Genomic DNA, 905,833 nt, shown 5'->3' with positions numbered 1-905,833 from the left:
GTGCTCGCGCTGATCATCGTCGGCGGCGTGGTGCTGCTGGGTCCCCGCGGCGGTGAGCCCACCGGCGGCGGCACCACCACCACCCAGGTGGTGCCCACCGACGAGGCGACCACGGACGAGGCGACGGACGGGCCGACCGACGAGCCCACGGAGACGGCCACCGAGGAGGCGGTCGACAACCCGACCCCGACCGACCTGGCGACCATCGACCCGTCGGCCGAGCCGGTCAACATCGTCGGCACCGACGGGACCGGCACCATCGCTGTGCACATGGAGTACGTGAAGGCCGCGGACCTCGAGTCCGAGTACGGCGGCGCGGTCGAGGAGCCCGAGTTCGGCGAGTACCTCAAGGTGACGGCGAAGCTCACCGTCACCGAGGGCACCTTCGACGGTCTGAATCCGTACCAGTTCGGCGTGAAGACCCCCTACGGCGGCGTCGTCGATCCGGCCACCGAGTCGTTCGGGCTGAAGGGCTCCGGCGTCAGCTTCTCGCCGGACAACGGCTTCCAGGCGGGCGACGAGTACACCATGGTGGTCCTGTTCGACGTGCAGCGTGCGGGCGGCAACGTCCTGCAGTTCACCACCTACTCCGACGACTACACCTGGGACGTCCCTGCGTGACCTCCCAGCGCCCGAGCTTCAACCCGCCGCCGAACTGGCCGGAGCCCCCGCATGACGGGTGGGTCCCGCCGGCGGACTTCCGGCCCTCCCCCGCCTGGGGGCCGGTGCCGGCGGGGTGGAGGCTCTGGCGGTCGGACCGGCCCGGTACCACGGGCGCGGCGCCGCTGCAGGACTCCGAGGACGTCCCTGCCAGCGGTGCCCGCCCGCGCTCCCGGGTCGAGCAGTACCCCGTCTCCGTCCTGAACCCGGGCATGTGGTCCCAGAACCATCTGCAGGACGAGGACTACGGCTTCCCGCCCGCGAAGCCCCGCCGTCACCGGCCCCGCCTCCGCCTGGGCCTCACCATCACCGCGACGGCCCTCGGTCTGCTGCTCACCGCGGCGACGGTGGTGATGTTCGTGCTCCTCGTCGACTTCGCGATCGAGGACCTCGCCGGTATGCTCGAGGGGACGGCCGGGAGCCTCAGCTCCGCCCACATCGGCTCCGCCGGAATCAGCACAACCGGTATCAGCACCACCGTCACCGCACTGCCTGAGGTGGGTGCCGCGGCACCGGCCCGCGGATGAGCGACCGCTCCGCCCGCCGACGACTCCTGCTCAGCCGCGACAACCTCCTCGGACTCGTGGCCGTGCTGGTCCTCACCGCCGTCTGCGTGGGACTGGGCTTCTGGCAGTGGGGCCGCTTCGAGGACCGTCGCGACCAGGCCGCGGTCGTCGAGGCCAACTACGAGGCCGCCCCGATCCCGCTTGACGAGGCGATGCCCGATCCGCAGGCGCCGCTGCCCACCTCCGAGACCTGGACCCCGGTGCAGATGCGCGGCAGCTACTGCCAGGACCCAGACTGCGTGCTCTACGTCCGCAACCGCCAGATCGGCGGGCAGATCGGCTTCTGGCAGCTCGTCCCCTTCACCGCCGAGGACGGCACGACGCTGCTGATCGTGCGCGGCTGGGTCCCGGAGGACTCCACGGCCAGCAGCGGCTCCATCCCTGCGGACCCGCCTGCGATCCCGAGCGGCGAGGTGACCGTCACCGCCCGCCTCCGCCCCGCCGAGCCCGTCCTGGACCGCGTCCCGCCGCCCGGACAGGCGCACTCCGTGAACCCGCCCCAGATCGCCTCCCTGCTCAGTCTCGAGTACACCGCGCTGGTGACCCAGGCCTACGGCGACCTGGTCGCGGAGGACCCTGCCGGTCCCCGACCCACCGCCCTCGAGGCACCGGACACGGGCCTCGGCCCGCACCTGTCCTATGCCTTCCAGTGGTGGGTCTTCGCCGCGTTCTTCCCGGCGGCACAGGTCTTCCGCGTGCGCAAGCAGTTCCAGGACCTCGACGCCGAGGAGCCGGAGGACACCGAGACATCCGGGACGGCGGCGGTGCCGCACGAGACGGCCGACGGCGCCGACACGACGCAGCCCGGGGCCGACGCGCCCGTCAGCCGCACCCCAGACCATCGCCCCCGACGCGCGGTCCGCACCCGCAAGCGGGGCCAGGACGAGGAGGAAGAGGATGCACTCATCGATCAGCGGCGGCAGTGACCGTCCCGCCCCCCGCTCACGGTTCCTGCCCGGCCCGCGGCCGCGCCGCATCGCGCATCGGGGGCTGGCGCTGGACGGCGCGGAGAACACGCTGCGCGCCTTCGAGGACGCCGTCGCGGCCGGCGCCGACATGCTCGAGACCGACACCCGCGCCACCCGCGACGGGCTCGCACTCGCGTTCCATGACGAGGACCTGGCGCGCGTCGCCGGCGACTCCCGCCGCATCGATGCCCTGAGCGCCCAGGAGGCGGGCGCCGTGCGCCTGGCCGGCGACGAGCCGCTGGCGATGCTCGAGGACGTGCTGGGCACCTTCCGCGACGTGCCGATCAACATCGACATCAAGGCGCCCTCCGCGATCGGGCCCGCGGTCGCGGCGATCGCCCGCACCCGCAGCGCGGACCGGGTGTGCATCGCCGGGTTCGACGGGTCCGTGGTGCGCAAGGCCGTGGCGACGATCGAGGCGGCCACCGGGACCCGTCCCGTGCGCAGCCCCGCCCGCCGCACCATCGCCGCGTTCCTCGCCGTGCGGGCGCTCGAGCTGCCCACGGCGGTGACGAACCGGATCCTCGCCCCCTACGGCGCGCTGCAGGTGCCCGAGAGCTACCGGGGTGTGCCGGTCGTCACCCCGGCGACCGTCGCCGCCGCTCACAGGGCCGGCTGCGAGGTGCACGTGTGGACCGTGGACTCCCCCGCCCGCATGCAGGACCTGCTGGTCACGGGCGCGGATGGTATCATCACCAATCGCGTCGACCTGCTGTCCCGTCTGCTCGACGGCGCGACGACGGAGTGAGTGCCGCGGAGTGAGGATCCGAGCCCCTCGGGAACAGATCCCCTCGTCCGCGCGTTGACACGCGCAGGTCCACCCACCCACTGAACTCACCGGACGGCATCCCGTCCGGGCACCGCATCACCGGCAGGAAGCGAGAACCGCATGAACAGCCGCAGCCTGCGAGGCACCCGTCTGGGCTCCCTCTCCATGGAGACCGACGACGGCGTCCTCGCCGCACCGCGCCAGGAGGCCGTCTACGACTGCCCCAACGGCCACGCCATCGTCCTCCCCTTCTCCGTCGAGGCCGACGTCCCGGCCGTGTGGGAGTGCCGCTGCGGCGCGACCGCCGTGCTGCGCGACCACGAGAAGCCCGAGGAGAAGCCCGGCAAGCCCGTGCGCACCCACTGGGACATGCTCCTGGAGCGCCGCAGCGAGGAGGACCTCCAGGTGCTCCTCGACCAGCGCCTCGAGCTGCTGCGCGCCGGCAAGCTTCACCAGCGCCGGAACCTCTGAGGTCCCTGGCTCCTGAGGCACCGCCTCACCACCACGCGACAGCGCCCCCGTCCCGCCGAGAAGGCGGAGCGGGGGCGCTGTGCTGTGCAGGAGGGTGGGATCAGCCCTGGATGATCGTGGGCGGCGGGTCCTCGCGGTCCGTGCGGCGGTTCTCCAGCACGATCTCCCCGTCGATGATGCCGCTGCCGGAGCGGTGGTAGAGCACCTTGCGCGCCCCCTCGGAGCCGCTGCTGAGCCCCATCGCCTTCACGGTGCGGCGCTGGACTGGGGTGAGCAGCAGGACGAGCCCGGCGAGGTCGGTGAGCACGCCCGGGAAGAAGAACAGCAGGGCGGACAGCAGGGTGAACGCGGGACGGGAGAGGTGGTCCTGCACGTCTCCGCGGCCGCCTAGGGCGCGGAAGAGCGAGCGCAGCCGGGTGAAGGACTGCTGCCCGGCGGCGACCAGGAGTGCGAGGCCGATGATCCAGCCGATCACCACCACCAGCACCGCCCACCACAGGCTCGTGTTCACGCCGATGACGATGAGGATCGCGAGCTCCAGCAGGCCCACGAGCACGACGGCCAGGGGCACGAAGCGTCCCCAGCGGGAGGCGCGGGGGGCGGGGTCGTGGGGCGTGGAGGCGTGGGGGCCGTGCTGCGACGAAGAGGTCGACGAGGACGTCATGGCGGGTCCTTCCCGGTCTGCGATCCCGTGGGCGGCGAGGACCCGGTCAGACTAGCGCAGGGCCTTGCGAAGCCCCTGGGCGCGGCGTGCGAGGCCCCAGAGCGTCACCTTGACCAGGGCTTCGCGCACGATGTCCGAGGACATCTTGCTGGCACCCTCGGTGCGCTCGTCGAAGTCGATCGGGACCTCGACGATCACGGCGCCGAGATCGCGGGCGCGACGCGTCATGTCCACCTGGAAGCAGTAGCCGTGGGAGGCGATGTCCCCGTCGACCAAGCGCTGCAGCAGCTCGGCGCGGAACACGCGGAACCCGGCGGTCGCGTCGGCGACGCCGAGGCCCATGAGCGCCTGGACGTACACGTTCGCGCCGCGGGACAGGACCCTGCGCCGCAGCGGCCAGTCGTGGACGGCGCCGCCGGGGATCCAGCGGGACCCGATCGCGAGGTCGGCGCCGCGGCGCACGGCCTCCAGCAGTCCGGGCAGCTGCTCGGGGCGGTGGGAGGCGTCGGCGTCCATCTCCACCAGCTGCGCGTAGCCGCGCTCGAGGCCCCAGGCGAAGCCCGCGAGGTAGGCGGGGCCGAGCCCCTCCTTCCCGGCGCGATGGAGCACGTGCACGGCCTCGTCGCGGGCGGCGACCTCGTCGGCCCACTCCCCCGTGCCGTCCGGGGAGCTGTCGTCGACCACGAGCACGTGCGCCTCGGGCACCGCGGCGCGCAGGCGCGCGAGCGTGCCGGGCAGCGCCTCGCGCTCGTCGTAGGTGGGGATGACGACGAGGGTGGGCGGCAGCGGGGCGCTGGAGGGATGCATCAGCTCTTCTCGGAACGGCGGGTCTTCTCGGAACGGCTGGTCTTCTCAGCACGGCGGGCGGGACGGGCGAGGGCGCGGCGGTCCGAGGACAGCGCGGCCAGCAGGCCGACGAGCGCGAAGGCGCTGATGCCCACCGCGATCCAGGGCCCGGCCGCGACCGCGGGGGTGATCCCTGTGCGCAGGGGGACGTCGGCCAGCATGGTGCCCTGCTCCCAGTGGCCGACGTAGTCGATCTGGCGGCCCTCGGGGCTGAAGATCGCCGACTGGCCCGCGGTCGAGATGTGCACGACGCTGCGCCCGGACAGCACCGCCATGACCTTCGCCTGGGCGAGCTGCTGGATCGCCTCGTCGGAGTCGCCGAACAGGGCGGTGTTGGACTGGACGACGACCACCTCGGCACCGTCCTGGACCACGTCGTGGACCAGCTCGTCGTAGGCGATCTCGAAGCAGATGAGGATGCCGACGGTGCCCTGGCCCTGGTCGAGGGCGGCGAGGTCCATGGTGCCGACCTCCTGCCCGGGGATCATGTCCAGGGAGATCAGGTCGACCTTGTCGGTGATCCGGCTGAACACCTCGCGCATCGGGATGTACTCGCCGAACGGGACGGGGTGCCGCTTGGAGTACTGGTACGGGGCGGAGCCGTCGGGCGTGATCAGCACGGCCTGGTTCAGGCGCTGGGTCTCCCCCACGCGCACCTGGGTGCCGACGAGCACGGGCGCGTCGGCCCGCTCCGCGAGGCCCCGCAGCTGGCCGGCCAGCCCAGGGTCCTGCCGGGGATCCGAGCCGGTGGAGTCCTCGGGCCACACCACGAGGTCGAGGTCGTCGCCGTCGGCCTCCGCCTGGTCCAGCACGTCCTCGGTGGCGGCCAGGTGGTTCGCGAAGACGTCCTCGGGCATCGTGTAGCTGCCCTCGTCGATCTCGCCCACCGAGCCCTGCACGGCGGCGATCGTCATGGACTGCCGGTCGGCGGGGGCGCGGTTGACGGGATGGGGCACCACGACCGTGGCGAGCACGGCGCCGACGGCGATCGCGCAGGGCCACACCCCGGAGAAGCCGACGAGGCCGCGGTGGCGGCGGCCCAGCAGCGAGAGCGCGCCGTGCAGCAGCAGCTGTCCCAGCAGACCGACCACGAGGGCGAGGCCGGCCATCCCGATCCAGGGGGCGAGGTTCAGCAGCGGCGAGTCGGCCAGGGCGAAGGCGCTCGCGCCCCAGGACAGGCCGCCCCACGGGACGGTGCTGCGCAGGGTCTCGACCGCCACCCACAGCGCCGCGACGACGAGGGCGGAGGAGAGGCACAGACCGCGCCGCACCAGGACGGTGCGGGCCAGCAGGCCGTAGAGCACGATGTACACCGCCTCGACGATGCCCAGCGCGATCCAGGGCACGTTTCCGGCGTAGATGTTGGCCCACTCGGTCAGCGGCACGAAGAAGGCGAGCCCCCACAGCAGCGACACGAGCGCCGCGAGCCATGCGGAGCGCACCAGCAGACCCGCGCTCAGCAGGGCGAGGCCCACGGGCAGGAGCATCCACAGGTCATACGGCGGGTTCGCGAAGTACGCGCAGGCACCGCCGACCACGCCGCAGAGCAGCGCGACGGGCCAGGGGGTGGGGTCGAACTCGTCGCTCTGCCGACGGGACCGGGCGCGGGCGGCCGCGGTCCGGACCGTCGTGCTCATGCGCCGTCCTGCCCGAGCGCGCCGTCCTGCCCGAGCGCGCCGTCCTGCCCGAGCGCGCCGTCCTGTCCGAGCAGGTCGTGGACTGTGCGGCCGTCGATCACGGTGCGCAGCGCGCGGGGGCTGCCCTGGTCGAGGTCGGGCAGCAGCGGGGTGCGCGAGCGCGGGTCGGTGGACCAGGAGTCGACCCTCTCCGCGTGGGACTGGACGGTGAGGTCCCACGGCTCCCACACCACGAAGGTCGCCTCGAGGCCGGTGCGCAGGGTGCCGGGGTGGCGGTGTCCGGCCACGCGCTGGCCGCCGCGGCTGGCGGCGAGGAACGCCGCGCGGTCGGAGATGCGCTGTGCGGCGGGGGCGGTGCGGGTCGCGGCGCGCACCCAGTCCCAGGGGTCGGCGGCCTCGGGGGCACCGGCGGAGCCGAAGGCGAGCGGGGTGCCCTCGCCGACGAGGTCGAGGTAGTCGGCGCTCTCGGTGACCGGGGCGATGACGCGCACGCCCTCGCGCGTGCCCGTCGGCCCGGGCAGGCGCAGCACGATGCCGCGCGCGGCAGCATCGGCGTCCTCCTCGGCGGTCGCCGCGGCGTCGACGAAGCCGGGGGTGACCAGGCAACCGGTCGCGTCGATCCGTCGGGCGTCCGGGAACAGGACGAGCGCGGAGTCCTCGGTGCCGGTCCACGCGATCAACCCGTCGGCCACGAGCATCGCGGAGGCCTCGGGGTCCTCGGCGCTGTACAGCACGATGCCCGTGTAGAGCACGGGCGCCGAGGGCTGGGCGGGATCGGGCACAGAGGTATCGCGGTCGGTCACGGGCCCCATGCTCGCGCCTCCTCCTGGGAGAACGCTCATCGGCCGCTCGTTCGCCGGCCGATCGCTCATCGGCCGATCTCCTGGGCGACCAGGCCGCGGCGCACCGCGGCGATGGCGGCGCGGGCCGTGGCGCCGAGCTGCTCGTCGGCCGTGAGCTGGTCGAGCAGGTCGATGACCTGGCGGCAGTGGCGCACGAAGTCGCCGGGCGGCAGGTCGTTGCCGGCCAGCGCAGCGGCGAGGTGCTCGCCGCGCGCCCAGCGGTGCACGATCGCCGCGACCGCGGGATCGGGCGGCGTGGTCGGCTCGATGCCGTGGCGGGTCTCGAGGGCCTGGAGGCGCTGGGCGATACGGGCGGAGGCCTCGAGCGCCGCGTCGACGGCGGGGTCCGGGATGACCTCGGGGGCGCGGTCGTCGCGGCGGGACTCGTGCACGGCCGCGGAGACCACGGCGGCGAGTCCTGCCGGATCCAGACCCGTCCAGGCGCCGTGCTCGAGGCATTCGGCGATCAGCAGGTCGCGGTCGGAGAAGATGCGGCGCAGCCGCAGTCCGGAGGCTGTGGGGACGAGCTCCTCACCCTCATCCCCCGCGGCCTGCGGGCCTTCCGCGCGCAGGTAGCCGAGCTCGACGAGCAGCGCGGTGAGTCGGTCGAACTGGCGGGCCAGGGAGCTGGTGCGGCCGCTGATACGGCGCTGGACGCCCTCGAGCTCGCCGCGGGTCTTCCGCCAGCGACCCACCCAGCGCAGGTGCGACTCGAGGTCGGGGCAGGAGTGGCAGGGATGCGCGGCGAGCTCGGCGCGCAGCTGCTGGAGCCGCTCGTCGCTCGCGGCGGTCGACGGGGTGCGGCCGGCGCGGCGGCGCACCTCCCGGCGAGCGTCGTCGTCTTGCCCGGCCAGGCGCTGGCGCAGCGCGGCGGCGGTGTCCTTGCGGACCTTCCCGCTGCCCAGCGACTCCTGGCGCGGCAGGCGCAGGGTGTCGATGACGGCGGGAGGGGAGGGCACGTCGCCGGGGCGGAGGCTGCGACGGCGCCCCTCGGTGTCTAGCAGGTCCACCTGCGGGCCGCCGAGCACGCGCCGGTCCACGTCCAGCACCACGGCATAGCCGCGCCGCTTCCCGCCGGGCAGGGCGATCACGTCGCCGCGGCGCAGGTTTGACAGGACGGAGCGGGTGCGGTCCTGGTCCTTGGCGGCGCGGGCGCGGGAGAGCTCCCTCTCCCGGGCGGTGATCGCCTCCTGGATCCCGGCGTACTCGAGCAGGTCGCCGCGCTCGCAGGTCACTGCGGTGCGGTAATCCTCGGCGGTGTCTTCGAGCTCGCGGGCGCGGCGGGCAAGGCCCACCACGGAGCGGTCGGCCTGGAACTGGGCGAAGCTGGTCTCGAGGGTCTCCCGGGCGCGGGAGAGGTCGAAGCGGTCCAGCAGGTTCACGGCCATGTTGGGGGTGGGCCGGAACGCGGAGCGCAGCGGATAGGTGCGGCGCGAGGCGAGGGACGCGACGGCCGACGCATCGAAGCGCGGACCGGCCACCACCACCGCATGGCCCTCGGTGTCGATGCCGCGGCGGCCCGCACGGCCGGTGAGCTGTGTGTACTCGCCCGGGGTCAGGTCGGCGTGCTCGAGCCCGTTGAACTTGACGAGCTTCTCCAGCACCACGGAGCGGGCCGGCATGTTGATGCCCAGCGCGAGGGTCTCGGTGGCGAAGACGACCTTCAGCAGACCGCGGCCGAACAGCTCCTCGACGACCGTCTTCAGCAGCGGCAGCATCCCGGCGTGGTGGGCGGCGTAGCCGTCCAGGACCGCGCGGCGGAAGGCGGGCAGACCCAGCACGTCCTCGTCCTCGATGGGGATCTCGGAGAGGTGCTCGTCCAGCACGGCGCGGATCTCGCGGCGCTCGGCATCGTCGGTGAGGCGCAGGTGCGCGCGGGCGCACTGCTGCACCGCTCCCTCGCAGCCGGCGCGGGAGAAGATGAACATGATCGCGGGCAGCAGGGCGGCGTCGTCGAGCAGCGCGACCACGTCGGGGCGGCGCATCGGGCGCATGCCGCCGCCGCGGTGCAGGCCGCCGCGATGATCGCGGTCCGGGCCACCATGCCGGCTGCCCCCGCGTTGGTCGCCGCCGCGGCGGTCTCCCCCGCGATCGTCACGTCCGCGCTGCTCCCCGCCCTGGCCGCGGCCCTTGGGCGGGCCGTGCTGGCCGGAGCCTCGCGGGCGGTGGCGGCCCTTGGTGCCCTTGCGCCCGCGGTAGCCGCGGCCGCGCTCGCCGCCGCTGCGCTCGTCGACGGGCAGGGAGAAGGAGGTGATCCGCTCGATCTCGGGGTTGACCTCGCGGTGCCGGTCGGCGCCGGGGCCGTGCGAGACCACGGCCTCCCCGTCGGCGTCGACGAAGAGGTCCAGCAGCTCCTCCCCCACGATGACGTGCTGCCACAGCGGCACGGGGCGGGTCTCGGAGACGATGATCTCGGTGCGGCCGCGGACCTCCTGCAGCCAGGCGCCGAACTCCTCGGCGTTGGAGACGGTCGCGGAGAGGGAGACCAGCTGCACCGAGCGGTCCAGGTGGATGATGACCTCCTCCCACACCGGGCCGCGCAGCCGGTCGGCGAGGTAGTGCACCTCGTCCATCACCACGAACCCGAGCCCGTCCAGCAGGTCCGAGTCGGCATACAGCATGTTGCGCAGCACCTCGGTTGTCATCACGACCACGTCGGCGGTGGGGCGGAGGGAGGTGTCGCCGGTGAGCAGGCCGACGCGGTCCGCGCCGAGCCAGTCCACGAGCTCGCCGAACTTCTGGTTGGACAGCGCCTTGATGGGGGCGGTGTAGAAGACCTTCCGGCCGCGGGCGAGGGCGAGGTGCACGGCGAACTCGCCGACCACGGTCTTGCCGGCGCCGGTGGGAGCGGCGACCAGGACGGAGCTGCCGTCCTCGAGGGCGCGGCCGCCGGCGAGCTGGAAGTCGTCCAGCGCGAAGTCGTAGCGGCGCGTGAAGGCGCTCAGCTCGGAGTCGGCGCGCTGCTTCTCGGCCTTCTGCTCGGCGGCCCAGGCGGCGTAGCGCTCGGCGGGTGAGGTCACTGCGCTCCCCCGTCGACCGCCCTCTCGGCGCGCAGGGCCGCGACGTCGGCCAGCAGCCGGACCGCACCGGGGCGGACGCGCGCGGTGATCGGCAGCAGCGAGCGCGCCTCCCCGTCGGCGTAGGCGCGCAGGGCGCGGCCGTCCCGCAGTCCGAGGGTCAGCTCGCGCACGGGGCGGATGTCCACCGCGTCGAGGTCGGTGTGAGTCCCCTTGAACACGCGCGGGAAGAAGCGCAGCAGCTCGGTGCGGCCCACACCGGTGACGGACAGCAGCTCGAGCATGCCGTCGTCGATGCGGGCGCCCGGGACCATCTGCATGCCGCCGCCGTAGATGCCGGAGCTGCACAGGGTCAGCACGGTCGCATCCATCTCGATCCGCTCCCCGCCGTCGATCTCGAGCCAGAACGGCAGGGGCGAGAAGGATCGCAGCTCGCGCATCACGGCGCGCGGGTAGCGCAGGGTCGTCCCGGCGCGGCTGGAGTTGGCGCGGGCGTTGACCAGGGCGTCGAAGCCGAGGTTCACGTTGCCGAGCGCCAGGGAGCGGTGGGGCAGGGCGTGCTCGCCGGTGGCGATGATCTCGATCGCGTCGATGGTGACGACCGGGCGGGACAGCGCGTGCAGGAGCGCGCGCGTGGACTCCTCGGGGTCGTTGATCGGCAGGCCGAGCGCGCGGGCGAAGTCGTTGCCGCTGCCGGCGGGCACGATCCCGAGCCGCACGGGCGAGTCGGCGACGATCTCCGCGCCGAGGGACACGGTCCCGTCACCGCCCACGACCACGAGCGCGGTCAGCGAGTCGCGGACCTCCTCGGCGCGGGCGCGGGCCACGTGCGCGGAGGGGCCGGAGAGGTCGACCACCGAGATCCCGGCCAGGCGCAGCAGGTGTGCGACCTGACGGCCCACCCGGTGTGCCGCGCCCTGGGCGGCGGACGGGTTGGAGAGCAGACCGACGCGGAGTCTGCTCACCGTCCGTCCTCGTCGGCGTCGTCCAGGCGCGACGGGGCCTCGATCTCCTCGACCTCGTCATCGATGCGGCTGGCCTCGTCGTCGGAGAGGTCGTCCTCGCCGGTGCGCTTGGCGACCCGCTTGTCGTGGAGCAGCGAGATGACGATCGCGCCGAAGAAGAGGCTCGCGATCGCGGCGGACATCGCGATCAGCGTGATCGGCTCCGGCGTCGGGACCATCACGGCGGTGAACGCGAAGGACAGGAAGATGATCCAGCGCCACGCCTTCAGCATCGCCTTGCCGGTGATCAGGCCCATGAAGTTCAGCAGCACCATCACCACCGGCACCACGAAGGCGATGCCGAAGGCGAGCATGGTCTTGATCAGCAGGGCGAGGTACTGGTCGTAGGGGATGATCTGCGAGGTCGACCCCTCGGTGGGGGTGAAGCTCATCAGCACCGGGACCAGCTGGTTCACGGCCCAGTACCCGGCGATGCAGCCCAGGAAGAACAGCGGGATCGCGCTGCCGAAGAAGCCGATCGCGTAGCGGCGCTCGTTCTTGTGCAGGCCCGGCATCACGAACAGCCAGATCTGCAGGATGATGATCGGCGAGGCGAGGATCAGGCCGATGTACGCGGCCATCTGCAGCTTGACGTTCAGGCCCTGCCCGACGCCCTGGAAGTTGATCAGAGCCTGGAGGTCGGAGTCCTCGCCGGCGGCCTCGATCGGCGCCTTGACGGCGTCGAACACCCACGGGAACAGGAACCAGCCGACGATCGAGAACAGCAGCACGGCGACCGCGCAGATCAGCAGTCGGTTGCGCAGCTCGACGAGATGCTCCCCGAGGGACATCCTCCCCTCGGGGTCCTTGCGCGGCTTCTTCGCGGGCTTCGCCTCGGCGCGCCCGCGTCCCTGCGTATCACTCGCCACGGATCAGTTACCTCTCAGCCCTACGGGCCCGGGCGACGACGCACCCGGACTCGCGGTCCATCGAACGACGTTGCGGTTCAGTCGCGACGGTAGGGCTCGTCGTCCTCGCGCGGGGCGCGGACCGGCTCGCGGTCCTCGACGTCGCGGGGGTCGTACTCGCGGTCGTCGCGGGCGCGACGGTCCTCGCGGTCGTAGTCGCGCGCCTCGCGCGGGCGGCTGGAGCGGGCGGGACGCTCGTCCTCGTCGTCCTCGTCATCGGAGCGACGGTCGTCGCCCCGCATCTCCTCGACCTCGCTCTTGAAGATGCGCATCGACTTGCCCATGTTGCGCGCGAGCCCCGGAAGCTTGTTGGCCCCGAACAGCAGGATCACGAGCACGATCAGCAGAACGATCGCCCAGGGGTTGCGGAAGAAGTTCATGGAAGTCCCTTTCAACAGCGCCATGACTCAGCGCAGGCGCGCCCATCATCCCACAGCGGACAGGGGCACCGGACGGGCCGCCACGGCGGCGGCTCGGCCCACCTCTCGGCGGGTAGTTCCAGGGTAGCCGCTACTGCTGGGAGTGGCGCGCTGCGCCTGCCCGCGCCACGGTCACGATCGTGTGTCGCAGGCCACTCGGGCTCAGCACCTCGGCGGAACCGGCGGATTCGAACACCGCGTCGACGAGCGGTGCGCGCAGCGGTCCGTCGAGCCGGGCGTAGGTCGCCCCGTCCTGCCCGTCGCGCAGCTCGGCGGCGGCGAAGGACTCGGCGATCCAGCGTCCGGGCGGGTCCAGCCGCAGCCACACGTCCCCCTCGGTGCGACCGTCGAGCACCTCGTCGGGGTCGAGATCGGGGCGGGACATGGGCGTGTCTGGCGGCAGCACCTCGACGATGCGGTCCAGGCGGAAGCGCCGCTCGCCGCCGGCGAGCTCGCAGTCGGCCAGGAGATAGGAGCGGGCGCCGTCGGTCTCCAGCGCGAGGGGCCGGATCCGGCGCACGGTGGTGCCGGGCCGGTCGGCCGAGGAGTAGCGGAGGGTGAGGTGGGAGGGGTCGTCGTCTCCGCCCTCCCCGGGCTCGGCGGCGAGGGCGCGCTGGACGGCGGCGAGGACCGTGTCGGCGCGGTCGGCCGTGCGGGCGGCCATTTCGTCGGCGGCCGACGCCTGCTGGAGCTCCTGGCGCGTGGGCGCCTCGGGCGCGGGCTGGTCGCCCTCCCCGCCGACGGCGGCCAGCAGCTTCTCGCGCGCCGCGGCGACGACGCGCTCGCCCTCGCCGGCGGCGGGCTCGAGCGCGGCGAGCCCGGCCAGCAGCGCGGTGACCTCCACGGCGCTCAGGCGCAGGGCGCGGTGCAGCGGCTCGGCGTTGCGCACCCGCACGGTGCCGTGCTCCCACTCGGCCTCGATGAGGTCCTCCCATCCGGCGCCCATGTCGCCGCAGACGAACAGGACCTGCAGGTCGTCGACCAGCTGCTTCTCGGAGACGTCGAGTGCCTCGGCGAGCTCAGCGAGGTCGGCCTCGCCCCGGTTCATCACGTAGGACGCGGCGGAGATGAGGCGGGAGAGGTGGTCGCCGCTCTGCGGGGAGAGGCGGATGCGGGGGCTCGGGCGGCTCGCGGCGCTCTCGACGGCGCCGAGGTTCCCCTCCCCTTCGTGGCGGTCGGCGATCGCGGTGAGCACGTCGGCGATCTCGGCGCGCCAGGCGGCCGGCTCCACCAGCTCCACCCAGCGCACGTCGGAGAGGACCAGGCGGCGGGCGGCGGGGCGGGGCATGACGGGCAGGCGCAGCTCCTCGGCCTCGAGCTCGGCGCCAGCGCGGTCGCGCAGGGACAGGGCCTTGTACGGGGCGGCGCGCAGCAGGGCGGCGTCGCGGTCGTCGCTGTCCAGCATCCTCGCGAGCACGCCGTCGAGGTCGGTGTCCTCCGGGCGGGGCTCCTTCGCGGCCGGTCCCTCGGCGGGGAACGACTCGATGCGGGAGGCGCGGAACAGGCGCGGCGCGCTCCGGTCGCGGTCGAAGCCGTACACGTACCAGTGGCCGTCGTGCACGCCCACCACCCACGGCTCGACGTGGCGCTGGGCGGGGGCGCCGTGGGTGCCGCGGTAGGTGAAGCGCACGGACTTCCCGGTCACCACGGCGTCCAGCAGCGGGGAGAGCACGGGCAGGGACTCGACGGCGCCGCGCGGGGTGCGGCGCAGCAGGTCGGGGTCCGCGTCGTGGCCGAGGCTGAGCAGCTTCGCGCGCACCCGCCGCGCGGCGCCGCCGGCGGCCGCGGCGTCCCAGGCGCGGCTCGCGGCGAGCAGGACGGTGTACTCCTCGGTGGTGAGATCCAGCACCGTGGAGGAGGGTGCGGCGTCGATCCGGTAGTAGACGGTGTTCTCGTCCAGCACGTCCCGCTCGGAGACCAGCGGCAGCCCGAGCTCGAGGATCGCGGCCTTGTCGCGCTCGAACATCCGCTCCACTGCCTGCTCGGACGTCGCCTCGGCGTAGTCGGGGATGACGGAGAAGAGCTTCGCGCGGTCGATCCGGCGGCGCGAGCCGATCGTCATGATGACGTTGAGGAGTCTCTCCACGTTCTTCGAAGCCACCGCCACAGACTACTGGCCGGGCACCTGGGCGGTGCGGACCTCTCGCCGTGCGGCCTAGGCTGGGCGCCATGCTGCGATGGGAACGGGCGACCGTGGGAACCTCGAAGACCTCCTGGCCGGGCGTGGACCGGTTCGAGGCGGAGCTCGAGGACGGCACCACCATCCCTGCGCTCGCCTACCGCGAGCTGACCGGGAAGCCCGTGAAGGGCGAGCAGGTGCTGCTGAACACCAATGCGCTGCGGCGCGAGCTCGGCACCGGCGGGGAGGCGCTCGTCGTCGCCCGCACCGAGGCGCTGCCGGAGGTCGAGGAGATCACCGGCCACATGGTCAAGGCCCGCTACACCCCGCAGCAGACCATGGTCGACGCGATCGACGACCCGGACGGCGAGCACTACGACACCGTCCGCGCCTCCACCGACATCGCCGGGATGCCCGTCGTCGTCGCGGACCTGCACTCCTCGCTCCCCGCGATCATCGCGGGGATCCGTGCCCGTCGCCGCACCGCCCGCATCGCCTACGTCCACACCGACGCCGCGGCACTGCCGGCCGCCTACTCCCGCACCGCCGCGCGCCTGCGCGAGTCCGAGCTGCTCGCCGCCGTGATCAGTGCCGGGCAGTCCTTCGGCGGGGACCTCGAGGCGGTCACCGTGCACTCCGCGCTGCTCGGCGCGAAGCACGTGGTGGGGGCCGACGTCGCCATCGTCATCCAGGGCCCGGGCAATCTCGGCACCGGCACCGGCTGGGGCTTCTCCGGGGTGCAGGCGGCCGAGGCACTCCACGCCGCCTCCGTGCTGGGCGGCACGCCGATCGCGACCTTGCGCGTCTCGGGGGCCGACGAGCGCGACCGCCACCGGGGCCTGTCCCACCACTCCTCCACCACCTACGGCAAGGCGCTGCTCGCCCCGGTGCACCTGCCGGTCATGTCCCCCACCGACTCCCGTTACAACTCTTTTCATGAGTCTGTGCGAAAACAGGTGAAGTCAACGATCCTGAAGCCCGCGAAGAAGCGCGGCGTGGTGCACGAGATCACCGAGGTGGATGCGAAGGGCCTGCGGGACGCGCTCGAGGAGATGCCGGTGCGGATGACCACGATGGGCCGCACCCTCGCCGAGGACTACCCGTCCTTCCAGTACGCCGCCCTCGCCGGACGCTGCGCGGCGGACCGCCTCCCCACGAGCTGAGCGCCTCCGCACGAGCTGACCGCCGGGCCCGCCAGGGCGCGTGTGCATTCACGGGCGCCATACGGCGACGCAGCCCGAATACGGCCGAGGCTCGTCCCCTAGCGCCAGTGATCGCCCGCGCAGGTCGTCAGTGACAGTTCGGCCCCGTCAGGCCTCCGCCGCCTCGCCGCGCTCGTGGACGAGGTCCTGCAGCCGGTGCGCGGCGGCGATGGCGCGCTTGCCGTCGTAGCGCTGGATCGCCTGCAGCGGGAGGGTGGAGCCGTCGGCGAGGTCGAGGTGCGCCCACGGATCACCCATGGGGAAGCTGATCCCGACGACCTCGGGCCACTCCAGGGTGCGCGTGCGCATGAGGTTGCGGACTTCCAGCACCGTCGGCCGCGCGACGACCCGCACCGACGCCTCGAGGTGGCAGAACACGGCCATGAGCACGCCGATAGCGATCAGGCTGAGCCGGCCGCCGAGCTGGAAGCTGGTGATGAGCACGGCCCCGGCGATCATGCCGGCCAGGACGATGACGGCGGTGGTGTAGGCGGCCAGCCGCACCATCCGCGGCCGCAGCACCACCGTGGCGCGCTCGTCGGCGGCCTGCGGCGGTGGTGCGGGGGTGGTCATGGTCTCCTCAGATGCGGCAGGCCTGGATCGCGGTGACCAGGATGGCGCGGGCGCCGACGTCGTAGAGGTCGTCCATCATGCGGTGGGCGACGCGACGGTCCACCATCGCCCGCACCGCGGACCACTCCCCGCCGTGCAGCGGCGAGACGGTCGGGGACTGCAGACCGGGGGTGATCTCGACGGCCTTCTCGAGCAGCGCGGTGGGCACGTCGTAGTCCAGCATGACGTATTCGCGCGCGACGAGCACGCCGCGGATGCGGCGCTCGAGCACCTCGAGGGCGCGCTGCCCCTCCTCGTCCAGCTCCATGCCGGGACGGGAGAAGAGCACGGCCTGGCTGGTCATGATCGGTTCGCCGAAGGGGGCCAGGCCCGCCTGGCGCAGGGTGGTGCCGGTCTCGACGACGTCCGCGATCACGTCGGCCACGCCGAGGCGGATCGAGGACTCGACCGCGCCGTCGAGGTGGACGACCTCGGCGGAGACGCCCCGTTCGCCGAGGTAGTCCTCGACGAGGTTCTCGTAGCTGGTGGCGATGCGGGCGCCCTCGAGGTCGGAGATGTCGCTGCGGGTGCCGACCGGCGCGGCGAAGCGGAAGGTGGAGCGGGCGAAGCCCAGCTGGAGGATCTCGGCGGCGGGGGTGCGGGAGTCGATCAGCATGTCCTGACCGGTGATGCCCACGTCCACGGTGCCGGAGCCCACGTACACCGCGATGTCGCGGGGGCGCAGATGGAACAGCTCCACGCCGTTCTCCTCGTCGACCACGACGAGCTCCTTGGCCATGCCGCGGCGGCGGTAGCCCGCCTCCTGCAGCAGATCGGCGGCGGGCTCGGAGAGGGCACCCTTGTTGGGCACGGCGATGCGGAGCACGGATCCTCCTCGGCCGCGGCGCGGCCAGGTGTCGGGACGGAGTCAGATGTCGGGACGGAAGTCAGGGGCGGGACGGCGGGGCCGTCGGCGCGGGGGCGGCCGACGGTATCGGCCGAGTCGGGGCGTCGCGAGCGCCCCAGCACGCAGGTGGGCGAGAACGCAGGTGCGTGCGGCTCGAGCGGAGCTCAGAGCTGCTTGTACACGTCCTCGAGGGAGATCTCCTTGGCGATCATCATGACCTGCAGGTGGTAGAACAGCTGGCTGATCTCCATGGCCGCGTCGTCCTTGGACTCGTACTCGCAGGCCATCCACACCTCGGCGGCCTCCTCGACGATCTTCTTGCCGATCTGATGGACGCCGCCGTCGAGTTCGCGGACGGTGCCCGACCCCTCGGGTCGGGTGCGGGCCTTCTCGGTGAGCTCGGCGAACAGTGCCTCGAAATCCTTCACGCCGACAGGGTACGCGTCCCGGCAGATGGTCCGCGGATCGGACCACCTGCCGGGAGAGCACTCACACGTCGGGCGCGTCGGGCCTCATCCGGTGGAGGGGCTCAGCGCCGGCGCACGGTGGGGTCCAGGTGCGCGGTCTCGACCGTCACCCTCTGCTCCTCCGCATCGCGCTTGTTGCGCACCCGCCACCAGACGAAGAAGCCGATGAGGGTGAATGCGCCGTAGAACACGTACATGAAGGCGCTGGCGTAGTACCCGGCGCTCCACAGCAGGGGCACGCCGACGATGTCGACCGCCACCCAGATGAGCCAGAACTCGACCCAGCCCTTGGCCATGCCGAAGGTCGCCAGCAGGCTGCCCATGAAGATCCAGGCGTCGGCCCAGACGGGCTCGTAGGACCCGAGCGCCCGGAAGATCGGGGTCAGCGCCGCGGTGCCGCCCACGAGGGCGACCAGCAGCAGGGCGCGGGTGCCCCAGGACGCCCATTCGGGCTCGACGGCCGTGCCGCCCTCCTGCTTCGCCTGACGCCAGCGGACCCAGCCGTAGATGCTGGTGGCGATGAACATGATCTGTCGGCCGGCCTGGCCGAGCAGGTCCACCGAGTTGGGGTTGCCGAACACGGTCCCCAGGAACACGGTGAGCAGCAGGAGGTTGCCGGCGATGCCGATGGGCCACGCCCAGACCTTGCGTCGCATGCCGCCGAGTGCGCTGAGCAGTCCGAAGACGTTGCCGAGCACCTCGCGCAGCAGGAGGAACTGTCCTCCCGCGAACTCGATCCGTGCGTTGAAGAGCCACTGCAGAAGATCCATGTCGGTCCTTTCTCCGTCGGATGCAGTGGCTCCGGGGAAAAAGGGATCCTGCAGGGCACGGGGACGCGCATGCGCTGCCCCGAGGACCTGCGGGACGTGCGCCTCTCATCCAGGCTGTACTGTCGGTGCCGGAATTCCACCGGCTCCACCGCAAAGACGCGGGTCGCGGACTATCACCGCCGGCTCGGACTTTCACCGACCCCGGAGCACGTCACAGGTTGTGACAGGGGCAGGATAGATCAGTGCGCGGTGTGGGCGCTCGCGAGTTCACGCAGGGCGGAGATCTCCTCGGCCGCATTGCGGGCGCGGTAGATCGCCGAGCCCGCCACGAACACGTTCGCCCCGGCCTCGGCGCAGCGCTCGATGGTCTCGCGGCTCACCCCGCCGTCGACCTGGATGGACACCTCGAGGTTCGACTCCGAGATCGCCTTCCGGGCGCGGCGGATCTTCGGGAGCATCGTCTCCAGGAAGCTCTGGCCGCCGAAGCCGGGCTCGACCGTCATGATCAGCAGCATGTCGAACTCGCCGATGATGTCGAGGATCGGCTCGACCGCGGTTGCCGGGCGCAGCGCCACACCCACCTGGGCGTTCTTCTTGCGCAGGTCGCGGGCGAGCTTGACGGGGGCGCGGGTGGCCTCGAGGTGGAAGGTCACCGAGGAGGCGCCGGCCTCGGCGAAGGCGGGGGCCTCGCGGTCGGCGTCCTCGATCATCAGGTGCGCATCGATCGGGATGGAGCTGCGCTCCACGATCTGCTCGACCATGCTCGGGCCGAAGGTCAGGTTCGGCACGAAGTGGTTGTCCATGACGTCCACGTGCACGCTGTCGGCGGTGGAGATCTTGTCCAGCTCGGTGCCGATGGACATGAAGTCGGCGTTGAGGATGCTGGGGTGGATGTAGTGGGTGCCGGTCGAGTAGGTGATGCTCATGACGCGGGGGTTCCTTCCTCGGTGGGTGCGGTGTCGGAGGGCAGGGGCAGCTTGCGCAGGAGGCTGATGTACATCGCGTCGGTGCCGTGGACGTGGGGCCACAGCTGCACGGACGGGCCCTCGCCGAGCTCGGCGGAGTTCTTGGCCTTGGGCAGGATCGCCTCGCGCACGGCGGGGCGGGCGTCGAGCTGCTCGGCGTCGTCGCGGGTCTTCAGCACGTCCGCGACGATGAGGCGGGTCTCGGCCAGGTGCGGGGAGCAGGTCACGTAGGCGACCACTCCCCCGGGCGCCGCGGCGTCGAGCGCCGAGCCGAGCAGGTCCCGCTGAATGGTGGTGAGGTGGCCGATGTCGCCGGGGGTGCGGCGCCAGCGCGCCTCGGGGCGGCGGCGCAGCGCGCCGAGCCCGGAGCAGGGCACGTCGACGAGGATCCGGGAGAACCGCCCGGGCAGCTCCGCGCCGATGGTGGTGCCGTCGGCCGTGCGGGTCTCGATCTCGCAGCCGGCCTCGCGCAGGGACGCGACGGCCCGGTCCACGAGCGCGGTGCGATGCTCCTGCAGCTCGACGGCGAGGAGGTCGGCGTCGTGGTCGACGGTCAGCCCGCCCAACAGCGCGGTCTTCCCGCCGGGGCCGGCGCACAGGTCGAGCCAGTGCGCGTCGTCGGCGAGGACGAGGTCGTCCGCGCCGAGGGCGAGGGAGAGGGCGGCGAGCTGGCTGCCCTCGTCCTGCACGGCGACGCGGCCCTGCTTGACCAGGTCCATGCCGCCGGGATCGCCGGAGGGCCAGGACGCGGCGAAGACGCTGAGGCGGCCCTCGCTCGCGCCGTGGTCGATGAGCTCGTCGAGGTCGGTCAGTCCCGGCCGCATCACGAGCGACACGGCGGGGGCGGCGTTCTGCGCGGCGAGCAGCTCGTCGATCTCGTCGCGGGAGCGGCCGTGGCCGGCCAGCGCGTCCGACAGCGCCCGCACCACCCAGCGGGGATGGGAGTGGACGACGGCGAGGTGGCCGGTGGGATCGGTGGCGCGGTCAGGGGCGACCTCGGCGATCCAGGTCTCGAGGTCCTTCTCCCCCACGCGGCGCAGCACGGCGTTGACGAAGCTCGCCGGGCCCGCGCCGACCTCCGCGCGGGCCAGGGCCACGGTCTCAGAGGTCGCGGCATGCGGGGCGACGGTCATGTCCAGCAGCTGGTAGGCACCGAGCCGCAGCACGTCCAGCAGGGCGGGCTCGACCTTCTCCAGCGGCCGGTCCACGCAGGCCTGCAGGATCGCGTCGAGGCGGCCCTGGGCGCGCAGGGTGCCGTAGAACAGCTCGGTCGTGAACGCGGCGTCGCGGCCGGAGAGGCGGTAGGAGCGCAGGAGCTTCGGGAGGACGAGGTTCGCGTAGGAGTCCTCCTCGCCCACCAGGCTCATGCCCTCGAAGGCGACCTGGCGGGAGGGGGTGGAGGCGCGGGAGCGCTCGGAGGGGCGGGAGGAGGACCAGCCGCGGCGCTGCTCGCCCCGGCCGCGGGCGCCGGAGCGCTCGTGGCCCTGCGCGTCGCGGCCCCGGCGGGAGCCGTCGTCGCGCCGGCCGCCCGAGCGGTCGTCGCGTCGGCCGCCCTGGCGATCGTCGCGCCTGCCTCCGCCGCGGCGGTCGTCGCGGCCGCCGCCTCGCTGCTCGCTCATGCGCGCTCTCCGTCCTGCTCGGTCTCGAATCGTGTGTGGGGGGCGAGACTCGCGCCCCGCGCCCAGTCGGCCGCGCGCATCGCCTTCTTCCCCGCGGGGGCGAGGGTCGCGACCGCGATCAGGTCGGTGCCGGTCCCGACGAGGACCTGGCGCTTGGTCGCGCCGATCTCGCCGGGGGCGAGGGGGCCGACGGCGCCGCGCGAGGCGTCCTGGATCGCCTCGATGCCGAGGAGCTTGGTGCGGGCTCCGTCCAGCAGGGTCCATGCCCCGGGCTGCGGGCTCATGCCGCGGATCAGCGCGCCCACCTCGCTCGCGGGCCGGGTCCAGTCGATGCGGGCCTCGGCCGGGGTGAGCTTCGCGGCGTGGGTGGCGGCGTCGTGGTCCTGCGGGGTGAAGGTCGCTGTCCCGTCCTCGAGCGCATCGAGGGCCTCGAGAAGCAGCGAGGCACCGTCCTCGGCCATGCGGTCCAGCAGCTCGCCGGAGGTCTCGAACTCCCCGATCGTGGTGGGGGCAGTGGCGATGACGTCACCGGTGTCCAGGCCCTTCTCGAGGCGGAACACGCTCATGCCGGTCCCGTGCTCCCCGGAGAGCACGGCGCGCTGCGCGGGGGCGGCGCCGCGCCAGGCGGGCAGCAGTGAGAAGTGCAGGTTCACCCAGCCGTGGCGGGGGATGTCCAGCGCCGCGGCGGGGACGAGGTTGCCGTAGGCGACCACGGGCGCGGCATCGGGGGCGAGGTCGCGCAGCTGCTGCTGGACGGCCTCGTCGCGCAGCGTCGCGGGGGTGAGCACCGGCACCCCGGCCTCGAGGGCGAGGGCCTTCACCGGAGAGGGGGTGAGCTTCCGGCCGCGCCCGGAGGGGGCGTCGGCGCGGGTGAGCACCCCGACCACCTCGTGGCGGGAGTCCAGCAGCGTGCGGAGCGAAGGAAGGGCGGCCTCGGGGGTGCCGGCGAAGAGAAGACGCATGATGGGACGAGTCTACGGTCCGCGGCGCGACCGGGACCGGGCCCCGCACGTCACGGTGCCTACAGTGGAACCGTGCAGCGAGAGGACGGGACCGCATGAGCGGCGAGGCACCGCCCACCGGCCACCCGATCGGCTCCCCCGCCTATCAGCGCCTGCAGATCGCGCTGGTGTGCGCGGGGCTCGCGACCTTCGCGCAGCTGTACTCGCCCCAGGGCATCCTCCAGCTCATCTCCGCGGACCTGCAGATCGGTGCGGAGCAGGCGGCGCTGACCGTCTCCGCCGCCACCGCCGGGCTCGCGCTCGCCGTGGTGCCGTGGAGCTTCGTGGGCGACCGGATCGGGCGCCGCCCCGCGATGATCCTCGCCGTGTGCGGGGCGACGGTGCTCGCGCTCGTCTCCGCCTGGGCGCCGAGCTTCGAGCTGATGCTGGTACTGCGGCTGCTGGAGGGCATGGCGCTCGGCGGGGTGCCGGCGCTCGCCATGGCCTACCTCTCCGACGAGGTCGACGAACGGGCCCGCGCCGTGGCCGCGGGCTGGTTCGTGGCCGGCACGACCGTCGGCGGGCTGTCCGGCCGGCTCGTCGCCACCCCCGTCGCCGACGTGCTCGGCTGGCGCTCCGGGATCACCGCCGTCGCGCTGCTGGCGGCGGCCGCGGCGGCCGGCTTCGTGATCCTCGCCCCGAAGGAGCAGCGGTTCCGGCCGCTGGGCAGAGCGGCGCGCGGCGGACGCCTCTCCCGCCTGCTCACCCCGCTGAAGGACCCCGGCCAGCTCGCCCTGTACGCCTGCGCGTTCCTGCTGATGGGCGGATTCGTGGCTGTGTACAACTACCTCTCGTTCCACCTCACCGCCGCGCCGTACCTCGTCCCCGCGAGCCTCATGGGGCTGGTGTTCCTCGCCTACCTCGGCGGGACGATCTCCTCCCCCATCGCCGGTCAGCTCGCCGCCCGCCACGGCCGCCTACCCGTGCTGCTCGGCTCGATCGGGGTGATGATCGCGGGGCTTCTGCTCACGACCCTCGGCCCGCTGCTCGTGGTGCTGGCGGGGCTGCTGGTGATGACGGCTGGGTTCGTCGGCGCCCACTCCACCGCTTCCGGCTGGGCGGGGGCCAGGGCACACGGTGCCCGCTCCCAGGCGACCAGCCTGTACAACCTGTTCTACTACGCCGGTTCCAGCGTGCTGGGCTGGTCGATCGGCCATGTCTACGAGGGCGCGGGTTGGGGCGCCGCGATCGCGGTGGTGTGCGTGGCCGCGGTGCTGGCCGGACTCGCTGCGCTCGCGCTACTGCGCGGCGAGGAGAACTGAGCACGCTCCGAGACACCGCGCGAACCCGGTGCGAGAAGCGACCGGGTCCGCACTGCAGGTGTGTGCCCGCCTCAGTACACGAGCTGGAACACCCACACCGCCAGCGTCATCGTGGTCACCGTGATCAGCACGATGCCGATGAGGTTCAGCCACAGGCCGGTCTTGGCCATCTGCGGGATCTGGACGTAGCCGGAGCCGTAGGCGATGGCGTTCGGCGGGGTCGCTACCGGCAGCATGAACGCGCTGGTCGCGGCGATCGCGACGGGGATCGCGAGCAGCATCGGGTCGATCCCGATGCCCACGGCGACGGCGGTCGCGACCGGGAGGAAGGTCGCGGCGGTGGCCGTGTTCGAGGTGAGCTCGGTGAGGAACAGGATGCCCGCGGCGACGATCGCGACGATCAGCACCACCGGCAGTCCGCCGATACCGGCGGTGACCTGACCGATCCACTCGGTCAGGCCCGAGGAGGAGAACTGGGCGGACAGTGCGAGGCCGCCGCCGAACAGCAGCAGCACGCCCCAGGGCAGCTTCACCGCGGAGTCCCAGTCCAGCAGCCGCACACCCTTGGCGGCGCCGGCGGGCAGCACGAACAGCAGCAGCGCGACGATCATCGCGATGCCGGCGTCGCCGATCGGCGGGTCGGCGTCCATGGCCTGGAAGATCAGCGGGATGAACACCCAGCTCAGCGCGGCGAGCACGAAGATGATCGCGACCCGCACCTCGCCGGCGGAGATCCTGCCCAGCTTGGCCCGCTCCTCCTTGATCAGCGCCGCACCGCCCGGGATCTCCTTGATCTCGGGCTTGAAGAACACCTTGGTCAGCAGCAGCCAGGCGATCAGCATGTACACCACCGCGATCGGACCCCCCCACCAGCATCCAGCGACCGAAGCCGATGGTGATGTCGAACTCCTGGCTCATGTGCGCGGCGAGCAGGGCGTTCGGCGGGGTGCCGATGAGAGTGGCGAGGGAGCCGATCGAGGCGGCGTAGGCGATGCCGAGCATGAGGGCGGTGCCGAAGTTGGAGCGGACCGCCGGGGAGGAGGCGCCGGTGGCGGTGGCCTCGGGGTCCACGCCCTCGCCGGGGTCCTCGCCCGTCCGCTCGGCCTCGTCGAGGCGGAGCTTGTTGACCAGCAGCAGCACGGAGATGCCGATGGGCAGCATCATCACGGCGGTGGCGGTGTTGGAGACCCACATGGAGAGGAAGCCGGTGGCGACCATGAACCCGAGCACGAGCAGGGAGGGGCTGGAGCCCATCTTCCCCACGATCGCCAGTGCGATGCGCTTGTGCAGGTTCCAGCGCTGCATGGCCAGGGCCAGCATGAACCCGCCCATGAACAGGAAGATGATGTTGTTGCCGTAGGAGGCGCCGACGTCGTCGAAGCGGACCTCCGAGTTCAGCACCGGGAACACGACCAGCGGCACGAGCGCCGTGGCGGGGATGGGCAGCGCCTCGGTCATCCACCACACCGCCATGAGCACCGCGGTCGCGGCGGTGAGCTTCGCGGCGTGGGGCACGTCTGCTGGCATGATCGCGTAGATCAGCAGTGCGGCCAGGAGGCCGACGGCGAGGCCGACCACCCGGATCAGGAGGGTCCGGCGCGTCTCGGGGTTCGCGCGCTCCCCCTCGGAGAGGTCGGGGCGGTCGTCAGGGACTCGGTGGTCCGTCGTGGAGGCGTCGGTGGTCATGGCCGTCCCTTCCCTCGCGTCGTCGCGTGGAGGCGTCGCGTCGTCACGACGCCCGTGGTGCTGTGACGTGGCACACTACCGAACCGTCACGGACGGGGACGGGAACTCCGGCCTAGAACACGTCCGGCGGGTCGAGGCGCACCCGCAGGGAGCCGCGGGCCTTGCGGGCGCTGCGCGCGGCGACCCCGGCGCGCAGCGCGGCGGCCAGCTCGCGGGAACGCTGCGGCTCCAGGCGCAGCACGGCGCGGGCGCGACCGGCGTCGTCGAGGCCCTCGAGGTCGACGGGGCCCAGCACCTCGGTGCCGTCCGGCAGCTCGGTGCTCTCCAGGAACGCGCGGCACGCCTCGCGGTCCCCCACCACCTCGGCGACACGCCGGAAGGGCGGCAGGTCCAGCTCGCGCCGATCCTCGAGCACCCGGTCCAGGAACAGGCCCGAGCGGTGGGCGACGAGGTCGCGGATCGCGGGCAGGGTCGCCGTGCCGACCACGAGCACCTCCCCGCCCTCGTCGGCCGTGCGCACCAGCGCGATCGCGTCGCGCCAGCGCCGCACCGCCTCAACGTCGGCGTCGAACGCGGCGCGGCCCAGCATCGCGTCGGCGTCCAGCAGCAGGCAGGCGGCGTAGCCGCCGTCCGGTGCGGGCTCCGCACCGGGGGTGGAGACGACGATCCCGGTCCCCGGCACGGCGTCGTCCTCGAGGGGGCCGTGGGCGCCGCCGGCGACCTTCAGCGGCGCGTCCGGGAAGTTCCGGTGCAGCTCCTCGGCGGTGCGGGCGGAGCCGACGACCATGGCGCGCACCTGGGTGCGGTCGCATTCGGGGCAGCGGTAGGCGTCCTCACGCCGCCCGCACACCCGGCAGTGCAGCGGCCCGCCGCGGGCGCCGAGGGACAGGGGCGCGGAGCAGGTCGCGCACTGGGCGCGGGTGCCGCAGAAGGTGCAGGCGATCGCGGGCGCGTAGCCGCTGCGTGGGACCTGCACGAGCACCGGCCCACGGGCGAGTCCCCGGCGCAGCACCCGCATCGCCTCCTGGGGCAGGCGCGAGCGGCCCGACGGGCCCTCGCGGTCGCGCAGGTACTGGTCCATGGCGACGATGCGGGGGCGCACGGCGGTGACCGGGGCGGGGCGCGGGGCGAGGCGGGCGAGGTAGCCGGCGTCGATGAGGGCGCGCATGGTCACCGACTCGCTCGCGGCGAGGAACAGCAGCGCGGCGCGCTCCTCGGCGGAGCGGCACTGCAGCACGGTGCGGGTGTGGGGGTAGGGGGCGCGGGGCTCCTCGAGCAGGTCGTCCGCCTCGTCCCAGCAGATGATGAGGGACAGGTCCTGCACGGGCGCGAAGGCGGCGGAGCGGTTGCCCAGCACCACCCGGGTCGCGCCGCGCAGGATGCGGCGGAAGGTGCGGTAGCGCTTCTCGGGCCCCTCGGTGCCGGCGAGGATCTCGTGGTCGATGCCGCGGGCGGTGAGGACGCGGGAGAGGCGGGCGACGTCGCGCTGGTCGGGGGCGATGACGAGCGCGCCGCGGTCCTCGCCGAGGTCGGCGATCGCGTCGGCCGCGACGGCGGTCCATGGGTCCACGGGGTCCAGCACCATCGAGGCGCGGGGCACGGGTCCGGTGGGGCTGCCGGCGCGGGAGAGCAGGGCGGACAGCGCCGGGTAGCGGTCGCCGGGGCGCGGGGCCGGCGGTGCCGCCGGGGGCGCGTCGGCCTCAGGGCCGGCGTCGGGATCCGTGTCCACGTCGTCCGACGGGGCCTCCTCGGGCGCGGGGCCGTCGGCCGACGGGGAATCCTCGGCTCCCTCGGAGCCCCTGGGGCTGTCCCCCGCCGAGTCGTCCCCTGTCACAGCGTCCTTCTCCGCGACCTCCTGCTCCGCGGCCTCCTTCTCCACCGCCGCGCGGTCGGCCTTCTCGGCGCGGGCGTGGCGGGGCGGCAGGGCGAGGCGCAGCACGTCGCCGACGGTGCCGGCGCAGCGTTCGGCGACCTCCTCGCACACTCGCATCATCGCCGCCGGCACCACGACGTCGTCGGAGACCAGGCGGTGCAGCGGGGCGAAGGCGCGGTCGGTGGAGGGCTCGGCGTGCCGGCCCAGCACGATCCCCTCGGTGTCCTTGCCGGAGAAGCGCACCCGCACCCGCATGCCGGGTCCGGCGGCGGCGGTGTCGGGGGTGACGGCGTACTCGAAGGGCCGGTCCAGGTGCGGCAGCACGCCCACGAGGCGCACGCTCGCCACCGGCAGGTCGTCCACGACCTCGAAGCCTGCGGTGGTGCGCAGGCCGGAGGCCCGGGCCGCGCCGGGGCGGTCCGGGTCCTCGGCCGCGGCGGCCGACGGTGACTGGTCGGGAACGGCGACGGCGGGGGCCGCGAAAAGGGGTGCCTGGCCGGTGGCCGGTCCCTCCTCGCGCTCCCCCGCCGCGCCCTGGGCGGGCGTGGTCAGCGCTTGTGCACCGCGACCAGGTCGCACACGAAGATGAGGGTCTCGCCGGGGGCGATGACCGGCGGGGCGCCGCGGTCGCCGTAGGCGAGGTGGGCGGGGATGTCCAGGCGGCGGCGGCCGCCGACCTTCATGCCCTGGACGCCCTGGTCCCAGCCGGAGATGACCTGGCCGACGCCGAGCTGGAAGCGCAGCGGCTCGCCGCGGTCCCAGGAGGCGTCGAACTGCTCGCCGGTGGACCAGGAGACGCCCACGTAGTGGACGTCGACCACGTCGCCGCGGCCGGCCTCCTCGCCGTCGCCGACGATCTCGTCGGTGCTGACCAGGTCGGTGGGAGCCGGGCCCTCGGGGGCGTCGATCTCGGGCTTGGTGCGGTCGGTCATGGGTTCCTCCTCGGTGGTGGGACTGCGGGGACGGTCTGTGGTGCCTGGCGGTGCTGTGTCAGGCAGTGCTGTGTCAGGCGTTGGTGTGGGCGGCGTCGAGGATGTCGACGACGAAGATCAGGGCCTCGCCGCCGAGGCCGTTGGCGGCCTCGGGGTCCTCGCCGTAGGCCTCAGCCGCGGGGATGACGAGCATGACCTGGGAGCCGACGGGCAGGTCGAGCAGGTTCTCGTCCCAGCCCTGGATGACCAAGCCCTGGCCCTGGACGAAGGAGAACGGCGCGCCGCGGTCCCAGGACGAGTCGAACTGGGAGCCGTCGGACCACTTCCAGCCGGTGTACTGCATGGTGAGGTAGTCGCCGGCGCGGGTGGTGTCCCCGGATCCGACGATCAGCTCCTCGCGCACGGTGGTGGTGGGCGGGGTGCCGGAGGGGGCGCCGGCGATCGACGGGGCGCCGTTGTCGGCAAGGGTCACGGCCGGGTAGGTGCCGGACGGGTCGCCGGGCTCGCCCTCGGCGCGCAGCGGGGACACGATCCGGTCGATGTCGGCGACCTGGACGAGGGAGCGGGCCTGGCCGGAGGAGTCCTGCTGCCAGCCGGTCATCACGAAGCGGGACCCGACGGGGACGGTGGTGAGGAAGGCGAACGCCGCCTCGCCCACCTGGTCGGAGGCGACCTGCAGGCCGCCGGCGGGGGCGCCCTGCCACCAGGACTGCAGGGTCTCGCCGGTGCTCGCGTCGACGTAGAGGCTGCGCCAGATCACGGTGTCGCCGTCGGCGATCGTGTCGCCGTCACCGGGGGTGACGATCTCGGCCTGAGCGGAGGTGATCTCCAGCGGAGCGGTGAACTCGACGGTCGGCTCGGCGCCGAGGTCCCCGGAGACGGTGAGCGCGGCCAGCGCGTCGCCGCCGTCCGAGGCACCGCCCGCGTCGGACGCGCCCCCGGCGTCGGAGGCGCCGGAGCCGTTCCCGTCATCGGTGCAGGCGGCGAGGCCGATGGCGGCGCTCGCAGCGAGCGCGGTGGTCAGCAGGGTGCGACGGCGGAGCAATGGAGGACCTTTCGGATCGGCGTCCCCGGCGGAGGGGCACGCCCCAGGGTACGGGGCGCAGCTTGGGCGTCGGCTGGAGCGCCGGGGTGGGTGTCGTCTCAGGCGGAAAGTCCCGGGCGGGGTGGCTCAGGCGAGGGGCGGCGGGGTGGCCGGGCTGCCCTGGGCGCGGATCTCCTCGAGCAGGGCGTCGACCGCGTCGAGCTGGGTGGTGAACGGGTCCAGCACCTGCACGGGCATCGCGCCCTGGCGGGTCAGACGCAGCGTGGTCCAGTCCACCACGTGGTCGACGCGGTGCTCCTGGGCGGCGGTGACGACCTGGCCGCGCAGGTGGGCGCGAGTGGTGGTCGGGGCGACGGTGCGGGCCGCCTCGATCCGTGCGTCCGGCAGGATCGAGGGGGCGAGGCCGCGGCGCTGGAGGGCGAAGAAGACGCCACGCTGCGGAGCGATGTCGTGATAGGCGAGGTCGAGCCGCTCGATCGCGGGATCGGCGAGGTCTATGCCCTTGCGCTCGGTGACCTGGGCGAACAGGCGCTCCTTGATGGCCCAGTCGAGGTGGGTCGAGGCCCAGGAGCGGTCGCCGGTGCGCACGGCATCCAGGGCCTTCTGCCAGGTCTCCAGCACCTCCTGCTCGGTCTCGTCCGCCAGGTCGGCGACGTGGTCGAGCCAGCGCTGCTGGACCTCGAGAGCGGTGGTGGTGCCCCCGCCCTCGAGCGGCAGCGGCGCGGTGCCGCTCAGGTCGCGGGCCACGGCGCGGATCGCGGCGATGTCGTCGGAGAGGGTCAGCTCGGGCAGGGCGCGGCCGGACTCTATCGCGCGCAGCACCAGATCCGTCGTCGCGAAGCGGAGGTGGGTGGACACCTCGGACATGGTCGAGTCGCCCACGATGACGTGCAGGCGGCGGAAGCGGGTGGGGTCGCCGTGCGGTTCGTCGCGGGTGTTGATGATGGGGCGGGTGCGGGTGGTCGCGGAGGAGACCGCCTCCCACATGTGATCGCTGCGGCGGGAGAAGACGAAGCGGCCGCCCTCCTCGCCCTCGGGGGCGGGGACCACACCGCCGGCTCCGGTGACGATCTGGCGAGTGACCAGGAACGGCAGCAGGTAGCGGGGCAGGCGGGTGAACTCGCCGCGACGGTCCACGAGGTAGTTCTCGTGGGAGCCGAAGGCGTTGCCGGCGGAGTCGACGTTGTTCTTGAGCAGGTGGATGCGGGCGTCGTGCCCGGCCTCGGCCAGGCGCTGGTCCGCGGAGGCGGCGAGGTCGGCGAAGATCCTCTCCCCCGCCCGGTCCTGCGCGACCAGCTCCCACCAGTCGTCGCACTCGGCGGTCGCGTACTCGGGGTGCGAGCCGACGTCGAGGTAGAGCCGGGCGGCGTTGCGCAGGAACACGTTCGAGGAGCGGCCCATGGCGACCACGGGCCGGAACAGCTCGCGCGCGGCCTCCTCGGGCTCGAGCGCACGGCTGCCGTCGGCCCGCACGCACACGAGTCCGAACTCGGTCTCCAGTCCTCCCACTCGGCGCTTCATCGGGTCACTGGCCGCCCTTCTGCACGAAGGAGCGCACGAAGGTCTCGGCGTTCTCCTCGAGGACGGAGTCGATCTCGTCCAGGAGGTCGTCGGCCGCCTGGGCGGAGGCGAAGGTCTGGCCGCCGGTGACGGCGTCGTCGGCGTCGTTGTCCTCCGGACCGGAGCCGGGGGCGTTCAGGGACTGCTGGGACATGGGGTCCTCCTCGTGGTGCTGGTGCGGGAACTGAGGCTGGAACTGATGCGGTGCAGGGTCAGGGGTGTGCGGTCTCGGAGACGGCGCGGCGCAGCGCCTCGACGATCTCGTCGACGTCGGCGGCGGGGTCGACGCCGTGGGTGCGGCACCACTCCTCGCTGCCGAGCCGCGGATCGGCCAGGCGCAGGCGGTGGCCACCGGCGGGCCCGGCGAGGGTGATCGCGTCCCATCCGGCCGACGGGACCGCCTCGCGGTGCGCGGCGATCAGCCCGCCGCGCAGGTGGGCGCGGGTGGAGGCGGGGGCGGTGAGCACGGCGGCCTCCACCTCGTCCTGCGGGACGAGGGCGGGCACGGCGCCGGCGGCGCGGAGCTTGCCGAACAGGCCCCGTCCCGGGCGGAGGTCCGAGTACTGCAGGTCCACCATGGCCAGGCGCGGGTCGCCCCATTCCAGTCCGTGGCGGGTGCGGTAGCGCTCGAGCAGGCTGAGCTTGGCGACCCATTCGACGCGGCCTGCGGCGAGCATCGGGTCCTGCTCGAGCAGGTCGAGGATCTCGCCCCAAGCGGTGAGCACCTGCGCGGTCTCCTGATCGGCGTGGTCGGCGACGGCCCAGAGGGCGTCGAGGTGGGCGCGCTGGAGCTGCAGGCCGGTGAGCTCCCGCCCGTCCACGAGCGGGACGGTGGCCTGCAGGGTCGGGTCGTGGCTGAGGGTGCGCACGGCCGCGACCGGGTCGGCCAGGCGCAGGTCGGGCAGGATCGGGGCGCCGGTGCGGTGCTCGGCCTCGAGTGCGGCGAGGACCAGGGAGGTGGTGCCGAGCTTGAGGAAGGTCGACTCCTCCAGAAGGTTCGCGTCCCCGATGATCACGTGGAGGCGGCGGAAGCGCCTCGGGTCGGAGTGCGGCTCGTCGCGGGTGTTGACGATGGGCCGGTTCAGGGTGGTCTCGAGCCCCACCTCGGCCTCGAAGAAGTCCGCGCGGGAGGAGATCTGGTAGCCGGGCTCCTGGCCGCGGGTGCCGAGGCCGACGCGACCGGCGCCGACCAGCACCTGACGGGAGGCGAGGAAGGGCAGCAGCGCCGCGACGACCCGCTCGAAGGGCACGTCGCGCTCGACGAGGTAGTTCTCGTGGGTGCCGTAGGAGGCGCCCTTGCCGTCGGTGTTGTTCTTGTACAGCGCGACGTCGGGGATCCCGTCGGCCGCGGCGAGGAGGTCCATCGCCCGCCGGGCGATCTCCTCGCCGGCCCGGTCGGTGACCACGGCCTCACGGGCGCGGGTGACCTCGGGGCCGGAGTACTCGGGGTGGGCGTGGTCGACGTACCAGCGGGCGCCGTTGCGCAGCACCGCGTTCCCGATGGAGCGCTGGGACGCCCAGGCGAGCACCTCGGCGTCGTCGCCGTCGGGCGCGATCTCGGGGCCGGTCAGCGGCGCGTCCATCTCGACGCTCGGCACGTGCGCGTCGCGCACCTCGTCGGTGAGCTGGGAGGGGTGCGCGGCGGCGCGCTGCAGCTCGAAGCCGCGGGCATCGCGCAGCGGGGTCTCGTCGCCGTAGTCCCAGCGCACGCGTCGGCCGCGGTCGCCCTCGGCGGGGTCGAGCAGCGCATAGGCGCCGACGACGAGGTGGGAGAGCAGGATCGAGCTGCCGGCGCCGGCGCGGGCGCGGTCCTCGAGGTCGGCGTGCAGCACCCCGAACTCGGTCTCGATGCCCATGACCCGCTCGGTGGTCAGCGCGGGGGCGCTCCCGGTGCCGGGCGTGCTCGTGCTGTCGGGGGTGCTCATGCGGTGACCTCCTCGGCAGGGGCGGCAGCGGCGGTGTCGTCGGCGGCGGTGCCCTCGGGCAGGGCGTGTTCCTGGAGCGGGACCACGGCGTCGACGCGGCGGCGTCGGCCGGGCATGCCGGTGACCTTGGCCCAGTCCTCGGCGTGGGCGGCCGAGGGCATGTCCTCGTTCTCGGCGAACTCGGCGGCGATCGCCTCGCGCAGGTGGCGGGAGGCGACGCCGACCTCGCCGGTGGCGAGCTGGTCCTTCACGGCGAGCTTCTTCGCGCGGTCCACGATGTTGCGCAGGGTCGCGCCGGAGACGAAGTCGCGGAAGTGCAGCACGTCGTGGCCGCCGTCGGAGTACTCCACGCGCACGTAGGCGGTGGCGGGCGTGTCGGCGTAGATCTCGCGGGTGGCGAGGTCCAGCAGCTCCTCACGGTCCTCGCGCACCGGCACGGACTCGTCGAGGTAGAGGCCGAGGATCTCGCGGCCGGCGCGGGCGTTGGGGCGGCGCACGCGGATCTTCACGTCCAGGCGGCCGGGGCGCAGGATCGCGGGGTCGATCATGTCCTCGCGGTTGGAGGCGCCGATGACGATGACGTTGTCCAGGCCCTCCACGCCGTCGATCTCGGCGAGCAGCTGGGGCACGATCGTGGTCTCCACGTCGCTGGACAGCCCCGTGCCGCGGGTGCGGAACAGCGCCTCCATCTCGTCGAAGAAGATGACGACCGGGTGGTCGGCGGCGGCCTTCTCGCGGGCCCGCTCGAAGACGAGGCGGATGGACCGCTCGGTCTCGCCGACGTACTTGTTCAGCAGCTCCGGGCCCTTGACGTTGAGGAACGCGGAGTTCTCCAGTGCCTCCTGGGCGCTGACCCCGCGCACCTCGGCGCTGCGCAGCACGAGCTCGTGGGCGACGGCCTTGGCGATCATGGTCTTGCCGCAGCCGGGGGGGCCGTAGAGCAGCACGCCCTGCGGGGGTCGCAGACCGTAGGTGCGGTAGAGGTCCTGCTGGAGGAAGGGCAGCTCGACCGCGTCACGGATCGCCTCGATCTGCTCGCCGAGCCCGCCGATCTGGTCGAAGGACACCTCGGGCACCTGCTCGAGGACGAGGTCGGTGATCTCGGCGCGGTCGATCCGCTCGAGCACGAGCTGGCTGCGCAGGTCCACCAGGACGTGGTCTCCGGGGTGGAGCAGCTCCTCGGCGAGCGTGCCGGAGCGGCGCAGCACGCGGGTGTCGTCGGGTGCGACGGCGACCAGCACGCGCGAGTCGGCAAGGGCCTCGACGACGGGCACCACATTGCCGGCGTCGCCCTGCGGGACGGCCTCCACGGCGGCGAGGGCCTCGTTCAGCCGCAGCTCGGTGCCGGGCGTGAGGGCGTCCAGGTCCAGGCTCGCCGCGGTCGCGACCCGCAGGCGGCGGCCGTTGTGGAGCACGTCGATGGTGGTGCCCTCGCAGCGGCGCAGGAAGGTGGCGTAGGAGTTCGGCGGGTCGCCGACGCGCTCGAGGTCCTCCTTGAGCTCGACGATCTGGGCGCGGGCGGAGCGCAGCCCGGCCACGAGGCGCTCGTTGTGGGCGGCGAGCTTCTCGAGCTCGGCGGTCATCTCGGCGTAGGTCTTCATCCCTGCCTCTCCTCCTCCTTCGACGTGCGGGGCCTCAGCGTGCGGGGCCCGGGCGTGCGGGCGCGGTGCGCTGCGGATCAGCTCAGCGGTCGCGGCCCTGGCGGATGTCGCGCAGCGCGCGCTTGAGCTTCCTGGGGGCGACGCCCCGCTCCCCCACGTCCTGCGAGGTCCACTCCGAGTCCGAGCCGCCGAAGCCGTCGTTGTCGGGGTGGTTCAGCTCCTCCTCGTCGCGGGAGCCGGGCGCGGGGCGGGTGACGCGGCGCAGCGCCTCCTGGCCGTGGGCGGTGCGACGGGCGGTGAGCAGGAAGCCGGTATGGGCGTTCATGCGGTGCTCGGGGCGCACCGCGAGGCCCTCGAGGTGCCAGGGGCGCACGAAGGTCTCCCAGGCGTAGGGCTCGGTGAACTCGCCGTGGTCGCGCAGCGCCTCGGCGGTGCGGGAGAGCTGGGTGACGGTGGCGACGTAGGCGAGGTACACCCCGCCGGAGACGAGCACGTCCGCGGCGGCGTCCACGCACTCCCAGGGCGCGAGCATGTCCAGGACCACGCGGTCCACGGCGGCGGTGCCGAGCGTGGGGGCGACGTCCTGGAAGTCGCCGATGGAGAGCTGCCAGGTGGGGGGCAGCTCGCCCTCGGGGGTGCCGAAGAAGGTGCCGACGTTCTCGCGGGCCACCTCCGCGAAGTCCTCGCGCCGCTCGATGGAGTGCACGGAGCCCTCGGGGCCGACGGCGCGCAGCAGCGCGGTGGTCAGGCCGCCGGAGCCGACGCCGGCCTCGAGCACGCGGGCGCCGGGGAAGATGTCGCCCCACATGAGGATCTGCGCGGAGTCCTTGGGGTAGATGATCGCGGCGCCGCGCGGCATGGAGAGCATGTAGTCGGCGTACAGCGGGCGCAGCGCCTGGTAGCGGGTGCCGTGGTTGTCCTCGACGACGGTGCCGTCCTCGGCGCCGATCAGCTGCTCGTGACGCAGCACGCCGCGGTGGGAGTGGAACTCGCCGCCGGGCTTCAGGGTGATGGTGTGCAGGCGGTTCTTCGCGTCGGCGAGCTGGACCTTGTCGCCGAGCTCGAAGGGGCCGGTGCGGTCCAGGCCGCGGCGGGGTGCGCGGGGCGCGGGGCCGGGGGCCTGGGCGCCGTCCGTGGGCGCGGGGCTCGTCGCCTCGTCGGGGGCGGCGGGCTGCGGCTCAGAAGTCATGCTCTCCAGCATAGGCCGCGCCCTGGCCGGTGACCTGTGCCGTTCACCGTCCGCGCAGGAGCGCGTTGACATCGGCGCTCATGATCACACCGCGCAACCCGCCGGCCTCCTCGACCACGAGGTACAGCGCCGCCGGGTGCTCGACCATGTGGGAGATCAGGTCGTCGCCGCGCAGGTGCACGGACAGGGAGCCTACGTCCCCGAGCGGTGCGGCGACGGCGGAGGCCGGAGTGGTCGCGCAGTGCTCGGGCGGGACCGACGCGGCGGCCGACGGGTCGATCCGGAAGGCGCGGCCGACGGTGCCCGGTCGGGCACCGGCCTGGTCGAGCAGGAGCACCTGGGCGGCCTGCTCGGGGGTGCCGAGGTGGGCGAGCGGGGTCTGCGAGGGGACGAGGCGGAGACCGCGGGCGAGGGCGGCGGCGTCGAGGGTCTCGACGCGCCTCTGCACGGTGGCGCCGCGGAGGGCCTGGCTCGCGCCCTGCCACAGCATGCCGGCGATGAGCATGGCCCACACGAGCATCAGGAGCGATCCGGTGCCCGCTCCCCCGCGTCGCACTATCAGCCACAGCGGGTAGAGGACCACGCCCACCGCGATCGCGCGGCCGATCCAGGCGGTGACGACGGTGCCGGTGGTGGGGCTGCGCAGCACGATCCCCAGCAGGGACTCGAGGGCGCGACCGCCGTCCATCGGCAGCCCCGGCAGCAGGTTGAACACGGCGAGGACCAGGTTCATCCACGTCATGGAGCCGAGCAGGAGGCCGATGGCGGACTCGGGATCGACCAGTGCCCCGGCGGCGGCGGTGAGCGCGGCGAGCACGCCGTTGGTGGCGGGGCCGGAGAGGGAGACCAGCAGCGAGCCGAGGGAGGACATGCGGTCGGTGCGGCACTGGGTGTGCCCGCCCCACAGGGTCAGGGCGATGTGGTCGATACGGGCGCCGAAGGCGCGGGCGACCACGGCGTGCGCGATCTCGTGGGCGAGCACGGAGAGGATGAGGAAGACGCCCATCGTCAGGGCGAGCAGCGCCGAGGTGGCTGGGGCGATGCCGGGCCCGGACATCACCGGGTACATGAGCGCGGCCACGAGCAGGACGGTGACCAGGGTGCCGGGGCTCACCTGCAGCGGCGGCAGCGGTCCCAGTCGCAGCGTGGGCGTTCTCATGGTCGCTCTCCTCGGGTCCGGGCGAGGCGTCCGCCCAGGGCAGGGCGAGGATAGCCCGGGCTCCTGCGGCCCGCCTCCGAAGCGGGGTGCGGCGGGGGTACGACAGGGTCGACGGGGGGCTGTCCGCCATGGTCACAGGCTGTGCTCGGGGGCGGGAGGCGAGCCTATGATGGAGCGATGAGTCGAATCGCCATCACGGCCTTCAGCGGGTGGAACGATGCCGGCGAGGCGGCCACCGGGGTGATCGAGCATCTCCTCGAGGTGTGGCCCTCGCGGCCCGTCGGCGCGGTCGACGCCGAGGAGTTCATCGACTTCCAGGTCAACCGCCCGGAGATCCGCACCACCGAGGAGGGGCTGCGGGTCGTGGACTGGCCGGACACGAAGCTGCGCCTGGTCACCCCGCCGCGCGGACCGGAGATCATCACGGTCTCGGGCCCGGAGCCGTCCCTGCACTGGAAGCGGTTCTGCGACGAGATCCTCGAGCAGCTGCAGCAGCTGGACGTGAGCTCCGTGATCTCCCTCGGCGCGCTGCTGGCCGACTCCCCGCACTCCCGGCCCCTACCCACCTCGAGCCAGGTCGAGCCCGTCCCCTCCCAGAAGGTCGAGGACGAGGCGGAGCAGTACTCGGGCCCGGTGGGGGTGCCGACGATCCTCGCGCGGCGCACCGCGAGCGCGGGCCTGCGCACCACCAGCATCTGGGTTCAGGTGCCGCACTACGTCTCCCAGAACTCCTCGCCGAAGGCGGTGCTGAGCCTGCTGCGCGAGGTGCAGGACATGGTCAGCGCCCCGATCCCGCTGGGTGAGCTGATCGAGGACGCCGAGGCGTGGGAGCGCGGTGTGGACGAGCTGGCCCGCACCGACGAGGACGTCGCCGAGTACGTGCGCCGGCTCGAGCGGGCACAGGACGCGGCGGGGCTGCCCGAGGCGACCGGTGACGCGATCGCCAAGGAGTTCGAGCAGTTCCTGCGCCGCCGCCGCGAGACGGACTGAGCGCTCAGTCGTTCAGGGCGAGGCCGAACAGGGCGTCGGTCGCGGCGGCGACATCGCCGGGGGCGTCCGCAGGCAGCTCCTCGGCGGTGCCCGGCAGCGCGCTGCCGTCGGCCCACGCGTCCAGGGCCGCGAGCGCGGCGGGGGTGTCCAGGTCGTCGCGCAGCGCGGCGCGCAGCGCCTCGACCACGTCGGCGCGCAGGTCGCGGCGACGGGCCGCGGAGCGGTAGGCCTCCAGGCGGCGGCCGGCCTCGGCGAGCTCGTCGTCGGACCACTCCCAGTCTGAGCGGTAGTGGTGGGCCATGAGGACCAGGCGGATGACCATCGGGTCCACGCCGCCGCGCACGAGGCGATGGACGAACACGAGGTTCCCCAGCGACTTGCTCATCTTCTCGCCCTCGTAGGCGACCATGCCCGCATGGGCGTAGGTCGCGGCGAAGGGGCGGCCCAGCGCCACCGAGTGCGCGGCCGAGAGATCGTGATGGGGGAAGACGAGGTCGCTGCCGCCGGCCTGGATGTCGAAGGGCAGGCCCAGCCCGTCCTCGGCGATGCACACGCACTCCACGTGCCAGCCGGGGCGGCCGCGGCCCAGCACGCCGGCGTCCCAGGCGGGCTCGCCCTCGCGCTCGGCCCGCCACAGCAGCGGGTCGAAGCGGCCGCGCTTGCCCTCGCGGTCGGGGTCGCCGCCGCGGTCGGCGAAGACCTCGAGCATCTGCTCCTCGGTCCAGCCGGAGACGTCGCCGAGGGCACCGTCGACCGAGAGGTCGAGGTACCAGTCCTCGCCCTCCGCGTCAGGGGTCGCGACCTGGTAGGCGCGGCCGCGCTCGTGCAGGGCGGTGACGGTGGCGATGATGTCGTCCATCGCCTCGCTCACGGAGCGGTAGGTCTCCGGGGCGACGACGCGCAGGGCGGTCATGTCCTCGGCGAACAGCTCCACCTGCGAGGCGGCCAGCTCCTGCCAGTCCACGCCGTCGCGGTCGGCGCGCTCGAGCAGCGGATCATCCACGTCGGTGATGTTCTGGGCCATCTCGACCTCGAGGCCGGTGTCGCGCAGGGCGCGGCGCATGAGATCCGCGGAGTGGTAGGTCGCGGCGTGGCCGAGATGGGTGGCGTCGTACGGCGTGATCCCGCAGACGTACAGCCGGGCCGTCCCCGGGGTGAGCGGGACGACGGGTGCGATCCGCCCGGCGCGGGTGTCGAACAGCCGCAGCGGCTTCCCCGAGGCGGGAAGCGGGGTCAGGGCGGGAGAGGTCCAGGAATGCACCCGTCGATCATACGAAAAGCGCCTCGGCGCCGGGTGGGTGCCCACAGGGGGGTTTCCCACACCGGCGCCGGGGCGCTGGGGGTCGTCGTCGGCCGGGGATCGTGGTCGGCCGGGGATCGTCGTCGGCCGACGGGGGTGGTCAGGCGCCGCCGAGCGGATCGACCACGCCGAAGCCGAGCAGGGCCAGCAGCACGACGCCGGCGACGATGCGGTAGACCACGAAGATCAGGTACGAGCGGTTCTCGATGAGGCGCATGAACCACATGATGACCGCGTAGCCCACGGCGAAGGCGACCAGGGTCGCGATGATGATGGCGGCGAGGGACGGCTCCCCGGCCGCGGCCGCGGCGGCGCGTCCGTCGGCCGAGAAGAGGATCGGGACCTCCTTGGCCGCCTTGTACAGGCCCGAGGCGAACACGGCCGGGACGGCGAGGAGGAAGGCGTAGCGCGCGGCGGCCTGGCGGGTGTAGCCCATGAGCAGGCCCGCGGTGATGGTGCCGCCGGAGCGGGAGACGCCGGGGATGAGCGCCAGCGCCTGGGCCAGGCCGAACAGGATGCCGTCGCGGAGGGTCAGCTCCTTGAGCTCCTTGCGCTGCGGGGCGACGCGGTCGGCGACGCCCAGCAGGATGCCGAAGACGATCAGCATCGTCGCGGTGATGTAGAGGTTGCGCAGGCCGTGGTCGATCTGGGACTCGAACAGCAGGCCGAGCACACCGATCGGGATCGAGCCCAGGATCACCAGCCAGCCCATCCGCACGTCCGGGTCGGACTGGGGGATCTTCCCCACCAGCGCCTTGAACCAGCGCGAGATGATGCGGGTGATGTCCTTCCAGAAGTAGATCAGCACCGCCGTCTCGGTGCCGAGCTGGATGATCGCGGTGAACGCGGCGCCCGGGTCCTGGCCGGGGTTCAGCAGCTCGCCGACCACGCGCACGTGGGCGCTGGAGGAGATCGGGAGGAACTCGGTCAGACCCTGGACGAGGCCCAGGATCACCGCCTCGATGAACGACATGCACACTCCTCGGAGGATTCGCGCTGGGGGTCGAGCGCGCCGGGCGCTCGACGTCGGCCCCGTGACCGGTGATGGTCAGGACCCCGGACAGAGTACGCGGCGCCGGGCGGGTGGCCCGGCGCCGCGCAGCGGAGCAGTGGTGAAGAGTACGTGGAGGTCCGGCAGGGGTCGCCGACGGGCCTCCCGGGACCTCAGTCGTCCTCGTCGTCCTCGTAGTCGTCGTCCTCGTCGTCGAAGTCGTCCTCTTCGTCCTCGTCGTCGAAGTCGTCGAGGTCGTCGAAGTCGTCCTCGTCGTCGTCATCGTCCTCGTCGCCGTCGAAGACGATCAGCGGGGTGGCGATGTCGTACGCGTCGAAGAGCGCGTCGTCGTAGGTGTCGAAGGCCGTGGTGAGCTGCTCGGTGGCGGCGTCCAGGGCCGGGTCGTCGTCACCGCGGGAGGCGGCGGCCGCCTCGTAGTGACGCTCGAGGGCGGCGATCAGCGCAGCGAGAGCGGAGCGAGGATCCGTGTTCATGGTTGGACCGTACATCGTCCGGCGGCACAATGGACAGAGGATTCGGCCATGGCGAGGTCAAGATTCCGCAGTGGGGTCGGTCACCCGGACCGGCCCGCGAGCGGACCCTCGCCGTCGGACCCCACCGCAGGTCATCGTGCACAGGAGGAAATGTTGCCCACGCCCCGCACCGCCCTCGTCGCCGGCGTCCAGCACGTCAAGGATCCCCGGGGGTTCCGGGACCTCCCGATCGAGCGCGGACGTCGCGCCGACGACTACGAGTTCCAGATCATCACCGTGCCTCGCGGCAGCTCCATCGGACAGGTCCGCAAGGAGCTCGCCGAGCAGGCCGAGTACGGCCGCTGGGAGCATGCCCGCACCCGGCTGTACATGGGCGGCGGCAAGAAGGTCTGGATGCGGCGGCGGATCATCCGGGTGCAGTCCACGCTCTGATCGGGCGAGCGGGCCGGGAGGATCGCGGGCTGGGACTCGCAGGCCGCGACTCGCACGCCCGTCGTCCACATCCGGCCGCTCCCCCGCCCGCGCGGCGGCCGCGTCTGGTTCGATGAGCGGGTGCTGCCCGCGTCCCCGCTCCTGCTCGCCGTGCTGCTGGTCGTGTACCTGCCGCCCGCAGTGGTGCTGTCCGTGCACGACGTGCGCACCCACCGCCTGCCGAACCGTTGGGTGGGTCTGCTCACCGGCGCGGTCGCGCTGTGCTTCGCCCTGTTCGCGCTGCTGGTGCCGGAGCTGCGCGGGGAGCTGCGCACCGCGCTGCTGCTCGCCCTCGTGCTCGGTGGCGTCGCGATCCTGATCGCCCTGGGCGCGCCGTCGCTGCTGGGGATGGGAGACGCGAAGACGGTGCCGGTCGTGGTCGCCATGTCCACCGCGCTCGGCGGGGAGGTGCTGATCGCGGCGCTGCTGGGGATCGCGCTGCTGGCCGGGCTGCTGGGCGCCGTGGTCATGGCCCGCACCCGCCGCGCCGGGGTGCGCTTCCCGGTGGGGCCGGTGCTGCTGGCCGGACCGTTCCTCGGCCTGCTCGGCGCGCCGCTGGTCGCGGGAGCGCTCGGCACAGCGTAACGGCGCCCCTCCCCCCGCTCAGCGACCCCGGCGCTGGCGGGCGATCTCGTAGAGGGCGAGGGACCCGGCGACCGAGGCGTTCAGCGAGGAGGCGCTGCCGGTCATGGGGATCTCGGCGATCACGTCGCTGGCCTCCCGCCATCCGGCGCTCATCCCCACGGTCTCGTTGCCGACCACGAGCAGGGTGGGACCGGTGAGGTCCTCGTCGTCCAGCTCGTGACCGCCCGCCTCGTCCAGGCCCAGCACCCGCCACGGCTCCCCCGCCGCGCGGCGCTGCTCGACCCACTCGAGCACCTCGCGGTGGGAGGGGGCGCGCAGCACGGGCACGGCGAAGATCGAGCCGGTGGAGGCGCGGATCGCGGCGGGGTCCCAGGGGTCCGCGGCGTGGCCGGTGACGATCAGGCCCCGACCCCCGAGGGCATCGACGGAGCGGGCGAGTGCCCCGATGTTGCCGGGCCCCGTCGGCCGGTCGAAGACGACCACGACGCCGTCCGGGCCGGGGTCGAGGCGCGCGAGGTCGTCGCTCGGCAGCGCGGCGACGGCGAGCAGCTCGGGGCTGCCCTCCTCCTTCTCCCCGAGCTCCGCCATCAGCTCGGGGGCGAGCTCGACGACGGGAGCCGGCGGGTTCTCCAGCAGCTCGCGCGCCCAGCGGGAGGGGTTCTCGCGGCCATCGCTGAGCAGGGTGCGGATCTCGATCCCGTGGGCGAGGGCCTGGGTGAGGGGCCGGACGCCCTGGATGACCATCTCGCCGCTGCGGCTGCGCTTGGTGCGGTTGGTCAGCAGCGCCTGCCACTGCTGGAAACGGGCGTTGCGCCGCTCGATGCGGGACGGGCGGCGGCTCATGCGCCGGCTCCGTCGTAGCCGAGCTGGCGCCATGCCTCGTACACCGCGATCGACACGGAGTTGGCGAGGTTCAGGGAGCGACGGGCGGGGAGCATCGGGATCCGCACCCGGGAGGTGACGCGGGGATGGTCCATGACCTCCTCGGGCAGGCCGGTCGGCTCGGTGCCGAACAGCAGCACGTCGTCCCGGCGGTACTCGATCTCGTGGAAGCCGGTCTCGGTGCGGGCCGTGAACGCAAAGACGCGCGCCTCCGGCACCGCGGCGAGGGCGTGCTCGAGGTCGGGGTGGATGCTGACGTCGGCGAGGTCGTGGTAGTCCAGTCCGGCGCGGCGCAGCTTGGAGTCCTCGAAGTCGAAGCCGAGCGGTTCGATGAGGTGCAGGCGGGCACCGGTGACGGCGGCGAGCCGGATGGCGTTGCCGGTGTTCCCGGCGATCGCCGGCTCATGGAGGAAGACGTGGACCATGTCGGCGATTCTTCCACGCAGGTCACCGGCGCCGGGTCAGGGGCTGATTGCGAGCAGCTCCCCCGCCGGGCTCTCCAGGCGGTACGGGCCGCGCCCGGTGGCGGGGATCACCGTGCGCGCGCTGCGGAGCACCCGGGCGCGGCCGTCCATGTCGCGCAGCACCGTGCCCTCGGCGCCGACGGCGACGAGCTCGTCCTCGCAGCGCACCAGGGCGGGGGCGTCCGGGGTAGGCAGGGTCGTGATCGCGGTGCGGCCGGCGCTCGCCGCCTCGAGCAGCGCCGCGGGGGTGCACTCGGCGGCGGCAACCCAGGTGGTGGGGGTGCCGGGGACGTAGCCGTGCCGGTCATGGTGGTTTTCGCTGCCGCCGAGGAGCACGGGGTCCGTCGCCCAGCGGGCGAGCAGCGCCCACGGCCCGGTGGCGGTGCGGTCCAGGAACCAGGTGACGTGCCACAGCTCGAGCGCCGGTGGGAGCGGGTCCAGGGTGTGCTGCCAGGCGGTGTGCTCGGCGAGGGGGTGGTCCAGGGAGAGGAACCCGCCACCTGCCGCGACCTCGTCGCGCCAGTGGGCGGGGTCGCGGCGGAAGTCGATCGCGGGGAGGTCGCCGAAGGCGTTCGCGTGGCCGCGCGCGGTGGTGATCTCCTGCCCGGGCAGGAGGGTGATGTCGTGGCGGGCGCCGACTGCGGCGAGGTGCGGGTGGTGGGAGACGGTGTTGTGCTCGGTGACGGCGAGGACGTCGAGCCCGGCGCTCGCGGCGAGGGCGGCGAGCTGGTCCAGGGAGAGTTCGCCGTCGGAGTGGGTGGAGTGGGCGTGGAAGTCGCCGGCGAACCACGTGAGCCCCTTCGGGGCGGGCAGCTGCCGGGCGCTCGCGCGGCGGCGCTGCGGGGCGACGGGGGCGAGCGGGTCCGGCGGGATCTCGAGCCGCGGGGGCAGGGTGATCTCGAGAGTCACCTCGAGCGGGCGCAGCGGCAGGCGGTACAGGCCCAGCTGGACCTGCCAGGTGCCCGGCTCGAGGGGGCCGGGCATGTCGCCAGGGGTCGCGGCGTCGGCCCCCACCGCGAAACGGTCCCGGGCGCCGCCGGACCAGCCGCGCCAGCCGTCCGGGCCCTCGAGGCCCAGGTCGATGGTCGCCGCGTCGCGGTCGTGGACCAGGCGCACCTCGATCCCGGCCGCACCGGGCGGCACCTCGACGGGCACGGCGAGCACTGGCGTGGCCCGCTGGTCCTCGAGGCCGAGGCGCAGAACGCGGCGCTCGGTCCGCGGGCTCACCACGTGCTCACCATGCCCTCACCGTCCGCAGCCCGGCCTGCTCGAGCGCGTCCCGGAAGCGGGGGTCCCGTACCAGCTGCGCCTCCCAGGTGCGCACCGCCGGCACCCCGGGCCCGTCGGCCGAGGGATGCAGCACCAGTTCGCTGGTGCCCGGGGGCAGGGCGGGCAGCTGGGCGATGAGGAGCTCCGCGAGGCGTGCCGGGTCCCCGAGCTCGGCGGCGCCGAGGGGGTTGGTGAGCAGCGCCGCGGGCAGCGGCACCCCGAGCGCGTCGGCGAGGGCGACCGCGGTGCGGTGTCCGGCCAGCGCCTCCGGGGGGAACGCCCCGCTGCGGGGGAAGGGGTCGAGGTGGCGGGGCATGCGGAAGCCGAGGCCGTGGTCGGCGCACCAGTGCAGGGCGGTCTTGAGCAGTCGCCCGCCGTGGATGCCGTAGAGCACGGAGGCGTGGGAGTCCGCGGCCCGGGGGTGCAGGCCGCGATCGTGCATCCACGCCAGCTGGGCGTCGAGCTCGGCGCGCACCTCGTCGGGGTCGGCCCTCTGCTCGGCGCGGCGCGGGTCCGCCGGGAGCGTGCCGTGCTCGTCGAGGAGGGACGCACCCCCGGAGAGCGGGGCCCAGGGCGCGATATCCGTCTCGCTGCTGAGGGTGACATGCAGGTGGGGTGTGCGCCCGTCGGCGCGGAGCCGCTCGGCGATCGCCTCCGCGTGCGGGGAGACGACGATGAAGCTGGTCGCGGTGACGGCGCCGTCCTCCCACAGGGAGAGGATCGTGTCGGTGCCGGCCGCGTCCCGGCCGAGGTCGTCGGCCGTGATGACCAGGCGCCGCTCCCCCGCTGGTGCGTCGTGCACGCGGAAATCCGGACAGCTGCTCATCGGGCGGTCTCCTCCCCGGCGGCGGCCGCCGCGCTCTCCTCGGGCGAGGGGACGCTCACGAAGCGGGCCGCGATCGCCCCGAGGGTGCACAGCACGAAGGGGTAGACGCACAGGTAGACGCGGAAGGCCTGCCCGGGCTCGGGGCCGGGGTGCTCGCCCGAGTAGTAGCCGAACAGCGCGCCCAGCGACGCGAGCGCCAGGCCGCTGACGGCGCCGTTCAGCCGTCCGAACACGCCGAAGGCGGAGAGGAACAGGCCCTCCCGGTGCAGGCGGTGCCGGGCGGCGTCGCGGTCCAGCACCCGCGCGACGACGAGGTCGTTGGTCGCCATCATCCCGGCCCAGCCGAGACCCAGCACGGCGCCGGCCGCGAGCGCCGCGGGCAGCGATCCGGCGAGGTAGAGCAGTCCGAACGCCCCAGCGAGGACGAGGAACGCGATCCGCCAGGTGCGCAGCGCCCCGATCCGCACCACCAGGCGCAGCCAGAGGAACAGCCCGCCCGCGGCGACGAGGATGACGATGCCCTGGAGGGCGAAGGCGTAGGCGACGGGAAGACCGAGCCAGTGGCGCACGTACAGCTGCACGCCGGACAGGACGATCGCGAGGGCCGCGCCGTAGCAGGCGCTGGTCAGCCCCACCCCCCAGAACAGGCGGGTGCGCAGGATCTGCCCGATGGCGGACACCAGGCGGGGACGCTCCTCATGCTGGGTGGCGGGGTCCTCGCGCACCCCGAGCGTCATCGCCCAGATCACCGTGACGGCGAGCACGGCGTACGCCAGCGCGGTGCGGGGGAAGCCCTCGGTGCCATGCTCGCTGCCGAGCAGGGAGGTGGTGAGCACCGGGGTGAGGGCGAGGGAGATGATCATGGCGACCAGCTGGAAGGCCTGGCGCAGGGCGTTGGCGAGGCCGCGTCGGCGCTCGCTGGGGAACAGCTCGGGCAGCAACGCGCCGTAGTTGGCGTTCAGCATCGAGTCGAACAGCTCCGAGAGGATCGCGAACACCGCGAACCAGAGCACGAGTGCCGTGCCGTCGAGGTCCGGCGGGGAGAACAGGGCGATCATCGAGGCGGCCAGGAGCGGCGCCCCGATCATCAGCCAGGGACGGCGCCGTCCGAAGCGGCTGCGGGTGCGGTCCGAGAGGTGGCCGAGCAGCGGGTTGTCCAGCGCATCGATCACGGCGTAGACCGCCATCACCGCGGCATAGGCGCGCACGTCCATCCCCAGCGTGTCGACGTACAGCAGCACGATCGAGCCCTTGATGAAGTTGATCGGGATGGAGATGCCGAACATCCCGATCGCGTACCGCCACGGCGGGGTGCGCTCGGCGGGCGCGCTGCCGGGCACGGACCACGGGGCTTCCGACGGTGCGGCCACGGAGCTCTCCTGGCGGACGGCGCCCCGGGCGGAGCGCGGGATGCGGACGGGGCCCGCCCCTCCGGAACCAGCCGGTGGGACGGGCCCCGTGCGCGGGGTCCCCTGCAGGATGTCAGAGGATGAGGAACAGTGCGCCCGCGATCAGGAAGCCGATGAGGGACTCGATGGTCTGCTGCACGGTCCAGGTGCGGAGCGTTGTGGCCACGTCCATGTTCAGCAGTCGGCCCACGAGCCAGAAGCCGGAGTCGTTCACGTGGGAGGCGAACACGGAGCCGGCGGCGGTCGCGACGGTGATCGCCGCGATCTGACCGGGCGAGTAGCCGGCCGCGGCGACGGCCGGGGCCATGAGGCCCGCCGCGGTGACCAGGGCGACGGTCGCGGAGCCCTGGGCCACGCGCATGACGACCGCGATGATGTACGCGGCGAGGATGAGCGGCAGGCCGAGGTCGGAGAGCACGCCGGAGAGGGCGTCGCCGATGCCGGAGCTGCGCAGCACCCCGCCGAACATGCCGCCGGCGCCGGTGATCAGCACGACCGAGCAGATCGGGCCGAGCGAGGAGTCGACGATCTTCTCGAGCGCCGTGCCGTTCTCGCCGCGGCGGAAGCCGAGGACGATCAGGGCCACGAGCACGGAGATCAGCAGCGCGACGGGCGAGGCGCCGAAGGTGGTGAGGATGCCGTACCAGACGGCGTCCTCGGAGACGGCGCCCGCGGCGCGCAGGAAATCCAGGCCCGTGTTGAGGAAGATCAGCACCATCGGCAGCAGCAGCACGGCGATGACGGTGCCGACGGCCGGGGGCTTGGAGACGGGCTCCTCGTCGCCGCCGCCGAACACGGCGCCGACGGTGTCCAGGGTATAGGGGAACTTCTTCGCGGTGACGCGGCCCCACACCACACCGGTGAGGTAGAAGGTCGGGATCACGCAGAGCAGGCCGATGGCGAGCACCACGCCGAGGTTCGCGCCGTACAGCTCGGTGGCGGTGACGGGGCCGGGGTGCGGGGGCACGAAGACGTGCATCGCGGAGAACGCGACCGCGGAGGGCATGGCGTAGAGCAGGATCGGGCCGCCGAGGCGAGAGGCGACGGCGAACACGATCGGCAGCATGACGACCAGGCCCGCGTCGAAGAACATGGGGAAGCCCATGAACAGGGACGCGACGCCGAGCGCGAGCGGAGCCCGCTTCTCACCGAACAGGTCGATCATCTTCTCGGCGAGCACGGTCGCTCCGCCGGAGTGCTCGATGAGCTTGCCGAGCATCGCGCCGAGGCCCACGAGCAGGGCGACGGAGCCGAGGGTGCCGCCGAAGCTGCCCACGAGCACGTCCGCGATCGAGCCGGCGGGGATGCCGGTCGCGAAGGCGGTCAGGAGGCTGACGAGCACCAGAGTGAGGAAGGCGTGCAGCTTGAACTTGATGACCAGCACGAGGATCAGGGCGATGGCGCCGGCGGCGATGCCGAGCAGCGGCGCGGCCCCGAGCGTCTGGGACCAGCCTTCGATCTCCATAACGGGAACTCCTTGAGGAAGGAACGGGAAGGTCCGCACGGGGACTCGCCCCGAGGGTTGTGGATCAGCGCGCTCCCCGTGTCGACACCGACCGTGGTGCAGAGAACGGAGGGCCGCCGCTGACGGCTCATCCTGTCAGACAGGTCGGCACACTTCGCCGGACCGTTGCCCTTTCGGAACCACTGTGGTGAGGGCGACAGCGCCCGACGGCCGACGAGTCCTGACATGCGGAAGGCCCCGGCTCGATATCGAGCCGGGGCCTTCACTGCGGTGTCCGAGGGGGGACTTGAACCCCCACGCCCTAAAGCGGGCACTAGCACCTCAAGCTAGCGCGTCTACCAATTCCGCCACCCGGACAGGTGGTCGTCATGACGACAAGGAAGACAGTACCACGCACCTGGACCCACCTCGCACCCGAAAGCGCCTCTGCCAGGGAGAACGTGAACACAATCACGCCGAGCGCGCTCCGGGAGGAGTGCGGCCCCGCTCCGGCCTGCGAGCTCCCCGCTCAGGCCCGGGCGACGACGGGCCGACGGTCCATGACCTCCAGGAGCATCGCGGTCACCGAGGCGGCGCGGGCGGCGAGATCACCGGAGGCGCCCTCCGGGAGGCGGGCGGCGAGATCCTGCAGCGCGGCGGCGGCGAGCACCGTCATGGTGGGGTCCGGGTCGACCAGCGCCGTCGGCTCCCAGCCCTCCATCGTGGCCAGCAGCGCCACGAGCTCGTCGGAGGCGTCGTGGTGGGTACTGGTGAGCAGATCGGCACGGGCGCGGGTGGCGAGCGCGGTGCATCGGCGCAGCACGGCGGTCGAGACCTCGGTGGAGATCATGGGGGCGGCCGACGGGGCTGCCGACGAAACGTCCGTCGGCGCGGCGAGGTCGAGGGGATGACGCAGATCCTGGGAGGCGGTGACCTCCGGCGCGATGGTCGGCTCCTCGACGCCGATGTCCCTGAGCCCGCGATCCAGCCCCATGAGTCCCCCTCGTGCTCCGCTCGTGCTCTGCGCGGTGCCCGGGCGGGCCCCTGCGACGCCGATCACTTTACCGGGTCTTTACCGTCAGAGACAAGGCGTTCGGGACCTCCGGGCGACCGCTCGGTCCGGCCCCGGGCCGGGTCCCGACACGGTGCGGGATCAGCCGCTGGCGCGGTGCGGGATCAGGCCTCGGTGCCGTGCGGATCAGGCGTCGGCGCGGCGCCGGGCGAGCTCCTCGCGGGCGGCGGCGAGCATGGTGCGCACGGGGGCCGAGGGGACGCCCAGCATCGAGCGGACCTGCATCTCGGCCTGGTGGGCGAGCATCTCGAGCCCGTCGGCGACCTCTCCCCCGACCTGCTCGACGACGGCCCCGATCGGGGCGGGCCATGGGTCGTAGAGCACGTCCAGCAGCACCCCGGGCACGGGCAGGGAGTCGAGGCCGCGGGCGGTCCACTCCTCGGCGACGGCGCGGGCGCCGGGGGCGGCGAGAGCGCTGACGGCGGCGTCCGCGGTGAGGACGCGGTGGTGCTCGGTCCACGGGACCAGGACGATCTCCACCTCGCGGTCGCGGGCGAAGGCGACGAGCGGTGCGAGCTTCTCCGGGCTGCGGGCGGTGAGCAGCACGGTGTCGGCTCCGAGCTCGATCAGGGCGGCCATGGCGCTGAGCGCGGTCGCGCCGGAGCCGAGCACTCCCCCGGTGACCACGGCGCCGGCGCCGTGGTCGTGCAGGGCGCGGACGATGCCGTGGACGTCGTGGTTCTCCGCGCGCCAGGACCCGTCCGGCCGGCGCAGCAGCGTGTTGGAGACTCCGAGGGCGGTGGAGGTCTCGTCCCGCTCGGCGGCGAGGGCGAAGGCCTCGGGCTTGCCGGGCATGGTGACGCTGAGCCCCTGCAGGATCCGACCGGGCCCCTCCGCGAGGAAGGCGGGCAGCTCGCCCGCGGCGACCTCGTGGCGCTCGTAGACGGCGTCGGTGATGCCGAGCTCCTCGTAGGCGGCGCGGTGGAGCACCGGGGAGAGGGAATGGCCGACCGGCGAGCCGATCACGGCGAAGCGCCGCACGTCGGCAGTGCCGCTCGCGTCGGGCCCGTCGGTCGCCTGTCCCCCGTCGGTCCCGCTCATCCGCGCGAGTTCGCCCACGCCTGCCATTCCTTGACGTTCTCCTGGTGCTCGGCCCAGGTAGCGGCGAACTTGGTCTCGCCGGTGTCCGTGTTGACCGAGACGAAGTACAGCCAGTCACCGGGGGGCGGGTTCGCCGCGGCGTCCAGCGCCTGCGCACCGGGAGCGGCGATCGGGCCGGGCGGCAGGCCGTCCTTGAGGTAGGTGTTGTACGGGCTGTCGGTGGCGCGCTCCGCATCGGTGGTCCCCACGCTCGCGGACTTGCCGGTGACGTAGTGGACGGTCGAGTCGAACTGGAGCCTCATCGGGGTGCCCTTGGCCTCGCCGACGCCCTCGAGGCGGTTGTGGATGGTGCGCACCACCTTGCCGTAGTCCTCGGGGTTGCGCACCTCCATCTCCGCGAGGCTCGCGTAGGTCAGGGTGGTGTGCCACTGGTCCTGGGGGATGTCGCGCTGGGTGAGCTGCTCCTCCATGCGGTCCCACATCATCTGGATGACGTCCTGGGCGGTGGCGTCCTCGAGGATGTCGTAGCGGCCGGGCCAGAGGTAGCCCTCCATGGACTTCGCGGGGTTCTCGGGGATGCCGTAGGAGGTGTAGTCCTTCGCGGCGGCCTCGAAGTCCTCGACCGGGATGTCGGTCTCCTCGGCCAGCTGCGCCCAGATCTCCGTCAGGCGCTTGCCCTCGGGGATGATCACGCGGAATCCGGCGAGGTTCGCGGGATCCAGGAGCATGGTCAGGGCGTCGGAGGACTTCATCTCCTTCTTGAGCCGGTACACGCCGGGCTCGATGCGGGAGGCCTCGGGGGTGGAGGAGAAGATCGTGACGAAGGGGGAGGTGGTCTTGATGACGCCCTGCTCGACGAGGGTCCCGGCGATGTCGGTGCCGGTGTCGCCGTGGGCGACCTCCACCAGCGCCTCCCCGCTGCCGGGACCGGGGAACTCGGGGTCCTCCTGGGCGACGGAGACGTTGGAGGTCACCCAGCGGTAGCCCTGGTAGCCGCCGACGCCGAGGCCGGCGAGGACAGCGAGGACCAGCAGCACGGGCAGGATGGACCGCACGAATCCGCCGCGCCTGCGGCGTCGCGGCTCACCCCGTTGGCCGGGGCGCTCCGGGCCGGGATCCTCGGGATGCTCCCCGTCGTCGCTGCCGTCGGTGCCGCCGTTCTGCGACTCAGCGAGCTCGTCGAGGGAGAGGTCCTCGTCGTTCATCGGGTGTCCTCCTCGGTCCGTTCCAGCACTTCCTCGTGGGGCGGGATCTCCACCCGCTCGCCAGTGCGCGCCCCGGTGGCGCGCTCGGCGTCCAGGGCCTGCTGCAGGATCATCACCGCAGCGACCTGGTCCACGACCTGGCGGTGACGGCGACCCTTGCGACCGGAGGCGTGCATCGCCTTGTGGGCGGACACGGTGGTCAGGCGCTCGTCGATCAGGCGGACCTCGGTGCTCAGCGATGCTGCGTCCAGCAGCGTCACCAGTTCCGCGGCGAAGTCGCGCGCCTTCGCCGCGGCCGCTCCCTCGCTGCCGCTCAGGGAGCGCGGGAGTCCGACCATGATGACATGCGCATCCGTCTCGACCGCCTCGTCCACGACTCGGCGTGGCGCGATGGCGCGCTCGAGGGTCTCCACGGGCGTGGCGATCAGTCCGTCCAGGTCGGAGCGGGCGAGCCCGACGCGGACGTCGCCGACGTCCACGCCGAGGCGCACGCCGCGCGGCAGACCCTCGGGCCCGTCGGCGGCGCCGCTCATGCGGTCCGCGCCTCCTGGACGGCGCCGCGCACGGCGTCGAGGGCCTCGGAGATGCGCGCGGGCTCGCCGCCGCCGCCCTGGGCCATGTCGGGCTTGCCGCCGCCGCGGCCGCCCATCGCCTCCGCGCCGGTGCGCAGCAGCGTCCCGGCGGCGAGGCCGAGGTCGCGGGCGCCGGCGTTGGTTGCGACCACGAGCGCGGCGCGGCCGTCCTCGTGCCCGGCCACGGCCACCACGACGGGCGCGTCGTCGCCGAGGCGGGAGCGGAGGTCGAGCGCGAGGGTGCGCAGGTCGCCCGCGGCGATGCCCTCGCCGGCGTCGTGGACGAGCAGGCGGACGCCGGCGACCTCGGTCGCGGACTCGACGAGCTTGCCGGCCTCGGCCTGGAGCTGCTGGCCGCGCAGGGCGGCGAGCTGCTTCTCCATGTCCTTCATGCGCTGGGTGAGGGAGCGGACGCGCTCGGGCAGCTCCTCGGGCGCGCCGACCTTCAGCAGCTCGGAGAGCTGCGAGACCAGGGCGTGGGACTTGGCCTGCTGGCGGTAGGCGGACAGGCCCACGAGCGCGTCGACGCGGCGCACGCCCGAGCCGATGGAGCTCTCGCCCATCAGCTGGATGCTGCCGATCGCGCCGGTGGAGCCGACGTGGGTGCCGCCGCACAGCTCGCGCGACCAGTCGCCGCCGATGGAGACGACGCGCACGATGTCGCCGTACTTCTCGCCGAACAGCGCCTGGGCGCCCAGCGCCTTCGCCTCGTCGATCGGCATCTGCTGGTCGGTGACCTCGAGCTCGTCCTGGAGCAGGGTGTTGACCCGGCCCTCGACCTGCTCGAGCACGGACTTGGGCACGGCCTGGCCGTAGCGGAAGTCGAAGCGCATGCGGCCCGGGGAGTTCTCGGACCCGGCCTGGGTGGCGCCGGTGCCGAGCTCCTCGCGGAGGGACTCGTGGACCATGTGGGTCGCGGTGTGGGCGCGGGCGATCGCGCCGCGGCGCTCGGTGTCGATCGAGGCGATCGCGGAGGCACCCTGGGCGAGCTCTCCCTCGACGAGGCGGCCGCGGTGCACGATCAGGCCCTTGACGGGCTTCTGCACGTCGTCGACCTCGATGAGGCCGCCGCCGGTCAGGGAGATGCTGCCCTGGTCGGCCAGCTGACCGCCGGACTCGGCGTAGAACGGGGTGGCGGCGAGGACGACCTCGACCTGCGCGGGCGCCTGCACGGAGTTCACGAGCGCCCCGTCCACGAGCACGGACTCGACGGTCGTGGCGACCGTGGACTCGGTGTAGCCGAGGAACGGCACCTCGCCGCCGCGCTCGGCGAGCAGGCGGTTGTACAGGCCGGTGTCGGTGTGGCCGGACTTCTTCGCGGCCGCGTCCGCACGGGCGCGCTCGCGCTGCTCCTGCATGGCGGAGCGGAACGCGTCGGCGTCGACCTGGAGACCCACCTCGGCCGCCATCTCCATGGTGAGGTCGATGGGGAAGCCGTAGGTGTCGTGGAGGCGGAACGCGTCCTCGCCCGGCAGCACGCGGCCGCCGTCCTTCTTCGCGTCCTTCGCGACCTGGTCGAAGATCGCGGTGCCGGTCTCGAGGGTGCGGCGGAACGCCTCCTCCTCGCCGTAGACGATCTCGGAGATGCGGCCGAAGTCCGCCTCGAGCTCGGGGTAGGACTCGACCATGAGGGACTTCGAGATGGGCAGCAGCGCCGGCATCGACGGCTCGGTGTAGCCCAGCAGGCGCATGGAGCGCACGGCGCGGCGGATCAGGCGGCGCAGCACGTAGCCGCGGCCCTCGTTGCCGGGGCGGACCCCGTCGGCCACGAGCATGAGCGCGCTGCGCACGTGGTCACCGATGATGCGCAGGTGGACGTCGTCCTCCTCCTGCGCGCCGTAGGCGCGGCCGGAGAGCTCCTGCGCCTTCTCGATGACCGGGAAGATCTGGTCGATCTCGTACATGTTCTGCTTGCCCTGCAGCAGGTACGCGACGCGCTCGACGCCGAGGCCGGTGTCGATGGACTTCTGGTCCAGCTCGCCGAGCAGCGGGTAGTCCTTGCCCTTGCCCTCGCCGCGCATGTACTGGTCGAACACGAGGTTCCACACTTCGATGTAGCGGTCCTCGGCCTTCTCATCGCCGGGCCACTCGGGCACGGTGCCGGTGACGGCGTCGGGCCCGTGCTCGGGGCCGCGGTCGTAGTGCCACTCGCCGCAGGGTCCGGCGGGGCCGGGCTGGCCGGTGTCCCAGAAGATCTGGTCGCGCGGCAGGCGGACCACGCGCTCGGGGTCCAGGCCGATCACGTCGATCGCGTGGCGGTAGGACTCCTCGTCCTCCTCCCACACGGTGAACCACAGTCGCTCGGGGTCGAAGCCGAGGCCGCCGTCCTCCTGGGAGGAGGTGAGGAACTCCCAGGAGTAGTCGATGGCACCGGTCTTGAAGTAGTCGCCGAAAGAGAAGTTGCCGGCCATCTGGAAGAAGGTGCCGTGGCGAGTGGTGCGGCCGACGTTGTCGATGTCGTTGGTGCGGATGCACTTCTGGACGCTCGCGGCGCGGGGCCAGGGAGCCTTCTCGGTCCCGACGATGTAGGGGATGAAGGGGACCATCCCGGCGATCGTGAAGAGGATCGAGGGGTCGGAGGACACCAGCGAGGTGCTGGGCACGATCTGGTGGTCCTTCTTGGCGAAGAAGTCCAGCCAGCGGCGGTGGATCTCGGATGTGCGCATGGAGGTCAGGTGTCCTTCCTGGAACTGCGGGGATGCTCCGCGAGGGGCGGGGCACGAGAAGGTGGGGCTCGGTGCTGCTCAGGGGCGCGCGCAGCGACGGCGGGCCGCGGGGTCGGCGGTGGCCGCGGGGTAGGGAGCGGCGGGATCTGCGGCTGCAGGATCCGCGAACACGAAGGCCCCGGTCAGGGTACCGGAGTACACCCGCCGGGGCCGATCGTGCTGCGTCGCGAAGAGGTCAGCGCGCGTAGAACTCGACGACCATCTGGACGTCGCAGGTCACGGGGACCTCGGCACGCTTGGGGCGCGAGACGAGCTGGGCCTTCAGCTCGGGGAGCTCGACCGAGAGGTACGAGGGGGTGGACGCGAGGACGTCGGAGTTGCCGCCCTCGGCCGCGATCTGGAAGGGCTCCATGGCCTGGGACTTCGGCTTGACCTGGATGGTCTGGCCCGGCTTCACGCGGAAGGAGGGGCGGTCCACCAGCTTGCCGTCGACCAGGATGTGGCGGTGCACGACGGCCTGGCGGGCCTGGAGGATGGTGCGGGCGAAGCCGGCGCGCACGACGAGCGCGTCCAGGCGCATCTCGAGCAGCTCGACCATCGACTCACCGGTCAGGCCGGACTCCTTCTTGGCGTCCAGGTAGGCGCGGTGCATCTGCTTCTCGCGGAGGGCGTACTGCGCGCGCAGACGCTGCTTCTCCTTGAGGCGCACGGCGTAGTCCGACTCGGTGCGGCGACGGGCGCGGCCGTGCTCGCCCGGGGGGTACGGGCGCTTCTCGAAGTACTTGACGGACTTCGGGGTGAGCGGGAGCCCGAGGGCTCGGGACAGACGCGCCTGGCGGCGCGCACGGGTGACGTTGGTCACGAGGTATACCTCTTGTTCGCGTGTGGTGAATCCAGTCTTGCAGCCGCGGATTCAGCCGACCACATTACCGCAGCCGTGCCCGCCGGTCCATGTCCGACGGCGCTGGTCACACGGCGCTTCCTGTGGAGTGCCCCACACGGGCCCGCTCAGGGGCGTCCCGACGCCCCGCCCTCGGACCGCAGGATCCTGCGCAGTGCCTCGACGCGACGGGAGGTGACCTCCTCGCGGCCGTGGTTCTTGGGCCGGTAGTAGTCGACGCCGACCAGGTCGTCCGGCGGGTACTGCTGGGCGACGACGCCGTGGGGGTGGTCGTGGGCGTAGCGGTACTCGACGCCGTGGCCGAGCTTCTTCGCCCCGGAGTAGTGGGCGTCGCGCAGGTGCGCGGGCACGCCCTGCCCCTTGCCCGCGCGGACGTCGGCGATCGCGGCGTCCAGTGCCTGGTAGGACGCATTGGACTTCGGGGCGGTGGCGATGTGGACCACCGCCTGGGCGAGCGGGATCCGCCCCTCGGGCATGCCGAGCATCTGCACGGCCTGCATCGCGGCGACGGCGACCTGGAGGGCGGTGGGGTCCGCCATGCCCACCTCCTCGCTCGCGGCGATGACGACGCGGCGCGCGATGAAGCGGGGGTCCTCCCCCGCCTCGATCATGCGGGCGAGGTAGTGCAGTGCGGCGTCGACGTCGCTGCCGCGCATCGACTTGATGAAGGCGCTGGTGACGTCGTAGTGCTGGTCGCCGGCGCGGTCGTAGCGCAGTGCGGCGCGGTTGACGGCCTGGGACAGCGTCGCCGCGTCGATCTCCTTGGAGTCCTTCATGAGCGCCGCGGCGGCCGCGGCCTCGAGGGAGGTGAGGATCTTGCGGGCGTCGCCGCCACCGAGCCGCAGCAGCGCCTCGCGGGCGTCGTCGGTGAGGGTGACCGCCCCGCCGAGCCCGCGCTCGTCGGCCAGGGCGCGGTCCACGAGGGTGTCGAGGTCCTCGCGCTCGAGCGGCTCGAGCGTCAGCACGATCGAGCGGGACAGCAGCGGGGAGATCACCGAGAAGTAGGGGTTCTCGGTGGTGGCGGCGATGAGGGTGACCCAGCGGTTCTCGACGCTGGGCAGCAGGGCGTCCTGCTGGGACTTGGAGAAGCGGTGGACCTCGTCGACGAACAGGACGGTCTCCCGCCCGACGGTGCGCAGGCGCGAGCGGGCCTGGTCGACCACGTCGCGGATGTCCTTGACCCCGGCGAGCACGGCGGAGACCTCCACGAACTCGCGGTCCCCGGACTGGGCGACGACGTAGGCGAGGGTGGTCTTGCCGGTGCCGGGCGGACCCCACAGGATCACCGAGCTCGGCGCGGTGCGGGAGTCGTCGGTGGAGACGAGGCGGCGCAGCGGGCTGCCGGGCTCGAGCGCTGCGTGCTGGCCGACGATCTCCTCGAGCGAGCGCGGCCGCATGCGCACCGCGAGCGGGGCGCGGTGGTCCACGTTGCGGTCCGAGAGGGTGCGCGGCGCGGGCGCGTCACCGCCCAGGGAGAAGAGGTCCTCGTCCATCCCTCCAGCCTAGGCCCGCGGCCGACGGGCCGGGTGCGCGGGCGGCGTGCTGTGGGCGCGTTCATCCGCGACACTCCGCCACCCCCTTGACGCCCCCGCCCCCGGGCGGACAATTCAGACATGAAGGGCGTCGAGGAGGACAGGTCGTCATCGTCCCTCCCCTCGTCGGACCCGGCCGGGAAGAGACTCGACCTCGTCCTCGAAGGCGGAGGTGTCAAGGGCATCGCGCTGGTGGGTGCCCTCGAAGTGCTCGAGGAGCACGGCTACCGGGTTAACCGGGTGGCGGGCTCCTCGGCGGGCGCGATAGCGGGCAGCATGGTCGCCGCCGGGATCGCGCCGTCCACCATGACCGGCATCATGCAGGAGCTGGACTACTCGCGCTTCCAGGACGGCCGGCGGTGGAACCGGTACCTGCCCATCCAGGTGGTCAGCGTGCTGCGCCGCAAGGGGATCTACCCCGGGCGCTTCGTGGAGGACTGGCTCGAGGAGCAGCTGCGCACCCACAGCCCGCTGTACCGCACGGGTACCTTCGCGGATCTCGCCTACGCGGATCCGGACCCGGCCCGGACCGTCCCCGCGAACGAGGCGTTCCGCCTGGTGGTCACCGCCTCGGACATCTCCAACGGCCGTCTGCGGTTCCTGCCGCGGGACTTCGAGGACTACCACCGCTCCCCCGGCGAGCAGCGGATCGTGGACGCGGTGCGGATCTCGATGTCGATCCCGTTCTTCTTCCGGCCGGTGGGCTGGAAGGACTCCGACGGGCGGCCGACGTGGCTGGTCGACGGGGGCATGCTCTCGAACTTCCCGATCACGCAGTTCGACGCGCCGGCCGGGGTGCGTCCGCGCTGGCCCACCCTCGGCATCAAGCTCTCGCAGCGGCCGGACGCCGCGCTCGGGGTCGCCAACCGCATCACCGGCACGGTGTCCTTCGGGGTCGCGATCCTGCGCACGATGATGGGCTTCTACGACGGGATGCACATCGAGTCGGCCGATGCGGTCTCGCGCACGATCTTCATCGACACCGGCGCGGTGGGCACCACCCAGTTCGACCTGACCACCGCGGAGCGCGACATGCTGCACCGCCGCGGCCGGGAGGCGGCGGAGAAGTTCCTGGACGGCTCGGGGAACCGGGCGGGCTGGGACTTCGAGCGCTACATCGAGCAGTTCCGCGCCCAGGCCGTGTGAGTGCCCGTCGCAGCGGCCGGGTCCAGCCCCGCAGCTCCGGGTTCAGCCGCGCAGCGCGCGGGCGACCCGGCCCGGCCAGGACGGGCCCTCGTAGATCAGGGCCGTGTAGCCCTGGACGAGGTCGGCGCCGGCGGCGAGGCGCTCGCGGACGTCCTCGGCGGTGGTGACGCCGCCGCAGCTAATCACCACGGCGTCCGCGGGCAGCTCGGCGCGCAGCAGGCGCAGCACCTCGAGGGAGCGTCCGGCGAGGAGCGGGCCGGACAGGCCGCCCGCGCCGATGCGCTCGACCGCCGCGCGCTCGGTGCGCAGCGACTCGGGGCGGGCGATGGTCGTGTTGGTGGCGATGACGCCCGCGAGCCCCACCTCGGCCGCAAGGCGGGCGACGGCGGTGACGTCGGCGTCGTGGAGGTCCGGGGCGATCTTCACCAGCACGGGCACGGCGCGGCGCATGCGGCGCTCGCTGTCGCGGGCCTCCTCGACCACGGCCTCGAGGATCGGGCGGAGCATCTCCACGCTCTGCAGGTCCCGCAGCCCCGGGGTATTGGGGCTGGAGACGTTGATGGCGAGGTAGCTGGCGTAGGGGGCGAGGAGGCGAGCGGAGAAGCGGTAGTCCTCCGCGGCGTCCTCGAGGGCGGTGACCTTGGACTTGCCGATGTTCACGCCGATCACAGCGCGCTGGCCGCGCTCGGTGCGGCGGGCCTTCGCGAGCTGGTGCGCGAGCTCCTGGGCGCCGTGGTTGTTGAAGCCCATGCGGTTGATCAGCGCCCGGTCCGGGACGAGGCGGAAGGAGCGCGGGCGCGGGTTGCCGGGTTGCGCCTTCGCGGTGACGGTCCCGACCTCGACGTGACCGAAGCCGAGGTCGAGCAGCGCGAGCGGCACCTCGCCGTCCTTGTCGAAGCCGGCCGCCATGCCGACGGTCCCCGTGGGCACCGCGTCGACGAAGGCACGTGCGGCGCGGGCAGGGCTCTCCCCCGCGGCACTGCCGGACAGCCGTGCGGGCACGGGCTCGCGACGCGCGGGATCCGGGGTGCGGAACAGGGCGCGCAGCAGGGCGGGGCCGCCGGGCAGGGCGTGCGCGGTGCGCAGCGCCTTCACGGTGAGCACGTGGGCCTGCTCGGGATCCATGTGCCGCAGCACGTGGTGGAACAGGAGGTCGTAGGGCCCGCGTCGGGCGGCGTCGTCGGAGGTCACGGGAGTACGGTACGCGTTTCCCTCAGCGCCTTCTCAGGCCGCAGGTCCCTGGCGCCGCACCGAGCCCGCAGTTTCGGCAGGGCCCGCAGTGTCGGCAGGCTCAGCGATGTCGGCGGGCTCCGCAGACCGTCGGCCGGAGAGGAGCATGTAGCCGAGCGCGACGAGCGGCAGGGCGAGGGGGACGTAGCCGTAGCCCTGGCCGTACAGGCTCCACACCGTCGCGTCGGGGAACAGCGCCGGGTCCAGCAGGGTCAGGGTGCCCACCACGAGCACCCCGATCAGCTCGAGGACCACGAGCGTGCGGGCGACCCGGGAGCGGCGCCCCTTGCGCACCAGAGCGATGGTGACGGCGATGTAGGTGGCGGCGGCGAGCAGCGAGAGCGAGTAGGCCACTGGCGCGAAGGAGAAGTCGCGCAGCACCTGGACCAGGCTGCGGGCCGTCGCCGAGAGGGCGAAGATGCCGTAGACGGCGATCAGGACGATCTCGAAGCCGCGCGACGCGCCAAAGGCGCGGCCGTCGGCCGACGGGGATCCGGCCGACGGGGATCCGGCCGACGGGGATCCGGCTGCGCGGGTGCGTCCGGCGCGGCGGGTGTCCGCCTTGTGCGTGCTCATGCGAAGCCTCCCGGCCAGATCTGGTGCAGCCGCATCAGCAGCACGATGGACACCGCGGAGACCACGGCGATGACGACGCTGCCCCAGCGGGTGCGCTCGAACATGCCCAGCCACGCCCCGCCCACGGAGAGCATGAGCCCGGTGAGGACATAGCCGTACAGGGTGATGCGGTCCGGCGCGGGGCTCTCGCCCATCGCATCGCGCACCGCGAGCGCGATGCCGAGCACCAGCCAGCCGATCACCGTCAGCGCGCTGCCCCCGAGCAGGACCAGGTCGGCGGCGAAGTCCTTCGCGGCGTAGTAGATCGCGAGCGCCGCGGTGAGGCCGCAGAGCACGGCGACGACGATGCTCAGCGCGCTCACGGGCGCGACCTCTCGCTCTGCGATCCCTGCACTGCCATCTCGGCGCTCGTCCTCCTCCGCCGTCCAGGCACCCTGCCCGGACCCGGTCCTACGATAGGGCCATGCCCACCATCACCATCTCCTCTGCTTCCGTGCGCGACGTCGCAGCCGACGTCCTCGTCCTGCCCCTGCTGAAGGGCGCGGGCGACGCACCCTCCACCGTCCCCGGATTCCCCGAGATCTCCGAGGCCATCGCGGGCCTGGACGCCTCCGCGAGCCGCGGCGACCTGCACCGCATCCCCTCCTTCTCCCTCGCCTCCGCGACCTCCCTGCTGCTGGTGGGCGTAGGTGACGAGGATCTCGCGAAGGTCTCCGACGAGGACCTGCGCCTTGCCTTCGGCGCCGCGACCCGCTCGCTGGCCGGCGTCGGCCGTGCCGCGCTCGCGCTGCCCACCGCCACCGACTCCCAGCGCGCCGCCGCCCTCGAGGGCGCCGCGCTCGGCGCCTACGCCTTCACCGCCCACAAGACCGGCAACGGCGCGAAGGCCCCGAAGACCGCGCTCTCCGAACTCGTGCTGCTCGCGGAGGACTCCGACGCAGCCGCGCTGGAGCAGGCCGCGCAGCGCGCCGAGATCCTCTCCGGCTCCGTGGACCTGGTCCGCGACCTCGTCAACACCCCGCCGAACCTGCTGTACCCGGCCGAGTTCGCGCGCCGCGCCGAGGAGCTCGTCAAGGATCTGCCGATCACCGTCACCGTCCTGGACGAGAAGGCGCTGACCGAGGGCGGCTACGGCGGCATCGTCGGCGTCGGCCAGGGCTCCACCCGCCCGCCGCGCCTGGTGCGCCTCGAGTACGCGCCCGCCTCGGCGACCCGCTCCGTGTCGCTGGTGGGCAAGGGCATCACCTTCGACTCCGGCGGCATCTCCCTGAAGCCTGCCGCGGGCATGGACGAGATGACCTCGGACATGACCGGTGCCGCGACCGTGCTCGGCGCGACCATCGGCGCCGCCCGTCTCGGCCTGGACGTCAAGGTCACGACCTTCCTCGCCCTCGCCGAGAACATGCCCGGCGGCGGCGCGCAGCGCCCCGGCGACGTGGTCACCATGCGCAACGGCACCACCGTCGAGGTGCTCAACACCGACGCCGAGGGCCGCATGGTCATGGCCGACGCGCTCGTGGACGCGGTCGCGGACTCCCCCGACCTCGTCATGGACGTCGCCACCCTCACCGGCGCCGCCGTGGTGGCGCTCGGCAAGCGGACCGCGGGCGTGATGGGCACCGAGACCGGCCGCGCCGTGGTGCTGGCCGCCTCCGAGACCGTGGGCGAGCCGTTCTGGCCGCTGCCCTTCCCGAGCGAGCTGCGCGCGGACCTCACCGGCCGCGTCGCGGACCTGCGCAACATCGGCGACCGACCGGGCGGTGCCCTCTCCGCCGGGATCTTCCTGGCCGAGTTCGTGGGCGAGACCGAGTGGGCGCACCTCGACATCGCGGGCCCCGCCTTCGCCTCCTCGCCGCTCGGGTACATGGGCAAGGGCGCCACCGGCATGTCCGTGCGCACCGTCCTGCAGGTCCTCGAGGACCAGGCCGCACACACCGGCGCAGGCACCGGCGCGGGCGCCGGAGCGTGACCCGCGCCGCATCCCTACCCTGACCGTTACGCCCGTGCGGTCCGCCCGGCGCCGCCTGGTGCCCTAGCATGGGGCACGCAGGCGGCGCCGTCGGCCATCCAGGTCCGAGCGGGTCGCGGAACACCCAAGACACCGAGGAGCACACAGGTGGCGGACACAACCACTGACCAGTTCGACGTCGTGATCCTGGGCGGTGGCAGCGGCGGCTATGCAGCCGCGCTGCGCGGAGCCCAGCTCGGCCAGAAGATCGCTCTCGTGGAGAAGGACAAGCTCGGTGGCACCTGCCTGCACCGCGGCTGCGTCCCGACCAAGGCGCTGCTCCACGTCGGCGAGCTCGCCGATGCGCCCTCCGAGGCCTCCGCCGCCGGCGTGAACCTCACCCTCGACTCCATCGACGTCGAGAAGGTCCTCGGCTTCAAGGACAAGATCATCGGCCGGCTCTACAAGGGCCTCCAGGGCCTGGTGAAGTCCCGCAAGATCGACTACGTCGAGGGCTTCGGAAAGCTCACCGGCCCCAACACCGTGACGGTCGAGACCGAGGGCGGCACCCGCACCCTCACCGGCAAGAACATCATCCTCGCCTCCGGCTCCTTCTCGAAGACCCTCCCGGGCATCGACCTGGGCGGCCGCTTCCTGGACTCCGAGGCCGCGCTGCAGCTGCCCGAGATCCCCAAGAACCCGATCATCCTGGGCGGCGGCGTCATCGGCGTCGAGTTCGCCTCGATGTGGAAGTCGCTCGGCGCGGAGTCCGTGACCATCGTCGAGGGCCTGCCCCACCTGGTCGCCAACGAGGACGAGGCCATCTCCAAGGCCCTCGAGCGCGCCTACAAGAAGCGCGGCATCGCCTACTCCCTCGGCGTGTTCACCGAAAAGGCTGAGCAGGACGAGAACGGCGTCAAGGTCACCCTCGCCGACGGCAAGGTCTACGAGGGCGACTACCTCCTGGTCGCCGTGGGCCGCGGCCCGAACACCAAGGGCCTCGGCTACGAGGAGCAGGGCATCGAGATGGATCGCGGCTTCGTGCTCGCAAACAAGGAGACCCTGGAGACCAACGTCCCCGGCATCTACGCCGTCGGCGACATCGTGCCCGGCCTCCAGCTCGCCCACCGCGGCTTCGCCCAGGGCATCTTCGTCGCCGAGCGCATCGGCGGCCTGAACCCCGCACCGATCGTCGAGTCCGGCATCGAGCGCATCACCTACTGCGAGCCCGAGGTCGGCTCCGTGGGCCTCACCGAGAAGCAGGCCAAGGAGCAGCTGGGCGAGGACAAGGTCGAGGCGTACGAGTACAACCTCGGCGGCAACGGCAAGTCCCAGATCCTCGGCACCACCGGCTTCATCAAGCTGGTCCGCGAGAAGGACGGCCCGATCATCGGCGTCCACATGATCGGCTCGCGCACCTCGGAACTGATGGGCGAGGCGCTGCTGATCGTCAACTGGGAGGCCTACCCGGAGGACGTCGCGTCCCTCATCCACGGCCACCCCTCGCAGCACGAGGCCATGGGCGAGGCGGCTCTCGCCCTCGCCGGCAAGCCCCTCCACGCCCACGCCTGAGCCCTCCCAAGGAGAGAACCCCATGTCTGAAACCGTGAAGATGCCGGCTCTCGGCGAGTCCGTCACCGAGGGCACCGTCACCCGCTGGCTCAAGGCAGTCGGCGACACAGTCGAGGTCGACGAGCCGCTGCTCGAGGTCTCGACCGACAAGGTCGACACCGAGATCCCCTCGCCCGTCGCGGGCACCATCGAGAAGATCCTGGTCGAGGAGGACGAGGACGCCGAGGTCGGCGCCGATCTCGTCATCATCGGCGACGGCTCCGGCTCCGGCGGCTCCGATGCCGGCGACTCCGGCGCTGAGGAGTCGGCCGACCAGGCCCCCGCGGCTGACGAGGGCGAGGACCTCGCGTCCGACGAGACCACCGCCCCCTCCACCGATCAGGAGGCTCCCGCGGAGTCCTCCGACTCCGGTTCCTCCGACTCCGGCTCCGCCGGTGGCGGCGAGGGTCAGGAGGTGACCATGCCCGCGCTCGGCGAGTCCGTCACCGAGGGCACCGTCACCCGCTGGCTCAAGGAGGTCGGCGAGAGCGTCGAGGTCGACGAGCCGCTGCTCGAGGTCTCCACCGACAAGGTCGACACCGAGATCCCCTCCCCCGTCGCCGGCACCCTGCTCGAGATCAAGGTGGCCGAGGACGAGGACGCCGAGGTCGGCGCGGTCCTGGCGATCGTCGGCTCCGGCGATGCGGCCCCCGCGAAGGCCGAGGAGCCCGCCGCTCCCGCGCCTGAGGAGAAGAAGGCTGAGGAGAAGCCCGCCGAGGCGCCGAAGCAGGAGGCTCCCAAGGAGGAGCCGAAGGCTGAGGCCCCCAAGCAGGAGGCTCCGAAGCAGGAGGCTCCGAAGCAGGAGGCTCCGGCCGCGGCGGCTCCGGCCCCGCAGGCCGCGGACTCCGTCTCCGGTGCCGAGTCCTCCGGCTACGTCACCCCGCTGGTGCGGAAGATGGCGGCCGAGGCCGGCGTGGACCTGTCCTCCGTGAAGGGCTCGGGCCTGGGCGGTCGGATCCGCAAGCAGGACGTCCAGCAGGCGATCGAGGCGCAGAAGTCCCAGGCCGCTGCCCCCGCTGCCGCTGCCGCTCCGGCTGCTGCCGCCGCTCCCGCGGCGCCGAAGGTCGAGGTCTCCTCGAAGCGCGGCACCGAGGAGAAGATGCCCCGCATCCGCAAGGTCATCGGCCAGCGGATGATGGAGTCTCTGCACGGCATGGCCCAGCTGACCACCGCGGTCGAGGTGGACGTCACCCGCATCGCGAAGCTGCGCGCCAAGGCCAAGGACGAGTTCGCCGCCCGCGAGGGAGCCAAGCTCACCTTCCTGCCCTTCCTGATGATGGCGGCCGTGGAGGGTCTGAAGACCTACCCGCAGCTGAACTCCACCATCGACGGCGACAAGATCGTCTACCACGGCGCCGAGCACATCGGCATGGCCGCGGACACCGAGCGCGGCCTGGTCGTGCCGGTGATCAAGAACGCCGGCGACCTGAACCTGGCGGGCCTGGCCCGTCAGATCGGCGACCTCGGCTCGCGCGCCAAGTCCAACAAGCTGGTGCCGGACGACCTGTCCGGGGCGACCTTCACCATCACCAACACCGGCTCCGGCGGTGCGCTGTGGGACACCCCGATCGTGCCCGCCCCGCAGGTCGGCATCCTCGGCACCGGCACCATCACCAAGCGTCCGGCCGTGGTGCAGAACGCCGAGGGCGACGACACCATCGCCATCCGCTCGATGATGTACCTGTTCCTCTCCTACGACCACCGCATGGTCGACGGCGGCGACGCCGCCCGCTTCCTCACCTACATGAAGAAGCGCCTCGAGGAGGGTGCGTTCGAGGGCGAGCTCGGCCTCTGAGCCACCCCGCCTGACCTCGCGGGCTCCGCGCCCGGGAGGACGAGCCGACAGCAGGCCCCGGCACCGTGCATCGGTGTCGGGGCCTGCTGCTGTCCGGAGCCTCCTGCCCGGGCGCGCCGCGGCTCAGGCCACCCGCTCCACCGCGGCGATGCGCCACTCGTGCCCGTCCCAGTGCAGGGACAGGTCCACCGTGACGGGCTCCCCGGCCGGGACCTGCTCGACCACGTCGCGGGTGGAGCCGGACAGCAGGATCTCGTGCTCCTCAGTGGAGGTCACCGCCCGCACCACCGCGTCACCGGCCGCGTCCGGGGGCGCGAGCAGCTCGGCCTCGTGGACCACGGGACCGCCGCCGGTGACCTCGAGGTCGCGATACGCCTCGCGCACCTCCTCGTCCTCGGCGTCGGCAGCGCTGCCGGGCAGGGCGACGGCCCGGTCACCGGCGCCGGTGACGTAGGCGTGCCGAGCCCCGGCGAGCTCCGTGGCGAGGGCCCAGGGATCCTCGATCGCCGGGGCCGGGTCAGGGGCGGGGTCTGCGTCGCGCCCCGAGGACTGCGCCGTGGCCGGGTCCGACAGCGCCGGCGCTCCTGCGGCCGGCCGGCTCCCCTCCCCTCCCGCGAGGTGGACCCCTGCCGCGCCGAGGACGCAGAGCATCAGCACCGCGGCACCGCCGAGCAGTACCGTGCGTCGCGGCCGGGGACTGCCGAGCGCCGTGCGGGCGGCGGTGACGGCCGTCGTCACCCGGCCCTGCACGAGTCGCCGCGCCCCCGAGCGTCCGCGACCCGTGGCCCGCTCGTCCCAGGAGTAGTGGTGGCGTCGCCTCGGGGAGGCGGCGTCCTCGGCGGGCGGCGCCGAGGGACTCTCGTGACCGCTGCGCCGCCTGCGCAGCCGCGGCACCGGGAGGGGCGTGCCCGGTTCCCCGTCGGCCGCGTCGCTCGCGGGCCCCGCCCCGTCGGCCGACGGGCCCGCGAGGGCGAGGGCGAACAGATCCTTCTCCTGCGCAGAAGGAGCGGGGCGCTGCCCGGCGGCGACCACCGTCGCCGATCGCGCGCTCGCGGCATCCTCCTCCGGCGTCTCCCCCGGTGTCTCCCCGGCCAGGTGCACCCTCCGGCGCAGCGTGCGCTCCTCGTCCCGCAGCACGGAGTCCACCCAGTGGCGGTCGGCGCTGCGGGCGACGAGGCTCTCCTCACGCCGCAGCCCCGACAGGTCCAGCACGAGCACGGACCCGTCGGCCCGCACCCCGAGCCCCCGCCCGCGCGGCGCCCCGAGCACCCAGCCGCGCTGGTGGAGCGCGTCCACGAGCGCATCGAGATCGTCCCGCGCGCGGGCGAGGGCGAGCCGCTCCCCCGTCGCCGGGGCGGCGGCCTGGGCGGCCCGCCGGCCACCGCGGCGCACGAGGGGCGCGGCGGTCTCGCGCACGTAGCCGTCCTCCTCGATGCCGAGCACGTCGGGCGCGGCGGAGATCCCGGCGACCTCGAGCGCGGCGAGCAGCTGCAGCTCGGCCGTCACCGCCTCGTGCCCCTCCGGTCCTCGCCAGCGCACCCGCAGCGCGTCCTCCCGGCCCGGGGTGCTCTCCTCGTCCCTGCCTGCTCCTGTGCCCGCATCCATGCCAGGAGTGAACCCCATCGCCCCCACCCCACCCCTCGGTCATCCACAACGCGCAGGTGAGAGCCGGAGTAAGCTGGGTCGGTGCTCGACGTGATACGCCTCGGATTCAGCGAACCCCTCCCCGGTGGGGACCGGCATGAGGAGTTCGACCTGCCCGCGGGGCCCGTCGAGTACCGCGCCGCCTGGGACCTGCAGCGCCGGATCCACGCCGAGGTCGTCGCGGGCGCGCGGCCCGACACCCTCCTGCTGCTCGAGCACCAGCCGGTGTACACCGCCGGGAAGCTCACCCAGGACCATGAGCGGCCCCGGGACGGCGCCGAGGTGGTCGACATCGACCGCGGCGGCAAGATCACCTGGCACGGTCCGCAGCAGCTGGTCGGCTATCCGATCGTGAAGCTGCCGATCCCGATCGACGTGGTCGGCTTCGTCCGCGATCTCGAGCGCACCATCATGGGCGTGTGCGGGCAGTTCGGCATCGACACGGTGCCGGTCGAGGGCCGCAGCGGCGTGTGGGTGGTGCGCGAGGGCGAGGAGGACCGCAAGGTCTGCGCCATCGGCATGCGCGTCTCCAAGCGCGCCACCATGCACGGCTTCGCCCTGAACTGCGACAACGACCTCTCCTGGGCGCAGAACATCGTCGCCTGCGGGATCGAGGACGCGGGCGTGACGAGCCTCAGCCGCGAGGCGGGTCGTCGGATCCCGGTCGCCGAGGTGGTCGAGCCGGTCGCCGAGGCCATGACCGAACTGGTGGCGCACCGCACCTCGCCCCGCCCGGTCTGAGGCGCCCACCGCCGAGCCGGGTCGATAGACTCGGAGGACGTCGAAATGAGGAGGCATCAGGGTGACTACCGCTCCCGAAGGCCGTCGCCTGCTGCGCGTCGAGGCACGCAACGCAGAGGTCCCGATCGAGCGCAAGCCGGAGTGGATCAAGACCCGCGCCGTCATGGGCCCCGAGTACACCGCGATGAAGCAGCGTGTGCACGGCCAGGGCCTGCACACGGTGTGCGAGGAGGCCGGCTGCCCGAACATCTTCGAGTGCTGGGAGGATCGCGAGGCGACCTTCCTCATCGGCGGTGACACCTGCACCCGCCGCTGCGACTTCTGCAACATCGCCACCGGCAAGCCGATGGCCCTGGATCCGATGGAGCCGTTCAAGGTCGCCAGCTCCGTCAAGGAGATGGGCCTGCGCTACTCCACCATCACGGGCGTGGCCCGCGACGACCTGCCCGACGGGGCCGCGGGGCTGTTCGCCCGCACCTGCGAGCAGATCCACGCGATGAACCCCGGCACCGGCGTCGAGCTGCTCATCGACGACATCAAGGGCAACGGCGAGGCGCTCCAGCAGGTCTTCGAGTCCAAGCCCGAGGTGTTCGCGCACAACCTCGAGACCGTCCCGCGGATCTTCAAGCAGATCCGCCCCGCGTTCCGCTACGAGCGCTCGCTCGACGTGATCACGATGGGCGAGGACGCCGGGATGATCACGAAGTCCAACCTCATCCTGGGCATGGGCGAGACGAACGAGGAGATCCTCGACTCGCTCCAGCGCCTCCACGATGCGGGCTGCGACATCATCACGATCACCCAGTACATGCGGCCCTCCAAGATGCACCACCCCATCGATCGGTGGGTCAAGCCGCAGGAGTTCGTGGAGCTCTCCCAGGCCGCCGAGGAGATGGGCTTCCTCGCGGTGATGGCCGGACCGATGGTCCGCTCCTCCTACCGTGCCGGAAAACTGTGGGCGCAGGCGATGCGCAAGCTCGGCCGTGAGATCCCGGAGAACCTCCGCCACCTCGACTCCGATCAGCCCGCCCGTCAGGAAGCTGCGAGCGTCGTCGCCCGCACCCAGCAGGCCGCCGCGAGCTGACGCCCGCCCGGCCCCGAGAGGACACATCCCCCATGGCTCGCCAGTCCGAGACCACGTCCGCAAAGGACGACACCACGAAGAAGCGGCGCGGTCGCCGCAACGCCGACGGCTCGAAGAAGCCCGGCCGCATCAAGCAGATGTTCGAGGTGTACAAGTACACCCAGGAGGTCGACAAGTCGACCCTGCCGCTGATGCTGGTGGCACTGATCGGCGCGACGATCGTCGGCATGCTGCTGACGCTGCTGATCTTCAACAGCCCCTGGTACGGCATCTTCATGGGCCTGGCCATCGGTCTGCTGATCGCGATGATGATCCTGGCCCGCAAGGCCGAGCGCGCCGCATTCAGCCGCATCAAGGGCCAGACCGGTGCGGCGCTCGCGGCGATGCAGTCGATCCGCCGCGGCTGGAACGTCGAGGACGAGCCCGTCCAGATCGATCCCCGCTCCCAGAAGATGCTCTTCCGCGCCTCGGGCCGCGCCGGCATCGCCGTGGTCGCCGAGGACTCCTCCTCCGTCTCGATGCGTCTGCTGGAGAAGGAGCGCCGCTCGATCCGCCGCGTCCTCCAGCACGACAACGTCCCGATCCACCAGATCGTGGTGGGCGACGGCGAGGGCGAGGTGCCGCTGCACAAGCTGCCCACCTACATGCAGCGCATGAAGAAGCAGCTCACCAAGGACGAGGCCGCGCAGGTCTCCAAGCGCCTGAACGCGCTGCACCGCTCGCTGCGCCAGTCGATCCCCAAGGGCGTGGACCCCATGCGCGCCCGCCCGAACCGCAAGGCGATGCGCGGCCGCTGAGCCGCCTGCGACGCCTCCTCGAAGCGCCCCCTTCCGCCACGGCGGGAGGGGGCGCTGCGCATCTGCGGCGCAGCGTGGGGACTGCGGTGGTGCCGGGCCCGGACCGCGCCGTGCCGGGACGGCGTCCTGGAAGGCCCCCAGAGGCCCGTTACCCTTCCGTGACCACCGTGACCTTTTCGTGACAATAACTATCACTGCAGGTCAGAGCGATTTCGAGCGGTCTCCTGAGGGGGCGGACGACGGGGTCCTGGGAGCGTTCGCGGGCGCGCTCCGAGGCGGCCGACGGGCCCCTGCGGGGCCGGCGCAGCGGGGCGGGACGAGCCCCGGGAGGGGTCAGTAGGTGACGACCGCGGTGCCGGCGACGACGTCGTGCAGCGGCTGCGAATCGCGGTTCCAGACCACTGCCGGCAGGAGCAGCAGCATGAGGAAGGTGCGCACGAACGCGCGCAGGATCATGGGGCTGCGACCGGTCACCGGTACCACGTGGGTGCGGGTGATGAACTGCCCGGGAGTGGCCCCGAAAAGGGTCAGGAACAGCACGTTCACCACGACGAAGAGGACGAGGTTGGCCAGTGCGTCCCCCTGGAAGGCGAGGGCGGAGATGCCCATGCACAGCAGCCAGTCGATCATCAGCGCGGCGGGCCGGCGCCAGAACGGGGCGACGGAGCCGGGGCCCTCGGCGGGTAGTCCGATGCTGGAGCCCTTGACGTAGTCGGGCTCGTGGGGAGCCCCCTCCATCCAGCTGCCGAGGTCGTTGCGATCGATCACGGCACGAGCCTACGCGGCCGCCCCGGGAGGGGCCCACGAGCTGAACGATTCCCCCAAGTGCCGTGCACCACGGACTCTATGCTTGGTCTCACCCGAGTCCGGGCCCGACGCGGCTGACAGGCACTCGTCATGTGAGGCCCCACGGGGTGAATCTGAACGACACGCGCCCACCGGCGCGGATGGAGGAGATGTGTTCAACAATCCCAGCGAGGTCGCCAAGTACATCGAGGAGGAGGGCGTCGAGTTCATCGACATCCGCTTCTGCGACCTTCCCGGCGTCATGCAGCACTTCAACATCCCTGCGAGCACCTTCGACGAGGAGGCCATCGCGACGGGACAGCTGTTCGACGGCTCGTCGATCCGCGGCTTCCAGGCGATCCACGAGTCCGACATGAAGCTCATCCCGGACCTCGAGACCGCGTACCTCGATCCGTTCCGCGAGCACAAGACGCTGATCATCAACTTCTCCATCGTGGATCCGTTCACCGATGAGCCCTACTCCCGCGACCCGCGCACCGTGGCCGCGAAGGCCGAGGAGTACCTGAAGTCCACCGGCATCGCGGACACCGCCCTGTTCGCCGCCGAGGCGGAGTTCTACATCTTCGACGACGTGCGCTTCAAGACCGGCATCAACTCCGGCTTCTACGCGATCGACTCCGACGAGGCGTCCTGGAACACGGACCGCGACGAGTCCGAGTTCGGCGGCAACCAGGGCTACAAGACCCGTGTCAAGGGCGGCTACTTCCCCGTCCCGCCGAACGACCAGATGGCCGACCTCCGCGACGAGATCGTCACCATCCTCGAGAAGACCGGTCTCCAGGTCGAGCGCGCCCACCACGAGGTCGGCACCGCGGGCCAGCAGGAGATCAACTACCGCTTCAACACGCTGCAGCAGGCGGCGGACGACGTCATGAAGTTCAAGTACGTCGTGAAGAACACCGTGTGGGAGGCCGGCAAGACCGCGACCTTCATGCCCAAGCCCCTCTTCGGTGACAACGGCTCCGGCATGCACACCCACCAGTCGCTGTGGAAGGACGGCGAGCCGCTGTTCTTCGACGAGCGCGGCTACGGCGGCCTCTCGGACATCGCCCGCTGGTACATCGGCGGCATCATCGCCCACTCCCCCGCGCTGACCGCGTTCACCAACCCCACCGTGAACTCCTTCAAGCGCCTGGTGCCCGGCTTCGAGGCCCCGGTCAACATGGTCTACTCGGCCCGCAACCGCTCCGCCGCGATCCGCATCCCGGTCACCGGCTCCTCCCCGAAGGCGAAGCGCATCGAGTTCCGTGCGCCCGACCCCTCGGCGAACCCGTACCTGTCCTTCGCCGCGCAGCTCATGGCCGGCATCGACGGCATCCGCAACCGCATCGAGCCGCCGGAGCCGATCGACAAGGACCTCTACGAGCTGCCCCCGGAGGAGCACGCGCAGATCCAGCAGCTGCCCGACTCGCTCGGCGCCGCTCTGGACGCCCTCGAGGCCGACCACGACTTCCTCACCGAGGGCGACGTGTTCCCCGAGGACCTCATCTCGACCTGGATCGAGCTCAAGCGCACCACGGAGATCGATCCGTTCCGCTTCCGCCCGCACCCCCACGAGTTCGAGCTCTACTACGACATCTGAGTGAAGATTGGGCACTTTCTGTCTCTGACCTGCGGTTTCATAGGTTCTGAAACTTCGTCTTTTGCACGCGTGCAGTACGCTCAAGTCATACGGAGTACGACCGAGCCATCGCACGGTTGTCGCACGACTTAGAGGCCAGAAGTGGCAGGTTCCCGACATCGCGGACGTCGCTCCTTCGGGGCGGTGCGCAAGCTTCCCAGCGGGAGGTACCAGGCGAGCTACCTGGACCCTGCAGGGACGCGGCGCACCGCCCCGGAGACGTTCACCGCCAAGATGGATGCCGATACGTGGCTCGCGATGCAGCGTGCCGCCATAGAAAGTGGCTCATGGCGCGGCCGCGACGATCGCACGACGGTCGGCGAGTTCGCCGACGAGTGGCTCAAGGCGATCCAGGTCCGTGACCGCACGCGCTACCACTACAAGGTGAACCTCGAGAAGTGGGTCAAGCCCACCTTCGGTACCACTCCTATGAGCGCCGTGACCCCGGCGATGGTCCGGAAGTGGGTGGGAGGGTTCCCCACCGACACTCCGGCCGCTCGCGCCAACGCCTACCGCGTGCTGGCGCAGGTGTGTCGTGCAGCCGTGGAGGATGGCATCGTCAGTGAGTCGCCCGTGAAGGTGAAGGGCGCCGGCCAGTACACCCGTAAACGTGAGGGGCATGGGTTGCAGGCGCTCGAGGTCTGTGCGCTCGCGGAGCAGGTCCCTGCGGGTCGCTGGCTTACGGTCGGGACTGATGTAAAAGTAGGTGTCAGCTGGGTTTAGGCCGCCAGACTGACGGTCTGGTTCATGATTGTCTCGTATTCGATGGGGGTCAATCGCCCCAGGCGGGCCTGTCAGCGACGTCGGTGGTAGGTCCGCTCGATCCAGGTGATGATCGCGATCCGCAGCTCTTCTCGAGTCCGCCAGCGCCTGCGATCCAGGACGTTCTTCTGCAACAGCGCGAACAAGGACGCCATCGCGGCGTTGTCCCCGGCAACACCGACTTTCCCCATCGATCCGATGAGGTGGTGACGGTTCAACGCGTGCACGAACTTCCGCGACCTGAACTGGCTCCCTCGGTCCGAGTGCACAATGCATCCGGCAGCATCGCTACGACGAGATACTGCATTGTCCAGGGCGTTCACCGCGAGACGAGTCTTCATCCGGTCACTGATGGAGTAGCCCACTATCCGTCCGGAGAACACGTCCTCGATCGCGCAGAGGCAGAGCTTTCCCTCGTCCGTCCAGTGCTGGGTGATGTCGGTCAGCCACGGTTCGTTGACGTCATCAGCGGAGAAGTCCCGCTTCACGAGGTCATCGTGGACCGGCGGACCGGGGCGCTTGCCAGTCTTGCCGCGCTGCTTCCCAAACACCGACCACCACTGGTTGTCCCGGCAGATCCGCCACGTGGTCCGCTCGCACATCGACTCACCAGCGGCTTCCGCTTCACCGGCGAGGACCGATAGCCGAACTCGGGATCGTCACGGTGCGCGTCGAACAGGGCGTTGGCCCGATAGGCCTCGACCAGTTCAGACTCGGTGACCTGCTGTTTCCGCCAGCGATAGTAGGGCTGGCGGGAGAGCTTCAGAACCCGCAGGCACACCGCGACAGGGATCCCATCGCCAGCGAGATCACTCACGAGCGGGTAGAGGATTTTCCCGGCAGGTTCGCCTGGGACAGATACGCGCCAGCGCGGCGGAGGACCTCGATCTCCTGCTCGAGCAGCCGATTGCGGCGACGCAGATCGCGCAGCTCAGCCGGGTCCTCACGGAACTTGCCGGGCCTGGCACCGTCCTCGACATCGGCCTGACGCATCCAGTTCGTCAGGCACGACTCCGAGATCCCGAAATCCTTCGCGATCACCGACAGCTTCTGGCCAGGTTCACGGTTCCTCGCGACGCCCACGACGTCGTCACGGAACTCCTGGGGATAGGGAGCGGGCATGGTCCACATCCTTCCAAGGCGCCCTGCGGGCAAGCCAGATCAGATGACCTGACCTATGGCTCGGTTTCCAGTTGACGTCGCTAGTCGATGGTCTTCATGGAAGGCTCTTCGCATGCCCCGCCCGTACCCTCCCGAGTTCCGTGCCCGTGCCATCGCTCTGGTCCGCGAGGGCCGCCAGGTCAAGCAGACGGCACTGGACCTGGGCATCCACGAGGTCACCCTCCACAACTGGCTGCGACAGGACGATATCGACCACGGTCGCCGGCCGGGACGAAGCAGTCAGGAATCTGCCGAGCTCCGCGCGGCGCGCGGCCGTGTCCGGCAGCTCGAGCAGGAGATCGCGATCCTTCGCCGGGCCGCGACATGGCTCGACGAGGAGGGAGGAGTCGCCCCAAAAGGGCGCACCCGGTGATCGACCGACTCGTCGACGCCGGGGCACCCACAAGCACCTGCTGCCGCCTATTGGGCGTTTCCCGTCAGGGCTACTACCGGTACCGAAAGCGCCCGACCAGTGCCACTGAGCTGCGCCGCCGCTGGCTGACCGGCCTGATCCGGGAGATCCACGTCGCCTCCCGCGGCACCTACGGCTACCGCCGCATCCACGCCGAGCTCACCATCGGAATGAACATTTCGTGCTCCAGCCGGCTCATCTCCGTCCTCATGACTCGCGCCGGAATCGGTGGCCTTCCAGGCCCAGCCAGAATCAAGCGACTTAAGGGGGTCGCCACAGCGGACGACCTGGTCAACCGCAAGTTCCACCGTCTCGCGCTGAACGAGCTGTGGGTCACGGACATCACCGAGCATCCCACCCGGGAGGGCAAGATCTACTGCGCCGCCGTGCTGGATGCTTGTAGCCGCAAGATCATCGGCTGGGCTATCGACTCCAAACAGGACTCCACCCTGGTCGTGAACGCTCTGGACATGGCAATCCGTGCACGTCAGCCAGGGCCCGGAGGGATCGTTCATGCGGATCATGGAGTCCAGTTCACCTCCTGGGTCTTCACTCAGAAGATCCGTTCAGCGGGACTGCTGCCGTCGTTCGGGACCGTCGGCGATGGCCTCGACAATGCGATGATGGAGTCGTTCTGGTCGACGATGCAGATTGAGCTGCTGAACCGGAAGAAGTGGAAGACGCGCATCGAGCTCGCGAACGCGATCTTCGAGTACATCGAGGTGTTCTACAACCGTCGTCGACGACACTCCTCCCTCGAGTACGCGACACCCCACGACTACGACCTCGCCCGCATCCCGCGGGCACTCACCACCACCGGAAGCTAGCGACCAAGAGTGGAAACCAAACCGTAGGGCAGGTCAAGATGTCACCTATCCGTGCGGCAGTTCCGAGCGTGGCCACGCTCCCGCCTCTCGACCTCCCGGTTGGAGGCGGGGTTTTTCTCGTCATGGCAGCCTCCGTGCGGCCTTTCGCGGCTCACGCGAACCGGGTAGGGAGAACCTATGGGGATTATACGTGCTGTGCACGCCGATCGCGAGATCCATTGCAGCCGGTGCGCCCCACTCGCCCCGCGACCCGAGGTGGCGTGTGCTTACCGATCGGCCGCTCTGCTGGTCCTTGGTGGCAGGTACCGATAGCCTGATCGGAGGCCTGGCGTCCTTGGTGAGGAGCCTTGTGAACGTCGATCCCTCGACTACAGGAGGAAACACCCCGTGAGAGCAGTGACGTGGCAGGGCACGCGCAACGTGAGCGTCCAGGACGTTCCCGATCCGCAGCTCCAGGATGCCGGGGATGCGATCGTCCGAATCACTTCGACCGCGATCTGCGGCTCCGACCTGCACCTCTACGAAGTGCTGGGTCCCTACATGACCGCTGGCGATGTGCTCGGGCACGAGTCGATGGGGATCGTCGAGCAGATCGGATCGGGCGTCAGCCGAGTGCAAGTTGGCGACCGGGTCGTCGTCCCGTTCAACATTTCCTGCGGTCACTGCTGGATGTGCTCCCGCGGGCTCCAGTCACAGTGCGAGACGACCCAGGTCACCGAGCAGGGGTCGGGCGCGTCGCTGTTCGGGTTCTCGAAGCTGTACGGGCAGGTCCCCGGCGGGCAGGCCGAGCAGCTGCGGGTCCCGCATGCGGACTACGGACTGATCACCGTGGGCAAGGATCTGCCCGACGAGAGGTACCTCTTCCTCAGCGACATCCTGCCGACGGCCTGGCAGGGAGTGAAGTACGCCGACGTGCCCGAGGGAGGATCGTTGGCCGTGATGGGGCTGGGCCCGGTGGGGCAGTTCGCCGCCCGCATCGGGGTCCACCTCGGCAACCGCGTGTTCGCCATCGATCCTGTTCCCGAGCGACGGGCGATGGCGGCGCGGCACGGGGTCGAGGTCTTCGACCAGACGCCGCTGAGCGTGGACGCGATCCGGGAAGCAACGGACGGACGTGGGCCGGACGCCGTCGTCGATGCGGTAGGGATGGAAGCCCACGGCAGCCCGGTGGCGCGCGCCGCGCACCAGGTCGTCGGCCATCTGCCGAAGGCCGTGGGCCAGAAGGCCATGGAGACCGTGGGAATCGATCGCCTCGCGGCGCTTCACGCCAGCCTCGACCTGGTGCGCCGCGGCGGGACGGTGTCGCTGAGCGGCGTCTACGGCGGTGTCGCGAGCCCGATGCCGCTGCTGTCGATGTTCGACAAGCAGATCCAGCTCCGGATGGGCCAGTGCAACGTCCGCGCGTGGACCGACGACCTCCTCCCCCTGGTCGAAGATCCCAGCGACCCCCTGGGCGTGACGGACCTTGTCACCCACCGCCTCCCGCTCGAGGAGGCAGCCTCTGCATACGAAACATTCCAGAAGAAGCACGACGGCTGCATCAAGGTGGTGCTAGACCCCAGTCGTCACTGACCACCGCTCATGGACTCACATGAGCCGTCGAAGAGAGGTATGACCATGGCAACAGACCAGCTGACCTTCCAGAATCCGGTCGAGCGCTTCCCGGAAATCACCCCTCCGAAGCAGGACCAGGCCGAGCCGGGCCTCGATGCGGAGCTCGTACCCCAGACCGATCGCGGGGAACACTCCTACCGCGGCACGGGACGCCTTCAGGGCCGACGTGCGCTGATCACGGGGGCGGACTCCGGCATCGGGGCAGCGGTCGCGATCGCTTTCGCCCGCGAAGGTGCGGACGTCGCCCTGTCCTACCTGCCTGCGGAAGAGGAGGACGCGCAGTACATCAGTCGTGTCATCGAGGAGAGCGGGCGCACGGCGCTGCTGCTGCCCGGCGACCTCGCGGACGCTGAGTACTGCAGCGCGGTGGTCGACGAGGCAGCCGCCGGGCTCGGCGGCCTCGACGCCCTCGTGAACAACGCGGGCCGGCAGATCTCGGTCGAGCAGGTCGAGGATCTCGACGACGAGCAGTGGGCGTCGACCTTCGAGGTGAACATCCGCGCGATCTACCGAGTCTCGAAAGCGGCACTGCGGCACCTGGAGCCGGGGGCGACGATCGTGAACTCGACCTCGATCCAGGCCTATAACCCCTCACCTCACCTTCTCGACTACGCCTCGACCAAGGCGGCGATCAACAACTTCACCAAGGGGCTCGGGCAGCAGCTCGCACCCCGTGGGATCCGGGTCAACGCCGTCGCCCCCGGACCCATCTGGACCCCTCTACAGGTCTCTGACGGCCAGCCCAAGGACGCACTGCCCGACTTCGGGAAGAACACCCCGCTGGGCAGGGCCGGGCAGCCCACCGAGCTCGCACCCGCCTACGTCTTCCTCACCTCGCCGGAATCCAGCTATGTCATCGGCGAGACGCTCAACGTCAACGGGGGCACCCCGAGCCCCTGATCTCGCCGGGAGACAGAGGCTTCTCGACCCGTCGAGGACCTGCACGGGAGCGCGCCCACCGTAGGGACGACCCGGACCGCGCTGATGTCGGCCTCACCTGTCACCCTGCCGGCGACTCGTTGTCAGGTCCGCGGGTTCTCGGTCGTCGCTTCGCGTGCTTCGCGGGCCGAGGCGACATCGTCGACGATGACGGCGATATGGCGCATGCTGGACAGGAGGGAGCCGTAGAGCGGCCAGCTCTCCTCGGGAAGGCTCCGATCGGTGGCCATCTCCCGGGCAAGAGCGGTGATCCGGCCCTCGACCGGCTCCACGTCCACGTGGGGATCGGCGATCGCGTGTCCGGCGTCGCGGACGATGGCAGCCCACCGTTCGCGGAAGCGTTCGTCCCACGCCCCCTCGGCGTAGGCGGCGTCATGCAGGGACCGGGCCAGGTGACGAAGGTGCGAGATCCCCTCGTCGACACGTTGGAGGATCTCCTCGTAGCTCGCCTCGCGACCCGGCGCGGACCCATCGCGCGACCGCCCCCTGGCTCGGGTCAGGCGGTATCGCGGGTTGGCCTTTCTGCTCTCGCGGGCGAAGCGGACCGACTGCCAGGCTGTGTTCAGCTCCTCGCTCATCGACTCGATCTCTTCATGCCAGGCATCGGCCTTGTCGGTCTCCCAGGAGGAGGCGAACTCATCGGCCATGTTGATGAGGACGTCGCCCATCCGGCGGTTGAGGCGGTCCACGTTCCGGGAGGCCTGCTGATCACGCAGCGGAGGGATGATCAGAAGATTGACGAGGACCCCGACTCCGACGCCGACGCCGACCTCGATGATGCGGTCCAGCAGCAGGGGCTGCTGCTGGGAGAAGCCGCTGCCGAGGACAAAGATCGCGGTGGTCGCGATGGCGACTCCTTCGTCGCGGATCCATGACAATCGCGAACCAGCGAGGCCGACGAAAAGGGCCAGGGCGAACGTCCATACGCTCACTCCGAGAAATGCCCCGATCATGAACGACAGGCCGACGCCGATCGCGGAGGCCGCCGTCGTCTGCGCGCCTCGCGAGAGTGACCTGTGCACCGTGGCGTGCACGGTGAGTAGCGCCGTCCACGGCGCGAGGAAGGGCAACATGGAATCCAGCACCTCGAGGGAGAGCCACCATGCCGCCGTCGCCGCGATCACGCCCTTGAGGATCTGGAGCAGTTCAGTACTGAACTCGGGCCGTCGAACCAGCTCTCCCAGTCGCCTCATACCTACCATTCTGCCGACGCGCCGGACCTCTGACGAGGTATGACCCGTGGGTCCGCTCAGCCTTCGAAGTGGCTGGCAGGCGCAGCACCATCTAGGTGTATGAAGTCATGCCGTTGTCGACGCGTTCGTGGACTCTGGTGGCCGGGGGCTGATCACCGCGAGTTGCGCGGGGCCGCAAGTAGGGTGGCTCAACGACCCGCCAGTTTGCACACGAGTATTCACGGCCGAACCTGCCGCGCATCCGTCAGGTTAGGGTATCCCCCGGCCCGGCAGCCTCAACGTTGATGCTCGTGCTTACTTCCAGCGTTTTGTCTCCGACGACCAGTACGAGCACGTCTCCGGACCAGGTGCCGCTGCCGGGATTAGGCCTGTAGGTCGCTCGCTCTTGGCGGGCGTGCTGCAGGACGCCCTCTGCGAGCACGGTGCCCTGGTCGGTCACCGTCACAGCTCGCCCGATGAGCGGCCGGATTCGGTCGATTCCCATGCCTGAGAGCGTATGGTTACGCCCGGCGGCCGGGCCTCTCCGGGACCTACCGGTCGGGTGCCCCCGCTCCACCGTGGGTCTCAGTCCTGCCCGAGGCGGCGACGTAGGAGGTCCTTGGCGATCTTTGCGCCCTTGGCGCTCTCGTGCTGCGCCTTGCCGAGCAAGTCGGCGAGCTCGTCATCTCCGCTGCGGCGTGCGTCCTCGACGTAGGTCTGCAGTCGCAGGGCGTTGGAGAGGCATTGCTCGGTGAACCAGATGAGGTTGTAGTTGTTGTCGGCGGTGCCGGTGGTCTCTCCACCGTCGGTCGTGTGGACGGAGTGCATCATCGTCCTTGCTCCTTCGCATCAGGGGTCAATCGTCGCAACGGCAACCTTTGGTCCCTCGACGCTAGTGAGCGTGCTGGGCCGTGGCACGCTGCAGACCGCACGGAAGGGCTCTTCATCCCGGGCGCACCTCCTACTCCTCACCGGGGCGCCCGCAGCGGGGTAGTTCGCCGGCGTGCGATGGCATGGGATAGTTGATCGGGGGGGACGACCGGATGGTCGGTACCGCGATACGCCCGAGGTACTTCGAAAGGAGAAATCGACATGGTTGCGGATGTGGATCAGGACCTCGCGCGGAGCTTCGGGAGCCTCAGCAGTTTCCTCTTGGCCGGCGGTTCACCGGTCGACGCGCGACAACGTCTGGTGGAACTGGCCAAGACCGCGATCCCGGCCTGCGACTGGGCCTGCATCACGATGCGCCCGGACAATAAGCCGCCGCGGACGATCTGCGCCTCTGACTCCACAGCGAGTGAGGTCGATCAGATGCAGTACGCGGCCGGGAACGGCCCTTGCCTGGACGCTGCGCGTTCCCGCCAGCCCGTGTGGAGCGCGGATCTCACCGAGGACCAGCGCTGGCCACAGTTCCGGGAGCTCGTCGTGGCGGATGGGCGGGTCAAGAGCGTGCTCTCGTTCCATCTCCTCGACGAACCTGCGCCGACGGCTTTGAACATGTACTCGGCCACCCCTGGCGCTTTCGACGACTTCATCTCTGCCGGAACACTGTTCGCCATCCACGCGACGACGCTGATGTCGCACGCGGACAGCGAGCGCCGGGCGCAGAGTCTCGGTGATGCCTTGACGACGAGTCGGCAGATCGGTGCGGCGGTCGGCATCCTCATGAGCGCGCACAAGATCACCGAGGAGCAGGCGTTCCAGTTGCTGCGTACGGCGAGTAACCATCTGAACCGCAAGTTGCACGACGTCGCGCGGGAAGTCACCGAGCTCGGAGAAGTCCCCCACACTGCCCCGAGCGACCGTAAGCGCTGACCTCCACGTCACGGAGAGCACGCGGTAACTGTCGTGCGGGCTCACGGACCGGGGTCGGGCTCAGCTCCGGCCCGCCTGCCCGCGGGCACTGACCGTTCTTGCGTCGTCCTCACTGCGCGGGAGTGAGTCCCACGCATCGAGGACCTCCGCGACGGTCGCGAGCTGCGCCTGGCGGTCTGCGGCCAGCAGTGAGAGAGCAGGCTCCTTATGCGCTTCGTCGTGGTCGGCAACGGCGTCCGTCACCACGGTTGTGCGGACGTTGTTCGCGAACGCGTCGCGAGCTGTCTGGGTGATGCAGGCGTGGGTGGAGACGCCGGCCAGCACTATCCGATGGATCCCCAGGTTGCGAACTCGCAGCAGGAGGTCGGTCCCGAACCATGCACTGTCGCGGGTCTTCTCGATGTGCATGGCTCCCGTGGTGTCGAGCTCGTGGAGGATCTTCGTGCCCGGGTCGCCGTGGAAGAGGAAGCCCTTGTCGTCGTCGAGCATGGTGAGGGTCCAGGTTGATCGGTCGCGGCTGTGCTCGGTCGTGACGACGATGATCGGCATGTCGTGGCGCCGCGCCGCCGACATGAGCGTCGTCGCAGCGTCCACGAGGGCGGGTCGTGCGCGGTCCAGCGTGGGGTCCGCGAAGAAGGCCTCTTGCAGGTCGACGAGGAGGAGCGCGTCCGTGGTCTTCTCAATGCTCATAACGAGAGGATGCCCGATCGGGGTCGAGAGCCCTGCCGGTCGCGTCGATCGCGTGGCGGCCTGGCCCGTCGAGGGGTGGCGCTGTCGCGGTTGCGCACGCGGTACATCGATCCAAGGCGGGCCGGCTCATTGCTCCTGGTCTTCTGTCACGAAAAACAGCTGCAGAGCGCGGCGGACCTCCTCGCGGGGGGCGTCCGCGTGGTCTTCCTGCTGCATGAGGCGGACCGTCTGTTCTCTGGTGGCGCACCCCATGACGAAGGACATGAACGTGCGCGCGGCGAACACTGGGCACAGATCAGAACGCAGCAGTCCCTGCTCTTCCAGGCGAATCAGGGCCTGCTCGACCAGGTATTCGTGGACGCGCCGTAGTCGCGCGCTGCGCCCCCGTCCGGGGAAGTCCTCCATCCTGCCGTCGCAGTCGAGCATGGCGAGCAGCTGGATGCTCTCGGACCCGGGATCGTAGAGGTCGACGAGCTCATCGACCGTTCTGGTGAGGCCACGTCGGAAGACGGTCTCGTCGTCGAGGACGGCTTGCGCTTGGTGCTCGAGACGGTCGAGCACTGCACCAAGGAGGGCGGCTTTCGAGGGGAAGTGGTGAAGAAGCCCAGGGTGGGAGAGTCCGGCCTGTTTGGCGAGCATTCTGATGCTCACACCGTGGTAGCCGTGGTGGGCGAATGCTGTCGAGGCCACGTCGAGGATGGCCTCACGTCGCTTCGGTACGACCATGCGGACGTGGTCGTGTACGTCGTGCGGGCGGACCTTCCACGGCGCGGCCGACGGAAGAGCAGGACCCGCTCCTCCATCTCGGAGCGGGACCGTCGAGGCGCTCATGAGACCACCTCGCCCGAGGCGGCGCGGGACGATCGGAGCGAGAGGGACGGTGCACCCACGATCTCGACCCGGCCACCGTGAGCGAAGGGGTCGGTGCTCGTGGACTCGGTCAGCGCGTAGAAAGCCCCGTGGACATCCGTGTCGATGGGATGTGCCGCTGAGAGGTCTACCCTCACTGGGGCCGCGGGGTCTAAGGCGCGAGCACGCTGGACCTGGCGCTCGAGGGCCGGCATGGTCTCGGCGGACAAGTGTCCGGAGACTTTGAGGGTGATGTCCTCTCGCGAGACATCAGCATGAACGAGGATGGATATTTTGTGCGGCACAGCAGGCCTCCGGTCACGACGACGTGACGGCCACTGGCTGGACCAACTGTGATACTACCGCACGACGCCGCGGGACGCACGAGCGCCCAGTGGCGCTCCTGCATTCCGCGGCACTGTGGCGTGGCAGCTCAGGAACTCTGGCCGCCCTTGCGGCCGGCCTCGCTCGGATCCGCCGAGTTCTCGTCACCGAAGCTGCCGGAGCTCTCGTGGCCGCCCTTACGACTCTCCTCGCTCGGGTCAGCCGCGTTCGCCTCACCGAAGCTGCCGGAGCTCTTCTGCCCCGCCGCGCTCGGGTCAGCCGCGTTCGTGTCGTCGAAGCTTCCCGTGCTGGCCTCGCCGCCCTTCTGGGCCTGCTCCTCGGTATCGCTGCGGTTTCCGAACTGTCCAGAGTTGTTCTTGTCAGCCATGACGAACATCCTTCCTTCGGTGCCGGCCGGGTGATCGACCGACGGAGCGATCTGCTCGTGAAACGACAGTAGGCAAGCGGATCGCGGACGCTGAAGCTAATGACCATGTGGAAGGGGGCGTGACCCGTTCCCGGGCGGGCAAACGCCGTCGAGAGCGGCCGCATCGCTCGCTGTATCGGCACCAGCACGCCACATCGACCAGTTCCGCAGGAGAAGAAACCGCTGCACCAGATGAGACCTACGCGCACGCTTCCACGATGGAGGACTGAAGCGGCCGGCTGAGTGTTGCCGTGCGCCGTGTCCCACCGACAGTCTCATCTCGAGGCTGGGCTTCCAGCCGCGCCAGCGCGCGGGGCGGGGGTTGCCGATCGCCGAGGGCGTGCACAGTCTCGGGGCTAAGATCGTGGGCTCCAGCATCGTTGACCGGAGGTACTCGCCGTGTTGGTCTCCGCGCGTCACGTTGTCCGGGCCGCGGCTGCAGCGGTCGCGGCGGCGTTGCTGGTGTCCGGGTGCTCCGGCCCGTTTCCCGCCGACAGCCAGGACTCGCTGGCCCGCGCAACCGGAGGGACGATCTATGTCGGGGCGACGGCCAACCCGCCCTGGACCGAAGTCTCGCCGGATGGTGCGGTCACCGGTGTTGAAGCAGACCTCGTGACGGACTACGCCGAGAGCATCGATGCACAGATCACCTGGGTCCCGGGCTCGGAGAGTGTTCTCGCCGACCGCATGAAGGACGGCGAGCTCGACATCATGATCGGCGGGTTGACGTCGAAGGCGCCGTGGACCGACAAGGTCGCGCTGACCCGCCCGTATACGACCGTCCGTGGGGAGGACGGGAAGACGGAGAAAATGGTTATGGGCGTGCGACCTGGCGAGAACGCCCTGATGGCCTCCCTGGAGACGTTCCTCGACGATCAGGACGCCGAACGATGAGCCCCACCGCCCAGTCCGAGACGGCTTCCGTTTCGGGGCACGACGCGTTACCTCACGACGTTCAACAGGTCCTTCGCCAGGCGATCCGCCTGGAGTGGATCACGATCGGCGTCATGGTCGTGACGATCGCAGCCGTCGGGCTCGTGACGGGTCAGTCGCAAGCGATGAAAGCCGCTTGGGCAGAGGACATGCTCACGCTCCTGCCGCCCCTGGCGTTCTTGATCGCCGCACGCCGGCTCCGCAAGGCTCCTGACCGGGACCATCCGTACGGGCATCACCGATCGATTGGCGTCGCGCATCTGGTCGCCGCCCTGGCGCTCTTGGCGATGGGTACCTTCCTCGTGGTCGACTCCGTCATGAGCCTGGTCAAGGTGGAGAAACCGCCGATCGGGACCATGGCACTGTTCGGGCACGCCGTGTGGGCGGGGTGGCCGATGATCATCGTCATGGTGCTCTCCGGCATCGCGCCAGTGATCCTGGGTCGCAAGAAGCTGCCGCTCGCGGAGAAGCTCCACGACAAGGTCCTGTTCGCCGACGCGGACATGAACAAAGCGGACTGGTCCACGGCGATCGCCACCATCGTCGGCGTCCTCGGCATCGGATTCGGACTGTGGTGGTTCGACGCTGCAGCAGCCCTGGTGGTGTCGATCTCCATCCTGCGAGACGGGCTCAAGAACCTGCGCGCGGCGATCGCCGGCCTTACCGACACCCGCGCCCGCACCGTCGACGACAAGAAACCGCATCCGCTCACGCGCGACGTCGAGACGCGCGCCCTGGCGACCCCGTGGGTCGCCCAGGCCGTCGGCCGCGTCCGCGATCAAGGACACGTGTTCCACGTCGAGATGTTCGTGGTGCCTCGCCACGGCAAGGCACCTTCCCTCGACCAGCTCGTACTGCTACGCACCGAGTTGCTCGAGCTGGACTGGAGACTCCACGACGTCGTTGTTGCGCCCGTGCCGACGATTCCCCAGACCCAGGCACGGGACTGATGCGCGATCAGGGTTCAGTGGGGGCTAGGCCGCCCGGCTGACGGCCGAGATCATGAAGCGTCAGCTCCGGCACAGTTCAGGCGTCGGCCGGGAACCGTTCCCAGACGCGATGGCTCTCCAGCAGGGTCCGGACCTCGCCGAAGACGGCCTGCCCGTCCTCGCCGAGCACGAGCCCGGCACCGTCAGGCGCCGTGCGGGCTTCCAGGGCTGTGCGCCCCTCGGCCCAGGCGCCGATCGCCTTGGCATGGCGCCAGCATTCGTCGATCAGCTTGCCGACGCGGGGCTCGACCTCGCCGGCACCGGGGGCTCCTGCCTTCGGATCGATCGAGGGTCGTGAATCCGGTGCGGTGAGGGGATTACCCGCCAGCAGCAGGGCGTCGAACTCCACGGAGGCGGCGGTGCCGAACGTCCGGCCTACGGGCACGCCCGCCACCTCGCCGCCGCGCGGGGCGATCACGACCGGGGTCATCGAGACCGCCACGATGGCTTCGTGCAGCGCGAGTAGAGCGGAGTTGTCACCATCAGGGTCCACCACGATGCCGATTACCCGCCCGTCGGTCGGCCACCGACCACCCAACTGGGACAGCGGAGCACTGGAGTCCACCGCGCCGTCGGACTCCTCCTCTACCGGGACCGTCGACGCGGGGGCGGGCATCCCGAGCGCCGCAGCGACCCGGCCGCACAGGTCCGCGTCGATGTTGGCCAGGGACTGCAGCTGCCGCTCGCGGATCGTGGCCTCGTAGCACTTGCCGAGCTCGAAGGAGTAGGCGTCGACGATGTGGTCCTGCTCGAGAGGGGTCATGCTGCGCCAGAACAGGCGCGGCTGGCTGAAGTGGTCCTCGAAGGTGGCCGAGAGCTCGCGTTCCTTCACCCCCTCGGGCAGGCGGACCGGCAGGTCCTCGAAGGCGCTGTCCATTTCGCCGGCCATGAACGGGCAGCCGCCGTCGAGGGAGTTCGGGTGGTAGGGCGCGATACCGGAGTGGTCTCCCTGCTGGCCGTAGCCGTCGCGGAGCATGTCGTTGACCGGGGCGTGGGCGCGGTTGATCGGTAGCTGGGCGAAGTTCGGCCCGCCGAGGCGGGTGAGCTGGGTGTCGACGTAGGAGAACAGCCTCACCTGGAGCAGCGGGTCGTCGGTGACGTCGATGCCGGGCACGAGGTGGCCGGGGTTGAAGGCCACCTGCTCGGTCTCGGCGAAGTAGTTGCTGGGGTTGCGGTCCAGGGTGAGGCGGCCGATGGGCTGGACCGGCGCGAGCTCCTCGGGGACGAACTTCGTAGGATCCAGCAGGTCGATGCCCTCGAAGCTCTGCTCCTCGTTGTCGGGGAACACCTGGATCCCAAGTTCCCAGGAGGGGTGGGCGCCGGCTTCGATCGCATCGGCGAGGTCCCGGCGATGGAAGTCCGGATCGTTGCCGCCCAGAAGCTGCGCCTCCTCCCAGGTCAGCGAGTGCACTCCGAGCTGCGGCTTCCAGTGGAACTTCACCAGCGAGGTCTCCCCGGCGGTGTTCGCGAGCCGGAAGGTGTGGATCCCGAAGCCCTCCATCATCCGGTAGGACCGCGGGATGCCGCGGTCACCCATGAACCACAGGGTGTGGTGCTGCGCCTCGGTGTGCAGGGAGACGAAGTCCCAGAACGTGTCGTGAGCGCTCTGGGCTTGAGGAATCTCCCGGTCGGGATGGGGCTTGGCGGCGTGGACGACGTCGGGGAACTTTATGCCGTCCTGGATGAAGAACACCGGGATGTTGTTGGCGACCAGGTCGAAGGTGCCCTCGTCGGTGTAGAACTTGGTCGCAAACCCGCGGGTGTCACGCGCGGTGTCCATTGACCCACGGGAGCCGACGACGGTCGAGAAGCGGGTGAACACCTCGGTGCGCTTTCCCTTCGCGAGGAACCCGGCCCTGCACACGGGCTCCGCTGTGCCATAGCCCTCGAACACCCCGTGGGCCGCGGCGCCACGAGCATGAACCACTCGCTCCGGGATCCGCTCGTGGTCGAAGTGGGTGATCTTCTCGCGCAGGTGATGGTCCTGCAGCAGAACAGGACCACGCCTGCCGGCCTTGAGCGAATGGTCGGTGTCGCGCAGCCGTGCGCCCTGCGAGGTGGTCAGGAACTCGCCCTGCTGTGCGGTGGTGGCCCTGTCCGGGACGGGTTCAGCGCCGGTGGGCGTTCGGGGCTGGACGCCCTGCTGATCCGGCTTCGGAGAGAGTGGCGCGGTGGGCTCTGTCGGCTCCTCGAGCGATGGGGGTTGGCTGTTCGGGCGACCGGGTACTGGTGTGGGTGCGTGCTCCGTGGATGCCATGACGTGCTTCCTCCTCTGGATCGGGAGTACCGCGAGTGATGCCCGTCACCGTACGGCGGCACCCGTCGAAAGAGAAGTCGCACCCCCTCTGACCACCGTTGGCGCTCGTGAACCGACCGGTCCGGAAGCGGAGACCGCCGTCGCCCGCATGCGCGACGCCTCGGTCATCGCCCACCCTCGTCAAGAAGAGCGAAGAGGTCATCCACGCCGCCGCGGCCGGCAATGAGCACAGCGCCGGCGCCGACCGCGCCCTCATCGCAGGGCTCGGCAGTACCGGCAAGTTGGCCATCCGCACCGGCGACATCTGGGTTCACGGCTCCGGTGACGGCATCCCGGATACGGCCCCTCACCCGGCCCCGAGCCCTGGCGGACGGCAACCGAACAGCCCCTCCCCCTCAAGCCGTCCCCCGATTCAGGCCTTCCGACGGCCGGGCGTCCGGTGCACAGACTGGGTGTCAAGTTGAGTCCCCGATAGTGGTGTAGCGCGGTGGCCGCAGTGATCGTCTCGGACGTGGGCGCGGCCACCGTGTGATCCTTCGAGTGAACCTCTCACAGCACTCTCGAACGGAGTCATCACGATGACCGCTCCCCACATTGTCGACCCTTCCGGCCTGCTCGGTGAAGCCCTGGCCGAAGCGTCCCCGGATCTGATGCGCAGCCTGCTCCAGAACGTGATCAACACCCTGCTCTCCGCGGACGCAGACGCTGTCGCCGGCGCGGAGTACGGCCGGCCCAGCGCTGGTCGTTCTGCGCAGCGCAACGGCTACCGCCACCGCGACCTCGACACCCGCGTCGGCACGATCGACGTCGCCGTTCCCAAGCTCCGCACCGGCACCTACTTCCCCGAGTGGCTGCTCGAGCGGCGCAAGCGCGCCGAATCCGCCCTGATCACGGTCGTCGCGGACTGCTATCTCGCCGGTGTCTCCACCCGCCGCATGGACAAGCTCGTGAAGACCCTGGGCATCAACTCGCTCTCGAAGTCGCAAGTCAGCCGGATGGCGGAGTCGTTGGACGAGCACGTCGAGCAGTTCCGCCACCGTCCCCTGGACGAGGCCGGGCCATTCACGTTCGTCTCCGCCGATGCGCTGACGATGAAGGTCCGTGAGGGCGGGCGCGTGACCAACGCCGTCGTCCTGCTGGCCACCGGCGTCAACGCAGACGGGCACCGCGAAGTCCTCGGCATGCGGGTCGCGACCAGCGAGACCGGAGCGGCCTGGAACAGCTTCTTCGCCGACCTCGTCGCCCGCGGCCTCGCCGGAGTGCGCCTGGTGACCTCCGATGCGCATGCGGGACTGGTGGAGGCGATCGCCGCGCACCTTCCCGGGGCGGCCTGGCAGCGGTGCCGCACCCACTACGCCGCGAACCTCATGGCCGTGACGCCGAAGAGCATGTGGCCGGCGGTGAAAGCGATGCTGCACAGCGTCTACGACCAGCCCGACGCAGCAGCGGTGAACGCCCAGTTCGAGCGGCTGCTGGACTACGTCAGCGAGAAGCTCCCGGCCGTGGCCGAGCACCTCGATGCCGCCCGCGCGGATCTGCTCGCGTTCACGGCCTTCCCGAAAGACGTGTGGGTCCAGATCTGGTCGAACAACCCCACCGAACGGCTGAACAAGGAGATCCGTCGCCGCACCGACTCCGTCGGCATCTTCCCCACCCGCGAAGCGATCGTCCGCCTCGTCGGCGCGGTCCTGGCCGAACAGACCGACGAGTGGGCCGAAGGACGCCGCTACCTCGGCCTCGACGTCCTCGCCCGCTGCCGCCTCAACCTCGTCCCCGACACCAGCACCGAGGAGGTCACCACAAGCTCCCTGCCCGCCCTGACCGCCTGACCAATCAGCGAAGGATCGCTACACCACTTCCAGGGACTTGACCGGTCAACCCCGTCGGCCGTCATCCCTGTGCCCGACGGGCGCCGTCACCCGGCCGCGAGGTCCCGTCGGCGGAGACCCAGGATCCCGACCACCACGAGCACCACGGCCGCCGCGCCCATCACCATGAGCGGTGCGACCCGGAGGTCCTCGCTGGGCACCAGCGAGACGTGGTCCAGCGGCGAGATCGCGCGTGCCCAGTCGGGCAGACCGAGCATGTCGGCGAGGAACACGACCAACGAGGTGTAGACGACCACCAGCCAGGCGAGGCCCGTGCTGCGCAGGCTCAGCCCGTACAGCGCGAGCGCCAGCGCGCCGACCAGCGTGATCGCGGGGAGGTAGGCGAGGGAGGCGAGGGTCAAGTCCCCGATCCAGCGGGTCTGCTCGGTCGCGGCCCACACGCCGAGGCCCACGCCGAGGCCGAGCGCCACCTGCATCACCGCGGTTCCCACGAACGCGGAGAGGAACCACCACAGGGCGTGGGCGGTGCGGGAGGTTCCGGCGATCAGCAGCGGGGCGAGGCGGCCGGCCTGCTCCTCGACCTTCATCCTCAGCACGGCGGAGACGAGCAGGGCGACAGGCCCGATCGCGAGCATCTGCAGCACGAACGCGGAGAAGGAGCCGGTGAGGTCGTCCAGGGTGATCGGTGCCCACTGCGAGAACTCGGGCACCTGGTCCATGAGGTCGCCGAGGGAGGAGGCGAGGGCCCCGAACGCGATCGCGAACAGGAACAGGCCGATGCCCCAGGCCAGCAGGGCCGAGCGCAGCAGACGCCGCGCGACACCGCCGGGGCGCAGCAGCCCGGCGGAGGCCCCGGCGCGTCCGGCCCTTGCGGCGCGGAGCCCGGCGCCCACGTCGCGGCGCCGGGAGAGGGCACCGGCGAGGGCCAGCAGGGCGAAGGTCGCGGCGAGGGAGACCAGCAGCGGCCACCAGCGCAGGTCCACGTAGATGCGGGTCTGCTGCGCCCAGGCGAAGGGCGAGAACCAGGACAGCCTCGAGCCCTCACGGTCGATGACGTCGCCGATCCCGCGGACCATGAACGCGAGCGCCATGATCCCGAGCGCCATCCCGGAGGCGGTGCCCGCGTGCTCGGCGATCTGGGCAGTCACCGCCGCGATCGCGGCGAACACCAGCCCCGTGAGCGCGGTCGCGGCGCCGAGGGCAAGGGAGTCCGCGACGGGGCCGCCGATCATGAGCGCCCCGGCCGCGGTCGCGGCGCCCACGGCGAGGTTCGCCACCAGCACCACGCCGAAGGCCGCGGCCGACGGGGCGAGGCGCCCGGTGGGCAGGGCCCGGGTCATCTCGAGCCGGCCCGCCTCCTCCTCTGTGCGGGTGTGGCGCACGGTGAGCAGGATCGACATGATCGCGACCGCGATCAGCACCCAGAGGAAGAGCTCATTGGTGACCATGGCCCAGAACGTGTACCGGGTGCCGGCGAAGTAGGGCCCGGTCATCATCACGGCCGAGGGGTTGTCCAGCAGCTGCGCCCGTGCGTCCAGCGCCGCCTGGTCGGGATAGGCCTGCTTCATGGCGAGGATCGAGGAGGGGACCGACACCAGCATCGCGAGCGTCCAGATGATCACGGCGCGGCGCGAGAGGCGCAGGTACAGGCGCAGCAGCGCACCGGTGCCGGTCAGCGGCGAGGCGCTCTCGCGATCGCGGCGGTGGGTCGGTCCGTCGCCGCGGCGGCCGACGGGCCTCGGCGGGGCGGCGGTGGTCATGACGCCTCCTCGGCAGCGGTCCCGGCGGGGGCGAGCTCGTCGCCGTAGTGGCGCAGGAACAGGTCCTCGAGCGAGGGCGGGGTGATGGTCAGTCCGCTCGCGTCCATGGCGGTCAGCAGCGGCAGCACGTCGTGGACGGCGGCGTCGTCGACGTCGAAGCGGAGGCGGCCGTGCTCGGCGACGAGGTCGTGCACGCCGGGCAGGCGGGTGAGCGGTGCGGGGTCCGCGGCGGTGGTGGCGGTGACGGTCGAGCGGGTGAGGTGGCGAAGCTCCGCCAGGGTGCCGCTCTCCACGTCCTTGCCGGCGCGGATGATGGTGACGGTGTTGCAGAGCTTCTCCACCTCGGCGAGGATGTGGCTGGAGAGCAGGACCGTGCGTCCTGCCTCGCGGAGCCTGCGCACCTCGTCGGTGAAGATCGCCTCCATCAGGGGGTCCAGGCCCGAGGTGGGCTCGTCCATGATGTACAGGTCCACGTCCCGCGACAGCGCCGCGACCAGGGAGACCTTCTGGCGGTTGCCCTTGGAGTAGGTGCGGGCGCGTTTGGTGGGGTCCAGCTCGAAGCGCTCGATGAGCTCGGCGCGGCGGGTGCGGTGCCGCTCCCCCGTCTCGCCGCGGGTGAGCACGTCGATCGCTTCGCCGCCGGTGAGGTTCGGCCACAGGTTCGTGTCCCCGGGGACGTAGGCGAGACGGTGGTGGATCGGGACCGACTCTCGCCAGGGATCCATGCCGAGCACGCTCGCGGTGCCGGAGGTGGCGCGCAGCAGGCCGAGCAGGATCCGGATCGTGGTGGACTTCCCGGCGCCGTTCGGGCCGAGGAAGCCGGTGACCTGGCCGGTGGGGACGGTGAGGCTGAAGCCGTCCAGCGCCCGGGCCTTCCCGAAGGTCTTGGTGAGGTCGCGGACGGTGACGGCCGCTTCGGTGGAGGTCATGGCGTGCTCCTGTCGGTGGGCGGGTCGGTCTCGGGCGGGGTGGTGCTGGTCGGTGATGCATCGGTCGGCGCGGTCCCGGGCGGTGCGGCCGCCGACTTGCCGGCGTGGGCGAGGTAGGCGTCCAGCAGGGTCGAGTCGGTCAGCAGCGGGGTGGTGTACAGCTCGAGCAGCGGGACCATGAGCTGCTCCGTGTAGGAGCGCAGCCACCGGGGCAGCTCCTCGAGGTCCATCTGCGCGCGCTGGGCGGGCAGCTGGAGCAGCAGGGCCCCGAGCGCGGTCTCGGTGAGCACCCGGGCCCTGGCGCGGGGGTCGCGGCTGGGGCTGAGGAGGCCGGCCTTCACACCGGCGTCGAGGTACTCCTCGGCGTCGTCCACGAAGTCGTCGACCAGGGCGGTGACGAGCGGACCGCCGGCCTGCAGGCGGCGCAGCACGTAGCCGACCTCGGGGGCGTAGGTCTCGGCGTCGGCGAGCTGGGCGAACATCGCCGTGGTCCCGCCGGTCATGAGCGAGCCCTTCTCCTGCCGAGTCACCTCGAGCGCGCGCTGGTCGCAGGCCTCGAGCAGGTTCTCGCGTGAGCCGAAGTGGTGGATGATCAGCCCCGCGCTGACCCCGGCGTCGGCGGCGACCGCCCGCAGCGGGGCGCCGAGCCCCTCTGCGGCGAAGCGGTGCAGTGCGGCCCGGAGGATCCGCTCGTCGGCGGGCAGCTGGGAGTCGACATGCTCGGACGCGGTCATCGGGCCTCCCTCGGCAACGCGTAGCCCGTCGGACCCCGACTGAACTGACGTTCAACAGCCTATACGTCTGTTCAATGCGCGGCAAGAGGGGGCGCAGAGCGGCGTCAGGGAGCCAGCACTGCAGAAAGTCTCACCCGGTGAGACCTTCTGCAGTGGTGGCGCTTCTGGCGGGCCTCAGAGGCGCCGTGATCCGGTCAGCCCAGAGAGTCGATGCCGCCGAGGCCGCCCTTGGTGCGCAACAGGGAGAGCATGAGCGCCTTCGGATCGCCGGCCGGCTCGAGCGCGCACTCGTCGGGCTCGAAGGACCATGCAGTGCGCAGCGAGCGGAACACCTCGAACTCGGCGTCCCCGGTGCGCAGCGGCACGGCCTGGTAGCCCCCCTTCTCGGGCAGGTGCACGATGAACGCGCCGGTGAGGTCCGGCATCTCGCGGGTGGAGCCGTCCTCGTCCAGCAGCAGCTCGGCCCGGCACACGGCCACGCCCTGCAGGGCGTAGTCGCCGCGGACCTTCTTGGAGGTCTTGATGTCGGCGCTCAGCACCGTGTTGCCGATCTTCACGATCGCGTCGGTGGTGCCGGCGTAGCCGACGGTGTGGTTCACGACCGTCTGCTCGACCTCGAGGAACTCGGGCTGGAAGTCGTCGAGGAACCGGCCGTAGCCGTCCAGGCGCACGTCCGCCCGGCGGATCAGATCAGCGGAGTCCTTCTCGGCGGCGAAGGCGCCCTGCGCGGTGCGCATCTCCTCGGCGATCTCGCCCACCCGCTCCCCCGTCGGCCGGGAGCCGGAGCGGCCCCAGTCCTCGCAGGCCGCATGGACGAGCGTGCCGAAGTCCGCGGCGGTGCGGGTGTACTCGGGGGCTGCGGCCGCGATGCGCTTCTGGGTGCCCCAGCGGTCGCGGGTGACGCGGGAGATCTCCGCGGCGGCGCGGTCGGGGTTGCGATCGAGCCACGCGTACATGTCCAGGGCCCGCTTCGAGGCCATGGTGGCGTACCAGTCCTGGAGGAAGTCCTTGGCGCGCATGCCCGCGACCGTGGTGATCGAGGGGTACATCAGCGGGCCCTCGGGCTCGAGGCGGTACATGCGGCCGCGCGGGGTGTCGGCGCTCAGGGAGGGGGTGGTCATGGATCCTCGGGGACTGCGGGAGGCGCCTCGGCGCTCCGGCCGACGGGCCGGTGCACACCGCGCGGCGCGGGACGTGGATGCTCCCACGGTACGCCGACGGGCCCGCCGGGGCTCGGGCCGGGCGGCCGACGCGCCGGGATCCGGCCGACGGATCACACCGGCAGCCGGTTCACGCCCGCCGACGGATCACACCGGCCCGCTCACACCTCGCCGTCGAAGATGATCCGCTCGGCGACGAGGCGGGAGCGGCGGGTGAGCTTCAGGTAGCGGTCCTCGAGCTCGGCGGCTGTGCCGTCGGGCCCGTCGATGAGGCGCGCCAGGGCGCGCAGGTCGTTGCGGTCCGTCGGCAGCACGTCGCCCTCGCGGCCCTTCCACAGGAACAGGGCGCGGCGGATCTGCCAGGCGAGGATCCAGGCCTCGCGCAGCTCCCCCGCCTCGCGGGCCTCGAGCAGGCCCTGGGCGGAGGCGGCCTCGAGCTGGTCGAGGGTGCCGGTAGTGCGCAGGCCTTCCACGTCGTGGCCGTGCTCGAGGGTGAGCAGCTGGGTGCACCACTCCACGTCGGTCATGCCGCCGCGGCCGAGCTTCACGTGCCGGGAGGGGTCGGCGTTCCGGGGCAGGCGCTCGGACTCGACCCGCGCCTTCATGCGGGTGATGGCGCGGCGGTCGGTGCGGGAGAGGCCGCCGTCGGGGTAGCGGTGGCGGTCCATCTCGGCGGTGAGCTCCTCGGCCACGGCCTCGCAGGCGACGACCACGCGGGCGCGCAGCAGGGCCTGCTTCTCCCAGGTCTCGGCGTCGCGGCGGTAGTAGTCCCGCCAGGAGGCGAGGCTGCGGGTGAGCGGACCCATCCTCCCCTCGGGGCGCAGGTCCGCGTTCACCTTCATGTCCGAGCGGGCGGAGGGGGCGTTGAGGATCTTCTGGATCTCCGCGGCGACCGCATTGGTGATCTCGATCGTCGCGTCGCCCGCTCCGCGGTCCAGGGCGATGAACTGCACGTCCGCGTCGGAGGAGTAGCCCATCTCGCGGGCGCCGAAGCTGCCCAGCGACAGGATCGTGAGCTCCACACCGAGCGCGCGGGCGGGATCGGTGCGCCGCTCGCGCAGCATGGGGGCGGTGGACTCGTCGACCTCCCCGGCGCCGTCCAGGGTGCCGGCGTCCTCCCCCACCGCGCCACGATCGCGGGCGACGACGTGGTAGGCGACCAGCAGCCCGGCCTCGAGCACGGCCTCGGCGAGGTCGGTGAGGGCGAGGGCCACCTCGCGCGGGGAGGCGACCCCGGTGAGGTGCGCCAGCGCCACGCGCAGCAGCTCGCGGTTGCGGGTGCGGCGCAGCACGTCCCGCGCCTCCTCGACCGTGTCCACCCGGGTGATGACGGCGAGGAACTCCCGGCCCAGCACCTCGCGGGACAGGGGCACGAGCTGCTCATCGCGGGCGAGCCAGCGCACTGCTTCGGGGATCTGCTCGAGCTGCTCGCCGACGTACCGGCTCGCGGCGAGCACCCGGGTGAGGCGCTTCGCGGCGAGGCCGGAGTCGCGCAGCAGCCCCAGGTACCAGTGGGCGGAACCGATCGCATCGGAGAGGCGGCGGAAGGCGAGCAGGCCCATGTCGGGGTCGATGCCGTCGGAGAACCACTCGAGCATCGCCGGCAGCAGCTGCCGCTGGATCTTGGCGCGGCGGGAGATGCCCTCGGTGAGCGCGGTGATGTGGCCGAGCGCCCGGCCCGGATCGCGGTAGCCGATCGCGGAGAGTCGCGCCTCGGCGTCCTCCTCGCTCAGGCGGATCTGCCCGTCGGAGAGCTGGGAGGCGGTCAGGAGCAGCGGACGGTAGAAGATCTCCTCGTGCAGCTGGCGGACCCGGCGGCGGGTGCGCTGATAGCGCTTGGTGAAGTCGTCCGTGGACAGGCCGAGGCTGCGGGAGAGGCGGCGCAGGTCGCTCTGGGCGGTGGGCAGCACCTGGGTGCGGCGCAGGCGGTGCAGCTGGAGGCGGTGTTCGACGCATCGCAGGAACCGGTAGGCCTCGTCCATCTCGCTCACGTGCTCGCGGGAGATGTACCCGCCCTCGCCGAGGCTCGCGAGGGACTGGAGGGTGGAGCGGCCCTGGACGCCCTCGTCGGCGCGGCCGTGCACCATCTGCAGCAGCTGGACGGTGAACTCCACGTCCCGCAGCCCTCCGGGGCCGAGCTTGATGTTGCGGTCCACCTCGGCGCGAGGGATGTGGGCGACCACGCGGCGGCGCATGGCGCGGGTGTCCTCGACGAAGCCCTCGCGGGTGGAGGCCTGCCACACCCAGGGCGCGACCATCTGCTCGTACTCGCCCCCGAGCCCCCGGTCCCCGGCGGCGGCGCGAGCCTTCAGCAGGGCCTGGAACTCCCAGGACTTCGCCCATTCGGTGTAGTAGCGGCGGTAGGAGTCCAGGGTCCGCACCAGCGGACCGTCCTTGCCCTCGGGGCGCAGGTTCGCATCGACCTGCCACAGGGACCCCTCGCCGGTGCGCTCGGAGCAGGCGCGGGCGAGCTCGCGGGCCAGCGCGCTGCCGACCGTGATCACGTCCTCCTCCTCGACGTCGTCGGAGGCGGGTGCGACCACGTGCATGACGTCGACGTCGGAGATGTAGTTGAGCTCGCGGGCGCCGGTCTTGCCGAGCGCGATCACGGACCAGCGCACCTTCTCCTGCCCGTCGATGGTGGCGCGGGCGATCGCGGCGGCGGCCTCGAGGGCCGCGTCGGCGAGGTCGCTGATCGCCTCGGACACCTGGGGCTGCAGAACGGTGGGGTCAGGGGCGCTCGCGTCGGCCGCGGCGATCTGCGCGAGGCGCAGGTGGTACTCGGTGCGCAGGGCGTCGCGGACCTCGCGGCCGGAGCCGTCGGCGACGGGGACGGCGGCCGACGGGTCGGCGCCGACGGCGCGCAGCAGGGTCTCGCGCACCTCGGCGGAGGGGGTGATGAGCTCGTCGTCGCCCTCGCGCAGCACGTCCAGCCGCTCGGGGTGGCGGGCGAGAACGTCGCCGAGGGCGACGGACTGGCCGAGCAGCCGGATGAGCCGGTGCCCGGGCGTGCCCGCGGTGCCCACGCTCCCGAGGAACTCCTCGAGGATCTTCCCCTGTTCGGCGTCGCGCGCGGACTCGGCCAGACGCAACAGGCCGAGCACGGCGTCGTCCCCGTCGGCCGTCGCGCCGAGCGCCTCCGCCGCGCCCTCGCCGAGCCCTGCGAGGGCCGGTTCGGACAGGAACCGCTGGACGCGGTCGGTGCGGTTGAAGCCCAGGCGCGCCAGGGCCCCGGTGGTGGTGGCGGGCTCGCGCCCTCCGCTGGTGGTGCTCACGGCGCTCCTCTCAGACCCGGGAGAAGGTGGATCTGAGCTCGTACAGGGTCACCTGCTCGCGGTAGCGCTCCCACTCCTGGCGCTTGTCGCGCAGGAAGAACTCGAAGACCTGCTCGCCGAGGGTGGAGGCCATCAGCTCGGAGCCCTCGAAGCCCTCCAGCGCCCGGAACAGGTCCGTGGGCAGCGGTTCGATGCCCATGGCGCGCCGCTCGCGCTCGGTGAGGTCCCACACCGCGTCCTCGGCGCCCTCAGGCAGCTCGTACTCGCCCTCGATCCCGGCCAGGCCCGCGGAGAGCAGCACGGCGAAGGCGAGGTAAGGGTTCGCCGAGGAGTCCAGGCCCCGGAACTCGACGCGGGAGCTGGTGCCCTTGGTGGGCTTGTGGAAGGGCACGCGCACCAGCGCGGAGCGGTTGTTGTGGCCCCAGCAGATGTAGCTCGGCGCCTCCTGCGCGCCCCACAGGCGCTTGTAGGAGTTGACCCACTGGTTGGTGACCGCGACGTACTCGGGGGCGTGGCGCAGCAGGCCCGCGATGAACTGCCGGCCCAGCCGCGAGAGGCCGTACTCGGCGCCGGGCTCGTGGAAGGCGTTCTTCCCGCCCTGGAAGAGGGAGAGGTGGGTGTGCATGCCGGAGCCGGGCTGGTCGATCATGGGCTTGGGCATGAAGGTGGCGACCTGGTTCATCGACAGGGCCACCTCCTTGACCACGGTGCGGAGGGTGACGATGTTGTCCGCGGTGGTCAGCGCGTCCGCATAGCGCAGGTCGATCTCGTTCTGGCCGGGGCCGTTCTCATGGTGCGAGTACTCGACCTGGATGTTCATCGCCTCCAGGTGCTGGATGGCGGCGCGGCGGAAGTCCTGGCCCTGCCCGCGATGGACGTGGTCGAAGTAGCCGGCGTGGTCGATGGGGCGCAGCGGCTGGCTGGGCTCGTAGGGCTCCTCGAAGAGGTAGAACTCGATCTCGGGGTGGGTGGAGAACTCCAGCCCCTTCTCCTCGGCGCGGGCGAGGGTGTCCTTCAGGACGCGGCGCGGGTCCGAGGCGGCGGGCTCGCCGTCCGGCGTGAGGACATCGCACATCATGCGCCCGGTCGCGTTGGTGTCCCCGCGCCAGGCGAGCAGCTCGAAGGTCGCGGGGTCCGGGCGCAGGAGCATGTCCGACTCGTAGCTGCGGGTCAGGCCCTCGATGGTGGAGCCGTCGATGCCGATCCCCTCGGCGAAGGCGTTCTCGAGGTCAGCCGGCGAGATCGCGATGGACTTCAGCGTCCCGGCGATATCGCAGAACCACAGGCGGATGAACCGCACGTCCCGGTCGGAGACGGTGCGGATGACGTCGTCGTGGAGATGTCCCATGGTCCAAGTCTGCCTCAGCCGGGACGAGACCGGGCACCGTCCGCACAGTGCGGACGGTGCCCGGTGATCAGCAGTGGCGCCGGCGGCGGGTCAGGCCAGCGGCGAGTCAGGCCAGCGGCGGGTCAGAAGGAGGAGTCAGCCTGGATGTACCACTGGCCGTCGGACGCCTTGACCATGTACATGTCCCCGGACTCGCCCATGAAGGTGACCTCGGCGCGGCCGTCGCCGTTGTCCACGGTGTCGATCATCGAACGGTCCAGGAGGGCCGCCGTCTCGGGATCGATCTCGTCCTCGACCTCGCCGAAGCTGTCGATGCAGGCCTGCAGGCCGTCACCGGTGGCAGGCTCGCCCGTCTCGTAGTCCAGCACGACGGAGCAGGCCTTCTCGGGGTCGACCTGCGCGATGCCTTCGAGGAAGACGTAGAAGCGATCGCCGGCGAGGGTGAGGTCCTCCTCGGAGAGGGGCTCGCCCGCGGCGGTGTCGTCGGTCGCCTCGTCCGTCGCGTCGTCGGTCGCCTCGTCCGTCGCGTCGTCGGTCGCCTCATCCGTCGCGTCGTCGGTCGCACCGTCCTCGGTGCCGGCGTCCTCGGTGCCGGCATCGTCCGTGCTCTCGGCGGTGCTCTCGTCCGTGGCGTCGGCGCTCTCCTCGACGGCCGTCGGCTCGTCGCCGCCCCCGGTGAGCCCGTCCAGCCCGCCGCAGGCAGAGGCACCGGCGACGAGGGCCAACGCCCCCAGCCCGGTCGCCAGGCCGCGGGCGGTCCGTCGCGTGAATGCGTTCATGATGTCGTCCTCCTCGGTTCCCGGGCCCACCCCGGATGCGCACAGGGTGCCATGGGAACCGCCTCCGCGTCGCTGGGGAGAAGTCCCCATGGGGGACGGCGGTACAGAACGGAACGGCTCAGAACGGGATGGAGAGGTACCACTGCCCGTCGTCACCGCGGACCATGGGGATGTCCATCGGCTCGCCGGCGACGGAGAGCGCGAGGGTGTCGTCGCCCGCCTCCTGGGCGATGACCATCGAGGAGTCCACGTCGTCGAAGGTGCCGGGCTGGAGCACATCCCCGTACTCCCCCATCACGGCCTCGCCCCGCTCGGCGCACAGCTGCAGCCGCTCGCCCTCCGGGGCGGTGCCGGTCTCAGGGTCCAGCACGTGGGTGCAGGCGGCATCCCAGTCGCCGTCGTCCATCGCCTGGAGGAACTCGATGAACCGGTCCGCCGCGGCGGTGAGGTCCTCGTCGGTGACGTCGCCGCCACCGTCGCTGGGCTGCGGTGCCGCCTCGGAGGTGGTGGCGGTCTGCGTGGGCGCCGCGGTCGGCTGCTCGTCGTCCCCGCCGGTGCAGGCGGCGGCACCGAGCACGAGGGCGAGTGCCCCGACGCCGGTGGCGGCGCGGGTGACGGTGGTGCGCAGGTCCATGCAGTTCCCCTCCCCTGGGGGCACGACGGGCGTCGGCCGGGTCCAGGGTGTCACACGGGAGGCCGTGCCTGCACACGCACCCGCGCAGCCGGCGCGGGAAGCATCGGGACGGGGCGGTCTAGGCTTGAGGGCCGGTACCCCGTCCCCTCCCAGGAGCGTCCCGTGAGCACTTCCTCCCCGTCCGTTCCCTCGAAGATCCGTCTTCGCCATCTGCAGCTGGCGAAGGAGCAGGGACGTCCCTTCTCGATGCTCACCGCGTACGACCAGTTCTCCGCGAAGGTCTTCGAGGAGGCCGGGATCGAGACGCTGCTGGTGGGCGACTCCGTCGGCTCGACGGTGCTCGGGCACGAGAGCACCACCGCCACCACCCACCAGGACATGCTCACCTTCACCGCCGCGGTCGCGCGCAGCGTCACCCGGCCGCTGATCGTCGCGGACCTCGCCTTCGGCACCTACCAGACCGGGCCCCGCGATGCGGTCCTGCACGGCATCGACCTGATCCGTGCGGGGGCCGAGGCCGTGAAGCTCGAGGGCGGGACCGAGATGGTTCCCCAGATCCGGGCGCTCGTGCAGGCCGGGATCCCCGTGATCGGGCATCTGGGCTTCACCCCGCAGTCGGTGAACTCCCTGTCCGGTCACCGGGTGCAGGGCCGGGACGAGGAGACCGCGCAGAGGCTGCGCGAGGACGCGCTGGCGATCCAGGAGGCGGGGGTGAGCGCGATCGTGCTCGAGCTCGTGCCTGCCGCGGTCGCCCGCGAGATCACCGCGGCGCTCACCGTACCGACGATCGGGATCGGCGCCGGCCCGGACTGCGACGGTCAGGTGCTGGTGTGGCAGGACATGGCGGGGCTGTCCGGCTTCCACGGGAAGTTCGTCAAGGCCTTCGCGGACCTGCGCGGGGAGCTGGAGCGCGCGGCGGCGCAGTACCGCACCGAGGTGGCCGAGCGCGCCTACCCGGGGCCGGAGCACTCCTTCGAGTGACGACCCCGGACCGGCAGGAGCAGGGTCCGGCAGCGGCGGGTCAGTCCGCCTCGCCCTCCCAGGACGCGTCGTCCTGGTCCCACTTCTCGTTGCGCTTGGCGGCGGTCGCCAGCGCCTTCTGCGCCTCCTCGCGGGAGGCGTAGGGGCCCATGAGGTCGGACATGCTCGACTGGGGCCCCTCCTCCACGGCGCCGGTGGTGAGGTTGTAGTAGTACTGCGTGCCCTCGTTCACAGCGGGCTCCTTCCCAGGTCGGTGAGAGACTGGTGGGTATGACTGTAGAGCAGGAATGGATCCGCCCCGAGGGGCGCGCGCGACTCGTCCCCGGAGAGCTGAGCCCCCGCCGCACGGTGCCCGCGAGCATCGAGCGGCCGGAGTACGTGGACAAGGACGAGGCCGTCTCGGACAGCGGTCCGTACGTGCAGAGCGCGGACGTGATCGCGCGGGTGCGCGAGGCCTCCCGCATCGCGGCGCTCGCGCTGCAGGCCGCCGGCGAGGCGACCCGCCCCGGCGCCACCACCGATGACATCGACCGCGCGGTCCACGACGTGCTTCTCGAGAACGGCGCCTACCCCTCCACGCTCGGCTACCTCGGCTTCGAGAAGTCGTGCTGCACGAGCCTGAACGAGGTGATCTGCCACGGCATCCCCGACTCCACCGTGATGCAGTCCGGGGACATCCTCAACGTCGACGTCACCGCGTTCATCCACGGCGTGCACGGCGACTGCAACGCGACCTTCCTGGTGGGCGATGTGCACCCGCGCGTCCAGGAGCTCGTCGACGTCGCGTACGACGCGATGATGCGCGGCATCAAGGTGGCCCGGCCCGGCCGCGAGGTCAACGTGATCGGCCGCGTGATCGAGAAGTTCGTGGGCCGCCACGGCATGGAGTCGGTCCGCGACTACACCGGCCACGGCGTCGCCGAGGGCTTCCACAACGGCCTGGTCATCCCCCACTACGATTCGGCGCCCATGTTCGACGACGTGATCGAGGAGGACATGACCTTCACGATCGAGCCGATGGTGACGCTGGGCTCCCAGGCCTGGGACCAGTGGGAGGACGGCTGGACGGTCGTCACCCGCGACGGCTCCTACTCGGCGCAGTTCGAGCACACCATGCTCATCACCGCCGAGGGTCCCGAGCTGCTCACGGTCGTCTGACCGGCAGGGCCCGTGGGCCGGGTATCGTGGGCGCGCGAACGCGCCGAGGACGGTGCGCACACCGGCCGGGCGTGACCTCCGCCCGCCCCTTCGACCAGGAGTGACGATGAGCAAGAAGGCTTTCGGGATCGACATCGGCGGCAGCGGCATCAAGGGTGCCCCCGTCCACCTCGGCAAGGGCGAGCTCGCCGCCGACCGCGTGCGGATCGAGACGCCGCAGCCCTCCACCCCGGAGGCCGTCGCCAAGACCGTGGTCGAGCTGGTGAACTCCTTCGACCTCGACGAGGACATGCCCATCGGCGTGACCTTCCCGGCGATCATCAAGGACGGCGTCGCCCACTCCGCCGCGAACGTGGACAAGTCCTGGATCGGCACCGACGTGGACAAGCTCCTCACCGAGGCCACCGGTCACGACGTGTTCGTGGTCAACGACGCGGACGCCGCCGGCATCGCCGAGATGGAGTTCGGCGCGGGCCGCAAGAGCCACGGCGTGGTGCAGGTGTTCACGCTCGGCACGGGCGTGGGCTCGGCGACCTTCGTCGACGGCCGCCTGGTCCCCAACACCGAGCTCGGCCACGTGTTCCTCGACAGTGCGGAGGCGCGGAAGTACGAGGACGCCGAGAAGTACATGGCCTCCTCGATCCGTGAGAAGGAGGGGCTGGACTGGGAGACCTGGGCCGGCCGTCTGCAGGAGTACTTCGAGCACATCGAGCTGCTCTTCTCCCCCACCCGCATCATCATCGGCGGCGGCGTCTCCAAGAAGCACGAGAAGTACCTGCCGCTGCTGGACCTCAAGGCCGAGATCGTGCCGGCGGAGCTGCGCAACGAGGCCGGGATCATCGGCGCGGCGGTGCTCGCCCATCGCGAGGAGAAGGCCCTGCGCAAGGGCAAGAAGACCGACGACACCCACAAGGCCGGGAAGTGACGGCCCAGGCTTCACAGCGGGCCTGACCTGCGCTTCTGCGCCGTCCCGTCGGGCGCGGCCCCTGTGCGGGGTCGCCCCGCGGGGCGGACCAGCCGGCCTGTAAGCCGGGTTCTGTGATCGGCAGCCATCCCTCTCGGATCGCCGTTGCCGACGACCTCCAGCGGTCCACCCGGGAACTCGGGCCGGCGCCCTCGAACGTTCCCTGTCTGACCTTGCTCCCGGTGGGGTTTACCGTGCCGACCTCGTCACCGAGGCCGCGGTGGTCTCTTACACCACCCTTTCACCCTTACCGCCCCGCCCGTTGGCGCGGCGGCGGTCTGCTCTCTGTGGCACTGTCCCGCGGATCACTCCGGGTGGGCGTTACCCACCACCGTGCCGGATGGAGCCCGGACTTTCCTCGGCCCCGAGGCGCGAGGCCCGGGGACGCGGCTGCCCGGCCGACTGGTCCGCCCGGAAGTCTACGCGCCCGCCTGCGCGTCGCCCTCGCGGGGCGGCCGACGGGGGCGCGGACGTGCCGAACCTCTCCCGGGTCGCGCGCCCGGTCCTGCCCCTGCGATACCCGACGACCTCGGAGAATGATCGGATGCTGATCCTGCTGCCGCCCTCGGAGACGAAGACCCGCCCTGCGGAGGTGGGTCACAGGCCCCTCGACCTCGGCGAGCTGGCACTGCCGGAGCTGCGCGAGGCGCGGGAGACCGTGCTGCGGGCCGCGCACCGCACCGCCGCCGGGGCCGACGCCGCCAGGCACCTGGGCGTCCCGGCCTCCTCCCCGGAGCTGGTGGGGCGGATGCTGCACCTCGAGCAGGAGCCCGCCACGGCGCCGCTGGCCGTGTACTCGGGAGTGCTCTACGACCAGCTCGAGCCCGGAGGCGGGATCCCCGCAGGCCGCCGGGTGCTGGTGCAGTCCGCGCTGCTCGGCCTCGTGGACGCCGCGCGCGACCGGATCCCCGCCTACCGACTCTCCGCCTCCTCGCAGCTCTCCCGGCTCGGCAAAGCCGGGTCCTGGTGGACGCCGCGGCTGCGCCCGATCGCCGCGCAGCTGCGGGCGGAGCTCGCGGAGGGCCCCTCGCCGCTCGTCGTCGACTGCCGCTCCGGCTCATACCGCTCGATGATGGCGATGCGCAGCGGCGAGGGGGTGCGGGTGCTCGAGGTGGCGCCGGTGCAGGAGGCCGGCGGGGTCCGCAAGGTCATCTCCCACGACGCGAAGCGCTACCGGGGCCTCGTCACGCGCGTGCTGCTGGCCGCCGAAGGGACGCCGACGTCGGCCGAGGAGCTGGCGGAGGTGGTCGCCGAGGGGCTCTCGGGGATCGCCGGGCGCGGCGCGTCGACGCTCGGCGTCGAGCTGGACGGTGACCGGCTGGTGGTCGTCGACCGGGTCGGCTGACCCGTCCGGACTGACGCGTCCGGACGAGCGCTCGGCTCAACCGGCGCGCCGGCGACTCACTCCGCGCGGCCGCCCCACGGGTCGGTGACCTGGTCGCTCACGATCACCTCGAGGCCGGGCAGGGCGCCGCGCAGCAGCTCCGCGCCGAGCGGCAGCCACAGCGCCTCGCTCGCCGCGTGCGGCACGTCGATCAGCGCCGGCACCGCGGCGGGATCGGCGGCGGCCTCGATGTGCTCGAGCGCCGGGTGGTGGCGCAGGTCCGAGGTGATGTAGACGTCCGCGCCGGAGCCGGTCGCGGCCTCCAGGAACGAGTCCCCCGCCCCGGGGCAGACGGCGATGGTGCGCACCTCGCGCTCGGGAGCGCCGGTGTGGAGGATGCCGCGGGCGGTCGCGGGCACGAGGCCCGCGATGCGGGCGGTGAGGGCGCCGACGGTGGTGGGCTCCGGCAGCTCGCCGACGGCGCCGAGGCCGAAGCGGCGCGAGCCGTGCGCGGCCTCTTCCCCCTCGTCCCCGGGCAGCAGCGGGCGGGGATCGGCGAGCTGCAGGGCGCGGATCCATGCGCCGACGGTGCCGAGGGTGGAGCGGTCCACGTTGGTGTGCCCGCACCACAGGCCCACCCCGGCGCGCAGCAGCGAGGTGACGACCGCGCCCTTGCCCTCGTCGGCCGGCAGGAAGCTCGCCCCGCGCAGCAGCAGGGGGTGGTGGGTGACCAGCAGGTCCGCGCCGCCCTCGATCGCCTCGCGGGCGACGGCGACGGTGGGGTCGACGGCGAGCAGCACCCTCCGTGCCTCTGCTGAGCGCTCGCCGAGCACGAGTCCGGCCCGGTCCCAGTCCTCCGCCCAGGAGAGCGGATAGGCGGCCTCGAGCACGCCGATCAGGTCGCCGAGGGTGCGCGTGCTCATCCGCGCAGGGCCCGGGTCTCGACGAGCGCGGCCTGGTAGGCCTTCCATGGCATGAGCACGCACTTCACACGGGCGGGGAACTTCGCCGCGCCCAGTAGCGCCATGCCGTCGCCGATCAGGTCCTCGTCCCCCTCGACGCGGCCGCGGGACTTCATGGCCTCCTCGAAGTGGGCGCGCGTCGGCTCGACGTCCTCGACGGTCCTCCCGATCAGCAGGTCCGCCATGATCGAGGCGGAGGCGCGGCTCATGGCGCAGCCCTCGGCGTCGTAGGAGACGTCCTCGATGCGCTCGGCCCCGTCCTCGGACAGGTGCAGGCGCAGGGTGATCTCGTCACCGCAGGTGGGGTTGACGTGGTGGACCTCGGCCTCGAACGGCTCGCGCAGCCCGGCGTGCAGGGGGCGCTTGTCGTGCTCGATGACGAGCTCGGTGTACAGGGCGGAGAGATGGCTGCTCATGAGAGGGATCCGAAGAACTCGAGGGTGCGGGCGACGCCGTCGACGAGGGCGTCGACCTCGGCGGCGGTGGTGTGGGGGGAGAAGCTCGCACGGGTGGTGCCGTGCAGGCCGAAGCGGCGGTGAAGCGGCCAGGCGCAGTGGTGGCCCACCCGCACCTCGATGCCGTAGGAGTCCAGCACCTGGCCGACGTCGTGCGGGTGACGCCCGGCGACGTCGAAGGCGACTGCGCCGGTGCGCTCCGGGGACAGGGCCGGGCCGATGATCCGCACCCCGTCGATCGCGGCGAGGCCCGCGACGGCGCGCTGGGTGAGCGCGCGCTCGTGCGCGGCGATGTGCTCCATCCCGAGCGCGTCGAGGTAGTCGCAGGCGGCGGCGAGGCCGACGGCCTGGGAGATCGGCGGGGTGCCGGCCTCGAAGCGGGCGGGCGGCTCGGCGTAGGTCGAGCGCTCCATGTGGACGGTCTCGATCATCGAACCGCCGGTGAGGAAGGGCGGCAGCTGCGCGAGCAGCTCGTAGCGGCCCCAGAGCACACCGATGCCGGTGGGGCCGAGCATCTTGTGCCCGGACAGGGCCACGAAGTCGGCGCCGAGGGCGGCGAGGTCGAAGGGCATGTGCGGGGCGGACTGGGCGGCGTCGATCACGGTCAGCGCGCCGACGGCGCGGGCGGCCTCGATCAGGCGGCCGACGGGGTTGATCGTGCCCAGCACGTTGGACTGGTGGGTGACGGCAAGGACTTTCGTGCGCTCGGTGAGCAGCGAGTACAGGTCCGTGAGGTCCAGGGTGAAGTCGTCCGCGACGGGGATCCAGCGCAGCGTCGCGCCGGTGCGGCGGGCGAGCTCCTGCCACGGCACCAGGTTCGCGTGGTGCTCCATCTCGGTCACGAGGATCTCGTCTCCCTCGCGCACCCGCAGGTGCTCGGGGGTCGACTCGTCCCCGTTGCCGAGGGAGTAGGCCACGAGGTTCAGCGCCTCGGTGGCGTTCTTGGTGAACACGAGCTCGTCCGGCGAGGGGGCGCCGAGGAAGGCGGCGACGCGCTCGCGGGAGGACTCGTAGGCGTCGGTCGCGGCGCCGGCCATGCGGTGGGCGCCGCGCTTCACGGCCGCGTGGTCGCGCATCAGGTAGGCGACCTCGGCGTCGATGACCTGGCGGGGCCGCTGCGAGGTGGCACCGCCGTCGAGGTAGATCATCGGGGTGTCCGGATCCAGCATGCGGGTGAGGATCGGGAAGTCCGCCCGGATCGCTTCGACGTCGAACGGTCTGGTCGCTGCGCTCACCTGCGGGGGCCTCCTGGGATCGATGGCGGTCCGGCCAGTATAGGAACGCCCCGGTCCGGCAGCGCCGGGGGTGAGACCCAGGGCACGGCGGGGTCGGCGCAGTGCCGCGGCGGCTCAGAGTGCTGTCGGCGATGTGCCGACGAGCCGGTCGCTGTCGCGCCACAGCCTCAGCGCGGCCTCGTCGTCCCGGGCGAGGACGGAGGGCGCCGCCCACGCGGCCCTCCCCCGACGCAGCGCGACATAGGAGCGGTCGCCGCCACCGTCGGGCGGGCGACCGGGTGGACGAGCACCGAGCGCGAGACCGGCGAGCACCCGCCCGGCGTCCTCCCGGGAGTTCATCGTCGACGGTCCGATCCTGCGCAGGAGCTCGCCGAGCACCCCGGTCCCCATGAGCGCCCAGGCGATCCGTCGCGGCAGCGGCAGCGCACCGGCGAGGCCCGTGCCGAATACCTGCCCGGGGTCGAAGGCGAGGGCGCGCAGCTCCTCCGACGGGGCAGGCGAGCCCGCCCCGAGCGCGAGGGCGCGCACGGTGAGGACCGCGCACAGCTTCGAGGCGGTGTAGGCCTGCTGCCCGGCCCGGTGGGGACGCCGCTCGAGCCCCGGGTCGAACTCGGGGTGCGCGAGCAGCGCGGCCTCGGCGTGCCGGGGCGGGACGAGCTCCGCGCCGAGCGCGGGGTCATGGGTGCCGCTGGAGGTCAGGACGACGACCCCGCCCGGGGCGAGGGAGGGCTGCAGCAGTCGCAGGAGCAGGAAGTGGGCGAGGTGGTTGACGGCGAAGGTCGTCTCGAAACCGTCGGCCGACCGCCCCTGCGCATCGGGGCGGATGATCCCGGCGTTCAGCACCAGCGCGTCCAACCGTGCGCCCCCGAGGAACTCCAGCGCCTGCGCCGCGAAGACGCGCACCGAGTCCAGGGAGGCGAGGTCGAGCCGTGCCGTCGCGGTGGCCCGGTCCTAGGCTCCGGATCCTGGGCGGCGCGTGCCCCGGAGCAGCCGGACCCGCGGGCGGACGGCCAGGCGGGCGGCGGCGACGGCGCCGAAGCCGTCCGTGCCGCCGGTCATTACGATGGTGCGGGGGTGCTCTGAACCGTGCGTGCTCATCGTCGGCCCTCTCCTGGGCGCTGTGCTCCGCGCAGTGCGCAGCGGACCGCTCCTCCAGTACACACCCCGGCGAGGGCGGGGTCCAGGTCCCGGACGCACTCGAGCAGGTTCGGCCCCCTGCCCTTCCAGCGGTCCCCCACCCGTCCCGACATTCCTCAGCGTCGAGATGCTCGTCGTGAGACCCTGTCCACGCTCCGTCCCCCGCGCTCAGGAGGTGCCGTCATCGACACTCTGATCCTCGCCGCACTCTTCGTGGCCATCCTCGTCTCCGTCATCGTCATGATCGGGCGGATGCTCGTGCGCCGGCGCGAGGAGCGCGAGCGCTGGGAGCGCGAGGGCCGCCCCGAGCCCGCCGAGCGCACCCCCGAGCAGCAGGCGCAGGACCGCAAGACCGCGATCACCTGGGGCTGCCTGATCGTCGCGATCCCCGTGCTGCTGGTGCTCGCGTACGTCGCCACCCGCTGAGAGCCCGTCGGCCGCAGAGCCCGTCGGCCGCAGGGCCCGCGGGCCGAGCGCCGCAGGACCACCGCGCCGCACCACGAGAGAGCCCCTCGCCCGCACCGGAGTGCGGACGAGGGGCTCGCGTGCGGGTGGGTCGTGAGGGGCTCGAACCCCCGACCTTCTGGGTGTAAACCAGACGCTCTGACCAGCTGAGCTAACGACCCGGACCGGGGCGCGCCCCGGCGGCGATCACTCGCCCGCGCCGCCCCCGGGAAGGGGCGACGGGTGAGGGGTCAGTTGGTGCGGCTGGCGAGGCGGGTCCCGGTCCAGTCCGGCGCCAGGCTCACCGAGCTCATGACGCGCAGACCCGCGATGCCAGCGCTCTCCTGCACCTCGGCGGGCATGACGTGACCGTCGCGTCCTGCCTTGGGGGTGAGAACCCACACGGGCGCGCCGGACTCGATGTTGCTCAGGGTGTCGACCAGGGCATCGGTGAGGTCACCGTCGCCCTCGCGCCACCACAGCACGACGGCGTCGACGATCTCCTGGGTGTCCTCGTCCTCCAGCTCACCGCCGATGAGGTCCTCGATCGCATCGCGAAGGTCGAGATCGACGTCGTCGTCGTAGCCGAACTCCTGCACGATCTGTCCCGAGCTGAGGTTCATCGCCTCGGCAAGGGCGCTGGACGAAGGGGCATCGGACGACGGTGACAAGAAAGGACTCCTCACGAGCGGGTTCAGTACATGTGCAGCGACGGCTCGGAACCCCGCAGGGCCCTGTTCGCAGGTGCTGCGCGCGCCGATTCTATGCCACGGGACACCCCGGTGCATGCGCGCTGCTCGCGGACCGGGCCGGACCCGGGCCGGGCAGGACCCGTGCCGTGCGGCGCGCAGGCACGGCCCGGCCCGAGGTGGCGGTCGTCTCACGCTGTGAAGGTCGTGTGGAGGTCCTCCACGGGCTCGGCGACGGTACGCTGGTCGGAACCGAGGCCGCAGGAGCCGAGCCCCGTGGTGCCGTGTGCGCCCATGGGTGCTCCTCCGCTCCTGGGCCGGTCCATTCGCCTCCGGTAGAGAGAAGGACAGTGTGACTTCGCACGAGACCCCTCGTCCCATCGGCATCAACCTGCCGAGCCATGCCCAGGACCCCGATCCGGAGGAGACCCGGGAGTGGCTGGAGTCGTTCGACGGTCTCGTCGAGCACCGCGGCAAGGAGCGCGCCTCCGAGGTCGTCCAGAGCCTCATCCAGCACGCCCGCGACGAGGACCTGCACCTGCCGGACTCGCTGACCACGGACTACATCAACACCATCCCGGTGGACGAGCAGCCCGAGTACCCCGGTGACGCGGAGCTCGAGAAGGAGCTGCGCAACATCAACCGCTGGAACGCGGCGATGGTCGTCCATCGCGCCCAGCGCCCCGGCGTGTCCGTCGGCGGCCACCTCTCCAGCTACGCGTCGATCGCGACGATGTACGAGGTCGGCTTCAACCACTTCTTCCGCGGCCGCAACCACCCCGGCGGCGGCGACCACGTGTTCTTCCAGGGCCACGCCTCCCCCGGCATCTACGCCCGCGCCTACATGATGGGCCGCCTCACCGAGCAGGACCTCGACGGCTTCCGCCAGGAGGTCTCCTCCGAGCACGGCATGCCCTCCTACCCGCACCCGCGGGCCATGAAGAACTTCTGGGAGTTCCCCACCGTCTCCATGGGCATCGGCCCGGTCAACGCGATCGAGCAGGCGTCCTTCGACCGCTACCTGCAGAACCGCGGCCTGAAGGACACCTCCGAGCAGCACACCTGGGCGTTCCTGGGCGACGGCGAGATGGACGAGGTCGAGTCCCGCGGCGCGCTGCACATCGCCGCGAAGGAGCACCTGGACAACCTCACCTTCGTCGTCAACTGCAACCTGCAGCGCCTGGACGGCCCCGTCCGCGGCAACGGCAAGATCATCCAGGAGCTGGAGAGCCAGTTCCGCGGCGCCGGCTGGAACGTCATCAAGGTGATCTGGGGCTCCGGCTGGGACCCGCTGCTGGAGAACTCCACCGACGGCGCGCTCATCGACCTGATGAACGGCACCCCGGACGGCGACTTCCAGACCTACCGCGCCGAGTCCGGCGGGTTCATCCGCGACAACTTCTTCGGCCGCGACCCGCGCACCAAGGCCCTGGTCGAGGACCTCTCGGACGATGACATCTGGTGGAAGCTCAACCGCGGCGGTCACGACGCCAAGAAGATCTACGCCGCCTTCCAGCAGGCCATGACCCTGAAGAACGGCAAGCCGACCGTCATCCTCGCCCACACCATCAAGGGCTACCGCCTGGGCAAGAACTTCGCGGGCCGCAACGCGACCCACCAGATGAAGAAGTTCACCCTCGAGGACCTCAAGGCCCTGCGCGACACCCTGCGCATCCCGGTCAGCGACGAGCAGCTCGAGGCCGGCAGCGTCTACGACGCCCCGTTCTACCTGCCCGACGCCGACGCGCCGGTCATGAAGTACCTCAAGCAGCGTCGCAGCGATCTGGGCGGCCCGGTCCCCTCGCGCCGCACCGAGCACAAGCCGATCGAGCTGCCCGGCGACAAGGCCTACGAGGTCGCGCGCCGCGGCTCCGGCAAGCAGGAGATCGCCACCACCATGGCGCTCGTGCGCCTGCTGAAGGACCTCATGCGCGACAAGGAGTCCGGCAAGCGCTGGGTCCCGATCGTGCCCGACGAGGCCCGCACCTTCGGCATGGACTCGCTGTTCCCGACCGCGAAGATCTACAACCCCGACGGTCAGAACTACCTCTCGGTGGACCGCGACCTGCTGCTGGCCTACAAGGAGTCCACCTCCGGCCAGATCAAGCACATGGGCATCAACGAGATCTCGTCCACTTCGGCGTTCACCGCGGCGGGCACCTCGTACGCCACGCACGACTACCCGATGATCCCGTTCTACATCTTCTACTCGATGTTCGGGTTCCAGCGCACCGGCGACTTCTTCTGGGCCGCCGGCGACCAGATGGCCAAGGGCTTCGTCATCGGCGCGACCGCCGGAAAGACCACCCTCGCCGGTGAGGGCCTGCAGCACATGGACGGCCACTCGCCGATCATCGCGGCCACCAACCCCGGCACCGTCATCTACGACCCGGCCTACGGGTACGAGATCGGGCACATCATCCGTGACGGCCTCCAGCGCATGTACGGCGAGGACGACCGCCTCCAGGAGGTCTTCTACTACCTCACCGTTTACAACGAGCCGATCGTGCATCCGGCCGAGCCGGAGGACCTGGACGTCGAGGGCCTGATCAAGGGCATGTACCAGCTCGAGGGCGCGCCCGAGGGCGACGGCCCCGTCGCGCAGCTGCTCGCCTCCGGCGTGGGCGTCCCGTGGGCCAAGCACGCCCGCGAGATCCTCGCCGAGGACTGGGGCGTGCGCGCGAGCGTGTGGTCGGTGACCTCGTGGACGGAGATGCGCAAGGACGCCCTGGAGGCGGAGAAGCACAACCTCCTGAACCCCGAGGACCCGCGCACCCCGTGGATCTCCCAGCGCCTGGAAGGCGTGGAGGGTCCGTTCGTGGCGACCTCCGACTACGACTTCGCGGTCCCCGACATGATCCGTCAGTGGATCCCGGGCGACTACGGCGTGCTCGGCGCCGACGGCTGGGGCTTCTCGGACACCCGCCCCGCCGCCCGCCGCCACCTGAAGATCGACGCGCACTCGATGGTCGTCAAGACCCTCCAGCTGCTCGCCAAGCAGGGCAAGGTCGACCCGTCCGTGGTCCGTCAGGCCATCGACAAGTACGACCTCACCAACGTGAATGCCGGCCAGTCCGGCTCCTTCGGCGGCGAGTCCTGATCCACCGGTCGGGCCGGCCATCCCCCACGGGGTGGCCGGCCCGACCGTTATCCTGCGGCGGGCGGCACCCGCCTCTCCCCACCCGTTCGACCCCCTTGGAGGTACCCGTGCTCGCGATCGTCTGTCCCGGACAAGGGGCGCAGAAGCCCGGCTTCCTGACCCCGTGGCGTGAGCTCGACGGCGTCGACCAGACCCTCGCCTCCCTCTCCGAGGCCGCCGGCGTCGACCTGCTGCGCCACGGCACCGAGTCCGACGCGGACACGATCCGCGACACCGCCGTCGCCCAGCCGCTGCTGGTCGCCGCCGGGATCCTCGCCGCCGCGCAGCTGCGCGCCGAGGACGGCCTGCCCGCGGCCGACGTGATCGCCGGGCACAGCGTCGGCGAGGTCACCGCCGCGGCGCTGACGGGCGTGCTCTCGAACGAGGACGCGCTGCGCCTGGTCGCCGTGCGCTCGCGCGCCATGGCCGAGGCCGCCGCGGCCGAGCCCACCTCGATGGCCGCCGTCGTCGGCGGGACCCGCGAGGAGGTGCTCGCCAAGATCGCCGAGCACGGCCTGCACCCGGCCAACATCAACTCCGCCGTGCAGGTCGTCGCCGCCGGCGCCGCCGAGAAGATCGCCGCCCTCGGCGAGGACGCGCCCGCGAAGGCGCGCGTGATCCCGCTGCAGGTCGCCGGGGCCTTCCACACCCCGTACATGGCCTCCGCCCGCGAGGAGCTCGCCCGCTTCGCGCCGAGCCTCTCCCCCGCCGACCCCTCCGTGCCGCTGGTCTCCAACGCGGGCGGCGAGGTCGTCACCTCCGGTGCCGCGTACCTCGACTCGATCGTCACCCAGGTCGCCTCCCCGGTGGACTGGGAGGCGTGCATGGCGACCTTCCGCGACCGCGGCGTGACCGCCCTCATCGAGGTCGCCCCGGCCGGGACCCTCACGGGCCTGGCCAAGCGCGAGCTCAAGGGCATCGCGTTGGCGAACCTCAACACCCCCGACGACCTCGAGGCTGCCCGCGCGCTGGTGCGCGAGCACGCCGGGGCCACCCCCTCGGACCAGGAGAACTGATCATGGCCGTCACCCTCAGCGCCCAGCCCACCGTCCCCGGCTCGCAGGTCCTCGCCTATGGCGCGGCCCGCGGCGACCTCGTCGTCCCCAACGACGACATCATCGAGCCGATCAACTCCTCGGACGAGTGGATCCGCCAGCGCACCGGCATCATCACCCGGACCCGCGCGAGCGAGGACGTGGGCGTCAAGGACCTCTCGCTCACCGCGGCGAAGGAGGCCATCGAGCGCTCCGGCATCGACCTGGAGACCCTTGACGCGATCATCGTCTCGACGATCTCGTTCCCCTACCCCACCCCGTCGCTCGCGACGCTGCTGGCCGGGGAGCTGGGCCGCCCGGACGTCATCGCCTACGACATCTCGGCCGCGTGCGCCGGCTTCGCCTACGGCATCGGCCAGGCAGACTCGCTGATCCGCTCCGGGGCCGCCCGCCATGTGCTGGTCATCGGCGCGGAGAAGCTCTCCGACTTCATCTCCCCCACCGACCGCTCGATCTCGTTCCTGCTCGGCGACGGCGCGGGCGGCGCGGTCGTCGGCCCGAGCGACACCCCGAAGATCGGGCCGACGGTCTGGGGCAGCGACGGCGACAACTGGAACACCATCCGCATGACCGGCTCGTCGATCGACTTCCGCGACGGCAAGGTGGAGTGGCCCACCCTCGAGCAGGACGGCCGCACCGTGTTCCGCTGGGCCGTGTGGCACACCGCCGAGAAGATCCGCGAGATGCTCGACAAGTCGGGACTGACCATCGACGACGTCGACGTGTTCGTGCCTCACCAGGCCAACATGCGCATCATCGACGAGCTCGCCAAGCAGCTGAAGCTGCCCGAGGACGTGGTGATCGGCCGCGACATCGCCGAGACCGGCAACACCTCGGCCGCCTCCATCCCGCTGGCGACGCATCGCCTGCTCGAAGAGGGCCAGGCCAAGAGCGGCGACGTGCTGGTCCAGTTCGGCTTCGGCGCCGGCCTCGCCTACGCGGGCCAGGTCCTGATCCTGCCCTGAGAATCCACCCCGCTGCACCGCGGCGCCGCGGCACCGCGCCACGGCTGCGGGGTGCGGTCACCCATCACCGCACCGTGACCCGCGCTGTCACCCCTGTCACGACCGACGAGTAACATCACCCGGCCTCCCGGCTTCCCCGCACCCGCGCAGGTAGTCTTACCCCGCCCCACATTTCGATCATTCCTAAGGAGCACCCATGGCACACACCGAGAACGAGATCCTCGAGGGCCTCGCCGAGATCGTCAACGAGGAGACCGGTGTCGCCACCGAGGACGTCAAGCTGGAGAAGTCCTTCACCGACGACCTCGACATCGACTCCATCTCCATGATGACCATCGTCGTGAACGCCGAGGAGAAGTTCGACGTGCGCATCCCCGACGAAGAGGTCAAGAACCTCGCCACCGTCGGCGACGCCGTCAAGTTCATCGCGGGCGCCCAGAGCTGACCCCGCCCGACGCCCGGGACGATCCGCGTCCCGGGCGTCGCCGTTTCCTCGCCCCATCGGCGTGCCGACGTCCCCTCGACCTGCCCAGGAGATCTTCATGACCGCTTCCCGCTCCCGCGTCGCCGTGACCGGACTCGGCACCGTCAACCCGCTGGGCGGGGACGTCGCCTCCACCTGGAAGGCCGCCCTGGCCGGCACCTCCAGCGCCCGCACCATGGACAACGACTGGTCCGAGCGCTACGGCCTCTCCGTGAACTTCGCCTGCCAGCTCGTCCCCGGCGCGCTCGACTCCCTCACCCGCCCCGAGGCCAAGAAGCTCGACCCCTCGGGCCAGTACGCGATGGTCGCCGCCCGTGAGGCGTGGGCCGACGCGGGCACCCCCGAGGTCGACGGCGATCGCCTCGGCGTCGTGGTCGGCTCCGGCATCGGCGGCCTGTGGACCACCCTGGACCAGTGGGACGTGGTGCGCGAGCGCGGGGCCCGCCGCATCAACCCCTTCACCGTGCCGATGCTCATGGCGAACTCGTCGGCCGCGAACATCTCCATGGAGCTCGGCGCCCGCGCCGGCGCGCACACGCCCGTCTCGGCCTGCGCCTCCGGCTCCGAGGCCGTGGCACTGGGTCTCACGATGATCCGCGACGGCCGCGCCGACGTGGTCCTCGTCGGCGGCACCGAGGCGTCCATCCATCCGATGACCCTCGCCGGCTTCGCGAACATCCGCGCGCTCTCGACGCGCGTGGACGATCCCGAGCACGCGTCCCGCCCCTACGACGTGGACCGCGACGGCTTCGTCCTCGGCGAGGGCGCGGCGATCCTGGTGCTGGAGAGCGAGGAGCACGCCGCGGCGCGAGGCGCCCGCGTGTACGGCTATGTCGCCGGTCGCGGCATGGCGTCCGATGCCCACCACATCTCGGCCCCGTCGGCCGACGGACAGGCCAGCGCGGTGCGCGAGGCGGTCGAGGACTCCGGTGTCGCCGCCGAGGACATCAAGCACCTCAACGCCCACGGCACCTCCACGCCGCTGGGCGACATCGGCGAGCTGCGCGCGGTCTCCGACGCTCTGAACGGGGTCACCGACCAGATCGTGGTCACCTCCACCAAGTCCATGACCGGGCACCTGCTCGGCGGTGCCGGCGCACTGGAGACCGTGTTCTCGGTCCTCGCCGCGCACCACCGCATCGCCCCGCCGACGATCAACATCGAGAACCTCGACCCCGACACCCCGATGCAGATCGCGCAGAACGCCCCGGCCGCGCTGCCCGACGGCGACATCGCCGTGCTGAACAACGCCTTCGGCTTCGGCGGCCACGACATCGCGCTGGTGGTCACCTCGGCCTGAGCCGCGCGGTCTGCACAACCCGCCGCACACGCGAACGGCGCCGGCCCCTGAGGGGGCCGGCGCCGTTCCGTGTGCGCTGGGACGGTGTGCTCGGAAGGACGTGCGGGGCGGGCCGTCAGCTGACGCGGTGCAGCCAGCGCATGGGCACGCCCTCGCCGGCGTGGCGGTAGATCTCCAGCTCCTCGTCCCAGGGCTCGCCGAGGGCGATGCCGAGCTCGCGGGTGAGGGCGCGGGCGTCGTTGCCGGCGCGCTCCATGCAGCCGCGCACATGGTCCTCGGTGAGGACGATGTTGCCGGCGTGGTCGGTCGCGGCGTGGTGGATGCCGAGGTCGGGGGTGCAGCTCCAGCGGGCGCCGTCCACGGCGGCGGTCGCCTCCTGGGTCACCTCGAAGCGCACCTCGTGCATGCCGCGCAGGGCGCTGACGAGCCGGGCACCGGTGTCCTCGCGGCCGCGCCAGGTCATCTCGGCGCGCTGGAGCCCGCGCTGCGCCGGCTGGTCCTCCCAGCGGATCCGCGCGGGTGCGCCGAGGACTCCGCTGGCGGCCCAGTCGATGTGAGGCGTGAGGGCGCGCGGGGCGGAGTGGATGTACAGAACGCCCTGGGTCATCTCGTTCCTTCCGGTGTCCGATGCGTCTTCCCCAACGATCGGAACTGCGGAGGTGTGCGATGACAGAGGGTGGCTGTCAGGGGCCGAGCTTAGAGGGTCTCCCTGATCTGGCGCAATGCCCGCTTCTTCACGGAGCGTTCGAGGCCGTCGATGTAGAGCTCGCCGTCGAGGTGGCCGACCTCGTGCTGGATGAGGCGGGCGATGATCCCCTCGCCGGCCAGCTCGATCTCCTCGCCCTCGAGGTTCTGGCCCACGCAGCGGGCGTAGGCGGAGCGGGTGCGTGGAAAGAACAGCCCCGGCACGGAGAGGCAGCCCTCGTCATCGTGCTGGAGCTCCTCGGAGAGCTCGACGATGGTGGGGTTCAGGATGTAACCGAGCTCCCCGGTCTCGACGATGTGCCAGGAGAAGGCGCGCAGGCTCACGCCGATCTGGTTCGCGGCCACGCCCGCACGGCCCTCGTCGTCCACGGTGTCCAGGAGGTCCTGGACCAGGGAGCGGGTGCCGTCGGTGATGGTGCCGACGGGGTCGCAGGGGGTGCGCAGCACCGGGTCGCCGACCACGCGGATGGGACGGATGGTCATGAGCGGGGGTCCTCCTGGGCGATGTCGGCGGACGGCGCGGCGGCGGTGGGCTCGGCGGCAGGTTCCGCGCCGAGGATGCGGTGGGTGACCTCCACGCCGGCGACGACGCTGCGCTCGACGGTACAGCCCACCTCGACGGCGCGGGAGAACACCTTCACGACGGTCGCGATCTCCTTCTCGGTGAGTCCCTCGAGCGGGAGCTGCGCCTCCTCGGCGATCGTGAAGTAGCGGTTGGCGGCCTCGTCGGAGGTGCCGTGCGCCCACAGGCGGGCGTCGTAGTCCTCGCCGAGGCGGCGGGAGAGGTTCGTGTCGCTGCTCATACCGGCGCAGCCGATGAGCGCGATCTTCAGCAGCTCGCCGGGGTTGATCTCGCCCTCGCCATAGCCGATCGGTATCTCGACGCCGCGCTGGTTGCGGCCCATGAGGGTGCGGTGACCGGTGCGGTCGGCCCACACGCTGCCGGGGCCGAAGTTCTCCGGGAGCGGGAAGCGGTCGTCGGGCAGGGAGGGCATCGTCGGACTCCTTCGAGGGACCGGGGACAGGTGTGCGCAACGAGAACAGCCCCGGACGAATCCGGGGCTGTCTCCTGTGCTGGGCTCCCGCAGTTGGACTTGAACCAACAACCCTTCGATTAACAGTCGAATGCTCTGCCGATTGAGCTATGCGGGATCGACCTGGACGACTGTAGCAGGATCTGGGCAGGGTTCGCACCTCGAAAGGGAGCTGACCGGGGGTTCTATGACGAAGGTAACGCTCACGGCGGGGCCGGGGCACCTCGGGGCCGTTGCGGCATCGGCCGACGGGAGCGTCGAGCAGGCGCGCCCGGTCCACATGCGTGCATCGACCCAGGTCGCAGTGCACTGCGTGGTAGATTCGTGCGGCCCCTGTGGGCACGGCCCAGTAGCTCAGCCGGTTAGAGCAGCGGACTCATAATCCGTCGGTCGCGGGTTCAAGCCCCGCCTGGGCTACCAGTTCAGAGCGATATTCCAGCCCTAGGCGGCATCGCCGGTACGCACTGGGTACGCAGCAGCATCAATCGACGCGCCGAGGTCCCGTAGATCGTCGTCCACCGGCGAGGCCTACACGTCAAGCGCCATCGTTGCACTCTCATGCCCGAGCATCCGCTGTAACGCCTGCACGTTCGGTCAAGTCCCGGGAAGTGGTGTAGCGATCCTTCGCTGATTGGTCAGGCGGCCAGGGCGGTCAGGGTACTGGTGGTGACCCCCTCGGTGTTGGTGTCGGGGACGAGGCTGAGGCGGCACCGGGCGAGGACGTCCAGGCCGAGATGCTGAATCGCCTGTAAGTGTTCGTGGTGGCCGGCCCGGGGCTGGCTGGCAGGGTTGGTGCTGGTAGCCCGGCGCCCGTCGTGACTCCTGAATCGGCTGACCCCTGCGGGGTGTCATTCCCGGGATCTGTCCGGCGGGGGCCGGGTGCCGGCGCCAGCCCTGGCCCACCACGATGGCTTGATCAGAAGCATGTCCACCGCCGGGAGCTCGATCTCGGCGGCGTGGCTCATTACAGGCCCGCCTCGTAGTGACTCTCATCCTGGGCCGACGCCGGCAACGACGTCCCGTCCCAGCGATTCGAGAGGAACATCGTCATGAACAGTCTGCCTGCCACCGTAGGGGACTTCTACCGATACGTCGTCGGAGTCGACACCCACGCCGCAACCCACTCCTACGCGATCATCGAGGCTCCGAACGGCGGCCTCATCGATCAGAATGTCTTCCCGACCAGCCCTGCAGGGCTGCGACGCGCACGAGAATGGATCGCGCGCCGCACCGAGGGAGACCTCGACGGTGTGCTGATCGCCGTGGAAGGAACCGGCTCTTACGGGGCAGTTCTCAGCGACGTGCTGCAGCAGGTCGGCTACCGAGTCGTCGAGGCACCGACCCCGCGTCGTGCACGAGCCCGAAGCAAGACCGACGCCCTCGACGCGCTACTCGCCGCCCGATCGAGTCTCGTCATGCCGTTGACGACGTTGCGAGATCGTCGCACCGGTGACCTGCAGTCGGCGCTCCAAGTCCTCACCGGTGCCCGCGACCAACAGAACGCCGACAGATTGCGGTGCATCAACGCCCTCACCGCACTCGTGAGAACCCACGACCTTGGAATCGATGCACGCCGGGCCTTGACCGGAATGCAGATCGCGACGATCGCGAGCTGGCGTCGCCGAGAAGAGACGCTGGGGACAGCAACCGCCCGCGCCGAAGCGACACGCCTCGCGAAGCAGATCACGACGCTCGAGAGGGACCTCGCCGAGAACCGTGAACGGATCACTCACCTCGTGGAGACCACAGCTCCCGAGCTGCTGGACCTGCCAGGAGTCGGCGCAGTCACCGCAGCCGTGATCTTGACGGTCTGGTCGCACCCCGGCCGAATACGCAACGAGGCCGCATTCGCCATGATCGCAGGAGTCTGCCCGATCCCGGCCTCCTCGGGTAACACCACGAGGCATCGCCTCAACCGCGGTGGAGACCGACGGCTGAACCGCGCGCTGAACACCATCGTGCTCACCAGGATGCGCACCGATCCTGCCACCCGCACCTACATCGAGCGGCGCCAAAGCGAGGGCAAGACATCCAGAGAGATCCGACGCTGCCTCAAGCGCTACATCAGCCGCCAGATCTTCCGATCACTCAAAGTTGCCCACCCCGTCCCGGACGCCGCCGCCGCGGCTTGACACAACATAGAAGCATCCCGGGTTTGTTAGAGGCTCGCAAGTGCCGCGTCGGCGGGTGCCGGTGCGGGGTGGTTGTGATGGTAGATGTCCTCCAGCTCGACGGGCGGGATCATGCCGATCTCGCCGTGAAGTCGCCGGTGATTGAACCAGTCGATGTATTCCGCGGTCGCGATCTCGAGGTCGTCGATGTTCTTCCAGGGCCCGCGGTTGCGGACCAGTTCAGCCTTGAACAGCGAGTTGAAGGCCTCGGCCAGGGCATTGTCATACGAGTCGCCGGTGGAGCCGACCGAGGCGGCCGCGCCGGCCTCAGCAAGACGCTCGGTGTAGCGGATGGCGACGTACTGAACGCCCTTATCGCTGTGGTGCGGGAGCCCGGAGACGGCCTGGCCTGCGTGATCGCGGGTCCAGATGCCCATCTCGAGCGCGTCCAATGCGAGGTCCGTCCGCAGCGACTTCGACAGCTGCCAGCCGACCACGCGGCGGGAGAACACATCGATGACGAACGCGGCATACACCCAGCCGGCGAAGGTGCGGCAGTAGGTGATGTCCGCGACCCACAACTGGTTCGGCGGTGGCGAACAACTGAATCAAGGCAACCTCTATCCGGTGTGCTTGACGATCGAATAGTCGCGTGTGATCCCCGCGGTCATCCGCCCCCACTCGCTGGACGCCACGCGGTCTTGATGACATTCGAAAGCAGCCTCGCTATTGAATCGTTCTTCGACTCGCCAAACAAGTGGGTCGTCGGTCTGCGTAACCTCAAACGATAGGCACCCGGGTTCTAAGCGAGTAAGTGAAACGTGATCATGCAAGAATCGCTTGACAAGATTCGACTCCTCGGTCGTTCGACAAACAAGTCGGCCTGTCAACTGCACTTCGCCCATAGGGTCAGCCTAGCCGGTGTACCCCTCGACGGGGCCCTCCGTATTGGGCTTCCACCCCAACGACGGCGCGACGTACTTCGCGAACGATTCGAGTAGCGATGTACAATAAGCGACACCCAGCTGGTTCGGAGCGGTCGCGGTGAAGTCACGTTCGACGAGGTCAGGACGATTATCGGTGCCGCGACCTGAGATCGTGGTGCGCGGGCCCTTGGCCCGGCTGATCCCTCGCAACCCCGCGCCGCGCATGAGCCGCTCGACCGTGCAACGCGCGATGACGACGCCCTCGCGGCGCAGCTGGGCGTGGACCTTCTTCGCCCCGTAGACGCCGAAGTTCGCCGCATGGACCCGGTGGATCTCGACCAGCGGTTCCTCGTCGCGTAGTGCTCGCTTCGAGGGTGGGCGGGTCTTGAACGCGTAGTACGTGCTCGGCGCGATCTGCGTGCCCGCTGCGGTCAGCGTTCGACAGACCGGCCAGGCGCCGAACTCATGCCTGCACTGGTCGATGTACTCCACGATCAACGCTGTTGGCGGTCGAGCTCCGCCGCGAAAAAAGCCGAGGCTGACCTCAGGATCGGCGGATTCAAGCGGTGGGCGCAAGGAACTCTGCGAGCTTCTCTGATGGTGTCAGATAGCCCAGTGTCTTGCGGGGGCGTCCGTTGAGGCTGTCCTGGATCGCGTCCAACTTCTCGCGGCTGACGACGCTCAGGTCGGTGCCTTTGGGCAGGTACTGGCGCAGCAGGCCGTTGGTGTTCTCGTTGCTCCCCCGCTGCCAGGGCGAGTGGGGATCGCAGAAGTAGATCGGGATTCCTGTGGCGATGGTGAACGCGGCGTGCTTGGACATCTCCGCGCCTTGGTCCCAGGTGATCGTTCGGATCAACGAGGGCGGCAGCTTGCTGATTGCGGCGCGCATCGCGGCCTCGACCTGCTCGGCGCTCTTGCCGTCGGGCAGGTGCAGCAGCAGTGTCATTCGCGTCGAGCGCTCAACGAGCGTGCCGACGGCGCTGCGGCTGCCCTCGCCGAGGATGAGATCACCTTCCCAGTGGCCTGGCACGGCGCGGTCGTCGGCTTCTGCGGGGCGTTCGCTGAGCATGACCATGCCGGGGATGCGGCCGCGACCGTCCGTGGTTCGGCGGGGCTTGCGGGCCGCTCTTCCGGACCGCAGGCACCGCGCCAGCTCACGGCGCAGTTCGCCTCGGCCCTGCACGAACAGCGACTGGTAGATCGTCTCGTGGCTCACGCGCATCTCCGGGTCGTCGGCGTGATCCAACCGTAGGCGCGCCGCGATCTCCTCAGGTGACCACAGTTGCTCCAGCCGGCTGGCGACCTCCTCGAGCAGCCGGCCCGACGCAAGCTTGAACGGCTTCGGTCGACGCGCCTGCTCGCGGGCACGTTCATGACCACGCCACGCCGAGTAGCCGCAGCGACCCCCGCCGCGCTACACCTCACGGCTGACGGTCGACACCGCACGCCCCAGCTGCTCGGCGATCGCGGTGAAGGTATCGCCACGATTGATCCCCAGCAGGATCTGCTCGCGCTCGTGGATCGTCAGACAGCCCTGCCGTGGCTCCCAGCCGAACGGCCTGGCGTCAAGGTGCCTGCCGGTGCGGGCCATGATGCCGACCATCGGCGCGCTGCAGCCGATCTCTTTCGCGATGTCGACCAGCCGCCAGCCCTTCCCGTGCAGCCTGAGCCCGAGCTGCTTCTGCTCCCGGCTGAGATGACCGTGCCTGCCCTGCATCCGGATCCTCCTGTGATCAGTGACTGCCTCATCTCACAGGACTCGTTGCACTGACCGCTTGAATCCGCCATCGAGTTCTCCCTGCGCAGCTCACGCACTTCCTTCTCCAGCTCGACCAGGCGCTGGGACTCGCTGGTCGTGGTCCCGGGACGGTGCCCCTCGTCAACCTCGGCCTGCACGACCCAGTTCCTCAGAGTCTCAGGATTGATCCCGAGCTGCTCGCCCACACGGCGAAACGTTCCCGACCTCGTCGATGGATCGCGCCGTGACTGAACTGCCATCCTCGTGGCTCTCTCCCGAAGCTCGTCGGGGTACTTCCTCGGTGCTGCCATGCTCCTCATCCTCCCGTGGATTCAGAGCCTCCACCACACCCGGGATGCTTCTATGTTGTGTCAAGCCGCGGCGGCGGCGTCCGGGACGGGGTGGGCAACTGTGAGTGATCGGAAGATCTGGCGGCTGATGTAGCGCTTGAGGCAGCGTCGGATCTCTCTGGATGTCTTGCCCTCGCTTTGGCGCCGCTCGATGTAGGTGCGGGTGGCAGGATCGGTGCGCATCCTGGTGAGCACGATGGTGTTCAGCGCGCGGTTCAGCCGTCGGTCTCCACCGCGGTTGAGGCGATGCCTCGTGGTGTTACCCGAGGAGGCCGGGATCGGGCAGACTCCTGCGATCATGGCGAATGCGGCCTCGTTGCGTATTCGGCCGGGGTGCGACCAGACCGTCAAGATCACGGCTGCGGTGACTGCGCCGACTCCTGGCAGGTCCAGCAGCTCGGGAGCTGTGGTCTCCACGAGGTGAGTGATCCGTTCACGGTTCTCGGCGAGGTCCCTCTCGAGCGTCGTGATCTGCTTCGCGAGGCGTGTCGCTTCGGCGCGGGCGGTTGCTGTCCCCAGCGTCTCTTCTCGGCGACGCCAGCTCGCGATCGTCGCGATCTGCATTCCGGTCAAGGCCCGGCGTGCATCGATTCCAAGGTCGTGGGTTCTCACGAGTGCGGTGAGGGCGTTGATGCACCGCAATCTGTCGGCGTTCTGTTGGTCGCGGGCACCGGTGAGGACTTGGAGCGCCGACTGCAGGTCACCGGTGCGACGATCTCGCAACGTCGTCAACGGCATGACGAGACTCGATCGGGCGGCGAGTAGCGCGTCGAGGGCGTCGGTCTTGCTTCGGGCTCGTGCACGACGCGGGGTCGGTGCCTCGACGACTCGGTAGCCGACCTGCTGCAGCACGTCGCTGAGAACTGCCCCGTAAGAGCCGGTTCCTTCCACGGCGATCAGCACACCGTCGAGGTCTCCCTCGGTGCGGCGCGCGATCCATTCTCGTGCGCGTCGCAGCCCTGCAGGGCTGGTCGGGAAGACATTCTGATCGATGAGGCCGCCGCTCGGAGCCTCGATGATCGCGTAGGAGTGGGTTGCGGCGTGGGTGTCGACTCCGACGACGTATCGGTAGAAGTCCCCTACGGTGGCAGGCAGACTGTTCATGACGATGTTCCTCTCGAATCGCTGGGACGGGACGTCGTTGCCGGCGTCGGCCCAGGATGAGAGTCACTACGAGGCGGGCCTGTAATGAGCCACGCCGCCGAGATCGAGCTCCCGGCGGTGGACATGCTTCTGATCAAGCCATCGTGGTGGGCCAGGGCTGGCGCCGGCACCCGGCCCCCGCCGGACAGATCCCGGGAATGACACCCCGCAGGGGTCAGCCGATTCAGGAGTCACGACGGGCGCCGGGCTACCAGCACCAACCCTGCCAGCCAGCCCCGGGCCGGCCACCACGAACACTTACAGGCGATTCAGTGGTCACGCTTGCTGAGTGCGCCCGCAGCTACTTACCTGATGAAGTAGAACTAGACTTATTGATTTCACTGGACAACCAAGTTCGGGGCAATGCGACCTAGACTCGCTCTCGTGACGAGCGGCGCCGAGCCCGAACGGCTCACCGACGAGGAGCGCGCGCAGTGGTTCGCGTTCGCCCATGTCCTGACCCTGCTCCCCGGGGTCCTCGAGACCCAGATGCAGCGCGACGGCGGCATCGGGCACTTCGACTACCTGGTCATGTCCTGGCTCTCGACGGCACCGGAGCGCACGCTGCGGATGAGCGAGCTCGCGAGCAGCGTCTGCGGCACGCTGTCCCGCCTGTCGAATGCGGCCACGCGCCTCGAGCGGCAGGGATGGCTCACCCGCCGGCCCAATCCCGAGGACGGACGAACCACGCTGGTCACACTGACCGATGCTGGGAGGCAGAAGGTCGAGTCGGTTGCGCCGGCGCACGAGACAGAGCTGCGCCGCCTGTTCTTCGAGCCCCTCACCGCCGCGCAGAGCCGGCAGCTGGCCACGGCGTGCCGGCGGATACTCGCCGTCGCGCAGGATTCCTGAGGAGCGGGGCTCTCAGGTCCTCCCCGGTCTCGACTCACCCCCGCACCAGCAGGTGCGCCAATCCCTCCCCCAGTTCCGCATGCGCGGAAACGAACCCGCTCGCGGCGAGGTGCGCGTCGGAGACGTGCTGGTCGGTGCGGACGAGTTCGTCGGCCCCCGCCCGGCCGAGCAAGAGGCGCGGGCCGAACTCGGGCACGGGCACGAACGAGGGCCGGTGCATCACCCCGCCGAGGGTGCGGGCGAACTCCCCGGCGGTGACGGGGTGCGGGGCGACGCCGTTGACGGGACCCTCGAGGTCCGCCGAGAGCACGGCGTGGGCGAAGGCGCGGGTGATGTCGTCCAGGGTGATCCAGGAGAGCTTCGCCCGCTTCGCGGTGAGGCGTCCGCCCACGCCCGCGAAGAAGAGCGGCAGCTGGGGCAGCAGGGAGCCGCCGGCGTCAGAGAGGACCATGCCGGTGCGCACGGCGACGACCCGCTTCCCGGCATCACGGGCGGCATGGGTGGAGCCCTCCCAGTCCCGCACGAGGTCTGCGAGGAAGCCGTCCCCGCCGGGGTCGTCCTCGGTGAGCACCTCCCCGGGGCGGCGCGGCCCGTACAGCCCGATAGCGGAGGCCTGCACGAGCGCGGTCGGTCCGTCCTCGAGCTGGGCGAGGGTGCGTGAGATCAGCGTGGTGCCGCCGATGCGAGAGGAGCGGATATCGCGCCGGGCGGCGGAGGTCCAGCGGGTGGCGATCGAACGCCCGGCGAGGTTCACGACCACGTCGGCGTCCTCGATGTCCGCGGGATCGAGCTGCCCGGTCTGCGGATCCCAAGTGACCTCGCCGGTCCCCACCCGGTCCTCCCGCACCATGCGGCGCACGGTGTGGCCGCCGCTCTCGAGCAGCGCGGCGAGCTGGGTGCCGATGAGGCCGGAGGACCCGGTGATGACGACGGTCAGGCGCGGCACGTGCGCCCAGCGGGCGTGGAAGGCGAGGTCGTCGCGCAGCTGCCGGGCGCGGAAGGCGAACTGCGCCTGCACCGCCCGCTCCACCCGCGGGGCGAGGTGGTCGAGGTGGCGCGGGAGCTCGAGGTCGATGACGTCCCGCAGCAGCGTGCCGCCGCGGGCGTCGTCGAGGATCCCGTGCTCGTGCCGCCAGCTGCGCCAGGGCCCGCGGACCTGCTGATCGACGAAGCCACCGCCGGGCACGCGCTCCACGTGCCTCAGGACCCAGTGGGGACGGATGAGCATGGGTAGCACGGGCGGGCCCACGCGCACGCCCACCACGCGTCCGGGGCGGATCCCTCCCTCGCCTGGCGCGTCGGGAGTGGCCAGTCCCGGAGGGGTCAGGCGCACCAGGGCGCCAGGGCGTTCGTGCCAGGCGAGGACCTCCGCCTGCGGAGCGTCCAGTCGGTGCTCGATCTCGATCCTCACGCTGCCGCCTTTCCCCGGGACCACGGTGGTCGGGCCGCCGTGAAGCGCCCACGCTACGCATCCGCTCGCCCGATGGGAAGAGTCCGGGGCGCACCGGCGACGACTGGCCGACGATGCTCGACACGGCGCCGCCGTTCGGCCAGGCTGGGCCCGAGCAGCAGCCTGCGCGGCGTGCTCGCCCCACCGCGGACGAAGGAGGCAGGAGCGATCATGACCCGGACGATGACCGGGGCCGGCAGCCCCGACCCCGACCCGCTCGCCGACTACGTCCACGCCCACGCCGCACGGGCACTCATCGGCATCGACACGGTCGACCGGGCGGTGGACGATCTCACCGTCGACCTCGTCCACGACACCCGCACCTCGCTGCGCCGCCTCCGCGGGACCGTCCGCTCCTTCCCCGCGGCGTTCGAGCACCTGCCCGAGTATGGGGACCACGTCGCCCTCGACGCGGATCTGCAGGCGGTCGCGCTCGCCTTCGGCGAGGTGCGGGACGCCGACGTGCTCGCCGAGCTGCTGCTGCCCGCCCTCGACGAGCTCCCGTCGGCCGACGGGGCCCGACCCTCGCCGGTCCCTCCTGCCCGTGCACTGCTGACCCGCGAACTGGACGTCCTGCGCGACGCCGCCCTCGCCCAGCTGCGGTCGGACTCCGGTGGGAGCGCCTGGGGACGCACCGCGGACCTGCTGCGCACCTGGAGGACGGCACCGCCCTCGCTGCCTCACCTCGATCCGGTCGCGGTGCTCGAGGGCGCCGAGGCACGGGTCCGGAGGCGACTGACGTCAGCGGCCGACGATCCTGCCCAGCTGCACTCGGCGCGCAAGGCCGCCAAGCGCTGGCGCTATGCCGCGGAGCTGCTCCTCCCCCTCGGCCCCATCGCCGCCGAGCGCCTGGCGCGCGCCGAGCCGTACCAGGAGCTGCTGGGGCGGGTGCAGGACGTGGAGATCGCCCGCACGTTCCTCGCGGCGCTCGACCCCGAGCCCGAGGCCGTGCCGACGCTCGAGAACCTCCTCGCCCACCTGCTGGAGATGCAGCAGAAGGCGATCACCGCGGTACGCGCACTCGGCTGATCTGGGTGCGCTAGGAGATTGTCGGCGCGCTCGGCTGACGGTCTTGCGCGGTGCCGCGAGGGCCGCCCCCGTCGGCCGAGCCTCCGTCGTCCGCCGTCCCGAGCCGGTCAGTCCGCCGGAGCCCGCAGGGAACGGCGCTTGACCTGCACCTCGGTGAGCCGCGCCATGATCTCCTGGTACCGCTCCGCATCGGAGGGGTCGGTGCGCTGGAGGCGCTGCTTGAGCACCGAGTACTCGCGGGTGATCGACAGCTCGCTGAGGCGGTTCAGCAGCGAGTCGGCGAGCCGCGCGAGGCTCTCCTCGGTCCGGGCGGGCAGGTCGAGGTTCGCGATCTCCACGATGAGCGGCCGCACGGTCTCCCCCGCGATCTCGAGGACCTGCTCGAGGTAGCGGGCCGGGGGCAGGGTCCCCTCGACGGCGTCGAGCAGGGTGCCGGCGGCGAGCATCACGTCCCACACGCCCTGCAGGGCGGGGACGTGGAAGGAGTCGTCGGGCAGCGCCGCGACCTTGTCCGCGTCCAGCAGCTGCGGGGACTGGAGCATGACGGCGAGCGACTGGGTCTCGACCTGGCCCACGGGGTCGCGGGGCGAGACCACGTCGGCCAGGCGTGGGACGGGCAGTCCGCCCTCGTCCCTGCCGTGCCCGGAGTCCCTGCCGTGCCCGGGGCTGTGCCCGCCACCGTCGCGGTGCGGCTCCGGCGGCTGCTCCTCGGCGCGATGCCCGCCGCGGCCCTCGGTGCGAGCAGCGTCGTGGACGGCTCGCAGCACGGTCCGCTCGTCCATTCCGAGCCAGCCGGCCAGGCGCCGCGCGTACTCGGGCCGCATGGCGCGGTCGCGGATCCTCGCCACGACCGGCGCCGCCATGCGCAGCGCGGTCACCTGTCCCTCGACGGTGTCGAGGTCGACCTGGCTGATGGCGGTGCGGATCGCGAACTCGAACAGGGGCCTGCGGGTCTCGATGAGCTCCCGCACCGCCTGGTCGCCGCGCTCGATCCGCAGCTCGCAGGGGTCCATGCCGTTCGGTTCGACGGCGACGTAGGTCTGGGCGACGAAGCGCTGGTCCTCCTCGAAGGCGCGCAGTGCCGCCTTCTGCCCGGCGGCGTCGCCGTCGAAGGTGAAGACGACTTCTCCCGCCAGGCCTTTCCCGTCGGTGTTCAGCCGCAGCCCGGCCGAGGGGTTGGAGTCGCCCATGACGCGGCGGACGATCTTCACGTGCTCGGCGCCGAAGGCGGTGCCGCAGGAGGCGACGGCGGTGGTGACCCCGGCCAGGTGCGCGGCCATCACGTCGGTGTATCCCTCGACGACCACCACGCGGTGCTGGGTGGCGATCTCCTTGCGGGCGATGTCCAGGCCGTAGAGCACCTGGGACTTGTGGTAGATGTCCGTCTCGGGGGTGTTGAGGTACTTGGGGCCCTGGTCGGACTCGAGCAGGCGCCGCGCGCCGAAGCCGATGGTCTTGCCGGTGATGTCGCGGATCGGCCACACGAGCCGGCCGCGGAACCGGTCGTACACCCCGCGCTGGCCCTGGGAGACCAGGCCGCTCGCGGTGAGCTCCGCCTCGGTGAAGCCGCGCGAGCGCAGGTGGCCGGTCAGGGAGTCCCAGCCCTCCGGGGCGAAGCCGACGCCGAAGTGCTCGGCGGCGTCCTGGTCGAAGCCGCGCTCGGCGAGGAAGCGCCGTCCCACCTCGGAGGCGGGGGCGAGCAGCTGCTCGCGGTAGAACTCTTCGGCGATGGCGTGGGCGTCCACGAGGCGACGCCGGGTGCCGAAGTCGGGGCGGTCGCCGTCCTTGCCGCCGTCCTCGTAGTGCAGCTGGACGCCGTAGCGGCCGGCGAGCATCTCGACGGCCTCGACGAAGCTGAGGTGGTTGATCTTCTGGACGAAGGAGATGACGTCCCCGCCCTCGCCGCAGCCGAAGCAGTGCCAGTGGCCCAGCTGCGGGCGGATGTTGAACGAGGGGGTCTTCTCGTCGTGGAAGGGGCACAGCCCCTTCATCGAGCCGATCCCGGCGGTGCGCAGGGTGACGTGCTCCCCCACCACCTCGTCCAGGCGGGCGCGCTCGCGCACGAGCTCCACGTCGGCGCGGCGGATCAGTCCCTGGGCCACTCGCTCAGAGCTCCGATCCGAGCCCGGGCAGGGGCATGTCGGCGGCGGTGATGTGGGTGACGTCCCGGTCGAACAGCACCTCGTGAAGGCGCCGGGCGGTGACGTCGGTGTAGGAGGCGATCTGGTCGACGATCACGCGCCGGCGCGCGTCGTCGTCCCCGGCCTGCTGCCACAGCTCCGCGAACAGGGGGCTGAGGTACTGGGTGCCGGTGTGCCACAGGCGCGAGTACAGGTCGCGGATGATCTCCTCCTGCGCCTCGTAGACGGGCTGCTGGGAGGCGGAGGACATGACGTACGCGGCGGCGAGACCCTTCAGCACCGCGATCTCGAGCCTCGTCCCCTCGGGGACGACGACCTCACCGGCGTAGCGGGACATGGGAGCCGTGCCGTGGGCCTCGCGGGTCGCGGTGATCGCGGAGCGGGTGAAGCGGCCGATGAGCTGGCTGGTCATGTCCTTCAGCGCCGCGGCCGAGCGCATCGACCCGGTGAAGGAGGTCAGCCAGCTGGGCTCCGCCTCGAGGCGGGAGAGTGCCTCGTCCAGCGCCTCGAGGGGCATGTCAGGCATGTACCAGTCCTGGACGACGAACAGGGCGGCGTGGCGCTCCATCGGGTCGCGCAGCTTCGCGAGGTCCAGGGTGAGCCCGGTGATCGCGTCCTCGATGTCGTGGACGGAATAGGCGATGTCGTCGGCGAGGTCCATGACCTGCGCCTCGAAGCACTTGCGGCCCTCGATCGCGCCCTCGCGCGCCCAGGTGTACACCCCGAGGTCGTCGGCATAGGCGCCGAACTTCGGGGAGGCCGGATCGGGGCCCTCGAAGCGCGCCCAGGGGTACTTGATCGCGGCGTCGACGCTCGCGCGGGTGAGGTTCAGGCCGTAGGGCCGCTCCTCCCCCACCACCTTCGGCTCGAGCCGGGTGAGCAGGCGCAGGGTCTGGGCGTTGCCCTCGAAGCCGCCGAAGTCCGCGGCGATGTCGTCGAGGACCTTCTCGCCGTTATGGCCGAAGGGCGGGTGGCCGAGGTCGTGGGAGAGGCACGCGGCGTCGACCACGTCGGGATCGCAGCCGAGCTCTGCGCCGATGTCGCGCCCCACCTGCGCGACCTCGAGCGAGTGGGTCAGGCGCGTGCGCACGAAGTCGTTCGCGCCGGCGCCGAGCACCTGCGTCTTCGCGCCGAGGCGGCGCAGCGCCGAGGAGTGCAGCACCCGGGCGCGGTCGCGCTGGAAAGGGGTGCGGGCCTGGGACTTGGGCGGCTCGGGCATCCACCGCTCGAGGTCGTGCGCGGTGTAGCCGGGCGGCGGGAGGGCGGGGGCCGACGGGGCTGCCGCGGCAGTGCTGGAGGAGGCGGGGTCGGTCATCGCTCAGCCGCCCGAGATGTCCAGCTCGGCCTCGTGGAGGCGCCGGCGATGCTCGTCGGACAGCTCGCGGGAGTCCATCCACCCGGTGGGGACCGTGGCGTTGCGGGGATGGCCGGTGCGGCCGCGGGGCCCTTCGACGTCGGCGCCCGGGTAGGGCGCTTCGAGGTCGAGCTCGGAGAGCTTCTGGTCGAGGTCGGCGAGGGATTCCATGCTCGCCAGCTTCCGGCGCATGTCGCCGCCGACGGGGTAGCCCTTGAAGTACCAGGCCACGTGCTTGCGCAGGTCCTTCACGCCGCGGTCCTCGTCCTCGTAGAACTCGACCAGCAGCTCGGCGTGGCGGCGCAGGATCCGGGCGACGTCGCCGAGGCCGGGACGCACCCGCTCCTCGGAGCCGGCGAAGCCGGCGGCGAGGTCGGCGAAGAGCCAGGGCCTGCCCTGGCAGCCGCGGCCGACGACGACCCCGTCGGCCCCGGTCTCGTCCATCATCCGCAGCGCGTCCTCGGCCGACCACACGTCGCCGTTGCCGAGCACGGGGATGTCGATGACGGTCTCCTTGAGCTCGGCGATGGAGGTCCAGTCCGCGGTGCCGGAGTACTGCTCCTTCACGGTGCGGCCGTGCAGGGTGATCGCGGCGGCGCCGACCTCCTGGGCGATCAGGCCCGCGTCGCGGAAGGTCAGGTGCGCATCGTCCACGCCCTTGCGGGTCTTCAGGGTGACCGGCACGTCCCCGGCGGCGTCCACGGCCGCGCGGAGGATGCGGGTGAACAGCTCGTCCTTCCAGGGCAGCACACCGCCGCCGCCGCGGCGGGTCACCTTGGGGACGGGGCAGCCGAAGTTCAGGTCGATGTGGTCGGCGCCATCGCGCTCGAGGATCATCTCGATCGAGCGGCCGACGACCGCGGGGTCCACGCCGTACAGCTGGACGGAGCGGGGCGACTCCCGGTCGGCCATGCGCAGCAGGCGCCAGGACTCGCGGTGGTCCTCGATGAGCGCGCGCGTGGTGACCATCTCGGTGGGGAACAGCCCGCCGTCGTCCTCGCTGTGCTGGGCGCCGAACTCGCGGCACAGCACGCGGAAGGCCATGTTGGTCACGCCCGCCATGGGGGCGAGCATGACCGGGGTGTCCACGGTGAGGTTCCCGATCGTGAGGGGTCGACGACGAGCCCCCGTGCCGTGACCGGGAGTGCTGGCCTGGGCGGGGGCTCCGTGCGGGGTGTCGTGGAGAAGCGTCATCGTCCTGGGATTCTCCCACCACCGGGCCGTCCATGGGAGGAGGAGGAGTGGTGATGTGCATCCAGCCGAGTTCCGACTCCGCGTCGACCGCTGTGGAGGAACGGTCGCAGCGCGCGGCGGGGAGGACCCGTCGACGGCGCGTCGGGCGGAAGGCAGGAAGTCCCCACCGGCGGCGCGGTCGATTGGGAGAATGGGCCATCGGCGCATCCCCTTCCTCTCCCTCGCGCCGTGAAGGCATCGCTCGAAGGAGGCGTGAGATGACCGCATCAGCATCCGGCACCCGGGAGGCTCCCCGGATCGGCTTCGTCGGCCAGGTGGACCACGGCGCCCTGGAGGACGGTCGCGCGCTGTTCCTCGAGGCCGAGGAGCTGGGCTACGACGTCGGCTATGTGCGCGTGCGGCATCTGCAGGACGCCCTGTCCTCTCCGCTGCTGTTCCTCTCCGCGCTCGGCCAGCACACCTCCCACATCCAGCTGGGCACCGCGGTGATCCCGCTGCGCTTCGAGAACGCGGGCCGACTCGCCGAGGACCTCGCCACCGCCGATCTGCTCACCGGCGGTCGCCTGCGCCCCGGTCTCGGCTCCGGCTATTCCGCGCACGACGCGATCTACACCCGCGCCTTCGGCGCCCTGCACGGGGACCGCACGGACCACGTGGACCGGGTGCTGCACGATCTGCTGGAGCTCGTGGGCGGGGAGATCGTCTCCGGCGCCGACCAGCACATCGAGGGCGTCGACCCCGGCACCCCGCTGCGGATCCAGCCCCAGGCCCCGGGTCTGCGCGAGCGCCTCGCCTACGGGGCGGCGAGCCCGCAGCGCGCCGCGATGGCGGGCCACGCGGGACTCGGCCTGCAGCTGGCGACCATGGCACCGGACGACGGTTCCGGCCGTTCCTTCGAGCTGCTCCAGCTCGAGGCGCTGGAGGCCTACCGGGAGGCGTCCCGCGAGGCGGGGCACGGCGAGGGGCACGTGATGGTCTCCCGCCAGATGATCCCGGTGGAGTCCGAGGAGGATCTCGAGCGCTACGTGTCGCTGATCCCGCGCGAGCGGACCGCCGGCCCCGGCGTCAGCGACGAGCACCAGGCCCAGGAGATCGGCGGGAAGGCCGCGGTGTTCTCCCGCATCGTCATCGACGATCCCGGCGAGGTCGCGCAGGCGCTCGTCGCCGACGCGGTCGTGCAGGCGGCCGACGAGATCTCGCTGGTGCTCCCCTTCGGGGCGCCCGCCGCGGACCAGCGCGCGATGCTCGGCACCTTCGCCCGGCACGTCGTCCCGCACCTGCTCACCGCGATCGTCTGACGGGTGCGGGGCGGACCCGGCAGCGCGAGCGGTCGGCTCACCGGGTTCCGCCCAGAGCAGAGGCACGGGCGGGTCGCACACGGGACGCGTAGGTTCGGTCCATGACGAGCCAGCACGCGAGACGCGCGGTCGCGGACGACCACCGCCCCGGCCGTCCCACGCCGCCGTCGAGCGATCGGGCCGGCATTCGCCCCGCGCCGCTCCTGCGCGAACTCCTCGGCGAGCAGCTGCGCGCCGAGCGCCGGCGGCAGGGACGCACCCTCGCCGAGGTGGCGGGCCGCGCGGGAATGAGCATGCAGCACCTCTCCGACGTGGAGCGCGGCCGCAAGGATCCCTCCTCGGAGCTGCTCGCCGCCGTGCTCGGCGCCCTCGGGGTGGATCTGCCGCTCCTCCTGCTGCGGGTGGCCGACGGGGCCCTGGAGGTACCCGGCGACGAGACGGCGGGCAGCGGATGGGCCTCAGGACCGGCCCCGATGCGGGCGGGGCGCCCGCAGATCCTGGACCTCACGGGGTCGGACCTCGCCGAAACCGACTCCAGCACCCGCATCCCGGGCCCGACCCTCCCCGATGGGGCGGGCGGTGCTCCACACAGCTCCGTCAGGCTGCTCGCGGCCGCCTGAGCAGCACCTGGTCGGCGAGCCCGTACGCGACGGTCGCCTCCGCGTCCAGCACCCGCTCGCGCTCGAGGTCCCGGCGAACCCTCTCACGGTCCTGCCCGGAGTGCTCGGCGATCAGCTCCTCGAGCGCGCCGCGCAGGCGCTGGACCTCCTCGGTGGCGAGGATCAGGTCCGGCACCGCGCCGCGACCCTGTGCCTCCAGCGGGTGCAGCACCACGCGGGTGTGCGGGAGCACCCAGCGCATGCCCGGCGTGCCCGCCGCGAGCAGCACCACCGGAGCGGCGACGGCCTGGCCGATGCAGGTGACCGCGACCTGGCTGCGCACGAAGGCGAGGGTGTCGTAGATGGCGAGCACCGCCTGCACGTCGCCGCCGGAGGAGTTGAGGTACAGGTGAATCGGGGCGTCGGCCGAGTCGTCCTCCAGATGCAGGATCTGGGCGATGACGGTGTTGGCGACCCCGTCGTCGATCGGCGTGCCGACGTAGATGATCCGGTCGCTGAGCAGGCGGGAGAACACGTCCGCGCTGCGCTCGGTGCCGGTGCTCGTGCGCTCGAGGACCGAGGGGATGGTGTAGCTGCTCATCGCGCGCCTCCGATCCCTGCGCCGGTCCCCCGTCGACCCGCGGGGCCGAGCGGGAGGATCTCCTCCAGGGAGCTCGCGACGTGGTCCGCGAAGCCGTAGGCGACCGCGCCGTCGGCGTCCCAGATGCGGTCGCGCTCGGAGTCGCGCGCGATCGTCTCCTCGCTCTGCCCGGTGCGCTCGGCGGTCAGGCGGATCAGCAGGTCGCGGTTGCGGCGGAGGTCCTCGGCCTGCAGCTCGATGTCCGCGGCGCTGCCGCCGAACCCGGCCGAGCCCTGGTGCATGAGCACCTGGCCGTGCGGGAGCACGAAGCGCTTGCCCGGGGTGCCCTGCGTGAGCAGGTACTGGCCGGCGCTGTAGGCCATGCCCAGCGCCACGGTGCGCACGTCGCAGGGAACGAGGTCCATGAGGTCGCCGATGGCGAGCATGGCGGGGACGAGCCCGCCCGGTGAGTTGATCAGCAGCGTGATGTCGGTGCGGGGATCCTCTGCGGCGAGCAGGAGCAGCTGGGCGCTGAGCGCCGCGCCGTTCTCCTGGTCGAGCTCGCGGTCCAGCAGGAGCACGCGCTGGTGGAGCAGTCGGGTGGTGGTGAGGTCGGCGAGCGGTGTCGGGGGTGATGTCGTGGTGGTCATGGGACGAGCCTGCGCGCCCGCGCGGACCGTCGGGGCGATCTCCGTTCTGCGCTGGTCAGCCGTGAGCTGTTCCGCCGGGTGCTGAGCAGCCCGCGCTGATCACCCCGCGCTGAGCAGCCCGCACCACGGGGCAGGCGACGGCGAACCCGCCACCACGAACGGCGACGGGGCCCACGGGGTTCTCCCCCGTCGGCCCCGTCGGCCCTGCGAGCCCTGTGGCCCGCGCCCTGCTCAGGCGCCGATCAGGCGCGCGGCGAGGTAGGACTCGACCTGGTCCAGCGCCACGCGCTCCTGCGCCATGGAGTCGCGCTCACGGATGGTGACGGCCTGGTCCTCGGCGGTCTCGAAGTCGATCGTGATGCAGAACGGGGTGCCGATCTCGTCCTGGCGGCGGTAGCGGCGGCCGATCGCCTGGGTCACGTCCATCTCGACGTTCCAGTGCTTGCGCAGCTTCGCGGCGAGCTCCTCGGCGCGGGGCACGAGGTCCTCGCTCTTGGACAGCGGCAGCACCGCGGCCTTCACCGGGGCGAGGCGCGGGTCCAGGCCCAGCACGGTGCGCTTGTCGACCCCGCCCTTGGCGTTGGGGGCCTCGTCCTCGCGGTAGGCGTCCACGAGGAAGGCCATCATCGAGCGGGTCAGGCCGAAGCTGGGCTCGATGACGTAGGGGGTGTAGCGCTCGTTCGCGGCCTGGTCGAAGTACTGCATCTTCGTGCCGGAGGCCTCGGTGTGGCTCGAGAGGTCGAAGTCGGTGCGGTTGGCGATGCCCATGAGCTCGCCCCACTCGCTGCCCTGGAAGCCGAAGCGGTACTCGACGTCGATGGTGCCGGCCGAGTAGTGGGCGCGCTCGTCCTCGGGCACGTCGAAGCGGCGGAGGTTCTCCTCCTTGATGCCGAGGTCCACGAACCAGTTCCAGCACTCCTCGACCCAGGCCTTGAAGTGCTCGTCCGCCTCCGCCGGCGGGGTGAAGTACTCGATCTCCATCTGCTCGAACTCGCGGGTGCGGAAGATGAAGTTGCCGGGGGTGATCTCGTTGCGGAAGGACTTGCCGACCTGGCCGATGCCGAAGGGGGGCTTCTGGCGGGAGGCGGTGACGACGTTGAGGAAGTTGACGAAGATGCCCTGGGCGGTCTCGGGGCGCAGGTAGTGCAGCCCGGACTCGTTGTCGACGGCACCGAGGTAGGTCTTCATCAGGCCCGAGAACTGCTGGGGGTCGGTGAACTCGCCGCGGGTGCCGCAGTTGGGGCACGCGATCTCGGCGAGCCCGCCCTCGGGGGCGCGGCCCTTCTTGGACTCGAAGGCCTCGATGAGGTGGTCCTCGCGGAAGCGGCTGTGGCAGCTGCGGCACTCCACCAGCGGGTCGGTGAAGGTCGCGACGTGGCCGGAGGCCTCCCACACCTGCTTCGGCAGGATGATCGAGGAGTCCAGGCCTACCATGTCACCGCGCGAGGTGACGAAGGTGCGCCACCACTGGCGCTTGATGTTCTCCTTGAGCTCCACGCCGAGGGGCCCGTAGTCCCAGGCCGAGCGCGAACCGCCGTAGATCTCACCGGCCTGGAACACGAAGCCGCGCTTCTTGGCGAGGGCGATGACGTTGTCCAGTGTGCTGGTGGGGGCCTTGGCCACGGGGAGTCTCCTGGTGACGGGTGGATCGGGACCGCCCCAGCATAGCGAGCGACCGCGCTGTGACGGTGCCCACGAACGGCCTCGTCGGCTGGGCGTCGACTTGCCTCACCTCCACCCACTGATGAGAATGATTGTCATGCCCTCCAGCTTCACGCCATCGCGCCGCTCCCTGTTCGCCGCCGCCGGTCTCGGCGTCGGCGCCGCCCTGCTGGCCGCCTGCGGCTCGGGTGCGGGCGGCGGGGGCTCGGCCGACGGGAATCACCTCACGGTCGTGACCTCGGCATACCCGCTGCGCTACCTCGCCACGAAGGTCGGCGGGGAGCACGTCGAGATCGTCGACCTCACCACCCCGGGCGCCGACGCGCACGGACTCGAGCTGTCGATCCAGCAGGTGATCCAGGTCGAGAAGGCGGATCTGGTGCCCCAGATCCCGGGGTTCCAGACGGCGCTCGACGACGCGATCGCCTCCCACGGCGGGGACAACGTGCTGGATGTCTCCTCGGTCATCGACCTGATCGCGGCCGACGCGGCGGGCACCCACGGCGAGGAGACCTCCGAGGAGCACGCCGCCCACGCGGACGAGGAGGGAGCCGGAGAGGGCGAGGACGCAGAGGGCGAGGACGCCGAGGGCGGTCACGACGGTCACGATCACGGCGCCTTCGACCCGCACTTCTGGCACGACCCGGTGCGGATGGCGGACCTCGGCGACGCGATCGCGCAGCGGCTCGGCGAGCTCTCCCCTGAGCTCGCGGACGAGTTCACCGCCAATGCCGAGGCGCTGCGCACCGAGCTGGAGACGCTGGACCAGGACCTCACCGACGACTTCGGTGCCGTCGACGGAGACCGGCCCTTCATCACCAGCCACGCCGCCTACGTCTACCTCGCCCAGCGCTACGACCTCCACCAGATCGGCATCACCGGCGTGGATCCCGAGACCGAGCCCTCCCCGCAGCGCCTGCTCGCCCTCGAGGGGATCGTGCGCGACGAGGGCGTGACGACTGTCTTCTTCGAGACCACCGCTTCGCCGAAGGTCGCCCAGACCCTCGCCGACAACCTCGGCATCACCGCCGAGGAGCTCGACAACCTCGAGACCCAGCTCTCCGAGGACGCGGACTACCCTCAGGTCATGCGAGAGAACTGCACGAAGCTCGTGGCGAGCTGGGCATGAGCGCCGCGGCCCCCTCCCCCGTCGTCGATGTGCGCGGCGCGGTCGTCGCCCTCGGCGGCCAGCGGATCCTCCACGGCGTGGACCTGCGGATCGAGCCCGGAGAGATGGTGGCTCTGCTCGGCGCCAACGGCTCGGGCAAGTCGACCCTGCTGCGTGCCGTCGTCGGCGTGCTCCCCCTCGAGGAGGGCAGCGCGCGCCTGTTCGGCCGTCCCGTCGCCCAGGGCGCCGCGCACGACCGGCTCGGCTACGTGCCCCAGGACTCCGCCGAGGGCGGCTCCATCCCTGCCACGGCCCGCGAGACCGTCGCGGCCGGCCTCCTCGGCTCCCGCTCCTGGTGGCCGAGCACCCGCGATCCCCGCGTCACCCGCGCCCTGGAGGCCGTGGGCATGGCCGACCTCGCCGGCCGCCCCATCACCCGCATGTCCGGCGGGCAGCGGCGCCGCGTCATGATCGCCCGGGCGCTGGTGCGCGAGCCCGAGCTGCTGGTCCTGGACGAGCCCTTCTCCGGCGTGGACGTCCCCACCCAGGAGCTCATCGCGGGCCTGTTCCGCGAGCTGTCCGCGAAGGGCACCACGATCCTCGTCGTCCTGCACGAGACCGGACCTCTTGGCGGGGACATCCGCCGCGCCGTCGTGCTCGACCACGGCCACGTCGTCCACGACGGGCCCGAGCACGACCGCCCCCACCTGGACCCCGGCCACGACCACCCCGAGGACGCCCTCCCCTACGACGAGTGCCTCGGACAGGAGATCCACCCCCTATGATCTCGCCCCTCGACATCCTCACCTCCGACCTGCTGCGCTACCCGCTGATCATCGCGCTGCTCATCGGACTGACCGCTCCCGTCGTCGGCACCTACCTGGTCCAGAAGCGCCTGTCCCTGCTCGGCGACGGGCTCGGCCACGTGGCCCTGACCGGCGTCGCCGTCGGCTGGCTGGTGGGTGCCTGGCTCTCGGCCACCCCCGCCGACCTCCTCGCGATCCCGGGGGCGCTGGCCGCCTCGGTGATCGGCGCGGTGCTCATCGAGTACGTCCGCGAGGTCTCCCACACCAGCCGCGACGTGGCACTCGCGATCCTGTTCTACGGCGGCATCGCCGGTGGCGTCGTGATCATCCAGCTCGCCGGCGGCACCTCCCAGAACCTCATGGGCTACCTCTTCGGCTCGCTGTCCACCGTGACGCGGCTGGACACCGTCATCTCCGCGGTCCTCGCCGTCGTCGTGCTCGCGATCGGGGTGGGCCTGTCGGGGCTGCTCTCGGCCGTCACGGCCGACGAGGAGTTCGCCCGCGCCTCCGGCCTGCCGGTGCGCACCGTCAACGTGCTGATCGCCGTGATGGCCGCGCTCACCGTCACCCTGTCGATGCGGATCGTCGGCGCGCTCATGGTCTCCGCGCTCATGATCGTCCCGGTCGCCGCCGCGCAGAACCTCGTGGTCGGCTTCACCCGCACCATGCGCACCGCGATGGTCATCGCCGTGGTCTGCGCCCTCGGCGGACTCCTCATCACCGTCTACGTCGACCTGCCCCCGGGCGGCGTGATCGTGCTGCTCACCATCGGGGTGTACATCCTCGGGTTGCTGAGCCGGGCGCTGCGCCCCGCTCGCCCGGGGCGGGAGCGCCACGGCGAGCACGCCGGGGGCGCCGGGTCGGGACCCGGGCCCGGCCGCACCGCCGCCCCGTCGGCCGCCGCACGGAGCACGACCGGCGCGACCGGCGCGTGAGCGACCAGCGAGACCAGCGCGTGGGCGACCAGCGAGACCAGCGCGTGAGCGACCAGCGCGCCTTCTCACGCCGACGTGGGTCCCTTCACGACCGATGGAAGTCCCGATGACCATGACGGACAATGGGGGGATGCAACGGAACACCCGCCAGCGCGCAGCGATCCTGGAGACGCTCTCGCGGCAGGACGACTTCCGCTCCGCCCAGCAGATCCATGAGCAGATGAAGGCCGACGGGGAGACCGTGGGCCTGGCGACCGTGTACCGCAACCTGCAGGCGCTCTCGCGCTCGGGTCGGCTCGACGTGCTCGTCGCGGGCGACGGCGAGTCCCTGTACCGCCAGTGCGAGGACTCCGGGCACCACCACCACCTGGTCTGCCGCGAGTGCGGCCGCACCGTCGAGTTCCTCGCCCCGCGCCTCGAGGGCGCGATGACCACGATCGCGAACGAGCACGGCTTCACCGACCTCGACCACACCCTGGAGGTGTTCGGCCTGTGCGCGGAGCATTCCGCGGCCGGGGGCGACGAGGCGGAGGACGGGGCGCCGGGCCGATGATGGACTGGGTGCAGAGCCTGCCGCTGCTGCCGGCGGTCGCCTTCCTCTACGTCGTGATCTGGTGCCGCGCGGGCGCCACCTATCTCGTGGGGCGCGGGGCGCGCAAGGCCGTGGACCGCGGCCGGGTCGCGAAGTTCCTCGACTCCCCCAATGTCCAGCACGCTACCGAGCTCGTCAACCGCTGGGGCGCGCCGGTGGTGGCGCTGAGCTTCCTCACCGTCGGCTTCCAGACCGCTGCCAACGCCGCCGCGGGACTCACCGCCATGCCCGCGAGGCGCTACCTCCCCGCGCTCGCCCTTGGCGGGCTCGCCTGGGCGTTCATCTACGCCACCGTGGGTCTGGTGGCCTTCGCCGCCTGGTTCGAGCTGTTCCTGCGCTCGCCCTGGGCGGCCGTGGCTGTGCTCGCGCTGCTCGTGGTGCTGGTCGCCGTGCTGCTGCGTCACAAGCGCCGCACCGGCGGGGCCAGCGCCGCCGCGACGACCGAGGCTGCGACGGCAGACACTTCGGTGACCGAGACTTCGGCGACCGACACCGCGACGACCGCCGCCGGCGAGAGCACCCTCGCCGAGAGCTCGGAGCCGTTGCCCAGCGAGCGCTGAACGGCGCACCGGTCGGGCCCGGGCCGGTCAGTCCGCCCCGGACGGATCAGCCCTTCGCCGTCTCCTCCGGGGCGTCGATCGCGCCGCCGTAGCGGCGGTCGCGCCGGGCGTACTCGGTGATCGCCCGCCATAGCACCACCCGGTCCACCTCCGGCCACAGCTCCGGCACGAACACGAGCTCGGCGTAGGCGGACTGCCACAGCAGGAAGTTGGAGGTGCGCTGCTCGCCGCTGGTGCGCAGGAACAGGTCCACGTCCGGCATGTCCGGATCGTTCAGGTGGCGGGCGAAGCTCGCGGCGGTGATGCCCCTGCCGATCACGCGCCCGGCGCGCGCCTCCTCGGCGATCTCCCGCACCGCGTCGACGATCTCGGCGCGGCCGCCATAGTTCACGCACATGTACAGGGTCATGCGGGAGTTGTGCCGGGTGAGCTCCTCGGCCTCCTTCAGCTCCTTGATGACCGAGCCCCACAGGCGCTGCTCGCGGCCGATCCACACGATGCGCACGCCCCAGGAGTTCAGGGTGTCGCGCTGGCGGCGCAGCACGGAGCGGGAGAAGCCCATGAGGAAGCGAACCTCGTCCGGGGAGCGCTTCCAGTTCTCGGTGGAGAAGGCGTAGGCGCTCAGGTGCGTCACGCCGATCTCGAGCGCGCCTGCGACCACGTCCAGCAGCGCCGCCTCCCCGGCCTCGTGCCCTGCGGTGCGGGGCAGGCCCTGCCGGTTCGCCCAGCGGCCGTTGCCGTCCATGACCACGGCCACGTGGCGCGGGATCGTGGGAGCGGGCAGCTGCGGGGGCCGGGCACCGCTCGGGTGCGGGTACGGGTCCTGGTGGCCGTGCTCAGCGGCAGCGGGCATCGGGTCTCCTCGGCGGTCGGGCGGGCGGGAAGGGCAGGCGAGAGCTCAGCGTTCAGCGTTCGACGTAATGCAGCGAGCGGACGGAGCGCTCGAGGTGCCAGGTCATCGTGTCCGTGATCAGGCGGCCCGCCTCGGCGTGGATCGTCTCGTCGGCGGACAGCACATTCTCCCAGTCCCCGGCGAGCAGGAAGATCATGTGCTCGATCGCGGCCTGGCGCACGGCGATCGCTCCGGGCCGACGGCACGGCGTGCACACCAGCCCGCCGGCGCGGATGTCGAAGGCGTGATGGGGGCCCTCGGCGCCGCAGGTCGCGCAGACCCGCAGCTCCGGCGCCCAGCCGGACACCGCGAGGGTGCGCAGCAGGAAGGAGTCCAACACCAGCGGCGGCGGGATCCGGCCCTCGCCCATCGCGCGCAGCGCCCCGACGAGCATGAGGAAGCCGCGCTGGCTGGGATCGACCATCTCGTCGGTGAGCCGGTCGGTGGTCTCGAGCATGGCGCTGGCGGCGGTGAAGCGCCCGTAGTCCGCGGTGATCCCCACGGCGAAGGCCTCGATGGTCACCACCTGGGTGACGGTGTGGAGGTTCCGTCCGGCGTGCAGCTGCACGTCGACCAGCGAGAACGGCTCGAGCCGGGCGCCGAAGCGGCTGCCGGTGCGGCGCACGCCCTTGGCGACCGCGCGCACCTTGCCGTGGCGGCGGGTGAGCAGGGTGATGATGCGGTCGGCCTCGCCCAGCGGGTGGGTGCGCAGTACGATCGCGTCGTCACGGTAGAGCTTGCTGGTCATCGTCCCTCGAGAGTACGCCCGGGGGCCGACGCCGAGCGGGAGGCGGACCCCGCCAGTGCAGGGACCTCGCTCACGCCGCGCGCTCTCGTCTCCTCAGCGGGCCTGCGGGTGCTGGGCGGCACGCCGTGCCACGCGCACCACGCGGCGCTGGGCGTCGAGCAGCCGCAGGGTCTCGCGGGCGAGCACGAGCAGGCTGATCACCAAGAGGACGAGGCCGACCAGGCTCATCACCACGGTCCCGCTGACCGAGGGCGACACGGTCAGCGGGCGCAGCCCGAACGGGTCCTGTCGGATGCCGTCGAGAGTGCCGTTGACCTGTTCCTCCCGCTGGAGGGGCACGACGCCGAGCTCGCCGTTGGGCGCGTCCACCAGATGCGCATGGACTCGTCCCTCCGCCCCTGGCGCCTCGAGCTCCTCCTCCAGATGCGCCCCGCGCTCGCGGACGGTCACCTCGACCTCGTCCATCACCGTCAGCGCGTACACGTCGGCGGCCGCCGAGCCGATCGCCAGCGCCGCGAAGCCGGCGGTGACCACGAGCCACGCGGTCGCACGGACCGATGCCCAGGTGCGCGCCCGGGCGATCTCGGCGGCGATCAGGGGGATGAGGCCCACGAGGATCGCGGCCGCCCAGACGAGCACCGTGTGGATGCCTCCTGGCCGGAATCCGCCGAGCACCGCGATCGCCATCGCGGTCCCGAAGAGCATCAGGGCGATGCCCGCGGCCATGTACGGGATCGTCTCGCGCAGGTGCTCCGCGGTCCACCAGGACGGCTGCCACGGCGACAGGCGGCTCATCACCGGCTCCGGGCAGAAGGGGTCGCGGGCTCGTGCAGGACGTCCATGATGGGACGAGGGTACGACGGCTCCCCCGCCCGTGTCGGCCCGCGTCGGCCCGCACCGAGCGGTCGGCGATTCCGCGCCCGGAGCGGCGAGTTGGCATCATGGGCCTGTCCGCCGTCGGCCGCACCCGGCCCGTCGGCCCCAGACCCCGCACCGCGCCGGACCCGGATCCGGGCCCTGCGCAGGAAGGAGCCCCTCATGGGGATCTTCAGCATGCTGCGCCGCGACGAGTCGGCGAAGAAGACCGCACGCCAGGCCATGAAGGAGGCGAAGTCCACCAAGGGCTCCGCCCCCGCTGACAGCGGCGGGGCCGTCCAGCGCCTCATCGACTCCGTCCGCGACATCGGCCTGGACGGGAAGCTCACCTACTCCTCCGCCGCGGACGTCGCGAGGAAGGCCCAGCGCGGCCGGGCCCGCAAGCGCCCGGAGAAGGCGGTGCGTCGGATCGTGCGCTCCCACCGCCGGGGCGTGACCGTCGCCGGATTCCTCACGGGGCTCGGCGGTGCGATCACCCTGCCGGTCCTGCTGCCCACCAACGTGATGGAGTTCTACATCCAGTCCACCCGCATGGTCGGCGCGATCGCGGCCGTGCGCGGCTACGACCTGGACGATCCCGAGATCCGCGTGCGCGTCCTCGCGGCACTGGTCGGCGAGGAGTCCGGCGAGGTGCTGAAGAACATCGGCCTCGGCCCGGTCGCCGGCGTCGCCGCTCGCGGCGTGGCCGGGCGCCTGCCCTCCACGCCCCAGTCCCAGGTCGCCTCCGCCGTGGGATCCCGGATCCTGAAGCGCTTCGCCCTGCGCTCCTCGCGCCTGTTCGGCAAGGCGATCCCGGGCCTCGGCGGCGTGCTCGGCGCGATGTCCGACCGCTCCCAGCTGAACAAGATCGCCGAAGCCGCGAAGCGCTCCTTCCCGCAGGTCAGCTGAGGGCTGCGCCGGCGATGCGGGTCTTCGCGGCGCTGCGCCCACCGGCCGACGTGCTCAAGCACCTCGACGCGGCGCTGTCGGGCGTGCGCGCGGGCTCCGGGCTGTCGCTGCGCTGGAGCGATCCGGCGCAGTGGCATCTCACCCTCGCCTTCCACCCCGCTCTGCCGGCCGGGGCGCTCGAGGGCGTCGCCGACGAGCTCGCGCACACGGCGCGCCGGCACGCACCGCTCGACCTCGCGCTGCACGGGGCCGGCGAGTTCGGGCACCGCACGCTGTGGATCGGGGTCGCCGGGCAGACGGCGCAGCTCGCGGACCTGATGGCCGAGGATCTGCTCGGCGAGGGGTCGGAGGACGGCGCGGACGGTGCCGCTCGGGGCGGCCGACGGGATCCGCGGGAGCGGCGGCGTGCGCATCTGACGGTCGCCCGGGTCTCGGCCCGCGCTCCGCGGGCCCCGCGTCGGCGCCGCCGCGGCGAGGCGCCGGAGCCCGATCCGACGCGGATGCTGCTGGACTCCGCGGTGAACGCGCTGTCGGTCTATCGCGGACCGACCTGGCGGGCGAGGGAGATCGAGCTGCTCGCCTCCCACCTCGGCGAGGGCCGCGGCGGCGGACCGCGCCACGAGGTGCTCGCGACCGTGCCGCTGGGCGGGTGACACTCCGCGGGCGAGGTACCCAGAGACCGGGCGCAGCGCCGAGTCCCGACGGGGCCCTGGTCGCGGCGAGGCGGGCGGCGTAGCGTTGCGCTACCGATCCCGCGGGGTCCGGCCCGCGGCCGACACCTGGAGGTCACCATGTCAGGGCACGTCTACAGCATCACCGAGATCGTCGGCACCTCCCCGGAGAGCAGCGACGACGCCGTGAAGAACGCCCTCGCCGAGGCCGGGAAGACCCTGCGGAACCTCGACTGGTTCGAAGTCCAGTCCATCCGCGGCCATATCGTCGATGGCTACGTCGCGGACTGGCAGGTGACGATCAAGCTCGGGTTCCGCCACGAGGGATGAGCGGCGGGGCTGCTCGGCCGTCACTCCGCGAGCGGCTCGAGCCCTGTCAGGTCCGCGATCGAGCCTGCGGCCTCGAGCAGCGCCGCACGGAAGGCGAGCAGCGCGGGATGCTCCCGGGCTCCGGCGCGGGCCGCGGTGTAGAGGCTGCGGTGCGGGTCCCCGGGAAGGCGCCGCACCCGGGTGCCGCCGAGGTGCTCGGAGGCGATGATCCCGGGCACGAACGCGGCCGCGTGCCCGGAGCGGACCAGGTGCACCTGGAGCAGCGGGTCCGGGGTCTCGAAGCGCACCCACGGCTCGATGCCGGCGGCGCGCAGATAGGTCCGCTCCCACACGCCGGTGCGCGAGTTCTCGGGGTCCAGCGCCCACGGCATCTGGGCGAGGTCGGTGAGGCGTCGCGCCTCGGAGGCGGGGCCGTGGTCGGGCACCACCAGCAGCAGCGGGTCGCGCAGCAGGTGCTCGCGGTCGGTGCCGCGGCGCACCACCTGCTGCCCGCCGGGGTAGTCCTCGCCGAGGATCACCTCGAAGCGGTGGGCGAGCAGGCCGAGGTAGGCCTCCTCGACCTCGCGCTGGGCGATCTCGATGCGCAGGTCCGGATGGCGCTGCTCGAGCACGCTCACCGCCCTCGGGGCCAGGGCGATCAGCGGAGTCTGGAAGGACGCCACTCGCAGCACTCCCCCGGCCTCGCCCTGCGCGGCGACCAGCTCGGACTCGGCCGCCTCCAGCAGCCCCAGCACGTCCTCCGCCCGGCGCGCCAGGCGCATTCCCGCGTCGGTGAGGACCACCTTCCGCCCGGCCTGTTCGAACAGGGTGACCTTGGTCTCCCGCTCCAGGTGGGAGAGCTGCTGGGACACGGCCGACGGGGACATCGAGTGCACCCGCGCCACGGCGGACATCGTCCCCAGCCTGCGCAGTTCGCGCAGCAGGAACAGACGGTGCAGGTTCAGCATTCGCGCCTCCGTTGTTCTTTCAGTTCTGCTTCACAGTACAGGTCGGAAACATTCGTTGGACCGGGAGGGAGGATGCGGTGCAGAGTGACGACGTGACCTCCTCCCCCACCACCCCCACCGCGGCCCCGACCAGCGGCGCGAGCGGCGCTCCGGCCAGCGCGTCGACGTCCGGCCGCGGCGTGCCGCTGACCCCGGTCCTGTTCATCCTCGGCTCCTGCTTCTCGCTCCAGTTCGGGGCGGCGCTGGCGGTCCAGCTGTTCCCCGAGATCGGCTCCTGGGGCACCACCGCCCTGCGCCTCGGCCTCGCGGCGCTCATGCTGCTGGTGATCGTGCGCCCGAAGGTGCATCGCTTCACCAAGGAGCAGTGGCTGGCCGTCGCGGCCTTCGGCGTCGTCATCGGCACCATGAACGGGTTCTTCTACGCCTCGCTCGCGCGGATCCCGCTCGGCACCGCCGTGGCGATCGAGTTCCTCGGCCCGCTCGTGGTCTCCGCCGTGCTCTCGACCCGCCGCGCCGACCTGCTGTGGGTCGCGCTCGCCCTCGGGGGCGTGGGGCTGTTCGGCCTGGAGTCCTTCGCCGGGGTCTCCTCGCTCGACCCGCTCGGTGTCTTCTTCGCCCTGCTCGCCGGCGTGTTCTGGGGGCTGTATGTGATCACCAGCGCCCGGGTCGGCAAGCTCGTCGCCGGCCAGGACGGCCTCGCCATCGCCATGGTCATCGGCACCCTCACGGTGCTTCCCCTCGGCGCGCCGGGCGCGGTGCAGGGTCTGCTCGACCCGCACCTGCTGCTGCTCGCGCTCGGCACCGCGGTGCTCGCCTCGGTGCTGCCCTACTCCCTCGAGCTCGCCGCGCTGCGCCGCCTGCCCCGGCACGTCTTCGGCATCATGCTGAGCCTCGAGCCCGTGGTCGCTCTGCTCGCGGGCATGGTCCTGCTCAGCCAGGGCGTCACCCCGCTGCGCCTCGCCGCCGCGCTGCTCGTGGTGCTCGCGAGCGCCGGCGTCACCCTCACCGCCCGCTCCGCCCCGCCGCAGGAGCCGCAGCCGATCGACGAGCCCGCCGGCTGGGAGCTGCCCACCCCCACCCACGCCACGGTCACCGGCGAGATGCCGATGCTCACCGAGGAGCAGCTCGCGGCGTTCGAGACCGGGGCCGGGGAGGCGGGCTCGGGCAACAGCACCGACGGCGACAGGACCTCCCCCGCGCGCTGACCGGCGCCCCGGCTCGTTGACCGCCGTCCCCGCGCGCTTTCGATGCCGGCAGCACCGAACTTGTGCGCGCTCACGGTCGATGTCGCGTCCGGCATCGACCGTGAGCGCGCACAGGTCCGCACCGGAGCGCATCGCACGGAGCACAGGACAGAGTCGAGGCCCCGGGCATCATGCCCGGGGCCTCGATTCATGCTCAGGGCCTCACGCCCCAGGGTGCTCGCTGTCCGTCGCGCAGTCTCACACCGTCGCGCAGTCTGACACCGTCGCGCAGTCTCACACCGTCGCGCGGTGCGAGCGGTTCAGCGCGGAGACGATCGCCTCGAGCGAGGCGCGGGTGATGGACCCGTCGATGCCGACGCCCCAGAAGATCCGGTCCCCGATCTCGCACTCGATGTACGAGGCGGCCAGGGAGTCGTCGCCCTCGGTGAGGGCGTGCTCGGCGTAGTCCAGGATGCGCACGTCGATGTTCCGCTCGGAGAGGGCCTTGACGAAGCCATCCAGCGGGCCGTTGCCGATGCCGGTGATCTCGTGCTCCTCGCCGTCCACCACGAGGGCGACGGTGATGCGGTCCGCGCCGTCGCCAGCCGACTCCTGCTTCACGCCGCGGAAGCCGTAGCGTCCCCAGCGGCGCGAGGGATCGGTCGCGGGCAGGTACTCGTCGGAAAACGCGTCCCACAGCTGTGCGGGGCTGACCTCACCGCCGTCGGAGTCGGTCTTCTGCTGGACGATGCCCGAGAACTCGATCTGGAGGCGGCGCGGCAGGTCCAGGCCGTGCTCGGTGCGCAGCAGGTAGGCCATGCCGCCCTTGCCGGACTGGGAGTTCACGCGGATCACGGCCTCGTAGGAGCGGCCGAGGTCCTTGGGGTCCACGGGCAGGTAGGGCACCCGCCAGACCATGTCGTCGATGTCCTTGCCGGCGGCGTCCGCGTCGGACTGCATCCGCTCGAGGCCCTTCTTGATGGCGTCCTGATGGGAGCCGGAGAAGGCGGTGAACACGAGGTCGCCGCCGTAGGGGCTGCGCTCGGGCACCGGCATCTGGTTGCAGTGCTCGACGGTGCGTCGCACCTCGTCGAGGTCGGAGAAGTCGATCTGCGGGTCGATGCCCTGGCTGAACAGGTTCAGGCCCAGGGTCACCAGGTCCACGTTGCCGGTCCGCTCGCCGTTGCCGAACAGGCAGCCCTCGATGCGGTCGGCGCCGGCGAGGTAGCCGAGCTCCGCGGCAGCCACGCCCGTGCCGCGGTCGTTGTGCGGGTGCAGGGACAGCACCAGCGCGTCGCGGCGGTCCAGGTGGCGGTGCATCCACTCGATCGAGTCGGCGTAGACGTTCGGGCTGGCCATCTCCACCGTCGCCGGCAGGTTGATGATCATCTTGCGCTCGGGCGTGGGCTTGACGACGTCGATGACGGCGTTGCACACGCGCAGCGCGTACTCGAGCTCGGTGCCGGTGTAGGACTCGGGCGAGTACTCGTAGGTGACCTCGGTGTCCGGGATCGTCTCCTCGTACTTCTTGCACAGCAGCGCGCCCTGCACCGCGATGTCCAGGACCGCGTCCTCGTCGGCCCGGAACACGACGTCGCGCTGGACGATCGAGGTGGAGTTGTACAGGTGGACGACCGCGCGCTTCGCGCCGGCGATCGCCTGGTAGGTCCGCTCGATGAGGTGCTCGCGGGACTGGGTGAGGACCTGGATCGACACGTCCTCGGGGATGCGGCCCTCCTCGATGAGGGTGCGCACGAAGTCGTAGTCGGTCTTGGAGGCCGAGGGGAAGCCGACCTCGATCTCCTTGTAGCCCATCGTGACCAGGAGCTCGAACATGCGCAGCTTGCGCTCGGAGTTCATGGGATCGATGAGGGCCTGGTTGCCGTCGCGCAGGTCGACCGCGCACCAGCGGGGGGCGCGGGTGATGCGGCGGGTGGGCCAGGTGCGGTCGGGCAGGTCGACCTTGATCTGCTCGTGGAAGGGCAGGTACTTGTGGGTCGGCATGCCGGACGGCTGCTGGGGCGCGTCGCCCGTGGGGCCGACGACGGGGTCCGACGGGTCCGCCTCGGCGGCGACAGCCGTCTGGCCGGCCTGGCCGTTCGGGGCGGTGCTGGTGGTGGAGTGAGTCATGGGAGGGATCCTTCTCGCTTCGGGTACCGGTCGCCGGACAGCACGTCAGCCGCGGCGGGTTCCCGGCGGTTCAGGACCCGTCGCGGCGGCTAAGCAGGAGCAGCGATCCACGCACGGGAGCCACCGTAGCACCGTCCCCGTCGCCGGTCGGGCAGGACCACGATGCGGAACCGTGCTGGTCCGCCGCCTCAGAAGCCGAGCCGCCCCAGCTGCTTGGGGTCGCGCTGCCACTCCTTGGCGACCTTGACCCGCAGGTCGAGGTGCACCTTGCGGCCCAGCAGCTGGTTGATCTCGGCGCGGGCGCGGGAGCCGACCTCCTTCAGGCGGGAGCCGGCGCGGCCGATGATGATGCCCTTCTGGCTGTCGCGCTCGACGAAGAGGGTCGCGCGGACGATGAGCCGTCCGGTGCCGGGCTCGACGGGGGTGAACGCATCGCCATCGGGGTCGACCTCGACGACCTCCTCGACCACCACGGCGATCGAGTGGGGCAGCTCGTCGCGGACGCCCTCGAGCGCGGCCTCGCGGATCAGCTCGGAGATGCGGTCATCGCGCGACTCCTCGGTGAGCTGGTCGTCGGGGTAGAGCTGCGGACCCTCGGGCAGCTGCGAGGCGATGACGTCCATGAGCACATCGATCTGCTCGCCCTTGACCGCGGAGATCGGCACGATCTCGTCGAAGTGCATCAGCTGGTCGACGCTCACGAGGTGCTCGGCGAGGGTGTCGCGGCCCACGAGGTCGATCTTGGTGACGATCGCGATGACCTTCGGGCCGCGGCGGCCCTGGCGCATCTCGACGAGGTCCTGGGAGATGAACCGGTCGCCGGGGCCGATCTTCTGGTCCGCGGGGAGGCAGAAGCCCACCACGTCGACCTCGCCGAGGGTCTCGCGCACCAGGTCGTTCAGCCGCTCTCCGAGCAGGGTGCGGGGACGGTGCACACCGGGGGTGTCCACGAGGATGATCTGGGAGTCCTCGCGGGTGACGATCCCGCGGATGGCGCGGCGGGTGGTCTGGGGCTTGGTCGAGGTGATCGCGACCTTCTCCCCCACCAGGGCGTTGGTGAGGGTCGACTTGCCGACGTTCGGGCGGCCGACGAGCGCGACGAAGCCGGCGCGGTGCGGGGCGTCCTGCGCGTTCGGCTCCTGGGCGTTCGGTTCCTGCGCGCCCGGCTCCTGGTCGGGGGAAGCCTGGTCAGCGGTCATGGTGCTCCTCCTGGTCTCGGGACGGATCCTCGTCCTCGGGGGTCCTGCTCACGATCACGGTCGAGAGGCGCTTGCGGCGCCCGGCGGTCTTCTCGGCCTCGAGCTCGAGGCCGAGGGCGCTGGCGTGGCTGCCGGGGATGGGGACGCGGCCGGTGGTCTTGCCGAGCAGCCCGCCCACGCTGTCGATGTCGTCGTCGTCCAGGTCGAGGTCGAACAGCTCGCCCACCTCGGACAGGCTCGCCCGGGCGGGGACGCGGTAGCGGCCGTCGCCGAGGTCCTCGATGACGGGCTCGGCGCGGTCGTGCTCGTCGGCGATCTCGCCCACGATCTCCTCGAGGATGTCCTCGATGGTGACGATGCCTGCGACGCCGCCGTACTCGTCCACGAGCACGGTGATGTGCACGTGGCTGGTCTGCATCTGGCGCAGGACCTCGTCGGCCGGCACGAACTCGGGCGCGAAGCGCGCCGGGCGCATGATCTCGTGGACGGGCCGCTCGGGGCGCGGGTCCCAGGGCGAGTGGATCGCCCGCATGACGTCCTTGACGTAGAGCATGCCGCGCAGGTCGTCGACGCTGTCGCCGATGACGGGGACGCGCGAGTAGCCGGAGCGGACGAACAGGTGCATCGCCTTGCGGGCGGTGGCGTCGGCGGCGATCGCGACCATGTCGGTGCGGGGCACCATCAGCTCGCGCACCATGGTGCCGCGCAGATCGAAGACGCCCTGGATCATGTCCCGCTCGCCCTCGCCGACGTGCTCGTCCTCGAGCGCGCGGTCCACGTTGCGGCGCGCCTTCTCGGCGAGCTCCTCGGGGTTCTCGACCCGTCCCGGGCGGGCGGCGAGGGAGGCACCGAGGCGCGACAGCACGCTCGCGGGCACCCACAGCAGCCAGCGCACGGCGCCCACGAGGCCGCTGGTGGAGATCATCACCGACTCGGCGCGGCGCCGGCCGATGGTGCGCGGGGAGATCGCCAGCACGATGAGCCCCAGCAGCCCGGCGACGAGGAGCGTCCCGAGCACCGGCAGCACCCAGTCCCCGTCGCGGCCGAGGTCCCGGGCGATCGCGAAGCAGATCCCGGCGACGGCCGTGACCATCACGGTCTCGGAGAGCATCCGGCCCAGCGACACGGAGGCGAGGGTGCGGGCGGCGTCCTCGTGCTGGTGCAGGACGCGCTCGCGCACGTCGGCCGGATGGTCGGCCAGGGCCTTCTCGAGCGCACCGCGGGAGGCGGTGACCTGGGCGGCATCGGCCGCGGTGAGCACGGTGGAGACGATCGCCGCGGCGATCGCAAGGGGGATGAGGACGAGCAGAACGGTGGTGAGCAAGGGAGGAGGGGTCAGTGCGTCGGTCGGGAGGCGAGGAAGGTGAGCAGGAGCTTGCGCTGGAGGTCGAACATCTCCGTGCGCTCGTCCTCCTCCATGTGGTCGTAGCCCAGCAGGTGGAGGATGGAGTGCACGGTGAGCAGCAGCATCTCCTCGACGGCGCTGTGACCGGACTCGGCGGCCTGCTTCGCCGCGACGCTCGGGCAGAGCACCACGTCGCCCAGCAGCCCCTCGGGGGCGGGGTGCTCGGGGGTGCCGGGGGTGAGCTCGTCCATGGGGAAGCTCATCACGTCGGTGGGGCCGGGCAGGTCCAGCCACTGCACGTGCAGCTTCTCCATCGCCTCCTCGTCGACGAAGAGGATGGACATCTCCGTGGCGGGATGCAGGTGCATCGCCTCGAAGACGAAGCGGGCGAGGTCGACGAATTCGCGCTCGTCGACGACGGCGGTGGTCTCGTTGCGGATCTCGATGGTCATGGGCTCAGTTCCCCTTGTTCTCGCGGCGGCGGGAGTCACGGCTGCCGCCCGGTCGGATCTCCCAGCGGCCGTAGGCCTCGACGATGTCGCTGACCAGTCGGTGGCGCACCACGTCCCGGGAGGAGAGGCGGCAGAAGGAGATGTCGTCGATGCCGCCGAGCACCTTCTCGACCACGCGCAGGCCGCTCTGCTGTGCGCCGGGGAGGTCGACCTGGGTGACGTCGCCGGTGACCACCATGGTGGAGTTGAAGCCCAGGCGCGTGAGGAACATCTTCATCTGTTCGGGCGTGGTGTTCTGCGCCTCGTCGAGGATGATGAAGGCGTCGTTCAGGGTGCGGCCGCGCATGTAGGCCAGCGGTGCGACCTCGATGGTGCCGGCTCCCATGAGCCGCGGGATCGACTCGGGGTCGAGCATGTCGTGCAGCGCGTCGTACAGCGGGCGCAGGTACGGGTCGATCTTCTCGTTCAGCGTGCCGGGCAGGAAGCCGAGCCGCTCCCCCGCCTCGACCGCGGGCCGGGTGAGGATGATGCGGTTGATCTGCTTGCTCAGCAGCTTCTGGACCGCCATCGCGACGGCCAGGTAGGTCTTGCCGGTGCCGGCCGGGCCGATGCCGAAGGTGATGGTCGAGGACTCGATCGCCTCGATGTAGCTCTTCTGGCCCATGGTCTTGGGGCGGATGGTGCGGCCGCGGGAGGAGAGGATGGTGCGCGAGAGCACCTCCTCGAGCTTCTGCCCGGAGGCGCGGTCGTCGCCGTAGAGGTTCGCGGCCCGCTGGACCGCCTCGGCGGTGACGGCCTGGCCGGTGCCGGCCAGTTCGATGAGCGAGCGCATGATGTGCTCGCCGCGGCGCAGCGCGTCCTCGGTGCCGCGCAGGGTGACCTGGTGGCCGCGGACGTGCACGTCGGTGTCGGGGACGGCGTCCTCGAGGGCGGCCAGCGCCTGGTCGTTCTCCCCGAGCACCTGGAAGGGACTCAGATGGTCGGGGATGGCCAGCTTCCGCTCGCGCACCTCGGGGGCGCGTCCGGGAGCCGGGCTGAGGGCGTCTGTCACATCTCTCCTTCTGCGAGCGTCCCGCCCGCCAGGACGTGCGCGTGCACGTGGAACACGGTCTGACCGGCGTTGGCGCCGGTGTTGAAGATCAGGCGGAAGTCGCCGTCGGCCTGCTCGGAGGCGACCTTCGAGGCGACCTCGGCGGTGTGGGCGAGCAGCGCGGGGTCACCGGCGAGCTCGCGCACGTCGCGGCGGTGCTCGCGCGGGACGACCAGCACGTGCACGGGCGCCTTGGGGCTGAGGTCCTTGAACGCGATGACCTGCTCGTCCTCATGGACCCGTTCGGAGGGGATCTCCCCGGCGACGATCTTGCAGAAGACGCAGTCGGGATCCCGGTGCTCGGTGACGCTGTTGCCCATGTCGGGGAGTCTACGGGAGGCCCCCGTGCGTCGCAGAAGCGATACAGGCCACGTCGGCATGCGGAACAGACCGGGACTGTGAGAAGTTCTGGTCACTATGACTACTCTCGGAATCCTGATCTCCTCCGCCCGCCCGAACCGTGTGGGCGACAACGTCGCCCAGTGGGTCCGCGACAACGTGCCCGCCGGCGCCGATGTGGACCTCATCGACCTCCGCGAGGTGGCCCTCCCCGACTTCGACGAGACCACCAGCCCCAAGCAGGGCCTGCCCAAGGAGACCGCGCACGGCATCTCCTGGGCCGAGCGCATCGCCGCCCTGGACGCGCTGGTCATCCTCACCCCCCAGTACAACGGCTCCTACCCGGGTTCGCTGAAGACCGCGATCGACTGGCTGTACACCGAGTGGGTCGACCTGCCGGTCGTGCTCGTCGGCTACGGCTGGGGCGACGCGGGCGAGGTCCTGCCGCTGCTGGAGACCCTGATGGGCCGCGTGGGCGCCGACGTCATCGGCATCGTGGGCCTCGGCTTCCGCGAGGACCTCTCCGTCGAGGGCGAGCTCTTCATCGCCGAGGGCAAGACCTCCACGCTGCGCGAGCAGCTCCAGGCCGCGACCACCAAGGTCCCCGCCGAGATCGCCTGACTCCCCGAGTCCTGAGAAGGCCCCCGCCGACATCACGTCGGCGGGGGCCTTCGGCGTTCAGGCGGCGGGGGCCTCTCCGCCCCTGACCGTCAGCCCCAGCGCCCGATCAGCGCGCTGAGCACTGCGATCGCGGCGGGGCCGGCGGTCGAGGAGCGCAGCACCTCGGGGCCGAGCAGGACGGAGCGCGCACCGGCCTCGCGCATCGTGTCGAGCTCGGCGGGGTCGATCCCGCCCTCGGGGCCGACGACGAGCACGATCTCCTCGATGCCGGACTCGCTCGCAGAGCGCAGCTCGGGGGCGAGGCTCATCAGCCCCACCGACTCCTGCTCGTGCAGGACGAGCACCAGGGCACCGTCCGCGGCGCGGGCGCGCAGGTCCTCGACGAGCGCGGGCGTTGTGACGGCGGCGCTCACCTCCGGGATGCCGGGGCGGCGGCACTGCTTGACGGCGGCGCGCACGGTCGCCTCCCACTTCGCGCGGCCCTTGGCGAGCTTGTCCCCGCGCCACACAGACACGGAGCGCTTGGCGATCCAGGGCACCACCCGGTCCGCGCCGAGCTCGGTCGCGGACTCCACGGCCTGCTCATCGCGGCCGCCGGTGGCGAGGGCCTGGACGAGGGTGAGGCGCGGCAGGCGCTGCACGGCGGCCGACGGGTCCGCGAGCAGGCGCAGCTGCAGCGCCTCCTTGCGGGCGGCGGTCACCTCGGCGAGGACCTGCCTCCCGGGGTGGTCGGTGAGCAGCACCTGCTCCCCCACCCCGATCCGGGCCACCTTGGCCGCGTGGCGGCCCTCCTCGCCGTCCAGCACCAGCGCGTCGCCCTCACGGGCGGCGGCGAGGGCGTCGTCGAGGATCAGGAAGCCGGGTGGGGTGGTGGGCACGGAGCGCTCCTGCGTGTGGTCGGTGCGGGGCTCAGAGGTTCTGGAGGCGCTCGCGCAGCTTCGCGAACGGTCCGCCCTGATGGCCCTTGCGGCGCTCCGCCTCGTCCCCGCGCAGGGCGGCGAACTGCTCCAGCAGCTCGCGCTCCTGCTCGGTGAGGGAGGTGGGCACGTCCACGTCGAGCACCACGCGGATGTCGCCGCGGCGCTCGCGGCGCAGCGGGGTGACGCCGAGGCCCTTGAGCGTGACCTCCTCGCCGGGCTGGGAGCCGGGGCGGATGTCCAGCTCCTGCACGCCGTCGAAGGTCTCCAGGGGCACGGTCGCGCCGAGCGCGGCGGTGGTCATGGGCACGGCGACGGTGGTGACGAGGTCGTCGCCGTCGCGCTCGAACATCTCGTGGCTCTTGACGGAGAGCTCGACGTACAGGTCGCCGGAGGGGCCGCCGGCCTCGCCGGTCTCGCCCTCGCCGCGCAGCTGGATGCGGGTGCCGTTCTCGACACCGGAGGGGATGCGCACGGTGACGGTGCGCTCGGTGGCGGTGCGGCCGTGGCCGGAGCAGCCGGTGCAGGGCTTGTCGATGACGTCGCCGTGGCCCTCGCAGGTGGGGCAGGGCGCCATGGTCACCATCTGGCCGAGCAGCGACTGCTGGACGCGCTGGACGTGGCCGGAGCCGTTGCAGGCGGTGCAGCGGGTGGGGCTGGTGCCGGGCTCGCAGCAGGAGCCGGAGCAGCGCTCGCACAGCACGGCGGTGCGGAAGGCGACCTGCTGCTCGGTGCCGAAGACGACGTCGCGCAGCTCGATCTTCACGCGGCGCAGCACGTCGCCGCCGCGGCGCTGGCGGGGCACGGGGCCCTGGTTGCGGCCGCGCATGCCGGAGGCCCCGGCGAACATGTCGAAGATGTCGTTGAAGTCGAAGCCGGCGCCGCCGCGGGGGAAGTCGCCCATGCCCGGGCCGCCGCCCATGTCGTACTGGCGGCGCTTGTCCTCGTGGGACAGGGTCTCGTACGCCTGGGAGACCTTCTTGAACCTCTCGGCCGCGTCGGGGTCGGGGTTGACGTCCGGGTGGAGGGTGCGGGCGAGCTTGCGGTACGCCTTCTTGATCTCCTCGGTCGAGGCGTCGCGGGAGACGCCGAGCAGCTCGTAGTAGTCCTCGTTCACAGGCGTGGGTCCTTAGGGGGAGTCGGGGGTCGGTGGCCGCGGGCGGCGGGCGCGGGGCCCGCCGGGGCGGTCATTCGAGGAAGCGGGAGACGTAGCGGGCGATGGCCTGCACCGTCGAGATGCCGGCGGCGTAGTCCATGCGGCTGGGGCCGAGGATCGCCAGGTGCGAGCCCGCGCCGTAGCCGGCGCCGACGAGCGCGGCCTGGTGCAGGGCCTGGTCGTGCAGCTCGGAGCCGATGCGCACCTGCACGTCCCCGGGGGAGACGTGCATCTCGGTGAACAGGCGCAGCAGCACCAGCTGCTCCTCGAGCACGTCCAGCAGCGGCTCGACGTCGCGGGCGAAGTCCTCGGCGGAGCGGGCGATGTTCGCCGTGCCCGCCATCATGATGCGGTCCTCGGCGCGGGTCGCGGCGAGGGCCGCGAGCGCGTCGGCCACCTCGGCGGCGGCGGGCCGCTCCGGCTGCGGCAGGGCCTCGAGGTACTCCGCCAGCGGCGCGACGAGGTCGGTGACCTCGCGGCCGGAGACGACGCGGTTGAGCTGGTCGCGAAGGCTCACGTAGTACTCGGCGGGCTTGCCGGAGATCACGGGCACGGTGCGCTGGTCCACGCGGCCGGACTCGGTGATCAGGACGACCAGGAGCAGGGAGTCGGCGACCTTGACCAGCTCGACGTGGCGGATGCGGGCCTGGCGGCGGGCCGGGTACTGGACCATCGCGACCTGCTGGGTGAGCTGGGCGAGCAGGCGCACGGTCCGGGCCAGCAGCTCCTCGACATCGCCGGCGTCCTCGAGCAGCGAGCGGATCGCCCGGCGCTCGGGGGCCGACAGCGGCTTGACGGTCGCGACGTGGTCGACGAAGGCGCGGTAGCCCTTGTCGGTGGGGACGCGTCCTGCGGAGGTGTGGGGCTGGTGGATCAGCCCCTCCTCCTCGAGGATCGACATGTCGTTGCGGACGGTCGCGGCGGAGACGCCGAGCTCGTGCCGCTCGAGGAGCGACTTGGAGCCGACGGGCTCGCGGGTGGAGACGTAGTCCTCGACGATGGCGCCGAGGATCTGGAGCTTGCGGGCGTCCATGGGGCGGTCCTCCTGCCTCTCGTCCTGCCGCGGCATGTCCTGTCGCTTCCGTCGTCCTGCTGGTTCGGTCGTCCTGCTGACCCAATCTGGCACTCTCCGGTGCCAAGTGCCAATCCTACGCGTCCCCGGCGCGCTGCGCGGGGAGGCGTTCGCCACGGGGATACAGTGTCCGCCGTGTCTTCCCCCTCCGCTCGATTCCCCGACCGGTACGGCGCCGACGTGCTGTCCTCCGGCCCGCCCGCGCACCACCGCCGCCGCCCCGTGGCGAGGGAGGTGCCCGCCGCTCGCGATCTCGTGGTCGAGGAGGCCTCGACCGGGTTCACCGGCGCGATCACCCGGGTCGAGAAGACCGCCGGCGAGCTGATCGTCGAGCTCGAGGACGGCCGCGGCAGGCGCCGCACCTTCCCGCTCGGCCCCGGGTTCATGATCGACGGGAAGCCCGTCGTGCTCACCCGACCCGTGGCCCGCTCCGCCGCGCCCGTGCGCAAGCGCTCGGCCTCGGGATCGGTGTACGTCGAGGGGGCGAAGGCCCGCACCGCCCGCGCCTCGCGGATCTGGGTGGAGGGCACCCACGACGCCGAGCTCGTGCAGAAGGTGTGGGGCCACGACCTGCGCATCGAGGGCATCGTCGTCGAGCAGCTCGAGGGCGCGGACAACCTGGTCGAGCGCGTCGCCGAGTTCGGCCCCTCCCCCGGTCGGCGCCTCGGCATCCTCGTGGACCATCTCGTGAAGGGCTCCAAGGAGTCCCGCATCGCCGCCGAGGTGATGGCGCTGCCGGGCGCGCGCGGCAATGTCACCGTGCTCGGCCACCCCTATGTCGACGTGTGGCAGGCGGTGAAGCCCGCCCGGGTGGGTCTTGCCCAGTGGCCGCACATCCCCCGCGGCACCGACATCAAGGTGGGCACGCTCGCCGCGCTCGGCTGGCCCCACGAGGACAAGGCGGACATCGGCCTGGGCTGGAAGCGGATCCTCTCCACGGTCCGCTCCTACGCGGACGTCGAGCCGACCCTGTCCGGGCGGATCGAGGAGCTCATCGATTTCGTGACGGTCGACGGGGACTGAATGGGGGATATCCCCCGGCGTATGCGGCGGACCTCCACGATGAGCGGCCCGCACGACCCTCGTTAGGGTGAGGTCATCACCCAGCAGGTCGGCCCGGCGCCGGCCCGAGACGAAGAAGGAATCATGAGCCAGACTCCGCACCCGCACGATCCGTACGGCTCCGAGCCCGGCACCCCCGCCTCGGACCCCCTCGACATCGACCAGCCCGGCACGGGCGGCCCCGCCGCTTCACAGCCGGCGGAGGAGGGATCGCCCACCTCGGACCCCGCGCTCCACCCCCACGACCCGTTCGCCCAGGCGGACCCGTACGCGCAGAGCGCTCCGGCGCAGCCTTCGCACTACGCCCAGGGTTCGCCCTACGGCGCGAGCGGTGCGTCGGCTCCGAGCGCCGCCTCGCACGATTCCTACGCCGCCGGCGCCGCTCCCTTCGCGGCGCACACCGAGCGTCAGTACGATCCGCGCCAGGATCCGTCCTTCGGCCAGCAGCCCCAGGGTCAGCAGTTCTCCGGTCAGCAGTACGCGGGCCAGCAGCAGTACGCGCAGCAGGCCGACGGGAACGGCGCTCCCCAGGGCGCTCCGCACCTTGATGCCTCGCCGCTCCCCCAGGGCTTCAAGGGACTGTACGAGGGTCCGATCACCGGCCAGCCCGTCTCCGCCTCGGACTCGAAGATGTGGTCGATGTTCTCCCACCTCTCCGCGGTGCTCGGCTACGTGGTGGGTGCCGGCTTCCTCGGCTGGGTCGGTCCGCTGGTGATCTTCCTGATGTACAAGGACCGTGACCGCTTCGTCCGCTACAACGCGGCCGAGACGTTGAACGCGGCGATCGCCACGGTGATCGCGGAGGTGGTGCTCTCCATCGCGATCACGATCTTCGCGGTGGTCACCTTCGGCATCGGTTCGATCGCGTTCCCGCTGGTGTGGCTGCCGGCCGTGCTGCACGTCATCTTCGCCATCATCGGAGCGGTGAAGTCCAACAAGGGCGAGTACTGGAACTACCCGCTGAACATCCGCTTCGTGAAGTGATCACGCCGTGACGTGATCGCACGACGCACCGGAGCCCCCGCGATCCTCGAGGTCGCGGGGGCTCCTTCCGTCATCGGGCCTGATCCCACCGGGGCCTCACATCCAGCCCACGCCCTGCTCCGCGTGCTCGCGGAGGCGATAGGCGATCATCCTGCGCAGCAGGTCCTCCGGGATCTCCTGGCCGTAGGGCAGGGCGACGCGTCCCTTGCCGGTGGCGAACCCCTCCAGCTCCCGGTCGAAGGCCTCACGGGTGCTGGGGGTGACAACGAAGTTCGCGTGGTCCTTGTGAGCGCTGTACACGAGCAGGATCGTGCCGGAGGGGTGCAGGTGCGCGGGGCTGCCCCACTTCACGGCCTCGGTCGCCGCGGGCAGCGCCTCCTGCACGAGTGCCCGCAGCCGGGCGATGAGGGTGCGGGCCGGGTCCTCGAGGCCGTCGAGGTACTCGTCGATCGAGGTGGGCCGAGCCGAGGCAGGAGTCATGGTCCTCAGTGTGCTCCGGGTCCGGCCTCAGGGCCAGTGCTCGCAGGGCCAGTGCGCGCAGGGCCTGCGCTCAGGGCACGAGGTCGCGGATGACCGCGTCGGCGAGGAGCCGGCCGCTGCGGGTGAGCACGGCCCGTCCCCGCGCGAGGGCGTCCGGGTCAAGATGGCCGCGGTCGCGGTGCACGGCGAGCATCTCCCGGTTCTCCTCGGGCACGACCGACACCTCCAGCCCGTCGGCGATGCGCAGCTCGAGCATGATCCGCTCCACGAGCCGGTCCTCGGCCGCGACCTGCTCGGAGTCGGCGACGGGCAGCTCGCCGACCGCGAGCATGCGGGCGTAGCGGCTGGGATGCTTGACGTTCCAGGAGCGCAGTCCGTCGCGGTGGCGGTGGGCGCCGGGGCCGATCCCCCACCAGTCGCCGCCGCGCCAGTAGGCGAGGTTGTGGCGGGAGCGGTGCTCCTCGGTGCGGGCGAAGTTGGAGACCTCGTACCAGGAGAGGCCCGCTTCGCGGGTGAGGTCGTCGATGAGCTCGTACTTGTCGGCCATGTCGTCGGGGTCGGGGGCCTCGAGCTCGCCGCGGCGCAGCTGGCGGGCCATGGCGGTGTTGCCCTCGATGATCAGCGAGTAGGCGGAGAGGTGGTCGACCCCGCAGGCGAGGGCGGCGCGCACGGAGGTCTCTACGTCGGCGAGGGTCTCGCCGGGGGTGCCGTAGATGAGGTCGAGGCTGACGTCCAGGCCCGCCTCCTTCGCCCACTGCACCACCTGCGGCACGCGCTCGGGTTCGTGGGTGCGGTCCAGGGTCGCCAGCACCGACGGGACCGCGGACTGCATGCCGATCGAGACGCGGGTGATGCCGCCGTCGGCCATGCGCGACAGCGACGCGCGGGTGACGGAGTCGGGGTTCGCCTCGCTGGTCACCTCCGCGTCGGGCGCGAGCGGGATCAGGGCGCGCAGGTGGTCGAGCATGGCGACGAGGTCGTCGGCCGGCAGCAGCGTGGGGGTGCCGCCGCCGAAGAAGACGGTGGAGACCTGAGCGTACTCGTACCCGGCGGCGCGGTCCGCGGCGAGGGTCAGGTCCATCTCCGCCATGGCGTTGGCGGGGTACTCGCGCTGGGACCCGCCGCCGCCGAGCTCGGTGGCGGTGTACGTGTTGAAGTCGCAGTACCCGCAGCGCACCGCGCAGAACGGGACGTGGATGTAGACCGAGAGGTCCCGGGCCGCAGCGCTCACCGCTCGTCCTTCGAGTGCCGCTCGCCCTTCAGATGCCGCTGCGCGCGGGCCTCGAGCTCGCGGTGCAGCGCCACGCCCGCGCCGTCGGCCCAGGTCGCCAGGCGCCGGGTGAGGTCCCGGTCGCGGGCGCCGCCGTAGACCGCGGCGACGGTCGCGCCGTGGCCGGGCGCGTCCACGACCTCGAGCGCGTCACCGGCTTCGACCTGCCCGGTCTCGAGCACGCGGAAGTACACGCCGGTGCGGCCGCGCTCGTGGTAGCGGGCGCGGAAGTCGTCGGTGCCCATCCAGCGCTGGAAGGTCATGCAGGGGGTGCGCGGCGCAGTGACCTCGAGCAGCGCGGTGCCGAGCCGCACCCGCGCCCCGATCTCGAGATCGTCGATGGGCAGGTCCTCGATGCTGAGGTTCTCCCCGAGCGCGCCGGGGGCGAGCGCGCGTCCGAGCTCGCGGGACCAGTGGGCCCGCTCCTCGGCGTCGACCGCGTAGACGGCCTGGTCGGCGCCGCCGTGGTGGGCGCGGTCGGCCTGCACGTCGGCGTAGAGGCCGAGGGGTCCGACGGCGACGGGGCCCTCGACGGCGCGCTTGTCGATCGCGGTGGTGCCGACCGAGCCATCGTCGGCGTGGAGGGTCGCGACGACGCAGACCGCACCGACCCGCCCGCGCGCCCCCGCCGGGAGCGCGTCGGCCGGGAGCGCGGAGGTCGTCACTTCTTCTTCCCGTCCTTGCCGCCCTCGGCGGCGTCGGAGGAGAGGGCGGCGATGAAGGCTTCCTGCGGCACCTCGACGGAGCCGATGTTCTTCATGCGCTTCTTGCCCTCCTTCTGCTTCTCCAGCAGCTTGCGCTTGCGGGAGATGTCGCCGCCGTAGCACTTGGACAGCACGTCCTTGCGCATGGCGCGGATGTTTTCGCGGGCGATGATGCGCGAGCCGATCGCGGCCTGGATCGGGACCTCGAACTGCTGGCGCGGGATGAGCTTCTTGAGCTTCCCGGCCATCTCGACGCCGTAGTTGTAGGCCTTGTCGCGGTGAACGATGGCGCTGAACGCATCCACGGGCTCGCCCTGGAGGAGCATGTCGACCTTGACGAGGTCGGCGACCTGGGAGCCGGAGACGTCGTAGTCCAGCGAGGCGTAGCCGCGGGTCTTCGACTTCAGCTGGTCGAAGAAGTCGAAGACGATCTCCGCCAGCGGCAGGGTGTAGCGCAGCTCGACGCGGTCCTCGCTGAGGTAGTCCATGCCGCCGAGGGTGCCGCGCTTGGACTGACACAGCTCCATGACGGCGCCGATGAACTCGCTGGGCACGAGGATGGTCGCCTTGGTGACGGGCTCGCTGATCTCGCGCACCTTCCCCTCGGGGAAGTCCGACGGGTTCAGCACCTCGACGTCGGTGCCGTCCTCCATCACGACGTGATAGACGACCGACGGGGCGGTGGAGATGAGGTCGAGGTCGAACTCGCGCTCGAGCCGCTCGCGGATGATCTCCAGGTGCAGCAGCCCGAGGAAGCCCACGCGGAAGCCGAAGCCGAGGGCGGTGGAGGTCTCGGGCTCGTAGTTCAGGGCCGCGTCGTTGAGCTTGAGCTTGTCCAGCGCATCACGAAGCGCCGGGTAGTCCGAGCCGTCGATGGGGAACAGGCCGGAGTAGACCATCGGCTTGGGGTCGGAGTAGCCGGACAGCGGCTGGGTCGCCCCGCGCACCGAGGTGGTGACGGTGTCGCCCACCTTGGACTGGCGCACGTCCTTCACGCCGGTGATGAGGTAGCCGACCTCGCCGGGGCCGATGCCCTCGGTGGGCTGCGGCTCCGGGGAGCTGACGCCGATCTCGAGCAGCTCGTGGTGGGCGCCTGTGGACATCATGTCGATGCGGTCGCGGGCGCGCAGGTGCCCGTCGACGACGCGGATGTAGGTGACCACGCCGCGATAGGTGTCGTAGACGGAGTCGAAGATCATCGCGCGGCAGGGGGCGTCGGGCTCGCCCTGGGGGGCGGGGAGGGTCTTCACGACGTGGTCGAGCAGCTCGGGCACGCCCTGGCCGGTCTTGCCGGAGACGCGCAGCACCTCGTCGGGCTCGACGCCCACGAGCTGGCCGATCTCGGCGGCGTACTTCTCGGGATCGGCGCCGGGCAGGTCGATCTTGTTGAGCACCGGGATGATGGTGAGGTCGTTCTCCATCGCCAGGTACAAGTTCGCGAGCGTCTGCGCCTCGATGCCCTGGGCCGCGTCGACCAGCAGGATCGCGCCCTCGCAGGCGGCGAGCGAGCGGGAGACCTCATAGGTGAAGTCCACGTGCCCGGGGGTGTCGATCATGTTCAGGGCGTAGTTGACGCCGTCGACCTGCCAGGGCATGCGCACGGCCTGGCTCTTCACGGTGATTCCGCGCTCGCGCTCGATGTCCATGCGGTCGAGGTACTGGGCGCGCATGGCGCGCTCGTCGACGATCCCGGTGATCTGCAGCATCCGGTCGGCCAGGGTGGACTTGCCGTGGTCGATGTGGGCGATGATGCAGAAGTTGCGGAGCCGCTCCTGGGGCGTCGACGCGGGAGCGATGTCCCGTGCCTCATCGGCAGCGATCCTCGGGGTCACCGGCATTCGTCCTCTCGTCGGCAGCGGACCGGCGCACGCGCGCCGGGCATCGGCCCATCGTCTCACGCGCGGCGCGGCGCGCGCGGTCCGCGCCCCGCCGGACGGGCCGACGTCACAGCGGGGCGCTCATCCCGTCGGCCGACCTGCGCCCGCGAGCACCTGCCCGGAGCGCGGCACCCCGCCGGGGAACGCGATCGGCAGCGCCGTCGCCCGCCCGGGGTCCAAGGCGTCCATCGCCTGCAGGTGCACGTGCGGCTCCATGCTGTTGCCCGAGTTCCCGCAGCGGGCGAGCACCTCCCCCGCCGCGACCCGGTCCCCGGGCGCGACACGCAGGCTGCCCCGCTGCAGGTGGCACAGCGCCACGAAGGCGGTGCGCCCGTGGCTGGACGCCCCGGGCAGCTCCGCCTCGAGGATCAGGTGGTTGCCCGCAAGGCCGTCCCACCCCCGGGCGAGGCGGCGGCGCTGGGTGAGGGCGTAGAGGACCGACGGGATCCCGCGATGGGCCAGATGGTCCTCCTCGCCGTCGCGGACGTGCCGGACCACGCCCGCGCAGGGGGCGAGCACCTCGGCGCCGAAGCCAGCGAAGCGCTCCGGCGGCTCGGGGACCAGGAACGAGATGAGCGTGTACGGCGCGGAGCGGCCGCGCTCCCCAAGGGGCACGAGGTCGATCGCGTACGCGGATGCACCGAACGTCGTGCGGTGGCTCGGGACCCGGTCCGCGGGGCTGTTGCGGGCCAGGGACGCGACCGCGAGCGGGCTGCGGAGCAGCAGCGGGGGCAGGACTCTGCGGGGAGACATCCCGTTTCGCCCCCGCTCCCCGGCCGCAGCTCAGGCGGCCGGGTGGAAGTAGGTCGCGCCGAGCGCCCGGGTGACCGCGCCGGTGACCATTTGCAGCTGCTCCATCTCGACCTCGAAGTCCTCGACGATGTCGTCGAGGGCGCGGTAGCGCAGGCTCGCGAGCGCCCGGCCCACGATCCGTCGGCCGGGCTCGGCCGTGCCGAGGCGGTCGAAGGAGCTGCCGTGCAGCTTCGCGAGCGACTCGAGCGCGACGTCGATCTCGGCGAGGCAGTGCACGGCCGAGCGCGGGAACACCGAGTCCAGCAGGAGGAACTCGATCGCGCGCGCCGCCCCGACCCGACCGCGGTAAGTGCGGATGTACGCCTCGTGCGCGCTGCAGGAGCGCAGCAGCAGCACGGTCGCGGCGTCGGCGGAGTCCTCGAGGTCGTGGGACTGGAGGTTCCGGGCGAGCATGTCCACGCGCTCCAGCAGCTGCCCGATGCGCAGGAACAGCCAGGCCTCGTCGCGGGTCATGGAGGAGTCCACGAGCCCGTTGACCACGGCGCAGCGGTCCTTGGCGAACTGGAAGGAGCTGTGCATGCGGGAGGGGCGCACCCCGCGCGGCATCCCGAGGGTGGTGGTGTTCAGCGACTCCCATACCTCGGTGGAGAGGACCTCGCGGGCACCGCGGGCGTTCTCGCGCGCGGTCTGCAGCGCCCCTGCGACCGAGGACGGGTTGGTGCGATCGGTGACCAGGCGATCCAGCACGTGCTGGATCGTGCAGTCCGACTGCGGCACGTCCTCGACGCCGAAGATGTCGTAGACGGCCCGGCAGGCGCCGTGCAGGTCGTGGGAGGCGTCCTCGGTGATCGACTCGAGCTTCACGTCGAGGATGCGGGCGGTCTGGTCGGCCCGCTCGACGTAGCGGCCGATCCAGAACATCGCATCGGCGATCCGGCTGAGCATCATCGGGCGTCCACCTCGTCCTCGTCGTCGTCCTTCTCCTGGGGCGGGTCCTGGTCCGCGTACTCGTCGATGTCGATGATCGGGATCGCGGAGGTCACGGGGGCCGGTTCCTTCTCCCGCTCGGCAGCGCGCTCCTCGTGCAGGGCCTCGAACTCGTCGTACTCCTCGTCGGAGGGGTCCTCGATCGCCTCCTCGGTGGCCATCTGGACCTGGGACTGCGAGGCGCCGCCGGCGGCGGGGCGCTCTGCCGCGAGCACCCAGGTGTCCTTGGAACCGCCGCCGCGGGAGGAGTTCACGATCATCTCTCCGCGCGGCAGCGCCACGCGGGTGAGGCCACCGGGCAGCACCCACACGTCGTCGCCGCTGTTCAGCGCGAAGGGGCGCAGGTCCACGTGGCGGGGCTCGGGCCCCTCCTCGACGAGGGTCGGGATCGTGGACAGCTGCACGACGGGCTGGGCGATCCAGCCGCGCGGATCGGCCAGGAGCCGCACGCGCAGGGCGTCGAGCTCATCGCGGGAGGCCGACGGGCCGATGACGATGCCCTTGCCGCCGGAGCCGTCCACGGGCTTGACCACGAGCTCGTCGAGCCGGTCGAGCACCTCGGCCAGGGAGTCCGGCTCCTCCAGCCGCCAGGTGTCGACGTTGGGGAGGATCGGCTCCTCGGAGAGGTAGTAGCGGATCAGGTCCGGGACATAGGTGTAGGTGAGCTTGTCGTCGCCGATCCCGTTGCCGATGCCGTTGGCGACCACGACGTTCCCGGCGAGGATCGCGCGGACCAGGCCTGGCACGCCGAGCATGGAGTCGGGGCGGAACACCTCGGGGTCGATGAAGTCGTCGTCGGTGCGCTTGTAGATCACGTCCACGCGGCGCAGCCCGGCGGTGGTGCGCATGTAGATGCGCTCCCCCCGCTCGACGAGATCGCTGGCCTCCACGAGGTCCACGCCCATCGTGCGGGCCAGCAGCGAATGCTCGAAATAGGCGCTGTTGTAGCGGCCGGGGGTGAGCACCACGACGGTCGGGTCCTCGTCGGCGGTGTCCGGGGCGGCGGCGCGCAGGGCCGCGAGGAGACGCCCGGGGTACTCGCCGACGCGGCGCACGGGCCGGTCCGCGAACAGCTCCGGGAAGGTCTGGGCCATGGCGCGCCGGTTGGAGAGGACATAGCTGACGCCGCTGGGGGTGCGGCAGTTGTCCTCGAGGACCCGGAAGTCCCCGGCGCCGTCGCGGACCAGGTCGATACCGGCGATGTGGATGCGCACGCCGTTGGGCGGGGAGTAGCCGCGCATCGCCTCGACCACGTAGGTGGAGGAGGTGACCAGCTCCTTCGGGATCACGCCGTCGGCGATCGCGTGCTGCTCGTTGTACAGGTCGTCGAGGAAGCGCTCGAGAGCCCTCACCCGCTGGGCGACGCCCGTGGAGACGCGCGCCCACTCGGCGGCGTCGATCACGCGGGGGATCGCGTCGATCGGGAAGGGCCGCTCCTCACCGGCGTAGTCGAAGGTGACGCCCTGGTCGAGGTAGCTGCGGGCCAGGGAGTCGGACCGATTGCGGAACTCCTCGGGCCCGAGCCCGGCGAGGGCGTCGTGCAGTGCCCGATACGTCGGGCGCACCGTGCCGTCGGGGGCGAACATCTCGTCGCCGGCGGTCCCGGTCTCGATCCTGTGGAACAGCGAGGGAGCGGACATGCCTACCATTCTCACAGGTCCGACACCCTCCCGTGGGCGCACTGCCCAGGAAGCGAGCACCATGTCCCTGTTCGACACGCTGTCCTCGGCCGTGCGCTCCCTCGCACGGAACCCCTCCGTGCGCCGCGGCGCCCGCGACCTCGGCCGTGCCGCGGTCCGCGCCATCGAGGAGCAGCGCGGCGGGACGGCGGATAACGATTCGGCCAAGAGCGGCTCGGGCAGGGCCGGGGCGACGCCCGGTCGATCGGCCGACGGGGCCCGGCAGTCCGACGGGGCCGGGCGGGCGACGGCCGGCGGCTCCGGCGCGGCCGACGGGCACGGCGCGCTCGCGGACCGCAAGGACTCCCGCGGCCTGAGGCTCGCCTACGCCCCGCGGGAGGACGACCACCCCGATCCGGGCGAGATCGTGTGGGCGTGGGTGCCGTACGAGGAGGACATCACCCGCGGCAAGGACCGTCCGGTGCTCGTGATCGCCGAGGAGGACGCCTCCGCCGGCGGCCGCGACGGCGAGGGCGAGGTGCTGATCGCCCTGATGCTCACCTCCCGCGACCGCACCGAGTCCGGTGCGACCCGCACCGGAGAGCACGGCGCGACCTGGGTCGACATCGGCGCCGGGGACTGGGACAGCAAGGGCCGTCCCTCGGAGGTGCGCGCCGATCGGCTGCTGCGGATCTCCCCCGACGCGGTGCGCCGCGAGGGCGCTCGCCTGGATCGCGAGCGGTACGAGCGCGTGGCCGCCGCAGTGCAGGGCTGAACTGACGGCCGGGCTGAACTGGGGGCGGGGCTGAACTGGCGGCAGGGCTGAACGACAGGGCCGACACGAGCGCTCCCGAGCCCCCGTCCCCGGCGCGAGCAGGAGACACGCCGCACATCGGGTGCGGTCCGGGCAGGAGTCTCTGCTAATCTTGTCCGCTGTATGTGTGACATACCGTCCGGTGTGCGCATCACGTCCTCCCGAAGTGTCTCAGGGGCAGGGCGTCGCGTGCGACCCGGGTGAGTAGCCGTGGCAGCGACCCGGCACCGACGTCTCCAGGCGATCCCCACCGCCGTCCCCGTCGGGGCCGTTCCTCTGCCGCCGCGGATGATCCACCGCAGCAGCACTAGAGAAGAGTCTTCGTGGCAAACATCAAGTCCCAGATCAAGCGGAACCGGACGAACGAGAAGGCGCGCCTGCGCAACCGTGCCGTCAAGTCCGAGCTCAAGACCTACACCCGCAAGGTGAAGGCCGCCGTCTCCACCGGTGACGCCGAGGCCGCCGGCGAGGCGCTCAAGACCGCGTCCCGCAAGCTGGACAAGGCCGTCTCCAAGGGCGTCATCCACAAGAACCAGGCCGCGAACCGCAAGTCGGGTCTCGCGAAGCTGGTCGCCGGAGTCGCCAAGTGACGTCAGGTCTCTGACCTCCCCCGCCCGGCGGGGACGAGAAGCCCGGTGCGCAGGGATGCGCACCGGGCTTCTCGCTGTCCAGGGAACTCCGGATCGACGCTGCCGGCCGACGCTGTTCAGTCAGCGCTGTTCAGCCGACGCGACGTGCGCTGTTCAGCCGGCGCGACGTGCGCGGCAGATCTCCATCACCATGCGCTGCACGGACCATTGCGGGTCGCGTCCGGCACCCTTGACCTCGTGATCGGCGCGGGCCACGGCCTCGAGCGCCCGGGCGAGGGAGCGGTCGTTCCAGGCGCGGGCGTCGCGGGTGAGGTTGCGCAGCATCCAGTCGGGCATCCCGAGGGTGCGGGCGTTGGCCGACGGGGCGGTGACCTTCGCCAGCGAGCGCATCTTCGAGGCGATCGCGGCGACGATCGGGACGGGGTCGGCGCCGGCGAGCTGGGCCTGCTGCAGAAGCTGCAGCGCCTCCTGCTCCTTCCCGGCGATCGCGGAGTCGGCGACGGCGAAGGCGGTGGACTCCACGCGCCCTGAGGTGAGGGCGTGCACGTCGGCGACGGTGACCTGGGCGGGCTGCTCGCCGGGGTCGGGGGTGGTGTCCTCGATGAGCTGGCGGCTGATCGCGGCGAGCTCGGCGAGGTCCGTGCCGAAGGCGTCGACCAGGGCCACCAGGGCGTCGGGCTGGATGCGGCGCTGGGCGCGGGCGAACTCGGCGGCGACGAAGGTCTGCTTGTCCGCGGCGCGCTTGACGGGGCTCGCGTCCACGCGCGGCACGCCGGCCTTCTTCAGCGCGTCCAGCAGCTTCTTGCCGCGGTTGCCGCCGCGGTGGACGAGCACGAGGGTCACGTCGCTCTCCGGGGCCTTGAGATAGTCCAGCAGCTCGAGGACGAGCGCGTCGGGGGCGCTCTGCAGCTCGGGCACGATCACGAGGCGGGGCTCGCCGAACAGGGAGGGGCTGGCGACCTGGGCGAGGGCGCCGGGGCCGAGCGCCTCACCGACCAGCCCGTGGATCTCGACGGAGGGGTCGGCCTCCTTGGCCAGGGCGCGCAGGCGCTGCACCGCGCGGTCCGCGATCAGGGACTCGGTGCCCTGGACGAGCACGATCGGTGCGAGGGCGACGCTGTGCCACTCGACATCGCTCACGGTGAGCTCCTCACTGCTCGGGGACCCGTCGATCCTAGCGGCCCGGGCCGACGCTGCGCGGCGCGGCCCCCTCGCCCGTCGGCAGCACCACGGTGCCGTGCTCGTCGGTGCGCAGCACCTGCGCGCCGAGTCCGCGGGCGAGGTCGAGGGCCTCGTCGGTGGGGTGGCCGAAGGTGTTCTCCGCGCCGACCCCGACGAGCGCGAGGTCCGGGTCGAGCTGCGCGTACAGGGGCGGGTGCTGGAAGCGGGAGCCGTGGTGGGCGACCTTGACGATGTCCGCGGTGCCGGGCTCCTGCGCGGCGAGCTGCTCCTGCGCGGCCGGCTCGAGGTCGCCGAGGGCCACGAGTCGGGTGCCGTCCTCCCAGGTGGCGGCGAGGACCACGGAGCAGTCGTTCGCGGCGTCCCCCTCCCCGGACCCCCGCTCCAGTCGGCTGGCCCGTTGCGCCTCCTCGGCCGACGCCGGCCACAGCACCTGCAGCGCGAGCCCGGACCGTTCCCAGCGCTCCCCTGTCGTCACGGGCCGGGCCGGGATGCTGTCCAGAACGTCGCGCGCCGCTTCGGGCAGGGGGCACACCCACTGCTCGGCGGGGGCGCGGGCTCCGGTGAGCGCCTCCCGGCCGCCGGTGTGGTCGGCGTGGGGGTGGGTGAGGACGAGCAGGTCGATCGTGCGCACCTGGAGCCGGTCGAGGCAGGTGCGCAGCAGGTCGGGGTCCCCTCCGGTGTCGACGAGGACCGTCGGCCCGTCCCGGCTCCCTCCCGCCCCGGATCCGGCCGGGCGGTCCGCCGGGCGCAGCAGCATCGCATCGCCCTGCCCGACCGCGCACATCGCCACGGTCCATCCTGGGGCGCTCCGCATCGGCAGCTGCCGTCCGAGGCTCGGCGCGAGGGCGAGGACGAGCACCACGGCGACGCTCCAGCGCACCACGCGCAGGCGCCGACCCGCCACCGCCAGACCAGCGAGGACCAGCACAGCGATCGCGATGAGCACGCCGGTCGGCCCCTCGGCGACGGGGATGCGGGAGCCGGGCAGCGCGTCGGCGGTGCGGGCGATGAGCAGCACCGCGTGCGCACCGCCCGCGGCGAGGGTGTACAGCGCCGCCGCGAGCGGCGGCGAGACGACCCCGAGCACGAGGGCGACCAGGCCGATCACCGTCGCAGGACCCACCAGCGGCGCGACCGCCATGTTCACGGCCACCGCCCAGAGCGACAGCTCAGGGGTGAGCAGGAGCAGCACGGGGGTGCACGCGGCCTGGGCGACCAGCGGCACGGCGAGCACGAGCGCGGCGGTGCGCCCCAGCCGCTCCCCGCTCAGCTCCACGAGGGCGGTCGCGAGCGGTGGCGCCACGATGAGGATCGCTGCGGTCGCGAGGGCGGAGAGCAGGAAGCCGATCGACGCGGCGGTGACCGGGTCGAGCACGGACCACAGCGCGACGGTGAGGGCGAGGACCGCGACCGGGGAGGCGCGCACCCCGGCGAATCGGGCGGCGAGCAGCGGGGCCGCCATCGTCGCGGCGCGCTGCACGCTCGGCTCGTCCCCGACCAGCCACACGTACCCGGCGACGACCGTCGCGGCGGCCAGCAGCCGCGGTCTGCGCCGCACCCCGAGGAGCAGCAGCGGTGCGAGCACCGCGGCGAGGACCAGAGCAATATTGGCTCCCGAGACCGCCACGAGATGGGAGATCCCGGCGCGGCGCATGATCTCCTCGGTCCGCTCCCCCATCCCGGCGGTGTCGCCGGTGGTCATGCCTCGCACCAACGCGGCCTCGTCGGCCGGGAGGTGGGAGGTGGCCGCGCGGGCGATCCCGCGGAACCGGTGACGGGCCTCCTGGGCCCGTCCGGCCCCGCCGGGAGCAGCGACCACCGTGACCTCGGTGGCGCGCAGCACGATCAGGGAGCCGCTCGTGGAGACGCCGCCGCGCAGGTGGACGCTCTGGCCGTCCCGCACCCGGGCGAGCTCCTCGGCGGCGGGACCCGACGCGCGCACGAGCACGGGGAGGGAGGCCGGCAGCTGCTCCTGCGCCGTGCCGAACCGGGCGGGCCCGGCGACGGTCCTCGCGCGCATCTGCAGTCCGCTGCGGGACCATTCGGGCCCGCCGCTCGGCGGAGCGGCCTCGCTGGATGCGCGCACGCCCACCTCCACCACGAGCCCCTCGGAGGCGGCGTCCGCGAACAGCTCCTCGGCACCGCTGTGGCGCTGGAGGGCCGGGAACAGCAGCACCCCGGCGAGGACCACGATGCCCAGATGGGCGAACACCCCATGGCCGCAGCGGGCGGGACCGAGCAGGGTGATGACCGTGAGGGCGAGCGCCACGAGCACGGCGGCCGCGGCGACGGCGGCCGCTGTGCCGGCGGTGATGCCGAGAACCGCGAGGGCCCACACGCAGGTCGCCGCGGGCAGCAGTCGCAGGTCGCCGCGGGTCATACGGTCGCCGCCGGGCGGATCTTCTCGAGGGTCGCCGGTCCGATGCCGGAGACCTCGAGCAGACCGTCCACGGAGGTGAAGGGGCCGTTCGCCTCGCGATGGTCGATGATGCGCTGCGCGATGGCCGGCCCCACCCCGGGGAGCTCCTCGAGCTCGGCGGCGCTCGCGGTGTTCAGGTCGATGGGCCCTCCGCCGCTGCTGCCTCCGGTGCCGCCCCCGCCGGCCCCATCCCCGCCGTCCCCGTTCACCGGTGCCTCGCCCGCGACGGGCGCCGGGGCCTGGACGGGTGGCTCCTCCCCCGGCACCGGCACGTGGATCTGCTCCCCGTCGGCCACGGGGCGGGCGAGGTTCACGGCGGCGAGCTCGGCCTCGGGCAGTGCTCCCCCGGCGGCGCGCAGCGCGTCGTCGACCCGGGCACCGGCGGGCAGGCGCACCACGCCGGGGCTCGCGACCGCGCCGGAGACGTGCACGACGAGCTCCGCGGCGGGAGCCCCGTCGGCCGCCGGCGACGACGGGGCTCCCGGCGATGATGGGGATGACGGGGACGACGGCGCGGCGCCCGGCGCCTCGGACGCTGCGGGTGCGGAGGAGGGCGGCTCAGTGCCGTCCCCCTCCCCCTCCACGACCTCCGCCGCCGTCTCCTCCTGGGGCACGGCGGAGCCGGTGCTGGAGAGGTGGATGACCCCGAGGCCGATGAGGACGAGCACGGCGATGCCCACGAGCGCCGAGGGCGAAGGGGCGGGGAAGGGCAGGCGCCTGGGTCCGGCGGGGGCATGATCCCGCCGCGCGATCAGCGGCTCGCCGCTGCGGCGGTGCCGGCCGGGGCGTCCCCGGCCGTGCTCGTCGGCCCCGCTCCCGTGCCCCGCATGTGCTCCCATGCCCGCGAACCTAGGCGGGCTGCGGTGCTCGGGTCAGGCGCAGGCCCCGGGATGGGGACGACCCATCCCTGTGGAGGAACGGTCGGGCGCCCCGGTGGGGAGATCCCGGCTCAGGCGATTCCGAAGACCACGAGCCACTGCCGCCAGAAGGCGGCGAGGATCGTGACGATCACCAGCAAGTACCACAGCAGGGTGAGGACCACCCAGTGGCGCAGCACGTTCGCGAGCGGGCGCGGCAGGCGCAGGTCGCCGCTCTCGATGGTGTGGGCGAGGGTGGAGAAGAACATCGGCGCGGTGACGGTCCAGATGACCATGCACCAGGGGCACAGCGCCCGGATCACGAAGATCGCGGAGATCGCGAGGAAGTGGATGTAGCCGAAGGCGAAGGTCATCCCGCCCAGGCGTGCCCACCGGTACCAGGTGGGCAGGGCGGTGCCGGAGACCATCAGCGCACCGGTCGCGGCCATGATCGCGAAGCCTCCCAGGCCGATGGCCATGTTCGGGATGCCCAGCGCCGAGGACTGCCAGGTCATCATGACGCTGCCGCAGGAGATGAAGGGGTTCACGTCGCAGGCGAGGCTCGCCCCGGGGTTCGCGAGCAGGAACTCCTTGCCGACCTGCAGCTCGAGGGAGGCGAACCAGCCCACGAGCGCGCCGATCAGCAGCACCGCCCCGGCGAGGCGCAGCCCGGCCCGGGGTCGGGCGCTGCGCTCGGCGGCGAGCTCCGCATCGATCTCCGCGCGCAGCGCGGCCTCGTCGGCCTCGTTGTGCGCGGCGTCGGACTGGGGGGAAGGGACGGTCGACATGGAGGACTCGACTTCCGTGAGGCGGGATCGGGCGACGGGGTCGGACGGCGGGCTCGGGCAGCAGGCGTCGACGGAGGGGTCAGACGACGGGGTGCGCGCGGAACCACTCCGCGAGGCGGGCGTTGCCCTCGTCCATGCTGACCCGCGGCGTCCACTGCAGGCGCTCGCGGGTGCGGCGCTGGTCGAACCAGTGCGCGGTGGACATCTGCTCGGCGAGGAACTCCGTCATGGGCGGTTCGTCGTAGCCGGGGCGCTTCTCCCACACCTTCTCGATGAGGCGGCCGGCGAAGCGGGCCACGCTGCCGGGGACGCGCAGGGTCGGGGCGGGCACCCCGGCCGCGTCGCACCAGCCGGCGAACACGTCGCGGACGGTGCGGGGCTCGCCGTTGGAGATCACGAAGCTCTCGCCGTGCACGTCGTCGATCCGGTCGTGGGCGGCGACGATCGCGTCGGCCGCGTTGGTGACGTAGGTGGTGTCGATGAGCGCCATGCCCTCGTCGAGCAGGGGCAGGCGACCGCTCTTCGCGCGGTCGACGATCCGTCCCACGAGCTGGGTGTCGCCGGGGCCCCACACGATGTGGGGGCGCACGGAGGTGACCTGGATGCCGGCGGTGCCGTCGGCGGCCATCGCCAGCAGCTCGGCGGCGGCCTTCGTGCGGGCGTACGGCCCGCGGGCCCGCTCGGGGTCCGCGGGGGTCGCGTCGAGGCCCTCGATGGCGCGGCCCAGGTGGGCGGCCGACGGGGTGGAGACGTTCACGAGGTTCCCGCCGCCATTGGCGCGCAGGGCGTCCAGGACGTGGCGGGTGCCCTCGATGTTGATCGCCCGGTACTCGCTCTCGGGCCCGGAGATGGACACCTTCGCGGCCAGGTGGATCACGGCGTCCGCCCCGGCGACGGCGCGGCGCACGTCGCCCGCCTCGGTGAGGGAGCCGTTGACGTCCTCGACGCCGTCGATCCCGGCGGGGCGGCGCTGGAAGGCGCGAACGGTCGCGCCGCGGTCGCGCAGGGCGGTCGCGACGGCTCCGCCGAGCATGCCGGAGGCGCCGGTGACCAGGATGGTCGGGGCGCTCACAGGGCGTCCGCCTTCTCCCCGCGCAGGGTCTGACCGGACCAGCGCGACAGAGCCGCGCGGTCGATCTTGGAGTTGTGGCGGATGTCGGTGGGCAGGGCGCGGGTGGTGAACACGGCCACGACCTCCACGCCGGCGCGGTCGCGGACGGCGCGGCGCACGGCCTCCTGCAGCGACGGTGCGGCGGCGCGCGGACGCCCCGCCTTCCCGGGCCGGTAGCCGTCCTCGGTCTCGAGGATCACGACGACCTGCTGGGTGCCGCGGGGGCCGACGACGGCGGCGCCGGCACGGCGCACGGTCGGCACGGACTCGGCGGCCTCCTCGACCTGGACGGGGGTGAACAGCCCGTCGGCCGTGGCGAGGACGTGGGCGGCGCGCCCCTCGACCCAGAGCCGGCCGGCCTGGTCGAGGTGGCCGACGTCGCCGGTGGCGTGCCAGCCCTCGAAGCGCATGGAGGTGTGGGTGGTGCCCCAGAGCATGAGGTAGCGGTCGCGCACGTGCGGGGCGCGCACAAGGATCTCGCCGGTGACGCCGGCGTCGGTGGTGATCTCCCCGGTGGTCACGCCCTCCTCGTCCATGACGGCGATGGCGATCTCGACGCGCGGCACGGGGGTGCCGACGCACACGCCGGAGCCCTCACCGGCCGCCTCGATGCCCTCGAGGTCGCTCGCGGCGACGGCCAGGCACTCGGTCATGCCGTACGGCGTCAGCGCCTTCGCGTGCGGCATGAGGTCCCTCAGCCCGCGCAGCAGGTGCGCGGGGATGGGGGCGCCGGCGGAGAAGAAGCTCGCGGCGCGGGCCATGGCGGCGCGGCCGGACTCATCGAGCTGGTCGGCGGTGTCCAGGATGTTCCGCAGCGCGGCGGGGGCGGTGAACACGGCGGGGCTGCCGAGCGCCGCGATCGCCTCCGCGAGGGCCGGGGCGGTCAGCTCGCCGGGACGGGTGATGTCCATGTCGGGCACGACCGTGGGGGCGCCGAGCGCGGGGCCCAGCAGCGCGAAGGTCGCGAACCCGGCGACGAGACCGCGCTCGGGGGCGAGGTCGAGGGTGTCGCCGACGGCGGCGAACATGGCGCTGAGCTGGCGGTGCGTGAGCACCGCGCCCTTGGCCGGGCCGGTGGAGCCGGAGGTGAACAGCACGGCCGCATCGGAGTCCGGGTCCGGCACCGGCACGTCCAGCGGTGCGCCGAGCTCGCGCTGGAGCGCACCGGAGCGGGCGAGCTCGGCGATGGAGGTCTCCACGCCGAGGGCGGTGCGGTCCACGGTGGGCAGCTGCTCGACGCTGAGGCGCCGGCCGGGCCAGCCCATGGCGCGGGCGCCGACGAGAGCCTTGTTGATGCCGATCAGCCAGTCGATGTGGGAGCCGATCACGGCGCGGGTCAGGCCCTGCACGCCGAGGCCGGCATCGGCCACGACCGCGACGGCGCCGATGCGGAAGCAGGCGTAGAGCACACCGGTCAGGTCGGCGCCGGGGGTGATCAGCAGGCTCACGCGGTCGCCGGGGCGCACGCCATGGGAGAGCAGGCCCGCGGCGATGTCCTCGACGCGGCGGTCCAGCAGCGACCAGGAGATCTCGCGGCCCTCGCGTCCCTCGCCGGCGAGCTCCACCACGGCGGGGCGGTGGGCATGGGCCGGGTCGGCGGCGAGACGGGAGATCTCGGCGCCGATGGGACGCGCGGGCGCGGGCTCGGCGTAGGAGGAGACCGGTCGCCAGGGCGCGGCCTCGATGCGGGGCTCCTCGGCGGTGCCGAAGGTCGCCTCGAGCCACGTCGCGACCAGGCCCGCGACGTCCGCGTCCTCCCACACCAGGTGGGAGGCCTTCTCGAAGCGGTGCACGTCCGCGTGGGGGACGCGCTGGATCAGGTCGCGCAGGAAGCGGTCCGAGAAGGTGATGTCGCGCGGGCCCCAGGCGAACAGGGTCGGGACCTTCAGCTCGGCGATGCCGGCCGCGACCCGCTCGAGGGTGGCGCGGGAGGGGTGCTCGGCACCGGCGGGGATGTCGGCGACGAACTGGTCGATGCCGCGGCGGCGCGCGCGGGAGCGGTAGGGGGCGAGGTACGCCTCCTGCACCTCCTTCGGCAGCGCCGGCGTGGACAGCGACAGGGTGGTGCGCAGGAACGCGTCGGTGAGCGAGGTGGAGGCGGTGCGGAAGCCGGGGGTGGTGGCCAGCTGCAGCGCCTTCGGCAGCGCCTCCTCGAGCTTCTGGTGCACGCCGGTGTTGGTGAGGATCATCCCGACCAGGTCGTGGCGGTTGTCCAGCGCCCACCCGGCGGAGATCAGGCCGCCCCAGTCGTGGCCGACGGTGACCACCGGGCCGCGGAGCGACAGCGCGTCGGTGAGCAGGGACAGGTCGGTGATGCGGTCCTGGTAGCGGCGGGTGACGCCGGTGCGCTCGGACCAGCCCATCTCCAGCTGGTCCACGGCGATCAGGCGCCAGGGGATGTCCTCGCGCACGAGCGAGCGGAACAGGAAGGACCAGGTGGGGTTGCCGTGCACGGCGAGGAGCGTGCCGCGGGGGCGGATGCCGCGCTCGGCGAGCCACGGCCCGGAGTCCAGCAGGTGCCACTGCCGCAGCTCCCCGGTGTGGTCGCGCACCTCGAGGGTGCGGCTGAGGGCCGGGTCGAGCCCGGGCACGCTCGGGATCCCTGCAGGGGTGCTGTTCTGGGCGGGGCTCACCACTCGACCTCCATCATCGCCGTGTTCAGTCCGGAGCCGACCCCCATCAGGAGCACCCGCTCCCCGCGCTTGACGTCGTTCTGGATGTGGGCCAGCGTCATCGGCACCGCCTCGGCGGCGATGTTGCCCCAGTCCGGGAAGGTGACCGGGATGCGCTCCATGCCCACGCCCGTGATCTTCGAGAAGTTGCGGGTGTAGACCATCGAGACCTGGTGCGGGATGACGTGGTCGATGCTCTTGAAGTCCAGCCCCGCGTCGTTGGCGCCCTTCCAGGTGTCCAGGATGAGCTGGATCCCGTTCTCGAGCAGACCGGCGGAGTCGGTGCGCATGTCCTGCATGTTCGCCACGCACAGCTCGTGGTGCTCGGTGCCGGCGCGGGCCTGGGTGACCTTCAGTCGGTGGCCCTCGGGGTGGGCGTCGGTGGGGCCGAGCACGGCGGCCGCGGCACCGGAGCCGAGGGTGAGGGAGGCGAACTGGTTGTTGAAGTCCGCGCGGGTGGAGTTCTTGGAATTGATCCGCTCGATCGTGCCGCGCTGGACCTCCTCGACATCCTCCGCGCCCACGATCAGGGCGTACTTGATCTGGCCGGAGTCGATCATGCCCGCCGCCATCGTCATGGCGTTGACGAAGCCGAGGCAGGCGTTGGTGATGTCGAAGTTCATGCAGCTGGCGGGCATGCCGAGGGAGTGGTGGATCCCGGTGGACACGGCCGGCTCGAGGTGCTGACGGGACACGGAGGCGTTGATCAGCAGACCGACCTGGTCGCGCATGATCCCGGCCTTGGCCATGGCGCGCTCGGCGGCAAGCACGACGCCCTGCTTCCAGCCGTTCTCGGTGTCGCGCCACCAGCGGCGCTCGTACACGCCCGCGACGCGCTGCAGCACGCCCTTGGGCAGGCGGAGCCGCTTGCGGGCCGGGGCCAGCATCTCGTCGATCTCGTCCGAGGTCACCGTGACCTGCGGCAGCGTCCCCTCGACCGCCAGCAGGCTCGTGTTCGTGTGGACGATCCCTGTGTTGCCGTTCCCCATCTGCGTGCGCTACCTCGTCGTTCGGTGTGTCCGTGTGCTTGTCGTCATCGCATGGCGGCCGCGCCGAGCCCGGCACATGCACCCGCCATTCTCACACCCGAGGCTGGACGGGGGCTCAGGGGGTGGTGGATCCCACGTCGCCCCGGTCGGCGCCCCCGTCGGCCGCACCCTCCCCTGCGCCCTCGCCCTCGTCCTCGCCGTCGAGGTGGTGGCCGAGGTGGTGGCGGGCGAAGGCGAGGGACTGGCGCAGGGTGCGCTCGCGCGCCTCGGCGTCGCGGGAGGTGGTCACCTCCAGCAGCACCGAGCCCTCCCAGCCGCGGTTGGCCAGGCGCCGCAGCACCTCGGCACAGGGCTGACTGCCCTCCCCGGGGGCGAGGTGCTCGTCCTTGGTGGTGTTGCCGGAGCCGTCGGCCAGGTGCAGGTGGGTGAGCCGGTCGCCGAGGCGCTCGATCATCTCCAGCGCATCGTCGCCGGCGGTCGCGGCGTGGGAGAGGTCCACGGTGACGTGCTCGTAGTCCTCGTCGGTCGGGTCGTGGTCGGGGAGGTAGTTCAGCACCTCACGCACCCCGAGCCGCCACGGGTACATGTTCTCCACCGCGATCGCGATGCCGTGCTCCTGCTCGAGCCGGGCAACGCCGTCCACGAAGCCGCGCGCGTACTTCCCCTGCCAGCGGAAGGGGGGGTGGGCGACGATGGTCGGGACCTCGAGCTCCTTGGCCAGCTCGATCGTGCGCTCGATCTTCACCCACGGCTCGCGTCCCCACAGCCCCTGCAGGAAGAACAGGGTCGGGGCGTGGAGGGACAGGATCGGCAGCTCGTACCGCTCGGAGTACTCGCGCAGGATCTCGGGGTCCTGGGAGTCCTTCGGGTAGGAGACCATCACCTCCATGCCGTCGTAGCCGATCTCGGCGGCGAGGCGGAAGCCCTCCTCGACCCCGGAGGGGAAGACGGAGGAGGTGGACAGGCCCACCGGGATCCGGCGCTGCGGATCCTGCTCGCTGCGGGGGTCGCCGGCGGAGAGGCGGCGCGAGAGCGCCTCCCGCGCGGAGCGATGAGCGCTGTTGGCACGGGTGAAGGGCTTGCGGGCGCCGTTCTTGGACGTGCTCGCCGACTCGCTGTCGCGGCGTGGGGTCACGGCATCTCCTCCGGGTGGACTCGCCAGGCAAGTATGCAACAGCCGCACCGGGGCCCGCCGCCGTCGCACCCTGGAGCGCACCTAGACTCTCCCGCATGCCCTCCCCGCTGCCTGACCCGCTCCCCGTGCGCTCCCTCACCACCGCGGACGCCGCGGCCTACCGCGCACTGTCCGCAGGGGCGTTCGGGGGCCGCTTCGACCTCACCCCGGAGGAGGCGGCCGCTCCTCTCAGCCCCGGCCAGAGCGTGCTCGGCATCGACTCCTCGGCGATGCTCGCGGCGACGGGTGCGGCCGACGGGGGCGGGGCCGACGGGGGCGGGGGCGACGGGGTGCTCGCCGCGGGCGCGCGGATCCTGCACCACGGGATCGCGCTCGGCGGCGGACGCGCCCGCAGCGGCGGGGTTGCTGGTCTGGCGGTGCACCCGGCCCATCGCGGCGACGGACTGTTCGGCGCGATGGTCGATGCTGTGATCGCCCGCTGCGACGCCGAGGGCATGCCCTTCTCGATGCTCTTCGCCTCGAACCCCGAGATCTACCGCCGCCACGGCTACCAGGTCGTCGCCCGGCCCGAGAGCCTCGTGGTGCCGCTGGTGGACCTCCAGCGGATCCGCCCCGTGCCCGGTCGGCGCACGCTCCCCGTCACCGCCGCCACGATGCCGCGCCTGCGGGCGCTGTACACGGAGCTGACCGCCGGCGACAACGGCATGCTGCGCCGGGAGGGTCCGCACTTCCCCGAGGGACTTCCCGGCGGCGGCTGGGAGGCGGTGCTGCTCGTGGGCGAGGACGGCACAGACCGCGGCTACGCCTCCTGGACCCGGCGCCGCCCCGGACCCGGCACCGCCGAGGGGAGAGAGCTCGAGGTCCACGAGGTCCTCGGCCGCGACCGCGATGATCTCCGGGCGCTGCTGCGCGTGCTCGGCACCTGGTCCACGCTGGTCGAGGAGCTGCGATTGCGGGTCCGCACCGAGGACCCGGTCCTGGACGTGCTGCCCGGTGGTCGTGCGCGCCGCGCCTCGGACGCGGTCCCGCTCGTGCTGATGCGGGTGATCGACACCGCCGCGGCCCTCGCCGCCCGGCCCGCCCCGGCCGGGGTGCACGGCGCACTGCGACTGATCGTCGAGGACGCCACCGTCCCGCCCGGCACCTGCCGTGCGGCCGGCGCCTTCGACGTCGTCGCGGTGGGCGGGCAGATCCGCGTCCTCGCGCAGGAACCGACGGAGGCGGCAGCCTCCGCCGACCTCGACTCCCTCGGCACCGTGCACCTGGACGTGCATGCCGCCTCTCTGCTGCTGACCGGAGGCCGCTCCCTCGCCGACGCGCGGCGCCTCGGTCTGCGCGCCGAGGCGGACGACCCGCGCGCCGCTGCGCTGCTGGATGCGCTGCTGGCCGGGCCGCGTCCCAGCGTGCTCGACGCCTTCTGATCCTTCACCTCTGACCCCGCTCCCCCGCCCCCGACCCCCTCGGAGACCACCCCGCATGGCCAAGCTGCACTTCAAGTACGGAGCGATGAACTCCGGGAAGTCCGACACCCTCATCAAGACCGCCTACAACTACGACGAGCGGGGCCTGGCGACCCTGACGGTCAAGCCCGCCCTGGACACCAAGGGCGAGAACTGGGTCGTGGCCCGCGGCGGGGCGAAGCGGCAGGTGGACGTCCTCGCGCATCCCGGTGAGGACCTGCGCGCCCGGGTACAGGCCACCGCGGACGAGCGCGGGCTGCGCCCCCTGCACTGCGTGCTCGTGGACGAGTCGCAGTTCCTCGAGCCCGCCCAGATCGACCAGCTGTTCCGGATCGCCAAGCAGGACGGCATCTCCGTGATCTGCTACGGCCTGCGCACCGACTTCCGCACCGCCGTGTTCCCCGGCGCGCAGCGCCTGTTCGAGCTCGCCGACAACGTGGAGAAGCTGCCCACGATGTGCCGCTGCGGCTCCCAGGCAGAGTTCAACTGCCGCCGCATCGGGGACCGCTTCGTCTTCGAGGGCGAGCAGGTCGCGATCGACGGGGGCACGAGCGGCGAGGTGACCTACATGTCGCTGTGCGGCCCCTGCTTCATGGACGAACAGCGCAGCGCCGGCGTCACCGTGCTGGGGTGACGCCGGCGCTGCGGCGGCTGTGCGGGCCCTCTGACGGGCCCGGCGTGCTCAGGAGCTGAGCGGCTTGTCCTCGCCGACCTCGGCGTCCCCGCCCGCGAAGGGCGTGTCGGCCGAGGAGACCTCGTCTCCCTGGGCATCGGAGCCGCCGGAGACCTTGTCCTTCACGGCGCCCGCGGCGCCGGCGGCGGCGCCCTGCACGCTCGCGGCGACCTCGGGGGCCTTCTCCTTGACGGTGGAGGCGACCTCGGGGGCCTTCTCCTTCACCGTGGCCGCGGTGTCCTGGGCGACCTTGGTCGCGGTGTCCTTGGCCTGCGCGGCGCGGCGCTGGACCTCGGGGTCCTCAGCGACCTGACGTGCGGTGCGCTCGAGGGATTCGTAGGGTCCGCGGCCGGCGCGCGAGCCGATCACGAAGCCGATGCCGAGTCCTGCCAGGAAGATGAACTTCTTCATCGGTGCCTCCAGAGGTGTCCGGTGGGTCGTCGGTGTCCGATCGTTCCTGCGCATCGTTGCACAGTCCCCTGGCATCGCGGGGGTTCTCCGCCCCTCCGACCGACCGAGCGGTTCCCGCGGGCTCGTCGGTCGGCCGCCCGGAGGTCCGATTCCCGGGCCGTCCCAGAATGGTCCCGTTCCGGTCACAGGACCTCCACATCCCGGGGTCTCTCGCGGTCGGCAGGGGCCGTGGGAGGACCTACGATCAGGTCAGGGCGAGCAAGCCCTCGGCGACGCCGCCGCCGCGCCGTCGCCGCGATGTGCGATCGAGGAGCAGAACCCCGTTGTCCCCGCAGAACCCTTCGTCCCCCGGCCCCGGGAACCGCCGCGCCACGGACCTCACCGCCGAGGACGTCGCCGCACAGGTCTCGACCTGGGTGGAGGCCGCCGCCGCGCGCCCCGTGCCGGGCCCGGCGAAGCTGCTGTCCGACCTCCTGCGCGATCCCAAGGGCCTGGACTTCACCCTCGCCTTCGTGGACCGCGTGATCCGTCCCGAGGATCCCCGCGCCGCCGCGGTCGAGCTGCGCCGCCTCGCCCAGGACCCGCCCGCCTTCCTGCCCGCCGCGCTGCGCCGCGTGGTCGCCCTCGGCGGCGCCGCCTCGCACGTGGCCCCGTCGGTGGTGGTCCCCACCGCGCAGGCCGCCATGCGCCGCATGGTCTCCCATCTGATCCTCGACGCCCGTCCCGGGCCGCTCGGCACCTCGATCACGCGCCTGACGGCCGACGGGACGAAGCTGAACATCAACCTGCTCGGCGAGGCCGTGCTCGGCGCGCAGGAGGCCGCCCGCCGCCTCCAGGGCGTGCGCGAGATCGTGGGCCGCCATGACGTGGACTACGTGTCCATCAAGGTGTCCTCGATCGTGGACCACCTGCCCCTGTGGGGTGCGGCGGAGACCGTGGACCACATCGTCGAGACCCTGCTGCCGGTGTACCTCGACGCCGCCCGCGAGCAGAACCCCACCTTCCTCAACCTCGACATGGAGGAGTACCGCGACCTCGAGCTGACCCTGCAGGTCTTCGAGAAGCTCCTGGACCGCCCCGAGCTCGCCCACCTCCATGCCGGCATCGTGCTGCAGGCCTACCTGCCGGACGCCCCGACCGCCCTCGCCCGGGTGCGGGACTTCGCCGAGCGACGCGTCGCCGCCGGCGGCGCCCCCGTCAAGGTGCGCCTCGTCAAGGGTGCGAACCTCGCCATGGAGAAGGTCGACGCCTCCCTGCACGGCTGGCCCCAGGCACCGCTGCTCTCCAAGCTCGAGACCGACGCCCAGTACAAGCGCATGCTGCTGGAGGCGCTGGATCCGCAGCACCTCGCCGCCGTGCACCTCGGCGTCGCCGGCCACAACCTCTTCGACGTCGCCTTCGCCCTGCTGCTGATGGGCGAGCGCGGCATCCCCACCGGTCCCGGCCACGGCGTCGAGTTCGAGATGCTCGCCGGCATGGCGCCCGGCCAGCAGGCCGTGGTGCGCGAGGCGACCGGCACCATGCGCCTGTACGTCCCGATCGTGCACCCCAAGCACTTCGACGTGGCCGTCTCCTACCTGGTGCGCCGCCTCGAGGAGAACGCGTCCTCGGAGAACTTCCTCTCCGCCGCCTTCGAGCTGGACAGCTCCGAGGACCTCTTCGCCCGCGAACAGGACCGCTTCACCCGTGCCCTGGACCTGGCCCTGTCCGAGTCCTCCCCGGCCACCCATCGCACCCAGGACCGCAGCGCCGAGCGCGGACGGATGCTCGAGCTCGGCTCCGAGGCGCTGCCCGCCGTGCCCGGCGCCTTCCGCAACACCCCGGACACCGACCTGTCCACCCCCGCGAACCAGGCCTGGGCCGAGCGGATCACCCACCGCATCCGCGGCTCCGTGCTCGGCGAGACCGAGGCGGAGGCCGCGCGGCTGGAGACCACCGAGCAGGTGGAGCAGACGGTCCAGCGCGCCCTGGAGGCCCAGCCCGTCTGGGCGGCGCTGCCCGTCGCCAAGCGCGCCCTGATCCTGCGTCGCGTCGCCGGGACGCTCGCCGCCCACCGCGCCGAGCTGCTGGAGGTCATGGCCTCCGAGACCGGCAAGACCCTCGAGCAGGGCGATCCGGAGGTCTCCGAGGCGATCGACTTCGCCCTGTACTACGCCGAACAGGCCGAGCGCCTTGCCGCGCACGGCGACATCGCCCTCGCGCCGCGACCGCTCACCCTGGTCACCCCGCCGTGGAACTTCCCCGTCGCGATCCCGACCGGCGGCGTGCTCGCGGCGCTCGTGACCGGCAGCGCCGTGATCATGAAGCCCGCCCCGCAGGCCCGGCGCTGCGGTGCGCTCGTCGGACGGCTCCTGCACGAGGCGGGGGTGCCGGAGGGCGTGTTCACCCTCGTCGAGGTGCCCGAGGACGAGGTGGGCCGCTCCCTGATCGCCCATCCCGCGATCGACCAGCTGATCCTCACCGGCGCCTACGACACCGCGACCCTGTTCTCCACCTGGCGGCCCGAGCTGCGGGTCCTCGCCGAGACCTCCGGCAAGAACGCCATCATCGTCACCCCGCAGGCGGACCTCGACCTCGCCGCGAAGGACGTGGCGCTGTCGGCCTTCGGCCACGCCGGGCAGAAGTGCTCCGCGGCGAGCCTCGTGATCACCGTCGGCTCCGTCTCCCGCTCCCGCCGCTTCAACGCCCAGCTCGCCGATGCGGTGCTGTCCCTGGACGTCGGCGAGCCGGTCGACCCGACCGTCCAGATGGGCCCGGTCATCGAGCCGCCCGGTGACAAGCTCCGCTCCGGCCTCACCGAGCTCGGCGAGGGCGAGACCTGGCTGACCGCGCCGCAGCTGCTGGACGGCACCGGGCGCCAGTGGTCCCCGGGCGTGCGCATCGGCGTGCGCGAGGGATCCGCCTTCCACCGCACCGAGTACTTCGGGCCCGTGCTCGGCGTGATGCACGCCGACTCCCTCGAGGAGGCGGTGCGGATGCAGAACGGCACCGACTACGGCCTCACCGCCGGTCTCCACTCCCTGGAGCCGGCCGAGATCGCCTGGTGGACCGAGCACGTCGAGGCCGGGAACCTGTACGTCAACCGCGGCATCACCGGCGCGATCGTGCAGCGCCAGCCCTTCGGCGGCTGGAAGCGCTCGGCCATCGGCCAGACCGCGAAGGCCGGCGGCCCCAACTACCTCGTCCACCTCCAGGACATCGCCGACTCCCCCGCCGTCCCCTCCCGCGAGGCCGACGGCGAGGCCTGGCTCGAGGCGGCCCGCGCCTCGGACCGCGAGCACCTCGCGACCACCTTCCGCGCCCGCGACGAGCAGGAGCTGCACGGCGAGATCGACGTCCTGCGCTACCTGCCACTGCCGGTGCTGGTGCGCGCCCCGGAGGGCGCGACCGCGCTCGAGCTGCGCCGCGTCCTCCACGCCGCGGCCACGGTCGGCGCCGCGGTCGAGGTCTCCGCCGCGACCGAGGAGCTCGCCGCGGCCGCGCGGGCCGAGGGCACGGCCGGCGGAGCCTCCGTCACCGTCGAGTCCGACGAGCAGCTCGCCGCCCGGTTCGACCGCATCGCCCAGCACCGGATCCGGGTGCTCGGCGAGGCACCCGCCGTGCTGCGCGAGGCGCAGGCGCAGCGCGTGGAGGTGGCCCTGTTCACCGGCCCCGTGGTCGCCAGCGGCCGCGTCGAGCTGCTGACCTTCCTGCGCGAGCAGGCGATCAGCGCCACGAACCACCGCTACGGCAACCCGCTCCCCCATGCACTGGAACTCACCGGCGGCCAGGGCTGGGAGCGCGGCCCCGCCCCGCATCCGGGCGTCACCGCGGCCGCCCGCGCCGGAGACGCCGCCGCGCGCGCCTGAGACGGGACGGGCGGGCCCCTGAGGGGGTCCGCCCGTACCTCCCTCCCGTCGGCCGCAGCGCCTAGTCTTCGACGATGAGCACGACGAGCCACCGCGACGACGTCCGCGAGTTCCTCTCCACGCGCCGGGCCCGACTCACCCCGGAGCGGGCGGGGCTGCCCGCCTACGGCGGGAACCGGCGCGTGCCCGGGCTGCGCCGCGAGGAGGTCGCGATGCTCGCCGGGATGAGCGTGGACTACTACATCCGCCTCGAGCGCGGGAACCTCGCCGGTGCCTCGGACACGCTGCTGGAGTCCCTCTCCCGGGCGCTGCAGCTGGACGAGGCCGAGCACGACCACCTCATGGACCTCGCCCGGCGCGCGAACGCCGCACCGCGCACACGCACCCCCTCTCGCTCCCCGCGCGCCGTGCCCGCCCCGGTCCAGCAGGTGCTGGACGCGATCACGGACGCGCCGGCCTAAGTGCGCAACGCCCGCCACGACGTCCTGTCCACCAACCACCTGGGCAGGGCGCTGTACTCCCCGCTCATGGAGAGCCCTGCCCGTCCCCTGAACACCGCCCGGTTCCTGTTCCTGGACCCGGCCTCGCGCAGCTTCTTCCGCGACTGGGAGCGCTCGGCGGACGACGTCACCGGCATGCTCCGGATCGAGGCGGGCCGCCACCCCTACGACCGCGACCTCTCGGCCCTGATCGGTGAGCTCTCCACCCGCAGTGAGGAGTTCGCCGTGCGCTGGGCGCGGCACGACGTGCGCTTCCACCGCACCGGCACCAAGCGCCTGCACCACCCCGTGGTGGGTGACCTCGACCTGGACTATCTGGCGATGGACCTCGCCGAGCAGGACGGGCTGCGGCTCATGGTGTACACGGCGCCCCCGGGAAGCCCGTCGGCCGACGCCCTTGCGATGCTCGCGGCCTGGGCCGCGACGGAGCAGTCGGTCCCTCAGGACTCGGAACCGGCGCAGCCGAGGACCAGCGAGCGCCCGGGCCGCTGAGGACCCGGGCGCTCGGTCGAACTCTCGTCGGAGGCGGGGGTCGTTCGTCCACCCGAGCCGCCGTCAGCCGGCGGCGCCGACCTTCGCCCCCTCGGGCACCTCGCCGCCCTCGCCGCCGAGGACCGCCTCGCCCACCACGGCGACGTCGGCCCCGAAGGTCCAGTCGCCCTGGATGTCCAGGCGCTTGGCCTGCTTGAGCGAGGGGACGCCCTGCCCGAAGCGCTCCTCGAAGTCGCCGATGAGCTTGTACGGGCCGGAGGCGAGGGACACGTCCGGCACCTGCTCGACCTGCTTCACGAGCGCGCGGCGCTCGTCGAGCTCGTAGAGGTCCGAGCGCACCAGCAGCAGGTCGCTCGTGGCCTTGACGGGCAGGAACCGGTCGCGGCCCACCACGATCGCGGTCGCCCCGTCGAACACCTCGATCGCCGCGCCCATGGCGGACTCGATTTGGTAGACGGGCGTGGAGGACTTGTCCGAGGGGTCCACCGTCTTCTCGTTGCGGATGAGCGGCAGTCCCATCACTCCCTTGCGCTCCTTGAGGATCGCGTCGAGCTGCTCGAGGTCCCACCACAGGTTGTTGGTGTGGAAGAACGGGTGGCGGTGCTCGTCGGTGAAGAAGTCCATCTCCTCGGCGGGGGTCTGCGCGGTGTCGCGCAGAATCAGCCGTCCGTCGGACTTTCGCACCGCGAGGTGGCCGCCCTTGCGGTCCGCGGGGGTGCGACGGCACAGCTCGGCCGCGTACGGCGCGCCGGTCGCGGCGAACCACGCGGCGATCACGGGGCTCGGGACGGTGCCGAGATTGTCGGAGTTGGAGACCGAGGCGTACTTGAAGCCGGCGTCCAGCAGCTGCTGGAGCAGCCCGGAGGTCTGCAGGGCGGTGTAGATGTCGCCGTGGCCGGGCGGGCACCACTCGAGGTCGGGGTCCGCCTCCCACTGCACCGGGGTCAGGTCGTCGACGCGGAGCTTCGGCTCCTTGTTCTGCAGGAAGTCCAGCGGCAGGTCACCGACGGGGAGGTCGGGGTACTTGGAGAGCACCTCGAGGGTGTCCTCGCGGGTGCGGAACGAGTTCATGAAGATCAGCGGCAGGCGGGAGCCGGTGCCGCGGCGGGCGGCGAGGACCTGCTCGACGATGAGGTCCAGGAAGCTCTTCCCCTCGCGCACGGGGAGCAGGGACTTCGCCTTGTCCAGGCCCATGGAGGTGCCGAGCCCGCCGTTGAGGTTGATGATCGCGAGCTTGTCGAAGACCTTCTTCGCCTCGGCGACGTCGATCTTCACGTCCTCCAGCTTCGGCGGGTCGAGGTAGGGCTCGATCGTGTCTTCGGGGATGGTCCCGGTGACACCCTCCTCCAGCTGCCCGTAGTAGTGGGAGAAGACGTCGATCGCGGTCTGCGCGACCCCGGCGTCCTGCATCTTCTGCTGTGCTGCGGCGAGTCCATCGGTGCTCATGGTCACAGCGTAGCGACAACTCCCCCACTGGTCTGCCCCGCGCGGGCATGCGTGGACGGTGCGCGCTCTCCCCTAGAATCGGACGTCATGAGCACAGTCCTGTCCGCAGTCGCCTGGCCGTACGCCAACGGCCCCCGCCACATCGGCCACGTCGCCGGGTTCGGCGTCCCCTCCGACGTCTTCTCGCGGTACATGCGGATGGCCGGACACGACGTGCTGATGGTCTCGGGCACCGACGAGCACGGCACCCCGATCCTCGTCGAGGCCGACAAGGAGGGCATCTCCGCCCGCGAGCTCGCCGACCGCAACAACCGCCTGATCGTCGAGGACCTGGTGGCGCTGGGTCTGTCGTACGACCTGTTCACCCGCACCACCTCCCGCAACCACTACCAGGTGGTGCAGGAGATGTTCGTGGCCGTGCGGGACAACGGCTACATGATCGAGAAGACCGGCCACGGCGCGATCTCCCCCTCCACCGGGCGCACGCTGCCGGACCGCTACATCGAGGGCACCTGCCCGATCTGCGGCACCCCCGGCGCCCGCGGCGACCAGTGCGACGCCTGCGGCAACCAGCTGGACCCCACCGACCTGATCGATCCCGTCTCCCGCATCAACGGCGAGACCCCGAAGTTCGTCGAGACCACTCACTGGTACCTCGACCTGCCCTCGCTCGCCGCGGAGCTCGGGCGCTGGCTCGACGAGCGCGAGGCGACGGGCCTGTGGCGCCCGAACGTGATCCGCTTCAGCCAGAACATCCTCGAGGACATCAAGCCCCGCGCGATGACCCGCGACATCGACTGGGGCATCCCGGTGCCGGGCTGGGAGGACCAGCCCACCAAGCGCCTGTACGTGTGGTTCGACGCCGTGATCGGCTACCTCTCCGCCTCCATCGAGTGGGCGCGCCGCCAGGGCGATGCCGAGCTGTGGCGCAAGTGGTGGAACGACCCCGAGGCGCTCAGCTACTACTTCATGGGCAAGGACAACATCGTCTTCCACTCCCAGATCTGGCCGGCCGAGATGCTGGCCCAGAACGGCAAGGGCGACAAGGGCGGCGAGCCCGGGCGGTTCGGCGAGCTGAACCTGCCCACCGAGGTCGTCTCCAGCGAGTTCCTCACGATGGAGGGCAAGAAGTTCTCGTCCTCCAAGGGCGTGGTCATCTACGTGCGCGACGTGCTGGACCGCTACCAGCCCGATGCGCTGCGCTACTTCATCTCCGCCGCCGGCCCCGAGAACCAGGACGCGGACTTCACCTGGTCCGAGTTCGTCTCCCGCACGAACAACGAGCTGGTGGCCGGCTGGGGCAACCTCGTCAACCGCACCGCCGCGATGATCGCCAAGAACGTCGGCGAGGTGCCGGAGGCCGGGGAGCTCGAGGAGATCGACGAGCAGCTGCTCTCCGCGATCCGCGAGGGCTTCACGACCGTCGGCGGCCTCATCGAGGCGCACCGCCAGCGCGCGGCGATCGCCGAGGTCATGCGCCTGGTCGGCGAGGCGAACCGCTACGTCTCCGAGACCGAGCCGTTCAAGATGAAGTCTGAGGAGCAGCGCCCGCGCCTGCTCACCGTCCTGCACGTGCTCGCCCAGGCGGTCACCGACCTGAACACGATGCTCGCCCCCTTCCTGCCCTTCTCCGCCAACGAGGTGGAGAAGGCGCTCGGCGGGGAGCGCCAGATCGCGCCGATGCCGGAGATCCACGCCGTCGAGGACCTCGACGGCGGTCCGGGCTATCCGATCATCACCGGCGACTACTCCGGCGTCCCCGCGTGGGAGCACCGCCCCGTCGTGACCGGCCGACCGGTCGCGAAGCCCACCCCGATCTTCGTCAAGCTCGACCCGGCCGTCGCCGCGGAGGAGCTCGAGCGCCTCGAGGCGAAGAGCGAGGGCTGACCTCGACCCCCGGGTAGTAACACTTTCTCACGGAAGTGTCATTACTCGCCGGACCCGGGGACAGTTCCGGCTGCACCCCGGGATCCTCAAGATCCTCGACACCTACGCCGAGCAGGTGCGCCGCCGCGGCTGACCAGCGCTTCCCGCAGAGGTGTAACGTGACGCCAGGTCATCGAGGCGGACGCGACCGCGCCCGCCGCATCCTCGTCACGGAGGCGCCCTCCCCATGCCCTCATCCCCACCGCAGTCCTCGCAGACGCTCAACCCGAAGGTCATCGGGATCAGCATCGCCGCCGCCGTCGGCGGCTTGCTGTTCGGCTTCGACACCTCGGTCATCAACGGCGCCGTCGGCGCGCTGTCCGACGAGTTCTCGCTCGGCGCGGGCCTGACCGGCTTCGCCGTCTCCTCCGCACTGCTCGGCTGCGCGGTCGGCGCCTGGTTCGCCGGCGGCCTCGCCAACCGCTTCGGCCGCATCCCGGTGATGGTGATCGCCGCGATCCTCTTTTTCGTCTCCGCGATCGGCTCCGGTTTCGCCTTCGGGGTGTGGGACCTGATCATCTGGCGCGTGGTCGGCGGACTCGGCGTCGGCGCCGCGAGCGTCATCGCCCCCGCCTACATCGCCGAGGTCGCGCCCGCGAAGTACCGCGGACGCCTCGGCTCCCTGCAGCAGCTCGCGATCGTGCTGGGCATCTTCGCGGCGCTGCTGTCCAACGCGATCATCGCCAACTCCGCCGGCGGCGCGGCCGAGTCCTACTGGTTCGGCGTCGCCGCGTGGCGCTGGATGTTCATGATCGAGGCGGTGCCTGCCGCGGTCTACGGGATCATGGCGCTGTTCCTGCCGGAGTCCCCGCGCTATCTCATCGGCAAGGGCGAGACCGACAAGGCCTCCAAGGTGCTCTACGACTTCACCGGCGAGCTCGACGTCAACCTCAAGATCCAGCAGATCCGCCACTCGCTCGAGCGCGAGTCGAAGGAGAGCCTGCGGGATCTCGTGGGCGGGCGCTTCGGCCTGAAGCCCATCGTGTGGCTCGGCATCGCCCTGTCCCTGTTCCAGCAGCTGGTGGGCATTAACGTCATCTTCTACTACTCCACCACACTGTGGCAGTCCGTCGGGTTCGACGAGTCGCAGGCTCTTCTGACCTCCACCATCACGTCGGTGATGAACATCGTCGCGACCATCATCGCGATCCTGCTCGTGGACCGGGTGGGCCGCCGCGTCATGCTGCTGGTCGGCTCGGCCGGCATGACGGTGTCGCTCGGGCTCATGGCGCTCGCCTTCTCCTTCGGCGAGGTCGCTGCGGGGGCCGACACGGTCTCCCTGCCCGACCCGTGGTCGACCATCGCGCTGATCTCGGCGAACGCCTTCGTGATGTTCTTCGGCACCACCTGGGGCCCGCTGGTGTGGGTGCTGCTGGGCGAGATCTTCCCCAACCGGATCCGCGCCTCGGCCCTCGCCGTCGCGGCCGCCGCCCAGTGGGGCGCGAACTGGGCCGTCTCGGCGACCTTCCCGACCCTGTCGGAGATCGGCCTGACCTTCGCCTACGGCCTGTATGCGGCGTTCGCGCTGCTGAGCCTGGTGTTCGTGTTCCTGTGGGTGCCCGAGACCAAGGACCGCGAGCTCGAGGACATGGACACCCTGGAGCTGGGCCGCCACCACGGCACCCCGCAGTCCTGAGGGCGGTTCACTCCCCGCCGAGCCCGCCCATGTCGTAGACCCGCACCACCAGGGCGGCGCGCGCCCCTGCGGCCGCGCCGCCCTCGTGCAGGATCGCCGGGATGAACACCTCCGGCTCGGGGTGCCCGGTGATGTGGGCGAGGTAGGCCTCGTAGGCGCGGAGGGACGCGACCGCCGCGTCCACGTGCTCGTCCTCCACGGCCACGGCGTGGGTGGGCTCCGGGTGCCCGGCCACGAGCAGCGCCGCCGCGTTCCACGCTTCGAGCCCCTCGTCCTCCCGCAGCTCGCGGAAGATCCACGGGTTCCCGGCGTCGCGCACGGCGTCGGCGGCGGCGAGTCCCCCTTCGCGGTGGTCGGGCTGGTTCAGGCTCCCGTACGCCTCGACGTCGAAGTTCCCCGTGAGCACGAGCTGGGGGCGCACCTGGCGGATGACGCGCGCGATGTCGCGGCGCAGCGACAGATTCGCCTCGAGCATCCCGTCGGGGTGGTCGAGGTAGCGCAGGTCGGTGACGCCGACGGCCGCGCAGGCGCGGCGCTGCTCGGTCTCGCGCAGGGGGCCGACGACCTTGGGCGGCTCGGCCATCCCCGCCTCGCCGCGGGTCAGCAGCAGATAGGTCACCTCCACGCCGACCGCGGTCCAGGCGGCAACGGCCGCGCTGGCGCCGTACTCCATGTCATCGGGGTGCGCGACAACGCAGAGCACCCGCTCCACGCCGTCCATGGGAAGAGGGGGAAGGCTGCGCTGCTTGTCCATGCCGGCAACCCTAGGCCGGGACGCGCTCCCGGTCGAGAGCAGGGCATAGATCCTTCACCAGCCGGTTCACCGCCGCGCGACCGGCGCGGTTCGCACCGATGGTCGAGGCGCTCGGCCCGTAGCCGAGCAGATGGATGCGGGGGTCGACGGAGGCGGCGGTGCCGTCGATGACGATCCCCCCCTGGTCGCTGTGCAGGGCGAGGGGGCGCAGGTGGCGCAGCTCGTGGCGGAACCCGGTCGCCCACAGCAGCACGTCCAGCTCCCGCAGGGTCCCGTCGGCCTCGATCACGCCCTCCGGGGTGATCTCGGTGAACATCGGCCGACGCTCGAGGATCCCCCGCCGCTGCGCCTCCCGCAGCGCCGGGGTCCAGGACAGGCCCGTCGCGGAGACGACGCTGCGCACGGGCAGTCCAGCACGCACCCGCTCCCACACCCCGGCGACGGCCTCACGGCCCTCCTCCTCGGTGAAGGGCCGGTCCTGGAAGTCCGGCTGCCGCCGGGTGTACCAGAAGGTCTCCCCCACCTCGGCGATCTCCTGCAGGTGGCCGAGCGCGCTGATCCCGCCGCCGATCACGGCCACCCGCTGCCCGGTGAACTCGTCGGCGGAGACGTAGTCGGCGGTGTGCAGCTGGCGGCCGCGGAACGAGGCGGCGCCCGGGTAGGCGGGACGGAAGGGGCGGGTCCAGGTGCCGGTCGCGTTCAGCACCGCGCGGGTGCGCAGAACGGGCAGCCGTTCGCCGTCCCCGCCGACGGAATGGACCAGCAGCGGCCGGCCCAGCACTCCCCCGTCGGCCGCCTCCCCGTCGGGCGCCTCCCCGTCGGGCGCCACCCAGGAGGGATCGTCCTCGACAAGGGTGACCCGCACCGGGCGGCGCACCTCGATCCCGAAACGGTCCTCGAAGTCGGCGAAGTAGGCGGGGACGGCGATGTTGGAGGGCTCGGAGTCCGCGGCCTCGACCACGGGCATGCCCGGCAGCTCACGGATCCCGTTGACGGTGGCCATGGTGAGGCTGTCCCAGCGGTGGCGCCAGGCTCCGCCGGGGCCGTCCTCGGCATCGAGCACCACGGCGTTCGTGATGCCGCGGCGCTGCAGGTGGTAGGCCGCCGAGAGGCCGGCCTGCCCGGCCCCGATCACGACCGCGTCGAGAGTCTCCATGACCGGCACAACCGCACCCCGCGGCGCAGTGTTCCCCGCCGCGACCGTAGTCACGCGGCAGGGGACGACGCAGCGGTCCGACCGAGCGGCTCAGGCGGCGCCGACCGCCGCCGCCTCCTGCACCGTCCGCGCCGCCTGGAGCCCGCGGGAGAGGTCCGCCCAGAGGTCGTCGAGGTCCTCGAGGCCCACGCTGAGCCGCACCGTCCCGGCGCCGACGCCGCAGGCCTCGCGCTGGGCGTCGCTGAGATGGCAGTGGGTGGTGGTCGCGGGATGGCACACGAGCGAGCGGGCATCGCCGATGTTCACCGCGATCGACCACAGCGAGAGCGCGTCGCAGAAGGCCGCGGCGGCCTCCTCCCCGCCGTCGAGGTCGATGGCGAACACGCCGGAGGTGCCGTGCGGGAAGTCCCGTGCGGCGATCTGCGCGTCGGGGCGTCCCGGGATCGAGGGATGGTGCACGGCGGCGACCGCGGGGTCGGCGTGGAGGCGGCCGGCGAGCGCGGCGGCGTCGGCGCTGATCTTGCGCACGCGCAGGTCGAGGGTCTCGATGCCCACGAGGATCTGCTGGGCGCTCGCAGCGGGCAGGGTGGTGCCGAAGTCGGTGACGTACTTGGCGCGGGCGAAGGCGAGCAGACCCGAGCGGCCCTGCGCGTACTCGTCGGCGAAGGTGACGCCGAAGCGGCGGTTCGGGGTGGTCAGGCGCTCCCACCGCTCGGGACATCGGCGCGGGTCGAAGCGGCCGGTGTCGACGATCAGCCCGGCCAGTGTGGTGCCGTGCCCGCACAGGTACTTGGTCGCTGAGTGGACCACCACGTCCGCGCCGTGGTCGCCGGGGCGGTACAGGGCGGGGCTGGCGAGGGTGGAGTCGACGACGACGGGCACGTCGAACCGGTGCGCGATCTCGGAGAGCGCGTCGAGGTCCACGAGCTGCGCGCCGGGGTTCGCGATCGACTCGACGAGCGCGGCGCGGGTGTTCTCGGTGAACGCCGCCTCCCACGCCTCCAGGTCCCAGGGGTCCACGATCGTGGCGGTGACCCCGAAGTCGGCGAGGGTGTCGTCCAGTAGCTCGGTGGTGCCGCCGTAGAGGCGGGAGGAGGCGACCACGTGGCCGCCCGGCGCGGCGAGCGCGCACAGGGCGATGGTGGTGGCGGCCTGGCCGGAGGCGACGGCGACCGCGTCGATCCCGCCCTCGAGCGCCGCGATCCGCTCCTCGAGCACCCGGGTGGTGGGGTTCCCGGAGCGGGAGTAGGCGAACCCCTCGCTGCGCCGCGCGAAGAGATCGCGCAGCGAGGCGTGGTCGGGATGCGAGTAGGCGCTGGTGGCGTAGATCGGCGGGGTCATGGAGCGGTGGCAGTCCGTGTCCGACCACCCCGCGTGGATCCCTGCAGTGCTCATCGCGCCTCCTTCGATGCGTCCTTCTCCCACGGCATGCGAATGCCGCCAGGGACCATCGTGGGAGCGGGAACCGCCACGAGGCGAGGTGTGTGACCGAATGTGGCGCGATGCGTCAGGAGGAGAGGTGCGTCAGGAGGGGCCGTGCGTCAGGACGCGGGCAGCCCGTCCTCGCCCCACACCCCGGAGGTGCCGCGGCGGTGGGAGCCGAGCAGGTGGGTGTCGACCACGCCGAGCGCCTCCATGAGGGCGAACACCGTGGTGGGGCCGACGAAGCGGAAGCCTCGACGCTTCAGCTCCTTCGCGAGCGCCGCCGACTCCTCGCTGGTGGTGGGCACCTCCGCCATGGTCCGCGGCATGGATGTGCGAGCCGGCCGGTAGGACCAGACAAGGTCGGCGAGGGTCCAGCCCGGCCCCTGCTCATCCCTCAGGGCGAGGGTGGCGCGGGCGTTGGAGATGGTGGCCTCGATCTTGCCGCGGTGGCGGATGATGCCGGTGTCCTGCAGGAGCCGCTCGACGTCCCCCTCGGTGAACTCCGCGACGGCCTCGGGGTCGAATCCGGCGAAGGCGCGGCGGAACCCCTCGCGGCGGCGCAGGATCGTCGCCCAGCTGAGCCCGGACTGGAAGCCCTCGAGCGCGAGGCGCTCGAACACGCCGCGCTCGTCGCGCACCGGCATGCCCCACTCGGTGTCGTAGTAGTCGCGCAGGTCCTCGTGGACCGACGCCCAGGCGGGACGGGCCAGCCCGTCGGGGCCGACGACCAGCTCGCTCATGCCTCGCTCATCCCTCGCTCATCCATCGCTCACGCCTCGCTCAGTCGTCGATCGCGCCGATGGGCTCGCGCTTCTCGGCCTGGAACTGGTCCTCCACCCGTCCCAGCGCCCAGTAGGCGGAGATGGAGATCTGCTCGCGCGGGATCCCGGCGTCGGCGACCAGCAGGCGGCGCAGCTGCTTGGTGATGCCGCGCTCGACGTGGCAGAACACGTCCAGGCCCTCGTGGTCGGTGAGGTCGAGCGAGGCGACCTGCTCGAGCAGCTGCTCGCGCGGGCCGAGCACCCAGCGCACCACGAGGCCCGCAGGGTGCTCGAGGGTGAGCACGTCCTCCTCGTGGTCGAGGTGGATGAGGGCGAGGCCGCGGGCGGAGGGGTCCATCGCCTCGAGCGCCGCGGCGATCGCGGGCAGGGCGGCGTGGTCGCCGATCAGGAGGTGGCTGCGCGCGTCCGCGGCGGGGGTGTAGCCGCCGCCGGCGCCGTTCATGGCGATCAGGTCGCCGGGCTGGGCCTCGTCGGCCCAGCGGGCGGCCACGCCGTGGTCGCCGTCCTCGCCGTGCAGGACCACGTCGATGTCCAGCTCGCGGCGGTCGTCGTGCCAGCGGCGCACGGTGTAGGTGCGGCGGGTGGGCAGCAGCTCGGGGCTCTGCTCGCGCAGCGCGTCGAGGTCGTAGGGCGGGGTGAGTCCGGAGCCGGGGTCGGCGAGGAGGAGCTTCACGTAGGCGTCGGTGTGGTCGTTGCGGTGCAGGACGTCGTAGCCCTCGCCGCCGAGGGTCAGGCGCAGCAGGCGTGGGGAGAGGCGGTTCTTCGCCCGGACCTCGAGCACGGCCTGGGGGCGGGGTCGGCGCGCGCGGCGCTCGGCGGGGACCTCGGCGGAGGCGGTCTGGGCAGCGGTCGTCGACATGCCCTCCACATTACGCTACCCGTGTGTAGCGAAAATGGGAGCGGTCAGAAGGTGGGAGCGGTCATAGGCTGAGCGCCATGCGCACGTCCCCGGCTCCCCCGGCCGACGCCGTCGTGGTCGGCTCCGGCCCGAACGGCCTCTCCGCCGCGGTCACCCTCGCGCGAGCAGGCCTCGCGGTGCAGGTGCTCGAGGCGCAGCCGACGATCGGCGGCGGTGCCCGCACCATGGACCTGGGCCTGGGTGACGGCCTCGCGGGCGGCCTCGTCCACGACCTCTGCTCCGCGGTGCATCCGCTCGCCCTCGCGAGCCCCTTCCTCAGCTCCTTCGACCTCTCCGCCCGCGGCGTGCGCATGGTCGCCCCGGAGGCGTCCTACGCCCACCCGCTGGACGACGCGCCGGCGGCGATCGCCTGGCGGGATGTCGAACGGACCGCGGAGGGTCTCGGGGCCGACGGACCCGCCTGGCGGGCGACCCTCGGCCGCCTCGCCGAGGACCAGGACCTGGTCGCCGCCCTCGCCCTCGGCGACAAGCGCACCCTCCCACCGGAGCTCCTGGATCCCCGCACCCTGCGCGCCGTTCCCCTGTTCGCCGCCCTGCTCGGCCTGCAGGGCACGCCCGCCTGGCGCCTGCCCTTCCGCACCGAGCGCGCCCGGGCGCTGCTCACCGGCGTCGGCGCCCATGCGATCGGAACCCTGCCCTCGCTCGCGCTCGGCGCGACCGCCGCGCTGTTGGGCGCGCTCGCCCACGGCGCGGGCTGGCCGATCCCCGTCGGCGGCTCGCAGGCGATCATCGACGCCCTGGTCGCGGACCTCCGCGCCCACGGCGGCACCGTCACGACCGGTAACCGCGTGCGCACCTGGCGGGATGTGCCGCCCGCCCGTGCGGTGCTGCTGGACACCACCGCACCCGCCGCCGCGGACATCCTCGCGAACCGCTTGCCTCCCCACCTCCAGCGGGCGCTGCGCGCCGTCCCGCAGGGGAACGCGGCCGCGAAGGTCGACTTCGTCCTGTCCGGTCCCGTCCCCTGGAGGGACGCGGAGGTGGGAAGGGCCGGCACCCAGCACCTCGGCGGCACGCGCGCGGAGATGGTCGCGACCGAGGCGCAGGTCGCGGCCGGGCATCTCCCCGAGCGTCCCCTCACCCTGGTCAGCGACCCGACCGTCGCCGACCCCTCCCGGAGCAGGGAGGGCCTGCGACCGCTGTGGGCCTACGCCCATGTCCCCGCGGGGGACACCACGGACCCCACGGAGCGGGTGACCGCCCAGATCGAACGCTTCGCCCCGGGGTTCCGGGACGTGGTCGTCGCCTCCCGCGGCATCCCTGCCGCGCAGATGGTCCACCACAACCCGTCCCTCGCCGGCGGGGACATCGCCCTCGGGGCGGTGACGATGGCGCGGATGATCGCCCGTCCCACCGCCCTGCCCGATCCCTACCGCCTCGGGGCGACCGGCTGGTACCTGTGCTCGGCGGCGACCCCGCCGGGACCCGGGGTGCACAGCATGGCTGGCTGGCACGCCGCCCGACGCGTGCTGAGGCGGGAGTTCGGGATCCGGGAGGCACCGGACCTCGCCCCGGACGTCGCCCAGGATGTCGCCCCGGGCCGCTCCCCCGGGCACAGCGAAATGAGCGGTCGGGCCCAGCGATCTGCCGGATCTCCCGCCGACTGACTGCTCACATCGCCCGGTCGCTGCGTTGCACCGTGAACGCGTGAGGCGCAGGATGTCTCGTCGTGAATTCCACCCAGCCCCCCGAGCCCACCCCCACACCCGCTGATCTGCCCGGCGGCGACGGCGCCGGCCTCGCCACCGAGGCCGCCGACACCCCGGAGGCGCACAACCCCTCCGGCCGCACCTTCATGGGTCAGCCGGGGCCGCTCGCGAACCTGTTCAGCGTCGAGCTGTGGGAGCGCTTCAGCTTCTACGGCATGCAGGGCATCCTCGCGATCTACATGTACTTCGCCGCCACCGACGGCGGTCTGGGGATCGACGAGACCGTGGCGCTGGGCATCGTGGGCGCCTACGGCGGCTCGGTGTACCTCTTCTCGATCCTCGGCGCGCTGGTATCGGACCGCCTGCTCGGCCCGGAGAAGACCCTCTTCGGCAGCGCCGTGATGATCATGCTCGGCCACATCGCGCTCGCGCTGGTGCCGGGCGTGCCCGGACTGGCCCTCGGCCTGCTCCTGGTGGGCGTCGGCTCCGGCGGTCTGAAGTCCACCGCCGCGACTCTCGTCGGCTCGCTGTACAGCCGTGACGACCCGCGGCGCGACGCCGGCTTCTCGATCTACTACATGGGCGTCAACATCGGCGGCCTGTTCGGACCGCTGGTCACCGGCTTCGCCCAGCAGATGTGGGGCTTCCACCTCGGCTTCGGCCTGGCCGCGATCGGCATGGCCATCGGCCTGACCCAGTACGTCCTGACCCGCAAGGGCCTGCCCGAGAGCGTGCACCACGTCCCCGATCCGCTGCCGCACGCCAAGTACCCGCTGTGGGCCGGCATCGCCGTCGGCACCGTCGTGCTCGTGGTCGTCCTCGCCGCCACCGGCGTGCTGAACGCCCAGAACCTCGCGACGGTGGTCTCCGCCCTCGCCATCATCGGCGCGATCGTCATCTTCGCGCTGCTGCTGACCTCGAAGAAGCTCGACTCGGACGAGCGCTCCCGCGTGGTCTCCTTCATCCCGCTGTTCATCGGCACCGCGGCGTTCTTCGCCCTGTTCCAGCAGCAGTTCACCGTGATCACGCTGTACTCGGACACCCGCCTGAACCGCACCGTGCTCGGTTGGGAGATGCCGATCTCGTGGGTGCAGTCCTTCAACCCGCTGTTCATCATCCTGCTCGCCCCGGTGATGGCGGCGCTGTGGACGAAGCTCGGCACCCGCCAGCCCACCACCCCGCGAAAGTTCGGTGTGGGCATCATCCTCATGGGCACCGCGTTCGTGCTGTTCCTGCCCATGGCGTCGGTCGTCTCGGTGCCGGTGTTGTGGATCGCGCTGATCATGCTGGTCGCGACCGTGGGCGAGCTGTGGCTCTCCCCCGTCGGCCTGTCGCTGGCGACGAAGCTCGCCCCGCGCTCCTACCCCGTGATGATGATGGCGCTGTCCAACCTCGCCGTCGCGCTCGGCACCTCGCTGTCCGGTGCGCTCGCGGGCTTCTACTCCGCGGAGAACGAGGTGGGCTACTTCGGCACCCTCGGCGCGGTGACCATCGCCATCGGCGTGGTCATGCTGCTGATCGCGGGTCCCGTCAGCCGCGGCATGCGCGGAGTGCGCTGACCGCCGACTCCCCCGCAGAGCGAAGGAGCCGCCCCACCCTGTTCGGTGGGGCGGCTCCTTGCGCTGTGAGGGGTCTACGACGAGTTCGTCAGCCGCCGACGACGGCGACCAGCACCCCGAGCACCGCGCAGAGGATCGCGAACCCGCCGGCGATGCGCAGCACCCAGCGGGCCGTCTCGTCCTGCCAGCCTCGCGTCAGCCCCAGCACCACGAACGCCACGAAGCTCAGCAGCGCCAGCGCGCCGACGATGCTGAGGAGCGTGATCATGAGCGGGCCCCTGGGGCCGGCGGGACGGAGCGATGTGCATCAGGGGAAGACATGTCGTCACCGTAGGCAGTGACCGCGATCACCGGCAAGACGTCTCATGTCATGGGTCGTGCCATGGGTCGTGCCATGGGTGCTGTCACGAGAGTGCCGCGGCAGCGAGCTCCCGCCGCCCCGCGGCGACCACGGCCTCCGTCAGCGCGTCCAGCAGCGTCGAAGGCGTGCGCACCGCCTGCCAGTACAGCGGCGTGACCACCGCGGGGCCGCCGAGCCCGATCGCGGCGCCGCGCCCCTCGAGCTCCCGGGCCTGGTCCTCGAGCAGCATCGCCCAGCCCATCCCGAGCTCGACCGCGACGGCGAGCTCATGCGTGGAGGGGACGTGGTGGACAGGCGCGGCGGCAGGGTCGACGCCCCGCCCGCGCAGCCACTGCGCCTGCAGCACGTCGGTGCGGTCGAAGTCGATCCGCGGCGCGCGGGCGAGCACGTCGGCCGACGGGGTCCGCCCGTCCTGCGCTCCGTCGCCCGCCCAGCGCTCCCACCAGGCGGGGGCGGCCATGGCCCGGTAGCTCAGCTGCCCGAGCGCCGTGGAGCTGCAGCCCGCGGGCGGCTGCGCGGCGCTGGTCACGGCTGCGACCGCCTCGCCCTCGCCGAGCAGCCGGGCGGTGCCGTCCTGGTCCTCGCGAAGCAGCTCGATCTGCACGGGGTGCTCCGCGGTCACCTCGGCGACTGCCCGCAGGAACCAGGTCGCCAGCGAGTCGGAGTTCACGGCGATCGTCAGCCTCGCCCCTGCGTGGTCCTGCGCGAGGCCGAGGTCGGCGCGCAGCTCGTGCTCGAGCAGCTGCTGGCGCTGGGCGAAGCGGACCACGGCCCTCCCCTCCGGGGTCAGGCGCACAGGTCGGGAGCGGATCAGCAGCCGACGCCCCACCTGCTGCTCGAGCTGCTTCAGGCGCTGGCTCACGGCCGACGGGGTGATGTGCAGGCTCCTGGCGGCGGCGTCGAGGGTGCCGTGCTCGGCGACGGCGGCGAGCACCCGGGCGGAGAGGGGATCGACGTCCATATCGCGAGCTTACTGAAGCTGTGCTTACGGAGCGTCAGAGATCTTCGCTTGTGCTTCATCGGAGAGCTTCGTACCGTCGTCTCCGTGCCTCCTGCTCTCCACGGCCTCCTCTCCGGTCTCGCCCTGATCGTCGCCATCGGCGCCCAGAACGTCTTCGTGCTCCGTCAGGGGCTGCGGCGCGAGCACGTGCTCGCCGTGGTGGCGGTGTGCACCCTCTCGGACATGGTGCTGATCGCGGCAGGTGCAGCGGGGGCGGGCGCCGTGATCAGCGGCTCGCCGCTGCTCGTGACGCTCGCCCGGTGGGGAGGCGCCGCGTTCCTCCTCGTCTACGCGGCCGGTGCCGCGAGGCGGGCCCTGCGCGGCGGCGAGTCGCTCGATACGGCCGGAACCCCGGGCGGCAGCGCTGCGCGGGATGGCGGACTGCGCGCCACGGTCCTCACCGCGCTGGCGCTGACCTGGCTGAACCCGCACGTCTACCTCGACACGGTGCTGCTGCTGGGCACCATGGCCTCGACCCACGGCACGCTCGCCTGGCAGTTCGCGCTCGGCGCCATGGCGGGCAGCACGGTGTGGTTCACGGCGCTGGGGCTCGGGGCGCGGCGCCTGGGCGGGGTCCTCGGCAGCGCGCGGTCCTGGCGGGTGCTGGACGGGGCGATCGCGCTGGTGATGGTGCTGATCGCGGTGTCGCTGCTGCGCGGTTGATCTCTGTGGGTGAACTCTGCGGGTGAGCTGTGCGGGTGAGGTCTCAGCCGTCTCGGCGCAGCAGTCCGACCAGGGCGAGGGTCACCGCGGAGCTGCCGCGGTAGACGCCGTTCGCCTCCTCGAGCAGCCCGCAGTGCTGGAGGTCCTCGAGGTCGTGGAGCACCCGGAACATCCGTCCCATCGCGGCGCCGTCGGGATCGCCGGTGAGCGGGTCGTGGGGCACGGCGATGGAGGTGCCGGGCCCGTCGCGTCGGGGCGGGAACTCCAGCCCGCCCTGCCCGCACGCGACCAGCAGCGCCGCCGCCGTGTCGGGCATGCCGCGGAACCCGCCGTCCTCGGGGTCCCGAGCCTCGCGTCCCAGCAGCGCCGCGGTGATCACCGCATGGCCGAACTCGACGAAGTCCTCGGGATCCGCCTCGCGCGACACGGCGGGCACGGGGCCGGTCGCGGCGCGCACGGTCGAGCCGATGAGCTCGAGCCAGCCTCCGTCCAGGAGGGTCACCCACACGCCCGCGAGCTCGGGGCGGTCCCAGAGGCTGCGCGCACCGGGCTCGAGATCCAGCAGGGAGCACAGCGCAGCGGTGTCATCCCGTCCGAGTGCGCCCGTGGCGGTGGCCCGTCGGCCGTCCCCCACGAAGTCGAGCACGATCCCGGCACGCTCCACGAGCGCGCACTGCGCGTAGGGGCGCACGTCCTGCGGGCCGGTCAGCTCGCCGAGCGGCGCACCGTCGTCCTCGAGCGGGGGCAGGAACCAGGGCCAGGCGGGGTCCTGGTCCTCGGCGGCCTCGACCTCGCGCTGCGCCCGGGCGGAGGCGGGGTCGAAGGGGGTCGAGGGCGCGGGCAGGCGCCCGGTGTCCGACAGGGCGATCCGCTCGCCGTCGGGCAGGGAGTTGACCCAGTGCATGTAGTCGGCGAGCGCGTCCTCGTCCTCGAGGTCGACGCCGAGGGCGAGGCCATGGCCGAGGATGTTGGTGGAGTACGAGCGACGGGTGGGGTCGTCGGCCGCCTCGAGGGCCGCGAACTCGAGCTCGTGGAGCATCGACGGCGCCGATTCGGCGGGCATGCCGTCCTCGTCCCAGCGCCCGCTCTCGTGCAGGTAGTGGAAGAAGTGGCGCAGGGCGGGGACCATGTCCATCACCTGCTCGCGCAGCTGGACGACCGTGCGGGGCACCACCTCGGTGACGAGCTCGCGGGCCAGGTCCTCGGTCCACAGCCCCACCTCGGGGCTGTCCAGCCGCTCGGCCTTCAGTCGCAGGAGCGTCTCCAGGGTGCGGACCTCGTCGACGACCGGGGCGTCGGGATCCACCGCGAGTCGCCAGGTGCCGTAGTCGGACAGCACCTGCTCGCGCTCCCTGATCTCCTGCCGCTCGTCCCTCACCACTCCAGCATGACGGTCCGGGCCGCCGGATTCCAGGACCGGCTCACAGTCCGTCGCGCCGGAGTGCCCGGGAGTCGAGCATCTTCTGCGCCCGACCGATGGTCCGGGAGTCGTAGGCGCCGAGCGAGCGGGCCTCGTCCAGGGCGTCCTGCTGCACCTCGGCGAGCAGCTGGGCGAGCTCGGGGACCTGCCCGGCCCGCGGGTCCGCGGTCCCGTCGGCCTCGAGCGCGGTGGTGGTGCGCGCGAAGGTGCGCCGCGCGGCCTCGAGGACCTCGTCGTCGAAGCGGCTCCCGTCGCGGCGGCGCAGGTCGGGGTTGTCGAGCACCTGTCCCACGGCCGCCTCGCTCATCTCCCCCAGCAGCAGCGACAGCTCGCGCCGGCGCGTGTCCTCGGTGGTGCCGCGGATGCCGAGCACGCGGATGAGCAGCGGCAGGGTCCCGCCCTGCAGGACCAGGGTGACCAGGGCGACGACGAAGGCGAGCAGGATCAGCTGGGAGCGGTAGGGGAAGTCCAGCGGCAGGGACTGGGCGGCGGCGAGGGTGACCACGCCGCGCATCCCGGTCCAGGCGAGCACGGCGCCGCCGCGCCAGCCCAGGCCGTTGCCGGCGTAGAAGCGGGCGTCGGCCTGGTGGCGCTGGAGCCAGCGCTCGATCTTCACGCCCCGGGGGTGGGTCCGCAGCCGCTCGTCGGCGGTGACGTGCTCGAGGATCTCCTCGAAGCGCCGCGCCTTCTCCTCGTGCCCGCTGCGCCGCTTCCGGGCGGCGAGCACCACCGGGACGATGAACACCGCCCGGATCGCGGTGAGCGCGACGACCATGAGCAGACCGAGCCACAGCGAGGTGGTGACCGACAGGCCCGCCCCTTCGACGTCCGCGACGAGGGTGCGCAGCTGCAGACCCATCAGCAGGAACACCCCGTTCTCGAGGAGCAGCTGGATGGTCAGCCAGTTGGTGCGCTCGGCGGTGCGGTCCTGCACGCTGAGCCTCCGCACGCCGCCGGCACCGGTGACCAGGCCAGCGGCGACCACGGACAGGACCCCGGAGGCGCCGGCGACCTCGGCGGGCAGGTAGGCGATGAACGGGACCACGAAGGAGATCGCGGTGGTCAGCGCCGGCTGGTCGATGTGGGAGCGGACCCGCAGCGCCACCATGCCCACGACCGCGCCGATCACGGCGGCGACCGCGACCGCATAGGCGAAGTCCCCGGCGGCCTGCCAGAAGGAGAACGCCCCGGCGGTCGCAGCGACGGCGGTGCGCAGCAGCACGAGGGCGGTCGCGTCGTTGACGAGCCCTTCGCCCTCGAGAATCGTCAGAAGCCGCGGCGGCAGGCCCAGGCGCTTGCCGATGGAGGTGGCGGCCACGGCGTCGGGCGGGCTGATCACGGCGCCGACGGCGATCGCCGCGGGCAGGCCGAGGTCCGGCAGCAGCCACCACAGCAGCACGCCGGTGCCCACCGCGGAGACCAGCACCAGCACCACGGACAGCGCACCGATCGTGCGCAGGTCGCGGCGGAAGTCGACCACGGGCATGTTCACCGCGGCCGAGTACAGCAGCGGCGGCAGCACGACGGCGAGGATCAGCTCGGGGTCGGGGGCGACGGGCGGCAGCCCGGGGATGAGGCTCAGCCCGAGCCCGAGCAGCACGAGCACGATGGGGGTCGCGACGCCCAGCTTCCCGGCGAAGTAGGAGGCGCCGACGATGATCAGCACCGCCAGCACCGCCACCAGCTCGAGCTCCTCCAGCCCCATTCCGCCTCCTGCGTTCGTCTCCGCACGGCTCCGCGCGTCTCCGCACGTCCGAGATTCGATCGTAGGCCCACCGGTCGGTCGGTCCGGGGCGGCGCGAGGGCGGGCGGGGTGGAGGTCCTGTGAGAGCGCGTCGTTCCCCCGCCGGCCGCGAAGGCTTCACCGGACGTTCGAAGGAAAAACGTTGCCGCGCGCGGGGCGGGGCGGCACCCTGGTCGTGGCGGCATGGGCCCGGGCATCCTGCTCACCGCGTGCCCGCCGTCGACCACGACCACCAACGCAGCCCGGGAGGAGGAGCTCATGGACCCGATGCGCAGCGCTCATCAGTGGCGCGCCCGAATGCCGCATCGACCGACCGACGGGTCGGCCGGCGCGCTCCTCCTGCCCGCGTCCGCGGCCTGAGGCCCCCGGGAGGAGGAGCGCCATGCACAGCCGCCGCCCCGCCCTCCCCACCCCGTCCCTCTCCGTCCGCTCCGCTCGTCGCCCCTCTCCGGGCGTCGTCCCGTCGGCCGACGGGGGTGAGCGGTGATGCCCCAGGTGAGGGTCTACAACCTCGGCTACGACCCGGACACCGGGATCGGGGAGCTGCTGCACACCACGACCGTCCGCCATGCCTTCGGGATGATCCGCCGCGAGGTCGCGATCCCCGTGGAGCTGACGATGCTCGACGAGAGGATCGTGCCCACCGCCCTCGAGCTCACCCGCGAGCTGAGCGGCGCCTGGGTCGAGGGGGCAGGCCGTCGCTCGGTCGGGTTCTCGTTCCGCGCGGTGCACGAGCGGGACCACTGGACCTGCGCCTACTGCGGGCGCAGCGTCTCGCGCACCCCCGCCTGCGAGGCGCTGCTGGCGACCGTCGATCACATCCAGCCGGTCTCCCGCGGTGGGATGTCCTCGTGGACGAACCTGGTCTCGGCGTGCAAGGAGTGCAACAACCGCAAGGCGGACCGCACCCCGGTCGAGGCGGGGATGCCGCTGCGCTTCGAGCCCTATGACCCGGCTCTCTCCTACCGGGTGGGCGGGCACGTCGAGGACCTCCCCATCCTGGTCAGCGCGTGAGTGCGGTGAGGGCCACGCTGGCAACGTGACCATCACCGCACCGCGCCTCACCTGCAGATATCTCATGTGTGAGTTACGGTCTGCCCATGACTTCGACGACGGAGACCTCTGACTTCCTCCCCCGGATCGGTGCGCTCGTGCGCGACGCCCGTCAGCACTCGGGACTGACCCAGGCGGAGCTCGCCGCGCAGCTCGGCACGAGCCAGAGCGCGGTCAACCGCATCGAGAAGGGCCACCAGAACCTGACCCTGGAGATGATCTCCCGCATCGGCCAGGCGCTGGACTCCGAGCTGGTGGGCATGGGCACCTCCGGCCCGAGCCACCTGCGCGTGCACGGGGAGACCACCCTGTCCGGCGCGATCGACGTGAAGTCCTCGAAGAACGCGGGCGTCGCGCTGCTGTGCGCCTCGCTGCTGAACACCGGCACCACGGTGCTGCGCAAGGTGGCGCGCATCGAGGAGGTCAACCGCCTGCTCGAGGTGCTCACCTCCATCGGTGTGAAGGCCCGCTGGATGAACGAGGACAACGACCTCGAGCTGCAGGTCCCCGAGGTCCTGAACCTCACCACGATCGACGAGGCCGCCGCCCGCCGCACCCGCTCGATCATCATGTTCCTCGGCCCGCTGCTGCACCGCGCCGGGAAGTTCCAGCTCCCCTACGCCGGCGGCTGCGACCTCGGCACCCGCACCGTCGAGCCGCATATGACGGCGCTGCGCCACTTCGGACTCCAGGTCGTCGCGACCGACCACAACTACCAGGCCACCACCGAGGCGGGCGTCGGCCCGCGCCGCCCGATCGTGCTCACCGAGCGCGGCGACACCGTCACCGAGAACGCCCTGCTCGCCGCGGCGCTCCACGACGGCGAGACCGTGATCCGCAACGCCAGCCCCAACTACATGGTCCAGGACCTGTGCTTCTTCCTCGAGAAGCTGGGCGTGCGGATCGAGGGCATCGGCACCACGACCCTTACCGTGCACGGCACCACCGCGATCGCGACCGACGTGGATTACGCGCCGAGCGAGGACCCGATCGAGGCGATGAGCCTGATCTCCGCGGCGATCGTGACCCGCTCGAGAATCACGGTGCGCCGGGTGCCGATCGAGTTCATGGAGATCGAGCTGGCGATCCTCGAGGAGATGGGGCTGCGCTACGACCGCTCCGAGGAGTACCCGGCGGAGAACGGCCGCACCCGCCTGGTGGACATCACTACCCACCCCTCGGACCTCAAGGCGCCGACGGACAAGATCCACCCCATGCCCTTCCCGGGCCTGAACATCGACAACCTCCCGTTCTTCGCCGTGATCGCGGCGACCGCGGAGGGCCAGACCATGCTGCACGACTGGGTCTACGAGAACCGCGCGATCTACCTCACCGAGCTCACGAAGCTCGGCGCCAACGTGAAGCTGATGGACCCGCACCGGGTGCTCATCGAGGGCCCGACCCGCTGGAGCGGTGCGGAGCTCGTGTGCCCGCCGGCCCTGCGACCGGCCGTGGTGATCCTGCTGGCGATGCTCGCGGCGAAGGGCACCTCGGTGCTGCGCAACATCTACGTGATCAACCGCGGCTACGAGGACCTGGCCGAGCGGCTGAACGGACTCGGCGCGCAGATCGAGACGTTCCGGGACATCTGAGCCCGGGCGACAATCTGCCGCGCGGCGACGTCGGCCCCCGCGAGAAGCGGGGAGGGGACGCCGGGGGTCGCGCCGATGGCGGAGCCGGGCTGGGTGCTCGCCGCCGGGATGCCGAGCACGACGACCGACGGATCGATGCTCCCGTCGGCGGCGACGAGGTTGAACCCGCCGCGGGCGTCCTCGGAGCGCTCGGCGAGGCTGGTCTCCAGGCTGTGGGTGGGCACGGCGTCGACCGTGTGGATCCGGGCGCGCCCTGAGTCCAGGAGGGCGCGCAGCAGCGGGTCGTCGGTGTCCGTGACCCGCCCCTTCGACATGCGGGTCTCGAGCAGCACCCGGGCGTCGACGACCTCGCCGGTGAGCGGGGAGGAGGCGCGGAGGAGTCCGCGGTCCTCGTCGGCCGTGATCGTCATCCCGGGGCCGAGCAGGCGGATCACCCCGGCCTCGAGCAGCGCGAGGACCAGCCGGGCGCGGTCCGCGGGCGGGCCGGAGGCGAGGGCGAGGGAGTCGCCGTCGAACCAGCCGAGCACTTCCCGGGCCAGCGACTGCCCGGAGAACGCTCCGCGGGCGGTGAGGCGCCACACCTTCCGACGCAGCGCTCCCATCGCCCCGTTGACCGCGGCGCGCGGGTGACGCCAGGGGTCGGACATCGAGCCCAGCTCGTCCTTCACCAGTCGCCGCACCAGGCGCGCCCAGTCCTCGGCCGAGACCGGCTCCCCGTGGGTGGGACGGTGCAGCTCCTCGAGCGTCCAGGCCCAGGCGTCCTCGCCGATCGCGGCCTCGAGCACCTCGTCGACCTCCTCGACGGTCTCCGCGGCATCCAGGCCGGCCAGCCAGTCGCCGCACACCGCCGAGGGCTCGAGCTCCGTGAGCGCTTCGAGGTACACGCGGGCGAACTCGCGCCCGAGCACAGGCCACACCTCCTCGGCGAAGTCGACGTCGGCCCGCTCGGCGAGGGCGTCGAACCACTCGTCCACCGCCCAGCGGGGCGCGAACGGACGCACGGACCGGCCGCCATCGGGCTTCGCGCGATACGGGACACCGCGCCGGGAGCCGGCGACGAGAACCGGCTCGCGGCCGCTCGGCACGTAGCGCAGCCGTCCGCGCGCGTCCCCCGGGACGGGCTCGAAGGTGCCGCCCCATTCGGCGACGAGCTGACCGATCACATCGAAGAAGTTCGCGCCGAGGCCGCGCACGAGCACCGTCTCCCCGGCGGGAAGCCCGCTGTAGTCGCGCTCGGCGGGCATCCCGGGCTCCGCATAGCGCAGGCCGTGGCGGGCGGCGAACTCGACGAGGCGCTGCACCTCGGGGCTGCGCCGGGCCTGGACCATCCCCTGGGCGAGGACGACGGTGGGAGCGGCGAGCCGTCGGCCGTCCTCGAGGACGACGGCGGTGAGCGCGTCCGTGCTCTCGAAGTCGATGCGCTCGAGGTCGACGACGCGGCCGACGACCTCGGTGAGCTCCACCCCGCCGGTCGCGATCGCGGCATCGAGCTGGTCGCGGAAGTACGCGCCTTGGAGCCGGCGGCTGGGGAAGGTGGCGCCGGTGAGCTCCGAGACCTCCTCGATCACCCAGTCCCCGGCGGGATGGCTCCCGTCGGCCCGCACCCGCCGGGCCCAGTCCACGAGGTCGGGCCCGGGCGCGGGCGGGCCGCTCATGCGGGTCGAGCCGTCGGGGTGGACGGTGGTCGCATCGGCCTGGGTGTTGTTGAGGTACTGCGCTGGCTGGTCGGTGCGCCAGGTCGCGCCGGGGCCGACGGCGACGGCGTCGAGGATCGCAAGGCGCAGCGGCGCAGCATCCTCGGCGCGCAGCCGGGCGACGGTGCGCAGCACGGTGGCGACGCCGCGGGGCCCGCCGCCCACGATCACCCCCTCGAAGTGCTCGGCGTCGATGAGCTCGGCGTCGATGGTCTCAGGAGGCGTCTCGGCAGGCATGCCTCGAGCGTAGGCGGGACCTCGGACACAGCGCCTCCTGCGTGTCACGCTCCGTCATCCCGGCGGTGCTACGTTGCCGTGGTGACCGTCCAGGATCCCCGCCCCGGCTCCCCGTCCCCCCGACCCGCGATCGGTTTCGACCGCGAGCGGTACATCGAGCTCCAGTCGCGGCACATCCAGCATCGCCGCGAGGAGATCGGCGGGAAGCTGTACCTGGAGATGGGCGGGAAGCTCTTCGACGACCACCACGCCTCGCGGGTGCTGCCGGGCTTCACCCCGGACAACAAGATCGCGATGCTCGAGCGGCTGAAGGGCGAGCTGGAGATCCTGGTGTGCCTGAACGCCAAGGACCTGCAGCGCCAGAAGGTCCGCGCCGATCTCGGGATCCCCTACGAGGACGACGTGCTGCGCCTGATCGACGTGTTCCGCGAGCGCGGCTTCCTGGTCGAGAACGTGGTGCTGACCCAGCTCGAGGAGGGCAACCACGTCGCCCACGCCTTCGTGGAGCGCCTGCAGCGGCTGGGCCTGAAGGTGGCCCGCCACGGCGTGATCCCCGGGTACCCGCAGGACACCGCCCGGATCGTCTCGGAGAAGGGCTTCGGCGCCAACGAGTACTCGCAGACCAGCCGCGACCTGATCGTGGTGACCGCACCGGGCCCGGGCTCGGGCAAGCTCGCCACCTGCCTCTCGCAGATCTACCACGACCACCAGCGCGGGATCGCGGCGGGCTACGCGAAGTTCGAGACCTTCCCGATCTGGGACCTGCCGATCGAGCACCCGGTGAACCTCGCGTACGAGGCAGCGACCGCGGATCTGGACGATGTGAACCTCATCGACCCCTTCCACCTCGCCGCCTACGGCGAGCAGGTCACCAGCTACAACCGCGACGTCGAGGTGTTCCCGCTGCTGCGCACGCTGCTGGAGCGCCTGACCGGGTCGTCCCCCTACTCCTCCCCCACCGACATGGGGGTGAACCTCGCCGGCTCCTGCATCGTGGACGACGAGGCGTGCCGCGAGGCGGCGCGGCAGGAGATCATCCGCCGCTACTACCGGGCAGTGATGCACGAGCGGATCAACGACGAGGACGACGAGGTCTCCCAGCGCGTGGCGATGGTGATGTCCCGCGCGGGCTGCACGACCGAGAACCGGGCCGTGGTGGCGCCGGCGCTCGCGGTCGAGGCCCGCACGGGCGAGCCCGGTGCGGCGATCCAGCTGGCCGACGGGACCGTGATCACCGGGCGCACCTCGGCGCTGCTGGGCTGCTCGGCGGCGATGCTCCTTAACGCGCTGAAGCATCTGGCGGGTCTCCCGGACGAGGTCCAGCTGCTCTCCCCTGACTCGATCGAGCCGATCCAGACCCTGAAGACGGAGCACCTCGGCTCCCGCAATCCGCGTCTGCACACCGACGAGGTGCTGATCGCGCTGTCGGTCTCCGCATCGAGTGACGAGAACGCCCGCCGTGCGGTGGACCAGCTGCGCCGGCTCGCGGGCTGCGACGTGCACACCACCACGATCCTCGGCACCGTGGACGAGGGCATCTTCCGCAGTCTCGGCATCGAGGTCACCTCCGAGCCGCGCTTCCTGCGCCGCGCGCTCTACCACAAGCGCTGATCCCCCAGGACAGGCGCTGAGGGCTATCGCACGGACGGAACCTCCACCACTCCTGCACAGTTCCGGCCCGGCGGGCCATTGCGCCGCCGCGCCTCTGCAGGCGACGATGTGCTCGCCCTCACAGTCGGGCCGTCCGGTGGGGAACCCGGACGCCGCGAGGGGGCGGCGCGCGGGGGTCGCGCGCCTCAGGTCGATCCGCCATGCCGGGTCCATGCCACAGGGGTTCATCATGCGATACATCCGACGCACGTTCGCCGCGCTCGCGGCTCCGGCTCTGGTCCTGGGGCTCTCCGCCTGCTCCGGTGGCGGGGGCGAGGAGGGGCCGACGGACGCCGCGCCCAGCTCCTCGTCGGTCGCCGAGGAGCCGACGGAGGAGCCGAGCGACCAGCCGACAGAGGATTCGAGCGACGAGCCGACGGAGGAGCCGACCAGCGACAGCACGACGGAGGAACCGACGGAGGACGGCACCGCATCCGAGGACGACTCCGACAGCGAGGACGACTCCGACAGCGAGGACGACTCCGACTCGGACACCAGCGGCGGCACCACGGTCCAGGGGCTCTGGGTGGACGACTCCTGGACGATCGAGGAGCGGGACGACGACGTCTGCGCCTTCGCGATCGACGCCTCGATCTTCTCCGAGAGCGACGAGGTGTTCTCGTGCGGCGCGAACGCCGACAGCGCGATCGCCTGCGCGCTCGAGGAGGGCGAGCAGGTCCTGTGCATCACGAACGTGCGCGACCGGGTCGCGGTCCGCTTCCCTTCGCCCACGGCCACGTCGACCGAGCTGCCGATCGCGCGCAGCCAGGATCCGACGCCGATCGAGGTGGTCCTCCCGGACGACGTCTCCTGCACCACCACGATGCACGACAACGCGAACGGGCAGCCCGAGGGGATGTTCAGCTGGTACGAGTGCGAGGACGGCTCGCTGCTGCTGTCCAGCACCGACATCGCCGGCACCTTCGACCGCGATGACCTCTGGACGACCCAGCGCTCCCACGACGGCGGGGACCCGGAGGCGACTGCGGTGCGGGTCGCGAGCTTCGCCGATCCCGCCGCCTGAGCCGGCGGGCCGGGTGGGCGATCAGGGGGTCGTCGCCGCGCGGCGCACCTCGGCCCAGCCCTCCCGGCCCGCTCGCTCCGCCTGGAGGAAGGCACCGCTGCCGGGGTCGTAGGGAAGGTGCCGGGGGCCGATCTCGCGGAACAGCGGCCCGGCGCTGCGGATCCGCATCCCGCCCGGCCAGCTGTCCATCGCCGTCTCCAGGCGATGGTTCATCCGGTTGCCGAGGTCGTGGTCGCGGAACGGTGGTGCCGCCTCGCGGGAGATCACCAGCGTGTGCCCACCGTGGATCTCGAGCCGCTCGATGTCCTCCCAGGGCACGAGGCCCTGTCCGTGGAGCCGGTCGTCCCATCCGCGGGCGGTCGCCTCCGCGAGGAGTGCCGAGCGTCCGCCCCGCCCTGCCGGCGCGGGTAGGCCGCCGCGGACCACTCGGACGACGCGCGGCACGAGGATCACCAGCGCGATCACCGGTGCCCAGCCGAGCACCGCCAGGATCCACCAGGGCGCCTGACCGGATCCCACGGCGAAGACCATGGCTCCGAGCAGGAGAGCACACACAAGGCTCGCCCACGCGAACACCGCGAGCGACGCCAGGGTCTCTGTCCACCGCCGTCCGTGAGCGGCCGGGTCCTCGGACCATTCCCTCGGCAGGGCGAGCGCCCGCACCTCGCCGGCGTCGGGCGAGAAGCCGACCTTCGTCCATCGCGCGACGGCCTCGCGGGCGCCCGCCCGCCAGCGGACCCGCTCGCCGAGCTGCTCGGCACCGGGCGCTTCGAGGGAGCGGGCGACGCGGTCGTCGGTGCCGACGGGCCCGACAGCAGCCCAGGGGATGGTGGCGACCTCGGCGCCCTTCGGATCCAGGAGCTGCAGCCCCACCGGGGAGACGGCGACCTGGCCTGCGCGTCCCACAAAGCGACGACTGAGCTTCGGCAGCGCGGTGGCCAGGCAGAGCGCGACGAGGGTCGCGGCCAGCGCGGGGAGGATCAGCAGGTCCCGGTCCAGCAGCGACGGCAGCATCAGCAGGCCGACGACGAGCACTCCGAGCGCGATCCAGGAGAGCACCCGTGCCGCACCGCGCGGCCGGGCGGCGACGACCACTTCCCCGTGTTCGAGCCGTCGCGGTTCGTGCACGTCCCGGACGAATCCGCGGAGCGTCACCGCCCAGATCACGGTGCCGAGGAGCAGGAGCACGACGGCGAGACCGAGGCGCCCCGCGAGTCCCATCTCGTCGTCGATGAAGACCGTTCCCAGGCTGAGCAGGAACATGAGCGACACCCCGCCGCGCACCGGCGGCAGCGACAGCAGGAACGTGGCCGTCTGCTGGCTCATCGCCATGGCGCTCCCCCCTCCTCTCAGCGTTCCTGCGCATCCCGACCGTCCCGCAGGCCCGCACAACTCTAGAGCGCCCGACGCCGCAGGGGCGGGGCCGTCAACTCTCGGTGCCGACCCCGCCCCTGCGGGTCATGCGGAGCGCTCAGACAGCTCAGCCGTCGAGGTTCTCCACGGCGTAGTCCGCCTCCTCCTGGGTGAACTTGTCACCGTACTCGGAGGTCAGCTGGTCGCGGATGGCCTCCGGCGACATCTCCAGCTCGTCGCGGTAGACCTTCGCGGACTCGAGGGCGTTCGCATTCCAGTCCGCCTCGATGTTGTCGATCGCGTACTGGGCCTGCTCCTCGGTCCACTGGTCGAACTCCGAGGTGAGCTGGTCGTAGATGCCCTGCTTGGACATGTGCAGGTTCTCCGAGTAGGACTCGGCGGCGCGCACCGCGTTCTCGTTCCAGTCGACGTCGAGGTTGTCGACCGCGTACTGGGCGGCCTCCTCGGAGAACTGGTCGTACTCGGAGGTGAGCTGGTCGTAGATGGCCTGCTTGGACATGTGCATCACGTCCGCGTAGGACTCGGCGCTGTTCAGCGCGGAGGTGTACTCGGCGGGCACGTCACCCTCGGCGGCCGCGGCCTCCTCCTCGGTCGTGGCCTCCTCGGTGGTCGCCTCCTCCTCGGCGGCGACCTCCTCGGTGGTGGCCTCCTCCTCGGCGGGCGCGGCGGTGGTGGTCTCGGAGGAGACCGGGTCCGCGTCGCCGTCGCCGGAGCCGCTGTTGGCCATGATCGCCGTGCAGCCTGCGATGCCGATCACGAACAGGGCGAGGCAGCCGCAGCCGGCCGCGATCAGGCCCTTCTTCTTGCGCTTGGGCTTCTCGGCGGGAGCCTGACCCTGGGGCGCCGGGAACTAGCCCTGCTGTCCGGGGTACTGTCCCTGCGGGGCCTGGTACTGGCCCGGCTGGCCGGGGTACTGGCCCTGCGGCGCGCCGTACTGGGGTGCGGGCGAGCCCTGCGGCGGAACGGGGCCGCCGTTCTGGGGCGCGGGCGACGGATCCGGGGTGCCCGGATCCTGGGACGGAGGAACATTCGTGTTCACGGCGAGACCTTTCGGGGCGCACTGGCGGGGCCTCATGCGGATGCCGAGGCCGAGAGTGGGAGAGCGGCCTGCTGCGGGTGCGTGGGCCCAACGCCGCATCGTTGCGCGGAGAGGGCCGCGGCGGTTGATCAGGGTGCTGACCAGCCGCTTGGGGCTGCATTGAGGAATCTAGGACAGCCGTCCGACAGATGAAGCACCTGTCCAGGAGTTGCCCAGGTGACGCCCAGCACAGCGGCCGGACGGAGCGACGCGCCGGACCCAGCCCGCACGGCGCCAGAAGTCCGCATCGCGGACTTCGCAGTTACCAGAGCGGTCCCTCAGTCCCGCGGTCCGTCCCAGACCTCGGCGTACTGCGCGGCGACTCGAGGCCACACCGCGGCGAGCGCGTCCTCCACGGTCCGCACCTCCTCGCCGCGCAGCACGAACTCGTGCGGGATCACGCGTCCTGCCTCGTCACGTCGGCCCTCGGGGTCGCTCAGGCGCACGGCGGTCAGCCCGTCGGCGCCGGCCCAGCAGCCCTCGTCCCCGTCCTCGTGACCGGCGAAGGCCCGCTCGTAGAGGCCGAGCGGATCCCCGTCGGCCGCCATCCCGTCGGCCGCCCCCCGCCCGACGGGCAGGAACCGGAACCCCCAGCTCCTCCCCCGGGTCGCCCAGAGGAGGATCATCGCCGGCTCCGCAGCCACACGCCGTCCTTCTCGCCGCGCTCGAGCTCGATCTTGAAGCCGCTGAGGATCGCCGCGAGGTTCTGCTTCTTCTCGACCGCCCGCTCATGCACGGCGGCGAGCTTCTCCCCGGCGAGCGAGGCGGCGTCGCTGACCTCGTCGCGCGAGAGCAGGGCGCTGAGGGGGCCGAGCACGGCGGCGATCGCGCCGAGGCGTCCGGGCAGCTTGTGCCTCCCCGCGAACATGGCCACCGCGATCGCGGCGGTGGAGATCTCGCCGGCGTGGCCGAGGAGGTCCTTGGCCACCCGGGCAGGGATCTCCCGCCTGCGCGCCCAGGCGACGTGCCGCTCGAAGGGCAGCATCGCGGCGAGCGGGAGCAGCAGGTCCACGCCGATGCGCTGGGCGACGTCGATGCGTCCGGGCTCGAAGCGGGCGGAGGAGAGCAGCAGGAAGTCCTCGCCCACGGCGAGCGCGTCGTCCCCCTCGACCATCGACTCGATGCTCTCGCGCAGCTGGCCGAGCTCGTCCGCGGCCTTCTCGAGCACGAGCGCGCGGAAGCGGGCGGCGTCCATGTCCGGGTGCAGGTCCGCCTTGGACAGCGCCACCACCCAGATGCGGGGGAACTGCACGAGCTCCTTGCCGTCCACGAGGATGTCGTCCTTCAGGCGCAGCAGCCCGGTGCGCAGGGTGTGGAAGAGGGACTTGAGGTAGCGCTCCTCCTCCCCCGCGGTGTCGGCGAGCTTCTGCCCGTCCACGAGCAGCAGCGCCACGTCGGAGACGAGGAGGTTGCGGAACGCCTCGACGCGCCGCCGCTCCTCCTCGGGGCCGCTGACCGAGCGCTCGAACCACTCGCCGGGGTAGTCGTGCCACACCAGCTGCAGCGCCTCGAAGGGCATCGCCTTGCGCTCGGCGGAGCTCGGGGCGCTCTTGAGCGACAGGGTGAAGCGGTAGGGCTCGGCGCGGAAGCGGTTCCCAGCGGGCACCTCGGCGGAGCTGCCCATGCGGTAGTAGTTCTTCAGCAGCCGGTCGCCCTGGGTGGTGTCGTCGGCGACGAGGTCGTAGAGGCGCCGCCCGGCGCCCGGGTCGGCGCCGCCCGCGTCGGCCGACAGGGCCTCCTGGGAGGCGCCGTAGAACGAGGACAGCAGCACGGTCTTCCCGCTGCCGCTCTCGCCGAACACGGCGATGTGCTGCTCGAGCTTCCTCTGCGCGGAGGGCGTGCGTCGCGCGCGCTGGGGGATCCGGGGTCTCCTGGCCATGCCTCGAGCGTAGGGGACCATGGCCCGCTGGTCCCGAATATCCTGGCCAGAGCCACGCAGCCGTCGCACCGCCGCGCTTCCCGCCGAGGAGTCCCATGCCGCTCTGCCATCCCGCAGCCCCGGAGTTCGCCTCGACCGCCGAGCAGGAGGTGTGGGAGGGCCTGCTCGAGCAGCTGCCGGACGATGCCGTCCTGATCGCCGGGCAGCGGGTCACGGCCGACGGGGAGGAGGTCGAGGCTGACCTGCTCGTGCTGTGGCCGGGTATCGGGATCGCGGTGATCGAGGTGAAGGGCGGCCGGGTCTCGCTGCGGGACGGGCGCTGGTACCAGGCGGACCGCCGCGGGACGCACGAGCTGGCCCGCTCCCCGATCGCGCAGGCGCAGCGCGCCAAGCACCGGATCCTGGAGTACCTGGCCTCCACGTCCTCCCGCCCGGTCGGTCGCGCGGTGCACATGGTGGCCCTGCCCTACACGCAGCTGCCGCCGGACTGGCGCACCCCCGAGGCGTCGCGGCGCCTGGTCCTGGACGCGACCGAGATGTCGCGCCTGGCCGAGGGGATCGTCGGCGCGATGCGCACCCAGACCCGGGACGGCCTGGCACCGCTGGACGCCCAGCAGTGCGCGCACGCGGTGAAGATGCTGCGCCGCAGCCACCGCGCGATCGAGAACCACCAGGTCCTCGCCCGGGAGATCGCCGACGAGGGCAATGCCCTGACCCGTGAGCAGGAGCGGGCGATCGCGCTGCTGCGCTTCCAGCACCGTGCCCAGATCATCGGCGGCGCCGGCTCGGGCAAGACGCATCTGGCGATGATCAAGGCCCGCACCCTCGCCCGGGACGGCTTCCGCACCGCGCTGCTGTGCTACTCGCGGGGCCTCGCCCGCCACTTCCAGCTGCTCTCGGGGACCTGGCCCGAGCAGGAGCGGCCCGCGTTCGTGGGGCTCTTCCACGACCTGCCGGTGCACTGGGGCGCCGAGCCCGAGGACGAGTTCGACGGCCCGGCGGCGACGTACTACGAGGAGCACCTCCCCCGCCGCCTGGCCGAGCTGGCCGCCACGCAGTCGGAGGACGAGCTGTTCGACGCGATCGTGGTGGACGAGGCGCAGGACTTCGCGGACGTGTGGTGGGACGGGCTGCAGCGGTGCCTGCGCGACCCCGAGGAGGGGGTGCTGTTCGTGTTCGCCGATCAGCACCAGACGGTCTTCGACCGCGAGGGCCGCGCCCCGATCACCCTGAATCCCTTCCCGCTGGACGACAACCTGCGCAACACCCGCACGATCGCCCGCACCTTCGCGCCGCTGACCCCGCTGGAGCAGCGCGCCCGGATGGAGGACGGCGCCCCGGTGCGGTACGTCGCCGCCCCGACGGCGGACGCGCTCGCCGCGGCCGACGACGTCGTCGAGCAGCTCATCAGCGAGGGGTGGGCGCCGGGCGACATCGCCCTGCTCGCCACCGGCAGCCGCCACCCGGAGCAGAAGTCGCAGGTCGAGTTCGAGGGCTTCGACGGCTACTGGGACGGGTTCTTCGCCGGCGAGGAGGTGTTCTACGGGCACGTGCTGAACTTCAAGGGGCTCGAGCGCCCGGTGGTGGTGCTCGCGGTCAACGGCTTCGGCGCTGCCGAGCGCGCCCCGCAGCTGCTCTACGTCGGCCTCTCCCGCGCCCGCTCCCTGCTCGTCGTGGTCGGCGACGGCGGGGAGATCTGGGACGCGGGAGGGCCCGAGGTGTGGGAGCGGATCAGCGCGGGATGATCCGCCCCCGCTGTTCAGGGGCCTCGGCGCTCAGCTCTTGTACCAGGAGTCCTTGGTCAGAGTGTGGCGGATGTTCTCGAGGTCGTCCTCGCGCACGGGCACGAGGTCGCGGGTGACGGACTTGAGCGCGAGCGCACGACGGGCGATGCGCCAGCCGTCCTCGGTGCGGACCAGGTCGTCGACGTACATCGCGGTGCCGCGGATGAGGAGGTAGCGGTCCGCCTCCTCGGAGGTCTGCAGCGTGGTCCAGTAGGTCTCGGTGACCGTATGCGCCGTGTCCCCGTCGATCTCGTACCAGGTGTTGCCCAGCAGATGCTGGCCGCCGAGGCGGGTCGCGTCGTTCCCGGAGAGCAGCTCGACGAGGCCGTCGAGGTCCAGCACCTGGTCGCGGTCGAGCAGGGTGATCTGCGCGTCCTTGGTGAAGCCCTTCTCGAGGAAGCGCCATTCGCGCTGGTCGAGGGCGTGGGAGTAGGCGTTGATCGCGTCGTCGATGCCGGCGCGGTCGAGCAGGTCCTGGAGGGTCAGAGCGGGCATGAGGGTGTCCTTCCGGTGATCGGTCTATCGGGCATGGGGTGGGGCTCGGGCGTGGGGCTCAGCCCCATTTGGTGGTGGAGCCCGCGTCGATCGGCAGGTGCACGCCGGTGATATAGCGGGCCTCGTCGGAGGCGAGGAAGAGCACGGCGTTGGCGACGTCGCGCGGGTCGATCCACGGCACGTCCAGCAGCTTGCCCTTCTTGAACGAGTCGACCACGTCCTCCGGTCGGGGGTCCTCGAGGTCGGGGCGGTGCTTGCGCATGAATTCCTTGTTCAGCACCAGTTCGGTGCCGACGGCGGTGGGGTGCGTGGTGTTCACGCGCCCGCCGTAGGGGCCCAGCTCGTGGGCCCAGGTCTCTCCGAGGCCGACGAGGGCGGTCTTCGAGGCCGTGTAGGCCGTCGAGTTGGCGCCTCCGCGGATCCCGGCGGTGGAGGAGGCGAGGATGACGCTCGAGCCGTCCGGGTTCTGCTTGAGGACGGGGAAGACGGCGCGCGCCGTGTTCACCACGCCCGTGAGGTTCACCTCCAGCACCGTCTGCCAGGTCGTCTCGGGCAGGTCCTCGACCGGTGCCTCGGACTGCAGCACACCGGCGTTGGCGAAGAGGATGTCGATACGGCCGAACTCCTCGACGCCCCGTGCCACCGCCGCTTCCAGCGAGGCCTGGTCGGTGACGTCGGCGACCACGGGGAGCAGGGCCGACGGGTCGGGCAGCGCGGCGCGCAGCGCCTCCAGTGCGTCCTGCCGGCGCTCGAGGTCGGCGGCGATCACGCGCGCTCCCTCCTCGATGAGGCGCTCGGCGGTGGCCGCGCCGATGCCACCGGCGGCGCCGGTGATCAGGGCGACCTTCCCCTCGACGCGCCCTGCGGGGCCGGACGGGGTCTCAGTGGTGCTCACTGCTGTCCTCTCGTGGTGCTGGGGAGCGGGACGCGTGCCATCGGACCAGGCCGTTCTCGCTCTGCCGGGCCTTTCTATCGCACCTGCTCGCGGGCCCTCGCACCGGCGTTCACAGGAGGACGCACAAGGGGCCCCGGCGCGTCCGCCGGGGCCCCTGCACGAGCGATCGACCTGTTCAGCCGACCTTCTGGAGGTCCGAGAAGTTGATGATGTAGTCCGGGGAGTCGATCGACATCGCCTCGGTGACGTTGGACGTGTAGTAGCAGGCGTCGTTCGCCTCGTCCCCCGACTTCAGGGTCCCGGAGAACTTCACGGCATCGCCCGGTGCGAGGCCCAGGGCGAGGTCGTACAGCTCGGTGCCCTGCTCGATGAGGGTGTTGTCGCCGATGTCCGAGAAGGCGTTGTTCCAGGTGCCGATCTCGATGTCCTCCTCGATGGCGACCACCACGACGGCCTTGCCCTCACCGTTGGCATCGACGGTCACGACCGTGCCGACCCAGTCGGTCACCTGACCGTCGGGCACGGAGGTGCACATGGCATCGCTGCGGACATTCAGCACATTGGCGCGCTGGAGGTCGGTCTCCGCCGCCTCCGCATCCACGCGGCCCTGGGCGACAGCATCGGACATCGCCTGCTGGCGGCAGGGACGTCCGCCGGTGCCTCAGCGGCGGGAGCGGCCTCCTCCGTTTCCTCCTCGGCGGTCGCCTCGGTGGGAGATGCCGCTGCCTCCTCGGTGGTCTCCTCCTCGGTGGTGGCCTGCCCGCTCGGGGTCGCCGCGGTCTCCGGCTCCTCCGTCGGCTCTTCCTCCGCCACCGCGACGACCTCCTGGCTCGCGGGCGATGCCGAGTCGCTGCCGGAGTCATCGCTGGTCACCGCGACGAAAATCATGCCGAGCATCAGGACGATCGGCGTGAGGATCCACGCGATCTTCTTGTTCTTGTCATACCCCGCCAGGCGCTGGCCGGTCTTGTCACGGCCACCGGTGAAGAGCAGGATCGCGAGGTCGACCAGCGTCCAGATGCCCGCGCCGCCGCAGGTGAGGAGCTTCAGGAGACCGAGTCCGACGAAGCCGCGGTAGAAGCGGTCGACTCCGAGGAAACCGAGGAACAGCGCCAGGAGCCATGTGGCGACGAAGTCCTTCGGCGGCTGCATCGACGGGAATTGCGTCGGCGCGTGCTGCGTCGAAGCGAACTGTGCTGGGGCGGCCTGATATGGCGCTTGCTGGTGCGCACCCTGTCCCTGTTGCGGCGCGGGCGCCCCCTGGGGATATGGCGACTGCTGACCGTACGGCTGCTGGCCATACGGGGCGGCCTGCCCCTGTCCCTGCTGCGGGTACGGCGACGGCGCCGAGTAACCCGGCTGAGCCCCATAGGGAGCGTTCGGGGACGGTGCCCCGTAGGGCGACGCGCCCTGGGCTCCGTACCCCGGAAGCGGCTGCCAGGCACCCTGGTCCTGGCCCTGGGGGCCTGAGACCGGCGGCTGCTCGGGGGATCCGCCATAGGGCGGAGGCTGGGACGACGACCTCGTGGGTCTCCTCGGAGGATCGGGCGCCCTCGGCGGTCCGAAGGAAAAGGGGAGATCGGACGGTCGCAGTGCAGGTCACGACGCGTTCTTCCGATCTCCCCGGATCCTTTCCCGACCCCCTGACATCCGAACGGGACGTTTCGCGGATCGGACAGGGGCCCGGCCGCAAAGCAAGCCCACGACCTGCACGGATGTGCCGCATCACCTCGACGCGAGTGGGTGACCTCACAGGCCCTCACCCCGCCCCCTCTGCGCGATCTCATTCCTCGGACGTCACCCACCGTCCACACCCGCGCGCCCCGCGCGCGCCCGCGTCGGCCGCCCCGCATACAGTGTCGGTCATGAGCTCCGCCCCCGAACCGCTCGCCGACGCCGACCCGATCTCCGCGCTGCGCGAGGGCGACGCGGGCCGCACCGACGAGGCGCTGGCGATCCTCTCGCGCGTCTTCGGCTACGACGCCTTCCGCGGCGACCAGGCCGCGATCATCGACCAGGTCGCGGGCGGCGGCGACGCGGTGGTGCTGATGCCCACCGGCGGCGGGAAGTCGCTGTGCTACCAGATCCCGTCACTGCTGAGGAACGGCACGGGCATCGTCGTCTCCCCGCTCATCGCGCTGATGGCGGACCAGGTCGCGGCGCTGGAGGGCGTGGGCATCCGGGCGGCGTACCTGAACTCCACCCTCGAGCTGCACGAGGCGCAGGCGGTGGAGCAGCAGCTGCTGGCCGGGGAGCTGGACCTGCTGTACATGGCGCCGGAGCGGCTGGTCCTCCCCCGCACGGTGCAGCTGCTGCAGCGGGCGCGGCTGGCCCTGTTCGCGATCGACGAGGCGCACTGCGTGTCCCAGTGGGGGCACGACTTCCGCCCCGACTACCTGGGCCTGTCGATGCTCGCCGAGACCTTCCCGGGCGTGCCGCGGATCGCGCTGACCGCCACGGCGACCGAGGCCACCCACCGCGAGCTCACCGAGCGGCTGCACCTGCAGGGTGCGAAGCACTTCGTCTCGAGCTTCGACCGCCCGAACATCCGCTACCGGATCGAGCCGAAGAACTCCCCGCGCGAGCAGCTGCTGCGCCTGATCACCACCGAGCACGAGGGCGACTCCGGCATCGTCTACTGCCTCTCGCGCAAGAGCGTGGAGACCACCGCCCAGTGGCTCTCCGATCGCGGCATCCCGGCTCTCCCCTATCACGCGGGGCTCGACGCGGCCGTGCGCCAGGACCATCAGGAGCGGTTCCTGCGCGCCGAGGGCCTGATCATCGTCGCGACCATCGCGTTCGGCATGGGCATCGACAAGCCCGACGTGCGCTTCGTCGCCCACCTCGACCTGCCCAAGTCCATCGAGGGCTATTACCAGGAGACCGGCCGCGCCGGGCGCGACGGCCTGCCCTCCACCGCCTGGATGGCCTACGGGCTCGGCGACGTGGTCAGCCAGAGGCGGTTCATCGACGCCGGCGAGGGCGGCGAGCAGTTCAAGCGCAACGCCCGCTCCCACCTGGACGCGATGCTCGCCCTGTGCGAGACGGTCTCGTGCCGGCGCGTCCAGCTGCTGCGGTACTTCGGCCAGGACCTCGGTGCCGAGAACTGCGGCAACTGCGACATCTGCCTCAGCCCGCCCACCACCTGGGACGCGACCGTCCCCGCGCAGAAGCTGCTCTCGGCCTTGATCCGCCTGGACCGCGAGCGCGGGCAGAAGTTCGGCTCCGGGCAGGTGATCGAGGTGCTGCTCGGGCGCGAGAACGAGCGCTCCACCCAGTACCGGCACGAGGAGCTCAGCGTGTGGGGCATCGGTCAGGAGCTCACCGAGAAGCAGTGGCGCAGCACCCTGCGCCAGCTGCTGGCCCGCGGGATCGTCGAGGCCGAGGGCGACTACGGCGTGCTGGTCCCCGGCCCGCACGCCGGTCCCGTGCTGCGCGGCGAGGTCACCGTCGAGCTCGCCGAGGACCGCACCCCGCAGCGCGCGGCGCGTGGAGCAGGCCGACGCCCCGGCGGCGCCTCCCGCGCCGCCGAGTCCCTCGAGCCCGCCCAGCGCGAGCGCTTCGAGGCCCTGCGGGCCTGGCGCACCTCGGTCGCCAAGGAGAAGCAGATCCCGCCGTACATGGTCTTCTCCGACGCGACGCTGGTCGGCATCGTCGAGACCTCCCCGCAGAGCGTCTCCGCGCTCGGCACCGTCAGCGGTGTGGGCGCGAAGAAGCTCGCCGAGTACGGTGAGGACCTGCTGGAGGCGCTGCACGCCGCGGAGTGAGCGGACCTCCACCGCCGGAGGGAGCAGCCATGGCCGAGGGAGCCCGCAGTCCGGAGGAGCCGCCGTCGGAGCCCGCTGAGGGTCCCGCGCACTTCGTCCCACCCCCGGCCGAGCCCGTGTCCGGGCCGGAGGCACGGCGGAACCTCATCCTCGCCGTGCTCCTGAACGGCTTCGGCTGCGTGCTCGTGCTGCTGGGGCTCGTGATCGCGGTGATCAGCAGCCGGTGATCAGCACCCCGCGATCAGCAGCCTGTGCTCACCGCGCCCCGCCGCCGAACTCGGCCGCGAAGGCCTCGCGCCGTCGCGCCTGCTCGACGGGGTCGGGCACCGGCAGCGAGGCGATGAGCCGGCGGGTGTAGTCGTGCTGCGGGCGCTGGAGCACGTCGGGGCCGTGCCCGTCCTCGACGAGCTCCCCGCGGTAGAGCACCCCGATCCGGTGGGCGAGCGAATCGACGACCGCCAGATCGTGGCTGATGAACAGCGCCGCGAAGCGAAGGCGCGTCTGCAGCTCGCGGAACAGGTCCAGCACGGTGGCCTGCACGGACACGTCCAGCGCGCTGGTGGGCTCGTCGGCGATCAGCAGCTCGGGATCGAGCACGAGCGCACGGGCGAGGGAGACGCGCTGGCGCTGCCCGCCGGAGAGCTCGTGCGGGTACCGGCCGGCGTAGGTGCCGGGCAGCTCGACCGCGGTGAGCAGATCGCGCACCCGCCTGCCGCGCTCCTGGGCGGAGAGGGAGCGCTCGTGGACGATGAGCGGCTCCTCGATGCACTGCTGGATGGTCAGGTGCGGGTTGAAGGAGGTCGCCGGGTCCTGGAAGACGAAGCCGATGCGTCGCCGCACGGGGCGGAACGCGCGCTCGCGGATGCCGTTCATCTCGTGCCCGAGCACACGGAGGCTGCCGCCGCTGGTGCGCTCGAGCCCGGCGATGGCGCGGCCGATGGTGGTCTTGCCGGAGCCGGACTCCCCCACCAGCCCGTACACCTCGCCGGCGCGGAGGGTGAGGTCCACTCCCTTGACGGCGCGGAAGGGCGCACGGCCCAGTCGCCCGGGGTACTCGATGACGAGGTCCTTCGCGACGACGACCGGTTCGGCCTCCTCGATCTCGGCCTGTTCGGCCGGGTCGAGGGCGGTCCAGGCCGAGCGCCGGCCCAGGTGCGGCACGGCGGCGAGCAGGGTGCGGGTGTACTCCTGCTTCGGGCTCGCGAACAGCTCCTGCACCCCGGCGCGCTCGACGACCTTTCCGTGGCGCATCACGGCGACGGTGTCGGCGAGGTCGGCGACCACGCCCATGTTGTGGGTGATGACGATGATCGAGGTGCCGAAGCGGTCGCGCACGTCCCGCAGCAGCTCGAGGATCTCGGCCTGGACCGTGACGTCGAGGGCGGTGCTGGGCTCGTCGGCGACGATCAGCTCGGCGCCGAGCGTGAGCGCCATCGCGATCATGATGCGCTGCTTCTGCCCGCCGGAGAACTCGTGCGGGTAGCGGTCGACGCGCTCGGCGGCATCGGGGATGCCCACGGACTCGAGCGCCTTCACGGCCTCGGCGCGGATCTCCTTGCGGCTGATCCGGGGCCGGTGGGCGCGCAGCCCCTCGCCCATCTGCCACCAGATGGGGAAGACGGGGTTCAGGGCGCTGGAGGGCTCCTGGAAGATCATCGCGACGTCCTCGCCGCGCAGCGCCCGCAGGCGGGCGCCGGAGAGGCTCACGACATCGGTGCCGGAGACCAGCACCGCCCCGTCGGCCGTGGCGGTCTCGGGCAGGAGCCCGAGCACGGAGCGGGCGGTGACGGACTTGCCGGAGCCGGACTCGCCGACGACGGCGAGGATCTCGCCCGGGGCGACCTGGAGGCTCACGCCGTCCACGGCGTGCACCTCACCTGCGTCGGTCGCGAAGCGGACGTCGAGGTCGCGGATCTCGAGCCGCGGCGCTGTCTCGGATGCGGCCTCGGGGGCTGCCTGGGTCATGCGCGGGCCCTCCTCGGGCTGCGTCGCCGGCGGCGGGTGCGCAGGCGCGGGTCGTTGAGGTCGTTGACGGACTCGCCCACGAGCGTCACCCCGAGCACGGCGAGCACGATCGCCAGGCCCGGGAACAGGCCGGTCCACCAGATGCCGCTGGTCGCGTCGGACATGGCGCGGTTGAGGTCGTACCCCCATTCCGAGGCGCTGGTGGGCTCGATGCCGAAGCCGAGGAAGCCCAGCGCCGCGAGGGTCAGGATCGACTCCGAGGCATTCAGGGTGAAGATCAGCGGCAGGGTGCGGGTGGCGTTGCGCAGCAGGTGGGTGCCCATGATGCGGCGGTGCCCGGTGCCGACCACCTTCGCGGCCTCGACGAAGGGCTCGGCCTTCAGGCGCACCACCTCGGCGCGGATCACCCGGAAGTACTGCGGGACGAACACGACGGTGATGGACAGCGCGGCGGCGAGGATGCCGCCCCAGGCGTCGGACTGCCCGCCGGAGATCACGATCGACATGACGATCGCGAGCAGCAGGGACGGGAAGGCGTAGATCGCGTCGGCCAGCATGACCAGCACCCGGTCGAGCCAGCCTCCGATGTAGCCGGAGAGCAGGCCGAGCGCGACGCCGACGAAGAGCGAGGCGGCGACGGCGCAGACCATCACGGCCACGGCCGTGCGGGTCCCCCAGATCACGCGGGAGAGCACGTCGAAGCCGGTGACGGTGGTCCCCAACGGGTGCGCGGCCGACGGGGGCCGCTGGGTGCCGAAGGGACCCGCCGCGTCCGAGGTCGCGGCGAAGCCGTACGGGGCCAGGAGCGGGGCGAACAGGGCGGTGAGCAGCAGCCCGGCCACGAGCACCACGCCCGTGATGAGCATGCCGCGCTGGAGACCGACGCTGCGGCGCAGGTGGCTGAGCACCGGCAGGCGCAGGTACCAGGGCGAGCGGGCGGTCTCGGCGACGACGGGCGCCTCGGCCGCGAGGTCGGTGCCGGCGGCGTTGCCGTCGCCGACGGGTTCGGGGTTCGACAGGGTCATGTCAGTACCTCACCCTCGGGTCGATGAGCGCGGCGATCACGTCGACGATGAAGTTGGAGACGGCGACGATCACGGCGAGCATCATGACGATCCCCTGGACGGCGACGTAGTCACGAGCCTTCATGTACTGGGCGAGCATGTAGCCGAGCCCGTTCCACTCGAACGTCGTCTCGGTGAGCACGGCGCCGCCGAGCATCATCGCGATCTGCATGCCCATCACCGTGATGATCGGGATCAGCGCGGGGCGCAGGGCGTGGCGGGTGGTCAGCCGTGACTCGGCCACGCCCCGGGAGCGGGCCGACTCGATGTACTGCATCTCCAGGGTGCCGATCATGTTCGTGCGCACCAGGCGCAGGAAGATGCCGCCGGTGAGGATGCCGAGCGCGACCGCGGGCAGGACCGCGTGGCTGAGCACGTCGCGCAGCAGTGCCATGTCTCCCAGTCGCAGCGCGTCCAGCAGGTAGAACGGGGTGGGGTTCAGGATCCTGCTCATCGTGATCTCACCGCTGGTGGAGATCCGCCCCGCGACCGGGAGCCAGCCCAGTCCCACGGAGAAGACGAGCTTGAGCAGCAGGCCCACGAAGAAGACGGGGGTGGCGTAGCCGAGGATCGCGACGATGCGCAGCACCGCGTCGGGCCAGCGGTCGCGGGTGCGGGCCGCCAGCATTCCGAGCGGCACACCGATGACGAGGGCGACGACGACCGAGTAGGCGACGAGCTCGAAGGTCGCCGCACCGTAGGTCGTGAGGATCTCGCTGACCGGGGTGCGGTCGGTGTAGGTGGTGCCGAAGTCGCCGCGCACCACGCCGCCGAGGTAGTCGAGGTACTGCACGATCAGGGGCCGGTCGTAGCCCGCCTCGGCCCGTCGGGCCGCGAGCTCGGCCGGGGTGAGCCGGCCGCCGAGGGCGGCGGTGATCGGGTCGCCGGTGATCCTCATGAGGAAGAAGACCACGGTCATGAGGATGAGGACGGTGGGGATGATCAGGAGGAAGCGGATCAGGATGTACCGGCCGAGGCCCCCCGAGGAGCGCTGGCGCGTCCTGCGGGGGGCCGACGGGGCACTCGCTCCCTTCTCGTCGGTCGCGGTCACTTGGACAGCGGCGAGAGCCGGAACTTGAAGGACGAATCCAGGGTGACGCCCTGGACGTCCGCGGTGGAGATCGCGATCTGCGCGCCCTGCAGCAGCGGCAGGGTCGAGATCTCCTCGGCGACGATGTCCTGGATCTGCACGAACAGCGCCTCGCGCTCGGCGGGGTCCGCGGTGCCGCGCTGCTGGGAGATCAGCTGGTCGACCTCGGGGTTCGTGTAATGGTTGGCCAGGAAGTTCTCGGTGACGAAGAAGGGCGAGAGGTAGTTGTCGGCGTCGGAGTAGTCCGGGAACCAGCCCAGCTGGTAGGCGGGGTAGACGTCCTCGACGCGGTCCTTGGAGTACTGGACCCACTCGGTGGACTGGAGGTCCACGGTGAACAGCCCGTCGGCCTCGAGCTGGCTCTTCACCGCCGCGTACTCGTCGCCGGAGGAGTTGCCGTAGTGGTCGGGGTTGTACTGGAGGCTGAGCGCGACGGGGATCTCCACGCCCGCGTCCTCGAGCCGGCCTCGCGCGCGCTCGGCGTCGGGGCCGCCGGAGCCGTCGCCGTACAGGTCCTGGAACTGCGTCCCGGAACCCGGCAGTCCCTCGGGGATGTAGGAGTACAGCGGGGTGTAGGTGTCGTTGTAGACCTGGGTGGCGATAGCCTGGCGGTCCAGGAGGTCTGCGACGGCCTGGCGCACGGCGCGGGCCTTGGCGGGGTCCGGCTCCTCGGTCGAGGCGCCGTAGGGGTTGGTGTTGAAGTTGAAGACGATGTAGCGGATCTCGCCGCCGGGCCCCTCGTGCACGGTGACAGCGTCATCGCCCTCGAGGTCCGCGATGTCCGTGGCGGACAGCGAGCGCCACACGCAGTCGATGTTGCCCTGCTGGATGTCGAGCTTCATGTTGTTCTGGTCGGCGTAGTAGGACATGTTCACGCTCGAGGTGGCGGGCGTGCCGTACAGGCCCTGGTATCCCTCGAAGGCCTCGAAGGTGATCAGCTCGTTGAGCCTGAAGCTGCTGATGGCGTACGGGCCGCAGAAGGCATTGGCGGCGACGATCTCGTCGTCGGGGAGGACCGCGTCGGCCGGGAAGACGTCCGCGTCCACGATCGGGCCGGCCGGGCTGCACAGCACATAGGGGAAGGTCTGGTCGTTGGGCTCGGTGAGGTGGAACTCGACGGTGAGGTCGTCGACGATCTCGACGGAGGCGAGGTTCCCCAGCAGGCTGGAGGGGCCGTTGGGGTCGGCGATCGCGAGCTGGCGATCGAAGGTGTGCTTCACGTCCTCGCTGGTCAGGTCGTTGCCGTTGGCGAAGGTGAGGCCCTCCTTGAGGGTCACGGTGTAGACCGTGTCGCTGGTGAACTCCGCGGTCTCGGCGAGGTCCGGCTCGGGGACGCCGTCCTCGGAGCCGATGGAGGTGTTCATCAGGTACGCGTAGCACTGGGTCCACACCGAGGAGGAGCCGTTGTCGTAGGCCGCGGCCGGGTCGAGCGCGGTGACCTTGTCGGTGGTGCCGACGGTGAGCGAGGCGCCGTCGGCCCCGCCGTCGGAGCCGCCGCTGCCGCTGCCGCCGCTGTCGGAGGTCTGGGCGCAGGCGGTCAGGAGCACGGGGACTCCGGCGAGGCTCAGCAGCATGGTGCGGCGCTTCGGGGTGAGAGCGGCGTCGAACACGATTACCTCCAGGGGGCGGGGCGAGGCCGGGGGTTCGCGGCATCGCGAGAATGCGGGACCTGCTGTGACGCGGGACACCCGTTTCGGGTGTCCAGCACACTAGCCCTGCCCGGCGCGGGCGTCGTCCGAAATCGGAGCGTGGGGGGCATGGTGACCGAACTGTGACCGGACGGTCACCACCCTTCTCCCGTCCCACCCCTCAGCCACACTGGTGCCATGACCCTGGAATGGACCCGCGGCACCTGCCCGCGCTGCGGCAGCGGCGACGTCGTGCACAGCCTGATCGGCATGCCCACCCTGGAGGCGATGGAGACCGCCCCGGAGTGGGTGTCCTTCCCGGGGTGCGTGGCCGTCGGCCCCGATCGCGCCTGCCTCGCCTGCGACCACGAATGGTGGGCCGACCACGTCGGCTTCGCCGAGCCATGGGACCACGAGGAGGGCGATGACGGCGCGCGAGGCACGCAGCTGCGCGTCGTCGGGGCGGTGCTCGTCACGGCCGACGGGCTGAGGATCCTCGCCGCCCGCCGCCGCCCCGGCATCCCGTCGGCCGGGCGGTGGGAGTTCCCGGGCGGCAAGATCGAGCCGGGCGAGTCGCCGCAGGCGGCGCTGGTCCGGGAGCTGCGCGAGGAGCTCGGGATCGAGGTCGAGGTGGGCTGGCTGATCGGTCGCGGCACCGGCTGGGCCGGCGAGCGGGAGCTGCACCTGGACTGCTACTGGGCGCGCCCCGTCGGCCCCTCCCCGACCACCAGCACCGACCACGACCGGCTCGAATGGGTCGGGCTCGACGCGTTGCTTACGCGCGACTGGGCGGAGCCGGACGTCCCGATCGTGGAGGCCATCGCGGAGGAGGAGCGGCCGCGGTTCAGCTGACGGCCCCCTCGCTCCACCACCGCAGCACGCGCAGCGCCTGGAACGTGAGCCACGGGGACGGCTCCCCCACCGGCACGTCGACCTCGAACCATTCCTCCCCGGGCATGTGGTGCTGCTGGAGCCAGGTCCCGTCCTCCTGCTGGGCGGTGATGACCATCGACACCGCCTCCTCCATCCGTTCGTCCCGTCGGCCGATCTCCCGGAAGTGGTCGAGCGCGCGCAGCGCGGAGTAGACGTGCCGCGGCGGGTAGAGGAAGTGGTCGACCCACGGGCCGAGGATCTCGCCGGTGGTGAGGCGCCGGGTCAGGTGCCGCGCGAGCAGGTACTCCTCGCCATCGCGCATCGCCTGCCGGGTCGCGTCGGACCCGCCGGTCACGACCTCGTGGTGGCGCAGCGCGCGCAACGAGTTCAGGGTCGAGTGGACGCTCGCGCGGGTGGACCCGTTCTCCCACTCGCAGTTCCAGCCGCCCTCGTCCATCGCGTGCTCGAGGAACCAGTCGACCAGCACCTGCATGTCCAGGCCGAGCCACAGCCCGTTGGAGAGCGTCATCGCGTTGATGCAGCAGTCCACCTCCCCACCCCAGTAGGGCAGGGAGGGGTCGAACTCCCAGTGCGCGTTCTCGGCGAGCTTCGCCGCGGTGTCGTTCGCGATCAGCGGCGCGGGATCCATCCCCCATTCGCGCAGGGTGGTCAGCGACCAGGTCGTCGCGGTCCAGGGCTGGCCGGGCAGCTCCTCGTTCGCGGGGTCGTCGAAGAACCCGCCGGGGAAGAACGCGCCGCCCGCCCACAGTCCGGTCTCGACGTCCTGGTGCGCGAGCAGCCGCGCCCCGAAGCCCTCGGTCGCGACCCTCGCACGGGTCTCCAGCCAGACGTCCTCGGGCTCGTCGAGCAGGTCGCGCTCGACCTGCCAGCGCAGCGCCGGGTCGGTGTCGAGGAGCCAGGAGATCACGTCGAGGGGAGCCATGCCGCGATCCTTCCCGCGAACGGCGGCCCGGGCAAGTCCGCACCCCGCCTACCCTTCCCTCATGCTCCGCCCCGTCTCCGCCGGGATCGTCTCCGGTCTCGTCGCCTTCACCAGCTCCTTCGTGGTGGTCCTCGCCGGACTCGAGGGCGTCGGCGCCTCCCCCGCCCAGGCGGCCAGCGGGCTGCTCGCGGTCAGCATCGCGATGGGGCTGTGTTCGATCCTGTTGTCCACCTGGACGCGTCTGCCGATCACCGTCGCCTGGTCCACCCCGGGCGCCGCGCTGCTGGCCGGGACGGGCATGGTCGAGGGCGGCTGGCCGGCCGCCGTCGGGGCGTTCGTGCTGGTCGGGGTGCTGTTGGCGCTGACGGGGCTGGTGCCGCCGCTGGGTCGGCTGATGGCGAGGATCCCCACCTCGATCGCGCAGGCGATGCTCGCGGGAGTGCTGTTCCAGCTGTGCCTGGGCCCGGTCCTCGGGGTGGCCGAGAACCCGCTGGCCGTCGGGCCGGTGATCCTCGTGTGGGCGCTCGCGCAGCGCTTCGCCGCGCGGTGGGCCTCCCCGCTCGCCTTCGTCGCCGCGACCGCGGTGATCGTCGTGTCCCTCGCGACCTCCCCCGCCGCCTCGCCCACCGACTCATTCCTGCCGCAGGTGGAGCTCACCGCCCAGACCCTCACCCTCGGCGCGGTCGTGGGCATCGCCCTGCCGCTGTACCTGGTGACGATGTCGTCGCAGAACGTGCCCGGCGTCGCGGTGATGCAGGGGCTCGGCTACGAGGTGCCGTGGCGGGCGAGCCTCGTGACCACCGGCGTCGCCACCACCCTCGCCGCCCCCGTCGGCGGACACGCCGTGAACCTCGCCGCGATCACGGCGGCCCTCGCGGCCGGGCCCGAGGCCGGGGAGGACCGCTCACGGCGCTGGATCGCCTCGGCCACCTCCGGCGTGGTGCTCGTGGTGTGCGGGCTCGCGGCGACCGCCTTCGCGCAGCTCATCGCCCGCGCGCCCGACGGGGTCATCCCCGCGGTCGCGGGCCTCGCGCTCCTGGGCACCTTCGTGGTCTCGCTCCGTGCGGCGCTGGCCGAGCCGTCCGACCAGCTCCCGGCCGGGGTCACGGTCCTCATCGCCGCCTCCGGCATCGCTGTGGCCGGGATCAGCGCCGCGTTCTGGGCGCTGCTGGTGGGCCTGGCGCTGCGGGCGCTGCTGCGCGAGCCCGGCCGACGTCGGCGGCCGCGGGCCTAACGGGTCGCAGGCCCAGGCGCTCAGAGCGGGTACGGCCCGAAGCGGGACCAGGCGACGACCACCGACAGCACGGCGAGGACCATCGAGGGGATCGTCGCGCTCATGGGGTCGCCGCGGCGGATGTGCACCATGGCCGCGAAGACCATAGTGATCGCGAGGCCCGCCGCCGCGAGCGGCACGAGGATGGTCCCGACACCGGTCAGGGCCGGGATCACGAGGCCGAGCGCGCCGAGGATCTCGAGGATCCCGATCCCGCGGATGATGGAGTGCGGGAAGTCCTCGACGTAGGCGGTGCGGCCGATCTGCTGCTCGCGCGGGACGAAGATCTTCATCGCCCCGGAGGCGACGAACACTGCGGCGAGCACGAAGGCGAGGATCCACAGGAACACGTTCATCGGGGTGCCTCCTTCGGCGGTGCGGAACAGTATCGCCCCTGACCGGGACATCTGTCACGGAGTCGGCTGCTCCCCCTCGGCGAGGTCCCCGCTGCGAGCTCCTCAGTCCCGGGCCCGCACCAGCCGCTCGTGCCCGGTCTCCTCGAGCACGGCGATGTCGGCGTTGGCCTTGAGGAACTCGGAGAAGGACTTGAACCCGAGCTGCTTCTCGCTGAAGGAGGGGTCCATGCGACGCATGTGGGACTTCACCGCGGAGCTGTGCAGCCACTCGCTGTCCCCGCGCCCGCCGAGCTGGAGGGCGCGCTCGAGCAGGCGGGTCGCCGCCTCCTGCGGGTCCTCGATGTCGTCGACGACCGTGTCGTCCTCGAGGTCGTCGTCGAGGGAGTCGTCGGCGGAGGAGAAGGCGGGAGCGTCGGCCGACGGGCCGGAGGAGCGCCCGCCGCGGGAGGATCGCCGACTGCTGTTCTCCGAGCCCCCGTTCTCCGAGCCGCTGCTGTCGGAGCTGCTTGTGTCCGAGCTGCCGTTCTCCGAGGAGTCGGTCTCGTCGGCCGACCCACCCGATCGGCGCGCGCGGCTGCGTCCGCTGCGCTCCTCGTCCTCGCCGAGCGCGCGGCGGCTGCGAGCACGTGCCGGAGCGGCCGGTCGCTCGACGCCGGGCAGGTTGTCATAGGACTCGAACTCGTCGCAGGCGGCGGCGAGGGACTTGGCGGTGGAGCCGGCGACGCCCATCGCGACCACGTAGCGGCCGAGGCGCCGGGCGCGCTGGGCGAGGGGGACGTAGTCGGAGTCGCCGGCGATGATCACCACGTGGGTGAGGTCGGGCATGAGGTAGAGGTCCTCGACGGTGTCCACGGCCAGGCGGATGTCGGCGCCGTTCTTCGCGTACGCGGCGGCGGGGAAGAGCTGGACCAGGTCGACCGCGCGGGCGACGAGCTGTGTGCGGTAGAGGGCGTTGACCGGGGAGGACCAGTCGGCGTAAGCGCGGGTGAGCATCAGGGAGCCGAAGGAAGCGGCGAAGTCGATGATCGCGCCGACGTCGACGGTGGCCTTCGCGAGCTTCTCGGCGATCTCGGGCTCGGTGGGGTCCTCCGCGATCCGGTGGCGGTCGCGGCTCCAGGCCTGTCGGCCGTGCACGCGGTCGTACCAGGACATCACGATGTTGTCGAAGTCGAGGTAGACCGCGACGCGGGGATCTGTGGAGTCAGCCATGGCTCCAGTCTGCCTGGTCGGAGGGTCTCTCCGGCAAACGTGCCGCCGGTGGGGCGGGCGGACGGGGCGTAGACGTGGACGCGGGGAAGAATTCGAGAAAGACGTCCTGGGAGTACGCGCGAAGTGTCGGAAAACCTCGAAATGATTCAATTCCGCACGCATGCATCAGGAACCCTGCAGAAGCAGTCGAATTGTCCAGAAACTATTCTGTCCGGGGCTCGCCGCCGCTCCTCCCGGGCACCACGTCACTGCCGGACTCACCGGAGAGTCTCCGCGATCCCGCAGGCGACACGCCTTACACCACACCCCTGACAGACGAAGACGCTCCCCCCGGAAGTGTGGACAACGTCCGTCGTGCCCACCCAAGTGGCGCCACCTCTCCTCCACACGCCCACCTTTTCCACAGCGCATCATCCACATTCTGTGGATACCGTCGAGGAACGTCGACAGGTTCATCCACGCCCCTTTCCTGGAGCCTTCTGGGTCCGTAAGATCGAGACATTCCGCCACCGCCGGGCCGGCGACTGGGCTCGACCGGCCGCAGTGCGTGGCACATGGGGACGGGAGCACGACGAGGGGAGGTGGGGACCATGAGCGCGGTGGCATGCATGTCGGCCGACGGGGACGACGAGGAGTCGGCGCGCGACGCCGCCGCCCGCGCCTTCCTCGAGGCGCTCCCCCAGCGCCTGCGGGTCGTCCGCGCCCGCTCCGCGTTCACCCGCGAGGCGATCCCCGCGCGCTCCGGCTGCGGTGAGGGAGAGGTCGCGCTCGGCGAGGCCGCGCAGGCGGTCTGGGACGCCGAGCGGAGCAGCGCCGCAGCGCTGGCCGGCCGCTACCGCGCCCTCGCCGCACTCATCGAGCACGAGGGCGGCATCGAGGGCGAGGGCGGCGTCGAGGGCGAGGGAGGCGACGTCGAGCCTCTGGCCGACGTCGACACCCTGCGCGCCGCGACCGCCCTGCGGATCACCCAGAGCGTTGCGAGATGGGAACTGCTCAATGCCCACCGCGCCGTGGACCAGCTGCCCCTCACCCTGGCGCGGATGGAGGAGGGCGACTTCCCGAGCTGGTGGTTCCAGAAGGTGCTGAGCGAGTCCGAGGACCTGTCCGACGAGTCGCGCCGACTGCTGGACGAGGCGCTGTCCGCCTGGTCCTCGGACATCCCCGCCGAGCGCTTCCTCACCCTGCTGAACGCGCTCGTGACGCTCCTCGCCGAGCGGGAGAAGCAGCCCGAGCAGGCCGAGGAGGAGCTGGTCCGCGAGGTCGAGCTGGTCCGTGACAGCCCCTCAGGGGTCGCCTCGGCCGCCCTGAGGGGCCCGATCCCGGACGTCCTCGCCTTCTGGAAGCGCCTGGACGAGACGGCGCACGCGATCCAGGCCGCCCAGCGCAAGGCGCTGAAGGAGGGGACCGAGATCCCCTATGACCTCGACGGGATCGTCACGGCCACCCGGCGCCCGGTGCCGCTCGCGCGCCTGCGCTACGACCTGCTGCTGAACGCCGAGTTCGACACCGACGGGGTGGACGTTCCCGCGCCGCGCTTCCGCGTGAACGTCACCGTGCCCCTGTTCACGGCGCTCGGCATCTCGGACGCGCCCGGCATGGTCGACGGCAGCACCCCGATCCCGCCGGCCGTGGCGCGCGAGCTCGCCGGCAGCACCGACGTCTGGTACCGGATCCTCACCGATCCCTGCTCCGGGGAGTTCCTGCCCCTGCCCGCGCAGCGCTACTCCCCGAGCCGCGCGATGCTCGAGCACCTGCGCCTGCGCAACTCCTCCTGCGCGATGCCCGGCTGCACCCGCCCGGTGTCCTGGGCCTCCGAAGCCGACCACATCGAGGAGTACGACCACGTCGATCCCGCCGCCGGCGGGCTCACCGAGATCGAGAACCTCCATCTCCTGTGCTGGCAGCACCACCAGGCGAAGACCGCCGGTGAGCTCGACCCGACCCGCCTCCCCCGGAAGCGCAGAGCGCCCGGGGAGGCCGGGGAGCCCGGGCGGACGCGCTGGCGGATCGGGTCCGAGGGGGACCACGTGATCACCGCCGATGACATCGACCTCGGCACCCGTCTCGCGGTCCGGGACCTCGAGGACGCATGGCGGGAGCATGTCCGTCGGCGCTCCGGCACCCCGGCACCGACCCCGCCGCCGGAGCCCTGGCCGGATCCGCCTCCCGCTCCCGACCTCAGCCCACCCCCGCCGATCCCTCCGGGCCCGTGGGATCCGGATGATCCGCCGCCGTTCTGACCCCGCCCCGCTCCCCCGACCCCTGGATCCTCAGCGACTGCCGCCGACGGTGGACGGTGAGGTACTCCAGGCCGTCCTCCCCCCGCCCGGAACCCGCGCACGGTGCGCCGGGGCAGCAGCACGACGTCTCCGGTGCGCAGCGGCTCCTCGCCGTCCTCCGTGCGCAGGAGTCCGCTGCCGCGCACCACGTGCACGAGCGTGTCGACCTCGGCGCCGACGTGGGCGGGGATCTCGTCCCCGGCGGGCAGGCGGATCAGGTTCGAGTCCAGCTCCCGGTCCGGCGCGGTGATGGACCAGACGGCGCCGCGACGGGGCTCCTCCGGCTGCTCCGAGGTGTTGGTGAGGATCGGCATGGCGCCCTTCAGCTCCTTCCAGCGACATCGACGAGCTCCGCAGCCGGGCCGCTGAGCCGGCGCGGCCCCTTCCACACGGCGGTCAGCGGCCGCCGCAGCCGCGTGCCCGCGACCGGCACCCGGTGCAGCTGCCCCGCCTCGAGCGGCGAGCGCACCGCGAGCATGCTGAGCACCGCGGGACCGGCGCCGCTCACCACCGCGACCCGCACCGCCGCATTGCTGCCGAGCTCCTGCACCGGCGGCGTCCGGGCCGCGTCCGGGACCAGCTCCTCGAAGGCGTCGCGGGTGCCGGAGCCGCCCTCGCGCACCACGAGCGGGGTCGCGGCGAGCTCGGCGAGCGTCAGCGGCTCCTCGCGCCGTGCCCAGTCGTGCTGCGGGGCGACGACCACCACCAGCTCGTCCTCCCGCAGCGCCAGCGTGTTCACGCCCCGGGGAAGGTGCGGGGTCTCCACGAAGCCGAGCGTCAGCCGCCCCTCATGGATCCCCGCGAGGACCTGGGTGGAGTTCAGCACCTCGAGGTCCACCCGCACGCGCGGGCTGCGCCGCCGCAGCTCGGTCAGCCACGCCGGCATCAGGTGCTCGGCGATCGTCATGCTCACCCCGACTCGCAGCTCCCGGGCATCCTCGTTCCGGCTGTGGCGCAGCCAGGCGGAGAACTCGTCGGCCGCCGCGAGCAGCTCGCGCGCGTGGGCGGCATAAAGCAGTCCGGCCGACGTCGGCCGCGAGCCGCGCGGATCCCGGTCCAGCAGCGCCGTCCCGGCCTCCGCCTCGAGCCGCGAGAGCACCCGGCTGGCGTTGGGCTGGTGGATGCCGACGCGCCGCGCCCCGGCGCCGAGCCCGCCCTCGTCGACGACGGCGACGAACAGCGCGAGCGCCTGGAGGTTCGGCAGCGACTGGGTCATATCAGGATCATATGCCCTGTTCGCGAACTGCCCTCTACCGGCGCCGACGCCGGGATGGGACGGTGGCCTGCGTGTCCTCCCCTGCCGCACCCGCCCCTTCCGCCCCCTCCCGCACAGTCCGCGCCTCCGCTCCCTGGACCGGGCTCGCACTCGCACTCGGCGTCGCCGTCGCCGCCATGCTGCTCGCGCCGCTGCTGCCCGGGATCAGCGCGCTCGTGGTCGCGATCGTGGTCGGCGTGATGGTGGGGAACCTCGTTCCCCTGCCCCGAGCCCTCGCGCCGGGCCTCGGCATCGCCTCGAAGAAGCTGCTGCGCCTCGGGATCGTGCTGCTCGGCCTGCAGGTGGCGCTCGGGGACCTGCTCTCCCTCGGCGCGGGGATGCTGCTCGTCGTCGTCGCGGTCGTGACGCTCGGGATCCTCGGCACGGTGGCGCTCGGCCGGGCGCTCGGCGTGGACCGTCGGCTGACGATCCTGGTCGCCTGCGGGTTCTCGATCTGCGGCGCGGCGGCGGTCGCGGCCACCGCCGGGGTGATCGACCCGGAGGACCGTCACGAGGACCGCACCGTCACGGCGGTCGCGCTCGTGGTGCTGTGCGGGACGCTGATGATCATCGCGGTGCCCGCCGCGTCGGCCGCGATGGGGCTCGACGCGACCACCGCCGGACTTTGGGCGGGAGCTTCGATCCACGAGGTCGCGCAGGTCGTCGCCGCCGGCGGTGCGCTCGGCACGGCGGCACTCACCGTCGCCGTGATCGTCAAGCTCGCCCGGGTGCTCATGCTCGCCCCCGTCATGGCGGTCCTCTCCCTCCAGCAGCGCCGCGCAGGGGCGGCCGACGGGAAGCGCCCGCCGCTCGTACCGCTGTTCGTGCTCGGCTTTCTGGCGATGGTGGTGCTGCGCTCGGGCCTGCCGCTGCCCGCCCCGCTCCTGGGCGGCGCCTCGCTCCTGCAGACCCTGCTGCTCGCGGCAGCGATGTTCGCGCTCGGCACCGGGGTGCGGGCGCGACTGCTGATGCAGGTGGGGCTGCGGCCCTTCGCCCTCGCGGCGATGTCGACCCTGCTGGTCGCCGGGGTGGGGCTCGGCGGGGTGCTGCTCGCGTCCTGAGCACGCGTCCTGAAGGACGAACACCGCCGCCGATCCGCATCTGCGGCACTATGGTGGTTCTCATGACGCAGCTGCGAGTTCGTGATGCCGCGGTGTTCCTCGGAGTCAGCGAGGACACGGTGCGCCGCTGGATCGACAAGGGCACCCTCCAGGCGACCAAGGACGACGCCGGGAGGAAGGTGCTCGAGGGCATCGAGGTCGCACGTCTCGCCCGCGAGCTCGCCCATGCCCCGGAGCTGCACGGCGCGACCGCCAGCTCTGCCCGCAACCGCTTCACGGGCCTTGTCACCCGCGTCGTGATGGACACGGTGATGGCGCAGGTCGAGCTGCAGTGCGGGCCCTTCCGGGTGGTGTCGCTGATGAGCAGCGAGGCCGCGCGCGAGCTGGGACTCGAGCCCGGCAAGGTCGCCAGCGCCGTCGTGAAGGCCACCCAGGTCGTCATCGACGCCGAACCGGCGTCCCGTCCCCTGCGAGGAGAGACCCCATGAAGAACCTGATCCGGTCCGCGGCCGCCGCCGCGGTGATCGTGCTGACCGCCGCGGCCTGCGGCGGCGGCTCCACCGAGGCGTCCGGCGAGGCGTCCGATGCCGGGGGCGGCGCCGCTGCTGAGGAGATCACCCTCCAGGTGTTCGCCGCCGCGTCGCTCCAGGAGTCGTTCGAGGAGCTCGGGGCGCAGTTCGAGGAGGAGAACGAGGGGGTGAGCGTCGAGTTCAACTTCGCCGGCTCCTCGACCCTCGTCGAGCAGATCCAGCAGGGCGCCCCGGCGGACGTCTTCGCCTCCGCGGACACCAACAACATGACCAAGCTCGTCGACTCCGACCTCCAGGGCGCCGAGCCCGTCGACTTCACGACCAACACGCTGATGATCGCGGTCCCGGCCGGGAATCCCGAGGGCGTCACCGGGCTCGAGGACCTCACCGCGGAGGACCTGAACCTCGTCGTCTGCGCGCCCGAGGTGCCGTGCGGCGCCGCGACCGAGACCGTCGAGCAGGCCGCCGGGCTCGAGTTCTCCCCCGTCAGCGAGGAGCAGTCCGTCACGGACGTGCTGAACAAGGTCACCGCCGGCGAGGCCGATGCTGGCCTGGTCTACGTGACCGATGTGCAGAAGGCCGGGGACGCCGTCGAGGGCATCGATTTCCCCGAGGCCCAGGAGGCCGTGAACACCTACCCGATCGTGACCGTCGTGGGCTCCGCCCACCCCGAGCACGCGCAGGAGTTCGTCGACCTCGTCACCGGTGAGCAGGGACAGGAGCTCCTCGTGGGCTACGGCTTCGGCGGCGCATGAGCAGCCTCCCCCGCTGGGTCCTGATCCCCGCACTGCTCGGCGGTCTGCTGGCCGTCGTGCCGCTCGGGGCGATCGCCCTGCGCGTGAGCTGGGGGGAGTTCGGGGCGCTGCTCACCTCGGAGTCCTCCCTCGCCGCCCTGTGGCTCAGCCTGCGCACCTCGCTGACCAGCGCCGTGCTGTGCGTGCTGCTCGGCGCCCCGATGGCGCTGTGCCTGGCCCGCTCCGACGCCCGCATCACCACCCTGGTCCGGGCGCTGGTGCTGATCCCGCTGGTGCTGCCCCCGGTCGTGGGCGGCATCGCGCTGCTGTACACCTTCGGACGCCAGGGCCTGCTCGGGGGCACCTTCGAGATGCTCGGGATCCGGATCGCGTTCTCCACCACCGCGGTGGTGCTCGCCCAGACCTTCGTGGCCCTGCCCTTCCTCGTGCTCAGCCTCGAGGGGGCGCTGCGCACCGCCGGCACCCGCTTCGAGGAGGCCGCCGCCTCCCTCGGCGCCCGCCCCACCCGCGTGCTCACCCGGGTGACGCTGCCGCTGGTCATGCCCGCCCTGCTCTCCGGCGCGGTGCTGAGCTTCGCCCGGGCGCTCGGCGAGTTCGGGGCGACGATCACCTTCGCGGGCTCCCTCCAGGGCACCACCCGCACCCTGCCGCTGGAGATCTACCTCCAGCGCGAGAGCGACCCCGAGGCGGCCGTGGCGCTGTCCTTCCTGCTCATGATCATCGCGGTGGTCATCATCGCGATCGCGCACCGGAAGCGCCCCGCATGAGCCTCGAGCTCTCCGCCGAGGTGCCCGAGCGCGGGGTCCACGTCGAGATCCACGTGCCGGGCGGTCGCACCGTCGCCCTCATCGGCCCCAACGGCGCCGGCAAGTCCACCGCCCTCTCCCTCATCGCCGGCACCCTGCGCCCGGCGCGCGGCCGGGTGGTGCTGGACGGTACCGTCCTCGCCGACGAGCACACCTGGATACCTGTCCACCACCGCCGCATCACCACCCTCAGCCAGGACCCGGTCCTGTTCCCGCACCTCACCGTGCGCGACAACGTCCGCTTCCCGCTGCGCGCCCAGGGCGTCCCGCGCCGGCGGGCACAGCAGGAGACGACGCGCTGGCTCGAGGAGCTGGACCTGCTGCACCTCGCGGAGCGCCGGCCCTCCCAGCTCTCCGGAGGTCAGGCGCAGCGCGTCGCGATCGCCCGGGCCCTCGCCGCGGACCCGCGCCTGATCCTGCTGGACGAGCCGATGGCGGCGCTGGACATCGACGTGGCGCCGGCGCTGCGCGAGCAGCTGCGCGGCTTCCTCGCCGGCCGCACCGCCGTGATCGTCACCCACGACGTGCTCGACGCCCTCACCCTCGCCGACCACGTCATCGTGCTCGAGCAGGGACGGGTCGTCGAGGAGGGGCCGACGACGGAGGTCCTCGCCCGCCCCGGCTCCGCCTTCGCCGCGCGCTTCGCAGGCTTGAACCTGATCACCGGCGCGCTCGAGGACGGGGCGCTGCAGCTCCCGGGCGGCGGGCACCTGCCGGTCCGGAGCGACGCAGCCCCGGGCACGACGCTCCACGCCGCCTTTCGCCCCGCCTCGGTGCACTTGGTGGACGAGGACGCGCAGGCGGGCCTCCCCCGCACCGTCCGCACCCTCTCCCCGCACGGCGACCTGGTGCGGGTGCGCACCGAGGACCTCGCCGCGGACCTCGCCCCGCAGGACATCGCCGCCCGCCACCTCGAGCCCGGCAGCCGCGTGTGCCTCGCAGTCTCCCGCGAGGACGTGACAGCCTACGGGGCATGACCCGCCCGTCCCTGCCCGCCGACGCCGACCTGCGCGCCCTGCATGACGAGCTGCGCGACCGGCACGGCCCGCAGGGCTGGTGGTGGCCCGGCGAGGAGCCCTTCGAGATCGCGCTCGGCGCGGTGCTCGTCCAGCGCTCCCGCTGGGAGCAGGCCGCCGCGGCCCTCTCCGCGCTCGAGGAGGCAGGGCTTCGCGCGGCCTCGGCGCTCGCGTCGGCCGACGAGGAGCGCGTGCGCACGCTCGTGCGCCCCGCGGGCTTCCCGCGCACCAAGCCGGGCCGCGTGCTCGCCCTCGCCCGCTGGTGGGACGCGCGTGCGGAGGCGGCGCGGGGTCTCGACGATGCGGCGCTGCGCGCCGAGCTGCGCGGGGTCGAGGGGATCGGCGAGGAGACGGCCGACGCGATCTGCCTGTACTGCTTCGAGCGGCCGACGTTCCTGTGCGACGAGTACGCGCGCCGCCTGCTCGCCGGGCGCGGGATCGAGGTGCCCCGCAGCTATGCGGCCTTCGCCCGGGCGATCGCGCCCGCCGTCCAGGAGGCCGCGTTCTCCGTCGCCGAGCTCGCGGAGCTCCACGGGCTGATCGTCGAGGAGGGGAAGCTCAGCGCTGGTCGGGGTGGCCGGCGAGGTGTCCTGCGAGATGCCCAGCGAGATAGCGCCCGGTGACGGAGCCCTCCGCCGCCGCGACCTCCTGCGGGGTGCCGGTGGCGACGATGCGCCCACCGGCCTCGCCGCCGCCCGGGCCCATGTCGATGACGTGGTCGGCGGCGGCGATGAGGTCGAGGTCGTGCTCGATGAGCAGCACGGTCGCGCCGCGCTCCGTGAGGCGGCGCAGAACCCCGTGCAGGGTGCGCACGTCCAGGGGGTGCAGGCCCACGCTCGGCTCGTCGAGCACGAACACCGCATCGCTCTGGTCGCGGTGGAGGCGGCCGACGAGCTTGAGCCGCTGCGCCTCGCCGCCCGAGAGCGCCGGGGTGGCCTCGCCGAGGGTGAGGTAGCCGAGCCCCAGCTCGTCGAGCCGGACGAGCTTGCGATGCACGGCAGGGAGGTCCTCGGTGAGGGTGAGCGCGTCGCGGACGGTGCGGCCCAGCAGCGCGGGCAGAGACAGCCCGCGGCGGAGGTACCGCTCGGACGCAGGGGCGAAGCGTCCTCCCTCGCACTCGGGGCAGACGATGTCCACGTCGGGAAGGAACTGCACGTCCAGGGACACCTCCCCGGTCCCCTCGCAGCGGGGGCAGGCGAGCGAGCCGGTGTTGTGGGAGAAGTCCGAGGCGTTCAGGCCGTCCTCGTGCGCCTGATCCGTCGCGGCGTAGGCCTTCCGCAGTGCGTCCATGACACCGGAGTAGGTGGCGACGGTGGAGCGGACGTTCTGGCCGATCGGGGTCTCGTCGACCACGTGGACGGCGAGGCCCTCCGGGGCGTCCAGCGCGGTCACGTGGGCGGGGAGGGCGCCTCCGTCGGCCCGGGCGAGGAGCGCCGGCACGAGCGACTCGAGCACGAGTGTGGTCTTGCCGGAGCCGGAGACGCCGGTGACGGCGGTGAGCGCCCCGAGCGGCACGTCGACCTCGAGGGGGTGGACGGTGTGGAGCGGGCCCGTCTCCAGGTGCAGCGTCCCGCGGTCCGGGAGCGGCTGCGGCGCGGGGGTGTCGGCGTCGCCGGTGAGGAAGGGGGCGAGCAGGGAGTCCGGTTCCTCGGCGAGCGCGGCGGGGGCCGCCTCGGCGATGACCTGCCCGCCCTCGGTGCCGGCGCCGGGCCCCATCTCGATGAGGTGGTCCGCCTCGCGCAGCAGCTGGACGTCGTGGTCGACGAAGACCACCGAGTTCCCGTCGGCCAGGAGGTCGCGCATGACGCCGAGCAGCCCGTCGAGGTTCGCGGGGTGCAGGCCGATCGACGGCTCGTCGAGCACGTAGAGCACCCCGGTGGTGCGGTTGCGGACGGCGCGGGCGAGCTGGACGCGCTGGCGCTCGCCGGTGGAGAGGGTGGCGCCGGCGCGGTCCAGGGTCAGGTATCCGAGACCGAGCTCGACCAGGCGCCGCGCCATCGCGGTGAAGGTCTCCGCGAGCGCGTCCGCCATCTCGCGCATCTCCGCGGGCAGGGAGGCGGGGATGTCCGCGACCCAGGCGAGCACGTCGCCCAGCGACAGAGCGGTGGCGGCGGCGAGGTCGAGCTCGCCGATCCGCGGCAGGAGCGCCTCGGGGCGCAGCCGGCTGCCGCGGCAGTCGGGGCACTGCCCCTCGTGCAGGAAGCGGGAGACGCGGGAGAGGCGCTTCTCGGTGTCGGCGCGCTCGAGCTCCTTCGTGACGGTGAGCCGGGCATTGCGGAAGGTGAAGTCGAGCTCGTGCAGGCCCTTCACCGAGGTGACGGTGATGTGCTTCTTCTCCTCGGGCCCGTCCAGGACGATCTGCCGCTCGTCCTCGCGCAGGTCCTGCCAGGGCACGTCGGTGCGCACCCCGAACTCGCGCACGATGTCGGGCTGGACGTTGAAGCCGAACATCTGCCAGGGCGCGACCGCACCCTCGTCGAGGGTGAGGCTGGGGTCCGGGACGAGCGCCGCGTCGTCGACGGTCCGCACGGTCCCGATCCCCTCGCAGGTGGGGCAGGCACCGGCGGAGTTGAAGGAGAGCTCCTCGGCGCTCGGGGCGTGGACGACCGCCCCGCACTCGGGGCAGTTTATCGCCGCCTCGGCGGCCACGTCGATCGTGGGCGGGATCCGGTGGCCGTTCGGGCAGGTGTGGGAGGCCAGGCGCGAGAACATCAGCCGCAGTACGTTCAGCAGCTCCGTCGAGGTGCCGAAGGTGCTGCGCACCCCGGGCACGGCCGGACGCTGGCGCAGGGCGAGCGCGACGGGGACGTGCTCGACCGAGTCCACCGCGGCGCGCGGCGACTGCGCCATGCGGCGCCTGGTGTAGGTCGACAGCGCCTCGATGTAGCGCCTGGACCCCTCGGCGTAGAGCACCCCGAGGGCGAGGGAGGACTTGCCGGAGCCGGACACCCCGGCGACGCCGACCATGGAGCGCAGCGGCACGTCGACGTCGACGCCGCGGAGGTTGTGCACGCGGGCGCCGCGCACGGCGATGAGGTTGGGCTGTCCGGGCTGGTCGGGGGTGCTGCGGGCCATGGCATCCACCCTGGTGAGCGCACAATGGCCCGGTGACCGCTGCCGCGAAGCTCGAAGCGGGAGCTCGGCCTGGACTAGGTGGTCCCACCGCTCGAGGGTCTGTGGTGGGCGGACGACATGGAGGCCTTCACCCGCTCGCGGGACAAGGACCGCTGGCAGTGGTCCCTGCTGCTCATGACCCCCGACTGGCTCACCGCCGAGCACGTCGACGCGGTGCGCGAGGGCTCGGCCCTGGAGTGGTCGCTGATCGACGAGGGGCGCTGCCTGCAGACCCTCCATCTCGGACCCTACGACGACGAGGGCCCGCTGCTCGCCCGCCTGCACGAGGAGGAGATCCCGGCGCGGGGCCTCGCGATGCGGGGCCTGCACCACGAGATCTACCTCGGCGATCCGCGCCGCACCGCCCCGGACCGGCTGCGCACGATCCTGCGGCAGCCGGTGCGGGCTGATTCCTCCCTCCCCGCGAGTCCCGGCCATCCGCCCAGGCGGAGGAGCACGCTGGTCGCATGACGCCTTCCACAGATCTCACCCTGACCGAGCAGGCCTCCCTCACCAGCGGTGAGGACTTCTGGACCACCAAGGCGGTGGGCGAGGTGCGCTCGGTGCGCATGTTCGACGGGCCGCACGGCCTGCGCCGCCAGGCCGAGGCGGGCGACCACCTGGGCCTGACCGGCTCGGTCCCGGCGACCTGCTTCCCGCCCGCGGTGGCGCTCGGCTCCACCTGGGATCCGGAGCTCGCCGAGAGGAGGGGCGCCTGGACCCGGAGCGGCTGACCGATTCGGTGCAGCGCCTGATCGACCTCGCCGGCAAGGCCGCGAACCGCCCGTCGGCCGGCGGGGAGATCGACGTCGAGGCGCACCATGCGCTCGCCCGCGAGGTCGCGGGGCGCGCGATCGTGCTGCTGCGCAACGAGGACGAGCTGTTGCCGCTGCGCGAGGCGGACTCCCTCGCGGTGATCGGCGAGTTCGCCCGCTCCCCGCGCTACCAGGGCGCCGGCTCCTCCCAGATCAACCCCACCCGCGTCGACGACGCGCTGAGCGCCCTGCGCGCCCGCGCGGGCGGCGAGGTGACCTTCGCGCCCGGCTTCACGCTGGACGGCAGCGGGGACGAGGAGGCGCTGCGCGCGGAGGCCGTGCAGGCCGCCGCCGGCGCCGACACCGCGGTGCTGTTCCTCGGCCTGGACTCCGAGGAGGAGTCCGAGGGCTACGACCGCGAGCACATCGACCTGCCCGCTGCGCAGCTCGCCCTCGTCGACGCAGTGCTCGAGGCGAACCCACGCACCGTCGTGGTCCTCTCCCACGGCGGCGTCGTCGCCCTCCCCTTCGCGCAGTCGGTCCCCGCGATCCTCGAGGGCTGGCTGCTCGGGCAGGCGGGCGGCCCCGCCACGGCCGACGTCCTCTACGGGGACGTCACCCCCGGCGGGAAGCTCACCGAGACCATCCCGCTGCGGCTCGAGGACTCCCCCCTCCCACGGCACCTTCCCCGGCGAGCTCGGGCACGTCCGCTACGGCGAGGGCGTGCTGGTCGGCTACCGCGGCTTCGACGCCCGCGGCGTCGAGGTCGCCTTCCCCTTCGGCCACGGCCTGTCCTACACGAGCTTCGAATACGGCGAGCCCGCCGTCGAGGCGGCGCCGGACGGTGCGCTCACCGTCACCGTCCCGGTCACCAACACCGGCGCGGTCGCCGGGCGGGAGGTCGTGCAGGTCTACGTGGGCCTCGCGGACTCGATCGCCCAGCGCGCCCCGCGCGAGCTGAAGGGCTTCGCGCTCCTCGACCTCGCCCCCGGCGCGACCGGCGAGCCGCGGATCGAGATCCCCGCCGAGGACCTCGCCTACTGGGACGTGCGCGTGGACCGGTGGGTGCTCGAGGGCGGGACGTACACGGTCGAGGTCGGCGCGTCGAGCCGCGATCTGCGCGGACGCGTCGAGATCGCGCTTGAGGGCGAGGAGGTCGGGCTGCCGCTCAGCCTCGATTCGACGATCGACGAGGTCCTCGCCGATCCCGTCGTCGGGCCGAAGCTGCGCGAGGCGATGGACGACAGCTTCGACGACTCGTTCCTGCGGATGATGGGCTCCATCCCCGTCGGCCGCCTCGAGGGCGTCCCGCTCCCCCACGACGAGATGGTGCGCCTGCTCGCGCAGTGACGCCGCCGGATCAGGTGGTGCGTCGCGCCTCGAGGCGGGGCGCGAGCACCACCTGCTCCGCGGAGCCCGTGCCGGCGATGAGACCGAGCAGCATGGTCGCGGCGCGCTCGGCGAGCTCCCGGCCGGGGTTCACCACGGTGGACAGGGAGATCGCCTCGTCGGACGCGGAGGCGATGTCGTCGAAGCCCATCACCGCCACGTCCTCGGGGACGCGCAGCCCCCTCGCCTCGAGCCGCTTCAGCGCGCCGATCGCCATGAGGTCGCTGCAGGCGAAGACGGCGTCGAACGGGGTGTCCGCGGAGAGGAGCGCGGCGGCCTCCCGCTCCCCCGAGGCGAGGGTGAAGTCGCCGCTGGACTCGAGCACCGGGGCGAGGCCCGCGGCGGCGAGCTCGGCGAGGAAGCCCTCGCGACGGTCCCGCGAGGCGGGCATGTCCGGCGGCCCGCCGATCAGCGCGATCCGCCGTCGGCCCCGCGCGACCAGGTGCCGGGCGGCGAGCCGCCCGCCCTCGACGTTGTCGAGATCGACGAACGGGGCGGGATGCCCTTCAGGCGGTCGGCCGATGAACACCACCGGCACCGTCGCCTCCTGCAGCACCTCGACCGACAGGTCGCCCTCGTGATGGGAGACGACCAGAAGCCCGTCGGCATGGCCCCCGCGCAGGAAGCGGCGGGTGCGGCTGTGGTCCTCGGGCCTCGAGAGCAGCAGGAGCAGCTGCTCGTCGCCGGGCTCGAGCCCGGCGGAGACCCCGGAGATCGCGGTGACGAGGAAGGGATCGGTGAACACGCGCGACTCGTGCTCGGGGACGACGAGCGCGACCGCGCCGGTGCGGCGGCTCGCGAGGCTCCGCGCGGCGCTGTTGGGCACGTAGCCGAGCTCGTGCACCGCCCGCTCCACGTCGGCGACCTTGTCGGCCCGCACCTTCACGTCCCCGCGCACCACGCGCGAGACCGTCGCCCGGGACACCCCGGCGACCCGCGCCACGTCCTCGAGCGTCGGACCGCCGCTGATCCGCTCCGCCATCGCGTGCTCTCCTCTCACCCCTGGAGTCCTCTCACCCCTTCACCGCGCCCTGCATGATGCCACTGACGAGCTGGCGGCCCGCGATCAGGAACAGCAGCAGCAGCGGGATCACGGAGACGACCACGCCGGACATGATCAGCGAGTAGTCCTTGAAGTAGGAGGCCTGCAGCTGCTGCAGCGCCACCGGCAGGGTGAGGCTGTCGCCGCGCAGGATGATGAAGGGCCAGAAGAAGTTGGTCCAGGAGCCCACGAAGGTGAACAGGAACAGCATCGCCCCGGCCCCGCGGGCGGCCGGCAGCGCCACGTGCCAGTAGGTGCGGATCAGGTTGCAGCCGTCCACGCGCGCCGCCTCGATCAGCTCGAAGGGCAGCGCGTCGTCGAGGTACTGGGTCATCCAGAACACGCCGAAGGCGGTGACCAGCCCCGGTACGATCACGGCCCGCAGGTCCCCCACCCAGCCCATCCGTGCCATGAGGATGAACAGCGGGATGACGCCCAGCTGCACGGGCACCGCCATCGTCGCGATGACGAAGAGCAGCAGGGCGCGTCGGCCCCGGAAGCGCAGCTTGGAGAAGGCGAAGCCGGCGAGGGTCGCGAAGAACACGACCGACAGCGAGGTCACGGTCGCCACCAGCACCGAGTTCGCCATGGCGGACCAGAAGTCGATGTCGGAGGCGATGACCTCCCCGAGGTTCGCCAGCAGGTTCCCCTGCGGGAGGAGAGAGGGGATGGGGTTGCGGGCGATGGAGCCGGCGTCGGAGGAGGCCAGCAGCAGCGCGTAGTAGAGCGGGAAGATCGAGATCAGGAGGACGAGGGCGAGCAGGGCGTAGTTCCACCAGCGAGGGCGGGCGTCCACCCCGCCCCCGCCCTTCAGGCGGCGGCGGGCGGCACGGGCGGCGCCCTTCCCGGCGAACTGCTCGATGGCGGCGGTCGACTGCATGGGAGGGCTCCTTACCGCGCGCGCTTCGCGGGGCCGCCCGCGGTCGCGATCCGTCGGGTGATGAGGAAGTTGAGGATGCCGATCGCGATGATGATCAGGAACAGCAGCCAGGCCACGGCCGAGGCGCGGCCGAAGGAGACCTGCGGCCCCCAGCCGAGCTCGTAGAGATACATCGTCATGGTCATCCACTGCCGGGAGGCGCCGCCGAGCCCGGTGGTGTCGAACATCCGCGGCTCGTCGAAGATCTGCAGGCCGCCGATGGTGGAGGTGATGACCACGAAGATGATCGTGGGACGCAGCATCGGCACGGTGACGTGCAGGAAGCGGCGCATGCGCCCGGTCCCGTCGATGATCGCGGCCTCGTAGATCTCCCGCGGGATCGCCTGCATGGCCGCGAGGAAGATCAGGGCGTTGTACCCGGTCCAGCGGAAGTTGACCATGGTCGCGATCGCGACGTGGGAGGCCAGGGCGTCGCTGTGCCAGCCGATCGCGGGCAGGCCCACCCCCATCAGGAGGTTGTTCACCAGGCCCGACTGGTCCGCGAAGATCTTCGCGAAGATCAGCGACACGGCGACGGGGGCGACGATGTACGGCACCAGCACCCCCATCCGCCAGAAGGTCTTCGCGCGCAGGTTCGCGTCCAGCACGTAGGCGATGAGGATCGCGGCGACCACCTGCGGCACGGAGGAGAGCAGGAAGATCGAGAACGTGTTGCGCAGCGCCTTGTAGAAGCTGTCGGTGCCGAGCACGAACTCGTAGTTCGCCAGCCCCACGAAGTCGCCCTGGCCGCGGATCAGGTCCCAGTCGTGCAGGGACACGAAGGCCGTGTACAGGATCGGGAACAGCCCCACCAGCAGGAACAGGAGGAAGAAGGGGCTGATGAACAGGTACGGGGTCACCCGGGTGTCGAGCCGGGCGAGCAGACTGCGGAGGTTCACCCGTCGACTCCCGCTCAGTCCAGGCCGAGCTCGTCGTAGGCCGACAGCGCCTGGTCCCAGGACCCGGCCGGGTCCGCGCCGTCCGCGTCCCAGCGGGTGATCGCATCGGCGACCACCGTGTTGATGACGAAGAAGTTCGGCCCCATGACCGGCTGCACGTCGATCGCGGTGGCGCGCTCGGAGTAGATCTGGCCGACGGGCGCGTCGTTGAAGAAGGGATTGGTCAGGCTCGTGACCTCCTCGGCCTCGAGGGCCTCGACCTGGCTGGGGAAGGCGCCGACGGCCTCGAAGGCCTTGATCTGCTGATCGGGGGCGGTGAGCCAGGCGGCGAGCTTCTTCGCCTCCTCGATGTTCTTGCCCTGGCTGGGCACGGCGAGGTAGGAGCCGCCCCAGTTGCCGCCGCCGCCCGGGAAGACGCCGGCGATGTCCCAGCCCTCGACGCCGTCGGCGTTGCCGGACAGCGGACCCATCATCCACGGCGGGCAGAGCATGGTCGCGAAGCCGTCGTTCTGGAAGGCGGCGGTCCAGTCCTCCGACCATTGGGTGAGGCCGGCGGAGATCTCCTTGTACTCCACGAGCTGGTCGTAGATCGCCTTGACGTCGGCGTTCTCGGCCAGCGGGATCGGGGCTCCGTCCTCACCCTCGTAGGGGTAGGTGAGCTGCTGGACCATGCCGTTGTAGGTGCCGCCCGCGCCGTCGAACCACGGGATGCCGGTGGCCTCGACGAACTGCCGTCCGGCGTCGAAGTAGGTGGCCCAGTCGCCCGTGAGGAGCTCGGCGACCTCGGTGCGGTCGGTGGGCAGTCCGGCCTTCTCGAAGAGGTCCGCGCGGTAGGCGATCGCCTCGGGGCCGATGTCGGTGCCGTAGCCGATGAGCTTGCCGTCGACGGTGGCGGCCTCGGTCTTCCAGTCCAGCCAGCGCCCCTCGACGGCGGGGTCGGCGAGGTCCTCGAATACGTCGGAGTACTGCAGCAGCTCCGCCCACCAGCCCACCTCCACGCCCTCGACGTCGGCGAGCCCGCTGCCGGCGGCGAGGCCCGTCATGAGGTTCGCGCGGGCGTCGTCCGCGGTCGCGGCCTTCTTGTGGGTGATCTTCACCCCCGGGTTCTCCTCCTCGTACTGGGTGAAGAGGTCCTCGTAGCCGAACTCGTTGAAGGTGGCGACGGTCAGCTCGATGTTCCCGTCCCCTCCCCCGTCGCTCGAGGAGCCGGAGGATCCGCCGCAGCCCGCGATCGCGGCGGTGGCGGCAGTGGCGGCGGTGGCGGTCAGGGCGGTGCGGCGCGTGAACTTCATGGCGAACTCCTTCGTCCGGTCATGCATCAGGTTCAGAGAGCGCTCTCAGAATCAGTCCCTTGAGAGAGCGCTCTCAGAAGGGGATGCGCGTCACAGTACACCGCGCCCGGGGGCAGGTCTATGCGGGAAGGTCTCGATAAGGTCTCGCACCGCGCCCGGTGACGCCTGCCATCGACCGGTTCACGCCGTAGAAGTCCATCGCCCGATCGAAGAGCCGCACGGGGAGGATCCGCCCGGCGGGCACGAGGCTGGCCATGAGTGGCATGATCAGCTGCTCGCGCCCGGACTCGATCGCGTCGAGCACGCGGGTGGCGACGTCGTCCGGATCGAGGATCGGCAACAGGCGCGGGAAGCGGGGGGTGACGCCCTGGAACATGCCGGTGGCGATGTAGAACGGGGCGACCAGCAGCGTCGTGACGCCGCTGTCCTGCTGGCGCAGCTCCGCGCGCAGCGCCTCGGTGAAGCCGACGGCGGCGAACTTGCTGCCTGCGTAGTCGGTCTGCCCCGCCGCGCGCGCCGCCACGGGGCGACAGCGGCGCGGTCCGAGACGTCCACCGTCATGACCGTCGCGGTGCTGCCGGCGGTGCGGATCTCGTCGGCAACCGCCTCAGCTGCTTCACGGGAGAGGTCCCACAGCACCCCCTCACGCGCACCACGACGGGCGGCGCCGAGCGCCATGAGCCGGCCGATGCCGCTTCCCCCACCGGTGACGAGGAGACGGGAGCCGGACAGGGGGATGCCGCGTGGGGAGCTCATGGGCCCATCGTGGCCCACCCGGGCCGACGGGGGCACTGCCCGGGAACAGCAGAAGGGCCCGGCATCAGCCGGGCCCTTCTGACGAGTCACTGTCTCACGAGATTCTCGAGTGGAGCTAAGGGGATTCGAACCCCTGACCTCTTCCATGCCATGGAAGCGCGCTACCAACTGCGCCATAGCCCCGTATCGGGTGCCGCCCTCATCAGGCGACTCGTAGAGAATACATGCGCTGGTGGCTCAGGTGAAATCGGGAGCCACGTTGTGTGACAGCAACCTCATCAGGCCCTCCTGGGGGTCCGTGAGGACGGGCTCGAGCACCGAACGGTGGCAGTTCTCGAGCCCCGCGATGCCGCGGAAGCCGTTGGTGTCCAGACCCAACAGCGCCGTGATGCCGAGGGTGATGGCGGCGCCGTGGGCGACGACCATGACCGTGCGTCCGGGATTCTGCGCGAGCAGTCGGCGGCAGGCGCCGGCGACCCGCTCCCCCACCTCGGGGCGGTCCTCGATGCCGAGCCCGCTGACGGGCCGGTGCGCGCGCCAGTCGGCGTGCTCGGCGGGCCAGCGCTCGTGGATCTCCTCGCCGCGCAGGCCCTCCCACTGCCCGAAGCCGCGCTCGAGGAACGCGGGATCGGTGATGACCTCGCGGTCGCATGCGCGGCCGATGGCGCGGGCGGTCTCCAGGGCGCGCTGGAGCGGGGAGGCGACGATGACGTCCGGCGGGTCCTGGGCGATGGCCCCGGCGAGCACCTCGGCCTGGCGGACGCCGCGGGCGTTCAGGGGGATGTCGACCTGTCCCTGGAGGCGGCCCTCACGGTTGTAGTCGGTCTGTCCGTGGCGCACCAGGATCAGCCGACCGCGAGCGGCGGGCCTCACGCGGGACGGCCCTCGTCGATCTGCAGATCGATCACGGGGGCATCGCGCCACAGCCGTTCCAGGGCGTAGAAGGCGCGGTCCTCGGCGTGCTGGACGTGGATGACGATGTCGCCGTAGTCCAGCAGCACCCAGCGCGCGTCCCGCTCGCCCTCGCGGCGCAGGGGCTTGCGGCGGCGCTCCTTGAGCAGCGCCTCCTCGACCCCGTCGGCGATCGCGGAGACCTGGCGCTCGGAGTCGCCGCTGCACACGAGGAAGACGTCGGTGATGACGACCAGCTCGGAGACGTCCAGGCCGATGACCTCCTCGGCGAGCTTGTCGGCGGCGGCCTGGCCGGCCACCCGGGCGAGGTCGAGGGATTCTTCGGGGGCGCTCACGCTGCAGGTTCCTCCAGGACGGGATGGGAGAGGGAAAGGGTCTGGGAGTCCGGGTCGGTGCCGGCGAGGGCCGACGAGGCGACGCCGGGGCCGACGATGCCGGTCAGGAGCAGGATGACGAGGGCGACGATCGCGAGCGCGACCAGCACCCACACGAGCCACAGCAGGCGGCGCCCGCCGGTGGACTCGGGGCGGTGCAGCACCCGGCCCTCGAAGCGGGGCGCGGGGCGAGGATCGGGGGCCTCGGTGACGGAGAGCTCGCCGAGCTCGACGCCGTCGCGGTCCCTCTCGATCTCGGGCTCCGCGGTGGCGGTCGCCGTCGCGTTCCCGGGCGCAGCGCCCTCCTCGCTGAGCTCGATGATGCGGGCGCGTCGGCCGAACTTCCGCAGGGTCGGGACGGGCGCGTCGGCGCCCGGAACGGCGACGGCTCCCCGCATGCCGGAGACGGCGCCGGTCTCCTCGGCGGCCGGCTCCGCGGCGGCGCGGGCCTCGAACGCGGCCTCCTCCTCGGGGGTCAGCGCACGGGCGCGGCGCCCTCGGCGCGGCGCGGGCTCCGTGGTCTCGGGCTCGGTCATCGGCCGTCACCTCCTGGGTAGAGGGCGTACTTGTTGATGTATTGAACGACGCCGTCGGGGACCAGGTACCACACGGGCGCACCGGCGGCGACGCGGGTGCGGCAGTCGGTGGAGCTGATCGCCATGGCGGGCACCTCGATGAGGGTCACGCCGTCGTCGGGTAGTCCGGAGGTGTCCAGCTCGTGCCCGGGGCGGGTGACGCCGACGAAGTGGGCGAGCTCGAAGATCTCCTCCGTGTCCTTCCAGGTGAGGATGTTCTGGAGGGCGTCGGCACCGGTGATGAAGAACAGGTCCGCATCGGGGTGCTCGGCGTGCAGGTCACGCAGGGTGTCGATCGTGTACGTCGCGCCGGGGCGGTCGATGTCCACGCGCGAGACCGTGAACACGGGGTTCGCGGCCGTGGCGACCACGGTCATCAGGTAGCGGTGCTCGGGGTCGGAGATCTCCTGGTCGGCCTTCTGCCAGGGGCGGCCGGTGGGGACGAAGACGACCTCGTGGAGGCCGAAGACGCTCTGCACCTCGCTGGCGGCGACGAGGTGGCCGTGATGGATGGGATCGAAGGTCCCGCCCATCACGCCGATGCGTCGTCGCAGCTGCTCCACCGGACTCAGTGGTCGGTGTCGGTGTCGTTCTTCGAGTCCAGGCTGCGGTGGTGCGCGCCGCCCATCAGCCACGTGAGCCCCAGCAGGGTCAGCAGGATGAGGAAGGTGCCGATGCCGACGACGGGGGCGCTGAGCCCGCCGCTCGCATGGCTGCCGGACTCGGCGAGGATCATGAGCTGGTCGATCATGTGCGTTCTGGCCTTTCCACAGGGGACCGGCCCATCATCCCACAGCGCCGGGGCCGGTCAGGAACTCACGCGCCGGATGGGAGGCCTCTCACGGGCGGTGCTGTCTCGAGGACTGCTGTCAGGGGCGGACGTGCCCCTGCCCGACCACGAGCCACTTGGTGGAGGTGATCTCGGGCAGCCCCATGGGGCCGCGGGCGTGGAGCTTCTGGGTGGAGATCCCGATCTCGGCGCCGAAGCCGAACTCGCCGCCGTCGGAGAAGCGGGTCGAGGCGTTCGCCATGACGACCGCGGAGTCGACCTCGTCGAGGAAGCGCCGCTGGCTCTCCAGGTCCCGGGTGAGGATCGACTCGGTGTGGCCCGAGGAGTGGGCGCGGATGTGGGCGAGGGCCTCGTCGAGGTTGTCGACGACCCTCACGGCAAGTTCGAGGGCGAGGTACTCCAGGTCCCAGTCCTCCTCGGTCGCGGGCACGACCTCGGCCGACGTCCCGGCGGCGCCCAGCAGCGCGGCGGCGCGCTCGTCGGCGTGCAGGCGCACCCCCGCCTCGGCGAGGGGGCCGGCGAGCCGCGGGAGCGCCTCCTCCGCGATGTCGCGGTGGACCAGCAGGGTCTCCAGGGCATTGCACACCCCGACGCGCTGGGTCTTGGCGTTCAGCACGATCGGCTCGGCCTGGTCGAGGTCGGCGCTCGCGTCGACGAAGACGTGGGTGGTGCCGGTGCCGGTCTCGATGACGGGCACGAGCGAGTTCTCGACGACGCGGCGGATCAGCCCGGCGCCGCCGCGCGGGATGAGCACGTCGACCAGACCCCGGGCGCGCATGAGCACGTCCACCCCATCGCGACCGTGCTCGTCGATGCCGACGACGAGATCCGCGGGCAGGCCCCGCTCCACCAGCACGTCGCGCAGCACGCCGATGAGCGCGGTGTTGGAGTGCAGCGCCGCGGAGCCGCCGCGCAGCACGACGGCGCTGCCGGCCTTGAGGGAGAGCCCGGCGGCGTCGACGGTGACGTTGGGGCGGGCCTCGTAGACCATGCCGATCACGCCCATGGGCACCCGCACCTGGCGCAGCTCGAGGCCGTTGGCGAGCACGGAGCCGCGCACCACCTCGCCGATCGGGTCGGGCAGCGCGGCGGCGTCGCGCAGCTGCTGTGCGATCGTCGTGATCCGCTCGGGGTCCAGGGCGAGCCGGTCGCGCAGGCCGGCGGCCATGCCGGCCTCGTCGGCCGCCGCGAGGTCCAGCGCGTTCGCCGCGACGATCTCCGCGTCCCGGGCGACGAGCGCCTCGGCCATCGCCAGCAGCAGCGCGTCCTTCTCGGCGCGGTGCAGGCGCGCGAGGGTCGGCTGGGCATCACGGGCGGCGCGGGCCGCAGCGAGCACGGCGTCGGTCACGGTGTCGGCGGTGGGGAGGGCGAGGTCGACCATGCCCGGGAGTCTAGGAGCGCGAGGCCCGCCGGTCACCGGGCGTCCGCCCAGGGGACGTCCCGCTCCTCGACGCGCAGCCGCTCAGAGCACCACGAGCTGGTCGCGGTGGATGGCGGGGCGGCGGAACCGCTCCCCCAGCACCTCGCGCGCCTCGTCGGTGCCGCGCCCGGCCATGGCCCGCAGCTCGTCGCTCGAGAAGGCGGTGAGCCCGCGGGCGATGAGGGTCCCGTCGGGCGCCGCGACGTCCACCGGCACCCCGGCCGGGAAGGTGCCCTCGACGTCGGTGACACCGACGGCGAGCAGCGAGCGACGGCGGCTGCGCACGGCGTCGGCCGCCCCCTCATCCAGGTGCAGGGTCCCCGCGCCGCGGGTCGCGAAGCGCAGCCATACGAGCCGGGAGCGGCGCCGTCCGTGATGGGCGGGGAAGAACGTGCCGACGTCCTCGCCGAAGACCGCGTCGGCGAAGCGCTGCGCGGAGGTCATGAGCGCGGCGGTGCCGGTGGTGGAGGCGAGCTGGGCGGCGGAGAGCTTGGTGACCATGCCGCCGGTGCCGACCTTCGAGCCGACCCGGCCGATGTTCACGCCGGTCAGGCGCGCCACGTCCTCGACCTCGCCGATCCGCTCGGCGCCGGGCTGGTCCGGCGGGGCGGTGTACAGCGCGTCCACGTCGGTCAGCAGGATCAGCGCGTCGGCGCCGAGCAGCTGGGCGACCAGCGCCGCGAGGCGGTCGTTGTCGCCGAAACGGATCTCGTGGGTGGCGGTGGTGTCGTTCTCGTTCACCACCGGCACGGTGCCGAGCTCGAGCAGCGCCTCCAGGGCAGCGCGCACGTTGCGGTAGGTCTGGGGACGGATCACGTCGGACTCGGTGAGCAGCACCTGCCCGGTGATCCGGTCGTGGGCGGCGAAGGCGCGGGACCACGCGGTCGCCAGCAGCGCCTGCCCGACCGACGCCGCGGCCTGCTGGCGCTCGACGGCGGTGGGTCGCTCCTCGAGTCCGAGCGGGCCGAGCGCCGCCGCGATCGCACCGGAGGAGACGATCACCAGCTCGGTGCCGCGCGCGGCGAGGGTCGAGGCGACCTCCGCGATCTCGTCGATCCGCTGCTGGTCCAGGCGCCCGCGCTCGTCGGTCAGGCTCGAGGAGCCGATCTTCACGACGATGCGGCGGGCGTCCGCGAGCTCGCCGCGGGTGAGGAGCCGGGAGGGCTGGCGCAGCTCGGCGACGCTCACCGGGGCCCGTCCTCCTCGGCGGGATCCGCCCAGTGCCCGGCCTTCCGCTCGGCCTCCATCGCGGCCAGCCGGTCCATGCGGGCGGCGGTGCGGGCCTTCTGCTCCTCCCGCTTCTGCTCGCGGGTGGGGCGGTGATGGTCCTCGAGGCGCTCGTCCGTGCCGCGGCGGCCCAGCAGCTCGGCGCCGCCGACCATCGTCGGCTCCCAGTCGAAGACGACAGCATCGTCCCCGGGGCCGATGAGCACGGTCGAGCCGGCGACGGCCCCGGCCGCGTACAGCTTGTCCTCGACGCCGAGCTTCGCGAGCCGGTCGGCGAGGAAGCCCACGGCCTCGTCGTTGCGGAAGTCGGTCTGGCGCACCCAGCGCTCGGGCTTGTCGCCCTTGACCCGGAAGGCGGTGTCACCGTCGTACTGCTCGATGACGACCTCGAAGTCCTTCTCGCCGACGGCCTCGGGGGTGAGGACCACGGGTGCGGCCGACGGGGCGGGCAGTGCGGCGCGGGCCTGCTCGACCAGCTCGCCGAGCAGGAAGGACAGCTCGCGCAGTCCCTTGCGGGACACGGCGGAGACGTCGAGGATCGGCACGTCCCGCTCCCCCAGGCGCTCGCGGACCATGTCGGCCATGTCGGCGCCGTCGGGCAGGTCGGTCTTGTTCAGGACGATGACGGTGGGGCGCTCCATGAGCGGGACGCGGGCACCGGCCTCCTCGTCGAGCCCGCTCGCATAGGCGGCGAGCTCGGCCTCGATCGTGTCGAGATCGCTGACGGGGTCGCGGTCGGACTCGAGCGCCGCGGCGTCCAGCACGTGCACGAGGACGTGGCAGCGCTCGATGTGGCGCAGGAACTCCAGGCCCAGGCCCTTGCCCTCGCTCGCGCCGGGGATCAGTCCCGGCACGTCGGCGATCGTGTAGCGGTGCTGACCGGCCTCGACCACGCCCAGGTTCGGGACCAGGGTGGTGAAGGGGTAGTCGGCGATCTTCGGCCGGGCGGCGCTCATCGCGGCGATGAGGGAGGACTTGCCGGCGCTCGGGTAGCCGACCAGCGCCACGTCCGCCACGGACTTCAGCTCGAGTACGAGGGTGCGCTCCTGCCCGGGCTCGCCGAGCAGCGCGAAGCCGGGGGCCTTGCGCTTCGGGGACGACAGCGCCGCATTGCCGAGGCCGCCGCTGCCGCCGCGGGCGGCGACGAAGCGGGTGCCGATGCCGACCATGTCGGCCAGCACCGTGCCGTCCTCGGTGCTCACCACGGTGCCGTCGGGGACGGGGAGGATCAGGTCCTCGCCGCGGGCGCCGTGGCGCATGTCGCCCTTGCCGAAGCCGCCGCTGGTAGCGCGCTGGTGGGGCTTGTGGTGGTACTCGAGCAGGGTCGTGGTCGAGGCGTCGACCTCGAGGATCACATCCCCGCCGCGGCCGCCGTCGGCCCCGTCGGGTCCCGCGAGGGGCTTGAACTTCTCGCGGCGGATCGAGGCGGCGCCGTGCCCGCCCGAGCCGCCGACGACCTGCAGCCGGACGCGGTCGACGAATGTGGCCATGGGTGCTTCTCCGTGGTGTGGTCAGCGGGGTGGTGATAAGCGTTCGAGGGGCGGAGCGAAGCGCTCCGCCCCTCGAAGGACGCTGGATTCCCGGAAGCCCGGGGCGGCGTGTCAGACGGTCTCGACGACGCTGACGACGCGACGATCGCGCTTGCGACCGAACTCGACGGTGCCCGCGGTGAGCGCGAACAGGGTGTCGTCCTTGCCCCGGCCCACGCCGTCACCGGGGTGGATGGAGGTGCCGCGCTGACGGACGATGATCTCGCCCGCGCCGACGACCTGGCCGCCGAAGCGCTTCACGCCGAGGCGCTGAGCGTTCGAGTCGCGACCGTTCTTGGAGGAGCTTGCGCCCTTCTTATGTGCCATCTGGGATCAGTCCTTTGTCTGGTCGAGGGGTCGCTCAGGCGATGCCCGTGATCTTCAGCCGGGTGAGCTCCTGGCGGTGGCCCTGGCGCTTCTTGTAGCCGGTCTTGTTCTTGTAGCGGAGGATGCGGATCTTCTCGCCGCGGAGGTCCTCGACCTTCTCGGCGGTGACCTTGACCTTCGCGAGGTCGTCCTGGGCGGAGGTGACCTTGTCACCGTCGACCAGCAGCACGGGAGCGAGCTCGATGCTGTCGCCCGCCTCGCCGGCCACGCGGTTGATCACGATGGTGTCACCGACCGACACCTTCTCCTGACGACCGCCTGCGCGGACGATTGCGTACACCACGTCACTGCTCCATCTTGTGAATCGGATCTGCTGTTGAGTCGTGCTCCCTGCCGGGTGTCCACCGCGGACCTGCGACCGTCAACCATCCCCGGCTCCGAGGGGCCGGGCGGGAGATGCGGTCGCGCGATGTCCACCGGAATCACGACTGCGACGCATTTGCGCCAGGGGACAGCTTACGATCCCGTGAACAGCCGGTCAACCACCGGACACGGTCCGACCTGCGAGAACACGGTCACACCCTGTGGAACACGTCACCCCTCGGACGGCGCTTCCGGGGCGTCCGAGGCTTCCGGCTCCTCCACCGACACCACCTGGCCGTCGACGACGACCTCCGGGTGGGAGTGGCTGCCGGACGAGGCGGCGGCGATCGAGGCGATGGTGGCCCGGGCGAGGGCACGGGAGCCCTCGTCGTCGGCGAGGCGGTGCACGTCGCCGTGCTGCTCCTCGGCGCCGTTCTCGACGCCCTGCTCGTCCTCGTCCTTCGCTCCCCCGCGGCCGCGGCGACCGCGCCGGCGGGAGGACGACTTCGAGGAGTCCTCGGAGCCGCTGCCGCCGTTGCTGCCGCCACCGCCGTTGCCGCCGGAGCCGCCGCCGTGCTGGTGGCCGTGCTCGCCGTCCATGTCCACGACCATGCCGCGGCCGTGGCAGTGCTCGCAGGTGGTGGAGAAGGTCTCCACGAGGCCCTGGCCCACGCGCTTGCGGGTCATCTGCACCAGGCCCAGCGAGGTCACCTCGGCGACCTGGTGCTTGGTGCGGTCCCGGCCGAGGCACTCGACCAGGCGCCGCAGCACGAGGTCGCGGTTGGCCTCGAGGACCATGTCGATGAAGTCGATGACGATGATGCCGCCGATGTCGCGCAGCCGCAGCTGGCGCACGATCTCCTCGGCCGCCTCGAGGTTGTTCTTGGTGACGGTCTCCTCGAGGGAGCCGCCGGAGCCGGTGAACTTGCCGGTGTTGACGTCCACGACGGTCATCGCCTCGGTACGGTCGATGACCAGGGAGCCGCCGGAGGGCAGGTAGACCTTGCGGTCCATGGCCTTCAGCAGCTGCTCGTCGATGCGGTGCTTGGCGAAGACGTCGGTCTCGCCGACGTGGCGGGTGACGCGCTCGAGCAGGTCGGGGGCGACCTCGGAGACGTACTCGTGCACGTCGTCGTAGACCTTGCTGCCCTCGACGATCAGCGAGGTGAAGTCCTCGTTGAACACGTCGCGGACCACCTTGATGGCGATGTCGGGCTCCTGGGAGAGCGCGACGGGCGCGGACTTCGACTTCTGGGCCTTCTGGATCTTCTCCCACTGGGCGCGCAGGCGCTCGACGTCGCGCGTCAGCTCCTCCTCGCTCGCGCCCTCGGCGGCGGTGCGCACGATGACGCCCGCGTCCTCGGGGATGATCTGGCGCATGATCTTCTTCAGCCGGTTGCGCTCGGTGTCGGGCAGCTTCCGGGAGATGCCGGTCATGGAGCCGCCGGGCACGAACACGACGTAGCGGCCGGGCAGTGAGATCTGGCTGGTCAGGCGGGCGCCCTTGTGACCGATGGGGTCCTTGGTGACCTGCACGAGCACCGGGTCGCCGCTCTTCAGGGCGAGCTCGATGCGGCGCGGCTGACCCTCCAGGCCCGCGGCGTCCCAGTTCACCTCACCGGCGTAGAGCACGGCGTTGCGGCCCTTGCCGATGTCCACGAACGCGGCCTCCATCGAGGGCAGCACGTTCTGGACCTTGCCGACGTACACGTTGCCGACCATCGAGGTCTGCGACTTCTGGGCGACGTAGTGCTCGACGAGCACGTCGTCCTCGAGCACCGCGATCTGGGTGCGGCCCGGGCGCTCGCGCACCACCATCGAGCGCTTGACCGACTCGCGGCGGGCGAGGAACTCGGCCTCGGTGATGACGTTGCGGCGGCGACCGGCGTCGCGGCCCTCGCGGCGGCGCTGGCGCTTGGCCTCCAGGCGGGTCGAGCCCTTGACGGACTTGACCTCGTCGCGGGCCTCGCGCACCTTCACCACGGTGTTCGGCGGATCGTCCGGCGAGGAGCCGTCGTCCGAGGAGCTGCCGGAGCGGCGGCGACGGCGGCGACGGCGGGAGCTGGAGCCCGTGGAGGAGCCGGAGCCTTCGCCGGAGCCCTGGTCGCCGGTCTCGGCGTCGGACTCGTCGGAGCCCTCGGAGTCCTCCGCACCGTCGGCCGAGCCCGCGTCGTCGGACACGCCCTCGGAGTCCTCACCGTTCTGGGAGTCGTTCGGGGAGTCGTCGTCCCCGCGGCCGCGGCCGCGTCGGCCCCGACCGCCGCGACGGCGGCGGCGGCGCGAGGAGCCGGAGCCCTCGGAGCGCTCGGCCCCGTCCTGGTCGCCGTCGCCCTCGTCGGAGGAGTCGTCGTCCTCGGAGGTCGCGTGGTCCGCGCCGTCCGCGGCCGGGGCCTCGCCCTCGGCGCGCTGGGCGGAGCGGCGCGAGCGGGAGCGGGAGCGGCGGGAGGTCGAGGGGGTCTCCTCCTGCTCGCCCGTCTCCTCGTCCTCGTCGGTGTCCTCAGCGTCGACCGCGTCCTGCGGGCCGACGGTGGTGCGCGGCTGGGGGGTGGGCGCCTGGAAGAGCAGGGAGGCGAAGTCCATCTGGACCTGCTCGCGGCGGCGGGCACGGTCCTCGTCCTCGGTGGGGGCGGTCTCGGCAGGGGCGTCGGCCGGAGAAGCGGCCGGGGACGCGGCGCCGCGCGCGGAGGCGAGGGCGCGCAGATCGTCGACGACGGGGTTCGCCGAGAGCGCCTGCTCGGGGGTCTCCTCCTCGACGACGGGCTGCTCCGCGACGACTGGCTCCTCGACCGCCGGCTCCTGAGCCGCCGGGACGACCGCGGCCGGTGCCCCTGCGGGCGCACCGGCGCGGCGGCGCTTGCGGGGCGCGGAGACGGGGGCGGGAGCGAGGGGCTCGGCACTCTGCGGGGCGACGACGGTGCGCGGCGCGGTGCTCTCCGGCGCGGGCACGGCCGGCGGGGTGAACGCCGGGGCTCCGGCGGGGGCGCCGGCGCGCCGCCGACGGCGCACGGGCGGGGCGGCGGGCGACTCCTGCGACGAGGGGTCCTGCGCGGGGTTGTGGGTGCTCTCAGCCATGCGGCCGTCTCCTTCACGAGGGCCAGCGCACCCTGGCCCCGTCCGGTCATCGTCCCTGGGGACGGAAGTCTCTGGCCCTCGCCGTCGCGCAGCTCCCCTGCGGGAGCGCTGCGATGCCGTGCGTCGGGAGCGGTGCGGTCGCGGTGTTCCGCGTGGCCGTCGCTCCGACGACTCGGCGCCGGGAGGTTCTTCCGCCCGGTACGGAGCGGAAGAGTGCCTCGGTCAGTATGGCACAGCGCCGATCCCCGCCCGAGGAGGACATGCACCCACGTCACAGGGGACCATGGTCCTCAGGAGCGGCGGGTTCGCCGCCTAGCTTTTCTGACAGTGCGTCGTTCTCTGGGGAGGATCCATGGAAGCCCTCGACCTCGCACGGTGGCAGTTCGGCATCACCACCGTGTACCACTTCATCTTCGTGCCGCTCACGATCGGTCTGTCGCTGCTCGTGGCGATCATGCAGACCCGCGCGGTGCTGTCCAAGGACCCCGTCCGCAAGGACGCCTGGACGCGGATGACGAAGTTCTTCGGCTCGATGCTGATCGTGAACTTCGGCATCGGCATCGCCACCGGCATCGTCCAGGAGTTCCAGTTCGGCATGAACTGGTCGGAGTACTCCCGCTTCGTCGGTGACGTGTTCGGGGCGCCGCTCGCGCTCGAGGGCCTGGTCGCCTTCTTCCTGGAGTCGGTGTTCCTGGGCCTGTGGATCTTCGGCTGGGGCAAGATGCCCGAGCGGATCCACCTGCTGACGATCTGGGCGGTCGCGATCGGCACCATGGCCTCGGCGTACTTCATCATCGCCGCGAACTCGTTCATGCAGCACCCCGTCGGCGCGGTCCTGAACCCCGAGACCGGACGCGCCGAGCTCGATCCCGCGCAGGGCTCGATCCTCTCCGTGCTCACGAACATCACCACGCTCGCCGCATTCCCGCACGTCATCTCCGGAGCGTGGCTCGTCGCCTCGGCGTTCGTGGTCGGCGTCGCCTCCTGGCACATGGTCAAGCACCACAACAAGGCCCGCGAGCTGGGCCTTGCGACCCCCGAGGGCCAGGAGCACCATCACGCCGCCCGCGATCTGTACCGCCCCACCGTCCGCTTCGGCGTGGTGGCGATGTTCCTCTCCGCGATCGTGCTCGTGATCTCCGGCGACGCGCAGGCGAAGATCATGTTCGAGCAGCAGCCGATGAAGATGGCCTCTGCCGAGGCGCACTGCGACACCTCCTCCGGGGTTCCCTTCTCGATCCTCACCGTCGGCGGCCCCGACGCCTTCAGCACCGACTGCTCGGGCGTCACCCACCTCATCGGGATCCCCTACGTCACCTCGATCCTGGCGACCAACGATCCCAGCGCCACCCTGCAGGGCGTGGACGACCTCAACGCCCAGTACAAGGAGCAGTTCGGCGAGACCGCGACCGACATCCACGGCAACGAGGTCGAGGTGGACTACCGCCCGAACCTGTTCGTCACCTACTGGTCCTTCCGCCTGATGATGGGCCTGGCGGCCTTCAGCGGCATCGTCGCCTTCTGGGCGCTGTGGGCCACCCGCGGCAAGGGCGAGAATGCCCGCACCACCGGGTCGAAGGCCTTCCAGTGGTTCACCGTGCTCGCGATCCCGATGCCCTTCCTCGCCAACTCCGCCGGCTGGGTGTTCACCGAGATCGGCCGCCAGCCCTGGGTCGTCCACCCCAACCCCGACGACCCCACGATCCGGCTGATGACCATGCAGGGCGTCTCCAGCCATCCCGAGTGGATGGTGCTGACCTCGATGGTCGCCTTCACCCTCGTCTACGGCGTGCTGGCCGTGTTCTGGTTCCGCATGATGCAGAAGGCCGCGCTGAAGGGCGCGCCGCTGCCGCAGCGCGATCCGGAGACGGCCGAGCTCGACACCCCGACCCTGTCCTTCGACTACTGAGAAGGGACCGCAGATTCTCATGGACGCCTCCATGCTCGAGCCCACCGGTCTGCAGACCCTGTGGTTCTTCATCATCGCCTTCTTCTTCCTCGCCTACTTCGTGCTCGAGGGCTTCGACTTCGGCGTGCAGATGAACGTCGCCGCGTTCTGGAAGCGCGGCGTCGGCACCCGCGGCACGATCCTGCGCACCATCGGCCCCGTCTGGGACGGCAACGAGGTCTGGGTCATCACCGGCGGCGCGCTGCTCTTCGCGGCCTTCCCCGAGTGGTACGCGACGCTGTTCTCCGGCTTCTACCTCGCCCTGCTGCTCCTGCTGCTGGTGCTGATCGTGCGCGTGTGCGCCTTCAAGTGGCGCGACAAGGTCGACTCCGACCGCTGGAGGAACGGCTGGGACGTCGTCCACGTGATCGGCGGCTTCGCGCCCGCGCTGCTGTGGGGCGTCGCCTTCTCGAACATCGTCGCGGGCGTCGCGATCGACCAGAACCACTGGGTGACCACGTCTCTGCTGGGCCTGCTGAACCCCTTCGCGCTGCTGGGCGGGATCGTGTTCGTGCTCCTGTTCTGGCTGCACGGCACCCTCTACCTCGCCCTGAAGGTGGAGGGGCAGCTGCGCGAGGACGCCCACCGCCTCGCCGGGGTCCTGGTGTGGCCGACCATCGTGGCCGGCGCCGCCTACCTGCTGTGGTTCCAGTTCGCCCACTCGAACACGTGGCTGACCCTGGTCCCGATCGCGATCGCGGCCGTGGCGCTCATCGCCGTGGTGCCCTTCGTGCGCGCCCGCCGCGAGGGGCTCGCGTTCGGCGCGACCACCACCGCCATCGGCGGGGCCGCGGTCTCCCTCTTAGGCGGACTGTTCCCCTACGTCATGCCGGCCACGAACGATGCCGCGAACTCGCTCACGGTCGCGAACGCCTCCTCCACCCCGCACACCCTCACCGTGATGCTGGTGGCGCTGTGCATCTTCCTGCCGATCGTCATCGCCTACGTGATCTGGACCTACCGGGTCTTCCGCCACCGGATCGGCGACGAGGACTCCCCCGCCCCGGGCAGCCGCCTCGTGGAGAAGGCGAAGCAGGGCTACCGGGACGCGTTCGAGCAGAACTGACACAGAGCAGAACTGACACACTGTCCGCGATGACCACCACGACCGCCGCTCCCGACGCCCCCGCCGAGGAGAGGGCGAGCACCCGCCGCGCTCCGCTGGACCCGCGCCTGGTACGGGAGGTGCGCGCCGCCCGCACCCATGTGCTGCGCACCGTGGTGCTGGGGCTCGTGCAGGCGGCGTGCGTCATCGTCACCGCACTGGTCATCGCCCGGCTCGGCGCGGACCTGCTGATCACCCGCGACGTCCCGCAGAACACCCCGGCCCTGCTCGCCGTGCTGGTCGCGGCCCTGCTGGTCCGGGCCGGGGCCGTGCTCGTCGAGGAGGCGACCGCGCACCGCGCCGCGACCTCCGCGATCAGCGAGCTGCGCGCCCGGATCGTCGGCCACGCCGCCCGCCTCGGCCCCCGCGCCGGGGCGGGCCGCGGCGCGGACCTCACCGCGCTCGCGACCACGGGCATCGAGAAGCTGCACCCGTACCTCGTGGGCTACGTGCCGCAGCTGGTGCTCTCGGCGACCGTCACCCCGCTCTGCCTGCTCACGATCGCGGTGCTCGACCCGCTGAGCGCCGTGATCGCGGTGGTGACCCTGCCGCTCATCCCGATCTTCATGATCCTGGTGGGGAAGCTGACCGTCGGCCGCTCCGAGCGGCTCCTGGCGGACATGCGCTCCCTGTGGGCGCAGCTGCTGGACCTCGTGGACGGCCTGCCCACCCTGCGCGCGCTCGGCCGGGAGAAGGGCCCCGAGCGGACCGTCCAGGCGCTCGGCGATCGCCACCGCACCTCCGCCATGGGCTCGCTGAAGTTCGCCTTCCTCTCCTCCATGGTGCTCGAGCTGCTCGCGACCCTGTGCGTCGCGCTCGTCGCCGTGAGCATCGGCATGCGTCTGGTCTACGGGGACATGGACCTCGCCCCCGCGCTCGCGGTGCTGGTCCTCGCCCCGGAGGTGTACCAGCCGCTGCGCAACGTCGGCTCGCAGTACCACGCCTCGACCGACGGGCTCGCGGCTGTCGGCGCGGCCTTCGAGGTCCTGGACGAGGAGGCGCCGGCCGACGGGACCGCCCAGGCCCCGGACCTCTCGCGCTCCACGCTCGCGCTGCACGGGGTCTCGGTCCGCTCCCGGGACGGGCTCGCCCCGTCGGCCGCGGAGCTCGCGGTGCGCCCCGGCCGGGTCCTCGCTCTCACCGGCTCCTCCGGGGCCGGGAAGACCACCGCCGTGCAGGTGCTCCTCGGGCTGCTCGCGCCCGACGAGGGCCGCGCGGAGATCGTCGGCCCGGACGGCACCGTCACCGACGTGCGCGACCTCGAGCGCCGCACCCTGTGGGACCAGGTCGTCCATCTCCCCCAGCGGCCCGTACTGCCCCCCGGCACCCTGCGGGAGGTCCTCGCCGCCGCCCGCCCCGGCGCGAGCGACGAGGACCTCGAGGCCGCGGCTGCGGCGACGGGGCTCGACGCCGTGGTCGCCGAGCGCGGCTGGGACGCGGACCTCGGCCGGGCCGGGCACGGGCTGTCCCTCGGGGAGCGCCAGCGCCTCGCGCTCGCCCGGGCGATGCTCTCCCCCGCCCCGCTCGTGGTGCTCGACGAGCCGACCGCCCATCTCGATGGCGCCGCCGAGGCGGTGGTGCTCGTCCTGCTGCGCACCCTGCGCGCGCACGGCCGGACCGTGCTCGTGGTCGCGCACCGCTCGCCGCTGGTCGCGGTGGCCGACGACGTCGCCGTGCTGGAGGCGAGGACCCGATGAGCACCGCCACTCGCACCACCACCCGCGCCGCCGCTCACACCGCTGCCCCGCTCCGCCGCGCCGAGCAGGCCCTCGCGATCCCCCGCCGGCGCCTCGCCGCCGCGGTCCTCGCCGCCTGCGCGACCCTCGGCGCGGCCTTCGCCCTCGCCGCGGTCTCCGCCTATCTCGTCACCCGCGCCTGGACCATGCCGCCGGTGCTGGACCTCACCGTCGCGGTGGTGGCGGTGCGCGCACTCGGCGTCTCCCGAGGCGTGTTCCGATGGGTGGAGCGGATGCTTACCCACGACGTCGCCCTGCGCGGGGTCGTGTCGCTGCGCACGAGCCTGTTCACGGCGCTGGCCGCCCGCACCGACGACGCCCTGACCCGCCTTCGCCGCGGCGACCTGCTCGCCCGGCTGGGCGACGATGCGCAGGAGCTCGGCGACCACGTCATCAAGGCGATCGTCCCCGCGCTCGTGGCAGTGGTGATGGGCGTGGTGGTGCTCGCGACCTTCGCGCCGCTGTCGCTCACCGCGACCGCCGCGATGGCCGCCTCCCTGGTCCTCGCCTCCGTGCTCGCGCCGCTGTTCGCCCTCCGCGCGGCACGGCTGCGTGAGGAGGCGGTGGTGACCACGCGCTCCTCGGTGACCGCGCAGGCGCTGGAGATCCTCGACGACGCCTCCTCGCTGCGCCTCGCGGGCCGGCTCGAGGAGTCCCTCGACGCCCTCGGCGCCTCCCAGCGCGCGCACGACGCCTCGATCGACCGCGCCGCCCTGCCCTCCGCGATCGCCGCCGCCGCGGTGCCGGCGAGCATGGTCCTCGGGGTGCTCGGCTCCCTGCTCGCCGCGGGTGCGGCGTGGACCGCGGGCGACCTCTCCGCCGGGCAGATCGGCATCCTGCTCCTGCTGCCGCTGTCCTCCTTCGAGGCGGCGACCGCCCTGCCCGCCGCCGCGACACAGCTCGCCCGCTCGCAGGCCGCCGCCGGGCGCCTCGACCAGCTCGTCGGCGAGCCCGTCGGCGAATCCGCTCCGGTCCCCGCGGACCGCCCCGCCACCGCGACCCTGCAGGCGACCACCCTCACCGCCGGCTGGACCGCCGACGCGCCGCGGGTCGCGGCTCTCGACCTCGACCTCCCGCCGGGCTCGCGCCTCGCCATCGTCGGCCCCTCCGGCTCCGGGAAGTCGACGCTGCTGGCGACCCTCGCCGGGCTCCTCGCCCCGCTCGAGGGGCAGGTCTCCTCCCCGGACGGCCCGCTGCGCGAGGTCGTGACGATGTTCGCCGAGGACGGGCACGTCTTCGCGACCACGCTGCGGGAGAACCTGCGGGTGGTGCGCGGGGACCTCGCCGACGAGGAGCTCACCCGGGCGCTCGTCGCGGCGGGCCTGGACGACTGGCTCGCCGGGCTCCCCCGGGGCCTGGACACGATGCTCGGGCCCGACGGCACCACCGTCTCCGGGGGTGAGCGCAGGCGCCTGCTGCTGGCCCGTGCGGTGCTGCGCCGCGGCCCGGTGCTGCTGCTCGACGAGCCCACCGAGCACCTGGATGCCGCGCGCGGCGACGCGCTGCTGCGCGCACTGCTGGATCCGTCGGACGCCTCGCTCGTCCCCGCCGCGTCGACCGTCGTGGTCGTCACCCACCGCGTCGACGCGATCCCCACCGGCACCCCCGTGCTGCGTCTGCTGCCCGGGGCCCGCACCGTGCTCGAGGAGGCACCGTGACCCCGCACCGCAACCCGCCGACCACCCCTCCCGAGCGGCCCGGCCGCCCCCGCGTCCAAGACCTCGCCGGGGCCGTGCTCGCCGGCGGTGACACCGAGGAGCTGCTGGACCTCCTGGTCCGCTCCGCGCGCACCGATCTCGGCGCCCGCAGCTCCGTGCTCGTGATGCCGCTGGAGAAGGACGTGTGGGTCGCCGAGATCGTCTCCGGCCCCGACGCGGGGGTGCTGCTCGGCGAGCAGCTGCTCGAGGGGCAGGAGATCTTCACGGCGCTCGAGCAGGCCGACGCCGACGCGCTCGAGGCCATCGGCACCTTCGACATCGGCGAGGAGACCTGCCGGGTGCTGCTCGCGGTCGTCGACGCCGCCGAGCACGGCACAGGGCTGCTGGGCGTGCTGCGCCCCGAGGAGTCCGACGCCTTCACCGCCGCGGACCGGGAGCGCCTGGACGCGCTGGCGGGCCTCGTCGGCCTCACCCTGCGCGTCCCCTCGCTCGGCGCGGACGCGGAGATCGACGACGAGCGGAGCCGCATCGCCCGCGACCTGCACGACCTCGCGATCCAGGAGCTGTTCGCGGTGGGGATGGAGCTGGAGGGGCTGGTCGACTCGCTCGGCTCCCCCGACGTCACCCCGTCCAAGGCCCGGATCCGCTCCTCGGTCGCGACCAGCGTGCAGGGGGTCGAGAACGCGGTCGCGCAGATCCGTCAGATCGTGCAGTCCCTGCGCCGCGAGCGGGCCGAGGCGACGCTCACCGAGCAGCTGCGCCGCGAGGTGGGGCTCGCGACCTCGGGGCTCGGCTTCGTGCCCTCGCTGCGCCTGCCCCCGCACCCGGCGGAGATGGACGCCGAGCTGCCGCCGGAGATCGCGGAGGACGTGGTCGCGGTGGTGCGCGAGTGCCTCGCCAACGCCGCCCGCCATGCGCATGCGAGCGCGGTCGCGGTGTCGGTGAGCGTGTTCTCCGAGGGCGTGGACCGGGTGGTGCAGGTCAACGTCTCGGACAACGGTCGGGGCATCGATCCGACGGTGCGGCGCCGCAGCGGCCTGGCGAACATGTCGGCGCGCGCCCGGCGCCATGCCGGCTGGGTCGATGCGATAGGCCTCGAGCCGGGCACGATGATCTCGTGGCGGGTCACGCTGCCCGCCCCCTGATCACCGCGCGATCACTGGGGCTTCCAGCCCGCCCGCCGACGGGCCGCGACCATCGCGGCGACCTGGGTGCGGCGCTGCATGCCGAGCGCCTGCAGGATGACGGTGACGCGGTTCTTCACGGTCTTCTCGGCGATGCCGAGCGCCTCGGCGATCTCGCGGTTGGAGTGCCCGTTGCCGATCAGCTCGACGATCCGCTGATCGGACTCGGACAGGTCCGGGCCCTCGTCGGCGTGGTCGGCGGGCCAGATGCTGCGCCCGGCGTGGACGGCCTGGATCGCGGCGATGATCTCCTGGGAGCGGGCCGACTTCAGCATCAGCCCGGAGGCGCCGGCGGCGCGGGACTCGCGCAGGGCCGCGTCGTCGTCGAAGCTGGTCAGCACCAGCATCTTCTGCTCGGGGTCGAGCTCGCGCGCCTTCTTCATGACGTCGATGCCGGTGCCGTCGGGCAGCTGGAGGTCCACGAGCAGCACCTGGGGGCGGATGGCCGGGAGGCGACGGTTCGCCTCGGCCACGGAGGACGCCTCGCCGATCACGGTGAGCGCGTCGCTCGCGTCGATCGCGGTGACGATGCCGCGACGGACCACCTCGTGGTCGTCCACCAGCATCACGCGGATCGGGCCGCCCTGTTCGGTCGCTGTCACTGAGCGTCCTTCCTCACGTCGTCCTGCGCTGATTCCTGCGCTGAATCCCTGGTGGGTCGTTCGACGAAGCAATCTACCGCACGGCGGGGCGCATCGTCCGTCGAGCCCAGCCGACCGTGCTGCGCCAGGTCTCGTGCAGGGTGCGGCCGTGGCGCCACTCCCGCCAGGTGAGGGCGAGGATGAGCGCGTCCAGCACCGTGAGCACGACCATCATCGCCGTCGGGTGGACGACCAGCTCGTAGACCTGGAAGACGAGGAACCCGCCGAGGGCGAGCATCGCCCACGGATAGACGCGGGTCGTGCCGCGCAGCAGGGCCAGCACGATCGCGACCTTCACCAGCCCGTGGAGCAGCAGGTAGAGCGCGAGGAAGGTCGTGGCACCGGCGTCGGGGTGGGCGGCGCCGTGCACGAGGAGCGTGGCGTGCAGGGCGTGGGGGTCCTCGATCAGCTCCCGGGCCGTGACGGCGCGGACCGTGCCGAGGATCTGCCCCGGGGTGACGACCATGAGCACGATCCCGCCGAGCAGGAGCACGAGGTCGAGCACATGCTCCCGCGTCGTGCCGTTCCGGGGCTCGTCCTCGACCCTCATCGCCGCCTCTGGCAGCGCGGGCAGAAGTGGCTGGAGCGGTTCATGAAGGGCACACGGCGGATCGCGGTGCCGCAGCGGGGACACGGCTCCCTCTCGCGGCCGTAGGCGGCGAGCTCGCGCGCGAACCAGCCGCTGTTCCCCTCGACGTCCACGTACAGCGCGTCGAAGCTCGTGCCGCCCGCGGCGAGGGCCCGCTCCATCACCTCGCCGGCGGCGCGCAGCACCGACAGGGCGCGGCGCTGGCTCAGCGCCTCGCCGGGGGTGTCGTAGCGGGTACGGGCACGCCACAGCGCCTCGTCGGCATAGATGTTGCCGATCCCGGAGACGACCTCCTGGGCGAGCAGCAGGGACTTCACGGGGGCGCGGCGCTCGCGGATCCTTCGCGCGATCGCGGGGAGGTCCGCGGCGGGATCGAGCAGGTCGCGGGCGATGTGGGCGGCCGAGGCGGGCAGCAGCGCGTCCGGGCTGCCGAGGCCCGCGGCGCGCCCGTCGGCCGCCTCGACGAGCGGGCTGGTCCAGAGCCCGCCGAACAGGCGCTGGTCGAGGAAGTCGATCCGGGAGCCGTCGTCCAGGTGCAGGGAGACGCGGCGGTGGCGCAGCGGATCCGGCGCGGGGCCCTGGTCCGGCAGTGCGGGGGCGGACGGTACGCCGTGCGGTGTCGTCACCCGCATCTGCCCGCTCATGCCGAGGTGCGCGGCGAGCGCCTCGCCCGCCTCGGCGCCGTCCTCGTCGTGAAGGCGCCACCACAGGAACTTGCCGCGCCGCACGACGGCGGTGAGGGTGCGGCCGACGATCGCGGCGCGCAGGCGGTCCTCCCCGCCCGCCTGGCGGCGCAGGCTGCGGGCGTCGAGGACCTCGAGGCCGCTGATGGTGCGGCCGACGGTACGGGGCTCGAGGCCGCGCCGCACCACCTCGACCTCGGGCAGCTCGGGCACGGCTCAGCCCCCGGGGATCAGCGACTCGCCGCGCTCGGCGAGGATGCCGCGGACCGCGTTCTGGGCGGCGGCGAGCTCGGCGTCCTTCTTCGAGGCGCCTTCGCCGGTGGCGGTGACGATGTCGGGCACGGTGACGGTCGCGGAGAAGGTCTTGGAGTGCTCGAGCCCGGACTCGGTGAGGGCGTAGGCGACACTCTTCCCCTCCGCGGCGGCGATCTCCTGGAGGCGCGACTTGAAGTCGTAGCCGGCCTCGAGGAACTCGTCGGAGTCCAGCAGCGGGCGCAGCAGGTCCATGACGAAGCGGCGCGAGACGTCCTGGCCGAGCGCGAGGTGGACCGCGCCGATCACGGCCTCGGTGGTGTCGGCGAGGATCGAGGCCTTGGTGCGGCCGCCGGTGAGGTCCTCGCCGCGGCCGAGCCGCACATACGCGCCGAGGTCCACACGCGAGGCGACCACGGCGAGCGCACGGGTGCTCACGGTCGCCGCACGGCGCCGGGCCAGATCCCCCTCGGGCAGGGAGGGGTGGGCGACGTAGAGGTGCTCGGTGACGGCCAGCTGCAGCACCGCATCGCCGAGGAACTCGAGCCGCTCGTTGTGGGGCAGCCCGTCGTGCTCGTAGGAGTAGGAGCGGTGGGTCAGGGCGAGCTCGAGCAGGCCGGACTCCTCGAGGTCCGCGGCCTGTCCGGCGTCCAGCGGGAGCGTCTCGAGCAGACCCTTCGGGGCGGCGGCCTCGGTGGCGCGGCGCCTGCGCGCCATCAGGCCTTCCCCGGGGCGTCGTCGGAGGCAGTGCTGACGTCGGGGGTGCTGTCGTCAGAGGTGCTGTCGTCGCTGTCGAACAGCCCCTTCAGCGCGGCGAAGCGCTCGTCGATGACCTCGTGGTGGTGGTCGGGGTCGTCCTCCATGCGGAATCCGCACTGGGCGCATAGGCCCGGGCAGTCCTCGCGGCACAGGGGGCGCTCGTCGGCCTCCATCGCAAGGGCGTCGCGCACGAGCGGGCCGAGGCGCACCTCGTCGTCCTCGAGCAGGACGGAGTCCTCGAGCTCGTCGGCCTTCACCTTCTCGGGGTAGAGGAAGAGCTCGTCGAGGCGGGCGGTGACGTCCTGCTCGACGGGGTCGAGGCAGCGCGAGCACTCGCCCTCGAGGCGGGCGGTGACGGTGCCGTGGGCGTAGATGCCCTCGACGACGGACTCGAGCTCGAGGTCGAGGGCGATGTCGTCGCCCTCGGCGACCTGCATTGCGAGACCGCCGGCCTCGCGGGCGGGCGCGGGGACGGTGCGGTCGACGTGGCGGTGGGAGCCGGTGCGGCCGACGAGGTCGACGGCGTCGAAGCGCAGCGACTCGTCGAGCGGCGAGGTGGAAGCGGCGTCGGTGGTCATCTGCTCAGCGTACGTCCGAGTCGGAGGCGGCGGCGAGCGCCTGCTTCGAGGGGCCGGGGAGCATGTCGGAGACGTCACCCCCGAGGGCGTGCACCTCCCGCACGAGCGAGGAGGAGATGTGGGCGTAGCGGGAGTCGGTGAGGAGGAAGAGCGTGTCGATCCCCTCGAGGTGGTGGTTCATCCGCGCCATCGGCTCCTCGTAGGCGAGGTCGAGCTGGGAGCGCAGCCCGCGCACCACGGCGCCGGCACCGACCTCGCGGCAGAAGTCGACCAGCAGCCCCTTGGGGAGGGTGCGCACCTCGACGGTGTCGGCGAGGCCCTCCTCGGCGAGGATCTGCTGGATCGCGCCGGTGCGGGCGTCCAGGTCGAGGGTCCCCTTCTTGGAGGGGTTGTGGGAGACGGCGATGATCACCCGGTGGCCGAGGGCGGCGGCCCGCCGGGTGAGGTCGAGGTGCCCCAGGGTGAAGGGGTCGAACGAGCCGGGCAGGACGACGGTGGTCATGGCGACGACTCTAGTGCTCAGGCGAGCTGGATCCGCACCTCATGGCGGCCGTCGTCGTGGATTTCGCCGATGGTGACGGTGCCTGTCGCGCCCGCGAGCTCGTCGGTGCCGGAGCCGGGGACGATGACGTACTGGAGCTCGGGCTCGCCCGCGGCCATGGTGCCGAGCTGCTGGAGGACGAGCGTGCCCCGCCTCCCGCCGAGGGTGCCCTCGAACGTCTCGGAGACCACGTAGCCGGCGCTGCCGGTCTCCGGGTCGCCGGCGGTCAGCATCACGCCGCGGGAGGTGCCCTCGGCGCCTCCGGTCCACTCCTTGGCCAGGTCGAAGCGGGCGTCGGCGCCGGGGAGCGGGTCGCCGAGGGTCATGCGCACGGTGAAGACGGCGTCGAGGGAGGTGGGGGTGCCGGCGGTGGTGTCGCTCATGGGGTCAGTATTCCCGGTCGCGCGTTCGGGCGTAGGCCGACGGGGTGAGCCCGGTGGCGGCGCGGACGTCGCGGATGAAGTGGGACTGGTCGAACCACCCGAGGTCCTGAGCGAGGTCGGGCAGCGGCCGGGGATCCCGGCGATCGATGGCGGCGATCGCGTCCTGCACCCGGGCGCGCAGCAGTATCCGCTTGGGGCCGACGCCGAGGTGGTGGCTGAACATGCGCTGGAGGGAGCGGACGGAGCGGTGCACGCGCCGCTCGAGCTCGGCGGTGCTGGTGACGCCCGGGTCCTCGAGCTGGGCGAGCGCCTCGAGGAGCTCGTCGTGGCCTGGAGGGTCACGTGGGTCGAGGGAGAGGAGCCAGGCGTCCAGGAGAGGTGCGGCGGAGGTCGCATCGGGGGCGTGCGGCGCACCGATCCCTCCCGGCATCGCGGCCCCGAACCAGTCGGCGGCCGCGACGGTGCGGTCACGGACCTCGGCCGGCTCGGCCTCCGTGAACGCGCGGGTGCCTCCGAGGCGGAACCGGAGGCCGACCACTCCCCCGCTGCCGGTCTGGGTGACGTCGAAGCGGCCGCGGGTCACGGGGCCGGTGATCCAGGTGCCGCCCCCGTCGGCCTCCGCGCGGCGTACCCCTCCCCACTCGCGCGTGAGGTGGATGGTGGGGTCGTCGAGGGTCGCGACCCGGTGCTCCTCCCCGGGGGCGAGGTCCCAGGTCACCGACCAGTAGCGGTCCACCCAGCGCCGCAGCGCCGGAGCGGGCTCGGCGTGGTCGTAACGGGCGCGGCGGAGGAACTCGTCCGGGCGCAGGACGTGGCCGTACATGTGGCTGGGCGGATCGTCAGTCGGGGTGTCGGGCCGGGTGCCGGCAGCGCCTGCGGATCCCGTCGCGTTCGTCCAATCGCGCGCAGGTGCCATGGGGGCAGTGTGGCAGGCATGACGACGACGAACAGCACCCCTGACCCCACCTCCACCTCCGCCCCGCTCGCGCGCCTGGCGATGATCACCCTGGACGCGACCGAGACCGAGCCGCTCGCACGGTTCTGGTCGGAGGTGCTGGGCTGGCCGATCGCGCACCTCACGGAGGAGTACGCGATGCTGACCGGTCCCTCGCACGCCCTCGGCATCGGCACGATCCCCGACCACCAGCGGCCCTCCTGGCCGGATCGCGGGGCCAAGCAGTTCCACTTCGACCTGGCGGTCGAGGACCTCGAGGCCGTGGCGGAGCGCTGCGTCCAGCTCGGTGCGGAGCGGGTGGAGGAGCAGCCTGGCGAGACGTGGATCGTGCTGCGCGACCCGGCGGGGCATCCGTTCTGTCTGACGGACGCGGCGAACTGGGGCTGAGCGGTCAGCCGGACTGCTGGGCGCGGTGCTCGTTCGCGAGGATCGCATAGGTCATCCCGTCCAGCCATCGGCCGCTGCGGTGCAGGGACTCCTCGCGGAACACGCCCTCGAGGCGCAGGCCGATCTTCTCCATGACGCGGCGGGAGGCGAGGTTCTCGGCGAAGCAGGACGCCTCGACGCGATGCACGCCGAGCCCGTCGACCGCGATGTCGAGCAGGGCGGCAGCGAACTCGGTGCCCAGGCCCTGTCCCTGGGCGGACGGCGCGAGGACCCAGCCGAGCTCCGCCTTCTGGCCGGCGGCCTGCTCGCGCATGTCGGCCTGTGACCAGGCGTCCTGCCGCTCGAGCTTGCCCGTGACGACGATGCGCCCGCCCTGCAGGCCGACGACGCAGCTGTCGAGGGTGCGGTCCCACCACTGCTGGTGCTCCTCGAGGGTGGCACTGAGGGTGGTGGTCCACTCCTGCACCTCGGGAAGGCCGTACCAGGGCCACACCTGGGCGGCATCCTCGCTGCGGCCGCGGCGCAGCACGAGCCGGTCGGTGCGCAGGGGCCAGTCGAGCTCGTCGAGGGTGCGTGTCATGCCGTCAGCGTAGTGGGGTGCCGCGCGGTCAGAACGGCGGGGGTCCGTACCCGGGTGTCGGCGGGAGCGGTGGCGGGCCGGGGTCCTTGCCGGAATCGTCGGCGGCATCCTCGCCGGAGTCGTCGCCGGCATTCGTCCAGTACTCCGTCAGGTGCTCGCCCCAGCGCTGGGCCTAGAGCGCATCGGCGATCTCCTCCGGCGTCTCCTCGGCCACACCGAGGCGGAGCAGGGCGTCGAACTCGAGCTCGCAACGGTACTTCTCCCACATGTTCTCGAGCAGGTCGGAGAGCTCGCGGGTGACGAGGTCGCGGTTCAGCGGGACCTCGCACACCGCGGCGTCGCCAAGGCGCCAGCGCGTGAGGCCACTGTCCTCGTCGCGGTCGGGATCGAGGAGTCCGGCGGTCTTCATGCGGTGGTGGGAACGGCAGAGGCGGTGGAGGTTCTCCACGCTGGTCGGTCCGCCGCGGGAGGGGTTCTCGAGGTCGAACTCCTCGATGTGGTCGGCCTCGCCGATGGTCATGACGTTCCGGGTGCAGCCGGGGGCGGCGCAGACCGGGTCGATGACCCGCAGGTTCTCGGCCATCGCGGCCGACGGACGGTAGGTCTTCGACGTCCCGGGGAGGAACGCGCCGGTGATCGGGTCGGTGAGGACCCGCTCGAAGGCGGGGGCCTTGGCCACGAGGTCGCGGGCCATGGCGGCGGGGACGGGGATCGTGCCGTCGAGGGTGGCCGGGGCGTCCGTGAGGCCGAACAGCGACAGCGCCGGGACGACCAGGGAGATCCGGAAGGCGGGCTCGGGCACCTCGATGCTGCCGGTGTCCAGTGCGGAGCGGGTGGCGATGGCGTAGCGGAGCGCCTCGAGCGGCAGCTGCTTCCCCTGGCGTGCGGCCTCGCCGCCCTGGTCGAAGGGGATCGGTGCCCCGTTCGCGAGGGCGCGGCGCTGGGCGTCCTGGACGGCGCGGGCCGCGGCGTCCAGTCGTCGGCCGAGCGCGAGGATCTCCGGGATCGGGCCGCGGATGGTGAGGCAGGCCGTGCCGTCGCCATCGGGCGAGGCCTGGAAGAACACGGAGCGCTTCTCCTCGGCCGACCCCTCGACGGCCGCGCGCCCGAACCAGTTCAGCAGGTGGCGAAGCTCCCGGTAGAAGCGCTCGACGTCGATCGCCTCCAGCTGCCAGGCGGCGACGCGCTCGTCGACCTGGCGGCGCTGGTGGGAGGTGAGGCGCAGCGTGCTCCGCAGCAGCCACTCGAACCACTCCACCGGCAGCGCGCCCTCCTCCACACGGGCGAAGCAGGCGGGCAGATCCGTCACGGCGACGTGGGCATCGCGCAGGCGATCGTCACCGCGCGTGAGCTTCACCCGCAGACCGGCGGCCGCCGCGAGGGCGTGGAGCGCCTTCTCGTCCGACTCGTCCCCTTCGCACCAGAGCAGGGCGAGGTCCCGTATCTCGCCGACATAGAACGCGGCGTGCTCCTGCCGGCGGCGGCGGAAGATCCGCAGCACCGCCTCCGCCTCAGGGGTGCGCGGGGCGACATCGGCCCGCTCGACGAGGGACTGCGCGGTCAGCGGGGTCCGTGCGCGGACGACGGGGCGAGGCAGTTCGCCGGGGCGCTCGGGAGGGAGCTGTGCCGGGGCGCCGTGCTGGGCGGCGTCCGAGAGGTCGGGATCCGGCGTGTCCGCCCACGGGAAGAGCGTCTCGGCCGACTCATCGTGGTGCAGCTCCTCGTCACCCATGACGCTCCCCCTCTCGATCTCTCCAGCGTCTCCCCTGCGGCATCCCCTCGATGCCACTCCTCCATTTTAGAACACTCGCTCGGAACGATCCATACCCACCGCAACATTGCTCGAAAATGTGGATAACCCGGTCCGGTGGAGGAACGGTCAGGCGATATCCACACAGCATCCACGCAATGTGGATACCCGCAGGTCACTTGCGTGTATCAACAGACGACAAGGAAAAGATGTGTGCCACGACAGCACGGATGGCCACCTCAAAGAAATGTCGCCTTCACCTCGACAGAAAGGGCATCAACCTCACCGCACAGCCGCCCGACACATATTCATCCGACTTTTTCAAGGGGTACGCCGAAAATGTGGACAGTCCCTTCCGGAACACTCCTCGCGGGCTCACTCCCCGCCGTCGTCCACCAGCGGGCCGCCGTACTGCAGCACCGTCTCCCCGTACGCCTTCGTCCCGTCGTCGGCCCACCCTTCGGGCCACTCCAGCGGCCGGGTGCGGGAGGAGCGCTCGACGACCACCAGGGCGTCGTCGGCGAGCGCCGGGCGCAGGGTGACGAGCAGCTGCTCGAGCTCCTCGGTGGGCACGTCGTAGGGCGGGTCGAGGAACACGAGGGTCGCGCGCGCGGCGCCTCCGTCGGCCGACGTGCCCCCACCCGCCGACGCACCCAGCTGCGCCGCGACGACCCCGGCCTTCCCGGCGCGCACGTCGACCCTCCCGGCGAGCCCGAGCTCGGTCGCGGTGCGACGCAGCTGCTTCACGGTCGCGCCGTGCAGCTCCACGAGCAGAGCGTGCTCCGCGCCACGGGAGAGGGCCTCGAAGGCGAGGGCACCGGTGCCCGCGTAGAGGTCGAGGACCCGGGCGCCGTCGAGCGCGTCCCAGCCGGCGAGTCGGCTGAACAGCGCCTCGCGCACGCGGTCGGAGGTGGGGCGGGTGCCCTTGCCGGGCGGGCCGGGGATGGTGCGGCCGCCGAGGCTGCCGGAGATGATGCGCGGCATGTCAGCTCCTCTCCACGTCGGGGTCGGCGTCCCGCAGGCGCAGGGCGATGGCGCCGGCGAGCTGGGTGTGCTCTTCGAGATCGGGATCGCCCTTGACCACGGCGAAGGCGACCTCGCGGGCGGCCTCGATGAGGCGGCTGTCGCGCAGCAGGTCCAGGTGCTTCACGGTGGACTGCAGGCCCGACTGCTCCTCCCCCACCAGGTCACCGGCGCCGCGGCGGCGCAGGTCGAGCTCGGCGAGCAGGAACCCGTCGGACGTGTCGGCGATCGCCTGGAGGTGCGTGGAGTGGGCCTCGCCGGGCTCGGCGCTGGTGTCGAAGAATGCGATGCCGGGGTGCTCGCCGCGGCCCACGCGTCCGCGCAGCTGGTGGAGCTGGGAGACGCCGAAGCGCTCGGCGTCCAGCACGATCATCACCGAGGCGTTGGGGACGTCGACGCCCACCTCGATCACCGTGGTGGAGACGAGCACGTCGATCTCGCCGGCCGCCATCTCGGCCATGACCTCCTGCTTCTCCTCGGTGGTGAGGCGGCCGTGGAGCACGCCGATCCGGGCGCCGGCGAGCTCGGGGCGGGTGGCGAGTCGCTCGGCGGTCTGGGTGACGCCGCGGGCGGGGGCGAGGCCGGGGTCCGGCTTCTCGCGCCCGTACTCGTCCAGCTCCTTCGGGGCGGGGGCGTCGGCCTCCCCCTCGTCGATGCGGGCGCAGACGACGAAGACCTGACGGCCCGCGGCGATCTCCTCGCCGGCGCGCTGCCACATCCGCTCCTCCCAGCGGGCGAGGCGCTCGTGGACGACGAAGCTGGTCACGCCGCCGCGTCGGCCCGGGCTCTCGCGAAGGGTGAGCACGTCGAGGTCGCCCACGGTGGCGAGCGCCGCGGTGCGCGGGATGGGGGTGGCGGTCATGACCACGACGTGGGGGCTCATGCCGCCGGGGCCCTTGGCGCGCAGGCGGCGCCGGTGGTCCACGCCGAAGCGGTGCTGCTCGTCGATGACCACGAGCCCGAGGGAGGCGAACTCGACGCTCTCGGTGAGCAGGGCGTGGGTGCCGACCACGATCCCGGCCGCGCCGGAGGTGACGTCCAGCAGGGTCTCGCGGCGCGCGGTGGTGCGCTGGGAGCCGGTGAGGAGGCGGACGCGGGTCGCGTCGGGATGGCCGTCGAGGTGCCCGGCGCCGGCGAGGTCGCCGAGCAGGCCCACGATCGTGCGGTGGTGCTGCTCGGCGAGGACCTCGGTGGGGGCGAGCAGCACGGCCTGGTGGCCGGAGTCGACGGCGCGGAGCATGGCGCGCAGGGCGATGACGGTCTTGCCGGAGCCGACGTCGCCCTGGAGCAGGGCGCTGGTGGGGTGGCCGTTGCCGATGCGGGAGGCGAGCTGCTCGCCGATCTCGTGCTGCCCCTCGGTGAGGGTGAAGGGCAGCCGCTCGTCGAACAGCGGCTGCAGCGGACCCTCGGCGCGCAGCTCGGGCGCGGGGGTGCGCAGGTCCTGGGCGCGGCGCTGGGCGAAGATCGCCTGGAGGACGAAGGCCTCCTCGAAGCGCAGATGGGTCATGCCGCGGCGGGCCTCGCCGAGCGTGAGCGGGGTATGGAGCAGCCGCGCGGCCTCGGCGAGGGTGGGCAGGCCGCGGTGGGCGAGGACCTCCTCGGGCAGGATCCGCTCGGCGGTGTCCGCGAACTCGAGGCCCTTCTGGGTGGCCGAGCGCATCGTGGCCTGGGAGATGTTCTTGCGGAGCGGGTAGATCGGGCGCGGGCGCTGCGCCCAGGCGAGGCCCTCCTCCGTGTCCTCGACCTGCTCGTAGTCGGGATGGACGATCTGTCGACCGCCGCGATACCCCTCGCCCACGGTGCCGTGGACGACGATCCGCGCGCCGCGGGGCAGACGGCTTCGGTGCCAGCCCGAGAGATGGCGCTTGCCGAGGAAGAAGGTGAGGGTGACCGTCGCGGTGCCGTCGGTGACGTCGACCTCGAGCAGGGTGCCGGGGCGGTTGCGCATCGTCCGCTCGTGGATGTCCTGGACGGTGACGACGGCGCTGATGTCGTCGCCGACCTCCGCGTCGTACAGCGAGGTGAGCGGACCCGGGACCACGTAGCGGCGCGGGGCGAAGCGCAGCAGCGCGTCGATCTCCCGCACGTCGAAGGAGGCCAGCGCCTTGGTCTCCTTCTCCGTGAGCAGCTCCGACAGCGGCATGACACCGCGCCGGGCGGGCTGCTTCCGGGCCATCGTGGGTCTCCTCGTCCTGTCGTGGGTACACTTCCTGCGCGCCCCCATCGTGCCACTGCGCTGGGACATCGTGAGGGAATCCACAGCCCGTCCACCGCGCCCGCCCTTCCTCGGGCGGAGGGAACTGGGCTATGCTTCCGTGGTTGCCCTGACCGCCGGGGGCTCGCACCTCCGCGCTCACCCAGGTCACCGGCCCCGCCCTTCGATGCGGGGATGGAGCGGGCACCTCGATCAGAAAACGACGTACCAGGAGACGACAGTGGCTGCTTCCACGTGTGACATCTGTGCCAAGGGCCCTCGCTTCGGCAAGGCCGTGTCTCACTCGCACCGCCGCACCTCGCGTCGCTGGAACCCGAACATCCAGTCGGTCCGCACTGTGATCAACGGCACCAGCAAGCGCGTGAACGTGTGCACCTCCTGCCTCAAGGCAGGCAAGGTCAGCACGCTCGGTGCCTGAGCGAGACCGCAAGGACTCACTTCGAAGGAGCCCTCACCCGATCGGGTGAGGGCTCCTTCGCTGTGCACCCCCGCGACGTCAGGCGACGGCTCTCTCAGGACACCGCTGCCGCGACCTGTTCGAGCAGCTCCTCGGAACGCTCCCGCTCCCCCGTGCGATGCAGGTGCGCGGCGGTGAAGAAGGCCTCGTGGACGAGGTGGGCGCGGCGGCGCAGCAGCACGGCCGACGGGTCCTCGGGGCGCGTGCGACCCAGGAGCGCCCGCGCCTCGAGATAGGCGAGCACCTGTCCCTCGACCTGGGCTTCGGTGAGCGGGGCGTACCAGGGCTCGGCGGTGATCGGCCCGCCGATGAAGGCGAGGTCGCGGGCCAGATCGCCGACCTGGGCCCACTCCCAGTCGACCAGACGCACCTCACCCGCGTCGTCGACCAGCAGGTTCGCGGCGGCGGGGTCACCGTGCAGCAGCACCGGATCGACGTCGCGGAAGGCAGGGGCGGCGCGCTGCTGGTGCCGGCGCACGGCGGGCCACAGCGGGGCGAGGACCTGCGCGGCGGCCGGCTCGTGCGTGCGCCACCAGCTGAGGGCGCTCTCGGCGCCGCCGACGGGGTCGATCCGCTCCGGGACGGGCAGGCCCGTCCGGTCGCCCGCGTGGTGCAGACGCGCGAGAGTGCGGGCGAGGGCGGCGAGGAGCGCCTCGTCGGCCCAGACGGCAGACGGGAGCACGCGCCCCGGGACCCGCGTGGTGACGGCGTAGGCGATCCCGTCCTCCTCCCCCACGGCGATCGGCGCGGCGGCGAGGCCGTCCGGGACGCGGGCGAGCATCGCGTGCTCCTCGCGCAGCGACTGCGGCAGCTCGGCGAGGTCCTTGTGGGGGACGCGGAGGACGAGCTCGTGGGGGCCCTCGCCGCTCTCCCTCTCCCCGCGGAGCAGGAGATGGGCGGCGAAGGACTCGCCGCGGCCGAGGGGCTCAAGGGTGAGGTCGTCCACAGTGCCGTCGGCTGCAGCGTCCGTCGAGGCATCGTGCCACCACTCGGGATGCCGACGGGCGAGGGCGAGCAGGGGGTCCATGGATCCTCCTCGGGGGAGCGCGTCTTCAGTCGAGGTCACGCAGCACGGCGGTCAGCCCGTTCGGGATCTCGACGAGATGGACGGGGTCCACCTCCTCGCGACGCAGCGTGTGGAGCAGAGGTGCTGTGTGCGGGTCGGTGGGGTGGTTGTCGAGGTCATAGGTGGCGACTCCGAGCGTGCCGAGGTCCTCGAGCTGGGCGGCGAGGCACAGGGCGACATCGTGACGGGCCGTGGGCGCGGCGGCGTCCACGGCCTCGAGGGTGCCCTCGCGGGCTGTGCCGACGGGCTCGTCGTACAGATCGGACAGCGCCGCGATCTTTCCGCCGCGCAGCACCGCCCAGGAGTGCTCCCGCACCGCTCCGCCCAGGAACTCCTCGCCCACCTCGCGGCGGAGCACGTCGCGCGCAGCGACCGGGGACCAGCTCGCGTGCTGCCAGGCGTAGCGGTCGGTCAGCGCGTCCACGAGCTGCTTGCGGAGCAGGTCGGACCACGGGACGGCGCGCGCGGCCCCGTCGGCCGACGACCGCACCGCGGCGCACCACCGGGACGTGCGATCGGTCGCGACCTCGACGCGCAGCAGCGGGACCTCGAGGTAGGTCACCGCGCCGAGTGAGCGCAGGAAGAGGTCCCGCTCCGAGCCGGGCGCCACCTTGCTGGACAGTGGTTTATCGCTGTATCCACCGAGTTCGCGGGGAAGGGCTGTGCCGTGGCCGCGGCGGCGATGATCGGGCGCGATCTCGAGCTCGACGAGGTCGCGGCCGGGATGGACGGGGTTCGGCCCGATGCGGCCTACGCCGATCACGTCTCCGTCCACCTCCAGCACGAGGGCCCGGAACCCCGCCCGCCACCGGTCCGGCTTCAACCAGGTGAAGCGGTGGCCGTCGCGGAGGGAGTCGGCCTCGGTGGCGGGGCGGGAAGTCCGGGCCCCGGTGCTCATGGGCGAAGCGCTCACTCCGCGGCGGCGCCGGCGAACGTCGCTGTGTCGATCACAGCACGGAAGTGGACCTTGCCGTCGACCACGCGGTCGTAGGTCGCGTCGGCCTCGTCCACCGAGATGGTCTCGATCTTCGCGGCGACGCCGTGCTCGGCGCAGAAGTCGAGCATCTCCTGGGTCTCGGGGATGCCGCCGATGTTGGAACCGGCGAGGACCTTGCTGCCGCCGATCACGGAGCCGAAGCTGAGCTGCTGCTTGGCGGGCGGCAGGCCCACGACGGCCATGACGCCGCGCGGGGCGAGCAGGCGCAGGTAGCGGTCCACGGGGATGTCGGCGCTGATGGTGTTGAGGATCAGGTCGAACTCGCCGCGGTTGGCGGAGAAGAAGTCCTCGTCGGTGGTGGCGAGCACGCGGGTCGCCCCGAGGGCGAGGGCGTCCTGCTCCTTGGCGAGGGTGCGGGTGAGCACGGTGACCTCGGCGCCCATGGCGACGGCGATCTGCACGCCCATGTGGCCGAGGCCGCCGAGGCCCAGCACGGCCACCTTCTTCGCGCGGCCGTCGACCTTCTCGCCCGCACCCCAGCGGTTCAGCGGGGCATAGGTGGTGATGCCGGCGCAGAGCAGCGGGGCTGCGACGTCGAACTCCAGCGCGTCCGGGATGCGGCACACGAAGCGCTCGTTGACGACGACCTTCTCGGAGTAGCCGCCCTGGGTGATGGTCCCGTCGACGTCCTCGGCGTTGTACGTGCCGACGTTGCCCTCGAGGCAGTTCTGCTGCTGGCCGGCGCGGCACTCGATGCACTGCCCGCAGGAGTTGACCATGCAGCCCACGCCCACGCGGTCGCCGACCTTCCAGTCGGTGACGTCCGCGCCGACGGCGGAGACGACACCGGCGATCTCGTGGCCGACGGTGAGGGGGAAGTGCGCCTCGCCCCACTCGTTGCGGATTGTGTGGATGTCGCTGTGGCAGATCCCGGCGGCCTTGATGTCGATGACCACGTCATCGGCGCGCGGGTCGCGGCGCTCGATGGTGGTGACGCGGAACGGCTGGTCGGGGCCGGTCTTCTGCAGGGCCTTCACGGTGATCGGCATGGGGTGCTCCTCCGGGTCACGGGGACGGTTCGTCGGCGCGGGCGGTGTCCGCGCCGCCGACCATCGTAACGCGCCCGGCCTCACCCGAAGTGGTCGAAGCCCTCCCCCGCGACCTCGCGGCCGCCGAGGGTGAGGGAGGGGCCCGCGGGCCCGGCGGGCAGAAGGCGGCCGACGGGGCGGAAGCCCACGGGCACCTCCCCGGGGGCGAAGGCCGCGAGCATGGCGTGCTCCTCCCCGCCGTGGAGGACCCAGTCCCAGGGATCGGTCGCGGGATCGGTGCCGAGCTCGTCGGCGAGGGCCGCGAGCACGCGGACGTCGTCCTCGAGCGCGGCGGGATCGAGGTCGATCGCGACCTGCGAGGCGGCGGCGAGGCGGCGGCCGTCGCGGACCAGACCGTCGGAGAGATCCATCATGGCGTGCGCGGTGCGGCCCGCGGACCAGCCGAGCGACAGGTCGACCTCGGGGGCGTCGTGATGGCGCACGAGGTCCGCGGCGCCGGGCGTGCGGATCCCCTCGAGGGCCACCGCCCCGTCGGGCGCGACCCGTGCGCGCCCGGCGAGGATGAGAGCGAGGCCCGCCGCCGAGCGGCCGAGGCGGTCCGAGCCGATCGCGAGGACGTCCCCGGCTCGTCCGCCCGAGCGCAGCACGGGCGTGTCACCGTGCCCCATCGCGCCCAGGGCGGTGACGGTGAGGGTCAGGCGGTCGGCGCGGCCCAGGTCGCCGCCGACCACGTGGGCGCCGTCGGCCGCCGCCTGCTCCGCGAGCGCCGCCGAGAGCTGCTCGAGCGTCCCGGGCGGGGTGTCCGCCGGGGCGGAGAGGGCGACGACGAGGGCGAGGGGGCGGGCCCCCATCGCGGCGACGTCGGCGAGGTTCTGCACGGCGGCCTTGCGGCCGATCCAGGCCGGTGTCGTGGCATGGGGCAGGAAGTCGAAGCCCTCGACGAGGGTGTCGGTGGTGACCACGAGCCGGTCCGAGGGCAGGCGCACCACGGCGGCGTCGTCCCCGGGACCCACCTCGACGCGCCCGTCGGCCGCGAGGGACGGGAGGGCCAGACGCGGGAGGATGCGGGACAGGAGCGCGGCCTCTCCGGTCAGGGGACGCGCTGCGGGGAGGGGCGCTGCGGGGGAAGGCTCACCGGTCATTCGACCAGTGTGCCCGATCGTCCCCAGCCCCGCCGGGTAGGCTCCCGCCGTGCTCCGCCGACTGCTCGCCCTGCCCCTCGCGGGGGGTCTCGCGCTCTCCCTCGCCGCCTGCGGCACCGTGCGCGTGCCCGCCGGTCCCGACGCCGCGAACCCTGTCTGCGCCGACATCGTGCTCGGCGCGCCGCCGCAGGTGCTGGGCATGGACAAGGTCGAGACCTCGAGCCAGGGCACGGTCGCCTGGGGCTCCGGCGAGGACACCGTGGTGATGCGGTGCGGCGTGACCCCGCCCGGGCCGACCACCGACATGTGCACCACCCTCGCCGACGATAAAGGCGTCGAGGTCGACTGGGTCGTGCGCGAGATCGAAGGCGACACCTTCCTCTATACGACCTACGGGCGCGAGCCCGCGATCGACGTGTCCGTGCCGCGCTCGGCCGCCCCGGACCAGCCCTCCGCGGCCGCGCTCGACCTCACGCAGGTCGTGGACCGCAACCTCGAGGCGACCCGGTTCTGCATCGGCCCAGGGGACGAGGGGTACGAGGGCTGAAGCCCGACCCCCGATCCAGCTCAGCGCGAGCCGAGGCGTCGGGCGACGGCCTGGTCGATGAGGTCCGCGATGAGGTCCGCGTAGGCGAGGCCCATGTTCTCCCACAGCACCGGGAACATCGAGTACGGGGTGAAGCCGGGCATGGTGTTCACCTCGTTGACCAGCACGCGACGGTCGGCGGTGACGAACATGTCCACCCGCGCCAGTCCCTCGAGGCCCATGGCGGTGAAGGCGCGGGAGGCGACCTCGCGGGCCTCCTCGAGCAGTGCGTCGGGCAGACCGGCCGGCACGTCGATGCTCACGGTGCCCTTGCCGAAGTACTTCGCCTCGTAGTCGTAGAAGTCGAGGTCGTGCCCGACCTTCACCTCGCCGGGCAGGGTGGTGCGGGGCTCGCCGCCGTCGCGGCCCTGCAACACGCCGCACTCGATCTCGCGGGCGGTCACGCCCTCCTCGACGAGGACCTTGGGGTCCTCGGCGAAGGCGGTGGCGAGCGCGGCCTCGAGCTGGGAGGGGTCGGTGACCCGGGAGACGCCGAGGCTCGACCCGGCGCGGGCGGGCTTGACGAACCAGGGCAGCGGATGGTGCTTCTTCAGGTGGGAGAGGACCTGCGCGGCACGGCCCTGGTAGCGGTCCTGGTGGAGGACGATGCCGGGCGCGCACTCGATCCCGGCGGCGCGCAGCATCTGCTTGGTCGCGGCCTTGTCCATGCTCGCGGCGGAGGCGAGCACGCCCGAGCCGACGTAGGGGATGTCGAGCATCTCGAGCATGCCCTGGACGGTGCCGTCCTCGCCGTAGGGGCCGTGCAGCAGCGGCCAGACCACGTCGATCTCCGCGAGAGTCTCGAGGCGGCCGTCCCTCACGGCGCGCAGCACGGTCCGCTCCCCCGACCGGTGGCGGTCCGAGGGCAGGAGGACCTCGTCGCCCTCGGGAACCACCTCGGGGGCGCGGCCGTCGACCATGGTCCAGTCCGCCGGGTCGTCGGAGACGTGGATCCACCGCCCCTCACGGGTGATGCCGATCGCGACGACGTCGAAGCGGGTGCGGTCGATCGCGGCCAGGATGCCGCCGGCGGTGATGCACGAGATGCCGTGCTCGCCGCTGCGGCCGCCGAACAGGAGGGCGACGGTGGTGCTCATAGGGCGAGGGTAATCACTCGGGGCGGACGGAGCGCGACAGCAGGGCCGTGGTGACCTGGTCGATACGTGCGCCGTGGTCGACGACCGCGACGACAGCGCGGGTGATCGGCATGTCCACGCCGAGGCGCTCGGCGAGGTCGGCGACGGCGCGGGCGGTGGCGACGCCCTCGGCGGTCTGGCCCACCTCCGCGGCGGCGGCCTCGACGTCCAGTCCGCGCCCGAGCGCCAGGCCCAGGCGGTGGTTGCGGCTGAGCGGGGAGGCGCAGGTGGCGACGAGGTCGCCCATCCCGGCCAGGCCCGAGAAGGTCTCGCGGCGCCCGCCGAGGGCGACGCCGAGCCGGGTGATCTCCGCGAGGCCCCGGGTGATGAGGGAGGCGGTGGTGTTGTGGCCGTGGCCGAGCCCGGAGGCGGCGCCGACGGCGATCGCGATGACGTTCTTCACGGCCCCGGCGATCTCCACGCCGACCACGTCGGTGGACGTGTACGCGCGCAGGTACGGGGCGGCGCACCAGGACGCGAAGGTGCCCGCGATCTCCTCGGTCGTGCCCGCGACGACGCTGCCGCAGGGCTGGCGCGCCGCGATCTCGGCGGAGAGGTTGGGACCGGACAGCACGCCGACGAGGGCCGGATCCGCGCTGCCGGCGTCCGCGAGGATCTCGCTGATCCGGGCGTCGGTGCCGCGCTCGATGCCCTTGGTGAGCGAGAGCACCGGCACGGCGGGCAGGGCCGGGAAGGTCGCCAGGGTCGCGCGGAGCGACTGGGCGGGGATCGCCACGACGACCCCGTCGGCCGCGTCGAGCGCCTCACGGGCGTCGGCGGTGGCGGTGATCTCGGCGGGCAGCTCCCGCTCGCCGAGAAAAGCGGAGTTGCGATGCTGCTCCCGGATCTCCCGGGCGACCTCCTCGCGGCGCGCCCAGAGGGTCACGTCGGCCCCGCCGTCGGCGAGGACCTGCGCGAAGGTGGTGCCCCAGGAGCCGGCGCCGAGCACGGCGAGACGGGCGGTCATGGGTCCTCCTGCATCGGCGGGCGGAAGGCGGGGTCGGTGCGCCCCACCTCGGGGCGGTGGGTATCGCGGCGCGGGTCGTGGAGCACGGCGGGCGGCTCCTCGCCCCGCAGCCGGCCGAGCAGCGCCGCGATGCGGAGCATGAGGTCATCGGTGACGCGCAGCGCCGCCTGCTGCACGGTCTCGCCCTCGCGGACGGCGACCGTGTACGGCTCCCCCACCAGCATGCGCACGTTCCGGCCGGGACCGGGACGGGGCAGCGGGGAGCCGACGGGCCACAGCGCGCGGGCGCCCCAGCTCGCGATCGGCAGCAGGGGTGCGCCGGTCTCCAGCGCCAGCCGGGCCGCGCCGAGCCGGCCCTGCATCGGCCACAGGTCCGGATCGCGCGTGTAGGTGCCCTCGGGGAAGATCATCAGCAGCTCCCCGCGGCCCAGAGCCTCGCGGGCCGCGGCCAGGGCGTCGGCGCTGCGGCTCGTGCCGCGCAGCACCGGGATCTGCCGGGCCGCGCGCAGCAGCGCGCCGAGCACCGGCACACGGAACAGGCCGTCCTTCGCGAGGAACCGCGGGGCGATGCCGGAGGCCTGCAGGAGGTGGCCGTAGCCGAAGGGGTCGAACGCGGCCAGGTGGTTGCCGCAGGCGATCACCGGCCCGTCGGCCGGGAAGTTCTCGGTGCCCTCCCAACGGGGACGGGAGAGCGCCGTGATCAGGGGTCGCAGCGGGATCTGGGCGAGGTCGATGACGAGCCCCGCGCGGCGCGGGACCGGGCGCGCACCGGGCAGGTCCCAGCTGCGCGCGAGCGCGGCGAGCGGGGAGCGGGCGGGCATCAGCGCGAGGCGGACGGGCCCCGGCCGAGCGCCCGGCGGGACACCTGCCCCGTGAGGGCGGCGGCGCGGGGGTCGCCGGCCAGCGCCCGACGGCGCAGCGTGGTCGGGGCGCGGCGGGCCAGCGTGTTCACCGCCGCGGCATGCATGAGGCGGCGCGGGGCGAAGGCGAGCCGGCCGCGCAGCGAGCGGTACTTCACGGCCGTGGTCACCTGGAGCAGGTCCCCGCCGGGAAGCAGCGCCACCCCGATGCGGACGGTGAGCTTGTCATCGTCGTCGACGATGAGGGCCTCGGAGCCCACGACCTCGTCGGCCACGAACTCCTTCTCGGGCGGCGGCACCATGTCGAACAGGCGCACCGCCTCGTCGCGCAGGGCGCGCAGTCCGCGGGAGCTCAGCGGCGTGTTCTCGTGGGCGAAGATCGCCTCGGCCCACACGCGCGGGTCGGACTCCTCGACGCCGCCGGTGGGGACGATGACCACGTCGCAGTAGTCCGGGATCGGGATGTCGCGCAGGGCCAGGGAGCTGCCGACGGGGGCGGCGGGCTGGGGTGACTCGACCTGGGTGGCGTCCGGGATCTCGGCGTCGCTCACGCGTCCTCCTCCCAGAAGTCCGCGCCGAGTGCGGAGAGCTTGTCGCGGAAGGACTCGTAGCCGCGGTCGATGAGGCCGATGCCGCGGATGGTGGAGACGCCCTCCGCGCCGAGCGCCGCGATGAGGTACGAGAAGCCGCCGCGCAGGTCCGGGACGGTGATGTCCGCGGCGTGGAGGGTCTTCGGGCCGGAGATCACGGCGGAGTGGTTGTAGTTGCTCGCGTCGAAGCGGCAGCGGGAGCCGCCGAGGCACTCGCGGTACACCTGGATGCGGCCACCCATGTCGTTCAGCGCCGAGGTGAAGCCGAGCCGGTTCTCGTAGACCGTCTCGTGGAGGATCGAGATGCCGTCGGCCTGGGTGAGGGCGACCACGAGCGGCTGCTGCCAGTCGGTCATGAACCCGGGATGCACGTCGGTCTCGAGCGCGATGGCGCGCAGCGGGGTGCCGGGGTGGAAGAAGCGGATGCCGTCCTCGCGGATCTCCATCCCGCCGCCGACCTTGCGGAAGATGTTCAGGAAGGTCGACATCGGCTTCTGCTGGGCGCCGCGCACGAAGACGTCGCCTTTGGTCACCAGCGCCGCGCAGGCCCAGGAGCCGGCCTCGATGCGGTCCAAGAGGGCGGTGTGCTCGTAGCCGCCGAGCTCGTCGACGCCCTCGATGGTGATGGTGCGGTCGGTCTGCAGGGAGATGATCGCGCCCATCTTCTGCAGCACCGCGATGAGGTCCTCGATCTCGGGCTCGACCGCCGCGCCGGTCAGCTCGGTGACGCCCTTGGCGCGCACAGCGGTGAGCAGCACCTGCTCGGTCGCGCCGACGCTCGGGTACTCGAGGTCGATCTTCGCGCCCTTCAGCCCGTTCGGCGCGGTGATGTGGATGCCCATCTCGCGCTTGTCCACGTGGGCGCCGAAGTTGCGCAGCACGTCGAGGTGGTAGTTGATGGGCCGGTCGCCGATGCGGCAGCCGCCGAGGTCGGGGATGATCGCCTCGCCGAGGCGGTGCAGCAGCGGCCCGCAGAACAGGATCGGGATGCGGGAGGAGCCGGCGTGGGCGTCGATGTCCGCGACGTGCGCGCGCTCGACGTTGGAGGGGTCCATGTGCAGCACGCCGCCCTCGACGTCGTGCTCGACCTTCACGCCGTGGATCGACAGCAGGTTCGAGACGATGCGGACGTCGCTGATGTCCGGGACCGAACGCAGGGTGCTCGGGGAGGTGCCGAGCAGCGCGGCGACCATCGCCTTGGAGACCAGGTTCTTCGCACCGCGGACGGTGATCTCGCCGTCGAGGGGCCGTCCGCCGCGCACGTGGAATGTGGAGCTCATGGTGTCCTTGCCTGGGATGTGGGGCGCCGGGGCGTCCCGTGTCTGACCGGGTCACCATACCGGAGCGACCTGCCCGTCCCCGCGAAGGGGGCGGACAGGTCGCGGACGGGTCGGCAGCGGCTCAGCGATCGCTCACTGCGTGTCGGCGGTGCGGGCCGGGAGCGTCTTCGGCATCCAGGAGGGGCGCGTCGCCTCGAAGGCGGTGATGTCCTCCTCGTGGCGCAGGGTCAGGCCGATGTCATCGAGACCCTCCATGAGGCGCCAGCGGGTGTATTCGTCGATGTCGAAGCGGAAGGTCGCGTCCCCCGCGTGGACCTGGCGGTTCTCCAGGTCGACGGTCACCTCGGTGCCGGGGGTCTCCTCGAGGATCTTCCACAGCTGCTCGATGTCGTCCTGGGCGAGGACGCCGGCGACCAGGCCCTGCTTGCCCGCGTTGCCGCGGAAGATCTCCGCGAAGCGGGTGGAGAGCACGGCCTTGAAGCCATAGTCGCGCAGCGCCCACACGGCGTGCTCGCGCGAGGAGCCGGTGCCGAAGTCGGGGCCGGCCACGAGGACGGACCCCTTGGCGTAGGCCGGCTTGTTCAGGACGAACTCGGGGTCGTTCGTGCGCCAGGCGTTGAACAGGCCGTCGTCGAAGCCGGTCTTGGTGACGCGCTTGAGGTAGACCGCCGGGATGATCTGGTCGGTGTCGACGTTGCTGCGGCGCAGCGGGACGCCGATGCCGGTGTGGGTGGTGAAGGCTTCCATGGTGCTGCTCCTCAGGCGGTGGGCTGGAGGTCCGACGGGGAGGACAGGGTGCCGCGCACGGCAGTGGCCGCGGCCACCACCGGGGAGACCAGGTGGGTGCGCCCGCCCTTGCCCTGCCGGCCCTCGAAGTTGCGGTTGGAGGTGGAGGCGGCGCGCTCGCCGGGCTTGAGCTGATCGGGGTTCATGCCCAGGCACATGGAGCAGCCGGCCTGGCGCCACTCGGCGCCGAAGTCGAGGAACACCTTGTCCAGGCCCTCCTGCTCGGCCTGGAGGCGCACCCGGGCCGAGCCCGGGACGACCAGCACGCGCACGTCTGGGTGCTTGGTGCGGCCCTCGAGGATCGAGGCGAAGGCGCGCAGGTCCTCGATGCGGCCGTTGGTGCACGAGCCCATGAAGACGGTGTCGACCTTGATGTCCTTCAGCGGCGTGCCGGGGACCAGGTCCATGTACTCCAGCGCGCGCTCGGCCGCGGAGCGGTCGGTCTCGTCCACGAAGTCCTCGGGGGCGGGGACCTCGGCGGACAGCGGCAGGCCCTGGCCGGGGTTCGTGCCCCAGGTGACGAAGGGCTCGAGCTGGTCGGCGTCGATGACCACCTCGGCGTCGAAGGTGGCGTCGTCGTCGGTGCGCAGGGTCCGCCAGTAGGCGACGGCCTCGTCCCAGTCCTCGCCCTGCGGGGCGTGGGGGCGTCCCTTGACGTACTCGAAGGTGGTCTCGTCGGGCGCGATCATGCCGGCGCGGGCACCGGCCTCGATCGACATGTTGCAGATCGTCATGCGGCCCTCCATGGAGAGCTCGCGGATCGCCTCGCCGCGGTACTCGAGCACGTAGCCGGCACCGCCGCCCGTGCCGATCTTCGCGATGACCGCGAGGATGATGTCCTTCGCGGTGACGCCCGGCTTCAGGGAGCCTGTGACGGTGATCGCCATAGTCTTGAAGGGGGTCAGCGGCAGGGTCTGGGTGGCCAGCACGTGCTCCACCTCGGAGGTGCCGATGCCGAAGGCCAGCGCGCCGAAGGCGCCGTGGGTCGAGGTGTGGGAGTCGCCGCACACCACGGTGATGCCGGGCATGGTCAGTCCCAGCTGCGGGCCCACCACGTGGACGATGCCCTGGTCCTTGTCTCCGAGGGAGTGGATGCGCACGCCGAACTCCTCGGCATTGCGGCGCAGGGTGTCGATCTGGGTGCGGGAGGTGAGGTCCGCGATCGGCTTGTCGATGTCGATCGTGGGGGTGTTGTGGTCCTCGGTCGCGAGGGTCTGGTCGATGCGGCGGGGCGTGCGCCCCTCCTGGCGCAGACCGTCGAAGGCCTGCGGGCTCGTGACCTCGTGCAGCAGCTGGAGGTCGATGTAGAGAAGGTCGGGCTCGCCGTTCTCTCCGCGACGGACCACGTGATCCGCCCACACCTTCTCCGCGAGGGTCCCCGCCATGTCGATCCTTCCCTGCACCCCTCGTGGGGATGCGTGCCTGAATGTCGAGCGGCGCCCGGAGTCGAGCGCATGCCCCATGGTGGGCTGGTCCACTACACACCGCACTTGCGTCTCACAAAATAAGACGGCAGTATCGGAGCATGGACAACACCTCGGAGGAGAACGGGAGCGGCGTCGGCGTGCTCGACAAGGCCGCCGTCGTGCTCGGCGCGCTCGAGGCCGGACCGGCCACGCTCGCCCAGCTCGTGCAGTCGACGGGCCTGGCCCGACCCACCGCGCATCGCCTTGCGGTCGCGCTCGAGTACCACCATCTGGTCTCGCGCGACATGCAGGGGCGCTTCATCCTGGGGCCGCGCCTCGGCGAGCTCGCCGCGGCCGCCGGCGAGGACCGGCTGCTGGCCTCGGCCGGTCCCGTGCTCGCCGCGCTGCGCGACCACACCGGGGAGTCCGCCCAGCTGTACCGCCGCCAGGGCGACCACCGCACCTGCGTGGCCGCCGCGGAGCGACCCATCGGTCTGCGCGACTCGGTGCCGCTCGGTGCGGCGCTCACCATGCGTGCGGGCTCCGCCGCCCAGATCCTGCTGGCCTGGGAGGAGCCGGACCGCCTGCACCGCGGCCTGCTCGGCGCCCGCTTCACCGCCACCCAGCTCTCGGCCGTCCGCCGCCGCGGCTGGGCGCAGTCCATCGGGGAGCGCGAGCCGGGCGTCGGCTCCGTGTCCGCGCCGGTGCGCGGCCCGAACGGACGCGTGGTCGCAGCACTGAGCATCTCCGGCCCGATCGAGCGCATCACCCGTCAGCCGGGCCGTCTCCACGCGGCCTCGGTGATGAGCTCGGCCAACCACCTCACCGAGCTGCTACGGCGCGCAGGGGCCTGAGCCCCCGCGCGCGCGACGCTCTCACTCCTGCGCGCGCCGTCCCGCTCAGTCCCTCTCGATCCAGACCGGGACGTTGGCGTAGCGCAGCACGTTCACGAGCTGCCGCGGGGCGCTGACCTTGCCGACGGGGCCGGAGGCCCGCTCCCCCGCGACGATCATGACGCAGGAGTTCTCGCTGGCCTCGACGAGCTGCTTCGCGCTCTCCGAGGTCGCGATCGCGACGTCCCTCACGAACACCGAGGGGTGGGACAGAGCGATCCTCTGCGCCGTCGCGGCGAGGATCTCCTGCGCCTGCTCCTCGGAGGTGCCGGGACGGACCACGAGGTGGATGTCGCGGCCGTAGGCCTCGGCGAGCTCGGCGGCTCGGGTGACGTTCTCGGTCGCCGTCTCGTGGTGCACGAGGCCGACGGGACCGTCGCCGTCGATCCGGCCGCGGACCACCACGACCGGGCAGTGCGAGCGAGCGGCCAGCGCAAGGCTCTTGGAACCGACGATGAGGGTCATCAGGCGCCCCATCCCCCGGCCGCCCAGGACCAGCACGTCGGAGCCCTCGCTGGCCCGGACGAGAACGGGGACGGCGTTGCCGTCGACGACCTCGGTGGTGATCTCCACCTCGGGGTGCTCGCTGCGGGCCAGCTCGCTCGCCTCGCGCAGCAGGGCGTCGGCCGCGCCGCGGAAGCCGGAGCCGGGCATGCCGGAGATCGGGTCGACGTTCACATCGAGCTCGGTCCACACGAAGGCGTGGACGAGATGGAGGGTGCCGCCGACGGAGGCGGCGTGGCGGGCGGCCCACCGGACCGCCTGATCGGACTCGTCCGCATCGAAGATGCCGACCGTGATCCTTGAAGCTGCTGTGTGCGTCATGTCACGACGATACTCCGAGGCGGAGCGAAGGCGCAGGACATCGGCCGGACAGACGCCGGATTCCCCGGACATGACGAAGGAGCCGGCACCTGATGGTGCCGGCTCCTGCTCGTACCCCGTACCGGATTTGAACCGGTGTTACCGCCGTGAGAGGGCGACGTCCTGGGCCGCTAGACGAACGGGGCGGGTGCGAGATCCACGACCTGGTCGTGATCTCGCGTCGTACCCCGTACCGGATTTGAACCGGTGTTACCGCCGTGAGAGGGCGACGTCCTAGGCCGCTAGACGAACGGGGCGCGGGCTCTGCAGCCGAGGCTGCGAAGCGCTGGGGTACCAGGACTCGAACCTAGAATGACGGTACCAGAAACCGTTGTGTTGCCAATTACACCATACCCCATGGTGAGAGCACGTTTCCTTCGATTCCTCGGGGCCTCTTCGCGGTGGTTTCCGCGGGATTTCCCGGCTCTTCTCCGGTGCCGTACCGAGGTAAGACTCTAGCGGGTTCTCGCGACGAACACAAAGCGAGAGGGCCCCTCGGCGCTGTGAGGCTCGGCACGCCGGTCCTCACAGCGCCCGGGACCGGCTCAGCCGGCCGTGCCCGCGTCGGCCGCGAGGCGGTCCCGCAGGGAGCGCAGACGCGCGAGGCTCGAGGGCTTGCCCAGCAACTCCATCGACTCGAACAGCGGCGGGGAGATGCGTCGGCCGGAGATGGCGCTGCGCAGGGGGCCGAAGGCGAGGCGGGGCTTGATGCCCATGTCCTCGACGATGGCGGTGCGCAGGGCCGGCTCCAGGAGCGCTGCGGTGAAGTCGTCGGCGGGGACCGCGTCGACCTCCGCGATCGCGCGGTCCAGCACGGCCACCGGGTCGTCGCCGAGCTTCTTCAGCGCGTCGTCCTCGACCACGAGGTCCTCGTCGGCGACGAACAGGAAGCCCATGAGCTCCGGCGCCTCGCCGAGCAGGTTCATGCGGGTCTGCACGAGCGGCACCGAGGCGGCGATGAGCGCGCGCTGGGAGTCGGTGACCTCCTCGCCGAGGATCCCGCCCGCCTGGAGGTAGGGCACCAGGCGCTCGGCGAGCTCCGCCTCGGGCAGCAGGCGGATGTGGTCGGCGTTGATGGCGGTGGCCTTCTTGAGGTCCACGCGCGCGGGGTTGGGGTTCACATCGCGGGCGTCGAAGCGCTCCACGAACTGCTCGCGGGAGAAGATGTCCTGATCGGCGCTGTAGCCCCAGCCGAGCAGGGCGAGGTAGTTGACCATGCCCTCGGGGACGAAGCCCTGCTCGCGGTAGAGGAACAGGTCCGACTGCGGGTCGCGCTTGGAGAGCTTCTTGTTCCCCTCCCCCATCACGTAGGGCAGATGGCCGAACTCGGGGACGCGCTCGGCGATCCCGATCTCCACGAGCGCCCGGTACAGGGCGATCTGGCGCGGGGTCGAGGAGAGGATGTCCTCGCCGCGCAGCACGTGGGTGATGCGCATGAGCGCGTCGTCCACGGGGTTCACGAGCGTGTACAGCGGCTGGCCGTTGGCGCGGACCACCACGAAATCCGGGGTGGAGCCGGCCTTGAAGGTGATCTCGCCGCGCACCATGTCGGTGAAGGTGATGTCCTCGTCGGGCATGCGCAGGCGCCAGGTGGGCTCGCGGCCCTCGGCGCGGTAGGCCGCCTTCTGCTCCCCGGTGAGCTCGCGGTCGAAGCCGTCGTACCCGAGCTGCGGGTCGCGGCCGGCGTCGCGGTGGCGCTGGGAGATCTCGTCCGCGGTGGAGAAGGACTCGTAGATGTGCCCGGCGTCCTTCAGCTTCGCGATGACGTCCTGGTAGATCTCGCCGCGCTGGGACTGGCGGTAGGGGCCGTGCGGACCGCCGACCTCGACGCCCTCGTCCCAGTCGATGCCGAGCCAGCGCATGGCGTCCAGCAGCTGGTGGTAGGACTCCTCGCTGTCGCGCGCGGAGTCGGTGTCCTCGATGCGGAAGATCAGCTTGCCGCCGTGATGGCGGGCGTGGGCCCAGTTGAACAGGGCCGTGCGGACCATGCCGACGTGCGGGGTGCCGGTGGGGCTGGGGCAGAAGCGGACGCGCACCTCGGTCTCGGGTGCGGTCTCGGGGGTGGGGGCGGTGCTCACGCGGGGGCTCCTGGGGTGGTGATGCGGTGGAGAGGGGATCGGGCGGCCGACGGTGCTGCGCTCAGCGCTGCACGACGGGATTGGTCAGGGTCCCGATGCCCTCGATGGTGACGTCGACGGTCGAGCCGGGGCGGACGGTGCGCACGCCGGCGGGGGTGCCGGTGAGGACCAGGTCGCCGGGCAGGAGGGTGACGATCGTGGAGACCTCGGCGACCAGCTCGGCGACCGAGCGGACCATCTCGGCCGTGGTGCCCTTCTGGGCGGTCTCCTCGTCGACGGCGCTGGAGATCTGCAGGCCCGAGGCGGGGTCCAGGTCGGTCTCGATCCAGGGGCCGATCGGGCAGGAGGTGTCGAAGGCCTTGGCGCGGAACCACTGGTTCTCGGCGCGCTGGGCGTCGCGGGCGGTGAAGTCGTTCGCGCAGGTGCAGCCGAGGACGTGATCGGCGACCTGCTCCGGGGCGAGGTCCTTGGCCATGCGCTTGATGACCACGGCCAGCTCGGCCTCGAGGCTCACCTCGTCGCTGTAGGACGGGATGACCACGGGGTCGCCGGGACCGACGACGGCGGTGTTGGGCTTGAGGAAGAACAGGGCCTGCTCGGGCACCTCGCCGCCCATCTCGGCGGCGTGGGCGGCGTAGTTCTTGCCCACGCACACCACCTTCGAGCGCGGGATGACGGGCGCCAGCAGGCGCACGTCCTCCAGCGGCACGATGGTGCCGGTGGGGCGGATCTCTGTGTACAGGGGGTCACCGGTGATCCCGTAGACCATGTCCTGACCGTCCTTCTCCTGGACGATGCCGTACATGGGATCTTCGCCGGTGGTGAATCGGGCGATGCGCATGCCCGCCAGTCTAGGACCCGCCCCCGCGTACGATGGGATGTGCGCCGCGTCACGACGACGTGCGGCACACGCCGAAGGGGGCACGGCATGGGCACACCGGTTCTCGTGGACGTGGTGCGCACGGCCTCGGGCCGCGGGCGGCCGACCGGGGCGCTCGCGAGCTTCCACCCGGCGGATCTGATGGCCGAGGTGATCTCCGCGCTCGTGGAGCGCACCGACCTGGATCCCGAGCGGGTGGACGACGTGCTCGTCGGCTGCCTGGGCCAGGTGGGGCCGCAGGCCGTGAACATCGCACGCAGCGCCGCCCTCGCCGCGGGGCTCCCGGTCACGGTGCCCGGCGCGACCATCGACCGCCAGTGCGGCTCGGGGCTGCAGGCGCTCAGCTTCGGCGCCGCCGTGATCGCCGCCGGGCAGCAGGACGTGGTGATCGCCGGGGGCGTGGAGATGATGAGCGCGGTGCCGATCGGCCGGGCCGCCGAGGGCGAGGACCCCTTCGGCCCGCGCGTGGCCGAGCGCTTCCCCGGCGGCCTCGTCGGCCAGGGGATCTCCGCGGAGCTGGTCGCAGCGCGCTGGGGGCTGACACGGGAGGTGCTCGACGAGTACTCGGCGCTCTCCCACGCCCGCGCGGCGGCGGCCGCGGAGCGCGGCGCCTTCGACGCCGAGATCGTGCCGGTCACCGCCCCGGGGGCGGCTCACCCCCACGCGGCCGACGAGACGATCCGACCGGGCACGACCGCCGAGGCCCTCGCGGGCCTGCCGGCGGCCTTCCGCTCCCCCGCCGCCGAGGCGTGCTTCGGCGAGCTGGGCTGGGTGATCACCGCCGGCAGCTCCTCGCCGCTGACCGACGGGGCGAGCGCGGCACTGCTCATGGACGAGCGCCTCGCCGAGCGGCTCGGGCTCACGCCGCGGGCCCGCTTCCTCGCCCACGCCGTCGTCGGCTCGGATCCGCTCGAGATGCTAACGGGCGTGATGCCCGCGACCGAGCGGGCGCTCGAGAGGGCCGGGCTCGGCCTGGACGCGATCGACGCGTACGAGGTCAACGAGGCCTTCGCCCCGGTGCCGCTCGCCTGGCTCGCCGAGACCGGTGCGGACCCCGAGCGGCTGAACGCCTGGGGCGGGGCGATCGCGCTCGGGCATCCGCTGGGGTCCTCCGGCACGCGCCTGCTCGCCACCCTGCTCTCGCGGCTCGAGGCCGACGGTGGTCGCTACGGGCTCGAGACCCTCTGCGAGGGACAGGGCATGGCCAACGCCGTCGTCATCGAGAGGCTGTGAGGCAGATGGATGCGCAGGGAAGCGTCGCGCTCGTGACCGGTGGGGCCTCGGGGCTCGGGCGGGCGAGCGCCGAGAGGCTCGTCGAGGCCGGGGCACAGGTGGTGCTGCTGGACCTTCCGGGCTCCGCCGGGGAGGAGGCCGCCGCCGAGCTGGGTGACACCGCGCGCTTCGTGCCGGGGGACGTCACCGACGAGGAGCAGGTCGGCGCCGCCGTGGCGCTCGCCCGGTCCCTCGGACCGCTGCGGATCCTGGTCAGCTGCGCCGGGATCGTCAGCGCCCGCCGCCTCGTGGGGCGGTCCGGGCCGATGCCGATGGCGGAGTTCGAGCGGGTGCTGCGGGTGAATGTGCTCGGCACCGTGACCGTGATGCGCCTGGCCGCCCAGGCGATGGCCGAGGAGCCGCTGGACGGCGAGGAGCGCGGGGTCATCGTGAACACCGCCTCCGTCGCCGCCTTCGACGGCCAGATCGGGCAGACGGCCTATGCGGCATCGAAGGCCGCGATCGCGGGGCTCACCCTCCCGGCCGCGCGGGAGCTGGCCGACGCGCGGATCCGGGTGATGGCGATCGCGCCGGGCACCTTCGAGACCCCGATGATGGCCGGGCTCGGGCAGGAGGTGCGCGACTCGCTCGCCGCGCAGGTCCCCCACCCCCGCCGGCTCGGCAGGCCGGCCGAGTTCGCGGCGCTCGTGCACCACATCATTGAGAACCCGATGCTGAACGGCGAGGTCATCCGGCTGGACGGGGCGATCCGGATGGCGCCGCGATGAGCGGCGAGGAGTCGGGCGTCGAGGAGCTGGTCCTCACCGCGCAGCACGGGCACGTGCGGGTGATGACCCTGCACCGGCCGGAGGTGCTGAACGCGATCGACGACGCCCTCGCGACCGCGCTCGGCGACGCGGTGGCGGAGGCCGAGGAGGATCCCGGCACCCGGGTGCTCGTGCTCACCGGGGCCGGGCGCGCGTTCTGCGCCGGCATGGACCTGAAGGCCTTCGCCCGCGGGGAGGGCGCGCACTCCCGCACCCGACCGGAGCGGGGCTTCGCCGGAGTGGTCGCGCATGCGATCGCGAAGCCGGTCATCGCGGCGGTGAACGGTCCGGCCGCCGGGCTCGGGGCGGAGCTCGTGCTCGCCGCGGACCTCGCGATCCTCGACCCCGCGGCGCAGCTCGCACTGCCCGAGGTGCGGCGCGGGCTGCTCGCCGCGGCGGGCGGGGCGATGCGCCTCATCCAGCAGATGCCCGAGAAGATCGCGATGGCGCACCTGCTCACCGGGGAGCCGATCACGGCGGCCGACGCCGCGAGGTGGGGCCTGGTCACCGCCGTCAGCGCACCGGGCGCCGTGCTCGAGGAGGCGCTCGACCTCGCGCAGCGGATCGCGGCGAACGCACCGCTGGCGGTCGCCGAGACCGTGCGGCTCGCCCGCGCCTCGGCGCAGGCGGACACCTGGGACCAGGAGGCCTGGGCGAGGAGCCGTGCGGCGCAGGAGCGGGTGTTCGCCAGCCGTGATGCCGCCGAGGGTGCGGCGGCGTTCGCGCAGAAGCGGGAACCGGTGTGGCGCGGGGAGTAGCCGCGGGGACGCGCCCGCCGACGGCGCTGGATGACGCGCCGCGCCCGACGTATACTTGAAATCTCAATCATCTCGAGCAGGAGAGCGCAGCGCACATGAGCATCGATCCGCAGGCCGTCACCTTCGGTCTGGACACCTTCGGCGACGTCGCGGTGGACCTCGAGGGCGCGCCCGTGTCCTCCTCGCAGGTGATCCGAGACATCATCGCGCAGGGCGAGCTCGCCGATCAGGTGGGCATCGACCACTTCTCGATCGGGGAGCACCACCGCCCCGACTTCGCCGTCTCCGCCCCGGACATGGTGCTCGCAGGCCTCGCCGCGCGCACCGAGCGGATCACGCTGGGCACCGCGGTGATCGTGCTGAGCTCGGACGACCCGCTGCGCGTGGTCGAGCGCTTCTCCACCCTGGACGCCCTCTCGAACGGGCGGGCGGAGCTGACGGTGGGCCGCGGCTCGTTCACCGAGTCCTTCCCGCTGTTCGGCTTCGCGATGCAGGACTACGAGACCCTCTTCGAGGAGAAGCTCGACCTGCTCGTCAAGGCCCTCTCCCGTGAGCCGATCACCTGGTCCGGGACCACCCGCGCGCCGCTGAAGAACCAGGCGCTGTACCCGCCGCTGGAGCGGGAGCTGCCCACCTGGGTCGCCGTCGGCGGCAGCCCGAACTCGGTGGTGCGCACCGCCCGGCACGGCCTGCCCCTCATGCTCGCGATCATCGGCGGCCCCGCCGAGCGCTTCGCCCCCTACGCGGACCTCTTCCACGAGGCGAACCGCAAGCTCGGCAATGCCCCGCTGCCCGTCGGCGTCCACTCCCCCGGCCACATCGCCGCGGACGACGCGACCGCCCGCGAGCAGCTCGCCCCGCATTGGATCCACAACCGCAACGAGATCGGGCGCGAGCGCGGCTGGGGCCCCTCGGGCATCGCCGAGTTCGACGGCGAGTGGCACCACGGCTCGCTCTACGCCGGCTCCCCGGAGACCGTCGCCCAGAAGATCGCCGCCACGATCCGCACCCTGGGCCTGGACCGCTTCGACCTGAAGTACGCGAGCGGCCCCATGCCCCACGAGCAGCTCATGGAGTCGATCCGGCTGTACGGCACCGAGGTGATCCCGCGGGTGCGCGAGCTGCTGGCTGAGGCGCCGGAGGGCGAGGAGCCGGGCTCCGCCTTCGACGAGGCCTGAGCGGCGCGGACCCGGCCAATAGGTCCTGTGGTCAGCCCCGCCGTCAGAGCACGGGGTCCTCGAGCATCATCGAGCGCAGGCGCAGCTCCGCCTCCGCCCGGGTGATCCCGACGCGCAGCTCGTGCGCGAGCGGGCGGGCTCGGGCGTGGGCGTCGGGGCTGATCAGTGGCGGCAGCCCGCCGCCGGTGACCTGCACCCGCACGGGGATCCCCAGCGGCTCCTCCAGGCCGGGCAGGACGGTCGCGAGAGTGCCCGGGATCGTCTCGCGGTAGCGGGGATCGGCGAAGTTCGCGAGCGCCTCGCGGAACGCGTTGACGTCGATGTGCACCCACGGCGCGCACAGCAGCGCCGCCTCCTCTCCGCGGACGGGGAAGCGCAGGATGGCGGTGACGTAGGCGTCCGTGGACCGGCCGTTGTCGATCAGGCACAGGGTCTCCTCCAGGCGGGTCCTCAGGATCCGGTCCCAGGGATCCATCCGCAGGAACGCCTCCGGGGCGGGGAACTCGAGCAGCGGCCAGGGGCTCGCGGGCGTGCCGTCGTGCTCCTCGTGATGCTCCCCGCAGGTCTCGCAGTCGAAATCGATGCCGGTCATCGTGGTGCTCCTCCCCGTCGGCGGCGCTCTGCCACCCGTGGGCCCACCGTAGGGAGCACGATGCGCTCCCCGCCCGGGGAGGGCGCCGAGTGTGGACGGCGCCGCGTTGTGGAGGAACGGTCGCAGGGCGCGGGACTCGTACGATGGATCGGGACCGGAGACGTGGACGGGAAGGGGGCGCGGGATGCAGGAGGGCGGGATCCGCACCCTCGGCGCCGAGGAGGCGCGCGCGGCCCGGGCGGCCCACGAGGAGCGGGCCGATGCGCTGACCGCCGCGCATCGCGCGCGGAAGCAGCGCGGCGAGAAGCATCCCGTCGAGGACTTCCTGTTCACCTACTACCCCTTCTCCCCCGCTCGGCTGCGCCGCTGGCACCCGGGATGGCGGACCGCCTACGAGGCGTCGGCCGATGTCGGCCCGGACGGCGCCCCCGCGATCCCGGACGTCGACGAGGCGGGCCGGAGGTCCTGGTATCTCGACGAGCCTGGGAACGTGGACGGCGGCTCCGTGCTGCGGCGCGCGGACGTGCACCGCTATGTCACCGAGCGGGCCGATGCGCGGTCCTTCATGACGCGCCTGCTGCGCGCCTCGACGCTCACCCGGCGCCGGCCCGAGTTCGGCTGCTTCGGGCTGCACGAGTGGGCGATGGTGCACGGGCTGCGGCCTGGCCAGCAGCGCCACGAGGACCTGCCGCTGCGCCTCACCCAGGCCGAGACCGATCAGGTCGTGGAGCGGGAGAACCTCCTCTGCTCGCATCTGGACGCGTTCCGCTTCTTCACCCCGTCGGCCGCGCCGCTCAACAGCCTCACCCCCACCCGCGCGACCCAGGTCGACAACGACAACCCCGCGTGCCTGCATGTCGGGATGGATCTGTACAAGTGGGCCATGAAGCTCACGCCGCTCGTGCCCTCGGACCTGGTGCTGGACTGCTTCGAGCACGCGCGGGAGACGCGGGTGCTGGACATGGAGGCGAGCCCCTATGACGTCCGGCCGCTCGGCTACGGGGTGGTCGCGATCGAGACCCCGGCCGGGAAGGCCGAGTACGTGCGGCGCCAGCGCGCCCTCGCCCAGCGCGCCGACGCGCTCCGCGAGCGGCTGCTGGCCGAGCTCGAGGGGCTCCCCCAGGTCACTGCCCACGGCGCGGTGTGAGGCGGGCGGCGTGAGCGCGGATGAGTCGAGGGTGCTGTACGTCGCACGGCCGGCGCCCTGGGTGCGGGCCGTGACACTCGGGGTGGGAGTGCTCGTGGTGCTGATCCTCGGCGCGACCTCGCTCGCGGTGCTCGGCTCCGATCCCGGCTCCCCGCTCGCCCGGGCAGCGGCGCTGCTGCTCGTCCTCCCCTCCGCGCTCGCCGTCGCCGTCCTCATCGGCCTCGGTCAGCGGATGCGGTTCACCGTGACCACCGCCGGAGTCCTGATCCGCACCATGTTCCGCACCCGCCGCATCCCCTGGGAGCAGATCGCACGCATCGAGGTCGACACCGGATGGGTGCACCAGGGTCAGACCGTGGCCGTGCTCCATGACGGCCGTCGGATCCGTGCCCCGATCACTGAGGCCCGCTCCGCCATGCGCAGGGGCGAGAGCACCTGGGACCACGGCCCCGATCTCACCGCTCCCGCTCGTCCCACCCGGGCCGCGATCGACGCCCACCGCCGCTGGCTGCGCGGGGAGTTCGCAGGATCACGCTGAGCGGAGCGTCGGCCGGTCCTGGCAGACTGGACCCCATGCCGATCCTGACCCCGTTCCTGCCCGATGCCTCCTCCGAGACCGGTCAGGACGCGATCGTCGACGGATTCGTCGCAGCCCAGGAGTCCGTCGGCCGCACCCTCTACCCCCACCAGGAGGAGGCGCTGCTGGCGATCGCCGCCGGCGACCACGTCATCGCCGCGACCCCCACGGGCTCGGGGAAGACCACCATCGCGTACTCCGCGATCTTCGCCGCCATGGCCCGCGGGCAGCGCTCCTACTACACCGCCCCCATCAAGGCGCTGGTGAGCGAGAAGTTCTTCGACCTCGTCGCCCAGTTCGGCGCCGAGAACGTGGGCATGATGACCGGTGACTCGGCCGTGAACCACGACGCCCCGATCATCGTGTGCACCGCCGAGATCTTCGCCAACCACGCCCTGCGCGACGGGCCCGGCTCCGACGTCGGCCTCGCGGTGATGGACGAGTTCCACTTCTACGGCGACCCGCAGCGCGGCTGGGCCTGGCAGGTGCCGCTGATCGAGCTGCCCGACTGCCAGTTCGTCCTCATGAGCGCGACCCTCGGCGACGTCACCCCGTTCGTCGAGGACCTCGAGGAGCGCACGGACCGGGTCGTGAGCGTCATCGACGACGCCCCGCGCCCGGTGCCGCTGGACTTCCGCTGGTCGCTGGACCCGCTGCCGGACACGATCGCGACGATCCTCGAGGACCGCGACGCCCCGGTGTACATCGTCCACTTCACCCAGAAGGACGCGCTCGAGCAGGCCCAGGCGCTGCAGGGGCAGAAGATCCTCACCACTGAGGAGAAGGAGCGGATCCGCGAGCTCATCGGCGACTTCCGCTTCTCCAAGGGCTTCGGGCAGATCCTCTCCAGGCTCGTGCGCGAGGGCATCGGCGTGCACCACGCCGGGATGCTGCCCAAGTACCGGCGCCTGGTGGAGAAGCTCGCGCAGTCCGGGCTGCTGAAGATCATCTGCGGCACCGACACCCTGGGCGTCGGCATCAACGTGCCGATCCGCACCGTGCTGCTGACGGGACTGGCGAAGTTCGACGGCAAACGGATGCGCCTGCTGAACGCGCGCGAGTTCCACCAGATCGCCGGCCGCGCGGGTCGCGCCGGATTCGACACCGTCGGCCACGTCGTCGTGCAGGCCCCGACCTGGACCATCGAGTTCGAGAAGGAGCGGGCCAAGCAGCGGGCGCGCGAGGAGGCAGGCAAGGCCCCCAACAATGCCAAGAAGCGCAAGAAGGAGCCAAAGCCCCGCATCCCCGAGGGCGCGGTGTCCTGGTCCGAGGCGAACCTCACCAAGCTCGTCGAGAACCCGCCCGAGACCCTGCGCCCCCACCTGCGCATCACCGCCTCGATGGTGCTCGCCCTCATCGCCCGGCCCGGCGACGCGATCGCCTCGGGCCGGCACCTCATCATGACCAGCCACCAGACCCCCTCCCAGAAGTTGGCCCTGGTCCGCCAGGCGGTCGAGATCTTCCGCGGTCTGCGCGACGCCGAGATCGTCCAGGTGCTGCCCGAGCCCGACCACCTGGGCCGGCGCTTCGCCCTGGTCGAGGACCTGCAGCTGGACTTCACGATGAACCAGCCGCTCGCCCCCTTCGCGATCGCGATGATCGACTCGCTGGACGAGGAGTCCGAGACCCTCACCCTGGACACCGTCTCGATCATCGAGGCGATCCTCGAGGACCCGCGCCAGATCCTGCTGGCGCAGCAGAACGCCGCCAAGGGCGAGCTGCTCGCCGAGCTGAAGGCCGACGGCGTCGAGTACACCGAGCGGATGGCGCGGCTGGACGAGGTCACCTGGCCGAAGCCGCTCGAGGAGGACCTCGAGGCGGCGCTCGAGATCTACGCCCGCACCCGGCCCTGGGTGCGCGCCGAGGACCTCTCCCCCAAGTCCGTGGTCCGCGAGATCTACGAGACCGGACAGACCTTCAGCGAGTTCGTGCAGCGCTACGGCCTGCAGCGCTCCGAGGGCATCGTGCTGCGCTACCTCTCCGACGCCTACCAGGCGATGCGCCGCACCATCCCCCAGGACTTGCGCACCGAGGAGCTCGAGGACCTCGTGGAGTGGCTGGGCGTGCTGGTGCGCGGCATCGACTCCTCGCTGCTGGACGAGTGGGAGGCCCTCACCCACCCCGAGGACGCCGACCCCGACGGCGCCTCCGAGATCCGGCCGACGAGCCCGCGCGGCCTGTCGGCCCAGACCAAGGTGCTGCGCACGATGGTGCGCGCCGCGATGTGGCAGCGGGTGGAGCACTTCGCCTTCGAGCGCGAGGAGCGCCTCGCCGAGCTCGACGGCGCCTCCGGCTGGGACCGGGCGCGCTGGGCCGAGGCGATGGACGAGTACTACGACACCTACGACCACGTGGGCATCGACGGTCCCGCCCGCTCACCGCAGCTGCTGCAGATCACCGAGGAGTCGAGGATCTGGCGGATCCGGCAGGTGCTCGACGACCCCGACCGGAACCACGACTGGGCGATCGAGGCAGAGCTCGACCTCGAGGCGACCGACGAGGCCGGGGAGCCGGTCCTCGCCCTCACCCACGTGGGGGACATCGCCTCGCGGTGAGGCCCACCCGTTCGGCGCACAGCCCCTCCACCGCGGCGCAGGCCTCCTCGAGGCTCGCGCCGCGTGCGACCGCGGCACCGACGAGGAACGCGGAGATCGGCGCCATGGAGCGCTGCACCCCCTCGGCGACGGCCCCGGTCATGAGGTGGACGCGGTCCACGTCGAGGTCGACGCCGCCGACGTCGAGCTCCTCAGCGGTGCGTCGCATCCACGGCAGCAGGTCGCTCTCCCAGTCGGCCTGCTGGGTCACCGGCGGTCTCGAGGACATCAGAACTTCACCTTCTCCCATCCGCGCCGCTCGGCCTCCTTGCGGGGGTCCTTGCTGCGATAGACGATGTAGGGCCTGGTCAGATAGCCGACCGGGGCGGCGAACACGTGGACCAGTCGGGTGAACGGCCACACGGCGAACAGCAGCAGCGCCGAGAGGACATGCAGCTGGAAGAACAGCGGCGCCTCGGACATCAGCGCGGTGGAGGGCTGGAAGGTCCAGAACTGGCGGAACCAGATCGAGACGCCCTCGCGGTAGTCGTAGTCGCCGAAGGTGGTGTGCACGAGCGTGGCGAGGACGCCGAAGAGGATCGTCGACGACAGCAGCAGGTACATGATCTTGTCGCCCACCGTGGTCGCGCCGAACACGCGGGTGTTCGTGCGGCGGCGGTAGAGGAGGATCAGCAGACCGCCGACGCAGGCCACCGCGGCGGCCAGGCCGACGATCACCGCCATCAGGTGGTACATGTGATCAGAGATGCCCAGGAACCTGGTCCAGGACTTCGGGATCCCGAGCCCGACGACGTGCCCGAGGAAGATGCCGATGATCCCGAAGTGGAACATCGGCGAGCCGATCGACAGGAGCTTGGACTCGTAGATCTGGCTCGAGCGGGTCGTCCAGCCGAAGCGGTCGGTGCGGAAGCGCCAGATGTGCCCGAGCACGAACACCGCCAGCACCATGTACGGCAGCACCACCCACAGCAGCAGGTCGAGGGTCGAGGCGTCGTTCATCGGGGTCGTCCTCTCAGAAGGTCCAGGGGAACCGGTCCGGGGGCCGCAGCCCCACCGCCGCAGGAGTCCGGGAGGCCCGCGGCGGCGGTCTGGCCGAGCAGGTCCGAGGCGTCGCCCTCCAGGCCTCCGTAGCCGTCCAGGCCCACCGTCTCCTCCTCGGGTCCCTCCGCCGCGAGGCGCAGCACTGCCTCGCGGTCGTCGGCGTCCAGCGGCGGGAGGGTCGCGCACAGGGCCGCCAGCGCGCCGTGCCACGGGGAGTCGATCTCCTCGAGATGCAGGCGCAGCAGCTCGACACCGGGGCGGTTCTGGCGCAGGATCTTCGCGCCCCGCTCGGGGTCGTGCCCGGCGGCGAACTCGAGCACGACGGGCAGGTGGTCGGGCAGCTCCTGGTCGCCGATCTCCAGGCCCGCGGCGCGGAAGTCCTGCTTGATGCGCAGCAGCGCCATCCCGCGGCGGCGGGTGTCGCCGTGGCTGAAGTAGGTCAGGTGCAGGCAGCCCCGACGGCGGGTGTCGAAGGTGTCGACGTACTTCTCCTGCAGGGCGAACGGGTCCAGCGTCCGCACTGCGTCGAGGGACCGGGCGAGGGGCGTGCGCACAGGGTCCGGCAGGTCCTCGATCAGGGTGTCGAGGTCGCCGAGCCGGGCGCGCATCTCCTCGTCGGGGTAGCCGAGCAGCCAGGAGACGGCGAGCCACGTGATGCGTAGCTCCGGCAGGTCGAGTCCGGAGGCATGCAGGAGATCCTGCGGGGAGCGGGCGGGGTGCGAGCGCGGAGAGGTTGCCGGGGCGCTCGAGCTCGGCGCGTCCCGTCGGCCGAGGAGCCTGGCCAACGCGCCCATCAGGCGCTCCCGGCCGACGGGGCGGGGAAGAGACCGTCGGGCCGTCCTCTCCCGTCCCAGTTCAGCAGGTTGATGCGCACTCCGGCAGGGCGCTCAGGGCCGTTCTCCTGGCGCTTGGTGGAGTAGCCGGGCCCGGACATCCCCAGCGACTCCTCCGGCAGGGACATGCCCATGCCGGGGCCGCCAGGGCTGTTCAGCGGGCAGTCGGTCCCGATGCCCTCGAGGTCGTGGGCGGACTCGTGATGGCCGACGGGGATGACGTAGCGGTCCTCGTACTTCGCGATCGCGAGCAGCCGGTACATCTCCTCCATCGACTCGCCGTCCATGCCGACGGCGTTGGCGATCCCCTCGCGCGGTGCCTTGCCGAGATTGATGTCGCGCATGTACGAGCGCATCGCGGCCATGCGGTACAGGACCCGCTCGACAGTGGGCACGTCACCGGCGGAGAAGAGGTTCGCGAGGTACTCCACGGGGATCCGGAGCGCGTCGATCGCGGCGAAGAGGTTCTCCGCGTCCTCGGCGTCGTAGCCGGTGTCGCGGACCACGTCGACCACCGGGGAGAGCGGCGGGATGTACCAGACCATCGGCATGGTGCGGTACTCCGGGTGCAGCGGGAGCGCGACCTCGTACTCCTTGATCAGCCGGTAGGTCGGGGACCTCTGCGCAGCCAGCAGCCAGCCGTGCGGGATTCCGGCCTGCCGCGCGCCCTCGATCACCTCGGGGTCGTGGGGGTCCAGGATCAGGTCGCGCTGGGCCTCGTAGAGGCCCTTCTCGTCCGGGGTGGAGGCGGCGGCGGTGACCCGGTCGGCGTCGTAGAGGACCAGGCCGATGTAGCGCAGGCGCCCCACGCAGGTCTCGGCGCAGACGGTCGGCTCGCCCTGCTCGATGCGGGGATAGCAGAAGGTGCACTTCTCGGCCTTGCCGGTGCTGTGGTTGAAGTAGATCTTCTTGTAGGGACAGCCGGTGATGCACATGCGCCAGCCGCGGCAGCCGTCCTGGTCCACCAGGACGATCCCGTCCTCCTCGCGCTTGTAGATCGCGCCCGAGGGGCACGAGGCGACGCACGTGGGGTTCAGGCAGTGCTCGCAGATGCGGGGCAGGTAGAACATGAAGGTCTGGTCGAACTCGAACTGCACCTTCTCCTCGATGCCCTTCAGCATCGGATCCTTGTCCTTGTGCAGGTAGGTGCCCCCGAGGTCGTCGTCCCAGTTGCCCGACCACTGGATCTGCGTGCGCTCCCCGGTGATCAGAGACTTCGGCGGGGCGGTGGGGATGTTCGGCGAGTTCGCGGGGGCGCTGAGCAGCTGGTCGTACTCGTAGGTCCAGGGCTCGTAGTAGTCCTCGATGCCGGGCAGGCGCGGATTGGAGAACAGCTGCAGCAGCTTGGTCAGGCGCCCGCCCGCGCGGGGCTTCAGCCGGCCGCTCCCGGTGAGCTCCCAGCCGCCCTTCCACCTCTCCTGGTCCTCGTACCCGCGCGGGTACCCCTGGCCGGGCCGCGTCTCGACGTTGTTGAACCAGATGTACTCCGTGCCGGTGCGGTTGGTCCACGCCTGCTTGCAGGTCACCGAGCAGGTGTGGCAGCCGATGCACTTGTCGAGGTTCATCACCATCGACATCTGGGCCATCACTCGCATGTCGCGCTCCTCGTCTCCGGGCCGTGGTTCAGTACTCGACCGGGGCGGTGCGCCTGCGGATCATGGTGACCTCGTCGCGCTGGTTCCCGGTCGGGCCGTAGTAGTTGAAGGCGTAGGACAGCTGCCCGTAGCCGCCGATGAGGTGGGAGGGCTTGAGCATGATGCGCGTCAGCGAGTTGTGGATGCCGCCGCGCATCCCGTCCCTCTCGGTCAGGGGCACGTTGACCGTGCGGTCCTGGGCGTGGTGCATGAACGCGGTGCCGCGGGGCATGCGGTGGGAGACCACCGCCCGGGCAGCCACGACGCCGTTGCGGTTCACGGCCTCGATCCAGTCGTTGTCCGTGATGCCCACGGCCTCCGCATCCTCCACGCTCATCCAGATCGTCTGGCCGCCGCGGGAGAGGTTCATCATGAAGAAGTTCTCCATGTACATCGAATGGATCGCCCACTTGTTGTGCGGGGTCAGGTAGCGCACGGAGATCGCGGTGCCGCCGGCGTCCTTCTCCCCCAGCGGCGTCTCGCCGAACAGTGCGGTCATGTCCAGCGGGGGGCGGAACACCGGCAGCGCCTCCCCCATCTCCAGCAGCCAGTCGTGGTCGAGGTAGAAGTGCTGGCGGCCGGTGAGGGTGTGCCAGGGCTTCTTCCGCTCGACGTTGATCGTGAAGGGGCTGTAGCGGCGACCACCGGTTTCGGAGCCCGACCACTCCGGGCTCGTGATCACCGGGACCGGGGCCGCCTTGGTGTCGGCGAAGTGGATGCGCTTGCCCTCGTTCTCGGCGGCGAGGTCGTGCAGGTGCACGCCCGTGCGCTTCTCGAGGGTCCTGAACCCCTCGGTGGCCATGTGCCCGTTGGTCGTGCCGGACAGACCCAGGATGAACTCGCAGGCCTGCAGGTCGGTCTCGAGCTTCGGGCGCCCGGCCGCGGGGCCGTGGCGGTGGATACCGTTGAGCCTCCCGAGCTCCTCGACGTACTGCGTGACGTCGTACGTGATCCCCTTGGTGGTCATGCCGAGCTTCTCGAGCAGCGGGCCGATCGAGGTGAACTTGGCGTGGATCTGCGTGTAGTCCCGCTCGACCTGCACCAGGGTGGGCATGGTCAGCCCCGGCACCGGCTCGCACTCCCCCTTCTTCCAATCGCGCACCCGGCCGTGCGGCGTGGCGAGCTCGCCGGGCGTGTCGTGCTGGAGCGGGAAGGCGACCACGTCCTGGCGGGTACCCAGATGGGTCTCGGCCAGCTCGCTGAAGCGCTTCGCGATCGACGCCCAGGTCTCCCAGTCGGTGTGGACCGTCCCCGGTTTGGTGGATAGTTGGGGTAAGTCGTGATTCCTTTCTGAACTGAAAGGAAGTCGTGATGGGTTCGACGAGGAGATCGTTCACGGAGGAGTACAAGGCGTCCGCGGTAGGCTTGGTCCTGGATGATGGCCACAGCATCGCCGAGACCGCCAGGAATATCGGCGTGCACGAGATGACGTTGGGTAAATGGGTGAAGAAGGCGCGTGACTCGAGCGGGAAACGTCCCGAGAAGCCACTGTCAGAGAGCGAACGCGAGGAACTGATCCGGCTTCGGGAGGAAGTCAAACACGCCCGCATGGAGGCGGAGTTCGCAAAAAAAGTAGCGTCCTGGTTCGCGAAAGACCAGCGGTGAAGTACGCCGCGATCGCGGACTGGGCTGACCGTGACGAGTATCCGGTGGATTTCATGTGCAAGCAGTTGGCCGTGTCGCCCTCCGGGTTCTATGCCTGGCGTGGCCGGGGGCCCAGCCCACGCGATCAGGACAACGATCGCCTGTTGGCGATCATCACCGAGGCCTACCGGCGGCTGCGCGGCAACCCTGGTGTTCGACGGATCCATGCCGAGCTGTGCGCCCTGGGCGAACGGGTCGGCAAGAATCGCGTCGCTCGCCTCATGCAGGCCGCCGGGCTGCGCGGACGCCACCCCCGTGCCTGGAAGCGCACGACCACCAGCGGCCCGGACCCGGCGCCGGCCCCAGACCTGATCGGGCGCGACTTCACAGCCGAGCGGCCGAACCAGAAGTGGTGTTCCGATATCACCTACATCAAGACCTGGAACGGCTGGGCGTATCTGGCCATAGTCATCGACCTGCACTCCCGAGCCGTTGTGGGCTGGGCACTGGCCGACCACATGCGCACCGACCTTGTCATCGAGGCACTGACGCTGGCTATCGCGCGCCGCCGGCCACCGGCCGGAATCATCTTTCACAGCGACCGCGGGTCTCAATTCACATCGGCCGAATTCGCCACGTACTGTAAGGACCACCACATCCGGCGTTCCGTGGGTCGCACCGGGGATTGTTTCGACAACGCCGTCGCCGAGTCCTTCTTCGCGACCTACAAAAAGGAACTCATCCACACCCGCCCCTGGGTAAACCTGTCCACATTGCGGAAAGAGACCTTCACCTGGATCGAACACTACTACAATAGACAGCGCCGCCATTCACACCTGGGATACCTCACCCCAGCCGAATGGGACAAAGGACATCGCACACTCACAGGAATCGCAGCCTAAACCACACTCCGAAAAATCGGGGACACTCCAGTGCGCGACTCCCAGGGGTTGGAGATGGCGGGGTTGAAGGAGTGGATGAAGGGATGCATGTCCGTGGTCGAGAGGTCGTGCTTCTCGTACCAGGTGGCGGCCGGGAGGACCACGTCCGAGTGCAGGGTGTGGCTGGTCATGCGGAAGTCCAGCGTGAGCATCAGATCGATCTTCCCAATGGGCGCCTCGTCCCGCCAGCGCACGTCCCGCGGGCGAAGGTGCTCCGGGGTCTCCTCCTCGGTGGCGGCGGAGTCCACGCCGAGCAGGTGGCGGAAGAAGTACTGGTCGCCCTTGGCGGAGGAGCCCAGCGTGTTCGCCCGCCAGATCGACCAGATCTTCGGCTGGTTCTGCGGGGCGTCCGGATCCTCCGCGGCGAAGCTGATCGTGCCCTGCTTGAGCTGCTCGACCAGATACGGGATCGTCTCCTGCCCCGCCTCGGCGGCGCGGTCGGCGACCTCGAGGGGGCTGATGTCGAACTGGGGGAAGAAGGGCTGCCAGCCCAGGCGCTGGGACAGGGCGACCGCGTCGGCCGTGGTGGTGCCCGCGAAGCGGCCCGCACCGGTGGTCGCGGCGAGGGTGTCCGCGCCGAAGCGGTCGTAGCGCCACTGATCGGTGTGCATGTACCAGTAGGTGGTCTGGGTCATCTGCCGTGGCGGGCGGGACCAGTCCAGGGCGTTGGCGAGGTGGAGCCAGCCGGTGATCGGGCGGACCTTCTCCTGACCGACGTAGTGTGCCCAGCCGCCGCCGTTCACTCCCTGCGTGCCGCAGAGGTTCGTGAGGGTCAGGAAGGAGCGATAGATGGTGTCCGAGTGGAACCAGTGGTTCGTGCCGGCGCCCATGATGATCATCGAGCGGCCGCCCGAGTCGATCGCGTTCTGCGCGAACTCGCGGGCGATGCGGGCGGCGGCGACGCCGGGCACGCCCGTGATCGCCTCCTGCCACGCGGGGGTGTACAGCGCGTCGGCGTCGTCGAGGCCTCGCGCCCACGCACCGGGCAGGCCCTCGCGCCCGACGCCGTACTCGGCCAGCAGCAGGTCGAACACGGTGGTGACGATCCGGCCGTCGAGGCGGCGCACCGGGACGCCGCGCACCACGTCGCCGCGGCCTCCCTGCCCGGCGGTGTCGAAACGAGGCAGCAGCACCTCGGCCACGTCCTCGTGATGGCCCAACAGCGTCAGCGCCGGGTCGAGGTCGCCGAGCTCGAGGTTCCAGCGACCCTCCCCGTCGGCCGAGTAGCGGTGGCCGAGGGTGCCGTCCGGGACCACGACCCCGCCGGTCGCGCGGTCGAACACCATGGGCTTGAAGTCGGCGTGCTCGGTGGCGGCCTCCGCGGTGCGGTGCTCCCCCGCCTCGCTCGCGACGAGGAACTTGCCGGGCACGAGCGAGCCGTCCTCCCGCTGCTCGAGCTGCACGAGGAAGGGAAGGTCGGTGTACTGGCGCGCGTAGGCCTCGAAGTACGGCACCTGCTGCTCGACGTAGAACTCGCGCAGGATGGTGTGGCCCATCGACATGGCCAGCGCCGCGTCGGTGCCGGGGTGCGGGGCGAGCCACTCGTCGGCGAACTTCACCGACTCGGCGTAGTCGGGGGCGACGGAGATGACCTTCTGGCCGCGGTAGCGGGCCTCCGCCATCCAGTGCGCGTCCGGGGTGCGGGTCAGCGGCACGTTCGAGCCCCACATGATCAGGTAGGCCGCATCCCACCAGTCCCCGGACTCGGGCACGTCCGTCTGGTCCCCGAAGACCTGCGGGGAGGCGGGCGGGAGGTCCGCATACCAGTCGTAGAAGGACAGCATGGAGCCGCCGATCAGCTGGTGGAAGCGCGCGCCGGAGGAGAAGGAGACCTGGCTCATCGCAGGGATCGGGGAGAAGCCCGTGGCCCGGTCGGGGCCGTACTCCTTGACGGTGTGCACGTACGCGGCGGCGACCATCTCGACGGCCTCGTCCCAGGAGGCGCGCACCAGGCCGCCCTTGCCGCGGGCGCGCTTGTAGCGCATGGCCTTCTCGGGGTCGGAGACGATCGCTGCCCAGGCCGCCACGGGGTCGTGGTCCGGGGTCCTCGCCTTCTCCTCGCGGAACATGCGCAGAAGCTCGGAGCGCACATAGGGGTATCGCACGCGCGTGGGCGAGTATGTGTACCAGGAGAAGGAGGCGCCCCGGGGGCAGCCGCGCGGCTCGTACTCGGGCTTGTCGGGGCCGGTGGAGGGATAGTCGGTCTCCTGGGACTCCCAGGTGATCACGCCGTCCTTGACGTACACCTTCCAGGAGCAGGAGCCGGTGCAGTTCACGCCGTGCGTGGAGCGGACCACCTTGTCGTGGCTCCAGCGCTCGCGGTAGAAGGAGTCGCCGCTGCGCCCGCCCACGCGGTGGGTCTCGCGGTTGTCCTCGGTGATCCGCTCGGAGCGGCTGAACATCTTCCGCGCCCCGATGAGCGCGTCGAACAGGGGATTGTCCATGCCCGGGGCGGTGCCCCGCTGCGGTTCACCTGCCGACGGAGCGGTGCGGTCCTGGATGCTCATCGGGTCTCCTCCATGGACGAGGTACGGGCGCCGCGTGCGACGAAGAGGGTCACGACGACCGCGCCGAGGGTGGCGGCCAGCAGCAGGCCGATGCCGATCGAATAGCTGCCGGACGCGGCGTACACGGCGGCCATCACCAGTGGCGGGACGAAGCCTCCGAGGCCGCCTGCGGCGCCGACGAAGCCGGTGACCGAACCGACCACGGACGGGTCGGAGGTCTGGGAGACCAGGGCGAACACCGCGCCGGAGCCGAGGCCGAGGCCGGCGGCCATGAGGATGTAGGCGAGGGTGCCCACCGGCATCAGCTCGGGCTGGAAGGTGAGGATCAGTGCCGCGACCGCGACGGCGGTGTAGGAGATCAGCAGGGTCCGGGCGGCACCGAGGCGGTCCGAGAGGGTGCCGCCGAGGGGGCGCATGATCACGGCGACGATCACGAAGCCGGCCATCCGGAAGGAGGCGTCGGCCGCCTCGAGCCCGTACCAGGTCTGCAGCATCGTGGGCAGGAAGACGGAGAAGGCGACGTAGCCGCCGAAGGAGAGGGCGTAGAGGTAGCAGGCCTGCCAGGTCACGGTGAGCTTCATGACCGCGAGCGACTGGGCGACGATGCTGCGCCGGGACGGGGACCAGCCGGGGGCGTTCTTCATGAACAGCCAGGCGATCGCCGCGTAGGTCACGAGCGCGACGGAGGTGAGGACGAAGGGCGCCCGGTCCCCCACCGAGTTCACGAGCGGCACCGTGGTGAAGGCGCTGATCGCCGTGCCGCCCATGCCGACGCCGTAGATGCCGGTGGCCATGCCGCGCTTGGAAGGCGGGAACCAGGCGTTCACGAAGGGCATGCCGATCGCGAAGGTGGTCCCGGCGATGCCGAGGAAGAAACCGCCGATCAGAAGCGTGGGATAGGTGTACTGGCCCGCGAATCCCAGGAAGAGCACCGGGATCACGGTCAGCAGCGAGACGATGGGGAACATCAGGTGACCGCCGAAGCGGTCAGAGAGCGCGCCCACCACGATGCGCCCGAGCGAACCGACGAGGACGGGGATCGCGACGATCAGCGAGGCGTCGGCCACGATGCCGCGCTCGACGTACACCGGACCGAGCGGGCTGAGCAGCGCCCACGCCCAGAAGTTGACTCCGAAACCGAGGGTGACCAGGAACAGCGCCCGCCAGGCGCCGGGCTGGACGGTCTCGGCGGCGGGGGTGGCAGACGCGGCGGATGCGGACGGGGTCATCATCGACTCTCCTCGCTCAGGAGCGGACGCGAGGGTCGAGCACTGCCCGATGATGCACCGCGGAGGTGGGGTGGCACCTCATCAGGGTCCTCGGCCCGTGAGGCCACCCTAGGGGACTTCGGTCCCCGCGGACGCGCTATCGGGGAAACGGGTCTGAAAATTCGACGGAAATCCGGAGGAAGAGTGCCGGACGTCGCCTGCGGGACGCACTGTGCACATAGGTGCGCAGAGAAGTGCACGAAAAAGCGCCGACGGTGCTCCGGCCGTCCTGGCCCGGCTCCCGTCGGCGCTCCCCCGCGCAGCGGGGCGAGGCGTCGTCCTCCGTCAGTCGTCCGCGTCGAGCTCCAGGTCGACCATGAGCTCCTGTGCGATGGTCTCGAGCGCGTCGCGCACGTCGGCCTCGTCGCGGTCGCCGGGCAGGCGCAGCTCCGCCTCGGCCTCGAAGAGCATGCCGCCGCCCTCGGGGGCCTCACGGGTCCAGGAGCGCAGGCCGTCGATGGTCGCGCCCTGGGAGCGCAGGGCGGTGGTGACCTCGCGGACCATGCCGGTGCGGTCCTGACCGAGCAGGTGCAGGCGCAGGGCGCGGGAGGGGGCGCCGTCCGCCGCGGCGGCGGGCTCGGCGGCGGAGGCCTCGACCTGCAGGCCCACCTCGTCCTCGAGGGCGGCCAGGGCGACGAGGAAGTCCTCGACGCCGTCGTCCGGCAGGTCGACCTGCACGATGCCGGCGAACTTGCCGGCGAGCAGGGCGAGCTGAGAGTCCACCCAGTTGCCGCCGTGTTCGTCCACGGCGGAGGCGAGGGCGGCGACCAGGCCGGGACGGTCATTGCCGATGGCGGTCAGAACGTAGGTCGTCATGGGCACAGACTAGCTTCCCGGGCCCGGTCAGACGCCCGACTTGTACAGCCCGTAGGTGTACGCGTCGTAGATCGCCTCCCAGGAGGCCTCGATGACGTTCGGGCCGACGCCGACGGTCTGGAACTCGAGACCTCGCCCGGAGGTGCGCACGAGCACGCGGACCGTCGCGTCGGTGCCGTGGTGCGCGTCCAGGATGCGCACCTTGAAGTCGCGCAGCTCGAACTCGTCGACCTCGGGGTGGCGCTCGCGCAGCGCCTCGCGCAGGGCGAGGTCCAGGGCGTTGACGGGGCCGTTGCCCTCGGCGATCGCGACCTTCCGCTCGTGCTCGCCCTCGGCGTCGCTGCGCAGCTTCACGGTCGCCTCGGTCTCCAGCGTGCCGTCGCGGCCGAGCTGCGAGGTGGCGCGCCACGACTCGACGGTCGAGTAGCTGGGGACCTGGCCGAGCTCGTCCAGCAGCAGCAGCTCGAAGGAGGCGTCGGCCGCCTCGTAGGAGTAGCCCTCCGCCTCACGCTGCTTGACCGTCGCGGCGAGGCGCGAGAGCAGCTCGGGCTCGCCCGCGAGGTCGAAGCCGAGCTCGCGGCCCTTGAGCTCGATGGAGGCGCGGCCGGCCATGTCGGAGATGATCATGCGCATGTCGTTGCCGACCTCGCGCGGATCGGTGTGCTGGTACAGGTCCGGATCCACACGGATCGCGCTCGCGTGCAGCCCGGCCTTGTGGGCGAAGGCGCTCGCGCCGACGTAGGGGGCGCGGGTGGTGACCGGCATGTTCACGATCTCGCCGATCGCGTGGGAGATGCGGGTGGTCTCTGCGAGCGTCTCGGCGGGCACGAGGTCCATGCCCATCTTCAGCTGGAGATCCCCCATGAGGGTCACGAGGTCGGCGTTGCCGGTGCGCTCCCCGTAGCCGTTCACGCAGCCCTGGACGTGGGTGATCCCGGCGCGGACGGCGGAGATCGCGTTGGCGACCGCGCAGCCGGTGTCGTTGTGGGTGTGGGCGCCGAGCCGGGCGTCCCCTGCCCCGGCGGTCTCGAGCCGAGCGGAGAGGTTCTCGATGATCTCGGTGACCTGGTGCGGGAGCATCCCGCCGTTGGTGTCGCAGAGCACCAGCACGGCGGCGCCGGCTTCGTGGGCGGCGACGAGCACGGAGGTGGTGTAGTCCGGATCGTGCAGGAAGCCGTCGAAGAAGTGCTCGGCGTCGAGGATCACCTCGCGGCCAAGGCCCACGAGATAGGAGACCGTGTCGGTCACCATGGCGAGGTTCTCCTCGGCCGTGGTGCGCAGCGCCCCGGTGACGTGGCGCAGATCGGACTTGGCGACCAGGGTGATGGTCGGCGTCCCGGCCTCCACGAGCGCGGCGACCTGAGGATCCTCCTCGACGGCGGCTCCGGCCTTGCGGGTCGCGCCGAAGGCGGCCAGGCGCGCGTGCGTCAGCTGCAGCTCGGTGCGGGCGCGCTGGAAGAACTCGGTGTCCCGCGGGACGGCGCCGGGCCACCCGCCCTCGATGTAGGTCACGCCCAGCTCGTCGAGGTGACGGGCGACGGCGAGCTTGTCGGTGACCGACAGGGTCAGCCCCTCCTGCTGGGAGCCGTCGCGCAGGGTCGTGTCGTAGAGGTGGAACCCGGGGATCTCCGCAGTGGGCGTGGTCGGTCCGGTCGCGTCGGTCATCGTCGTCCTTCCCTCACACCAGTCGGGTCAGCCAGCCGTGGCGGTCCGGGATCCGGCCGTACTGGATGTCGGTGAGCTCTTTGCGCAGGGCCAGGGTGGACTCCCCGGAGCCGCCGTCGCCGACGGTCACGGAGCCGTGCTTGGAGCGGAACTCGCCGATGGGGTTGATGACCGCGGCGGTGCCGCAGGCGAACATCTCGGTGATCTCCCCGGCCTTCAGCTGCTCCTCGATCTCGCTCATCACGAGCTTCTGCTCGTTGACCTCGAGCCCGCGGTCCTGGGCCAGCTGCAGGATCGACAGGCGGGTGACACCCTCGAGGATCGAGCCGCTCAGGGACGGGGTGAGCAGGCGGCCGTCACGGGTGATGGCCACGACGTTCATGCCGGAGAGCTCGTCGATGCTGGTGTGGGTCTCGGAGTCCAGGAACAGGACCTCGTCGGCCCCGTTCTCTGCGGCCTCGCGCTTGCCCAGCAGGGAGCTGGCGTAGTTGCCGCCGCACTTGGCCGCGCCGGTGCCGCCCTGGCCCGCCCGGGCGTACTCGTCGGTGATCCACACGACCAGCGGCTGCACACCGCGGGGGAAGTACGGACCGGCCGGGGAGGCGATGACGTAGTAGTCCACGACATGGCTCGCGCGCACCCCGAGGAACTCCTCGGAGGCGAACATGAACGGGCGCAGGTACAGCGACTCCTCGCTGGTGGCCTCGGGCACCCAGGGCTCGTCGGCCGCGACGACGGCCTTCAGCGAGGTCAGGAAGTCCTCCTCCGGCAGCTCCGGCAGGGCCAGGCGCCGGGCCGAGCGCTGCATGCGCGCGGCATTCGCCTCGGGACGGAAGGTCCACACGGAGCCGTCGGCGTGGCGGAAGGCCTTCAGGCCCTCGAAGATCTCCTGGCCGTAGTGGAGCACCGCCGCGGCTGGCGAGAGCTGCAGCGGGCCGTAGGGGACGACCTCGTCGGATCCCCAGCCCTCACCCTCGGTCCAGCGCGCACGAGCCATGAAGTCCGTGTAGTGCTGGCCGAAGCCGGGGGCGGAGAGGATGCGGGCGCGCTCGTCGTCGCCCACGCGACGGGTCGTGCTGGTCTGGGGGAAGGCGAGTGCGCTCACAGGGATCTCCTCGATAGAAGGTGGCGGGGTCAGTCTGTCAGGTGCGTGCTCAGCGCACGGAGCCGGGGGCCGTGCCGGCGATCGCGGCCACCAGGTCGTCCCCGGTGCGGACCGTGCCGCGGGAGGCGAGCGAGGGATCGGCGGCGCGGGCCGCGAGGTCGTTCTCGACCGCGGCGCGCACGGCCGCGGCCGGCTCGACGTGGCCGAGGTGGTCCAGCAGCAGCGCGACCGAGAGCACGGTCGCGGTCGGATCGGCCTTGTCCTGCCCGGCGATGTCGGGGGCCGAGCCGTGCACGGGCTCGAACATCGAGGGGAACGCGCCGGTGGGGTTCACGTTGCCGCTCGCGGCCAGGCCGATGCCGCCGCCGATGGCGCCGGCGAGGTCGGTGACGATGTCGCCGAAGAGGTTGTCGGTGACGATGACGTCGAAGCGGGACGGGTCCTGGACGAGGTAGATCATCATCGCGTCGACGTGGGCGTAGTCCACCGCGACCGAGGGGTACTGCTCCCCCACCTTCTCCACGATGCGGCGCCACAGGTGACCGGCGTGGACGAGCACGTTGTGCTTGTGGACCAGGGTCAGCTTCCCGCGGCGGGCCGCGGCCTGCTCGAAGGCGTAGCGGACCACGCGCTCGACGCCGACGGCGGTGTTCAGGGACACCTCCGTGGCGACCTCCAGGTCGGTGCCGGTGCGCATCGAGCCGCCGTTGCCGACGTACGGGCCCTCGGTGCCCTCGCGGACCACGAGGAAGTCGACCTCGCCCGGATCCGCGAGCGGCGTGGCGACGCCCGGGAAGAGTCGGGTGGGGCGCAGGTTCACGTAGTGGTCGAAGCCGAAGCGCAGCTTCAGCAGCAGGCCGCGCTCGAGCACGCCCGAGGGCACGCCGGGATCGCCCACGGCGCCGAGCAGGATCGCGTCGTGCTCGGCCAGGGCCGCCATGTCCTCGTCGGTGAGGGTCTCGCCGGTGCGGTGCCAGCGCCCCGCGCCGAGATCGAAGTCGGTGGTCTCGACGGTCACGCCGGCGGGCTCGAGGGCGGCCCGCAGGGCGCGCAGGCCCTGGGGGACGACCTCCTTTCCGATGCCGTCGCCCTCGATGACGGCCAGGCGCAGGGTGCTGGGAGCAGGAGCGGTGGTGCTCATGGGTGGTTCCTTCGGGATGGGGGTCAGTAGACGAGGTCGACGGTGTGGATCGAGTGCGCGTCGATGCGCTCACCGATGCTCACCGCCAGCTCGCGGTCCACGGAGCTGTCGAGGTTCAGCACGACCAGGGCCTCGGAGCCCGGGGCGCTGCCCGCGCGGGAGACCTGCATGCCCGCGATGTTCACGCCGGCCTCGCCGAGCCGGGCACCGTACAGGCCGATCAGGCCCGGACCGTCGGCGTAGCGGATCAGCAGCAGGTGGTCGCTGAGCGGGACGTCCAGCGGGTGCTTGCCGATCTGGACGAGCTTGTGGGACTGCTCGACGCCGCTGAGGGTGCCCTCGACGGAGACGACGTGTCCGCTGCGCAGGGTGCCGCGGATGGCGATCACGTTGCGGAAGCGGTCGGAGGTCTCGTCGGTCAGGAGCTGCACGCGGATGCCGCGCTCCTCGGCGAGGACCGGGGCGTTGACGTAGCTGACCTGCTCGGTGACCACGGAGCGGAAGATGCCGCGCAGGGCGGAGAGCTTCAGGGCGGTGACGTCGCGGGTCGCGATCTCGCCGCGCACCTCGATCTCCAGCAGCTCCGGGGACTCGGAGGCGAGCGCCGTGAACAGCTGGCCGAGGCGGTCGGCGAGGGCCACGCCCGGGCGGACCAGGTCGTCGATCGCACCGCCCGCGACGTTGACCGCGTCGGGCACGAGCTCGCCGGCGAGGGCGAGCCGCACGGACTTGGCGACGGCGACACCGGCCTTCTCCTGCGCCTCGGCGGTGGAGGCGCCGAGGTGCGGGGTGAGGGTGACATTGTCGAGCTCGAGCAGCTTCGAGGCGGTCTCGCTGCTGGCCGGCGGCTCGGAGGTGTAGACGTCCAGCGCCGCCGCGGCGATCTGCCCGGTGGTCAGCGCGGTGTACAGCGCCTCCTCGTCGATGAGGCCGCCGCGGGCGGCGTTGACGACGTGGAGGGTGGGCTTGGCGAGCGCGAACTGCTCGGCGCCGATGAGGCCGGTGGTCTCGGGGGTCTTCGGCATGTGGACGGTGACGATGTCCGACTCGCGCATGAGCTCGTCGAGCTCGACCACGCGGGCGCCCAGCTCGGCGGCGCGGGTGTGGTTGACGTAGGGGTCGTAGGCGAGCAGCTCGACGCCGAAGCCGGCGAGGCGCTCGGCGACCAGCTGGCCGATGCGGCCGAAGCCGACCACGCCCACGGTCTTGCCCAGCAGCTCGACGCCGGTGAGCTGCTTGCGCTCCCACTTCCCGGCCTTCACCGAGGCGTCGGCGCGGGCGAGGTTGCGCAGCGAGGCGAGGATCAGAGCGACCGCGAGCTCCGCGGCGGAGGTGATGTTCGAGGTGGGGGCGTTGATCACCATGACACCCGCGGTGGTCGCGGCCGGCAAGTCCACGTTGTCCAGGCCCACGCCCGCACGGGCGACGACCTTCAGCTGCTTGGCGGCGGCGTAGACCTCCGCGTCGACCTGGGTGGCGGAGCGGACCAGCAGGGCATCGGCCTCGGCCACTGCGGCGAGCAGCGCGGGGCGGTCGGTGCCGTCCACGCTGCGCACCTCGACGTCGGGTCCGAGGACCTCGACGGTGGCGGGCGACAGCTCCTCAGCGATGAGCACGACAGGACGCGTCACGGAATCTCCTCCGGTGCGGATGGTGGTCGTCGCTCACGCCCTCGGGGGCGACGGGGTCAGGGACAGAGTAGCCCGGTGTCCGCCATGCGGGAACGAGGGTCACGATCCGAGACTGCAGATGTGGAGCGGCGGCGGGGGCCCCGGCCGATGAGCCGGGTGCCCCCGCCGCCGCTCGAGGTGTGCGAGGCGCGGTGCGCGGGATCAGCGCGCGGCGCTGCCCTCGACGTAGTCGGCGTCGACCGACTGGGCGCTCCACGCGAACATCTTGCGCAGGTCCTTGCCGACCTTCTCGATCGGGTGCTCGGCCTCCTTGGCGCGCAGCTCCTGGAACTCCTTCGCGCCGTTGTCCTGGTCCTCGATGAACCGCTTGGCGAAGGCGCCGGTCTGGATGTCGGAGAGGATCTCCTTCATGTCGGCCTTGGTCTGGTCGGTAACCACGCGCGGGCCGGAGACGTAGTCGCCGTACTCCGCGGTGTCGGAGATCGACCAGCGCTGCTTGGCGATGCCGCCCTCGTTCATGAGGTCGACGATGAGCTTGAGCTCGTGGAGAACCTCGAAGTAGACGATCTCGGGCTGGTAGCCGGCCTCGGTGAGGGTCTCGAAGCCCGCCTGGACGAGGTGGCTCATGCCGCCGCACAGCACGGCCTGCTCGCCGAAGAGGTCGGTCTCGGTCTCCTCGGTGAAGGTGGTCTTGATGACGCCCGCGCGGGTGCCGCCGATGCCCTTGGCGTAGGAGAGGGCGAGGGCCCAGGCGGAGCCGGTCGCGTCCTGCTCGACGGCGACGATGTCCGGGATGCCACGGCCGGCGACGAACTCGCGGCGCACGGTGTGGCCGGGGGCCTTCGGGGCAATCAGCAGCACGTCGACGCCGGCGGGGAGCTCGATGTAGCCGAAGCGGATGTTGAAGCCGTGCGCGAAGGCGAGCGCCTTGCCCTCGGTGAGGTTCGGCTGGATCGACTCGGCGTAGACCTTCCGCTGATCCTGGTCGGGGGTGAGGATCATGATGAGGTCGGCCCACTCGGAAACCTCGGCGACGGTGCCGGTGGTCAGGCCCTCCTCCTGAGCCTTGGCGGCGGACTTCGAGCCCTCGCGCAGGCCCACGCGGACCTCGACGCCGCTGTCGCGCAGGTTCAGCGCGTGGGCGTGGCCCTGCGAGCCGAAGCCGATGACCGCGACCTTCTTGCCCTGGATGATGGACAGGTCGGCGTCGTCGTCGTAAAAGATCTCAGCCACGATGTGCTCCTTCGGTGGTTGCGTGCGGGCGTCGGATCCGATGCTATCGCCCGGCGTCCTGGTATGTGAGAGACGGTCTTGGTATTCGGGATTCTGGGTGCGCCGGCCGGTGCTCAGGAGGGCAGGGCGCGGTCGGTGATCGCGCGGCCGCCGCGGCCGATGGCGACCTCGCCGGACTTCACGATCTCGCGGATGCCGAAGGACTCGAGCATCCCCAGCAGTGCGGTGAGCTTGTCCTGGGTGCCGGTCGCCTCGATGGTGACCGAGTCCGAGGCGGCGTCGACCACCTTGGCGCGGAACATCTGGACGATCTCCAGCACCGCGGTGCGGGACGTGTTGTCGGCGGTGACCTTGATGAGGATCAGCTCGCGCTGGACCGTCTGGCGGGGGTCGAACTGGACGATCTTGATCACGTTGACCAGCTTGTTGAGCTGCTTGGTGATCTGCTCGAGGCGCTGCTGCTCGACGTCCACGACCACGGTGATGCGGGAGATCTCCGGGTGCTCGGTGGGGCCGACGGCGAGCGAGGAGATGTTGTACCCGCGACGGGAGAACAGGGCCGTGACGCGGGTGAGGGCGCCGGGCTTGTTCTCCACCAGGACCGAGAGAGTCTGGCTGTGGGGGGTCATCACCACGTCGGTGGTGCGGGCGGTGGTCTGCTGCTGGGTGGTCATGCTCAGATGTCCCTCTCCCACTCGGGGCTCATGCCCTGGGCGATCTGGATCTCGTCGTTGGAGACGCCGGCGGGCACCATCGGCCACACCATCGCGTCGGCGCTGACGGTGAAGTCGACGACCACGGGGCGGTCGTTGATCTCCAGCGCCTGGCGGATCGTGTCGTCGATGTCCTCGTCCCCCTCGCAGCGCAGGCCCGCGCAGCCGTAGGCGTCGGCGAGCTTGACGAAGTCGGGGATGCGGCGCGAGCCGTGGCCGGTGTTCAGCTCGGTGTTCGAGTACCGCTGGTCGTAGAACAGGTTCTGCCACTGGCGGACCATGCCGAGGCTGGAGTTGTTGATGACGGCGACCTTGATCGGGATCTCGTTGATCACGCAGGTGGCGAGCTCCTGATTGGTCATCTGGAAGCAGCCGTCGCCGTCGATGGACCACACGACCTGGTCGGGCTTGCCGACCTTCGCGCCCATGGCCGCGGGGACCGAGTAGCCCATGGTCCCCAGGCCTCCGGAGTTGATCCAGGTGCGGGGGTTCTCGTACTGGACGAACTGGCTGGACCACATCTGGTGCTGGCCCACGCCCGCGACGACGATCGACTCCGGTCCGGAGATCGCGCCGATGCGGGAGATGACCTTCTGGGGGGCGGTGAGCCCGTCGGCCGTCTCGGTCCACCCCAGCGGGTAGTTGTCCCGGAGCATGTCCAGGGTGTTCCACCAGCCCTCGTAGTCGCGGGTGTCGTCCTCCTCCAGGCGCTGACGGAGCTCGGCGGTGAGGGAGCGGGCGATGTCCGCGGCCTGGCCGACGATCGGCACGTCGGCCACGCGGTTCTTGGAGATCTCCGCGGGGTCGATGTCGGCGTGGACCACCTTCGCACCGGGTGCGAAGGAGTCCAGGCGCCCGGTGACGCGGTCGTCGAAGCGGGCGCCGATGGCGATGATGAGGTCGGCGCGCTGCAGGGCGGAGACCGCCGCGACGGTGCCGTGCATGCCGGGCATGCCCAGGTGGCTGGGGTGCGAGTCGGGCAGGGCGCCGCGGGCCATGAGGGTGGTGACGAAGGGGGCGCCGGACGCGTCCACGAGCTCGCGCACCTCCTCCTCGGCGTTTCCGCGCAGCACGCCGCCGCCGAGCAGGAACACGGGGCGCTTGGCCTCGAGGAGCAGGCGCACGGCCTCGCGGATCTGCTTGCCGTGCGGGCGGGCCTCGGGGCGGTAGCCCGGCAGGTCCAGGGTCTCGGGCCAGACGAACTCCATGGTGGCCTGCTGGGCGTCCTTGGTGACGTCCACCAGCACGGCGCCGGGGCGGCCGGTCGAGGCGATGTGGAAGGCCTGCTTGATGACCTTCGGGATCTCCTGCGCGTCCTTGACCAGGAAGTTGTGCTTGGTGATGGGCATCGTCATGCCGACGATGTCCGCCTCCTGGAAGGCGTCGGTGCCGATGAAGGAGGAGCCCACCTGGCCGGTGATCGCCACCATCGGGATCGAGTCCATCTGGGCGTCGGCGATGGCGGTGATGAGGTTGGTGGCGCCGGGGCCGGAGGTCGCCAGGCACACGCCGACCTTGCCGGTGGCGTGGGCGTAGCCGCTGGCGGCGTGGCCCGCGCCCTGCTCATGGCGCACCAGGATGTGACGGAGCTTCTTGGCGTCCATCAGCGGGTCGTAGGTGGGCAGGATCGCGCCGCCGGGCAGGCCGAAGACGACCTCTGCTCCGGCATGCTCGAGGGACTCGACCAGCGCCTGTGCGCCGGTCATCTGCTGTCCGGTCATCGGAACTCCTTCGTCGTCTCGGACTCTGGGCGTGGCGGGGATGGTGCTCCGTGCGCCTCCCGCTGCTCCGCGCCCTCGGACCGGGCACGAAAAAGCCCCTCCGCCAGGGACTCGGGGAGGGGCGCGGATGACGTCTCGTAGGGACGAACGGGCGTCAGCCGCGCTCGGTGACTACGAGAAGGATCGTCTGCATGCGCCCACGATAGGCCCTCCCCCGCGCCCGCCGCCACCTGTCCGGATGCCGAGACCGCGCGGCGGGAGCCCGTCGGACGGCACGACCGACTCCCGACGGGACGGGCGAAAGTCCTGCGCATAGGCGCCTTCCCCGCCTACGGTGGGCGCGTCGCCATCCGCCGTCGAGAGGACCGTGAGCAGCCGCCATGAGCACCCCAGGACCTTCCCCCCTCGCCCCCGCGCCCGAGTCCGCGCTGCCGCCGGGCACCCGCATCGTCGTGATCGGCGGCGGCATGACCGGCCACCGCGTCGCCGCGCGGCTGCAGTCGCAGGACCCGAGCGGCGACTGGGCCCTCACCGTGATCGGGGAGGAGCCGCAGCAGCCCTACGACCGCGTGCACCTCTCGGACTGGTTCGGCCACCGCAAGGAAGAGATGCTGTCGCTCGACACCGGCGTGTGGGAGGACCCGCGGATCACGCTGGTGACGGGCGATGCCGCCGAGGCCGTGGACCGCTCCGCGCACACCGTCACCTGCGCCTCCGGCACCGTCCACCCCTACGACCGCCTCGTGCTCGCCACCGGCTCCTGGGCCTGGGCGCCGCGGGCCGAGGGCAAGGACTTGCCCGGCTCCTTCAGCTACCGCACCGTGGACGACGTACGCGCCCTCGCCGCCTGGGTCGCCGAGCGCGGCGAGACCCTGGGCCGCCAGGTGCGCGGCCTCGTCGTCGGCGGCGGCGTGCTCGGCCTCGAGGCCGCCGCCGCGCTGCAGAACCTCGGTGCCCACTCGACGGTCGTCGAGTTCGCGGACCGCCTGATGGCCGTGCAGCTGGACGACGGCGGCGGCGAGATGCTGCGCCTGCTCATCCAGGACATGGGCATCGACGTGCGCACCGGCGTGGGCGCCTCCGCCTTCCGCCCCGCCGAGGACGGCGCGATGGGCACCGCGGAGCTGTCCGACGGGACCGAGCTGCCCATCGACGTGGTGGTCTTCTCCACCGGCATCCGCCCCCGCGACCGGATCGGCCGTGAGGCGGGCCTGACCGTCGGCGAGCGCGGCGGCATCGTGGTGGGCGAGAGCTGCCAGACCTCGGATCCGGACATCTGGGCCGTCGGCGAGTGCGCCTCCTTCGACGGGGTGTGCGCGGGCCTGATCGCCCCCGGCAACGACATGGCCGACGTGGTCGTGGACCGCTTCCTCGGCGGGACCCGCACCCACCAGCGCTTCGCCGACGGCACGAAGCTCAAGGGCGTGGGCGTGGACGCCGCGGCCTTCGGCGACGTCAACGCCATGACCCCCGACGCGCTCGAGGTCTCCTTCGTGGACCCGGTGCACCGTCAGTACCGCAAGCTCGTGATGAGCGACGACGCGACGACTCTGCTGGGCGGCGTGCTCGTGGGCGACATCGCCCTGTACTCGCAGCTGCGTCCGCTCATCGGGCGGAAGCTCGGTGCGGACCCGTCGGCCGTCATCGCCCCGGAGGGCGGCGGCGACGCGCTCGCGGGCGCGGAGCTGCCCGACGAGGCCGTGGTCTGCTCGTGCAACAACGTCGCGGCCGGCACCATCCGTCACGCCGTGAACGAGCAGGGCTGCCACACCGTCGGTGCGATCAAGGAGTGCACGAGCGCCGGCACCGTGTGCGGCTCGTGCGTGCCGTCGCTGACGAAGCTGCTGAACCAGGAGCTCGCCAAGAGCGGCATCGAGGTCTCCCGCGCACTGTGCGAGCACTTCGACCACTCCCGCGCCGAGCTGTACAAGCTCGTCGAGGAGGGCGGGCAGGAGACCTTCACCGAGGTCGTCGCCGCCCACGGCGCGGGCGCCGGCCGCGGCTGCGCGGTGTGCCGCCCGACGGTCGCCTCGATCCTGTCCTCGCTCGGCGCGCTCAGCGGCCGGCGCCACAACCCCGTGGGCCGCCAGCTGGGCTCCCTGCAGGACACCAACGACCACGTCATGGCGAACATCCAGAAGGACGGCACCTACTCGGTGATCCCCGCGATGCCGGCCGGCGAGGTCACTCCCGACAAGCTGCTCGTCTTCGCGCAGGTCGCGAAGGACTACGGCCTGTACGTGAAGGTCAACGGCGCCCAGCGCATCGGCATGTTCGGCGCGCGCCTGGAGCAGCTGCCCGAGATCTGGGAGCGCCTGGTGGAGGCCGGGTTCCAGTCCGGCCACGCCTACGGCAAGTCCCTGCGCATGGTGAAGAGCTGCCTGGGCACCAACTGGTGCCGCTTCGGGGTCGGCGACTCCACCGCGATGGCCGTGCACCTCGAGCAGCGGTACCGGGGCCTGCGCTCCCCGCACAAGCTGAAGATCGGCGTGTCCGGCTGCGCCCGCGAGTGCGCCGAGGCGCAGGCGAAGGACGTGGGCGTCATCGCGACCAACCGCGGTTGGAACCTGTACGTCGGAGGCAACGGCGGTGCCCAGCCCGCGCACGGCAAGCTCCTGGTCGAGGACCTGGACGACGAGACGCTGCAGCGGTGCATCGACCGGTTCCTCATCCTGTACATCCGCGAGGCGGACAAGCTCCAGCGCACCGCGCGCTGGGTCGAGGAGTACCCCGGCGGGATCGAAGAGCTGCGGCGCGTGATCGTGGAGGACTCCCTCGGCATCGGCGAGGAGCTCGAGGCGGCCATGCAGCGCCACACCGACTCCTACGTCGACGAGTGGGCCGAGGCGGTGTACGACCCGGAGCGGCGCGCGAAGTTCGTGTCCTTCATCAACGCCCCTGACCTGCACGACCCGTCGCTGCGCTACGTGCTCGAGCGTGAGCAGGTGCGCCCTGCCCGTCCCGAGGACGCCGCGGAGGACACCTTCCCCACCCCGCTCGCCGCCCGTGAGCACGCCCTCGCGGGCGCCGCGGAGACGCTCCCCGAAGGAGACTGACCGATGACCACCCACGCCACCGGAGCCGCCGGCTCCCTCGTGCGCATCTGCGCCGTCGCCGATCTCGCCCCCGAGCGCGGCGCGGCCGCGATGCTGCCGGACGGCACCCAGATCGCCGTGTTCCTGCTGGACGACGGCAGCGTGCGCGCCGTGCAGCAGCTCGACCCGTACTCCAGCTCGAACATCCTCTCCCGGGGCCTCGTGGGCACCCACCGGATCGCGGGCGAGGGCGAGGAGCCCGAGCGGATCGTCCCCACCCTCTCCTCCCCCATGTACAAGCAGTCCTGGGACCTCGACACCGGTGAGGTCCTGGACTCCGGCGGCGGGGAGAGGCTGCCGATCGCCGTCTTCGACGTCGCGCTGCAGGACGGGGACGTGCACGTCGCCACCGCGCCGCGCGCCGCCGCGGGCGGGAAGGCGTGAGCCCCCGGCCGACGACGCCGCTCGCGCCCGGGAGCGTCGCCCTCGTGGGCGGCGGTCCCGGCGCTGCGGACCTCATCACCGTGCGCGGACTGGAGCTGCTGCGGCAGGCCGACGTGGTGGTCGCCGACCGGCTCGGCCCGCGCGCGCTGCTCGATGAGCTCGACCCCGCCGTCGAGGTGATCGACGTGGGCAAGCGCCCCGGCGCCCACGCCCTGCCGCAGGACGAGATCGGAGCGCTGCTGGTGCGGCTGGCACAGGCGGGCCGGCGCGTGGTGCGGCTGAAGGGCGGGGACCCGTTCGTGCTGGGCCGCGGCGGCGAGGAGGTCCTCGCCTGCCGCGCCGCCGGGGTGCCCGTGCAGGTGGTGCCCGGGGTGACCTCCGCGATCGCGGGGCCCGCCGCCGGGGATGTGCCGGTCACCCACCGCGGCACTGCCGTCGCCCTGCACATCGTCAACGCCCACGGGGACCTCGGCGAGGCGGACCTCGCCGCGCTGCGCGATCCCGGCACCACGACCGTGCTCATGATGGGCGTGGAATGGCTGCCGCGCCTGGTGGCGCAGTCGCTGCTGAACGGTGTCGATCCCGCGACCCCGGTCGCCGTGGTGCAGAGCGCGACCCTTCCGGAGCAGCGCAGCGTGCGCGGCACGCTCGCGGACATCGAGGCGGTCGTCGCCGCCGAGGGCATCGCGCATCCGGCGGTGATCGTCGTGGGTCGCACCGCGGCCGACGGGTTCCTGCAGCCCCCGTCGGAGCCCGAGGCGCCGGCCCACGGGTCCGGGCGCGAGGCGGTGGTCGACGGCGCGGCCGACAGGGGTGCGGCTGGCGGGGGTGCTGCACCGCCCGCGCCGGTGCTCATCGGCTGCTCGCACGGCACCCGCTCCCGCGAGGGGCGCGACGTGATCCGCGCGCTGCAGAGGATGCTCGCCGAGCGCGCGCCCGGCGCGGTGCGGGAGGCGTTCGTGGACGTGCAATCCCCGGACGTCGCCGCCGTGGTCGCCGCCCACGCCCCGCTGAACGCGCAGCGCACCCGGGACGAGGAGCCGGTGCAGGCGGTCGTGGTGCCACTGCTGCTCTCGCTCGGCTATCACGTGAAGGACGACATCGGCGGTGCCGTCGCCGGTCGCGCCGCGACCGCCGCCGCCCCGCTCGGCCCCGATCCGCGGCTCGCCGAGGTGATGGCGCAGCGCCTCGAGGAGGCGGGCCTCGGCGCGGACGACGCCGTGGTGATGGCTGGCTCGGGCACCCGGGACGCCGAGGGCGTCGCCCAGGTCGAGGAGATGGGCCGGCTGCTCGCCGAGCGGCTGGGGCGCGAGGTGAGCGTCGGGTTCGCCTATGCGGCGACGCCCACCGTGCGCGACGCGGTCGCCGCGGTGCGGGAGCGGCAGGCGCGCGGCGAGCTGTCCGGCTCGCGGGTGGCGGTGGCGAGCTACGTGCTCGCCCCCGGCCACTTCCACGACCTGGTCGCCGCCGCGGGGGCGGACGTGCTCGCCGCCCCGCTCGGCGCGCACGAGCTCGTCGCCGAGATCGCGCTCGAGCGGTACATGGCGGCGCTCGGGAGCTGAACGACGCTGCGGCGCCGACCCGAGAGGTCAGCGCCGCAGCGTCAGGTCATCACCGCCTCACAGCGGGCGGCGAGTCGCTCCGTAGGTCGCCGAGCGGACGAGGTGCGCGTACACCTTCAGCGCCTGGGAGACCTCGCGCTCGCGCTTCTCGGGGCGCCAGGGCAGGGCTCCCTTGGCCTCGCGGCGGCGCTCGATCTCGGCGTCGTCCACGCGCAGCTCGAGCAGGCGCTTGTCGACGTCGAGCACGATGGTGTCGCCGTCCTCGACCAGGCCGATGAGACCGCCCTCGGCCGCCTCCGGGGAGATGTGGCCGATGGACACGCCGCTGGTGCCGCCGGAGAAGCGGCCGTCGGTGATCAGCGCGCAGGACTTCCCGAGGCCCCGGCCCTTGAGGAACGAGGTCGGGTAGAGCATTTCCTGCATGCCGGGACCGCCCTGGGGGCCCTCGTAGCGGATGACCACCACGTCGCCCTCCTTCACGGTCTTGTCCAGGATCTTCTGGACCGCCTCCTCCTGGGAGTCGCAGACCACCGCGGTGCCCTCGAAGTTGAAGAGGTCCTCGGTGATGCCGGCGGTCTTGATGACGGCGCCGTCGGTGGCGAGGTTGCCCTTGAGGACGCAGAGGCCGCCGTCCTTGGTGAAGGCGTGCGGGACGGAGCGGATCACGCCGTTCTCGTCATCGGTGTCCAGCTCCTTCCACATTTTCGTGGAGGAGAAGGCCTGGGTGGTGCGCACGCGACCGGGGGCGGCGTGGAACAGCGCGTCGGCCTCCTTGGAGGTCTTGCCGCTGCGGATGTCCCAGGCGTCCAGCCAGGTGGTGAGGTCCGGGGAGTGCACCGAGTGGACGGTGTGGTCCAGCAGGCCCGCGCGGTCCAGCTCGCCGAGGATGGCGGGGATGCCTCCGGCGCGGTGGACGTCCTCGATGTGGGCGGTGCCGTTGGGCGCCACCTTGGACAGGCATGGCACCGAGCGGGAGAGGCGGTCGATGTCGTCCAGGCCGAAGTCGATCTCGCCCTCGATCGCGGCGGCGAGGATGTGCAGCACCGTGTTGGTGGAGCCGCCCATGGCGACGTCCAGGCTCATGGCGTTGGTGAACGCGGCCTTGGTGGCGATGTTGCGGGGCAGCACGGAGGCGTCGTCCTCCTCGTACCAGCGACGGCACAGCTCCACGATGGTGCGCCCGGCCTGGAGGAAGAGCTCCTTGCGAAAGGCGTGGGTGGCGAGCGTCGTGCCGTTGCCGGGCAGGGAGAGCCCGAGCGCCTCGGTGAGGCAGTTCATGGAGTTCGCGGTGAACATGCCCGAGCAGGAGCCGCAGGTGGGGCAGGCGTTCTCCTCGATCTCGGCGAGCTGCACGTCGGTGATCGAGTCGTCGGCGCTCATGGCGATCGCGTCCACGAGGTCCAGACGGTTCTCGGTGACGCCCTCGACGGGGTTGCCGGACTCCATCGGACCGCCGGAGACGAAGATGACCGGGATGTTCAGGCGCATGGCGGCCATGAGCATGCCGGGGGTGATCTTGTCGCAGTTGGAGATGCACACGATCGCGTCGGCGCAGTGGGCGTTGACCATGTACTCGACGCTGTCGGCGATGACGTCGCGCGAGGGCAGGGAGTAGAGCATGCCGCCGTGGCCCATGGCGATGCCGTCGTCCACCGCGATGGTGTTGAACTCCTTGGCGACGCCGCCGGCCTCCTTGATGGCCCCCGCGACGAGGTCGCCGAGGTTCTTGAGGTGGACATGGCCGGGCACGAACTGGGTGTACGAGTTCGCGATCGCGATGATCGGCTTGCCGAAGTCGGACTTCTCCATGCCGGTGGCGCGCCAGAGGGCGCGCGCGCCTGCCATGTTGCGGCCGTGGGTGGAGGTGCGGGAACGGAGCTGAGGCATGGCCTCACTGTACGCCGCTATGTGGGATGGCGGTGTCAGCATCCGGGACGTGAACGGCGATCCGGGGCGGGCAGCGGGGACTTCTCCCCATGGACGGGACCGACTGATCCTGCCACCCTCACCCCAGGACGACTGAAGGGGTGGGACATGGCGGACGTCTTCATGGGCGGTGACACGGAGGCACTGCGCGCCTTCGCACAGGCGGTGCGCACCGGTCGGATCGCGCTCGGAGAGGTCCGGGCCACGGTCTCGCTCGGAGCACGAAGCGAGGGGTTCTGGCGAGGCGAGGACGCGGAGGCCTTCCGCGAGCGAATCCTCTCGTCGGTCCTCCCGGAGCTGGACGCCATCGAGCAGGCCCTCGCCGGTCTCGGGGACGACGCCGACGGGCACGCGGAGGAGCAGGACCGGGCGTCCGATCCCGGTGACATCGACGGTGCCGTCCTTCTCATGCCGCCCGGCCCCGGCTTCCGGCCGGAGACGCTGCCGAGGGCCGGGCGTGAGGGCGGTCGTGAGCACGGTCGTCGCGGTGGTGACAGCGACCCCGGACCTTCGCAGGGCCCTTTGGGCAGCGGACTGCCCGACGGGCTCGGCGATCCGGTTCCCGGCACGTCCGTCCCTGATCCGCGGATGCCCGAGTGGCACCCGGTGGACCCGGGCGCCGGTGACTGGGGCAGCGAGGAGCCGGGGCTCGGCGATCTGGCCGCCCATGAAGCGGCCACCCTGATGGCGTCCCTCATGTCGGCGATGTGGCCGGACGCCGCGGAGAACCTGCTGCACTTCCTCGGGAACTCAGGGACGGACAGGGAGATGGACCTCGCGGCCTATCTCGAGGACGAACCGGGCATCCGCTCACAGATCGCGGAGCGCGAGCGCGGCATCGGTCAGCTCGCCCTCGACCGGGCTCGGGAGTCGGGCGCCCAGGGCCCGGTGACCTTTCCCGTGCAGACCGGCTGGCCCGGCGTCACGGCCTCGAGCGACAACTGGTACTACGCCACTGGGTCCGGGAACTACTCCATGAACGGACAGGTCACGGTGTACCCGCCTGATGCGACCCATCCCGAATGGCGGTACGAGATGGAGACCACGCTGAACTATCGTGACCAGTACAACTGGGACGGCAGCAAGGCCACGAAGATCGACCTGCCCGGTCCCTTCGACCCGACGATCACCGACGAGCAGCTGGCCGAGCTCCACCGAGCGGGTCTGGCACGGGAGTACCAGCTCCACGGCACCTCCGAGAGGCGGACGAGCGGACCATGACCGAGACGATCACGCCTCGACGCAGGGCGCTCCTCCGCGCCGCGGTCATCGGCGGGACGGGGCTCCTGCTCGTCGGCACCGGATGCACCGTCACCCGCACCACCGAGGAGGACCCCACGATGAACGACTCCCCCACCGCCGAGGAGGCGCTGGCCGCCGTCGGTGTTCCCGCGCCCGACGCGCAGCTCGAGGTCGCCGACGGCATCGTCGTCTCCGAGCTGGACGAGTGGAGCGTGCGCGTCTCCTTCTCCGCCTCGGCCGACGAGGTCAGCAGCTGGGTCGCGAACTCCTTCGGCGGTGGCGAAGGGCTGCCCGTGAGCCAGGACGGGGCGACGATCTCCCAGCGCTTCGCTCCCGACGAGGTGCACAAGGGCGCGCGCTACCTCGACGGCTCGAACCCCGAGGATCCTTCCGCCACGTACACCGTGCTCATCTCCCCGGAGGGCACGGACGTGGTCGTCGCCGCGGCGCGCACCTCGCGCTGAGCCTGCCGAGCACGCAGGGGCCGCCCCGGATGTTCCGGGGCGGCCCCTGCCGCACGAGAGGAGAGCCGCGCTCAGCTCAGGCCGAGCTTCTCCATGATGATCTCGCGGACGCGGCCGGCGTCGGCCTGGCCGCGGGTGGACTTCATGATCGGGCCGATGAGCGCGCCGATGGCCTGGACCTTGCCGCCCTGGATCTTGGCGACCACGTCCGGGTTGTCGGCGATCGCCTGGTCCACCGCGGAGGTGAGCACCGAGTCGTCGGAGACGACGGCGAGGCCCTCGGACTCGACGATCGCGGCCGGGTCCCCGGCGCCGTCGAGGACCTTGGTGAGGACCTTCTTGGCGATCTTGTCGTTGATCTTCCCCTCGTCGACGAGCTTCTGCAGCTCGGCGACCTGAGCGGGGGTGATCGAGAGGGCGTCGAGCTCGGCGTCCTGCTCGCGGGCGGTGCGGGCGAGCTCGCCCATCCACCACTTGCGGGCGCTCTGGGCGCTCGCGCCGGCGGCGACGGTGGCCTCGACGAGGTCGAGGGCGCCGGCGTTGATGACGTCGCGCATCTCGAGGTCGGTGAAGCCCCACTCCCCCAGCAGGCGGCGCCGGCGGGCGGCGGGAAGCTCGGGCAGGCCCTCGCGGATCTGCTCGACCCACTCGCGGGACGGGGCGACCGGGACGAGGTCGGGCTCGGGGAAGTAGCGGTAGTCCTCGGCGTCGGACTTCACGCGGCCGGACGAGGTCTCGCCGCTGTCCTCGTGGAAGTGGCGGGTCTCCTGGACGATCGCGCCGCCGGCGTCGAGGATCCCGGCCTGGCGGGAGATCTCGAAGCGGACGGTGCGCTCGATGGAGCGGAAGGAGTTGACGTTCTTGGTCTCGGTGCGGGTGCCGAGCGGCGCCGAGGCGTCCTTGCGCAGCGAGACGTTCACGTCGGCGCGGACGTTGCCGCGCTCCATCCGGGCCTCGGAGACGTCGAGGGCCCGGAAGATGTCGCGCAGGGTCCGCACGTAGGCGGCGGCGACCTCGGGGGCGCGCCCCTTGGTGTCGGGGATCGGGCGGGTGACGATCTCGACCAGAGGCACGCCGGCGCGGTTGTAGTCGACCTGGGAGTGGGTCGCACCGTGGATGCGGCCGGTGGCGCCGCCGACGTGGGTGTTCTTGCCGGCGTCCTCCTCCATGTGCGCGCGCTCGATCTCGACGCGCACGATCTCCCCGTCCTCGAGCTCGACGTCGACCCAGCCGTCGAAGGCGATGGGCTCGTCGTACTGCGAGGTCTGGAAGTTCTTGGTGAGGTCGGGGTAGAAGTACTGCTTGCGCGCGAAGCGGCAGGTCTCGGCGATCGAGCAGTTCAGTGCGAGGCCGATGCGGATCGCGTACTCGACGGCCTGACGGTTCACGACCGGCAGCGAGCCGGGCAGGCCCAGCGACGTCGGCGTGACGGCGGTGTTCGGCTCGGCGGCGAAGATGTTCGGCGCACCGTCGAACATCTTGGTGGCGGTGCCGAGCTCGACGTGGACCTCGATGCCGAGCACCGGGTCGTAGCGGTCGATCGCGTCGTCGAAGTCGACGAGATCAGCGGTCTGAGCGGTGCTCATCGGGTGGCTCCTCCTGCGGTGACGGCGAGCTCGGGGGCCTGGGCCAGCAGCGGCCCGCCCCAGGCGTCCTCGAGCAGCGCCTCGAGGGCACCGCCGACCTGGTACAGGCGCTCGTCGGCCCGGGCGGGGGCGAGGAACTGGATGCCGGCGGGCAGCCCGTCCTCGGCCAGGCCCGAGGGCAGCGAGATGCCGGGGGTGCCGGCGAGGTTGGCGGGGATGGTGGCGATGTCGTTGAGGTACATGGCCATCGGATCGTCGAGCTTCTCGCCGAGGCGGAAGGCGACGGTCGGGGAGGTGGGCGAGGCGAGCACGTCCACCTTCTCGAAGGCGGCGGCGAAGTCGCGCTGCACGAGGGTGCGAACCTTCTGGGCGCTGCCGTAGTAGGCGTCGTAGTAGCCGGCCGAGAGCGCGTAGGTGCCCAACAGGATGCGGCGCTTGACCTCGTCGCCGAAGCCGGCGCCGCGGGTGGCCTTCATGACGTTCTCGGCGGTGGGGTGGTCCTCGGGGACGACCCGCAGCCCGTAGCGCATGCCGTCGAACTTGGCGAGGTTCGAGGACGCCTCCGAGGGCATGATCAGGTAGTAGGCGCCGAGGGCGTAGCGGAAGTTCGGGCAGGAGACGCGCACGATCTCCGCGCCGGCCTGCTCGAGCTTCTCGAGCGACTCGGTGAAGCGGGCGCGGACCTCGGGGGCGAAGCCCTCGCCCTCGAGCTCCTCGATGACGCCGACGCGCATGCCCTTGACGTCCTGGCGGCGGGCCGCCTCGGCGTAGGGGCCGACGGGGTCGGGCAGGGAGGTCGAGTCGCGCAGGTCGTGCCCGGCGATCAGCTCGTGCAGCAGCGCGGAGTCCTCGACTGTGCGGGTGACGGGCCCGGCCTGGTCCAGAGAGCTGGCCATGGCGATCAGGCCGTAGCGGGAGATCGAGCCGTAGGTGGGCTTGACGCCCACGGTGCCGGTGACGGCGCCGGGCTGGCGGATCGAGCCGCCGGTGTCGGTGCCGATCGCGAGCGGCGCCTCGTAGGAGCCGACCGCCGCGGCGGAGCCGCCGCCGGAGCCGCCGGGGATGCGATCGCGGTCCCAGGGGTTGCGGGTGGGGCCGTAGGCGCTGGTCTCGGTGGAGGAGCCCATCGCGAACTCGTCCATGTTGGTCTTGCCGAGGATCGGCAGGCCGGCGGCGCGGATCTTCTCGACGAGGGTCGCGTCGTACGGGGGGACCCAGCCCTCGAGGATCCTGGAGCCGGCGGTGGTGGGCTGGCCCTTGGTGACCACGACGTCCTTGACGGCGATCGGCATGCCGGCCAGCGGGTGCAGCTCCTCGCCGGCGGCGCGGCGGGTGTCCACGTCGCGGGCGGTGGTCAGGGCCTCCTCCTCGCTGACGTGGAGGAAGGCGTTCAGGTCGCCGTCGACGGCGGCGATGCGGTCCAGGTGTGCGCGGGTGAGGTCCTCGGAGGTGACCTCGCCGGCCCGGAGCGCGGCGGCCTGGGCGGCGGCGCTGCGGCGGGTGATGTCGGCGCTGGTGGTGGGGGTGCTCATGCTCTCTCTCACTCCTCGCCCAGGATCTGGGGGACGGCGAAGCGGCCGTCCTCGGCCTCGGGGGCGCCGGAGAGCGCCTCGGCCTGGGTGAGGGTCTCGGTGACCTCGTCCTCGCGGAAGACGTTGGTCATGGCAATGGGGTGGGAGGTCGCGGGGACGTCCTCGGTGGCGACCTCGGAGACGGAGGCGACAGCGTCCATGATGGAGTCGAACTCACCGGCGAAGCGGGTGATCTCCTCCTCGGACAGCTGGATCCGTGCGAGGTCGGCGAGGCGTGCGACGTCATCTCGTCCGATCGAAGGCATGCCGACAGTCTAGGACGGCCTGGCCCCGGGGCCGGACGGTGCCCGTGGTGCGCCGGTCACGCCCCTGCACGGTCGGACACTGCACGGTCGGACACTGCGCGGTCGGACACTGCGCGGTCGGACACTGCGCCGTCAGACCCCGGCGACATACCGGTACTCCCCCACGGGTGCGAATCCCGCGGCGCGGTACAGCCCGCGGGCGGCGGTGTTGCCCCCATCGACCTCGAGCAGGGCGAGGTCCGCACCCTGGACGGCGGCGAGGGCGAGCAGGGAGTCGACGACCGCACGTCCCAGCCCCTCGCGGCGACGGGCGGGATCGACGGCGATCTGGTCGAGCACGGCGATGGTCCGCCGGCGGTGCGGGACGAGCGCCGCCCGGCCCACGGCGCGGGCGCCCGGATCGGGAGTACCGGGAGGCCCGTCGGCCGACGGGGAGTCCTCCCCGAACGAGAGGTAGAGCGCCGGGGTCCCGGCCATGAGGTCGCGGAGCGTCTCGCGCGCGCCCTCCTCGGGGCGCGGAGCGAGGCGCCAGGATGCCTCCAGCCAGTCCGCGGGAGGGGCGCCGACGGCGATGCTCGCGCGCGCATCGGGGGCGGTGCGGAGGCCGTCGAGCGGGCGCTGGAGCACGAGGGTCGGCTCCCCCGCCGCGGCACCCCGCGCCTCGAGGGCGGCGGCGACGGGTCCGGGGTCCAGGCCCTCCACGTCGAACAGGCGGTAGGTGGGCTGTTCGCCGGCGGCGCCGACGAGGGCGTCGATGCGGTCCAGCGCCGCGGCGAGGGCGGCGGGGTCCGTCGGCGGCTCGATCGGGACGACGCTGTTCCCGCGCCGGGTCACGCCGCGGGAGCGGAGGATCGCGAAGCCGTCCACGTCCAGGCGGGACAGGGCCCGCCAGCCGCCGAGCAGCGTCTCGACGAGCGCGGTGCCGGTGAGGGGCTGCGCCGCGCGGGAGGCGGCGCGGGAGGGGCTGGTGGAGCGGCGGGGTCGACGGGCCATGTCGGCGAGTCTAGGGGCGGATCGCAGGTGGCCCTCGGGGCGGCCGACGGGCCTGTGCTGAGGCGTCGTGGCCGGTAGACTCGCTCTCGCCTGTCGTCCACGAAGGGATCTGCCATGTCCGTCGACCCCAACATCGACTTCACCTCCCACGACCCGTCGGACGGCGAGGAGCCGTCGACCGATCCGCGGATCCGCGAGGCCCAGGTGCTCGAGGAGCGGATGCGCCGGGCGCTGGCGACCAAGGAGGATCCGCTGAGCGACGGCGAGAGCACCTCGGAGCGGCTGCGCCGCCTCGAGCGGGAGCGCCTCGCGGGCGCCGAGGGTTCTGCTGAGGGGTCTGCCAACGGCGCCGATGCGCCCTCCGGCGACTGATCCTCCCCACACCGATCTTCTCCACAGCCCGCCCGGTCGCGCTCGCGCGTCGGGCGGGCTTGTCACACTGGAGGGCATGAGCATCCCGCCCGCAGCCCCCACCGACAGCACCGCCCTGCGCGAGGAGGCCCGCGAGGCGCTGCGTGCGCTGACCGGCCGGGCCGACGCCGACTTCCATCCCGGCCAGTTCGAGGCGATCCAGGCGCTGGTCGCCGAGCGCCGACGGGTGCTCGTGGTCCAGCGCACCGGCTGGGGCAAGTCCGCGGTGTACTTCCTCTCCGCGCTTCTGCAGCGGCGGCGCGGGGCAGGGCCGGCGCTCATCATCTCCCCGCTCATCGCGCTCATGCGCGACCAGGTCGCCGCCGCGCAGCGGGCCGGGGTGCGGGCCGCCGCGATCAGCTCGGCGAACCCCACCGAATGGCGGGACATCGAGGAGCAGCTGGCCGCGGACTCGGTGGACGTGCTGCTGGTCTCCCCCGAGCGCCTCGTCAACCCCCGCTTCCGGGAGGAGCAGCTGCCCCGGCTCGTGGACCGCTGCGGTCTGCTGGTGATCGACGAGGCCCACTGCATCTCCGACTGGGGGCACGACTTCCGGCCCGACTACCGGCGGCTGCGGGACCTGGTCGGCGAGCTCGGCGCGGACGTGCCGGTGCTCGCCACCACCGCGACCGCGAACTCGCGCGTGGTCGCCGACGTCGCCGAGCAGCTGGGCACCGGCGGTGCGGGCGGCGAGGTGCTGACCCTGCGCGGCCCCCTCACCCGCGAGTCGCTGCGACTGGGCTCGCTGAGCCTCGCCGATGACAGGCAGCGTCTGGACTATCTGGTGCGGCACCTGGACTCCTTCGAGGGCTCCGGCATCATCTACGCGCTGACCGTCTCCGCCGCGGAGGATCTCGCCGCGCTCCTGGACCGTCCGGGCCGGCGCGTGCGCGCCTACACGGGCCGCACCGATCCCGAGGAGCGGGCCGAGCTCGAGCAGGCGCTGAAGGACAACGAGGTCAAGGCGCTCGCGGCGACGAGCGCGCTCGGGATGGGGTTCGACAAGCCGGACCTCGGCTTCGTGATCCACCTCGGCGCCCCCAGCTCCCCGGTCGCCTACTACCAGCAGGTGGGCCGTGCGGGACGCGCGACCGACCGGGCCGACGTGCTGCTGCTGCCGGGGAAGGAGGACCGGGCGATCTGGGAGTACTTCGCGACGGCCTCCATGCCCACGCAGGAGTCCGCCTCCCAGGTCCTCGCCGCGCTCGCGGAGGCGGGCGGGCCGCTCAGCACCCCGGCGCTCGAGGCGCGGGTGGACGTGCGCCGCAGCGCCCTGGAGCTGCTGCTGAAGGTGCTCGCCGTGGACGGGGCGGTGCAGAGCGTCAAGGGCGGCTGGGTCTCCACCGGCGCGCCGTGGCACTACGACGCCGCGCGCTACGAGAACGTGGCCAGGGCCCGCCGCGATGAGCAGCAGGCCATGCTCGCCTACGAGCGGCTCGCCGGCGGGCCCGAGCAGTGCCGGATGGTGTTCCTCGCCGAGCAACTGGACGACACGACCGCCGAGCCCTGCGGGCGCTGCGACGTGTGCGCCGGGGCCTGGTATCCCTCGCCGGACGCCGCCGGGGCATCGGCGGGCGCGGGCGAGGGGCCGGAGGACTCCCGGGTCGCGGCGCTGCTGGAGCGGGTCGGCGTGCCGGTGGAGCCGCGGGCGAGCTGGCCGTCCGGGCTGGACCGGCTGCTCGGCGCCGGCGCGCCGAAGGGCCGGATCCCCGAGGGCGAGCGGGCCGCCGAGGGCCGGGTCATCGCCCGCATGTCCGACCTCGGCTGGGCGGTGCCGCTGCGGGAGCTGCTGCGCACCGACGAGGACGGCCGCCCGGTCGATGCCGTGGTCCCCGAGCGGATCGGCGGGCGGATCGTCGAGGTGCTGAAGGACTGGGACTGGGCGCAGCGGCCCGCAGCCGTGGTGCGGATCCCCTCGACCACCCGCCCGCAGCTGGTCGGCTCCCTGGCCTCCGGGATCGCGGCGATCGGTCGGCTCGAGGACCTCGGCGCCCTCGACCTCGCCCCGGGCGCCCAGCCGTTGCGCGGCGGCGGCAACAGCGCCTTCCGCGTCGCGGACCTGTGGGAGCGCTTCGCCGTCGGTCCCGAGCTGCAGGCGCGGCTCGACGCGCTGGACGGGGCGCCGGTGCTGCTGGTCGACGACGCGATCGACACGCGCTGGACCATGGCGGTCGCCGCCCGGCTGCTGCGCCGCGCCGGGTCCGGCCCGGTGCTGCCGCTCGCACTCGCCCAGCAGGCCTGAGCGACGGCGGGGTCAGTCGGCGTCGGCGGGGTCAGTCGGCGTCGGCCGCGTCGGCGTCAGAGTCTGCCCCGTCGACCGCGGCGGCGTCCTCGTCCGGCGTCACCGCCTCCGGGCCGTGCTCGAGCAGCTGCACGAACCCGGCCTCGTCGAGGATCGTCAGGCCCAGGTCGCGGGCCTTGGTCTCCTTGGAACCGGCGTTCTCGCCGACCACCACGAAGCTCGTCTTCTTGGAGACCGAGCCCGAGGCCTTGCCGCCGCGGGAGATGATCGCCTCCTTCGCGCCGTCCCGGGTGAAGCCCTCGAGCCCGCCGGTGACCACGATGGTCAAGCCTTCGAGAGTCTTCACGAAGCCCTCCTCGACCTCGTCGGCCATGCGCACGCCGGAGGCGGCCCAGCCGTCCACGAGCGCGCGGTGCCAGTCCACGGAGAACCACTCGACCACGGCCTCGGCAATGATCTGCCCGACCCCGTCGGTCTCGGCGAGCTGCTCGACGCTCGCCTCCCGGATCGCGTCCATCGTGCCGTAGGCGGTGGCGAGCGACCTCGCGGCGGTGGGGCCCACGTGCCGGATCGAGAGCGCCACGAGCACCCGCCACAGCGGCTGGCCCTTCGCCTTCTCCAGCTCGCTGAGCAGCAGCTCGGTGGTCTTCAGGACGCCCGGCTGCTTCACCTCGCGCCACTCGTCGCCGCGCTTGTAGTGGCGGAACTGGGGGCGGGACCAGAAGGCGGGCTGGATGCGCCAGTCGCCGGTGGGGACGCCGTCGCGCCGCTCGGGCTGCCATACGAACACCTCGCGCACCTTCTCGGCGGTGAGGTCGAAGAGGTCTTCGCCGGTGGTGATGACCGGGGTCTGCAGGGCGGGCAGCAGCGGGTCGTCCGCGGAGGTCAGGCGCAGCAGCGGCACCCCGTCGTTGCCCTGCGAGACCTCGCCGTTGCGCAGCACGACGAAGCGCTCGAGCTCCACGTCCTCGACGCCGCGGATCGGGAGGTGGATCGCGTGGCCCTCGGCGAGGGCCGCGAGTGCCTCGCCGCGGCGCTTGTCCGGGTCGGTCAGCGCGATCGCGCTCTCCTCACCGAGGGACTCGATGTCGAAGGCGCCGCGGGAGCCCGCGTGCTCGACACGGCCGGTGACCTGGGCGGGGCAGTCGCGCTGGTTGGGGCAGCGCCAGTCCTTGTCGCCCTCCTTCTCGGGCCGGATCTCGGTGCCGCAGGAGGGGCACTCGGTCGGCATGACGAAGGGCCGCTCGGTGCCGTCGCGCAGCGACTCGACGGGGCCGAGGATCTCGGGGATCACGTCACCGGCCTTGCGCAGGATGATCGTGTCGCCGATGAGAACGCCCTTGCGCTCCACGTCGAACTGGTTGTGCAGGGTCGCCTTCTCGACGGTGGAGCCGGCGACGGTGACCGGCTCCATGACGCCGAAGGGGGTGACCCGGCCGGTGCGGCCCACCTGCACCTGGATGTCCAGGAGCTTGGTGGTCACCTCCTCGGGCGGGTACTTGAAGGCGGTCGCCCAGCGGGGGGCGCGGGAGGTGGAGCCGAGCGCGCGCTGCTGGGAGAAGGCGTCGACCTTGATGACGATCCCGTCGATCTCGTGCTCGACGTCGTGGCGGTGCTCGCCGTAGTGCTCGACGTAGGCGATGACCTCGTCGATCGACTCGCTGACCTGCATGTACCTCGAGGTGGGCAGTCCCCAGGAGGCCAGCAGCTCGTAGACCTCGCTCTGGGAGCCGACCGGCGGGTCGCACCAGGCGCCGAGGCCGTGGACGGTCAGGCGCAGCCCGCCGAGACGCGCTTCGCCGGCCTCCCGCTCGAGCCCGTCCTTCTTGTCCAGCTGCTGGCGCAGGCCCCCGGCGGCGGTGTTGCGGGGGTTGGCTAAGGTGGGGAAGCGCCGAGTGGCGGCGAGCTGCTCACGCTCCTCGTCGAAGGCGCGCTGGGCGGTGGCCTGACGGGACTCGAAGCGGGTGCGGGCCTCAGCGACCGCGCGCTCCCGCAGCTCGACCTGGAAGTCGTTCAGGCGCTCGAAGGCGGCGGTGGGCATGAACACCTCGCCGCGCACCTCCACGAGGGCCGGGTGCCCCTCCCCCGCCAGGCGCTGCGGGATCCCCTCGATGCGCAGGGCGTTCTCGGTGACGTCCTCGCCGGTGCGGCCGTCGCCGCGGGTCGCGGCGGTGACGAGCTCCCCGTGCTCGTAGCGCAGGTTGATGGCGAGCCCGTCGATCTTCAGCTCGGTCAGCCAGCGCACGCTCCCGCCGAGCTCCGCGCTCGCATGGGCGCACCACTCGCGCAGCTCCTCCAGGGAGAAGACGTTGTCCAGGCTCTGCATCCGCTCGGCGTGCTGGACCGGGGCGAGGCCCGTGGCGACGCCGGCATTCCCGACGGTGCGGGTGGGCGAATCCTCGCGCGCGAGCTGCGGGTGCTCCGCCTCGAGGGTGCGCAGCTCCTGCTCGAGCGCGTCGTACTCGGCGTCCGCCATGGTCGGCGCGTCATGGCCGTAGTAGTCCTCGCGCGCCTGCTCGATCTGCGCGATGAGCTCGGCGATGCGCTGCTGGGCGGTGCTGTCCGAGGAGGGGGCCTTGGCCGAGGGGGAATCTGCCGACGGGCTCTCGACCTCGGGGCGGGGGTGCTGAGGGTCCTGCGCGGTGGGAGTCACCCGGACATTGTGACGCACGGGGCGGACAGGGGCCGTCCTCGGAATCGCCTGTGGTGCGCTCGTGCGACGTGCTTCTCAGGCCGCGAGGCGCTCCGCGTAGGAGGGGGCGAGCCGCAGCAGCGCCTCGATCGCGGTCTCGTCCAGGAGCGTGGAGACCTCGGGCTGGGCGGAGGGGTCCACGCGGCCGGAGTGGACGTCGTGCGCGGCGCCGGTGTGGGCGATCACGGTGATCCCGGCGGCGGAGTGCTCGGAGTGGCCCAGGCGTCGCCAGATCTCGAACATGCGCTCCACCTCGGGCACGAGCCGTCCACCCGGTCGGGGATCGACGACGAGCTCGAAGCTGCACCCCTGTTCGGCGGCCTCGGCGATGCCCTCCCACAGGGCCACGCCCGCCGCGGTGTCCAGGGCCGGCATGCGGCGGGGGCTGAGGGACATGCGGCGCACGCCGGCGTCGCGGGCGGCGCGCAGCAGGGTGGCGTCCGCGCCGACGCCGAAGGTGATCGCGTCGGCCCCGAGCCCCACGGACTCGAGCGCGACGACGAGGCTGCGCCACAGCATCCCGATCTCGGGGGCGGCGAGCGGGGCGTAGCGGCGGCGGCCGGACGGGGTGGGGATGCGGCCCTCGTGGACGCCGGCGACGGCGTCCTCGCGCAGCAGCAGGTGGCGGTGCGCGCCGGGGACGCGCTCGGCGACGGCGGCGAGGTGGTCGGCGAGGCCCTCGGCGAGCAGCATCGGCAGGTCGCGGACGGCGCCGGGGTCGCCGAGGGTCCGCTCCCCCGACTGCAGGTAGGTCGCGGCCGACAGGGTCGCGGGGCCGAGCGCCGTCGTGGTCAGCAGCCCCTCGTAGCCGAGCAGCGCGATCCGGGCGGCGTCCAGGGTGCGCTCGCGCAGCTCGCGGGCGTGCTGCCAGGCGAGGCCCGTCCCGGCGCCGAGGCGCCAGCCGTAGCTGACGAGGTCGCCGGTGGTCTCGGCGAGCAGGGCGAGGGTGGCGGGCAGCAGATGGTCGGTCTCGTCCAGGCCCAGCGCCGCGGGGAGGTAGAGGCGGGCGGCGAGCTGCTCCTCGAGGTCGTCGCCGAGCAGGGAGCGCAGGCGCATCAGGGCCGAGAGGTGCGGGTCCTCGGGCAGGCCGAGGGCCTCGCAGCGCTCGGGGGTAAGGGCACGGAAGGTGCCGTCTCCGGTGAGGGTGAGCAGCGGGGTCATGCGCGGCGCTCCAGGGTGGCGGCGGCGAGGACGCGGTCCCCGTCGTAGAGGACGAGGGTCTGGCCCGCGGCGACGCCGCGGATCGGGGTGGCGAGCTCGACGCGCAGGAGCGCGTCGTTCCTGCCCGCCGACGCGGCGGCGGGGACCTCGAGGATCGTCGCCGGGGTCGCCTCGCCGTGGGCGCGGATCTGGGCGCGGACCTCGCGCCCGGGGGCGAGGGGCTCGAAGGAGACGACGTCGCTCGCGACGAGCTCGCGGGTGGAGAGCAGCTCCGCGGCGCCGATGACGACCTGGCGGGAGGCGGGGTCGATGTCGACGACGTAGCGGGGGGCGCCGTCGGCCGCGGGCTGCTGGATGCCCAGGCCCTTGCGCTGGCCGATGGTGAAGCCGTGGGTGCCGCGGTGGGTGCCGAGCACGTGCCCGTCGGCGTCCACGACCTCGCCGGGCGCCTCGCCGAGGTGCCTCTCGAGGAAGCCGCGGGTGTCGCCGTCGGCGACGAAGCAGATGTCGTAGCTGTCGGGCTTGGTGGAGACGCCGAGGCCGCGGGCGCGCGCCTCCGCGCGCACGTCGGCCTTCGTCGCGAACTCCCCCAGCGGGAACAGCGAGCGGCCGACGGCCTCCGGTCCCATCACGGCCAGCACGTAGGACTGGTCCTTGTCCATGTTGCGCGAGCGGTGCAGGGAGGGTGCGCCGCCGGGGCCGTCGTGGCGGATCGAGGCGTAGTGGCCCGTGCACACGGCATCGAAGCCGAGCAGGGTCGCGCGCTCGAGGAGGGAGGCGAACTTGATGCGCTCGTTGCAGCGCACGCACGGGTTCGGGGTGCGGCCGGCGGCGTACTCGGACAGGAAGTCTTCGACCACGAGGTCGTGGAAGTCGTCGGAGAGGTCCCACACGTAGTAGGGGATGCCGATGCGCTCGGCGGCCACGCGGGCGTCGGAGGCGTCCTCGACGGTGCAGCAGCCGCGGGAGCCGGTGCGGGTCTGGTCGCGGTTCTTGGACAGGGCCATGTGCACGCCGACCACCTCGTGGCCGGCCTCGGCCGCGCGGGCCGCCGCCACGGCGGAGTCGACGCCGCCGCTCATCGCCGCGAGCACCTTCATGGCGTCTGCACCTCCGTCACCGTCCCGGACACCGTCGTTCGCATCCCTCGAGTGTACGAAGGGGTATGCGCTCTCCCGGCCGCGGGGGACGTGAGATGCGCCCTGTGACCCGCGGGTCAGCGAGGCAGGGAACGGCGGCACTCAGCGGCGCAGGGCCCCCACGGCGCGGGCGCGCTCGAGCGCCTCAGGCAGGGCGGCGAGCAGGATGTCGACGTCCCGCTGCGTGCTCGTCCAGCCGAGCGACAGGCGCAGCGCCCCGCGGGACTCCTCGAGGCCGATGCCCATCGCCTCCAGGACGGGGCTGGCCTGGACGACGCCGGCGGAGCAGGCGGAGCCGGCAGAGGAGTCCACGCCCCGCTCATCCAGGAGGAACAGCAGGGCGTCGGAGTCGGCACCCGGCAGGACCATGTGCACGATGTGACCGGACTGCGGGGAGTCCGGGGGCAGGGTGAAGCGGGCGTCCGGGGCGATGGCGGCGATCCCCTCGCGCAGGCGGGTCGCGAGGGCGCGCACCTCGACGGCGCGCCGGTCTCGCTCGGCGAGGGTCTCCTCGAGCGCAGCGGCGTAGGCGGCAGCCTGGGCGGCGTCCAGGGTGCCCGAGCGCACGCCGCGCTGCTGCCCGCCGCCGGTGCTGGTGGCGGCGAAGGGCACGGTGGGCCGGGCCACCAGGACGCCCACGCCGACGGGAGCGCCGATCTTGTGGCCGGACAGGGACATGAGGTCCACGTCGTCGAAGGAGGGCAGGGCCACGTGCCCCACGCCCTGCACGGCGTCGGTGTGGACGAGGGTGCCGTGGGGGCGGGCGGCCGCGGCGAGCGCGGCGAGGTCCTGCAGGGCGCCGGTCTCGTTGTTCACCAGTGCCGCGCTCACCACGCCGACGCGTCCGTCGGCGAGCGCCTCGGCGATCCCGTCGGCCGTCAGGATCCCGGCGGCGTCCACCGGGAGCTCGCGCGCCTGGATCGGCGGGCGGCCGGCGGCGAGGGAGCGGGCGGTGGCGACCACCGCCGGGTGGTCGGTCGCGGCGACGGCGACCGCGGTGCGAGTGGGATCCTTCGCGAGCACGCCGAGCGGCGCGGCGCGCAGGGCGAGGTTGTCCGCCTCGGTGCCGCCGGAGGTCATGATCAGCCAGCTGCGCGGCACCCCGAGGAGGCCCGCGATCCGTTCGAGAGCCTCGTCGAGCACGGCGCGGGCGCGGCGGCCGGCGGCGTGGACCGAGGAGGGGTTCCCCCAGGCGGCGGAGGCCTCGAGGAAGGCCTCACGCGCGGCGGGGCGCAGCACGGTGGTCGCGGCATGGTCGAGGTAGGCGCGCTCCTGCGTCTCCTGCGGCTCCCGCCCCTGCTGGTCCCGCGCCTGCTGGTCCCGCGCCTGCTGGTCCCTGGGGGCCTCTGCGTCGTGCGTCGTCACCATGGCTTCACCGGGTCCCGCGGGGACCCGCCGTCCTCGTTCTCGCCGTCGCCGCCCTGGGCGTCGCGGTTGCGCTCCTCGAGCTCGTCGTCCTTCTGCTGGTCCTCGGAGGTGCCGCTGGTCGGGGTCTCCTCGGGGGTGCCGTCCCCGTCGGGGTCGGTGCGCGAGGGGTCGCCCGGGTCCTGCTGGCCGCCGCCGCCCTCCTGGTCGCCCGGCTCGTCGCCCTGGTCGGTGCCGCGGTCGTCGGGGTCGTTCCCGGCCTCCTCGTCGGCCTCGCGGCGCTTGTCCTCGACCCGCTCGCCGTTCTCCTCGGTGGTCTCGGAGTCCTCGTTGCCGGACTGCTCGCTGGGTTCCCCGGACTCTCCGCCCTCGCCGCCTTGGCCTCCTTCACCGCCGCCGCCACCGCCGCCGCCCATGCAGGGGGCGAGCAGCTCCTCGGCCTCGAAGAGCCGGTCGGCGCGGGCCTGGGGGTCCTCGATGAGATCGGCCTGGCGCTCGATGGACAGCGCGAGGTTGTTGAGGATCTTGCACTGCGCGTGCATGGGGGCGTTGATGTCGGAGTGGCTGTTCCACTCGTCCAGCGCCACCCGCAGCTCCGCCTCCGCGGCGGCGTCCTCGCCCTGCTGGAGCAGCGCCGTGCCCTCGGACAGGTGCGGGAGGTAGGGCTCGAACCAGTTCGCGGTCTGCACCGGGGCGAGGCGCTCGATCGCCACGGGATAGTCCTGCTTCCCGTAGGAGTCCAGGTGCATGGCCTGGGTGATCGGCATGGACACGAAGCGCACCGCCAGCACGGCGAGCGCGAGGATCGGCAGAGCGAGGATCGCGAAGACGATCAGGCGCGTGCGGCGCAGCCGCTTCACGTTCAGGCCGAAGTCCTCGGCGCTGCCTCGCTCGTCCTGGGCGAGGGCGGGCGGCCTGTCGGTGGGCGGGGCGTCCGGCTGCGGGGACTCCTGCCGCGGGGCGAGGGACGTGCTCATCGCTGCGCTCCTTGAAGGTCCTGGCGGTCGATCCTGCGCGGCAGGCGGTAGGTCATCTCCCCCAGCTCCCAGATCATCAGGGCGGCCAGCGGGATCGCCGCCACCCAGTACCAGTCCTCGAAGCTGGCGACCCCGCGCCGGGACTCGGCCGGGATGGGGCGCAGGGTGATGCCGTCCATGGTGCCCTCGATCGGGGCCTCGGGGTCGTCGCGGTGGAGATAGGGCACGCCGAGCTGCCCGGCGATGGTCTGCAGCTGGGTCTCGTCGATCGTGGAGATGCCCTGGGCGCCGTCGGGGCCGGTGATGTACTCGCCGTCCTCCGCGCCGCCCTGGGTCTTCATGGGACCGCCCTCGGCGGTGCCGTAGCCGAGCACGGCCCCGCCGTCGATGAACCCGGCCGCCTGGGCGAAGGACTCCGACTCGCGCTCGTCGGTGTTCTCCCCGTCGGACAGCACGTACACGAGGACCGAGGAGTCGGGGTCGTCGCGCTTGGCGTCGGAGATCTCGGTGAGCAGCGTGGCCAGCGGGCGGTCCACGTTCGAGCCGGTCGAGTAGGCGGTCGGCTCGGTGGTGAGCGTGTCGATCCAGGCGGCGGCCGCCCCCGCATCGGTGGTCAGCGGCAGCTGCTGCGTGGCGGTCGAGTCGAAGGCGATGATCCCGTAGCGGGCCCCTTCGGTCATGCCCATGATGCGGGTCATGTCCGCCTTCACGCCGTCCAGGCGCGGCTGCTCGCCGGCGAAGTCCTCGGCGTTCATTGAGCCGGTGCGGTCCACGACGAAGAAGACGTTCGCGTTCATGCGCTGGGTCTGCTCGCCCTCGATGGGGGTGACCGGGCGCAGCGCCACGACGAGCAGCAGCAGGACCATCAGGGTGCGGCGCAGCCAGGCGACGCGCTGCCGGGGCCGGGCCACCAGCATCGCCGCGCACAGGGCGAGCATCGCGCCGAACAGCGGGATGATCGCCCACAGCGGCATCAGGTACTGCAGATGCATCAGCGCGCCCTCCATCCCAGGACCAGGATCCCGACGAGGGAGAGGAAGGTGAGCACGAAGGGCACCGACGGATGGTCGGTGCGCACCACGGTGGGCTGGGCACCGAGCACCTCGGCCTGGTTGCGCTGGATCGCCTCGATGATCGCGGGAATCGCCTGCGGGTCGGAGGACTCGTACAGCTGACCGTCCTGGTCCTCGGTGGCGGTCTGCAGCTCCTCGAAGCAGCCGGGACCGCACTCGTAGGCGCCGGGGTAGAAGGTGTACAGGTCGATGTCGCGGTCGGCGACGCGCTGGGTCGCCTCCTCGAGGGTGAAGATCGGGGTGCCGTTGACCTCGTTGTCGGTCGCGAAGATGATCGAGCGGGAGCGGTCCTGCTCGGCCTGGTCGAAGACCTGGGCGCAGGAGGCGAGGCCGTCGGGCACGATCGAGGCCTCGTCGGGGATGCCCTTGGTGCCCTCGACGAAGTCGACGTACTGGCGCACCTTCTCGTCGGAGTAGTCCCGGGTGCCCAGCCGGTACCCGAACTCGTCGAAGTCGATCGCCTCGGCGCCCTGCACGAGCTCGCGCTGGATGAGGTCGTAGTCGTTGGTCAGCGGGAAGACGGTGCGACTGGTCGAGTTGAAGATCGACAGCGCCACCCGCTCCCCCTCGAAGGAGTCCACCATCGTCGCGAAGGTCGCGAGGATCTCGGTGTCGTACTCGTACATCGACCCGGACACGTCCAGGCACAGCACGATGTCGCGCGAGGCGAACTCCGGGGTCTCGATGCGCTCCGTGGCGATGCGGCCGGAGAGCACGGAGGCGGCGAGCACGGCGAGCACGGCGATGCCCACCTGCGAGGCGCGCACCACCCGCGCGGCGCGCTGGGCCCGCACGAAGCTCGGGATCCGGTCCATGTAGCGGGAGTTCGCGACCAGCACCGGGGAGCGGCGCAGGGAGCGACGGTTCCAGAAGGTGATCGCCCAGACCACGATCGCGGCCAGCAGCAGCAGGCCCGTGACCCACCAGAAGATCATGACCATGCGCGGATCACCTCCCGGGCGCGGCGCACGGAGTCGCGCAGCTCGCGGTCCGAGGCCTGGGCGAAGTCCGGCTCGTACAGGTCGCCGATCAGCGCGCCGACGGCACACGTGCGCGGCTCGGCCTGCAGGGTCGCGAGGTCCTGGCTGGTGACGTCCAGGCCCGTGGTGCGCTTGACGAAGCGTCGCATCACGCCGGTGAGCTCATGGTGGCCCTCGCGGGCCTCCAGCTCCCCGGCCTCGTGTCGGTCGGCGATGTCGTTCACGGCGCGCAGGAACTCGGCCTTCAGGGTGGCCATCTCGCCAGGCCGGGCGCGGTAGGCGATGCGCTTCTCGATGGCGCGGGTGATCTTCAGGGTCCCCACGATCAGCGCGACGATCACCACGATGCACAGCACCGCGAGGATCACCCAGGCGATCGAGTACTGGGGAGGGTCGATGACCTCGGGCGGCGCGGGCTCGGCCAGGAGCTGCGCCGCGGGGCGGAGCAGCAGGTCAGGCACGGGCATGGCGGTACTCCCGGGAGCGCAGCATGGCGATCATGTCCTCCACCACGGTGCTCTCGCCGCGGGTGAGCAGGTGGCTGACGTGCAGGCGGTCGAGCATCTCGGTGATGCCCTCGCTGCGGGCGGCGCGGTAGGCGGCCACGTCCCGGGCGACCCGCTTCGAGGTACGGGTGAGCGAGCCGATCTCGCGCGGGGCGTCCACGTCGACCACGTCGTGGTCGAGGTCCGCGGCCTGGAGCGGGTCCGCGTCGGCGATGCGGATGACCATGACGTCGTGCCGTGTGGTCAGGCGGCGCAGCAGCGCGAAGTCCTCGACCGCCGGATGGGCCTCGTCGGTGATGATCGTCATCAGGGTGGAGCGGGTGGTGACGCGGAAGGCGCGCTCGAGCAGCCAGGCGCTGTCCGCGGGCGGCGCGGCGGAGGTGGTGGTCTGCTGGATCGTGCGCAGCAGCAGCTCGAGGTGGCCGTCGCTGGAGCGGGAGGGAAGCTGCACGGGACGGGCGTCGCTGCCGCCGACCAGGCCCACGAGGTCGCCGTTCTTCTGCGCGAGGTAGCAGACCATCCCGGCGGCGAGGATCATCGCCTCGCGCTTGGAGGTGCCGTCGGCCGCGGTGGCCGCCATGGCGGAGGAGGTGTCGGCGACGATCGAGAGGTGCCGCACCCGCTCCTCGTTGAACTGGCGGATCAGCGGCTCGCCCGAGCGGGCGGTCGCCTTCCAGTCGATGTCGGAGATCTTGTCCCCGGGCTGGTAGTACTTCAGATCGTCGAAGTCCTCGCCGCTGCCCTTGAACAGCGAGCGGCCGCGGCCCTGGATGAGGCCGCGCGCCCGGTTCGAGGTGTGCAGGTCCACCCGGGCCTTGACCCGGGTCATGAGCGAGGTCGCCATCGGTGCCGCCTGCGCGCTCAGGGCATCGGCACGGCGTGGAAGACCGCGTCGATGATCTGCTCGGGCTTGATGCCGCTGGCGAGCGCGTCGAAGGTGAGCACGAGGCGATGGCGCAGAACGCCGTAGCGCATGGCGCGCACGTCGTCGGGGGTGACGTAATCGCGGCCGTGCAGCAGGGCGTGCGCCTGACCCACGCGCATCAGCGCCAGGGAGCCACGGGGGCTCGCCCCGACCCGCACCGACTGGGTGAGGTTCGGGACCGGGCGCGGACCGGAGCCGCGCGTGGTGAAGACCAGGTCGATGATGTAGCGCTTGACCGCGGGGTCGACGTACACCTGGTCCACCATCGCCTGCAGGAAGCGGACGTCCTCGAGGGACACTGTGCCCACCGCCTCGCGCGGACCGGTGAGGCTGCCGGCGGTGGAGCGGTCGAGGATCTCGTGCTCCTCGGCGGGGCGCGGATAGGTGAGGATCTCCTTCATGAGGAAGCGGTCCATCTGCGCCTCGGGGAGGACATAGGTGCCCTCCTCTTCGATCGGGTTCTGCGTGGCCAGCACCATGAACGGCTCGGGCAGGCGGTGGACCTCGCCGCCGATGGAGGTCTGGCGCTCCTGCATCGCCTCGAGCATCGCCGACTGGGTCTTGGCGCTGGAGCGGTTGATCTCGTCCAGCAGCACCACATTGGCGTGGACCGGGCCGAGCTGGGTGGTGAAGGTGCCCGAGCCGTAGTTGAAGATCTGAGTGCCGATGATGTCGTTGGGCATCAGGTCCGGCGTGCACTGGATGCGGGAGAAGGAGCCGGTGATCGCGGAGGCGAGCGCGCTGGCGGCGGTCGTCTTCGCCAGGCCCGGCACGGACTCCAGCAGCACGTGCCCGCCCGCGGCGAGCGCCGCGAGCAGCGACAGGCGCAGGTTCTCCTGGCCCACCACACGGGACTGGAACACCTTGGTGATGGTGCCGATGATCGCGCCGGTGCGCTCGAGGTCCGCCGGCGCGATCGCGCGGCTGGAGGGCGCGAAGCCCTCGGGCCGGCGGGACGGGCCCGCGGCGGGGTGGGCGGGAGCGGCCGACGGGGCCATGCCCGCGGGGGCGCCGGGTCCGGCAGGGGCGGCCGACGAGCCGGGGCCCGACTGCGGGGCGGGGGGCACCGGGACCCCCGGCTGCTGGGTGGGTGGGTTGCTCATGCGCTGGCTGTCCCCCGTCGTGCGGTCGTCGTGTGCTGTGCGTCCTGCGGGCCGCGCCCAGGAGCCCGCGATGCCCCGTCCCCTCCCCCGAAGGCGGACGCAGGCCGGTGCTGGCACGGCCGTGGCAGCCCTCCGCGCGCCGTCCGCGCGGGTCGCCACCGCGACGATCCTAGCGCCCCGGCCCTCGGCGGGCGCGATGCGGCTCACGCCGAGTGCGCGCCGGTGCGAGGGCGGTGGGAGGATGAGCACGTGCTTGCCGACCGCTTCGACCGCGCCACTCCGCCCGTCGCCCCCACCGCCCCCGGACTCGCGGTGGACTCCCGCGGCAGGGGGACCTTCGCCGTCGCCGCCCCCCGCGCCGAAGTGGTGGACCTGTGCGTGCTGCGGGGCACGACCGAGCACCGTCAGCGCCTGCGCCACACCAACGGCGGACTGCACTGGGACCACGTCGACGGCATGGTGCCGGGCACGAAGTACGGGCTGCGCGTGCACGGGCCGTGGAACCCCGAGGAGGGGATGTACGCGAACCCCCGCAAGCTCCTCCAGGACCCCTGGGCCCGCGGCGTCTCGCACTCCTCGTCGCTGCTGAGCTCCTTCTTCCCCTTCGAGGTCGACTCGATGCTGGACCGGGTGGGCGACACGGCCCGGCGCAGCGAGGTGGACAACGGGGCGGATGCGATCTGGTCGGTGGTCGTCTCCGACGCCTTCGACTGGCAGGACGATCTGCGCCCGATGGTGGACTGGGACTCGACCGTGCTCTACGAGCTGCACGTCAAGGGCTTCACCCAGCTCCACCCCGATCTGCCGCCCGAGCAGCGCGGCACCTACGCCGGCCTCGGCCACCCGGCGGTGACGAACTACCTGCGCGAGCTCGGGGTGACCAGCATCGAGCTGCTGCCCATCCACGCCGCGATGGACGAACCCCACCTCACCCGCCTGGGCCTGACGAACTACTGGGGCTACTCGACGTCGTCCTTCTTCGCCCCTGAGCCGTCGCTCGCCACGGCCGCCGCCCAGCACGCCGGCGCCCAGGCGGTGCTCGACGAGGTCAAGACCATGGTGCGGCGGCTGCACGCCGCAGGCTTCGAGGTCATCCTCGACGTGGTCTACAACCACACCGCCGAGGGCGGGGCCGGCGGTCCGTCCCTGTCCCTGCGGGGCCTGGACAACCTCGAGTACTACTGGATGGACCACGGCACCTTCCAGGACGTCACCGGTACGGGAGGCACCCTCGACCCCCGCTCCGTGCACGTCACCGACCTGATCCTCGCCTCCCTGCGCTACTGGGTGCAGGAAGTCCACGTGGACGGCTTCCGCTTCGACCTCGCCGCGACCCTGGGCCGCGACGACCGCGGCTTCCGCCACGACCATCCGCTGCTGCGGGCGCTGGCGACGGATCCGGTGCTGCGCGGGGTCAAGCTCATCGCCGAGCCCTGGGACGTGGGCACCGGCGGCTGGCAGACCGGAAGCTTCCCCGTCCCCTTCGCCGAGTGGAACGACGCCTTCCGCGACGACGTGCGCGCCTTCTGGCTCTCCGACCGCGCCGCGCGCGAGCGCACCGGCAACCAGGCCATCGGCGGCGTGCGCGACCTGGCCACGCGCCTGGCCGGCTCGAGCGACCTCCTGACCCGCCAGGACCCGGTGGACCTCCCCACCGGGCGGAGCCTGCGCGCCCCCTGGGCCTCTGTCAACTACGTCACCGCCCACGACGGCTTCACCCTGCGCGACCTCACCGCCTACGAGACCAAGCACAACGAGGCCAACGGCGAGGACAACCGCGACGGCACCTCGAACAACCGCTCCTACCACCACGGCCACGAGGGCGAGCTGCCCGCCGGGACCCCCGGGGCCGCGGCCCTCGAAGCGGCCCGCCGCCGCACCGCCCGCAGCGTGCTGGCGACCCTGCTGCTCGCCTCGGGCACCCCGATGCTCAATGCCGGGGACGAGCGCGGTCGTACCCAGCAGGGCAACAACAACGCCTACTGCCAGGACAACGAGATCTCCTGGATGGACTGGCGGCGCAGCGCCCACGCCGCGCACCTGCGCGAGACCGTCTCCCGCCTGCTGCAGCTTCGCGGCGAGCATCCGCAGCTGCGCTCACCCCACTTCCTGCGCCCCGCGGATCCGCCCGCGCTCGACGCCGGGCAGATCGCCTGGTTCGACGCCGACGGGCTCCCGATGGACCACCAGGACTGGATGAACCCCTCCCAGCACCTGCTGGCCATGCTGCGCCCCGCGATCCCGGGCCGCGAGGGCTCCAATCACCTGCTGGTGATCCTCTCCGCCGAGGCGGAGGAGCGCACCGTGCGCCTGCCGGAGGCGCCCTGGCCGCAGGGCACCGCCCGCCTGCTGCTGGACACGGCGCTGGAGAACCCCGAGGAGCTGCCCACCTCCCCCGTCGTGGACCGGACGGTCACCGTCGCCCCCGGGAGCGTGGTGGTCGTCGGGATCACCCCTGACGTCACGGCGGAGGTGCCGAAGCGGCTATCGTGAGGTCAGTCACCGCGATCATCGCAGAGCGCCTCGTGACCATCGAGCGCTCAGGCAGGAGAGCCCATGTCCGAGACCACTGACCGCACCGGGCTGGACGCCGGTATCGGGCGCATCCCGATCATGGATGTGCAGCCCGTCGTCGACGGAGGGCGCTTCCCCGCACGCTGCGTGGAGGGCGAGACCGTCACCGTACGGGTCAACGCCTTCCGCGAGGGCCACGACGCGATGGGCGTGCAGCTGGTGCTCGTCTCCCCCGACGGCACCGAGACACGTCGCGCGCTGCGCTCGGTGAACCCGGGCCTGGACCTGTGGGAGACCACGATCCGTCCCGACGAGCTGGGCAGCTGGACCTTCCGCATCGAGGCGTACTCCGCCCCGTATGAGACCTGGGCCCACGTGGCCGAGGTGAAGGTCCCCGCCGGCATCGACCTCGACCTCACCTGCGCCGAGGGCGCCCTCGTGCTCGAGCGCGTGCTCGCCGAGATCACCGCGGGCGAGCGCCCCGCCTCCGACGGCCCGGTCGTCACCGCCGCCCTCGAGTCCCTGCGCGCCCCCGGCCTGCCCGCCTCCGCCCGGGTCGCGCCGGCGCTCGCCGGCGACCTGCGCGGCATCCTCTCCGAGCGCCCCCTGCGCGAGGGCGTCACCGTCGCCGGTCCCTACCGGCTCGAGGTGCAGCGCCGCCGCGCCCTGTTCGGGTCCTGGTACGAGTTCTTCCCCCGCTCCGAGGGCGCGCACTTCGACCCCGAGCACGGCTGGACCTCCGGCACCCTGCGCACCGCCGCCGGTGCCCTGGACCGCATCGCCGACATGGGATTCGACGTCGCCTACCTCACCCCGATCCACCCCATCGGCAGCACCTTCCGCAAGGGCCGCAACAACACCCTGGACCCGCAGCCGGGCGACCCCGGCTCCCCCTACGCGATCGGCTCCCCCGACGGCGGCCACGACGCGATCGACCCGGACCTGGGGACGATGGAGGACTTCGACGCCTTCGTCGGCCGGGCGAAGGAGCTGGGGCTCGAGGTGGCGATGGACATCGCCCTGCAGTGCTCCCCCGACCACCCCTGGGTCGCCGAGCACCCCGAGTGGTTCACCGTTCGTGCGGACGGCACCATCGCCTACGCCGAGAACCCGCCGAAGAAGTACCAGGACATCTACCCCCTCAGCTTCGACCAGGACTACGAGGGCCTGTACGCCGCGATCCGCGACATGCTCGAGCTGTGGGTCTCCCATGGCGTGACCCTGTTCCGCGTGGACAACCCCCACACCAAGCCCGTGCGCTTCTGGGAGGAGCTGCTGGCGGAGTTCGCCGAGACGCACCCCGAGGTGATCTTCCTGGCCGAGGCGTTCACCCGGCCCACGATGATGCACACCCTGGGCAAGGTCGGCTACCACCAGTCCTACACGTACTTCACCTGGCGCGAGGGCGCCGACGAGCTGCAGGAGTACCTCGAGGAGCTGGTGGAGTCCGCGCCCTACATGCGGCCCAGCTTCTGGCCCACCACCCACGACATCCTCACCCCGTACATGACCACCGGCGGGCGCCGCGCCTTCGTGCTGCGCGCGATCCTCGCCGCGACGCTGGTGCCCACCTGGGGCATCTACAGCGGCTACGAGCTCGTCGAGGACGTCCCGCGCCCCGGAGCGCAGGAGCAGATCGACAACGAGAAGTACGAGTACAAGCCGCGCGACTACGCAGGGGCGCTGGCCCGGGGCGAGAGCCTCGAGCCGCTGCTGGCGACGCTCAACCGGATCCGCCGCGAGCATCCCGCCCTGCAGACCCTGACCACGATCCGCTTCCACGAGGCCGACGACCCCCAGGTGCTCGTCTACTCCAAGCACCTCGACGCGGACGCCACCGGCACCGGCAGCCCCGACAGCGTGCTGGTGGTCTCCCTGACAGCCCACGACCGCGACTCCTCGACCCGCCTCCACCTGGACCCGGCCGCCTTCGGCGCAGGCGACTCGTTCGAGGTCGAGGACCTGCTGACCGGCGAGCGGTACCACTGGGACCGCGACCCGTTCGTCATCCTGAGCGCGTCCGACCGGCCCGCGCACGTCCTGCGGATCATCCACCCCGAGGAGAACTGACATGACCGACACCACGGACCCCACCGTCCCGACCCGCACCGGCGCGGGCTCGACCCCGGTGATGCCGCTGGGCGAGCACGAGCTGGGCGCCACCGCGACCGGCAGCTTCCACGAGCCGCACGCGGTGCTCGGTGCCCACGAGTACGAGGGCGGCGTCACCATCCGCACCCTCAAGCCCTTTGCCAGCGAGGTCGCGGTGCTGCTGCCCGACGGCACCGCCCACGCGATGGAGCACGAGTACGACGGGATCTGGACCGCCGCCCTGCCGCTGAAGGAGGTGCCCTCCTACCGGATCCGCGTGACCTGGACAGACGGCGCCGACTGGGTGGACACCGAAGAGCCCTACCGCTTCCTGCCCACCATCGGAGAGCTCGACCTGCACCTGATCCGCGAGGGTCGCCACGAGGAGCTGTGGCGGGCGCTCGGAGCGCACGTGCGCACCGTCGACGGCGTCGAGGGCGCCTCCTTCACGGTGTGGGCGCCCAACGCCCGCGCCGTCCAGGTGATCGGCTCCTTCAACGGCTGGAACGGCCGCCTGCACTCGATGCGCTCGCTCGGCGCCTCGGGCGTGTGGGAGATCTTCGTGCCGGGCGCCGGGGACGGCGCGACCTACAAGTTCCGCATCCTCGGCCCCGACGGCCAGTGGCGGGAGAAGGCCGACCCGATGGCGCGCGCCGCCGAGGTGCCGCCCGCGACCGGCTCGGTGATCACCACCAGCGACTTCGAATGGTCCGACGAGCACTGGCTCGCCGAGCGGGCCGGCGCCGACGCGCTCGCCTCGCGCATGTCGGTCTACGAGGTGCACCTGGCCAGCTGGCGGCCGGGCCTCGGCTACCGCGAGCTCGCCCAGGAGCTGACCGAGTACGTCGCGGACATGGGCTTCACCCACGTGGAGTTCATGCCGCTGGCGGAGCACCCCTTCGGCGGGTCCTGGGGCTACCAGGTCACCGGCTACTACGCCCCGACCTCGCGCCTCGGCTCCCCCGACGAGCTGCGCCACCTCATCGACACCCTCCACAACGCCGGGATCGGCGTGATCATGGACTGGGTGCCCGCCCACTTCCCCAAGGACGAGTGGGCGCTGGGCCGCTTCGACGGCACCCCGCTGTACGAGCACGCGGACCCGCGCCGCGGCGAGCACCCCGACTGGGGCACGTACATCTTCGACACCGGCCGCAACGAGGTGCGCAACTTCCTGGTCGCCAATGCCTGCTACTGGCTCGAGGAGTTCCACGTCGACGGCCTGCGCGTGGATGCGGTCGCCTCGATGCTGTACCTGGACTATTCCCGCGAGGACGGCCAGTGGATCCCCAACCGCCACGGCGGCCGCGAGGACCTCGAGAACATCGCCTTCCTCCAGGAGACGACCGCCACCGCGTACAAGCGGGCACCAGGCATCGTGATGATCGCCGAGGAGTCCACCTCGTTCCCGGGCGTCACCCGCCCCACCGACACCGGCGGCCTCGGCTTCGGGTTCAAGTGGAACATGGGCTGGATGCACGACACCCTCGAGTACCTCGGCCAGGACCCGATCCACCGCCAGTACCACCACGGCGAGCTGACCTTCTCGATGGTGTACCAGTACTCGGAGAACTTCGTCCTGCCGCTCAGCCATGACGAGGTCGTGCACGGCAAGGGCTCGCTGCTGCGCAAGGCGCCCGGCGACGACTGGCAGCAGGCCGCGTCGCTGCGCTCCTACCTCACCTTCCAGTGGACCCACCCGGGCAAGCAGCTCATCTTCATGGGCATCGAGTTCGCCCAGGGCACCGAGTGGAACGAGCAGGCTGGTCTGCCCTGGTGGCTGCTGGAGTATCCGCTGCACCGCGGCGCCCAGCAGCTGGTCCGCGACCTCAACGCCCTGCAGGCCGAGTTCCCGGCCCTGTATCAGCGGGACCAGGACCCGGGCGGCTTCGAGTGGCTGATCGGGGACGACGCCGGCCACAACGTGCTCTCCTTCGTGCGCCGCGACGCGGCGGGCGACCCGGTGGCCGTGGTCGTGAACTTCTCCCCCGAGCCCTGGCACGACTACCGCATCCCGCTGCCCGAGGGCGGAGACTGGCTCGAGGTCCTGAACACCGACGCCCCCGTGTACGGCGGCAGCGGGGTCGGCAATCTCGGCCGGGTCCACGCAGAGCCGCTGCCCCTCCACGGTCGCGAGCACTCCGTGCGCCTCTCGGTGCCGCCGCTCGGCGCGGTGATCCTCGCCCCGCAGCGCCTCCGCGAGGGCTGATCCCGGCCCCGGGTTACCGGAAAGTCATGAGCCGCTGTGTTCCAGGAATGGCACACAGCGGCTCATGACTTGTGGGTAACCCGACGCCCGACGGTGCCGAGCCCGGCGGTGGCGACGCCCCGCGGTGCCCCGCGAGGCGCATGCACCCGGGGCGCGGCAGGTGCGCGCCCCTGCGCGGCGCTCAGTACAGCAGGTTCGCCAGGCGCTTTCGGGCGGCGGCGACTCGCGGGTCCTCGGCGCCGGCGACCTCGAAGAGCTCCAGCAGCCTGGCGCGCACGGCGTCCTTGGTCTCCTGGTCCGCGCCGCGCAGCAGGTCCAGCAGGCGGCCGAAGGCGTCGTCGACGTGACCGCCGAGCATGTCGATGTCGGCGACCAGCATCTGCGCCTCGAGGTCACCGGGCGCGTGCGCGGCGGCCTCGCGGGCGGCGCCGGTCTCCGCCCCGCGGGTGCGGCGCATGAGCTCGACGGTCGCCAGGCCCGCCTTCGCCTCGGCGTCGGCCGGGGCCTCCTGGAGCTGCTTGCGGTACGCCGCGGCGGCCGCGTCGAGATCGCCGCGCTCGATCGCCTCGTACGCCTCCGCGATCAGCGGCGGGAGGGGCTCCTCCGGCGGGGCCTGCTGCTCCCCGTCGGCCGACGGATCCATGCCCTGCTGGCGGGCGATCTCGAGGACCTGGGTGACGAGGTTGTCGATCTCCTCGTCGGGCAGCACGGACTGCACGATGGGCTGGAGCTGGCCCTGGATGAGCAGCAGCAGCGTGGGCAGCTGCTGCACGCGCAGCGCGGCGGCGACCCGCTGCTGGGTGTCGGCGTCGACGGTGGCCAGGCGCACCGCGCCGCCCTGCGCGTCGACCGCGCGACGCAGCGAGGCGAGGAACTGTGCACCGTCGGGCACGCGGCTGCTCGTGACGAGCATGAGGGTGGGGATCCGCTGGGAGTCGCCGATCAGCTGCTCGAGCCCCTGCTCGGTGACGGCGACCTCGTGCACGGACGGGGTGCCGGCGTCGGCCGGGCCGGCGCCGCCGGCGGGCTGCTTCAGCGCGGCGAGATCGATGATGCCGTATGGATCGGACACGGAGATACTCCTTCGACGGGTGCGTGACGCGCCCAGTCTAGGGAGTCGCGCCGGGGCGCGACCGGACGGGACCGTCCGGTTCGCCCACGGCACAGCGCGCACCCGGGCTCACGCCCCGCGGCACTGCCCCGCGGCTCACTCCCCGCTGCACAGCCCCCGCGGTTCACTCCCCGCGGTTCACTCCCCCGTCGCGGCCAGCGCGGTCTGGGTCGCGCCGATGGGCTGGACCTGGCCGCCAGCGTCGGCCGAGGGGATGTACAGGGCCACATGGGTGCCGTAGTCGCGCACGTACTCCTTGGTGAACTCCCGCTTGCCGATCACCTTGGTGTACTTGTTGTCCTCGGCGTAGCGCATGGTGGCGCCGTCCTTGATGGAGACGCGGCGGCTGGACATGAGGGTGCCCATCACGATCGCGCCGCCGTCGTCGGTGCGCAGACCCACCAGCTCGTCCTCGCGCACGGTGTAGGTCTCACGGATGGTCGCCGCCTCGTCCCACTCCACGCCCTGGTTCAGCTCCTTGCGCTCCGTCTGGATGCGCTCGTGGGTGCCGGTCTGGAACGGGTTCGGGGCGAGCTGGTCGTCCGCATCCGCCGCATCGCCCTCGGTGAGGACCTTCGCGTACAGGGCGAGCGCCGCGGCCGGGGTCATCAGCAGACCCTCCGTGTCGCCGGTGACCTGCTCCGAGCCCACCGCGGCGGCGGGCACGGTGGGCATCTCGACGTCCACGGCCTGCTGGGCCCAGCCCCAGGCGGTGTAGGGGGACTTCGCATCCGCCTGCTGCAGCGCCATGAAATAAGGGACGCCACCGTCGACGGAGTCCTCGACGAGTGCGATGGCAGTGCGGGGGAACTCGGCGCTGGTGGAGGTGAGCGGCACGATCAGCGCTTCGCCGGGGACCTTGAGGTCCTCGGCCCATTCCTCGGCCTTGGCAATCAGGGCGTAGACGGCGGTGCGGAACTCGGCGGCGGAGCCGGAGACGCGCGGGGCGAGCTTCGCGGCGTCGCGGGCCTCGTCCGCCTCGACCACGACGGCGTGCACCGCGGGGATGATCTTCTCGAACTGCTCGGTGGTCTGCGCCGGAGTGGGCTCGGCGAGCTCCTTGCCGGTGGGCGGGGCGGCAGGCGGCTCGGGCTCCGCGCCGCAGGCGGCCAGCAGCGTGGTCGCCAGCAGACCGCCCGTGCCGAGCAGCAGGCCGCGACGGCCGACGGGGAGTGGCGAGGCGGCGGAACGGACGGCACTGGCGGTCTTCACGGCTTTCCTGTCCTTCATGGCGACGTCCTTCATGGCGGCTCCCCGGCGCGGCTCGTGGTGGGTCGTCATCGCTGCTGCTCCTGGTCCGTGCCCTCGGCGGGATCGCCCCAGGCGCTGTCCTCGGTGGAGGTGAGCCTCTCGGTGGCGGGCTCGTCGGCGGTCGCCGCAGCGCCCGCGCCGGCGCCCCAGGAGGAGGGGTACGGGCCGACGGGCAGCTCCTCCGCCTCCTCGTCGTCGCGTCGGCGGCCGAGGGAGACCACCAGCAGCACCAGGCCGATCACGGCGATCGCGGCGCCGCCCGCGTAGGCGAAGGGCACCCACTCGTTCTCGGCGTTCACGGGCCAGGTGATGGAGATGCTCTCCGCGCCGGGCGCGGTGCCGTCGGTGACGATGAGCAGCGCGCGATAGACCTGCTCGTTGTCGCCGTTCTCCTGGGCGAAGAAGTCGGCCACGTCGATCGTGTAGGGGCTGGGTCCGGTGTCCACGGTGCGCCACAGATCCGACTCGGTGGGCGAGGCGATCTCGGCCGCGCCGTCCGGGGACACGTCCTCGGTGCTCAGCGTGGTCCAGTCGCTGGCCCCGGTGATGCGGGTGTGGTGGATGCCCTCGAGGTAGGCGTCGATGTCGCTGTTGGACGCGGTGATCACCGAGACGTCGGAGGCGCCCTCGATGACGACACGGCCCTGCTCACCGCCCACGTAGAGCACGCCCGGGTCGATGACCACGGCCGGCCCCGGATCCTGCAGGGTCACCGAAGCGGTGGTCTCGGTCTCGGGGGCCCAGGTGGTCTCGCCCAGACGGCCGAGCACGAGCCCGAGCAGTCCGACCAGGACCAGGAGGACGGCGAGGAGTCGTTGCACGATGGGATGCTCCTTGTGACGGTGCCGGGCCGGACCCGGACGGGGGACCCGTCCACGATACGAGCCCTGCGCGGTCACGACCAGGGCTTCGTGAGCATGGGCACGGGTCGCGGCCCCCGCTGCGGGACGGCGCACGGTCGCACGGCATGCCCGGTGCCGTACCCTTTCGGGGTGCGTCTCGTCGTTGCCCGCTGTTCCGTCGACTACACCGGTCGACTCACCGCCCACCTCCCCGAGGCCCCGCGCCTGCTGATCGTCAAGTCCGACGGCAGTGTGCTGGTGCACTCCGACGGAGGCAGCTACAAGCCCCTGAACTGGATGAGCCCGCCCTGCACCCTGGCGGTCTCGCGCCGCGACGACGACGAGGTCGCCGCCGATCCCGAGAGCGACTGGATCGAGCAGTGGGACGTGGTGCACGAGAAGTCCGGCGACCGCCTGCGGGTGCGCCTGCACGAGGTCTTCGAGGACTCCTCTCACGAGCTCGGCGTGGATCCCGGCCTCCAGAAGGACGGCGTCGAGGCGCATCTGCAGGCGCTGCTGGCCGAGAACATCGAGACCCTCGGCGACGGCTGGTCGCTGGTGCGCCGGGAGTACTTCACCGCCATCGGCCCGGTGGACATCCTCGCCCGCGACGAGAACGGCGGCACCGTCGCGATCGAGATCAAGCGCCGCGGGGAGATCGACGGCGTCGAGCAGCTCACCCGCTACCTCGAGCTGCTCAACCGCGACCCGCTGCTCGCGCCGGTGCGCGGTATCTTCGCCGCCCAGGCGATCAAGCCGCAGGCCAAGGTCCTCGCCGGGGACCGCGGCATCGACTGCGTGACGCTGGACTACGACGCCCTGCGCGGCATCGACGACGCGGAGTCGCGCCTGTTCTGACGCCCCACCGGCCTCGGAGCCGCCACCGCTCCCCCACCTGCCAGGAGACCGCATGAGCACCGCCGCCCCGCGCCCCGTCCCCCTCGCCGCCGACCTCGCCCTGCGCGGCACCGCGGTGCTCGAGGGCGGGCTCGCCCCCGAGGCGCTCGTGCTCGTCGCGGGCGAGGAGATCCTGTGGGCCGGACCCGCCGCCCACGCCCCGGTGCACTCCGCCGCGCGCACCCTCGAGCACGACGGGCTGATCCTGCCCGGCCTCGTGGACCTGCACTGCCACGGCGGCGGCGGCGCCTCCTTCCCCGACGCGGAGGACGCGGAGGAGATGCTGACCGCCGTCCGCGAGCACCGCCGCCACGGCACGACCTCACTCGTCGCCTCGCTCGTCACGGCCGACGCGGACACCCTGCGCCGGCGCGTGGGACAGCTCGCGCTCCTGCACGAGCGGGGGGAGATCGCGGCGATCCACCTCGAGGGCCCGTTCGTCTCCGTCGCCCGCCGCGGCGCACAGAACCGGGAGCACATCGTGGGCGGGGACCCGGAGCTCGTGGCCGAGCTGGCCGGGCTCGCCGGCGGCGCGCTCGCCACCATGACCGTCGCTCCCGAGGCCGACCGGGCCGACGAGGTGCTCGAGGCCCTCGCCGCCGGCGGCGCCGTCCCCTCGCTCGGCCACACCGACGGCTCGAGCGCCGACATGACCCGCGCCGTCGGCCGCGCCGCGGAGGCGCTGCGGCGGCATCAGGGCCGCTCCCCCCTGCCCACCGCCACCCATCTGTTCAACGGGATGCGCCCGATCCACCACCGCGACCCGGGGCCCGCGCTCGCGGCGCTCGACGCCGCGGCGCGCGGCGCGCTGGTCGTGGAGGTCATCGCCGACGGCGTGCACCTGGATGCCCGGACCGTCGCGCACGTCTTCGCGATCGCGGCCGAGGACGGGGTGGCGCTCGTGACCGACGCGATGGCGGCGGCCGGGATGGCCGACGGGCAGTACCGGCTCGGCGCCCTGGACGTCACGGTCGAGGCGGGGGTCGCGACCCTCACCGAGGGAGGGGCGATCGCGGGCGGCACCGCGCACCTGCTGGACGTGGTGCGCTTCGCGGTGACCGAGGCCGGGGTGGATCTGGTGCGGGCCGTCCGGGCCGCGTCCGCGGTGCCGGCTGCGGTGCTCGGGATGCAGGACCGGATCGGGGCGATCGCCACCGGCCGACGGGCCGATGCGGTGCTGGTGGACCGTGGGCTTCGGCCCGTGACGGTGCTGCGTGGGGGCCGCGAGGTCGGCTGAGCGCGTCGGCTGAAAGAAACTGCTGAGGCCCCGTCAGTCGGCGTCGCCGACCACCATGCCGGTCGGCGCGGCCTCGAGCCAGGAGTTCATCGCCGCACCGGATGCGAGGTCCACGATCGCCTGGATCTCCCGGCCCCCGGAGAGCGTGAACTCGAGCAGATAGCTCTCCGCGTCGCCGTCGACGCGCGCCTCGAGCCGTCGCCGGTTCACCTCGAGGATCTCCCCGCGGCGGATGACCACCTCGGGGCGGAGCCGCAGCGAGAAGGCGCGGAACCAGCGCAGCCGGTCCGTGCCGAAGCGCATCAGGCCGTGCTGCCACTTCTCCCCGCCCACGAGTCCGCGACGCTGCAGGGAGCACTCGAAGACGCCCCGGCTGCGGGACATCGCGATCTGCCGGATGATCAGTAGCAGCGCCGCCAGCACGACGACGAGCATCCCGATCCCCAGGAGGAGAATCGGGATGCTCGAGTCGTTCATGGCAGGTGCGGCCGGTCAGAGGCGGGCGTCACCGGAGGCGACAGCCTCCGCGTCGTCCACGCCGATGGTGACCACGTCCGCGTCCACGGAGACGAAGCCGCCGGACACGGTCCTCTCGTCGACGTGTCCGTCCTCGTCGATGATCCGCACCGTGCCGGTGCCGAGGATCGCGAGGGTCGGGACCATCGCGGGCAGGATGCCCATCGAGCCATCGACGGCGGGCACGACGACCTGCGCGGCCTGGCCGGTCCACACGGTCCGGTCCGCGGTCACGAAGGTGACGTCGAGCGAGCTCACTTGCCGAGCTCCTTGTCGATGCGGTGCTGGTTCTCCAGCACCATGTCGATGCCGCCGACGTTGAAGAAGGCCGACTCGGTGATGTGATCGAACTCGCCGTCGCAGATGCCCTTGAAGCCCTCGATGGTGTCCTTGAGCGGGACGTCCGAGCCGTCCACACCGGTGAACTGCTTGGCGAGGTGGGTGTTCTGCGAGAGGAACTGCTGGATGCGTCGCGCCCGCGACACGATGACCTTGTCCTCCTCGGAGAGCTCGTCGACGCCGAGCATCGCGATGATGTCCTGGAGCTCCTTGTTGCGCTGGAGCACCTGCTTCACGCGCACCGCGGTGTCGTAGTGGTCCTGGCCCACGTAGCGCGGGTCGAGGATGCGGGAGGTGGAGGCCAGCGGGTCGATCGCGGGGTACAGACCGCGCGAGGCGATCTCGCGGGAGAGCTCGGTGGTCGCGTCCAGGTGGGCGAAGGTGGTCGCCGGGGCCGGGTCGGTGTAGTCGTCGGCCGGGACGTAGATCGCCTGCATGGAGGTGATCGAGTGACCGCGGGTCGAGGTGATGCGCTCCTGGAGCACACCCATCTCGTCGGCGAGGTTGGGCTGGTAGCCCACTGCGGAGGGCATGCGGCCCAGCAGCGTGGAGACCTCGGAGCCCGCCTGGGTGAAGCGGAAGATGTTGTCGATGAACAGCAGCACGTCCTGGCTCTGCACATCGCGGAAGTACTCCGCCATGGTCAGCGCGGACAGCGCCACGCGCAGACGCGTCCCCGGCGGCTCGTCCATCTGGCCGAAGACCAGCGCGGTCTTGTCGATGACGCCGGACTCGGTCATCTCCTCGATGAGGTCCCAGCCCTCACGGGTGCGCTCGCCCACGCCGGCGAACACGGAGACGCCGTCGTGGTTGTTGGCCACGCGGTAGATCATCTCCTGGATGAGCACCGTCTTGCCCACGCCCGCGCCGCCGAACAGGCCGATCTTGCCGCCCTGCACGTAGGGGGTGAGAAGGTCGATCGACTTGATGCCGGTCTCGAACATGGTGGTCTTCGACTCGAGCTCGTCGAAGTTGGGGGCCTTGCGGTGGATGGGCCAGCGCTCGGTCACCTTCAGCTCGGAGGCAGGCTTGTTCAGCGGGGTGCCGACCACGTCGAACACGGTGCCGAGGGTCGCATCGCCGACGGGCACGGAGATGGCCGCGCCGGTGTCCACGACGTCCTGGCCGCGGACCACGCCGTCGGTGGGCTTCAGCGCGATGGCGCGGACCATGCCGTCGCCGAGGTGCTGGGCGGTCTCGAGGGTCAGGGTCGAGTCCTCCAGGCCCGAGCCCTCGGCCGAGATGTGGATCTGCAGCGCGTTGTAGAGGTCGGGGATGTTCCCCGGGGGGAACTCGATGTCGATGACCGCGCCGGTGACGCGGGCGACGCGGCCGGTGGCGACCGGCGCCGCGGGGGCGGTGTCCTGGCTGTCGATGGTGGTGGTCATGTCCGTTCTCTCCATGTCGGGCCGACGCGCGGGGCGCTCACGGCCAAGTGTCTCAGCGTTCGGTGCGGCCGGATCCCGAGAGCGCGTCGGCGCCGCCGACGATCTCCGTGATCTCCTGGGTGATCTCTGCCTGACGGGCGGAGTTCGCCATCCGCGTGAACTTGCGGATCTGGGTCTCCGCGTTGTCGGTGGCGGTCTTCATGGCGCGCTGCGTGGAGGCGTGCTCCGAGGCCATGGCCTGCAGCAGGATGTTGGTGATGCGCGAGCGGATGTACCGCGGGAGCAGCTCCTCGATGACGGTGTCGGCATCGGGGGCGAACTCGTACAGCGGGTACACCGGGCGGTGCTCCTCGCTCTCGGCCTCGACCAGACCCATCGGCACCATGCGGATGGACTTGGTGTACTGCTGGAAGCGGGACTCGAAGCGGGTGCCGACCACGTACAGCTCGTCCAGGTGCACCGCGGGGTCCTCGCTGAGGAGGTCCTGCGTGACCAGCTTGGCGATCTCGCGGCCCAGCTCCGGAAGCTCGTTCTCCTTGTAGGGGGTCCACGAGTGCTGCGGCGGGCGGTTGCGGAAGCGGTAGTACGAGTCGCCCTTGCGGCCCACCACGTACATCACGGGCTCCTTGCCCTGGTCGCGCAGGGTGTTCGCGAGCTGCTCGGCAGCGCGGATCACGTTGTGCGAGTAGGGGCCGGTCATGCCGCGGTCGGCAGTGATCATGAGGATCCCCGCGCGGCCGGTCTCGTGCCGGTCGGCATCCAGGAACGGATGCCTGATCTCGTCGGAGTGGGACGCGACCGAACCGATCGCGCGCGTGAGCGCCTCGGCATAGGGGGTCGTCGCCGTCACCCGGGCGTGGGCCTTGGCGATGCGCGAGGCCGCGACCATCTCCTTGGCCTTGAAGATCTTCTTCATCCCCTGGGCGGAGCGGATCTTCTGCTTGTAAACCCTCTGCTGGGCTCCCATGTCTCTCCTCGTGAGCGGTGGATGCGTCCGGGGCGGGCGGCCGCCGTCCCCCCGCGGGGGCGGCGGCCGAGCGCATCAGCCGCGGACGATCTGCTCCTGCTCGATCTGGTCGGACGCGAGGCGGCCGCTCTCGTCGTTGCGGGCAGAGCCCTCGCTCTTGCCGGCAAGGAAGTCCTTCTTGACCTGCTCGAGGATGGAGCTGAGCTCCTCCTCGGTGGAGGACTCGAACTTGCCGGAGGTGCGGATGGCCTCGAGCACGCCGCCGTTGTGGCGCAGGTGCTCGAGCAGCTGCCCCTCGAACTCGCGGACGTCCTCCACCTCGATGTCGTCGAACTTGCCGCGGGTGCCGGCCCAGATCGAGACGACCTGCTCCTCCATCGGGAAGGGCGAGTACTGGGACTGCTTGAGCAGCTCCATGAGGCGCGCACCGCGGCTGAGCTGCTGCTTGGAAGCGGCATCCAGGTCCGAGGCGAACATGGCGAAGGCCTCGAGGTCGCGGTACTGGGCGAGGTCGATCTTCAGGGTGCCCGAGACCGACTTCATGGCCTTGGTCTGCGCGGAGCCGCCGACGCGGGAGACCGAGATGCCGACGTCGACCGCCGGGCGCTGGTTCGCGTTGAACAGGTCCGACTGCAGGAAGCACTGGCCGTCGGTGATCGAGATGACGTTGGTCGGGATGTACGCCGAGACGTCGTTCGCCTTGGTCTCGATGATCGGCAGGCCGGTCATCGAGCCACCGCCCATCTCGTCGCTGAGCTTGGCGCAGCGCTCGAGAAGGCGGGAGTGCAGGTAGAACACGTCACCGGGGTACGCCTCGCGGCCCGGCGGGCGGCGCAGCAGCAGCGACACGGCGCGGTAGGCCTCGGCCTGCTTGGAGAGGTCGTCGAAGATGATCAGGACGTGCTTGCCCTCGTACATCCAGTGCTGGCCGATGGCCGAGCCGGTGTAGGGGGCGATGTACTTGAAGCCCGCGGGGTCGGAGGCGGGGGCCGCGACGATGGTGGTGTACTCCATCGCGCCGTTCTCCTCGAGGGTGGCGCGCACGGAGGCGATCGTCGAGCCCTTCTGGCCGACGGCGACGTAGATGCAGCGGACCTGCTTCTCGGGGTCGCCGGTCTCCCAGTTGGCCTTCTGGTTCAGGATGGTGTCGATGCCGATCGCGGTCTTGCCGGTCTGGCGGTCACCGATGATCAGCTGGCGCTGGCCGCGGCCGATCGGGGTCATCGCGTCGATGGCCTTCAGACCGGTCTGCATCGGCTCCTTGACGGCCTTGCGCTGCATGACCGTGGGGGCCTGGAGCTCGAGGGCGCGGCGGCCGACGGTGGCGATCTCGCCGAGGCCGTCGATCGGGTTGCCGACCGGGTCGACCACGCGGCCGAGGTAGCCGTCGCCGACCGGGACGGAGAGCACCTGGCCGGTGCGGCGGACCTGCTGGCCCTCCTCGATGCCGGCGAACTCGCCGAGCACGACCACGCCGATCTCGCGCAGCTCGAGGTTCAGGGCGAGGCCGAGGGTGCCGTCCTCGAAGCGGACGAGCTCGTTGGCCATGACGTTGGGCAGGCCCTCGACGCGAGCGATGCCGTCGGCGGCCTCGCTGACGCGGCCGACCTCCTCGCGCTCCGTGGCGCCTGCCTGGTAGGTGGACACCGCGGTGTCCAGGGCGTTCCGGATCTCCTCCGGGCTGATCGTGAGCTCAGCCATCTGCTGCTTCGCTTCCTCTCGGTCTCCCCGTGCGGGGATGGTCTGGTGGGTGCTGGGGACGCCGGGGCGTCGAGGGCTGGGTCAGGCCACGAGCTTCGCCCGGGCTCGCGAGAGCCGGGCCAGCACGGTGGCGTCGTAGAGGTCGTCGCCGACCTGGATCCGGAGACCGCCCACGACATCCGGGTCGACCTGGAGGTTCAGCTGGACCTCCCGGCCGTAGATGCCGGCCAGGATCGCCGAGAGGCGGGCCTGCTGCGACTCGTTCAGCGGGACGGCGCTGGCGACCTCGGCGAAGGCCCGCCGACGTCGCTCGGAGGCGAAGCGCGCGAACTCCTCGACCCGGCGGGCGGGCTTGATGTCGCTGCGACGCCCGACGGCGCGGGCGGCGAGCGCCACGGTGAGGCGGTGCACGCGCCCGTCCAGCAGCCTGCGCAGCAGAGCTGCGCGCTGCGAGGGGTTCTCCCGTGCGTCGTCGAGGGCGGCGGTGAGCTCACCGCTGCCGTCGATCAGGCGGGAGACCTCGAAGAGCTCCCCCTCGACCTGCTCCAGCACGCCCTCGGAACCGGCGAGGTCCAGCAGCGCCGCGACGCCCAGCAGCTCGAGGGCGTCCAGGACGTCCTCCTGCTGGGACCAGCGGCGGCGCACGACCTCGAGAGTGCTGCCGAGGGTCTGCGGGCTCACGCGGTCGCCGAACAGCGAGCGCACCGCCGCCTCCTTGACCTCGGCGGGGCGGCCGGGATCGGAGAGGGTGCGGACGAGCTGGTTGCTGGAATCGATGGCATCGGCCACCGAGAACAGCTCCTCGGCGCCGGGCTCCAGCGCGCCGCGGTCCGCCTGGGAGGCGGACTCGGCCTGCCGGAGCACCTCACCGAATGAGGTGGAGGAGGTTCCTCGCATCACGGGTCCTTATCGGGTGGAGGTCTGGCTCGACTCGAGGTCGTCCAGGAACCGGTCGATCACACGGCGGGAGCGCTCGTCGTCGGTCAGGGACTCGCCGACGATCTTCGAGGCCAGATCGCTCGCGAGCGTTCCGACCTCACCGCGCAGCTCGGTCGAGGCGGCGATCCGCTCCGCGCTCAGCTGCTGGCGGCCGGCGGCGAGCACGCGCTCGGACTCGGCCTCGGCCCGGGTACGGGCCTCGTCGATGATCTTCTGACCGTCGTTGCGGGCCTTCTCGCGGATGGACGCCGCCTCCTGGCGGGCCGCCGCGAGCTCCTGCTCCTGGTCGTTCTTCAGCTGGTCGGCCTGCTCCTGGACCTTCTCCGCGTTGCGGATGCCGCCCTCGATCTTCTCGCTGCGCTCGTCGAGCACGGCATTCATGCGCGGGAGCACGTACTTCATGAAGACGCCTGCGAAGATCAGCAGGAAGATGGCCGACCAGATGATCTCCTCGGGGAGCGGTATGAGCAGCCGCCAGCCCGGGACGCTGTCTGCTTCTGCCAGAATCATGGATTCTGCCTCAGAAGATCAGACCGGTGACGATCGCCAGCAGCGCGAGGATCTCGGTGAACGCGACACCGATCAGCATGGTGGTCTGCAGCTGCGAGCGCATCTCGGGCTGACGGGCCTGAGCCTCGGCGGTCTTGCCGACCAGGATGCCGAGGCCGATGCCCGGGCCGATCGCGGCGAGGCCGTAACCGAGGGTCGCGATGTTTCCGGTCACCTCGGCGAGGATCGTGGGCTCCATGGGTGTTTCCTTTCGTTGTGCCGCATCAGGGCGACGATCAGGTCAGGGTCGGGATGGTTCAGGGACCGCACGGCGTGGCCCGGGAGCCGCCGCCGCGGGGGACTCAGTGCTCGTCGGAGGTGGCGAGCTGGATGTAGACGGCGGTGAGCATCGTGAAGATGAACGCCTGCAGGGCGGCCACGAAGATCTCGAAGCCGTAGATGCCGATGGCCATGACGCCTGCGAAAGGGGCGATGAGACCCGCGGGATTGAGGTCGAGGGCCATGAGAAGCAGTCCGTGGGTCATGCCGATGAACACGACGATCATCATGTGGCCGGCAACCATGTTCGCGAGGAGTCGGATGGTCAGCGAGGCCCAGCGGATCACGACGACCTGAAGCAGCTCGATCGGGATCAGCAGGATGTAGATCGGCCACGGGATGCCAGGAGGCATGGTCTCGGCCTTGAGATACCCCAGGAAGCCGTGCTTCTTGATGCCGGCGCCGACGTAGGTGACGAAGGTCCACAGCGCCAACAGCAGGGGCAGGCCGATGACGGAGGTGCCGGCGAGGTTGAGTCCCGGTATCACGCCTGCGAGGTTCATCGCGAGGATGAAGATGAACATCGTGGTCAGCATCGGGGCGAAGCGCGCGCCGTCCTTGAGGCCCAGCGTGTTCGCGATGATGTTGTTCTTGACGAAGTCGATGAGGATCTCGACGACGCTCTGCACTCGACCGGGGACGAGCTTCGCCCGGGAGGCGACGATGCACATGAACACGAGGACGGCGAAGAGGATGATGAGCCGGACCAGCTGCACGCGGTTGAACTCGAGGATCGTGCCTTCGAGGAAGATCGCGTCGGGGAAGAATTCCCCCAGCGTGGGGATGTGGAAGAACGAGTCATCCTCTGCGTACAGTGCCGGACTGAGGTCTGCGGTGTTCAGCTCGATCTCCCAGGTGCGTGCGACCGTCGGTGACGGCCTGGATGGTCATGCCAGATCGATCCCACCCCCGGTGCGGCCACCGTGCGTACGGCGATGGACGACGCCATGGCGTTCCCGGGTGGTCGATCAGCGCTGCCTGTGGCCACGGTTATAGCCCGTGATCTGCGGTCGAGCGCCTTGGGAAGCATAACAGAGACTCAGTCGCCCGCCGGGTCTCGGACGTCCTCTTCCGCGTCCTCAAAGGCCTCCACGTCCAGCGGTCGGCGCACTCGGGCGAGCAACACGCCCTCGACGAGAACGGCGGAGACCGCGCCGACCAGCAGTGCGAGGCCGATCCAGCGGGTGGAGACGCTCGCGAGGTCTCCGACGGCGACCAGGACGAGGATCACAATCAGCATCTTCCCGGCCCAGCTGCCGAGCACCGTCGCGGCCATCGACACCGGGGTCAGCCGGTTCCCGAGGAAGGTGATGATGACCGTGGGCAGCACGATCACGAGCGTCAGCGCCGTGCCGATGAGGGCGCCCAGGAGCGCGGGCGAGTCGTCGCGGGTGGCGGCGACGATGATCAGCACGGCATCGAGCACGACGCCGACGGCGAGGGCGATCAGGCTCACCCGCTGCATCGCGGCGTCGCTCGCGGCGCGTCGGGGTCGACGGGCCGGCGTCGGGGCGGTCTCAGGGCGAGAGGACATCAGGATCCTTCCGGTGGCGGGCGGAGCGCCACCTCAGCGGGTCGAAGGTCATCAGGACGGCGAGCAGCAGCCCGCACACCCAGAAGAGGACCACGGTGCGGGTGGGGAGCACGAGGGGCAGCAGCAGCCCGATGCAGACCACGACCGTCCAGGTGTACATGATCAGCACGGCGGTGCGCTTGGAGTGGCCGAGGGAGAGCAGCCGGTGGTGGAGATGGGACTTGTCCGCATGGAAGGGAGAGCGGCCCGAGCCGATGCGCCGCACCACCGCGAGGGCGAAGTCGAGGAAGGGGATCACCATCACGCCGATCGGCAGCAGGATCGGCAGGAACTGGCCGAAGATGTCGGCACCGGAGAGGCGTGCGGGGTCGACCTGTCCGGTCACGGCGATGGTGCTCGCGGCCAGCAGCAGGCCCAGGAGCATCGAGCCGGAGTCGCCCATGAAGATCCGGGCGCGGTAGAGGTTGTGGGGAAGGAAGCCGACGCAGGCGCCGATCATCGCGGCGGTGAGCAGCGCGGCGAGGGAGGAGTAGTCGGTCGCGGAGGCGCCGCGGGTGAGGATGTAGGCGTAGAGGAAGAAGGCCGTCCCGCCGATGGCCATCACCCCGGCGGCGAGCCCGTCGAGCCCGTCCACGAAGTTCACGGCGTTCATGCACACCACCACGACCAGCACCGTGAGGATCAGCGAGGAGTGCCCGGACAGGACCGTCACCCCGTTGATCGGCAGGGTCACCAGGCTCACGCCCTGCCAGGCCAGCAGCAGCGCCGCGAGCACCTGGCCGGCGAGCTTGGTGACCCAGTCCAGGTCCCAGCGGTCGTCCGCGGCGCCGAGCGCGCACACCAGCGCCGCGGCGGCGAGGATCGCCCAGGGCTGGCGGGAGTCGCGGAACAGCCCCTCGAGGAAGGGGATGTTGCTGGCGATGAACATCGCGCAGGCGACGCCCGCGAACATCGCCACTCCCCCGAGCCGCGGCGTCACGGCGTCGTGGACGTCCCGGTCCCGCACCGCTGTCATCGCACCGGCGCGCCTGGCCAGCAGCCGCACCGCGGGCGTGGTCAGGTAGGCGACCGCCGCGGAGAGCAGCAGCAGGAACAGGTAGACCCTCACCCGGTCGTGCGCCCCGAGCGGGCGGAGTCCCCGTCCTGGGAGGAGTCCGCGGTGCCGGTCGCCGCGGCGTCCGGGACGTCCGCCGCAGGGGCGTCGCCGATCGCGCTGAGCGGGGTCTCGGCGGGAACCGGCTCCGCGCCGGCGGCCGCGTGGTCGGGCTCGGAGGGCAGATCGAGGACGGAGACCGCAGGGGTCTCGGAGGAGTCGGCCGCCTCGGTCGCCCCGGTCGCCTCGGCTGCCTGGGCGGTCCCGGCCGACGGGGCCTCCGCGCCGCTCGCGGCGTCGGCCGCGTCGGCGGCCGCGGCGTCGGTCGCGTCGGCGGCCGACGGGGCGTTCTCGGCCGCGGCGTCGGCGCCGTCGGCCCCGGCACCTTCCGTCGCCTCGGTGCCGTCCCCCGCAGCGTCATGCTCCGCCGCGTCGTCCTTCGCGTCGTCCCCCTCCGACGCGGCCGGAGCCGGGGCGGTGAAGATGTCGCCGACCACCTCGATGATCCGCTCCTTGGTGATCTCACCCTCGCGGACGATCACGGCAGGGGTCACCGTGGTGTCGAGGATGGTCGAGCTGGAGCCGAGGCGGGCCACTCCCCCGTCGAGATAGACCTCGACGGAGTCGCCGAGCTGGGTGGCGGCGTCCAGGACGGTCAGCGCCGCGGACTTGCCGTGGCGATTCGCACTGGAGACGGCCAGCGGGCCGGTGCGGCGCAGCAGCTCGAGGGCGGTCTCGTCGTCCGGCATGCGCAGGGCGACGGTGCCGCGGGTCTCCCCCAGGTCCCAGGTCAGGGACGGCTGGGCGGTGAGGATGAGGGTGAGCGCGCCGGGCCACAGCTCCTCGACGAGGTCCTCGACGTAGTCGGGGATGTCGGTGGCCAGGGCGTGGAGGACGGCGTGGGCGCCGATCAGCACGGGCGGCGGGGTGTCGCGGCCGCGGCCCTTGGCGTCCAGCAGGTCCTGGACGGCGTCCGGGGTGAACGCGTCCGCCCCGATGCCGTAGACGGTGTCCGTCGGCAGGACGATCAGCTGACCCGCGCGGACGGCGTCGACGGCGGCGGCGAGGGCGTCCTCGCGGGTGTCTGGGTTCTGGGTGTCGTGCACGCTCACCGTGACAGTCTCCCACGTCCAGCCTGAGCCCCCGCGGCGGCACGGCGGGCGAGCAGGAATCTGTCACGGCCGGTGAGGTCGCGGGCGGTGGCGACGTCCTCGAAGCCGCCGTGCGCCTGGACGAGCTCGCGCGCGGCGGGGCCCTGCACGTCGGCGTGCTCCATGACGAGCATCCCGCCCGGGCGCAGCAGGCGCCCGGCCCAGTCGATGACCGCGCGCGGCACCTCGAGACCGTCCTCGCCGCCGCCGAACAGGGCGCGGTGAGGGTCGTGCGCGGCGACCTCGGGATCCTGAGGGACGGCGCCGGCGGGGATGTAGGGAGGGTTGGAGAGCACGGCGTCCACGGGCGCTGCCGCGTCCAGCTCCGGGATCTCGCCGAGGAGATCGGCGCGCAGCACCCGCCCGCGGCCGGGACCGGCGGCCTCGAGGTTCTCGGCGGTGAGCTCCGCGGCGCTCTCCTCGATCTCGACGGAGAGCACGCGGCTGCCGGGGAGCTCGTCGAGGACCGAGGCGCCGAGCGCTCCGGAGCCGGCGCACAGGTCCACGATCTCGGCGAGCGGTCCGCGGGTGTGCTCGCGCAGGAGGTCCAAGGCGAGCTCGGTCTCCGGGCGCGGGATGAACACACCCGGTCGCACCGCGAGCTCGAGGCGGCGGAAGGGGGCGCGGCCGAGGATCAGCTGCAGCGGCTCGCGGCGCTCGCGCCGGGCGGTCGAGGCCTCCAGCCTGTCCTCGAAGTCCTCGGGCAGGGCGTCGAGCAGGAGCAGATGACGGTCCGTGTCCGCGGCATGGGCGAGCAGGGCGCGCGCGTCGACGCTCGGCGAGGGGACCCCCGCGGCACCCAGCCGCTCGGTGGTGGTGGCGAGCGCGGTGCGCAGGCGGGTGCGCACGTCGCTCATGCACGGCCCCCGTCGGCCGCGCCGGAACCGCCGGCCGCGCCGGATCCGTCGGCCGCGCCCGGCCCGTCGGCCGCACCCGGTCCCTCGACACCGGAGCCGGCCGCGGCGAGGCGCGCCTCGCGCTCGGCGCTCCGGGAGGAGCCGATGAGGTCCTCGAGGTCGCCGGCGAGGACCTGGGCGAGGTTGTTCGCCTTGTACCCGGTGCGGTGGTCGGCGACCCGCGACTCGGGGAAGTTGTAGGTGCGGATCCGCTCGGAGCGGTCCACGGTGCGCACCTGGGAGCGGCGCGCGGCGGAGGACTGCGCCTCCTGCTCGGCGCGGCGCGCGTCCAGCAGCCGCGTGCGCAGGATGCGCAGGGCCTGCTCACGGTTCTGCAGCTGGCTCTTCTGGTCCTGGCAGGAGACGACCAGGCCCGTGGGCAGGTGCGTGATGCGCACGGCGGAGTCGGTGGTGTTCACGCTCTGCCCGCCGGGGCCGCTCGAGCGGAACACGTCGATGCGCAGGTTCGCGGGCGCCATGGCCTCGGCGAGCAGCTCGGACTCGTCGGCCTCGTCGGCCTCCGGGAGGACGAGCACGCCGACGGCGGAGGTGTGGATGCGGCCCTGGGACTCGGTGACCGGGACGCGCTGGACGCGGTGCACCCCCGCCTCGTGCTTGAGGTGGGCGTAGACGCCCTCCCCCGGGCCGCCCGCGTCGCGGGCAGCGATCGCGACGGTGACGTCCTTCAGCCCGCCCAGCTCGGTGGGTGAGGAGGTGAGGACCTCGGTGCGCCAGCCCTTCGTGTCCGCGAAGGCGCGGTACATGCGCAGCAGCTCGGCGGCGAACAGCGCGGACTCCTCGCCGCCGGCGCCGGCCTTGATCTCGAGGATCACGTCGCGGGCGTCGTCGGGGTCGCGCGGGGCGAGGAGATCCTCGAGGTGCGCGCGCTCCTCGGCGAGGCGGGCGGTGAGCTGCTCGGCCTCCGCGGCGAGCTCCTCGTCCCCCTCGCCGAGCGCGGCGAGCTCCTCGGCGGTCTCGAGGTCGGCGGCGGTCGAGGCGACCGCGTCGGCCGCGGAGAGGATCCCCTCGAGCTCGGCGTAGCGACGGCCGACGCGGCGGGCGCGGGCGGGGTCGTCGTGGAGGGCCGGATCGGCCAACGACTCCTGGAGGCGGGCGTGCTCCGCCCGCAGCGGGGCCAGGCGGTCCCTCGCGTCCTGCTCGCTCATCCGTGCTCCTCCGCCCTCGCCGGGCTCCTCATGCGACGACGCCGGTGCACGCCCAGGGGGCGCGCACCGGCGTCGGAGACGGTCACTGCTGCCTTCGGCAGGTCAGGCTCTGCCTTCTGCCTGATCTCCTACTGCTCGTGCCTCGCAGTACGTCGATCAGGCGTTCTTCTTGCCGTAGCGGGCCTGGAAGCGGGCGACGCGACCGCCGGTGTCCAGGATCTTCTGCTTGCCGGTGTAGAAGGGGTGGCACTCGGAGCAGACCTCGGTGCTGATGACACCGTCGGTCTTCGTGCTGCGGGTGGTGAACGAGTTGCCGCAGGTGCAGGTCACCTGGGTCTCGACGTATGCGGGGTGGATGTCAGCCTTCATGTCTCTCCTTGCTCGGGGGTCGCTGGGTCGGTGCCCGACGGGCGCCGTGAACCAGAACCGACGTCCCAGTCTGCCATGACCGGACGGTCCGGGGCGAGGCCTCGGAATGCGGCGTGTGCAACATCGCGCCGACAGCACGCGCCCCCGCCCTCATCCGCTCCCCGCCCTCACGTGGACTCGCGCACCTCGAGGCGGTACGGGACGGTGCGATGCGCGTCCTCGCCGCGCAGCGGCACCCGCCCCGCGAGCATCCCGGCGACGAGGTCGACGGTCACCGCCGCGACCTCGTCGATGTCGATCGCGAGCGTCGTCAGCTCGGGGCTGACGAGGGTGGAGATCTCCAGCCCGTCCACTCCGGTGACGCGTACGTCCCCCGGGACGGCGACGCCGTCGCGGCGCAGTGCGCGCAGCAGACGCACCGCGAGCTCGTCGTTGAAGGCGACGAGGGTGTCGGCGCCCTCGGCGAGGATCGCGCGCAGCGCCTCGGGGTGGCCGGTGCGGGCATCGACGACGCGGACGGGCACCTGCCCGTCCTCGACCAGCCCGTCGAGGGCGGCGACGAGCGCCCTCGTGCGCCCGGCGGACTCGTCGGTCCCCAGGTCCAGCACGACCGGCCGGCGTGCCCCGCGCTCACGGAGGTGGGCGGCGAGGTCCGTCATCGCCTGCTCACGAGGAAGCTCCACCACCCCCACATCCGGTACGTGCTCAGCGGTGCCGTCGAGCTGGACGACCGGCATGCCGCCGCCGCGGATCCCGGCGGTCGCAACCCCGTAGCCGACCAGTGCGTCCACGCGCCGGGAGAGGTCCGCGGCGGCCTTCTCGGGATGGGCAGAGTCCTCACCCTCGGCGAGGACCACGTTCCAGCCGTGGGGGGCGCAGGCACGCACCACCGCGGCGCCGAGCTCGGCGAAGTAGTGGTTCGCGAGAGTGCCGACGACGAGCCCGAGGGTCGTCGGCCCCTGCTCCACCAGCCCCCGGCCGAAGCGGGAGGGGCGGTAGTTCAGCTCCTCGGCCGCCGCCATCACCCGGTCGCGGGTCTCGTCGCTGATGCCGGGCATGTCGTTCATCGCCCGGGACACTGTCTGGCGGGACACCCCGGCGCGGGCAGCGACGTCGATGATCGTCGCGCGCCGCCCCGGGCGGCTCATCGGGACTCCGCCCGCAGGTCCAGCCAGTCCAGCTCCTCGGGGGTCAGCTCCACGCCGAGACCGAGCATCGAGGAGCGCATCTCGTCGATCGAGCGCGGCCCGAACAGCGGGAACGTCGGGAAGCTCTGGTGCAGCACGAAGGCCAGCGCGATCGCGGTGGCGGGGACACCGCGCTCGGCACCGAACTGCTCGGCCCGGGCCAGGCGCTCGAAGTTCGCGTCGCTGTAGTAGCAGCGCACGAGCTCTGCGTCGGAGCGGTCCTCGGGGCGGGCGCGGCCGGTGAAGAAGCCTCTCGCCTGGGAGGACCAGGGCAGCAGGGCGATGTCGCGGCGGGCGAGCCAGTCCTTGGAGGCCTGGTCGGTGGCGTGGACGCAGCCCTCCCACGGCACGTCCAGCGCCTCGGCGAGCCCGAAGTGGTTCGACAGGATCGTGAAGCCGGTGCGCCCGTTCGCCTCGGCGTAGGCATTGGCCTCGTCCACGCGCGCGGGAGTCCAGTTCGAGCCGCCGTAGGCGCGGATCCGACCGGCGCGCAGGTGCTCGTCCAGCACGTCCACGAACTCTCCCACCGGGACCTCGAGGTTGTCGCGATGCATCATGTACAGGTCCGCATACTCGGTGCCCTGCCGCTCGAGGGACTCCTCGAGCTGACGGCTCAGCGACTCGGGGTCGCAGTGCGGGGTGTGGGCGCCCTTGGTGATCACGACGACCTGGGCGCGCACGCCGCGGTTGCGGACCCACTGCCCGAACAGCCGCTCCATGAGTCCGCCGCCGTAGAGCCAGGCGGTGTCGAAGGCGGTGCCGCCGGCCTCGACGAAGGCGTCGAACATCGCGGTGGCGTGGGCGAGGTCGAGCTGGTTGTCGCAGCCCATCACGAGGCGGGAGATGGGCTTGTCGACGCCGGGCACGGTGCCGTAGGTCATCGCGGGTCCCGTCTGCACGGAGCCGGGGGCGAGGGGACGGCCGGTGAGGGTGGGGATGTCGGCGTCGTCGCGCTCGAAGGGGTAGCGCAGGTCGAGCTGGGCGCGCCAGGCGTCCAGGGCGCGGGCCTGGCCGAGGGAGTTCTCGGCGGTGAGCTCGGGGACGATGCCGTCGCCGCGGGCGGCGCGGGCGAGCGCATCGGCCTCCAGCGCGTAGGCGGAGGCGCGGGGCACCTCGATCCGGCGGGGCTCCTCCCCCACGAGGTCCAGCTCGATGACCTGCTCCTCCCCGAGACCCCACGGGTCGGACAGCCGCAGCACGCCCTTCGAGCCCGTGATCGTCGCGGACTGCGGGTCCGCGAGGCGCACGCCGGTGCGCAGGCTCGCGGTGATCCCGCCGGGCAGGGTGACCTGGGCGCTCGCCCACTCGTCCACCCCCGTCGGCCCGAGCGTCCCGCGGCCGACGAGCGCGGTCGGGTCGGCGAAGGACCGGCCCTGGGCGACGCCGGCGACGAAGCGGGCGAGCGAGAGCGGGTAGCAGCCGACGTCGAGGATGCCGCCGCCGGCGGTGGCCGGGTCGAACAGGCGCCCCTCGCGCGCGCCGGTGTCGAAGGAGAAGGAGGCGTCCACGTGCGCGATCTCGCCGAGGGTGCCGTCGGCCACGAGCTCGAGGACGCGGACGGTCTGCGGGTGGAAGCGGTACATGTACGCCTCGAGCAGCACGCGGCCGCTGCGACGCGCAAGGTCCAGCAGCGCCATTGTGGTCCCGGCGTTCGGGGTCAGCGGCTTCTCGACCAGCACGTGCTTGCCGGCCTCGAGGGCGGCGGCGGCGAGGGCGGCGTGGCCGGTGTGGACGGTGGAGACGTAGACGGCGTCGACGTCGGCCGAGGCGAGGACCTCCTCATAGGTGCCGACGAGCGCGGGCTCCGCGAGCGGGAACTCGTCGGCGAACGCCCGGGCGCGCTCGGGTGAGCTGCTGCCCACGGCGACGAGCACGCCGTCCTGCGAGTCGGGCAGCTGCGAGGCGAAGCGGCGGGCGATCGAGCCGGGGCCGAGGACGGCCCAGCGGAACGGAGAGGGGGAGGTGCTCATGGGCGGTCCTTCGTCGGAGTCGGCCGTGCTCGGGAGACGGTGCTCGGGAGACGCTCAGGTGCGGGGCGACGCCGCCCGTGCTCACTCGTGAACGTTCACTGCCCCACGCTATCGGCTGTGCCCGGCCCCACACAAGCGCGACGGGCCGGGCGCTCCGCCTGCGCGGAAGGCCCGGCCTGTCGTGGGACCATGCGGGCGACACGATCAGACGTCGCCCAGGTGGTCAGCCGTCGTGGCGATCAGCCGTCGCTGCGACCGTTGACGCTCGGGGTGTTCTTCTGCACCGTCATGAGGAACTCGGTGTTGGACTGGGTCTTCTTGACCCGCTCCAGCAGCAGCTCGAGCGCCTGCTGCTGCTCGAGCGCCCCGAGCACGCGGCGGAGCTTCCACATGATGGCCAGCTCCTCCTTGCCCATGAGCACCTCCTCGCGGCGGGTGCCGGAGGCGTTGACGTCCACGGCCGGGAAGATGCGCTTGTCCGCGAGGTGGCGGGACAGGCGCAGCTCCATGTTGCCGGTGCCCTTGAACTCCTCGAAGATCACCTCGTCCATCTTGGAGCCGGTCTCCACCAGCGCGGAGGCGAGGATGGTCAGCGAGCCGCCGTGCTCGATGTTGCGAGCCGCGCCGAAGAACCGCTTGGGCGGGTACAGCGCCGAGGCGTCCACACCGCCGGAGAGGATGCGGCCCGAGGCCGGGGCGGCGAGGTTGTAGGCGCGCGAGAGGCGGGTGAGGGAGTCCAGCAGCACCACCACGTCCTTGCCCATCTCCACCAGGCGCTTGGCGCGCTCGATGGCGAGCTCGGCGACGATGGTGTGGTCCGAAGCGGGACGGTCGAAGGTCGAGGCGATGACCTCGCCCTTCACCGTGCGCTGCATGTCGGTGACCTCCTCGGGGCGCTCGTCGACGAGCACGACCATGAGGTGGACCTCGGGGTTGTTCGCGGTGATCGCATTGGCGATCTGCTGCATGATGATCGTCTTGCCGGCCTTCGGGGGCGCGACGATGAGGCCGCGCTGGCCCTTGCCGATCGGCGAGACGAGGTCGATGATGCGCGGCGCGACCGCGTTCTGCGCGGTCTCCAGGCGCAGGCGCTCGTCCGGGTACAGCGGGGTGAGCTTGGTGAAGTCCACACGCTGGCGGGCCCGCTCGGGGGGCATGCCGTTGATCGTGTCGACCTGCACGAGCGCCGCGAACTTGCCCTGGTTGCCGCCGCCCTTGCCGCGGCGGTTGCGGCCACCGCCCTGGTGCTGCTGCTCGACGTGCTGCTCCTCGCCGTCACGAGGCGCCTTGACCTGCCCGGTCACGGCATCGCCCTTGCGCAGCCCGTACTTGCGGACCTGGTTCATGGTCACGTAGACGTCGCTCGCGCCGGGGAGGTAGCCGGTGGTGCGGACGTAGGCGTTGTTGTCGCGGATGTCGAGGATGCCCGCGATGGCCATCAGCTCGTCGCCCTCGCGCACCTCGGTGTCGTCCTGCTGACCACCCTGCTGGCCGCCGCCCTGGTTCTGGCCGCCCTGCTCGTTCTGGCCGCCGCGGCCGCGGCGCTTGCGGTCGCGCGAGCGGTTGCGGTTTCGGGAGCGGCCGCGACGGTCGTCGTCGTAGCCGTCGCCCTGACGGTCGTCGCCGCCCTCGCCGGAGCGGTCCGGCAGCTCGATGTCCTCGAGGCGGCGGCGCGGGCCGCGGTCCTGCTGGTCGCGGTTCTGGTCGCCGCGGTTCTGCTGGTCGCCGCGGCTCTGCTGACCGTCACGGCCCTGCTGACCGTCACGGCCCTGCTGACCGTCACGGCCCTGCTGCTCGCGGCGGCCCTGCTGGCCCTGCTGATCGCGCTGGCCCTGCTGCTCGCGCTGCTCGCCTCGGCCCTGCTGGTCCCGCTGCTGCTCGCCGCGCTGCGCGCGGTCTGCGCGGGAGCCGCGGTCCTCGCGGGGCGCGCCCTCGTCCCGGCCGCTGCGGTCGGGCAGCTCGATGTCGAGATCGGGGGCGGGGCGCTCGGACTGCTGCGCGGGCTCGCCGGCGGGCCGGGTGCTGCGCGAGCGCGAACGGGACCGGGGGCGCTCGGCGGGCTCGCCGTCGGCGCTGCGGTCGGGCAGGTCGATGGTCGCCGCCGAGGACTCGGCGCGGGCCGGGGCCTCGCTGCGGGCAGGGCGCTCGGTGCGCTCGCGGGCCGGGGCGCTCTGGGAGGGGGCGCTCTCGGAGGGAGCGCTCGCCGCAGGGGTGCTCGCGGAGGAGGCCGACGGGGCCCCTCCCCCGCGGATCGCGTCGATCAGCTCGCCCTTGCGCAGGCGGCGGGCTCCCTTGATGCCGAGCTCCGCGGCCATGGCCTGCAGCTCGGGGAGCTTCTTCGCCGCGAGATCCGCGCCGGAGGTGGTGTCGTTCACCCGGGTTCCTTCCTGTCGAGCCGCTCGGAGCGGCTCATTCCTGGTCTGGGTGCCGCACAGGGCCGGGGAGATGGTGCCCGGGCGCTGCGATGGCGGGCCGTGCAGGGGCGGTGTCCCATGATGCGGGGCGATCCGCGGGCCTGCCTGCCGGTGTGCTTCGGGGTGCGTCGATGGCGGTGTGCGGGACCGGCCTGCGCCTCGTCGGGGAGGCGCCCGGTCCGTGCGCGGCACTGCTCGATGAGCTCATCGGGGCGCGGAGGACTGCGCAGAGGATCCTCGAAGGATCATGGTGCAGGGGTTCGCGTCGTGCGATGGACGTGCGGTGTCGCCGGGACGCAGGCTCAACCTACCACAGGCGCCGTGGGCGTCTCCCGCAGCGACACCTGGGCGATGCGCCAGGCCGAGGGGTCGGCGACGAAGCGCCGCACGAGCGGTGCGATCTCCCCGCGACTGCCGGCGAGGACCAGCACCGACGGGCCGGCGCCGGAGATCACCGCGGGGTGCCCCTCCTGGCGCAGCACCCGCATGAGCTCCACGCTCTCGGGCATGCCGGGAGCGCGCTGCTCCTGGTGCAGACGGTCCTCGGTGGCCTCCATGAGCAGCTCGGGCGCCCCGGCGAGGGCGTGGACGAGCAGCGCGGCACGGGAGGCGTTGAACACGGCATCGCCGTGCGGCACCTCGGCGGGCAGCAGGCCGCGGGCGCGATGGGTGGACAGGGTCGCGCGCGGCAGCAGGACCACGGGGGCGAGCACGCCCTCGCCATGGGCGAGCGGCACGGCCCGGGCCCGCTCCCCCTGCATCCAGGAGAGCACCGGACCGCCCAGCAGTGCGGGGGCGGCGTTGTCGGGATGCCCCTCGAGCTCGGTGGCGAGCTGGAGGACGTCCTCGTCGTCCAGCGCGTCGGGCTCGGAGAGCATCCCCCGGGCCAGCAGCAGCCCGGCGACCGCGGCGGCGGCGCTCGAGCCGAGGCCGCGGCCGTGCGGGATCCGGTTCACGGTGCGCAGTCGCAGTCCGCTCTGGGGGGCACCGGCGTGGTCGAGGCCGCGGCGCAGCGCCCGCACCACGAGGTGCTCCTCCCCGCGGGGCACGTCCGCGGCGCCCTCCCCCTCGACCTCGATCTCGATCCCGCCGGTGGTCGCCTCGACGCTCAGGTCGTCGCACAGGTCCAGGGCGAGGCCGAGCGTGTCGAATCCGGGGCCGAGGTTCGCGGAGGTGGCGGGGACCCGCACGGACACCCGCGTGTGCTGGATCCTCACAGGCCGATGGCCTCCGCGGCGGCGGCGATGTCCACGGGCACGACGGTGGGGGTGAGGTCGTGCTGGGTGAGGGCGGTGTCGATGTCCTTGAGACCGTTGCCGGTCACGGTGATCGCGATGGTGGCGCCGGTGGGGACCTGGCCGCGCTCGGCCTGCTGCAGCAGCCCGGCGACGCCCGCGGCGGAGGCCGGCTCGACGAAGATGCCCACCTCGGCGGCCAGGAGCTTCTGGGCGTCGAGGATCTGCTGGTCGCTGACGGCGTCGATGAGGCCGCCGGAGTCGTCACGGGCCTCGACGGCCAGGTTCCAGGAGGCGGGGGCGCCGATGCGGATCGCGGTCGCGACGGTCTCGGGGTCCTTGATGGGGTGGCCGGCCACGAAAGGCGCGGCACCGGCAGCCTGGAAGCCCCACATCTGCGGCAGGGCGCCGGTGACACCGGCCTCGCGGTACTCGCGGTAGCCCATCCAGTAGGCGGAGATGTTGCCCGCGTTGCCGACGGGCAGGATGTGGATGTCCGGGGCCTTCCCCAGCGCGTCGCACACCTCGAAGGCGGCGGTCTTCTGCCCCTGGAGGCGGTAGGGGTTCACGGAGTTGACCAGCTCTATGGGATGCTCCGCGTCGAGCTTGCGGGCGATCTCGAGGCAGTCGTCGAAGTTGCCGTCGACCTGGATCAGCTTCGCGCCGTGCACCACGGCCTGGGCGAGCTTGCCGGCGGCGATCTTTCCCTGCGGCAGCAGCACCGCGCAGGTCAGGCCCGCGGCGGTGGCGTAGGCGGCGGCGGAGGCGGAGGTGTTGCCGGTGGAGGCGCACACCACGGCGGTCGCGCCGTCGTTCGTGGCCTTCGTCATGGCCGAGACCATGCCGCGGTCCTTGAAGGAGCCGGTGGGGTTCATGCCCTCGACCTTGACGTGCACGTCCGCGCCGACGCGCTCGGACAGGGCCGGTGCCGCGACCAGCGGCGTGCCGCCCTCGCCGAGGGTCAGGAGGGTGTCGCCGTCGGCGAAGGGCAGGTGCTCGCGGTACTCGGCGAGGACGCCGCGCCACTGGTGGGCCATGGGGGTCATTCTCCTTCGATGCGGAGGACGGAGTCGATCGACAGCACGGTCGCGGTGGAGGAGAACATGTCCAGCGATGCAGTCATCGCGGACTCGAGCGCGCGATGGGTGGCGATCCCGATGTGCGCGCGCCCCTCCTGACCGTCGGCCCCGGAGTCGATGAGCTCCTGGTGGATGGTGGAGATGGAGATGCCGTGACCGGAGAGGGTGCCGGCGATCTCGGCGAGCACGCCGGGTCGGTCCTGCACGGTGAGGGACACGTAGAAGGCGCTGCGCAGCTCCTCGAGCGGGATCAGCTCCAGCTCGGCGTAGCGGGACTCGCGCGGCCCCACTCCCCCGCGCACGCGGGCGCGGGCGGCGGAGACCACGTCGCCCATGATCGCGGAGGCGGTGGGGGCGCCGCCGGCGCCCTGGCCGTAGAACATCAGCGAGCCGGCGGCGTCGGCCTCGATGAACACCGCGTTGTAGGCCTCCGAGACCGACGCGAGCGGGTGGGTGTGAGGGATCAGCGCCGGGTAGACGCGGGCGGAGATCCGCTCGCCGTTCTCCTCCTCGATGCGCTCGACGATGGAGAGCAGCTTGATGGTGCGGCCCATGCGCGCGGCGGCGGCGATGTCCTGCGCGGACACGTCGGTGATGCCCTCGCAGTGCACGTCCGCGAGCCGCACGCGGCTGTGGAAGGCGAGGGAGGCGAGGATCGAGGCCTTCGCGGCGGCGTCGTGGCCCTCGATGTCCGCGGTGGGGTCCGCCTCGGCGTAGCCGAGCTCCTGGGCGCTGGTGAGCGCCTCCTGGAAGCCGAGGCCGGTGCGGGTCATGGCGTCCAGGATGTAGTTGGTGGTGCCGTTGACGATGCCGAGGACGCGCTGGATGCGGTCGCCGGCGAGGGACTCGCGCACGGGGCGGACCAGCGGGATCGCCCCGGCCACGGCGGCCTCGAAGTAGAGGTCCACGCCGTGGTCGTCGGCCGCCTCGTAGAGCGCGGCACCGTCCTGGGCGAGCAGGGCCTTGTTGGCGGTGACGACGCTGGCGCCGTGCGCCATCGCCTCGAGCAGCAGGCTGCGCGCCGGCTCGATCCCGCCCATCACCTCGATGACGAGGTCGGCCTCGCGGACCAGGGCGCTGGGGTCGTCCGTAAGCAGCGCGGCGGGCACGTGCTCGCCGCGGTCCTTGGAGCGGTCGCGCACGGAGATCCCGATGACCTCGAGCCGGCCGCCGATGCGGTGGGCGAGGTCGTCGCCCTGCTGGGCGATCAGTCGCAGCACCTCGGCGCCGACGGTGCCGGCACCGAGCACGGCGACGCGCAGCGCGGGCAGGGTCGAGGGGTCCGGCACGGCCGGGGACTGCGAAGCGGTCTGAGACATGTGCGGGACGGTCCTTCCACAGGGTCCGACGAACAGGGTGTGACGAGGAGACGGGTCTGTCGGGGCAGGCTCTGGCACTGTAGCCGAGGCGGCGGCCCCTTCGTGACACCGGATGAACGAGTGCGACGGGCGGGCGGGCCTGACCCACCCGTGAGGCGAGGCCCGGGGGTCAGCCCACGTCGAGGCCGAGCAGGTCCTCCTCGGTCTCGCGGCGCACGAGCGTGCGGATCTCGCCGTCCTTCACGGCCACCACCGGCGGGCGCGGGACATGGTTGTAGTTGGAGGCCAGCGAGTAGCAGTAGGCGCCGGTGACGGGGACGGAGACGAGGTCCCCGCGATGCACGTCGCCGGGCAGGTACTCGTCCTTCACGACGATGTCGCCGCTCTCGCAGTGCTTGCCCACCACGCGCACCACCTCGGGCATCTCGCCCGAGACGCGGGAGGAGAGCAGGCAGGAGTAGTCGGCGTCGTACAGGGCGGTGCGGACGTTGTCGCTCATGCCGCCGTCCACGGAGACGTAGACGCGGTGGTGCGGGCCGCCCAGGCGCACGTCCTTGACGGTGCCGACGGAGTACAGGGTCTGGGTGGAGGGTCCGGCGATGGCGCGGCCGGGCTCGAAGGAGAGGTGCGGGACCTCGAGATCGAGCTCGTGGCATTGCTTCTCGACGATGGAGGCGATGCCGGTGGCCAGGGCCTCGGGCGTCGCGGGGGTGTGCTGGGTGTTGTACATGACGCCGAAGCCGCCGCCGAGGTCGAGCTGGGTGATCGGATGGTCCAGCTCGTCGCGCACCCGGGCGACGAGGTCGAGGACGCGACGGGCCGCGACCTCGAAGCCGCCGGTGTCGAAGATCTGCGAGCCGATGTGGGAGTGCAGGCCCACGAGGTCGAGGTGGTCGGCCTCGAGCACGCGGCGCACGGCCTCGAAGGCGGCGCCGCCGGTGATGGAGAGGCCGAACTTCTGGTCCTCGTGCGCGGTGGCGATGAACTCGTGGGTGTGGGCCTCCACGCCCGTGGTCACGCGCAGCATCACGGCGGCGCGCAGTCCGAGCTCGCCGGCGAGCGCGTCGACCAGGCCGATCTCGTCGAGGGAGTCGATGACGATGCGGCCCACGCCGTTCTCCAGGGCGCGGGTCACCTCGGCGCGGGACTTGTTGTTGCCGTGCAGGGCGATGCGCTCGGCGGGGAAGCCGGCGCGCAGCGCGATGGCGAGCTCGCCGCCGGTGCAGACGTCCAGGCCCAGTCCGTCCTCGGCGACCCAGCGCGCGACGGCCCCGCACAGGAAGGCCTTGCCGGCGTAGTAGACCTGCGCACCGGAGAGGGGGCGGAAGGCCTCGGCGAAGGCGTCGCGGAAGGAGCGCGCGCGGGTGCGGAAGTCGTCCTCGTCCAGCACGAAGGCCGGGGTGCCGACCTCCTCGGCGATGCGGGTGACGCTCACGCCGCCCACCTCGAGCGCGCCGTCGGCGCCGCGGGCGGTGGTGCGCGACCACAGCCCCGGGATGAGGGCGTTGACGTCGGTGGGGTACGGCAGCCAGGTGGGGGCCGCGTCGTTGCCGTGGAGGGCTCCGGCTTCGTGGGCGCGCATGGGGATCTCCTGTGGGTCGCTGTCCTGGCTCCGTCGGCCGACGGGGGCGGTCCCGGCGGCGCCCTGAAAGGGTAGGCGGGCGGGCTCCGGGACCGCACCGCGGTCCGCCCGGCGGACGAGCCGGGCCCGGCCGGCCTTCCGCCCGGTCGGCCGATGTCGTCCCTGGTCGCAGGCGCGCTGGTCGGCCCGGTCGGCGCGGGGGCACGGGCGGCGGCCGACGGGCCGGGCGACCCTCCGGGTGAGCCATCGCACTTGATAGGGTCGGGGGTGTCGGCGCGGGAGCCGCCCGGTGCCGTCCGCGGCCGCCCGACGTGCGCTGCCCGCCGCCTCTCCGTCCGACCCCGCGAAGGAGTCCCGGTGTCCAGCACCTCCGCCCCCGATCCGTCCTCCCCCACCCATGAGCTGGTGGTGGTCGCGAACCGACTGCCCGTCGACTCGCACACCCTGCCCGACGGTGCCACCGAGTGGGTGACCAGCCCCGGCGGTCTCGTCACCGCGATGGAGTCCGTGATGCGCACCGTCGACTCGGGTGCCTGGGTGGGATGGGCCGGTGCCCCCGGCGAGCCGCCCGCGCCCTTCGAGGCCGACGGGATGAGCCTGTACCCGGTGCGCCTGGACCAGCAGGACGTGGAGCGCTACTACGAGGGCTTCTCCAATGCGACCCTGTGGCCGCTCTACCACGACGTGATCGTCGACCCGGAGTTCCACCGCACCTGGTGGGACGCCTACCTCGGGGCGAACCGCCGCTTCGCCGAGGCCGCCGCCCCCGTCACCGCGCCGGGCGGGACCGTGTGGGTGCACGACTACCAGCTGCAGCTGGTGCCGCTGATGATCCGGGAGAAGCGCACCGACGTGCGGATCGGGTTCTTCAACCACATCCCCTTCCCGTCGGTCGAGCTGTTCTCCCAGCTGCCCAAGCGCAACTCGATCCTGCGCGGACTGCTGGGCGCGGACCTGCTCGGCTTCCAGCGCGAGAGCGACTCGCTGAACTTCGTCGCCGCGGTGCGCAAGCTCCTCGGCTACCACGTCGAGGGGATGACGATCTCGGTGCCGGGGCTCGGCGCCGCGCCGGTGCGCGAGGTCGAGGTGCGCACCTTCCCCATCTCCATCGACTCCGCCGCCGTCTCGGCCCTCGCCGAGGACCCGCAGATCCGCGAGCGCGCGGTGCAGCTGCGCCACGACCTCGGCGATCCGGAGAAAGTCGTGCTCGGCGTGGACCGCCTGGACTACACCAAGGGGATCCGCCACCGCCTGAAGGCCTGGGGCGAGCTGCTGGACGACGGGCTGATCGACCCCCACGACACGGTGATGATCCAGGTCGCCACCCCCTCCCGCGAGCGCGTGGACGCCTACAAGCAGCTGCGCGACGAGGTCGAGCTGACCGTCGGCCGCATCAACGGCGAGCACGCGCCGCTGGGCCGCCCGGCCGTGTCCTACCAGCACCACTCCTTCGACCGCCGCGACATGACCGCCCTGTACATGGCCGCGGACGTGGTGCTCGTGACCGCGCTGCGCGACGGCATGAACCTCGTGGCCAAGGAGTACGTCGCCTCCCGTCCCGACCTGCGCGGCGTGCTCGTGCTGTCCGAGTTCGCCGGCGCCGCCGACGAGCTGCGCGCCGCCGTGCTCGTGAACCCCCACGACATCGACGAGCTGAAGTCCGCGATCCTGCGGGCGCTGGCGATGCCGGCCGAGGAGCAGGAGGAGGCGATGCGCTCCCTGCGCCACCAGGTGATGGAGAACGACGTGCAGAACTGGGCCCACGACTTCCTCGAGCGCCTCGAGCAGACGGGCCGGCTGGAGGGGTCCTCCGCGCCCGTCGTGCGTCTGACCGGCGACGCGCCCAGCCAGGCGGCCGACGTCGATCGCGCGCTGCAGGAGTTCGCGGAGCTGCCGCGGCTGCTGATCGCCTCGGACTTCGACGGGGTGCTCGCCCCGATCGTCTCCGAGCGCGACGCCGTGCACCCCGACTCGAAGGCGCTCGGCGCACTGCGCGAGCTCGCCGAGATGCCCGGCATCGCCGTCGCCCTGGTCTCCGGACGGGCGCTGGCGAACCTCGACGCCCACACCAGGATGCCGAGCTCGGTGGTGCTGGTCGGCTCCCACGGCGCGGAGGTCGGCGCGCTGCCGCCGTGGATGCAGGCCGAGGTGCTGGACCAGTCGGCACTGGCGATGACGCCGGAGAAGGAGGAGCTGCTGGCCTCGATCACCACGACCCTGCGCCGCATCTCCCGCGCCCATCCGGGCACCGAGGTGGAGACCAAGCCCACCGCCGCCGTGCTCCACACCCGCAACGCCCGCGGCCGCGGCGGCATCAACGCCACCGAGTCCGCGCTCGAGTACGCGGTGACCCTGCCGGACGTCACCGTCACCCCGGGCAAGGAGGTCGTCGAGTTCTCGGTGGTGCACACCTCCAAGGGTGTGGCCGTGGACGCGCTGGCGCGGGCGAGCGCCGCGGATGCATGGCTGTACCTCGGCGACGACGTCACCGACGAGTCGGTGTTCGCCGAGGCCGGCGAGCGGGATCTGACCCTGAAGGTCGGCGGCGGGGACACCGCGGCCGGGCTGCGGATCGCCGACACCGACGCGGTGCGCGAGGTGCTCCAGCGCCTCCTCGCCCTGCGGCAGCAGCGGGGATGACGAAGAAGGCGCGGCACCGTGGAAGCGGTGCCGCGCCTTCGGCCATCGGTGCCCGCGACAGGATTCGAACCTACGACCTTCTGCTCCGGAGGCAGACGCTCTATCCACTGAGCTACGCGGGCCGACCTCGGAAGTCTAGCAACCTCTCGCCCGGCGTCGAGCCGTGCGCGCAGGACGCGCCCCGAGGTGTGAGGGGTCCCTCAGCGGAGCAGGGGCAGCTGGGCTCCGTGGAGGACGGCCGACGGGTCCGCGGCGATGCCGAGCCCGCTCGGCTCGGCGCCGGAGCGGACCAGCAGGTCGCCGACGGCGGCGATCATGGCGCCGTTGTCGGTGCACAGCCGCGGCGGCGGGACGCGCAGCTCGACCCCGGCGGCGTCGCACCGCTCCTGGGCGACGGCGCGCAGGCGCGCATTGGCGGCGACGCCGCCGACGATGACGAGGGTGTCCAGGCCCCGCTCCTGCACCGCGCGCAGCGCCTTGGTGACCAGCACGTCCACGACCGCCTGCTCGAAGGAGGCGGCGATGTCGGCGACGGGCACCGGCTCGCCGGCGCGCTCGAGGGTCTCGACGGTGCGGGCGACGGAGGTCTTCAGGCCCGAGAAGGAGAAGGTGTAGGGCGCATCGCCCGGGCGCAGCATGGCGCGCGGGAACGAGTAGGCCGTGGGGTCGCCGCCCACGGCGGCGCGGGAGATCGCGGGACCGCCCGGGTAGCCGAGGCCGAGCAGGCGGGAGACCTTGTCGAAGGCCTCGCCCGCGGCGTCGTCGAGGGTGTCGCCGAGGTGCTCGATCGGGTCACGGACCAGGTCGCCGACGGCGAGGATCGAGGTGTGCCCGCCGGAGACGATCAGCACGATCGAGCGCTCGGGCAGGGGCCCGTGCTCAAGGGTGTCCGCGGCGGCGTGGCCGGCGAGGTGATGCACCCCGTACAGCGGCTTGTCCAGCGACCAGGCGATGGACTTCGCGGCGGCGAGGCCCACGTGGACCGCGGTCGCCAGGCCCGGCCCGGAGGTGGCGGCGACGTGGGTGATGTCGCCGAGCTCCACACCCGCGTCGTCCAGGGCGATGCGCAGGGTGGGGACGACCGCCTCGAGGTGCGCGCGGGCGGCGATCTCGGGGACCACCCCGCCGAACATCGCGTGCTGGGAGGCGCTGGAGGCGAGGCCCTGACCGAGCAGGACCCCCTCGGAGACGATGCCGAAGCCGGTCTCGTCGCAGGAGGACTCGACCCCGAGGATCACCGGGGCGCCGGAGGTGCGAACCGAGGAAGGGCTCACCGAGGAAGGGCTCACCGAGGAAGGGCTCACCGAGGAGGTGCTCACCGCAGGATCGACATCGGGTTGGAGTAGTTGCCCGCCTCGTCCATCGTCGCGAAGTGCAGGTGGCAGCCGGTGGAGCGGCCGGTCGAGCCGACGTAGCCGACCACGTCGCCCTGGGAGACGGTCGCGCCGACCGAGGTGTTGAAGCCCTGGAGGTGGTAGTAGCCGGTGATGACCCCGTTGCCGTGATCGACCTTCACGCGGTTGCCGGAGGCGCTGTGGTACTCGACGGCGACCACGGTGCCGGACTTGACGGCCTTGACCGGGGTGCCGCAGGCGGCGCCGAAGTCCACGCCGTCATGGCCCTTGAAGTAGCCGAGCACGGGGTGGACGCGGCCGCCGTAGCCGGAGGTGATGACCCCGTCCACGGGCCGGATGTACCCGGACTCGTTCGCGGTGGCGGGGGCGGCGGTGCCGGCCGACGAGGTGCCGGTCGCCGCGGCCTCGGCGACGACGGGCTCGGGCTCGGGGACCGAGACCTCGATGCCGGTGTCGGCGGTGTTCTCGTCGGCGGTGGCGGTCGCCTCGGCGGCCGGGGCGGTGCGCTCCTCGGAGCGGTCGGCCGCGGCGCTCGCCTCACGGGTCTCGGCGGCGGGGGCCGCGGAGTCCTCGCTGGCGGTGGGGATCGCGACCGGCGCGATGGCAACGGCGGCCTGCTGCTGAGCGATCGGGGCGGCGGGGGCGGCAGCCTGGGCGACGGTCTCGGAGGAGACTGCGCTCTCGTCCACGCCGGCCGCGGCGGCGGCGAGCGGGGCGGCGATGGTGGCGGTCGCGAGGACGCCGAGGACACCGACCTTCACGGCGCTCGCGGGCAGGGCCGCGTCGCGGTGGGTGCCGCCGGTGGTGCGGTGCTTGCGCACCTCGGGGCGTCCGGTAGCGCGATGGTTCGCCACGTCGTCTCTCTTCCTCTGGATCTGCGTAGTGCTCGGCCGTGCGGGGTTCCCGCACTGATGCACGAGTGCGACGTCGGAGGGGAAGGGCGCGTCGCTGGAACAACGTCGATCACAGTAGGTGCAGGTCATTCGGGTGCACGAGGCCTGCGGCGGGCTCATTGCCAAGTTTTTGCCGGAATGGCCTAAAGGTAAGGAGGTCTTGACGAGGGGGCCTCCTCCAGGGGGCGTGCGTCACTCCGGGGGCGCTCCCGCTGTGACGCAGAGCTGTGACGCAGGGCTGTGACGCAGGGCTGTGACGCAGGGCTGTGACGCGGGGGCGACGCACGGCGGCGACACGGGGCGGGGCGCTGACAGCGGGCGCGCAGTGACACCGGGTGGAGCAGTGATACCGGGTGGAGCCGTGACACCGGGTGGAGCCGTGACACCGGTGGGGCGCTTCTCCGCAGCGCCTCAGGGGCGCGCGTCTACAGTGAGTCCCATGTCGACCCCGGACCGGACCGCACCGTCTGACACCGCACCCGCGCGCGTGGTGGTGATCGAGGACGAGCCCACGATCACGCGCGCCATCGCCGACCGCCTCGCCGCGGAGGGCTGGGAGGTCTCCACGGCACTGGACGGCCCCTCGGGAGTGCGCACCGTCCAGGAGGTGCGCCCGGACGTGGTGGTGCTGGACGTGATGCTCCCCGGCTTCGACGGGCTGGAGGTGTGCCGGCGCATCCAGGCCGACGTCCCCGTGCCCGTCCTCATGCTCACCGCCCGCGACGAGGAGACCGACATGCTGGTGGGCCTCGGGGTCGGTGCGGACGACTACATGACCAAGCCCTTCTCCATGCGCGAGCTCGTGGCCCGGCTGAAGGCGCTCCTGCGGCGCGTCCAGCGCACCGGCGCGCCCGCGCCCACCGAGTCGGAGAAGCGGGAGGCCCTGCAGTTCGGGGACCTGCTCATCGACCGGGCGGGCCGACGGGTCATGCGCGGCGGGGTGCCCGCGCACCTCACCCCCACCGAGTTCGACCTGCTGCTGTGCCTGGCCAACGCCCCGGGCACGGTCCTCACCCGCGAGCAGCTGCTGGCCGACGTGTGGGACTGGGTGGATGCGACCGGCACCCGCACGGTGGACTCGCACGTCAAGGCGCTGCGCCGCAAGCTCGGCGCGGACCTGGTGCGCACCGTCCACGGCGTGGGCTATGCGCTCGAGATCCCGCCGGACCCCGAGGACGGAATCGACGGGGGGAACGTCGCGCCGGCCGGTGGGGAGGGTGCCGCGCTGAACGACACAGTGGACCTCTCGGGCGTGGACATCCGCACCATGCCCACGCCGAACGAGCCCACCACCGGCTCGTGACCTCCCCCGTCGCAGATCGCGGCCCCGAGCACCTCGCGCAGCGCGCGGGCTCGGGGGACGAGGAGGCGCCCCGCGCGCGACGCCGGGTGCCCGAGCGGCTCGACGTGCGCCCGCTGGACCGGTTCCGCTCCTTCAAGGTGAAGCTCGCGATCCTCGTGGGCGTCAGCGTCACCGTCGCCGCGCTGCTCACCCAGGTGAGCATCCGCGCCGGGATCGAGCCGCTGCTCGCCCTGCCGCTGGTCGTGATCGCCGCGCTGTTCTCCACCCAGCTGCTGGCCCGCGGCATGACCTCCCCGCTGCGGGAGATGACCGCGGCCGCGCGGGCGATGTCCCGCGGGGACTACAGCGCCCCGGTGCGGGCCACGAGCCGCGACGAGGTGGGTCAGCTCGCCTCCGCGTTCTCCGTGATGGCCGCGGAGCTCGAGGAGACCGACCGGATGCGCCGCGACCTCGTCGCGAACGTGTCCCACGAGCTGCGCACCCCGGTCGCCGGGCTCCGCGCCCAGCTGGAGAACCTCGTGGACGGGGTCACCGAGCCGGATCCCGCAGCGCTCGAGGTGGCGCTGAACGAGACCGAGCGCCTCTCCCGACTGGTCGACCATCTGCTGGACCTCTCCCGACTCGATGCCGGCGTGGTCGAGCTGGACCTGGAGCAGGTCGAGCTCACCCCCTTCCTCCACGAGGTCGTCGACGCCGCGGCCCTGGCCTCCGGGGGCCGGGACGTGCGCTGGATCATCGAGGTCGATCCGCCCGACCTCGTGGTCGACGCCGATGCCGCGCGACTGCACCAGGTCATCCACAACCTGCTCCAGAACGCCGCCCGCCACTCCCCCGCCGGCGGCCGCATCCACGTCGCCGCCGCTCGCACCGACCGGGACGACGGCGTGCGACTGGACGTGCACGACGAGGGTCCCGGCATCGCCTGGGAGGACCGCTCACGGGTCTTCGAGCGCTTCCAGCGCGGAGGGGCCGCGGACTCGTCCGGCGGCACCGGCCTCGGCCTCGCGATCGCCCGCTGGGCGGTGGGGCTGCACGGCGGGACCATCGAGGTGCTCGACGACCCCCGCGACGACACCGCCCGCGAGGGCCGCTCCTCGCTCATCCGGGTGGTCCTGCCCGACCCCCCGCCGACGACGTGATGTCCCCCACCACGCTCCCGTGCGCTGCGCCACGACCTGCGCCGCGGTCCACGCCGAGCGGCGCGTGCCGTTACGCTGGGTCCATCCGTATCTCTCGATTGTGAGAAGGCTGGCGATCTCAGAGTGTCACAGCAGACACAGGACTCCGATTCCGCGGAGTTCGGCCCCAACCAGTGGCTCGTGGACGCGCTCCGCGAGCAGTGGCGGCAGGATCCCTCGAGCGTCGACCCCAGCTGGGCGGAGCACTTCGCCGCCACGAGCTCGGTGACCTCCGGGACCCCCGCCGGGACGGGGGCGGACCCCGCTCCCGCCGACAGCTCCTCCGACACCGCCGCTCCCGCGGCCGCGACCGACGGCGACGATGCCGACGCCGCGACCGCGAGCACGGCGACCGCCGACGAGGCGGCGCCGTCGGCAGAGGGCTCCTCCCCCGCGACGGCCTCGTCGGCCGCACCTGCGAAGTCCCCGTCGGCCGACGCCCCGTCGGCCGAGCCCGCGACGACCGAGCCCGCCGCGACCGAGGCCCCGAAGGCCGAGGCCCCCACGAACTCCTCCCCGTCCTCCTCCGCGGGCGCGCCGAAGGCGCCCGCCTCCTCCCCGAAGGAATCCCCTGTCGTGAACGACGCCCCCGCGAAGAAGGCCTCGAAGCCGGCCGTCTCCACCACGTCGGACCGCCCCGAGAAGGTCCCCACCACCACCGCGCAGATCCCCGTGGTCGAGCTGCGCGAGCCGGAGGTCGTCAAGCTGCGCGGCCCCGCCGCCGCCGTTGTGCGCAACATGGGCGAGTCCCTCGAGGTGCCCACCGCGACCTCGGTGCGCGACGTGCCGGTCAAGCTGCTCTTCGACAACCGCATCGTCATCAACAACCACCTCAAGCGCCACCGCGCAGGCAAGGTGTCCTTCACCCACCTCATCGGCTGGGCGATGATCGAGGCGATCACCGAGATCACCGACATGAACAACGGCTTCGACGTCGACGAGAAGGGCAAGCCCGTCCTGCTCCAGCGCGAGGACGTGAACTTCGGCCTCGCCATCGACATGCCGCGCCCGGACGGCTCGCGCGGCCTGGTAGTGCCGAACATCAAGGCGGCCCAGCGCTTCGACTTCCGCGGCTTCTGGAAGGCCTACGAGGAGGTCGTCAGGAAGGCCCGCGCCGGCAAGCTGACGATGGACGACTTCACCGGCACCACCGTGTCGCTGACCAACCCCGGCGGCATCGGCACCGTCCACTCGATCCCCCGCCTCATGAAGGGCCAGGGCGTGATCGTGGGCGTCGGCGCGATGGACTACCCCGCGCAGTTCCAGGGCGCGAGCCCCGCCACCCTCGCGGAACTCGCGATCTCGAAGGTCATGACCCTGACCTCGACCTACGACCACCGCATCATCCAGGGCGCCGCCTCGGGCGAGTTCCTCAAGCGCATGGCGGACAAGCTGCTGGGCACCGACGGGTTCTACGACCGCGTCTTCGCCTCGCTGCGCCTGCCCTACCAGCCCGTGCGCTGGGTCGCGGACAACCCCTTCAAGCACTCCAAGTCCGAGCGCCTCGCGCGCGTCATGGACCTGATCCACTCCTTCCGCGTGCGCGGCCACCTCATGGCGGACACCGATCCGCTGCAGTACAAGGTGCGCAACCACCCGGACCTGGACGTGGAGACCTACGGCCTGACCCTGTGGGACCTGGACCGCACCTTCCCCACCCGTGGGCTGGGCGGCAAGGACCAGGCGACCCTGCGCGACATCCTCGGCGTGCTGCGCGAGGCGTACTGCCGCACCATCGGCGTGGAGTACATGCACATCACCGACCCGCAGGAGCGGGCCTGGATCCAGCAGAAGATGGAGACGCCGCGCCGTCCCTTCGACAAGGCCGAACTGACCCACATCATGGATCGCCTCAACGCCGCCGAGGCGTTCGAGACCTTCCTTCAGACCAAGTTCGTGGGCCAGAAGCGCTTCTCCCTCGAGGGCGGCGAGTCCGTGATCCCGATGCTCGACGCCGTGCTGCACGGCGCCGCGCAGCAGGGCCTGGACGAGGTCGCGATCGGCATGTCGCACCGCGGCCGCCTCAACGTGCTCTCCAACCTCGCGGGCAAGAGCTACGGCCAGATCTTCCAGGAGTTCGAGGGCAACTACGGCCAGAAGCTCGGCTCGGGCGACGTGAAGTACCACCTGGGCACCGAGGGCACCTACACCTCGCACGACGGGAAGTCGACCAAGGTCTACCTCGCCGCGAACCCCTCCCATCTCGAGGCCGTGAACCCGGTGCTCGAGGGCATCGTGCGCGCCAAGCAGGACCGCCTCGAGCAGCCCGAGGAGTTCCCGGTGCTGCCCGTGCTCGTACACGGCGATGCGGCTTTCGCCGGCCAGGGCGTGGTCACCGAGACCCTGAACCTCTCCGAGCTGCGCGGCTACCGCACCGGCGGCACGATCCACGTGATCATCAACAACCAGATCGGGTTCACGACCCTGCCGGACTCCTCGCGCTCGTCGTACTACTCGACCGACGTCGCCAAGTCCACGCAGCTGCCGATCTTCCACGTCAACGGCGACGATCCCGAGGCGTGCGTGCGCGTCGCGGAGATCGCCTTCGAGTTCCGCCAGAAGTTCCATCGCGACGTGGTCATCGACATGGTCTGCTACCGCCGCCGCGGCCACAACGAGGGCGACGACCCCTCGATGACCCAGCCGGAGATGTACAAGCTCATCGGCGAGAAGTCCTCCACCCGCAAGCTCTACATGGAGACGCTCATCGAGCGCGGGGACCTGACCGAGGAGGAGACCGAGGGCCTGGTGCGCAACTTCCAGGAGCACCTGGACCAGGCCTTCGCCTCCACCCGCAATGACACCCCCGGCTCCGAGGACTCCGCGCGCAGCGTGCAGGGCCTGGAGCTGCCCGCCTCGCAGCGCGGGGACTCCGGTCCCGCGACCGCCGAGACCGCGGTGGACGCCTCCGTGCTCGCGCGCATCGGCGAGGCCCACTCCGAGGTCCCGGACTCGTTCACCGTGCACCCGAAGCTGCGCGCCCTGCTGGAGAAGCGCACCCGGATGTCCTCCGAGGGCGGGATCGACTGGGCCTACGGCGAGCTGCTCGCCTTCGGCTCCCTGCTCATGCAGGGCCATCGCGTGCGCCTGGCCGGTCAGGACTCGCGCCGCGGCACCTTCGTGCAGCGCCACGCGGTGCTCATCGACCACGAGAACGGCGACACCTGGACCCCGCTGTCCTACCTCACCGAGGACCAGGCGCGCTTCAACGTGTACGACTCCTCCCTCTCGGAGTTCGCCGCGCTCGGCTACGAGTACGGCTACTCCGTGGAGAGCCCCCGCTCGCTGGTGCTGTGGGAGGCGCAGTTCGGCGACTTCGTCAACGGCGCCCAGACGATCATCGACGAGTTCATCTCCGCCTCCGAGCAGAAGTGGGGCCAGAACTCCGGTGTGGTGCTGCTGCTGCCGCACGGCTACGAGGGCCAGGGCCCGGACCACTCCTCCGCCCGCATCGAGCGCTTCCTCCAGCTGTGCGCCGAGGACAACATGCGCGTCGCGGCCCCGTCGACCCCGGCGAGCTATTTCCACCTGCTGCGCAAGCAGGCGCTCACCGAGCCGAAGAAGCCGCTGATCGTCTTCACCCCGAAGTCGATGCTGCGCAACAAGGCCGCCGTCAGCGGTGTCGAGGACTTCACCTCCGGCACCTTCGAGCCGGTCCTGACCGACACCACCGTCGAGCCCGGGAACGTGCGCCGCGTGCTGCTGGCCTCCGGCAAGGTGTACTGGGACCTGGTGGCGCGGCGCGAGAAGCTCGGTGCGACCGACACCGCGATCGTCCGTGTGGAGCAGCTGTACCCGCTGCCCGCCGAGCAGCTGCACGCGGTCCTGGACTCCTACCCCGACGCGACCCTCACCTGGGTCCAGGAGGAGCCGAAGAACCAGGGCGCATGGAGCTACATGGCGATGAACTTCGCCGTCGAGGTGGGTCGCACGCTGCGCGTGGTCGCCCGTCCGGCCTCCGCCTCCCCCGCCACCGGCTCGAACTCCACCCACAAGCAGGAGCAGGAGGACCTGCTCGCGCGGGCCTTCGAGTCCTGATCCGCGCCGCGGGCCGCGATGCGTCGCGGCCCGCGGCAGCGTGCGCGGCCCCGGGTTCGCCCGCGGGCCGCGCCCCCGTTAGAGTTGACCGACCCCGTCCCCTTCCAGGAGGTCCCGGTGCAGACCGTGCCCACTTCGCCCGTCCCCGATCCGGGTGCCCGGATCCGGATCATCGCGCTCGGCGACGAGCTCCTCGCCGGCGTCGGCGACGCCCGGGCGCTGGGCTGGCTCGGCCGCGCGGTCGCCAGCGAGCAGGGGGCCGACGCCCGCATCGACGTGTTCTCCGCCGCCCTGCCGGGCGAGACCTCCGCCGAGCTCGCCGACCGGTGGGACGAGGACGTCAAGCGCCGCTTCTCCGACGAGGGACGGGCCGACGGCTCCATCGACCACCGCGTGGTCCTGGGACTCGGCCGCGCCGACATCGAGGCCGGGGTGTCGCTCGCCCGCTCGCGCCTGAACCTCGCCAAGATCCTCGACGGCCTCGAGCGCCTGCGCATCCCCGCCTTCGTGGTGGGCCCCGCGCCGAGCCGTGACCCCGGCACCACCGCCGCGGTACGCGAGCTGTCCAGCGCCTTCGAGGACGTGTGCGCCCGCCGCCGCATCCCCTATGTCGACACGGTGCGCGGCCTGACCGGCCACGACCAGTGGGAGAGCGACATCGCGCACTCCCCCGGCGACCATCCGGGGCAGACCGGCTACGGCCTCATCGCCTGGCTGGTGCTGCACGGCGGCTTCGGCAGCTGGCTGGGCACGTCCTCCTGAGCGTCCGGCGCGGAGCCGGGCACCGGCACCGGCACCGGCACCGCGGAGGATGACCAGTCGGGGTGACCACGCGCTGGCACCTCGCAGGGTGACCTCGGCCTCAGCGGGCCGCGACCCCCGTCGGCGCGTCCCGGGCGCCCCGGCGGATGTGGCATGATCTATGGGTCATCCGGGCGAAGGAAGGAGAGCGTGATGAGCAAGCGAGGACGCAAGCGCAAGTCCCGCCGCAAGAACGGCGCGAATCACGGTAAGCGCCCCAACAGCTGACCGTGACGTCGCCGAGTGCGACATGACGAAGGGCCCCTCCCGCGCGGGAGCGGCCCTTCGTCATGTCCGGGTCCGGACGTCGGCGCCGGGACGGTGCCCGGGCCGGGGAGTCCGGGCTCAGGCGCCGGGAAAGGTGCGGCGCGTGGTCGTGGTGCGCGAGTAGCGCACGGTCCCGTCGGCCGAGGTGGTGGTCGACGTGGTCGTCACCGACACGGTGCGGCACTGGACCGCGATGCGCTCGCGCAGGTCCGAGGGGGCGCGATCCGCGCAGCTGCGGCGCACCAGCTCCTTGACCCGCTGCACCAGCTCCCACTCGTGGGCGCACTCGGGGCAGTCGTCGGTGTGGCGGCGCATCCGCTCCACCATCTCACGCGGCAGCTCGCCGTCCACCGCCTCCTCGAGGCCGTAGCGCAGATCGCGTCCGCTGTCGTCGTTCTTGGTCATCGTTCATCCTCCCGGTCCTCGGGGCCGGTGCTGGTCGTGTCGGCGGGGTCCTCCGCCGCGGGATCCGCACGCAGGTAGCCCGTGCGGTGGGCATAGTCGGAGAGCTTCTCGCGCAGCTGCCGGCGTCCCCGGTGCAGGCGGGACATCACGGTGCCGATCGGCGTGTCCATGATCTCCGCGATCTCCTTGTAGGCGAAGCCCTCCACGTCCGCGAGGTACACCGCCATGCGGTAGTCCTCGCGCAGCTCCCCGAGCGCGTCCTTCACGGCCGAATCGGGCAGGTGGTCCAGCGCCTCGGTCTCCGCCGAGCGCAGGCCGGTGCTGGAGTGGCTGGAGACCTCCGCGAGCTGCCAGTCCTCGACCGTGTCGGTCCAGGACTCCTTGGGGCGGCGCTGCTTCTTGCGATAGGTCGAGATGTAGCTGTTGGTCATGATGCGGTACAGCCACGCCCGCATGTTCGTGCCGGGGGTGAAGCGGTCCTGGGCGCGGAAGGCCTTGACGAAGGTGTCCTGCACCAGGTCCTCGGCGTCGTGCGGGTTGCGGGTCATCCGCAGCGCGCCGCCGTAGAGGGAGTCCAGGTGCGAGAGCGCCTCGGCCTCGAAGTCGAAGTCCGCGGCGTCGACGCCCTGCCCGGTGCCGGGCAGGCCGGTCTCGGGCAGGCCGCTGTCATGGCCGGGGGTGGGATCTGTCTGCGTCATCGCCCTCAAACCTACGCCACGCGGGTGCGCAGGAGCGCGCTCCAGCACGGGCGCCGTGGTGCAACCGGCCATGCCTGCTCCCTCTCCGGCTCCCGCCGGCGTCTTGTCGGATCGTTCCTCGGCGCCGTCCTCCCGCAGGGATCACCTGGGGAAGAGGTGGCGCCTCCCGGTGCAACGCGATCGGCACGGAGCTTGTTCCCCCGGCTGTAGTCTGGACCCCGGTGACCTGGCCGACACGGCCGTCACCGGACCTGTCGACACCCGCTCAAGAACGTGAGGACACCATGGCCCTGGTCCGTCGGATCGCACGACCCCTGCTCGCCGCCCCCTTCATCTTCGAGGGCGTGCGCACCGCACTGCACCCGGAGCGGGAGATCGACGTCTACCCGCAGGCCTTCGATGCCGCCGACGCCGCGCTGGCCAAGACCTCCGCGCCCGGATTCGTGGACGCCCGCACCCTGATCCGCGCCACGGGCGTCGCCGCCGCCGGCGCCGGGTTCCTGTACGCCACGAACCGCGCGCCGCGCGCCGCGGCCGTCGCGCTGCTCGCCACCACCTCCGTCGGCTGGGCCGGTCGCAAGAAGATCTGGGAGCTGCGCGGCGAGGAGCTGATGAACGAGGCGCAGGCGATCCTCACCGACGCCGGCCTCCTCGGCGGCGTGCTGCTGGCCGTCGTCGACCACGACGGCCGCCCCTCGCTCGGCTACCGCGCCAACAAGTTCATCGAGCGCAGCCAGAAGAACGCCGCCGCCAAGCAGCGCGAGCTGGAGAAGAAGGCCGGCAAGCTCGAGAAGAAGGCCAAGGACTCGATCGACTCCGCGCAGAAGCAGGTCCAGAAGCAGCTCGACGCCCAGCGCGCCTGACCGTGATGTCCTCCGAGGTGCTGTGGAACGCACCGGTCGCCGACCAGCCGGTCGACGCCCTGGTGCGCGTTCCCGGCTCGAAGTCCCTCACCGCCCGCTGGATGCTGCTGGCCGCCGCCGCGTCCGAGCCGTCCTCTCTGCGCGGCGCGCTCGTCTCCCGCGACACCCGCCTGATGCGTGACGCGCTCGAGCGGCTCGGCGCGGCGCTCGAGGCCCGCGACGGGGTGCTGCACGTGACCCCCGTGCCGCCGCCCTGCGAGCATCCCGCCGAGCCGGTCGAGATCCACACGGGCCTGGCCGGCACGGTGATGCGCTTCGTGCCGATCCTCGCCGCGCTCCACCACGGCGACGTGCACTTCACCGGCGATGACGCCGCACTGCTGCGTCCGATGGACGCGGTCATCGACGCGCTGCGCCAGCAGGGCGTGGAGGTCACCGAGCACGGCGAGCCGGGCAGGCTGCCGCTCACGGTGCACGGCACCGGGCGCCTGCCCGGGGGCCGGATCGAGATCGACGCCTCGGCCTCCAGCCAGTTCGTCTCCAACGTCCTGCTGGTCGCGCCGCGCGCCGAGCAGGACCTGGAGCTCGTGCACGTCGGGGAGACCCTCCCCTCCCTGCCGCACATCGAGATGACCCTCGAGACCCTCCGCCAGGCGGGCGTCGAGGCGTCCCACCAGCTCGATGACCAGGGACGGCACAGCTGGCGGGTGAAGGCCGGCCCCATCCGCCCGCTCGAGGTCGTCGTCGAGCCGGACCTGTCCAACGCCGGCCCGTTCCTCGCCGCCGCCATGGTCACCTCCGGCACCATCGCCGTGGACGACTGGCCCGAGACCACCACCCAGCCCGGTGACGCCTACCGCGACCTGCTCGCCCGGATGGGTGCCGAGGTGTGGCGGGAGGACGACTCCGTGTGCGTGCGCGGCACCGGGACGATCCGAGGGATCAACGCGGACATGTCCGAGGTCGGCGAGCTGGTCCCCACCATCGCGGCGCTGTGCGCCCTCGCGGACTCGCCCTCGCGCCTGACCGGGGTCGCGCACCTGCGCGGCCACGAGACGGACCGGCTGAAGGCGCTGGCGACCGAGCTGACGAAGATCGGCGCCCCGACCGAGGAGCTGGCCGACGGGCTCGAGATCCGCCCCGAGCAGCTGCACGGCGCGGTCTTCGAGAGCTACGAGGACCACCGCATGGCCACCGCCGGCGCGATCATCGGCCTGCAGGTGCCGGGTGTGCAGGTGGTCGACATCGGCACCACCCAGAAGACCCTGCCGGACTTCGTGGGGATGTGGCTGTCGATGCTGCACCCCGAGCCCGCGGAGGACGAGGAGTGAGGCGGGAGCACCCGTGAGGCGGGCAGCGCAGTGAGGGAGGACGTGCGGTGAGGGAGGACGTGCTGTGAGCAGGTCTGCCCGCGACTACGACGAGTCCGACGTCCGGGTCCGCCCGAACCGGCGCGGCTCCCGCCCCCGCACGAAGGACCGCCCCAAGCACGAGGACGCGATCACCGCCCGCGTGGTCTCCGTGGACCGCGGGCGGTGGCGCACCCTGGTCGGCGAGGGCACCGACGAGGAGCGCGCCGTCACCGCCATGCGTGCCCGCGAGCTGGGCCGCTCCCCCATCGTGCCCGGGGACCTCGTGGGGCTCGTCGGCGACACCTCCGGACGCGACGGCACCCTCGCCCGCATCGTGCGGATCCAGGAGCGCAGCTCCTTCCTGCGCCGCTCGGCCGACGATGACGACTCCACCGAGCGCCCCCTGGTCGCCAACGTCGACCTCATGGTCATGGTGACGGCCCTGGCCGATCCCGAGCCGCGCGGCGGCATGATCGACCGCTGCCTGGTCGCCGCCTACGTCGCCGGGATCGATGCGCTGCTGGTGCTGACCAAGTCCGACCTGCGCGAGCCCGAGGACTTCCTCACGACCTATGCGCCGCTCGGGCTGGAGCACGTGGTCACCCGCCGCGAGTCCCCGGACGAGGCGGAGGATCCGGGCGCGCCCGCGATCGTGGGCCTCGAGGAGCTGCGCGAGCGGCTCTCGGGGCGGGTCAGCGTGCTCATCGGCCACTCCGGCGTGGGCAAGTCGACGCTGCTGAACGCGCTCGTGCCCGGCACCGACCGCGCCACCGGCGTGGTCAACGACGTCACCGGCCGCGGCCGCCACACCTCCTCCTCGGCGCTGGCGATGCAGCTCCCGGACGACGACGGCTGGGTCATCGACACCCCGGGCGTGCGCTCCTTCGGCCTCGGCCACGTAGATCCCGACGAGCTGCTGGACGCCTTCAAGGACCTCGACGAGCTCGCCGAGCAGTGCCCCCGCGGCTGCACCCATCTGGAGGACTCCCCCGACTGCGCGCTCGACGCCCAGGTCGAGGAGGGGCTCGCCGGCACCGCCGGGCCCGCACGCCTGGCCTCCTACCGACGCCTCGCCACCGCGCTGCGCAAGAACGACCCCTGGGACGTCTGAGCCCCCGGGACGTCTGAGGCCCCGGGACGGCTCGACCGTCCCATCCCCGCGTCGCTCCGCTCGAGCAGGGCCGACGGGCCCTATCGTGGGACCCATGTCCAGCCGCTTCGCCGATGACCTGCGCCTGGCCCACGTGCTCGCCGATGCCGTGGACCAGCTGACCACCTCCCGCTTCAAGGCGCAGGACCTCGAGGTCTCCACCAAGCCCGACCTCACCGAGGTCACCGACGCGGACAAGGCCGCCGAGCAGCTCGTGCGCTCGCAGCTGTCCCGCTCCCGCTCCCGCGACCAGGTGATCGGCGAGGAGTTCGGCACCACCGGCTCCGCCTCCCGCCAGTGGGTCATCGACCCCATCGACGGCACCAGCAACTTCGTGCGCGGCGTACCCGTGTGGGGCACCCTGATCGGCCTGATCGAGGACGGCCGTCCCGTCGTCGGTCTCGTCTCCGCCCCCTCCCTCGGCCGCCGCTGGTGGGGCGGCGAGGACGCGGGCGCCTGGACCGGCTCGCGCCTCAGCAGCGCGACCCGCCTGCAAGTCTCCTCCGTCTCCTCCATCGAGGAGGCGTCGCTGTCCTACTCCTCGCTCCACGGCTGGGCCGAGCGCGACCGCCTCCCCCAGATGCTGAACCTCATGCAGCGCTTCTGGCGCACCCGCGCCTACGGCGACTTCTGGTCCTACATGCTGGTGGCCGAGGGTGCGGTGGACGTGGCCTGCGAGCCCGACCTGAACCTCCACGACATGGTGGCGCTGGTCCCCATCGTCACCGAGGCCGGCGGCCGCTTCACCTCGCTGGACGGTGAGCCCGGCCCCTTCGGCGGCAACGCCGTCGCGACCAACTCGCTGCTGCACGAAGAGGTCCTCGAGGCGCTCGCGGCCCGCGACTGAGCTCGCTCTCCCGGCTCTCTCCCGCGCGCAACGGCTGGTCAGCGAGCGCGCCGGGGTGAGAAGTCCCCGTCGGCCGTCCGCCCAGGGACCCTCGGCGCGGCCCGCGGGGCCCGGATCGGTAGACTCGGCCCGTCGTGACCCCTAACCGTGAAGGGAACCATTCCCCATGACCGTCAAGCGCGTCGCCCTCCTGACCGCCGGTGGCTATGCCCCGTGCCTCTCCTCCGCCGTGGGCGGTCTCATCGAGCGCTACACCGAGCTGGTGCCGGACGTCGAGATCATCGCCTACAAGCACGGCTACTGGGGCCTCCTCTCCGGCGAGAAGATCGTGGTAGACGACGAGGTGCGCGCCAAGGCGGGCCTGCTGCACAACTACGGCGGCTCCCCCATCGGCAACTCCCGCGTGAAGCTCACCAACACCAAGAACCTGGTCGAGCGCGGCCTCATCGCCGAGGGCGAGAACGCCCTCGAGGTCGCCGCGAACAAGCTCAAGGAGGACGGTGTGGACGTGCTCCACACCATCGGCGGCGACGACACCAACACCACCGCCGCGGACCTCGCGAAGTACCTCCACGAGAACGACTACGACCTGCAGGTCGTCGGTCTGCCCAAGACCATCGACAACGACATCGTGCCGATCCGCCAGTCCCTCGGCGCGAAGTCCGCCGCCGAGCAGACGAGCATCTTCGCGCAGAACATCATCGCCGAGCACGGCTCGAACCCGCGCATGCTCATCGTCCACGAGATCATGGGCCGTGCCTGCGGCTACCTCACCGCGCAGGCGGCCGAGTACTACCAGACCTGGCACTCCCAGCAGGAGTGGCTGCCGGGCATCGGCCACAGCGCCGACCGCTGGGACGTGCACGCCGTGTTCCTGCCCGAGCTGGCCCTGGACATCGAGGCCGAGGCCGAGCGCCTCAAGAAGGTCATGGACGAGACCGGCTGCGTGAACATCTTCCTCTCCGAGGGCGCCGGGATCCCCGAGATCATCGCCGAGATGCAGGCCAACGGCCAGGAGCCCGAGAAGGACCCCTTCGGCCACGTGAAGATCGACAAGATCAACCCCGGCCAGTGGTTCGCCAAGCAGTTCGCCGAGAAGCTCGGCGCCGAGAAGGTCATGGTCCAGAAGTCGGGCTACTTCTCCCGCTCCGCCAAGGCCAACCCCGAGGACCTGCGCCTGATCAAGTCGATGACCGACTTCGCCGTGCAGACCGCCCTCGAGGGCGGCTCGGGCCTGATCGGCCACGACGAGGAGCGCGGTGACGTGCTGCGCGCCGTCGAGTTCGAGCGCGTCGCCGGCCACAAGGCCTTCGACATCTCCCAGCCCTGGTTCCACGCGGTCATGGAGCGCACCGGCCAGCAGATCGTCCCCGCCGAGGCCCACTGACCTCGGCACCGGTGACGGGCGGAAGGCGCTGATGGCTCCCCATCCGCAGGACCCCGGTCCTGGCACGTCCGGCCCCTCGGGACCGACCCACCGCTCCCGCCCGCGCGTGCGCACCTGGCGCCGCGCTCTGCGCGCGCTCGCCCCTCCGGGGCGGGCGCGCGCCGCCATGTCCGGGGGCGGCGGGGCCGGTGCGACTGCGGGCGGGGTCGCGGCGACGCTCCCGGCACGCGGTGCGGAATCGGGGGCGGCCGACGGGCGGGAGGGCGTCCTGCACCTGCCGCCCGGGCCGCGCGCCACGGACCTCGTGGAGGACCGCGGCCCCCTCGCCCCCGAGGTGCTGCTGCGCCCCCGTCAGGGACGGCTCGGGGACTGCTGGGTGATGGCGCCGATGCTCGCGATCCACGAGACGGCCCCGGAGCGGCTGCGGGCGCTCCTCCAGCCCGAGGACTGCGGCATCGTCGCGGTGCACCTGCCGGGACTGGACGCCCCGATCCGCGTGGACCGCTTCCTAGCGGCCGACGACCAGGGCCGCTTCCAGTACTCCCGCCGTGACGGGGCGAACCCCGGCTGGGTGGGCGTGCTCGAGAAGGCGATCGCCGGGCACGTCGCCGGGGACTACACCTTCATTCAGCGGGGACTCGCCCGCTACGGCTTCCAGCTGCTGCTCGGCGAGCGGGTGCGCACGGACCTGCGCCTGCCGTCGGCTGCGCAGGTCCTCGCCTGGCGGGCCGAGGGACGGGCGATCGCCGTCTCCACCCATCCGCTGAGTCCGCGGGTGATGACCGCCGCCGGTCCCCTGCCGCCGAGTCACGTGTTCGCGGTGGTGGGTGCCGATCCGCGCAGCGGGCACGTGCACCTGCGCAATCCCACGAACCCCGGGCCGGTGCTGGTGCTGGATGCGCGCAGCTTCCGGCGAGGGTTCCTCAGCGTGGACGTGACCGCGCCGCTGCGGTGAGGCCAGGGCCGCAGCAGGGGCCGGCAACGGCGCGCGAGCCGGACATGACCGAAGGCCCGGAAGATGTTTCCATCTTCCGGGCCTTCTCTTCGTAGCGGGGGCAGGATTTGAACCTACGACCTCCGGGTTATGAGCCCGGCGAGCTACCGAACTGCTCCACCCCGCGGCGACATCGATAACTCTAGGACGGACCGTCCGCCACGTCCAGCCAGGAGCGTCCGGACGTGTGCCATGCCACGTTCACGGGCCGTTCACCTGCCTGATCGTGCCTGGGGTTCCCTCTATATGCGGAACGCCCGCCGCCGCGCCGGTCGGTGCCGGCGCCGCGACGGGCGTCCTCAGTGTTTCGCGGGCGCGCGGTGCGCGTCCCGCAGGAGATCAGCCCTCTCCGCCGTCGGAGGCTGCCGGCGTGCCGCTGCCTCCGAGCTCCTCGTTGGCGGCCACGGCCCGGTTCAGCGCCTCGGAGAGCCGGTCCTGCGCCTCGCCGTAGGCCTGCCAGTCGCCGTTCGCCATCGCCTCCTCGGCATCGGTGACGGCGGTGTCCATGTCGGTCAGGGCCTGGTCCAGGCGCTCCTGGGCGGAGCCGGCAGCGGGGGCAGGGGTCTGCTCGCCGCCGTCGGTGCCCTCGGCCGGGGCCTCGCCGGCCCCTTCCTGGACGGTGCCCTCGCCGGTCTCGGCGTCGGCCGTGCCGGAGGGGGCGGAGCCGTCGGTGACCTCGGCGTCGCCCGCGGAGGCGCCGGAGTCGCCGCCGAAGACGAGGTCGAGAGCCTCGTCCAGGGTCGGGGCGAAGCCGATGCGATCACCGAAGGAGACCAGCACCATCTGCAGCAGCGGGTACTGGGTGCCGCCGCCGGTCTGGGAGGACTGCAGGTACACGGGCTGCACGTAGAGCAGACCGCCACCGACGGGCAGGGTGAGCAGGTTGCCGTTGATGACCTCGGAGGCGCCCTGCTGGAGCAGGTTCAGCGCCTGGGAGACGTTCGGCTCTGCGTTGAACGTGGCCTGCACCTGGCCGGGACCGTTGACCGGGTTGGAGGTCGGCAGGCGCAGCAGGGTCATCGTGCCGTAGGAGTCGGCGGGATTGCCCGCGACGTCGCCGGTCTCGGAGTCCACGGCGAGGAAGCCGGTGAGCACGTTCTGGCCCTCGGAGGGGATGAAGCTCGAGGAGAGCATGAACCGCGGCGAGTCGTCCTCGGGCATCTGCATGGTCAGGTACATCGGCGGCTGCGGGGCCTGCTGGCCGGAGGAGCCGTCGGGGTTGGTGGGCACCGGGGCCGTCGGGTCCGGCGGCACCTGCCAGAAGTCCTGCTGGGTGAAGAAGTCGTCCGCGTCGGTGACGTGGTACGTCGAGAGGATCTGGCGCTGGGCCTTGAAGTAGTCGGCCGGGTAGCGCAGGTGCGACATCAGCTCGCCGCTGATCTCCGTGGCCGGGCGCAGCGCGTCCGGGAACACCTCGGCCCAGGACTTCAGGATCGGGTCCTCGGTGTCCCAGGTGTACAGCGTCACCGAGCCGTCGAAGGCGCTGACGGTGGCCTTGACGGAGTTGCGCATGTAGTTGGCCGAGCGCTGCCGGTTCGGGGCCGAGGCGTTCGGATCGGTCTGGGAGTCGTTGACGGCCTGATCGAGGTTCACCGACTGCGCGTACGGGTACTCGGTGGTGGTGGTGTAGCCGTCCACGACCCACACCAGCTGGTCGTCGACCACGGCCGGGTACATCTGCGAGTCCAGCGACAGGAACGGCGCGACCTCGCGGACGCGCTGCTGCGGGTCGCGGTCGTAGAGGATCTGGGACTCGTCGTTCAGGTAGCCCGAGATCACGATGTTCGGGTCGCGGAACTTGATCGCGTACAGCAGCTGGTTGAAGAACCCGCCGACGGACGGTCCGCCGTCACCCTGGAAGGTGTTGTAGACCTGCTCGCCGCCCTGCTCGTCGTCCGTGCTGCCGCGCTGGTAGTCGAACTCCTCGGGGTCCGCGCCCTCGGGGGCGCCGACGATGGAGTAGTCCGGGGAGTGCCGACCGAAGTAGACCCGCTCCTCGTACTCGCCTAAGGCGCCCTGTCCGGGCACGCCGGACTGCAGGAAGCTGGGCTCACCGTCGGAGTTGCGGCGGTTGCCGTGGGCGGCGGCGGTGCCGTAGCCGTGGGTGTAGATGATGTGCTGGTCGACCCAGGAGCGGTCGGCGAGGCCGAACTTGTCCGGGCGCAGCTCGCGCACGCCGATGACGGTGTCCTGCAGCTCGCCGTCGATCTGGTAGCGATCCACGCTGAGGACGTCGTCGAAGCCCCAGTAGCGGCGGTTCGCCTCACGCTGCTCGAAGGTGGGCGAGATGACGTTGGGATCCATGAGGCGGATCTGCGCGGTGGTCGAGGCGTCCTCGCGCAGCGCGCCCGCGCTCGCGTCGGTCGTGGCCGTGTAGGGCACGTCGTTGACGAGGTCGAGGTTGAAGGCGGTGCGGGTCGCATCGATGTTGTGCTGGATGTAGGTCTGCTCGAGCGCACGCTCGTTGGGCTGGACCTGGAACTGCTGGATCGCCCAGGGGTAGAGGTTCCCGACCGCCAGGGTGGACAGGATCATCAGGCCCGCGCCGATGGCGGGGATGCGCCAGTCGGAGCGGAAGATCCACACCACGAACAGGGCCGCGACCACGATCGCGGCGATCGCGAGGATCGTCTGGGCCGGGAGGATCGCGTGGACGTCCGCGTAGGACGCGCCCTCGAAGCGGGTGTGGGAGGCGGTGAGCAGGTCGTAGCGCTGGAACCAGTGCCCGGCGCCGAGCAGGATCACGTAGATCGCGGCGAGCACGCCGAGGTGGCGGCGCGCGGACCGGGTGACCTCGAGGCCGTTCTCCTGGCCCCAGCTGACGCCGCCGTAGACGAAGTGGCCGATGAGGGCGCCGACGATCGACACGAGCAGCACGAACTGGCCGAAGGCGACGAGGATGTCGATCACCGGCAGGGTGAAGACGTAGAAGGAGATGTCGTTGTCGAAGATCGGGTCGGTCTGCCCGAACTCCTGGGGGTGTAGGAACAGCTGCACGTCCTGCCAGCGGCGCGAGAGGGCGAGGCCGCCGAAGGCGCCGATGACCACGGGAGCGCCGTAGGTCAGGCCCTTGCGCAGAGGGTCCACCGCGGCGCGGAACTGCTCCAGCGCCTCCTGCTCACGGGTGATCGGCGGATAGACGGGGCGCTTGGCGTAGGCCAGGCGCAGGCTGATGAACAGCGGCACCGCGAAGATGATGAAGCCGCCGACGAACAGCAGAGCCTGGGTCACCCACCGCGTCACCAGGACGTCGGTGAACTCCAGCTGGTCCATCCACAGGTACTTGGTCCACACTTCGGAGGCGATGACCAGCAGCACGATCAGCAGCGCGAGCACGCCGACGGTGATCATCAGCGGGGAGATCCGCAAGGGCTCATTCGATCGAGCGTCGGGGGCCGGTCGTGGTCGCGGCCGGGGCATGTCGCCGAACGGGGCGGAGAAACTCACAGAAAACCTCAGGTGCCTCGGTGTCGGAGCCCGCGACCGTGCCTGCGCCTGCGCAGGGACCGGGGACGGGGCTCCGGGTACAGTGTGATGCCGCCGCACAGGGCGGTGACCCTCCCATTCTGTCAGGCCGAACCTGTAAGGGACCTCTCGATCCGATGACGACTGCTTCCCAGGACCCCCTGGACGCCCCCACCGCCGCTCTCGCCGCCGCCGTGCTGGAGGTCGCCCGTCACCTCGAGGGCGCTCCCCTGCCCGCGCCGCGGCTGTACGCGCTGGCGCGCAGCGCGGAGCTGATGGCCGCCTCTCCCGCGCTCGCCGCGCTGCTGGGCGCGGAGGGCGAGGGCGCGAACGCCCACGACTCCCTGCACCTGACCCCGATCGACCTGGACGAGGACGACTCCGCCGACGCCGCTTCGGCCGGTGGGAATGCCGCTGCCCGGGGCGGGGACCCGCTCGCGGCGCTCGAGTCGGCGGACTGGCCCGATCTCGCCGCGGGCGGCGCGATCGTCTGCGATCTCGCGCCGGGCGCCTGGTCGGTGCGCACGGGCGCGGCCGACGGGGACACCGAGGGCACGCCGAGCGACACAGCGGACGGGGCTCTGCCCTCCGGACGTCCGCTGCGCGTGGTGGTCGCGGCGCTGCGCGACGGGACGACCTGGTCGGCGGTGCACCGCGGCGACGAGGACGGCTACGTCCTCGGCGCCGCGCTGCTGCCCGACATCTCCGCCGCCCTCCTGCAGACCCTCGACGGGGCAGGCTGAGACCCGCGGGCCGAGGCCCGCACGCTGAACCCCCATGACGCGGAGCTCAGACAGGACGCGGGGCTCAGAACGCCGGCTCGTAGGAGCCCTTCGGAGACCCCCCGATCACGCCGGTGACGGGATCCGCGTCGACCTCGTCGGCGGACGACGGTGAGGCGGCGATCGTCTCCTCGTCGGGATCGGGCACCTCGGTGGCGCGGATCGGACGGACGAAGGTCGAGGTGCCGTAGGTCAGATCGTGCCCGATCGCCTCGGCGTGGATGTTCAGGGAGTGGCGCTGGGCGTCGTCCTCCCCCGTCCACTCGGAGCTGCTGAGCCGGCCGGTGACGACCAGCGGCTGACCCTTCTTCACCGAGTTGAGCACGTTCGTGGCCAGCTGCCGCTTGACGAACACGGTGATGTACTCGGTCTTGCGGTCGGCGAAGCCGCCCTGGGCGGCGCTGTAGTAGCGGCCATTGACGGCGACGCGCAGGATCGCGGTGGTGCTGCCGTCGCTCTGGATGCGCTTGGTGGGATCCGCGGTCGCGTTCCCCATGATCGTGGTGTGGATGTCCTTCATGACGCTGTCCTTCCTCAGGCGCCGGGTCGGCCCCGGCGTCGGCTCCCTGCCGATGGCCCCAGCGTCGCGGGCCGGCGCCGCGTGCTCCAGGGGTGCGCCGATCCTGTGGACGGCGGGGCGCTGTGGAGGAACGGTCGCGAGGGGCAGCCGACGGGGGCAGCCGACGGGGTCAGTCCGGGCCCGGACATGACAGCGGCCGGCCCCTCCTCGTGGAGGGACCGGCCGCTGTCACGTCACTCCCCCGCGATGACGGGAAGGGAGCGAGCGGAGTGGGGCTCAGGCGCCGGGGACGACGATCCCGGACGCGTTCGAGCGGGCGTTCTCGAACCGCGCCTGGACATCCGCCCAGTTCACGATGTCCCAGATCGCCTTGACGTAATCGGCCTTCACGTTCTGGTAGTCCAGGTAGAAGGCGTGCTCCCACATGTCCAGCTGGAACAGCGGGATCGTCGCGACCGGCACACCGTTCTGCTGATCGTAGAACTGCTCGATCACCAGGTTCCCACCGGCCGGCTCGTAGGCGAGCACGGCCCAGCCGGAGCCCTGGATGCCCAGCGCCGCCGCGGTGAAGTGCGCACGGAACGCGTCGAACGAGCCGAAGTACTCATCGATCGCGGCCGCCAGCTCGCCGGTCGGCTTGTCGCCGCCCTCCGGGGAGAGGTTCTTCCAGAAGATCGAGTGGTTGGTGTGTCCGCCCAGGTTGAACGCGAGGTCCTTCGAGAGCTGGTTGATCGACCCGAAGTCCCCCGCCTCACGGGCCGCGGCGAGCTTCTCCAGCGCCGTGTTCGCGCCCTTGACGTAGGTCGCGTGGTGCTTGGAGTGGTGCAGCTCCATGATCTTCCCCGAGATCGAGGGATCCAGCGCGCCGTAGTCGTAATCGAGATCGGGAAGCGTGTACTCCGCCATATGGATCATCCCTTCGTCAGTTCTGCGCGGGACCAGCCGGTGCGGGCCCCGCCGTGTGATCCATCCTGCCACGAGGCTCTGGGCAGGGGCAGGGGGCGGCCGGGAATCGGTCCCCTGGTCGGCCATCGGGCCCAGGTGTCGGGACGGCGGTCCACAATGGTGCGATGGCCACGCCCCGTCCGCGCCTGCCCTCCTCGTTCTCCCCTGCCACGACGGCATGGTTCGAGGAGTCCTTCGAGGCGCCCACCCCGGCGCAGGGCGCGGCGTGGGAGGCGATCGCGCAGGGGCAGGACACCCTCGTGGTCGCGCCGACGGGCTCGGGCAAGACCCTCGCGGCCTTCCTCAGCGCGATCGACCGACTGGCCGGTTCTCCGACCCCGTCGTCTGCCGCGACGAGCGTTCTGTACATCTCGCCGCTGAAGGCGCTCGGCGTCGACGTCGAGAGGAACCTGACCTCGCCGCTCGTCGGCACCGCGCGCACGGCGGAGCGGCTCGGCCTGCCCCGGCGCCGGCTGAGCGTGGGCGTGCGCACCGGGGACACCCCGCCCGCGGAGCGCCGCCGGCTCGCGACCCATCCGCCGGACATCCTCATCACCACCCCGGAGTCGCTGTTCCTGATGCTCACCTCGCAGGCGCGGGAGACTCTGAGCGGCGTCGACACGGTGATCCTGGACGAGGTCCATGCCGTGGCGGGCACGAAGCGGGGCGTGCACCTGGCGCTGTCGCTCGCGCGGCTCGACGCGATGCTCGAGCGTCCAGCGCAGCGGATCGGACTGTCGGCGACGGTGGAGCCGGTCGAGGAGGTCGCCGCCTTCCTCACCGGCTTTGCGCGGGGCCGGGACGCGGTGGTGGTGCGTCCGCCGTCGACCAAGCGCTGGGACATGCGGATCACGCTGCCGGTCCCGGACCTGCAGGCGATCGAGCCGCCCGCCGATGCCGCCGACGACGAGGACGTCTCGGGGACGATCTGGCCCCACGTCGAGCGGGCGGTGCTCGACGAGGTCCTCGCCCACCGCTCCACGATCGTTTTCACGAACTCCCGCAGCCAGGCCGAGCGTCTGACCGGGAAGCTCAACCGCCTCCACGCGAGGCGGGTCACGACGGAGGCAGGCGCAGGGCCCGACGGGGAGGCGGAGGAGCTCGTCGAGGTCGAGGACATCGCCCGCGCCCACCACGGCTCGATGTCCAAGGAGGTCCGGGCAGGGATCGAGGACCAGCTGAAGTCGGGGACGCTGCGCTGCGTCGTCGCGACCAGCTCCCTCGAGCTCGGCATCGACATGGGCGCGGTGGACCTGGTGCTGCAGGTCGCGGCGCCGATGTCAGTCTCGAGCCTGCTGCAGCGGGTGGGCCGGGCCGGGCACGACGTCGGCGCGGTCTCCGAGGGGTCGCTGCACCCGCTGCATGCGGTGGACGTGCTGCGCTCCGCGGTCGCGGTGCAGGAGGCGGTCGCCGGGCGGATCGAGCCGCTGACCGTGCCGCGCAACGCCCTGGACGTCCTCGCCCAGCACACCGTCTCCGCTGCCGCGATGGAGGACCTGCAGGTCGACGCCTGGTACGACCTGGTCCGCTCGGCGCACCCCTATCGGGCGCTGCCCCGCTCCGCCTTCGACCAGACCATCGACCTGCTCGCCGGCCGCTACCCCTCCACCGACTTCTCCGAGCTGCGGCCGCGACTCGTCCACGATCGCGAGACCGGCACGCTCACCGCCCGACCCGGCGCACAGCGCCTCGCCGTCACCAGCGGCGGCACCATCCCCGACCGGGGCCTGTACCCGGTGCACCTGGTCGCCGCCGAGGGCGACTCCCAGCCGCGGCGCGTGGGCGAGCTCGACGAGGAGATGGTCTACGAGTCCCGCCGCGGGGACGTGATCACGCTGGGGACCAGCAGCTGGCGGATCGAGGAGATCACCGCCTCCCGCGTCACGGTCTCCCCCGCCTTCGGTCTCACCGGTCGCATCCCGTTCTGGCACGGCGACGGGGACGGGCGGCCCGCGAGCCTCGGCCGGGCGATCTCCGCCGCGCAGTCCGAGCTCGCAGCCCTCCCCCGCCCCGAGGCCGACGAACGCCTCACGGGGCTCGGCCTCGATGACAACGCACGCACCGTGCTGCTCGACCTGCTCGACGAGCAGCAGCAGGTCACCGGCGCCGTGCCGGGACCGGACCAGCTCGTCGTCGAGCGCTTCCTCGACGAGCTCGGGGACTGGCGCGTGTTGCTGCACTGCGCAGCCGGGCAGCGGATCACGGGACCGTGGGCCCTCGCCGTCGGCGCCCGGGTCGAGGAGCGCTACGGCCTGGACGGTCAGGTCACGGCCGGGGACGACGGGATCGTGCTGCGCATCCCGCACGGCGAGCAGCCGCCCGGCGCGGACCTGTTCCTGTTCACGCCCGAGGAGATCGAGGAGGAGGTGCGCCGTCTCGTCGGCTCCTCCGCCCTGTTCGCCGCGAGGTTCCGGGAGTGCGCGGCCCGGGCCCTGCTGCTGCCGCGCCGCAACCCGAACCAGAGGGCACCGCTGTGGCAGCAGCGCCAGCGCGCCGGGCACCTGCTCGAGGTGGCCCGGCCGCATCCGGACTTCCCGATCATGCTCGAGGCGGCGCGGGAGTGCCTGCAGGACGTCTACGATCTGCCGGCCCTGGTCGAGCTGATGGGGCAGGTCAGGCGGCGTCGCCTGCAGGTGCGCGAGGTCGAGACCCCCTCACCCTCCCCCTTCGCGCGCTCGCTGCTGTTCGGCTACATGGCGCAGTTCCTTTACGACACCGATGCACCGCTGGCCGAACGCCGCACCGCCGCCCTCGCGCTGGACCAGTCGCTCCTGGCCGAGCTGCTGGGCACGGTGAGCCTGCGCGAGCTGCTGGATGCCGAGGTGATCGCCGAGGTCGAGCAGCGCCTGCAGGGACTGACCGAGGAGCGGGCGCTGCGCGGGCCCGAGCAGATCGCGGACGCACTGCGCCGCCTGGGCCCGCTCACCCCCGCCCAGCTCGCCGAGCGCGCCGCGGACGGCCTCGATCTCGACGCCGCCCGCGCCGAGCTCGAGCAGTCCCGCCGCGTGCTCACGGTGCGGATCGCCGGGGCGGAGCATCTCGCGGCGATCGAGGACGCCGGTCTGCTGCGCGATGCGCTCGGCACGGCGCTGCCGCCGGGGATCCCCGAGGTGCACCTGGCCGCGGTGGACCGGGCGGTCCCCCAGCTGCTCTCCCGCTGGGCGCGCGGCCGGGGCCCCTTCCTCTCAGGCGCACCGGTGCAGGCCTTCGGTCTCGCCCCGGGCGTGGCGCGCGCCGCACTCGAGCAGCTCACCGCCGAGCGGGTCCTGTCCCAGGGCGAGTTCACGCCCGGCCGCGAGGGCGAGGAATGGGTCGAGGTCGAGGTGCTGCGCCGCATCCGCCGCGCGAGCCTCGCCGCCTCCCGGCGCGAGATCGCGCCCGTCGCGGGGCCCGTCTACGCGCGCTTCCTCGGCCAGTGGCAGCACCTGGTGGGGCGCCGCGCCGGCGGCCGACGGGAGCGCGGCACGTGGACCGGGCAGGACGGGCTGCTCTCGGTCGTGGACCAGCTCGCCGGGGTGTCGCTGCCGCTGTCGGCCTGGGAGTCCCAGGTGCTGCCGGCGAGGCTGCCGGAGGTGACGCCCGCCCTGCTGGACGCCGCCTTCGCGAGCGGGGAGCTGGTGTGGACGGGGCACGGCAGGCTCGGCGCCGACGACGGCTGGATCCGGCTCCACCTCGCCGATGCCCTCCCCCTGGGGCTCGACGCCGACGCGCTCGAGGAGGCCGCCGACGCCCTCCCGGACGGTGCCCTCGCCAGCCGGATCCTCGCCCTGCTGCGCACCACCCCGGGCGCGCTGCGGCACGGAGAGATCCTCACCGCGCTGGCCGACGACGGGGAGGCGGCGCGGCCGCAGGACCTGCACGAGGCGCTGTGGGACCTCGCCTTCACCGGCCTGGTCACCAACGACTCCTTCGAGGCGCTGCGCTCCTACGGCCGCGGGCCGGCAAAGGCGCCGTCGGCCCGCACCCCGACACGCTCGCGCAGCCTGGGACGTCGGGGCGCGGCGCGGCTCTCCGCGGCGATGATGCGCCAGGGCGCGTCCAGCCCCTCCGAGCTCGTGACCGGGCCCGTCGGTGCCGGGCGCTGGTCCGCGGTGCGGGTCGAGCCGGTCGATCCCGCCGCTCGTGCCGCGGCGCTCGCGACGCTGCTGCTGGACCGCCACGGCGTGGTCACGCGCGGGGCGATGGATGTCGAGGACGTCCCCGGCGGGTTCGCCGCGGTGTACCGGGTGCTGGCCGCGCTCGAGGAGAACGGCAGCTGCCGCCGCGGCTACTTCGTCGACGGGCTCGGCGCCTCCCAGTTCGCACCCGCCGAGGCGGTGGACCTGCTTCGCGACCGGGACCGGGAGGCCGAGGCCGGACGCGACGCCGAGGGGCCCGACGGCGGCGGGGCCGGCCCGTCGGCCGAGGCGGTCGCCGTCGCGCTCGCCGCGACCGATCCCGCGAACCCCTACGGCGCGGCGCTCCCCTGGCCGGCCCTGTCGATCACGCCGCCCGAGGGGGTCACCGCGCGGCCCGCCCGCCGCGCCGGTGCGCTCGTGCTGCTGCGGGACGGACATGTCCAGGCCTATGTCGACAAGGGAGGGAAGCACCTGCTGTGGTGGGCGGACAAAGAGGCGACGCCCGAGGCCGCCGCCCAGCTCGTCCGCGCGATCGCCGAGGACTCCCGTCTGCCGCAGCTGCGGATCGAGCGGATCGACGGGCACGGGATCGACACCGAGCCGGTCGCGGCGATCACGGCCGCGCTCGCGGAGGCCGGCTGCTACCGCTCACCGCGCTCGCTGCGACTGCGGGCAGGTGATCGCTGATGCCCGAGGGCGACACCGTCGCGCGCCAGTGCCGGATCCTCCACGACGCGCTCGCCGGCGCCGTGCTCACCGTCTGCGACCTCCGGGTCCCGCGTGCGGCGACCGCGGACCTCACCGGCTGGAGAGTCCACGAGGTGCGCCCGCGCGGCAAGCACCTGCTGATCCGGCTCGTCCCGCCCGCGCCCGGGACTGCGCCGATGACGCTGCACAGCCACCTGATGATGGACGGGATCTGGCACGTGGAGGGGAAGGCGCTGCGCTCCAGCGACACCAGCGCCGGGCCGCGCACCCGCGACACGATCCGGATCGTGCTCGAGGCCCGACACTGGGACGGGCGTGAGGTGCGGGCGATCGCCTACGACGTGAAGCAGGTGAAGCTGCTGCGCACGGCCGACGAGGAGCAGCTGCTCGGGAGCCTCGGCCCGGACCTGCTCGATCCCGCGTGGGACGAGGACCCGACCCTGCGGGAGCGGGCGCTCGCGAACCTCGCCTCCGAGCCGGAGCGGCCGATCGGCCTGGCGATGCTGGACCAGCACGTCCTGGCGGGGATCGGGAACATCTATCGCAGCGAGCTGTGCTTCCTGCGCCGGCTCCACCCCGCCGCGCCCGTCTCCGCGGAGCAGGACCCGGGCGCGCTCGTCGACCTCGCCCATCGCCTGCTCGTGCTGAACCGGGACCGGGAGGTGCGGGTGACCACCGGTGGGATGCTCGGCCGGGACGGGGACCTGTGGGTCTACGGCCGCGGAGGGAAGCAGTGCCGCCGCTGCCGCACCCGGATCCAGCGCGGCGAGCTCGCCGAACCGCGGCTCGAGGGCACCGAGGCGCGGGTGCTGTGGTTCTGCCCCCGCTGCCAGGCCGGGCCCGGCGCGCCGGCCCCGTCGGCGGCCCAGCGGCGTGGCCGACGTCGCTGAGACGGACTGCGTTCCTGGCCGTGGCGGCGTCGCAGCGTCGGTAGACTCGTGCGCCGTCAGCCTCCATAGCTCAATGGATAGAGCAACGGCCTTCTAATCCGTAGGTTGCAGGTTCGAGTCCTGCTGGGGGCGCTCCTCCGCTCATCCCGTCCCCAGCCGCTCCATCCGCGGGGCGAGGACGTGCACGAGCAGCGTCGCGGTCACCGCGCCGGCGGCGATGATCCCGGCGAGCACGACGATCTGGAAGCGTCCCGCTTCGATCGGGACGATGCCGCCGAAGATCGCACCGACGAACGCACCGGGCAGGGTCACCAGGCCCGTGGTGCGGGTCTGATCGGTGGACGGGATCAGCGCCTCGCGGATCGCGAAGCGGCCGATGTCCGCGGTCGCCTCCCGGGGCGTGGCCCCGAGGGCGAGCCACGCCTCGACCTCGTCCCAGCGGTCGGCCGTGGCCTGGGCGAGGCGTCGGCCGGCGAGGGTCGCCACCGACATCGCACCGCCGATCACGATCCCGCCGATGGCGAGGACGTAGCGCGGGGTGAGGTCGAGCGCGCCGGTGGCGAACACGGTGCTCAGCGTGACGGCGACGCCCGCCGCCATGGAGGCGGCGACGATGCCGAGGCGCTGCACGGTCCAGGAGACCCGACGGGTGCTGGTGACGACCGCGACCGTGAACATCACCGCGAGCGCGACGAGCACCCAGCGCAGGTCGGCGATCACCCCGGTGAGCACCACGCTGATGACTGCCAGCTGCACGGCGCCGCGCAGCACGGCGATCGCCGTGTCCGCCCGGTGCGGCACCCCGGCCGCACGCAGGACCAGCAGCGCCACGGCCAGAAGCACCACCACGCCGAGCAGGGTGCGCAGCACCATCTGGGTCATCTCCGGGGTCATGTCCGTGATCCTGCCACCACGGCGGGCGCGCTCCGACCGGGCGCCCAGCGCGCCCGGCTAGGGTGACGCGGAGGACGTCACAGCCCCCGTTGCACCCACCCCCATCCCGAGGAGCACGATGCTGAGGTACCTGGCCTTCGGCGCAATCGCGCTGCTGATCCTGCTGCGCCTGGCCCGCACCCGCGTCGGTGCGAAGCTGCTGGGCGTGCCGCTGCGGGCGCTGGAGATCGTCTACCTCGTCGCGCTCGTGATCGCCGGGATCCTCGCGGTCGTCTTCGAGCAGTGGATCCTGCTGGCCGTCGTGGTGATCCTGCTGGTGGTCAGCCTCGTCGAGGAGCTGCGCGCCCGCGCCGCGCACCGAGAGTCCGCATCGCGCTGAGCCCGATCCGGTCGGCCCCGTCGGCCGTCACCGCCCGTGCCTCACAGTGCGCGGCTGTGCGCGGAGGCCTCCCGGTTCCAGTCGGCCACCCAGGCCGGCAGCTCCAGCCCCTCGGGGGCGGGGCCGGTGAGCGCGAGCACGTCGTCGATGTCGACGGAGCCGCCCTCCGTGCGCAGGAAGCGGGCGCGCACGATCGCGTCGGCGTACACCGTCCCGTCCACGCGGAAGATCTGCTCCATGTAGATCCAGCGCTCGTCGTGCCCGATCACGCGGGAAGCGAGGTCGAATTTCTGCCCGAGGGTGAGGGAGCGGCGGTAGGTGATGGTCTGTCCGGCGACGACGGGGTACCAGCCCTGCTCGGTCACGCGCTTCCAGAAGCCGGAGCGGAGCAAGAGGTCCATGCGGCCGAGGTCCATCAGGGACAGGTAGCGGCCGTTGTTCATGTGGCGCTGCACGTCGAGGTCGGCGAGGTTCACGCGGAAGCTCGCGTGGGAGGTGTCCCAGATGCTCAGGCGGCTCTTGAAGCGCACCCGCAGCATGAACAGCGCCAGGCGGAAGAACATGTTCACGGTCGGGGACCTCCCGGAGCCCTCATCGGCTCCTCGTCGGGGACGGGCGGCGGATCGAGCACGGCGCGGGACCCTGCCCAGCATGCGGCGACCACCACAGGTGACTGAAGGGTAACGTTCCTCGCGCGCGCAACGCACCCGGGTCCCGCGGGCCTCGCGCTACTGTGGACCGGTGACCTCCGCTTCCACCCGCGCCATCAACGATCGCATCATCTGGGTCGACTGCGAGATGACCGGCCTCGACAAGCAGCGCGACGCGCTCGTCGAGATCGCCGTGCTCGTGACCGACGCCGATCTGAACATCCTCGGGGACGGTGTCGACGTCGTTATCAAGCCCCCGGCGGAGTCGCTCAAGAGCATGGACCCCTTCGTGGTCAACATGCACACCGTCTCCGGCCTGCTCGAGGAGCTCGACGGCGGCATGACCCTCGCCGAAGCCGAGGCGCAGTGCCTCGCCTACGTCAAGGAGTACTGCCCCGAGCCCGGCAAGGCGCCGCTGGCCGGCAACAGCGTGGGCACCGACCGCGTGTTCCTGGACCGCGACGTGCCCGAGTTCGCGAACTGGCTGTCCTACCGCACCATCGACGTCTCGAGCCTGAAGGAGCTGGCCAAGCGCTGGTTCCCGCGGGTCTACTACAACATCCCCGCCAAGCACGGCGGCCACCGGGCGCTCGCGGACATCCGCGAGTCGATCCAGGAGCTGAAGTACTACCGCGAGGTGCTGATGATCTCCGAGCCCGGGCCCACCACCGCCCAGGCCCAGGAGGCCGCGCGCCGCTACGAGCTGCGCGAGAGCGCCGACGCCGCCGACCTCGACGCCGCCGGTGCCAGCGGCGCCGCGGGGGCGGCCCCGTCGGCCCCGCGCCCGGCCGTGCCGTGGCTGGAGCGCGCCTCGCACCGGGCCTGGCTCGAGGGCGAGACCGACGAGCTGCTGATCTTCGGCTCGGAGTCCGTGCGCGAGGACGGCGGCTTCGCGTGGCTGGACGAGACCGGCGCGCCGGACCTCTCCCGCCCCTCGGAGCTGTGGATCACCTGCCGGATGACGCATTCCTTCGCGCTCGGCCACCTGCTGGGCCGGCCCGACTTCGGCCGCTTCGCCGACCACGGCATCGCCTCGCTGCGCGGCGTCTTGCACGACGACGAGCACGGCGGCTGGTTCGCCTCCGTCGCGGACGGCCGCCCGGTCGACGACTCCAAGCAGGCCTACGCCCACGCCTTCGTGGTCCTGGCCGCATCCTCCGCGACCGCGGCCGGCCGCCCCGGCGCGAAGCAGCTGCTGGACGAGGCGCTCGCGGTGCTCGATGAGAAGTTCTTCGACGAGACCGCGCAGATGAGCGTCGACACCTACGACCGCACCTTCAGCGAGCTCGAGGAGTACCGCGGGATCAACGCGAACATGCACACCGTCGAGTCGCTGCTCGCCGCGGCCGACGTCACCGGCGAGCGCCGTTGGCTGGACCGCGCCGTCACCATCGCCACCCGCGCGATCGACGAGTTCGCCCGCGCCAACGACTGGGCGCTGCCGGAGCACTTCGACACGGACTGGTCGCCGCTGCTGGACTACAACAAGGACCAGCCCGCCCACCCGTTCCGCCCCTACGGCGCGACGATCGGGCACTGGATCGAGTGGTCGCGCCTGGTGCTCCAGGCCCGCGCCGCGCTGATCGCCCGGGACGGCGAGGCGCCAGAGTGGATGCTCGAGGCCGCGACCGCGCTCATGGAGAAGTCCGCCGCGGCCTTCGGGGCCGACGGGGCGCCGGGCTGGGTGTACACCGTGGACTGGGACGGCACCCCCGTCTCCGCCGAGCGGATGCACTGGGTCGCGGCCGAGGCCGTGGGCGCCGCCGCCGTCATGCACCAGGTGACCGGGGAGCGGATCTGGGCCGAGCGGTACGAGCAGTGGTGGGAGTACATCTCCACCTACCTGCTGGATGCTGAGGACGGCTCGTGGTTCCACGAGCTCGACGCGGACAACGAGCCCCAGGGCGAGACCTGGCCGGGCAAGCCGGACATCTACCACGCCGTGCAGGCGACGTTGATCCCGCGCCTGCCCGTGACGCCGGCGCTGTCCGCCGCGCTGCGCGACGGCCTGCTGGACAGTGACCTCTGAGGCTACTGGTCAGCGGCCGCCGAGAGACAGCGGCGATCGAAAGCGGCGGTGGTCAGCGCCCCTCGAGGCGCTCCACCGCCGCTTCCATGCGCTGGATCTTCCCGTCCAGCTCCCCGTCATGGCCGGGGCGGATGTCCGCCTTCAGCACGAGGGAGACGCGGGAGCCGTAGCGGCCGGCCGCTGCGGTGGCGTCCTTGACCACCGCCATCACCTCGTCCCACTCCCCCTCGATCTCGGTGTCGGTGGTCGTCGTTCGACCGCCGCTGCGAGGAACCCTAGCCAGGACGAACCGCTGCTCGATGCGGGCAACACGGTCGTCGCCGCAGAGCTGGACATGCGCGTTGTCGCGGTGGCCGATCACGTGATCGATCGTGAACCCGGAGCGGGCGATGCCGGCGGGACCGTTGTTGCAGCGGGTACGCCCGCCTACGTGGCGGACGAGGGCGTCGGTGCCTCCGCGGGCTACCTCGCCGCCGCACCGCAAGCAGCCACCAACGTGACCCCAATGTGACGAGTGTGTCGCTGTGCGATCTGAACTTCGCACAGCGACACACTCGACAGTTTGCCGGCCAGAATCGCCGGTCCCCCCCGCGATCGGGGGACACGCCCTAGCTCTGGGCCTCGCCGAGGCGCGCTTCGGGCGTGAGCTCGGCGCGGAGACCGCCGCCGGTCGCAGCCCGGGCAAGAGCGCGACCCAGCGCCGGTGCCTGCTTGAACAAATTGTGACCGGCCACAAAAAGCACAGAGCCTGCCTCCCACACGGCCACGCCGTCCTCACTCCACGGGAGGTCGGTCACCCAGCAGTGAAGGAAGTCGCGCGGCTCTGGGTGGAGACCGGGCAGCGCCCGGGTCACGTATTCGCGGGCGCGTTCGTCCAGCGATCGAATCGCCGCCGGGTCGATGAAAGTTCCGTCGTCGCGGACGCCGACGGTGTCGCTGAGTCCGACCGAATAGCTGCTGTTTCCCGGTAGCGGCGTCGCGTAGACGCCTACTTCGCCGAACACGCCGCTGCTGTCCTGCAGGCACGCGACTCGTGCCGGGGCGGCGGCTTTCACGTCGAAGGTCAGCCTGACGTGTGCGGCGAGGCGAACCGGCAGCGACAGGCCGACGCTGCGTGCCAGGCGGGCGGTTTCGCGGCCGGCGCACACGACCACCTTGGAGTAGACAGCCCGGTCGTTGACGCTGCGCACCTCGACCGTCCCGTCAGCGCGGGGATCGATCGAGATGACCTCACCGGTGGTGACCGCATCTGCGAGGGCACCCGTGAGTGCGGCGATCGCAGCTCGGGTACGGATCGCGCCGCCCGACTCGTCGAGCACCGCTGGCCCCGAGTACCCAGCGAGCAGCGGCATCCGCTGGGCGACCTCGGCCGCGTCGATCTCGTGCGCGTCCACGCCGCCGACCTGGTCGAGCACCCGCAGCCGCGCCAGGGCGCTGTCTCCGATCGCCAGGACACCGTCTGATGAGATTAGCTCGACGTCGAAGCGTTCGGCCCACTCATCCCATACGCCGCGGCTTTCGCGCGCGAAAGCGACGAGTCGCGGGTCGTCGTGGGCGTGCCGGAAGATGCGCGACTCGCCTGCGGACTGCCCCGTCCCGGGCAGACCAGCCTCGTACATGCGCACCGGTACGCCCTGCTCCCGCAGCGCGTAAGCCGTCGACAGGCCGACGATCCCGCCTCCGATCACTGCTACCTCGGGTGAACGTGTCGTGGCAACGCCGTCGTCAGTTCCAGTCATCGCGGTTCCTCGATCTGTTGGGGATGAGCGATACGTCGCAAGAGACGGGGCCGCTGTCACGACGTCAGCGGGCTGTGCAAGCCCGAAGTCACCGCGCGTATCGACCCCTCCTTTCGGGGCCAGTACTCCCGTTCTGTGGTGTCAGGCGGGGAGTTTGGAGCCCAGGACGTCGAGCTTCTCGATCGTCGGTTCGCTGAACAGTTTGCCGGTCTGCTCGCCGAGAGCTGCTGCGACTGCGCCGGACAGGTGCGCGTCGCGGCCGGCGTCATCGGGGAACACGTCGAAGATCCCGAATGAGGACGGGCCGAGACGGATCGCGAACCACGCGACAGTGGCCGGTTCCTCCTCGACGAGCCCTCGCCCGATGCCGAGAAATTCCTGGACCTCGTCTTCCTTGCCGGGCAAGGCCTCCAGCCTGACTAGCAGTCCCTTTGTCACGCTCATGACGTCACCTCGCCCTGGGTCGAATTGCTCGCAGAATTCGCCATGATCGTATCGCAGAACCCAGGCAGGTCGTCGGGTGAGCGGCTGGTGATCAGGTTCCCGTCGACCACGACGTCCTGGTCGACGACGTCCGCACCGGCGTTGCGCAGGTCCGTGCGGATGCTTGGGAAGGACGTCAAGGTGCGACCTCCGACCACGCCAGCCTCGATCAATGTCCAGGGCCCATGACAGATCGCCGCCAAGGGCTCGCCACTCCTGACGACGTCGCGGACGAAGTAAACGGCGTCCTTGTCGACCCGGAGCTGGTAGGGGTTCACCGTGCCGCCGGGAAGCAGCTGGGCGCCGTAGTCGCCCACCGAGGCGTCGGCGTCCAACCCGTCGACGGTGGACATGCCCGCTTCCTGCAGGTCGTTCTTACGGGCCTTGATCTCGCCGTCGTGGATCGAGAGGACCTCGGTCTGAGCGCCGGCCCGTTCCCGTGCTTCGGGGGGTGCTCGAGCTCAACGCGTTCGACTCCGTCGGCGGCGAGGATCGCGACCCCCTTGCCCTGAAGATCTGTTGCCATCTCAGTTTTCCTTCTTTCCGTTCACCATGCCGGTCTCGACGAGGACCTTGGTCCAACCCTTGGACCTGGCGTCGAAGTTCATGGAGGCATCGGCGGCTTGGTCCAGCGAGATCTCGTGGGAGCCGTGCGCGGGGTGGCGGCCGCGCGTGGGCGTCAGACGAAGACGGGGGTCTGAGCCATGTTCGAGCCTGTAGACGAGGAGTACCGCACCTGCGGCGAGTGCGGAGCGGACTGAGAGCCGGAGCCGTTGGATGCCGGAGAGGGGCAAGGCGTCAGAATCGCCCTCGCATGCCCGACCCACGGTGTCCACAGCATCGTGGGCCCGTTCGAGGGCAAGCGGTAGCTCGTCGTTCTGCAACAGCGCCGCCGCCCTCAGCGAATGCGTGGCGGGAGCACGTCGAAGAACGGGCTGGAGGTAGCACGGAAGCGCGGCAAGGACGGTGGCCGGTCGCGGGTGATCGACGACGACAAGCGCACTGTCATCCTCGCTCGTCGGGACCGGGGACAGTCCATCCGCGAGATCGGAGCAACCACTGGTGTCTCCATGGGGGGCTGTGCTCGGCGTGGTATCGGAGGAAAAGGCGGGGGCCTCCTCGTCATGGGGGACGAGGAGGCCCATCGCATCGGGAGCACGTCCAGTTGAGGATCACCGTCTCGGACGGCTGCGGGAGCAGTTACTACTCATCTGACTCCGAGATCGCCTGTTCGAGCCGTTCGACCTTGGCGTCCAGCTCGCCCTCGTAGCCCGGACGAATGTCAGCCTTGATGACGAGAGAGACCCGCGAGCCGAATGGCTCAACGGCCTCTGTAGCACGCTTCACCACGCCGAAGACCTCGTCCCAGGTGCCTTCAACCTCGGTGAACATGCTCGACGTCCTATTGGGCAAACCGGAGGCGCGGACGACCTTCACTGCGGCAGCGACAGCATCGTGGACTGATCCATCTTCGCGGCCAGTTCCGGACGGGGCGACCGAGAATGCAAGCAACATGGCGGTTCCCTCTTCAGATTCCTGCGGGCCGGATGAAAGACCCATGTCCTAGGTGGACGATACTTGTGAACATCGAGGAGGTGCGAGCGGGCAGGCCGGAGGCGCGCACCACGGCGACCGCGGCGGCGACGGCGTCGTGGACGCTCGCGGCGTCGGCCCCCTCGCCGAGCTCGCGCACGAGCGCGGGGTCGGAGGGCTCACCGGTGGGCTGGACGGAGAAGGCGACGATCATGGAGCCAGTCTCGTCCCACCCCGCGCGGTGATGCAACGTGACTCACATCCGCAGGTGCCCTGGACGGACGGAAACCGCCACCGGAGCAGGTATGCTTATCTCTCGTTGCGGTGCTTCGCCCCGCACATGGTGGTCGTAGCTCAGTTGGTAGAGCTCCTGGTTGTGGTCCAGGCGGTCGCGGGTTCAAATCCCGTCGATCACCCCAAAGGTACGAGGTGTGAACTTTCGGCCAAGGAACCATCCTTGGCCGGGGTTCGCACCTCGTTCTCGTTCCGGGCGGTCTCCGCCCAGGTGAGGGCGTCGGACTGGACCTCGCCGTTGGTCAGCGCGTCGAACGGTCGTGCGTAGCCGACTCGTACATCGTCGTCGTCCTCGATGTAGATCTTGGTGAAGAACGCCTGGTTGCAGAGCCTGCGGTTCGCGTCGTCGCAGCGGGCGTAGATGTCGGCCGCGTGCTCTAGCAGGTTCAGCGAGTCGTCCAGGTTGTTGCGTGCCGTGGCGTACTCGTCGTGGTGGGCGTCGATCCGGTTCTTGATCATCTCCAGCCCGCCGCTGATGCGATCCTGCTCCTTCTTCAATAGGTCCAGAGGGATCGCTCCGGCGTAGTGAGCTTGGAGCAGCTTGCCCTGCTCATCCTCCAGCCGGGCCCGCTCCTTCGTCAGGTCCGTGAGCGCGTCCGATTCCGTGGCCATGAGCGCATCGAACTTGGCATGCAGATGTGCGCCCACGGCGTGCCGGGTCTCAGCGCTGATCTGCACCGTCTCGTAGTGCCGCTCAACCAGCCGCTCGACCTCTTCGATGAGCATCGCCTGCCGCGTGCAGTTGCCGCGCCGAGCGTGCCGGTCGGCGCACACGAAGTACGGGTAGATGTTCCCGGTGCTGCTCTTGGCATTGCACACCAGCAACCGCGAGCCGCACTGCCCGCAGAACACCGTGCCCTTCAAGTAATGATCATGCACACGACTAGCTGTATGAGGTCATGACGTTGTCGACACGTTCGTGGACGCGGGTGGCCGGGGGCTGGTCAGCACAGGCGGTGTGCGACCGATGATAGTTGTAGTGGTGGACCCAGACGCTGATTGCTTCGCGCCGCTCGTCTTCGGAGTAGAAGGCGTGGGCGTAGAGGCATTCCTCGGCGAGTATCCGCTGATAGCGCTCGACTTTCCCGTTGTGCCGCGGCGTGTAGGACCGAGTCCGTTGATGCCGTGAAGCATGCGCGGTCACGGTGCGCACGAAGGTCCTCGCGCGGTAATAGGCGCCGTTGTCGGTGACCACCCGAACCAGTCGATTGATGCCGTGAGCAGCGAAGAATGCCCTCGCCCGGGAGAAGAAGGCGATGGTGGTTGCCGTGGTCTCGTTCTCGAGGGCCTCGGTGTAGGCGAGGCGGGAGTAGCCGTCGATCGCGGAGTGGAGGTAGGTGTAGCCCGCGCGCTGATGGCGTGCTCGGGTATTGCCTCGGCCGTGGAGTCGCCAGCCGCCGCCGTCGGGGATCTTCCCAACCTTTTTCACGTCCAGGTGGACCATGTGGCCGGGAAAGCGGGCGGTGATCTTCCCGTTCTCTCGGTTGTTCTCCCCTGTCGTGTCGAGGTCTCGGCGGCGGGAGATCCCCAGCCGCTGCAGCCATCTGCCGATAGTGCGGACGCAGTAGTGGTAGCCGCGGCCGGCGAGTTCCAGGGAGATGCGGCGAGCAGACCACTTGCGGTCCCGTCGCCAGGCGTCGATGAGCTCGAGGACCTCGGTCGGCAGCCGCGACGGACGCCTGGCCGGAGCACTGGAGCGGTCCTGAAGAGCTTCGATGCCGTCGTCGCGGTAGCGGTGGACCCACTTCGTGAGTGTGGAGCGGGCGATGCCTGCTTCGGCGGCGACGTGGGCGATGGGACGGCCATCGGTTTCGACACGTTCGACCAGGCGGAGCCTTCCGGCAGGGGTCAGCGGCGAATTACGGTGGGTCATGGAACGGGTCTCTTCCAGCAGATGGACGGCTTCAGCACCACCCATCGTGCCGGTCAGGGACCCGTTCCTTCATCCCCGATCCGTGACTACAACGTCATGACCCGCAACAGCTAGGGCTATTCGTGTCGAGCTTGGGATTCATGCCCGGCAGGTGCACCGGGCCGGTCAAGATGCGGAGTCAGATGAGTTCAGTGATGAGGCCTTGGACGCGAGTCTCGCGGATCGTGCGCACGGCCCCGAATCCTTGCTCGGCGGGGGCCATCGAGCTGTCAGTATTCGTAGCTTTTGCCAGGGAAGTTCGAGCAGATGTCACCGCAACCTGGATTGGCCGGGGTGGCCTGATTAGAGGCGTCGGGCTTCGATGAGATGGCGGGTGGAATGAGCGATGAACGGGCCGTCCTGCTGGATGAGGTCGTGGAGATCGCGGAGCCGGTCACGGTACTTCTCCACGCTGAATCCGGGCACCCACCAGATCACCTTTCGCAGCAGGTAGACCACGGCAGCGATGTCACGGATCTCGATACGTAGCCGCGCCGTCTGTAGGTTCACGATCTCCAGTCCTGCGGCCTGCGCGGCGGTGGTCTCGTCGTCGGGGTGACGGCCCCGGCGAGCCGTGGGTTGCGGGCCGAGGAAGAACTCGATCAGCTCGAACACGCTTGCCGGGCCGACGTGCTGGGCGAAGTAGGTGCCGCCGGGTTGGAGCACGCGGGCGATCTCCTCCCACCAGATCGTCGCGGGATGCCTGCTGGTGACCAGATCGAACGCTTCGTCGGCAAACGGCAGCGGCGGCTCGTCGGGGTCGGCGACCACAACCACGCCGCGTGGATGCAGCAGCCGGGTGGCGTGGATGACGTTCGGTGGCCACGACTCCGTTGCGACGGCCGTGGGAGGAAAAGTCTCGGCTTGGGCGAGCACCTCACCGCCGCCGGTCTGGATGTCCAGAGACGCCGAGGCGATGCTCAGCCGGTCGGCGAGCTGACGCGCGTACCCCCAGACGGGTCGTTCCTCGGTGGCGCGCCCGTCCAACCAGGAGAAATCCCAACCGGATACGTCTGCGCTGGCTCCGGTTTCGATCAGAGCGTCGAACGTGTCAGTCACCCCTTCATTCTCCCAGCGGCGGAACACGAGGCGAAACGGAGGCGCTTCGATGACGCGAGTCAGTTCCCACACGCGGCGGCGGGCCACCGATACCGCGCGTGGAGCAGATCGACGTGTCCGTCTCGTATCGGCACTCCCTCGGCTGCGAGCAGCCCAGCGGCTCGGCCACCTCGACAGATTCCCGGCGTGCCATCTGCGCGAACGACACGCCACCACGGAACATCGTCGGGCACTCTGCTGACCACGCGGCCGGCCTGCCGTGCGGAGATGCCCAGTTGACGGGCGACATCGCCATAGGTCGCGACGAATCCCGGTTCGATCGCCTCCAACACCACGCATGCGGCCTTGGTGATCTCGTCTTGACCAGTCATGTATCTCCTCGGGAGCGTGGTTTGGGGTCTGCTTCGAACTGGGCGGTGGACTCACCGGATGAGCGCTGATACCCACGATGCGATCCACTAACGTGTGGCCGGATACCTGACCTCGCCATCAGATCCCATCACCGCACCGACGCTCGGCTGCGCGTCGTCGACGTGATCGCGACCGAGGATGTGCCAGACATGCTCGCCGTGAGCGAGGAGATGATCGGCGATGATCCGCCGGTGGCACCGCCACCACACCGCCTCGGAACACATCACCGCCGCACGCCGCGTGCCTCCCCACTCGCGGAGCTCGGCCAGGGCGTGCCGGAAGTCCTCAGAGAGCGCGTGGTCGGCATAGTTGTGGAAGCTGCGGTTCTCCCACCACGCGTTGACCTCAAACGGCACCTCCCGGCTGACCGGCCGACGCCCAGTCAGCCCTTCGACGCGCCGATACCCGATCCCCGCCTCGCCGAGGGACACGGAGAACGGGTCCTGGTCGAACTGCGGATACCGGGCCGAACCCGGAAGCCTGCGGACATCAACGACCAGCTCGACACGAGACCCTTGGAGTAAGTCGATGAACTCGGCGAGCGTCCGAGTCGAGTGCCCGATCGTGAAGAACGGCTCACTCATCGATCAGCCGCAGGGCGCTGCCCTTGTGAGCGGCGATGTGATCGGTCTTGTCGCTCTTGATCTCGTACTGCGGGTCGTCCTTCGACGCCCGGTGAGTGTGACCCTTGTAGTCGAAGTCCGTCGTGTGAACCTTCGTCACCGTGCCCGAGACGTGCCCCGCCTCTGAGTTCCAGGTCACGTGATCACCAACACTGAACCGATCAGACATCTCGACTCCCTCCGCACGATCAATCCATAGAAACACTCCAACCTGACCGCGGCACCAGAACCCTGCGCCGTCATGCGAGCCGCGCGGCCGGTTCGGCTCGGGCTCGCAACCCCAACGATGCAGCGCTCACCGCGCGACATTAATCGGCGACGGTCACGTGGAGATGGTCTTTGTGACGGGTGGTGATATCGGTGCCGTGAGCACGCCATGCGCCGCGCCGCGCGCCGCCAGACCAAGGAAGAGCAGACGCTGGTCTTTACACCGGCACCGGTGATGGCAGGAGGCGCATCATGAGAGCCGTCATCTACCTGCGCAGCGCGACCGGCAACCTTGAGCAGACCACCTGGCAGGAAGCCGACTGCCGCGAGTACCTGCATGACCGAGACCTGACCGAGACCGACATCATCACCGACACCGGCCACCCAGGACCCGGCCTGGCGAAACGGCTCGACGCGGCCGCCAACGGCGAGGTCACCGACGTGGTCGTCTCCGACCTCTCGCGCCTGGGCCGCACACCCCTGGCCAACATGCGCACCTTCGACGCGCTCGACCACGCCGGAGTCACCATCCACGTCGCAAGCGGCACCCTCAGCGGCCCCGTCCTCGATGACTGCATCAGAGACATGATGTACGAGTTCGCAACCGTAGACGCCCAGCGTCTCTGCTGCGATGACACACAGCAGGACTGACAAACCGAACGATCACAAGATTCGCCCCCGCCTCAGATGGCGGGGGCGAATTCGTGTGACCACGACAGGTGAAGGGCACCTGGACGCTATGAGCGCTATGAGACAGCCTCCAGGCCAGCATCTTGACCGCCCGGTTCGCTGACGGCCTCGGACGTGGGCTGCTCGCTCACGAGCACGCCTGCCTCGTCCAGAGCCGCCCGAACCGGGCTCCGGCCCACCCCGAGCCTTCGAGCGATCGCTCGCATCGATACCCCAGCCCGGAACAGACGAACAGCTTCGGCCCGGTCGTCCACACCGAGTCCCGGACGATGCAGCGCAACGTTGCGTCGCCGCAGGTGCGCGGAGACAGTGCCTCGATGAATGCCGTACTTCTTCGCCAATCCACGAACGCTCAGACCTGCGCCGTAGTCCGCGACGAGTCGATCGACCTCGGCAGGAGTCAGAAAAGTTTGAGCCGACCCGATCCTCCGCACCAGCGGCCCTCGATCCGTCTGCACTGGCAACGTCGGTGCCCGCCTCGCACCCCCGTAAACTCCCCGATTCCAGCGCTCAACCAGCGTTGTCGTCCGACGGAGAAAGTTGCTGAACGTGCTACGCAGTGACCCCAAAGAAACGCCCTGTGATCAGGGCGTTTCTTCATTTCCGGGTGGCGGTCGTGGTCAAGGGCCGACGCTACGGGGCGGCCGTGCCGGGGTCAACGGGGTGTCCTCCTCCCCCGCGGCGTGCCAGGCTGTCCTCATGGACGAGGACTTCACCCGATGGCAGGACCTCCACTGGCGGGCCGCCGCCGCGTACGCGCGGGCGGCGCAGGCCGCCGGGGATCCCGGCGCGCCGACCCCCTCGGGCTCCTGGACGGTCGCGGACGTCCTCGCGCACGTGCGCGAGGAGAGCGCGTCGGCCCCCGCACCGCCGGAGCTCCCCACTCGCACCCTCGACCTCGCCGTCCACGCCTGGGATCTCTCCCGCGCCCGCGGCGCCGACCCGGGGCTCGACGACGAGCTGTGCGAGGCGCTGCTGCAGGCGTTCACCCCGTACACGCACCTCATGGCGGAGGAGGACGCCTTCGCTCCGCCGATCCCCGTCGGCCCCGGAGCCAGCCCGCAGGAGCGACTGGTCGCACTGTGCGGAAGGGATCCGGCCTGGCAGGCAAGGGAGTCCCCGTCGGCCGCGGCCGAGCAGGACCGCGACGAGTAGCGGATCGAGGTGGAGCACCTCGTGCCGGCCCCGCTCTCCGCCGTGTGGGAGATGCTCGTGGAACCCGCCCTGCACCACCGCTTCGACGACACCGAGATGGTCGGTCTGCCGGAAGCGGCCGAGCGCCTTACGCGGGTGGGCCAGGTGTTCACGATGCGCATGACCTATCGCTCCGGCGAGCACGTCGAGCACTATTCGACCGCCAACCACGTCGTCGAGCTCGCGGAGCGGGAAGCGGTGGCCTGGGAGACCGGCCTGGTGGACGGCGAGCGCCTGGGCTGGACCTGGCGGTGCTCGCTCCGCCCCGACCCGAACGGCACGCTCGTCACCCTCGGCCACGACTGGTCAGGATCGAGCGACGAGAACCGGGCGGAGTACGGCGTCCCGATGGTCGACGCGCAGGGCCTCGCCCGCTCCCTCGCGCTGCTCGAGGTGGCACTCGCCGCGGACGACAACCCCCCGGCCTGACCCGGACCGCCCGTGCTCCGCCTCTGTTCACGGCCCCGCCGGCGCGGCTACCGTGGGTGGGCCACGGGAGGTCGAGGAGGACACCATGGCTGACCTGCCCGGAACTGCGGACATCGTCGTGATCGGGGCCGGGGTGGTGGGCAATGCCGCGGTCGCCCACCTGGCCGACCTGGGCTGGCGCCGCATCGTCCAGCTCGACAAGGGCCCGCTGCCGGACCCGGGAGGGTCCACCGGGCACGCCTCGAACTTCGTCTTCCCCGTGGACCACTCCAAGGAGATCACCGACCTGACCGTCGACTCGCTGCGCCAGTACACCGCGATGGGGGTGCTCGAGCACTGCGGCGGGATCGAGGTGGCCCGCAGCGCGGAGCGGATGCAGGAGCTGACACGGCGGATGACCTCGGCGATGTCCTGGGGCGTGGAGGCACATCTCGTCTCCCCCGCCGAGGTCCAGCAGCTGGTCCCCTTCTGCGATGCGCGCCTGCTCGTCGGCGGGTTCCACAGCCCTACCGCCGCGATCCTGGACCCGCTGCGGGCCGGGGAGATCTTCCGCGCCCGCGCCGAGGAGGCCGGAGCCCTGTCGACCCATCCGATGACGGAGGTGACCGGACTCCAAGTGCGCGGCGGGCGGATCCGCCGCGTCCTCACCGACCGCGGGGAGATCGAGACGGAGACCGTGGTCATCGCGTGCGGGGTGTGGAGCCCGCAGGTCGCCGCGCTCGCCGGGGCCGGCGGTGCCTGACGGGCCCTCGGCGGGCGAGGGGCCGGCGATGGCCGACGACCGGGCGCGGCTCGCGCGGGTCCAGTTCGAGGTCCTCCCGTTACCGGGGATCCTGGAGCAGGTGCCCGTGCACCTCCCACCCGGTGCACGGGTGACGGTCACCGCCTCCCCCGCCCAGGGGCTCGACGCCACGCTCGAGACCGCCGGGGCGCTCGCGCGTGCCGGCTACGTCGCGATCCCGCACCTGGCGTCCCGCATGGTCCCGGGACCGGAGGCGCTGGACGACATCCTGGACCGGCTCGCGGCCGACGGGATCGGCGAGGTCTTCGTCATCGCCGGCGACGCCCCGCAGCCGGCCGGCCCCTACGACGGCGCCCTCGCCCTGCTGGAGGCTCTGGTTCCGCGCGAACGCGGGCTCACGGCCGGGATCGGGGTCCATCCCGAGGGCCATCCCTTCCTCGGCGAGGCGCAGGCGCGCGAGCTGCTGGCGCGCAAGGCGGAGCACGCCTCGTACCTGGTCACCCAGATGCTTTTCGACGCCTCAACCCTCGCCGCCTGGGTGGCGCAGTTGCGCGAGGACGGGATCGGCCTGCCGGTGCGGCCGGGGATCGCGGGCCCCGCGAGCCGGGCACGGCTGCTACGCGTCGGCGCCCGGATCGGGGTGGGCCGCTCGCTGCGGATGCTCACTGCCGAGGGCTCCGGGGTGCGGCGCCTGCTGAGCCCCGGCCACTGGGACGGGGACGAGCTGCTGGAGGCGCTCGAGGCGGCGGGGATCGACGCTCTCGCCGCCCCGCACGTGTACACCTTCAACGCGCTCGAGGCGTCGGCGCGGTGGTGGGGCGCGCGCGGCACCTGATCCCGTCGCCCCCTGACCGTTGCACGCTGACCGGCGGGCGGACCGGCGGGCGGACCACCGGGCGGAGCGGCGCGGCGTTCACGACATCCCCAGACCGCTCTGGCAGGATCGGCTCCCCGTCCTCGGAGCATCGCAGGAGAGCCTTGAAGGATGCCGCAGCGCAGCCCCCGTCCCACCCCGTGCAGGAGCGGGTGCGCGATCTCGTCACCGCCCGTGCCGAGCGGGATGCGCTGGACGAGGAGGAGGTCACCGCACGGCTTCGGCAGGTGTACGACGAGTTCATGGCGCTGCGGATGCACTACCAGTTCGGCATCGACGAGGTGCAGACGAAGGTGGAGATCCTCCGCAAGGAGTTCGAGCAGATGCACGACTACTCCCCCATCGAGCACGTGCGCACGCGGCTGAAGTCGGTGGAGTCGCTGATGGAGAAGGCGCTGCGCACCGAGGGCGACATGACGGTCCGGGCGATCCGCGCCCGGATCCACGACATCGCCGGGGTGCGCATCACCTGCTCCTTCGTGGCCGATGCCTACTGGGTCGCGGACATGCTCGCCTCCCAGCAGGACCTCGAGGTGCTGCAGGTCAAGGACTACATCGCCAACCCGAAGCCCAACGGCTACCGCTCCCTGCACCTGATCGTGCAGGTGCCCGTCTATCTCTCCACCCATGTCGAGCACGTGCCGGTGGAGCTGCAGATCCGCACGATCGCGATGGACTTCTGGGCCTCCACCGAGCACAAGCTCGCCTACAAGTACGAGAAGAACCTGCCGCCCGAGCTGCGGGCCGAGCTCGACGAGGCCGCGCGGGTCGCCGACGAGCTGGACCGGAGGATGGAGCGCCTGCGCGGCGAGATCCGCCCGCAGCCGGCCCCGGGCCGCAGCAGCGGCCTGTTCCCGGGCCGGCCCGGCCCCGCCGGGCCCGAGGGGCAGGACGGGGCCGCGTCGGCCGACGGGGCGGCCGCCGACGGGACGGCCGACGGCGCCGGAGCCGCCCCGGCCTCCTGAGCGGGGCTCAGCCGCGGCGCAACTGCTGGCGGTAGGCGCGGCGGTACTGGGCGGGGATGAGCTCCTCGTCGCCGCGCAGCGCGAGCGAGGCCTGCAGACCCCAGGAGGGGTCGCGCAGGAACGCCCGGCCCACGCGGATCACGTCGGCCTGGCCGGTGGCGAGGACGTGCTCGGCCTGGAAGGGTTCGTCGATCATGCCGACCGCCGAGATCGGCATCTCGGTGTGCGTGCGCAGGTGCGCGGCCAGCGGGGTCTGGTAGCCGGGGCCGACGGGGATCCGCGTCCCCTCGGGCAGTGGGGTGTTGCCGCCGGAGGAGACGTCGACCATGTCGACGCCGTGCTCGGTGAGCCAGGTGACCAGCTGGGTGGCCTCCTCGAGGTCGAAGCCGCCTTCGACCCACTCGCTCGCCGAGATCCGCACCAGCAGCGGCATCCCGCCCGGGATCAGCGCGCGCACCTCGTCGACGATGCGCAGCAGAAGGCGGGCGCGGCCGGCGAGGTCGCCGCCGTAGGAGTCGGTGCGGTGGTTGCTCAGCGGCGAGAGGAACTCGTGGAGCAGGTAGCCGTGGGCTGCGTGGATCTCGATCATGTCGAAGCCGGCGTCGACGGCGCGCCGGGCGGAGTCGGCGAAGGCCCGGACGACGTGGTCGATCCCGGCCTCGTCGAGCGCTTCGGGGGCGGCGAGGTCCGCGTAGGCCTCGGCCGACGGGGCGACGGTGGTCCAGCCGCCGTCGGCCTCCGGGAGCGAGGCGCCGGGGTGAGGGGTGCCCCATTCGGGCTGGGTCGAGGCCTTGCGGCCGGCGTGGGCGAGCTGGATGCCGATGGCTGCGCCGAGGGAGTGGACGAGCTCGACGACGGGGACGAGTGCATCGCGCTGGGCGTCGTTCCACAGGCCGAGGTCCTGCGGGGAGATGCGGCCCTCGGGGAGCACGCCGGTGGCCTCGACGATGATCGCCCCGGCCCCGCCGCGGGCGAAGGAGCCGTAGTGCATGAGGTGCCAGGGCGTGGCGACGCCGTCGCGGGCCGCGACCGAGTACTGGCACATCGGCGGCACCCAGATGCGGTTGCGGACGGTGAGGTCGCGCAGGGTGATCGGGGTGAGCAGGTGCTGGGTCATGCGGTGCCTCCAGGAGGGTTCAGGACATGCGAGCGCCCCGACCGATCGCGGCTGCGATGCCGTCGGGGCGCTCCGATGTCCGGCACCCTAGACCCTCCGCCCGCGGGTCCACCAATAGCAGAACCGATGGATGATATGAAGAAATCTATGGCTGGTGCGTGCGCGGGGGCGTAGCCTCTGCCGTGTGAGCACCACGACCCCCACGACCCTCCCGGCCACGCAGGACCTCAATCTCCTGCGCACCTTCCTCGCGGTGCACCGCGCCGGCTCCTTCACGGCGGCCGCCCCGATGCTGGGTCTCACCCAGCCGACGGTCACCACGCAGATCCGCTCCCTGGAACAGCAGCTGGGGCGCCAGCTCTTCCAGCGCCTGCCGCGCGGGGTCGAGCCCACCCCGTTCGCCCACGAGCTCGCCGGGCGGATCGCCGGGCCGCTGGACGACCTGGACGTGGTCGCCTCGGGCAACTGCGAGCTGGACGGGCGCACCGCACCGGTCCATCTGGCCGGCCCGGCGGACCTGCTGTGCTCACGGGTGCTGCCCGCGCTCGCCCCTCTGGTCGCGGGCGGGGTCCAGCTGCGGGTGGAGACGGGCCACGACGAGGAGCTCATCGATCAGCTGCGCGAGGGGCGGCACGATCTGGTGCTCACCACCCAGCGTCCGCGCGGACAGGCGCTGACCGTCTCGGTCCTCGCCGAGGACGAACACCTGCTCGTCGCCGGGACCGGGTGGGCCGAGCAGGTCGCGTCCCGCCCCGGGGATCAGGCCGTGTGCTCGGCCCTGGAGACCGTGCCGCTGGTCAGCACCGAGGGCGACATGGCCCTGGTGCGCCGCTACTGGCGCACCCAGTACGGCAAGCAGCATCCGGCGGTCGGTGCGGCACTCACCGTGCCGAGCGTGCACGCGGCGAAGGTCGCCGTGCGGGCCGGCGCGGGGTACGCGGTGCTGCCCCGTTCGCTCGTCGAGGACGACCTCGTCGCCGGACGGCTCGTCCAGCTCGAAGATGCACCCCGGTCCGGGGCGCTGCCCCTGCTGCTCGTCCAGCGACCCGGCGCGGAGCAGAACGCGGCCACGCTGAGGGTGGCATCGACCCTCACGGAGGCGGCCCGGGACTGGTGACCCCGGCGAGGCGCGGGCGGACATCCGCGCGGATGTCCGCGCGGATGTCCGCCCGGATGTCCGCGCGGATGTCCTTGCGGATGTCCTTGCCCACCGAGGGCTGGCACGTGAGGATCGGCCCATGACCTCCCCCGCGACCAGCACCGCTCTGCGCTCCTCCGCCCCGCGGCTCGTCGCCGTCGCGGCGCGCTTCGGGGTCGCCGCGCTCGTGGTCCTCGCCCTGACCTCCAACCTCCTCACGGCCATGGAGGAGGGCACCGTGGCGCGGAACATCTCGATGTTCACCAACCAGTCCAACCTGTTCCTGGTGGCGCTGTTCCTGAGCACGCAGGTGCCGCGGGAGCGGCGCCCGCTCTGGTTCGACGACGTGCGCGGGGCGGTCACGTTCTACCTGGTGATGACCGGGATCATCTATGCGCTGCTGGTCGCGCCCCTGTCGGAGCTGGGGCGGTGGGACATCGGCTGGACCGGGATCGTGTTGCACCGCCTCGCGCCGGTGGCGGCGCTTGCGGACTGGCTGCTCACGCCCCGGCAGCGCCGGCCCTCCTGGACGCGGCTGGGCCCGTGGCTGCTCTACCCGGTCGTGTTCCTCGTGATCACGTGGGTGCGCGGCGCGATCACCGGTTGGTACCCGTACGCCTTCCTGGACCCCACGGCGTCGTCCTGGGGCCAGGTGCTCGCGACGACCGGCGTGGTGCTGGTGGTGTTCCTCGTGTTCGCGCTGCTCGTGCACCTGGCCGAGGGACGGCTGCGGCGGCGCGAGGGCTGACTCCGATGCCGGCGCCGCCGTCGCCCCCCGGCGACCGGCGACCGGCGACCCGCGACCGGCGACCCCTCGGACGAGCCCCGCCCGTCGTGTCCCTCGGCGATCAGTCGTGCCCCTCGGCGATGAGCTTCTCGACCTGCGCGATCGCGGCGGAGTCACCCTGGACGCGCACCCGGTCCTCGTCGCCGGCGAGGCGCTCGATCGCCTGCTCGCGACCCCAGGCCCACAGGTCCAGCGCCTGGGCGGAGCCGGTGACCACGGCGCGGGGCAGGTCCCCGGCCTGGGCCGGGTCCTCGAGGAGCCGGGCCACGGGGGCGTCGAACTCCTGGCCGTCGCGGGGGCGGGTGCCGGACCAGCGGCTGATCTCCAGCAGTCGGCCGTCCCCGTCGCCGGCGCGGATCTCGGCGACGGCGACGGGCCGGATCTCGGCCCAGTCAGGGATCCACTCGAACCCGGCCGGCCACATCACCTCGAGCACGTGGGCGATTCCGTCGGCCGCGACGTCCGCGGGGATCGGGGTAACCGGGCGGCCGGCGGTGAGCTCGGCGTCGACGCGGTGGATGGTCGCCTCGTGGGTCTGCATGCGGCGGGTGATGCCGACGCCCTGGCGGGCGGAGTACCAGAACCAGGCGGGGTCCTCGTCGTCATGGGCCTCGAGCTGGGAGAGCAGGGACGCGGTCGCCTCCTGCCGACGGGCGAGAAGGCCCTCGCGACCCTCGGGCCGCGGGTCCTTCCCCTCCTCGATCGCCTGGGCCTGCTCCGTGTCGGTGACAGGGCCCGCGAGGATCGCCGCCCAGAACTCGTGGACCTCGGCGATGTGCCACAGCAGGTCGTCGGCCGTCCAGTCGGGGCATGTGGGGACCTGCTGGTCCGGGGAGGCGGCGGCGAGCGCTGCGACGGAGCGCTCGGTCTCGGTGCGGATGATGTCCAGGGCGTCGATGCTCACCCGGACATCGAAGCACTCCTGTGTGACGGGCGATACCCCTCGCGAGCCGCGAAGGGCCCGTCCGCCCCTTGATACGCATACCCCGAAGCGGTATAACTGAGGGTGTTCGGGATACCCCGTGAGGGTATCCGGTCCCGAGAGCGAACACGAGGTCCGGGCATCAGGTCCGGACACGACCAGACACGACGAGGAGTGCACCATGAGCGCGACCACCACCCAGTTCCAGGTGACCGGCATGACCTGCGGCCACTGCGAGATGTCCGTGCGCGAGGAGGTCTCCGAGGTCCCCGGCGTCACCGACGTCGAGGTCAGCCACGAGACCGGCGTGCTGCGCGTCGGCTCCGACCAGCCGGTCGACGAGGCCGCCGTGCTCGCCGCCGTCGAGGAGGCCGGCTACAGCGCGGTGCGGGCCTGATGAAGGCCCCCGTGAGGGTGGGGCTCTACGGGCTGCTGCTCGTGGTGCTGTTCCTCGCCTCGATGCTGCTGGCCGACGCGCTCGTGCCGGCTGCCTGGGTCGAGGCCTGGACCGGCGGCACCACCGGCCACTGACCGTCGGCCGCCCGTCGGCCGCCCGTCGGCCCCACCTCCCCCGTCACCCGCCCATCCGCCCATCCGTCACTCGCGAGGAGGACCTCCCCATCATGGCCACCACGGAGTCCACCGGCGCTCCCCTGCCGCTCGGCGCCGACATCGAGCTCGAGATCGGCGGGATGACCTGCGCCTCCTGCGCGAACCGCATCGAGCGCAAGCTCAACAAGCTCGACGGCGTCACCGCCAGCGTCAACTACGCCACCGAGAAGGCGCGCGTGTCCGTGCCCCAGGGCTACGACCCCGCCGACCTCATCACCGTGGTCGAGCAGACCGGGTACACCGCCGCGCTCCCCGCCCCGCCCGCCTCGGCGACCAGCGAGGACGGCGAGGAGCAGGAGGATCCGGAGCTGCGCTCCCTGCGTCAGCGACTGATCGGCGCAGTGGTGCTGTCGGTGCCGGTCATCGTCCTCTCCATGGTCCCGGCGCTGCAGTTCACCTACTGGCAGTGGCTGTGCCTCACCCTCGCCTCCCCCGTCATCGTGTGGGCGGCCTGGCCCTTCCACCGCGCCGCCGCGATCAACCTCCGCCACGGCGCGGCCACCATGGACACGCTCATCTCGGTGGGCACGATCTCCGCCTACCTGTGGTCGCTGTACGCGCTGTTCCTCGGCGACGCCGGGATGCCGGGGATGACCCACGAGTTCTCCCTGGCCATCGGCCCGAGCGACGGCGGCGCGAACATCTACCTCGAGGTCGCCGCCGGGGTCACCATGTTCATCCTGCTGGGCCGCTACCTCGAGAAGCGCTCCAAGCGACAGGCCGGCGCCGCGCTGCGCGCCCTGCTGGACATGGGCGCGAAGGACGTGGCCGTGCTGCGCGGCGGCGCCGAGGTGCGCATCCCGGTCGCGAACCTCGCCGTCGGCGACACCTTCGTGGTCCGCCCCGGGGAGACCATCGCGACCGACGGGACCGTCGTCTCCGGCACCTCCGCCGTGGACGCCTCCATGCTCACCGGCGAGTCCGTGCCGGTCGAGGTGGGCGAGGGCGACACCGTCACCGGCGCGACCGTCAACGCCGGCGGGCGCCTGCTGGTGCGCGCCACCCGCGTCGGCTCCGACACCCAGCTGGCAAGGATGGCGCGCCTGGTCGAGGACGCCCAGTCCGGCAAGGCCGAGATCCAGCGCCTGGCCGACCGGGTCTCCGGCGTGTTCGTCCCGGTCGTCATCGCGATCGCCGTGATCGTGCTCGGCGCCTGGATCGGCGCGGGCTTCCCGCTCGAGGCCGCGTTCACCGCCGCCGTCGCCGTGCTGATCATCGCGTGCCCCTGCGCGCTCGGCCTCGCCACCCCCACCGCACTGCTGGTGGGCACCGGCCGCGGCGCCCAGATGGGCATCCTCATCAAGGGCCCCGAGGTGCTGGAGTCCACCCGTCAGGTCGACACCGTGGTGCTGGACAAGACCGGCACCGTCACCACCGGGCGGATGACCCTCACCGAGGCCCTGCCCGCCGAGGGCACGGACCGGACCGAGCTGCTGCGCCTGGCCGGCGCCGTCGAGAACGCCTCCGAGCACCCCATCGCCCAGGCGATCGCGAAGGGCGCCGCCGAGGAGACCGGGGCACTGCCCGAGGTCACCGGGTTCGCGAACCTGGCCGGGCGCGGCGTGCGCGGCACGGTCGAGGGGCGCGAGGTCCTCGTCGGCCGCGAGATCCTGCTCGCCCCCGCGGGGGCGGCCGACGAGGCCGGCGCGACGGGCGGGTCCGTCGGGCTCGACGCAGCCGACGGGGCTGACGGTTCGGGCGCGCCCCTCCTGCCCGCGCCCCTCGCCGCGGCGAAGGCGGACGCTGAGGCCCGCGGCCGCACGGCCGTGGTCGTCGCCTGGGACGGCGCGGTCCGCGGTGTGCTCGTCGTCGCCGACACCGTCAAGCCCACCAGCGCCGAGGCGATCACCCAGCTGAAGGGCCTGGGACTCACCCCCGTGCTGCTCACCGGCGACAACCGCGCCGCGGCCGAGCAGATCGCCGCCGAGGTCGGCATCGACCAGGTCATCGCCGAGGTGCTCCCCGAGGACAAGGTCGAGGTCACCACGCGCCTGCAGGGCGAGGGGAAGGTCGTGGCGATGGTCGGCGACGGCGTCAACGACGCCGCAGCCCTCGCCCAGGCCGATCTGGGCCTCGCGATGGGGACGGGCACCGACGTCGCCATCGAGGCGAGCGACATCACGCTGGTGCGCGGGGACCTGCGCTCCGCGGCCGACGCGATCCGCCTGTCCCGCCGCACCCTGTCCACCATCAAGGGCAACCTGTTCTGGGCCTTCGCCTACAACACCGCCGCGATCCCGCTGGCGGCGCTGGGGCTGCTGAACCCGATGCTGGCCGGCGCCGCGATGGCCTTCTCGAGCGTGTTCGTGGTGGGCAACAGCCTGCGCCTGCGCTCCTTCCGCAGCCGCGCTCACGACGATCCTGCCGCGGCGCCCGCACGGCCGGCCGCCGAGTCCGCGCCCGCCGCCGCCTGAGCGCAGCTGCCACCCGACCGCACTCCACGCCACCACTGCCGGAGGACACCATGGCCACCACCGATCCCGCCCAAACGCCCGCACCGCCTACCGAGGACGCGGAGGCGGGCCACGAGCACCACCACGGCTATATCTCCGACAAGTCCCGCTACCTCGCCCGTCTGAAGCGGATCGAGGGGCAGGCCCGCGGTCTGCACCGCATGGTCGACGAGGAGAAGTACTGCATCGACATCCTCACCCAGATCTCCGCGCTGAAGAGCGCGCTGGACGGGGTGGCGATGGGGCTGCTGGACGACCACATGCAGCACTGCGTGCTCGACGCCGCCCGCGCCGACGAGGAGGAGGGCTCGGCGAAGCTCAAGGAGGCCTCGGACGCGATCGCGCGCCTCGTGCGCTCCTGAGCCGTCCGGGTCCCGGCGACCGCAGGCCTCCCCCAGCAGCGCGGACTACAGTGCACGGGTCCGTCGCCTGCGAGGAAAGATCCTGATGCCCGCTTCGAGAGCCCTCACCGCCACCTCTCTGCACGTCGGCTACCCCGGCGAGCCCGTCATCGAGGGCGTCGACCTCGAGATCGCGCCCGGCGACGCGCCGCTCGGACTGCTGGGCCCCTCCGGTGCCGGGAAGACCACGCTGCTGGCGACGCTCTCCGGTGAGCAGCGCCCCGATTACGGCCAGGTGATGTGGAACGGGAAGCAGGTGCACCGCCTGCGCGGCCGTGACCGTCGCGACTTCCGCGCCGCGGTCCGCTTCGTCTCCCAGTACGCGATGACCATCTCGGATCCGCGCGAGACCGTCGCCTCCCGTCTCCAGCTCGCCGCGAAGGAGGCCCGCAAGGGCGGGCGCACCCACTCGGTCACCCCCGAGGAGATGCTCGCCTCCGTCGGCCTCGAGGAGCGGTTCCTCTCCCGGACCATGCGCACCCTGTCCGGGGGTGAGGTCCAGCGTGTCGCCCTCGCGACCGCGCTGTCCACCCGGCCCGAGATCCTCGTGCTCGACGAGCCCCTGACCGCGGTGGACCCGCACAGCCGCACCCGTATCGCCGGCGCCCTCGCCGCCACGATCGAGCGCCTGGGCATCGGGGCGTTCATCGCCTCCCACGACGTGGACCTGCTGCGACGGCTCTGCCCGCAGATCGCCGTGCTCGGCGAGGGCCGGATCCTCGCCCGCGGCCTGCTGGACGAGGTCCTCGAGAGCGCGGAGCATCCCGTGATCCGGGAGCTCGCCGAGGCGCACTCCGAGGCCCACACCGAGGCCGCCCGCGCGCTGCGCTGACCGCACTCGCCGCAGTTCCCGGCTCCCGTCGCACCGCGAGGGTCCGCGGCGCATGTGCGCCGCCCTTCCCTCCCCGCCCGCCCTCCGAGAGGCCCCTGCATGTCGATCCAGCACACCGTCGTCTTCCGTCTCGAGCACGCCCCCGGCTCCTAGGCCGAGCGGGAGTTCCTCGAGACCGGCCGGCGAACGCTCACCGCGATCCCCGGCGTCCAGGACTTCGCGATCAACCGCCAGGTGAGCGCCAAGAGCGACCTGACCTGGCAGTCTTCCATAGTCTTCGCCTCGCAGGACGAGTACGACGCCTACGACGCCCACCCGGACCACCGCGGCTTCGTCGCCGGGCGCTGGGAGCGCGAGGTGGCCGAGTTCCAGGAGTACCACTTCGTCGTCCACCCCGGCTGAGCCCGGTCCCGGCTGAGATCGGCCCCGGTCGAGACCGGCTACGGGCGCTCAGCCCCTGGCGGCGCGCCCGTCGCCCGCGGGGAGGCCGAGCGTGACGGTGGAACCCTCACCGTGCCAGGACTCGCGATGGGCGCTGCCGCCGTGCCGCTCGAGGATCGCGCGCACCATCGGCAGCCCGAGCCCGGAGCCGTCGATGCGATCGTCGGCCGCGCTGTCGGCCGAGGTGCCGTCGTCGGCCGCTCCGCTGTGCTTCTCCGCGGAGGTGCCACCGGTGGTTCCGCCATCCGACTCCCCGGAACCGACCGAGCATCCGTTCGCCAGCGCGGCGACAGCGACGTCGCTGTTCGGAGATCCTTTGTCGCAGTCCTGCGACAGCGAGTCGTCGTCCGTCGAGGTCCGCGACGAGCACACGGCCTGCGCCGATGAACCACCGGCCGACAATGACGGCATTTCTGAGATAATGGACAGCCGTCACCCCTGTCCCCTGCCCGGTCCCGGGACTACCGTTGCCGCAGCTGTGGCAACGGTGCCGCACCCTCTCCGGGAGGTCCGGTCATGTCCCTGAACGTGTATCGCAGACTGCTCGCGGCGACCGGGGCGTTAGCCCTCGGCGCCTCCCTGCTCGGCGGATCGGCGGCGACGGCCGCCGGACCCGAGACCGTGGCGACCGGGCTTAACAGCCCCCGCCAGCTCGCCTTCAGCCCCGGCGGCACGCTGTACGTCGCCGAGGCCGGACCCTTCCTCACCCCGGACGACTCCTGCGTCCAGCATCCCGAGTTCGGGACCACCTGCGCGGGCCTCACCGGCTCCCTCGCGAAGATCTCCGGCGGCACGGTCGACCGGGTCGTCACCGGCCTGCCCTCCCTGAGCAGCGCGGCGGAGAGCGTCGGCCCCTTCGATCTCGTGTTCACCGGCAACAACACGGTCGCCTTCACGATCGGTCTCGGCGGCTCCCCCGCCATCCGCGACTCCTTCGGAAAGGACGGCACGCATCTGGGGTACGTCGGCTCGGCGACGCTGAACCCCAACCACAAGAAGGGCGTGGTCACCTACGAGTTCGACACGGTCGCCCACGAGGCCGCCCACGACATCGACGCCGACGTGGACTCCAACCCCACCGGGCTCGCTCGCTCCGGGAACGGCTACGTCGTCGCCGACTCCGGCGGCAACACCCTCGTGTCCACCCGCAAGGGCGGCTCGACCCTCGCCGAGTTCGCCCCGGTCGCGACGACCCAGCCCGGCCCGGTACCGGTCGGATTCCCGGCCGACGCCGTCCCGACCGACGTGGTCCAGGGCAAGGACGGCTCCTGGTACGTCTCCCAGCTCGTCGGCTTCCCCTTCGAGAAGGGCTCCTCGACGATCTGGCGCGTCCCCGCGGGCGGCGGCACGCCGACGCCCTATGCGACCGGTCTGACCAACGTCACCTCGCTCGACATCGCCTCGGACGGCACGCTGTACGCCGTGGAGGTCGCGAGCGACGGTCTGCTGAGCGGCCCGGTCGGGTCGCTGCGCAAGATCGTGCCCGGCGGCTCCTCGCATCCGCTGGTCGCGGGCGGGCTGAACCAGCCCTACGGCCTGGCGATCGACGGGTCGTGGGCCTACGTCACCACCGGCACCATCGCCCCGGCGACGGGCGGCGGCAGCGTGGTGCGGATCCGGCTCTGAGCCCGTCGGCCAGGACGAGCCGATCCCGGTGCACGAGCCCGAGACACGAAGAAGCCCCACCGGATGACCGGTGGGGCTTCTTCCTCGGGTGCGCCATCAGGGACTCGAACCCCGTACCCGCTGATTAAGAGTCTCGAGGCACGGCGGCAGGGCTCCCTGATCGAGGTCGACTTCGTAGCCGGCCGAGCCCAGGCCGGGTGACTCTTGCATGGCTACTTGAGCACAGACCGTCTAGTCGCGCTCGCGCCGCCGCAGCGTCCCTGCACAAGGACCGACCATCCCCAACGGGAAGCAAAGCCGCGACACCATAGCCCCCAGCAAGGCACCGTGGCCTCCATGGACGCGCTTGCACAACTACCCCTCTGAATCGCCCCGGTTCTGGTGGAGGCTCTGAATCCACGGGAGGATGAGGAGCATGGCAGCACCGAGGAAGTACCCCGACGAGCTTCGGGAGAGGGCCACGAGGATGGCCGTGGACGCGCGACGGGATCCAGCGACGAAGTCTGGAACGTTCCGTCGTGTGGGTGAGCAGCTCGGGATCAATCCCGAGACTTTGAGGAACTGGGTCGTGCAGGCCGAGATCGACGAGGGGCACCGACCCGGGACCACGACCAGCGACGCTGAGCGGCTCGCTGAGTTGGAGAAGGAAGTGCGCGAGCTGCGCCGGGCTAACGCGATGGCGGATTCAAGCGGTCAGTGCAACGAGTCCTGTGAGATGAGGCAGTCACTGATCACAGGAGGATCCGGATGCAGGGCAGGCACGGTCATCTCAGCCGGGAGCAGAAGCAGCTCGGGCTCAGGCTGCACGGGAAGGGCTGGCGGCTGGTCGACATCGCGAAAGAGATCGGCTGCAGCGCGCCGATGGTCGGCATCATGGCCCGCACCGGCAGGCACCTTGACGCCAGGCCGTTCGGCTGGGAGCCACGGCAGGGCTGTCTGACGATCCACGAGCGCGAGCAGATCCTGCTGGGGATCAATCGTGGCGATACCTTCACCGCGATCGCCGAGCAGCTGGGGCGTGCGGTGTCGACCGTCAGCCGTGAGGTGAAGCGCGGCGGGGGTCGCTGCGGCTACTCGGCGTGGCGTGGTCATGAACGTGCCCGCGAGCAGGCGCGTCGACCGAAGCCGTTCAAGCTTGCGTCGGGCCGGCTGCTCGAGGAGGTCGCCAGCCGGCTGGAGCAACTGTGGTCACCTGAGGAGATCGCGGCGCGCCTACGGTTGGATCACGCCGACGACCCGGAGATGCGCGTGAGCCACGAGACGATCTACCAGTCGCTGTTCGTGCAGGGCCGAGGCGAACTGCGCCGTGAGCTGGCGCGGTGCCTGCGGTCCGGAAGAGCGGCCCGCAAGCCCCGCCGAACCACGGACGGTCGCGGCCGCATCCCCGGCATGGTCATGCTCAGCGAACGCCCCGCAGAAGCCGACGACCGCGCCGTGCCAGGCCACTGGGAAGGTGATCTCATCCTCGGCGAGGGCAGCCGCAGCGCCGTCGGCACGCTCGTTGAGCGCTCGACGCGAATGACACTGCTGCTGCACCTGCCCGACGGCAAGAGCGCCGAGCAGGTCGAGGCCGCGATGCGCGCCGCAATCAGCAAGCTGCCGCCCTCGTTGATCCGAACGATCACCTGGGACCAAGGCGCGGAGATGTCCAAGCACGCCGCGTTCACCATCGCCACAGGAATCCCGATCTACTTCTGCGATCCCCACTCGCCCTGGCAGCGGGGGAGCAACGAGAACACCAACGGCCTGCTGCGCCAGTACCTGCCCAAAGGCACCGACCTGAGCGTCGTCAGCCGCGAGAAGTTGGACGCGATCCAGGACAGCCTCAACGGACGCCCCCGCAAGACACTGGGCTATCTGACACCATCAGAGAAGCTCGCAGAGTTCCTTGCGCCCACCGCTTGAATCCGCCGATCCTCAGGTCGGCCTCGGCTTTTTTCGTAGCGGAGCTCGACCGCCCACAGCGTTGATCGTGAAGTTCATCGACCAGCACAAGCACGAGTTCGGCGCCTGGCCGATCTGCCGCACGCTCACCGCAGCGGGCACCCAGATCGCGCCGAGCACCTACTACGCCTTCAAGACCCGACCACCCTCGAAGCGGACGCTGCGGGACGAGGAGCTGCTCGTGCAGATCCGGCGCGTGCACGCGAAGAACTTCGGGGTCTACGGCGCGAAGAAGCTCCACGCTCAGCTGCGCCGGGAAGGCGTCTCAGTCGCGCGCTGCACCGTGGAACGGCTGACGAGAGCCGAAGGTCTGCGCGGCATCAGCCGAGAGAGAGGCCCTCGGACCACGCGCCCAGGCGACGGCCTAGACACACGTCCTGACCTGGTTGAACGCAACTTCACCGCGACGGCCCCGGACCAGCTCTGGGTCGCCGACATCACCTACCGCCGCACGTTCGCGGGCTGGGTCTATGCCGCGTTCATCATCGACGTGTTCTCCCGCCGCGTGGTTGGCTGGCAGCTGTCGAAGTCGCTGCGGACCGACCTCGCCCTGGACGCGCTGGAGATGGGGATCTGGACCCGCGAGCACGCTGGCCACGACGTTTCCGGGCTCACGCATCACAGCGACAAAGGGGTCCAGTACGTCGCCGTCCGCTACACCCAGCGCCTCGCCGAGGCTGGGGCCGTGGCCTCGGTCGGCTCGAGCGGCGATTCTTACGACTGTCAGTCTCTTTCTACCCGGTCCCGCGAGGATTGGGGAGTCCCGGCCGGCGCGGTCTGACCCTTGCTTACGATTGGCCCGAGTGGTGCCTTTGCGTTGATCTGTCGACCGCCCGGCTGGGCACGCAGTAAGCGCTGCCGCCGGATCGGGCGTGACCTAATAGGAGCCTGGAGCAGCATGTCGAGAGCGTCCCCGTGACAGTCCTGTCCACCCGCCGGCGACAGCGTGAGACCACGCTAACCGTCAAGGGAGACAGGCACCATGAGCACACTCGAAACCGTCCACTCCGGGCACGTCGTCATCGGCGTCGACACCCATAAGCACATCCATGTCGCCGCCGTGCTCGACACCATCGGCGGCATCCTGGCGACACTCACCGTCCCCACCGACACGGGTGGCTTCAAGCAGCTTCTCACCTGGGCGGACTCGTTCGGCAAGGTCCTTGCGTTCGGCATCGAGGGCACCGGTTCCTATGGTGCGACGTTGACATCGTTCCTGCGCCGCCACGGACACAAGGTCGTCGAAGCAGGACGCCCTGATCGCCGCCAGCGGCGCCTGAACGGGAAATCCGACACCCTCGACGCGGAGAACGCCGCCCGCTCCGTGCTCGCGGGGTTCGCGACGGTCATTCCGAAGACCGCGGACAGCAGCATCGAGATGATCAGGCAGCTCAAGATCGCGCACGATTCAGCCGTGACCGACCGCTCCGCCGCGATGATCTCGATGAAGGCGATGCTCGTCCACGCCGACGACACGCTGCGCCGGGAGACGAACCGGATGACGCCGATCAAGCTCGCCCGACACCTCGCAGCGCTGCGCCCTCGCAACCTCGAGACGCCCGCAGACTCTCTCCGCCATGCGCTGCGGTCACTGGCCCGCAGATGGCAGCACCTGGACAGCGAAGCCAAGGAACTAAGGGCGTCGATCGAGGCGCTCGTCATTCGCACCGCACCCCAGCTGCTGGAGCAGTTCGGCATCGGCGTCGATACCGCAGCCGAGATCCTGATCGTCGCTGGCGACAACCCCGAGCGGATCCACTCCGAAGCCGCATTCGCGAAGCTCGCCGGTATCAGCCCAGTCCCGACCGGTTCCGGGATGACCAGCGGTCGACATCGCATCAACCACGGTGGGCACCGGCAGCTGAACGCCGCGATCTACCGCACCGTGATCGTCCGGATGAGGTTCCACGAGCCGACCATCGCCTACGTCGCCCGTCGGACCGCTGAAGGCAAGAGCAAGCGCGACATCATCCGCTGCCTGAAGCGCTACGTCATCCGCGAGGTCTACCAACTCATCAAGGTCAACCCCCGCACCGGCGAAATCGCGGGTTGACAACTATAGGAGCGTCAACGCCCTGGCCGAGGCCTTCAACTCGCTGTTCAAGACCGAGCTGATCCGCAACCACAGGCCCTGGAAGAACATCGACGAGCTTGAGATCGCGACCGCTGAGTACATCGACTGGTTCAACCACCGACGTCTCCACGGGGAGATCGGCATGATCCCACCCGTCGAGCTGGAGGACATCTACCATCACCACCAGACCGTGCCGGCGACCGCCGACACGGCACTTGCGAGCCTCTAACAAACCCGGGGCGATTCAACTTCACGGCTCCAGAATGCCGAGCAGGCCACATGCGAGGGCGCCCCCGGCACCCGACCGCCAACGGGCCCCTCTGGGTCAGGTGTTAAGCCAATTTCCAGCTACCGTAGGCGTTTCGCGGGCACCTCTGAGCTGCGCCGCAAGGTGTGCCGCTTGCGCGTCGCGCAGGCTCGTGATGTAGTCCAGGACCGCTATGGCGATAAGGTCTTCGCCAGGTGCGTCCGCTACGTCCTCAGTCGAGGTCGGGTTCTCCGCCACTGGGATCGTAGCCTGACCAGGCGCCGCTTGCGTGGTCAAGTATGAGCGAAGTCGTGCCGGCAACCTATTGCTTTTCTTATTCTCCGCCTGCTTTTCCATCCACTCCGCTGTAAGGTCATGCAGTCCAGAAAACAATGAGTATAGATTAAACTGTTGCCCATACTGCATGGCAGCCAAATTAATGCTCTCGATAACAAAGTAGCTATTAATTGCCTTAAAGAACTCGGCGACAAGAACTGCGGTTGGGTCAAGCCGTAGCTGCACGCGCTGAGTTTCAGCGTCAAACCCTAGGCTCGCGGCTTCTGAAAGATACTTAATAACCGCGCTAGAGAATCGTCGGAGGTCCGCATGCGCTTCGTGGGTGCCAGAGAAATCCGATGAGCGCGTGAACTCCTGCGCAAGCGATCTAATCTGCTCGAATGCGGCATTAAACTCTTCCATTCGCCCACCCGCGCGACCCGGCGTCTGTGCCGGGTCGTTAAAACTCGCCTGGGAACGCTCCTGAAAACTCTTTAACTTCGCACTAATATACTGCAGTGCCTCACCAATATCCGCATCGTGACCGAAATCGAAGCTCGACTCGAACCAATTAATGGTCGGGCGAGTTCTCTGTATTTCGAGGAGAATTTGACCAAGCGGGATCAGGCGCGCGCGATAGAAATCATCCAGGTCGTGAACAGCGTAGCTAATATCATCGGCCCAATCCATAATCTCCGCTTCAACCCAGCGGTGGACTCTGATCACAGCGCCATTTTTGTCGGTGACCGGCTGAACGAAACCCGCCCTGACCAGCTTGTCGAGGATTCCGACCTCTTCAGGATAGAAGCTCCATTTCTGGGCTAGCTTGTTTTGACCGACCGGATGGCCGCCCTTTGCCCAGGGGTATTTCGCGATTGCCGCCATCGTCCGAAGGGTTAGGTTGAGACCCGCATTCAGCCCGTCGCCTCGGAAGCTCAGCTTACTTACAACGCGAGTCGACTGCGCGTTTCCCTCAAATGAGCGCTCCGCAAGTCTTGAGCTGTCGGAATTCGTGAGCTCAATGGCAGCTTGTGAGTCCAAATCCCAAAACTGCTCATCCTTCTCTCCCATAAGCTCCAGGATCTGCTGCAGCGCCGCCTCGCCGGCGTGCCCGAATGGGGGATGGCCGATGTCATGAGCCAGGCCAGCTGCATAGCAATGGTCGGGATCGACCCACTCTTCGAGGTTGATCTCGGCGAAACATTCCCGCCCGCCCTCATTGGCGCGATAGACGAGCATTCGCGCCAAAGTGGCGGATACCTGGGCTACCTTGATTGAGTGGCTTAGGCGGTCGTGATAATGAAACTCCTCCTCAGGAGGAACCACCTGCGTCACCCCGGAAAGCCGACGGAACTCCGGGGAGTAGAGAATCCGATCGACGTCGACCTGTCCGTTAGTACGCCACTTCTCCTGGTGTCGTTCGCCGCCCTGAAGCCTCTCAGCGCTGTTCCGAACTGATGATTTCAAATTAGTTGCCCGCCAGTGTGATGGTCGTCGCGCGGGTATCAAGCAGGATTTGCCCTGTGCTTGCAAGCTGCTGAAGAGCCTCCATGACTCGACGCTCCGGCTGCCGCGAATCCTCGAAGACCTGCTGCATGGGGACCCGGTGCTCTGGAGCCTGCTGCAGCTGCTCGAGCACGGTCTGCGCCGCACTGGCTGTAGCTGCGCGTTGCGCCTGGGCCTCCTCCTGCAGAGCCACTATGCCCGCTCGAGCTTTGGCTCGAGAACGAAGCTTCTTTGGTGGACCTCCGAGGAGCTGCGCTGTCATGACGATGAATCCTCCCTTACATCGGCGGTTGGCACAAGCATGACATGAGTGGCTGACAGGCCTCGGACGACCCGCCGGAACTCGCTACCCTTGCCGGCTCCGATGGCATGCGCCGGAGAGCGATCGCAGGCGGCAACCACCACCACCACCCTCACACGACCTGCAGCACGTCCGGCACTGCGACTCCGCGTCGGCATTGAAGGCGTCGCGACCTCATATACCTAGTTCCAGATCAAGATTGCCTGCTGTCCGAACCAGGCGATCCATGCGTTCAGCCCCGCCGCAACGATCGCGCACGCGACCGCACCGACGATGGTCTGCACGCCGTTCTGGCTCAGGCCGGGACGCTGGAGCACGACGCCGGCACCCCAGAGGATCGCGCCGATGATGAGCGCCGCGACGGTCGCCAGGATCGCCGCGTTGGCGATCGTCCCAGCCACAGAAACCAGCATCTCTCGCGCCGAGTCCATGCCGTCACTGACCGGCACCAGCGGCCTGACCGGATCCTCACCCTCACCCATCACTTGCCCCCTTCCGCGTTCTCACCGGTCACGGGAACCTCCAGCGGCGCGGCAATCGGAGCCGGCGGGGTCTCCCCCACCGCGGGCTCCGGCGGTGCTCCCGCGTGCGTGGAGACCGGTGCCGGCTCCGGCAGCGGCATCTGCGCCGCCGGCCCCGCGTCCACCGGAGCGCTGCTCTCGACACCCCCCGACGGTGCCACGACCGGCGCCGGCTCCCCCGCCGCTGGCCCCTCGCTGCTCATCGGCACATCGCCCACCACCGGAGCGGAGCCGCCACCGTCCCCGGTGCCTTCACCCGGTGCCGGCTGCTCCCAGGAGTATGGCTGCTCGCCACCCCCGCCACTCGACCCACCAGCGGCGCCCTCCCCGCTCGATCCGGTCGTCTCGGTCGTCTCCGAGACCGCGCCGCCGACGCTCTCCTGCACCCCGTCCGCGACGCCCTCTCCAGCCTCGCGGGCCTCAGAAGCCACCTCGCTGGCGACCACAGCGCCAGCAGCGAGGCCCCCGCTCCCGACCGTCGCGGCGACCGCCGCGCCCTTACCCGTCTCAGCCACCGTCTCAGCGTCCCCAGCGCCGCCGCCGTCACCACCGCCGGCCTCCCCACCGACCAGGCCCGGATTCGCGCCCTGGCCCGACCCACCCCCACCATCGAGCAACGACGACAGCCGCCCGCTGGCCTTCTGCCCCGCGGCCAGCGCCGACGCGGGCACGGAGGTGAGCGCTCCTTGCGCGCCGTCGGCAGCGCCCTGGAGTTCCCGCACGCCGGCCTCGCCCATCCACCCGAACAGCGCGAAGCACGCCACCGGCATGAACGCCGCCAGAATCAGCATCAACACCCCGGACAGGACCGTGGTCAGACCCGGCAGCGGATCAGCGCTGACGGCACCGGACTGGATGGTCGAGGTGACCGCCAGGACCCCCAGGCCCATGACGATCACGATCGCCAGCTTGGTGAAGATTAGTGCCACCATCCAGCCCAGCCAGATCGACGCCCACCGCCGAGTCGGCCCCCACGCCAGCCCCGACAGGCACAGCGGACCGACCACGATCACGATTTACAGCAGCATGTTCCGCGCCACCAGCGCCAGGCCGATGATGACGCACGCGACCATCAGCAACCCCGCCGCCGCGATGCAGATTAGTGACGTGGCGATGACCCCTCCCGCCGGCACTTCCCACGGCGAGATCGGGCCAGAGACTTCCGCGCGACCGACGAGGTTCCCCACCAAGGTCCCCAGCTGCACCACCGCCGCCATGACCTCATCCACGAACTGGTCACCATCAGCGAGGGTCGCTCTCAACATCCCGTCCGCCACGGCATCGACCGCCCGCACCGCTATGGCCGTCAGCGGCACCAGCGCCACCGTCCCCAGCACCGACACCCCCGCGCCGATGAAGGCATCCCGCGCCCCGGTGAGCGCCTGCGCCCGGACCGACGCCGAGATGATCCGCAGCGCGGCGAACGCCACGATCAGCGGCAGGCTGATGAAGAAGATCCGCCCGCCCATCGTGTAGATGAACTCCCCCGTCACCTGGGGCTCGGACAGCTGGAGCATCAGATCCACGATCATGTGGAACAGCACGTGCGTACCGTCCACGACGCTCTGCGCGAGGTCCCACAGGAACTCCTCGGCCTTGCCCTCGATCGCGTCGCCGATCGCATCCTGGGCCGCGTTGCCGACCAGGTTCAGCGGTGACGCATTGCCGCCGACAACGGTCGTCAGCGCGGTCTGGGGACCACCCACGAGGACGCCGGCCCCGCCGGCGAGATCCTTCAACAGGTCGCCCATGGCTCAGCCCTCCTCCGCTACTTCCTCGAGGGTGCCGGGGACGGCCAGGAACACCTTGCAGTCCTCGCCCTCGTTGCAGAGCATCGCCACCGTCCAGGTGACCGTGCCCATTTCCTGCTGCTTCCGCACCCCGTCCTCGGGGTCCGTCAGCTCGCGCCGCATGACCCCTTCGACCTCCATCACCACCAGACCCTCGCCGGTCAGGTACTCCCTCGCCTGCTCGGAGCCCTGCGCCGTAGCCGGCGCAAAGTAGTCCAGGAACTCGGCGGTCTCGACCGCGGTCACCTTCTGCGCGGTGAACTCATCGGTCGTCTTGTACTGCGCCCGATCTGCCCACGGGTCCGACTTCCACGCCGTCGTGACGACCTGTTGCGACCACTGCTGGGGAGTCGTCGGCTCGGCGCCCTCGTTGGGGATCTCCGGCGCAGCCGACGCGATGGTCGCCACGTAGTGCGCCTCCTGGAATCGGGCCGTGTCCGCGCTGCCGAGCAACTCTGCGACCGCGGGAGCTAGCTCCTGGGGCTCGCTCGTGCTCGGTAGCGACAGCACCACCGGGTTCGCTTCCTGGGTCGGATCTTCCAGCCCGACCACGCTGGGTTCCTCGCTGGTAGGTCTCACGTCGATCCTCTCGTCCTCCGACACCCTGGAGAACTGACCAACCACCGCCAACCCCACGATGACTAGAACGATCACCCCCACAGCAGCCAGCGCGGCCTGCACCTTGCGCATCCTGAATCTCCACATCGCAGCTCCTCCGTCTCTCTGTCCTCATCGACAAGCGCACTCACCACGACACCGCGCGCTACAGCGCTTCCGACAAAGCCCTTATCCACGCGAGAGCGCGCATTGAGGACCATGGCGGCGCAGTAAAGGACGACGTGCTTATCAAGATTCAGGCGAGGCCTCGACTAGCTTGATACGCTAGTAGCCGCGTTAAATCACGTTTCGATTCTTGTAGTCGACGGCGCCGGCTTCGACAGGTTTTCCACCGTGAGTTCCCCGCCCTTTGCGGGGCCTTTTCTGGCCGCCCGGTTCAGGGCTCGTGACCTTTAGACCGCGGGATCGCGCGAGCGGACAGGGCCTCATCAGCAACAGGAACATCGCTAACCACCCCGCTATCGTGGGGTGGTTAGCGTCGCCAATGGGAGGCCACTAACGGCCGCAGAGAGAGCGGCGCTGGACGAAAAAGGACGTCATTACCGACCCGAGCGACGACCCGTACAACAAGCCACGGACGCTGATCCCTATGCACGAGCGGCGGCCTACGAGACGCGGTGGATCGAGCAGACCGATGGAACGCGGGCGCATCTGAATCACGTCCACGTCGACGAGATCAGGTTTCTGATCGAGCAGATCGACCAGAATCTCCGCGACTTGGACAACAGAGGGCACCCGCCGTAGAGTGACAAGCTGGCTGGCATCTACACGGACGTGATCATCCGCGCCACAATCCCCTACGGCGAACCGCCTGTGGGCGTCGACGAGGTCGCCCGGCAGCTGCGCAACGTCGGCCACAACCTCTCCACCATCGCCCCCCCAACGATCGGCGACCGCGCAGGGGTCCGTCCGGCGATGAGGACGGTGCCTGCGGTGGGCTCGAGAAGCCCCGCCAGCACGCGCAGCAGCGTAGACTTCGCTGCAAAACCCCCCTACATCTCTGTCTCGGTAAACTATTCCTGACCGGAATTTCACTTATGTCTCGGGCCCACCGAGAGCTCTTCGATCCCCGGTTGCTAGATCTGACACCGGTAGGCGCACGTAGTCGCGTCGTCTGCAGGTCGTGATTCTGGCCTCATAGCCAATCCGCCGTCCCTTCACGGCTGTAGTCTTCAGTCATGCTTATGAACGTCGACTTGGATCGCCTGCGTGGGTTGCTCGCGCGCGGCGCAGAGTCGGATGATCTCGATTTCAAGACGACATGGGAACCGCGACAGAAGTCCGACCTCATCGAGCTGTGCAAAGACATCGCCGCAATGGAGTCCCTCCCCGACGGAGGCTACATCGTCGTAGGCGCTGACGATCACGGGTCGCCGAGCGGCATGTTTGCACCTGAAGCTGCCGGCGACTTCGATGAGCAGAAGATCCGGTCCAAGGTGGCCGCTGTGCTCGGCGAGCCCATCGACTTGAGCGCAGCCCTCCACCGCATCGAGTCGAACGATTTCCTCTTGATCGGCGTCGGTCCGAACCGGGACGGCATGCGGATCATGTCGAAAGACGGCGAGTACGAGAACAAGACCGTCTGGCGCGCTGGCGATGTGTTCGTGCGTCGCGGCACTTCCAGCGTTCGATGGAATCAGCACGAAGCACGCGGTCTCATCGAGCGAGTCATCGCGGCCCGCAAGGAGGAATGGCGACGAGACATCTTCGAGACCACCCGAGTGGCAACCCCAGCCTTCCAGCCAGGCGGGTTCGTAGACGTGAACGGCGAGATGCCAGCTGAGTCGTTCGGCGCGTCAGTCACCGAGCTGATCCGCCGCGGCGACGAAGTCGGCCTAGATCTCCTCCTGCGAAGGACGATCAGCATCGCCGTCACTGTCGTCGACTCCGCCACGGGTAAGGACGCTAGGGCTGTCGCGTCCGAACTAGGTGATCGGCTCGACCGGCTCAGCATCATCGCTGCACTCTCCGCGCGCTACTCAGCAGGCACGACCTTCTCCCGAGCGGTCGAGGGTTACCGAGATATCTACGAGGCGGTCGATGAAGACTTCGTCAGCCAACCGCGCCGGTTCCCGCTCGGCCATAAAGAAGTGCTGATGCACCTCTATGCCCTCGGCGCTGTTCTCGTGCAGGAGAAGCATTGGGAGAACTTGGCGGTCCTGGTCCACCTCACTCCCATTAGTACGCACGATGGCTACTGGAAGTCGCTACTCCGGAAGGCCGAAGTGATGGTCGCCCGAGCCGAGCTCTTGAAGGACGAAGAAGGCACGCGAAGCGGCGCCATCGAGGCCGCCAAGCCCGTAGCCGCGCACCTCTTCGACCTGCTCGGCGACGGCCAACCACGAGATCTCACGGATCTACTGGTCGAGTTCGACGTCTACCGGGGCATCGCCAACGCCGGCAAAGACGATAACGACAAGCTCGGCGCGTACACCAACTTCGCCCTCTACTACTCGGCAAGGGCCGAGCCCGCATTCCTTACCCTGCTCGACGACCCCGGCGCGCGCACCGCGCTCTTTGACGGCACCGACGCCCAGCTCGCGGCCGTATACCAGCACATGAACAGCGCGGCAATCCGTGAAGCCTTCGCCTACAACGGCTGGGACGGCTTCGAGAATCCACGTCTTGTATCCTTCGCGGGGACAGCCGAAGACTAATGCGGCGCCCGGCCCCGGGGGTAAATGAGCCTGTGCGGCGCAACCCAAGCGGGCACCACCGACGTCGTGCCAGACCGCTTACCTCCCACGACTTGCGATGCGAGGATGACATTCGGGCGATTCCCAGCAGCACGGAAGGAGACACCGCCGATGACCGCGATTCCGTGGACCGTCGTAGACCCTGACACGATCGAGCGGATGATCGCGGTCGGGCTGTGTCGCCGATACCAGCATGCGCGGCGCATCAAAGCTTCCCAGGGCGACGGTGGATTGGACGTCCTGGTACCCGCGGGGCAGTCGCAGTTCCACGTCGTGGACTACCAGGTCAAGAAGTTCGCGGACGGACTCGATGACTCGCGGAAGAGCCAGATCAAGAAGTCTCTGAAGACAGCGATCGCGACCCACCAGGACACGGCATCTCACTACACCGTCGCCAAGTGGTACCTGACGCTGCCCATGGATCTCACCCGCGAGCAGGAGACATGGCTCGCGAACCTTGCAGCAGAGCTTAATGCACCGTTCCCCGTTGAAGTTTTCGGGCTTACGCAGATCGAAAATCTGCTGCTCGAATCCCCGAACATCCGCGACTACTACCTCGGCGACGGCATGGAGAAGCTTCGCGAGATCCTGGACCAGATGAGCAGCCTCACCGGGCTGCACAACCTCACGACGGACCCGACAAAGGTCGAACCTGGCGACGCGGCGACCGCCCTGGCGGACCTTCATAGGCACATCAACGCTGCGGACCCGCACTTCAGATATGACTACCAAGTAACGAGAGACTTGCCCGCTATCACGCCGAGGGCCGGACTCGTCGCCAGCGTGACCGCACGGACGGGCCCCGAGGCACCACACGTGACTTGGCATGTCTCCACCAACTACGACAGCGCCCTGGAAGACCGTTCCATCCCTGGCAGCTACACCGTGTATCCCCAGCGGATGACGCCCGAGCAGCGCGAAGCGTGGGAACAATGGCGGGATTACGGCACGCCCGTCACCCTTGAAGGCAATGTCGTCGATGAGCTCACTATCGACCTACCTGGGGGGCTTGGTGCTGACCCGCCCGCCGGTGATAACGTGCTGCGAATCGGCCCGGCTTTCGGTGAGTTCGACAACGAGCCAACAGCCCGGGCTCTCTGGGCCATCGAAAACACGGACGGCACACTCCTCGCCGAGCGGCTCTTCTGGCTGCGCCGCGCAGGACGCGGCATTGCAGGTGGCGAACATTTCCAGGGCACCGACGCCGAGAAATACATCGGCCTCGATCTGTACGTGATGAAGGGCGTCTCGACGAAGGTGAAGCTCGACATACGCGGCGACCGCTGGGTGGGTGAGCCCGTGCAACGCGTCCTGCCGGCGCTGCGTTTCTGCGCAGCGTGGGGGAACAACAACATGCTGCGCCCACAAGACGAGTTCGGTCTCCGAGTCGCCGAGCAGTCTGTCACCCTGAGCGGTGACTCGCCGATCCCACCTCAACTGGCCGCCGCTGTAGAGGACCTGGTTCGCATCAGCACTGGGGCCAAACGACCCATCGCGCTGCCCGGGAACATAGAGGCTCTGACAAGTTCGAAGGGCGTAGGTCTCCGCATCATCGCGGACACCGTCGCCGGGTTGGAGCCTGAGGTCGGCATCGACGAGCTCGTTTTCTGGTACGAGGACGCGCCCTCAGCGCTCGACGATCTAATGGCACGCGCCAAAGCCGGGCAACTCATCGTTCCTTGGACAATCCCCTTTCCCCTGCTCGGCGACGATTTCGAGTTCGCGTTCAGTCTCGAAATCACCGGCGGCATCGAACTCGTGGCTGACAAATCGAGCGGCGTCCACGCGCAGCCCCGGAAGGCCGTTCGGCTCATTCCTGCCGCGACGACCCGCGGACGTATGCGCTGGGATTCTCATTCGTAGGCTTGCGACATCCTCGCTCGCATCCACACGATAGGGCTACGAAGGCGCCCCGATTACTAGGGTTAGAGGTGGAGAAGGCATGGGCTTCGACGAGCGCTCCGCGACTACGCGCTCCAGGTCGTCCGGAGCGATGCGGAGTACTTGCCTAACGTCCGAATGGTTCGGAGCCTGCCCGTTCTAACGCACGCGTGAATGCGACGCCGGGCCGTGCCCGCCTCCGAGGTCGCCTGCGCTGGCGTAAGCATCGTCCTGCCGGCAGATCGTGGCGGCTCCTTGCGTGGTTCCTCGAATATGCTTCTCGCGCTCGGTGAGGGTATGTTCCAGCTTGCCAGGCCGATTGAACGGTTGCGATGTACTCCAGGAAGTCGAGCTGCATGGGGCACCTCGCTTGCTGGGCAGCGCCTCAAGTTGAGTCCCGCATAGTGGTGTAGCGCGGTGGCCCCGTGATCGTCCCGGACGTGGGCGCGGCCACCGTGTGATCTTTCGAGTGAACCTCTCACAGCACTCTCGAACGGAGTCATCACGATGACCGCTCCCCATATTGTCGACCCTTCCGGCCTGCTCGGTGAAGCCCTGGCTGAAGCGTCCCCGGATCTGATGCGCAGCCTGCTCCAGGACGTGATCAACTCCCTGCTCTCCGCGGACGCAGACGCTGTCGCCGGCGCGGAGTACGGCCGCCCCAGCAGCGGCCGGGTCGCGCAGCGCAACGGCTACCGCCATCGCGACCTCGACACCCGCGTCGGCACGATCGACGTCGCGGTCCCCAAGCTCCGCACCGGCACCTACTTCCCCGAGTGGCTGCTCGAGCGGCGCAAGCGCGCCGAATCCGCCCTGATCACGGTCGTCGCGGACTGCTATCTCGCCGGTGTCTCCACCCGCCGCATGGACAAGCTCGTGAAGACTCTCGGCATCAACAGCCTCTCGAAGTCGCAAGTCAGCCGGATGGCCGCATCGTTGGACGAGCACGTCGAGCAGTTCCGCCACCGCCCCCTGGACGAGGCCGGGCCATTCACATTCGTCTCCGCTGACGCGCTGACGATGAAAGTCCGCGAGGGCGGGCGCGTGATCAACGCCGTCGTCCTGCTCGCGACCGGCGTGAACGGCGACGGGCACCGCGAAGTGCTCGGCATGCGTGTGGCCACCTCCGAGACCGGAGCGGCGTGGAACGGCTTCTTCGCTGACCTCGTCGCTCGCGGCCTCGCCGGGGTCCGCCTGGTTACCAGCGATGCGCACGCCGGCTTGGTGGAGGCGATCGCTGCGCACCTGCCCGGGGCAGCCTGGCAACGGTGCCGCACCCACTACGCCGCGAACCTCATGGCCGTGACGCCGAAGAGCATGTGGCCGGCGGTGAAAGCGATGCTGCACAGCGTCTATGACCAGCCCGACGCGGCAGCCGTGAACGCTCAGTTCGAGCGGTTGCTGGACTACGTCGGTGAGAAGCTCCCGGCCGTGGCCGAGCACCTCGACGCGGCCCGCGCCGATCTGCTCGCGTTCACGGGGTTTCCCAAGGACGTGTGGGTGCAGATCTGGTCGAACAACCCCACCGAGCGTTTGAACAAGGAGATCCGCCGCCGCACGGACTCCGTGGGGATCTTCCCGACCCGCGAGGCGATCGTCCGCCTCGTCGGCGCGGTCCTGGCCGAACAGACCGACGAGTGGGCCGAAGGGCGCCGCTACCTCGGCCTCGACGTCCTCGCCCGCTGCCGCCTCAACCTCGTCCCCGACACCAGCCCCGAGGAGGTCGCCACCGACGCCCTGCCCGCCCTGACCGCCTGACCTCTCAGCGAAGGATCGCTACACCACTTCCAGGGACTTGACCCCAGCACCAGCCACGGGTCCTCAGCGGACCGCAGCTCAGCCAGGACCCGAGAAACCGTCGAAGGCTGGACCGGAAGAGCCAAGGACAGGGAACGCACCCCGAACTCGATATGCCGGGAGCCCTTCTGATGCGCAGCAGCAGCCAGCGCCCGCAGCAGGAACCGTGCGTGCATCCCCTGAAGCCCCGATAGCTCCAGGGCTTCTACCTCAGCCAGCACCGCCCGCCAGCGCCGGATGAAGCGATGCTCGTCGATCGCGATTTCTTCGTTCGTGCGAGCCTTGGGTGCCCCCCTCGTGACTTCTACTGCCTCGCTTGTGTTGCAGTGGCGGACAGACTTCTGCGTGCGCTGGCTGTTCGCCACGAAAGCGATCGCCTTCCGCCACTCCTTGCCGAGCAGCTGCCCCGGCTTGTTGGCGTTCTGAAACAGCCCCACCAGGCCCGCCCAGCGCCCGTCCTCAACTCGCGCCACCACATCCTCGAACCGCAGCCCGGCCCTCGCCGCCGCGCACAGCACCGCCATACGAGCGGTAGAGCGATCTGCGTAGCCCGCCTCCCGGTACAGCCCCTCCTGAGCCAGGGTCACGAAGCGCGGAGCCTTGACGCGGCCGACGAACGGCGCGTTGAGCACCCCCGCCTCCTCCTCCAGCTCCTCGAGCGGTCGCGCGAGCGCCATCGCCTCGCGCGCCCCCGCAGCCAGCTCCTCGGTCAGCTCCCGGCGCAGCGCTCCCAGCACCTCAGAGCCGTTGCGCATCAGCAGCACGCTCCGCGCGGTGTCTAGCGGCGTGACCAGCTCTTGGTAGCCGCTCCCGTCCTTGTACGGAGAGCCCGGCGTGCGGATGCAGCCAGAGGTCGCGCCCGTGGTGTGCGGCAGCGGATCAACGCCCGGGAACCGGCGCGCCAGCGCCTTCGCCAGCGCCCCCGCGTCCTCCACGCCCAGACCGTCCCGCAGCGGCACGTAGACGTGATGCTTGCCCGCCGGAGACCGATCCACCACGACCCGCGCCCCGCAGCGCTCCAGCAGCGCCACGATCCGGTGCAGCAGATCCAGCCCCTCGGCGCCGGGCACGTCCACATCGAGCACCAGCGTCCGGCAACGCGCCTGCGAGTTGTACAGCAGCACCGCCGCCGGCTTGTCCGGCACCTCTGCCGTCAGATTCCGCTCATCACGCGTCGAGTACTCCCACTTCTTACGACGCCCACTCCATCGCCCGTAACGAACACGCGATCTGCCAGCAATCAGGAAACCGAGTGACCACAGGGCTTGTTGATTTGCTGACACCGTCCGACGTACCATGAGCCACGTGCCTCTCGTTTGTTGATGGGGTTCAGGACTCGGAACAGGCCGCCAAACCTTTAGGTTCCGGATCCGCTTTCTCCGGAGCGCCGACCCTCGGGTCGGCGCTCCGCTCGTTTATGCCGTCATCCGATCCCGTCGCGCGCCCCGTGTCTGGGCAGGAAAAAGGGCAAGCTGGCGACTCGTTTTTTGATTGGCCCTATCCCGTCGCGCTGCGACGATGCGGGCGTGACGTGCGTGCCACGGAGAGACATTCACCCCGTCGTTCTCGCGTACTGCCCGAGCGCACTCCGCCAGCAGCGACCACTCCGGGTGCCGTTCTGTCCCAAACACGAGCCACGCGAACGCCAGCGCCTGGGTGCGATCGAACGATCCACGTAGCGCGGGTAGCTCCGCCATGAACAGTCCGACTCGCCGCCTCGCGGTGGCGGGTGTCATGCCGGCGCCGGCATCCCCCACCAGCGCGGCCGTGCCAGCCACCTCGAGCCCGCGCCAGGCAGCTTCCGGCCGGACTCGGAACCTCTGCGCGAGAACGGCAACGAACGAGCCCACGACCATGCGCGCGTCCGCGGGCGCCTCGCTCTGACCGCGCGCCCACGCGGGCCCAGCGACTAGCCGGTCGAGCGGATCGCTTTCCGTCTCGCGGGAGAGCTCTTCGAGATGAAGGACTCGCCTCGACCCTCGGCCCACTTGGCGCGAGCTGGCCCCCATGTGCCCGGAGAGCTCGGCACGGGCCAAGTTTTGTAGTCACCGCTCCCACCACGTAGCCGAGCGGCTTCTCCATCGCCAGGATCCGCTGGACGTTCTGCGACAGGGACAGCCGGTCGGGTCCCTCAACAACCAGCACGGCTTCCGAGACGGCGTCTGACGCGTCGACCAGCAGGAGGACGCCACCTCGCGAGTCACGGGTCAGGCTCGCCATCTTGCGAGCGAACACGCGGTGCATCAGTGCCGCGAAGTCGTCGCCCGCCGACCCCCTCCATCCTTCGGGATCCGAGGCGGTCAAGTCCCTGGAAGTGGTGTAGCGATCCTTCGCTGAGAGGTCAGGCGGTCAGGGCGGGCAGGGCGTCGGTGGCGACCTCCTCGGGGCTGGTGTCGGGGACGAGGTTGAGGCGGCAGCGGGCGAGGACGTCGAGGCCGAGGTAGCGGCGCCCTTCGGCCCACTCGTCGGTCTGTTCGGCCAGGACCGCGCCGACGAGGCGGACGATCGCCTCGCGGGTCGGGAAGATCCCCACGGAGTCCGTGCGGCGGCGGATCTCCTTGTTCAAACGCTCGGTGGGGTTGTTCGACCAGATCTGCACCCACACGTCCTTGGGAAACCCCGTGAACGCGAGCAGATCGGCGCGGGCCGCGTCGAGGTGCTCGGCCACGGCCGGGAGCTTCTCACCGACGTAGTCCAGCAACCGCTCGAACTGAGCGTTCACGGCTGCCGCGTCGGGCTGGTCATAGACGCTGTGCAGCATCGCTTTCACCGCCGGCCACATGCTCTTCGGCGTCACGGCCATGAGGTTCGCGGCGTAGTGGGTGCGGCACCGTTGCCAGGCTGCCCCGGGCAGGTGCGCAGCGATCGCCTCCACCAAGCCGGCGTGCGCATCGCTGGTAACCAGGCGGACCCCGGCGAGGCCGCGAGCGACGAGGTCAGCGAAGAAGCCGTTCCACGCCGCTCCGGTCTCGGAGGTGGCCACACGCATGCCGAGCACTTCGCGGTGCCCGTCGCCGTTCACGCCGGTCGCGAGCAGGACGACGGCGTTGATCACGCGCCCGCCCTCGCGGACTTTCATCGTCAGCGCGTCAGCGGAGACGAATGTGAATGGCCCGGCCTCGTCCAGGGGGCGGTGGCGGAACTGCTCGACGTGCTCGTCCAACGATGCGGCCATCCGGCTGACTTGCGACTTCGAGAGGCTGTTGATGCCGAGAGTCTTCACGAGCTTGTCCATGCGGCGGGTGGAGACACCGGCGAGATAGCAGTCCGCGACGACCGTGATCAGGGCGGATTCGGCGCGCTTGCGCCGCTCGAGCAGCCACTCGGGGAAGTAGGTGCCGGTGCGGAGCTTGGGGACCGCGACGTCGATCGTGCCGACGCGGGTGTCGAGGTCGCGATGGCGGTAGCCGTTGCGCTGCGCGACCCGGCCGCTGCTGGGGCGGCCGTACTCCGCGCCGGCGACAGCGTCTGCGTCCGCGGAGAGCAGGGAGTTGATCACGTCCTGGAGCAGGCTGCGCATCAGATCCGGGGACGCTTCAGCCAGGGCTTCACCGAGCAGGCCGGAAGGGTCGACAATATGGGGAGCGGTCATCGTGATGACTCCGTTCGAGAGTGCTGTGAGAGGTTCACTCGAAAGATCACACGGTGGCCGCGCCCACGTCCGGGACGATCACGGGGCCACCGCGCTACACCACTATGCGGGACTCAACTTCCGAGGCCAACGACTCCATGATCTGACGGATCTCCGCAGCGTCACTCCCCCGTCCTGCGGTCATGGCTGAGTCCGTTCACGGAGCGCGCGCTCGTCCGAGCTACTTCGCGCATCTTCAGCGGCGAGCAGCCACTTCCTCAGCATCTCGCCCTTGACCACCACAGCGCCGTCGGTCTCGGCAGCGAGCCGTGCCGCCAGCTCCGCCCAGTTCGGAGGCCGAACAGAGCGGCGCTGCTCCATTGCCCACTCCCACAGTCCCCCGTGGCCCGACATACGGAGGAGAAGGTCTGCGTACGGCGCCTGACTTGTCATGCGACCTGACCATAGTCGCGTTTTCGCGACTGAAAAGCATCTCAACGCAACCGCTGTGGCGATTCGTTCGCCTGATAGGTACCATTCCTGCATGAGCGCAACGGATGATCGACACCATGAGCAGCAGACCATCGACGACGACGCCCGAATCTCGGCCGCCGTACGAGCACTGGCAGCCGGCACCGGCTTGAAGAACGCGGAGCTAGCTCCTGTCCTGGGCATCCACAGGGCTTCCGTGTTCGCGAAGCTCAAGGGCGAAACATCATGGAAGGCGAGCGAGGTGGCGACGTTGGCCCGGCACTTCGACGTACCGGTCGGCGACCTCTTCGATGGCTTGGGCCTGTTCCGTGACACGAAGAAGCCCCACCGGATGACCGGTGGGGCTTCTTCCTCGGGTGCGCCATCAGGGACTCGAACCCCGGACCCGCTGATTAAGAGTCAGCTGCTCTAACCAACTGAGCTAATGGCGCCAACAGAGAAGAACTTTACCCCCGTGTCGCCCGGTGTCCAACTCGAGAGGGCTTTCTGTGAGGGAGGAAACAAGGAGGTCCGTCGGAGCGCCCCGTCGGCCGCCCGCGCCCTCCGGGCCCGCCGTCGCGTCCAGCAGGACCCCGGTCGCGCCGGGGACCTGCGCCGATCCCCTAGACTCAGGGCCCCCAGGGAAGTCTGCACGGGGGTCCACAGGGCCTCCTGCGAGGAGGTCAGCGTGAGGATCGCGGTCACCGGTGCCACCGGAGTGCTCGGCCAGGAGGCCGTGGAGGCGCTCGTCGCCGCCGGGCACGAGGTCACGGGCATCACGCGCCGCGACTCCGGAGTGCCGATCGTCGAGGGCCGCGGCGGCGCTGCGATCGTCGCCGACGTGTTCGACGCGCGCGATCTCGCCCGCGCGTTCCGCGGCCACGACGTCGTCATCAACACCCTCGCCCACGTCCCCGTCGGCATGGCCGGGCTGCGCCCGCTGGCCTGGCGCGAGGACGACCGACTCCATCAGGAGGCCTCGGTCGCCATCGCGAAGGCCGCGGCCGACGCGGGCGCGCGCAAGCTCATCCAGGAGTCGACCGTCTTCCTCTACCCGGACAACGGCAGCGACTGGATCGGCGAGGACCTGCCGCTCTCCGTGCGCAACCAGGCGTTCCGCCCGCGCGTGCGGGAGATGCGCGCCGCGGTGGACTTCGCGACCGCCGGCCGCAGCGCCGTGATCCTGCGGCTCGGGCAGCTGTTCGGCCGCGACCCGCAGACCACCCACGCCCTGCGCGCCACCCGAGAGGGCGACCCGATCCTGCTCGGCAAGCCGGAGAACTACATCACCCTGCTGCACCACTCCGACGCGGGCCGCGCCTTCGTCGCGGCGCTGCGGGCGGACAGCGGCTTCTACAACGTCGGCGGCGAGCCGATCACCCGCGGCCGCTGGGCGAAGGACCTCGCCACCGAGGCGGGCGCCGAGCAGCCGGCGAAGTTCTACCCGGAGATCACCCAGGCGATCGTCGGCACCCGGCTCGAGGTGCAGCGCCGCTCGCTGCGGGTCTCCTCTGTGCGGTTCATGTCCGAGACCGGCTGGCGCCCCACCGTCGGCCCCTCGACCCCGGGCTGGTCTCGACGCTGAGAAGTCCGCATCGGGCTGGGCCCGTCCCGGGCCGAGGGCCCTGAGCTCAGAGCTCGCGGATCACCCGGGCGGGGCTGCCGACGGCGAGGCTGCGCGGCGGGATGTCCTTGGTGACCACTGACCCAGCGCCGATCGCGGAGTCCTCCCCGATGGTCACGCCGGGCATGACGCTCGCACCGCCGCCGATCCACACGTTGTCACCGATGGTGATCGGCTCGGCCGCCTCCCAACCGGCGCGGCGGGGCTCCGGCTCCAGCGGATGTATCGGGGTGAGCAGCTGGATGTTCGGGCCCAGCTGGCAGTTGCGCCCGATGCGGATGTCCACCACGTCCAGCGCGGTCAGGCCATAGTTCACGAAGGTGCCCTCGCCGATGTGCAGCTGGGTGCCGTAGTCCACGAACAGCGGCGCCCGCACGTGCGCGCCCTCGCCGAAGCTGCCCAGCAGACCGCGGAGGATCTCCTGCGCCGCATCAGGATCGGCGGGGTACTCGCGGCCGAACCGGTCGGTCGCGGCCAGGGCATGGCGGAACGCCGCCTGGATCTCGGGGTCGTCGGCGATGTACCAGTCCCCGGCCACCATCTTCTGGTGCGGGGTGCGGGGGTCTTTCTCGTCGGTCGCGAAGGGCTTCATCCGGCCAGGATAGGGAACCTGGCCGCTGCAGGGAGCAGGCCGGCCCCGGCTCAGCGGGGCAGGCGCATGCCGAGGCTCGGGTCGGACTCCACGAAGCCCAGGGAGCGGTAGAGCCTCTGCCCCGGCGGGTCGGCGAGCAGGGTGATGTACGGGTGCGGCGGCGCGGCCTCGTCGATCCGGGCGATGAGGTGCTCCATCACGGCGCGCCCCAGGCCTTGGCGCTGATGTGCCGGGTCGGTGGCGATGTCGGCGAGGTGGAAGTACCAGGTGCCGTCGCCGAGCACACGGCCCATCGCCGCGAGGGCTCCCTCCTCCGTGCGCGCCGTGATCCAGGCCCAGCTGTTCGCGAGCGCGCCCGCGGCCTGCGCGGGGGTGCGCGGGCTCAGCCCCGAGATCTCGCGCAGTCGCACGTACTCCTCGCTCGTGGGCGGGACGGGCGCGAAGGCGTAGCCGTCCGGGAGCGATGTGGAGGACGGGGCAGGGGTGGTGGGCGCGGTGGTGCGGTCGTCGTGCATGTCCCCGATCCTGCCAGGCCGGGGTGACGGCCGACGGGGCCCGCGTCGCAGGACGGCCGGGCCGGGAGGCGGCGCGGAGGCGGGGCCGGGGATACTGGGGCGGTGATGGCGACCGATTCTCCCGAGTCCTCCCCCGCTCCCCTGCCCGACGACGCCCGTTGCCCCTGCGGCAGCGGCGACATCTTCGGCGCCTGCTGCGGCCCGGTGCTGCGCGGCGAGCGTCGCGCCCCGACCGCGCAGGCGCTCATGCGCTCCCGCTACACCGCCTTCGCGCTGCGCGACGCGGAGCATCTGCTGCGCAGCTGGCATCCGACCAGGCGCCCGGCGCGCGAGGACCTCACGGAGTCCCTGGACCCGGCGGTGCGCTGGCTGCGACTCGAGATCCATCAGGCGGCCGACGGCGGGCCGTTCGACGACGCCGGGACCGTGGAGTTCACCGCGATCTCGAACGGACCGCACGGTCGGTCCGTCCAGCGCGAGCTCTCCCGCTTCGTGCGCGAGAACGGGACCTGGTACTACGTCGACGGAGACCTCTGAGGGCACCGGGACCTTTGAGAGCACGGGACCACTGAGGGCTCCGCCGCAGCCTGCCCGTCGGACATGCACGACGCCCCGCGCTCTAAGGGAGCACGGGGCGTCGGTCGTTCATCGCCGCAGGTCGCGGAGCAGGACGGGGCTCAGCGGCCGGTGGATGCGGCCTTCTTCTCGGCGCGCTTCGAGGCCTCCTGCAGGATCGCGCCGAGCTCGGCGGCGTACTTCTCCGCCTCCTTCGAGCGCGGCAGCGAGGACTTCTTCACGGCCTTCGAGGCCTTCTTCGCGGTGCGCTCGGTGCTGCGTCGCGCGTCCTTGATCGCCGCGGCGACCTTCTCGCCGCGGGTCGGCTCGCGCCGCGCCCGGGAGACGGCCACCGCGAGGCCGGCGCCCACCACGATCACGCCGATGACGCCGCCCACGATCGCCAGCGGCGGGATCGCGGGGGACTTCCCGTCATCGGCGGCGGAAAAACCCTTCACGGAGCCGACCAGCTCGTTCTTCCAACGGGTCACGGCGTTCTTGGGGTTCACGCGGTCGATGAGCTCATCGATGTCGGACGCGAGGTTGTCCTGTCGGCGATATGCCTCGTCGCGCATGTCGTCCAGGCTCTTCTTGTCTGCCACCACTGCCTCCGGGTTGATCAGGGTCTGCTGTGCAGATCGTATCGTGGTCGAGGGTACGGGTCGGGCGCTCAGCCCTGGGTGCGGGCGAGGAAGTCGTCGGCGCCGCCCACGAGCTCCACGTGACCGGTCTCGACGTCGGCCGTCGCCATCTTCGCGACCTCGGCGGCGAACTCCTCCACCGAGTACAGCTTCCCGGCGGCCTCGCGGCGCGCCTCGAGGGCGCCCGGACGGGCCCGGTCCAGCAGGGTCGCGGTGACGGTGCCCTCGATCATGTCGCCGGAGACGACCACGAAGGACACGCCCTTCTGGGTCATCTCGGGGATCCGCGAGGTCAGCACGGTCTCGCCGGCACGCTTGGAACGGGCGACCTGCTCGTACTCGGGCATCGTCTCGACCTCGTCGATGAAGTGCGCCTGGTGGCTGGTCACGAACACGACGCGACCGCCCTCGGAGAGGTGCTCGAGACCGGCGGTCAGCGCCTCGGACTGCGCATCGCGGTTCAGGCGCATCGCGTAGTCCTCGCCGAGGTCCTTCTCCATGCCGCCGGAGGCGTTCAGGACCAGCAGGTCCAGGCCGCCGAAGGTGTCCACGGCGGTGCGCATCAGGGTCGCGAGGCCCTCGGGATCGGTGAGGTCCGCGCCGACGGCTACGGCCTTGCCGCCCGCAGCCTCGATCTCGGCGACGACCTTGTTCGCGCGCGGCGCCTTCTGGCGGTAGTTGATGACGACGTTCGCGCCCTCGGCCGCGAGCAGCTTCGCGGTGGCCGCACCGACCCCGCGGGAGGATCCGGTGACGACGGCGGTCTTGCCTGCGAGTGCGCTCATGGAGGTGCTCCTGTGTGTCGGGGACGGGCCCTGTCGGGGCCGGCGTCCGATCGGTGTGCGGGGCGTCGCGCCGACGCCTGCCCGGAGATCCGGGCGGGCGGCGCGCCGCCGACCGTCCGAGCCTACCGGAGCACGGATGCCGGCCTGGGAGAGGACCGCGCATGGACCGGGGCGCACTGCGTGTGGACGGTGCGGTCGCAGTGCGGCGGGGCCGTTAGGCTGGTCCGGCGCGCGAGTGGCGGAACTGGCAGACGCGCTGGATTTAGGTTCCAGTGCCTTAGGGCGTGAGGGTTCGAGTCCCTTCTCGCGCACGCACGAGGCCCATACGCGCATCCGGCTGTGAGGAGGAGACCTCTCCATGACCCTGTTCGGGCTCGTCCGCCATGGGCAGACGGACTACAACCTGAAGAACCTCTTCCAGGGGTCGTCGGACATCCCGCTGAACGACACCGGGATCGCGCAGGCGCACGCCGCGCTGGACTCCCTCCCGCCGGTCGACTGGGACGTGGTGATCACCTCTCCCCTGCAGCGGGCCGAGCAGACCGGGCGGATCATCGCGGGCGACCACTCCATCCCCTTCGGCGGCACCGACCCGCGCCTGGTGGAGATCGGCTGGGGCGAGGCGGAGGGCAGGCCCGTCGCGGAGATGGAGGCCCTGTATCCGGGACGCTCCTTCCCCGGCCGCGAGGACCACCAGGCCGTCGCCGACCGCGGCTACGACGCCCTCGAGGCGCTCGAGGAGCGCTTCCCGGGCCAGAAGGTGCTGGTGGTCGCCCACGGCACTCTGATCCGCTTCATCCTCTCGGGCATCATCGAGCGCCCGCTGCCCTCGATCCCGAACGCCACCCTGTCCCTGGTCGAGCTCGAGGGCACCACCTGGCAGGTGCACATGATCGCCGGCGACCCGGTGGAGCACACCGTCGAGGTGCCCTCGCGGGAGCAGAACCCGCGCTTCGTCGTCGAGAAGTCCCAGCTCGCCCCCGCCCCGGTCGCGCCGTCGGCCGACGGACCTGCCGCACCCACCCCAGGAGGGAACGCATGAACAGCCGCACCGCCGTGGACTCCGAGGGGTCCTGGTTCGATCCGCAGCGCCTGAGCGACCTGCGCCGCCATCTGCCGATCACCTACGTGGACGTGGTGCCGGTGCGCACCGACGTGGACGGGTCCGTGGTCGAGGTCGGGCTGCTGCTGCGCGCCAGCGGCGCCGGGCAGATCGTGCGCGCCATCGTCTCCGGCCGCGTGCTGATCCACGAGACGCTGCGCGAGGCGATGTCCCGCCACATCGAGAAGGACCTCGGGCCGATGGCGATGCCCCGCATCCCCGCCTCCCCCGTGCCGTTCACGGTCGCCGAGTACTTCCCCACCCCGGGCGTGTCGCCCTTCCACGACCCGCGCCAGCACGCGATCTCTCTGGCCTACGTGGTGCCGATCGACGGCGAGACCGCCCCGCAGGAGGATGCCCTGGAGCTGTCCTGGTACGGGGTGGACGAGCTTCTCGGCGAGAACTCGCCCCTGGACGAGATGGACGGCGGACGCGACCTGCTGGTGCGCCGCGCCCTCGCCCACGTCGGCGCCGCCTGAGGCGCGGGCGGCGTCCATCCGTGCTTCGAGGGTGCGCCGGCGGCGGAATCCCGTGGCACGGTGCCTCTCGCGTCGCTATTCACCCGGCACGGTGCCTGAGGCGTCACTATCCACTCGGCGCGGTGCCTGAGGCGTCACTATCCACTCGGCACGGTGCCTGAGGCGTCACTATCCACTCGGCACGGTGCCTGAGGCGTCGCTATCCACTCGGCACGGTGCCTGAGGCGTCCGAATACTCGCGAATAGCGACGCAAACTGCACCCCTAGGGCGCCGGCCCCTGCCGCACGAGCTCGCCTGGCCCCTGCCGCAGGAGCTCGGCCGGCGCATGCCGCTGGAGCAGGAGCCGCGACCGGTCAGCCCAGCAGCGCGGCGACGTGCGGGGCGATCGCGCGGAACGCCTTCCCGCGGTGGGAGATCGCGTCCTTCTCCTCGGGGCTGAGCTCGGCGGAGGAGCGGTCCTGCCCGTCGGGGCGGAACAGCGGGTCGTAGCCGAAGCCGCCCTCGCCGTGCCGCTCGCGCAGCAGCACCCCGGTCATCTCGCCGCGCTCGACGGTCTCGGTGCCGTCCGGGGCGACCAGCGCCGCCGCGCACACGAAGCGGGCGGTGCGGTGGCGGTCCGGGACGTCGGAGAGCTGGGCGAGCAGCAGGTCGTTGTTCGCCTCGTCGTCCCCGTGCCGTCCGCTCCAGCGCGCGGAGAAGATGCCCGGCGCACCGCCGAGCACGTCGACGGCGAGACCGGAGTCGTCGGCGACGGCGAGCAGCCCGGTGGCCGCGGCGGCGGAGCGCGCCTTCAGCAGGGCGTTGCCCTCGAAGGTCACCTCGTCCTCCACCACGTCCGGCAGGGCGAGCCCGGCCGAGGAGATCACCTGCTCGGGCGCGAGGCCCGGCACGGCGGCGGCGAGGATACGCTGCAGCTCGCGCAGCTTCTTGGCGTTGTGGGAGGCGAGGACGACCCGCGCCCCCGCGGGGACCTCGACGGCCGGCTCCGTCGGCCGGGGCTCCGTCGGCCCGCTCGCGCCCGCGCTCATGCCTGCGCGGCCAGGGCGTCGCGCTGGATCCCGGCGAGCCGGGCGCAGCCGGTGGTCGCAAGGTCGAGCAGGGTGCCGAGCTCGGAGCGGTCGAAGGGGACGCCCTCGGCGGTGCCCTGCACCTCGACGAAACCGCCGGAGCCGGTGACGACGACGTTCATGTCGGTGTCCGCGGCGACGTCCTCGCGGTACTCGAGGTCCAGCAGCGGGCGGCCGTCGACGATGCCGACGCTGATGGCGCTGACAGTGTCGGTGAGCACCTCCTTCGCGGCGGGCAGGGAGGTGTGGCGCTTGGCCCAGGTGATCGCGTCGGCGAGGGCGACGTAGGCGCCGGTGATCGCGGCGGTGCGGGTGCCGCCGTCGGCCTGGAGCACATCGCAGTCGAGCTGGATGGTGTTCTCGCCGAGCGCGTCCAGGTCGATGACGGCGCGCAGGGAGCGGCCGATGAGGCGGGAGATCTCGTGGGTGCGGCCGCCGATCTTGCCCTTCACGCTCTCGCGCGGGGAGCGGGTGTTGGTGGCGCGGGGCAGCATCGCGTACTCGGCGGTGACCCAGCCGGAGCCGGAGCCCTGCTTCCAGCGCGGGACGCCCTCGGTGAACGAGGCGGTGCACAGCACGCGGGTGCGGCCGAACTCGATGAGCGCGCTGCCCTCGGCCTGCTCGATCCAACCGCGGGTGATGCGCACCTCGCGCAGCTGGTCGGGGGTGCGGCCGTCGACGCGGTCGCCGGCGGTGGTCAGGGTCTGGGAGCTCACGGGAGCCGTCTCCTCGGGGGTCGGTGGCAGGACGGACCCGCCCCCCGCCCGGGGGTGCTGCGGCGCGCATCCGCCTCGCGGCCGACGGGATCCGTCGCGCGGTGCGGTGCTCGACGCCGGCTCAGCCGCGGGGCAGGGTCAGCGGGACACCTCGAGGATATCGGCCGGGCGGACCATCGTGATCGGGCCGTCGTGCACGGCACGGGCCTCGGCCAGCGGGACCGACGGATCGGTCCACGCGGGGATGTGGGTGAGCGCGAGACGCCCCACCCCGGCGCGGGCGGCGGACTCGCCGGCGCGTCGACCGGTCAGGTGCACGCCGGTGAAGCGGTCGTCGCGGCCCTCGATGTATCCGGCCTCGCACAGGAACAGGTCCGCGCCACGGGCCAGCTCGTCCAGGGCCGGGCAGGCGTCGGTGTCGCCGGAGTAGGCGAGGACCTCGTCCCCGCTGGTGACGCGGAAGCCGTACGCCTCGACGGGGTGGACGACCTCGCGGACCTCGATCTCGAGCGGCCCGATGGTGAAGCGGTGCCCGTCGGTGATGACCCGGTAGTCGAACGGGGAGCAGGTGACGCCGTCGGGCACGTGGCCCTCGCGGCTGAGCACGGCGGAGAGCCGCTCGGCCAGCGGCTCGGGGGCGTGGATCGGCAGCTGACCGAGGTCGGTGCGCTCGTGGTACGCCCAGAACACCTCGAGTCCGGTGAGGTCGAGGTAGTGGTCGGGGTGCAGGTGGGAGATGATCACCGCGTCCAGCTCCGCGGGGTCCAGCAGCTTCTGCAGCGGGCCGAAGGCGCCGGAGCCGAGGTCCATGAGCACCCGCCACGTGCGGCCGTCCGCGTCCTCCTGCTCGATGAGGTAGCTGGACGCCGCGCCGTCGGGGCCTGCGAAGCTGCCGGAGCAGCCGATGACGTGGACCCTCATGCGCTCACCACGGGCATGGTGCCGGTCATGTCGAGGGTGGGGCCGAGGAAGCGGCGGGACAGTCGCGCGAAGTGGCTGCTGCCCTCCCCCACGGCGGTCTGGGAGAAGACGTGGCGCGGCGAGCGGCTGGACTCGCGCAGGATGTCGGCGCCGTTGAGCTGGCGGAACACGTCCAGCGCGGTCTCCTCGGCGGAGGAGACGAGGGTGACGTCCGGGCCCATGACGTAGCTGATGGGGCCGGCGAGCATCGGGTAGTGGGTGCAGCCGAGCACGAGGGTGTCCACCCCGGCCTCGCGCACGGGGGCGAGGTACTCCTCGGCGACCTCGAGCACCTCGTGGCCGCTGACCACACCGTTCTCCACGAACTCGACGAAGCGGGGGCAGGCCTGGGTGACCAGCTGCAGGTCCGGGGCGGCGGCGAAGGCGTCCTCGTAGGCGCGGGACGTGACGGTGCCCTGGGTGGCGATCACGCCCACCTTGCCGTTGCGGGTCGCGGCGACGGCACGGCGCACGGCCGGCTGGATCACCTCGATGACGGGCACGTCGTAGCGCTCGCGAGCATCGCGCAGCACGGCGGCGGAGGCGGTGTTGCAGGCGATGACCAGCATCTTGACCCCGTGCGCGACGAGCTCGTCCATGATCTTCAGCGCGAGGGAGCGCACCTCGGCGATGGGCCGGGGGCCGTACGGGCCGTGCTCGGTGTCGCCGATGTAGAGCAGCTCCTCCTGCGGCAGCTGATCCAGCACGGCGCGAGCGACGGTGAGGCCACCCACCCCGGAGTCGAAGATCCCGATCGGCGCGTTGTTCATCCCCGCAAGGGTAATGTCGCGCGCCCGGCCGGGCAGTGATGGCACGCTCACTGCGTGCGGTCTCACAGTGGGCGCCCAGGCTCCGGGCGGCCGACGGAGCGGCCCACGGACTCGTCCGGGTCCGGTCACCGACCCGTTCGGTCCTGGTCCCGCGCTAGTCCAGCGCGCGCAGCAGGCTCTCCTGCAGCCAGCTCAGCAGCTCGTACACCGCGATGACGACATCGGAGCCGACGTGCTCCTCGTCCCCGGTGGACCCCGCGCCCTCGACCCGTTCGCCGATCTGCTGGAGCATCCGCACCGTGTCGAAGTCGCCGTCGCGCTGGAGGCCGAGCCGGTCGGCGAGCACGATCCGCACGTCGTTCAGGGCGCGCAGCATCACGAGCGCGTCGTCCTCGTCCAGGACCACCTCGCCGTGCGCGGGGCCGGAGGAGTCCAGGACCGTCATGACGCGGCGCAGGTCGGAGAGCTTGCCGTCGGCGAGGTCGCGCTGGCCCAGGCGCCGGTACTCGGCGGCGAGCTCGGAATCCTCGCTCGCGGCGGGGAAGAGGCGCCGCACCGCGGAGTCGGAGGGGGTGCGGGCCTCGCGGCCGGCGAACTCGGCCTCGAGCCGGCGCAGCGGGTCCTCGCTCTCGGCCGCGCGGCGCAGCGCGCCGCCGTCGGCCTCGATCCCGAGGTCGCCACGGATGAGGTCGGCGGTCTCCTGGGCGACCTGGGCGATGATCGCCTTCTCCTCACCGTCCAGGCGACAGGCGAGCGTGCCGTCGGGGCGGCGGCGGAATGCGTGCGCCATCAGTCCTCCCCCGCCTTCTCGATGGTGGCCTGCAGGCCGTAGGAATGCATGGCCTGGACGTCCTTCTCGGCCTGCTCACGGGATCCGCGGGACACGATCGCGCGCCCCTCCTCGTGGACCTGCATCATCAGCTGCTCGGCGACGACCCGGGAGTAGCCGAAGTAGCGGCGGAAGACGAACACCACGTAGCTCATGAGGTTCACGGGGTCGTTCCAGACCACGGTGCACCAGGGGCCCTCGGTCTCCAGCGCGGTGCGGGAGTTCGGGGCGACGTCGGTGCCCGTCCCGGTCCCCGGGGCGGCCCGCGGCACATCCACCGGCATGCACTGTCCTCCTGACTCCCGCCGCGTCCGAGGAGCGGAGCACGGCGCGTCGAGTCTACGGGGCGCGCCGACTCCCCTGCTCGCCCGCCACGCACTACGGTGGACACCGTGACTTCTTCCCTGCTCACCGACCTCTACGAGCTGACGATGGTGGAGGCGGCCCGCGAGGCCGGCACCGCCTCGCGCCGCTGCGTCTTCGAGGTGTTCACGCGCTCCCTCCCCGAGGGGCGCCGCTACGGCGTGCTCGCCGGGACCGGCCGCGTGCTGGACGCGATCGCCGACTTCCGCTTCGACGACGCGGACCTGCGCTACCTGCGCGGCACCGGGGCGCTCAAGGAGGAGACCCTCGAGCACCTGCGGGAGTACCGCTTCGAGGGCGATGTGCACGGCTACGCCGAGGGCGAGCTGTTCTTCCCCACCTCGCCGGTGCTGCGCATCGAGGGGACCTTCGAGAACGCGGTGCTGCTGGAGACGGTGGTGCTGTCGATCCTGAACCACGACTCGGGCGTCGCCTCCGTCGGCTCGCGCATGACCACCGCCGCCCGCGGCCGGCCCTGCATCGAGATGGGCGGCCGGCGCGTCCACGAGGACGCCGCCATCGCCGCGGCCCGCGCCGCCTACCTCGTCGGCTTCGCCTCGACCTCGAACCTCGCCGCCGGCGCGCACTACCGCATCCCCGTCGCGGGCACCTCCGCGCATGCCTTCACCCTCCTGTTCGACACCGAGGAGGACGCCTTCCGCGCGCAGCTGACCTCCCAGGGCAAGGGCACCACGGTGCTGGTGGACACCTACGACGTGGAGACCGCAGTGCGCACGGCCGTCGAGATCGCCGGTCCCGAGCTCGGCGCGGTGCGCCTGGACTCCGGGGACCTCGAGGCGCAGGCCGGCGACCTGCGGGAACTGCTGGACTCCCTCGGCGCGACCTCCACCCGCATCACCGCCACCGGCGACCTGGACGAGTACCGGGTCGAGGAGCTGGCCGACGCACCGCTGGACGGCTACGGCATCGGCACGCGCCTGGTCACCGGCGGCGGGCACCCCGCGCCCGGCTTCGTCTACAAGCTCGTGGAGCGGGAGGGGTCCGACGGGCAGATGCACCCCGTCGGCAAGCAGTCCGAGAACAAGGCCACCCTCGGGGCCGGCAAGGCCGCCTATCGCCTGCTCGTGGGCGGGAAGGCCCGGGCCGAGCTGGTGCTGCCCGGGGAGGCGGAGGTCGCCGAGTTCGAGCAGGAGCTGACCGCCTCGCTCATGTCCGGCACCTCGAGCCCCGACTGGGCGCAGACCTCGCTGCGGCCGCTGCAGGTCCCGCTGCTCCTCGGCGGCGAGCCGGTGGACGACCTGCGCGCGCCCGAGCGGCTGCTCGCCGGGCGGGAGCGCCATGCGGCCTCCCTCGCGGAGCTCGGGATCTCGGCCGACGAGGGCCCGGACGGCCCCGCCGCGATCCCCACGGTGACCGACGGCCCGGAAGCCGCCCGGATCCTGGGCTGAGAGCGGCCGTCAGCGGCGGCCGACGAACCAGCCGCGCACGATCGAGATCCGCTCTTCGATCTGCTCGGCGCTGGCCTGCGCGACCGCGGGTCCGCCGGAGCGGGAGCGCAGGGTGTTGTGGACGGCGCCGTGCGGGGTCCCGGACTTCTTCGCCCAGGCGGAGACCAAGGAGCTGAGCTCCTTGCGCAGGTCCATGAGGCGGCGGTGGTCGACCACGCCCGGGGTCTGCGGGCGGTCGGCCGTGCCGTTCTTCTGGCGTCGGGCCTGCTGCTGCGCCTGCTGCTGCTGGAGCACGACGCGCATCTGGTCCGCATCGAGCAGGCCCGGGATGCCGAGGAACTCCTGCTCGTCCTCCGAGCCGACCATGCCGCCCGCGCCGTACTCGCCGCCGTCGAAGAGGACCCGGTCGAACGATGCTTCGGACTCCAGCGCCTCGAAGCTCATCTCCAGCTGGTCGGAGGCGCGCTCGGTGCGGTTGGCCTGCTCGACGAGACCCTCGTCCAGGCCCGTCTCCTCGTCCCCGCCCTTGGGGCGACGGTCCAGGACGTGGTCCCGCTCGGCCTCGAGCGCGGCGGCGTGGGCCATGAGGATCGGGACGGTGGGCAGGAAGACGCTCGCGGTCTCGCCGCGGGTGCGGGAGCGGACGAAGCGGCCGACGGCCTGCGCGAAGAACATCGGCGTCGAGGTCGAGGTGGCGTAGACGCCGACGGCCAGGCGGGGCACGTCCACGCCCTCGGACACCATGCGCACCGCGACCATCCAGCGGTCGTCGGAGGCGGAGAACTCCTCGATGCGCTTGTTCGCGCCGGCGTCGTCGGAGAGGACGACCGTGGGCTCCTGGCCGCACAGGTCCTTCAGCGTCGCCGCGTAGGCGCGGGCGGCCTTCTGGTCGGTGGCGATGACGAGACCGCCGGCGTCGGGCACGTGGCGGCGCACCTCGGTCAGGCGCCGGTCCGCGGCGGAGAGCACCGATTGGATCCACTCCCCCTTGGGGTCCAGCGCGGTGCGCCAGGCCTGCTGGGTGATGTCCTTGGTCTCCAGCGCGCCGAGCTGGGCGGAGACCTCGTCGCCGGTCTTGGTACGCCAGTGCATGCGCCCCGAGTAGGTCATGAACAGCACGGGGCGCACCACGTGGTCGCGCAGCGCCTCGCCGTAGCCGTAGGTGTAGTCCGCCTTGGAGCGCAGGAAGCCCTCGCCGTCCTCCTCGTAGGTGACGAAGGGGATCTGGGAGTCGTCAGAGCGGAACGGGGTGCCGGTCAGGGCCAGGCGCCGCGTGGCCGGGTCGAAGGCCTCGCGCACGCCGTCGCCCCAGGTGCGGGAGTCGCCGGCGTGGTGGATCTCGTCGAGGATCACCAGGGTGCGGTCCGCCTCGGTGCGGGCGCGGTGCAGGGCCGGGTGCATGCCGATCTGGGCGTAGGTGAGCGCCACGCCCTGGTAGTGGGAGCCGTGGGTGCCCTGGGAGTTGGAGAAGTTGGGGTCCAGGGAGATGCCCACGCGCGCCGCGGCGTCGGCCCACTGGGTCTTCAGGTGCTCGGTCGGGGCGACCACGGTCACGCGGCGCACGGTGCCCTCGGAGAGCAGCCCGGCCGCGATCTGGAGCGCGAAGGTGGTCTTGCCGGCGCCGGGGGTCGCGACGGCCAGGAAGTCCTTCGGGGCGCGACTGCGGTACTGCTCGAGCGCCTCCGCCTGCCAGGCGCGGAGCTTGGGGACGGTGCCCCAGGCGGCGCGCTCGGGGTAGGCGACGGGGAGCGACCTCGCCGCCGCCTCGGAGGGCTGGCGCGGGTCGTTCTGGGAGAAGAGCGAGGGTGTGGTGTTCACGGCGTGGACCACCGTACCGCCGCGGGGTGACGACCCGCCCGAGCGCCCGATGTGAGGAAGTCCCCGCCGCGGGATCGCGACGGGGACTCCTGGTCGACCGGGGCTCGGGGCCCGGCTCGCGACCTGCCTCAGCGACGGCCCTGCTGCCTCAGCGGCGGCCGCCGAAGAAGCCGCGGAAGCCTCCGCGGCCCCCGCCGGAGCCGCCCTTGCCGTCACCGCCGTCGTTCGGCTCGCGCATCCCGTCGTAGATCTCCTTGCACTCCGGGCACACCGGGTACTTGTCGGGGTCGCGGCCGGGCACCCACACCTTGCCGCACAGCGCGATCACCGGGGTGCCGCCGAGGGCGGCCTGGGTGATCCTGTCCTTGCGCACGTAGTGGGCGAACCGGTCGTGGTCGCCGTCGTCGGTGGTCTGCTCCTGCTCCTGGACCTGACGGTCCAGCACCGCGGTGGGGGCGGCGCCGGGATCGTCGCTGTAGGGGTCCATCCGGGACGGGTCGGACGTGGAGGACATGGCACTCTCCCTCGATCGCTTGCGTGCTCGCACAGCCCTGTGTGCTCGTCCGAGCCTAGCGGCCCCGCCTCCCGGGCGACAGCGGGCCCGGCTGGGACAATGCCGCCATGGACGCCGTCGCCGAGTTCTTCCGCCGCGTGCCCCTCGAGATCGAGCGGGCGGGCGGCACCCTGCCGTGGCGGGCCGGACTGCTGGGCCTCGCGCTCCTGCTCAACATCGGCTTCTACGTCCCGCTGGACGGTGCGGGCGCGGGTGTGCCGGGGCTGGACAAGGCCGTGCACCTGCTGGTCTTCGCGCTGACGGTCTTCGCGGCCGGTCGCGTGCTGGCACCGCGGCGACGCTTCCCGATGGGCTGGGTGGTGGTCGTCGCTCTCGTGCACGCCGTGGCCATCGAGGTGATCCAGCACGTCGCCCTGGCCGGGCGCATTGGCGATCCGGTCGACGTGCTCTTCGACGCCGTGGGCATCGCCCTCGGCGTCGCCCTGTGGGTCGCCGAGCGGCAGCTGCGCCGCACCGCCGCCGTGCACGAGGTGGAGCCGGAGGCCCCGCCCGTCGAGGCGCACAGCCGCTGAGCAGCCGAGCCGACGCGAGGCGGCCCCGTCGGCCTGAGCCTCCCCGGCCCTCAGCCCTCGAGGGTGATCTCGTCGGCGTACACCGCGGACATCGCGCCGGTGATGGAGTCGACGGTGCCGGCCTCCTCGCGGGCGACCTGCTCGACCGCGCTCGCGACCGCCTTTGTCACGCCCTCGTGGAAGACGCTGGGGACGATGTAGGTGGGGTTGAGCTCCTCGGCGGAGACGACGTCGGCCAGGGCCTTCGCCGCGGCCAGCAGCATCCGGTCGCTGACGCGGGTGGCGTGGGCGTCCAGCAGGCCGCGGAACACGCCGGGGAAGGCGAGGACGTTGTTGATCTGGTTGGCGAAGTCGCTGCGTCCGGTGGCGACGACCTCGGCATGCTTCGCGGCCTCGGACGGGTCGATCTCTGGCGTCGGGTTCGCCATCGCGAACACGATCGAGCGGTCGGCCATGGTGGCGACGTCCTCGGCGGAGAGGATGTTCCCGGCGCTGACGCCGATGAACACGTCCGCCCCCTCGATCGCGTCGTGCAGGGTGCCGGTGAGCTCGCGGGGGTTGGTGACCTCGGCGATCCAGGGCAGGCGGCCCTCGAGCTGCTCGCGGTACTCGTGGACGATGCCGTGGATGTCGGTGACGACGATGTCGCGGGCCCCGGCGGCGCGCAGCAGGCGCAGGATCGCGGTGCCGGCCGCTCCCGCGCCGGAGAGCACGATGCGCGCGGTCTCGATGTCCTTCTCCACCACGCGCAGGGCGTTGCGGAGCGCCGCGACGACCACGATGGCGGTGCCGTGCTGGTCGTCGTGGAAGACGGGGATGTCCAGCTCGGCGCGCAGCCGGTCCTCGATCTCGAAGCAGCGCGGGGCGGAGATGTCCTCGAGGTTGATGCCGGCGAAGACCGGGGCGATCGCCTTGACGTGGGCGACGATGTCCTCGACGGAGTGGGCGTCCAGGCAGATCGGGAACGCGTCGATGTTGGCGAAGCGCTTGAACAGCGCCGCCTTGCCCTCCATCACCGGCATCGCGGCGAGCGGGCCGAGGTCGCCCAGGCCAAGGATCGCGGAGCCGTCGGAGACGACCGCGACGGTGTTGCGCTTGATGGTGAGGCGGCGCGCGTCCTCCGGGTTCTCGGCGATCGCCTTGACCACGCGGGCCACGCCCGGGGTGTAGACCATCGAGAGGTCGTCGCGGTGACGGATCGGCACCTTCGACTCCACGGTGAGCTTCCCGCCGAGGTGGGCGAGGAAGGTGCGGTCCGAGACCTTGCCCAGCTCGACGCCCTCGAGCTCCTTCAGCGAGTCGACGACCTCCATCGCATGGTCGTGCCCGCCGGTGAGCACCGTGATGTCGGCGCGCATCCGCTCGGGACCCGAGGCGGCGACGTCCAGCGCCGTGACCGTCGCGCCGTGCTGTTCGATCCGCCCGGTGATGTCGCTGACGGCTGCTGAGCGGGCCGCGAACTCGAGCCGGATCGTGATGGAGTAGCTGACGGAAGGCATCGGTGACATGGAGCACAGCCTAACGTGAGCGCGGGGGCCCGATCTGCCTCCTGACCCGCATGTCGGGACGGCGCGATGCGCGGTCCGTTCGGGCGCCCTGCGAACCGGTCGGACCCGGTGCCCCGTCGAGGCAGGGCTCAGTCGGTGTAGGGCGCGACGTCCGCGGCGTAGCGGTCCCAGAGGGTCTTCGCGGCGGGCATCTGCTCGGCGTAGCGCTCGGGGTGGGCGGAGATCTGCACGGCCTGCGCCGCCGCGCCCGGGCCCCACTGGTGGTAGTCGGGGGACAGCTGGGTGAGGCCGGGGGCCTGGGAGTGGTCGCCGAGGCCGAGGAAGGCGTCGACGGCGCGCTTCTTGTGGCGGACCTCGTCGTAGGTGCCCCAGCCCATGGAGGGGCGCTGCTGGAAGAGGCCGCCGGAGTCGAGGTCGACGGCGGGCTCGTAGTTGCGCAGCCAGGACTCCACGATCGCGGTGGCGAGGGTGATGGTCGCGGCCTGCTCGTCGAGCCCGTGGCCCTTGATCACGGCGATGATGAACTTCGCGTTCTCGACCTGCCACTCGTCCATGGCGTCCACGAGGAAGCCCTCGCGGGTCTCGGCGCGGGTCAGGAACTCCTCGGTCCACACGGCGTCGTCGGCACGGGCCGGGGCGAGGGTGCCCAGCGCCGCGAGGGAGGCGACGCCGAACGCGCCGGCCAGGAGCAGGTGGCGCCTGGTGGGGGCGGAGGTCGTGGCGGCGGGCGCGGTGCGGGGCATCAGTGTTCCTTCGGTGCAGGGGCTCCGCGACAGCGGAGGGCTCCGGAGGGGTCGAGGGCGGTGAGCCCGAGGTGCTCCCGGAGCGGGGCCGTGCCAACGTAACGAGTGCCTGGGACGGCTGTGAAGGGTGCTGGGACGGGCGGGAGATCACCTGGACGGCGACCTTGAAGTGCGCATGACCTGCCCATGGGCTCCTGCATCACCGCAGGTTGCACGCGGTCGCTCCCGGTGAGGGGCAGTTCTGGACGGGTGTCGGCGGCGCCCGGCGCACCGCCCGCCCCGTCGGCCGACGAGGAAGGTAAAGCTTTCGCAAGGGATCCCGTTCACCCCGGATCGGGGACGTGCATCACGGCGCGGAAGTGACCTGCGTCTCCCTGCGGGTCGTCGGTGCGAGCCCGCGCGCCCCCTGCTCAGCCGGCCAGCTCGGCGATGGCCTTGCGGATCCGCTTGTCGGAGACGGTCTGGGAGGTGCCGAGGGTCTGGGCGAACAGGCTCACCCGCAGCTCCTCGAGGAGCCAGCCGATCTCGGCGACGTCCGGCTCCGTGCGGCGGCGGGCGGAGAGCTTTCCCTTCTGCGCGGCCCAGAACTGCTCGAGGTCGCGGATCTGCCAGGCGAGCTGCTCGTCGCGGCGCGGGTTCTCCGGCAGCTTCTCCAGCCGGATCCGGTCCGCCTCGAGGTAGCGGCGCAGGTCCGCGAGGTGGTCCAGTCCCGTGCGGGAGATGAATCCGTCGGCCAGCAGGGCGCTCGCATGCTCGCGGATCTGGGTGAGGTGGGAGAGGACCGCGAGGGAGGTGGCGCGGGAGAGCTCCTTGTGCAGGCGGGTGCCGACGGCGAGCGCGGCCGCCGCGTCCTTGACCGCCTGGGCGGCGAGCTCGTCGTGCCGTGCGCGCGCGGTGGCCAGCAGCTCGTCGTACTCGGCGCGGGTGCGGATTTGCGCGGTGCCGGCGAGGTGCACGGTCGCGGCGCGGGACGCGTCGGCCAGCAGCGCGGCGGTGGAGCCGTACTCGGAGGTGGACACGGCGAGCTTGGTGGGGTTCGGCAGGGAGTTCAGCACCCCGGAGAGGTCGGTGCCGAGGTCGCGGTCGAGCATGGCGATGACGCCCTCGCGGTGGGCGAGGGCCTGCTCATCGGCGGTGGCGAGGACCGCGAGGTCCACCTGCTGCAGGCGGCCGTCGGCCTCGCGGCGCGCGACGAGCGCGGGATAGCCGGTGACCTTCAGCCCGCCGACGGTGGACTCGTGGACGGCGGGCACGCCGGCGTCCGGGAAGGTGGGCAGGTCGCGGCGGGTGAGGTCCTCGGACTGGGAGGAGACCGAGGCGTCCACCCGCTTCTTCAGGCGCTGCTTCAGCGCCTCGAGGTCATCGCCGGTGCCGACCTGGCGCCCCTTGTCGTCCACGACGCGGAAGTGCATGCGCAGGTGGGCGGGGAGCTTCGCGAGGTCGAACTCGGGTCCGTACAGGGGCAGGTCCTGGGGCACGCCGGGCAGGGCGACGAGCTCGTCGGCGACCGCCTCGAGGAAGGACTCCCCCTGGTCGGGGTCGTCGTCGTGCAGGGTCGCGGCGACGGCCTTGGCCCGCTCCGGGGCGGGGACGAGGTGGCGGCGGATGGGCTTCGGGAGCGAGCGGATCAGCTCGGTGACCAGCTCCTCGCGCATGCCGGGCACGAGCCAGTCGAAGCCGCGCGGCGCGACACGGTTCAGGACGGCCAGCGGGATCGTGGCGGTGACCCCGTCGGCCCCTTTCGCGCCGACCTCGCCGAAGGAGTAGCTCAGCGGCAGGGTGAGGTCGCCCTGCACCCAGGTGTCGGGGAAGTCGGCGCCGATCGCCTCGGTGACGGACTCGTCGGCCGCCAGGAGGTCCTTCTCGGTGAGGGTGAGCAGGTCCGGGGTCTCGTGGCGCTGGGTCTTCCACCAGGAGTCGAAGTGGCGCCCGGAGACGACGTGCTTGGGGATCCGCTCGTCGTAGAAGCGGAACAGCTGTTCGTCGGAGATGAGCAGGTCGCGGCGGCGGGTCTTCGCCTCGAGCTCCTCGAGCTCGGTGATCAGCGCTCGGTTGTCGCGGAAGAAGTGGTGGCGGCTGCGCCAGTCCCCCTCGATGAGGGCGTGCTGGATGAAGGTGTCCCGCGCGGCCTCGGGGTCGATGCGGCCGTAGCCCACCACGCGGTCGGCGACGATCGGCACCCCGTACAGGGTGACCTTCTCGTGGGCCATGGCGGAGGCGCGCTTGGAGGACCAGTGCGGCTCGGTGTAGGTGCGCTTGACGACGTGGGCGCCGGTCTCCTCCGCCCAGGCCGGGTCGATGCGGGCGGCGGTGCGGCCCCACAGGCGGCTGGTCTCCACGAGCTCGCCGACCATCACGTAGTCGGGGCGCTTCTTGGCGAGCGCGGAGCCGGGCCAGAGCATGAAGCGGGCGCCGCGGGCGCCGGCGTATTCGCGGGTGCGGTCGTCCTGCAGGCCGACGTGGCTGAGCAGCCCGGCGAGCAGCGACTGGTGGATCGCCTGCGGGGTGGCCTCGTTGTCGTTGGCGGACAGGCCCGCGTCCTTGGCCATGTCGCGCAGCTGGGCGTGGAGGTCCCACCATTCGCGGATGCGCAGGTAGTGGAGGTGCTCGGCGCGGACCTCGCGGCGGAACGCGCTGGAGGAGAGCTCCTTGCGGCGGGCCTGGAGGTGGCGCCAGAGGTTGAGGTAGGCGAGGAAGTCGCTGGTCTCGTCCTCGAAGCGCTTGTGCTTCTCGCGGGCCTGCTGCTCCTGGCCGAGCGGCCGTTCGCGCGGGTCCTGGATGGACAGTGCCGCGACGATGATGAGCACCTCGCGCAGGGCGCCGAGGCGGTGGGCCTCGATGAGCATGCGGGCCATGCGCGGGTCCAGGGGGAAGCGGGCGAGGGTGCGGCCCACGCGCGTGAGCCGCCTGCCGCCGGGCTCCCGCGGGGCGTCCTCGATGGCGCCGAGCTCGTCCAGCAGGCGCACGCCGTCGGTGATGGCGCGGGAGGCGGGCGGTTCGACGAAGGGGAAGGACTCCACGTCGCCGAGGCCGAGGGAGGTCATCAGCAGCACCACGGAGGCGAGCGAGGTGCGCAGGATCTCCGGTTCGGTGAACTCCGGGCGGCCCTCGAAGTCCTCCTCGGAGTACAGGCGGATCGCGATGCCGGGGTGGGTGCGGCCCGAGCGACCCGAGCGCTGGTTGGCGCTGGCCTGCGAGATCGGCTCGATGGGGAGGCGCTGCACCTTGGTGCGCTGGGAGTAGCGGGAGATGCGCGCGAGCCCGGAGTCGATGACGTAGGTGATGCCGGGGACGGTCAGGGAGGTCTCGGCGACGTTGGTGGACAGGATGATGCGGCGGTACGTCCCGGCCTTCGGCGGGGAGAAGATCTTCTGCTGGTCCTGGGCGGAGAGCCGGCCGAACAGGGGCAGCACCTCGACGGGCAGCGCGCCGCGGCCGCGGGTGCCCCGCTCGAGGTGGGCGGTCAGCGCGTCGGAGATCTCGCGGATCTCCCGCTCGCCGGGTAGGAACACGAGCATGTCCCCGGGCCCCTCGGCGGCGAGCTCGTCGACCGCGTCGGTGATGGCCTGGGTGAGGTCACGCTCGATGGAGTGGATGTCCTCGAGCTCGTCGTCCTCCTCGACCTCGGGCTCGAGCACCAGCGGGCGGTAGCGGATCTCGACGGGGAACGTGCGCCCGGAGACCTCGATGATCGGGGCGGGCTCCTCCTCGCCCGACGGCAGGCGGGTGGCGAAGTGGGCGGCGAAGCGCTCTGGGTCGATGGTCGCCGAGGTGATGACGACCTTGAGGTCGGGGCGCTGCGGGAGGATCTGGCGGAGGTACCCGAGGATCACGTCGATGTTCAGCGACCGCTCGTGGGCCTCGTCGATGATGATCGCGTCGTACCGCGTGAGCAGTCGGTCGCGGCCGATCTCGGCCAGCAGGATGCCGTCGGTCATGAGCTTCAGACGGGTGCCGCGGGAGGTCTCCTTGGTGAAGCGGACCTGGTAGCCGACGGTCCCCTCCCCCAGCCTCTCGCCGAGCTCGGAGGCGATGCGCTGGGCGACGGAGCGGGCGGCGATCCGTCGCGGCTGGGTGTGGCCGATCAGCTTCCCGCCCTGCCCGTAGCCGAGCTCGAGGAGCATCTTGGGGATCTGGGTGGTCTTGCCGGAGCCGGTGGCGCCGGCGATGACCACGACCTGGTGCTCCCGCAGGGCCTCCTGGATGTCCTCCCGGCGCTGGGAGACGGGGAGGTCGGCGGGGTAGGCGATGCGGGGGCCGACGGGGGCGTCCGGGGCGGGCGCGTCGGGCGCGGGCTCGCTCTGCGGGGCGGCCGGATCGGGGGTCGAGGAGGGCGTGGTCATGGCGGGCCCACTCTACGGCTCGGGCCCGCCCGAGGTCGCGGGGAAATCGGTGCAGGGCGACCGGGCCCACACCCGTCCGGGCCGCTCGGAGGATCGACGCGGGCCCCGCGCGGGACCGCCCTGTGGGGGAAGCGTGGGCCGACGCCGTGACCTGCGGGTTGTGCACGGCCGACGGGGAGGCACGGCGTGCGCGGCAGTCTCTGGGCATGTCACTCCTGCACCGCCCCGCTCCCCTGCCCCTGCGTCCCGTCGTCGTGCTGTGGCCGGGCCCGTCACCGACCGATGCACAGCGTGCCTGCCACGAGTACAGCCGGCACATGATTCACCACGGGTTCGCGTGGCACGAGGAGGGCGAGGTCCCCGAGCGCGATCCCGGGGTCCTGCGGTTCGGCGAGCGCCTGCTGGGCGCCGTGGCGCGGATCCCCTCCTGCCCGGCCCCGCCCTGGCACGATCACCGGGCGCTCCTGACGATCTGGGGAGATGTGCGACCCTCCGACTGGCGCGTCCGGAGCCGTCGGCGCTCGCGGTCATCGCCCGCCTCGCCGCACAGCGCGGGATGGTGGCCTTCGAGCTGCGCACCCACACGCTGCTCACCCCGGAGCTCATCAGCTCCGCGTTCGGGCCCCCGATGCTCTCCCTCCCGCCCGAGGAGCCGCTGGGGGCGAGGTCCTCCTGTCGCGCCCGGGTGCGGTGCGGCAGGGAGCTCGAGGTGATGGTCGACGAGCTGCCGTTCTGCTCCGCGCCGATCGATCCGACGGGGGTGGTGCGCGCGGACGACGAGCGGGCGCTGTTCGCCCGGGTGCTGGACATGGTCGGACTCGACTCGCTGGAGGACCTGCAGGACCGCATCGAGGCGCAGATCGAGGGGGAGTACGAGGTCGCCGACGGGCGCAGCGGCGACATGTGGGAGGAGGACCTGTGGGACGAGGACCAGTGGGACGAGAACGGGGTGGAGGATGACGGGGTGGAGGACGACTGATGGCGCGAGGGCGGGGCGCTGACAGGGACGGGCTGAGCGCCTTCGGTCAGCGCGCCCTGCATTAGCGCGTCCTGCGTCAGCGCGTGCTCGGCTCGCCCGCGGACCCCGCCTCGACGTCGGTCCCGAGCAGGCGATCCCCTGCGCGGCCGAGGCCGTGCTGGGGCGGGTAGGCGAGGATCATCGACAGCGCCATCCGAGCACCCCAGGCCCATGCGCGCGCGGTGAGCGCCTCCCACACCGCGTCGTCGTCGATCCCGGTCCACGCGGCGTGCTCGCGGTACTCCTCCAGCAGGGCGGGCGAGGGATCGTGCAGCAGCAGCGCGCCGAGGTCGCTGGCCGGGTCGCCGCGGGTGGTGTCGCCCCAGTCGATCAGCGCCGGCACCCCGTGGACGCCGGGGAGCGGGACGACGAGGTTGCCGGGGTGCGGATCGCCGTGCAGCAGGAGCCCGCGGCCCTCCCAGGGGTCGGCCTCCATCCCGCGCCGCCACCGCGCCGCGGCGAGGTCCGCGCGCCGTGAGGACAGTTCGGCGCGGGCGAGGTCCTCGTCGAAGGCCTCCGCCCGGTCGGCGAGCGGCACCCCGCGCACGGGGTTGTGGCCGACGTCCGGCGCGGGACCGGAGTGGACGGTGGCGAGCATGACGGCGAGGTCGCGCGCGGTCTGCACGCGCACCGATTCCTCCGCGTCGGCCGCGACCCGGCCGTCGATCCACTCGACGACCATGGCGTCCGGCCCGGTGGCGACCACGCGCGGCAGCTCCATGGACAAGGTGGTGCCGAGCCCGCGCAGGCGGCGCAGCACCGTCACCTCGCGTCCCAGGAGCGCCCGGGAGGAGGAGCGGCGCGCGATGCGCAGGACCAGCTGCTTCCCCTCGAGCGCGCCGATCGGCCACAGCACGTTGTCCCAGCCCTCGCCGCGGGGGCGCTTCCCGATGGCCCACACGATCCGCTCGAGCTCCACCCCGTCCTCGGGGCGCAGCCGTGCGCACAGCAGCTCGACCTGGCGCAGGTCCACGGGCAGGTCGGCAGGGGGCGGTGAGGCAGTGACTCGCGGCACACCTGTCATCCCGCCACCGTACAGGGCCGGTCGCGTCGGGGAGCGGGGTTCGCCCGGGCGCCCCGGCTCCGGCACCCCGTCGGCAGCCCCGTCGCCCCGTTACCTTGTGAGCACCCCGATGGACGGGGTCTGGTCGCTCGGCCGGGTATGGCTTTGTTGCCCTGCCATCAATGGTCCGGGGGGTGTTGCCGCCCGGTCGAGAGACACGCGTTGACCGCTGATAGGGACACGGCCCAGCATTTCTGAGGTCTCTTCGTAACGTGGGTGCCGGCACCGGGTGTCAAGACTGCGACCAGCAATGATGCTCCAGGGAAGGACAGCATCATGGACACACGATTCGCGGTCGTCGTCGGCCTCGACGTCGGGAAGAGCAGCCATCATGCCTGCGCGCTTGATCCCGCCGGGAACAAGCTGTTCGACAAGCCTCTCCCGCAGGACGAGTCCGAGCTCCGCGTGCTGTTCACCCAGCTGCAGAACCACGGTGAAGTGCTGATGGTGGTCGATCAGCCCAACACCATCGGAGCGTTGCCGATCGCGGTCGCCCGCGAGGTCGGCTGCTCCGTCGCCTACCTGCCGGGCCTGGCGATGCGGAAGGCCGCAGACCTCTATCCGGGCAGGTCAAAGACCGACGCGCGGGACGCGTTCATCATCGCTGACATGGCCCGGACCATGCCCCACACCCTCCGACAGGTCGACCGCGACAGCGACGTCCTCTCCGCTCTGAAGGTCCTCGCCGGGTTCGACGAGGACCTCGCCCACGAGACCACGCGGGCGCTGAACCGGATCCGGTCTCTGCTCACGCAGATTCATCCCGCGCTCGAGCGAGTCTTCGTCGGCGGGACCCTCTCGACCGGGCTCGTGCTGGACCTGCTGGAGAAGTTCGGCGGCCCGACCGGGCTCAAGAGTGCAGGCAGGAGCAGGGTTCTACGGTTCGCTCGGGCCCATTCGCGCCGTGACCCCGAAGTGCTGATCGACCAGATCTTCACCGCGCTGGGTGAGCAGACCGTGATCGTGCCAGCGACCGCGGCAGTGGAACTCGTGATTCCCAGAGTCGCTGGTCAGGTGAAGGAGCTGAAGGAGCAGCGGGCGACCGTGGCGAGGGAGGTCGAGACCATGCTGGAGGACTTCCCTCTCGCCTCGGTCTTGATGAGCATGCCGGGGATCGGCATCAAGACCGCCGCCCAGATCCTCCTGACCATCGGCGACGCCTCCGCGTTTGAGACCCCAGGCCACCTCGCGGCCTATGCCGGAATCGCGCCGGTCACACGAAGATCCGGCACCTCGATCCGCGGAGAGTTCCCCGCACGTTCAGGCAACAAGCGGTTGAAGAACGCGCTGTTCTACTCCGCCTGGGTCGCCTCTCACTCGGACCCGATCTCCAAGGCCTACTACGATCGCAAACGCGCCGAGGGCAAGCGCCACAACGCCGCCGTGATCTGCCTGGCCCGCCGCCGCTGCAACGTCATCTTCGCGATGCTCCGCGACGGCACCTACTACCAGCCCCCGACCACCACCCCGACCCCCGAGCCGGCCGCTCTTGCGGCTTGACTCAGAACATAGGGACACCCCCCGCCGACCGCCCCGTCGGCCCCCCGCCGACCGCCCCGTCGGCCCCCCGCCGGCCGCCCCGTCGTCCTGCCGGACGGCAATCGGTGGGAAGCCCCTGGAGGCGGCGCAGAGGGTGAGTACCGTGGTGGACGAGTGCGAAGCCGGTCACGGCGACTGCCTCCGCAGATCACCACAGGAGGTCATCGATGACACAGCAGGTCCCCCTCTCCAGCAGGGTCAAGCAGATCATCGAGGTCGACGGACTGCAGTTCCGCGACCTCGACGGCGACGGAGAGCTCACCCCGTTCGAGGACTGGCGCCTCGGCCCGGCCGAGCGCGCGAAGGATCTCGTGGGGCGCATGTCCCCCGACGAGAAGCTCGGACTGATGGTGATCACCTCGCGCTCGATGGGCATCTCCCAGCACAACAAGGAGTTCACCAGCCACGACGGTGTGCTGGACGAGCAGTACCTGCCGGTGAAGGTCGACCCGCACACCAGCGCCGGCCTACCCTTCGAGGGCACCACACAGATGATCAAGGACCTCCACATCCGCCACTTCATCATGCGCGAGGAGCCCACCGGCTCGCGCATCGCGACGTGGATCAACACCATGAACGAGGTCGCCGAGGAGTCCCGCTTCGGCATCCCCGTGATCGTCGCCGCGAACTCGAAGAACGAGGCGGGCGGCTTCAAGATGGGCGGCACCCCTGAGGACAAGCCCTTCACCCAGTGGCCCGGCACCCTGGGTCTCGGAGCGACCGACTCCCTCGAGGTGATCGAGTCCTTCGCCAAGCACTCCCGCGACGAGTGGCGCGCCTGCGGCCTGCGCAAGGGCTACATGTACATGGCCGACGTGCTCACCGACCCACGCTGGTTCCGCGGTCAGGGCACCCTCGGCGAGGACCCGGAGTTCGTCGGGAAGGCGATCGGGGCGCTCGTGCGCGGATTCCAGGGCGAGAACGGGCTCGAGGCCGACGGGGTCGCGCTGACCACGAAGCACTTCCCCGGCGGCGGCGCCCGGGAGAACGGCACCGACCCCCATTACGCGGAGGGCCGATTCAACATCTACCCCACCCCCGACTCGCTGGAGACCTACCACCTGCCGCCCTTCCAGGCCGCGATCGAGGCGGGCACCTCCTCGGTGATGCCGTACTACGCGATCCCGTCGGACGAGAAGTCCACCACCCCGCAGGGACGGGTGACCGAGTTCGAGCAGGTCGGCTTCGCGTTCAACACGGAGATCCTGGACCTGCTGCGGTCCATGGGGCACCGCGGTTACATCAACTCCGACTCCGGCGTGCTCTCGAAGATGGCCTGGGGCGTCCATGACCTCTCCACCGCCGAGCGGGTGGGGCGCGCGGTCATGGCCGGCACCGACATGTTCGCCGACACCAACGACGTCGCCTCCGTGCGCGAGGCATACGTGAAGGGCTACTTCACGGCCGAGCGCCTCGACGAGGCGGCCGCACTGCTGCTCGAGGAGCTGTTCGCGCTGGGCCTGTTCGAGAACCCCTACGTGGACCCCGAGGAGGCGGACCGCGTGGTCCAGAACCCCGAGGCCCTCGCCGCCGCCGAGGACGCGCACCACAAGTCCGTCGTGCTCGCGAAGAACCACGACGGCGCGCTGCCGCTGCGACCCGAGACCCTCGCGGAGAAGAAGGTGTACGTGGAGCTGTTCTCCACGAAGCTCACCGTCAAGGAGCTCGACGCGCTGCGCCGCCGCCTCGCCGAGGAGCATCCCGAGATCTCCTTCACCACCGACTACCACGACGCGGACGTGGCGATCCTGCTGCTGCGCCCCTTCATCGGCTCGTACTTCGAGTTCGTGGGCATCGGCGACCTCGCCATCGACGACCACTCCGATGTGGACATCGCCAAGGTCCGCGACATCCGCGAGCACGTGGACACCCTCGTGATCGGGCTGAACACCCTGTTCCCCTGGCTGCTGGACGGGATCGAGCCGCTCGCCGACGGCCTGCTCGTGGGCTTCGAGACCGACTACGGAATCATGGTCGACGCGATCCTGGGCGAGTTCGCGCCGACGGGGAAGCTGCCGATCACCTTCCCGATCGACGCCGACGCGATCGCGGTGGACGAGGACGGCCGCTGCGCCTCCCCCAATGACGTGCCCGGCTTCGACAAGGAGAAGCACATGGACGGCCGCCCGTACGTGTACGTCGACGCCGACGGCGCCCGCTACGTTCGCGGGCACGGGCTGACCTACTGAGCAGGTGACGCGGCCGGGCCCGGCGACGGGCCCGGCCCGCCATGCACGGGCCGCCGTGCCCGAGCCGCCGTGCCCGGAGACGACGAAGGCCCCCTCCCCCGCGCATCAGCGCAGGTGAGGGGGCCTTCGTCGAGTGAGTGCAACGTGGAGCCGGCGGGAATCGAACCCGCGTCCGATAGTGCGGAGCCAGGGCTTCTCCGGGCGCAGTCCGTGAAGGCGTGTTCTCAGTCCCGACGATCCCACGGACACGTCGTCGACGGACTCAGTCACTCTGAGGTGTTCATCCTTCCCCGGTGACCAGGGTCGGCAGCAGTGGCTCCTAAGATGATGGAACGGTCCGGGTCAGGAGCATCCCCGGGGTTCCAGACTGCTAACGCTGATCAGGCAGCGAGAGCGAAGTCAGTGCGCTTGGGTTCGGCACTTATTGGTTTCCAGAGGACATTAACGAGATGACTCTGGGTTCTCGGCCCGCTTCCCCTCGCTGGACAACTACCGTCGAAACCGATCGGCCCCTGGCGTGGGTAGGCATGACTCTGACGACCCGAGCGGATCGTCCTGTGCACTCACTATGCGATTGTCAATCACCCACGGACGCTCCCGCGGGAACGCCGTGGATCGAGTCTACCGTGCCTGCAGGACGTTCCCCAAGCCGTTATCCGTCAGCTCACGGCGAAGTCCTCTTCCCTGGACCGCGTCCGCCGGGGCGAGGAGGATGGTCCGGTGAGCAGTTTCCAGGTCGCAGGCGTGCAGGTGAGGATCGACGACGAGACGCTGCGCGAGGTCGTCTCCGATCCCGCGGCGCTCGTGACCTGGTGCGCGGAGAACCCCTCGGATCCGCGCACCGTCGCCTGCCTGCGCATGCTGGGCCGGCTCGACGAGGCGGCGATCGCCGCGCGCCGCGCGCTCGAGGCGACGGGGGTGTCCCCGGTGATGCGGGCGGTGCGCCGCACCCGCTACGCGCAGGTGCTGCAGTGGCAGGGCGCGTTCCTCGCGGCGGAGGAGCAGCTGGACCTCGCCGCGGAGGAGACCGGCTACGAGGACCCGACCTCGCCGTCCTCCCTGTCCGCGCTCGCCTCCGTGTTCCAGCATCGGGCGAAGTGCCGCTTCGAGCATGCGCGGGCGGAGCACGCACAGGGGCTGCCGGAGGCGGCGGAGCGGCGCTGGGACGCGGCGCTCGAGGACGCCCGCTGGGCACTGGCGATGCGGGAGCGGCTGGGGGTCGCCGCCGCGGACGAGATCGCCTCGGCCCGGCAGACGGTGGCGAGGCTGGAGCGGCGGGACCTCGCGCGCGGCGAGCTCACCGGGCGAGGGTGACGCCGCGCACGAGAGTGACGTCCTGCGCGAGGGTGCCGCCCCGCGTGAATTTGCAGCCGCGCGCGTGAGGCGCCGGTGCGCTCAGGCCAGCTCGCGGTGGCGCATGGCGCGCTGCGCCTCGCGCATGTCCTGCTTCTCGCGCAGGGTCTGGCGCTTGTCCCATTCCTTCTTGCCGCGCGCCAGACCGATCTTCACCTTGGCGTGGGAGCCGAGGAAGTACATCTCCAGCGGCACGATCGTGTAGCCCTTCTCGCGGGACTTGCTGGCGAGCTTGACGATCTCCTGCTTGTGCATGAGCAGCTTGCGCTTGCGGCGGGCGGCGTGGTTGGTCCAGGTGCCCTTCACGTAGGGGGCGATGTGGGCGTTGTCCATCCACACCTCGCCGCCGTCGACGTAGCAGTAGCCGTCCACCAGGGACGCCCCGCGGTCGCGCAGGGACTTCACCTCGGTGCCGGTCAGGACGATGCCCGCCTCCCAGGTGTCGTCGATGAAGTAGTCGTGCAGGGCGCGCTTGTTCGAGGCGATGAGCTTCTTCTGGGGTCCCTGGTTCGCGGCCGCCTTCGTGCTCGCAGCCTTCTTCGCGGACATGGGGTCCCTCCTCGTCTCTCCTCCGGGGATCCGGGCATGTCGCCGGATCACGCCGCCTGCACCGGGGCACTCCCCCGGGCGGACGTCCCAGCCTACGACGCGCCGGCCGGGAACTCGACCGAATTGCGCCGAGGGCGCAGAGCTCTCAGATGTACTTGCCGGGGTTGACGGCGTTGCCGTCCTCGTGGATCTCGAAGTGCAGATGGCAGCCGGTCGAGGAGCCGGTGGTGCCGACGTAACCGACGGTGTCCCCGGCGGAGACCTGCTGGCCCACCGAGGCCGCGAAGCCCTGGAGGTGGTGGTACGAGCTGGTCATCAGTCGGCCGTTCTGGATGCCGTGGCTGATCACGATCTTGTTGCCCGAGCGGCTGTTGTACTCGCGGGAGATGACGCGGCCGGAGTGGGTCGCGCCGACCGGCACGCCGCAGGCGACGGGGAAGTCCACGCCCGCGTGGAGCTTGCGGGTGCCGTAGATCGGGTGCACACGCCAGCCGAAGTTCGAGTTCAGGCGGGCGTTGACGGGGTAGACCCAGCCCCCGCCGGTGTTCGCGGATCCGGCGACGGGGGCGTTGCCGCCGCCACCGCTGCTGCTCTGCTGCTGCTCGAGCAGGCGCTGCTCGCGCTCGCGCTCCTGGCGGGCGAGCTCCTCGATCTCGCCGTCCAGCGTGCTGCTGCGCTGCTCGAGCGTCGTCTGGTCGCCCTCGTACTGCTGCTTCTTCTGCTCGAGGGTGTCGCGCTGGGTCTTCTGGGTCTCGTACAGGTCGTCCAGGGCGGTCTTGGCGTCCGAGGCCACCTGCTCGGCCTGTCGCATCGTCTCGACCGCCTCCTCGGCGTCGATCTTCAGCTGCTTGATCTCCTCGCGCACCGCGGTGAGGCGCTCGGCGGAGTTCTCGGTGACGGACTGATCGGTGCGCAGGGTGTCCAGCCGGGTGCCCTGGGACGCCATGGTCAGGCGGTAGTTCATGGAGCGGTCCACGGCGTCCTGCGGGGAGGCGCTGCCGATGTAGACGCTGGAGGGGTTGGGCAGCCCACCGCCCTTGTAGGCGTCCAGGGCGACCGTGGCGAGCTCGCCGCCGCTGCGGTCGACCTCCTCCTGACCGGCCTCGACCTCGCCGGAGAGGCGGCGCTCCTCCTCCTCGGCCGTCTCGAGCCGCTCGCCGACCTTGCGGTCCTCCTCGCGGGCGTCCTCGAGGGCGACCTGCGCATCCTCGAGGTCCTGCTGGGCCTGCGGGATGAGCAGCTCGGTCTCGGCGAGCGCGAGGTAGGTGTCGGCGAGGTCGCCGTTGACGTCGTCCAGCTCGATGCGCAGGTCGTCCAGGCGGTCCTGGACCTCCTGGCGCTCGGCGACCTTGTCGTCCTTGGTCGGCTCCGCGGAGGCGGGTGCGAGCGGCATGGCGAGCATGGGCGCGGCCAGGAGGGCGGCGGCGATGGCCATGCTGACGTTCCGGCGCAGGGTGCTGATCGACATGCTCACACCTTCAGGTAGCGGTTCAGGGACACGACGGAGGAGGCGATCGCCAGCAGCGCGCCGAGCGCCACGAGGATCGGTGCGAGCCAGAGCAGGTCCACCGTGGAGACGGTGATCAGCTGCTCGCCGAGGGTCGGGGCGAGCCAGTCCTGGACGATGTAGTGCAGGCCCACCCAGAGCATGCCGGAGGCGATGAGGCCGCCGATGATCGCGGCGACCGCTCCTTCCAGCAGGAAGGGCAGGCGGATGAAGAGGTTCGAGGCGCCCACCAGGCGCATGATCGCGATCTCGCGCCGCCTGCCGGCCACCGACATCCGGATCGTGGTGGCGACCAGCAGCACCGCGGCGATGAGCATCAGCACCGCGAGGCCGAGCGCGAACAGGGTGGACTGGTTCAGCACGTCGATGAAGGGGGCGTAGGCGCTGAGCAGGTCGGTGACCTCGTCCACGCCGTCGCGGCCCTGGAAGAACTCGACCACCGCCGCGGAGTCGTCCGCGTCGGTGAGGGTGATGTGGAAGGAGACCGGCATGTCCGCGGCGGTGAAGTTGGAGACGAAGCTCTCCCCGGCGAACTGCTGCTGGTAGATCTCCAGCGCCTGGTCCTGGGTGCGCTCGGAGTAGGAGGCGATGTACGGGGAGAGCACCTCGCCGTCCAGGGCCTCGCGGACCGAGTCGATCTGCGCATCGGTCGCCGAGCCGCCCGCGCACGAGGCGGCGGTCGAGTGCGGGGAGCACAGGAAGATCGTCACCTGGGACTGCTCGACCAGAGTCGCCTTCATGTCCATGATCTGCTTCTGCATCAGCAGGCCGGTGCCCACGAAGGTCAGGGACACGGCGGTGACGATGATGACCGAGATGACCATGGCGATATTGCGCCACAGGCCGGTGAAGATCTCGCCGAGGATGTAGCGGGCCCTCATCGGCGCTCCTCCTCGTCCTCGTCGGCGAAGGCGTCGCCTCCGAAGTCATCGTCCTCCCGGGCCAGACGCGCCTCGCGCTCGTCGATCAGCTCCTCGTCGAGGACGTCGTCGCGGGGCTCGTCGCCGCGCTCGTCGCGGTCGACCCGCTCCTTGACGGCGTCCGACTCCTCGACGTCATCTGATTCTTCGCCGGTCTCCGACCTGGATGCGCCCTCGGGCGCTGCGCCGTCGGCCGCGATCTCATGCGCCGTGCTCTCGTCGGCCGCGCCGTCGTCGGCCGCGCTCTCGTCGGGGACGCGCTCGTCGGGGGCGATCCCGTCGGCCGACGGGCCCTCGGGGCCCTCCCCGGCGCTGTCCGGGGCGCCGTCCCAGTCGACGACGAGGTCCTCGTCGTCCAGGGGGTGCTCCTCGCGGTGGGCGGAGTCGTCGGGCAGGTTGCCGGAGATGACGGAGACAGGGGCGGGGGTCTCGTAGCTGCCGTGCTCCTCGTCGCGCACCACCTTGCCGCCCACCATCTCCACGACGCGGCGCTGCATGCGGTCCACCGCGGCGCGGTCGTGGGTGGCCATGACGACGGTGGTGCCGCGCTCGTTGATCTCGGCGAGCAGATCGAGGATGCCCTCGGCGGTCGCGGGGTCGAGGTTGCCGGTGGGCTCGTCGGCCAGGAGGATCGTGGGGCGGTTCACGTAGGCGCGGGCGATGGCGACGCGCTGCTGCTCACCGCCGGAGAGCTCGTGCGGCAGTCGCTTGCCCTTGTCCTCCAGGCCCACCATCTCGAGCATCTCGGGGACCAGGCGGCGCACGACCTTGCGCGGGGTGCCGATCACGGCGAGCGCGAACTCGATGTTCTGGTACGCGGTCTTGGAGGGCAGCAGGCGGAAGTCCTGGAACACCATGCCGATGTCGCGGCGCAGCGCGGGGACCTTCCACGAGGGGATGCGGGAGAGATCCTTGCCGGCGACGTAGACGGTGCCGCGGGTGGGGGTGACCTCCTTGAGCACCATCCGCATCAGGGTGGACTTGCCCGAGCCGGACGCCCCCACCAGGAACACGAACTCCCCGCGGGTGAACTCGATGTCGAGGTTCTCCACCGCGGGGTGCTGGCCACGCATGTACGTCTTGGTGACGTCGTCGAAACGGATCAAGGCTGCCTGTCACATCTGAGGGAGGTCCCGCTCGGGGAAGCGGGCATGGTGCCCCACAATCGTAGGGGCGAATCGCCCGACTTCCCCAGTGATGTGGACAGCATCCGGGTCAAGACCTGGTCAAGGTCTGCGCGGGTCCGGTCACGACCGCCCCTGCTGCGTGGAGCCCTACGGGGGTGATCGGCTCGGTCGGCGCCGGGATCAGTCCTCGGACTTGGCCTGCTCCGCGCGCCACCGGATGCCCGCGTCGATGAAGGCGTCGATCTCGCCGTCGAACACGGAGGAGGGGTTGCCCTCCTGGTACTCGGTGCGCAGGTCCTTCACCATCTGGTACGGGTTCAGCACATAGGAGCGCATCTGGTCACCCCAGGAGGCCTTGACGTCGCCGGCGAGCTCCTTGCGCTCGGCGGCCTCCTCGGCCTTCTTCAGAAGCAGCAGGCGCGACTGCATGACACGCAGCGCGGCGGCACGGTTCTGGATCTGGGACTTCTCGTCCTGCATCGAGACCACGGTGCCGGTGGGGATGTGGGTCATGCGCACGGCGGAGTCGGTGGTGTTCACGCTCTGACCGCCGGGGCCGGAAGAGCGGAACACGTCGATCTTCAGCTCGTTCTCGGGGATCTCGATGTGATCGGTGGACTCGATCAGCGGGATCACCTCGACGGCGGCGAAGGAGGTCTGGCGCCGGCCCTGGTTGTCGAAGGGGCTGATGCGCACCAGGCGGTGGGTGCCGCCCTCGACGGAGAGGGTGCCGTAGGCGAAGGGGGCGGAGACCTCGAAGGTCACCGACTTCAGACCCGCCTCCTCGGCGTAGGAGGTGTCCATGACCTTGGCGGCGTAGCCGTGGCGCTCGGCCCAGCGCAGGTACATGCGCATGAGCATCTCGGCGAAGTCCGCGGCGTCCACACCGCCGGCGCCGGCGCGGATGGTGACCACGGCATCGCGCTCGTCGTACTCGCCGGACAGCAGCGTGCGCACCTCGAGCTCGTCGAGGGTCTTGTGGATGCTGGTCAGCTCGTTCTCGGCCTCGGTGAGGGTGTCGGCGTCGTCCTCCTCGGCGGCGAGCTCGACCATCACCTCGAGGTCCTCGATGCGGGAGGACAGCTCGCTGATGCGGCGGCGCTCGGCCTGGGCGTGGGAGAGGGCGGCGGACACCTTCTGGGCGTTCTCGACGTCGTCCCACAGGTCCTGCGCGGAGGCCTGCTCCTCGAGGTCGGCGATCTTCGCATCGAGGGCGTCGACGTCCGTCACCTGCTCGATCGAGGACAGGGTCGAGCGGAGCCGGGGGATCTCTTCGGAGAAGTCGATGGAAGCCACGAGGTGGGATTCTACGGCAGTGGGGCCGAATCCCCCTGCGGTTCGGCCAGGAGCGTGGGCAGGGCGCGTCCGATCTCACGGCCGACGTCCTCCAGCAGCTCCTCGCCGCGCGCGAGGGCGTCGGGGACGTCCTTCGCCCGGGAGACGAGGTCGAAGGCCCGCGCGATCCCGGCGCCGGAGAGCTCCGCGTGGTCGAGGGTGACGGCGCCGGCGACGGCGAGGACGGGCAGGCCGGCATGGGCGGCGCGGCGCGCCACCTCGACGGGGCCCTTGCCCTGGAGGGTCTGCGCATCGAGCTTCCCCTCCCCCGTGATCACGAGGTCCGCGCCCGCCAGGCGCTGGTCGTATTCGGCGAGCTCGAGGACGACGTCGGCGCCGGAGCGCTGGGTCGCCCCGAGCAGCAGGAGTGCGAAGCCGACGCCGCCGGCGGCGCCGGCGCCCTCGGCGGGCGCGTGGGTGCCGGCCGGGTCCAGCAGCGCGGCGGCGCGGGCGAGGGTCTCGTCGGCCGACGCGACCGCCTGTTCGTCCAGCCCCTTCTGCGGGCCGTACACGGCGGCGGTCCCGTCGGGGCCGAGCAGCGGGTTCTGCACGTCGTTCGCGGCGATCAGGGTGACGCCGTCCAGGAGCTGCCGTGCCGGGGCGAGGTCGACGCTCGCCAGCGTCTCGAGACCGGCGAGGCCGGGGGCGATCTCCTCCCCCTCGCTGGTGAGCAGTTGCGCGCCGAGGGCCTGGAGGAGGCCGGCGCCCGCATCGGTGGAGGAGCTGCCGCCGAGGCCGACGACGATGGTGCGGGCCCCGGCGCGGACCGCGGCGAGGATCAGCTCGCCGAGGCCACGGGTGGAGGCGCCGCGGGGGTCGAGCTCGGCTCCGGGCAGGGCCTTCAGGCCCACGGCGTCGGCGAGCTCGAGCACGGCGGTGGTGCCGTCCAGCGCCCAGGCGGTCTCCCTGGCCCGCCCGGTGGGGCCGGTGATGGTGGCGGGTCGGGTCTCGGCGCCGGCCGCGATCGCCGCATCCACCGTGCCGTCGCCGCCGTCGGCGATGGGACAGGCGGTGATCACGGCATCCGGAGCGGTCTCGGCGATCCCACGGCCGAGGGCGGCGACGACCTCGGCGGCGGTGAGGGTGCCCTTGAACTTGTCGGGGGCGATGAGGAGGCGGGTCATCCGCCGATCCCGACGAGGGAAGCGGTCAGGGGAAGCAGGAGCACGATCAGCGCACCTCCGATGATGTCGAACGTCACTCCGGTTCGCACCATCCTAGTGATGGGGACGCAGCCGGAACCGTAGACGATCGCATTCTGGGGCGTGGAGACCGGGAGCATGAACCCGAAGGACGCGGCGAACGTCGCGGCGAGCGCCGGGACGATCGGGTCGACGCCCGCGGCCATCGCCAGCGGCACGACGATCGGGACGATCACCGCGGCGGCGGCCGTGTTCGAGGTGGTCTCGGAGATCAGGATCGCGAGCGCCACCGAGATGGCGGTGAGCACGAAGGAGCTGGAGGCACCGGGGAGCTGGGCGAGGGCGGTGCCGAGGGACTCCGCCAGACCGCTCGCGGAGAGCATGGCGCCGAAGATCATGCCGGTGCCGAACAGCAGTATCGTGCCCCAGTCGATACGGGCAGCGTCCGACCAGGACAGCGTCGCCTCGCGGTCCTTCCATCGGGTGGGAAGGACGAAGAGGAGTGCCGCACCGAGCACCGCGACGATGCCCTCGTTCAGTCGGTCGTCCAGCAGCACCGCGAAAGAGTTGTCCGCCCCGAGGACGAGGGAGGCGACCGAGGGGGCGAACCACAGTGCGATGGTGAGGGAGAAGGCGAAGATCGTGTTCTTCTCCGCGCCGGACATCGCCCCGAGCTCACTGCGCTTTTCGGCCACATAGTCGGCGACGCCGTCGATGCGGCGCACCTCGGGCCGGTTCAGCAGCAGGAGGATCGCGGCAAGGACCACGAACATGCCGGCGCCGATCGGGAGGGCGGCGAGCACCCACTGGGCGAAGCTGATCCGCTCGCCGGTGAACTCCTCGATGAGGCCGCGACCGATGAGGTTCGGCGGCGCGCCGACGGGGGTCATGAGGCCGCCGACGCTCGCACCGTAGGCGAGCATGAGCATGAGCGCGGTGCTCACACGTAGGCGCATGGGGTCGAAGTCGTGCTTGACCAGCCCCTTGTCCTGCATGAGCTTGGCGATCACTGCGAGGATGCCGAGCGCTGTCGGCATCAGCATCGCGACGGTGGCGGTGTTCGAGACGAAGGCGGAGAGAACGCAGGTGATCAGGCCGAAGGCGATGATCACGCGGACCGTCGAGGTGCCGACGCCCGGCAATGCCAGCACCCAGAAGGCGAGGCGCTGCGCGACGCCGTGCTTGAGCATGGCCTGGGCGAGGATGAACGCCCCGATGAAGGTGAAGATGGTCGTGGAGCCGAAAGGTGCCAGCACCTCACCGGCCGGGGCGATGCCGGTCAGCACGATCGCGGCCACGCCGATGAGGCCGCCGACGGGGATCGGGACGGTCTCGCAGAACCACAGCACGACCACGCCGACGATCACCGCGGCCAGGTGCTGCTGGACCTCGGGTAGTGGAAGCGGCAGGAACCAGACGGTGAGCGCGACGAGCGGGGCGAGCACGTACCCGGAGGTGCGTCGGATCTTCTCGACCTTCTCCTCGGCGGGGCTGAGGCGCTGCTCGGCGAGGCTGCGGTAGGTCTTTCCTCCCAGCAGGACCCGTTCCACATCGGTGCGCCGGCCGGGCATGGGAGTGTCACCGGAGGCGGCGTCTGCGAGGGGTGCCCCGTCGGGGCGGGGACCGCCGGGGGCGGTCTGGGCGGTCGGCGTCTGTGCCATCACGAACTCCTTCGTCACGCGGTTCCGCCACTATCGAGTGCCCCGGGAGTTCACGTCCAAGACGTTCTCGCTCTCAGATACATAGGCTCGGCCTATCATTGCAGTGGTGGCGCTCACATTGGGCGCCGGCGCCGCGCGGAGGTCCAGCCGAGGAGAGAGATGGACGTCAGACACCTGGAGTACTTCCTGGGGATCGTGGACCACGGCGGCTTCGCCCGCGCCGCCGAGGCGATGCACATCGCCCAGCCCTCTCTGTCCCAGGCGATCCGGCGCCTGGAGCGCGACCTCGGCGTGGAGCTGTTCCACCGCCTCGGACGGGGCGTGCGCCTGACCGGGGCCGGTGAGCAGCTGGTGGGACCGGCTCGGCGCGCAGTCCGCTCGCTGCAGGCCGCCCGGGACGCTGCCCGCTCCTCACGGGAGCTGACCCTCGGCACCGTGGACATCTGCGCGATGCCCTCCCCTGGCATCGAGCCCCTCACCACCCTCATCGGAATGCTCCGCGAGAGGCATCCTGGACTGGACATCCGCTCGGCGGCAGCATTCACCCCGGAGGAGGTGGTGGCGAGCGTCGCCGGCGGCGAGACCGAGGTGGGTCTGCTCGGCGCCGCAGGACGCCCTGCCACCGCCGATCTCGGCGTGATCACCTTCGCGCCGCAGCCCCTCGTGCTCATCTCCCCGCCGGGGACGCACGCGCCCGGAGGGGAGGTCGGGACGATCGGTCGGCGGGAGCTCTCGGGGATCGACGTGGTCATCTCCCCGCGCGGGAGCCTGATGCGACAGCTCGTGGACGACGCGCTCGCCCATGGGAACGACATCCGCGTGGTCGCCGAGGTCTCCCACCGCACCTCATTGCTCCCGCTCGTGCTGGCCGGGGTCGGGCACTCGGTGATGCCGTCGTCCTGGACGCGGATGGCGCAGCTGGCCGGGTGCACGGTGCGGACGATCGATCCTCCGACCGCCCTGCAGGTGCACCTGGTGCATCGGCGCGAGGACCTCACCGCCGCAGCCGCAGCCTTCGTAGCGCTCGCCAAAGAGCTGTCCCAGGACGAGCTGGCGGGAGACGAGGCACCCAACCTATAGGCATCCCCTATTACTCGGTTCGAAGATTGGTCTTGGACTCGATGAGAGGGGACGGTGTCCACTGGATCCACTGCAGCTGCACCGATCCGCCCTCTGGAGGCCCCCATGCAGACCTCGTCTCGTTTCCCCGCTCCCCCGGCGGCGCCCACCGTCGACGCTCCGCGCACGCTCGAGATCGCCGCGATCCCGGCCGACGGGATCGGCCACGACGTGGTCGGCGCCGGACGCGAGGTCGTCGACGCCCTCGCCGCCGCCTCGGGCGGCCGCTTCTCGGTGAACTGGACCGAGTACGACTGGGGCAGCGACTACTACGCGAAGCACGGCGTGATGATGCCCGCGGACGGTCGTGAACAGGTCGCGGACAAGGACGCGATCTTCTTCGGCGCCGTCGGCTGGCCGACCGTCCCCGACCATGTGAGCCTGTGGGGACTTCGCCTGGCGCTGTGCCAGGGCTTCGACCAGTGGGCCAACATCCGCCCCGTCCAGTTCCTGCCCGGCATCACCTCGCCGCTGCGCGCCGCCGACGAGAAGGACCTCGACTGGATCGTCGTGCGGGAGAACTCCGAGGGCGAATACTCCGGCTTCGGCGGACGCAACTTCGCCGGTCGCCCCGACCATCAGGAGTTCTCGGTCCAGTCGGCCGTCTTCAGCGAGTACGGCAGCGAGCGGATCATCCGCTTCGCCTTCGAGCTCGCGATGACCCGGCCGCGCCGCAAGCTCTCCAAGGTCACCAAGTCCAACGCCCAGCAGCACGGCATGGTGCTCTGGGACGACGTCTTCGACCGCGTCGCGGCGGACTACCCCGAGGTGACCACCGAATCCGTCCTCGTGGATGCGATGGCTGCGAAGTTCGTGCTGAAGCCCGGGGACCTCGATGTCGTCGTCGCCTCGAACCTGCACGCCGACGTGCTCTCCGACCTCGGCTCCGCGCTCGCCGGCAGCCTCGGCCTCGCCTCGAGCGCGAACCTCAACCCCGAGCGCCGCTTTCCTTCCATGTTCGAGCCCGTGCACGGCTCTGCACCGGACATCGCCGGGAAGGGCATCGCGAACCCGCTGGGCGCGATCGGTTCCGCGGCGCTCATGCTCGAGCACCTCGGGCTGCCCGAGGAGGCTGCGGCGATCCACCGTGCGATCGAGGAGACGACCCGGCGTGGCGTGCTGACTCCCGATGTGGGCGGCACCGCCACGACCGCAGATGTCACCCGCGCCGTGATCGACCATCTGGCGCTCGTGCCGGCAGCGGTCGCCTGAGCGGACCACCCCGCAGTTCTCCGGAGGGCGTCGACGGGAAGCCGTCGACGCCCTTCGGAGTCCGTGCATGCACACGCCTGTCCTCAGGACGCATGCGCACGGCGGGCGAACTATCTCAGCGCGCCCGCGCCTCCCCGATGACCGTCAGCGGGATCGAGCGCCCGGTGCCGCGGGTGAACCAGCCGACCAAGGGCGGATGGGTGCGGGCGCCGAGGGTGACGTGGACGGTCCCGTCGGCATCGACACGCACATCGCGGATATGGATGTCCTCGGTACTGGTGGTGTCGTGGGGGTATGCGCGCAGGTGGTCCTCCGCGGCCTCGCGTGCAGAGCCCGCGTGGATCACCGGTCCGTTCTCCTCTGAGTAGATGCGGGACATGTCGACGGCCTGCGAGGCGGCGAGCGCTGCGCTGTCCGCCGCGTGCTGGAGGCCGTTGCGCTCGAGGTGCACTCCGGTGATCGCGGTCCCCACCCCGATCTCCATCAGTACGACCACCAGCACACCCGTGGTCAGGATCGTCATCGAGCCGCGGGCGTCCTCGAACCGTCCGCGGAGCTCGCCGAGCACCTGGCGGAGACGCCCGCCAGCTGGTGGGCGCATGGCCCCCTGCGTCCTCTTCGCAGCGTTCATCTGTGCGCCCGGTACTGATCGACGGGCACCGCGTGCGAGGCGCCGACGGCGACGGGGCCGGTCTCCCCCAGGATCGGCCCGAGCCCCGGCACGGGGACGGGGATCCGCACGCGCGTGGTGACGATCCCGCCGGGTGTGGCGCAGGGGTCCTCGCTGCAGGAGAGGTCGACCACGTCGGTCACGGGCAGGCCGTGGTCCTGCAGGACCACCTCTGCGAGGGCCTGTGAGCGGGCCGCTGCGCGTGCGGGATCGGTCTCCGTGGCGTGGATCCTGGCGACGTCCCGGGAGATGGTGTCCGCGGCGAAGACCGCGGCCTGCACGTTCCCGAGGGTGAGCACGAGATACAGCGACGGGATCAGCAGCGCGACCGAGAGCACGACGAACTCGACCAGGGCGTTGCCATCGTCGTCGGCAAGCCCGTGGCGGAGCTTCGCTGCGACGTCGCGGCGCTGGAGGATCCTCACCATGCCTCCTCGTCCAGAGCGCGGCCCTCGACGCTGATCGCCCCTGAGGGGCCGAGGAGCCCGACCAGGGGGAGCGTCGCCTCCACGCGCACGCGGATCGTCCCGTCGGCGTCCTGCGAGGCCGAGGCCTCGGCCTCGAGTCCTCCGCCGAAGCGGTCGTCGATCAGGCGCTGGGCACGGGCGGCGCCGTCCTGCGGGGTGGATCCCTGCAGTGCGGCGTGGTGCGCTCCCTGCACCGCGGCATCGACGAGGGTGTTGCGGGTGTGGACGATGAGCGCGGACTGGACGACCAGCAGGCCGATCATCACGATGAGCACGGCGACCATCGGGAACTCCGCGACGGCTGCACCGTCCTCCCGGCGCAGGCGGGTGCGCAGGGAGCCCGTCACAGACGTGTCGACGACCGCGCGTCCAGAGCCTCGCCGGGCGGGATCACGCTGCGGCGGCCCGTCCGGGCGCCGACGCGATGAGCGAAGCGCGGTTCTCGGCATCGTGGAGGCTCAGCGTCGGGGACGGCTCAGAGCGAGCCGCCGAGGAACGGCGCCATCGCGTTCTCGAAGATCCGCACGATCTGGTCGGAGGCGACGGCCCAGAGCGCGACCACGATCCCTGCCGTCATGAGCGTGATGAGGACCCAGCCGGGAACATCGCCCTGCTCGGAGCGGAGTCGGGCGAGGAGCTTCTTGCCCACGGCCGGCTCGATGCTGCGCCACGACGTTTGGGCATCCGGGGTGCTGCGCGGGCGGGTGGTGCTGTGGCGGTGCAGTCGGGTGCGGTGGACGGTCATGTCGGCCTCCTCGGCGGACGGATCCGGAGTGGTCTCCGGACGGGGTCGGGAATGGTGCGAGTCGAACGGTCGGTCAGTGGGGAACAGTCGGTCACTGGGGTCGGGGCGGATGGGGGTCGTCGGGACGGTGAGCGGGAAAGAGGTCACAGCGTGATCTCCAGGACGGCGAGTCCGGGGAAGATCGCGAACACGATCACCAGCGGCATCACGAAGAAGACCACCGGGACGAGCATGAAGATCTCTCGCTGACCAGCGAGTTCCATGAGATCTCGCTTGGCGTTCTCGCGGGCGTCCTGGGCCTGGGCGCGCAGCACGTCGGCCAGCGGTGTGCCGCGCTCGATCGCGATGGAGACCCCTTCGCCGAAGCGGCTGAGGCAGTCCAGCGGGGTCCTCGTGCCGAGGGAGGCGAGCGCTTGGGAGACGGAGGTGCCCGAACGGATGTCGGCGACGGTCGCGGCGAACTCGTCCGGCAGGGCGCCGGAGGAGGTGCGGGCCACTCGTTCCATCGCGGCGATCGGGCTCTCGCCGGCGGCGACGGCGAGGGCGAGGAGGTCGGCGACGGTCGGGAACTCCCGTGCCATTCGGGAGGCGCGGCGCGTGATCTCCACCCCGAGGAGGTAGTCGCGCAGCAGCACGCCGAGCAGCGCGCCGAGGGCGACGATGAACAGCCCGAGCAGCGGTCCGGCGTCGCGAAGGGTTATCGCGGCGACCGCGACCGCGATGCCGAGCAGCAGCCCGATCGCGGCGAAGACGACCTGCTCGATGCGGAAGGAGTCCACGGACGTGCGCCGTCCTGCCAGCCGCAGCCTGCGCTCGAGCTGGTCCGCCCCGCCGGTGAGGCGCTCGAGCACGCCCAGCACCTTCACGGCCACAGGGCCCATGAGGTTCTCGATGACGACGCGGGCACGACTGCTCGAGGTGGGCGCTGCGAACAGCGAGGCGGAGTGGGAGCGACGGAGATACGGGTCGATCCGCCGGTCCAGGTCCCGAGCCCTCAGCCAGGGCAGCCGGGAGAGGATCATCAGCAGGCCGAGTCCCAGCATGAGGCCGAGCAGGACCCCGGCGAGGATCGAGGTGGAGCCGTTCATCGCAGCACCCTCTCGTCCTGCGGGAGCTGGGCGATCAGCAGCATCACCCGGTAGGCGACGAGGGAGAGGGCACCGCCCACGATGATCATCAGGATCCCGGCGGCGGAGTCGTAGGCCTGAGCGGCCTCGGGGCGGGTGGACATCAGCGCCAGCACGATCCACGGCGCGGCGAGCGCCAGGCGTGCGGCATTGACCGTCCAGGACTGTCGTGCCTCGAGCTCGGCGCGGGTGCGCGAGTCCTCGCGGAGGAACGCGGACAGCGTGCGCAGCAGAGCGCCGAGATCGGTGCCGCCGACGTCGCGGGTGATGCGCAGCGCCTCCACGATGCGGTCCCCCACGGGATCCGCGAGACGGATCTTGAGCCGGTCCAAGCACGCCGCGAAGTCACCGCTGGCCTGGTAGTCCAGGGCGAACTCCGTGAAGGCCGGTCGAAGCTCCTCCGGGCCCTTGCGGCTCAGCTGCACCAGGGCCTCGGGCAGCGAGAGCCCGGCGCGGATGGCCGAGTTGATGTGGTCCACCGCCTCGGGCCACACCTCGCGCATCGCCGTGGTGCGGCGCTTCGCCGCGGAGCGTAGCACGAGCACCGGCAGCGCTGTGGTCACGAGTCCGATGGCGAAGGAGGGCACGACGGCGCTGGAGACGGCCCAGAGCACGGCGGCGACCACCAGCCCGAGGCCTGCGCTCAGTGCAGGGACCGCGGCGGGCGGGACGGTGTCCAGGCCGACCTTGATCAGGTCGTCGCGCAGGTCGTCCATCCACCTCGCGATCCGTCCGCGACGCGGAGCGGTCTCCTCCTGCTCCCACATCGACCACCAGATCGCGAGCAGGCCGAGGCCTGTGATCAGGCCGAGGAAGGCGCCGTCGGTCATGCCGCCACCGGCCGTCCGAGGAGGGCGGAGACGTCGTAGCCGGCGCGGGCGAAGCGCTCGGCGTGCGGCGGATGTCCGTCGCCGCGCACGAGCCGATCCCCGCGCAGGGAGAACAGCTCGGCGATCTCGATGATCTCGTCCTCGACGCGGCCGCTGAGGCCCACGATCTCCCGCACCCGGCGGCGCCCGTCGGGGAGGATGTCGAGGTGGACGACGAGGTCGATGGCGCTGGCCACGGTGGGGACGACGAAGCGACTGGAGACGTTCTCGCCTGCCAGAAGCGGCAGCGTGCACAGCTTCGTGACCGCGTCCCGGGCGGAGTTGGCATGGATGCTGGCCAGACCTGGAAGTCCGCTGTTGAGCGCGATCAGCATGTCCAGGCTCTCCGCCTCGCGCACCTCGCCGACGATGATGCGGCTGGGGCGCATGCGCAGCGCCTCCTTCACCAGTCGGCGCATCGAGATCTCGCCCGTGCCCTCGAGGTTCGGCTGGCGGGTCTGCATCGCGACCACGTCGCGGAGGGTGAGGTTCAGCTCGAACACCTCCTCGATGGTCACGACCCGCTCGCGAGCCCCCATCGACTGCGCGAGGCAGCGCAGGAAGGTCGTCTTGCCTGCCCCGGTGGCCCCGCTGGCGATCACGTTGAGCCCGGAGGCGATGGCGGCGTCGAGGAAGTCCGCGGCCTGCTGGGTGAGCGAGCCGAGCACCACGAGGCCTTGAATGTCCTGCGCCCTCGCGACGAATTTGCGGATATTGATGGCCCAGTGGGATCGCGTCACGCTGGGGATCACCACATGCAACCGGGAACCGTCCGGCAGCAGGGCGTCGACGAAGGGGCTGGACATGTCCAGCCGTCTCCCGCTGGAGACGAGCATCCGCTCGACGATCCCCCGCACCTCGTCGTCCGTCAGCACGATCGTGGTCAGCTCGCTGCGGCCGCCGCGCGCGCAGAAGACCTGTGAGGGCCTATTCTTAACTTAGCCGTCTCCCAGGGAAGGACCCCCAGATGAGCCCCCGCCGGACCGCCCTCTACGCCCGAATCTCCAAGGTCGAAGCCACGAAGCGCCAGACCGAGGAGGACCGCCGCGACGTCGACGCCGAAGGCAACGAGATCCTCCTCGCCCCGCTCGGGACCGACGGCGTCGATCGCCAGCTCGCCGACTGCCGGAAGGAGGCGAAGCGGCGCGGCTGGACCGTCGTGGACGAGTACGTCGACAACAACGTCTCCGCGTCGAGCAAGAGGCCTCGCCCGGCTTACGAGCGCATGAAGGCCGACATCGAGAGCGGTCGAGTCGACGGGGTCGTCGTCTGGGACATCGACCGCCTCACGAGGAAGCCTTCCGAGCTCGAAGAGTTCATCAAGCTCTCCGACAACACCGGCGTCGCGCTCGCCTCCGTCGGCGGCGAGGTCGATCTCTCCACCGAGCAGGGCCGACTCACCGCGAGGATCAAGGGATCCGTCGCGCGGTACGAAGCGGAGCAGATGGGCCGACGGATCTCCCGCGCCGCGAAGCAGCGCGCGACCGACGGCGCTTCCTACCACGGGCAGACCCCGTTCGGGTACGTCCGGGCCGAGGTCGAGAAGGACGGGCGGCGGGTGCGGATGCTCATCCCGGACGCGACGGAGGCTCCCCTCGTCCGCGAGGCGTACCGGCGCCTCCTCGACGGAGACAGCCTCTGGGCGATCGCTCGGGACTTCACCTCCCGAGGCATCGTCGGGAAGCGCGGGAACCCGTTTCGGGGCAACGTCCTCGGGAACCTTCTTCGCCGCCCCGTGTACGCCGGACTCCGCGCCTACAAGGGTGAGATCCTCGGCGACGGAGAGTGGGAGGCGCTCGTCTCGAAGGAAGAGCACGCCCGCGCGCTCGCGATCCTCGACGCTCCCGGCCGATTCCACCTCCACGGGACCGCGCCGAAGTACCTCCTGAGCGGGATCGCGCGGTGCGGGCGGGAGGAGTGCGGCGGTCTCCTCCGTCCGAAGGTCCAGGCGGGGCGGGCGCCGTCGCTCGTCTGCTGGGACTGCCAGAAGGTCACGCGGAAGATGGCGCCGCTCGACGAGTACGTTGTCGAGACGGTCCTCCGGCGCCTCGAAGGGATGGACCTCGACCTCGTCGTGCCCGAGGACGGGACGGCCTTCGCCGAGGCGGTCGCCGAGCGCGACGCGATCCAGACCCGGATGGACGAGCTCGCCGACGCGATCGCCCGGGGCGCGATCTCGATACGGATCGCCGAGCGGTCCTCCGCGCGCCTCGACGAGGAGCTCGCCGCGGCCGAGGGTCGCGTCCGGTCCCTCGCACCCCGCCCGGACGTCCTCGACGCCGTCGGCGCGGGCGCCCGGGAGGCGTGGGCCGCGGCGGACCTCGAACGGCGTCGGACGCTCCTCCGGATGCTCGTCGACGTCCGGGTCGACCCGTCCGGCCCCGGCGTCCCGTTCCACACCGACCAGGTCCGGATCTCGTGGCTCGACGAGAAGCCCGAGGACCCCAAGCCGACCAACTCGTAAATACGAGTTAATAGGCCCGGAAGATGGATTCTAGAGTTCACCTTCCGGGCTTTACTCCGCCCCGAGGATCGGGTACGGTTACCCGCGTCGATCAAAGGCGATCGGCCCCTGATCGATGAAGCCGGGAAGAACCCGGGAACGCGCAGGTGATTCCAAATCACTTCTCGTCCCCGAAGGACTCCCGCTATGGCTACCAAGACCATCGACCCCGTCGTCGCCGCCCGCTCCGCTGTAGGCGTCGCCGTCCGGCGCGGCCGCGACGAGGCTCCTGCCCGTCGTGCTCTCGCAACGGCGAAGCTCCGCCGCGCGATCGACGAGGCGCTCGCCGACCAGCACGCCCCGACCGCCGAGGCGCGCGCTGAGCTCGCCGAGATCCTGACCGGCGGTGCGCGATGAGCCGCGAGGAGTTCGAGGCGGCCGTCGCCGCTACCGTCGCACGCGCTCCCGAGCCCTCCCCCGAGCTCCGCGCCCGCGTCGAGCAGATCCTCCGCCCCGCCGCGCGCCGCGCCCGGTCCGAGGTCGGTGGTCGTCGATGACCCTCCGAGACGAAGGAGCGGCGGCCCCTCCCCAGGAACCGCCGCTGCCTACCTCGAACGTCGAGCAAGCGAATCCCGACAATCACGATTCTACCTCGGTAGGCCGCGAGATCGGGATCGTCGAGTTCCCTCCCGGAAAGTACCAGAACGGCTCCCCTCGTCGTATTTCCGAGAAAGAGATCGAGCGGATGATGGCGCGCCCGGGCCGCCGGAAGTACGGCCCGAGCTACCTTCCCGCGATCCTCCGAGGAGCCCGCCGGGGCCGCGGGGAGGTCCTCGCCCGGACGCTCGTGACGATCGACGTCGACGGCGCGACCGAGGAGACCTTCGAGCGGATCCTCGCGCTCCCCTTCCGCGCCTACGTCCACACGACCTACTCGTCGACGGCGGACGCGCTCCGCCTCCGGCTCCTCGTGCCGATCGACCGCGACGCCGCGCCCGAGGAGTACCCGCTCCTCGTCGACTCGATCTCGGCCCGCCTCGGAGACGACGCCGAGGTCGACCCGAAGAGCCGCGCGGTCGAGCAGGTGATGTTCCGTCCGGCGGTCGCCGACGAGCACCGCGACGCCTACCGCTCCGCGACGGTCCCCGGGCCGACGGCGGTCGTCGACGAGCTGCTCGCCGAGGCGCCGGAGCCCGCGGCGCCCGTCGCCGATCGCGGCGGGAAGCGCGACCCGATGGAACTGCCCGGCGCGGTCGGCGCCTTCAACCGGGCGTACTCGATCGCCGAGGTCATCTCGACGTTCGGGCTCCCGTACGAGCCCGCCGGGGAGGGTCTCTGGCGTCCGACGGGCTCCTCGCACGAGCCGGGCGTCCGGGAAGTCGCGCCGGGGCTCGTCTACTCGCACCACGCCAACGATCCGGCCTACGGGCAGACCCTCTCGGCGTTCGATCTCGTCCGGCTCCACCTCTACGGCTACCAGGACGACGAGCTCGCCTCGCCGGAGACCCCGCTCTCCGCGCTCCCGTCGGTGCTCTCGCTGACGGAGGACGTCGCCGATGACCCGAGGGTCGTCGCGGAGCTCCGGAGTGCGGAGAGGGCCGAGATCGAGGCGTTCGAGGACCTCGGCGACGCCGAGGACGACGCCCCGGCCTCCTCGTGGTCCGGGGTCGCCGCGGACGAGCTCTCGGCGATCGTCGACGCCTACCTCGCCGGGACCCTCGAACGGATCCGGCCCGAGGTCGGGATCCTCGGCGGGCGCGACGAGGACGAGGAGCCGATGGCGCTGTTCTACCGCGGCCGGACGAACGGCGTCGCCGGGGAGTCCAACGCCGGCAAGTCCTGGACCGGGATCGCCGTCGCGGCGCAGGAGGTCGACGCCGGTCGCTCGGTCGTGTATGTCGACTTCGAGGACGACCTCCGCGGGATCGTCTCCCGGCTCCTCGACATCGGCGCCTCGCCCGAGGCGGTCCGGAACCGCTTTGTCTACGTCCAGCCCGATACGAAGTTCGACGACCGGACGGCGCGCCTCGCGTTCGTCCGGGTCCTCGACCGGGTCCGGCCGTCGCTGGTGGTGATCGACTCGACGGGCGAGGCGCTCTCGATGGAGGGCGCGAAGCCCAACGAGGACGACGAGGTCGCCCGGTGGTTCACGGTCCTCCCGCGCTATGTCTCGCGCCACGAGTCGCTCCCCGCGGTCGTCGTCCTCGACCACGTCACCAAGGCCGACGGCGGGCTCTGGCCGATCGGATCGCAACGGAAGCGCGCCGCGATCTCCGGCGCGCAGTACATCCAGGACGTCGAGGAGCCCTTCTCCCGCACGAAGGACGGCGCGGCCCGGATCCGTTGCGCGAAGGACCGGCACGGGAACTACCACATCGGGCAGACCGTCGCCTCCCTCGGCGTTACGAACGGCGGCCGGCGGACTCGGCTCTCGCTGATGTGGACGGAGCCGGAGGTCGACGCGGACGGCGCGGCGGAGGCGGCGTGGAAGGCGGCGGCGAAGCGGCGGCTCTGCGAGTACCTCGCGAAGCACGCCGAGACCCCCGCGGCCCGCTCTCAGACCCAAGTCACCGAGAACGTCGTCGGGAAGCGGACGGCGCTCGTCGAGGCGCTCTCCGAGCTCCAAGCCTCCGGGCACGTCGCCGTCTCGCCCGGCGAGCGGAAGGGGTCGCTCCGGTACACGCTCCTCCAGCCGTACTCCGACGCGGCCGACGACTTCAAGGATCTCGACCGATGAGCGCGTCCCGCCCCGCTATCCCGACCCCGTCCGCCCGTCCCGCCTATAGGGGCGGGACGGGCGGGACGGAGTCAGTCGGACTCCGTCCGGGACGGACTCGGACGGAGTCGGACGGACTTAAGAAACCCCAGGCCGCCTCGGTAAACCCGCGGGACGGGGTCGCGCCCCGACGAGTCCGTCCCGGTCGACCCTCGAAAACGGACCACCCGGGACGGGGTCAAGAGCCCGTCTCGACCGCCGCGTCCCGCCCCCGAAAGGACCCGATCCGATGAGCCCCGCTCCAATCCTCGTCCCACCCCTCGCCGAGCCCGCCGCCGACGCGACCGAGGCCCTTCACGACGCGATCGCCGAGCGGCCCCGTTGGGCGATCCCTTGTCGGGCCGCGGCGGATCCAGCCCCGTGGACCTCCGACGACGAGGAGGACGCCGCTTGGGCCGCGGCGGAGTGCGCCGCGTGCCCGGTCCTCGATCTCTGCGAGGCGTTCGGGATCGCGACCCGCGCCGACGGCGTCGTCCTCGCCGGGCGCCGATGGGCGAAACACACCGCAGGGAACCTCCGCACCCGCGGATCCACTACCTCCCCGGCGACCGCCGCCGGGGCCAACGAAAGAGAGAACGCATCATGACGACCTACGACCAGAAAATCACCGAGCTCGCCGTCCGCGCCGGGCGCGCCGAGACCGAGGCCGAGTGCCTCCGCGAGGAGGTCGAGGCCCTCCGGGGAATTCTCGACCTCGCCGAGCGCCGCTTCGCCGAGCGGCTCGACGCCGCCGAGGGCCGCGTCGGCTTCGCTCAGGAACAGCTCACCGTCTCCCGCTCCTTCGCCGAGCAACGCCTCGCGAAGGAGCGCGCCGCCCGGCTCGCCGCCGAGGCTGAGCTCGACCTCCTCCGAGGGGAGGGCGACCGATGAGCGACCGGACTCCGTGCCCGGCGTGCGGGGGCGATCCGCTCCCCGGCGCGCTCGCCTATCAGCACCGGACCTCGTGCCGGATCTACGCCGCGGATACCGCGACGATCGCGGCCGATCACGAGCGGCGCTCCGGCGTCCGCCCGCCGACCAACGCCGAGCGGGAGATCCTCCGGCACGAGCGCTACGTCGAGCCCGAGGGCGACCTCGATCTCGCGATCCGCTTCAGCCACGTCGGCGGCGTCCACCGCCGTCGCCCCGTCCTCGTCGACGGGACCGGCCGGGAGGTCGCCGACGCCGAGCGGGAGGTCGACGATGAGTGACTCCTCGCCGCGCCGGACCTCCGCCGCCGACGTCCGGGCCCGTTGGCTCTCCGGGCCGCTCTCGGTCGACGACGAGCGGATCGAGGTGCTCCTCGGGGACGTCGAGGACTTCCTGAACGGGGAGTTCTCGGATCTCGACGAGCGGCTCAGCGACGGGCGCCTCACGGACTCCCGCCTCCGCCGCGTCGTCGTCCGGATCGCCTCCCGCGTCCTGCGCAACCCGGACGGCTACCGGCAGGTCTCCTCCGGGACCGGACCGTTCACGGGCTCCGCGACCTACGGGGGCGAGCACCCGGGCGAGATCTACGTGACCGACGAGGACCGCAAGGACCTCGTCGGCCGGGGCAAGACCTCGTCCCGCCGCGCCGCCTCGACCTACCTCGGAGGGCTCCGATGACCCTCCCCAACGAACAGGAGAACACCATGACCGACGAGAAGCACGAGAACGGCCCGGAGACCAACGAGAACCCCTCGGAGGCTCCGGAGCCCACCGAGGCCTCCGAAGAGCCGGGAGACGGCAGCGAGAGCACGGAGAGCGACACTCCTGCGGTCGCGAAGCTCCGCCGCGAGGCCGCGGGGCACCGCGCGAAGCTCCGCGAGGCCGAGGCGGAGCGCGACGCGGTCGTCGTCCAGCGGGACGCGCTCGCCGCCGCCGTCCTCGGCGACGCCCTCCGCGGCACCGGCGTCAACGCCGAGCTCTTCGCGACGGCCGGGAGGTCGATCGAGGAGTTCGTCGTCGACGGCGTCCTCGACCGCGCGGCGATCACGAGCGCGGGCCGGGAGGTCGCCAAGAAGTACGGCGTCGCCTCCCCGGCCGTCTCCCGCCGGACGGGGACGGGCGCCGAGCGTCCGCCGAAGGAGGCCAAGACCTGGGCCGACGCGCTCGGAAAGCGGTAACCGGTAGACTCTCGGGTGCGACGGTCGTCCAGGTGGCGCTCGTCGCACCCGAGCTATCGACCTCCTGGCGGGGTCACCCTCACCGAGTCCCGGCGACTCCGAGGGCGAGCGAACCTTCACGTTCTCTTCCGCCTATAGGAGGCACCAAATGACCATGCTCACCAGCGCCGAGAGCAACCGCGGGATCCTCCCGCCCGAGTACGGCTCCCTGATCACCGATCCGGTCACCGAGGCCGCGCTCGCGTTCGACGGCCGCGTCGCCCGGACCGTCCGCACCTCGGGCAAGGAGTTCCGGATCCCGATCCTCGTCGAGGACGCCGCCGCGGCGTGGACCCGGGAGGGCGAGGAGATCGCTCCGACCGAGCCCGTCCTCGACGAGATCACCGTGGTCCCCTCGAAGGTCGCGGGCCTCACGATCATCTCCCGGGAGCTGGCCGAGGACACCTCCCCCGCCGCCGCCGAGCTGGTGGGGGCCTCCCTCGCCCGCGCGATCAGCCTCCAGGTCGATCGAGGCTTCCTCGGAGACCTCGCCGCCCCCGCGGCCAAGGGTCTCGACTCGCTGACCGAGGTCTCGGTCGTCGAGGGCGCGCTCGACTCGCTCGACGTCGTCCACGAGGCGAAGGCAGCCGCGGCCGCCGAGGGCGGGACCGCGTCGGTGATCCTCGCGAACCCGGCCGACGTCCTCGCGCTCGCCCTTCTGAAGGACGAGAGCGGGAGCAACCGCTCCCTCGTCGAGTCGACCTCGACGATCGCCGGGCTCCCCGTGATCTCCTCGCGGCACGTCGCCGCCGGGAAGCTCTGGGTGCTCGACCGCGAGCAGATCGTGACCGTCCTTCGCGACGACGTCGAGCTCGCGACGTCGACCGACTCGCACTTCACGAGCGATCGGATCGCGATCCGCGCGACGATGCGGGTCGGCTTCGCCTTCCCGCGTCCCGCGTCCCTCGTCCGGGTCGACCTCCCGACCGCGGGCGCCTGACCCCGACGCGCGGGAGCCGGTCGTCCCGATCGGCCTCGGAGGGGACTCCCCGTCCCCGTAGTCTCCGGCTCCCGCGCGCCGGTCCCTCCCGTAGGATCGAGTCCGAGCCCGCCGACGTGCTCGACGTTTCCCCAGGTCGCGCCAGAGAAAATCTCCGCGCGACGAGATCCCGCTCCGACCTGCGGGGATACCCCAGCCCCTCCCCCCGGGCGCTCGCCTGGGACGGTTCGCATAGGGCCTCCGCCTGCGTACGGTTCAGAAACCACGCCTACCTGGGACGATACTCGGACGTATCGAGATGGCCTCCGAGCTGCTCCCGGCCACCTCGACGTCGTCGCTGGTCACGAGCGGAACTCGTAACGGACGTTACCCACCGAGGCCTAGCGCGTAACGCTTTCTGGGAGTAAACTGGGAGTATGCTGAACGCGCCGATCATCCCCCGCTTCGTCCCCCTCCGCACCGCCGCCCGCCGCCTCGGCGTCCGCGACGCGCTCGCCGCCTACGAGCTCCTCTGGGCCGCGGGCGCCGACCTCCGCCGCGGCTGGGACGGCAACGGGACCGTCTCCGAGGCCGACCTCGACGCGCTCGTCTCGATCCACCGATGAGCGGCCGCTTCGTCCCCTGCCCCGTCGACGGGACTCCCGTCGATACGCTCCGCGGGCGCCGGGGCCCCACCCCGGTCTACTGCGACAACGCCTGCCGGCAGCAGGCCTACCGCGACCGCCGCAAGGCCGAGCGCGCCGCGCTCCTCGCCGAGGCGGAGACGATCACTCGCGAGGCCGCCGACCCGATCCCGGCCGAGCTCCGCGAGCGCGCTCGGTGGGTGCGGTGGACCGTCACGAAGGACGGCCGCAAGCTCCCCCTCCGCACCGACCGGAACCGCGCCGCGTCGTCGACGGATCCCTCGACATGGTCCACCTACGCCGAGGCGCGGGACTCCTCGATCGGCGACGGCGTTGGCTTCGTCCTCGGCGACGGGATCGGATGCGTCGACCTCGACGGGGCCCTCGACGAGAACGGCGAGATCATCTCAGCGACCGCCCTCGGAGTCCTCTCCGCGAACGTCGACGCTTGGGTCGAGCGGTCCATGAGCGGGCGCGGGCTCCACGCCATCGGACTCCTGCCCGAGGCGCCCGGCCGACGCCGCCCCGGCATCGAGATCTACTCCCGCGCGAGGTTTATTGCGATCACCGCCGACATCTTCCGCCCCGGTGCGGGCGCGCTCGTCCCGCTTCAACTCCCGTAGCCGCTCCCGATAGCCGACGATGGCCCCCTCGGCCTGCACCTCGACGAGCCGCTCGACAAGATCATTGAGGCCCTGGAGGGTCCGGAGAGGCTCCTCGGAAGGGTCCGGGAACTGGAGGTCCTTCCCGCCGTCCGGAGCTTCCTTCTGTCGTCGCCTAACTTCCATCATTGCGCGCCGGCGGGCCCGCCGATGCTCGCCCCACTTGTACGCGAGATCCCGCACGACGCCGCTCACTTTCAGACTCGGGCTCAGGATCCTCAACTCGCCGAGCATCGTCTCGATCTCCTCGGCGTCGGCTCTATGCTGCCGACCTCGCCGAAACTGTTCCTCCTTCGGGACGTACTTCGGATTCTCTAAGGGGAGCAGGTTCGGATCGCGACGGACCTTCAGCTGGATGTGCGTCCACTCGTCGGAATGCCAGCGCGAAAATAGAGGGAGCAGGCGAATCAAGGGCGCCTCGAACGCTTGGTGGCGCGCGACGGTTCGCTCCTTCTCCGCGATCGCCGCCTCGTAATCCCGCTGGCGCTGAGCGCGTTCGTCTTCGCGCTCGGCGCGGACCCGGTCGAGGTATCGCTCCCGGAGGAAAGTCGCGAGCGCGACGAGCAGGCCGGGCACGAGCCCAGCGACGAACCCCCGGAAGGTCGGGTCTGCGAGGACGCCCGTCAAGAACTCGATCACCTGGTCAGAGTACAGCTACCACCCTCTGCTCGGGCGATCCGGTAGAGTTACCCCTAAGCCCGCAATAGCGGCGAGTTCAGCCAAATCTCCTCGATCTCCGGGTCGTCCAGCATCTCCTGCAGCGGCCCGAAGCCCCCGATCCGCGCTGCGACCTCGGCGACCATCGTGTCCGCGTCGCGCAGCACGGGTACCTCGCCCTTGGCGGAGCGGTGCTCGTAGTCGGCGACGACCTCGCGGATCAGAGGCTCGAGCTGATCGGCGCGCACGTCCAGTCCGCGCCGCCGGATCAGCTCCCGCGACTCGCTCTCGATAATGGTGGCGGCGTCCACAGGTCCCCCTCCTGCCGCTGACCGCCCGGTCCCTCTTCCGGGCGGAGATGTGACCCAGATCGCGTCACCCGTGCCACTCTAGGGGGAATCGTCCTCGCCGTGTCGGCGCTCCCTCCGAATGTGGACAACTCTCCCGGAGTTCTCCCATGGCAGGATGACAGCTGTCCGCCAGTCCTCTCGACACAGGAGACTTCCCATGGCCGACTCCTCCTCCGCCACCACGGACGGGCCGAAGCTGACCGGCACCACGCTGAAGTACATGGCGAAGCGCGTCATCGCGGAGTTCACGCATGACGGCGGCACCGACCAGGCCGCGAAGCTGACGTACTTCATGGTGCTGTCGATCGCTCCCACCCTGCTGGCCCTGTTCTCGATGGCCACCCTGCTGCTCTCGAGCATCAAGGAGCAGATCGCCGATCTGCTGGTGGACCTGGTCAACCAGGCCGCGGGAGGCAGCGGGCTCGGCGCGGAGGGCGCGATCCGCTCCACCGTCGACTCCCTGATGGGCTCCGCGACCGGCGGCACGATCGCCCTGATCATCGGTATCGCGACGGCCCTGTGGTCCGCGTCCGCCTACATCAAGGCCTACGGCCGCGTGGCCAACCAGATCTACGAGGTCCCCGAGGGCCGCGGACCCATCCGGATGAACCTCACGATGCTGCTGCTGACCATCGCGCTGATCGTCGGGATCCTGCTGATCATGATCTCGATCCTGCTCAACGCCACGCTGGTCGAGGGCCTGCTGGGCCCGATCGCCTCCAGCATCGGCGCAAGCGGCGTGCTCACCTTCCTCACCGAGTCGTTCCTGCCGATCTGGGCGTGGGTGAAGTGGCCGGTGATCCTCGTGATCGCCTTCGCGCTGATCTCGCTGCTGTACTGGGGAGCGCCGAACATCAAGAAGCCCTACCGCTTCATCTCCCCCGGCGGCGTGTTCGCGATCCTGGGCGCGGCGGTCGCGGCGGTGGCCCTGTCGATCTACATGGGCACTGTCGCCGGCTACTCCAGCTACGGCGCGATCGGCGGCATCATGGCCGTGCTGTTCGCGCTGTGGATCGTCAACATCGTGATCATCCTCGGCGCCGAGGTGGACGCGGAGTACGAGCGGGCCCGCGAGCTCGCGGCCGGCAAGCCCGCCGAGGACTCCCTCACCCTGCCGATGCGCGAGTCCGTGGGCGCGGAGAAGGCCGAGGCCAAGCGCGAGAAGATCGTCGACGAGGGCCGCGACATCCGCCTGCGGAACCTCCATCACGACGCCGAGGCCTACACCGGCGAGGACGCGCGCCTCACCCCCCGCCAGGGCGTTCCCGTCGTGAAGGACGGCGCAGACGGCGACGGGAAGACCTCCGAGAAGGACTCCTGAGATGTGCGGGCGCTTCGCGTTCTTCCAGGAGATCGAGCCGCTGGTCGACGACCTCGACGCGGTGGACCTCGCCGACCCGCACCTGCGCTCGCGCTGGAACATCCCGCCCACCGCCCCGATCTACGTGGTCACCGAATCGGTGGACAAGGAGACCGGGGAGGTCGTGCGCGCGCTGCGGATCGCCCGCTGGGGGCTGCTGCCCCCGTTCGCGAAGGAGGCCTCGTTCTCCTCGCGCACCTTCAACGCCCGCCGCGAGACCCTCGCGGAGAAGCCCAGCTTCCGCGGCAGCCTCGGCCGGTATCGGGCGATCGTCCCTATGGACGGCTACTACGAGTGGGTGCGCGATGCGAAGGGCACGCGCAAGCAGCCGTACTTCATCTCGTCGGCCGACGGGTCCTCGCTGTTCATGGCGGCCCTGGTCTCCTGGTGGAAGGGTCCTGGCGGCCACGAGGGCCCGGCCGCGACGTCCGACGGGGAGTTCCTGCTCTCGGCCACGATCATCACCCGTGCGGCGACCGGCGAGCTCGCCGAGATCCACGACCGCACCCCGGTGATGCTGCCCCGGGACCAGCTGGACGCGTGGCTGGACACCACGATGGACGACCGCCACGACGCCGAGGCCTGGGTCCAGGACGACTCGCACCTCCTGGACGACGCGACGCTCAGTGTGCGCGAGGTGGACCCGGCCGTCGGCAAGGTCGGCAACGACGGCCCCGAGCTGCTCGAGGGGCCCCAGCGTCTCCTGTGAGGCCCGGCCATCACCCCGTCGGCCGAGGCACCCCGGCCGAGCCGCCCGGCCGAACTCCCCTGACCGGTGTGACCCAGCACCCCCTCCCGAGCGCTCCGGGTCCGACCGCGGTCTGATGCCCGCCCCTCCCCTCCCCCGTACTCTCGAGGCCATGCACGACGGCTCCACCACGACGAGCCCCGCGGCTGCGGCCGACGGGGCCCGCCGTCGTGACCCGTTCCGCTGGGTCCTCGAGAACCCCGGCACGGTGGATCTCGTCGTCTTCGCCGCCGCCGCGGTGCTGATGTCTTTCTTCGCCCTGCTGAGCGGCAGCGCCGGATGGTGGCTGCTGGTCAGCGTCCCCATGGTGCTGGCGGGCGCCCTGTGCCGCACGCGCCCGCTGCTGGGCGTGGCGGTGATCGGCGCCCTCGCCGTCGCGCATCTCGTGGTGGGGATCCCCGTGGTCGCCGGCGACGTGATGACCTTCTACGCCATGTACTGCGCGGTCGCGCACGGCACCCCGGCGGTACACCGGATCGGCGTGGGCGCAGGCATGCTCGGGGTGTTCGCCCAGGCGCTCACCTGGAGCACCATCGCCCTCAACGACGGCTTCGGCGGGCTCCTCGAGGGGCTCGCGGTCTTCATGGTCCTCACGATCGTCGGGACGATCACGATCGTGGCCATCTGGGCGGTCGCGAACCTGCAGCGCGCCCGGCTGCGCCAGCTGGCCCTGACCCGGGAAAGGGCCGAGCAGGCCGTGCGCGAGCGCGAGCAGCGGACCGCCCTCGCCGTCGCCGACGAGCGCGCCCGCATCGCCCGCGAGATGCATGACGTGGTCGCCCACTCCCTCTCGGTGATCATCGCCCAGGCCGACGGGGGCCGCTTCATCGCGTCCCAGAAGCCCGAGCGCGCCGCCGAGGTGCTGGGCACCATCGGCGAGACCGGCCGCGCGGCACTCGCGGACATGCGTGCCCTGCTCGGCGTGCTGCGACAGGAGGACGAGACCGGATACGGCCCCCAGCCCGGCCCGGAGCAGCTCCCCGACCTCGCCGAACGGGTGCGAGCCGCCGGCACCCCGGTCGACCTCAGGATCGACGGAGACCTCACCGGACTCCCCCAGGCACTCGGCATGTCCGTGTTCCGCCTGGTCCAGGAGGCGCTGACCAATGTGCTCAAGCACGGCGGCCCGGACGCCGCCGCCTCCGTCCGCCTCACCCGCACCGACTCCGTGCTCGAGATCGAGGTGCTCGACGACGGCCAGGGTGTGGATCCGTCGGCCGACGGGCTCGGCCACGGCCTCACCGGCATGCGCGAGCGGATGACGCTCTTCCGCGGAACCCTGCAGGCCGGACCCCTCCCCACCCGCGGCTTCCGCGTCCTCGCCCGCGTGCCGCTGCCCGTCGCCTCCGCCGACGCACGCCCCACGACCCCGCCGAGCCCGTCGGCCCCGGGGCCCGCGTCGGCCGTGGAGCCCCCGTCGGCCGCGGGATTCCCGCCGGCTGCCCCCACCGTCCCCCACCCAGGAGAGACCCGATGACCGAGTTCCCCGACCGCCCGCTGCGCATCGCCCTGGTCGACGACCAGCCGCTGGTCCGCGCCGGCTTCGCGATGGTCATCGACTCCCAGGAGGACATGGAGGTGGTGCTCCAGGCCTCCGACGGCGCCGAGGCGGTCTCGCAGCTCGACGCGCACCGGGCGGATGTCGTGCTGATGGATGTGCGGATGCCGCGGATGGACGGCATCCAGGCGACCTCCGCGATCCTCGAGCGCGCCCCGGCCGAGCGGGCGCCGCGGATCATCGTCCTGACCACCTTCGACCTGGACGAGTACGTGGTCGCCGCGATCCGCGCCGGTGCCAGCGGGTTCCTGCTCAAGGACGCCCAGCCCGAAGACCTGCTCGGCGCGATCCGCACCGTCCATCGCGGGGATGCGGTGATCGCCCCGTCCGCGACGAAGCGCCTGCTCGAGCGGGTGGTCTCCGCGCCCGACCCCGCCGCGCAGGACACCTCCGTGCTCGACGCGCTCACCGAGCGGGAGCGGGAGGTGCTCACCCTCATGGGCCGCGGCTGCTCGAACCGCGAGATCGGGGCGGAGCTGTTCGTCGCCGAGGCGACCGTGAAGACCCATGTGGGCCGGGTGCTCGCCAAGCTCGGCGCCCGTGACCGGGTCCAGGCCGTGATCATCGCCTTCGAGACGGGACTGGTCACGCCCGGCGAGCACTGACGGGGCGATCACCGAGCGGGTCATACCTCGGTATGACCTCCGCCCCCGGCAGGTCCTCCCATCGGAGCGGACGAGGGGACCAGGGGCTGACGACCGCGCAGGTCACGACCGGGAAGCATCGGGGATGACCCTCGTCCCCCCCGTGAAGGACCCGCGATGACCTCCGCCGCCCCGGCCGGCTCCCCGCCCCGCACCGATGACTCCCCCGCCCTCGAAGCCCGCGGGATCACCCGCACCTATGGCACGGGCCCCTCCACAGTGACCGCGCTGGACGGCGTGGACGTCGACATCGCCCGCGGTGCGTTCACCGCGATCATGGGCCCCTCGGGCTCCGGCAAGTCGACGCTGCTGCACGTGCTCGCCGGCCTCGACGCCGTCGACTCCGGGTCGATCCTGCTGGACGGCACCGAGATCACGACCCTGCGCGACGACGCCCTGACCCGGCTGCGCCGCGAGCGGATCGGCTTCGTCTTCCAGTCTTTCAACCTTCTGCCAATGCTCACCGCCGAGCAGAACATCCTGCTGCCCCTCGAGCTCGCCGGCACCCGCGTGGACCGCACCTGGCTGGACACACTCGTGACCGCCTTCGGGATCGCCGACCGGCTGGACCACCTGCCCTCCCAGCTCTCCGGCGGGCAGATCCAGCGCGTGGCGATCTCCCGCGCCCTGATCACCTCCCCCGCCGTCGTGTTCGCCGACGAGCCCACCGGCAACCTCGACTCCCGCTCCACCGAGGAGGTGCTGGACTTCCTGCGCCTGTCGGTGGATGAGTTCGGGCAGACCGTCGTGATGGTCACCCACGAGCGGGAGGCCGCCGAGCGCGCCGATCGGATCCTCACCCTCGCCGACGGCCGGATCGCGGCCGACGAGGACCTGCGAGGGCAGCGCCGATGAGCCGCCGTGCCACCGCACGTCGCACCGCGGCACGTCGCACCACCGTGAAGCTCACGCCGCTGCGCCGCCACCTCGCGGCCGTGGTCACCATCGCCCTGTCCTGCGCGTTCGTCACCGTCATGGTGCTGGCCGGGAGCCTCGTCCAGTCCTCGCTGCGCTCCGAGGCCTCCCGAACCTACGCCGGCGCGGACCTGGAGATCACCCGTCCGCTGACTGACGAGGACTGGTCCTCGGAGGCGCCCCTGCCCGCTCCCGCGGTGGACGGCGCCGAGGTGGTGTGGCCGCTCGTGCAGCAGTACCTGCCGCTGCGCGCGGGCGGCTCCGAGGTGTTCCTCCAGGCCGCGATGCTGCCACCCGGCCGGGGCGGTAGCGCGCCGCTGCTGGACGGGTCCCCGGCGATCGACGCGACCGGGGTCGTGCTGGACCGTGCCGCATCCCGTGCCCTCTCCGTCGGCGTCGGCGACACAGTGGAGATCTCGAGCGGTGCCGAGGGCACCGCGGTGCCCCTCACCGTGACCGGCATCGCCGCCGCACCCGAGGGCACGGTCCTCGGCAGCACGCCCCGCGTACTCGTCCAGGAGGTCAACGCCAAGACGCTGCTCGGCCCCACCGCGGGCACGCTCGCGGAGGCCTGGCTCGCGACCGTCCCCGAGGGCACCGACCCCGCCCAGGTCGCCCAGGCTGCCGCGGCCGGTGATCTCGAGGTGCGTACGGCCGAGGAGGCCGAGCAGGCCGCCGTCGACCAGCTCCTGCGGGGCTTCACCGGGCTCGGCATGATGCTCGGTGTGTTCGTGGTGATCGCGCTGGTCACCAGTGCCGTCGTCATCGCCAACACCTTCGCCGTCGCCCTCGCCCAGCGCACCCGCTCCCTGGCCCTGCTGCGCACCCTCGGCGCGACCCGCGGCCAGGTGCGCACCGTCGTGCTGCGCGAGTCGCTGCTGGTGGGACTGCTCGGTGCGGGGGCCGGTATGCTCACCGGCCACCTGCTCGTCCAGGCCGCCCTCGCCCTCGCCGCCGCGGCCGGGTGGCTGCCGAGCGTGCTCGTGGTGCCCGTCGGCCTCTGGTCGGTGCTGCTCCCGCTCGTCGCCGGGCTCGCGCTCACGCTCCTGGCGAGCCTCGCCCCGCTGCAGGCCGCGACGAGGGTCGCCCCGCTCCAGGCGCTGCGCCCCGCGCCCCCAGCACCGGAGAAGCGCTTCGGAGTGCGCGGCGCGCTCGGGCTCGCCGCCGTCGTGCTCGGCGCGGCGGCGCTGGTAGGCGGCGCGGTCCTCGCCGGGCGCGGCCAGGCCGGGCCGGCCGTGCTCGCCGCGGTCCTCGGCGGGGTGCTGAGCTTCGCCGGGGTGCTGGGCGTGCTCGTGCTGGTCACGCGCCCGCTCGCGGCGCTCGCCGCACGGCTCGTCGGCCGGATCGGCGGGCTGCCCGCGAAGGTCGCGGGCGCAAACATCACCCGCACCCCGCGGCGCAGCGCGGCCACGGTGGCCGCACTGCTCATCGGCACCACGCTCATGACGATGATGACCGTCGGCGCCCGCACCGCCGAGTCGACGCTCACCTCCGAGCTCGACTCCCGCCGCCCCATCGACCTGGTGCTCTCCGCCGAGGAGATGCCGGCCGACGCCGCCGCCCGGATCGCAGCGGTGGACGGCATGGACACCGCCGTCGCCACCGCCCGCGGCGACATCCAGGTCGGGGCGGGCGAGCCGATGACCCTGTACGCGGTGACGCCGCAGCAGCTCACCCAGGTCTCGCACCGTCCCGGCATGGCTGACCTGCTCGCCGACGACGTGGTCCTGATCGGCCAGGAGCGCGCCGAGCGGTTCGGCGTGCACGACGGGCAGGTCCTGCAGGTCCACGCGGCCAACGGCACCACCCGCCCGCTCCGGGTCCTGGTCGATGCCAACCTGCAGATGTCCCTGGTCACCCCGGCGACGTTGTCTGCCCTGCTCGGTGAGCGGACCTCCACGGTGGTGCTGGGCGACTTCGCCGATCCCGGCAGCCCCGAGCGGGCCGGCATCGGGATCGCGGACCTGGTCTCGTCGCTGGACGAGGTGATCACGGCCGACGGGTTCGTCGGAGCCTCCGCGACCCTCGGCGGGGCGGAGCGCGAGTCCTACGCGCAGGTCCTCGACGTGCTGCTCGGGATCACGGTCGCGCTGCTCGCCGTCGCGGTGCTCGTCGCGCTCGTGGGGGTGGCGAACACGCTCAGCCTCGGCGTGGTGGAACGGACCGGGGAGAACGCGCTGCTGCGGACGCTGGGCACCACGCGCCGCCAGATGCGGTGGATGCTCGGCTGGGAGGGGCTGCTGCTCGCGCTCGTCGGCGCGGTCCTCGGCCTCGTGCTCGGCAGCATCTACGGGGTCCTCGGGATCCAGGCGCTGCTCGGCTCCGTCTTCCCGATCACCATCACGCTCCCGGTGGGACGACTCGCGCTCGTGCTCGCGGCGACCCTGCTCGCCGGGGTGCTCGCCTCGGTGCTGCCGGGCAGGGCAGCGGCCCGCACGGCCCCGGTGACCGCGTTGGCGAGCGCCGACTGACGATCGCGGAATGACGAGTCCCGCATGACGTGATGAGCGTCGTCCCATCAGGAGCGAGGGGCCGACGGCTCTGCGCTGGTGTGCGCCATCGAGCCGTCGGCCCCTCGGAACCGTCGGTGAGGGCTCAGCCCCGGCGGGTGGGCAGGGGCGTGGAGGAGACGAGACGGGTCAGCAGGACGAAGATCCAGATCGCGAGGCCGAGGGCGAGTGCGCCCTGCCAGTACATCGCCCCGCGCAGCATGCTCGCCCCGACCAGGGCCTGGAAGAACTGCCAGGTGATCCCGTACCCGAGGCCGAAGCGCCCCTTGACCAGGAGCGAGCGAGCGGCGAGGACCGCGCCGACGGCGAACACGAGCAGGAAGATCCCCAGCCCGGTGCCGAGGCGACCGTCCAGCGCACCGCTCGCGGCAGTGATGAAGCAGTAGGTCGCGGCGGCCGCGATCAGCAGTCCTTCGACGCCGAGCAGAGCGGCCGCGAGCGGGCGGGTGCGCGGGCTGGGGTCCTGGGCGTCGTCGGAGGAGGAGTCGCGAGGGGTGGAGGGCATGGTGGCACTGTAACGGCCCGTCCCGTCGGCCGTCCGGGGACGCCGGGCGGCAGTGCGTCACACGCGGGCCTGCACCTCTGCGCACGCCGGCCTGCGCCTCCGCTCCCGGCCCTCGCATGCACTGCCCCTGCCCTGTTGGCAACGCCTTCGTGCCCGGTCTCACCTCCGCAGGATGCAAGGGCATTCCGGTGTGGGAAGTGCCACCAGGCCCGCCGGTCGCAGCCCTTGTCGACGCCGTCAGGCGCCGCACAGAATGGAGGACGGCTCGAATCGCCGAGCGTCCTCCGGAGCAGCGCTCCAGGACGTGCGGCATCGGGCCGGAGACCCGAGAACGCCCCACAGGGAGCGACCCTCGCCGCGCCTCGCTCCTACGGGGAGCCGGGCGCGACGTCCTGGAAAGAGAGAGTGACGATGGACTGGCGCCACCGTGCCGAGTGCCTCAACCATGATCCCGAGCTGTTCTTCCCCATCGGGAACACCGGACCGGCGATCACGCAGATCCAGGAGGCGAAGGCGGTGTGCCAGAAGTGCGACGTCATGACCGCCTGCCTGAAGTTCGCCCTGGAGACCGGCCAGGACTCGGGCGTCTGGGGCGGCCTGTCCGAGGATGAGCGCCGCTCCCTCAAGCGCCGCAACGCCCGCGCCCGCCGCGCCGGCTGACTCCCGCTGAGGAGTCACTCCTGCTGAGCTCTGCGCTCAGCTCCCCCTTCGTGGACGACCCGCTGTGCGGTGCGGCCGAGGACGGCCGCCCCGCAGCGGATCCCGCTCAGAGCGTGAGCGGATCCAGGTAGACGTCCACCACGGCAGCCGTCCCGCCCTCGGGACGGTTCTCCCAGGTCAGAGTGCCTCCGAGCTGGCCCTGCACCAGGGTGAGCGCGATGTTGGTGCCCAGCCCCGTCGGCTTCGCGGCCCCCATCCCGTTGCCATCGTCCTCGATCGAGATCACCAGGTGCGACCCCGTCCGCTCGCTGCGGATCGTGAGCGTCCCGCCGGTCTCGGAGAGCCCGTGCTCGACCGCATTGGTCGCCAGCTCCGTCACCACCAGCGCCAGCGGCGTCGCCTCCTCGGCACGGATGGTGCCGACCCGTCCGATCTTCTCCGTGCGCACCTCGACCTGCGCATCGGTCAGTCGCGGGCTGCCGGCGCGGTGGACCGTGGCGCTGGCGGCGTCCACCGCCAGGCGCAGGCAGCGATCGATCACCTCGTCGAAGTGGACCGCCTCCTCCGAGCCCTGCAGCAGCGACTCGTGCACGAGCGCGATCGTGGACACGCGCCGCATCGCCTCGGCGAGCGCCTCGCGCGCCTCGTCCGTCTTCATGCGCCGCGACTGCATGCGCAGCAGCGCCGCGACGGTCTGGAGGTTGTTCTTCACCCGGTGGTGGACCTCGCGGATCGTCGCGTCCTTGGTGATCAGCTCCCGCTCCCGGCGGCGCAGCTCGGTGACGTCGCGGACCAGGATGAGGGCGCCGGTGCGCGTGCCGTTCTGGGTCAGGGGCACCGCCCGCAGTGACAGGGTGCCGCCGCGCGCCTGCATGTCGGAGCGCCAGGCGGCGCGGCCCATGAGCACGAGCGGCAGGGATTCGTCAACGGGGCTGCGGCTCTGGAGGACCTCTGTGGACAGCTCCGCGAGGGTCGTGCCGGTGAGCTCGCCGGCGATGCCGAATCGGTGGAAGGCCGAGCGGGCGTTCGGCGACGTCCACTGCACGACCCCGGCCTCGTCCAGTTCGACGACGCCGTCCCCGACGCGCGGCGCGCCGCGGCGGGGCGGGATCGGTGCGCCTTCGATGGGGAACGCGCCGTGCTGGAGCATCTCCAGCACCCGCACCCCGAGCCGGCGCTGGTGGGTCTCGTTGTCGCTGGGGGTCGCGTCGCTGTCAGGGCTCTCGGCCGCGAGCACCGCGAGGGTGCGACCGTTCTTGCGCACCGGCACCATCACGCCGGTGGCGCTGCGGCCCTCGCGCTCGATCGGGGTGGGCTCCTCGGTGGGCTCCCCGCCGGCGAGCAGGCGCGCGATCTCCGCTCCTTCCGGGTCCGCGGCGGCGTCGGGGTCCTCGGGATCGCCAGTGACGGCGCTGCGGACGGTGCCCACCGGGTCCTCGTAGTAGACGGTCGAGCCGGTCGCCGGGCGGCAGTGCGCCACGGCGAGCGCTCCCTCCTCGCCGCGGATCCACAGCACCAGGTCGGTGCGCAGCAGGTCGGACAGGAGGTTCCAGTCCCCGACGAGGTGCTGGAGCCAGTCCGCCTCCTTCCCGGAGAGGTCGGGGTTGTCGGCGAGGAACTTGGACAGGCTCGGCATGCCCCCAGGATAGGGGTGATCCCCGCCGTGCCCGTGCCCTGCCCGCGCACGGTCGGGGCCGGTTCGGGTGCAGGGCCGGGTGCAGGGCCGGGTGCTGGATCGGGCATGCCCGGGTCCGTGCTCTAGGCTGGCGCCGTTCCGCACCGAGGAAGGACCCCGATGAAGCTCCACGAGACCCTGCACCTGCCGCTGCCCGCGCGTTCCGCGGCAGGGATGTATGCCGACCCCGAGTACACCGAGATCCGCCGCCGCACGCTCGGCGCCTCCGAGGCGACCTCCGACGTCGACGGCGACCCGGCCGGTGCGTTCACCGTCCGCACCGAGCTGTCGCTGCCCACCGACAAGGTCCCGGACATCGTCAAGCCCTTCGTCGGTTCGTCGGTGACCGTCAAGGAGGAGCAGGCGTGGTCCGCTCCGGCCACGGACGGCAGCCGCACCGGCACGATGGGCCTGGAGGTGGTGGGCACTCCCGCGGGCCTGACCGCCGATCTGCGCCTGACCGGCACGGACCAGCACAGCGCCGAGGTCGTGATCGACGGCGACCTCACGGCGAAGATCCCGCTGCTGGGCGGGAAGATCGAGAAGGCAGCTCTGCCCTACGTCTCCAAGGTGCTGCGCGCCGAGGAGCGCTCCGCGGCCGCATACCGGGACCGTTCGGCGGGCTGACCCCTCAGTCGGCTGACCGCTCTACCGGCTGAGTGCTCAGCCGGCCGCGGCGGTGGCGTCCAGGAAGGCGAGCGCCGCGGCGGGCTCGGCCGCATCGAACCACAGCAGCGCCGGGTCGGTGTCGTCCGCCTCCGCGGCGGCGGCGTCGAGCTCGGTGACGTGGAAGCTGGCGATCCGTGCCGACGCCTCGGCGGTCAGCCGCACCCCGAAGGCGCCGCCGTCCTCCGCCTCGACGATCGTGGTGTCGGGGACGTCGGCCGCGATGACGAGCGCCCGCTCGCGGGGGCTGCCCGTGCTGTAGGCGACGTGGACGGCATCCTGGAGCGCCTCGTACTCGAGGTCCTCCTCGTCCTCGCCGGGAAAAGCGGTGCGACCCTGCGCGGTGACGGCCCAGGCTGCGCGTCCCGGCGTGAGCGGCAGCGCGGTGCGGGCGCTCTCGAGCGCGGCGCGGTCCTCGGCGGTCAGGGTCAGGTAGATCCTCATGGCGTCATCCTCTCACCGCCCGCGTCCCGTCTGCCGCCTCACCGGCCGCTGGACGCCTCGGCCGAGGCGGGAGCTCCCTGCAGCACCATGGAGGCGGCGATGTCCCGCAGCCCCTTGCGCAGCGCGGAGCGCGGCGCCGACTCGGCGAGCAACGCACCGTCCCAGGCCGCGGTGCGGCAGATGGTCGGCTCGTCCGGCAGAAGGTGCAGGGAGTCCACCCTCACCCGTGACGCGATCAGCTCGCGCACGCGGTCCCCGGGCACCGGGGCTCCGACGCGGTTGACGATGACGTGCAGCTCGGTGGTCCCGAGCTCCTCGAGCCGGGAGTGGTCGCGCAGGAAGCGGGTGATGCTGACCGGGTCCGCGGTGACCACGGCGACCACCGCGTCCGAGGACTCGATCGCGCTCATCGCGGCGGCGTTGCGCTGGGGCGCGGCGGTGTCGTAGCTCAGCTCCTCGTCCTCCTCGAGCATCGCGGCGACATCCGCGACGACCAGGTCCCCGCGATGACGCAGCGCGGTCCACACCCCGTCCATCGCGCCGCGACGCAGCTCGGCCCAGCGCGCGGGCACGCCGATGCCGCTGAGCAGGCGCAGCTGCGGCTGCGCCGTCGGGAGCAGGGAGTCGAGCATCTCCTCGTCCAGGGTGCCGCGGTCGTGCGCGCGGGCGGCGGCGACCAGTCCGGGCGCCTCGTCGAGCACGCCGAGCATCTGGCTGAGCGCGGGGCCGTGGGTGTCGGCGTCCACCAGCACGGTGTGCTGTCCAGCGAGCGCCGCCTCCGCCGCGAGGTTCGCGGCGACGGTCGAGCGGCCCGGGGCCCCGACCGGGCCCCACACGGTCACGAGTCTGCCCGTCGGCCGCGCCTCCGCCTCGGGCTCCTGCAGCCAGTCCCCCGAGGGCTCCTCCCCTGCCACGGCCGCAGTCACCGCGGCGAGAATCTCCTCGACGGAGGACTCCGCCGGCAGCACCTGGCGCAGGCCTGCTCCGGTCCCTTCGACGTCGTCCTGGGAGCGCAGGCCGATCACGGCCGCGTCGCGGGAGAGGGCGGCGACGGCATCGCGCCCCAGCCCGCGCACGGAGACGTCGATAAGGACCACGTCGCCGATGCCGGCCGACACCACGGCGAGGGTCTCGGCGAGGTCGGCGCAGCGACGCACCACGCGGGCCGAGCGTCCACGGTCCATGGCGAGGTCGTGGACGATGCGCACCTCGTCGCTGCCGGAGGCGCACAGGACGATGTCGATCACGGCGAGACCCCGTGCGCTCCCGGCACCCCGATCACGTCCAGCCGCTCGTCCTTGGAGAGCACCTCGAGGACGTCCGCGAGGCTCTCCGCCGGCACGAGCACCTCCACCGACATCGAGCGCATGCCCAGGGAGCTTCCCTCATCGATGCGCCTGACCACAGCATCCGGCACCAGCAGAGCCGCCTCACCGGTGCCGCCGTCCTGGACCTCCGGGGAGGTGTGCCACAGCTCGACGGTCGCCCCCGGGACCACGGACTCGGCGACCGTAGCCTCGACGGGGATCACGACCGGGCGGAGCGGGACGTCCGCGGGCTGACCGACGGCGGAGACCGGCAGCAGCTCGCCGGCCCCCACCGTGGCCGTGGCCACGGCGCCCTCAGGGATCGCGTCGAGGTCCCCGACGTACAGACCATGCTGGTCCCCGAGACGGAGCTCGACGGTCTGCAGGTCCGAGGCCTCCAGAGCGTCACCCGGCACGATCGGTCCGCGGGCGACGAGCACGGGGGTGGTCGCCGAGAGCCGAGAGACCAGCAGCGCCCCCATCAGCACGCTCGCCAGGACCAGCACGATCCCGACGATCAGCCGCGGATCCTTCCATCGCGGCCGTCGCAGCCTCATCACCGGCGCTGTCGCCCCCATGCTCACTCCACCCCTCGTCCCACTACCCCGCGTCCGGTGCGACGCGGATCACTCGGGAGGCTACGTGACCGGCGCCCTGCGCGGGGGCGGCGCCCAGCTTTTGTGGACGGCCGCGCAGGGCCTCGTGCCCGATCGTGGGGCCCGGATGCGCCTGACGCAGCGTCGTCCACACCCCGATCCTGTGCCCGGGGAAGGGATGAGAGACTGTGCGGAACCGCGTGCTCAGGCCCGACCGGAAGGAACGTCGATGCCGCCTCGCTTCGTCCCGCTCTCCGACGTCGCGGAGATGCTCTCCATCTCCGCCTCCCAGGCCTACGCCCTCGTCCGCTCCGGCGAGCTGCGGGCGATCAAGGTCGGGGGCCGCGGGCAGTGGCGGGTCGAGGTGACCGAGATCGAGTCCTACATCCAGCGCAGCTACAAGCGCACCGAGGAGCTCCTCGCCGAGGAGCGGGCACTGGAGAACGGCCGCTCCGGGAGCTGATCGGCGCGCGGCCGCGCCACCCGGAAGCACCACACGGCAGCATCACTCGGACGCGCCACACGGCGGCACCGCGCGGCAGTGCACCAACCCCGCCCTCGCAGGCTCTCTCTGAGACGGCCCCTCAGTAAGGCAGGACGGCGCGCAGGGACGCGGTCGTCACGGTGAGCCTCGTCGAGCCGGGGACGCTCGAGGTCTCCCCCGTCGGCAGGGTGTTCACGTCCAGGGCATCGGCGCCGACGGCGGCGATCCTGCCGATCACGGTCCCCGCCGCCGTCTCCAGCCGCACGACGCTGCGGTCCCGCGCGATGCCCCGGAGCACCGAGCCGAGGCCGAGCAGCGAGTGGAGGGAGTCCTCGGCCGGGCGCGCGCGGGTCGGGAGGCCCTCCACGAACGCGATCGCCGCGAGCGGGACCAGGGAGTCCGCCGCCCGATCGCGCAGTGCGACCCAGTCCGCCCCCACCTCGCGCACCACCCCGGAGAGCCTCAGCCCGTCGCCCACGTGCACGGTCACCGGTCGTTCGCCGGCGCCGCGGAGCCTGTCCGCGAGCGTGAGCTGTGCACGCTCGGCGCGCGCGAGCTCCTCGGAGACGGCGCGCAGCTCCTCCTGCTGCTGGTGCGCGAACTGCCCCTCGAGGTCCTCGAAGATCCTCTCGAATCGCATGAACCCACTGTAGGCCGCCCGCACCTGCGCCGATCGCCCCTCCCCCGCCGCGCCCGATCCACACCCGGACCTCGACCGATTGCGTCCTGCATCACAGACGACTACCTTGCTCCATACGAGATCGAACAGATTCATTCGACATCAAACTGCATCAAACGACATCATCGCTCCCTCGAGGAGCGGTGTGCAGAGAAGGACGAGGGGGAGCGTCATGGGGGATGAGCAGCACACCGCAGGAGGTCCGAGACTCGGACCAGCCCTGTTCGGAGCGGTGATCAGCGCCGGCGGTGCCACCGCCATGGCCGTCACCGCCACGGTCCTGGAGGGCGCGGGCCGCACGGCCCACGGAGAGGACCGACTGATCGCCCTCGTGCTGGTGGCACTCGCGCTGCTGGGCACCGCGCTCTGCCTGTATCTCGCCGTCATCTGGGGGCTGGCCGCGGCGATCCTCCTGACCGGACCTGCCGGACGGACGGGACGGATGCTGCTGGGCGTCCTGCGGGTCATGGCACCGCGCCTCGCACGCCGGCTGAGCGTCGGGGCAGCGGTCGCCACGGCCACGACCGGGCTGGTGCTCGGCCCTGCCCTGGCGGTCGAGGGACCTGCGCACCCGGACCTGCACGACGCCGAGCCCGTCGCCTCGCAGATCCTGGAGGAGCTTCCGCTCGTGCTCCCTGCGGAGACCGGCGACCACAGCGCCGCCGAGAACAGCGGACCCGGTCCCGCGGACGACCCGGCAGCGGATGCCGACGACTCCTCGCCCCGGCCGCCCCTGGGCTGGGGCGACCCCACCCCCGCCGAGGCGCTCGAGGAGGACAGCGACGACACCGCTGCTCCCGAGAGCGGCGGCACGGACAGCACCGCCACCGAGTCGGCACCGCCGCGCACTGTGGTCGTCCAGGCGGGCGACTCGCTGTGGACCCTCACCGACGATCTTCTCGGGCCCCTGCCCGACGACCCCGCGGTGATCGCCGCGTCCTGGCCCGCGCTGTACGAGGCCAATGCGGACGTGATCGGTCCCGACGCGGACCTGCTCGTGCCGGGACAGGTGCTGACCGTTCCCGCGGCCCTGGAGGGGCAGGAGACATCATGAGCGACACCGATCAGAGCGTCATCCCGGCTGTCGCCGCCGTCGGCGGCCCGAACGACCCCCGCTCCGTCGAGAGGCTGATCGAGCCGGTCGCTCGCCGGGCGGTCGAGATCATCCGCGACATGCGCCCCGAGAACGCGCTGTCGCGGCTGGTCACGCCGGAGGTCGCCAGCACTCTGGCCCGGCGCGCCGCTCTCACCCGTCGGCTGCGGGCGTCCGCCGGCTACGCCCCGACCAGGCAGCTGCAGGTCACCGGGGTGCGGATGTGCGTGGTCAACGAGCACACCGTGGAGGCCAGCTGCGTGCTGCGAGAGCCGGACCGCGCCCGCTTCCTCGCCATGCGCTGGGAGCTGAGGCACAGCGGCTGGCGGGTCACCGTGCTCGAGATCGGCTGAGCGGGGCGCCCCTCGCCCGCCCCGTCACCGAGACCGGCAACGGCCCGGGTCGACATCCGTCAGGACATCGACCCGGGCCGCTCTGTCTCACTCAACAGCGCAGTCTGACTCCGCAGCGCAGTCTCACTCCGCTGCGCAGTCGCACTCAGCCGCGGCGGCGCTTCGCCCGGCGGCGCTGGGCGCGGTTGCCGCCGTCGCCCTGGGGCGCGCCCTCGGGCTTGTCGGAGACACGGTTAGCGGTGGCGGTGGCCGCATCACCCTCGCGGGCCTGACGGCGGCGCTGGGCGCGGGTGAGGGTCGCGGAGTCCTGCGCGCCGTCCCCCTCGGCGGAGCTGTAGCGCAGCTGACGGGCATTCGGCCCGTCGTCCAGGCCCTTGGCTCGCAGCACCACGGTGCTCTCCTGGGCCAGCTGCTCCGCGCGGGCCGCGGCGTCGTCCTCGGACTCCACCCCGTCGCCGAACAGCGAGTCGTCGTCCTCGACCTCGGTGGAGGCGTCGTCCCCGGCGGCGGTGTCCTCGGCGATCCCGTCGGCAGCCCCCTCGGAGACCGGCGCCGAGCCCTGCGCGGCCTCGGAGCCCTCCTCCGCGCCGGCAACCGCACCGGCCGGAGCCGCGGCGCTCGCCCGGGCGGCGCGGGCGGCGGCGCCCTTCGCGGACGCGCTGCGCAGCAGGTCGCTGACGGCCTTGGGGACCACGGGCTTGGCCTTCTCGACCTGGACCTCGAGGTTGTAGACGTAGCCGACCACATCCTCCTTCACCCCGGCCATCATGTCGTTGAACATGAGGTGGCCCTCGCGCTCGTACTCGATGAGCGGGTCGCGCTGGGCCATGGCGCGCAGGCCGATGCCCTCCTTGAGGTAGTCCATCTCGTAGAGGTGCTCGCGCCAGCGGCGGTCCATGACGCTCAGCAGCACGCGGCGCTGCAGCTGGTGCAGGCCCTCCTCGCCGAGCTCCTCCTCGCGCTTCTCGTAGGCGATCCGGGCGTCGGCGAGGATCTCCTCCTTCAGCAGCTTCGCCTCGAGGTTCTCCTTGCCGCCCACCTCGTCGACGACCTCCTGCGGGGTCAGCGAGATCGGGTAGACGGGACGCAGCGCGCCCCACAGCTCCTCGAGGTCGACGTCCTCGGCGGTCTTCCCGGCGGTGTGCTGGTCGACGGTGCCGCCGATGACCTCCTCGATGAAGCGCTGGATGTGCTCGTCGAGCTCCTCGCCCTCGAGGATGCGCGAGCGCTCCTCGTAGAACTTCTTGCGCTGCTTGGTCAGGACGTCGTCGTACTTCAGGACGTTCTTGCGGATCTCGGCGTTGCGCGACTCGATCGAGTTCTGCGCGCGCTGGATCGCGCCGGAGACCATGCGACCGGTCAGCGGGATCGACTCGTCCACGCCGCCGCGGGCCAGGAGCTGCTCGGCAGCGCCCGCGTTGAACAGGCGCATCAGGTCGTCCTGCAGGGACAGGTAGAAGCGGGACTCGCCCGGGTCGCCCTGACGGCCGGAGCGGCCGCGCAGCTGGTTGTCGATGCGACGGGACTCGTGCCGCTCGGTGCCCAGCACGTACAGACCGCCCAGCTCCACGACCTCATCGTGCTGCTCGGCGACCGCGCTCTTGGCGCGCTCGAGCTCCTCGTCCCACGCGGCCTCGTACGCCTCGGGATCCTCCTCGGCGTCCAGTCCGCGCTTCTCCAGCTCGGCATGGGCCATGAACTCGACGTTGCCGCCGAGCATGATGTCGGTGCCGCGACCGGCCATGTTCGTGGCGACGGTGACGGCGCCCTTCGCACCGGCCATGGCCACGATCGCGGCCTCACCGGCGTGGTTCTTGGCGTTGAGGACCTCGTGCTTGACGCCCTGGGCGGTCAGCAGCTTGGAGAGGTACTCGCTCTTCTCGACGCTGGTGGTGCCCACCAGCACCGGCTGGCCGGTCTCGTGCCGCTCGACGATGTCCTCGACGACCGCGTCGAACTTCGCCTTCTCGGTGCGGTAGATGCGGTCGGCCTTGTCCTCGCGCTGCATGGGGCGGTGCGTCGGGATCGGCACCACGCCCAGCTTGTAGGTGTTCATGAACTCGGCCGCCTCGGTCTCGGCGGTGCCGGTCATGCCCGAGAGCTTGTCGTAGAGCTTGAAGTAGTTCTGGAGGGTGATCGTGGCGAGGGTCTGGTTCTCGGCCTTGATCTTCACCCCCTCCTTGGCCTCGATGGCCTGGTGCATGCCCTCGTTGTAGCGGCGCCCGGCGAGGATGCGGCCGGTGTGCTCGTCGACGATCATCACCTCGCCGTTGAGGACCACGTAGTCCTTGTCCCGCTTGAACAGCTCCTTGGCCTTGATGGCGTTGTTGAGGAAGCCGATCAGCGGCGTGTTCAGCGACTCGTAGAGGTTGTCGATGCCCAGGTGGTCCTCGACCTTGTCGATCCCGGACTCGAGCACGCCCACGGTGCGCTTCTTCTCGTCGACCTCGTAGTCGCGGTCGCGGCGCAGGTGGGTGACGACCTTCGCGAACTCGCTGAACCACTTGTTCGCGTCCCCGGAGCCGGGCCCGGAGATGATCAGCGGCGTACGGGCCTCGTCGATGAGGATCGAGTCGACCTCGTCGACGATGGCGAAGAAGTGGCCGCGCTGGACCCGGTCCTCGGGGGTGAGCGACATGTTGTCGCGCAGGTAGTCGAAGCCGAACTCGTTGTTCGTGCCGTAGGTGATGTCCGCGGCGTACTGCTCGCGGCGCTCCTCCGGGGTCATCCCGGACTTGATCACACCGGTGGTCAGGCCCAGGGCGCGGAAGACGCGGCCCATGATGTCGCTCTGGTACCCGGCGAGGTAGTCGTTCACGGTGACGACGTGCACGCCCTTGCCCGCCAGGGCGTTGAGGTAGGCGGGCAGGGTCGCGACCAGCGTCTTGCCCTCACCGGTCTTCATCTCGGCGATGCGGCCGCGGTGCAGCGCGGCGCCGCCCATGATCTGCACGTCGTAGGGGCGCTGGCCGAGGGTGCGGTTCGCGGCCTCGCGGACCGCCGCGAAGGCCTCGACCTGGATGTCGTCGAGGGTCTCGCCGTCCTCCAGGCGCTCCCGGAAGCGGTCGGACTCCTCGCGCAGCTCCTCGTCCGTCAGGTCCGCGAAGACGTCTTCGGCCTCACCCACTCGCTGGGCGATGGCTTCGAGCCTGCGGACCTCCCGGCCTTCGCCGGCGCGCAGGATCTTGTCGAAGAGGTTGACCACTCGTGTGCTCCCGTAGGTGTCAGGGGACGTCCGGACGACCCGCTGCGGGCGTCCGCGACACCCCCGCGGACGGCTGATGCCTGACCCATCGTAAGCGTCGAGCCTCCGGATGCAGACCACCTGCGTGCCGCCTCACGCCTCCGGCGCGGCGCTCCTCACGGCCGACGGGGCTCGGCCCTCAGGTCCGACGGGGGCTCGGCCCTCAGGTCCGACGGGGGTTCAGCCCTCAGGTCCGACAGGGGCTCAGCGCCGGGCGAGGACCGCGGCGAGCGGGCCGGCCAGCTCGCGCATGCCCGCCCCGGTGCGCACCTCCACCGACGCAAGGCCCTGCCAGCGCGCGGCGAGCTCGAGCTCGCACGCGAGGGCTTCGAGCATCTGCTCCTGGTCGGGACGGGAGCGCGCGGGCAGGTGAGGCAGCGGCGGGCGGAAGGCGCCGCGCACCTCGAGCACGCTGCGGGCGCGGTCGGCGCCGAGGTCCACGAGGGCGGGGAACACGTCGCCGTGCAGGAAGAGCAGGGAGTAGTAGCCGATGGTGCGGCGCGGGGCGGGGGTGTAGATGCCGAGCCGGTACTCGAGGTCGAACAGCGCCTCGAGCCGGGGGCGGTGGAAGACCAGCGGGTCGAAGGGGCTGACCAGCGCGCTGCCGCGCACCGGCGAGGCGCCGGGGGCCTCCGGGTGCAGGAGCATCGTCCGCACCCCGGCGGAGTGGGCGACCTCGACCTCTCGCGCCTCGCCGCGGGCGACCATCGCCTCGAGCACGGGCCGCACGCGCAGCACGGGCAGGCGGAAGTAGTCGGCGACGGTGGCGGGCTCGGCGATGCCGAGCGCGCGCAGGGCCAGCGCCGTCAGCGCCGCGATCGACTCCTCCTCCGTCGGTGCGTCGGCCGGCGGGCCCGCCCCCTCCCCCACGCCTGCCTCGGAGGCGGCGGAGACGTAGAGCCGCTCGAACTGCGCGCTGCGGCCCACGCAGTCCAGGGCGCCGGTGCGGAACAGGTACTCGACCGCCCACTGGGTGCGGGTGCGCCGCCAGCCCCAGCCGTCGGGTCGCTCGGTGTCGCCGAGGTGGCGCGAGATCGCGGCGGCGCCGGCGGGCCCGATCTCGGCGAGCGCCTCGTGGATGCGGGGAAACAGGTGCGGGGAGGAGACGGCGACCTCGCGCAGCGCTCCCCAGTCGCGCTCGGAGACGGTGCGGCGGCGGAAGTGGAGCAGGTGCTGCACCTCGTCGGTCACGAAGGCGGCCTCGTGGGCGAAGCTCTCGCTGACCAGGCGGGAGCGCCCGGGGCGGGAGGCGCGGTCCAGCGCGGCCGGGTCCCACCGCCCGTGCCGGGTGTAGACGGGCAGGTGGTGGGCGCGGGCGAAGACGCTCACCGAGTCGATCTGCAGAAGGTGGGTGCGCTCGAGGGTGCGCACCAGGGCGCGGCGGCTGGTGGCGGTGTCCGGTGCCTCCGTGCGGCGGGAGCCGCCGATGCCCTGGGCCCGCAGGGCGGTGCGTCGCGCTGCGGTCCAGCTCAGCGTCCGGTTCCCTCGGGGATCCTCGGTCATGCGCGACGGTCCCCTGCGTCCTGCCGGGGCGTGCGCACACGCGAGGACGGGCGGAGACGTGCCGTGGTGCGCGCCCCCGCCCGTCCTCGGGCGGCAGGGCTCAAGAGGCCTTCTGCTCCCCGTCGAGCTCGATCACGCCGTAGCTCCAGCCCTTGCGGCGGTAGACCACCTTGGGGTTGCCGGACTCGGCATCGACGAAGAGGAAGAAGTCGTGACCCACCAGCTCCATCTGGTAGAGCGCGTCGTCGACGCTCATGGGCTTGGCGGGGTGCTTCTTCTCGCGGATCACGACCGGGCTGCCGGCCTCGGCGAGATCCGCCTCGTCGCCGCGGAGGTCGTCAGCGGGCGCGGTCGTCTCGTCGGGCTCGGCCACCGCCTCGGCGGCCTGCAGCGGCTCGGGGAGCTCCTGGTCCGCGGGCATGGTGCGGAGGCTGGCACCGGTGCCCTGGTGCGCGCGGTCGCGGCCGCGACGATGGTCCTTGCGACGGTCGCGGGCGCGACGGAGTCGTTCGAGGAGCTTGCCGTAGGCGATGTCCAGCGCGCCGTAGAGGTCGTCCGCCCGGGCCTCGGAGCGGATGACCGCGCCGTTCTCGTGGACGGTGAGCTCGACCCGGTCGCTGAGCTCGGCCTGTCGCGGGTTCTTCTCCTGCGAGATCTCCACGTCGACGCGAAGCGCCGCGGGGGCGAACTGGGTGACCTTGTCGAGCTTGTCGGTCAGATGGCGACGGAAACGGTCCGGGACGTCCATATGGCGTCCGACGACATTGATCTCCATGAGTGGGTTCTCCTCCTATCCGGGTGCGGCCGCTCGGAGCCCGGCCGCGATGGCTCTTCGGCTGGGGTGCGCACCTCCTGATCGAGGGGGTCTCGCCCGATGTGGCGAGAGCAACAGCATGCCACGTTTCTCTCCATGTTTCCTGTCCGTCGGTCCTGAAGAGACGGCCGGGTCATCTGCTGTTCACTCCGGTGGTCGCCGAGGGGTCGCGCGGCAGGCGCGCGGAGGCGACGACGACCGCTCCGAGCACCTCGATCCCCTGAGCGGTCAGCGCCTCGTGCATGCCCCGCAGCGTGGAGCCGGTGGTGACGACGTCGTCGACGATGACCACCCGGAGACGCCGGCGACCGGCGTCGCGGACCGCGCGCCCCTGCAGCCGGATGCGCCGCAGGCGCCGGGCCCGGGCTCCCCGTCCCTCCTGAGCGGTGGTGGGCGCGGCAGGGAGGAGCAGCGCATGACCGGCCCCTTCGCGCTGCAGCGCCCGCACCAGCTCGGCGGTGTGGTCCTCCCCGCGGCGCAGCCGGGCCGCGCGGCGCGAGGGCACCGGGACCAGGTGCGGACGCTCCCTGTCCGGCTCCCCTCCTGCCGTCGCCGATGCGTCCTGTGCGGGTCCGAGCAGGCCCACCGCCGGGGCGAGGGCGCGCGCGATCGGACCGCACAGATGCAGCATCCCGCCGTTCTTCCAGGCCAGCACCAGGCGCTGCAGGTCCCCGCCGTACTCGCCGAGCGCGAGCACCGGCAGCAGCGGGGTGTGGTCCACGCCCACCGGCAGCACCTCCCCCGCGCTGCGCTCCTCCCGCAGCCGCGCAGCGCTCAGCTCGAGCAGCGCATCGCACACGGACTCGACCCGCTGCGGGGTGCCGTGCAGCAGTGCGAGGCAGCGGCGGCACAGCCACGCGCCCTCGCGGCCGCAGGGGCAGACGCGCGGGGCGACGAGCGCACAGGTCTGCGCGGCGACCTCCAGCAGGCGGTCGCGCAGCCCGGTCGCGTCCGCTCCCGCGACGCGGCGATCGACAGCAGGTGCGTCCTCGTCCATGCCCCGATCCCAGCACTTCGGTGCGGCCCGCGCCGACCGGGCCCGACGCCTGTGGACGGACGCGGGCTGGGGAGGAGCAGTCGCCGCTGGGCGTGCTCGGTGCACCGTGCTCAGCAGACCGTGCTCAGCAGACCGTGCTCAGCAGACCGTGCTCAGCAGCACCGTGCTCAGTAGAAGGACGGGTCGCGACCGGCGAGGTCCACGGTGGTCCAGCCCTCGCCGTCGGTGCGGCGCAGCTCGCCGGCGGCGGTGCTCGACCAGAGGGTGTCCGCCACGGCGGAGCCGACGATGCGCTCCGTGCCGGCCGCCGGTGTGGGCAGGGGCTCGACCTCGCCGGCGAGGTCCAGCAGCTGCGCCCGCAGCTCGCCGGTGGTGGGATCCGCGCCGAGCACCACGGCGACCACCTCGTCGTACCAGCTCGCCTGGGTGACGTCGTCGAGGAAGGGGCGGATGACGACCGGGTCGGTGAGCGAGGCGGGCACCCCCTCCGCATCGCGCACGACCGCGCACAGGTCCAGGCGGGTGCCGCCGGCGTCGGCCGAGAGCACGAGCATGCGCGTGTCGTCGGCCGCGATGTCCAGCGCCCGCACCTCGCGGCCCGCGAGCCAGGGCGCATCGACCTTCGCGTCCCGCTCGGCGCTGGTCCCCGACAGCGCCGACACCGCGCCCGGGTTCTGCCGCACGGAGGTCCACACGTAGCCGGAGCCGTCGATCCGCGGGGCGACGAACACTCCGCCGGTGGCCGCCTCGCGCAACGGCACGGAGTCGTCGCTCGAGGCGATCAGGACCGTGGACCCCTCGGGGCTGCGGGCCGCGGCCAGCACCCCGTCCTGGGCGATCGTCGGGGAGGCGACCTCCATCCCGGCGAGCGCCGGAACCAGCTGGGCCGGCGGGTCGGCCGCGCCGATGTCGGCCAGGGACACCACCCCTGCCTCGCCCGCGGCGATGGGGCGGTGCCCGGGCAGGGCACGGTCGGCACGGCCCGCCTCGTCGATGATCACGTCCTGGCCCTTGCGCATCAGGCGCACGCCGGAGAGGCTGAGCAGCGAGCGCAGGGACGCCTCGAGCTGGGAGAGGGCGAGGGCGCGCGGACCTGCCCCGAGCGTGGCGATGGCCGCGGGTACCTCGACCCGGGCGGAGCCGTCCACACCGATCTCGATAGCGGCGTCGGCGATGTCGGCGCTGCGCGGCACCTGGGAGCCGACAGCGCCCTCGAGGAAGGGGGCGGGGCCGGCCACGAGCCCTTCGAGCACTGCCGCGGCCCCGCGGCGCAGCGGCACGAAGCGGTGGTCGGGGACCAGGTGCCGGGAGCGGGCGTCGAGGAAGTAGAGACGGGCGGGGGCGTAGAGGGTCTCGAAGGCCGCCTCGGACAGGAAGATGCCGTCGGGCACCTCGCTGAGCCGCCACTGGTCCTCGACCTCCTCGACGGCGACCTCGACCTCGCGCGACGAGGCGGAGGGGAGCATGCTGCGCACCCCGGTCCCGTCGACCGAGGCGAGGACCTGGAGCACGAGGGAGAGGCGGCCCTCGCCGACCTCCTCCACCCGCAGCTCCTGGCTGCCGGAGTAGACGGTGATCCCGGCCGAGGGGTCCCAGCGCTCGCTCTCGGCCTCCGTGAGATAGGCGCGGGCGACGGCGAAGTCGTCCTCGGAGCCGACGCCGGCCTGGACGAATCCGGCGAGGACCTCCTGGGCGGTCGCCCCGTCGGAGGGCGGCAGGGCGCGGACGTAGGGCGCGCCAGGGTGGGACTGGCCGGGCAGGACCTGGCTGTCGATGCCGGAATCCGTGGGGATGCGCGCGCACCCGGCGCCGAGGCCGAGAAGCGCGGCGGCGCCGAGGGCGTGGAGGATGCTGCGGCGTGCGGGTCTCATCGTGCGTCTCCGTCCTCTCCGTCGGCGGGGGCGGTGGGGTCCGCGGGGGCGGTTCTCCCTGTGGGGGCGGTGATCTCGGTGGGGGCGGTGATCTCGGCGGGGGCGGTGATCTCGGTGGTCTCGGGCTCTGCCAGGTCGGGGAGCAGGCCGGGGCCGATGCGGATCTCCCCCGTCGGGGTCGGGGAGACGGCCTTATCGGCCTGGGCGCGGTCGAAGGGTCGCTCGAGGCGCAGCGGGGAGCGGCGCAGATCGGTGCCGGGCCGGCGCGGCAGGGTCAGGCGGAACACGGCGCCCTCGCCCTCCTGGCCCCAGGCCTGCAGCCAGCCGCCGTGCAGCCGCGCGTCCTCCACGGAGATCGACAGTCCGAGCCCCGTGCCGCCGAGAGTGCGGGCACGGGAGGGATCCGCCCGCCAGAACCGGTCGAAGACCCGCCTCGCGTCCTCCGGGGAGATGCCGCGCCCGAAGTCCTGGACCACCACGGCGACCGCGTCGTCGTCCCCCGCGGTCTGGACCAGGACCGGGTGACCGGCGCCGTGCTCGATCGCATTGGTGAGGAGGTTGCGCAGGATGCGGTCCACGCGCCGGGCGTCGACCACGGCGCTCGCATCCCCGTCGGTCAGGCGAACGTCCAGCAGGCAGCCGCGGGCGCCGGCGAGCGGGCGCACGTCCTCGACGGCGCGCAGCACGAGCGCGTCGAGGTCCTCGCGCTGGGCCTCGAGCTCCGCGGCGCCGGCGTCGAAGCGGGAGATCTCCAGCAGGTCGGCGAGCAGCACGTCGAAGCGCTGCACCTGGGCGTTCAGCAGCTCGGTGGTGCGCTGCAGCTCGCCGGGCAGCTCGCTGCGCCGCGAGTCCAGCACGGAGGAGGCCATGCGGATGGTGGTCAGCGGCGTGCGCAGCTCGTGGGAGACGTCGGAGACGAAGCGCTGCTGGACGCGGGAGAGCTCGGTCAGGTCAGCGACCTTCTGCTCGAGGCTGAGGGCCATGTCGTTGAAGGACTCCCCCACCAGCGCGAGCTCGTCGGCGCCCGCCACCTCCACCCGGGCGCCGAGGTCGCCGGCGGCCATCCGCTCGGCGGCCTGGGCGGCGCGCTTCAGGGGTGTGGTCACCAGTCGCGCCACCACGATCGCGATGCCGACGATGAGGGCCAGCAGCACCGCCCCGCCGCCCAGGATCACGCGCTGGACGAAGTCGAGGGTCTGCTGCTCCTCCTGCAGGGAGTAGACGAGGTAGAGGTCGTAGGAGCCGGAGCCGGGCACGATCACTCGCGTGCCCACGAGCAGGGCGGGGGTCGGCCTGCCGCTGCCGTCGTCGCGACCGATCGAGCGCCACGAGACCGCATCGGGCTGCTCGGCGACCGCGGCGGAGAACTCGTCATCGACCTCGTCGAACAGGGTGCGGTCCGAAGAGGCGACGGGGAACACGGTGCCGGTGGTCTCCACCGGCACGAGCGCCACCTCGCGGCGGTCGCCGCCGCCCTGCCCGCCCGTGCTCTGCACGAAGGAACTCACCGCGTCCTGCTGCTGGGTGCTGGTGGCACCGGAGAGCTGGGCGAGGGTGTCGGACAGGTCCGTGCGCACCTGCAGGGTCTCCTCGAGCACCCGGTCGCGGCGCTGCTCGTAGAGGCCGTCGGCGATCACCGAGGAGAGATAGGCGCCCACGATCAGCAGCGCGATGGTGGACAGCAGCGTCGTCACCATCACCACGCGCAGCGCGAGGGACCAGCTGCGCGGGTCCAGGACCCGCCGGGCCGCCCGCTTCCAGGCAGGCACGGCGTCGCCGGGAGTGGAGGATCCGCCGGCCGAGTCCTCCCCGCCCTCGGGGCCGGGGTCCACGACGTCGGCGGCGCCCGTGGCCTCGCGGGTCCCGGTGGCGCTCACCGCCGGCCCGGCACGATCAGGACCCGGTCCCGGCGCGGTAGCCGACCCCGCGCACCGTCACCACGATCGCGGGGTTCTCCGGGTCGTGCTCGATCTTGGAGCGCAGGCGCTGGACGTGCACGTTGACCAGGCGGGTATCGGCGCTGTGCCGGTAGCCCCACACGTCCCGCAGCAGAACGTCGCGGGTGAAGACCTGCCAGGGCTTGCGGGCCAGCTGCGTGAGCAGGTCGAACTCGAGCGGGGTCAGGGAGATCAGCTCGCCGTCGCGGCGCACCTCGTGCCCGTCCACGTCGATGGTGAGGTCCCCGATGCTGAGATGCTCGGTGGTCGCGGTCTCGGTGCGACGCACCCGGGCCTTGATGCGGGCGACCAGCTCGTCCGGCTCGAAGGGCTTGGTGAGGTAGTCGTCGGCCCCCGCCTCGAGCCCCTCCACCACGTCGGCGGTGTCGGTGCGGGCGGTGAGCATGATGATCGGCACGCCGGACTCGCGGCGGATGCGGCGGCACACCTCGATCCCGTCGATGCCGGGGAGCATGAGGTCCAGCAGCACGAGGTCGGGGCGCAGGCGCGGGAACGCCTCCAGGGCGGAGGCGCCGTCGGGCGAGGTGGCGACCTCGAAGCCCTTGCCGCGCAGAACGATGCCGACCATCTCGGCGATCGCCTGATCGTCGTCGACCACGAGGATCCGTGAAGGCGTCGTCATGACCGCCATTGTGCCACCGTGCAGGCCGTGCGCCTGGGAGGAGGCGTCCAGGGTGTGCCTCGTCATGCTCGCGGCGGTGCGTTCTCGGGCGGTTCGGTCGGGCGGTTCGGCCCGGGCAGTCCGAGGGGAGCGCGGCCGACGGGATCGCCGGACGACACCAGGTCCTCGACGTTCGTCGTATCGGCCAAGGGCCCCGCACTCCGTACTGTCGTGCGCAGGAGATTTCCGCTCCCGTGCGTCCGTCCGGACCGGGACCCGATCTGAGGAGGACCGATGAGCAGCCCGTGGACCGCGCCCGGTGCGTCCGGACCCGCCGACGCCGACGGCCCTCGCGACCCGCAGGCCCCCGCAGCATCGCAGCAGTACGGGGCGCCCCAGCAGTACGGCGCACCGCAACAGTACGGGGCGCCGCAGCAGCCGCCGCCCGGTGCCGCACCCGGCGCCCCGCGCCGCGAGCTGGTCCAGGCCATGCCGCTGTTCCCACTGCGTCCGCTGGGCGTCGGCGAGATCCTCGGCGCCGCGGTGCGGATCTACCGTCTGCGCCCGCGGGCCGTGCTCGGCCTCGCCGCCATCGTGTTCGGGATCGCCTTCGTGCTGATCACCCTGCTCACCGGCGCGGGGATGGTCCCGTTCTACGGGGAGATGCAGGCCTCCCTCCAGGATCCGACGGGGAGCACCGAGGTGACCTCGGTCGGCTCCGTCGGCGACCTGGTGCTGCTGCTGTCCACCACCGTCGCCACCGGCCTCATCTCCCTGCTGGCAACGTCGCTGGTCACCGTGTCCCTCACCCGGGTCGCGCTCGGCGAGGCCGTGGGGCGCCCGGTGAGCACCTCCGAGATGTGGGCGACCATGCGCCGCCGCGGCCTGCCCGCGATCGGGGTGGGGCTCGTGATCGCCGTGCTCGGCACGCTGCTGTTCTCGATCCTGCTGGGCCTCGGGATGCTGCCGATCCTGCTCGTGCAGGAGGGGACCTGGTACACCGTCGTGCCGATCGTGCTGGGCGCGATCGTCGGCGTGCTGGCCGTGCTGTGGCTGTGGGCGCGCACCCTGCTCGCCGTGCCCGCCGTGGTGATCGAGGGGACCGGGGTACTCGCCTCGCTGCGGCGCAGCCTCCAGCTCACCGCCGGTCGCCGCTTCTGGCGCGTCGTGGGCCTGGCCGCGCTGCTGTACCTGCTCTACACGGTCGCGGTGCAGATCGTCGCGAGCGTGTTCGGCGTCCTCGCCACCGTCCTCTACATGGCGATCCTGCTGGCGAGCGGCTTCGAGGCGGTCGTGCTCGCCATGGCGGTGCTGACCATCCTCACGATGCTCGGCAGCTACCTCGCCTCGGTGATGCTCGCTCCCTTCCTCTCCGCGGGAATCGTCGCGATCTACGCGGACGTGCGGATGCGCCACGAGGCCTGGGACGTGGAGTTGATCCGCCTCTCCCGCGAGGCCTGGGTCGCGGACGGGACGCGATGACTCCCCTCGGAGCGCTGCCGGCGGGCCCGGTGCCCGCCGGCCCGCCGCTGGATCCCGACGAGGCGCGCGCCCGCGTCCTCGAGGAGCTGGGGAAGTCCGAGTACGACGACTCCCCCGGTTTCGTGGCCTGGCTGCTCTCCACGATCGAGAACTGGCTGGCGGAGATGATGGACGGGGTGGACGGCACCTCGGCCGTGCTCACCGGCGTCACCGTGGCCCTCGCCCTCGCCCTGATCATCGCGGCGGTGCTGGTGCTGCGCCGCACAGGCCTGCTGCGCCGCAGCCCCGCCCTCGAGGTCTCCGCCGAGCTCGACGCCGAGCCGGTGCTCACCGGTGCCGAGCTGCGCCAGGCGTCCCGGGACGCGATCGGGGCCGGCCGCACCGATGACGGCACGGTCCTGGCCCTGCGCGCCCTCGTGCGCGACCTCGAGGAGCGCACCCTGCTGGACGTCGCCGCGGGGATGACCGCCCATGAGGCCGCGGTCCGTGCCGCGGCAGCGTTCCCCGAGCTGCGCGGCCGGCTCCAGCGCGGCGCGGACGCCTTCGACACCGCCGCCTACTCGCACCGCTCCACCACCGCCAAGCAGGCCGACGACCTGCTGCGCCTGGCCGAGTACATCGCCGAGTCCTCGCCCGACCTCGCCGCGGCCGACGAGGCCTCCGGGGTCGGCGGGACCAGCGGGGCAGGCGGAACGCCGACGGGGGCGGGCGGATGAGCACCGCGACGCGCACGGCACCGCGCACCATCGGCAGCGAGGGGCCCGCCCCCCGCCCAGGCGCCACCCGCCCAGGCGCCACCCGCGGCGAGGCGACCGAGCGGCGTCGACCGTGGCTGATCATCGCGGTCGCCCTCGCGATGGCCGCCGCGCTGCTCATCTCGGTCGCGCGCGGCGCCTACCGCGACGGACCGCTGGAGCCGGATGCGCCGAGCGCCGGCGGCTCCAAGGCCGTCGTCCAGGTGCTCGGCGACCTGGGAGTCGCCGTCGAGACCCGCCGGCACACCGCCGACGCCGCCGACGCCCTGCGCGAGGGCGGCACGGTGCTGGTCACCGATCCCCGGATGCTGAACGCCGAGCAGATCATCGCCCTGGACGAGGCGCGCGACGAGGGGGACGGCCGGCTCGTGCTGGTCCAGCCCGACTTCGTGGTCCTGTCCTACATCACCACCGGCATCTTCCCCTCCGGCGCGCTGCGCAGCGGCGCCGAGGTGCCGGCCGGGCCCGGCTGCGACGACCTCGCCCACGGCGCCCGCATCCTCGAGGTGCCGGACGCGGAGGACGCGCTGCGCGGACCCGCCACCCTGTACACCACCTCGGGCTCCGCGTCCTCCTGCTTCACCGCCGACGGCGGCGCGCTCGTCGCCGAGCAGGACGGGGTGCTGGTGCTCGGCAGCGCCGACCTCCTGACCAACGACGGGGTGCGGCTGGCCGACAACTCCGCGCTCGTGCTGAACGCCCTGTCCGGCGCGTCCGACGCGGACGGCAGGAAGGGCACCGCCGCCGCCTCCGGGACCGGCACCGAAGCCGAGGTGCTGACCTGGTACGTCCCGTCCTCGACCGATCCGATGGGCACCTCGTCCCAGACCCTGCTGGGGTACCTGCCTGGCTGGGCGGGACCGCTCGCGGCCTGGCTGCTGCTCGTCGCCGCGATCGCGCTCCTCGCCCTCGGGCGACGGCCCGGCCCGGTGGTCGTGGAGCCGCTGCCGGTGACGGTGCGGCCCCAGGAGATGGTGCTCGGCCGGGCCCGGCTGATGCAGCGCGCCGAGCAGCGCGACGCGGCCGCCGCATCCTTGCGCGCAGCGACGGCGACGCGCCTCGCCGACCGGCTCGGGCTGCGCCACGAGTCGTCCCTGGACGGGCTGCTCGCCGCCCTCGCGCCCCATGTCTCGGCCGACGGGACGCGCCTTCGCGCCCTGCTCGGCCCCTCCCCAGTCAGCACCGACCAGGACCTCGTGCGCCTCGCGCACGACCTCGACAGCCTCGAGAAGGAGATCGACCGATGACCGACCCCACCCCGGGCACCGTCCCCCCGCAGCCCGCCGCCGAGAACACCGAGCAGGACGTCGACCTCGACACCCGCGCCCACCTCCAGAGCCTCGCCGCCGAGATCCACAAGGGCGTGGTAGGCCAGGACGCGGCCGTGACCAGCCTCGTCGTCGCGCTGCTGTGCCGCGGCCATGTACTGCTGGAGGGCGTGCCCGGGGTCGCCAAGACCCTGCTGGTGCGCTCCCTCGCCGCCGCGATGGACGTGCGCATGCGCCGCGTCCAGTTCACCCCGGACATGATGCCCGGCGACATCACCGGCTCCCTCGTCTACGACAACTCCACCAGCGACCTCGTGTTCCGCGAGGGTCCGGTGTTCACCAACCTGCTGCTGGCCGACGAGATCAACCGCACGCCCCCGAAGACCCAGTCCGCGCTGCTCGAGGCGATGGAGGAGCGGCAGGTGACCATCGACGGCGCGAGCCGCCCCCTGCCGGATCCGTTCCTGGTCATCGCCACGCAGAACCCGATCGAGTTCGACGGCACCTACACGCTGCCCGAGGCGCAGCTGGACCGCTTCCTGCTCAAGGCCGTCATGCCGCTGCCGGAGCGGGAGGTGGAGGTGGACGTGCTGCGCCGCCACGCCGACGGCTTCGACACCACCGACCTCGCCGCGATGGGGCTGCGCGCCGTCGTGGACGTGCCGACCCTGCACCGCGCCCAGCAGGACGTCGCCCGGGTCGTCGCCGAGGACCCGGTGGTGCAGTACATCGTGGACGTGTGCCGGGCGACCCGCCGCTCCCCGAGCCTCACCCTCGGCGTCTCCCCGCGCGGCGCGATCGCGCTGCTGCGCACCTCCCGCGCCTGGGCGTACCTCTCGGGCCGCGACTTCATCACCCCGGACGACGTGAAGACCATGGCCCCTTCCACCCTCTCCCACCGCGTGCGGCTGACCACCGAGGCGGAGCTCGAGGGCACCCAGGTGGAGGCGGTGCTCGCCGCGACCCTCGCCTCCGTGCCGGTGCCGCGCTGAGCGGCGACACCCGGGCTGATGCACAGAACGACAGACGGACGGAAGGACGGACGGTGACGACCCGATGAGGATCTCCCTGACCCCGCGCGCGGCCCTGGCCGCGCTGCTGGCCGTGCCCGTCATCGTGCTGTGGCCGCAGTGGTGGATGCTGCTGGTGCTCGCCGTGGTGTGGGCGGCGGTGGTGCTCGCCGATGCCCTCGCCGCCGCGGATCCGCGACGGATCCGGGTGCGCCGGGAGGCGCCGACGCAGGTGCGGCTCGGCGGGACGGTCGGCGGCAGGCTGCTGCTGACGAACCCCACGGGCCGGCGCGCGAGGCTCGAGGTGCGCGACGCCTGGAACCCCACCGCGGGCCTGGACGACCAGCATGCCCGCCTCGAGGTGCCCTCCGAGGAGCGTCGCGCGATCACCCAGCACTTCACCCCGACCCGCCGCGGCGAGCACCGCTCCCGCGAGGTGCTCGTCTCCTCCCTCGGCCCGCTGGGCCTGGCCCGTCGCTCCGCCCGCGCCGACGCCCCGGGCCGGATGCTGGCCCTGCACCCCTTCGGCGCGCGCCGGCACCTGCCCTCCCGGGTGCAGCGACTGCGCGAGCTCGAGGGGCTCGCTGCGATCCATCAGCGCGGCCAGGGCACCGAGTTCGATTCGCTGCGCGACTTCGTGGACGGGGACGACGTCCGCTCCATCGACTGGCGCGCCACCGCGCGGCGCCGAAGTGTCGTGGTGCGCACCTGGCGGCCCGAGCGGGACCGGCACGTGCTCATCGTGGTGGACACCTCCCGCACCTCCGCCGGACGGCTCGGGGAGGCCACCCGCCTGGACGCCCAGTTCGATGCCGCGCTGCTGCTCACGGCGCTCGCCGGACAGGCCGGCGACCGGGTGGACCTGCTGTGCGTGGACCGCATCCCCCACGTCTCCGTGCTGGGCTCCACCCGCACCAAGGTGCTGCACGACATGGTCACCGCCACCGCCGCCGTGGAGCCGGCGCTCGTGGAGACCGACTGGGAGCTCGCCGCCTCCACGATCGCCGAGCGCACCCGGCGCGGCTCGCTCGTGGTGCTGCTGACCCCGATCGAGGCCGCCGCGGTCCACTCCGGGCTGCTGCCGGTCGCGGCGCGCCTGGCCCGTGACCACCCGCTCGTGGTCGCCTCCGTCGCCGATCCGGCGCTCGAGGAGCTCGCCGCCGGGCGTGGGGATCTCGAGGCCGTGTACCGTGCCGCCGCGGCCGAGCGCGCCCGCGGCGAGCGCACCGGTGTGGCCCGTGCGCTGGAGCGGGTGGGCGCCCATGTGGTCGACGCCCCGCCGGACCGGGCACCGCAGGACCTGGCCGATGCCTACCTCGCACTGAAGGCCGCCGGGCGGCTGTAGCAGGCGGAGTGCGGCGGGAGCAGACTGAGCCCATGAGCGCACCGGATCCCGCCCCGCTCGGCGCGGCGAGCACGCTTCCCCTCCTCGCCGCCTTCATCGACCAGCACCGGGAGCTGCTCGCCGCCTGCCTCGACGATCTCGACGAGGAGGAGGCGCGCAGGCGGCTGGTCCCCTCGCGGACGACCCTGCTGGGCCTGGTCAAGCACGCGACCTTCGTGGAGCGGGTCTGGTTCGAGGAGGCCCGCACCGGCACCTCCCGCGTCGAGCTCGGTCTCCCCGCCGAGGCGAGCGACTCCTTCGAGCTCGATGACGAGGACACGGTCGCCTCGACCCGCGAGGCCTTCCTCAGCGCCTGTGCGGCCTCCCGCGCCGTGACCGAGGGCCTCGTCGGGGACGAGGTCTGGACCGGTAACCGTCGCGGCCCGCTGCCCGTGCAATGGATCCTGCTGCACGTGCTGCGCGAGCACGCCCAGCACTGCGGCCACGCCGACATCCTGCGCGAGCAGGTCCTCGCCGCACGCCCCTGAGGCCCGGTGCTGGCCGTCCCGGGCTCAGCCGGCGGTCGCCACCCGCGCGCCGACGAGCTCCTCGTCGAGGTCGCCGCTGATCCCGGCGCGGAAGGCCTGCCGCCCGCGCACCAGCATGAACGCGAGGAACGCCAGCCAGGCGACCGCGCCGATCCCGATCCGCAGCGCCGGCGGCAGGGAGCTGGGGGTCACGAAGGCCTCGAGGAACCCGGCGACCAGCAGCACCGGTACCAGTCCGATGGCGACGGTGACGAGGGTGCGAGCGGCGCGGGAGAGGCACCACAGCCGGGGCAGCGCGCCGGGCCGCACCCAGGCCCAGAAGGTGCGCAGCCCCGCCCCCGCACCGACCACCACGCAGGTCACCTCGAGCAGCCCGTGCGGGAGGATGAACACGAAGAAGGTGTCCAGCCCGCCGTAGGCGGCGAGCACCCCGGCGGACAGCCCGATGTTCAGCCCGTTCTGCAGCAGCATGATCACCGGCCAGATGCCGGTCACCCCGAACACCACCGCCTGCACGGTGATCCAGGCGTTGTTCGTCCACACCCTCGCCGCGAAGCCGGACGCCTCCCCCTCGAAGTAGTAGGCGACGAAGTCGCGCTGGGCGAGGGAGCGCTGCTGCGCCTCGGGGACCACAAGCTCCCGCGCCGTGGCGTCCAGCCCGAAGTACACCCCGGTCGCCACCGCCGCGACGAGGAAGATGACGGCGCTCAGGAGCACCGCTCCGCGCGACTGGTACAGGGCCGAGGGCAGGTCCTCCCAGAAGAACGTGCGGGCGTGCTTCCACAGCGGCGTGCGGGCGCCGGTGATCCGCAGCCGCGCCCGGTGCACCAGCAGCGACAGCCTCGAGATCAGCGCCGGGTCCGGGTTGGTGGAGCGGACGGTGGACAGGTGGGTGGAGACCTCCTGATACAGGGAGATCAGCTCGTCGATTCCAGCGGCGTCCAGGGAGCGGGCGCGGGTCAGCTCCCCCAGGCGATCCCACTGGGGCCGGTTGACGGCGATGAAGGCGTCGGTGTCCACCCGCCCAGGGTAGGTCGCGCTCCCTCTTCTCCACGGCCGACGAAAGTCGGAGGTCGCCCCGCCGGAAGCCGACGCTCGACGCTGACAGGAGCGCGGGCCGCCTGCGAGGATGTGCCCATGGCAACCATGGGCACCGCTGCGGCCGTCTCGTCCTCGCAGGACCGCGACGCGCTGATCACCGGAGACGCCGTGCTGCTGGATCTGCGCCCGGCCTCCTTCGCCGTCCGCATGGTCTCCGCCGCGCTCGACGGGGTGCTGCAGATCGGGCTCCTGGTCGGCGGAGCCCTCGCCGTGGTCTGGGTGGCGGAGCGCTCCGGGATGGACGACGGCTTCATCGCCGCCGGGGTGCTGCTCTCCTCGATCCTCGCCTATGTCGGCTACCCGGTGCTGTGCGAGCTGCTGCTGCACGGGAAGTCCGTGGGGCGCCTCGTGATGGGCACCCGAGTGGTGCGCGACGACGGCGGACCGGTGCACGTGCGCCAGAGCGTGCTGCGTGCGGTGATGGCGATGCTGGAGATCTGGTCGACCTCCGGGGCGATCGCCCTGACCTGCTCGGTGATCGATCGGCGCTCCCGCCGGCTGGGCGATCTGCTGGCGGGGACCATGGTGATCCAGGAGCGGATGCGCACCCTGGAGCCGCAGCGCACCGAGGTGCCGTACGCGCTTCGGGACTGGGCGCGCAGTGCGGACGTGGGGCGCCTGCCGCTGACGCTCACGCAGGACATCCGCGCGTTCCTGCCACGGGCCTCCACGATCAACCCCGACTCGCGCCACCAGCTCTCCCGGGACCTGCTGCAGCGCACGCTCCCCCATGTCGCGCCGGCGCCGCCGCCGGGCACCCCGCCGGAGGAGTTCCTCGCCGCAGTGCTCGCCGAGCGCTCGCGACGGGACGAGGTCCGTCTGCGCCGCGCGCAGGAGCGGGGACGGGAGCTGTCCACCGAGGTGCGGGCGGTGCCCTTCAGCGGCTGACGCCCAGACGTCGACCGGAGTCCGATCGTCGGCCGGCGTTCAGTCCCCGGCCGAGGCTCAGCCCTCGGCCGGCGCCTCGTGGCGGCCGGCGATCAGCACCGGGATGCCGCCTTCGACGGGGTGGACGCGGCGGCAGTCGATGCACTGCATCGCGGCGTCGACGTCCTGCAGCTCGCCGCCGCAGTCGGGGCAGCGCAGGACCTCGCGCACCCAGCTGGGCACGTCGGCGCCGCTCGCGCCGGCAGGGAGCGGGTGCCCGGCGGCGGAGACGGGGACGTCCGCGAGGGTCGTGACGTCGGCCGACGCCTCGGCCACCGGTGCCTCCTTCGTCGGGACGGTCTCCGGGCCGGGTCCGCGCACGAGGGCGAGGATCTCGTCGCGCACGCGCTCCATGGTCCCCGGCTGCTCAGCCTCGACGTTCAGGCGCAGCAGCGCCTCGGTCTGGGAGCTGCGCAGCGAGAGCCACCAGCGGTCCTCGGGGGCGAGAGACTCGTCCCAGTGGCGCACGATCAGCCCGTCCAGCTCGTCCAGGCGCGCGGCGGGAAGCCCCGCGACATGGGCGCGCACCCGCTGCTCGGCGGCGGCGGCGTCGTCGACCGGGAAGTTCAGCTCGCCGCTGTGCGCGTACGGGGAATGGGCGGCGACGAGCTGCGAGGCGGAGCCCTCGGACTCGGCGAGCGCGGCGAGGACGTGCAGGGCCGCGAGCATGCCGGAGTCGGCGAAGAAGAAGTCGCGGAAGTAGTAGTGGGCGGAGTGCTCCGCCCCGGCGACCGCGTCGTGCTCAGCCATGATCCGCTTGATCCCGGCATGGCCGACGGGGGTCAGCAGCACCTCGCCGCCGGCGGCCTCGACGGTCTCGGCGACGTGGCGGGAGGCGACGGCGTTGACGGCGACGGCCGGGCGCTCCTCCCCGGCGGCGCGGGCGCGGGCCACCTCGCGCTCGGCGATGAGCGCGCCGATCGCGGAGGGCGGCACCGGGGTGCCGGTCTCGTCCAGGACCACGCAGCGGTCGGCGTCGCCGTCGAAGGCGAGGCCGACGTCGGCGCCCTCGCGCACCACGGCCTCCTGCAGGTCGCGAAGGTTCTCGGGGCGCAGCGGGTCCGCAGGGTGATGGGGGAAGGTGCCGTCGAGGCCGAAGTGCAGCTCGACCAGGTCGATCTGCGCCAGGGTGCCGAGCACGGCCGGGGCGGTGAGGGAGGCCATCGCATCGGCGGCGTCGACGACCACCTTCAGGCGGCGCCCCTCGGGCAGCGGGGCCAGGGAGCGAAGGGTCGCGACGTAGTCGTCGAGGGTGTCGATCTCCTCCGCGCGGCCCTCCCCGCGCACGGGGATCTCCCCGGCGGCGAGGTAGGCCTCCGCGCCGCGGCGCACGTCCTCGAGACCGGAGTCGCGGCCCACGGGCCGGGCGCCGGGCAGGCACAGCTTCATGCCGTTGTCGCGGGCGGGGTTGTGGGAGGCGGTGATCATGAGCCCGGCGGCGCTGTGCAGGCCGGAGGTGCAGTACAGCTGGTCGGTGGAGGACAGTCCCGCGTCGGCGACGATCGCGCCGCGGCGCACGGCGCCCTCGATGACGGCGCGGGAGAGCTCCGGGGAGCTCACGCGCATGTCGTGGGCGACGATCAGCTCGGGCTGCTCGAGCACGTCGGCGAAGGCGGCGCCGAGCGCGCGGGCCACCTCGACGGTCAGCTGCTCGCCGGCCACGCCGCGCACGTCGTTGGCCTTGACGATGCCGGAGAGGTCGACGGCAGTCCCCGCGCTCCTCGTGGTCTCCTCGGCCGGCGGCTTCTGCTCAGCCTGCGGGGTCTGCTCAGTCATCGCTGCTCCTGATCACGTGGAGGTGGCGAGCGGTGTCGCCGTCGGCCGCGGGGCGGTGCCCGGCCGCGCGGTGGCGGCCCTGGTCGGCTTGGCCGTGCGCGCCGGGGGCGCGGGAGGGGCGGGCGGCCGACGGGGCGGCGGGGCCGCCGACGCCGGTGGCAGCGCCGGACACCGTAGCGCCGGGCACCGTCGCACCGGGCACAGCGGCGGGGCGGCGGCGCACGGCGTCGGCGAGGGCGACGAGGTCGTCGCTGACATCCTCGCCGCCGGCCACGCGCAGCAGCTCCCACCCGAGCGGAGCGGTCATCCGCGAGGCGTGCTCGTGGCAGAGGTCGTAGGCGTGGGGCTCGATCTGGCGGGAGAGGGGACCCAGCACCGCGGTGGAGTCCTCGTAGACGAAGGTCAGCGAGCTGACTGCCGGCTTCGAGCAGGCGGTCCGGGAGCATTCACGAGCAGGCACGTCCAGCAGTGTACGCAGGTCGCACCCGGTCGGGCGGCGGCGCGCCCGACCGCTCAGCCGCCGCCCCGTGGCGAGCGCTACAGTGCCTCCATGGATCTGGACCCCGGCCGCTCCCCCGCGCCGCGCCCGGCCCGCGGGCCGCGTCGGCGCGACCGCCACGGGCGCGGGAGCCGCTTCGATCTGATCCCCCCGCACCTGCCCGGCCATCGCACCCGTCGGGAGCGCTTCGACGACCTCGTCGCGGATGCGGGCGCGGCCCTCACCGAGCGGTTCCCGCGACGCCTCGCCCACCTGCAGGTGCTGGTCGAGGAGGTGCCGCCGGCCGATCCCGCGCCGTGGGAGGACGCGGTGGTGCTGCTGGGCCGGGCGCTGCCGGCCACGCGCGAGCATCCTCCGCGGGTGATCGTCTACCGGCGCCCCCTGCAGACCCGCTGCACGACCGAGGCGGAGCTGGAGACCCTGGTCCGTCAGGTGCTGTCCGAGCAGATCGGCTCCCTGCTGTCCATCGCCCCCGAGGACGTGGATCCCGAGGCCTGGGACGTGTGAACCGGGCCCTGGGACGTGTGCGCCGGGCTCAGTCCCCGAGGGTGACGGTGAAGGTGTCGCCGCCGTCCGCGGGGGCGGGCACCGGCACGGCGGAGAGCAGGGTGCCGCCGGCCCCGTCGAGCTGGCGCTGGGTCCAGCCGGCGCGGACGGCTCCGGGCACGTCCGGCACGATCGCGAGCCCGGCGGCGGAGGCGCCGTCGATCGCGAACTGCGCGGAAGTGAGTGTCCCCGTGGTGCCGGCCGTGAGGTCCAGGCTGAGCGGCTCCCCGGCGGATCCGTCGGCCGCCAGCGGGATCACGGTGACCTGCGAGTCCTCGTCCGCGATGAGGGTGAGGCTGCCGGAGGCGCCCTGGGCGGGCAGCGCGGTGAGCGCGTGGGTGGGGATCGCGGGGGCCGGGGCGACGAGGGTGAAGTCGACCGGCGCGCCGAGGGTGTCGCCGGGCAGGTCGGCTCCCGTGCGCACGCTGCGGGTGACGGCGTTGACCTCGGAGTCCGCGGTCACCGCGACCGAGTAGGTGCCGTCGGGCAGGCCCTCGAGGGCGGTGGTGACCACGGCGCCCGCGGGGATCTCAATCTCCTCGACGCTCGCGGCCTCCACGACGCCGTTCGGACCGGAGACCTCGACGGACGCGGTGGTGGCCGTGCCCCGCGGGTTGGCGAGCACGAGGGTCGGGGCGGTGCCGGCGACGTCCACGCCGGGCATGACCGCCTCGGTCGACGCGGCCGGAAGCGCGTCGAGGATCTCGGCGCCGCCGGGGGTGAGACCGTCGCGCTCGGTGGTCTGCACGTGCATGGCCAGGGGCGAGCCGAGCACGGAGACGTGCACCCCGACGGCGGCCTGTCCGCCCGCGACGGATTCGAGCAGCACCCGCTCCTCGGCACCCGGGGCGACCACGACCTGGCTGCGGCCCTCCATGGAGGCGGGCCCCTCGGCCGTCCACATCTGCACCGAGGCGGTGGCGGGGCGGTCGGTGGTGTTGGTGAGCACGAGCACGGAGCTGTCGCCGGTCTCGGTGGACACGCCGAGGAAGTCCGCCTCGGTGCTCGGCGCCGCGCAGCGGGTCACGGCCAGGGACCGGTAGTCGCCGCTGGGGGTGCTGGTGCCCTGGAGGGCGTCGGCCACGGGGCGGCCGCCCTCGGAGGTCGCGGTGACCACGTGCGGGGAGGTGCGCACGTCGCGAAGGCTCTGGACGGACAGACCCAGGTCCTGGCTGGCGGCGTCCTCGTCGAGCACCGCGCCGTCGGCGTCCCGGGCGCTGATCGAGGGGGCGCGCACGTTCCCGTCGTCGTCCTGGAGGGTCGCGGAGCCGCTGACGGCGCCGTACAGCAGCGAGGAGGCGGGCTCGACCGAGACGGTGCGCAGGGACACCGCGGCCGTGGGTGGGGTGACGGCGAGCTCCGCGTCGCCGCCGGCGGACAGCGCCTCCTCGGGCACCTGGAGCGGGCCGTGGCAGGTGAGCGTGCTCGCGCCGGGGGTCGCGGCGGCCTCGACCGGCGCGGCGGGCGTCGGCTCCGGGCTCTCCTGGAGGGCCAGGGCACCGCCGGCGAGCACCAGCGGGACCAGCGCGGCAAGGCCCAGGAGCGGGCGGGGCACGCCGCGGCGCGGTGCGCGCGCGGCCGACGAGCCCTCCTTCGCGCCGCTGCGGTGCGGGGCGCTGTGATGCGGGGCGCTGTGGTGCGGGTGCTCAGCCATACATCTCCTCCGCGGTGCGGGTGCGGACGCGCCACGGAATCGCGCTCACGGCCGTGACGGCGACGGCGCCGTACAGCAGCAGCTGCCAGAGCAGCCTCGCCGGCTGGTCCCGGTGCACGTCGAGGTCCCCCGAGGCTCCCGCGGGGACGGTGAACCCCTGCGCCCAGCCGTCGATCAGGACGGGCTCCAGCTCCTGGCCGTCCAGGGTGGCGCGCCAGTCGGTGTCGTGCCGCTCGGCGAGGACGACCGTGCGCGGCGCGTCCTCGGCGGGGATCTGTCCGTGCGCGTCGATCGCGGCGCTGGTCAGCGCGATCGGCTCCCCGCCGCCGACCACGCGGGCGCGGGGTGCCGCGTCGATCACGCGCCACATCCCGCCCTGGGCGCCCTCGGTGACCTTCTCGAGGTCCGAGGAGGCGTCCAGCGCGCCGAGCAGCGAGGACTGGGCGTCGAGGTCGCCGCGCACCACGACATAGGCGACGGCGAGGTGGGCGAGCGGGTCGCCGCTCGCGCTGGTCCCGGCGGCGGCGGGGACGCTCCCGTCGGCCGACGAGGCGTCCGTGGTGCCGGAGAGCATCGCGACGACCTCCTCGCGCAGGGCCTCGGAGGCCGGGTCCGCGCCAGGAGCCCCGGTGCCGAGCACGGCCTCCACCTCACGGGCGTCGACGATCACGGCGTGCTGCACGACGGTGTCGCCGCCGTGGACGACGAGCTCGGCCCGCACGGACCCGTCGGCCTGCTCGGCGAGGACGAGGACGCGCGAGCGGGAGCCGGAGGTGCCGAGATCCGCGGCGGCCGCGGGGACCTCACCGCCCTCGGTGCGCTGGATCTGCAGCGCCCCGGGCAGCAGGAGCGTGCCTCCGACGATGGTGACCAGGCAGGCCGCGGCCACCACGGCGCCGATCACGGAGGTCGCGGTGCGGCGGAGGCGCCCGTCGCGCTCCGCACGGCGGGCGAGGGCATCGAAGGTCGCGGAGGCGCCGACGGCGAGCAGGAGCAGCACGGCGCTGAGCAGCGCATGCAGCGGCGGGGTGACCAGCTCCGCGTCGGCGACGGCGGTCGGGACGGTGCGTGCCGCGAGCACCGCGAGCGCCGTCACGGCGGCGGCGAGCACGCCGAAGCGGCCCACCCGGCCGGCCGCGCCGGCCAGCAGCGGGGCGACGAGGGCACCCAGCACCACGGGAGCGACCGGCAGCAGCGGGAGGAGCTGCGCCGCGGTCGACCCCACCAGAGGCGTCAGCTGCTCGGACAGCCCCGTGGAGACCGGCCACAGGCCCAGCAGGTCCCACGGCTCGGCGGTCGCCGTGCTCGCCGGCACCCCGGCGACGGCGAGCAGCGTGCGGGGGTGGCCGAGGTACACGGGCAGGTACGGGAGGTGCAGCGCGAGGGAGGGCACGAGCACCCACAGCAGCCGGCGCCGCCTCCCGGGCACCGCGATCGCGACGAGCACGAGGGCGAGGCCGGTGAGCAGCACGAGCACCGGCTGGACCGCGCCGATCAGGAGCAGCAGCAGGCCGCCCACCGCGGCGGCGGCGATGCTGGCCTGCGAGACCTTGTGCGGAAGTCCGATGGCGCGCCCCACCGCGAGTGCCAGCAGCGGCAGCAGCACATGCACGGCCAGCAGCGGCCACGCCCCCGTCGCCAGGGCGCTCAGCAGGGAGGGCGCGAGCGCCCAGACGCAGGCGATCACGAGGCGCGCTCCGACGGCGCGGGTCAGCGCACCGGAGGCCCACCAGGCGGTGAGCGCGGCGAGCGGCACCGCGGAGAAGACGACGATTTCCACGAGGAGGGAGCCGCTGAAGGGCAGATGGCCGAGCAGCCGCACGAGGGCGTCGCCCGGGCCCCTCTCCCCCAGCCCGCCGGGGACCCAGCTCGACCAGGCGGCGGCCCAGCGGTCGGCGGCGCGCTCCGGGATCGCGCGCAGCAGCGGACCGGTCAGCTCGCCGCGGCCGAACAGGCCGCGCAGCGCCACCAGGCCCAGCACGGCGGAGGCGAGCGCGACGACGACGGTCCACACGATGTGCCGGCCGTAGTCGGCGTCGTCGATGCCGTGCCGGGTGCCCGCCACGCCCCAGCTGGTGCGACGGATCCGGCGGTGGCGGTCGTCGTCGGCGAAGAGCCGGCTCCAGGTGTCCTCCGCCCAGCGCCGCATGCTCTCGCCGCGCGGGAGGTAGAGCGGGGCGAGGCGGCGACGGGGCACCCGGGCACGGCGGCGGTCACGGGCGCCGCGGGAGAGGACCCGTCCCATGCGGGGCACGGCGTGGACCGCGGCCCGCGCCTCCATGAGCGCCATCCGCGGGGCCGATCCGGCGAGCGCGCCGAGCATCCGCAGCAGGGTCTCCAGCGGCAGCAGCACCAGGGTCAGCAGGGCGTGCAGGGTGGAACGGTGCTTGAGGACGGTGAGGATGCGGCCGGTGCGCTGCTCCTGCAGGCGCACCAGGAGGGGACGCGTGGGGCGGGGGTGCAGGACCCGGGCGGCGGACTGCACGGCGACCCGCTCGCCCGAGCGCCACACGCGATGGCACAGGTCGATCTCCGCCCACGGGGCGGGCAGATCGGGGTCGAGACCGCCCAGCTCGCGCAGCGTCTGCTCGCGGATGAGCATGCCCGGAAGCGGCACGGCGAGCACGTCCTGGCGCCAGTCGGCCTGGCCCTGGTCGATCTCGCCGGGGTCGACGCCGGTGATGACGCGGCCGCTGTGGGAGAGGGTGAGGCCCACGTCCACGAGGACGTCACCGCTCTCGGCGGTCAGCGGCAGGTCCTCTTCGTCGTCGGCATGGCGGACGCGCTTGGCCCCCACGACCGCGGTGGTCGGGGACTGCTCCACCATCGCGAGCTCCTGCGCGATCGTGTCGAGGGCCGGGACGACCGGGTCCTCGGCGAACCACAGCCAGGACTCGCCGACGGCGCCCTCGGCGAGGCCGGCACGACGACCGGAGCGGTACCCCTCCTCGCGCAGGCGCTCGGGGACGCGGGCGAGATCGGCAGCCCGCTGGCTGCGCTCCCGCTCGACGGCCTCGGCATCGACCTCACGGGCACGGCGCCCGCTGCGGCGGGGCCGGGAGGAGGCGTCGGCAGGATCCGACGGGTCCTCGGACCCGTCATGGGAGTCGACGGAGGAACGGGTGAGGGTCTGCTCGTGCTGGGCGATCAGCCGGTCCAGGACCTCCTGTACTGCGGCGGAGCGCGGGGCCGAGGCGGAGACGGGTAGCACCCGGTCCACGTCGCCGGCGGCCGCGGCGGCGTCCAGCGCCGCACGCACCTCCGCATCCAGGTCCGAGGGGGCGACGACCACCACCCGATCCGCCGGACGGGTCTGGCCGACCACCGCCGTCAGAAGGGCGTCGTGGGTTTCCGCGGTCGTCGTCCCGCTCAGCAGGACGACCGCGGTGACATGACGCTCGCTCACCGGGTCAGGATGTCAGACCACCCGGCGCTTGAGCTTGCGGCGCTCGCGCTCCGACAGCCCGCCCCAGATCCCGAAGCGCTCATCGTTCTCGAGCGCGTACTCGAGGCATTCGGCGCGCACCTCGCAGGAGACGCACACCTTCTTCGCCTCACGGGTCGAGCCGCCCTTCTCGGGGAAGAACGCCTCCGGGTCGGTTTGTGCGCACAGGGCGCGCTCCTGCCAGCTCAGCTCTGCGTCGTCGGAGTCCTGCCCGGCGAGGTCGAGCAGGGACAGCTCTGCACGTGCGTCGACGTCGACACGATCCTCGTCCATGGCCACCACTCCTTCCACTGCTGCGTTGACCGTCAGGACCCCGGTCCACCTCCGCGGCCCCTGTTGCGGCCCTAAAGTACACCGGTGTAGTTATGGTGCGTCAAGCGGCATCGGCGCGTCGCCTTGCCTGTTTCCCACAGATCACATCTCCGCAGATCACAGACCGGGAGGACCGATGTCCACCGTCCCGCCGCCCGCCGCCTCCGCTCACGGGCCCGCCGATCCCGTCCCACCGGTCGTCGACCCGCCCGCCGGGCCCCGGGCGCTGAGCGTCCTGCCCGTGACGGGGCTCGGGGAGGTGAAGGAGGGCGCTGACCTGCCCGCTCTGCTCGCCGAGGCGCTGGCTCCGCTGGCCCCGCAGGCCGGTGACGTGCTGTGCGTGTCCACCAAGATCGTCTCCAAGGCGCTGGGCCTGCGGGTCGCCCCCGAGGACCGCGACGCGGCCGTGGAGCGCGCCGCGGTGCGCACCGTCGCCCGTCGCCTGCACACCCGCGTGGTGACCTCCGTGGTGCAGATCCCGTCGGGCCCCGTGATGGCGGCCGCCGGGGTCGACTCCTCCAACGCGCCGGACGGTCCGCTGCTGCTGCCCGAGGACCCCGACGCCTGCGCCGAGGAGCTGCGCGCCGGACTTGCCGAGCACCTGGGCGTCGATCTCGGCGTGGTGCTCACCGACACCTCCTCCCGGATCTGGCGGGTCGGCGTCACCGACATCGCGCTCGGTGCCGCCGGGGTCGCCTCCCTGCAGGACCTGCGCGGGGCGACGGATGCCGACGGCAAGACCCTCAGCGTGACGGTGCGGAACCTCGCCGACGAGCTCGCCGCCGCCGCGGATCTGGTCAAGGGCAAGGCCAGCGGCGTCCCGGCCGCGCTGGTGCGCGGCGCCGAGGGAGCGACCGACGGCGACGTGCCGGCCCGAGAGCTCTCCCGCACCGGCACGGACGACTGGTTCCGCCGCCCCAGCCTCGAGTCGGTGTGGGTCGCGCTCGGCCTCACCCCCGCGCAGGAGCCCATCGCGCGGATGTCCCCGGAGCCGGCCCAGGAGCGCATCGCCCGCGCTCTCGAGGTGGCCGCGCTCCCCCGGCCGGGCGCGTCGCCCTTCGCCGCCGCCGCACGCCTCGCCGGGGATCTCTCTGGCGACCTCTCAGGGGATCTCCCGGAGCCGCCCCATATCGTGGTGGAGCCCGCCGACGACGGTCCACAGGCGCTCGTCGACGCCGCGACGCTCGCCGAACGGATCCGCACCGCGCTCGGCGCGGAGAGCCTCGGCGAGCCGCTGCCCGCGCTGCCGGTCCGGATCTCCCGCCCCGGCCGCGCGACCCCTGCCCCTCAGAACCCCTCTGACGAGGAGGAGAACCGATGACCACCGCCGCGCCGCTCCTGCGCACCCTCGAGTCCGCCGGGCCCCGTCCCGTCCTCGCCTGGTACGGGGAGGCCGCACGGATCGAGCTGTCCGGCCATGTGCTCGCCAACTGGGTGATCAAGGCGATCGGCCACCTGCACGACGAGGTCGACCTCGCGCCGGGCGACCTCGTGGTCCTGGACCTCCCCCCGCACTGGAAGCGGCTCGTGCTGGCCCTGGCCGCCTGGTCGCTCGGCGCCGAGGTGCGGCTGGGCGAGCGCGCCGAGGACGACGAGAACGATGACAGCGCCGGGGACGTGCTCGCAGGCGGGGCGGAGCCTCGCGTGGTGGTCACCGATCGTCCGGACTCGGCACTCGCCGACTCGGCCGACGAGGTCCTCGCCGTCCAGCCCGTCTCCCTCGCCCCCCGCTACGACGGCGACCTGCCGCCGCTGGTGCGGGACTGGGTGGTGGAGGTGCGCGGGAGCTCCGACCGGCTCGGGGTGGCGCTGCCGGGCTGGAGCGGACCGGCTCTCGACCGGTCCGATGCCTCGACGACCGGACCGGATGGCACCCCGCCCCGTCTGCTGGTCGAGGGCGACGGGCTCGCCGTCGCCGCACAGGTGCTCGCCGCCTGGGGCGCGGGCGGAGGGATCGTGGGCCCGGCCGCGCAGGTCACCGAGCGGCAGCGGGCCGACGAGGCGATCACCGCACAGGTCTGACCGGCAGCCCCCGCACGGGGCGGGCCCGTCGGCCGCCCCCGCCGACCGGCGCGGCGATCAGCTCGCGCGGAGCGTGGCGACGGCCTCGGTCGGGTCGCCGTCGAAGATGGTCCGTCCCTTCTGCAGCACCACGATGCGGGTGCACAGCCGCTCGAGCATCTCCAGCTCGTGGGAGACGACGATCATGGTGCGCCCGGCCTCCTGGAGCTCGCGGATGCGCTCGAGGCACTTGCGCTGGAAGGGCTCGTCGCCCACGGAGAGGATCTCGTCGACCAGGAAGATGTCCGGCTCGGTGTGCACCGCGACCGAGAAGGCCAGGCGCAGGAACATGCCCGAGCTGTAGTACTTCACGTCCGTGTCGATGAACTCCTCGATCTCGCTGAAGGCGACGATCTCGTCGAAGCGCTCGTCGATCTGCTCGCGGGACATGCCGAGGATCGCGCCGTTGAGGTACACGTTCTCGCGCCCGGACAGGTCCGGGTGGAAGCCGGCGCCCACCTCGATCAGCCCCGCCACGCGGCCGCGCAGCAGCACCCGGCCGCGGTCGGGGAAGAGCACCCCGGAGATGGTCTTCAGCAGGGTCGACTTGCCGGAGCCGTTGAAGCCGATCAGGCCCACGGTCTCCCCTGCTTGGACGGTGAGGTCCACGTCCTCGAGCGCCATGAAGGTGTCGGCGAGCTTCTTGCGCTGCAGGGCGGAGAACACCAGCTCCTTCAGGGAGCGGTCGTGGCGCAGGGAGAACTGCTTGGAGACGTGCTCGATGCGCACCATCTCGCGGTCGGTGGGGCGTGCGGCGGACTCCGGCACGGACTCGATGTTCGGGCTCATCGCTTCGGCCTCACAGCTCCTGGGCGAAGCGGCGCTTCGCCCTCTCGAACACGACGGTGCCGATCACGAAGGTCGCCACCGCGATCACCAGCCCCGCCCACCACAGGCCGAAGGGCTCGCCGGGCTGGGTGAGCGAGGAGTCGGTCGCGACGCGGTCGACGACGGCGGGGCCGTAGCGCCAGAACGCGACGTGGAACAGCTCCACCACGATCGTCAACGGGTTCAGCTGGTAGAGCCACCACCAGAGCGTGCCGCCGATCGCCTCCTCGACCATCGAGATGCGGTACAGCACCGGGGAGAGCCAGGTGGCGACCATGACGATGAGGTCCACGAAGTTCTCGACGTCACGGAAGGCGGCATTGAGCGCTGCGGTCAGCATCCCGAGCCCCATCGTGAAGATCAGCAGGATCGCCATGCCGAGCACGAAGGCGAGGGCCGAGGTCCACGAGGGCAGCCAGCCGAACAGCAGCGCGCCGACGATCAGCACGAGCAGCTGGGGCAGGAAGTGCACCAGCGCCACGATCATGCTCGACCAGGGGAACAGCTGGCTGGGCAGGTAGATCTTGGAGACAAGCGCCGAGTTCCCGGTGATCGAGCGGGTGGCGTTGCCGAACACCTCGCCGAACAGGTTGATCACCACGATGCCGCTGAACAGGTACACGGCGTAGGCGGGGGTGTCGCGCGAGAGCTGCAGGAAGATGCCCAGCGCGATGTAGAAGACGATGAACTGCACCGCAGGCTTGACGTAGCTCCACACCATGCCGAGCGCGCTGCCGCGGTAGCGGACCCGCAGCTCCTTGCGCACCAGCAAGCGCAGCAGGAAGCGCTCCGTGATCGGGTTCAGCCAGCCGGCGTCCTGGCCGGGAGCGCGCCAGCCCTCGGCCTGCTCGGCCCTGGTGGGGAGCTGGGCCGCCCGCGTGCGGGGGACCTCGCTCACGCCGAAGTGCCCCCGGTTGCGGTGCCCCCGGTGGAAGCGCCACCGGCCGCGCGGTCCTGCTCCCGCACCGGGGCGGGGTTCTCGGCGAAGGTGCGCTCCCAGGCCTCGAAGGAGGTGATGCGTGCGGCGGCGTCGCGGTACTGCCCGCTCAGCTCCGCCCAGCGGCGGTGGAGCTCGAGATGCGCGCCGACGGCGCGGGCCAGCTTCTCGCGGACCTGCTGGGGATCGCGCTTGTACCAGGAGACCTGGGTGCCCTCGGCGTTGGAGACCAGGGCGCTGTCGTACGCGGACAGCCGCCACCACTTGGCGTCCAGGTGCGGCACGACGGCCTGCGGATTCTCCGCGGAGCGCGGCGCGGTGGGCTTGATCAGCTGCTTGGCGAGGGTCTTCGCGGTCCACACCGGCAGCATCAGCCGGTGCGGCTGGGAGAACGGGCGGCCCTTGCGCGGGGGCTTGTCGACGTGGACGGGCGGGTAGGCGTCCTGGTCCTTCTTCGCGGACGCGTCGGCGAAGTCCGCGGCCATCGCGCGGATCTCGGGCAGCTTGGTGCCGATCGAAGGGTGCAGGGCGTCCGGGCCCTCGAGCACGTCACGCTGCGCCATCAGGCGCCCCGCCTCGGTGTAGTACTGCATCGAGATGAGGTGCTTGACGTCCATGAACTGCGACTCCTTGACCACGCGCCCGCCGCGGGCGTACGGGGAGTGCAGGAGCGCGGTGATGATGCGGTTGCGCTCGTGGAAGTAGGCCTGCCAGCCCACCAGGTCGTCCTTGTCGACCCAGCTCATGTGCCACACGCCGGCGCCCGGCAGGGACACGGTGGGATAGCCGGCCTTCTTGGCGCGCAGACCGTACTCGGCGTCGTCCCACTTGATGAACACGGGCAGGCTCAGGCCGATCGCGCGCACGGTCTCGGTGGGGATCAGGCAGGACCACCAGCCGTTGTAGTCGACGTCGGAGCGGCGGTGCAGCCACGGGGTGGAGCGCAGCGGCTCGGCGGCGAAGTCGTGCCCGAGCTGGCCCTCGGTGTTCGCCAGCGCCGGCTGGATCCGCCAGGGGTCCACGACCTCGCCGAAGGTGTGCAGCACGGCGCGGTTGTTCAGGTCGAACATGTGCGCGCCGACGAGGGTGGGCTTGGTCGCGAAGTCCGCGAAGGTGGTCATTCGCACCAGCGACTCTGGCTCGATGACGATGTCGTCGTCGCAGTTGATGACGTAGGTGGAGGTTCCGTTGGTGGACGCCTCGTACATGCCGCGGGAGAAACCGCCGGAGCCGCCGATGTTGCCCTGCTCGATGATCCGCAGCTTCTCGCCGAGGTCCTCCTGCAGGGGCGCGACCTGGTCGGGGTGGTCCCCGAGCCGGTCCGCGCCCTGGTCCACGACGTACATCACGTCCAGCAGCTCGCGCAGGACGGGGTCCTCGGCGACGGTGCGGATGTTGTCCACCACGTAGTCGACCTTGTTCATGGTCGTCATCGCGATGGAGAAGGTGCCCTCGGTGCGGGCGAGGTCCGCGTCCGCGGTCCACTCCGCGCCGACGATCAGGAGGTCCTCGGCGCCGGCGTAGGCGTCGAACCAGTACCAGCCGCCGTCGCCGAAGGCGGTCAGCGGCAGCTCGAAGACGTGCTCGCCGGTGCCGGTGACGCGCTTCGAGTCGTGGCGCTGGAGGCTGCCGCGGGCGGTGGAGCGCATGACCACGAGGGTGCCGCTGCCGGCGGTGCGCACCGTGAGGCGGATGCTGCGCACCGGGGTCCAGCGCCGCCAGTAGCTGGCCGGGAAGGCGTTGAAGTAGGTGCCGAACGAGCGCATCGACTGCTTGGGGATGAGCACCGCGTGCCGCTCGCTGAGCTCGCTGACGTCCACGGTCGCGGCGGAGCTGTGCTGCGCCGAGGTCTTGTCGTCCTTGCGCCGATCGGAGCCCCCGCCGAGGCCGAAGGAGCTGCCGGACGCGCCGGAGCGGGCGTCGGACGCCTCGATGTACAGCGGCACGATGTCCGGGGACGCGTCCGTGGGCAGGATCAGGCGCTGCAGCACGCGCTGCGGAGCAGGCGAGGACCCGGCTTCGGTCCCGGCCCCCTCGGGGGCTGCGGTGGTGGCAGGGGTGGCGTTCATGGTGCTCCTCGTCGGCGGTCGTCTCTCGTCCCGCGCACGGCGGGCGGCGCGCTCAGGCGCGCAGCAGGTCGGCCAGCTTGTTGTCGGCCATGGACAGGGCCGAGCCGATGGCCATGTGCATGTCCAGGTACTGATAGGTGCCCAGGCGCCCGCCGAACAGCGTGCGCGGCTCCTTGTCGGCCAGCTCGCGGTAGGCCAGCAGGCGCTCGCGGTCGTGGCCGGAGTTGATCGGGTAGTACGGCTCGTCCCCGGTCTCGGCGAAGCGAGAGTACTCGCGCTGGATGACGGTGGCGTCCTCGGTGTAGTCGCGCTCGGGGTGGAAGTGGCGCGGCTCGATGATGCGGGTGTAGGGGACTTCGGCGTCGGCGTAGTTCATCACCGAGGTGCCCTGGAAGTCGCCCACCTCGAGGTGCTCGGTCTCCAGGTCGATGGTGCGCCAGCCCAGCTCGCCGAGCTCGTAGTCGAAGTAGCGGTCCACGGGGCCGGTGTAGACGACGGGGATGTTCCCGCGCACGGCGTCCTTGTTCAGCGGCTGGGAGGTGTCGAAGAAGTCGGTCTCCAGCTGCACCTCGATGTCCGGGTGGTCGGCCATCCGCTCGAGCCACGCGGTGTAGCCCTGCTTCGGCAGGCCCTCGTGGGTGTCGTTGAAGTAGCGGTTGTCGTAGGTGTACCGCACGGGGAGGCGGGAGATGATCGAGGCGGGCAGGTCCTTGGGGTCCGTCTGCCACTGCTTGCCGGTGTAGTTCTTGATGAACGCCTCGTACAGGGGCCGACCGATCAGGGAGATGCCCTTCTCGTCGAGGTTCTCCGGATCGGTGCCGGCCAGCTCGCCGGCCTGTTCGGCGATCAGGGCGCGCGCCTCGTCAGGCGTGTACGCGGCCTGGAAGAACTGGTTGATCGTGCCGAGGTTGATCGGCATCGGGTACACCACGCCCTGGTGGGTCGTGTACACCTTGTGCTGGTAGCCGGTGAACTCGGTGAAGCGGTTCACGTACTCCCACACGCGGTCGTTGGAGGTGTGGAAGAGGTGGGCCCCGTACTTGTGGACCTCGATGCCGGTCTGCGCGTCGGCCTCGGAGTAGGCGTTGCCGCCGATGTGGGGGCGACGATCGATGATGGTCACCTTGGCGCCGTGCTCGGCGACCGCGCGCTCGGCGATGGTCAGTCCGAACAGGCCGGAGCCGACGATCAGGAGGTCAGGGGTCGACACAGGGGGTCCTTTCGCTGCGGGCGGGGTCTCCGCCGGGGGACGCGCTCACAGTAGCGGAGCGGGGTGCGGAGGTCAGGTCCCGGCCCCGAGGCGCCGGGCGGGACGGGGCCGACGTCGGGCGGTTCCGTGGCCGGACTCACGTCCGTCACGGGGAGGGTCGACTGGCGCCGCGCGCTCGACGAAGCGTCGGTAGGCGAGGCGGCGGGCCCAGCCGGGGGCGAGCCGGTAGACGCTGCGCTGGGCGAGGTTGCGCAGGAGCTCGGTCGGGGTGGTGACGCGGTCCAGCGCCATCAGCTTCTGCAGGCGCAGGTCGCTGGCGAGCAGCCGCCAGCCGCCGCGCCGGGCGAAGAGGTCCTCGTCGACCCGGTAGTCCACGAGGACGTCGGGGAGGTTGCCCATGCGGGCGCCGCCCAGCATCATCCGCTCCCACAGCCAGTAGTCCTCCAGCAGGGGCAGGTCGCGGTACCCGCCCACGGCCAGGACGGTGGAGCGGCGCAGCACCATCGTGGGGTGGTGGAAGGGACTGTGGCGGGGCAGGTAGGCGACGATCTCGTCGTGGGTGAGGGGACGGGTGCGCAGCGGCCCCTCGCCGGGCGGGGTGCGGTCGCTGAACTCGCGCATCGCCCCGCCGAGCAGGTCCAGGCCCTCGCGGTGCATGTGGGGGATCTGGAGGACGAACCGCTCGGGGCGGCACAGGTCGTCCGCGTCGGCGCGCGCGACGAGCTCGTGCGGGGACGCCTCGAGCCCGTCCTGGAGGGTCGCGGCGACGCCGCGGTGGGTGTCGTGGCGCAGCACCGTCGCCGGACCGAACTCCCCCGCCGCCACCCGCTCCACGAGGGCCTCGAGCTCGGGGGTGAGGGGACCGTCCACGGTGAGGACGAACAGGTCCGGGCGCAGCTGCTGGTCGAGGGTCGCGGAGGTGATCGACGCCAGGGCGCGGTCCGCGCGGTCCTTGCCCCACAGCGGCATGAGGACCGTGAACGGCGCGGTGGCCGTGGTGCGGCCTCCGTCGGCCGACGGATCGGGCACGGCCGACGGATCGGGCACGGCCGACGGGCTGGGCGCGGCTGGGCTCACCGGGCGGCCGCCCGTTCGATCGCGCGCACGTCCGCGGCCGCCTCCCCGTCGGCCGCGAGGACCGTCGCCGACGGGCGGGGCCCGCGCCGCAGGGCGGCGAGCAGCCCGCGGAGCCCGACCCCGAGGAGGTCGCCGCGGTGGCGCAGCAGCATCCCCGCCCAGCCGAGCGCGGTCCGCCCGCCGTGCAGGATCCGCTCGGGCACGGTGAAGGAGTCGGTGCGCAGCAGCGCCCACAGGCGGTTGCGCACGTCGTAGTAGAAGCGGCTGCCGGGGTTGGCCTGGGCGTTGTCGAAGCGGGCGGTGCGATGCTCGACCACGGAGGCGGGCACGTGGATGCCGCGGCCGCGGCGCAGCAGGCGGCCGGTGTGCTCGAAGTCGTCGGACCAGATGAAGTAGTCCGCGTACGGCAGGCCCAGGCGGCGCACGTCCTCGCCGTTCAGCAACGCCGAGACGTAACTGGCGGTGCGGATGGGGCGGCCGCCGGCGCGGGCGGCGTCGGCCTTCTCCTGCGCGCTCGCGCCGAGGCGCGTGCGGGAGCGGTTCATGGGGTGCTCGCGCCCGTCGGTCCACACGGCCCGGGAGCTGAGCACGCTGAGGCGCACCGGGGAGCGGGAGAGCGCCTCGAGCAGGGCCGAGAGCGCGCCCGGGCGCGGGACGGTGTCGTCGTCCATCACCCACACCCAGTCGGCGTCGTGGCGCACGAGCGCCCGGGCGATCCCGGCGGCGAACCCGCCGGCCCCGCCGACGTTGCGGCGCAGATGGACGACGTCCGCGCCGAGGGGGTGCCCGTCGGCGACGGCGCCGGAGCGGTCCGTGGAGGCGTTGTCGATGACGACGACCGCGTCGGGGCGGCGATCCTGTGCGGCCAGACCATCCAGGCAGTCCGCCAGCAGCTGCTCGCGGTTGTAGGTGACCACCACGGCGACGACGCGCTCGCTGCGCGCCTGGGGGTGGGCCCCGGTCGTCGCGGGCTCGGTCTGGGGCCGACTGCCCTCGCGTGCGGTGCGGTTCACTGCGCCTCCTGCTGGTGGTCCGTGCCGCCTGCGCGGCGCCTCACCAGTGTACGGAGCGGCGGGCGCGGGGCCGGGAGGCCCGGGGACGGAGGTGTGAAGGTTATCGGGAGGTTCCTCGAAACCTGGGCGGGTCCCGCCTCCCCTCGGGCGTGGCGGACGCTGCGCGGGCTACCCTGGCGAGCGCCGCAGGCCCCGGGCACCCCACCGAGCGCTCCCCCGCACGTCCGGATCCGACCTGCTGCCGACCGTCGGGATGCCGTGTCCCGGCCGGGAAGGAGACCGCCGTGAGCGATCAGCACCCGCCCCGCTCCCCGCGCCCCGGAGGACCCCGACGCCCTTCCGGCTCCCGGGCGCGTGCCGGCGGCAGCGCCCGCCCCGTCCCGCGGCAGGACCCCCGCCAGGAGCAGGCCGCGCAGAGTGGCAGCGCGGGCGCGCCCCGTGGCGCCGCCCGCCCCGGGCCCGCACCGACCCGCCCGCTGCCGCGCGCCGAGGTGATGCCCCCCACTCCCGTCCAGTCCGAGGCGAACCGCGCGGAGGCCTGGGGCGACGAGCCGCCGACCCGCACCGGGGAACATCCCGCAGGGCGGCCGCCGTCGGGCCCCGGGCGCTCCCGGCGTCGCCGCTCGCGCATCCCCCGGCCCGTGCGGCTCGGGGCGACGCTGCTGGTGCTCCTGCTCGTGATCGTGCTCGGCTGGGGCGCGGGCCTGACCCTGTGGGCTGACAGCCGCATCACCCACGTCGACGCGCTGTCCGAGGCGCAGAACACCCCCGGGACCACCTACCTGATCGCCGGCTCCGACGGCCGCGGCGGCGACACCGTCGCCGACGACGGCACCGAGGGCGCCCGCACCGACACGATCATGCTCCTGCACAAGGCGCGCGGCGGGAAGAGCTACCTGATCTCCCTGCCCCGCGACACGCTCGTGGACATCCCCGGCTACGGCGGCTACAAGCTCAACGCCGCCTTCGCCTTCGGCGGCCCGAAGCTGCTGGTGGAGACCGTGGAGCAGTTCACGGGCCTGACGATCGACCACTACGTCGAGGTCGGCTTCGACGGGGTCGCCCAGGTGGTCGACGCCGTGGGCCACGTGAACCTGTGCATCGACCAGGACGTGGACGACGAGCGCTCCGGTCTGAAGATGACCGAGGGCTGCCACGACGTGGGCGGCGAGCAGGCGCTCGCCTTCGTGCGCGCCCGCTACTTCGACCCCACCGCGGACATCGGCCGCCAGCAGCGCCAGCAGCAGTTCGTCGCGGCGCTCATGGACCGCGTCACCTCCCCCGCCGTGATCCTCAACCCGATCAGCCAGGTGCGGCTGGCCGGGGCGGGCTCCGCCTCGCTCACCACGAGCGAGGGCACCGGGATCATCGACGTGGCGAGGATGGCGCTGACGGCCCGGTCCGCGATGAGCGCGGGCACGGTCACCATCCCGATCGAGAATCCCGAGTACCAGACGAAGCACTCCGGGGTCGCGATCAAGACCGATGACGCGGAGATCGCCGCGTTCTTCGACTCGGTCGCCGACGGGAGCCTGGAGCCGACGCCGGCGGGGTGAGCGGGCGACCTCGGGTGAGGGCTGCGCGCAGCGGAACCGGTGCGCTCAGCGGAAGAGCATGTCGATGACGATGTTCACCGAGTTCAGCACCGACTGGCCCTTCGAGCGGGAGTAGTCGGTGTAGAGGATGTGCACCGGGTGCTCCGCGACCGTCAGCCTGTGGCGGCCGATCTCCTCGACGATCTCGGAGGCGTGCGCCATCCGGTTCTGCTCGATGGTGATCTTCTCGCACGCCTCCCGGCCGAGCACGCGCAGGCCGTTGTGGGCGTCGGTGAGCTTCACACCCGAGGTGAGGTTCGTGTACCAGACGGCGGCGCGCAGGACGGCGCGCTTGATCAGGCCGGGAGTGGTGCGGGCGTCGAGGAAGCGGGACCCGAGCACCACGTCCACACCCTCGGCCTCGCGCTTGGCGATCATCGCCGCGGCGTCGTCGACCTGGTGCTGGCCGTCGGAGTCGAAGGTGACGATCTGCCGCATGCCCGGATCGCGCAGTGCGTAGTCGATCCCGGTCTTGATCGCGGCGCCCTGCCCCATGTTGTAGGGGTGGCGCACCACGGCCGCCCCGGCCTCCGCGGCGATGCGGGCGGAGTCGTCCGTGCTGCCGTCGTCCACGCACACCACGAGCGGGTAGCGGGTGCGGAGGTCGCGGATCACGTCGCCGATGACCGCCGCCTCGTTGAACAGCGGCACCACGAACCAGCTGCGGTCCGCCCCGGGCGCGGTCGACTCGCGCGAGGGGTCGGGACTGCTCATGTGCTCTCCTCGGGGGGCGGAGCGATCGGCCGGACGGGCCGTTCGGCGACCAGGGAACGGATGCCCGAGGAGGATACCCTGTCGGGGTGGACAGTCTCCTTGAAGCCCTCGGCCCGGCGATCGGGGTGAGCGAGCGCACCTTCATCATCCAGCTGCTGCTGATGGCCGGCATCGTGGTGATCGTCGCGTGGCTCTTCATCAAGCGCGGCGCGAAGCAGCTGGCCGTGCGGCGCCTGCTCGTGATCGCCTTCGCCCTCTTCTTCGGGCTCGCGGTGCTCTTCCCCGGGATGCTGACCCGCGTGGCGAACCTGGTCGGGGTGGGCCGCGGCGCCGACCTGCTGCTGTACGCGACGGTGCTGGTCCTGCTCGGCTTCCTCGCCCTGCAGGAGGCCCGCACGAAAGCTGCGGAGAAGCGCACCACGCATCTCGCGCGCCGCCTGGCGATCGACGAGGCGGAGCCAGCCGTCGAGTACCGCGACCGCGCCCTGCACGAGCACGACGGATGACCGGCGCGGCCTCCCTGCTCCTCACCGTCCTCGTCGTCCTCCTCGCCGCGTACCTCCCCGGCTACCTCGCCGTCCGCATGATGGCGGGCTCCCGCGCCCTCGCGCTGGGCCTGGCGTCGTCCCTCGGCGCCGCGGTGGCGGGGATCGCCGCGATCGTGGCGCAGCTCGTGGGACTGACGTGGTCGCTGCTGCCCTTCGCCGCGGCCGGCGCCGTGCTCGTCCTGGCGGCGTGGCTTCTCGCTCGCGCGGGTGTGCGCCTGCCCGCCACGGTGCTCGACGGCCCCCTCGGCGAGCGACTCGGAGTTCCGCGCTCCGCGGCGGGGCGCCTCGGCTGGGCCGGCGCCCTCGTCGCGGCGCTCGCCGTGGCGGTGGTGCCGATCCTGGTGCGCGCCGGGAGCGCCGACGCGGTCCTGGAGCGCTACGACACGCTGTTCCACCTCACCGCGCTCGCCCACATCCGCGAGACCGGCAACGGCTCGAGCCTGGACCTGAACTCCATCGCCAGCACCGCGGCGACGGCGGCCTGGTACCCCGCCGCCTTCCACGACCTGGCCTCCCTCGTGCCCGGCGTCGACGTGCCGATCGTGCTGAACGGCTCGGTGCTCGCGCTCGCCCTGCTCCCCTGGATCCTCGGCACCGCCCTGCTCGCGCGCGTCGCCTTCCCGGCGGTGTCCTGGGCTCCCCCGGTCGCGGCACTGGTGGCGATCCTGATCCCGGCGACCCCGCTGGACCTGTGGGTCCACCTCTCCCCGATCCCGAACCTCGCCGGCTTCGCGGCGCTGCCGGGGACGCTCGCGGCCGCCGTCGCCCTGTGGGGCGCGCTGACGGCCGACGAGCGGCGCACACCCGCGAGGGTGGCCCTGGCCGCCGTCGCGTCCGTCGCGGTGGTGGGCCTCGCCGGGCTGGGCCTGGGCCTGATGCATCCGAACGTCGCCGTGACGGCGCTGATCCTGCTCGCGACGGCGACGGCCGTCACCGGCATCCCGCTGTGGCGGCGGTGGCCCTGGCTGATCGCCGTGCCGGTGATCGCCCTGCTGCCCGTCGCGCTGTTGACCTACACCCCGCTCGGCGCGCGCGTGACGGGGTTCTCCGGGGGTCTCCAGGTGCCGTGGTGGTCGGCGCTCGGCGAGATCGGGCTGGGCCTGCTCACCGTGTGGCCCATGGCGCTGGGGGTCATGATCGCCGTGCTGTGGTGGCCGGGCCTCGTGACGAGCCTGCGTCGTCCGCAGCGCTGGCTGGCGGTGGCGTGGATCGTCATCGCCGTCATGTACCTCGACGCCGCCCTGGACTCGCCGCTGAACCTCTCGGTCCTCTACTTCCGCGGCCAGGACCGACTCGCGATGCCGCTGGCGATGCTGTCCGCCGTGCTCGTGGTCCCGGGCCTGCAGGCCTGGGCGCGCCTGCTGCGACGCTCGGGGCTGTGGGAGCCCGCCCGGCGGCGGCGGGCGCTGGCGGCGGCGCTCGTGGTCCTCGCCGGGGTCGCGGCGCTGTCCTCGCTGCCCCCGCGGCTGGACAACGCGGCGAAGAACTTCGCCCAGGAGTACCCGGGCCGGCCGCGCTTCCTGCAGGCCGACGAGCTCGCCGAGTTCTCGCGCGTCGCCGGGGACCTGGACCGGAGCACGACGATCCTGGCCAGCCCCTACTCGGGTGCGGCGCACATGTACGCGCTGCACGGCCTGCACGCCTACTTCCCCGTCGCGGGCGTGGCCCTGACGGACACCGACCGGGCCGTGATCGAGGCGGTGCCGCTCGCGGGCGTCTCCCCCGAGCACTGCGCGCTGCTGCGCGACCAGGGCATCGGCTACGTGTACCAGGAGCGGAGCCTGTACCAGCTCGATCCGGCGTTCACGGCCCTCAACCAGGGCGGCGACGACCTGGGCACCGTGGTGTTCGAGACCGACCACTCGCGGCTGATCCGGATCGAGTGCGATCCCGGGCAGTGACCCGCCGGGCGGCGCGCTCCTCCAGCGCGCGGCCCGCACACTCCGCACAGAAGAGCACCGCCTCGGGACGAGATCGTCCCGGGGCGGTGCTCTGCGTGGTGGGCGGGGTCAGCCGGCGACGGCCGTGCGCACCGCCGTGATGACCTGCTCGACGTTCTCGTCGGTCAGGCCGGGGAACATCGGCAGCGAGATCTCGCGGCTGTAGTAGTCCTCCGCCACGGGGCACATGCCGCGCTGGTAGCCGAGGTCCTCGAAGACCGGGTGCCAGTAGGCCGGGATGTAGTTGACCTGGACCCCGATCCCCTGCGCACGCAGGGACTCGAAGATCTCCCGGCGGCGCTCGGCCGGGACCCGCAGCGGGTAGAGGTGCCACGCGGGCGCGGCACCCTCTGGCGCGGCCGGGAGCTGGACGCCCTCGAGGTCCGCCAGGGCCTCGTCGTAGGCGGCCTTGACCTCGGCGCGGCGTGCCACGAAGGCGTCCAGGCGCGCGAGCTGGTTGGTCCCCAGCGCGGACAGCACGTCCGGCAGGCGGTAGTTCAGGCCGAAGGCGTGGACCTCCTGGTGCCACGGGCCCTCTTCCGGATAGCGCTGCTGCGCCTTGTCGCGGACCAGCCCGTGGTTCTTGAAGGAGCGGGCGCGCGCGGCGAGGTCCGCATCGGCCGTCACCACGGCACCGCCCTCGGCGGTGGTCAGGTTCTTCGTGGGGAAGAACGAGAAGGTGGTGAGGTCGGCGAGGGAGCCGACGGGGCGGCCGTCCTGGGTCGAACCGATCGAATGCGCGGCATCCTCGAGGAAGAGGATGCCCTTCCGCTCGGCGAGGTCGCGGAAGGCCGCACCGTCCACCGGCACACCGGCGAAGTCGACGCCCGAGACGACCTTGGTGCGGTCCGTGACCGCGGCCTCCGCCGCGGCGGGATCAAGGTTGCCGGTGGCGGGGTCGACATCGGCGAACACGACCTTGGCACCGAGCAGAGCCGCGGTCGCGGCGGTGGCCACGAAGGTGAGCGGGGTGGTGACGATCTCGTCACCGGGCTCGATGCCCGCGGCCGCGTAGGCCACGTGCAGCGCCGAGGTGCCCGAGGTGACCGAGACGGCGTGCTCGACGCCGGCGCGCTCGGCGATCGCGGCCTCGAACCGGTCGACCTCGGGACCCGTGGTCAGCCAGTCGCTGTGCAGCGCCGCGGTGACGGCGGCGACGTCGCTCTCGTCGATGGACTGGCGACCGTAGGGCAGCACCTCAGATACCTCCCTCGATGATCTTCGCGATCTCCTCGCGGGTGTACCACTGGTCGTTGGTGTTGGAGCGGAAGTAGAACCCCTCCTCGACCGGGACCGCGTCGGCCGGGGGCTCGTAGCCCCAGGTCGCGAGGTCGGGCTGGATGATGAAGTACTTGCCGTCCTGGATGATGACCGCGCGGCGGCCCTCCTCGGGGCTGATCATCTCCTCATGGAGCTTCTCGCCGGGGCGCAGGCCCACGTCGACCAGCTCCGCGCCCGGCACCACGGCATGGGCGAGGTCGGTGACCTTCATCGAGGGGATGCGCGGGACCAGCAGCTCGCCGCCCTGCATCAGCTCGAAGGTGTCGATGACCATCTGCACGGCCTGAGGCAGGGTGATGAAGAAGCGGGTGCAGGTCATGTCGGTGATCGGCAGGGGCTTGCCCTCCTGACCGAGCTTGCGGAAGAACGGGATCACGGAACCGCGGGAGCCCATCACGTTGCCGTAGCGCACCACCGCGAAACGGGTCGGGTACGCGGCCGCGTAGTGGTTGCCGGTGATGAACAGCTTGTCCGCGGTGAGCTTGGTGGCGCCGTAGAGGTTGATCGGGCTGGAGGCCTTGTCGGTCGAGAGGGCGACGACCTTCTTCACGCCCGCGTCGATGGACGCCTCGATGACGTTCTGACTGCCCAGGATGTTCGTCTTGACGAACTCGAAGGGGTTGTACTCCGCGGTGTCGACCTGCTTGAGCGCGGCGGCGTGGACGACGTAGTCCACCCCGTTCAGCGCACGGGCGAGGCGGCGCTCGTCGCGGATGTCACCGATGAACCAGCGCAGGCGCGGGTCGTTGCCGAACTGGTTGCGGACCTCGTACTGCTTGAGCTCGTCGCGGGAGAAGACCACCACGCGGCGGGGGTTGTGGTTGTCGAGCACTTCGCGCAGGAAGGCCTTGCCGAAGGAGCCGGTCCCACCGGTGATGAGGATGGAGGCACCGTTGAGGAGCGACATGCAGATCTCTTTCGTCGACGGGGTTGGGTGTCACCGGGGCGGGCCCCGGGAGCTGCGCGTGCCATTATGGCATGGTGACCGATACACGAACCGTCGCTGTGATCCAAGCCCGGACCGGATCCTCCCGGTTGCCCGGGAAGGTGCTCCGTCCGCTCGCCGGCCGGCCCGTCCTCGGCTGGATGGTGCGCGCCGCCCGCGCCGCCACCGGCATCGACGAGGTGGTCGTCGCGACCTCCACCGCCCCCGGTGACGACGCCGTCGCCGAGCTCGGCGAGGAGCTCGGCGTGCCGGTGGTCCGGGGCAGCGAGGACGACGTCCTCTCCCGCTTCGTGCTCGCCCTGCGGCAGACCGAGGCGGATGCCGTGGTGCGGCTGACCGCGGACTGCCCGCTCGCGGACCCTGCGCTGATCTCCGCCGTGGTGGGGCTGTGGAAGGCCGACACCTCCCTGGACTACGCCGCGACCACCCTCGTGCGCACCCTGCCCCGCGGCCTCGACGTCGAGCTCGCCTCCCGGGACGCGCTGCTGACCGCGGACGCCGAGGCCGAGAGCTTCCATCGCACGCACGTGACCTCCTACCTGTACGACAGCAAGAGCCAGTTCCGCACCATGGGACTGGTCGTGCAGCCCGCCGCCAACGACCTGCGGGTCACCCTGGACACCGCCGAGGACGGCGAGATGCTCGACGCGGTCGTCGCCGAGCTCGGCGACCGGCCCCCGGCGTGGCACGAGGTCGTGGACCTGCTGCGCGCACGGCCCGACATCACCCGCATCAACGCCGGGGTCCGGCAGAAGAAGCTGGCCGACGGATGACCCACGTCGTCCTCCGCTGCGACGCCACCCTCGCGGGAGGCATCGGCCATCTGGTGCGGGCGGTCTCCGTGGCCGACGCCGCCCGCGAGGCGGGACACACGGTGTCGGTCGCCGGGGAGATCGAGTCGCCCCTGGCGGTGCAGCTGCTGGCGGACGCGGGACTCGAGGTCGTGGACGCTCCCGAGGACCTCGAGATCCTCGCCGCCGAGCAGGGAGCCTCGGTCGTGCACGTGGACGACTACACGATCGGGACCGACGCCCGGGACCGTGTGCGGGCCTCCGGCGCGCTGCTGTCCTCGATGGAGGACGGCACCTTCGGTCGCCGCCCGGCCGATGTCGTCGTCGACTCCACCATCCGCGCCGAGAAGCTCGGACGGCCCGACGACGGCAGCGGCACGGTGCTGCTGGGCATCTCCTACGCGCCCATGCGCGCGCAGGTGCGCGCCGCGCGCGAGGAGCGGGCGGCGAACCATGAGGTGGGCTCCGAGGCTCGCGTGCTGATCGTCATGGGCGGCACCGACGCGACCGGCGCCGCCGGGACCGTGGCGGCGCTGTGCGCCGCCGCCGAGGGGATCGGGAAGGTCACCGTGATCTCCCCGGAGCAGAACTGGGACGCGGTGCGCGCCGAGGCCGGAGACGGCATCGAGCTGCTGGCCCCCTCCCCCGCCTTCCTTGATCTCGCCTGCCGCGCCGACCTCGTGATCAGCGCCGCCGGCACGACCGCCTGGGAGCTCGCCTGCATCGGTGTGCCGAACCTTCTGGTCGCCGTCGTCGAGAACCAGCGGGCCGGGTACGAGGCGGCCCTGGCCGAGGGGATCTCCCGCGGGCTCGGGACCCTCGAAGAGGTGCGGGCCGATCCCCGCGCCGCCACGGAGACCGTCGCGAAGGCCGTCGCAGACCTGCGGCAGGGACGCACCTCGGTGACCGTGGGCCAGGAGAAGGTCGACGGTCACGGCGCGGACCGCATCGTGGCCGCCTGGTCCGAGGCGCTCTCGCGTCGGATCGGCGAGGACAGCGCCCCCGTCACCGCCCGCCCGGCCACCGCCGAGGACTCCTCGCTGCTGCTGCGCTGGCGGAACGACCCGCAGACCCGCGAGGTCTCGCGCTCCACGGAGCGGGTCTCCTGGGACAGCCACACCGGCTGGTACCGGCGGGTCCTCGAGGATCCCCGCCGGGAGCTGTACGTCGTCGAGCGCGACGGCACCCCGGTGGGCACGGTGCGCTTCGACGCGCTGGAGGACACGGAGTGGGAGGTGTCGATCACCCTCGCCCCGGAATCCCGCGGGCATGGGCTCTCGCGCCCCGTCCTCGCCGCGGGTGAGGCCGCCTTCGACCAGCGCCATCCCGGTGCCCTCGTCGTCGCGTCCGTGCTGCCCGGCAACGTGCCCTCGCAGCGGCTGTTCGCCCGTGCGGGCTACGTGCTGGACCCGGAGCGCGAGGACGGCGATTTCGACGTGCTCGTCAGGACACAGCCCCGCTGAGCGCACTCCCTCGTGCGCTCAGCGGATGCCGCTGGTCAGCGGGCCCGCTGTTCGGCACTGCTCAGCAGGGCCCGCTGAGCGGGCGAGTGCTCAGACGAGGTCCCAGCTGAGCGGGGTGCCGCGCTGCACGTCCTGGGCGAAGGTGCGGCCGAGCACCACGTCCATGTAGCGGGGCTCGAGCCCGCCGGCCGGGCGGATGGAGCGCACGTTCGCCTCGGTGACCTCGTCACCGGCGCGGACGTCCTGGACCACGAACAGGGAGCGGCGCAGGCGCTGGCTCTCCGCCTCGCTCGCGGTGGGGCCGACGTGGACCTCGCCGATCGCCAGCCACGCCGCGTAGGACTCGTCGACCAGGGACTTCAGCTCCTCGGGCTCGAGGGAGAAGTCGGAGTCGACGCCGCCGTCGGCGCGGCGCAGGGTCACGTGCTTCTCGAGGATCGAGGCGCCGAAGGCCACGGCCGCGATGCTCACGCCGATGCCCTTGGTGTGATCGGACAGACCGCTGACCACGTCCCAGGTGTCGCGCAGCACGGGGATGGTGCGCAGGTTGGAGGCCTCGGCGGTGGCCGGGTAGGAGGAGGTGCAGCCGAGCACGGCGATCTGGTCGTTGCCCTCCGCACGAATGGTCTTGACCGCGAGGTCGACGTCCGCGGCGTCCGCGGCACCGGTCGAGAGGATGACCGGCTTGCCGGTGCGGGCGACGGTGCGCAGCAGGGGGATGTCGCCGATCTCGAGGGAGGCGATCTTGTAGACCTGGGCGTCCAGGTCCTCGAGCAGCTCGACGGCGGTGGCGTCGAAGGGGCTGGAGAACGGGATCAGGCCGTGCTCGCGGGCGCGGGCGAAGATCGCCTCGTGCCACTCCCAGGGGGTGTGCGCCTCCTGGTACAGGCTGTACAGGTTCCGCCCGCCCCACAGCCCGTGACTGTCGGTGATGCGGAAGGCCGGACCGTCGGCGTCGATGGTGATCGTGTCCGCCGTGTAGGTCTGGAGCTTGATCGCCGGGGCTCCGGTCTCCGCGATCGCGTCGACGATGGCCAGTGCGCGGCCGAGGTCGCCGTTGTGGTTGCCGGACATCTCGGCCGCGACGAAGGGCGCATGGCTCTCGCCGACCTGCAGGTCGCCGATCTGGAGTGACTTGGTGGAACCGTTGTGGCTGGAAGACATGGTGCGATCGTACCGGAGCGCCTGCGGGGAACCGCCGACGGGGAGCGGCCCGCCGGCCGGTGAGTGAGCGGCCCGTCAGCGGTGGCGCGGCGGGTCGTCCGACGGGGCTGTCAGCGGGATAGGGACTCCAGGGCCAGGCGCTCGAGGCGGGTGCGGCAGTCCGCGATGACGAGGTCGACGCAGGCCTGGTACGAGTCGGTGAAGTCGATCCAGCGCGGGGCGATGATCGTCGAGTTGCGGGAGAGCTGGTCGACCGAGGTCGCCCCACCACGGGTGCGATAGAGGCAGTTCTCCGGGGAGAAGCCGAGCAGCCACGTCGGCGTTCCGACGGCTGCTGCGAGCTCCATAGGCACCGTGCTGATCCCGATGACGAGGTCCATGGAGGCGAGATGCGCGGCCAGTCCCTCGAGGTCGTCGAAGAGGTCCACGTCCTCGATCTGCCGGATGCCGTGCGCGGCGAGGTAGGCGGCCTCGTCCGGGTCGGCGGCGTGCTGCACGGACCACAGCTCGACACCCTCGACATCGAACAGCGGTGAGAGCTGCTCCACCCCGAGGTACATCATCTTGCGGGAGCCGCTGGAGAAGTGACTCTTCCAGACGAGCCCCACCTTCAGCGCCCCCTCCGTCCTCGGCACGGCCCGGTCGGGGTCCGGGATCAGGTAGGCACCCGTGTCGGAGCGGGGCAGGATCCCGGCGAAGCGGTTGAAAGTGAGGTTCTGGCCGAAGGTCACGTGGTCCGCAGCGGCGATGTGCGGATCGCACAGGGCGGGGACGTGGCTGGCGAGGATGAAGTCGCTGTACCGCCCGTCGTACACGGGGTTCAGATGGCCGCGGATGCGCCGCGGCACCCCGAGGAAGTCGATGTCCGGGAAGCTGCGGGAGAGGAGCGGCACCAGGCGCGGGTCGCAGGTCGCGGTGACTGTGTAGCGCGCGGCGAGCTCGCCGAAGTACTGGGCGACGCGGATCTCGTCGCCGACCCCGTCGTCGGCGATGAGGAAGAGCGAGGACCCGGGGTCCACCGGGAGCTCCTCGTAGTTCAGGAACTTCGCGCCGAGGTCGCGCTTCAGGGTGCGCCAGTGCGGCGCCTCGCGGCGCACGCTCCAGCTCTTGAGGTACTCGCCGCTGAGCAGGAGGGTGGTCGCCTGGTCGCGGTCGCCGCGGCGCACGCCGGTCCGGCCGGCGCTCGCGGAGCCGTAGCCGATCTCGTTGCGCAGGTCGATAACGGAGTACCCGTCGTCGAGGCGGGCGTAGACGAGGCGGAGTCCGGTGGCGGCCGCCGTGTAGGTCGGGTCCTCCTCGAGCACGGAGCGGAGCAGTTCAGCCGCGTCGCGGTTGTTCCCGTCCTCCATCGCGATAAGCCCGCGGCCGCAGCGCGCGCCGAGCACCGTGTCCGGGACTCCCCCGAGATCTGGGACCAGGGCATCCAGCTCGCCCAGGTGGTCTTTGACCGTGAGGACGCGGAGCAGCGCGTCCTTCGCGTACACGTCAGCATCGGCGAAGGCGGCGGTCGCGGCAGTCATGCACTGCTCGAAGAAGGCCTGGTGGGCGGGGCTCACCGCGCGGAGGTCGTGGGCGAGAGCGAGGACGCCGGGGGCGGCGCGGAAGGCAGCCGGGATCTCGTCCAGCTCCTCGATCAGCGCGCCGGAGTCGAAGCGCAGGGCGGCCTCGGCGACGGCACGATCGCGCAGACCGTGCTCGGCGAGCTGCCGCTCGAGGAGGGTCCTCGCGGTCGCCTCGTGGCCGTGGGTGACGAGGTCGCCGACGTAGCGGAGGTTGTCCTTCCACCGGAAGGGATCCTCGTCCTCGCCCCGAAGGTACTCGAGCACGTCGACCTTCTCGAGAGCGGATTTCCGGAGCCGGAACTCGCGGAAGCGAAGGTCCCGCTGCGGTGAGTCGGAGGGGCCCGCGGCCCGGTGGGCTGCCTGGAGATCGCCGAGCGCCGCGAGCCGGCGTTCGAGGTCGAGCCGTGACAGCTGCACCCACTCGCCGAGTCGCACTGCTTCGGCCGGAGTGAGGCGTCGGTCCCGCAGGCCGTCGAGGTGCGGGGCGAGGAGCTGGTCGGAGAGCAGCCCGCTGCGGGCGCTCAGAAGCGTCACGCCGACGAAGCACCGGTCCACGAGGGGGAGGCCGCCGGCGTCCAGTCCCTCCACGATCCGTGCTGCGGCGTGGAAGTTCCTCAGTCGGGACAGGTGGCGTGCGATGGCGAGCGCCTCGCCCGGGGCGGCGTTCCGCGCCTGCTCCACGAGCGGGCCCCGTCGCTGTGTCGGGTCGAAAGGCGCGGAGGCCACGCGCTGCCTCTCGATCCCCCGCCCGACGACATGCCTGACCCTGCGAAGCGCTGCGTCCACCTGAGAGTTCCACCTCTGCGTTCCGGGCGCGCCCTCGGTGGCTCGCCGATGTGGGAATTCTAGCCGTGCGGTCAGCCTGTCACCTGCAGGTTCACCGGGAGTACCCGGCTCCTCCGCGGGCCGGGCACTCCCCGAGGCTCAGCCGTTCCCGAAGATCGCGTGTCGGGACTGCGGGACCTCGAACGGCACCAGATCCTGCGGCGACCGCGCCAGCCGGAACAGCCCCGACTCCACGTCCTGCAGCGTCTCCTCGAACCCCGGCACCTCGATCACATACGTCGGCACGCCCAGCGCCGCCGACTCCCACAACGACGTCGAGAACGTCCCCACCGCCATCACCGACTTCGTGATCGTCGTCAGCGTGTCCTGCTCCGCCATGTGCACCACATCCTCAAGGCCCGCCGCAGCGAGCTCCTGCGGGATGATCTCCCGCTGCGCCGGATGCGGCGCGATCACCACCCGCAGCTCCGGACGCTCCCGCACCAGCTCCTGCACGAACGCCAGGATCCGCCGCAGCACCCGCGGCTGCGAGATCACGCAGACATCCCAGCGAGGCTCCTCGGTCGACGGACTCTCGATCGCCGCGGTCAGCTCCGGCTGCTGCCGAGGCACCACCACATGCTCCTCGTACACATTCGTGCGCGCAGCCCAGAAATCCGACCACGCATAGAACCGCGACGCCCCATAATGCGGCCTGTCACCGAACCAGAACGACGGCGCGTAATGACTCGTCAGCGCGTACTGGATATCCGACACCCGCGCGCCGGACCTCTGTGCCGCCGCCGCGATCCCCGCCCACCAGTGACTCGACGCGATCAGCACCTCCTCCGGCTGCACCCGCTCGAACACCGGGGTCCAGAACTCCCGCTCCGCCAGGAACTTCGCCAGCCGGTTCCGCAGATGATCACCCAGATCCACCCGGATCCCCAGCGCCTCGCTCAGCGCCGCCTCGAACGGCCGCGCATCCACCTCCGGCACCCGCAGATGCGACCAGCGCCGACGCCAGTCCTTCTTCCAGTCCAGGAACTCCGCGAACGGATACACCAGGTTCGACTCGTCCACCCCCGGATACCCCTCAGCATCCGGCTGCACCACGAACAGCGTCGAGTCATCCACGAACGGCGCCGTCCGATACCCGCTCTGACCACGCCGCGCATAGTCGAACACCACCCGACGCGCCCGCGGCGCCGCAGACACCCGCTTGCTCCCCGAATACTCCGCCTTCACCGGAGTGCCCACCGCCGAGGCAGCGCCCCAAAGCCCGGCTGCCTCGGCGAGCTGGATGAGGAGGGCGGAGCGTCCGAGCTCCCACACATGCGTCCCCTCGCCCGTGGTGAGGTCGAACAGGCCGTGCTCCCGCTCGGCGGCGCAGATCCGCTCGAACATCTCGCCGTAGGACCACGGCGCCTCAACCCGACGCTGGGAGGCACCATCGCGGAGCAGAACCCAGTCGTACTCACCCCGCACCGACACCGTCGGCCGCTCGGACGTGCCGGCATTGCTCACCTCGACGCCACCGGTCGCGTTGATCGGTGCACCGAACGAATCCACGCCCGACGTCACCGGGAACCACGGATGCCGCGGAATCTCACGGCGGGTGGGGACGGACGGTGCCCTGGCGAGGCCGGTCAGGATCCTCACCGCAGAGCCGCCGGCGGCCGCTCCGAGACGCCCCAGCACGGCGGCCGGCGACGAGGCGCGTGCCGGGGAGGATGCACCATCCGCCGCCGCGGTGATCGCGGAGGTCCCGGCCGGCGCTGAGAGTTCGACGGCCTCTGCCGACGGGCTCAGTAACGTCTCCGCCGAGGCGGTCCGGTCCTGCTCGGCCGACTCCGGGGACTGGGTAGGGCTCGCGGAGGGGGCGTCCGGTGTGGCGTGCTCGGCGCCTGCCAGCTCGCGGCGAGCGCGCACACTGCTGCCCGCCGTCATGGCGAGCTGGCGGACCTTCCAGCTGATGTCGGACGGTGCGCGCCTGGCGAGGCGGGTGACAGCGTTCACGCCGTCGAGCGCGCGCGTGCCGCCGGACGTGGCGAACAGGGTGTCCTCCACCGGCGGATGCCCGGCGCCGTACGCGGCATCGCGGCGCAGGTGCGCGAGCACCTCGAGACGATGGTCCGCGGTGGTGCTGGCTAGGTAGTGGCGGTCTCCGGAGCCGGGCGCGGTGGTGTACGAGACCACGGCGGGGTCATGGGACTCGAACTCGATCCTGGTGCTGCCCTTCTGGGCCTTCACCTTCGCGGGGACGGTGCTGGTACGGCTCTCGACCTGCACGTCGTGCAGATGGAGTGCGGAGCTCACGGTGATCTGGTGGATCCGGCGCGGGCCGATCCTGCGCAGGCGGTGGCTGACCTCCTCGGCGGCGACAGGCTCCGTGCCCTCCGTGCCGAACACCTCGGCGAGGTCCACGTGGGCCTCGGCCGCTCCGAAGAACCGTCGGTACCGCTCGGTGACCGCTGAGGCGGAGAAGTGCTCGTCGAAGCGCTCGCGGGCGCGGCGACCGAACTGCTCCCGCTTCGCGTCGTCCGCGGCGAGCTCGCTGAGCCGCTCCGCCAGCGTGTCCACGTCGCCCATCGGGATGATGTAGCCGCTGCCGCCGTCCTCGATCGCCTCACGGGGACCGAACTGGAAGTCGTACGAGACGGTGGGCCGCGACTGGTACATCGCCTCGAGGAGCGGGTAGGGGAACCCCTCGGACAGCGAGGTCATCAGGACGATGTCCGCGGTCGAGTACACGTCGTGCTCCGTGCCGAAACCGGGCATGTGCACGCGCTCGGTGAGACCGAGGGAGTCCACGAGCTCCTTCACCGCGACGAAGTAGGGGTTGCGGGGGTTGATGTTCCCCCACAGGGTCAGACGCACCGACTCGTCCTCGACCTTCGCGAGCGCCCGGACGGCGTCGAGCTGGTTCTTGCGATGCTGGAACGAGGCAGGCAGCGCGATATTCACGCCCTCGTGCTCGACCCGCTCGACGTGGTCGGAGCCCTCGCCGGGGAAGTTCGGGATGAAGACGACGTCGTCCTCGTCGAAGGTCGGGATGAACTGGGTGCGCAGTCCGTCGGCGACGGTCTGGAGGCGGTCGATCACCGACCGCGCCTCCATCAGGGGCTCCCACAGCTCGACGTGGTGGAGGTAGTCGCCGTGGATCTGGAGCACGGTGCGCGGGCGGCGCTCGTCGCCGCCGAGCGCGTGCTGGAAGGCGAGGGCCTGCACGGGCGCGGTGAACACGATCGTGTCCTGGTCCGTCAGCGCCGCGTTCAGCTGCCGCAGCGCCGCGAGCTCGTCAGCGGTGAAGGCGTAGTGCAGCGCGCCGAGATCGCCCTCGAGCTCCGGATGGAGGTTGCGGTGCAGCAGGCGGCCGCCCTTCGCGGGGAGGGTGCGCAGGGTGTAGGCGGGGACCTCGAGGTCCAGGGGCCACAGGGGCAGCATGCGGCTGGCGACGTCCCCGCCGCCCAGGAAGCCCAGCACGGCGACGGGGTATCCGGCGGAGTTCAGTCCGTTGGCGAGCTGGATCACCGACTTGTGGTAGCCGGTGGGGCCGGCGACCTCGTTGGTGCAGATGACGATCATGAGGGCGTCGGCCTTCCTTCGATGACGATGTGCGAGGCCGGGATCCGCGGGGATCTACCGGCCGGGGACGAGCGGCTCCGGCAGGAGCGCCGAGCGCTCCGAAACCTTCGGGAGCCTGCCCGGGAGGTGGCTGAGGGGATGGCGCAGGAACACCAGCGGCGATTGGCCGGAGCCGGCGTCCTGCGCGCCTTCGGTGCGCTTGACCAGCCCCAGCACGGCACCGGCCTTGCGCACGGGGGCGCCTCCCCAATAGCTGAGGAACGGGCCCGGCGCACGGTGGTTCCAGCCGAGGACCTCCTTCAGCGCCGCAGGGTCCAGCAGGTGCTGATGACCGAGCTCGGCGAGGGCGACGGTGCGTCGCGCCTGGTCCTCGGGAGCAGTCTCGTGGAACTCGGGCCACAGCTCGCGGGCTCGCCTCGACACGTCCGTCCCGAGCGAACCGATGGTGATGTCGGGACCGAGGATCTCGGTCGGGGTGCCCTCCGCCGCGGCGTACACGACGGCGGTGGAGAGCTGGTTGGAGACCACGCGCCGCGCCCCGCGGACCAGCCGCAGGATTCTGCCGAGGAACTGCGGGTCGCGCCGCTCCCCCGCGCTGACCACGCGGTGGCCGTGCTCGAGCCACACCTGCAGCTTCTCGGGGCGCTCCAGATCCTCGGGGTGCAGGCACACGATCGAGGGGCCGTCCTGCTCGGCGAGCTCCCGGGCGAGGGTCGCCTCGTCGTTCTCGAGCTTGACCAGGCGGGTGTCGTGCACGGGGAAGGCGACGGCGGCGTCGAGCGGTGCGACCGGCTGCTGGGCGGTCAGCGCGCTGAGGTAGAGGAACGGGGCGCCGATCGGGGTGGTCTCGAAGGGGTCCTCGGCGGGGTCCCAGCCGCGGGCGTCGTGGCTCCACACGAGACGGCGGGCCCCGGGGGGCAGGCGCGCGAAGTCGGAGAAGTGCACGAGCGAGGGTGAGCGGACGGTCCAGCCGTGCTGGAGGAGTCCATCGATGTGGCGGACGGAGCCGAGACCGGCGTGCAGGGCCAGGGCCGCGCTATGGCCGTAATAGTGGTTCTGGATGTCCATGGGCGCTCAGCCGTTCCCGAAGATCGTGTGGCGGGAGGCCGGGACCTCGAACGGCACCAGGTCCTGGGGCGAGCGTGCAAGACGGAACAGCCCGGACTCGACGTCCTGCCGGGTCTCCTCGAACCCGGGCACCTCGATCACGTAGGTCGGCACGCCCAGCGCCGCCGACTCCCACAACGACGTCGAGAACGTCCCCACCGCCATCACCGACTTCGTGATCGTCGTCAGCGTGTCCTGCTCCGCCGTGTCGACCACATCCTCCAGACCCGCCGCAGCGAGCTCCTGCGGAATGATCTCCCGCTGCGCAGGGTGCGGGGCGATCACTACCCGCAGCTCCGGCCGCTCCCGCACCAGGTCTTGCACGAACGCCAGGATCCGCCGCAGCACCCGCGGCTGGGAGATCACGCACACGTCCCAGCGAGGCTCCTCGGTCGACGGACTCTCGATCGCCGCGGTCAGCTCCGGCTGCTGCCGAGGCACGACCACATGCTCCTCGTACACATTCGTGCGCGCAGCCCAGAAATCCGACCACGCATAGAACCGCGACGCCCCGTAATGCGGCGTGCTACCGAACCAGAACGACGGGGCGTAATGACTCGTCAGCGCGTACTGGATGTCCGAGACCTGTGCCCCGGACCGCTGTGCCGCCGCGGCGATGCCCGCCCACCAGTGACTCGACGCGATCAGCACCTCCTCCGGTTGCACCCGGTCGAAGACGGGGGTGAAGAACTCCCGCTCTGCCAGGAACTTCGCCAACCGGTTCCGGAGATGGTCGCCCAGGTCCACGTGGATCCCCAGCGCCTCGGACAGCGCCGCCTCGAACGGTCGCGCATCCACCTCCGGCACCCGCAGATGCGACCACTTCCGGCGCCAGTCCTTCTTCCACTGCGTGAACTCCGCGAACGGGTAGACCCTGTTGGTCTCGTCGACGTCCGGGTAGCCGTCGGCCCCCGGCTGCACGACGAAGAGGGACTCGTCGTTCACGAACGGTGCGGTGCGGTAGCCGCTCTGACCGCGCCGCACGTAGTCGAACACGACGGTGCGCGCCGTCGGGGCGGTGGTGAGGCGCTTGCTGCCGGTGTAGACGTCCTTCACGGTCCCCTGCGCGGCGGCGAGCGGGCCCCACAGGCCGGCGGCCTCGGCGAGCTGGATCACGAGCGCCGAGCGCCCGAGCTCCCACACGTGGGTCCCGTCGGCGGTGGTGAGGTCGAACAGTCCGTGCTCCCGTTCGGCGGCGCAGAGTCGCTCGAACATCTCGCCGTAGGACCAGGGCGCCTCGATCCGACGCTGCGCGGCACCATCGCGCAGCAGCAGCCAGTCGTACTCGCCCTGGATGGTCGTGGTGGGGCGCTTCTCGGTGCCGCTGTTGGTGACCTCCACCCCGCCGGGGGTGTTGATCGGGGCGCCGAAGGAGTCGACCCCGGAGGTGACCGGGAACCACGGATGCCGCGGGATCTCGCGATGGGTCGGCGCGGAGGGGTTGACCGCGACGGCCTTCGCGAGCATCGAGGCGGCGGTGGTGGCATAGGTCTTCGCGACGCGGCCGACGGAGCCCATCGCCTGGGCGGGCAGGCCGACAGCCTTGCCGAGGCCGCCGAGGCCGCCGAGGGCGGCGGACGAGGCGGCCGGATCGGGCACCGGCTCCGACGGCCGCGGCTCGGCCGGGGCAGTCTCGGCGGGAGACGTCCCAACGGGGGACGTCCCGGTGGACGCGGAGGTCCCGTCGGCAGGTGCTGCGGCGTCGGGAGTCGCTGCCGCGGCGTCGGAGGCGCTCTCCTCGGCGGCGGCCTCGGCTGCAGGCTCGGCGGTGGGCGTCGACGCCGCGGCGGTCGACGTGGACGCGCCGGCACCGCCTCGCGTCGGGAGGGAGGGCAGCAGCTGGCGCAGCTTCCAGGTCACGGCATCGACGGACTGCGCCCCGAACTCCGCCAGGGCCGCGGGAGTCGTGTGCCAGGAGATGTGCTTGGCGCCGCCACGGGAGGCGAATATCGTGTCCTCGACCGGGGGCGTGCCGTCGCCGTAGTCGGCGTCGCGACGCAGCCGGGGCAGGACCGGGAGGTCCTCGCCGCTCGCGGGGCCCGCCAGGTAGTGGCGGTCGGTCGCGCCGGGCCGTGAGGCGAAGGAGAGGACGTCGCGGCGGCCGACGGGGAACTCGATCACGGTGCGGTCGCCCTCGCGGCGCACGCGGGGCCGGGCGATCCGCTCGCCGTCGTCGACCTGCACCTCGTGCAGGACCTCGTCGCTGCGCACGGTCACCTCGTGCGTGCGACGCAGTCCGGAGCGGGTGATGCGGTGCGAGATCGCGCTCGCGGCGACCGGCTCACCCCCCTCCGGGGAGAACAGGGCTGCCACGTCGACGTCCCGTCCCGGGGGCGGGCCGAGCAGGGCGCCGTACTTCGCGACCACGGCCTCGGCGGAGAACCGCTCGTCGAAGATCTCGCGGGCCCGTCGGCCGAGCCGCTCGCGCAGCCGCGCATCCGCGACCAGCGCACGCAGCCGCTCCGCGAGAGCGTCCACGTCACCGACCGGGACGATGTAGCCGCTCTGCCCGTCCTCGACCACGTCCCGAGGCCCGAACTCGTAGTCGTAGGTGACCGTGGGCAGGCGGTGGTAGGCCGCCTCCAGCAGCGGATACCCGAACCCCTCGGACAGCGATGTCATCAGCACGATGTCCGCACCGGAGTAGACGTCCTGCTCCGTGCCGAACCCTGGGATGCTCACCCGGTCCTGCAGGCCCAGGTCATCGATCGTCTCCTGGACGGCGATGAAGTACGGGTTCAGGGGGCTGATGTTGCCCCAGAGGGACAGGTGCACCGAGTCGTCGTCGATCTTCGCCAGCGCCCGGAGCGCGTCCAGCTGGTTCTTGCGGTGCTGGAAGGAGGCCGGCAGCACGATCTCCACCCCGGCACTGGACTTGCGCACGACCTTCGCGGGGTGGTGGATGTTCGGGATGCACACCACGTCCGACGGGTCGAAGCGGGGCACGAACTGGTCGTTCAGCCCCTCGGCGACGGTCTGGACCCGGTCGATGACGTCGCGGGCCTCGTCCACGAGGGCCCAGAGCTGGTCGTGATGGCGGTAGTCGCCGTGGGCCTGGAGCACGGTGCGGACCCGGCGCTCCTGGCCGGAGAGGGCGTGGTGGAAAGCGAGGGCCTGCACCGGGGTGGTGAAGAGGATCGTGTCCTCGGCGGTGAGCTCCCCGTTGAGCTGTCGCAGTGCCGCGAGCTGGTCGGCCGTGAAGGCGTAGGGGGCGGCGTAGACGCGGCCGGAGAGCACCGGGTGGACGTTCTGCGCGAGCAGCCGGCCGCCCTCGGCGGGCAGGGTCTGCAGCACGAAGGCGGGGATCTCGGGGGCCAGCGACCACTTCGGCATCGCGTTCGCCGAGCCGTCACCGCCGCCGAGGATGCTGAGCACTGCCAGCGGATATCCCCCGCGGTGCAGCGCGTTCGCGGTCTCGACCACGGACTTGTGGTACCCGGTGGGCCCGGCGAGCTCGTTGACGCAGATCAGGATCATGGTTCCCGCAGTGTAGCCACGGGGGTGCGCTCAGATCCGGTTCTTGCGAAGTGCCGCGAGCGAGCCGGTGACCAAGTGCACGAAGGCCAGCGGGACGGGCATGCGCTCCTGCTCGCGCAGCACCTGCCACACCGCGCGGATCGCGCGGGTGCGGTCGGAGGAGTGGGATCCCTCCTGCGCGGCGCGATACAGGGCCAGCGGCTCGTCGATGCCGGCGGCGGTGCCGCCCGCCCCGAGGATCCGCAGCCACAGCGCCCAGTCCTCGGCGCCGGGGATGTCCGGCATGGCCACCGGGCCGGTGCGCTCGGTGTCGACCACGGCGGTGAGATTCCCGATGACATTGCGGCGGCGGAGGCCGGCGAGGGTGAGGCGGGTCGGGACGTGCACCACACGTCCCTCGGGGGTGAAGTCCTGTGCGGAGCCGTCGAAACCGGCGTCGACGCGGTGATATCCGCAGTACACCAGCGCCGCGCCGGTGGTCTCGGCAAGGGCGAGCTGACGGGCGAGCTTCTCGGGCAGCCAGAGGTCGTCGGCATCGCAGAAGGCCAGGTAGCGACCGGTCGCCTCCTCGATGCCGGCGTTCCTCGCGGCCGCGGGGCCGCCGCTGCGCTCGCGGCGCACGAGCCGCACCCGCGGATCACGCGCGGCGACCTCCTCGATGATCGAGACGGTCCTGTCCGTGGACGCGTCGTCGACGACCACCAGCTCGAGTTCGGGGAATGACTGATCGAGTACGCTATCCATCGACCGACGCAGGGTCCGCGCCCCGTTGAAGACGGGCATCACGACCGTCACCAGGGGATTCGGAGTCTCTGCGGCTGTCACGATGCACGATCATACCGATGCCGTCGGACGGCGCCGCCCGCCGCGATCGCCCGGCTTGAGGAGAACGAACTTGGCAGACCAGAAGGCGGATGTCCCCCTCGCTCCGCGCCTGACCTCCGCGGAGTCGGAGGCGCTCGCGGCCGACTCGGGCCTCCATGAGATGGGCGTCCGGCCACCGCTGGGCCGCTACATCAAGCAGGTCTGGGAGCGGCGCTCCTTCATCTGGAACCTCTCCGCGTCCCGCGCCTACTCCCGCAACCAGGGCTCGTACCTGGGCCAGGCGTGGGCGATCCTGCGGCCGATCCTCGACGCGGCCGTGTACGTCATCATCTTCGGCTTCCTGTTCCACGCGAGCGCCCCGGGGATCGACAACCGTGCCGCCTTCATCACCATCGGCACGTTCACGTACACGCTGTTCCAGACCTCGGTGATGTCGGGCCTGAACTCGATCCCGGCGAACCTGCAGCTGATCCGCTCGCACCGGTTCCCGCGCGCGGTGGTGCCGCTCGCGACGGTGATGACGGAGACCGTGCTCTTCGGTCCGATCCTGGTGGCGATGGTGGTGGTCGTCATGATCACCGGCCTGCTGCCGGGCATGGGCGCAGTGGTGCCTACCTGGTCGTGGCTGCTGCTGCCCTTCGCGGCGATCCTGCTGGCGGTGTTCTCCTCCGGTGTCGCCCTGTTCTTCGCGCGCCTGGGCGCCCGAGCCCCCGACATCGCCAACGCGATGCCGTTCATCCTGACGCTCGGCCGCTACGCGTCCGGCGGCATGTTCATGATCTCGGCGATGGTGCCCGACGACTGGTGGATCAAGCCGATCCTCCTGCACCAGCCGGTCGCGATCTTCCTGGAGCTGTTCCGCGCCTGCTTCGGCAACGAGCACCTGATCCCGATGACGCCGGGCCTGTGGCTCGAGGCGATCGCGTGGACGGTGGGCATCTTCGCCATCGGATTCCTGTACTTCTGGCGCGCAGAGGAGACCTACGGCCGTGACTGAGGACATCGACTACGAGATTGACCCGGAGAACCTCCCGGAGCGCGCCGAGCGCACGACGCTCGGCCCGCCGTCCGTGGTGGTCGACGACCTCCACATCACCTACCGCGTCTTCGGCGCCCGCCGCGGCGGCACCACGCAGAACAAGAAGTCGCTGTGGGACAAGATGATCAGCGTCGGCCGTCCCGACACCGGCCCGATCACCCAGGTGCCGGCCGTGCGCGGCATCTCCTTCGTCGCCCATCACGGCGAGTCGATCGGCATCCTGGGCACCAACGGCTCCGGCAAGTCGACGCTGCTCCGCGCCGTGGCCGGCCTGCTCCCCCCGACCTCGGGGCGCGTGTTCACGTCCGCGGAGCCGGAACTGCTCGGCGTGAACGCCGCGATGCTCCCCCGCCTGACCGGTGAGCGCAACATCGTGATCGGCGGCCTGGCCCTCGGCCTGAACGCCAAGGACGTGAAGGCCAACGTCCCCAAGGTCGCGGACTTCGCCGAGCTCGGCGACTTCCTCTACCTGCCGATGAGCTCGTACTCCTCCGGCATGGCCTCGCGCCTGCGCTTCGCGATCTCCACGATCCGCACCCCGGAGATCCTCATGATCGACGAGGCGCTGGCCACCGGCGATGCGTCGTTCCGCAAGAAGAGCACGGCCCGCATAGAGGAGATCCGCTCCGAGGCCGGCACGGTCTTCTTCGTCTCGCACTCCCTCGCGTCGATCCGGGCGATGTGCACCCGGGCGCTGTGGATCGACAAGGGCGTGCTGGTCGCCGACGGGGACGTCGACGTGGTCGCCGACGCGTACCAGGCCTATGTGGAGGGCCGCACCGACGCCTCCTCGGGCGCGAAGCTGAAGTGAGTCGCAGCTAGAGGCGCGCGACAGGCCCGGCAGGGCCGATGACACATCCCGAGCGCGGGGCACCTCGAGGTGCCCCGCGCTCGCACTGTCACCGGGAGGCGCGGAGCGCCTCGCCCTTCCGCATCGCGATCTCGCGCAGCTCGCCCTGGAAGGCGACCATCCGCTCGCGCAGCTCCGCGGCGTGCTCGTCGCCGCCGGCGGCGAGGATCCGTGCGGCGAGGAGCCCGGCGTTGCGGGCCCCGCCGATGGAGACGGTCGCGACCGGCACCCCGGCGGGCATCTGCACGATCGAGAGCAGGGAGTCCATGCCGTCGAGGTGCTTCAGCGGCACGGGCACGCCGATCACCGGCAGCGGCGTGAGGGAGGCGAGCATGCCGGGCAGGTGGGCGGCGCCGCCGGCGCCCGCGATCACCACGCGCAGGCCGCGGTCGGCGGCGCTGCGACCCCAGGCGACCATGTCCTCGGGCATGCGGTGGGCGGAGACGACGTCGACCTCGACCTCGATCCCGAACTCGGCCAGGGCCTCCTCGGCCGCCTTCATCACGGGGTAGTCGGAGTCGGAGCCCATGACGATCCCGACGAGGGGCCGGGAGGCCGTCTGCTCTTCCGTCTGCTCTGTGGTCTGTCCGGCGTGCTGCTCTGCGGTCATCGGGGCTCTCCGTCGGTGGTGGGGGCGGTGGCGTGCTCTGCCGGGCGCTCGGCGCCGGGGCCGTGGATGATCAGCTGCTCGGCGCGGTGGGCGCGGGCGAGAAGCTCCCCGGCGTCATCCCCGAGCAGTGTGACGTGGCCGATCTTGCGGCCGGGACGCACGGACTTGCCGTACAGGTGGACCTTGATCTCCGGGTCCCCGGCGAGCGCCGCGGCCATGCCGGGGGCGAGGTCCTCGGCCGTGCCGCCGAGGAGGTTCACCATCACGGACACGGGGGCGAGCGGGGCGGTCGCGCCGAGGGGCAGGTCGGCAACGGCGCGCAGGTGCTGCTCGAACTGGCCGGTGACGGCGCCGTCCATGGACCAGTGGCCGGTGTTGTGGGGGCGCATGGCGAGCTCGTTCACAAGCACGTCGCCGTCCGCGGTCTCGAACAGCTCCACGGCGAGCATGCCGGTCACGCCGAGGTCCTCGGCGATCGCGAGGGCCAGTGCCTGGATGCGTTGCTGGGCGTCCTCGTCGAGTCCCGGCGCGGGGGCGACGACCTCGTAGCAGACCCCGTCCTTCTGGAGCGACTGGACGACGGGGTAGGCGAGCGCCTCTCCCCCGGGCCGGCGCGCGACCTGGGCGGAGAGCTCGCGGGTGAAGGGGACGAGCTCCTCGGCGAGCAGCTCGCCGTGGCTCTCGAGCCAGTCGGCGGCCTCGTCGGCCGAAGAGACGATCCGGACGCCGTGGGCGTCGTAGCCGCCGCGCGGGGTCTTCACCACGAGCCGGGCGCCGGCGTCGGCGAGCGCGGCGGCGAGGTCGTCGGCCGAGCCGATCCGCCACCAGCGGGGGCAGGGATGGCCGAGCGCGGTGAGGCGCTCGCGCATGACGAGCTTGTCCTGGGCGTGGACGAGGGCGGCGGGTCCGGGGCGCACGGCGACGCCGTCCCGCTCGAGACCCTCGAGGATCGCGGTGGGGACGTGCTCGTGGTCGAAGGTGATCACCTCGACGTCGGCCGCGAGGGAGCGCACCGCGGCCTCGTCGTCGTGGCGACCGAGCTGCACGCGGGCGGCGACCTGGGCGGCGGACTCGGCGGGATCGGTGGCGAGCACCTCGGCGGTGAGCCCCAGCTCGATCGCGGGGCCGAGCATCATGCGGGCGAGCTGCCCGGCGCCGACCACGCCGAGGCGGGTCGCAGCGGGGCCGCGCGTCCCCTCCTGCACGACGGACGGACGGGGGCGGGGCGGGGTGTTCGGCACGGCGGCCAGTGTACTGAGGTCAGGACCTCGAGCGCGGGCGGCGCCGGACCACGGACCCCTGGGGCAGGGTGTCCAGGTCGTCGCCGCCGGCGGCGTGACGTCCGCCGGAGACGCCGCTGGGGGTCATGTCGGCACGGGTGCGCGAGGGACGGCCAGAGCGGGCGCGTCGGCCGCTCCTGCCGCCGCGCAGGTCCACGTCGGCCCCGTCGTCGCCACCCTCGTCGCCGGGGGCGGAGATGAGGAAGACGCCGAAGGTCGCGGGGTTCTCGGTGAGCAGCTCGAGGCGGCCGCCGTCGTCCTCGACGAGGGTGCGGGCGAGCGCGAGGCCCACGCCGGTGCCCTGGGAGCTGCGCCCGGAGACGGAGCGCTCGAAGATGCGCGCGCCGAGCTCGGGATCGATGCCGGTGCCCTCGTCGGAGACCTCCACGACGGTGGAGTGCTCGTTGCGGCGCACCTTGACGGTGGTGCGCCCGCCGCCGTGGGCGAGCGCGTTCTCGATGAGGGTCGCGATGACCTGGGTGAGGGGGCCGGCGGAGCCCCACACAGCGGCGCTGCGGGGCACCTGGATGCGCAGCTCGCGCTGGGCGCGGCGGTAGGCCGGGGACCACTCCTCGCTCTGCTGGGTCAGCACGGTGCGCAGCTCCACGACGCCGGGGGTGCGGCGCTGGGAGGAGCGGGGGGCGTTGATGAGGTCGTGGACCACCTCGGTGAGGCGGTCGATCTGCTCGAGGGAGATGCGGGCCTCCTCGCGCACCCACTCCTCGGAGCTGGTCGCGAGGATCTCGTCCAGGCGCATCGACAGCGCCGTGAGCGGCGTGCGCAGCTGGTGGGAGGCGTCGGAGGCGAGGCGGCTCTCGGCCTCGAGCCGTTCGTTGAGCATGGCGCCGGAGCGGGAGAGCTCGATGGCGACGTCGTCGATCTCGGCGATGCCGGAGGGCTTCCACGAGCCGCGGGCGCGGCCGGCGCCCATCTCCTCCGCGCGCCGGGCCAGTCTCGCCAGCGGCATGGAGATCCGCTGGGCCTGCCACAGCGCCACGGACACGCCGATGGAGAGGGCGGACATGCCCGCGACCGTGATCAGCACCCAGGCGCTCGCGGTGTGGGCGCGCACGTCGGACTGCGGGATGTACACGGTGATCTGCTGGCCGGAGGCGCCGGTGGTGTTGGTGCGCACGGCATCGTCGCCGGGCGGGTCGCCGGCGGAGATGGTGGTGCCCTCGTAGACGACGGAGACCGAGAGGTTCAGGTCCGACTGGGCGTCGATGCGCCGCTGGAGGAGGGCCTCGTCGATCGGCCGCCCCTCCTGCAGGCGCGCCTCGGTGTCCACGCGCACGCGGTCGAGGATGACGTTGGCGTCGTTGGTGAGGTTCTGTCGGGTCAGCTGCAGCCACGAGTACCCCAGCGGGATGCCGAGCATCAGCACGGCGAGCAGCACGGTGATGATGGTGGCCTGCAGCACGCGCTGCCGCACGGGGTCAGCTCTCCGTGCCGGTCTCGAACCGGAAGCCGACTCCCCTCACCGTGGTGATCCGGCGCGGGTCGGTGGCGTCGTCGCCGAGCTTGCGACGCAGCCACGAGATGTGCATGTCCAGGGTCTTCGTGGAGCCCCACCATTCGGCGCCCCACACCTCGCGCATGAGGTCGTCGCGGGTGACGACGCTGCCGGCCTCGCGCACCAGCACGGTGAGCAGGTCGTACTCCTTGGCGGAGAGGCTCAGCTCCTCGCCGTCGGCGTAGGCGCGGCGCGCGGCGACGTCGAGGGTGACGCCGTTGACGTCGAAGCTGTCGCCGGTCTCCTCGGTCGCCTGGGAGCGCCGCATGAGGGCGCGGATGCGCGCCTGCAGCTCGCCGAGGCGGAAGGGCTTGGTGACGTAGTCGTCCGCGCCGGCGTCCAGCCCGACCACCGCGTCGACCTCGTCGGCCCGCGCGGTGAGGATCAGGATCGGCGACTCGAGGCCGCCCTTGCGCAGGCGCCGAGCGACCTCCAGACCGTCCAGGTCCGGCAGCCCGAGGTCCAGGATGACCAGGTCGATCGGGTCCGGACCGGCGGCGATGGAGAGCGCGTCCATGCCCCGCGAGGCGCGCGTGACGGTGTAGCCCTCACGGTCCAGAGCCCGGGAGAGCGGTTCAGCGATGGCCGAGTCGTCCTCGACGAGAAGCAGTCGTGTCACGTCAGCCATAGTACGTCCCGAGCTCACAGACCGAGATCCAGGGGTGCGGAGCTCTCCCGCGTCATCTCCTGGAGCTCGACGGTGCCGATGCCGTGGAGGTCCACGTCCTCGCCCTCGCCGAAGCCGAAGCCGCCGGGCAGCGCCTGGACGATCGCCTCGGCCGTCTCGCCGTCCACGAGCACCGCGCCCGGCCTGGCCACGGACTCCATGCGGGCGGCGAGGTTCACCGTCGGGCCGAACACGTCCCCGTACCGGGAGAACATCGACCCCCAGGCCATCCCCACCCGCACGGGCGGGAGCACGGGATCGGCGGTGATGGTCTCGGCGAGGCTCACCGCGATCTGCGCCCCGTCCTCGGGCGTGTCGGCCAGGAACATGATCTCGTCGCCGACGGTCTTGACCACGCGCCCGCCGCCCACGGAGATGATGTCGCGGCTGATCGACTCGAAGCGGCCCACCATGTCCGCGAGCTCGGCACCGGGGAGGTCCTGGGAGAGGCGGGTGAACTGGACGAGGTCGGCGAAGCCGACGGCGCGCTGGAGCGGGTACAGCTCGTCGGTGTCGCGGTGCAGCACCTCGCTCCCGGCCCGGGCGGCATAGGCGGCGAGCTGACGGCGGAAGGTGAACATCACCTGGGACTCGAAGGTCTCCAGCAGCTCGGGGATCTCCTCGAGCATCTGCTGGCGGGCCTGGGAGTCGTCGAGGCCGTCGGTGTTCTTCGCCTCGTCCACGAGCGCCTCGGTGATCCACATCGCCAGGCGCCCCATGTGGAAGCCCATGCCGCGGGAGATGGAGGCGAAGGCGCGCTCGGAGAGCACCCCGTCCTCGACGATGGCGGCGAGGTCGCCGATGGCCTGGGCGTCCTCGTCGGTGAACACCACCGTGTCCTCGTCCACCGGGGTGAAGCCGAGCGAGCGCCAGTACACCGAGGTGAGCCGCTCGGGGATGCCCTGCTGCTCGGCGAGGTCGCGCCGGGAGTACTTTCGCGGCCCCTGCAGCAGCACCTTCTCGAGCGCGCCGACGCTGCGTCGCACCGAGGCGAAGCGCCGGTTCAGGTCCAGGATCTCCCGGTCGTCGAGCGACCCGACGACCTCGTCCTCCGCGGTGAGGTCGGGCAGCTCCTGGGTGTGGGTGGGGACCGTGTCCACGGGCGCGAGCCGGTCCCCGGTGAGATCCTGCTCCTCCCCCGGGTCACGTCGGTCCAGATCCTCCATGCCGTCGGTCACCTCGTGCGTCCCTCGTGCTCCATGCTCGTCTCCTGCGGTCTGCTCGCCTCGCGGCGGTTGCTGGGTGGGGCGGCGTCCTGCGCTGCGGCGCGGGGGCGCGCGCTGTCGGCTGCCGATGGTCCTGCAGTGTTCTCGCCTGCGGTGTTCTCGCCTGCGGTGGTGGTCTCGTGCGCGGTCCCGGACGGCGCGTCCGGGCGCAGGTGCCTCACGTCGCCGACGTCCACGGCCGTCCGGCGCTCCCCCGTTCCCGAGTCGAGCACCAGGCGCCCGTACCCGTCGATGTCCCGGGCGATGCCGCGCAGTGCAGGAGGAGCGGACTGCGCTCCCCCTGCGCCGGTCTCCCCCAGAGGATCGACCCGCACAGCACGCCCGAGTGTGAGGCAGGACACAGTGTAGCGCCCACGGGTTCCCGCGTCGTCCCCGTCTCCCTGGGTGGACTCGAGCCTCTCCAGCTCGTCGCGCAGCGCCGCCACCAGCGCCTCCTCGAGAGCCTCGCGCAGCGCCCCGTCGGCAGGCGCCCCCGCCTCCTCCCGGATGCCGCCCTCCCCGCGCAGCCAGGCCGCGCCGGGGACGGGCGCGCCGTCGGCCCCCAGCACGGGGCCCCGCAGGTTCAGGCCGATGCCGATCAGCAGGTCGTGCGCGCCGCGGACCTCGACGAGGATGCCGCCGAGCTTGCGCCCGTCGGCCGTATGGAGGTCGTTGGGCCACTTGAGCCCCACGCGCACGCCGTCCTCGCCGGTGACGGGCACGACCGCGTCGAGGGCGCGCACCGCGGCGAGTCCGGCGGCGAGGGGGATCCAGCCACGCGCCTCGGGGGTGATCGCGGTGCGGTGCACGTGGGTCAGCGACAGGCTCGCCCCGTCGGGGCTCGCGAAGGCGCGGCCCAGGCGCCCGCGCCCGGCGGTCTGCCGGCGGGCGGTGAGGGTGAAGGGCGGGGCCTCGCCCGCGCGAAGGAACGCGGCGGCCTCGTCCTGGGTGGAGCCGACCGCGTCCCGGCGGTGGAGGACCGGGCCAGGAGCGTCCGCCCCGACCGGGTGCTGCGACATGTCTCGTCCCACCACTTCTGCCACCACGACCCTCCGTTCCTTCCCGCGTGTCGGAGCGCTCCATCCTCACGGTGCACACTGCGCCGACGCTGGGAGGGCGCTGGTGGTCCCGGGAGCGGCGGGCCACTGCCGGGGCCGACGCCGCGGCCGTCCCCGGGGCGGGGTCGGCCGCCGTCGGACCTGCGTAGCGTAGTATCCCGGTGTTCCGAATCCCCGTACCAGGACGGCCCCGCAGGCCGTTGCAGGAGGTCCCGTGACCGACGCCCCGCGGCCGCTCACCACCGCCCAGCGACTCGAGGACCTGCGCGAGCGCGACGCGGCCGCGGTCTCCGCGGCCGACGAGATCGCGGTCCAGAAGCAGCATGCGCGCGGCAAGAAGACCGCCCGCGAGCGCATCGCCGACCTGCTGGACGACGGCTCGTTCGTCGAGACCGACCGGTTCGTGCGCCACCAGGCGAGCAGCTTCGGCATCGATCGCAAGCGCCCCGACGGCGACGGCATCGTCACCGGCTACGGCACCATCGACGGCCGTCAGGTGTGCGTGTACTCCCAGGACTTCACCGTGTTCGGCGGCTCCCTCGGCGAGGCGCACGGCCGCAAGATCCAGAAGATCCAGGACCTCGCCCTGCGCACCGGTGTGCCGATCATCGGCATCCTCGACGGCGGCGGCGCCCGCATCCAGGAGGGCGTGGCGTCGCTGGCCATGTTCGCCGGGATCTTCCGCCGCAACACTCGCGCCTCCGGCGTGATCCCGCAGATCTCGCTGATCATGGGCCCGGCCGCGGGCGGCGCCGTGTACTCCCCGGCGCTGACCGACATCATCGTGATGGTCGAGAAGACCTCGCACATGTTCATCACCGGCCCGGACGTGATCCGCACGGTCACCGGCGAGGACGTGGGCTTCGAGGAGCTGGGCGGTGCACGCACCCACTCCACCCGCTCGGGCGTGGCGCACTACATGGCGCCCGACGAGGCCGAGGCGATCGAGTACGTCAAGGACCTGCTCTCCTACCTCCCGGCCAACACCCTCACCCCGGCCCCGTCCTTCCCGGTGCGGATCGAGGAGAGCCGCACCCCGGCGGACTCGGCGCTGGACACCCTGGTGCCCGACTCCCCCAACCAGCCCTACGACATGCTCACGGTGATCCGCACCGTGCTGGACGACGAGGAGTTCCTCGAGGTCCAGCCGATGTTCGCCCGCAACGTCGTGGTCGGGTTCGGCCGCGTGGAGGGCTCGAGCGTCGGGATCATCGCCAACCAGCCCTCGCACCTGGCCGGCACCCTGGACATCGACGCCTCCGAGAAGGCGGCGCGGTTCGTGCGCCTGTGCGACGCGAACAACATCCCGGTCCTCACCTTCGTGGACGTTCCCGGATTCCTGCCCGGCACCGAGCAGGAGTACGGCGGGATCATCCGCCGCGGCGCGAAGCTGCTGTACGCCTATGCCGAGGCGACCGTCCCGCTGATCACCCTGATCACCCGCAAGGCCTACGGCGGCGCGTACATCGTGATGGGCTCCAAGGAGCTCGGCGCGGACGTGAACCTCGCCTGGCCCACCGCCCAGATCGCGGTGATGGGCGCCCAGGGCGCCGTGAACATCCTCCACCGCGGCGACCTGCGGAAGGTCTCCGAGGAGGGCGGGGACGTCGCCGCCGAGCGCGCCCGCTACGAGGCCGAGTACGAGGAGCAGTTCGCCACCCCGTACACCGCGGCCGAGCGCGGCTGGATCGACGGCGTCATCCAGCCGGCCGACACGCGCCTGGAGATCTCCCGCGCCCTGCGCGCGCTGCGCACCAAGCGCGACTCCCTGCCCACCAAGAAGCACGGGAACATCCCGCTGTGAGCACGCAGCAGAGCGGCGCGTCGGCCGACGCGAGCGCGACCGCGCAGGGCGCGTCGGCCGCGAAGGGACCGTCGGCCGACGGGTCCGCCGCCGAGGCGGCCCCCCGCTCCGATGTGCGCCTGGTCGCCGGGCGCCTCGCGGCCGACGAGCTCGCGGCGATCGCCGTGGTCGTCTCCGCCATGAGCGTGACCAGCCGGCTCGAGGCCGAGGAGCGCTCGCTCGCCGAGGGACTCGGCGGCGAGAGCGGCTGGACCTCCCCGGTGCACACCCACGCCCGCGGGCACGCCCAGCGCCTGCACCCCTCCGCCTCCGCCTGGCTCCACGCCGACCGCTGAGCGGCCGGTCCGTGCCGGGCCGTGCAGAGCGAGGGCGCCGCACGACCTAGACTGCCGAGCATGTCGAGCCCCACCCCGGCCACCGGCCGCACCCCCTCCGCCCTGGACGCCCTGGCGAACGACTACGTCGACCGCCTCGCCGCGAAGGACCCGTTCCTGGCCACGCAGCTGGGGATCGCGGGCCATGACGGGGAGGTCACCGACCACTCCCCCGCCGCGGTCGCCGAGCGCGACGACCTCGCCCGAGAGCTGCTCGCCGCGATCGCGGAGGTCCCCGACGCCGACGAGGTCGACACCGTCACCCGCGCCGCCCTGCAGGAACGGCTCGGCCTCGAGCTCGAGGCCGCCCCGACCCGGCTCGGCATCGCCGCCGTCAACAACCTCGCCTCCGTGCTGCAGTCACGCGACGTGCTGGACCTGATGCCCACCGACACCGCCGAGGACTGGCAGGTGCTCGCCGAGCGCATGGACGGCTTCCCGCGCTCGCTGTCCACCTGGGCCGAGTCGCTGCGCGAGGCCGCGGCCTCCGGCGTCCTCTCCTCCCGCCGCCAGCTCGTGCTCGGCGCCGAGCAGGCCCGCGGCTACGCCGAGGACGGCGGCTTCTTCGACACCTTCGCAGGCGAGGCCGTCGGCGACGACGCCCAGCGGCGCCAGGTGCGCCATGCCGCCGACGCGGCCCGCGCCGCCTACCGCGAGCTCGCGGGCGTCCTGGACGAGCTCGCCCCGCAGGCGCCCGAGGCCGACGCGGTGGGCCGGGACGTCTACCGCCTCGCCTCCCGCACGTACCTGGGCACCGAGGTGGACCTCGAGGAGACCTATGCGTGGGGCATCGAGGAGCTGCGCGCGATCATCGCCGAGCAGGAGCAGGTCGCCACGCGCCTGAACGAGCGCTACGGCACCGGCGGCGGCAGCTCCGTCGCCGCCGCGAAGGAGGCGCTGAACGCGGACCCGGCGCGCCTGCTGCACGGCACCGATGCGCTCCAGGCGTGGATGCAGGACCTCTCCGACACCGCCGTGCGCGACCTCGCCGGCACCCACTTCGACATCCCCGAGCCCCTGCACCGCCTCGAGTGCCGCATCGCCCGCACCGGCTCCGGCGGCATCTACTACACCGGCCCCAGCGAGGACCTCACCCGGCCCGGCCGCATGTGGTGGGACGTGCCCGAGGGCACCGAGGAGTTCCGCACCTGGGAGCAGACCACGACCGTCTATCACGAGGGCGTCCCCGGCCATCACCTCCAGGTGGGCGTGCAGACGATGCAGACGAAGGCGCTGAACCGCTGGCGCGCGATGCTGTGCTGGGTCTCCGGGCACGGCGAGGGCTGGGCGCTGTACGCCGAGCGGCTCATGGAGCAGCTGGGCTACCTCGAGGACGACGGCGACCGCATGGGCATGCTGGACGCGCAGCGCTTCCGCGCCGGCCGCGTGGTCCTGGACATCGGCCTGCACCTGGGGCTGCCGATGCCGACGGGCCTGCCCGGGGCTGACGGCGGTGCCTGGGACGAGGGCACCGCCTGGGAGTTCATGACCGCGAACTGGGGCATGGAGGAGGCCGAGCGCCGCTTCGAGCTGAACCGGTACCTCGGCTGGCCCGGCCAGGCCCCGTCCTACAAGGTCGGCCAGCGCACCTGGGAGCAGATCCGCGACCGCGTCACCGCCGCCGACTCCTCTCCCCAGGCGGTGCGCGACTTCCACCGCCGCGCCCTGGAGCTGGGCAGCCTGCCGCTGTCGGTCCTGGAGGGAGCGCTGTGACCGCCCCGGACGAGGCTGCGCTGATCGAGGACGGCGGGCTCGACCACGACCCGCTGCTGCTGCTCGCCTCCGCCTCCGCGGGACGCCGGGCGACCCTGCGCGCAGCCCGCATCGAGCACTCCGCCCTGCCCGTGGACCTCGACGAGGACGCGATCCTCGCCGCGGCCCGCGAGGCCGCCGGGGACGAGCCCCTCTCCCCCGCCGAGGAGGTGCTGCTGCTGGCCCGCGAGAAGGCGCTCACGGCGACCGCCCGCAGCGGCTGCGGGTACGTGGTGCTCGGCTGCGACTCGATGCTGGAGCTCGACGGCGAAGCGATCGGCAAGCCGCTGACCGCCGAGCGCGCCGCCGCGCGCTGGCGGGCCATGCGCGGCCGCACCGGCGTGCTGCACTCCGGGCACTGGATCGTGGACGACCGCGACGAGGAGGACGGCGGCACGGGCGCGACCTTCGGCGCGACCGCGAGCTGCTCGCTGACCTTCGCCGACCTCTCCGACGAGGAGATCGACGCCTACGTCGCCACCGGTGAGCCGCTCGGCGTCGCGGGCGGCTTCACCATCGACGGCCGCGGCGGTCCCTTCATCGAGCACCTCGAGGGCGACCCGCACGCCGTCGTCGGCCTCTCCCTGCCGCTGCTGCGCCGGATGCTCGGCGAGATCGGGCTCGGCATCCACGAGCTGTGGGAGGACGACGCTACCGAGGACGAGCCCCCGTCGGCCGCGAGCCCGTCGGCTGACGCTCCCACGGACACGACCCCGTCGGACCCTGCGGCTCCCTGAGCCGCCTCGGTACTAGACTCGGCCTCTGCCGTCTCCCGGAAGGAACCTCCGCCCCATGGCCCCTCGCTCCGCCAAGCCCCGCCCCCTGTCCACGGTGCTCATCGCCAACCGTGGGGAGATCGCGGTGCGTGTCGCCCGGGCCTGCAGGGACGCCGGCCTGCGCTCCATCGCGGTGTACGCCGACCCGGACCGGGACGCGCTGCACACCACGATCGCCGACGAGGCCTACGCCCTCGGCGGCACCACCGCCGCGAGCTCCTACCTGGTGGTCGACAAGATCCTGGACATCGCCCACCGCTCCGGGGCGGATGCGGTCCATCCCGGCTACGGCTTCCTCTCCGAGCGCGCCGACTTCGCCCAGGCCGTCATCGACGCGGGCCTGACCTGGATCGGGCCGCCGCCCGAGGCGATCGAGAAGCTCGGCGACAAGGTCTCCGCCCGCCACATCGCCCAGAAGGCCGGCGCGCCCCTGGTCGCCGGCACCAAGGACCCGGTCAAGAGCTCCGACGAGGTCGTCGACTTCGCCCGCGAGCACGGCCTGCCCATCGCGATCAAGGCCGCCTTCGGCGGCGGCGGCCGCGGCCTGAAGGTCGCGCGCGAGGAGGGCGAGGTCCGCGAGCTGTTCGACTCCGCCGTGCGCGAGGCGACCGCCGCCTTCGGTCGCGGCGAGTGCTTCGTGGAGCGCTACCTGGACGCGCCCCGCCACGTGGAGACCCAGTGCCTGGCCGACCAGTACGGCAACGTGCAGGTCGTCTCCACCCGCGACTGCTCCCTGCAGCGCCGCCACCAGAAGCTCGTCGAGGAGGCCCCCGCGCCCTTCCTCACCTCCCAGCAGAACGCGCAGCTGGTCTCCTCCTCCAAGGCGATCCTGCGCGAGGCCGGGTACGTGGGTGCCGGCACCTGCGAGTTCCTCGTGGGCAAGGACGGCACCATCTCCTTCCTCGAGGTCAACACCCGCCTCCAGGTCGAGCACCCCGTGACCGAGGAGGTCGCGGGCGTGGACCTGGTGCGCGAGCAGCTGCGCATCGCCGCCGGCGAGCGCATCTCCAGCGAGGACCCCGTCACCCGCGGGCACTCCTTCGAGTTCCGCATCAACGGCGAGGATCCCGGCCGCGGCTTCATGCCCGCCCCGGGCCGCATCACCCGCTACGACGTGCCCTCCGGCCCGGGCGTGCGCGTCGAGTCCGGCGTCCGCGCGGGCGACGAGGTCTCCGGCGCCTTCGACTCGATGCTCGCCAAGCTCGTGGTCACCGGCGCGACCCGCCAGGAGGCGCTCGAGCGCTCCCGCCGGGCGCTGGCCGAGTTCCGCATCGACGGGATCCCGACCGTGCTGCCGTTCCATCGCGTGGTGGTCGAGGACCCGGCCTTCGCCCCGGCCGATCCCGAGGAGCCCTTCGAGGTCCACACCCGCTGGATCGAGACCGACTTCGCCGGCGACCTGCCGGCCGCGCCGCTGCCGGCCCAGCCGGAGGAGCCCGAGGACCGCGAGTCGGTGGTCGTCGAGGTCGACGGCCGACGGGTCGAGATCAGCCTGCCCGCCTCCCTGCGCGCCCCGCAGGCCGCCGTGCGCCAGCGCCGCAAGCGCCAGCACCGCGGCGGCGACGTGGTCGCGAGCGGCAACAGCGTGGCCGCCCCCATGCAGGGCACGATCGTGAAGGTCGTCGCCGAGGATGGCCAGCACGTCGCCGACGGCGACCTGCTCGTGGTGCTCGAGGCGATGAAGATGGAGCAGCCCATCACCGCGCCCCGCTCGGGCGTGGTCAAGGGCCTGAACGCCGAGATCGGCGCGACCGTCTCCGCGGGCGCCGTGCTCTGCTCGATCGAGGACTGACCCGGGGCGGGGCGCCCCGCCCTCACCCCTCCTGCGAGAGCACCTGGCGACGGGCCACCTCGGCGAGGGAGCCGGTGAGCGAGGGGTAGACGGTGAACGTGCCGGCGACCTGCTCGGCCGTGAGCCGGTGGGTGACGGCGAGGGTGAGCGGCAGGATCAGCTCGCTCGCGCGCGGGGCGACCACCACCGCGCCGAGCACGGTGTGGGAGTCGGGGCGCACGAACAGCTTCACGAACCCCTCCGTGATGCCCTGCATCTTGGCGCGCGGGTTGGTGTCCAGGCCCAGCACGAGCACCTCGGCGTTCACGTCGCCTGCACGCACGTCCTCCTCGCTCACGCCCACCACCGCGATCTCGGGACTGGTGAAGATGGCGGAGGAGATGTGGGAGGTGATCAGCGGGTTCACCGCGTCCCCGAGCGCGTGGTGCATCGCGATCCGCCCCTGCATCGCCGCGACGGACGCGAGCGGGTACACGCCGGTGCAGTCCCCGGCGGCGTAGATGCCGCGCACGGAGGTGCGCGAGACCCGGTCGGTCTCGATGTGGCCGCTCTCGCGCACCCGCACCCCCGCGGTGAACAGACCCAGGTCCGCGGTGTTCGGAATCCCCCCGAGCGCCATGAGGACGTGACTGCCGGTGATCTCCTCGCCGGTGGTGAGGGTGACGACCACACCGTCCTCGCTGCGGCGGGCGGCCGCGGCGCGGGAGCGCGAGCGCACGGTGACGCCGCGGCGGGCGAAGGCGTCCTCGAGCACGTCGGCGGCGTCGGCGTCGGTGCCGGGCAGCACCTTGTCGCGGGAGGAGACGAGGGTGACCTCGCTGCCGAGGGAGCGGTAGGCGCTGGCGAACTCGGCACCGGTGACGCCCGACCCGACCACGATCAGGTGCTCGGGCAGGGACTCCAGCGCATACAGCTGGGTCCAGTTCAAGATCCGCTCCCCGTCGCAGGGGGCGTCGGCGAGCTCGCGGGGACGGGCGCCGACGGCCAGCAGGATCACGTCGGCCTCCAGGACCCGCACGCTGCGCCCCTCGTCGTCGAGCACCTCGACCCGGTCGGGACCGTCCAGCCGGCCGCGCCCGTGGACGACCTCCACCCCCTCCGCCAGGAGGCTCGCGCGGATGTCCTCGGACTGCGCGGCGGCGAGGCTCTGCACGCGGGCGTTGACCGCGGAGAGGTCGACGTCCAGGGTCTCGGCGGTGGGGGCGGCGCCGGTGTCCGCGTCGCGGATCCCGAGGCGCTGGGACCCGGCGACCTGGTCGAGCACCTCGGCGGTGGCGATGAGGGTCTTGGAGGGGACCACGTCGGTGAGCACGGCCGCGCCGCCCACGCCGCGGTCCTCGATGAGCACGGTCTCGGCGCCGTGCCGGGCCGCCGTCAGCGCTGCCTCGTACCCTCCGGGGCCGCCGCCCATGATCACCACCCTCGAATGATCGCCGGTGATGGGCACGCGTCGGGAGTCGCGCGGCAGTGCGGTGGTCGGATCGCTCACCCGGCCCATTGTGGCAAAACCCGAGGTGACGGGGGACCTTTTCCGGGGGAACTCCGCCCCGTCCGGGTGTGCCGAGGGCGCGTCTGCGCTACCTTCACCCCATGACTTCTCACGCCACCGACCCGTACCAGCTCGCCCGCGACGCCGCCGCCGCGATCGCCGAGGCCAGCGGCGTCGCCTCCCACGATCTCGCCCTCGTGCTCGGCTCCGGCTGGTCCGGCGCCGCGGACCTGCTCGGCGAGACCGTGTGGCAGGCCGACGCGACCTCCATCCCCGGCTTCCGCCCGCCCGCCGTCGCCGGGCACGTGGGCACCCTGCGCTCGATTCGCATCGAGGGCTCGGGCGCGAGCGCCCTGGTGCTCGGCGCGCGCACCCACTTCTACGAGGGCGCGGGCGTGCAGGCGGTCGTGCACGGCGTGCGCACCGCCGCCGCGACCGGTGCCCGCACCATGGTGCTGACCAACGGCTGCGGCGGCATCGACCCGTCCTGGACGCCCGGCACCCCGGTGCTGATCCGCGACCAGATCAACTTCACCGGCGCCACCCCGCTGGTGGGCGCGAACTTCGTGGACCTCACCGACCTGTACACCCCGGCGCTGCGGCAGATCGCCCACGAGGTCGACCCGAGCCTCGACGAGGGTGTGTACATGCAGTTCTCCGGCCCCACCTACGAGACCCCGGCCGAGGTGCAGATGGCCAAGGCCGTCGGCGCGCACCTGGTGGGCATGTCCACCGCGCTCGAGGCGATCGCCGCCCGTGAGGCCGGCATGGATGTGCTGGGCATCTCGCTGGTCACCAACCTCGCCGCCGGCATCAGCGGCGACGCCCTCAGCCACGAGGAGGTCCTCGAGGCCGGGCGCGAGGCCGGGCCGCGCATCTCCCGCCTGCTCGCCGAGACGGTGCGTCGCATCACCGCCGGCGCGGCCGACGGGGGCGCGGCATGAGCTGCCTCGATGCGGCCCTGCGCGCCCGGGTCGAGGAGTGGATCGCCGACGATCCCGACCTCGCCACCCGCGCCGCGCTCGAGAGCCTGCTCGAGCAGGCCGACGCCGGCAGCGCTCCCGCTGTCGAGGAGATCCGCGACGCCTTCGCCGGGGACCTCGAGTTCGGCACCGCCGGGCTGCGCGGTCGCATGGCCCCGGGACCGAACCGCATGAACCTCGCGGTGGTCTCCCGCGCCGCCCGCGGCCTCGCCGACCACCTCACCGGCGACCTCGGGCTCGAGGAGCCCCTGGTGGTGATCGGCTTCGACGCCCGCCACCACTCCGCCGACTTCGCCCACGCCTCCGCCGAGATCATGACGGCGGCCGGATGCCGGGTGCACCTGCTGGAGCGCCACGGCCCTACCCCGCTGATCGCCTTCGCGGTCCGGCACCTCGGCGCGGACGCCGGCATCGTCGTGACCGCCTCGCACAACCCGCCCGCGGACAACGGCTACAAGGTCTACCTCGGCGGTCGCGCCTCCGCGCGGGACGGCCAGGGCGTGCAGATCGTGCCCCCGTCGGACGCACAGATCGCGGCGCGCATCGCCGCCGTCGGCCCCGTGCGCGGGATCGAGCGGGCGGAGTCGGGCTGGGAGACCCTCGGCGAGCAGCTGCGCGAGGACTACCTCGCCGCGATCTGCGCGCTGCCGGACCTGGACGGGCCGCGCGACGTGCGGATAGTGCACACCGCCATGCACGGCGTGGGCACCGAGACCGCGCTCGCGGCCCTGCACCGCACCGGCTTCGCCGAGGTGCACCCCGTCGCCAAGCAGGCCGACCCCGACCCCGACTTCCCCACCGTCGCCTTCCCGAACCCGGAGGAGCCCGGCGCGATCGACCTCGCGCTCGAGCTCGCCCGCACCCTCGAGGCCGACGTGGTCATCGCGAACGATCCTGATGCGGATCGCTGCGCCGCCGCGGTGCTCGACCCGCACCTCGGCGACTGGCGGATGCTGACTGGCGACGAGCTCGGGGTGCTGCTGGGCGATCACCTGATCCGTCGCCACGGCTATGCGGGGACGGTCGCGAACTCAGTCGTCTCGAGCCGCTGGCTGGGACGGATCGCGCAGGCAGCGGGGCTCGAGGCCGCGACGACGCTCACCGGCTTCAAGTGGATCGCCCGTGCGCCCGGGATCGTGTTCGGCTACGAGGAGGCGATCGGCTACTGCGTGCTGCCGGAGGTGGTCCGCGACAAGGACGGCCTGTCCGCGGCGCTCATGGTCGCCGAGATGGCGGCGCTCGCCCGCGCCGAGGGCACCACCCTGGTCGGACGCCTGGACGAGCTCGCCCGTGAGCACGGCCTGTTCGCGACCTCGCAGCTCTCGCTGCGGGTCACGGAGCTCGCCGAGCGGGACGTGATGATGGCGCGGCTGCGCGCCGAGCCGCCCGCGGCACTCGCGGGCGCCGAGGTCACCACGGTGCAGGACCTCGCCGAGGGCTCGGCGGAGACCACCGGCCTGCCGGCGACCGACGGGGTGCAGCTCGCCGCCGCCGACGACGCGCGCGTGATCGTCCGCCCCTCCGGCACGGAGCCCAAGCTCAAGTGCTACATCGAGGTGCGCGAGGAGGTCCCCGCCGGGGCCGACGAGGCGGCGCTGGGCGAGGTGCGCCGTGCGGCCTCGGCGCACCTCGAGCAGATCACTGAGGACATGCGCCGCGCGCTCACCGGAGCCTGAGCCTGCCTCGCGTCCGCCCCGGAGGACGGGGCGGACGCGGCTCCGCGCAGGAGCGGTGCAGCGCCCGACCGGCCCGGCGTCCGAGCGGTCCGCCCGATGCGGCTCAGCCCCGTGCGCGCCGCCGTGCCCTGCGGGCGGAGGCCAGGGAGGCGGCCGCGACGATCAGGGCGAGCGCAGTGACGACGCCCGCGGCCACCAGCAGCCAGCCGACGGGGAAGCCCGCGAAGGTGACGATCTCGGTGACCGTGTAGGTGGGCACGACGTGGTCCGCCTCCGGGTCCGGGCCGAAGGTGAAGTCCTCGCTGAAGGATCCAGGCTCGCCGGAGATGTCGAACTCGGTGACGATCCGATGGCGGGTCTCGTCCTCGATGCCGTCCGCGGCCTCTGCTGCCGCGGTGCCGGTCAGCTCGCGCAGCGTCGGATCGCTCCAGTCCCAGTCCCAAAGGGTCGGGTCGGCGATCCACGGCCGCTGGACGCGCTGCCCGTCGACGGAGCCGTCGGTGCGCCGCATCGGCTGGTCGGAGAGCACGAACAGCGAGAGGCTCTGGCGCTGCGTCGCGGCCTGGGAGAAGCGCATCGGGTAGACGAGCTCGTCGCTCGGGAAGTCGATCCGGAGCGGCTCCATCTCGCCGCCGAGCTCGGCGTCGGCGGCGTAGCGCACCGCGGTGAACACCCAGCCCTCCTCGGCGTACGGGTCCAGCAGCACGGAGACGGAGTCGGTCAGCTCGTAGCCGTTCTCGGCGAGCCAGGTCCGCACCGAGTCGGCGCCGCCCTCGAGCACGGCGACGTCGTAGTCCCCCACCCGGGACTGCTCATGCACTGTGACGCCCGTGCCTCCCGTCGGCGCGCTGCCCCCCGGCGCCCCGGACCCAGCGAGGAAGGGATTGTCGCCCCACAGGTCGTACTCGACCTCCTCGCGCGGCGCGGTCGCCGTCTGCATCTCGCGCAGCGTCCCGGAGGAGGCGGCGCTCACCTCCGGCACGGACGGGGTGGGCATCAGCAGGGTCGACCCGGTGCGCGTGCCGTCCAGGGCCAGGCCCATGATGATCGTCTCGACCCCGTCGTCCAGGGACAGGATCGCCGTCTCCCGCAGCACACCGGCGTCGGTGCGCTGGTCGACGGGGTCGAAGAACGCCCCGCAGGCGCAGGCCCCGGCCGGGTTCGCGGCGCCCAGCAGGAGCTGGGCGAGCACGAGCATCCCCGTCAGCGCAACGGCGAGGAGCCGCCGTCGGCCCCGCCCCAGAGCATCGAGCAGTCGTCGGTCGTCGTTCATCACGATCCCCCTCGTGGTCCCCTCCCGCGCGCCCTCACGACGCGCAGGTCATGCTCCCGGGCCGGTCGGCGGACGCCCGCCCGCTCGCCGGCCCGGATCCGGCTCGGAGCCGGCTGCTCAGTACCCGCTGCCGGTGCCGCCCTCGAGGATGGCCTTGGAGGAGGACAGGCCCAGCCGACTCGCGCCCGCGGCGACCATGGCCTCGGCCGCCTCGCGGGTGCGGATCCCGCCGGAGGCCTTGACGCCGAGGCGGTCGTCGACGGTCTCGCGCATGAGCGCCACGGCGTGCTCGGAGGCGCCGCCGGCGGGGTGGAAGCCCGTGGAGGTCTTCACGAAGTCGGCACCCGCCTCGGCGGCGGCGCGGCACACGCCCACGATCTGCTCGTCGTTCAAGGCCGCGGACTCGATGATCACCTTCAGCACCACGGGGGCCGGAGCGGCCTCGCGCACGGCACGGATCTCGTCCTGCACGGCGCCGAACTCTCCGGCGCGGGCGAGGCCGACGTTGATGACCATGTCGACCTCGTCGGCGCCCTTGGCGACCGAGTCGGCGGCCTCGGCGGCCTTGATCGACGGGGCGTGCTGCCCGGAGGGGAAGCCGCAGACGGTGGCGACCTTGACGGTCGTCTCCACCGGCAGCATCGAGGGCGAGACGCAGATGGAGTAGGTGCCGAGAGCCTCGGCCTCGCGGGCCAGGGCGTCCACGTCGGCGCGGGTGGCCTCGGGCTTGAGCAGGGTGTGGTCGATGAGCTTAGCGAGCTGGGCGTTCTCGAGTGCGGTCATGACCGGAATCCTCCCACGAGCGTGGGCGTGACGGACACCGCACGCGCACCTCTCCACCTATCTGATCGGTTGCTCGGCATCCGGCGCGACGCGGCTCCCCCGCTTCTCGCGCCCCGACCGTGAGAAGGAGAACGCGTCGATGACGACGTCCCACAGCTCGACGCCGAGCGGATCCGCCCGCGCCGCCGGGCACACCCCCGCCGAGCACACCCCCGACACCCCCACCGGCACGATCATCGCCAAGGGCGTGGACCCCTACCTGGTCGACGGCTCCCAGATCGCCGAGCCGCCCACCACCCTGCGCGGCAAGCTGAAGTTCCTCGGCCCCGGCATGATCACCTCCGCGGCCGTGGTCGGCTCCGGCGAGCTGCTCACCGCCACCACCCTCGGCGCGACCGTCGGCTTCATGCTGCTGTGGCTCGTGCTGGTCTCCACCTTCCTCAAGGTGTGGGTCCAGATCGAGCTGGCCCGCTGGTCGATCTCCACCGGCCGCACGGCCGTGGACGGCTACGACGACGTGCCCCCGCGGATCGGGAAGCGCGGCTGGATCTCCTGGCTGCAGCTGCTGATGTTCCTGCAGTTCTTCATCGGCCAGGCCGGTGTCATCAGCGCCTCCGCCTTCGCCTTCTCCTCGCTGTTCCCGATCGGGCCGGAGCCGTACTCGCTGCTCTCGATCGGCACCTGGGTCGCGATCCTCGTGGTCGTCGCGATCGCCATCCACTCCTTCAACCGCTACGCGGTCGTGGAGCGCATCTCCACCGTGCTCGTGCTGCTGGTGACCCTGTTCGCGATCGTCATGGTGTTCCTGCTGCAGGGCACCGACTTCGCCTGGACCCTCGGCGACCTCGGCGACGGCATGCGCTTCCAGATCGCGGCAGGCTCCATCGGCGTCGCGATCGCGATGTTCGGCATGACCGGCGTCGGCGCGGGCGAGACCACCGCTTACACCTACTGGGTCGTGGAGAAGGGCTACGCCGCCTGGACCGGCCCGAACGACGGTTCCGAGTCGTGGGTCTCCCGCGCCCGCGGCTGGATCTCCGTGATGAAGGTCGACGCCTGGGTCTCCTGGATCGTCTACATCGCCTCTACCGCCGCGTTCTACATCCTCGGCGCCGCCGTGCTGCACCCCCAGGGCCTGATCCCCAAGGGCAACGACGTGATGGTGACGATCTCCTCGATCTTCGACTCGGCCGTGGGCACCTGGGGCGGCGTGCTGTTCCTGCTCGGCGCGGGCCTGGCGCTGTTCAAGACGATCCTCGCCAACGTCCCGAGCCTCGGCCGCATCACCGGCCAGACCCTCGCCGTCTTCGGAGCCTACGACTGGAAGGACCAGGTCGCCCGTGACCGCTGGCAGCGCGTGATCATGATCGTGCTGCCGGTGGGCTGGGGCCTGCTGGGCACCATCGCCTCCTCGCCGCTGCTGCTGGTGATCATCGCCGGCATCCTCAATGCCGTGTACCTCATCGGTGCGGCGATCGCGACGGTGTACCTCGCCCGCACGCAGACCGATCCGCGGATCCGCGACGGCCGACCCACCGAGGTCATGCTGTGGATCTCCGCCGCGGCGATCACCGCGGTGGGCGTCATCGGACTGGTCAATGCCTTCTGATCCCGTCCCCTCCGGCGCGGGGAGGGGCCCGTCGGCCGACGGGCCCGCCCCGGCCGGCGCGGTGCCGACCGGCGCCGCGCCGGGCCTCGGCGACACGGCGTGGCGCTATCTCACCGCTCCGACCGCCGCGGACTCCTCGGCGCTCAGCCGGGACACCCTGGTGGGCCAGGCCCGCCAGGCGGTGCTGGACCTCATCGACGCCGACGGGCTCGAGGCCGGGGACGCCCTTCCCTCGGTCGGCGCGCTCTCCGAGCGCTTCGGCTGCTCGAAGGCCGTGGTGCGCGAGGCGCTCAGCGCCCTCGGCGCGCTGGGGATCATCGAGATCGCCAACGGCCGTGCCGCGCGGGTGCGCCCGCCGGACACGGCGCTGGTGCGCTTCTACCTCTCCCGGGCGCTGCGCGGCGCCCCCGGGGAGGGCTTCTCGACCCTGATGGACCTGCGCTCCCCGCTCGAGGTGCGCGCCGCCGCGCTCGCCGCGACCCGATTGGGTCGCGGTGGGGCCCCGTCGGCCGACGGGGCGGGGACCGACGGCGGGTCCGACGGGCTCGGGCCGGCCGACGCAGTCGTGCCGGCCGACGGGATCGAGGCCGAGCGCGCCGAGCTCACCGCGCTGCTGGCGCGGATGGGCGAGGCGCTCGGGGACTCCGAGGAGTACCCGCGCCTGGACCTGCAGCTCCATGCGACGATCGCCCGGCTCTCGGCCAGCCCCGCCCTGCAGGGCGTGCTGGACGCGGTGAGCGTGCCGCTGTTCCGCGCGATGCGCGAGCTGCGCGTGACCCGCGAGGCCCGCGGACTCGTGGGCGTCGAGCACACCGAGCACACGCGCATCGTCGAGGCGATCCTCGCCGGTGACGCCGAGGCGGCCGCCGCCGCGATGGCCGAGCACATGGCGGCGGTCGAAGCCTTCGACGATGTTGGGACCACGAACCGCTCCGGCACCACGGACCGCACCAGCACCACGGACCCCGCCGTCGCCTCCCCCGACCTCTCCTGACCACCCGATCGCGGACCCGGTCCGCAGAAAGGACGCGCGTCATGCGCTCCCTCGAGATCAACGCCCCCATGGACCTCCGACTCGTCGAGAAGGAGGTGACCTTCCCCGGCGCCGGGCAGGTGCGCATCGCCGTCGAGTACGGCGGCATCTGCGGCTCCGACCTCGGGTACTGGAAGAAGGGCATCTCCGGCACCGCCGTCATGAAGCGCCCCTTCGTGCTCGGCCACGAGATCTCCGGCCGCATCGAGGAGCTCGGCGAGGGCGTCACCGGCCTCGCCGTCGGTCAGGGCGTCACCGTCCACCCGGCCCGCACCCAGGGCGAGCTGCCCGAGCGCCTCGTCGGCCGCGAGAACCTCCACCCGCATCTGACCTACTTCGGCTCCGCCGCGCAGGACCCCCACACCGACGGGGCGTTCTCCGAGTCGATCACCGTGGACGCCGACCAGGTCGTCATCCTGCCCGAGGGGCTCTCCACCCGTCGCGCCGTGCTCGCCGAGCCGTTGGCCGTGGCGATGCACGCCGTGCACCGCGCGGGCGACGTGGCCGGCAAGCACGTGCTGGTCAGCGGCTGCGGCCCCGTCGGCCTGTTGGTGGTCCTCGCGGCCCGCGCCGCGAGCGCCGCCCGCATCACCGCCGTGGACCTCGCCGAGACCGCGCGCGAGCGCGCCCTGGCCCTCGACGCGGACGTCGCCACCGACACCACCGACGGCATGGACGAGCAGATCACCGTCGCCTTCGAGGCCTCCGGCGCCCCCGCCTCGCTCGACGGGATCCTGCGCAACATCTCGCGCGCCTCCACCGTGGTGCAGGTCGGCAACCTGCCGCCCACCCCGGTCAGCGTGGCCCTGGGCCCGATCGTGTCCAAGGAGATCGACTACCGCGGCACGTACCGCTTCGTCACCGAGATCGAGGACGCGGTGGCGCTGCTGGCCTCGAGCGACGTGGCCGAGCAGGTCATCAGCGACGAGTTCCCGCTGGACGATGCGACCGCCGCCTTCGAGGCGGCCGCCGGCCGCGGCAGCAGCAAGGTCGTGCTCACCTTCTGAGCAGGCCTCGGTGCGCCTCCGGACGGGCGCGCCACGGACGGCGCCCGTTCCGGGTTCCACGGAGCCCGGGGACGGGGGCCCTCCGCATGAGCGACGGGGCCGTCGGCGTCCGGGACGGACTGCCCGCTCGCCTAGACTCGTGGTCCATGACCGCACCTGCTGACCGTCCCCGCCCGCCGCGCCGGATCGTACTGGTGGCCGGGCCGTCCGGCAGCGGCAAGGGCGTGATGTCGCGGCGGTCCGGGCTGCCGACGGTGCCGCTGGACGAGTTCTACCGCGATCACGACGACCCCTCGCTCCCCCACCGCTTCGGGATCGTGGACTGGGACGACACCGCCTCCTGGAACGGTGGCGCGGCGCTCGAGGCCCTGGTCGCCCTCGCGCACGACGGCGTGGCCGAGGTGCCCGTCTACTCGATCCCCGAGTCCCGGCGGCTCGGCACCACGACCCTGGATGCGTCGGACGCGGACCTGATCATCGCCGAGGGGATCTTCGCCGCCGAGCTGATCGCCCCGCTCGCCCGGCTCGGGCTGATGGCCGACGCGATCGTGCTGCAGCGCCCGGTGCCGGTGGTGTTCTCCCTGCGCCTCGCGCGGGACCTGCGCGAGGGCCGGAAGGCACCGCTGACCCTGCTGCGCCGCGGCTGGGCGCTGGCCGGGGAGCAGAAGGGCGACATCCGGCGCTGGCTGGAGGCGGGCATGCGCCCCGTCGGCCTGCACCAGGGCACCGCGCTGCTGCAGCGGCTGACGTGCCTCGCCGCCGCGGAGCGTCACCACCACCGTCCGGGATCTCCGGCCTCGGTGCTGGAGATCACCGCGGTCGCCTTCGTGCGCGAGGGCGCGGCCGGAACCGAGCTGCTCGCCGTGCGCAAGCGCGGCACCGGCTCCTACATGCAGGTCGGCGGGAAGCTCGAGCCCGGTGAGAGCGCCCGGGAGGCGGCGCTGCGGGAGGTGGCCGAGGAGATCGGCGTGACCCTCGAGGAGTCGGACCTCGAGCCGCTCGGCGAGTTCGAGGCGGTCGCGGCGAACGAGCCCGGTACCCGGGTGCGCTCGACCGTGTTCCGCTGCGCCGCCGCCCTGCCCGAACCGCTCGAGGTGCGGGCCGAGCTCGCCGAGCATCGCTGGATCCCGCTGGACGGCCCCACCGGAGCTGCTGGCTCCGGGGGCTCTGCGCGGCTCGCGCCGCTGATGACCGAGCACATCATGCCGACCCTGCGTCGAGGCTGACACTCCCAGGGAGGACTGCGGCCCGAGCAGCGAGCAGGGCCGAGCAGCGCATTGCGCAGCCGCTCGGGCCCTCTCTCCTGGACTGCCGCCGCTCAGGCGATGCGGTCCAGCACGATCCGCCGCTCGGGCAGCTCCGTGCCCGGTGCGGCGAGCGTCCAGGAGCCCTCGATCGCCTCGAGGGCGCGGCCGACGCGCTCGGGGGTGTCGGTGTGGAGGCGGGCGAGGACGTCCCCGGCCTTCACCTCGTCGCCGAGGTGCTTCTCGATCTCGACGCCGGCGGCGGCCTGCACGGCCTCGCCGGGGCGGGAGCGGCCCGCGCCGAGGCGCCAGGCGGCCACGCCCACGCCCATGGCGTCCAGGCCCGTCACCACGCCGTCCTCGGTGGCGCGCAGCTCCTCGACGTGCTTCGCGACCGGCAGCGGGGCGTCCGCGTCGCCGCCCTGCGCGGCGATCATGGCGCGCCAGGTGTCCATGGCGCGGCCGTCCTTGAGTGCGGCCTCCACGTCGGCGTCGCGCACCCCGGCGGCCTCGAGCATCTCGCGGGCGAGCGCCACGGTGAGCTCGACGACGTCGGCGGGGCCGCCGCCGGCGAGGACCTCGAGGGACTCGCGCACCTCGAGGCCGTTGCCGGCGGTGCGGCCGAGCGGCGCGGACATGTCGGTGAGCAGGGCGACGGTGCGCACCCCGGCGTCGGTGCCGAGGTCGACCATGGTGCGGGCGAGCTCGCGGGCGTCGGCCTCGTCCTTCATGAAGGCGCCCGCGCCGGTCTTCACGTCCAGCGTGAGCGCGGCGGTGCCCTCGGCGATCTTCTTGGACATGATCGAGGAGGCGATCAGCGGGATCGCCTCGACGGTACCGGTGACGTCGCGCAGGGCGTAGAGCTTCTTGTCCGCGGGGGCCAGGCCCGAGCCGGCCGCGCAGATCACGGCACCGACCTCGTCGAGCTGGCGCATCATCTCGTCGTTCGTGAGCGAGGCGCGCCAGCCGGGGATCGCCTCGAGCTTGTCGAGGGTGCCGCCGGTGTGGCCGAGCCCGCGGCCGGACAGCTGCGGCACGGCCACGCCGAAGGAGGCGACCAGGGATGCGAGGGGCAGGGTGATCTTGTCACCGACGCCGCCGGTGGAGTGCTTGTCGGTGGTGGGCTTGGAGAGGGCCTGGAAGTCCATCCGCTCGCCGCTGGCGATCATGGCGGCGGTCCAGCGGGCGATCTCCTCGCGCTCCATGCCGTTGAGGAACACGGCCATGGCGAGCGCGGCCATCTGCTCCTCGGCGACGACGCCGCGGGTGTACGCGTCGATCACCCAGTCGATCTGCTCGGGGCTGAGCCGCTGGCGGTCGCGCTTGGTGCGGATCACGTCGACGGCGTCGAAGGGCTCGACGGCGGAGGCGGGTGCGGTCTGGTCTGCGGAGGTCATCGGGGCTCCTCGGGTCAGGGGCTGGGAGTCGGACGGTCGAGATTCGGACAGTCGGGAGCCGGGCGGCGTGCGGCGGAGCGACGGACTGGCGGGGATCGCGCTCAGAGGGCGAGGTCGGCCGGTCCGAAGGCCTGCGGGAGGACCTCGTCCATGCTGCGCGGCCCCTCGGGGGTGAGGATCACGAAGCCCTCCCCGGCGTGCTCGGAGAGCAGCTGGCGGCAGCGGCCGCAGGGCATGACCACGTCGCGCGCGTCGCGGGAGAGGTGCTCGTCGCCGCCCACGCACACGAAGCGGGAGAGCTTCCCGCCGCCGCCGGCGATCAGCTCGCTGATCAGTCCGCACTCGGCGCACAGGGTCACGCCGTAGCCGGCGTTCTCGACGTTGCAGCCGCGCACCAGACGGCCGTCCGCGGTGAGGGCCGCGGCACCGACGCGGAAGTGCGAGTAGGGGGTGTAGGCCCGCTCGGCGATCTCGCGGGCCTCGGCCAGCAGGGTCCGGAACTCGGCGGGGACGGTCGGCGCCTGCGGCGCCCGGTCGCTCGGGGTCATGTGCTCGATGCTCTCACTGCGGGAGGGGTCGTGGGGACGAACGCGCCGCGCCCCGGAGCTCCGGGACGCGGCGCGCGGTGTGCCGCCGACGGGGGCGGCGGGAGGTCACTGCTTCTTGTACGGCTCGCCGTCGGCGGCGGGGACGCGCACGCGTCCCACCACTCCCGCGACCGCGAACAGCGCGACCACGTACGGGAGCATGAGCAGGAAGTCGCCGGGGATGGAGACCCCGTCGGCCGCGGCGGACATCGTGCCGAGCCGCAGCTGCAGGGAGTCGGCGAAGGCGAAGGTGAGCGCCGCCAGCAGCGCCCCGACGGGGTGGTAGCGGCCCAGGATCATCGCGGCGAGCGCGATGTAGCCCTTGCCGGCGCTCATCTCCTCGCCGAAGGCGACGCCCGTGCCGATGGTGAGGGTCGCCCCGCCGAGCCCGGCGACGGCCGCGCCGAGCAGCACGTTGGTCCAGCGGGTGCGGTTCACAGCGATGCCGACGGTGTCCGCGGCGCGGGGATGCTCGCCGACGGCGCGGACGCGCAGTCCCCAGCGGGTGCGGAACAGGGCCACGGTGAGCACCGCGACGATGATCCACATGAGATAGACCAGCACGTTCTGCTCGAACAGCATCCGGCCGATCACGGGGATGTCCGCCAGCAACGGGATGCGCAGGGTGGGCAGGCGCAGCGGGGCGTTGAACTGCCCGGGGTTCTGGCGCATCACGGTGCCGAAGAAGAACGAGGTCAGGCCGATCGCGAAGACGTTCAGCACCACGCCGACGATGATCTGCTGGACGTGGTAGCCGACCGCGAACAGCGCCAGCAGCGCACCCATCAGCAGCGCCACGAGCGGCGCCGCGATCAGGCCCAGCCACACGTTCCCGGTGAGGGAGCCGACCAGCGTCGCACCGAAGGCGCCGAAGAGCAGCTGGCCCTCGATGGCGATGTTGATGACGCCGGCCCGCTCGGAGAGCACACCCGAGAGGGCGCCGAAGGCGAGCGGCACGGCGAGCACGATCGTGCCCTGGAGCAGGGTGGTCACGTCCAGGGCGCGCTGGGAGATCACCCAGGTCATGAACGCGATGATCCACGCCACGGCGAACACGGCGATCAGCGCGATCCTCGCCCTGCGGGAGGGGCGGGCGCTGCGGGCCTGGAGGACCCAGAGCCCGGCCGAGGCGAGCAGGGCGATGACCGCGAGCGCGATCGCGCCGCCCATGGAGGGCAGCTCCACGCGCTCGGGCACGATGCCCAGCGGGTTCAGGTCCGTCTCGCGGGCCAGGACGAACGCGGAGGTCGCGTCCGGGATGCCGCGCAGCCCGAAGAAGACCAGCGCGATGAGGCCGAGGACGGTGGTGGTGATCGGCAGGTGCCACCAGTTGCCGGGGCGGGAGTCGTCCAGCTTCCGCTCGATGATCGAGTCGTCGGTGACGACCGCGGGGGCGGTGCTCATCGCGGGTCCTCCAGTCCGTCGGTCTGTCCGTCGATCCTGCCGTCGGCATCCTCATCCGCGGGGTCCGCCGAGGGTGAGCGGTGGGTGTTCGCTCCGTCCGACGAGGTCGGCGGGGCCGCGCCGGGCGGTCCGCCCGGCACGTCGTCGGGGCTCGGGTCCCCGCGGTGGGACGCGTCGGACGACCCCGCCGGGGTGCCGACGGTCGCGGACGACCCGGCCGACAGGGCCTCGGAAGCGGCAGCGGCCTGCGCCCCGCGGGCGGCCGAGGAGTCCTCGGCGGCGCGGGTCGCGACGGCCCCGGCCTGGACCTTCTTGGCGCGGCGCACGCGCGCCCCGGCACCGGGGTTGTCGATGCGGCGCAGGCCGATCAGGGTGCGCACCAGCGGCGGCGCCGCGATGAACAGCACCACGAGCACCTGGATGACCTGCACGAGGTCCAGCGGGACGCCCTGGTTGGTCTCCATGAAGCGACCGCCGGTGGACAGGGCCGCGAACAGGAGACCGGCCAGGACGATGCCGACGGGTCCGGAGCGGCCGAGCAGTGCGACGGTGATCGCGTCGAAGCCGATGTTGCCGGCGACGCCCTCGGTGAGGCGCCGCTCGGTGCCCAGCACGTGGACGGCGCCGGCGAGGCCCACCAGCGCGCCCGCGACGGCGAGGACCAGGAAGGCGGTGCGGGCCGGGGAGATGCCGGCGACCTGGGCGGCGCGCGGGTTCGAGCCCACGGCGCGGAAGTGGAAGCCGATCGTGGAGCGGCTCATCAGCCACCACAGCAGCACTGCGGCGCCCGCCGCGATGAACAGGCCCGCGTGGAGACGGAATCCGTCGCCGAGCAGCAGGGGAAGCTGGGCGTTGGGGCGGACGGACGGGGAGGTGGGCTGGGACTGGTTCGCGCCGGTGAACGCGGCGGTCTTCAGGGCGAAGAACAGCAGGTAGGTGGCGATCCAGTTCAGCATGATCGTGCTGATGACCTCGTTGGCGCCGAAGCGGGCCTTGAGGAAGCCGGCGATGCCGCCCCACAGCGCACCGGCGAGGATTCCGGCGAGCAGGGAGAGCAGCAGGTGCAGCACGATCGGCAGCTCGAAGGTGAAGCCGATGTACCCGGCCGCCATCGCGCCGACGATCAGCTGGCCGGTGCCGCCGATGTTGAACAGGCCCGCACGGAAGCTGACGGCCATGCCGGCCGCGGCGATGATCAGCGGGGTGGCGACGGTGAGGGTCTCGGTGAGGGGGCGCAGACCCGCGGCGAGCGCCGGGAAGAGCACGTAGGTGCCGGTCCCGCCGGCCTCGCGCACCGTCTCGGCGGCGCGCGAGAAGCCGGTGCCGTCGAAGACCGCGCCGCGGAACATCGCACCGTAGGCGTGGGTGACGGACTGCCAGATGGCGGTCAGCGCGTCGGTGGGGCGGGCGAAGAAGTAGCCGAGGGTCTCGCGGACCTCCGCGTCGGCGACCACGATGAGGATCGAGCCGATGAGGAAGGCGAAGACGAAGGCCATGATGACCACCAGCAGGTCGCTGCGCGCGAAGCGCTGCAAGCTCCTGGCCAGGGCGGTCTCGGCCGTCTCCTCGGGCGGGGGCGTGGCGTCGGCGCTGCCGGCGCCGACACCGGGCGCGGCGCCTCCGGCCGCCGAGTCCACGGGGGAAGTCATGCGATGTCTCCTTCGTCGGCGAGCTGGGAGTCGGTGGTTCGGTCGCCGGCGGCGACGGCCTCGCGGGCGGCCTCGGCGGTGTACCCGGCCATCATCAGGCCGAGCACGTCGCGGTCCTCGTCCCCGGGGACGATGCCGAGGATCTTTCCGCGGTACATCACGGCGATCCGGTCGGCGAGCTGGGTGACCTCGTCGAGCTCGGTGGACACGATCACGACGGGCGTGCCCTTGTCGCGCTCGTCGAGGATGCGGCGGTGGAGGAACTCGATCGAGCCCACGTCCACGCCGCGGGTGGGCTGGGAGGCGATCAAGAGCGCGAGCTCGCGGTTCAGGGCGCGGGCCATGACGATCTTCTGCTGGTTGCCGCCGGAGAGAGTGGACGCGGCGGACGCGGACGAGCCGGTGCGGATGTCGAACTCGGGGATGAGCCGCTCGGCATTCTCCTTCACGGCCTTCAGCGAGATCGCGACCGAGCTGCCGAAGGGCGGGCGGTCGTGCTGGTCGAGCACGAGGTTCTCGGCGACGGAGAAGTCGGCGACCAGCGCGTCGTGGGTGCGGTCCTCGGGGACGAAGCCCACGCCCGCGTCGAGGATGCTCTTCGTGGAGCGGCCCACGAGCTCGGTGCCCTCGAGCTTCGCGGAGCCGTGGACGGTGTCCTGAAGGCCCAGCAGCGCCTCGGTGAGCTCGGTCTGGCCGTTGCCCTGCACGCCGGCGATGGCGAGGACCTCGCCGTGGCGCACGTCGAAGGTGACCCCGTCCAGGGTGCGGGTGCCGGCCTCATCGGTGACGCGCAGGTCCTCGACCGCGAGCGCGACCTCGCCCGGGGTGGCGGGGGCCTTGTCCTGGGCGAGGGAGACCTGGCGGCCTACCATGAGGGAGGCGAGCTCGGCCTGGTCGGCCGACGGGTCGGCCTCGCCGACCACCTTGCCGCGGCGGATGACGGTGATGCGGTCGGAGACCGCCTTGACCTCGCGCAGCTTGTGGGTGATGAACACGATGGAGGTGCCCTCGTCGCGCAGCTGGCGCATGATCTCCATGAGCTCGTCGGTCTCGTGCGGGGTGAGCACGGCGGTGGGCTCGTCCAGCACGAGGATCTCGGCGCGGCGGCTGAGGGCCTTGATGATCTCGACCCGCTGCTGCGCGCCGACGGGGAGGTCCTCGACCAGGGCATCGGGGTCGAGGTCGAAGCCGAAGCGGGCGGAGATGTCGCGCACGAGCTTCCGCGCGACGCCGAGGTCGAGCAGGCCGCCCTTGGTCCACTCGTTGCCCAGCACCATGTTCTCGGCGACGGTGAACACAGGCACGAGCATGAAGTGCTGGTGGACCATGCCGATCCCGGCGGCCATCGCGTCCCCGGGGTCGGAGAAGGAGACCGGCCGGTCGTCCAGCAGGATCTGGCCGCCGTCGGGCCGGTACAGCCCGTACAGCACGTTCATCAGGGTCGACTTGCCGGCGCCGTTCTCACCGAGCAGGGAGTGGATCTCCCCCGGCTGGACGACGAGGTCGATGGCGTCGTTGGCCACGAAGGTCCCGAAAGTCTTCGTGATCCCGCGCAGTTCGAGCTTCACAGCACTCGCTTCCGTCGGCACGCACCGAGCAGTTCGGCGGTGCGGGGTGGGGACATGGGACGCGGTCCCCGCCCGGGCGGGCGGGGACCGCGGTCATGCATTCGGCTCTCAGGCGCCCGCGGGCGAGGCCTCGGACTCGACGACGACCTTGCCGTCGATGATGTCCTGCTTGAGGGTCTCGAGCTCCTGGGCGAGCTCAGCGGGGACATCATCCTCGAAATCGTGGAACGGCGCCAGGCCGACGCCGCCGTTCTCGAGGGTGCCGACGTACGGGGTGGCGTCGAACTCGCCACCGGCAGCGCCGGTGATGACGTCCTCGACCGCGACGGTCATCTCCTTCATGACGGAGGTGAGGATCGTGGCCTGCGCCTCGGCATCGGAGGAGTTTGTCTCGTAGCCGTCCGCGTCGACCCAGATCACCTTGCGGCCCTCGCCCTCCTTGGCGGAGGCGAGGGTGCCGGCGCCCACGGGGCCGGCGACGGGCATGACGATGTCGGCGCCGGCGTTGTAGAACTCGTCGGTGACGGCCTTGCCCTTGGACTGGTCCTCGAAGGTGCCCACGATGGAGCCCTGCTGGGTGTCCTTGTTCCAGCCGAGCACCTCGACCTCGGTGCCGTGGGTCTCGTTGTAGTGCGCGACGCCGTCCGCGTAGCCGTCCATGAAGATGGTGACGGTGGGGATGTCCATGCCGCCGTAGGTGGCGACCTTGCCGGTCTCGGTCATGCCGGCGGCGAGGTAGCCGGCGAGGAACGCGGCCTGGGCGGTGTCGAACTCGAGGGGCTTGACGTTGTCGAGCTCGATCGGGTTGCCGTCGGCGTCCTGGGCGGTCGAGTCGACGATCGCGAAGTCGGTGCCCTCGTTGGCCTGCGCGGCGGTGCCGGTGGCCGGGGCGAGGAGGAAGCCGACCGTGATGATCAGGTCGCAGCCCTCGGTGACCATGTTGTTGATGTTCGGGGCGAAGTCGGAGTCGGTGGTGGACTCGGCGGTCTGCTGCTGGATGCCGAGGTTCTTCTCGGCGTTCAGGAGGCCGTTGTAGCTGGACTCGTTGAAGGACTTGTCGTCCCAGCCGCCGGAGTCCGAGACCATGCAGGCCTTGTAGTCGCTCGAGGCGCCGCCCGCGTCGCTGCCGCCGGAGCCGGCGGTCTCATCGGGGGCGGAGCCGCAGGCGGCGAGGGTCAGGGCGCCGGCGCCGGCGAGGGCGAGGGCACGCGTGATGCTCTTCATGGGTGGTTCCTCCGGTGGGGAAATGCGGGGCCTGTGCGCCCCAGGATCCGAGACGACGTCGCTGTCGTGGTGCGATCGGAGCGTAGCCCCGCGGAGACCCCGGAAGGCCCGGGTCGCGTGACCGTGCATGAACCGTTATGAAATCGACGCGGATGCGACGTCCCCGTGAACGGCGGGTGGCCGGACGAGGTCACGGGCGTCGCTCGGGGCCGTCGGTCGGGAGCGACGTCGGCCGACGGGCCCGCGCCTCAGAGGTCGCGCTGGACGCAGGCGGCGGCGAGCACGGAGGCGCCGATCCCGATCGCGCGCTCGTCGATCATGAGGTCGCCCATGTGGAGGTCGTAGGTGCGCCCGCCGGGGGTGCGTGTGCCGAGTCGGGCGAGCGCGCCGGGTACCTTCTCGAGGTACCAGGCGAAGTCCTCGCCGCCGAGGGACTGGGCGGTGGGGTCGAGGTTGTCGGCGCCGAGCACGCCGCGCACGGCGGCGGCGAGCACCTCGACGGTCTCGCGGGAGTTGGACACGGGCGGCACGCCGCGGTCGTGGGTGACGCGGGCCTCCACGCCCCAGGGGCGCACGAGGTCGGCGAGCACGGTCTCGAGCAGCTCCTCGGCCTGGTCCCAGGCGTCGTGGTCGAGGCAGCGCAGCGTGCCTTCGAGGGTGCCGGAGGACGGGATCGCGTTGAAGGTGGAGCCGGCGTGGATCGCGCCCCAGGTGAGGTTCACGCCGGAGCGGGGGTCCATGCGACGGGTCAGCGCGGCGGGCAGCTGGGTGGCGATCGAGCCGAGCGCGTAGACGAGGTCCTGGGTGAGGTGGGGGCGGGAGGTGTGCCCGCCCGCGCCGCGCACCTGGATCTTGACCGGGTCGGTGGCCGAGGTGATCGGCCCGGACTTCAGGCCCACGTGCCCCACGTCCACGCCCGGGTCGCAGTGCAGCGCCAGGATCGAGTCGACCCCGGCCAGGACGTCCTGGCCGATGAGCTCGAGCGCGCCGCAGGGGTGCATCTCCTCGGCGGGCTGGAAGACCAGGCGCACCCCGCGGCGCAGCGCGCCGGCGTCGGCGACGCGGACCAGGGCGGTGGCGGCGCCGAGCACGGCGCTCATGTGCACGTCGTGACCGCAGGCGTGGGAGACGCCGTCCACGGTGGAGCGGTAGGGGACGGTGCTGAGCTCGGGGATGCCGAGGGCGTCCATGTCCGCGCGCAGCGCCATGAGGTCCAGCGACTCGTCGGCACCGGGGATGTCGCAGATCAGCCCGGTGTGCGCCATGCGCTTCGGCGAGAGGCCGAGCGCAATGAGCTGCTCGGCGATGAAGTCGGTGGTGGCGTGCTCCTGATGGGACAGCTCCGGGTGGCGATGGAGGTGTCGCCGCACGTCTCGGAGGTCCTCGCGGTGCTCGGCGACGGTGCGGGCGATGAGACCCTCGGGGCCGAGCATCGCCCGCTGCTGAGAGGTCTCCGGCAGCACCTGCTGCGACTGCTCCACGACGGTACTTCCTGTCCTTGCTGGTCCGGGCCCGGCTCCTGCGGGCGCTTGCGCCGCTCGCGGTGGGGGCCGGCGTCAGCGCAGTCGGCCCAGGCCCTTCTCGTCGAGGCGGCCGACGAGGGTCTGGAGCTCCTGCGCCCGGTCGTCGGCGAGCACCAGCAGCGCGTCCTCGGTGTCGACGATGCTGATGCCCTCGAGCCCGACCAGGGCGATATAGCGGTGCGTGGCACCGTACACCGTGGCCCGGGAGGAGAGCGCATCGATCGTGGCGCTTCCCACGACCCGGACGTCGGAGCCGTCGGCCCCGCCGCCCCCGGAGGGCTCGTCGGGCCCGTCGGCCGCCGCCTTGCTCGCCGCGCCCTCGCGCGCATCTCGCGCCCGCAGCTGACGGGCGAGCGCCGCGAAGTCCCCGACGTCGTCCCAGTCGAAGGCGGCGGGGACCATGGCGACCTTCCCCTGTGCGGCGAGCGGCTCGGCGAGGGCGTGGTCGATCGCGATCGCGGTGAGCTGCGGCCAGACGCGCTCGAGGGTCTCCTGCTCGGCGGGCGTGCCGTGGGCGGCGGCGATCTCCCGCGCCCCGGCGGCGAGTCCCGGGATCTGCGCGGCGAGCTCGTCCAGCAGCACCGAGGCGCGCACCACGAACATGCCGGCGTTCCAGCGCAGCCCCGCGGCGACGAAGCGCTCGGCGGTCTCGAGGTCGGGCTTCTCGACGAAGCGGACCACGGGCCGGGCGCCGACGTCGCGCAGCGCCTGCGCGGCGCGCTGCTCCGCGGTGCCCTCCTCCGCGGCCTCCTCACCCACGGCCTCCTCACCCGCCGCTTCGATGTACCCGAATCCGGTGGACGGCGAGGTGGGCTCGATCCCGAGGGTGACGAGATAGCCGAGCTCGGCGGCGTCGCGGGCGGCGGCGACGGCGCGGGCGAAGCCCTCCTGGTCCTCGATGAGGTGGTCGGCAGCGAAGGAGCCGATCACGGCGCGGGGCTCCTCCTTTTCCACGAGCGCCGCGGCGAGCGCGATCGCGGGCATGGAGTTGCGCGCCGAGGGCTCGGCGAGAACCCGGACGGGCAGGGCGCCTCCGTCGGCCGCGCTCGAGGCATCCCCGTCGGCAGCGCCGTCCCCGGCGCCGAGCTGCGCACGGACCTCGTCGGTGTGCGCGCGCCCGGTGACCACGATCGGCGCGCGGTCGGCGAGCGGGGCGAGGCGCGCGAGGGTGCGCTGGAGAAGCGAGGCGCCCTCCCCCGTGAGGTCGAGGAGGAACTTGGGCCGCGCCCGGCGTGAGAGAGGCCACAGTCGCGTGCCGGAGCCTCCGGCGGGAACCACGGGGACGAACGGATCCTTGGGCATGCGTCCAGGTTATCGGCGCTCAGGAGCCTCGCAGGGTCCGTTCCGCGAACCGCGCCGGGGTGCGCCGCCTCCGCTCCTGCCTGGTGCTACGCTGGCCACGCCCCTGTCGGGGGCGATGATGATGTCGCCGTGTCGCGAAACGGGCGCCCTCGGGCGGCCCCAGCGCCGCAACGGCCCCGGGACCTCGGTCCCGGCGGGTCCGCGCCGCGCGCCGCGGAGCACCGTCCCCGCTCCCGGCGCCATCCCGACGCTTCTGGAGGAACTCCGTGGCTTCCGCCCAATCCGGGACGCTCTATCGCGGACGCGAGGGCATGTGGTCCTGGGTCGCCCACCGCATCTCAGGAATGCTCATCTTCCTGTTCCTGCTCGTGCACGTGCTGGACACCGCCCTCGTGCGAGTCTCCCCCGAGGCGTACAACGAGGTGATCGGGCACTACAAGACCGTCGTGTTCGGCCTCGGCGAGCTCGGCCTCGTCGCCGCGATCATCTTCCACGCCCTCAACGGCCTGCGCATCATCCTGGTGGACTTCTGGTCCCAGGGCACCAAGCGCCAGCGCGGCCTGTTCTGGGGCGTCGTGATCCTGTGGGTCGTCCTGATGGCCGGCTTCGCCCCCCGCCACCTCATGCACATGTTCGGAGCGTGATCTCGATGCCTACCTCCGCGACCTCCATCCCCGATCCCACCTCGCGCTACCGCCGCACCGGCCAGCGCGGCATGAACACCGAGATGCTCTCGTGGCTGTTCATGCGCGCCTCCGGCGCGCTGCTGGTCATCCTCGTGTTCGGCCACCTCTTCGTGAACCTGTGGCTCGGCGAGGGCGTCAAGGGCATCGACTTCGCCTTCGTGGGCGGCAAGTGGGCCTCCCCCTTCTGGCAGGTCTGGGACCTGCTGATGCTGTGGCTGGGCCTGATCCACGGCGGCAACGGCGTGCGCACGATCATCAACGACTACGCCCGCGGCGACCGCACCCGCATGGTGCTGAAGGCCGTCCTGTACTTCGCGGTGGTCATCACGATCGTGCTGGGCACCCTGGTGATCTTCACCTTCGATCCGTGCCCCGTCGGCGCCGAGCCGAGCCTGCTGCCCTCCTTCTGCGAGGGCTGACGCCCCCCGGGGGCGGCCCGGCCGCCCCTCCCCCACTTCCCGAACACGGTCGACCCGGAACGGAGCAGTCCCCCGACATGCAGACCCATAACTACGACGTGGTGATCGTCGGCGCCGGTGGCGCCGGCATGCGCGCGGCCCTGGAGTCCTCCAAGCGCGCCCGCACCGCCGTCGTCACCAAGCTCTACCCCACGCGCTCCCACACCGGCGCGGCGCAGGGCGGCATGTGCGCCGCCCTGGCCAACGTCGAGGAGGACAACTGGGAGTGGCACACCTACGACACCGTCAAGGGCGGTGACTACCTGGTGGACCAGGACGCCGCCGAGGTGATGGCCAAGGAGGCCATCGACGCGGTGCTCGACCTGGAGAAGATGGGGCTGCCCTTCAACCGCACCCCTGAGGGCCGCATCGACCAGCGCCGCTTCGGCGGTCACACCCGCGAGCACGGCGAGGCGCCCGTCCGCCGCGCCTGCTACGCCGCGGACCGCACCGGCCACATGATCCTCCAGACCCTCTACCAGAACTGCGTGAAGCAGCAGGTGGAGTTCTTCAACGAGTACTACGTGCTCGACGTGCTCATGACCGGCGACCCCCGCTCCGACGAGGGCGTGCGCGCCTCCGGCGTGGTCACCTACGAGCTGGCCACCGGCGAGATCCACGTGTTCCGCGCGAAGTCGGTCGTGTTCGCCTCCGGCGGCTTCGGCAAGATCTTCAAGACCACCTCCAACGCGCACACCCTCACCGGCGACGGCCCGGCGATGGCGTTCCGCCGCGGCATCCCGCTGGAGGACATGGAGTTCTTCCAGTTCCATCCGACGGGCCTGGCGGGCCTGGGCATCCTCCTGTCGGAGGCGGCCCGCGGCGAGGGCGGCATCCTGCGCAATGCGGACATGGAGCGCTTCATGGAGCGCTACGCCCCCACCCTGAAGGACCTCGCCCCCCGTGACGTGGTCGCCCGTGCGATGGCCAACGAGGTGCGCGAGGGTCGCGGCGCCGGTCCGAACAAGGACTACGTCTACCTCGACCTCACCCACCTCGAGCCGGCGCACATCGACGCGAAGCTCCCGGACATCACCGAGTTCGCCCGCACCTACCTGGGTGTGGAGCCGTACACGGAGCCGGTGCCGGTGTTCCCCACCGCGCACTACGGCATGGGCGGCATCCCCACCAACATCCGCGGCGAGGTCCTCGCCAATGCGACCGACGTGATCCCGGGCCTGTACGCGGCCGGCGAGACCGCGTGCGTGTCCGTGCACGGCGGCAACCGCCTGGGCACCAACTCGCTGCTGGACATCAACGTGTTCGGCCGCCGCGCCGGCATCGCCGCCGCGGAGCACGCCGCCGAGGTCGACCTGCCGGAGCTGCCCGAGGGCGTCGAGGAGCCGACCGTGGAGCTGCTGCAGCGCCTGCGCGACCGTCCCGCCACCGAGGACCGCATCGCCAACATCCGTAGCGAGCTCCAGGAGCTCATGGACGCGAACGTCCAGGTGTTCCGCACGGAGGAGACCTGCCGCACGGCGCTCGCGGGCATCGCCGAGCTGAAGAAGCGCTATGAGACCGTCGCCATCCAGGACAAGGGCCAGCGCTACAACCTGGACCTCATGGAGGCGGTGGAGCTCGGCTTCCTCCTGGACCTCGCCGAGATCGTGGCGCTGGGCGCGCTGAACCGCAAGGAGTCCCGCGGCGGTCACTTCCGCGAGGACTACGACAAGCGCGATGACGTCAACTACCTCGAGCACACCATGGCCTACCGCACCCTGCCGGGTGAGTCGGGCCTCGAGGGCACCTCGATCCGCCTGGGCACCAAGCCCGTCGTGATCACCCGCTACGAGCCGAAGGAGCGCACGTTCTGATGACTGCCGTCGCCGAGAAGCCCCAGGCCGAGTCCGGTGCCGAGGAGGTCCCCTCGTTCCAGGTCACGCTGCGCATCGCGCGCTTCGACCCGGACACCGATGCGGGGGCCCGCTGGGAGGACTTCACCGTCACGATGCACGGCACCGACCGTGTGCTGGACGCCCTGCACGAGATCAAGTGGCACCTGGACGGGTCGCTGACCTTCCGCCGTTCCTGCGCCCACGGCGTGTGCGGCTCGGACGCGATGCGGATCAACGGCCGCAACCGTCTGGCCTGCAAGACGCTGCTGAAGGACCTCGACATCAACAAGCCGATCACCGTCGAGCCCATCAAGGGCCTGCCGGTCGAGAAGGACCTGATCGTCGACATGGAGCCGTTCTTCGACTCCTACAAGGAGGTCATGCCGTTCCTGGTGGCCTCCGGCCAGGAGCCCAGCCGCGAGCGCCTGCAGTCCGCCGAGCAGCGCGAGCGCTTCGACGACACCACCAAGTGCATCCTGTGCGCGGCGTGCACCTCGTCGTGCCCGGTGTTCTGGACCGACGGGCAGTACTTCGGCCCGGCCGCGATCGTGAACGCGCACCGCTTCATCTTCGACTCGCGCGACGACGCGGGCGAGCAGCGCCTGGAGATCCTGAACTCCAAGGAGGGCGTGTGGCGCTGCCGCACCACCTTCAACTGCTCCGAGGCATGCCCCCGCGGCATCCAGGTGACCAAGGCGATCGCCGAGGTCAAGCAGGCCGTGATCCGCGGCCGCGTCTGAGCCCGGTCGCCCACCGACCGAGAACGGGGTCCTTCCGCACTGCGGAGGGACCCCGTTCGTCGTGCGGGCCAGAGGGACGGACGGCGCCGCCCGGAGCCGTCCATGGCGGTCAGGACGCGCCCGTGAGCACCTCGCGCAGCCGGTCCGCGAAGGCGGCGGGGTCGTTCGGCTCGGCAGGGTTCCCGGTCATGAACCCGCCGTGGTCGCCGGGGAAGACCACCGGCTCCTGACCGAGCAGCGCGGCCAGCTCCCGGGTGGTGCGTCCCGTGAGCGCCTGGCCGGTCCGCTCCCCCACGCCGAGGACGATCCTCGCGGTCGATGCCCGCAGAGCCTCGACGTCCGGCTCGTAGCCGGTGACGGGTGCGCTCGCCCCGGACAGCAGCGGATCGTTCCGCGTGCCGTCGTCCTCGGTGGGCAGCCCGAACTGCGCCTGGTCCGGCAGGGGCTGGGCGGAGTACTCGTCGGTGAACTCGCCCTGCCACATCGACAGCCCGAGGAAGGCCGCGAGGCCCGCGCCCCAGCCCCGCTCCTGGTAGGCACGGCCGACGGCGGCGTTCGCCTGCTCCGCGGCCTCCGCATCGGGCAGCACGCCGAGGATCGGCGGCTCATGGGCGACCAGCGTGCGCACGTCACCGGAGTGCGCGGAGACCAGGGCGAGACCGGTGACCGCACCGCCGCTGCTGGCGAACACGTCCACCGGCCCGCCGATCTCGCCGATCAGGGCGTGGAGATCCTCCGCCTGGAGGCGCGGATCGTTCACGGCGCTGCCGTCGCTGCGGGTGCTCTGCCCGAGCCCGCGCGGGTCGTAGGTGACCACGGCGCGCTCCGGCAGCTCGACGACGAGCTCGTCGAAGCCCTCTGAGGTCATCGGCTGGCCGATGACCAGCAGGACGGGTTCACCGTCCGCCGGTGGCAGCGGGCCGTGGACGTGGAAGGCGATCTCGGCATCGGGCAGGGAGAGCGTGCGACGGTCGGCCGTGGTGGCTCCTGTGCTGGAAGGGATGCTGCGGAGGGGTGCAGGTCCTGCGGTCGACGGCGCTCAGCTGTAGGTGACCACCAGCGGTGCGTGATCGGACCAGCGGGTGTCGTAGCTGGGGGCACGATCGACCTGCGCGGAGGTGGCCCGCTCCCCCAGCTCCGGGTCGGTGAGCTGGTAGTCGATCCGCCAGCCGGAGTCGTTGTCGAAGGCCTTGCCGCGCTGGGACCACCAGGTGTACGGGCCGGGCACGTCCCCGGCGAGGCGGCGCTGGACGTCGATCCAGTCCCCCTCGACCAGCAGCCGGTCCAGGTATGCGCGCTCCTCGGGCAGGAAGCCGGCGGACTTCAGGTTGCCCTTCCAGTTCTTGATGTCGTTGTTGGCGTGGGCGATGTTGAGGTCGCCGGTGAGGACCACGTGGCGGCCGTCGGCGCGCAGCTGGGCCAGGCGCTCCATGGCGACGTCGAGGAACTCGTACTTGTCGGCCATCGTCTGCGGCTTCTCGGTGTTGCCCGAGTGCATGTAGCAGGAGATGACGGTGAGGAGCTTCCCGTCGCCGAGCGGGTCCTCGAGGTCCGCCTCGAGCCAGCGCCCGGTGTGGGTGGGCTCGGTGAGGCCGGGCAGGCCGCGGCGCACGCCCTCCAGGTCGATCGAGGCCAGCGAGGTGCGTGCGGCGATCGCGACACCGTTGCGGCCCTTGAGCTCGGAGGCCTCGCCGACGATCGTCCAGCCCTCCCCCACGAGCTCGGCGAGCAGCTCGTCGGGCGCCCGCACCTCCTGCAGGGTGATGACGTCGGCCGCGGTCTGCGCGAGCCAGTCGGTCATGCCCTTGCGGGCCGCGGCCCGCAGGCCGTTGACGTTGACGGTGGCGAGGGTGAAAGTCATGCCCACCAGTATGTCAGCGAGCCATGACAGGGGCCGACGGGCCAGTCTCCGGCCCCCGGGACGCATGACCGCCCGCCGGCGGTCCGAGTACCACGGGCGGGCGGTGCGGATGCCAGGATGGGCGTGCGCTCAGCCGTCGAGGACGGCAGCGCGCTCGGCGGCCTCGACGACGTTCTTCAGCAGCAGGGCACGGGTCATGGGGCCGACGCCGCCGGGGTTGGGGCTGATCCAGGAGGCGACCTCGCCGACGGTCGGGTCCACGTCACCGACCAGGGTGGCCTTGCCGCCGTCCGGGTCCTCCTGGCGGGAGACGCCCACGTCCAGCACGATCGCGCCGGGCTTGACGTCCTCCGGACGCACGAGATGGGCCACGCCCGCGGCGGCGACGATCACGTCGGCGCGGCGCAGGTGCGCGGGCAGGTCGGTGGTGCCGGTGTGGGTGAGGGTGACGGTCGCGTTGATGGCGCGGCGAGTCATGAGCGCGCCGATGGAGCGGCCGACGGTGACGCCGCGGCCGATGACGACCACGTCCTTGCCCTTGAGGTCCACGTCGTGGTGCTCGAGCAGCTCGATGACGGCGCGGGGGGTGCAGGGCAGCGGGGTGTGGATGGGCTTGTTGGCGTTCAGCACGAGCCGACCGAGGTTCATCGGGTGCAGGCCGTCGGCGTCCTTGGCGGGGTCGACGCGCTCGAGGATCGCGTCGGTGTCGATGTGCTTCGGCAGCGGGAGCTGGACGATGTAGCCGGTGCAGTCGGGGTCGGCGTTCAGCTCGTCGACGACCGCCTCCACGTCCTCCTGGGTCGCGTCGGCCGGGAGGTGCTTCTGGATGGACTGAAGGCCCACCTTCTCGCTGTCGCGGTGCTTGCCGCGCACGTAGGCGGCGCTGCCCGGGTCGTCGCCGACCAGCACGGTCGCGAGTCCGGGGCGGGGGTGGCCGGCGTCGACGAGGCGCTGGACGCGCTCGGTGAGATCGGCCTTGATGGCGGCGGCGGTGGCCTTGCCGTCGAGGATCTGTGCAGTCATGGCGCTGGGCTCCTGGGGGTCGGGCACGAGGTCGAGCACGGGGTCGTGCGGAGTGGCGGGGCCGCGCCGGTGCGGCCGCCCGGGACAGGGGCGGGGCCCGGCGTTCGCCGGGCCCCGCGGCCTGCTCAGTACTGCTGGAGGTCGGCGTACAGAGGCTTCTTCTCCGCGAGCGCCCGGGTGCGGGCGCGGAGGGACTCGATGTCCTCACCGCCGGTCAGCGCCTGCGCGATGACGTCGGCGACCTCGGTGAACTCCTCCGTGCCGAAGCCGCGGGTGGCCAGCGCCGGGGTGCCGATGCGCAGTCCGGAGGTGACCCGCGGCGGGCGGGGGTCGTTGGGGACGGCGTTGCGGTTCACGGTGATGCCGGCCTCGTGGAGGCGGTCCTCGGCCTGCTGGCCGTCGAGCTCGGAGTCGACGAGGTCCACGAGCACCAGATGCACGTCGGTGCCGCCGGAGATGACCTTGACGCCCGCGGCCTTCGTGTCCTCCTGCTGGAGGCGGTCGGCGATGATCTGCGCGCCCTCGAGGGTGCGCTTCTGGCGGTCCTTGAAGTCGTCCGAGGCGGCGATCTTCAGGGCGACGGCCTTCGCGGCGACCACGTGCATGAGCGGGCCGCCCTGCTGGCCCGGGAACACGGCGGAGTCGATCTTCTTGGCCCACTCCTCCTTGCACAGGATCATGCCGGAGCGGGGGCCGCCGATGGTCTTGTGGATGGTGGTGGAGACGACGTCCGCGTAGGGGACGGGGCTCGGGTGCAGGCCCGCGGCGACGAGGCCCGCGAAGTGGGCCATGTCCACCCACAGCGCCGCGCCGACCTCGTCGGCGATCGCGCGGAAGGCGGGGAAGTCGAGCTGGCGGGTGTAGGCGGACCAGCCGGCGACGATGACCTTCGGCTTCTCCGCCAGGGCCAGCTCGCGGACCTTGTCCATGTCGATCAGACCCGTGCCCGGCTCGGTCTCGTACGCGACGATGTCGTAGAGACGGCCGGAGAAGTTGATCTTCATGCCGTGGGTGAGGTGGCCGCCGTGGGCGAGCGAGAGGCCCATCAGCTTGTCGCCCGGGCGGGCGAGGGCGTGCATGACCGCGGCGTTGGCGGTGGCGCCCGAGTGGGGCTGCACATTGGCGTGGTCGGCGCCGAACAGGGCCTTGGCGCGGTCGATCGCGATCTGCTCGGCGACGTCCACCTCCTCGCAGCCGCCGTAGTAGCGCTTGCCGGGGTAGCCCTCGGCGTACTTGTTGGTGAGCACGGAGCCCTGGACCTGCATGACCGAGCGGGGCACGAAGTTCTCGGAGGCGATCATCTCGAGCGTGCCCTGCTGTCGGGCCAGCTCGCGGTCGAGCACCTGGGCGATCTCCGGGTCGAGATCGGCGACGGACTGGTCGAGGACGTTCACAGAGCCTCCTGCGGCGACGGGGCGGGACGGCGTTCTTGGCCGTCCCGCCATAGTAGGCCGGGGGTCCTCGCCGCCGGGACGGGGTTCACAGATCGAGCCCGAGGCGCACCGGCTCGGGCTCGAGGTGGATGCCGAAGCGCTCCTGGACCCTGCCCTGGACGTCCTTCGCCAGCGCCACGAGGTCCTCGCTGCCGGCCCCGCCGCGGTTGGTCAGGGCGAGCGAGTGCTTGGTGGAGACGGAGGCCCGCTCCCCCACCGCGTGACCGCGCTCCACGCCGGAGTTGCTGATCAGCCAGGCGGCGCTGGTCTTCACCAGGCCGTCGCCCGCGGGATAGCGCGGCGCGCCCTCGGGCAGGGTGGCGGCGACCTGCTCGGGCAGGATCGGGTTGGTGAAGAAGGAGCCGGCGCTCCAGGTGTCGTGGTCCGCGGCGTCCAGGACCATGCCCTTGCTCCCGCGGATCCGCAGCACCGCCTCGCGCACGTCCTTCATCGGGACCCGGTCCCCCACCGCCACGCCGAGGGCCTCGGCGAGCTGGGCGTAGCGGATCGGCGCGGACAGCGAGCCGAGGGTGTGCTGGAAGGTCACCGACAGCACCACATAGCGGCCGGTCGCCGAGGGGACGGAGCCGGAGTAGCGGGTGCGCTTGAAGACGCTGTCGCGGTAGGCGAAGTCGCAGTCGGCCGCGAAGAAGGTGCGCACCGCGCCCTTCTCCCGGTCCCAGGTGCGCACGCGGGAGATGGTCGAGGCGACCTCCTGCCCGTACGCGCCGACGTTCTGGATGGGGGTCGCGCCGACGGTGCCGGGGATCCCCGAGAGCGCCTCGATGCCGACCATCTCGCGGGCGACGGCGTAGCGCACAGCCCGGTCCCAGTTCACGCCTGCGAAGTGCTCGACGATCGCGCCGCCGCAGGTGGGGTCCAGCGGGGTGAGGTCGGCGGCGTCCACGGGGATCCCGTCGGGCTCGCCGGAGGCGCCGACCTCGCAGGTCGCGTCGAGCTGCGGCGGCTCCTCGGGGTCGCGCAGCAGCACGACGGTGCCCTCGAAGGGTTCGTCGGAGGCGACGAGGTTGGAGCCGCCGCCGAGGACGAGCAGGGGCTCGCCGGCCTCGTCGGCCGCGGAGACCGCGGCGATGACCTCGTCGGCCGTGCGGGCCTCGACGAGGTGGCGGATCTCCCCGCCGATGCGGAGCGTGGTCAGGTCGGAGAGCCTCACGCGGTCGCCGTCCCGTCCTCGTCGGCTGCGTCCTCGTCGGCTGCGTGCTCACTGGCTGCATCCCCGCCGGCGGGCAGCGCGATGGTGGCGCGGGAGCGGCCGAGCACCTTCTGGCCCTCGACCTCGGCGGTGAGGTCCACGCGGGCGGTGCCCGCCTTGGCGTCGATCGCGCCGACGGTCGCGACGACCTCGAGGGCGACCTCGCCGGTGGCCGGGACGGGGACCATGCCGGTGAAGCGGGTGGAGTAGGCGCGGACGGCGGTCGGGTCGCCGAGCGCGTCGACGAGGCCGGTGATGGCGGTGCCCATGGTGAGCATGCCGTGGGCGATGACGCCGGGCAGCCCGGCCTCGGTCGCGACGGTGTCGTTGTAGTGGATGGGGTTGAAGTCGCCGGAGGCGCCCGCGTAGCGCACGAGCGTGTCACGGGTGAGGGTGTGGGTGGTGCGGGAGAGCTCCTGGCCGACGGCGAGGTCGGCAAGGGTGAGGGCGGTCATGGTCGCTCCTGGTGGTCGAGGGACGCAGTGGTCGGGGGACGCGGTGGATCGGGGCGCGGGGCTCAGTCGCCGCGGACGACGAGCATGGAGCGCACGGAGGCGACCTCGGCGCCGGCCTCGTCGGCGAGGTCGACGCGGGTGGCGACCATCGCATTGCCGCCGGCGGCGCGCACGGATTCGACGGTGAGGGTGGGCACGAGGCGGTCCCCGGCGACGACCGGGCGGTGCAGGGTGAAGCCCTCCTCGCCGTGGACGACGCGGGAGAAGTCGATCCCGGCCTCCGGGTCCTCGATGTACTGCGCCTCGGTCTCCTGGGCGAGGGACACGAGGAAGGTGGGCGGGGCGACCACGTCCGCGTGACCGGCCGCACGCGCGGCCTCCGGATCCGTGTGCAGGGGGCTCGTCGCGCCCGTGGCGCGCGCGAACTCTCCGATCTTCGCGGCCGAGACGGTGTGCACGGGGCCGGGCGGGTAGGTGCGGCCGGCGAAGGCGGGATCGGGGGTGGGGCTCATGGGATCTCCGGGGTCGGGTCGGCCGGGGCCGACGGGGGCGCGGACCCCACGATCATCTCACCGCCGCACGGTCCCGGCCGACGGGCGCGGCCGACAGGGTTCCGCCGGCGGGGTTCGGCAGACGGGGGCGCTGCGGGTTGCGGCGGGAGGCGCACGGATCTCCTCCGGGATGCACGAAGGCCACCCGGCGATGCCGGGTGGCCTTCGTGGAAGTGCGCGGAGCGCGCGATCAGCGGGTCTCGCGGTGCACCGTCTGCTTGCCGCAGGTCGGGCAGAACTTCGAGAGCTCGAGCCGATCCGGGGTGTTGCGACGGTTCTTCTTGGTGATGTAGTTGCGCGCCTTGCAGTCGACACACGCCATGGTGATCTTGGGACGCACGTCAGAGCTCTTGCTCGCCACGGTTCGCCTCTTTCGTCCGGGTGGCGCGCCCGGCGGCGCACCTCGTGGGTCCCCGTACTCGGGGGATGTGGATTCTGCACTCCGGTGGGAACCGGTGTGGTACCGAGGGCGGGGATCGAACCCGCGACCTCACGATTATGAGTCGTGCGCTCTAACCGTCTGAGCTACCCCGGCGTGACCGATGAAGCGGCCCGATCTCGAATGAGACCGGGCCGCCGCATCCATCAGAGCCCTGAAAGGGAATCGAACCCTTGACCTTCTCCTTACCATGGAGATGCTCTGCCGACTGAGCTATCAGGGCAACCCGGTGAACCTTACCCGCCTCCTTGCCCGGAGGCAATTCGAGGGGCGGTCCCCGTGCTTCGGATCACAAGGATCCTCCGCGTGGCAGATGAGGGATTCGAACCCCCGTAGGCAATGCCAGCTGATTTACAGTCAGCTCCCTTTGGCCGCTCGGGTAATCTGCCGCGACCCTCTTCCGTCACCCGCCGGACTCTCGTCCCGCGGCCGCCGGAAGCGGACTCGGAACAGCATAGCGGGGACCTGGCCGCGGTGCGAACCCAGAGGGCCCCGATCAGGCATGAGAGGCGTCACAGCCCGTTCGGGCCCGCCGGCGCACTCGCCGACAGGGCGCCCGGATCGCCCCGCGGAGGTGCCCGGCGGACCACAATGGGTGCCACGATCCCGCGGGCCGCGCAGCGCGCACCCTCGCGTCGCGCATCCGCTCCGCACATCACCGACCGCACATGACAGGACGGCGACCTCGACGTCGCCGTCCGGAGGAGGGACCCGATGGCCGATTCGTCGTTCGACATCGTCAGCAAGCTCGACCGCCAGGAGGTCGACAACGCCGTGAACCAGGCCGTGAAGGAGGTGGGTCAGCGCTACGACTTCCGCAACACCGGTGCCTCGATCACGCTCAGCGGCGACGAGATCGTCATGTCCGCGAATGCGGAGGAGCGGGTGCTCGCCGTGCTGGATGTGCTGCAGTCCAAGCTCATCCGCCGCGGGATCTCCCTGAAGGCGCTGGAGGTGGGCGACCCGAAGCAGTCCGGCAAGGAGGTGCGCCTGGCGGCCGGCCTCAAGGAGGGCATCAGCACCGAGGACGCCAAGAAGATCTCCAAGCTGATCCGCGACGAGGGCCCCAAGGGCGTCAAGGCGCAGATCCAGGGCGACGAGCTGCGCGTCTCCTCCAAGAGCCGCGACGACCTCCAGGCCGTGATCGCGTTGCTGAAGGGCAAGGACCTCGACGTGGCGCTCCAGTTCATCAACTACCGCTGATCCTCAGCGCCTGCTGATCCACACCCACTGCCGATCCGTACCTGCAGCGGAGCTGCACCTGCCGGTGATCATCGCCTGCTGCTGACGTTGCGCAGGCATGGAGAAGGGCCCCGCCCCCCACGAAAGGGAACGGGGCCCTTCCACGCCACGGACCGAAGCCCGCACCTACCTCACTGCTGGTTCGAGGTGGAGTCCTGCTCCTCGGCGTGCTGGTTCAGCTCATCCGCCTTGGTCTTCATACCCTCCACGAGCTGGTTCACCGCACCGGAGACGAAACCGTTCCAGTCATCGCGGTACGCGTCGTAGTCCGGGCCGACCCACTCGACCGAGTTGACCACGTTCGTCACCGCATCGATCGCGTCGAGAATCTGACCCGCCGCATCGTTGATCCCGGTCGCGACCTCGCGCCCCTGATCCGGATTCATACCCTTGAAAGCCATCACAAACCCCTTTCGCCCCTACCCAGGAGCCGAAGAACTGCAGAAAAAGAAGAGAAGGAAGAGAAACTACCGACCGATCAGGCCGACGCGTCACGCTGCTGGTTGGCGTTGTTCCGCGCACGATCACCGAACTCCTGCGCCTGCTGCTGCACCTGCTGCACGAGCTGACCCACGGTCGACTCGAACTCCTGGATGTAGCGGTCACGGTCCTCACCGGTCCAGTCGAACTCGGTCACGCGACCCTGCACAGCAGTGAAGATCTGCTGAACCTGCTCGCCGGCCTCGGTGATCTGGGTCCCCATCTGCTCCACAGCCTCGGGGGTCATGCCCTTCTTCATGGTGTCCTCCACGTCGTATCCAGTACTTGGTCCCCACCCACCGAACCGGACCTCCGCGACCTCCAGGCCACATCCTCGATCCCTGTCCCCCAGGTGATGACACCACCCTAGAACCCCCACCACCACTTCGCGATGGGGACAACTCCCCATGCTCCTCCCCATCCCTTTGGAGAGCATCGCCGCAGGTCAGAAAATTACGGACCGTCGGAGCACTGTGGACAGCCAGCCGCATCCCGTGAGCACGCCGAAGGGCCCCGCCCCCCACGAAAGGGAACGGGGCCCTTCCACGCCACGGACCGAAGCCCGCACCTACCTCACTGCTGGTTCGAGGTGGAGTCCTGCTCCTCGGCGTGCTGGTTCAGCTCATCCGCCTTGGTCTTCATACCCTCCACGAGCTGGTTCACCGCACCGGAGACGAAACCGTTCCAGTCATCGCGGTACGCGTCGTAGTCCGGGCCGACCCACTCGACCGAGTTGACCACGTTCGTCACCGCATCGATCGCGTCGAGAATCTGACCCACCGCATCGTTGATCCCGGTCGCGACCTCGCGCCCCTGATCCGGATTCATACCCTTGAAAGCCATCACAAACCCCTTTCGCCCCTACCCAGGAGCCGAAGAACTGCAGAAAAAGAAGAGAAGGAAGAGAAACTACCGACCGATCAGGCCGACGCGTCACGCTGCTGGTTGGCGTTGTTCCGCGCACGATCACCGAACTCCTGCGCCTGCTGCTGCACCTGCTGCACGAGCTGACCCACGGTCGACTCGAACTCCTGGATGTAGCGGTCACGGTCCTCACCGGTCCAGTCGAACTCGGTCACGCGACCCTGCACAGCAGTGAAGATCTGCTGAACCTGCTCGCCGGCCTCGGTGATCTGGGTCCCCATCTGCTCCACAGCCTCGGGGGTCATGCCCTTCTTCATGGTGTCCTCCACGTCGTATCCAGTACTTGGTCCCCACCCACCGAACCGGACCTCCGCGACCTCCAGGCCACATCCTCGATCCCTGTCCCCCAGGTGATGACACCACCCTAGAACCCCCACCACCACTTCGGGATGGGGACAACTCCCCAGGCAGCGCTCCCCGTGGAGCCGTCCCGTCGGAGGGCGCGCGGGAACGAGGAAGGACCCCGCGCCGCAGTGGCCGGGGTCCTCTTCGTGGGGTATGGAGCGGGGGTCAGTGGACGTCGAGTCGCACCGAGTCCTGGATGGTGCGGACCGTCTCGATCTCCTCTTCGGCGCCCTCGGCGCCGCAGCTGCCCACGACCTCAAGCACGTCCTTGGCGACGCCGCGGTCGATCACCGCGTAGCGCGCGGCCTGGACGACGGTGGGCCGGCCGGGCTGGGTGTAGCCGTACTCGCTGGCGATCCAGGTGGTCCCCTCCACCTCGATCTCTCCGCTCCCGAGCTCCTCCAGCTGGGGCAGCGCGGCCTTGCGCTGCTCGAGCCCGGCACGGGCGGCGTCGAGGGTGAAGTCCGGGCCGAACCGCTGCACCGTGATCACCACGTTGGCGCGGAAGCGCCCCTCCACACGGGGCTGAGCGACGGCGAGCTGGACGCCGGGGACGGTGAGCGGCTCCCAGTCCTCGGGAACATCGATGCGAACTCGCGGAGGGCCCGGGAAGTCCGGGCTCGGGTACGCGATGCTCTTCGCCATGGATGGTTCTCCGTTCGTCCCCGCTCGCTACGGCGACCAACATACCAGTGCAGGGCGGCGGCCCGAGCGGTGATCCGCTCGGGCCGCCGCCCTGCCGTCGACGACGCTCCGACCTCAGTTGTTGGAGGTCGTCTCCTGCTCGTCGGCGTTGCGGCTGGCGGTCTCGCCCAGCTCGTTGACCGCGTTCATGATCTGCTGCAGCGCAGGGACCATCTCCCCGGACCACTGGCCGCGGAAGCGGTCCGCGTCGGGACCGGTCCAGTCCACGCCCTCGAGGCCGGAGGTCAGCTCCTGCTCGATGCGGGTGATCTCCTCGGCCGCGTCGTGCAGCTGGACCGACATCCGTCGGACCTCTTCGATGTTCATACCCTTCGTGGCGTTCACGATCCGGGTCCCCTTTCCTGTTCGCCGGCGCCTGCGCCCCCCGAAGCGGTGCACCGGGCCGTCTCCGTGCTCAACAGGTCTCACTGTAGGGCGATCGCCGCAGGGCGACCATGGGGAGGAGTCCCCATGGGGACGGAGCCCCCGTCGGCCGACGGATCATCCACCGATCGGGCCCGCACCGCCGACCGCCGTCGGACGGACCGGAGCCCGCGCACGGACCTCTACACACGCGGGCTCCGTCGGCCCGAACCGCAGGTCAGCCCGTGGTGATCTGCGCGACCTGCAGCTTCATCGCCTGGCCTCTGTAGACCAGGAAGCCGCGCCCGGCCGGGAAGTCGGCTCGACGGATCCTCCCCAATCCAGTGCCGAGCAGCGAATCGCCGTCCATGTCGGAGGGCTGCAGCAGCAGGCCGCGACGCCCGGCCTTGAAGGGCTGGGCGAGGACGTAGGCCTGCGACCAGGACGCGGACTCGTTCTCGCCCACCACGAACTGCCCCTCACGGGTGGAGGCGCGGATCAGCTTGTCCAGGTCGTTCTCGATCCCGGAGCCGGTGAAGTCGGCGACCCCATCGATGAACAGGGCGAGCTTGCCCTCCCCCACGGCACCGGAGTCGATGGTCTGGCGCAGCTGGGCGGCGAGGTCGCGCACGGTGTCCGGGTCGGAGGCCTCCACGTCCCAGATCGGCAGCCCGGTCAGCGGGGTGCGGCGGGCGGAGAAGCGCACCAGACGCATCGGGTCGTCCATCGCCTTCAGACCCGTGGCGATGGTGAGCATCGCCGTGGTGCGGCCCGAGCCCATGGGGCCGGTGACCATGAAGGCACCCCGCGGCTCGTAGGTGATCTCGGCGAGGGTCTCGTCGGCCAGGCCCAGCACCGGGCGGCCGCCGACGACGGGGCGGAGTGTCTCGAACTCGACCCGCTCGGGCAGGCGCTCGATCGCAGGCGCCTCGGGCACGCCGGCACGGCGCATGGCCTGGGCGAGCTTGGTGACCTCACGGGACTGGATGGCGACGTTCGAGTCGCCGCCGTGCACCGCGACCTGCACCTCGTGACCGTCGAGGATCGCGCGGCCGGGGGGCGAGGAGCCGTCCAGCACGTCGCGCGGCTCGCCGAAGTTCGCATAGTCGTCGTCGCTGGCCATGCGGTGGATCAGGCGGCGCTGGATGGAGGAGCCGAGCGAGGTGGGGATGGCGTTCGGGCGGTCGCCGGTGACGATCACGTGCACACCCACCTGGCGGCCGTCGGTCGCGATCTGCACGAAGGTGGTGAACCACTTGGTGAGGTTGGAGTAGTCGTACGCCTCGCGGAACGCGGCCATGCCGTCCACGAGCAGCAGCACGCGCGGGGTGTCCGGCTTCCCGGCGAGGTCGCGGTACTCGGCCACCGACCCGGCGCGCACGCGGGAGAACTCCTTCGCGCGGTCGTCGATCAGCTGGCGCAGGGTGCGCAGCAGGCGGATCACCCGCTCCTCGTCATCGCCCGGCACGATCGAGCCGACATGCGGGAGCTCCTCGAGCATCGACAGGCCCGAGGCGCCGAAGTCCAGGCCGTACACGTGCACCGGCCCGCCGCGCACGGTCGAGGCCGCGGAGATCGCCAGGGTGCGCAGGGTCGTGGACTTGCCCGAGCCGCCGGTGCCGCAGACGGCCATGTTGCCGTCGCGGTCGGGGTAGTAGGAGATGGTGGGCTGGGCCTGGTCCTCGGGGACGTCCATGACGCCCAGCAGCAGCTCCTCGTCGGTGCGGCGCGTGGGCAGGCGGGAGAGGTCGTAGGCGTCGGCGAGCTCGGACAGCCAGGGCTTGCGCGGGGCCGGCACCCCGGCCCGCTCGGCGGCGGCCTTCACGGTCGCGACGATGCGGGAGATGTCGTTGGGGCCGGGGTCCTTGACCTCCTTGGTGGGCGGGGAGGGGATGTCCCACTGCTCGCCGGTGCCGAAGTCCTTCTCGACGATGTCGATACGGGCCCGCTCGGGCTCGTCGGTGGTCCAGCCGCCCGCGTACCCGGTCTGGAAGGTGGCGATGCGGCCGGGACCGGTCTTGGCCGCTGCGCGACCGGGGATGCCCGGGTCGAAGTGGGCGGCCATCTTGTCGCCGAGGATGTCCTTGGAGTCGGCCTCGTCGGCCATGCGCAGCGCGATGCGCAGGTTGGTGTTGGCGCGCAGGTTGTCCTTGATGACGCCCGCGGGGCGCTGGGTCGCCAGGATCAGGTGCAGGCCCAGCGAGCGGCCTCGCGCGGCGACGTCCACGACGCCGTCGACGAACTCGGGGATCTCCTTGGCCAGGGCCGCGAACTCGTCCACGATGATGATCAGGCTCGGCGGCGCCTCGGGGTCACCGGTGCGCTCCAGGGAGACGAGGTCCTTGGCCTTCTTCCGGTTCAGCAGGTGCTCGCGGTAGTGGAGCTCGGCCCGCAGCGAGGTCAGCGCGCGGCGCACCAGGTGCTGCGAAAGGTCGGTGACCAGGCCCACCGCGTGGGGCAGCTCGACCGCGTCGGCGAAGGCGGCGCCGCCCTTGTAGTCCACGAACAGGAAGGTGACCCGGTCGGGGCTGTGGGCGGTGGCCATGCCCATCACCCAGGCCTGCAGGAACTCGGACTTGCCGGCGCCGGTGGTGCCGCCCACGAGGGCGTGGGGGCCGTTGGTGCGCAGGTCGAGGTGGAAGGCGTCCTGGCCGTTGTGGCCGATGAGGCCGCGCAGGTTCGCGTCGTGCTTGCGCCGCTGCGGTTCGGAGCCGTCGCGCGGGGTGAGGGAGTTGTTCTCCTTCCACCGCTCGATGATGTGGTCGGGGTCCTCGGCCATGGCCATGCCCCCGAGCTTGAGGTAGGAGATCGCGCGGGGCAGGTCGGAGTCGTCGTCGATCGGGACGCCGGCGTCAACGACCGGGGAGAGGTGGCGGGCCACGCCCGAGGCGACCTCGACCGAGACCGTCTCCACCGCGACGGGGTAGTACCGCTCCCCCACCCGCACGTGACCGGCGCTCGCCCCCTCGACCGACTCGTCCACGGACACGTAAGTGCGGCAGGCGGCGGGCAGCGCGGCGACGTTGGAGGCGCACCAGATGACGTGCACGCCCACGTCGGGGCCCCGCTCGGCGATGCGGACCAGGCGCGCACGGTCCACGGGGGCGTCGTCCTCGATGATCACCACCAGGTTCGGGGTGACCGGCTCCGGCGGGATCGGGGTCTCCTGGGTGACGTCGACCGTCATCGGCGTGCGCAGCTGCGGGGCGGCGTCCCCGGCGCGCTGCTCGATGAGCTCCTCGATCCGCGAGAGCAGGGAGGTGCACCGCCCGGGGGTGTCGGCCAGGTGGTCGCCCGGCAGCGGGGAGTGCGGGCTGGAGGTGTGTGGCAGCCACTTCAGCCACTGCCACATGTCACGGCTGGAGCGGGAGGTGATCGCGGCGATCGCGACCTCCGCCGGCGAATGCAGCGCGAAGATCTGGGTGACGATGCCGCGGGCGACCCCGTCGGCCTCGTCCCCTCCCCCGGCCACGCCGAGGTTGCCCGCGTACCGGAGCTCGGCGACCACCGGCACGCCGGCGATCATCCTGTACTCCTCGTGCATGTCGTCGAGCATGTCGTAGTACGTGGGGATCGCGTCGTTCTCCCCGGGCATCTCGATCCCCACCCGCGACTCGGCGATCCCGAGGCCAAGGCGGACCGTGCCGAAGGCGTTGTGCTCGGGCCGATGGGTCCACAGCAGACGCCCCAGGCGGAAGGCGGCATCGACGGTGTCCGCCGCGGACGGCGCCTCCACCAGGCGCACCGCCCGCTCGAGGTCCTGCGCGGCGGTGACACGGCGCTTCAGGGAGGCGAGCCCCTCCTCGAAGTTCTGGATCTGCCGCTCGAGCACCTTCTTCTGCTGGAACTTGCGGTTCAGGTATCCCGCCGTGGCCATCATCGGCATCATGAACACGAACATGAGCGAGAAGGGACTGCGGGTCATCGAGAACATGAAGCCGCCCATGAGGATCGGGGCGAACATCATGAAGATCGGGAAAAACTGCGGGGCGGGCTCCCTGGGCGGGGTGGGTGCCTTCAGGGGCCGGTAGGGGAAGCGCGGCACCACGCGCGGGGAGCGGTTGAACTCGACCACCGGCGAGCTCGGCGCGGTCCCGCCCAGGCGATGGAGGGCGATGACCGAGAAGGTGGTGCCGCCGATGAGGACGGTGTCCGCGGGGCCGATCACGGCGCGCTGGACCTGCTCCCCGCCGATCACCACGCCGTTGGAGGAATGCAGATCGACGATCTCGATCGAGTCGCCGACGTTGATGCGGGCGTGGCGCTTGGACAGCATCGGGTCGGCGATGCGGATGTCCAGGTCGCCCGCCCGGCCGATCACGCTGGAGCCCGAGGGCAGGGGGAACTCCCGCCCCGCCTCGGGGCCGGACAGCACGCGCATCAGCGCCACCGCCGCACCGCGGGACTCCTGCCGGGTCGCGTACTCGGTGGAGGAGCGGGCGATGGAGACCACGCTGCCGGAGCGCAGACCGGCCTGGATCAGGTCGATCGACCGGTCCAGCGAGCGCACCCCCGTGGCGCCCGGGCCCGCGCCGGGGTCCTGGACCTGCAGGGTCAGCCCCTCCGGCGCCTCGGTCTCCCCGCGCAGCGGATCCGCGAGGTACAGGGCGTTCGCGACGTCGGCGACGGTCGCGGTCGCGTCAGCGGTGACCTCGAGATCGGTCAGCCGGTCCTCGGGCCTGCGCAGCGTGAGCTTGATGCGCATGGTCTCTCCTCCCCCTGGCGGGGCTCTCCCCCGTCGGCCGGAGCGCGCCGTGCGGCGCGCCCCGGGATGTTCCTAAAGCACCGCGCGACGGGGTGCTGTGTCGATCGTCGTGGTCAGTCGTCGTCGGCGTCCTGTGCCTGGTCCAGCAGCGGCAGGTCCTCGCTCGTGACCAGCCGGGAGAAGACCGCGTGCTCGACGAGGCGGGCACGACGGTTGGAGGCGAGCTTGCCGGGGCCGCCGCGCAGGCCGCGCACGCCGAGCCGGTCGAGCTTGTCGCACACGTTGTCGAGCTTGCGGTTGAACTTGGTCAGCTGCCATCCCAGGCGCTTCGCCGCCTGCGCCGAGGTCGGGACCGAGCTCATTCCCGAGCCCTCGCGGGTCAGCATCGGCTCGGCGAGCGCGAGGATGAGCAGCTTCTGGCTCGGGGTGAGCTGGACGGAGCCGACGGTGGTCTCCCCCGCGGGGTCGTCCGGTCCGGCGATCCTCGCGAACTCCGGCGACTCCGCGTGCACGGACAAGTCGTAGGTGGTGGGTCCGGCGGTGAACACCACCTTGGTCACGTCGAAGACGAGCGGGATCCGGGCACCGGGGGCGAGCCAGGCCTGCATCGAGCCGGTGCCGTCGGTGATCGTCGCGGACAGCCGCGCGCCGATGTTCACCAGCCACCACATCGACTCGACCTGCACGATCGTCAGGAAGCGGCGGTGGAGGAACGGGTTGTCCTCGTCGATCGTGAGGTCCGCCTCCCGCCCGATCGTCAGCTCCTGGCCGTCCTCGACGCGGTACCACTCCCCGCAGAACTCGACCGAGATCGTCGATGCCATCTCAGCGTCCCCCTTCGTCCTCGGCACTCCCGCGCGCCCTCGTCATGTCGTCGTCCATCGCGCTCATCAAGTCATGCCCCCGTCGTCTCATGCCCCGTCGTCCCATGCCGTCTCACCCCCCGTTCAGGCACTTCTCGACGACCTGGCTCGCCCCGCCGTTGCGGTTAAGCGTCTGCACCGTCACGCACAGCTTCGCCTGCTGCGGCGGGATGTCGATGACGGTCGAGTACTGCCCGTACACGTCCTTCGGTGCGGCGAACTCCTGGTAGTTGGAGGGAAGTTCGGCCCACTGCACCCGGAAGAAATCGTCCTCGCCCAGGGTGTCCGGGATCTGCCAGGACACCCTCACCTTCCCCGGCTCCCCGGGGCCGCCGTCGGGCGCGATGACCTGCAGCTCGATATCGCGGGGCGGATCGGGGTTGGCGGCGGGATCGGCGACGACATTGATGTCCGTGGTCGCACGCTCCTCCGGCTCGGGGATCAGGAAGTGCCGCACGCCGAGGGTCGCGCCGACGCCCAGCACGATCACCAGGACCGCGGCGAGGGTCACGAAGGGCCAGGCCGGGGTGCCGGTGCGCTCCTCGTCCTCCGCCCCGTCGGCGGGGGCGGGAGGCGGGGAGGCGGCCGAGGGCAGGGCCCCGGCGGGCCGCAGCAGCGTCGACTCCGAGGCGGACGCGCCAGAGGCAGAGGCGGCAGAGGCGGACGCTGCGGAGACCGCCGAGGTCGAGGGCGCGGAGGCGGAGGGCTGGTAGCCCCCGGCCGACGGTGCCAGCGCCGGCGCGACGCCGGCGTACGGGTCCAGGCGCCGCTTGCTCCCGGGACGGGTGCCGGTCTCGGGGTCGACGGTGGCGACCTTGCGGATCCGGGTGTGGGCGTCGAGCTCGTCGTCCTCGCCATGGTGAGGCGCGGTGGAGCCGCGCTCGTCGAGCACGTCCATCTGGGTGACCGGCAAGGACAGCGAGAGCTCCACCTGCTGCAGCGCACGGCCGAAGGCGAGCGCCGTGTCGTACCGGCCCGCGGGATCCTTCGCCATCGCGACCGACAGGGCGCGGCTGAGCTCGGCGGGCACGTCCGGGCGCTGCAGCGGCGGCAGCGGCTCGCTGGAGATGCGGTGGATGAGGTCCGAGGCGGTGTTGCGCTGGCCGCGCCGCTCGAAGGGAGTCTGCCCCGCGAGCAGCGAGTGCACGGTCGCGGCGAGGGAGAACACGTCGCTGCGCACGTCGGCGCGCGGCGGGTCGGTGAAGAACTCCGGCGGGGACCACGGGATCGACATGCCCTGCGAGTCCTCCACGTCGTTGCCCTGGCCGGCCACGATGGAGATGCCGAAGTCGGTCAGCGCCGGACGGTTGTAGTCGGTGACCAGGATGTTCGCGGGCTTGATGTCGCGGTGGAGGATCCCGGCGCGATGCGCGGTCTCCACGGCGCCCGCGATCTGGACGCCCACGCGCAGCGCCTCCGCCACGGTGATCCGCTCCTTGCGGAAGCGCACCCCGTAGTTCGGCCGCGAGCAGTACTCCATGACGATGTACGGGCGGTGGTCGCCCGAGACCTCGGCCTGGTGGATGGTCACGATCGAGGGATGCGTGGACATCTGGGCCATGACGTTGGCCTCGGCGTCGAACTGGCGGCGCACGGACTCGTCCAGCACGGTGGACAGCAACACCTTGATCGCCACGCGCCGCTGCGGGCGGGCCTGGCGGTACAGGAACACGTCGGCGAATCCGCCGGAGCCGAGCAGCTTCTCGAACTCGTAGCCGGCGAGCCGTGGGGGTGCCGAGGGCGGTCTGGGGCTCATGGCCTCTCCCGATAGGTCAGATGCACGTCGTCGCCGAGGTCGAGCAGATCCCCGGCGTGGAGGACCATGCCCTCGCGCGGCCGCAGGCGCAGCGGCTCGTATCCCTCCCGGTGCAGGGTGGTGCCGTTGGTGGTGCCGAGATCCAGTGCGACCACGTACCAGCCCTCGAGGCGCAGCTCGACGTGGGAGCGCGAGATGTCCTGCTGGGGGCTGGGCACGGTGATCAGCTGGGGCATGTCGGTGCCGCTGACCCGGGAGGCGCGGGGGCGCCGGCCGACGATCGCGGTGCGATCCAGCACGAAGCGCTCCCCGGTGCTGATGTCGATCGCACCGAGCGGCGGGCGGGTCACGGCGCGGGTGGGCCCGGACAGCGGCGCGCCGCATGCCCGGCACACGGACAGCTCCGGCGGGTTCGCGTGGCCGACGGGGCACACCAGTCCCGGGAGTGTGACCCCGCCGGGGGCGGGCCCGGGTCGGCCGGCTGCCGGGCGCTGCGGAGCACCGGCGCTCGGGGCCGGTCGCTGCGGAGCTCCGGTGGTCGGGTGCGGCGCGGATCCGGCGCTCGGGACCGACGGGGCGCGTCCCGCGGCGGACGGTGCCTGCGGCGCCCCCGCGGCAGGTCCGACGGGCGCGACCGGATGGGGCGCCCCGGCATGGCGGCCGTGGAGCGCGCCGGGAGCCGGCCCGGTGCCGGGCCGGGCCGGGGCCGACGGGACACCGTAAGGGTTCGGAGCGCCGTAGGGGCTGGGCTCACCGTACGGACTGGGAGCGGCGTACGGACTGGGCGCGCCGTACGGGTCGGAGGCGCCGGGCGTCCGGTGGGGGGCGGCCGACGAGGTCGCGCCCGGGCGCGGGCCGGTGTGCGGCGCCGACGGGCGCTCCGCGAGGTGGACCTGCGGGTATGCCGGCGTGGGGTCGCTGGGCTCGGTCGCGCGGCGCGCCGCGGTCTGCGCGATCTCCGGGGCGGGGCGCCCCATGCCGGGCACCCAGTCGATGAAGTCGCCGCCGCCGGACGCTCCGGCCGGCCCTGCGCTCGGCGCCGCTGCAGGCTCCTCCTCGGGCTCGACCGGGGAGTCGGCGGACGGCGCCCGGGTCTCGGCGGGGAAGCCGGCGCCGGGCCCCGCCGCGGGCGCACCCGCGGTCGTCCGCTCCTCGACGTGCTCGTCCTCCTCGCTGCGGCGCACGGCGGCGTCCTCGATGCGCCGGAACACGGTCTTGCCGAAGAGGTCGTCGTAGGCGCCCGTGTTCTCGAGGTCGCCGCCGGAAGCGCTCGTCGCGGCGGTCCCCGTCGCCGCCGGGGCGGGCACGCTGCGCTCCGGGGCCGGAGCGCCGAAGGACGGAGCCGCTGCACCCGCTGGTGCGACGGGAGCGGCAGCCGCTGCAGCGACAGGAGCAGGGGCGGCGTCCTCCTCGGGGCCCTCCCCGTCGTCGATCGGGGCGATCAGAGTGGGGGGCGACTCGAACTCGTCGTCGTCCGGCGGCAACGGGGTCGGCACGGAGACACTGGGAGCCGGGGCCGGGGCCACCGCCGGTGCGGCGGCGGACGGCGCTGCCGCGGCGGGAGGTGCGGTCTGGGCGGGAACGGCCTGCGGTGCCGGCGCCACCTGGGGCACGGGAGCCGGCTCGGGCACGGGAGCCGGCGCGGCCGCGGGAGCCAGCTCGGCCGCAGGAGTCGGCTCGGCTGCGGGAGCCAGCTCGGCCGCAGGAGTCGGCTCGGCTGCGGGTGCTTCGCGAGCGGCGGTCCTCTCCCCGGCGTCCGGCTGGTCCTCGGATGCGGCGCGGCGGCGGCGATCGAACAGGGAGGAGCTCACCAGGCGCCGCTTGGGCGCGGCGGCGGGTTCCTCCGTCGCGGGTGCTGCGCTCGCGCCGGGTGCTGCGCTCACGGCGGGGGCTGCGCTCTCGGCTGTGGCGGGGGCAGGTGCCGACTGCGCGGCAGCGTCCGGTGTCGCCGCAGCAGGGGCGGCCTTCGGAGCAGCGGGGGACGGCTCCGAGGCGACGGGTGTCGGTGCCGCAGCGACCGGCGAGGGCGCCGCCGGCTCGGGGGCAGGTGCCGGTGCAGCAACGGGCGACGGCTCCGCAGCCGGTGCCGAGGCGGCCGCCGGTGCCGATGCGGGTGCATCAGGCGTGGGCGCCTCGGCGGCAGGCGCGGCATCCGACGCGGCAGGCGCACTCCCGCCGAACAGTCCGGCGAAGAGGTTCGGGCCCGAGGGCTCCGGCTCGGCCGCGGCAGGCCGGGACGACGAGCTCGCACCGCCTCGAGACAGCGACGGCGGCATCTCCCCCGACTTCCGCGTCGCCGTCATCGGTCGCCGCACCGAGGAGGAGCTGCTCGACGAGGAGCTGCTCGTGGTGCTGGTCGACGTGCTCGCGGGTCGGGGCGCCGGGACGGGGCGCTCGGCCCTGCGCTTCTTGGCCTCGGGGGTCTCGATGGATCGGCCGTCCTGCTCCACCTGGTCGGCGAGCGCGGCGCGCGCCTCGTCGTCGAGGGAGGCGGGGTCGACGGTGACGTGCACGAAGCCGCGCACGGGGGTGATGCCGGAGCCCAGGCGGTGGGCGCCGACGTGGTCCTCCGGCGGGAGGTCGCCGAAGGCGATGCGTCGGACCCCCTCGAAGCTGCGCAGCACGAAGGGCTCCTCCTCGGAGCCCACGACCTGCTGCGCCCCATCGGCCGTGTACACCGCGATCGGGGTGGTGCCCTTGACCCCCACGCTGACGCGCTCCCCGTCGTGGACGCCGAACAGCAGCGCGGTGAGCTTGTCCGCGCTCTCCAGCTCACCGGCCTCGACGAGCTGGTCGAGCACCTCCTCGGGGGCGGGGCGACGGCCCAGCACCCCCCAGGCCGCCTCGGTGACCTGCTTGCGCAGTCCGGGGACCAGCACCATCCAGGAGTTCTCGCGCAGCACCAGTGTGGCGGGGCCCTGGCGGGTCCAGGTGCCCGGGCCGAGGAGCTCGGCCGCCGAGGCCGTGTCCTCGCTCATCGACCTCGGTCCCCGGCATCGTTCACGCCGCGCGGCAGGGTGTCCTCGTCGACGTCGTCCTCGTCCGGGGTGGCACCGCCGGCGGTGTCCTCGGTGGCGAGGGCCTGACCCACCACCTCGACCGCCTCGACGATCACGACCGAGACGTTGTCGTGTCCGCCAGCGTCCAGCGCACTGCTCACGAGGTCCTGCGCGATGGTGCGCACGTCCACGGGCCGGCGCAGCATGCGCTCGATCGCCGCGTCGTCCACCTCGCCGGTCAGCCCGTCGGAGCAGACGAGCATCCGGTCCCCCACCTCGGCGGGGATCAGCCAGTAGTCGGGGTCCGACTCGGGGCCGGCGCCCAGGGCGCGGGTGACCATGTGCCGGTACGGGTGGACCCGCGCCTGCTCGGCGGTCAGCTCCCCGCGGTCCATCAGCTCCTGGACCACCGAGTGGTCCACGCTCACCTGCTCGAAGATCTCCCCGGACAGCCGGTACACGCGGGAGTCACCGAGGTTGAGCACGACCCAGTAGCCCACGTCGTCCAGCACCATGGTCGCGACCAGGGCGACCGTGGTCCCCGCGCCGAGGGTCGACTCGCCGCCGAGCTCCCCGATGCGCCGGGACGCGGAGGCCAGCGCCTCCCCCAGCTGCTCGACGGTGACGTTCTCCTGGATGGTGAGCTTCTCGAACTCCTCCACCGCGATCGCGCTGGCGACCTCGCCGGCGTTGTGCCCGCCCATCCCGTCGGCGACCAGGTGGATCGGCGTGGCATCGAGGATGCTGTCCTCGTTGGTGGCGCGCACATGGCCGACGTGGGTGGCCGCGGCGGAGACGACCCGGATGGTGCCCTCGAGATCCGGGTCCGACAGGGAGCGGTCGGTCACTGCTCCCTCTCCACGGACAGGGTCCGGTCCCCCAGGGTGAGCTGTGCACCGGTGGGCAGCACGGTCGGCGCGCCCGGCACGAGGTTCTCCCGCGAGCCGTCCTCGCGCAGGATCGTCGAGCCGTTGGTGGAGCCGAGGTCGGTCACGGTCACCTCGTCGCCGGTGCCGTCCAGGCGCAGGTGGGTCTTGGAGACGGAGCGGGAGTCGTCCTTCAGCACGAAGAGCACCTCACCGTCCTGCGAGGAGGGGTTTCGGCCGATGACCACGGCCTTCTCGACGATCCGCTCGGTGCCGTCGTCCGCGGTCAGGCGCGTCTTCTTCACGGCCGGCAAGCGCATCGGCGAGATGCGGGTGGCCTCGAGGTCACCCAGGTCGGCCGGGGCGGACATGCGGGTCTGCTCGTCCACCGCGTCGTCCGCCGGGTCGGCGCCGCCGTCCCAGGCGTCCCCGGTGATCTCGCTCGTCGGGCCACCGGTCCACGGGGAGCCGACGGGCTCCTGCGGAGCCTGTTGCTCCGAGACCTGCTGCTCCGGGGTGACGGGCGGCGGGCCCCAGGCCGCCGGGGCGGAGTCGTGCGGCGCCGGCTGGTTCCACTGCTGCTCCTGGGCAGGCTGGTTCCACTGCTGCTCCTGCGGGGCCAGCTGGTCCCAGCTCTGCTCCTGCGGTGCGGGCTGGCCCCACTGCTGCTCCGGGGCCGGCTGACCCCACTGCTGCTCCTGAGGGGCAGGCTGATACCAGCTCTGCTGCTCCGGGGCAGGCTGGCCCCACGAGGGCGCCTGCTCCTCGGGAGCGGCGGGCACCGGGTCGGTGGACGGCGGCGCCCAGCCCCCGTCGGCCGCACCGAACTGATCGGACGTCTGCGCGGAGGACGCGGACGACACCGAGGGCGAGCCCCAGCCGGTTCCGTCCGACGAGGCCCAACCGGTTCCGTCCGACGAGGCCGGGGCTGGTGCGTCCGTCGCAGAGGCAGCGGAGAAGGGATCCGCAGAGGCTGACGGGCCGCTCGGCGCCGGCGGCGCATAGGGGCTCGGGGCGATCTGCTCGGCGGCGCTGCCCGCCGACGGCTGTGCGGCGGCGTCCTGCCCGGAGGTCTGCTGACCGGACCAGGCCGCTCCCGGGGTGGCCAGGAGGTTCTGGTGGGCGGCGACCGGGACGGAGGACGCGCCGAGGTAGTGCTCGGCGCCGGCGCGCTCGAAGTCGTCGGGCCGGGGCTTCAGCGGGTCGCGACCCGCCTTGACGTCGACGACCACGGAGTCGACCGCACGATCGTGGAAACCGCGCAGGTGCTTCTTCGGGTCGAGGAAGATCGACAGGGCCATGATCAGCGGGATCAGGCCGTAGAGGAACCAACGACCCAGCGCGCGCACGAAGCCGAGCTGGCCGCCCTGACTGCCGCGGGTCACGCGCAGGCCGAGGATCAGCTTGCCGAGGGTGAAGCCCTTGGCACCGACGAGCCAGATCATCAGGACGTGATAGGCGGCCGGCAGCGCCGCGCCGACCCCGATGAGGATCTGCGGGAGCAGGCCCGGGGGCGACTGCGGGTCGTTCAGCTGGCTGAGGATGAGCGTCAGGCCGATGACGAACGGCACCATCACCAGCGAGGCGATGACCGAGTCGACCAGCGCCGCGAGGAACCGCTTCAGCGGCGTGGCCGGAGCGCAGCCGTCCAGCGGGGGCTCCATCGCGGCACCCGTGGCGGGAGCCTGCGACGACGCGGCCGAGGGCTCGGCCGGGGCGGGCGCCGGAGAGCCCGGGCCGCCGGGCATGCCGGGGGTCGGACCGGGCTGGTGCATCGGAGCCTGGGTGACCATCATCCGATCGTACTGGTCCTCGGAACGCAACGCCGTCGCCCCGGGCTCCTTCGGCGTGAGGGACTCAGGGCTGATCAGCTCGATGCCCTCGTCGGCCTCCTCCGCCCTCTGGCCCTGGGCGCCCAGGTCGCGGGAGCGCGGACGCGGCGCCTGGGACCATGCTCCCGGCGCCTCCGTGGCGCGCTTCTCGTAGGGAGAGGCCTGGTAGCGAGCCCCGCACTCCCCGCAGATCGCGGCGCCCTCGGGAAGCAGCGCCCCGCAGGTGCTGCAGTATCGGGTCTGGCTCATCAGGGTCGGCCCTTCCTCCACATGGACTTCTTCGGGGTGACGCGCAGCGAGGAGCGCCGTCGGCGCATCGCCTCGGAGCGGCGCAGCGCCTTCGCCCGGGCGCGCGCGTTCCTCCGCGTGCGCCGGTTCTCCGCTCGGCGCTCCGCCCGACGGCGGCGGAACGAGCGCAGCGACACGGCCGCCCTCAGGCGTCGGTGCCAGGGCACCGCCGCGGTCATGCTACGCCGCGCCTCGGTCACCTGGTCCCAATACTCCCCCGCGGCCTCCTCGGGGAGGTCGTCCGGGCCGAACACGGCACGGTCAGCGCGGGCCGCGAGCACGGCAGCACCCGCTGCGGGCACGTCGCCGTCGAGCTGGGCGGCGATCTCCGCGCGGGTCATCACGGAGTTCGGGGCGCGACCCAGGTCCGTGAGGAGGTCCAGGATCTCCTGCCAGCCGCCGTCCACCCGGTCCGGGAGCGTGCCGCGGCTGCGGCGTCGGCGCCGGCGCACGGTCTTGGCGATGACGACGGCGAGCGCGGCCAGCAGGACCAGTGCCACCGGCAGCAGGCCCAGTCCGAGGTACACGAGCCACGAGGAGGTGGGTTCGGACTCGTCCTCCTCGTCGTCGGTCTCCTCGCTCATCGCGCCCGGCGGCGGGTTCGGCGGCTCCGCCGGCGGGGGCGGCGGCTGCGCCACCTGCGGCAGGGGCTCGTCCACTGTCGTGGGGGTGGACTGGGTCGGGGTGTCCTCCGTGTCGGGCGAAGGGTCGAAGCGCACCCAGCCGACGTCCTCGAACGCGACCTCGACCCAGGCGGTGACGTCCTCGCCGGTGATCGACGCGGTGCCCTCGGTGCCGTCGGGCACCTTGAAGCCCATGACCACGCGAGCGGGCATGCCCTGGGTCCGGGCCATCACGGCGAGCAGCACCGCGAACTGCTCCTCGTCGCCGAGCTTGCCCGTCGGCTGGGCGTCGGGGGCGTTCCGGTCCAGGCCCACCTTCTCCATCATGGCGAGCAGGCGGCTGACCCCGTGCCCGGACAAGGAGGCGCTGTCCCCCTCGAGCCCGTGGGTGTAGTAGGCGTCCTCCTTCATCGCGCGCGAGAGGTTCTGGAAACGATCGAAGTCGGACTCGGACTCGCCGGCCCACTCCTCCGCGACGACCGCCAGCTGGTCGATGGGCGCGTTCTCGGGCAGGGGGATGTCCGCGAAGCGCATGGAGCTCTGCTCCTCCGCGGTGGGCGCGGTGTACGGCTCATAGGTCAGCTCGTAGGTGTCGCCCGGGCGGACGCCACGGGAGTTGACCGCGGTCTGGGACGCCTGGTTGAGGTAAAGGTTCTCCGCCGTCACCCCGGAGCGCTGGTCGTCCATGTCGTCCAGGTCGATGCGTTGGGTGTGCGCGCCGACCGTCGGCATCCACACGCCCGAGTACCCGCCGATGGTGACGGTCGAGGTCTGCTCGCGGCCGGTGTCCGGGACCAGGTCCACGCCGGGCGCGGTGCGCAGGAACATGCCCGAGGGGCTATCCTTCTGCCGGCTCGAGGCGACGTTGTACACCTGCAGGTCGTACTGGTCCATGGTGGCCAGGCGGATGTACTCCCCGGCGCGCACGCCGGTGACGGAGAACAGCTCCTCCTTGCGCTGGTTCTTGAGGTAGCCGCGGAACTCGGTGAGCGGGGAGACGTACTCTCGCGGATCGAACGGCGGGACGATGTTGTCGCGCGCGGCGTAGCGGATCGTGCCCTCGGGCGGATCCAGCAGCGGGCTCGCGGCGAAGGCGCCTCCCGCCGCGATCGCCATGATCACCGCACCGCCGATGACGCGGCGGCGCAGGACCGGGTTCTGCCAGGACCCCGGGCGCACCGTGTCCGAGATGATCGTGGACTCGGCGCCGGCCAGCCGGTCGCTCTCGAAGCGCCAGGTCAGCCAGCCCACCGAGAGCACGGCGTACAGCACGCCCCGCACCACCGGCCAGAACGCCTGATCGGTGCCGAAGACCACGGACACGGCGACGAGCACGAGCGGGAACAGCCACGCCAATACGTAGAAGCGGGAGCGCAGCACCACGCTCATCGCCAGCAGCGACAGCAGCAGCATGCTGATCCACACCACGCCCAGCACGCCCTGGGCGACTCCCACCGGCGGCGCGACCGTGAGCACGGACTTCCAGGTGGTCACCGGGGCCCGCAGCAGCTCGAGCAGGGAGCCGGGAGTGGGGATGATGCCGAACAGGGCGCGGGTGGGCGCGGCGAACATCGGGCCGAACAGGAAGTACACCCCGAGCAGCAGCGCCGTGAGGCGCAGCGGGCCCCAGCGGAAGCGGGCGCCGACCAGGGCGGTCAGCGTGCCCAGCACGAGCGCCATGACGCCGGTGAGCAAGTACTGGGGTGTTCCGTAGACGTGCTGGAACCCCAGCAGCGCCAGGAGGAACAGCGCGCCGAGCACGGCGATGTCCACGATGCGCCGTGAGGTGCGCACCCCCGAGAAGTAGCTGGGCCGACGGGCCGGGGTCCCGCGGCTCGCGGCGCTCATCGGCCCACCGCCCTCAGGGCGCGGGCGAGGGTGTCCAGCGAGCCGACGGTCACCACGTCCAGCGACCCGATCGCGGAGCGTCGCACCTCGGCCTCCTCGACGCAGCGGATCGCGACGGCGAGCACGCCGATCGGCAGCTGGTTCGCGGCGGAGTTCAGCTCCCGCGCCGTGGTATGCGAGCCGACCACCATCATCACTGCGGAGGCGTTGGGTGCCAGGTCGGCAGCCTTCTGCCCGAGCTCGTGGAAGGAGATGCGCTCGCGCAGCTGCTCGACGAGGGTGTAGTCGTCCATCATCGGTCGGATCCCGGCGGTGCGCTGGCGCGCGTCGAAGGTGAAGGGGGTCAGCTCCTTCTCCTCCCGGAAGGTCTGGGCGGAGAGGGAGGCCGCGGCGGAGACGGCCAGCTCGAACTCGTCCTCGCTCGCGTAGTGCTCGGCGAGGTTGTCCAGCGCCACCACCACGTGGGAGCGGCGGGTCTCCTCGAACTGGCGGACCATGAGCTTGCCCGTGCGGGCGGTGGTGCGCCAGTGCACGTGGCGACGGTCGTCGCCGGGCGTGTAGTCGCGCAGAGCGTGGAAGGCGATGTCGGAGCTGGAGAGGTCCGAGGAGGGGGTGCCCTCGAGGTCGCGGAGGAAGCCGCTGGCGGCCTCGTCCAGGCGGACGGTGCGCGGATGGACGTACAGCTCCTGGGCCTTCGCCCAGGTGACCTGGCGGCGCATCAGCGAGAGCGGGTCGTCGCGCACGGAGCGGACGGGGCCGACGGTCAGCACCGAGCGGCGCCTGGTGGGCACGGCGAAGAGCTCCTCGTGCTCCGCGCCGGCCGCGAGTCGCGGCACGAGGAACTGGGCGGTCGCCTTGCCCACGGCGAGCTCGATGCGGGAGGGCAGGATGTCCCGCTGGGTGGGGTTGGCGACCTCGACGCGGCCGACGGCGCGGGTGCCGACGACGACGCGGTGGGTCTGCAGGTCCAGGGAGACCCGGTAGTTCGCCCTGCCCAGCACGAACAGTGCCGCGAGGACGAGCGGCACGGTCAGGGCGAGGGCGATGACGTTCAGCTCGGTCACGCGCAGGGAGATGCCGAGGAACCAGCAGACCGCCGCGGCGGCGGCCACGGCCCAGCCGATCGGCGAGACCACGTCGAGCACCGGGTGGATGCGGCGCAGCCACAGCTCGACGATCCGGTCGCGCACGCCGCGCAGTCCGGTGCTCGCCGCGGGTGCGCCCTGCTGCGTCGTCTCCTCGGCGGGCGAGGCGCCCTCGCGCTCGCGACGCTTCGCGGACCGTGTCCGGCGACGCTCGCGCCGGGACCGGGCGCGCTCCTCGGCCGCAACGGCCCGTCGGCGCTTCTTCGCCCGGGCCTTCGAGGAGCGCGCGTCCGCGGTATCGGTGGGGAGGGAGCTGTCATCGCTCATCGTTTCCCCTCCTCCCGCTTGTCCCTCGCTGCAGGTCGACCCTCACGCTCATGCCGACTGCTGGCGCGCCTGCGGAGGCGCCACCTCGCTGAGGATCTTGGTCATCACGGACTTCGCGGTGGTGCCCGCGAACTCGGCCTCGGGGTCGAGCACGAAGCGGTGCAGCCACACCGGCTCGACCAGTGCCTTGACGTCGTCCGGGATGACGTAGTGGCGGCCGTTGACGGCGGCCCACACCTTGACCGCGCGCATGAGCGCGAGGGCGCCGCGGATGGACACGCCGACCCGCACCTCGGGGGCCAGACGGGTCTCCTCCATCAGACGCGAGACGTACTCCAGCACCGCAGGGTCCACGTGCACGGTGGAGGCGAGCTGGGTCATGTCGTTGACGGCCTGGAGGGAGATGCGCGGGGTGAGCTGCTTGGACCGGTCGCGCAGCGCGGAGCCCTGGAGGATCTGCACGGCGGAGGCGTGGTCGGGGTAGCCGATGGAGGTCTTCATCAGGAAGCGGTCCAGCTGCGCCTCCGGGAGCCGGTAGGTGCCGGCCTGCTCGATCGGGTTCTGGGTCGCGATCACCATGAACGGGTTGCCCACCTCGTGGGTGACGCCGTCGACGGTGACCCGCCCCTCCTCCATCACCTCGAGCATGGCGGACTGGGTCTTGGGCGAGGCGCGGTTGATCTCGTCCGCGAGGACGACGTTGGCGAAGACCGGGCCCTTGTGGAACTCGAAGGACTTCGTGTTCTGGTCGTAGATCGTCACGCCCGTGACGTCCGAGGGCAGCAGGTCCGGGGTGAACTGGATGCGGGTGCTCGTGCCCTGCACGGTCGCCGCGATCGAACGGGCCAGCGAGGTCTTGCCGGTGCCGGGCGCGTCCTCGAGCAGCACGTGCCCGGGCGCCATCATCGCGGTCAGCACCAGACGGACCACCTCGTTCTTGCCGAGGACGGCCTGCCCGACGCTCTGGACGAGCTTGTCGAAGGTCTCGGCGAACCAGCGGGCCTGTTCGGGGGTCATGCTCATGGGGCGGGATCTGCTTTCTGGGTGAGGAGGAGACGGGTGGGGAGGCCGGTCACGGGTAGGAGTGGGTGCCCGCGGCCTTGCCCTTGATCGACACGGTGAAGGTGTTCTCCGGGTACCCGTACAGGAATCGGTAGCCCGCTCCGGAGGTGGAGTAGTTGCCGCTTCCGTCGGCCGTGATCTTGATGGTCGTGGAGCCGTTCACCGTCCACGGACCACCGGCGAAAGCCGGCGAGGCGTTCGTGTAGACCGACATGTCGTACGTCATCCCCGGCTCGAGGTTGGAGACGCGGATGTCCACGACTCGGCAGTAGTTCGACTGGCAGACGTCGTTGTTCGCCTGTGCACCGAAGACGGCGTTCGAGGACGGCGCGGGAGGCGGCGTCGTCGGCGGCTGAGTGGTCGGCGGCCGCGTCGTCGGCGGCTGCGTGGTCGGCGGCTGCGTCGTGGGCGGCTGCGTCGTGGGCGGCGGCGGAGGCGGAGGGGGCGTGTAGGTCTGCGCCCTGCGCGTCTCCGTGACGGTGCCGCTGACCAGGCCCTTGCCGTTCTTCACGCGGGCCTCGATCCGGTGCGTCGCCCCGGACTTCGCCTGGAGGGTCCGGCTGAACGAGGTGCCGGAGTCCTGCCAGCTGCCGCCGTCGATGCGGACCTGGAGGGTCTTGCCGCCGGCCCCGCCGTCGCCGCCGGGTGCGGAGGCGCGCAGGGTGACGGGGCAGCCGTTCGCATCCGCGCAGGTCGCGTTCGAGCTCGCGATCGACGGATTCGCAGGTTTCGTGTACGGGGTGACGGCGTTGGACGGATCGGACTGCCTGCTGACGCCGCCGTCGGCCTCGAAGCCGTTGCGGGCCTCGACGGTGAACCGGTAGGAGGTGCCGTTGCGCAGACCGTCGACGGCGACCGAGGTGGCCGGAGCATTCACCGTCTTCGATCCGCCGTTCCAGCGCACCACATACTTCGTGACGGAGGTGCCGTTGCCGTTCGCGGCGTTCCAGCTGACGTTCGCCCGCCCGTTGGGGCCGCTGCCGGTGCCCTCGTCGGGCATCGAGGCTGTCACGCCGGTCGGCGCAGAGGGCTCGGCCCACGGGGTCACGGCGTTCGAGGGGCGCGAGGAGCCGGTGCCCCGACCCACCGAGTTCACGCCGGTGTAGGTGAAGGTGTGCTCGATGTCCGCGTCCAGCCCGCGGAAGGTCGTCGAGCGGGTGCCCGCGTCGAGGGTCTGGCTCGCTCCCGAGGAGGCGGTGACGATGTACTGGGTGATCGGCTCGCCGTTGGCCTCCTCAGCGGTCATCGCGGGCCAGGTGACGGTGATGCCGCCGCCGACCGGGTCGTTGATGCGCTCGGCCGTGGCGGTGCCGCTGGGCGCCTTGGGCACGCCGGCGGGATGCTCCGCCACGGACCAGTCCGACCACTCCGAGGGCTCGTCGGCCAGGTTCGAGGCCTGCACGCGGAAACGGTAGTCGCGGCCGTTGGTCAGGCCCGAGAACACGGTCTGGGTCGAGCCGCCGGCGACCTCCTGCGTGCTGATTCCCTGACCGGCGGTGTCCTGCATCTGCACGAGGTAGCTCTGGATCGCCGAGCCGCGGTTGACCGGAGCGCTCCACGCGACGGTCAGCTGCTGGTCGCCGCGCTCGGCCTGTGGGGCGCCGGGGCGCTTCGGGCGCACGTCGGGCCGGGCGGCGGCCGACGGGGCCGACGGCTCGGAGTCGCCGACCTCGTTGGTCGCCACCACCTGGAAGGTGTACTCGGTGTCGTTGGTGAGCCCGGTGATGATGCAGGAGGTCGAGGCGCACTGCTGGGAGACGGCGCCGCCGGAGGCGGCGGAGACCGTGTACCCGGTGATGGGGGCGCCGTTGTCGTTCCCGGCGTTGAAGGTCAGCTCCACGAAGCCGTCGCCGATCTCACCGATGCGCGGAGCGGACGGCGGATCGGGATAGCCGCGCACCTCGACCCGGATCTCGCCGGTCACCTTGCGGTCGGGGTCGCCGGTGTCGTCCAGGACCCCGTACTGGGCCGTGAGGATGCCCTTGTAGTCCGCGGCGGGGGTGACCACGACGTTGTCGCCCTGGAGCTCGATGCTCCCCTCGCCCGAGATGAGCGAGGCGTCGGTCAGCTCGCGGTTCCCGCCCGGGAAGGGGTTGGAGTCGTTCTCGAGCACCGGGATCGCCTGCGACTCGCCCGCGTTGATCACCGCGTCGTCGCGGACGGTGGTGAGCAGCGGGCGCTGCGAGCCGACGACCGTGAGCTGCACGGAGGCAGGGACCGGGTCGTTGGTGCCGTCGGTGACTGTGACGGGCACGTCGATGATCTGTCCCTTGGTCGCCTGGGTGGTCGCGCTCGCCAGCAGGATCGAGTCGTCCAGGGACACGTCGATCTCTGCGGGGGCGTCGAAGGTGCCGAGCGCGTAGGTCAGCTCGTCGCCCTCGGGGTCCTCGGCGCCGACGGAGAGGTCGAGGCTCGCTTGCGGAGCGCCCTGCTCGACCTGGAGCAGCGCGCCCTGCAGCGTCGGCGGGAGGTTGGTGTCCTCGGCCGCCACCTCGACGGGGATGGCGAGCGTCGCGACCGCGGCGCTGGTGTCGCCCACCTCGCCGTCCGTGACCTCGACCGTGACGGTGTCGGCGCCGGAGTAGTCGGCGGCCGGGCGGTACACGAGGGTGGTCTCGTTGCGGACCAGGTCGCTGCCGTCGCCGTGGGTGGAGGACACCTTGGAGGTGTCGGTGATCTTCGCGGGCTGGCCGCCGGGGCGCACGCGCACATTGGCCGAGTCGGCGAGGTCGATCTCGACCTCGGCGCCGGCCTGGACCTGGAGGGTCTCCCCTACCCACACGGGCGCCTGCTTGGCGGTGCCCGGCACCCACACGTACCCGGCAGACGTGAGGTCGTCCTGGTCCCGGATGATGTAGCGGATGCGCTGCTGCTCCTCCTGCGGGGTGATGCGAAGGACCCGGTCGCCGGTGAGCTGCGCCCCGTCGAAAGAGCCGTTGAGGGTGACCTGGAGGTCATTGGTGCTGCCGTCGGGGTCGGTGTCGTTGGCGAGCACGTCGACGTCGATGTACTCCGCCTCCGGGTCGAGGACGTCCTCGATCGCGACGAAGTCGTCGCGGGCGACGGGTGCGCGCGGCGGCGCGTTCTCCGCGACCTTCACGGTGGCGGAGGCGCTGCTCTTGAGCTGACCGTCGGTCGCCGCGTAGAGCACGGTGTGGGTGCCCTCCTCGGCGGAGGTGGTGACGGTGACGAAGCCGTCCTCGGCGTCGCCGGCCGGTGGGACGACCTCGATCTCGGTCATCGCCTCGACGTCCTCGCGCACGACGGCGAGCGGGTCGCCCTCGGGGTCGGTGTCGTTGGTGAGGACCGGGATCTGCACCTCGCGGTCGGGACGCACCTCGATGGTGTCGGCGACGGCGAAAGGCGCCTGATTGCGGTCGGTGGGTGCGGAGATGCCGACGAGGACCTCCGCGGTGCCGATCGCACCGTCGCGGTCCATCATCTGATAGCGGAAGCGGTCGGTGCCGACGGAGCCCTCATAGGGCAGGTACTCGATCCACTCGCCGTTGGCGCTGACGACCTCGCCGAGGGTGGGCATCGGGCTGGTGATGCCGGTGAGCATCACCGAGTCGCCGTCGGGGTCGATGCCGGTGGTGCTCACCGGGATGCGCACCGGGGTGCCGGCGACGGCGCGGCCGGTGAGGTTCTCGGGTCGCGGCGGGTTGTTCGCGGCGTCCCTCGGGATGATCGTGATGTGCGCGAGAGCGGCACCGGTGCGTCCGGTCTCGTCGACGACCTTGTACCGCACGACGGCCTCGCCCGAGGCGTCGTCGTTCGCGCGGAAGCGCAGGTAGTCCTGGTTCGGCTCGGCATGGCCGAGCGCCTCGGAGCGATCGGTGTTCATGCCTTGGCCGAGGTGGAGCTCGGAGCCGGTGGGCGAGATGTCGTTGGCGGTGACGTCGATGTTCACCATGTCACCGGCGCGCACGACTGCGCGGTCGGGGACGGCCTCCGGGGTTGCGAACTGGGTGTCGGTGCTGACGACCATCATTCGGATGGTGCCGGTGGAGGTGCCGGCGGAGTTGGAGACCTCGTAGGTGATCGGGACCGGCTCCTGCGAGACGGTCGCGCCGGGCTCCGCCTCGACGCGCACCAGGTGATGGTCGACGACCGTGGCCTTCAGTCCGGTGTTCGCGGGCACCACGAGGGAGTTCACGACGAGCACACCGCCGGTGGGGTCCACGTCGTTCTCGAGCGGGTCCACGAGGGTGTCGGCGCCGGTGGTGACGTTGCCCATGTCGTCCACGGCGACCGGCTCGAGATTCTGGGCGTTCGGCTCGACGACGTCCACGCGCATCAGGCCGAGGGAGGTGCTGCTGGACCCGCTCGCGCCGACGGTGTACTCGAGGTAGTAGGTCCCCGCCGCGGCGCCGACGACGTTCACGGTCCCCGATTCGAGGATGGGATCGACCTCGAGGCCTTCGACCGCGCCGACGCTGATGAGCTCGAGGCTGCCGCCGTTGGGGTTCAGGTCGTTGGCCAGAGGCTTCAGCGTCGTGTTGCGGCCCGCGACGATGCTGACGTGGTCAGCGGTGGTGATCGGCGCGAGATCGGTCTCGGTGACGGACTCGACCTCGATGGTCCCCTCCCCCGTCTCCCCGAACTCGTCGCGGAAGGTGAGGGTGACCTGCTTCGTCCCGGGCGACAGGCCCGCGTCGTTAAAGGTCACCTGCCCGTCGGGACGGAAGGTGACGAGGTCCTCGGGCTCGACGGTCGCGTTGGCGAGGTAGAAGGCGTCCCCGTCGGGGTCCTCCCAATACGGGAGGAGGTTGAAGCTGACCTCCTGGCCGGAGCGGACCAGCACCTTGGTCATGCCGCCCTGCGCGGCCTGCGGCGCGCTGTTCTCGATCTCGCCGCGGACCTCGAGGGTAACGGTGGCGGTGTCGGTGCCGCCGCGTCCGTCGTCGGTGACATAGGTGAACGCGGCGTTGGTGGCGGCGTCCTCGTCGACCTCGACCTGCAGCTGGGTGCCGCCGCGGATCGGGGTGACCCGGCCGATGCCCGGCTGGTCGCCCTGGACGCGCACGGTGAGCACGTCCCCGTCGGGGTCCACGTCGTTGCGGGTCACCGGCAGCACGACGCTCGCGCCGGGGCGCACGCCGAACGTGTCGTCGTTGGCCACGGGAGGACGGTTCTTCTCGCTCCGTTCGACCGCCAGGTTCTCGATCGTGGTGGTGAGGGTCTCCTCCTCCTCGGTCTCGGAGTCGTCGGTCTGGATCTCCTGCATGATCTTCCAGGCGTCGACGACCTCCATCGAGTCCATGATCTCCCAGGACAGCCCGAACTCCTGGTCGTTGAGGACCACGAGGTCGCGGTTCTGACGCAGGGTGAGGTCCGAGGCGGGATCCGCCTGCGGGATGGTGCCGACGACCGGGTCCTGCCCCTCGCAGGCCCGCACGAACTTCATCGACCCGGACCAGGCACCGTAGGCGCAACCCTGGACCTGCGCCGGCTGGGCGATCTGGGTGCCGGTGCCCTCGGCGGCGATGGTCTGCGCGGTGCCGCCGTCGAGGGGCACCAGCAACATCGTGTCGGCGGTGGCGAGGACGACCCTGTCCGAGGACGGGCCGGACTGCTGCACCTGGGCGCCTTCGAGGGTGGAGATCCCGTACTCCTCCAGCGGGTAGTCCCTGCCGTCGGTGCCGAGCCGCAGCATGCGGTTCTCCCGGTCCAGGATCACCGGAGAGTCGCCGACGGCGGTGAGCTGCACCTGCTCGTCGTCGGTGGACAGGCCCGCGATCTCGACCGTCCGATCGACGGTGGTTTTGCGGCTGTCCACCTGGCGCCTGAGGGTGTGCAGCGAGCTGTCCTCGAGGACGAAGACGGTGCCGGTCGGGCTCACGGCGATGGGGGCGATGCCGTTGCCCGTCTCGACGTTCGGCTCCACCGCGGAGGGGCTGAATGCGGCGGCCTCCTCCGGGGAGAGGACCCAGACCTTGCCGTCCGGGGACGCGATCGCGACACGGTCACCACCGATGGCGACGCGGGAGTCCGGCGGCAGCTCGACCAGGCCGTTGCGGGTGATCGACGCGGTGTTGATCGGAGTCATGCCGCGGGGGCCGGTCTCGAAGACGTGGTACCCGGACTGGATGATGTCGAGGTCCTGGCCCGTGGAGGACAGGCGTGCGTCCAGCTCCCCGGCGTCGACGTTGAGGCGGCCAATCATCGAATCCTCGGCGCTGCTCACCCAGACGCCGCCGTTGGAGACGTCGATGTCCGAGGAGTCCAGGCCCTCGTAGTTCACGGCGAAGCCCGTCAGGACGAGCGCGACCACGGAGAGCACGGCCGTCGTGACGACCGTGGCGCGACTGCGTCGGCGTCGCTTCGGTCGGGACGGGACAGACATAGTGGTACCCCCGGGGTGTCGAGCAGCTTCTTCGCGCTCGCGCTGGTGGACCTGCTGCATCCCGGACGGGGATGACCCCCGAGGTCGATCCGGCCGCGTGCGCGACACGTGTCAGGGTACCGTCCCGTCGCGCGCGTCACCACGAGTCGCGGGTCACGCAATGGTGACGCCGCAGTTCACGGGCCTCTTGCCCGGGAGGATGTCACCGCACGTTCATCTCGACGGATACCGGCGCACCGACGCTGCGGGCGCCGATGGACCGTCGCCTCCCGAGAAGGCGTTCAGCGTCGGCGCTGCACCAGGGAGCGGGTGAACCCGATGAGGGCGTCCCTCACGGAGCCGGCGGGGAGCTCCTCGAGCACCGCGACCGCTTCGTCGGCGGTGCGCTGTGCGAGGGCCCGCGTCTCTTCCAGCGCAGGATCTGCACGGAGCAGCTCGACGACCTCGGCGAGGACGTCGTCGTCGGAGAGGTCCCCCTCGAGACGGCGCACGATGTCGAGGCTCCGCTCGTCCTTCTCCTCGGCCGCACGGCGGCGCACGAGGAGGGTGGGCATGGTGGGCACGCCCTCGCGCAGGTCGATGCCGGGGGTCTTGCCGCTCGTCGCGGCGTCGCTCTCGAGGTCGAGGACGTCGTCGGCGAGCTGGAAGGCCACGCCGACCTTCTCCCCGTAGCGGCGCATGATGTCGGCAGTGCCCTCGGGCGCGCCCGACAGAGAGGCACCGAGCTCACCGGCGAGGGCGAGGAGGGAGGCCGTCTTGTCCGACAGGACGGAGATGTAGTGCTCGAAGCGGTCGTCGGACTCGGTGGGGCCAACGGTCTCGTGCAGCTGACCGAGGCAGAGCCGCTCGAACGTCTCCGAGTGCAGACGCACCGCGTCGACGCTGATGCTGGCGCTGAGCGCGCTCGCACGGGCGAAGAGGAAGTCACCGGTCAGGATCGCGACGTTGTTTCCCCACAAGGAGTGGGCACTCTCGGTGCCGCGCCTGGTCGGCGCGGAGTCCATGACGTCGTCGTGGTAGAGACTGGCGAGGTGCGTCAGCTCGACGAGCACCGCGGCGTCCACGACGCCCTCGGCGTCGATGTCACCGAGGGAGGCGGCGAGCAGCACCAGCATGGGGCGCACGCGCTTGCCGCCGGCATCCATGAGGTGGCGGGCAGTCCAGCGGACCATGTCGTCGGAGGTCGCGACGGAGTCGCGCAGCCGGCCCTCGATGGTGCCGAGGCGCTCGACGATGCTAGTCGCGAGCTCGTCGTCGATGTCGGGGACGCCCGGCAGCGTGGACGGCATGACTCTCCTGGTCGTCGGGGCGGGACGCCGCAGAGCGGCCCGCCATGCGTGAGGTGCGCTCCTCCTGGGAGAGCCGCGCGGCGCAGGCGCCGGCGTCGCCCCGGTGCGGGCGGCACGATTCCGAAGTCTACCGGGGCACTGCGGGACTGACCGCCTTGTGGGTCCCAGAGGTGATCCGGTGAACGCTGCCCCTGAACGCAGCCCCGTCGATCCGTCAGAAATCAGGCATGAAAAAAGGGAGTGGAGGAGGCGAACACCCATTTCAGGGGTTCAAGCACTCCTCCACTCCCAGTGAAGATGTCCGGCGGCGACCTACTCTCCCACACCCTCCCGAGTGCAGTACCATCGGCGCGATCGAGCTTAGCTTCCGGGTTCGGAATGGAACCGGGCGTTTCCTCGACGCTATGACCGCCGTAACTCTTTGAGACACAACCAGCCCACACACCACACTGACGTGATGCTGGGGTTGTTTCTCGAGAACCGCACAGTGGACGCGAACACAAGCAGCAACAACACAAAAAGATGAGTTGTTGTAAGTCATCGGCCATTAGTACCAGTCAGCTCCACACATTACTGTGCTTCCACATCTGGCCTATCAACCCAGTCATCTACTGGGGGCCTCACACACCTCAAGGGTGCAAGGATATCTCATCTCGAAGCAGGCTTCCCGCTTAGATGCTTTCAGCGGTTATCCCTTCCCGACGTAGCCAACCAGCCATGCCCTTGGCAGAACAACTGGCACACCAGAGGTCAGTCCATCCCGGTCCTCTCGTACTAGGGACAGGACTTCTCAAATATCCAACGCGCGCAGCGGATAGGGACCGAACTGTCTCACGACGTTCTAAACCCAGCTCGCGTACCGCTTTAATAGGCGAACAGCCTAACCCTTGGGACCAACTCCAGCCCCAGGATGCGACGAGCCGACATCGAGGTGCCAAACCATGCCGTCGATATGAGCTCTTGGGCAAGATCAGCCTGTTATCCCCGGGGTACCTTTTATCCGTTGAGCGACACCCATTCCACAATGAGGTGCCGGATCACTAGTTCCTGCTTTCGCACCTGCCCGACATGTCTGTCTCGCAGTCAAGCTCCCTTGTGCACTTACACTCAACACCTGATTGCCAACCAGGCTGAGGGAACCTTTGAGCGCCTCCGTTACTTTTTGGGAGGCAACCGCCCCAGTTAAACTACCCATCAGACACTGTCCCTGATCCGGATCACGGACCGAGGTTAGGAATCCAGAACGACCAGAGTGGTATTTCAACAACGACTCCACACTCACTGGCGTGAATGCTTCCCAGTCTCCCACCTATCCTACACAAGCCGTCCCGAACACCAATATCAAACTATAGTAAAGGTCCCGGGGTCTTTCCGTCCTGCTGCGCGTAACGAGCATCTTTACTCGTAATGCAATTTCGCCGAGTTCGCGGTTGAGACAGTGGAGAAGTCGTTACGCCATTCGTGCAGGTCGGAACTTACCCGACAAGGAATTTCGCTACCTTAGGATGGTTATAGTTACCACCGCCGTTTACTGGGGCTTAAATTCTCAGCTTCGAACCCAAAGGGCTCTAACCGGTCCTCTTAACCTTCCAGCACCGGGCAGGCGTCAGTCCGTATACAGCGTCTTACGACTTCGCACGGACCTGTGTTTTTAGTAAACAGTCGCTTCTCCCTGGTCTCTGCGGCCCTTCCCGCTCTCACAGGTCGGGCCCCCCTTCTCCCGAAGTTACGGGGGCATTTTGCCGAGTTCCTTAACCACGATTCTCTCGAACGCCTTGGTATTCTCTACCTGATCACCTGAGTCGGTTTAGGGTACGGGCGACCGTATTCGTCACGCCGGAACTTTTCTTGGCAGTACAGGATCACTCACCTACGCCCATACGGGATCCCCATCACGTCTGACCCTCAATGTTCCCAGCATTACCCGGGAACGGGCTGCACGCTTAGACGGACTATTCCATTAAGTCCGCGGAAGCTACCTCTCTGCGTCATCCCTCGCGCTGACCTACTACGACCTTGGTTCCCAGCCTCACCAACCTCCACACCCCGAAGGGTATGGGGAAAGCTCGGGTGGTTAGCATCAGACGCCTCGGTATGGGTCCTCCTACGATCGGTTCGGGAATATCAACCCGATGTCCATCGACTACGCCTGTCGGCCTCGCCTTAGGTCCCGACTAACCCAGGGCGGATAAACCTGGCCCTGGAACCCTTGATCAATCGGCGGACGGGTTTCTCACCCGTCTTTCGCTACTCATGCCTGCATTCTCACTCGTACAGCCTCCACCACTGGGTTCCCCCGCGGCTTCACCGGCTGCACGACGCTCCCCTACCCATCCCAGCAAATGCTGAAATGACACAGCTTCGGCGGTGTGCTTGAGCCCCGCTAAATTGTCGGCGCAGAATCACTTGACCAGTGAGCTATTACGCACTCTTTCAAGGGTGGCTGCTTCTAAGCCAACCTCCTGGTTGTCTCAGCAACTCCACATCCTTTTCCACTTAGCACACGCTTAGGGGCCTTAGCTGATGTTCTGGGCTGTTTCCCTCTCGACTATGAAGCTTATCCCCCACAGTCTCACTGCTGCGCTCTCACGTACCGGCATTCGGAGTTTGGCTAAGGTCAGTAACCCGGTGGGGCCCATCGCCTATCCAGTGCTCTACCTCCGGCACGAAACACGCAACGCTGCACCTAAATGCATTTCGGGGAGAACCAGCTATCACGAAGTTTGATTGGCCTTTCACCCCTATCCACAGGTCATCCCCTCCATTTTCAACTGAAGTGGGTTCGCGCCTCCACGCGGTCTTACCCGCGCTTCACACTGCCCATGGATAGATCACTTCGCTTCGGGTCTAGAGCCGGCGACTGAACGCCCCGTTCAGACTCGCTTTCGCTACGGCTACCCCACACGGGTTAACCTCGCCACCGACCACTAACTCGCAGGCTCATTCTTCAAAAGGCACGCCGTCACCCCTCAAGGCTCCGACGGATTGTAAGCGCACGGTTTCAGGTACTATTTCACTCCCCTCCCGGGGTGCTTTTCACCTTTCCCTCACGGTACTTGTCCGCTATCGGTCACAAGGTAGTATTCAGGCTTACCAGGTGGTCCTGGCAGATTCACACCGGATTTCACGGGCCCGGTGCTACTCGGGAACAGCGTCACGCCATGCAGCAGTTTCGTCTACGGGGGTCACACCCTCTACGCCGTCGCACTCACCACGACTTCGACTACCACTACACGTACACGTCGGACCGCCGGCAGACGATCCAGACACGTCCCACAACCCCAAGCCTGCAACCCCTGCCGGGTATCACACAGACCAGGTTTAGCCTCTTCCGCTTTCGCTCGCCACTACTCACGGAATCACTATTTGTTTTCTCTTCCTGCGGGTACTGAGATGTTTCACTTCCCCGCGTTCCCTCCACACTGCCTATACATTCAGCAGCGGGTACCAGGGCATGACCCCTGGTGGGTTTCCCCATTCGGACATCCTCGGATCACAGCTTAGTTGTCAACTCCCCGAGGCTTAACGCAGACTCACACGTCCTTCGTCGGCTCCTTGTGCCAAGGCATCCACCGTGCGCCCTTTAAAACTTACGGCAACACAAAGACACTCTTTGCATATAAAAATTGCTTACAAGATGCTCGCGTCCACTATACAGTTCTCAAAAAACAACCCCACACCCACAACCTCACACACAAAGTGCTCAGAAATGAGGGAGGACCAGCCACACACCCCAAAACCCGAAAGTTCCGGGGCTGCGTGCAGCCTCACAACCCAATAGCGTGCCTCCACCTCAAACCCTCAACCAGTCTCGCGTTCCATTCCCTACTGGGAAGTACTAGCTCGTCCGATCTCGGATGAAGTGCCTATTCATCGATGTTCCACCCTGAGCAACCACCCGCCCGACACTCGCGGACGACGATGGCCACCATAATTGGTGATGCTCCTTAGAAAGGAGGTGATCCAGCCGCACCTTCCGGTACGGCTACCTTGTTACGACTTAGTCCCAATCACCGATCCCACCTTCGACAGCTCCCTCACGAGGATGGGCCACTGGCTTCGGGTGTTACCGACTTTCGTGACTTGACGGGCGGTGTGTACAAGGCCCGGGAACGTATTCACCGCAGCGTTGCTGATCTGCGATTACTAGCGACTCCGACTTCATGGGGTCGAGTTGCAGACCCCAATCCGAACTGAGGCCGGCTTTTTGGGATTCGCTCCACCTCACAGTATCGCAACCCATTGTACCGACCATTGTAGCATGCTTGAAGCCCAAGACATAAGGGGCATGATGATTTGACGTCGTCCCCACCTTCCTCCGAGTTGACCCCGGCAGTCTCCTATGAGTCCCCACCATGACGTGCTGGCAACATAGAACGAGGGTTGCGCTCGTTGCGGGACTTAACCCAACATCTCACGACACGAGCTGACGACAACCATGCACCACCTGTGCACCAGTCCGAAGAAAACCCCATCTCTGGAGTCGTCCGGTGCATGTCAAGCCTTGGTAAGGTTCTTCGCGTTGCATCGAATTAATCAGCATGCTCCGCCGCTTGTGCGGGCCCCCGTCAATTCCTTTGAGTTTTAGCCTTGCGGCCGTACTCCCCAGGCGGGGCACTTAATGCGTTAGCTACGGCGCGGAAAACGTGGAATGTCCCCCACACCTAGTGCCCAACGTTTACGGCATGGACTACCAGGGTATCTAATCCTGTTCGCTACCCATGCTTTCGCTTCTCAGTGTCAGTAATGGCCCAGAGACCTGCCTTCGCCATCGGTGTTCTTCCTGATATCTGCGCATTTCACCGCTACACCAGGAGTTCCAGTCTCCCCTACCACACTCTAGCCTGCCCGTACCCACCGCACGCCCGAAGTTGAGCCTCGGGTTTTCACGGCAGACGCGACAAGCCACCTACAAGCTCTTTACGCCCAATAATTCCGGACAACGCTTGCGCCCTACGTATTACCGCGGCTGCTGGCACGTAGTTAGCCGGCGCTTCTTCTGCAGGTACCGTCACTTTCGCTTCTTCCCTACTGAAAGGGGTTTACAACCCGAAGGCCGTCATCCCCCACGCGGCGTCGCTGCATCAGGCTTTCGCCCATTGTGCAATATTCCCCACTGCTGCCTCCCGTAGGAGTCTGGGCCGTGTCTCAGTCCCAGTGTGGCCGGTCGCCCTCTCAGGCCGGCTACCCGTCATCGTCTTGGTGAGCCATTACCTCACCAACAAACTGATAGGCCGCGAGTCCATCCCCCACCGATAAATCTTTCCAACACGCACCATGCGGTGCACACTAATATCCGGTATTAGCCACGATTTCCCGAGGTTATCCCGAAGTGAGGGGCAGGTTACTCACGTGTTACTCACCCGTTCGCCACTAATCAGGTAGTGCAAGCACCACCGTCATCGTTCGACTTGCATGTGTTAAGCACGCCGCCAGCGTTCGTCCTGAGCCAGGATCAAACTCTCCATGAAAATCATGAAAAACTATAACCTGACAAAATAAACAAACAACCAGCATTAAACTGCTGTATCATCCGTTATGATTTGCCATTCAAAAATAATGGCATCGATAAACAGACACACTATTGAGATATCAAGCAACACGCGCACATCGTCATCATCCCGCCGCTGCGGGTCGAGTCGGAGGCTCTGTGCCGGCGGGAGGTCCCGTCCGACGACTACTTTTCGCTTCGTCGTCCCGGCGCGAGTCACTACTCTAGCAGTTCTTCGCGGCCCGGTCCAACTCCGCTCCGTGTGTTCCCGGTCTCATCCGGATCGCTGCGCGATCCGTCCGTGACCTGGTCTCACGGCCGCTCGTCCGGTCTCCCGATCGAGCGCATCCTCAGCGACTCCTCGACGCCCCGTTCCTCGCTCCTCCCGGGGGAGGCTCTCGGCCCTTCGCGTCTGCGTCCTCGCTGCTGACAAGGGAAGACATTACGGGTCGCCGAGGGGGCCGTCAAGCCGCTCGATTCAGCCCCCGTTCATCTTCGAGGAACACCGTTTCTGCAGGTCAGTCGGGCTTTTCTGGCCTCCGGAAAGCGCTCGTTCACCCGGTTGTGACCCACGTCTGAGAGGGGCCTCACCAACCCTTATCGTCGGCTTGACAATCGGTCGCGGGAGCCACTATCCGCGAGTCCTCCGTCGGTCTGAGAGCCCCATCGATCCCGCACGATCCCGGCGACCAATCCCGCACGATCCCGGTAGCCGGCCCTCCCCTGGCTCCGGACGGCGAGGAGCCCCGCACCCGACAGAGGTCGGGGGCGGGGCTCCGGTGCGGATGCTCCCTCCGGTGCGTGGTAGGAGGTGCGGGTCGTCTCGCGGTGCGCGCCGTACGGCGGTGAATGACGTACGGGAGTGCGCGTCGATCCCTCGCGGGGTCAGCCGGCGCGTCGCACCATGGCGGCGTTCTTCCGGCCGCGCCGCAGCAGGAGATGACCACCGGGGAGGGCGTCGAGCTCACCGATCTCCCGCAGGAGGTCGTCGGCCGAGACCTTCTCGCCGTTCACGGAGAGTCCCCCGCCCTCGGCGTCACGGCGCGCGGCGCCCTTGGACTGGGCGATGCCGGCACTCACGAACGCGTCGACGAGCGACGTGGTGCCGGTGACCTCGGCGAAGGGCAGCTCGCGGGCGATCGCCCCGACGGTCTGCTCGTCCAGGGCGCGCACGTCCCCGCGCCCGAAGAGCACGGCGGCGGCGGCCTTGGCCTGCTCGGTGGCCTGCTGCCCGTGGACCAGGGTCGTCAGGTCGTCGGCCAGCGCCTTCTGGGCCGCCCGCTCGTGCGAGGCGGCGGCCGTCGCCTCGGCCAGCTCGTCGATCTCCTCCCGGGTGCGGAAGGTGAAGTACCGCAGGTAGTTCACGACGTCCGCGTCCGCGGCGTTCAGCCAGAACTGGTGGAAGGCGTACGGGCTCGTGAGCTCCGGGTCGAGCCACACGGCCCCGCTCTCGCTCTTGCCGAACTTCGTGCCGTCGGCCTTGGTGACCAGGGGCGTGGTCATGGCATGCACGTCATGCCCCTCGACCTTGTGGATGAGGTCCACGCCGGAGAGCAGGTTGCCCCACTGATCGTTGCCCCCGTACTGCAGGGAGACCCCGTGACGGCGGTGCAGCTCGAGGAAGTCGATGCCCTGGAGCACCTGGTAGCTGAACTCGGTGTAGCTGATCCCCTCGTCGCTCTGCAGGCGACGGGCCACGGTCTCCTTGGCGAGCATCGTGCCCATGCGGTAGTGCTTGCCGATGTCGCGCAGGAATTGCAGTGCGCCCATCTGCCCGATCCAGTCGAGGTTGTTGACCATCTGCACGCCGAACTCGCCCTCGAGGTCGAGGAAGCGGGAGATCTGGTCGCGCAGGGAGCCGACCCAGCCGGCCACGACGCTCTCGTCGTTCAGCACCCGCTCCCCCGACATGCGCGGGTCGCCGATGAGGCCGGTCGCTCCGCCCACCAGGGCGAAAGGCTTGTGCCCGGCGAGCTGGAAGCGGCGCATGGTCAGCACCTGGGTGAGGTGGCCGACGTGGAGCGAGGAGGCGGTGGGGTCGAAGCCGCAATAGAGGCTGATCGGTCCGTCCGCCAGAGCGCTGCCGAGCGCCTCGCGCCCGGTGGTCTGCACGACGAGTCCTCGCCAGTCGAGGTCGTCCAGGACGGAATGCATCGATCGGGTCCTTCCGAGTCGGGGTGGGTGCCCGGTCGGGCACGTGCGCCATTGTCCACCATCCGTCGGCCGACGGGGCGGGTGGGCCGCCGGCCGACGGGCCTGTGCCCGTCGGCCGACGGCTGCCGGCTCAGCGGTCGCGGGTGAAGCCGCGCAGGGAGGCGATCGCGGCCTCGGCGGCGTCCTCCTGCTCGGCGACGCGCACCGGGGCGGTGCCGCCCTTGGCGTCGCGGGAGGCGATGGAGCCCTCGACCGAGAGCACCTCGCGGACCGAGGGGTCCAGGTGCTCGGAGATCTCGGCGAACTCCTCGTCGGTGAGGTCCCACAGCTCCTTGCCCTGGGCCTCGGCGACCTTCACGCACGCGCCGGAGATCTCGTGGGCGCTGCGGAAGGGGACCCCGCGGCGCACGAGGTGGTCGGCGATGTCGGTGGCCAGGGAGAAGCCCTGGGGCGCGAGCTCCGCCATCCGCTCGGTGTGGAAGGTGAGGGTGGCCATCATGCCGGTGAATGCGGGCAGCACGAGGTTCAGGGAGTCGACCTGGTCGAAGACCGGCTCCTTGTCCTCCTGCAGGTCGCGGTTGTACGCGAGCGGCAGTGCCTTCAGCGTGGTCAGCAGCCCCACGAGGTCGCCGACCACGCGCCCGGCCTTGCCGCGGGCGAGCTCGGCGATGTCGGGGTTCTTCTTCTGCGGCATGATCGAGGAGCCGGTGGAGTAGGAGTCGTCCAGGGTGATGAACGAGAACTCCTTGGTGTTCCACAGGATGACCTCCTCCGCCAGGCGCGAGAGGTCGATCCCGATCATGGCCAGCACGAAGGCGAACTCCGCGGTGAGGTCCCGGGAGGCGGTCCCGTCGATCGAGTTCCACACCGAGTCGGTGAAGCCGAGCTCACGGGCGACCGCCTGCGGATCCAAGCCCAGGCTCGAGCCGGCCAGCGCCCCCGAGCCGTACGGGGAGACGTCGACGCGGGCGTCGAGGTCCCGCAGGCGCTCCACGTCCCGCAGCAGCGGCCAGGCGTGCGCCAGAAGGTGGTGGCTGAGCAGCAGCGGCTGGGCGTGCTGGAGGTGGGTGCGGCCGGGCATGGGCGCGCCGTGCACCTCGCGGGCGCGGGCCACGAGCACGTCCACCAGGTCCAGGACCTGGTCGCCGACCGCCCGGGCCTGGTCGCGGATGAACAGGCGGATGAGCGTGGCGATCTGGTCGTTGCGGGACCGGCCGGCGCGCAGCTTGCCGCCGAGCTCGGCGCCCGCCCGCTCGATCAGGCCGCGCTCGAGTGCGGTGTGCACGTCCTCGTCGTCGGGCGCGGCGACGAACGCGCCGGAGGCGACGTCGGCCGCGAGCGCGTCCAGCGCCTCCTGCATCCGGGCGAGCTCGTCGTCGGTGAGCAGCCCGGCGGCGTGCAGCACGTTCGCATGCGCCTTCGAGCCGCGCAGGTCGTACTGGGCCAGCCGCCAGTCGAAGTGCGTGGACACGGACAGCGCGGCGAGCGCCGCCGCGGGGCCGGAGCCGAAGCGCCCGCCCCAGAGGGCGGCGTGCTCCGACGCGGCGGCCCCGTCGGCTGCCGTCCCGTCGGGCGCGGCGCCCGCGGTCGGGTCCTGACTCATGCGGTCTCCCTGGAGGCGGCCTCGAGGTCCTCGCCGTTGCCGAAGGCGACGTCGCGGGCCGCGGCCTGCTTGGCGGCCAGGCCGTAGATGTCGATGAAGCCGCGGGCGCTGCCCTGGTCGAAGGTGTCGCCCTCGTCGTAGGTGGCAAGGTTGAAGTCGTACAGGCCGGTCTCGCTGCGGCGACCGGTGACGGTGGCGCGGCCGCCGTGCAGGGTCATGCGGATGTCGCCGGAGACGTAGCGCTGGGTGTCCTCGATGAAGGCGTCCAGGGACTTCTTCAGCGGGGAGAACCACTGGCCGTCGTAGACCAGCTCGGTCCAGCGGTCGCCGACGGTGCGCTTGAAGCGGGACTGCTCGCGCTCGAGGGTGACGCGCTCGAGCTCCTGGTGCGCGGTGATCAGGGTCATCGCGCCCGGTGCCTCGTAGACCTCGCGGGACTTGATGCCCACGAGGCGGTCCTCGACGATGTCGATGCGGCCGATGCCCTGGGCGCCGGCGCGGCGGTTGAGCTCCTGGATCGCCTCGAGCGGGGTGACCTTGCGGCCGTCGATCGCGACCGGGACGCCCTGCTCGAACGAGATGATGACCTCGTCGGCGACCGGCGGGAAGGCCGGGTCGTCGGTGTAGCTGAAGACGTCCTTGGTGGGCTCGTTCCAGATGTCCTCGAGGAAGCCGGTCTCGATGGCGCGGCCCCACACGTTCTGGTCGATCGAGAAGGGGTTGTGCTTGGTGGTGGCGATCGGCAGGCCCTTGCGCTCGGCGTACTCGATGGCCTTGTCGCGGGTCAGCGCGAGGTCGCGCACGGGGGCGATGCACTTGAGCTCGGGGGCGAGCGAGGTGATCGAAACCTCGAAGCGGACCTGGTCGTTGCCCTTGCCGGTGCAGCCGTGGGCGACGGTGGTGGCGCCGTACTTCTTGGCGGCCTTGACCAGGTGCTTGGTGATCACGGGGCGGGAGATCGCCGAGACGTTCGGGTAGGCGTCCATGTACAGCGCGTTCGCCTTGAGGGCGGGCATGCAGTACTCGTTGGCGAACTCGTCGCGGGCGTCGGCGACGTAGGCCTCGACGGCGCCGCAGTCCAGGGCGCGCTGGCGGATGACCTCGAGGTCCTCGCCGCCCTGGCCCACGTCGACCGCGCAGGCGATGACGTCGGCGCCGGTGGCGTCGTGGATCCAGCCGATGGCGACGGAGGTGTCGAGGCCGCCGGAGTAGGCGAGGACGATCTTTTCGGTCACGGGTGTTGCTCCTGTGTTCGGGGTGGATGGGCGCGGCGTGCGCGTCCGGGTCTGGGGGACGTCTGGTGCGGGTGGGGGCCCGCGGGTCGGGTGCTGCCGGTCAGCTCGCGTCGGCGGGCTCGGCCGACGCAGCGGGTGCGTCGGGTGCGGCCGACGCGCCCTGTGCGGCCGACGGGGCCGGCGCGGCGGGCGCGCCCGCTCGGGCGGTCACGTCGGGCTCGGCGGGATCCCGTCGGCCCTCCGCGAGGTCGAGCAGGCGCTCGGCGAGGCGGTCGCCGCCGGCGGGGTCCCGGGAGACCAGCAGCACGGTGTCATCACCGGCGATGGTACCCAGGACGTCCGGCATCACCGAGCGGTCCAGGGCCGAGGCGAGATACTGCGCACCTCCGGGCGGGGTGCGGACCACGACGAGGTTGGCGCTCGCCTCGGCGGAGACGAGCAGTCCCTCGGCGAGCCTCGGCAGGCGCGCCTCGAGCAGCTCGTTCTCGGCGCCGGCGGGGCGGGCGGTGCCGCCCTCGGGCGGGAGGCGGTAGACGAGGCTCCCGGCGGAGCCGCGCACCTTCTCCGCCTGCAGCTCGACCAGGTCGCGCGAGAGCGTGGCCTGGGTGACCTCGATGCCCTCCGCGGTCAGCAGCTGGGCGAGCTGCGACTGGGAGGAGACCTCCTGGTGGGTCAGCAGCTGCACGATGCGCTGCTGGCGGGAGGTCTTGGTCTGCGCGAGGGCGCGACGGCTCTCGCTCATCGGCGCTCTCGGCCGACGGGGAGGGCGTGCGCGGCGGTGTCCTCGTCGGGGTGCTCCAGCAGCCAGGTCAGCAGCGCCTTCTGGGCGTGCAGGCGGTTCTCCGCCTCGTCCCACACCACGGAGGCGGGACCGTCGATGACCTCGGCGGTCACCTCCTTGCCGCGGTAGGCGGGCAGGCAGTGCAGGAAGATTCCGCCGGAGAGCTCCATCAGCTCGGCGGTGACCTGGAACGGCGCGAAGGTCTCCTCGCCGCGGCCCTCCTCGCCCTCCTGCCCCATCGACACCCAGGTGTCGGTGATGACGGCGGTGGCGCCAGCGACGGCCTCGCGCGGATCGTCGGTGACGAGCACCGAGCCGCCGGTGGTCGCGGCGATCTCCTCGGCGCGGGCGACGACCGCGGGGTCCGGACGGTGGGAGGCCGGGGAGGCCACGCGCACGTCCATCCCGGCGGTCACCCCGCCGAGCAGGTAGGAGTGGGCCATGTTGTTCGCGCCGTCGCCGAGGTAGGCGAGGGAGCGTCCGGCCAGCGCCGCGTCCCCCTCGGCCAGTCCCCCGGTGTGCTGGGCGATGGTCTGCAGGTCGGCGAGGATCTGGCAGGGATGGAACTCGTCGGTCAGGGCGTTGACGACGGGGACGGTCGCGTGGGCGGCCATCTCCTCGATGCGCTCCTGGCCGAAGGTGCGCCACACGATCGCGGAGACCATGCGGGTGAGCACCTCGGTGGTGTCCACGACGGACTCGCCGCGGCCCAGCTGGCTGGAGCCCGCGTCGATCACGAGCGGGCTGCCGCCGAGCTCGGCGACACCGGTCGCGAAGGACACGCGGGTGCGGGTCGAGGCCTTGTCGAACATGATCGCGACGGTGCGCGGCCCCTCGAGGGGGCGCTTGGCGAAGCGGTCATCGGCCAGCTGCAGGGCGAGGGCGAGGACCTCCTTCTGCTCGGCCGAGCTCAGGTCGTCGTCGCGCAGGAAGTGACGGGGCATCTCAGGACCTCTTCTCGGGAGCGGTGGCGGCGGTCGGGGCCGACGGGGCGGGCGCGGCCGACGGGGCGGTCGCGGCCGACGGGGCGGGCGCGGCCGACGGGACGGAGCCCTCCGCCTCGACGGCGAGCTGTTCGGCGCGGTCGAGCAGACCGGGCAGCGCCTCGACGAAGCCGGAGAGCTGCTCGCCGGTGATGATCAGCGGCGGGGCGAGGCGGATCGTGGTGGGGTTCGCGGCGTTGACGATGTACCCGGCCTCGAGGCCGGCGGTGACGACGTGCGGGGCCAGCGGTGCGGCCAGCGCGATGCCCTGCAGCAGGCCCGCGCCGCGGATCCCCTCGATGCGGGGGTCGGTCGCGGCGAGCTCGGTGACCTCGGCCTGGAGCTGCGTGCCGAGGCGGCGGGCGGCGCCGAGCAGGTCCTCCTCGGCGATCGTGCCGAGCACCGCGAGGGACACGGCCGCCCCCAGCGGGTTCCCGCCGAAGGTGGTGCCGTGCTGGCCGGGGCTCAGCAGCGTGCTGGCGTGCTCGCCGAAGGTGAGCACGGCGCCGATCGGGAAGCCGCCGCCGAGGCCCTTGGCAAGGGTCATGACGTCCGGCCGGAGGCCCTCGATCGCCTGGTGGGCGAACCACTCCCCCGTGCGCCCCACTCCGGTCTGGACCTCGTCGAGGATCAGCAGGGTGCCGTGGGCGGCGGTGAGCTCGCGGGCGGCGCGGAGGTACTCCTCGGACAGCGGCAGGACCCCGGCCTCGCCCTGGATGGGCTCGAGCACGAGGGCGGCCACATCGTCGGTCGACAGAGCCTTCTCGAGCGCGTCGATGTCGTCGGCCGGCAGGAACTCGACCCCGCCGGGAAGCGGCTCGAAGGGGGCGCGGTAGGCCTCCTTGTGGGTGAGCGCGAGCGCGCCCATGGTGCGGCCGTGGAAGGACTTCTCGAGCGCCAGGATGCGCGGGCGTCCGGTGCGGCGGGCGATTTTGAACGCCGCCTCGTTGGACTCGGCACCGGAGTTGGTGAAGAACACCCGCGAGCCCTCGGGGGCCTTCGCCAGCTGCAGGAGCCGCTCGGCGAGCTCGATCTGGGTGGGGGTGGCGAAGAAGTTCGAGACGTGCACGAGGGTGCCGGCCTGCTTGGAGAGCGCCGCGACCACGTCGGGGTGGGCGTGGCCGAGGGCGTTGACCGCGATCCCGCCGAGGAGGTCGAGGTACTCCTTCCCGTCGGCGTCCCAGACGTGGGCGCCCTCGCCGCGCACGAGCACGCGCTGGGGCGTGCCGAAGATGCCCAGCGCCGCGTGCGAGTAGCGGTCCATGAGGCTCGCGCCGTCGGCCGCGGCGGAGCTGCCGGTGGCGAGGACGGAGCCCGTGGGAGCCGTCGTGGTGGTGTCCTGCTCAGACATAGTCGTCCCTCCTGACCATCGTGCCCACGCCCTTGTCGGTGAAGACCTCCAGCAGCACGGCGTGCTCGATGCGGCCGTCGATCATGGCGGCGGTGCGCACGCCGGCGTCGACCGCGTCCAGCAGCGACTCGGCCTTGGGGATCATCCCTGCGGTGAGCGTGGGGAGCATGCCGCGCAGCTCGCTCGCGGAGATCTCCGGGATGAGCGAGCCGCGGTCGGGGAAGTCGCGGTACAGGCCCTCGATGTCGGTGAGGACCACGAGCTTCTCGGCGTCCAGGCCCGCGGCGAGGGCACCGGCGGCGAGGTCGGCGTTGATGTTCAGCACCGCTCCCGTCGGCTTTCCGTCCTCGTCGATCTCGGGCGCGATCGAGGAGACGACCGGGATCCGGCCGGCGTCCAGCAGGTCCTGGATCGACTCGGGCCGCACCTGGGTGACGGCGCCCACGTTGCCGAGGTCGACGTCCTGCCCGTCCACCACGGCGCCGCGGCGGCGGGCGGCGAACAGCCGCGCGTCCTCGCCGGACATGCCGATCGCGTAGGGGCCGTGGCTGTTGATCAGGCCCACGAGCTCTCGCCCGACCTGGCCGACCAGGACCATCCGCACCACGTCCATGGTGTCGTCATCGGTGACGCGCAGGCCGCCGCGGAACTCGGACTCGATGCCGACGCGGTTCAGCATGGCGTTGATCTGCGGGCCGCCGCCGTGGACCACGACCACGTGGATCCCGGCGTGGCGCATGAAGACCATGTCCGCCGCGAAGGCGCGGCGCAGGTCCTCGTCGATCATGGCGTTGCCGCCGTACTTCACCACGACGATCTTGTCCTTGAAGCGCTGCATCCAGGGCAGCGCCTCGATGAGGATCTCGGACTTCGCGTGGGCGTCGGCCTGGGCGGGCGTCAGCTCGGTGAGCGGGTTCTTGGAGGTCGCGGGCTTCGAGTCGGCAGTGCTGGAGCCTGCGTTCTTGGGATCTGCGGTCATGAGGAGTACGCGCTGTTCTCTTCGACGTAGTCGTGGGTGAGGTCGTTGGTCCAGATGTCCGCGGTCGCAGCCCCGGCGCCGAGGTCGACCTCGATGAGGGTCTCGCGCGGGGTCATGTCCACCTCGGACCGGTCGCGGTGGGCGCCGCCGCCGCGGCACACCTCCACGCCGTTGACGGTGACGGAGAGGTCGGCGACGTCGTAGGGCGCCACGGACTCGGGGACGCAGCCGGCCGCCGCGACGATCCGGCCCCAGTTGGGGTCGTTGCCGAAGATCGCGGCCTTGACGAGGTTGGAGCGGGCGATCTCGCGGGCGACGGCCAGGGCCGCGTCCTCGCTGCTGGCGTAGCGGACCACGACGTGCACGTCATGGCTGGCGCCCTCGGCGTCGGCGACGAGCTGGCGGGCGAGGTCGGCGCTGACGGCGCGCACGGCCTCGGCGAGCTCCGGGGCCGGCAGGGTCACGCCGCTCGCGCCGGAGGCCAGGAGGATGACGGTGTCGTTGGTGGACATGCACGCATCGGAGTCGACCCGGTCGAAGGTGGTGCGGGTCGCCTCGCGCAGCGCCTGCTGCGCGATCTCGGCGTCCACGTCCGCGTCGGTGGTGAGCACGACCAGCATGGTCGCCAGCTGCGGGGCGAGCATGCCCGCGCCCTTGGCGATGCCGCCGACGACGACGCCCGATTCGGTGGTGACCTGCGCCGTCTTCGGGACGGAGTCGGTGGTCATGATCGCGCGGGACGCGGAGGCGTCGGCCGCCTCGCTCGCGGCGAGCTGCTGGGTCGCGGCGGTGACCCCGGCCAGCAGCGGCTCCATCGGGAGCCGCTCGCCGATCAGGCCCGTGGAGCACACGAGCACGTCCTGGGCGGCGACGTCGAGCAGCTCGGCGAGGTGCTCGGCGGTGCGGTGGGTGTCCTGGAAGCCCTCGGGGCCGGTGCAGGCGTTGGCGCCGCCGGAGTTCAGCACCACCGCGCGGGCGCGACCGTCGGCGACGGCCTGGCGGGACCAGAGCACGGGCGCGGCCTGGACGCGGTTGGTGGTGAACACGGCGGCGGCGACGTCGCGCGGGCCGTCGTTGACGACCAGGGCGAGGTCCTCCTTGCCGGAGGCCTTGATGCCGGCGGCGAGGCCGACGGCGCGGAAGCCGCGGGGGCGGGTGATCGACACGGGGGTTCTCCTCGGGGGTGCGGAGGGAGGGCTGTGGGCGAGTGGCGGCCGACGGGCGGGAGCCGGTGGGCGGGGAGCCGGGCGGCCCGGGAACCGTCGGGCGGGGGCCGGGCGGCTCAGGGGGCGAGCGCGGTGCGGGTGAGCCCCACCGTCTCGGGCAGGCCGAGGGCGAGGTTCATCGACTGCAGCGCGGCGCCCGCGGTGCCCTTGACCAGGTTGTCGATCGCGGAGATGACGGTGGCCTGGCCGCTGTGGCGGTCCACGGCCGCGCCGATCCGGATCGTGTTGGCGCCGGTGACCTCGCCGGTGGCGGGGAAGACCCCCTCGGGCAGGACGGTCACGAAGTGCTCGTCGCCGTAGTCCTCGTTCAGCGCGGCCAGCAGGTCCTCGGTGGTGGTGCCGTCGGTGACCGGGGCGGTGCACACGGCGAGGATGCCGCGGCTGATCGGGACCAGCACGGGCGTGAAGGTGAGGCGCAGTCCGTCCTCGCGGGTGAGCCCGCTGGCGCGGCGAAGGTTCTGCAGCACCTCGGGGACGTGGCGGTGGGAGCCGCCGACGGCGTAGGGCGCGGCGGTGCCGGAGGCCTCGGAGAACAGCAGGTGCTGCTTGGCGCTGCGGCCGGCGCCGGAGTAGCCGACCGGCAGCACGGCGTTCAGCACCTGGTGGTCGATGAGACCCTTCCGCACGAGCGGGGCGAGGGCGAGGGACACGGCGGTCGCGTTGCAGCCGGGCACCGCGATCTCGCGCGCGGTGCGCAGCAGCTCGCGCTGGCGGGTGCCGTCCGCGAGCGGGAGCTCGGGCATGCCGTAGGTCCAGGTGCCGGAGTGCTCGCTGCGGTAGTACTCCGCCCAGTCCTCGGCGCTCTCGAGGCGGTGGTCCGCCGCGAGGTCGAGCACGAGCACGTCCGGGTACTCCTCGCGCAGTGCCGCGGCGATCCGGCCGGACTCCCCGTGCGGGAGGGCGAGGACGACGACGTCGTGGCCGCTGAGGGTCTCCACGCTCGTCTCCTGCAGCACCGGGTCGTGGCCGAGGTCGATGTGCGGGGCGACCTCGGAGAGGCGCTTGCCGGCGCTGGAGTGCGCGGTGACGGTCGCGACCTCGACGCCGGGGTGGCCGGACAGCAGGCGCAGGGTCTCTCCCCCGGCGTAGCCGGAGGCGCCGACGACGGCGACGCGCGGGCGACGCGTCTGCGCGTCGGTGTCGGTCGGGCCGGTGGTCGGGGCGGTCTCGGAAGCCATGCAGAAAGTCTATACACAGGACTGCATGAACAGCCATTCGCGTCGGCCGATGAGACGCGAGGTGTGACGGCCGGAACGTCGTGGCCCTGGCGTTCAGCCGCGCGGGGTGCGCAGGAAGGGGATCACGGGCAGTAGCACGCGGCGGCCCCGGCTCGCCTGGACCGTGCCGACGATCGCGTAGATCGCCTCGAGGAGGCCGACGACCAGATAGAGCGAGACCGTGCCCATCGCGATCGTGTCCATGACGGGGTGAAACAGCACGCCCTCACCGGTCGGCGAGGGAGTGCCCGTCAGGAGACCGGTCACGATGACGAGCACCATGAGCACGGGCCAGCACAGCTGGGTCAGGCCCCAGTTCGCGGCGCGCACCCCGTTCTCGGCTGCGAGCCCGCCGTGCTTGCGCTGCTTCAGACCGACGATGGTCTGGGTGATTCCCGCGATGATCAGCCCGAGGAAGGGGATCGGGATGTAGGCGAGGAAGCCGAGCGCCCAGGCGATGGTGCCGTTGCGCGGCGGGGCGACCTGCATGTACGGCTGGTTCTGCGGATAGGGCTGGTTCCGCGGGTACGTCTGGCCCTGCGGGTACGTCTGGCCCTGCGGGTAGGCCTGGGCCTGCCGGGCGGGCTGTCCGTGGGGCGCGGGCTGTCCGTTCTGAGAGGTCACGCGCCCACGTTACCGAGCCCTGTCCGCCGCGCGCGGGAAAAGCGGAACGCACGGGGCGGAATGCGCGGAGGGGGCGCCGCTCCGACGAGCGACGCCCCCTCCGCGTGGATCACCTGGGCTCAGGCCCGCAGCTCCCCGCCCACGGCGGTCTCGACCGCGGCGATGATGCGCTTGCGCGCCGCGCCGATCTCGTCGGCCCCGAGGGTCCCCTCGGTCGAGCGCAGCCGCACCGCGAAGGCCAGCGACTTCTTCCCCGCGCCGATCTGCTCGCCGGTGAAGACGTCGAACAGGTGGACGTTCTCGGCGAGGTCGCCGGCGCCCACCACGATCGCGGCCTCGACCGCGGAGGCGGGCACGGAGTCCTCGACCACGAAGGCGAAGTCCTCCTTGGCCGGCGGGAAGGTCGGCACCGGCACGGCGCGGACCACCGCCGGCGCCGCCCCGATCACGGCCTCGAGATCGAGCTCGAAGGCCGCGGTGCGGGCCGGGAGCGCGAACTCCTTGATCACCGCGGGGTGCAGCTCGCCCGCGGCGCCCACGACGAGGCTGTCCCCGTCGGCCGTCGCGACCCGCAGCTCCCCGGCGCGGCCGGGATGGAACGGGGCCCGCTCCACCTGGCGCACCTCGAGCTCCGCGCCGACGGCGGCGGCCGCCCGGCGGGCGAGGTCGAGCGCGTCGGCCCAACCCCACGGGGCGGGCTCGCCCTGCCAGGAGTCGGGGCCGGAGGCCCCGCCGACGACCGCGGCGAGCGCGCCGGTCTGCGCGGGCAGCGCGCCGAGGATCGCCTCGAGGTCCTGGTCCGAGGGACGCGCGGCGGGGGCGGGCACCGGCGCGGCACCGCCCGCGGTGCGGGCGCGGAACACGGAGGCGCGCTGGAAGACCGCCACCGACTCCTCGCCGCGGCCGAGGTTGCGCCGGGCCACGGGCAGGAGGGTCTGCAGCAGCTCGGTGCGCAGCAGCGGCTCGTCCTCGGCCAGCGGGTTCAGGATCCGCACGGCCTCGCGGCGCGCGTCGTCCTTCCCGTAACGCAGGCGGTCGTGGACGGACTCGGCGACGAACGGTGCGGAGGCGACCTCCACGAGGCCCGCCTCGGCGAGCGCCCGTCGGGCCGCACGGCGCGAGCGCTGCGCGACGGTCAGGCCGTGCCCGCCGACGGCCGGCGGCAGGATCGAGGGGATCTGCTCGTAGCCGACCAGGCGCGCGATCTCCTCGACGAGGTCCTCGCGGATCGTGAGGTCCGGCCGCCAGCTCGGCGGGGTGACGACGAGGGTGTCCTCGGCGGCAGCATCCCCGTCGGCCGGACCGCCCGCGACCTCGCAGCCGATGGCCTCGAGGCTCCCGCGCACCTGCTCGGCGGTGTAGGGGATGCCGACGAGACGCTCGGCGTCGCCGATCGCGATCGTGATCGGCGCGGGCTCCGCGACGGAGCCCTCGTCGGTGATGCGGTGCTCGATGGTGCCGCCGCCGAACTCGACGATCAGCTGGGCGGCGCGGTGCACGGCCGCGAGCGGCAGCTGCGGGTCCACACCGCGCTCGAAGCGCTTGGACGCCTCCGAGGGCAGGCGGTGGCGGCGCGCGGTGCGCGCGACCGAGACCGGGTCGAAGGTCGCCGCCTCGAGCACGATGTTCGTGGTCGAGGCCGACACCTCGGTGTCCTCGCCGCCCATCACGCCCGCGAGCCCGAGCACGCGGTCGCCGCTCTCGCCTCCCGCGTCGGTGATCAGTAGGTCCTCGGGGTCGAGGGTGCGCTCGACGTCGTCGAGGGTGGTGAGCTTCTCGCCCTGCTGGGCGCGGCGCACCACGATCGGGCCGACGAGCTTCTTCGCGTCATAGGCGTGCAGCGGCTGGCCGAGGTCGAGCATCACGTAGTTGGTGACGTCGACGATCAGCGAGATCGGGCGCATTCCGGCGAGGGTGAGGCGGCGGGCCATCCAGCGCGGGGTCTGCGCCTCGGGGTCCACGCCCTGCACCTCGAGGGCGACGAAGCGGGTGCAGCCCTCCACGCCGTTCAGCGGCGCCTGGTCGCGCAGCTGGACCGGGATCCCGCCGCGGTCGGTCGCGGTGATCTCCACGCCGGGGACCGGGTCGGTGAACGCGGCGCCGGTAGCGTGCGAGTACTCGCGGGCGACGCCGCGCATCGAGAAGCAGTACCCGCGGTCCGGGGTCACGTTGATCTCGACGACCTCGTCGGCCAGGCCCAGCAGCGCGATCGCGTCGTCGCCCGGCTCGCCGGTGAGGCCCTTCGCGTGGCCGCGGCCGAGCACGATGATGCCGTCCTCGCCGTCCGGGTCCGGGCCGAGCCCGAGCTCCTCGCCGGAACAGATCATGCCGTCCGAGGTGTGGCCGTAGGTCTTGCGGGCCGCGATCGCGAAGTCGCCGGGCAGCACGGTGCCGGGCAGGGAGACGACCACGAGGTCGCCGACCTCGAAGTTGTGCGCGCCGCAGATGATGCCGCGGCTCGGGCGCTCCTCGCCGGGCTGGGGGTCCTTGGGGTTGTCGGCGGCCTCGTTGTGCTCGGGGCCGACGTCCACACGCACCCAGTTGATGGTCTTGCCGTTCTTCTGCGGCTCCTTGACGAGGTCGAGCACGCGGCCGACGACCAGCGGGCCGGTCACCTGCGCGCCGAAGATCGCCTCCTCCTCGAGCCCCACGCGGGAGAGGTCGGTGGCGACCTGCAGGGCGGACGCGTCCGCGGACAGCGCCGCGTGCTCGGCGAGCCAGGTCAGGGGAATGCGGGGCATGTCAGATCTCCGTCCCGTAGTGCTGGGAGAAGCGGACGTCGCCCTCCACCATGTCGCGCATGTCCGCCACGCCGTTGCGGAGCATGAGGATGCGCTCGATGCCGAGGCCGAAGGCGAAGCCCTGGTACTCCTCGGGGTCCACCCCGGCCGCGCGCAGCACGTTCGGGTGGACCATGCCGCAGCCGCCCATCTCGATCCAGCCGGTGCCGCCGCAGACCCGGCAGTCCGGGTCCGCGTCGTGGTCCAGGCCCAGCCGCGCATCGCAGGCGAAGCAGCGGAAGTCCATCTCGGCGCTGGGCTCGGTGAAGGGGAAGTGGTTGGGGCGCAGGCGCGTGATCGGCGCGCCGCCGAAGACGTGCGCGGCGAAGGCGTCGAGGGTGCCGACGAGGTTCGCCATGGTCAGGCCCTTGTCGATGGCGAGGCCCTCGACCTGGTTGAACATCGGCGAGTGCGTCGCGTCCATCTCGTCGGCCCGGTACACGGTGCCCGGGCAGGCGACGTACAGGGGCGCGCCGCGCTCGAGCATGGCGCGGATCTGCACCGGCGAGGTCTGGGTGCGCAGCAGCATCCCGGAGTCCTCGGGCGCGAGGTACAGGGTGTCCTGCAGCGAGCGGGAGGGGTGCTCCGCATCCGCGTTCAGCGCGTCGAAGTTCAGCCAGGAGGACTCCGCCTCCGGCCCCTCGGCGATCTCCCAGCCGAGCCCCGCGAAGAAGTCCTCGATCCGCTCGGCCAGCGTGCTCAGCGGGTGCGCAGCACCGCGCGGCCGACGGTCGGTGGGCAGGGTGACGTCGACGGTCTCCGCGGCGAGCGTCGCCTCCTCCTCGGCGGCGGCGAGCTCGGCCTGGCGGGCGCCGAGCGCCTGCTGGACGCGGCCCTTGCCCTGGCCGACGAGCTTGCCGGCGGCGGCCTTCTGCTCCTTGGGCAGGTCCTTGATCGCGCGGTTCGCGGTGGTGAGCACGCTGGTGTCGCCCACGTGGTCGATGCGCACCTGCTTGAGGGCGGCGGTGTCGGGGGCCGCGGCGATCGCGGCGAGGGCGGCCTCGACGGCGGCGCTGATCGACTCCTCGTCGATCTCGGGCGCGCCGGGCGCGGGGGATGTGTCGGACACGGGATTCGCTTTCGTCCTGGAGTGCACGGGGGTGCGCGCGGGGGAACGGTCCGCAGTCGGAGCGTCCCGGTTGCGGGCACCGCGGACCATTCTAGGAGAGGGCGCGGCGGCGGGCGGCCGGGGGTCGGTGGATGGCGGGGGTCGGCGAGCGGCATGTCGGCCGATGGGAAGGCCGTCGGCCGACGAGGGCGGGCGGGCGGATGGGGAGTGCTCCCCATGTCGCGATCCCCCGTCGGCCCCTACGCTCGAGGGAACACGACAGATGAGGGGCAGGATCGATGGGTTTCCAGGGTGCGGACACGGCAGCGCTGCGCGAGCAGGCGACGGCCTTCCGACGGTGCGGGCGCGAGATGCTGCAGCACTCCTCGACCCTGACCTCCGCGGTCATGTCGGTGACCTGGGTGGGTCCCGACGCCGACGCGCTGCGCGCTCGCTGGGCTGAGGTGGACAGGCTCCTCACGCAGGCGGCCGAGGACGTCACCGCCCGCGGAAGGGAGCTCGCCGAGCACGCGCAGGAGCAGGACGCGGCCTCGTCGGACGGGTCCGGCGGGGGCCGCAGCCTCGGCGACAGGCTCGGGCTGCCGGACCTGTCCTCCTGGTTCACCACTGCAGCGGGCCCGCTCTCCGAGGCGGTGGGCTGGGCACGGACCCTGGCGGAGGCCGTGGCGCCAGGGGGCGCTGGTGGTCCGGGCTCGGGGAATCCCCTGCTCGCGGCGCTGGATCCGGGGGGTTCGAAGGGGGCGGGGGCGGACCAGGGCATCCAGGACCTCATCAACGATCTCTTCGGTCTGGAGCCGGTCGAGAAGAAGGTCGACAAGTACGACGGCGACTATGACAGCCCGGAGGATGAGTTCGACGCGACGCCGGGAGAAGGCGTCCGCACCCTCTCGTCGAAGCTGGAGGGAGATCACGGGAGCATCGAGACCTCCGTGGACGAAGACGGGAACCGGAGCGGCACGGTCCAGATCTCCGCTCCTCTGGTCGATGAGGAGGGCAAGGCGGGCCCTGTCGAGGCCTCGTACTCGCTCGACGTGAAGACCTCGGGCTCCTTCAGGGAGAACGGGGACGGGACGGTCACGTACACCGTCACCTCGGAGCTCTCCGAGGAGGCGAAGGCAGAGCTCGCCGCCAAGGGGGTCAACTTCTCCGGAGACGTCGGTGTGAACAGCGGGAGCTCACGCTCCACCGAGTACGAGGTGACGGTCCCCGAGGGGACCTCCATCGCCGAGGTGCTCGCGATCACGCCCCACGATCCGTCATCGATCCCGCCGGGGGCTTCCGTGTCCTTCTCCAGCGAGCGAGCCACGTCCGGAGGCGCGGACGTCGGCATCGGGGTCGTCGGAGACGGGCTGTTCTCCATCGGTGCCCAGAAGTCGAACGGGGAGGGGACGACCACGAGCGTCGGCCGTGACTCCGACGGGAACCTCACCGTCACGACGGGACCGACGTCCGCGATGAACAGCACGGTCACCGCGCGGCTCGGCACCGATGACCTCAATCTGCACATCGCCCAGTCCGACTCCCGGGACGGCTCGACCTTCGAGACTGCCACGTTCGAGGACACCGCCTCCGGACGCAGGGCCTACCAGGAAGCCCTGACGAACGGCAAGTACCCGAGCAACACCGGTGACGGTGTGCTCACGACATACGTCGAGAACCAGAGGACCAGGACCGTCGACGTCGCCGGCGGCGTCACCACCGGTCCGGCAAGTTCCGAGCTGTCGAGCAACATGTTCACGCAGCAGTCGATCACGCGCACGTACCCGGACGGGCACCAGGAGAGCGCGGCGCAATGGCTCCCTCACGGCGATTCGTCGATGACCAGTGTCGTCCGCTCGGATGCGAGCGGGAGAGAGTCCACCTACGTCGTCACCCTGGACACCTCGGGCGGCTCCCGCGCGGCGACATCGTCCTACGGCCTCGAATCCCCGGGCGACCGCACGAGCATCCTCCTCACCGAGGACGAGGCATCGGTGGTCCGCGATCATGCCCGGGCCCTGAAACTTGTCCCTGACGATGCCGGGACCGCTGAAGCGCTCTCCATGGTGGTGCAACGGTCCTCGGATGCGGACGCCGCGATCAGCAATCTCGAGGGCCACAATGCCATCGCGGACTCGACAGGGAAGAGTGAGCCCGTCGGCGGCGACTACAGGGCTCCGGGGAGGGCCTTCAACCCCGAGCATCAGTCGGTGCGGGACGGGAAGCTCGCCGACAGGCACTGAGCGGAGGCCGTAGTCCGTGCATCAGGGCGCTCGAAGGTGGGACCTCGATTCGCGGTCAGCCTCCACTCGTTAGGCTGGCCACGACCCCCACCCCTCGAAGGAGGCCAGCATGCCCATCACCGTCAAGGGCGTCGTCGCCCGGGCCGCGAAGCAGCCCGCCGAGCTGCTCGACATCGTCATCCCCGACCCCGGTCCCCACGACGTCATCGTCGACATCGAGGCGACCGGCGTGTGCCACACCGACCTCGCCTACCGCGACGGCGGCATCAACGACGAGTTCCCGTTCCTGCTCGGCCACGAGTCCGCGGGCCGCGTGTCCGTGGTCGGCGAGGCCGTCACGCACGTCGAGGTCGGCGACTACGTCGTGCTGAACTGGCGCGCGGTGTGCGGCGAGTGCCGCGCCTGCAAGAAGGGTGTGCCGCAGTACTGCTTCGCGACCCACAACGCCTCGCAGAAGATGACTCTCACCGACGGCACCGAGCTCACCGCGGCCCTCGGCATCGGCTCCTTCGCCGAGAAGACCCTGGTCCACGAGGGCCAGTGCACGAAGGTCTCCGAGGACGCCCCGGCCGAGGTCGCGGGTCTGCTCGGCTGCGGCGTCATGGCCGGCCTCGGCGCCGCCATGAACACCGGCCAGGTCCAGCGCGGCGAGTCCCTCGCCGTGATCGGCCTGGGCGGCGTGGGCTGCGCCGCGATCGCGGGCGCGAAGCTCGCCGGCGCCACCACCATCATCGGCCTGGACGTGGACGAGAAGAAGCTCGCCGCCGCCGAGGAGCTCGGCGCCACCCACACCCTGCTCACCAAGGGCCTCTCCCCGCAGCAGGTCGCCGACAAGGTCCAGGAGCTCACCGGCGGCTTCGGCGCCGACGTGGTGGTCGACGCGGTCGGCATCCCGCAGACCTACGAGGCCGCCTTCTACGCCCGCGACCTCGCCGGCCGCGTGGTGCTCGTGGGCGTGCCCCGCCCGGGCGTCGAGATCACCCTGCCGCTGGCCGACGTGTTCGGCCGCGGCGGCGCGCTGAAGTCCTCCTGGTACGGCGACTGCCTGCCCGAGCGCGACTTCCCCGATTTGATCGACCTCTACCTGCAGGGCCGCCTGCCGCTGGAGCGCTTCGTCACCGGCCGCACCGACCTCGCCGGCACCGACGCGGCGCTCGACGCGCTGCACGACGGCAACACCCTGCGCACCGTCGTCGAGGTGAAGCGATGACCGCCCGCCTCACCCACGGCACCACCTCCGGCACCTTCTCCCTGGACGGGGAGACCCACGAGGTCGAGAACAACGTGTGGGTGCTCGGCGACGACGAGCAGTGCGTCGTCTTCGATGCCCCGCACGACGTGCAGGCCATCGAGGACCTGGTCGGCGAGCGCGAGTGCGTGGGCATCCTGCTCACCCACGGACACGACGACCACGTCCGCTTCGCCCCGGAGCTGTCCGAGGCGCTCGAGGCCCCGATCCTGCTGAACCCCGCCGAGCGCGAGGTCTGGCAGCTCACCCACGGCGACCTCCCCTGGGACGACGACATCGCCGACGGCGACATGTTCACCATCGCGGGCGTCAGCCTCGAGGCCCTGCACACCCCGGGCCACTCCCCCGGCTCGACCTGCTTCTACTCCGAGGAGCTGGGCGCCGTGTTCACCGGCGACACCCTGTTCCAGGGCGGTCCCGGCGCGACCGGCCGCTCCTTCTCCTCCCGGGAGACCATCGAGGAGTCGATCCGCGAGCGCCTGTTCGCACTGCCGGACGACACCGTGGTGCACACCGGCCACGGCCCGGACACCACCATCGGTGCCGAGAAGCGCAACGCCCAGGGGGACTGGCTCTGAGGGGCCGGCATTGACGGTCTCTCCGGGCTGAGCGCTCGGCAGGACTCCCCCGCCCGACGGCGGCGACCGCACTGCGCGGTCGCCGCCGTCGGCGCGTCCGGGGGTGCAATGGCCCGTCGGCCGATCGAATCGAACACCTGCACGCGCTTCCATCGCCGCAGTTCGCAGCCCATTCGGAGTTATCCACACACCTTTCGGCTGTCACCCCTGCTCCGTAGAATGGATCACACATTCGAGGACGCGGGCGAGGGGCCCGCAGCACCGCGCGAGGGGGCGAGGGCATTGGGTGACACCGCTGACGACGACTCGCCATTCCTCCTCGCGCCCCCGGACAGGAAGGCCGCCGCCGCGGCCGAGCGCGCAGCCCAGCGGAGGCGTCGCCGCCGCTCCGTGACCCAGGATCGCGTCCGGAGGGCCGGGGCCGAGCGCTCCCGCCGCACCGGACAGAAGCTCACCCAGCTCTGGGACAGCGGCCGTGAGGACTCCCGCCGTCTCGCCGCCCGCTACCGGACCCTGCTGGAGACCACCCAGGACCCGCTCGGCCCCGACTGGGACAAGGACGAGGCGGCGATGGACGAGCTGAACGTGTCGCTCGCCCTGCGCTGCGCGAGGACGCAGGCGGCCCGCATCCTCCGTGAGACCCACCGGGTCGGCACCCTCCTGCCCCGCACCCTCGAGCGGCTCGAGCGGGGCGACCTGCCGGTGGGCTGGTTCGAGAAGGTCCTCGAGCGCACCTCCGACCTCGAGGACGATGCCGTGCGCGGGGTCGACGAGGCGCTCGGAAAGGTCGCGCTGGACATCACCCCGGAGTCCTTCTCCCGGGAGTTCGGCCACCTCATCACCTCCGCGATCAGCCGCACCCCCCTGCCCGAGCGGGCCACCCCGGCGGCCCGTCGGCGGGTCGTCATGGACCCGCCGCGCCCGGACGGCACCGGTTGCCTGCGCATCATCGGACCGCTGCCCGAGATCCTCGACCTCGCCGAGCGCCTGGACCGCGCGGCCCACTGCCTGCAGGACGCCCAGCGCGACGCGCTCTACGACGGCACCGAGGTCCCCGGCGATCCGGGCGGGCTGATCAGCGCGAGCGGCGTGCTGCCCACCCTCTCCGCGCTCCGCTTCGACCTGCTGCTCGCCGCGGCCCTGGACACCGACGGCGTCGAGGTGCCCGAGCCCCGCTTCCGGATCACCGTGACGGTCCCGTTCATGACGATGCTCGGCGAGTCCGACGCCCCGGGGATGCTGGACGGCACCACCCCACTGCCTGCCGAGATGGCCCGCGAGCTCGCTGGCCGCGAGGACGTCTGGTACCGGATCCTCACCGATCCGGCCACCGGGAGGTTCCTCCCCCAGCCCGCGCAGCGGTACCGCCCGAGCCCCGCCCAGCGCGAGCATCTGCGTCAGCGCCAGCCCACCTGCGCCGTCCCCGGCTGCGGCCGCCCCACCCGGGAGCTCACCGAGTTCGACCACATCGAGGAGTTCGACCACGAGGATCCCGCCGCCGGCGGCCCCACCTCGGTGGAGAACCTCCATGCGCTGTGCCGCCAGCACCACCGGCTGAAGACCCTCGGCCGGCTCGACCCCGTGCGGGACGACGAGTCGGGCACCACCTGGTGGATGACCTCGGAGCACCTGATGGCGCGGCAGGAGGACAGCCGCGACCTCGCCACACCCCAGGTCGTCGAGGAGATGACCGAGGCATGGGAGCAGTTCGAGGCGCTTCGCCTCGCCCGGGTCGACAATGCCCGTCGGCTCTGCGAGGCTCTCGAGCAGGGCCTCTCTCCCAGTGATCCGATTCCGGGCCCGAACGGGGAGGACGGCTGGCGACTCGGGCGGGACGGGTCCCTCCAGCCGCCGGGCGACCCGCCGCCGTTCTAGCGACGGGGAGCTCGCCGCGGGGGCGCGGTATCAGCGAGGTGCGCGGGATCAGCGAGGCGGGGTCGCCTCGTCGTCCGACGACGACTCGTCCGACACCGCCACGTTCGACACCGCCCCGTCCGACGCCGCCCCGTCCCCGACCGGGCCCGTCGGCCGCGACTCCCCGACCGCCGCTCCCCCGCCCTGCAGGCTCGCGAGGTACGCGTTGTACGCGGCGAGCTCCGCCCCGCCGTCGCGCTCGGCCTTGCGGTCGTACTGGCGGGCGCGGCGGTCCTCGGAGCGCATCCACAGCACCGCGACGATGATCGCGTAGCCGACGGTGGGGACCTCCGAGATCGCCCACATGATCGACGCGCCGCGCTCCTGGATGAGCATCAGCCGGTCCGGGTCGTACATGCCCAGGTCCGTGTACCAGTTCTCGGCGATCAGCCAGGTCGCCGAGTACAGCGCCACCCCGAAGAAGGCGTGGAACGCGAGGGTGACCAGCAGCGTGAGCAGCTTCATCACCGGGTTGATCGGCCGGGGCGCGGGGTCGATGCCGATCAGCACCCACGCGAACAGGTACCCCGAGGCGAGGAAGTGCACGGTCATCAGCACGTGCCCGGCGTGGTGGTACATCGCCAGCTCGAACAGCGGCGTGAAGTAGAAGACCACGAGCGAGCCGGCGAAGAACAGCCCGGCCACCGGCGGGGAGGAGATCACCCGGGAGTATCCGGAGTGCAGCGCCGCGAGCACCCATTCGCGCACGCCGCGGGAGCCGTCGGTGCGCGGGGCGACCGCGCGGGACAGCAGGGTCACCGGCGCGCCGAGCACCCACAGCGGCGGGGCGATCATCATCATCGCCATGTGCTGGACCATGTGGGCGTCGAAGCGGAACAGGCCCCAGGCCGCAGCGCCCCCGTTCATGACCCAGGCGAAGGCGAGGCAGCCGGCGATCCAGCTGAGCGTCCGCACCCACGGCCAGGCGTCGCCGCGGCGGGTCAGCCTGCGCACGCCGACGAGGTAGAGCCCCGCCATCGCCGCAGCGATCCCGAGGGAGACCCAGTCGGGCTGGACCACGGTGAACAGAGCGCCCGGGCCGAACTCGCGCTCGGGCGGGAGGTGGCCGGCCAGTGACAGCACGCGCAGGTCGCCGACGACGGGGACCTCCTGCGGCACGGGCGGGGCCGAGCGGCCGAGCGCGATCGACGCTCCGATCACGGCGGCGAGGAGGATCCCCTCGGTGAGCGCGAGGTGGCGGAAGCGCAGCCGGTCCCCGAGGCGGCGGCGCTGCAGGGCGCCGAGCACGGCGAGGGCGAGGAGGCCGACGGTCTTGGCGAGCACGACGCGGCCGTACCCGGTCGTGACCAGGTCCGCCCAGCTGTCCAGGCGGATCGAGGCGCTGAGCAGGCCCGAGAGGGCGAGGACCACGACGGCCGCGAGCGCCCACGGTGAGAAGCGGGCGACGACGGCGCGGTGGCGCTCGTCGTCCAGGCGCGGACCGAGCAGGCCGATGACCAGCAGCCCGCCCGCCCACACGGACACCGCCACGATGTGCAGGGCCATGGCGTTGACGGCGTTGACGTGGTCGAGGCTGGCGCCGGCGTGGCCCGCGAGGCCCAGCGTGAGCGCACCGATGCCGGAGAACGCGAGGGCCCAGCAGGCGAGCACCGTGGTGCGGACGGCGAGGGCGAGGCCGTGGAAGAGCGCCGCGAGACCGGCGAGCACGGCGACGACGAGCTGCAGGCGGCCGAGCTCCCCGCCCAGCGCGACGTCCCACAGGTTCAGTCCGGAGCCGGGACCGGCGGCCTCGAGCCCTCCGAGGGGGACCTGGGCGAGCGAGGCGAGCGCCCACAGCAGCGCCCCGGCCGCGGCGAGGCGCACGGTCGCGCGGCGCACCGGGTCCAGCGCGGTGGTCTCGCGGCGGGAGGGTCCGGGCAGCAGCAGGACGGCGACGCCGCCCGCGCCGATCGCGAGCAGCATGCCCAGGTGGTGCAGGGCGCGGACCACGGGCAGGCCCCAGGTCACCAGGGGGCTCGCAGGGATCAGCTGGGCCGGGGCGAGAGCGCCGGTGGCGGCCATGCCGAGGAGCGCGGCGGCGAGGGTGAGGAGCAGCAGGGCGGGCAGGAGCAGCCGCGGGAGGATCCCGGTCCCGCGGTCAGATGCGGTGGTGGCGGGAACGGTCGGCGTGGTCATGCCTTCGGTCATGCCTCCAGGCGTCGGCGGCGGAGCGTCTCGAAGAGGCAGACGGTCGCGGCGGTGTGGACGTTCAGGGATTCGGCGTGCCCGGCCAGCGGGATCCGCACGGTCAGGGGCGCTGCGGCGAGGGTCGCCTCGTCCAGGCCGTGGGCCTCGTTGCCGAGGATCCAGGCGAGGCGCGCGGGAAGCGCAGTGTCGAAGAGGTCGCTGTCCGCGTAGCCGCTGGTCGCGGCCGCGGTGACGTCGGCGGCGGCGAGGGCGGGCAGGAGCGCGTCGATCTCGGCGCCGGTGAGGACCGGGAGGTGGAAGAGGCTGCCGACGGAGGCGCGCACCGCCTTCGGCGAGTACGGGTCGGCGCTCGTGCGGGTGAGCAGCACGAGGTCGGCGCCGGCGGCGTCGGCGGTGCGGATCATGGTGCCGACGTTGCCGGGGTCGCGCACCTCGTGGAGGACGACGACGGTGACCGGTCCGTCCGCGGGCAGGGCGCGGACGGCACCCAGCGCGGCGGCCGGGTCCTCGGCGGAAAAGGTGGCCAGCGCGATCGCGCCCTGCGGGGAGACCAACGCTCCCCCGACAGCAGCCCCCGGAGAGGCATCGGCACCGCCCTGATCGCCGCCGCCGTCACCGCTGTCGCGGACCATGGCGCGCAGGATCTGCTCGTCGACCTCGCGCAGCGGCGCTCCGGCCTCGGCGGCGAGGGAGGCGAGCTCGGGGTGGTCGGCGCGGGCGCGCACGGTGAGGAAGACCTCGAGGGCGAGGTCGGCGCGGTGGGTGAGCAGGGAGCGGACGGCCTGCGGGCCCTCGACGCGGAAGCGTCCCTGCTTGCGACGCGCCGAGCGCCCGGTCAGTGCCGCCGCCTTCCTCACCCGCTCGGAGCGGGGCGAGGTGAGGGGGGACTGATCCGGGCGCTCGGTCATCGCGGGTGCTGCTGCGATGTCAGGCCGCGGGGGCGTTGACGTCCTTGGGGAGGGCGTTCTTGGCGACCTCGACCAGGGCGGCGAAGGCCGGCGCGTCGTTGACGGCGAGCTCGGCGAGCATGCGACGGTCGACCTCGACACCCGCCAGGCCGAGGCCCTGGATGAAGCGGTTGTAGGTCAGGCCGTTGGCGCGGGACGCAGCGTTGATGCGCTGGATCCACAGCTGGCGGAAGTCGCCCTTGCGCTTCTTGCGATCGCGGAAGTTGTAGGTCTGCGAGTGCAGGACCTGCTCCTTCGCCTTGCGGTACAGGCGGGAGCGCTGGCCGCGGTAACCGCTGGCCTGCTCGAGGATCTCCCGACGCTTCTTCTGGGCGTTGACCGCCCGCTTCACGCGTGCCACGTGATACTCCTTCAGTCGTTAGTTCAGGGGCGCGGGAGACGTGCTCCCGCGAGGGCGATCAGCGGCCCAGCAGCTTCTTGATGCGCTTGGTGTCGGCCTTGTCGACGTTGGTGTCGGAACCGAGGCGGCGCTTGCGGGTGGAGGACTTGTGCTCCAGCAGGTGGCGGGCGTTGGCCTTCTCGCGCATGAGCTTGCCCGAGCCGGTCACGCGGACGCGCTTCTTGGTCCCCGAGTGGGTCTTGTTCTTCGGCATCTGCCTTGTTCTCCTTGTTACGTTCTCAGGACTCGGAGCCGGTCTCGGCCTCGGCCTCGGGAGCGGACGTCTCGTCCGCGCCGCGGGCAGCGGCCTTCTCGGCATCGGTCTTGCGCTTGCGGGCCTCGGCCATGGCCTGGGCCTTCTTCTTGTGGGGTCCGAAGACCATCACCATGTTGCGGCCGTCCTGCCGCGGGTGCGACTCGACGAAGCCGAACTCCGAGACGTCCTCAGCCAGACGGTTGAGGAGGCGCACACCCATCTCCGGGCGCGACTGCTCGCGGCCGCGGAAGCGGATGATGACCTTGACCTTGTCGCCGCCGGAGAGGAACTTCTCAACGTTGCGGCGCTTGGTCTCGTAGTCGTGCTTGTCGATCTTCAGGCCCATACGGATTTCCTTCTGGACCGTATTCGCCTGGTTCTTCCGCGCCTCACGGGCCTTCAGGTTGGCTTCGTACTTGTACTTGCCGTAATCCATGAGACGGGCGACCGGCGGGTTCGCACCGGGCGCGACCTCGACCAGGTCGAGATCTGCTTCCTGGGCGAGACGCAGGGCGTCCTCGACACGGACCTCGCCGACCTGCTCGCCGGCGGGCCCGACCAGGAGGACCTTGGGGACCCTGATCTGACCGTTGATGCGCTGTTCGCTGATGTTGGCTCCTCACCTTGTTTCGAGTCGGAAGACGACGAAGGCCCCCGCAATCATGCGGAGGCCCCAAGGTGCATGCGCATCAGCGCAGGGCGGGCACGGCGGCCCACTCGCCGGCTCCGAGGACCCGGCTGCGATACTGACCCGGCGGCTCGAGGCCACGAGGTGGGAGGGACTCCACTTGAGGAACGTATGACGAGGGTTTCGACCTGTTCCAGTCGTCTATCCTAGCAGGAGCTCGACGTCCGTCCAGGTGATGTGCGTCGCGCCGGCAGGTAGCGAACCACGAGGAGTCCAGGTGCAGACCGACCGCGAGGCGCCCGACGAGGGCGGCCCGAGCACCGACGGCGACCTCAGGAGCCCGAGCGATCCCCAGGATACGGCCGCCGCCCCGGCCCGCTCCGCGCACTCCGACGGCACCGCGCACTCCTACGACTACGGCGAGGCGCCACCGGCCGATGCCGCAGCCCCGTCGGACCCCGCAGCCCCGTCGGACCCCGCCCCCACCGGCACCCATCCCGCGACCGGTGTGCCGACCTCGACCACTCCTCGCGCGGTGCTGCGTCCCGTGCCGGAGGGGTTCCCGACCCCTCCCCCGCGCCCCGCGCGCCCGAACCGTCGGCCGGCGAAGCAGCCCGATCCGGCACCGCCCGCACGCTCGCGCGGCCCGCTGATCGCGGGGATCGCGGTCGTCGCGGTGCTGTTGCTGGTCGTGGCGATCGGCGGGGGGATCCTCGCGGTCCGGTCCCTGTCGGCCGACGACGGCGAGGCGCCTGCGGCGTCCGACGCGCCCGCCGCCTCCGAGGCCCCGGCCGGGACCGGTAGCGCCACGGTCGGCGACGTGCAGGTGGAGGCGACCGGCACCGCGATGGGGGTGCGCAGCGTCGGCGACAGCGGCTCCACCGTCGACCCCGAGGGCGAGTTCGTGATCGTCTCGTTCACGATCACGAACGAGGGCGACCAGCCGGTGATCGTGAACGACGGTCTCGAGCTCGAGACGGCCGACGGCGAGCGGCATCCCGTGGACGGCGCGGCCTCCCAGCGTCACCTCGCCAGCAGCAGGTACAACGGGATCGTGGGGACCGGCGAGTCCGCCGACTTCCACGCCGTCTTCGACGTCCCGATCGGTGCCGAGCCGACCGCATTCCGCCTCTCGCTGCCCGGCGGCGACGGCGTCGTGGACCTCGCGGGCTGACCGCGTCCGCTCACCGGCTCCTGCCCCCACCACCCCTCGACAGCACCCCGCACCATCGCGTCCCGACCGGGACCGCGACCGACCACGAAGGACGAACTCCATGACCGATCCCCAGCACACGCACGCCGACCGCACCGATCAGGACCACGCGGGCCACGACCACGCGGGCCACGACCACGCCGCGCAGGACACCACCGGTGCCGAGGAGCTGCGCGACATCGCCGAGGTCTCCTCGGTCGAGATCATCACCTCCGCGTGCGTGCACCTCATGAGCGCCGCCGCGGTGAAGGTGGGCCTCGCGGACGACGAGGACACCGGCCACTACCAGGACCTCGCCGAGGCGCGGAAGCTGATCACGGCGCTCGCGGGCCTGGTCACGGCCGCCGCGCCCGAGATCGGCAACGAGCACGCGCGCTCGCTGCGCGACGGTCTGCGCTCCCTGCAGCTGGCCTTCGCGGAAGCGCTGCCCTTCCCGGACGAGCCGGGCAAGGCGCCGGGCGAGAAGTACACCGGCCGCGTCTCCTGACGCGCACGGGCTCCTGACGCGCGCCGCGCAGGGGCGGTGCCGGGCGCTCCGTCCTGCTCGGCGCCGAGGGTTCTTCAGCTGCCCAGCACGAGCCGCAGCGAGCTGATCCGCTCGGCGACGAGCGGGGAGGCGCCGAGTCGCGTGGCGACGGCGCCGACGACCTCCTGCACCTGAGGTGCGGTGAGGCCGGGGCGCAGCCGGAGGTGGAGGTTCACCTCGGTCTGCTCGCCGGCGCGGGCGGAGAGGCCGAGCACCTGGTCGGAGGCCTCGGCGCCGATCCGCTCGAGCTCGGCGGCGAGCTCCGGGTCCTCGTGCGGAGGGATCCAGTCGCGGCCCTGGGCGAGCGCCCACAGCACGGAGCGGGGCAGGAGCACGGGGCCGCCCTCCTCCGCGGGGATCGCGGCGTCCAGCAGGAGCGCGGTGCAGCCCTCCTGCACGGCGGCCTGTGCGGCCTGCGGGGCGACGACGGGGACGGGCCTCGCGTCGGAGCGCCAGGCGCCGAGCGCGGCGACCGAGGAGAAGATCGGCAGCACGCGGGACCCGTCGGGCGCGGTGATCGAGACCATCGCCATGTCGGCGCCGTTGTCGCCGGTCAGGCCGTGGGCGGTGGTGCCGAGCTCCGTGGCGACCGCCATGATCGGCACGAGCACGCGGGAGCTCGCGAGGGCGGCGACGAGCGCGCGGCGGTGCGGATCCTCGCCCGCGCGGTGGGCGCGCAGGGCCCCGGCGAGGGCGGGCGGGGTCGAACCGTCGTCCCCGGGGAAGGGGCTGACCGTGTAATCGCGGCCCTCCCAGGACACCCCGGCGCTGTCGGTCAGCGGCGACTTCTCGCGGAAGTGCGCAGGCAGCGCGCGCCGCGCCTGCTCACCGCGCAGTTCCTGCTCACCCCGCTGCGCGCGCTCGTCCGTCGGCGCCTGTCCGTCGGCCGACGTGCCGTCCGGCCCGCCTGCGGAGGTCACGCGCGTCCCGCGACGTCGAGCGCCTCGCCCATCGTGAAGGCCTGGGAGTACAGGGCCTTGCCCACGATGGCGCCCTCGACGCCCTGCGGGACCAGCTCGCGCAGGGCGCGCAGGTCGTCGAGGGAGGAGATGCCGCCGGAGGCGACGACCTTCGCGTCGGTGCGGGAGCAGACCTCGGCGAGGAGGTCGAGGTTCGGGCCGCGCAGGGTGCCGTCCTTGGTGACGTCGGTGACGACGTAGCGCTGGCAGCCGGCGGCGTCGAGGCGCTCGAGGGTCTCCCACAGGTCGCCGCCCTCGCGGGTCCAACCGCGGGCGGCGAGGGTGGTGCCTCGCACGTCCAGGCCCACCGCGATGCGGTCACCGTGCTCGGCGATGATCTCGGCGGTCCACTCGGGGTTCTCGAGGGCGGCGGTGCCGAGGTTGACGCGTCGGCAGCCGGTGGCGAGCGCCGCGGCGAGGGACTCGTCGTCGCGGATGCCGCCGGAGAGCTCGACGTTCATGTCGACGGCGGCGACGACCTCGGCGAGCAGCGCGGCGTTGGAGCCGCGGCCGAAGGCGGCGTCGAGGTCGACCAGGTGCAGCCAGCTCGCGCCGCCCTCCTGGAAGGTCATGGCGGCGTCGAGCGGGGCGCCGTAGGCGGTCTCGGAGCCGGCCTCGCCCTGGACCAGGCGCACGGCCTGGCCTCCCTGCACGTCGACGGCGGGGAGCAGTTCGAGCACGGGAGCGGTCATGGGGGTGCCTCCTGGCGGGGTGGTGTGGCGGGTGGGTCGGGGCGGCCGACGGGGATGGGTGCCGGCGGGGCCGGCAGAGTGCGTGGGTCGGCAGGGTGTGTGGGCCGGCAGGGCGGCCGACGGGGTCAGCTGTTGCGGATCGTCCAGAATGCGAGGCCGGCGCAGACGAGGCCGAGCACGAGCAGCGCCGCGATCGACCACCACGGCTTCTTGGTGCGGATGAACGAGTACGCGCCGCCGAGCAACATGCAGCCGACGAACAGCATGACGAAGGCGCCGATCATGCGACGGGTCCCTCGCTCGTCCCCGAGGCGCCCTCGCTGCCGCCGTCGCCGGCATCCGCGCGGCGGGGCAGATCGCGCCGGGGCAGCGAGTCGAGCCAGTTGGTCAGCAGTCGCGCCCCGGCGTCGCCGGACTTCTCGGGGTGGAACTGGGTGGCGGTCAGGGCGCCGTTCTCGACGGCGGCGATGAAGCGGTCGCCGTCGTGCTCGGCCCAGGTGACCTTCGGGGCGGAGAGCGGACCGATCTGCTCCATCTCCCAGCGCCGGGCGGCGTAGGAGTGGACGAAGTAGAAGCGCTCGTCCTCGATGCCGGAGAACAGGGTGCTCTCCGCGGGGGCGTCGACGGTGTTCCAGCCCATGTGGGGGACGACGTCGGCCTCGAGGCGGGTGACCTCGCCGGGCCACTGGCCCAGCCCCTTGGCCTCCTCGCCGTGCTCGGTACCGGACTCGAACATGACCTGCAGGCCCACGCAGATGCCGAGCACGGGCAGGCCGCCGGAGAGGCGCCGCTCGATGATGCGGTCCCCGCCCACGTCGAGGATCTGCTGGACGGTGGCGGCGAAGGCGCCGACGCCGGGGACGACCAGCCCGTCGGCCGCGAGGGCCGCCTCGCGATCCGCGGTGAGCAGCACCTCGGCGCCGGCGGCCTCGAGGGCGCGGACCACGGAGCGGACGTTGCCGGAGCCGTGGTCGAGGACGACCACGCGCGGCGGGCGCTGGGTGGAGGGAGTCTCGGGGGTCGCGGTCACGGGCGCTTCTTCCCGCCGGACGAGATCCACTCGAGCGCCTGGGCGCGGGTGAGGCTGGAGGGATCCAGGCCCTCCTCGAGCTCGTCGAGCGCGGTCATGCCGAGCAGCAGCTCCTCGACGAGGTCGTCGACGGCGCCGAGCACGATCGCGGGCGAGATGTCCTCGCCGCGGTCGCCGTTCTTGTAGCGGGTCGCGGTCATGCGGTCGCCTCGGCGCCAGAAAACCACGATGCCGTTGCGCTGCAGGGCGGTGGAGGTGATGGAGGCGAGGTCGTGCGCGGCCGGCTCGGAGAGCGGGCCGATGGCGATCGCGCCGGAGGCGGTGTCGAGGGTGCGGGTGGCGGTGGGGATGTCGATCCCGTCGGTCCGCGCCTCGCGGCCCAGACGGATCACGCCCGCGAGGGCCTTGGCGCTCGCGACGGAGGTGGCCACCACGGCGACGGTGGGCACCTCCTCCTCGTCAGCCGGGGCGGCGGAGGACTCGGCCAGGACGTCGTCGACGGTCAGCGGGGTGTCGTCGAGCGAGAGCCCCTCGGTCAGGCGCGCGAACTCGGCGTCGATGTCGTCGGGGTCGGGGGTGGGGCCGGTGCGATCGTCGGTGCTCACAGTGCTCCCTTGGTGGACGGGACGCCGAGGACGCGGTCGTCGAAGGCGCAGGCCGCGCGGAGCGCACGGGCGAGCGCCTTGAACTGGGCCTCGACGATGTGGTGGGGGTCGCGGCCGTCGATCACCCGGATGTGCAGGCAGATCGCGGCGTGGTGGGCGATGGACTCGAAGACGTGACGGGTGAGGGACCCGGTGAAGTGGCCGCCGATGAGGTGCAGGGCCTGGGCCTCGCTCTCCCCGGTGTGGACGCAGTAGGGGCGGCCGGAGAGGTCCACGACCGCCTGAGCGAGTGCCTCGTCCAGGGGCACGAGCGCGTCGCCGAAGCGGGCGATGCCCTGCTTGTCGCCGAGCGCCTCGCGCAACGCCTGGCCGAGCACGATCGCGGTGTCCTCGACGGTGTGGTGGGCGTCGATGTGGGTGTCGCCGGTCGCCTTCACGGTCAGGTCGAAGCGGGCGTGGGTGCCCAGCGCCGTCAGCATGTGGTCGAAGAAGGGGACGGTGGTGGAGATGTCCACCTGGCCGGTGCCGTCCACGTCGAGGGTCACCTCGACGGAGGACTCGCGCGTGGCGCGGGTGATCGTCGCGGTGCGCGACGGACGCGCGGTGCCGGGCTGGGCGGCGGTGCCGGGCTGGGTTGCGGGATCGGTCGTTGCGGTCTCGGTCATCGGGGGTCGGCCTCCTCGAGGGCGGTGCGGAATGCGGCGTTGTCCTCCGGGGTGCCGACGGACACGCGCAGCCAGCCGGCGGGGCCGACGGCGCGGATCAGCACGCCGCGGTCCAGGAGTCCCTGGAAGACGGCGTCGCGGTCCGTGAAGGAGCGGAAGAGGACGAAGTTCGCGTCGGACGGGGCGACGTCGTGGCCCCGGGCGGTCAGGTGCGCGGCGAGGGCGTCGCGCTCGCTGCGCAGCAGCGCCACCCTGCCCAGCAGCTCCTCACGGTGCGCGAGCGCCGTGCGGGCCACGGCCTGGGTGACGGCGGAGAGGTGGTAGGGCAGACGCACCACGCGGACGGTGTCGACGATCGCGGGGTCGGCGACGAGGTAGCCGAGGCGGGCGCCGGCGAGCGCGAAGGCCTTGGACATGGTGCGGGAGACGACGAGGTTCGCGTGCTCGGGCAGGAGGGTGAGGGCGCTGGGGACGCCGTCGCGGCGGAACTCGCCGTAGGCCTCGTCGACCACGAGCAGGCCGCGGGTCGGCTCGAGGGCGCGGGCGGCGGCGCGGGCGACGTCGAGGTCGAGCGCGGTGCCGGTGGGGTTGTTCGGGGAGGTGAGCACCACGATGCTCGGGCGGTGCTCCTCGATCGCGGCGGTGACCGCCTCGACCGTCAGCGCGAACTCGGGGGCGGGGCCGCGCTCGGCGGTGACCCATGCGGTGTAGGTGTCGCGGGCGTACTCGGGATACATCGAGTAGTGCGGGGTGAAGCCGAGCGCCGTGCGGCCGGGACCGCCGTAGGCGAGCAGCAGCTGGTGCATGACCTCGTTGGAGCCGTTGGCGGCCCACACCGCCTCGGCGGGCGGGGCGGGGACGCCGGACTCGGCGGCGAGGTACTCCCCCAGCTCGCGGCGCAGGTCCAGCGCCTCGCGGTCGGGGTAGCGGTTCAGGCCCACGGCCGCGTCCGCAGCGGCGCGACCGATCGCCGCGGCGAGCTCCGGGGAGGGGCCGTAGGGGTTCTCGTTGACGTTGAGCGCATGCGCGACCTCGAGCTGCGGCGCGCCGTACGGGGCGGCGCCGGCGATGCCGTCGCGCGGGACGGGCAGCGCGGTGCGATCGAGGCTCGGGGCAGGGTTCAGCGGCATGGCCTCCATGGTAGTCAGCCCCCGCCGGGCGGGCTCCCGGCGTCCGCCGCGGGGGGCGCGGCAGGACGTCGGCCGACGGGCCGGGCCGCGTGCCTGCGGTGCTCCTGCGGCGCGGCCGACGAGGCGGCCGACAGGGCGGGCCGTGGCGCCCTTCACAGCTGACGGCCCGCTCCCGGGGCGGTCGGAGGGAGCGTGGGTAGATTGGAGGGATGTTCCGCTCCCTGGGTGCCCTCGTCGGCGACCTCCTGGTCGTCCTGCTCTTCGTCACGATCGGCTTCGTGCAGCACGGCACGCCGCTGACCTGGCAGAACATCGTTCTGGTCGGTTGGCACTTCGCCGTCGGCGTGCTGCTGGGGCACCTGGCGATCCGTGCCTGGAACGCGCCCTTCCGGATCTGGCCGCACGGCGTGTTCGTGTGGGCGATCACGCTGGCGGCGGGGATGGCGCTGCGCACCCTGTTCTCCGCCGGCACGGAGGTGTCCTTCGTGATCGTCACCGCCGTGGTGCTCGCGGTCGGGATGCTCGGCTGGCGCGCTGTCGCGTCCTTCCTCACCCGCGGCGAGCGGGCCGCGAAGGCCGCGTCGGCCGCGGATCCGGCGACGCAGGAGCCGGTCGCGGCCCCGGGCGAGGAGTCCTCCTCCCGCTGAACCGCGACCGGCTCGCCGCCGTCAGGACGCCCGCACCGGAAGGTCGAGGCTGTGCCCCGCGGGGTACAGCGGGTCCTCCGTGCCCGGCACGTCCGGGTGGGAGCGTCGCACCTCCTCCATGGAACGGGGCAGGTCGATCGGCAGTCGACCGCGCGGCGGCAGCACCCCGGTGATCGCGTCGGCCCAGGCCGCGCCGGAGACCCCGAAGGTGCCCGTGAGCGCGTCGCAGACCGGGGCGATGTCCGTGAGCACTGCCGCACGGTCCAGGTCCACGTCGAGGACGAGCGGGCACTGGCGGCGGATCCTCGCGAGCCGGTGGGCGAGGCCGGGCGGGAACTCCAGGTCACCCTGGTGGAACCAGGCCTCGAGGAAGAGATCGTCGCGGGGCTGGAAGGGCGCACCGAGGCGCAGCAGGGCGACATCGGCGTCGGCCGGGTGCTCGACCCGGGTGCCGAGCCCGTCCACGACCTCATCGGGCAGGCCTTCGGCGTAGATCCGCAGCCCGCGCGTCCCGTCGGCCGACGCCCCGTCCCCCTCGCCATCGCGCGACCGCTTCGGCGCGAGCGGGAGCACCCCGCCGTCGTCGTCGAGGATCACGACGCTCGCGGCCTGCGCCTCGTGCCCGCGCCGACGAGCCTCGGCGGTGCCCACCCTGGCGGTGGCCGCGGACTCGTCGACGAAGGGGTCGTCGAACAGGCCCAGGCGGAACTTGACCTGCAGCAGGCGCCGGGCGGAGTCCGTGACCCGCTCCTCCGGGACGATGCCCTCGGCCACCAGCTCGAGCAGCAGCTCGGTGCACTCCTCGCCGCCGAACTGGTCGGCGCCGGCGTCCAGGATCCGTGCCATGCGCTCACCGGGGGTGAGGTCCTCGACGCCCCAGGCGCGGGCGGGCAGGACCTGGTCCCCCACGTGGTTGTCGTTGACCAGCTCCCAGTCGCTGACGATGACGCCGTCGAAGCCGAGCTCGCCGCGCAGCAGGCCGGTGAGGATCTGACGGTTGAAGCCGAAGCCGACCGCCTCGATCTCCTCGCCGTCGCGGGTGAGGCCGACGGGCCTGCCGTAGTAGGGCATGATCGCGTCCGCGCCACCCTCGATGGCCACCCGGAAGGGCAGGAGGTGGTCCTCGAACCGCCCTCCCGGGTAGATCTGGTCCCGCCCGTAGGGGAAGTGGGCGTCCTCGCCGTCCTTCTGCGGGCCGGCGCCGGGGAACTGCTTGACCGTGGACTGCACGGCGGGCTCGCCCTCACCTCCCTTGAGACCCTCGAGCGCGGCGCCGACGAGGCGGGCGGTCAGCTGCGGGTCCTGTGAGAAGCACTCGCGCTGGCGCGCCCAGCGCGGCTCCGCCCCAGGGGGCGACGCCTCGGGGAGCAGCGGGGGCGGCGCCCCCGAGGGTCTCAGCCCGCGAAGCGCACGTCGATCGCCTCGCCGTGCGCGGGCAGACCCTCGGCGATCGCGAGCGTGGTCGCGGCCTCGCGCGCACCGGCGAGCGCGGCGCGGTCGTACTCGACCACGTGGATGCCGCGCAGGAAGGTCTGCACCCCGAGCCCGCCGGAGAAGCGCGCGGTGCCGCCGGTGGGCAGCACGTGGTTGGAGCCGGCGGCATAGTCGCCGAGGCTGACAGGGCTGTAGGAGCCCACGAACACGGCGCCGGCGTCGGTGACGCGGGCGGCGACCGCGGCGGCGTCGGCCGTCTGGATCTCGAGGTGCTCGGCGCCGTAGGCGTTCACGGCCGCGAGGCCCTGCTCGAGGTCCGCGACCAGCACCACGCCGCTCTGGGGTCCGCGCAGCGCCTCGGTGACCCGCTCGTGGTGGAGGGTGGCGGGGACCTGGCGGGCGAGCTCGGCCTCGACCGCGTCGACCAGCGAGGGCGACGGGGTGACCAGCACGCTCGCGGCCAGCGGGTCGTGCTCGGCCTGGGAGATGAGGTCGGCGGCGACGAAGGCGGGGTCCGCCGTGTCGTCGGCGAGGATCGCGATCTCGGTGGGCCCGGCCTCGGAGTCGATGCCGACCTTCCCGCGCACCAGGCGCTTGGCGGCGGCGACGTAGACGTTGCCAGGGCCGGTGATGAGGTCGACGCCGGGCAGCGCGGTGCCGTCGCCGAGGTCCTCGGCGCCGTGGGCGAGCAGCGCGATCGCCTGGGCGCCGCCGGCGGCGATCACCTCGGTGACGCCGAGCAGGGCGCAGGCGGCGAGCACGGTGGGGTGCGGGAGGCCGCCGAACTCCTTCTGCGGCGGGGAGGCGAGCACGATCTGCTCCACCCCCGCGACCTGGGCGGGCACCACGTTCATCACGACGGAGCTGGGGAGCACGGCGCGGCCGCCCGGGACGTACAGGCCCACACGGCGCACGGGCACCCAGCGCTGGGTGACGGTGCCCCCGGGCACGACCTCGACCCGCTCCTCGGAGCGGACCTGGGCGGTGTCGACGGCGCGGACGCGGGCGGCGGACTCCTCGAGCGCGGCGCGGATCGCGGGATCCAGCTCGGCGAGGGCCTTCTCGAGCGCCTCGGCGGGGACGCGCAGCTGCTCCGGGCGCACGCCGTCGAAGCGCTCGGAGGCGTCGAGCACGGCCTCGGCGCCGCGGGCGGCGACGTCCTCGACCACGGGGCGCACGGCCTCGGCGGCGGAGGCGACGTCGAGTTCCGCGCGCGGCAGCGCGGCGACGAGCTCGGCGGCGCTGAGGGTGCGCTCACGCAGGTCGGTGACGGTGAGGAAGGGTTCGCGCTCGGACATGCGCCCAGTCTAGGAGCGGGCGCGGGGGCGGGGCCGAGGTGCCCACGGCGGGCGGCCTGGCTCCCCGCCCGACGTCCGGCCCCGTCCGGCCCGCCCTCCGCCCTGCCCTGCGAGCTGTCCGAGGGGCTAGGGTTCCCCCGTGCTCGTCGCCTTCCTCCTCACCCTGCTCGCCGGCGGTGCCACCAGCATCGGCGCGGCGCTCGGCGTGCTCGGTCGCGGCACGAGCCCGAAAGCGCTCGCCGGTGGCCTCGGCCTCTCCGCCGGGGTGATGCTCTACGTCTCCTTCGTGGAGCTGATGCCCGCCGGGGCGGCCGTGCTCTCCGGGGGCGGGGCGACCGGCCCGGTGTCCGGGCGCGGCATGGCGATAGCGACCGGTGCGTTCTTCGCCGGCATCGCGCTGATCGCCGTGCTGGACCGGCTGGTGCCGGAGCCCGTCAGCCCCCACGAGTTCCACGGCCGCATGGAGGGCAGCCACGGCCACGCCGCGCTGCGCACCCTTGAGGAGCAGGCCTCGGACCGTGCCTTGCGCGCGCGGCTGCTGCGCACCGGGACGGTCACCGCCCTGGTGCTCGCCCTGCACAACGTGCCCGAGGGCTTCGCGACCTTCGTCGCCGCGCTGCAGACCCCCGAGGTCGCGATCCCGGTGGTCGCCGCGATCGCCCTGCACAACATCCCCGAGGGCCTCGCGGTCGCGGTGCCGGTGCGGCGGGCGACCGGGTCCCGGTCCAAGGCGTTCTGGCTGGCGACGATGACGGGGCTCGCGGAGCCCGTAGGCGCGGTGATCGGGTACCTGCTGCTCGCCCCGCTGATGTCGGGTGGGGCGATGGGCGCGATCCTCGCCGGGGTTGCCGGGGTGATGGTGTTCGTGTCCCTGGACGAGCTGCTGCCGGCGGCCGAGGAGACCGGCGAGCACCACACGGTCATCTACTCCCTGATCGCCGGCATGGCCGTGATGGCCGTGACCCTGCTCGTGCTGTGACCCTCCTCGTCCTGTGCCCCCTGCTCGTACGATGACGCCCGTGCCCTCCCGCCGCCCGGCCCCCGCGACAGCACCCCTCCGCCGCACGGCCGCTACGCTCGCCGCGGCCGCGCTCGCCCTCTCCCTCGCCGCCTGCGACGCGTTCCCCGGGGCCCGGCAGGACAACGACGAGCAGGCGACCCCGTCGGCCGCCGCCCCCACCCTCGATCCCGCGGCGATCGCCGCCGCGGAGCAAGTGAGCGTCGATCCGGGATGGCTGTGCCGGCCCGGCGAGGGCGAGGACCCCGTGCCCTCGCGCGAGGGCGGGACGATGACCCCGCGCACGGTGAGCGCCGCGGGGAACGAGGTGACGATCTCGGGCGACTTCGCCCTCGAGGACGGCGCCGCCTACGGCGGCTTCGCCCCGGAGGCGCTCGTGCTACCGGCCGATCCGACCGCGCGCGGTCTCCCGGCCGACGGGGCCGACGTCGAGCCCGGCACCCCGGACTCCCCCGTGCCCCCGATGGTGGTGCGCGCCCGGGTGGAGGTGCCCGCGGGCGCCGAGGACGGGAACGAGGATGCGACCGACGGCGGCGCCACCGACGAGGGGCCCGCGCGGGCCCCGTCGGCCGTGACCGCGCGCCTCACGCTCGGCACCTGCGACGACGCCCCGCTCCCCGACGGGCAGTACCTCCTGCGCCTGAGCGGTGGGGGCATGGAGGGGTCGGGGCGGCAGGCCGAGCGCAGCGGCTGGACGGCGAGCGAGGACGTGATGGTCGACGTCGTGGAGGGACGGCTGCGGGCCGTGCCCGGTGCGGTCTCCTCGACGGATGGGGAGATCCCCGCGGACCTCTCGAGCCTCGCCTGCGGGACGGAGCTCGCGCCGGTCGGCGACGGCGACGGGCTCGCGGTCCGCGCCGAGGACCCGACCACCACGATCCCCGCCGAGATCCCGCGCGACTCGGTGGGCGACGGGGCTCGGGCGCGGGTGACGGTGACCTCGACCGACCACGGCACCCGGGCGCTGCTCGCGGGCATCGTGGTGACCGATCCCGCGACGGGCACGATCACGGCCGGGGCCCGCAATGCCCAGGCCATCCCCCTGCAGTGGCTGGACGCGGAGGGCGCGACCACCGGCGAGACCGCGTGGACCACCCACGGCGCCTGCCACGGCGCCCTCTCCCCCGGCACCTACCGCGCGCAAGCCTTTGCCGCGACGGTCGATGCCGAGGGTGCGACGCACCTGGTGCTCTCGGAGCCCTGGGACGTGCAGGTCGTCCCCGGCGACGGCGCCGACTGAGGAGACGGGTCGAATCGACCGGACCGCACCTGCGGGAGTGATCCTCCTCGCGTACCGTGGAGCCGTCCGGATCGACCCGGCGGATGACCGCCCGCCGTCGATTAGTCTTGACGTCAAGACAAATGCCGCACCGACCCGAGGGAGCCCCGCGACACATGGCGCGCATCATCTACACCCACACCGACGAGGCGCCGATGCTGGCGACGGCGTCGTTCCTGCCCATCCTCGACGCCTTCTCCAGCACCGCCGGGATCGACGTCACCACCCGTGACATCTCCCTGGCCGGCCGCATCGTCGCGGCCTTCTCGGATCTGCTGCCCGAGGACCAGCGGGAGGCCGACGCCCTCGCCGAGCTGGGCGAGCTGGCGAAGACCCCCGAGGCCAACATCATCAAGCTCCCCAACATCTCCGCCTCGGTGCCGCAGCTGAAGGCCGCGATCGCCGAGCTGCAGGGCCAGGGCATCTCCCTGCCGGACTACCCCGAGTCCCCGGAGACCGACGAGGAGAAGGACGTCCGCGCCCGCTACGACTCGGTCAAGGGCTCCGCCGTGAACCCCGTGCTGCGCGAGGGCAACTCCGACCGCCGCGCCCCCGAGGCCGTGAAGAACTTCGCCAAGGCCCACCCGCACCGTATGGGTGAGTGGAGCAAGGACTCGAAGACCTCCGTCGCCACGATGGGCACGGACGACTTCCGCGACAACGAGCAGTCCGTGGTCGCCGAGGCCGACACCACCTTCTCGATCGTGCACGTCGCCGCCGACGGCACCGAGACCGTGCTCAAGGAGTCCCTGCCGGTGCTGGCCGGGGAGATCGTCGACTCCACCGTGATGCGGGTCGCCGCGCTGGACGAGTTCCTGCGCGCGCAGATCGCCGCCGCGAAGGAGCAGGGCGTGCTGTTCTCCCTGCACCTCAAGGCCACGATGATGAAGGTCTCCGACCCGATCCTGTTCGGCCACGCCGTGCGCGCCTTCTTCCCGACCCTGTTCACCCAGTACGGCGACGTGCTCGCCGAGGCGGGGCTGTCCCCCAACAATGGCCTCGGCGGCATCCTCGCCGGCGTCGAGGAGCTCGAGGAGTCCGTGCGCGACGGCGTGCGCGCCGCGATCGACCAGGACCTCGAGAACGGCCCCGACCTGGCGATGGTGAACTCCGCCAAGGGCATCACCAACCTCCACGTCCCCTCGGACGTGATCGTGGATGCGTCCATGCCGGCGATGATCCGCACCTCCGGCCACATGTGGAACAAGGACGACGCCGAGCAGGACACCCTCGCCGTCATCCCCGACTCCTCCTACGCCGGGGTCTACCAGGCCACCGTCGAGGACTGCCAGGCGAACGGTGCCTTCGACCCCACCACCATGGGCACCGTCCCGAACGTGGGCCTGATGGCGCAGAAGGCCGAGGAGTACGGCTCCCACGACAAGACCTTCGAGATCGCCTCCGACGGCCGGGTCGAGGTGCGCGACGCCTCCGGCACCGCCGTGATGAGCCACGAGGTCGCCGCGGGCGACATCTTCCGCGCCTGCCAGGCCAAGGACGCCCCCATCCGCGACTGGGTGCAGCTGGCCGTGCGCCGCTCCCGCATCTCCGGCATGCCGGCGGTGTTCTGGCTGGACGAGTCCCGCGCCCACGACCGCAACCTCATCGCGAAGGTCGAGCAATACCTGGCGGACCCGATCGATGGGAAGAGCACGGAGGACCTCGACATCCGGATCCTCTCCCCGATCGAGGCGACGAAGCACACCCTCGCCCGCGTGCGCGCCGGCGAGGACACCATCTCCGTCACCGGCAACGTGCTGCGTGACTACCTCACCGACCTGTTCCCGATCATGGAGCTGGGCACCAGCGCCAAGATGCTCTCGGTGGTGCCGCTGATGAACGGCGGCGGCCTGTTCGAGACCGGCGCCGGCGGCTCCGCCCCCAAGCACGTCCAGCAGCTCATCGAGGAGAACTACCTGCGCTGGGACTCCCTCGGCGAGTTCCTGGCGCTGGCCGAGTCGCTGCGCCACCTGGCCCGCACCGCGGACAACGCCCGCGCCGCCGTGCTCGCCGCGGCCCTGGACCGCGCCACCGAGACCCTGCTCAACGAGGGGAAGTCCCCGCAGCGCAAGCTCGGCACGATCGACAACCGCGGCAGCCACTTCTACCTCGCGATGTACTGGGCGCAGGAGCTCGCCGCGCAGAGCGAGGACGGGGAGCTGGCCACCGCCTTCGGCCCCATCGCGAAGGAGCTCACGGACGGCGAGCAGACCATCGCCGAGGAGCTGCTCGCCGTGCAGGGCAAGCCGGCCGACATCGGCGGCTACTACCGCCCCGATGCGGCCAAGGCCGCCGAGGTGATGCGCCCCTCGGCGACCTTCAACCGCATCCTCGAGGAGATCTCCGCGGCGCTGTGAGCGCTGTGCGTCCGCACGGAGGACCCGTGCCCGGTGCTGCCGGGCGCGGGTCCTCCGTCGGTCCGCTGGTGCCCGCGGTAGCGCTGGCGGTCCTGCTGCTGTCGGCGATCGCTGTCAGAGACGCTCTCCACGTATTGTTCGGCCCGCTCGACTACATCGTGTGCGAGAGGGAGCCCTGCCCGCAGCCGGTGCGGCAGACCGGTCGGGGCCGGCAGATGCTCGTACTCGGACTGCTCCCTGTCCTGCCGGGGCTCATCGCGCTGCTCACCGCTCGCCGCCTCGCCGTCCCGGCGACGCTGCTCACCGCGGTAGCGGTACTGCTGGCCGCGCTCCCGGTCGGGAACGGCCTCGCTGCCCAGCTCAGGGGGATCGCATACGTCCGCGCCCGCAACGACCTGCCCGAGCTGGAGCCCCTGCTGCGCCAGCCCTACGCCGGGGCCGTCCTGGGGCTGGTGCTGCTGCTCGCACTGGTGATCACACTGCTCAGCGGCATGCTGAGTCGGCACGTGGGAAGCGGGCGAGGAATGCCGGCATCGATGCCGGACCGGCTGCGAGGGGACGACGTCCCCCGGATCGCGGCGATGGCCCTGATGCTCCTCGTGATAGCCCTGGCGGGCTCGGGAATGGTGCAGCGCACGATGCAGGCCACCGCCTACCTCGGGACGGGATGGACATACACCGTGTCCTACGATCCCCAGCGTGACGTCCCGGCGTGGCTGTTCGAGGTCGGCGGCGCCCTGCAGGACCTGTGCATGGTGCTACTCACGGCGCTGCTCCTGGGGTTGCTCCTGCTCGCCCGGGGCGTCGGCCGTCGCCCCCTCCTGGCCGTCGCCGCCCTCGGAGAGGTCACGGTGCTCGCTCTCACGATCCTCATCGCCCCGCGACTGCTGGCACCGCTGGGCTGGAAGACGCCGGACGACTTCATCCCCTCGGAGGGCTCCCTGGTCCTGCTCGCGCTGCTGCTCACGATCCCCCTGACGCTCCTGGCGCTCGTGTGGCCCCGGCGCACCGCACGCCTCCGCTGACTCCCCATCCCGCGCACCATCCCGCGCCCCCTCCCGGAAGGACCGCCGTGCCCGTCATCCCCTCCCCCGTCGACGGCATCGAACTGCGCTACGACGTCGCGGGCGACGGCCCGCCGCTCGTGCTGCTGCACGGCTCGGTGCTCTCCCGCGCGATCTGGCGGGGGCTCGGCTACCTCGCCCCGCTCGCCGAGCAGCACACCGTCATCCGGGTGGACCTGCGCGGCCACGGCTCCTCCGAGAAGCCCCACGACCCGGCCGCCTACACCCAGGCGGTGTTCGTCGCGGACCTGCTCGCGGTGCTCGAGGCCGAGGGGATCGGCCGCACGGCCGTGATGGGCTACTCGCTCGGGGCGCGGATCGCGCTGACCGCCGCTCTCGAGCTGCCCGGCCGGATCACGCGCCTGGTGAGCCTCGGCGGCTCCGCCTCCCCGCAGCAGAGACAGATCGACTCGGTGTTCTTCCCCGGCGTGATCGACACGGTCGCGAGCGAGGGGATGGAGGCCTTCTGCGCCGGGCAGGGCCTCGGCCCCGAGGTCACGGAGCGGCGCGCCCGCGCGACCCGCACGGCCTTCCTCTCCGCGGACCACCAGGCGGTCGCCGCCCTGCTCGCCGCGACCGACGCGACCCCGGGCGTGCCCGACGAGGTGCTCGAGGCGTGCACCGTCCCGGCGCTGTGGATGGCCGGGACGGAGGACCATCCGCGGTTCGAGGACTCCCGCCGCGCGGCCGGGCTCATGCCCGACGCCGAGTTCGTGCCCCTGCCGGGCCGGGATCACGGCGCGACGCTGTACCCGCCGGACGAGATCCTCGCCGAGGTGCTGCCCTTCCTCGCGTGAGCGGGTGCGGGCCCGGACGCCTCGGCGGAACCGGTGTGCTCAGACGAACTGCCGCACCAGCGCCACCACGGCGACCAGCACGATGATGCCGCGCAGCAGCCACTCCGGCATGCGCTTGGCCAGGTGCGCGCCGAAGTAGCCGCCCAGCAGCGCGCCGACCGCGATCGCGGCGCTCGCGATCCACAGGATCTCCACGCCCAGCACGAAGTGCGCGATGACGTACACCGTCGCGGCGGCGGCGTTGACGATCAGGCTCGCGAGGTTCTTGACGTGGTTGACGGCGCCCATGGGCTTGCCGGTCGCGACGCCGAGGATGCCGAGGTAGAGGATCCCCTGCGCGGCGGTGAAGTAGCCGCCGTAGATCGAGGCGCCGCCCATCGCGGCCAGCAGGCCCGGTGCGCGGTAGGGGCTGCGCGGGACGGCGCCGGCGGCGGGGCTCGCGTAGCTCGCGACATCGCTCGCGGGGTCGGCCGACGGGGTCTCGTCGGCCGACGGGGTCTCCCCCGCCGCCGCCTCGCGTCGCTCCCGGCGGGCGGTGATCGCGCGGACGAAGGGCTTCTGGAAGATCACCATCGCCAGCGCCACCACGATGAGGATCGGGACGACGATGTCCAGCGCGGAGGAGGGCGAGACGAGCAGCAGCAGCGCACCGACGCTCGCCATGACGGCGGTGATGACGATCAGGGGCCGCAGCGCCCTCCCCTCGGCGGCGATCTCCTTGCGGTAGCCGGTCACCGAGCCGATGGTGGAGAACAGGATGCCGAGCGTGTTGGTGCGCACGGCGGTGCCCGGCGGGATGCCGAGCGCGAGCAGCACCGGCAGCGTCAGCAGCGAGCCGGAGCCGACCGCCGCGTTGATGGCGCCGGCGAGGGTGCCCATCACGAGCAGGACGACGAGGGAGAGGGGATCCACGAGCGATGACCCTACCGCCGGGGCGCGGAGCGAACCGGGTCGTCCGGCGGGCGGGAGGGGTCCTGGATCCCCTGCGGGGACCGTGCGTGGGCCCCAGTCACGGCCGGGGCGGGCCGGGGTCAGGCGCCGGCGAGCTCCGCGAGCACGTCCCGCAGCACCTGGGCGTGATTTTGGGCGGTGTCCTTCGCGGCGTAGAGCAGCACGATCCGCTCGGCGCCCGCCTCGGCGGCGCGGTCCAGGAGCGCCTGGGCGGCGTCGCCGTCCTCGAGCTCGCGCCGGTAGCGGGCGGAGAACTCCTCGAAGTCCAGCTCGCCACCGTGGAAGGCCTTCCGCAGCTCCGTGCTGGGGGCGACATCCTTGTCCCACTCGTCGTGGGCGAGGCGCTCCTTCTTCACCCCGCGGGGCCACAAGCGGTCCACGAGGACGCGGATCTCCCCGTCGGCCGGGCCGTCGTCGTCCACGACGTCGTGGACGCGCGCGAGGGTGAGGGTCGGGGCGATCATCGCCGGTCCTTCCGGGGCAGGGCGGGTATGCCGGGGCGGGGATGCACAGGACCCGGCACGCGCCGTGGGGCGCGGACCGGGTCCTGGTGGTGCGGGGCGCGGTCCGTCAGGAGAGCGCGGCGACCGCCGCGTCGTAGTCGGGCTCCTGGGAGACCTCGGAGACCTGCTCGGTGTACAGCACGGTGCCGTCGGCGTCGGCGACCACGACGGCGCGGGAGAGCAGACCCTGGAGCGGGCCGTCGGCCATGGTCACGCCGAGGTCCTCACCGAAGGAGGAGCGGAAGGCGGAGCCGGTGACGACGTTCTCCAGGCCCTCGGCGCCGCAGAAGCGGGCCTGGGCGAAGGGGAGGTCCTTCGAGGCGCAGACCACGACGGTGTTCTCCAGGCTCGAGGCGAGCTCGTTGAACTTCCGCACGGACATCGCGCAGGTGCCGGTGTCCACGGACGGGAAGATGTTCAGCACCACGCGCTTGCCGGCGAGGTCGGCGCTGGAGACGGGGGCCATGTCCTGGCCCACGAGCTCGAAGGCCGGGAGGGTCGAGCCCTTCGCGGGCAGCTCGCCCACAGTGGTCACGGGAGTGTTGTTGACGGTGATGGAAGCCATGGCCCCCATCATGGTGCGGCCACCTGAACGGCACAAGCCGGACCCTGGGAGCCCCGTCGCCTCGCTCACTCCATGGTCGCGGAGAGACGGCCGATCTCCTCCTCGACGTCGAAGTCGGCCGCGGGCCACTGCGGGTCGATCTCGATCAGGGCATCGATGAGCAGCTGCTGGACGGCGATGCGGGCGTACCACTTGCGGTCCGCGGGGATCACGTGCCAGGGCGCGCCCACGGTCGAGGTGGCGCGCAGCGCGCGGGTGTACGCCTCCATGTAGTCGTCCCAGTGCTCCCGCTCGTCGACGTCGCCGGGGTTGTACTTCCAGTGCTTGTCGGGGCGCTCGAGGCGCTCCATGAGCCGCTGGCCCTGCTCCTCGTGGGAGATGTGCAGCATCACCTTCACCACGGTGGTGCCGGCCGCGGCGAGCTCCCGCTCGAAGGCGTTGATGGCGGTGTAGCGGGAGCGGATCTCCTTGGCGTCGGCCCAGCCGTGGACGCGGTGGATGAGCACGTCCTCGTAGTGGGAGCGGTCGAACACGCCGATCTGGCCCGGTCGCGGGGCGTGCGGGCGGATCCGCCACAGGAAGTCGTGCTTCTTCTCCTCGTCGGTGGGGGCCTTGAACGCGGAGATGTCCACGCCCTGCGGGTCCACCGAGCCGACCACGTGGCGCATGATCCCGCCCTTGCCGGAGGTGTCCATGCCCTGGACGACCAGGAGGACGCTGCGGCCCTTCTCATCGCCGTGGTCCGCGGCGAACAGCCGCTCCTGGAGGCCGTCGAGCTCGGCGTCGCGGGCGAGGAGGAACTCCTGGCCCTCGGCCTTCTTCCCGTCGAACCCGGGGGTGGCGCGCGGATCCAGATCGCGCACGTCCCCCTTCCAGTCGTTGGGGATCAGGAAGCCGCGCGGGGCCTGCTCGGCATCGCCGGCGGACTTCTTCTTCGAGTTCTTCTTCGAGGTCGACATGGCACAGGAGGGTAGCGGGTCGCCCACCACGAGCCCGGCTCCGCCGCTCACCCGGGCGGTTCCGGCTTGACGGCGACTTGACGGCGGAGCGCCTGCGCAGGAGGGTCGGAGGATGACTCCCGAGCCCGTTCACCGCCCCGTCCCCGCCGACGATCCCGCCTCCCCCTCCCCCGCCGCGAGCACGTCGGCCGGCAGGAGCACGTCGGCCGACCGGAGCACTGTGGAGGGCACGACCTTCGCGATCACCGGCGCGCACGTCGTGCCGATCGAGGGCGAGCCCTTCGACGGCACGGTCCTGGTGCGCGAGGGGCGGATCACGGGGCTCGGCCCCGACCTCGAGATCCCCGCGGACCGCCCCGTGATCGACGCCGACGGGGCCTGGCTGCTGCCCGGATTCATCGACGCGCACGTGCACCTCGGCGTCGACGAGGAGGGCGAGGGCTGGGCCGGCGACGACACCAACGAGATGACCGACCCGGTGATGGCGGCAGCCCGCGCGATCGACGCGATCAACCCCGCCGACGTCGGCTTCGACGACGCGATCATCGGCGGGGTCACCGCCGTGAACGTGAACCCCGGCTCCGGCAACCCCATCGGCGGGCTCGCCGTCGCGCTGCGCACCCACGGCCGGGTGGTCGACGAGATGGTGCTGCGCCACCCCTCCGGGCTGAAGTCCGCACTCGGCGAGAACCCCAAGCGCGTGTACGGGGAGCGGAAGCAGACCCCCTCGACCCGACTCGGCGTGGCCCTCACGATCCGCCAGGCCTTCGCGAAGGCCCGCGCCTGGGCGGCGAAGCCCGAGGGCGAGCGGGACGCGGACCTCTTCTCCGAGGCGCTGACCCGCGTGCTGGAGCGCGAGATCCCCTGGCGCCAGCACGCCCATCGGGCCGACGACATCGCGACCGCCCTGCGCCTGGCCGAGGAGTTCGGCTACCGCCTGGTCCTGGACCACGGCACCGAGTCGTACCTGATCGCGGACCGGATCGCGGAGGCGGGGGTGCCGGTGCTGTACGGACCGCTGATCGTCTCCCGCTCGAAGGTCGAGGTGCGACACCGCACCCCGCGCGCCCCGGGCCTGCTCACCGCCGCCGGGGTCGAGGTCACGATCATCACCGACCACCCGGTGGTGCCGATCGAGTTCCTCGTCACCCAGGCCGCGCTCGCGGTCAAGCACGGCATGGAGCCCGCGGACGCGCTGCGCGCGATCACCCTGCACCCGGCCCGGGTGCTCGGCCTCGAGGACCGCCTCGGCTCGCTCACCGAGGGCAAGGACGCGGACCTGGTGCTCTGGGAGGGCGACCCGCTGGATGTCCGCCACCGCTCGCTGCGGGTGTGGCAGTGCGGGCGCGAGGTCATGCATCGGGCGGCCGACGGGGAGCCGGTGATCGCGCCCCGGTGAGGCCCGGGACGCGCTGACGGCCCGCACAGGAGCGGGGCGTCAGGACTGCCGGCGTGGCGTCACGACTGCCGGCGGGGCGTCACGACTGCCGGCGGGGCGTCGCAACAGGGTGTCAGTCCTCGACGCGGACCTCGCCGGTCTCGACGTCGACCTCCACCTCCACGTCGTCGCCGCCGGAGCGCTCGATGTCGATCTGGTAGCGGATGGTGCCGTCGTCGGAGTCGAGGTCCCAGCCGCTCACGCGCCCGGGCTCCTGGCCGACGGCGAGCTCGATCGCCTCGGCGTAGGGCATCGGGGAGGTGACGTCGACGGCCGGGTCCTGGTCGTCATCGTCGTCGTCCTGATCGTGCTCCGTGATCTCTCCGGTGGTGGCGTCGATGTCGAGGTCGTGCTGGACGCCGTCCACGACGAGCTCGACCTCCCACTCCCACTGGTCGTCGTCGTGGTCGATCTCGAGCGAGGTGAGCACGCCGCCGCTGACCGCGTCGGTGCCGAGGCGCACGGCCTCCTCCGCGGGGATCGGGAGCTGCTCGGTGGCGAGGTCGGCGTCCTCGGGCAGCGCGGCACCCGCAGCACCAGCAGCGGCACCGCCGTCGTCGGAGGCGCCGCCGCCGTCGGACGCGCCGGCGCCCCCGTCGGACGCCTCGTCCGTCGCGCTGTCGTCGGCGGTGCTCTCGTCGGCACCCTCCTCTGCGGAGGCGCCGGGGCCTTCGATGGCGGGGGCCTCTGTGGTGCCGCTGCTGCCGCAGCCGGCGGCGAGGCCGACGACGAGCGCGCCGAGGGCCACGGAGCGCAGCGCGCCCCGGCCCGTGGCGGCGGTGCGAGCGGTGCGGGGGGTGAGGATCGTGCGTGCCATGACGGTGTGCCTTCCTGTCGGGCCTGGGAGGGGCGCGGCGGCTGCGAGGGGGCCTCGCGTCCGCTCCCGGCGGGGTGCGGTTGCTTCGAGCCTAGGGACCGCTCCCCCGCCCTGTCAGGTTCCTGAGGAGGCTCTCATCCGGCCCTCATCCCGCTCTCACCGGCGCGCCGGGATACACTGCTGAACCGCCCGCCGCCATAGGCCCGGACGGGCCGGGGAGATTTTCCGAAAGTCCCTTCCGAGGCCTGCGTCACGGCAATACGGTGGCGGTGACGCGGCCGCGGGTCCCCGTGGTCATCGCGAGACAGGAAGGTGCCATGTCCGACGTCCCCAGCTGGCCCAGCGCTCCCTCGAAGACCCCGACGAAGACCGATCTCACGCGGATCCACGCCTGGTGGCGCGCCGCGAACTACCTCTCCGTCGGCCAGATCTACCTCAAGGACAACCCGCTGCTGCGCCAGCCGCTGCAGCGCGAGCACGTCAAGCCCCGCCTGCTCGGGCACTGGGGAACCACCCCAGGCCTGAACTTCCTCTACGCCCACGCCAACCGCGCGATCGCGCAGCGCGGACTGAACGCCATGTACATCACCGGCCCCGGTCACGGCGGTCCGGGCTTGGTCGCGTCGACCTACCTCGAGGGCACCTACTCCGAGGTGTACCCGGACGTCAGCGAGGACGAGACCGGGATGAAGAGGCTGTTCACGCAGTTCTCCTTCCCCGGCGGCATCCCCTCGCACGTCGCCCCGGAGACCCCCGGCTCCATCCATGAGGGCGGCGAGCTCGGCTACGCCCTCTCCCACGCCTACGGCGCCATGTTCGACAACGCCGACCAGATCGCGTTCACCGTGGTGGGCGACGGCGAGGCCGAGTCCGGGCCGCTGGCCGCCTCCTGGCACTCCAACAAGTTCGTCAACCCCCAGCACGACGGCGTCGTGCTGCCGATCCTGCACCTGAACGGGTACAAGATCGCCAACCCCACCGTCCTCGCCCGCATCGGTGACGAGGAGCTCGGCGCGCTCATGCGCGGCTACGGCCACAACCCCCTGTTCTTCGAGGGCGGGTTCGACGACGAGGACCCGCTGGAGATCCACAAGCGCTTCGCCGCGGTGCTCGACGACGCCCTCGACCAGATCGCCGCGATCAAGAAGCAGGCCGCCGAGGACGCCGCGGCGGGCCGGGAGACCGAGCGGCCGGCCTGGCCGATGATCGTCTTCCGCACTCCCAAGGGCTGGACCGGCCCCAAGGAGATCGACGGCCAGCAGACCGAGGGCTCCTGGCGCTCGCACCAGGTGCCGCTCGCGAACGCTCGCGACACCGACGAGCACCTCGCCGACCTCGACGCGTGGCTTCGCTCGTACAAGCCCGAGGAGCTGTTCGACGAGGACGGGAAGCTCGTCGAGGACGTCGCCGGCATCGCCCCCAAGGGCCTGCAGCGCATGTCCGCGAACCCGTCCACCAACGGCGGTGCGGTGATGAAGCCGCTGCGTCTGCCGGACTTCCGCGACTACGCCGTGGACGTGCCCGGACCCGGCGGCTCCGTCTCCGAGTCCACCCGCGTGCTGGGCACCTGGCTGCGTGAGGTGGTGCGGGACAACCCCGAGAACTTCCGCATCTTCGGGCCGGACGAGACCGCGTCCAACCGCCTCCAGGCGGTCTACGAGGTCACCGACAAGCAGTGGAACGCGCAGCTCGAGGACCACGACCGCTCCGAGCACCTCGCCCGCGCCGGCCGCGTCATGGAGATGCTCTCCGAGCACCAGTGCCAGGGCTGGTTGGAGGGCTATCTCCTCACCGGCCGCCACGGCATGTTCTCCTCCTACGAGGCGTTCATCCACATCGTCGACTCGATGGTCAACCAGCACGCCAAGTGGCTGAAGGTCACCAACGAGATCGAGTGGCGCCAGCCCATCGCCTCGCTGAACTACCTGCTCAGCTCCCACGTGTGGCGCCAGGACCACAACGGCTTCAGCCACCAGGACCCCGGCTTCATCGATCACATGGTCAACAAGAAGGCCGAGATCGTGCGGGTCTACCTGCCGCCGGACGCCAACACCCTGCTGTCCACCTACGACCACTGCCTGCGCTCGAAGCAGTACGTGAACGTGGTCGTGGCCGGCAAGCAGCCCAATCCCAACTGGCTGACCATGGACGAGGCTGTCGTGCACTGCACCCGCGGCCTCGGCATCTGGGAGTGGGCCGGCACCGCGGTGGAGGGCGAGGACCCCGACGTGGTCCTGGCCTGCGCGGGTGACATCCCCACCATCGAGGTGCTCGCTGCGGCGAAGATCCTGCGCGAGGAGATCCCCGACCTCCGCGTGCGCGTGATCAACGTGGTGGACCTGATGCGCCTGCAGGACGACACCGAGCACCCGCACGGCCTGTCGCAGCGGGCGTTCGACGGCTACTTCGGTGAGGACACCCCAGTGGTGTTCGCGTACCACGGCTACCCGTGGCTGATCCATCGCCTGGCCTACCGTCACGACCGCAACTCCCGCATCCACGTGCGGGGCTACAAGGAGGAGGGCACCACCACCACGCCCTTCGACATGCTGATGCGCAACGACACCGACCGCTACCACCTGGTCATGGACGTGATCGACCACGTCGACGGCCTGGGCACCCGCTTCGCCGGGCTGCGCCAGCGCATGGAGGACACCCGGATCAGGGCCCGCGCCTACGCCTACCAGCACGGCGAGGACGCCCCGGAGATCGTCACCTGGCAGTGGGGCGACGGCGGCGACGCGGAGGACGGCGGTCTGGCCGACACCGGTGGCGACAACGAGTGACCGCCCGACGGTGACCGCTCACCCGAGGGGCCGATGAACGAGGCCCAGCACTCCGATCCGGCGCACGACCCGCAGGTCGTGCGCCGGATCGTGCGCGTCCGGGGCCGGGTGCAGGGCGTCGGCTACCGGATGGACGCCGCTGCGGCCGCCGCCCGGATCGGGGTTGCCGGCACCGTGCGGAACCTCCTGGACGGCACCGTCGAGGCCGACGTGGAAGGGACCCCCGCGCAGGTCGAGGCGATGCTCGACCATCTGCGCGAGGGCCCGTCGTGGGCGCGCGTCGACGGGATCGACGTGCGCCGGGAGACCCCGCGCGGTGCGCAGGGCTTCCGGGTCACCGGCTGATCAGCGAACGGCCGCGAAGGCTTCGCCGATCTCCTGCTCGCCGTCGTTGAACTGGAGGAACTGCCCCACCGTCGCGGGCTCGGCGAGCGCGGCGACGATGGTGCGGGCGACGTTCCCGCGGGAGACGGTGCTGCCCTCGGCGGCGCCGAGGTCGATGCGGCCGGTCGGCTCCTCGAGGGTGAGGCCCGAGGGGCCGAGGATGGTCCAGTCCAGGTCGGTGCCGCGCAGGTGCGCGTCGGCCTTCGCCTTCGCCTCGGCGTAGGTGTGGAAGGAGTTGTCCTCCGGGATGCCGTGGTCGAGCGAGGCGCCGAAGTAGCTGACCATCACGTAGCGCTTCAGGCCCACGCGCTGCGCGGACTCCATCGACGCGATCGCCGCGTCGAGGTCGACCGCGACGGTGCGGGCAGGAGTCCCGCCGCCGGCGCCGGCGGACCACACCACCGCGTCCTTGCCGCGCAGCAGCTCGCCCCAGCCGTCGGCGTCGAGGGTCTCGATGTCCGAGACGACCGGGGTGGCGCCGGCGGCCTCGACCTCTGCCGCGTGCTCCGGGTTGCGGATCACCGCGTGGACGGTGTGACCCGCCTCTGCGAGCAGCGGCTCCGCGAGCAGCGCGACCTTGCCATGTCCTCCGATGAGTGCGATATCCATGCCTCCACCCTGCCACTGCCCTCGACTGTCGTCGAGGGCGGGGCGGGGATGTTCGCCGCGGGTGGACAGCGCCGCGGAGGGAGAGTCCTCAGCGCGGATCACATCCCTGCCCCTCGGAACGGGGGCGGTGCGCCGCTATTCTGAGCCGGGTCGCATCCGCGGCAGTTTCTCCGGGGGAAGGAACCTCAATGGCCGGTGGCCTCGCCGCTCTGCTCGATGACATCGCCGCGCTCGCGCGCCTGGCCGCGGCGAGCGCCGACGACGTCGCCGCAGCCTCCGCGAGGGCGGGCTCCAAGTCGCTCGGCGTGGTGATCGACGACGCCGCGGTCACACCGCAGTACCTCCAGGGCATCAAGCCCAATCGGGAGCTGCCGATCATCTGGCGGATCACCAAGGGCTCCCTGCGCAACAAGCTGATCTTCATCCTGCCGGTCCTGCTGCTGCTGAGCGTGTTCGCCCCCTGGCTGCTCACCCCGATACTCATGCTCGGCGGTCTCTACCTCAGCTTCGAGGGCGCCGAGAAGATCTGGGAGCTGGTGCGCGGCAAGGGCAAGGACAAGGAGCCCGCCGCGGCCAAGGGCGCCGATGCGGAGGACAAGGTCGTCTCCGGCGCCGTGCGCACCGACCTGATCCTCTCCGCCGAGATCATGGTGATCTCGATGAACTCGGTGGACACCGACAACGTGTGGATTCGCGCCGCGGTGCTCGTGGTCATCGCGATCGGCATCACCGCGCTCGTCTACGGCACGGTCGGCCTGCTGGTGAAGATGGACGACATCGGCCTGGCCATGGCGAAGGACGAGGACGCCTCCGAGGGCAAGAAGCGCTTCGGCATGGGTCTGGTGCGGGCGATGCCCCGCGTCATGCACGTGATCAGCTACGTCGGCATGATCGCGATGCTGTGGGTGGGCGGCCACATCCTGCTGGTCGGCACGCACGACCTGGGCCTCGCCCAGCCCTACGGGTTCGTCCACCACCTCGAGGAGTTGGCCGCGGGCGTCGCCGGCGTCGGCGGGGTGCTCGGCTGGCTCGTGAACACTTTCTTCTCGTTCGTGTTCGGCCTGATCATCGGCGCCATCGTCGCGGTGATCGTGCACTTCCTGCCCTTCGGGCATCACGGCGAGGACGAGGGCCACGCGGGCGAGAGGGATGCGGCCGAGGCTCATGCGGCCGACGGGGCTGCGGCCGACGGGCCCGCGACCTCGGGCGCGACTCCGGCCGACGGCGGCGCCGCCGCGGGATCGGCCGACGGGGGCCGCGCGGGCGGGCACTGACCGCCCCGACTCCCGGTTAACCGGGTGCTCGGTCACCCGGCGCCCGACGACGAGAACGGCGGCCACCACGAGGAGGGATCCTCGGGTGGCCGCCGTTCTCGCGTCCGATGCGCTCTCGCGCGGGCGGCTCAGGCGCCGGCCGAGCGCTCAGGCTCCGGTCGAGCGCTCCACGGGCGGCTCGGCGGACCACGGGAAGACGATCCACTCGTCGGTGCGGCGCCACACGAAGTCGGGGTCGACGACGGAGCGGGACTTGCCGTAGATGACGGCGCTGCGGGCGTCGGCGCCCTGCTCGCGCAGCAGCTCGAGCACGAGGGCGAGGGTGCGGCCGGAGTCGGCCACGTCGTCGACGACCAGCAGGCGCTTGCCCTTGATCGACTCGGTGTCGAGCATCGGGGCGAGCAGCACCGGGTCCGGCAGGGTCTCGTGGACGTCGGTGTAGAACTCGACGTTGATCGCGTCGGAGAGCTTCACGCCGAGCGCGTAGGACAGCGCGCCGGCGGGCAGCAGGCCGCCGCGGGCGACGGCGATGATGATCTCGGGGTCGAAGTCCGAGTCGGCGATGACCTGGGCCAGCTCACGGGAGGCGGTGCCGAACAGCTCCCAGGTCAGCACCTCCTTCTCGACGAGGTCGGAGGAATCGGCATGGTAGGCCTGGGTCATCGTTCACTGCTCCTGGGTGATCGGCGCATGGGGTCGGCGCGGGGCGCGGGCGGTGGGTGGTTCGGCCGGGGGTGCTCGGCGCGGAGTGCTCCGATGGTATGCGCCCCGCGCCGGGCACGTCCCCTCCACAGGGCCCAGGTGGCCGATCACTCAGCCCGCCCGGCCCCGTCGGCCTCCGGCAGCGGGTTCCCGTCAGCGTCGAGGTAGACGCCCCGTACGTAGTCGTAGTCGACCGGGTTGCCGTCCTCGTCGGTGCGCGCGTACCACTCGGTGACCTCGGGGGCGGTGGAGTCGAACTCTCCGCCGGCGGCGTACTCGCTGCCCGGGGCGGTGGGCTCGATGGCGAGGGCGAAGTGGTCCCCGTACTCGGCCACGCCCTGCTTCACCGCGTGCTCGACCGCGGCCTCCTGGTAGCGGTCGCGGATGGCCATCGGGTCATTGCGCAGCTCCTTCCACAGCGCCACGGCCATGAGCACGAGGATCACCGCGAAGGGCAGGGCCGTGATCACCACCAGGTTCTGCAGTCCGCTCAGCGCGTTCTCCCCACCGAACAGCAGGATCACGACCGCGATCCCGGACATGCACAGCACCCAGAAGGCGGTGACGAGACGGTTCGGCTCAGGGTTGCCGCGCTGGGACATCTGCGAGTTCACGAGAGAGGCGGAGTCGGCGGTGGTGATGAAGAAGATCGCGAGCACAACGATCACGAGCGCGGAGACGATCCCGCCGCCCGGCAGCTGGTCCACCACGGTGTAGAAGATCTCCGCCGGCAGCGGCAGGGAGTCGACCGTCCCGTCGGGGGCGATGGCCGCGTCGGGATCAGCGATGCCGACGGTGTTGCCGTTCTCGTCCAGGACGCTCGCCCGGCGCTGCAGCCAGATGGCGGTCCCGCCGAGGATCGCGAAGGCGAGCACGATGATCGAGGAGGGGATCAGCAGCACGCCGAGCACGAACTGGCGGATGGTGCGGCCGCGGGAGATCTTCGCGACGAACACCCCTACGAAGGGCGCCCAGCTCACCCACCACGCCCAGTAGAAGGTGGTCCAGGCGGAGAGGAAGGCCTGCATGTCCTCGCCCTCGGACATGTTGGCCGCGAGCATGTCCGGCATGGTGCCGAAGTACTCGGTGATCGCGCCGGGGATGATGTTGACCAGGAACACGGTGGGGCCGACGACGAAGAAGAAGATCGCCAGGCCCACCGAGAGCACCATGTTGATGTTGGACAGCCGGCGGATGCCCTTGGCAACGCCGGAGACCGCCGAGGCGATCGTGCCGATCGTCAGCACCATGATGATGAGCATCGCGACGGTGTTCCCCGTCGGCCCGAGGCCGCCGACGATCTCGACACCGCGGGCGATCTGGAGCGCGCCGATGCCGAGGGAGGCGGCGGTGCCGAAGAGCGTCGCGATGATCGCGAGGGCATCGATGATGCGGCTGGGCACCGAGGTCGAGTCCCCGCCCCACAGGCCCGAGACGATAGAGCTCATCAGCGGCACCTTGCCGCGCCGGTAGGAGATGTAGGCGACGGAGAGGCCCACGATCGCGTAGATCGCCCAGGCGTTCACGCCCCAGTGGAGGGCGGACTGCGCGATCGCGCCCTTCATCGCGTTCATGCTGCCGGCGTCGTAGGGGGCGCCGGGGCGGGGGTCGAGGTAGTAGGTCAGCGGTTCGTAGGGGCCGAAGAAGATGATGCCGATGCCGATGCCGGCGGCGAAGAGCATCGCGGCCCAGGAGGCGGTGCTGTACTCGGGCTTCTCACCGTCCAGCCCCAGCGGGATCCTCCCGTAGCGGGACAGGGCGATCACCAGCAGCACGATCACCATCCCGATGGCGAGGACGTTGAACAACCAGCCCAGGTTCGCCATCACCCGGTACAGCGCGGCGCCGGAGACGTCTAGCACCTGCTGCGGGGCGATCACGCCCCAGATCACGAAGGCGACGATCAGCACGCCCACGACCACGACGATCGGGACGTCGATGCCGTAGCGCACCTTCTGGTCCTCGACCGAGACGCCGGGCACGAGCGCCGGATGGAGCGAATGGGGGTAGTTCACCTCGTCGAGGGAGCGCTTCGCCTGACGTCGGCGGGTGAAGTAGCGGACCCTCCGCTCGGCCGCGTAGTCGTCGGCGGCCTGACTGTTCCTGTCCTGGTTGGTCCGGTCCTGGCTGGTCTGGTCGATGGGCGTCTCCGGATCCGGCGGGGTCATCGATCCTCCTGGGTGTGGGCGACCCGCTCACTCTAGTGGGATCCACACCGACGTCCCGTCAATCCGACAATCAGGCCGATCACTCGCGGAGACTCGACATCCCCGCACTCACGAATGAAACCCAACATACTTACAACTTGCGCATGTGTTGTTTTCTGCGGGTTCCGGGAGTAGTCTGCTCCCACTGGCGGTGCCCCGCACCGTCGCCCTCCGACGAAGCAGGTGCCTCATGTACGCCCGTGAACGCCAACGTCGCATCCTCGAGCTGCTCGAGCAGCGCGGCCGTGTGACCGTCACCGATCTCGCCGCCGTCTTCGCGGTCACCACCGAAACGGTGCGCCGAGACCTCGACCAGCTCGCTGCCGACGGCCATCTGGTGCGGGTCCATGGCGGGGCCGTCCCTCGGAGCACCACGGACGTCGAGCCCGACCTCGACTCGCGCCTCGTCACCAATGTCGAGGCCAAGCGCCGCATCGCCCGCGCGGCCGCGCGGCTGCTGCCGTCGGACCCCCGGGCCGCGGTGATGCTCGACGCCGGCAGCACCGTCGGAGAGCTCATCCCTCACCTCAGCGGACGGCGCGGCCCCGTCATCACCCACGCCCCGGCGATCGCGCAGGGTGCGCTCATCCACACCGATCTCGAGGTGCACGTCCTGCCCGGGCGAGTGCGCCCCACGACTCAGGCCGCGGTCAGCGCCGCGACGGTCGAGGCGATCCGAGTCCTGCACCCCGAGCTCGTCGTGCTCGGCTGCAACGGGCTGGACGGCGAGGGCTTCACCACCCCTGACCCGGACGAGGCTGCGGTGAAGTCCGCGATGGTCCGCAGCGCCGCGCGGCGTGTGATGCTCGCGGACTCGTCCAAGGCAGACACCCGCCACCTGGTCACCTTCGCGACCACCCAGGAGATCGACACCCTGGTCAGCGACGACGGCCTGCCGGCCGAGCTCGTCGCCGAGCTCGAGGAGGCCGGGATCGAGGTGCTGACGGCATGATCCTCACCTTCACCGCGAACCCGTCGCTGGACCGCACGGTCGAGCTGCCCGGGCCGCTCGTCCCCGGCGGGGTCCATCGCATCGGCGCGGACCGCACCCAGCCGGGAGGCAAGGGCATCAACGTCGCTCTCGGCGTGCACCGTGCAGGGCTTCCTGTCCTCGCCGTGCTCCCGGCCGCGCCGACCGATCCGCTGCTCGGCCTGCTCGAGGTCGAGGGGCTCCCGCATCGTGCGAGCCCCGTCGCGGGGCGCGTGCGCACGAACCTCACGGTCCTCTCCTCCCCGGGGCAGACGACGAAGCTCAACGAGCCCGGCGCGGAGCTCTCCGCACCGGAGGTCGACGGGCTCGAGCGCCTCCTCCTGGAGAGCACCTCCCCCGGTGACAGTGTCATGCTCTCGGGATCCCTCGCCCCCGGCCTACCGGCCGACGAGTACGTGCGCCTGGTGACGGCGCTGCGAGCCCGCGGCGCACGGGTGGGCGTGGACACCTCGGACGCCCCGCTCGCGGCGCTGGCCTCCGCGCTGGACAGCGCCGCTCCGGACTTCCTGAAGCCCAACGCCGAGGAGCTCGGCCAGATCCTCGGGGCCGACGGCGCCGCCCTCGAGGCGGAGGCCGCCGAGGGCCGGCTCGATGGCGTGGCCGCGGCCGCGCTGGATCTGCACCGCCGGGGCGTCGGCGCAGTGCTCGTGACCCTCGGCGGCGCCGGCGGCCTCCTCGCCACCGAGGGGGCGGCCTGGTACAGCCCCTCGGCTCCGGTCCCGGTCGTCTCCACCGTCGGCGCCGGCGACTCCGCGACCGCGGGCTATCTCATCGCCCGCGCCCTCGAGGAGGAGCCGCCGCTCCGGCTCGCCCGCTCCCTCGCCTATGGCACCGCCGCCGTGGCCCTGCCCGGCACCACCATCCCCCGCCCCGACCAGGTTCGGATCGACGCCACTCGCGTCGTCCGCCTCTGATCCCCACCCCGTCCGCCGCCTCCGGCGGGACCGTTCGAAGGAGAACCCCATGTCCGCTCCGCTGATGACCCCCGAGCTGGTCAGGCTCGACGTCGCCCCGCCCGGGGACAAGCACGCCGTGATCGGCATGATGGCCGATCTCATCGCAGCCACCGGTCGCGCCGAGCGCGACGGCCTCGAGGCCGGGCTGCTGAAGCGAGAGGAGTCCTTCGCGACCGGCATGCCCGGCGGCTTCGCCATCCCCCACTGCCGCACCGAGGCGGTGCACGAGGCGGCGCTCGGCCTGGTGCGCCTGAGCGAGCCGGTGGACTTCGGCGCTCCCGACGGCCCCGCCGACCTCATCATCGCGATCACCGCTCCCGCCGGGACCGACGACCAGCACCTGAAGCTCCTCGCCCAGCTCTCCCGTGCGCTGATCCGCCCGGAGTTCCTCGCCGCCCTGCGCGCTGCGAGCACCCCGGAGGAGGTGTCGGAGCTGGTCATGGGCGTGGTCGCCCCGGAGGAGAAGCCAGAGGAGAAGCCGGAGGGTAAGTCTGCGACGGAGCCGAGCACCGCGGACGGCGTCTCGAGCACCGCTGCCGACGCGGCTGCGACCGGCACCACCGCCGACGGCACGGTGTCGGACAGCACAGCGTCGGGCGACACCCCGGTCCTGCTCGCCATCACCTCCTGCCCCACCGGCATCGCCCACACGTACATGGCGGCCGAGTCGCTCGAGAACGCGGCGAAGGACAAGGGCATCGAGCTGCACGTGGAGACCCAGGGCTCCGGCGGCATCACCCCCTTCACCAACGAGCAGATCGCCGCCGCGGGCGCACTGATCATCGCTGCGGACGTCAACGTCTCCGGCCGAGACCGCTTCGCGGGACTGCCGGTCATCGAGCACCCGGTCAAGCGCGCCATCTCCCATGCGCCGCAGATGATCGACGAGGCCGTCGCCGCGGCCGCGGACCCGTCGGCCCGCCGCGTCCCCGCCGGCAGCGGCGGCAAGGGCGGCGCCGCCGGCGCGGGCGGCGCTGGGGCGGGCGCGCCGGGCGCCGGGCAGTCCTGGCCCAAGCGCATCCAGGGCGCGGTGATGACGGGCGTGTCCTACATGATCCCGTTCGTCGCCGCGGGCGGCCTGCTCATGGCGCTCGGCTTCCTCATCGCGGGCTTCGACGTCGCCTTCGTCGCCCAGGACGTCGCCACCACCAGCTCGCTGTCCTCGCTGCCCGGGCACATCTCCTACGAGGGGCCGACGGGTGCGGTCCAGACCGAGCGGGCCGGGCTCGCGCTCTATCTCGGGGCGGTGCTGTTCACGCTCGGGAACCTCGGGATGGGCTTCCTGGTCGCCGCGCTGTCGGGCTACATCGCCTTCGGCCTCGCGGGCCGTCCCGGGATCGCTCCCGGATTCATCGGCGGCGCCGTGTCGGTGCTGGTGGGCGCGGGCTTCCTGGGCGGTCTGATCACCGGTCTGCTGGCCGGCCTGATCGCGCTGTGGTTCACGACGCTGACCCCGCCGCGCTGGCTGGCGGGACTGATGCCGGTGGTGATCATCCCGCTGGTGACCACGTTCGTGGTGGGCGGGCTGATGCTGCTGTTCCTGGGCCGCCCGCTGGCCGCGCTCATGACCGCGCTGCAGGACGGCCTGTCGGGCATGTCCGGCTCCTCCGCGATCCTGCTCGGCGTGATCATCGGCCTGATGATGTGCGTCGACCTCGGCGGACCGGTGAACAAGGCGGCCTATCTCTTCGCGACCGCCGGTCTGTCCCAGGGCACCGAGGCGTCCTTCCAGATCATGGCCGCCGTGATGGCCGCCGGCATGGTGCCGCCGCTGGCGATGGCGCTGTCCACCGTGGTGCGCCGCCGGCTGTACTCGCCGGTGGAGCGGGAGAACGGCGCGACCGCGTGGCTGCTCGGCGCGGCGTTCATCTCCGAGGGCGCGATCCCCTTCGCCGCGGCGGACCCGCTGCGCGTCATCCCGTCGATGATGACCGGCGGCGCGGTCACCGGCGCGCTCGTGATGGCACTCGGGGTCGGCTCGCAGGCACCGCACGGCGGCGTCTTCGTCGCCTTCGCGATCTCCCCGATGTGGGGCTTCCTCCTCGCGATCGTGGCGGGCACCCTGGTCGCCGCAGCCCTCGTCACCGTGCTCAAGGAGATCTCGCTGCGACGCTCGGCGACGGCCACGTCCGCCGAGGTCGTCCCCGCCTGAGGCACCGCCCGACCACGCAGGTCCGCGACCCCCGCCCCGGTGCTCCTGCATCGGCGCGGGGGTCGCCGCCGTTCAGGCCAGCAGCTCCAGCTGGGCCAGGCGCAGCGGTCCCTGGGAGGTGGTGATCACCAGGCGGTGGCGGGTGCAGCGGCGGGGCGAGGAGATCTCGAAGGGCCGGGTCTGGCGCCGCCAGCGGAAGGACTGGGCCGAGCGGGCGTCCAGCACCTCCCAGGTCACCCCGTCGGCCGAGCCCTCGAGCCGCCAGGCGATCGGGTCCCCGCCCGTCTCCGCCCCCGAGGTCAGGGTGAGGAACCGGGCCTGGGCCGCCTCGCCGAGCTCGGGCAGCTCGAGCACCGCGCTCGAGGTCGACAGGGTCAGCTCGGTGCTCGCGTCGTCGTCCAGCAGCGGGTTCGCGGGGTCCGTCGCGAACAGGTCCCGCAGCGGCATCGGCCGCTCCCCCGGGCCGGTCGGCGAAGGCGGCACCTCGCCCCAGTCCCCCGGCTCGGTCCCGAGGTCGACGTGGAGCCGCCCGCGCAGGTCGGCGTGGTCGATCCAGGACTGCGCATGGGGGCGGCCGCGCACGGTCATGGCGGTGATGCACGTGTCCTCGTCGTGGGGAGGAACGCCGCCGGGCCGGGAGGCGGAGACGACGAAGGGCTCCCCGCCGAGCGGGCGCACGCTCGCCTGGGCGAACAGCGGCGCCACCAGGTGGTACCGGCCGGTGGCGAGCTGGAGCGGGTACAGGCCCAGCGCCGTCAGCAGCCACCAGGCGCTCATCTCGCCGTTGTCCTCATCGCCGGGGTAGCCCTGGCCGATCTGCTCGCCGACGAACAGGCGCCGCTGGATCTCGCGCACGAGCCGCGAGGCCTCCTCGGGGGCGCCCACGTGGTGGAACAGGAACGGGATGTGGTGGGCGGGCTGGTTGGAGAAGCCCAGCTGGCCGAGCCGCACGCCGCGCGCCTCGACCATCTCGTGGAGCACGTGGTCGTAGGTGCCGGGCCGGTCCGCCTCCTCCGGCGTGTGGAGGTACTGCTCGAGCCGTCCGCGGAGCATGTGCCGCCCGCCCTGCAGGGCGGCGAGGCCCTCGGGGTCGTGGGGGACGTGGAAGGCGAAGGTCCATGCGTTTGTCTCGGTGTAGTCCCCGCCCCAGTCCAGGGGATCGAACTCCTCGTCCGGCAGGGAGAAGGTGCCGTCGCGGCGGCGGCCGCGGAAGAACTCGGTCTCCGGGTCCCACAGCAGGGCGTAGCTGCGGGCACGGGCCTCGAGGTAGTGGGACTCCTCGCGCAGCCGGGCGGCGCGGTGCACGTCCCCGTCGGCCTCCGCGCGCTCGGCGAGCAGCGCCGCCTGGGCGGCGAGCGCGGCATCGTTCACGCACGCCTCGAGGCTCCAGGAGACGCTCTCGCCGACGCCGACGTCGGAGGGGACGAAGCCGCGGAAGACGGCGGTGGCGCCACCCTTGCGGCCGACGCCCACGGAGGTCGGGGCGACGGTGGCGTTGCGCAGTCCGGCCTCGTAGGCGCCGACGGGATCGGGCAGCGGCACGCCCTTCACCGCCAGGTCCGCGAAGGCGACGTCGCTGCTGGTGCCGGTCATGCAGTCGGCATAGCCCGGGGAGGACCAGCGGGCGATCCAGCCGCCCTCGCGGTGCTGCTGGACGAACCCGTCGGCCAGCGCCGCGGCAATCTCCGGGTACAGCAGCGCATAGGCGGGCCAGGCGGTGCGGTAGGTGTCCCAGAAGCCGTGGTCCACCGCTATCCGCCCGGCGACGACCTGAGCGTTCGTGCGGGTGTCCGTGGCGCGGCCGCGCAGGGGAAGGACGGGGCTCGCGTGCACGGGCTCGGTGCGACCGCCCGTGCCGGCGTCCTCCCAGTGGGAGGAGGGGTAGAGGTTCAGGCGGTACAGGTTCCCGTACAGGGTGCGGCGCTGGGCGGGGGTGGCCCCGGTCGCGTCGATCACCCGCAGCCGCCGCTCCCAGGCGCCGTGCGCGGCGGCACGGATCTCCTCGAGGGAGCGCCCGGCGAGCTCCCGGGCGAAGGTGCGCCCCGCCTGCTCCTGGCCGATGAGGCTCGTGACCAGGCGGAGGCGCACCCGGGTGGTGCCGGCGGGCAGGGTGAGCACGGCACCGCTGCTGTCGCCGCGGGCGCGGCCCACGCGCACCGGCGCGGGCTCCACCTCGGCGAGGACGAACATGCGGGTCGCCCCCTCGGCACGGGCATAGCCCTCGGCCGGGGAGGAGTCGATCCAGCCCTGCACCCGGCCGTCGAAGACGGCGCCGGCGGCGTCGAACCGCGAGTGCTCGTCCACGCCCTCGATCAGGAGGTGCGCGGGGTCGGGACCGGCCGGCAGGTCGATCTCGACCAGTGCGCCGTGGTCGGTGGGGGCCAGGCGCATCGCGATCCCGGACTCGGTGCGGACCGCGTAGAGATCGGGACGGGCGGTCTCCTCGGCGTGGTCGAAGGCGAGCGCGCGGGCCGACGGGCTCGCGTCGGGCTCCTCGCCGCGAAGCGGCATGAGCATCAGCTGGTGGCGGTCGCCCATCCAGGGGCTCGGCTGGTGCGAGAGGGCAAGGCCCTGCAGGCGCGGGCGGGCGTCCTCGCCGGCGGTGCGGTGGTACTCGTAGATCCAGCGCCGGGTGCGGGCGTCGGTGGCGGGGGTGAACTTCGCGAAGCCGTTGGGCAGCGCGGTCAGCGGCAGGGTGTTCCCGCGGGAGAACTCCCTGGAGGAGTGGGTGCCGCGGCGGGTGTCGACCCAGGCGACGGGGTCTTCGAGCGGCGGGTCGGCGGGCGGGACCTCAAGGTAGGGGCCGTCGATCCAGCCGTGCAGCTCCTCCTCGGCCTGCCCCTCGAGGTACGTGTCGGGGTCCGCGGGGGCGTCCAGCACCAGCTGCACGTCGGCGATGGTGCGGCCGGCGAGCGCGTCGAGGGGCACCTGGACATCGTTCCACTGGTCGGCGTAGAGGATCCGTCCCTCACCGAGCCCGAGGGCGGTGGCGAGGGTGCCGTACTGGTCGCGCGGGCCGATCTCGGAGAGCCGTGCGCCGTCCTCGAGCACCAGGTCCACCGCGACGAAGGTCGCGCCCCAGGTCCGCTGCGCGTCCAGCGCGGGGTGGACGAACCAGCGCAGCACCTCTCCCGGTGCGATGGTCCGGCCGACGAGCGCGTCCGCGCCGTCCAGGTCGGGCAGAGCGGCGTCGGTGCGGGCGCCGGCGGTGCCGGCGTAGCGCACGGCCGACGGGGCGCGCAGTCCCGTGCCGTCCCTGCTGGTCGGGAAGCCGACGGGACCGCTGGAAGGCGTGAGGATCATGCGGGCCAGCGTAGCGAGGAACCGCTTACCTCCCGCTGAGGCGCGGCCTGCATCGGCGGCGAGCGGCTCCTCGGATGGGGATTCCTCCCCATGCCCGGAGGATGCGGGCGCGGCATCCGGTGCGGAATACTCCAGGGCATCCCTCCTCATCCCCGTCGGCCGCGTCCGTGCGTCGACTCGCGCCGCCCCAGGAGTCCACATGGTCCACGTCCAGCCCGCACCGGGCAGCCCGTACCCGTCAGCCCCCGGCTCGACCCCCGGGCGCGCGAAGCGCCCCGTGTGGCACTGGATCCTGCTGGGCGCTGTCGCCCTCCTGGGGCTGCTCGTGGTCGGGACCCTCGGCGTGATCATCGCCGTCCAGCTGCTCACGCGCGGCAATCCGCAGTCGACGCTCGAGGACTTCTACACCTCGCTGGAGACCGCGGACTGCGAACTGTTCATGGACTCCACGACCGAGGAGTACCGGGCGGCCACGGGACTGACCTCATGCACGATCCTCGAGGACGAGCTCGGGCCGATCAGCGCGGTGGACTACGAGGTCAACGAGCGCATCAACCGTCAGGGCTACGCGATCTTCGAGGTCACCGAGACGTACACGGTCGAGGGGCAGGAGGTCGATGTGGACCTGCGCTACTACGTGCGGCGCATCGACGGGCAGTGGGACCTCGACGGCATCGAGCTGCTCGAGCACGGCGCCGAGCCGATCACCTGAGGCGCTCCGCCTCGGCGACCGCCGCGCGGTGGGCCCGGCACCGCGCCCGGTAGGACTCCGCCCCGCCCACCTGGGCGGGGGTCGCCCGCAGTGCGCTCTCGCCGTCCTCGACCAGGCGCACGTGGAAGGCGGCATCGGCCCCGCATACGGTGCACACCGCGGTGAGCTTCACGGTCTCCTCCGCCACCGCCATCAGCGCGGGCAGCGGCGCGAAGGGCCCGCCGTCGTACGTGACGCACAGCCCGGCGACCGCGACGTCGATCCCGGCATCCAGCAACTGCTCGAGCACGGGGACCAGGGCCGGGCCGAAGAACTGCGCCTCATCGATCGCGACCAGGTCCGGCGCCGCCACACCGGAGGCCGCCGCGCCCTCGTCCCCCCGCCCGGGAAGCAGCGCCAGCAGCTCCGCCGGATCCTCGAGCATCCGCGCCGCCGCGGTGCGCCCAAGGTGGGTGGCCAGGCGGTCCGCGCCGCCGCGCGCATCGAGCCGGTGCCCCACCACCTCGACCCGCAGCCCGGCCAGGCGCGCCCGATGGACGCGCCGCAGCAGCTCCTCGGTCTTGCCCGCGAACATCGGGCCCGCGATCACCTGCAGTCGTCCAGCCTCCGTGGCGCGCATGCGCACAGCGTACGTCGGGCGCACTCCCCCGTCGGCCGGACGTAGGGTGGCGGGATGAGCACCCGCCGTCCCTCCCCGCTCGGGGGCCGCAGGCCCACCCGGGCCGAGCTCGCCGACTTCTCAACGCCCGCGACCGACGCCATCGACGACGTGCTGCCGGACGCGGCGCGCGGCGAGGAGCTGCGCCTGCTGATCGTGGGGATCAATCCGGGCCTGTGGACCGCGGCGGTCAACGCGCCCTTCGCCCGGCCCGGGAACCGCTTCTGGCCCTCCCTGCACCGCGCAGGGCTGACCGCCCGCCCCGTCGACGCCTCGACCGGGCTGGACCCCGAGGACGAGGCGGAGCTGCGAAGGCGCGGGATCGGCATCACGAACCTCGTCGGCCGTGCGACGGCCCGGGCCGACGAGCTGACCCGCGAGGAGCTGCGCGAGGGCGGGCGCGCGCTGGTGCGACGGCTGCCCGAGCTGCGCCCGCGCACCGTCGCGATCGCCGGCATCACCGCCTTCCGCACCGCCTACTCCCAGCCGAGGGCACGGCTCGGCAGGCAGGTTCCCGCCGCGATCGACGGCTGGCCGGCAGGGATCGCGCTGCACGTGGTCCCGCAGCCGAGCGGCCTGAACGCCCACGCGACCGTCGACTCGCTCGCGGACGACTGGCGTGAGGTCGCCCTCAGCGCAGGTGTCCTGCGCGCGAACAGCGACTGACCGGTTCCTGACCGCGAGCGGGCGGGCAGGGGTCGCCGTGTGAACGTCCTGTTCATGGACGCCCTGGGCGCCGCTCGATCACCTACAGTGCCTCCAAGACCGGCGCGCGCCGTCCTCCGGACGGCGGCGCGGAGGCACGAGCCCGAAGGAGGCACGGTGAGCAGCAGCGAGCGCCCCGACTACCCCGACGACCACAAGCGGTTCTCTCTGAACGAGGACTGGATCGCCACGATCGTGGGGCTGCTGATCTTCGGCGCCTGCATGCTCGGCCTGATCTCCCCGGAGCTGATCCCGTGAGCGCCGCGGAGCACACCGCCGGGCGAGAGGGGGCCGCCGGCCGCGCAGGCACCGCCGAGGGCCCGGCGAGCACCGCCCCCGTCGAGGGCTCGACCCCTCCCGTGCCGAAGGCCTCCCCGTGGTGGACCGTCGCGGGACTGGTCATCGTGCTGGGCCTCGCCTGGCTCGTCTCCGTCCTCACCGACGTCGTGCCCGCCGCGACCGAGGGCACCGGCTTCGGCCGGGTCGCGAAGTCCATCGAGTACCCGGTCTACGCGATCGCGCTCGGCTTCCTCGGCAACGCGATCCTCACCCTCACCGGGGTGCGGGAGCGGATGACCGCGGCCTTCCGCACTGAGTTCTTCATCAAGATCGGACTCGTGCTCCTCGGCGCGACGGTGAACTTCGCGATCGTGGTCCGCGCCGCGGGCCCGGCCGTGAGCCAGGCGATCCTGCTGATCTCCGCGGTGTTCCTGTTCACCTGGTGGTTCGCCGGGAAGCTGGGCCTGGACGACAAGCTGCGTGCCCTGCTGGCCTCGGCCCTGTCGATCTGCGGCGTCTCCGCCGCGGTCGCCGCCGCCGGCGCCGTGGAGGCGAAGAAGGAGCAGCTCGCCTACACCGCGACCCTCGTCATCGTCTTCGCCGTCCCCTCGATCTTCCTGCTGCCGTGGCTGGCGAACCTGATGGGCCTGTCCCCCGCGGTGACCGGTGCCTGGATCGGCGGCAACATCGACACCACCGCCGCGGTGACCGCCGCGGGCGCGGTCGCAGGCGAACAGCCCCTCCAGATCGCGTCCATCGTGAAGGTCACCCAGAACGCGCTGCTCGGCATCGTCGCGGTGCTGCTGACCCTGTACTTCTCCTACAAGGTCGCCAAGGCCCCCGCGGCCGGCGGCGCGAGCGCCACCGCCGCAGCCACCACGACTCGCTTCGGCGACCGCAGGTCGCTCGCGATGCTCTGGGAGCGGTTCCCCAAGTTCGTGCTCGGCTTCCTGCTCGCCTCCGTGATCGCCACGGTGCTCGGCGAGTCGCTGCCGGCCGCGGTGCTCGAGCCGCGTCTGGACGCCGCCAAGGAGATCCAGGTCTGGGCGCTGACCCTCGCCTTCGTCTCGATCGGCCTGGAGTTCAACGCGAAGAGCATCAAGGAGTCCGGCTGGAAGCCGATCCTGGTCTTCTTCGTCGCCACGCTCGTGAACCTCGTGGTCGGCCTCGGCCTCGCACTGCTGCTCTTCCGCGACTTCACCTTCTGAGCCCGCGACGGCCCGCCCGCCCGAGCCGGGCCGGCCCGCCTGCTCCGCTCGCCTCGCGGCCGTCCCCGTCACATCGGGGGCGGCCGCGCTGTCGTGCGTGGAGGAACTCGTCTACCCTGAAGGAGAACTTTGACCCCTCCCAGGAGACGATGATGCCTGCTGCTGTGCACGTCCTGCACGACAACCCCGACTGGCTCCCGCCCTTCCGCGCCGCCTTCGAGGCCGAGGGCGTGCCGCTCGTGGAGTGGCACCTCGGCCAGGGCACCCTCGACCTCGACGAGGAGCCGCCCACGGGCGTGTTCTGGTCCCGGCTCAGCGCCTCCTCCCACACCCGCGGCGCCTCGCTCGCGAAGGACGCCGCCCGCTCGCTCACCGCCTGGGCCGCCTCGTGGGGGCGCCGGGTCGTCAACGGCGGCGCCGTCCCCGACCTCGAGGTCTCCAAGGTCCTCCAGCACGCCGCGCTGCGCCGCGCCGGCTTCGACGTGCCGCGCACCCGCGCCGTCATCGGCCGCGAGGGCCTCGTCGAGGCGGCCCGCGACCTGCCCACCCCGTTCCTCACCAAGCACAACCAGGGCGGCAAGGGCCTCGGTGTGCGCCGCTTCGAGGATCACGCCTCCTTCGCCGCGCACGTGGCGAGCGACGAGTTCGAGGACGCGGCCGACGGGATCACCCTCCTGCAGGAGCTGCTGGTCCCCACGGAGACCGCGATCACCCGCGCCGAGTTCGTGGGCGGGCAGTTCGTCTATGCGGTGCGGGTGGACACCTCGCAGGGCGGCTTCGAGCTGTGCCCCGCGGAGGCCTGCGCACTCCCGTCGGCCGAGCCGATGTTCCGTGTGCGCGAGGAGATCACCGCCGAGGATCCGCTGATCCGCCGCTACGCGGCACTGCTGGACGAGCTCGGCATCGAGATCGCCGGGATCGAGTTCATGACCACTTCCGACGGCCGCACCGTCACCTACGACATCAACACCAACACCAACTACAACCCCGACGTCGAGAACGCCCTCGAGGTGCCCGCGGCCCGGCGGATCGCCCGCTACCTCGGCGGGCTGCTCGCCGCGGAGGAGTCTGGGGCGGGGGCGGCGGACGGCGCCCTCCTCGCGGGGGCGGGATCCTCCTTGCGGTGACCCCTCTCACGTGCCAGGGTTGACCGGACCCGCAGCGGGTCGCGGCTCCGGGCACGGTCGCCCGTCCGCCCCGCCTCTGACCCACATCGGAGGTCCTCCGTGAAGCTTCCCTGGCTCGCTCCCGTCGTCGACCATCCCGGCCCCCTCGTCTCGGTCCACCTGGACACCACGCGCACGGATCCCCAGTCGGCCGGGGAGCTGGAGGCGCGATGGGCCCGGCTGCGCTCCCAGCTCGCGGCCGACGGGACCCCGCAACCCATGCTCGAGGAGATCCAGGAGAGCGTGCTGGCTCCCTCGCCGCTCGGCGGCCGCCACGGGCGCTCCCTGTTCGCCACCGACTCCGAGATCCTGCTGGACCGGGTGCTGCCGGTGCCGCCGCTGGCGGAGTCCGTGCACCGCGGAGAGTTCGCCCAGCTGCTGCCGCTGCTGCGACTGACCCCCTTCGCGATCTCCCGCCTGCTGATCGTGGTGGACCGCGCCGGCGCCGATCTGCACCTGCGCGCCCCCTCGAACCCCTCCCTCACCGGCGCCCCGAACGGCGAGGATGCGGACACCCGCATCGAGGGCGGGCACGACGATCTGCACAAGGGCTCCCGCAGCGGAGGCGTCCAGCACGGCTGGCGGGCCGACAACTTCGAGGCCCGCGTCGAGGACTCCTGGGAGCGCAATGCCGACGCGGTCGCCGCCGCGGTCGAGAAGGTGCTGCGCGAGCAGCACCTCGACATGGTGATGGTCTCCGGGGACGTGCGCGCGATCGGTCTGCTCAAGGAGGCTCTCGGACGGGAGACGCGAGCGCGGCTGCTCGAAGTGCCGGGCGCCGCGCGGGGCACGGCTCTGGACCGCGGTCCGTTCCGCGAGGCGCTCAGCCGTGCGGTCGCCGATTTGACCGCGCAGCGCCAGCACGAGCTCGCGACCCGCTTCCGCGAGAGCCAGGCGCGCGACGGCGCCTCCGTGGCCGGGGCGGCGGAGGTCGCCCAGGCCCTCGCCCGCGGCCAGGTCGAGGAGCTCGTGTTCGTCAGCGGCCACGAACCGGCCGGTATCGAGGAAATGCTGCGCACGGCGCTCGCGACCGACGCGGCCGTCTCCGCCCTCCAGGAGGACACGGGCGGGATCCCCGAGGGCGTCGGCGCGCTCCTGCGCTGGCGCGACGGCACCACCCCCTCGAACTCGATCGGATCGATGTCGGGGGATGCGCGCCGGGAGTGAGGGGCTCGATGAGACAGATCCTGGGTCTTGTCTCTCACATGTGCCCGCACCCCGCGTGAGGCGTGGAGCAGGCCGTTAGGCTCCGAGCGTGATCGACGCCCTCGCCCAGCTCCTGGCCGACAACCTCCTGCTGACCCTGTTCCTCGTCATCGCGGCCGGTGCCGCGTTCGGCGCCATCCCCTTCGGACCGCTGAGGTTCGGAGCGGCCGGCGCGCTGCGGGTCGGCTTGGTGCTCGGCGCCGTGCGACGCACCGGCGTGACCGCCTGGCAGCTGCCCCGTCAGGCCAACTTCACCCTGCGCAAGTTCGGGCTGATGCTATTCCTCGCCTCGGTGGGACTCGCCTCCGGACCCGCCTTCATCTCCACCGCGTTCACGCTCACGGGCCTGCAGGCCGTGGCGCTCGCGGTGATCGTCAGCATCGCCGGGTGCGGCTCGTTCCTGCTGTTCTCCTGGCTGCTCGGCCAGTCCCCCGCCCGGGCCGCCGGCGGCGGGACGTGACTCTCCCCGCATCCCCCAGGGGATGCCCTACCGGCGCCCAGGAAGGTCCGGGTAGACTCCCGCACGGCAACGGGGGAGTATCCGCCACGCTGCGCACGTCAGCACGGGGACCATCGATGGGCCCCCGGGCGCAGCGGCCCGTCGAGCAGATCGACGGGTGGAGAGACCCGGGTCAGCCTCACCCGACCCGGAAAGCAGATCCATGACCGTCTCCCCCTTGATCTGGGCCGTCACCATCATCGTGGTGATCGGGCTCCTCGCCTTCGACTACATCTTCCACGTGCGCAAGGCCCACGTCCCCACGCTGCGCGAAGCGGCCGTCTGGTCCGCGATCTACGTGGGCATCGCCCTGCTGTTCGGCGTGCTCGTGCTGATCTTCGGCGGCGTGGACATGGGCACCGAGTACTTCGCCGGGTACGTCACCGAGAAGGCGCTCTCGGTCGACAACCTCTTCGTCTTCCTCATCATCATCTCGAGCTTCGCGGTGCCCCGTGAGGACCAGCAGAAGGTGCTGTTGTTCGGCATCACCTTCGCGATCATCGCCCGCTCGGGCATGATCGCCATCGGCGCCGCCGCGATCGACGCCTTCTCGTGGGTCTTCTACCTCTTCGGCGCGATCCTCCTGTTCACCGCGCTCAAGATGATCGTCGAGGAGATCAAGGGCGAGGACGAGGAGGAGCAGAAGGACGGCATCTTCGTCCGCCTGGTGAAGAAGGTCCTGCCCGCCACCGACGAGTACGACGGCGACAAGTTCTTCACCATCGAGAACGGCAAGCGCGTCCTCACCCCGATGCTGCTGGTCATGATCGCCATCGGCGCGACCGACATCATCTTCGCCCTGGACTCGATCCCCGCGATCTTCGGCCTCACCCAGAACACCTACATCGTCTTCACTGCGACCGTGTTCTCGCTGCTGGGCCTGCGCCAGCTGTACTTCCTCATCGACGGCCTGCTGGACCGCCTCGTGTACCTCTCCTGGGGCCTGTCGATCATCCTCGCCTTCATCGGCGTGAAGCTCGTCGTCCACGCCCTGCACGAGAACGAGCTGCCCTTCATCAACGGCGGCGAGGCGGTCCACGCGATCCCCGAGATCACCACCGGCTTCTCCCTGACCGTCATCCTCGGCGTCCTCGTCGTCACCATCGTCGCCTCGCTGCTCTCCCCCAAGGGCCGGGCCCAGGCGGCCGTGAACAACGCCCATCGCGAGGCGCAGGCGTACATCGAGATGACCTACGCGTCCTTCGAGCAGAAGCGCGACGCGATGTACGAGCAGATGCTCGCCCACGAGAAGATCGTGGACAGCCTGCCCGCGAAGTACGAGGACATGGTCGTCGCGGAGAAGAACGTGCGAGAGCTCCTCGCCGACGCCCATCGCATCCACGACCTGCGCACCTCCCACAACGAGCGCGGCGAGCGCTCCGACGAGCAGCCGGACGGCCTGATCGTCACCCGTGAGGACGGGACCGTCGCCACCGACCCCAGCGGCAACGTCGTCACCGTCGCCGAGGAGCGGGAGCTGCGCGAGAAGAAGGAGGCCAAGCGCCGCGAGCGCGAGCGCCATCGCGAGGAGTACGAGGCCGCGAAGCAGTCCTGACCGGCCCGCTCCCCACGGCTCTGCTCCCCACGGCTCAGCAGTTCACCGCGAAGCGGCCCGTCGCCCCTCGGCTCACCGGGGAGCGGCGGGCCGCTCCGCGTCCCGGATCACGGCGAGCACCAGCAGCACCTGCGCCGCGATGTAGGTGGCCATCACCCACACGCTGTGGGCGGGAAGGGCCAGCACCTCGAAGGTGTTCAGGGCGATGAGCGCGTCGGAGACGACGAACACCGCACCCCCGACCGCTCCGAGGCGACCGAGGCCCGTCGCCAGCACTGCCATCGCACAGATCGCCAGGGCGTACACGATCACCGCCGGCAGCAGCGCGCTGGCCGCCGGGGCGCACAGACCCACGATCACCACCACCGCTGCGACATAGGGCAGCATCCGCGGCGGGCGGGTCAGCACGGAGCGGCGCCACCGCGGGAGGAAGGCGAGGGCGTAGACCAGCTGCGCGAGCAGGAAGCTGCCGAGCATGGCGAGGAACTGGGCCTGGCCATCGACGAAGCGCGGCAGGGTGTCCCCCGCCCAGGACAGGGAGAGGGCGAGCAGGGCCAGGCGCACCAGGCGCGGGCGCGGGGCGCGGGTCGCTGTCCACAGCACCGCGGCGAGCGCCGGCATGAGCAGCACCTGGGTGAGGTCCGCGGTGCCCTGGGCGCGCAGTGCCTGGGCGGCGAGGTGCACGAGCGCGGGCACCGTGCCGAGCAGGGCGAACAGGGCGAGGGACGGGCGCGAGGTGCTGACCGCGGCACCGTCTGCGCCGCTGGTGCCGTCCGACTCCTTGCGGATGCTCCCTCGCATGGCCGCGATCCTACGCGCCGTGCCGCGGGAGGCCCTGGCCATGCAGCGGGAGGACGCTGGCCTCGCAGTGGGAAATCTCTGGCCGCGCACCGTGGGCATCGGCCACACTGGGGCGATGCCGATGGACCCCTCCCCCGCCGACCTCGAGTCCCTCCTGCACCTCGCCGCGTCGCACGGACTGGCCCTGGACCCCGCGAGCGTGCGCACCGAGGAGGTCGGCCTCGATTTCCGCGTCGCCTTCGGCCGGGACGCGGAGGGCGCCGACTGGGTGCTGCGCATCCCCCGCCGTCCCGACGTGATGGGTCGCGCGGCGGTCGAGGGCCGACTGCTGAACGTCCTCGCACCTCACCTCGACGTGCGGGTCCCCGACTGGCGGATCACCGCCGAGGATCTGATCGCCTACCCCCTGCTGCCCGGGGAGCCCGGCCTCACCGTCTCCGCCGACGGGGAGGTCGAGTGGGCGATCGACATGTCCTCCCTCCCCTACGCCGACTCCCTCGGCACCCTCGTGGGCAGGCTCCACGGCATGGATCCCGAGGAGGCGGCCCGGACCGGGATCGAGGTCCGCTCCCCCGAGGAGGTCCGCGACGGGTGGCGGACCGACCTCGGCCGCGTCGCGGAGGGGTTCACGATCGCACCGGCGCTGCGGGAGCGGTGGGAGGCCTGGATCGGCGAGGACTCCTACTGGCCGGACCACAGCGTTCTCACCCATGGTGAGCTCTACCCGGGGCACACCCTGGTCGTGGGCGAGCAGATCTCCGCGGTACTGGACTGGACCACCGCCGCCGTGGGCGACCCCGCCCGCGATCTGATGTTCCAGCGGGCGAGCGCCCCAGCGGAGGCGTTCGAGGCGACGCTGGAGTCCTATGCCGCGGCCGGAGGGAGGCCGTGGCCACGGATCGGCGAGCACTGCGCGGAGATGTACTCCGCGTCCCCGCTCGCCTACGGCCTCTTCGCCCTGGAGACCGGTCAGGAGGAGCATCGGCAGGCGGCGGCCGCCGCCCTGGATCCGCGATGACTCGCTGCGCTTCGGGATGAGCAGGAGCACCCAGGAGTGACCCGGACCACGCCATGGAAGATGGCTCACATTGAGGCGCCCCGGCCGCAGGGCTCCACACGTCCCCACAGGTCACAGCGTCTTCCGGCCGACGGAACGAGCTCCCGACCCGGGGTCGCACGGGTCAAGGAGCGGTCAAGTCCGGCCCGTCGGCCTTGCCCGGAGGGGGCGGGGGGCTCCTACGGTGTCGGACGTCCGAGAGGTCGGCCGCGCCCCTGCGTGCGCGGCGGCCACCCACGATGTGAGAGGACGATCCCTTGTCCAAGCACAGCACCCACCCCCAGCGCACCCCGCGGGCCACTGCCCTTCGCCGCGGGTTCTCCCGCTCCGCGGTCACCCTCGCCGGCGGCGCCGTGATCGCCTCAGGGATGGTCGCCGCGACCACCACCTCCGCCTCGGCCGCGACCGGCTGGGACGAGGTCGCCGCCTGCGAGTCCGGCGGCGACTGGTCCATCAACACCGGCAACGGCTACTACGGCGGCCTGCAGTTCCGGCAGTCCACCTGGGAGGGCTACGGCGGCACGCAATACGCGCCGCGCGCCGACCAGGCCTCCAAGAGCCAGCAGATCGCCGTGGCCGAGCGTGTGCTCGAGGGCCAGGGCGCGGGCGCCTGGCCCGTCTGCGGCGTCGCCCTGAGCGGCGGCGCGAACACCTCCTCCGCCCCGGCCGAGCAGCAGCAGGAGGCCCCGGCCGAGGAGCAGGCCCCCGCTGAGGAGCAGCAGGAGGCTCCCGCCCAGGAGCAGGAGCACGCCCCGGGCTCGCGCGAGTCCGAGCAGCAGGCGAACCGCTCCACCGAGCGTCAGAGCTCCGAGCCCCAGGGCGACTGGAGCTGCGACGGCGACGGCATCGCGGACAACTGCGACGAGAACGGCTTCACCAAGGAGACCGAGCAGAAGAGCGAGCCGAAGCAGGAGTCCTCCTCCAAGGAGTCCGGCGCGGAGCAGTCCGAGTCGAAGACGCAGTCCGAGTCGAAGGAGTCCTCCTCGCAGGACGCGGTCGCGCAGCCCGAGAAGACCCAGGGCGCCACGGGCTCGGAGGCCACCGGTGACCTCTCCGTCGCCGGCACCCTCGAGGTCGACGGGAAGATGGGCCCCAAGACCATCACCGCTCTCCAGGACTGGCTGAACGTGGAGCAGACCGGTGAGATGGACGAGGAGACCACCCTCGCCCTCCAGGCCTGGGCCAAGGCTGACCAGGACGGCGTGATCGGTCCGAAGACCGTCGCCGGCCTGCAGCACGAGATCGGCGCCACCCAGAACGGTTCCGAGGAGATCGACGAGGACACCGTCACGGTCCTCCAGATGTTCCTGAACCTCTACTGATCCCTCGCGTCCGCCGCACGGTCCACGGACCGTGAGGCCGCGAAGATCGCCCCGGGACGGCCGGGTCACCCCTGCGGGTGACCCGGCCGTTCGACGTCCTGCTCCTTCACCGCCACCTGTTCCGTCACCTGTCCCGTCACCTGAGGGCCGTCCGCCTGTCATCCCCGAGGGCCACACTGGTCGTGCCGGATGACCGCACGGCACCGGCACAGGTGCATGCATCACGACTGCGAGCACCACGGCTGCGAGCTCAGGGGGAGATGGGATGGCGGAGGAGCGGACGGACATCGCGACGATGCGGGACTGGGTCCGCCGCTGGGGGCGGTTGCACCTGGCGGACCCCAACGTCACGTCCGTGGGCGTCGGGATCAAGGAGACCGGCGGAGAGCCCACCGGAGAGGTGTGCATCCAGTTCACGGTCCGGGAGAAGCTCGCCCCCGCCGCGCTCGAGGCGGCCGCGACCCGCGCCCTTCCCGAGAAGCTGCGGATCCAGACCGTCACCGTCCCCACCGACGTCGTCGAGCGCTCCTTCGTCCCGGCCCACCGGGTGGTGCCCGAGGCGGCGTCGGACGAGCGCACCGAGCGCCTGGACCCGGTGCGTCCCGGGCTCAGCATCTCCCACCCCACCGTCTCCGCCGGCACCCTCGGTGCGATCGTGCACGACCTGCGCAGCGGGGAGCCGGTGATGCTCTCGAACTGGCACGTCCTGCACGGACCGGCAGGCGCCATCGGCGACGAGGTGCTGCAGCCCGGCACCCACGACGACAACTCCGGCGATCCGCGCAACGTCGTCGGCCGCCTGCTCCGCTCGCACCTGGGTGCCGCCGGCGACGGCGCGCTCGCCTCCCTCGAGCACCGGGGCGCCGACCCCTCGATCCTCGCCCTGGAGGTGGTGCCCGAAGAGATCGCGGATCCCGAACTCGGCGACCGCGTGGTGAAGTCGGGGCGGACCACGGCGGTGAGCCATGGCGTTGTCTCCCGCGTGCACGTGATGGTGGCGCTGGACTACGGCGACGGAGCCGGCGAGCGCTCCATCGGCGGCTTCGAGATCGCGCCGGACCCGCGGCGCGAGGCCGAGCAGAACTCGCTGAGCGACGGGGGCGACTCCGGCGCGGCGTGGATGCTGAAGTCCGGCAACGGGCGCACCTCGACGGTGCTCGGCGGGATCCACTTCGCCGGCTCGGACACTCCCGACGGCCGTGAGCGGGCGCTGGCGAACTACGCCTCCTCCCTGCGGGACAAGCTCGGGTTCTCCCTCTCCCCCGCGACCGCCGCGGCCCGCGCCGCGCAGGAGGTAGCGGCGCGAGGCTGCGACCCGGACTTCCTCCTCCATCCCGTCGTCCCGCCGGAGCTGTCGCAGGCGCACCGGGAGGACGCCGCCCGGCTCGACGGGGAGGTGCTGATCCCCTACACCCACTTCTCCCTCGTGCAGTCGGCCTCGCGCCGCTTCGCCCGGTTCGTGGCCTGGAACATCGACGGCGGGCGCCTGCGCCGGATCGACCGCGCCGGGCAGCGGTTCCGGCTGGACCCGCGCCTGCCCGAGGAGGTGCAGGTCGGGGAGGACCTGTACCGCGGCAACGACCTCGACCGCGGACACATCGCCCGCCGCGCGGATCTCACCTGGGGCACCGATGCGGAGGCACGGCGCGCCAACGAGGACTCCTTCCTCTTCCCCAACATCGCTGCGCAGATGGCCCGCTACAACCAGTCCGGCCGCGGCGGGGTGTGGGGGCAGGTCGAGAACTCCCTGTTCGAGCAGGTCGAGGTGCAGCAGCTGCGCGCGAGCGTGGTGGGCGGGCCGATCCTGGCGGAGCACGACCGCGAGTACCGCGGCGTGCAGATCCCCGGGGCGTTCTTCAAGGTCGTCTACTACGTCGTCGGCGAGGAGCTGCGGGCCCAGGCCCTGCTGCTCGCCCAGGACCTCACGGGGCTCGAGCGGCTGGACCTCTCCTCGTTCTCGACCTATATCGTGGATCTGGCGGACCTCGAGGAGCGCACCGGTCTCGCCTTCGCCCCCGCGGCCGACGGGCGCTCCGACAGCGGGGCCGCCCGGACGCAGGCCGCCGGCCCGGTCCTCCTGGAGAGCGCCGACGACATCCCGTGGTGAGGGGCGGGTCCGTCGGCCGGTGATGAGGCGCGGGCCCGTCGGCCGATGGCGCGCCGCAGGCGCCCATCACCCTGGCAACCATGGCAACTCGCGGCAATGCAGCCCCTCCGCGACGGACCAGCCGCTCGGGTGACGCAGGTCTCTCCGCGATCCTCCGCGCGGAATGCCAGGTGAGAGTCGTTTTACTCATCGGTATACAGATGCGGCGGTGTGACGGCCGATTGCAACCGCTGGCAACAACAGTTGCCGACTCGGGCCCTCCTCCAGACTCAAGCCACTCGCCGACGCGGCCTGCGGCCCGCGGCGAACGAGCGACGCGGAACCCCCGCGTGCACCGGACGCACCGACGTTCCCGCTGCTCAAGGATGAGCCCGAAGGAGCACGACGACGAGCACCACCGCAGATTCAGTCCCTGCGCAGAAGAAGGACGTCCGGCCCTTCGGCTGGCGCGACAAGATCGGTTACATGTTCGGCGACTGGGGGAACGACTTCACGTTCATCCTGCAGTCGACGTTCTTCCTGATCTTCTACACCAATGTGATGGGCATCAGCGCCGCGCATGTCGGCTTCCTGCTGTTCTTCGCCCGCATCCTCGACGCGTTCACCGACGTCGGCGCGGGCCGCCTGATCGACGTCATGAAGCCGGGCCGCTCGGGTCGCTTCAAGCCCTGGCTGCTGCGGATCTGCGTGCCGGTCGCCGTGGCCGCCGTCCTCATGTTCTCCCCCTTCCTCGCGGATGCGGAGTACGGGGCGCGCCTGGCCTGGATGATCGTCACCTACATCCTGTGGGGCTCGATCTGCTACACCCTGATCAACATCCCCTACGGTTCGATGGCCTCGGTCATCTCCAACAAGCCCGGTGAGCGCGCCTCGCTGTCGGTGTTCCGCTCGCTCGGTGCGACCCTCGCGAACCTCGTGATCTCCGTGGTGCTGCCGCTGATCGTGTTCGTCCAGGTCGACGGCCAGTCCCAGATCTCCGGCAGCCGCATGTTCTTCGCCGCCGCGGCCTGCGCGGTCCTCGCGGTCTTCTGCTACCTCATGTGCTTCGCCAACGTCGAGGAGCGCATCGCGACCCCGCCGAAGCCCAAGGAGGAGCGCATGGGCTTCGGGCAGCTGTTCGGCACCCTGCTCACCAACCGCGCCCTGACCGGTCTGATCGCCGGCGCCCTGATCATGCTCATGGGCATGATGCTGATCAGCCCGATGATCACCTACGTCTACAACGACTACTTCAACAACGGCCGGATGCTGTCGCTGGTGAACCTCGTGGGCCTGCTGCCCACCCTGCTGTTCGTGCCGCTGGGCGCGTGGCTCGCCAAGACCTTCGGCAAGCGCGAGGTCGGCGTGGCCGGCATGGTCCTCGCCCTGGTCTCCGGCATCCTCCTGTTCGTCCTCAAGACCGACAACCCGTACGTCTTCATGGTCGGCTACGCCGTGTTCATGTTCGGCATCGCGGCGCTGAACGTCCTGATCTGGGCCTTCATCACCGACGTGATCGACTACCAGGAGATCCGCACCGGGGAGCGCAATGACGCCACCGTCTACTCGCTGTACTCCTGGGCCCGCAAGCTCGGCCAGGCCCTGGCCGGCGGCATCTCCGGCTGGGCGCTGGGCTGGATCGGCTACCAGTCCGGCGGCGTGGCCGGTCTGATCGTCGCCACGTGGTACCCGCTGTCCAAGAAGCGGGTCGAAGAGAACGTCAAGATCCTCGAGGAGCGTCATGAGGCGGCGGCCGAGACCGCTCCCCAGGACTGATCCCTGATCGTCGGCGGTCCCGCTCGTGGGGCCGCTGACGTGTATAGGGTCGAAGGGTCCGGACAGCGTCGTCGGGTCCATTCTTCTACCACATCCGAGAACCATCACCTGCGGCGGGCCGGACCCGGCCCGCCGCCCTCACGGAAGCACGGAGACACCATGTCGGAGAAGAACGTCCGTCTCGGCATCATCGGCCTCGGCGCCCAGGGCGGCATGTACGCCGGCGTCATCAGCGAGGGCAAGGTCGAGGGCATGACCCTCGGCGCCATCGCGGACATCGACCCCGCGAAGAAGGAGGTGGCGGCCGAGAAGTACCCCGGCATCCCCTTCTACGACGACTACATCGCGATGCTCGACTCCGGCGACGTCGACGCCGTGGTCACCACGGTCCCCCACTTCCTGCACTCGGAGATGACGATCACTGCAATCGGCAATGGCGTCCACACCCTCACCGAGAAGCCCGCGGGCGTGTACACCAAGCAGGTCGACGAGATGAACGAGTTCGCGGCCGCGCATCCCGCGACCACCTTCGCGATCATGTTCAACCAGCGCACCAACCCCGTGTACATGGACCTCAAGGCGCTGATCTCCTCCGGCGAGCTCGGCAAGCTGCGCCACACCTCCTGGATCATCACGACCTGGTGGCGTCCGCAGGCCTACTACGACCAGTCGGCCTGGCGCGCCACCTGGGGCGGCGAGGGCGGCGGCGTCCTGGTCAACCAGGCGCCCCATCAGCTGGACCTGTGGCAGTGGCTCGCCGGCACCCCGAAGAAGGTCTTCGCGAAGCTCGTCTTCGGCTTCCAGCGCGACATCGCCACCGAGGACGAGGTCAACGCGGTCGTGGACTTCGGCGAGGGCGCCACCGGTCACTTCCTGACCTGCACTAACGACATCATCGGCACCGACCGCCTCGAGTTCCTCTTCGACAAGGGCAAGGTCGTCGTCGAGGACTCGAAGAAGGTCACCATCACCCGCCTGAAGCAGGACGAGCGCTCGCTCTCGGACGGCATGTCCGCCGAGGACGTAGGCCGCCTGTTCATGGGCAAGATCGACACCGCCGACCTCTACGAGACCGAGGTCAAGGAGTACGAGTCGGTCTGGGGCCAGCAGCACATCGACGTCCTGACCAACTTCGCCGCCCACATTCTCGACGGCACCCCGCTGATCGCGGACGGCGACGAGGGCATCAACGGCGTGCGTCTGGCCTCCGGCATGCAGCTGTCGGCCTGGACCGGTCGCGAGATCGACCTCGTGGACTACCCGGCCGACGAGTACCTGGCCGAGCTGAACAAGCGCATCGAGGCCGAGGGCAAGTTCCCCACCCGCTCCTGAGCGCACGCACCGCGACCCGGCGCCGACGATCCCGTCGGCCCGGGTCGCGGCGCACCCGCACGACATCCCGGATCCTCGCCGCAGAACCGCACACTTCGAAGGAGAACACCCATGCCCGTCCTCGGACTCCAGCTCATGATGCTCAAGGACCAGATCAACGAGAAGGGGATGTACGAGGTCCTGCGCCAGGTGCGCGAGCTCGACATCGACGCCGTCGAGGTCTCCCAGGTGGAGATGACCGACGAGCTCATCGACGACCTCGTGCGCGGCAAGGAGGACTTCGGCGTCGAGACCGCGTCGATGAGCGCTTCGATCGCCCCCGGCGGCAACGGCTTCGCGCTCGAGACCGAGTTCGACCGCGCCGTCGAGGCGTGCCGGAAGACCGGCTCGCGCTTCCTGCGCATCGGCATGATGCCCTTCGGCGCCATGACCTCGAAGGAGGCCTGCGAGGAGTGGGCCGCGTCGGTCGAGCCCTACGCCGCCCGCCTCAAGGAGGAGGGCATCACGCTGTGCTACCACAACCACCACGTCGACCTCATCCAGTTCGACGGCGAGCGCATCTTCGACATCGTGCGCCGGGTCGCCCCCTCGCTGTTGTTCGAGGTGGACCTCCATTGGGTCCAGCGCGGCGGCATGGCGCCGCTGGACATGCTCGAGGCCTACGCCGGTGCCTGCAAGCTCATCCACGTCAAGGACTTCCGCATCGCCCCGATGCCTGCGGACGCCGTGAAGCGCTTCGAGGCGGGCGAGATGGACATGAAGGAGTTCTACGGCACCTTCCTGTCGCTGTCGCAGTTCGCCGAGGTGGGCCAGGGCAACATGAATTGGCCCGCGCTGCTGCCCGCCGCCGAGAAGGCCGGCGCCGAGTACTTCCTCATCGAGCAGGACGACACCTACGGCCGCGACCCGATCGACTGCATCCGCGAGTCCCGCGAGTACCTGAAGTCCATCGGGTACTGAGAGTCCTTCGACTGCTGAGTCCTCGCGCTCGCAGCCCCGCTCCCCCGGCGCCCGCCTCCCGTCACCGACGGGACGGCGGCCGCCGTCGTTCCCGGATCCGGCCGCTGATTCGCCTTGCGCTTGACGCGACGTCAAGGGACAGGATGGTGCTCGCGCCGCCCGGAGAGACCGAGCGGCAGACGGAGAAGAGCACCGATGACGACGGAGCCGATGGCGAAGGAGGACGGCATGACGCAGCGCGAATTGTCGATGCAGGAGGTCGTGCGGACCACCGGCACCACCAGCCGCACCCTGCGCCACTACCAGCAGGTGGGCCTGCTGGCGCCGTCCCGCACCGGACCGGGCGGGCTGCGGTTCTACGACCGCGACGGCCTGCTGCGTCTGCAGCGCATCCTCGTGCTGCGGGAGCTGGGTCTGGGGCTGCCCGAGATCGGGCGCGTGCTCGATGCGCAGCGCGATGTCGCCACGGCCCTGCGCGAGCACGTGGAGGCGCTGGAGCGGGAGCAGGACCGGCTCGCCCGGATCACCGGCTCGGTGCGGGAGACCCTTCGCCGGCTCGAGAGAGGAGAGGCCCTGATGGCCGAGGACATGTTCGACGGGTTCGACCACACCGCGCACCGGGAGGAGGTGGAGCAGCGCTGGGGAGAGCAGGCCTGGGCCGACTCCGACCGCTGGTGGCGCGCCCTCGACGACACCGCGCGGCAGGGGTTCCAGGCGGAGTTCGAAGCGGTGCTGGGCGGCTTCGCCGACGCCGAGAAGCGCGGCCTCGCCCCGGAGGACGAGGAGGTGCAGACCCTCACCGCGCGCCTGCACGCCTGGGTCGCCGCGGGCTGGGGCGGGCGCTCCCCGGGAGCGGACGCTTTCGTGGGGCTCGGCGACATGTACGTCGCCGACGAGCGCTTCAGCCGCACGTTCACGGTCGACGGCCGCGCCCTCGCACCCTTCGTGCGCGACGCGATGGTCGTCCACGCCCTCGCGCACCTCGACTGAGAGGGCGGGAGGCGGGGGACCGGCGGGCGCGACCAACGGGCGCGGCCGACGGGCGCGGACGGGGCGCCTCGTCGGCCGACGTGATCCCGGTCTCGGCCTGGGCCGGTCCCCTCTCCCCCGCTGTGCGCTCCGGGAACGCGGATTCCCGTGCCGGACCTGGGTGTTCCCTCCTCGCGTCGTCCGGGCGCGGCGCGTACCGTCGCCCGGGCCATCGACCTAAGGAGGCACAGTGAAGGTCCCCAGCACCTCGACCCTGCGGCGCGCCCTCGCCGCGCTCACCCTCACCGCCGCGCTCGGCCTGACCGCCTGCAGCGGGCAGGACGCCGGCTCGTCGGGCGCGAGCGACGGCGGCGGCGAGGCGGCCCGGGCCGCCTCCGACGCCGGCGGCTCGTCGGCCGACGGAGGCACGAGCGACGGAAGCGCCGCCGACGGGACTGCGGCCGACGGGACCCAGCAGGCGGCCGAGGCGGACGTCAGCGACGTCCCCGACGTCGTCGCGACGGTCAACGGCGAGGACATCACCAAGGACGACTTCGTCCCGGTCTACCAGGGCCAGTACCAGCAGCTGTCCCTGCAGGCCCAGCAGGGCGGGGAGCCGGTCGACGAGGCCGCGCTGCGCACCCAGGTCGCCGAGCAGATGGTGGACAACACCCTGCTGCAGCAGGGCGCGGCCGATGCCGGCATCGAAGCCGGCGAGGACGACATCGACCAGATGCTCGAGCAGATCGCCCAGCAAGCCGGACTCGGCTCCGGCGAGGAGGTCGTCCAGACCCTCGCCGCGCAGGGTGTGAGCGAGGAGCAGGTCCGAGCGGACGCCGCCACCCAGTACGAGATCACCGAGTACATCGCGCAGGAGGCCGACCTCACCGAGCCGACCGAGGACGAGCTGCGCGCCCAGTACGACGCCCTCGTCGAGCAGCAGACCCAGGCGGGCGTCGCCGAGGAGGAGATGCCGAGCTTCGAGGAGCTGCGGGACCAGCTGGCCCAGCAGGCGACCCTCCAGCAGCAGAACGAGGCGGCGGCGACCCTCGCCGCCCAGCTGCGCGAGGCCGGGGACGTCACCGTCAACGTGTGACCGGCCGGCAACGTCTGACCAGGCGGCAACGTCTGGCCGGCCAGCAGCGTCTGACCGGGAGGGCGCGGCCCCCGCGCGACCGGGAGGGTCCGGCGGCCCCGTCGGCCGTCCGGACCCTCCCGGCTCACGCTCCTGTGCTCACACGTCCCCGGTGCGCAGCGCCTCCACGAGGTACTCGGCCTGGCGGATCGCGAGCGCCACGATCGTCAGGGTCGGGTTCGCGGCGGCGCCGGTGGTGAACTGCGAGCCGTCGGAGATGAACAGGTTCGGCACGTCGTGCGCCCGGCCCCACTTGTCCACCACGCCGTCCTCGGGCCGTTCGCTCATGCGGCAGGTGCCGAGGTTGTGGGTGGACGGGTAGGGGGTGGTGCGGTGGGTGCCCACCGCGCCGACGGAGCGGTACAGCTTCTCGGCCTGCGTGTACGCGTGCTCGCGCATCGCCACGTCGTTGGCGTGGTCGTCGAAGTGGACGTGCGCGACGGGCAGGCCGTGCTGGTCGCTGACCGTGGAGTCCAGCGTCACGGCGTTGGACTCCTGCGGCATGTCCTCGCCCACGAGCCAGCACCCAGCGGTGTTGCGGTACGCGTCCAGCAGTCGCGTGAAGTCCGGGCCCCAGGCGCCGGGCTCGACGAAGGTGGCCAGGAACGCCGGCCCCAGCGCGATGGTCTGGATGAAGTAGCCGCCGGCGAAGCCGCGGGTGGGGTCGTGCACCGATTCGTCGCTGATGCAGCCGGCCATCGTCTCGCCGCGGTGCATGTTCACCGGCTTGTCGAACTGCGCGTACACGCTGCCGGTCATGTGGCGCATGTAGTTGCGCCCCACCTGGCCGGAGGAGTTCGCGAGCCCGTCGGGGAACAGCGAGGAGCTGGACAGGTGCAGCAGGCGCGGGGTCTCGATCGAGTTGCCCGCCACGCACACGAGCTTCGCGGCCTGGCGGTGCAGGTTCCCCTCGCTGTCCAGGTACAGCACCGCATCGACCTTCCCGGTGCGGTCGTGGAGGATCTGGGCGACATGGGACTCGGGCCGCAGGTCCAGCTTCCCGGTCGCCAGCGCCCGCGGGATCTCGCGGACCATGGTCGACCACTTCGAGCCGCTCTTGTCGCCCTGGAAGTTGAAACCGTCCTGGATCGAGGCGGGGCGGCCGTCGTAGGGCTCGGCGTTGGTGCCGTAGGGGCCGGTGGCGTAGTAGCGGTAACCGAGGTTCTCGGCGCCGGCGGCGAGGACCTTGTAGTTGTTGTTCGCCGGCAGCGGCGGGCGGCCACCGGTGTGCGTGGAGCCGATCGCGTCCTCGGCGCGGGTGTAGTACGGCGCGAGCTCGTCATAGGTCAGCGGCCAGTCCAGCAGGTTCGCCCCGTCGATGCGGCCGTAGACGCTGCGGGTGCGGAACTCGTGGGGCTTGAAGCGCGGGGTCGCGCCGGACCAGTGGGTGGTGGTGCCGCCCACGGCCTTCACGATCCAGGCGGGCAGGTTCGGGAAGTCCTTGGCGATGCGCCACGAGCCGGAGGTGGTGCGGGTGTCGGTCCAGGCCATCTGGTCGAAGGCCGCCCACTCGAGGTTCATGTAGTCCTCGTTGCGCAGGTACGGGCCGGCCTCGAGGAGCACGCACTCGATGCCCGCCTTCGTGAGCTCGTAGGCGAGGGTGCCGCCGCCGGCACCGGAGCCGACGATGACGACGGCCTCGGTGGAGTGGTCGATGGTGGTCATGCCCGTCCCTTCCCGGTCCCCGTGCGCCCGGCACGGACCTTGCTCTGTCCGGCCGGGACGGCGGCGCCCCGGACGCTGGTGGTGGTCGCCGATCGCGGGAGGTCGGAGACGACGTGCTGCAGCGGCTCGCCGTCGTACTCCTCGATGCGGGGATCGGGCAGCCAGTCGAGGTCGTCGAATCCGCGGTGGAGGTAGCCGCCCTTGTCGAAGGACGGGCCCTCGTAGCCGAGCACCTCCCACACCTCCTCGTCCTCGTAGAGGCTCACCACCACGCTCTGGCGCACGAACCCGAAGAAGGTGGTGTGCTGGACGCGCAGCAGCAGCGGCAGCGCCTCGGCCGGACTCAGGTCCGTGAAGGCACCGCCGGCCAGAGCCTGGAGGGAGTCCAGGCCCTGGGCGAGCTTGACCCGCATCCAGGCGGTGGCGTCGGCCGACTCCTGCACGGTCGCCGCGGCGCGGCGGTAGGCGCTCTCGGGCACCCCCTCGTGCGGGAAGGCCGCCCGGATCAGGGCGACCAGGGTCTCGGTCGCCTCGTCGGTCCCTTCGATGTCGTTGACTGCCTCGTCCGTGACGGCTCTGTCGTTCACTGCTCTGTCGTTCATGGCTCTGTCGTTCACGGCGTCGTCGCCGCGCGGTGCGCTCATGGCGTCCCCTTCCACTGCGTCCTCGTCAGTGCGCGGATCACCGTTCGTGATCCGGCTCACACGCTAGGGGTGGGGCGGCGGCGTCCACAATCGCCGTTATCGCGGGGCGAGAACGGGGGTGGGCGCCCGCACTGGGGTGCGGCCGACGGGCTCTCGCGGGTGGGCGGCGCAGCGCGGCTCAGTGCTGCTGGGGACCGCCGCGGTAGGCGCGGCCGGCACGGGAGGCGCAGGCGCGCACACGGTCCTCGACGTGCCGCATCCGGCCCTCATAGGCGGCGACCGGCGCGGAGACCGCGACGGTGCCCACCAGCATCCCGTCGTCGGCCTTGATGGTCGCGGCCAGACAGCTGGTGCCCGGCACGAACTCCTGGTGCTCCCAGGCGATCCCCCGCTCGGCGATCTCGACGAGCTGCGCACGCAGGGCGACGGGATCGGTGAGGGTGCGGTCGGTGTGGGCGCGCAGCGGACCTGCGCCGAGGTACTCCTCCTGCTCCTCGGGCAGCAGCGAGGCCAGCCCAGCCTTGCCGAACGCGGTCGCGTGCGGGCTCTCGTGGAAGCCGAACGTCAGCGGCGAGAGCCGGGGCGCCTTCGGGGAGTCGACCACGTGCACCACCACGAAGTCGCTGCCGCGGTGGATCGCGAGGTACGAGGCCATGCCGAGGTCGCGGTGCATCGCATGGATCTCCTCGCGCACGGCACGCGGCACCCCGAGGTCCTGGTGGAGGCCGACGGCGAGGCGGTGGAGCCCGTACCCGAGCGCGAAGCGCTTCTCCCCGCGCAGGTGCACGAGATAGCCGGCGCGGATCAGTTCCTGAGCGAGACGGTAGACCGTGGGCAGCGGGATCCCGGTCGCGTCGGCGATGCCGCGGGCGGTGCTGCTGCCGTGTTCGGCCACCGCCTCCAGCACCGCGATCGCCCGGCCGATCTGTCCGGGCTGACCGGGCTGGCCGCTCTCCCCCACCCGGACGTCCGAATCCTTCGTCGAGGTCATCATCGCCCTCCTCCTCTCGCCCATTGTGCCCCACCCCCCTTCTTGCCCTGCGAGAATCACGGTTCCGCCCCCGCGCGACGGAGGGGCAGGCTGTACGTGACACCGAGTGCAGGACCGCTCCTGCAGAGAGGACCCGATGATGATCCTGATCAACGTGAAGTTCCCCGTGAAGCCCGAGTACGCCGACCGCTGGCCCGAGATCGCCGAGGAGTTCACCGAGGCGACGCTCGCGGAGCCCGGCAACAAGTGGTTCGAGTGGTCGCGCTCGGTCAAGGAGCCGAACACCTACGTGCTCATCGAGGCGTTCACCGACGAGGGCGCCGGCCCCCACGTGAACTCCGACCACTTCAAGAAGATGCAGGACGAGTTCCCGCAGTACCTCGCCGCCCAGCCGCAGATCATCTCCCAGCAGGTCGACGTCGAGGACTGGGCCCCGATGGGCGAGGTCACCGTCGACTGACCTCCCTTCGAGGACAGCCGCCGACGGTTCGACGGGGCGCGGCGCGGGGACACCCGCGCCGCGCCCCGTCCCCGTCGGCCGCCCTCCCGCGTCGGCCGCCCTCCCCCGTCGGCCGCCCTCCCCCGTCGGCCGCCCTCCCCCGTCGGCCGCCCTCCCCCGTCGGCCGCCCCGCCCCGTCGGTCGAGACCCATCCCCTCCGACCAGACCTTGCACCCGGTGCAACTTCCCGCCTAGGGTCGAGCGGAGGATCAGCGCCGACCCTCGCCCGTCCCTCGCCCCGATCAGCGGGGGACGGCGCGCGGAGCAGCAGCGCGAGGAAGAAGGCCCATTGACGACCGAGACTGGTGAGGTGCCCGCCGTGAACGGCGAGAACGAGCACGGCAGGAGCGACAACGACTCCGCGCCGATGGCGGCGGACCCGAATCTCGTGATGGCGGTCCTGCTGGCCGGCGCGTTCGTCATCATCCTTAACCAGACCCTGCTGAACACCGCGCTGCCCGCGTTCATGGCGGACTTCGGCATCTCGGCGAACTCCGCCCAGTGGGTCACCACGCTGTTCATGCTGGTCAACGGCATCATGATCCCGGCGACCGCGTTCCTGATCGAGAAGTTCTCCACCCGCACGATGTTCTTCGCAGCGATGGGTGTGTTCGCCCTCGGCACGGTCATCTGCGCGATCGCCCCGGTCTACGCGGTGCTCCTGGTGGGGCGCGTGGTCCAGGCCGCGAGCGGCGGCATGATCATGCCGCTGATGCAGACGATCCTGTTCGCGCTGTTCCCGATCCACCGCCGCGGCGCCGCGATGGGAACCTTCGGGCTCGTGATCTCCTTCGCCCCCGCGATCGGGCCCACCCTGTCCGGCTTCGTCGTGGACCACTGGTCCTGGCGGGTGCTGTTCGTGATGATGCTGCCGATCGCGCTCGGCGCCCTGATCTTCGCCGCGTTCACCCTGCGCAACGTCACCGAGCAGACGAACCCGCGCCTGGACGTGCACTCGCTGATCCTGTCCACCCTCGCCTTCGGCGGGCTGCTGTTCGGCTTCAGCACCGCGGGCACCGCCGGCTGGGCGAGCGCGACCACCCTCGTGCCGCTCCTCGTCGGCGCCCTGGCGCTGGCCTGGTTCGTGCGCCGCCAGCTGCGTCTCGAGGAGCCGCTGCTCGAGCTGCGTGTGCTCGCGAACCCCATGTTCACCCTCGGCACCGTGCTGGGCATGCTCGTGTTCATGGCGATGATCGGCGGGATGCTGATGATCCCGCTGTTCATGCAGAACATGAGCGACTTCACCGCCATGGAGTCCGGGATGGTGCTGCTGCCCGGCGCGATCATCATGGGCGTCATGTCCCCCGTGACCGGGCGGATCTTCGACCGCTTCGGCGCCCGGGCGCTCGCGATCATCGGCTTCGCGCTGCTGACGGTGACGAGCGTGCTGCTGGCCCGGCTGAGCCCGGACACCACCTTCGCGTACATCGCGATCGTCAACGCGGTGCGCATGCTCGGCACGGCGATGGTGATCATGCCGGTCACCACCGCGGCGCTGAACCAGCTGCCGCAGCGGATGATCCCCCACGGCTCGGCCGTGAACAACACGCTGCGCCAGGTCGCCGCGTCCATCGGCTCCGCGGTGCTGGTCACGGTGATGACCGTCGCGGCGAAGGATCCGGCCGAGTTCGGGCCCGAGGGGCCGATCCACGGCGTGGACGTCGCCTTCCTGGTCTCCGGCGGGATCGCGCTCGTGGGCCTGATCGGCTCGTGCTTCCTGCGCCACTCGACGCCGAGCGAGGTCGTCATCGAGGACGAGTGAGCCCTCGGCACAGCTCACTTCGCGGAGCACCCCGCGGTCGCTCCCGATGACGGCGCATGGCGCGGATGACGGCCTGTGACGGCGCGGTCCCAGATCGGGGACCGTCCCGGCATCTGCGGGCACCGGGGTCCTAGAGTGAATTCCATGCTGACCGACATCGCTCTCCGTGAGGCCTTCTCCCACTTCCCCCAGGGCGTGGTGCTGATCGGGGCCGAGATCGACGGGCTCTACCACGGGCTGGTCGCCTCGACCTTCACCGTCGGGGTGTCCCTGGACCCGCCGCTGGTGTCCGTGGCCGTGCAGCACACCTCCCAGACCTGGCCGGCGCTGCGCGAGCACGGTCATCTGGGCGTGACGGTGCTCGGCAAGGAGCAGATGTCCATCACCCGCCAGCTGTCGGGGAAGGACCGCGAGCGTCGCTTCGACGGGGTCGACGTCGAGGTCGACGAGGGCGGCGCGCTCGTGCTCACCGGGGCCCCGGCGTGGATGACCGTGCGGGTGCACGACCAGATGCGCGCGGGCGATCACGACATGGTGCTGCTGGAGGTGCTCAGCATCGACAGCGTCTCGGACGCCGAGCCGATGGTCTTCCATCGCAGCCGCTTCGCGGAGCTGCGGGTGGAGAGCCCGACCGGCTGACGCTCACCCCTCCGCGGCGTCCTCCTGCACGGCCCGCTCCTCGACGGGCTCCTCCCCCAGGTCCACGTCGCGGCCGAGGGAGAACCATACGGCCACCGCGATCGCGAGCAGGGCGACCCCCGCGATCGCGAAGCGCAGCGGGTTCGGGTCGCCGCTCAGCGCCGACATCCCCACCACCGCCGGGGCGATGAGCACGGCGACGAGGTTCATCACCTTCAGCAGCGGGTTGATCGCCGGGCCGGCGGTGTCCTTGAACGGGTCGCCGACGGTGTCGGCGACGACGGTCGCCTCGTGGGCGGGCGAGCCCTTGCCGCCGTGGACCCCGTCCTCGACCATCTTCTTGGTGTTGTCCCAGGCCCCGCCGGAGTTGGCGAGCATGATCGCCATGAGCACGCCAGTGGCGATGGCCCCGGCGAGGTAGCCGGCGAGCGCCGGTGCGCCGAGGCCGAAGCCGACCGCGATCGGGGAGGCGACGGCGAGCAGGCCCGGGGTGGCCAGCTCGCGCAGGGAGTCGCGGGTGACGATGTCGACGACCCGGCCGTACTCGGGCTTGCCGGTGCCCTCCATGATCCCGGGGATCTCGCGGAACTGGCGGCGCACCTCCATCACGACAGCGCCGGCGGCACGGCCGACGGCGCGGATCGCGAGGCCGGAGAACAGGAACACGACCGAGCCGCCGACGATGACGCCGACGAGGGTCTGCGGCGCGAACACGACGGCCTGGTCGAGGAACGTCTGGTAGCCGTCGCCGAGCACGCCGTGGATCGCGTCGGTGTAGGAGCCGAACAGGGCGGTCGCGGCGAGGACGGCGGTGGCGATCGCGATGCCCTTGGTGATGGCCTTGGTGGTGTTGCCGACGGCGTCGAGCTCGGTGAGGACCTGGGCGCCCTCCTCGTCCACGTCCCCGGACATCTCGGCGATGCCCTGGGCGTTGTCGGTGACCGGGCCGAAGGTGTCCATCGCGACGATGACGCCGACGGTGGTGAGCAGGCCGCAGCCGGCGAGCGCGATCGCGAACAGTCCGGTGACGCCGGCGCCGCCGAGCAGGAATGCGCCGAACACGGCGGCGGCGATCACGAGCGCCGTGAACACGGCAGACTCGAGGCCGAGGGCGAAGCCGGAGAGGATCACGGTGGCGGCGCCGGTGCGGGAGGAGCCGGCGACCCCGCGCACGGGCCGGTCCTCGGTGGCGGTGTAGTGGCCGGTGAGGTTCAGGATCAGCACGCCGAGGACGATGCCGATGACCACGGAGGCGGAGGCGATGATCCGCGGGTCGTCGATCGCGGCGGTGGTGTTCTCGATGCCGAGCTCGGCGAAGCTGCCGGGCAGGTGGACGAACGCGGCGATCGTGCACATCACCGCGGAGAGGATCGCGGAGAGCAGGAAGGCGCGGCGGATGATCTTCAGCGCGCTCACCCCGGCCTTCGGGGAGGTGAGGTAGATGCCGATGAGCGCGGTGACCACGCCGGTGGCGGGCACGACGAGCGGGAACACGAGCCCGGCCTCGCCGAAGGCGGCGCGGCCCAGGATGAGCGCGGCGACCAGGGTGACGGCGTAGGACTCGAAGAGGTCTGCGGCCATGCCGGCGCAGTCGCCCACGTTGTCGCCGACGTTGTCGGCGATGGTCGCGGCGTTGCGGGGATCGTCCTCGGGGATGTTCTGCTCGACCTTGCCCACCAGGTCCGCGCCGACGTCGGCCGCCTTGGTGAAGATGCCGCCGCCGACCCTCATGAACATCGCCACCAGCGCCGCCCCGAACCCGAAGCCCTCGAGGACCAGCGGCGCGTTCGCGCGGAAGACCAGCACCACGATCCCGGCGCCGAGCAGGCCGAGCCCGATCGTCGCCATGCCCACGCACGCTCCGGTGCGCACCGCGATGAGCATCGCGGGATCGCGTCCGCTCTCCTCGGCCGCGGCGGCGACGCGCACGTTCGCGCGGACGGCGAGCCACATGCCGAGGTAGCCGATGGTGCCCGAGAACGCGGCGCCGACGAGGAAGGCGATCGAGCGGGCCGCGCGCAGCAGCATCCCCTCGGTGCCCGCGGCGCCGTGCGCGGGCAGGAGCAGCAGGAGCACGAAGGCGACGACGGCGAAGACCCCCAGGGTGCGCAGCTGACGGCGCAGGTACGCGGCGGCGCCCTCCTGCACGGCCTCCGCGACCTGGTTCATGGCGTCGGTGCCGGTGCGGGCGCGCAGCACCTCGGCGCGGAATCGCAGCGCCATCGCCACCGCGATCAGGGCGATCACCACGACCACCGCGACGGTGATCATGCTGCCGGAGGAGAGCGTGATGGTCTCGGGATTCATAGGTCCTCCGCACGTCGTCGTGAGCCGGGATCCTGCGGACCGCGCTCCACGGTGAGCATCGGTCCAGGTGAGGCAGAGTAGTCCTGATCGGGGCAGACGTACACCCCGGGGAGGATCTCCCCGGGGTGCAGGTCGCGGTGATGGTGGTGTCGGGCCGAGCGGCCCGGGCGGCTCAGACCACGAGCGTGAGCACCAGGGTCCACACGCAGATGACGGCCAGCATCCCGAGGCTCGGACCGATCGCCTTGCGGGTGATCTCGCCCTCGCGGCCGGACAGGCCCACAGCGCCCGCGGCGATCGCGATCGACTGGGGGGAGATGACCTTGGCGGTGGTGCCGCCGGCGGTGTTGGCGCCGACCAGCACGGCCGAGTCCACGCCGATGCCCTGAGCGGTGGCCTGCTGGAGCGGGGCGAACAGGGTGTTGTTGTTGACCACCGAGCCGGTGAGGAACACGCCGATCCAGCCGATGATCGGGGCGATCAGCGGGAAGATCGGGCCGACGGCGGCGAGCGCGGAGCCCATGGTCGCCGAGCCGCCGGAGTGGTTGGCGATGTTGGCGAGCACCAGGATCACGGCGATGAGGATGATCGCGCCGCCGAGGCTCTTCACGGTCCCGACCAGCTCGTCCAGCAGCTGGCGCAGGTTCACCTGCGGGGTGGTGAGGAAGGAGACGATCACCGACAGGAGGATCGCGGTGCCGGTCGCGCCGAGGAGCGAGAGGTTCCAGGTGGCCTCGACGACGCTGCCGTCGGCGCGGGCGATCTGCCCGGTCAGGCCCGGCAGCAGGACGGGGATCGTGGTGAACCCGAGCGCGCCGGTGGTGAACAGCTCCTTCACCGGCGGAAGGGACCACAGCAGGATGAAGCTGGAGAGGATGTAGAACGGACTCCAGGCGACCACGACCTCGTTGAAGCTGTGGTGGGTGGCCTCGGGGACCGGGGCGTCGCCCTCGCGGTAGACGTGGCGCGGGGACCAGGCGCGGGAGACGGCGAACACGGCGACCATGCCGGCGAGACCCGCGGCGATGTCGGCGAGCTCCGGGCCGAGGAACCACAGCACCCCGGCCTGGACGCCGCTGAAGACGAGGGAGACGGCGAGGGCGATGGGCCAGGTCTCGCGCAGGCCGCGCAGGCCGTCCATGACGATGACGAGCAGGAAGGGCACCAGCAGCGTCAGCGGCTGCAGCATGATGACCATGGCGCGAGACAGCTCGGTGACCTCGAGGCCGGTCACCTGGGCGCCGACGAGCACGGGGATGCCGATCGCGCCGTAGGCGCCGGCGCCGACGTTGGCGATGAGGGACAGCACAGCGGCGCGCATCGGGGCGAAGCCGAGCTGGACGAGCAGGGCGGCGCAGATCGCGATCGGGACGCCGAAGCCGGCGACGCCCTCGAGGAAGGCGCCGAAGGAGAAGCTGATCAAGAGCACCTGGATGCGCTGGTCGGCGGAGATCGCGCCGATGGAGTCACGGATGACGTCGAAGCGTCCGGAGAGCACTGCCAGGCGGTACAGCCACACGGCCATGACGATGATGTAGGCAATGGGCCACAGGGCGGTGAGCAGGCCGGAGAGGCCGGCACCGCCGACGGCGGTGGCGGGCATGCCGTAGGCGAACAGCGCCACGGCCACCTCGACGGCCAGGGCGATCAGTCCCGAGATGACTCCCGAGAGCTTGAACACCACCATGAGCAGGAGGAACACGATGATGGGGAGGGCGGCGACCAGGGCGGAGAGCGCGAGATTGCCGAGAGGGTCGATGGTCTGGGTCCACATGGGAGGGGTTCTCCGGGGGTCGTGCCGGGGCGGGTGCTCCAGCGGTCACGAGAGAAAGGGCGAGGCCCCCGACATCCTGGTGGGACGTCGGGGGCCTCGACTCTGAGGTCCCCGGGGAGGTCCTCGATGCCTCCCGGGGTGGGTGTGTCAGGCGCGCAGGTCGGCCGCGACCTTCTTGAGCGCGTCGGCGGAGGCGCGCAGGCGCTCCAGCTCGTGCTCCTCGAAGGGGGTCTCGCGGATGGCGCGGGCGCCGGAGGCGTTGACCAGGCTCGGCACGGACAGGGCCACGTCGCTGATCCCGTGGAAGTCGTCCAGCACCGTGGAGACGTTCAGCACCGCGTTCTCGTCGCCGAGGATGGCCTCGACGATGCGGGCGCTGGACAGGCCGATGGCGTAGTTGGTCGCGCCCTTGCCCTGGATGACCTTGTAGGCCGCGTCGCGCACGTCCACCGCGATCTTGTCGAGCTCCTCGACGCTGAACTGCGGGGTACCGTCGGGGCCGCGCCAGTCGAGGATCGGGACCGTGTTGATGCGGGCCTCGGACCACAGCGGGAACTCGGTGTCGCCGTGCTCGCCGACGATCTGGGCGTGCACGGACGTGGGGGCCACGTTGGTGCGGCGGGAGATCTCCCAGCGCAGTCGGGAGGAGTCCAGCACGGTGCCGGAGGCGAAGACGCGCTCGCGCGGCAGCCCCGACTCCTCCAGGGCGAGCGTGGCGAGCACGTCGCAGGGGTTGGAGACGATCACGAAGATGGCGTCGGGCGCAACCTCGAGGGTCTTCTTCATGGTGTCGGCGACGATCTTGGCGTTGATGCCGGCGAGCTCGATGCGCGGCTGGCCGGGCTTCTGCTTGGCGCCTGCGGTGATCACCACGACGTGGGAGCCCTCGGCGACGGAGATGTCCGAGCCGCCGGTGATGGTGGAGGAGTTGGTGAAGAGGGTGCCGTGGGCGAGGTCGAGCACCTCGGCCTCGGTCTTCTCCGCCGCGATGTCGTAGAGGGCGACGTGGCGGGCGGAGCCGCGGATGAGGGCGGCGTAGGCGACGCTGGAGCCGACGGCGCCAGCACCGATGACGGTGAGCTTCGAGTTCTCAATCATGTTGTAATACTAAGAAGAAGTTCCCGGATCCTGAAGGGCCTGAAGTCCCTACTTTCCCGTCATTTTCCCGGCGCTTCCCCTGCGCGTTCCCAGCCGAGCCCTCCTCCCGCTCCGGCCACGCCCTACTCTCGGGGGATGGACGCCCTCGTCGGCCTGCTGGACGTCCCGCGCGCGCCCGGTCCGAGTCAGCTCTCGACGGTCCGCACGCCGAGAGCATCGGCATGCTCCTGGACCGTCCGGGCGAGATCGAGGTCGCGCTGGGTCACGCCGCCCACGTCGTGGCTGGACAGGGTCACGCCCACCTCGGGGTAGGTGAGGGTGAGGTCGGGGTGGTGGTTCGCCTCCTCGGCGGAGGCGCCGATCCGGTCGACCAGCGCGAGTCCGGTGGCGAAGTCGCCCGTGGCGTAGCGGGCGGTGAGTGTGTCGTCCTCGTGGCGCCATCCGCGCGGGATGCTCTGGGCGATCTGCTCGTCGGTGAGGGTCTGCTTCGCATCGCTCATTGCGCCATCGTGCCAGCGGGCGCCTCGGCTCGGAAGGGCTCCGAGGGGGCACACTGGTGGGGTGGACGATCTGCGCGTGGACCCGGGCCCCGGAGCACCCCGTGGCGTGCGCATCCCCGCGGCGGAGCTCACCGAGCAGTTCTCCCATTCCTCGGGACCGGGCGGTCAGGGCGTGAACACGGCCGACTCGCGGGTGCAGCTGAGCCTGGACCTCGCGACGACCACGGCGCTGGATCCGCGGCAGCGCGCACGGGTGCTCGAGAACCTCGCCCCGCGCCTGTCCGGGCGCTCCGGGACCGTGCTGACCGTGACGGCGTCGACCCAGCGCTCCCAGCGGCAGAACCGTCGAGAGGCTCGGGAACGGCTGGCCGCGCTGCTGCGCGAGGCGGTCGCCCCCGAGGTGCCGCGCCGCGTGACGCGCCCCACCGCGGGTTCGCGCCGTCGGCGGCTCGAGGCGAAGAAGCGCCGCGCGGACCTGAAGCGGACCCGGCGCCGGCCGGCCGACGGCTGACGCCTGACGGCTGACGGCGACAGGTGTCCGCTTCCGCCGCGTATGTGCCGGTCGCAGGGCCCTTCCTGCTCTAGGTTGTGGCCATGCTCCGTCAGCTCATCGCCCGTGCGTTCTGGGCCCTGGGACCGTGGAAGCTCGTCGTCGAGCGGGTCCCGGACCGACCCACGATCTTCATCGGCGCCCCGCACACCTCCAACTGGGACTTCGTGTTCATGCTCGCGATCGGGTGGCGCCTGCGCGTGAAGCTGCGCTGGCTGGGCAAGCACACGCTGTTCACCGGCTGGAAGGGCCCGGTCATGCGCGCCCTCGGCGGGATCCCGGTGGACCGCCGCGACCCGAGCCGCGTGCTCGACGAGGTGATCTCCGAGGTCCATGCCGGAAAGGTGTTCGGCCTGGTCATCACGCCCGACGGCACCCGCAGCGGGCACACGCACTGGAAGTCCGGCTTCTACCGGATCGCGCGGGCGACGGGACTGCCGGTGACGCTCGGCTTCGTGGACCGCACCACCATGACCACGGGACTGGGCCCCACCTTCGACCTCACCGGCGACGTCCGCGCGGACATGGACCGCATCCGCGCGTTCTTCGCCGACGAGTCCGGCTACCTCCCCGAGAACCGGGTCGAGCCGCGGCTGCGGGAGGAGGAGGGCGCCGCCGAGGACGGCACCGGACCGGCTCCCACTGGGGACGGACCGGCTCCCACCGAGGACGGACCGACCGCATGAGCACGCCCGCCCCTCCCCGCACCCGACTCCGCCTCACCCGACGCGGGCGCCTGGTCCGCACGATCCTGGTCGCCCTGCTGCTCGTGGTCCTCGTGATCGCGACGGTCCAGCTGGTGCGCGCGAACGGCGCAGACGGCGCCGCCCAGGATGCCGGCCCGCACGTCAGCGGCGGTCCGGCGGGGACCGCCCCGTCGGACGGAGGCGGCAAGGCCGGGGCGACCCCGGAGGCGGAGACGGCCGAGGCGTCCGGGGACATCACCCGTACGGACACCGTCGGCGCGGGGACCTGGACCCTCGCCGCTGCCGAGGACCCCGCCGGGGTCGCGCCCGCGGCGAGCGATGCGGGCGGCGCGTCCGATGCGGGCGGGGCCTCCGACATGGGCGGCGCAGCGAGCGCGCCGCGCACCTATGCGGTGCGGGTCGAGGACGGGATCGGGATCTCGGCCGACGAGGCCGCCGCACAGATCGCGGCCGTCCTCGCGGACGAGCGCAGCTGGCACGGCACCGAGGGCGCCGTCTTCCAGCGGGTGGGCAGCGAGGAGGAGGCGGAGATGACGATCTCGATCGCGTCCCCGCCGACCGTCGACGAGCTGTGCCTCCCGGCGCGCACCGGCGGGCTGTGGAGCTGCCGGATCGGCCCGGACGTGGCACTGAACTCCGATCGCTGGCTGCACGCCACCCCGACCTACGAAGACCTCGGCGAGTACCGCGCCTACATGATCAACCACGAGGTGGGACACTTCCTCGGGCACGGGCACGCGACCTGCCCGGCGGACGGCGACCCCGCGCCGGTGATGCTGCAGCAGTCGATGGACCTGCAGGGCTGCGTCCCCAACGCCTGGCCCGCCACCGCCTGAGCCGCAGCGGGCGCTGACCCCGGAGGCGATCCCGGGCCGCGGACGGGGGACATCCCCAGTGCCCTTCGGCCCTCTCGAGCCTAGGGTCGTTGCCATGAACTCCTTCTTCGCCACCCTCCGCGGCTTCCGCTACCGACGCGGCCCCCAGCGACTCGTCGGAGGCATCGCCGGCGGTCTCGCCGAGCTCACGGGCCTGAACGTGTGGCTCATGCGCCTGCTCGTCCTGCTCTCGTTCGCCCTGCCGGTCCTCGGCCCCGTCGCCTACGTCGTGGTGTGGGTCCTGACCCCCTGGCAGGACGGCACGATCCCCGCCGAGCGCGCGCTGAACAACCTCTGAGCGCCCGGGACGTCACCAGGGCTCGTCACTACGATGAGGGCACTCCACCCTCGTCGGAAGGCCCCCTGATGCCCGATCGCTCCCAGCCCCTGCGCCGTCTCGGCTTCCTCACGATCGGGCTGTTCGATCCCGCCGATCCCGGGGCCGGGCACGAGTCGACCCTGTCGATCATCGAGCTCGGCGAGCAGCTGGGCTTCGACAGCGCCTGGCTGCGCCACCGCCATCTGCAGTTCGGGATATCCTCCCCGATCGCGGTGATGGCCGCGGCGACCCAGCGCACCTCCCGCATCGAGCTCGGCACCGCGGTGACGCCGCTGGGCTGGGAGAACCCGCTGCGCCTGGCCGAGGATCTCGCCACCGTCGACGTGCTCTCGGGCGGGCGGATCAACCCCGGCGTCAGCGTCGGCACCCCGATGCAGTGGGACACCGTCAAGGACGCCCTCTACCCGGACACCGCCGAGGTCGAGGACTTCTCCAAGACCCGCGTGGAGCGCCTGGCGAGCTACCTGGCCGGTGATCGGGTGCGCGAGCTGGAGGGGAAGCAGGGCGTGGTCGAGGAGTTCTCCTCCCGCGTCGAGCCTCACTCCCCCGGGCTGCGCGAACGGCTCTGGTATGGGGCGGGCAGCCTCGGCTCGGCCGAATGGGCGGGCGCCCACGGGCTGAACCTGCTCTCCTCGAGCGTGATCTTCCCCGAGGCCGACGAGGAGCCGGACTTCGCCGCCGTGCAGGCCTCCCAGATCCGCGCCTACCGCGCCGCGGGCGGGACGCGCGCCTCGCAGGGCCTGGTCGTCATCCCCACCGACTCCGCGACCGCCGAGCAGGCGGAGAAGTACCGCGCCTACGTCGCCGAGCGCCTGCCCCGCACCGCCACCCCGCAGGGACCGCGCGGGATGATGTTCGCGCCGGACCTCGTGGGCACGAGCGAGGAGATCGCCGAGCAGCTGTGGGACCACGCGGGCTTCCGCGAGGTCGACGAGGTCGCCTTCGCCCTCCCCTTCAGCTTCGCGCACGAGGACTACGTCCAGATCCTCACCGACATCGCCACCCGGCTCGGGCCGCTGCTCGGCTGGAAGCCCGCGGGCGCCTGACGTCGGCCGACAGGCCCGTCGGCAGGCGGGTTCGTCGGCCGACGGGCCCCGCGCCCCGCCGCCCTGCCGGTCAGGCGCCGCGCAGGTCCTGGGCGAGCATGACGAGGATCCCGCTCGGGCCGCGCAGGTAGGTCAGGCGGTACACGTCCTCGTAGGTCGCCACGCCCCGCACCGGATGGCAGCCGTGGCGCGCCGCGATCTCGAGCGCCGCATCGAGGTCGTCCACGCGGAAGGCGACGCGGTGCATGCCGATCTCGTGCGGCCGGGTCGGCGCGGTCTCGAGGGCTGCGGGGTGGAGGTACTCGAACAGCTCCAGCTGGCCGCTGCCGTCGGGGGTGCCGAGCAACGCGATCCGTGCGTGGTTGCCGTCCAGGCCCACGGCGGTCTCCGCCCACTCCCCCTGCACCTCGTCGGTGCCGAGCACGCTGAGGCCCAGGTCGGTGAAGAACGTGATCGCCTCGTCGAGGTCGCGCACCGCGATCCCGACGTTCTCCATGTGGATGCTCATGCTCCGCAGGGTAGACCTGCCCCGGCAGGAGGGGGAGGATGCCCGCATGAGCACATCGCACATCGCGGTGAGGACCTGCCTGTGGTTCGACGGCCGCATCGACGAGGCCGCCGACTTCTACGTCTCGCTGCTCCCGGGCTCCCGGATCACCGGCCGGACCCGCTACGAGAAGGCCGGCGGCCCGCCGGACGGTCCCGACATGGCCGGGCAGCCGCTCACGGTCGACGTCGAGCTCGCGGGCGTGCCGTACACGCTGCTGAACGGCGGCCCGCACTTCACCCTCTCCGAGGCGGTCTCGATGGTGGTCGCCGTGGACACGCAGGAGGAGATCGACCGCTTCTGGGCGGCGCTCACGGCCGACGGGGGCCGGGAGTCCCAGTGCGGCTGGTGCGTGGACCGCTTCGGGCTGTCCTGGCAGATCACGCCGCGACGGCTCGATGAGCTGCTCGCCGGTCCCCACGCCGAGGCCGTGACCCGCGAGCTCATGACCCAGACGAAGCTCGACCTCGCCCGGCTGGAGGCCGCTGCGCAGGGGTGAGTCGCGCGCGGCTCACAGCGCCCGCTTGTACCCGATATGGGAGGGCGCGTAACCGAGCCGCTCGTAGAAGGCGTGCGCGCGGGTGCGGGAGGCGTCGGTGGCGAGCTGGGCGAGGGTCGCACCGCGGGTGCGGCCGTGCTCGTGGGCCCATTCGAGCATCGCGGTGCCGAGCCCGCCGGAGCGCTCCGTGCGGGCGATGCGGACTCCCTCGATCTGCAGTCTTGTGGTGCCGGCGCGGGAGAGGCCGGGGATGATGGTCAGCTGCTCGGTGCCGACCACGCGACCGGCCTCGTCGGTGACGACGGCGAGCAGATGGGTGCGGTCGCGGCTGAGCAGGTCCAGGACCTTCTCGTAGCGGGTGTGGTCGCCGGTGTCCTCCCGCTCGGCACCGAACTCATCGTCCGCGAGCAGGGCGACCATCGCGGGCACGTCCTCGCGGCGGGCGCGGCGCACCCGGAAGGTGCGCTCCCCCACATGCAGCTCGCCGCGCACGGAGGCCGCGGCACGGTCCCGCAGGGCGAGCACCAGCGCATCGAGCCAGCCGCCCACGCTCGCACGGGCCTCGTCGGTGTCCGGGTAGCGGCAGCGAAGGTGCAGACCGGAATCGTCCAGGATGAACCAGAGCATCACGCCGTCGGGCCGGGTCTCGGCGCCCACGTACTGCGCCTCCAGGCCCGCGGCGTCCACGTGCACGGGCAGGCGGCGCAGGTCCAGCCAGGACACGGCGAACATGCCCGGCGCCTCGGGCATCCCGCCCCACGGCGCCATCACCTCCGCGAGCGGCCAGGAGCCGAGCCGCACGGCCTCCTTCACCGCGGCGGCGCAGGCTGCGGGGTCGGGATCGGCGGACTCGATCACGGAGTTGGCGATGAACCAGCCCACCGCGTCGTGCCAGCGCGCCTCGTAGCGGCTGTGCACGGGGAACACGGCGCGCAGCGGCTCGCCGACCATGTCGAGGGTGATCGCGGTCATCGCCGAGACCACCTCGGACAGGGTCGAGACCCCGTCGGCCCGCGCCTGTGCGGACAGGGCGGAGCTCTCGTCCACGTCCAGCACGTCCCGCACCTCGACCCGCTCGGGGTGGGGGCCGCTCTCCCCGAGCGGCAGCGGGAAGCGCGGCATGACGTCCCCGCTCGCGCCGAGGATCTCGGCCCAGCGGCGGTGGACCTCCTCGGGGGCGGGCGGTCGCTCGACCAGCGAGCGGGTGTGCTCGACGAAGGCGGGGACCGCCTCCGGCGAGGGGGTGCCGTCGAGCTCGGAGAGCAGGTCCCGCAGTATCACGAGCATGGACCACATGTCGGTGTGGGAGTGGTCCGCCGCGATGACCACGGTGGGGCGCAGCACGGTCTCCAGCAGGCACAGCCGGTGGGCGGGGGCGGACAGCGGCGTGCAGGTGCGGTCCAGCACCTGCTGCAGCGCCTCGTGCACGGCCTGGCCCGGGCCGATGGGGTGATCGACCCAGGCGCTGCCGGTCACCTCGGCCTCGTGGAGCTGCAGCGCGCCGGCCCCTCCCGGCTCTCCCGGCTCCTGCGTCATGACGGTGCGCAGGGTGCCGTGGCGGGCGATGACGGCGAGCCACGCCGCGGCGAGCCGGTCCGGGTCGACGGGGGCGGGGAGGGTGAAGCAGATGGCCATCCAGGAGCCGGGCCGGTCGCCGGCGGCGGCATGGCGGGCCTGGTCGAAGGACAGCGGCAGACGGACCCCGGTGGGGGCGACGGAGACGTCGAGCCCCCGCAGCCGTCCGAACGGGAGCCGCAGGTGGGCGACGTTGGACAGCCTCATAGCGGCCTACAGTAGCCCGATGACGACCTTCGACGCCCCCGGTGCCCGCCTCGCGCTCGAGCTGAGCGACGAGGGCGGGGTCCCGGTGGTGCAGCTGCACGGACTGACCTCGAGCCGGGCCCGCGATCGCGTGCTCGACCTCGACCTCGGACGGGGCCTGTCCGGCACCCGCCTGCTGCGCTTCGACGCACGCGGCCACGGCGCCTCGACCGGGCGCACCGTCCCCGAGGACTACCGCTGGGACCACCTCGCCCAGGACCTGCTCGCCCTGCTGGATGCGGTGTTCCCCGGCGAGGCGGTGCACGGGGTGGGGCCGTCGATGGGCTGCGCGACGCTGCTGCACGCCGCGGTGCGCGCCCCGGAGCGGTTCCGAGGTCTGACCCTGATGGCCCCGCCGACGGCGTGGGAGACACGGGCGGCGAAGGCCGACGAGTACGTGCGCACCGCGACGCAGGTGGAGCTGCACGGCGCGGACTTCCTGCGCCGGGTGCAGGCGCAGGCGCCGGTGCCGCCGGCGACCGAGGGCACCCCGGACACGATGCCCGACGTCCCCGGAGACCTGCTGCCCTCGGTGCTGCGCGGCGCCGCGGCGAGCGATCTGCCCTCGCCGCAGCAGCTCGCCGCGCTGCGGATCCCGACCACGATCCTGGCGTGGAGCGAGGACCCTGCCCATCCGCTCTCGACGGCGCAGGCGCTCGCGGCGCTGTGGCCGGGCACGGAGCTGCAGGTCGCGAGGACCCGCGTGGACGTGGAGCGCTGGCCGGCGAGGCTCGCCGCGGACGTCGCCCGCTCGGCCTGAGCGGCGCGGCCCGTCGGCCGCCCCTCGGGGGCGGAGCCCGTCGGCCGCCCCGAGAGGAGATGGAGCCCGTCGGCCGCCCGCACGACGACGAGGCCGGTGCTGCAGCTGCAGCACCGGCCTCGCGAAGTCTCCGGGACCGGGTCCCGGGGAGCGGGATCAGGCGAAGGTCATGACCAGCTTGCCGACGGCGTCGCCGGAGCGGAGCACCTCGGTGACCTCGCCGAACTGCTCGATGCCCACCGTGCGGTCGATGACCGGGCGGATCTCGCCGCGACCGGCCGCGGGCAGCAGCACGGGGCGCAGGTCCTCGAGGATCGGCGCCGACTCGAAGTGGCGGGAGAACCCGAAGGACACGCCGTGCGCGGTGAGGTGGCGGTAGGACAGGGCGTCCAGGTCGATCGTCGAGGCGGGGCTGAAGGCACTCGTGCCGCAGGAGAGATGAGCCGGCCCCTCGCGAGGCCTCCTCGTGGGAAGGCCGGAGGCCCGTCGGCCGACCGTCCGCGCGGCCGTCCGGCGGTCCACACTGCGACATCCGGGACGCCCACCCACCCCCGTCGGGCGGAGGATGTCGGGCGGAGGATGGAGCCATGCCCGCCGCCCCACGCTCCTCACACCCTGCCCTGCCCTGGCTCGCCGCCCTCGCGGTCGTGGTGCTGTGGGCCTCCTCCTTCATCGGCATCCGCTTCTCCGGAGCGCACCTCTCCCCCGGAGCGATGACGCTGCTGCGCGTGGGCACTGCCGCGCTCGTGCTGCTGCCGCTGGTGACTCTGGGCCGGGTGCACCTCCCGCGCGGCGCAAGGATGTGGGCGGCCGTGCTCGGCTGGGGCGTGGCGTGGTTCTTCCTGTACCTCTTCGTGCTCAACGCCGCGGAGCTGTACCTCGACGCGGCCACCGCCGCGATGCTCGTGAACCTCGCGCCGCTGATCGTCGCGGTCGCCTCGGGGCTGCTTCTCGGCGAGGGGATCTCGGCCCGGCTCCTGGTGGGGGTCGTGATCGCGCTCGGGGGGATCGGGCTGATCACGGTGGCGACCTCGACCGGTCACGTCGAGGGGCCGGGGCTCGTGCTGGGGCTGCTGGCCGCACTGCTCTACGCCGGCAGCGTGCTGTGGCAGAAGCCGATGCTGGCACACATCGACTCGACCTCGATGACCGTGGTGGGGATCTGGGCGGGCTTCCTCGCCTCCCTGCCCTTCGCTCCGCAGCTCGTCGCCGAGGTGCAGGTCGCCCCGGCGAGTGCGATCGCCTCGATGGTGTACCTCGGGGTGGGGCCGACGGCGATCGCGTTCCTGCTGTGGGGCTATGCGCTGACTCGCACCCCGGCCGGGGTGCTCACCTCGTCCTCGCTGGTCGTCCCGGCCCTCACCGTGGTGATGGCGTGGCTGATGCTGGGCGAGGTGCCGCCCCCGCTCGCGGCCGTCGGCGGTGTGCTGTGCCTGGCCGGAGCGGGGGTGTCGATCCTGCCCTCGGTGGTGCGGTCGCTGCGTGCGACGCCGTCGCTCACGGTGCCGGATCACACGGCATGACGGCTGCCGCGCCGACCGCGGCGCCGGCCCCCGCGTCGGCGTCACCGCCGACGGGCGCGCCCTCCGCGCCCAGATGATTCCGGACGTGCGTCGGAACCGTCATCGGCGCGCACGAGACCCGCAGGGACAGTGACCGGCTTCTCACAGGAACCGCTGGCAACTGGTGGATCCGACAATCCGACCATAAGGTCGAAGCTGGTCGGCGGCCAGGGACACCCGTCAGGACGATGCTCGAGGACTCCGGTCCTCCCACGGAGACCTCGCCCGTGCCCCCGCTCGCCGCGCCGGAACTCCCCCCGGAGACGGACGCGCTGCGGCGACGTCCGCTCCTGTCCCGAGCGTCGACCGAGAGGATCGTGATGACTGAGGCGTCCCCGCCCGTCCAGCCCGCCGAGAGAGCCCCGGGCGCGGAGCCCGCGCCGGAGGAGGGCCGCCATGCGAAGGTGAACTGGCCGGTCTTCATCGGCACCGCCGTGATCATCGTGGCCTTCGTGCTGTTCGCCGCGATCTGGCCCGACGCCGCGGAGACGGTCATCTTCGGCTCGATGGCCTGGGTCGCCACGAACTTCGGCTGGTACTACGTCCTCACCGCCACGATCGTGGTGATCTTCGTGCTGCTGGTCGCCTTCTCCCGGGTGGGTCGCACCCGCATGGGACCGGACCACTCGGTGCCGAAGTACAACATGTTCACGTGGGCGGCGATGCTCTTCGCCGCCGGCATCGGCGTGGACCTGATGTTCTTCGGGATCTCGGGTCCCGCGACGAACTACCTCACCCCGCCGGACGTGCCGGCCGGCTCCGACGAGGCCGCGCGCATGGCGCCGCTGTGGACGATCTTCCATTACGGCATCCCCGGCTGGGCGATGTACGCCCTGATGGGCATGGCCTTCGGCCTGTTCGCCTACCGCTACCACCTGCCGCTGTCGATCCGCTCCGCGCTCGCCCCGATCTTCGGCCGCCGCATCCACGGCGCCGTGGGCCATGCCGCGGAGATCGGCGCGACCATCGGCACGATCTTCGGCATCTCGGTGTCCCTCGGCATCGGCGTGGTCTTCCTGAACTTCGGCCTCACGGCCCTGTTCGGGATCCCCTCCTCGATCGGCGTGCAGATCGCCCTGATGGGCCTCGCCGTGCTGATCACGATCATCTCCACCATCTCCGGCGTGGACAAGGGCATCCGCCGCCTGTCCGAGCTGAACGTGCTGCTGGCGATCGTGCTGATGCTGTGGGTGCTGTTCTCCGGGCAGACCCACCAGCTGCTCAACGCCCTCGTGCAGAACATCGGCGACTTCTTCTCCCGCTTCCCCGGGATGATGATGAACACCTTCGCCTACACCGACGGCACCACCGACTACCCCTCGGACCAGTGGATGGCGGACTGGACGCTGTTCTTCTGGGCCTGGTGGATCGCCTGGGCGCCCTTCGTGAGCCTCTTCCTGGCCCGCATCTCCCGCGGCCGCACCCTGCGCCAGTTCGTGGTCGGCGTGCTGCTGATCCCCTTCTCGTTCATCCTGCTGTGGGTGTCGATCTTCGGCAATGCGGCGCTGAGCTTCGCCGGTGACGCCGAGTTCCTGGACCTGGCCGTCAACCAGCCCGAGTCCGGCTTCTTCAACCTGCTCGAGCAGTACCCGGGCGCCGTGTTCACCGTCTCGCTGGCTCTGATCACGGGCCTGTTCTTCTACGTCACCTCCGCGGACTCCGGCTCGCTGGTGATGGCGAACATGACCTCCAAGGCCTCCACCCGCGACTCCGACGGTCCGCCGTGGCTGCGGATCGTGTGGGCGGTCATCACCGGTGCCCTGACGCTCGTGATGCTGTTCATCGACGGGGTCTACACCCTCCAGGCCGCGACCGTGATGGTGGGTCTGCCGCTGTCGATCCTGGTGTACCTGGTGATGGCGAGCCTGTGGAAGGTGCTGCGCACCGAGCAGATGAACCTCGACTCCCGCTCCGCGGCGCTGCCGGGAGTGCTCACCTCCCGGGTGCGCGAGGCCGAGGGCGAGCGCGTCTCCTGGCGCCAGCGCCTGCGCAAGCGGATGTCCTACGCGAGCGAGGCCCAGGCCCGCACCTTCATGGAGACCGTCGCGACCCCCGCGATCGAGGAGGTCGCCGGCGAGCTGAAGGACCTCGGCGCGGACGTCACCTGCCATCGCGGCATGCACCCCGATGCCCAGGTGCCGTTCGTGGACCTGGTCGTCGCCTTCCCGGACGGCGAGGACTTCAAGTACCAGGCCTACCCGGTCGCCTATTCCGTGCCGAGCTTCGCCGCGAACCTCTCCACGGTGCGCGACGTGTACTACCGCATCGAGATCTTCGACCGCACCGGCTCCCGCGGCCGGGACATCATGGGGGAGACCAAGGACCAGGTCATCAGCGATGTCCTGGACGCCTACGACGCCCACATCATGTACCTGACGATGAGCCAGGACATCGGCACCGCCACCGGCGCCGTCCCGGTGGTCGTCCCCGACACGTGGGAGGACGCCGACCACGTCGACCCCTCCCCTGCTGATCCCCATGCCACCGAGCCCCATCCCACCGAGCCCGCCGTCAGCGGCGAGCGCGCGACGAAGGAGAACCATGACTGACAGCCCCGCCACCCTGTTCATCGACGGCGCCTGGGTGCCGTCCTCCACCGGCGAGACCCGCACCATCACCTGCCCCGCGGACCGCTCCGAGGTCGGCATCGTCTCCGAGGCGAGCGCCGAGGACGTCGAGCTCGCGATCCTCGCCGCAAGGCGCGCCTTCGAGGGCCGCGAGTGGGTGGACACCCCCGCCGCCAAGCGCGGCGACTTCCTGATCAAGGTCGCCGAGCGCCTCGAGGAGCGCAAGGACGAGTTCGCCCGCGCCGAGGCGAAGGACACCGGCAAGCGCCTGGTCGAGGCCGAGGGCGACATGGACGACATCGCCGCCTGCTTCCGCTACTTCGGCAAGATCGCCGACCAGAGCCCCGGGCGACTGGTCGACGCCGGGAACCCCGCGGTGATCTCCCGCGTGGTCCACGAGCCGATCGGCGTGTGCGGCATGATCACGCCCTGGAACTTCCCGCTGCTGCAGGCCTCGTGGAAGATCGCCCCCGCCCTCGCGGCCGGCAACGCCTTCGTGCTCAAGCCCGCCGAGCTCACCCCGCACACCGCGATCCTCATGATGGAGGTGCTCGACGAGCTGGGCCTGCCGAAGGGCGTGGCGAACCTGGTGCTCGGCGACGGCGGCGTCGTCGGCGCTCCCCTGTCCTCCCACCCCGAGATCGACCTGGTCTCCTTCACCGGCGGCCTCGCCACCGGGCGGAAGATCGCCGAGTCCGCGGCGACGGGCATCAAGAAGGTCGCCCTGGAGCTCGGAGGGAAGAACCCCAACATCGTCTTCGCCGACGCCGACTACGAGGCCGCCCTCGACAACGCCCTGAACGCGGGCTTCCTGGACTCGGGCCTGGTGTGCTCGGCCGGGACGCGGCTGATCGTCCACGAGTCGATCGCCGAGCGCTTCGTCGACGACCTCGTCGCCCGCGCCGAGGACATCGTCATGGGCGGCCCCTTCGACGAGGCCGCCGAGACCGGCCCGCTGATCTCGGAGGCCCACCGCGACAAGGTCACCGACTACGTCACCCGCGGCGTCGAGGCAGGGGCGCGCCTGCGCACCGGCGGGAACTGGGGCGGCCCCGAGCACGAGCAGGGCGTCTTCTACGCCCCGACCGTGCTGGACCAGTGCACCTGGGACAACCCCGCCGTGGTCGAGGAGGGCTTCGGCCCGGTGATCACGGTGGAGACCTTCTCCACCGAGGAGGAGGCGATCGAGATCGCCAACCACACCGAGTACGGCCTCGCCGGCGGCGTGTGGACCTCCGATGCGGGCACCGCCAACCGCGTCTCGCGACGCCTCCGCCACGGCACCATCTGGATCAACGACTACCACCCCTACCTGCCGCAGGCCGAGTGGGGCGGCTTCAAGATGTCGGGCGTCGGCCGGGAGCTGGGCCCCTCCGGTCTCGAGGAGTACACCGAGGCCAAGCACATCTACGAGAACACCGAGCCCGCTGTCAGCGGCTGGTTCCCCCGCAAGCGGTGAGCACCGCGGACAGAGCACACCGCGGACAGAACACTGCGCGTCGAGAGGAAGCAGGAGAGACCATGACAGAGAAGAACCTCGCGCCGAAGGACCTCACCTCCGAGAACCCCGTCGTCGAGTACGACTACATCGTCATCGGCGGCGGCTCCGCCGGGGCCGTCGTCGCCGCCCGCCTCAGCGAGGACCCGAGCCTCCAGGTGGCGCTGCTCGAGGCCGGACCGCACGACCTAGAGCACGAGGAGGTGCTGCAGCTGAAGCGCTGGCCCGAGCTGCTGGAGTCCGGCCTGGACTGGGACTACCCGATCGAGCCGCAGGAGAACGGCAACTCCTTCATGCGCCACGCCCGCGCGAAGGTGCTGGGCGGCTGCTCCTCCCACAACTCGTGCATCGCCTTCCACCCGCCGGCGGAGGACATGGACCTGTGGGAGCGGATGGGAGCCGAGGGCTGGGGCGCGAAGGACATGCTCCCCCTCATCGAGCGGCTCGAGACCAACCGCGACCGCGAGGGCGCCGGGCACGGCACCGACGGCCCGGTCGAGCTGATGGACGCCCCGGCCGACGACAAGCTCGGCATCGCCCTGCTGGACGCCTGCGAGCAGGCCGGGATCCCCCGCGCCCGCTTCAACGACTTCGAGACCGTGGTCAACGGCGCGAACTGGTTCCAGGTGAACCGGAAGGCCGACGGCACCCGCGCCTCTTCGTCCGTGTCCTACCTCCACCCGATCCAGGACCGCGAGAACCTGCACGTCCTCACCGGGCACCAGGTCATGCAGATCCTGTTCGACGAGGAGCAGCGGGCCACGGGCGTGGAGTACATCGACAACGCCTTCGACCGCTCCTCGATCATGCACGCCCGCAAGGAGGTCATCCTCTCCGCCGGCGCGATCGACTCCCCGAAGCTGCTGATGCTCTCCGGGATCGGCCCCGGCGAGCACCTGCGCGAGCTCGGCATCGACGTGCGCGTGGACTCCCCCGGCGTCGGCTCCAACCTCCAGGACCATCCCGAGGCGGTGATCTCCTGGGAGTCGAGCCAGAAGATGACCCGCGAGTCCACCCAGTGGTGGGAGATCGGGATCTTCGCCCCCACCGAGGAGGGTCTGGACCTGCCGGACCTGATGATGCACTACGGCTCGGTGCCCTTCGACATGCACACCCGCCGCCAGGGCTATCCCACCTCACCGGAGTCCTTCGCGCTGACCCCGAACGTCACCCATGCCCGCTCCCGCGGCACGGTGCGGCTGCGCTCGATCGACTACCGCGACAAGCCGAAGGTCGACCCGCGCTACTTCACCGACGAGGAGGGGCACGACATGCGCGTCGCCGTCGCCGGCATCCGCAAGGCCCGCGAGATCGTCGCCCAGTCCGGGATGGACGCGTTCCGCGGCCGGGAGCTGTTCCCCGGCGAGGACGTGCAGAGCGACGAGGAGATCGCCGACTACGTCGCGAGGACCCACAACACCGTCTACCACCCCGCCGGCACCGTCCGGATGGGTGCGGTGGACGACGAGATGTCGCCGCTGGATCCACAGCTGCGGGTCAAGGGTGTGACGGGCCTGCGCGTCGTGGACGGCTCGGTCATGCCGCAGCTGGTCGCCGTGAACCCCAACATCACCACGATGCTGATCGGCGAGCGCGCCGCGGAGCTGATCCGCGGCGGCGAGGGGGCCTGAGCCCCGTCGGCCGCACGCGGGGCTGAGCCCCGCCGGCCGCGAGGACCGATCATCCGAGGCACGGCCCGGGGCGATGCCCCGGGCCGCTCCTCGTGGTCCGCTCTCGGGGGCGTGAGCCCCGACTCAGATCCTGCACCGCGCCTCCGCTGGGGGCGAGGCGGCGGGCAGGAGGGATACCGTCGGAGGACGGAGCGACGCCCGGCTGCTGCGCTGCTCTGCATGGAACCCCAGGAGGTGGCCATGGCGACGGTCGCTGTCGTCATCCCCTTCTTCACGGTGATCGCGCTGGGGTTCCTCGCCGCGTGCACGCGGATCCTTCCGGCCGACGCGGTCGCGGGGCTGAACGTCTTCGTGCTCTACTTCGCGCTGCCGCCGATGCTGTTCCGCCTCAGCGCGGCGACCCCCGTCTCCCAGCTGCTGGACCCCACCACGCTCGCGGTGTGGCTGCTCGCGGCCGTGGCGTTGATCGCCGCCGCGCTCGTGGTCGCGCTGCGCCCCGGCCGCAGCTGGCTGAACGCGTCCTTCGGCGGCCTCATCGCGGCGCAGCCGAACTAGGGATTCATGGGCCTGCCGCTGCTCCTCGCGCTGCGCGGCGAAACGGCGTCCGGCCCCATCGTCACGACCCTGCTGGTGGACATCGTGATCATCCAGTCCCCGGCACTCGCCCTGTCCGAGCAAGGGCGCGGCAAGGGACTGCTCCCCCAGCTGGACGGCACGGTGCGCCGCGCGGTGGGCAACCCCCTGCCCTGGGCGATCGTGCTCGGCGCGCTGTGGGAGGCCACCGGGCTGACGCTCGCGGGCCCGGTCGACTCGCTGCTGGAGATCCTCGCGGGCGCCGCGACACCGGCGGCGCTGTTCACCATCGGCGCGGTGCTCGCCCGGCGGCGCACTGCGCCCTCGCACGGCACGAACGGCGCGGGGGGGCACACCGGTCCCGTCCGACGGGGGCGCCCCGGCCCCGGCCAGCCCGTCGGCCCGCTTCCCGCTGCTCTCCCCCGGGGTCTCGTGGCTGACGGCGCTCAAGCTGGGAGCCCAGCCGATGCTGGTGCTCGGTCTCGGAGCCGCCGCGATCGCGCTCGGCCTGCCGCTGTCCGAAGCGGACCTGCGGATCCTGATCCTGGTCGCCGCGCTCCCGTCCGCCGCGAACGCGGCGATGCTCGCCGAGCGCCTGGGAGCGAACAGCGCCCGGATCGCTGTGGTGATCCTGCAGTCGACCGTAGTGGGGCTGTTCACCTTCACCGCTCTCGCCTCGGTGCTGTAGCCGACGAGCGCCCCCGGCCCGCGCGGTCGCGACCGAGCTCGCTCACGCGCCGTCGGCGGCGCGCAGCTCCCGAGCGACGGCCGACGGATCCGCCCGCCACGCGGCGTCCGGGAACCCTGCGCGCGGCGAGCACGGCGTGCACGAAGTTGTCGTTCCCGCCCTCGAGGTGCCGGGCGACCAGGGGCAGGTACACAGTGCTGCGTCCGTCGACGCGGTCGTCGATTCCCAGCTCGGCGGCACACTTGATCGTCTGGAACGGGGTGATCCTTCGCTCCTCGTCGCCGAACACCTCTGCGAGCAGCACTTCAGCAGTCGCTGCGCGTCGCTGGAGCTGGAGGGCCTCGTCGGTGCCGGATGCGCCAGACGGGGCGGCGGCGCGCACGTCCTCCCACGTGCCGGGGAGGCCGCGCTCGGTGGCCGGGCGATCCGCGGAGACGAGCGCCTCGAGCTGGGCGTTGCCGCCCCAGAGCAGGGTCTCCGGCCGGGTGACGACGAGGGCGAGGATCCGGTCTGTGCCGTGGGCGAGGAGCGCGACGCGGGTGCGCTGCTCCCCCGACGGATCGGTCCAGGGTTCCAGCATGAGCAGCGCGCGTCCGTCCCCGAGCCGTTCCTCGGGCATAGCGCGCTGGAGGGAGTCGTCCATGCCGTGCAGGCCTGGGAGTGCGTTGAGCAGCACATGGGTCTGCCCGCCGGGGTCGCTGCGCACTGTGACCTCGCAGACAGGTCCGCGACGAGCGCGGTGCTCGCGGCTGAGCAGGTAGGGCGGGGGCAGGGTCACCTCGACGTCGCGCAGGCGGTAGGGGTTCCCGCCGAGTGCGGCGACGCTCTCCAGGGCCGCGGCGAAGTCCGGGACCTCCCCCTGATGGTGGGTGAGCGGCACGGCCCAGCCCCTGTCGGTCCACAGGGTCAGCGGGATCTGCCAGCAGTCCTGCGCGGCGAGCCAGTCGAGGTACTCCGCGGACTCGAGCCCACACCAGCCGGGCCAGTCCTTTGCGGCGGGGCTGCCGTCCACGGAGAGGATCAGGTCGATGGTGAGCTCCTGGCCGGAGGGAGCATCCGCCTGCTCGTTCGTGCGTGCGGTGCGTTCGGTGCCTGCGGTGTCGTCGGTGACCATCTTGGGCTCCTCGCCTCGGGCGGGTCCGGTGCCCGCGCCACGGGGAGGACATCACGCGCCTCTGCGGCGCGGCCCTCTCCCGCGGGTGCCTCAGCGCACGAGCAGGATGATCCCGATCGTGCCGAGCACGAGCGCGATGATCACCAGCGCGATCGCCCACGGGGCGACGCGGCTGCGCTTGACCGTCATGGTGGTCGAGTAGATCGACACGACGCCGACGAGGAACATCATCAGCGCGAGCAGGCAGAGAAGGGCTCCGGGGACGCTCACGAGGATCTCCTGGGGGCGAGGGGTCGGTGTGATGGGATACCACGAGGGCACGGGAAGCATCGTACCGAGATAGTTAGTGCACTAACAGTACGAGGGGCGGTGAGTCCCGACGCGGTGCGCGGAGCGCACGGAGGGACGCCAACGGGCGCGCGTCAGGCGCGCGAGTCGTCGTCGGCGTCGGCCGCGGCGTCGATGACCTTCATCATCGTGGCGTGGAGCTGCACCAGTTCCGCCTCGTCCATCCCGAGCCGGCGCATCATCGTGCCGGGGATCGCCTCGGCCTGGGCGCGCAGGGCCTGCCCCTGCGCGGTGAGGACGATCGCGAGCGAGCGCTCGTCGGCCGCGTCGCGGCGGCGGGAGACGTACCCGAGCGCCTCGAGCCGCTTGATCAGCGGCGAGAGCGTCGCGGGCTCGAGATGGAGGAGGGAGCTCAGCTGCTTGAGGGACAGCGGCGCCTTCTCCCACAGCGCGAGCATGACGAGGTACTGGGGATGGGTGAGGTGGAGCGGCTCGAGTACCGGGCGGTAGGCGGCGATGACGCTGCGGGAGGCCACCGAGAGGGCGAAGCAGACCTGGCTCTCCAGGGCGAGCGGATCGCGCCCGGTCCCGTCCTCGTTCATCGTGCTCTCCTGTCGCCGTGGCCCTCGGGCGGGAGCGACGCGGCGGGCGGCTCCCGCCCGGGATCCTACGAGGTCGGCGTGCCCGCGGGGACGTCCTGGCTGAAGGTGTTCCACCATCTGCCCTCGCGCCGCTGCCAGAGCGAGGAGATGAAGGCGACCTCGGCCTCCGCGCCGCGCCCCGCACCGCCGGCGGCGCGGTGCTCCGCGCGGTAGACCAGCAGTGCCGCGTCCGGTGCGATCGGGAGCACGCGCGCCTGCGAGAGGGCGAACCGCTCCGTGATCGGGCCGTCGTCCAGCTCGCCGAGGTGCGCGGCCAGGTCGAGGATCCCGGCGGGGGTGACGCCGACGAAGTCCTCGGACAGCAGCTCCCGCTCGGCGTCCGCATCGCCGCGCACCTGCGCCTGCCACACCTGCTCCTCGAGGGCGAGGAGGAGGGCGAGGTCGGGAGCGTCATGGGGAGCCGCAGGAAAGGAATCGGGATCTTGGGAATCCATGCGACCATCATCCCCGCTGCGTTCGCTCCCGCCCCACTGCCCCCGCAGCCTCGTCCCCGTCGGCAGCGCGGGCACCCCGCGTACGCTTCTGCCACCGCTCCCGGAAGAATCCCATGCCGCACATGTCCGTCTCGTTCACCGATGTCTCCACGGAGGGCCTGGAGTCCTCCCCCGTCGCCGATGCCCTCGCGGGCCTGCGCGCGAACGAGGCCCGCTACTTCAAGAACAAGTACGACCACGACTTCACGGTCGTCCCCGCCGCGGAGGCGCCGCAGACCCTTGCCTGGGTCGAGGAGATCCTGCGCACCGAGCGCGAGCTCGTGATCGACTCCCCCGCGCTCGAGATGAGCATCAGCGAGGTGGACGGAATCTTCTGGGTGTACGTGTTCTACGAGTCCGGGCTCGGCCTGAACGCGCTGTGGACCCGGGAGGAGGCGGGCAAGCGCGCCGTCGGCTTCAAGCTGTCCGACGGGATGGAGGTGCCGCAGGAGCTCTCGGCCTTCAAGTTCGCCCGCCAGAAGTCCAAGCTCGCCGGCACGATCCGCGGCTCGTACTTCGTGATCAAGGGCGAGCACCCGCTGCCCGAGGAGGCCTGACCCCGCGGCGCCGCGCACTCCAGGGCCGCCAGGGGCACGGATCAGGACCCGTTCACCGCCCGCTCGACGAGGGCGATGATCTCCTGCTCGACGTCCGCGCGGGTGCCCGGCTCGTTGTGGACCTCGTGCCGCACCCCCGGGTAGACGCGGGTGCGCACGTCGCGATGGCCGCTGTCCCACAGTCGGTTGGCGACGTGGTAGGCGCCCTCGCCGTAGGCGGTGACGGGGTCCTGGTCCCCGGCGAGGATCAGGATCGGCAGGTCCGCGGGGAGGGCGGTGTAGAAGTCCTCGCCGTTGGCGCGGTCGTAGAGGTCCACGAAGCCCTGCACGAAGCGGGCGCTGAGCGGGGCGCCGAAGTTGTTGAACGGGTCGATGCCGTGGTCGGCGACCACGTCCGCGTCGAGGGCGACCCAGGCGGTGGGGCCGGCGTCCTCGCCGAACCGCTCAAGGAACCCGTCGAAGAGCTGACCCATGAGCTCGCCCGGCACGGGCTCGGCGCTCTGCGGGGAGCCGGCGACCTCGGCGAGCGCGGCACGGTCGATGCTCTGCTCGATGCCGCGCATCCCGGCGGCGATGCCGCACAGGCCCAGCGCGTCCAGCCGCGCCTCGGGCCGCATGGCGACGGCGCGGGCGATCATCGAGCCCCAGCTGTGGCCGAACAGGACGTAGGGCAGGTCCGGGTGCTGCTCGCGGGCGGCGGCCTGGAGGGTCAGCTCGTCGGCGACGACGACGTCGGCCGCGTCGTCCCCGGCGTCGCCCCAGATCCCGGACTCCATGGCGGTGCGGCCGTGGCCGGCGTGGTCGTCAGCGACCACGGCGCAGCCCGCGTCCAGCAGCGCGGAGATGAGGTGGAGGTAGCGGCGGGAGTGCTCGCCGAGGCCGTGGACGATCTGCACCACGGCGCGCGGCGGGGCGGCGGGCGTGTACAGCCAGCCCTGGATCGTGTCGCGGCCGTTCGCGGAGGTGAAGGTGATCTCGCGCAGGGACATGGGCTCTCCTCCCCCGCGCTCGCGGCGGGGTCCGTGGTGGTCGGTCCGCTGGTCGCGGCGCTGACGGTGCCTCGTCGGATCCGTCCTTCCAGGTTAGCGCCCCGCGCGGGCCTACGGGTCGTAGCCTGCGGGCAGGACGATAAGGAGGTCGAGGTCGACTTGTGGCCCGAGCAGACGAGCCCCGCGGGCGGCACGCGCCCGGCGGCGGCGTACTCGCTGGAGGTGACCGGGAAGGCCATCGCCCAGCTCGAGGCGGCGCGTGCGGACATCCCCCTGGGCACGCCCGTGAACATCGCCTTCCTCGGCAACGAGGACCATGCCCAGCGCGTCGGTGCCGCGCGGGCGATCCGCGACTGGGGGCTCTCGCCGGTCCCGACCCAGATGACCTTCGACGCCGACGCGCTCGTGCGCTGGGTGCGGCAGGTGCGGGCCGACGGGATCGACGCGCCCCTGCGGCTCGGGGTGCCGGGTCCGGCGAGGGCCGGGACACTGCTGCGCTTCGCGCGGCAGTTCGGGGTCTCGCCCTCGGCGCAGGTCGCCGAGCGCTACGGGCTGCCGACCGACGGCGCGGCGGATGCCCCCGTCGGCCCCGAGCGGTTCTGGGACGCCCTGCAGAGCGGGCTCACGGCGGCGAGCGCGGAGATCGACCTCGGCGTGATCGGGTACCACCTGTACCCCTTCGGCGGGATGAGCGCGGCGGTGCGGTGGATGAACGGCCGCCTCACCCTGCCAGGGGCGTAGGCCGCGAACCTCTCGCGCTCGACGCGACTCTTCTCAGCGCAGCCGGGAGTTCTCGTCGCCGGGGTCGTGGTCCTCGTCGATGAGCATGCGCTCGTGGGCGACGGTCGCGCCGATCGCACGGCCCTGGGCATCGCGCAGCACCAGGTCCACGTCGCCGAGCTCCGTCCACGGGGGTGCGCTCGACTCCTCGGCGAAGAGTCCGCCGAGCTCCTCGAGAGCGCGCAGGATCTCCCGGTCGTAGGCGAAGCGGTGCACCACGGCGGTGGGCCTGGGGCGAGAGCAGCCGTTCCCCGGTCCCACACCGACGGTCAGGATCGAGGGCAGATGGGCGAGTCGCGCGAGCAGCGGGTCCGCCGCGCTCTCGTCGTTGGCCACGAACTCGAGCTGCGCGGTCCGGGGGCGGAGGGCGGCGAGCCATGCCCGTTGCGCGTCGCGGGTGGGGACTGCGGGGCGCGCGTGAACTGCGGGGTCGACGGCTCGGCTCATGCTCGTTGGCCTCCTCTGCAACGGTCTCGGGCGTTGTCCCGAGAAGCCCGATCATGGCACGTGGGAAGGCGCCTCAGTTGATGATCTCGGCGTCGTTCTCCCGCATCGCGGCGAGCCGCTCGCGCCACAGGTCGAGCTCGGCGGGCTCGAGACGGGTCCAGTCGGTGATCTCCTCTAGGATCCGCAGCGGCGCGGTGCTGCGATAGGACTGCGTGGGGTTGCCGGGGAACTTCTTGTCGGTGACGTTGGGGTCGTCCTCGAAGGGGCCGGTGGGCTCGACGAGGTAGACGTGCGGGGCCGAGCCCTCCGGGCCGAGCATCGCGGCGATCTCCGCGGCCAGTACTCCGCCGTCGCAGCGGGCGGTGAAGTAGACGTGGTTCATGACCACCTCGGGACGGTAGTTGGACCGGTGGCCTGCGGCGATCAGGTCACCGGGCTGCAGCGCCGCGCGGGTGCCGTGGAAGTAGGCGGGGTGCTGGGGCGCGTCGTTGGTCTCCACCCCCGGAGTGTCCCACGGTGCTCACGAGCCGGACAGCGGGGCGAGGGGCGGTCGGGGCTGCCCTGCGCTCAGATCTCGACGAGGTGCAGCCCTTCGACCTCCTCCGCCTCCCACACGTCGAAGGGGTCCTCGGCGACCGCTTCGCGAACGAGCGGGAGGAGGCGGCGCGCCGACTCCTCGTCCTCGAACATCGCAAGGCCGATCAGCCGCCCGGTGTCCGCGTCCTCGAGGGTGTGGACGCCGAGCATCCCGTCCCTGCCGCGCATCGCGGCGCCGAAGCGGTGCATGGAGTCGATGAGGGCGTCGCGGTGCTCGGGATGCGGGGTGTGGATCGACATGACGGTGTACATGGCGGGGAAGGTAGCACCGCATTCCCCCATGCGTTCGGCCGACGGGCGTTCGGCCGACGGGCGTTCGACCGACGGGCGTTCGGCCGATGGGCAGCGGCGATCAGCGCAGCCCCGCCGCGGCGAAGGCGCGCGCGTAGATCTCCCGGATCACGTCCTGCTTGCGCCGGTTGTACTCCATCATCTGCTCACCCTCGGCGTTCGAGAGCGCGGCGACCTCGTGCTTCGTCTCCGCATACAGCGCACGGTCCTCGTCGCTGCGACGCAGGTGGTCGCGGAAGATGCGGTGGCGCCAGGGCTCGGCGGCGTCGGGGCCGAACACGTGCAGGTGCGCGCGGGGTGCGTCGAGGCGCAGCATCCGGTGGCCCTGCCACCACGGTTCGCGGACCGTGAGTACGAAGCAGTCCGACTCGAGGGCGGGCAGCCACACCTCCTCGTCGGCCGGATCGGCGACGATCAGGTCGACGTCGAGGATCGGCTTCGCCGCGAGGCCCGGCACGGAGGTCGAGCCGACGTGGTCGATCGCGAGCGCCCTGCCTCCGAGCGCACTGCGCAGGCGCGCGGCGAGCGCCTCGAATCTGGCGGGCCAGGTCGGGTCGGCCGGGACCACGTCGATGTGCTGGACGACGGGCGGCACCACCCACGGGGTCTCGCCCGGTGGAGGCGCGTCGTCGGAGACGGTGAGGATCTCGCGCGGTGTGGGCATGGGCCCATCCTCCTCGGTCCGCGAGGATCGTTCCCTCCGCACGGGTCAGCGGGTTGCGAGGGTGTGCACCTGCTGGCCGGTCACCTCGGCGATGAGATCGAAGTCCTTGTCGATGGCCAGAACTGTCAGTCCACTCTTCTCCGCCGTCGCCGCGATGAGGAGGTCGGGGATCGACGGCGCGCGATGCTGTCCCCTGTCGGCAAGGAGCATCTGCACCTCCCACGCACGGTCCTCCATCGCCGGGGTCAGATGCTCGATCGGCAGGAGGGACAACGGTGGCAGGCTGAAGGCTTCACGTCCTGCTGCCCCCGAGCGTGTGGAGTAGCCGAGCTCCAACCGCGTGATCGTCGACAGGCGCACGAGACCCCGTTCGATACGGGAGTTCCAGATCTCCATCTCGGCGGCCTGCCCGCTCTGCATCCTTGCGTAGGCGGACTTGTCGATGAGCCAGCTCGTCACCGCCATGCCGATCCCATGATCTCCGGATCCGCCAGATCCTCGAAGACCTCGGAGGACCGCACCCAATCAGCGGGGGTGACAGTCGCACCAGCGGCCGGCGAGACATCCTGCTCCAGCCTGCGCCGCAGATACTCGTTCCGGGACAGCCCGAGCTCCGCCGCTTGGGCATCGATGCGCTCCACGGCCGCATCGCTCAGTCCTCGAATCAACACATTCGTCATGGACTCCCCCGATCGCTTGATATCACGATATCAGGACGAGGGCGCAGAACGAAGACTGCTGCCGTGCCCGGAGGCGAACACCATGACCACAGCGCAGGCGGCGAGCCCGGGACTGTCGACGGCGGGCGTGGTTACAGTGGGAGTCGTGAGTCGACTCATCCTCGAAGACCTCCTCTGCCTCGAGCGTGGCGGCTGGGACTCGCTGTGCTCCTCGCGGGGCGCCGAGTTCTACGGCGACCTGATGACGGACGACGGCCTCAAGGTGCTGGTCAACGGTGCCGTGTTGGACCGCGACGCCGTCACCGCCTCGCTGGGAGCGGCGCCGGCCTGGGACGACTACCGGATCAGCGAGGAGCAGCTGGTGCCGCTCGGCGAGGATGCGGCGGTGCTGGTGTACCGGGCCTCGGCGCATCGTGGGGACGTCGAGTTCGAGGCGCTCATGGCCAGCACCTATCGCGTGGTGGAGGGACGCCCTCGTTTGGCGCTGTACCAGCAGACCACCATCACGCACTGACCCCGCGAGGTCGTCCGGGCCAGGCTTCCTGCCTCGAGCCGTCCTCGGGTGGTGAGGTGCGGCGTCGCGGACGGACCGGAGCAGATCACAGCCGCTCGAGCGGTCCCAGCACGAGCACGGCGCAGAGCACGAGGATCACCACGAGCGTCTGGCCGAACACGTCGCTCGCCCACGCGGTCGCGTCCACGTCCTTGCGCTGTCCGCGTGCGGCAGTGAACAGCATGACCAGGGCGCAGATCGCGAGGACGGCCGTGGCGACCGGGCCCGCCGAGCCGAAGGCGCCGAGCCCGAGGGCGGCGAGGAGGAAGACGACGGCGCCGGCGAGGACGAGGCGCTTGGTGTGGGTGACGCCGTAGGCGAGGGCGGCGACGGGCACATCGGCCGCGGCGTAGTCGTCGCGGCGCCGGATGGAGATGGCGTAGAAGTGGACGACCTGCCAGGCGACGAGCAGCGCGAACAGGGCGATCGCGTCGGCCGGACGCGGAGTGGGGGCGGCGAGCACGCCGGCGACAGGCGGCAGGGCGCCGGGGACGTTGCCGATGAGGGCGGCGTGCGGGGTGCGGTGCTTGGCGAGGGTGTACACGACCGCGTAGAGCAGCCACGCGACCACGCCGGTGATAGCGGCGGCCGGGGTGGTGAGCAGCAGCAGGACCAGGAGGCCCAGCACCCCGAGCGCCGCGGCGTAGACGAAGCTCGCGGTCGCCCCGATCTGCCCGGTGGCCTGGCCGCGGTGAGCGGTGCGTGCCATCTTCGCGTCGATGTCGCGGTCCACGTGGTTGTTGACCACGCAGGCGGACGCGATGACGAGCGCGGTCCCCAGGAGCAGGCCGAGGAAGGTCGCCAGGCTGAAGGGCTGGGCGGCGAAGACGTAGGCCGCGGCGGCGGTGGCCGTGTTGCTCACGGTGATGCCGGGCTTGATCGCGTCGATGTAGAGGCCGAGACGGGAACCGCTGCTGCTCGCTCGCGGGCCGCCCGCACTCCGTGTCGCCATGGTGTTCAGCCTAGATCGGGCCCGCACGGAAGGGGATCTCAGGCGGGCGCGGCGTGAGGCGACGAACTCCCAGGGTTCCGGGAGCGCCGAGCACCGCGCATTCCGGGAGCGCCGAGCGCGGCGATCCGGTCAGTCGGAGGGACCCGGCAGGCCCGTCGCCTCCGGTCCGTCGCGGAACCGGTCGGCGATCTCCTCCTCGGGACGGGGCGGGACCGTCTCGTCCTCCTCGAGATCGGGGAGGGGGATCTCCTCCCCAGGGCGTGGAGCATGGTCGTGGATGGGCTTCTCACGTGCTGTGTTCATCGCGATGCCTCCGTTGCTTCGGAGTCCGAGAATAGTCCGCGGTGGCATGGGACGCACCGGTCCCGAGGCGGCGATCCGCGCGACGACTACCGTGGTCCACGATGAGCAACTCGTCCAGGGACACCACCGGCACCGAAGAGCCGACCAGCAACTTCGCCCCATACCTGGTCAAGCGCGCCGTGCTCACGGTCGCGGTGCTGAACTTCGCCTACTTCTTCGTCGAGTTCACCGTCGCCCTCGGCGCCGGATCGGTGGCGCTGCTCGCGGACAGCGCGGACTTCCTCGAGGACACCGCGATCAACCTCCTGATCTTCGTCGCGCTCGGCTGGGCGCTGGCGAAGCGGGCGGTGATGGGCAAGGTCATGGCGGTGGTGATCCTCGTGCCCGCGGGCCTCGCCGCCTGGGAGGCGGTGCAGCGCGTCACCGATCCGGTGGCGCCCGACGTGCTCCCCGTCGTCCTCGCCTCCCTCGGCGCGGTCGTCGTCAATGGCGCGAGCGCCCTGATCATCTCCCGGGTGCGCCGGCACGGCGGCTCCCTCGGGCGGGCGGCGTTCCTCTCCGCCCGCAACGACGTGCTGGTGAACCTCGCGGTCATCGCGATGGCATGGGTCACCGCCTGGACCGGCTCGGGGTGGCCGGACCTGATCCTCGGCTGCCTCATCATCCTGCTCGCGCTCCACGCGGCGCACGAGGTGTGGGAAGTCAGCGAGGAGGAGCGCCTGGCCGCCACGGCCCTCGCCGGCGACGCGATCGACTGAGCCGTCCGTCGGTCCGGCACCGGGCACCCGCTTTCACACATAGGTGACTTTGCCTATAGGTGCGCAGTGCCCTATGGCCATGGACCTCCAGCACGCGATCCTCGGCCTTCTGTCCCTCCAGCCCATGAGCGGCTACGACCTCGGTCGCGCCTTCGCAGGCTCCGTCGCCCACTTCTGGCATGCCGATCGCTCGCAGATCTACCGCACCCTGGCGCGCCTGGAGGAGCCCGGGGCGATCGAGACCGAGACGATCTCGCAGGACGGACGGCCCGATCGCAAGCTGCACTCCCCCACCGCAGCCGGCGAGGCGGAGCTGCGGGAGTGGCTGGATTCGCCGCTCGAGCCCGAGCAGTCCAAGGAGCCGTTCCTGGCCCGCCTCTTCTTCGCCGAGCAGCTCGGGGCCGACGGGGTCGCGCGCCTTTTGGAGGAGCGTCGGGCCCAGGCCGAGGAGACCCTCGAACGCCTCTCCGCGATCGAGATCCAGGGCTCGGGACTCGGCCACGAGCTCCGCGTTGCCACCCGCCAGAACGGCGTCCAGCACGCCCGGGCCGAGATCGCCTGGCTCGACGAGCTGCGGGACCGCCTCGACCTGCCGACCCCCTTCCATGACCAGGAGCAGACCCCATGAGCACCTCGGCGCACTCCGCCCTGCACGAACAGTTCCCTCTCGAGCATGGCCCGCGCGAGGGCGAGACGATCGTGTTCGTCCACGGTGGCAGCTCCGGGGCATGGACCTGGATCGGGGTCGTCGAGAATCTGCCCGGCCGGCACACGCTCACTCCCGACCTTCCCGGCTACGGGGAGCGGTATCGCGAGGCCTGGCGGGGGCTGGACGGCGCGGCCGACGACCTCGCGGCCCTCCTCCGGGAGCGGGCGCTCTCCGGCCGGGCGCACGTGGTCGGACTGTCGCTCGGCGGGTTCGTGGCCATGCATCTGCTCCACCGCCATCCCCAGCTCGTGCACTCCTGCACGATCAGGGGCTCAGCGCTGCTCGGCTACTCGCGCCGGGAGCGGATGCTCGTCGGCCCCCAGGTCCCCCTCTGGCACCGGCGCTGGTACTGGGCGGCGCAGGCGCCGCTCTTCCGGATCCCGGCCGACGCGCGCGACCTGTTCGTCACGACGGCGGTGCGGCCGAGCCCCGCCTCGAACCGCGCGATGTTCGACGAGGTGGCGGGGCATGCGCTGCCGCCTGACGGCTACGCGTTCGACGGGCTGGTCCTCGCCGTCGCCGCCGAGCATGATTCTCCCTCGATCCAGCGCGCCTTCGCCCCGTTGCGCGCCGCCCTGCCGCAGACGCGGACCCGGGTGGCACCCGGCGTGCACCATCCGTGGAGCGCGGAGGATCCGGCGCTGTTCGCCCGCATGGTCGCTGCGCAGGCGGACGGACGGGAGTGGCCGGAGCAGGGGCTCGCCCTGCAGGGATGGCGCCGACGCGAGCCCGAACGATTGCCCAGTGCCGCTGCCAGGGCGGGCTGCCAGCGGGGTGCGGGACGGGCAAGGTGCAGCCCGCCCCGCACCCTCATGGTCATCCGACCACGGCCCTCACGATCTCGGTGATGCGCTTCTCGGCGGCCGCGTCGAGCTCATCCAGGTACCACGCGGCGGGCATCAGCGTGCCGTCGACGCCGCCGGCCGGGACGAGCTCGACCTTCTCGGTGAGAGCGAGGTTGACCCGTTCGTCGTTGCGCAGCGTCACCAGTGCCGGTGTGCTCGCCGAGCGCGCGTAGGCGGGCATGCCGTACCAGATCCGCGGCTTCAGGTCGGGGGCGGCGGCCACGATGATCTCGTGAACCCGCTGCACGAGCGACCGCACGGGCTCGTCCATCGACCCGATCTTGTCGATCACCTGCGCGAGGTTCTTCTCGTCCTTCGTTGCCATGGCATGTCCTCTCAGTTGAGTCCCGCATAGTGGTGTAGCGCGGTGGCCCTGTGATCGTCCCGGACGTGGACGCGGCCACCGTGTGATCCTTCGAGTGAACCTCTCACAGCACTCTCGAACGGAGTCATCACGATGACCGCACCCCATATTGTCGACCCTTCCGGCCTGCTCGGTGAAGCCCTGGCTGAAGCGTCCCCGGATCTGATGCGCAGCCTGCTCCAGGACGTGATCAATACCCTGCTCTCCGCGGACGCTGATGCCGTTGCCGGCGCGGAGTACGGCCGCCCCAGCAGCGGCCGGGTCGCGCAGCGCAACGGCTACCGCCACCGCGACCTCGACACCCGCGTCGGCACGATCGACGTCGCGGTCCCCAAGCTCCGCACCGGCACCTACTTCCCCGACTGGCTGCTCGAGCGACGCAAGCGCGCCGAATCCGCCCTGATCACGGTCGTCGCGGACTGCTACCTCGCCGGTGTCTCCACCCGCCGCATGGACAAGCTCGTGAAGACCCTGGGCATCCACAGTCTTTCGAAGTCGCAGGTCAGCAGGATGGCGGAGTGGTTGGACGAGCATGTCGAGCAGTTCCGCCACCGTCCCCTGGACGAGGCTGGGCCGTTCACGTTCGTCTCCGCTGACGCGCTGACGATGAAAGTCCGCGAGGGCGGGCGCGTGATCAACGCCGTCGTCCTGCTCGCCACCGGCGTCAACGCAGACGGGCACCGCGAAGTCCTCGGCATGCGGGTCGCGACCAGCGAGACCGGAGCGGCCTGGAACAGCTTCTTCGCCGACCTCGTCGCCCGCGGCCTCGCCGGAGTCCGTCTGGTCACCAGCGACGCGCACGCCGGCCTAGTCGAGGCGATCGCTGCGCACCTGCCTGGCGCGGCCTGGCAGCGGTGCCGCACCCACTACGCCGCGAACCTCATGGCCGTGACCCCCAAGAGCATGTGGCCGGCGGTGAAAGCGATGCTGCACAGCGTCTATGACCAGCCCGACGCAGCAGCCGTGAACGCGCAGTTCGAGCGGCTGCTGGACTACGTCAGCGAGAAGCTCCCGGCCGTGGCCGAGCACCTCGATGCCGCCCGCGCAGACCTGCTCGCGTTCACGGCGTTCCCCAAGGACGTGTGGGTCCAGATCTGGTCGAACAACCCCACCGAACGGCTGAACAAGGAGATCCGCCGCCGCACGGACTCCGTCGGCATCTTCCCGACCCGCGAGGCGATCGTCCGCCTCGTCGGCGCGGTCCTGGCCGAACAGACCGATGAGTGGGCCGAAGGACGCCGCTATCTCGGCCTGGACGTCCTCGCCCGGTGCCGCCTCACCGTCGTCCCCGAAACCAGCACCGAGGAGGTCACCACAAGCTCTCTGCCCGCCCTGACCGCCTGACCCCCAAACGAAGGATCGCTACACCACTTCCCGGGACTTGACCGAAATCTCGAGGTCAACGGGTGCTCGTGGCAGGGCCTGAACTGTGGTCCGTACACTCCTACTCATGGATGCGCTTGATATTGGACGGATCGTGGCCGGACTGGTGCTGCTGGTCTTGGGTGGGGAATTTTTGGTGCGTGGGGCGTCAGCACTGGCCGGACGTTTCGGGATTTCGTCATTGGTGATCGGTCTCACCGTAGTGTCAGCGGCGACGTCGGCACCAGAGTTCGCAGTGAGCGTCGGTGCTGTACTGCGTGATGAACCGGGGGTTGCCGTGGGCAATGCGGTTGGCAGCAACATCATTAATGTCCTGCTCATCCTGGGACTGTCCGCGCTGGTCGTTCCCCTCGCTGTAAAGCGGAGGCTGATCCGCTTTGACCTGCCCCTGATGGTCGTCTTGTCAGTTCTACTGCTCCTTGTGTCCCGGGATGGGAGGATCAGTGCGGTGGACGGGCTGATACTATTTTTCGGTGTGGTGGTCCACACCATAATGTCCGTGGTGATTAGTCGGCGGGACGCCAAGACCGCGGTGAATGCCCGGGAAGGGACAGGAGATTCGGCAACCATCGATCCAGCCGACGAGGGAGGGGCTGCGCTAGGCGCCTCGGTCAGCAGGTCGCTCTTCTTTGTGCTGCTGGGGGTCGCGTTGCTGGTCGCCGGTGCCACGCTGCTCGTGGAAGGAGCAGTGAACATAGCCACCACGTTGGGCGTAAGCAGCCTCGTGGTCGGACTGACCGTTGTGGCTGTCGGGACATCGCTGCCCGAGCTGGCGACGTCCATCATTGCCGTGCGTCGCGGTGAACGGGACCTAGCGGTGGGCAACGTGGTCGGCAGCAATATCTTCAACATAGGGGTAGTGCTAGGACTAACCGCGGTCATCTCTCTTGAGGGCATTCCCGTATCCGGCGCCGCAGTGGCCTTCGATATCCCAGTAATGCTGGCGGCCGCAGTGGCACTACTGCCGATCGCGTTCACGGGCTTCGCGGTGGCGCGTTGGGAGGGCGGCTTGTTCGTGGTTTTGTACGCCGCCTACACCGGATACCTTGTGCTGGCTGCCACAGCGCACGATGCACTGGAGGGATTCACCGTAGCCATGGCGTGGTTCGTGCTGCCGTTAATCGCACTGACGCTCATTTCCTTTACAGCCTACGAAATCGGGCTCCGCAAGGGACGCCGAGACCTGGACCAGACCACGACTTCGACGTAGACCGTCGAGTGCATTCGGCTGCTGGCTTCATTCAGGTCGTCGGCTGAATGTAAATCGGCAAGAGATGACTGTCGGTTGGTGGTGTCATAGCGTCGAAGCAACACTCCCGGTCGGCGGGGGTCTGATCGGTGGAGTGTGCGGATGGCGCGGGTGGGGTTGTCGTGCAGTGACAGGTCGGAGATCTCGACGGCCTCGAAAGCGGGCTGGTCGGTGCGGAGGATCGCCCGTCACCTGGGGCGTTGCCCGTCGGTGATCTCGCGGGAGCTTCACCGGAACTCGACGAAGACCCGCGGCTACCAAGCCGTGACCGCAGACGTCAGAGCGCAGCGTCGGCGGGCTCGCCCGCAGCAGCGGAAGGTCGCGGGGGATCCGGTGCTGCAGGCGAGGGTGGACGCCGACCTGGCCGCGTCCTGGACGCCGAAGGGACTGATGCGCGATCAGGTGTCAGCTGTGGTTAGGCCGCCAGGCTGACGGTCGGGTTCATGATGGCTTCGTACTCGATGGGGGTCAATCGGCCCAGGCGGGCCTGTCGGCGTCGGCGGTGGTAGGTCCGCTCGATCCAGGTGATGATCGCGATCCGCAGCTCTTCTCGGGTCCGCCAACGCCTGCGGTTCAGGACGTTCTTCTGGATCAGGGCGAAAAAGGACTCCATCGCGGCGTTGTCCCCGGCAGCACCGACTTTCCCCATCGAACCGATGAGGCGGTGACGGTTCAGGGCGTGCACGAATTTTCGTGACCGGAACTGAGATCCGCGGTCCGAGTGCACGATGCAGCCGCCGGCGTCACGGCGCCTGGACACCGCGTTGTCCAGGGCGTTTACTGCGAGGCGCGCCTTCATCCGGTCGCTGATGGAGTATCCGACGATCCGGCCGGAGAACACGTCCTTGATCGCGCAGAGGTAGAGCTTGCCCTCGTCGGTCCAGTGCTCGGTGATGTCCGTCAGCCACAGTTCGTTGAGGTCATCCGCGGAGAAGTCCCGTTGAACGAGGTCGTCGTGCACGGGCGGTCCGGGTCGTTTTCCGTTCTTCCCCCGCTTCTTGCCGAACACGGACCACCACTGATTGTCTCGGCAGATCCGCCACGCGGTTCGCTCACACATGCGCTGGCCAGCGGCTTCCGCTTCGCCGGCGAGGAACCGATAGCCGAACTCGGGATCGTCGCGGTGGGCGTCGAACAGCGCGTTTGCTCGATAGGCCTCGACCAGCTCGGACTCGGTGACTTGCTGTTTCCGCCAGCGGTAGTAGGGCTGGCGGGAGAGCTTCAGGACCCGCAGGGACACCGCGACGGGGATCCCGTCAGCAGCGAGCTCGCTCACGAGCGGGTAGAGCCTTTTCCCGGCAGATTCGCCTGCGAGAGATAGGCAGCCGCGCGACGCAGGACCTCGTTCTCCTGCTCCAGCAGCCGGATCCGCTTGCGCGCATCGCGCAGCTCGGCAGAGTCCTCCCGCGTCTTGCCGGGACGGGCACCGTCCTCGACATCGGCCTGGCGCATCCAGTTCGTCAGGCACGACTCCGAGATCCCGAAGTCCTTCGCGATCTGGGAGAGCTTCTGGCCAGGTTCACGGTTCCTCGCGACACGGACGATGTCGTCACGGAACTCCTGGGGGTAAGGAGCGGGCATGGTGCACATCCTTCCCTGTGACGCTGCTCAGCGCCACAGATCATGTGACACCTACCCGCGCATCAGTCCCCGTGGCGCGAGCTCCCAGCTGAGTTCGGGTCATGGCAGACCGCCTTGCGCCGGCACAACCAACTGATCGCGAGCTCCCAGTGGGACGAAATCACTCGCACTCTGGAGGAACGTGACCTGCCCCAGTGAACCGGGGCGTCGTAGATGCGACTGACTTTTGAGTCAGGCTGCTTATTGAGTCAGCGCACCTGCCGAGAGATCTCGCGTCGAACGACGTGAACCCTCCGCAGCACTGGCGAGCCGAGGCTGCGTCCCAGAGGCGCTCCCGCACCGCAGAAAGCAGAATCGGCCCCTGCGGAAGCTCCGCAGGGGCCGCTCAAAGTCCCAGGTCAGCGGGGCAAACGCTTAGCAACTGATGGTAGATCGGAACTCGTCCGCCGAGCCAGATCGCCAGCTGCGAAGGTAAAGCCGCTGGTCAGACGGGCTTTTTTAGACATTGAACCTGAATTCAACCACGTCGCCGTCGCGCATGACGTATTCCTTGCCCTCCATGCGGACCCAGCCCTTGGCCTTGGCCTCGGCCATGGAGCCGGCCTCGAGGAGGTGGTCGAAGGAGACGATCTCGGCCTTGATGAAGCCGCGCTCGAAGTCGGTGTGGATGACGCCGGCGGCCTGCGGGGCGGTGGCACCCTTGGGGATCGTCCAGGCGCGGGACTCCTTGGGGCCGGCGGTGAGGTAGGTCTGCAGGCCCAGGGTGTCGAAGCCGACGCGGGCCAGCTGGTCCAGGCCCGACTCCTCCTGGCCGGTGCTCTCGAGCATCTCGGCGGCCTCGTCGGCGTCGAGCTCGATGAGCTCGGACTCGAACTTGGCGTCCAGGAAGATCGCCTCGGCGGGGGCGACGAGGTTGCGCAGCGCCTGCTGGGAGGCCTCGTCTGCCAGCCCCTCCTCGTCGGTGTTGAAGACGTAGATGAAGGGCTTGGCAGTCATCAGCTGCAGCTCGCGCAGGGCGGTGACGTCGATGCCGGCGTCCTTCGCGCCCTGATAGAGGGTCTTACCGGTCTCCAGCAGCGCCTTGGCCTTGGTGACGTTCTCGAGCACCGCGGAGTCCAGCAGGCCGCGCTTGGTCTCCTTCTCCAGGCGCGGCATGGCGCTCTCGATGGTCTGGAGGTCGGCGAGGATCAGCTCGGTGGAGATGACCTCCATGTCGCTGGAGGGGTCGGTGGAGCCCTCCACGCGGGTCACGTCGGGGTCGGCGAAGGCGCGAGTGACCTGGCAGATCGCGTCGGCCTCGCGGATGTTGGCGAGGAACTTGTTGCCCAGGCCTTCGCCTTCGCTGGCGCCCTTGACGATCCCGGCGATGTCCACGAAGGACACGGTCGCGGGGACCAGCTTCTCGCTGCCGAAGATACCCGCGAGCTGCGCGAGCCGCGGGTCGGGCAGGGGCACCACGCCGACGTTGGGATCGATGGTCGCGAACGGGTAGTTCGCGGCGAGCACCTCGGCGCGGGTCAGGGCGTTGAACAGGGTGGACTTGCCGACGTTGGGCAGTCCGACGATTCCGATAGTAAGAGCCACGGTGCCCGATCCTACGGCGCGCACGGCCCGTGGCGCAGGTCGGGGCCGACGGTCGGAGCGCCCAGCGGGCGCACCTCACACCGTCGGCCCCGGAGCGCGGAGCTGGAGGGCTCAGTAGGCGACGTGGAAGCGGGCGCGGCGATGCGCGGGCTGCTGGATCTCGTCGAGAATCGCGACGCCGAGGTCCTCGGCGGAGAGGGAGGAGTTCCCGTCGGCGTCGACGAGGAGCACGTCGTCGCTGGCCCGGTAGGCGCCGGTGCGCTCGCCGGGGGCGTAGGCGCCGAAGCCGCCCGCGGGGCTGACGAAGAACCAGTCGAGCCCGGTCTCGTCGGCCCGGAGGTCCTCGAGCACGGCGGTGAGCTCCTTCGCCTCGGGCTTGAACGCGTCGGGGAAGTCGGGTGTGTCCTGCACCCGCGGGCCGCCCTCGGCGACGAGCGTCGAGCCGGCCCCGCCGACGACGCCGAAGCGCGCGCCCTTCTCGCCCGCGAGGCGGGCGACGGTGGCGTAGATGCCGCGCAGGACGCCGGGCTCGGCGAGCTCACCGCGCGGGGCGGAGGCGGCGATGACGACGTCGGCCCCCTCGAGGACCTCGGCGAGCAGCGCCTCGTCCCGCAGATCCCCCGCGCGGTGCGCGGCGCCGGCGGGGAGCTCCGCCGGGGCGGTGCGGGATACGGAGAGGACGTCGTGGCCGCGCTGCGCGGCCTCCGTGACGATGCCGGTGCCGGCGTATCCGGTCCCTCCGAGGACGACGATGCGAGCCATTGGGCTCTCCTTCCCGGCACTCCTCGTGCCGATTCGACGAAACGTCCACGACTTCTGCCATGGACCTCGACGCTCACTGTAGGTAACCTTCTCTCCGCAGGGAAGTACGCACTTTCCGGTAACCACCCCAGGAGCCCCTCATGCCGTCTCTCGCCTACGACCCCTACGTCCACGACTGCCCCTCCCGGCAGCTGCTGGACCGCATCGGTGACCGCTGGACGGTGCTGGTCATCGGCGCCCTCGAGGACGGCCCGCAGCGCTTCTCCCAGCTCGCCCGCCGGGTCGACGGCGTGAGCCAGAAGATGCTCACCCAGACCCTCCGCTATCTGGAGGCCGACGGGCTCGTGCTGCGCACCGCGCACCCCGAGATCCCGCCGCGCGTGGAGTACGAGCTCACGGACCTCGGCACCTCGCTGCTCGAGCCGCTCGGGGCGCTGCTGTCCTGGGCGAAGGACCACATGGGCGAGGTGCAGGCCTCGCGGGACGCACTCGCGTCGGCGGGCTGAGCCATCCGATCGGGGCTCCTGACAGCGAGTCCCGACGCGCCCGACGAGGCGCGCCGCCCGTCGTCTGTCCCACCCCCGTGGTGCGATGGGTGCATGAGCGGAACACAGATGCTCCTGCTGGGCCTCGTCCTCGGCGCGCTGCTCGGCGCGGCCGCGACGTTCCTGGTGATGCGCGAGCGGGCACGGGCGGCGCTGCAGGTCCGTCGTGCGGGCGAGGAGTCGGCGGACCGGCTGCTGCGCCTGGCCGACGAGCGTCACGAGCGCGACGTCGCCCGGCGAGACGCCGCCGAGGAGGAGCGGGAGGCGGAGCTGCAGCGCACCCTCGCGCCGCTCACCGCGACCCTCTCCCAGCTCGAGCGGTCCCTCGCCCGCTCCGAGGCGGCCCGCACCGAGGCCGAGGGGGCGCTGCGCAACCACCTCGGCGAACTCGGCCGGCGCGCGCAGTCCCTCGAGCAGGGGACCTCCGCGCTGACCGCCGCGCTGCGCGCTCCCACTGCGCGCGGGCGCTGGGGCGAGGTGCAGCTGCGACGGATCGTCGAGGCCGCAGGGATGCTCGAGCACGTGGACTTCACCGAGCAGCTGCGCGGGATGCGGGCCGACGGGGACAAGGGGCAGCGTCCGGACCTCGTGGTTCGCCTCGCCGGCGGGCGCACGCTCGTGGTCGATGCGAAGGCGCCCATGGACGCCTACCTCGACGCGGTCGAGGAGACCGATCCGCAGCGGGCCCGCACCCGCCGCGCCGCGCACGCCAAGGCGCTGCGCCACCACGTGGACCAGATCTCCGCCAAGGCCTACTGGAAGGCGCTCGGGGACACCCCCGAGTTCACGGTGCTGTTCGTGCCGAGCGACGGGGTGCTCGCCGCGGCGCTCGAGTCCGATCCGGACCTGCTCGAGCACGGCTTCGCCCGGGACGTGGTGATCGCCTCCCCCGCCACGCTCGTCGCCCTGCTGCGCACCGTCGCGCACACCTGGCGCACCGACGCCCTGAACCGCGACGCCCGCGAGGTGCTCGAGACCGGGCGCGAGCTGCACCACCGGCTCGGCACGTTCACCTCGCACCTGTCCAAGGTGGGACGCTCGCTGGACTCCTCGGTCGCCGCGTTCAACGACGCGGTCGGCTCCCTGCAGTCGCGGGTGATGGTCACCGCCCGGAAGTTCGAGGACCTGAACCTCGCCGGGACCCGGCTCGAGGAGGTCGAGCAGCTCACCCGCCGCGCCCGCACCCTGGAGGACGAGGAGATCGCGGCGCTCGCGGACCCGGCTGCGGGCATCGGGTCGGGGGTCGCGGGCACGAGGCCGGGCGACGCGGCGCACGGAGGCGAGGACCGGCGCGCAGGGCGCGCCGCCGGCTGACCCCGGCTCAGGACTCCGCAGTCGCGCGGTCCCCGGAGGGCTTGGAGCGGCGGTCGGTCTCGCCGCGGTTCTTCATCTCCTGGCGCAGCTCGCGCGGGAGGGAGAACATGAGGTCCTCGGTGGCGGTGCGGACGGGCTCCACGTCGCCGTAGCCGCGCTCGGCGAGCTCGGCCAGCAGCTGCTGGACCAGGACGTCCGGCACGGAGGCGCCGGAAGTGACGCCCACGGTCTCGACGCCCTCGAACCACTCCTCGCGCAGCTCGGAGACGTTGTCGATGCGGTGGGAGGCCTTGGCCCCGGCCTCCTTGGCGACCTCCATGAGGCGCACGGAGTTCGAGGAGTTCGGGGAGCCGACCACGAGCACCAGGTCCGCGTCCGGGGCGATCTTCTTGATCGCGACCTGGCGGTTCTGGGTGGCGTAGCAGATGTCGTCGCTGGGCGGGGACTGAAGGGTCGGGAACCGCTCGCGCAGGCGGTCCACGGTCTCCATCGTCTCGTCGACGCTGAGGGTGGTCTGCGAGAGCCACACGACCTTCTCCGGGTCGCGCACGGTCACGCTGCCGACGTCGTCCGGGGAGTTGACGATCTGGACGTGGTCCGGCGCCTCACCGGCGGTGCCCTCGACCTCCTCATGGCCGGTGTGGCCCACCAGAAGGATGTCATAGTCCTGTCGGGCGAAGCGCACCGCCTCCTTGTGCACCTTGGTCACCAGCGGGCAGGTCGCGTCGATGGTGCGCAGGTTCCGCGCCTCGGCCATCTCGCGGACCTTCGGGGAGATGCCGTGGGCGGAGAAGATCACGAGCGAGCCCTCGGGGACCTCGTCGACCTCCTCGACGAACACGGCGCCCTTCTCCTTCAGGCGGTCCACGACGAGCTTGTTGTGCACGATCTCGTGGCGCACGTACACGGTCTCATCGTAGTGCTCGAGGGCGCGCTCGACGGCGACCACGGCGCGGTCGACGCCCGCGCAGTACCCGCGGGGCTCGGCAAGGAGGACTTTTCCGGTGCTCACGCCCACCATGGTAGGAGGCGGGGACGACCTGCGGGTCAGCGGTGGGGCGAGCGTCACCAACCCTCCACAGGCCCCTGCCGTCCACAGCGGCCGACGGCGCTGCCGCGGCCTGTCGGGCCGGCGTGGAAGCATGGGGTCCATGACGCAGACCTCCCCCACCCCGGACGGAGACGGCTCCCCACCGCCCCGCCCGGCCCTCGCCGCCACCGCCGCGCAGACCACCGCGGAGAACCCGTGGCCGCTGCGGCAGCTGTCGGTGAAGGTGGGCGAGTACGTGGCACGGATGTCGCCGCTGTGGGTCGAGGGCGAGATCGTCCAGCTGAACCGCCGCCCCGGCTCGGGGCTGAGCTTCATGACCCTGCGGGACATCGACGTGGACATGTCCTTCTCCGTCCCGATCCGCGAGCACGTGCTGCGCGCCCTGCCGGTCGAACCGGTGCCCGGCGCGCGCGTGGTCGTCCACGCCAAGCCCACCTTCTGGACCAAGCGCGGCACGCTCCAGCTCGAGGCCGACGACATCCGCCCGGTCGGGCTCGGCGAGCTGCTCGCCCGGCTCGAGCAGCTCAAGCGGGTCCTCGCCGCGGAGGGGCTGTTCGCCGCCTCCCGCAAGCAGCCGCTTCCCTTCCTGCCGCGCGTGGTGGGGCTGATCTGCGGGCGGGAGTCCGCCGCGGAGCGGGACGTGGTCGTCAACGCCCGTCGCCGCTGGCCCGCGGTGCAGTTCGAGATCCGCGAGGTCGCGGTGCAAGGCACGAAGGCGGTGCGGGAGGTCTCCGCGGCGCTGAAGGAGCTCGACGCCCGCGAGGACGTCGACGTCATCATCATCTCCCGCGGCGGCGGGTCGCTCGAGGACCTGCTCCCCTTCTCCGACGAGCAGCTTGTGCGGCTCGTCGCCGGGGCCGCCACCCCGATCGTCTCCGCGATCGGCCACGAGGTGGACACCCCGCTGATCGACCTCGCCGCGGACGTGCGCGCCTCCACCCCGACCGATGCCGCCAAGCGGGTGGTCCCGGACATCCAGGCCGAGATCGAGCAGCTCGACCTGGGCCGCACGCGCCTGCGCTCGGCGATCCGGGCCCGCCTCGAGCGGGAGCAGTCCGCGCTGGACGCGATGCGCTCGAGGCCGGTGCTCGAGAACCCCTCGAGCATCCTCGCCGGCCGGGCCGACGAGGTCCGCTCCCGCATCGCGCTGGCCCGCACCCTGATCGGCTCGCGCCTGGACCGGGCGGGCGACGAGGTCGCCCACCTCGGCCGACAGGTCCGCGCGCTCAGCCCGCTGGCGACCCTCGAGCGCGGCTACGCCGTGGTGCAGACGGCCGACGGCACGATCGTGCGCGACGCCGCCGGGGCCGACGTCGGCCAGGCCCTGTCCGTGCGCGTCGCCGGTGGCCGCTTCGGCGCCGAGCGCACCGCGCACGACCCCTACGTCCCCCCGACCACCGATCCCGACCAGACCTCCCCGAGGAGCACGCAGTGAACGCCTCCCGCACCCCCGCCACCGACCCAGGCGAGTTCGACGACGCCAAGTTCGACGACGCCGAGTTCGACGGCACCGACATCGTCGGCGCCGGCATCGACGGCGCCCCCGCCGTCACCCCGGCCGAGGACCCGAAGCCCCTGCCCGACGACATCGCGGCCCTGTCCTACGAGGCCGCGCGCGATCAGCTCGTCGAGGTGGTGCGGCGGCTCGAGTCCGGGCAGGGCGGGCTCGAGGACTCCATCGCCCTGTGGGAGCGCGGGGAGATGCTCGCCCGCCGCTGCCAGCAGTGGCTGGACGGTGCCCGCCAGCGGCTGGACGAGGCGGTCGCCGCGCGGCGCGAGGACGGCTGACGCCCGAGGGGGCGAGTGCGCTCAGCCCCGGGTCGAGGTGAGCGCGGCGGCGGTGAGCTCCTCGAGCTCGGCCCGGTCCGCGGTGCCGGCGACGACCAGGCCGAAGCCCTCGCCCTCGCAGGCGATGCCGGTCCGGTCGTCCTCGTCGCCGCCCGCGAGGACCTGGCACGTCGTCCCCTCGATCTCCAGATCCTCCTGGACCGCGGCGCCCGGCAGGGCCGCGGAGAGCATCGGGGCGCTCAGCTCGCCCTCCTGCGTGAGCGTGACGTGGGCACCGGACGGCGAGGAGTACTGCACCTGCCAGCGCTGGTTCTGCCCGTCGGTGAAGCGGGCGGACCGCTCCGCCCACGCCTCGCCCGGTGCCGGCGCCGCGACCGGGAAGGCGGCGAGGTCCTGGGCGCGCTCGGCGCTCGCGGCGACGTCCACCTCGGAGTTCTCCAGCGGCTCCCGCTCGAGGTCCGCGCCCACGCCGAAGAAGGCGACGGCCATCACGACCACGACCGCCATGGTCAGCCCGAGCGCCCACAGGATGTTGCGCAGCACGGTGTTCTGGCGCGTGGGCAGCTCGTAGGAGGACTTGGGCCGCGGGCGCGGACCGGGTGCGGGCTGCGCGGCAGGGCCGTCGCTCGGTCCGTCGCTCGGTGCGTCGTCGCGGGCGACGCGCGCGACCTCGGGCTCCGCGGCAGGGGTGTCGTGCTGGACGTCGTGCATGAGGGCCATTGTCCCTGCCTCGCGGCGCGCAGGCTCCCAGAGAGGTGCGGGATCGCTCACCCGTCGGCCGCCGACGCCCCGCCCAGCCACCGCCACCGCGCGTCCCGTCCTGCGCCACCGCGCGTCCCGGCCACTGCCGCGCCCCGGTTCGCAGCGCCCCGCGAAACCTGCGATGATCGCGGGATGACCGCGAGAATCCTCATCGCCGGAGAAGCTCTCACCGACATCGTCGTCGACGCCGATGGCGGTCGTCGCGAGCACCCCGGCGGCTCCCCCCTGAACGTGGCCGTCGCCCTGGCGCGGCTCGGCCACGACGCCCACCTGCTCACCGCCATCGGCGAGGACGAGCGCGGCGCGGCGATCCGCGCCCATGTCGAGCACTCCGGCGTGCACCTGACCCCCGGGGCGGTGCAGACCGGCCGCACCTCCACCGCCGAGGCGGTGCTGAACGTCGAGGGCGCGGCGACCTACACCTTCGACCTCTCATGGGACCCGGATCCCTCCGGTCTGCCGGACGGACTGGATGCCGTGCACACCTCCTCGATCGCGGCGGTCATGGATCCCGGTGCCGCCACGCTCACCGCGCTGCTGCGCGAGGCGCGCGACGCATCCACGATCAGCTACGACCCCAACGCCCGCCCCTCCCTCATGGGCACGCCGGAGAATGTCCGCGCCCGGATCGAGGAGAACATCGCCCTGGCCGATGTGGTCAAGGCGTCCGACGAGGACGTGGCCTGGCTGTACGGGACCGATGACGTCGAGGACGTCGTCGCCTCCTGGCGCGAGCGCGGCCCGGCCCTCACCGTCCTCACCCGCGGCGGCGAGGGCGCAGTCGGCTTCGCCGCGTGCGGCCGGGTGCAGGTCGCCCCCGTCGCCGTCGACGTGGTCGACACCGTGGGCGCCGGGGACACCTTCTCCGCCGGGATCCTCGACGCCCTCGCGGCGAAGGGGCTGCTCGGCGGGCAGCGGCGCACCGAGCTCGCCGAGATCCCGTCGGACGACCTCGCGACCGTGCTGCGACGCGCCGCGGCGCTGGCCGCGATCACCGTCTCCCGTGCCGGGGCGAACCCGCCCTGGAGCCACGAGCTCTCCTGACCCTCACCGCTTCTCTCCCGAACCAGACCCGAGAATCCCGAGACCCCAGAAAGGCCGGTCGATGAACCAGTCCATCCCTGCCGAGCAGGCCGAGTACCGCATCGAGCACGACACCATGGGCGAGGTCCGCGTGCCCGCCGCGGCCCTGTACCGGGCGCAGACCCAGCGCGCCGTCGAGAACTTCCCGATCTCCGGGCAGGGCCTCGAGCCCGCGCACATCCACGCGCTCGCCCAGGTCAAGAAGGCCGCGGCCCGCGCGAACCTCGAGCTCGGCGTGCTGAGCCAGGAGATCGCCGACGCGATCGTCGCCGCGGCGGACGAGGTCATCGCCGGCGACCACGACGACCAGTTCCCGATCGACACCTACCAGACCGGCTCGGGCACCAGCTCGAACATGAACATGAACGAGGTCATCGCGACCCTCGCCACCCGCGCCGGCACCGAGGTGCACCCCAACGACCACGTCAACGCCTCGCAGTCGAGCAACGACGTGTTCCCGACCTCGGTGCACGTGGCCGTGACCCAGGGTGTGGTCGAGCACCTGCTCCCCTCCCTCGCCCACCTCGCAGAGGCGCTGGAGACCAAGGCGGAGGCGTGGAAGGACGTGGTGAAGTCCGGGCGCACCCACCTCATGGACGCCACTCCCGTCACCCTCGGCCAGGAGTTCGGCGGCTACGCGGCCTCGATCCGCTACGGCATCGAGCGCGTCGAGGCGGCGCTGCCGCGCACCGCTGAGGTGCCCCAGGGCGGCACCGCCGTCGGCACCGGCATCAACACTCCCGTCGGCTTCCCGCAGAAGGTCATCGCGAACCTCGTCGAGCAGACCGAGCTGCCGCTGACCGAGGCGCGCAACCACTTCGAGGCGCAGTCGGGCCGCGACGGCCTGGTGGAGATGTCCGGGGCGCTACGCACCATCGCCGTGTCCCTCACCAAGATCTGCAACGACCTGCGCTGGATGGGCTCCGGCCCGAACACGGGCCTGGGCGAGATCGCGATCCCGGATCTGCAGCCCGGCTCCTCGATCATGCCCGGCAAGGTCAACCCCGTCATCCCGGAGGCCGTGCTGATGGTGTGCGCGAAGGTCGTGGGCAACGACGCGGCGATCGCCTGGGGCGGCGCGCAGGGCGCCTTCGAGCTGAACGTGCAGATCCCACTGATGGGCACGAGCCTGCTGGAGTCGATCCGACTGCTCGCCAACGCCTCCACCGTGCTGGCCGACAAGACCGTGGACGGTCTGGTCGCCAACGAGGAGAAGGCCCGCTTCTACGCCGAGGCCTCCCCCTCGATCGTCACCCCGCTGAACAAGCTGATCGGCTACGAGTCCGCCGCGAAGATCGCCAAGCACGCCGTCGCCGAGCGCATCTCCGTGCGCGAGGCCGTGATCGCGCTGGGCTTCGTGGAGCGCGGCGAGCTCACCGAGGAGCAGCTCGACTCGGCCTTGGACGTGCTGTCGATGACGGCGCCGAAGGCCTGATCAGGCGGCTCTGAGCAGGTCCGCTTCCGGGCCTGAGTAGCATCTGCGCGCGGCGCGGGCGGTCACGGCCGTCCGCGCCGCGGCATGTCCGGGGTCAGTCCCCGCCGTCTCCCCCGCCATCGCCGTCTCCCCCGCCGTCTCCCCCGCCATCGCCGTCTCCCCCGCCGTCGCCGCCGTCCGAGTCGTCTCCCCCGCGATGGGTCGTGGTCCCGCCCGCCGGCCCGCTGTCCCCCGCCCCTGAGCTGCTGCCGCGGTAGCCGCCCGCCGAGTCGAGCAGGCGCCGTGCCACGTCGGCCGGCAGCGCGAGCGGCGGCAGCAGCAACGCCTCGCGTCTGGTCCCGGGCTCGTGCCGCGCCACGTGCACGGTGAGCAGGCCCTCGCCATCCTCCCAGCCGCCCGGCGCATCGGGGAACAGCTGCGGCGCGTAGATGACTGCGCGAGCGCGCATCTCGCCGCGGCGCAGGCGGCCGGTGGCCCGGCGGGACTCGTACTGCTCCTCCGGGTAGAGAAGGGGCGTGGGGCCAGGCGCGATGTTCTGGGCAGGCTCCGGCCGACGGGATCCGCGGCGCGGGCCCGAGTAGCTCGGCCCCTTGCCCGGTGCGTCCCTCGCGGGCCACAGCGGCATCATCGGGCGGGTCAGGTCGCCGCTCGCGATCATCTCCCGCAGCTCCTGCGCCTCGGCGAGGTCGCCGTGCCAGCTCAGGCTCGCCACCCGCACCTGACGCCCGGTGGCGGCCTCGATCCAGGTGCCGCGCAGGAGCCGCCGGGCCATGAGCATCCCGATCCCCAGGGCGAGGACCACCCCTACCGCCATCGCGGGCGGGGGCAGGTCGGGGATGCGCAGCACCAGGAGGAGGACTACGCCCACGAAGCCTCCGCCGAGCACGGCGGTGATCACGGTGCCGGCGCGTAGCACGCGGCGGTGCGGGAAGCCGGGCTCGAGCGTCCACGGGTCCCAGCGGAACATCCGACGTCGCCGGCCTCCGGTGGGCTCGCGGCGGTGCAGCGGGGGTGCGCTCTGCTCGCGTCCGGTCACGAGGCTCACGATACGGGGCGCGGTGACGCCGACCCCGCGATTTCGGACCCTTGGCCATCGGGCCCTTGACCATCGGACCCTTGACCTGGAGTACACTCCATGGTTTTGGCTGTGCCGCATGTGGATCCTGCTGCTCGCGCCCTTCGCGCTCCTCGCCCTGTCCCAGCTGCTCGCCCTCGTCGCCGTCGGCCAGGCCGCGCCCGGCACCGGTCTCGGTGCCGCCGCCCTGTCTGTGCCCACCGTCGCCTACGTCGCCGCGGCGCTGCTCAGCGTCGCGGTGGTCGTCATCGCCGTGATCCCCGCCCGCGTCTCCGAGCCCGGTCCGCGCGGGGCGCTGATCGCGCTGGCGGTGCTCGCCGGGGTGCTGATCTGCGCCGCTCCCCTGCTGTGGGGGCGGACCATCGGCGAGTTCCACCTCAGCCATCATCTGGTGCGCGCGGCCGCCGTGGCCGTGTGCCTCGTGCTGTACTCCTGGTATGTCGCTGCCCATCGGTGAGGTCGCCCGCCGCAGCGGGCTCAGCCCGGACGCTCTGCGCTTCTACGAGCGCGAGGGGCTGCTGCCCCCGCCGGAGCGCACCGGAGGCGGTGCCCGCCGCTACGACTCCGCCGCGCTGGACCAGCTGCGGGTGATCACCGCGCTTCGCGCCGTCGGCTTCTCCCTGGACCAGGTGCGCACCCTGCTCACCGCGAAGTCCGGGACCACCACGGTGCGGGCCCGCATCGAGGCGGCGCGGGCCGCCCTGGACGAGCTGGATGCGGCCCTGGACGAGAAGGAGCGGGCGCTTGCCGAGGCCCGCGCGCAGCTGCGCTCGTGGCGGGAGGAGCTGGACTCCGGGGAGCCCTGGCCGGACACGCCGATCGGCTGAGCCGGGCGGCCCGGGAATCGCTGCATTTACCGGCGTCATGCGGCGATCCTCCGTCTCACAGCACGACCTTCGCCGTCCACCGCCAGTGAATGCACAGCACCGCATCGACCTCGCTCGGTCACCCGGCCTCAGCACGCCGCCGGGGCTCGCGGCGGTAGTCGCCTCGGCGCAGGATCCGGAGCAGCTTCCCTCGGGTGTCGGCCCAGTGCAGGAACACCTGCTCCCACGAGAGACGGGTGACCCGGTACCCGATCGACTCCAGGTACAGGTCCCGCGCCCGGTCGGCGGCAGAGGCGAGCGGGTCGTCGTGGAACTGACGACTGTCGCACTCGATGATCCAGCTCCTGCCCACCAGCAGATCCATCCGCCGGAAGTCGTCAGGGAAGCGCACCTGAGCGCGAACGGCGATGCCGCGGGACTCCAGCCACCATCTCACCGCGGTCTCGGTCCCGGACTCCGCATCGTTGCGCACCCGCGAGAGGGACTGCCGGATGCGCAGCGGCAGTCGGGCGAGGACCAGCTCCAGGTCCGCTCGGCTCAGCACGTTCCGCTGGAGCGCGGACTCGAAAAGCACTGCTGCCTTCACGGTGGGGAGGCAGCGGGCAGCGTGCTCGAGCACCAGGCTCAGATCCGGGACGGGATCGTCATCGGACCAGGCCCGGAGCTCGGGGCCGTGGAGGACGAGACGCTGCAGCGGCTTCTCACCGTTCCCGCTCCGTCGGCCGCGGCGCAGCGGGAGCACCATGGTCTCCTCGAGCTCCGGCGGGAGTCGCAGCATGCGCGGCCGGTAGGCGTGCACGCCGGTGTGCGGAGGGGTCCAGAAACCGAGCAGGGACGCCGCATCGAGGCAGGTGGGCCGGAGCCCCAGCTCCAGCAGCGCGACGAGCTCGGGCGGGGCGGCGGCGGTGACGTACCAGGGGCGCACGGTGCGGTGCTCCCCTCTCGCGGTGCGCTCCTGGATCGCGACGCGCGTGACTCCTCGCTCCCGCAGAGTCCGCTGATGCGTGATGCCGTCGATCTTCCTGCAGGTCATCGGAGCACGGTGCCGCCAGGGTCTCGAGCGGCGGAGCTGACCTGTGGACAAAGGAGCGATGTGGAGGATCCGTGGCCGCTCCGTGTCACGCACAACCGGCTCACCGAGGCGGAGTCAGGCGGACCCTCCCCCGGGTTCCTGCATTCACTGGCGCTGGACGACCGACCTCGGGCTCATGCGGCATGCGTCGACGTGTACCGCCAGTGATCGCTATACCGCCAGTGAACGTTCGGCAGGAGACAAGCCCCCGCAGCCCAGCCACCACGGCAGCTGCCCACGATCACGCAGCCGGATCCACCCCGGCCACTGCCCCGCCGCGGCCGGGGTCACCTCACGGGATCGGCTCGTCCAGGACGTGGGTGACCAGCTCCGCGACCTTCGACCGCTCGGAGCGCTGCAGGGTGATGTGGGCGAAGAGGTCCTTCTCCTTCAGCGCCTCGACCACGCTGGCGATGCCGTCGTACCGGCCGATGCGGAGGTTGTCGCGCTGGGCGATGTCGTGGGTGAGGACCACGCGGGAGTTCTGGCCGATGCGGGAGAGCATGGTCAGCAGCACGTTCCGCTCGAGGGACTGGGCCTCGTCGACGATCACGAAGGCGTCGTGGAGGGAGCGGCCGCGGATGTGGGTCAGGGGCAGCACCTCGAGCATGCCGCGGGAGAGCACCTCGTCGATGACGTTCTGGGAGACCATCGAGCCGAGGGTGTCGAACACGGCCTGGCCCCAGGGGCCCATCTTCTCGCTCTGGTCGCCGGGGAGGTAGCCGAGCTCCTGCCCGCCGACGGCGAACAGGGGCCGGAACACCATGATCTTGCGCTGGGTGCGGCGCTCGAGCACAGCCTCGAGGCCGGTGCACAGGGCGAGGGCGCTCTTGCCCGTGCCGGCGCGGCCGCCGAGGGAGACGATGCCGATGGACTCGTCCAGCAGCAGGTCGATGGCGACGCGCTGCTCGGCCGAGCGTCCGGCCACGCCGAACACGGTCTGGTCGCCGGGGACCAGGCGCACCTGCTTGTCGCGGGTGACGCGGGCCAGCGCCGAGCCGCGGGGGCTGGTGAGGGTCAGGCCCGTGTGCACGGGCTGGTGGGCGACCTCGGGGACCTCGACGGTCTTTCCGTCGTAGAGGTCGGTCATGGTCTGCTCGTCGACCGAGGCGGTGACCATGCCGGTGTAGCCGCGGTCGCGGGCGAGCTCGGCGCGGTACTCCTCGGCGTGGATGCCGGAGGCGGAGGCCTTGATGCGCATGGGCAGGTCCTTGGAGACCAGCACCACGTTCTTGCCCTCGAGCTGGAGGTTCTTGGCGACCGCGAGGATGCGGGTGTCGTTGTCGCCCAGGCGGAACCCGTCCGGCAGGGAGGAGGTGTTCATGTGGTTCAGCTCGACGTGCACGTGCCCGCCGTCCTTGCCGATCGGGAGCGGCACGGAGAGGTTGCCGTGCAGCTCGCGCAGGTCGTCGAGGATGCGCAGGGCCTGGCGGGCGAAGTAGCCGAGGTCGGGGTGGTGGCGCTTGGCCTCCAGCTCGGTGATCACCACGATCGGCAGCACGATGTCGTGCTCGGCGAAGCGGTGCAGGGAGAGCGGGTCGGACAGCAGCACGGAGGTGTCCAGCACGTAGGTGATCACGCCGGTCTCGAGCTCGGCCAGCATCTGCTGCGCGGCGCCGGGGCGCAGCGAGGGCACCACCGGGGCGCCGTCGGGGTTCGCGGCCCCGATCGGGTCGGGCCCCTTCCCGCCTCCGTACGACGCCGTCTCCTCGACGGCCGACGTCTCGCGGGCAGTGGTGGTCTCGTCCATGGGAGCCTCCCGATATCGCGCGGATGCCTGGACCATAGCCCGCCCGGCACCCGCCGTCGGGCGCGTCCCGCAGGGTGCGGGTCCGACGTTCACCCGATCGTCATCGGGAGTTCCGGCGATCCCCCGATGCCGTCAGTGTGCCACCGCTCACACCACGGGGCGGGGAGGCCGACGAGGGGTGGACGCGCGGGTCGCGATTCGATCACGACGGCCGACGGGATGGCCGCGGGCCGGCCGACGGGGTCGGCGCAGGACGGCCGACAGGGTCGGCGCAGGACGGTCGACAGGATGGCGGCGGGCGCCCTTCAGGCCCCGCAGCGCCCTTCAGGCCCCGCAGCGCCCTTCAGGCCCCGTAGCGCCGTTCGCGGCGGCAGAAGTCGCGCAGGGCGCGCAGCAGGTCCACGCGGCGGAAGCCGGGCCAGTAGGTCTCGCAGAACCAGTACTCGGAGTGGACCGACTGCCACAGCAGGAAGCCGGAGAGCCGCTGCTCGCCGGAGGTGCGGATGATGAGGTCCGGGTCGGGCTGGCCGCGTGTGTAGAGGTGCTCGGCGATGGAGTCGATGCTGATCCGCTCGGCGATCTCGTCGGCACCGAGTCCCTCGGTGCCGAGGTCGCGCACCAGCTCGCGGACGGCGTCGACGATCTCCTCGCGGCCGCCGTAGCCGATGGCGACGTTGACGGTCAGGCGCGCCTCGGGGGAGGTCTCCCGCTGGGCGCGCTCGATGCCGGAGCGGATCTCCTCGGGCAGGGTCTCGGCGCTGCCGGTCAGGCGCACGCAGTAGCCGGCGTCGATGATCTGCTCGACGGTGGTGGCGATGATCTCGTAGAGCGCCACGAGCTCCTCGGGCGGACGGCGCAGGTTGTCGGTGGAGAGCATCCACACGGTGACCAGCGGGATGCCGAGGTCCTCGCTCCAGGAGAGGAATTCGACGATCTTCGCGGCGCCCACGCGGTGGCCGTGGGCGGTGGTCTCCCCCGCCTCCTTGGCCCAGCGGCGGTTGCCGTCCACGATCACGCCGAGGTGCTGGGGCAGCTCGAAGGCCTCGAGCTCCTTGGTCAGGCGGCGCTCGTACACCCGGTACAGGAGGCCGTCGTCGTCCATCGCCGCCTCCGTCCCCTCGTCGTGCCGGTCCCCGGGCCGCGCCCGGTGCGCGCCGGTGTCGACGCACGTCCAGGGTCCATTATCGAGCACGCGCGGACTGCTCCTCCCCGTTCCGGGGAATCCGCACGAGTCGCTCACGACATCACCGTATCTAAGTTACGGCCCCGTAGGTTACGGTGTCCCCATGAACGACCCCCGTCTCCCCGCGAGCGCACCGGACGGCCCCGCCGACCCTGCAGCGCACCGCGCCCCGTCGGCCCCCGCGCCCGGCGACACCACGACCCTCACCGATCCCGCCGCGCGCGAGGTGGCCGAGGCGGTCGCCGGCAGCGGCGGCACCGAGATCACCTCCGACGAGGACCTGCCCACCGCGGAGAAGTACCCCTTCGCCCCGCGCACCCTCACCCGCGCGATGGCCGCGCGCACCACCCAGCTGGGACTGCAGCTGCCCAAGCCCCGTCTGCGCGGCATGCTGCACCTGATCGCCTTCCCGACCACGCTCGTGATCGGGCTGCTGCTGGTCGCGGTGGGCGAAACCCTCGCGATCCGCCTGGCGTGCGCGGTGTTCGTGCTGACCGCGGGGATGCTGTTCGGCATCAGCGCCGTCTACCACCGCGGCACGTGGACCCCGCAGAAGGCGATCATCCTGCGCCGCTTCGACCACGCGAACATCTTCCTGATCATCGCGGGCACCTACACCCCGATCGCGGTCGCCCTGCTCGAGCCGCGGCAGACGCTCACCCTCCTCGCGATCGCGTGGGGCGGCGCACTGATCGGCGTGTGCTTCCGCATCTTCTGGACCTCGGCGCCGCGCTGGATCTACGTGCCGGCATACGTGGCGCTGGGCTGGGTGGCGATCTTCTACATGCCGGGCCTGTACGCGGGCGGCGGCTGGGCCGTGGTGTGGCTGCTGGTCATCGGCGGCGTGGCCTACACGGCGGGCGCCGTGATGTACGCGCTGAAGCGCCCGAACCCCTCCCCCGCCTGGTTCGGCTTCCACGAGCTGTTCCACGCGGGCACGCTCATCGGCTTCGGCTGTCACTTCGCGGCCGTGGCGGTGGCGGTGCTCTGACCTCCATCGGGCTGTGACGCGCACCGGGCACCAGCCCGACGCGGCTCGGCACCTCCCCGGGACGAACGACCTCCCCGGCCGCGATGGCGACGGGGAGGTCGTCTCGTCGTGAGGGATCGGCTCGTGGTGGCCGGTCAGCGCCCGTCGGCCGAGCCGTCTCCTCCGGCCGACGAGGCCGGGCCGCTCGGATCGTCCCCGTCGGCCGACGGGCCCTCTCCGCTCGGGTCGACCTCGTCGCCTGCGCCGGTCCCGTCGGCGTCCGCGCGCTCCTGCGCGTCGCGCCCCTCGGGCCCGCGCTGTTCCTGCTCGTCGGCCTCGAGGCGCTGACGGACCCGGTCCTGGGCCTGGACGCGGCGGGTGCGACGGGTCATGTCGACCACGAGTAGCACCACGAGCACGGCGAGGACGAAGGTGGCGAAGAAGCCCGGCAGGCCGGGCGAGACGGTGACGGAGTTGAACTCCTCGCCGTCGGACGGGCTCGGGCCCGCCTGGAGCAGACTCCCGGCGGCGACGAGCATGCCCGCGCCGCTCAAGGCCAGGCCGCTCATGCCCGGGCCTCCATCGCCTCGTGGCGGAGCCCCGCGAAGAGGTCCCGCTCGGGCAGCTTCACCCCGATGCGGGAGATGTGCAGCTCGTAGTCCTCGGTGCCCCACGCGGCGACCTCGGCCTCGTGGGAGATCCGGAAGAACGGCCCCTCGGGGTCGACCTGGGTGGCGTGGGCGCGCAGGGCGTCGTCGCGGATCCCGAGGTAGTCGCGCACGTCGATGCGGGTGGTGAGCAGCCGGTCGTGGCTCTCGTCGTAGTGCTGGAGCATCTGGTCCAGAGCCTCGTTGGGGGTGCCCTCGGCGCGCAGGTGGCGGCTCACGGCCGCGAAGCGCTGCCGGTGGAAGGCGTTGATGTAGTAGAGCTTGGCGACGGCCCAGGGCTCGCCTAGCTCGGGCGCGTAGTCCGGGTCCGCGGCGAGGTCGAAGGCGGCCAGGGAGATGCGGTTGACCTGGATGTGGTCGGGGTGGGGGTAGCCGCCGTTCTCGTCGTACGTGGTCATCACGTGCGGGCGCAGCCGGCGCAATGCCTCGACCAGGGGGCGTGCGGCCTCCTCGACGGGGTAGGAGGCGAAGCAGCCCTCGGGCAGCGGGGGCAGCGGGTCGCCCTCGGGCAGGCCGGAGTCGACGAAGCCGAGCCACTCGTGGTCGACGCCGAGGATCTCCTGGGCTTTCTTCATCTCCGCCCGGCGGATCTCCGGCAGGCGCTCGGGGGTGATCTCGGGGTCGTCGCGCAGCTGCGGGTTCAGCAGGTCTCCCCGCTCACCGCCGGTGCAGGTGATCACGGTGACCTGGACGCCCTCGCGCACGTACTTCGCGGTGGAGCCGGCGCCCTTGGAGGACTCGTCGTCAGGGTGCGCGTGGACGGCCACCATGCGCAGGGGCTCGTCGGGGGCGGGCAGCTGGACGGTCACGGGACTCCTCGGAGACGGTCGGCGGGGGCGCTCCCCCGGTGCGGTGCGCGCTCGGATCCGCATCGCGGCGGACTCTCGCACCAGCGCCCGATCGTACGCCACCGGTGCTGGACGCGCCGTGTGCCGGGTCGCCCTCCCGCCGCACGTCACAGCCCGCTCCCGGCACGCTCCCGGGGACGGGGTGGGAGACTTGCGGGATGGAGACGACCCAGGACCGCCAGGCACAGCGCTACGGGGGACCGCTGATCCCCGCCCGCACGGCGAAGATCCTGATGATCGTCCTGGCAGTGGTGTTCACGGCCGCCGTGATCGTGGTCGGCGCCTGGCTGTCCCGCACGGACATCCGCTACGACGTCGTCTCCTACGAGCACCTCGCCGCGGACCGCATCGGCGTGGAGTTCGTGGTGACCATGGACCCGGGCACCGAGGCGACCTGCCGCATCCAGGCCATGAACGAGGGTCGCGCCCAGGTGGGCTTCGTGGAGACCACCATCCCCGCGCAGGACGCGCGTCAGAGCGTCCACCACGTCGAGATCTCCACCCAGGGCGAGGCCGTCTCCGCCGAGGTCGTCAGCTGCTCCGTCCTCTGAGGTGGCCGACGGGGGCCGCGCCGCAGGGCAACCCGGGAATCCCTCGGATTTCTCGGTGCGCGTAATCGTCCCCAGGTCCTCTGAACGGCGAGACGGTGCGTGTACTGTTGTCCGGAACCGGCGCAGTGCCGGTCATCATTCATCACCCGACACGGGGCGCATGAGGACATGTGCCCCGTGATCTGCGTTTCAGGGGTCTTTCCCCGCGCACCGAACAGGACGACAGGAGTGAACCCATGAGCAGCCAGCCGAATGGCGCCTGGCTCACCCAGGACGCGTACGACCGCCTGGCCAAGGAGCTCGCCGAGCTCGAGGGGCCCGGCCGCACCGAGATCGCCGAGCGCATCGCCGCGGCTCGCGACGAGGGCGACCTCAAGGAGAACGGCGGCTACCACGCCGCCCGCGAGGAGCAGGGCAAGATGGAGGCCCGCATCGCGGACCTGCAGCGCCTGCTGAAGAACGCCGTGGTCGGTGAGGCCCCCGAGGACGACGGCGTCGTCGAGCCGGGCATGGTCGTGAAGATCTCGCTCGCCGGCAAGGAGCGCACCTTCCTGCTGGGCAACCGCGAGATCGCCGACGGTGACGACGACCTGGAGGTCTACTCCACCGAGTCGCCGCTGGGCAGCGCGATCCACGGCTCCAAGGTCGGCGACAAGGTCGACTACACCGCGCCGAACGGGAAGTCCTTCCCGATCGAGATCCTCGCGGCCAAGCCCTACAAGGGCTGACCCCACGGCCGCGCCGGTGCCCTGCGCACCGCACGGTCCGCAGCATCGAGAAGCGCCCTCCCCGGGAGTCCGGGAAGGGCGCTTCTCGCTGTGTGGGAGGGAACCGGCTCAGGAGCCGGCGGGCCGCGGGGCGTCGCCCCCGTCGGGCAGGGTGGGGCCGTCGGTCGACGAGCCCGCGTCTGCCGGGGTGGGACCGTCGGCCGGGGTGGGACCGTCGGCGGAGGAGCTCCCGTCGGCCGACGTCGCCGGGTCGACCGAGGTGCCCTCGGAGCCGGCCGACGGATCGGCCGACGGCGACGCACCCTCGGAGGCGCGTTCGTCGTCCACGGTCGGGGCGTCCTCGGCGGAGGTGGAGCCGGCTCGGGTCAGGGGCTTCCGGGTGAGGCCGTGCGCGGTCCCCGCGTCGGAGGCCGAGGTGCCGGCGGTCGCGCCGGCCGTCACCGGGGTGCGCCGGGTGAGGGCGGCGAAGTGCTCCGCGCTCGCCTTGTCCTCCCCGAGTTCCGGGCTCGGATCCCTGCCCACCACGTACAGGAGGGTGGCGTTGACGAAGGCGATCAGCGGGATCGCGAAGAGCGCGCCGGGAATGCCGGCGATCATCGCGCCGACTGCCACGCCGAGGAACACGCCGAGCGGGTGGATCTCCACGGCCTTGCCCATGAGGAAGGGCTGGAGCACGTTGCCCTCGATCTGCTGCACCGCGAGGACCACCGCGAGCATGATGAGCGCGCCGACCCAGCCGTTGAGCACGAGGACCAGCAGCATCGCGATGGCACCGGAGACGATCGCGCCGACCAGCGGGATGAAGGAGAACAGGAAGACCAGCAGCCAGATCGGCACCGCGTAGGAGCCGAGGCTCAGGGCGATCATGCCGATGGCGATGCCGGTCGCGTCCACGGCGGCGACCAGGATCTGGGTGCGCATGTAGGCCGACAGGGCCTTCCAGCCGCGGCGGAATGCCTCATGGGTGGGAACGCGCGCGGCGGGCGGCAGCAGGCCCACCACCCAGCGCCAGATCCCCGCCCCGCCCGAGAGCAGGAAGAACAGGGAGAACAGCGCCACGACGATGCCGGTGCCGATGTTGCCGAGCGTCGCCGCGGTGGTCACCGCGCCGGAGACCAGCTGGCCGGAGTAGTTCTGGAGCTGGCGCAGCCCCTCGTCGATCGCGGAGTTGATCATCGGGGTATCGATCCCGAAGCTGTCCTGCGACCAGGTGAGCAGGGCCTGGAAGCCCTGCACGGCACGGGTCTGGATGTCGTCCCACTGGTCGATCAGCTGACGGCCGGCGAGGGTGGACATCCCCGCGATCACGAGCAGCAGGCCCAGCAGCGCGATGCCGCTGGCGGCCCCGCGGCCGAGGAAGGTGTAGCGGGTGAGGACCTTGACGAACGGGGTGAGCAGGGAGGCGAGCAGGATCGCGATGAGCAGCGGGATGACGATCGTGGTGACCTGCAGCAGCCCCCAGAGCAGCAGCGCACCGGCGGCGACGATGACCACCAGGCGCCAGGACCAGGAGGCCGCCCGTCGGATCCCCATGGGGATCTCCTCGACCTCGGGCGCCATGCCCGGGGGTCGCGGGGTGGGGCGCAGCTTCGACATGGGGCTCCTTCCGTCCGAGCCACGGTGGCTCAGGGGCATCCTAGTCACGCGTCTTCCGGGGCTCGCCGCCGTCCCCGGATCGGATTCCGCACGTCGAGGGGCGGAGCCCGCTCACCTCGTGGGGCGGAGCCCTGCGGGTTCGGGGGCAGACGAAGGTCGTGCCCAACCGCACCGACCGAGGGGGTCCGGCGGAGGACCCGGCGCACTAGCGTGAGCGCATGCACACCGAGACCCCGTCCTCCTCCCCGACGCCACCGCAGCCGGCGCCCCTGCAGGGCGCGGCCGCCCCGGTGCACGCCTCCGCCGCGGTCGCCACCGACGCGGCACTGTCGATCCGGGGGCTGCGCAAGTCCTTCGCCGGCACCGAGGTGGTCCACGGCCTGTCCCTGGACGTGCCGCGCGGCTCGTTCTACGGGATCGTCGGCCCCAACGGCGCCGGCAAGACCACCACCCTCTCCATGGCGACCGGGCTGCTGCGCCCCGACGACGGCACCGCCCATGTGCTCGGCCACGACATGTGGGCCGAGCCCCACGCCGCCAAGGCCGTGCTCGGCGTCCTCGCCGACGGGCTGAAGACCTTCGACAGGCTGACCGGTCGGGAGCTTCTCACCTACCAGGGCCTCATCCGCGGCATGGACCCGGCCGTGGTCGAGGAGCGGACCGAGTCGCTGCTGGCGGCGCTGGACCTCGCCGGGGAGGACGGGAAGCTGGTGGTGGACTACTCCGCCGGCATGACCAAGAAGATCCTCCTCGCCGGCGCCCTGCTGCACGCTCCGCGCCTGCTCGTGCTGGACGAGCCGCTGGAGGCGGTCGACCCCGTCTCCGCCCAGGTCATCCGCCGCATCCTCACTGCCTACGTGGGCGGCGGCGGCACCGTGGTCCTCTCCAGCCACGTCATGGAGCTGGTCGAGGGGCTGTGCAGCCACGTCGCCATCATCGCCAAGGGCGAGCTGCTGGCCGACGGGACGCTGGACGAGGTCCGCCAGGGCGGAAGCCTCGTGCAGACCTTCATCGACCTCGTCGGCGGCGGGGACCTCGCGGAGGGGAGCCTGCCGTGGTTGGAGTCCTGAGCACCGAGCACGAGGCGACCGCCGCCCGCGCCCATGTCAGCACCGGCGCGCTCACGGCGCGCGGCCTGCTGCGCATGCAGCTGAAGCTCAAGTGGACGCTGTGGAAGCGGTCCTACCGCAAGAACGTCGGCAAGATCGTCGGCACCTCCTTCGGGGCGCTGTACGGGCTGGCGGGCCTGGTAGGGCTCGTGTTCGCCTTCCTCGCCACCACGATCTGGGCCGGGGAGGGTGAGCTGTTCCCCCTGATCCTGCGCGGCCTCGGCGCGCTCACGGTGCTGATCTGGCTGCTGATCCCGCTGTTCGCCTTCGGGATCGACGACACCCTGGACCCGCGCGCCTTCGCGCTGTTCCCCCGCACCGCCGGGGAGCTGCAGCCGGGCCTGTTCGCCGCCGCGGCGCTCTCCCTGCCGAGCCTGTTCACCCTGGTCGCGATCGGGATCGCCACCGCCTTCGAGCTGCTGTGGCTGATCGTGTTCGGGCAGGGTGCGCTGTGGATCGTGCTCGCTGCGCTCGCGCTGATCCCCGCGAACCTCGCCGGCTATGCGCTGTGCCTGCTGCTGCCGCGCGCCTGGTTCGCCCACTCCGCGAGCCGCACCACCTCACGCAGCGGTCGCGAGATGGGCGGGATCGCCGGCTTCGTGCTGATGTTCGTGGCGATCTACGCCTTCTCCCTGTCCATGCAGCGCATCGACACCCTGAACATCGACCTGGTGCTCGCCTGGCTGCCGCGGGTCGTCGAGACCCTCGCCTGGACCCCGTTCGGCGCCCTGTTCGCCGTGCCCATGGACCTCGCCGAGGGACGGGTGCTCACCGCCCTGCTGCGCGCCCTGATCGGTGCGGCGACCATCGTACTGGTGTGGCTGTGGTGGCGGCGCTCGATCGACCTGGCGCTCACCTCGGCGCTGTCGGGCGACGCCTCTTCCGGCGAGGCGAAGGTCGCCCCGCTCGTGCCGCGCTTCGTGCCTGCAGGCCCCTTCGGCGCCGTGATGGGCAGAGCTCTGAAGTACTGGCGCCGCGACACCCGCTACCTCGCCGCGCTCGGCATCTACCCCGTGATCATCGTGTTCTTCGTGGCGATGGGGTTCATGATCCCCGAGTCCCGGCCGATGATGCTGGGGATGGCGGTGTTCATGTGCGGGATGACCGGGATCAGCCTGTCCAACGAGATCGGCTTCGACGGCCCCAATGGCTGGATCAACATCGTCGGCGACCTGCCCTCCCGCGCGAACCTGCTGGGCCGCACCGCCGCGATGGCGCTGCTCATGGTGCCCGGGGCACTGGTGGTGACGATCGGCCTGCCGCTGCTGTACGGGATGCCGGAGCTGATGCCGCTGGCGGTCATGGGGGCGCTCGGCGCGATGGCCTGCGGCTGGGGCACCTCCATGGTGGTCGGGACGCTGCTGCCCTACCCCAGCTCCCCGCCCGGCACGAACCCGATGAAGGACAAGTCCGCCTCGTCCTCCAACGCGATGCTCGCGATGGGCCTGGCGATGCTGGTGGTGTTCGTGCCGCTGATCCCCGCGATCGGCATCGGCATCTGGGGCGCGGTCGTGGGCAGCCTGCCCTTGATGCTCCTCGCCGGGGTGCTCGCCCTCGTGGCCGGGACGGCCGTGTTCCTGGTGGGTCTGCGGATCGCGGAGAAGCGCCTGGATGCGCGGTACCCCGACCTGTTCCAGAAGGTCCGCGACTTCGTGTGAGGGGCGGCCGACGGGGGCCGGGCGGCCCGTCGGGGCCCGGCAACGGGCTCAGGCCGCCGGCTCAGGCACCCGGCGGCCTCAGGCGGTCGGGCCGCCGGGCGCTGCGAGGGTGCGCTCCATGACCAGGGCGTCGATGCGTCGGCCGCGGATCCGGTAGTAGCCGGGTCGGCGGCCGATCTCGGTGTACCCGGCCCGCGTGTAGAACGCGCGGGCGCGCTCGTTGTCCTCGCGCACCTCGAGCAGCATCCGCTCCGCGCCGCCGGCGAGCGCCTGCTCCTCGCACCAGGCGAGCAGCGCCCGGCCGATGCCGCGGCGCGCGACCCGGGTGCCGATGGTGTGCAGGTCGGCGATGTCGCCGGCGAGCATGATCCCGGCGTAGCCCAGCAGCGGCCCCTCCCCCGCCGCGCTGCCGCCCGGGACGGGGCTCGCCAGGCTCGCGGGACCGTCGCCCGCGCGCGCACCGACGGCGACGACGTAGCGGCGATCGGGGTGCTCGATCTCCTCGGCGAGCTGGAACACGCTCCAGGCCTCGTCCGGGAACAGCTCGAGCTCGGCGAAGGCGATCTCCTCGACGTCCTCGAGGGTCGCCGGGCGCAGCGACCAGGCCAGGGCCGACGAGCCGTCCCGGCCCTGCGCCGACGAGTCACCAGCGCTCTGCGCCGACGGGTCGTCCCCGCCCTGCACCGACGGACCGGGCTCCGGCGTCGCGTCCTGCGCGGGCATCTCAGCGACCCAGCGTGGACTTGCGGGCGCTCGGCAGGGCGGCGTCCGGCTCGCGCAGGTACATCGGCTCGGTGCTCGTGAGGTCCACGCCCCGCGCCGACAGCGCGGCGGCGGCGAGGATCAGGTGCCCCGCGTCGACGTGGGAGAGCTCGGCGGTGGCGGGCAGCAGCTCCGGGTACAGCGCGGTGCCGGAGCCGACGAGCACGTCGCAGGCGGTGAGGGTCGCGGCGACGTCGGCCGGCGCGTCCACGGCCGGGTCCTGGATCCGCTCCACGATCCCGTCCGCGCCGCGGCGGTAGCGGGCGTGGTAGACCTCGCGGCGGCGCGCGTCCAGGGCGACGCCGACGGTCACCTCGCGGCGCTCCTCCCCTGCCCCCTTCCCGGCATTCTCAGCCGCGGCGTCGAGCTCGGCGAGCGCCTGATGGGCGAGGGCGTCGAGCGAGCTCAGCCCGTGCAGCGGCACACCGAGCACCTCGGCGATGCTGCGCGCGGAGACGAGCCCCACCCGCAGCCCAGTGAACGGGCCCGGTCCGCGGCCGACGACCACGCCGGTCAGCTCCCCGCGGGTGGTGCCCGCGGCCTGCAGGGTCTGGTCGATGAGGGTCAGGAGCACCTCGTCGTGGTGACGGGAGCGGGTGTCGGCGCGCACGGCGAGCACCTCGGGCCCGCCCGCAGCGCTCGTGTGTCCGGCGGCGCCGCCGACAGCTCCCGCGGCGGGCAGCTCCCCGCGGGCGACGGCGACGCTCACCGCGCCGGACGTGTCGATACCCAGCAGCATCAGCGGTCCTCCCCGGAGGTGGTCGAAGCAGTCGTGGCGGTTCCGTCGGCCATATCCCCGGCCGAGGTGATCCCGTCGGCCGACTCGCCGAGCCCGGCGAGGGTCTCCTCGAGGCGGGCGATCGCGGCGCCGTCCCAGCGCGGGCCGCGCGGGTGCAGGCGCAGGGTGCGGGGCTCGTCGGGGTCCAGCGGGTCGTCGACGTGGTCGGGGCGCTCGAGCTCGACGAGCAGCACGGAGTCGGCGAGGTGCTCGACCCGGTCGCGGCCCCACTCCACGACGGTCACGGCGCGGTCGAGGTCGGCCTCGAGGTCGAGGTCGTCGATCTCGCCCTCGCCGCCGAGGCGGTAGGCGTCCACGTGCACGAGGTCCGGGCCATCCCCGAGGTTCGGGTGGACCCGCTCGATGACGAAGGTGGGCGAGGCGACGGGGCCGCGCACGCCGAGGCCCTCGCCGAGGCCCTGGGTGAAGGTGGTCTTCCCGGCGCCGAGGGGTCCGTCCAGGACCAACAGGTCCCCGGGACGGAGCGCTCCGGCGAGCGCGCGGGCGATGGCGCGGGTGCCGTCGGCGTCCCGGGTGCGCAGCACCAGGCTTCCGTCGGCCGCGCCCTGCCCTGCCGGCGCGCTCATGAGAGCACCCGCCGGGTGACCCGGCCGGAGACGGAGGTGAGGACCTCGTAGGGGATGGTGCCGGCGGCGCGGGCCCAGTGCTCGGCGGTGGGGGCCGAGGGGGCGTCGGGCTCGCCGCCGGCGTCGCCGAAGAGGACCACCTTGTCGCCGGGGCGGGCGGTGGAGTCGGGGCCGAGGTCGACCACGATCTGGTCCATGCTGATCCGGCCCACCTGCGGGACGCGGCGGTCGCCGGACTCGGTGCGCACGAGCACCTCGATCCGGTCGCTCGCGGCGCGGTGGAGGCCGTCGGCGTAGCCGATCGGCACGAGGCCGAGGCGGGTCGCGCGGGAGGTGCGGTGGATGCGGCCGTAGCCGATGCTCTGCCCCTCGGGGACCTCCTTGACCAGCGCGAGGCTGCTGGTGAGGGTCATGGCGGGGCGCAGGGCGATGTCGGCAGGCACCGGCGGGTAGCCGTACAGCGCGATGCCGGGGCGGACGATGTCGCGGTGCAGGTCCGGACGGGTGAGGGTCGCGGCGGAGTTCGCGAGGTGCTGCAGCGGGATCGGGCCCACCTCGTCCTCGAGCGCCCTGACGCAGGAGTCGAAGATCTCCACCTGCTGGTCGGTGGCGGGGTCGTCCACCTCGTCGGCGCTGGTGAGGTGGGTCCACGCGGCGGTGACCTGGATGAAGTCGTCCTCGCGCATGGCCGCGCCGATCTCGCGCACCTGCCAGGGCAGGACGCCGTTGCGGCCCATGCCGGTGTCGATCTTCAGGTGCACGCGGGCACGGCGGTCCGCCTCGCGCGCCGCCGCGGAGACCAGCGCCAGCATGTCCATGGAGCCGACGGCCACGTCGACCCCGGCGGAGAGCACCTCGGGCAGGACGATCTTCGCGGTGTGCGGCTCGTACAGCCAGCACAGGATCTGCGCGTCCAGGCCCGCGCGGGCGAGGGCGAGGGCGCTGGCGGGATGGGCGACGCCGAGCCAGGTCGCGCCGCCCTCGATCGCGGCGCGGGCGGCGGTGAGCATCCCGTGCCCGTAGCCGTCGGCCTTCACGACCGCCATGAGCGCGGTCTGCTCCTCGAGCAGGGTGCCGAGCGCCCGGGTGTTCTGGGTGATCGCCGCGGGGTCGATGACCGCCCGATTGGGCACGTGCCGAGGGTCCTCGGCAGGGATCGGGATGGTCATCGGGCTCCTCGGGTCAGGTCCTGGGCGGTGGCCAGGATAGTCCCGATGGTCTCGGGGAGGCGATCGGCGACCTCGAGCGCGACCAGCGGGTGGCTGCCGCCGCCGGAGGCGAGGCGCCCGGCCCGGCCGTGCAGCAGGGCGGCGAGCGCGGCCGCGTCGGGTCCGGGAAGGCCCGCGGCGAGGAGGGTGCCGAGGATCCCGGCGAGCACATCCCCGGTCCCGGCGGTGGCGAGGTAGGAGGTGGCGTCGTCCTGGGTGCGCAGCGCCCCGCCGTTCCCGGGTGCGACCAGGGTGATCGCCCCTTTCAGCAGCACGGTCGCGCCGGTCGCGGCGGCGAGCGCGCGGGCGAGCTCGGGGCCGGGCAGGTCGGGGTCGACCTCGAGGCGGCGGGCGAGCCGCTCGGCCTCCCCGCGGTGCGGGGTGAGGACGGTGTCCGGGCCGAAGCGATGCGCAGCGGTGACCGCCTGCAGGGCGCCCGCGTCGATCACGCCGCGGCGGGGGCCGGTGCCCTCGCCTGCGAGCATCGCCACACCGCGCAGGGCGCGCGGGTCGTCGCCCGGCAGGCCGGGGCCGACGACGACGGCCGACGTGCGGGCGAGGGTCTGGTCGTCCAGGATCCGCTGGGTGGAGCGGCCGGGGCCGACGGGGTGGACCACGGCCTCCGGGCGGACGCGCAGCACGAGGTCGAGCACCTCGCGCGGGGCGAGGCAGCGGATCATCCCGGCTCCGGCCCGGGCCGCCCCGGACACGGCGAGCACCGCGGCGCCGGGGAACTGCTCGCTGCCGGCGGCGATCGCGAGCACGCCGCGGGTGTACTTCGAGTCGTCGCGGCCGGGGACGGGGAACAGGGCGCGCACGTCCGCGTCCTCGAGGCGGAGGACGTGCGGGGCGCGGTCGTCGGCGGCGGTGGCTGTGGCGGAGGCGTCAGCGGCGCCGGAGGCCTCAGCATCGGGGGCGTCCGCGGCGGCGCCGTTCGCGGCGAAACCGTCCAGGTACGGCCCGAGGCCGATGTCGACGAGGTGCAGGTCCCCGGCGAGCTCGGCCCCGCCGGGCAGCAGCAGACCGACCTTCACGGCGCCGAAGGTCACGGTCGCCGCGGCGGGCAGCGTCTCGAGTGCGGCCTCGCCGGTGGTGGCGTCGACGAAGCTCGGCAGGTCGACGGCGAGCACGGGCACCCCCGACTCGCGGACCGCGGCGAGAAGGGGACGCAGCGCGCCGGGCACCTCGGGCCGGCCGCCGATCCCGAGGATCGCGTCCAGGACCAGCTCGGCGTCGGCGAGCAGGTCGCGCAGCTGCTCCTCGGGAAGGTCGGCCGACGGGTGGATCGTGCCGCCCGCGTCCCGGAGTGCCTCGGCGCCCTCGTCGTGGACGGAGGAGGCGGTCGCGATCGCGTCCGCGGGGATGCCGTGCTCGCGGCGCAGGATCGCCGCGGCATGGAGACCGTCGCCGCCGTTCGCCCCGGCGCCCGCGAGGACGAGGACCCGAGGGGTGGTCGGGTCGGTGGTGGGAGTGCTGGTGGCGGGAGTGCTGGTGGTGGTGCCGTCGACAGGCCCGTCGGCCGACGGGGAGCCGCTCGCCCGCAGGCGCTCGGCGGCATGGGTGGCCAGGGCCGCGGCAGCGCGGAGCATGAGCGGCTCACCGGCCGCGAGCAGGGGCTGCTCGGCGGCGCGGACCGCGGCGGCGGAGTATCCGTGGATCATGACGACGTCCCTTCTCCGGTGGTCCGCTCCCCCGTCGGCCCGCCCGCGGGCCGGCCGCGCTCGGCGATGACGATGGCGGTGGCGATCGCGCCGTCATGCGAGAGGGAGAGGTGCAGGTGCTGGACCCCGGCCGCCTCGGCGGCGCGCAGCGTCGCCCCGCGCAGGCGCAGGTGGGGGCGGCTGAGCGCCTCGCGCTCGACGGTGACGTCCTGCCAGGAGAAGTCGCCGGGCGAGCCGAGCGCCTTGCCGACCGCCTCCTTCGCGGCGACCCGGGCGGCGCGCGACGCAGCGGAGAGACCCTGCTCCCCGGGGGTGAGCAGGCGCTGGAGCAGGGCCGGGGTGCGCTCGATCATCGCGGTCAGCCGCGGGATGTCGACCACATCCACGCCCACGCCCACCACGGTCCCGTCGTTCCGAGGCACGAACGCCCGGCCGCCGAACGGATCGTCGGGGCCGGGCGTCGTGCTGGAGAGGGTGCTCACCAGGGCAGTATCACACCCCCGGCGCTCGGCCGGGGCGCGGTGTGCACTGCCCGTGGCGGGACTGCACTCCTCGGGGGTCGGGCGGGGAGGGTCACTCCACGGTGACGGACTTCGCGAGGTTGCGGGGCTGGTCCACGTCCAGGCCCTTCGCGGTCGCCAGCTCGCAGGAGAAGATCTGCAGCGGGATCACGGTCAGCAGCGCCGCGAACAGGGTCCGGGTCGCGGGGATCCGGATGACCTCGTCCGCGTACGGCACCACCGCGTCGTCGCCCTCCTCGGCGATCACCAGGGTGCGGGCGCCGCGGGCGCGCACCTCCTGGATGTTGGAGACGACCTTGGAGTGCAGGGAGTGGCGGCCGTTCGGGGAGGGGACGATGACGAACACCGGCTGCCCCTCCTCGACCAGCGCGATCGGGCCGTGCTTGAGCTCGCCGGCGGCAAAGCCCTCGGCGTGGATGTAGGCGATCTCCTTGAGCTTGAGCGCGCCCTCCATCGCGGTCGGGTAGCCGACGTGGCGGCCCAGGAACAGCACCGAGGACGTGTCCTTCATGTCCTTGGCCAGCTGCTCGACCTGCCCGGCGTTGTCCAGCACCTGCTGGATCTGCTCAGGGATCTTCTCGAGGTCGGCCATGAGCGCCGCGATCTCGTCGGGGTAGAGGTTGCCGCGCACCTGGGCGAGGAACAGGCCCAGCAGGTAGCAGGCCGTGATCTGGCCGAGGTACGCCTTGGTGGAGGCCACCGCGATCTCGGGGCCGACGTGCAGGTACAGCGCCGCGTCGGACTCGCGCGGGATGGTGGAGCCGTGGGTGTTGCAGATGGCGATGACCTTCGCGCCCTGCTCGCGGGCGTGGCGCACGGCCATCAGGGTGTCCATGGTCTCGCCGGACTGGGAGATCGCCACGACCAGGGTCTTCTCGGTGACGACCGGGTCGCGGTAGCGGAACTCGTGGGCGAGCTCGACCTCGGTGGGGATGCGGCACCAGTGCTCGATGGCGTACTTGGCCACGGCCCCGGCGTTGGCGGCGGTGCCGCAGGCGACCACGACGATCTTGTCGACGCTGCGCAGGACGGAGGGGTCGATCGCCATCTCGTCCAGCTGCAGCGCGCCGTTCTCGAGACGCCCGCGGAGGGTGTCGGCGACGGCGCTGGCCTGCTCGTGGATCTCCTTGGCCATGAAGGAGTCGTAGCCGCCCTTCTGCGCGGCGGCGGCGTCCCACTCGATGGTGTAGCGCTTGGCGTCGGTGACCTCGTTGCCGTCGAAGTCGATGATCTTCACGTCGTCCGCGGAGACGGTGACGACCTGGTCCTGGCCGATCTCGAGCGCCTCCTTGGTGGAGTCGACGAAGGCGGCGACGTCCGAGCCGAGGAAGTTCTCGCCCTCGCCGAGGCCGACGACGAGCGGGGAGTTGCGGCGGGCGGCGACGACGACGTCCGGCGCGTCGCGGTGGACGGCCAGGAGCGTGAAGGCGCCCTCGAGGGAGGCGGCGGCGCGGCGCATGGCCTCGGTGAGGTCACCGGCGGCCTCCATCTCGCGCGCGACCAGGTGGGCGGCGGCCTCGGAGTCGGTCTCGGAGGCGAAGGTGTAGCCGTCGGCCTCGAGCTCGGCGCGCAGCGAGGCGAAGTTCTCGATGATGCCGTTGTGGACCAGGGCGAGCTCACCGTCGCGGCCGCCGAGGTGGGGGTGGGCGTTGCCGTCGGTCGGCGCGCCGTGCGTGGCCCAGCGGGTGTGCGCGATGGCGACCCGGCCGGAGGTCTCGGAGTCGCCCTCGAGCGCCTCGCGGAGGTTGGCGAGCTTGCCGGCGCGCTTGGTCACGCGCACCTTGCCGTCATCCAGGACGGCGACACCCGCGGAATCGTATCCGCGGTACTCGAGGCGGGCGAGGCCCTGGAGGGCGACGTCCACGGGACGGGAGGAGGGGGCTGCGGCGCGGGGGCCTGCGTATCCGACGATTCCACACATGCCGCTCACCGTAACTTTCCGCGGGGTCCGCGTCCTCCTCGGCGGCGTGTCCGGGCGAGTCGTTGATCACCTCGGACCGGGCCGGCGCGCAGCCCTGGCCGTGCGCGCTGGTGACCGGTCAGAAACGCGCACTGGGTGGTGCGCGGACGTGCGCGACCCACCGCTGCACCGCGCATGCCCGGACACCTGGAACAATCACCGCCATGAAGGCAGCATCGGCGCCCGCCACCGTCACCCCGTTCGAGGAGATCCCGCGAGAGGACTGGGCGCACCTGTCGCAGCAGACCCCGCTGCCGCTGTCCGAGGAAGACGTCACCCGCCTGCGCGGCCTCGGGGACCGGGTGGACCTCTCCGAGGTGGACGCCGTGTACCGGCCGATCTCGCGCCTGCTGAACATCCATGTCGCCGCCGCGCAGTCCCTGCGACGGTCCCGCGAGCACTTCCTGGACCAGCACCAGCACCGCACCCCGTACGTGATCGGCGTGGCCGGCTCCGTGGCCGTCGGCAAGTCCACCACCGCCCGCCTGCTGCGCGAGCTCATGGCCCGCTGGCCCGAGACCCCGCGCGTACAGCTGGTGACCACCGACGGGTTCCTCTACCCCAACCGTGTGCTCGAGGCGCGCGGGATCATGCAGCGCAAGGGCTTCCCCGAGAGCTACGACCGCCGCGCCCTGCTGCGCTTCGTCGCCGACGTGAAGGCCGGACAGGAGCGGGTCGAGGCGCCCGTGTACTCCCACCTCACCTACGACATCCTCGAGGACGAGCGCGTGGTGGTGGAGCGCCCGGACGTGCTCATCGTGGAGGGGCTGAACGTGCTCCAGCCGGCCCGCCCCCGCCGCGACGGCCGGCTCGGGATGGCGGTCTCGGACTTCTTCGACTTCTCCGTGTACGTCGACGCGCGGGTCGAGGATGTCCAGCGCTGGTACGTGGAGCGCTTCCTCACCCTGCGGAGGACCGCGTTCTCCGACCCCCGCTCCTACTTCCGCCGCTACGCGGACCTCACCGACACCGAGGCGGTCATGACCGCCCAGCGGATCTGGAACACCATCAACGGCCCGAACCTCACCGAGAACGTAGTCCCCACCCGCGGCCGCGCCGACCTCGTGCTGCGCAAGGACGGCCAGCACCGCGTCCACTCCGTGCTGCTGCGGAAGGTGTGAGGGGCGGAGCAGTGCTTGGTTGGGCGGCGTGCGGGAAAGAGGGGGCGTGCGGCGCTTCGTGCAACGTGCGGCGCACGGCATGAGGCGTGCGGCGTGCGGCGTGCGGCGTGCGGGGAGGAGTGGTCGGAATTCGGGCATGATTCCAGCACCTGTTCCCCGCGGACTCCCTCGAAGGCACAGTTCTCGATGCGACGGTGCGGCGCAGCCATGCGCCTGGTGCCCGTGGGTGCGGTGAGCGGGGAGCACTTGTCGTAATTCCCGCCTGATTCCAGCATTTGTCCCCCGCGCGACCCTTCCGGCGGCCCGCTTCGCCGCTCCCCCGGGCCCGCTTCGCCGCTCCCCCGGGCCCTCTTCACCGCTCCCCCGGTCGCCGAGCCGACTTGTGCGCGATCACGGTCGATGCCGCGCTCGACATCGACCGTGAGCACGCTCAACTCGGGACCCGGACTCTCCTCAGGGCGTGAAGTGCAGAGAACAGCGTGAGAACGCAGCGAGCGGGGTGAAGTGGTCGGAATCAGCCTCCGATTCCGACCACTTCACCCCGCTCAGGCTGCGGCTGACGGGCGAGGGCGCGCTGCACGCCCTCCCCGCCCCCTTCAGCGATGCGACTGCTGCAGCGTCACAGCCCCACGCGCTCGCGCACCACCACGGCGAGGCGCTCGGCGATCTCGGTGGCGATCTCGTCGCTGGGGGCCTCGACCATGACGCGCACGACCGGCTCGGTGCCGGAGGGGCGCAGCAGGACACGGCCGGTCTCGCCGAGCTGGGCCTCGGCCTCGGCGACGGCGTTGGCGACGCCGCGGTCGATGGTGGCCTTGGCCTTGTCGACGTCCTTGACGTTGATGAGCGCCTGCGGGAGCCGGGTCATGACCTGCTTCAGCTCCGCCGCCGGGGTGCCGGTCTGGGCGATGCGCTGGAGGAGGTGGAGAGCGGTGAGCTCGCCGTCGCCGGTGGTGGCGTAGTCGGCGATGATCACGTGACCGGACTGCTCGCCGCCGATGGAGTAGCCGCCGAGGTTCATCTCCTCGAGCACGTAGCGGTCGCCCACGGCGGTCTGGCCGAGGGTGATGCCGTGCTCCTTCATGGCGAGCTTGAGGCCGAGGTTGCTCATGACGGTGACCACGAGGGTGTCGTCGTGGAGGCGGCCGCGCTCCTTGAGGTCCAGGGCCAGGATCGCCATGATCTGGTCGCCGTCAATGATCTCGCCGTTCGCGTCCACGGCGAGGCAGCGGTCGGCGTCGCCGTCGAAGGCCACGCCGATGTCGGCGCCGTGCTCGCGCACCGCGGCCTGGAGGGGCTCGAGGTGGGTGGAGCCGACGCCGTCGTTGATCAGTCCGCCGTCGCTGCGGTCGCCGATGACGTGCACGGTCGCGCCGGCGCGGCGCAGCGCCTCGGGGCCGGTGACGGCGGCGGCGCCGTTGGCGCAGTCGGCCACGACGGTGAGGCCTTCGAGGGAGCGGTCCAGGGTGGAGACGAGGTGTGCGACGTACTCCTCGACGGCGCCCTCGTACCGGGTGATGGTGCCGACGTCGGTGCCCTGGGGGCGGTCCCAGGTCTCGCCGAGGCGGGCCTCGATGCGGTCCTCGACCTCGTCGGGCAGCTTGGTGCCGCCGCGGGCGAAGAACTTGATGCCGTTGTCGGGGGCGGGGTTGTGGGAGGCGGAGATCATCACGCCGAGGTCCGCGCCGGTGGACTGCACGAGGAAGGCGAGGCCCGGCGTGGGCAGCACCCCGGCGTCGAGCACGTCCACGCCGGCGGAGGCGAGGCCCGCGCTCACCGCGGCGGCGAGGAAGTCGCCGGAGGGGCGGGTGTCGCGGGCGACGATCGCGCGGGGACGGGTGCCGTCGAAGGCGCCCAGGGTGCCCAGCACGTGGGCGGCGCCCACGGACAGCTCCACCGCGAGCTCGGCGGTGATGTCGTCGTTCGCGCGTCCGCGCACTCCGTCGGTGCCGAAGAGTCGTGCCACAGGGGTTCTCCTTGCCAGGTCGGGGTCAGCGACTCCGGCGCGCGGCGGCGGGCGGCGCGGGGGCGCGCGGGCCGACGGCCGGAGGTCCGCTGTGAGACTACCCGCTGGAGCCCGTTCTCCGGCCCCTGCCCCCTCGTGCCGGAGGCATGGCACGGGTTACGTTGGAGGGATGTCCGAGCCTGTCCTCCTCCCCCGTCTGCTGCCCTCGGCGATCAGCCACCACGTGGGCGATCGCACGGCGGGGCGTAGCCTCGCCGCCGCCCGCGCCGGACGGGTGTCCGAGCTGACGTGGGATGCGGCCACGCAGACCGTCGCCGCGACCGTCACCGACGAGGCCCCCGCAGGCGCCACTTCGAGTTCGTCCCGCACGGCGGGCTCCACCGGCGCAGCGGGCTACGCCGGCACTGCAGGTTCCACCGGCACCGCAGGCTCCTCCCCCGGCACCCCGAGCCCCGTCGCCCACCGCACGGAGGTGGTCCTCGAGGAGTACGAGGAGGACTCGGTCACGATCCGCTTCCAGCGCCCGGGCCCGGGCGGGCTGTGGCGGCCGCGCGCCTCCCGCTGCGACTGCGAGGCCGCCGAGGCGTGCGTGCACGCGGGCGCCGTGCTGTACCGGGTGAACGACCTGGCCGCCCGGGCGGCGAGCGAGAACCCGCCGGCGGAGTGGCGCACGGTGCTGCGGCCGCTGCTGCGCGGCGGGTCGTCGGCCGACGGGGGCGGGCGCGGGGCGTCGTCGGCCGCCCGCGCCTCCTCCGCGCTCCCGAAGCCGCTCGCCCTGCGGGTCGATCTCGAGGCGGCGACCTCGTCGGCCGGGGCGTCCCGCCACCACCGCGAGGTGGCGACCCCCGCGCACCTGGAGGCCGGGGCGGAGCTGTGGCTGGGGCTGCGCCCGGTGACCCGCGGCCGCAAGGGGCTGTGGATCAAGGGGGACCTGTCCTGGCGCAGCTTCGAGTTCCGCCTGGCCGGGAGGGAGTACGACCCGGTCCAGGGCGAGGCGCTGACCCGCCTGTTCGCCGCGGCCAGCGTGGAGCGCTCCTACACCTCCGGCGCGGTCGACCACCTGTGGCTGAACACGATCACCTCCCCGCTGCTGTGGCAGGCGCTCGCCCATGCCCGGGACGCCGGGGTGGAGCTGCTGCCGGGCAGCGGGCTCGCCTCGATCGAGCTCGCCAGCAGCGGCGAGGCGGGTCTGGACCTGCACGCCGACGAGACCACCGGCGACCTGCAGGTCGCCGCGCGGGTCGCAATCGACGGGGAGACCCTGCCGGGGGCGCGGCTGCTCGGCGCGTGCGGGGTGCTCGAGGCGTCCGCCGCGGCCGACGAGGACCTGCTGACCGCGCGCATCGCCCCGCTCGCCACCGCCGTGCCGCGGGACCTGCGCCCGCTGCTGCACCGACGGGAGCCGCTCGTGGTGCCCGCCGCGGACCGCGAGACCTTCCTCGAGGTCGCCTACCCGAAGCTGCGCGCGCTCAGCAGCATGACCAGCGTGGACGGCAGCGTCGAGCTGCCTGCGGCACGCCGCCCCACCCTGCACCTGACCGCCGCCTATGCCGACGGGGACCGGCTGTCCCTGCGCTGGTCCTGGCAGTACCACGACCCCGACCGGCGCCTGCCGATCGACCAGCGCCAGGGCACGCGCCGCGACGTGGACCACGAGGACGCGGTGATCGCCGAGGCGATGACGCTGTGGCCCCATCAGCCCTCGGACGCCGCGACCCTGCTCGGCGGCACCGACACCGCCGAGTTCACCGAGAAGGTGCTGGATGCGCTGGAGGCGCTGGACCACGTGGAGGTCGAGGTCACCGGCACCCGCCACGCCTACCGCGAGCTCGACGGCGCCCCGAACGTGCGGATCACCCAGCACGCCTCCCCCGGGAAGAACGACTGGTTCGACCTCGGCTTCGACATCACGATCGAGGGGCGGCAGATCCCGTTCCCGAGCCTGTTCGTGGCCCTCGCCCGCGGGCGCGACAAGCTGCTCATGCCGGATCGCACCTACTTCTCCCTGGACCACCCCGCCTTCGACACCCTGCGCGCCCTGATCCGCGAGGGCGAGGCGCTCTCGGAGTGGGAGCCGGAGCGCCAGCGCATCTCCCGCTTCCAGGTGGGTCTGTGGGACGAGCTCGCCGAGGCGGCCGACGAGGCGACCGCCTCGCGGGAATGGACCACGACCGTCGGCCGGTTGAAGGCGCTCGGCGACACCCCGGTCCCGCCGCTGCCGACGGGGCTCGACGCCGACCTGCGCCCCTACCAGCGCGAGGGCTACGCGTGGCTCACGCTGCTGTTCTCCCAGCAGCTCGGCGGGATCCTCGCCGACGACATGGGCCTGGGCAAGACGGTCCAGACCCTGGCGCTCATCGCCCACGCCCGGGAGCAGGAGCCCGAGGCGCCGCCGTTCCTCGTGGTCGCCCCGGCCTCGGTGCTGCCGGTGTGGCGCCGGGAGGCGGAGCGGTTCACCCCGGGGCTGGACGTGCGGGTCCTGGAGGGCGCCTCCGCCTCCCGCGGCGGCCGCGACGGCGCCGACATGGACGGTGCGGACCTCGTGGTGACCAGCTACGCGGTGCTGCGCCTGGACGAGGAGCTGTTCGCCTCCCGCTCCTTCCAGGGGCTCGTGCTGGACGAGGCGCAGTTCGTGAAGAACCGCCGCTCGCGCACCCACCGCGCCGCACAGGGGGTGCGCGCCGGGTTCCGCCTGGCGATCACGGGCACCCCGATGGAGAACTCGCTGGACGACCTGTGGGCGATCAGCGACCTGGTCGCGCCCGGTCTGCTGGGCTCCTCGATCGGGTTCCGCAAGCTGTACACCCTCCCCATCGCCTCCGGCGAGGCGCCGGACCGCATGGCGCAGCTTCGCCGGCGGATCCGTCCCTTCCTGCTGCGCCGCACCAAGGAGCTGGTCGCGAAGGAGCTGCCCCCGAAGCACGAGGAGGTGCTCACGGTGACGCTGTCGCCGGAGCACCGCGCGGTGTACGACTCGGTGCTGCAGCGCGAGCGGAAGAAGGTGCTGGGCCTGATCGACACGGACCTGGACCGCTCCCGCTTCATCGTGTTCCGCTCCCTCACGCTGCTGCGGATGATGGCGCTGGACCCGGCGCTGGTGGACGGCGAGGAGTACGCCGACGTGCCCAGCTCCAAGCTCGAGGCGCTGTTCGACAGGCTCGAGGAGGTGATCGGCGACGGCCACCGGGTGCTGCTGTTCAGCCAGTTCACCAGCTACCTCGACCGGGTCGCCGCCGAGCTCGACCGGCGCGGGATCACCTACGCGCACCTGGATGGCTCGACGCGGGACCGCGACGCGGCCGTCAGCGGCTTCCGCGACGGCGACGCGCCGGTGTTCCTCATCTCCCTGAAGGCCGGCGGCTTCGGACTGACCCTCACCGAGGCGGACTACGTGTTCCTGCTGGACCCGTGGTGGAACCCCGCCGCGGAGAACCAGGCCGTCGACCGCGCCCACCGCATCGGCCAGGACCGCACCGTGATGGTGTACCGGATGATCGCCGAGGACACCATCGAGGAGAAGGTCCTCGCCCTCCAGCGCCGCAAGGCCGAGCTGTTCGACGCCCTCACCGACGACGGTCGAGCCTTCCGCAGCGCCGTCACCGCGGAGGATCTGCGCGAGCTGCTGAACTGAGGTGCGGATCCTCCTGTCACCTGATCGCGCAGCAGTCCCGGGTCCCCTTCCTGGGAGGCGAGTCGAGCCCGCTCGCCCCATAGCTCCCCACGTCCCGACCGATCATCGCTCCGTCCACCAGCAGCGGCGGCGGCACGGCGAGGAGCGGTCGCTCCCCGGCGCGGACCTGGATGCGCGGCACCGGAAGCGCCGCCGGCTCCTGCGCGGGCGGGGCGGGCAGGGCCAGCAGGTTCTCGGCGGCGCCGAGCAGGCTCACCCGGAGGGTGCGGGCGCGGGCGTCGGCGAGGGCGGAGAGGACGTGCGCGGCGATCAGATGCCCGCTCGCGTGGTCGAGGGCCTGGACCGGCAGCGCCCCGGGCCGCTCGGCGCTCCCGCAGGCGACCGCGATCCCGGAGGCGGCCTGCACGATCGAGTCGAACCCTGACCGGCTCCCCCACGGCCCGGTGTCGCCCCAGGCCGAGAGCACCGCGATCACCGCTTGCGGGGCGAGGTCCTCGAGGTCGCCGACGCCGAGGCCGTGGTGGTCCAGCGCGCCGGGGCGGTATCCGGAGACGATCACGTCGGCCTCCGCGGCGAGGCCGCGCACCCGGTCGCGCTGCGCGGCGTCGCGCAGGTCGGCGACGGCGGAGCGCTTGCCCATCCCGGTGGAGAGGTGCTGGGCGAGGATCTCGGGGCGGTGCGGAGGGTCGATCCTCAGCACGTCCGCGCCGAGGCAGGCGAGCAGCTGGGTGGCGGTGGGCCCGGCGATCACCCGGGTGAGGTCCAGGACCCGCACCCCCGCCAGCAGCCCGGGGGCCTCCGCCGCCTCCCCCGCCGGCGCCCCGGGCAGCACCCGCCGCTCCCCGCGCTCGTGCACCTCGGCCCAGGCGTGCCCGGACCGCGCGGCATGCTGCGGCTCCGCCTCCCACGCGGTGCGCTCCCGCACCGCCGCAGCGATCCCGCCCGCGGCGGTGACCTCCTGCTCGATCTCGGCGGCGTCGAGGCCGGCGAGCACGGTGGTGAGGGAGTCCCGGTCCTTGATCCCGTAGCTCCGCTCCAGGACCGCGGCGTGGTGGGGGTAGTTGCCGTGCAGGCGCACCCATCCGTCGGCCGCGGCGAAGAACCCGGACAGCTCCGCCCAGGCGACCGGGGCGACGCCGTCCACCTCGAGATGCTCGTAGGAGGCGAAGGACCCGGCGATCAGCGCCGACGACGTCTCGATCCGCACCGCCGCACCTCGTGCTGCGGCGACATTCCGGGCCGCGTCCCGCACCCTCTCCAGGGCGCCCCGGGCGAGGGTCTCGACGTCGAGGGGACAGCGCCACCAGCGGCGCGGATGCGGGTCCATGCGGGCAGAGTAGGCCCGGCCCCCGTCGGCCGGAAGGGCGGGAGCGCCGCTCCCGGCGTGTCCCTGCCGGGACGACCCCGCCGGGACGACCCCGGCGGGACGACCCCGCCCGACGCACCCCCTGCGGGCACTGGCCCCGCATGCACGAACGGCCCCCGACCACACAGGTCGGGAGCCGTTCGGGAACGCGATCGAGGCGGAGCGCTGCTCCGCGCCGGATCAGCGCTTGGAGTACTGCGGCGCCTTGCGGGCCTTCTTCAGACCCGCCTTCTTGCGCTCGATGACGCGCGCGTCGCGCTTGAGGAAGCCGGCCTTCTTGAGGGTCGGACGGTTGTTCTCCTCGTCGATCTGGTTCAGCGCGCGGGCCACGCCGAGGCGCACGGCGCCGGCCTGGCCGGACGGACCGCCGCCGGTGAGGCGGACGTTCACGTCGAAGCGGCCCTGGAGGTCGAGGACCGTGAACGGGTCGTTGATCTCCTGCTGGTGCACCTTGTTCGGGAAGTAGTCCTCGATGGTGCGGCCGTTGATGGTCCACTGGCCGGAGCCGGGGGTCAGGCGCACGCGGGCGATGGCCTGCTTGCGACGGCCGGTGCCGTAGCCCGGCTCCATCGCGGACTGACCGGCGCCGACGGCGGCCTCGCCGGTCGACTCGGTGGTGAAGCTCGAGGGGGCCGACTCGTCGGTCACGGTCTCGAGGGACTCAGGGGTGGTCTCGGTCACGGTTCTCCTTGGTTCTTCCGTGCGGCAGGGCGGAGTGGCGGGACGCCCCCGCTTACTGCGCCACCTGGTCGATGGTGAAGGGGACGGGCTGCTGAGCGCTGTGCGGGTGCTCGGAGCCCGAGTAGATCTTGAGCTTCTTGAGCTGCTGCTCGGCGAGCTTGTTCTTGGGGAGCATGCCGCGGACGGCCTTCTCCACCGCGCGCTCGGGGTTCTTCTCGAGCAGCTCGGAGTAGGGGATGCCGCGCAGGCCGCCGGGGTAGCCGGAGTGGCGGTAGGCCAGCTTGGTCTCCCGCTTGTTACCGGTCAGCGCGACCTTGTCCGCGTTGATGATGATGACGAAGTCGCCCGCATCCACATGGGGTGCGAAGACCGGCTTGTGCTTTCCCCGCAGCAGCTGAGCAGCCTGGGAAGCGAGCCGGCCGAGGACGACATCCGTTGCGTCGATGACGTACCAGGAACGCTCGACATCGCCGGGCTTCGGGGTGAACGTACGCACTCGTGCCTTCTTCTCTCGTGGTGGTGCCAGGGCGGCAGGACGCCGACCGGGCACGGTTCGATGGGACCGTGGGCACGCTTCCTCGGATGAAAAGCATTGCCCTGTTCGCTGTGCCCGGCCCGCTCCGCTCACGACGCGACGGCGGTCCTGGATGTGTGTGAGGTGGCCACTACGCGCCGGGCGTGAGAGAACGGCAGCGGATGCGGGCCCACATCGAGGCACAACGACGTCCCATCGTAGTCGGCCGCGGAGCAGGAGGTCAACGCGGGCGGAGCCCCTGCGGCTGTGATCTGCGCCCGGTGCGGGGCCGGGCCGGGCGGGGCCCGAGGAGCCTGCAGCGGAGCCCGCAGCGCTGCCTCTGCCTCAGAAGCTGTCCGCCAGGCGGGTCATCTCCCGCTTCAGCGACGGGGTGCGCATCGCCTTCCGCGTCTCCTGCAGGGTCGTCTCGGTACCGATCACGGGCCACAGCCGCAGCAGCAGCGCGTCCCGCTGCCGCATGAGGTCCTTCGAGGCAGTGGGGTCCAGGGCCGTGATCTCCTCGAGCAGCGGGCGCAGTGCCGGATGGTCCGCACCCTTCTCGCGGTCCTCGGCGCGGGCGAGCACGGCGTCGACGCGCAGGGCGAGCGCGTCGGCGGCGGGCAGATCGACGAGCTCCTCCTCGGTGCGCAGCAGGGCGGCGAGCTCGGGCTCGGGCGTCGCCCCGGCGAGCGGCCGCAGGGCGGCCAGGCGCAGCTCGTCGCGGTTCCCGCGGGTGGCGATCCTCGGCCGACGGGCCACGTCGAGCCCGTCCTGCCAGCCCCGGTCGCGGGCGACGGCGCCGACGAGCAGCGGGCGGGCGGTCTCGATCCAGCGCCGCTCCTTCTGGGTCTGATAGCCGGACCAGTGGGAGAGGAAGGCGTCCGTCTCGCCGCGGCGGGCGTGATGGTCGCCGAGGGCGCGCCAGCCGATGTAGGGCATGCGGGCAAGGCGCGGATGGTCGGCGGCGCGAGCTGCGGCCTCGAGCTCCCCGTCTGCCGCGAGGCGGTGCACGATGGCGCGCCCGAAGCATTCGGCGACGTGCCCGCCCACGAGCTCCGCCGCGCGCTCGAGGTCCGTGACCTCGAGCAGCCCGCCGGCCAGGAGCACGCAGGCGAGGTCGCCGAGCGCGGGGGCGCTGGTCTCCTTGCCGCTCTCGATCTGTCGCACCACGAGCGAGGCGGCGGCCGAGAAGGGCCGCGGGGCGCTCAGCTGCCGCGTGGCGCAGGGCGGGTCCTGGTCGTCGATCACGTGCGGTCGGCTCAGGTCGTGGGGGTCCACGCCGAGCTCGGCGAGGCGTCCGCGCAGCGCCGGCAGCGCCTCGTGGTGGAAGGGATGGGGTGCGCGTGCGCGCGCACCGGCCCCGGCGTCGACGGCCCCGGGCTCGGCGAGGGCGGCGAGCAGCTGCGCGGCGAGCGCGTTCGTCGGCGCCGCGCTGCTGCCGGTCGTGTCCTGGATGTCGCTCACGCCGGCTCCGCGGTGCTGGGCGGGCCGATCTCGGCGACGGCCGGGGCGAGCGGGCCGCGCAGGGTGCGGGTACGGGCGGCCCAGGCGGCGAGCTCCTCGTCCGGCGGGTAGGCGACGTGGTCGAGGGTGAGGCCCTGCGGCAGGCACAGCGGTGCGGCGCCGGCCCGGTCGCGGGTTGCGGACTCGCGGGTGCGGGCGGCGAGGATCTCGGCCGGCCAGGTCTCGGGGCGGCGCCCCTCCCCCACCGACAGCAGCGCGCCGACGAGGGAGCGGACCATGTGGTGGCAGAACGCATCGGCGACGACGGTCGCGACGACCAGGCCCTCGTCGGCCCTGCCCTCACCGGGACGCTCCCAGCGCAGCTCGCGCAGCTCCCGCACCGTGGTCGCGCCCTCGCGGGGGCGACAGTAGGAGAGGAAGTCGTGCTCGCCGAGCAGCGGGGCGCTCGCCCGCGCCATCGCGGCCACGTCGAGGCGGCGGCGATGGCGCAGCACGTCCCGGCGCAGCGGGTCATGGGCGGCGGGGCTGTCGGAGAGGCGGTAGCGGTAGCGGCGCCACTGCGCGCCGAAGCGGGCGTCGAAGTCCGGCGGCACCTCGCGGGCGACGTGCACGACCACGTCCGACGGCAGGATCCCCCCGAGGCGCGTCACGAGCGCGTCGCCCGGGCTGCGGTCGGAGCGGCCGGGGACGGTGGCGAGCACGTCGCGGGGCAGGTCGAGATGGCAGACCTGGCCGCGAGCGTGCACGCCCGCGTCGGTGCGCCCGGCGACGGTGACCCGCACGGGCACGCGGGCGATGCGGCCGAGGGCCTCCTCGAGCACGCCCTGGACGGTACGCTCCCCGGGCTGGGTGGCCCAGCCGCGGAAGTCGGTGCCGTCGTAGGAGAGGTCCAGCCGGATCCGGGCGGTGCCGCGGCTCGCGCGGGTGCTGTGCGCCGGATCGACGACGGCCGCAGCGGTGACCGCAGCCGGAGCGGTGGCCGGAGCCGGGGCGGCGGGAGCCTCGGCGTCCGGGGCGGGGTCCAGGGGGTCGACGGGCATGGGACCGATCGTAACCACGCCCGCGCACCCGCCCCACCCCCGCTCGTCGCCCCGCTGTCGCCCGGCCCCGCGCCCCGCCTCGATCACCGCCCCGCGCCCGGCCCCGATCACCGCCCGCATCCCGCCCCGATGTCGCAGTGCGGGCACCCCGTCGGGGGTAGGGGGCGCCTGGGTACCCTGGCCCGCGTGAAGATCCTCGTCATCGGCTCCGGAGGCCGCGAACACGCGATCATCCGTCGCCTCGCCGCCGACCGTCCCGCCCCCGAGCTGCACGCCGCCCCCGGCAACCCCGGGATCGCGCAGCTCGCGACCTGCCACGACGTCCCCCTCGCCGATCTCGACGGCCAGGTGGCGCTCGCCCGCGAGCTCGACGCGGACCTGGTGGTGATCGGTCCCGAGGCACCGCTGGTCGCCGGGGCCGGCGACCGCCTGCGCGAGGCGGGCCTTGCGGTGTTCGGTCCGTCGGCCGACGCGGCCCGCCTCGAGGGCAGCAAGTCCTGGGCGAAGGAGGTCATGGCCGCCGCGGGCGTGCCCACCGCCGCCTCCGTCACCGTCACCGACCCCGCCGCGCTCGGCGCGGGACTGGACCGGGTGAACCCGCTGGGCGATGTGCCCTTCGTGGTCAAGGCCGACGGGCTCGCCGCCGGCAAGGGCGTCGTGGTCACCACCGACCGCGGCGAGGCGACCGCGCACGCCGAGTCGGTGCTCGCCGCCGGCGGCCAGGTGGTGCTCGAGGAGTACCTCGACGGCCCCGAGGTGTCCCTGTTCTGCGTCAGCGACGGCGCCCGCGTGGTCCCGCTCGCCCCCGCGCAGGACTTCAAGCGCGCCCTGGACGGCGACGAGGGTCCCAACACCGGCGGGATGGGCGCCTACTCGCCCCTGCCGTGGGCTCCCGAGGGCCTGGTCGACGAGGTGGTGCGCACCGTCGCCCAGCCCACCATCGACGAGCTCGCCGCCCGCGGCATCCCCTTCGTGGGCGTGCTGTACTGCGGCCTCGCCCTCACCTCCCGCGGCCTGCGGGTGGTGGAGTTCAACGCCCGCTTCGGCGACCCCGAGACCCAGGTGGTCCTCGAGCGCCTCGCCTCCCCCTTCGCGCCGCTGCTGCGCGACGCCGCCCGCGGCGAGCTCGACACCGGGACCCCGCTGGAGTGGCGCGAGGACGCGGCGGTGACCGTGGTCGTCGCGTCGGCCGGCTACCCCGCGTCCGCCCGCACCGGCGATCCGCTGACCGGGCTCGACGAGGCGGAGAAGCTGGGCGCGCACGTGATCCACGCCGGCACCGCCCTGGACGCGGACGGCGCGCTGGTCAGCGCCGGCGGCCGAGTGCTCACCGTCGTCGGCACCGGTGCGGACCTCACCGCCGCCCGGGAGCTGGCCCTCGCAGGGGCCGAGGCGATCGGCCTGGAGGGCTCCCAGCACCGCACCGACATCGCCCGCGCCGCGGCCGAGGGTGAGGTGCGCGCATGAGCACCACCCCGTCCTCCCTGAACGCGCCCCTGGTCGAGGCGCCGCAGCTGCCGGGCTGGGACCACGTCGTCTCCGGCAAGGTCCGCGAGCTGTACGTCCCCGCCGGCACCGACCCCGGCAGCGCCGAGGAGGTGCTGGTGGTCGCGACCGACCGCATCAGCGCCTACGACCACTCGCTCCAGCCCGGCATCCCCGACAAGGGCCGACTGCTCACCGGGATCAGCGTGTTCTGGTTCGAGCAGCTCGCCGACGTGGTCCCCCACCACGTCCTGTCCGCCACCGACGTGCCGGACGCCGTCGCAGGCCGCGCCCTGCGCTGCCGCGGCCTGGACATGGTGCCGCTGGAGTGCATCGCCCGCGGCTACCTCACCGGCTCTGGCCTGGCGGACTACCGCGCCGGCGGCTCCGTGGGCGGGCACGTGCTGCCCCAGGGCCTCGTCGAGGCGTCCCGCCTGGACCCCGCGATCTTCACCCCCTCCACGAAGGCGGAGGCCGGGGACCACGACGAGAACATCACCGTCGCCCAGGCCGAGGACCTCCTCGGCACGGAGCTCACCGGGCAGCTGCAGGAGCTGACCCTCGCCGTGTACGAGCGGGCCCGTGCGATCGCCGGGGAGCGCGGGATCATCCTGGCGGACACGAAGCTCGAGTTCGGCCGCTCCCGCACCGACGGGACGCTGCTGCTCGGCGACGAGGTGCTCACCCCGGACTCCTCCCGCTTCTGGTCCGCCGACACCTACGTGGAGGGCCGCGTGCAGCCGAGCCTGGACAAACAGTTCGTGCGCGATTGGCTCACCTCCCCCGCCTCCGGCTGGCACAAGGGCTCGAACACCCCGCCGCCGGAGCTGCCCGAGGAGGTCGTCGCCCAGACCCGCGCCCGCTACGTCGAGGCGTACGAGCGACTCACCGGCACCAGCTTCTGAGGCACGCGCCCCACACGCGCGCACACCGCGAGAGGGCAGCTGCCCGCAGGACGACGCCGCCCGGAGGATCTCCTCCGGGCGGCGTCGTCATGTCAAGCGGTGTCGTGCCGGGCCCGTCGTGTCAGGCGCCGACCTCGACGATCCCGTCCTCGGGCCAATCGCGCACCTCAGTGCCCTCGGGGGCGAGGTTCGTGGACTGGCGCAGGTAGATGGGCCGGCCGGAGGGGCTGACGATCGCGTCGTGCACCGGCAGCGCGAGCCGCGGCCCCACCGCACGCAGGAAGTCGATGGTCTCGGCCATCTTCGACCAGGGGGCGGTGACGGCGAAGGCGAGCACGTCGATGCCGTGGAACTCCGCGACCGGCTCGAGGGAGTCGCCGGTGATCCCCAGCCGGGGCCCGTCCCCGGCGGCGAGGACCAGCCCGCAGTTGCCGATGCGCGGGATGTCGGGGTGGATGACCGCGTGGCGGCCGCCGACAGCGTGCAGGGTCAGCGGCTCCTCGCCGCCCGCGCCGGCGAAGCGGTGGGTCTCCCCCGCGGCGAGCGGCATCACCCGCTCGCGCTCGACGGGGCCGCCCTCCCAGTCCGCGGCGGTGATCGCCGCCGCGGTCTCCGGCTCGGCGATGACCTCGGCGTCCGGCGAATGGCGCAGCACCTCGGCGAGCAGGGCGGGATCGACATGGTCAGGGTGCTGGTGGGTGAGCAGCACGGCGTCCAGGCCCGCGAGCCCGTCGGCGCCGAGGGCCCGGACCGCATCGCCGCTGAAGCCGCCCGGATCCACGAGCAGGCGACGGCCGGCGAGCTCCACGAGCAGGCACGAGTGGACGAGGTGGCGGATCTTCATCGGTTCCTCCCGGGGTCGCGGACGCGGTGCCCCGAACCTATCCCCGCCGGGCCCGCCGGGCCAGCGGGCGTCGGCCGCCGGCGGGCGTCGGCCGACGGTCCCTCCCCCGCGCGGGCTCGCGCGCGTCGGCCGATGTCCCGCCACGGGGCCCTGCCTCGTCGGCCGACGGGCGCGACCGCGCCTCGGGCGCGACAGGCACGCGGGCGCGGGCCTCGGTACCATGGCGGGGCCGGGTCCGCCCGGCCGCCCACGCCCCTCCCGCCCGGCCCCGTCGGCCGCGCGATCCGTCCCCCAGGAGAAGCCCCATGCCACGTGTCGTGGTCCACGTCATGCCCAAGCCGGAGATCCTCGACCCGCAGGGCAAGGCCGTCGCCGCCGCCCTGCCGCGGCTCGGCTTCGAGGGCATCGCCTCCGTGCGCCAGGGCAAGCGGTTCGAGCTCGAGGTCGAGGGCGAGATCACCGACGAGGTGCTCGCCTCCCTGCGCGAGGCCGCGACCACGCTGCTGTCCAACCCGGTGATCGAGGACGTCGTCGCCCTCGAGGTCGAGGACGCCTGATGCGCATCGGTGTGGTGACCTTCCCCGGCACCCTGGACGACCGCGACGCGCTGCGGGCCGTGCGCCTGGCCGGTGCCGAGCCGGTCGCGCTGTGGCACGGCGAGGACGACCTGCGCGACGTCGAGGCGGTCGTGCTGCCCGGCGGCTTCTCCTACGGCGACTACCTGCGCGCCGGGGCGATCAGCCGCTTCGCACCCGTGATGGACAAGGTGGTCGACGCCGCCAAGGGCGGTCTGCCGGTGCTCGGCATCTGCAACGGCTTCCAGATCCTCTGCGAGACGCACCTGCTGCCCGGCGCGATGATCAAGAACGCCCACCGTGCGTTCATCTGCCGCGACCAGCCCCTGAAGGTGGAGAACACCCGCACCGCGTGGACCACCGGCTACGAGCCCGGCCAGGTCATCCGCATCCCGCTGAAGAACCAGGACGGCCAGTACGTGGCCGACGAGCGCACCCTCGCGCAGCTCGAGGACGAGGGACGCGTGGTCTTCCGCTACGTCGCCGGCGCCACCCACGGCCCCGCCGGGTTCGAGCAGAACCCCAACGGCTCCCGCAACGACATCGCCGGGATCACCAACGCCGAGGGCAACGTGGTGGGCCTCATGCCGCATCCCGAGCACGCGGTCGAGGCCGGCTTCGGCCCCGACGAGCCCGGCCAGGGCACCCGCACCGGCACCGACGGTCTGACCATGTTCACCTCGGTGCTGCGCAGCATGGTCGGCTGACCAGGAGCATCACGCACGCCGGGGGAACCCGGTGCGCGACGACGAAGGGGCGGGGCCTGCGGGCCCCGCCCCTTCGTCGTGTCGTTCTGTGCTACCTCGCGACGGCGCTGAGCACGGTGAAGCGGCGGTCGCGGGCGCGCTGGCGGACGGTGCCGACGCGGGCCTCGAGCTCGGGGCGGTAGCGCAGATGGGAGTTGTGGACGAACCACAGCTGCCCGCCCGGGCGCAGCACGCGCGCGGCCGCATCCAGCAGACCCCGCACGAGGGTCGCGTCGATCCCCGGCCCGTCGTGGAAGGGCGGGTTCAGCAGCACCAGGTCCGCGCTGTCCTCGGCGACATCGGAGAGGGCGTCGTCCCAGCTGACCTGCACGCCCTCCCGCTCGAGGTCGCTGGCTTCGAGGGTCGCGCGGGTGGAGGCGACGGCGTCGAGGTCGTCGTCGCTGCCGAGCACCCGCGCCTCCGGCAGCGCCGCGGCGAGGTGGGCGGTGAGCAGGCCGTTGCCGCAGCCGAGATCGACGGTGGAGGTGACGGCGTCGAGCTCCCCGGCGGCGAGCGCACGGTCCAGCGCCTCCAGCAGCAGGAGGCTGCCTGCATCGGGTCGGGCGCCGCCGAACACCCCGCCCACGCCGCGCAGCGCCAGCTCCCGCCCGGTGCCGCGCACGGCGACATGGGCGGTGCCGGTCGCAGGCTCCGGAGCGGCGACCTCCGCGCGAGGGTCCGACGCGATCAGCGCCCGGGACTTGCCGAGCCCGCGGGAGGCGCGGACCTCGCCGAAGAACGCGCCGAGCACCTCGTTCTGGGAGCGGGTCATGTGCTTCACGCGCCCACCCGCGACGAGGGTGAGGTCGGTGCGGTCGGCGCGGTCGCTGCGCTCGGCGAGGCGGGCCAGGTGGCGGGCGAGGTCCTCGAGCGCGGCGAGGGACTTCGGCAGGCGGGCGAGGACCAGATGCACCGACGCCGCAGCGGCGAACTCCTCGAGCGGGGCCGGGTCGCTGCCCTGCGGGAGCACCAGGCGTCCGCTCGAGAGCGGGCCGGGCAGCAGATCGGCGAGCGCGCGGACCTCCGCCCGGGACGTGCTCCAGGACCACACCCGGGCGGTCTCGTGGTCCGCCACGAGCTCGAGCGCGGCGGCGGTGAGGGCTCCGGTGGCGTCGCCGACCACGAGGATGTCGCCGGGGCGGCCGGTGCCGCCCTCGTCGGCAGCGGCCTGCAGGATGACACGCTCGGTCTGGTCAGGGGTGGGGACGGAGGCGCCGTCGGGCGCGGCGTCGGGGTGCGCCGAGTCGTGGCCGGCGCTGTCGGGCGCGGCGTCAGAGTGCGGGGAGGAGCTGGTCACGGGGTCCTTCGGGGCAGGAGGGAGGGGCGGGTCGACGGGAGCGCCGGCGCGTGAGTCCGGCGGAACGGCAGGGTGTCAGGCGGGCAGTTCGCGGCGTCCGCGGGAGCGGAGTCGACCGTTCGGCAGACCGGGCGCCGGCAGCGCGGTCGGCGTGTGGTCCGCGAACGGGCCGAACTGCTCGTCGTCCGCTGCGAGCCCGCCGCGCTCGCGGGCGATGTCGGCGATCGGGGCGTCCTCGAGGGCGAGCTCGACGCCGATCTCCGCCTGGTAGCGGGCGCGGAAGGCGACGATCTCCTCGTGGGTTCGGCCCACGAAGTTCCACCACATGATGATGTCCTCGCCGAGCGGCTCACCGCTGAGCAGCATGACGCGCAGGTCCGTGTCGCCGGTCGCGGCGAGGTCGAGGTGGTCCACCCCGTCGGGCAGCACGACCAGGTCCCGCTCGGCCGCGTCGTGGACGAGCTCCGTCGACGCGCCGGGCGTGCTGGAGTCGGGGCCCGCGTCGCCCGGGCGCACGGTCGAGAGCCGGGCCGCGCCGCGGTCCACGAGGATGCCGTGCTCGTGCCCGGCCTCGAGCTCGAGGTGCAGCCTCGACCCGGCGCGCAGGTCGATCTGCACCATGCCGAGCGCGGTGTCGGTGACCACGGGGCTGCGGTCCTCGAGCGCGGCGCCGTCCTCATCGGTGGCGCGGAAGCCGCCGAGCCCCACCCGCACCGCGGCCCGTGCGGTCGCGTGCTCGGGCGGGGTGTGGACGGTGAACTCCTGCTCACGGAACCGGGCGCGGTCCGGCAGCGCGTACCAGAGCTGCACGCCGTGGAGGACGGTGGTGTCCAGGGTGGAGAACTCCGAGTGGGTGATCCCGGAGCCAGCGACCATGAGGTCCACGTCCCCGGGGCGGACCAGGGAGTGGCTGCCGATCGAGTCGCGGTGGGTGATCGCGCCGTCGAACAGCCACGACACGGTGGCGAGGCCCGTGTGGGGGTGGCGCGCGACCCGCATCCCGTCGGTCGCGGAGACGTCGTCCGGCCCGAAGTGGTCCACGAAGCACCAGGCGCCGATGAGCGAGGTGGCGCGGGCCGGGAGGGTGCGGTGCACGGTCATCCCGCGCAGCCCGCCGAGGGGCACCTCCCGCGGGGCCAGGAGGACGAAGTCCTCGAAGGTGCTCATGCAGGGAGTCTAGGCGGCGGCGCGTCCGGTGCCCGGCGGGGAGAAGGTGCGGGAATGGGTTGCGTATTCCAGCACCTTCTCCCCGCGCGCCGTGAGGGGCCGGCGTCCTGACGCAGCCCGATGACGATGTGGGAGCGCGCGCCTACGCTGGGGTCATGTCGACGCCGACCTCCCCTGCCGTCCGCCTGCTCGAGAGCGCTGTGCTCACCGGGACCGTGCCCGGCGGGATCATCGCCCACGGCCGCGACCCCGAACCGGTCGCCCGCGGGGCGATGGCGGTGGACGGTCCGCCACTCGAGGCCGACGCGATCATGCGCATCCAGTCGATGACCAAGGCGATCACCGCCGTCGCCGCACTGCGCCTGGTCGAGCAGGGCGTGCTCGCTCTCGACGACCCCGTCGGCCGCTGGCTCCCCGAGCTCGCCGCGCCCCGCCTGCTCACGAGCCCCGGCGCGCAGCTCGACGACACCGTCCCCGCGGACGCGCCGATCACCCTCCGCCACCTGCTGACCTGCACCTCCGGGGTGGGGATGATCCTCGAGGAGAGCCCCTTGCAGCGGGCCATGGCCGAGCGCGGCCTCGAGGCGGGATCGGCGCCCTGGACCCTCCCGGCCGGCGACTGGCTCGCCGCGCTCGGCACACTGCCGCTGGTCGGGCAGCCCGGGCGGGTGTGGCGCTACCACCACTCCTTCAGCGTGCTCGGGATCCTGCTCTCGCGCGTGACCGGCACGAGCCTCCAGGCGCACCTGCGCGAGACCCTCTTCGCGCCGCTCGGGATGGTGGACATCGGGCTGTGGGTGCCCGAGGAGAAGCGCGACCGACTGCCGGCCGCGTACTCGGTGGCGGGCGAGGACGAGGAACCCGGCACCGGACGCACGGCGGCCGACGGGCTCGCGGGCCTGGTCGAGCTCGAGCCGCTCGGCGGCGGGCCGCTGGTGGGAGATCCCGGGCACGACGTCAGCCACGGCGAGCTCGTCTCCACAGCCGCCGACTACCTGCGCTTCCTGCGCGCGCTGCGCGACGGGGAGCTCGTCTCCCCCGCGCACCTGCGCCTGCTCAGCACCGACCAGGTGCCCGCCGCCGCGAAACAGCCGGACTCGTTCTTCCCCGGCTTCTGGAACGGCACCGGATGGGGCTTCGGCGTCTCGGTGGTGACCGCCGGCGCGCATGCGGGCCGGTGGGGCTGGTCCGGCGGGGCGGGCACCGACTTCTTCGTCGACCCCGACGGGACGCTCGGCCTGCTGCTCACCCAGGTGGAGATGGGCGAGCGGATCTTCGAACTGCTGGGGGCGATGCAGGAGCTGCCCGGTCCGACAGCCTGAACGCTCCCACGAGCTGAGCGCCCCGACGATCTAGGCGCCCCCTTCCCGCTGGCTCTCCTCGTCAGCTCTCTCCGCGCGCGTCGAGCTCGGCGATCAGTCGCTTGGGGGCGACGGTGCGGTAGGACTCCTCGAGGAGCTCGGCGAGCTCGACGTCGTCCGTGCGCGCATCCAGGTCGATGCCGAGCCAGCCGGACGGCCCCAGATACGCGGGCACGAAGCTGCGCGGGTCCTCGGCGAGCGCCGCCGCCTCGGACTCCGGCAGGTGCAGCAGCACGGAGTGCGGATGCTGCACCCACTCCCCCTCGAGCTTGCGCGAGCCGCCGTAGTAGCAGTGCACCTTCACGGTGTGGAAGGCGGGGCGGCCATGGCTGATCTTCTCCGCCGCCCCGGGCAGGGCCAGGGCGATCCTGCGCACGCGCTCGAGCACCGGATCGTCATCGTCGAACATCTGCGGATGCGCCATGGAGCGATCCTCCCCCGCCCAGCGCGCCGTCGCCACCCCGCCCGGCGCGCACCCCGCCGGCCACGCATCCTGCCGGCGCCCGCTCCGCCCGACTCGCCCCTCGCCCGTCGCGCACTCCGCCCGACTCGCCCCTCCCCTGTCGCGCACGCCGCCGTAGGCTCAGGGGATGACGCTCCCCCTCCTGGTCGACTGCGACACCGGCATCGACGACGCGATCGCCCTGACCTACCTCGCCTGCCGCGACGACGTGGAGGTGGCGGGGATCGTCTCCACCGGCGGGAACGTCCCGGCCGCGACCGTGCACCGCAACAACCTCGTCCTCTCCGAGCTGCTCGGCCTCGACGCTCCGGTCGCGCTCGGCGCGGACCGCCCGCTCGTGGAGCCGCCGATGTTCGCCGACGACACCCACGGGCCGACGGGCCTCGGTCACGCTGTGCTGCCGGAGCCGACCCGCACCGAAGATCCGCGGCGCGGCGCGCAGCTGTGGGTGGACCTCGCACGCGAGCGGCCCGGGGAGCTCGTGGGCCTCGTGCTCGGCCCGCACACGAACCTCGCGCTCGCCCTCGAGATCGAGCCGGAGCTGCCGCGGCTGCTGCGCCGCCTGCACGTGATGGGCGGGGCGATCAACCACCGCGGCAACACCGGCGCGACCAGCGAGTGGAACATCGCCGTGGATCCCGAGGCGGCGCAGCGCGTGCTCGCCGCCTTCGCCTCCGCGCCGCGCCTGCCCGTGCTCGGCGCGCTCCAGGCGACCGAGCAGATCGCCTTCACCGCGGCGGAGCTGGACCGGCTCGAGCACCTCGCGGGCTCGACCTCCCCTCCGGTCGCGCGGATCCTCGCCGACGCGGTGCGCTTCTACTTCGAGTTCCATGAGGCCGACGGGTTCGGGTGGATGGCGCACGTGCACGACCCGCTGGTCACCGCCCACGCGGTCACGGGCGAGTTCGCCGAGACCCGGCCGCTGCCGGTCGACGTGGAGCTGGCCGGCACCCTCACCCGCGGCCAGACCGTCGGCGACGAGCTGGGCCGCTGGGGCCGCGAGCCCACGGTGGACCTGATGACCGACGTGCGGCCGACGGAGTTCGTCGAGCACCTGCTCAGCACCCTCGAGGCAGGGCTCGGGGACAGGCGGCAGACCACTCCCGACGGCGAACGTGTCTGAGGCCAGCCCGCCATGACAACGCCCATCCCATGACAGAGCCCTCCCCATGACCGCGCCCTCGCCCATGACCTCGCTCGATGCCTCCCGCGCTCTCGCCTGGCGTCTGCACCGCCACGGCCTGGATGCCCCGTCGGCCGACGGAGCCGCCGAGGTGGCCGAGCGGGTCCTCGCGCTGCGGGCCTGGCCGCACGACCTCGCCGAGCTCGCGATCGGGATCCGCAGCGCGCACCCTGCGCCGGGCGCGCTCGCGAGGGCCCTGGAGACCGGCGAGGTGGTCGCCGCCTATGCGCTGCGGGGCGGGTCGACCGCGCTCACCGCGTCGGCGGCGTCGGTGCTGCTGCGCGTGAGGGCGACGACCCGGGTGTGGGAGACGGCGCGGTACCAGCGCCAGGGACGCTTCGCCCTCGAGGACTGGGCCCCGTTGCGCGAGAGCGTGCGCCGAGTCCTGGCCGACGGGCCGCGGACCCGGGCGGAGATCAGCGCCCACCTCGCCCGCGACCCGGCGCTGCGCCACCTCGCGGAGGCCGCGACGGGCATCGGCGCGGACAGCCTGTACAAGCCTCTGCACTGGTGGGGCGACATCTGCTTCGGCCCGCCGCGGGACGGGACGGCGACCTTCCGCCTGGTGCGCGAGGGTGAGCACCGCCCCGAACACCAGGATCTCGACGAGGCAGGGCCCGAGGCCGTGCGTCTGTACCTCGCCGCCTACGGTCCGGCGACCGAGGAGAACCTGCTGTACTTCCTCGCCGAGGGGCTGAGCGCGCCGCGCCGCCGGGTGCTCGGCTGGCTCGCGGACCTCGGCGACGAGGTGACGACGGTGCAGCTCACCGGGCCGAGCAATGCGGCCTCGGGATCAGCGACGTCGGAGGCGCAGGCCCCCACCCGGACCCCGTCGCTGGCTTACGTGCTCACCGCCGACCTCGACCGGATCACGGCGACGGAGCCGACCGAGGCGGTGCGCCTGGTGCCCGGCTTCGACCCCTGGATCATGGGCCCGGGCACGGCCGACCCGCGCCTCCTCGCCCCGGCCCGCCGCGCCCTCGCCTCGCGCGGCGCACACCTGATGCTCCGCGGCGGCGTCGTCACCGGCACCTGGCGGAGGTCCGGCGACGCGCTGACCATCGACTGGTTCCCCGAGGCGGGCCTCTCACCGCGCGCCCTGCTCGAGGACGAAGCCCGCCGCGTCGCCGGGGTCGTCGCAGCCGTCGGGGGCGCCGCACCGGATCGGGACCTGCGCATCACGATCACCGACAGCGCCTAGATCCGGGCCGGCGGCCCTCCACACAGAGCCAGCGATGCAGAAAGTTCCAGATCATGGAACTTTCTGCATCGCTGGCTCGCACGGTGGCACGACCTCAGCGGTCGAGCATCGTCACCTCGACCTCGAAGCAGCGCCGCGCGGCCTTCTCGCCACGGGCGGGACGCCAGCCGAGGCAGCGCACCCCGGCGCGACCGGGCTCGTCCTCGTAGGCGACGAGCACGGTGCCGGGCAGGGTGACCGGGGCGTCGAAGGTGACGTCCCAGCGCAGTGGCCGGGAGAGGTCCACCCGCGACTCGGTGAAGGCGCGCGAAGCGGTGTACATGCCGTGGGCGATGGCCTTCGGGAAACCGAACGCCTTGGCGCTGACGGCGGAGAGGTGGATCGGGTTCACGTCCCCGGACACCGCGGCGTAGCGCCGGCCGGTGTCGGCGCCGAGAGCCCAGCGCCCGGTCGGGGCGGGCGGGGCGAAGTCGCGGCGGGAGCCCCCGTCGGCCGACGAGCCCGACCCGGTCGGCGCACCCGAGCCGACCCCGGCCGACCCGCCCCCGGCGCTCGCGGGCGAGGTGCCGGACGGCTCCCCGGTGCCCGGCTCACCGGTGCGGGAGGAGCCGACCGTCGAGGCCGAGCTCGATGACGAACCCGCCCCCGAAGACGAACCGCCCTTGGCGAGGTAGGTCGACACGTCGGTCGCGATGATCTCCCCGTCCTCGCCGAGGATCGTGGAGACCGCCTCGAAGGTGTGGCCCTTGCGGTGCGGGGCGAGAGCCCGGACCCGGCACTCGACGTCCACGAGCTCACCGACCCTCACGGGCCGGTGCTGGAGGATCTGGTTGCGCAGATGCACGAGACCCAGCAGCGCGAAGGGGAAGTCGCGCCGCGCCATGAGCGCGAGGGACACGGGGAAGGCGAGGACGTGCAGCACCCCGGGGTGGACGAGGTCGGTGGCCGGTCCGCCCATGAGGTGGTCGAAGTCGCGGGCCCGCTCGGCGTCGATGCGCACCTTCCGCACCCGGTAGGCGAGCTCCGGCAGCTGCGGGGCACCCTTCGCCCCGGCGCCCCTGCCGCCCTTCTTCCCGCCGAGGCGGGAGCGGGGGTCCAGCGCCGCGGCGTAGATCGCGGGGAAGGAGGGGACGTCGGAGAGGTCCTTGACCCGCTCCTGCCCCGCCCGCTCCTGCCCGGACGTCCTCTGCCCGGTGCGGCCCGCCATCACTTGCCCACCATGTTCTGGCCGCACACGCGCAGGGTCTGGCCCTGCACGCCGCCCGCCTCGTCACTCGCCAGGAACGCGATCGCCTCGGCGACGTCGACCGGCCGACCGCCCTGGGCCAGCGAGTTCACGCGCCGCGCCACCTCCCGGGTGAGCGCCGGCATCTTCGCGGTCATCTCGGTCTCGATGAAGCCGGGCGCGACCGCGTTGGCGGTGCCGCCGGAGGCCTCGAGCCGGCCGGCGAGCGCGTCCACGAACGCCATCACCCCGGCCTTGGAGGCGGCGTAGTTGGTCTGGCCGCGGTTGCCAGCGATGCCGCTCGTGGAGGCGAGGGACACGAACCGCGGATGCGCGCCGAGCGCGTCACCGGCCTCGAGCAGCGCCTCGGACAGGGTGATCTGGCTGGTGATGTTCACGCCGAGCACCGGGTCCCAGCGGTCCGGGGTCATGTTGGCGAAGAGCTTGTCGCGGGTGATGCCGGCGTTCAGCACCACGATGTCCAGCAGCAGCCCGTGCTCGCGGAGGAAGGAGACGAGCCGCTCCCCCGCCCCCTCGGAGGTGACGTCGAGCTGGATCGGGACCGCGCGCAGCTCGTTGGCCAGGCGCGACAGCTCGGTGCCGGCGCCGGGCACGTCCAGGACCACGAGCCTCGCCCCGTCGGCCGAGAGGGTGCGGGCGATGGCCGCGCCGATCCCGCGCGCCGCGCCGGTCACGAGCGCCGTGCGGCCCGCGAGCGGCTGCGCGAGGTCGGCGGTGGCCGAGCCCGCGTCGGACGTGACGGTGAGGAACTGGCCGGTGATGAAGGCGCTGCGGGCGGAGAGCAGGAAGCGCAGGGCGCCGACGACGCCGGGCGCGTCCGGCCCCACCCCGTCGGCCACGAGGATGCCGTTGGCGGTCGCGCCGCCGCGCATCTCGTGGGCGAGGGAGCGGACGAAGCCCTCGACGCCGCCGCGGGCTGCGTCGCGGGCGGGCTCCTCACCGGTGGCGGGGCGGGAGATGGTGACCACGCGCGCACCGGGCAGCAGGGAGCGCATCGCCCCGGCGAGCGGCAGCACGAGCGGGCCGAGATCGCCGGGAGCGGTCAGCTCGTCGGCGACGATCACGACGGTGCCGACGCTGCGCAGGTCCTCGAAGCGGCGGCGCACGTCGGCACCCTCGTCGAGGAGGCGGCGGGCGAGCGCGTCGGCCGCGGCGGAGGCGCCGAGCACGACCACGGGGCCGAGCACGGGCTCGGGACGGTCACCGCGGCGCAGCAGCTTCGAGGGGCGGGGCAGGCCCAGCTGCTTGGCGAGCATGCCGCCGGGCGCGGAGCGGACGAGACGGGTGTAGGTGTCGGTCATGGGATCCTCCGGATCGGATCGAGGCTGGCCAGTACGTGACTGAGCAGTGCGGGGCTGATCAGTCGGTGACGGACTCGAGCAGCATGACGGTGCCCTGACCGGCGGCGGCGCACACGGAGATCAGTCCGCGCTGGACGCGGCCGGTCTCCACCGCGCGCTCGTGCAGGAGCTTGGCGAGGGTGGCGACCAGGCGACCGCCGGTGGCGGCGAAGGGGTGACCGGCGGCGAGCGAGGAGCCCGCGACGTTCAGCCTGCTGCGGTCGATCGCGCCGAGCGCCCCGCCGCGGCCCAGGCGCGTGCGGCAGAACTCGTCGGACTCCCAGGCCTTCAGGGTGGTCAGCACGGTCGAGGCGAAGGCCTCGTGGATCTCGTAGAGATCGAGGTCCTGGAGGGCCAGGCCGTTGGCGTCCAGCAGCTCGGGCACGGCGTAGGCGGGGGCCATCAGCAGGCCCTCGTCGCCGTGGACGAAGTCGACCGCGGCGCTGCGCGCATCCACCACGCGGGCCAGCGGCTTCAGCCCCCGCTCGGCGGCCCACTCCGCGCTGCCCAGCAGCACGGAGGAGGCGCCGTCGGACAGCGGCGTGGAGTTGCCGGCGGTCATCGTGGGCTCGGCGACCTGCGGGGACTTCACACCGAACACGGGCTTGAGGGAGCCGAGCTTCTCGAGGGTGGAGTCGGGGCGGAGGTTCTGGTCGCGGGCGAGGCCGCGGTAGCCGGTGACGAGGTCGTCGAAGAACCCGGCGTCGTAGGCGGCGGCGAGGTTCTTGTGGGAGGCGAGCGCCAGCTCGTCCTGGGCCTCGCGGGTGATGCCCCACTCGGCAGTGGTCAGCGCCTGGTGCTCGCCCATGGACAGGCCCGTGCGGGGCTCGCCGTTGCGGGGCGGGACCGGGGAGAGATCCGCGGGGCGGATCGCGGAGAGCGCCTTGACGCGCTGCATCGCGGTCTTCGCGGCGAAGGCGCGGTGCAGGATGCGGCGCAGGCGCGGGGTGACCTCGATGGGGGCGTCGGACGCGGAGTCGACGCCGCAGGCGATGCCCGAGTCGATCTGGCCGAGGCGGATGCGGTTGGAGACGTGCAGGACGGTCTCGAGGCTGGTGGCGCAGGCTTTGGACATGTCCACGGCCGGGGTGCGGGGGTCCAGCGGCGTGCCCAGCGCGCTCTCGCGGGTGAGGTTCAGGTCGCCGGCGAGCTTGAGCACGGCGCCGCCGGCGATCTCGCCGAGCTTCTCGCCCTGCAGGGAGTAGCGGGCCACGAGGCCCTCGAGCGCGGCGGTGAGCAGGTCCTGGTTGGAGATGCCGGCGTAGGGGCCGCCGGAGCGGGCGAACGGGATGCGGTTGCCGCCCAGGATCAGGGCCTCGCGGGGGAAGTCATTCACGGTATGCACCTCTTCGTGGTCACTGCGTTGTGGGGTGTGGTCTGCGGGTCTGTGCGGGGGAGGCCGCGGCCGACGGGGCCTGCGGCGTGGGTTCCGCCGGCGGGGCCGACGGGAATCCCCCGGGGAGTCCCGGGAGAGACTTTACATAGAACCGGCGGTACTTGATACCCTAGGTCCCGTGAATGCGACGACGCAAGCCCCGGTGGACGGACGCTCCGCCCGCTGGGCCGGGCACCGCGAGCAGCGGCGCAGCGAACTGCTGGACGTGGCCCGCCACCTGATCCACGAGCAGGGACCCGACGTGACGATGGAGGACATCGCCGCCGCCTCGGGCACCTCCAAGTCCATCGTGTACCGCTACTTCGAGGACAAGGCCCATCTCCAGCGCGACCTGGGCCGCGCCATCCTCACGGCGATGCACGCCAAGCTCGTCGAGGAGATGCGCACCCTCGAGAAGCGGATGCGGCGCGAGCCCGAGCCGGACGAGCGCATCCAGGCCATGATCCGCGCCTACGTCGAGACGGCTCAGCGCTCCCCCGGCGTGTACCGCTTCATCACCCGCCCGAGCGACGGGCTGAGCCACTTCCTGAACGCCGTCACCCGCCTGGTCGCGACGTTCCTGCCGGCCGACACCCCCGCACCCCAGGTCTGGGCGCACGGGGCGGTCGGCTTCGTGGAGCGGGCGGTGGACACCTGGATGACCCAGGTCGAGTCCGCGCAGCTCGCCCCCGACGACCGCACCACCGCCGACGACCTCACCACCGATCGCACCCCCGCTGACATCACCCCCGCCGCCCGCACCGCCGCGGCCGGCTCCGCCCCGATGACCTCCGACCAGCTCGTGGCCCATCTGGTCACGTGGCTCATGAAGGGACTGCACGCATGACCACCGAGAACATCACCGCCCCCGTCGACGCCGTCCTGCCTGCATCGGCTACCCCCACCGGCCCGATCCCCGTCCTGCCCGACGGCGCCCCGCGCCTGGATGTCGAGATGGTCTCCGAGGCCCTGCTGGGCCGCTGGGCCGACGCCCGCCGCGCCTCGCGCGAGCGCGCCGCCCGCCCCGAGATGCACCGCCCGATCGACGCGAGCGTCGCCGAGCACCGCGAGCGCGTGTTCGGCCAGCTGCAGACCCTCGCCGACGAGCAGGTGTCCCTGCCGATGCTCCCCGAGCACCTCGGCGGCCCCAACGACAACGGCGCCAACGTCGCCGCGTTCGAGGAGCTCGTCGTCGCCGACCCGTCCCTGCAGATCAAGGCCGGCGTGCAGTGGGGGCTCTACACCTCCGCAATCGTGCAGCTGGGCAACGAGGAGCAGCAGAAGCGGTGGGTGCCCGCGGCGATGAGCCTGGAGACCCCCGGCGCGTTCGCGATGACCGAGATCGGCCACGGCTCGGACGTGCAGTCCCTCGCCACCACCGCCACCTTCGACCCCGACGGCGGGGAGGACGGCGAGTGGGTGATCCACACCCCCTTCCGCGCCGCGTGGAAGGACTACCTGGGCAACGCGGCGGTCCACGCGAAGGCCGCGACCGTGTTCGCGCGCCTGATCACCAACGGCGTCGACCACGGCGTGCACTGCTTCTACGTGCCGGTGCGCGATGCGGAGGGGAACCTCCTGCCGGGCGTGTCCAGCGAGGACGACGGCGAGAAGGGCGGCCTGAACGGCATCGACAACGGCCGCCTCGCCTTCGACCACGTGCGCGTGCCGCGCACGAACCTGCTGAACCGCTACGGGGACGTCGCGGCCGACGGCACTTACACCTCCCCCATCGACTCCCCCGGACGCCGCTTCTTCACGATGATCGGCACGCTCGTGCAGGGCCGCGTGTCCCTGGACGGCTCCGCGATCCGCGCCTCCGAGCTCGCGCTGCACATCGCGATCACCTATGCCACCCAGCGCCGTCAGTTCACCGCCGCCGATCCCACGAAGGAGACGGTGCTGATGGACTACCAGGCCCATCTGCACCGCCTGCTGCCCAAGCTCGCCGCCACCTACGCGGGCGCCTTCGCGCACGAGCAGCTGCTCCAGGCCTTCGACGACGTGTTCTCGGGCCGCGAGGACACTCCCGAGTCCCGCGAGGACCTCGAGACCCTCGCCGCGACCCTGAAGCCCACCTCGACCCGGCTCGCCCTGGACACCATCCAGGAGTGCCGCGAGGCGTGCGGCGGCTCCGGCTTCATGGCCGAGAACCAGCTGGTGGGCCTGCACCAGGACCTCGACGTGTACGCCACCTTCGAGGGCGACAACACGATCCTGCTGCAGCTGGTCGCCAAGCGCCTGCTGGCCGACTACACCTCGGAGCTGCGCAGCGTGGACCGTGCCGGGATCGGCCGCTTCATCGCCCAGCGCGCCGAGGTGCTCTCCAAGCGCCACACCCCCTGGGCCCGTCTGGTCCAGGACGTCTCCGACCGCGGCAACCGCCGCCGCTCCTCGGACTCGATGCGTCAGGCCGACTTCCAGGAGTCGATGCTCGCCGACCGCGCCCGGGTCAAGGTCGAGGAGGTCGCACTCGCCCTGCGCGGCACGGCGCGGATGAGCCCGGCCGACGCCGCCGCCGAGGTCAACAAGCACCAGGTGGAGATGCTGGACGCCGCCCGCGCCCATGCGGACCTGGTGCGCTGGCGCGCCTTCACCGCCGGCATCGAGAAGCTGGAGGACGAGGCGACCCGCGCGGTGCTCACCGACGTGCGCGACCTGTTCGGTCTCACCGCCATCAACGACGACCTCGCCTGGTACCTGCTCAGCGGCATGATCTCCCAGCAGCGCGGCCGCCTGATCGCCTCGGACCTCAAGCGCCTGCTGTGGCGCCTGCGCCCGCACGTGCTCGACCTCGTCGCCGCGTTCGACATCCGTCCCGGCCACGTCCGCGCTCCCATCGCGCTCGGCGGGGAGCAGCAGCGGCAGGACGAGGCCGCCGCCTACTTCCGCGCCCAGCGCGCCAGCCATGACGCGCCGGTGAGCGAGAAGGCGCTGCGCGATGCGGAGAAGAAGCGCCGGCGCGCCGAGTCGAAGCGCTCCGGCCGCCGCTGACCCGCCCCGCCGCGCGCGTCGGCCCCGCTCGAGGGGCGCCGCGGGCCCGTCGGCCGTGGCGCCGCGGGCCCGTCCGCCGACGGGATCCCGCGCCCTGCGCGCACCCGCCGGACGGCCCGGTCCCAGCACGGGGACCGGGCCGTCCTCTCGCGCGCGGCGATCGTAGACTGTGGGGGCCGCGCCGGGCCCCGTCGGCCCGCGCTCCCCCGCCCCCGCGAGAACGGACCCGAATCCCCGATGACCGCCGACGACGCTCGCCCCGACACCACCCCCGCCGCGCCCGCGGACGTCGACACGGTCGAGCACGCCGCCTCGACCCCCGACCAGGTCCAGCCCTACGCGGAGCTGGGGCTGAAGGACGACGAGTACGCGAGCATCCGGGAGATCCTCGGCCGCCGCCCCACCAACGCGGAGCTGGCCATGTACTCGGTGATGTGGTCCGAGCACTGCTCCTACAAGTCCTCCAAGAAGCACCTGCGCACCTTCGGCGCCCGCACCACCGAGGCGATGAAGGAGAAGCTGCTGGTGGGAATGGGCGAGAACGCGGGCGTCGTGGACATCGGCGACGGCTGGGCGGTGACCTTCAAGGTCGAGTCCCACAACCACCCCTCCTACGTCGAGCCGTACCAGGGCGCGGCGACCGGCGTGGGCGGCATCGTGCGCGACATCATCTCCATGGGCGCCCGTCCCGTCGCGGTGATGGACCAGCTGCGCTTCGGCGCGATCGACCACCCCGACACCGCCCGCGTGGTCCACGGCGTGGTCTCCGGCGTGGGCGGCTACGGCAACTCCCTCGGCCTGCCCAACATCGGCGGCGAGACCGTGTTCGACGCCGCATACCAGACCAACCCGCTGGTGAACGCGCTGTGCCTCGGCGTGCTGCGCCACGAGGACATCCACCTCGCCTCCGCCACCGGCCCCGGCAACAAGGTGGTCCTGTTCGGCGCCCGCACCGGCGGCGACGGCATCGGCGGCGCCTCGATCCTCGCCTCGGAGACCTTCGACGAGGGCGGCCCCGTCAAGCGCCCCAGCGTCCAGGTGGGCGACCCCTTCATGGAGAAGGTCCTCATCGAGTGCTGCCTCGAGCTGTTCGCGGCCGGCACCGTCGAGGGCATCCAGGACCTCGGCGCGGCCGGGATCTCCTGCGCCACCAGCGAGCTCGCCGCCAACGGCGGCTCCGGCATGCACGTGGACCTCGAGAACGTGCTGCTGCGCGACCCCACCCTCACCGCCGGCGAGATCCTCATGAGCGAGTCGCAGGAGCGGATGATGGCCGTGGTCCGCCCCGAGAAGCTCGAGGAGTTCCAGGCGATCGCCGCGAAGTGGGACGTGGAGGCCGCGGTCATCGGCGAGGTCACCGGTGACGGCCGCCTCACCATCGACCACGACGGCCACCGCATCGTGGACGTCGACCCCTCCACCGTCGCGGTCGACGGGCCGGTCTACGACCGCCCCTACGCCCGCCCCGACTGGCAGGACGGCCTCCAGGCCGACACCGCCGAGGCCCTCCCCCGCCCCGAGAGCGCCGAGGAGCTCGCCGCGCAGATCCGTGCGCTGCTGGCCTCCCCGAACCTCGCCTCCAAGGGCTGGGTCACCGACCAGTACGACCGCTACGTGGGGGGCAACACGGCGCTCGCCATGCCGGACGACGCGGGCGTGGTCCGCGTGGACGAGACGACCGGGCGCGGCGTCGCGATCGCCACCGACGCGAACGGCCGCTACACCAAGCTCGACCCCCGCACCGGCGCGCAGCTCGCCCTCGCGGAGGCCTACCGCAACGTCGCCACCTCCGGGGCGTCGCCGCTCGCGGTCACGGACTGCCTGAACTTCGGCTCCCCCGAGGACCCGGGCCCCATGTGGCAGCTGGTCGAGGCGATCGAGGGCCTCGCCGAGGCGTGCGAGACCCTCGCCGTCCCGGTCACCGGCGGCAACGTGTCGCTGTACAACTCCACCGGCGAGCCCGGCCGCATCGACTCCGCCATCCACCCCACCCCCGTGGTGGGCGTGCTCGGCGTGCTCGAGGACGTGGCGCGCCGTGTGCCCTCGGGCTGGCAGGAGGAGGGCCTGCGGGTGCTGCTGCTGGGCACCACCCGCGAGGAGCTCTCCGGCTCGGCCTGGGCGCAGGTCGCCCACGACCACCTCGGCGGCCTTCCCCCGCAGGTGGACCTCGAGGCCGAGCGGGCGCTCGCGAAGGTCCTCATCGCCTCTGCCGACGAGGGTCTCGGCGCGGCCGCGCACGACCTCTCCGAGGGCGGTCTCGTGCAGGCGCTCGTGGAGTCCTCGGTGCGCTTCGGCACCGGCGTGCGCGCGGACCTCGGCGAGCTCCTCTCCCGCGACGGCGTGGACCTCGCCACCGCCCTGTTCTCCGAGTCCCAGGCCCGTGCCCTGGTCGCGGTCCCGGCCGCGCAGGAGGAGCGCCTGCGCGCCCTCGCCGCCGAGCACGGCGTGCCGGTCCTGGCCCTCGGCGCCACCGGCGGGGACGCGCTCGAGATCGAGGGTGCAGGCTCCTTCACCGTCGGCGAGCTTCGCGACCTGCGCGAGGGGACGCTGCCGCGCCACTTCGGGTGACGCTCGTCGGCCGACGACCACCGGCCACCGCACCGCGAAGCGGCCGTGCTCCCGGGGGGGCACGGCCGCTTCGTCGTTCCCGACGCACCCGCCCAGGAACGCGACGAGGGCGGACCGTCGGGCATCAGCCCGTCGATCCGCCCTCGGCGGTCGCGCTCATCGCAGGTGCGGCACGGGGCCGCGGGGAGGCTCAGGCCTCCTTGGACTCCTCAGCCGGGGACTCCTCGGCCGGGGTCTCCGCAGCGGCGGTGTCCTCGGCGGGGGCCTCGGTGGTGGTCTCCTCGACGACCGGGGTCTCGTCGGCCTTGGAGGCGTTCTTGGCGGTGCCCTCGGCCTCCTTCACCACGGCCTGCTTGGCCGAGTACTCCTCGGTGACCAGCTCGATGACGGCCATCGGGGCGTTGTCGCCCTTGCGGGGGCCGACCTTGGTGATGCGGGTGTAGCCGCCGGGACGCTCCGAGAAGGTCGGGGCGATCTCCTCGAAGAGCTGGTAGACGACGCCCTTGTCACGGATGGTCTGCATGACCCGGCGACGGGAGGCGAGATCGCCCTTCTTCGCCTGGGTGACGAGACGCTCCGCGTAGGGGCGCAGGCGCTTGGCCTTGGTCTCGGTGGTGGTGATCCGGCCGTGGCGGAACAGCTCGGTGGCGAGGCCGGCGATGATCATCCGCTCGTGCGCGGGGGATCCGCCGAGGCGCGCGCCCTTGGTGGGTGCAGGCATGGTCGTTCTCCTTGGTGGAAGTGAAGGTCAGTACTGGTCGCCGAAGTCGTCGGAGTAGGAGTCCAGGGCCGCGGGGTCGAACCCGGCCGGGGAGTCCTTCAGCGACAGCCCGAGCTCGGCGAGCTTCGCCTTGACCTCGTCGATGGACTTCTGTCCGAAGTTGCGGATGTCGAGCAGATCGGCCTCGGAGCGGGCGGTCAGCTCGCCGACGGTGTGGACACCCTCGCGCATCAGGCAGTTGTACGACCGCACCGTGAGGTTGAGGTCGTTGATCGGCAGCGCCAGATCGGCGGCCAGGGCCTGATCGGTGGGCGAGGGACCGATCTCGATGCCCTCCGCCTCCTGGTTCAGCTCGTGGGCCAGGCCGAACAGCTCGACCAGGGTCTTGCCGGCCGAGGCCACCGCGTCGCGGGGGCTGATGGCGGGCTTGGTCTCGACGTCGACGATCAGCTTGTCGAAGTCGGTGCGCTGCTCGACACGGGTCGCCTCGACCTTGTAGGTCACCTTGAGCACGGGCGAGTAGATCGAGTCGACCGGGACGCGGCCGATCTCGCCGTCCACACCCTTGTTCTGCGCGGCGGAGACGTAGCCGCGACCGCGCTCGACGATCAGCTCGATCTCCAGACGGCCCTTCTCGTTGAGGGTCGCGATGTGCAGGTCGGGGTTGTGGATCTCCACGCCGGCCGGCGGGGTGATGTCGGCGGCGGTGACGCGGCCGGCCTCCTCGCGGCGCAGGTACATCACGACGGGCTCGTCGTTCTCCGAGGAGACGACGAGGTTCTTGATGTTGAGGATGACCTCGGTGATGTCCTCCTTGACGCCGGGGACGGTGCTGAACTCGTGCAGCACGCCGTCGATGCGGATCGAGGTGACCGCGGCGCCGGGGATGGAGGACAGCAGGGTGCGGCGCAGGGAGTTGCCGAGGGTGTAGCCGAAGCCCGGCTCGAGCGGCTCGATGACGAACCGGGAGCGGTTGTCCGACACGACCTCTTCGGTCAGCGTGGGGCGCTGTGCAATGAGCACTGTGGATCCTTTCGGCGAGCGTCCGCCATATGACGCTCAGAAGGGGGCGGTGGGCCTGGAAGGTACGGGGGTGTCCACGTCAGCCGTGGGTGCCGGGCGCGGGAGAGCCCCGCCCGGCACGGTCCGGCCGTGACGAGCGGGGTTCCCCGTCGTCGCGGCCGACGGGCTCAGACGCGGCGGCGCTTGGCCGGGCGGGTGCCGTTGTGGGGCTGCGGGGTGACGTCCTGGATCGAGCCCACCTCGAGGCCGGTCGCGGTGAGCGAGCGGATCGCGGTCTCGCGGCCCGAGCCCGGGCCCTTCACGAAGACGTCGACCTTCTTCAGGCCGTGCTCCTGCGCCTGGCGGGCAGCGGCCTCGGCGGCCATCTGCGCGGCGTAGGGGGTCGACTTGCGCGAGCCCTTGAAGCCGACCTGGCCGGCGGACGCCCAGGAGATGACGGCACCGGTCGGGTCGGTGATCGACACGATGGTGTTGTTGAACGTGCTCTTGATGTGAGCCTGGCCGTTGACGATGTTCTTCTTGTCCTTGCGGCGCGGCTTGCGCGCAGCGGCCTGACGGGTCTTGGTTGCCATGCGGCAGAACTCCTCTGGTGGATGTGGGGTGCGCCGGATCCCTCAGCGGCGCGAAGTGACTTCGGGCTCCGATGGCGGAGCCTGGCAGCCGATCAGCGGGGTCCGCGGATCAGCGAGCCTTCTTCTTGCCGGCGACCGTGCGCTTGGGGCCCTTGCGGGTACGCGCGTTGGTCTTGGTGCGCTGACCGCGCACGGGGAGGCCGCGACGGTGGCGCAGGCCCTGGTAGCTGCCGATCTCGACCTTGCGGCGGATGTCGGCGGCCACCTCACGGCGAAGGTCACCCTCGACCATGTAGTTCGCCTCGATGTGATCGCGAAGCTGGACGAGCTCCTCGTCGGTCACCTCGCGCACGCGCTTGTCACCGGAGACGCCGGTAGCGGCCAGGGTCTCCAGGGCGCGGGTGCGGCCCACGCCGAAGATGTACGTCAGGGCGACCTCGAGGCGCTTCTCGCGCGGAAGGTCGACTCCCACCAGACGTGCCATGTGCAGATTCTCCTACTGTCTCGGAGGCCTGATCCGGCACCTCGCCCGCGGGATCCCTCCCGTGGCGCCGCAGCCTCCGTACTGCGGGTGACCGGCTCGTGCCGGTGGTGCCGTCTCTTCTGTTGTGTGTGCCCGCAGGTGCGGGCGGTGCCCCGTGCGGGGCGGTGTCCCTCTCAGGACGGGTCCCTCTCAGGACCGTGCCCCACGGTGCGGGGCCTGCCGCCCGAGGGCGGCGATGTCACGGCAGATGCCGGGGACTCAGCCCTGGCGCTGCTTGTGACGGGGGTTCGAGCAGATGACCATGACGCGCGAGTGGCGACGGATCACCTTGCAGTTGTCACAGATCGGCTTGACGCTCGGCTTGACCTTCATTGCTTTCCTTCTCCCGGGACGATCACTTGTAGCGGTAGACGATGCGGCCCCGGTCGAGGTCATAGGGGCTCAGCTCGACGACCACACGGTCCTCGGGAAGGATGCGGATGTAGTGCTGGCGCATCTTTCCGGAGATGTGCGCGAGCACCATGTGCCCGTTGTCGAGCTCGACGCGGAAGCGCGCGTTCGCGAGCGCCTCCGTGACCGTGCCCTCGACCTCGATCACTCCGTCCTTCTTCGCCATGCCTCCCCAATCTCCCGCCTCCGGCGGTGGCCGGGGTCGAGTTCCGCGTACTTGGTTCCTGGTTGCCCAGGCCCTGCACACCGACCGTCGGGTGACGGTACGGTGATCGACGAGGGTGGCACCGCCGGCGTCCCGTCGGCCGCGACCCGGCCCGTGAGGGGTCCTGGTCGGTGGTGACGACGGGGCTGCACGATCGCGCGTTCGCACGCACGAGCGGAGCACACCCGATGGACCAGCCTACACGTGCCCTCCGGTTCCGGCGAGGGGCGACGGCGATGACGCCTGTCACGTCCGGGCCCCGAAGGGCCCCCTCCCCCGTCGGCCGACGGCCGGGCCGTCAGCCGGCGTCGGCCGCGAGGGGGTCCGGAGCGGCGATGACGCCCCGGCGCGCGAGCTCGGCGGCGCCGCCGTCCCCTGCGGTGAGCACGAGGAGCCCCTGCTCGGTGACCGCGACGGAGTGCTCGAAGTGGGCGGCGCGTCCGCCGGCGGTGGCGCGCACTGTCCACTCGTCGTCCTCGAGCTCCCAGTTGCCGGGGCCCTGGATGAGCATCGGCTCGATGGCCAGGCACATGCCGGGCTTGACCCGGGGGCCGCGGGTGCGGGTGCGGTAGTTCATGACGTCCGGGGCCTGGTGCATGGCGGTGCCGATGCCGTGGCCGCCGAAGCCCTCGAGGTGGGAGAGGGACTCCCCCGCCGCGTCGTCGACGAAGTCCTCGATCGCGGCGCCGACGTCGCCCACCCGGTCGGCGGTCGCGAGCGCGGCGATGCCGGCCCAGAGCGCCTCCTCGGTGATGCGCACCAGGTCCTCGTCGCCCACGGAGCGCGGCGCGCCGACGATGTGGCTGCGCGCCGCGTCCGAGTGCCAGCCGTCCACGATCAGACCGCCGTCGATGGAGACGACGTCTCCCGCCTCGAGCGGCCGGTCGTCGGGGATGCCGTGCACGACGACCTCGTTGACGCTGATGCACAGCGTCGCCGGGTATCCCTGGTAGCCCAGAAAGTTCGGCGTCGCACCCTCGGCACGGATCATGTCGTGCGCGAGGGTGTCGAGCTCGTCGGTGGTGATGCCGGGCCGGATCGCGTCCTCGAGCATGTCGTGGACGCGGTGGAGCAGCAGCCCGCTGCGACGCATCGCGACGATCTGCGCGGGGGTCTTCAGCTCGACCCGCTCGGGCAGGAGGCTCATCGGGTGGCGAGAGCCTCGCGCAGGGCGGCGGTGACCTCGTCGATGGAGGCCATGCCGTCGACGCGGCGCACCAGGCCGCGCTGCTCGTAGACGTCGATCAGCGGGGCGGTCTGCTCCGCGTACACCTCGAGGCGGCGGCGGATGGTCTCCTCGGTGTCGTCGCTGCGGCCCTGCTCGGCGCCGCGCGCCACCAGGCGCTGCACGACCTCCTCCTGCTCGACCACGAGCAGCAGCACGAGGTCCAGCGGGGTGCCGAGCTCGGCGAGCATGCCGTCCAGCGCCTCGACCTGGTCGAGGGTGCGGGGGTAGCCGTCCAGCAGGAAGCCGTCCTTCGCGTCGTCCTCGGCCAGGCGCGAGCGCACCATGTCGTTGGTGACGGAGTCGGGGACGTACTCGCCCTTGTCCATGTAGGACTTCGCCAGCAGGCCCAGCTCGGTCTCGCCCGAGACGTTGGCGCGGAAGATGTCGCCGGTGGAGATCGCGGGGATCGCGAGCCCCTCGGCGATGCGCACGGCCTGGGTGCCCTTGCCCGCTCCGGGCGGGCCGACGATCAGCAGTCGGCGGGCGGGGGTGGAGGAGGTGGGGGTGGTCACCGGAGGATCCCTTCGTAGTGGTGCTGCTGGAGCTTCGCATCGACCTGCTTGACGGTGTCCAGGCCCACGCCGATGACGATCAGCAGGGACACGCCGCCGAGCGGGAAGTCCTGGGAGGTGCCGAGGTAGAACAGCGCCACCAGCGGGATGAGGCAGATGATCGCCAGGTACACGGCGCCACCGGACTGGATGCGGTTGATGACGTAGCGCAGGTAGTTCTCGGTGGGCTTGCCGGCGCGGACGTTGGGGATGAAGCCGCCGTACTTCTTCATGTTGTCGGCGATCTCCTCCGCGTTGAAGGTGATCGACACGTAGAAGAACGCGAAGAACACGATCAGGGTCACGTAGATGACCGCGTAGATCCAGGAGAAGGAGAAGCCGAGCACGAGGTGCGTGTTGATCCACTGCACCCAGCCGGCCTCGGGGTCGCCGAACGATGCCGCCATCTGCGGCAGGGCGAGGATCGAGGAGGCGAAGATGACCGGGATGACGCCGGCCTGGTTCACCTTGATCGGGATGTAGGTCGAGGTGCCGCCGTACATGCGACGTCCCACCATGCGCTTGGCGTACTGCACCGGGATGCGTCGCTGGGACTGCTCGACGAAGACCATGCCGACCATGATCAGCAGGCCCACGAGGATCACCAGCGAGAAGGTGATCCAGCCCTTCAGCTGCCACACCTGGCCGAAGGAGGCCGGGAAGCTCGCCGCGATGGAGGAGAAGATCATCAGGGACATGCCGTTGCCGACGCCGCGCTCGGTGATCATCTCGCCCATGAACATGATCAGCACGGTGCCGACGGTCATGGTCAGCACCATCATGAGCAGGGTGGGGATGGACTGGTCCGGGACCAGGGTGAGGTTGCAGCCCACGAAGAAGTTGCCCGAGCGGACCAGCGTGATGATGGTGGTCGCCTGCAGCACGCCCAGACCGATGGTCAGGTAGCGGGTGTACTGGGTGAGCTTCGCGGTGCCGGAGGCGCCCTCCTTGTGGAGGGCCTCGAAGCGCGGGATCACCACGCGCAGCAGCTGGATGATGATGGAGGCGGTGATGTACGGCATCACGCCCAGTGCGAAGACGGAGAGCTGCAGCAGTGCACCGCCGGAGAACATGTTGATCATGCCCAGCGCACTCGCGCCCTGGCCGGCGGCCTGATCGGCGCACATCATCACGTTGGTCGCGTCGAACCCGGGAGTGGGGACGAAGACGCCGAGACGGTAGATGGCGATCAGACCGAGCGTGAAGAAGATCTTGTTCCTCAGCTCGGGGGTGCGCAGCGCGCGCACGAACGAGTTCACCTGATTCCCTCCTGGAGGTCCGGGGACGGGACCGAGGCGGTGGTCGGCCGTCCTGGTGCCGCGCGTTCGACGCGGGCGGTCGGACCGGCCCTGGAATGACGACAGGGCACCGCGGCCCAGACTAAGTCTGTGCCGCGGTGCCCGTCAAAAGGGAGTCACGCGGTGGTGACGGACCCGCCGGCCGCCGCGATCTTCTGCTCCGCCGAGGCGGAGAACTTCTGCGCGGTGATGTCGAGCTTGACGCTCACATCGCCCTGGCCCAGCACCTTCACGGGCTGGTTCTTGCGCACGGCGCCCTTGGCGACGAGGTCCTCGACCGTGACCGTGCCGCCCTCGGGGAACAGCTCCTGCAGGGTCGACAGGTTCACGACCTGGTACTCGACGCGGAACGGGTTGGTGAAGCCGCGGAGCTTCGGAAGCCGCATGTGCAGCGGCATCTGTCCACCCTCGAAGCCGACGGGCACCTGGTAGCGGGCCTTGGTGCCCTTGGTGCCTCGACCGGCGGTCTTGCCCTTGGAGGCCTCACCACGGCCGACGCGGGTGCGCGCGGTCTTGGCACCGGGCGCGGGGCGCAGGTCGTGGAGCTTCAGGGGGTTCTGGTTGTCAGTCATGGATTCAGTCCACCTCTTCGAACGTCACCAGGTGGGCGACGCTGCGGATCATGCCGCGGATCTCAGGGCGGTCCTCCTTCACCACGGTGTCACCGATGCGCTTGAGGCCGAGGCCGCGCAGGGTGGACCGCTGGCTCTTGGTGCCGCCGATCTCGGAACGGGTCTGGGTGACCTTGAGCTGCATCACGCACCCACCTTCTCCGCACGGGCGGCGGCGCGACCCTCGGCCTGCGCCCGCAGGAGCGCCGCCGGGGCGACGTCCTCGACCGCGAGGCCACGGCGGGCCGCGACGGCCTCCGGCTCCTCGAGCTGCTTGAGAGCGTCGACGGTGGCCCGCACGATGTTGATCGCATTGGTCGAGCCGAGCGACTTGGAGAGCACGTCGTGCACTCCGGCGCACTCGAGCACGGCGCGGACCGGACCGCCGGCGATCACGCCGGTACCCGGAGCGGCCGGACGCAGCAGGACGACGCCCGCCGCATCCTCACCCTGGACGGGGTGCACGACGGTGCCCTGGACGCGCGGGACGCGGAAGAAGTTCTTCTTCGCCTCCTCGACGCCCTTGGAGATCGCCGCGGGGACCTCCTTGGCCTTGCCGTAGCCGACGCCGACGGTGCCGTCGCCGTCACCCACCACCACGAGGGCGGTGAAGGAGAATCGACGGCCGCCCTTGACGACCTTCGAGACGCGGTTGATGCTCACGACGCGCTCGAGGAACGCCGACTTCTCGGCCTCCTGACCGCGACCGCGACCACCCTGACGACCACCGCGGTCGCCGCCCTGGCGGCCGCCGCGATCGTTGCTGTTGTTGTTGTCATCCCGCCGGCCGGAGGCCGCGGGACCGTTGTTCCGCTGCTGTGCAGCCATATTCAGATCCTCTTCTCGTCCTGTGTCCGGGCGGCGATCACAGCGCCAGGCCGGCCTCGCGGGCGCCGTCGGCGACGGCAGCCACACGGCCGTGGTACTTGTTGCCACCGCGGTCGAAGACGACCGCGTCGATGCCGGCGGCCTTCGCGCGCTCGGCGACCAGGGCACCGACGGTGCGGGCCTTGTCCGACTTGGTGGCCTCGGTGGCGCGGAGGTCCGCCTCCATGGTTGAGGCCGACGCGATGGTCTTCCCGAGGGAGTCGTCGACAACCTGCACGAAGACGTGACGCGACGAGCGGGTGACCACCAGGCGCGGACGCTGGGCGGTGCCGATGACGCGGCGACGGACACGCAGGTGACGGCGACCGCGCGAGCGCAGCTTGGAGCCGCGGTTGCCCTTGGTGTGCTTGAGTGCGTAACCCATGATCACTTACCAGCCTTTCCGGCCTTGCGGAGCACGACCTCGTCGGCGTAGCGCACACCCTTGCCCTTGTAGGGCTCCGGCTTGCGCAGCTTGCGGATGTTCGCCGCGACCTCGCCCACCTGCTGCTTCGAGATGCCGTTGACCGAGAACTTGGTCGGCGACTCGACCGCGAAGGTGATGCCCTGGGGCGCCTTCACGACGACGGGGTGGGAGAAGCCGAGCGCGAACTCGAGGTCCGAGCCCTTCGCGGTGACGCGGTAGCCGGTCCCCACGATCTCGAGCTTCTTGCTGTAGCCCTCGGTGACACCGAGGACGATGTTGTTGATGAGGGTGCGGGTCAGGCCGTGGAGGGCCTTGTTCTCGCGCTCCTCGTCGGGGCGGGCGACGACGATGGAACCGTCCTCGGCGCGCTCGACGGTGAGGGGAGCGGGCACCTCATGGGTGAGCTCGCCCTTGGGGCCGGTCACCGTGACGGTGCGACCCTCGATGGTGACGTTCTGGACAGAGGCCGGCACTGCGACCGGCAGGCGTCCGATGCGGGACATAGCTAGTGGTCTCCTCTCCCGCTCACCAGATGTAGGCGAGGACTTCCCCACCCACACCCTTCTTGGCAGCCTGCTTGTCGGTCAGGAGGCCGGAGGACGTGGACAGGATCGCCACGCCCAGGCCGCCGAGGACCTTGGGCAGGTTGGTGGACTTTGCGTACACGCGCAGGCCGGGCTTCGAGATGCGACGGATCCCGGAGATGGCGCGCTCGCGGCTGTCCGAGTACTTGAGCTCGAGGACGAGGTTCTTGCCCACCTCGGCCTCCTCCTCATGCCAGCCGAGGATGTAGCCCTCAGCCTTCAGGATGTCCGCGATGCGGGCCTTGAGCTTCGAATACGGCATGGACGCGGTCTCGTGGTACGCCCCAGAGGCGTTCCGGATCCGCGTGAGCATGTCCGCGATCGGGTCGGTCATGGTCATGTCTGTTGCTTCTTCCTCACCTGGTTTCCCCCTGATCCCTCACGGGATCCGAGGACCTGTGGCGATAGTCCTTACCAGCTGCTCTTGGTGACGCCGGGGAGCTCTCCGCGGTGAGCCATCTCGCGGAGGCAGACGCGGCAGAGGCCGAACTTGCGGTAGACCGAGTGGGGTCGACCGCAGCGCTGGCACCGGGTGTAGGCGCGCACCGCGAACTTGGGCTTGCGCTCCGACTTCTTGATCAGGGCAGTCTTCGCCATGTCAGTTCTCCTCCTTGAAGGGGAAGCCGAGCAGCTTGAGCAGCGCGCGTCCCTCGTCATCGGTCTTCGCGGTGGTCACGACCGTGATGTCCATACCGCGGACGCGGTCGATCTTGTCCTGGTCGATCTCGTGGAACATGACCTGCTCCGTGAGACCGAAGGTGTAGTTGCCGTTCCCGTCGAAGTGCTTCGGCGAGAGACCGCGGAAGTCGCGGATGCGCGGGAGCGCGGTGGACAGCAGACGGTCCAGGAACTCCCACATGCGGGCGCCGCGCAGGGTGACGTGCGCGCCGATCGGCATGCCCTCACGCAGCTTGAACTGCGCGATGGACTTGCGGGCCTTGGTGACCTGGGGCTTCTGGCCGGTGATGGCCGCGAGGTCCCGGATGGCGCCGTCGATGACCTTGGAGTCGCGAGCGGCGTCGCCGACGCCCATGTTCACGACGATCTTGGTCAGGCCGGGCACCAGCATGACGTTCTCGTAGCCGAACTGGTCGGTCAGAGCCGTCTTGATGGTCTCGTTGTACTTGGTCTTCAGACGCGGGGTGGGCGCCTGGGTGGCGGTCTCGCTCATCTCAGATGTCCTTCCCGGAGCGCTTGGCGAAGCGGACGCGCACCTGCTTGGTGCGGCCGTTCTCGAGCTCGACGGTCTCGACGCGGTAGCCGACCTTGGTCGGCTTGTTGTCCTCCGGGTCGACCAGGGCCACGTTCGAGACGTGGATGGGGGCCTCGCGCTGCTCGATGCCGCCCGTGCCGCCGGCCTGATCGGGCTTGACGTGGTGGGTGCGGCGGTTGATGCCCTCGACCAGTACGCGTTGGGTATCGGGGAACACCTGCAGGACGCGACCCTGCTTGCCCTTGTCGCCGGCCTCGAGGCCGCGCTTGGCGGCCTTGTCGCCGTCGCTGGTGCGACCGGTGATGACCTGGACGAGGTCGCCCTTCTTGATCTTCATCTTTGCCATGTCACAGCACCTCCGGTGCCAGCGAGACGATCTTCATGAAGCGCTTGTCACGCAGCTCGCGGCCGACGGGGCCGAAGATGCGGGTACCGCGCGGCTCGCCGTCGGTCTTGAGGATGACAGCCGCGTTCTCGTCGAAGCGGATGTAGGAGCCGTCGACGCGACGGACCTCCTTGGACGTGCGGACGACGACGGCCTTGACGACGTCGCCCTTCTTGACGTTGCCACCGGGGATGGCGTCCTTGACGGTCGCCACGATGGTGTCGCCGATGCTGGCGTAACGGCGACCGGAGCCACCGAGAACGCGGATGCAGAGAATCTCCTTGGCACCCGTGTTGTCGGCGACCTTCAGTCGCGACTCCTGCTGAATCACTCGTTCTCCTATCGTCTCACCGGTTCTCTTCCCACCCGCGGGAGCGAGCAGGCCGAGCCTGGCGGAACGGAATGTGGACTGTGCCCGGCGACCCCTGCGGATCGCGGAGCGATCCCGGCGTCACCGCCGACGGGTCCCGGGCACCAAAAAATCCTCTGCCGGACTCAGGCACTGGCGTGGTGAACGCGGGGCGTTCGCCTCTCGTGCGAGGTCTCCGGCGAGGAGGGATCAGGTGGTCCGGATCCTGTCGCGGTCTTCCGCGCTCCGCACCACGGGGGTGGGGGCGCAGTCCTCCGGCAACCGTTCAAGACTACGCCCCCACCATGGGCCTGTCACCCCTGCGGGGCGGGCTCCTTCATGTGTGCTTGCTCTCCCGCGCCCTCGAAGGGCTCCCCCGAGGGATCCGCGAGGGTGCCGTCCGGCAGCGCGGTCAGCGGCGGCAGCTCGGCCGCGGCCTCGACCAGCGCGGCCGGGACCTCGTCGGCCGGGACGGGATCCACACCGGACAGCGGCGCTCCCCCGGCGTCGACCGGGACCACGAGGGTCTCCTCGGGCAGCGGCATGGTGGTCAGGTCGAGATCGTCGTTCTCCGCCTGGCCGGCCACGAGCTCATGGGCCTCCTCGGGCTCCTCCACGGTGGGGAAAGAGCCCATCAGCGGGGTGCCCGCGGTCTCGTCGAGCCAGCGCATGGCGATCGCGAAGACCGCGGTGAAGAACATGATCCAGAAGGCCGGCATGAGCGGGTTGCCTGTGAGGTCGATGAGCGCCTGCGAGATCAGCGGCGTGGTGCCGCCGAACAGGGACACGGACACGTTGAAGGCGAGGCCCATCGCGGCGTAGCGCACGGCGGTGGGGAACATGGCCGGCAGCGTCGAGGCGAACATCGCCAAATACATGGCGGTGGGGACCGCGATCATGAACATCGCCAGCTGGATGAGCCAGAAGTGGCCCGTGAGCATCAGCAGGAACGCGGGGACGGTGAGCACGAGGGTGGAGACGATCGCGATCCACAGCACGTTGCGGCGGCCGATGCGGTCCGAGAGCCGACCGATGAACGGCAGGCTGAGCGCGAGGACGACGAGAGCGGGGATGGTCGCCGCGGCGGACATCATCTCGTTCATGCCCAGCTGGCTGCCGAGGAAGGTCGGCATGTAGCTGGTCAGGGCGTAGCCGGTGGTGTTGCCGGCGGCCACGAAGGCGACCGCGACGAGCACGGCCTTCCAGTGGTGGCGCAGGAGGTTCTTCAGGCCCGAGGCGACCATGGGGTCGTCGGCGTCGAGCTCCTCGTTCTCCGCGACCTCCTCGACGGCCTCGAAGGCCGGGGTCTCGGGAATGCGGGCGCGGAAGTAGATGGCGACCGCACCGAGCGGGATTGCGACCAGGAACGGGATGCGCCAGCCCCAGGCGTCGAAGGCGCCCGCTCCCCAGCCCATGGAGACCACGGTGTGGGTGAGCGCCACGGTGCCGGCACCCGCGGCGAAGCCGAGGTAGGAGCCGACGTCGAGCCAGGAGGAGAAGAAGCCGCGGCGCTTGTCCGAGGAGAACTCCGCGACGTAGGTCGCGGCGCCCGCGTACTCGCCGCCGGTGGAGAAGCCCTGGATCATCTTCAGCGCGTAGAGCAGGAAGGCGGCCCAGACGCCGATCGTCGCGGCGGTGGGGAGCAAGCCGATCAGCGCGGTGGCGATGGCCATCGCGGCCATGGTGAAGAACAGGACCTTCTGGCGGCCGATCCGGTCGCCGAGCGGTCCGAGGATGAGCCCGCCGAGGGGCCGCACGAGGAAGCTCACCGCGAAGCCGAGCAGGCTCAGCAGCAGGTCGAGGCTCTCGTTGCCGGTCTGGAAGAAGAGGTTCGCGAGCGTGATGGCCATGTAGCCGTACACGCCGAAGTCGAACCACTCCATGAAGTTGCCGACCACGGTGCCGCCCACGGCGGTGCGGATGCGGGAGGTCTCGACGACCTGGACGTCATCGACCTCGAGGGGCCGGCGGCGGCGCAGGAGCCGGACGCGTGGAGCGCGGTCGGTCGTGCCGGAGCGTCGTGCGGAACGGGGGCGTTCACCCATGGGGCAGGGTCCTTCTGGGAGGGAACGGGGAGACGGCGGTGCGGGGCGCGATGGGGCCCTCGCGAAGGCCGCCGAGAAGTTTCCGACCGGTAACTTCACTGTGTCGAGGTCTTGGTGGAGGTCCTCACGTTCTTCACATCGGCGTGTCGGCCGGGCATCGTCCCAGCGCACAGCCCTGCCGGAGCTGTGGGAACACGCTTCTTCCAGCGCGGACGCGGCGCTTCGGCCGGGCACTGCGGGGCACAGCGGGGCACTGCGCGCGCCAGGGGCGTAGGTTCGTCCCATGATCGACATCGACGTCGCACGACGGCTCCGGGACGCGGGCCTGCACTGGGAACCGGCCGACGGGGACCTGTTCGCCATCGACAACGACGAGCTGCGCGAGGAGGTCTTCATGCTCTCCTCGATGGTGGTCGAGCGCGGGGTGGCCCGGGGCGGCGGGCACGTGCTGCGCTTCAACGGCACCACCGAGTGGGCGCTGGACTCGGTGGAGCTGGACGAGGCGGTGTGGCTGCCGCGCGAGGACCAGCTGCGCGCCGCCCTCGGCGACGCCTTCGGCGCCCTGCGCCGCCGGGAGGACGGCGGGTACGTCGTCGAGCTCCCGACGGGCGAGGGCCCGGCCGACGGGGGCTCCGTGCGAGAGATCCCCGCCCCGAGCGCGCAGGAGGCCCTCGCCGGGGCGCTTCTCGTCCACCTCACGCGCTGAGTCCCGGCCGAGAGAGCACTCCCCCGTCGGCCGGGCACTCCCCCGTCGGCAGCTCCCCCAGGCGCCCTGTGCGCCCGTCGGCCGGCCCCCGGGCGCGACGCGCCCCCGTCGGCCGCTCCCCCGGGCATGCGAGAAGGGCCGGCCCTCCCGCAGGAGGACCGGCCCTTCTCAGGTGCCGTGGGCGGTCACGCGGACCGCCGGCGGATCACTTGGCGCGCTCGAGGATCTCGACCAGACGCCACCGCTTGGAAGCGGAGAGCGGTCGGGTCTCCATGACGAGGACGCGGTCGCCGATGCCGGCGCTGTTCTCCTCGTCGTGGGCCTTGAACTTGCTCGTCTTGGTCGTGACCTTGCCGTAGCGAGCGTGCTTCACACGCTCCTCGACCTCGACCACGATCGTCTTGTCCATCTTGTCGGAGACCACGTAGCCGCGCAGGGTCTTGCGGTACGGACGCTCGTGGGACGACGCGTGCGCGCCCTCCTTCTCGAGCTCCTCGGCCGGGGTCTCAGCCTGGGTGTTCTCAGTCATCTCGGTTCCTCGCTCCGGGGTCACTCGGCGGTGCCGGGGGCCTGACGGATCCCCAGCTCGCGCTCGCGCAGGATCGTGTAGATCCGTGCGATGTCCTTCTTGACGGACCGCAGTCGGCCGGAGCTCTCGAGCTGACCGGTGGCGTTCTGGAAACGGAGCTTGAACAGCTCGTCCTTCGCCTTCGCCAGTTCCTCGGCCAGCTTGGAGTCGTCCAGCTTGTCGAGTTCGTCGGCGGTGAGCTTGGTCGCTGCCATCAGATGTCACCACTCTCTCGGCTCAGGATGCGGCACTTCATGGGGAGCTTGTGCATCGCCAGGCGCAGGGCCTCGCGAGCCACCTCCTCCTCGACGCCGGCGACCTCGAACATGACGCGTCCCGGCTTGATATTGGCGATCCACCACTCGACCGAACCCTTACCGGAGCCCATGCGGACCTCGGCAGGCTTCTTGGTGAGCGGACGATCGGGGTAGATGTTGATGAACACCTTGCCGCCACGCTTCATGTAGCGGGTCATGGCGATACGAGCTGCCTCGATCTGACGGTTGGTGACGTACGCCGGCGCGAGCGCCTGGATGCCGTACTCACCGAACGCCAGGTCGGTGCCGCCCTTGGCCATGCCGCTGCGGGTCGGGTGGTGCTGCTTGCGGTGCTTGGTCCTGCGGGGGATCAGCATGTCGCTCAGGCCTCCGTTCCGGGCTGCTGTGCGGGCGCGGACGCCTGCTCCGCGGGGGCGGAGGTCGCAGCAGCGGTCTGCTCGCCCTCGTTCCCGCGACGCGCTGCGGCGTTGCGCTCGTTGCGACGGCCGCGCGGACGCTCGGCACGCGGGCCGCGACCGCCGGAGCGGGGACCCTGCGAGGCGGCCTGCTGAGCCGCGAGCTCCTTGGCGGTGACGTCGCCCTTGTAGATCCACACCTTCACGCCGATGCGGCCGAAGGCGGTGCGGGCCTCGTAGAAGCCGTAGTCGATGTTCGCACGAAGGGTGTGCAGCGGCACGCGACCCTCGCGGTAGAACTCGTTGCGGCTCATCTCGGCGCCGCCGAGGCGGCCGGACACGGCCACTCGGATGCCCTTCGCGCCGGCGCGCTGCGCGGACTGCATGCCCTTGCGCATCGCACGACGGAAGGAGACGCGGGCGGCGAGCTGCTCGGCGATGCCCTGGGCGACCAGCTGAGCATCGGCCTCGGGGTTCTTCACCTCGAGGATGTTCAGCTGGATCTGCTTGCCGGTGAGCTTCTCCAGCTCGCCGCGCAGACGCTCGGCCTCCGCACCACGGCGCCCGATGACGATGCCCGGGCGGGCGGTGTGGAGATCGACGCGGACACGATCACGGGTGCGCTCGATCTCGACCTTGGAGATGCCGGCGCGCTCGAGACCATCGGACATGAGCTTGCGGATCGCGACGTCTTCCTTCACGTAGTCGCGATAACGCTGCCCCTCCTTGGTGGAGTCGGCGAACCACCGGCTGCTGTGCTCCGTGGTGATCCCGAGGCGGAACCCGTTCGGATTGACCTTCTGGCCCATTCGGGACTCCTTACTTGTTCACGGGAGCGACCACCACGGTGACGTGGCTGGTGCGCTTCTTGATCTGGAAGGCACGACCCTGAGCACGCGGCTGGAACCGCTTCATGGTCGGACCCTCGTCGACATAGGCGGCGGACACGACGAGCTCGCGCTCGTCGAAGCGCTCACCCGCCTGGTCGGCCTTGACGCGCGCGTTGGCGATCGCGGACTCGACGAGCTTGAGGACGGGCTCGCTGGCGGCCTGCGGGGCGAACCGCAGGGTGTCCAGGGCCTCGGCCGTGCTCTTGCCACGAATCAGGTCCACAACGCGGCGAGCCTTCATGGGCGACATGCGGAGGTACCGCACCTGCGCCTTGGCTTCCATCGTTTCCTGCTTTCTCTCGAATTCGAGAAGTGCAGCCGTGCTGACCGAGGTCAGCGGCGGCGGCCCTTCTTGTCGTCCTTCTCGTGGCCCTTGAAAGTCCGCGTGGGAGCGAACTCGCCGAGCTTGTGGCCGACCATCGACTCGGTGACGAACACCGTGACGTGCTTGCGACCGTCATGCACTGCGAAGGTGTGGCCGAGGAAGTCCGGCGTGATCACCGAACGACGCGACCAGGTCTTGATGAGGTTCTTGGTGCCCTTCTCGTTCTGAGCGTCCACCTTCTTCTGCAGGTGGTCGTCGACGAACGGGCCCTTGGCGATACTGCGAGGCATATTCGGTTCTCCCTATCAGCGCTTCTTGCCGGTCCGACGACGGCGCACGATGAGCTTGTCGCTCTCCTTGCCCGGCTTTCGGGTACGGCCCTCGGGCTGACCCCAGGGCGAGACCGGATGACGACCACCCGAGGTGCGGCCCTCGCCACCACCATGGGGGTGATCCACGGGGTTCATGACCACACCGCGCACGTGCGGGCGCTTGCCCTTCCAGCGCATGCGGCCGGCCTTGCCCCAGTTGATGTTGGACTGCTCGGCGTTGCCGACCTCGCCGATGGTGGCGCGGCAGCGGGCATCCACGTTCCGGATCTCACCGGAGGGCATGCGCAGCTGAGCGTAGGGACCGTCCTTCGCGACCAGCTGCACGGAGGCGCCGGCGGAACGAGCGATCTTGGCACCGCCGCCCGGGCGCAGCTCGATCGCGTGGATCACGGTGCCCAGGGGGATGTTCTTCAGCGGCAGGTTGTTGCCGGGCTTGATGTCCGCGCCCGGACCGTTCTCGATCCAGTCGCCCTGACGCAGCTTGGCCGGCGCGAGGATGTAGCGCTTCTCGCCGTCCAGGTAGTGCAGCAGCGCGATGCGCGCGGTGCGGTTGGGGTCGTACTCGATGTGAGCGACCTTGGCCTTGACGCCGTCCTTGTCGTGACGGCGGAAGTCGATCACGCGGTAGGCACGCTTGTGGCCACCGCCCCGGTGACGGGAGGTGATGCGACCGTTGCTGTTGCGACCGCCGGTCTTGGACAGCGGGCGGGTCAGCGACTTCTCCGGAGTGGACCGGGTGACCTCGACGAAGTCGGCGCCACTCGAGCCGCGACGACCGGGAGTGGTCGGCTTGCTCTTACGAATTGCCATGTGGGTTTCCCTCAGACTCTCTGCTCCTCGGAGATCGGACGCCTCAGGCGACCGACCCTCCGAAGATGTCGATGGCTCCGTCGGTCAGGGTCACGATGGCGCGCTTGGTGTCCTTGCGCTTGCCCATCCCGAAGCGCGTGCGACGCGTCTTGCCCTGACGGTTGATCGTGTTCACCGAGGCGACCTTGACGTCGAAGACCTTCTCGACGGCGATCTTGATCTCGGTCTTGTTGGCGTCGGCAGCCACCACGAAGGTGTACTTGCCCTCGTCCATCAGCCCGTAGCTCTTCTCGGAGACGACCGGGGCCAGCAGGACGTCGCGGGGATCCTTGTTCAGCGCGCTCACTTGGCGGCCTCCTCATCGGACGAGGCGGACTCCTTGACCGCGTTCACGAACCCGGCGGCCTTGGCGGCCTCCTCGGTCGTGAACCAGACCTCGGCCTTGGTACGGCCGTACCACGGGGAGTCCGGGGTGTGGAACTTCATCGAGCCCTGGTTGCCCTTGATGTCGTAGCCCTCGGGAGCGGAGCCGTCCTCGAGCGGGGCAGCGGAGCCCTCGCCGAACGGAGCATCCTCCGCGGGAGCGGCGGTCGCGGCGGCCTTGGCCGGCGCGGCAGCCTTCGCCGCGGCGAAGGACGAGGTGGGCAGGGTCAGGGAGGCCTGGGCCACGAAGTCCTCGAGCGCACCGGAGGTGAACACGACGTCGTCGGACAGCATGACGTCGTAGGTGTTCACCTGGTCGGCGTACAGGACGTGGGTGGCAGGCAGGTTGCGGGTGCTCAGCGCGCCCAGGTCGTCGTCGCGACGCACGACCACCAGCAGGTGGCGACGGTCGGAGACGTGCGACAGGGTGACGCGGGCAGCCTTGGTCGACGCGACATCGCCCTCGAGGAGCGAGGAGACGACATGGATGCGGCCGTTACGAGCGCGATCCGAGAGGGCACCGCGCAGGGCGGCGGCCTTCATCTTCTTGGGGGTGCGCTGGCTGTAGTCACGCGGCACGGGGCCGTGGACGACGCCGCCGCCGGTGAACTGCGGGGCGCGCAGGGAGCCCTGGCGCGCACGGCCGGTGCCCTTCTGCTTCCACGGTTTCTTGCCACCGCCGCGGACCTCGCCGCGGGACTTGGCCTTGTGGGTGCCCTGGCGGGACGCCGCCTGCTGGGCGACGACCACCTGGTGGATCAGGGGCACGTTGGTCTGCACGTCGAAGATCGACGCGGGCAGCTCGACGGTGCCGGACTTCTTGCCGGCCGGATCGAGCACGTCGACAGTCAGGTTCGCTGCCATCGGGCTCAGGCCTCCTTCGCGGGAGTCTTGACAGCCGAGCGGACGAGCACGAGGCCGCCCTTGGGGCCGGGGACGGCACCCTTGACGAGCACGAGGCCCTTCTCGACGTCGACCGCGTGAACGGTCAGGTTCTGGACACTGGTGCGGTCGCCGCCCATGCGGCCAGCCATGCGCTGACCCTTGAACACGCGACCGGGGGTGGAGGCGCCGCCGATGGAGCCGGGCTTGCGGTGGTTGCGGTGCGCACCGTGGGAGGCGCTGACACCGGAGAAGCCGTGACGCTTCATGACACCCGCGGTGCCCTTGCCCTTGGAGGTGCCGACGACGTCGACCTTCTGGCCGGCCTCGAAGACCGACGGGTCGATCTCCTGGCCGACGGTGTAGTCAGCGGCGTCGACGGTGCGCAGCTCGACGAGGTGACGGCGCGGGGTCACGCCGGCCTTCTCGAAGTGGCCCTTGAGCGGCTTCGACACCTTGCGGGGGTCGATCTGCCCGTAGGCGATCTGGACCGCGTCGTAGCCGTCGGTCTCGACGGAGCGGATCTGGGTGACGACGTTGGCGCCGGTCTGCACGACGGTCACGGGAACGAGCTTTCCGTTCTCGTCCCAGACCTGGGTCATGCCGAGCTTGGTGCCGAGCACGCCCGTCACCGGGGTGGCCTTCTGGCCGGTCAGTTCGTTGCTCATCTCCACCACCCTCAGAGCTTGATCTCGATGTTGACGTCCGCCGGCAGGTCGAGGCGCATGAGCGAGTCCACGGCCTTGGGCGTGGGATCGACGATGTCGATCAGTCGCTTGTGCGTGCGCATCTCGAAGTGCTCACGGGAGTCCTTGTACTTGTGGGGCGACCGGATCACGACGAACACGTTCTTCTCGGTCGGCAGCGGCACCGGGCCCACAACAGTCGCGCCCGCGGAGGTCACCGTGTCGACGATCTTGCGCGCCGAGCTGTCGATCACCTCGTGGTCGTACGACTTGAGCCGGATGCGGATCTTCTGTCCCGCCATGGCGTCCTGTCTCTCTTCTTCGTCTGGCATGGATGCAGCCTCTTCCCGGTACCCGAGGACGGGCGTGTCGGCCTGTGCGAGGCACGAAAATGCCCAGCACGAAACCGCCGTGAATCGGCTGCTTCTGCGTCGTGTCCCTACCTGTGATGCGCGATCCCCGCGTGGCGGGGTTCGCATCCTCGGGACGGGCCTCATCCGGTGATCATTCGCCGAGGAACCCTCGGAGAACGGAACCGGGCATGTCGGCCCGCGCAGACAACTCGAACAGTCTGCCAGAGAGCGGAGCAGTCCCACAAGGGAGTGTGCCGTGCACCCCGTCACAGCGGGGCAGGTCCGGGCGTCATCGCCGGGCAGTACGAGGGGCCGGGACCACGGTACGGCATCTCGCCGTCCTGCGGTCCCGACCCCTGCCGGAGGTCACTGCCCCGTGATCACTTGTTGCTGCTCGGGTCGACGCCGCCCTGCAGCTGGCGCTGGAAGATGACGTACACGATGAGCACCGGGATCACGGTGATCACCACGGAGGCGAACATGCCGCCCCAGTCGACCTTGTATCCCTGCTGGGCCTGGAGGTTCACCAGGCCCTGGGCGAGCACGTAGTTGCGCCGGTCGGTGTTCAGCACCAGCGGCAGCAGGTACTGGTTCCACAGCCCCAGGAAGTTGAAGATCGCCACCGACGCGAGGCCGGGCTTGGCCATCGGGAGCATCACCTGGAAGAAGGTGCGGAAATCGCCGGCGCCGTCGATCGCCGCCGCCTCGCTGATCTCATCGGGCAGGCCCGAGAAGAACGAGTGGAGGAAGAAGACGGTGAAGGGCAGGGCGAAGGCGACGTAGGACAGGATCACGCCGACCAGGCCCATGCGCCCGTCCAGCAGGCCCATGTTCTTCAGCACGAAGAACAGCGGCACCACGGCGAGGAAGATCGGGAACGTGAGCCCCGCGATCATCCCGTAGTAAATGATCCGGTTCCCGGGGAAGCGGAAGCGCGCGAGCACGTAGGCGCACATGGCGCCCAGGAGCATCACGATGATCAGCGCCAGGCCCACCACGATCAGGGTGTTGAGGAAGTAGTCCCCGATCCGGGCCTCCTCCCAGGCGCGGGAGTAGTTCGAGAACTGCATCGTCTCGGGCAGCCCGAAGGGGTTTGTGAGGATCTCGCGGGAGGTCTTGAACGAGGTGTAGACCGTCCACAGCAGCGGCAGGATCACCAGCAGCGCCCACAGCGAGAGGATCACGTGGTGCAGGGCGGAGAAGCCGGCGCCGTCGCTGTTGCGGGAGTTCCGGCGCGCCGGGGCGCTGCCCTGAGGGCGCTCGCTGCGCGCCTCGGCGGGATGGGTGCTCGTCGCGCTCATCGGGTCTCCTTCTTCCCGCGGCCGAGTCCGATCACGATCGCCGCGACCAGCATGGTGACCAGCGCCATGATCACGCCCATGGCGCTCGCCTCACCGAAGCGGCCGTCGCGGAACGCGGTCTGGTACAGGTGCAGGGAGACGACCTTGGTGCTGTTGTCCGTGCCGCCGTTGGGGGTCATGACGGAGACGAAGGTGAACGCGTCCAGGGCGAAGATGCCCATGTACACGAGCGCCGTGGAGATGTTGTCCCGCACCATCGGGGCGGCGATCTGCACGGCGGTGCGCATGCGGCCGGCGCCGTCGATGCGCGCGGCCTCGAGGGTCTCCTTGGGGATCGACTTGATGCCGGCGACGAACAGGACCATGTAGAAGCCCACGAAGGTCCAGATGATCGCGAAGCAGATCGCGGCCAGGGCGAAGCGCTGATCGCCGAGCCACGCCGTGCCGATGCCAGACAGCGCCTCGGCCCCGAACCAGGAGCGCACCCCGTTGACGGGGGCGAGGAACAGGTTCAGGAAGCCGTTCAGCAGACCGCCGTTGGGGTGGTAGATGAAGTTGAACAGGATGCCGGTGATGACGGCGGGGATCGCGTAGGGGAAGAAGCTCACCACGCGGTAGAAGCCCGCACCGCGCACGCCGCGCACCCCGCCGTGGGTGCTGCCGCCGATGGTCACCATGATCGCCAGCGCGAAGGCCAGGATGATCGTGACGGTGGGCAGCACCGCGAGGAGGATGAGGTTGTTGCGCAGCGACTTCCAGAACACCTCGTCCTGGAAGATCCGCTCGTAATTGCTCAGCCCGATGAACTCCATCGACGGGCTCAGGCCCGTCCAGTCCGTGAGGGAGTAGTAGAAGGACTGCAGGAAGGGCGAGACGACGAACATGAGGTACACCGCGAGCGGGATCCCGAGGAAGATCAGGAAGAACAGCATCCGCTGCGGGGTGGGAACGCGCCGGCGGCGGCGCACGACCGGAGTGGTCGACGCCGCCGCCTCGCTGTGTCCGACGTCGACGCCGGAAACGGTCATGAACCAGCCTTGAACTTGGTGATCGAGTCGTCCTCGCGCACGCGATCGATCATGGCCTGCTCCGCGGCACGCAGGCCCGCGGCATCGGTGTCGCCCTTGAGGAAGCTCGTCCAGTTGGTGATGGAGTCGGCGCCCAGGCCGTACCAGTCCGAGAAGTTGTAGGTGAAGGTGTTGTCACCGGCGTTCTGGATCATCACGTTCACCGAGGCGAGCGCGGTGGAGCCGAAGCCGTCCTCGGGAACGGTGTCCTTGATGACCGAGGGGGCCTTGGTGAGCTCGGCGAAGTTCTCCGCCTGCTCCTTGGACAGCATCACGCGCAGGAACTCGGCGCCGCCGGCGGGGTTCTGACCGCCGGAGGGGACGAAGTACTGCTCGGCCGCGGTGCCGTGGAAGGACTCGTGCGGCATGGTGCTGTCGGGCAGGGAAGGGACGGGGATGCCGGTCATGGCGTAGCCCTCGGGGGTCACGTCTGCCTGCTCGTTCTCGATCCAGGAGCCGGAGGGGTAGAACACCGAGTTGCCGGTGACCCAGTTGGTCTGGGCGTCGGTGTGCTTGATGCCCTCGCCGCCGGGCTCGAAGTAGCCGGACTCGACGGCGGCGCCGATCGCGTCGTAGGCCGCGACCACGGCCTCCTGGTCGAAGGCACCCTCCTCGAGGTTGTCGATCGCGGTGAGCACCTCGGGGCCGCCGAGCTTGGCGGCCATGGACAGCGCCATCTCCTGGTAGTAGTTCGAGGCGTTCTGGCCGCCGTACGAGAAGAGGTAGCGCCCCTCCCCCTTGACCTGCTCGCCGAGGGCCATCAGGTCGTCCCAGGTCTCCGGGACGGTCCAGCCCTTCTCCTCGAACTCCTTGGCGGAGTACCACAGCGCGTAGACCGTGTAGACGTAGTTCATGCCGAGGAACTTGCCGTCGAACATGCCGGGCGAGGTGACGCCGGGCAGCAGGTTGTCCTCGACGGTGCCCTCGGCGTCGAGCATCGGGGCGGCGAGCAGGTCGCCGAGGTCGGCGAGCTGCGGGACCAGGCCGTCGATGGCGAGCTTCTGCGCGCCGGAGTTGTCGAAGACGTCCGGCGGGGTGCCGCCGGCGAACTGGGGCTGGAGGTCCTGCTGGATGTTCACGGTGCCCTCGACCGAGACGTCGGCGTCGGGGTACAGCTCGGAGTACTTGGTGCCGGCGTCCTCGGCGTACTGGGTGCCGTAGCCGCCGTCGAAGATGACCGCGGTCAGCGGCGCGGAGCCGTCCACACCCAGCGGGTTCTCGTCGGAGACCTCTCCCCCGCCGGTCACGCCGCCGCCGTCGGACCCGTCGCCGCTGCTGCTGCCGCCTCCTCCGCCCGCGCAGGCGGCGAGGGCGGCCGCACCGGCCCCGGCGCCGGCGATCGCGAGGAAGTGGCGCCGGGAGGCGCCGATGCGCTCGAGGGGAGTCATGTCGTCAGGATCAGTGCCCATGGTGGGGGAACCTCTCTCATCGTCGAGAACGGCCGGGACAGGGATGACGCCCCGACAGGTGGTGTGCGACACACTACGTCGTCCGACGTCATCTTCCCTGCTTCCGAGGCTCCCGCAATGTCACGGTTCGGCAACCCTGCCCCGGGAGCGTCCGGTTCCCGCCCAGGTGATTCGCGTCTTCAGGGTCTACCGTGGGCCGCATGAGTCAGCCTCCGCAGAGCCAGCAGCCGGCCTCCCCCCTGACCGCGCGCCTGTACGACCTCGAGTACCCGCGCTCGCTCGGTGTGTACAGCACCTATCAGGAGGTCCAGTCCGTGGTCGACACCCTCGCCGACCACGAGTTCCCGGTGCAGTCGACCCTCATCGTCGGCACCGATCTGAAGCTCATGGAGCGCGTGACCGGCCGACGCACCTGGCCCAAGGTCATCGGGCAGGGCGCGCTCTCCGGTCTGTGGATGGGCCTGTTCCTGGGCCTGCTGCTGCTCCTGCTGAGCCCCGGCAGCATGATGATCGTGCTGTCCAGCATCGTCATGGGCATCGTGTTCTTCACCGTCTGGGCGGTGATCGGCTACGCCATGACCGGCGGCAAGCGCGACTTCACCTCGATGACCGCCACGATCCCGATGCAGTACGAGCTGCTGGTCGAGCACAAGCATGCCGACCAGGCCCGCCGCATCCTCGCCGAGTCCGGTGCCGCCCCTGCGGTCCGGACACCGGTCGGCGTGCCGGGTGCTCAGCCCGGCGCCGCCGGTCAGTACGGTGCCGGCGGTCAGCACGGCACCGGGGGCCAGTTCGGCACGAGCGGTCAGTACGGCGGCGCCCCGCAGGGCCACCCCCAGCACGGCGCGCAGCAGCACGGCGCGGCCCCGCAGGGCGGGCAGTACGGTGCTCAGCCGACCGGGCAGTACGGCGCCTCGGTCCCCTCGGACTCCGCCCCCTCCGAGCAGTACGGCTACGGCGGCCAGCAGCAGGCCCCGTCGCAGCGCGCCCCGCACCAGTCCTTCGGTCAGCCGGCCGCGCAGGGGCCCGGCACCGCGGACTCCTCGAGCCAGCGCTCCCCACGTCCGAGCTTCGGCCAGCCTGCGGGGACCCCGCTGCGCGAGGACTCCCGCCCGGCAAGCGCGGCGGACTCCGCGCAGGGCGGCTCCGAGGGCGCGGGGATCGACTCCTCGTCGGCCGACGGCGCCGCCGACGGTCGCTCCGCCGAGGGCGACCAGGAGCGCTGACCTCGCCCGACCCCCGCTGACTCATCCCTCGGCCCCCGGCCCCGCGGACCGCGCGGACCGGGGGCCGTGTCGTGGTCGAGGCCGGTGCGCGGAGCACGGAGGAGCACCGAGCACGGAGAACGGAGCGACCACGCTGCCCTCGGCAGCGCCCCCGTCGGCCGCTCTGCCAGCACGCCCCCGTCGGCCGCCCCGTCGGCCGGCCAGTCCCCGCCGGCCGGCCGGTCCCCGTCGGCCGCGCCTCCCGGCGGCGCCCCGTCGGCCGCATGCCCGACGGCGCCCCCCGTCGGCCGCATCCCGACCGACACGCGCCCGCCCTCGGGCATGCGGAAGGCCCCGCACCGGAGAACCGGTGCGGGGCCTTCTCGACGGCTGGGCGCTCGGAGGAGCGCCTCGCGTCCGCGGGGTCTCCCCCGCTCAGATCACTTGAGGATCTTGGTGACGCGGCCGGAGCCCACGGTGCGGCCACCCTCACGGATGGCGAAGCCGAGGCCCTCCTCCATGGCGATGGGCTGGATGAGCTCCACCGTCATCTCGGTGTTGTCGCCGGGCATGACCATCTCGGTGCCCTCGGGCAGCGTGATGACGCCGGTGACGTCGGTGGTCCGGAAGTAGAACTGCGGGCGGTAGTTCGAGTAGAACGGGTTGTGACGGCCGCCCTCATCCTTGGAGAGGATGTAGACCTGCGCCTCGAACTGGGTGTGCGGGGTGATGGAGCCCGGCTTCACGACGACCTGGCCGCGCTCGACGTCCTCGCGCTTGGTGCCGCGGAGCAGCAGACCGCAGTTCTCGCCGGCCCACGCCTCGTCCATCTGCTTGTGGAACATCTCGATGCCGGTGACCGTGGTCTTCTGGGGCTCACGGATGCCGACGATCTCGATCTCGGAGTTGATCGCGAGCTTGCCGCGGTCGACCTTGCCGGTGACGACGGTGCCACGACCCTGGATCGTGAAGACGTCCTCGATCGGCATGAGGAAGGGCTGGTCGAGGTCACGAACCGGGTCCGGGATGGACTCGTCGACGGCCTCCATGAGCTCCTCGACGGACTTGACCCACTTCTCGTCGCCCTCGAGGGCCTTGAGCGCGGAGACCTTGATGACGGGAGCGTCCTCGTCGAAGCCCTGGGCGCCCAGCATCTCGCGGACCTCCATCTCGACGAGCTCGAGGATCTCCTCGTCGTCGACCATGTCGGCCTTGTTCAGCGCGGCGAGCAGGTAGGGAACGCCGACCTGCTTCGCGAGCAGAACGTGCTCACGGGTCTGGGCCATCGGGCCGTCGGTGGCGGCGACCACGAGGATGGCGCCGTCCATCTGCGCCGCACCGGTGATCATGTTCTTCACGTAGTCGGCGTGGCCGGGGGCGTCGACGTGCGCGTAGTGACGCTTCTCGGTCTCGTACTCGATGTGCGAGACGTTGATCGTGATGCCGCGCTGCTTCTCCTCGGGCGCGTTGTCGATCGTGTCGAAGTCGCGCTTCTCGTTGACGTCGGGGTACTTGTCGTACAGGACCTTCGAGATCGCGGCGCTCAGCGTGGTCTTGCCATGGTCGACGTGACCGATGGTGCCGATGTTGACGTGCGGCTTGGTCCGCTCGAACTTGGCCTTGGCCATTGTGGTGTCCTCCTAGGACTTCTTCTCGTGGTACTTCTGGATCGGGATCGGATCCCCTCCCTGAGGGGAGGAGGTCCGAGGGAAGCGGGGGAACAGGAGCAGGAGCCTACTACCTGCTCCCCCGACTTCTCACTCGCCCCGGGTCTTCGCGACGATCTCGTCCGCGATGTTGGACGGAACCTCCGCGTAGCTGTCGAACTGCATGGTGTACATCGCACGACCCTGGGTCTTGGACCGCAGGTCACCGACGTAGCCGAACATCTCCGACAGCGGGACGAGAGCACGGACGATCTTGACCCCGCTCGCGTCCTCCATCGACTGCACCTGCCCGCGACGCGAGTTCAGGTCGCCGATGACATCTCCCATGTACTCCTCAGGAGTACGGACCTCGACGTCCATGAGCGGCTCGAGGAGGACCGGCTGCGCCTTGCGCAGGGCCTCCTTGGCGGCCATGGAGCCGGCGATCTTGAAGGCCATCTCCGAGGAGTCGACGTCGTGGTAGGCGCCGTCGATCAGGGAGGCCTTGACGTTCACGACCGGGTAGCCGGCCATGATGCCCGACTGCAGGGCGTCCTGGATGCCCGCGTCCACGCTCGGGATGTACTCGCGCGGGATGCGACCACCGGTCACCTTGTTCTCGAACTCGTAGAACACACCCTCCTCCGCGTCGGTGAGCGGGGCGAACGTGATCTGGACCTTCGCGAACTGGCCGGAGCCACCGGTCTGCTTCTTGTGGGTGAAGTCGTACTTCTCCACCGTCCGCTTGATGGTCTCGCGGTAGGCGACCTGGGGCTTGCCGATGTTCGCCTCGACGTTGAACTCGCGGCGCATGCGGTCCACGAGGATGTCGAGGTGCAGCTCGCCCATGCCCTTGATGACGGTCTGGCCGGTCTCCTCGTCGAGCTCCACCTGGAAGGTCGGGTCCTCCTTGGCGAGCTTCTGGATCGCGACGCCGAGCTTCTCCTGGTCGCCCTTGGTCTTCGGCTCGATGGCGACCGAGATGACCGGCTCCGGGAAGCTCATGGACTCGAGCTGGATCGGGTTCGACGGATCGGTCAGGGTGTCACCGGTGGTGGTGTCCTTCAGGCCGATGAACGCGTAGATGTGGCCCGCGAAGGCCTCCTCGACCGGATTCTCCTTGTTGGAGTGCATCTGGAAGAGCTTGCCGACGCGCTCCTTCTTGCCGGTGGTGGCGTTGAGGATCTGGTCGCCCTGCTTCACCTGACCGGAGTACACGCGCACGTAGGTGAGCGCACCGAAGAACGGGTGGGCCGCGACCTTGAACGCGAGCGCCGAGAAGGGCTCGTTCCAGTCGGGCTTGCGGGTGAGGGTGGTCTCCTCGTCGCCCGGCTTGTGACCCTCCATCGGGGGCACGTCGAGCGGGGAGGGCAGGTAGTCGATGACGCCGTCGAGCATGGGCTGGACGCCCTTGTTCTTGAAGGCGGAGCCGCAGAAGACGGGGTACGCCTGCGAGGAGACGGTCAGGGCGCGGATGCCGGCCTTGAGCTCCTCGACGGAGAGGTCACCCTCCTCGAGGTACTTGTCCATGAGCTCCTCGGAGCTCTCGGCCACGTCCTCGACCAGCTTGGAGCGGTACTCGTCCACGGTGTCCTGCAGCTCGGCGGGGATCGGGATCTCCCGCTGCCACTGGCCCAGCGACGCGTCGCCCTTCTTGGCGTTGATCGCCGGCATGTCCGCGTCGAGCTTCTCGGGCCACTCGTAGGCCTTCATCTCGACGAGGTCGACGACGCCCTGGAAGTCGTTCTCGGCACCGATCGGGACCTGCATGACCAGCGGCTTGGCGCCGAGGCGGTCGATGATGGTCTTCACGGTGAAGAAGAAGTCGGCGCCCAGCTTGTCCATCTTGTTGACGAAGCAGATGCGGGGCACGTCGTACTTGTCGGCCTGGCGCCAGACGGTCTCGGACTGGGGCTCCACGCCCTCCTTGCCGTCGAACACCGCGACGGCACCGTCGAGCACGCGCAGCGAGCGCTCCACCTCGACGGTGAAGTCCACGTGGCCGGGGGTGTCGATGATGTTGATCTGGTTGTCGTGCCAGTAGCAGGTCGTCGCGGCCGACGTGATCGTGATGCCGCGCTCCTTCTCCTGCTCCATCCAGTCCATGGTGCCGGCGCCGTCGTGGGTCTCGCCCATCTTGTAGTTCACGCCGGTGTAGAAGAGGATGCGCTCGGTCGTGGTGGTCTTGCCGGCATCGATGTGAGCCATGATGCCGATGTTGCGGACCTTGTTCAGGTCGCTGAGCACTTCGAGTGCCACGGGCTTGTGCCTTTCTGAAGGACGGATGGTGCGGGGCCGCGGACGGCGAGCGGTGGGGCCCACCCACGAGTGGGCGGGCCCCACCGTGCGCTCACCAGCGGTAGTGAGCGAAGGCGCGGTTGGACTCGGCCATCTTGTGGGTGTCCTCGCGGCGCTTCACAGCGGCACCGAGGCCGTTCGAGGCGTCGAGGATCTCGTTCATCAGACGCTCGGTCATGGTGTGCTCGCGGCGGGCGCGGGCGTAGCTGACCAGCCAGCGCAGCGCCAGGGTGGTGGCGCGGCCGGGCTTGACCTCGATCGGGACCTGGTAGGTCGCACCGCCGACGCGGCGGGAGCGGACCTCGAGCGACGGACGGATGTTGTCCAGCGCCTTCTTCAGGGTGACGACCGGGTCCTGGCCGTTCTTCTCACGGCAGCCCTCGAGGGCGTCGTAGACGATGCCCTCGGCGACGGTCTTCTTGCCGTCGAGGAGGATCTTGTTGATCAGCTGGGTGACGATCGGCGAGCCGTAGACCGGGTCGACGACGAGCTGGCGCTTGGGAGCGGGGCCCTTACGAGGCATTACTTCTTCTCCTTCTTCGCGCCGTAGCGGGAGCGCGCCTGCTGGCGGCCCTTGACGGCCTGGGTGTCCAGGGCGCCGCGCACGATCTTGTAGCGGACACCGGGCAGGTCCTTCACACGACCGCCGCGGACGAGCACGATGGAGTGCTCCTGCAGGTTGTGGCCCTCACCGGGGATGTAGGCGGTCACCTCGACGCCGGTGGAGAGACGAACACGCGCGATCTTGCGCAGCGCGGAGTTCGGCTTCTTGGGGGTCTGGGTGTAGACGCGCGTGCAGACACCGCGGCGCTGGGGAGACCCCTTGAGCGCGGGCGTCTTGGAGGTCGAGGACTTGGCCTCGCGCCCCTTGCGCACCAACTGCTGAATAGTGGGCACAGCTTCTCTTCCTGTTCGGCCACCGGTGCTGTTGACACCGGAGGATCGACATCTTCGACCGCTTCCGCGGCCGGCGACCCGATGCGCCTCCCCCGGCCCGGGGGATGATGGCGGATCGACCCGCCCGTCAGACGATGGCGTCTGCCGGGCGTCCTGGAGGACCGTGATCGGTGCCCTCGCGCAGGGGCCCGGGCCGGGCCACCCGCCCGCTTTCGGGCACGCCGCGAGGATCCGCTCCTCGCGGGGGACACCTCCCGCAGCCGGTGAAGGCCGCGGGTCAGTCCCGGGTCACGACCAGAGGGCACTCCGGACGCAGGTTCGAGTCTACTTATCGCCCTGGGACGGGGTCAAAGCTTCGCCCCGCATCCGACGCAGATCACATGACGGCACGTGTCCGCCGATTTGCCAGGAGATGAACGCGCAGGGTACGGGCAGGCCCCTCCCCCTCCGGTCCCCCGCGCTCTCCCCCGGGGACGCGACGAGCGCGCCGCAGGGTGTGCGGCGCGCTCGTCGGCGATGGTGCTGCGGTGCAGCTGCTCCGCGGTGCGGAGCGGTGGATCAGCGGATGCCGAGCTTCGAGGTGCAGGCCGGCCAGGCGCCCCAGCCCTGGTTGGCCTGGACCTTCTTGGCGATGTCGATCTGCTGGGCGCGGGTGGCCAGGTTGGCGGTGGGGGCGTACTTGTCGCCGCCGTAGGCCAGCCAGGTGCCGCGGTTGAACTGCAGACCGCCGTAGTAGCCGTTGCCGGTGTTGATGGACCAGTTGCCGCCGGACTCGCACTGCGCGAGGCGGTCCCAGACAGAGCCCGAGGGCGCCGCCGGGGCGGAGGCGCCGGTGTTGGAGCTCTTCGAGGAGGAGCTGGAGCTCGAGGACTCCGAGGACTTCTTGGACTCGGAGGAGCTCGAGGACTTCGTCGACTCGGAGGAGCTGGACGACTTCTTCGACTCGGAGGAGCTGGAGGACTCGGAGGAGGAGCTGCGCTCGGTGCTGCGGTTGGACTTCGACCCGGTGTCCTCGCGCTTCTCGGTGGACTTCTGCGCGGGCGCGGCGGTCTCGGCCGGGGCGGCCTCGGGCTCGGGCTCGGGCTTCGGCTTGGTGCCCTTGGCGACCACCTCGGTGACGGGCTCGGAGACGACCTTCTCGGAGACGAGCTCGGACTCGGTGACCTCGCCGTTGACGGTCTTCTCGGAGAAGACCTTCTCGGTGACGCCGGCCTTGCCCTCGGTGGTGGTCTTGGTGGTGCCCTCGAGGAGGGTGTCGTCCTCGACGGTCTTGGTCTCGAAGGGGACCTCGACCTTCTCGGTGCGCTCGGTCTCGCGGACGCGGTTCACGGTGTGGGTCGAGCCGTCCTCGAGGACGGTGTCCAGCGGAACGTCGGAGGTGTCGGTGTCCTCGATGTCGCTGAGGACCTTCTTCATCGCCTCGCCGACGGTAAGGGCGGTGACCTCGAAGGTGTCCTGGCCGTACTGGCCCACGAAGGTGACGGTCTTGCGGGTGACGACCTCGACCTGGCCGTTCGCGTCCTCGAGGCTCGCGTCGAGGGCGGGGGTGATCTCGGCGCCCTCGGTGTCGGCGCCGGTCTCCTCGACCACGTCGGCGACGGTGTCACCGGTGGTGAGGACCTCCTGGTCCACGCCGTCGACGCTCACGGTGACGGGGGTGCGCTGGATGACCTGGATGGCCAGGCCGTCGGTGACGACCTCGTCCAGGCCCGGCAGCACCAGGTCGGTGTCCTTGACCTCGATGCCCTGGGCGTCGAGGAGCTCGGCGACGGTCGGCTGCGAGAACAGGCGGACCGAGGACTGCTCGCCGTACACGTCGAGGTCGGCGGTGCTGGACATCGCATACGCGGTGCCGCCGCCGCCCACGGCCACCACGCACGCGGTCGCAGCGCCGATGATCCACGGAGTCTTCTTCACAATTCCACCTGTTCCTGCCGCGGTCGCGCGGCGTCCTCTGTCGTCGTCTGGAGCGTCGGACCCCGCGGGGCGGGGTCTGCAGCTCCGGCACGCGCGCACCGGCGCCGGAAGGCGCAGCAGGAAGGGTCGCACGGGAACTGCCTGGATCCATGGTTTCGTTCTTCTCGCCCTGACGTAAGGGCGGGGGGAAGAGTTTGGGCAAGGGTCCGAAAGCTCTTTACCCTCCCGTGAACCTCCGTGCCGCACAGGTCACGAAAAGCGCTCTCACAGGCTCCGGCGCGGCGACCTGGGCCACAGGCGCGCCCGTGGCGCGGGGCACAGCGGGCGTCGGCCGCCCCTCCCCCGCGCGCCCACCCCGGCATGCCCCCGGACGAACGCCGACGGGCGGCCCCACCGTGAGGTGGGACCGCCCGTCGGGGTGGTGCGGATCAGACGATCACGCGCTCAGCGCTTAGCGCCGATCAGCGGAAGTCCGTCCGGAAGGGATCGGCGTAGTCGATGTCGTCGAGGTTGACGGCACCGGTCTGGCCGAAGCCGGAGAAGTCCAGCTCGTCGTAGCCGGGCACCTGGTACATCTGCGCCTTGGCCTCGTCGGTGGGCTCCACCGCGATACGGCGGAAGCGCGACAGGCCGGTGCCGGCCGGGATCAGCTTGCCGATGATCACGTTCTCCTTGAGCCCCATGAGCTGGTCGCTCTTGCGGTTCAGGGCGGCCTCGGTGAGGACGCGCGTGGTCTCCTGGAAGGACGCGGCCGACAGCCACGACTCGGTCGCCAGCGACGCCTTGGTGATGCCCATGAGCTCGGGACGACCGGAGGCCGGCTGACCGCCCTCGGCGAGGACCCGACGGTTCTCGCGCTCGAAGGTCACGCGCTCGGCGAAGTCGCCGGGCAGCAGGTCGGTGTCGCCGGACTCGATGACCGTCACGCGGCGCAGCATCTGCCGCACGATGACCTCGATGTGCTTGGCGTGGATGTCCACGCCCTGGCTGATGTACACCTTCTGGACCTCGTCCACGAGGTGCTGCTGCACCGCGCGGGGGCCGAGGATGCGCAGCACCTGCTTGGGGTCGACGGAGCCCTGGGTGAGCTGCTGGCCCACCTCGAGGTGATCGCCGTCGGAGATCAGCAGGGTGACGCGCTTGGAGACGGTGTAGGTCACCGGCTCCGAGCCGTCGTCCGGCGTGACCGTGATCCGACGCTGCTTGTCGTTCTCCTCGATCTCGGCGCGGCCGGCGAACTCGGTGATCGGCGCGAAGCCGGCCGGGGTGCGGGCCTCGAAGAGCTCCTGCACACGCGGCAGACCGTGCGTGATGTCGCCGTCGGCGCTGGCCACACCACCGGAGTGGAAGGTACGCATGGTCAGCTGCGTGCCGGGCTCACCGATGGACTGGGCCGCGACGATGCCGACGGCCTCACCGATGTCGACCAGCTGGCCGGTCGCGAGCGAGCGGCCGTAGCACTGGGCGCAAGTGCCCACCGCGGAGTCACAGGTCAGCACGGAGCGGATCTTGACCTCGCGCACGCCGGCCTCGACGAGCTGCTCGATGAGCACGTCGCCGAGCTCGGTGCCCGCCGACGCCGCCTCGGTGCCGTCGGCGCCGATCGCGGCGGTCGCCAGGACACGGCCGTAGACGGTGGACTCGACGTGGTCGTGCGTGCGCAGCGCGCCCGCCTCCTCGACCGCGATCGGGAGCACCAGGCCCTTGGTCGTGCCGCAGTCGTCCTCGCGGACGATGACGTCCTGGGAGACGTCGACCAGACGACGGGTCAGGTAGCCCGACTGGGCGGTCTTCAGCGCCGTGTCCGCGAGGCCCTTGCGGGAGCCGTGCGAGGCGATGAAGTACTCCAGGACCGAGAGCCCCTCCTTGTAGTTGGAGAGGATCGGGCGCGGGATGATCTCGCCCTTCGGGTTGTTCACCAGACCGCGCATACCGGCGATCTGACGGATCTGCATCCAGTTGCCTCGGGCGCCGGAGTCCACCATGCGGTAGATGGTGTTGGTCGACTCGAAGTTCTGACGCATGGCCTGGTCGACCTCGTTGGTCGCCTCGGTCCAGATGTCGATGAGCTCCATGTTGCGCTCGGTCT

General features: G+C 71.8%; 808 protein-coding genes, 17 tRNA genes, 3 rRNA genes, 2 other RNA genes, 19 pseudogenes, 1 riboswitch and 2 other annotated features (2 of these 852 cut by a window edge). Of the genes and pseudogenes, 314 read left to right on the top strand and 535 right to left on the bottom strand.

Annotated elements, in window-relative coordinates; all coding sequences use genetic code 11:
• The 5 genes from HNR70_RS06390 to HNR70_RS06370 all read left to right on the top strand — a co-directional run.
• Positions 1-621 carry the final stretch of a hypothetical protein gene (locus HNR70_RS06390; protein WP_184324913.1) on the top strand. The gene continues 1,620 nt to the left of window position 1, outside the view, so 621 of the gene's 2,241 nt are visible here — the last part of the coding sequence; its start codon lies beyond the left edge, outside the window; it ends in the stop codon at positions 619-621.
• Complete coding sequence (locus HNR70_RS06385) at positions 618-1,187, top strand: hypothetical protein (RefSeq protein WP_246375165.1); 570 nt, start codon at positions 618-620, stop codon at positions 1,185-1,187. The genes HNR70_RS06390 and HNR70_RS06385 overlap by 4 nt, the downstream gene beginning before the upstream one ends.
• Positions 1,184-2,152, top strand: a complete 969-nt coding sequence (locus tag HNR70_RS06380) for an SURF1 family cytochrome oxidase biogenesis protein (protein ID WP_184324912.1) — start codon at positions 1,184-1,186, stop codon at positions 2,150-2,152. The genes HNR70_RS06385 and HNR70_RS06380 overlap by 4 nt, the downstream gene beginning before the upstream one ends.
• Entirely contained in the window at positions 2,124-2,942 is an 819-nt protein-coding gene (locus tag HNR70_RS06375) for a glycerophosphodiester phosphodiesterase family protein (RefSeq protein ID WP_184324911.1), read from the top strand. Before HNR70_RS06380 ends, HNR70_RS06375 begins: the two co-directional genes overlap by 29 nt.
• A 141-nt stretch (positions 2,943-3,083) precedes the next feature.
• Positions 3,084-3,434, top strand: coding sequence for an RNA polymerase-binding protein RbpA (locus HNR70_RS06370; protein ID WP_184324910.1), 351 nt, complete (start codon positions 3,084-3,086; stop codon positions 3,432-3,434).
• A 100-nt stretch (positions 3,435-3,534) separates the two neighbouring features.
• Here the strand turns inward: HNR70_RS06370 and HNR70_RS06365 are convergent, their stop codons facing one another.
• The 9 genes from HNR70_RS06365 to HNR70_RS06325 all read right to left on the bottom strand — a co-directional run bounded on the left by HNR70_RS06365 (position 3,535) and on the right by HNR70_RS06325 (position 14,872).
• The gene (locus HNR70_RS06365) at positions 3,535-4,098 is read right to left on the bottom strand and encodes an FxsA family protein (RefSeq protein WP_184324909.1); all 564 of its coding nucleotides are present in this window, start codon (positions 4,096-4,098) and stop codon (positions 3,535-3,537) included.
• Positions 4,099-4,149: 51 nt separating this feature from the next.
• Complete coding sequence (locus HNR70_RS06360) at positions 4,150-4,905, bottom strand: polyprenol monophosphomannose synthase (protein ID WP_184324908.1); 756 nt, start codon at positions 4,903-4,905, stop codon at positions 4,150-4,152.
• On the bottom strand, positions 4,905-6,581 hold the full coding sequence (lnt, locus tag HNR70_RS06355) for an apolipoprotein N-acyltransferase (protein WP_184324907.1): 1,677 nt from the start codon (positions 6,579-6,581) through the stop codon (positions 4,905-4,907). The genes HNR70_RS06360 and lnt overlap by 1 nt, the downstream gene beginning before the upstream one ends.
• Positions 6,578-7,393, bottom strand: coding sequence for a hypothetical protein (locus HNR70_RS06350; protein ID WP_184324906.1), 816 nt, complete (start codon positions 7,391-7,393; stop codon positions 6,578-6,580). Before HNR70_RS06350 ends, lnt begins: the two co-directional genes overlap by 4 nt.
• A gap of 56 nt (positions 7,394-7,449) precedes the next feature.
• The gene (locus HNR70_RS06345; RefSeq protein WP_184324905.1) at positions 7,450-10,443 is read right to left on the bottom strand and encodes a DEAD/DEAH box helicase; all 2,994 of its coding nucleotides are present in this window, start codon (positions 10,441-10,443) and stop codon (positions 7,450-7,452) included.
• A complete protein-coding gene (locus tag HNR70_RS06340) occupies positions 10,440-11,405 on the bottom strand; it encodes a diacylglycerol/lipid kinase family protein (protein ID WP_184324904.1) in 966 nt (321 codons plus the stop codon). Before HNR70_RS06340 ends, HNR70_RS06345 begins: the two co-directional genes overlap by 4 nt.
• Positions 11,402-12,313: a twin-arginine translocase subunit TatC gene (gene tatC, locus HNR70_RS06335; RefSeq protein WP_312857584.1), complete on the bottom strand. Its 912-nt coding sequence runs from the start codon at positions 12,311-12,313 to the stop codon at positions 11,402-11,404. Before tatC ends, HNR70_RS06340 begins: the two co-directional genes overlap by 4 nt.
• Before the next feature lie 77 nt (positions 12,314-12,390).
• Positions 12,391-12,732: a Sec-independent protein translocase subunit TatA gene (tatA, locus tag HNR70_RS06330; RefSeq protein ID WP_184324903.1), complete on the bottom strand. Its 342-nt coding sequence runs from the start codon at positions 12,730-12,732 to the stop codon at positions 12,391-12,393.
• Between the two features lie 130 nt (positions 12,733-12,862).
• Entirely contained in the window at positions 12,863-14,872 is a 2,010-nt protein-coding gene (locus HNR70_RS06325; RefSeq protein ID WP_312857583.1) for a WYL domain-containing transcriptional regulator, read from the bottom strand.
• A gap of 68 nt (positions 14,873-14,940) precedes the next feature.
• Here HNR70_RS06325 and HNR70_RS06320 point away from each other — a divergent pair, with 68 nt between their 5' ends.
• The gene (locus HNR70_RS06320; RefSeq protein WP_184324902.1) at positions 14,941-16,053 is read left to right on the top strand and encodes a DUF3866 family protein; all 1,113 of its coding nucleotides are present in this window, start codon (positions 14,941-14,943) and stop codon (positions 16,051-16,053) included.
• Positions 16,054-16,200: 147 nt separating this feature from the next.
• On the opposite strand, the gene HNR70_RS06315 is transcribed toward HNR70_RS06320, so the two are convergent.
• The 7 genes from HNR70_RS06315 to fmt all read right to left on the bottom strand — a co-directional run bounded on the left by HNR70_RS06315 (position 16,201) and on the right by fmt (position 22,334).
• Positions 16,201-16,665, bottom strand: coding sequence for a PH domain-containing protein (locus HNR70_RS06315; RefSeq protein ID WP_184324901.1), 465 nt, complete (start codon positions 16,663-16,665; stop codon positions 16,201-16,203).
• 7 nt (positions 16,666-16,672) lie between these two features.
• Positions 16,673-17,530, bottom strand: a complete 858-nt coding sequence (gene hisG / locus HNR70_RS06310) for an ATP phosphoribosyltransferase (protein WP_184324900.1) — start codon at positions 17,528-17,530, stop codon at positions 16,673-16,675.
• A 185-nt stretch (positions 17,531-17,715) separates the two neighbouring features.
• Positions 17,716-17,979 carry a phosphoribosyl-ATP diphosphatase gene (locus HNR70_RS06305; RefSeq protein WP_184324899.1) on the bottom strand — a complete coding sequence of 88 codons (264 nt, stop codon included), beginning with the start codon at positions 17,977-17,979 and terminating at the stop codon, positions 17,716-17,718.
• A 101-nt stretch (positions 17,980-18,080) separates the two neighbouring features.
• Entirely contained in the window at positions 18,081-18,788 is a 708-nt protein-coding gene (gene pnuC / locus HNR70_RS06300) for a nicotinamide riboside transporter PnuC (protein ID WP_184324898.1), read from the bottom strand.
• 93 nt (positions 18,789-18,881) lie between these two features.
• Positions 18,882-19,001, bottom strand: a riboswitch (FMN riboswitch).
• Between the two features lie 26 nt (positions 19,002-19,027).
• Positions 19,028-19,714 (bottom strand): ribulose-phosphate 3-epimerase, encoded by a 687-nt coding sequence (gene rpe, locus HNR70_RS06295; RefSeq protein WP_184324897.1) that lies wholly within the window; start codon positions 19,712-19,714, stop codon positions 19,028-19,030.
• Positions 19,711-21,372 carry an RsmB/NOP family class I SAM-dependent RNA methyltransferase gene (locus HNR70_RS06290; RefSeq protein WP_184324896.1) on the bottom strand — a complete coding sequence of 554 codons (1,662 nt, stop codon included), beginning with the start codon at positions 21,370-21,372 and terminating at the stop codon, positions 19,711-19,713. Before HNR70_RS06290 ends, rpe begins: the two co-directional genes overlap by 4 nt.
• The gene (fmt, locus tag HNR70_RS06285; protein ID WP_184324895.1) at positions 21,369-22,334 is read right to left on the bottom strand and encodes a methionyl-tRNA formyltransferase; all 966 of its coding nucleotides are present in this window, start codon (positions 22,332-22,334) and stop codon (positions 21,369-21,371) included. The genes HNR70_RS06290 and fmt overlap by 4 nt, the downstream gene beginning before the upstream one ends.
• A gap of 95 nt (positions 22,335-22,429) precedes the next feature.
• Between fmt and HNR70_RS06280 the strand changes: the two genes are divergently transcribed.
• A complete protein-coding gene (locus HNR70_RS06280) occupies positions 22,430-23,635 on the top strand; it encodes an MFS transporter (protein ID WP_184324894.1) in 1,206 nt (401 codons plus the stop codon).
• Positions 23,636-23,706: 71 nt separating this feature from the next.
• On the opposite strand, the pseudogene HNR70_RS06275 reads toward HNR70_RS06280, so the two are convergent.
• From HNR70_RS06275 to HNR70_RS06230, 10 genes and pseudogenes are all read right to left on the bottom strand, one after another.
• A pseudogene (locus tag HNR70_RS06275) lies at positions 23,707-25,321 on the bottom strand (SLC13 family permease).
• A 112-nt stretch (positions 25,322-25,433) separates the two neighbouring features.
• Positions 25,434-27,773, bottom strand: a complete 2,340-nt coding sequence (locus tag HNR70_RS06270; RefSeq protein WP_312857582.1) for a primosomal protein N' family DNA-binding protein — start codon at positions 27,771-27,773, stop codon at positions 25,434-25,436.
• Positions 27,743-28,126, bottom strand: a complete 384-nt coding sequence (locus HNR70_RS06265) for an FKBP-type peptidyl-prolyl cis-trans isomerase (protein ID WP_184324893.1) — start codon at positions 28,124-28,126, stop codon at positions 27,743-27,745. The genes HNR70_RS06270 and HNR70_RS06265 overlap by 31 nt, the downstream gene beginning before the upstream one ends.
• A 73-nt stretch (positions 28,127-28,199) precedes the next feature.
• Positions 28,200-29,171 (bottom strand): FKBP-type peptidyl-prolyl cis-trans isomerase, encoded by a 972-nt coding sequence (locus tag HNR70_RS06260; protein ID WP_184324892.1) that lies wholly within the window; start codon positions 29,169-29,171, stop codon positions 28,200-28,202.
• Between the two features lie 126 nt (positions 29,172-29,297).
• Complete coding sequence (gene pafA, locus HNR70_RS06255; RefSeq protein WP_184324891.1) at positions 29,298-30,692, bottom strand: Pup--protein ligase; 1,395 nt, start codon at positions 30,690-30,692, stop codon at positions 29,298-29,300.
• Positions 30,693-30,696: 4 nt separating this feature from the next.
• The gene (locus HNR70_RS06250; RefSeq protein ID WP_184324890.1) at positions 30,697-30,885 is read right to left on the bottom strand and encodes a ubiquitin-like protein Pup; all 189 of its coding nucleotides are present in this window, start codon (positions 30,883-30,885) and stop codon (positions 30,697-30,699) included.
• A 58-nt stretch (positions 30,886-30,943) separates the two neighbouring features.
• A complete protein-coding gene (gene dop / locus HNR70_RS06245; protein ID WP_184324889.1) occupies positions 30,944-32,656 on the bottom strand; it encodes a depupylase/deamidase Dop in 1,713 nt (570 codons plus the stop codon).
• On the bottom strand, positions 32,653-34,257 hold the full coding sequence (gene arc, locus HNR70_RS06240; protein WP_184324888.1) for a proteasome ATPase: 1,605 nt from the start codon (positions 34,255-34,257) through the stop codon (positions 32,653-32,655). The genes dop and arc overlap by 4 nt, the downstream gene beginning before the upstream one ends.
• 82 nt (positions 34,258-34,339) lie before the next feature.
• Positions 34,340-35,446: a tRNA (adenine-N1)-methyltransferase gene (locus HNR70_RS06235; protein WP_184324887.1), complete on the bottom strand. Its 1,107-nt coding sequence runs from the start codon at positions 35,444-35,446 to the stop codon at positions 34,340-34,342.
• Between the two features lie 43 nt (positions 35,447-35,489).
• Complete coding sequence (locus tag HNR70_RS06230) at positions 35,490-36,605, bottom strand: site-2 protease family protein (protein ID WP_184324886.1); 1,116 nt, start codon at positions 36,603-36,605, stop codon at positions 35,490-35,492.
• A 177-nt stretch (positions 36,606-36,782) separates the two neighbouring features.
• Here HNR70_RS06230 and HNR70_RS06225 point away from each other — a divergent pair, with 177 nt between their 5' ends.
• Entirely contained in the window at positions 36,783-37,595 is an 813-nt protein-coding gene (locus HNR70_RS06225) for a PAC2 family protein (RefSeq protein WP_184324885.1), read from the top strand.
• A 4-nt stretch (positions 37,596-37,599) separates the two neighbouring features.
• Here HNR70_RS06225 and mshC read toward each other — a convergent pair whose 3' ends face one another.
• The 3 genes from mshC to HNR70_RS06210 all read right to left on the bottom strand — a co-directional run bounded on the left by mshC (position 37,600) and on the right by HNR70_RS06210 (position 40,380).
• A complete protein-coding gene (gene mshC, locus HNR70_RS06220; protein ID WP_184324884.1) occupies positions 37,600-38,856 on the bottom strand; it encodes a cysteine--1-D-myo-inosityl 2-amino-2-deoxy-alpha-D-glucopyranoside ligase in 1,257 nt (418 codons plus the stop codon).
• A gap of 139 nt (positions 38,857-38,995) precedes the next feature.
• Positions 38,996-39,868 (bottom strand): undecaprenyl-diphosphate phosphatase, encoded by an 873-nt coding sequence (locus HNR70_RS06215; protein ID WP_184324883.1) that lies wholly within the window; start codon positions 39,866-39,868, stop codon positions 38,996-38,998.
• A gap of 191 nt (positions 39,869-40,059) precedes the next feature.
• Positions 40,060-40,380, bottom strand: coding sequence for a DNA primase (locus HNR70_RS06210; protein ID WP_184324882.1), 321 nt, complete (start codon positions 40,378-40,380; stop codon positions 40,060-40,062).
• 153 nt (positions 40,381-40,533) lie between these two features.
• On the opposite strand from HNR70_RS06210, the gene HNR70_RS06205 reads away from it, so the two are divergent.
• Both HNR70_RS06205 and HNR70_RS06200 read left to right on the top strand, forming a co-directional pair.
• Positions 40,534-40,812, top strand: coding sequence for a DUF5703 family protein (locus HNR70_RS06205; RefSeq protein WP_184326571.1), 279 nt, complete (start codon positions 40,534-40,536; stop codon positions 40,810-40,812).
• Between the two features lie 120 nt (positions 40,813-40,932).
• Positions 40,933-41,436 (top strand): hypothetical protein, encoded by a 504-nt coding sequence (locus HNR70_RS06200; protein WP_312857581.1) that lies wholly within the window; start codon positions 40,933-40,935, stop codon positions 41,434-41,436.
• A gap of 18 nt (positions 41,437-41,454) precedes the next feature.
• Here HNR70_RS06200 and HNR70_RS06195 read toward each other — a convergent pair whose 3' ends face one another.
• From HNR70_RS06195 to HNR70_RS06130, 14 genes are all read right to left on the bottom strand, one after another.
• Positions 41,455-42,279, bottom strand: a complete 825-nt coding sequence (locus HNR70_RS06195) for an RNA methyltransferase (protein ID WP_184324881.1) — start codon at positions 42,277-42,279, stop codon at positions 41,455-41,457.
• Entirely contained in the window at positions 42,276-42,743 is a 468-nt protein-coding gene (locus HNR70_RS06190) for a tRNA (cytidine(34)-2'-O)-methyltransferase (protein ID WP_184324880.1), read from the bottom strand. The genes HNR70_RS06195 and HNR70_RS06190 overlap by 4 nt, the downstream gene beginning before the upstream one ends.
• 36 nt (positions 42,744-42,779) lie before the next feature.
• A complete protein-coding gene (locus HNR70_RS06185) occupies positions 42,780-44,009 on the bottom strand; it encodes a CehA/McbA family metallohydrolase (RefSeq protein WP_221421102.1) in 1,230 nt (409 codons plus the stop codon).
• A gap of 7 nt (positions 44,010-44,016) precedes the next feature.
• Positions 44,017-44,877, bottom strand: a complete 861-nt coding sequence (locus tag HNR70_RS06180) for a ChbG/HpnK family deacetylase (protein WP_184324879.1) — start codon at positions 44,875-44,877, stop codon at positions 44,017-44,019.
• The gene (locus HNR70_RS06175; RefSeq protein WP_312857580.1) at positions 44,874-46,247 is read right to left on the bottom strand and encodes an MFS transporter; all 1,374 of its coding nucleotides are present in this window, start codon (positions 46,245-46,247) and stop codon (positions 44,874-44,876) included. The genes HNR70_RS06180 and HNR70_RS06175 overlap by 4 nt, the downstream gene beginning before the upstream one ends.
• 112 nt (positions 46,248-46,359) lie before the next feature.
• A complete protein-coding gene (locus tag HNR70_RS06170) occupies positions 46,360-47,745 on the bottom strand; it encodes a GntP family permease (protein ID WP_184326567.1) in 1,386 nt (461 codons plus the stop codon).
• Positions 47,746-48,022: 277 nt separating this feature from the next.
• Positions 48,023-48,108: transfer RNA gene (locus HNR70_RS06165), tRNA-Leu, on the bottom strand.
• 151 nt (positions 48,109-48,259) lie between these two features.
• Positions 48,260-48,724 (bottom strand): hypothetical protein, encoded by a 465-nt coding sequence (locus tag HNR70_RS06160; protein WP_184324878.1) that lies wholly within the window; start codon positions 48,722-48,724, stop codon positions 48,260-48,262.
• Between the two features lie 204 nt (positions 48,725-48,928).
• Positions 48,929-49,861 (bottom strand): shikimate dehydrogenase family protein, encoded by a 933-nt coding sequence (locus HNR70_RS06155; RefSeq protein WP_312857579.1) that lies wholly within the window; start codon positions 49,859-49,861, stop codon positions 48,929-48,931.
• Entirely contained in the window at positions 49,840-51,048 is a 1,209-nt protein-coding gene (gene mltG / locus HNR70_RS06150; protein ID WP_184324877.1) for an endolytic transglycosylase MltG, read from the bottom strand. Before mltG ends, HNR70_RS06155 begins: the two co-directional genes overlap by 22 nt.
• On the bottom strand, positions 51,045-51,581 hold the full coding sequence (gene ruvX / locus HNR70_RS06145) for a Holliday junction resolvase RuvX (protein WP_184324876.1): 537 nt from the start codon (positions 51,579-51,581) through the stop codon (positions 51,045-51,047). Before ruvX ends, mltG begins: the two co-directional genes overlap by 4 nt.
• Complete coding sequence (gene alaS, locus HNR70_RS06140) at positions 51,578-54,286, bottom strand: alanine--tRNA ligase (RefSeq protein ID WP_184324875.1); 2,709 nt, start codon at positions 54,284-54,286, stop codon at positions 51,578-51,580. Before alaS ends, ruvX begins: the two co-directional genes overlap by 4 nt.
• 235 nt (positions 54,287-54,521) lie before the next feature.
• Complete coding sequence (rpsD, locus tag HNR70_RS06135; RefSeq protein ID WP_184324874.1) at positions 54,522-55,148, bottom strand: 30S ribosomal protein S4; 627 nt, start codon at positions 55,146-55,148, stop codon at positions 54,522-54,524.
• 146 nt (positions 55,149-55,294) lie between these two features.
• Positions 55,295-56,680 carry a replication-associated recombination protein A gene (locus HNR70_RS06130; RefSeq protein ID WP_184324873.1) on the bottom strand — a complete coding sequence of 462 codons (1,386 nt, stop codon included), beginning with the start codon at positions 56,678-56,680 and terminating at the stop codon, positions 55,295-55,297.
• Between the two features lie 120 nt (positions 56,681-56,800).
• On the opposite strand from HNR70_RS06130, the gene HNR70_RS06125 reads away from it, so the two are divergent.
• Positions 56,801-57,865 (top strand): patatin-like phospholipase family protein, encoded by a 1,065-nt coding sequence (locus HNR70_RS06125; protein ID WP_184324872.1) that lies wholly within the window; start codon positions 56,801-56,803, stop codon positions 57,863-57,865.
• A gap of 42 nt (positions 57,866-57,907) precedes the next feature.
• On the opposite strand, the gene HNR70_RS06120 is transcribed toward HNR70_RS06125, so the two are convergent.
• Genes HNR70_RS06120 through HNR70_RS06110 form a run of 3 tightly spaced genes read right to left on the bottom strand, consistent with a single transcriptional unit; the run spans position 57,908 to position 60,033 of the window.
• Positions 57,908-59,056 (bottom strand): quinone-dependent dihydroorotate dehydrogenase, encoded by a 1,149-nt coding sequence (locus HNR70_RS06120; RefSeq protein ID WP_184324871.1) that lies wholly within the window; start codon positions 59,054-59,056, stop codon positions 57,908-57,910.
• A 33-nt stretch (positions 59,057-59,089) separates the two neighbouring features.
• Complete coding sequence (locus HNR70_RS06115) at positions 59,090-59,671, bottom strand: hypothetical protein (RefSeq protein ID WP_246375164.1); 582 nt, start codon at positions 59,669-59,671, stop codon at positions 59,090-59,092.
• The gene (locus HNR70_RS06110) at positions 59,668-60,033 is read right to left on the bottom strand and encodes a hypothetical protein (RefSeq protein ID WP_184324870.1); all 366 of its coding nucleotides are present in this window, start codon (positions 60,031-60,033) and stop codon (positions 59,668-59,670) included. The genes HNR70_RS06115 and HNR70_RS06110 overlap by 4 nt, the downstream gene beginning before the upstream one ends.
• A gap of 101 nt (positions 60,034-60,134) precedes the next feature.
• On the opposite strand from HNR70_RS06110, the gene HNR70_RS06105 reads away from it, so the two are divergent.
• The 3 genes from HNR70_RS06105 to sucB all read left to right on the top strand — a co-directional run bounded on the left by HNR70_RS06105 (position 60,135) and on the right by sucB (position 65,025).
• Entirely contained in the window at positions 60,135-61,640 is a 1,506-nt protein-coding gene (locus tag HNR70_RS06105) for a leucyl aminopeptidase (RefSeq protein WP_184324869.1), read from the top strand.
• A gap of 147 nt (positions 61,641-61,787) precedes the next feature.
• On the top strand, positions 61,788-63,191 hold the full coding sequence (lpdA, locus tag HNR70_RS06100; RefSeq protein ID WP_184324868.1) for a dihydrolipoyl dehydrogenase: 1,404 nt from the start codon (positions 61,788-61,790) through the stop codon (positions 63,189-63,191).
• Between the two features lie 22 nt (positions 63,192-63,213).
• Positions 63,214-65,025, top strand: a complete 1,812-nt coding sequence (gene sucB, locus HNR70_RS06095) for a 2-oxoglutarate dehydrogenase, E2 component, dihydrolipoamide succinyltransferase (RefSeq protein WP_184324867.1) — start codon at positions 63,214-63,216, stop codon at positions 65,023-65,025.
• Between the two features lie 123 nt (positions 65,026-65,148).
• On the opposite strand, the gene HNR70_RS06090 is transcribed toward sucB, so the two are convergent.
• Positions 65,149-66,630, bottom strand: coding sequence for a hypothetical protein (locus tag HNR70_RS06090; RefSeq protein WP_184324866.1), 1,482 nt, complete (start codon positions 66,628-66,630; stop codon positions 65,149-65,151).
• Between the two features lie 81 nt (positions 66,631-66,711).
• Between HNR70_RS06090 and lipB the strand changes: the two genes are divergently transcribed.
• From lipB to HNR70_RS06075, 3 genes are all read left to right on the top strand, one after another.
• The gene (gene lipB, locus HNR70_RS06085) at positions 66,712-67,410 is read left to right on the top strand and encodes a lipoyl(octanoyl) transferase LipB (protein ID WP_184324865.1); all 699 of its coding nucleotides are present in this window, start codon (positions 66,712-66,714) and stop codon (positions 67,408-67,410) included.
• Between the two features lie 61 nt (positions 67,411-67,471).
• On the top strand, positions 67,472-68,494 hold the full coding sequence (lipA, locus tag HNR70_RS06080; RefSeq protein ID WP_184324864.1) for a lipoyl synthase: 1,023 nt from the start codon (positions 67,472-67,474) through the stop codon (positions 68,492-68,494).
• A 32-nt stretch (positions 68,495-68,526) separates the two neighbouring features.
• A complete protein-coding gene (locus HNR70_RS06075; RefSeq protein WP_184324863.1) occupies positions 68,527-69,291 on the top strand; it encodes a DUF4191 domain-containing protein in 765 nt (254 codons plus the stop codon).
• Between the two features lie 333 nt (positions 69,292-69,624).
• Here the strand turns inward: HNR70_RS06075 and HNR70_RS06070 are convergent, their stop codons facing one another.
• Positions 69,625-70,059 (bottom strand): RDD family protein, encoded by a 435-nt coding sequence (locus tag HNR70_RS06070; RefSeq protein ID WP_184324862.1) that lies wholly within the window; start codon positions 70,057-70,059, stop codon positions 69,625-69,627.
• A gap of 190 nt (positions 70,060-70,249) precedes the next feature.
• On the opposite strand from HNR70_RS06070, the gene glnA reads away from it, so the two are divergent.
• Together glnA and HNR70_RS06060 are read left to right on the top strand one after the other, a co-directional pair.
• Positions 70,250-71,680 carry a type I glutamate--ammonia ligase gene (glnA, locus tag HNR70_RS06065; protein ID WP_184324861.1) on the top strand — a complete coding sequence of 477 codons (1,431 nt, stop codon included), beginning with the start codon at positions 70,250-70,252 and terminating at the stop codon, positions 71,678-71,680.
• Positions 71,681-71,821: 141 nt separating this feature from the next.
• Entirely contained in the window at positions 71,822-72,442 is a 621-nt protein-coding gene (locus HNR70_RS06060; RefSeq protein ID WP_184324860.1) for an N-terminal phage integrase SAM-like domain-containing protein, read from the top strand.
• On the opposite strand, the pseudogene HNR70_RS06055 reads toward HNR70_RS06060, so the two are convergent.
• Positions 72,439-73,603: pseudogene (locus HNR70_RS06055) on the bottom strand (IS3 family transposase). The gene HNR70_RS06060 and the pseudogene HNR70_RS06055 sit on opposite strands and share 4 nt — an antisense overlap.
• A 112-nt stretch (positions 73,604-73,715) precedes the next feature.
• Between HNR70_RS06055 and HNR70_RS06050 the strand changes: the two are divergent.
• From HNR70_RS06050 to HNR70_RS06040, 3 genes are all read left to right on the top strand, one after another.
• Positions 73,716-74,881 (top strand): IS3-like element ISAar24 family transposase gene (locus HNR70_RS06050; protein ID WP_184324859.1). Its coding sequence is split into 2 segments (ribosomal slippage): positions 73,716-73,992 and positions 73,992-74,881, totalling 1,167 coding nucleotides; the frame shifts between segments, so codons are not numbered across the junction.
• A gap of 387 nt (positions 74,882-75,268) precedes the next feature.
• Positions 75,269-76,453, top strand: a complete 1,185-nt coding sequence (locus HNR70_RS06045) for a zinc-dependent alcohol dehydrogenase (RefSeq protein WP_184324858.1) — start codon at positions 75,269-75,271, stop codon at positions 76,451-76,453.
• A gap of 45 nt (positions 76,454-76,498) precedes the next feature.
• Positions 76,499-77,395 (top strand): SDR family oxidoreductase, encoded by an 897-nt coding sequence (locus HNR70_RS06040; RefSeq protein WP_246375163.1) that lies wholly within the window; start codon positions 76,499-76,501, stop codon positions 77,393-77,395.
• 122 nt (positions 77,396-77,517) lie between these two features.
• Here HNR70_RS06040 and HNR70_RS06035 read toward each other — a convergent pair whose 3' ends face one another.
• From HNR70_RS06035 to HNR70_RS06025, 3 genes are all read right to left on the bottom strand, one after another.
• Positions 77,518-78,627, bottom strand: a complete 1,110-nt coding sequence (locus HNR70_RS06035) for an FUSC family protein (RefSeq protein ID WP_184324856.1) — start codon at positions 78,625-78,627, stop codon at positions 77,518-77,520.
• A gap of 244 nt (positions 78,628-78,871) precedes the next feature.
• Positions 78,872-79,111, bottom strand: coding sequence for a hypothetical protein (locus tag HNR70_RS06030; protein ID WP_184324855.1), 240 nt, complete (start codon positions 79,109-79,111; stop codon positions 78,872-78,874).
• An 80-nt stretch (positions 79,112-79,191) separates the two neighbouring features.
• Complete coding sequence (locus HNR70_RS06025) at positions 79,192-79,437, bottom strand: hypothetical protein (protein WP_184324854.1); 246 nt, start codon at positions 79,435-79,437, stop codon at positions 79,192-79,194.
• Between the two features lie 261 nt (positions 79,438-79,698).
• On the opposite strand from HNR70_RS06025, the gene HNR70_RS06020 reads away from it, so the two are divergent.
• Positions 79,699-80,421, top strand: coding sequence for a GAF and ANTAR domain-containing protein (locus HNR70_RS06020; protein WP_184324853.1), 723 nt, complete (start codon positions 79,699-79,701; stop codon positions 80,419-80,421).
• Positions 80,422-80,481: 60 nt separating this feature from the next.
• Here the strand turns inward: HNR70_RS06020 and HNR70_RS06015 are convergent, their stop codons facing one another.
• The 3 genes from HNR70_RS06015 to HNR70_RS06005 all read right to left on the bottom strand — a co-directional run bounded on the left by HNR70_RS06015 (position 80,482) and on the right by HNR70_RS06005 (position 82,672).
• Entirely contained in the window at positions 80,482-81,111 is a 630-nt protein-coding gene (locus tag HNR70_RS06015; RefSeq protein ID WP_184324852.1) for a cysteine hydrolase family protein, read from the bottom strand.
• Between the two features lie 126 nt (positions 81,112-81,237).
• On the bottom strand, positions 81,238-81,942 hold the full coding sequence (locus tag HNR70_RS06010; RefSeq protein WP_184324851.1) for a TetR/AcrR family transcriptional regulator: 705 nt from the start codon (positions 81,940-81,942) through the stop codon (positions 81,238-81,240).
• Positions 81,943-82,393: 451 nt separating this feature from the next.
• Entirely contained in the window at positions 82,394-82,672 is a 279-nt protein-coding gene (locus HNR70_RS06005) for a stress protein (RefSeq protein WP_184324850.1), read from the bottom strand.
• A 438-nt stretch (positions 82,673-83,110) separates the two neighbouring features.
• Here HNR70_RS06005 and HNR70_RS06000 point away from each other — a divergent pair, with 438 nt between their 5' ends.
• Both HNR70_RS06000 and HNR70_RS05995 read left to right on the top strand, forming a co-directional pair.
• Positions 83,111-83,605, top strand: coding sequence for a transporter substrate-binding domain-containing protein (locus tag HNR70_RS06000; protein WP_312857578.1), 495 nt, complete (start codon positions 83,111-83,113; stop codon positions 83,603-83,605).
• Positions 83,602-84,594 (top strand): cation diffusion facilitator family transporter, encoded by a 993-nt coding sequence (locus HNR70_RS05995; RefSeq protein WP_184324849.1) that lies wholly within the window; start codon positions 83,602-83,604, stop codon positions 84,592-84,594. Before HNR70_RS06000 ends, HNR70_RS05995 begins: the two co-directional genes overlap by 4 nt.
• 76 nt (positions 84,595-84,670) lie before the next feature.
• On the opposite strand, the gene HNR70_RS05990 is transcribed toward HNR70_RS05995, so the two are convergent.
• Positions 84,671-86,890: a catalase gene (locus HNR70_RS05990; protein ID WP_184324848.1), complete on the bottom strand. Its 2,220-nt coding sequence runs from the start codon at positions 86,888-86,890 to the stop codon at positions 84,671-84,673.
• 578 nt (positions 86,891-87,468) lie between these two features.
• On the opposite strand from HNR70_RS05990, the gene HNR70_RS05985 reads away from it, so the two are divergent.
• Entirely contained in the window at positions 87,469-88,719 is a 1,251-nt protein-coding gene (locus HNR70_RS05985; protein WP_184324847.1) for an IS256 family transposase, read from the top strand.
• Positions 88,720-88,805: 86 nt separating this feature from the next.
• Here HNR70_RS05985 and HNR70_RS05980 read toward each other — a convergent pair whose 3' ends face one another.
• From HNR70_RS05980 to HNR70_RS05945, 8 genes are all read right to left on the bottom strand, one after another.
• Positions 88,806-90,479, bottom strand: a complete 1,674-nt coding sequence (locus tag HNR70_RS05980; protein ID WP_221421099.1) for an ABC transporter permease — start codon at positions 90,477-90,479, stop codon at positions 88,806-88,808.
• Positions 90,476-91,408, bottom strand: coding sequence for an ABC transporter ATP-binding protein (locus HNR70_RS05975; protein ID WP_184324846.1), 933 nt, complete (start codon positions 91,406-91,408; stop codon positions 90,476-90,478). The genes HNR70_RS05980 and HNR70_RS05975 overlap by 4 nt, the downstream gene beginning before the upstream one ends.
• The gene (locus HNR70_RS05970) at positions 91,405-92,142 is read right to left on the bottom strand and encodes a TetR/AcrR family transcriptional regulator (RefSeq protein WP_184324845.1); all 738 of its coding nucleotides are present in this window, start codon (positions 92,140-92,142) and stop codon (positions 91,405-91,407) included. The genes HNR70_RS05975 and HNR70_RS05970 overlap by 4 nt, the downstream gene beginning before the upstream one ends.
• 194 nt (positions 92,143-92,336) lie before the next feature.
• Positions 92,337-93,263 (bottom strand): PD-(D/E)XK nuclease family protein, encoded by a 927-nt coding sequence (locus HNR70_RS05965; protein ID WP_184324844.1) that lies wholly within the window; start codon positions 93,261-93,263, stop codon positions 92,337-92,339.
• 200 nt (positions 93,264-93,463) lie between these two features.
• Positions 93,464-96,577: a bifunctional [glutamine synthetase] adenylyltransferase/[glutamine synthetase]-adenylyl-L-tyrosine phosphorylase gene (locus HNR70_RS05960; protein ID WP_184324843.1), complete on the bottom strand. Its 3,114-nt coding sequence runs from the start codon at positions 96,575-96,577 to the stop codon at positions 93,464-93,466.
• A 10-nt stretch (positions 96,578-96,587) separates the two neighbouring features.
• Entirely contained in the window at positions 96,588-97,925 is a 1,338-nt protein-coding gene (locus tag HNR70_RS05955; protein ID WP_184324842.1) for a glutamine synthetase family protein, read from the bottom strand.
• A 122-nt stretch (positions 97,926-98,047) separates the two neighbouring features.
• On the bottom strand, positions 98,048-98,704 hold the full coding sequence (locus HNR70_RS05950) for a hypothetical protein (protein ID WP_184324841.1): 657 nt from the start codon (positions 98,702-98,704) through the stop codon (positions 98,048-98,050).
• A gap of 118 nt (positions 98,705-98,822) precedes the next feature.
• Positions 98,823-99,338, bottom strand: coding sequence for a hypothetical protein (locus tag HNR70_RS05945; RefSeq protein WP_184324840.1), 516 nt, complete (start codon positions 99,336-99,338; stop codon positions 98,823-98,825).
• Between the two features lie 162 nt (positions 99,339-99,500).
• On the opposite strand from HNR70_RS05945, the gene panB reads away from it, so the two are divergent.
• Positions 99,501-100,319 carry a 3-methyl-2-oxobutanoate hydroxymethyltransferase gene (gene panB / locus HNR70_RS05940; RefSeq protein ID WP_184324839.1) on the top strand — a complete coding sequence of 273 codons (819 nt, stop codon included), beginning with the start codon at positions 99,501-99,503 and terminating at the stop codon, positions 100,317-100,319.
• A gap of 40 nt (positions 100,320-100,359) precedes the next feature.
• Here panB and HNR70_RS05935 read toward each other — a convergent pair whose 3' ends face one another.
• Positions 100,360-100,551: an SPOR domain-containing protein gene (locus HNR70_RS05935; RefSeq protein ID WP_184324838.1), complete on the bottom strand. Its 192-nt coding sequence runs from the start codon at positions 100,549-100,551 to the stop codon at positions 100,360-100,362.
• Between the two features lie 38 nt (positions 100,552-100,589).
• Between HNR70_RS05935 and map (HNR70_RS05930) the strand changes: the two genes are divergently transcribed.
• On the top strand, positions 100,590-101,477 hold the full coding sequence (gene map / locus HNR70_RS05930; protein WP_184324837.1) for a type I methionyl aminopeptidase: 888 nt from the start codon (positions 100,590-100,592) through the stop codon (positions 101,475-101,477).
• A 106-nt stretch (positions 101,478-101,583) separates the two neighbouring features.
• Positions 101,584-102,402 (top strand): polyphosphate--glucose phosphotransferase, encoded by an 819-nt coding sequence (ppgK, locus tag HNR70_RS05925; protein WP_184324836.1) that lies wholly within the window; start codon positions 101,584-101,586, stop codon positions 102,400-102,402.
• Between the two features lie 84 nt (positions 102,403-102,486).
• Here ppgK and rnpB read toward each other — a convergent pair.
• Positions 102,487-102,847, bottom strand: an RNA gene (gene rnpB, locus HNR70_RS05920) — RNase P RNA component class A.
• Positions 102,848-102,985: 138 nt separating this feature from the next.
• Between rnpB and HNR70_RS05915 the strand changes: the two genes are divergently transcribed.
• A complete protein-coding gene (locus HNR70_RS05915) occupies positions 102,986-103,786 on the top strand; it encodes a YaaA family protein (protein WP_184324835.1) in 801 nt (266 codons plus the stop codon).
• Between the two features lie 56 nt (positions 103,787-103,842).
• Here the strand turns inward: HNR70_RS05915 and HNR70_RS05910 are convergent, their stop codons facing one another.
• The 4 genes and pseudogenes from HNR70_RS05910 to HNR70_RS05895 all read right to left on the bottom strand — a co-directional run.
• Positions 103,843-104,688 carry a Nif3-like dinuclear metal center hexameric protein gene (locus HNR70_RS05910; protein ID WP_184324834.1) on the bottom strand — a complete coding sequence of 282 codons (846 nt, stop codon included), beginning with the start codon at positions 104,686-104,688 and terminating at the stop codon, positions 103,843-103,845.
• A complete protein-coding gene (gene sufU / locus HNR70_RS05905) occupies positions 104,685-105,143 on the bottom strand; it encodes a Fe-S cluster assembly sulfur transfer protein SufU (protein ID WP_184324833.1) in 459 nt (152 codons plus the stop codon). Before sufU ends, HNR70_RS05910 begins: the two co-directional genes overlap by 4 nt.
• A complete protein-coding gene (locus HNR70_RS05900) occupies positions 105,140-106,417 on the bottom strand; it encodes an aminotransferase class V-fold PLP-dependent enzyme (protein WP_184324832.1) in 1,278 nt (425 codons plus the stop codon). The genes sufU and HNR70_RS05900 overlap by 4 nt, the downstream gene beginning before the upstream one ends.
• Positions 106,418-106,531: 114 nt before the next feature.
• A pseudogene (locus HNR70_RS05895) lies at positions 106,532-107,344 on the bottom strand (SDR family NAD(P)-dependent oxidoreductase); the annotation flags it as partial.
• 423 nt (positions 107,345-107,767) lie between these two features.
• On the opposite strand from HNR70_RS05895, the gene HNR70_RS05890 reads away from it, so the two are divergent.
• Positions 107,768-107,980, top strand: coding sequence for a hypothetical protein (locus HNR70_RS05890; RefSeq protein WP_312857577.1), 213 nt, complete (start codon positions 107,768-107,770; stop codon positions 107,978-107,980).
• 126 nt (positions 107,981-108,106) lie between these two features.
• Here HNR70_RS05890 and HNR70_RS05885 read toward each other — a convergent pair.
• A tRNA-Val gene (locus HNR70_RS05885) sits at positions 108,107-108,180 on the bottom strand.
• Between the two features lie 69 nt (positions 108,181-108,249).
• A complete protein-coding gene (locus HNR70_RS05880) occupies positions 108,250-108,669 on the bottom strand; it encodes a DUF3052 domain-containing protein (protein WP_246375162.1) in 420 nt (139 codons plus the stop codon).
• Between the two features lie 370 nt (positions 108,670-109,039).
• Between HNR70_RS05880 and aceE the strand changes: the two genes are divergently transcribed.
• From aceE to HNR70_RS05855, 5 genes are all read left to right on the top strand, one after another.
• On the top strand, positions 109,040-111,787 hold the full coding sequence (gene aceE, locus HNR70_RS05875; RefSeq protein WP_184324831.1) for a pyruvate dehydrogenase (acetyl-transferring), homodimeric type: 2,748 nt from the start codon (positions 109,040-109,042) through the stop codon (positions 111,785-111,787).
• A gap of 107 nt (positions 111,788-111,894) precedes the next feature.
• A complete protein-coding gene (locus HNR70_RS05870; RefSeq protein ID WP_184324830.1) occupies positions 111,895-112,842 on the top strand; it encodes an ACP S-malonyltransferase in 948 nt (315 codons plus the stop codon).
• A 2-nt stretch (positions 112,843-112,844) separates the two neighbouring features.
• Entirely contained in the window at positions 112,845-113,846 is a 1,002-nt protein-coding gene (locus HNR70_RS05865) for a beta-ketoacyl-ACP synthase III (RefSeq protein WP_184324829.1), read from the top strand.
• 196 nt (positions 113,847-114,042) lie between these two features.
• Positions 114,043-114,291 carry an acyl carrier protein gene (locus HNR70_RS05860; protein ID WP_184324828.1) on the top strand — a complete coding sequence of 83 codons (249 nt, stop codon included), beginning with the start codon at positions 114,043-114,045 and terminating at the stop codon, positions 114,289-114,291.
• Positions 114,292-114,388: 97 nt separating this feature from the next.
• Positions 114,389-115,630 (top strand): beta-ketoacyl-[acyl-carrier-protein] synthase family protein, encoded by a 1,242-nt coding sequence (locus HNR70_RS05855; RefSeq protein ID WP_184324827.1) that lies wholly within the window; start codon positions 114,389-114,391, stop codon positions 115,628-115,630.
• Positions 115,631-115,745: 115 nt separating this feature from the next.
• On the opposite strand, the gene HNR70_RS05850 is transcribed toward HNR70_RS05855, so the two are convergent.
• The 4 genes from HNR70_RS05850 to HNR70_RS05835 form a co-directional block, all read right to left on the bottom strand.
• Positions 115,746-116,237: a DUF3145 domain-containing protein gene (locus tag HNR70_RS05850; RefSeq protein ID WP_184324826.1), complete on the bottom strand. Its 492-nt coding sequence runs from the start codon at positions 116,235-116,237 to the stop codon at positions 115,746-115,748.
• Between the two features lie 89 nt (positions 116,238-116,326).
• Positions 116,327-116,818 carry a peptide deformylase gene (locus tag HNR70_RS05845; RefSeq protein WP_184324825.1) on the bottom strand — a complete coding sequence of 164 codons (492 nt, stop codon included), beginning with the start codon at positions 116,816-116,818 and terminating at the stop codon, positions 116,327-116,329.
• On the bottom strand, positions 116,815-117,330 hold the full coding sequence (locus HNR70_RS05840) for an OsmC family protein (RefSeq protein WP_184324824.1): 516 nt from the start codon (positions 117,328-117,330) through the stop codon (positions 116,815-116,817). The genes HNR70_RS05845 and HNR70_RS05840 overlap by 4 nt, the downstream gene beginning before the upstream one ends.
• An 84-nt stretch (positions 117,331-117,414) precedes the next feature.
• A tRNA-Asn gene (locus HNR70_RS05835) sits at positions 117,415-117,487 on the bottom strand.
• 225 nt (positions 117,488-117,712) lie between these two features.
• Between HNR70_RS05835 and HNR70_RS05830 the strand changes: the two genes are divergently transcribed.
• Positions 117,713-117,789: transfer RNA gene (locus tag HNR70_RS05830), tRNA-Ile, on the top strand.
• A 629-nt stretch (positions 117,790-118,418) separates the two neighbouring features.
• Positions 118,419-119,501, top strand: a complete 1,083-nt coding sequence (locus HNR70_RS05825; protein ID WP_184324823.1) for an IS110 family RNA-guided transposase — start codon at positions 118,419-118,421, stop codon at positions 119,499-119,501.
• 26 nt (positions 119,502-119,527) lie between these two features.
• Here the strand turns inward: HNR70_RS05825 and HNR70_RS05820 are convergent.
• The 6 genes and pseudogenes from HNR70_RS05820 to HNR70_RS05800 all read right to left on the bottom strand — a co-directional run.
• Positions 119,528-120,070, bottom strand: a pseudogene (locus HNR70_RS05820) (IS3 family transposase); the annotation flags it as partial.
• A 30-nt stretch (positions 120,071-120,100) separates the two neighbouring features.
• Positions 120,101-120,385, bottom strand: a complete 285-nt coding sequence (locus HNR70_RS05815; RefSeq protein WP_074492471.1) for a putative quinol monooxygenase — start codon at positions 120,383-120,385, stop codon at positions 120,101-120,103.
• Positions 120,386-120,394: 9 nt separating this feature from the next.
• A complete protein-coding gene (locus tag HNR70_RS16490) occupies positions 120,395-120,898 on the bottom strand; it encodes an IS3 family transposase (RefSeq protein WP_184324821.1) in 504 nt (167 codons plus the stop codon).
• Positions 120,812-120,940 (bottom strand) — a sequence feature (AL1L pseudoknot). (Overlaps the previous gene by 87 nt.)
• A 25-nt stretch (positions 120,941-120,965) precedes the next feature.
• Positions 120,966-122,009, bottom strand: a pseudogene (locus HNR70_RS05805) (IS30 family transposase).
• On the bottom strand, positions 121,931-122,455 hold the full coding sequence (locus HNR70_RS16485) for a transposase (RefSeq protein ID WP_376768816.1): 525 nt from the start codon (positions 122,453-122,455) through the stop codon (positions 121,931-121,933). The pseudogene HNR70_RS05805 and the gene HNR70_RS16485 overlap by 79 nt, the downstream one beginning before the upstream one ends.
• A 60-nt stretch (positions 122,456-122,515) precedes the next feature.
• Positions 122,516-123,598 carry an IS110 family RNA-guided transposase gene (locus tag HNR70_RS05800; protein WP_184324820.1) on the bottom strand — a complete coding sequence of 361 codons (1,083 nt, stop codon included), beginning with the start codon at positions 123,596-123,598 and terminating at the stop codon, positions 122,516-122,518.
• Positions 123,599-124,021: 423 nt separating this feature from the next.
• On the opposite strand from HNR70_RS05800, the gene HNR70_RS15830 reads away from it, so the two are divergent.
• Positions 124,022-124,489 (top strand): MarR family winged helix-turn-helix transcriptional regulator, encoded by a 468-nt coding sequence (locus HNR70_RS15830; protein ID WP_312857576.1) that lies wholly within the window; start codon positions 124,022-124,024, stop codon positions 124,487-124,489.
• Positions 124,490-124,523: 34 nt separating this feature from the next.
• Here the strand turns inward: HNR70_RS15830 and HNR70_RS05790 are convergent, their stop codons facing one another.
• The gene (locus HNR70_RS05790; RefSeq protein WP_184324818.1) at positions 124,524-125,900 is read right to left on the bottom strand and encodes a TIGR01777 family oxidoreductase; all 1,377 of its coding nucleotides are present in this window, start codon (positions 125,898-125,900) and stop codon (positions 124,524-124,526) included.
• A 210-nt stretch (positions 125,901-126,110) separates the two neighbouring features.
• On the opposite strand from HNR70_RS05790, the gene HNR70_RS05785 reads away from it, so the two are divergent.
• Positions 126,111-126,968 (top strand): CHAD domain-containing protein, encoded by an 858-nt coding sequence (locus HNR70_RS05785; protein WP_184324817.1) that lies wholly within the window; start codon positions 126,111-126,113, stop codon positions 126,966-126,968.
• A gap of 107 nt (positions 126,969-127,075) precedes the next feature.
• Here the strand turns inward: HNR70_RS05785 and dnaG are convergent, their stop codons facing one another.
• The 3 genes from dnaG to dusB are packed head-to-tail and all read right to left on the bottom strand — an operon-like array spanning position 127,076 to position 131,657.
• Positions 127,076-129,070: a DNA primase gene (gene dnaG, locus HNR70_RS05780; protein WP_184324816.1), complete on the bottom strand. Its 1,995-nt coding sequence runs from the start codon at positions 129,068-129,070 to the stop codon at positions 127,076-127,078.
• A 4-nt stretch (positions 129,071-129,074) separates the two neighbouring features.
• The gene (locus HNR70_RS05775; RefSeq protein WP_184324815.1) at positions 129,075-130,424 is read right to left on the bottom strand and encodes a deoxyguanosinetriphosphate triphosphohydrolase; all 1,350 of its coding nucleotides are present in this window, start codon (positions 130,422-130,424) and stop codon (positions 129,075-129,077) included.
• Between the two features lie 3 nt (positions 130,425-130,427).
• Complete coding sequence (dusB, locus tag HNR70_RS05770; RefSeq protein WP_281383208.1) at positions 130,428-131,657, bottom strand: tRNA dihydrouridine synthase DusB; 1,230 nt, start codon at positions 131,655-131,657, stop codon at positions 130,428-130,430.
• A 257-nt stretch (positions 131,658-131,914) separates the two neighbouring features.
• Between dusB and HNR70_RS05765 the strand changes: the two genes are divergently transcribed.
• A complete protein-coding gene (locus HNR70_RS05765; RefSeq protein ID WP_184324814.1) occupies positions 131,915-132,955 on the top strand; it encodes an LLM class flavin-dependent oxidoreductase in 1,041 nt (346 codons plus the stop codon).
• Positions 132,956-133,056: 101 nt separating this feature from the next.
• Positions 133,057-133,575: a helix-turn-helix domain-containing protein gene (locus HNR70_RS15825; RefSeq protein ID WP_246375161.1), complete on the top strand. Its 519-nt coding sequence runs from the start codon at positions 133,057-133,059 to the stop codon at positions 133,573-133,575.
• Here HNR70_RS15825 and HNR70_RS05755 read toward each other — a convergent pair.
• The 3 genes from HNR70_RS05755 to HNR70_RS05745 form a co-directional block, all read right to left on the bottom strand.
• Complete coding sequence (locus tag HNR70_RS05755) at positions 133,553-134,155, bottom strand: ClpP family protease (protein WP_184324813.1); 603 nt, start codon at positions 134,153-134,155, stop codon at positions 133,553-133,555. The two genes, HNR70_RS15825 and HNR70_RS05755, sit on opposite strands and share 23 nt — an antisense overlap.
• The gene (locus HNR70_RS05750; protein ID WP_184324812.1) at positions 134,152-134,784 is read right to left on the bottom strand and encodes a ClpP family protease; all 633 of its coding nucleotides are present in this window, start codon (positions 134,782-134,784) and stop codon (positions 134,152-134,154) included. Before HNR70_RS05750 ends, HNR70_RS05755 begins: the two co-directional genes overlap by 4 nt.
• Positions 134,785-135,015: 231 nt before the next feature.
• Positions 135,016-136,407 (bottom strand): glycine--tRNA ligase, encoded by a 1,392-nt coding sequence (locus HNR70_RS05745; RefSeq protein ID WP_184324811.1) that lies wholly within the window; start codon positions 136,405-136,407, stop codon positions 135,016-135,018.
• A 136-nt stretch (positions 136,408-136,543) separates the two neighbouring features.
• Here HNR70_RS05745 and HNR70_RS05740 point away from each other — a divergent pair, with 136 nt between their 5' ends.
• From HNR70_RS05740 to HNR70_RS05720, 5 genes are all read left to right on the top strand, one after another.
• A complete protein-coding gene (locus tag HNR70_RS05740) occupies positions 136,544-137,575 on the top strand; it encodes a metal ABC transporter substrate-binding protein (RefSeq protein ID WP_246375160.1) in 1,032 nt (343 codons plus the stop codon).
• Complete coding sequence (locus tag HNR70_RS05735; protein WP_184324809.1) at positions 137,572-138,339, top strand: metal ABC transporter ATP-binding protein; 768 nt, start codon at positions 137,572-137,574, stop codon at positions 138,337-138,339. The genes HNR70_RS05740 and HNR70_RS05735 overlap by 4 nt, the downstream gene beginning before the upstream one ends.
• Entirely contained in the window at positions 138,336-139,295 is a 960-nt protein-coding gene (locus tag HNR70_RS05730; protein ID WP_184324808.1) for a metal ABC transporter permease, read from the top strand. The genes HNR70_RS05735 and HNR70_RS05730 overlap by 4 nt, the downstream gene beginning before the upstream one ends.
• Positions 139,296-139,425: 130 nt before the next feature.
• Positions 139,426-139,848: a Fur family transcriptional regulator gene (locus tag HNR70_RS05725; RefSeq protein ID WP_184324807.1), complete on the top strand. Its 423-nt coding sequence runs from the start codon at positions 139,426-139,428 to the stop codon at positions 139,846-139,848.
• Positions 139,845-140,447 carry a DedA family protein gene (locus tag HNR70_RS05720; RefSeq protein ID WP_184324806.1) on the top strand — a complete coding sequence of 201 codons (603 nt, stop codon included), beginning with the start codon at positions 139,845-139,847 and terminating at the stop codon, positions 140,445-140,447. Before HNR70_RS05725 ends, HNR70_RS05720 begins: the two co-directional genes overlap by 4 nt.
• A 46-nt stretch (positions 140,448-140,493) precedes the next feature.
• On the opposite strand, the gene HNR70_RS05715 is transcribed toward HNR70_RS05720, so the two are convergent.
• From HNR70_RS05715 to HNR70_RS05705, 3 genes are all read right to left on the bottom strand, one after another.
• The gene (locus tag HNR70_RS05715; protein ID WP_184324805.1) at positions 140,494-141,300 is read right to left on the bottom strand and encodes an isoprenyl transferase; all 807 of its coding nucleotides are present in this window, start codon (positions 141,298-141,300) and stop codon (positions 140,494-140,496) included.
• Between the two features lie 52 nt (positions 141,301-141,352).
• A complete protein-coding gene (gene recO, locus HNR70_RS05710) occupies positions 141,353-142,087 on the bottom strand; it encodes a DNA repair protein RecO (protein WP_184324804.1) in 735 nt (244 codons plus the stop codon).
• A gap of 93 nt (positions 142,088-142,180) precedes the next feature.
• On the bottom strand, positions 142,181-142,882 hold the full coding sequence (locus HNR70_RS05705) for a hypothetical protein (RefSeq protein WP_184324803.1): 702 nt from the start codon (positions 142,880-142,882) through the stop codon (positions 142,181-142,183).
• A gap of 243 nt (positions 142,883-143,125) precedes the next feature.
• Between HNR70_RS05705 and HNR70_RS05700 the strand changes: the two genes are divergently transcribed.
• From HNR70_RS05700 to HNR70_RS05690, 3 genes are all read left to right on the top strand, one after another.
• Entirely contained in the window at positions 143,126-143,851 is a 726-nt protein-coding gene (locus HNR70_RS05700; RefSeq protein WP_184324802.1) for an EcsC family protein, read from the top strand.
• Positions 143,852-143,865: 14 nt separating this feature from the next.
• Entirely contained in the window at positions 143,866-144,504 is a 639-nt protein-coding gene (locus HNR70_RS05695; RefSeq protein ID WP_184324801.1) for a 2'-5' RNA ligase family protein, read from the top strand.
• Between the two features lie 138 nt (positions 144,505-144,642).
• Positions 144,643-144,852 (top strand): dodecin, encoded by a 210-nt coding sequence (locus tag HNR70_RS05690; protein ID WP_184324800.1) that lies wholly within the window; start codon positions 144,643-144,645, stop codon positions 144,850-144,852.
• 20 nt (positions 144,853-144,872) lie between these two features.
• On the opposite strand, the gene HNR70_RS05685 is transcribed toward HNR70_RS05690, so the two are convergent.
• Positions 144,873-145,799 carry a LysR substrate-binding domain-containing protein gene (locus HNR70_RS05685; RefSeq protein ID WP_184324799.1) on the bottom strand — a complete coding sequence of 309 codons (927 nt, stop codon included), beginning with the start codon at positions 145,797-145,799 and terminating at the stop codon, positions 144,873-144,875.
• A 92-nt stretch (positions 145,800-145,891) separates the two neighbouring features.
• Between HNR70_RS05685 and HNR70_RS05680 the strand changes: the two genes are divergently transcribed.
• Positions 145,892-147,004 (top strand): EamA family transporter, encoded by a 1,113-nt coding sequence (locus tag HNR70_RS05680; protein ID WP_184324798.1) that lies wholly within the window; start codon positions 145,892-145,894, stop codon positions 147,002-147,004.
• Between the two features lie 273 nt (positions 147,005-147,277).
• Here HNR70_RS05680 and leuA read toward each other — a convergent pair whose 3' ends face one another.
• The 6 genes from leuA to HNR70_RS05650 all read right to left on the bottom strand — a co-directional run bounded on the left by leuA (position 147,278) and on the right by HNR70_RS05650 (position 153,519).
• Positions 147,278-149,113 (bottom strand): 2-isopropylmalate synthase, encoded by a 1,836-nt coding sequence (gene leuA / locus HNR70_RS05675; RefSeq protein ID WP_184324797.1) that lies wholly within the window; start codon positions 149,111-149,113, stop codon positions 147,278-147,280.
• Between the two features lie 188 nt (positions 149,114-149,301).
• Positions 149,302-150,312, bottom strand: a complete 1,011-nt coding sequence (gene era / locus HNR70_RS05670; RefSeq protein ID WP_246375159.1) for a GTPase Era — start codon at positions 150,310-150,312, stop codon at positions 149,302-149,304.
• The gene (locus tag HNR70_RS05665) at positions 150,302-151,636 is read right to left on the bottom strand and encodes a hemolysin family protein (protein ID WP_184324796.1); all 1,335 of its coding nucleotides are present in this window, start codon (positions 151,634-151,636) and stop codon (positions 150,302-150,304) included. The genes era and HNR70_RS05665 overlap by 11 nt, the downstream gene beginning before the upstream one ends.
• 11 nt (positions 151,637-151,647) lie before the next feature.
• A complete protein-coding gene (ybeY, locus tag HNR70_RS05660; protein WP_184324795.1) occupies positions 151,648-152,109 on the bottom strand; it encodes an rRNA maturation RNase YbeY in 462 nt (153 codons plus the stop codon).
• Between the two features lie 4 nt (positions 152,110-152,113).
• Positions 152,114-153,160, bottom strand: coding sequence for a PhoH family protein (locus HNR70_RS05655; protein WP_184324794.1), 1,047 nt, complete (start codon positions 153,158-153,160; stop codon positions 152,114-152,116).
• The gene (locus tag HNR70_RS05650) at positions 153,157-153,519 is read right to left on the bottom strand and encodes a histidine triad nucleotide-binding protein (RefSeq protein ID WP_184324793.1); all 363 of its coding nucleotides are present in this window, start codon (positions 153,517-153,519) and stop codon (positions 153,157-153,159) included. Before HNR70_RS05650 ends, HNR70_RS05655 begins: the two co-directional genes overlap by 4 nt.
• A gap of 97 nt (positions 153,520-153,616) precedes the next feature.
• Here HNR70_RS05650 and HNR70_RS05645 point away from each other — a divergent pair, with 97 nt between their 5' ends.
• A complete protein-coding gene (locus HNR70_RS05645; RefSeq protein ID WP_184324792.1) occupies positions 153,617-154,159 on the top strand; it encodes an NADPH-dependent FMN reductase in 543 nt (180 codons plus the stop codon).
• An 89-nt stretch (positions 154,160-154,248) separates the two neighbouring features.
• On the opposite strand, the gene HNR70_RS05640 is transcribed toward HNR70_RS05645, so the two are convergent.
• The 3 genes from HNR70_RS05640 to hrcA all read right to left on the bottom strand — a co-directional run bounded on the left by HNR70_RS05640 (position 154,249) and on the right by hrcA (position 157,265).
• Positions 154,249-155,037, bottom strand: coding sequence for a 16S rRNA (uracil(1498)-N(3))-methyltransferase (locus tag HNR70_RS05640; RefSeq protein ID WP_184324791.1), 789 nt, complete (start codon positions 155,035-155,037; stop codon positions 154,249-154,251).
• Positions 155,038-155,068: 31 nt separating this feature from the next.
• The gene (gene dnaJ / locus HNR70_RS05635) at positions 155,069-156,193 is read right to left on the bottom strand and encodes a molecular chaperone DnaJ (RefSeq protein WP_184324790.1); all 1,125 of its coding nucleotides are present in this window, start codon (positions 156,191-156,193) and stop codon (positions 155,069-155,071) included.
• A gap of 70 nt (positions 156,194-156,263) precedes the next feature.
• Entirely contained in the window at positions 156,264-157,265 is a 1,002-nt protein-coding gene (gene hrcA, locus HNR70_RS05630) for a heat-inducible transcriptional repressor HrcA (RefSeq protein WP_184324789.1), read from the bottom strand.
• A 165-nt stretch (positions 157,266-157,430) separates the two neighbouring features.
• Here hrcA and HNR70_RS05625 point away from each other — a divergent pair, with 165 nt between their 5' ends.
• Entirely contained in the window at positions 157,431-158,327 is an 897-nt protein-coding gene (locus HNR70_RS05625) for a DUF3097 domain-containing protein (RefSeq protein ID WP_184324788.1), read from the top strand.
• Positions 158,328-158,450: 123 nt separating this feature from the next.
• The gene (locus tag HNR70_RS05620; protein WP_184324787.1) at positions 158,451-159,350 is read left to right on the top strand and encodes a DUF4870 domain-containing protein; all 900 of its coding nucleotides are present in this window, start codon (positions 158,451-158,453) and stop codon (positions 159,348-159,350) included.
• Between the two features lie 96 nt (positions 159,351-159,446).
• On the opposite strand, the gene HNR70_RS05615 is transcribed toward HNR70_RS05620, so the two are convergent.
• The 7 genes from HNR70_RS05615 to HNR70_RS05585 all read right to left on the bottom strand — a co-directional run bounded on the left by HNR70_RS05615 (position 159,447) and on the right by HNR70_RS05585 (position 167,061).
• Positions 159,447-159,830, bottom strand: a complete 384-nt coding sequence (locus HNR70_RS05615; RefSeq protein ID WP_184324786.1) for an iron chaperone — start codon at positions 159,828-159,830, stop codon at positions 159,447-159,449.
• A 70-nt stretch (positions 159,831-159,900) separates the two neighbouring features.
• The gene (gene hemW, locus HNR70_RS05610; protein ID WP_184324785.1) at positions 159,901-161,061 is read right to left on the bottom strand and encodes a radical SAM family heme chaperone HemW; all 1,161 of its coding nucleotides are present in this window, start codon (positions 161,059-161,061) and stop codon (positions 159,901-159,903) included.
• Positions 161,058-161,765, bottom strand: a complete 708-nt coding sequence (locus tag HNR70_RS05605) for an MOSC domain-containing protein (protein ID WP_184324784.1) — start codon at positions 161,763-161,765, stop codon at positions 161,058-161,060. The genes hemW and HNR70_RS05605 overlap by 4 nt, the downstream gene beginning before the upstream one ends.
• Positions 161,762-163,642 (bottom strand): translation elongation factor 4, encoded by a 1,881-nt coding sequence (lepA, locus tag HNR70_RS05600; RefSeq protein ID WP_221421095.1) that lies wholly within the window; start codon positions 163,640-163,642, stop codon positions 161,762-161,764. Before lepA ends, HNR70_RS05605 begins: the two co-directional genes overlap by 4 nt.
• A gap of 120 nt (positions 163,643-163,762) precedes the next feature.
• Positions 163,763-164,434, bottom strand: coding sequence for a M23 family metallopeptidase (locus tag HNR70_RS05595; protein WP_184324783.1), 672 nt, complete (start codon positions 164,432-164,434; stop codon positions 163,763-163,765).
• A gap of 30 nt (positions 164,435-164,464) precedes the next feature.
• The gene (locus HNR70_RS05590) at positions 164,465-165,382 is read right to left on the bottom strand and encodes an alpha-E domain-containing protein (RefSeq protein WP_246375158.1); all 918 of its coding nucleotides are present in this window, start codon (positions 165,380-165,382) and stop codon (positions 164,465-164,467) included.
• Entirely contained in the window at positions 165,379-167,061 is a 1,683-nt protein-coding gene (locus tag HNR70_RS05585) for a circularly permuted type 2 ATP-grasp protein (RefSeq protein ID WP_246375157.1), read from the bottom strand. The genes HNR70_RS05590 and HNR70_RS05585 overlap by 4 nt, the downstream gene beginning before the upstream one ends.
• 61 nt (positions 167,062-167,122) lie before the next feature.
• Here HNR70_RS05585 and HNR70_RS05580 point away from each other — a divergent pair, with 61 nt between their 5' ends.
• A complete protein-coding gene (locus tag HNR70_RS05580; protein WP_184324781.1) occupies positions 167,123-167,815 on the top strand; it encodes a type II toxin-antitoxin system PemK/MazF family toxin in 693 nt (230 codons plus the stop codon).
• A 362-nt stretch (positions 167,816-168,177) separates the two neighbouring features.
• Positions 168,178-168,444 carry a 30S ribosomal protein S20 gene (rpsT, locus tag HNR70_RS05575; RefSeq protein WP_184324780.1) on the top strand — a complete coding sequence of 89 codons (267 nt, stop codon included), beginning with the start codon at positions 168,178-168,180 and terminating at the stop codon, positions 168,442-168,444.
• A gap of 153 nt (positions 168,445-168,597) precedes the next feature.
• On the opposite strand, the gene holA is transcribed toward rpsT, so the two are convergent.
• The 8 genes from holA to HNR70_RS05535 form a co-directional block, all read right to left on the bottom strand.
• Positions 168,598-169,584, bottom strand: a complete 987-nt coding sequence (gene holA, locus HNR70_RS05570; RefSeq protein ID WP_184324779.1) for a DNA polymerase III subunit delta — start codon at positions 169,582-169,584, stop codon at positions 168,598-168,600.
• A gap of 34 nt (positions 169,585-169,618) precedes the next feature.
• On the bottom strand, positions 169,619-172,006 hold the full coding sequence (locus HNR70_RS05565; RefSeq protein WP_184324778.1) for a ComEC/Rec2 family competence protein: 2,388 nt from the start codon (positions 172,004-172,006) through the stop codon (positions 169,619-169,621).
• Positions 172,003-172,884: a ComEA family DNA-binding protein gene (locus HNR70_RS05560; protein ID WP_184324777.1), complete on the bottom strand. Its 882-nt coding sequence runs from the start codon at positions 172,882-172,884 to the stop codon at positions 172,003-172,005. The genes HNR70_RS05565 and HNR70_RS05560 overlap by 4 nt, the downstream gene beginning before the upstream one ends.
• 110 nt (positions 172,885-172,994) lie before the next feature.
• Positions 172,995-173,690, bottom strand: coding sequence for a vitamin K epoxide reductase family protein (locus tag HNR70_RS05555; protein WP_184324776.1), 696 nt, complete (start codon positions 173,688-173,690; stop codon positions 172,995-172,997).
• Positions 173,691-173,769: 79 nt separating this feature from the next.
• A complete protein-coding gene (locus tag HNR70_RS05550; protein ID WP_184324775.1) occupies positions 173,770-174,762 on the bottom strand; it encodes an NAD-dependent epimerase/dehydratase family protein in 993 nt (330 codons plus the stop codon).
• Positions 174,759-177,434, bottom strand: coding sequence for an alpha/beta fold hydrolase (locus HNR70_RS05545; protein WP_312857575.1), 2,676 nt, complete (start codon positions 177,432-177,434; stop codon positions 174,759-174,761). Before HNR70_RS05545 ends, HNR70_RS05550 begins: the two co-directional genes overlap by 4 nt.
• Positions 177,431-178,462 (bottom strand): 3-oxoacyl-ACP synthase III, encoded by a 1,032-nt coding sequence (locus tag HNR70_RS05540; protein WP_184324773.1) that lies wholly within the window; start codon positions 178,460-178,462, stop codon positions 177,431-177,433. The genes HNR70_RS05545 and HNR70_RS05540 overlap by 4 nt, the downstream gene beginning before the upstream one ends.
• Before the next feature lie 115 nt (positions 178,463-178,577).
• On the bottom strand, positions 178,578-179,597 hold the full coding sequence (locus HNR70_RS05535) for a sugar phosphate isomerase/epimerase family protein (protein WP_184324772.1): 1,020 nt from the start codon (positions 179,595-179,597) through the stop codon (positions 178,578-178,580).
• Positions 179,598-179,692: 95 nt separating this feature from the next.
• On the opposite strand from HNR70_RS05535, the gene HNR70_RS05530 reads away from it, so the two are divergent.
• Positions 179,693-181,018, top strand: a complete 1,326-nt coding sequence (locus HNR70_RS05530; RefSeq protein ID WP_184324771.1) for a GNAT family N-acetyltransferase — start codon at positions 179,693-179,695, stop codon at positions 181,016-181,018.
• Between the two features lie 55 nt (positions 181,019-181,073).
• Positions 181,074-181,691 (top strand): thymidine kinase, encoded by a 618-nt coding sequence (locus HNR70_RS05525; RefSeq protein WP_184324770.1) that lies wholly within the window; start codon positions 181,074-181,076, stop codon positions 181,689-181,691.
• A 48-nt stretch (positions 181,692-181,739) separates the two neighbouring features.
• Here the strand turns inward: HNR70_RS05525 and HNR70_RS05520 are convergent, their stop codons facing one another.
• A complete protein-coding gene (locus HNR70_RS05520; RefSeq protein WP_184324769.1) occupies positions 181,740-182,141 on the bottom strand; it encodes a hypothetical protein in 402 nt (133 codons plus the stop codon).
• Between the two features lie 323 nt (positions 182,142-182,464).
• Here HNR70_RS05520 and HNR70_RS05515 point away from each other — a divergent pair, with 323 nt between their 5' ends.
• Together HNR70_RS05515 and HNR70_RS05510 are read left to right on the top strand one after the other, a co-directional pair.
• Positions 182,465-185,989: a bifunctional proline dehydrogenase/L-glutamate gamma-semialdehyde dehydrogenase gene (locus tag HNR70_RS05515; protein WP_184324768.1), complete on the top strand. Its 3,525-nt coding sequence runs from the start codon at positions 182,465-182,467 to the stop codon at positions 185,987-185,989.
• A gap of 74 nt (positions 185,990-186,063) precedes the next feature.
• Positions 186,064-186,981: pseudogene (locus tag HNR70_RS05510) on the top strand (helix-turn-helix transcriptional regulator).
• A gap of 63 nt (positions 186,982-187,044) precedes the next feature.
• Here the strand turns inward: HNR70_RS05510 and HNR70_RS05505 are convergent.
• Positions 187,045-188,427 (bottom strand): UTP--glucose-1-phosphate uridylyltransferase, encoded by a 1,383-nt coding sequence (locus tag HNR70_RS05505; protein ID WP_184324767.1) that lies wholly within the window; start codon positions 188,425-188,427, stop codon positions 187,045-187,047.
• An 87-nt stretch (positions 188,428-188,514) separates the two neighbouring features.
• Between HNR70_RS05505 and metG the strand changes: the two genes are divergently transcribed.
• Both metG and HNR70_RS05495 read left to right on the top strand, forming a co-directional pair.
• A complete protein-coding gene (metG, locus tag HNR70_RS05500) occupies positions 188,515-190,314 on the top strand; it encodes a methionine--tRNA ligase (protein ID WP_184324766.1) in 1,800 nt (599 codons plus the stop codon).
• Between the two features lie 226 nt (positions 190,315-190,540).
• Entirely contained in the window at positions 190,541-191,989 is a 1,449-nt protein-coding gene (locus HNR70_RS05495; protein ID WP_184324765.1) for a sugar porter family MFS transporter, read from the top strand.
• Between the two features lie 7 nt (positions 191,990-191,996).
• On the opposite strand, the gene HNR70_RS05490 is transcribed toward HNR70_RS05495, so the two are convergent.
• The 5 genes from HNR70_RS05490 to HNR70_RS05470 all read right to left on the bottom strand — a co-directional run bounded on the left by HNR70_RS05490 (position 191,997) and on the right by HNR70_RS05470 (position 196,965).
• Positions 191,997-192,743 carry a PIG-L deacetylase family protein gene (locus HNR70_RS05490; RefSeq protein ID WP_184324764.1) on the bottom strand — a complete coding sequence of 249 codons (747 nt, stop codon included), beginning with the start codon at positions 192,741-192,743 and terminating at the stop codon, positions 191,997-191,999.
• 10 nt (positions 192,744-192,753) lie between these two features.
• The gene (locus HNR70_RS05485; protein WP_184324763.1) at positions 192,754-193,899 is read right to left on the bottom strand and encodes an FAD-dependent oxidoreductase; all 1,146 of its coding nucleotides are present in this window, start codon (positions 193,897-193,899) and stop codon (positions 192,754-192,756) included.
• A 90-nt stretch (positions 193,900-193,989) separates the two neighbouring features.
• Positions 193,990-195,294, bottom strand: a complete 1,305-nt coding sequence (locus tag HNR70_RS05480; protein WP_184324762.1) for an O-acetylhomoserine aminocarboxypropyltransferase/cysteine synthase family protein — start codon at positions 195,292-195,294, stop codon at positions 193,990-193,992.
• 146 nt (positions 195,295-195,440) lie between these two features.
• On the bottom strand, positions 195,441-196,064 hold the full coding sequence (locus tag HNR70_RS05475; protein WP_246375156.1) for a DNA-3-methyladenine glycosylase I: 624 nt from the start codon (positions 196,062-196,064) through the stop codon (positions 195,441-195,443).
• 40 nt (positions 196,065-196,104) lie between these two features.
• Positions 196,105-196,965: a siderophore-interacting protein gene (locus HNR70_RS05470; RefSeq protein WP_184324761.1), complete on the bottom strand. Its 861-nt coding sequence runs from the start codon at positions 196,963-196,965 to the stop codon at positions 196,105-196,107.
• Positions 196,966-197,042: 77 nt separating this feature from the next.
• Here HNR70_RS05470 and HNR70_RS05465 point away from each other — a divergent pair, with 77 nt between their 5' ends.
• Both HNR70_RS05465 and HNR70_RS05460 read left to right on the top strand, forming a co-directional pair.
• Positions 197,043-198,632: a phytoene desaturase family protein gene (locus HNR70_RS05465; RefSeq protein ID WP_184324760.1), complete on the top strand. Its 1,590-nt coding sequence runs from the start codon at positions 197,043-197,045 to the stop codon at positions 198,630-198,632.
• A gap of 62 nt (positions 198,633-198,694) precedes the next feature.
• A complete protein-coding gene (locus HNR70_RS05460; protein ID WP_184324759.1) occupies positions 198,695-200,233 on the top strand; it encodes a peptide MFS transporter in 1,539 nt (512 codons plus the stop codon).
• A gap of 88 nt (positions 200,234-200,321) precedes the next feature.
• Here HNR70_RS05460 and HNR70_RS05455 read toward each other — a convergent pair whose 3' ends face one another.
• Complete coding sequence (locus HNR70_RS05455) at positions 200,322-200,501, bottom strand: hypothetical protein (RefSeq protein WP_184324758.1); 180 nt, start codon at positions 200,499-200,501, stop codon at positions 200,322-200,324.
• A 136-nt stretch (positions 200,502-200,637) separates the two neighbouring features.
• Positions 200,638-201,555, bottom strand: a complete 918-nt coding sequence (locus tag HNR70_RS05450; RefSeq protein ID WP_184324757.1) for an ArgP/LysG family DNA-binding transcriptional regulator — start codon at positions 201,553-201,555, stop codon at positions 200,638-200,640.
• A gap of 84 nt (positions 201,556-201,639) precedes the next feature.
• On the opposite strand from HNR70_RS05450, the gene HNR70_RS05445 reads away from it, so the two are divergent.
• On the top strand, positions 201,640-202,257 hold the full coding sequence (locus HNR70_RS05445; RefSeq protein ID WP_184324756.1) for a LysE/ArgO family amino acid transporter: 618 nt from the start codon (positions 201,640-201,642) through the stop codon (positions 202,255-202,257).
• Positions 202,258-202,300: 43 nt separating this feature from the next.
• Here the strand turns inward: HNR70_RS05445 and HNR70_RS05440 are convergent, their stop codons facing one another.
• Together HNR70_RS05440 and HNR70_RS05435 are read right to left on the bottom strand one after the other, a co-directional pair.
• Positions 202,301-203,635 carry a hypothetical protein gene (locus HNR70_RS05440; protein WP_312857574.1) on the bottom strand — a complete coding sequence of 445 codons (1,335 nt, stop codon included), beginning with the start codon at positions 203,633-203,635 and terminating at the stop codon, positions 202,301-202,303.
• Between the two features lie 43 nt (positions 203,636-203,678).
• Entirely contained in the window at positions 203,679-205,382 is a 1,704-nt protein-coding gene (locus HNR70_RS05435; RefSeq protein WP_184324755.1) for a cation:proton antiporter, read from the bottom strand.
• A gap of 525 nt (positions 205,383-205,907) precedes the next feature.
• Here HNR70_RS05435 and HNR70_RS05430 point away from each other — a divergent pair.
• Both HNR70_RS05430 and HNR70_RS05425 read left to right on the top strand, forming a co-directional pair.
• A complete protein-coding gene (locus tag HNR70_RS05430; protein ID WP_184324754.1) occupies positions 205,908-206,435 on the top strand; it encodes an HNH endonuclease in 528 nt (175 codons plus the stop codon).
• Positions 206,436-206,521: 86 nt separating this feature from the next.
• Positions 206,522-208,066, top strand: a complete 1,545-nt coding sequence (locus HNR70_RS05425) for a UDP-N-acetylglucosamine 1-carboxyvinyltransferase (RefSeq protein ID WP_184324753.1) — start codon at positions 206,522-206,524, stop codon at positions 208,064-208,066.
• On the opposite strand, the gene HNR70_RS05420 is transcribed toward HNR70_RS05425, so the two are convergent.
• On the bottom strand, positions 208,000-209,997 hold the full coding sequence (locus HNR70_RS05420; RefSeq protein ID WP_184324752.1) for an FAD/NAD(P)-binding protein: 1,998 nt from the start codon (positions 209,995-209,997) through the stop codon (positions 208,000-208,002). The genes HNR70_RS05425 and HNR70_RS05420 overlap by 67 nt on opposite strands.
• A gap of 81 nt (positions 209,998-210,078) precedes the next feature.
• Here HNR70_RS05420 and HNR70_RS05415 point away from each other — a divergent pair, with 81 nt between their 5' ends.
• Positions 210,079-211,608: a DUF1846 domain-containing protein gene (locus HNR70_RS05415; protein ID WP_312857573.1), complete on the top strand. Its 1,530-nt coding sequence runs from the start codon at positions 210,079-210,081 to the stop codon at positions 211,606-211,608.
• 229 nt (positions 211,609-211,837) lie between these two features.
• A complete protein-coding gene (locus HNR70_RS05410) occupies positions 211,838-212,671 on the top strand; it encodes a hypothetical protein (RefSeq protein ID WP_184324751.1) in 834 nt (277 codons plus the stop codon).
• Positions 212,672-212,692: 21 nt separating this feature from the next.
• Here the strand turns inward: HNR70_RS05410 and HNR70_RS05405 are convergent, their stop codons facing one another.
• The 5 genes from HNR70_RS05405 to HNR70_RS05385 all read right to left on the bottom strand — a co-directional run bounded on the left by HNR70_RS05405 (position 212,693) and on the right by HNR70_RS05385 (position 217,002).
• Positions 212,693-213,997 carry a hypothetical protein gene (locus HNR70_RS05405; protein WP_184324750.1) on the bottom strand — a complete coding sequence of 435 codons (1,305 nt, stop codon included), beginning with the start codon at positions 213,995-213,997 and terminating at the stop codon, positions 212,693-212,695.
• A 154-nt stretch (positions 213,998-214,151) separates the two neighbouring features.
• On the bottom strand, positions 214,152-214,802 hold the full coding sequence (locus HNR70_RS15820) for an Ltp family lipoprotein (RefSeq protein ID WP_312857572.1): 651 nt from the start codon (positions 214,800-214,802) through the stop codon (positions 214,152-214,154).
• A gap of 93 nt (positions 214,803-214,895) precedes the next feature.
• The gene (locus HNR70_RS15815) at positions 214,896-215,084 is read right to left on the bottom strand and encodes a hypothetical protein (protein ID WP_184324749.1); all 189 of its coding nucleotides are present in this window, start codon (positions 215,082-215,084) and stop codon (positions 214,896-214,898) included.
• 317 nt (positions 215,085-215,401) lie between these two features.
• The gene (locus HNR70_RS05390; protein WP_184324748.1) at positions 215,402-215,749 is read right to left on the bottom strand and encodes a hypothetical protein; all 348 of its coding nucleotides are present in this window, start codon (positions 215,747-215,749) and stop codon (positions 215,402-215,404) included.
• Entirely contained in the window at positions 215,746-217,002 is a 1,257-nt protein-coding gene (locus HNR70_RS05385) for an ATP/GTP-binding protein (RefSeq protein ID WP_184324747.1), read from the bottom strand. The genes HNR70_RS05390 and HNR70_RS05385 overlap by 4 nt, the downstream gene beginning before the upstream one ends.
• Before the next feature lie 95 nt (positions 217,003-217,097).
• Between HNR70_RS05385 and HNR70_RS05380 the strand changes: the two genes are divergently transcribed.
• Positions 217,098-218,747 (top strand): NERD domain-containing protein, encoded by a 1,650-nt coding sequence (locus HNR70_RS05380; RefSeq protein ID WP_184324746.1) that lies wholly within the window; start codon positions 217,098-217,100, stop codon positions 218,745-218,747.
• Positions 218,748-218,777: 30 nt separating this feature from the next.
• Here HNR70_RS05380 and HNR70_RS05375 read toward each other — a convergent pair whose 3' ends face one another.
• The 4 genes from HNR70_RS05375 to HNR70_RS15810 form a co-directional block, all read right to left on the bottom strand.
• Entirely contained in the window at positions 218,778-219,281 is a 504-nt protein-coding gene (locus HNR70_RS05375; protein ID WP_184324745.1) for a nuclear transport factor 2 family protein, read from the bottom strand.
• A 58-nt stretch (positions 219,282-219,339) separates the two neighbouring features.
• Positions 219,340-220,176, bottom strand: coding sequence for an SDR family oxidoreductase (locus tag HNR70_RS05370; RefSeq protein WP_184324744.1), 837 nt, complete (start codon positions 220,174-220,176; stop codon positions 219,340-219,342).
• Between the two features lie 175 nt (positions 220,177-220,351).
• A complete protein-coding gene (locus HNR70_RS05365) occupies positions 220,352-220,711 on the bottom strand; it encodes a hypothetical protein (RefSeq protein WP_184324743.1) in 360 nt (119 codons plus the stop codon).
• A 17-nt stretch (positions 220,712-220,728) separates the two neighbouring features.
• Complete coding sequence (locus tag HNR70_RS15810) at positions 220,729-221,328, bottom strand: TM2 domain-containing protein (protein WP_246375155.1); 600 nt, start codon at positions 221,326-221,328, stop codon at positions 220,729-220,731.
• A gap of 713 nt (positions 221,329-222,041) precedes the next feature.
• On the opposite strand from HNR70_RS15810, the gene recQ reads away from it, so the two are divergent.
• Complete coding sequence (gene recQ, locus HNR70_RS05355; protein WP_184324742.1) at positions 222,042-223,943, top strand: DNA helicase RecQ; 1,902 nt, start codon at positions 222,042-222,044, stop codon at positions 223,941-223,943.
• Between the two features lie 29 nt (positions 223,944-223,972).
• Positions 223,973-224,170: a hypothetical protein gene (locus HNR70_RS05350; protein ID WP_184324741.1), complete on the top strand. Its 198-nt coding sequence runs from the start codon at positions 223,973-223,975 to the stop codon at positions 224,168-224,170.
• 28 nt (positions 224,171-224,198) lie between these two features.
• Here HNR70_RS05350 and HNR70_RS05345 read toward each other — a convergent pair whose 3' ends face one another.
• Genes HNR70_RS05345 through HNR70_RS05330 form a run of 4 tightly spaced genes read right to left on the bottom strand, consistent with a single transcriptional unit; the run spans position 224,199 to position 229,672 of the window.
• Positions 224,199-225,908 (bottom strand): dipeptide ABC transporter ATP-binding protein, encoded by a 1,710-nt coding sequence (locus HNR70_RS05345; RefSeq protein WP_184324740.1) that lies wholly within the window; start codon positions 225,906-225,908, stop codon positions 224,199-224,201.
• Complete coding sequence (locus HNR70_RS05340) at positions 225,905-226,933, bottom strand: ABC transporter permease (RefSeq protein ID WP_184324739.1); 1,029 nt, start codon at positions 226,931-226,933, stop codon at positions 225,905-225,907. Before HNR70_RS05340 ends, HNR70_RS05345 begins: the two co-directional genes overlap by 4 nt.
• Position 226,934: 1 nt before the next feature.
• The gene (locus HNR70_RS05335; protein WP_184324738.1) at positions 226,935-228,023 is read right to left on the bottom strand and encodes an ABC transporter permease; all 1,089 of its coding nucleotides are present in this window, start codon (positions 228,021-228,023) and stop codon (positions 226,935-226,937) included.
• Positions 228,020-229,672: an ABC transporter substrate-binding protein gene (locus HNR70_RS05330; protein WP_184324737.1), complete on the bottom strand. Its 1,653-nt coding sequence runs from the start codon at positions 229,670-229,672 to the stop codon at positions 228,020-228,022. The genes HNR70_RS05335 and HNR70_RS05330 overlap by 4 nt, the downstream gene beginning before the upstream one ends.
• Positions 229,673-229,888: 216 nt before the next feature.
• On the opposite strand from HNR70_RS05330, the gene HNR70_RS05325 reads away from it, so the two are divergent.
• Positions 229,889-230,542: a (deoxy)nucleoside triphosphate pyrophosphohydrolase gene (locus HNR70_RS05325; protein ID WP_246375154.1), complete on the top strand. Its 654-nt coding sequence runs from the start codon at positions 229,889-229,891 to the stop codon at positions 230,540-230,542.
• Here the strand turns inward: HNR70_RS05325 and HNR70_RS05320 are convergent.
• Positions 230,535-231,506: a squalene cyclase gene (locus tag HNR70_RS05320; RefSeq protein WP_184324736.1), complete on the bottom strand. Its 972-nt coding sequence runs from the start codon at positions 231,504-231,506 to the stop codon at positions 230,535-230,537. The genes HNR70_RS05325 and HNR70_RS05320 overlap by 8 nt on opposite strands.
• Positions 231,507-231,567: 61 nt before the next feature.
• Between HNR70_RS05320 and HNR70_RS05315 the strand changes: the two genes are divergently transcribed.
• Positions 231,568-232,740, top strand: a complete 1,173-nt coding sequence (locus HNR70_RS05315; protein ID WP_221421093.1) for a benzoate/H(+) symporter BenE family transporter — start codon at positions 231,568-231,570, stop codon at positions 232,738-232,740.
• Positions 232,741-232,760: 20 nt separating this feature from the next.
• On the opposite strand, the gene HNR70_RS05310 is transcribed toward HNR70_RS05315, so the two are convergent.
• Together HNR70_RS05310 and HNR70_RS05305 are read right to left on the bottom strand one after the other, a co-directional pair.
• Positions 232,761-233,135 carry a DoxX family protein gene (locus HNR70_RS05310; protein ID WP_184324734.1) on the bottom strand — a complete coding sequence of 125 codons (375 nt, stop codon included), beginning with the start codon at positions 233,133-233,135 and terminating at the stop codon, positions 232,761-232,763.
• 102 nt (positions 233,136-233,237) lie between these two features.
• Positions 233,238-234,344, bottom strand: a complete 1,107-nt coding sequence (locus HNR70_RS05305; RefSeq protein ID WP_184324733.1) for an NYN domain-containing protein — start codon at positions 234,342-234,344, stop codon at positions 233,238-233,240.
• Between the two features lie 590 nt (positions 234,345-234,934).
• Here HNR70_RS05305 and HNR70_RS05300 point away from each other — a divergent pair.
• Entirely contained in the window at positions 234,935-236,584 is a 1,650-nt protein-coding gene (locus HNR70_RS05300) for an HNH endonuclease signature motif containing protein (RefSeq protein WP_184324732.1), read from the top strand.
• A gap of 361 nt (positions 236,585-236,945) precedes the next feature.
• Here HNR70_RS05300 and HNR70_RS05295 read toward each other — a convergent pair whose 3' ends face one another.
• The gene (locus HNR70_RS05295) at positions 236,946-237,839 is read right to left on the bottom strand and encodes a LysR family transcriptional regulator (RefSeq protein ID WP_184324731.1); all 894 of its coding nucleotides are present in this window, start codon (positions 237,837-237,839) and stop codon (positions 236,946-236,948) included.
• Positions 237,840-237,850: 11 nt separating this feature from the next.
• Between HNR70_RS05295 and HNR70_RS05290 the strand changes: the two genes are divergently transcribed.
• From HNR70_RS05290 to HNR70_RS05265, 6 genes are all read left to right on the top strand, one after another.
• The gene (locus HNR70_RS05290; RefSeq protein ID WP_184324730.1) at positions 237,851-238,939 is read left to right on the top strand and encodes a YeiH family protein; all 1,089 of its coding nucleotides are present in this window, start codon (positions 237,851-237,853) and stop codon (positions 238,937-238,939) included.
• Positions 238,940-239,001: 62 nt separating this feature from the next.
• Entirely contained in the window at positions 239,002-239,427 is a 426-nt protein-coding gene (locus HNR70_RS05285) for a TOBE domain-containing protein (protein WP_184324729.1), read from the top strand.
• Positions 239,424-240,224: a molybdate ABC transporter substrate-binding protein gene (modA, locus tag HNR70_RS05280; RefSeq protein ID WP_184324728.1), complete on the top strand. Its 801-nt coding sequence runs from the start codon at positions 239,424-239,426 to the stop codon at positions 240,222-240,224. Before HNR70_RS05285 ends, modA begins: the two co-directional genes overlap by 4 nt.
• Complete coding sequence (locus HNR70_RS05275; RefSeq protein ID WP_184324727.1) at positions 240,221-240,991, top strand: ABC transporter permease; 771 nt, start codon at positions 240,221-240,223, stop codon at positions 240,989-240,991. Before modA ends, HNR70_RS05275 begins: the two co-directional genes overlap by 4 nt.
• Positions 240,988-242,007, top strand: a complete 1,020-nt coding sequence (locus tag HNR70_RS05270) for a sulfate/molybdate ABC transporter ATP-binding protein (protein WP_184324726.1) — start codon at positions 240,988-240,990, stop codon at positions 242,005-242,007. Before HNR70_RS05275 ends, HNR70_RS05270 begins: the two co-directional genes overlap by 4 nt.
• Positions 242,004-242,669: an endonuclease III gene (locus HNR70_RS05265; RefSeq protein ID WP_184324725.1), complete on the top strand. Its 666-nt coding sequence runs from the start codon at positions 242,004-242,006 to the stop codon at positions 242,667-242,669. Before HNR70_RS05270 ends, HNR70_RS05265 begins: the two co-directional genes overlap by 4 nt.
• Here HNR70_RS05265 and HNR70_RS05260 read toward each other — a convergent pair.
• Positions 242,605-245,121 (bottom strand): excinuclease ABC subunit UvrA, encoded by a 2,517-nt coding sequence (locus tag HNR70_RS05260; RefSeq protein ID WP_184324724.1) that lies wholly within the window; start codon positions 245,119-245,121, stop codon positions 242,605-242,607. The genes HNR70_RS05265 and HNR70_RS05260 overlap by 65 nt on opposite strands.
• 78 nt (positions 245,122-245,199) lie before the next feature.
• On the opposite strand from HNR70_RS05260, the gene HNR70_RS05255 reads away from it, so the two are divergent.
• The 4 genes and pseudogenes from HNR70_RS05255 (at position 245,200) to HNR70_RS15795 (ending at position 247,265) form a co-directional block, all read left to right on the top strand.
• Positions 245,200-245,631 (top strand): GyrI-like domain-containing protein, encoded by a 432-nt coding sequence (locus tag HNR70_RS05255; protein WP_312857570.1) that lies wholly within the window; start codon positions 245,200-245,202, stop codon positions 245,629-245,631.
• The gene (locus tag HNR70_RS15805; protein WP_246375153.1) at positions 245,628-245,894 is read left to right on the top strand and encodes a hypothetical protein; all 267 of its coding nucleotides are present in this window, start codon (positions 245,628-245,630) and stop codon (positions 245,892-245,894) included. Before HNR70_RS05255 ends, HNR70_RS15805 begins: the two co-directional genes overlap by 4 nt.
• An 8-nt stretch (positions 245,895-245,902) precedes the next feature.
• A pseudogene (locus HNR70_RS15800) lies at positions 245,903-246,544 on the top strand (glycoside hydrolase family 3 protein); the annotation flags it as partial.
• 94 nt (positions 246,545-246,638) lie between these two features.
• Positions 246,639-247,265 carry a fibronectin type III-like domain-contianing protein gene (locus tag HNR70_RS15795; protein ID WP_312857569.1) on the top strand — a complete coding sequence of 209 codons (627 nt, stop codon included), beginning with the start codon at positions 246,639-246,641 and terminating at the stop codon, positions 247,263-247,265.
• A 10-nt stretch (positions 247,266-247,275) separates the two neighbouring features.
• On the opposite strand, the gene HNR70_RS05245 is transcribed toward HNR70_RS15795, so the two are convergent.
• The 18 genes and pseudogenes from HNR70_RS05245 to HNR70_RS05165 form a co-directional block, all read right to left on the bottom strand.
• The gene (locus tag HNR70_RS05245) at positions 247,276-248,304 is read right to left on the bottom strand and encodes a LacI family DNA-binding transcriptional regulator (RefSeq protein ID WP_312857568.1); all 1,029 of its coding nucleotides are present in this window, start codon (positions 248,302-248,304) and stop codon (positions 247,276-247,278) included.
• A 13-nt stretch (positions 248,305-248,317) separates the two neighbouring features.
• The gene (locus tag HNR70_RS05240; protein ID WP_184324723.1) at positions 248,318-249,226 is read right to left on the bottom strand and encodes a carbohydrate ABC transporter permease; all 909 of its coding nucleotides are present in this window, start codon (positions 249,224-249,226) and stop codon (positions 248,318-248,320) included.
• Between the two features lie 11 nt (positions 249,227-249,237).
• Entirely contained in the window at positions 249,238-250,164 is a 927-nt protein-coding gene (locus HNR70_RS05235) for a carbohydrate ABC transporter permease (protein WP_312857567.1), read from the bottom strand.
• 14 nt (positions 250,165-250,178) lie between these two features.
• Entirely contained in the window at positions 250,179-251,456 is a 1,278-nt protein-coding gene (locus HNR70_RS05230) for an ABC transporter substrate-binding protein (protein WP_184324722.1), read from the bottom strand.
• A gap of 118 nt (positions 251,457-251,574) precedes the next feature.
• Positions 251,575-251,979, bottom strand: coding sequence for an SDR family NAD(P)-dependent oxidoreductase (locus HNR70_RS15790; RefSeq protein WP_312857566.1), 405 nt, complete (start codon positions 251,977-251,979; stop codon positions 251,575-251,577).
• A gap of 56 nt (positions 251,980-252,035) precedes the next feature.
• Positions 252,036-252,134: pseudogene (locus HNR70_RS15785) on the bottom strand (short-chain dehydrogenase); the annotation flags it as partial.
• A gap of 188 nt (positions 252,135-252,322) precedes the next feature.
• A tRNA-Ala gene (locus HNR70_RS05220) sits at positions 252,323-252,395 on the bottom strand.
• A gap of 54 nt (positions 252,396-252,449) precedes the next feature.
• Complete coding sequence (locus HNR70_RS05215) at positions 252,450-253,085, bottom strand: histidine phosphatase family protein (protein WP_184324721.1); 636 nt, start codon at positions 253,083-253,085, stop codon at positions 252,450-252,452.
• On the bottom strand, positions 253,082-253,459 hold the full coding sequence (gene rsfS, locus HNR70_RS05210; protein ID WP_184324720.1) for a ribosome silencing factor: 378 nt from the start codon (positions 253,457-253,459) through the stop codon (positions 253,082-253,084). Before rsfS ends, HNR70_RS05215 begins: the two co-directional genes overlap by 4 nt.
• On the bottom strand, positions 253,456-254,034 hold the full coding sequence (locus tag HNR70_RS05205; RefSeq protein ID WP_184324719.1) for a hypothetical protein: 579 nt from the start codon (positions 254,032-254,034) through the stop codon (positions 253,456-253,458). Before HNR70_RS05205 ends, rsfS begins: the two co-directional genes overlap by 4 nt.
• Positions 254,031-254,636 (bottom strand): nicotinate-nucleotide adenylyltransferase, encoded by a 606-nt coding sequence (nadD, locus tag HNR70_RS05200; RefSeq protein WP_184324718.1) that lies wholly within the window; start codon positions 254,634-254,636, stop codon positions 254,031-254,033. Before nadD ends, HNR70_RS05205 begins: the two co-directional genes overlap by 4 nt.
• Before the next feature lie 5 nt (positions 254,637-254,641).
• A complete protein-coding gene (locus HNR70_RS05195; RefSeq protein WP_184324717.1) occupies positions 254,642-254,824 on the bottom strand; it encodes a hypothetical protein in 183 nt (60 codons plus the stop codon).
• Positions 254,825-254,942: 118 nt separating this feature from the next.
• Positions 254,943-256,244, bottom strand: a complete 1,302-nt coding sequence (locus HNR70_RS05190; RefSeq protein ID WP_184324716.1) for a glutamate-5-semialdehyde dehydrogenase — start codon at positions 256,242-256,244, stop codon at positions 254,943-254,945.
• 81 nt (positions 256,245-256,325) lie between these two features.
• Positions 256,326-257,471 (bottom strand): glutamate 5-kinase, encoded by a 1,146-nt coding sequence (gene proB / locus HNR70_RS05185; protein ID WP_184324715.1) that lies wholly within the window; start codon positions 257,469-257,471, stop codon positions 256,326-256,328.
• Positions 257,468-259,000: a GTPase ObgE gene (gene obgE / locus HNR70_RS05180; protein ID WP_184324714.1), complete on the bottom strand. Its 1,533-nt coding sequence runs from the start codon at positions 258,998-259,000 to the stop codon at positions 257,468-257,470. Before obgE ends, proB begins: the two co-directional genes overlap by 4 nt.
• Before the next feature lie 111 nt (positions 259,001-259,111).
• The gene (rpmA, locus tag HNR70_RS05175) at positions 259,112-259,366 is read right to left on the bottom strand and encodes a 50S ribosomal protein L27 (RefSeq protein WP_184324713.1); all 255 of its coding nucleotides are present in this window, start codon (positions 259,364-259,366) and stop codon (positions 259,112-259,114) included.
• 34 nt (positions 259,367-259,400) lie between these two features.
• Positions 259,401-259,709 carry a 50S ribosomal protein L21 gene (gene rplU, locus HNR70_RS05170; protein WP_184324712.1) on the bottom strand — a complete coding sequence of 103 codons (309 nt, stop codon included), beginning with the start codon at positions 259,707-259,709 and terminating at the stop codon, positions 259,401-259,403.
• 251 nt (positions 259,710-259,960) lie between these two features.
• Positions 259,961-262,801, bottom strand: coding sequence for an Rne/Rng family ribonuclease (locus tag HNR70_RS05165; protein ID WP_184324711.1), 2,841 nt, complete (start codon positions 262,799-262,801; stop codon positions 259,961-259,963).
• Positions 262,802-263,153: 352 nt separating this feature from the next.
• Between HNR70_RS05165 and HNR70_RS05160 the strand changes: the two genes are divergently transcribed.
• The 5 genes from HNR70_RS05160 to HNR70_RS05140 are packed head-to-tail and all read left to right on the top strand — an operon-like array spanning position 263,154 to position 270,393.
• On the top strand, positions 263,154-264,710 hold the full coding sequence (locus HNR70_RS05160) for a cytochrome ubiquinol oxidase subunit I (protein WP_184324710.1): 1,557 nt from the start codon (positions 263,154-263,156) through the stop codon (positions 264,708-264,710).
• 31 nt (positions 264,711-264,741) lie between these two features.
• Positions 264,742-265,815, top strand: coding sequence for a cytochrome d ubiquinol oxidase subunit II (gene cydB / locus HNR70_RS05155; protein ID WP_246375152.1), 1,074 nt, complete (start codon positions 264,742-264,744; stop codon positions 265,813-265,815).
• 29 nt (positions 265,816-265,844) lie between these two features.
• Complete coding sequence (gene cydD / locus HNR70_RS05150; protein ID WP_184324708.1) at positions 265,845-267,551, top strand: thiol reductant ABC exporter subunit CydD; 1,707 nt, start codon at positions 265,845-265,847, stop codon at positions 267,549-267,551.
• Positions 267,548-269,248: a thiol reductant ABC exporter subunit CydC gene (gene cydC / locus HNR70_RS05145; protein WP_184324707.1), complete on the top strand. Its 1,701-nt coding sequence runs from the start codon at positions 267,548-267,550 to the stop codon at positions 269,246-269,248. Before cydD ends, cydC begins: the two co-directional genes overlap by 4 nt.
• The gene (locus tag HNR70_RS05140) at positions 269,245-270,393 is read left to right on the top strand and encodes a sensor histidine kinase (protein ID WP_184324706.1); all 1,149 of its coding nucleotides are present in this window, start codon (positions 269,245-269,247) and stop codon (positions 270,391-270,393) included. The genes cydC and HNR70_RS05140 overlap by 4 nt, the downstream gene beginning before the upstream one ends.
• Positions 270,394-270,404: 11 nt before the next feature.
• On the opposite strand, the gene HNR70_RS05135 is transcribed toward HNR70_RS05140, so the two are convergent.
• The 8 genes from HNR70_RS05135 to HNR70_RS05100 all read right to left on the bottom strand — a co-directional run bounded on the left by HNR70_RS05135 (position 270,405) and on the right by HNR70_RS05100 (position 275,774).
• Positions 270,405-271,034: a response regulator transcription factor gene (locus HNR70_RS05135; RefSeq protein WP_184324705.1), complete on the bottom strand. Its 630-nt coding sequence runs from the start codon at positions 271,032-271,034 to the stop codon at positions 270,405-270,407.
• Positions 271,035-271,107: 73 nt separating this feature from the next.
• Complete coding sequence (locus HNR70_RS05130) at positions 271,108-271,623, bottom strand: DUF2127 domain-containing protein (protein WP_184324704.1); 516 nt, start codon at positions 271,621-271,623, stop codon at positions 271,108-271,110.
• Positions 271,620-272,558, bottom strand: coding sequence for a bifunctional DNA-formamidopyrimidine glycosylase/DNA-(apurinic or apyrimidinic site) lyase (gene mutM / locus HNR70_RS05125; RefSeq protein WP_184324703.1), 939 nt, complete (start codon positions 272,556-272,558; stop codon positions 271,620-271,622). The genes HNR70_RS05130 and mutM overlap by 4 nt, the downstream gene beginning before the upstream one ends.
• Positions 272,559-272,561: 3 nt before the next feature.
• Positions 272,562-273,314 (bottom strand): ribonuclease III, encoded by a 753-nt coding sequence (gene rnc, locus HNR70_RS05120; RefSeq protein WP_184324702.1) that lies wholly within the window; start codon positions 273,312-273,314, stop codon positions 272,562-272,564.
• Positions 273,314-273,934, bottom strand: a complete 621-nt coding sequence (locus tag HNR70_RS05115) for a YceD family protein (RefSeq protein ID WP_184324701.1) — start codon at positions 273,932-273,934, stop codon at positions 273,314-273,316. Before HNR70_RS05115 ends, rnc begins: the two co-directional genes overlap by 1 nt.
• A 4-nt stretch (positions 273,935-273,938) precedes the next feature.
• A complete protein-coding gene (gene coaD, locus HNR70_RS05110; protein ID WP_184324700.1) occupies positions 273,939-274,436 on the bottom strand; it encodes a pantetheine-phosphate adenylyltransferase in 498 nt (165 codons plus the stop codon).
• Positions 274,437-274,453: 17 nt separating this feature from the next.
• The gene (locus HNR70_RS05105; RefSeq protein ID WP_184324699.1) at positions 274,454-274,858 is read right to left on the bottom strand and encodes a DUF3224 domain-containing protein; all 405 of its coding nucleotides are present in this window, start codon (positions 274,856-274,858) and stop codon (positions 274,454-274,456) included.
• A 4-nt stretch (positions 274,859-274,862) separates the two neighbouring features.
• Positions 274,863-275,774 carry an AraC family transcriptional regulator gene (locus HNR70_RS05100; protein WP_184324698.1) on the bottom strand — a complete coding sequence of 304 codons (912 nt, stop codon included), beginning with the start codon at positions 275,772-275,774 and terminating at the stop codon, positions 274,863-274,865.
• A gap of 18 nt (positions 275,775-275,792) precedes the next feature.
• Between HNR70_RS05100 and HNR70_RS05095 the strand changes: the two genes are divergently transcribed.
• On the top strand, positions 275,793-276,200 hold the full coding sequence (locus tag HNR70_RS05095; RefSeq protein ID WP_184324697.1) for a VOC family protein: 408 nt from the start codon (positions 275,793-275,795) through the stop codon (positions 276,198-276,200).
• Positions 276,201-276,204: 4 nt separating this feature from the next.
• On the opposite strand, the gene HNR70_RS05090 is transcribed toward HNR70_RS05095, so the two are convergent.
• The 4 genes from HNR70_RS05090 to HNR70_RS05075 all read right to left on the bottom strand — a co-directional run bounded on the left by HNR70_RS05090 (position 276,205) and on the right by HNR70_RS05075 (position 281,729).
• A complete protein-coding gene (locus tag HNR70_RS05090; RefSeq protein ID WP_184324696.1) occupies positions 276,205-276,780 on the bottom strand; it encodes a GNAT family N-acetyltransferase in 576 nt (191 codons plus the stop codon).
• Positions 276,781-276,952: 172 nt separating this feature from the next.
• Positions 276,953-278,512 (bottom strand): HNH endonuclease signature motif containing protein, encoded by a 1,560-nt coding sequence (locus HNR70_RS05085; RefSeq protein ID WP_246375151.1) that lies wholly within the window; start codon positions 278,510-278,512, stop codon positions 276,953-276,955.
• Between the two features lie 393 nt (positions 278,513-278,905).
• Positions 278,906-279,514: a 16S rRNA (guanine(966)-N(2))-methyltransferase RsmD gene (gene rsmD, locus HNR70_RS05080; RefSeq protein ID WP_184324695.1), complete on the bottom strand. Its 609-nt coding sequence runs from the start codon at positions 279,512-279,514 to the stop codon at positions 278,906-278,908.
• A gap of 1 nt (position 279,515) precedes the next feature.
• The gene (locus HNR70_RS05075; RefSeq protein WP_184324694.1) at positions 279,516-281,729 is read right to left on the bottom strand and encodes an ATP-dependent DNA helicase RecG; all 2,214 of its coding nucleotides are present in this window, start codon (positions 281,727-281,729) and stop codon (positions 279,516-279,518) included.
• Between the two features lie 259 nt (positions 281,730-281,988).
• Here HNR70_RS05075 and rpmB point away from each other — a divergent pair, with 259 nt between their 5' ends.
• Positions 281,989-282,186: a 50S ribosomal protein L28 gene (rpmB, locus tag HNR70_RS05070; RefSeq protein ID WP_114855689.1), complete on the top strand. Its 198-nt coding sequence runs from the start codon at positions 281,989-281,991 to the stop codon at positions 282,184-282,186.
• 94 nt (positions 282,187-282,280) lie between these two features.
• Here the strand turns inward: rpmB and HNR70_RS05065 are convergent, their stop codons facing one another.
• From HNR70_RS05065 to thiL, 4 genes are all read right to left on the bottom strand, one after another.
• Positions 282,281-283,252: a phosphotransferase gene (locus HNR70_RS05065; protein WP_184324693.1), complete on the bottom strand. Its 972-nt coding sequence runs from the start codon at positions 283,250-283,252 to the stop codon at positions 282,281-282,283.
• Between the two features lie 25 nt (positions 283,253-283,277).
• Positions 283,278-284,189, bottom strand: coding sequence for a GNAT family N-acetyltransferase (locus HNR70_RS05060; protein ID WP_184324692.1), 912 nt, complete (start codon positions 284,187-284,189; stop codon positions 283,278-283,280).
• Positions 284,190-284,200: 11 nt separating this feature from the next.
• Positions 284,201-285,277, bottom strand: coding sequence for an NAD(P)-dependent alcohol dehydrogenase (locus HNR70_RS05055; RefSeq protein ID WP_184324691.1), 1,077 nt, complete (start codon positions 285,275-285,277; stop codon positions 284,201-284,203).
• An 80-nt stretch (positions 285,278-285,357) separates the two neighbouring features.
• Positions 285,358-286,419 (bottom strand): thiamine-phosphate kinase, encoded by a 1,062-nt coding sequence (gene thiL, locus HNR70_RS05050; protein ID WP_184324690.1) that lies wholly within the window; start codon positions 286,417-286,419, stop codon positions 285,358-285,360.
• A gap of 49 nt (positions 286,420-286,468) precedes the next feature.
• On the opposite strand from thiL, the gene HNR70_RS05045 reads away from it, so the two are divergent.
• Positions 286,469-286,966, top strand: a complete 498-nt coding sequence (locus tag HNR70_RS05045) for a DUF3515 family protein (RefSeq protein WP_184324689.1) — start codon at positions 286,469-286,471, stop codon at positions 286,964-286,966.
• 20 nt (positions 286,967-286,986) lie between these two features.
• Here the strand turns inward: HNR70_RS05045 and HNR70_RS05040 are convergent, their stop codons facing one another.
• The 7 genes from HNR70_RS05040 to leuC all read right to left on the bottom strand — a co-directional run bounded on the left by HNR70_RS05040 (position 286,987) and on the right by leuC (position 294,009).
• Complete coding sequence (locus tag HNR70_RS05040; RefSeq protein ID WP_184324688.1) at positions 286,987-288,102, bottom strand: D-alanine--D-alanine ligase family protein; 1,116 nt, start codon at positions 288,100-288,102, stop codon at positions 286,987-286,989.
• A 13-nt stretch (positions 288,103-288,115) separates the two neighbouring features.
• Positions 288,116-289,108, bottom strand: coding sequence for an NAD(P)H-dependent glycerol-3-phosphate dehydrogenase (locus HNR70_RS05035; RefSeq protein ID WP_184324687.1), 993 nt, complete (start codon positions 289,106-289,108; stop codon positions 288,116-288,118).
• Positions 289,105-289,929, bottom strand: a complete 825-nt coding sequence (locus HNR70_RS05030; protein ID WP_184324686.1) for a lysophospholipid acyltransferase family protein — start codon at positions 289,927-289,929, stop codon at positions 289,105-289,107. The genes HNR70_RS05035 and HNR70_RS05030 overlap by 4 nt, the downstream gene beginning before the upstream one ends.
• Complete coding sequence (locus HNR70_RS05025; RefSeq protein WP_312857565.1) at positions 289,929-290,519, bottom strand: DUF2867 domain-containing protein; 591 nt, start codon at positions 290,517-290,519, stop codon at positions 289,929-289,931. Before HNR70_RS05025 ends, HNR70_RS05030 begins: the two co-directional genes overlap by 1 nt.
• Positions 290,516-291,838 carry a UDP-N-acetylglucosamine 1-carboxyvinyltransferase gene (gene murA, locus HNR70_RS05020; RefSeq protein WP_184324685.1) on the bottom strand — a complete coding sequence of 441 codons (1,323 nt, stop codon included), beginning with the start codon at positions 291,836-291,838 and terminating at the stop codon, positions 290,516-290,518. The genes HNR70_RS05025 and murA overlap by 4 nt, the downstream gene beginning before the upstream one ends.
• Before the next feature lie 132 nt (positions 291,839-291,970).
• On the bottom strand, positions 291,971-292,585 hold the full coding sequence (gene leuD, locus HNR70_RS05015; protein ID WP_184324684.1) for a 3-isopropylmalate dehydratase small subunit: 615 nt from the start codon (positions 292,583-292,585) through the stop codon (positions 291,971-291,973).
• Between the two features lie 11 nt (positions 292,586-292,596).
• Entirely contained in the window at positions 292,597-294,009 is a 1,413-nt protein-coding gene (gene leuC, locus HNR70_RS05010; protein ID WP_184324683.1) for a 3-isopropylmalate dehydratase large subunit, read from the bottom strand.
• 140 nt (positions 294,010-294,149) lie between these two features.
• Between leuC and HNR70_RS05005 the strand changes: the two genes are divergently transcribed.
• Entirely contained in the window at positions 294,150-294,884 is a 735-nt protein-coding gene (locus HNR70_RS05005) for an IclR family transcriptional regulator (protein ID WP_184324682.1), read from the top strand.
• 45 nt (positions 294,885-294,929) lie between these two features.
• On the opposite strand, the gene HNR70_RS05000 is transcribed toward HNR70_RS05005, so the two are convergent.
• From HNR70_RS05000 to HNR70_RS04975, 6 genes are all read right to left on the bottom strand, one after another.
• The gene (locus HNR70_RS05000; RefSeq protein ID WP_184324681.1) at positions 294,930-295,748 is read right to left on the bottom strand and encodes a universal stress protein; all 819 of its coding nucleotides are present in this window, start codon (positions 295,746-295,748) and stop codon (positions 294,930-294,932) included.
• Between the two features lie 112 nt (positions 295,749-295,860).
• A tRNA-Glu gene (locus HNR70_RS04995) sits at positions 295,861-295,933 on the bottom strand.
• 38 nt (positions 295,934-295,971) lie between these two features.
• Positions 295,972-296,044 (bottom strand) — tRNA-Glu (locus HNR70_RS04990).
• A 29-nt stretch (positions 296,045-296,073) separates the two neighbouring features.
• A tRNA-Gln gene (locus tag HNR70_RS04985) sits at positions 296,074-296,145 on the bottom strand.
• Between the two features lie 187 nt (positions 296,146-296,332).
• Positions 296,333-297,865: a glutamate--tRNA ligase gene (gene gltX, locus HNR70_RS04980; protein ID WP_184324680.1), complete on the bottom strand. Its 1,533-nt coding sequence runs from the start codon at positions 297,863-297,865 to the stop codon at positions 296,333-296,335.
• A 61-nt stretch (positions 297,866-297,926) separates the two neighbouring features.
• Positions 297,927-298,706: a fumarylacetoacetate hydrolase family protein gene (locus tag HNR70_RS04975; RefSeq protein WP_184324679.1), complete on the bottom strand. Its 780-nt coding sequence runs from the start codon at positions 298,704-298,706 to the stop codon at positions 297,927-297,929.
• 87 nt (positions 298,707-298,793) lie between these two features.
• On the opposite strand from HNR70_RS04975, the gene HNR70_RS04970 reads away from it, so the two are divergent.
• The 4 genes from HNR70_RS04970 to HNR70_RS04955 all read left to right on the top strand — a co-directional run bounded on the left by HNR70_RS04970 (position 298,794) and on the right by HNR70_RS04955 (position 302,720).
• Positions 298,794-299,978, top strand: coding sequence for a thiolase family protein (locus tag HNR70_RS04970; RefSeq protein ID WP_184324678.1), 1,185 nt, complete (start codon positions 298,794-298,796; stop codon positions 299,976-299,978).
• Positions 299,979-299,983: 5 nt separating this feature from the next.
• Positions 299,984-300,745 (top strand): SDR family NAD(P)-dependent oxidoreductase, encoded by a 762-nt coding sequence (locus HNR70_RS04965; protein WP_184324677.1) that lies wholly within the window; start codon positions 299,984-299,986, stop codon positions 300,743-300,745.
• Entirely contained in the window at positions 300,742-301,542 is an 801-nt protein-coding gene (locus tag HNR70_RS04960; RefSeq protein WP_184324676.1) for an enoyl-CoA hydratase-related protein, read from the top strand. Before HNR70_RS04965 ends, HNR70_RS04960 begins: the two co-directional genes overlap by 4 nt.
• A 95-nt stretch (positions 301,543-301,637) precedes the next feature.
• Positions 301,638-302,720: an LLM class flavin-dependent oxidoreductase gene (locus HNR70_RS04955; protein WP_184324675.1), complete on the top strand. Its 1,083-nt coding sequence runs from the start codon at positions 301,638-301,640 to the stop codon at positions 302,718-302,720.
• Between the two features lie 43 nt (positions 302,721-302,763).
• Here HNR70_RS04955 and HNR70_RS04950 read toward each other — a convergent pair whose 3' ends face one another.
• The gene (locus HNR70_RS04950) at positions 302,764-303,312 is read right to left on the bottom strand and encodes a DUF2199 domain-containing protein (RefSeq protein WP_184324674.1); all 549 of its coding nucleotides are present in this window, start codon (positions 303,310-303,312) and stop codon (positions 302,764-302,766) included.
• Positions 303,313-303,496: 184 nt separating this feature from the next.
• Between HNR70_RS04950 and HNR70_RS04945 the strand changes: the two genes are divergently transcribed.
• Genes HNR70_RS04945 through HNR70_RS04935 form a run of 3 tightly spaced genes read left to right on the top strand, consistent with a single transcriptional unit; the run spans position 303,497 to position 307,591 of the window.
• Positions 303,497-304,459: a 3-methyladenine DNA glycosylase gene (locus HNR70_RS04945; RefSeq protein ID WP_184324673.1), complete on the top strand. Its 963-nt coding sequence runs from the start codon at positions 303,497-303,499 to the stop codon at positions 304,457-304,459.
• Positions 304,460-304,469: 10 nt separating this feature from the next.
• Positions 304,470-304,997 carry a PH domain-containing protein gene (locus HNR70_RS16375; RefSeq protein WP_184324672.1) on the top strand — a complete coding sequence of 176 codons (528 nt, stop codon included), beginning with the start codon at positions 304,470-304,472 and terminating at the stop codon, positions 304,995-304,997.
• Positions 304,998-305,032: 35 nt separating this feature from the next.
• A complete protein-coding gene (locus HNR70_RS04935) occupies positions 305,033-307,591 on the top strand; it encodes a DEAD/DEAH box helicase (RefSeq protein ID WP_184324671.1) in 2,559 nt (852 codons plus the stop codon).
• Here HNR70_RS04935 and HNR70_RS04930 read toward each other — a convergent pair.
• From HNR70_RS04930 to HNR70_RS04910, 5 genes and pseudogenes are all read right to left on the bottom strand, one after another.
• On the bottom strand, positions 307,560-307,859 hold the full coding sequence (locus HNR70_RS04930) for a DUF6457 domain-containing protein (RefSeq protein ID WP_184324670.1): 300 nt from the start codon (positions 307,857-307,859) through the stop codon (positions 307,560-307,562). The genes HNR70_RS04935 and HNR70_RS04930 overlap by 32 nt on opposite strands.
• A complete protein-coding gene (narI, locus tag HNR70_RS04925) occupies positions 307,859-308,590 on the bottom strand; it encodes a respiratory nitrate reductase subunit gamma (RefSeq protein ID WP_184324669.1) in 732 nt (243 codons plus the stop codon). Before narI ends, HNR70_RS04930 begins: the two co-directional genes overlap by 1 nt.
• Positions 308,587-309,426, bottom strand: coding sequence for a nitrate reductase molybdenum cofactor assembly chaperone (narJ, locus tag HNR70_RS04920; RefSeq protein WP_184324668.1), 840 nt, complete (start codon positions 309,424-309,426; stop codon positions 308,587-308,589). Before narJ ends, narI begins: the two co-directional genes overlap by 4 nt.
• Positions 309,426-311,060: a nitrate reductase subunit beta gene (gene narH, locus HNR70_RS04915; RefSeq protein ID WP_184324667.1), complete on the bottom strand. Its 1,635-nt coding sequence runs from the start codon at positions 311,058-311,060 to the stop codon at positions 309,426-309,428. The genes narJ and narH overlap by 1 nt, the downstream gene beginning before the upstream one ends.
• A 28-nt stretch (positions 311,061-311,088) precedes the next feature.
• Positions 311,089-312,345, bottom strand: a pseudogene (locus HNR70_RS04910) (molybdopterin dinucleotide binding domain-containing protein); the annotation flags it as partial.
• Positions 312,346-312,410: 65 nt separating this feature from the next.
• On the opposite strand from HNR70_RS04910, the gene HNR70_RS15575 reads away from it, so the two are divergent.
• On the top strand, positions 312,411-312,704 hold the full coding sequence (locus HNR70_RS15575) for a transposase (protein ID WP_221421070.1): 294 nt from the start codon (positions 312,411-312,413) through the stop codon (positions 312,702-312,704).
• Positions 312,701-313,585 (top strand): IS3 family transposase, encoded by an 885-nt coding sequence (locus tag HNR70_RS04905; RefSeq protein ID WP_221421069.1) that lies wholly within the window; start codon positions 312,701-312,703, stop codon positions 313,583-313,585. Before HNR70_RS15575 ends, HNR70_RS04905 begins: the two co-directional genes overlap by 4 nt.
• A gap of 29 nt (positions 313,586-313,614) precedes the next feature.
• On the opposite strand, the pseudogene HNR70_RS04900 reads toward HNR70_RS04905, so the two are convergent.
• The 10 genes and pseudogenes from HNR70_RS04900 to HNR70_RS04855 form a co-directional block, all read right to left on the bottom strand.
• Positions 313,615-316,131, bottom strand: a pseudogene (locus tag HNR70_RS04900) (nitrate reductase subunit alpha); the annotation flags it as partial.
• Positions 316,128-317,360 (bottom strand): nitrate/nitrite transporter, encoded by a 1,233-nt coding sequence (locus HNR70_RS04895; RefSeq protein ID WP_184324666.1) that lies wholly within the window; start codon positions 317,358-317,360, stop codon positions 316,128-316,130. The pseudogene HNR70_RS04900 and the gene HNR70_RS04895, both read right to left, overlap by 4 nt.
• A gap of 324 nt (positions 317,361-317,684) precedes the next feature.
• Positions 317,685-318,215, bottom strand: coding sequence for a glycine cleavage system transcriptional repressor (locus tag HNR70_RS04890; protein WP_184324665.1), 531 nt, complete (start codon positions 318,213-318,215; stop codon positions 317,685-317,687).
• Between the two features lie 27 nt (positions 318,216-318,242).
• Positions 318,243-319,880, bottom strand: coding sequence for a citramalate synthase (gene cimA, locus HNR70_RS04885; protein WP_184324664.1), 1,638 nt, complete (start codon positions 319,878-319,880; stop codon positions 318,243-318,245).
• 13 nt (positions 319,881-319,893) lie between these two features.
• Positions 319,894-320,985, bottom strand: a complete 1,092-nt coding sequence (locus tag HNR70_RS04880; RefSeq protein WP_184324663.1) for a branched-chain amino acid aminotransferase — start codon at positions 320,983-320,985, stop codon at positions 319,894-319,896.
• Positions 320,986-321,034: 49 nt separating this feature from the next.
• Complete coding sequence (locus HNR70_RS04875) at positions 321,035-322,126, bottom strand: 3-isopropylmalate dehydrogenase (protein ID WP_184324662.1); 1,092 nt, start codon at positions 322,124-322,126, stop codon at positions 321,035-321,037.
• Positions 322,127-322,149: 23 nt separating this feature from the next.
• Positions 322,150-323,757 carry a phosphoglycerate dehydrogenase gene (gene serA / locus HNR70_RS04870; RefSeq protein ID WP_184324661.1) on the bottom strand — a complete coding sequence of 536 codons (1,608 nt, stop codon included), beginning with the start codon at positions 323,755-323,757 and terminating at the stop codon, positions 322,150-322,152.
• Positions 323,758-323,958: 201 nt separating this feature from the next.
• Positions 323,959-324,990 (bottom strand): ketol-acid reductoisomerase, encoded by a 1,032-nt coding sequence (gene ilvC / locus HNR70_RS04865; protein WP_184324660.1) that lies wholly within the window; start codon positions 324,988-324,990, stop codon positions 323,959-323,961.
• 113 nt (positions 324,991-325,103) lie between these two features.
• Positions 325,104-325,619 carry an acetolactate synthase small subunit gene (gene ilvN / locus HNR70_RS04860; RefSeq protein ID WP_184326549.1) on the bottom strand — a complete coding sequence of 172 codons (516 nt, stop codon included), beginning with the start codon at positions 325,617-325,619 and terminating at the stop codon, positions 325,104-325,106.
• A 47-nt stretch (positions 325,620-325,666) separates the two neighbouring features.
• Entirely contained in the window at positions 325,667-327,424 is a 1,758-nt protein-coding gene (locus tag HNR70_RS04855; protein WP_184324659.1) for an acetolactate synthase large subunit, read from the bottom strand.
• Between the two features lie 380 nt (positions 327,425-327,804).
• Between HNR70_RS04855 and nirB the strand changes: the two genes are divergently transcribed.
• From nirB to cobA, 3 genes are read left to right on the top strand one after another with little or no spacing between them, the layout of a single operon-like run.
• Entirely contained in the window at positions 327,805-330,480 is a 2,676-nt protein-coding gene (gene nirB, locus HNR70_RS04850) for a nitrite reductase large subunit NirB (RefSeq protein ID WP_184324658.1), read from the top strand.
• Between the two features lie 3 nt (positions 330,481-330,483).
• Entirely contained in the window at positions 330,484-330,903 is a 420-nt protein-coding gene (locus HNR70_RS04845) for a nitrite reductase (NAD(P)H) small subunit (protein WP_184324657.1), read from the top strand.
• Positions 330,900-332,465: a uroporphyrinogen-III C-methyltransferase gene (cobA, locus tag HNR70_RS04840; protein WP_184324656.1), complete on the top strand. Its 1,566-nt coding sequence runs from the start codon at positions 330,900-330,902 to the stop codon at positions 332,463-332,465. Before HNR70_RS04845 ends, cobA begins: the two co-directional genes overlap by 4 nt.
• A gap of 57 nt (positions 332,466-332,522) precedes the next feature.
• Here the strand turns inward: cobA and ilvD are convergent, their stop codons facing one another.
• Complete coding sequence (gene ilvD / locus HNR70_RS04835; RefSeq protein ID WP_184324655.1) at positions 332,523-334,352, bottom strand: dihydroxy-acid dehydratase; 1,830 nt, start codon at positions 334,350-334,352, stop codon at positions 332,523-332,525.
• Between the two features lie 147 nt (positions 334,353-334,499).
• Between ilvD and HNR70_RS04830 the strand changes: the two genes are divergently transcribed.
• Both HNR70_RS04830 and HNR70_RS04825 read left to right on the top strand, forming a co-directional pair.
• Entirely contained in the window at positions 334,500-335,612 is a 1,113-nt protein-coding gene (locus tag HNR70_RS04830) for a hypothetical protein (RefSeq protein ID WP_184324654.1), read from the top strand.
• A complete protein-coding gene (locus HNR70_RS04825) occupies positions 335,609-336,097 on the top strand; it encodes a hypothetical protein (protein ID WP_184324653.1) in 489 nt (162 codons plus the stop codon). Before HNR70_RS04830 ends, HNR70_RS04825 begins: the two co-directional genes overlap by 4 nt.
• A 71-nt stretch (positions 336,098-336,168) precedes the next feature.
• Here the strand turns inward: HNR70_RS04825 and gatB are convergent, their stop codons facing one another.
• From gatB to HNR70_RS04805, 4 genes are all read right to left on the bottom strand, one after another.
• Positions 336,169-337,683 carry an Asp-tRNA(Asn)/Glu-tRNA(Gln) amidotransferase subunit GatB gene (gene gatB, locus HNR70_RS04820; RefSeq protein WP_184324652.1) on the bottom strand — a complete coding sequence of 505 codons (1,515 nt, stop codon included), beginning with the start codon at positions 337,681-337,683 and terminating at the stop codon, positions 336,169-336,171.
• Positions 337,680-339,215 (bottom strand): Asp-tRNA(Asn)/Glu-tRNA(Gln) amidotransferase subunit GatA, encoded by a 1,536-nt coding sequence (gatA, locus tag HNR70_RS04815; protein ID WP_184324651.1) that lies wholly within the window; start codon positions 339,213-339,215, stop codon positions 337,680-337,682. The genes gatB and gatA overlap by 4 nt, the downstream gene beginning before the upstream one ends.
• An 8-nt stretch (positions 339,216-339,223) precedes the next feature.
• Entirely contained in the window at positions 339,224-339,520 is a 297-nt protein-coding gene (gene gatC / locus HNR70_RS04810) for an Asp-tRNA(Asn)/Glu-tRNA(Gln) amidotransferase subunit GatC (protein ID WP_184324650.1), read from the bottom strand.
• Positions 339,521-339,652: 132 nt separating this feature from the next.
• Positions 339,653-340,513: a GNAT family N-acetyltransferase gene (locus HNR70_RS04805; RefSeq protein ID WP_184324649.1), complete on the bottom strand. Its 861-nt coding sequence runs from the start codon at positions 340,511-340,513 to the stop codon at positions 339,653-339,655.
• A gap of 114 nt (positions 340,514-340,627) precedes the next feature.
• On the opposite strand from HNR70_RS04805, the gene HNR70_RS04800 reads away from it, so the two are divergent.
• Together HNR70_RS04800 and HNR70_RS04795 are read left to right on the top strand one after the other, a co-directional pair.
• A complete protein-coding gene (locus HNR70_RS04800; protein ID WP_184324648.1) occupies positions 340,628-340,885 on the top strand; it encodes a hypothetical protein in 258 nt (85 codons plus the stop codon).
• Positions 340,886-340,961: 76 nt separating this feature from the next.
• Entirely contained in the window at positions 340,962-343,166 is a 2,205-nt protein-coding gene (locus HNR70_RS04795; protein ID WP_221421092.1) for a DEAD/DEAH box helicase, read from the top strand.
• A 31-nt stretch (positions 343,167-343,197) separates the two neighbouring features.
• On the opposite strand, the gene HNR70_RS04790 is transcribed toward HNR70_RS04795, so the two are convergent.
• The 10 genes from HNR70_RS04790 to HNR70_RS04745 form a co-directional block, all read right to left on the bottom strand.
• Entirely contained in the window at positions 343,198-345,819 is a 2,622-nt protein-coding gene (locus tag HNR70_RS04790; RefSeq protein WP_184324647.1) for an NAD-dependent DNA ligase LigA, read from the bottom strand.
• 75 nt (positions 345,820-345,894) lie between these two features.
• Positions 345,895-347,019 (bottom strand): hypothetical protein, encoded by a 1,125-nt coding sequence (locus tag HNR70_RS04785; RefSeq protein WP_184324646.1) that lies wholly within the window; start codon positions 347,017-347,019, stop codon positions 345,895-345,897.
• On the bottom strand, positions 347,016-348,119 hold the full coding sequence (mnmA, locus tag HNR70_RS04780; RefSeq protein ID WP_184324645.1) for a tRNA 2-thiouridine(34) synthase MnmA: 1,104 nt from the start codon (positions 348,117-348,119) through the stop codon (positions 347,016-347,018). The genes HNR70_RS04785 and mnmA overlap by 4 nt, the downstream gene beginning before the upstream one ends.
• Positions 348,120-348,260: 141 nt before the next feature.
• Positions 348,261-349,526 (bottom strand): cysteine desulfurase family protein, encoded by a 1,266-nt coding sequence (locus tag HNR70_RS04775; protein ID WP_184324644.1) that lies wholly within the window; start codon positions 349,524-349,526, stop codon positions 348,261-348,263.
• Positions 349,520-350,500 (bottom strand): hypothetical protein, encoded by a 981-nt coding sequence (locus tag HNR70_RS04770; protein WP_184324643.1) that lies wholly within the window; start codon positions 350,498-350,500, stop codon positions 349,520-349,522. Before HNR70_RS04770 ends, HNR70_RS04775 begins: the two co-directional genes overlap by 7 nt.
• Complete coding sequence (locus tag HNR70_RS04765) at positions 350,497-351,492, bottom strand: vWA domain-containing protein (RefSeq protein WP_184324642.1); 996 nt, start codon at positions 351,490-351,492, stop codon at positions 350,497-350,499. The genes HNR70_RS04770 and HNR70_RS04765 overlap by 4 nt, the downstream gene beginning before the upstream one ends.
• The gene (locus HNR70_RS04760) at positions 351,492-352,514 is read right to left on the bottom strand and encodes a vWA domain-containing protein (protein ID WP_184324641.1); all 1,023 of its coding nucleotides are present in this window, start codon (positions 352,512-352,514) and stop codon (positions 351,492-351,494) included. The genes HNR70_RS04765 and HNR70_RS04760 overlap by 1 nt, the downstream gene beginning before the upstream one ends.
• Positions 352,505-353,020: a hypothetical protein gene (locus tag HNR70_RS04755; protein WP_184324640.1), complete on the bottom strand. Its 516-nt coding sequence runs from the start codon at positions 353,018-353,020 to the stop codon at positions 352,505-352,507. Before HNR70_RS04755 ends, HNR70_RS04760 begins: the two co-directional genes overlap by 10 nt.
• Complete coding sequence (locus HNR70_RS04750) at positions 353,007-353,903, bottom strand: DUF58 domain-containing protein (RefSeq protein WP_184324639.1); 897 nt, start codon at positions 353,901-353,903, stop codon at positions 353,007-353,009. The genes HNR70_RS04755 and HNR70_RS04750 overlap by 14 nt, the downstream gene beginning before the upstream one ends.
• A gap of 17 nt (positions 353,904-353,920) precedes the next feature.
• Entirely contained in the window at positions 353,921-355,087 is a 1,167-nt protein-coding gene (locus HNR70_RS04745) for an AAA family ATPase (RefSeq protein WP_184324638.1), read from the bottom strand.
• A 249-nt stretch (positions 355,088-355,336) separates the two neighbouring features.
• Between HNR70_RS04745 and glgX the strand changes: the two genes are divergently transcribed.
• The 3 genes from glgX to glgB all read left to right on the top strand — a co-directional run bounded on the left by glgX (position 355,337) and on the right by glgB (position 361,901).
• Positions 355,337-357,580 (top strand): glycogen debranching protein GlgX, encoded by a 2,244-nt coding sequence (glgX, locus tag HNR70_RS04740; protein ID WP_184324637.1) that lies wholly within the window; start codon positions 355,337-355,339, stop codon positions 357,578-357,580.
• Between the two features lie 63 nt (positions 357,581-357,643).
• Entirely contained in the window at positions 357,644-359,671 is a 2,028-nt protein-coding gene (locus HNR70_RS04735; protein ID WP_184324636.1) for an alpha-1,4-glucan--maltose-1-phosphate maltosyltransferase, read from the top strand.
• Between the two features lies 1 nt (position 359,672).
• Positions 359,673-361,901 (top strand): 1,4-alpha-glucan branching protein GlgB, encoded by a 2,229-nt coding sequence (glgB, locus tag HNR70_RS04730; RefSeq protein WP_184324635.1) that lies wholly within the window; start codon positions 359,673-359,675, stop codon positions 361,899-361,901.
• A gap of 181 nt (positions 361,902-362,082) precedes the next feature.
• Here the strand turns inward: glgB and HNR70_RS04725 are convergent, their stop codons facing one another.
• From HNR70_RS04725 to HNR70_RS04715, 3 genes are all read right to left on the bottom strand, one after another.
• Complete coding sequence (locus tag HNR70_RS04725) at positions 362,083-362,973, bottom strand: co-chaperone YbbN (protein ID WP_184324634.1); 891 nt, start codon at positions 362,971-362,973, stop codon at positions 362,083-362,085.
• Positions 362,974-363,150: 177 nt separating this feature from the next.
• On the bottom strand, positions 363,151-364,293 hold the full coding sequence (locus HNR70_RS04720; protein ID WP_246375150.1) for a DUF8094 domain-containing protein: 1,143 nt from the start codon (positions 364,291-364,293) through the stop codon (positions 363,151-363,153).
• Positions 364,290-365,084 (bottom strand): hypothetical protein, encoded by a 795-nt coding sequence (locus HNR70_RS04715; RefSeq protein ID WP_312857564.1) that lies wholly within the window; start codon positions 365,082-365,084, stop codon positions 364,290-364,292. Before HNR70_RS04715 ends, HNR70_RS04720 begins: the two co-directional genes overlap by 4 nt.
• A gap of 171 nt (positions 365,085-365,255) precedes the next feature.
• Here HNR70_RS04715 and nucS point away from each other — a divergent pair, with 171 nt between their 5' ends.
• Together nucS and HNR70_RS04705 are read left to right on the top strand one after the other, a co-directional pair.
• Positions 365,256-365,963, top strand: a complete 708-nt coding sequence (gene nucS / locus HNR70_RS04710) for an endonuclease NucS (protein ID WP_184324633.1) — start codon at positions 365,256-365,258, stop codon at positions 365,961-365,963.
• Positions 365,964-366,015: 52 nt separating this feature from the next.
• The gene (locus HNR70_RS04705; RefSeq protein ID WP_184324632.1) at positions 366,016-367,239 is read left to right on the top strand and encodes an N-acetylglucosamine-6-phosphate deacetylase; all 1,224 of its coding nucleotides are present in this window, start codon (positions 366,016-366,018) and stop codon (positions 367,237-367,239) included.
• A 33-nt stretch (positions 367,240-367,272) separates the two neighbouring features.
• Here HNR70_RS04705 and HNR70_RS04700 read toward each other — a convergent pair whose 3' ends face one another.
• From HNR70_RS04700 to lysA, 22 genes are all read right to left on the bottom strand, one after another.
• The gene (locus tag HNR70_RS04700; protein WP_184324631.1) at positions 367,273-367,716 is read right to left on the bottom strand and encodes a DUF2550 domain-containing protein; all 444 of its coding nucleotides are present in this window, start codon (positions 367,714-367,716) and stop codon (positions 367,273-367,275) included.
• 15 nt (positions 367,717-367,731) lie between these two features.
• Positions 367,732-368,013, bottom strand: coding sequence for a F0F1 ATP synthase subunit epsilon (locus HNR70_RS04695; RefSeq protein WP_184324630.1), 282 nt, complete (start codon positions 368,011-368,013; stop codon positions 367,732-367,734).
• Complete coding sequence (atpD, locus tag HNR70_RS04690; RefSeq protein ID WP_184324629.1) at positions 368,010-369,482, bottom strand: F0F1 ATP synthase subunit beta; 1,473 nt, start codon at positions 369,480-369,482, stop codon at positions 368,010-368,012. The genes HNR70_RS04695 and atpD overlap by 4 nt, the downstream gene beginning before the upstream one ends.
• A gap of 52 nt (positions 369,483-369,534) precedes the next feature.
• Entirely contained in the window at positions 369,535-370,449 is a 915-nt protein-coding gene (locus HNR70_RS04685) for a F0F1 ATP synthase subunit gamma (RefSeq protein ID WP_184324628.1), read from the bottom strand.
• A 75-nt stretch (positions 370,450-370,524) separates the two neighbouring features.
• Complete coding sequence (gene atpA, locus HNR70_RS04680) at positions 370,525-372,150, bottom strand: F0F1 ATP synthase subunit alpha (RefSeq protein WP_184324627.1); 1,626 nt, start codon at positions 372,148-372,150, stop codon at positions 370,525-370,527.
• Positions 372,151-372,231: 81 nt separating this feature from the next.
• Positions 372,232-373,047: a F0F1 ATP synthase subunit delta gene (locus tag HNR70_RS04675; RefSeq protein WP_184324626.1), complete on the bottom strand. Its 816-nt coding sequence runs from the start codon at positions 373,045-373,047 to the stop codon at positions 372,232-372,234.
• 9 nt (positions 373,048-373,056) lie between these two features.
• The gene (locus tag HNR70_RS04670) at positions 373,057-373,599 is read right to left on the bottom strand and encodes a F0F1 ATP synthase subunit B (protein ID WP_184324625.1); all 543 of its coding nucleotides are present in this window, start codon (positions 373,597-373,599) and stop codon (positions 373,057-373,059) included.
• Positions 373,600-373,609: 10 nt separating this feature from the next.
• A complete protein-coding gene (gene atpE, locus HNR70_RS04665; RefSeq protein WP_184324624.1) occupies positions 373,610-373,837 on the bottom strand; it encodes an ATP synthase F0 subunit C in 228 nt (75 codons plus the stop codon).
• Positions 373,838-373,940: 103 nt separating this feature from the next.
• Positions 373,941-374,633 (bottom strand): F0F1 ATP synthase subunit A, encoded by a 693-nt coding sequence (gene atpB / locus HNR70_RS04660; RefSeq protein WP_376768815.1) that lies wholly within the window; start codon positions 374,631-374,633, stop codon positions 373,941-373,943.
• A 323-nt stretch (positions 374,634-374,956) separates the two neighbouring features.
• On the bottom strand, positions 374,957-375,451 hold the full coding sequence (locus HNR70_RS04655) for a Cg1360 family ATP-synthase-associated protein (protein WP_184324623.1): 495 nt from the start codon (positions 375,449-375,451) through the stop codon (positions 374,957-374,959).
• Complete coding sequence (locus tag HNR70_RS04650) at positions 375,435-376,559, bottom strand: glycosyltransferase family 4 protein (protein WP_184324622.1); 1,125 nt, start codon at positions 376,557-376,559, stop codon at positions 375,435-375,437. The genes HNR70_RS04655 and HNR70_RS04650 overlap by 17 nt, the downstream gene beginning before the upstream one ends.
• Entirely contained in the window at positions 376,556-377,656 is a 1,101-nt protein-coding gene (locus tag HNR70_RS04645) for an L-threonylcarbamoyladenylate synthase (RefSeq protein WP_184324621.1), read from the bottom strand. The genes HNR70_RS04650 and HNR70_RS04645 overlap by 4 nt, the downstream gene beginning before the upstream one ends.
• A complete protein-coding gene (prmC, locus tag HNR70_RS04640) occupies positions 377,653-378,552 on the bottom strand; it encodes a peptide chain release factor N(5)-glutamine methyltransferase (RefSeq protein WP_184324620.1) in 900 nt (299 codons plus the stop codon). The genes HNR70_RS04645 and prmC overlap by 4 nt, the downstream gene beginning before the upstream one ends.
• On the bottom strand, positions 378,549-379,757 hold the full coding sequence (gene prfA / locus HNR70_RS04635) for a peptide chain release factor 1 (protein ID WP_184324619.1): 1,209 nt from the start codon (positions 379,755-379,757) through the stop codon (positions 378,549-378,551). The genes prmC and prfA overlap by 4 nt, the downstream gene beginning before the upstream one ends.
• 156 nt (positions 379,758-379,913) lie before the next feature.
• The gene (gene rpmE, locus HNR70_RS04630) at positions 379,914-380,126 is read right to left on the bottom strand and encodes a 50S ribosomal protein L31 (RefSeq protein ID WP_184324618.1); all 213 of its coding nucleotides are present in this window, start codon (positions 380,124-380,126) and stop codon (positions 379,914-379,916) included.
• Positions 380,127-380,293: 167 nt separating this feature from the next.
• The gene (locus tag HNR70_RS04625; protein WP_184324617.1) at positions 380,294-381,274 is read right to left on the bottom strand and encodes a LacI family DNA-binding transcriptional regulator; all 981 of its coding nucleotides are present in this window, start codon (positions 381,272-381,274) and stop codon (positions 380,294-380,296) included.
• Positions 381,271-383,283 carry an aldo/keto reductase gene (locus HNR70_RS04620; protein WP_184324616.1) on the bottom strand — a complete coding sequence of 671 codons (2,013 nt, stop codon included), beginning with the start codon at positions 383,281-383,283 and terminating at the stop codon, positions 381,271-381,273. The genes HNR70_RS04625 and HNR70_RS04620 overlap by 4 nt, the downstream gene beginning before the upstream one ends.
• A 239-nt stretch (positions 383,284-383,522) precedes the next feature.
• Positions 383,523-385,658: a transcription termination factor Rho gene (gene rho / locus HNR70_RS04615; protein WP_312857563.1), complete on the bottom strand. Its 2,136-nt coding sequence runs from the start codon at positions 385,656-385,658 to the stop codon at positions 383,523-383,525.
• Positions 385,659-385,999: 341 nt separating this feature from the next.
• Entirely contained in the window at positions 386,000-386,914 is a 915-nt protein-coding gene (gene thrB / locus HNR70_RS04610) for a homoserine kinase (protein ID WP_184324615.1), read from the bottom strand.
• Positions 386,911-387,969: a threonine synthase gene (gene thrC / locus HNR70_RS04605; RefSeq protein ID WP_184324614.1), complete on the bottom strand. Its 1,059-nt coding sequence runs from the start codon at positions 387,967-387,969 to the stop codon at positions 386,911-386,913. Before thrC ends, thrB begins: the two co-directional genes overlap by 4 nt.
• 5 nt (positions 387,970-387,974) lie before the next feature.
• Complete coding sequence (locus tag HNR70_RS04600; RefSeq protein ID WP_184324613.1) at positions 387,975-389,330, bottom strand: homoserine dehydrogenase; 1,356 nt, start codon at positions 389,328-389,330, stop codon at positions 387,975-387,977.
• A 169-nt stretch (positions 389,331-389,499) separates the two neighbouring features.
• Positions 389,500-390,912, bottom strand: a complete 1,413-nt coding sequence (gene lysA, locus HNR70_RS04595) for a diaminopimelate decarboxylase (RefSeq protein WP_184324612.1) — start codon at positions 390,910-390,912, stop codon at positions 389,500-389,502.
• 357 nt (positions 390,913-391,269) lie between these two features.
• Between lysA and HNR70_RS04590 the strand changes: the two genes are divergently transcribed.
• Positions 391,270-393,552 (top strand): bifunctional alpha,alpha-trehalose-phosphate synthase (UDP-forming)/trehalose-phosphatase, encoded by a 2,283-nt coding sequence (locus tag HNR70_RS04590; RefSeq protein WP_184324611.1) that lies wholly within the window; start codon positions 391,270-391,272, stop codon positions 393,550-393,552.
• Between the two features lie 49 nt (positions 393,553-393,601).
• Here the strand turns inward: HNR70_RS04590 and HNR70_RS04585 are convergent.
• From HNR70_RS04585 to HNR70_RS16185, 3 genes are all read right to left on the bottom strand, one after another.
• Positions 393,602-393,674: transfer RNA gene (locus tag HNR70_RS04585), tRNA-Arg, on the bottom strand.
• Between the two features lie 78 nt (positions 393,675-393,752).
• Positions 393,753-394,826, bottom strand: a complete 1,074-nt coding sequence (gene tsaD / locus HNR70_RS04580) for a tRNA (adenosine(37)-N6)-threonylcarbamoyltransferase complex transferase subunit TsaD (RefSeq protein ID WP_184324610.1) — start codon at positions 394,824-394,826, stop codon at positions 393,753-393,755.
• 41 nt (positions 394,827-394,867) lie between these two features.
• Complete coding sequence (locus tag HNR70_RS16185) at positions 394,868-395,761, bottom strand: M23 family metallopeptidase (protein WP_312857562.1); 894 nt, start codon at positions 395,759-395,761, stop codon at positions 394,868-394,870.
• A gap of 478 nt (positions 395,762-396,239) precedes the next feature.
• Here HNR70_RS16185 and HNR70_RS04570 point away from each other — a divergent pair, with 478 nt between their 5' ends.
• From HNR70_RS04570 to HNR70_RS16480, 5 genes are all read left to right on the top strand, one after another.
• Positions 396,240-397,103, top strand: coding sequence for a response regulator transcription factor (locus HNR70_RS04570; protein ID WP_184324609.1), 864 nt, complete (start codon positions 396,240-396,242; stop codon positions 397,101-397,103).
• Between the two features lie 104 nt (positions 397,104-397,207).
• Complete coding sequence (locus HNR70_RS04565; protein ID WP_184326543.1) at positions 397,208-398,242, top strand: HAMP domain-containing sensor histidine kinase; 1,035 nt, start codon at positions 397,208-397,210, stop codon at positions 398,240-398,242.
• Between the two features lie 123 nt (positions 398,243-398,365).
• Positions 398,366-402,319: a multifunctional oxoglutarate decarboxylase/oxoglutarate dehydrogenase thiamine pyrophosphate-binding subunit/dihydrolipoyllysine-residue succinyltransferase subunit gene (locus HNR70_RS04560; RefSeq protein WP_184324608.1), complete on the top strand. Its 3,954-nt coding sequence runs from the start codon at positions 398,366-398,368 to the stop codon at positions 402,317-402,319.
• 117 nt (positions 402,320-402,436) lie between these two features.
• Positions 402,437-403,081: a GDSL-type esterase/lipase family protein gene (locus HNR70_RS04555; protein ID WP_184324607.1), complete on the top strand. Its 645-nt coding sequence runs from the start codon at positions 402,437-402,439 to the stop codon at positions 403,079-403,081.
• Positions 403,082-403,273: 192 nt separating this feature from the next.
• Positions 403,274-403,348, top strand: coding sequence for a 50S ribosomal protein bL37 (locus tag HNR70_RS16480; RefSeq protein WP_376768834.1), 75 nt, complete (start codon positions 403,274-403,276; stop codon positions 403,346-403,348).
• 117 nt (positions 403,349-403,465) lie between these two features.
• Here HNR70_RS16480 and rsrA read toward each other — a convergent pair whose 3' ends face one another.
• Both rsrA and HNR70_RS04545 read right to left on the bottom strand, forming a co-directional pair.
• Complete coding sequence (gene rsrA, locus HNR70_RS04550) at positions 403,466-403,792, bottom strand: mycothiol system anti-sigma-R factor (protein WP_184324606.1); 327 nt, start codon at positions 403,790-403,792, stop codon at positions 403,466-403,468.
• A complete protein-coding gene (locus tag HNR70_RS04545) occupies positions 403,789-404,490 on the bottom strand; it encodes a sigma-70 family RNA polymerase sigma factor (protein ID WP_184324605.1) in 702 nt (233 codons plus the stop codon). The genes rsrA and HNR70_RS04545 overlap by 4 nt, the downstream gene beginning before the upstream one ends.
• A gap of 284 nt (positions 404,491-404,774) precedes the next feature.
• Here HNR70_RS04545 and HNR70_RS04540 point away from each other — a divergent pair, with 284 nt between their 5' ends.
• The 6 genes from HNR70_RS04540 (at position 404,775) to HNR70_RS04515 (ending at position 411,044) form a co-directional block, all read left to right on the top strand.
• A complete protein-coding gene (locus HNR70_RS04540) occupies positions 404,775-405,353 on the top strand; it encodes a hypothetical protein (protein ID WP_184324604.1) in 579 nt (192 codons plus the stop codon).
• A gap of 5 nt (positions 405,354-405,358) precedes the next feature.
• Complete coding sequence (gene aroA / locus HNR70_RS04535) at positions 405,359-406,684, top strand: 3-phosphoshikimate 1-carboxyvinyltransferase (protein ID WP_184324603.1); 1,326 nt, start codon at positions 405,359-405,361, stop codon at positions 406,682-406,684.
• Between the two features lie 64 nt (positions 406,685-406,748).
• Entirely contained in the window at positions 406,749-407,816 is a 1,068-nt protein-coding gene (rsgA, locus tag HNR70_RS04530) for a ribosome small subunit-dependent GTPase A (protein WP_184324602.1), read from the top strand.
• Between the two features lie 94 nt (positions 407,817-407,910).
• Positions 407,911-408,702 (top strand): histidinol-phosphatase, encoded by a 792-nt coding sequence (hisN, locus tag HNR70_RS04525; RefSeq protein WP_184324601.1) that lies wholly within the window; start codon positions 407,911-407,913, stop codon positions 408,700-408,702.
• Positions 408,703-408,868: 166 nt separating this feature from the next.
• Positions 408,869-410,089: a pyrophosphate--fructose-6-phosphate 1-phosphotransferase gene (locus tag HNR70_RS04520; RefSeq protein WP_184324600.1), complete on the top strand. Its 1,221-nt coding sequence runs from the start codon at positions 408,869-408,871 to the stop codon at positions 410,087-410,089.
• A 31-nt stretch (positions 410,090-410,120) separates the two neighbouring features.
• Complete coding sequence (locus tag HNR70_RS04515) at positions 410,121-411,044, top strand: C2 family cysteine protease (protein ID WP_184324599.1); 924 nt, start codon at positions 410,121-410,123, stop codon at positions 411,042-411,044.
• A 92-nt stretch (positions 411,045-411,136) separates the two neighbouring features.
• On the opposite strand, the gene HNR70_RS04510 is transcribed toward HNR70_RS04515, so the two are convergent.
• Positions 411,137-411,210: transfer RNA gene (locus HNR70_RS04510), tRNA-Met, on the bottom strand.
• A 212-nt stretch (positions 411,211-411,422) separates the two neighbouring features.
• Complete coding sequence (locus HNR70_RS04505; RefSeq protein ID WP_184326542.1) at positions 411,423-414,503, bottom strand: UPF0182 family membrane protein; 3,081 nt, start codon at positions 414,501-414,503, stop codon at positions 411,423-411,425.
• A 182-nt stretch (positions 414,504-414,685) separates the two neighbouring features.
• Between HNR70_RS04505 and HNR70_RS04500 the strand changes: the two genes are divergently transcribed.
• Complete coding sequence (locus tag HNR70_RS04500; RefSeq protein ID WP_184324598.1) at positions 414,686-415,291, top strand: PPA1309 family protein; 606 nt, start codon at positions 414,686-414,688, stop codon at positions 415,289-415,291.
• A gap of 64 nt (positions 415,292-415,355) precedes the next feature.
• Here the strand turns inward: HNR70_RS04500 and HNR70_RS04495 are convergent, their stop codons facing one another.
• Both HNR70_RS04495 and HNR70_RS04490 read right to left on the bottom strand, forming a co-directional pair.
• Positions 415,356-415,850: a single-stranded DNA-binding protein gene (locus tag HNR70_RS04495; RefSeq protein ID WP_184324597.1), complete on the bottom strand. Its 495-nt coding sequence runs from the start codon at positions 415,848-415,850 to the stop codon at positions 415,356-415,358.
• A 276-nt stretch (positions 415,851-416,126) separates the two neighbouring features.
• On the bottom strand, positions 416,127-416,756 hold the full coding sequence (locus HNR70_RS04490; protein ID WP_184324596.1) for a superoxide dismutase: 630 nt from the start codon (positions 416,754-416,756) through the stop codon (positions 416,127-416,129).
• 164 nt (positions 416,757-416,920) lie between these two features.
• Here HNR70_RS04490 and HNR70_RS04485 point away from each other — a divergent pair, with 164 nt between their 5' ends.
• From HNR70_RS04485 to HNR70_RS04475, 3 genes are all read left to right on the top strand, one after another.
• A complete protein-coding gene (locus HNR70_RS04485) occupies positions 416,921-421,600 on the top strand; it encodes an ATP-dependent helicase (RefSeq protein ID WP_184324595.1) in 4,680 nt (1,559 codons plus the stop codon).
• Positions 421,600-422,511, top strand: a complete 912-nt coding sequence (locus tag HNR70_RS04480; protein ID WP_184324594.1) for a DNA-formamidopyrimidine glycosylase family protein — start codon at positions 421,600-421,602, stop codon at positions 422,509-422,511. The genes HNR70_RS04485 and HNR70_RS04480 overlap by 1 nt, the downstream gene beginning before the upstream one ends.
• Before the next feature lie 59 nt (positions 422,512-422,570).
• Positions 422,571-422,643, top strand: a tRNA-Arg gene (locus tag HNR70_RS04475).
• Positions 422,644-422,652: 9 nt separating this feature from the next.
• Here HNR70_RS04475 and HNR70_RS04470 read toward each other — a convergent pair.
• Positions 422,653-423,405 carry an ABC transporter permease gene (locus tag HNR70_RS04470; RefSeq protein ID WP_246375149.1) on the bottom strand — a complete coding sequence of 251 codons (753 nt, stop codon included), beginning with the start codon at positions 423,403-423,405 and terminating at the stop codon, positions 422,653-422,655.
• A 118-nt stretch (positions 423,406-423,523) separates the two neighbouring features.
• Between HNR70_RS04470 and HNR70_RS04465 the strand changes: the two genes are divergently transcribed.
• Positions 423,524-423,784, top strand: coding sequence for a hypothetical protein (locus HNR70_RS04465; RefSeq protein ID WP_184324593.1), 261 nt, complete (start codon positions 423,524-423,526; stop codon positions 423,782-423,784).
• Between the two features lie 41 nt (positions 423,785-423,825).
• On the opposite strand, the gene HNR70_RS04460 is transcribed toward HNR70_RS04465, so the two are convergent.
• Positions 423,826-424,347 carry an acyl-CoA thioesterase gene (locus tag HNR70_RS04460; protein ID WP_221421275.1) on the bottom strand — a complete coding sequence of 174 codons (522 nt, stop codon included), beginning with the start codon at positions 424,345-424,347 and terminating at the stop codon, positions 423,826-423,828.
• Between the two features lie 178 nt (positions 424,348-424,525).
• Here HNR70_RS04460 and orn point away from each other — a divergent pair, with 178 nt between their 5' ends.
• Positions 424,526-426,463, top strand: a complete 1,938-nt coding sequence (gene orn, locus HNR70_RS04455; RefSeq protein ID WP_184324591.1) for an oligoribonuclease — start codon at positions 424,526-424,528, stop codon at positions 426,461-426,463.
• A 52-nt stretch (positions 426,464-426,515) separates the two neighbouring features.
• On the opposite strand, the gene HNR70_RS04450 is transcribed toward orn, so the two are convergent.
• Positions 426,516-426,764 carry a thiamine-binding protein gene (locus HNR70_RS04450; RefSeq protein WP_312857705.1) on the bottom strand — a complete coding sequence of 83 codons (249 nt, stop codon included), beginning with the start codon at positions 426,762-426,764 and terminating at the stop codon, positions 426,516-426,518.
• On the opposite strand from HNR70_RS04450, the pseudogene HNR70_RS15770 reads away from it, so the two are divergent.
• Positions 426,756-426,974 (top strand): annotated as a pseudogene (locus tag HNR70_RS15770) (ethanolamine utilization protein); the annotation flags it as partial. The gene HNR70_RS04450 and the pseudogene HNR70_RS15770 sit on opposite strands and share 9 nt — an antisense overlap.
• A 97-nt stretch (positions 426,975-427,071) precedes the next feature.
• Here the strand turns inward: HNR70_RS15770 and HNR70_RS04445 are convergent.
• From HNR70_RS04445 to HNR70_RS04420, 6 genes and pseudogenes are all read right to left on the bottom strand, one after another.
• Complete coding sequence (locus HNR70_RS04445; protein ID WP_184324589.1) at positions 427,072-428,202, bottom strand: NAD(P)/FAD-dependent oxidoreductase; 1,131 nt, start codon at positions 428,200-428,202, stop codon at positions 427,072-427,074.
• Between the two features lie 141 nt (positions 428,203-428,343).
• On the bottom strand, positions 428,344-428,646 hold the full coding sequence (locus tag HNR70_RS04440) for a putative quinol monooxygenase (RefSeq protein ID WP_184324588.1): 303 nt from the start codon (positions 428,644-428,646) through the stop codon (positions 428,344-428,346).
• Positions 428,643-429,211, bottom strand: a pseudogene (locus HNR70_RS04435) (DJ-1/PfpI family protein). The gene HNR70_RS04440 and the pseudogene HNR70_RS04435 overlap by 4 nt, the downstream one beginning before the upstream one ends.
• 1 nt (position 429,212) lies before the next feature.
• Entirely contained in the window at positions 429,213-429,830 is a 618-nt protein-coding gene (locus tag HNR70_RS04430; protein WP_184324587.1) for a hypothetical protein, read from the bottom strand.
• 58 nt (positions 429,831-429,888) lie between these two features.
• Positions 429,889-430,200: a thiamine-binding protein gene (locus HNR70_RS04425; RefSeq protein ID WP_184324586.1), complete on the bottom strand. Its 312-nt coding sequence runs from the start codon at positions 430,198-430,200 to the stop codon at positions 429,889-429,891.
• 13 nt (positions 430,201-430,213) lie between these two features.
• Entirely contained in the window at positions 430,214-430,432 is a 219-nt protein-coding gene (locus tag HNR70_RS04420) for a thiamine-binding protein (protein WP_184324585.1), read from the bottom strand.
• Between the two features lie 129 nt (positions 430,433-430,561).
• Between HNR70_RS04420 and HNR70_RS04415 the strand changes: the two genes are divergently transcribed.
• Positions 430,562-430,637 (top strand) — tRNA-His (locus HNR70_RS04415).
• Here the strand turns inward: HNR70_RS04415 and HNR70_RS04410 are convergent.
• The 6 genes from HNR70_RS04410 to HNR70_RS04385 form a co-directional block, all read right to left on the bottom strand.
• Complete coding sequence (locus HNR70_RS04410) at positions 430,630-431,376, bottom strand: recombinase zinc ribbon domain-containing protein (RefSeq protein WP_221421090.1); 747 nt, start codon at positions 431,374-431,376, stop codon at positions 430,630-430,632. The two genes, HNR70_RS04415 and HNR70_RS04410, sit on opposite strands and share 8 nt — an antisense overlap.
• 19 nt (positions 431,377-431,395) lie before the next feature.
• The gene (locus HNR70_RS04405) at positions 431,396-432,385 is read right to left on the bottom strand and encodes an IS481 family transposase (protein WP_184324583.1); all 990 of its coding nucleotides are present in this window, start codon (positions 432,383-432,385) and stop codon (positions 431,396-431,398) included.
• Between the two features lie 342 nt (positions 432,386-432,727).
• Positions 432,728-433,483: a class I SAM-dependent methyltransferase gene (locus HNR70_RS04400; protein WP_184324582.1), complete on the bottom strand. Its 756-nt coding sequence runs from the start codon at positions 433,481-433,483 to the stop codon at positions 432,728-432,730.
• Between the two features lie 59 nt (positions 433,484-433,542).
• Positions 433,543-433,854 carry an MGMT family protein gene (locus HNR70_RS04395; protein WP_184324581.1) on the bottom strand — a complete coding sequence of 104 codons (312 nt, stop codon included), beginning with the start codon at positions 433,852-433,854 and terminating at the stop codon, positions 433,543-433,545.
• 87 nt (positions 433,855-433,941) lie between these two features.
• Positions 433,942-434,478 (bottom strand): DUF488 domain-containing protein, encoded by a 537-nt coding sequence (locus HNR70_RS04390; protein ID WP_184324580.1) that lies wholly within the window; start codon positions 434,476-434,478, stop codon positions 433,942-433,944.
• The gene (locus tag HNR70_RS04385; RefSeq protein WP_184324579.1) at positions 434,471-434,686 is read right to left on the bottom strand and encodes a hypervirulence associated TUDOR domain-containing protein; all 216 of its coding nucleotides are present in this window, start codon (positions 434,684-434,686) and stop codon (positions 434,471-434,473) included. The genes HNR70_RS04390 and HNR70_RS04385 overlap by 8 nt, the downstream gene beginning before the upstream one ends.
• A gap of 290 nt (positions 434,687-434,976) precedes the next feature.
• On the opposite strand from HNR70_RS04385, the gene HNR70_RS04380 reads away from it, so the two are divergent.
• Positions 434,977-435,375, top strand: coding sequence for a recombinase family protein (locus HNR70_RS04380; RefSeq protein ID WP_184324578.1), 399 nt, complete (start codon positions 434,977-434,979; stop codon positions 435,373-435,375).
• Between the two features lie 95 nt (positions 435,376-435,470).
• Here HNR70_RS04380 and HNR70_RS16475 read toward each other — a convergent pair whose 3' ends face one another.
• Positions 435,471-435,668 (bottom strand): helix-turn-helix domain-containing protein, encoded by a 198-nt coding sequence (locus HNR70_RS16475; RefSeq protein ID WP_376768833.1) that lies wholly within the window; start codon positions 435,666-435,668, stop codon positions 435,471-435,473.
• 445 nt (positions 435,669-436,113) lie between these two features.
• Here HNR70_RS16475 and HNR70_RS04375 point away from each other — a divergent pair, with 445 nt between their 5' ends.
• The 5 genes from HNR70_RS04375 to HNR70_RS04355 all read left to right on the top strand — a co-directional run bounded on the left by HNR70_RS04375 (position 436,114) and on the right by HNR70_RS04355 (position 439,618).
• Positions 436,114-436,569: a DinB family protein gene (locus tag HNR70_RS04375; RefSeq protein ID WP_184324577.1), complete on the top strand. Its 456-nt coding sequence runs from the start codon at positions 436,114-436,116 to the stop codon at positions 436,567-436,569.
• 21 nt (positions 436,570-436,590) lie between these two features.
• Positions 436,591-437,037 (top strand): SRPBCC domain-containing protein, encoded by a 447-nt coding sequence (locus tag HNR70_RS04370; RefSeq protein WP_184324576.1) that lies wholly within the window; start codon positions 436,591-436,593, stop codon positions 437,035-437,037.
• A gap of 85 nt (positions 437,038-437,122) precedes the next feature.
• Positions 437,123-437,779 carry an NAD(P)/FAD-dependent oxidoreductase gene (locus HNR70_RS04365; protein ID WP_246375148.1) on the top strand — a complete coding sequence of 219 codons (657 nt, stop codon included), beginning with the start codon at positions 437,123-437,125 and terminating at the stop codon, positions 437,777-437,779.
• 28 nt (positions 437,780-437,807) lie between these two features.
• Positions 437,808-438,614 carry a methylenetetrahydrofolate reductase gene (locus tag HNR70_RS04360; protein WP_184324575.1) on the top strand — a complete coding sequence of 269 codons (807 nt, stop codon included), beginning with the start codon at positions 437,808-437,810 and terminating at the stop codon, positions 438,612-438,614.
• Positions 438,615-438,757: 143 nt separating this feature from the next.
• Positions 438,758-439,618 (top strand): GTP pyrophosphokinase, encoded by an 861-nt coding sequence (locus HNR70_RS04355; RefSeq protein ID WP_312857561.1) that lies wholly within the window; start codon positions 438,758-438,760, stop codon positions 439,616-439,618.
• 7 nt (positions 439,619-439,625) lie between these two features.
• Here the strand turns inward: HNR70_RS04355 and HNR70_RS04350 are convergent, their stop codons facing one another.
• Positions 439,626-440,735 carry an NADH:flavin oxidoreductase/NADH oxidase gene (locus tag HNR70_RS04350; protein ID WP_184324574.1) on the bottom strand — a complete coding sequence of 370 codons (1,110 nt, stop codon included), beginning with the start codon at positions 440,733-440,735 and terminating at the stop codon, positions 439,626-439,628.
• Between the two features lie 184 nt (positions 440,736-440,919).
• Here HNR70_RS04350 and HNR70_RS04345 point away from each other — a divergent pair, with 184 nt between their 5' ends.
• Both HNR70_RS04345 and HNR70_RS04340 read left to right on the top strand, forming a co-directional pair.
• Complete coding sequence (locus tag HNR70_RS04345; RefSeq protein WP_312857560.1) at positions 440,920-441,852, top strand: LysR family transcriptional regulator; 933 nt, start codon at positions 440,920-440,922, stop codon at positions 441,850-441,852.
• A 121-nt stretch (positions 441,853-441,973) separates the two neighbouring features.
• A complete protein-coding gene (locus HNR70_RS04340) occupies positions 441,974-442,621 on the top strand; it encodes a Pr6Pr family membrane protein (RefSeq protein WP_184324573.1) in 648 nt (215 codons plus the stop codon).
• A 100-nt stretch (positions 442,622-442,721) separates the two neighbouring features.
• On the opposite strand, the gene HNR70_RS04335 is transcribed toward HNR70_RS04340, so the two are convergent.
• Complete coding sequence (locus HNR70_RS04335) at positions 442,722-443,564, bottom strand: maleylpyruvate isomerase family mycothiol-dependent enzyme (protein WP_184324572.1); 843 nt, start codon at positions 443,562-443,564, stop codon at positions 442,722-442,724.
• A gap of 199 nt (positions 443,565-443,763) precedes the next feature.
• Here HNR70_RS04335 and HNR70_RS04330 point away from each other — a divergent pair, with 199 nt between their 5' ends.
• From HNR70_RS04330 to HNR70_RS15765, 6 genes and pseudogenes are all read left to right on the top strand, one after another.
• Positions 443,764-443,979 (top strand): heavy-metal-associated domain-containing protein, encoded by a 216-nt coding sequence (locus tag HNR70_RS04330; RefSeq protein ID WP_184324571.1) that lies wholly within the window; start codon positions 443,764-443,766, stop codon positions 443,977-443,979.
• The gene (locus HNR70_RS16175) at positions 443,979-444,113 is read left to right on the top strand and encodes a hypothetical protein (RefSeq protein WP_281383207.1); all 135 of its coding nucleotides are present in this window, start codon (positions 443,979-443,981) and stop codon (positions 444,111-444,113) included. Before HNR70_RS04330 ends, HNR70_RS16175 begins: the two co-directional genes overlap by 1 nt.
• Before the next feature lie 92 nt (positions 444,114-444,205).
• Positions 444,206-446,608, top strand: a complete 2,403-nt coding sequence (locus HNR70_RS04325) for a heavy metal translocating P-type ATPase (protein ID WP_184324570.1) — start codon at positions 444,206-444,208, stop codon at positions 446,606-446,608.
• Between the two features lie 50 nt (positions 446,609-446,658).
• The gene (locus HNR70_RS04320; protein WP_184324569.1) at positions 446,659-447,009 is read left to right on the top strand and encodes a metal-sensitive transcriptional regulator; all 351 of its coding nucleotides are present in this window, start codon (positions 446,659-446,661) and stop codon (positions 447,007-447,009) included.
• Positions 447,010-447,094: 85 nt separating this feature from the next.
• Complete coding sequence (locus tag HNR70_RS04315) at positions 447,095-447,880, top strand: ABC transporter ATP-binding protein (RefSeq protein ID WP_184324568.1); 786 nt, start codon at positions 447,095-447,097, stop codon at positions 447,878-447,880.
• Positions 447,881-448,069: 189 nt separating this feature from the next.
• Positions 448,070-448,282 (top strand): annotated as a pseudogene (locus tag HNR70_RS15765) (Dabb family protein); the annotation flags it as partial.
• 48 nt (positions 448,283-448,330) lie between these two features.
• Here HNR70_RS15765 and HNR70_RS04305 read toward each other — a convergent pair.
• On the bottom strand, positions 448,331-448,732 hold the full coding sequence (locus tag HNR70_RS04305) for an ATP-binding protein (protein WP_184324567.1): 402 nt from the start codon (positions 448,730-448,732) through the stop codon (positions 448,331-448,333).
• 105 nt (positions 448,733-448,837) lie between these two features.
• Between HNR70_RS04305 and HNR70_RS04300 the strand changes: the two genes are divergently transcribed.
• The 6 genes and pseudogenes from HNR70_RS04300 to HNR70_RS16465 all read left to right on the top strand — a co-directional run bounded on the left by HNR70_RS04300 (position 448,838) and on the right by HNR70_RS16465 (position 454,194).
• Complete coding sequence (locus HNR70_RS04300; RefSeq protein ID WP_184324566.1) at positions 448,838-449,947, top strand: ScyD/ScyE family protein; 1,110 nt, start codon at positions 448,838-448,840, stop codon at positions 449,945-449,947.
• Between the two features lie 406 nt (positions 449,948-450,353).
• Positions 450,354-450,620: pseudogene (locus HNR70_RS16470) on the top strand (transposase); the annotation flags it as partial.
• 74 nt (positions 450,621-450,694) lie between these two features.
• Positions 450,695-451,852 carry an IS30 family transposase gene (locus HNR70_RS04295; RefSeq protein WP_184324565.1) on the top strand — a complete coding sequence of 386 codons (1,158 nt, stop codon included), beginning with the start codon at positions 450,695-450,697 and terminating at the stop codon, positions 451,850-451,852.
• 25 nt (positions 451,853-451,877) lie between these two features.
• Positions 451,878-452,006 (top strand) — a sequence feature (AL1L pseudoknot).
• Positions 451,920-452,672, top strand: coding sequence for an IS3 family transposase (locus tag HNR70_RS04290; RefSeq protein ID WP_184324564.1), 753 nt, complete (start codon positions 451,920-451,922; stop codon positions 452,670-452,672). It overlaps the preceding feature by 87 nt.
• A gap of 201 nt (positions 452,673-452,873) precedes the next feature.
• A complete protein-coding gene (locus HNR70_RS04285) occupies positions 452,874-453,944 on the top strand; it encodes an IS110 family RNA-guided transposase (protein ID WP_184324563.1) in 1,071 nt (356 codons plus the stop codon).
• Between the two features lie 22 nt (positions 453,945-453,966).
• Positions 453,967-454,194: an IS3 family transposase gene (locus HNR70_RS16465; RefSeq protein WP_184326539.1), complete on the top strand. Its 228-nt coding sequence runs from the start codon at positions 453,967-453,969 to the stop codon at positions 454,192-454,194.
• Between the two features lie 96 nt (positions 454,195-454,290).
• Here the strand turns inward: HNR70_RS16465 and dgt are convergent, their stop codons facing one another.
• From dgt to HNR70_RS04250, 6 genes are all read right to left on the bottom strand, one after another.
• Positions 454,291-455,955, bottom strand: a complete 1,665-nt coding sequence (dgt, locus tag HNR70_RS04275) for a dGTP triphosphohydrolase (protein WP_184324562.1) — start codon at positions 455,953-455,955, stop codon at positions 454,291-454,293.
• A gap of 1 nt (position 455,956) precedes the next feature.
• Positions 455,957-456,256: a hypothetical protein gene (locus tag HNR70_RS04270; protein WP_184324561.1), complete on the bottom strand. Its 300-nt coding sequence runs from the start codon at positions 456,254-456,256 to the stop codon at positions 455,957-455,959.
• Positions 456,257-456,477: 221 nt separating this feature from the next.
• The gene (locus HNR70_RS04265) at positions 456,478-456,777 is read right to left on the bottom strand and encodes a hypothetical protein (RefSeq protein WP_184324560.1); all 300 of its coding nucleotides are present in this window, start codon (positions 456,775-456,777) and stop codon (positions 456,478-456,480) included.
• On the bottom strand, positions 456,777-457,829 hold the full coding sequence (locus HNR70_RS04260; protein WP_184324559.1) for a type IV secretion system protein: 1,053 nt from the start codon (positions 457,827-457,829) through the stop codon (positions 456,777-456,779). The genes HNR70_RS04265 and HNR70_RS04260 overlap by 1 nt, the downstream gene beginning before the upstream one ends.
• A gap of 3 nt (positions 457,830-457,832) precedes the next feature.
• A complete protein-coding gene (locus HNR70_RS04255; RefSeq protein ID WP_184324558.1) occupies positions 457,833-458,567 on the bottom strand; it encodes a hypothetical protein in 735 nt (244 codons plus the stop codon).
• A gap of 3 nt (positions 458,568-458,570) precedes the next feature.
• Positions 458,571-459,296, bottom strand: coding sequence for a hypothetical protein (locus HNR70_RS04250; RefSeq protein WP_184324557.1), 726 nt, complete (start codon positions 459,294-459,296; stop codon positions 458,571-458,573).
• Between the two features lie 1,106 nt (positions 459,297-460,402).
• Between HNR70_RS04250 and HNR70_RS04245 the strand changes: the two genes are divergently transcribed.
• From HNR70_RS04245 to HNR70_RS04235, 3 genes are all read left to right on the top strand, one after another.
• Complete coding sequence (locus HNR70_RS04245) at positions 460,403-461,881, top strand: AlbA family DNA-binding domain-containing protein (protein ID WP_184324556.1); 1,479 nt, start codon at positions 460,403-460,405, stop codon at positions 461,879-461,881.
• A 150-nt stretch (positions 461,882-462,031) separates the two neighbouring features.
• Positions 462,032-463,783: a hypothetical protein gene (locus HNR70_RS04240; protein WP_184324555.1), complete on the top strand. Its 1,752-nt coding sequence runs from the start codon at positions 462,032-462,034 to the stop codon at positions 463,781-463,783.
• 525 nt (positions 463,784-464,308) lie between these two features.
• A complete protein-coding gene (locus HNR70_RS04235; RefSeq protein ID WP_184324553.1) occupies positions 464,309-465,559 on the top strand; it encodes an IS256 family transposase in 1,251 nt (416 codons plus the stop codon).
• On the opposite strand, the gene HNR70_RS04230 is transcribed toward HNR70_RS04235, so the two are convergent.
• Both HNR70_RS04230 and HNR70_RS04225 read right to left on the bottom strand, forming a co-directional pair.
• Positions 465,457-466,896 (bottom strand): bifunctional DNA primase/polymerase, encoded by a 1,440-nt coding sequence (locus HNR70_RS04230; protein ID WP_184324554.1) that lies wholly within the window; start codon positions 466,894-466,896, stop codon positions 465,457-465,459. The genes HNR70_RS04235 and HNR70_RS04230 overlap by 103 nt on opposite strands.
• 1,043 nt (positions 466,897-467,939) lie before the next feature.
• Complete coding sequence (locus tag HNR70_RS04225) at positions 467,940-469,190, bottom strand: IS256 family transposase (protein WP_184324553.1); 1,251 nt, start codon at positions 469,188-469,190, stop codon at positions 467,940-467,942.
• 430 nt (positions 469,191-469,620) lie between these two features.
• Here HNR70_RS04225 and HNR70_RS16460 point away from each other — a divergent pair.
• Positions 469,621-469,941: pseudogene (locus tag HNR70_RS16460) on the top strand (helix-turn-helix domain-containing protein); the annotation flags it as partial.
• Between the two features lie 77 nt (positions 469,942-470,018).
• On the opposite strand, the gene HNR70_RS04215 reads toward HNR70_RS16460, so the two are convergent.
• A tRNA-Lys gene (locus HNR70_RS04215) sits at positions 470,019-470,092 on the bottom strand.
• 236 nt (positions 470,093-470,328) lie between these two features.
• Between HNR70_RS04215 and HNR70_RS04210 the strand changes: the two genes are divergently transcribed.
• Positions 470,329-471,225, top strand: a complete 897-nt coding sequence (locus tag HNR70_RS04210) for an NAD-dependent epimerase/dehydratase family protein (RefSeq protein ID WP_184324552.1) — start codon at positions 470,329-470,331, stop codon at positions 471,223-471,225.
• Positions 471,226-471,271: 46 nt separating this feature from the next.
• Here the strand turns inward: HNR70_RS04210 and HNR70_RS04205 are convergent, their stop codons facing one another.
• Positions 471,272-471,856 carry a sugar O-acetyltransferase gene (locus HNR70_RS04205; RefSeq protein ID WP_184324551.1) on the bottom strand — a complete coding sequence of 195 codons (585 nt, stop codon included), beginning with the start codon at positions 471,854-471,856 and terminating at the stop codon, positions 471,272-471,274.
• A gap of 50 nt (positions 471,857-471,906) precedes the next feature.
• Positions 471,907-472,371 (bottom strand): GNAT family N-acetyltransferase, encoded by a 465-nt coding sequence (locus HNR70_RS04200; RefSeq protein WP_184324550.1) that lies wholly within the window; start codon positions 472,369-472,371, stop codon positions 471,907-471,909.
• A gap of 105 nt (positions 472,372-472,476) precedes the next feature.
• Here HNR70_RS04200 and HNR70_RS04195 point away from each other — a divergent pair, with 105 nt between their 5' ends.
• On the top strand, positions 472,477-472,908 hold the full coding sequence (locus tag HNR70_RS04195) for a YchJ family protein (protein WP_184324549.1): 432 nt from the start codon (positions 472,477-472,479) through the stop codon (positions 472,906-472,908).
• A gap of 140 nt (positions 472,909-473,048) precedes the next feature.
• Here the strand turns inward: HNR70_RS04195 and HNR70_RS04190 are convergent, their stop codons facing one another.
• A complete protein-coding gene (locus tag HNR70_RS04190) occupies positions 473,049-473,528 on the bottom strand; it encodes a hypothetical protein (protein ID WP_184324548.1) in 480 nt (159 codons plus the stop codon).
• A gap of 68 nt (positions 473,529-473,596) precedes the next feature.
• On the bottom strand, positions 473,597-474,352 hold the full coding sequence (locus HNR70_RS04185; RefSeq protein WP_184324547.1) for an SDR family oxidoreductase: 756 nt from the start codon (positions 474,350-474,352) through the stop codon (positions 473,597-473,599).
• A gap of 229 nt (positions 474,353-474,581) precedes the next feature.
• Between HNR70_RS04185 and HNR70_RS04180 the strand changes: the two genes are divergently transcribed.
• The 3 genes from HNR70_RS04180 (at position 474,582) to HNR70_RS04170 (ending at position 475,933) form a co-directional block, all read left to right on the top strand.
• Positions 474,582-474,663 (top strand) — tRNA-Leu (locus HNR70_RS04180).
• Positions 474,664-474,710: 47 nt separating this feature from the next.
• Positions 474,711-475,394, top strand: a complete 684-nt coding sequence (locus tag HNR70_RS04175; protein WP_184324546.1) for a histidine phosphatase family protein — start codon at positions 474,711-474,713, stop codon at positions 475,392-475,394.
• The gene (locus HNR70_RS04170; RefSeq protein ID WP_184324545.1) at positions 475,391-475,933 is read left to right on the top strand and encodes a DUF4916 domain-containing protein; all 543 of its coding nucleotides are present in this window, start codon (positions 475,391-475,393) and stop codon (positions 475,931-475,933) included. Before HNR70_RS04175 ends, HNR70_RS04170 begins: the two co-directional genes overlap by 4 nt.
• A 354-nt stretch (positions 475,934-476,287) precedes the next feature.
• On the opposite strand, the gene rdgB is transcribed toward HNR70_RS04170, so the two are convergent.
• The 6 genes from rdgB to clpS all read right to left on the bottom strand — a co-directional run bounded on the left by rdgB (position 476,288) and on the right by clpS (position 480,560).
• Positions 476,288-476,962 (bottom strand): RdgB/HAM1 family non-canonical purine NTP pyrophosphatase, encoded by a 675-nt coding sequence (gene rdgB / locus HNR70_RS04165; protein WP_184324544.1) that lies wholly within the window; start codon positions 476,960-476,962, stop codon positions 476,288-476,290.
• Positions 476,959-477,717, bottom strand: a complete 759-nt coding sequence (gene rph, locus HNR70_RS04160; RefSeq protein ID WP_184324543.1) for a ribonuclease PH — start codon at positions 477,715-477,717, stop codon at positions 476,959-476,961. The genes rdgB and rph overlap by 4 nt, the downstream gene beginning before the upstream one ends.
• A gap of 138 nt (positions 477,718-477,855) precedes the next feature.
• Positions 477,856-478,638 carry an MBL fold metallo-hydrolase gene (locus HNR70_RS04155; protein ID WP_184324542.1) on the bottom strand — a complete coding sequence of 261 codons (783 nt, stop codon included), beginning with the start codon at positions 478,636-478,638 and terminating at the stop codon, positions 477,856-477,858.
• On the bottom strand, positions 478,635-479,447 hold the full coding sequence (murI, locus tag HNR70_RS04150; RefSeq protein ID WP_184324541.1) for a glutamate racemase: 813 nt from the start codon (positions 479,445-479,447) through the stop codon (positions 478,635-478,637). The genes HNR70_RS04155 and murI overlap by 4 nt, the downstream gene beginning before the upstream one ends.
• A gap of 154 nt (positions 479,448-479,601) precedes the next feature.
• Positions 479,602-480,237: a DUF2017 domain-containing protein gene (locus tag HNR70_RS04145; protein WP_184324540.1), complete on the bottom strand. Its 636-nt coding sequence runs from the start codon at positions 480,235-480,237 to the stop codon at positions 479,602-479,604.
• On the bottom strand, positions 480,237-480,560 hold the full coding sequence (gene clpS / locus HNR70_RS04140; RefSeq protein WP_184324539.1) for an ATP-dependent Clp protease adapter ClpS: 324 nt from the start codon (positions 480,558-480,560) through the stop codon (positions 480,237-480,239). The genes HNR70_RS04145 and clpS overlap by 1 nt, the downstream gene beginning before the upstream one ends.
• 108 nt (positions 480,561-480,668) lie before the next feature.
• Here clpS and HNR70_RS04135 point away from each other — a divergent pair, with 108 nt between their 5' ends.
• Positions 480,669-482,048 (top strand): nicotinate phosphoribosyltransferase, encoded by a 1,380-nt coding sequence (locus HNR70_RS04135; protein ID WP_184324538.1) that lies wholly within the window; start codon positions 480,669-480,671, stop codon positions 482,046-482,048.
• A 9-nt stretch (positions 482,049-482,057) separates the two neighbouring features.
• On the opposite strand, the gene HNR70_RS04130 is transcribed toward HNR70_RS04135, so the two are convergent.
• The gene (locus HNR70_RS04130; protein WP_312857559.1) at positions 482,058-483,866 is read right to left on the bottom strand and encodes a DEAD/DEAH box helicase; all 1,809 of its coding nucleotides are present in this window, start codon (positions 483,864-483,866) and stop codon (positions 482,058-482,060) included.
• A 148-nt stretch (positions 483,867-484,014) separates the two neighbouring features.
• Entirely contained in the window at positions 484,015-484,380 is a 366-nt protein-coding gene (locus HNR70_RS04125) for a DUF3039 domain-containing protein (protein ID WP_184324536.1), read from the bottom strand.
• Positions 484,381-484,487: 107 nt separating this feature from the next.
• On the opposite strand from HNR70_RS04125, the gene HNR70_RS04120 reads away from it, so the two are divergent.
• Positions 484,488-484,952, top strand: coding sequence for a VanZ family protein (locus HNR70_RS04120; RefSeq protein WP_184324535.1), 465 nt, complete (start codon positions 484,488-484,490; stop codon positions 484,950-484,952).
• Between the two features lie 50 nt (positions 484,953-485,002).
• On the opposite strand, the gene HNR70_RS04115 is transcribed toward HNR70_RS04120, so the two are convergent.
• The 3 genes from HNR70_RS04115 to hrpA all read right to left on the bottom strand — a co-directional run bounded on the left by HNR70_RS04115 (position 485,003) and on the right by hrpA (position 491,546).
• Positions 485,003-486,460 carry an NAD-dependent malic enzyme gene (locus HNR70_RS04115; RefSeq protein WP_184324534.1) on the bottom strand — a complete coding sequence of 486 codons (1,458 nt, stop codon included), beginning with the start codon at positions 486,458-486,460 and terminating at the stop codon, positions 485,003-485,005.
• A 128-nt stretch (positions 486,461-486,588) separates the two neighbouring features.
• Positions 486,589-487,203 (bottom strand): hypothetical protein, encoded by a 615-nt coding sequence (locus tag HNR70_RS04110; RefSeq protein WP_184324533.1) that lies wholly within the window; start codon positions 487,201-487,203, stop codon positions 486,589-486,591.
• 410 nt (positions 487,204-487,613) lie between these two features.
• The gene (gene hrpA / locus HNR70_RS04105; protein WP_184324532.1) at positions 487,614-491,546 is read right to left on the bottom strand and encodes an ATP-dependent RNA helicase HrpA; all 3,933 of its coding nucleotides are present in this window, start codon (positions 491,544-491,546) and stop codon (positions 487,614-487,616) included.
• A 556-nt stretch (positions 491,547-492,102) separates the two neighbouring features.
• Here hrpA and HNR70_RS04100 point away from each other — a divergent pair.
• Entirely contained in the window at positions 492,103-492,525 is a 423-nt protein-coding gene (locus tag HNR70_RS04100; RefSeq protein ID WP_184324531.1) for a hypothetical protein, read from the top strand.
• Between the two features lie 76 nt (positions 492,526-492,601).
• Here the strand turns inward: HNR70_RS04100 and HNR70_RS04095 are convergent, their stop codons facing one another.
• A complete protein-coding gene (locus HNR70_RS04095; RefSeq protein ID WP_184324530.1) occupies positions 492,602-493,588 on the bottom strand; it encodes a phosphotransferase in 987 nt (328 codons plus the stop codon).
• 315 nt (positions 493,589-493,903) lie between these two features.
• On the opposite strand from HNR70_RS04095, the gene HNR70_RS04090 reads away from it, so the two are divergent.
• Both HNR70_RS04090 and HNR70_RS04085 read left to right on the top strand, forming a co-directional pair.
• Complete coding sequence (locus HNR70_RS04090; protein WP_184324529.1) at positions 493,904-495,127, top strand: IS110 family RNA-guided transposase; 1,224 nt, start codon at positions 493,904-493,906, stop codon at positions 495,125-495,127.
• Positions 495,128-495,333: 206 nt separating this feature from the next.
• Positions 495,334-497,355 (top strand): glycoside hydrolase family 3 N-terminal domain-containing protein, encoded by a 2,022-nt coding sequence (locus HNR70_RS04085; protein ID WP_184324528.1) that lies wholly within the window; start codon positions 495,334-495,336, stop codon positions 497,353-497,355.
• Positions 497,356-497,497: 142 nt separating this feature from the next.
• Here the strand turns inward: HNR70_RS04085 and ssrA are convergent.
• Positions 497,498-497,868: a transfer-messenger RNA gene (ssrA, locus tag HNR70_RS04080) on the bottom strand.
• 207 nt (positions 497,869-498,075) lie between these two features.
• On the opposite strand from ssrA, the gene HNR70_RS04075 reads away from it, so the two are divergent.
• On the top strand, positions 498,076-498,669 hold the full coding sequence (locus tag HNR70_RS04075; RefSeq protein WP_184324527.1) for a hypothetical protein: 594 nt from the start codon (positions 498,076-498,078) through the stop codon (positions 498,667-498,669).
• An 81-nt stretch (positions 498,670-498,750) separates the two neighbouring features.
• Here HNR70_RS04075 and smpB read toward each other — a convergent pair whose 3' ends face one another.
• From smpB to HNR70_RS04040, 7 genes are all read right to left on the bottom strand, one after another.
• A complete protein-coding gene (smpB, locus tag HNR70_RS04070) occupies positions 498,751-499,257 on the bottom strand; it encodes an SsrA-binding protein SmpB (protein WP_184324526.1) in 507 nt (168 codons plus the stop codon).
• A 145-nt stretch (positions 499,258-499,402) separates the two neighbouring features.
• Entirely contained in the window at positions 499,403-500,725 is a 1,323-nt protein-coding gene (locus HNR70_RS04065) for a peptidoglycan DD-metalloendopeptidase family protein (protein WP_184324525.1), read from the bottom strand.
• 2 nt (positions 500,726-500,727) lie between these two features.
• Positions 500,728-501,645 (bottom strand): permease-like cell division protein FtsX, encoded by a 918-nt coding sequence (ftsX, locus tag HNR70_RS04060; RefSeq protein ID WP_184324524.1) that lies wholly within the window; start codon positions 501,643-501,645, stop codon positions 500,728-500,730.
• A complete protein-coding gene (ftsE, locus tag HNR70_RS04055; RefSeq protein WP_184324523.1) occupies positions 501,642-502,790 on the bottom strand; it encodes a cell division ATP-binding protein FtsE in 1,149 nt (382 codons plus the stop codon). The genes ftsX and ftsE overlap by 4 nt, the downstream gene beginning before the upstream one ends.
• A gap of 201 nt (positions 502,791-502,991) precedes the next feature.
• A complete protein-coding gene (prfB, locus tag HNR70_RS04050; protein ID WP_184324522.1) occupies positions 502,992-504,107 on the bottom strand; it encodes a peptide chain release factor 2 in 1,116 nt (371 codons plus the stop codon).
• Positions 504,108-504,118: 11 nt separating this feature from the next.
• Complete coding sequence (locus HNR70_RS04045) at positions 504,119-505,270, bottom strand: glycerate kinase (RefSeq protein ID WP_184324521.1); 1,152 nt, start codon at positions 505,268-505,270, stop codon at positions 504,119-504,121.
• Entirely contained in the window at positions 505,267-506,949 is a 1,683-nt protein-coding gene (locus HNR70_RS04040; protein ID WP_246375145.1) for an SLC13 family permease, read from the bottom strand. Before HNR70_RS04040 ends, HNR70_RS04045 begins: the two co-directional genes overlap by 4 nt.
• A 159-nt stretch (positions 506,950-507,108) precedes the next feature.
• Here HNR70_RS04040 and HNR70_RS04035 point away from each other — a divergent pair, with 159 nt between their 5' ends.
• A complete protein-coding gene (locus HNR70_RS04035; RefSeq protein ID WP_184324520.1) occupies positions 507,109-508,029 on the top strand; it encodes a LysR family transcriptional regulator in 921 nt (306 codons plus the stop codon).
• A 105-nt stretch (positions 508,030-508,134) separates the two neighbouring features.
• Positions 508,135-509,280, top strand: coding sequence for a tartrate dehydrogenase (locus HNR70_RS04030; protein WP_184324519.1), 1,146 nt, complete (start codon positions 508,135-508,137; stop codon positions 509,278-509,280).
• Between the two features lie 115 nt (positions 509,281-509,395).
• Here HNR70_RS04030 and HNR70_RS04025 read toward each other — a convergent pair whose 3' ends face one another.
• The 7 genes and pseudogenes from HNR70_RS04025 to HNR70_RS03995 all read right to left on the bottom strand — a co-directional run.
• On the bottom strand, positions 509,396-509,881 hold the full coding sequence (locus tag HNR70_RS04025; RefSeq protein ID WP_184324518.1) for a pilus assembly protein TadG-related protein: 486 nt from the start codon (positions 509,879-509,881) through the stop codon (positions 509,396-509,398).
• Between the two features lie 26 nt (positions 509,882-509,907).
• Positions 509,908-510,378 (bottom strand): TadE/TadG family type IV pilus assembly protein, encoded by a 471-nt coding sequence (locus HNR70_RS04020; protein WP_184324517.1) that lies wholly within the window; start codon positions 510,376-510,378, stop codon positions 509,908-509,910.
• Positions 510,372-510,764 carry a TadE/TadG family type IV pilus assembly protein gene (locus HNR70_RS04015; RefSeq protein ID WP_312857558.1) on the bottom strand — a complete coding sequence of 131 codons (393 nt, stop codon included), beginning with the start codon at positions 510,762-510,764 and terminating at the stop codon, positions 510,372-510,374. Before HNR70_RS04015 ends, HNR70_RS04020 begins: the two co-directional genes overlap by 7 nt.
• Before the next feature lie 128 nt (positions 510,765-510,892).
• A complete protein-coding gene (locus HNR70_RS04010) occupies positions 510,893-511,162 on the bottom strand; it encodes a hypothetical protein (RefSeq protein ID WP_184324516.1) in 270 nt (89 codons plus the stop codon).
• A gap of 143 nt (positions 511,163-511,305) precedes the next feature.
• A complete protein-coding gene (locus tag HNR70_RS04005; protein WP_184324515.1) occupies positions 511,306-512,250 on the bottom strand; it encodes a type II secretion system F family protein in 945 nt (314 codons plus the stop codon).
• Positions 512,247-513,119, bottom strand: coding sequence for a type II secretion system F family protein (locus tag HNR70_RS04000; RefSeq protein ID WP_184324514.1), 873 nt, complete (start codon positions 513,117-513,119; stop codon positions 512,247-512,249). Before HNR70_RS04000 ends, HNR70_RS04005 begins: the two co-directional genes overlap by 4 nt.
• Positions 513,116-514,090 (bottom strand): annotated as a pseudogene (locus tag HNR70_RS03995) (TadA family conjugal transfer-associated ATPase); the annotation flags it as partial. The pseudogene HNR70_RS03995 and the gene HNR70_RS04000, both read right to left, overlap by 4 nt.
• Before the next feature lie 35 nt (positions 514,091-514,125).
• Here HNR70_RS03995 and HNR70_RS03990 point away from each other — a divergent pair.
• The 11 genes from HNR70_RS03990 (at position 514,126) to HNR70_RS03940 (ending at position 522,048) form a co-directional block, all read left to right on the top strand.
• Complete coding sequence (locus tag HNR70_RS03990) at positions 514,126-515,622, top strand: recombinase family protein (protein ID WP_184324513.1); 1,497 nt, start codon at positions 514,126-514,128, stop codon at positions 515,620-515,622.
• A gap of 186 nt (positions 515,623-515,808) precedes the next feature.
• On the top strand, positions 515,809-516,018 hold the full coding sequence (locus HNR70_RS03985) for a hypothetical protein (protein ID WP_184324512.1): 210 nt from the start codon (positions 515,809-515,811) through the stop codon (positions 516,016-516,018).
• The gene (locus HNR70_RS03980; RefSeq protein WP_184324511.1) at positions 516,015-516,158 is read left to right on the top strand and encodes a hypothetical protein; all 144 of its coding nucleotides are present in this window, start codon (positions 516,015-516,017) and stop codon (positions 516,156-516,158) included. The genes HNR70_RS03985 and HNR70_RS03980 overlap by 4 nt, the downstream gene beginning before the upstream one ends.
• A complete protein-coding gene (locus HNR70_RS03975; RefSeq protein ID WP_184324510.1) occupies positions 516,155-518,338 on the top strand; it encodes an AAA family ATPase in 2,184 nt (727 codons plus the stop codon). The genes HNR70_RS03980 and HNR70_RS03975 overlap by 4 nt, the downstream gene beginning before the upstream one ends.
• 268 nt (positions 518,339-518,606) lie before the next feature.
• On the top strand, positions 518,607-518,963 hold the full coding sequence (locus HNR70_RS03970) for a hypothetical protein (protein WP_184324509.1): 357 nt from the start codon (positions 518,607-518,609) through the stop codon (positions 518,961-518,963).
• A complete protein-coding gene (locus HNR70_RS03965; protein WP_184324508.1) occupies positions 518,960-519,247 on the top strand; it encodes a hypothetical protein in 288 nt (95 codons plus the stop codon). Before HNR70_RS03970 ends, HNR70_RS03965 begins: the two co-directional genes overlap by 4 nt.
• Positions 519,244-519,567 (top strand): hypothetical protein, encoded by a 324-nt coding sequence (locus HNR70_RS03960; RefSeq protein ID WP_184324507.1) that lies wholly within the window; start codon positions 519,244-519,246, stop codon positions 519,565-519,567. The genes HNR70_RS03965 and HNR70_RS03960 overlap by 4 nt, the downstream gene beginning before the upstream one ends.
• Positions 519,560-519,964, top strand: a complete 405-nt coding sequence (locus HNR70_RS03955) for a Gp19/Gp15/Gp42 family protein (RefSeq protein ID WP_184324506.1) — start codon at positions 519,560-519,562, stop codon at positions 519,962-519,964. Before HNR70_RS03960 ends, HNR70_RS03955 begins: the two co-directional genes overlap by 8 nt.
• Entirely contained in the window at positions 519,961-520,464 is a 504-nt protein-coding gene (locus HNR70_RS03950; RefSeq protein WP_184324505.1) for a hypothetical protein, read from the top strand. Before HNR70_RS03955 ends, HNR70_RS03950 begins: the two co-directional genes overlap by 4 nt.
• Positions 520,465-520,612: 148 nt before the next feature.
• Entirely contained in the window at positions 520,613-521,443 is an 831-nt protein-coding gene (locus HNR70_RS03945) for a phage major capsid protein (RefSeq protein WP_184324504.1), read from the top strand.
• A 416-nt stretch (positions 521,444-521,859) separates the two neighbouring features.
• Complete coding sequence (locus HNR70_RS03940; RefSeq protein WP_184324503.1) at positions 521,860-522,048, top strand: hypothetical protein; 189 nt, start codon at positions 521,860-521,862, stop codon at positions 522,046-522,048.
• Between the two features lie 425 nt (positions 522,049-522,473).
• On the opposite strand, the gene HNR70_RS03935 is transcribed toward HNR70_RS03940, so the two are convergent.
• A complete protein-coding gene (locus HNR70_RS03935; protein ID WP_184324502.1) occupies positions 522,474-523,367 on the bottom strand; it encodes a hypothetical protein in 894 nt (297 codons plus the stop codon).
• Positions 523,368-523,420: 53 nt separating this feature from the next.
• Complete coding sequence (locus HNR70_RS03930) at positions 523,421-523,696, bottom strand: hypothetical protein (protein ID WP_246375144.1); 276 nt, start codon at positions 523,694-523,696, stop codon at positions 523,421-523,423.
• A 196-nt stretch (positions 523,697-523,892) separates the two neighbouring features.
• Here HNR70_RS03930 and HNR70_RS03925 point away from each other — a divergent pair, with 196 nt between their 5' ends.
• The 6 genes from HNR70_RS03925 (at position 523,893) to HNR70_RS03900 (ending at position 531,431) form a co-directional block, all read left to right on the top strand.
• Positions 523,893-525,056, top strand: coding sequence for a YihY/virulence factor BrkB family protein (locus HNR70_RS03925; protein WP_184324501.1), 1,164 nt, complete (start codon positions 523,893-523,895; stop codon positions 525,054-525,056).
• Between the two features lies 1 nt (position 525,057).
• Positions 525,058-525,804 (top strand): SOS response-associated peptidase, encoded by a 747-nt coding sequence (locus tag HNR70_RS03920; RefSeq protein WP_184324500.1) that lies wholly within the window; start codon positions 525,058-525,060, stop codon positions 525,802-525,804.
• A gap of 151 nt (positions 525,805-525,955) precedes the next feature.
• Positions 525,956-527,320: a sensor histidine kinase gene (locus HNR70_RS03915; RefSeq protein WP_184324499.1), complete on the top strand. Its 1,365-nt coding sequence runs from the start codon at positions 525,956-525,958 to the stop codon at positions 527,318-527,320.
• Complete coding sequence (locus tag HNR70_RS03910; protein ID WP_184324498.1) at positions 527,317-528,006, top strand: response regulator; 690 nt, start codon at positions 527,317-527,319, stop codon at positions 528,004-528,006. Before HNR70_RS03915 ends, HNR70_RS03910 begins: the two co-directional genes overlap by 4 nt.
• A gap of 156 nt (positions 528,007-528,162) precedes the next feature.
• The gene (locus HNR70_RS03905; protein WP_184324497.1) at positions 528,163-528,900 is read left to right on the top strand and encodes an ABC transporter ATP-binding protein; all 738 of its coding nucleotides are present in this window, start codon (positions 528,163-528,165) and stop codon (positions 528,898-528,900) included.
• Positions 528,897-531,431: an FtsX-like permease family protein gene (locus HNR70_RS03900; RefSeq protein ID WP_184324496.1), complete on the top strand. Its 2,535-nt coding sequence runs from the start codon at positions 528,897-528,899 to the stop codon at positions 531,429-531,431. The genes HNR70_RS03905 and HNR70_RS03900 overlap by 4 nt, the downstream gene beginning before the upstream one ends.
• A gap of 124 nt (positions 531,432-531,555) precedes the next feature.
• Here HNR70_RS03900 and HNR70_RS03895 read toward each other — a convergent pair whose 3' ends face one another.
• Complete coding sequence (locus tag HNR70_RS03895) at positions 531,556-531,975, bottom strand: hypothetical protein (protein ID WP_184324495.1); 420 nt, start codon at positions 531,973-531,975, stop codon at positions 531,556-531,558.
• Between the two features lie 411 nt (positions 531,976-532,386).
• Between HNR70_RS03895 and HNR70_RS03890 the strand changes: the two genes are divergently transcribed.
• Positions 532,387-532,635, top strand: coding sequence for a WhiB family transcriptional regulator (locus HNR70_RS03890; protein WP_031307255.1), 249 nt, complete (start codon positions 532,387-532,389; stop codon positions 532,633-532,635).
• Between the two features lie 106 nt (positions 532,636-532,741).
• Here the strand turns inward: HNR70_RS03890 and HNR70_RS03885 are convergent, their stop codons facing one another.
• The gene (locus HNR70_RS03885) at positions 532,742-534,271 is read right to left on the bottom strand and encodes a sensor histidine kinase (protein WP_184324494.1); all 1,530 of its coding nucleotides are present in this window, start codon (positions 534,269-534,271) and stop codon (positions 532,742-532,744) included.
• Positions 534,272-534,430: 159 nt separating this feature from the next.
• Between HNR70_RS03885 and HNR70_RS03880 the strand changes: the two genes are divergently transcribed.
• Positions 534,431-534,937: a DUF2505 domain-containing protein gene (locus tag HNR70_RS03880; RefSeq protein ID WP_184324493.1), complete on the top strand. Its 507-nt coding sequence runs from the start codon at positions 534,431-534,433 to the stop codon at positions 534,935-534,937.
• Between the two features lie 36 nt (positions 534,938-534,973).
• Here HNR70_RS03880 and HNR70_RS03875 read toward each other — a convergent pair whose 3' ends face one another.
• The 3 genes from HNR70_RS03875 to HNR70_RS03865 are packed head-to-tail and all read right to left on the bottom strand — an operon-like array spanning position 534,974 to position 537,284.
• Positions 534,974-535,420: a DUF6912 family protein gene (locus HNR70_RS03875; protein ID WP_184324492.1), complete on the bottom strand. Its 447-nt coding sequence runs from the start codon at positions 535,418-535,420 to the stop codon at positions 534,974-534,976.
• 38 nt (positions 535,421-535,458) lie between these two features.
• Complete coding sequence (locus HNR70_RS03870) at positions 535,459-536,667, bottom strand: CpaE/TadZ family protein (protein ID WP_184324491.1); 1,209 nt, start codon at positions 536,665-536,667, stop codon at positions 535,459-535,461.
• Positions 536,664-537,284 (bottom strand): SAF domain-containing protein, encoded by a 621-nt coding sequence (locus tag HNR70_RS03865; protein ID WP_246375143.1) that lies wholly within the window; start codon positions 537,282-537,284, stop codon positions 536,664-536,666. Before HNR70_RS03865 ends, HNR70_RS03870 begins: the two co-directional genes overlap by 4 nt.
• A 268-nt stretch (positions 537,285-537,552) precedes the next feature.
• Between HNR70_RS03865 and HNR70_RS03860 the strand changes: the two genes are divergently transcribed.
• Entirely contained in the window at positions 537,553-537,786 is a 234-nt protein-coding gene (locus tag HNR70_RS03860; RefSeq protein ID WP_184324489.1) for a helix-turn-helix domain-containing protein, read from the top strand.
• Positions 537,787-537,907: 121 nt separating this feature from the next.
• On the opposite strand, the gene HNR70_RS03855 is transcribed toward HNR70_RS03860, so the two are convergent.
• Positions 537,908-538,447: a hypothetical protein gene (locus HNR70_RS03855; protein ID WP_184324488.1), complete on the bottom strand. Its 540-nt coding sequence runs from the start codon at positions 538,445-538,447 to the stop codon at positions 537,908-537,910.
• Positions 538,448-538,658: 211 nt separating this feature from the next.
• Between HNR70_RS03855 and HNR70_RS03850 the strand changes: the two genes are divergently transcribed.
• Together HNR70_RS03850 and HNR70_RS03845 are read left to right on the top strand one after the other, a co-directional pair.
• Positions 538,659-539,540 (top strand): LysM peptidoglycan-binding domain-containing protein, encoded by an 882-nt coding sequence (locus HNR70_RS03850; protein ID WP_184324487.1) that lies wholly within the window; start codon positions 538,659-538,661, stop codon positions 539,538-539,540.
• Positions 539,537-539,932, top strand: a complete 396-nt coding sequence (locus HNR70_RS03845) for an Rv3235 family protein (protein ID WP_184324486.1) — start codon at positions 539,537-539,539, stop codon at positions 539,930-539,932. The genes HNR70_RS03850 and HNR70_RS03845 overlap by 4 nt, the downstream gene beginning before the upstream one ends.
• Before the next feature lie 145 nt (positions 539,933-540,077).
• Here HNR70_RS03845 and secA read toward each other — a convergent pair whose 3' ends face one another.
• From secA to mtrA, 7 genes are all read right to left on the bottom strand, one after another.
• On the bottom strand, positions 540,078-543,137 hold the full coding sequence (gene secA / locus HNR70_RS03840; RefSeq protein ID WP_184324485.1) for a preprotein translocase subunit SecA: 3,060 nt from the start codon (positions 543,135-543,137) through the stop codon (positions 540,078-540,080).
• Positions 543,138-543,380: 243 nt separating this feature from the next.
• Positions 543,381-544,679: a winged helix-turn-helix domain-containing protein gene (locus HNR70_RS03835; RefSeq protein WP_184324484.1), complete on the bottom strand. Its 1,299-nt coding sequence runs from the start codon at positions 544,677-544,679 to the stop codon at positions 543,381-543,383.
• 100 nt (positions 544,680-544,779) lie between these two features.
• Positions 544,780-545,454 (bottom strand): ribosome hibernation-promoting factor, HPF/YfiA family, encoded by a 675-nt coding sequence (gene hpf / locus HNR70_RS03830; protein WP_184324483.1) that lies wholly within the window; start codon positions 545,452-545,454, stop codon positions 544,780-544,782.
• Between the two features lie 172 nt (positions 545,455-545,626).
• A complete protein-coding gene (locus HNR70_RS03825) occupies positions 545,627-546,490 on the bottom strand; it encodes a phosphoribosyltransferase family protein (RefSeq protein ID WP_184324482.1) in 864 nt (287 codons plus the stop codon).
• 167 nt (positions 546,491-546,657) lie between these two features.
• The gene (locus HNR70_RS03820; protein WP_184324481.1) at positions 546,658-548,361 is read right to left on the bottom strand and encodes an LpqB family beta-propeller domain-containing protein; all 1,704 of its coding nucleotides are present in this window, start codon (positions 548,359-548,361) and stop codon (positions 546,658-546,660) included.
• The gene (gene mtrB, locus HNR70_RS03815; RefSeq protein ID WP_312857557.1) at positions 548,358-550,238 is read right to left on the bottom strand and encodes an MtrAB system histidine kinase MtrB; all 1,881 of its coding nucleotides are present in this window, start codon (positions 550,236-550,238) and stop codon (positions 548,358-548,360) included. The genes HNR70_RS03820 and mtrB overlap by 4 nt, the downstream gene beginning before the upstream one ends.
• Before the next feature lie 16 nt (positions 550,239-550,254).
• A complete protein-coding gene (gene mtrA / locus HNR70_RS03810; protein ID WP_281383243.1) occupies positions 550,255-550,950 on the bottom strand; it encodes an MtrAB system response regulator MtrA in 696 nt (231 codons plus the stop codon).
• A 264-nt stretch (positions 550,951-551,214) separates the two neighbouring features.
• On the opposite strand from mtrA, the gene HNR70_RS03805 reads away from it, so the two are divergent.
• The 6 genes from HNR70_RS03805 to HNR70_RS03780 all read left to right on the top strand — a co-directional run bounded on the left by HNR70_RS03805 (position 551,215) and on the right by HNR70_RS03780 (position 557,307).
• A complete protein-coding gene (locus HNR70_RS03805; protein ID WP_184324479.1) occupies positions 551,215-552,402 on the top strand; it encodes a glycerophosphodiester phosphodiesterase in 1,188 nt (395 codons plus the stop codon).
• Entirely contained in the window at positions 552,399-553,118 is a 720-nt protein-coding gene (locus HNR70_RS03800) for a DUF4129 domain-containing protein (protein WP_184324478.1), read from the top strand. The genes HNR70_RS03805 and HNR70_RS03800 overlap by 4 nt, the downstream gene beginning before the upstream one ends.
• Positions 553,115-554,404 carry a DUF4350 domain-containing protein gene (locus HNR70_RS03795; RefSeq protein WP_184324477.1) on the top strand — a complete coding sequence of 430 codons (1,290 nt, stop codon included), beginning with the start codon at positions 553,115-553,117 and terminating at the stop codon, positions 554,402-554,404. The genes HNR70_RS03800 and HNR70_RS03795 overlap by 4 nt, the downstream gene beginning before the upstream one ends.
• Positions 554,401-555,417: an AAA family ATPase gene (locus HNR70_RS03790; protein ID WP_184324476.1), complete on the top strand. Its 1,017-nt coding sequence runs from the start codon at positions 554,401-554,403 to the stop codon at positions 555,415-555,417. Before HNR70_RS03795 ends, HNR70_RS03790 begins: the two co-directional genes overlap by 4 nt.
• A gap of 64 nt (positions 555,418-555,481) precedes the next feature.
• On the top strand, positions 555,482-556,780 hold the full coding sequence (locus HNR70_RS03785; RefSeq protein WP_184324475.1) for a DUF58 domain-containing protein: 1,299 nt from the start codon (positions 555,482-555,484) through the stop codon (positions 556,778-556,780).
• Positions 556,781-556,812: 32 nt separating this feature from the next.
• Positions 556,813-557,307 carry a DinB family protein gene (locus HNR70_RS03780; RefSeq protein ID WP_184324474.1) on the top strand — a complete coding sequence of 165 codons (495 nt, stop codon included), beginning with the start codon at positions 556,813-556,815 and terminating at the stop codon, positions 557,305-557,307.
• 24 nt (positions 557,308-557,331) lie between these two features.
• On the opposite strand, the gene HNR70_RS03775 is transcribed toward HNR70_RS03780, so the two are convergent.
• Positions 557,332-558,327, bottom strand: a complete 996-nt coding sequence (locus HNR70_RS03775; RefSeq protein ID WP_184324473.1) for a stage II sporulation protein M — start codon at positions 558,325-558,327, stop codon at positions 557,332-557,334.
• A 117-nt stretch (positions 558,328-558,444) separates the two neighbouring features.
• On the opposite strand from HNR70_RS03775, the gene HNR70_RS03770 reads away from it, so the two are divergent.
• Positions 558,445-559,296, top strand: coding sequence for an RDD family protein (locus HNR70_RS03770; RefSeq protein WP_184324472.1), 852 nt, complete (start codon positions 558,445-558,447; stop codon positions 559,294-559,296).
• Positions 559,297-559,353: 57 nt separating this feature from the next.
• On the opposite strand, the gene HNR70_RS03765 is transcribed toward HNR70_RS03770, so the two are convergent.
• Together HNR70_RS03765 and HNR70_RS03760 are read right to left on the bottom strand one after the other, a co-directional pair.
• Entirely contained in the window at positions 559,354-561,111 is a 1,758-nt protein-coding gene (locus HNR70_RS03765; protein WP_184324471.1) for a phosphomannomutase/phosphoglucomutase, read from the bottom strand.
• Positions 561,104-561,571 (bottom strand): DUF3499 domain-containing protein, encoded by a 468-nt coding sequence (locus HNR70_RS03760; RefSeq protein WP_184324470.1) that lies wholly within the window; start codon positions 561,569-561,571, stop codon positions 561,104-561,106. Before HNR70_RS03760 ends, HNR70_RS03765 begins: the two co-directional genes overlap by 8 nt.
• Positions 561,572-561,661: 90 nt before the next feature.
• Here HNR70_RS03760 and HNR70_RS03755 point away from each other — a divergent pair, with 90 nt between their 5' ends.
• On the top strand, positions 561,662-562,117 hold the full coding sequence (locus tag HNR70_RS03755; RefSeq protein WP_184324469.1) for a metallopeptidase family protein: 456 nt from the start codon (positions 561,662-561,664) through the stop codon (positions 562,115-562,117).
• Between the two features lie 28 nt (positions 562,118-562,145).
• Here the strand turns inward: HNR70_RS03755 and HNR70_RS03750 are convergent, their stop codons facing one another.
• Genes HNR70_RS03750 through HNR70_RS03740 form a run of 3 tightly spaced genes read right to left on the bottom strand, consistent with a single transcriptional unit; the run spans position 562,146 to position 567,528 of the window.
• Entirely contained in the window at positions 562,146-563,810 is a 1,665-nt protein-coding gene (locus HNR70_RS03750; RefSeq protein WP_221421087.1) for a DUF5719 family protein, read from the bottom strand.
• Positions 563,803-567,216, bottom strand: a complete 3,414-nt coding sequence (locus HNR70_RS03745; RefSeq protein ID WP_184324468.1) for a glycosyltransferase family 2 protein — start codon at positions 567,214-567,216, stop codon at positions 563,803-563,805. The genes HNR70_RS03750 and HNR70_RS03745 overlap by 8 nt, the downstream gene beginning before the upstream one ends.
• A gap of 12 nt (positions 567,217-567,228) precedes the next feature.
• On the bottom strand, positions 567,229-567,528 hold the full coding sequence (locus HNR70_RS03740; protein WP_281383206.1) for a WhiB family transcriptional regulator: 300 nt from the start codon (positions 567,526-567,528) through the stop codon (positions 567,229-567,231).
• A 175-nt stretch (positions 567,529-567,703) separates the two neighbouring features.
• Between HNR70_RS03740 and cofE the strand changes: the two genes are divergently transcribed.
• Together cofE and HNR70_RS03730 are read left to right on the top strand one after the other, a co-directional pair.
• Positions 567,704-568,888 carry a coenzyme F420-0:L-glutamate ligase gene (gene cofE / locus HNR70_RS03735; RefSeq protein ID WP_184324467.1) on the top strand — a complete coding sequence of 395 codons (1,185 nt, stop codon included), beginning with the start codon at positions 567,704-567,706 and terminating at the stop codon, positions 568,886-568,888.
• Complete coding sequence (locus HNR70_RS03730) at positions 568,885-569,589, top strand: TIGR03089 family protein (protein ID WP_184324466.1); 705 nt, start codon at positions 568,885-568,887, stop codon at positions 569,587-569,589. Before cofE ends, HNR70_RS03730 begins: the two co-directional genes overlap by 4 nt.
• A gap of 57 nt (positions 569,590-569,646) precedes the next feature.
• Here HNR70_RS03730 and HNR70_RS03725 read toward each other — a convergent pair whose 3' ends face one another.
• The 6 genes from HNR70_RS03725 to HNR70_RS03700 all read right to left on the bottom strand — a co-directional run bounded on the left by HNR70_RS03725 (position 569,647) and on the right by HNR70_RS03700 (position 576,762).
• Complete coding sequence (locus HNR70_RS03725; RefSeq protein WP_184324465.1) at positions 569,647-570,417, bottom strand: ABC transporter ATP-binding protein; 771 nt, start codon at positions 570,415-570,417, stop codon at positions 569,647-569,649.
• A gap of 10 nt (positions 570,418-570,427) precedes the next feature.
• Positions 570,428-571,354 carry an ABC transporter permease gene (locus tag HNR70_RS03720; protein WP_184324464.1) on the bottom strand — a complete coding sequence of 309 codons (927 nt, stop codon included), beginning with the start codon at positions 571,352-571,354 and terminating at the stop codon, positions 570,428-570,430.
• Positions 571,351-573,462 (bottom strand): glycosyltransferase, encoded by a 2,112-nt coding sequence (locus HNR70_RS03715; RefSeq protein WP_184324463.1) that lies wholly within the window; start codon positions 573,460-573,462, stop codon positions 571,351-571,353. Before HNR70_RS03715 ends, HNR70_RS03720 begins: the two co-directional genes overlap by 4 nt.
• A gap of 52 nt (positions 573,463-573,514) precedes the next feature.
• The gene (gene glf, locus HNR70_RS03710) at positions 573,515-574,672 is read right to left on the bottom strand and encodes a UDP-galactopyranose mutase (protein ID WP_184324462.1); all 1,158 of its coding nucleotides are present in this window, start codon (positions 574,670-574,672) and stop codon (positions 573,515-573,517) included.
• A 72-nt stretch (positions 574,673-574,744) separates the two neighbouring features.
• Positions 574,745-575,749: a glycosyltransferase gene (locus HNR70_RS03705; protein WP_312857556.1), complete on the bottom strand. Its 1,005-nt coding sequence runs from the start codon at positions 575,747-575,749 to the stop codon at positions 574,745-574,747.
• Entirely contained in the window at positions 575,746-576,762 is a 1,017-nt protein-coding gene (locus HNR70_RS03700; RefSeq protein ID WP_184324461.1) for a glycosyltransferase, read from the bottom strand. Before HNR70_RS03700 ends, HNR70_RS03705 begins: the two co-directional genes overlap by 4 nt.
• Positions 576,763-577,046: 284 nt before the next feature.
• Here HNR70_RS03700 and HNR70_RS03695 point away from each other — a divergent pair, with 284 nt between their 5' ends.
• Complete coding sequence (locus HNR70_RS03695) at positions 577,047-578,318, top strand: LCP family protein (RefSeq protein ID WP_312857555.1); 1,272 nt, start codon at positions 577,047-577,049, stop codon at positions 578,316-578,318.
• Positions 578,319-578,363: 45 nt separating this feature from the next.
• Here the strand turns inward: HNR70_RS03695 and HNR70_RS03690 are convergent, their stop codons facing one another.
• On the bottom strand, positions 578,364-579,071 hold the full coding sequence (locus HNR70_RS03690; protein WP_184324460.1) for a glycosyltransferase family 2 protein: 708 nt from the start codon (positions 579,069-579,071) through the stop codon (positions 578,364-578,366).
• An 86-nt stretch (positions 579,072-579,157) separates the two neighbouring features.
• Here HNR70_RS03690 and HNR70_RS03685 point away from each other — a divergent pair, with 86 nt between their 5' ends.
• Positions 579,158-579,577, top strand: coding sequence for a DUF2304 domain-containing protein (locus HNR70_RS03685; protein WP_184324459.1), 420 nt, complete (start codon positions 579,158-579,160; stop codon positions 579,575-579,577).
• Entirely contained in the window at positions 579,574-581,520 is a 1,947-nt protein-coding gene (locus tag HNR70_RS03680) for a DUF6541 family protein (protein ID WP_184324458.1), read from the top strand. Before HNR70_RS03685 ends, HNR70_RS03680 begins: the two co-directional genes overlap by 4 nt.
• 108 nt (positions 581,521-581,628) lie before the next feature.
• Here the strand turns inward: HNR70_RS03680 and pseC are convergent, their stop codons facing one another.
• Together pseC and pseB are read right to left on the bottom strand one after the other, a co-directional pair.
• Positions 581,629-582,756, bottom strand: a complete 1,128-nt coding sequence (pseC, locus tag HNR70_RS03675) for a UDP-4-amino-4,6-dideoxy-N-acetyl-beta-L-altrosamine transaminase (protein ID WP_184324457.1) — start codon at positions 582,754-582,756, stop codon at positions 581,629-581,631.
• A 1-nt stretch (position 582,757) separates the two neighbouring features.
• Positions 582,758-583,747, bottom strand: coding sequence for a UDP-N-acetylglucosamine 4,6-dehydratase (inverting) (pseB, locus tag HNR70_RS03670; RefSeq protein ID WP_184324456.1), 990 nt, complete (start codon positions 583,745-583,747; stop codon positions 582,758-582,760).
• A gap of 71 nt (positions 583,748-583,818) precedes the next feature.
• On the opposite strand from pseB, the gene HNR70_RS03665 reads away from it, so the two are divergent.
• Positions 583,819-584,559, top strand: coding sequence for a cytidylyltransferase domain-containing protein (locus tag HNR70_RS03665; protein WP_184324455.1), 741 nt, complete (start codon positions 583,819-583,821; stop codon positions 584,557-584,559).
• On the top strand, positions 584,556-586,040 hold the full coding sequence (locus HNR70_RS03660; protein ID WP_184324454.1) for a bifunctional UDP-2,4-diacetamido-2,4,6-trideoxy-beta-L-altropyranose hydrolase/GNAT family N-acetyltransferase: 1,485 nt from the start codon (positions 584,556-584,558) through the stop codon (positions 586,038-586,040). The genes HNR70_RS03665 and HNR70_RS03660 overlap by 4 nt, the downstream gene beginning before the upstream one ends.
• 90 nt (positions 586,041-586,130) lie before the next feature.
• Here HNR70_RS03660 and pseI read toward each other — a convergent pair whose 3' ends face one another.
• The 6 genes from pseI to HNR70_RS03630 all read right to left on the bottom strand — a co-directional run bounded on the left by pseI (position 586,131) and on the right by HNR70_RS03630 (position 598,498).
• Positions 586,131-587,204: a pseudaminic acid synthase gene (gene pseI, locus HNR70_RS03655; RefSeq protein WP_184324453.1), complete on the bottom strand. Its 1,074-nt coding sequence runs from the start codon at positions 587,202-587,204 to the stop codon at positions 586,131-586,133.
• Between the two features lie 110 nt (positions 587,205-587,314).
• The gene (locus tag HNR70_RS03650) at positions 587,315-589,492 is read right to left on the bottom strand and encodes a hypothetical protein (RefSeq protein WP_184324452.1); all 2,178 of its coding nucleotides are present in this window, start codon (positions 589,490-589,492) and stop codon (positions 587,315-587,317) included.
• Positions 589,493-589,690: 198 nt separating this feature from the next.
• Positions 589,691-593,119 carry a glycosyltransferase family 4 protein gene (locus HNR70_RS03645; RefSeq protein ID WP_184324451.1) on the bottom strand — a complete coding sequence of 1,143 codons (3,429 nt, stop codon included), beginning with the start codon at positions 593,117-593,119 and terminating at the stop codon, positions 589,691-589,693.
• Between the two features lie 54 nt (positions 593,120-593,173).
• The gene (locus HNR70_RS03640; RefSeq protein WP_184324450.1) at positions 593,174-594,187 is read right to left on the bottom strand and encodes a hypothetical protein; all 1,014 of its coding nucleotides are present in this window, start codon (positions 594,185-594,187) and stop codon (positions 593,174-593,176) included.
• A 6-nt stretch (positions 594,188-594,193) separates the two neighbouring features.
• Positions 594,194-597,703, bottom strand: a complete 3,510-nt coding sequence (locus tag HNR70_RS03635; protein WP_184324449.1) for a glycosyltransferase family 4 protein — start codon at positions 597,701-597,703, stop codon at positions 594,194-594,196.
• A gap of 30 nt (positions 597,704-597,733) precedes the next feature.
• Positions 597,734-598,498: a glycosyltransferase family 2 protein gene (locus HNR70_RS03630; RefSeq protein ID WP_376768832.1), complete on the bottom strand. Its 765-nt coding sequence runs from the start codon at positions 598,496-598,498 to the stop codon at positions 597,734-597,736.
• Between the two features lie 100 nt (positions 598,499-598,598).
• Here HNR70_RS03630 and HNR70_RS03625 point away from each other — a divergent pair, with 100 nt between their 5' ends.
• Together HNR70_RS03625 and HNR70_RS03620 are read left to right on the top strand one after the other, a co-directional pair.
• Positions 598,599-599,525 (top strand): ABC transporter permease, encoded by a 927-nt coding sequence (locus HNR70_RS03625; protein ID WP_246375141.1) that lies wholly within the window; start codon positions 598,599-598,601, stop codon positions 599,523-599,525.
• Positions 599,518-600,378 (top strand): ABC transporter ATP-binding protein, encoded by an 861-nt coding sequence (locus HNR70_RS03620; RefSeq protein ID WP_184324448.1) that lies wholly within the window; start codon positions 599,518-599,520, stop codon positions 600,376-600,378. Before HNR70_RS03625 ends, HNR70_RS03620 begins: the two co-directional genes overlap by 8 nt.
• 88 nt (positions 600,379-600,466) lie before the next feature.
• On the opposite strand, the gene purE is transcribed toward HNR70_RS03620, so the two are convergent.
• The 6 genes from purE to HNR70_RS03590 form a co-directional block, all read right to left on the bottom strand.
• Positions 600,467-601,027: a 5-(carboxyamino)imidazole ribonucleotide mutase gene (gene purE, locus HNR70_RS03615; RefSeq protein ID WP_246375140.1), complete on the bottom strand. Its 561-nt coding sequence runs from the start codon at positions 601,025-601,027 to the stop codon at positions 600,467-600,469.
• The gene (locus HNR70_RS03610; protein ID WP_246375411.1) at positions 601,024-602,163 is read right to left on the bottom strand and encodes a 5-(carboxyamino)imidazole ribonucleotide synthase; all 1,140 of its coding nucleotides are present in this window, start codon (positions 602,161-602,163) and stop codon (positions 601,024-601,026) included. Before HNR70_RS03610 ends, purE begins: the two co-directional genes overlap by 4 nt.
• 124 nt (positions 602,164-602,287) lie before the next feature.
• Positions 602,288-603,739: a sensor histidine kinase gene (locus HNR70_RS03605; RefSeq protein WP_184324447.1), complete on the bottom strand. Its 1,452-nt coding sequence runs from the start codon at positions 603,737-603,739 to the stop codon at positions 602,288-602,290.
• A gap of 4 nt (positions 603,740-603,743) precedes the next feature.
• Positions 603,744-604,448: a response regulator transcription factor gene (locus HNR70_RS03600; RefSeq protein ID WP_221421086.1), complete on the bottom strand. Its 705-nt coding sequence runs from the start codon at positions 604,446-604,448 to the stop codon at positions 603,744-603,746.
• Between the two features lie 14 nt (positions 604,449-604,462).
• Positions 604,463-605,665 (bottom strand): adenylate/guanylate cyclase domain-containing protein, encoded by a 1,203-nt coding sequence (locus HNR70_RS03595; RefSeq protein WP_312857554.1) that lies wholly within the window; start codon positions 605,663-605,665, stop codon positions 604,463-604,465.
• Positions 605,662-606,711 carry a biotin--[acetyl-CoA-carboxylase] ligase gene (locus HNR70_RS03590; RefSeq protein WP_184324445.1) on the bottom strand — a complete coding sequence of 350 codons (1,050 nt, stop codon included), beginning with the start codon at positions 606,709-606,711 and terminating at the stop codon, positions 605,662-605,664. The genes HNR70_RS03595 and HNR70_RS03590 overlap by 4 nt, the downstream gene beginning before the upstream one ends.
• 253 nt (positions 606,712-606,964) lie before the next feature.
• Between HNR70_RS03590 and HNR70_RS03585 the strand changes: the two genes are divergently transcribed.
• From HNR70_RS03585 to HNR70_RS03565, 5 genes are read left to right on the top strand one after another with little or no spacing between them, the layout of a single operon-like run.
• Complete coding sequence (locus HNR70_RS03585; RefSeq protein WP_184324444.1) at positions 606,965-608,554, top strand: acyl-CoA carboxylase subunit beta; 1,590 nt, start codon at positions 606,965-606,967, stop codon at positions 608,552-608,554.
• A complete protein-coding gene (locus tag HNR70_RS03580) occupies positions 608,551-608,889 on the top strand; it encodes a hypothetical protein (RefSeq protein ID WP_184324443.1) in 339 nt (112 codons plus the stop codon). The genes HNR70_RS03585 and HNR70_RS03580 overlap by 4 nt, the downstream gene beginning before the upstream one ends.
• Positions 608,890-608,949: 60 nt before the next feature.
• On the top strand, positions 608,950-610,641 hold the full coding sequence (locus tag HNR70_RS03575) for a DUF885 domain-containing protein (RefSeq protein WP_184324442.1): 1,692 nt from the start codon (positions 608,950-608,952) through the stop codon (positions 610,639-610,641).
• Positions 610,638-611,417, top strand: coding sequence for a Maf family protein (locus HNR70_RS03570; RefSeq protein ID WP_312857553.1), 780 nt, complete (start codon positions 610,638-610,640; stop codon positions 611,415-611,417). Before HNR70_RS03575 ends, HNR70_RS03570 begins: the two co-directional genes overlap by 4 nt.
• Before the next feature lie 55 nt (positions 611,418-611,472).
• Positions 611,473-613,248 (top strand): acetyl/propionyl/methylcrotonyl-CoA carboxylase subunit alpha, encoded by a 1,776-nt coding sequence (locus HNR70_RS03565; protein WP_221421085.1) that lies wholly within the window; start codon positions 611,473-611,475, stop codon positions 613,246-613,248.
• Positions 613,249-613,270: 22 nt separating this feature from the next.
• On the opposite strand, the gene HNR70_RS03560 is transcribed toward HNR70_RS03565, so the two are convergent.
• Positions 613,271-614,737 (bottom strand): NAD(P)H-quinone dehydrogenase, encoded by a 1,467-nt coding sequence (locus tag HNR70_RS03560; protein ID WP_312857552.1) that lies wholly within the window; start codon positions 614,735-614,737, stop codon positions 613,271-613,273.
• 101 nt (positions 614,738-614,838) lie between these two features.
• On the opposite strand from HNR70_RS03560, the gene HNR70_RS03555 reads away from it, so the two are divergent.
• Both HNR70_RS03555 and HNR70_RS03550 read left to right on the top strand, forming a co-directional pair.
• Complete coding sequence (locus tag HNR70_RS03555) at positions 614,839-615,681, top strand: purine-nucleoside phosphorylase (RefSeq protein ID WP_184324440.1); 843 nt, start codon at positions 614,839-614,841, stop codon at positions 615,679-615,681.
• Positions 615,678-617,396, top strand: a complete 1,719-nt coding sequence (locus tag HNR70_RS03550; protein ID WP_184324439.1) for a phospho-sugar mutase — start codon at positions 615,678-615,680, stop codon at positions 617,394-617,396. Before HNR70_RS03555 ends, HNR70_RS03550 begins: the two co-directional genes overlap by 4 nt.
• Before the next feature lie 103 nt (positions 617,397-617,499).
• Here HNR70_RS03550 and HNR70_RS03545 read toward each other — a convergent pair whose 3' ends face one another.
• Positions 617,500-618,669, bottom strand: coding sequence for a DUF2330 domain-containing protein (locus HNR70_RS03545; RefSeq protein ID WP_184324438.1), 1,170 nt, complete (start codon positions 618,667-618,669; stop codon positions 617,500-617,502).
• Positions 618,670-618,786: 117 nt separating this feature from the next.
• The gene (gene deoC / locus HNR70_RS03540) at positions 618,787-619,452 is read right to left on the bottom strand and encodes a deoxyribose-phosphate aldolase (RefSeq protein ID WP_184324437.1); all 666 of its coding nucleotides are present in this window, start codon (positions 619,450-619,452) and stop codon (positions 618,787-618,789) included.
• Positions 619,453-619,591: 139 nt separating this feature from the next.
• On the opposite strand from deoC, the gene HNR70_RS03535 reads away from it, so the two are divergent.
• From HNR70_RS03535 to HNR70_RS03520, 4 genes are all read left to right on the top strand, one after another.
• A complete protein-coding gene (locus HNR70_RS03535) occupies positions 619,592-621,061 on the top strand; it encodes an Nramp family divalent metal transporter (protein ID WP_184324436.1) in 1,470 nt (489 codons plus the stop codon).
• Positions 621,051-622,055, top strand: a complete 1,005-nt coding sequence (locus HNR70_RS03530; protein ID WP_184324435.1) for a FadR/GntR family transcriptional regulator — start codon at positions 621,051-621,053, stop codon at positions 622,053-622,055. The genes HNR70_RS03535 and HNR70_RS03530 overlap by 11 nt, the downstream gene beginning before the upstream one ends.
• A 41-nt stretch (positions 622,056-622,096) precedes the next feature.
• Positions 622,097-623,101 (top strand): L-idonate 5-dehydrogenase, encoded by a 1,005-nt coding sequence (locus HNR70_RS03525; protein ID WP_184324434.1) that lies wholly within the window; start codon positions 622,097-622,099, stop codon positions 623,099-623,101.
• 146 nt (positions 623,102-623,247) lie between these two features.
• The gene (locus HNR70_RS03520; protein WP_184324433.1) at positions 623,248-624,327 is read left to right on the top strand and encodes an NUDIX domain-containing protein; all 1,080 of its coding nucleotides are present in this window, start codon (positions 623,248-623,250) and stop codon (positions 624,325-624,327) included.
• 92 nt (positions 624,328-624,419) lie between these two features.
• Here the strand turns inward: HNR70_RS03520 and HNR70_RS03515 are convergent, their stop codons facing one another.
• From HNR70_RS03515 to HNR70_RS03480, 8 genes are all read right to left on the bottom strand, one after another.
• The gene (locus tag HNR70_RS03515; RefSeq protein ID WP_184324432.1) at positions 624,420-625,742 is read right to left on the bottom strand and encodes a thymidine phosphorylase; all 1,323 of its coding nucleotides are present in this window, start codon (positions 625,740-625,742) and stop codon (positions 624,420-624,422) included.
• Positions 625,743-625,843: 101 nt separating this feature from the next.
• Positions 625,844-626,290 (bottom strand): cytidine deaminase, encoded by a 447-nt coding sequence (locus tag HNR70_RS03510; RefSeq protein WP_184324431.1) that lies wholly within the window; start codon positions 626,288-626,290, stop codon positions 625,844-625,846.
• A 105-nt stretch (positions 626,291-626,395) separates the two neighbouring features.
• Positions 626,396-627,733, bottom strand: a complete 1,338-nt coding sequence (locus HNR70_RS03505) for an ABC transporter permease (RefSeq protein WP_184324430.1) — start codon at positions 627,731-627,733, stop codon at positions 626,396-626,398.
• On the bottom strand, positions 627,730-629,382 hold the full coding sequence (locus HNR70_RS03500; RefSeq protein WP_184324429.1) for an ABC transporter permease: 1,653 nt from the start codon (positions 629,380-629,382) through the stop codon (positions 627,730-627,732). The genes HNR70_RS03505 and HNR70_RS03500 overlap by 4 nt, the downstream gene beginning before the upstream one ends.
• A complete protein-coding gene (locus HNR70_RS03495; RefSeq protein WP_184324428.1) occupies positions 629,379-630,950 on the bottom strand; it encodes an ABC transporter ATP-binding protein in 1,572 nt (523 codons plus the stop codon). Before HNR70_RS03495 ends, HNR70_RS03500 begins: the two co-directional genes overlap by 4 nt.
• A 108-nt stretch (positions 630,951-631,058) precedes the next feature.
• Positions 631,059-632,174 carry a BMP family lipoprotein gene (locus tag HNR70_RS03490; RefSeq protein WP_184324427.1) on the bottom strand — a complete coding sequence of 372 codons (1,116 nt, stop codon included), beginning with the start codon at positions 632,172-632,174 and terminating at the stop codon, positions 631,059-631,061.
• Positions 632,175-632,422: 248 nt separating this feature from the next.
• Positions 632,423-633,655: a M20 family metallopeptidase gene (locus HNR70_RS03485; protein WP_184324426.1), complete on the bottom strand. Its 1,233-nt coding sequence runs from the start codon at positions 633,653-633,655 to the stop codon at positions 632,423-632,425.
• A 75-nt stretch (positions 633,656-633,730) separates the two neighbouring features.
• Positions 633,731-634,999, bottom strand: coding sequence for a mannose-1-phosphate guanylyltransferase (locus HNR70_RS03480; protein WP_184324425.1), 1,269 nt, complete (start codon positions 634,997-634,999; stop codon positions 633,731-633,733).
• Positions 635,000-635,265: 266 nt separating this feature from the next.
• Here HNR70_RS03480 and sdhC point away from each other — a divergent pair, with 266 nt between their 5' ends.
• The 4 genes from sdhC to HNR70_RS03460 all read left to right on the top strand — a co-directional run bounded on the left by sdhC (position 635,266) and on the right by HNR70_RS03460 (position 638,718).
• Positions 635,266-635,643, top strand: a complete 378-nt coding sequence (gene sdhC / locus HNR70_RS03475; protein WP_184324424.1) for a succinate dehydrogenase, cytochrome b556 subunit — start codon at positions 635,266-635,268, stop codon at positions 635,641-635,643.
• A gap of 5 nt (positions 635,644-635,648) precedes the next feature.
• Positions 635,649-636,104: a succinate dehydrogenase hydrophobic membrane anchor subunit gene (locus HNR70_RS03470; protein WP_184324423.1), complete on the top strand. Its 456-nt coding sequence runs from the start codon at positions 635,649-635,651 to the stop codon at positions 636,102-636,104.
• 77 nt (positions 636,105-636,181) lie between these two features.
• The gene (sdhA, locus tag HNR70_RS03465) at positions 636,182-637,957 is read left to right on the top strand and encodes a succinate dehydrogenase flavoprotein subunit (RefSeq protein WP_184324422.1); all 1,776 of its coding nucleotides are present in this window, start codon (positions 636,182-636,184) and stop codon (positions 637,955-637,957) included.
• Complete coding sequence (locus tag HNR70_RS03460; RefSeq protein ID WP_184324421.1) at positions 637,957-638,718, top strand: succinate dehydrogenase iron-sulfur subunit; 762 nt, start codon at positions 637,957-637,959, stop codon at positions 638,716-638,718. Before sdhA ends, HNR70_RS03460 begins: the two co-directional genes overlap by 1 nt.
• A gap of 109 nt (positions 638,719-638,827) precedes the next feature.
• Here the strand turns inward: HNR70_RS03460 and HNR70_RS03455 are convergent, their stop codons facing one another.
• From HNR70_RS03455 to HNR70_RS03405, 11 genes are all read right to left on the bottom strand, one after another.
• Positions 638,828-639,586 carry an alpha/beta fold hydrolase gene (locus HNR70_RS03455; RefSeq protein WP_246375139.1) on the bottom strand — a complete coding sequence of 253 codons (759 nt, stop codon included), beginning with the start codon at positions 639,584-639,586 and terminating at the stop codon, positions 638,828-638,830.
• Positions 639,587-639,757: 171 nt separating this feature from the next.
• On the bottom strand, positions 639,758-640,579 hold the full coding sequence (locus HNR70_RS03450; protein WP_184324420.1) for an exodeoxyribonuclease III: 822 nt from the start codon (positions 640,577-640,579) through the stop codon (positions 639,758-639,760).
• 129 nt (positions 640,580-640,708) lie between these two features.
• Positions 640,709-641,602 carry a bifunctional methylenetetrahydrofolate dehydrogenase/methenyltetrahydrofolate cyclohydrolase gene (locus tag HNR70_RS03445; protein WP_184324419.1) on the bottom strand — a complete coding sequence of 298 codons (894 nt, stop codon included), beginning with the start codon at positions 641,600-641,602 and terminating at the stop codon, positions 640,709-640,711.
• Positions 641,603-641,727: 125 nt separating this feature from the next.
• Positions 641,728-642,996: a serine hydroxymethyltransferase gene (gene glyA / locus HNR70_RS03440; RefSeq protein WP_312857551.1), complete on the bottom strand. Its 1,269-nt coding sequence runs from the start codon at positions 642,994-642,996 to the stop codon at positions 641,728-641,730.
• Positions 642,997-643,081: 85 nt separating this feature from the next.
• On the bottom strand, positions 643,082-644,209 hold the full coding sequence (locus HNR70_RS03435; protein ID WP_184324417.1) for a UDP-N-acetylmuramate dehydrogenase: 1,128 nt from the start codon (positions 644,207-644,209) through the stop codon (positions 643,082-643,084).
• On the bottom strand, positions 644,206-644,703 hold the full coding sequence (locus HNR70_RS03430) for a MaoC/PaaZ C-terminal domain-containing protein (protein WP_184324416.1): 498 nt from the start codon (positions 644,701-644,703) through the stop codon (positions 644,206-644,208). The genes HNR70_RS03435 and HNR70_RS03430 overlap by 4 nt, the downstream gene beginning before the upstream one ends.
• Positions 644,704-644,765: 62 nt before the next feature.
• Entirely contained in the window at positions 644,766-645,215 is a 450-nt protein-coding gene (locus HNR70_RS03425; RefSeq protein ID WP_184324415.1) for an FAS1-like dehydratase domain-containing protein, read from the bottom strand.
• 229 nt (positions 645,216-645,444) lie between these two features.
• Positions 645,445-645,615, bottom strand: a complete 171-nt coding sequence (rpmG, locus tag HNR70_RS03420; RefSeq protein WP_184324414.1) for a 50S ribosomal protein L33 — start codon at positions 645,613-645,615, stop codon at positions 645,445-645,447.
• Between the two features lie 97 nt (positions 645,616-645,712).
• A tRNA-Met gene (locus HNR70_RS03415) sits at positions 645,713-645,789 on the bottom strand.
• Between the two features lie 54 nt (positions 645,790-645,843).
• Positions 645,844-645,916 (bottom strand) — tRNA-Thr (locus HNR70_RS03410).
• A gap of 84 nt (positions 645,917-646,000) precedes the next feature.
• Positions 646,001-646,082: transfer RNA gene (locus tag HNR70_RS03405), tRNA-Tyr, on the bottom strand.
• A gap of 325 nt (positions 646,083-646,407) precedes the next feature.
• Between HNR70_RS03405 and HNR70_RS03400 the strand changes: the two genes are divergently transcribed.
• Positions 646,408-646,896 carry a YajQ family cyclic di-GMP-binding protein gene (locus tag HNR70_RS03400; protein ID WP_184324413.1) on the top strand — a complete coding sequence of 163 codons (489 nt, stop codon included), beginning with the start codon at positions 646,408-646,410 and terminating at the stop codon, positions 646,894-646,896.
• A gap of 170 nt (positions 646,897-647,066) precedes the next feature.
• Here HNR70_RS03400 and HNR70_RS03395 read toward each other — a convergent pair whose 3' ends face one another.
• The 32 genes and pseudogenes from HNR70_RS03395 to pheS all read right to left on the bottom strand — a co-directional run bounded on the left by HNR70_RS03395 (position 647,067) and on the right by pheS (position 697,113).
• The gene (locus HNR70_RS03395) at positions 647,067-647,336 is read right to left on the bottom strand and encodes a WXG100 family type VII secretion target (RefSeq protein ID WP_246375138.1); all 270 of its coding nucleotides are present in this window, start codon (positions 647,334-647,336) and stop codon (positions 647,067-647,069) included.
• Positions 647,337-647,413: 77 nt separating this feature from the next.
• Complete coding sequence (locus HNR70_RS03390; RefSeq protein WP_184324412.1) at positions 647,414-647,674, bottom strand: hypothetical protein; 261 nt, start codon at positions 647,672-647,674, stop codon at positions 647,414-647,416.
• Positions 647,675-647,988: 314 nt separating this feature from the next.
• The gene (locus HNR70_RS03385) at positions 647,989-648,258 is read right to left on the bottom strand and encodes a WXG100 family type VII secretion target (RefSeq protein WP_246375137.1); all 270 of its coding nucleotides are present in this window, start codon (positions 648,256-648,258) and stop codon (positions 647,989-647,991) included.
• Positions 648,259-648,335: 77 nt separating this feature from the next.
• Positions 648,336-648,596, bottom strand: coding sequence for a hypothetical protein (locus tag HNR70_RS03380; protein ID WP_184324412.1), 261 nt, complete (start codon positions 648,594-648,596; stop codon positions 648,336-648,338).
• Positions 648,597-648,849: 253 nt separating this feature from the next.
• Entirely contained in the window at positions 648,850-649,329 is a 480-nt protein-coding gene (locus HNR70_RS03375; RefSeq protein WP_184324411.1) for a hypothetical protein, read from the bottom strand.
• A gap of 114 nt (positions 649,330-649,443) precedes the next feature.
• Entirely contained in the window at positions 649,444-649,713 is a 270-nt protein-coding gene (locus HNR70_RS03370; protein ID WP_312857550.1) for a WXG100 family type VII secretion target, read from the bottom strand.
• A gap of 256 nt (positions 649,714-649,969) precedes the next feature.
• Positions 649,970-654,436 (bottom strand): type VII secretion EssC family protein, encoded by a 4,467-nt coding sequence (locus tag HNR70_RS03365; RefSeq protein ID WP_184324410.1) that lies wholly within the window; start codon positions 654,434-654,436, stop codon positions 649,970-649,972.
• 113 nt (positions 654,437-654,549) lie between these two features.
• A complete protein-coding gene (locus HNR70_RS03360; RefSeq protein WP_184324409.1) occupies positions 654,550-655,260 on the bottom strand; it encodes an FHA domain-containing protein in 711 nt (236 codons plus the stop codon).
• Between the two features lie 112 nt (positions 655,261-655,372).
• Positions 655,373-657,055 carry a serine/threonine-protein kinase gene (locus HNR70_RS03355; RefSeq protein ID WP_184324408.1) on the bottom strand — a complete coding sequence of 561 codons (1,683 nt, stop codon included), beginning with the start codon at positions 657,053-657,055 and terminating at the stop codon, positions 655,373-655,375.
• Complete coding sequence (locus tag HNR70_RS16170; protein ID WP_281383205.1) at positions 657,052-660,033, bottom strand: FHA domain-containing protein; 2,982 nt, start codon at positions 660,031-660,033, stop codon at positions 657,052-657,054. Before HNR70_RS16170 ends, HNR70_RS03355 begins: the two co-directional genes overlap by 4 nt.
• The gene (locus HNR70_RS03345) at positions 660,030-660,902 is read right to left on the bottom strand and encodes a PP2C family protein-serine/threonine phosphatase (protein WP_184324407.1); all 873 of its coding nucleotides are present in this window, start codon (positions 660,900-660,902) and stop codon (positions 660,030-660,032) included. Before HNR70_RS03345 ends, HNR70_RS16170 begins: the two co-directional genes overlap by 4 nt.
• Positions 660,899-663,001: an RDD family protein gene (locus tag HNR70_RS03340; RefSeq protein WP_184324406.1), complete on the bottom strand. Its 2,103-nt coding sequence runs from the start codon at positions 662,999-663,001 to the stop codon at positions 660,899-660,901. The genes HNR70_RS03345 and HNR70_RS03340 overlap by 4 nt, the downstream gene beginning before the upstream one ends.
• Positions 663,001-665,511: a transglutaminase-like domain-containing protein gene (locus tag HNR70_RS03335; protein ID WP_184324405.1), complete on the bottom strand. Its 2,511-nt coding sequence runs from the start codon at positions 665,509-665,511 to the stop codon at positions 663,001-663,003. Before HNR70_RS03335 ends, HNR70_RS03340 begins: the two co-directional genes overlap by 1 nt.
• Positions 665,508-666,923, bottom strand: a complete 1,416-nt coding sequence (locus tag HNR70_RS03330) for a DUF58 domain-containing protein (RefSeq protein ID WP_184324404.1) — start codon at positions 666,921-666,923, stop codon at positions 665,508-665,510. Before HNR70_RS03330 ends, HNR70_RS03335 begins: the two co-directional genes overlap by 4 nt.
• 48 nt (positions 666,924-666,971) lie before the next feature.
• Complete coding sequence (locus tag HNR70_RS03325) at positions 666,972-667,946, bottom strand: AAA family ATPase (RefSeq protein ID WP_184324403.1); 975 nt, start codon at positions 667,944-667,946, stop codon at positions 666,972-666,974.
• A gap of 49 nt (positions 667,947-667,995) precedes the next feature.
• Positions 667,996-674,268: an Ig-like domain-containing protein gene (locus HNR70_RS03320; protein ID WP_312857549.1), complete on the bottom strand. Its 6,273-nt coding sequence runs from the start codon at positions 674,266-674,268 to the stop codon at positions 667,996-667,998.
• A 344-nt stretch (positions 674,269-674,612) separates the two neighbouring features.
• Positions 674,613-675,620 (bottom strand): polyprenyl synthetase family protein, encoded by a 1,008-nt coding sequence (locus HNR70_RS03315; RefSeq protein WP_184324401.1) that lies wholly within the window; start codon positions 675,618-675,620, stop codon positions 674,613-674,615.
• Between the two features lie 299 nt (positions 675,621-675,919).
• Positions 675,920-676,036, bottom strand: a 5S ribosomal RNA gene (gene rrf, locus HNR70_RS03310).
• Positions 676,037-676,148: 112 nt separating this feature from the next.
• Positions 676,149-679,216 (bottom strand): 23S ribosomal RNA (locus tag HNR70_RS03305).
• A 355-nt stretch (positions 679,217-679,571) separates the two neighbouring features.
• Positions 679,572-681,091 (bottom strand): 16S ribosomal RNA (locus HNR70_RS03300).
• The 16S, 23S and 5S rRNA genes sit together here, the layout of an rRNA operon.
• A 905-nt stretch (positions 681,092-681,996) precedes the next feature.
• Positions 681,997-683,265, bottom strand: a complete 1,269-nt coding sequence (tyrS, locus tag HNR70_RS03295; RefSeq protein WP_184324400.1) for a tyrosine--tRNA ligase — start codon at positions 683,263-683,265, stop codon at positions 681,997-681,999.
• Positions 683,266-683,395: 130 nt separating this feature from the next.
• Positions 683,396-684,868 (bottom strand): argininosuccinate lyase, encoded by a 1,473-nt coding sequence (gene argH, locus HNR70_RS03290; protein ID WP_184324399.1) that lies wholly within the window; start codon positions 684,866-684,868, stop codon positions 683,396-683,398.
• Positions 684,865-686,103 carry an argininosuccinate synthase gene (locus HNR70_RS03285; RefSeq protein WP_184324398.1) on the bottom strand — a complete coding sequence of 413 codons (1,239 nt, stop codon included), beginning with the start codon at positions 686,101-686,103 and terminating at the stop codon, positions 684,865-684,867. The genes argH and HNR70_RS03285 overlap by 4 nt, the downstream gene beginning before the upstream one ends.
• Positions 686,104-686,341: 238 nt before the next feature.
• Positions 686,342-686,845 (bottom strand): annotated as a pseudogene (locus HNR70_RS03280) (arginine repressor); the annotation flags it as partial.
• Positions 686,842-687,828 (bottom strand): ornithine carbamoyltransferase, encoded by a 987-nt coding sequence (gene argF / locus HNR70_RS03275; RefSeq protein WP_184324397.1) that lies wholly within the window; start codon positions 687,826-687,828, stop codon positions 686,842-686,844. The pseudogene HNR70_RS03280 and the gene argF, both read right to left, overlap by 4 nt.
• A 1-nt stretch (position 687,829) precedes the next feature.
• On the bottom strand, positions 687,830-689,218 hold the full coding sequence (locus HNR70_RS03270) for an acetylornithine transaminase (RefSeq protein WP_184324396.1): 1,389 nt from the start codon (positions 689,216-689,218) through the stop codon (positions 687,830-687,832).
• Positions 689,211-690,197 (bottom strand): acetylglutamate kinase, encoded by a 987-nt coding sequence (gene argB / locus HNR70_RS03265; protein ID WP_221421084.1) that lies wholly within the window; start codon positions 690,195-690,197, stop codon positions 689,211-689,213. The genes HNR70_RS03270 and argB overlap by 8 nt, the downstream gene beginning before the upstream one ends.
• Positions 690,194-691,363, bottom strand: coding sequence for a bifunctional glutamate N-acetyltransferase/amino-acid acetyltransferase ArgJ (argJ, locus tag HNR70_RS03260; protein WP_184324395.1), 1,170 nt, complete (start codon positions 691,361-691,363; stop codon positions 690,194-690,196). Before argJ ends, argB begins: the two co-directional genes overlap by 4 nt.
• 116 nt (positions 691,364-691,479) lie before the next feature.
• Complete coding sequence (argC, locus tag HNR70_RS03255) at positions 691,480-692,601, bottom strand: N-acetyl-gamma-glutamyl-phosphate reductase (protein WP_184324394.1); 1,122 nt, start codon at positions 692,599-692,601, stop codon at positions 691,480-691,482.
• A gap of 93 nt (positions 692,602-692,694) precedes the next feature.
• Positions 692,695-693,264 carry a magnetosome magnetite crystal formation protein family gene (locus tag HNR70_RS03250; protein WP_312857548.1) on the bottom strand — a complete coding sequence of 190 codons (570 nt, stop codon included), beginning with the start codon at positions 693,262-693,264 and terminating at the stop codon, positions 692,695-692,697.
• A gap of 119 nt (positions 693,265-693,383) precedes the next feature.
• Complete coding sequence (gene pheT, locus HNR70_RS03245) at positions 693,384-696,005, bottom strand: phenylalanine--tRNA ligase subunit beta (protein WP_184324393.1); 2,622 nt, start codon at positions 696,003-696,005, stop codon at positions 693,384-693,386.
• 1 nt (position 696,006) lies between these two features.
• Positions 696,007-697,113, bottom strand: coding sequence for a phenylalanine--tRNA ligase subunit alpha (gene pheS / locus HNR70_RS03240; protein WP_184324392.1), 1,107 nt, complete (start codon positions 697,111-697,113; stop codon positions 696,007-696,009).
• A 278-nt stretch (positions 697,114-697,391) separates the two neighbouring features.
• On the opposite strand from pheS, the gene HNR70_RS03235 reads away from it, so the two are divergent.
• The 4 genes from HNR70_RS03235 (at position 697,392) to HNR70_RS03220 (ending at position 703,037) form a co-directional block, all read left to right on the top strand.
• On the top strand, positions 697,392-699,335 hold the full coding sequence (locus HNR70_RS03235) for a hypothetical protein (protein WP_184324391.1): 1,944 nt from the start codon (positions 697,392-697,394) through the stop codon (positions 699,333-699,335).
• Between the two features lie 109 nt (positions 699,336-699,444).
• Entirely contained in the window at positions 699,445-700,545 is a 1,101-nt protein-coding gene (locus HNR70_RS03230) for an S-(hydroxymethyl)mycothiol dehydrogenase (RefSeq protein WP_184324390.1), read from the top strand.
• Positions 700,542-701,162 (top strand): MBL fold metallo-hydrolase, encoded by a 621-nt coding sequence (locus HNR70_RS03225; protein ID WP_184324389.1) that lies wholly within the window; start codon positions 700,542-700,544, stop codon positions 701,160-701,162. The genes HNR70_RS03230 and HNR70_RS03225 overlap by 4 nt, the downstream gene beginning before the upstream one ends.
• Before the next feature lie 390 nt (positions 701,163-701,552).
• Positions 701,553-703,037: an HNH endonuclease signature motif containing protein gene (locus tag HNR70_RS03220; RefSeq protein WP_184324388.1), complete on the top strand. Its 1,485-nt coding sequence runs from the start codon at positions 701,553-701,555 to the stop codon at positions 703,035-703,037.
• 48 nt (positions 703,038-703,085) lie between these two features.
• Here HNR70_RS03220 and HNR70_RS03215 read toward each other — a convergent pair whose 3' ends face one another.
• From HNR70_RS03215 to infC, 5 genes are read right to left on the bottom strand one after another with little or no spacing between them, the layout of a single operon-like run.
• Positions 703,086-705,224, bottom strand: a complete 2,139-nt coding sequence (locus HNR70_RS03215; RefSeq protein ID WP_246375135.1) for a bifunctional copper resistance protein CopD/cytochrome c oxidase assembly protein — start codon at positions 705,222-705,224, stop codon at positions 703,086-703,088.
• The gene (locus tag HNR70_RS03210) at positions 705,221-706,132 is read right to left on the bottom strand and encodes a TrmH family RNA methyltransferase (protein ID WP_184324387.1); all 912 of its coding nucleotides are present in this window, start codon (positions 706,130-706,132) and stop codon (positions 705,221-705,223) included. The genes HNR70_RS03215 and HNR70_RS03210 overlap by 4 nt, the downstream gene beginning before the upstream one ends.
• 19 nt (positions 706,133-706,151) lie before the next feature.
• Entirely contained in the window at positions 706,152-706,532 is a 381-nt protein-coding gene (gene rplT, locus HNR70_RS03205) for a 50S ribosomal protein L20 (protein ID WP_115413366.1), read from the bottom strand.
• A gap of 58 nt (positions 706,533-706,590) precedes the next feature.
• The gene (gene rpmI / locus HNR70_RS03200; RefSeq protein ID WP_184324386.1) at positions 706,591-706,785 is read right to left on the bottom strand and encodes a 50S ribosomal protein L35; all 195 of its coding nucleotides are present in this window, start codon (positions 706,783-706,785) and stop codon (positions 706,591-706,593) included.
• A 25-nt stretch (positions 706,786-706,810) separates the two neighbouring features.
• A complete protein-coding gene (infC, locus tag HNR70_RS03195) occupies positions 706,811-707,389 on the bottom strand; it encodes a translation initiation factor IF-3 (RefSeq protein ID WP_221421244.1) in 579 nt (192 codons plus the stop codon).
• Positions 707,390-707,732: 343 nt separating this feature from the next.
• On the opposite strand from infC, the gene HNR70_RS16165 reads away from it, so the two are divergent.
• Together HNR70_RS16165 and HNR70_RS03185 are read left to right on the top strand one after the other, a co-directional pair.
• Positions 707,733-708,629 carry a DUF4352 domain-containing protein gene (locus HNR70_RS16165; protein WP_184324385.1) on the top strand — a complete coding sequence of 299 codons (897 nt, stop codon included), beginning with the start codon at positions 707,733-707,735 and terminating at the stop codon, positions 708,627-708,629.
• Positions 708,630-708,729: 100 nt separating this feature from the next.
• Positions 708,730-709,155 carry a DUF1844 domain-containing protein gene (locus HNR70_RS03185; protein ID WP_184324384.1) on the top strand — a complete coding sequence of 142 codons (426 nt, stop codon included), beginning with the start codon at positions 708,730-708,732 and terminating at the stop codon, positions 709,153-709,155.
• 74 nt (positions 709,156-709,229) lie between these two features.
• Here HNR70_RS03185 and HNR70_RS03180 read toward each other — a convergent pair whose 3' ends face one another.
• The 7 genes from HNR70_RS03180 to HNR70_RS03150 all read right to left on the bottom strand — a co-directional run bounded on the left by HNR70_RS03180 (position 709,230) and on the right by HNR70_RS03150 (position 714,284).
• Positions 709,230-710,114, bottom strand: a complete 885-nt coding sequence (locus HNR70_RS03180; protein ID WP_312857547.1) for an SseB family protein — start codon at positions 710,112-710,114, stop codon at positions 709,230-709,232.
• On the bottom strand, positions 710,111-710,845 hold the full coding sequence (gene priA / locus HNR70_RS03175; protein WP_184324383.1) for a bifunctional 1-(5-phosphoribosyl)-5-((5-phosphoribosylamino)methylideneamino)imidazole-4-carboxamide isomerase/phosphoribosylanthranilate isomerase PriA: 735 nt from the start codon (positions 710,843-710,845) through the stop codon (positions 710,111-710,113). Before priA ends, HNR70_RS03180 begins: the two co-directional genes overlap by 4 nt.
• A 125-nt stretch (positions 710,846-710,970) precedes the next feature.
• Positions 710,971-711,129, bottom strand: coding sequence for a CG2302 family histidine operon protein (locus HNR70_RS03170; RefSeq protein ID WP_184324382.1), 159 nt, complete (start codon positions 711,127-711,129; stop codon positions 710,971-710,973).
• Complete coding sequence (gene hisH / locus HNR70_RS03165) at positions 711,126-711,875, bottom strand: imidazole glycerol phosphate synthase subunit HisH (protein ID WP_312857546.1); 750 nt, start codon at positions 711,873-711,875, stop codon at positions 711,126-711,128. Before hisH ends, HNR70_RS03170 begins: the two co-directional genes overlap by 4 nt.
• Positions 711,872-712,480, bottom strand: coding sequence for a hypothetical protein (locus HNR70_RS03160; protein ID WP_184324380.1), 609 nt, complete (start codon positions 712,478-712,480; stop codon positions 711,872-711,874). Before HNR70_RS03160 ends, hisH begins: the two co-directional genes overlap by 4 nt.
• Positions 712,477-713,145 (bottom strand): imidazoleglycerol-phosphate dehydratase HisB, encoded by a 669-nt coding sequence (gene hisB, locus HNR70_RS03155; RefSeq protein ID WP_184324379.1) that lies wholly within the window; start codon positions 713,143-713,145, stop codon positions 712,477-712,479. The genes HNR70_RS03160 and hisB overlap by 4 nt, the downstream gene beginning before the upstream one ends.
• Positions 713,142-714,284: a histidinol-phosphate transaminase gene (locus HNR70_RS03150; protein WP_376768814.1), complete on the bottom strand. Its 1,143-nt coding sequence runs from the start codon at positions 714,282-714,284 to the stop codon at positions 713,142-713,144. Before HNR70_RS03150 ends, hisB begins: the two co-directional genes overlap by 4 nt.
• Before the next feature lie 200 nt (positions 714,285-714,484).
• Here HNR70_RS03150 and HNR70_RS03145 point away from each other — a divergent pair, with 200 nt between their 5' ends.
• A complete protein-coding gene (locus HNR70_RS03145; protein ID WP_184324377.1) occupies positions 714,485-714,922 on the top strand; it encodes a DUF3054 domain-containing protein in 438 nt (145 codons plus the stop codon).
• Positions 714,923-714,943: 21 nt separating this feature from the next.
• On the opposite strand, the pseudogene HNR70_RS03140 reads toward HNR70_RS03145, so the two are convergent.
• Both HNR70_RS03140 and hisD read right to left on the bottom strand, forming a co-directional pair.
• Positions 714,944-716,263, bottom strand: a pseudogene (locus HNR70_RS03140) (glycoside hydrolase family 3 N-terminal domain-containing protein); the annotation flags it as partial.
• 53 nt (positions 716,264-716,316) lie between these two features.
• Positions 716,317-717,654, bottom strand: coding sequence for a histidinol dehydrogenase (gene hisD / locus HNR70_RS03135; protein ID WP_184324376.1), 1,338 nt, complete (start codon positions 717,652-717,654; stop codon positions 716,317-716,319).
• 139 nt (positions 717,655-717,793) lie between these two features.
• Between hisD and zupT the strand changes: the two genes are divergently transcribed.
• From zupT to HNR70_RS03110, 5 genes are all read left to right on the top strand, one after another.
• Positions 717,794-718,633 (top strand): zinc transporter ZupT, encoded by an 840-nt coding sequence (zupT, locus tag HNR70_RS03130; protein WP_184324375.1) that lies wholly within the window; start codon positions 717,794-717,796, stop codon positions 718,631-718,633.
• A 40-nt stretch (positions 718,634-718,673) separates the two neighbouring features.
• Positions 718,674-719,912: a hypothetical protein gene (locus tag HNR70_RS03125; protein WP_184324374.1), complete on the top strand. Its 1,239-nt coding sequence runs from the start codon at positions 718,674-718,676 to the stop codon at positions 719,910-719,912.
• A gap of 155 nt (positions 719,913-720,067) precedes the next feature.
• Positions 720,068-722,308, top strand: a complete 2,241-nt coding sequence (locus tag HNR70_RS03120; protein ID WP_184324373.1) for an NADP-dependent isocitrate dehydrogenase — start codon at positions 720,068-720,070, stop codon at positions 722,306-722,308.
• Between the two features lie 215 nt (positions 722,309-722,523).
• Complete coding sequence (locus HNR70_RS03115; RefSeq protein ID WP_184324372.1) at positions 722,524-723,333, top strand: hypothetical protein; 810 nt, start codon at positions 722,524-722,526, stop codon at positions 723,331-723,333.
• A 47-nt stretch (positions 723,334-723,380) separates the two neighbouring features.
• Entirely contained in the window at positions 723,381-724,169 is a 789-nt protein-coding gene (locus tag HNR70_RS03110) for an alpha/beta fold hydrolase (protein WP_184324371.1), read from the top strand.
• A gap of 39 nt (positions 724,170-724,208) precedes the next feature.
• Here HNR70_RS03110 and HNR70_RS03105 read toward each other — a convergent pair whose 3' ends face one another.
• The 4 genes from HNR70_RS03105 to HNR70_RS03090 all read right to left on the bottom strand — a co-directional run bounded on the left by HNR70_RS03105 (position 724,209) and on the right by HNR70_RS03090 (position 727,147).
• Positions 724,209-725,081 (bottom strand): sulfite exporter TauE/SafE family protein, encoded by an 873-nt coding sequence (locus HNR70_RS03105; RefSeq protein ID WP_184324370.1) that lies wholly within the window; start codon positions 725,079-725,081, stop codon positions 724,209-724,211.
• A 119-nt stretch (positions 725,082-725,200) separates the two neighbouring features.
• Positions 725,201-725,584, bottom strand: coding sequence for a DUF488 domain-containing protein (locus HNR70_RS03100; RefSeq protein WP_184324369.1), 384 nt, complete (start codon positions 725,582-725,584; stop codon positions 725,201-725,203).
• A gap of 106 nt (positions 725,585-725,690) precedes the next feature.
• Positions 725,691-726,188: a thiol peroxidase gene (tpx, locus tag HNR70_RS03095; protein ID WP_184324368.1), complete on the bottom strand. Its 498-nt coding sequence runs from the start codon at positions 726,186-726,188 to the stop codon at positions 725,691-725,693.
• A gap of 65 nt (positions 726,189-726,253) precedes the next feature.
• A complete protein-coding gene (locus HNR70_RS03090) occupies positions 726,254-727,147 on the bottom strand; it encodes a PPK2 family polyphosphate kinase (RefSeq protein ID WP_184324367.1) in 894 nt (297 codons plus the stop codon).
• Positions 727,148-727,259: 112 nt separating this feature from the next.
• On the opposite strand from HNR70_RS03090, the gene HNR70_RS03085 reads away from it, so the two are divergent.
• Entirely contained in the window at positions 727,260-728,546 is a 1,287-nt protein-coding gene (locus HNR70_RS03085; protein WP_184324366.1) for an amidohydrolase, read from the top strand.
• Positions 728,547-728,658: 112 nt separating this feature from the next.
• Here HNR70_RS03085 and HNR70_RS03080 read toward each other — a convergent pair whose 3' ends face one another.
• Positions 728,659-729,402 (bottom strand): PepSY domain-containing protein, encoded by a 744-nt coding sequence (locus HNR70_RS03080; RefSeq protein ID WP_184324365.1) that lies wholly within the window; start codon positions 729,400-729,402, stop codon positions 728,659-728,661.
• 317 nt (positions 729,403-729,719) lie between these two features.
• Here HNR70_RS03080 and HNR70_RS03075 point away from each other — a divergent pair, with 317 nt between their 5' ends.
• Together HNR70_RS03075 and HNR70_RS03070 are read left to right on the top strand one after the other, a co-directional pair.
• Positions 729,720-732,188 (top strand): phosphoketolase family protein, encoded by a 2,469-nt coding sequence (locus HNR70_RS03075; RefSeq protein ID WP_184324364.1) that lies wholly within the window; start codon positions 729,720-729,722, stop codon positions 732,186-732,188.
• Between the two features lie 33 nt (positions 732,189-732,221).
• The gene (locus HNR70_RS03070) at positions 732,222-732,533 is read left to right on the top strand and encodes an acylphosphatase (protein WP_184324363.1); all 312 of its coding nucleotides are present in this window, start codon (positions 732,222-732,224) and stop codon (positions 732,531-732,533) included.
• Here HNR70_RS03070 and HNR70_RS03065 read toward each other — a convergent pair whose 3' ends face one another.
• On the bottom strand, positions 732,534-733,181 hold the full coding sequence (locus HNR70_RS03065) for an SDR family oxidoreductase (RefSeq protein WP_184324362.1): 648 nt from the start codon (positions 733,179-733,181) through the stop codon (positions 732,534-732,536).
• Between the two features lie 188 nt (positions 733,182-733,369).
• Between HNR70_RS03065 and HNR70_RS03060 the strand changes: the two genes are divergently transcribed.
• Positions 733,370-734,455, top strand: a complete 1,086-nt coding sequence (locus tag HNR70_RS03060; RefSeq protein WP_184324361.1) for a DUF808 domain-containing protein — start codon at positions 733,370-733,372, stop codon at positions 734,453-734,455.
• Between the two features lie 147 nt (positions 734,456-734,602).
• Here HNR70_RS03060 and HNR70_RS03055 read toward each other — a convergent pair whose 3' ends face one another.
• Together HNR70_RS03055 and HNR70_RS03050 are read right to left on the bottom strand one after the other, a co-directional pair.
• Positions 734,603-735,118: a phosphoribosyltransferase gene (locus HNR70_RS03055; protein ID WP_184324360.1), complete on the bottom strand. Its 516-nt coding sequence runs from the start codon at positions 735,116-735,118 to the stop codon at positions 734,603-734,605.
• Between the two features lie 146 nt (positions 735,119-735,264).
• Positions 735,265-737,325: a BCCT family transporter gene (locus HNR70_RS03050; protein ID WP_184324359.1), complete on the bottom strand. Its 2,061-nt coding sequence runs from the start codon at positions 737,323-737,325 to the stop codon at positions 735,265-735,267.
• Positions 737,326-737,554: 229 nt separating this feature from the next.
• Here HNR70_RS03050 and HNR70_RS03045 point away from each other — a divergent pair, with 229 nt between their 5' ends.
• From HNR70_RS03045 to HNR70_RS03035, 3 genes are read left to right on the top strand one after another with little or no spacing between them, the layout of a single operon-like run.
• Entirely contained in the window at positions 737,555-738,316 is a 762-nt protein-coding gene (locus HNR70_RS03045) for a DeoR/GlpR family DNA-binding transcription regulator (RefSeq protein WP_184324358.1), read from the top strand.
• On the top strand, positions 738,313-739,269 hold the full coding sequence (locus tag HNR70_RS03040; RefSeq protein WP_184324357.1) for a 1-phosphofructokinase family hexose kinase: 957 nt from the start codon (positions 738,313-738,315) through the stop codon (positions 739,267-739,269). Before HNR70_RS03045 ends, HNR70_RS03040 begins: the two co-directional genes overlap by 4 nt.
• A 49-nt stretch (positions 739,270-739,318) precedes the next feature.
• Positions 739,319-741,463: a PTS fructose transporter subunit IIABC gene (locus HNR70_RS03035; RefSeq protein WP_184324356.1), complete on the top strand. Its 2,145-nt coding sequence runs from the start codon at positions 739,319-739,321 to the stop codon at positions 741,461-741,463.
• A gap of 72 nt (positions 741,464-741,535) precedes the next feature.
• On the opposite strand, the gene HNR70_RS03030 is transcribed toward HNR70_RS03035, so the two are convergent.
• Positions 741,536-744,766 (bottom strand): GH92 family glycosyl hydrolase, encoded by a 3,231-nt coding sequence (locus HNR70_RS03030; protein WP_184324355.1) that lies wholly within the window; start codon positions 744,764-744,766, stop codon positions 741,536-741,538.
• A gap of 199 nt (positions 744,767-744,965) precedes the next feature.
• On the opposite strand from HNR70_RS03030, the gene HNR70_RS03025 reads away from it, so the two are divergent.
• Complete coding sequence (locus tag HNR70_RS03025) at positions 744,966-745,478, top strand: hypothetical protein (protein WP_184324354.1); 513 nt, start codon at positions 744,966-744,968, stop codon at positions 745,476-745,478.
• Here the strand turns inward: HNR70_RS03025 and HNR70_RS03020 are convergent.
• Positions 745,471-746,097, bottom strand: a complete 627-nt coding sequence (locus HNR70_RS03020) for a thymidine kinase (RefSeq protein ID WP_184324353.1) — start codon at positions 746,095-746,097, stop codon at positions 745,471-745,473. The two genes, HNR70_RS03025 and HNR70_RS03020, sit on opposite strands and share 8 nt — an antisense overlap.
• Positions 746,098-746,151: 54 nt before the next feature.
• Here HNR70_RS03020 and HNR70_RS03015 point away from each other — a divergent pair, with 54 nt between their 5' ends.
• The 7 genes from HNR70_RS03015 to HNR70_RS02985 all read left to right on the top strand — a co-directional run bounded on the left by HNR70_RS03015 (position 746,152) and on the right by HNR70_RS02985 (position 752,754).
• Positions 746,152-746,802 carry a mismatch-specific DNA-glycosylase gene (locus tag HNR70_RS03015; RefSeq protein WP_184324352.1) on the top strand — a complete coding sequence of 217 codons (651 nt, stop codon included), beginning with the start codon at positions 746,152-746,154 and terminating at the stop codon, positions 746,800-746,802.
• 156 nt (positions 746,803-746,958) lie between these two features.
• A complete protein-coding gene (locus tag HNR70_RS03010) occupies positions 746,959-747,099 on the top strand; it encodes a hypothetical protein (RefSeq protein WP_184324351.1) in 141 nt (46 codons plus the stop codon).
• Positions 747,096-748,328 (top strand): YeiH family protein, encoded by a 1,233-nt coding sequence (locus tag HNR70_RS03005; protein ID WP_184324350.1) that lies wholly within the window; start codon positions 747,096-747,098, stop codon positions 748,326-748,328. Before HNR70_RS03010 ends, HNR70_RS03005 begins: the two co-directional genes overlap by 4 nt.
• A gap of 152 nt (positions 748,329-748,480) precedes the next feature.
• On the top strand, positions 748,481-749,455 hold the full coding sequence (locus HNR70_RS03000) for an ATP-grasp domain-containing protein (RefSeq protein WP_184324349.1): 975 nt from the start codon (positions 748,481-748,483) through the stop codon (positions 749,453-749,455).
• Positions 749,456-749,554: 99 nt separating this feature from the next.
• Complete coding sequence (locus HNR70_RS02995) at positions 749,555-750,661, top strand: baeRF2 domain-containing protein (RefSeq protein WP_184324348.1); 1,107 nt, start codon at positions 749,555-749,557, stop codon at positions 750,659-750,661.
• Positions 750,662-750,749: 88 nt separating this feature from the next.
• Complete coding sequence (locus HNR70_RS02990; RefSeq protein ID WP_184324347.1) at positions 750,750-751,160, top strand: aspartate-alanine antiporter-like transporter; 411 nt, start codon at positions 750,750-750,752, stop codon at positions 751,158-751,160.
• Between the two features lie 202 nt (positions 751,161-751,362).
• Positions 751,363-752,754 carry a TerC family protein gene (locus HNR70_RS02985; protein WP_184324346.1) on the top strand — a complete coding sequence of 464 codons (1,392 nt, stop codon included), beginning with the start codon at positions 751,363-751,365 and terminating at the stop codon, positions 752,752-752,754.
• Between the two features lie 72 nt (positions 752,755-752,826).
• Here HNR70_RS02985 and HNR70_RS02980 read toward each other — a convergent pair whose 3' ends face one another.
• Positions 752,827-753,555, bottom strand: a complete 729-nt coding sequence (locus HNR70_RS02980) for a lysoplasmalogenase (RefSeq protein WP_184324345.1) — start codon at positions 753,553-753,555, stop codon at positions 752,827-752,829.
• On the opposite strand from HNR70_RS02980, the gene HNR70_RS02975 reads away from it, so the two are divergent.
• The 8 genes from HNR70_RS02975 (at position 753,554) to HNR70_RS02940 (ending at position 764,153) form a co-directional block, all read left to right on the top strand.
• Positions 753,554-754,573 carry a macrolide 2'-phosphotransferase gene (locus HNR70_RS02975; protein ID WP_281383203.1) on the top strand — a complete coding sequence of 340 codons (1,020 nt, stop codon included), beginning with the start codon at positions 753,554-753,556 and terminating at the stop codon, positions 754,571-754,573. The two genes, HNR70_RS02980 and HNR70_RS02975, sit on opposite strands and share 2 nt — an antisense overlap.
• Positions 754,574-754,869: 296 nt before the next feature.
• Positions 754,870-755,934: a transglycosylase family protein gene (locus HNR70_RS02970; RefSeq protein WP_246375134.1), complete on the top strand. Its 1,065-nt coding sequence runs from the start codon at positions 754,870-754,872 to the stop codon at positions 755,932-755,934.
• 265 nt (positions 755,935-756,199) lie between these two features.
• Positions 756,200-758,041 (top strand): DNA/RNA non-specific endonuclease, encoded by a 1,842-nt coding sequence (locus tag HNR70_RS02965; RefSeq protein ID WP_184324344.1) that lies wholly within the window; start codon positions 756,200-756,202, stop codon positions 758,039-758,041.
• Positions 758,042-758,506: 465 nt separating this feature from the next.
• On the top strand, positions 758,507-759,796 hold the full coding sequence (locus HNR70_RS02960; protein WP_184324343.1) for an MFS transporter: 1,290 nt from the start codon (positions 758,507-758,509) through the stop codon (positions 759,794-759,796).
• Positions 759,797-759,955: 159 nt separating this feature from the next.
• Entirely contained in the window at positions 759,956-761,128 is a 1,173-nt protein-coding gene (locus HNR70_RS02955) for a Gfo/Idh/MocA family protein (protein ID WP_184324342.1), read from the top strand.
• Between the two features lie 111 nt (positions 761,129-761,239).
• A complete protein-coding gene (locus tag HNR70_RS02950; RefSeq protein ID WP_184324341.1) occupies positions 761,240-762,088 on the top strand; it encodes a sugar phosphate isomerase/epimerase family protein in 849 nt (282 codons plus the stop codon).
• A 195-nt stretch (positions 762,089-762,283) separates the two neighbouring features.
• A complete protein-coding gene (locus HNR70_RS02945) occupies positions 762,284-763,078 on the top strand; it encodes a MerR family transcriptional regulator (RefSeq protein ID WP_246375133.1) in 795 nt (264 codons plus the stop codon).
• Positions 763,079-763,307: 229 nt separating this feature from the next.
• A complete protein-coding gene (locus tag HNR70_RS02940; protein ID WP_184324340.1) occupies positions 763,308-764,153 on the top strand; it encodes a SurA N-terminal domain-containing protein in 846 nt (281 codons plus the stop codon).
• A gap of 138 nt (positions 764,154-764,291) precedes the next feature.
• Here HNR70_RS02940 and HNR70_RS02935 read toward each other — a convergent pair whose 3' ends face one another.
• The 3 genes from HNR70_RS02935 to HNR70_RS02925 form a co-directional block, all read right to left on the bottom strand.
• The gene (locus HNR70_RS02935) at positions 764,292-765,857 is read right to left on the bottom strand and encodes a GMC family oxidoreductase (protein ID WP_184324339.1); all 1,566 of its coding nucleotides are present in this window, start codon (positions 765,855-765,857) and stop codon (positions 764,292-764,294) included.
• Complete coding sequence (locus tag HNR70_RS02930) at positions 765,854-766,501, bottom strand: hypothetical protein (protein WP_246375132.1); 648 nt, start codon at positions 766,499-766,501, stop codon at positions 765,854-765,856. Before HNR70_RS02930 ends, HNR70_RS02935 begins: the two co-directional genes overlap by 4 nt.
• A 178-nt stretch (positions 766,502-766,679) precedes the next feature.
• On the bottom strand, positions 766,680-767,492 hold the full coding sequence (locus HNR70_RS02925) for an IclR family transcriptional regulator (protein WP_184324338.1): 813 nt from the start codon (positions 767,490-767,492) through the stop codon (positions 766,680-766,682).
• 139 nt (positions 767,493-767,631) lie between these two features.
• Between HNR70_RS02925 and HNR70_RS02920 the strand changes: the two genes are divergently transcribed.
• From HNR70_RS02920 to HNR70_RS02910, 3 genes are all read left to right on the top strand, one after another.
• Entirely contained in the window at positions 767,632-767,952 is a 321-nt protein-coding gene (locus HNR70_RS02920; protein WP_184326509.1) for a putative quinol monooxygenase, read from the top strand.
• Positions 767,953-768,301: 349 nt separating this feature from the next.
• The gene (locus tag HNR70_RS02915) at positions 768,302-769,753 is read left to right on the top strand and encodes an MDR family MFS transporter (RefSeq protein WP_312857545.1); all 1,452 of its coding nucleotides are present in this window, start codon (positions 768,302-768,304) and stop codon (positions 769,751-769,753) included.
• A gap of 144 nt (positions 769,754-769,897) precedes the next feature.
• The gene (locus HNR70_RS02910; protein ID WP_184324337.1) at positions 769,898-770,392 is read left to right on the top strand and encodes a flavin reductase family protein; all 495 of its coding nucleotides are present in this window, start codon (positions 769,898-769,900) and stop codon (positions 770,390-770,392) included.
• Positions 770,393-770,395: 3 nt separating this feature from the next.
• On the opposite strand, the gene HNR70_RS02905 is transcribed toward HNR70_RS02910, so the two are convergent.
• From HNR70_RS02905 to HNR70_RS02890, 4 genes are all read right to left on the bottom strand, one after another.
• Entirely contained in the window at positions 770,396-772,699 is a 2,304-nt protein-coding gene (locus HNR70_RS02905; protein ID WP_184324336.1) for a sodium-translocating pyrophosphatase, read from the bottom strand.
• 172 nt (positions 772,700-772,871) lie between these two features.
• Entirely contained in the window at positions 772,872-774,473 is a 1,602-nt protein-coding gene (locus tag HNR70_RS02900) for an L-lactate permease (RefSeq protein ID WP_184324335.1), read from the bottom strand.
• Positions 774,474-774,620: 147 nt separating this feature from the next.
• Positions 774,621-775,571 (bottom strand): L-lactate dehydrogenase, encoded by a 951-nt coding sequence (locus HNR70_RS02895; RefSeq protein WP_184324334.1) that lies wholly within the window; start codon positions 775,569-775,571, stop codon positions 774,621-774,623.
• A gap of 185 nt (positions 775,572-775,756) precedes the next feature.
• Complete coding sequence (locus HNR70_RS02890; protein WP_184324333.1) at positions 775,757-776,071, bottom strand: 4a-hydroxytetrahydrobiopterin dehydratase; 315 nt, start codon at positions 776,069-776,071, stop codon at positions 775,757-775,759.
• A 61-nt stretch (positions 776,072-776,132) separates the two neighbouring features.
• On the opposite strand from HNR70_RS02890, the gene arfB reads away from it, so the two are divergent.
• The 5 genes from arfB (at position 776,133) to HNR70_RS02865 (ending at position 779,589) form a co-directional block, all read left to right on the top strand.
• Positions 776,133-776,582: an alternative ribosome rescue aminoacyl-tRNA hydrolase ArfB gene (gene arfB, locus HNR70_RS02885; protein WP_184324332.1), complete on the top strand. Its 450-nt coding sequence runs from the start codon at positions 776,133-776,135 to the stop codon at positions 776,580-776,582.
• An 83-nt stretch (positions 776,583-776,665) separates the two neighbouring features.
• Positions 776,666-777,307 (top strand): 1-acyl-sn-glycerol-3-phosphate acyltransferase, encoded by a 642-nt coding sequence (locus tag HNR70_RS02880; RefSeq protein WP_184324331.1) that lies wholly within the window; start codon positions 776,666-776,668, stop codon positions 777,305-777,307.
• Positions 777,304-778,164 carry a DUF3152 domain-containing protein gene (locus HNR70_RS02875; RefSeq protein ID WP_184324330.1) on the top strand — a complete coding sequence of 287 codons (861 nt, stop codon included), beginning with the start codon at positions 777,304-777,306 and terminating at the stop codon, positions 778,162-778,164. Before HNR70_RS02880 ends, HNR70_RS02875 begins: the two co-directional genes overlap by 4 nt.
• Positions 778,165-778,258: 94 nt before the next feature.
• Positions 778,259-778,501, top strand: a complete 243-nt coding sequence (locus tag HNR70_RS02870) for a PspC domain-containing protein (RefSeq protein ID WP_184324329.1) — start codon at positions 778,259-778,261, stop codon at positions 778,499-778,501.
• A gap of 68 nt (positions 778,502-778,569) precedes the next feature.
• Entirely contained in the window at positions 778,570-779,589 is a 1,020-nt protein-coding gene (locus tag HNR70_RS02865) for an LLM class flavin-dependent oxidoreductase (protein WP_184324328.1), read from the top strand.
• 70 nt (positions 779,590-779,659) lie between these two features.
• Here the strand turns inward: HNR70_RS02865 and HNR70_RS02860 are convergent, their stop codons facing one another.
• On the bottom strand, positions 779,660-780,097 hold the full coding sequence (locus HNR70_RS02860) for a VOC family protein (protein WP_184324327.1): 438 nt from the start codon (positions 780,095-780,097) through the stop codon (positions 779,660-779,662).
• Between the two features lie 46 nt (positions 780,098-780,143).
• Between HNR70_RS02860 and HNR70_RS02855 the strand changes: the two genes are divergently transcribed.
• Entirely contained in the window at positions 780,144-780,635 is a 492-nt protein-coding gene (locus HNR70_RS02855; protein WP_184324326.1) for a VOC family protein, read from the top strand.
• A 12-nt stretch (positions 780,636-780,647) separates the two neighbouring features.
• On the opposite strand, the gene HNR70_RS16370 is transcribed toward HNR70_RS02855, so the two are convergent.
• Positions 780,648-782,417 (bottom strand): GNAT family N-acetyltransferase, encoded by a 1,770-nt coding sequence (locus HNR70_RS16370; RefSeq protein WP_184324325.1) that lies wholly within the window; start codon positions 782,415-782,417, stop codon positions 780,648-780,650.
• 19 nt (positions 782,418-782,436) lie between these two features.
• Between HNR70_RS16370 and HNR70_RS02845 the strand changes: the two genes are divergently transcribed.
• Positions 782,437-783,216 (top strand): alpha/beta fold hydrolase, encoded by a 780-nt coding sequence (locus HNR70_RS02845; RefSeq protein WP_184324324.1) that lies wholly within the window; start codon positions 782,437-782,439, stop codon positions 783,214-783,216.
• A 156-nt stretch (positions 783,217-783,372) separates the two neighbouring features.
• Here the strand turns inward: HNR70_RS02845 and HNR70_RS02840 are convergent, their stop codons facing one another.
• On the bottom strand, positions 783,373-783,738 hold the full coding sequence (locus HNR70_RS02840) for an MDR/zinc-dependent alcohol dehydrogenase-like family protein (protein ID WP_184324323.1): 366 nt from the start codon (positions 783,736-783,738) through the stop codon (positions 783,373-783,375).
• Between the two features lie 65 nt (positions 783,739-783,803).
• Between HNR70_RS02840 and HNR70_RS02835 the strand changes: the two genes are divergently transcribed.
• From HNR70_RS02835 to HNR70_RS15565, 6 genes are all read left to right on the top strand, one after another.
• Entirely contained in the window at positions 783,804-784,739 is a 936-nt protein-coding gene (locus tag HNR70_RS02835; protein ID WP_184324322.1) for a DMT family transporter, read from the top strand.
• Between the two features lie 359 nt (positions 784,740-785,098).
• Positions 785,099-787,327, top strand: a complete 2,229-nt coding sequence (betT, locus tag HNR70_RS02830; protein ID WP_184324321.1) for a choline BCCT transporter BetT — start codon at positions 785,099-785,101, stop codon at positions 787,325-787,327.
• Positions 787,320-788,804: an aldehyde dehydrogenase family protein gene (locus HNR70_RS02825; RefSeq protein ID WP_184324320.1), complete on the top strand. Its 1,485-nt coding sequence runs from the start codon at positions 787,320-787,322 to the stop codon at positions 788,802-788,804. Before betT ends, HNR70_RS02825 begins: the two co-directional genes overlap by 8 nt.
• A gap of 62 nt (positions 788,805-788,866) precedes the next feature.
• Positions 788,867-790,474, top strand: a complete 1,608-nt coding sequence (locus HNR70_RS02820; protein ID WP_184324319.1) for a GMC family oxidoreductase — start codon at positions 788,867-788,869, stop codon at positions 790,472-790,474.
• Between the two features lie 219 nt (positions 790,475-790,693).
• Positions 790,694-791,029: an AEC family transporter gene (locus HNR70_RS15570; RefSeq protein WP_221421082.1), complete on the top strand. Its 336-nt coding sequence runs from the start codon at positions 790,694-790,696 to the stop codon at positions 791,027-791,029.
• 484 nt (positions 791,030-791,513) lie between these two features.
• Positions 791,514-791,735 carry a hypothetical protein gene (locus HNR70_RS15565; protein ID WP_221421081.1) on the top strand — a complete coding sequence of 74 codons (222 nt, stop codon included), beginning with the start codon at positions 791,514-791,516 and terminating at the stop codon, positions 791,733-791,735.
• Here the strand turns inward: HNR70_RS15565 and HNR70_RS16365 are convergent.
• From HNR70_RS16365 to HNR70_RS02795, 4 genes are all read right to left on the bottom strand, one after another.
• On the bottom strand, positions 791,710-792,849 hold the full coding sequence (locus tag HNR70_RS16365) for a hypothetical protein (RefSeq protein WP_184324318.1): 1,140 nt from the start codon (positions 792,847-792,849) through the stop codon (positions 791,710-791,712). The genes HNR70_RS15565 and HNR70_RS16365 overlap by 26 nt on opposite strands.
• Before the next feature lie 90 nt (positions 792,850-792,939).
• Complete coding sequence (locus HNR70_RS02805; protein ID WP_184324317.1) at positions 792,940-793,119, bottom strand: hypothetical protein; 180 nt, start codon at positions 793,117-793,119, stop codon at positions 792,940-792,942.
• A gap of 152 nt (positions 793,120-793,271) precedes the next feature.
• On the bottom strand, positions 793,272-793,739 hold the full coding sequence (locus tag HNR70_RS02800; protein ID WP_184324316.1) for a MarR family winged helix-turn-helix transcriptional regulator: 468 nt from the start codon (positions 793,737-793,739) through the stop codon (positions 793,272-793,274).
• Between the two features lie 65 nt (positions 793,740-793,804).
• A complete protein-coding gene (locus HNR70_RS02795) occupies positions 793,805-794,233 on the bottom strand; it encodes a nuclear transport factor 2 family protein (protein ID WP_184324315.1) in 429 nt (142 codons plus the stop codon).
• Positions 794,234-794,346: 113 nt separating this feature from the next.
• Between HNR70_RS02795 and HNR70_RS02790 the strand changes: the two genes are divergently transcribed.
• On the top strand, positions 794,347-794,829 hold the full coding sequence (locus tag HNR70_RS02790) for a DUF8821 family protein (RefSeq protein WP_184324314.1): 483 nt from the start codon (positions 794,347-794,349) through the stop codon (positions 794,827-794,829).
• Between the two features lie 41 nt (positions 794,830-794,870).
• Here the strand turns inward: HNR70_RS02790 and HNR70_RS02785 are convergent, their stop codons facing one another.
• Positions 794,871-795,818 carry an alpha/beta fold hydrolase gene (locus HNR70_RS02785; protein ID WP_184324313.1) on the bottom strand — a complete coding sequence of 316 codons (948 nt, stop codon included), beginning with the start codon at positions 795,816-795,818 and terminating at the stop codon, positions 794,871-794,873.
• Between the two features lie 159 nt (positions 795,819-795,977).
• On the opposite strand from HNR70_RS02785, the gene HNR70_RS02780 reads away from it, so the two are divergent.
• Positions 795,978-796,559, top strand: coding sequence for a methylenetetrahydrofolate reductase (locus HNR70_RS02780; protein WP_184324312.1), 582 nt, complete (start codon positions 795,978-795,980; stop codon positions 796,557-796,559).
• A gap of 33 nt (positions 796,560-796,592) precedes the next feature.
• Here the strand turns inward: HNR70_RS02780 and HNR70_RS02775 are convergent, their stop codons facing one another.
• The 6 genes from HNR70_RS02775 to vapB all read right to left on the bottom strand — a co-directional run bounded on the left by HNR70_RS02775 (position 796,593) and on the right by vapB (position 799,277).
• Complete coding sequence (locus tag HNR70_RS02775; protein WP_184324311.1) at positions 796,593-797,045, bottom strand: hypothetical protein; 453 nt, start codon at positions 797,043-797,045, stop codon at positions 796,593-796,595.
• A gap of 73 nt (positions 797,046-797,118) precedes the next feature.
• Positions 797,119-797,544 (bottom strand): NAD(+)--rifampin ADP-ribosyltransferase, encoded by a 426-nt coding sequence (gene arr / locus HNR70_RS02770; RefSeq protein ID WP_184324310.1) that lies wholly within the window; start codon positions 797,542-797,544, stop codon positions 797,119-797,121.
• Between the two features lie 68 nt (positions 797,545-797,612).
• Positions 797,613-797,894 carry an ABM domain-containing protein gene (locus HNR70_RS02765; RefSeq protein ID WP_184324309.1) on the bottom strand — a complete coding sequence of 94 codons (282 nt, stop codon included), beginning with the start codon at positions 797,892-797,894 and terminating at the stop codon, positions 797,613-797,615.
• A gap of 100 nt (positions 797,895-797,994) precedes the next feature.
• Positions 797,995-798,597 carry a GrpB family protein gene (locus tag HNR70_RS02760; protein ID WP_184324308.1) on the bottom strand — a complete coding sequence of 201 codons (603 nt, stop codon included), beginning with the start codon at positions 798,595-798,597 and terminating at the stop codon, positions 797,995-797,997.
• A 45-nt stretch (positions 798,598-798,642) separates the two neighbouring features.
• Entirely contained in the window at positions 798,643-799,062 is a 420-nt protein-coding gene (locus tag HNR70_RS02755) for a PIN domain nuclease (protein WP_184324307.1), read from the bottom strand.
• Positions 799,053-799,277 (bottom strand): type II toxin-antitoxin system VapB family antitoxin, encoded by a 225-nt coding sequence (gene vapB, locus HNR70_RS02750; protein ID WP_184324306.1) that lies wholly within the window; start codon positions 799,275-799,277, stop codon positions 799,053-799,055. Before vapB ends, HNR70_RS02755 begins: the two co-directional genes overlap by 10 nt.
• 145 nt (positions 799,278-799,422) lie before the next feature.
• On the opposite strand from vapB, the gene HNR70_RS02745 reads away from it, so the two are divergent.
• Complete coding sequence (locus HNR70_RS02745; protein ID WP_184324305.1) at positions 799,423-799,791, top strand: nuclear transport factor 2 family protein; 369 nt, start codon at positions 799,423-799,425, stop codon at positions 799,789-799,791.
• 85 nt (positions 799,792-799,876) lie between these two features.
• Here HNR70_RS02745 and HNR70_RS02740 read toward each other — a convergent pair whose 3' ends face one another.
• Positions 799,877-800,782 (bottom strand): protoheme IX farnesyltransferase, encoded by a 906-nt coding sequence (locus HNR70_RS02740; protein ID WP_184324304.1) that lies wholly within the window; start codon positions 800,780-800,782, stop codon positions 799,877-799,879.
• A gap of 129 nt (positions 800,783-800,911) precedes the next feature.
• Positions 800,912-801,085: a hypothetical protein gene (locus HNR70_RS02735; protein ID WP_184324303.1), complete on the bottom strand. Its 174-nt coding sequence runs from the start codon at positions 801,083-801,085 to the stop codon at positions 800,912-800,914.
• Positions 801,086-801,186: 101 nt separating this feature from the next.
• Here HNR70_RS02735 and HNR70_RS02730 point away from each other — a divergent pair, with 101 nt between their 5' ends.
• From HNR70_RS02730 to HNR70_RS02720, 3 genes are all read left to right on the top strand, one after another.
• Positions 801,187-801,843 (top strand): cation efflux transmembrane domain-containing protein, encoded by a 657-nt coding sequence (locus tag HNR70_RS02730; protein WP_184324302.1) that lies wholly within the window; start codon positions 801,187-801,189, stop codon positions 801,841-801,843.
• A 79-nt stretch (positions 801,844-801,922) separates the two neighbouring features.
• Positions 801,923-802,471, top strand: a complete 549-nt coding sequence (locus HNR70_RS02725; RefSeq protein ID WP_184324301.1) for a PadR family transcriptional regulator — start codon at positions 801,923-801,925, stop codon at positions 802,469-802,471.
• Complete coding sequence (locus HNR70_RS02720; protein WP_184324300.1) at positions 802,468-803,400, top strand: alpha/beta fold hydrolase; 933 nt, start codon at positions 802,468-802,470, stop codon at positions 803,398-803,400. Before HNR70_RS02725 ends, HNR70_RS02720 begins: the two co-directional genes overlap by 4 nt.
• On the opposite strand, the gene HNR70_RS02715 is transcribed toward HNR70_RS02720, so the two are convergent.
• Positions 803,369-803,722: a DUF1801 domain-containing protein gene (locus HNR70_RS02715; RefSeq protein ID WP_184324299.1), complete on the bottom strand. Its 354-nt coding sequence runs from the start codon at positions 803,720-803,722 to the stop codon at positions 803,369-803,371. The genes HNR70_RS02720 and HNR70_RS02715 overlap by 32 nt on opposite strands.
• Before the next feature lie 132 nt (positions 803,723-803,854).
• Here HNR70_RS02715 and HNR70_RS02710 point away from each other — a divergent pair, with 132 nt between their 5' ends.
• The 3 genes and pseudogenes from HNR70_RS02710 to HNR70_RS02700 form a co-directional block, all read left to right on the top strand.
• A complete protein-coding gene (locus HNR70_RS02710; protein WP_184324298.1) occupies positions 803,855-805,105 on the top strand; it encodes an IS256 family transposase in 1,251 nt (416 codons plus the stop codon).
• 106 nt (positions 805,106-805,211) lie between these two features.
• Positions 805,212-806,354 carry a calcium/sodium antiporter gene (locus HNR70_RS02705; protein WP_184324297.1) on the top strand — a complete coding sequence of 381 codons (1,143 nt, stop codon included), beginning with the start codon at positions 805,212-805,214 and terminating at the stop codon, positions 806,352-806,354.
• Positions 806,355-806,495: 141 nt separating this feature from the next.
• Positions 806,496-806,774, top strand: a pseudogene (locus HNR70_RS02700) (helix-turn-helix domain-containing protein); the annotation flags it as partial.
• 34 nt (positions 806,775-806,808) lie between these two features.
• Here the strand turns inward: HNR70_RS02700 and HNR70_RS02695 are convergent.
• From HNR70_RS02695 to HNR70_RS02685, 3 genes are all read right to left on the bottom strand, one after another.
• A protein-coding gene (locus HNR70_RS02695) for an IS3 family transposase (protein WP_246375130.1) occupies positions 806,809-807,974 on the bottom strand; the annotation gives its coding sequence in 2 pieces (ribosomal slippage) (positions 806,809-807,687 and positions 807,690-807,974; 1,164 coding nt in all).
• Positions 807,975-808,472: 498 nt separating this feature from the next.
• The gene (gene ychF, locus HNR70_RS02690; RefSeq protein ID WP_184324296.1) at positions 808,473-809,558 is read right to left on the bottom strand and encodes a redox-regulated ATPase YchF; all 1,086 of its coding nucleotides are present in this window, start codon (positions 809,556-809,558) and stop codon (positions 808,473-808,475) included.
• 111 nt (positions 809,559-809,669) lie between these two features.
• Positions 809,670-810,320: an NAD(P)-dependent oxidoreductase gene (locus tag HNR70_RS02685; RefSeq protein ID WP_184324295.1), complete on the bottom strand. Its 651-nt coding sequence runs from the start codon at positions 810,318-810,320 to the stop codon at positions 809,670-809,672.
• Positions 810,321-810,460: 140 nt separating this feature from the next.
• Between HNR70_RS02685 and HNR70_RS02680 the strand changes: the two genes are divergently transcribed.
• Positions 810,461-810,826 (top strand): winged helix-turn-helix transcriptional regulator, encoded by a 366-nt coding sequence (locus HNR70_RS02680; protein ID WP_184324294.1) that lies wholly within the window; start codon positions 810,461-810,463, stop codon positions 810,824-810,826.
• A 93-nt stretch (positions 810,827-810,919) separates the two neighbouring features.
• The gene (locus HNR70_RS02675) at positions 810,920-812,179 is read left to right on the top strand and encodes a DNA recombination protein RmuC (RefSeq protein WP_246375129.1); all 1,260 of its coding nucleotides are present in this window, start codon (positions 810,920-810,922) and stop codon (positions 812,177-812,179) included.
• A 7-nt stretch (positions 812,180-812,186) separates the two neighbouring features.
• Here the strand turns inward: HNR70_RS02675 and HNR70_RS02670 are convergent, their stop codons facing one another.
• Entirely contained in the window at positions 812,187-813,200 is a 1,014-nt protein-coding gene (locus tag HNR70_RS02670) for a 4-hydroxy-3-methylbut-2-enyl diphosphate reductase (protein ID WP_184324293.1), read from the bottom strand.
• Positions 813,201-813,330: 130 nt separating this feature from the next.
• On the opposite strand from HNR70_RS02670, the gene xseA reads away from it, so the two are divergent.
• Both xseA and HNR70_RS02660 read left to right on the top strand, forming a co-directional pair.
• Positions 813,331-814,665 carry an exodeoxyribonuclease VII large subunit gene (gene xseA, locus HNR70_RS02665; protein ID WP_184324292.1) on the top strand — a complete coding sequence of 445 codons (1,335 nt, stop codon included), beginning with the start codon at positions 813,331-813,333 and terminating at the stop codon, positions 814,663-814,665.
• Positions 814,666-814,760: 95 nt separating this feature from the next.
• Positions 814,761-815,018 (top strand): exodeoxyribonuclease VII small subunit, encoded by a 258-nt coding sequence (locus HNR70_RS02660; RefSeq protein WP_184326506.1) that lies wholly within the window; start codon positions 814,761-814,763, stop codon positions 815,016-815,018.
• Positions 815,019-815,039: 21 nt separating this feature from the next.
• Here the strand turns inward: HNR70_RS02660 and HNR70_RS02655 are convergent, their stop codons facing one another.
• Complete coding sequence (locus tag HNR70_RS02655; RefSeq protein ID WP_246375128.1) at positions 815,040-815,729, bottom strand: DUF4245 family protein; 690 nt, start codon at positions 815,727-815,729, stop codon at positions 815,040-815,042.
• Between the two features lie 183 nt (positions 815,730-815,912).
• On the opposite strand from HNR70_RS02655, the gene HNR70_RS02650 reads away from it, so the two are divergent.
• Positions 815,913-816,824: a carbohydrate kinase family protein gene (locus HNR70_RS02650; RefSeq protein WP_184324291.1), complete on the top strand. Its 912-nt coding sequence runs from the start codon at positions 815,913-815,915 to the stop codon at positions 816,822-816,824.
• Positions 816,825-816,885: 61 nt separating this feature from the next.
• Entirely contained in the window at positions 816,886-818,298 is a 1,413-nt protein-coding gene (locus HNR70_RS02645; RefSeq protein WP_184324290.1) for a class II fumarate hydratase, read from the top strand.
• A gap of 94 nt (positions 818,299-818,392) precedes the next feature.
• Here HNR70_RS02645 and HNR70_RS02640 read toward each other — a convergent pair whose 3' ends face one another.
• Positions 818,393-819,334: a hypothetical protein gene (locus HNR70_RS02640; protein ID WP_184324289.1), complete on the bottom strand. Its 942-nt coding sequence runs from the start codon at positions 819,332-819,334 to the stop codon at positions 818,393-818,395.
• A gap of 118 nt (positions 819,335-819,452) precedes the next feature.
• Between HNR70_RS02640 and HNR70_RS02635 the strand changes: the two genes are divergently transcribed.
• Both HNR70_RS02635 and HNR70_RS02630 read left to right on the top strand, forming a co-directional pair.
• Positions 819,453-819,830, top strand: a complete 378-nt coding sequence (locus HNR70_RS02635; RefSeq protein WP_184324288.1) for a hypothetical protein — start codon at positions 819,453-819,455, stop codon at positions 819,828-819,830.
• A complete protein-coding gene (locus HNR70_RS02630; RefSeq protein ID WP_184324287.1) occupies positions 819,811-820,200 on the top strand; it encodes a MerR family transcriptional regulator in 390 nt (129 codons plus the stop codon). Before HNR70_RS02635 ends, HNR70_RS02630 begins: the two co-directional genes overlap by 20 nt.
• A 118-nt stretch (positions 820,201-820,318) precedes the next feature.
• Here HNR70_RS02630 and HNR70_RS02625 read toward each other — a convergent pair whose 3' ends face one another.
• The 3 genes from HNR70_RS02625 to HNR70_RS02615 all read right to left on the bottom strand — a co-directional run bounded on the left by HNR70_RS02625 (position 820,319) and on the right by HNR70_RS02615 (position 824,124).
• Positions 820,319-821,233 carry a putative endonuclease domain-containing protein gene (locus HNR70_RS02625; protein WP_184324286.1) on the bottom strand — a complete coding sequence of 305 codons (915 nt, stop codon included), beginning with the start codon at positions 821,231-821,233 and terminating at the stop codon, positions 820,319-820,321.
• 331 nt (positions 821,234-821,564) lie between these two features.
• On the bottom strand, positions 821,565-822,875 hold the full coding sequence (gene phoH2, locus HNR70_RS02620; protein ID WP_184326504.1) for an RNA 5'-3' helicase PhoH2: 1,311 nt from the start codon (positions 822,873-822,875) through the stop codon (positions 821,565-821,567).
• Positions 822,876-823,365: 490 nt separating this feature from the next.
• Positions 823,366-824,124, bottom strand: coding sequence for an isoprenyl transferase (locus HNR70_RS02615; RefSeq protein WP_184324285.1), 759 nt, complete (start codon positions 824,122-824,124; stop codon positions 823,366-823,368).
• 184 nt (positions 824,125-824,308) lie between these two features.
• On the opposite strand from HNR70_RS02615, the gene trhA reads away from it, so the two are divergent.
• Positions 824,309-825,196, top strand: a complete 888-nt coding sequence (trhA, locus tag HNR70_RS02610) for a PAQR family membrane homeostasis protein TrhA (RefSeq protein WP_184324284.1) — start codon at positions 824,309-824,311, stop codon at positions 825,194-825,196.
• Between the two features lie 134 nt (positions 825,197-825,330).
• Here the strand turns inward: trhA and HNR70_RS02605 are convergent, their stop codons facing one another.
• A complete protein-coding gene (locus HNR70_RS02605) occupies positions 825,331-825,744 on the bottom strand; it encodes a hypothetical protein (RefSeq protein ID WP_184324283.1) in 414 nt (137 codons plus the stop codon).
• Entirely contained in the window at positions 825,741-826,652 is a 912-nt protein-coding gene (gene mca, locus HNR70_RS02600; RefSeq protein WP_184324282.1) for a mycothiol conjugate amidase Mca, read from the bottom strand. The genes HNR70_RS02605 and mca overlap by 4 nt, the downstream gene beginning before the upstream one ends.
• Before the next feature lie 197 nt (positions 826,653-826,849).
• Between mca and HNR70_RS02595 the strand changes: the two genes are divergently transcribed.
• Both HNR70_RS02595 and greA read left to right on the top strand, forming a co-directional pair.
• On the top strand, positions 826,850-827,242 hold the full coding sequence (locus HNR70_RS02595) for a DUF4307 domain-containing protein (RefSeq protein ID WP_184324281.1): 393 nt from the start codon (positions 826,850-826,852) through the stop codon (positions 827,240-827,242).
• 236 nt (positions 827,243-827,478) lie between these two features.
• On the top strand, positions 827,479-827,970 hold the full coding sequence (gene greA, locus HNR70_RS02590) for a transcription elongation factor GreA (RefSeq protein ID WP_184324280.1): 492 nt from the start codon (positions 827,479-827,481) through the stop codon (positions 827,968-827,970).
• 108 nt (positions 827,971-828,078) lie between these two features.
• Here greA and HNR70_RS02585 read toward each other — a convergent pair whose 3' ends face one another.
• Complete coding sequence (locus tag HNR70_RS02585; protein WP_221421079.1) at positions 828,079-829,566, bottom strand: AI-2E family transporter; 1,488 nt, start codon at positions 829,564-829,566, stop codon at positions 828,079-828,081.
• A gap of 218 nt (positions 829,567-829,784) precedes the next feature.
• On the opposite strand from HNR70_RS02585, the gene HNR70_RS02580 reads away from it, so the two are divergent.
• Positions 829,785-830,636, top strand: coding sequence for an ABC transporter ATP-binding protein (locus HNR70_RS02580; protein WP_184324279.1), 852 nt, complete (start codon positions 829,785-829,787; stop codon positions 830,634-830,636).
• A complete protein-coding gene (locus HNR70_RS02575) occupies positions 830,621-832,333 on the top strand; it encodes a hypothetical protein (protein ID WP_184324278.1) in 1,713 nt (570 codons plus the stop codon). The genes HNR70_RS02580 and HNR70_RS02575 overlap by 16 nt, the downstream gene beginning before the upstream one ends.
• A gap of 78 nt (positions 832,334-832,411) precedes the next feature.
• On the opposite strand, the gene HNR70_RS02570 is transcribed toward HNR70_RS02575, so the two are convergent.
• The 7 genes from HNR70_RS02570 to glmS form a co-directional block, all read right to left on the bottom strand.
• Positions 832,412-833,056, bottom strand: coding sequence for a GNAT family N-acetyltransferase (locus tag HNR70_RS02570; RefSeq protein WP_184324277.1), 645 nt, complete (start codon positions 833,054-833,056; stop codon positions 832,412-832,414).
• A gap of 1 nt (position 833,057) precedes the next feature.
• Complete coding sequence (gene tsaB, locus HNR70_RS02565) at positions 833,058-833,834, bottom strand: tRNA (adenosine(37)-N6)-threonylcarbamoyltransferase complex dimerization subunit type 1 TsaB (protein WP_184324276.1); 777 nt, start codon at positions 833,832-833,834, stop codon at positions 833,058-833,060.
• Positions 833,834-834,460, bottom strand: coding sequence for a tRNA (adenosine(37)-N6)-threonylcarbamoyltransferase complex ATPase subunit type 1 TsaE (gene tsaE, locus HNR70_RS02560; RefSeq protein ID WP_184324275.1), 627 nt, complete (start codon positions 834,458-834,460; stop codon positions 833,834-833,836). Before tsaE ends, tsaB begins: the two co-directional genes overlap by 1 nt.
• Entirely contained in the window at positions 834,457-835,629 is a 1,173-nt protein-coding gene (alr, locus tag HNR70_RS02555) for an alanine racemase (RefSeq protein ID WP_184324274.1), read from the bottom strand. The genes tsaE and alr overlap by 4 nt, the downstream gene beginning before the upstream one ends.
• Positions 835,626-837,329 (bottom strand): NAD(P)H-hydrate dehydratase, encoded by a 1,704-nt coding sequence (locus HNR70_RS02550; protein WP_184324273.1) that lies wholly within the window; start codon positions 837,327-837,329, stop codon positions 835,626-835,628. The genes alr and HNR70_RS02550 overlap by 4 nt, the downstream gene beginning before the upstream one ends.
• On the bottom strand, positions 837,326-837,682 hold the full coding sequence (locus tag HNR70_RS02545) for a holo-ACP synthase (protein ID WP_246375378.1): 357 nt from the start codon (positions 837,680-837,682) through the stop codon (positions 837,326-837,328). The genes HNR70_RS02550 and HNR70_RS02545 overlap by 4 nt, the downstream gene beginning before the upstream one ends.
• A 220-nt stretch (positions 837,683-837,902) precedes the next feature.
• The gene (gene glmS, locus HNR70_RS02540) at positions 837,903-839,771 is read right to left on the bottom strand and encodes a glutamine--fructose-6-phosphate transaminase (isomerizing) (protein ID WP_184324271.1); all 1,869 of its coding nucleotides are present in this window, start codon (positions 839,769-839,771) and stop codon (positions 837,903-837,905) included.
• Between the two features lie 203 nt (positions 839,772-839,974).
• Here glmS and coaA point away from each other — a divergent pair, with 203 nt between their 5' ends.
• Complete coding sequence (gene coaA, locus HNR70_RS02535) at positions 839,975-840,931, top strand: type I pantothenate kinase (protein WP_184324270.1); 957 nt, start codon at positions 839,975-839,977, stop codon at positions 840,929-840,931.
• A gap of 619 nt (positions 840,932-841,550) precedes the next feature.
• Here the strand turns inward: coaA and glmM are convergent.
• On the bottom strand, positions 841,551-842,897 hold the full coding sequence (gene glmM / locus HNR70_RS02530; protein WP_184324269.1) for a phosphoglucosamine mutase: 1,347 nt from the start codon (positions 842,895-842,897) through the stop codon (positions 841,551-841,553).
• A gap of 169 nt (positions 842,898-843,066) precedes the next feature.
• Here glmM and HNR70_RS02525 point away from each other — a divergent pair, with 169 nt between their 5' ends.
• Positions 843,067-846,528, top strand: coding sequence for a DEAD/DEAH box helicase (locus HNR70_RS02525; protein WP_246375127.1), 3,462 nt, complete (start codon positions 843,067-843,069; stop codon positions 846,526-846,528).
• 16 nt (positions 846,529-846,544) lie between these two features.
• Here HNR70_RS02525 and HNR70_RS02520 read toward each other — a convergent pair whose 3' ends face one another.
• The 5 genes from HNR70_RS02520 to truA form a co-directional block, all read right to left on the bottom strand.
• Positions 846,545-847,855 (bottom strand): CoA transferase, encoded by a 1,311-nt coding sequence (locus HNR70_RS02520; protein ID WP_184324268.1) that lies wholly within the window; start codon positions 847,853-847,855, stop codon positions 846,545-846,547.
• A 219-nt stretch (positions 847,856-848,074) separates the two neighbouring features.
• A complete protein-coding gene (gene rpsI, locus HNR70_RS02515; RefSeq protein ID WP_184324267.1) occupies positions 848,075-848,575 on the bottom strand; it encodes a 30S ribosomal protein S9 in 501 nt (166 codons plus the stop codon).
• A 52-nt stretch (positions 848,576-848,627) separates the two neighbouring features.
• The gene (gene rplM, locus HNR70_RS02510) at positions 848,628-849,071 is read right to left on the bottom strand and encodes a 50S ribosomal protein L13 (RefSeq protein ID WP_184324266.1); all 444 of its coding nucleotides are present in this window, start codon (positions 849,069-849,071) and stop codon (positions 848,628-848,630) included.
• A gap of 363 nt (positions 849,072-849,434) precedes the next feature.
• On the bottom strand, positions 849,435-850,553 hold the full coding sequence (locus HNR70_RS02505; RefSeq protein ID WP_184324265.1) for a hypothetical protein: 1,119 nt from the start codon (positions 850,551-850,553) through the stop codon (positions 849,435-849,437).
• Positions 850,550-851,593 (bottom strand): tRNA pseudouridine(38-40) synthase TruA, encoded by a 1,044-nt coding sequence (gene truA, locus HNR70_RS02500; protein ID WP_184324264.1) that lies wholly within the window; start codon positions 851,591-851,593, stop codon positions 850,550-850,552. Before truA ends, HNR70_RS02505 begins: the two co-directional genes overlap by 4 nt.
• Positions 851,594-851,779: 186 nt before the next feature.
• Here truA and purD point away from each other — a divergent pair, with 186 nt between their 5' ends.
• Together purD and HNR70_RS02490 are read left to right on the top strand one after the other, a co-directional pair.
• Complete coding sequence (purD, locus tag HNR70_RS02495) at positions 851,780-853,060, top strand: phosphoribosylamine--glycine ligase (protein ID WP_184324263.1); 1,281 nt, start codon at positions 851,780-851,782, stop codon at positions 853,058-853,060.
• A complete protein-coding gene (locus HNR70_RS02490) occupies positions 853,057-853,983 on the top strand; it encodes a phosphoribosylaminoimidazolesuccinocarboxamide synthase (RefSeq protein ID WP_184324262.1) in 927 nt (308 codons plus the stop codon). Before purD ends, HNR70_RS02490 begins: the two co-directional genes overlap by 4 nt.
• 121 nt (positions 853,984-854,104) lie before the next feature.
• Here the strand turns inward: HNR70_RS02490 and HNR70_RS02485 are convergent, their stop codons facing one another.
• Entirely contained in the window at positions 854,105-854,827 is a 723-nt protein-coding gene (locus tag HNR70_RS02485; protein ID WP_184324261.1) for an MBL fold metallo-hydrolase, read from the bottom strand.
• A 305-nt stretch (positions 854,828-855,132) separates the two neighbouring features.
• Here HNR70_RS02485 and purS point away from each other — a divergent pair, with 305 nt between their 5' ends.
• On the top strand, positions 855,133-855,384 hold the full coding sequence (purS, locus tag HNR70_RS02480) for a phosphoribosylformylglycinamidine synthase subunit PurS (RefSeq protein ID WP_184324260.1): 252 nt from the start codon (positions 855,133-855,135) through the stop codon (positions 855,382-855,384).
• Positions 855,384-856,109: a phosphoribosylformylglycinamidine synthase subunit PurQ gene (gene purQ, locus HNR70_RS02475; RefSeq protein ID WP_184324259.1), complete on the top strand. Its 726-nt coding sequence runs from the start codon at positions 855,384-855,386 to the stop codon at positions 856,107-856,109. The genes purS and purQ overlap by 1 nt, the downstream gene beginning before the upstream one ends.
• A gap of 91 nt (positions 856,110-856,200) precedes the next feature.
• Here purQ and HNR70_RS02470 read toward each other — a convergent pair whose 3' ends face one another.
• A complete protein-coding gene (locus HNR70_RS02470; RefSeq protein ID WP_184324258.1) occupies positions 856,201-857,445 on the bottom strand; it encodes a class I SAM-dependent methyltransferase in 1,245 nt (414 codons plus the stop codon).
• 75 nt (positions 857,446-857,520) lie between these two features.
• Positions 857,521-858,612, bottom strand: coding sequence for a pirin family protein (locus tag HNR70_RS02465; protein WP_184324257.1), 1,092 nt, complete (start codon positions 858,610-858,612; stop codon positions 857,521-857,523).
• 155 nt (positions 858,613-858,767) lie between these two features.
• Between HNR70_RS02465 and HNR70_RS02460 the strand changes: the two genes are divergently transcribed.
• Complete coding sequence (locus tag HNR70_RS02460) at positions 858,768-859,934, top strand: serine hydrolase domain-containing protein (protein ID WP_184324256.1); 1,167 nt, start codon at positions 858,768-858,770, stop codon at positions 859,932-859,934.
• Positions 859,935-859,995: 61 nt separating this feature from the next.
• Here the strand turns inward: HNR70_RS02460 and HNR70_RS02455 are convergent, their stop codons facing one another.
• Entirely contained in the window at positions 859,996-860,397 is a 402-nt protein-coding gene (locus tag HNR70_RS02455; RefSeq protein ID WP_184324255.1) for an MmcQ/YjbR family DNA-binding protein, read from the bottom strand.
• A 166-nt stretch (positions 860,398-860,563) separates the two neighbouring features.
• On the opposite strand from HNR70_RS02455, the gene HNR70_RS02450 reads away from it, so the two are divergent.
• The gene (locus HNR70_RS02450; RefSeq protein WP_184324254.1) at positions 860,564-861,559 is read left to right on the top strand and encodes a nucleoside hydrolase; all 996 of its coding nucleotides are present in this window, start codon (positions 860,564-860,566) and stop codon (positions 861,557-861,559) included.
• 46 nt (positions 861,560-861,605) lie between these two features.
• Positions 861,606-862,820 (top strand): DNA glycosylase AlkZ-like family protein, encoded by a 1,215-nt coding sequence (locus tag HNR70_RS02445; protein WP_184324253.1) that lies wholly within the window; start codon positions 861,606-861,608, stop codon positions 862,818-862,820.
• 94 nt (positions 862,821-862,914) lie between these two features.
• On the opposite strand, the gene HNR70_RS02440 is transcribed toward HNR70_RS02445, so the two are convergent.
• From HNR70_RS02440 to HNR70_RS02430, 3 genes are read right to left on the bottom strand one after another with little or no spacing between them, the layout of a single operon-like run.
• Positions 862,915-864,027: a MaoC/PaaZ C-terminal domain-containing protein gene (locus tag HNR70_RS02440; RefSeq protein WP_184324252.1), complete on the bottom strand. Its 1,113-nt coding sequence runs from the start codon at positions 864,025-864,027 to the stop codon at positions 862,915-862,917.
• Positions 864,027-865,367, bottom strand: coding sequence for a 3-oxoacyl-ACP reductase (locus HNR70_RS02435; protein WP_184324251.1), 1,341 nt, complete (start codon positions 865,365-865,367; stop codon positions 864,027-864,029). Before HNR70_RS02435 ends, HNR70_RS02440 begins: the two co-directional genes overlap by 1 nt.
• A gap of 58 nt (positions 865,368-865,425) precedes the next feature.
• Positions 865,426-866,742 carry an acetyl-CoA C-acetyltransferase gene (locus HNR70_RS02430; protein ID WP_184324250.1) on the bottom strand — a complete coding sequence of 439 codons (1,317 nt, stop codon included), beginning with the start codon at positions 866,740-866,742 and terminating at the stop codon, positions 865,426-865,428.
• Between the two features lie 178 nt (positions 866,743-866,920).
• Here HNR70_RS02430 and HNR70_RS02425 point away from each other — a divergent pair, with 178 nt between their 5' ends.
• The 3 genes from HNR70_RS02425 to purL all read left to right on the top strand — a co-directional run bounded on the left by HNR70_RS02425 (position 866,921) and on the right by purL (position 872,343).
• Positions 866,921-867,628 carry a TetR/AcrR family transcriptional regulator gene (locus HNR70_RS02425; protein ID WP_184324249.1) on the top strand — a complete coding sequence of 236 codons (708 nt, stop codon included), beginning with the start codon at positions 866,921-866,923 and terminating at the stop codon, positions 867,626-867,628.
• On the top strand, positions 867,625-869,775 hold the full coding sequence (locus tag HNR70_RS02420; protein WP_184324248.1) for an acyl-CoA dehydrogenase family protein: 2,151 nt from the start codon (positions 867,625-867,627) through the stop codon (positions 869,773-869,775). Before HNR70_RS02425 ends, HNR70_RS02420 begins: the two co-directional genes overlap by 4 nt.
• Positions 869,776-870,012: 237 nt before the next feature.
• Complete coding sequence (purL, locus tag HNR70_RS02415) at positions 870,013-872,343, top strand: phosphoribosylformylglycinamidine synthase subunit PurL (protein ID WP_184324247.1); 2,331 nt, start codon at positions 870,013-870,015, stop codon at positions 872,341-872,343.
• A 190-nt stretch (positions 872,344-872,533) separates the two neighbouring features.
• Here the strand turns inward: purL and rplQ are convergent, their stop codons facing one another.
• From rplQ to HNR70_RS02315, 20 genes are all read right to left on the bottom strand, one after another.
• Complete coding sequence (gene rplQ, locus HNR70_RS02410; RefSeq protein ID WP_184324246.1) at positions 872,534-873,064, bottom strand: 50S ribosomal protein L17; 531 nt, start codon at positions 873,062-873,064, stop codon at positions 872,534-872,536.
• A 27-nt stretch (positions 873,065-873,091) separates the two neighbouring features.
• Positions 873,092-874,087 carry a DNA-directed RNA polymerase subunit alpha gene (locus HNR70_RS02405; RefSeq protein WP_184324245.1) on the bottom strand — a complete coding sequence of 332 codons (996 nt, stop codon included), beginning with the start codon at positions 874,085-874,087 and terminating at the stop codon, positions 873,092-873,094.
• 167 nt (positions 874,088-874,254) lie between these two features.
• Positions 874,255-874,659: a 30S ribosomal protein S11 gene (gene rpsK / locus HNR70_RS02400; protein ID WP_010550306.1), complete on the bottom strand. Its 405-nt coding sequence runs from the start codon at positions 874,657-874,659 to the stop codon at positions 874,255-874,257.
• Between the two features lie 109 nt (positions 874,660-874,768).
• On the bottom strand, positions 874,769-875,143 hold the full coding sequence (gene rpsM / locus HNR70_RS02395; protein ID WP_184324244.1) for a 30S ribosomal protein S13: 375 nt from the start codon (positions 875,141-875,143) through the stop codon (positions 874,769-874,771).
• 258 nt (positions 875,144-875,401) lie between these two features.
• A complete protein-coding gene (gene rpmJ / locus HNR70_RS02390; RefSeq protein WP_010532506.1) occupies positions 875,402-875,515 on the bottom strand; it encodes a 50S ribosomal protein L36 in 114 nt (37 codons plus the stop codon).
• 22 nt (positions 875,516-875,537) lie between these two features.
• Complete coding sequence (gene infA, locus HNR70_RS02385) at positions 875,538-875,759, bottom strand: translation initiation factor IF-1 (RefSeq protein WP_010550308.1); 222 nt, start codon at positions 875,757-875,759, stop codon at positions 875,538-875,540.
• Positions 875,760-876,096: 337 nt separating this feature from the next.
• A complete protein-coding gene (gene map / locus HNR70_RS02380; protein ID WP_184324243.1) occupies positions 876,097-876,945 on the bottom strand; it encodes a type I methionyl aminopeptidase in 849 nt (282 codons plus the stop codon).
• On the bottom strand, positions 876,942-877,538 hold the full coding sequence (locus tag HNR70_RS02375; protein ID WP_184324242.1) for an adenylate kinase: 597 nt from the start codon (positions 877,536-877,538) through the stop codon (positions 876,942-876,944). The genes map (HNR70_RS02380) and HNR70_RS02375 overlap by 4 nt, the downstream gene beginning before the upstream one ends.
• The gene (secY, locus tag HNR70_RS02370) at positions 877,535-878,836 is read right to left on the bottom strand and encodes a preprotein translocase subunit SecY (protein ID WP_184324241.1); all 1,302 of its coding nucleotides are present in this window, start codon (positions 878,834-878,836) and stop codon (positions 877,535-877,537) included. The genes HNR70_RS02375 and secY overlap by 4 nt, the downstream gene beginning before the upstream one ends.
• A gap of 155 nt (positions 878,837-878,991) precedes the next feature.
• A complete protein-coding gene (gene rplO / locus HNR70_RS02365) occupies positions 878,992-879,447 on the bottom strand; it encodes a 50S ribosomal protein L15 (protein ID WP_221421077.1) in 456 nt (151 codons plus the stop codon).
• A 4-nt stretch (positions 879,448-879,451) separates the two neighbouring features.
• Positions 879,452-879,634, bottom strand: a complete 183-nt coding sequence (gene rpmD, locus HNR70_RS02360) for a 50S ribosomal protein L30 (RefSeq protein WP_312857544.1) — start codon at positions 879,632-879,634, stop codon at positions 879,452-879,454.
• A complete protein-coding gene (gene rpsE / locus HNR70_RS02355) occupies positions 879,631-880,314 on the bottom strand; it encodes a 30S ribosomal protein S5 (protein ID WP_184324240.1) in 684 nt (227 codons plus the stop codon). The genes rpmD and rpsE overlap by 4 nt, the downstream gene beginning before the upstream one ends.
• 37 nt (positions 880,315-880,351) lie before the next feature.
• Entirely contained in the window at positions 880,352-880,738 is a 387-nt protein-coding gene (gene rplR / locus HNR70_RS02350; protein WP_184324239.1) for a 50S ribosomal protein L18, read from the bottom strand.
• Positions 880,739-880,740: 2 nt separating this feature from the next.
• Positions 880,741-881,283, bottom strand: a complete 543-nt coding sequence (gene rplF, locus HNR70_RS02345; protein ID WP_184324238.1) for a 50S ribosomal protein L6 — start codon at positions 881,281-881,283, stop codon at positions 880,741-880,743.
• A 22-nt stretch (positions 881,284-881,305) separates the two neighbouring features.
• On the bottom strand, positions 881,306-881,704 hold the full coding sequence (rpsH, locus tag HNR70_RS02340; protein ID WP_184324237.1) for a 30S ribosomal protein S8: 399 nt from the start codon (positions 881,702-881,704) through the stop codon (positions 881,306-881,308).
• Between the two features lie 71 nt (positions 881,705-881,775).
• Positions 881,776-881,961, bottom strand: coding sequence for a type Z 30S ribosomal protein S14 (locus HNR70_RS02335; RefSeq protein ID WP_010550318.1), 186 nt, complete (start codon positions 881,959-881,961; stop codon positions 881,776-881,778).
• Position 881,962: 1 nt separating this feature from the next.
• The gene (rplE, locus tag HNR70_RS02330) at positions 881,963-882,535 is read right to left on the bottom strand and encodes a 50S ribosomal protein L5 (protein ID WP_184324236.1); all 573 of its coding nucleotides are present in this window, start codon (positions 882,533-882,535) and stop codon (positions 881,963-881,965) included.
• 1 nt (position 882,536) lies between these two features.
• The gene (gene rplX, locus HNR70_RS02325; RefSeq protein WP_221421076.1) at positions 882,537-882,923 is read right to left on the bottom strand and encodes a 50S ribosomal protein L24; all 387 of its coding nucleotides are present in this window, start codon (positions 882,921-882,923) and stop codon (positions 882,537-882,539) included.
• Position 882,924: 1 nt separating this feature from the next.
• Complete coding sequence (rplN, locus tag HNR70_RS02320; protein WP_102235363.1) at positions 882,925-883,293, bottom strand: 50S ribosomal protein L14; 369 nt, start codon at positions 883,291-883,293, stop codon at positions 882,925-882,927.
• A 332-nt stretch (positions 883,294-883,625) separates the two neighbouring features.
• Positions 883,626-885,356: an MFS transporter gene (locus HNR70_RS02315; protein ID WP_221421075.1), complete on the bottom strand. Its 1,731-nt coding sequence runs from the start codon at positions 885,354-885,356 to the stop codon at positions 883,626-883,628.
• Between the two features lie 283 nt (positions 885,357-885,639).
• On the opposite strand from HNR70_RS02315, the gene HNR70_RS02310 reads away from it, so the two are divergent.
• Positions 885,640-886,062 (top strand): hypothetical protein, encoded by a 423-nt coding sequence (locus tag HNR70_RS02310; RefSeq protein WP_184324235.1) that lies wholly within the window; start codon positions 885,640-885,642, stop codon positions 886,060-886,062.
• A gap of 205 nt (positions 886,063-886,267) precedes the next feature.
• Here HNR70_RS02310 and rpsQ read toward each other — a convergent pair whose 3' ends face one another.
• The 14 genes from rpsQ to ngcE all read right to left on the bottom strand — a co-directional run bounded on the left by rpsQ (position 886,268) and on the right by ngcE (position 895,760).
• Entirely contained in the window at positions 886,268-886,591 is a 324-nt protein-coding gene (gene rpsQ, locus HNR70_RS02305; protein WP_184324234.1) for a 30S ribosomal protein S17, read from the bottom strand.
• Positions 886,592-886,611: 20 nt separating this feature from the next.
• On the bottom strand, positions 886,612-886,845 hold the full coding sequence (rpmC, locus tag HNR70_RS02300) for a 50S ribosomal protein L29 (RefSeq protein ID WP_070502123.1): 234 nt from the start codon (positions 886,843-886,845) through the stop codon (positions 886,612-886,614).
• Positions 886,845-887,264, bottom strand: coding sequence for a 50S ribosomal protein L16 (gene rplP / locus HNR70_RS02295; protein WP_115413539.1), 420 nt, complete (start codon positions 887,262-887,264; stop codon positions 886,845-886,847). The genes rpmC and rplP overlap by 1 nt, the downstream gene beginning before the upstream one ends.
• Positions 887,265-887,269: 5 nt before the next feature.
• Entirely contained in the window at positions 887,270-888,112 is an 843-nt protein-coding gene (rpsC, locus tag HNR70_RS02290; protein WP_184324233.1) for a 30S ribosomal protein S3, read from the bottom strand.
• 10 nt (positions 888,113-888,122) lie between these two features.
• Positions 888,123-888,476: a 50S ribosomal protein L22 gene (rplV, locus tag HNR70_RS02285; protein ID WP_184324232.1), complete on the bottom strand. Its 354-nt coding sequence runs from the start codon at positions 888,474-888,476 to the stop codon at positions 888,123-888,125.
• Positions 888,477-888,526: 50 nt separating this feature from the next.
• A complete protein-coding gene (rpsS, locus tag HNR70_RS02280) occupies positions 888,527-888,808 on the bottom strand; it encodes a 30S ribosomal protein S19 (protein WP_010532528.1) in 282 nt (93 codons plus the stop codon).
• 15 nt (positions 888,809-888,823) lie between these two features.
• Positions 888,824-889,660: a 50S ribosomal protein L2 gene (gene rplB / locus HNR70_RS02275; protein ID WP_184324231.1), complete on the bottom strand. Its 837-nt coding sequence runs from the start codon at positions 889,658-889,660 to the stop codon at positions 888,824-888,826.
• A 43-nt stretch (positions 889,661-889,703) separates the two neighbouring features.
• The gene (gene rplW / locus HNR70_RS02270; RefSeq protein ID WP_184324230.1) at positions 889,704-890,006 is read right to left on the bottom strand and encodes a 50S ribosomal protein L23; all 303 of its coding nucleotides are present in this window, start codon (positions 890,004-890,006) and stop codon (positions 889,704-889,706) included.
• On the bottom strand, positions 890,003-890,947 hold the full coding sequence (gene rplD / locus HNR70_RS02265; protein WP_184324229.1) for a 50S ribosomal protein L4, sunset domain variant: 945 nt from the start codon (positions 890,945-890,947) through the stop codon (positions 890,003-890,005). Before rplD ends, rplW begins: the two co-directional genes overlap by 4 nt.
• A gap of 5 nt (positions 890,948-890,952) precedes the next feature.
• Entirely contained in the window at positions 890,953-891,633 is a 681-nt protein-coding gene (rplC, locus tag HNR70_RS02260) for a 50S ribosomal protein L3 (protein WP_184324228.1), read from the bottom strand.
• Positions 891,634-891,644: 11 nt separating this feature from the next.
• A complete protein-coding gene (gene rpsJ / locus HNR70_RS02255) occupies positions 891,645-891,953 on the bottom strand; it encodes a 30S ribosomal protein S10 (protein WP_010550334.1) in 309 nt (102 codons plus the stop codon).
• A gap of 431 nt (positions 891,954-892,384) precedes the next feature.
• Positions 892,385-893,305 (bottom strand): carbohydrate ABC transporter permease, encoded by a 921-nt coding sequence (locus HNR70_RS02250; protein ID WP_184324227.1) that lies wholly within the window; start codon positions 893,303-893,305, stop codon positions 892,385-892,387.
• A complete protein-coding gene (locus HNR70_RS02245) occupies positions 893,302-894,333 on the bottom strand; it encodes a carbohydrate ABC transporter permease (RefSeq protein ID WP_246375126.1) in 1,032 nt (343 codons plus the stop codon). The genes HNR70_RS02250 and HNR70_RS02245 overlap by 4 nt, the downstream gene beginning before the upstream one ends.
• Positions 894,330-895,760 carry an N-acetylglucosamine/diacetylchitobiose ABC transporter substrate-binding protein gene (gene ngcE / locus HNR70_RS02240; protein WP_246375125.1) on the bottom strand — a complete coding sequence of 477 codons (1,431 nt, stop codon included), beginning with the start codon at positions 895,758-895,760 and terminating at the stop codon, positions 894,330-894,332. Before ngcE ends, HNR70_RS02245 begins: the two co-directional genes overlap by 4 nt.
• A gap of 221 nt (positions 895,761-895,981) precedes the next feature.
• Between ngcE and HNR70_RS02235 the strand changes: the two genes are divergently transcribed.
• A complete protein-coding gene (locus tag HNR70_RS02235; RefSeq protein WP_184324225.1) occupies positions 895,982-897,007 on the top strand; it encodes a general stress protein in 1,026 nt (341 codons plus the stop codon).
• Between the two features lie 419 nt (positions 897,008-897,426).
• Here the strand turns inward: HNR70_RS02235 and tuf are convergent, their stop codons facing one another.
• From tuf to HNR70_RS02205, 6 genes are all read right to left on the bottom strand, one after another.
• Positions 897,427-898,614: an elongation factor Tu gene (gene tuf / locus HNR70_RS02230; RefSeq protein ID WP_184324224.1), complete on the bottom strand. Its 1,188-nt coding sequence runs from the start codon at positions 898,612-898,614 to the stop codon at positions 897,427-897,429.
• Positions 898,615-898,743: 129 nt separating this feature from the next.
• On the bottom strand, positions 898,744-900,891 hold the full coding sequence (fusA, locus tag HNR70_RS02225; protein WP_184324223.1) for an elongation factor G: 2,148 nt from the start codon (positions 900,889-900,891) through the stop codon (positions 898,744-898,746).
• A 91-nt stretch (positions 900,892-900,982) separates the two neighbouring features.
• A complete protein-coding gene (gene rpsG / locus HNR70_RS02220) occupies positions 900,983-901,453 on the bottom strand; it encodes a 30S ribosomal protein S7 (protein WP_184324222.1) in 471 nt (156 codons plus the stop codon).
• Positions 901,453-901,827: a 30S ribosomal protein S12 gene (gene rpsL / locus HNR70_RS02215; RefSeq protein WP_184324221.1), complete on the bottom strand. Its 375-nt coding sequence runs from the start codon at positions 901,825-901,827 to the stop codon at positions 901,453-901,455. The genes rpsG and rpsL overlap by 1 nt, the downstream gene beginning before the upstream one ends.
• Before the next feature lie 558 nt (positions 901,828-902,385).
• Positions 902,386-903,744 (bottom strand): resuscitation-promoting factor, encoded by a 1,359-nt coding sequence (locus HNR70_RS16160; protein WP_184324220.1) that lies wholly within the window; start codon positions 903,742-903,744, stop codon positions 902,386-902,388.
• A 461-nt stretch (positions 903,745-904,205) separates the two neighbouring features.
• Positions 904,206-905,833 carry the end of a DNA-directed RNA polymerase subunit beta' gene (locus tag HNR70_RS02205; protein ID WP_184324219.1) on the bottom strand. 2,263 nt of this gene lie beyond the right edge of the window, so only the last 1,628 of its 3,891 coding nucleotides appear in the window; its start codon lies off the right edge, out of view; the stop codon is at positions 904,206-904,208.

The sequence above is a fragment of the Brachybacterium aquaticum genome (assembly GCF_014204755.1).
Taxonomy (GTDB): Bacteria; Actinomycetota; Actinomycetes; order Actinomycetales; family Dermabacteraceae; genus Brachybacterium; species Brachybacterium aquaticum.
The sequence above is the reverse complement of the archived record's forward strand: the minus strand, read 5'-3'. Positions and strand labels throughout refer to the sequence as shown.

What these genes read in the sequence shown, in the direction of transcription:
- HNR70_RS06380 (WP_184324912.1), top strand. Translation starts at nt 1,184, where the DNA reads ATGAGCGACCGCTCCGCCCGCCGACGACTCCTGCTCAGCCGCGACAAC.
- HNR70_RS06375 (WP_184324911.1), top strand. Translation starts at nt 2,124, where the DNA reads ATGCACTCATCGATCAGCGGCGGCAGTGACCGTCCCGCCCCCCGCTCA.
- HNR70_RS06370 (WP_184324910.1), top strand. Translation starts at nt 3,084, where the DNA reads ATGAACAGCCGCAGCCTGCGAGGCACCCGTCTGGGCTCCCTCTCCATG.
- HNR70_RS06365 (WP_184324909.1), bottom strand. Translation starts at nt 4,098, where the DNA reads ATGACGTCCTCGTCGACCTCTTCGTCGCAGCACGGCCCCCACGCCTCC.
- HNR70_RS06360 (WP_184324908.1), bottom strand. Translation starts at nt 4,905, where the DNA reads ATGCATCCCTCCAGCGCCCCGCTGCCGCCCACCCTCGTCGTCATCCCC.
- lnt (WP_184324907.1), bottom strand. Translation starts at nt 6,581, where the DNA reads ATGAGCACGACGGTCCGGACCGCGGCCGCCCGCGCCCGGTCCCGTCGG.
- HNR70_RS06350 (WP_184324906.1), bottom strand. Translation starts at nt 7,393, where the DNA reads ATGGGGCCCGTGACCGACCGCGATACCTCTGTGCCCGATCCCGCCCAG.
- tatA (WP_184324903.1), bottom strand. Translation starts at nt 12,732, where the DNA reads ATGAACTTCTTCCGCAACCCCTGGGCGATCGTTCTGCTGATCGTGCTC.
- HNR70_RS06320 (WP_184324902.1), top strand. Translation starts at nt 14,941, where the DNA reads ATGCTGCGATGGGAACGGGCGACCGTGGGAACCTCGAAGACCTCCTGG.
- HNR70_RS06315 (WP_184324901.1), bottom strand. Translation starts at nt 16,665, where the DNA reads ATGACCACCCCCGCACCACCGCCGCAGGCCGCCGACGAGCGCGCCACG.
- pnuC (WP_184324898.1), bottom strand. Translation starts at nt 18,788, where the DNA reads ATGGATCTTCTGCAGTGGCTCTTCAACGCACGGATCGAGTTCGCGGGA.
- rpe (WP_184324897.1), bottom strand. Translation starts at nt 19,714, where the DNA reads ATGAGCATCACCTACTCGACCGGCACCCACTACATCCACCCCAGCATC.
- HNR70_RS06290 (WP_184324896.1), bottom strand. Translation starts at nt 21,372, where the DNA reads ATGAGCGAGCAGCGAGGCGGCGGCCGCGACGACCGCCGCGGCGGAGGC.
- fmt (WP_184324895.1), bottom strand. Translation starts at nt 22,334, where the DNA reads ATGCGTCTTCTCTTCGCCGGCACCCCCGAGGCCGCCCTTCCTTCGCTC.
- HNR70_RS06280 (WP_184324894.1), top strand. Translation starts at nt 22,430, where the DNA reads ATGAGCGGCGAGGCACCGCCCACCGGCCACCCGATCGGCTCCCCCGCC.
- HNR70_RS06265 (WP_184324893.1), bottom strand. Translation starts at nt 28,126, where the DNA reads ATGACCGACCGCACCAAGCCCGAGATCGACGCCCCCGAGGGCCCGGCT.
- pafA (WP_184324891.1), bottom strand. Translation starts at nt 30,692, where the DNA reads ATGAAGCGCCGAGTGGGAGGACTGGAGACCGAGTTCGGACTCGTGTGC.
- HNR70_RS06250 (WP_184324890.1), bottom strand. Translation starts at nt 30,885, where the DNA reads ATGTCCCAGCAGTCCCTGAACGCCCCCGGCTCCGGTCCGGAGGACAAC.
- dop (WP_184324889.1), bottom strand. Translation starts at nt 32,656, where the DNA reads ATGAGCACCCCCGACAGCACGAGCACGCCCGGCACCGGGAGCGCCCCC.
- arc (WP_184324888.1), bottom strand. Translation starts at nt 34,257, where the DNA reads ATGAAGACCTACGCCGAGATGACCGCCGAGCTCGAGAAGCTCGCCGCC.
- HNR70_RS06235 (WP_184324887.1), bottom strand. Translation starts at nt 35,446, where the DNA reads ATGACTTCTGAGCCGCAGCCCGCCGCCCCCGACGAGGCGACGAGCCCC.
- HNR70_RS06230 (WP_184324886.1), bottom strand. Translation starts at nt 36,605, where the DNA reads ATGAGAACGCCCACGCTGCGACTGGGACCGCTGCCGCCGCTGCAGGTG.
- HNR70_RS06225 (WP_184324885.1), top strand. Translation starts at nt 36,783, where the DNA reads ATGAGTCGAATCGCCATCACGGCCTTCAGCGGGTGGAACGATGCCGGC.
- HNR70_RS06215 (WP_184324883.1), bottom strand. Translation starts at nt 39,868, where the DNA reads ATGTCGTTCATCGAGGCGGTGATCCTGGGCCTCGTCCAGGGTCTGACC.
- HNR70_RS06210 (WP_184324882.1), bottom strand. Translation starts at nt 40,380, where the DNA reads ATGAACACGGATCCTCGCTCCGCTCTCGCTGCGCTGATCGCCGCCCTC.
- HNR70_RS06195 (WP_184324881.1), bottom strand. Translation starts at nt 42,279, where the DNA reads ATGAGCCGCCGCCCGTCCCGCATCGAGCGGCGCAACGCCCGTTTCCAG.
- HNR70_RS06190 (WP_184324880.1), bottom strand. Translation starts at nt 42,743, where the DNA reads ATGGTCCACGTCTTCCTCCATGAGCCGGCGATCGCCGGGAACACCGGC.
- HNR70_RS06180 (WP_184324879.1), bottom strand. Translation starts at nt 44,877, where the DNA reads ATGAGCAGCTGTCCGGATTTCCGCGTGCACGACGCACCAGCGGGGGAG.
- HNR70_RS06160 (WP_184324878.1), bottom strand. Translation starts at nt 48,724, where the DNA reads ATGGGGCTGGATCGCGGGCTCAGGGACATCGGCGTCGAGGAGCCGACC.
- mltG (WP_184324877.1), bottom strand. Translation starts at nt 51,048, where the DNA reads ATGAACGACGAGGACCTCTCCCTCGACGAGCTCGCTGAGTCGCAGAAC.
- ruvX (WP_184324876.1), bottom strand. Translation starts at nt 51,581, where the DNA reads ATGAGCGGCGCCGCCGACGGGCCCGAGGGTCTGCCGCGCGGCGTGCGC.
- alaS (WP_184324875.1), bottom strand. Translation starts at nt 54,286, where the DNA reads ATGCGCACATCCGAGATCCACCGCCGCTGGCTGGACTTCTTCGCCAAG.
- HNR70_RS06130 (WP_184324873.1), bottom strand. Translation starts at nt 56,680, where the DNA reads ATGGACGAGGACCTCTTCTCCCTGGGCGGTGACGCGCCCGCGCCGCGC.
- HNR70_RS06125 (WP_184324872.1), top strand. Translation starts at nt 56,801, where the DNA reads ATGAAGGGCGTCGAGGAGGACAGGTCGTCATCGTCCCTCCCCTCGTCG.
- HNR70_RS06115 (WP_246375164.1), bottom strand. Translation starts at nt 59,671, where the DNA reads ATGAGCACGCACAAGGCGGACACCCGCCGCGCCGGACGCACCCGCGCA.
- HNR70_RS06105 (WP_184324869.1), top strand. Translation starts at nt 60,135, where the DNA reads ATGCCCACCATCACCATCTCCTCTGCTTCCGTGCGCGACGTCGCAGCC.
- sucB (WP_184324867.1), top strand. Translation starts at nt 63,214, where the DNA reads ATGTCTGAAACCGTGAAGATGCCGGCTCTCGGCGAGTCCGTCACCGAG.
- HNR70_RS06090 (WP_184324866.1), bottom strand. Translation starts at nt 66,630, where the DNA reads ATGGATGCGGGCACAGGAGCAGGCAGGGACGAGGAGAGCACCCCGGGC.
- HNR70_RS06075 (WP_184324863.1), top strand. Translation starts at nt 68,527, where the DNA reads ATGGCTCGCCAGTCCGAGACCACGTCCGCAAAGGACGACACCACGAAG.
- HNR70_RS06040 (WP_246375163.1), top strand. Translation starts at nt 76,499, where the DNA reads ATGGCAACAGACCAGCTGACCTTCCAGAATCCGGTCGAGCGCTTCCCG.
- HNR70_RS06035 (WP_184324856.1), bottom strand. Translation starts at nt 78,627, where the DNA reads ATGAGGCGACTGGGAGAGCTGGTTCGACGGCCCGAGTTCAGTACTGAA.
- HNR70_RS06030 (WP_184324855.1), bottom strand. Translation starts at nt 79,111, where the DNA reads ATGGGAATCGACCGAATCCGGCCGCTCATCGGGCGAGCTGTGACGGTG.
- HNR70_RS06025 (WP_184324854.1), bottom strand. Translation starts at nt 79,437, where the DNA reads ATGATGCACTCCGTCCACACGACCGACGGTGGAGAGACCACCGGCACC.
- HNR70_RS06020 (WP_184324853.1), top strand. Translation starts at nt 79,699, where the DNA reads ATGGTTGCGGATGTGGATCAGGACCTCGCGCGGAGCTTCGGGAGCCTC.
- HNR70_RS06015 (WP_184324852.1), bottom strand. Translation starts at nt 81,111, where the DNA reads ATGAGCATTGAGAAGACCACGGACGCGCTCCTCCTCGTCGACCTGCAA.
- HNR70_RS06010 (WP_184324851.1), bottom strand. Translation starts at nt 81,942, where the DNA reads ATGAGCGCCTCGACGGTCCCGCTCCGAGATGGAGGAGCGGGTCCTGCT.
- HNR70_RS06005 (WP_184324850.1), bottom strand. Translation starts at nt 82,672, where the DNA reads ATGGCTGACAAGAACAACTCTGGACAGTTCGGAAACCGCAGCGATACC.
- HNR70_RS05995 (WP_184324849.1), top strand. Translation starts at nt 83,602, where the DNA reads ATGAGCCCCACCGCCCAGTCCGAGACGGCTTCCGTTTCGGGGCACGAC.
- HNR70_RS05990 (WP_184324848.1), bottom strand. Translation starts at nt 86,890, where the DNA reads ATGGCATCCACGGAGCACGCACCCACACCAGTACCCGGTCGCCCGAAC.
- HNR70_RS05985 (WP_184324847.1), top strand. Translation starts at nt 87,469, where the DNA reads ATGACCGCTCCCCACATTGTCGACCCTTCCGGCCTGCTCGGTGAAGCC.
- HNR70_RS05980 (WP_221421099.1), bottom strand. Translation starts at nt 90,479, where the DNA reads ATGACCACCGCCGCCCCGCCGAGGCCCGTCGGCCGCCGCGGCGACGGA.
- HNR70_RS05975 (WP_184324846.1), bottom strand. Translation starts at nt 91,408, where the DNA reads ATGACCTCCACCGAAGCGGCCGTCACCGTCCGCGACCTCACCAAGACC.
- HNR70_RS05970 (WP_184324845.1), bottom strand. Translation starts at nt 92,142, where the DNA reads ATGACCGCGTCCGAGCATGTCGACTCCCAGCTGCCCGCCGACGAGCGG.
- HNR70_RS05965 (WP_184324844.1), bottom strand. Translation starts at nt 93,263, where the DNA reads ATGACCACCCCCTCCCTGAGCGCCGACACCCCGCGCGGCCGCATGTAC.
- HNR70_RS05955 (WP_184324842.1), bottom strand. Translation starts at nt 97,925, where the DNA reads ATGGGACATCTCCACGACGACGTCATCCGCACCGTCTCCGACCGGGAC.
- HNR70_RS05950 (WP_184324841.1), bottom strand. Translation starts at nt 98,704, where the DNA reads ATGAACGCATTCACGCGACGGACCGCCCGCGGCCTGGCGACCGGGCTG.
- HNR70_RS05945 (WP_184324840.1), bottom strand. Translation starts at nt 99,338, where the DNA reads ATGGACCTGCGCACCACCGTCACCCGCGCCGCCACCGGCGTCGGGGCA.
- map (WP_184324837.1), top strand. Translation starts at nt 100,590, where the DNA reads ATGACTGTAGAGCAGGAATGGATCCGCCCCGAGGGGCGCGCGCGACTC.
- ppgK (WP_184324836.1), top strand. Translation starts at nt 101,584, where the DNA reads ATGAGCAAGAAGGCTTTCGGGATCGACATCGGCGGCAGCGGCATCAAG.
- HNR70_RS05915 (WP_184324835.1), top strand. Translation starts at nt 102,986, where the DNA reads ATGCTGATCCTGCTGCCGCCCTCGGAGACGAAGACCCGCCCTGCGGAG.
- HNR70_RS05910 (WP_184324834.1), bottom strand. Translation starts at nt 104,688, where the DNA reads ATGAGCACGCGCACCCTCGGCGACCTGATCGGCGTGCTCGAGGCCGCC.
- sufU (WP_184324833.1), bottom strand. Translation starts at nt 105,143, where the DNA reads ATGAGCAGCCATCTCTCCGCCCTGTACACCGAGCTCGTCATCGAGCAC.
- HNR70_RS05865 (WP_184324829.1), top strand. Translation starts at nt 112,845, where the DNA reads ATGGCCGTCACCCTCAGCGCCCAGCCCACCGTCCCCGGCTCGCAGGTC.
- HNR70_RS05860 (WP_184324828.1), top strand. Translation starts at nt 114,043, where the DNA reads ATGGCACACACCGAGAACGAGATCCTCGAGGGCCTCGCCGAGATCGTC.
- HNR70_RS05855 (WP_184324827.1), top strand. Translation starts at nt 114,389, where the DNA reads ATGACCGCTTCCCGCTCCCGCGTCGCCGTGACCGGACTCGGCACCGTC.
- HNR70_RS05850 (WP_184324826.1), bottom strand. Translation starts at nt 116,237, where the DNA reads ATGACCCAGGGCGTTCTGTACATCCACTCCGCCCCGCGCGCCCTCACG.
- HNR70_RS05845 (WP_184324825.1), bottom strand. Translation starts at nt 116,818, where the DNA reads ATGACCATCCGTCCCATCCGCGTGGTCGGCGACCCGGTGCTGCGCACC.
- HNR70_RS05840 (WP_184324824.1), bottom strand. Translation starts at nt 117,330, where the DNA reads ATGCCCTCCCTGCCCGACGACCGCTTCCCGCTCCCGGAGAACTTCGGC.
- HNR70_RS05825 (WP_184324823.1), top strand. Translation starts at nt 118,419, where the DNA reads ATGAACAGTCTGCCTGCCACCGTAGGGGACTTCTACCGATACGTCGTC.
- HNR70_RS05815 (WP_074492471.1), bottom strand. Translation starts at nt 120,385, where the DNA reads ATGGGCGAAGTGCAGTTGACAGGCCGACTTGTTTGTCGAACGACCGAG.
- HNR70_RS16485 (WP_376768816.1), bottom strand. Translation starts at nt 122,455, where the DNA reads ATGGCAGCACCGAGGAAGTACCCCGACGAGCTTCGGGAGAGAGCCACG.
- HNR70_RS05800 (WP_184324820.1), bottom strand. Translation starts at nt 123,598, where the DNA reads ATGAACAGTCTGCCTGCCACCGTAGGGGACTTCTACCGATACGTCGTC.
- HNR70_RS05785 (WP_184324817.1), top strand. Translation starts at nt 126,111, where the DNA reads ATGACCCGGACGATGACCGGGGCCGGCAGCCCCGACCCCGACCCGCTC.
- HNR70_RS05775 (WP_184324815.1), bottom strand. Translation starts at nt 130,424, where the DNA reads ATGACCGACCCCGCCTCCTCCAGCACTGCCGCGGCAGCCCCGTCGGCC.
- dusB (WP_281383208.1), bottom strand. Translation starts at nt 131,657, where the DNA reads ATGACGCTTCTCCACGACACCCCGCACGGAGCCCCCGCCCAGGCCAGC.
- HNR70_RS05765 (WP_184324814.1), top strand. Translation starts at nt 131,915, where the DNA reads ATGACCGCATCAGCATCCGGCACCCGGGAGGCTCCCCGGATCGGCTTC.
- HNR70_RS15825 (WP_246375161.1), top strand. Translation starts at nt 133,057, where the DNA reads ATGACGAGCCAGCACGCGAGACGCGCGGTCGCGGACGACCACCGCCCC.
- HNR70_RS05755 (WP_184324813.1), bottom strand. Translation starts at nt 134,155, where the DNA reads ATGAGCAGCTACACCATCCCCTCGGTCCTCGAGCGCACGAGCACCGGC.
- HNR70_RS05750 (WP_184324812.1), bottom strand. Translation starts at nt 134,784, where the DNA reads ATGACCACCACGACATCACCCCCGACACCGCTCGCCGACCTCACCACC.
- HNR70_RS05740 (WP_246375160.1), top strand. Translation starts at nt 136,544, where the DNA reads ATGCCCTCCAGCTTCACGCCATCGCGCCGCTCCCTGTTCGCCGCCGCC.
- HNR70_RS05735 (WP_184324809.1), top strand. Translation starts at nt 137,572, where the DNA reads ATGAGCGCCGCGGCCCCCTCCCCCGTCGTCGATGTGCGCGGCGCGGTC.
- HNR70_RS05730 (WP_184324808.1), top strand. Translation starts at nt 138,336, where the DNA reads ATGATCTCGCCCCTCGACATCCTCACCTCCGACCTGCTGCGCTACCCG.
- HNR70_RS05725 (WP_184324807.1), top strand. Translation starts at nt 139,426, where the DNA reads ATGCAACGGAACACCCGCCAGCGCGCAGCGATCCTGGAGACGCTCTCG.
- HNR70_RS05720 (WP_184324806.1), top strand. Translation starts at nt 139,845, where the DNA reads ATGATGGACTGGGTGCAGAGCCTGCCGCTGCTGCCGGCGGTCGCCTTC.
- HNR70_RS05715 (WP_184324805.1), bottom strand. Translation starts at nt 141,300, where the DNA reads ATGCCCGCTGCCGCTGAGCACGGCCACCAGGACCCGTACCCGCACCCG.
- recO (WP_184324804.1), bottom strand. Translation starts at nt 142,087, where the DNA reads ATGACCAGCAAGCTCTACCGTGACGACGCGATCGTACTGCGCACCCAC.
- HNR70_RS05705 (WP_184324803.1), bottom strand. Translation starts at nt 142,882, where the DNA reads ATGAGCCGCCTGTCGCCGTGGCAGCCGTCCTGGTGGACCGCGGAGCAC.
- HNR70_RS05700 (WP_184324802.1), top strand. Translation starts at nt 143,126, where the DNA reads ATGGGGATCTTCAGCATGCTGCGCCGCGACGAGTCGGCGAAGAAGACC.
- HNR70_RS05695 (WP_184324801.1), top strand. Translation starts at nt 143,866, where the DNA reads ATGCGGGTCTTCGCGGCGCTGCGCCCACCGGCCGACGTGCTCAAGCAC.
- HNR70_RS05690 (WP_184324800.1), top strand. Translation starts at nt 144,643, where the DNA reads ATGTCAGGGCACGTCTACAGCATCACCGAGATCGTCGGCACCTCCCCG.
- HNR70_RS05685 (WP_184324799.1), bottom strand. Translation starts at nt 145,799, where the DNA reads ATGCTGAACCTGCACCGTCTGTTCCTGCTGCGCGAACTGCGCAGGCTG.
- leuA (WP_184324797.1), bottom strand. Translation starts at nt 149,113, where the DNA reads ATGACTCACTCCACCACCAGCACCGCCCCGAACGGCCAGGCCGGCCAG.
- era (WP_246375159.1), bottom strand. Translation starts at nt 150,312, where the DNA reads ATGACCGCTGACCAGGCTTCCCCCGACCAGGAGCCGGGCGCGCAGGAA.
- ybeY (WP_184324795.1), bottom strand. Translation starts at nt 152,109, where the DNA reads ATGACCATCGAGATCCGCAACGAGACCACCGCCGTCGTCGACGAGCGC.
- HNR70_RS05650 (WP_184324793.1), bottom strand. Translation starts at nt 153,519, where the DNA reads ATGGGCAACAGCGTCACCGAGCACCGGGATCCCGACTGCGTCTTCTGC.
- HNR70_RS05645 (WP_184324792.1), top strand. Translation starts at nt 153,617, where the DNA reads ATGACTACTCTCGGAATCCTGATCTCCTCCGCCCGCCCGAACCGTGTG.
- hrcA (WP_184324789.1), bottom strand. Translation starts at nt 157,265, where the DNA reads ATGGACGCCCGCAAGCTCCAGATCCTCGGCGCCATCGTCGAGGACTAC.
- HNR70_RS05620 (WP_184324787.1), top strand. Translation starts at nt 158,451, where the DNA reads ATGAGCCAGACTCCGCACCCGCACGATCCGTACGGCTCCGAGCCCGGC.
- HNR70_RS05615 (WP_184324786.1), bottom strand. Translation starts at nt 159,830, where the DNA reads ATGACTCCTGCCTCGGCTCGGCCCACCTCGATCGACGAGTACCTCGAC.
- lepA (WP_221421095.1), bottom strand. Translation starts at nt 163,642, where the DNA reads ATGCCGGTGACCCCGAGGATCGCTGCCGATGAGGCACGGGACATCGCT.
- HNR70_RS05595 (WP_184324783.1), bottom strand. Translation starts at nt 164,434, where the DNA reads ATGTCTCCCCGCAGAGTCCTGCCCCCGCTGCTGCTCCGCAGCCCGCTC.
- HNR70_RS05590 (WP_246375158.1), bottom strand. Translation starts at nt 165,382, where the DNA reads ATGATGCTCAGCCGGATCGCCGATGCGATGTTCTGGATCGGCCGCTAC.
- HNR70_RS05585 (WP_246375157.1), bottom strand. Translation starts at nt 167,061, where the DNA reads ATGTCCGCTCCCTCGCTGTTCCACAGGATCGAGACCGGGACCGCCGGC.
- HNR70_RS05580 (WP_184324781.1), top strand. Translation starts at nt 167,123, where the DNA reads ATGTCCCTGTTCGACACGCTGTCCTCGGCCGTGCGCTCCCTCGCACGG.
- HNR70_RS05565 (WP_184324778.1), bottom strand. Translation starts at nt 172,006, where the DNA reads ATGACCCGCGGCGACCTGCGACTGCTGCCCGCGGCGACCTGCGTGTGG.
- HNR70_RS05560 (WP_184324777.1), bottom strand. Translation starts at nt 172,884, where the DNA reads ATGGGAGCACATGCGGGGCACGGGAGCGGGGCCGACGAGCACGGCCGG.
- HNR70_RS05555 (WP_184324776.1), bottom strand. Translation starts at nt 173,690, where the DNA reads ATGTCGACCGTCCCTTCCCCCCAGTCCGACGCCGCGCACAACGAGGCC.
- HNR70_RS05540 (WP_184324773.1), bottom strand. Translation starts at nt 178,462, where the DNA reads ATGGGGAACGGCAACACAGGGATCGTCCACACGAACACGAGCCTGCTG.
- HNR70_RS05530 (WP_184324771.1), top strand. Translation starts at nt 179,693, where the DNA reads ATGCCCTCCCCGCTGCCTGACCCGCTCCCCGTGCGCTCCCTCACCACC.
- HNR70_RS05525 (WP_184324770.1), top strand. Translation starts at nt 181,074, where the DNA reads ATGGCCAAGCTGCACTTCAAGTACGGAGCGATGAACTCCGGGAAGTCC.
- HNR70_RS05520 (WP_184324769.1), bottom strand. Translation starts at nt 182,141, where the DNA reads ATGAAGAAGTTCATCTTCCTGGCAGGACTCGGCATCGGCTTCGTGATC.
- HNR70_RS05505 (WP_184324767.1), bottom strand. Translation starts at nt 188,427, where the DNA reads ATGAGCACCGATGGACTCGCCGCAGCACAGCAGAAGATGCAGGACGCC.
- metG (WP_184324766.1), top strand. Translation starts at nt 188,515, where the DNA reads ATGAGCACAGTCCTGTCCGCAGTCGCCTGGCCGTACGCCAACGGCCCC.
- HNR70_RS05495 (WP_184324765.1), top strand. Translation starts at nt 190,541, where the DNA reads ATGCCCTCATCCCCACCGCAGTCCTCGCAGACGCTCAACCCGAAGGTC.
- HNR70_RS05490 (WP_184324764.1), bottom strand. Translation starts at nt 192,743, where the DNA reads ATGGACAAGCAGCGCAGCCTTCCCCCTCTTCCCATGGACGGCGTGGAG.
- HNR70_RS05485 (WP_184324763.1), bottom strand. Translation starts at nt 193,899, where the DNA reads ATGGAGACTCTCGACGCGGTCGTGATCGGGGCCGGGCAGGCCGGCCTC.
- HNR70_RS05480 (WP_184324762.1), bottom strand. Translation starts at nt 195,294, where the DNA reads ATGAGCACTGCAGGGATCCACGCGGGGTGGTCGGACACGGACTGCCAC.
- HNR70_RS05475 (WP_246375156.1), bottom strand. Translation starts at nt 196,064, where the DNA reads ATGAGCGAGCTGGTCGTCGGCCCCGACGGGCTGGCCCGTCCCGCCTGG.
- HNR70_RS05470 (WP_184324761.1), bottom strand. Translation starts at nt 196,965, where the DNA reads ATGTCGACGACCGCTGCCCAGACCGCCTCCGCCGAGGTCCCCGCCGAG.
- HNR70_RS05465 (WP_184324760.1), top strand. Translation starts at nt 197,043, where the DNA reads ATGCGCACGTCCCCGGCTCCCCCGGCCGACGCCGTCGTGGTCGGCTCC.
- HNR70_RS05455 (WP_184324758.1), bottom strand. Translation starts at nt 200,501, where the DNA reads ATGATCACGCTCCTCAGCATCGTCGGCGCGCTGGCGCTGCTGAGCTTC.
- HNR70_RS05450 (WP_184324757.1), bottom strand. Translation starts at nt 201,555, where the DNA reads ATGGACGTCGATCCCCTCTCCGCCCGGGTGCTCGCCGCCGTCGCCGAG.
- HNR70_RS05435 (WP_184324755.1), bottom strand. Translation starts at nt 205,382, where the DNA reads ATGGGGCTGGAGGAGCTCGAGCTGGTGGCGGTGCTGGCGGTGCTGATC.
- HNR70_RS05430 (WP_184324754.1), top strand. Translation starts at nt 205,908, where the DNA reads ATGCCCCAGGTGAGGGTCTACAACCTCGGCTACGACCCGGACACCGGG.
- HNR70_RS05425 (WP_184324753.1), top strand. Translation starts at nt 206,522, where the DNA reads ATGACTTCGACGACGGAGACCTCTGACTTCCTCCCCCGGATCGGTGCG.
- HNR70_RS05420 (WP_184324752.1), bottom strand. Translation starts at nt 209,997, where the DNA reads ATGCCTGCCGAGACGCCTCCTGAGACCATCGACGCCGAGCTCATCGAC.
- HNR70_RS05410 (WP_184324751.1), top strand. Translation starts at nt 211,838, where the DNA reads ATGCGATACATCCGACGCACGTTCGCCGCGCTCGCGGCTCCGGCTCTG.
- HNR70_RS05405 (WP_184324750.1), bottom strand. Translation starts at nt 213,997, where the DNA reads ATGAGCCAGCAGACGGCCACGTTCCTGCTGTCGCTGCCGCCGGTGCGC.
- HNR70_RS05390 (WP_184324748.1), bottom strand. Translation starts at nt 215,749, where the DNA reads ATGATCCTCCTCTGGGCGACCCGGGGGAGGAGCTGGGGGTTCCGGTTC.
- HNR70_RS05385 (WP_184324747.1), bottom strand. Translation starts at nt 217,002, where the DNA reads ATGGCCAGGAGACCCCGGATCCCCCAGCGCGCGCGACGCACGCCCTCC.
- HNR70_RS05380 (WP_184324746.1), top strand. Translation starts at nt 217,098, where the DNA reads ATGCCGCTCTGCCATCCCGCAGCCCCGGAGTTCGCCTCGACCGCCGAG.
- HNR70_RS05375 (WP_184324745.1), bottom strand. Translation starts at nt 219,281, where the DNA reads ATGCCCGCTCTGACCCTCCAGGACCTGCTCGACCGCGCCGGCATCGAC.
- HNR70_RS05365 (WP_184324743.1), bottom strand. Translation starts at nt 220,711, where the DNA reads ATGTGCACCTCCGTGCCCGACGGTCAGGTGACCGACTGGGTCGGCACG.
- HNR70_RS15810 (WP_246375155.1), bottom strand. Translation starts at nt 221,328, where the DNA reads ATGCAGCCGCCGAAGGACTTCGTCGCCACATGGCTCCTGGCGCTGTTC.
- recQ (WP_184324742.1), top strand. Translation starts at nt 222,042, where the DNA reads ATGAGCTCCGCCCCCGAACCGCTCGCCGACGCCGACCCGATCTCCGCG.
- HNR70_RS05350 (WP_184324741.1), top strand. Translation starts at nt 223,973, where the DNA reads ATGGCCGAGGGAGCCCGCAGTCCGGAGGAGCCGCCGTCGGAGCCCGCT.
- HNR70_RS05345 (WP_184324740.1), bottom strand. Translation starts at nt 225,908, where the DNA reads ATGACCCAGGCAGCCCCCGAGGCCGCATCCGAGACAGCGCCGCGGCTC.
- HNR70_RS05340 (WP_184324739.1), bottom strand. Translation starts at nt 226,933, where the DNA reads ATGACCCTGTCGAACCCCGAACCCGTCGGCGACGGCAACGCCGCCGGC.
- HNR70_RS05325 (WP_246375154.1), top strand. Translation starts at nt 229,889, where the DNA reads ATGACCCTGGAATGGACCCGCGGCACCTGCCCGCGCTGCGGCAGCGGC.
- HNR70_RS05320 (WP_184324736.1), bottom strand. Translation starts at nt 231,506, where the DNA reads ATGGCTCCCCTCGACGTGATCTCCTGGCTCCTCGACACCGACCCGGCG.
- HNR70_RS05315 (WP_221421093.1), top strand. Translation starts at nt 231,568, where the DNA reads ATGCTCCGCCCCGTCTCCGCCGGGATCGTCTCCGGTCTCGTCGCCTTC.
- HNR70_RS05310 (WP_184324734.1), bottom strand. Translation starts at nt 233,135, where the DNA reads ATGAACGTGTTCCTGTGGATCCTCGCCTTCGTGCTCGCCGCAGTGTTC.
- HNR70_RS05305 (WP_184324733.1), bottom strand. Translation starts at nt 234,344, where the DNA reads ATGGCTGACTCCACAGATCCCCGCGTCGCGGTCTACCTCGACTTCGAC.
- HNR70_RS05300 (WP_184324732.1), top strand. Translation starts at nt 234,935, where the DNA reads ATGAGCGCGGTGGCATGCATGTCGGCCGACGGGGACGACGAGGAGTCG.
- HNR70_RS05295 (WP_184324731.1), bottom strand. Translation starts at nt 237,839, where the DNA reads ATGACCCAGTCGCTGCCGAACCTCCAGGCGCTCGCGCTGTTCGTCGCC.
- HNR70_RS05290 (WP_184324730.1), top strand. Translation starts at nt 237,851, where the DNA reads ATGCCCTGTTCGCGAACTGCCCTCTACCGGCGCCGACGCCGGGATGGG.
- HNR70_RS05285 (WP_184324729.1), top strand. Translation starts at nt 239,002, where the DNA reads ATGACGCAGCTGCGAGTTCGTGATGCCGCGGTGTTCCTCGGAGTCAGC.
- modA (WP_184324728.1), top strand. Translation starts at nt 239,424, where the DNA reads ATGAAGAACCTGATCCGGTCCGCGGCCGCCGCCGCGGTGATCGTGCTG.
- HNR70_RS05275 (WP_184324727.1), top strand. Translation starts at nt 240,221, where the DNA reads ATGAGCAGCCTCCCCCGCTGGGTCCTGATCCCCGCACTGCTCGGCGGT.
- HNR70_RS05270 (WP_184324726.1), top strand. Translation starts at nt 240,988, where the DNA reads ATGAGCCTCGAGCTCTCCGCCGAGGTGCCCGAGCGCGGGGTCCACGTC.
- HNR70_RS05265 (WP_184324725.1), top strand. Translation starts at nt 242,004, where the DNA reads ATGACCCGCCCGTCCCTGCCCGCCGACGCCGACCTGCGCGCCCTGCAT.
- HNR70_RS05260 (WP_184324724.1), bottom strand. Translation starts at nt 245,121, where the DNA reads ATGGCCCGCAGCACCCCCGACCAGCCCGGACAGCCCAACCTCATCGCC.
- HNR70_RS15805 (WP_246375153.1), top strand. Translation starts at nt 245,628, where the DNA reads ATGACGCCTTCCACAGATCTCACCCTGACCGAGCAGGCCTCCCTCACC.
- HNR70_RS05240 (WP_184324723.1), bottom strand. Translation starts at nt 249,226, where the DNA reads ATGCAGTCGACCGCCGCCATCGAGCAGTTCGCCGGGAAGGGCGCCGCC.
- HNR70_RS05230 (WP_184324722.1), bottom strand. Translation starts at nt 251,456, where the DNA reads ATGAAGTTCACGCGCCGCACCGCCCTGACCGCCACCGCCGCCACTGCC.
- HNR70_RS05205 (WP_184324719.1), bottom strand. Translation starts at nt 254,034, where the DNA reads ATGACCGAGCCCGAGACCACGGAGCCCGCGCCGCGCCGAGGGCGCCGC.
- HNR70_RS05195 (WP_184324717.1), bottom strand. Translation starts at nt 254,824, where the DNA reads ATGATCGACCAGCTCATGATCCTCGCCGAGTCCGGCAGCCATGCGAGC.
- HNR70_RS05190 (WP_184324716.1), bottom strand. Translation starts at nt 256,244, where the DNA reads ATGGTCGACCTCGCCCTCCCCACCGCCGACACCGTGACCGACGCCGTG.
- obgE (WP_184324714.1), bottom strand. Translation starts at nt 259,000, where the DNA reads ATGGCCACATTCGTCGACCGCGTCCGGCTGCAGGTCGTCGGCGGCTCG.
- rpmA (WP_184324713.1), bottom strand. Translation starts at nt 259,366, where the DNA reads ATGGCACATAAGAAGGGCGCAAGCTCCTCCAAGAACGGTCGCGACTCG.
- HNR70_RS05165 (WP_184324711.1), bottom strand. Translation starts at nt 262,801, where the DNA reads ATGGCTGAGAGCACCCACAACCCCGCGCAGGACCCCTCGTCGCAGGAG.
- HNR70_RS05160 (WP_184324710.1), top strand. Translation starts at nt 263,154, where the DNA reads ATGGAAGCCCTCGACCTCGCACGGTGGCAGTTCGGCATCACCACCGTG.
- cydB (WP_246375152.1), top strand. Translation starts at nt 264,742, where the DNA reads ATGCTCGAGCCCACCGGTCTGCAGACCCTGTGGTTCTTCATCATCGCC.
- cydD (WP_184324708.1), top strand. Translation starts at nt 265,845, where the DNA reads ATGACCACCACGACCGCCGCTCCCGACGCCCCCGCCGAGGAGAGGGCG.
- cydC (WP_184324707.1), top strand. Translation starts at nt 267,548, where the DNA reads ATGAGCACCGCCACTCGCACCACCACCCGCGCCGCCGCTCACACCGCT.
- HNR70_RS05130 (WP_184324704.1), bottom strand. Translation starts at nt 271,623, where the DNA reads ATGAGGGTCGAGGACGAGCCCCGGAACGGCACGACGCGGGAGCATGTG.
- rnc (WP_184324702.1), bottom strand. Translation starts at nt 273,314, where the DNA reads ATGGCGCGCAGGCGCCGCGCCACCGAGGCCGCCGCCCCGAAGGGTCTG.
- HNR70_RS05115 (WP_184324701.1), bottom strand. Translation starts at nt 273,934, where the DNA reads ATGACCACCGACGCCGCTTCCACCTCGCCGCTCGACGAGTCGCTGCGC.
- coaD (WP_184324700.1), bottom strand. Translation starts at nt 274,436, where the DNA reads ATGACCACCGTCGTCCTGCCCGGCTCGTTCGACCCCTTCACCCTGGGG.
- HNR70_RS05105 (WP_184324699.1), bottom strand. Translation starts at nt 274,858, where the DNA reads ATGAGCGACACCACCGCCGGCACCCCCACCTCCCTCGACGCCGTCTTC.
- HNR70_RS05100 (WP_184324698.1), bottom strand. Translation starts at nt 275,774, where the DNA reads ATGGCACCTGCGCGCGATTGGACGAACGCGACGGGATCCGCAGGCGCT.
- HNR70_RS05095 (WP_184324697.1), top strand. Translation starts at nt 275,793, where the DNA reads ATGACGACGACGAACAGCACCCCTGACCCCACCTCCACCTCCGCCCCG.
- HNR70_RS05090 (WP_184324696.1), bottom strand. Translation starts at nt 276,780, where the DNA reads ATGACACGCACCCTCGACGAGCTCGACTGGCCCCTGCGCACCGACCGG.
- HNR70_RS05085 (WP_246375151.1), bottom strand. Translation starts at nt 278,512, where the DNA reads ATGGGTGACGAGGAGCTGCACCACGATGAGTCGGCCGAGACGCTCTTC.
- rsmD (WP_184324695.1), bottom strand. Translation starts at nt 279,514, where the DNA reads ATGCCGCGCATCATCTCCGGCAGCCTCGGCGGCCGCACCATCCCCGGC.
- HNR70_RS05075 (WP_184324694.1), bottom strand. Translation starts at nt 281,729, where the DNA reads ATGGCCCGGAAGCAGCCCGCCCGGCGCGGTGTCATGCCGCTGTCGGAG.
- HNR70_RS05065 (WP_184324693.1), bottom strand. Translation starts at nt 283,252, where the DNA reads ATGGACCCCCTGCTCGCCCTCGCCCGTCGGCATCCCGAGTGGTGGCAC.
- HNR70_RS05060 (WP_184324692.1), bottom strand. Translation starts at nt 284,189, where the DNA reads ATGAGCACCGGGGCCCGGACTTCCCGCCCCGCCACCGAGGCCGACTCC.
- HNR70_RS05055 (WP_184324691.1), bottom strand. Translation starts at nt 285,277, where the DNA reads ATGCCGATCACCGTGAAGGCCCTGCAGAAGACCGGCCCCGACCAGCCG.
- thiL (WP_184324690.1), bottom strand. Translation starts at nt 286,419, where the DNA reads ATGACCGGTGAGCCTTCCCCCGCAGCGCCCCTCCCCGCAGCGCGTCCC.
- HNR70_RS05040 (WP_184324688.1), bottom strand. Translation starts at nt 288,102, where the DNA reads ATGAGCACCACCGTCGCCCTCCTGTTCGGCGGCCGCAGCGGCGAGCAC.
- HNR70_RS05035 (WP_184324687.1), bottom strand. Translation starts at nt 289,108, where the DNA reads ATGACCGCCCGTCTCGCCGTGCTCGGCGCCGGCTCCTGGGGCACCACC.
- HNR70_RS05030 (WP_184324686.1), bottom strand. Translation starts at nt 289,929, where the DNA reads ATGCCCGCCCGCTCCCCGCTCGCCGCGCTCGCGCGCAGCTGGGACCTG.
- murA (WP_184324685.1), bottom strand. Translation starts at nt 291,838, where the DNA reads ATGAGCTCCACATTCCACGTGCGCGGCGGACGGCCCCTCGACGGCGAG.
- leuD (WP_184324684.1), bottom strand. Translation starts at nt 292,585, where the DNA reads ATGGAAGCCTTCACCACCCACACCGGCATCGGCGTCCCGCTGCGCCGC.
- leuC (WP_184324683.1), bottom strand. Translation starts at nt 294,009, where the DNA reads ATGGCGGGGACCCTCGCGGAGAAGGTGTGGGCGGATCACGTGGTCCGT.
- HNR70_RS05005 (WP_184324682.1), top strand. Translation starts at nt 294,150, where the DNA reads ATGGACAACACCTCGGAGGAGAACGGGAGCGGCGTCGGCGTGCTCGAC.
- HNR70_RS05000 (WP_184324681.1), bottom strand. Translation starts at nt 295,748, where the DNA reads ATGACGCACACAGCAGCTTCAAGGATCACGGTCGGCATCTTCGATGCG.
- HNR70_RS04975 (WP_184324679.1), bottom strand. Translation starts at nt 298,706, where the DNA reads ATGCGCATCGCCCGATTCACCACCGGCGAAGATCCCATGTACGGCATC.
- HNR70_RS04970 (WP_184324678.1), top strand. Translation starts at nt 298,794, where the DNA reads ATGGGCACACCGGTTCTCGTGGACGTGGTGCGCACGGCCTCGGGCCGC.
- HNR70_RS04965 (WP_184324677.1), top strand. Translation starts at nt 299,984, where the DNA reads ATGGATGCGCAGGGAAGCGTCGCGCTCGTGACCGGTGGGGCCTCGGGG.
- HNR70_RS04960 (WP_184324676.1), top strand. Translation starts at nt 300,742, where the DNA reads ATGAGCGGCGAGGAGTCGGGCGTCGAGGAGCTGGTCCTCACCGCGCAG.
- HNR70_RS04955 (WP_184324675.1), top strand. Translation starts at nt 301,638, where the DNA reads ATGAGCATCGATCCGCAGGCCGTCACCTTCGGTCTGGACACCTTCGGC.
- HNR70_RS04950 (WP_184324674.1), bottom strand. Translation starts at nt 303,312, where the DNA reads ATGACCGGCATCGATTTCGACTGCGAGACCTGCGGGGAGCATCACGAG.
- HNR70_RS04945 (WP_184324673.1), top strand. Translation starts at nt 303,497, where the DNA reads ATGCAGGAGGGCGGGATCCGCACCCTCGGCGCCGAGGAGGCGCGCGCG.
- HNR70_RS04935 (WP_184324671.1), top strand. Translation starts at nt 305,033, where the DNA reads ATGCCGATCCTGACCCCGTTCCTGCCCGATGCCTCCTCCGAGACCGGT.
- HNR70_RS04930 (WP_184324670.1), bottom strand. Translation starts at nt 307,859, where the DNA reads ATGTCCTCGAGACCGCCGGTGACCCAGCAGGCCGACTGGGAGAGCGAC.
- narI (WP_184324669.1), bottom strand. Translation starts at nt 308,590, where the DNA reads ATGAACGACGCCTCGACCCTCGACCTGCTGCTGTGGGTGGTGCTGCCG.
- narJ (WP_184324668.1), bottom strand. Translation starts at nt 309,426, where the DNA reads ATGGGCGCGTTGGCCAGGCTCCTCGGCCGACGGGACGCGCCGAGCTCG.
- narH (WP_184324667.1), bottom strand. Translation starts at nt 311,060, where the DNA reads ATGCGAGTGATGGCCCAGATGTCGATGGTGATGAACCTCGACAAGTGC.
- HNR70_RS15575 (WP_221421070.1), top strand. Translation starts at nt 312,411, where the DNA reads ATGGGTTCGACGAGGAGATCGTTCACGGAGGAGTACAAGGCGTCCGCG.
- HNR70_RS04895 (WP_184324666.1), bottom strand. Translation starts at nt 317,360, where the DNA reads ATGACCCCGTCCGCATCCGCCGCGTCTGCCACCCCCGCCGCCGAGACC.
- HNR70_RS04890 (WP_184324665.1), bottom strand. Translation starts at nt 318,215, where the DNA reads ATGACGACCTACGTTCTGACCGCCATCGGCAATGACCGTCCCGGCCTG.
- cimA (WP_184324664.1), bottom strand. Translation starts at nt 319,880, where the DNA reads ATGACCGACGCGACCGGACCGACCACGCCCACTGCGGAGATCCCCGGG.
- HNR70_RS04875 (WP_184324662.1), bottom strand. Translation starts at nt 322,126, where the DNA reads ATGAGCACCACCGCTCCTGCTCCCAGCACCCTGCGCCTGGCCGTCATC.
- ilvN (WP_184326549.1), bottom strand. Translation starts at nt 325,619, where the DNA reads ATGACCCCCCACAGCCAGACTCTCTCGGTCCTGGTGGAGAACAAGCCC.
- HNR70_RS04855 (WP_184324659.1), bottom strand. Translation starts at nt 327,424, where the DNA reads ATGACCGGACAGCAGATGACCGGCGCACAGGCGCTGGTCGAGTCCCTC.
- nirB (WP_184324658.1), top strand. Translation starts at nt 327,805, where the DNA reads ATGAGCACCCCAGGACCTTCCCCCCTCGCCCCCGCGCCCGAGTCCGCG.
- HNR70_RS04845 (WP_184324657.1), top strand. Translation starts at nt 330,484, where the DNA reads ATGACCACCCACGCCACCGGAGCCGCCGGCTCCCTCGTGCGCATCTGC.
- ilvD (WP_184324655.1), bottom strand. Translation starts at nt 334,352, where the DNA reads ATGCCTCAGCTCCGTTCCCGCACCTCCACCCACGGCCGCAACATGGCA.
- HNR70_RS04830 (WP_184324654.1), top strand. Translation starts at nt 334,500, where the DNA reads ATGGCGGACGTCTTCATGGGCGGTGACACGGAGGCACTGCGCGCCTTC.
- HNR70_RS04825 (WP_184324653.1), top strand. Translation starts at nt 335,609, where the DNA reads ATGACCGAGACGATCACGCCTCGACGCAGGGCGCTCCTCCGCGCCGCG.
- gatB (WP_184324652.1), bottom strand. Translation starts at nt 337,683, where the DNA reads ATGAGCACCGCTCAGACCGCTGATCTCGTCGACTTCGACGACGCGATC.
- gatA (WP_184324651.1), bottom strand. Translation starts at nt 339,215, where the DNA reads ATGAGCACCCCCACCACCAGCGCCGACATCACCCGCCGCAGCGCCGCC.
- gatC (WP_184324650.1), bottom strand. Translation starts at nt 339,520, where the DNA reads ATGCCTTCGATCGGACGAGATGACGTCGCACGCCTCGCCGACCTCGCA.
- HNR70_RS04805 (WP_184324649.1), bottom strand. Translation starts at nt 340,513, where the DNA reads ATGGCCCGTCGACCCCGCCGCTCCACCAGCCCCTCCCGCGCCGCCTCC.
- HNR70_RS04800 (WP_184324648.1), top strand. Translation starts at nt 340,628, where the DNA reads ATGTCCGTCGACCCCAACATCGACTTCACCTCCCACGACCCGTCGGAC.
- HNR70_RS04795 (WP_221421092.1), top strand. Translation starts at nt 340,962, where the DNA reads ATGAGCATCCCGCCCGCAGCCCCCACCGACAGCACCGCCCTGCGCGAG.
- HNR70_RS04785 (WP_184324646.1), bottom strand. Translation starts at nt 347,019, where the DNA reads ATGACCCCGCTGCTCACCCTCACCGGAGACGGCACCTTCCGTGCCCTT.
- mnmA (WP_184324645.1), bottom strand. Translation starts at nt 348,119, where the DNA reads ATGAAGGTGCTCGCGGCGATGAGCGGCGGCGTCGACTCCGCCGTGGCG.
- HNR70_RS04775 (WP_184324644.1), bottom strand. Translation starts at nt 349,526, where the DNA reads ATGGTGACGACGCACGACGCAGAGGCCCCCAGGGACCAGCAGGCGCGG.
- HNR70_RS04770 (WP_184324643.1), bottom strand. Translation starts at nt 350,500, where the DNA reads ATGAGCACGTCCCTCGCCCCGCGGCAGGAGTCCCCGCAGCCGGACGCC.
- HNR70_RS04765 (WP_184324642.1), bottom strand. Translation starts at nt 351,492, where the DNA reads ATGCATCTGCAGTACCTGATGCCGCTGTGGGCGATCATCCCGCTGTTC.
- HNR70_RS04760 (WP_184324641.1), bottom strand. Translation starts at nt 352,514, where the DNA reads ATGGTCATGATCTTCTGGTGGGTCACGGGCCTGCTGCTGCTGGCCGCG.
- HNR70_RS04755 (WP_184324640.1), bottom strand. Translation starts at nt 353,020, where the DNA reads ATGCCCGTGCCTGACCTGCTGCTCCGCCCCGCGGCGCAGCTCCTGGCC.
- HNR70_RS04750 (WP_184324639.1), bottom strand. Translation starts at nt 353,903, where the DNA reads ATGGCGACCTCGCTCATGACCCGGGTCAAGGCCCGGGTGGACCTGCAC.
- HNR70_RS04745 (WP_184324638.1), bottom strand. Translation starts at nt 355,087, where the DNA reads ATGAGCAACCCACCCACCCAGCAGCCGGGGGTCCCGGTGCCCCCCGCC.
- HNR70_RS04735 (WP_184324636.1), top strand. Translation starts at nt 357,644, where the DNA reads ATGTCCGAGACCACTGACCGCACCGGGCTGGACGCCGGTATCGGGCGC.
- glgB (WP_184324635.1), top strand. Translation starts at nt 359,673, where the DNA reads ATGACCGACACCACGGACCCCACCGTCCCGACCCGCACCGGCGCGGGC.
- HNR70_RS04720 (WP_246375150.1), bottom strand. Translation starts at nt 364,293, where the DNA reads ATGACGACCCACCACGAGCCGCGCCGGGGAGCCGCCATGAAGGACGTC.
- HNR70_RS04705 (WP_184324632.1), top strand. Translation starts at nt 366,016, where the DNA reads ATGAGCACCGCCGCCCCGCGCCCCGTCCCCCTCGCCGCCGACCTCGCC.
- HNR70_RS04700 (WP_184324631.1), bottom strand. Translation starts at nt 367,716, where the DNA reads ATGAACGACTCGAGCATCCCGATTCTCCTCCTGGGGATCGGGATGCTC.
- atpD (WP_184324629.1), bottom strand. Translation starts at nt 369,482, where the DNA reads ATGACCACCACCATCGACAGCCAGGACACCGCCCCCGCGGCGCCGGTC.
- HNR70_RS04685 (WP_184324628.1), bottom strand. Translation starts at nt 370,449, where the DNA reads ATGGGAGCCCAGCAGAGGGTTTACAAGCAGAAGATCCGCTCCGCCCAG.
- atpA (WP_184324627.1), bottom strand. Translation starts at nt 372,150, where the DNA reads ATGGCTGAGCTCACGATCAGCCCGGAGGAGATCCGGAACGCCCTGGAC.
- HNR70_RS04675 (WP_184324626.1), bottom strand. Translation starts at nt 373,047, where the DNA reads ATGCGAGGAACCTCCTCCACCTCATTCGGTGAGGTGCTCCGGCAGGCC.
- HNR70_RS04670 (WP_184324625.1), bottom strand. Translation starts at nt 373,599, where the DNA reads ATGATTCTGGCAGAAGCAGACAGCGTCCCGGGCTGGCGGCTGCTCATA.
- atpE (WP_184324624.1), bottom strand. Translation starts at nt 373,837, where the DNA reads ATGGAGCCCACGATCCTCGCCGAGGTGACCGGAAACATCGCGACCCTC.
- HNR70_RS04655 (WP_184324623.1), bottom strand. Translation starts at nt 375,451, where the DNA reads ATGTCCTCTCGCCCTGAGACCGCCCCGACGCCGGCCCGTCGACCCCGA.
- prmC (WP_184324620.1), bottom strand. Translation starts at nt 378,552, where the DNA reads ATGAGCGACGTGCGCACCCGCCTGCGCACCGCGCTCGCCACCACCACC.
- prfA (WP_184324619.1), bottom strand. Translation starts at nt 379,757, where the DNA reads ATGAGCGAGCAGGACGCGAGGGACCGCCTGGCCCCGCTGCGGGCGGAG.
- rpmE (WP_184324618.1), bottom strand. Translation starts at nt 380,126, where the DNA reads ATGAAGGCTGACATCCACCCCGCATACGTCGAGACCCAGGTGACCTGC.
- HNR70_RS04625 (WP_184324617.1), bottom strand. Translation starts at nt 381,274, where the DNA reads ATGAGCCGCCCGGGGCGGCGCGCGACGATCATCGACGTCGCTGCCCGC.
- HNR70_RS04620 (WP_184324616.1), bottom strand. Translation starts at nt 383,283, where the DNA reads ATGAGCACCTCCCCCTCTCCGTTCCGCTGGGCCGTCCTCGGCCCCGGC.
- thrC (WP_184324614.1), bottom strand. Translation starts at nt 387,969, where the DNA reads ATGGCCCACCAGTGGCGCGGCGTCCTCGCCGAGTACCGCGAGCACCTG.
- HNR70_RS04600 (WP_184324613.1), bottom strand. Translation starts at nt 389,330, where the DNA reads ATGTCTCAGACCGCTTCGCAGTCCCCGGCCGTGCCGGACCCCTCGACC.
- lysA (WP_184324612.1), bottom strand. Translation starts at nt 390,912, where the DNA reads ATGCGCGCCCACGAAGCCGGAGCCCTCCACGGCAACGACGCGGCCCCC.
- HNR70_RS04570 (WP_184324609.1), top strand. Translation starts at nt 396,240, where the DNA reads ATGTCGACCCCGGACCGGACCGCACCGTCTGACACCGCACCCGCGCGC.
- rsrA (WP_184324606.1), bottom strand. Translation starts at nt 403,792, where the DNA reads ATGACCAAGAACGACGACAGCGGACGCGATCTGCGCTACGGCCTCGAG.
- HNR70_RS04545 (WP_184324605.1), bottom strand. Translation starts at nt 404,490, where the DNA reads ATGACGCAGACAGATCCCACCCCCGGCCATGACAGCGGCCTGCCCGAG.
- HNR70_RS04540 (WP_184324604.1), top strand. Translation starts at nt 404,775, where the DNA reads ATGGCCCTGGTCCGTCGGATCGCACGACCCCTGCTCGCCGCCCCCTTC.
- aroA (WP_184324603.1), top strand. Translation starts at nt 405,359, where the DNA reads ATGTCCTCCGAGGTGCTGTGGAACGCACCGGTCGCCGACCAGCCGGTC.
- hisN (WP_184324601.1), top strand. Translation starts at nt 407,911, where the DNA reads ATGTCCAGCCGCTTCGCCGATGACCTGCGCCTGGCCCACGTGCTCGCC.
- HNR70_RS04520 (WP_184324600.1), top strand. Translation starts at nt 408,869, where the DNA reads ATGACCGTCAAGCGCGTCGCCCTCCTGACCGCCGGTGGCTATGCCCCG.
- HNR70_RS04515 (WP_184324599.1), top strand. Translation starts at nt 410,121, where the DNA reads ATGGCTCCCCATCCGCAGGACCCCGGTCCTGGCACGTCCGGCCCCTCG.
- HNR70_RS04505 (WP_184326542.1), bottom strand. Translation starts at nt 414,503, where the DNA reads ATGCCCCGGCCGCGACCACGACCGGCCCCCGACGCTCGATCGAATGAG.
- HNR70_RS04500 (WP_184324598.1), top strand. Translation starts at nt 414,686, where the DNA reads ATGACGACTGCTTCCCAGGACCCCCTGGACGCCCCCACCGCCGCTCTC.
- HNR70_RS04495 (WP_184324597.1), bottom strand. Translation starts at nt 415,850, where the DNA reads ATGAAGGACATCCACACCACGATCATGGGGAACGCGACCGCGGATCCC.
- HNR70_RS04490 (WP_184324596.1), bottom strand. Translation starts at nt 416,756, where the DNA reads ATGGCGGAGTACACGCTTCCCGATCTCGATTACGACTACGGCGCGCTG.
- HNR70_RS04485 (WP_184324595.1), top strand. Translation starts at nt 416,921, where the DNA reads ATGGCCACGCCCCGTCCGCGCCTGCCCTCCTCGTTCTCCCCTGCCACG.
- HNR70_RS04480 (WP_184324594.1), top strand. Translation starts at nt 421,600, where the DNA reads ATGCCCGAGGGCGACACCGTCGCGCGCCAGTGCCGGATCCTCCACGAC.
- HNR70_RS04470 (WP_246375149.1), bottom strand. Translation starts at nt 423,405, where the DNA reads ATGACCCCGGAGATGACCCAGATGGTGCTGCGCACCCTGCTCGGCGTG.
- HNR70_RS04465 (WP_184324593.1), top strand. Translation starts at nt 423,524, where the DNA reads ATGCTGAGGTACCTGGCCTTCGGCGCAATCGCGCTGCTGATCCTGCTG.
- HNR70_RS04460 (WP_221421275.1), bottom strand. Translation starts at nt 424,347, where the DNA reads ATGTTCTTCCGCCTGGCGCTGTTCATGCTGCGGGTGCGCTTCAAGAGC.
- HNR70_RS04445 (WP_184324589.1), bottom strand. Translation starts at nt 428,202, where the DNA reads ATGACTGGAACTGACGACGGCGTTGCCACGACACGTTCACCCGAGGTA.
- HNR70_RS04440 (WP_184324588.1), bottom strand. Translation starts at nt 428,646, where the DNA reads ATGAGCGTGACAAAGGGACTGCTAGTCAGGCTGGAGGCCTTGCCCGGC.
- HNR70_RS04430 (WP_184324587.1), bottom strand. Translation starts at nt 429,830, where the DNA reads ATGGGCCTCCTCGTCCCCCATGACGAGGAGGCCCCCGCCTTTTCCTCC.
- HNR70_RS04425 (WP_184324586.1), bottom strand. Translation starts at nt 430,200, where the DNA reads ATGTTGCTTGCATTCTCGGTCGCCCCGTCCGGAACTGGCCGCGAAGAT.
- HNR70_RS04420 (WP_184324585.1), bottom strand. Translation starts at nt 430,432, where the DNA reads ATGATCGTCGCCTTCTCCGTCCAGCCCACCGGTGAGCCCTCCGACCCC.
- HNR70_RS04405 (WP_184324583.1), bottom strand. Translation starts at nt 432,385, where the DNA reads ATGACCCACCGTAATTCGCCGCTGACCCCTGCCGGAAGGCTCCGCCTG.
- HNR70_RS04395 (WP_184324581.1), bottom strand. Translation starts at nt 433,854, where the DNA reads ATGACTGGTCAAGACGAGATCACCAAGGCCGCATGCGTGGTGTTGGAG.
- HNR70_RS04390 (WP_184324580.1), bottom strand. Translation starts at nt 434,478, where the DNA reads ATGAGTGAGCCGTTCTTCACGATCGGGCACTCGACTCGGACGCTCGCC.
- HNR70_RS04385 (WP_184324579.1), bottom strand. Translation starts at nt 434,686, where the DNA reads ATGTCTGATCGGTTCAGTGTTGGTGATCACGTGACCTGGAACTCAGAG.
- HNR70_RS04380 (WP_184324578.1), top strand. Translation starts at nt 434,977, where the DNA reads ATGAGAGCCGTCATCTACCTGCGCAGCGCGACCGGCAACCTTGAGCAG.
- HNR70_RS04375 (WP_184324577.1), top strand. Translation starts at nt 436,114, where the DNA reads ATGGACGAGGACTTCACCCGATGGCAGGACCTCCACTGGCGGGCCGCC.
- HNR70_RS04365 (WP_246375148.1), top strand. Translation starts at nt 437,123, where the DNA reads ATGGCTGACCTGCCCGGAACTGCGGACATCGTCGTGATCGGGGCCGGG.
- HNR70_RS04360 (WP_184324575.1), top strand. Translation starts at nt 437,808, where the DNA reads ATGGCCGACGACCGGGCGCGGCTCGCGCGGGTCCAGTTCGAGGTCCTC.
- HNR70_RS04350 (WP_184324574.1), bottom strand. Translation starts at nt 440,735, where the DNA reads ATGACCCAGCACCTGCTCACCCCGATCACCCTGCGCGACCTCACCGTC.
- HNR70_RS04340 (WP_184324573.1), top strand. Translation starts at nt 441,974, where the DNA reads ATGACCTCCCCCGCGACCAGCACCGCTCTGCGCTCCTCCGCCCCGCGG.
- HNR70_RS04330 (WP_184324571.1), top strand. Translation starts at nt 443,764, where the DNA reads ATGAGCGCGACCACCACCCAGTTCCAGGTGACCGGCATGACCTGCGGC.
- HNR70_RS16175 (WP_281383207.1), top strand. Translation starts at nt 443,979, where the DNA reads ATGAAGGCCCCCGTGAGGGTGGGGCTCTACGGGCTGCTGCTCGTGGTG.
- HNR70_RS04325 (WP_184324570.1), top strand. Translation starts at nt 444,206, where the DNA reads ATGGCCACCACGGAGTCCACCGGCGCTCCCCTGCCGCTCGGCGCCGAC.
- HNR70_RS04320 (WP_184324569.1), top strand. Translation starts at nt 446,659, where the DNA reads ATGGCCACCACCGATCCCGCCCAAACGCCCGCACCGCCTACCGAGGAC.
- HNR70_RS04315 (WP_184324568.1), top strand. Translation starts at nt 447,095, where the DNA reads ATGCCCGCTTCGAGAGCCCTCACCGCCACCTCTCTGCACGTCGGCTAC.
- HNR70_RS04305 (WP_184324567.1), bottom strand. Translation starts at nt 448,732, where the DNA reads ATGCCGTCATTGTCGGCCGGTGGTTCATCGGCGCAGGCCGTGTGCTCG.
- HNR70_RS04300 (WP_184324566.1), top strand. Translation starts at nt 448,838, where the DNA reads ATGTCCCTGAACGTGTATCGCAGACTGCTCGCGGCGACCGGGGCGTTA.
- HNR70_RS04295 (WP_184324565.1), top strand. Translation starts at nt 450,695, where the DNA reads ATGCAGGGCAGGCACGGTCATCTCAGCCGGGAGCAGAAGCAGCTCGGG.
- HNR70_RS04285 (WP_184324563.1), top strand. Translation starts at nt 452,874, where the DNA reads ATGAGCACACTCGAAACCGTCCACTCCGGGCACGTCGTCATCGGCGTC.
- HNR70_RS04270 (WP_184324561.1), bottom strand. Translation starts at nt 456,256, where the DNA reads ATGACAGCGCAGCTCCTCGGAGGTCCACCAAAGAAGCTTCGTTCTCGA.
- HNR70_RS04265 (WP_184324560.1), bottom strand. Translation starts at nt 456,777, where the DNA reads ATGGGTGAGGGTGAGGATCCGGTCAGGCCGCTGGTGCCGGTCAGTGAC.
- HNR70_RS04255 (WP_184324558.1), bottom strand. Translation starts at nt 458,567, where the DNA reads ATGGGCGACCTGTTGAAGGATCTCGCCGGCGGGGCCGGCGTCCTCGTG.
- HNR70_RS04250 (WP_184324557.1), bottom strand. Translation starts at nt 459,296, where the DNA reads ATGCGCAAGGTGCAGGCCGCGCTGGCTGCTGTGGGGGTGATCGTTCTA.
- HNR70_RS04245 (WP_184324556.1), top strand. Translation starts at nt 460,403, where the DNA reads ATGCTTATGAACGTCGACTTGGATCGCCTGCGTGGGTTGCTCGCGCGC.
- HNR70_RS04240 (WP_184324555.1), top strand. Translation starts at nt 462,032, where the DNA reads ATGACCGCGATTCCGTGGACCGTCGTAGACCCTGACACGATCGAGCGG.
- HNR70_RS04235 (WP_184324553.1), top strand. Translation starts at nt 464,309, where the DNA reads ATGACCGCTCCCCATATTGTCGACCCTTCCGGCCTGCTCGGTGAAGCC.
- HNR70_RS04230 (WP_184324554.1), bottom strand. Translation starts at nt 466,896, where the DNA reads ATGGTACGTCGGACGGTGTCAGCAAATCAACAAGCCCTGTGGTCACTC.
- HNR70_RS04225 (WP_184324553.1), bottom strand. Translation starts at nt 469,190, where the DNA reads ATGACCGCTCCCCATATTGTCGACCCTTCCGGCCTGCTCGGTGAAGCC.
- HNR70_RS04205 (WP_184324551.1), bottom strand. Translation starts at nt 471,856, where the DNA reads ATGAAGCCCTTCGCGACCGACGAGAAAGACCCCCGCACCCCGCACCAG.
- HNR70_RS04200 (WP_184324550.1), bottom strand. Translation starts at nt 472,371, where the DNA reads ATGCACGACGACCGCACCACCGCGCCCACCACCCCTGCCCCGTCCTCC.
- HNR70_RS04195 (WP_184324549.1), top strand. Translation starts at nt 472,477, where the DNA reads ATGGCGACCGATTCTCCCGAGTCCTCCCCCGCTCCCCTGCCCGACGAC.
- HNR70_RS04185 (WP_184324547.1), bottom strand. Translation starts at nt 474,352, where the DNA reads ATGAGCGCACTCGCAGGCAAGACCGCCGTCGTCACCGGATCCTCCCGC.
- HNR70_RS04175 (WP_184324546.1), top strand. Translation starts at nt 474,711, where the DNA reads ATGACCCTGTTCGGGCTCGTCCGCCATGGGCAGACGGACTACAACCTG.
- HNR70_RS04170 (WP_184324545.1), top strand. Translation starts at nt 475,391, where the DNA reads ATGAACAGCCGCACCGCCGTGGACTCCGAGGGGTCCTGGTTCGATCCG.
- rdgB (WP_184324544.1), bottom strand. Translation starts at nt 476,962, where the DNA reads ATGAGCGCGGGCGCGAGCGGGCCGACGGAGCCCCGGCCGACGGAGCCG.
- HNR70_RS04155 (WP_184324542.1), bottom strand. Translation starts at nt 478,638, where the DNA reads ATGAGGGTCCACGTCATCGGCTGCTCCGGCAGCTTCGCAGGCCCCGAC.
- murI (WP_184324541.1), bottom strand. Translation starts at nt 479,447, where the DNA reads ATGAACAACGCGCCGATCGGGATCTTCGACTCCGGGGTGGGTGGCCTC.
- HNR70_RS04145 (WP_184324540.1), bottom strand. Translation starts at nt 480,237, where the DNA reads ATGGCGCACGCATTCCGCCGCCGCCCCGACGGCACGCTCGCCTGTCGC.
- clpS (WP_184324539.1), bottom strand. Translation starts at nt 480,560, where the DNA reads ATGCCGGTGGATGTGCCGCGGGCCGCCCCGGGGACCGGGACGGGCACC.
- HNR70_RS04125 (WP_184324536.1), bottom strand. Translation starts at nt 484,380, where the DNA reads ATGTCCTCCACGTCCGACCCGTCCCGGATGGACCCCTACAGCGACGAT.
- HNR70_RS04120 (WP_184324535.1), top strand. Translation starts at nt 484,488, where the DNA reads ATGGACGCCGTCGCCGAGTTCTTCCGCCGCGTGCCCCTCGAGATCGAG.
- HNR70_RS04115 (WP_184324534.1), bottom strand. Translation starts at nt 486,460, where the DNA reads ATGTCACCGATGCCTTCCGTCAGCTACTCCATCACGATCCGGCTCGAG.
- HNR70_RS04110 (WP_184324533.1), bottom strand. Translation starts at nt 487,203, where the DNA reads ATGCCCCGCACCGCGCCCGCCGCCACGACCTCCGCCCCCACCAGGCGC.
- hrpA (WP_184324532.1), bottom strand. Translation starts at nt 491,546, where the DNA reads ATGACCACGCCCTCCTCGACCCCCGATCCGGCCGCCCCGCAGAGCGAG.
- HNR70_RS04100 (WP_184324531.1), top strand. Translation starts at nt 492,103, where the DNA reads ATGGTGGCCTTCGAGCTGCGCACCCACACGCTGCTCACCCCGGAGCTC.
- HNR70_RS04095 (WP_184324530.1), bottom strand. Translation starts at nt 493,588, where the DNA reads ATGACAGGTGTGCCGCGAGTCACTGCCTCACCGCCCCCTGCCGACCTG.
- HNR70_RS04090 (WP_184324529.1), top strand. Translation starts at nt 493,904, where the DNA reads ATGGACACACGATTCGCGGTCGTCGTCGGCCTCGACGTCGGGAAGAGC.
- HNR70_RS04085 (WP_184324528.1), top strand. Translation starts at nt 495,334, where the DNA reads ATGACACAGCAGGTCCCCCTCTCCAGCAGGGTCAAGCAGATCATCGAG.
- smpB (WP_184324526.1), bottom strand. Translation starts at nt 499,257, where the DNA reads ATGTCCGCGAAGAAGGCTGCGAGCACGAAGGCGGCCGCGAACCAGGGA.
- HNR70_RS04065 (WP_184324525.1), bottom strand. Translation starts at nt 500,725, where the DNA reads ATGTCGATCAGCACCCTGCGCCGGAACGTCAGCATGGCCATCGCCGCC.
- ftsX (WP_184324524.1), bottom strand. Translation starts at nt 501,645, where the DNA reads ATGAGGGCCCGCTACATCCTCGGCGAGATCTTCACCGGCCTGTGGCGC.
- HNR70_RS04045 (WP_184324521.1), bottom strand. Translation starts at nt 505,270, where the DNA reads ATGACCCGCCTCCTCATCGCCCCCGACAAGTTCAAGGGCACCCTCACC.
- HNR70_RS04040 (WP_246375145.1), bottom strand. Translation starts at nt 506,949, where the DNA reads ATGGCACAGACGCCGACCGCCCAGACCGCCCCCGGCGGTCCCCGCCCC.
- HNR70_RS04035 (WP_184324520.1), top strand. Translation starts at nt 507,109, where the DNA reads ATGGACGTCAGACACCTGGAGTACTTCCTGGGGATCGTGGACCACGGC.
- HNR70_RS04030 (WP_184324519.1), top strand. Translation starts at nt 508,135, where the DNA reads ATGCAGACCTCGTCTCGTTTCCCCGCTCCCCCGGCGGCGCCCACCGTC.
- HNR70_RS04025 (WP_184324518.1), bottom strand. Translation starts at nt 509,881, where the DNA reads ATGCGCCCACCAGCTGGCGGGCGTCTCCGCCAGGTGCTCGGCGAGCTC.
- HNR70_RS04020 (WP_184324517.1), bottom strand. Translation starts at nt 510,378, where the DNA reads ATGGTGAGGATCCTCCAGCGCCGCGACGTCGCAGCGAAGCTCCGCCAC.
- HNR70_RS04010 (WP_184324516.1), bottom strand. Translation starts at nt 511,162, where the DNA reads ATGACCGTCCACCGCACCCGACTGCACCGCCACAGCACCACCCGCCCG.
- HNR70_RS04005 (WP_184324515.1), bottom strand. Translation starts at nt 512,250, where the DNA reads ATGAACGGCTCCACCTCGATCCTCGCCGGGGTCCTGCTCGGCCTCATG.
- HNR70_RS04000 (WP_184324514.1), bottom strand. Translation starts at nt 513,119, where the DNA reads ATGACCGACGGCGCCTTCCTCGGCCTGATCACAGGCCTCGGCCTGCTC.
- HNR70_RS03990 (WP_184324513.1), top strand. Translation starts at nt 514,126, where the DNA reads ATGAGCCCCCGCCGGACCGCCCTCTACGCCCGAATCTCCAAGGTCGAA.
- HNR70_RS03985 (WP_184324512.1), top strand. Translation starts at nt 515,809, where the DNA reads ATGGCTACCAAGACCATCGACCCCGTCGTCGCCGCCCGCTCCGCTGTA.
- HNR70_RS03980 (WP_184324511.1), top strand. Translation starts at nt 516,015, where the DNA reads ATGAGCCGCGAGGAGTTCGAGGCGGCCGTCGCCGCTACCGTCGCACGC.
- HNR70_RS03975 (WP_184324510.1), top strand. Translation starts at nt 516,155, where the DNA reads ATGACCCTCCGAGACGAAGGAGCGGCGGCCCCTCCCCAGGAACCGCCG.
- HNR70_RS03970 (WP_184324509.1), top strand. Translation starts at nt 518,607, where the DNA reads ATGAGCCCCGCTCCAATCCTCGTCCCACCCCTCGCCGAGCCCGCCGCC.
- HNR70_RS03965 (WP_184324508.1), top strand. Translation starts at nt 518,960, where the DNA reads ATGACGACCTACGACCAGAAAATCACCGAGCTCGCCGTCCGCGCCGGG.
- HNR70_RS03960 (WP_184324507.1), top strand. Translation starts at nt 519,244, where the DNA reads ATGAGCGACCGGACTCCGTGCCCGGCGTGCGGGGGCGATCCGCTCCCC.
- HNR70_RS03955 (WP_184324506.1), top strand. Translation starts at nt 519,560, where the DNA reads ATGAGTGACTCCTCGCCGCGCCGGACCTCCGCCGCCGACGTCCGGGCC.
- HNR70_RS03950 (WP_184324505.1), top strand. Translation starts at nt 519,961, where the DNA reads ATGACCCTCCCCAACGAACAGGAGAACACCATGACCGACGAGAAGCAC.
- HNR70_RS03945 (WP_184324504.1), top strand. Translation starts at nt 520,613, where the DNA reads ATGACCATGCTCACCAGCGCCGAGAGCAACCGCGGGATCCTCCCGCCC.
- HNR70_RS03940 (WP_184324503.1), top strand. Translation starts at nt 521,860, where the DNA reads ATGCTGAACGCGCCGATCATCCCCCGCTTCGTCCCCCTCCGCACCGCC.
- HNR70_RS03925 (WP_184324501.1), top strand. Translation starts at nt 523,893, where the DNA reads ATGGCCGACTCCTCCTCCGCCACCACGGACGGGCCGAAGCTGACCGGC.
- HNR70_RS03920 (WP_184324500.1), top strand. Translation starts at nt 525,058, where the DNA reads ATGTGCGGGCGCTTCGCGTTCTTCCAGGAGATCGAGCCGCTGGTCGAC.
- HNR70_RS03915 (WP_184324499.1), top strand. Translation starts at nt 525,956, where the DNA reads ATGCACGACGGCTCCACCACGACGAGCCCCGCGGCTGCGGCCGACGGG.
- HNR70_RS03910 (WP_184324498.1), top strand. Translation starts at nt 527,317, where the DNA reads ATGACCGAGTTCCCCGACCGCCCGCTGCGCATCGCCCTGGTCGACGAC.
- HNR70_RS03905 (WP_184324497.1), top strand. Translation starts at nt 528,163, where the DNA reads ATGACCTCCGCCGCCCCGGCCGGCTCCCCGCCCCGCACCGATGACTCC.
- HNR70_RS03900 (WP_184324496.1), top strand. Translation starts at nt 528,897, where the DNA reads ATGAGCCGCCGTGCCACCGCACGTCGCACCGCGGCACGTCGCACCACC.
- HNR70_RS03895 (WP_184324495.1), bottom strand. Translation starts at nt 531,975, where the DNA reads ATGCCCTCCACCCCTCGCGACTCCTCCTCCGACGACGCCCAGGACCCC.
- HNR70_RS03890 (WP_031307255.1), top strand. Translation starts at nt 532,387, where the DNA reads ATGGACTGGCGCCACCGTGCCGAGTGCCTCAACCATGATCCCGAGCTG.
- HNR70_RS03885 (WP_184324494.1), bottom strand. Translation starts at nt 534,271, where the DNA reads ATGCCGAGCCTGTCCAAGTTCCTCGCCGACAACCCCGACCTCTCCGGG.
- HNR70_RS03880 (WP_184324493.1), top strand. Translation starts at nt 534,431, where the DNA reads ATGAAGCTCCACGAGACCCTGCACCTGCCGCTGCCCGCGCGTTCCGCG.
- HNR70_RS03875 (WP_184324492.1), bottom strand. Translation starts at nt 535,420, where the DNA reads ATGAGGATCTACCTGACCCTGACCGCCGAGGACCGCGCCGCGCTCGAG.
- HNR70_RS03865 (WP_246375143.1), bottom strand. Translation starts at nt 537,284, where the DNA reads ATGAGGCTGCGACGGCCGCGATGGAAGGATCCGCGGCTGATCGTCGGG.
- HNR70_RS03860 (WP_184324489.1), top strand. Translation starts at nt 537,553, where the DNA reads ATGCCGCCTCGCTTCGTCCCGCTCTCCGACGTCGCGGAGATGCTCTCC.
- HNR70_RS03855 (WP_184324488.1), bottom strand. Translation starts at nt 538,447, where the DNA reads ATGCGATTCGAGAGGATCTTCGAGGACCTCGAGGGGCAGTTCGCGCAC.
- HNR70_RS03850 (WP_184324487.1), top strand. Translation starts at nt 538,659, where the DNA reads ATGGGGGATGAGCAGCACACCGCAGGAGGTCCGAGACTCGGACCAGCC.
- HNR70_RS03845 (WP_184324486.1), top strand. Translation starts at nt 539,537, where the DNA reads ATGAGCGACACCGATCAGAGCGTCATCCCGGCTGTCGCCGCCGTCGGC.
- HNR70_RS03835 (WP_184324484.1), bottom strand. Translation starts at nt 544,679, where the DNA reads ATGACCGAGGATCCCCGAGGGAACCGGACGCTGAGCTGGACCGCAGCG.
- hpf (WP_184324483.1), bottom strand. Translation starts at nt 545,454, where the DNA reads ATGGAGATCAATGTCGTCGGACGCCATATGGACGTCCCGGACCGTTTC.
- HNR70_RS03825 (WP_184324482.1), bottom strand. Translation starts at nt 546,490, where the DNA reads ATGGACGAGGACGCACCTGCTGTCGATCGCCGCGTCGCGGGAGCGGAC.
- HNR70_RS03820 (WP_184324481.1), bottom strand. Translation starts at nt 548,361, where the DNA reads ATGAGACCCGCACGCCGCAGCATCCTCCACGCCCTCGGCGCCGCCGCG.
- mtrA (WP_281383243.1), bottom strand. Translation starts at nt 550,950, where the DNA reads ATGGCGGTCATGACGACGCCTTCACGGATCCTCGTGGTCGACGACGAT.
- HNR70_RS03805 (WP_184324479.1), top strand. Translation starts at nt 551,215, where the DNA reads ATGAGCAGCCCGTGGACCGCGCCCGGTGCGTCCGGACCCGCCGACGCC.
- HNR70_RS03800 (WP_184324478.1), top strand. Translation starts at nt 552,399, where the DNA reads ATGACTCCCCTCGGAGCGCTGCCGGCGGGCCCGGTGCCCGCCGGCCCG.
- HNR70_RS03795 (WP_184324477.1), top strand. Translation starts at nt 553,115, where the DNA reads ATGAGCACCGCGACGCGCACGGCACCGCGCACCATCGGCAGCGAGGGG.
- HNR70_RS03790 (WP_184324476.1), top strand. Translation starts at nt 554,401, where the DNA reads ATGACCGACCCCACCCCGGGCACCGTCCCCCCGCAGCCCGCCGCCGAG.
- HNR70_RS03785 (WP_184324475.1), top strand. Translation starts at nt 555,482, where the DNA reads ATGAGGATCTCCCTGACCCCGCGCGCGGCCCTGGCCGCGCTGCTGGCC.
- HNR70_RS03780 (WP_184324474.1), top strand. Translation starts at nt 556,813, where the DNA reads ATGAGCGCACCGGATCCCGCCCCGCTCGGCGCGGCGAGCACGCTTCCC.
- HNR70_RS03770 (WP_184324472.1), top strand. Translation starts at nt 558,445, where the DNA reads ATGGCAACCATGGGCACCGCTGCGGCCGTCTCGTCCTCGCAGGACCGC.
- HNR70_RS03765 (WP_184324471.1), bottom strand. Translation starts at nt 561,111, where the DNA reads ATGACTGAGCAGACCCCGCAGGCTGAGCAGAAGCCGCCGGCCGAGGAG.
- HNR70_RS03755 (WP_184324469.1), top strand. Translation starts at nt 561,662, where the DNA reads ATGGATCTGGACCCCGGCCGCTCCCCCGCGCCGCGCCCGGCCCGCGGG.
- HNR70_RS03750 (WP_221421087.1), bottom strand. Translation starts at nt 563,810, where the DNA reads ATGGCTGAGCACCCGCACCACAGCGCCCCGCATCACAGCGCCCCGCAC.
- HNR70_RS03740 (WP_281383206.1), bottom strand. Translation starts at nt 567,528, where the DNA reads ATGGACGAGGATCGTGTCGACGTCGACGCACGTGCAGAGCTGTCCCTG.
- cofE (WP_184324467.1), top strand. Translation starts at nt 567,704, where the DNA reads ATGTCCACCGTCCCGCCGCCCGCCGCCTCCGCTCACGGGCCCGCCGAT.
- HNR70_RS03730 (WP_184324466.1), top strand. Translation starts at nt 568,885, where the DNA reads ATGACCACCGCCGCGCCGCTCCTGCGCACCCTCGAGTCCGCCGGGCCC.
- HNR70_RS03725 (WP_184324465.1), bottom strand. Translation starts at nt 570,417, where the DNA reads ATGAGCCCGAACATCGAGTCCGTGCCGGAGTCCGCCGCACGCCCCACC.
- HNR70_RS03715 (WP_184324463.1), bottom strand. Translation starts at nt 573,462, where the DNA reads ATGAACGCCACCCCTGCCACCACCGCAGCCCCCGAGGGGGCCGGGACC.
- HNR70_RS03690 (WP_184324460.1), bottom strand. Translation starts at nt 579,071, where the DNA reads ATGAGCAGTCCCGACCCCTCGCGCGAGTCGACCGCGCCCGGGGCGGAC.
- HNR70_RS03680 (WP_184324458.1), top strand. Translation starts at nt 579,574, where the DNA reads ATGACCGGCGCGGCCTCCCTGCTCCTCACCGTCCTCGTCGTCCTCCTC.
- pseB (WP_184324456.1), bottom strand. Translation starts at nt 583,747, where the DNA reads ATGTCGCTCCTCAACGGTGCCTCCATCCTCATCACCGGTGGGACCGGC.
- HNR70_RS03665 (WP_184324455.1), top strand. Translation starts at nt 583,819, where the DNA reads ATGGTGACCGATACACGAACCGTCGCTGTGATCCAAGCCCGGACCGGA.
- HNR70_RS03660 (WP_184324454.1), top strand. Translation starts at nt 584,556, where the DNA reads ATGACCCACGTCGTCCTCCGCTGCGACGCCACCCTCGCGGGAGGCATC.
- pseI (WP_184324453.1), bottom strand. Translation starts at nt 587,204, where the DNA reads ATGTCTTCCAGCCACAACGGTTCCACCAAGTCACTCCAGATCGGCGAC.
- HNR70_RS03645 (WP_184324451.1), bottom strand. Translation starts at nt 593,119, where the DNA reads ATGATCGTCATCTGCACCAACGAGGTCGCCGGCCCCACCGGCTACCAC.
- HNR70_RS03640 (WP_184324450.1), bottom strand. Translation starts at nt 594,187, where the DNA reads ATGGACATCCAGAACCACTATTACGGCCATAGCGCGGCCCTGGCCCTG.
- HNR70_RS03635 (WP_184324449.1), bottom strand. Translation starts at nt 597,703, where the DNA reads ATGATCCTGATCTGCGTCAACGAGCTCGCCGGGCCCACCGGGTACCAC.
- purE (WP_246375140.1), bottom strand. Translation starts at nt 601,027, where the DNA reads ATGACCGCAGAGCAGCACGCCGGACAGACCACAGAGCAGACGGAAGAG.
- HNR70_RS03610 (WP_246375411.1), bottom strand. Translation starts at nt 602,163, where the DNA reads ATGATGCTCGGCCCCGCGATCGAGCTGGGGCTCACCGCCGAGGTGCTC.
- HNR70_RS03600 (WP_221421086.1), bottom strand. Translation starts at nt 604,448, where the DNA reads ATGGCTGACGTGACACGACTGCTTCTCGTCGAGGACGACTCGGCCATC.
- HNR70_RS03590 (WP_184324445.1), bottom strand. Translation starts at nt 606,711, where the DNA reads ATGTCGCAGCACCCGGTCGGGGCGGACGCTCCTGGCCCGGTCCTCCAC.
- HNR70_RS03575 (WP_184324442.1), top strand. Translation starts at nt 608,950, where the DNA reads ATGTCGAGCCCCACCCCGGCCACCGGCCGCACCCCCTCCGCCCTGGAC.
- HNR70_RS03565 (WP_221421085.1), top strand. Translation starts at nt 611,473, where the DNA reads ATGGCCCCTCGCTCCGCCAAGCCCCGCCCCCTGTCCACGGTGCTCATC.
- HNR70_RS03555 (WP_184324440.1), top strand. Translation starts at nt 614,839, where the DNA reads ATGACTTCTCACGCCACCGACCCGTACCAGCTCGCCCGCGACGCCGCC.
- HNR70_RS03550 (WP_184324439.1), top strand. Translation starts at nt 615,678, where the DNA reads ATGAGCTGCCTCGATGCGGCCCTGCGCGCCCGGGTCGAGGAGTGGATC.
- HNR70_RS03545 (WP_184324438.1), bottom strand. Translation starts at nt 618,669, where the DNA reads ATGAACGACGACCGACGACTGCTCGATGCTCTGGGGCGGGGCCGACGG.
- deoC (WP_184324437.1), bottom strand. Translation starts at nt 619,452, where the DNA reads ATGACCGCACTCGAGAACGCCCAGCTCGCTAAGCTCATCGACCACACC.
- HNR70_RS03535 (WP_184324436.1), top strand. Translation starts at nt 619,592, where the DNA reads ATGACGACGTCCCACAGCTCGACGCCGAGCGGATCCGCCCGCGCCGCC.
- HNR70_RS03530 (WP_184324435.1), top strand. Translation starts at nt 621,051, where the DNA reads ATGCCTTCTGATCCCGTCCCCTCCGGCGCGGGGAGGGGCCCGTCGGCC.
- HNR70_RS03525 (WP_184324434.1), top strand. Translation starts at nt 622,097, where the DNA reads ATGCGCTCCCTCGAGATCAACGCCCCCATGGACCTCCGACTCGTCGAG.
- HNR70_RS03520 (WP_184324433.1), top strand. Translation starts at nt 623,248, where the DNA reads ATGACCGCACCTGCTGACCGTCCCCGCCCGCCGCGCCGGATCGTACTG.
- HNR70_RS03515 (WP_184324432.1), bottom strand. Translation starts at nt 625,742, where the DNA reads ATGACCTCCGCAGACCAGACCGCACCCGCCTCCGCCGTCGAGCCCTTC.
- HNR70_RS03510 (WP_184324431.1), bottom strand. Translation starts at nt 626,290, where the DNA reads ATGACCCCGAGCGACCGGGCGCCGCAGGCGCCGACCGTCCCCGCCGAG.
- HNR70_RS03505 (WP_184324430.1), bottom strand. Translation starts at nt 627,733, where the DNA reads ATGAGCACCGCCCCCGCGGTCGTCACCGACGACTCGATCATCGAGCGG.
- HNR70_RS03500 (WP_184324429.1), bottom strand. Translation starts at nt 629,382, where the DNA reads ATGACTTCCCCCGTGGACTCGGCGGCCGGAGGCGCCGCGCCCGGTGTC.
- HNR70_RS03490 (WP_184324427.1), bottom strand. Translation starts at nt 632,174, where the DNA reads ATGAAGAGCATCACGCGTGCCCTCGCCCTCGCCGGCGCCGGCGCCCTG.
- HNR70_RS03480 (WP_184324425.1), bottom strand. Translation starts at nt 634,999, where the DNA reads ATGCCCAAGGATCCGTTCGTCCCCGTGGTTCCCGCCGGAGGCTCCGGC.
- HNR70_RS03470 (WP_184324423.1), top strand. Translation starts at nt 635,649, where the DNA reads ATGCCTACCTCCGCGACCTCCATCCCCGATCCCACCTCGCGCTACCGC.
- sdhA (WP_184324422.1), top strand. Translation starts at nt 636,182, where the DNA reads ATGCAGACCCATAACTACGACGTGGTGATCGTCGGCGCCGGTGGCGCC.
- HNR70_RS03460 (WP_184324421.1), top strand. Translation starts at nt 637,957, where the DNA reads ATGACTGCCGTCGCCGAGAAGCCCCAGGCCGAGTCCGGTGCCGAGGAG.
- HNR70_RS03455 (WP_246375139.1), bottom strand. Translation starts at nt 639,586, where the DNA reads ATGACCTCAGAGGGCTTCGACGAGCTCGTCGTCGAGCTGCCGGAGCGC.
- HNR70_RS03450 (WP_184324420.1), bottom strand. Translation starts at nt 640,579, where the DNA reads ATGACTTTCACCCTCGCCACCGTCAACGTCAACGGCCTGCGGGCCGCG.
- HNR70_RS03445 (WP_184324419.1), bottom strand. Translation starts at nt 641,602, where the DNA reads ATGACTGCACAGATCCTCGACGGCAAGGCCACCGCCGCCGCCATCAAG.
- HNR70_RS03430 (WP_184324416.1), bottom strand. Translation starts at nt 644,703, where the DNA reads ATGACCGCCCTCACCCTTGCCGACCTCGCCGTCGGCCAGGAGCTCTCC.
- HNR70_RS03425 (WP_184324415.1), bottom strand. Translation starts at nt 645,215, where the DNA reads ATGAGCCCCACCCCCGATCCCGCCTTCGCCGGCCGCACCTACCCGCCC.
- HNR70_RS03400 (WP_184324413.1), top strand. Translation starts at nt 646,408, where the DNA reads ATGGCCGATTCGTCGTTCGACATCGTCAGCAAGCTCGACCGCCAGGAG.
- HNR70_RS03395 (WP_246375138.1), bottom strand. Translation starts at nt 647,336, where the DNA reads ATGGCTTTCAAGGGTATGAATCCGGATCAGGGGCGCGAGGTCGCGACC.
- HNR70_RS03390 (WP_184324412.1), bottom strand. Translation starts at nt 647,674, where the DNA reads ATGAAGAAGGGCATGACCCCCGAGGCTGTGGAGCAGATGGGGACCCAG.
- HNR70_RS03385 (WP_246375137.1), bottom strand. Translation starts at nt 648,258, where the DNA reads ATGGCTTTCAAGGGTATGAATCCGGATCAGGGGCGCGAGGTCGCGACC.
- HNR70_RS03380 (WP_184324412.1), bottom strand. Translation starts at nt 648,596, where the DNA reads ATGAAGAAGGGCATGACCCCCGAGGCTGTGGAGCAGATGGGGACCCAG.
- HNR70_RS03375 (WP_184324411.1), bottom strand. Translation starts at nt 649,329, where the DNA reads ATGGCGAAGAGCATCGCGTACCCGAGCCCGGACTTCCCGGGCCCTCCG.
- HNR70_RS03365 (WP_184324410.1), bottom strand. Translation starts at nt 654,436, where the DNA reads ATGCGCATCAAGCTCACGCTGCGCAGGCCCGAGGACCGGCTGACCGAT.
- HNR70_RS03360 (WP_184324409.1), bottom strand. Translation starts at nt 655,260, where the DNA reads ATGGCATCGACGATCTCGGTCGAGTTCTGCGGGGAGTGGTACCGCGTC.
- HNR70_RS03355 (WP_184324408.1), bottom strand. Translation starts at nt 657,055, where the DNA reads ATGAGCCCCAGACCGCCCTCGGCACCCCCACGGCTCGCCGGCTACGAG.
- HNR70_RS16170 (WP_281383205.1), bottom strand. Translation starts at nt 660,033, where the DNA reads ATGAGCGAGGACACGGCCTCGGCGGCCGAGCTCCTCGGCCCGGGCACC.
- HNR70_RS03340 (WP_184324406.1), bottom strand. Translation starts at nt 663,001, where the DNA reads ATGAGCCAGACCCGATACTGCAGCACCTGCGGGGCGCTGCTTCCCGAG.
- HNR70_RS03335 (WP_184324405.1), bottom strand. Translation starts at nt 665,511, where the DNA reads ATGAGCGCCGCGAGCCGCGGGACCCCGGCCCGTCGGCCCAGCTACTTC.
- HNR70_RS03330 (WP_184324404.1), bottom strand. Translation starts at nt 666,923, where the DNA reads ATGAGCGATGACAGCTCCCTCCCCACCGATACCGCGGACGCGCGCTCC.
- HNR70_RS03325 (WP_184324403.1), bottom strand. Translation starts at nt 667,946, where the DNA reads ATGAGCATGACCCCCGAACAGGCCCGCTGGTTCGCCGAGACCTTCGAC.
- HNR70_RS03315 (WP_184324401.1), bottom strand. Translation starts at nt 675,620, where the DNA reads ATGCCGTCCACGCTGCCGGGCGTCCCCGACATCGACGACGAGCTCGCG.
- tyrS (WP_184324400.1), bottom strand. Translation starts at nt 683,265, where the DNA reads ATGCATTCCGTCCTGGACGACCTCGACTGGCGAGGACTCGTCGTGCAG.
- argH (WP_184324399.1), bottom strand. Translation starts at nt 684,868, where the DNA reads ATGAGTCAGGACCCGACCGCGGGCGCCGCGCCCGACGGGACGGCAGCC.
- argF (WP_184324397.1), bottom strand. Translation starts at nt 687,828, where the DNA reads ATGCCCCGTCACTTCCTGCGCGACGACGACCTGAGCTCGGCCGAGCAG.
- HNR70_RS03270 (WP_184324396.1), bottom strand. Translation starts at nt 689,218, where the DNA reads ATGTCTGAGCAGGACACCACCACGACGGCTCCCACGGGCTCCGTCCTC.
- argB (WP_221421084.1), bottom strand. Translation starts at nt 690,197, where the DNA reads ATGACCGCAGATCCCAAGAACGCAGGCTCCAGCACTGCCGACTCGAAG.
- argC (WP_184324394.1), bottom strand. Translation starts at nt 692,601, where the DNA reads ATGGCTTCCGAGACCGCCCCGACCACCGGCCCGACCGACACCGACGCG.
- pheT (WP_184324393.1), bottom strand. Translation starts at nt 696,005, where the DNA reads ATGCCCCGCATTCCCCTGACCTGGCTCGCCGAGCACGCGGCGCTGTCC.
- HNR70_RS03235 (WP_184324391.1), top strand. Translation starts at nt 697,392, where the DNA reads ATGGGTTTCCAGGGTGCGGACACGGCAGCGCTGCGCGAGCAGGCGACG.
- HNR70_RS03230 (WP_184324390.1), top strand. Translation starts at nt 699,445, where the DNA reads ATGCCCATCACCGTCAAGGGCGTCGTCGCCCGGGCCGCGAAGCAGCCC.
- HNR70_RS03225 (WP_184324389.1), top strand. Translation starts at nt 700,542, where the DNA reads ATGACCGCCCGCCTCACCCACGGCACCACCTCCGGCACCTTCTCCCTG.
- HNR70_RS03215 (WP_246375135.1), bottom strand. Translation starts at nt 705,224, where the DNA reads ATGACCGAAGGCATGACCACGCCGACCGTTCCCGCCACCACCGCATCT.
- HNR70_RS03210 (WP_184324387.1), bottom strand. Translation starts at nt 706,132, where the DNA reads ATGACCGAGCGCCCGGATCAGTCCCCCCTCACCTCGCCCCGCTCCGAG.
- rpmI (WP_184324386.1), bottom strand. Translation starts at nt 706,785, where the DNA reads ATGCCGAAGAACAAGACCCACTCGGGGACCAAGAAGCGCGTCCGCGTG.
- HNR70_RS03185 (WP_184324384.1), top strand. Translation starts at nt 708,730, where the DNA reads ATGACCGATCCCCAGCACACGCACGCCGACCGCACCGATCAGGACCAC.
- priA (WP_184324383.1), bottom strand. Translation starts at nt 710,845, where the DNA reads ATGACCGCTCCCGTGCTCGAACTGCTCCCCGCCGTCGACGTGCAGGGA.
- HNR70_RS03170 (WP_184324382.1), bottom strand. Translation starts at nt 711,129, where the DNA reads ATGATCGGCGCCTTCGTCATGCTGTTCGTCGGCTGCATGTTGCTCGGC.
- hisB (WP_184324379.1), bottom strand. Translation starts at nt 713,145, where the DNA reads ATGACCGAGACCGCAACGACCGATCCCGCAACCCAGCCCGGCACCGCC.
- HNR70_RS03150 (WP_376768814.1), bottom strand. Translation starts at nt 714,284, where the DNA reads ATGGAGGCCATGCCGCTGAACCCTGCCCCGAGCCTCGATCGCACCGCG.
- HNR70_RS03145 (WP_184324377.1), top strand. Translation starts at nt 714,485, where the DNA reads ATGTTCCGCTCCCTGGGTGCCCTCGTCGGCGACCTCCTGGTCGTCCTG.
- hisD (WP_184324376.1), bottom strand. Translation starts at nt 717,654, where the DNA reads ATGTCCGAGCGCGAACCCTTCCTCACCGTCACCGACCTGCGTGAGCGC.
- HNR70_RS03120 (WP_184324373.1), top strand. Translation starts at nt 720,068, where the DNA reads ATGGCGCGCATCATCTACACCCACACCGACGAGGCGCCGATGCTGGCG.
- HNR70_RS03115 (WP_184324372.1), top strand. Translation starts at nt 722,524, where the DNA reads ATGCTCGTACTCGGACTGCTCCCTGTCCTGCCGGGGCTCATCGCGCTG.
- HNR70_RS03100 (WP_184324369.1), bottom strand. Translation starts at nt 725,584, where the DNA reads ATGATCGCCCCGACCCTCACCCTCGCGCGCGTCCACGACGTCGTGGAC.
- tpx (WP_184324368.1), bottom strand. Translation starts at nt 726,188, where the DNA reads ATGGCTTCCATCACCGTCAACAACACTCCCGTGACCACTGTGGGCGAG.
- HNR70_RS03090 (WP_184324367.1), bottom strand. Translation starts at nt 727,147, where the DNA reads ATGTCGACCTCGAAGAAGAACTCGAAGAAGAAGTCCGCCGGCGATGCC.
- HNR70_RS03085 (WP_184324366.1), top strand. Translation starts at nt 727,260, where the DNA reads ATGACTCCCGAGCCCGTTCACCGCCCCGTCCCCGCCGACGATCCCGCC.
- HNR70_RS03080 (WP_184324365.1), bottom strand. Translation starts at nt 729,402, where the DNA reads ATGGCACGCACGATCCTCACCCCCCGCACCGCTCGCACCGCCGCCACG.
- HNR70_RS03075 (WP_184324364.1), top strand. Translation starts at nt 729,720, where the DNA reads ATGTCCGACGTCCCCAGCTGGCCCAGCGCTCCCTCGAAGACCCCGACG.
- HNR70_RS03070 (WP_184324363.1), top strand. Translation starts at nt 732,222, where the DNA reads ATGAACGAGGCCCAGCACTCCGATCCGGCGCACGACCCGCAGGTCGTG.
- HNR70_RS03065 (WP_184324362.1), bottom strand. Translation starts at nt 733,181, where the DNA reads ATGGATATCGCACTCATCGGAGGACATGGCAAGGTCGCGCTGCTCGCG.
- HNR70_RS03060 (WP_184324361.1), top strand. Translation starts at nt 733,370, where the DNA reads ATGGCCGGTGGCCTCGCCGCTCTGCTCGATGACATCGCCGCGCTCGCG.
- HNR70_RS03055 (WP_184324360.1), bottom strand. Translation starts at nt 735,118, where the DNA reads ATGACCCAGGCCTACCATGCCGATTCCTCCGACCTCGTCGAGAAGGAG.
- HNR70_RS03050 (WP_184324359.1), bottom strand. Translation starts at nt 737,325, where the DNA reads ATGACCCCGCCGGATCCGGAGACGCCCATCGACCAGACCAGCCAGGAC.
- HNR70_RS03045 (WP_184324358.1), top strand. Translation starts at nt 737,555, where the DNA reads ATGTACGCCCGTGAACGCCAACGTCGCATCCTCGAGCTGCTCGAGCAG.
- HNR70_RS03040 (WP_184324357.1), top strand. Translation starts at nt 738,313, where the DNA reads ATGATCCTCACCTTCACCGCGAACCCGTCGCTGGACCGCACGGTCGAG.
- HNR70_RS03035 (WP_184324356.1), top strand. Translation starts at nt 739,319, where the DNA reads ATGTCCGCTCCGCTGATGACCCCCGAGCTGGTCAGGCTCGACGTCGCC.
- HNR70_RS03030 (WP_184324355.1), bottom strand. Translation starts at nt 744,766, where the DNA reads ATGATCCTCACGCCTTCCAGCGGTCCCGTCGGCTTCCCGACCAGCAGG.
- HNR70_RS03025 (WP_184324354.1), top strand. Translation starts at nt 744,966, where the DNA reads ATGGTCCACGTCCAGCCCGCACCGGGCAGCCCGTACCCGTCAGCCCCC.
- HNR70_RS03020 (WP_184324353.1), bottom strand. Translation starts at nt 746,097, where the DNA reads ATGCGCGCCACGGAGGCTGGACGACTGCAGGTGATCGCGGGCCCGATG.
- HNR70_RS03015 (WP_184324352.1), top strand. Translation starts at nt 746,152, where the DNA reads ATGAGCACCCGCCGTCCCTCCCCGCTCGGGGGCCGCAGGCCCACCCGG.
- HNR70_RS03000 (WP_184324349.1), top strand. Translation starts at nt 748,481, where the DNA reads ATGCCTGCTGCTGTGCACGTCCTGCACGACAACCCCGACTGGCTCCCG.
- HNR70_RS02985 (WP_184324346.1), top strand. Translation starts at nt 751,363, where the DNA reads ATGACCGTCTCCCCCTTGATCTGGGCCGTCACCATCATCGTGGTGATC.
- HNR70_RS02975 (WP_281383203.1), top strand. Translation starts at nt 753,554, where the DNA reads ATGGCCGCGATCCTACGCGCCGTGCCGCGGGAGGCCCTGGCCATGCAG.
- HNR70_RS02980 (WP_184324345.1), bottom strand. Translation starts at nt 753,555, where the DNA reads ATGCGAGGGAGCATCCGCAAGGAGTCGGACGGCACCAGCGGCGCAGAC.
- HNR70_RS02965 (WP_184324344.1), top strand. Translation starts at nt 756,200, where the DNA reads ATGGCGGAGGAGCGGACGGACATCGCGACGATGCGGGACTGGGTCCGC.
- HNR70_RS02960 (WP_184324343.1), top strand. Translation starts at nt 758,507, where the DNA reads ATGTTCGGCGACTGGGGGAACGACTTCACGTTCATCCTGCAGTCGACG.
- HNR70_RS02955 (WP_184324342.1), top strand. Translation starts at nt 759,956, where the DNA reads ATGTCGGAGAAGAACGTCCGTCTCGGCATCATCGGCCTCGGCGCCCAG.
- HNR70_RS02950 (WP_184324341.1), top strand. Translation starts at nt 761,240, where the DNA reads ATGCCCGTCCTCGGACTCCAGCTCATGATGCTCAAGGACCAGATCAAC.
- HNR70_RS02945 (WP_246375133.1), top strand. Translation starts at nt 762,284, where the DNA reads ATGACGACGGAGCCGATGGCGAAGGAGGACGGCATGACGCAGCGCGAA.
- HNR70_RS02935 (WP_184324339.1), bottom strand. Translation starts at nt 765,857, where the DNA reads ATGACCACCATCGACCACTCCACCGAGGCCGTCGTCATCGTCGGCTCC.
- HNR70_RS02930 (WP_246375132.1), bottom strand. Translation starts at nt 766,501, where the DNA reads ATGAGCGCACCGCGCGGCGACGACGCCGTGAACGACAGAGCCATGAAC.
- HNR70_RS02925 (WP_184324338.1), bottom strand. Translation starts at nt 767,492, where the DNA reads ATGACCTCGACGAAGGATTCGGACGTCCGGGTGGGGGAGAGCGGCCAG.
- HNR70_RS02920 (WP_184326509.1), top strand. Translation starts at nt 767,632, where the DNA reads ATGATCCTGATCAACGTGAAGTTCCCCGTGAAGCCCGAGTACGCCGAC.
- HNR70_RS02910 (WP_184324337.1), top strand. Translation starts at nt 769,898, where the DNA reads ATGCTGACCGACATCGCTCTCCGTGAGGCCTTCTCCCACTTCCCCCAG.
- HNR70_RS02905 (WP_184324336.1), bottom strand. Translation starts at nt 772,699, where the DNA reads ATGAATCCCGAGACCATCACGCTCTCCTCCGGCAGCATGATCACCGTC.
- HNR70_RS02900 (WP_184324335.1), bottom strand. Translation starts at nt 774,473, where the DNA reads ATGTGGACCCAGACCATCGACCCTCTCGGCAATCTCGCGCTCTCCGCC.
- HNR70_RS02895 (WP_184324334.1), bottom strand. Translation starts at nt 775,571, where the DNA reads ATGATTGAGAACTCGAAGCTCACCGTCATCGGTGCTGGCGCCGTCGGC.
- HNR70_RS02890 (WP_184324333.1), bottom strand. Translation starts at nt 776,071, where the DNA reads ATGAGCGATGCGAAGCAGACCCTCACCGACGAGCAGATCGCCCAGAGC.
- HNR70_RS02880 (WP_184324331.1), top strand. Translation starts at nt 776,666, where the DNA reads ATGCTCCGTCAGCTCATCGCCCGTGCGTTCTGGGCCCTGGGACCGTGG.
- HNR70_RS02875 (WP_184324330.1), top strand. Translation starts at nt 777,304, where the DNA reads ATGAGCACGCCCGCCCCTCCCCGCACCCGACTCCGCCTCACCCGACGC.
- HNR70_RS02870 (WP_184324329.1), top strand. Translation starts at nt 778,259, where the DNA reads ATGAACTCCTTCTTCGCCACCCTCCGCGGCTTCCGCTACCGACGCGGC.
- HNR70_RS02865 (WP_184324328.1), top strand. Translation starts at nt 778,570, where the DNA reads ATGCCCGATCGCTCCCAGCCCCTGCGCCGTCTCGGCTTCCTCACGATC.
- HNR70_RS02860 (WP_184324327.1), bottom strand. Translation starts at nt 780,097, where the DNA reads ATGAGCATCCACATGGAGAACGTCGGGATCGCGGTGCGCGACCTCGAC.
- HNR70_RS02855 (WP_184324326.1), top strand. Translation starts at nt 780,144, where the DNA reads ATGAGCACATCGCACATCGCGGTGAGGACCTGCCTGTGGTTCGACGGC.
- HNR70_RS16370 (WP_184324325.1), bottom strand. Translation starts at nt 782,417, where the DNA reads ATGAGGCTGTCCAACGTCGCCCACCTGCGGCTCCCGTTCGGACGGCTG.
- HNR70_RS02845 (WP_184324324.1), top strand. Translation starts at nt 782,437, where the DNA reads ATGACGACCTTCGACGCCCCCGGTGCCCGCCTCGCGCTCGAGCTGAGC.
- HNR70_RS02835 (WP_184324322.1), top strand. Translation starts at nt 783,804, where the DNA reads ATGCCCGCCGCCCCACGCTCCTCACACCCTGCCCTGCCCTGGCTCGCC.
- betT (WP_184324321.1), top strand. Translation starts at nt 785,099, where the DNA reads ATGACTGAGGCGTCCCCGCCCGTCCAGCCCGCCGAGAGAGCCCCGGGC.
- HNR70_RS02825 (WP_184324320.1), top strand. Translation starts at nt 787,320, where the DNA reads ATGACTGACAGCCCCGCCACCCTGTTCATCGACGGCGCCTGGGTGCCG.
- HNR70_RS02820 (WP_184324319.1), top strand. Translation starts at nt 788,867, where the DNA reads ATGACAGAGAAGAACCTCGCGCCGAAGGACCTCACCTCCGAGAACCCC.
- HNR70_RS15570 (WP_221421082.1), top strand. Translation starts at nt 790,694, where the DNA reads ATGGAACCCCAGGAGGTGGCCATGGCGACGGTCGCTGTCGTCATCCCC.
- HNR70_RS15565 (WP_221421081.1), top strand. Translation starts at nt 791,514, where the DNA reads ATGCTGGTGCTCGGTCTCGGAGCCGCCGCGATCGCGCTCGGCCTGCCG.
- HNR70_RS16365 (WP_184324318.1), bottom strand. Translation starts at nt 792,849, where the DNA reads ATGGTCACCGACGACACCGCAGGCACCGAACGCACCGCACGCACGAAC.
- HNR70_RS02800 (WP_184324316.1), bottom strand. Translation starts at nt 793,739, where the DNA reads ATGAACGAGGACGGGACCGGGCGCGATCCGCTCGCCCTGGAGAGCCAG.
- HNR70_RS02795 (WP_184324315.1), bottom strand. Translation starts at nt 794,233, where the DNA reads ATGGATTCCCAAGATCCCGATTCCTTTCCTGCGGCTCCCCATGACGCT.
- HNR70_RS02790 (WP_184324314.1), top strand. Translation starts at nt 794,347, where the DNA reads ATGCCGCACATGTCCGTCTCGTTCACCGATGTCTCCACGGAGGGCCTG.
- HNR70_RS02785 (WP_184324313.1), bottom strand. Translation starts at nt 795,818, where the DNA reads ATGTCCCTGCGCGAGATCACCTTCACCTCCGCGAACGGCCGCGACACG.
- HNR70_RS02775 (WP_184324311.1), bottom strand. Translation starts at nt 797,045, where the DNA reads ATGAGCCGAGCCGTCGACCCCGCAGTTCACGCGCGCCCCGCAGTCCCC.
- HNR70_RS02765 (WP_184324309.1), bottom strand. Translation starts at nt 797,894, where the DNA reads ATGTACACCGTCATGTCGATCCACACCCCGCATCCCGAGCACCGCGAC.
- HNR70_RS02760 (WP_184324308.1), bottom strand. Translation starts at nt 798,597, where the DNA reads ATGCCCACACCGCGCGAGATCCTCACCGTCTCCGACGACGCGCCTCCA.
- HNR70_RS02755 (WP_184324307.1), bottom strand. Translation starts at nt 799,062, where the DNA reads ATGGCGGTGACGAGCTGGCTCATCGACAAGTCCGCCTACGCAAGGATG.
- vapB (WP_184324306.1), bottom strand. Translation starts at nt 799,277, where the DNA reads ATGACGAATGTGTTGATTCGAGGACTGAGCGATGCGGCCGTGGAGCGC.
- HNR70_RS02740 (WP_184324304.1), bottom strand. Translation starts at nt 800,782, where the DNA reads ATGGCGACACGGAGTGCGGGCGGCCCGCGAGCGAGCAGCAGCGGTTCC.
- HNR70_RS02735 (WP_184324303.1), bottom strand. Translation starts at nt 801,085, where the DNA reads ATGAACACAGCACGTGAGAAGCCCATCCACGACCATGCTCCACGCCCT.
- HNR70_RS02730 (WP_184324302.1), top strand. Translation starts at nt 801,187, where the DNA reads ATGAGCAACTCGTCCAGGGACACCACCGGCACCGAAGAGCCGACCAGC.
- HNR70_RS02725 (WP_184324301.1), top strand. Translation starts at nt 801,923, where the DNA reads ATGGACCTCCAGCACGCGATCCTCGGCCTTCTGTCCCTCCAGCCCATG.
- HNR70_RS02720 (WP_184324300.1), top strand. Translation starts at nt 802,468, where the DNA reads ATGAGCACCTCGGCGCACTCCGCCCTGCACGAACAGTTCCCTCTCGAG.
- HNR70_RS02715 (WP_184324299.1), bottom strand. Translation starts at nt 803,722, where the DNA reads ATGGCAACGAAGGACGAGAAGAACCTCGCGCAGGTGATCGACAAGATC.
- HNR70_RS02710 (WP_184324298.1), top strand. Translation starts at nt 803,855, where the DNA reads ATGACCGCACCCCATATTGTCGACCCTTCCGGCCTGCTCGGTGAAGCC.
- HNR70_RS02705 (WP_184324297.1), top strand. Translation starts at nt 805,212, where the DNA reads ATGGATGCGCTTGATATTGGACGGATCGTGGCCGGACTGGTGCTGCTG.
- HNR70_RS02685 (WP_184324295.1), bottom strand. Translation starts at nt 810,320, where the DNA reads ATGGCTCGCATCGTCGTCCTCGGAGGGACCGGATACGCCGGCACCGGC.
- HNR70_RS02680 (WP_184324294.1), top strand. Translation starts at nt 810,461, where the DNA reads ATGCCGTCTCTCGCCTACGACCCCTACGTCCACGACTGCCCCTCCCGG.
- HNR70_RS02675 (WP_246375129.1), top strand. Translation starts at nt 810,920, where the DNA reads ATGAGCGGAACACAGATGCTCCTGCTGGGCCTCGTCCTCGGCGCGCTG.
- HNR70_RS02670 (WP_184324293.1), bottom strand. Translation starts at nt 813,200, where the DNA reads ATGGTGGGCGTGAGCACCGGAAAAGTCCTCCTTGCCGAGCCCCGCGGG.
- xseA (WP_184324292.1), top strand. Translation starts at nt 813,331, where the DNA reads ATGACGCAGACCTCCCCCACCCCGGACGGAGACGGCTCCCCACCGCCC.
- HNR70_RS02655 (WP_246375128.1), bottom strand. Translation starts at nt 815,729, where the DNA reads ATGCACGACGTCCAGCACGACACCCCTGCCGCGGAGCCCGAGGTCGCG.
- HNR70_RS02650 (WP_184324291.1), top strand. Translation starts at nt 815,913, where the DNA reads ATGACCGCGAGAATCCTCATCGCCGGAGAAGCTCTCACCGACATCGTC.
- HNR70_RS02645 (WP_184324290.1), top strand. Translation starts at nt 816,886, where the DNA reads ATGAACCAGTCCATCCCTGCCGAGCAGGCCGAGTACCGCATCGAGCAC.
- HNR70_RS02635 (WP_184324288.1), top strand. Translation starts at nt 819,453, where the DNA reads ATGTGGATCCTGCTGCTCGCGCCCTTCGCGCTCCTCGCCCTGTCCCAG.
- HNR70_RS02630 (WP_184324287.1), top strand. Translation starts at nt 819,811, where the DNA reads ATGTCGCTGCCCATCGGTGAGGTCGCCCGCCGCAGCGGGCTCAGCCCG.
- HNR70_RS02625 (WP_184324286.1), bottom strand. Translation starts at nt 821,233, where the DNA reads ATGACCTGCAGGAAGATCGACGGCATCACGCATCAGCGGACTCTGCGG.
- phoH2 (WP_184326504.1), bottom strand. Translation starts at nt 822,875, where the DNA reads ATGCTGGCCGAGCTCGAGACCGGCGTGATCACCTACGTGCTGGACACC.
- HNR70_RS02615 (WP_184324285.1), bottom strand. Translation starts at nt 824,124, where the DNA reads ATGGACGACGACGGCCTCCTGTACCGGGTGTACGAGCGCCGCCTGACC.
- trhA (WP_184324284.1), top strand. Translation starts at nt 824,309, where the DNA reads ATGAACGACCCCCGTCTCCCCGCGAGCGCACCGGACGGCCCCGCCGAC.
- HNR70_RS02605 (WP_184324283.1), bottom strand. Translation starts at nt 825,744, where the DNA reads ATGAGCGGCCTGGCCTTGAGCGGCGCGGGCATGCTCGTCGCCGCCGGG.
- HNR70_RS02595 (WP_184324281.1), top strand. Translation starts at nt 826,850, where the DNA reads ATGGAGACGACCCAGGACCGCCAGGCACAGCGCTACGGGGGACCGCTG.
- greA (WP_184324280.1), top strand. Translation starts at nt 827,479, where the DNA reads ATGAGCAGCCAGCCGAATGGCGCCTGGCTCACCCAGGACGCGTACGAC.
- HNR70_RS02585 (WP_221421079.1), bottom strand. Translation starts at nt 829,566, where the DNA reads ATGTCGAAGCTGCGCCCCACCCCGCGACCCCCGGGCATGGCGCCCGAG.
- HNR70_RS02580 (WP_184324279.1), top strand. Translation starts at nt 829,785, where the DNA reads ATGCACACCGAGACCCCGTCCTCCTCCCCGACGCCACCGCAGCCGGCG.
- HNR70_RS02570 (WP_184324277.1), bottom strand. Translation starts at nt 833,056, where the DNA reads ATGCCCGCGCAGGACGCGACGCCGGAGCCCGGTCCGTCGGTGCAGGGC.
- tsaB (WP_184324276.1), bottom strand. Translation starts at nt 833,834, where the DNA reads ATGCTGCTGGGTATCGACACGTCCGGCGCGGTGAGCGTCGCCGTCGCC.
- tsaE (WP_184324275.1), bottom strand. Translation starts at nt 834,460, where the DNA reads ATGAGCGCGCCGGCAGGGCAGGGCGCGGCCGACGGAAGCCTGGTGCTG.
- alr (WP_184324274.1), bottom strand. Translation starts at nt 835,629, where the DNA reads ATGACCATCCCGATCCCTGCCGAGGACCCTCGGCACGTGCCCAATCGG.
- HNR70_RS02550 (WP_184324273.1), bottom strand. Translation starts at nt 837,329, where the DNA reads ATGATCCACGGATACTCCGCCGCCGCGGTCCGCGCCGCCGAGCAGCCC.
- HNR70_RS02545 (WP_246375378.1), bottom strand. Translation starts at nt 837,682, where the DNA reads ATGATCGAGCGCACCCCGGCCCTGCTCCAGCGCCTGCTCACCCCCGGG.
- glmS (WP_184324271.1), bottom strand. Translation starts at nt 839,771, where the DNA reads ATGTGTGGAATCGTCGGATACGCAGGCCCCCGCGCCGCAGCCCCCTCC.
- coaA (WP_184324270.1), top strand. Translation starts at nt 839,975, where the DNA reads ATGAAGGCAGCATCGGCGCCCGCCACCGTCACCCCGTTCGAGGAGATC.
- HNR70_RS02525 (WP_246375127.1), top strand. Translation starts at nt 843,067, where the DNA reads ATGTCCGAGCCTGTCCTCCTCCCCCGTCTGCTGCCCTCGGCGATCAGC.
- HNR70_RS02520 (WP_184324268.1), bottom strand. Translation starts at nt 847,855, where the DNA reads ATGGACCCGCATCCGCGCCGCTGGTGGCGCTGTCCCCTCGACGTCGAG.
- truA (WP_184324264.1), bottom strand. Translation starts at nt 851,593, where the DNA reads ATGCCCGTCGACCCCCTGGACCCCGCCCCGGACGCCGAGGCTCCCGCC.
- HNR70_RS02490 (WP_184324262.1), top strand. Translation starts at nt 853,057, where the DNA reads ATGAGCACCACCCCGTCCTCCCTGAACGCGCCCCTGGTCGAGGCGCCG.
- HNR70_RS02485 (WP_184324261.1), bottom strand. Translation starts at nt 854,827, where the DNA reads ATGAAGATCCGCCACCTCGTCCACTCGTGCCTGCTCGTGGAGCTCGCC.
- purS (WP_184324260.1), top strand. Translation starts at nt 855,133, where the DNA reads ATGCCACGTGTCGTGGTCCACGTCATGCCCAAGCCGGAGATCCTCGAC.
- purQ (WP_184324259.1), top strand. Translation starts at nt 855,384, where the DNA reads ATGCGCATCGGTGTGGTGACCTTCCCCGGCACCCTGGACGACCGCGAC.
- HNR70_RS02465 (WP_184324257.1), bottom strand. Translation starts at nt 858,612, where the DNA reads ATGAGCACCTTCGAGGACTTCGTCCTCCTGGCCCCGCGGGAGGTGCCC.
- HNR70_RS02460 (WP_184324256.1), top strand. Translation starts at nt 858,768, where the DNA reads ATGTCGACGCCGACCTCCCCTGCCGTCCGCCTGCTCGAGAGCGCTGTG.
- HNR70_RS02455 (WP_184324255.1), bottom strand. Translation starts at nt 860,397, where the DNA reads ATGGCGCATCCGCAGATGTTCGACGATGACGATCCGGTGCTCGAGCGC.
- HNR70_RS02450 (WP_184324254.1), top strand. Translation starts at nt 860,564, where the DNA reads ATGACGCTCCCCCTCCTGGTCGACTGCGACACCGGCATCGACGACGCG.
- HNR70_RS02445 (WP_184324253.1), top strand. Translation starts at nt 861,606, where the DNA reads ATGACCGCGCCCTCGCCCATGACCTCGCTCGATGCCTCCCGCGCTCTC.
- HNR70_RS02440 (WP_184324252.1), bottom strand. Translation starts at nt 864,027, where the DNA reads ATGGCGGGCCGCACCGGGCAGAGGACGTCCGGGCAGGAGCGGGCGGGG.
- HNR70_RS02435 (WP_184324251.1), bottom strand. Translation starts at nt 865,367, where the DNA reads ATGACCGACACCTACACCCGTCTCGTCCGCTCCGCGCCCGGCGGCATG.
- HNR70_RS02420 (WP_184324248.1), top strand. Translation starts at nt 867,625, where the DNA reads ATGACCACCGAGAACATCACCGCCCCCGTCGACGCCGTCCTGCCTGCA.
- purL (WP_184324247.1), top strand. Translation starts at nt 870,013, where the DNA reads ATGACCGCCGACGACGCTCGCCCCGACACCACCCCCGCCGCGCCCGCG.
- rplQ (WP_184324246.1), bottom strand. Translation starts at nt 873,064, where the DNA reads ATGCCTGCACCCACCAAGGGCGCGCGCCTCGGCGGATCCCCCGCGCAC.
- rpsK (WP_010550306.1), bottom strand. Translation starts at nt 874,659, where the DNA reads ATGGCAACCAAGACCCGTCAGGCCGCTGCGCGCAAGCCGCGCCGCAAG.
- rpsM (WP_184324244.1), bottom strand. Translation starts at nt 875,143, where the DNA reads ATGGCACGTCTGGTGGGAGTCGACCTTCCGCGCGAGAAGCGCCTCGAG.
- rpmJ (WP_010532506.1), bottom strand. Translation starts at nt 875,515, where the DNA reads ATGAAGGTCAAGCCGAGCGTCAAGCCGATCTGTGACAACTGCAAGGTG.
- infA (WP_010550308.1), bottom strand. Translation starts at nt 875,759, where the DNA reads ATGGCGAAGAAGGACGGAGTGATCGAGGTCGAGGGCACGGTCACGGAG.
- map (WP_184324243.1), bottom strand. Translation starts at nt 876,945, where the DNA reads ATGAGCCTCCTGCCCGAGCGGGTCGAGCTGAAGACCCCCGCGCAGATC.
- rplO (WP_221421077.1), bottom strand. Translation starts at nt 879,447, where the DNA reads ATGACTGACAACCAGAACCCCCTGAAGCTCCACGACCTGCGCCCCGCG.
- rpsE (WP_184324240.1), bottom strand. Translation starts at nt 880,314, where the DNA reads ATGGCTGCACAGCAGCGGAACAACGGTCCCGCGGCCTCCGGCCGGCGG.
- rplR (WP_184324239.1), bottom strand. Translation starts at nt 880,738, where the DNA reads ATGGGTTACGCACTCAAGCACACCAAGGGCAACCGCGGCTCCAAGCTG.
- rplF (WP_184324238.1), bottom strand. Translation starts at nt 881,283, where the DNA reads ATGTCCCGCATCGGACGCCTGCCGGTCGCAGTGCCGGCCTCTGTCCAG.
- rpsH (WP_184324237.1), bottom strand. Translation starts at nt 881,704, where the DNA reads ATGACCATGACCGACCCGATCGCGGACATGCTCACGCGGATCCGGAAC.
- HNR70_RS02335 (WP_010550318.1), bottom strand. Translation starts at nt 881,961, where the DNA reads ATGGCGAAGACTGCCCTGATCAAGAAGTCGGAGCGCAAGCCCAAGTTC.
- rplE (WP_184324236.1), bottom strand. Translation starts at nt 882,535, where the DNA reads ATGAGCGAGACCGCCACCCAGGCGCCCACCCCGCGTCTGAAGACCAAG.
- rplX (WP_221421076.1), bottom strand. Translation starts at nt 882,923, where the DNA reads ATGGCAAAGATGAAGATCAAGAAGGGCGACCTCGTCCAGGTCATCACC.
- HNR70_RS02315 (WP_221421075.1), bottom strand. Translation starts at nt 885,356, where the DNA reads ATGGGTGAACGCCCCCGTTCCGCACGACGCTCCGGCACGACCGACCGC.
- HNR70_RS02310 (WP_184324235.1), top strand. Translation starts at nt 885,640, where the DNA reads ATGATCGACATCGACGTCGCACGACGGCTCCGGGACGCGGGCCTGCAC.
- rpsQ (WP_184324234.1), bottom strand. Translation starts at nt 886,591, where the DNA reads ATGACTGAGAACACCCAGGCTGAGACCCCGGCCGAGGAGCTCGAGAAG.
- rpmC (WP_070502123.1), bottom strand. Translation starts at nt 886,845, where the DNA reads ATGGCAGCGACCAAGCTCACCGCCGACGAACTCGACAAGCTGGACGAC.
- rplP (WP_115413539.1), bottom strand. Translation starts at nt 887,264, where the DNA reads ATGCTGATCCCCCGCAGGACCAAGCACCGCAAGCAGCACCACCCGACC.
- rpsC (WP_184324233.1), bottom strand. Translation starts at nt 888,112, where the DNA reads ATGGGCCAGAAGGTCAATCCGAACGGGTTCCGCCTCGGGATCACCACG.
- rplV (WP_184324232.1), bottom strand. Translation starts at nt 888,476, where the DNA reads ATGGAAGCCAAGGCGCAGGTGCGGTACCTCCGCATGTCGCCCATGAAG.
- rpsS (WP_010532528.1), bottom strand. Translation starts at nt 888,808, where the DNA reads ATGCCTCGCAGTATCGCCAAGGGCCCGTTCGTCGACGACCACCTGCAG.
- rplB (WP_184324231.1), bottom strand. Translation starts at nt 889,660, where the DNA reads ATGGCAATTCGTAAGAGCAAGCCGACCACTCCCGGTCGTCGCGGCTCG.
- rplD (WP_184324229.1), bottom strand. Translation starts at nt 890,947, where the DNA reads ATGGCAGCGAACCTGACTGTCGACGTGCTCGATCCGGCCGGCAAGAAG.
- rplC (WP_184324228.1), bottom strand. Translation starts at nt 891,633, where the DNA reads ATGAGCAACGAACTGACCGGCCAGAAGGCCACCCCGGTGACGGGCGTG.
- rpsJ (WP_010550334.1), bottom strand. Translation starts at nt 891,953, where the DNA reads ATGGCGGGACAGAAGATCCGCATCCGGCTCAAGTCGTACGACCACGAG.
- HNR70_RS02250 (WP_184324227.1), bottom strand. Translation starts at nt 893,305, where the DNA reads ATGAGCGCGACGAGCACCCATCCCGCCGAGGCGCGCAGCGAGCGCCCT.
- HNR70_RS02245 (WP_246375126.1), bottom strand. Translation starts at nt 894,333, where the DNA reads ATGACCGTTTCCGGCGTCGACGTCGGACACAGCGAGGCGGCGGCGTCG.
- ngcE (WP_246375125.1), bottom strand. Translation starts at nt 895,760, where the DNA reads ATGACTCCCCTCGAGCGCATCGGCGCCTCCCGGCGCCACTTCCTCGCG.
- HNR70_RS02235 (WP_184324225.1), top strand. Translation starts at nt 895,982, where the DNA reads ATGAGTCAGCCTCCGCAGAGCCAGCAGCCGGCCTCCCCCCTGACCGCG.
- tuf (WP_184324224.1), bottom strand. Translation starts at nt 898,614, where the DNA reads ATGGCCAAGGCCAAGTTCGAGCGGACCAAGCCGCACGTCAACATCGGC.
- rpsG (WP_184324222.1), bottom strand. Translation starts at nt 901,453, where the DNA reads ATGCCTCGTAAGGGCCCCGCTCCCAAGCGCCAGCTCGTCGTCGACCCG.